The organism is Streptomyces chrestomyceticus JCM 4735 (assembly GCF_003865135.1).
In the GTDB taxonomy this organism is placed as follows: domain Bacteria; phylum Actinomycetota; class Actinomycetes; order Streptomycetales; family Streptomycetaceae; genus Streptomyces; species Streptomyces chrestomyceticus.
In genome coordinates this window covers 344,451-1,267,196 of record NZ_BHZC01000001.1, presented here as the reverse complement: position 1 = coordinate 1,267,196, position 922,746 = coordinate 344,451, and the positions used below count along the sequence as shown (strand labels likewise).

Annotated in this window: 712 protein-coding genes and 27 pseudogenes (1 of these 739 cut by a window edge); 371 read left to right on the top strand and 368 right to left on the bottom strand. The window is 72.2% G+C overall.

Annotated elements, in window-relative coordinates:
• The 7 genes from EJG53_RS05160 to EJG53_RS05130 all read left to right on the top strand — a co-directional run.
• Positions 1–260, top strand: the end of a protein-coding gene (locus EJG53_RS05160) for a TetR/AcrR family transcriptional regulator (RefSeq protein WP_174856529.1). The gene continues 367 nt to the left of window position 1, outside the view; only the last 260 of its 627 coding nucleotides appear in the window; the start codon falls outside the window, past its left edge; the stop codon is at positions 258–260.
• Between the two features lie 290 nt (positions 261–550).
• On the top strand, positions 551–1,786 hold the full coding sequence (locus tag EJG53_RS05155) for a cytochrome P450 (protein WP_125043839.1): 1,236 nt from the start codon (positions 551–553) through the stop codon (positions 1,784–1,786).
• A 43-nt stretch (positions 1,787–1,829) separates the two neighbouring features.
• The gene (locus EJG53_RS05150) at positions 1,830–2,024 is read left to right on the top strand and encodes a ferredoxin (protein ID WP_030022493.1); all 195 of its coding nucleotides are present in this window, start codon (positions 1,830–1,832) and stop codon (positions 2,022–2,024) included.
• Positions 2,021–3,304, top strand: a complete 1,284-nt coding sequence (locus EJG53_RS05145) for an NAD(P)/FAD-dependent oxidoreductase (protein WP_125043838.1) — start codon at positions 2,021–2,023, stop codon at positions 3,302–3,304. Before EJG53_RS05150 ends, EJG53_RS05145 begins: the two co-directional genes overlap by 4 nt.
• A gap of 82 nt (positions 3,305–3,386) precedes the next feature.
• Entirely contained in the window at positions 3,387–5,810 is a 2,424-nt protein-coding gene (uvrA, locus tag EJG53_RS05140) for an excinuclease ABC subunit UvrA (RefSeq protein ID WP_125043837.1), read from the top strand.
• A gap of 112 nt (positions 5,811–5,922) precedes the next feature.
• On the top strand, positions 5,923–6,135 hold the full coding sequence (locus EJG53_RS05135) for an EF-hand domain-containing protein (protein WP_125043836.1): 213 nt from the start codon (positions 5,923–5,925) through the stop codon (positions 6,133–6,135).
• Between the two features lie 932 nt (positions 6,136–7,067).
• Complete coding sequence (locus EJG53_RS05130) at positions 7,068–7,742, top strand: transglycosylase SLT domain-containing protein (RefSeq protein ID WP_125043835.1); 675 nt, start codon at positions 7,068–7,070, stop codon at positions 7,740–7,742.
• A 174-nt stretch (positions 7,743–7,916) separates the two neighbouring features.
• On the opposite strand, the gene EJG53_RS05125 is transcribed toward EJG53_RS05130, so the two are convergent.
• Positions 7,917–9,362, bottom strand: a complete 1,446-nt coding sequence (locus tag EJG53_RS05125; RefSeq protein WP_125043834.1) for an amino acid permease — start codon at positions 9,360–9,362, stop codon at positions 7,917–7,919.
• Between the two features lie 189 nt (positions 9,363–9,551).
• Here EJG53_RS05125 and EJG53_RS05120 point away from each other — a divergent pair, with 189 nt between their 5' ends.
• Positions 9,552–9,773, top strand: a complete 222-nt coding sequence (locus EJG53_RS05120) for a dodecin (protein ID WP_125043833.1) — start codon at positions 9,552–9,554, stop codon at positions 9,771–9,773.
• Positions 9,774–9,834: 61 nt separating this feature from the next.
• Here the strand turns inward: EJG53_RS05120 and EJG53_RS05115 are convergent, their stop codons facing one another.
• From EJG53_RS05115 to EJG53_RS05075, 9 genes are all read right to left on the bottom strand, one after another.
• Entirely contained in the window at positions 9,835–10,710 is an 876-nt protein-coding gene (locus EJG53_RS05115) for an ABC transporter permease (RefSeq protein WP_125043832.1), read from the bottom strand.
• On the bottom strand, positions 10,707–11,555 hold the full coding sequence (locus EJG53_RS05110; protein ID WP_125043831.1) for an ABC transporter ATP-binding protein: 849 nt from the start codon (positions 11,553–11,555) through the stop codon (positions 10,707–10,709). The genes EJG53_RS05115 and EJG53_RS05110 overlap by 4 nt, the downstream gene beginning before the upstream one ends.
• A complete protein-coding gene (locus tag EJG53_RS05105; RefSeq protein ID WP_125043830.1) occupies positions 11,552–12,310 on the bottom strand; it encodes a PIG-L deacetylase family protein in 759 nt (252 codons plus the stop codon). Before EJG53_RS05105 ends, EJG53_RS05110 begins: the two co-directional genes overlap by 4 nt.
• A gap of 8 nt (positions 12,311–12,318) precedes the next feature.
• Complete coding sequence (locus tag EJG53_RS05100; protein WP_244954986.1) at positions 12,319–13,092, bottom strand: DUF1796 family putative cysteine peptidase; 774 nt, start codon at positions 13,090–13,092, stop codon at positions 12,319–12,321.
• Complete coding sequence (locus tag EJG53_RS05095; RefSeq protein WP_125043829.1) at positions 13,089–14,606, bottom strand: glycoside hydrolase family 3 protein; 1,518 nt, start codon at positions 14,604–14,606, stop codon at positions 13,089–13,091. The genes EJG53_RS05100 and EJG53_RS05095 overlap by 4 nt, the downstream gene beginning before the upstream one ends.
• A 217-nt stretch (positions 14,607–14,823) precedes the next feature.
• Positions 14,824–16,020 carry a methyltransferase domain-containing protein gene (locus EJG53_RS05090; protein ID WP_125043828.1) on the bottom strand — a complete coding sequence of 399 codons (1,197 nt, stop codon included), beginning with the start codon at positions 16,018–16,020 and terminating at the stop codon, positions 14,824–14,826.
• Positions 16,021–16,359: 339 nt separating this feature from the next.
• Entirely contained in the window at positions 16,360–16,821 is a 462-nt protein-coding gene (locus EJG53_RS05085) for a universal stress protein (protein ID WP_125043827.1), read from the bottom strand.
• Positions 16,822–16,992: 171 nt separating this feature from the next.
• The gene (locus EJG53_RS05080; protein WP_125043826.1) at positions 16,993–19,851 is read right to left on the bottom strand and encodes a peroxidase family protein; all 2,859 of its coding nucleotides are present in this window, start codon (positions 19,849–19,851) and stop codon (positions 16,993–16,995) included.
• 117 nt (positions 19,852–19,968) lie between these two features.
• The gene (locus EJG53_RS05075) at positions 19,969–20,637 is read right to left on the bottom strand and encodes a PAS domain-containing protein (RefSeq protein WP_125043825.1); all 669 of its coding nucleotides are present in this window, start codon (positions 20,635–20,637) and stop codon (positions 19,969–19,971) included.
• Between the two features lie 105 nt (positions 20,638–20,742).
• Between EJG53_RS05075 and EJG53_RS05070 the strand changes: the two genes are divergently transcribed.
• The 3 genes from EJG53_RS05070 (at position 20,743) to EJG53_RS05060 (ending at position 25,831) form a co-directional block, all read left to right on the top strand.
• Complete coding sequence (locus EJG53_RS05070) at positions 20,743–23,955, top strand: bifunctional cytochrome P450/NADPH--P450 reductase (protein WP_125043824.1); 3,213 nt, start codon at positions 20,743–20,745, stop codon at positions 23,953–23,955.
• 132 nt (positions 23,956–24,087) lie between these two features.
• Positions 24,088–25,263 carry an FAD-dependent monooxygenase gene (locus tag EJG53_RS05065; protein ID WP_125043823.1) on the top strand — a complete coding sequence of 392 codons (1,176 nt, stop codon included), beginning with the start codon at positions 24,088–24,090 and terminating at the stop codon, positions 25,261–25,263.
• Between the two features lie 142 nt (positions 25,264–25,405).
• Positions 25,406–25,831: a hypothetical protein gene (locus EJG53_RS05060; RefSeq protein ID WP_125043822.1), complete on the top strand. Its 426-nt coding sequence runs from the start codon at positions 25,406–25,408 to the stop codon at positions 25,829–25,831.
• Positions 25,832–25,862: 31 nt separating this feature from the next.
• Here EJG53_RS05060 and EJG53_RS05055 read toward each other — a convergent pair whose 3' ends face one another.
• The 7 genes and pseudogenes from EJG53_RS05055 to EJG53_RS05030 form a co-directional block, all read right to left on the bottom strand.
• The gene (locus tag EJG53_RS05055; RefSeq protein ID WP_125043821.1) at positions 25,863–26,381 is read right to left on the bottom strand and encodes a DUF2165 domain-containing protein; all 519 of its coding nucleotides are present in this window, start codon (positions 26,379–26,381) and stop codon (positions 25,863–25,865) included.
• A 61-nt stretch (positions 26,382–26,442) separates the two neighbouring features.
• Positions 26,443–28,464 (bottom strand): glycogen debranching protein GlgX, encoded by a 2,022-nt coding sequence (gene glgX, locus EJG53_RS05050; RefSeq protein ID WP_125043820.1) that lies wholly within the window; start codon positions 28,462–28,464, stop codon positions 26,443–26,445.
• Positions 28,464–29,717 (bottom strand): cupin domain-containing protein, encoded by a 1,254-nt coding sequence (locus tag EJG53_RS05045; protein WP_125043819.1) that lies wholly within the window; start codon positions 29,715–29,717, stop codon positions 28,464–28,466. Before EJG53_RS05045 ends, glgX begins: the two co-directional genes overlap by 1 nt.
• 12 nt (positions 29,718–29,729) lie before the next feature.
• Positions 29,730–30,860, bottom strand: coding sequence for a cupin domain-containing protein (locus tag EJG53_RS05040; RefSeq protein ID WP_125043818.1), 1,131 nt, complete (start codon positions 30,858–30,860; stop codon positions 29,730–29,732).
• A gap of 1 nt (position 30,861) precedes the next feature.
• Positions 30,862–32,214, bottom strand: a complete 1,353-nt coding sequence (locus EJG53_RS42165; RefSeq protein WP_244954985.1) for a GMC oxidoreductase — start codon at positions 32,212–32,214, stop codon at positions 30,862–30,864.
• 368 nt (positions 32,215–32,582) lie between these two features.
• Positions 32,583–32,669 (bottom strand): annotated as a pseudogene (locus EJG53_RS42160) (hypothetical protein); the annotation flags it as partial.
• Positions 32,670–32,679: 10 nt separating this feature from the next.
• Positions 32,680–33,750, bottom strand: coding sequence for a gluconate 2-dehydrogenase subunit 3 family protein (locus EJG53_RS05030; protein ID WP_125043817.1), 1,071 nt, complete (start codon positions 33,748–33,750; stop codon positions 32,680–32,682).
• Positions 33,751–33,842: 92 nt separating this feature from the next.
• Here EJG53_RS05030 and EJG53_RS05025 point away from each other — a divergent pair, with 92 nt between their 5' ends.
• The 3 genes from EJG53_RS05025 to EJG53_RS05015 all read left to right on the top strand — a co-directional run bounded on the left by EJG53_RS05025 (position 33,843) and on the right by EJG53_RS05015 (position 38,321).
• Positions 33,843–34,829, top strand: a complete 987-nt coding sequence (locus EJG53_RS05025) for an NADPH:quinone reductase (RefSeq protein ID WP_125043816.1) — start codon at positions 33,843–33,845, stop codon at positions 34,827–34,829.
• Positions 34,830–34,983: 154 nt separating this feature from the next.
• Positions 34,984–36,453 (top strand): NAD(P)/FAD-dependent oxidoreductase, encoded by a 1,470-nt coding sequence (locus EJG53_RS05020; protein ID WP_244954984.1) that lies wholly within the window; start codon positions 34,984–34,986, stop codon positions 36,451–36,453.
• Entirely contained in the window at positions 36,453–38,321 is a 1,869-nt protein-coding gene (locus tag EJG53_RS05015; protein ID WP_125043815.1) for a transketolase, read from the top strand. The genes EJG53_RS05020 and EJG53_RS05015 overlap by 1 nt, the downstream gene beginning before the upstream one ends.
• Positions 38,322–38,372: 51 nt before the next feature.
• Here the strand turns inward: EJG53_RS05015 and EJG53_RS05010 are convergent, their stop codons facing one another.
• Positions 38,373–39,020 (bottom strand): HhH-GDP family DNA glycosylase, encoded by a 648-nt coding sequence (locus EJG53_RS05010; protein ID WP_125043814.1) that lies wholly within the window; start codon positions 39,018–39,020, stop codon positions 38,373–38,375.
• A 231-nt stretch (positions 39,021–39,251) separates the two neighbouring features.
• Between EJG53_RS05010 and EJG53_RS05005 the strand changes: the two genes are divergently transcribed.
• Positions 39,252–40,286: a phosphatidylinositol-specific phospholipase C domain-containing protein gene (locus EJG53_RS05005; RefSeq protein ID WP_125043813.1), complete on the top strand. Its 1,035-nt coding sequence runs from the start codon at positions 39,252–39,254 to the stop codon at positions 40,284–40,286.
• Between the two features lie 19 nt (positions 40,287–40,305).
• Here the strand turns inward: EJG53_RS05005 and EJG53_RS05000 are convergent, their stop codons facing one another.
• The 6 genes from EJG53_RS05000 to EJG53_RS40575 form a co-directional block, all read right to left on the bottom strand.
• Positions 40,306–41,346, bottom strand: coding sequence for a trypsin-like serine peptidase (locus EJG53_RS05000; protein ID WP_244954983.1), 1,041 nt, complete (start codon positions 41,344–41,346; stop codon positions 40,306–40,308).
• A 60-nt stretch (positions 41,347–41,406) separates the two neighbouring features.
• A complete protein-coding gene (locus tag EJG53_RS04995; RefSeq protein WP_125043811.1) occupies positions 41,407–42,552 on the bottom strand; it encodes an alpha/beta hydrolase in 1,146 nt (381 codons plus the stop codon).
• A 2-nt stretch (positions 42,553–42,554) separates the two neighbouring features.
• Entirely contained in the window at positions 42,555–43,466 is a 912-nt protein-coding gene (locus EJG53_RS04990; protein WP_125043810.1) for a phosphatidylinositol-specific phospholipase C, read from the bottom strand.
• Between the two features lie 142 nt (positions 43,467–43,608).
• A complete protein-coding gene (locus tag EJG53_RS04985; RefSeq protein ID WP_125043809.1) occupies positions 43,609–44,652 on the bottom strand; it encodes a phosphotransferase family protein in 1,044 nt (347 codons plus the stop codon).
• An 83-nt stretch (positions 44,653–44,735) separates the two neighbouring features.
• On the bottom strand, positions 44,736–45,494 hold the full coding sequence (locus EJG53_RS04980; protein ID WP_125043808.1) for a bestrophin-like domain: 759 nt from the start codon (positions 45,492–45,494) through the stop codon (positions 44,736–44,738).
• A 9-nt stretch (positions 45,495–45,503) separates the two neighbouring features.
• On the bottom strand, positions 45,504–45,668 hold the full coding sequence (locus EJG53_RS40575; protein WP_154806359.1) for a hypothetical protein: 165 nt from the start codon (positions 45,666–45,668) through the stop codon (positions 45,504–45,506).
• Positions 45,669–46,437: 769 nt separating this feature from the next.
• Here EJG53_RS40575 and EJG53_RS04970 point away from each other — a divergent pair.
• From EJG53_RS04970 to EJG53_RS40570, 4 genes are all read left to right on the top strand, one after another.
• Positions 46,438–47,817: a hypothetical protein gene (locus EJG53_RS04970; RefSeq protein ID WP_125043806.1), complete on the top strand. Its 1,380-nt coding sequence runs from the start codon at positions 46,438–46,440 to the stop codon at positions 47,815–47,817.
• Between the two features lie 102 nt (positions 47,818–47,919).
• Positions 47,920–48,744, top strand: coding sequence for a thioesterase family protein (locus EJG53_RS04965; RefSeq protein ID WP_125043805.1), 825 nt, complete (start codon positions 47,920–47,922; stop codon positions 48,742–48,744).
• Positions 48,745–48,790: 46 nt separating this feature from the next.
• Positions 48,791–49,582, top strand: coding sequence for an alpha/beta fold hydrolase (locus EJG53_RS04960; protein WP_125043804.1), 792 nt, complete (start codon positions 48,791–48,793; stop codon positions 49,580–49,582).
• Between the two features lie 85 nt (positions 49,583–49,667).
• Positions 49,668–49,811: a hypothetical protein gene (locus EJG53_RS40570; protein WP_154806358.1), complete on the top strand. Its 144-nt coding sequence runs from the start codon at positions 49,668–49,670 to the stop codon at positions 49,809–49,811.
• A 149-nt stretch (positions 49,812–49,960) separates the two neighbouring features.
• Here EJG53_RS40570 and egtD read toward each other — a convergent pair whose 3' ends face one another.
• The 6 genes from egtD to EJG53_RS04930 form a co-directional block, all read right to left on the bottom strand.
• Positions 49,961–50,923, bottom strand: coding sequence for an L-histidine N(alpha)-methyltransferase (gene egtD / locus EJG53_RS04955; protein WP_125043803.1), 963 nt, complete (start codon positions 50,921–50,923; stop codon positions 49,961–49,963).
• On the bottom strand, positions 50,920–51,675 hold the full coding sequence (gene egtC / locus EJG53_RS04950; protein ID WP_125043801.1) for an ergothioneine biosynthesis protein EgtC: 756 nt from the start codon (positions 51,673–51,675) through the stop codon (positions 50,920–50,922). Before egtC ends, egtD begins: the two co-directional genes overlap by 4 nt.
• Before the next feature lie 79 nt (positions 51,676–51,754).
• Entirely contained in the window at positions 51,755–53,071 is a 1,317-nt protein-coding gene (gene egtB / locus EJG53_RS04945; RefSeq protein WP_125049162.1) for an ergothioneine biosynthesis protein EgtB, read from the bottom strand.
• Positions 53,071–54,510: an ergothioneine biosynthesis glutamate--cysteine ligase EgtA gene (gene egtA / locus EJG53_RS04940; RefSeq protein WP_167515055.1), complete on the bottom strand. Its 1,440-nt coding sequence runs from the start codon at positions 54,508–54,510 to the stop codon at positions 53,071–53,073. Before egtA ends, egtB begins: the two co-directional genes overlap by 1 nt.
• 301 nt (positions 54,511–54,811) lie before the next feature.
• Entirely contained in the window at positions 54,812–56,320 is a 1,509-nt protein-coding gene (locus EJG53_RS04935) for a carboxylesterase/lipase family protein (RefSeq protein ID WP_125043799.1), read from the bottom strand.
• A 68-nt stretch (positions 56,321–56,388) separates the two neighbouring features.
• The gene (locus EJG53_RS04930; RefSeq protein WP_125043797.1) at positions 56,389–57,363 is read right to left on the bottom strand and encodes an MBL fold metallo-hydrolase; all 975 of its coding nucleotides are present in this window, start codon (positions 57,361–57,363) and stop codon (positions 56,389–56,391) included.
• Positions 57,364–57,551: 188 nt separating this feature from the next.
• Between EJG53_RS04930 and EJG53_RS04925 the strand changes: the two genes are divergently transcribed.
• From EJG53_RS04925 to EJG53_RS04910, 4 genes are all read left to right on the top strand, one after another.
• Positions 57,552–60,356 (top strand): helix-turn-helix transcriptional regulator, encoded by a 2,805-nt coding sequence (locus EJG53_RS04925; RefSeq protein WP_125043795.1) that lies wholly within the window; start codon positions 57,552–57,554, stop codon positions 60,354–60,356.
• 99 nt (positions 60,357–60,455) lie between these two features.
• Positions 60,456–60,968, top strand: coding sequence for a phosphatase domain-containing protein (locus tag EJG53_RS04920; RefSeq protein ID WP_125043793.1), 513 nt, complete (start codon positions 60,456–60,458; stop codon positions 60,966–60,968).
• Positions 60,969–61,194: 226 nt separating this feature from the next.
• Complete coding sequence (locus EJG53_RS04915) at positions 61,195–62,064, top strand: alpha/beta fold hydrolase (protein ID WP_125043792.1); 870 nt, start codon at positions 61,195–61,197, stop codon at positions 62,062–62,064.
• Positions 62,065–62,340: 276 nt separating this feature from the next.
• Positions 62,341–63,465, top strand: a complete 1,125-nt coding sequence (locus EJG53_RS04910) for a selina-4(15),7(11)-diene synthase (protein WP_244954982.1) — start codon at positions 62,341–62,343, stop codon at positions 63,463–63,465.
• A gap of 53 nt (positions 63,466–63,518) precedes the next feature.
• On the opposite strand, the gene EJG53_RS04905 is transcribed toward EJG53_RS04910, so the two are convergent.
• Positions 63,519–65,156 carry a phytoene desaturase family protein gene (locus EJG53_RS04905; RefSeq protein WP_125043790.1) on the bottom strand — a complete coding sequence of 546 codons (1,638 nt, stop codon included), beginning with the start codon at positions 65,154–65,156 and terminating at the stop codon, positions 63,519–63,521.
• A 34-nt stretch (positions 65,157–65,190) separates the two neighbouring features.
• Positions 65,191–65,646: an SRPBCC family protein gene (locus EJG53_RS04900; RefSeq protein WP_125043789.1), complete on the bottom strand. Its 456-nt coding sequence runs from the start codon at positions 65,644–65,646 to the stop codon at positions 65,191–65,193.
• Positions 65,647–65,919: 273 nt separating this feature from the next.
• Here EJG53_RS04900 and EJG53_RS04895 point away from each other — a divergent pair, with 273 nt between their 5' ends.
• Together EJG53_RS04895 and EJG53_RS04890 are read left to right on the top strand one after the other, a co-directional pair.
• Entirely contained in the window at positions 65,920–66,804 is an 885-nt protein-coding gene (locus tag EJG53_RS04895; protein ID WP_125043787.1) for an SDR family oxidoreductase, read from the top strand.
• 82 nt (positions 66,805–66,886) lie between these two features.
• Positions 66,887–67,978 carry a glycosyl hydrolase family 18 protein gene (locus EJG53_RS04890; RefSeq protein ID WP_125043786.1) on the top strand — a complete coding sequence of 364 codons (1,092 nt, stop codon included), beginning with the start codon at positions 66,887–66,889 and terminating at the stop codon, positions 67,976–67,978.
• On the opposite strand, the gene EJG53_RS04885 is transcribed toward EJG53_RS04890, so the two are convergent.
• Positions 67,922–68,803: a helix-turn-helix transcriptional regulator gene (locus tag EJG53_RS04885; protein ID WP_125043784.1), complete on the bottom strand. Its 882-nt coding sequence runs from the start codon at positions 68,801–68,803 to the stop codon at positions 67,922–67,924. The genes EJG53_RS04890 and EJG53_RS04885 overlap by 57 nt on opposite strands.
• Positions 68,804–69,044: 241 nt before the next feature.
• On the opposite strand from EJG53_RS04885, the gene EJG53_RS04880 reads away from it, so the two are divergent.
• Genes EJG53_RS04880 through EJG53_RS04870 form a run of 3 tightly spaced genes read left to right on the top strand, consistent with a single transcriptional unit; the run spans position 69,045 to position 72,417 of the window.
• Complete coding sequence (locus EJG53_RS04880) at positions 69,045–70,040, top strand: NADPH:quinone oxidoreductase family protein (protein WP_125043782.1); 996 nt, start codon at positions 69,045–69,047, stop codon at positions 70,038–70,040.
• Positions 70,040–71,251, top strand: coding sequence for an acyl-CoA dehydrogenase family protein (locus EJG53_RS04875; protein ID WP_125043780.1), 1,212 nt, complete (start codon positions 70,040–70,042; stop codon positions 71,249–71,251). The genes EJG53_RS04880 and EJG53_RS04875 overlap by 1 nt, the downstream gene beginning before the upstream one ends.
• Positions 71,248–72,417: an acyl-CoA dehydrogenase family protein gene (locus EJG53_RS04870; protein WP_125043778.1), complete on the top strand. Its 1,170-nt coding sequence runs from the start codon at positions 71,248–71,250 to the stop codon at positions 72,415–72,417. The genes EJG53_RS04875 and EJG53_RS04870 overlap by 4 nt, the downstream gene beginning before the upstream one ends.
• A gap of 127 nt (positions 72,418–72,544) precedes the next feature.
• On the opposite strand, the gene EJG53_RS04865 is transcribed toward EJG53_RS04870, so the two are convergent.
• The gene (locus EJG53_RS04865) at positions 72,545–72,943 is read right to left on the bottom strand and encodes a hypothetical protein (RefSeq protein ID WP_125043776.1); all 399 of its coding nucleotides are present in this window, start codon (positions 72,941–72,943) and stop codon (positions 72,545–72,547) included.
• A 224-nt stretch (positions 72,944–73,167) separates the two neighbouring features.
• Between EJG53_RS04865 and EJG53_RS04860 the strand changes: the two genes are divergently transcribed.
• Positions 73,168–74,565 carry a hypothetical protein gene (locus EJG53_RS04860; RefSeq protein WP_125043774.1) on the top strand — a complete coding sequence of 466 codons (1,398 nt, stop codon included), beginning with the start codon at positions 73,168–73,170 and terminating at the stop codon, positions 74,563–74,565.
• Positions 74,566–74,589: 24 nt separating this feature from the next.
• On the opposite strand, the gene EJG53_RS04855 is transcribed toward EJG53_RS04860, so the two are convergent.
• The gene (locus tag EJG53_RS04855) at positions 74,590–75,048 is read right to left on the bottom strand and encodes a cell wall hydrolase (RefSeq protein WP_125043773.1); all 459 of its coding nucleotides are present in this window, start codon (positions 75,046–75,048) and stop codon (positions 74,590–74,592) included.
• Positions 75,049–75,156: 108 nt separating this feature from the next.
• On the opposite strand from EJG53_RS04855, the gene EJG53_RS04850 reads away from it, so the two are divergent.
• From EJG53_RS04850 to EJG53_RS04830, 5 genes are all read left to right on the top strand, one after another.
• Positions 75,157–76,755, top strand: a complete 1,599-nt coding sequence (locus tag EJG53_RS04850; RefSeq protein ID WP_125043771.1) for an ABC transporter substrate-binding protein — start codon at positions 75,157–75,159, stop codon at positions 76,753–76,755.
• Positions 76,756–76,784: 29 nt separating this feature from the next.
• A complete protein-coding gene (locus EJG53_RS04845) occupies positions 76,785–77,750 on the top strand; it encodes an ABC transporter permease (RefSeq protein ID WP_125049161.1) in 966 nt (321 codons plus the stop codon).
• Complete coding sequence (locus EJG53_RS04840; RefSeq protein WP_125043769.1) at positions 77,743–78,669, top strand: ABC transporter permease; 927 nt, start codon at positions 77,743–77,745, stop codon at positions 78,667–78,669. Before EJG53_RS04845 ends, EJG53_RS04840 begins: the two co-directional genes overlap by 8 nt.
• A gap of 92 nt (positions 78,670–78,761) precedes the next feature.
• The gene (locus tag EJG53_RS04835) at positions 78,762–79,724 is read left to right on the top strand and encodes an ABC transporter ATP-binding protein (protein ID WP_125049160.1); all 963 of its coding nucleotides are present in this window, start codon (positions 78,762–78,764) and stop codon (positions 79,722–79,724) included.
• The gene (locus EJG53_RS04830) at positions 79,717–80,388 is read left to right on the top strand and encodes an ABC transporter ATP-binding protein (RefSeq protein WP_125043767.1); all 672 of its coding nucleotides are present in this window, start codon (positions 79,717–79,719) and stop codon (positions 80,386–80,388) included. The genes EJG53_RS04835 and EJG53_RS04830 overlap by 8 nt, the downstream gene beginning before the upstream one ends.
• Positions 80,389–80,422: 34 nt before the next feature.
• Here the strand turns inward: EJG53_RS04830 and EJG53_RS04825 are convergent, their stop codons facing one another.
• Positions 80,423–81,631: a cytochrome P450 gene (locus EJG53_RS04825; protein ID WP_125043765.1), complete on the bottom strand. Its 1,209-nt coding sequence runs from the start codon at positions 81,629–81,631 to the stop codon at positions 80,423–80,425.
• A 185-nt stretch (positions 81,632–81,816) separates the two neighbouring features.
• Here EJG53_RS04825 and EJG53_RS04820 point away from each other — a divergent pair, with 185 nt between their 5' ends.
• Positions 81,817–82,491 carry a GbsR/MarR family transcriptional regulator gene (locus EJG53_RS04820; RefSeq protein ID WP_167515054.1) on the top strand — a complete coding sequence of 225 codons (675 nt, stop codon included), beginning with the start codon at positions 81,817–81,819 and terminating at the stop codon, positions 82,489–82,491.
• Between the two features lie 12 nt (positions 82,492–82,503).
• Here EJG53_RS04820 and EJG53_RS04815 read toward each other — a convergent pair whose 3' ends face one another.
• Entirely contained in the window at positions 82,504–84,015 is a 1,512-nt protein-coding gene (locus tag EJG53_RS04815; protein ID WP_125043761.1) for an acyl-CoA synthetase, read from the bottom strand.
• Positions 84,016–84,147: 132 nt separating this feature from the next.
• On the opposite strand from EJG53_RS04815, the gene EJG53_RS04810 reads away from it, so the two are divergent.
• From EJG53_RS04810 to EJG53_RS04790, 5 genes are all read left to right on the top strand, one after another.
• Positions 84,148–84,741: a cytochrome P450 family protein gene (locus tag EJG53_RS04810; protein ID WP_125043759.1), complete on the top strand. Its 594-nt coding sequence runs from the start codon at positions 84,148–84,150 to the stop codon at positions 84,739–84,741.
• On the top strand, positions 84,738–85,406 hold the full coding sequence (locus EJG53_RS04805) for a cytochrome P450 (protein WP_125043757.1): 669 nt from the start codon (positions 84,738–84,740) through the stop codon (positions 85,404–85,406). The genes EJG53_RS04810 and EJG53_RS04805 overlap by 4 nt, the downstream gene beginning before the upstream one ends.
• On the top strand, positions 85,406–86,470 hold the full coding sequence (locus EJG53_RS04800) for a beta-ketoacyl-[acyl-carrier-protein] synthase family protein (RefSeq protein ID WP_125043756.1): 1,065 nt from the start codon (positions 85,406–85,408) through the stop codon (positions 86,468–86,470). Before EJG53_RS04805 ends, EJG53_RS04800 begins: the two co-directional genes overlap by 1 nt.
• 52 nt (positions 86,471–86,522) lie before the next feature.
• Positions 86,523–87,065: a hypothetical protein gene (locus tag EJG53_RS04795; protein WP_125043754.1), complete on the top strand. Its 543-nt coding sequence runs from the start codon at positions 86,523–86,525 to the stop codon at positions 87,063–87,065.
• A gap of 89 nt (positions 87,066–87,154) precedes the next feature.
• Complete coding sequence (locus EJG53_RS04790; RefSeq protein ID WP_125043752.1) at positions 87,155–88,642, top strand: aromatic amino acid ammonia-lyase; 1,488 nt, start codon at positions 87,155–87,157, stop codon at positions 88,640–88,642.
• Between the two features lie 45 nt (positions 88,643–88,687).
• On the opposite strand, the gene EJG53_RS04785 is transcribed toward EJG53_RS04790, so the two are convergent.
• Entirely contained in the window at positions 88,688–89,467 is a 780-nt protein-coding gene (locus EJG53_RS04785) for a DeoR/GlpR family DNA-binding transcription regulator (protein WP_125049159.1), read from the bottom strand.
• 316 nt (positions 89,468–89,783) lie between these two features.
• Here EJG53_RS04785 and EJG53_RS04780 point away from each other — a divergent pair, with 316 nt between their 5' ends.
• The 5 genes from EJG53_RS04780 to EJG53_RS04760 are packed head-to-tail and all read left to right on the top strand — an operon-like array spanning position 89,784 to position 95,952.
• Positions 89,784–91,118 carry an MFS transporter gene (locus tag EJG53_RS04780; RefSeq protein WP_125043750.1) on the top strand — a complete coding sequence of 445 codons (1,335 nt, stop codon included), beginning with the start codon at positions 89,784–89,786 and terminating at the stop codon, positions 91,116–91,118.
• A gap of 13 nt (positions 91,119–91,131) precedes the next feature.
• Entirely contained in the window at positions 91,132–92,727 is a 1,596-nt protein-coding gene (locus EJG53_RS04775) for an FGGY-family carbohydrate kinase (RefSeq protein ID WP_244954981.1), read from the top strand.
• Entirely contained in the window at positions 92,720–94,225 is a 1,506-nt protein-coding gene (locus EJG53_RS04770) for an FGGY-family carbohydrate kinase (protein ID WP_125043748.1), read from the top strand. Before EJG53_RS04775 ends, EJG53_RS04770 begins: the two co-directional genes overlap by 8 nt.
• A complete protein-coding gene (locus tag EJG53_RS04765) occupies positions 94,222–94,854 on the top strand; it encodes a histidine phosphatase family protein (protein WP_125043747.1) in 633 nt (210 codons plus the stop codon). Before EJG53_RS04770 ends, EJG53_RS04765 begins: the two co-directional genes overlap by 4 nt.
• A 48-nt stretch (positions 94,855–94,902) precedes the next feature.
• The gene (locus EJG53_RS04760) at positions 94,903–95,952 is read left to right on the top strand and encodes a 2-hydroxyacid dehydrogenase (RefSeq protein ID WP_125043745.1); all 1,050 of its coding nucleotides are present in this window, start codon (positions 94,903–94,905) and stop codon (positions 95,950–95,952) included.
• 58 nt (positions 95,953–96,010) lie between these two features.
• Here the strand turns inward: EJG53_RS04760 and lysX are convergent.
• Together lysX and EJG53_RS04750 are read right to left on the bottom strand one after the other, a co-directional pair.
• A pseudogene (lysX, locus tag EJG53_RS04755) lies at positions 96,011–99,327 on the bottom strand (bifunctional lysylphosphatidylglycerol synthetase/lysine--tRNA ligase LysX).
• 26 nt (positions 99,328–99,353) lie between these two features.
• Positions 99,354–100,565, bottom strand: a complete 1,212-nt coding sequence (locus EJG53_RS04750) for a L,D-transpeptidase (protein ID WP_125043744.1) — start codon at positions 100,563–100,565, stop codon at positions 99,354–99,356.
• Positions 100,566–100,801: 236 nt separating this feature from the next.
• Here EJG53_RS04750 and EJG53_RS04745 point away from each other — a divergent pair, with 236 nt between their 5' ends.
• From EJG53_RS04745 to EJG53_RS04730, 4 genes are read left to right on the top strand one after another with little or no spacing between them, the layout of a single operon-like run.
• Entirely contained in the window at positions 100,802–101,764 is a 963-nt protein-coding gene (locus EJG53_RS04745; protein WP_125043741.1) for an ABC transporter substrate-binding protein, read from the top strand.
• A 47-nt stretch (positions 101,765–101,811) separates the two neighbouring features.
• Positions 101,812–102,588, top strand: a complete 777-nt coding sequence (locus EJG53_RS04740) for an ABC transporter permease (RefSeq protein WP_125043739.1) — start codon at positions 101,812–101,814, stop codon at positions 102,586–102,588.
• Positions 102,585–103,421 carry an ABC transporter permease gene (locus EJG53_RS04735; protein ID WP_244954980.1) on the top strand — a complete coding sequence of 279 codons (837 nt, stop codon included), beginning with the start codon at positions 102,585–102,587 and terminating at the stop codon, positions 103,419–103,421. The genes EJG53_RS04740 and EJG53_RS04735 overlap by 4 nt, the downstream gene beginning before the upstream one ends.
• A complete protein-coding gene (locus tag EJG53_RS04730) occupies positions 103,414–104,205 on the top strand; it encodes an ABC transporter ATP-binding protein (RefSeq protein ID WP_125043737.1) in 792 nt (263 codons plus the stop codon). The genes EJG53_RS04735 and EJG53_RS04730 overlap by 8 nt, the downstream gene beginning before the upstream one ends.
• Positions 104,206–104,258: 53 nt before the next feature.
• Here the strand turns inward: EJG53_RS04730 and EJG53_RS04725 are convergent, their stop codons facing one another.
• Positions 104,259–105,029, bottom strand: a complete 771-nt coding sequence (locus EJG53_RS04725; protein ID WP_125043736.1) for a YwiC-like family protein — start codon at positions 105,027–105,029, stop codon at positions 104,259–104,261.
• A gap of 229 nt (positions 105,030–105,258) precedes the next feature.
• Here EJG53_RS04725 and EJG53_RS04720 point away from each other — a divergent pair, with 229 nt between their 5' ends.
• Positions 105,259–105,453, top strand: coding sequence for a hypothetical protein (locus EJG53_RS04720; RefSeq protein ID WP_030023303.1), 195 nt, complete (start codon positions 105,259–105,261; stop codon positions 105,451–105,453).
• A gap of 221 nt (positions 105,454–105,674) precedes the next feature.
• On the top strand, positions 105,675–106,667 hold the full coding sequence (locus tag EJG53_RS04715; RefSeq protein ID WP_125043734.1) for an aldo/keto reductase: 993 nt from the start codon (positions 105,675–105,677) through the stop codon (positions 106,665–106,667).
• Positions 106,668–106,802: 135 nt separating this feature from the next.
• On the opposite strand, the gene EJG53_RS04710 is transcribed toward EJG53_RS04715, so the two are convergent.
• The 6 genes from EJG53_RS04710 to xylB form a co-directional block, all read right to left on the bottom strand.
• Positions 106,803–108,038: a phosphodiester glycosidase family protein gene (locus EJG53_RS04710; protein WP_244954978.1), complete on the bottom strand. Its 1,236-nt coding sequence runs from the start codon at positions 108,036–108,038 to the stop codon at positions 106,803–106,805.
• Positions 108,039–108,399: 361 nt separating this feature from the next.
• Entirely contained in the window at positions 108,400–108,942 is a 543-nt protein-coding gene (locus tag EJG53_RS04705) for a COG1361 family protein (protein ID WP_030998636.1), read from the bottom strand.
• Positions 108,943–109,496: 554 nt separating this feature from the next.
• Positions 109,497–110,915: a family 2B encapsulin nanocompartment shell protein gene (locus tag EJG53_RS04700; protein ID WP_125043732.1), complete on the bottom strand. Its 1,419-nt coding sequence runs from the start codon at positions 110,913–110,915 to the stop codon at positions 109,497–109,499.
• A 96-nt stretch (positions 110,916–111,011) separates the two neighbouring features.
• Positions 111,012–112,421 carry a family 2B encapsulin nanocompartment shell protein gene (locus EJG53_RS04695; protein ID WP_125043730.1) on the bottom strand — a complete coding sequence of 470 codons (1,410 nt, stop codon included), beginning with the start codon at positions 112,419–112,421 and terminating at the stop codon, positions 111,012–111,014.
• 401 nt (positions 112,422–112,822) lie between these two features.
• Positions 112,823–113,125: a hypothetical protein gene (locus EJG53_RS04690; protein ID WP_125043729.1), complete on the bottom strand. Its 303-nt coding sequence runs from the start codon at positions 113,123–113,125 to the stop codon at positions 112,823–112,825.
• Between the two features lie 107 nt (positions 113,126–113,232).
• Complete coding sequence (gene xylB, locus EJG53_RS04685; protein ID WP_125043728.1) at positions 113,233–114,696, bottom strand: xylulokinase; 1,464 nt, start codon at positions 114,694–114,696, stop codon at positions 113,233–113,235.
• Between the two features lie 150 nt (positions 114,697–114,846).
• Between xylB and xylA the strand changes: the two genes are divergently transcribed.
• Positions 114,847–116,010 carry a xylose isomerase gene (gene xylA, locus EJG53_RS04680; RefSeq protein ID WP_125043727.1) on the top strand — a complete coding sequence of 388 codons (1,164 nt, stop codon included), beginning with the start codon at positions 114,847–114,849 and terminating at the stop codon, positions 116,008–116,010.
• 30 nt (positions 116,011–116,040) lie between these two features.
• On the opposite strand, the gene EJG53_RS04675 is transcribed toward xylA, so the two are convergent.
• From EJG53_RS04675 to EJG53_RS04645, 7 genes are all read right to left on the bottom strand, one after another.
• The gene (locus EJG53_RS04675; protein WP_125043726.1) at positions 116,041–117,006 is read right to left on the bottom strand and encodes an acetylxylan esterase; all 966 of its coding nucleotides are present in this window, start codon (positions 117,004–117,006) and stop codon (positions 116,041–116,043) included.
• Between the two features lie 109 nt (positions 117,007–117,115).
• Complete coding sequence (locus EJG53_RS04670; RefSeq protein ID WP_280526754.1) at positions 117,116–117,952, bottom strand: amino acid ABC transporter ATP-binding protein; 837 nt, start codon at positions 117,950–117,952, stop codon at positions 117,116–117,118.
• Positions 117,949–118,734 carry an amino acid ABC transporter permease gene (locus EJG53_RS04665; RefSeq protein WP_030998652.1) on the bottom strand — a complete coding sequence of 262 codons (786 nt, stop codon included), beginning with the start codon at positions 118,732–118,734 and terminating at the stop codon, positions 117,949–117,951. Before EJG53_RS04665 ends, EJG53_RS04670 begins: the two co-directional genes overlap by 4 nt.
• 30 nt (positions 118,735–118,764) lie before the next feature.
• Positions 118,765–119,562 carry an ABC transporter substrate-binding protein gene (locus EJG53_RS04660; RefSeq protein WP_125049156.1) on the bottom strand — a complete coding sequence of 266 codons (798 nt, stop codon included), beginning with the start codon at positions 119,560–119,562 and terminating at the stop codon, positions 118,765–118,767.
• 232 nt (positions 119,563–119,794) lie between these two features.
• Positions 119,795–120,718: a homocysteine S-methyltransferase gene (mmuM, locus tag EJG53_RS04655; protein ID WP_125043724.1), complete on the bottom strand. Its 924-nt coding sequence runs from the start codon at positions 120,716–120,718 to the stop codon at positions 119,795–119,797.
• 51 nt (positions 120,719–120,769) lie between these two features.
• Positions 120,770–121,648, bottom strand: a complete 879-nt coding sequence (locus EJG53_RS04650; protein WP_125043723.1) for a YceI family protein — start codon at positions 121,646–121,648, stop codon at positions 120,770–120,772.
• 109 nt (positions 121,649–121,757) lie between these two features.
• A complete protein-coding gene (locus tag EJG53_RS04645) occupies positions 121,758–124,709 on the bottom strand; it encodes a glycoside hydrolase family 2 TIM barrel-domain containing protein (protein WP_125043722.1) in 2,952 nt (983 codons plus the stop codon).
• 413 nt (positions 124,710–125,122) lie between these two features.
• Here EJG53_RS04645 and EJG53_RS04640 point away from each other — a divergent pair, with 413 nt between their 5' ends.
• Positions 125,123–125,356 carry a DUF6480 family protein gene (locus EJG53_RS04640; protein ID WP_125043721.1) on the top strand — a complete coding sequence of 78 codons (234 nt, stop codon included), beginning with the start codon at positions 125,123–125,125 and terminating at the stop codon, positions 125,354–125,356.
• A 26-nt stretch (positions 125,357–125,382) separates the two neighbouring features.
• Here the strand turns inward: EJG53_RS04640 and EJG53_RS04635 are convergent, their stop codons facing one another.
• The 3 genes from EJG53_RS04635 to EJG53_RS04625 all read right to left on the bottom strand — a co-directional run bounded on the left by EJG53_RS04635 (position 125,383) and on the right by EJG53_RS04625 (position 130,336).
• Positions 125,383–125,760: a nuclear transport factor 2 family protein gene (locus EJG53_RS04635; RefSeq protein WP_167515053.1), complete on the bottom strand. Its 378-nt coding sequence runs from the start codon at positions 125,758–125,760 to the stop codon at positions 125,383–125,385.
• A 140-nt stretch (positions 125,761–125,900) separates the two neighbouring features.
• Entirely contained in the window at positions 125,901–127,259 is a 1,359-nt protein-coding gene (locus EJG53_RS04630; RefSeq protein WP_244954977.1) for an SWF or SNF family helicase, read from the bottom strand.
• Positions 127,256–130,336, bottom strand: coding sequence for a DEAD/DEAH box helicase (locus tag EJG53_RS04625; RefSeq protein WP_125043719.1), 3,081 nt, complete (start codon positions 130,334–130,336; stop codon positions 127,256–127,258). Before EJG53_RS04625 ends, EJG53_RS04630 begins: the two co-directional genes overlap by 4 nt.
• 189 nt (positions 130,337–130,525) lie before the next feature.
• On the opposite strand from EJG53_RS04625, the gene EJG53_RS04620 reads away from it, so the two are divergent.
• On the top strand, positions 130,526–130,708 hold the full coding sequence (locus EJG53_RS04620; protein ID WP_030998668.1) for a hypothetical protein: 183 nt from the start codon (positions 130,526–130,528) through the stop codon (positions 130,706–130,708).
• 278 nt (positions 130,709–130,986) lie between these two features.
• Here the strand turns inward: EJG53_RS04620 and EJG53_RS04615 are convergent, their stop codons facing one another.
• Both EJG53_RS04615 and EJG53_RS04610 read right to left on the bottom strand, forming a co-directional pair.
• The gene (locus EJG53_RS04615) at positions 130,987–131,814 is read right to left on the bottom strand and encodes a hypothetical protein (RefSeq protein WP_125043718.1); all 828 of its coding nucleotides are present in this window, start codon (positions 131,812–131,814) and stop codon (positions 130,987–130,989) included.
• 259 nt (positions 131,815–132,073) lie between these two features.
• Positions 132,074–132,412 carry a hypothetical protein gene (locus tag EJG53_RS04610; RefSeq protein ID WP_125049154.1) on the bottom strand — a complete coding sequence of 113 codons (339 nt, stop codon included), beginning with the start codon at positions 132,410–132,412 and terminating at the stop codon, positions 132,074–132,076.
• 92 nt (positions 132,413–132,504) lie between these two features.
• Between EJG53_RS04610 and EJG53_RS04605 the strand changes: the two genes are divergently transcribed.
• Both EJG53_RS04605 and EJG53_RS04600 read left to right on the top strand, forming a co-directional pair.
• A complete protein-coding gene (locus EJG53_RS04605) occupies positions 132,505–133,380 on the top strand; it encodes an oxygenase MpaB family protein (protein ID WP_125043717.1) in 876 nt (291 codons plus the stop codon).
• Positions 133,381–133,447: 67 nt separating this feature from the next.
• Positions 133,448–134,212, top strand: a complete 765-nt coding sequence (locus EJG53_RS04600; protein ID WP_125043716.1) for a hypothetical protein — start codon at positions 133,448–133,450, stop codon at positions 134,210–134,212.
• Here the strand turns inward: EJG53_RS04600 and EJG53_RS04595 are convergent.
• Positions 134,200–134,832, bottom strand: a complete 633-nt coding sequence (locus EJG53_RS04595; RefSeq protein ID WP_125043715.1) for a class I SAM-dependent methyltransferase — start codon at positions 134,830–134,832, stop codon at positions 134,200–134,202. The two genes, EJG53_RS04600 and EJG53_RS04595, sit on opposite strands and share 13 nt — an antisense overlap.
• A 108-nt stretch (positions 134,833–134,940) precedes the next feature.
• On the opposite strand from EJG53_RS04595, the gene EJG53_RS04590 reads away from it, so the two are divergent.
• Positions 134,941–136,119, top strand: coding sequence for a NosD domain-containing protein (locus EJG53_RS04590; RefSeq protein WP_125043714.1), 1,179 nt, complete (start codon positions 134,941–134,943; stop codon positions 136,117–136,119).
• A gap of 83 nt (positions 136,120–136,202) precedes the next feature.
• Here EJG53_RS04590 and EJG53_RS04585 read toward each other — a convergent pair whose 3' ends face one another.
• The gene (locus tag EJG53_RS04585; RefSeq protein WP_125043713.1) at positions 136,203–136,871 is read right to left on the bottom strand and encodes an O-methyltransferase; all 669 of its coding nucleotides are present in this window, start codon (positions 136,869–136,871) and stop codon (positions 136,203–136,205) included.
• 124 nt (positions 136,872–136,995) lie between these two features.
• A complete protein-coding gene (locus EJG53_RS04580; RefSeq protein ID WP_125051909.1) occupies positions 136,996–137,241 on the bottom strand; it encodes a hypothetical protein in 246 nt (81 codons plus the stop codon).
• Between the two features lie 280 nt (positions 137,242–137,521).
• On the opposite strand from EJG53_RS04580, the gene EJG53_RS04575 reads away from it, so the two are divergent.
• Positions 137,522–138,082 (top strand): GTP-binding protein, encoded by a 561-nt coding sequence (locus EJG53_RS04575; RefSeq protein ID WP_125049153.1) that lies wholly within the window; start codon positions 137,522–137,524, stop codon positions 138,080–138,082.
• A 48-nt stretch (positions 138,083–138,130) separates the two neighbouring features.
• Here the strand turns inward: EJG53_RS04575 and EJG53_RS04570 are convergent, their stop codons facing one another.
• Positions 138,131–138,559, bottom strand: a complete 429-nt coding sequence (locus tag EJG53_RS04570) for a PPOX class F420-dependent oxidoreductase (RefSeq protein ID WP_125043711.1) — start codon at positions 138,557–138,559, stop codon at positions 138,131–138,133.
• A 141-nt stretch (positions 138,560–138,700) separates the two neighbouring features.
• Here EJG53_RS04570 and EJG53_RS04565 point away from each other — a divergent pair, with 141 nt between their 5' ends.
• Both EJG53_RS04565 and EJG53_RS04560 read left to right on the top strand, forming a co-directional pair.
• The gene (locus EJG53_RS04565) at positions 138,701–139,108 is read left to right on the top strand and encodes a roadblock/LC7 domain-containing protein (RefSeq protein ID WP_030998687.1); all 408 of its coding nucleotides are present in this window, start codon (positions 138,701–138,703) and stop codon (positions 139,106–139,108) included.
• Between the two features lie 75 nt (positions 139,109–139,183).
• The gene (locus EJG53_RS04560; protein WP_174856363.1) at positions 139,184–140,278 is read left to right on the top strand and encodes a DUF6397 family protein; all 1,095 of its coding nucleotides are present in this window, start codon (positions 139,184–139,186) and stop codon (positions 140,276–140,278) included.
• Between the two features lie 43 nt (positions 140,279–140,321).
• On the opposite strand, the gene EJG53_RS04555 is transcribed toward EJG53_RS04560, so the two are convergent.
• Together EJG53_RS04555 and EJG53_RS04550 are read right to left on the bottom strand one after the other, a co-directional pair.
• Positions 140,322–141,233 (bottom strand): acyl-CoA thioesterase, encoded by a 912-nt coding sequence (locus EJG53_RS04555; protein ID WP_125043710.1) that lies wholly within the window; start codon positions 141,231–141,233, stop codon positions 140,322–140,324.
• A gap of 73 nt (positions 141,234–141,306) precedes the next feature.
• Complete coding sequence (locus EJG53_RS04550; RefSeq protein WP_125043709.1) at positions 141,307–143,820, bottom strand: DEAD/DEAH box helicase; 2,514 nt, start codon at positions 143,818–143,820, stop codon at positions 141,307–141,309.
• Between the two features lie 146 nt (positions 143,821–143,966).
• Between EJG53_RS04550 and EJG53_RS04545 the strand changes: the two genes are divergently transcribed.
• On the top strand, positions 143,967–144,758 hold the full coding sequence (locus EJG53_RS04545) for a metal-dependent hydrolase (RefSeq protein WP_125043708.1): 792 nt from the start codon (positions 143,967–143,969) through the stop codon (positions 144,756–144,758).
• A gap of 896 nt (positions 144,759–145,654) precedes the next feature.
• On the opposite strand, the gene EJG53_RS04535 is transcribed toward EJG53_RS04545, so the two are convergent.
• On the bottom strand, positions 145,655–147,436 hold the full coding sequence (locus tag EJG53_RS04535; RefSeq protein ID WP_125043706.1) for an ABC transporter ATP-binding protein: 1,782 nt from the start codon (positions 147,434–147,436) through the stop codon (positions 145,655–145,657).
• A 212-nt stretch (positions 147,437–147,648) separates the two neighbouring features.
• Between EJG53_RS04535 and EJG53_RS04530 the strand changes: the two genes are divergently transcribed.
• The gene (locus tag EJG53_RS04530; RefSeq protein ID WP_033035375.1) at positions 147,649–148,851 is read left to right on the top strand and encodes an IS110 family RNA-guided transposase; all 1,203 of its coding nucleotides are present in this window, start codon (positions 147,649–147,651) and stop codon (positions 148,849–148,851) included.
• A 2-nt stretch (positions 148,852–148,853) separates the two neighbouring features.
• On the opposite strand, the gene EJG53_RS04525 is transcribed toward EJG53_RS04530, so the two are convergent.
• Positions 148,854–150,773 carry an ABC transporter transmembrane domain-containing protein gene (locus EJG53_RS04525; RefSeq protein ID WP_125043705.1) on the bottom strand — a complete coding sequence of 640 codons (1,920 nt, stop codon included), beginning with the start codon at positions 150,771–150,773 and terminating at the stop codon, positions 148,854–148,856.
• A gap of 260 nt (positions 150,774–151,033) precedes the next feature.
• Between EJG53_RS04525 and EJG53_RS04520 the strand changes: the two genes are divergently transcribed.
• Complete coding sequence (locus EJG53_RS04520) at positions 151,034–151,762, top strand: L,D-transpeptidase family protein (protein WP_371858657.1); 729 nt, start codon at positions 151,034–151,036, stop codon at positions 151,760–151,762.
• A gap of 72 nt (positions 151,763–151,834) precedes the next feature.
• Here the strand turns inward: EJG53_RS04520 and EJG53_RS04515 are convergent, their stop codons facing one another.
• Positions 151,835–153,310 carry a Gfo/Idh/MocA family protein gene (locus tag EJG53_RS04515; protein WP_125043703.1) on the bottom strand — a complete coding sequence of 492 codons (1,476 nt, stop codon included), beginning with the start codon at positions 153,308–153,310 and terminating at the stop codon, positions 151,835–151,837.
• Positions 153,311–154,121: 811 nt separating this feature from the next.
• Between EJG53_RS04515 and gyrB the strand changes: the two genes are divergently transcribed.
• Positions 154,122–156,152, top strand: a complete 2,031-nt coding sequence (gyrB, locus tag EJG53_RS04510; RefSeq protein ID WP_125049152.1) for a DNA topoisomerase (ATP-hydrolyzing) subunit B — start codon at positions 154,122–154,124, stop codon at positions 156,150–156,152.
• Between the two features lie 72 nt (positions 156,153–156,224).
• Here gyrB and EJG53_RS04505 read toward each other — a convergent pair whose 3' ends face one another.
• Positions 156,225–159,176 (bottom strand): FAD-binding and (Fe-S)-binding domain-containing protein, encoded by a 2,952-nt coding sequence (locus EJG53_RS04505; RefSeq protein ID WP_125043702.1) that lies wholly within the window; start codon positions 159,174–159,176, stop codon positions 156,225–156,227.
• A 67-nt stretch (positions 159,177–159,243) separates the two neighbouring features.
• The gene (locus EJG53_RS04500; protein WP_125043701.1) at positions 159,244–159,705 is read right to left on the bottom strand and encodes a MarR family winged helix-turn-helix transcriptional regulator; all 462 of its coding nucleotides are present in this window, start codon (positions 159,703–159,705) and stop codon (positions 159,244–159,246) included.
• A 94-nt stretch (positions 159,706–159,799) separates the two neighbouring features.
• Here EJG53_RS04500 and EJG53_RS04495 point away from each other — a divergent pair, with 94 nt between their 5' ends.
• Genes EJG53_RS04495 through EJG53_RS04485 form a run of 3 tightly spaced genes read left to right on the top strand, consistent with a single transcriptional unit; the run spans position 159,800 to position 162,589 of the window.
• Positions 159,800–161,656: an ABC transporter ATP-binding protein gene (locus EJG53_RS04495; RefSeq protein WP_125043700.1), complete on the top strand. Its 1,857-nt coding sequence runs from the start codon at positions 159,800–159,802 to the stop codon at positions 161,654–161,656.
• A 40-nt stretch (positions 161,657–161,696) separates the two neighbouring features.
• Positions 161,697–162,122, top strand: a complete 426-nt coding sequence (locus tag EJG53_RS04490; protein ID WP_244954976.1) for a DoxX family protein — start codon at positions 161,697–161,699, stop codon at positions 162,120–162,122.
• Positions 162,123–162,166: 44 nt separating this feature from the next.
• A complete protein-coding gene (locus tag EJG53_RS04485; RefSeq protein ID WP_125043699.1) occupies positions 162,167–162,589 on the top strand; it encodes an ASCH domain-containing protein in 423 nt (140 codons plus the stop codon).
• A 30-nt stretch (positions 162,590–162,619) separates the two neighbouring features.
• Here the strand turns inward: EJG53_RS04485 and EJG53_RS04480 are convergent, their stop codons facing one another.
• Complete coding sequence (locus EJG53_RS04480; RefSeq protein WP_125043698.1) at positions 162,620–163,813, bottom strand: SGNH/GDSL hydrolase family protein; 1,194 nt, start codon at positions 163,811–163,813, stop codon at positions 162,620–162,622.
• A gap of 293 nt (positions 163,814–164,106) precedes the next feature.
• Between EJG53_RS04480 and EJG53_RS04475 the strand changes: the two genes are divergently transcribed.
• Entirely contained in the window at positions 164,107–165,099 is a 993-nt protein-coding gene (locus EJG53_RS04475) for a hypothetical protein (protein ID WP_125043697.1), read from the top strand.
• Between the two features lie 51 nt (positions 165,100–165,150).
• Here EJG53_RS04475 and lacZ read toward each other — a convergent pair whose 3' ends face one another.
• The 4 genes from lacZ to EJG53_RS04455 all read right to left on the bottom strand — a co-directional run bounded on the left by lacZ (position 165,151) and on the right by EJG53_RS04455 (position 171,339).
• On the bottom strand, positions 165,151–168,327 hold the full coding sequence (lacZ, locus tag EJG53_RS04470; RefSeq protein ID WP_125043696.1) for a beta-galactosidase, LacZ type: 3,177 nt from the start codon (positions 168,325–168,327) through the stop codon (positions 165,151–165,153).
• A gap of 104 nt (positions 168,328–168,431) precedes the next feature.
• Positions 168,432–169,076 (bottom strand): LutC/YkgG family protein, encoded by a 645-nt coding sequence (locus EJG53_RS04465; RefSeq protein WP_125043695.1) that lies wholly within the window; start codon positions 169,074–169,076, stop codon positions 168,432–168,434.
• Positions 169,073–170,548: a lactate utilization protein B gene (locus EJG53_RS04460; protein ID WP_125043694.1), complete on the bottom strand. Its 1,476-nt coding sequence runs from the start codon at positions 170,546–170,548 to the stop codon at positions 169,073–169,075. Before EJG53_RS04460 ends, EJG53_RS04465 begins: the two co-directional genes overlap by 4 nt.
• Positions 170,545–171,339, bottom strand: coding sequence for a (Fe-S)-binding protein (locus tag EJG53_RS04455; protein WP_125043693.1), 795 nt, complete (start codon positions 171,337–171,339; stop codon positions 170,545–170,547). The genes EJG53_RS04460 and EJG53_RS04455 overlap by 4 nt, the downstream gene beginning before the upstream one ends.
• Positions 171,340–171,462: 123 nt before the next feature.
• On the opposite strand from EJG53_RS04455, the gene EJG53_RS04450 reads away from it, so the two are divergent.
• On the top strand, positions 171,463–172,779 hold the full coding sequence (locus EJG53_RS04450; protein WP_125043692.1) for an MFS transporter: 1,317 nt from the start codon (positions 171,463–171,465) through the stop codon (positions 172,777–172,779).
• Positions 172,780–172,869: 90 nt separating this feature from the next.
• Here EJG53_RS04450 and EJG53_RS04445 read toward each other — a convergent pair whose 3' ends face one another.
• From EJG53_RS04445 to EJG53_RS04430, 4 genes are all read right to left on the bottom strand, one after another.
• Entirely contained in the window at positions 172,870–173,913 is a 1,044-nt protein-coding gene (locus EJG53_RS04445) for a methyltransferase (RefSeq protein ID WP_125043691.1), read from the bottom strand.
• Between the two features lie 244 nt (positions 173,914–174,157).
• On the bottom strand, positions 174,158–174,622 hold the full coding sequence (locus EJG53_RS40565; RefSeq protein WP_154806357.1) for a hypothetical protein: 465 nt from the start codon (positions 174,620–174,622) through the stop codon (positions 174,158–174,160).
• A 28-nt stretch (positions 174,623–174,650) separates the two neighbouring features.
• On the bottom strand, positions 174,651–176,078 hold the full coding sequence (locus tag EJG53_RS04435; RefSeq protein ID WP_125043690.1) for a DUF1996 domain-containing protein: 1,428 nt from the start codon (positions 176,076–176,078) through the stop codon (positions 174,651–174,653).
• A gap of 34 nt (positions 176,079–176,112) precedes the next feature.
• The gene (locus EJG53_RS04430; protein WP_244954975.1) at positions 176,113–176,832 is read right to left on the bottom strand and encodes a DUF4142 domain-containing protein; all 720 of its coding nucleotides are present in this window, start codon (positions 176,830–176,832) and stop codon (positions 176,113–176,115) included.
• 333 nt (positions 176,833–177,165) lie between these two features.
• Here EJG53_RS04430 and EJG53_RS04425 point away from each other — a divergent pair, with 333 nt between their 5' ends.
• Together EJG53_RS04425 and EJG53_RS04420 are read left to right on the top strand one after the other, a co-directional pair.
• Positions 177,166–177,849, top strand: a complete 684-nt coding sequence (locus EJG53_RS04425) for a hypothetical protein (RefSeq protein ID WP_125043689.1) — start codon at positions 177,166–177,168, stop codon at positions 177,847–177,849.
• A gap of 189 nt (positions 177,850–178,038) precedes the next feature.
• Positions 178,039–179,076, top strand: coding sequence for a D-alanine--D-alanine ligase family protein (locus tag EJG53_RS04420; RefSeq protein ID WP_125043688.1), 1,038 nt, complete (start codon positions 178,039–178,041; stop codon positions 179,074–179,076).
• A gap of 50 nt (positions 179,077–179,126) precedes the next feature.
• Here the strand turns inward: EJG53_RS04420 and EJG53_RS04415 are convergent, their stop codons facing one another.
• A complete protein-coding gene (locus EJG53_RS04415) occupies positions 179,127–179,690 on the bottom strand; it encodes a GNAT family N-acetyltransferase (protein WP_125043687.1) in 564 nt (187 codons plus the stop codon).
• A gap of 307 nt (positions 179,691–179,997) precedes the next feature.
• A complete protein-coding gene (locus tag EJG53_RS04405; protein WP_244954974.1) occupies positions 179,998–180,225 on the bottom strand; it encodes a hypothetical protein in 228 nt (75 codons plus the stop codon).
• A gap of 122 nt (positions 180,226–180,347) precedes the next feature.
• Here EJG53_RS04405 and EJG53_RS04400 point away from each other — a divergent pair, with 122 nt between their 5' ends.
• Positions 180,348–180,974 (top strand): LysE family transporter, encoded by a 627-nt coding sequence (locus tag EJG53_RS04400; RefSeq protein ID WP_125043686.1) that lies wholly within the window; start codon positions 180,348–180,350, stop codon positions 180,972–180,974.
• 18 nt (positions 180,975–180,992) lie between these two features.
• On the opposite strand, the gene EJG53_RS04395 is transcribed toward EJG53_RS04400, so the two are convergent.
• Together EJG53_RS04395 and EJG53_RS04390 are read right to left on the bottom strand one after the other, a co-directional pair.
• Complete coding sequence (locus EJG53_RS04395; protein ID WP_125049149.1) at positions 180,993–182,576, bottom strand: alpha/beta fold hydrolase; 1,584 nt, start codon at positions 182,574–182,576, stop codon at positions 180,993–180,995.
• A 50-nt stretch (positions 182,577–182,626) separates the two neighbouring features.
• Entirely contained in the window at positions 182,627–183,889 is a 1,263-nt protein-coding gene (locus EJG53_RS04390) for a serine hydrolase domain-containing protein (RefSeq protein ID WP_125043685.1), read from the bottom strand.
• Positions 183,890–184,100: 211 nt separating this feature from the next.
• On the opposite strand from EJG53_RS04390, the gene EJG53_RS04385 reads away from it, so the two are divergent.
• The 4 genes from EJG53_RS04385 (at position 184,101) to EJG53_RS04370 (ending at position 189,047) form a co-directional block, all read left to right on the top strand.
• Positions 184,101–185,726 (top strand): amidase, encoded by a 1,626-nt coding sequence (locus EJG53_RS04385; protein ID WP_125043684.1) that lies wholly within the window; start codon positions 184,101–184,103, stop codon positions 185,724–185,726.
• Positions 185,727–186,068: 342 nt separating this feature from the next.
• A complete protein-coding gene (locus EJG53_RS04380) occupies positions 186,069–186,647 on the top strand; it encodes a GNAT family N-acetyltransferase (protein ID WP_244954973.1) in 579 nt (192 codons plus the stop codon).
• A gap of 109 nt (positions 186,648–186,756) precedes the next feature.
• Entirely contained in the window at positions 186,757–187,317 is a 561-nt protein-coding gene (locus EJG53_RS04375) for a DinB family protein (RefSeq protein WP_125043683.1), read from the top strand.
• A gap of 128 nt (positions 187,318–187,445) precedes the next feature.
• Positions 187,446–189,047 carry a PLL family lectin gene (locus EJG53_RS04370; RefSeq protein ID WP_125043682.1) on the top strand — a complete coding sequence of 534 codons (1,602 nt, stop codon included), beginning with the start codon at positions 187,446–187,448 and terminating at the stop codon, positions 189,045–189,047.
• Positions 189,048–189,114: 67 nt separating this feature from the next.
• Here the strand turns inward: EJG53_RS04370 and EJG53_RS04365 are convergent, their stop codons facing one another.
• The gene (locus tag EJG53_RS04365) at positions 189,115–192,294 is read right to left on the bottom strand and encodes an ATP-binding protein (protein ID WP_125043681.1); all 3,180 of its coding nucleotides are present in this window, start codon (positions 192,292–192,294) and stop codon (positions 189,115–189,117) included.
• A gap of 335 nt (positions 192,295–192,629) precedes the next feature.
• On the opposite strand from EJG53_RS04365, the gene EJG53_RS04360 reads away from it, so the two are divergent.
• Positions 192,630–193,793 carry an FAD-dependent oxidoreductase gene (locus EJG53_RS04360; RefSeq protein WP_125043680.1) on the top strand — a complete coding sequence of 388 codons (1,164 nt, stop codon included), beginning with the start codon at positions 192,630–192,632 and terminating at the stop codon, positions 193,791–193,793.
• On the opposite strand, the gene sigJ is transcribed toward EJG53_RS04360, so the two are convergent.
• Positions 193,788–194,753, bottom strand: a complete 966-nt coding sequence (gene sigJ / locus EJG53_RS04355) for an RNA polymerase sigma factor SigJ (RefSeq protein ID WP_125043679.1) — start codon at positions 194,751–194,753, stop codon at positions 193,788–193,790. The genes EJG53_RS04360 and sigJ overlap by 6 nt on opposite strands.
• A 107-nt stretch (positions 194,754–194,860) precedes the next feature.
• Here sigJ and EJG53_RS04350 point away from each other — a divergent pair, with 107 nt between their 5' ends.
• Both EJG53_RS04350 and EJG53_RS04345 read left to right on the top strand, forming a co-directional pair.
• A complete protein-coding gene (locus tag EJG53_RS04350; RefSeq protein ID WP_167515051.1) occupies positions 194,861–195,262 on the top strand; it encodes a hypothetical protein in 402 nt (133 codons plus the stop codon).
• Between the two features lie 304 nt (positions 195,263–195,566).
• Positions 195,567–196,082: an SMI1/KNR4 family protein gene (locus EJG53_RS04345; protein WP_244954972.1), complete on the top strand. Its 516-nt coding sequence runs from the start codon at positions 195,567–195,569 to the stop codon at positions 196,080–196,082.
• Positions 196,083–196,145: 63 nt separating this feature from the next.
• On the opposite strand, the pseudogene EJG53_RS04340 reads toward EJG53_RS04345, so the two are convergent.
• Positions 196,146–196,502, bottom strand: a pseudogene (locus EJG53_RS04340) (pyridine nucleotide-disulfide oxidoreductase); the annotation flags it as partial.
• Positions 196,503–196,750: 248 nt separating this feature from the next.
• Between EJG53_RS04340 and EJG53_RS04335 the strand changes: the two are divergent.
• The 6 genes and pseudogenes from EJG53_RS04335 to EJG53_RS43580 form a co-directional block, all read left to right on the top strand.
• Positions 196,751–197,565 (top strand): IS5 family transposase gene (locus EJG53_RS04335; RefSeq protein ID WP_125043678.1). Its coding sequence is split into 2 segments (ribosomal slippage): positions 196,751–197,093 and positions 197,093–197,565, totalling 816 coding nucleotides; the frame shifts between segments, so codons are not numbered across the junction.
• A 624-nt stretch (positions 197,566–198,189) separates the two neighbouring features.
• The gene (locus EJG53_RS04330) at positions 198,190–201,978 is read left to right on the top strand and encodes a LamG-like jellyroll fold domain-containing protein (protein ID WP_167515050.1); all 3,789 of its coding nucleotides are present in this window, start codon (positions 198,190–198,192) and stop codon (positions 201,976–201,978) included.
• A 137-nt stretch (positions 201,979–202,115) separates the two neighbouring features.
• A complete protein-coding gene (locus EJG53_RS04325; protein ID WP_125043676.1) occupies positions 202,116–205,958 on the top strand; it encodes a polymorphic toxin-type HINT domain-containing protein in 3,843 nt (1,280 codons plus the stop codon).
• A complete protein-coding gene (locus tag EJG53_RS04320) occupies positions 205,946–206,296 on the top strand; it encodes a hypothetical protein (protein WP_125043675.1) in 351 nt (116 codons plus the stop codon). Before EJG53_RS04325 ends, EJG53_RS04320 begins: the two co-directional genes overlap by 13 nt.
• Before the next feature lie 197 nt (positions 206,297–206,493).
• Positions 206,494–206,709 (top strand): annotated as a pseudogene (locus EJG53_RS40970) (MmyB family transcriptional regulator); the annotation flags it as partial.
• Between the two features lie 121 nt (positions 206,710–206,830).
• Positions 206,831–207,256 (top strand): annotated as a pseudogene (locus EJG53_RS43580) (AfsR/SARP family transcriptional regulator); the annotation flags it as partial.
• 423 nt (positions 207,257–207,679) lie between these two features.
• On the opposite strand, the pseudogene EJG53_RS42145 reads toward EJG53_RS43580, so the two are convergent.
• The 10 genes and pseudogenes from EJG53_RS42145 to EJG53_RS43815 form a co-directional block, all read right to left on the bottom strand.
• Positions 207,680–208,129 (bottom strand): annotated as a pseudogene (locus EJG53_RS42145) (transposase); the annotation flags it as partial.
• Between the two features lies 1 nt (position 208,130).
• The gene (locus tag EJG53_RS04300; RefSeq protein ID WP_125043674.1) at positions 208,131–208,811 is read right to left on the bottom strand and encodes a hypothetical protein; all 681 of its coding nucleotides are present in this window, start codon (positions 208,809–208,811) and stop codon (positions 208,131–208,133) included.
• Between the two features lie 918 nt (positions 208,812–209,729).
• Positions 209,730–210,950 (bottom strand): hypothetical protein, encoded by a 1,221-nt coding sequence (locus EJG53_RS04295; RefSeq protein WP_125043673.1) that lies wholly within the window; start codon positions 210,948–210,950, stop codon positions 209,730–209,732.
• Between the two features lie 97 nt (positions 210,951–211,047).
• Positions 211,048–211,431 carry a transposase gene (locus EJG53_RS43250; protein WP_280526753.1) on the bottom strand — a complete coding sequence of 128 codons (384 nt, stop codon included), beginning with the start codon at positions 211,429–211,431 and terminating at the stop codon, positions 211,048–211,050.
• A 249-nt stretch (positions 211,432–211,680) separates the two neighbouring features.
• Complete coding sequence (locus EJG53_RS04285) at positions 211,681–212,832, bottom strand: NAD(P)-binding domain-containing protein (RefSeq protein ID WP_125043672.1); 1,152 nt, start codon at positions 212,830–212,832, stop codon at positions 211,681–211,683.
• Between the two features lie 67 nt (positions 212,833–212,899).
• A complete protein-coding gene (locus EJG53_RS04280; RefSeq protein ID WP_125043671.1) occupies positions 212,900–214,120 on the bottom strand; it encodes an LLM class flavin-dependent oxidoreductase in 1,221 nt (406 codons plus the stop codon).
• 5 nt (positions 214,121–214,125) lie between these two features.
• The gene (locus tag EJG53_RS04275) at positions 214,126–215,238 is read right to left on the bottom strand and encodes an ABC transporter substrate-binding protein (protein WP_125043670.1); all 1,113 of its coding nucleotides are present in this window, start codon (positions 215,236–215,238) and stop codon (positions 214,126–214,128) included.
• 22 nt (positions 215,239–215,260) lie between these two features.
• Entirely contained in the window at positions 215,261–216,079 is an 819-nt protein-coding gene (locus EJG53_RS04270) for an ABC transporter ATP-binding protein (protein ID WP_125043669.1), read from the bottom strand.
• On the bottom strand, positions 216,052–216,951 hold the full coding sequence (locus EJG53_RS04265; RefSeq protein ID WP_244954970.1) for an ABC transporter permease: 900 nt from the start codon (positions 216,949–216,951) through the stop codon (positions 216,052–216,054). Before EJG53_RS04265 ends, EJG53_RS04270 begins: the two co-directional genes overlap by 28 nt.
• 262 nt (positions 216,952–217,213) lie before the next feature.
• Complete coding sequence (locus EJG53_RS43815; RefSeq protein ID WP_358970165.1) at positions 217,214–217,297, bottom strand: putative leader peptide; 84 nt, start codon at positions 217,295–217,297, stop codon at positions 217,214–217,216.
• A 142-nt stretch (positions 217,298–217,439) separates the two neighbouring features.
• Between EJG53_RS43815 and EJG53_RS04260 the strand changes: the two genes are divergently transcribed.
• Positions 217,440–217,862: a YjbQ family protein gene (locus EJG53_RS04260; protein ID WP_125043668.1), complete on the top strand. Its 423-nt coding sequence runs from the start codon at positions 217,440–217,442 to the stop codon at positions 217,860–217,862.
• 12 nt (positions 217,863–217,874) lie between these two features.
• Here the strand turns inward: EJG53_RS04260 and EJG53_RS04255 are convergent, their stop codons facing one another.
• Complete coding sequence (locus tag EJG53_RS04255; RefSeq protein ID WP_244954969.1) at positions 217,875–218,552, bottom strand: DUF1345 domain-containing protein; 678 nt, start codon at positions 218,550–218,552, stop codon at positions 217,875–217,877.
• A gap of 218 nt (positions 218,553–218,770) precedes the next feature.
• Complete coding sequence (locus EJG53_RS04250) at positions 218,771–220,093, bottom strand: flavin monoamine oxidase family protein (RefSeq protein WP_125043667.1); 1,323 nt, start codon at positions 220,091–220,093, stop codon at positions 218,771–218,773.
• Between the two features lie 205 nt (positions 220,094–220,298).
• On the opposite strand from EJG53_RS04250, the gene EJG53_RS04245 reads away from it, so the two are divergent.
• On the top strand, positions 220,299–220,868 hold the full coding sequence (locus EJG53_RS04245) for a TetR/AcrR family transcriptional regulator (protein WP_244954968.1): 570 nt from the start codon (positions 220,299–220,301) through the stop codon (positions 220,866–220,868).
• Positions 220,869–220,913: 45 nt separating this feature from the next.
• Here EJG53_RS04245 and EJG53_RS04240 read toward each other — a convergent pair whose 3' ends face one another.
• Positions 220,914–222,203, bottom strand: coding sequence for a saccharopine dehydrogenase family protein (locus EJG53_RS04240; RefSeq protein WP_125043665.1), 1,290 nt, complete (start codon positions 222,201–222,203; stop codon positions 220,914–220,916).
• A 299-nt stretch (positions 222,204–222,502) separates the two neighbouring features.
• Here EJG53_RS04240 and EJG53_RS04235 point away from each other — a divergent pair, with 299 nt between their 5' ends.
• The 3 genes from EJG53_RS04235 to EJG53_RS04225 are packed head-to-tail and all read left to right on the top strand — an operon-like array spanning position 222,503 to position 225,639.
• Positions 222,503–223,429 carry an NAD(P)-binding domain-containing protein gene (locus EJG53_RS04235; protein WP_125043664.1) on the top strand — a complete coding sequence of 309 codons (927 nt, stop codon included), beginning with the start codon at positions 222,503–222,505 and terminating at the stop codon, positions 223,427–223,429.
• Positions 223,430–224,737 (top strand): NAD(P)/FAD-dependent oxidoreductase, encoded by a 1,308-nt coding sequence (locus EJG53_RS04230; protein WP_125043663.1) that lies wholly within the window; start codon positions 223,430–223,432, stop codon positions 224,735–224,737.
• Between the two features lie 2 nt (positions 224,738–224,739).
• Positions 224,740–225,639, top strand: coding sequence for an MBL fold metallo-hydrolase (locus tag EJG53_RS04225; protein ID WP_125043662.1), 900 nt, complete (start codon positions 224,740–224,742; stop codon positions 225,637–225,639).
• Positions 225,640–225,685: 46 nt separating this feature from the next.
• On the opposite strand, the gene EJG53_RS04220 is transcribed toward EJG53_RS04225, so the two are convergent.
• The gene (locus tag EJG53_RS04220; RefSeq protein WP_125043661.1) at positions 225,686–228,034 is read right to left on the bottom strand and encodes an FUSC family protein; all 2,349 of its coding nucleotides are present in this window, start codon (positions 228,032–228,034) and stop codon (positions 225,686–225,688) included.
• Between the two features lie 453 nt (positions 228,035–228,487).
• Complete coding sequence (locus EJG53_RS04215; RefSeq protein WP_125043660.1) at positions 228,488–229,549, bottom strand: ATP-dependent DNA ligase; 1,062 nt, start codon at positions 229,547–229,549, stop codon at positions 228,488–228,490.
• Between the two features lie 149 nt (positions 229,550–229,698).
• On the opposite strand from EJG53_RS04215, the gene ligD (EJG53_RS04210) reads away from it, so the two are divergent.
• A complete protein-coding gene (gene ligD, locus EJG53_RS04210) occupies positions 229,699–230,703 on the top strand; it encodes a non-homologous end-joining DNA ligase (protein WP_125043659.1) in 1,005 nt (334 codons plus the stop codon).
• A 33-nt stretch (positions 230,704–230,736) separates the two neighbouring features.
• Here the strand turns inward: ligD (EJG53_RS04210) and EJG53_RS04205 are convergent, their stop codons facing one another.
• From EJG53_RS04205 to EJG53_RS04185, 5 genes are all read right to left on the bottom strand, one after another.
• Positions 230,737–231,456, bottom strand: coding sequence for a hypothetical protein (locus EJG53_RS04205; RefSeq protein ID WP_125043658.1), 720 nt, complete (start codon positions 231,454–231,456; stop codon positions 230,737–230,739).
• Positions 231,456–232,022 (bottom strand): SigE family RNA polymerase sigma factor, encoded by a 567-nt coding sequence (locus tag EJG53_RS04200; protein ID WP_125043657.1) that lies wholly within the window; start codon positions 232,020–232,022, stop codon positions 231,456–231,458. Before EJG53_RS04200 ends, EJG53_RS04205 begins: the two co-directional genes overlap by 1 nt.
• Before the next feature lie 308 nt (positions 232,023–232,330).
• On the bottom strand, positions 232,331–233,062 hold the full coding sequence (locus EJG53_RS04195; RefSeq protein ID WP_125043656.1) for an HAD family hydrolase: 732 nt from the start codon (positions 233,060–233,062) through the stop codon (positions 232,331–232,333).
• A gap of 24 nt (positions 233,063–233,086) precedes the next feature.
• On the bottom strand, positions 233,087–233,566 hold the full coding sequence (locus tag EJG53_RS04190; protein WP_125043655.1) for an Lrp/AsnC family transcriptional regulator: 480 nt from the start codon (positions 233,564–233,566) through the stop codon (positions 233,087–233,089).
• A gap of 183 nt (positions 233,567–233,749) precedes the next feature.
• Positions 233,750–235,042 carry a YeeE/YedE family protein gene (locus EJG53_RS04185; protein ID WP_125043654.1) on the bottom strand — a complete coding sequence of 431 codons (1,293 nt, stop codon included), beginning with the start codon at positions 235,040–235,042 and terminating at the stop codon, positions 233,750–233,752.
• Between the two features lie 839 nt (positions 235,043–235,881).
• Here EJG53_RS04185 and EJG53_RS04180 point away from each other — a divergent pair.
• The gene (locus EJG53_RS04180; protein WP_125043653.1) at positions 235,882–237,393 is read left to right on the top strand and encodes an FUSC family protein; all 1,512 of its coding nucleotides are present in this window, start codon (positions 235,882–235,884) and stop codon (positions 237,391–237,393) included.
• Between the two features lie 142 nt (positions 237,394–237,535).
• Positions 237,536–238,579 carry a lactonase family protein gene (locus EJG53_RS04175; RefSeq protein WP_125043652.1) on the top strand — a complete coding sequence of 348 codons (1,044 nt, stop codon included), beginning with the start codon at positions 237,536–237,538 and terminating at the stop codon, positions 238,577–238,579.
• Positions 238,580–238,652: 73 nt separating this feature from the next.
• On the opposite strand, the gene EJG53_RS04170 is transcribed toward EJG53_RS04175, so the two are convergent.
• The 7 genes from EJG53_RS04170 to EJG53_RS04140 all read right to left on the bottom strand — a co-directional run bounded on the left by EJG53_RS04170 (position 238,653) and on the right by EJG53_RS04140 (position 245,025).
• Positions 238,653–239,522: a sirohydrochlorin chelatase gene (locus EJG53_RS04170; protein ID WP_125043651.1), complete on the bottom strand. Its 870-nt coding sequence runs from the start codon at positions 239,520–239,522 to the stop codon at positions 238,653–238,655.
• Between the two features lie 446 nt (positions 239,523–239,968).
• Positions 239,969–240,994, bottom strand: a complete 1,026-nt coding sequence (locus EJG53_RS04165) for an N-acetylglucosamine kinase (protein ID WP_125043650.1) — start codon at positions 240,992–240,994, stop codon at positions 239,969–239,971.
• On the bottom strand, positions 240,975–241,985 hold the full coding sequence (locus EJG53_RS04160; protein WP_125043649.1) for a phospholipid scramblase-related protein: 1,011 nt from the start codon (positions 241,983–241,985) through the stop codon (positions 240,975–240,977). Before EJG53_RS04160 ends, EJG53_RS04165 begins: the two co-directional genes overlap by 20 nt.
• Before the next feature lie 22 nt (positions 241,986–242,007).
• Positions 242,008–242,685: a uracil-DNA glycosylase gene (locus EJG53_RS04155; RefSeq protein WP_030019129.1), complete on the bottom strand. Its 678-nt coding sequence runs from the start codon at positions 242,683–242,685 to the stop codon at positions 242,008–242,010.
• A gap of 63 nt (positions 242,686–242,748) precedes the next feature.
• Positions 242,749–243,867: a WD40/YVTN/BNR-like repeat-containing protein gene (locus EJG53_RS04150; RefSeq protein ID WP_125043648.1), complete on the bottom strand. Its 1,119-nt coding sequence runs from the start codon at positions 243,865–243,867 to the stop codon at positions 242,749–242,751.
• Positions 243,868–244,088: 221 nt separating this feature from the next.
• Positions 244,089–244,358 carry a GlsB/YeaQ/YmgE family stress response membrane protein gene (locus tag EJG53_RS04145; protein ID WP_125043647.1) on the bottom strand — a complete coding sequence of 90 codons (270 nt, stop codon included), beginning with the start codon at positions 244,356–244,358 and terminating at the stop codon, positions 244,089–244,091.
• A 154-nt stretch (positions 244,359–244,512) separates the two neighbouring features.
• Positions 244,513–245,025, bottom strand: a complete 513-nt coding sequence (locus tag EJG53_RS04140) for a VOC family protein (RefSeq protein ID WP_125043646.1) — start codon at positions 245,023–245,025, stop codon at positions 244,513–244,515.
• Between the two features lie 474 nt (positions 245,026–245,499).
• Here EJG53_RS04140 and EJG53_RS04135 point away from each other — a divergent pair, with 474 nt between their 5' ends.
• Together EJG53_RS04135 and EJG53_RS04130 are read left to right on the top strand one after the other, a co-directional pair.
• Positions 245,500–246,600, top strand: a complete 1,101-nt coding sequence (locus EJG53_RS04135) for an NADH:flavin oxidoreductase/NADH oxidase (RefSeq protein WP_125043645.1) — start codon at positions 245,500–245,502, stop codon at positions 246,598–246,600.
• A gap of 190 nt (positions 246,601–246,790) precedes the next feature.
• Positions 246,791–248,239 carry a glyceraldehyde-3-phosphate dehydrogenase gene (locus EJG53_RS04130; RefSeq protein WP_125043644.1) on the top strand — a complete coding sequence of 483 codons (1,449 nt, stop codon included), beginning with the start codon at positions 246,791–246,793 and terminating at the stop codon, positions 248,237–248,239.
• 126 nt (positions 248,240–248,365) lie between these two features.
• Here the strand turns inward: EJG53_RS04130 and EJG53_RS40560 are convergent, their stop codons facing one another.
• Both EJG53_RS40560 and EJG53_RS04125 read right to left on the bottom strand, forming a co-directional pair.
• Complete coding sequence (locus EJG53_RS40560; RefSeq protein ID WP_154806356.1) at positions 248,366–248,524, bottom strand: hypothetical protein; 159 nt, start codon at positions 248,522–248,524, stop codon at positions 248,366–248,368.
• Between the two features lie 553 nt (positions 248,525–249,077).
• Positions 249,078–251,843 carry an ATP-binding protein gene (locus EJG53_RS04125; protein WP_125043643.1) on the bottom strand — a complete coding sequence of 922 codons (2,766 nt, stop codon included), beginning with the start codon at positions 251,841–251,843 and terminating at the stop codon, positions 249,078–249,080.
• Positions 251,844–252,202: 359 nt separating this feature from the next.
• Here EJG53_RS04125 and EJG53_RS04120 point away from each other — a divergent pair, with 359 nt between their 5' ends.
• The 8 genes from EJG53_RS04120 (at position 252,203) to EJG53_RS04085 (ending at position 263,998) form a co-directional block, all read left to right on the top strand.
• Entirely contained in the window at positions 252,203–254,899 is a 2,697-nt protein-coding gene (locus EJG53_RS04120; protein ID WP_371858786.1) for a Pls/PosA family non-ribosomal peptide synthetase, read from the top strand.
• A 16-nt stretch (positions 254,900–254,915) separates the two neighbouring features.
• Entirely contained in the window at positions 254,916–258,026 is a 3,111-nt protein-coding gene (locus EJG53_RS04115) for a non-ribosomal peptide synthetase (protein ID WP_125043642.1), read from the top strand.
• A 51-nt stretch (positions 258,027–258,077) separates the two neighbouring features.
• Complete coding sequence (locus EJG53_RS04110) at positions 258,078–259,082, top strand: TauD/TfdA family dioxygenase (protein ID WP_125043641.1); 1,005 nt, start codon at positions 258,078–258,080, stop codon at positions 259,080–259,082.
• On the top strand, positions 259,079–260,161 hold the full coding sequence (gene sbnB, locus EJG53_RS04105) for a 2,3-diaminopropionate biosynthesis protein SbnB (protein WP_125043640.1): 1,083 nt from the start codon (positions 259,079–259,081) through the stop codon (positions 260,159–260,161). Before EJG53_RS04110 ends, sbnB begins: the two co-directional genes overlap by 4 nt.
• A 79-nt stretch (positions 260,162–260,240) precedes the next feature.
• Complete coding sequence (gene sbnA, locus EJG53_RS04100) at positions 260,241–261,224, top strand: 2,3-diaminopropionate biosynthesis protein SbnA (protein WP_125043639.1); 984 nt, start codon at positions 260,241–260,243, stop codon at positions 261,222–261,224.
• 121 nt (positions 261,225–261,345) lie between these two features.
• Positions 261,346–262,437 (top strand): glutamate--cysteine ligase 2, encoded by a 1,092-nt coding sequence (locus tag EJG53_RS04095; RefSeq protein WP_125043638.1) that lies wholly within the window; start codon positions 261,346–261,348, stop codon positions 262,435–262,437.
• 64 nt (positions 262,438–262,501) lie between these two features.
• Positions 262,502–263,251: an SDR family NAD(P)-dependent oxidoreductase gene (locus tag EJG53_RS04090; protein WP_125043637.1), complete on the top strand. Its 750-nt coding sequence runs from the start codon at positions 262,502–262,504 to the stop codon at positions 263,249–263,251.
• A gap of 144 nt (positions 263,252–263,395) precedes the next feature.
• The gene (locus EJG53_RS04085) at positions 263,396–263,998 is read left to right on the top strand and encodes a chemotaxis protein CheB (protein ID WP_167515045.1); all 603 of its coding nucleotides are present in this window, start codon (positions 263,396–263,398) and stop codon (positions 263,996–263,998) included.
• 43 nt (positions 263,999–264,041) lie between these two features.
• Here EJG53_RS04085 and EJG53_RS04080 read toward each other — a convergent pair whose 3' ends face one another.
• The gene (locus EJG53_RS04080; RefSeq protein ID WP_125043636.1) at positions 264,042–265,385 is read right to left on the bottom strand and encodes an alpha/beta hydrolase; all 1,344 of its coding nucleotides are present in this window, start codon (positions 265,383–265,385) and stop codon (positions 264,042–264,044) included.
• Between the two features lie 69 nt (positions 265,386–265,454).
• On the opposite strand from EJG53_RS04080, the gene EJG53_RS04075 reads away from it, so the two are divergent.
• Positions 265,455–266,072: a TetR/AcrR family transcriptional regulator gene (locus tag EJG53_RS04075; protein ID WP_125043635.1), complete on the top strand. Its 618-nt coding sequence runs from the start codon at positions 265,455–265,457 to the stop codon at positions 266,070–266,072.
• 103 nt (positions 266,073–266,175) lie between these two features.
• Complete coding sequence (locus tag EJG53_RS04070) at positions 266,176–266,862, top strand: ANTAR domain-containing protein (protein ID WP_125043634.1); 687 nt, start codon at positions 266,176–266,178, stop codon at positions 266,860–266,862.
• A 108-nt stretch (positions 266,863–266,970) separates the two neighbouring features.
• Here EJG53_RS04070 and EJG53_RS04065 read toward each other — a convergent pair whose 3' ends face one another.
• From EJG53_RS04065 to EJG53_RS04025, 10 genes and pseudogenes are all read right to left on the bottom strand, one after another.
• A complete protein-coding gene (locus EJG53_RS04065) occupies positions 266,971–267,210 on the bottom strand; it encodes a chaplin (RefSeq protein ID WP_031010307.1) in 240 nt (79 codons plus the stop codon).
• A 262-nt stretch (positions 267,211–267,472) separates the two neighbouring features.
• Entirely contained in the window at positions 267,473–270,244 is a 2,772-nt protein-coding gene (locus tag EJG53_RS04060) for a M4 family metallopeptidase (protein ID WP_244954965.1), read from the bottom strand.
• A gap of 292 nt (positions 270,245–270,536) precedes the next feature.
• Positions 270,537–272,201, bottom strand: a pseudogene (locus EJG53_RS04055) (glycosyl hydrolase); the annotation flags it as partial.
• A gap of 399 nt (positions 272,202–272,600) precedes the next feature.
• Positions 272,601–273,026 (bottom strand): annotated as a pseudogene (locus EJG53_RS43810) (discoidin domain-containing protein); the annotation flags it as partial.
• A gap of 42 nt (positions 273,027–273,068) precedes the next feature.
• The gene (locus EJG53_RS04050) at positions 273,069–274,634 is read right to left on the bottom strand and encodes a glycoside hydrolase family 13 protein (protein WP_125043632.1); all 1,566 of its coding nucleotides are present in this window, start codon (positions 274,632–274,634) and stop codon (positions 273,069–273,071) included.
• Positions 274,635–274,697: 63 nt separating this feature from the next.
• The gene (locus EJG53_RS04045) at positions 274,698–275,579 is read right to left on the bottom strand and encodes a carbohydrate ABC transporter permease (protein ID WP_125043631.1); all 882 of its coding nucleotides are present in this window, start codon (positions 275,577–275,579) and stop codon (positions 274,698–274,700) included.
• Positions 275,579–276,526 carry a carbohydrate ABC transporter permease gene (locus tag EJG53_RS04040; protein ID WP_125043630.1) on the bottom strand — a complete coding sequence of 316 codons (948 nt, stop codon included), beginning with the start codon at positions 276,524–276,526 and terminating at the stop codon, positions 275,579–275,581. The genes EJG53_RS04045 and EJG53_RS04040 overlap by 1 nt, the downstream gene beginning before the upstream one ends.
• Positions 276,523–277,896, bottom strand: a complete 1,374-nt coding sequence (locus EJG53_RS04035; RefSeq protein WP_125043629.1) for an ABC transporter substrate-binding protein — start codon at positions 277,894–277,896, stop codon at positions 276,523–276,525. Before EJG53_RS04035 ends, EJG53_RS04040 begins: the two co-directional genes overlap by 4 nt.
• 184 nt (positions 277,897–278,080) lie before the next feature.
• Complete coding sequence (locus EJG53_RS04030; protein ID WP_125043628.1) at positions 278,081–279,094, bottom strand: LacI family DNA-binding transcriptional regulator; 1,014 nt, start codon at positions 279,092–279,094, stop codon at positions 278,081–278,083.
• Positions 279,095–279,254: 160 nt separating this feature from the next.
• Entirely contained in the window at positions 279,255–279,671 is a 417-nt protein-coding gene (locus EJG53_RS04025; protein ID WP_125043627.1) for a cysteine/serine endopeptidase inhibitor, read from the bottom strand.
• A gap of 430 nt (positions 279,672–280,101) precedes the next feature.
• Here EJG53_RS04025 and EJG53_RS04020 point away from each other — a divergent pair, with 430 nt between their 5' ends.
• Complete coding sequence (locus tag EJG53_RS04020; RefSeq protein WP_244954964.1) at positions 280,102–280,854, top strand: class I SAM-dependent methyltransferase; 753 nt, start codon at positions 280,102–280,104, stop codon at positions 280,852–280,854.
• 55 nt (positions 280,855–280,909) lie between these two features.
• Here the strand turns inward: EJG53_RS04020 and EJG53_RS04015 are convergent, their stop codons facing one another.
• The gene (locus EJG53_RS04015; RefSeq protein WP_125049139.1) at positions 280,910–284,395 is read right to left on the bottom strand and encodes an ATP-binding protein; all 3,486 of its coding nucleotides are present in this window, start codon (positions 284,393–284,395) and stop codon (positions 280,910–280,912) included.
• 443 nt (positions 284,396–284,838) lie between these two features.
• Between EJG53_RS04015 and EJG53_RS04010 the strand changes: the two genes are divergently transcribed.
• From EJG53_RS04010 to EJG53_RS03985, 6 genes are all read left to right on the top strand, one after another.
• Entirely contained in the window at positions 284,839–285,714 is an 876-nt protein-coding gene (locus EJG53_RS04010; protein WP_244954963.1) for an ACP S-malonyltransferase, read from the top strand.
• 3 nt (positions 285,715–285,717) lie between these two features.
• Positions 285,718–286,008, top strand: coding sequence for an acyl carrier protein (locus tag EJG53_RS04005; RefSeq protein ID WP_125043625.1), 291 nt, complete (start codon positions 285,718–285,720; stop codon positions 286,006–286,008).
• Entirely contained in the window at positions 285,996–287,987 is a 1,992-nt protein-coding gene (gene asnB, locus EJG53_RS04000) for an asparagine synthase (glutamine-hydrolyzing) (protein WP_125043624.1), read from the top strand. The genes EJG53_RS04005 and asnB overlap by 13 nt, the downstream gene beginning before the upstream one ends.
• Positions 287,984–308,086 carry an SDR family NAD(P)-dependent oxidoreductase gene (locus tag EJG53_RS03995; RefSeq protein WP_125043623.1) on the top strand — a complete coding sequence of 6,701 codons (20,103 nt, stop codon included), beginning with the start codon at positions 287,984–287,986 and terminating at the stop codon, positions 308,084–308,086. The genes asnB and EJG53_RS03995 overlap by 4 nt, the downstream gene beginning before the upstream one ends.
• Positions 308,087–308,187: 101 nt before the next feature.
• Positions 308,188–308,874: a non-oxidative hydroxyarylic acid decarboxylases subunit B gene (locus tag EJG53_RS03990; protein ID WP_125043622.1), complete on the top strand. Its 687-nt coding sequence runs from the start codon at positions 308,188–308,190 to the stop codon at positions 308,872–308,874.
• A gap of 62 nt (positions 308,875–308,936) precedes the next feature.
• Complete coding sequence (locus EJG53_RS03985) at positions 308,937–310,406, top strand: UbiD family decarboxylase (RefSeq protein ID WP_125043621.1); 1,470 nt, start codon at positions 308,937–308,939, stop codon at positions 310,404–310,406.
• 187 nt (positions 310,407–310,593) lie between these two features.
• On the opposite strand, the gene EJG53_RS03980 is transcribed toward EJG53_RS03985, so the two are convergent.
• Positions 310,594–311,217, bottom strand: a complete 624-nt coding sequence (locus tag EJG53_RS03980) for an RraA family protein (protein ID WP_125043620.1) — start codon at positions 311,215–311,217, stop codon at positions 310,594–310,596.
• 234 nt (positions 311,218–311,451) lie between these two features.
• Between EJG53_RS03980 and EJG53_RS03975 the strand changes: the two genes are divergently transcribed.
• A complete protein-coding gene (locus EJG53_RS03975) occupies positions 311,452–312,411 on the top strand; it encodes a D-2-hydroxyacid dehydrogenase family protein (protein WP_125049138.1) in 960 nt (319 codons plus the stop codon).
• Positions 312,412–312,592: 181 nt separating this feature from the next.
• Here EJG53_RS03975 and EJG53_RS03970 read toward each other — a convergent pair whose 3' ends face one another.
• The 4 genes from EJG53_RS03970 to EJG53_RS03955 form a co-directional block, all read right to left on the bottom strand.
• Positions 312,593–313,045 (bottom strand): peptidoglycan-binding domain-containing protein, encoded by a 453-nt coding sequence (locus tag EJG53_RS03970; protein ID WP_125043619.1) that lies wholly within the window; start codon positions 313,043–313,045, stop codon positions 312,593–312,595.
• Positions 313,046–313,356: 311 nt separating this feature from the next.
• A complete protein-coding gene (locus EJG53_RS03965) occupies positions 313,357–314,559 on the bottom strand; it encodes a thiopeptide maturation pyridine synthase (protein ID WP_125043618.1) in 1,203 nt (400 codons plus the stop codon).
• Positions 314,556–315,596: a thiopeptide-type bacteriocin biosynthesis protein gene (locus EJG53_RS03960; protein WP_125043617.1), complete on the bottom strand. Its 1,041-nt coding sequence runs from the start codon at positions 315,594–315,596 to the stop codon at positions 314,556–314,558. The genes EJG53_RS03965 and EJG53_RS03960 overlap by 4 nt, the downstream gene beginning before the upstream one ends.
• Before the next feature lie 218 nt (positions 315,597–315,814).
• Positions 315,815–316,891, bottom strand: coding sequence for a glutamate--cysteine ligase 2 (locus EJG53_RS03955; protein WP_125043616.1), 1,077 nt, complete (start codon positions 316,889–316,891; stop codon positions 315,815–315,817).
• A 239-nt stretch (positions 316,892–317,130) separates the two neighbouring features.
• On the opposite strand from EJG53_RS03955, the gene EJG53_RS03950 reads away from it, so the two are divergent.
• Entirely contained in the window at positions 317,131–317,943 is an 813-nt protein-coding gene (locus EJG53_RS03950) for an alpha/beta fold hydrolase (RefSeq protein WP_125043615.1), read from the top strand.
• Positions 317,944–318,030: 87 nt separating this feature from the next.
• Here the strand turns inward: EJG53_RS03950 and EJG53_RS03945 are convergent, their stop codons facing one another.
• The 8 genes from EJG53_RS03945 to EJG53_RS03910 form a co-directional block, all read right to left on the bottom strand.
• Positions 318,031–319,605 (bottom strand): AMP-binding protein, encoded by a 1,575-nt coding sequence (locus EJG53_RS03945; RefSeq protein WP_125043614.1) that lies wholly within the window; start codon positions 319,603–319,605, stop codon positions 318,031–318,033.
• 244 nt (positions 319,606–319,849) lie between these two features.
• Positions 319,850–320,545, bottom strand: coding sequence for a DUF305 domain-containing protein (locus tag EJG53_RS03940; RefSeq protein WP_125043613.1), 696 nt, complete (start codon positions 320,543–320,545; stop codon positions 319,850–319,852).
• A gap of 211 nt (positions 320,546–320,756) precedes the next feature.
• On the bottom strand, positions 320,757–321,431 hold the full coding sequence (locus EJG53_RS03935) for a CBS domain-containing protein (RefSeq protein WP_125043612.1): 675 nt from the start codon (positions 321,429–321,431) through the stop codon (positions 320,757–320,759).
• A gap of 198 nt (positions 321,432–321,629) precedes the next feature.
• Positions 321,630–322,028 carry a cyclic nucleotide-binding domain-containing protein gene (locus EJG53_RS03930; RefSeq protein ID WP_241268094.1) on the bottom strand — a complete coding sequence of 133 codons (399 nt, stop codon included), beginning with the start codon at positions 322,026–322,028 and terminating at the stop codon, positions 321,630–321,632.
• Between the two features lie 219 nt (positions 322,029–322,247).
• Positions 322,248–323,744 (bottom strand): ABC transporter ATP-binding protein, encoded by a 1,497-nt coding sequence (locus EJG53_RS03925; RefSeq protein ID WP_125043611.1) that lies wholly within the window; start codon positions 323,742–323,744, stop codon positions 322,248–322,250.
• 45 nt (positions 323,745–323,789) lie between these two features.
• Positions 323,790–324,638: an ABC transporter permease gene (locus EJG53_RS03920; RefSeq protein ID WP_125043610.1), complete on the bottom strand. Its 849-nt coding sequence runs from the start codon at positions 324,636–324,638 to the stop codon at positions 323,790–323,792.
• Entirely contained in the window at positions 324,635–325,525 is an 891-nt protein-coding gene (locus tag EJG53_RS03915) for an ABC transporter permease (protein WP_125049136.1), read from the bottom strand. The genes EJG53_RS03920 and EJG53_RS03915 overlap by 4 nt, the downstream gene beginning before the upstream one ends.
• 116 nt (positions 325,526–325,641) lie before the next feature.
• Entirely contained in the window at positions 325,642–327,180 is a 1,539-nt protein-coding gene (locus EJG53_RS03910) for an ABC transporter substrate-binding protein (RefSeq protein ID WP_125049135.1), read from the bottom strand.
• 330 nt (positions 327,181–327,510) lie between these two features.
• Between EJG53_RS03910 and EJG53_RS03905 the strand changes: the two genes are divergently transcribed.
• The 5 genes from EJG53_RS03905 (at position 327,511) to EJG53_RS03885 (ending at position 333,456) form a co-directional block, all read left to right on the top strand.
• On the top strand, positions 327,511–328,506 hold the full coding sequence (locus EJG53_RS03905; protein ID WP_125043609.1) for a TauD/TfdA family dioxygenase: 996 nt from the start codon (positions 327,511–327,513) through the stop codon (positions 328,504–328,506).
• Between the two features lie 43 nt (positions 328,507–328,549).
• Positions 328,550–329,575 (top strand): ornithine cyclodeaminase family protein, encoded by a 1,026-nt coding sequence (locus EJG53_RS03900; protein ID WP_125043608.1) that lies wholly within the window; start codon positions 328,550–328,552, stop codon positions 329,573–329,575.
• Positions 329,566–330,948, top strand: a complete 1,383-nt coding sequence (locus tag EJG53_RS03895) for a Y4yA family PLP-dependent enzyme (protein ID WP_125043607.1) — start codon at positions 329,566–329,568, stop codon at positions 330,946–330,948. Before EJG53_RS03900 ends, EJG53_RS03895 begins: the two co-directional genes overlap by 10 nt.
• 64 nt (positions 330,949–331,012) lie before the next feature.
• On the top strand, positions 331,013–332,041 hold the full coding sequence (locus EJG53_RS03890) for a cysteine synthase family protein (RefSeq protein ID WP_125043606.1): 1,029 nt from the start codon (positions 331,013–331,015) through the stop codon (positions 332,039–332,041).
• Positions 332,038–333,456, top strand: a complete 1,419-nt coding sequence (locus tag EJG53_RS03885) for an MATE family efflux transporter (protein WP_125043605.1) — start codon at positions 332,038–332,040, stop codon at positions 333,454–333,456. The genes EJG53_RS03890 and EJG53_RS03885 overlap by 4 nt, the downstream gene beginning before the upstream one ends.
• An 8-nt stretch (positions 333,457–333,464) precedes the next feature.
• On the opposite strand, the gene EJG53_RS03880 is transcribed toward EJG53_RS03885, so the two are convergent.
• The 8 genes from EJG53_RS03880 to EJG53_RS03845 all read right to left on the bottom strand — a co-directional run bounded on the left by EJG53_RS03880 (position 333,465) and on the right by EJG53_RS03845 (position 347,683).
• Entirely contained in the window at positions 333,465–334,973 is a 1,509-nt protein-coding gene (locus EJG53_RS03880; RefSeq protein WP_125043604.1) for an ABC transporter substrate-binding protein, read from the bottom strand.
• Between the two features lie 7 nt (positions 334,974–334,980).
• On the bottom strand, positions 334,981–337,017 hold the full coding sequence (locus EJG53_RS03875) for a P-loop NTPase family protein (protein ID WP_125043603.1): 2,037 nt from the start codon (positions 337,015–337,017) through the stop codon (positions 334,981–334,983).
• 166 nt (positions 337,018–337,183) lie between these two features.
• The gene (locus tag EJG53_RS03870; protein ID WP_125043602.1) at positions 337,184–338,356 is read right to left on the bottom strand and encodes an FAD-dependent monooxygenase; all 1,173 of its coding nucleotides are present in this window, start codon (positions 338,354–338,356) and stop codon (positions 337,184–337,186) included.
• A 9-nt stretch (positions 338,357–338,365) separates the two neighbouring features.
• The gene (locus EJG53_RS03865) at positions 338,366–339,721 is read right to left on the bottom strand and encodes a class I adenylate-forming enzyme family protein (protein ID WP_125043601.1); all 1,356 of its coding nucleotides are present in this window, start codon (positions 339,719–339,721) and stop codon (positions 338,366–338,368) included.
• Between the two features lie 49 nt (positions 339,722–339,770).
• Positions 339,771–341,231, bottom strand: a complete 1,461-nt coding sequence (locus EJG53_RS03860; RefSeq protein WP_125043600.1) for a 3-deoxy-7-phosphoheptulonate synthase — start codon at positions 341,229–341,231, stop codon at positions 339,771–339,773.
• A gap of 2 nt (positions 341,232–341,233) precedes the next feature.
• Entirely contained in the window at positions 341,234–342,319 is a 1,086-nt protein-coding gene (locus tag EJG53_RS03855; RefSeq protein ID WP_218041904.1) for a 3-deoxy-7-phosphoheptulonate synthase, read from the bottom strand.
• A gap of 172 nt (positions 342,320–342,491) precedes the next feature.
• A complete protein-coding gene (locus EJG53_RS03850; protein ID WP_125043598.1) occupies positions 342,492–344,531 on the bottom strand; it encodes a multicopper oxidase family protein in 2,040 nt (679 codons plus the stop codon).
• A 203-nt stretch (positions 344,532–344,734) separates the two neighbouring features.
• Positions 344,735–347,683, bottom strand: a complete 2,949-nt coding sequence (locus EJG53_RS03845; protein WP_125043597.1) for an ATP-binding protein — start codon at positions 347,681–347,683, stop codon at positions 344,735–344,737.
• A 146-nt stretch (positions 347,684–347,829) separates the two neighbouring features.
• Here EJG53_RS03845 and EJG53_RS03840 point away from each other — a divergent pair, with 146 nt between their 5' ends.
• Positions 347,830–348,945 (top strand): alpha/beta hydrolase, encoded by a 1,116-nt coding sequence (locus EJG53_RS03840; protein ID WP_125043596.1) that lies wholly within the window; start codon positions 347,830–347,832, stop codon positions 348,943–348,945.
• An 18-nt stretch (positions 348,946–348,963) separates the two neighbouring features.
• Here the strand turns inward: EJG53_RS03840 and EJG53_RS03835 are convergent, their stop codons facing one another.
• The gene (locus EJG53_RS03835) at positions 348,964–351,246 is read right to left on the bottom strand and encodes a GMC oxidoreductase (protein ID WP_218041903.1); all 2,283 of its coding nucleotides are present in this window, start codon (positions 351,244–351,246) and stop codon (positions 348,964–348,966) included.
• Between the two features lie 336 nt (positions 351,247–351,582).
• Between EJG53_RS03835 and EJG53_RS03830 the strand changes: the two genes are divergently transcribed.
• From EJG53_RS03830 to qcrB, 4 genes are all read left to right on the top strand, one after another.
• Entirely contained in the window at positions 351,583–351,999 is a 417-nt protein-coding gene (locus EJG53_RS03830) for a CBS domain-containing protein (RefSeq protein ID WP_125043595.1), read from the top strand.
• Positions 352,000–352,178: 179 nt separating this feature from the next.
• Positions 352,179–352,661, top strand: a complete 483-nt coding sequence (locus tag EJG53_RS03825) for a VOC family protein (RefSeq protein WP_125043594.1) — start codon at positions 352,179–352,181, stop codon at positions 352,659–352,661.
• A 107-nt stretch (positions 352,662–352,768) separates the two neighbouring features.
• Entirely contained in the window at positions 352,769–353,152 is a 384-nt protein-coding gene (locus EJG53_RS03820) for a DUF6479 family protein (RefSeq protein ID WP_125043593.1), read from the top strand.
• Between the two features lie 11 nt (positions 353,153–353,163).
• Positions 353,164–354,810 carry a cytochrome bc1 complex cytochrome b subunit gene (gene qcrB / locus EJG53_RS03815; protein WP_125043592.1) on the top strand — a complete coding sequence of 549 codons (1,647 nt, stop codon included), beginning with the start codon at positions 353,164–353,166 and terminating at the stop codon, positions 354,808–354,810.
• A gap of 22 nt (positions 354,811–354,832) precedes the next feature.
• Here qcrB and ctaF read toward each other — a convergent pair whose 3' ends face one another.
• From ctaF to EJG53_RS03795, 4 genes are all read right to left on the bottom strand, one after another.
• Entirely contained in the window at positions 354,833–355,219 is a 387-nt protein-coding gene (gene ctaF / locus EJG53_RS03810) for an aa3-type cytochrome oxidase subunit IV (protein WP_125043591.1), read from the bottom strand.
• Complete coding sequence (gene ctaD / locus EJG53_RS03805; RefSeq protein WP_244954961.1) at positions 355,216–356,946, bottom strand: aa3-type cytochrome oxidase subunit I; 1,731 nt, start codon at positions 356,944–356,946, stop codon at positions 355,216–355,218. The genes ctaF and ctaD overlap by 4 nt, the downstream gene beginning before the upstream one ends.
• A gap of 237 nt (positions 356,947–357,183) precedes the next feature.
• The gene (locus EJG53_RS03800) at positions 357,184–357,522 is read right to left on the bottom strand and encodes a hypothetical protein (RefSeq protein ID WP_125043590.1); all 339 of its coding nucleotides are present in this window, start codon (positions 357,520–357,522) and stop codon (positions 357,184–357,186) included.
• Positions 357,523–357,601: 79 nt separating this feature from the next.
• Positions 357,602–357,964 (bottom strand): hypothetical protein, encoded by a 363-nt coding sequence (locus EJG53_RS03795; protein WP_125043589.1) that lies wholly within the window; start codon positions 357,962–357,964, stop codon positions 357,602–357,604.
• A 98-nt stretch (positions 357,965–358,062) separates the two neighbouring features.
• Between EJG53_RS03795 and EJG53_RS03790 the strand changes: the two genes are divergently transcribed.
• Positions 358,063–358,887, top strand: coding sequence for an SDR family oxidoreductase (locus tag EJG53_RS03790; protein ID WP_125043588.1), 825 nt, complete (start codon positions 358,063–358,065; stop codon positions 358,885–358,887).
• A 76-nt stretch (positions 358,888–358,963) separates the two neighbouring features.
• Positions 358,964–360,325 (top strand): cytochrome P450, encoded by a 1,362-nt coding sequence (locus EJG53_RS03785; protein ID WP_125043587.1) that lies wholly within the window; start codon positions 358,964–358,966, stop codon positions 360,323–360,325.
• Positions 360,326–360,371: 46 nt separating this feature from the next.
• Here the strand turns inward: EJG53_RS03785 and EJG53_RS03780 are convergent, their stop codons facing one another.
• Positions 360,372–360,701: a DUF6233 domain-containing protein gene (locus EJG53_RS03780; RefSeq protein WP_125043586.1), complete on the bottom strand. Its 330-nt coding sequence runs from the start codon at positions 360,699–360,701 to the stop codon at positions 360,372–360,374.
• A 48-nt stretch (positions 360,702–360,749) separates the two neighbouring features.
• On the opposite strand from EJG53_RS03780, the gene EJG53_RS03775 reads away from it, so the two are divergent.
• Complete coding sequence (locus EJG53_RS03775; RefSeq protein WP_125043585.1) at positions 360,750–361,301, top strand: SMI1/KNR4 family protein; 552 nt, start codon at positions 360,750–360,752, stop codon at positions 361,299–361,301.
• 49 nt (positions 361,302–361,350) lie between these two features.
• On the opposite strand, the gene EJG53_RS03770 is transcribed toward EJG53_RS03775, so the two are convergent.
• Positions 361,351–361,932 (bottom strand): hypothetical protein, encoded by a 582-nt coding sequence (locus EJG53_RS03770; protein WP_125043584.1) that lies wholly within the window; start codon positions 361,930–361,932, stop codon positions 361,351–361,353.
• A 792-nt stretch (positions 361,933–362,724) separates the two neighbouring features.
• On the opposite strand from EJG53_RS03770, the gene EJG53_RS03765 reads away from it, so the two are divergent.
• Positions 362,725–363,108 (top strand): ArsR/SmtB family transcription factor, encoded by a 384-nt coding sequence (locus tag EJG53_RS03765; protein ID WP_125043583.1) that lies wholly within the window; start codon positions 362,725–362,727, stop codon positions 363,106–363,108.
• A 71-nt stretch (positions 363,109–363,179) separates the two neighbouring features.
• Here EJG53_RS03765 and EJG53_RS03760 read toward each other — a convergent pair whose 3' ends face one another.
• Positions 363,180–364,577 (bottom strand): FAD-dependent oxidoreductase, encoded by a 1,398-nt coding sequence (locus EJG53_RS03760; protein ID WP_125043582.1) that lies wholly within the window; start codon positions 364,575–364,577, stop codon positions 363,180–363,182.
• A gap of 181 nt (positions 364,578–364,758) precedes the next feature.
• Positions 364,759–365,559 carry a TetR/AcrR family transcriptional regulator gene (locus EJG53_RS03755; protein ID WP_244954960.1) on the bottom strand — a complete coding sequence of 267 codons (801 nt, stop codon included), beginning with the start codon at positions 365,557–365,559 and terminating at the stop codon, positions 364,759–364,761.
• Positions 365,560–366,417: 858 nt separating this feature from the next.
• Between EJG53_RS03755 and EJG53_RS03750 the strand changes: the two genes are divergently transcribed.
• The 5 genes and pseudogenes from EJG53_RS03750 to EJG53_RS03725 all read left to right on the top strand — a co-directional run.
• On the top strand, positions 366,418–366,711 hold the full coding sequence (locus tag EJG53_RS03750; protein ID WP_125043581.1) for a hypothetical protein: 294 nt from the start codon (positions 366,418–366,420) through the stop codon (positions 366,709–366,711).
• Between the two features lie 799 nt (positions 366,712–367,510).
• A complete protein-coding gene (locus tag EJG53_RS03745; protein WP_125043580.1) occupies positions 367,511–369,274 on the top strand; it encodes a trypsin-like serine protease in 1,764 nt (587 codons plus the stop codon).
• A 479-nt stretch (positions 369,275–369,753) separates the two neighbouring features.
• The gene (locus EJG53_RS03735) at positions 369,754–370,077 is read left to right on the top strand and encodes a hypothetical protein (protein WP_125043578.1); all 324 of its coding nucleotides are present in this window, start codon (positions 369,754–369,756) and stop codon (positions 370,075–370,077) included.
• Positions 370,078–370,268: 191 nt separating this feature from the next.
• Entirely contained in the window at positions 370,269–370,802 is a 534-nt protein-coding gene (locus EJG53_RS03730) for a DUF5825 family protein (RefSeq protein ID WP_125043577.1), read from the top strand.
• Positions 370,795–371,605 (top strand): annotated as a pseudogene (locus EJG53_RS03725) (phytanoyl-CoA dioxygenase family protein); the annotation flags it as partial. The gene EJG53_RS03730 and the pseudogene EJG53_RS03725, both read left to right, overlap by 8 nt.
• A 20-nt stretch (positions 371,606–371,625) precedes the next feature.
• On the opposite strand, the gene EJG53_RS03720 reads toward EJG53_RS03725, so the two are convergent.
• Positions 371,626–372,195: a TetR/AcrR family transcriptional regulator gene (locus tag EJG53_RS03720; protein ID WP_125043576.1), complete on the bottom strand. Its 570-nt coding sequence runs from the start codon at positions 372,193–372,195 to the stop codon at positions 371,626–371,628.
• 83 nt (positions 372,196–372,278) lie between these two features.
• Here EJG53_RS03720 and EJG53_RS03715 point away from each other — a divergent pair, with 83 nt between their 5' ends.
• Positions 372,279–373,223 (top strand): NADP-dependent oxidoreductase, encoded by a 945-nt coding sequence (locus EJG53_RS03715; protein ID WP_125043575.1) that lies wholly within the window; start codon positions 372,279–372,281, stop codon positions 373,221–373,223.
• Between the two features lie 195 nt (positions 373,224–373,418).
• Positions 373,419–373,517: pseudogene (locus tag EJG53_RS44280) on the top strand (short-chain dehydrogenase); the annotation flags it as partial.
• A 111-nt stretch (positions 373,518–373,628) separates the two neighbouring features.
• On the opposite strand, the gene EJG53_RS03705 reads toward EJG53_RS44280, so the two are convergent.
• Positions 373,629–374,465, bottom strand: coding sequence for a helix-turn-helix transcriptional regulator (locus EJG53_RS03705; protein WP_125043574.1), 837 nt, complete (start codon positions 374,463–374,465; stop codon positions 373,629–373,631).
• A 183-nt stretch (positions 374,466–374,648) separates the two neighbouring features.
• Between EJG53_RS03705 and EJG53_RS03700 the strand changes: the two genes are divergently transcribed.
• Positions 374,649–376,088, top strand: a complete 1,440-nt coding sequence (locus tag EJG53_RS03700; protein ID WP_125043573.1) for an MFS transporter — start codon at positions 374,649–374,651, stop codon at positions 376,086–376,088.
• On the opposite strand, the gene EJG53_RS03695 is transcribed toward EJG53_RS03700, so the two are convergent.
• Positions 376,085–376,699, bottom strand: a complete 615-nt coding sequence (locus EJG53_RS03695) for a TetR/AcrR family transcriptional regulator (protein ID WP_125043572.1) — start codon at positions 376,697–376,699, stop codon at positions 376,085–376,087. The two genes, EJG53_RS03700 and EJG53_RS03695, sit on opposite strands and share 4 nt — an antisense overlap.
• Positions 376,700–376,843: 144 nt before the next feature.
• Between EJG53_RS03695 and EJG53_RS03690 the strand changes: the two genes are divergently transcribed.
• From EJG53_RS03690 to EJG53_RS03655, 8 genes and pseudogenes are all read left to right on the top strand, one after another.
• Positions 376,844–377,122, top strand: coding sequence for a hypothetical protein (locus EJG53_RS03690; protein WP_174856361.1), 279 nt, complete (start codon positions 376,844–376,846; stop codon positions 377,120–377,122).
• Between the two features lie 774 nt (positions 377,123–377,896).
• The gene (locus EJG53_RS03685; protein ID WP_125043571.1) at positions 377,897–384,076 is read left to right on the top strand and encodes a non-ribosomal peptide synthetase; all 6,180 of its coding nucleotides are present in this window, start codon (positions 377,897–377,899) and stop codon (positions 384,074–384,076) included.
• A gap of 14 nt (positions 384,077–384,090) precedes the next feature.
• A pseudogene (locus tag EJG53_RS42120) lies at positions 384,091–388,890 on the top strand (amino acid adenylation domain-containing protein); the annotation flags it as partial.
• 266 nt (positions 388,891–389,156) lie between these two features.
• Positions 389,157–401,009 carry a non-ribosomal peptide synthetase gene (locus EJG53_RS03675; RefSeq protein WP_167515042.1) on the top strand — a complete coding sequence of 3,951 codons (11,853 nt, stop codon included), beginning with the start codon at positions 389,157–389,159 and terminating at the stop codon, positions 401,007–401,009.
• Positions 401,006–408,127, top strand: a complete 7,122-nt coding sequence (locus tag EJG53_RS03670) for an amino acid adenylation domain-containing protein (RefSeq protein ID WP_167515041.1) — start codon at positions 401,006–401,008, stop codon at positions 408,125–408,127. The genes EJG53_RS03675 and EJG53_RS03670 overlap by 4 nt, the downstream gene beginning before the upstream one ends.
• Before the next feature lie 126 nt (positions 408,128–408,253).
• Positions 408,254–408,484 (top strand): MbtH family protein, encoded by a 231-nt coding sequence (locus tag EJG53_RS03665; protein ID WP_125043567.1) that lies wholly within the window; start codon positions 408,254–408,256, stop codon positions 408,482–408,484.
• Between the two features lie 32 nt (positions 408,485–408,516).
• Entirely contained in the window at positions 408,517–409,587 is a 1,071-nt protein-coding gene (locus EJG53_RS03660) for a TauD/TfdA family dioxygenase (RefSeq protein WP_125043566.1), read from the top strand.
• A 71-nt stretch (positions 409,588–409,658) separates the two neighbouring features.
• Positions 409,659–410,693 (top strand): class I SAM-dependent methyltransferase, encoded by a 1,035-nt coding sequence (locus tag EJG53_RS03655; protein WP_244954959.1) that lies wholly within the window; start codon positions 409,659–409,661, stop codon positions 410,691–410,693.
• 24 nt (positions 410,694–410,717) lie between these two features.
• On the opposite strand, the gene EJG53_RS03650 is transcribed toward EJG53_RS03655, so the two are convergent.
• From EJG53_RS03650 to EJG53_RS03640, 3 genes are all read right to left on the bottom strand, one after another.
• Positions 410,718–411,080, bottom strand: coding sequence for a hypothetical protein (locus EJG53_RS03650; RefSeq protein ID WP_244954958.1), 363 nt, complete (start codon positions 411,078–411,080; stop codon positions 410,718–410,720).
• A gap of 148 nt (positions 411,081–411,228) precedes the next feature.
• On the bottom strand, positions 411,229–411,618 hold the full coding sequence (locus EJG53_RS03645) for a VOC family protein (protein ID WP_125043565.1): 390 nt from the start codon (positions 411,616–411,618) through the stop codon (positions 411,229–411,231).
• Positions 411,615–411,908, bottom strand: coding sequence for an ArsR/SmtB family transcription factor (locus EJG53_RS03640; RefSeq protein WP_125043564.1), 294 nt, complete (start codon positions 411,906–411,908; stop codon positions 411,615–411,617). Before EJG53_RS03640 ends, EJG53_RS03645 begins: the two co-directional genes overlap by 4 nt.
• Before the next feature lie 194 nt (positions 411,909–412,102).
• On the opposite strand from EJG53_RS03640, the gene EJG53_RS03635 reads away from it, so the two are divergent.
• The 3 genes from EJG53_RS03635 to EJG53_RS03625 all read left to right on the top strand — a co-directional run bounded on the left by EJG53_RS03635 (position 412,103) and on the right by EJG53_RS03625 (position 415,312).
• Positions 412,103–412,765, top strand: a complete 663-nt coding sequence (locus tag EJG53_RS03635; protein WP_125043563.1) for a DUF4328 domain-containing protein — start codon at positions 412,103–412,105, stop codon at positions 412,763–412,765.
• Between the two features lie 64 nt (positions 412,766–412,829).
• Complete coding sequence (locus EJG53_RS03630) at positions 412,830–413,852, top strand: helix-turn-helix domain-containing protein (protein WP_125043562.1); 1,023 nt, start codon at positions 412,830–412,832, stop codon at positions 413,850–413,852.
• 203 nt (positions 413,853–414,055) lie between these two features.
• Positions 414,056–415,312: a multidrug effflux MFS transporter gene (locus tag EJG53_RS03625; RefSeq protein ID WP_125043561.1), complete on the top strand. Its 1,257-nt coding sequence runs from the start codon at positions 414,056–414,058 to the stop codon at positions 415,310–415,312.
• A gap of 36 nt (positions 415,313–415,348) precedes the next feature.
• On the opposite strand, the gene EJG53_RS03620 is transcribed toward EJG53_RS03625, so the two are convergent.
• Entirely contained in the window at positions 415,349–415,909 is a 561-nt protein-coding gene (locus EJG53_RS03620; RefSeq protein ID WP_125043560.1) for a DUF6221 family protein, read from the bottom strand.
• Between the two features lie 138 nt (positions 415,910–416,047).
• Between EJG53_RS03620 and EJG53_RS03615 the strand changes: the two genes are divergently transcribed.
• Entirely contained in the window at positions 416,048–416,806 is a 759-nt protein-coding gene (locus EJG53_RS03615; protein WP_125043559.1) for an aminoglycoside adenylyltransferase family protein, read from the top strand.
• A gap of 7 nt (positions 416,807–416,813) precedes the next feature.
• Here the strand turns inward: EJG53_RS03615 and EJG53_RS03610 are convergent.
• Both EJG53_RS03610 and EJG53_RS03605 read right to left on the bottom strand, forming a co-directional pair.
• A pseudogene (locus EJG53_RS03610) lies at positions 416,814–418,024 on the bottom strand (FxsB family cyclophane-forming radical SAM/SPASM peptide maturase).
• Positions 418,021–418,266, bottom strand: a complete 246-nt coding sequence (locus EJG53_RS03605; protein WP_125043558.1) for a YxD-tail cyclophane-containing RiPP peptide — start codon at positions 418,264–418,266, stop codon at positions 418,021–418,023. Before EJG53_RS03605 ends, EJG53_RS03610 begins: the two are co-directional and overlap by 4 nt.
• Positions 418,267–418,399: 133 nt before the next feature.
• Between EJG53_RS03605 and EJG53_RS03600 the strand changes: the two genes are divergently transcribed.
• Positions 418,400–419,032: a 2'-5' RNA ligase family protein gene (locus EJG53_RS03600; RefSeq protein ID WP_125043557.1), complete on the top strand. Its 633-nt coding sequence runs from the start codon at positions 418,400–418,402 to the stop codon at positions 419,030–419,032.
• Between the two features lie 33 nt (positions 419,033–419,065).
• Positions 419,066–419,863: a MerR family transcriptional regulator gene (locus EJG53_RS03595; RefSeq protein ID WP_125043556.1), complete on the top strand. Its 798-nt coding sequence runs from the start codon at positions 419,066–419,068 to the stop codon at positions 419,861–419,863.
• On the opposite strand, the gene EJG53_RS40555 is transcribed toward EJG53_RS03595, so the two are convergent.
• From EJG53_RS40555 to abc-f, 7 genes are all read right to left on the bottom strand, one after another.
• On the bottom strand, positions 419,844–420,035 hold the full coding sequence (locus tag EJG53_RS40555) for a hypothetical protein (protein ID WP_154806355.1): 192 nt from the start codon (positions 420,033–420,035) through the stop codon (positions 419,844–419,846). The genes EJG53_RS03595 and EJG53_RS40555 overlap by 20 nt on opposite strands.
• A gap of 309 nt (positions 420,036–420,344) precedes the next feature.
• Positions 420,345–421,361 carry an alpha/beta hydrolase family protein gene (locus tag EJG53_RS03585; protein ID WP_125043555.1) on the bottom strand — a complete coding sequence of 339 codons (1,017 nt, stop codon included), beginning with the start codon at positions 421,359–421,361 and terminating at the stop codon, positions 420,345–420,347.
• 158 nt (positions 421,362–421,519) lie between these two features.
• A complete protein-coding gene (locus tag EJG53_RS03580) occupies positions 421,520–421,711 on the bottom strand; it encodes a hypothetical protein (RefSeq protein ID WP_125043554.1) in 192 nt (63 codons plus the stop codon).
• Between the two features lie 232 nt (positions 421,712–421,943).
• On the bottom strand, positions 421,944–422,087 hold the full coding sequence (locus EJG53_RS40550; protein ID WP_154806354.1) for a hypothetical protein: 144 nt from the start codon (positions 422,085–422,087) through the stop codon (positions 421,944–421,946).
• 83 nt (positions 422,088–422,170) lie between these two features.
• Positions 422,171–422,734 (bottom strand): CGNR zinc finger domain-containing protein, encoded by a 564-nt coding sequence (locus EJG53_RS03575; RefSeq protein WP_125043553.1) that lies wholly within the window; start codon positions 422,732–422,734, stop codon positions 422,171–422,173.
• A gap of 48 nt (positions 422,735–422,782) precedes the next feature.
• Positions 422,783–424,537 (bottom strand): ABC-F family ATP-binding cassette domain-containing protein, encoded by a 1,755-nt coding sequence (locus tag EJG53_RS03570; protein ID WP_125043552.1) that lies wholly within the window; start codon positions 424,535–424,537, stop codon positions 422,783–422,785.
• A 77-nt stretch (positions 424,538–424,614) separates the two neighbouring features.
• On the bottom strand, positions 424,615–426,249 hold the full coding sequence (gene abc-f / locus EJG53_RS03565) for a ribosomal protection-like ABC-F family protein (RefSeq protein ID WP_125043551.1): 1,635 nt from the start codon (positions 426,247–426,249) through the stop codon (positions 424,615–424,617).
• A 331-nt stretch (positions 426,250–426,580) separates the two neighbouring features.
• Here abc-f and EJG53_RS03560 point away from each other — a divergent pair, with 331 nt between their 5' ends.
• Both EJG53_RS03560 and EJG53_RS03555 read left to right on the top strand, forming a co-directional pair.
• Entirely contained in the window at positions 426,581–427,543 is a 963-nt protein-coding gene (locus tag EJG53_RS03560; protein ID WP_125043550.1) for a quinone oxidoreductase family protein, read from the top strand.
• A gap of 58 nt (positions 427,544–427,601) precedes the next feature.
• Positions 427,602–428,201 (top strand): TetR/AcrR family transcriptional regulator, encoded by a 600-nt coding sequence (locus EJG53_RS03555; protein WP_125043549.1) that lies wholly within the window; start codon positions 427,602–427,604, stop codon positions 428,199–428,201.
• A 45-nt stretch (positions 428,202–428,246) separates the two neighbouring features.
• Here EJG53_RS03555 and EJG53_RS03550 read toward each other — a convergent pair whose 3' ends face one another.
• Positions 428,247–428,615 carry a helix-turn-helix transcriptional regulator gene (locus EJG53_RS03550; RefSeq protein ID WP_125043548.1) on the bottom strand — a complete coding sequence of 123 codons (369 nt, stop codon included), beginning with the start codon at positions 428,613–428,615 and terminating at the stop codon, positions 428,247–428,249.
• A 136-nt stretch (positions 428,616–428,751) separates the two neighbouring features.
• Here EJG53_RS03550 and EJG53_RS03545 point away from each other — a divergent pair, with 136 nt between their 5' ends.
• The 3 genes from EJG53_RS03545 (at position 428,752) to EJG53_RS03535 (ending at position 432,466) form a co-directional block, all read left to right on the top strand.
• Entirely contained in the window at positions 428,752–429,264 is a 513-nt protein-coding gene (locus EJG53_RS03545) for an STAS domain-containing protein (protein WP_125043547.1), read from the top strand.
• A gap of 38 nt (positions 429,265–429,302) precedes the next feature.
• Entirely contained in the window at positions 429,303–429,677 is a 375-nt protein-coding gene (locus EJG53_RS03540) for an ANTAR domain-containing protein (RefSeq protein ID WP_125043546.1), read from the top strand.
• A gap of 152 nt (positions 429,678–429,829) precedes the next feature.
• Positions 429,830–432,466 carry a SpoIIE family protein phosphatase gene (locus EJG53_RS03535; RefSeq protein ID WP_125043545.1) on the top strand — a complete coding sequence of 879 codons (2,637 nt, stop codon included), beginning with the start codon at positions 429,830–429,832 and terminating at the stop codon, positions 432,464–432,466.
• Between the two features lie 55 nt (positions 432,467–432,521).
• Here EJG53_RS03535 and EJG53_RS03530 read toward each other — a convergent pair whose 3' ends face one another.
• Positions 432,522–433,235: an AraC family transcriptional regulator gene (locus EJG53_RS03530; protein WP_125043544.1), complete on the bottom strand. Its 714-nt coding sequence runs from the start codon at positions 433,233–433,235 to the stop codon at positions 432,522–432,524.
• A 104-nt stretch (positions 433,236–433,339) separates the two neighbouring features.
• Between EJG53_RS03530 and EJG53_RS03525 the strand changes: the two genes are divergently transcribed.
• Positions 433,340–433,912 carry a class I SAM-dependent methyltransferase gene (locus EJG53_RS03525; protein ID WP_125043543.1) on the top strand — a complete coding sequence of 191 codons (573 nt, stop codon included), beginning with the start codon at positions 433,340–433,342 and terminating at the stop codon, positions 433,910–433,912.
• A gap of 122 nt (positions 433,913–434,034) precedes the next feature.
• Here the strand turns inward: EJG53_RS03525 and EJG53_RS03520 are convergent, their stop codons facing one another.
• The 6 genes from EJG53_RS03520 to EJG53_RS03495 form a co-directional block, all read right to left on the bottom strand.
• On the bottom strand, positions 434,035–434,658 hold the full coding sequence (locus EJG53_RS03520; RefSeq protein WP_125043542.1) for a cysteine hydrolase family protein: 624 nt from the start codon (positions 434,656–434,658) through the stop codon (positions 434,035–434,037).
• 113 nt (positions 434,659–434,771) lie between these two features.
• Positions 434,772–435,764: a GlxA family transcriptional regulator gene (locus EJG53_RS03515; protein ID WP_125043541.1), complete on the bottom strand. Its 993-nt coding sequence runs from the start codon at positions 435,762–435,764 to the stop codon at positions 434,772–434,774.
• A 48-nt stretch (positions 435,765–435,812) separates the two neighbouring features.
• Complete coding sequence (locus EJG53_RS03510; protein ID WP_125043540.1) at positions 435,813–436,508, bottom strand: class I SAM-dependent methyltransferase; 696 nt, start codon at positions 436,506–436,508, stop codon at positions 435,813–435,815.
• A gap of 77 nt (positions 436,509–436,585) precedes the next feature.
• A complete protein-coding gene (locus EJG53_RS03505) occupies positions 436,586–437,422 on the bottom strand; it encodes an AraC family transcriptional regulator (RefSeq protein WP_167515040.1) in 837 nt (278 codons plus the stop codon).
• A 51-nt stretch (positions 437,423–437,473) separates the two neighbouring features.
• Positions 437,474–438,073 (bottom strand): hypothetical protein, encoded by a 600-nt coding sequence (locus tag EJG53_RS03500; protein WP_125043539.1) that lies wholly within the window; start codon positions 438,071–438,073, stop codon positions 437,474–437,476.
• Positions 438,074–438,212: 139 nt separating this feature from the next.
• Positions 438,213–439,178: a GNAT family N-acetyltransferase gene (locus EJG53_RS03495; RefSeq protein WP_167515039.1), complete on the bottom strand. Its 966-nt coding sequence runs from the start codon at positions 439,176–439,178 to the stop codon at positions 438,213–438,215.
• 291 nt (positions 439,179–439,469) lie between these two features.
• On the opposite strand from EJG53_RS03495, the gene EJG53_RS03490 reads away from it, so the two are divergent.
• Together EJG53_RS03490 and EJG53_RS03485 are read left to right on the top strand one after the other, a co-directional pair.
• Complete coding sequence (locus tag EJG53_RS03490; protein WP_125043537.1) at positions 439,470–440,135, top strand: phosphoribosyltransferase; 666 nt, start codon at positions 439,470–439,472, stop codon at positions 440,133–440,135.
• Between the two features lie 134 nt (positions 440,136–440,269).
• On the top strand, positions 440,270–441,169 hold the full coding sequence (locus EJG53_RS03485; protein WP_125043536.1) for an aminoglycoside phosphotransferase family protein: 900 nt from the start codon (positions 440,270–440,272) through the stop codon (positions 441,167–441,169).
• 455 nt (positions 441,170–441,624) lie between these two features.
• On the opposite strand, the gene EJG53_RS03475 is transcribed toward EJG53_RS03485, so the two are convergent.
• Positions 441,625–442,092, bottom strand: coding sequence for a hypothetical protein (locus EJG53_RS03475; RefSeq protein ID WP_125043535.1), 468 nt, complete (start codon positions 442,090–442,092; stop codon positions 441,625–441,627).
• Positions 442,093–442,393: 301 nt separating this feature from the next.
• Here EJG53_RS03475 and EJG53_RS03470 point away from each other — a divergent pair, with 301 nt between their 5' ends.
• The 4 genes from EJG53_RS03470 to EJG53_RS03455 all read left to right on the top strand — a co-directional run bounded on the left by EJG53_RS03470 (position 442,394) and on the right by EJG53_RS03455 (position 447,252).
• Positions 442,394–443,344, top strand: coding sequence for a GlxA family transcriptional regulator (locus EJG53_RS03470; RefSeq protein ID WP_125043534.1), 951 nt, complete (start codon positions 442,394–442,396; stop codon positions 443,342–443,344).
• Between the two features lie 140 nt (positions 443,345–443,484).
• Positions 443,485–443,715, top strand: coding sequence for a hypothetical protein (locus tag EJG53_RS03465; RefSeq protein ID WP_125043533.1), 231 nt, complete (start codon positions 443,485–443,487; stop codon positions 443,713–443,715).
• Positions 443,716–443,769: 54 nt separating this feature from the next.
• Positions 443,770–445,455, top strand: coding sequence for a glycoside hydrolase family 13 protein (locus EJG53_RS03460; RefSeq protein ID WP_125043532.1), 1,686 nt, complete (start codon positions 443,770–443,772; stop codon positions 445,453–445,455).
• Between the two features lie 159 nt (positions 445,456–445,614).
• A complete protein-coding gene (locus EJG53_RS03455; protein ID WP_125043531.1) occupies positions 445,615–447,252 on the top strand; it encodes a carboxylesterase/lipase family protein in 1,638 nt (545 codons plus the stop codon).
• Between the two features lie 53 nt (positions 447,253–447,305).
• Here EJG53_RS03455 and EJG53_RS03450 read toward each other — a convergent pair whose 3' ends face one another.
• On the bottom strand, positions 447,306–449,696 hold the full coding sequence (locus EJG53_RS03450) for an ATP-binding cassette domain-containing protein (protein WP_125049129.1): 2,391 nt from the start codon (positions 449,694–449,696) through the stop codon (positions 447,306–447,308).
• A gap of 247 nt (positions 449,697–449,943) precedes the next feature.
• Here EJG53_RS03450 and EJG53_RS03445 point away from each other — a divergent pair, with 247 nt between their 5' ends.
• Both EJG53_RS03445 and EJG53_RS03440 read left to right on the top strand, forming a co-directional pair.
• On the top strand, positions 449,944–451,077 hold the full coding sequence (locus tag EJG53_RS03445; RefSeq protein WP_244954957.1) for an amidase domain-containing protein: 1,134 nt from the start codon (positions 449,944–449,946) through the stop codon (positions 451,075–451,077).
• Positions 451,078–451,216: 139 nt separating this feature from the next.
• Complete coding sequence (locus EJG53_RS03440) at positions 451,217–452,488, top strand: polysaccharide deacetylase family protein (protein ID WP_125043530.1); 1,272 nt, start codon at positions 451,217–451,219, stop codon at positions 452,486–452,488.
• A gap of 105 nt (positions 452,489–452,593) precedes the next feature.
• Here EJG53_RS03440 and EJG53_RS03435 read toward each other — a convergent pair whose 3' ends face one another.
• Complete coding sequence (locus EJG53_RS03435; RefSeq protein ID WP_125043529.1) at positions 452,594–454,639, bottom strand: transglycosylase domain-containing protein; 2,046 nt, start codon at positions 454,637–454,639, stop codon at positions 452,594–452,596.
• 451 nt (positions 454,640–455,090) lie between these two features.
• A complete protein-coding gene (locus tag EJG53_RS03430) occupies positions 455,091–455,618 on the bottom strand; it encodes a hypothetical protein (protein WP_125043528.1) in 528 nt (175 codons plus the stop codon).
• A 170-nt stretch (positions 455,619–455,788) separates the two neighbouring features.
• Between EJG53_RS03430 and EJG53_RS03425 the strand changes: the two genes are divergently transcribed.
• The 10 genes from EJG53_RS03425 (at position 455,789) to EJG53_RS03380 (ending at position 484,949) form a co-directional block, all read left to right on the top strand.
• The gene (locus EJG53_RS03425; protein ID WP_125043527.1) at positions 455,789–456,442 is read left to right on the top strand and encodes a response regulator transcription factor; all 654 of its coding nucleotides are present in this window, start codon (positions 455,789–455,791) and stop codon (positions 456,440–456,442) included.
• A gap of 13 nt (positions 456,443–456,455) precedes the next feature.
• Entirely contained in the window at positions 456,456–457,751 is a 1,296-nt protein-coding gene (locus tag EJG53_RS03420) for a sensor histidine kinase (RefSeq protein WP_244954956.1), read from the top strand.
• Between the two features lie 214 nt (positions 457,752–457,965).
• Positions 457,966–468,894, top strand: a complete 10,929-nt coding sequence (locus EJG53_RS03415; RefSeq protein WP_125043526.1) for a non-ribosomal peptide synthetase — start codon at positions 457,966–457,968, stop codon at positions 468,892–468,894.
• Positions 468,882–476,447, top strand: coding sequence for a non-ribosomal peptide synthetase (locus EJG53_RS03410; protein WP_125043525.1), 7,566 nt, complete (start codon positions 468,882–468,884; stop codon positions 476,445–476,447). Before EJG53_RS03415 ends, EJG53_RS03410 begins: the two co-directional genes overlap by 13 nt.
• Positions 476,432–480,883: a non-ribosomal peptide synthetase gene (locus EJG53_RS03405; protein WP_125043524.1), complete on the top strand. Its 4,452-nt coding sequence runs from the start codon at positions 476,432–476,434 to the stop codon at positions 480,881–480,883. The genes EJG53_RS03410 and EJG53_RS03405 overlap by 16 nt, the downstream gene beginning before the upstream one ends.
• A gap of 53 nt (positions 480,884–480,936) precedes the next feature.
• Positions 480,937–481,893, top strand: a complete 957-nt coding sequence (locus EJG53_RS03400) for an ABC transporter ATP-binding protein (RefSeq protein WP_125043523.1) — start codon at positions 480,937–480,939, stop codon at positions 481,891–481,893.
• On the top strand, positions 481,890–482,723 hold the full coding sequence (locus EJG53_RS03395) for an ABC transporter permease (RefSeq protein WP_125043522.1): 834 nt from the start codon (positions 481,890–481,892) through the stop codon (positions 482,721–482,723). The genes EJG53_RS03400 and EJG53_RS03395 overlap by 4 nt, the downstream gene beginning before the upstream one ends.
• 375 nt (positions 482,724–483,098) lie before the next feature.
• On the top strand, positions 483,099–483,512 hold the full coding sequence (locus tag EJG53_RS03390) for a DUF3662 domain-containing protein (protein ID WP_241269065.1): 414 nt from the start codon (positions 483,099–483,101) through the stop codon (positions 483,510–483,512).
• A 192-nt stretch (positions 483,513–483,704) separates the two neighbouring features.
• Positions 483,705–484,610, top strand: a complete 906-nt coding sequence (locus EJG53_RS03385) for an RNA polymerase sigma factor SigF (RefSeq protein ID WP_241269066.1) — start codon at positions 483,705–483,707, stop codon at positions 484,608–484,610.
• Between the two features lie 66 nt (positions 484,611–484,676).
• A complete protein-coding gene (locus EJG53_RS03380; RefSeq protein ID WP_125043520.1) occupies positions 484,677–484,949 on the top strand; it encodes a DUF5133 domain-containing protein in 273 nt (90 codons plus the stop codon).
• A 93-nt stretch (positions 484,950–485,042) separates the two neighbouring features.
• Here the strand turns inward: EJG53_RS03380 and EJG53_RS03375 are convergent, their stop codons facing one another.
• Positions 485,043–485,438 (bottom strand): RICIN domain-containing protein, encoded by a 396-nt coding sequence (locus tag EJG53_RS03375; RefSeq protein WP_125043519.1) that lies wholly within the window; start codon positions 485,436–485,438, stop codon positions 485,043–485,045.
• Between the two features lie 119 nt (positions 485,439–485,557).
• Entirely contained in the window at positions 485,558–485,839 is a 282-nt protein-coding gene (locus EJG53_RS03370; RefSeq protein ID WP_244954954.1) for an ArsR/SmtB family transcription factor, read from the bottom strand.
• A 210-nt stretch (positions 485,840–486,049) separates the two neighbouring features.
• On the opposite strand from EJG53_RS03370, the gene EJG53_RS03365 reads away from it, so the two are divergent.
• Positions 486,050–487,159: a Gfo/Idh/MocA family protein gene (locus EJG53_RS03365; RefSeq protein WP_125043518.1), complete on the top strand. Its 1,110-nt coding sequence runs from the start codon at positions 486,050–486,052 to the stop codon at positions 487,157–487,159.
• A gap of 34 nt (positions 487,160–487,193) precedes the next feature.
• On the opposite strand, the gene EJG53_RS03360 is transcribed toward EJG53_RS03365, so the two are convergent.
• Together EJG53_RS03360 and EJG53_RS03355 are read right to left on the bottom strand one after the other, a co-directional pair.
• Positions 487,194–487,661: an RICIN domain-containing protein gene (locus EJG53_RS03360; protein WP_125043517.1), complete on the bottom strand. Its 468-nt coding sequence runs from the start codon at positions 487,659–487,661 to the stop codon at positions 487,194–487,196.
• Positions 487,662–488,084: 423 nt separating this feature from the next.
• Entirely contained in the window at positions 488,085–488,615 is a 531-nt protein-coding gene (locus EJG53_RS03355; protein WP_125043516.1) for a methylated-DNA--[protein]-cysteine S-methyltransferase, read from the bottom strand.
• Between the two features lie 478 nt (positions 488,616–489,093).
• On the opposite strand from EJG53_RS03355, the gene EJG53_RS03350 reads away from it, so the two are divergent.
• Complete coding sequence (locus EJG53_RS03350) at positions 489,094–490,041, top strand: DUF1444 domain-containing protein (protein ID WP_125043515.1); 948 nt, start codon at positions 489,094–489,096, stop codon at positions 490,039–490,041.
• A gap of 162 nt (positions 490,042–490,203) precedes the next feature.
• Here EJG53_RS03350 and EJG53_RS03345 read toward each other — a convergent pair whose 3' ends face one another.
• Together EJG53_RS03345 and EJG53_RS03340 are read right to left on the bottom strand one after the other, a co-directional pair.
• Positions 490,204–490,635: a DUF779 domain-containing protein gene (locus EJG53_RS03345; RefSeq protein WP_125043514.1), complete on the bottom strand. Its 432-nt coding sequence runs from the start codon at positions 490,633–490,635 to the stop codon at positions 490,204–490,206.
• 235 nt (positions 490,636–490,870) lie between these two features.
• Positions 490,871–491,650 (bottom strand): SDR family NAD(P)-dependent oxidoreductase, encoded by a 780-nt coding sequence (locus tag EJG53_RS03340; protein ID WP_125043513.1) that lies wholly within the window; start codon positions 491,648–491,650, stop codon positions 490,871–490,873.
• Between the two features lie 301 nt (positions 491,651–491,951).
• On the opposite strand from EJG53_RS03340, the gene EJG53_RS03335 reads away from it, so the two are divergent.
• On the top strand, positions 491,952–494,861 hold the full coding sequence (locus EJG53_RS03335; protein ID WP_244954953.1) for a helix-turn-helix transcriptional regulator: 2,910 nt from the start codon (positions 491,952–491,954) through the stop codon (positions 494,859–494,861).
• A gap of 74 nt (positions 494,862–494,935) precedes the next feature.
• On the opposite strand, the gene EJG53_RS03330 is transcribed toward EJG53_RS03335, so the two are convergent.
• The 6 genes from EJG53_RS03330 to EJG53_RS03305 form a co-directional block, all read right to left on the bottom strand.
• A complete protein-coding gene (locus EJG53_RS03330; RefSeq protein WP_125043512.1) occupies positions 494,936–495,952 on the bottom strand; it encodes a lantibiotic dehydratase C-terminal domain-containing protein in 1,017 nt (338 codons plus the stop codon).
• A complete protein-coding gene (locus EJG53_RS03325) occupies positions 495,939–498,533 on the bottom strand; it encodes a lantibiotic dehydratase (protein ID WP_125043511.1) in 2,595 nt (864 codons plus the stop codon). Before EJG53_RS03325 ends, EJG53_RS03330 begins: the two co-directional genes overlap by 14 nt.
• Before the next feature lie 85 nt (positions 498,534–498,618).
• The gene (locus EJG53_RS03320) at positions 498,619–500,571 is read right to left on the bottom strand and encodes a TOMM precursor leader peptide-binding protein (RefSeq protein WP_125043510.1); all 1,953 of its coding nucleotides are present in this window, start codon (positions 500,569–500,571) and stop codon (positions 498,619–498,621) included.
• A gap of 93 nt (positions 500,572–500,664) precedes the next feature.
• Positions 500,665–500,847 carry a hypothetical protein gene (locus EJG53_RS03315; RefSeq protein ID WP_125043509.1) on the bottom strand — a complete coding sequence of 61 codons (183 nt, stop codon included), beginning with the start codon at positions 500,845–500,847 and terminating at the stop codon, positions 500,665–500,667.
• A 145-nt stretch (positions 500,848–500,992) separates the two neighbouring features.
• A complete protein-coding gene (locus tag EJG53_RS03310) occupies positions 500,993–502,576 on the bottom strand; it encodes a SagB family peptide dehydrogenase (RefSeq protein ID WP_125043508.1) in 1,584 nt (527 codons plus the stop codon).
• Positions 502,573–504,471, bottom strand: a complete 1,899-nt coding sequence (locus EJG53_RS03305) for a hypothetical protein (protein WP_174856360.1) — start codon at positions 504,469–504,471, stop codon at positions 502,573–502,575. Before EJG53_RS03305 ends, EJG53_RS03310 begins: the two co-directional genes overlap by 4 nt.
• A gap of 297 nt (positions 504,472–504,768) precedes the next feature.
• Between EJG53_RS03305 and EJG53_RS03300 the strand changes: the two genes are divergently transcribed.
• Positions 504,769–507,087: an ATP-binding cassette domain-containing protein gene (locus EJG53_RS03300; RefSeq protein WP_125043507.1), complete on the top strand. Its 2,319-nt coding sequence runs from the start codon at positions 504,769–504,771 to the stop codon at positions 507,085–507,087.
• 86 nt (positions 507,088–507,173) lie between these two features.
• Positions 507,174–508,091, top strand: coding sequence for an aminoglycoside phosphotransferase family protein (locus EJG53_RS03295; RefSeq protein ID WP_125043506.1), 918 nt, complete (start codon positions 507,174–507,176; stop codon positions 508,089–508,091).
• 79 nt (positions 508,092–508,170) lie between these two features.
• On the opposite strand, the gene EJG53_RS03290 is transcribed toward EJG53_RS03295, so the two are convergent.
• A complete protein-coding gene (locus EJG53_RS03290) occupies positions 508,171–509,355 on the bottom strand; it encodes a cytochrome P450 (protein WP_125043505.1) in 1,185 nt (394 codons plus the stop codon).
• A gap of 768 nt (positions 509,356–510,123) precedes the next feature.
• Here EJG53_RS03290 and EJG53_RS03285 point away from each other — a divergent pair.
• From EJG53_RS03285 to EJG53_RS03265, 5 genes are all read left to right on the top strand, one after another.
• Positions 510,124–511,212 carry a PP2C family protein-serine/threonine phosphatase gene (locus EJG53_RS03285; protein ID WP_125043504.1) on the top strand — a complete coding sequence of 363 codons (1,089 nt, stop codon included), beginning with the start codon at positions 510,124–510,126 and terminating at the stop codon, positions 511,210–511,212.
• Positions 511,213–511,274: 62 nt separating this feature from the next.
• Entirely contained in the window at positions 511,275–511,835 is a 561-nt protein-coding gene (locus EJG53_RS03280) for a PadR family transcriptional regulator (RefSeq protein ID WP_125043503.1), read from the top strand.
• A 122-nt stretch (positions 511,836–511,957) separates the two neighbouring features.
• Positions 511,958–513,679 carry an acyl-CoA dehydrogenase family protein gene (locus tag EJG53_RS03275; protein WP_125043502.1) on the top strand — a complete coding sequence of 574 codons (1,722 nt, stop codon included), beginning with the start codon at positions 511,958–511,960 and terminating at the stop codon, positions 513,677–513,679.
• A gap of 191 nt (positions 513,680–513,870) precedes the next feature.
• Entirely contained in the window at positions 513,871–514,257 is a 387-nt protein-coding gene (locus EJG53_RS03270) for an SH3 domain-containing protein (protein WP_244954952.1), read from the top strand.
• A gap of 350 nt (positions 514,258–514,607) precedes the next feature.
• Positions 514,608–514,964, top strand: coding sequence for an STAS domain-containing protein (locus EJG53_RS03265; RefSeq protein WP_125043501.1), 357 nt, complete (start codon positions 514,608–514,610; stop codon positions 514,962–514,964).
• A gap of 48 nt (positions 514,965–515,012) precedes the next feature.
• On the opposite strand, the gene EJG53_RS03260 is transcribed toward EJG53_RS03265, so the two are convergent.
• On the bottom strand, positions 515,013–515,426 hold the full coding sequence (locus EJG53_RS03260; protein ID WP_125043500.1) for an STAS domain-containing protein: 414 nt from the start codon (positions 515,424–515,426) through the stop codon (positions 515,013–515,015).
• Between the two features lie 181 nt (positions 515,427–515,607).
• A complete protein-coding gene (locus EJG53_RS03255) occupies positions 515,608–516,171 on the bottom strand; it encodes an STAS domain-containing protein (protein WP_167515038.1) in 564 nt (187 codons plus the stop codon).
• Between the two features lie 491 nt (positions 516,172–516,662).
• On the opposite strand from EJG53_RS03255, the gene EJG53_RS03250 reads away from it, so the two are divergent.
• Positions 516,663–517,079 carry an ATP-binding protein gene (locus EJG53_RS03250; protein ID WP_167515037.1) on the top strand — a complete coding sequence of 139 codons (417 nt, stop codon included), beginning with the start codon at positions 516,663–516,665 and terminating at the stop codon, positions 517,077–517,079.
• Between the two features lie 63 nt (positions 517,080–517,142).
• Entirely contained in the window at positions 517,143–517,760 is a 618-nt protein-coding gene (locus tag EJG53_RS03245) for a GNAT family N-acetyltransferase (RefSeq protein ID WP_125043497.1), read from the top strand.
• A gap of 51 nt (positions 517,761–517,811) precedes the next feature.
• On the opposite strand, the gene EJG53_RS03240 is transcribed toward EJG53_RS03245, so the two are convergent.
• The 3 genes from EJG53_RS03240 to EJG53_RS03230 form a co-directional block, all read right to left on the bottom strand.
• Positions 517,812–518,681, bottom strand: a complete 870-nt coding sequence (locus EJG53_RS03240; protein ID WP_125043496.1) for a geranyl diphosphate 2-C-methyltransferase — start codon at positions 518,679–518,681, stop codon at positions 517,812–517,814.
• Positions 518,682–518,695: 14 nt separating this feature from the next.
• On the bottom strand, positions 518,696–519,736 hold the full coding sequence (locus EJG53_RS03235) for a family 2 encapsulin nanocompartment cargo protein terpene cyclase (RefSeq protein ID WP_371858785.1): 1,041 nt from the start codon (positions 519,734–519,736) through the stop codon (positions 518,696–518,698).
• Between the two features lie 254 nt (positions 519,737–519,990).
• Positions 519,991–521,412 (bottom strand): family 2B encapsulin nanocompartment shell protein, encoded by a 1,422-nt coding sequence (locus tag EJG53_RS03230; RefSeq protein ID WP_125043495.1) that lies wholly within the window; start codon positions 521,410–521,412, stop codon positions 519,991–519,993.
• A gap of 486 nt (positions 521,413–521,898) precedes the next feature.
• Here EJG53_RS03230 and EJG53_RS03225 point away from each other — a divergent pair, with 486 nt between their 5' ends.
• Both EJG53_RS03225 and EJG53_RS03220 read left to right on the top strand, forming a co-directional pair.
• Complete coding sequence (locus EJG53_RS03225; protein ID WP_125043494.1) at positions 521,899–523,050, top strand: serine hydrolase domain-containing protein; 1,152 nt, start codon at positions 521,899–521,901, stop codon at positions 523,048–523,050.
• Positions 523,051–523,452: 402 nt separating this feature from the next.
• The gene (locus tag EJG53_RS03220; RefSeq protein ID WP_125043493.1) at positions 523,453–526,368 is read left to right on the top strand and encodes an AfsR/SARP family transcriptional regulator; all 2,916 of its coding nucleotides are present in this window, start codon (positions 523,453–523,455) and stop codon (positions 526,366–526,368) included.
• A gap of 241 nt (positions 526,369–526,609) precedes the next feature.
• On the opposite strand, the gene EJG53_RS03215 is transcribed toward EJG53_RS03220, so the two are convergent.
• The 6 genes from EJG53_RS03215 to EJG53_RS03185 all read right to left on the bottom strand — a co-directional run bounded on the left by EJG53_RS03215 (position 526,610) and on the right by EJG53_RS03185 (position 533,817).
• On the bottom strand, positions 526,610–528,943 hold the full coding sequence (locus EJG53_RS03215) for an NACHT domain-containing protein (RefSeq protein WP_125043492.1): 2,334 nt from the start codon (positions 528,941–528,943) through the stop codon (positions 526,610–526,612).
• Positions 528,944–528,953: 10 nt separating this feature from the next.
• Positions 528,954–529,379 carry a hypothetical protein gene (locus EJG53_RS03210; RefSeq protein ID WP_125043491.1) on the bottom strand — a complete coding sequence of 142 codons (426 nt, stop codon included), beginning with the start codon at positions 529,377–529,379 and terminating at the stop codon, positions 528,954–528,956.
• Between the two features lie 942 nt (positions 529,380–530,321).
• The gene (locus EJG53_RS03200; protein WP_125043489.1) at positions 530,322–530,936 is read right to left on the bottom strand and encodes a TetR/AcrR family transcriptional regulator; all 615 of its coding nucleotides are present in this window, start codon (positions 530,934–530,936) and stop codon (positions 530,322–530,324) included.
• The gene (locus EJG53_RS03195) at positions 530,936–531,784 is read right to left on the bottom strand and encodes an oxidoreductase (RefSeq protein WP_125043488.1); all 849 of its coding nucleotides are present in this window, start codon (positions 531,782–531,784) and stop codon (positions 530,936–530,938) included. The genes EJG53_RS03200 and EJG53_RS03195 overlap by 1 nt, the downstream gene beginning before the upstream one ends.
• Before the next feature lie 539 nt (positions 531,785–532,323).
• Positions 532,324–532,524, bottom strand: coding sequence for a hypothetical protein (locus EJG53_RS03190; RefSeq protein WP_125043487.1), 201 nt, complete (start codon positions 532,522–532,524; stop codon positions 532,324–532,326).
• A 648-nt stretch (positions 532,525–533,172) separates the two neighbouring features.
• Positions 533,173–533,817 carry a TetR/AcrR family transcriptional regulator C-terminal domain-containing protein gene (locus tag EJG53_RS03185; RefSeq protein ID WP_125043486.1) on the bottom strand — a complete coding sequence of 215 codons (645 nt, stop codon included), beginning with the start codon at positions 533,815–533,817 and terminating at the stop codon, positions 533,173–533,175.
• 57 nt (positions 533,818–533,874) lie between these two features.
• On the opposite strand from EJG53_RS03185, the gene EJG53_RS03180 reads away from it, so the two are divergent.
• Genes EJG53_RS03180 through EJG53_RS03170 form a run of 3 tightly spaced genes read left to right on the top strand, consistent with a single transcriptional unit; the run spans position 533,875 to position 537,376 of the window.
• Positions 533,875–535,392 (top strand): FAD-dependent monooxygenase, encoded by a 1,518-nt coding sequence (locus EJG53_RS03180; protein ID WP_125043485.1) that lies wholly within the window; start codon positions 533,875–533,877, stop codon positions 535,390–535,392.
• A complete protein-coding gene (locus EJG53_RS03175; RefSeq protein ID WP_125043484.1) occupies positions 535,389–535,811 on the top strand; it encodes a RidA family protein in 423 nt (140 codons plus the stop codon). The genes EJG53_RS03180 and EJG53_RS03175 overlap by 4 nt, the downstream gene beginning before the upstream one ends.
• Positions 535,808–537,376 carry an MFS transporter gene (locus EJG53_RS03170; RefSeq protein ID WP_167515036.1) on the top strand — a complete coding sequence of 523 codons (1,569 nt, stop codon included), beginning with the start codon at positions 535,808–535,810 and terminating at the stop codon, positions 537,374–537,376. The genes EJG53_RS03175 and EJG53_RS03170 overlap by 4 nt, the downstream gene beginning before the upstream one ends.
• Positions 537,377–537,712: 336 nt before the next feature.
• Here the strand turns inward: EJG53_RS03170 and EJG53_RS03160 are convergent, their stop codons facing one another.
• Both EJG53_RS03160 and EJG53_RS03150 read right to left on the bottom strand, forming a co-directional pair.
• The gene (locus EJG53_RS03160) at positions 537,713–538,129 is read right to left on the bottom strand and encodes a Dabb family protein (protein WP_125043481.1); all 417 of its coding nucleotides are present in this window, start codon (positions 538,127–538,129) and stop codon (positions 537,713–537,715) included.
• Positions 538,130–538,778: 649 nt separating this feature from the next.
• Complete coding sequence (locus tag EJG53_RS03150; protein ID WP_125043480.1) at positions 538,779–539,636, bottom strand: SDR family oxidoreductase; 858 nt, start codon at positions 539,634–539,636, stop codon at positions 538,779–538,781.
• A gap of 196 nt (positions 539,637–539,832) precedes the next feature.
• Here EJG53_RS03150 and EJG53_RS03145 point away from each other — a divergent pair, with 196 nt between their 5' ends.
• Positions 539,833–540,711 (top strand): helix-turn-helix transcriptional regulator, encoded by an 879-nt coding sequence (locus tag EJG53_RS03145; RefSeq protein WP_125043479.1) that lies wholly within the window; start codon positions 539,833–539,835, stop codon positions 540,709–540,711.
• A 513-nt stretch (positions 540,712–541,224) separates the two neighbouring features.
• Here EJG53_RS03145 and EJG53_RS03135 read toward each other — a convergent pair.
• Entirely contained in the window at positions 541,225–541,854 is a 630-nt protein-coding gene (locus EJG53_RS03135) for a TetR/AcrR family transcriptional regulator (RefSeq protein WP_125043477.1), read from the bottom strand.
• A gap of 113 nt (positions 541,855–541,967) precedes the next feature.
• On the opposite strand from EJG53_RS03135, the gene EJG53_RS03130 reads away from it, so the two are divergent.
• A complete protein-coding gene (locus EJG53_RS03130) occupies positions 541,968–542,822 on the top strand; it encodes an NAD(P)H-binding protein (protein ID WP_125043476.1) in 855 nt (284 codons plus the stop codon).
• Between the two features lie 412 nt (positions 542,823–543,234).
• Here EJG53_RS03130 and EJG53_RS03125 read toward each other — a convergent pair whose 3' ends face one another.
• The gene (locus EJG53_RS03125; RefSeq protein WP_125043475.1) at positions 543,235–543,744 is read right to left on the bottom strand and encodes a hypothetical protein; all 510 of its coding nucleotides are present in this window, start codon (positions 543,742–543,744) and stop codon (positions 543,235–543,237) included.
• A gap of 65 nt (positions 543,745–543,809) precedes the next feature.
• Positions 543,810–544,463 carry a hypothetical protein gene (locus tag EJG53_RS42100; RefSeq protein WP_244955738.1) on the bottom strand — a complete coding sequence of 218 codons (654 nt, stop codon included), beginning with the start codon at positions 544,461–544,463 and terminating at the stop codon, positions 543,810–543,812.
• 1,099 nt (positions 544,464–545,562) lie between these two features.
• On the opposite strand from EJG53_RS42100, the gene EJG53_RS03115 reads away from it, so the two are divergent.
• From EJG53_RS03115 to EJG53_RS41445, 3 genes are read left to right on the top strand one after another with little or no spacing between them, the layout of a single operon-like run.
• A complete protein-coding gene (locus tag EJG53_RS03115) occupies positions 545,563–545,853 on the top strand; it encodes a hypothetical protein (RefSeq protein ID WP_244954950.1) in 291 nt (96 codons plus the stop codon).
• Positions 545,822–546,226 carry a toxin Doc gene (locus EJG53_RS03110; RefSeq protein WP_125043474.1) on the top strand — a complete coding sequence of 135 codons (405 nt, stop codon included), beginning with the start codon at positions 545,822–545,824 and terminating at the stop codon, positions 546,224–546,226. The genes EJG53_RS03115 and EJG53_RS03110 overlap by 32 nt, the downstream gene beginning before the upstream one ends.
• 24 nt (positions 546,227–546,250) lie before the next feature.
• A complete protein-coding gene (locus tag EJG53_RS41445; RefSeq protein WP_174856345.1) occupies positions 546,251–546,658 on the top strand; it encodes a hypothetical protein in 408 nt (135 codons plus the stop codon).
• A gap of 74 nt (positions 546,659–546,732) precedes the next feature.
• On the opposite strand, the gene EJG53_RS03100 is transcribed toward EJG53_RS41445, so the two are convergent.
• From EJG53_RS03100 to EJG53_RS03070, 9 genes and pseudogenes are all read right to left on the bottom strand, one after another.
• Positions 546,733–546,954, bottom strand: coding sequence for a helix-turn-helix domain-containing protein (locus tag EJG53_RS03100; protein WP_176602268.1), 222 nt, complete (start codon positions 546,952–546,954; stop codon positions 546,733–546,735).
• 317 nt (positions 546,955–547,271) lie between these two features.
• Complete coding sequence (locus EJG53_RS03095; protein WP_125043472.1) at positions 547,272–547,445, bottom strand: CsbD family protein; 174 nt, start codon at positions 547,443–547,445, stop codon at positions 547,272–547,274.
• Between the two features lie 453 nt (positions 547,446–547,898).
• The gene (locus EJG53_RS03090; RefSeq protein ID WP_125043471.1) at positions 547,899–548,672 is read right to left on the bottom strand and encodes an ABC transporter ATP-binding protein; all 774 of its coding nucleotides are present in this window, start codon (positions 548,670–548,672) and stop codon (positions 547,899–547,901) included.
• A 16-nt stretch (positions 548,673–548,688) separates the two neighbouring features.
• Complete coding sequence (locus EJG53_RS03085; RefSeq protein WP_167515035.1) at positions 548,689–549,960, bottom strand: MFS transporter; 1,272 nt, start codon at positions 549,958–549,960, stop codon at positions 548,689–548,691.
• Complete coding sequence (locus tag EJG53_RS03080) at positions 549,957–551,900, bottom strand: FtsX-like permease family protein (RefSeq protein WP_125043469.1); 1,944 nt, start codon at positions 551,898–551,900, stop codon at positions 549,957–549,959. The genes EJG53_RS03085 and EJG53_RS03080 overlap by 4 nt, the downstream gene beginning before the upstream one ends.
• Before the next feature lie 243 nt (positions 551,901–552,143).
• The gene (locus EJG53_RS43805) at positions 552,144–552,233 is read right to left on the bottom strand and encodes a class III lanthipeptide (RefSeq protein ID WP_359131318.1); all 90 of its coding nucleotides are present in this window, start codon (positions 552,231–552,233) and stop codon (positions 552,144–552,146) included.
• 133 nt (positions 552,234–552,366) lie between these two features.
• Positions 552,367–554,808 (bottom strand): annotated as a pseudogene (gene lanKC, locus EJG53_RS03075) (class III lanthionine synthetase LanKC); the annotation flags it as partial.
• 271 nt (positions 554,809–555,079) lie between these two features.
• Positions 555,080–555,229, bottom strand: coding sequence for a hypothetical protein (locus tag EJG53_RS40545; protein ID WP_154806353.1), 150 nt, complete (start codon positions 555,227–555,229; stop codon positions 555,080–555,082).
• The gene (locus EJG53_RS03070; protein ID WP_125043467.1) at positions 555,226–556,035 is read right to left on the bottom strand and encodes a helix-turn-helix domain-containing protein; all 810 of its coding nucleotides are present in this window, start codon (positions 556,033–556,035) and stop codon (positions 555,226–555,228) included. Before EJG53_RS03070 ends, EJG53_RS40545 begins: the two co-directional genes overlap by 4 nt.
• 353 nt (positions 556,036–556,388) lie before the next feature.
• Between EJG53_RS03070 and EJG53_RS03065 the strand changes: the two genes are divergently transcribed.
• The 4 genes from EJG53_RS03065 (at position 556,389) to EJG53_RS03045 (ending at position 560,303) form a co-directional block, all read left to right on the top strand.
• A complete protein-coding gene (locus EJG53_RS03065; RefSeq protein ID WP_167515033.1) occupies positions 556,389–557,330 on the top strand; it encodes a LuxR C-terminal-related transcriptional regulator in 942 nt (313 codons plus the stop codon).
• Between the two features lie 967 nt (positions 557,331–558,297).
• The gene (locus EJG53_RS43245) at positions 558,298–558,429 is read left to right on the top strand and encodes a hypothetical protein (protein ID WP_280526751.1); all 132 of its coding nucleotides are present in this window, start codon (positions 558,298–558,300) and stop codon (positions 558,427–558,429) included.
• Between the two features lie 550 nt (positions 558,430–558,979).
• Complete coding sequence (locus EJG53_RS03050; RefSeq protein WP_167515032.1) at positions 558,980–559,468, top strand: RICIN domain-containing protein; 489 nt, start codon at positions 558,980–558,982, stop codon at positions 559,466–559,468.
• Between the two features lie 343 nt (positions 559,469–559,811).
• Positions 559,812–560,303: an RICIN domain-containing protein gene (locus tag EJG53_RS03045; protein WP_125043464.1), complete on the top strand. Its 492-nt coding sequence runs from the start codon at positions 559,812–559,814 to the stop codon at positions 560,301–560,303.
• Positions 560,304–560,578: 275 nt separating this feature from the next.
• Here EJG53_RS03045 and EJG53_RS03040 read toward each other — a convergent pair.
• Both EJG53_RS03040 and EJG53_RS03035 read right to left on the bottom strand, forming a co-directional pair.
• Positions 560,579–560,863, bottom strand: a pseudogene (locus tag EJG53_RS03040) (HNH endonuclease family protein); the annotation flags it as partial.
• Between the two features lie 97 nt (positions 560,864–560,960).
• On the bottom strand, positions 560,961–562,058 hold the full coding sequence (locus EJG53_RS03035; protein ID WP_307721667.1) for a hypothetical protein: 1,098 nt from the start codon (positions 562,056–562,058) through the stop codon (positions 560,961–560,963).
• Between the two features lie 77 nt (positions 562,059–562,135).
• On the opposite strand from EJG53_RS03035, the gene EJG53_RS03030 reads away from it, so the two are divergent.
• Positions 562,136–562,789, top strand: coding sequence for a hypothetical protein (locus EJG53_RS03030; RefSeq protein WP_125043463.1), 654 nt, complete (start codon positions 562,136–562,138; stop codon positions 562,787–562,789).
• A 111-nt stretch (positions 562,790–562,900) separates the two neighbouring features.
• Positions 562,901–563,191, top strand: a complete 291-nt coding sequence (locus tag EJG53_RS03025) for a hypothetical protein (protein ID WP_125043462.1) — start codon at positions 562,901–562,903, stop codon at positions 563,189–563,191.
• On the opposite strand, the gene EJG53_RS03020 is transcribed toward EJG53_RS03025, so the two are convergent.
• The 4 genes from EJG53_RS03020 to EJG53_RS03005 all read right to left on the bottom strand — a co-directional run bounded on the left by EJG53_RS03020 (position 563,167) and on the right by EJG53_RS03005 (position 565,299).
• Positions 563,167–564,009 carry a zeta toxin family protein gene (locus tag EJG53_RS03020; RefSeq protein ID WP_244955579.1) on the bottom strand — a complete coding sequence of 281 codons (843 nt, stop codon included), beginning with the start codon at positions 564,007–564,009 and terminating at the stop codon, positions 563,167–563,169. The genes EJG53_RS03025 and EJG53_RS03020 overlap by 25 nt on opposite strands.
• Complete coding sequence (locus tag EJG53_RS03015; protein ID WP_125043460.1) at positions 564,009–564,530, bottom strand: DEAD/DEAH box helicase family protein; 522 nt, start codon at positions 564,528–564,530, stop codon at positions 564,009–564,011. The genes EJG53_RS03020 and EJG53_RS03015 overlap by 1 nt, the downstream gene beginning before the upstream one ends.
• The gene (locus EJG53_RS43800) at positions 564,434–564,736 is read right to left on the bottom strand and encodes a zeta toxin family protein (protein ID WP_359131431.1); all 303 of its coding nucleotides are present in this window, start codon (positions 564,734–564,736) and stop codon (positions 564,434–564,436) included. Before EJG53_RS43800 ends, EJG53_RS03015 begins: the two co-directional genes overlap by 97 nt.
• A gap of 95 nt (positions 564,737–564,831) precedes the next feature.
• The gene (locus EJG53_RS03005) at positions 564,832–565,299 is read right to left on the bottom strand and encodes a DUF2867 domain-containing protein (protein ID WP_125043458.1); all 468 of its coding nucleotides are present in this window, start codon (positions 565,297–565,299) and stop codon (positions 564,832–564,834) included.
• Positions 565,300–565,427: 128 nt separating this feature from the next.
• On the opposite strand from EJG53_RS03005, the gene EJG53_RS43795 reads away from it, so the two are divergent.
• Positions 565,428–565,925 (top strand): STAS domain-containing protein, encoded by a 498-nt coding sequence (locus EJG53_RS43795; RefSeq protein WP_359131309.1) that lies wholly within the window; start codon positions 565,428–565,430, stop codon positions 565,923–565,925.
• Positions 565,926–566,307: 382 nt separating this feature from the next.
• A pseudogene (locus tag EJG53_RS42095) lies at positions 566,308–566,535 on the top strand (DUF5655 domain-containing protein); the annotation flags it as partial.
• Positions 566,536–567,040: 505 nt separating this feature from the next.
• Here EJG53_RS42095 and EJG53_RS02985 read toward each other — a convergent pair.
• From EJG53_RS02985 to EJG53_RS02970, 6 genes and pseudogenes are all read right to left on the bottom strand, one after another.
• Positions 567,041–569,050 carry a hypothetical protein gene (locus EJG53_RS02985; RefSeq protein ID WP_167515267.1) on the bottom strand — a complete coding sequence of 670 codons (2,010 nt, stop codon included), beginning with the start codon at positions 569,048–569,050 and terminating at the stop codon, positions 567,041–567,043.
• A 228-nt stretch (positions 569,051–569,278) separates the two neighbouring features.
• Positions 569,279–569,566: pseudogene (locus EJG53_RS43790) on the bottom strand (GMC oxidoreductase); the annotation flags it as partial.
• A 70-nt stretch (positions 569,567–569,636) separates the two neighbouring features.
• Complete coding sequence (locus EJG53_RS43240) at positions 569,637–569,759, bottom strand: hypothetical protein (RefSeq protein WP_280526750.1); 123 nt, start codon at positions 569,757–569,759, stop codon at positions 569,637–569,639.
• A 166-nt stretch (positions 569,760–569,925) separates the two neighbouring features.
• A complete protein-coding gene (locus EJG53_RS02980) occupies positions 569,926–570,264 on the bottom strand; it encodes an STAS domain-containing protein (RefSeq protein WP_125043455.1) in 339 nt (112 codons plus the stop codon).
• On the bottom strand, positions 570,261–571,589 hold the full coding sequence (locus tag EJG53_RS02975) for a PP2C family protein-serine/threonine phosphatase (RefSeq protein ID WP_125043454.1): 1,329 nt from the start codon (positions 571,587–571,589) through the stop codon (positions 570,261–570,263). The genes EJG53_RS02980 and EJG53_RS02975 overlap by 4 nt, the downstream gene beginning before the upstream one ends.
• Positions 571,586–572,392: an alpha/beta fold hydrolase gene (locus EJG53_RS02970; protein WP_125043453.1), complete on the bottom strand. Its 807-nt coding sequence runs from the start codon at positions 572,390–572,392 to the stop codon at positions 571,586–571,588. The genes EJG53_RS02975 and EJG53_RS02970 overlap by 4 nt, the downstream gene beginning before the upstream one ends.
• A 205-nt stretch (positions 572,393–572,597) precedes the next feature.
• Between EJG53_RS02970 and EJG53_RS02965 the strand changes: the two genes are divergently transcribed.
• Entirely contained in the window at positions 572,598–573,599 is a 1,002-nt protein-coding gene (locus tag EJG53_RS02965; protein ID WP_125043452.1) for an SDR family NAD(P)-dependent oxidoreductase, read from the top strand.
• Here the strand turns inward: EJG53_RS02965 and dctA are convergent.
• The 4 genes from dctA to EJG53_RS02945 all read right to left on the bottom strand — a co-directional run bounded on the left by dctA (position 573,553) and on the right by EJG53_RS02945 (position 577,559).
• Positions 573,553–574,905 carry a C4-dicarboxylate transporter DctA gene (gene dctA, locus EJG53_RS02960; protein WP_244954949.1) on the bottom strand — a complete coding sequence of 451 codons (1,353 nt, stop codon included), beginning with the start codon at positions 574,903–574,905 and terminating at the stop codon, positions 573,553–573,555. The two genes, EJG53_RS02965 and dctA, sit on opposite strands and share 47 nt — an antisense overlap.
• A 70-nt stretch (positions 574,906–574,975) precedes the next feature.
• Positions 574,976–576,034, bottom strand: coding sequence for a tartrate dehydrogenase (locus EJG53_RS02955; protein WP_125043451.1), 1,059 nt, complete (start codon positions 576,032–576,034; stop codon positions 574,976–574,978).
• Between the two features lie 165 nt (positions 576,035–576,199).
• Positions 576,200–577,084 (bottom strand): LysR family transcriptional regulator, encoded by an 885-nt coding sequence (locus EJG53_RS02950; RefSeq protein ID WP_125043450.1) that lies wholly within the window; start codon positions 577,082–577,084, stop codon positions 576,200–576,202.
• A 73-nt stretch (positions 577,085–577,157) separates the two neighbouring features.
• Complete coding sequence (locus EJG53_RS02945; protein ID WP_125043449.1) at positions 577,158–577,559, bottom strand: STAS domain-containing protein; 402 nt, start codon at positions 577,557–577,559, stop codon at positions 577,158–577,160.
• 391 nt (positions 577,560–577,950) lie between these two features.
• On the opposite strand from EJG53_RS02945, the gene EJG53_RS02940 reads away from it, so the two are divergent.
• Positions 577,951–578,889 carry an SCO4651 family lipoprotein gene (locus EJG53_RS02940; protein ID WP_125043448.1) on the top strand — a complete coding sequence of 313 codons (939 nt, stop codon included), beginning with the start codon at positions 577,951–577,953 and terminating at the stop codon, positions 578,887–578,889.
• Positions 578,890–579,104: 215 nt separating this feature from the next.
• Positions 579,105–579,620: a DUF1360 domain-containing protein gene (locus EJG53_RS02935; RefSeq protein WP_125043447.1), complete on the top strand. Its 516-nt coding sequence runs from the start codon at positions 579,105–579,107 to the stop codon at positions 579,618–579,620.
• A 15-nt stretch (positions 579,621–579,635) separates the two neighbouring features.
• Here EJG53_RS02935 and EJG53_RS40540 read toward each other — a convergent pair whose 3' ends face one another.
• Together EJG53_RS40540 and EJG53_RS02930 are read right to left on the bottom strand one after the other, a co-directional pair.
• Positions 579,636–579,776, bottom strand: coding sequence for a hypothetical protein (locus tag EJG53_RS40540; RefSeq protein WP_154806352.1), 141 nt, complete (start codon positions 579,774–579,776; stop codon positions 579,636–579,638).
• A 504-nt stretch (positions 579,777–580,280) separates the two neighbouring features.
• Positions 580,281–581,822: an MFS transporter gene (locus tag EJG53_RS02930; RefSeq protein ID WP_125043446.1), complete on the bottom strand. Its 1,542-nt coding sequence runs from the start codon at positions 581,820–581,822 to the stop codon at positions 580,281–580,283.
• 62 nt (positions 581,823–581,884) lie between these two features.
• On the opposite strand from EJG53_RS02930, the gene EJG53_RS02925 reads away from it, so the two are divergent.
• Positions 581,885–582,958, top strand: a complete 1,074-nt coding sequence (locus EJG53_RS02925; RefSeq protein WP_125043445.1) for a helix-turn-helix transcriptional regulator — start codon at positions 581,885–581,887, stop codon at positions 582,956–582,958.
• Here the strand turns inward: EJG53_RS02925 and EJG53_RS02920 are convergent.
• Entirely contained in the window at positions 582,939–583,310 is a 372-nt protein-coding gene (locus EJG53_RS02920) for a VOC family protein (protein ID WP_125043444.1), read from the bottom strand. The genes EJG53_RS02925 and EJG53_RS02920 overlap by 20 nt on opposite strands.
• 194 nt (positions 583,311–583,504) lie before the next feature.
• Between EJG53_RS02920 and EJG53_RS02915 the strand changes: the two genes are divergently transcribed.
• Entirely contained in the window at positions 583,505–583,948 is a 444-nt protein-coding gene (locus tag EJG53_RS02915; protein ID WP_244954948.1) for a MarR family winged helix-turn-helix transcriptional regulator, read from the top strand.
• Between the two features lie 86 nt (positions 583,949–584,034).
• Here EJG53_RS02915 and EJG53_RS02910 read toward each other — a convergent pair whose 3' ends face one another.
• Entirely contained in the window at positions 584,035–584,376 is a 342-nt protein-coding gene (locus tag EJG53_RS02910) for a hypothetical protein (RefSeq protein ID WP_050510956.1), read from the bottom strand.
• A 510-nt stretch (positions 584,377–584,886) separates the two neighbouring features.
• On the opposite strand from EJG53_RS02910, the gene EJG53_RS02905 reads away from it, so the two are divergent.
• Complete coding sequence (locus EJG53_RS02905) at positions 584,887–586,230, top strand: cytochrome P450 family protein (RefSeq protein ID WP_167515030.1); 1,344 nt, start codon at positions 584,887–584,889, stop codon at positions 586,228–586,230.
• A gap of 75 nt (positions 586,231–586,305) precedes the next feature.
• Here the strand turns inward: EJG53_RS02905 and EJG53_RS02900 are convergent, their stop codons facing one another.
• On the bottom strand, positions 586,306–587,700 hold the full coding sequence (locus EJG53_RS02900) for a cytochrome P450 (RefSeq protein WP_244954947.1): 1,395 nt from the start codon (positions 587,698–587,700) through the stop codon (positions 586,306–586,308).
• Positions 587,701–588,097: 397 nt separating this feature from the next.
• Here EJG53_RS02900 and EJG53_RS02895 point away from each other — a divergent pair, with 397 nt between their 5' ends.
• The 6 genes from EJG53_RS02895 (at position 588,098) to EJG53_RS02870 (ending at position 595,491) form a co-directional block, all read left to right on the top strand.
• A complete protein-coding gene (locus EJG53_RS02895; protein ID WP_125043441.1) occupies positions 588,098–589,447 on the top strand; it encodes a cytochrome P450 in 1,350 nt (449 codons plus the stop codon).
• A 145-nt stretch (positions 589,448–589,592) separates the two neighbouring features.
• Positions 589,593–590,510 (top strand): aminoglycoside phosphotransferase family protein, encoded by a 918-nt coding sequence (locus EJG53_RS02890; protein ID WP_125043440.1) that lies wholly within the window; start codon positions 589,593–589,595, stop codon positions 590,508–590,510.
• A 303-nt stretch (positions 590,511–590,813) separates the two neighbouring features.
• Positions 590,814–591,641, top strand: coding sequence for a SigB/SigF/SigG family RNA polymerase sigma factor (locus tag EJG53_RS02885; protein ID WP_125043439.1), 828 nt, complete (start codon positions 590,814–590,816; stop codon positions 591,639–591,641).
• A gap of 171 nt (positions 591,642–591,812) precedes the next feature.
• Positions 591,813–593,063 (top strand): FUSC family protein, encoded by a 1,251-nt coding sequence (locus tag EJG53_RS02880; RefSeq protein WP_125043438.1) that lies wholly within the window; start codon positions 591,813–591,815, stop codon positions 593,061–593,063.
• Positions 593,064–593,179: 116 nt separating this feature from the next.
• Complete coding sequence (locus EJG53_RS02875; RefSeq protein WP_125043437.1) at positions 593,180–594,013, top strand: DUF6042 family protein; 834 nt, start codon at positions 593,180–593,182, stop codon at positions 594,011–594,013.
• A gap of 230 nt (positions 594,014–594,243) precedes the next feature.
• Complete coding sequence (locus EJG53_RS02870) at positions 594,244–595,491, top strand: sensor histidine kinase (RefSeq protein WP_125043436.1); 1,248 nt, start codon at positions 594,244–594,246, stop codon at positions 595,489–595,491.
• Between the two features lie 66 nt (positions 595,492–595,557).
• Here the strand turns inward: EJG53_RS02870 and EJG53_RS02865 are convergent, their stop codons facing one another.
• From EJG53_RS02865 to EJG53_RS02850, 4 genes are all read right to left on the bottom strand, one after another.
• A complete protein-coding gene (locus tag EJG53_RS02865; RefSeq protein ID WP_125043435.1) occupies positions 595,558–596,148 on the bottom strand; it encodes a hypothetical protein in 591 nt (196 codons plus the stop codon).
• A 65-nt stretch (positions 596,149–596,213) separates the two neighbouring features.
• Positions 596,214–597,296, bottom strand: a complete 1,083-nt coding sequence (locus tag EJG53_RS02860; protein ID WP_125043434.1) for a hypothetical protein — start codon at positions 597,294–597,296, stop codon at positions 596,214–596,216.
• A 305-nt stretch (positions 597,297–597,601) separates the two neighbouring features.
• Positions 597,602–597,793: a ferredoxin gene (locus EJG53_RS02855; RefSeq protein ID WP_125043433.1), complete on the bottom strand. Its 192-nt coding sequence runs from the start codon at positions 597,791–597,793 to the stop codon at positions 597,602–597,604.
• Positions 597,794–597,827: 34 nt separating this feature from the next.
• Complete coding sequence (locus tag EJG53_RS02850) at positions 597,828–599,048, bottom strand: cytochrome P450 (protein ID WP_125043432.1); 1,221 nt, start codon at positions 599,046–599,048, stop codon at positions 597,828–597,830.
• A gap of 221 nt (positions 599,049–599,269) precedes the next feature.
• On the opposite strand from EJG53_RS02850, the gene EJG53_RS02845 reads away from it, so the two are divergent.
• Positions 599,270–599,806 carry a TetR/AcrR family transcriptional regulator gene (locus tag EJG53_RS02845; protein WP_125043431.1) on the top strand — a complete coding sequence of 179 codons (537 nt, stop codon included), beginning with the start codon at positions 599,270–599,272 and terminating at the stop codon, positions 599,804–599,806.
• Positions 599,807–599,898: 92 nt separating this feature from the next.
• Positions 599,899–600,516 (top strand): TOPRIM nucleotidyl transferase/hydrolase domain-containing protein, encoded by a 618-nt coding sequence (locus tag EJG53_RS02840; RefSeq protein WP_125043430.1) that lies wholly within the window; start codon positions 599,899–599,901, stop codon positions 600,514–600,516.
• A gap of 95 nt (positions 600,517–600,611) precedes the next feature.
• Here the strand turns inward: EJG53_RS02840 and EJG53_RS02835 are convergent, their stop codons facing one another.
• Positions 600,612–601,274, bottom strand: coding sequence for a TetR/AcrR family transcriptional regulator (locus EJG53_RS02835; RefSeq protein WP_125043429.1), 663 nt, complete (start codon positions 601,272–601,274; stop codon positions 600,612–600,614).
• Between the two features lie 70 nt (positions 601,275–601,344).
• On the opposite strand from EJG53_RS02835, the gene EJG53_RS02830 reads away from it, so the two are divergent.
• The 4 genes from EJG53_RS02830 (at position 601,345) to EJG53_RS02815 (ending at position 604,085) form a co-directional block, all read left to right on the top strand.
• Positions 601,345–601,581, top strand: coding sequence for a hypothetical protein (locus EJG53_RS02830; protein WP_125043428.1), 237 nt, complete (start codon positions 601,345–601,347; stop codon positions 601,579–601,581).
• Positions 601,582–601,837: 256 nt separating this feature from the next.
• A complete protein-coding gene (locus EJG53_RS02825) occupies positions 601,838–602,623 on the top strand; it encodes a GNAT family N-acetyltransferase (protein WP_244954946.1) in 786 nt (261 codons plus the stop codon).
• 180 nt (positions 602,624–602,803) lie between these two features.
• Entirely contained in the window at positions 602,804–603,070 is a 267-nt protein-coding gene (locus EJG53_RS02820; protein ID WP_125043426.1) for a hypothetical protein, read from the top strand.
• A gap of 289 nt (positions 603,071–603,359) precedes the next feature.
• Positions 603,360–604,085, top strand: a complete 726-nt coding sequence (locus EJG53_RS02815) for a GAF domain-containing protein (protein WP_125043425.1) — start codon at positions 603,360–603,362, stop codon at positions 604,083–604,085.
• Between the two features lie 112 nt (positions 604,086–604,197).
• Here the strand turns inward: EJG53_RS02815 and EJG53_RS02810 are convergent, their stop codons facing one another.
• The gene (locus EJG53_RS02810; RefSeq protein WP_125043424.1) at positions 604,198–604,659 is read right to left on the bottom strand and encodes a lamin tail domain-containing protein; all 462 of its coding nucleotides are present in this window, start codon (positions 604,657–604,659) and stop codon (positions 604,198–604,200) included.
• A 238-nt stretch (positions 604,660–604,897) separates the two neighbouring features.
• On the opposite strand from EJG53_RS02810, the pseudogene EJG53_RS43785 reads away from it, so the two are divergent.
• Positions 604,898–605,503, top strand: a pseudogene (locus EJG53_RS43785) (chaplin); the annotation flags it as partial.
• A 617-nt stretch (positions 605,504–606,120) separates the two neighbouring features.
• On the top strand, positions 606,121–606,330 hold the full coding sequence (locus EJG53_RS42090; RefSeq protein ID WP_167514990.1) for an LPXTG cell wall anchor domain-containing protein: 210 nt from the start codon (positions 606,121–606,123) through the stop codon (positions 606,328–606,330).
• Positions 606,331–606,605: 275 nt separating this feature from the next.
• Here EJG53_RS42090 and EJG53_RS02795 read toward each other — a convergent pair whose 3' ends face one another.
• Together EJG53_RS02795 and EJG53_RS02790 are read right to left on the bottom strand one after the other, a co-directional pair.
• The gene (locus EJG53_RS02795) at positions 606,606–607,001 is read right to left on the bottom strand and encodes an STAS domain-containing protein (protein WP_244954945.1); all 396 of its coding nucleotides are present in this window, start codon (positions 606,999–607,001) and stop codon (positions 606,606–606,608) included.
• Positions 607,002–607,193: 192 nt separating this feature from the next.
• Positions 607,194–607,823, bottom strand: a complete 630-nt coding sequence (locus EJG53_RS02790; RefSeq protein WP_125043422.1) for a hypothetical protein — start codon at positions 607,821–607,823, stop codon at positions 607,194–607,196.
• Positions 607,824–608,061: 238 nt separating this feature from the next.
• Here EJG53_RS02790 and EJG53_RS02785 point away from each other — a divergent pair, with 238 nt between their 5' ends.
• Positions 608,062–609,594 carry a class I adenylate-forming enzyme family protein gene (locus tag EJG53_RS02785; protein WP_125043421.1) on the top strand — a complete coding sequence of 511 codons (1,533 nt, stop codon included), beginning with the start codon at positions 608,062–608,064 and terminating at the stop codon, positions 609,592–609,594.
• 123 nt (positions 609,595–609,717) lie between these two features.
• On the opposite strand, the gene EJG53_RS02780 is transcribed toward EJG53_RS02785, so the two are convergent.
• Positions 609,718–611,328 carry a DUF885 family protein gene (locus EJG53_RS02780; protein WP_125043420.1) on the bottom strand — a complete coding sequence of 537 codons (1,611 nt, stop codon included), beginning with the start codon at positions 611,326–611,328 and terminating at the stop codon, positions 609,718–609,720.
• A gap of 90 nt (positions 611,329–611,418) precedes the next feature.
• Positions 611,419–612,348 carry a LysR family transcriptional regulator gene (locus EJG53_RS02775; protein WP_125043419.1) on the bottom strand — a complete coding sequence of 310 codons (930 nt, stop codon included), beginning with the start codon at positions 612,346–612,348 and terminating at the stop codon, positions 611,419–611,421.
• A 341-nt stretch (positions 612,349–612,689) separates the two neighbouring features.
• Here EJG53_RS02775 and EJG53_RS02770 point away from each other — a divergent pair, with 341 nt between their 5' ends.
• The 3 genes from EJG53_RS02770 to EJG53_RS02760 all read left to right on the top strand — a co-directional run bounded on the left by EJG53_RS02770 (position 612,690) and on the right by EJG53_RS02760 (position 615,005).
• A complete protein-coding gene (locus EJG53_RS02770; RefSeq protein WP_125043418.1) occupies positions 612,690–613,043 on the top strand; it encodes a hypothetical protein in 354 nt (117 codons plus the stop codon).
• 59 nt (positions 613,044–613,102) lie between these two features.
• Entirely contained in the window at positions 613,103–614,338 is a 1,236-nt protein-coding gene (locus EJG53_RS02765) for an MFS transporter (RefSeq protein ID WP_167515029.1), read from the top strand.
• A gap of 133 nt (positions 614,339–614,471) precedes the next feature.
• On the top strand, positions 614,472–615,005 hold the full coding sequence (locus EJG53_RS02760) for a GNAT family N-acetyltransferase (RefSeq protein WP_244955577.1): 534 nt from the start codon (positions 614,472–614,474) through the stop codon (positions 615,003–615,005).
• Positions 615,006–615,080: 75 nt separating this feature from the next.
• Here EJG53_RS02760 and EJG53_RS02755 read toward each other — a convergent pair whose 3' ends face one another.
• The 4 genes from EJG53_RS02755 to EJG53_RS02740 all read right to left on the bottom strand — a co-directional run bounded on the left by EJG53_RS02755 (position 615,081) and on the right by EJG53_RS02740 (position 620,608).
• The gene (locus tag EJG53_RS02755) at positions 615,081–615,911 is read right to left on the bottom strand and encodes a PfkB family carbohydrate kinase (RefSeq protein ID WP_125043415.1); all 831 of its coding nucleotides are present in this window, start codon (positions 615,909–615,911) and stop codon (positions 615,081–615,083) included.
• A gap of 184 nt (positions 615,912–616,095) precedes the next feature.
• Complete coding sequence (locus EJG53_RS02750) at positions 616,096–616,608, bottom strand: nucleoside 2-deoxyribosyltransferase (protein ID WP_125043414.1); 513 nt, start codon at positions 616,606–616,608, stop codon at positions 616,096–616,098.
• A gap of 119 nt (positions 616,609–616,727) precedes the next feature.
• Entirely contained in the window at positions 616,728–617,741 is a 1,014-nt protein-coding gene (locus EJG53_RS02745; protein WP_125043413.1) for a thymidylate synthase, read from the bottom strand.
• Entirely contained in the window at positions 617,738–620,608 is a 2,871-nt protein-coding gene (locus EJG53_RS02740; protein ID WP_167515028.1) for a molybdopterin-dependent oxidoreductase, read from the bottom strand. Before EJG53_RS02740 ends, EJG53_RS02745 begins: the two co-directional genes overlap by 4 nt.
• Before the next feature lie 548 nt (positions 620,609–621,156).
• On the opposite strand from EJG53_RS02740, the gene EJG53_RS02735 reads away from it, so the two are divergent.
• The 4 genes from EJG53_RS02735 (at position 621,157) to EJG53_RS02720 (ending at position 625,291) form a co-directional block, all read left to right on the top strand.
• On the top strand, positions 621,157–622,491 hold the full coding sequence (locus tag EJG53_RS02735) for an MFS transporter (protein WP_244954944.1): 1,335 nt from the start codon (positions 621,157–621,159) through the stop codon (positions 622,489–622,491).
• 118 nt (positions 622,492–622,609) lie between these two features.
• Positions 622,610–623,509, top strand: a complete 900-nt coding sequence (locus EJG53_RS02730; RefSeq protein WP_125043411.1) for an FAD binding domain-containing protein — start codon at positions 622,610–622,612, stop codon at positions 623,507–623,509.
• Positions 623,509–624,204, top strand: coding sequence for a TenA family protein (locus EJG53_RS02725; RefSeq protein WP_125043410.1), 696 nt, complete (start codon positions 623,509–623,511; stop codon positions 624,202–624,204). The genes EJG53_RS02730 and EJG53_RS02725 overlap by 1 nt, the downstream gene beginning before the upstream one ends.
• A complete protein-coding gene (locus EJG53_RS02720) occupies positions 624,188–625,291 on the top strand; it encodes an alcohol dehydrogenase catalytic domain-containing protein (protein WP_125043409.1) in 1,104 nt (367 codons plus the stop codon). The genes EJG53_RS02725 and EJG53_RS02720 overlap by 17 nt, the downstream gene beginning before the upstream one ends.
• Here the strand turns inward: EJG53_RS02720 and EJG53_RS02715 are convergent.
• Both EJG53_RS02715 and EJG53_RS02710 read right to left on the bottom strand, forming a co-directional pair.
• The gene (locus EJG53_RS02715; protein ID WP_125043408.1) at positions 625,263–625,955 is read right to left on the bottom strand and encodes an HAD family hydrolase; all 693 of its coding nucleotides are present in this window, start codon (positions 625,953–625,955) and stop codon (positions 625,263–625,265) included. The two genes, EJG53_RS02720 and EJG53_RS02715, sit on opposite strands and share 29 nt — an antisense overlap.
• Before the next feature lies 1 nt (position 625,956).
• Complete coding sequence (locus tag EJG53_RS02710) at positions 625,957–626,388, bottom strand: YciI family protein (RefSeq protein ID WP_167515027.1); 432 nt, start codon at positions 626,386–626,388, stop codon at positions 625,957–625,959.
• Between the two features lie 643 nt (positions 626,389–627,031).
• Here EJG53_RS02710 and EJG53_RS42085 point away from each other — a divergent pair.
• The gene (locus tag EJG53_RS42085) at positions 627,032–628,675 is read left to right on the top strand and encodes a tetratricopeptide repeat protein (protein WP_244954943.1); all 1,644 of its coding nucleotides are present in this window, start codon (positions 627,032–627,034) and stop codon (positions 628,673–628,675) included.
• Positions 628,676–628,751: 76 nt separating this feature from the next.
• Here EJG53_RS42085 and EJG53_RS02700 read toward each other — a convergent pair whose 3' ends face one another.
• Entirely contained in the window at positions 628,752–630,002 is a 1,251-nt protein-coding gene (locus EJG53_RS02700; protein ID WP_125043406.1) for an MFS transporter, read from the bottom strand.
• Positions 630,003–630,102: 100 nt separating this feature from the next.
• On the opposite strand from EJG53_RS02700, the gene EJG53_RS02695 reads away from it, so the two are divergent.
• Complete coding sequence (locus EJG53_RS02695) at positions 630,103–631,188, top strand: DUF5937 family protein (protein ID WP_125043405.1); 1,086 nt, start codon at positions 630,103–630,105, stop codon at positions 631,186–631,188.
• A 33-nt stretch (positions 631,189–631,221) separates the two neighbouring features.
• On the opposite strand, the gene EJG53_RS43235 is transcribed toward EJG53_RS02695, so the two are convergent.
• Positions 631,222–631,620 carry a helix-turn-helix domain-containing protein gene (locus tag EJG53_RS43235; protein WP_280526749.1) on the bottom strand — a complete coding sequence of 133 codons (399 nt, stop codon included), beginning with the start codon at positions 631,618–631,620 and terminating at the stop codon, positions 631,222–631,224.
• Between EJG53_RS43235 and EJG53_RS02685 the strand changes: the two genes are divergently transcribed.
• Both EJG53_RS02685 and EJG53_RS02680 read left to right on the top strand, forming a co-directional pair.
• Positions 631,583–633,133, top strand: a complete 1,551-nt coding sequence (locus tag EJG53_RS02685; protein WP_371858784.1) for an FMN-binding glutamate synthase family protein — start codon at positions 631,583–631,585, stop codon at positions 633,131–633,133. The two genes, EJG53_RS43235 and EJG53_RS02685, sit on opposite strands and share 38 nt — an antisense overlap.
• Before the next feature lie 155 nt (positions 633,134–633,288).
• Entirely contained in the window at positions 633,289–633,927 is a 639-nt protein-coding gene (locus EJG53_RS02680) for a nucleotidyltransferase domain-containing protein (protein WP_125043403.1), read from the top strand.
• Positions 633,928–634,034: 107 nt separating this feature from the next.
• Here EJG53_RS02680 and EJG53_RS02675 read toward each other — a convergent pair whose 3' ends face one another.
• The 3 genes from EJG53_RS02675 to EJG53_RS02665 are packed head-to-tail and all read right to left on the bottom strand — an operon-like array spanning position 634,035 to position 639,436.
• The gene (locus EJG53_RS02675) at positions 634,035–636,635 is read right to left on the bottom strand and encodes an AMP-binding protein (RefSeq protein ID WP_125043402.1); all 2,601 of its coding nucleotides are present in this window, start codon (positions 636,633–636,635) and stop codon (positions 634,035–634,037) included.
• Positions 636,635–638,131, bottom strand: coding sequence for an MFS transporter (locus tag EJG53_RS02670; protein ID WP_167515026.1), 1,497 nt, complete (start codon positions 638,129–638,131; stop codon positions 636,635–636,637). The genes EJG53_RS02675 and EJG53_RS02670 overlap by 1 nt, the downstream gene beginning before the upstream one ends.
• A 57-nt stretch (positions 638,132–638,188) precedes the next feature.
• Positions 638,189–639,436: a hypothetical protein gene (locus EJG53_RS02665; RefSeq protein WP_244954942.1), complete on the bottom strand. Its 1,248-nt coding sequence runs from the start codon at positions 639,434–639,436 to the stop codon at positions 638,189–638,191.
• Positions 639,437–640,056: 620 nt separating this feature from the next.
• Here EJG53_RS02665 and EJG53_RS02660 point away from each other — a divergent pair.
• Complete coding sequence (locus EJG53_RS02660) at positions 640,057–641,148, top strand: IS630 family transposase (RefSeq protein WP_125042755.1); 1,092 nt, start codon at positions 640,057–640,059, stop codon at positions 641,146–641,148.
• A 387-nt stretch (positions 641,149–641,535) separates the two neighbouring features.
• On the opposite strand, the gene EJG53_RS02655 is transcribed toward EJG53_RS02660, so the two are convergent.
• The 6 genes from EJG53_RS02655 to EJG53_RS02630 all read right to left on the bottom strand — a co-directional run bounded on the left by EJG53_RS02655 (position 641,536) and on the right by EJG53_RS02630 (position 647,382).
• On the bottom strand, positions 641,536–643,461 hold the full coding sequence (locus tag EJG53_RS02655) for an ABC transporter ATP-binding protein (RefSeq protein WP_174856359.1): 1,926 nt from the start codon (positions 643,459–643,461) through the stop codon (positions 641,536–641,538).
• A 4-nt stretch (positions 643,462–643,465) separates the two neighbouring features.
• Positions 643,466–643,882 (bottom strand): lasso peptide biosynthesis B2 protein, encoded by a 417-nt coding sequence (locus EJG53_RS02650; protein WP_125043400.1) that lies wholly within the window; start codon positions 643,880–643,882, stop codon positions 643,466–643,468.
• 41 nt (positions 643,883–643,923) lie between these two features.
• Positions 643,924–644,181 (bottom strand): lasso peptide biosynthesis PqqD family chaperone, encoded by a 258-nt coding sequence (locus EJG53_RS02645; RefSeq protein WP_125043399.1) that lies wholly within the window; start codon positions 644,179–644,181, stop codon positions 643,924–643,926.
• A 22-nt stretch (positions 644,182–644,203) separates the two neighbouring features.
• Complete coding sequence (locus EJG53_RS02640; protein WP_125043398.1) at positions 644,204–646,063, bottom strand: lasso peptide isopeptide bond-forming cyclase; 1,860 nt, start codon at positions 646,061–646,063, stop codon at positions 644,204–644,206.
• A 149-nt stretch (positions 646,064–646,212) separates the two neighbouring features.
• On the bottom strand, positions 646,213–646,320 hold the full coding sequence (locus tag EJG53_RS02635; protein ID WP_125043397.1) for a keywimysin-related RiPP: 108 nt from the start codon (positions 646,318–646,320) through the stop codon (positions 646,213–646,215).
• 624 nt (positions 646,321–646,944) lie between these two features.
• A complete protein-coding gene (locus tag EJG53_RS02630) occupies positions 646,945–647,382 on the bottom strand; it encodes a nuclear transport factor 2 family protein (protein WP_125043396.1) in 438 nt (145 codons plus the stop codon).
• Positions 647,383–647,456: 74 nt separating this feature from the next.
• Here EJG53_RS02630 and EJG53_RS02625 point away from each other — a divergent pair, with 74 nt between their 5' ends.
• The 3 genes from EJG53_RS02625 to EJG53_RS02615 all read left to right on the top strand — a co-directional run bounded on the left by EJG53_RS02625 (position 647,457) and on the right by EJG53_RS02615 (position 650,051).
• The gene (locus tag EJG53_RS02625; RefSeq protein ID WP_125043395.1) at positions 647,457–648,311 is read left to right on the top strand and encodes a helix-turn-helix domain-containing protein; all 855 of its coding nucleotides are present in this window, start codon (positions 647,457–647,459) and stop codon (positions 648,309–648,311) included.
• Between the two features lie 481 nt (positions 648,312–648,792).
• The gene (locus EJG53_RS43780; protein WP_167515025.1) at positions 648,793–649,053 is read left to right on the top strand and encodes a GMC oxidoreductase; all 261 of its coding nucleotides are present in this window, start codon (positions 648,793–648,795) and stop codon (positions 649,051–649,053) included.
• A 278-nt stretch (positions 649,054–649,331) separates the two neighbouring features.
• Complete coding sequence (locus EJG53_RS02615; protein ID WP_125043394.1) at positions 649,332–650,051, top strand: SDR family NAD(P)-dependent oxidoreductase; 720 nt, start codon at positions 649,332–649,334, stop codon at positions 650,049–650,051.
• A gap of 30 nt (positions 650,052–650,081) precedes the next feature.
• Here the strand turns inward: EJG53_RS02615 and EJG53_RS02610 are convergent, their stop codons facing one another.
• Complete coding sequence (locus EJG53_RS02610; protein WP_125043393.1) at positions 650,082–652,304, bottom strand: XRE family transcriptional regulator; 2,223 nt, start codon at positions 652,302–652,304, stop codon at positions 650,082–650,084.
• Between the two features lie 208 nt (positions 652,305–652,512).
• On the opposite strand from EJG53_RS02610, the gene EJG53_RS02605 reads away from it, so the two are divergent.
• Positions 652,513–652,953, top strand: coding sequence for an O-methyltransferase (locus EJG53_RS02605; protein ID WP_244954941.1), 441 nt, complete (start codon positions 652,513–652,515; stop codon positions 652,951–652,953).
• A gap of 60 nt (positions 652,954–653,013) precedes the next feature.
• Here the strand turns inward: EJG53_RS02605 and EJG53_RS02600 are convergent, their stop codons facing one another.
• Positions 653,014–654,051 carry a tetratricopeptide repeat protein gene (locus EJG53_RS02600; RefSeq protein ID WP_125043392.1) on the bottom strand — a complete coding sequence of 346 codons (1,038 nt, stop codon included), beginning with the start codon at positions 654,049–654,051 and terminating at the stop codon, positions 653,014–653,016.
• Positions 654,052–655,119: 1,068 nt separating this feature from the next.
• Here EJG53_RS02600 and EJG53_RS02595 point away from each other — a divergent pair.
• From EJG53_RS02595 to EJG53_RS02560, 8 genes are all read left to right on the top strand, one after another.
• Positions 655,120–657,759, top strand: a complete 2,640-nt coding sequence (locus EJG53_RS02595; protein ID WP_244954940.1) for an aldehyde dehydrogenase family protein — start codon at positions 655,120–655,122, stop codon at positions 657,757–657,759.
• Positions 657,756–659,456: a thiamine pyrophosphate-binding protein gene (locus EJG53_RS02590; protein ID WP_244954939.1), complete on the top strand. Its 1,701-nt coding sequence runs from the start codon at positions 657,756–657,758 to the stop codon at positions 659,454–659,456. The genes EJG53_RS02595 and EJG53_RS02590 overlap by 4 nt, the downstream gene beginning before the upstream one ends.
• A complete protein-coding gene (fabF, locus tag EJG53_RS02585) occupies positions 659,453–660,730 on the top strand; it encodes a beta-ketoacyl-ACP synthase II (RefSeq protein ID WP_218041898.1) in 1,278 nt (425 codons plus the stop codon). Before EJG53_RS02590 ends, fabF begins: the two co-directional genes overlap by 4 nt.
• Positions 660,731–660,741: 11 nt before the next feature.
• Entirely contained in the window at positions 660,742–662,733 is a 1,992-nt protein-coding gene (locus EJG53_RS02580) for a condensation domain-containing protein (protein WP_218041897.1), read from the top strand.
• Positions 662,730–663,980 (top strand): aminotransferase class I/II-fold pyridoxal phosphate-dependent enzyme, encoded by a 1,251-nt coding sequence (locus tag EJG53_RS02575; RefSeq protein ID WP_125043389.1) that lies wholly within the window; start codon positions 662,730–662,732, stop codon positions 663,978–663,980. The genes EJG53_RS02580 and EJG53_RS02575 overlap by 4 nt, the downstream gene beginning before the upstream one ends.
• A 49-nt stretch (positions 663,981–664,029) precedes the next feature.
• Positions 664,030–664,275, top strand: coding sequence for an acyl carrier protein (locus EJG53_RS02570; RefSeq protein ID WP_125043388.1), 246 nt, complete (start codon positions 664,030–664,032; stop codon positions 664,273–664,275).
• 49 nt (positions 664,276–664,324) lie between these two features.
• A complete protein-coding gene (locus EJG53_RS02565) occupies positions 664,325–665,170 on the top strand; it encodes an SDR family NAD(P)-dependent oxidoreductase (RefSeq protein ID WP_244954938.1) in 846 nt (281 codons plus the stop codon).
• A gap of 351 nt (positions 665,171–665,521) precedes the next feature.
• Positions 665,522–666,763, top strand: coding sequence for an MFS transporter (locus tag EJG53_RS02560; protein WP_125043387.1), 1,242 nt, complete (start codon positions 665,522–665,524; stop codon positions 666,761–666,763).
• Between the two features lie 27 nt (positions 666,764–666,790).
• Here the strand turns inward: EJG53_RS02560 and EJG53_RS40925 are convergent, their stop codons facing one another.
• A complete protein-coding gene (locus EJG53_RS40925; RefSeq protein WP_167514989.1) occupies positions 666,791–666,964 on the bottom strand; it encodes a hypothetical protein in 174 nt (57 codons plus the stop codon).
• Positions 666,965–667,130: 166 nt separating this feature from the next.
• Here EJG53_RS40925 and EJG53_RS02555 point away from each other — a divergent pair, with 166 nt between their 5' ends.
• From EJG53_RS02555 to EJG53_RS02545, 3 genes are read left to right on the top strand one after another with little or no spacing between them, the layout of a single operon-like run.
• Positions 667,131–668,915: a protein kinase domain-containing protein gene (locus tag EJG53_RS02555; protein WP_125043386.1), complete on the top strand. Its 1,785-nt coding sequence runs from the start codon at positions 667,131–667,133 to the stop codon at positions 668,913–668,915.
• Positions 668,916–668,938: 23 nt separating this feature from the next.
• Entirely contained in the window at positions 668,939–670,558 is a 1,620-nt protein-coding gene (locus EJG53_RS02550; RefSeq protein ID WP_125043385.1) for a hypothetical protein, read from the top strand.
• Positions 670,521–670,988 (top strand): hypothetical protein, encoded by a 468-nt coding sequence (locus EJG53_RS02545; RefSeq protein ID WP_125043384.1) that lies wholly within the window; start codon positions 670,521–670,523, stop codon positions 670,986–670,988. Before EJG53_RS02550 ends, EJG53_RS02545 begins: the two co-directional genes overlap by 38 nt.
• Before the next feature lie 126 nt (positions 670,989–671,114).
• Here EJG53_RS02545 and EJG53_RS02540 read toward each other — a convergent pair whose 3' ends face one another.
• Positions 671,115–671,843 (bottom strand): hypothetical protein, encoded by a 729-nt coding sequence (locus EJG53_RS02540; RefSeq protein WP_125043383.1) that lies wholly within the window; start codon positions 671,841–671,843, stop codon positions 671,115–671,117.
• A gap of 551 nt (positions 671,844–672,394) precedes the next feature.
• On the opposite strand from EJG53_RS02540, the gene EJG53_RS02535 reads away from it, so the two are divergent.
• Complete coding sequence (locus EJG53_RS02535; RefSeq protein ID WP_125043382.1) at positions 672,395–674,440, top strand: APC family permease; 2,046 nt, start codon at positions 672,395–672,397, stop codon at positions 674,438–674,440.
• A gap of 74 nt (positions 674,441–674,514) precedes the next feature.
• On the opposite strand, the gene EJG53_RS02530 is transcribed toward EJG53_RS02535, so the two are convergent.
• Positions 674,515–675,147 (bottom strand): lytic transglycosylase domain-containing protein, encoded by a 633-nt coding sequence (locus EJG53_RS02530; protein WP_244954937.1) that lies wholly within the window; start codon positions 675,145–675,147, stop codon positions 674,515–674,517.
• 137 nt (positions 675,148–675,284) lie between these two features.
• Positions 675,285–676,552, bottom strand: a pseudogene (locus EJG53_RS02525) (alkaline phosphatase family protein).
• 819 nt (positions 676,553–677,371) lie between these two features.
• On the opposite strand from EJG53_RS02525, the gene EJG53_RS02520 reads away from it, so the two are divergent.
• Entirely contained in the window at positions 677,372–677,830 is a 459-nt protein-coding gene (locus tag EJG53_RS02520) for a lamin tail domain-containing protein (RefSeq protein WP_125043381.1), read from the top strand.
• Positions 677,831–678,014: 184 nt separating this feature from the next.
• Entirely contained in the window at positions 678,015–679,049 is a 1,035-nt protein-coding gene (locus EJG53_RS02515) for a bile acid:sodium symporter family protein (protein ID WP_125043380.1), read from the top strand.
• Positions 679,050–679,305: 256 nt separating this feature from the next.
• Here the strand turns inward: EJG53_RS02515 and EJG53_RS02510 are convergent, their stop codons facing one another.
• Positions 679,306–680,286, bottom strand: a complete 981-nt coding sequence (locus EJG53_RS02510; protein ID WP_125043379.1) for a M48 family metalloprotease — start codon at positions 680,284–680,286, stop codon at positions 679,306–679,308.
• On the bottom strand, positions 680,286–680,654 hold the full coding sequence (locus EJG53_RS02505; protein WP_167515024.1) for a BlaI/MecI/CopY family transcriptional regulator: 369 nt from the start codon (positions 680,652–680,654) through the stop codon (positions 680,286–680,288). The genes EJG53_RS02510 and EJG53_RS02505 overlap by 1 nt, the downstream gene beginning before the upstream one ends.
• A 296-nt stretch (positions 680,655–680,950) precedes the next feature.
• Here EJG53_RS02505 and EJG53_RS02500 point away from each other — a divergent pair, with 296 nt between their 5' ends.
• A complete protein-coding gene (locus EJG53_RS02500; RefSeq protein WP_125043377.1) occupies positions 680,951–681,583 on the top strand; it encodes a phosphatase PAP2 family protein in 633 nt (210 codons plus the stop codon).
• An 89-nt stretch (positions 681,584–681,672) separates the two neighbouring features.
• Here EJG53_RS02500 and EJG53_RS02495 read toward each other — a convergent pair whose 3' ends face one another.
• From EJG53_RS02495 to EJG53_RS02485, 3 genes are all read right to left on the bottom strand, one after another.
• Positions 681,673–682,152, bottom strand: coding sequence for a hypothetical protein (locus tag EJG53_RS02495; RefSeq protein ID WP_125043376.1), 480 nt, complete (start codon positions 682,150–682,152; stop codon positions 681,673–681,675).
• A gap of 278 nt (positions 682,153–682,430) precedes the next feature.
• Complete coding sequence (locus EJG53_RS02490; protein ID WP_244954936.1) at positions 682,431–683,972, bottom strand: hypothetical protein; 1,542 nt, start codon at positions 683,970–683,972, stop codon at positions 682,431–682,433.
• A gap of 838 nt (positions 683,973–684,810) precedes the next feature.
• Entirely contained in the window at positions 684,811–685,185 is a 375-nt protein-coding gene (locus EJG53_RS02485; protein ID WP_125043375.1) for a winged helix-turn-helix transcriptional regulator, read from the bottom strand.
• An 80-nt stretch (positions 685,186–685,265) separates the two neighbouring features.
• Here EJG53_RS02485 and EJG53_RS02480 point away from each other — a divergent pair, with 80 nt between their 5' ends.
• Both EJG53_RS02480 and EJG53_RS02470 read left to right on the top strand, forming a co-directional pair.
• Complete coding sequence (locus tag EJG53_RS02480) at positions 685,266–686,174, top strand: NAD(P)-dependent oxidoreductase (protein WP_125049109.1); 909 nt, start codon at positions 685,266–685,268, stop codon at positions 686,172–686,174.
• 633 nt (positions 686,175–686,807) lie between these two features.
• Positions 686,808–687,275 (top strand): transposase, encoded by a 468-nt coding sequence (locus EJG53_RS02470; RefSeq protein WP_167515023.1) that lies wholly within the window; start codon positions 686,808–686,810, stop codon positions 687,273–687,275.
• A 402-nt stretch (positions 687,276–687,677) separates the two neighbouring features.
• Here EJG53_RS02470 and EJG53_RS02465 read toward each other — a convergent pair whose 3' ends face one another.
• Entirely contained in the window at positions 687,678–688,310 is a 633-nt protein-coding gene (locus tag EJG53_RS02465) for an aspartate/glutamate racemase family protein (RefSeq protein WP_125043373.1), read from the bottom strand.
• Positions 688,311–689,413: 1,103 nt separating this feature from the next.
• Here EJG53_RS02465 and EJG53_RS02460 point away from each other — a divergent pair.
• Positions 689,414–691,405 (top strand): endo-beta-N-acetylglucosaminidase, encoded by a 1,992-nt coding sequence (locus tag EJG53_RS02460; RefSeq protein ID WP_125043372.1) that lies wholly within the window; start codon positions 689,414–689,416, stop codon positions 691,403–691,405.
• 77 nt (positions 691,406–691,482) lie between these two features.
• The gene (locus EJG53_RS02455) at positions 691,483–692,817 is read left to right on the top strand and encodes an IS630 family transposase (protein ID WP_125043371.1); all 1,335 of its coding nucleotides are present in this window, start codon (positions 691,483–691,485) and stop codon (positions 692,815–692,817) included.
• 36 nt (positions 692,818–692,853) lie between these two features.
• On the opposite strand, the gene EJG53_RS02450 is transcribed toward EJG53_RS02455, so the two are convergent.
• Together EJG53_RS02450 and EJG53_RS02445 are read right to left on the bottom strand one after the other, a co-directional pair.
• The gene (locus EJG53_RS02450) at positions 692,854–693,945 is read right to left on the bottom strand and encodes an IS630 family transposase (RefSeq protein WP_125042755.1); all 1,092 of its coding nucleotides are present in this window, start codon (positions 693,943–693,945) and stop codon (positions 692,854–692,856) included.
• A 33-nt stretch (positions 693,946–693,978) separates the two neighbouring features.
• Positions 693,979–694,925 (bottom strand): annotated as a pseudogene (locus EJG53_RS02445) (IS5 family transposase).
• A 613-nt stretch (positions 694,926–695,538) separates the two neighbouring features.
• On the opposite strand from EJG53_RS02445, the gene EJG53_RS02440 reads away from it, so the two are divergent.
• Positions 695,539–696,561 (top strand): threonine aldolase family protein, encoded by a 1,023-nt coding sequence (locus EJG53_RS02440; RefSeq protein WP_125043370.1) that lies wholly within the window; start codon positions 695,539–695,541, stop codon positions 696,559–696,561.
• 138 nt (positions 696,562–696,699) lie between these two features.
• Here EJG53_RS02440 and EJG53_RS02435 read toward each other — a convergent pair whose 3' ends face one another.
• Complete coding sequence (locus tag EJG53_RS02435; RefSeq protein ID WP_167515022.1) at positions 696,700–697,413, bottom strand: TetR/AcrR family transcriptional regulator; 714 nt, start codon at positions 697,411–697,413, stop codon at positions 696,700–696,702.
• Positions 697,414–697,545: 132 nt separating this feature from the next.
• Here EJG53_RS02435 and EJG53_RS02430 point away from each other — a divergent pair, with 132 nt between their 5' ends.
• Positions 697,546–699,075 carry an MFS transporter gene (locus EJG53_RS02430; RefSeq protein ID WP_125043368.1) on the top strand — a complete coding sequence of 510 codons (1,530 nt, stop codon included), beginning with the start codon at positions 697,546–697,548 and terminating at the stop codon, positions 699,073–699,075.
• 231 nt (positions 699,076–699,306) lie between these two features.
• On the opposite strand, the gene EJG53_RS02425 is transcribed toward EJG53_RS02430, so the two are convergent.
• From EJG53_RS02425 to EJG53_RS02415, 3 genes are all read right to left on the bottom strand, one after another.
• Entirely contained in the window at positions 699,307–702,897 is a 3,591-nt protein-coding gene (locus EJG53_RS02425) for a non-ribosomal peptide synthetase (RefSeq protein WP_125043367.1), read from the bottom strand.
• A 222-nt stretch (positions 702,898–703,119) separates the two neighbouring features.
• On the bottom strand, positions 703,120–703,758 hold the full coding sequence (locus tag EJG53_RS02420) for a hypothetical protein (protein WP_125043366.1): 639 nt from the start codon (positions 703,756–703,758) through the stop codon (positions 703,120–703,122).
• Between the two features lie 517 nt (positions 703,759–704,275).
• On the bottom strand, positions 704,276–704,521 hold the full coding sequence (locus EJG53_RS02415) for a hypothetical protein (protein ID WP_125043365.1): 246 nt from the start codon (positions 704,519–704,521) through the stop codon (positions 704,276–704,278).
• A 59-nt stretch (positions 704,522–704,580) separates the two neighbouring features.
• Between EJG53_RS02415 and EJG53_RS43775 the strand changes: the two genes are divergently transcribed.
• The gene (locus tag EJG53_RS43775) at positions 704,581–704,964 is read left to right on the top strand and encodes an ATP-dependent DNA ligase (RefSeq protein WP_359131889.1); all 384 of its coding nucleotides are present in this window, start codon (positions 704,581–704,583) and stop codon (positions 704,962–704,964) included.
• Positions 704,965–705,080: 116 nt separating this feature from the next.
• On the opposite strand, the gene EJG53_RS02405 is transcribed toward EJG53_RS43775, so the two are convergent.
• Positions 705,081–705,356: a hypothetical protein gene (locus tag EJG53_RS02405; RefSeq protein ID WP_174856358.1), complete on the bottom strand. Its 276-nt coding sequence runs from the start codon at positions 705,354–705,356 to the stop codon at positions 705,081–705,083.
• A gap of 417 nt (positions 705,357–705,773) precedes the next feature.
• Positions 705,774–708,101 carry a glycosyl hydrolase family 18 protein gene (locus tag EJG53_RS02400; RefSeq protein ID WP_125043364.1) on the bottom strand — a complete coding sequence of 776 codons (2,328 nt, stop codon included), beginning with the start codon at positions 708,099–708,101 and terminating at the stop codon, positions 705,774–705,776.
• A gap of 1,997 nt (positions 708,102–710,098) precedes the next feature.
• Here EJG53_RS02400 and EJG53_RS02390 point away from each other — a divergent pair.
• The 3 genes from EJG53_RS02390 to EJG53_RS02380 all read left to right on the top strand — a co-directional run bounded on the left by EJG53_RS02390 (position 710,099) and on the right by EJG53_RS02380 (position 712,502).
• Positions 710,099–710,554 carry a hypothetical protein gene (locus tag EJG53_RS02390; protein WP_125043363.1) on the top strand — a complete coding sequence of 152 codons (456 nt, stop codon included), beginning with the start codon at positions 710,099–710,101 and terminating at the stop codon, positions 710,552–710,554.
• Positions 710,547–711,749 carry an MAB_1171c family putative transporter gene (locus EJG53_RS02385; protein ID WP_125043362.1) on the top strand — a complete coding sequence of 401 codons (1,203 nt, stop codon included), beginning with the start codon at positions 710,547–710,549 and terminating at the stop codon, positions 711,747–711,749. The genes EJG53_RS02390 and EJG53_RS02385 overlap by 8 nt, the downstream gene beginning before the upstream one ends.
• 210 nt (positions 711,750–711,959) lie before the next feature.
• Entirely contained in the window at positions 711,960–712,502 is a 543-nt protein-coding gene (locus EJG53_RS02380) for a cupin domain-containing protein (protein WP_244954934.1), read from the top strand.
• Between the two features lie 81 nt (positions 712,503–712,583).
• On the opposite strand, the gene EJG53_RS02375 is transcribed toward EJG53_RS02380, so the two are convergent.
• Positions 712,584–713,372: an APH(3') family aminoglycoside O-phosphotransferase gene (locus tag EJG53_RS02375; protein ID WP_125043361.1), complete on the bottom strand. Its 789-nt coding sequence runs from the start codon at positions 713,370–713,372 to the stop codon at positions 712,584–712,586.
• Positions 713,373–713,452: 80 nt separating this feature from the next.
• On the bottom strand, positions 713,453–713,662 hold the full coding sequence (locus tag EJG53_RS42070; protein WP_244954933.1) for a hypothetical protein: 210 nt from the start codon (positions 713,660–713,662) through the stop codon (positions 713,453–713,455).
• Positions 713,663–714,150: 488 nt separating this feature from the next.
• Between EJG53_RS42070 and EJG53_RS02365 the strand changes: the two genes are divergently transcribed.
• Positions 714,151–715,518, top strand: a complete 1,368-nt coding sequence (locus tag EJG53_RS02365; protein WP_125043360.1) for an alkaline phosphatase — start codon at positions 714,151–714,153, stop codon at positions 715,516–715,518.
• A 73-nt stretch (positions 715,519–715,591) separates the two neighbouring features.
• On the opposite strand, the gene EJG53_RS02360 is transcribed toward EJG53_RS02365, so the two are convergent.
• From EJG53_RS02360 to EJG53_RS02350, 3 genes are read right to left on the bottom strand one after another with little or no spacing between them, the layout of a single operon-like run.
• Positions 715,592–716,863 carry a hypothetical protein gene (locus EJG53_RS02360; protein ID WP_125043359.1) on the bottom strand — a complete coding sequence of 424 codons (1,272 nt, stop codon included), beginning with the start codon at positions 716,861–716,863 and terminating at the stop codon, positions 715,592–715,594.
• Positions 716,791–719,451: a hypothetical protein gene (locus EJG53_RS02355; protein WP_125043358.1), complete on the bottom strand. Its 2,661-nt coding sequence runs from the start codon at positions 719,449–719,451 to the stop codon at positions 716,791–716,793. The genes EJG53_RS02360 and EJG53_RS02355 overlap by 73 nt, the downstream gene beginning before the upstream one ends.
• 52 nt (positions 719,452–719,503) lie before the next feature.
• Positions 719,504–720,757, bottom strand: coding sequence for an aminotransferase class III-fold pyridoxal phosphate-dependent enzyme (locus tag EJG53_RS02350; RefSeq protein WP_125043357.1), 1,254 nt, complete (start codon positions 720,755–720,757; stop codon positions 719,504–719,506).
• Between the two features lie 242 nt (positions 720,758–720,999).
• On the opposite strand from EJG53_RS02350, the gene EJG53_RS02345 reads away from it, so the two are divergent.
• A complete protein-coding gene (locus EJG53_RS02345; protein WP_125043356.1) occupies positions 721,000–722,955 on the top strand; it encodes a hypothetical protein in 1,956 nt (651 codons plus the stop codon).
• A 32-nt stretch (positions 722,956–722,987) separates the two neighbouring features.
• Here EJG53_RS02345 and EJG53_RS02340 read toward each other — a convergent pair whose 3' ends face one another.
• From EJG53_RS02340 to EJG53_RS02285, 12 genes are all read right to left on the bottom strand, one after another.
• A complete protein-coding gene (locus tag EJG53_RS02340) occupies positions 722,988–723,749 on the bottom strand; it encodes a PIG-L deacetylase family protein (protein WP_125043355.1) in 762 nt (253 codons plus the stop codon).
• A gap of 4 nt (positions 723,750–723,753) precedes the next feature.
• Positions 723,754–724,866: a glycosyltransferase family protein gene (locus EJG53_RS02335; RefSeq protein WP_125043354.1), complete on the bottom strand. Its 1,113-nt coding sequence runs from the start codon at positions 724,864–724,866 to the stop codon at positions 723,754–723,756.
• Complete coding sequence (locus tag EJG53_RS02330; protein ID WP_125043353.1) at positions 724,859–725,131, bottom strand: DUF6137 domain-containing protein; 273 nt, start codon at positions 725,129–725,131, stop codon at positions 724,859–724,861. Before EJG53_RS02330 ends, EJG53_RS02335 begins: the two co-directional genes overlap by 8 nt.
• Positions 725,128–725,823, bottom strand: a complete 696-nt coding sequence (locus EJG53_RS02325) for a histidine phosphatase family protein (protein WP_125043352.1) — start codon at positions 725,821–725,823, stop codon at positions 725,128–725,130. Before EJG53_RS02325 ends, EJG53_RS02330 begins: the two co-directional genes overlap by 4 nt.
• The gene (locus EJG53_RS02320) at positions 725,820–726,716 is read right to left on the bottom strand and encodes a radical SAM protein (RefSeq protein WP_030999104.1); all 897 of its coding nucleotides are present in this window, start codon (positions 726,714–726,716) and stop codon (positions 725,820–725,822) included. Before EJG53_RS02320 ends, EJG53_RS02325 begins: the two co-directional genes overlap by 4 nt.
• A 24-nt stretch (positions 726,717–726,740) precedes the next feature.
• On the bottom strand, positions 726,741–728,381 hold the full coding sequence (locus EJG53_RS02315; RefSeq protein ID WP_125043351.1) for a GMC oxidoreductase: 1,641 nt from the start codon (positions 728,379–728,381) through the stop codon (positions 726,741–726,743).
• A gap of 18 nt (positions 728,382–728,399) precedes the next feature.
• The gene (locus EJG53_RS02310) at positions 728,400–730,292 is read right to left on the bottom strand and encodes an ABC transporter ATP-binding protein (protein WP_125043350.1); all 1,893 of its coding nucleotides are present in this window, start codon (positions 730,290–730,292) and stop codon (positions 728,400–728,402) included.
• Complete coding sequence (locus EJG53_RS02305; RefSeq protein ID WP_125043349.1) at positions 730,292–732,106, bottom strand: ABC transporter ATP-binding protein; 1,815 nt, start codon at positions 732,104–732,106, stop codon at positions 730,292–730,294. The genes EJG53_RS02310 and EJG53_RS02305 overlap by 1 nt, the downstream gene beginning before the upstream one ends.
• A complete protein-coding gene (locus EJG53_RS02300) occupies positions 732,103–733,350 on the bottom strand; it encodes a glycosyltransferase family 4 protein (protein WP_125043348.1) in 1,248 nt (415 codons plus the stop codon). The genes EJG53_RS02305 and EJG53_RS02300 overlap by 4 nt, the downstream gene beginning before the upstream one ends.
• 69 nt (positions 733,351–733,419) lie before the next feature.
• Complete coding sequence (locus EJG53_RS02295; protein WP_125043347.1) at positions 733,420–734,580, bottom strand: 2-deoxy-scyllo-inosose synthase; 1,161 nt, start codon at positions 734,578–734,580, stop codon at positions 733,420–733,422.
• Positions 734,581–734,648: 68 nt separating this feature from the next.
• On the bottom strand, positions 734,649–735,923 hold the full coding sequence (locus EJG53_RS02290) for a DegT/DnrJ/EryC1/StrS family aminotransferase (RefSeq protein WP_125043346.1): 1,275 nt from the start codon (positions 735,921–735,923) through the stop codon (positions 734,649–734,651).
• Positions 735,924–735,978: 55 nt separating this feature from the next.
• A complete protein-coding gene (locus EJG53_RS02285) occupies positions 735,979–736,983 on the bottom strand; it encodes a zinc-dependent alcohol dehydrogenase (protein ID WP_167515020.1) in 1,005 nt (334 codons plus the stop codon).
• Between the two features lie 610 nt (positions 736,984–737,593).
• Here EJG53_RS02285 and EJG53_RS02280 point away from each other — a divergent pair.
• Positions 737,594–738,409: an SAM-dependent methyltransferase gene (locus EJG53_RS02280; protein ID WP_125043344.1), complete on the top strand. Its 816-nt coding sequence runs from the start codon at positions 737,594–737,596 to the stop codon at positions 738,407–738,409.
• A 23-nt stretch (positions 738,410–738,432) separates the two neighbouring features.
• Here the strand turns inward: EJG53_RS02280 and EJG53_RS02275 are convergent, their stop codons facing one another.
• Positions 738,433–739,347, bottom strand: a complete 915-nt coding sequence (locus EJG53_RS02275) for a helix-turn-helix domain-containing protein (RefSeq protein ID WP_125043343.1) — start codon at positions 739,345–739,347, stop codon at positions 738,433–738,435.
• A 90-nt stretch (positions 739,348–739,437) separates the two neighbouring features.
• Positions 739,438–739,680: a DUF397 domain-containing protein gene (locus EJG53_RS02270; protein ID WP_125043342.1), complete on the bottom strand. Its 243-nt coding sequence runs from the start codon at positions 739,678–739,680 to the stop codon at positions 739,438–739,440.
• Positions 739,681–739,876: 196 nt separating this feature from the next.
• Between EJG53_RS02270 and EJG53_RS02265 the strand changes: the two genes are divergently transcribed.
• Together EJG53_RS02265 and EJG53_RS02260 are read left to right on the top strand one after the other, a co-directional pair.
• Positions 739,877–740,386, top strand: coding sequence for an ATP-binding protein (locus tag EJG53_RS02265; RefSeq protein ID WP_244954932.1), 510 nt, complete (start codon positions 739,877–739,879; stop codon positions 740,384–740,386).
• A gap of 169 nt (positions 740,387–740,555) precedes the next feature.
• Positions 740,556–741,674: an amidinotransferase gene (locus EJG53_RS02260; protein WP_125043340.1), complete on the top strand. Its 1,119-nt coding sequence runs from the start codon at positions 740,556–740,558 to the stop codon at positions 741,672–741,674.
• Between the two features lie 76 nt (positions 741,675–741,750).
• On the opposite strand, the gene EJG53_RS02255 is transcribed toward EJG53_RS02260, so the two are convergent.
• From EJG53_RS02255 to EJG53_RS02245, 3 genes are all read right to left on the bottom strand, one after another.
• Entirely contained in the window at positions 741,751–742,374 is a 624-nt protein-coding gene (locus EJG53_RS02255; RefSeq protein ID WP_125043339.1) for an SRPBCC family protein, read from the bottom strand.
• Between the two features lie 75 nt (positions 742,375–742,449).
• Positions 742,450–742,827, bottom strand: a complete 378-nt coding sequence (locus EJG53_RS02250; RefSeq protein ID WP_125043338.1) for a hypothetical protein — start codon at positions 742,825–742,827, stop codon at positions 742,450–742,452.
• A 181-nt stretch (positions 742,828–743,008) separates the two neighbouring features.
• Complete coding sequence (locus tag EJG53_RS02245; protein ID WP_125043337.1) at positions 743,009–743,653, bottom strand: hypothetical protein; 645 nt, start codon at positions 743,651–743,653, stop codon at positions 743,009–743,011.
• A 481-nt stretch (positions 743,654–744,134) separates the two neighbouring features.
• On the opposite strand from EJG53_RS02245, the gene EJG53_RS02240 reads away from it, so the two are divergent.
• From EJG53_RS02240 to EJG53_RS02215, 7 genes are all read left to right on the top strand, one after another.
• Positions 744,135–744,623, top strand: a complete 489-nt coding sequence (locus EJG53_RS02240; RefSeq protein WP_125043336.1) for a pyridoxamine 5'-phosphate oxidase family protein — start codon at positions 744,135–744,137, stop codon at positions 744,621–744,623.
• Between the two features lie 57 nt (positions 744,624–744,680).
• Positions 744,681–745,856, top strand: coding sequence for an AMP-binding protein (locus EJG53_RS42065; RefSeq protein ID WP_371858656.1), 1,176 nt, complete (start codon positions 744,681–744,683; stop codon positions 745,854–745,856).
• Positions 745,853–747,904 (top strand): thioester reductase domain-containing protein, encoded by a 2,052-nt coding sequence (locus tag EJG53_RS42060; RefSeq protein ID WP_371858655.1) that lies wholly within the window; start codon positions 745,853–745,855, stop codon positions 747,902–747,904. Before EJG53_RS42065 ends, EJG53_RS42060 begins: the two co-directional genes overlap by 4 nt.
• Positions 747,901–749,154 (top strand): cytochrome P450 family protein, encoded by a 1,254-nt coding sequence (locus tag EJG53_RS02230; protein WP_125043335.1) that lies wholly within the window; start codon positions 747,901–747,903, stop codon positions 749,152–749,154. Before EJG53_RS42060 ends, EJG53_RS02230 begins: the two co-directional genes overlap by 4 nt.
• Before the next feature lie 80 nt (positions 749,155–749,234).
• Positions 749,235–750,464, top strand: a complete 1,230-nt coding sequence (locus tag EJG53_RS02225; RefSeq protein WP_125043334.1) for a cytochrome P450 — start codon at positions 749,235–749,237, stop codon at positions 750,462–750,464.
• Between the two features lie 135 nt (positions 750,465–750,599).
• The gene (locus tag EJG53_RS02220; protein WP_125043333.1) at positions 750,600–751,349 is read left to right on the top strand and encodes a dienelactone hydrolase family protein; all 750 of its coding nucleotides are present in this window, start codon (positions 750,600–750,602) and stop codon (positions 751,347–751,349) included.
• A gap of 204 nt (positions 751,350–751,553) precedes the next feature.
• A complete protein-coding gene (locus EJG53_RS02215) occupies positions 751,554–752,027 on the top strand; it encodes an SRPBCC family protein (protein ID WP_125043332.1) in 474 nt (157 codons plus the stop codon).
• A gap of 15 nt (positions 752,028–752,042) precedes the next feature.
• Here the strand turns inward: EJG53_RS02215 and EJG53_RS02210 are convergent, their stop codons facing one another.
• Positions 752,043–752,423 carry a MerR family transcriptional regulator gene (locus tag EJG53_RS02210; RefSeq protein ID WP_125049106.1) on the bottom strand — a complete coding sequence of 127 codons (381 nt, stop codon included), beginning with the start codon at positions 752,421–752,423 and terminating at the stop codon, positions 752,043–752,045.
• 416 nt (positions 752,424–752,839) lie between these two features.
• Here EJG53_RS02210 and EJG53_RS02205 point away from each other — a divergent pair, with 416 nt between their 5' ends.
• On the top strand, positions 752,840–754,345 hold the full coding sequence (locus tag EJG53_RS02205) for a SulP family inorganic anion transporter (RefSeq protein ID WP_125043331.1): 1,506 nt from the start codon (positions 752,840–752,842) through the stop codon (positions 754,343–754,345).
• Positions 754,346–754,421: 76 nt separating this feature from the next.
• Here the strand turns inward: EJG53_RS02205 and EJG53_RS02200 are convergent, their stop codons facing one another.
• The 4 genes from EJG53_RS02200 to EJG53_RS02190 form a co-directional block, all read right to left on the bottom strand.
• Positions 754,422–755,648 (bottom strand): cytochrome P450, encoded by a 1,227-nt coding sequence (locus EJG53_RS02200; protein ID WP_125043330.1) that lies wholly within the window; start codon positions 755,646–755,648, stop codon positions 754,422–754,424.
• A 63-nt stretch (positions 755,649–755,711) separates the two neighbouring features.
• Positions 755,712–755,798 carry a hyalucidin A family RiPP precursor gene (locus EJG53_RS44275; protein ID WP_461791938.1) on the bottom strand — a complete coding sequence of 29 codons (87 nt, stop codon included), beginning with the start codon at positions 755,796–755,798 and terminating at the stop codon, positions 755,712–755,714.
• A gap of 6 nt (positions 755,799–755,804) precedes the next feature.
• Positions 755,805–756,920: a cytochrome P450 gene (locus tag EJG53_RS02195; protein WP_244954930.1), complete on the bottom strand. Its 1,116-nt coding sequence runs from the start codon at positions 756,918–756,920 to the stop codon at positions 755,805–755,807.
• A gap of 300 nt (positions 756,921–757,220) precedes the next feature.
• Complete coding sequence (locus EJG53_RS02190) at positions 757,221–757,979, bottom strand: IclR family transcriptional regulator (protein ID WP_125043328.1); 759 nt, start codon at positions 757,977–757,979, stop codon at positions 757,221–757,223.
• 200 nt (positions 757,980–758,179) lie between these two features.
• Here EJG53_RS02190 and EJG53_RS02185 point away from each other — a divergent pair, with 200 nt between their 5' ends.
• Positions 758,180–759,022: an AfsR/SARP family transcriptional regulator gene (locus EJG53_RS02185; protein WP_280526748.1), complete on the top strand. Its 843-nt coding sequence runs from the start codon at positions 758,180–758,182 to the stop codon at positions 759,020–759,022.
• Between the two features lie 6 nt (positions 759,023–759,028).
• On the opposite strand, the gene EJG53_RS02180 is transcribed toward EJG53_RS02185, so the two are convergent.
• Entirely contained in the window at positions 759,029–759,586 is a 558-nt protein-coding gene (locus EJG53_RS02180) for a heme-binding beta-barrel domain-containing protein (RefSeq protein WP_125043326.1), read from the bottom strand.
• Positions 759,587–759,868: 282 nt separating this feature from the next.
• Between EJG53_RS02180 and EJG53_RS02175 the strand changes: the two genes are divergently transcribed.
• From EJG53_RS02175 to EJG53_RS02155, 5 genes are all read left to right on the top strand, one after another.
• Complete coding sequence (locus EJG53_RS02175) at positions 759,869–760,930, top strand: class I SAM-dependent methyltransferase (RefSeq protein WP_125043325.1); 1,062 nt, start codon at positions 759,869–759,871, stop codon at positions 760,928–760,930.
• A gap of 108 nt (positions 760,931–761,038) precedes the next feature.
• On the top strand, positions 761,039–762,550 hold the full coding sequence (locus EJG53_RS02170) for an asparagine synthetase B family protein (RefSeq protein WP_167515019.1): 1,512 nt from the start codon (positions 761,039–761,041) through the stop codon (positions 762,548–762,550).
• Positions 762,551–762,581: 31 nt separating this feature from the next.
• Positions 762,582–763,961, top strand: a complete 1,380-nt coding sequence (locus EJG53_RS02165; RefSeq protein ID WP_125043323.1) for an ATP-grasp domain-containing protein — start codon at positions 762,582–762,584, stop codon at positions 763,959–763,961.
• 112 nt (positions 763,962–764,073) lie between these two features.
• Positions 764,074–765,225 (top strand): MFS transporter, encoded by a 1,152-nt coding sequence (locus EJG53_RS02160; protein ID WP_167515018.1) that lies wholly within the window; start codon positions 764,074–764,076, stop codon positions 765,223–765,225.
• 442 nt (positions 765,226–765,667) lie between these two features.
• Positions 765,668–766,528: an FHA domain-containing protein gene (locus tag EJG53_RS02155; RefSeq protein WP_244954929.1), complete on the top strand. Its 861-nt coding sequence runs from the start codon at positions 765,668–765,670 to the stop codon at positions 766,526–766,528.
• Positions 766,529–766,740: 212 nt separating this feature from the next.
• Here EJG53_RS02155 and EJG53_RS02150 read toward each other — a convergent pair whose 3' ends face one another.
• Positions 766,741–767,661, bottom strand: a complete 921-nt coding sequence (locus tag EJG53_RS02150) for an NADP-dependent oxidoreductase (RefSeq protein WP_125043320.1) — start codon at positions 767,659–767,661, stop codon at positions 766,741–766,743.
• 83 nt (positions 767,662–767,744) lie between these two features.
• Here EJG53_RS02150 and EJG53_RS02145 point away from each other — a divergent pair, with 83 nt between their 5' ends.
• The 4 genes from EJG53_RS02145 to EJG53_RS02130 all read left to right on the top strand — a co-directional run bounded on the left by EJG53_RS02145 (position 767,745) and on the right by EJG53_RS02130 (position 769,983).
• Positions 767,745–768,332, top strand: a complete 588-nt coding sequence (locus tag EJG53_RS02145; RefSeq protein ID WP_125043319.1) for a TetR/AcrR family transcriptional regulator — start codon at positions 767,745–767,747, stop codon at positions 768,330–768,332.
• Positions 768,329–768,643: a hypothetical protein gene (locus EJG53_RS02140; protein WP_125043318.1), complete on the top strand. Its 315-nt coding sequence runs from the start codon at positions 768,329–768,331 to the stop codon at positions 768,641–768,643. The genes EJG53_RS02145 and EJG53_RS02140 overlap by 4 nt, the downstream gene beginning before the upstream one ends.
• Positions 768,644–768,832: 189 nt before the next feature.
• Positions 768,833–769,216, top strand: a complete 384-nt coding sequence (locus tag EJG53_RS02135) for a hypothetical protein (protein ID WP_125043317.1) — start codon at positions 768,833–768,835, stop codon at positions 769,214–769,216.
• 347 nt (positions 769,217–769,563) lie between these two features.
• Positions 769,564–769,983, top strand: a complete 420-nt coding sequence (locus EJG53_RS02130) for a class I SAM-dependent methyltransferase (RefSeq protein ID WP_125043316.1) — start codon at positions 769,564–769,566, stop codon at positions 769,981–769,983.
• 85 nt (positions 769,984–770,068) lie between these two features.
• Here EJG53_RS02130 and EJG53_RS02125 read toward each other — a convergent pair whose 3' ends face one another.
• Together EJG53_RS02125 and EJG53_RS02120 are read right to left on the bottom strand one after the other, a co-directional pair.
• A complete protein-coding gene (locus EJG53_RS02125; RefSeq protein WP_125043315.1) occupies positions 770,069–770,491 on the bottom strand; it encodes a VOC family protein in 423 nt (140 codons plus the stop codon).
• 228 nt (positions 770,492–770,719) lie between these two features.
• A complete protein-coding gene (locus EJG53_RS02120) occupies positions 770,720–771,766 on the bottom strand; it encodes an Lrp/AsnC family transcriptional regulator (protein ID WP_125043314.1) in 1,047 nt (348 codons plus the stop codon).
• Positions 771,767–771,935: 169 nt separating this feature from the next.
• On the opposite strand from EJG53_RS02120, the gene EJG53_RS02115 reads away from it, so the two are divergent.
• The 6 genes and pseudogenes from EJG53_RS02115 (at position 771,936) to EJG53_RS02095 (ending at position 780,944) form a co-directional block, all read left to right on the top strand.
• Positions 771,936–772,652: an SDR family NAD(P)-dependent oxidoreductase gene (locus EJG53_RS02115; protein WP_125043313.1), complete on the top strand. Its 717-nt coding sequence runs from the start codon at positions 771,936–771,938 to the stop codon at positions 772,650–772,652.
• A gap of 156 nt (positions 772,653–772,808) precedes the next feature.
• A complete protein-coding gene (locus EJG53_RS42055; protein WP_244954928.1) occupies positions 772,809–773,000 on the top strand; it encodes a hypothetical protein in 192 nt (63 codons plus the stop codon).
• Positions 773,001–773,038: 38 nt separating this feature from the next.
• Positions 773,039–773,680, top strand: coding sequence for an amidohydrolase family protein (locus tag EJG53_RS02110; protein WP_244954927.1), 642 nt, complete (start codon positions 773,039–773,041; stop codon positions 773,678–773,680).
• Positions 773,681–774,854: 1,174 nt separating this feature from the next.
• Positions 774,855–776,977 (top strand): annotated as a pseudogene (locus tag EJG53_RS02105) (bifunctional polysaccharide deacetylase/glycosyltransferase family 2 protein).
• A 96-nt stretch (positions 776,978–777,073) separates the two neighbouring features.
• Entirely contained in the window at positions 777,074–778,498 is a 1,425-nt protein-coding gene (locus EJG53_RS02100) for an LCP family protein (RefSeq protein ID WP_244954926.1), read from the top strand.
• Between the two features lie 1,093 nt (positions 778,499–779,591).
• Positions 779,592–780,944, top strand: coding sequence for a hypothetical protein (locus EJG53_RS02095; RefSeq protein WP_125043312.1), 1,353 nt, complete (start codon positions 779,592–779,594; stop codon positions 780,942–780,944).
• 443 nt (positions 780,945–781,387) lie between these two features.
• Here EJG53_RS02095 and exaC read toward each other — a convergent pair whose 3' ends face one another.
• The 5 genes and pseudogenes from exaC to EJG53_RS02070 form a co-directional block, all read right to left on the bottom strand.
• On the bottom strand, positions 781,388–782,911 hold the full coding sequence (exaC, locus tag EJG53_RS02090; RefSeq protein WP_125043311.1) for an acetaldehyde dehydrogenase ExaC: 1,524 nt from the start codon (positions 782,909–782,911) through the stop codon (positions 781,388–781,390).
• Positions 782,872–784,276 (bottom strand): annotated as a pseudogene (locus tag EJG53_RS02085) (GAF domain-containing protein). Before EJG53_RS02085 ends, exaC begins: the two are co-directional and overlap by 40 nt.
• Positions 784,277–784,403: 127 nt before the next feature.
• The gene (locus EJG53_RS02080) at positions 784,404–785,321 is read right to left on the bottom strand and encodes a hypothetical protein (protein ID WP_125043310.1); all 918 of its coding nucleotides are present in this window, start codon (positions 785,319–785,321) and stop codon (positions 784,404–784,406) included.
• The gene (locus EJG53_RS02075) at positions 785,318–786,319 is read right to left on the bottom strand and encodes a DUF6114 domain-containing protein (protein WP_125043309.1); all 1,002 of its coding nucleotides are present in this window, start codon (positions 786,317–786,319) and stop codon (positions 785,318–785,320) included. Before EJG53_RS02075 ends, EJG53_RS02080 begins: the two co-directional genes overlap by 4 nt.
• The gene (locus EJG53_RS02070; RefSeq protein WP_241269154.1) at positions 786,310–786,831 is read right to left on the bottom strand and encodes a DUF6230 family protein; all 522 of its coding nucleotides are present in this window, start codon (positions 786,829–786,831) and stop codon (positions 786,310–786,312) included. Before EJG53_RS02070 ends, EJG53_RS02075 begins: the two co-directional genes overlap by 10 nt.
• A gap of 257 nt (positions 786,832–787,088) precedes the next feature.
• Between EJG53_RS02070 and EJG53_RS02065 the strand changes: the two genes are divergently transcribed.
• From EJG53_RS02065 to EJG53_RS02055, 3 genes and pseudogenes are all read left to right on the top strand, one after another.
• Positions 787,089–787,748 (top strand): TetR/AcrR family transcriptional regulator, encoded by a 660-nt coding sequence (locus EJG53_RS02065; RefSeq protein ID WP_125043307.1) that lies wholly within the window; start codon positions 787,089–787,091, stop codon positions 787,746–787,748.
• Between the two features lie 1,010 nt (positions 787,749–788,758).
• Positions 788,759–789,871, top strand: a complete 1,113-nt coding sequence (locus tag EJG53_RS02060; protein ID WP_244954925.1) for a hypothetical protein — start codon at positions 788,759–788,761, stop codon at positions 789,869–789,871.
• 255 nt (positions 789,872–790,126) lie between these two features.
• Positions 790,127–792,727, top strand: a pseudogene (locus EJG53_RS02055) (PA14 domain-containing protein); the annotation flags it as partial.
• 166 nt (positions 792,728–792,893) lie between these two features.
• Here the strand turns inward: EJG53_RS02055 and EJG53_RS02050 are convergent.
• Positions 792,894–794,108 carry a lactonase family protein gene (locus tag EJG53_RS02050; RefSeq protein ID WP_125043305.1) on the bottom strand — a complete coding sequence of 405 codons (1,215 nt, stop codon included), beginning with the start codon at positions 794,106–794,108 and terminating at the stop codon, positions 792,894–792,896.
• Between the two features lie 783 nt (positions 794,109–794,891).
• Positions 794,892–796,163 carry a glycoside hydrolase family 18 protein gene (locus EJG53_RS02045; protein ID WP_125043304.1) on the bottom strand — a complete coding sequence of 424 codons (1,272 nt, stop codon included), beginning with the start codon at positions 796,161–796,163 and terminating at the stop codon, positions 794,892–794,894.
• A 504-nt stretch (positions 796,164–796,667) separates the two neighbouring features.
• Here EJG53_RS02045 and EJG53_RS02040 point away from each other — a divergent pair.
• Positions 796,668–797,840 (top strand): acyl-CoA dehydrogenase family protein, encoded by a 1,173-nt coding sequence (locus EJG53_RS02040; RefSeq protein ID WP_125043303.1) that lies wholly within the window; start codon positions 796,668–796,670, stop codon positions 797,838–797,840.
• A 163-nt stretch (positions 797,841–798,003) separates the two neighbouring features.
• Here EJG53_RS02040 and EJG53_RS02035 read toward each other — a convergent pair whose 3' ends face one another.
• Positions 798,004–799,203, bottom strand: a complete 1,200-nt coding sequence (locus EJG53_RS02035; RefSeq protein ID WP_125043302.1) for a threonine synthase — start codon at positions 799,201–799,203, stop codon at positions 798,004–798,006.
• Between the two features lie 322 nt (positions 799,204–799,525).
• On the opposite strand from EJG53_RS02035, the gene EJG53_RS02030 reads away from it, so the two are divergent.
• On the top strand, positions 799,526–800,713 hold the full coding sequence (locus EJG53_RS02030; protein WP_244954924.1) for a hypothetical protein: 1,188 nt from the start codon (positions 799,526–799,528) through the stop codon (positions 800,711–800,713).
• A complete protein-coding gene (locus EJG53_RS02025) occupies positions 800,710–801,816 on the top strand; it encodes a phosphotransferase family protein (RefSeq protein WP_125043301.1) in 1,107 nt (368 codons plus the stop codon). Before EJG53_RS02030 ends, EJG53_RS02025 begins: the two co-directional genes overlap by 4 nt.
• A 184-nt stretch (positions 801,817–802,000) precedes the next feature.
• Here EJG53_RS02025 and EJG53_RS02020 read toward each other — a convergent pair whose 3' ends face one another.
• Positions 802,001–802,423, bottom strand: a complete 423-nt coding sequence (locus EJG53_RS02020; RefSeq protein WP_125043300.1) for a hypothetical protein — start codon at positions 802,421–802,423, stop codon at positions 802,001–802,003.
• Positions 802,424–802,631: 208 nt separating this feature from the next.
• Between EJG53_RS02020 and EJG53_RS02015 the strand changes: the two genes are divergently transcribed.
• The 5 genes from EJG53_RS02015 to EJG53_RS01995 all read left to right on the top strand — a co-directional run bounded on the left by EJG53_RS02015 (position 802,632) and on the right by EJG53_RS01995 (position 809,035).
• Positions 802,632–803,072: an Lrp/AsnC family transcriptional regulator gene (locus tag EJG53_RS02015; protein ID WP_026170119.1), complete on the top strand. Its 441-nt coding sequence runs from the start codon at positions 802,632–802,634 to the stop codon at positions 803,070–803,072.
• Positions 803,073–803,256: 184 nt separating this feature from the next.
• Positions 803,257–804,897, top strand: coding sequence for an amidohydrolase (locus EJG53_RS02010; RefSeq protein ID WP_125043299.1), 1,641 nt, complete (start codon positions 803,257–803,259; stop codon positions 804,895–804,897).
• 618 nt (positions 804,898–805,515) lie between these two features.
• The gene (gene lnt, locus EJG53_RS02005) at positions 805,516–807,129 is read left to right on the top strand and encodes an apolipoprotein N-acyltransferase (protein WP_125043298.1); all 1,614 of its coding nucleotides are present in this window, start codon (positions 805,516–805,518) and stop codon (positions 807,127–807,129) included.
• Positions 807,126–807,884 carry a polyprenol monophosphomannose synthase gene (locus EJG53_RS02000; RefSeq protein ID WP_125043297.1) on the top strand — a complete coding sequence of 253 codons (759 nt, stop codon included), beginning with the start codon at positions 807,126–807,128 and terminating at the stop codon, positions 807,882–807,884. The genes lnt and EJG53_RS02000 overlap by 4 nt, the downstream gene beginning before the upstream one ends.
• A gap of 185 nt (positions 807,885–808,069) precedes the next feature.
• Positions 808,070–809,035, top strand: a complete 966-nt coding sequence (locus EJG53_RS01995) for an LLM class F420-dependent oxidoreductase (protein WP_125043296.1) — start codon at positions 808,070–808,072, stop codon at positions 809,033–809,035.
• Between the two features lie 89 nt (positions 809,036–809,124).
• Here the strand turns inward: EJG53_RS01995 and EJG53_RS01990 are convergent, their stop codons facing one another.
• On the bottom strand, positions 809,125–809,370 hold the full coding sequence (locus tag EJG53_RS01990; RefSeq protein WP_125043295.1) for a hypothetical protein: 246 nt from the start codon (positions 809,368–809,370) through the stop codon (positions 809,125–809,127).
• Between the two features lie 144 nt (positions 809,371–809,514).
• On the opposite strand from EJG53_RS01990, the gene EJG53_RS01985 reads away from it, so the two are divergent.
• Positions 809,515–809,883 (top strand): VOC family protein, encoded by a 369-nt coding sequence (locus tag EJG53_RS01985; RefSeq protein WP_031000328.1) that lies wholly within the window; start codon positions 809,515–809,517, stop codon positions 809,881–809,883.
• 58 nt (positions 809,884–809,941) lie between these two features.
• Positions 809,942–810,535, top strand: a complete 594-nt coding sequence (gene fxsA, locus EJG53_RS01980) for an FxsA family membrane protein (protein ID WP_125043294.1) — start codon at positions 809,942–809,944, stop codon at positions 810,533–810,535.
• Positions 810,536–810,954: 419 nt separating this feature from the next.
• Here fxsA and EJG53_RS01975 read toward each other — a convergent pair whose 3' ends face one another.
• From EJG53_RS01975 to yczE (EJG53_RS01960), 4 genes and pseudogenes are all read right to left on the bottom strand, one after another.
• On the bottom strand, positions 810,955–811,338 hold the full coding sequence (locus EJG53_RS01975; RefSeq protein WP_031000331.1) for an RNA polymerase-binding protein RbpA: 384 nt from the start codon (positions 811,336–811,338) through the stop codon (positions 810,955–810,957).
• Between the two features lie 393 nt (positions 811,339–811,731).
• Positions 811,732–812,553, bottom strand: a complete 822-nt coding sequence (locus tag EJG53_RS01970; protein ID WP_125043293.1) for a glycerophosphodiester phosphodiesterase family protein — start codon at positions 812,551–812,553, stop codon at positions 811,732–811,734.
• A gap of 118 nt (positions 812,554–812,671) precedes the next feature.
• Positions 812,672–813,598 (bottom strand): LLM class F420-dependent oxidoreductase, encoded by a 927-nt coding sequence (locus EJG53_RS01965; protein WP_125043292.1) that lies wholly within the window; start codon positions 813,596–813,598, stop codon positions 812,672–812,674.
• A gap of 182 nt (positions 813,599–813,780) precedes the next feature.
• Positions 813,781–814,364, bottom strand: a pseudogene (gene yczE, locus EJG53_RS01960) (membrane protein YczE).
• A 253-nt stretch (positions 814,365–814,617) separates the two neighbouring features.
• On the opposite strand from yczE (EJG53_RS01960), the gene EJG53_RS01955 reads away from it, so the two are divergent.
• Positions 814,618–816,120, top strand: a complete 1,503-nt coding sequence (locus tag EJG53_RS01955; RefSeq protein ID WP_125043291.1) for an SCO1417 family PLP biosynthesis transcription factor — start codon at positions 814,618–814,620, stop codon at positions 816,118–816,120.
• Positions 816,121–816,200: 80 nt separating this feature from the next.
• Here the strand turns inward: EJG53_RS01955 and EJG53_RS42050 are convergent.
• The 3 genes and pseudogenes from EJG53_RS42050 to EJG53_RS01940 all read right to left on the bottom strand — a co-directional run.
• Positions 816,201–816,532 (bottom strand): annotated as a pseudogene (locus tag EJG53_RS42050) (hypothetical protein); the annotation flags it as partial.
• 219 nt (positions 816,533–816,751) lie between these two features.
• Positions 816,752–818,548 carry an ABC transporter ATP-binding protein gene (locus tag EJG53_RS01945; RefSeq protein WP_244954923.1) on the bottom strand — a complete coding sequence of 599 codons (1,797 nt, stop codon included), beginning with the start codon at positions 818,546–818,548 and terminating at the stop codon, positions 816,752–816,754.
• Positions 818,549–818,644: 96 nt separating this feature from the next.
• Positions 818,645–818,839: a hypothetical protein gene (locus tag EJG53_RS01940; protein WP_030019622.1), complete on the bottom strand. Its 195-nt coding sequence runs from the start codon at positions 818,837–818,839 to the stop codon at positions 818,645–818,647.
• Positions 818,840–819,173: 334 nt separating this feature from the next.
• Here EJG53_RS01940 and EJG53_RS01935 point away from each other — a divergent pair, with 334 nt between their 5' ends.
• The 3 genes from EJG53_RS01935 (at position 819,174) to EJG53_RS01925 (ending at position 821,583) form a co-directional block, all read left to right on the top strand.
• Positions 819,174–820,076: a DMT family transporter gene (locus tag EJG53_RS01935; RefSeq protein WP_125043290.1), complete on the top strand. Its 903-nt coding sequence runs from the start codon at positions 819,174–819,176 to the stop codon at positions 820,074–820,076.
• A 68-nt stretch (positions 820,077–820,144) separates the two neighbouring features.
• A complete protein-coding gene (aac(3), locus tag EJG53_RS01930) occupies positions 820,145–821,011 on the top strand; it encodes an aminoglycoside 3-N-acetyltransferase (protein WP_125043289.1) in 867 nt (288 codons plus the stop codon).
• Entirely contained in the window at positions 821,008–821,583 is a 576-nt protein-coding gene (locus tag EJG53_RS01925; protein ID WP_125043288.1) for a GNAT family N-acetyltransferase, read from the top strand. The genes aac(3) and EJG53_RS01925 overlap by 4 nt, the downstream gene beginning before the upstream one ends.
• 8 nt (positions 821,584–821,591) lie before the next feature.
• Here EJG53_RS01925 and EJG53_RS01920 read toward each other — a convergent pair whose 3' ends face one another.
• The gene (locus tag EJG53_RS01920; protein WP_244954922.1) at positions 821,592–822,593 is read right to left on the bottom strand and encodes an alpha/beta fold hydrolase; all 1,002 of its coding nucleotides are present in this window, start codon (positions 822,591–822,593) and stop codon (positions 821,592–821,594) included.
• 169 nt (positions 822,594–822,762) lie between these two features.
• Between EJG53_RS01920 and EJG53_RS01915 the strand changes: the two genes are divergently transcribed.
• From EJG53_RS01915 to EJG53_RS01875, 9 genes are all read left to right on the top strand, one after another.
• On the top strand, positions 822,763–823,332 hold the full coding sequence (locus tag EJG53_RS01915) for a TetR/AcrR family transcriptional regulator (protein WP_125043286.1): 570 nt from the start codon (positions 822,763–822,765) through the stop codon (positions 823,330–823,332).
• 216 nt (positions 823,333–823,548) lie between these two features.
• The gene (locus tag EJG53_RS01910; protein WP_125043285.1) at positions 823,549–823,779 is read left to right on the top strand and encodes a cold-shock protein; all 231 of its coding nucleotides are present in this window, start codon (positions 823,549–823,551) and stop codon (positions 823,777–823,779) included.
• A gap of 265 nt (positions 823,780–824,044) precedes the next feature.
• Positions 824,045–826,030, top strand: a complete 1,986-nt coding sequence (locus EJG53_RS01905; RefSeq protein WP_125043284.1) for a SpoIIE family protein phosphatase — start codon at positions 824,045–824,047, stop codon at positions 826,028–826,030.
• A 315-nt stretch (positions 826,031–826,345) separates the two neighbouring features.
• Positions 826,346–826,822 carry a DNA-binding protein gene (locus EJG53_RS01900; protein WP_125049105.1) on the top strand — a complete coding sequence of 159 codons (477 nt, stop codon included), beginning with the start codon at positions 826,346–826,348 and terminating at the stop codon, positions 826,820–826,822.
• Between the two features lie 118 nt (positions 826,823–826,940).
• On the top strand, positions 826,941–828,827 hold the full coding sequence (locus EJG53_RS01895) for a hypothetical protein (RefSeq protein WP_125043282.1): 1,887 nt from the start codon (positions 826,941–826,943) through the stop codon (positions 828,825–828,827).
• Positions 828,828–828,834: 7 nt separating this feature from the next.
• The gene (locus EJG53_RS42045; RefSeq protein WP_125043280.1) at positions 828,835–829,077 is read left to right on the top strand and encodes a hypothetical protein; all 243 of its coding nucleotides are present in this window, start codon (positions 828,835–828,837) and stop codon (positions 829,075–829,077) included.
• A 14-nt stretch (positions 829,078–829,091) separates the two neighbouring features.
• Entirely contained in the window at positions 829,092–830,711 is a 1,620-nt protein-coding gene (locus EJG53_RS01885) for a type 1 periplasmic-binding domain-containing protein (RefSeq protein ID WP_125043278.1), read from the top strand.
• 288 nt (positions 830,712–830,999) lie between these two features.
• Complete coding sequence (locus EJG53_RS41435) at positions 831,000–831,287, top strand: hypothetical protein (RefSeq protein WP_174856356.1); 288 nt, start codon at positions 831,000–831,002, stop codon at positions 831,285–831,287.
• Between the two features lie 188 nt (positions 831,288–831,475).
• Complete coding sequence (locus tag EJG53_RS01875; protein ID WP_125043276.1) at positions 831,476–831,697, top strand: MbtH family protein; 222 nt, start codon at positions 831,476–831,478, stop codon at positions 831,695–831,697.
• Between the two features lie 68 nt (positions 831,698–831,765).
• Here EJG53_RS01875 and EJG53_RS01870 read toward each other — a convergent pair whose 3' ends face one another.
• The gene (locus EJG53_RS01870; protein ID WP_125043274.1) at positions 831,766–832,032 is read right to left on the bottom strand and encodes a hypothetical protein; all 267 of its coding nucleotides are present in this window, start codon (positions 832,030–832,032) and stop codon (positions 831,766–831,768) included.
• A 115-nt stretch (positions 832,033–832,147) separates the two neighbouring features.
• Between EJG53_RS01870 and EJG53_RS01865 the strand changes: the two genes are divergently transcribed.
• Positions 832,148–832,498, top strand: a complete 351-nt coding sequence (locus EJG53_RS01865; RefSeq protein ID WP_125043273.1) for a hypothetical protein — start codon at positions 832,148–832,150, stop codon at positions 832,496–832,498.
• A gap of 25 nt (positions 832,499–832,523) precedes the next feature.
• Here the strand turns inward: EJG53_RS01865 and EJG53_RS01860 are convergent, their stop codons facing one another.
• A complete protein-coding gene (locus EJG53_RS01860; protein ID WP_125043271.1) occupies positions 832,524–832,721 on the bottom strand; it encodes a hypothetical protein in 198 nt (65 codons plus the stop codon).
• Between the two features lie 431 nt (positions 832,722–833,152).
• On the opposite strand from EJG53_RS01860, the gene EJG53_RS01855 reads away from it, so the two are divergent.
• The 3 genes from EJG53_RS01855 to EJG53_RS01845 all read left to right on the top strand — a co-directional run bounded on the left by EJG53_RS01855 (position 833,153) and on the right by EJG53_RS01845 (position 835,954).
• Positions 833,153–834,379 carry a serine hydrolase domain-containing protein gene (locus tag EJG53_RS01855; protein ID WP_125043269.1) on the top strand — a complete coding sequence of 409 codons (1,227 nt, stop codon included), beginning with the start codon at positions 833,153–833,155 and terminating at the stop codon, positions 834,377–834,379.
• A 105-nt stretch (positions 834,380–834,484) separates the two neighbouring features.
• A complete protein-coding gene (locus EJG53_RS01850; RefSeq protein WP_125043267.1) occupies positions 834,485–835,453 on the top strand; it encodes an SGNH/GDSL hydrolase family protein in 969 nt (322 codons plus the stop codon).
• Positions 835,454–835,540: 87 nt separating this feature from the next.
• A complete protein-coding gene (locus EJG53_RS01845; RefSeq protein WP_125043265.1) occupies positions 835,541–835,954 on the top strand; it encodes a YchJ family protein in 414 nt (137 codons plus the stop codon).
• Between the two features lie 77 nt (positions 835,955–836,031).
• Here EJG53_RS01845 and EJG53_RS01840 read toward each other — a convergent pair whose 3' ends face one another.
• Together EJG53_RS01840 and ku are read right to left on the bottom strand one after the other, a co-directional pair.
• Positions 836,032–836,409, bottom strand: a complete 378-nt coding sequence (locus tag EJG53_RS01840) for an RNA-binding S4 domain-containing protein (RefSeq protein ID WP_125043263.1) — start codon at positions 836,407–836,409, stop codon at positions 836,032–836,034.
• Between the two features lie 65 nt (positions 836,410–836,474).
• Positions 836,475–837,578 (bottom strand): non-homologous end joining protein Ku, encoded by a 1,104-nt coding sequence (ku, locus tag EJG53_RS01835; RefSeq protein WP_125043261.1) that lies wholly within the window; start codon positions 837,576–837,578, stop codon positions 836,475–836,477.
• A gap of 41 nt (positions 837,579–837,619) precedes the next feature.
• Here ku and ligD (EJG53_RS01830) point away from each other — a divergent pair, with 41 nt between their 5' ends.
• The 4 genes from ligD (EJG53_RS01830) (at position 837,620) to EJG53_RS01815 (ending at position 842,818) form a co-directional block, all read left to right on the top strand.
• Positions 837,620–838,507, top strand: coding sequence for a non-homologous end-joining DNA ligase (gene ligD, locus EJG53_RS01830; protein ID WP_125043259.1), 888 nt, complete (start codon positions 837,620–837,622; stop codon positions 838,505–838,507).
• 275 nt (positions 838,508–838,782) lie between these two features.
• Positions 838,783–839,448, top strand: a complete 666-nt coding sequence (snpA, locus tag EJG53_RS01825; RefSeq protein ID WP_125043257.1) for a snapalysin — start codon at positions 838,783–838,785, stop codon at positions 839,446–839,448.
• A 516-nt stretch (positions 839,449–839,964) separates the two neighbouring features.
• Complete coding sequence (locus EJG53_RS01820) at positions 839,965–841,248, top strand: lycopene cyclase family protein (protein WP_244954921.1); 1,284 nt, start codon at positions 839,965–839,967, stop codon at positions 841,246–841,248.
• A complete protein-coding gene (locus EJG53_RS01815) occupies positions 841,229–842,818 on the top strand; it encodes an FAD-dependent oxidoreductase (protein ID WP_125043255.1) in 1,590 nt (529 codons plus the stop codon). The genes EJG53_RS01820 and EJG53_RS01815 overlap by 20 nt, the downstream gene beginning before the upstream one ends.
• Positions 842,819–842,829: 11 nt before the next feature.
• Here the strand turns inward: EJG53_RS01815 and EJG53_RS01810 are convergent, their stop codons facing one another.
• On the bottom strand, positions 842,830–843,288 hold the full coding sequence (locus EJG53_RS01810) for an Lrp/AsnC family transcriptional regulator (protein ID WP_125043253.1): 459 nt from the start codon (positions 843,286–843,288) through the stop codon (positions 842,830–842,832).
• Positions 843,289–843,356: 68 nt separating this feature from the next.
• On the opposite strand from EJG53_RS01810, the gene EJG53_RS01805 reads away from it, so the two are divergent.
• Both EJG53_RS01805 and EJG53_RS01800 read left to right on the top strand, forming a co-directional pair.
• A complete protein-coding gene (locus EJG53_RS01805; RefSeq protein WP_125049104.1) occupies positions 843,357–844,100 on the top strand; it encodes an AzlC family ABC transporter permease in 744 nt (247 codons plus the stop codon).
• The gene (locus EJG53_RS01800) at positions 844,093–844,422 is read left to right on the top strand and encodes a branched-chain amino acid transporter permease (protein ID WP_125043251.1); all 330 of its coding nucleotides are present in this window, start codon (positions 844,093–844,095) and stop codon (positions 844,420–844,422) included. The genes EJG53_RS01805 and EJG53_RS01800 overlap by 8 nt, the downstream gene beginning before the upstream one ends.
• 32 nt (positions 844,423–844,454) lie before the next feature.
• Here EJG53_RS01800 and EJG53_RS01795 read toward each other — a convergent pair whose 3' ends face one another.
• From EJG53_RS01795 to EJG53_RS01770, 6 genes and pseudogenes are all read right to left on the bottom strand, one after another.
• Positions 844,455–845,015 carry a cysteine hydrolase family protein gene (locus tag EJG53_RS01795; protein ID WP_125043249.1) on the bottom strand — a complete coding sequence of 187 codons (561 nt, stop codon included), beginning with the start codon at positions 845,013–845,015 and terminating at the stop codon, positions 844,455–844,457.
• Between the two features lie 102 nt (positions 845,016–845,117).
• A complete protein-coding gene (locus EJG53_RS01790; RefSeq protein WP_125049103.1) occupies positions 845,118–846,125 on the bottom strand; it encodes a DUF5914 domain-containing protein in 1,008 nt (335 codons plus the stop codon).
• 6 nt (positions 846,126–846,131) lie between these two features.
• Positions 846,132–847,085: pseudogene (locus EJG53_RS01785) on the bottom strand (phytoene/squalene synthase family protein); the annotation flags it as partial.
• A complete protein-coding gene (gene crtI / locus EJG53_RS01780; RefSeq protein ID WP_125043248.1) occupies positions 847,082–848,653 on the bottom strand; it encodes a phytoene desaturase family protein in 1,572 nt (523 codons plus the stop codon). The pseudogene EJG53_RS01785 and the gene crtI, both read right to left, overlap by 4 nt.
• Positions 848,650–849,930: a polyprenyl synthetase family protein gene (locus EJG53_RS01775; RefSeq protein ID WP_174856355.1), complete on the bottom strand. Its 1,281-nt coding sequence runs from the start codon at positions 849,928–849,930 to the stop codon at positions 848,650–848,652. Before EJG53_RS01775 ends, crtI begins: the two co-directional genes overlap by 4 nt.
• 367 nt (positions 849,931–850,297) lie before the next feature.
• Entirely contained in the window at positions 850,298–850,519 is a 222-nt protein-coding gene (locus tag EJG53_RS01770) for a response regulator transcription factor (RefSeq protein ID WP_031000432.1), read from the bottom strand.
• Between the two features lie 465 nt (positions 850,520–850,984).
• Here EJG53_RS01770 and EJG53_RS01765 point away from each other — a divergent pair, with 465 nt between their 5' ends.
• From EJG53_RS01765 to EJG53_RS01745, 4 genes are all read left to right on the top strand, one after another.
• Positions 850,985–852,271, top strand: coding sequence for an MFS transporter (locus tag EJG53_RS01765; RefSeq protein ID WP_125043246.1), 1,287 nt, complete (start codon positions 850,985–850,987; stop codon positions 852,269–852,271).
• A gap of 85 nt (positions 852,272–852,356) precedes the next feature.
• Positions 852,357–855,683 (top strand): type I polyketide synthase, encoded by a 3,327-nt coding sequence (locus tag EJG53_RS01760; protein ID WP_307721718.1) that lies wholly within the window; start codon positions 852,357–852,359, stop codon positions 855,681–855,683.
• Positions 855,680–863,806 carry a MupA/Atu3671 family FMN-dependent luciferase-like monooxygenase gene (locus tag EJG53_RS01750; RefSeq protein WP_244954920.1) on the top strand — a complete coding sequence of 2,709 codons (8,127 nt, stop codon included), beginning with the start codon at positions 855,680–855,682 and terminating at the stop codon, positions 863,804–863,806. The genes EJG53_RS01760 and EJG53_RS01750 overlap by 4 nt, the downstream gene beginning before the upstream one ends.
• A 306-nt stretch (positions 863,807–864,112) precedes the next feature.
• Positions 864,113–864,538: a cold-shock protein gene (locus EJG53_RS01745; protein WP_030021573.1), complete on the top strand. Its 426-nt coding sequence runs from the start codon at positions 864,113–864,115 to the stop codon at positions 864,536–864,538.
• Between the two features lie 428 nt (positions 864,539–864,966).
• Here EJG53_RS01745 and EJG53_RS01740 read toward each other — a convergent pair whose 3' ends face one another.
• Both EJG53_RS01740 and yczE (EJG53_RS01735) read right to left on the bottom strand, forming a co-directional pair.
• Positions 864,967–865,938, bottom strand: coding sequence for an NADP-dependent oxidoreductase (locus EJG53_RS01740; RefSeq protein ID WP_125043242.1), 972 nt, complete (start codon positions 865,936–865,938; stop codon positions 864,967–864,969).
• Positions 865,939–866,050: 112 nt separating this feature from the next.
• Entirely contained in the window at positions 866,051–866,581 is a 531-nt protein-coding gene (yczE, locus tag EJG53_RS01735; protein ID WP_244954919.1) for a membrane protein YczE, read from the bottom strand.
• Positions 866,582–867,049: 468 nt separating this feature from the next.
• Between yczE (EJG53_RS01735) and yczR the strand changes: the two genes are divergently transcribed.
• The gene (gene yczR / locus EJG53_RS01730; RefSeq protein ID WP_307721666.1) at positions 867,050–868,492 is read left to right on the top strand and encodes a MocR-like transcription factor YczR; all 1,443 of its coding nucleotides are present in this window, start codon (positions 867,050–867,052) and stop codon (positions 868,490–868,492) included.
• A gap of 81 nt (positions 868,493–868,573) precedes the next feature.
• Here the strand turns inward: yczR and EJG53_RS01725 are convergent, their stop codons facing one another.
• Entirely contained in the window at positions 868,574–869,218 is a 645-nt protein-coding gene (locus EJG53_RS01725; protein ID WP_125043236.1) for a class I SAM-dependent methyltransferase, read from the bottom strand.
• 276 nt (positions 869,219–869,494) lie between these two features.
• On the opposite strand from EJG53_RS01725, the gene EJG53_RS01720 reads away from it, so the two are divergent.
• The 5 genes from EJG53_RS01720 (at position 869,495) to EJG53_RS01700 (ending at position 872,758) form a co-directional block, all read left to right on the top strand.
• Complete coding sequence (locus EJG53_RS01720) at positions 869,495–869,980, top strand: hypothetical protein (protein ID WP_125043234.1); 486 nt, start codon at positions 869,495–869,497, stop codon at positions 869,978–869,980.
• Positions 869,977–870,387, top strand: a complete 411-nt coding sequence (locus EJG53_RS01715; RefSeq protein ID WP_244954918.1) for a transcriptional regulator — start codon at positions 869,977–869,979, stop codon at positions 870,385–870,387. Before EJG53_RS01720 ends, EJG53_RS01715 begins: the two co-directional genes overlap by 4 nt.
• 38 nt (positions 870,388–870,425) lie before the next feature.
• A complete protein-coding gene (locus EJG53_RS01710; protein ID WP_174856521.1) occupies positions 870,426–871,283 on the top strand; it encodes an ABC transporter ATP-binding protein in 858 nt (285 codons plus the stop codon).
• On the top strand, positions 871,280–872,155 hold the full coding sequence (locus EJG53_RS01705; protein WP_125043230.1) for an ABC transporter permease: 876 nt from the start codon (positions 871,280–871,282) through the stop codon (positions 872,153–872,155). Before EJG53_RS01710 ends, EJG53_RS01705 begins: the two co-directional genes overlap by 4 nt.
• A gap of 153 nt (positions 872,156–872,308) precedes the next feature.
• A complete protein-coding gene (locus tag EJG53_RS01700; protein WP_125043228.1) occupies positions 872,309–872,758 on the top strand; it encodes a nitroreductase family deazaflavin-dependent oxidoreductase in 450 nt (149 codons plus the stop codon).
• A 314-nt stretch (positions 872,759–873,072) separates the two neighbouring features.
• Here EJG53_RS01700 and EJG53_RS01695 read toward each other — a convergent pair whose 3' ends face one another.
• Complete coding sequence (locus EJG53_RS01695) at positions 873,073–873,342, bottom strand: hypothetical protein (protein WP_125043226.1); 270 nt, start codon at positions 873,340–873,342, stop codon at positions 873,073–873,075.
• 175 nt (positions 873,343–873,517) lie between these two features.
• Positions 873,518–874,312 carry an aminotransferase class IV gene (locus EJG53_RS01690; protein ID WP_125043224.1) on the bottom strand — a complete coding sequence of 265 codons (795 nt, stop codon included), beginning with the start codon at positions 874,310–874,312 and terminating at the stop codon, positions 873,518–873,520.
• Between the two features lie 135 nt (positions 874,313–874,447).
• Here EJG53_RS01690 and hemC point away from each other — a divergent pair, with 135 nt between their 5' ends.
• Entirely contained in the window at positions 874,448–875,383 is a 936-nt protein-coding gene (hemC, locus tag EJG53_RS01685; protein ID WP_125043222.1) for a hydroxymethylbilane synthase, read from the top strand.
• A 129-nt stretch (positions 875,384–875,512) separates the two neighbouring features.
• The gene (locus EJG53_RS01680) at positions 875,513–876,067 is read left to right on the top strand and encodes a hypothetical protein (RefSeq protein ID WP_174856354.1); all 555 of its coding nucleotides are present in this window, start codon (positions 875,513–875,515) and stop codon (positions 876,065–876,067) included.
• A 115-nt stretch (positions 876,068–876,182) separates the two neighbouring features.
• Here EJG53_RS01680 and EJG53_RS01675 read toward each other — a convergent pair whose 3' ends face one another.
• Together EJG53_RS01675 and EJG53_RS01670 are read right to left on the bottom strand one after the other, a co-directional pair.
• Entirely contained in the window at positions 876,183–877,085 is a 903-nt protein-coding gene (locus EJG53_RS01675) for a CPBP family intramembrane glutamic endopeptidase (RefSeq protein WP_244954917.1), read from the bottom strand.
• Positions 877,086–877,355: 270 nt separating this feature from the next.
• Positions 877,356–878,291 (bottom strand): D-alanyl-D-alanine carboxypeptidase family protein, encoded by a 936-nt coding sequence (locus EJG53_RS01670; RefSeq protein WP_125043220.1) that lies wholly within the window; start codon positions 878,289–878,291, stop codon positions 877,356–877,358.
• A gap of 327 nt (positions 878,292–878,618) precedes the next feature.
• Between EJG53_RS01670 and EJG53_RS01665 the strand changes: the two genes are divergently transcribed.
• The 15 genes from EJG53_RS01665 to EJG53_RS01590 all read left to right on the top strand — a co-directional run bounded on the left by EJG53_RS01665 (position 878,619) and on the right by EJG53_RS01590 (position 894,794).
• Positions 878,619–880,280, top strand: coding sequence for a sigma-70 family RNA polymerase sigma factor (locus EJG53_RS01665; RefSeq protein WP_125043218.1), 1,662 nt, complete (start codon positions 878,619–878,621; stop codon positions 880,278–880,280).
• 730 nt (positions 880,281–881,010) lie between these two features.
• Positions 881,011–882,027 carry a ParB/RepB/Spo0J family partition protein gene (locus EJG53_RS01660; protein ID WP_125043216.1) on the top strand — a complete coding sequence of 339 codons (1,017 nt, stop codon included), beginning with the start codon at positions 881,011–881,013 and terminating at the stop codon, positions 882,025–882,027.
• A 41-nt stretch (positions 882,028–882,068) separates the two neighbouring features.
• On the top strand, positions 882,069–882,716 hold the full coding sequence (locus tag EJG53_RS01655; protein ID WP_125043214.1) for a nucleotidyltransferase family protein: 648 nt from the start codon (positions 882,069–882,071) through the stop codon (positions 882,714–882,716).
• Positions 882,709–883,446: a phosphotransferase gene (locus tag EJG53_RS01650; RefSeq protein ID WP_125043212.1), complete on the top strand. Its 738-nt coding sequence runs from the start codon at positions 882,709–882,711 to the stop codon at positions 883,444–883,446. The genes EJG53_RS01655 and EJG53_RS01650 overlap by 8 nt, the downstream gene beginning before the upstream one ends.
• 173 nt (positions 883,447–883,619) lie before the next feature.
• Positions 883,620–884,660 carry an ATP-binding cassette domain-containing protein gene (locus tag EJG53_RS01645; protein ID WP_125043210.1) on the top strand — a complete coding sequence of 347 codons (1,041 nt, stop codon included), beginning with the start codon at positions 883,620–883,622 and terminating at the stop codon, positions 884,658–884,660.
• On the top strand, positions 884,657–885,475 hold the full coding sequence (locus tag EJG53_RS01640) for an ABC transporter permease (protein WP_218041896.1): 819 nt from the start codon (positions 884,657–884,659) through the stop codon (positions 885,473–885,475). The genes EJG53_RS01645 and EJG53_RS01640 overlap by 4 nt, the downstream gene beginning before the upstream one ends.
• Before the next feature lie 227 nt (positions 885,476–885,702).
• The gene (locus EJG53_RS01635) at positions 885,703–886,608 is read left to right on the top strand and encodes an SGNH/GDSL hydrolase family protein (protein ID WP_125043208.1); all 906 of its coding nucleotides are present in this window, start codon (positions 885,703–885,705) and stop codon (positions 886,606–886,608) included.
• Positions 886,609–886,736: 128 nt separating this feature from the next.
• The gene (locus tag EJG53_RS01630) at positions 886,737–888,005 is read left to right on the top strand and encodes an acyltransferase family protein (RefSeq protein WP_125043206.1); all 1,269 of its coding nucleotides are present in this window, start codon (positions 886,737–886,739) and stop codon (positions 888,003–888,005) included.
• Positions 888,006–888,151: 146 nt separating this feature from the next.
• Positions 888,152–888,736: a TetR/AcrR family transcriptional regulator gene (locus EJG53_RS01625; RefSeq protein ID WP_125043204.1), complete on the top strand. Its 585-nt coding sequence runs from the start codon at positions 888,152–888,154 to the stop codon at positions 888,734–888,736.
• Between the two features lie 48 nt (positions 888,737–888,784).
• Positions 888,785–889,489: a nitroreductase family protein gene (locus EJG53_RS01620; protein WP_218041895.1), complete on the top strand. Its 705-nt coding sequence runs from the start codon at positions 888,785–888,787 to the stop codon at positions 889,487–889,489.
• A gap of 878 nt (positions 889,490–890,367) precedes the next feature.
• Positions 890,368–891,888 carry an ATP-binding protein gene (locus EJG53_RS01610; protein WP_125043202.1) on the top strand — a complete coding sequence of 507 codons (1,521 nt, stop codon included), beginning with the start codon at positions 890,368–890,370 and terminating at the stop codon, positions 891,886–891,888.
• Positions 891,889–891,954: 66 nt separating this feature from the next.
• Positions 891,955–892,341, top strand: coding sequence for a roadblock/LC7 domain-containing protein (locus EJG53_RS01605; RefSeq protein ID WP_032926094.1), 387 nt, complete (start codon positions 891,955–891,957; stop codon positions 892,339–892,341).
• A complete protein-coding gene (locus tag EJG53_RS01600; protein ID WP_125043200.1) occupies positions 892,338–892,709 on the top strand; it encodes a DUF742 domain-containing protein in 372 nt (123 codons plus the stop codon). The genes EJG53_RS01605 and EJG53_RS01600 overlap by 4 nt, the downstream gene beginning before the upstream one ends.
• Complete coding sequence (locus EJG53_RS01595) at positions 892,690–893,313, top strand: GTP-binding protein (protein ID WP_125043199.1); 624 nt, start codon at positions 892,690–892,692, stop codon at positions 893,311–893,313. The genes EJG53_RS01600 and EJG53_RS01595 overlap by 20 nt, the downstream gene beginning before the upstream one ends.
• Positions 893,310–894,794, top strand: coding sequence for a cytochrome P450 (locus tag EJG53_RS01590; protein WP_125043196.1), 1,485 nt, complete (start codon positions 893,310–893,312; stop codon positions 894,792–894,794). The genes EJG53_RS01595 and EJG53_RS01590 overlap by 4 nt, the downstream gene beginning before the upstream one ends.
• A gap of 107 nt (positions 894,795–894,901) precedes the next feature.
• On the opposite strand, the pseudogene EJG53_RS01585 reads toward EJG53_RS01590, so the two are convergent.
• The 3 genes and pseudogenes from EJG53_RS01585 to EJG53_RS01575 all read right to left on the bottom strand — a co-directional run.
• A pseudogene (locus EJG53_RS01585) lies at positions 894,902–896,059 on the bottom strand (pyridoxal phosphate-dependent aminotransferase); the annotation flags it as partial.
• A gap of 5 nt (positions 896,060–896,064) precedes the next feature.
• On the bottom strand, positions 896,065–897,075 hold the full coding sequence (locus EJG53_RS01580; RefSeq protein WP_244954916.1) for a tryptophan dimethylallyltransferase family protein: 1,011 nt from the start codon (positions 897,073–897,075) through the stop codon (positions 896,065–896,067).
• Positions 897,076–897,465: 390 nt separating this feature from the next.
• Positions 897,466–898,083 (bottom strand): hypothetical protein, encoded by a 618-nt coding sequence (locus EJG53_RS01575; protein WP_174856353.1) that lies wholly within the window; start codon positions 898,081–898,083, stop codon positions 897,466–897,468.
• A gap of 254 nt (positions 898,084–898,337) precedes the next feature.
• Between EJG53_RS01575 and EJG53_RS01570 the strand changes: the two genes are divergently transcribed.
• Together EJG53_RS01570 and EJG53_RS01565 are read left to right on the top strand one after the other, a co-directional pair.
• Positions 898,338–899,501, top strand: coding sequence for a sensor histidine kinase (locus EJG53_RS01570; RefSeq protein ID WP_125043192.1), 1,164 nt, complete (start codon positions 898,338–898,340; stop codon positions 899,499–899,501).
• On the top strand, positions 899,498–900,148 hold the full coding sequence (locus EJG53_RS01565; RefSeq protein ID WP_125043190.1) for a response regulator: 651 nt from the start codon (positions 899,498–899,500) through the stop codon (positions 900,146–900,148). The genes EJG53_RS01570 and EJG53_RS01565 overlap by 4 nt, the downstream gene beginning before the upstream one ends.
• 155 nt (positions 900,149–900,303) lie before the next feature.
• Here the strand turns inward: EJG53_RS01565 and EJG53_RS01560 are convergent, their stop codons facing one another.
• From EJG53_RS01560 to EJG53_RS40535, 6 genes are all read right to left on the bottom strand, one after another.
• On the bottom strand, positions 900,304–901,002 hold the full coding sequence (locus EJG53_RS01560; protein WP_125043187.1) for a DUF5825 family protein: 699 nt from the start codon (positions 901,000–901,002) through the stop codon (positions 900,304–900,306).
• Positions 900,999–902,912, bottom strand: coding sequence for a RiPP maturation radical SAM C-methyltransferase (locus tag EJG53_RS01555; protein WP_125043185.1), 1,914 nt, complete (start codon positions 902,910–902,912; stop codon positions 900,999–901,001). The genes EJG53_RS01560 and EJG53_RS01555 overlap by 4 nt, the downstream gene beginning before the upstream one ends.
• A 70-nt stretch (positions 902,913–902,982) precedes the next feature.
• Positions 902,983–903,780: a hypothetical protein gene (locus tag EJG53_RS01550; RefSeq protein WP_125043183.1), complete on the bottom strand. Its 798-nt coding sequence runs from the start codon at positions 903,778–903,780 to the stop codon at positions 902,983–902,985.
• Positions 903,777–904,784 (bottom strand): multinuclear nonheme iron-dependent oxidase, encoded by a 1,008-nt coding sequence (locus EJG53_RS01545; RefSeq protein ID WP_244954915.1) that lies wholly within the window; start codon positions 904,782–904,784, stop codon positions 903,777–903,779. The genes EJG53_RS01550 and EJG53_RS01545 overlap by 4 nt, the downstream gene beginning before the upstream one ends.
• Complete coding sequence (locus tag EJG53_RS01540) at positions 904,781–906,874, bottom strand: B12-binding domain-containing radical SAM protein (protein ID WP_125043181.1); 2,094 nt, start codon at positions 906,872–906,874, stop codon at positions 904,781–904,783. The genes EJG53_RS01545 and EJG53_RS01540 overlap by 4 nt, the downstream gene beginning before the upstream one ends.
• Before the next feature lie 13 nt (positions 906,875–906,887).
• Positions 906,888–907,040, bottom strand: coding sequence for a hypothetical protein (locus EJG53_RS40535; protein ID WP_154806351.1), 153 nt, complete (start codon positions 907,038–907,040; stop codon positions 906,888–906,890).
• A 342-nt stretch (positions 907,041–907,382) separates the two neighbouring features.
• Here EJG53_RS40535 and EJG53_RS01535 point away from each other — a divergent pair, with 342 nt between their 5' ends.
• Positions 907,383–908,042: a class I SAM-dependent methyltransferase gene (locus tag EJG53_RS01535; RefSeq protein WP_125043179.1), complete on the top strand. Its 660-nt coding sequence runs from the start codon at positions 907,383–907,385 to the stop codon at positions 908,040–908,042.
• A 39-nt stretch (positions 908,043–908,081) separates the two neighbouring features.
• On the opposite strand, the gene dnaE is transcribed toward EJG53_RS01535, so the two are convergent.
• Entirely contained in the window at positions 908,082–911,681 is a 3,600-nt protein-coding gene (gene dnaE / locus EJG53_RS01530) for a DNA polymerase III subunit alpha (RefSeq protein ID WP_167515016.1), read from the bottom strand.
• Between the two features lie 622 nt (positions 911,682–912,303).
• On the opposite strand from dnaE, the pseudogene EJG53_RS42035 reads away from it, so the two are divergent.
• The 10 genes and pseudogenes from EJG53_RS42035 to EJG53_RS01485 form a co-directional block, all read left to right on the top strand.
• Positions 912,304–912,591: pseudogene (locus EJG53_RS42035) on the top strand (ABC transporter ATP-binding protein); the annotation flags it as partial.
• Positions 912,592–912,894: 303 nt separating this feature from the next.
• Positions 912,895–914,052, top strand: coding sequence for an aromatic ring-hydroxylating oxygenase subunit alpha (locus tag EJG53_RS42030; RefSeq protein WP_244955572.1), 1,158 nt, complete (start codon positions 912,895–912,897; stop codon positions 914,050–914,052).
• Between the two features lie 16 nt (positions 914,053–914,068).
• Positions 914,069–915,046, top strand: a complete 978-nt coding sequence (locus EJG53_RS01520; RefSeq protein WP_125043176.1) for a DMT family transporter — start codon at positions 914,069–914,071, stop codon at positions 915,044–915,046.
• Positions 915,047–916,310: 1,264 nt separating this feature from the next.
• A complete protein-coding gene (locus EJG53_RS01515; RefSeq protein ID WP_125043174.1) occupies positions 916,311–917,120 on the top strand; it encodes a cupin domain-containing protein in 810 nt (269 codons plus the stop codon).
• A gap of 77 nt (positions 917,121–917,197) precedes the next feature.
• A complete protein-coding gene (locus EJG53_RS01510) occupies positions 917,198–917,749 on the top strand; it encodes a type 1 glutamine amidotransferase domain-containing protein (RefSeq protein ID WP_031000525.1) in 552 nt (183 codons plus the stop codon).
• Positions 917,749–918,540 (top strand): HAD family hydrolase, encoded by a 792-nt coding sequence (locus EJG53_RS01505; RefSeq protein WP_125043172.1) that lies wholly within the window; start codon positions 917,749–917,751, stop codon positions 918,538–918,540. Before EJG53_RS01510 ends, EJG53_RS01505 begins: the two co-directional genes overlap by 1 nt.
• A 144-nt stretch (positions 918,541–918,684) precedes the next feature.
• Positions 918,685–919,890: an MFS transporter gene (locus EJG53_RS01500; protein ID WP_125043170.1), complete on the top strand. Its 1,206-nt coding sequence runs from the start codon at positions 918,685–918,687 to the stop codon at positions 919,888–919,890.
• Positions 919,890–920,591, top strand: a complete 702-nt coding sequence (locus EJG53_RS01495; RefSeq protein ID WP_125043168.1) for a type 1 glutamine amidotransferase domain-containing protein — start codon at positions 919,890–919,892, stop codon at positions 920,589–920,591. The genes EJG53_RS01500 and EJG53_RS01495 overlap by 1 nt, the downstream gene beginning before the upstream one ends.
• Positions 920,592–920,815: 224 nt before the next feature.
• Positions 920,816–921,499, top strand: coding sequence for a type 1 glutamine amidotransferase domain-containing protein (locus EJG53_RS01490; RefSeq protein ID WP_125043166.1), 684 nt, complete (start codon positions 920,816–920,818; stop codon positions 921,497–921,499).
• 310 nt (positions 921,500–921,809) lie between these two features.
• A complete protein-coding gene (locus EJG53_RS01485) occupies positions 921,810–922,715 on the top strand; it encodes a LysR family transcriptional regulator (RefSeq protein WP_125043164.1) in 906 nt (301 codons plus the stop codon).
• Positions 922,716–922,746: the final 31 nt, after the last annotated feature.

The following is a 922,746-nucleotide window of genomic DNA, read 5'->3' as shown; positions in this document are numbered from 1 at the left end:
GCCAGACACCGGTCGAACCGGAGCGGCTGGCCGGGCACCCGGCGGGCCGCCTGGTGCGGGGCCTGCACGATTCCCTCACCGCGTGCGAGGCGGCCGGGTGGCGGGTGCGCGGGACGCGCGAAGAGGCGCCGTACGTGCTGTGGGCGGCGGTGCACGGCCGGGTCATGCTGTGGCAGGTCATGCCCAGCCGCAAGGACGCCGAACGGCTGTACCGCTATGTGGACGAGATCCTGCATCTGCTGATGGAGCGGGCGGGCTGAGCTCCGGGGTCTTGTGGGCCGGGTGTTCCGGGAGCGCTGGGCCCTCCTGAAGCGGGCGTTCGTTCCCGTTCCCGAACCAGGTGCTCCTGAACCGGTTTTTCCTTCTCGAACCGGGCGCTCCGGGAGCGCTCCGGCCATTTCCGGCACCCCGTCGACGCGGTGTGCCGCTCAGCGCTCACCACCCCACCCCCCATCGTCGTACCCCTGCGTTACGCGTGTAAGTTTACGGGCGTTAGGTGAACGTCCGACACAGGGCGCACGCCCCTGCCCGCGTGCTCCCAAGGAGCGACATGACCCCCTCTCCCGCTTCTCCCGCCCCCGCGCCGGCCGCCGCGCCCGCGCTGCCCGTGCAGCCGCCGCAGGGCTGCCCGTTCGACCCGCCCGCCGAGTTCGCCCGGCTGCGTACCGAAGCGCCGCTGTCGAAGATCTCGCTGCCGGACGGCACCGAAGCCTGGCTGGCCACCCGGTACGCCGACATCCGCGCCATCCTGGGCGACACCCGCTTCAGCTCCGACACCACCCGTCCCGGCTACCCGCTCAGCGGCATGACCGGCGGCGCCACCACCGAGCACCGCGGCTTCATCCGCATGGACCCGCCCGAGCACACCCGGCTGCGCCGCATGGTCACCCGGGAGTTCATGGTCAAGCGGGTCGAGGCGATGCGCCCCGAGATCCAGCGCCTGACCGACGAGCTGTGCGACGCCATGGAAGAGCGCGCGGGCCAGGACGTGGACCTCGTCGAGGCGCTGGCACTGCCGGTGCCCTCGCTCGTCATCAGCCTGCTGCTCGGCGTCCCGTACGACGACCACGAGGTGTTCCAGCGGCTCACCGGCACCCTGCTCTCCCGCACGGTCACCGACGAGGAGCGCGAGAGCGCGCGGGCCGAGCTGCGCGCCTACCTGCACCAGTTGGTGAGCGCCAAGGAGGCGGCGCCCGGCGACGACATCCTCGGCCGACTGATCACCGAGCAGCAGGTGCCCGGCGAGATCACCCACGACGACGTGGTCGCCTTCGCCGCGCTGCTGCTCATCGCGGGCCACGAGACCACCGCCAACATGATCGGCCTGAGCGCGCTCACCCTGATGCGCGACCGGGAGACCGCGGACCGGCTGCGCGCCGAGCCGAACCTGATCCGCGGCGCCGTCGAGGAGTTGCTGCGCTTCCACAGCATCATCCGTAACGGCCCGCGCCGCGCCGCCACCGAGGACATCGAGATCGGCGGGCAGCTCATCCGGGCCGGCGAGGGCGTCGTCGTGGCCGTACCGTCCGCCAACCGCGACCCGGAGGTCTTCGCGGACCCCGACGCGCTCGACGTGTGCCGCCCCAACGCCCAGCACCACGTCGCCTTCGGCTACGGCATCCACCAGTGCCTCGGCCAGGCACTGGCCCGCGTCGAGCTCCAGGTCGTCATCGGCACGCTGCTGCGCCGCTTCCCGGAGATGCGCCCCGCGGTCCCCGTGGACGAGATCCCGTACCGCAGCGACATGGCGATCTACGGCTGCCACACCCTGCCCGTCACCTGGTGACACCCCTCCTCCCCGTCCCGTCTGCCTCCAGGAGCCACCTGCCATGAACATCACCCTCGACGCCGACAAGTGCTGCGCCGCCGGCCAGTGCGTGCTGATCGCGCCCGACGTCTTCGACCAGCGTGACGAGGACGGCGTGGTCGTCCTCCTCGACGCCGCGCCGCCCGCCGACCAGCACGACATGGTCCGCGAGGCCGCCGCCATCTGCCCGGCCGCCGTGATCCAGGTGCACGAGTGACCCCCCGCCGCATCGCCGTCGTGGGCGCCTCGGCGGCGGGACTCGCCGCCGCCGAGGCCCTGCGCCGCTTCGGCTGGACCGGCACGCTGACCCTCGTCGGCGACGAGCCGCACCCGCCGTACGACCGGCCGCCGCTGTCCAAGCAGCTCCTCCAGGGCGCCTGGCAGCCCGACAAGCTGCACCTGCGCGCCGCCGACCAGCTCGACACCCTCGCCCTCGACCTGCGCCTCGGCACCCGGGCCACCGGCCTGGACACCGCGACCCGCACCCTCACCCTGGACAGCGGCGAACGGCTGGCCTGCGACGGCGTGATCGTCGCCACGGGCGTCGCGGCCCGCACCCTGCCGGACGCGGCCGGTCTGGACGGGGTGCTCACCCTGCGCACCCTTGAGGACGCGCTCGCCCTCAAGGAGCGGCTGTCCGGCACGGACCGGCGCCTCGTGGTCGTCGGCAACGGCGTCCTCGGTTGCGAGGCCGCGGCCGTGGCGCGCGAGCTGGGCCACCAGGTCACGCTCGTCGGCCGGGAAGCGCTGCCGATGGCCCGTACGGTCGGCCCGCAGATCGGCGAGCTGCTGGCGGCCGAGCACCAGGAGCACGGCGTACACCTGCGCACCGCGGCCGTCGACGGCTTCGAGGCGGACGGCGACGGGCCGGCGCGGCACGTGACCGCCGTACGGCTGGCCGACGGCACCCGGCTGCCCGCCGACACCGTCCTCGTCGCCATCGGCTCGGAGCCCGCCGTCGGCTGGCTGCGTGGCGACCCGGCCCTGGACACCGCCGACGGGCTGCGCTGCGACGCGTACTGCGCCGCCGCGCCCGGCATCTACGCCGCTGGTGACGTGGCCCGCTGGCAGCACCCCGTGCACGGGCGCCACCTGCGCGTCGAGCACCGGATGAACGCCACCGAGCAGGGCATGGCCGCTGCCCGCAACCTCCTCGCCGAACTGGAGGAGACCCTGCCGGAGGGCGGGGACGGGGCACTGGCCCCCGCCGCCGGACGGGAACGGCGCCCCTTCACGCCCGTCCCGTACTTCTGGTCCGACCAGTACGGCCTGAAGATCCAGGCGTACGGCGTGCTCAACGGCGCCGACCGGTCCGAGGCCACCGTCCTGGACCCGGACGCCCGGAAGGCCGTCGCTCTCTACGGGCGCGACGGGCAGGCCACCGGCATCCTGGCGATCGGCGTGCCGCCCCGCCAGACCCGGGGCCTGCGGGCGCTGATCGCCACGCCCGCTCCCTGGGAAGAGGCCCGCGAAGGCGTACGGAACGCCCTCGCGTGACGGCCGCCGCGGGCCCGCCCCCACCCCGACCACGGGGGCGGGCCCGCGCGCTGCCGCCAGGCGTTGACCGATCATGGAAGGTATGACCGACTCGTACGTACGGGTGCGCGGCGCCCGGGAACACAACCTCTGCAGTGTCGACGTGGACATCCCGAGGGACACCGTCACGGTGTTCACCGGCGTGTCCGGCAGCGGCAAGTCCTCGCTCGCCTTCGGCACCGTCTACGCCGAGGCGCAGCGCCGCTACTTCGAGTCGGTGGCCCCCTACGCACGCCGCCTGATCCACCAGGTCGGCGCGCCGAAGGTCGAGGACATCACCGGGCTGCCGCCCGCCGTCGCCCTGGAACAGCGGCGCTCGGCCCCCACCTCCCGCTCCTCCGTCGGCACCGTCACCACCCTCTCGAACTCGCTGCGGATGCTGTTTTCGCGCGCCGGTACGTACCCGGAGGACGCCCCGGAACGGCTCGACTCCGACGCCTTCTCCCCGAACACCGCGGCCGGCGCCTGCCCGGAGTGCCACGGCCTGGGCCGCGTCCACCGGGTCACGGAGGAATCACTCGTACCGGATCCGTCGCTGTCCATCCGGGACGGCGCGATCGCCGCCTGGCCCGGCGCCTGGCAGGGCAAGAACCTGCGGGACGTACTGGCAGCGCTCGGGTACGACATCGACAAGCCGTGGCGCGACCTCCCGGCCGCCGACCGGGACTGGATCCTGTTCACCGACGAGCAGCCCGTCGTCACCGTGCACCCCGTACGGGAAGCGGGCCGCATCCACCGGCCCTACCAAGGCCAGTACATGAGCGCCAAGCGCTACGTACTGCACACCTTCGCCGACTCCAAGAGCGAGACACTGCGCAAACGCGTCCAGCGCTACCTGGTCTCCGCGCCCTGCCCCGCATGCGGCGGGCGGCGGCTACGGCCGGAAGCGCTGGCCGTCACCTTCGCCGGCCGCGACATCGCGGAGCTTTCCGGCCTGCCGCTCAGCGGCCTCGCCGAGCTGCTGCGCCCGACGGCCGTGTCCGACGACGACGGGGTGGCGCCGACCCTGGCCCGCGACCTGGTCGCCCGTATCGACGTCCTCACCGAGCTGGGGCTGGGCTACCTCAGCATGGACCGGGCCGCCCCCACCCTGTCCTCCGGCGAACTCCAGCGGCTGCGGCTGGCCACCCAGCTCCGCTCCGGCCTCTTCGGCGTCGTCTACGTACTGGACGAGCCCTCGGCGGGCCTGCACCCGGCGGACACCGAGGCCCTGCTCACCGTGCTCGGCCGCCTGAAGGAAGCGGGCAACACCCTGTTCATCGTCGAGCACGACATGGACGTGGTGCGGCACGCGGACTGGATCGTGGACGTCGGGCCCGAGGCAGGCGTGCACGGCGGGCGGGTCCTGCACAGCGGGCCCGTCGCGGACCTCGCACAGGTCACCGAGTCCGCCACCCGCCGCTTCCTCTTCGACACTGCGCCGCCCGCCGCGCGCCCGCCCCGCGAGCCCACTGGGGAGCTGTCCCTGCACGGCGTCACCCTGCACAACCTGCGCGGGGTGGACGCCACCTTCCCGCTCGGCGTCTTCACGGCCGTCACCGGCGTCTCCGGGTCGGGCAAGTCCACGCTGGTCACCCGGGTCCTCGCGGACGCCGTGGCGGACCACCTCGGCGCCGGACCGGAGGAGGACGAGGAGAGCGCGGCCCGGGCACAGCTCGCCGAGGCCAAGGGCCTGGAGGCGGTAGACCGCCTCGTCCGCGTCGACCAGAAGCCCATCGGCCGTACCCCGCGCTCCAACCTCGCCACCTACACCGGCCTCTTCGACGCCGTACGCAAGGTCTTCGCCGCCACCGACGAAGCGCGCGCCCGCGGCTACACGGCGGGCCGCTTCTCCTTCAACGTCGCGAGTGGCCGCTGCGAGACCTGCCAGGGCGAGGGCTTCATCGCCGTCGAGCTGCTCTTCCTGCCCGGTACGTACGCGCCCTGCACCACCTGCCACGGCGCCCGCTACAACCCGGAGACCCTGCAGATCACCTACCGCGGCCGGAATGTCTCCGACGTGCTCGGCATGACGGTGGACACCGCGGCGGACTTCCTCGCCGACGTACCGGCCGCCGCCCGCAGCCTGCGCACCCTCCAGGACGTCGGCCTCGGCTACCTGCGCCTGGGGCAGCCCGCGACCGAGCTGTCCGGCGGCGAGGCCCAGCGCATCAAACTGGCCACGGAACTCCAGCGCGCCCACCGGGGCCACACCCTCTACCTCCTGGACGAACCCACCACCGGCCTGCACCCGGCCGACACCGAGGTGCTGCTGCGGCAGCTTCACGGGCTGGTGGACGCGGGCAACACCGTGGTGGTCGTCGAGCACGACATGGGGGTGGTCGCGGGCGCGGACCACGTCGTCGACCTGGGACCGGGCGGCGGCGCGGCCGGCGGCCGCATCGTGGCCACCGGGACACCGGCCGAGGTGGCGGCGTCGGCGGACAGCCGTACGGCGGTCTACCTGGCGCGCCGGATCGGCGGCTGAGCCGGGCGCGGGGGCCGGGAGGGCGGGCCGGGGCGGGGTCGGGGGTGGGGTGACAGTCGGTTAATGTACCCAGGTCAATTCAGTGGTACAGCGACTTCAAGGGGGCACTCCCGTGGCAGACATCGAGGCGGCCAAGGCGGCGTTCAACCGGTTCGACGCGGACGGCGACGGCCTGATCACCGCGGACGAGTACAAGCGGGCGATGGCGGAGATGGGGGACCCCTACGTCACCGGGCCGGTCGCCGAGGCCGTCATCGCCGCCAAGGACACGAACGCGGACGGCAAGCTCTCCTTCGAGGAGTTCTGGAAGTCGCTGCAGGGCTGAGGTGGGGGTGGGGGCGGTTCGGGGCCGGCTTGGGGCCGGGCCGGGGCCGGCCTGGAAGTGAGCCGGGCTGAACTGGGGCCGGGCCGGGCCGGGGCTGGTGCTGGGGTGGCCTCGGGGCGATTGGGGCTGGCTCCGGGTTGGCCCTGGGCCGATTCGGGCTGGTTCGGGACCGTGCCGGGGGCGTTCGTGACCCCGGCCCGGGGCCGAGCCGGGGCAGCCCTGGTCGGCCCTGCCGGGCGCCCGTCAGGGCGTGTTCCGGGGCGGCGGACTGTGGCTTCGTCCCGGCCCGCTCCGGGTAAGCCCCCAGTGGGGGAACGTGTGCGCTCGCCCCGTAGGCGCGACCCCGCGCCTGACCGCGCGCCCCGCCCCCACAGGCCGCCCCCGCGACCGGCCCACCAGCCGGCCGCTTTTTTGTTGCCAAAACGCCTATTGCGCTCATAGATTTCCCCGATCAATCCCTTTTCCAGGTGACCGGCACCACTTACCGATGCGGCGCCACGCCAAACGGTGACGCGGGCCACAAGGTTTTCCGCAGGTGGCCCGAAAACCGGGTTTCGAGGCCATTTCAAGCGGTTTCCGGTGGGCGCCACGCCCGGCCCCGAACGTGACGCGCAGCACGGGACTTCAGTCCCGTACGGCCTTTCTTAGTAATCCGCCGCAGAGATATTGCGGCCCGCGTCCATGGACTGAGTGGCGCCGGAAGGCCCTTTCTACGTAAAGGGGCCGTAGCCGGGGCCCGGTGAGCGGCTATTGCTTTCCAATTTGGCCGTCGCTAATCATTGCTGAGGCGCCGGGTTGATGCGTCGCGTAAATGCCTTCGGGGCGGACGCGGACAAGAACCCGGTTCTCGTGCCGCCAGTGGCTTCCTGCTCGTACCTCCCGCCAATGGCTGCCGCCCGCTCATTTCAGTGATTGGAAGAGGAATACCCCGCATGACCGCTCACACCCTGCTCCGCTCCGTCCGCGTGACCAAGACCCACAAGCTCTCCGTCGCCGTGCTGGCCGCCGCCGGTGCCACCGCGGCCCTGACGGTCCCCGCCGCGACCGGTGACGCGCACGCCGCCGCCTCCGCCGCGGTCAAGCCGGTCTCCGCGAACGGCCAGCCCACGGGTGCGAACACCAAGGCCGCCGACGCGCCCAAGGCCGGTGACGCGAAGGACGCGGCGGACACCAGGACCCTCGCCGAGTCGGTGAAGGTCACCGCCGTGGCCGGCCAGGGCCACACCGCCAAGGAGGCCGCCAGCCGGGCCGCCGACCGCAAGCCGGTCGAGTCCAAGCCGCGCTACGCGAACAACCTGGACGGCTGGATCAAGGAGTCGCTGGACATCATGAAGAAGAAGGGCATCCCCGGCAGCTACGAGGGCCTGCACCGCAACATCATGCGCGAGTCCAGCGGTAACCCGAACGTCGTCAACGACTGGGACATCAACGCCAAGAACGGCATCCCGTCCAAGGGCCTGCTCCAGGTCATCCAGCCCACGTTCGACCGCTACCACGTCGAGGGCACGGCCAACGACCTGACCGACCCGGTCGCCAACATCACGGCCGCCGCCAACTACGCCGCCCATCGCTACGGCTCCATGGACAACGTCAACTCGGCGTACTGAGCCCGGTGAGCAGGCAGCCGCGGTACACGGACCGCACCGCCCGGGACCACCCTCCCGGGCCGGGCGGACCACCGCCGCACGCTGAAACGTGAGCGCCCCAGGACCACGGGTCCAGGGGCGCTCCGTCGTGTTCCGGGATGTCGCGTTCCGGGCCCGGCGCGTCCGGACCGGCCGTCACAGCCGCCCGTCGCGGCCCTCCAGGCCGGTGCTCTCCCGTTCCGCCTTCCCCAGTTCGGAGTGCCGGCGGGAGTACGTGAAGTAGATGACCAGGCCGATCAGGAACCACACCGCGAAGCGCACCCAGGTCTGCCACTCCAGGAACGTGATCAGCCAGAGCGAGAAGACCACCCCGATCGCGGGCACCACCGGCATCCCGGGGGTACGGAACGTACGCGGCAGGTCGGGGCGCTTGTAGCGCAGCACGATCACCGCGACGCACACCACCACGAACGCCAGCAGAATGCCGATGTTCGTCAGCTCGGCGGCCTCCCCGATGGGCAGGAAACCCGCGATGGCTGCCGAGGCGATGCCCACGGTCCACGTCACCCGGGTCGGTACGTGCCGCCGAGGATGGGTCTTGGCGAACCATTTCGGCAGCAGCCCGTCCCGGCTCATGCTGAACCACACCCGGGTGACCCCCAGCATGAAGGTGAACATCACCGTGAGAATGCCGATGATCGCGCCCACCGCGATCACATCGGCCAGACTGCTCAGCCCCACCGACTTGAACGCCGAGGAGAAGCCGCTCTCCGGGTCGATGTCCGTGTAGTTCTGCATACCGGTGAGCACCAGGCAGGCCAGCACGTACAGCACCATCGAGATCATCAGCGAATACAGGATCGCCTTCGGCATGTGCCGCTGGGCGTCCTTGGACTCCTCCGCCGCGGTGCTCATGGCGTCGTAACCGAACACCGCGAAGAAAACCGTGGCCGCGCCCGTGAAGGCACCGCTGACGCCGAAGGGGAAGAACGGTGTGTAATTGCCGGTCCTGATGTGGAAGAAACCGACTCCGATGACCAGCAGTACGACCAGGACCTTCAGGCCCACGACGATGGTCTCGAAACGAGCCGCGTTCTTGATGCCGAGGTTCAGCAGATACGCGATGAACAGGCACAGCGCCGCAGCGAACAGGTCCACCCGGTGCCCCCCACCGGTCCCCGGCGCCCCCAGCATCCAGGCGGGCAGCTCCACCCCCATCTCGCCCAGCAGGAAGCTGAAGTAGCCGGAGATGCCGATCGCGACCACCGCCACGATCGCCGTGTACTCCAGCAGCAGGTCCCAGCCGATGAACCAGCCCGCCAGCTCGCCCAGCACCGCGTAGCCGTACGTGTACGCCGAGCCCGCCTTCGGGATGAGCCCCGCGAACTCGGCGTACGAGAACGCGGCCGCCGCGCTGGCCACGCCCGCGACGAGGAACGACACCAGCACCGCCGGACCGGCCTTGCCGTTCGCGACGGTCCCGGCGAGCGTGAAGATGCCCGCGCCGATGAGACCGCCGACCCCGATGGCGGTCAGTTGCCACAGGCCCAGCACCCGGTTGAGCTGTTCGCCCGAGCCGCCTTCCGTCTCCTGAACGACTTCGATCGGTTTACGCCGCCACACTCCCTGTCCCCCGCGCATCCCCGTGCCCCTCCCTCTCGATGACGGCCGATGGCCGGTCATCATGGCCCTTCGGGGGCGGCAGGGGAAGGCGACCGCCTGGCGGGGCTGAGTGGAACCGGTGAATCCGGGCACCCGGGGCGTGCGGCGGTCCGTACGAGGCCGCGTACGGACGGCCGGCACGGACACCGGCAGGACGAAGGAGCGGACATGTCGAATCACACGTACCGGGTGACGGAGATCGTGGGGACGTCCCCGGAGGGCGTGGACGCCGCGATCCGCAACGGCGTCAAGCGGGCGGCGCGGACGCTGCGGGGCCTCGACTGGTTCGAGGTGACCCAGGTGCGCGGGCACATCGTGGACGGGGACATCGAGCACTACCAGGTCGGGCTGAAGGTCGGGTTCCGGCTGGAGGACGCCGACGAGGGCTGACGGGGGCCAGGCACCAGGTGACGGCTGAGAGGCGCGCCGGGAGCCCGGCGCGCCCCTGCCCTCATGAGTACCGGGTCACCAGCCCGCGGCGCCGGAAGGACGCCACCATGCGGCCCAGGAAGAACAGGGCCAGAAGAAGCAGCGTGACGGTGCCCAGTGTGGCCACCGCCAGTTCGCGCCACGGTGTCGGCCCGCCGCCGGCCAGGGCCCGCCCGGCCGCGAAGACATGCGTCGTGGGCAGCGCCTGGGCGACCGGCTGGAGCGCCCCCGGCAGCGTCGAGACAGGGTAGAAGACACCCGACAGCGGCATCACCACCGACAGCCCGCCCCAGACGAGGGCCTCGGCGCCGCTGCCGTAGCGCAGCACCAGTCCCACCACCGCCAGGGCCACCGCCCAGCCGCACAGCAGGAGCAGCGCGGCGACCGGGATCAGCCCCAGGCCCAGGGACGTCACGTCGAAGGCGTACGCGCTGAAGGCCAGCGTGGCCACCGCGAGCGTGCTCAGCGCCGTCCGGACCAGGGCGAAGAGCCCCACCCCGGCCAGGTACTCCCAGCCGCGCAGCGGCGTGGTGAGCAGCCCGATCACATTGCGTGACCAGGTCTCCTCCAGGAAGCCGGTGGCCAGCGAGATCTGCGTCTGGTGGACCAGGTGCCACAGGACCGTGCCGCTGAGCAGGAAGACCGCGAACGCGGTCCCGGTGCCCAGCTCCGTGCCGGAGCCCGTCTGCGTCCCGCCGCCCGCCGCGCCCGTCGCCTTCGCGGCGAACAGCCCGATGGAGCCGTACAGCAGCGTGTCGACGACCGGCCACACGAGGACGTCGAAGATCCGGTGCGGGCTGCGGCGCAGCACCAGCCAGTGACGGCGGGCGACGGCGCGCACCCGGTGCGCGCTGGCCGCGGCGGACCCGCGCAGCTCAGGGGCCTCCACGGCGCTCATACGGCACCGGCCCCTTCCCGGTCGTCGGCCCCGGTACGGGCATCGGCCCCGGCCGAGGCATCGGCACCCGCCCCGCCGCCGCCCCGCGCCCGCTCGCGGTCCCGGGCCTCCGCGAGGTGCAGGAAGACCCCTTCCAGGTCACGCTGCTCGAACTGCCGCGCCACCTCCTGCGGCGTACCGTCCGCGGTCACCCGCCCGGCCGCCAGGAAGACCACCCGCTCGCACAGCCGCTCCACCTCGACCATGTCGTGGCTCGTCACCAGGAGCGCGGTGCCGTGCCGCGCGCACAGGTCCAGCAGCCCGGTGCGCACGCGCAGGGCGATGTCCGGGTCCAGCGCCGCGGTGGGTTCGTCCAGGACCAGCAGCCGGGGCGTGTGCAGGGACGCCTTGGCGATGCCGACCAGGGTCCGCTGGCCGCTGGACAGCTCGGTGCCGATCGCGTGGGCGAGGTGACCGATGCCGAAGTGGTCGAGGGCGCCCTCCACCGCCGCACGCGGGGCGCGCAGCCCGTACAGGTCCGCGTACAGCCGCAGGTACTCGCGCACCCGCAGCCGGTCGGGGAGCGGCAGGTAGCCGGCCGCGAAGCCGACGCCGCGCATGGCGGCCGGGCGGCCGGCGGGCAGCCGGTGGCCGAGGACGTGCACGCTTCCGGCGTCCGGCGCGACCGCGCCCAGGCACATCAGCAGGGTGGTGGTCTTGCCCGCGCCGTTGGGACCGAGCAGCCCGACCCGCTCGCCCTCGCGCACGGTCAGCCGTACGCCGTCCACGACGCGCCCGCGGCGGTATTCCTTCACCAGGTCGTGCGCTTCCAGGACGGGCGGCGGCGCGGCGCCGTGCGCGGTCATGCGTCCGCCCCGGCCGGCTGCGGGCGGCGTACCGGCGACCAGACGCGCTCGGCGCGCAGCGGGCCGCTCCGGGCCAGCAGTCTGCCGTGGTCGGCGGCGAGCGGGGCGAGCTGTGAGCTGTAGCAGTGCACCGCTTCCCGCTTGCGGGCCCACTCCTCGTCGGTCAGGACCAGGTCGTGCGCGAGGTCCATGCGGTAGCGGGCCGCCAGATCCTGGTAGGAGAGCCCGAAGGTCTGGTCGCGGCCGAGGGCGCGGTCGGTGTCCGGGGTGCCCCACTCGGGCAGGTGGCCGGTGTACGGGAGGTCGGCGTACAGGAGGGGCAGTGGTGCGCCCAGCTCGTCGAGGACGTGCAGGGCCCGGTCGCGCACCCGGCGGTGGTCGGCCTGGTTGGTGCCGATGGGCAGGAGGACGAGCGGGAGCGGCGTCGGCAAGGCGCGCAAGTAGGCGTCTATGTCCGTCAGTTCGTCCCCTTCGCCGTACGGGTCGTCGGGGTGGCTCAGTACGGTCCGGTCCACGCCGAGCAGGGCGGTGGCCCGCGCGTCCTCGGCGAGCCGGGCGCGGTGGGCCTCGGCGGCGGTGGAGAAGCCGCAGGTGCTGTCCCACCAGGAGACGGCGTGGTGTCCGGCGGGGGCGCCGCCGAACACGGTCACCACGGTCACCGGGGCCGGGAGCCGGGGGATCAGACCCGCCAGCGAGAGGACGGCGTCGTCGAAGTGCGGGGAGAGGATGACGGTGCGCGGCGGGGGAGGCGTCATGCGAATCCTTAGTGCTGGGAGTGCTGGGAGTGCCGGTGTGGTGATGGGGCGTGGGGGCGGGTGAGTACGGGGGTGAGGGCGGCGTCCCAGGCGGCGTCGTCGCCCTCCCAGCGGCCGGGGGCGGCGGCGACCGTTCCCCAGGTGATGCCGGGGCCCGTCGCGTCGGCGTCGGGCGGCGCGGTGCGGCGCAGCCAGAGCAGGTCGAAGCGGTGGCCCGGATGCTGGGCCGCGATCACCGCGCGCAGCCGGCGCAGGTCGGCGGCGGTCAGCTCGTCCCAGGCGTCGTGGTGGACGTAGAGCACCCGGGCGGCGGAGCCGGCGAGGGCCCGCCAGCGTCCGGCCAGGGCGGCGAACTTCGCTCGTACGCGGGGGAGTTGGGCGTCGATGTCCGCCTGGGTCAGGGGGGTACCGGCGCCGGCGGCGGGGTGGAACTCGTGGTAGAAGCGGATGTCCGAGCCGCGGTCCAGGGCACATCGACCATCGTCGAACGGCTCGACCAGGCCGGGGCGCAGCACATGACGGAAGTCCTCCGCCACGGCCTCGACGACCGACTCGAAGTCGAGGTCCAGCCAGTCGAAGAAGTGGGCGCGGGTGACCCCGGTGACGCGCCGGATCTGATACGTCGACTCGCAGTGGTAGCCCAGGCCGACGCAGTGGTCGTAGCCACCTCCTTGGGGGGACCCGGCGGTCACTCCCTGCCCGTACCCGGCCGCTGCCCCCGCTCCAGCGGGACGGGCCGGGGGCGGGTCCACCGCCCGTACGCGGGCCTGCCGGGCGCTCATGGCCGCAGCGGGCCGTGCCAGGCCCGGCCGGTCAGGTACTCCGCCGCCGCGATGGCGTTGACCAGTCCCGCGCCGCGGGTGAACAGGGTCGCGGGGGCGTCCGAGGGCAGCGGACGGGCCGGGGCCAGGCCCATCTCCACGGTGACCAGGTCCGGGCGCCGGGCCCGCAGCTCCTGGAGGACCGCGCGCTGCCAGGGGTCGCGCTCCGCGTCCCGTACGACGACCGCGAGCGGGTCACCGTCGTCCGGGGGCGGGACGACCGTGGCCGGGTCGATGCCCGGCTCGACCTCGGTGGCGGTGGCCAGTGCGCCGAGGCGCCGGAGCGGGGCCTCCAGACCCCACGGGGCGTCACCCACCGCCAGGTTGGCGGCGGTGGCCAGCCGTACGGTGTGCAGACGGCGGCCGTCGGCGGCCCTGGGCACGCCGTGCGCGAGCAGGGCCCGGCGGGCGGCGGTCAGGCCGACGGGCTCGCGGTGTCTGTCGGGCGCGGGCCCGCCGGGGTCCGGTGTGCCGTTGCGCCGGGCCGGGTCGGCCCAGGCGCGCAGCGACGCGACCCGGCAGGCCGCCTCCGCCACCCGCTCCAAGGTCAGCGTGCCCCGGTCCAGCGCCTCCTGCACGGCGTCGTGGACCTCGGGCAGCAGCTTCTCCCCGTCCGTCGCGCCGAGCACCACCAGGTCCGCTCCGGCGGCCAGCGCGGCGACCGCCGCGCCGCCGTACCCCCAGCGCCGTACGATCGGCGCCATCTCCAGCGCGTCCGTCATCACCACGCCCCGGTAACCGAGCTGTTCGCGCAGCAGACCGGTGACGATCCGCCGGCTCAGCGTCGCGGGCAGGCCGTCCAGCCGGGAGAGCCGGATGTGACCGGTCATCACGGCCCGGGCGCCGGCCGCGATCCCGGCGCGGAACGGCGGCAGGTCCACCGCGTCGAGGGACGCCGCGTCGCGGTCGATGTCCGGCAGTTCGGCGTGCGAGTCGGTCCGGGTGTCGCCGTGCCCGGGGAAGTGCTTGAGGGTGGCGGCGACCCCGGCGTCCTGGACGCCCCGGACGTACGCCGCGGTGTGCCGCGCCACCAGGTCCGGCCGGTCGCCGAAGGAGCGGACCCCGATGATGGGGTTGTCCGGGCGGGAGTTGACGTCCGCGCACGGGGCCAGGCACAGGTTGACGCCCTCGGCCCGCAGGTCGCGGGCGATCGCCGCGCCCACCTCCCGGGTGAGCCCGGTGTCGTCGACGGCGCCCAGGGCGTGGCTGCCCGGGTAGACACTGCCGCGCAGGTAGTCGAGCCGGGTCACGTCACCGCCCTCCTCGTCCAGCGCGATCAGCAGATCGGGGCGTACGGCGCGGAGCGGTGCGGTGACCTCCTCGCGCAGCGAGCCGGACCCGGCGGGGAAGTTCGTCCCGAACAGGCCGACGCCCGCCAGGCCCTGGTCCGCCGCGCGCAGGATCCAGTCGGCGGGCGAGCGGCCCGCGTAGGCGGGGAGCAGGCAGGCGTTGACCAGGGAGATGTCGGCGCGCATGGAAACCTTCCGGTACGGGGCGGCGGGGGCGGCGGCAGCCCGGCGGACGGCCGGGCCGCGGCCGGTGACGGCGCGGCGGAAAGGGGCGGTGGGCGGGGCGGCCCATCGGTGGCGGGGAGGCCCGCCGGTGCCGGTGGGGGAGCGGCGGGCGGAGTGCTCGCCGCTCACCGGTGACGGAACGGCAGGCCGGAGGCCCACCGGAAAGGGCGCGGCCGGATCAGCCGTCGGTCCGGCGCAGTACGAGCCCGACGCTGCCGCGCTTGCTCAAGTACGCGCGGCCGCCGCAGACCGGCTCCACCCGGGGCGCGACGAGCCGGGTCTCCTCCACCAGGTGCCACACCGCGGAGGCGGCGAGCCACGGCCGCAGCCGCGCCTCCAGCGCCTCGGGTTCCAGTGCGAGGAAGAGCAGACCGGTGGGCAGGTCGTCGAGGAGTGCGAGGTCCTGGCCGTAGTAGAGCATCTCGACCAGCAGATACGCGGCGCCTTCCGGCCCGTCCTTGGCCAGCTCGGCGAGGTCTTCGGTGCCGGTCCGCACGGCGTCGGTGTCCCGCACCGCGGCGTCGAGGCGGTCCCGGAAGCGCGGGTTGGGTTCGGTGGCGTACACCGAGAAGCCGTCCGCCGCGAGCCGGGCCGTCAACGCGCCCTCGCAGGCGCCGACTTCCACCAGCGGTTTCCCGCCAGGTGGGCAGTGCCGCCCTACCCAGGCGGCGGTCGCGTCCAGGCGCCGGGCCTCGTACGGGGAGGTGGCGAACTCCCAGGGATCGGTGACGGCGGCGGCCTCGTCGCCCAGGCTGGCGAGCAGGGCGAAGAGCCGTTCGCGTTCGACCGGATCGGATACGAAGAACCGCTCGGCGGCCGGGATACGGGGCGTCTGCACCATGAATTCGGGCGACGGGGTGTCGAGCAGTCCGGGCGCGGCGTCGTTGACGAAGTTCAGCTTGGCCGCGATCTGCGCGCGGTCGAGCGGGCGGTCGAGGTCGCTGACGAACTGCAGGAACGGGGAGTACCCGACGGCGTGCCGCACGGTCAGCACCCGCACGGCGGCGGCCCCGGCGGCGTCCGTCAGTCCGGCGCAGGCCAGGGCGGTGTCCCGGCCCACGCGGCCCCGGCTGCGCCGGTTGTCGGCGGGGGAGTGGGTCCACACGCGGGCGGAGTGGCCGTCGGCGGCCCGGCGTATCAGGCCGGCCAGGGCGTCGGGGCCGGGCGAGGCGGCGTCCTCCTCGGCGGACCGTACGTACGGGGCGAGCAGGGCGAGCCGTTCGGCCGGTGGTGTACCGGCGGGCAGGGGGAGGACGTCTCCCCGGTCGGCGAGGACCACGGCGGCCGGGCCGGCGCCGGGGTCGGGGTCGGTGAGGACGGAGAGGAAGTCGAGGACGGCGTCCTCGACCCGGAGTACGACCACGATTTCGATCATGGACCGGTCCCAGGTGCGGAGCTGGCGGGGGCGGCGGAGCGAGTGCCGGAGACGGCGCGGTCCACGCCAGGTTCTGTCGTCACCGTCGCGGCAGGCGGCAAGTGACGACAGGGTCCGGGCGCGCCGGACCGGACCGGCGGGGCGGTGCTGTGAGCAGGGCGGTGCGGGGTCGGTACGGCCGGTGCGCCGTACGTGGAAGGACCCTAACCGCCCCCACCTTCGTGGTCCAGACCAATCTGGTTGACGCCTGCATTCCGGCCATCGCGGTGGCCGGAAACCGCCGGTGGCCGGGCCTCGCGTCCGTACCCCCGCGCCGTACCCGTATCCCGCCCCGACCGGTTACGGCACGACCGTCACCGGCCACCGTCCCGCCTTGACCAGCCGGACCGCCACCGACCCCATGATCCGGTGCCCCGCGGACTCCGACGCCCCCACCACCACGGCGTCCGCCGTCAGCTCGTCGGCCATCTGCACCATGCCCGAGTACGGGTCGCCCCGCAGCGTGTGGAACTCCCAGCGCAGGTCGTAGGTCCCCCGCGCGCGCTCCGTCGCCGCCCGGATCTCCGCCATCAGCTCGTCGGCGACCTCGTTCGTCGCGTCCACGATCGGTGCCCCCATGGCCGCGCCGGCCGGCAGTACCGGCTGGACGTACACCAGGGCCAGCTTGGACCCCTGCCTACGGGCCAGCCCCGCCGCGTAGGCGGCGGCGCGCCATGACGAGTCCGACCCGTCGACGCCGACGACGATGACCTTCGGGCCGTCCGTACCGCGCTCGAAGGGCGCGGGCGTGTTCTCCTCCACACCAGGAGGTTATCGGGCGCCTTGTCCGCGTTTTACGCAGGGCTGCGCGCGACCCGTGAGCGACCCCGTACGCAGGGCTGCACGGAGCCTGTGAGCGACCCGTACGCAGGGCTGCGCGGGACCCGTGACAGGCCCCGCGCCCCACCGGAGACGCGGCGCGGCCGGCGTCCCTCACGAACCCGCGCCGCCGCGCCCCGGGAGCACCGGCCGCCACGGCGCGAAGGCGGTCGCGCCGCGCGGCAGCATCGCGGCCAGCTCCGGGCAGTGCCGCAGGATGACGGAGTTCATCCCGCCGCGGGCGATCCAGTCCATGCCGAGCGGCGTGTACAGCTCCGGCCGGAAATCGACGGTCAGGAACCGGTCCGACTGGATACGGCGGGTGGCCATCAGGATGAAGATCCGGAAGGCGGTGTCGCTGAAGCCGAAGCCCTCCGGCGGGTTCTCGGCGAACAGCCCCACCATGGTGTCGACCTCGTCGACGTTCCGGTAGACCTCCTTGAGCTGGGCGACCGTCTGCGGGTCGGAGCTGATGTCCTCGAAACCGCGGACCCGCGGCTTGTGCAGCCCGGCGCGGAAGTCGTTGTAGCGCGGCACGCCACGCCGCCGGGTCCGTACGAGGTCGACCACCGACAGGTCGATGATCTCCCCGTCCCGCTCGAAGCGGGTCAGCGCCTCCGGGTAGTTGTGCAGGGTGATCGCGCCCGGGTGGGCGATGCCGAGCGAGTACAGCGTGTCGGTCAGCCCGGTCTTGCGGGCCACCGCCTCGGCCGCGGTGCCCTGGATGTCGTCGAAGGTGACGGTCTCCACGCGCTGCCCGAAGCGGTGCTCGCGCAGCTCGTAGTCGTCCGGGATCAGCGGGTGCATCCGGTAGACCGTGACGAAGTCCTCGGTCAGGGAGTACGGCACCTTGTGGTGGTCCGGCAGCGTCTCCGGGATGCCGCGCAGCGCGTGCGACTCGACCAGCCACAGCCCCAGCTTGCTCAGCCACTTGTCCGGCGGGCCCTGCCAGTTCGTCTTCAGGCCGACGTCGATGGCCTCGGTGGCCAGGATCGCCGGCGTCCACTCCACGGTGTGGATCTTAGCGATCAGCGCGGAGACGATCAGCCGGGCCGTGTGGTAGATCCGGTCCTGGCCCATGGTGGGGTACTCGGCGTGCAGCGCGTCGCACAGCGCGTTGTGCTCCCGGGCGAAGAGCGTGTGCATCACACTCAGGCCCAGCCACCAGTTCTCGTTGAACCCGGTCAGCGGGATGCCGCCCGCGCCGACCGGCAGATGCCCGTCCTCCAGCCGCAGCTTCGCGCCGTCCGGCTCGCGCAGCGACCGCGCGGTGGCCTCGTCGCCGCCGTACACCTCCGAGCCGTCCCACCACGGCGACGTGGTGTTGGTGAACAGCAGCGGTGGCTCGCCGGGCCGCTCCACCCCGATGTTCTCGGCGAAGCGCATCACGTCCTCGGGCTGCCCGCCGGGCGTGTTCGTCCAGGCGCTGCCCGGCGGCATCGGGATCTCCACCGACCGCTCGCCCGGCTTGTACCGCCGGTGGTTGACCCAGTCGTGCACCTGGAACTGGATCCACGCCGCGGCCAGGATGTTCAGCGAGGGCGCCGGCCGGAACGCCGTACGGTGCAGCAACTGGCGCGCCGTCGTGACCGGGTTCGGGACGAGGTCCAGGTCCGGCCGGTACACCGGCTTGAGGTTGCGCCCGAAGGCCGAACCGATCGCGCCCATCCGGGGCTCCGACAGGTCGGTGGACGAACCGTCGTACGTACGGGCCATCCGCGCGCCCTCGTCCACCGTCTCCGGCACCGGCACGGCCTGCGGCGGCGCCTCCGGCACCTCGGTGTCGATGAGGTTGAAGCGGCGCAGCGCCTGCCGCAGCGCCACCAGGTTGAGCAGACTCAGGTTCAGCGGCAGCTTGTGCCACGGAACGTACCGGTTGACGGCCCGGAAGGCGGCCCGCACCGGCACCCCGAGGACGGTGTTGCGCAGCGGCTCCTCCGTACGGAACCGGGTGCCGAGCCGGTGCCCGGCGCTCGCCCGGTACGCGGCCTTGCGCGCCCGGTTCAGATTGCCCAGCGGACGGAACTCGTCCGTGGTGTGCCACGGGTTGAACGCCAGCGCCTCCACCCGGCGGGCCGCGGAGCGGGCCTCGGCGGTGGTCACGTCCTGCCGCGGGATGGTCAGCCGCCCGACCGGCACGACCGGCGCGTCCGTCTCCCGCCACTGCGCCGCCCCGTCCTCGATGGGCGTGCGCTCCTCGCTGACGTACCGCTGCACGCACAGCTCGAACTCGACGTCGCCCAGCGCCAGCCGCCCCGCCAGCTCGTGGCGCAGATGGTCGGGGTCGTGCCGGTCCGGCCGCGGCGCGGGGGCACCGCCCGGCGCGGGCCGCAACTGGTAGCGGACCGGCCCCGCGTCGCCCCACATGACCGCGCCCCGGCTCCAGTACGTCTCACGCGCCAGCGAACCGACCACGTGCCGGGTGGCGGCCTGCACATTGCGGCGCATCCGCGCCGCCGTACCCCAGCCCACCGCCAGCGGCAGCTTCACCAGCAGCCCGAACGCCTTCTGCAGGGTGCTCTCGGCGCCCGCCATCGCCCGGGCGAACGCCACGAACTCCCGCGCGTCACGCGCGTGCGACACCGGGAAGTTGGTCGCCAGCAGATCGTGGGTCTCCTCCGCCGACACCTCCACCCGTACGGCGATACCGCGCAGATCGGGCGAGATGTCCGCCTGCGCCGTACCGCTCGCGTTCGACAGCCGCACCACGGCCGGGTACTGCGCACCCGCCCGCACGAAACCGGACGCCAGCGCGGCGGGCAGCCCCTCGTCGAACCGCAGCCGGGCGTTCTCCACCCCCAGCACCCCTTTGGCGTGGAAGGCCCGCTCGACACCCTGCGCCCCACTGCTCTTCCGGTTCACGAGCTGCACCTGCATCAGTTGCCGCGCCAGCTCCTCGAAGACCACCCGCTCGGCCTCCGGGCTGCCGCCCTCGTACCTCTCGTACTGCGTGTGACTCACGGTGTCGGCCATGGCAGGACACCCTCCGTACGGAAGAAGGGAGCCCGACGCTACTCGCCTCCTCCGTGGCCCGACAGGGTTCGTTTCGGGCGGATTCGTGGATCTTTGCGGGGAGGGCGGCCGGGGGGCTCAGCCCTCCGGGAACTCCGCCGTCGGCGCCTCCGCGGCCGCCGGCGGCCACACCCCCGGCGCCAGTACGCCCAGCACGTACGCCTTGGCGACCAGGGCGGTACGGCCCTGTACGCGCCAGCGGCGGGAGAGGCGGGTGAGGTGGTAGTTGACGCCGTCGACGGTGAGGCCGAGGTGGCCGCCGATGCTGGCCGTGGTCGCGCCGGCGGCGGCCAGGGCGAGGATGCGGGTCTCGACGGGGCTGGCCGCCTCGCGCCCCGGAGCCGGGGCGGGCGGCGTGTCCTCGTGGACCCGGAGCAGGGCCAGCAGGACGGGCAGGTCCTCCGACGGGTCGCCGACCGGGTCCACCGTCAACTCGCCCTCCCGCTCAGTGCCGTTCGCGCCGGCCCGCCAGCTCACCCCGACCGGGTACCGGGACCTGCGGCCCAGGCGCAGCGCGTCGATCAGCCGGTCCACCTGCGCCTGGGAGCGGGGCCGGAAGAGGTCCAGCAGGTTGCGGCCGCGCAGTTGTCCGGGGGCCGCGCCCCACTCGGCGGCCATCGCGGGGTTGGCGATCAGCACTTCGCCGTGCGCGTCACACACGGCGGTCGGCACCGGGATGCGGTCCAGCAGGATCAGGAAGTAGTTGCGCCACGGGCTCGCCGCGCCCTCCGCCGTCGCCTCGTCCATTGCCCCTTCTCCGGTCCGGCCGCAAGAGCGGACAACGAAAAACCACTGCACAATCATGCAGTTACCCGGCGTCGCACGGTACACCGGGCAGGTCACGCTGGAGACATGACCGAGACGATCCCGTTCGAAGCAGCCGACGGCGCGGTGCGCCCGTACGAGGAGGTGCCGGTCGTCGACCTGTCGGCCACCGGCCTCAGCTCCACCCCGCTCCAGCAGGCCATGGCCCTGGCCCGTGAACACGGCCCGGTGTACCGGCGACGGCTGCACGGTCACGAGGTGACACTCGTCTCCTCGCTGGAACTGGTCACCGAGCTGTCCGATGAGGAGCGCTTCGCCAAGGGCATCGCGGTCGCCCTGGAGAACGTCCGCGAGTTCGCCGGGGACGGCCTGTTCACCGCGTACAACGACGAACCGAACTGGGCCAAGGCGCACGACATCCTGATGCCGGCCTTCGCGCTCGGCTCGATGCGCACCTACCACCCGGCGATGCTGAAGGTCGCCCGCCGGGTCCTCGGAAGCTGGGACCGGCGCGCCGCCGACGGGACGCCCGTGGACGTCGCCGACGACATGACCCGGATGACCCTGGACACCATCGGCCTGGCGGGCTTCGGCTTCGACTTCGAGTCGTTCGCCCGCGACACCCCGCACCCCTTCGTCGAGGCGATGGTCCGCTGCCTGGAATGGAGCATGACCCGCCTCGGCCGGGAGCCGGGCGGCGACTACACCGAGGAGGACGCCGCCTTCCGGGCCGACGCCGACTACCTCGCCTCGGTCGTGGACGAGGTCATCGCCACCCGTACGGGCGGGAGCGGCGACGCGGACGGAACCCCCGGCGCCCGCGACGCCTCCGACGACCTGCTCGGGCTGATGCTCGGCGCCACCCACCCCGCCGACGGCACCACGCTCGACCTGGCCAACATCCGCAACCAGGTCATCACCTTCCTCATCGCCGGCCACGAGACCACCTCCGGCGCCCTCTCCTTCGCCCTCCACCACCTGCTCAAGGACCCGTCCGCGCTGCGCCTGGCCCAGCGTGAGGCGGACGAACTGTGGGGCGACGCGACCGACCCCGACCCGTCCTTCGAGGACATCGGACGGCTGCCCTTCACCCGGCAGGTCCTCAACGAGGCACTGCGGCTGTGGCCCACCGCCGCCGCCTTCAGCCGGCAGGCCCGTGAGGACACCCTGCTCGGCGGCCGCTACCCGGTGAAGGCGGGCCAGTTGGTCACCGTCCTCACGCCGATGCTGCACCGCGACCCGGTGTGGGGCGACAACCCGGAGCTGTTCGACCCCACCCGGTTCGCGCCGGAGGCCGAGGCGGCCCGCTCCCCGCACGCGTACAAGCCCTTCGGCACGGGGGAACGCGCCTGCATCGGGCGGCAGTTCGCGCTGCACGAGGCGACGATGCTGCTCGCCATGCTGGTGCACCGCTACCGTCTCATCGACCACGCGGACTACCGGCTCCGCATCAAGGAAACCCTGACCCTCAAGCCGGACGGCTTCACGATGACCCTCGGCCGGCGTACGCCCGCCGACCGCGCGGCCCTGCGCGCCGCGCTGGCGGTCCTGCCCGGAGGGGCGGCGGAGCCGGACGACACGCAGCCCGGTACGGACGACGGGCTGCCCACCCGGGTCCGCCAGGACACCGGCCTGCTGCTGCTCCACGGCACCAACTACGGCACCTGCCGCGACTTCGCCGAACGCCTCGCCGACCAGGCCACCGGCCTCGGCTTCACCGCCGAGGTCGCCCCGCTGGACGCCGCGGCCGGCGCCCTCCCCACCGACCGGCCGGTCGTCATCGTCACCGCCTCCTACAACGGCCGGCCGACCGACGACGCGGCCCACTTCATGGAGTGGCTGGAGAGCGCGCAGGCGCAGGCCGAAGGCGTACCGTACGCCGTCCTCGGCGTCGGCGACCGCAACTGGGCCGCCACCTACCAGCGCGTACCGACCCTGCTCGACGAGCGGCTGGCCGCCCTGGGCGCCGAGCGGCTGCTGCCGCGCGGCGAGGCCGACGCGTCCGGCGACCTGAACGGCGCCGTCCAGGCGTTCACGGCCGCGCTCCGCACCGAACTGCTCGTACGCTACGGCGACCCGGCGACGATCGGCGCGAGCGCGACGGCCGACGCCACGGACCCGTCCTACACCGTCCGCGAGGTCACCGGCGGCCCCCTGGACGCCCTCGCCGGCCGCCACGGCCTCCAGCCGATGACCGTCACCGAGGCCCACGACCTCACCGCCCCCGGCCACCCCCGCGTCAAGCGCTTCCTGCGCCTCGCCCTCCCCGAAGGCGTCACCTACCGCACCGCCGACCACCTGGCCGTACTCCCCGCCAACGGAACGGCGGCCGTGGAGCGCGCGGCACGGGTACTGGGCGTGGACCTCGACACCGTCCTCGACATCCGCGCGGGTGCGGGCCGCCCGAGCCGGGACGCGCTGCCCGTCGACCGCCCGCTGACCGTACGGGCCCTCCTCACCCACCACGTGGAACTGGGCGCCCGCCCCACACCGGACCAGCGCGCCGCCCTCGCCGCCCACAACCCCTGCCCGCCCGAGCGCGCCGCCCTCGAAGCGCTCCCCGCCGACGACCCGCGCAGCGTCCTCGATCTGATCGAGTCCTACCCGGCCCTGCGCGGCGAGCTGACCTGGCCGGTCCTCCTCGACCTCCTGCCGGCGATGCGCATCCGCCACTACTCCCTCTCCTCCTCACCCGCCACCGACCCGCGCCACGCCGACCTGATGGTCTCGCTGCTCCCCGGCGGCACCGGCTCCGGACACCTGCACACGCTCCGGCCCGGCGACACCGTCCTGGCCCGGGTCCAGCCCTGCCGAGAGGCGTTCCGCCTCGACCCGGCCGACCCGACACCGGTCATCCTGGTCGCCGCCGGAACCGGCCTGGCCCCCTTCCGGGGCGCCATCGCGGACCGCGTGGCCACCGCCGGGCAACTCGCCCCCGCCCTCCTCTACTTCGGCTGCGACGCCCCCGAAGCCGACTACCTGCACGCCGACGAACTGCGGACCGCCGAGGCCGCCGGCGCGGTGTCCCTCCGCCCGGCCTTCAGCACCCGGCCCGTCGACGACTGCCGGTACGTCCAGCACCGCATCGCCGCCGAAGCCGACGAGGTCGGAGCACTGCTGGACGCCGGCGCCCGGGTCTACGTCTGCGGCGACGGCAGCCGGATGGCCCCGGGCGTACGCGCCGCCTTCCGCGAGCTGCATGCCGCTCGCACGGGCGCCACGGAGGAGCAGGCGGAGACCTGGCTGCGGGAACTGACGGACGCCGGGCGGTATGTGGAGGACGTGTACGCGGCGGGGTGACACCCGGCGCCACGGCCCCCCGGCGGGAGCCGGCCCCGCGCACGGGGTCTGGCTCCCGCCGCCCACCACCGGCAAGGTGGACGATGGCGGAGCGGACCTCCGCTCCGCGGCCGACTCACCTGGGGGCGCGGCATGACCAAGGCTCTGATCATCGGTGGGGGTATCGCGGGAGCGGTGACCGCGATGGCTCTGCAGAAGGCGGACATCGACGCGGAGGTCTTCGAGGCGTACCCGAGCGGCGCGGACGACGTCGGCGCGTTCCTCGTCGTCTTCGCCAACGGGCTGGAGGCGCTGCGCGTCATCGGCGCCCATGGTCCGGTCGTGGCGAACTCCTTTCCCGCCGAGCGGGTGGAGTTCCTCAGCGGTACGGGGAAGCGGCTCGGCGAGCGTGCCATCGCCGGCTCCTCCGACGAGACCGGCATGGGGCCCCGTACGCTCACCCGGGCCACCCTCTACCGCGTACTGCACGACGAGGCCCGCCGTCGCGGGATCGCCGTCCGGCACGGCAAGCGGCTGGTCGCCGCCGAGACGGTCAGCGACCGCCGGGTGGTGGCGTCCTTCGCCGACGGCAGCCGGGCCGAGGGGGACCTGCTGATCGGTGCGGACGGCATCCATTCGGTGGTCCGCAAGACGATCGACCCGGCGGCGCCCCGGCCGCGCTACACCGGTCAGCACACCGTCTGCGGCTACACCCGCGACGTCAAGCCGGCGTCCGCGCCCGACACGTACACCATGATCTACGGCAGGCGTGCCTTCTTCGGGTGTACGGCGGCGCCGGACGGGGAGGTGTGGTGGTTCTCCAACGTGCCGGGGCCGGAGCGGTCCCGGCAGGACCTGGCCGCGGTCACGGCCGACCAGTGGCGGCAGCGGGTCATGGCGCTGCTCGACGGTGACCGCACTCCGGCCGCGGCCGTCGTGCGGGCCACCGGGGACCACATCGTCGGCTCACACGCCTACGACCTCGCCACCACCCCGCGATGGTTCTCCGACACCATGGTGATCATCGGCGACGCGGCCCACGCCGCCGCGCCGAACGCCGCCCAGGGTGCCTCGATGGCGATCGAGGACAGCGTCGTACTCGCCAAGTGCCTGCGTGACCAGCACGAGCCCCGGCGGGCCTTCGCCGCGTACGAGGAACTGCGGCGCGCGCGAGTGGAGCGGGTGGTCGCGCACAGCGCGGCCATGGCCCGCCGCTCGGCGCCGGGACTGGTGCGGCGGCTGGTCCGCGACGTGATGCTGCCGCGCAGTGTCGGGCGCGGGGGCGACGGGGCCGACGCGTGGCTGACCGGATATCGCATCGAATGGTGAAAGACCGGGCGCTGAGGACGTCGGCGCCCTTTCGTATGATGCGACGCGTAAAAGACAGGCGGGGCGAAAGGCCCCTCACACCCGCGAGGAGCGGTTTTTCTTGACGTTGCTTTCGGAGCTTCTGCGTACGGGAGGGCTCGGTGTGGCCACACACGGAGTCCTGTACCGCGACGTGGTGGCCCGCTGGGGCGAACCCGAAGCCTTCGCGGCACAGGCGCCGGACCCGGTGTACTGCCTGTACGGGGACCTGGAGCTGGGATTCACGAGCAAGGGGCGGCTCTGGCACATGGAGATCGACCACGGTCGCCGGGTCCTCTCCCTGCCCAGTGCCCCGGGGAAGTACGTACGCGAACGCCTCCCCAGGATTCCCCGGCTGGTCCGCGATCTGGCCGCGGACGGCTATCAGGTCACCGAGTGCGTGCCTCGCGAAGTGGACCCGGACGAGGTCTGGCTCCGCGTCGAGCATTCCGGCGTGCTGTTCCGCAGGGATGCGGAGCTGCGGGTGCTGAGATTCCACAGCACGGCCATGCGCATCTGCCAGGAGGACGAGGGCTACGCCGCTCGCTGACCGGCGCCCGGCCGCCGCTGGATGCCGGGCGTCACCGCTCGTCGGCCGCCCGCAGATGCACGACCACCAACGCCACTCCCGCCACCACGAAGTTGCGCGTGGCCGCCTCCAGGCCGTTCCAGGTCTTGGACTGCCACATGGAGAACCACTCGCCGCCGATCGCGATGAAGCCCGCGCCGAACAGCAGCAGCACCATCAGCAGTCCGGCGGTGGCGACACGGCGCGCCCCGGCGTACCCCGAGCCCCGGCGCAGTTCGCGTGCCCACAGGACGGTCGCCGCGACGAGGACCAGTGCGGCGGCCGTCTCCCAGATGATGATCAGGACGTACGCGATGTTCTGGAGCGTGCGGGACTCGACGGCTCGCCACATCAGGTCCGGGTCCTTGAAGGTGGTGTCCATGGCCAGGACGTGCTGGACGAACGCCTGGTTGGTGCCGAAGTCGGTGATGTTGCCGAACGCGACCAGCGCCATGTAGAGCGCGACCGTGCCGGTGAGCACGGTCGCGGCGAGCGGTAGGGCCTGGAGCGGTCTGGTGGTGCGTATCGGCATTCCGGTTCTCCCTGACCTGGCGGTGCGCGTGGGTGCTGTCCCGGGCACTTTACGGGCGTCGTCAACTGCCCGGCAGCCCGGCCGTCGCCACCCACACCGTGCGGGCCGGGACGGTGCACACGTCGCCTGTCTTCAGGGTGGCCGAGGCCGCCGGAGCGCCGTCCGGTGCCGTGGTGTCCAGGACCACTTCGTACACCGCGCCGGGCCGCCCCGGGACCGGGAAGTCCACCGCGTCCGCACCGGAGTTGAGGAGGGCGAGGAGGTCGGTGTCGGGTGCTGCCGCGCGGTCTCCGGCGAGGAGGAAGGCCAGGAAGCGGGTGGCCGGGTCGTCCCAGCGGGCCGGGGTCATCGGGCGGCCCTCGCGGTCGTACCAGGCGATGTCCGGAGGGTTGCCGGAACCTGTGAGGAAGGCGGTGCGTCGGAGTACCGGGTGGTCGCGTTGCAGGGCGACGGCCCGCCGCACGAAGTCGGTGAGGGGGGTGGGTGCCGACCAGTCGTACCAGCTCGTGGGGTTGTCCTGGCAGTACGCGTTGTTGTTGCCGCCTTGCGTACGGCCGAGTTCGTCGCCGCCGTGGAGCATCGTGCAGCCCTGGGAGAGGAGCAGGGTGGCGAGCAGGTTGCGGCGCTGGCGTTCGCGGACGGAGACGATGGCGGGGTCGCGCGTCGGGCCCTCCACGCCGTAGTTGGCGGAGCGGTTGTCGTCCGTGCCGTCGCGGTTGTGCTCGCCGTTGGCCTCGTTGTGCTTCTGCGCATAGGTGACCAGGTCGGTCAGGGTCATGCCGTCGTGGCAGGTGAGGAAGTTGACGGAGGCGTCGGGGCCGCGCCGTTCGGGGGCGTACAGGTCGGCGGAGCCGGCGATCCGGCTCGCCAGGCCGCCGACGGCCGGGCGGCCCCGCCAGAAGTCGCGCACGGTGTCGCGGTAGCGGTCGTTCCACTCGTTCCAGCCGGGCGGGAAGCGGCCCACCTGGTAGCTGTCGGGCGCGCCGACGTCCCAGGGTTCGGCGACGAGTTTGGCGCGGCCGACGACCGGGTCCTGGTGGAGCAGGCCGAAGAAGGCGGCCAGCCGGTCGACGTAGCCGTACTGGCGGGCCAGGGTCGCGGCCAGGTCGAAGCGGAAGCCGTCCACGTGCATCTCGGTGATCCAGTACCGCAACGAGTCCATGATCAGGCGCAGTACTTCGGGGCGGCCCGCGTTCAGCGTGTTGCGGGTGCCGGTGGTGTCCACGTAGCGGGCCGGGTCGGCCGGGTCCAGGCGGTAGTAGATCTCGTTGGCCAGGCCGCGGAAGCTCAGGGTGGGGTCGTCGGGCGGGCCTTCGGCGGTGTGGTTGTAGACGACGTCGAGAATCACTTCGATCCCGGCCGCGTGCAGCGCTTTGACCATCGCCTTGAACTCGGTGATCTGGCCGCCCTCGTGGCCGGTCGAGCTGTAGGCGGCGTGCGGCGCGAAGAAGCCGATGGTGGAGTAGCCCCAGTAGTTGGTCAGGCCGCGGTCGAGGAGGAACGTCTCGGGGAGGAACTGGTGCACCGGCATCAGTTCGACGGCCGTCACGCCGAGGCGGTTCAGGTGCCCGATGACGGCGGGGTGCGCCAGCCCGGCGTACGTGCCGCGGAGGGGCGCGGGCACCTCGGGGTGCCGCGCGGTCAGGCCCTTGACGTGCGTCTCGTACAGGATCGTCCGGGACCACGGGTGGCGTGGCGCCCGGTCGTCGCCCCAGTCGAACGCCGGGTCGGCGAGCAGCGGGAGCAGCGTGCGCTCCCCGGTCGGCTTCAGGATGCGCGCGTACGGGTCGAGCAGCAGCCTCGACGGGTCGAAGCGCAGGCCGCGTGCGGGCGCGAACGGGCCGTGCGCGCGGTACCCGTAGCCCTGGCCGGGTCCCGCGCCCGGGACGTACGTGTGCCAGATGTCGCAGTCCACCGCCATCGGGAGCCGCCGCTCGCCGCCTTCGCCGAGCAGGCACAGTTCGACGGAGCCGCCGTACGCGCCGGCCGAGGAGTACACGGCGAAGGAGGTGCCGGAGCCGTCCCAGTGGGCGCCGAGCCGGTACGGGTCGCCGGGGGCGGGGGAGGCCGGGGGGACCGTCATCAGTCGTAACCGCCGAACATGAAGAGGGACGCCCGCTGGTCGGCGGGGTTCATCAGCCCGTGCAGGTTGCCGCCCTTGAGGAGGGCGAGGTGTCCGGCGGGCAGCCGGCGCACCTCGAAGGAGCGCACCCGGCTGCCGGAGTCGGCCCAGTCGCCGATCACCATCAGCCCGTCGCCCTCCAGCATCAGGAAGACCTCCTGGTTGTCGCGGTGCCGGTGCAGACCGATGCCGCAGGCCGGGTCGAGGACGTGCAGGTCCATGTAGGTGACGGCGAGGAAGGGTTCGACGTCGCCGCTCGCGTGCCCCTTGTTGCCGTACGCGTCGAGGTTGTACGGCTCCAGGGCGCGCCGCAGGTCGTCGGTGCCCGCCCAGCGGCCGTACTCGCTGAACAGCGTGCGGTATTCGAGGAAGCCGACGCCCCCGTGCGGGTTGGGGCTGGTGCCGACGCCGAGGTAGTTGTCCCAGCCGCGGACCTTCATCTCGAAGCCGAGGCGTACCGAGCCGGAGGGCGGGTCGGCCGGGCCCGCGCCGTCGGGGCTCGCGGTCCAGCGCACGTCGAGGTAGCAGGGGAGGACGGGGTGCATGGCGTGCCGCGGGGCGACCAGCCGCAGGTCCTGGTTGGTCATCTGGTCGCGGAGGAAGTCCTGGCCCAGGCCGGTGACGAGGTCGGGGCGGGGCTGGAGCAGGCCGGAGTCGAGTGCCGTCCGGCCGCGCGGGCCGAGGAGGTCGCGGAGGCCGTCGCCGACCCGGCCCCACAGCTCGACGGTGTAGAAGTCGGTCTCCTCGTCATACGGCACCCGCACCGGCAGCGGGCGGCTGCCCTGGACGGAGAGGACGCAGCCGATGGTGTCGCCGAGCTGGCCGGCCTCGCGCCACAGCGCGGAGTCCGGGCCGCCCCGGTAGGACAGTTGGAGGAACGGGCCGCGCCAGTCACCGATCTCGGCCCAGCCACGTACCGCCCGGGTGTCGGCGAGGGTGAAGTCGCGGACGTTCTGTTTCTGGAAGTCGGTCTTGTCGTCCTGCTGCGCCGGGTCGAGCTGGTCCTGGTCGGGGGAGGCGGGCCCGTAGAGCTGGAGCGTGCGCAGCGGGAACAGGTGCTGGAGCGAGTCCGGCTCGTACAGTTCGCGTTCGGCGGCGAACCGGGTGCGCTCGACCAGGCCCAGCAGTTTCAGCAGCGGGTTGGCCTCCGCGTAGTCCGGGGGCTTGACCGGGTCGACGCGGAAGACCGAGTCGGTGTGCACGATCTTGGGCATCGCGGGACCGCCTCAGGTGGTGTGGTAGAGGAACGCGACGAACTTCAGCGGCTCGGTGCCCGGGTTGCGGATGCCGTGCACGCCGCCGCTCTTGGTGTAGAGCACGCTGCCCGGTTTGACCGGCAGTTCACGGCACTTGACCGGTCCGACGCCGAAGACCGGCCGCTCGACCAGCGGGTAGGCGGCGGTCGTCGGGTCGTCGCCGTCGCTCATGTACGCGGTGCCGGTGCCGGAGACGACGTAGTACAGCTCCTCCGAGCCGATGTGCCGGTGGGTGCCCTCCACCGCGCCCGGCGGCACCGTCACCTCGTGGAAGAACACCAGGTCGCTGCCGAGTTCGCGCTGGAACAGCCAGCGCATCTGCACGATGTTGTCGTCCCGGCGCTCCGGATTGCCCTCGTCGGTCATGGCGTTGCGGTAGTTGACCGGCGTGATCTGGGAGGCGTCCGGGATGAAGAAGCCGCGCTGGAAGTCGAGGAGGTAGTTGCTGTCGGCGACGGTGTTGCGGGGGTCGCTGGGCTCCTGCGTACGCGGTTCCTGGTGGGAGCGGAGGTAGGCGTTGTCCCACTGCGGGTTGCCCAGCCGCTGGCCCGTCGGGTACAGCACGCCGTCCTCACGGAAGGCCATCGCCACCTCGGAGACCGAGCCGAGCAGCGGGGACAGTTGCGGTACGCGGGTGATGGGCGCGTTACGGCCCATCAGCGGCAGCACCCGGTGGTCGTGCGCGGTGCCGTCCGGCGGCTCCAGCGTCTCCCAGATCTCCGCCGCGTACGCGCCGATCACCGGGTCCCAGTGCAGCGTGACGATGGCTTCGGCGGAGTCCGCCGGGTCCTCGCCGGTGACCTTCAGCCACGCCTTCGTACGGGGTCCCAGGCGCCGGTTGAACTCCCTGGCCTGCTCCACGAGCCGGATGCCGGAGTACTCGATGCGCAGCATCGGGCACAGCTTGGTGCCGCCGAGGAAGACGTCGCCCTTGATGGCGGTGCCGTCCGCCGAGCCGCGCACCTCGGCGACGTAGTAGCGGTAGCGGGAGGAGCGGGTCGCGTTGAGGTAGCGGGCGTGGTAGATCCGGTCCGGGTAGAAGACGACGCGGAAGATCTCGTTCTCGGGGTGGGTGAAGACATCGTCGAAGCGGCTGTCCATGTCACGTCCTCCCGACCCTGTCGAGCAGCACGTCGCCGACGCGGAAGGAGTTCGCCTCGATGGTCAGCGTCGGGTTGGCGCTGCCCGAGGTCGGCATGAACGCCCCGTCGGTGACGTAGAGGTTGTCGAAGTTCCAGGCCCGGCAGTCGGGGTCGAGGACGGAGTCCGCGGCGTCCGCGCCGAACCGGGCGCCGCCCAGTACGTGGTTGGCGATCCGTACCACCGAACCGCCCACCGAACCCGAGCTGACGTCGCGCACGTCACCGCCGCGCACCAGGATCTGCCGGCACTGCTCGGCGAGCGCGTCCATCAGCGCCCGGTCGTGCGGGTGCCAGGTCTTGATGATGTACGCGACCGGGCGGCCCCACTTGTCCTTGACGCTCGGGTGCAGCTCGATGCGGTTCTCCCGCTGCGGCACCTGGTTGGCCATGAACGCCACCGACAGGCGCCGCCCGAAGCTCTCCTCCAGGTAGTCCTCGAAGCCGTCGCCGACGATGCCCGTGTCGTAGAGGTAGCCCTTCCACATGTTGTCCATGTCCATCGCGTGCCAGGTGCGGGCCAGGGAGATGGGCAGGGCGCCGTCGGAGGTGTTGTTGTAGATCACGCCGCCCGCCCACAGGCCCTGGGCGCGGAACCACTCGGGGCGCGCGCAGTGGTCGGTGGCCCAGTCCGAGTCCAGCGTCTTGGACTTGTCCGAGCGGTCCGGCACGACGCACTGCGCGCCGCCGAAGCAGTGCGTCAGGAAGTAGCGTCCCAGCAGGCCGTTGGCGTTGACGCGCTTGTCGAAGGCCGGGTCGAGCAGCCCGGAGAGCTGGAGCAGCCGTACGGACTCGATGGCCGAGCAGGCCACGACGACGGTGCCGGCGGTGAGCGTGCGCGGGCGGCCGCCGGGGTCGCGGTAGTGCACCTTCGTCACGCGCGGGCCGTCCGCCTCCAGATGGGTGACGGTGCAGTTGGCCCGCAGGTCCAGGGCGCCGCCGCCGTCCACCTCGCGCAGCGGCGCCAGCAGCGACACCCAGGCGTTGGACTTCAGGCCCAGCGGGTCGCCGTAGCGGTTGACGAACGCCGTCTTGACGGTGTCGGCGTCGGCGGGCGCGGTACGGCCGCTGGGCGCGTGGTCGCGGGTGATGACCGCGAGCGGGGTGCGGTAGCGGCGCATGCCGAGCGCGTCCATGCCGGCGGCCGCGTACGCGCTGATCGGGTTGGGCTCCAGAGGCGGCTGGTAGCGGTCCTGGGACGGGGCCTTGGCCTGGCCGTCCCAGGTCCCGTTGATGCCGACCAGCTCCTCGGCCTTGGTGTAGTACGGCTCCAGCGCGGCGTAGTCCAACGGCCAGTCACGGGCCTCCCGGCGCACGTCGCCGCCCGGGTCGTCGCGCAGGTCGCCGCGCGGCGCGTTGAGGGTGGCCAGCCGCAGGTCCTCGGGGGTGAAGCGGGGGAGACACCGCCGTACAACTGGGTCCCGCCGCCCACCACTTGGGCGGTGTATCCCTCGATGGTGACCCGGTCCCGGCCGTCGCTGTCGCGGTAGACGTGCGGCTCGTCGTTCAGGTCCGGTTCCACGTGGCTGGAGTAGAACGACTCGCCGGTGTTGGCCACGCCCGGCACGGTGATGCGCTTCTCCGACCCGGTGGCGAAGCACTCGTCGCGCTTGAAGTCCGACAGGCCGGTGGGGCTCTGCGCCTGGGTGCGCAGCAGCGGCCCCTTCTCCAGGACGACCACCCGGTGGCCGGCCCGTACGAGCGTATGGGTGAGCGGTGCGCCGCCCGCGCCGCTGCCGATGACGACGACTCCGGCGCTCTCCCCGTCCATGCCGTCCTCCTCAGCCGCGGTAGTCGGTGTTGTGGCCCAGCGGCGACTCCAGCGCCCGCCGCCAGTCGAAGAGCGTGCCGTCCCGCGCGTCCCGGAAGCGGCTCTCCAGATACATCCAGCCCGCCGCACCGGAATTCCCGCCGTGTTTCGGGTGCACGAAGGCACCGGTCATCGCATGCCGCCGCAGGAGCAGCAGGAAGAACCGCGGACTTCCGTAACGGGAGTAGTCCCAGCCGTCCACCTTTTCGGTTTCCATCTGCCGGTAGAGATCCGCGTACAGATCCGCGGGCGCGGCCGCCGGATCGAGTCCGCCGAAACGGGACCGGATGATTTCCCCGATGATTTTGAGGCAGATGTGGTAATCATCGGCATGGTGCTGTTCCTGGCGGGCGATCAATTTGTCGATGTAGTTGACCGTGCCCACCTCGTCGTCCAGGAGATAGGCCAGCGGGAATTCCTCGTCCCGGCGCGCGCGGTCCAGCGACTCGTACACCCCGCGGATCAGCCGCCGGTTCTCGTCGAGCCGGAAGGGCAGCAGGTGGCACACCAGCCGGCCCAGCAGGTCGCGCTCGGTGCGGCTGAGCGACAGCGGCACGGTGCAGGCGTCGGTGAAGAAGCGGGACCACGGCTCGCCGTTGTCCAGGACGGTGCGCTGCGGGTTGACCGGGTCGAGCGTGTACACCCCGTCCACCGCGAACTTGTACGTGTGGACCTGCCCCTTCGGGACGCGCACGGTGGTCGCGGAGAAGCCGGTCGGCTCGCCCGCGAACACCAGCGGACGCAGCGGCACCGGCGAGTGCAGCGGCCCGAAGGTGCCCAGTACGGCCACCGAGGCAGGGGCGGTGCGGCGGCCGTCGTAGACGAACGTCACGTCGTTGTACGGGTACGAACCGGCCGCCGACACCCCGTCCCAGTGCGCGTCGACCACCGGGAAACGCCATGCCTCACAGATCGCCGCACGCTCGTCGCCCGGCGCGTACTGGCCGAAATCATGGCGCGCGTCCCGGCTTTCCCTGGCGAGGTATTTGGTGCAGTGATTGAGAATGTACTGATCGTCCTTCTCGATGACCTCGATCTTCACCGCGCACCTCCGGGACGGCTTGAGGTGCCATTGAAAGTATTGCGCGCGGCGGGGGTTGTCCACGCCGTCGGCAGACGCCGTATCGTGCCGGTATGCGCGCCGCTTGGTACGAGAACAGGGGCCCGGCCCGAAAGGTGTTCCAGGTGGGAGAGCTGCCCACACCCGAGCCGGGACCCGGGGAACTGCGCATCCGGCTGGCGTTCTCCGGGATCAATCCCGGGGACGTGAAGAAACGGCAGGTGTGGCTGGGGTCCGCCGCGCCCGCCTTCCCGCGCACCGTGCCGCACAGCGACGGGGCGGGGGTGGTGGACGCGGTCGGCGACGGGGTGTCGGCCGCCTGGATCGGCCGCCGCGCCTGGTGCTCGTACGCCCAGAGCTACCGCCCGTACGGGACCGCCGCCCAGTACACGGTCGTCCCCGAGGGCTGCGTCGGCGCCCTGCCCGACACCGTCTCCGCCGAACAGGGCGCCTGCCTGGGCATTCCCGGCATCACCGCGCACCGAGCGGTGTTCGTGGACGGCCCGGTGGCCGGGCGGACAGTGGTGGTGGCGGGTGCCCTGGGCAGCGTCGGCCGCGCGGCGGCCGTCCTGGCGCGGCGGGCGGGCGCGCAGGTCATCGGCACGGTCGGCCGCCCCGGCCAGGTCGCCGCGCTACGGGAGCTGGGCGTGGACCGCGCCGTGTGCGCCGGGGACGACGTGGTGGACGCGGTGCTGGCGCTGACCGGGGGACGCGGCGCCGACCGGGTCGTCGAGGTCGCCTTCGACGCCAACGCCGCCCTCGACGCGCGCCTGCTCGCCCCGGGCGGCACCCTCGCCGCCTACGCCACCCACGAGCCCGCCCCCGCGCTGCCCTTCTGGCCGCTGGCCTTCAAGAACGCGACCGTCCGGCTGCTCGGGTACGACGACTTCCCCCGGGAAGCGGTACGGCTGGCCCTGCCCGACATCACCGCGGCGGCCGCCGCGTCCGCGCTGCGCTACCCGGTCGCGGCCGTGCACCCTCTCGACGAGATCGCCGCCGCGCACGAAGCCGTCGAACGCCCGGGGACGCCGGGGCGGGTGCTGCTCGCGCTGCCGGACTGAGCGGCCCCGGCAACCGCCGCGCGGTCCCCGCGCCGGCGCAGGTGGCCGAACGGCGTCCGGCACGGCCGGACTGGGCCGTACGGCGTACATACCCGCGCGGAATGCGGGCACCCGGGCCGATCAGGGCAGGACCCCGAGGTGAGAGGAGACGCAGATGGTGGCGGAGGCCCGTAACGGGAGGCGGCCGCGCGTGGTGATCGTGGGGGCGGGCTTCGCCGGGTACGAATGCGCCCGCACGCTCGCCAAGAAGGCCCGCGGTGCCGCGGAGATCGTGCTGATCAACCCCAACGACTACTTCCTCTATCTGCCGTTGCTGCCCGAGGTGTCCGCCGGAATCCTGGAGCCGCGCCGGGTCTCGGTGTCGCTGACCGGCACCCTCCCGGACGTCCGGCTGGTGCTCGGCCAGGTCGGCGGCGTCGACCTGGACCGCCGCCGGGTGGAGTACACCGACCCGGAGGGCCGCACCGGCTCGCTCGGCTACGACCGGCTCGTACTGACCGTCGGCAGCGTCAACAAGCTGCTGCCCGTCCCGGGCGTCGCCGAGCACGCGCACGGCTTCCGCGGCATGCCCGAGGCGCTGTACCTGCGGGACCACATGACCCGCCAGATCGAGCTGGCGGGCGCCGCCGAGGACCCGGCCGAGCGGGCTGCCCGGACGACCTTCGTGGTGGTCGGCGCGGGCTACACCGGGACCGAAGTCGCCGCGCACGGCGTGACGTTCACCCGGTCGCTGGCCCGCCGCAACGCCGGGCTGCGCGGCGAGCCGCAGCCCCGCTGGATCCTGCTGGACCTCGCCGACCGGGTGCTGCCCGAACTGGACCACCGACTGTCGCGCACCGCGCACCGGGTGCTCAGCAAACGCGGCGTCGAGATCCGTACCAAGACCTCCGTCAAGGAGGCCACCGCCGAGGGGGTCCTCCTGGACGACGGCACGTCCGTCGACACCCGCTCGCTGATCTGGTGCGTCGGCGTCCGGCCGGACCCGCTGGTCGAGTCGCTGGGGCTGCCCACCGAACGCGGCCGGCTGTGCGTGGACGAGTTCCTCGCCGTACCCGGCCACCCCGAGGTGCTCGCCTGCGGCGACGCCGCCGCCGTACCGGACCTGACCCGGCCGGGCGAGACGACGCCGATGACCGCCCAGCACGCGCAGCGCCAGGGCAAGGTCGCGGCCCACAACGTCGCCGCCTCCTACGGGCAGGGCGAGCCGCGCGCCTACAAACACCACGACCTGGGCTTCATGGTCGACCTCGGCGGGGTGCAGGCCGCCGCCAACCCGCTGCACGTCCCGCTGTCCGGCCCCGTCGCCAACGCCGTGACCCGCGGCTACCACCTGATGGCGATGCCCGGCAACCGGGTCCGGGTCGCCGCCGACTGGCTGCTGGACGCGGCCCTGCCGCGCCAGGGCGTCCAGCTCGGCCTGGTGCGCTCCTGGTCGGTGCCGCTGGACACGGCGGCGCCGGAGCTGGCCCGCATACCGGTGGACGAGCCGACAGCGCCGGGTGAATCCGGCAAAACGGGGAAACCGGGGGGATCGGGGGGACCGGGGGAGAACACCGGCCCGAAGGACCGGCCCGAGGCGGCCGGACAGCGGCCCGACGGGCCCCGAAAAGCGGAAGGAACCTGATGACCACGCAGAACACTCCGGACACCGACGCCCGGTACGACCGGCTGCGCGAGCTGGGACAGCAGCTCCGCGTCGACTCCGTACGCGCCGCCGACGCCGCCGGCTCCGGCCACCCGACCTCCTCGATGTCCGCGGCCGACCTGGCCGCCGTCCTGCTCGACGCCCATCTGCGCTACGACTTCGACGACCCCGAGAACCCCGGCAACGACCACCTGATCTTCTCCAAGGGACACGCCTCGCCCCTGGTGTACGCCATGGGCAAGGCGCCCGGGGCCCTCACCGACGAGCAACTGCTGACCTTCCGCAAGAACGGCAGCCTGCTGGAGGGGCACCCCACCCCGCGCATCCCGTGGGTGGACGTGGCCACCGGCTCGCTCGGCCAGGGCCTGCCCTTCGGTGTCGGTGTCGCGCTGGCGGGCCGCGACCTCGACCGCGTCCCGTACCGCGTATGGGTGGTGTGCGGCGACAGCGAGATGGCCGAGGGCTCGATGTGGGAGGCGTTCGAGCACGCCGGGTACGAGAAGCTGGCCAACCTCACCGCGATCATCGACGTGAACCGGCTCGGCCAGCGCGGCGCCACCCGGCACGGCTGGGACCTGGACGCCTACGCCCGCCGTATCCGGTCCTTCGACTGGCACACCATCGAGGTGGACGGCCACGACGTGGCCGCCGTGGACCGCGCGTACGCCGAGGCGGCCGCCACCACGGACCGGCCCACCGCGATCATCGCGAAGACCCGCAAGGGCCAGGGCGTACGCGAGGTGGCCGACCAGGAAGGCAAGCACGGCAAGCCGCTCAAGGACGCCGCGGAGGCGATCGAGGAGCTGGGCGGCGTCCGTGACCTGCACGTGAGGGTGCAGCCGCCGCGCGAGGCCGCGCCGCGCCCGCGGACCGGCGGCGGCACGCCCGAACTGCCGGACTACAAGGTCGGTGACTCCGTCGCCACCCGCAACGCCTTCGGCGAGGCGCTCGCCGCGCTCGGCGCGGCCCGCGAGGACGTGGTGGCGCTGGACGGCGAGGTCGGCGACTCCACCCGCGCCCAGATGTTCGGCGACGCCCACCCCGACCGGTACTTCCAGTGCTACATCGCCGAGCAGCAGATGGTGGCCGCCGCGGTCGGCATGCAGGTGCGCGGCTGGGTGCCGTACGCCACCACCTTCGCCGCGTTCCTCAGCCGCGCCTACGACTTCGTCCGGATGGCCGCGGTCAGCCGGGCCGACCTCAACCTCGTCGGATCGCACGCGGGCGTCGCCATCGGCGAGGACGGCCCCTCGCAGATGGGCCTGGAGGACCTGGCCGCGTTCCGTGCCGTGCACGGCAGCACCGTGCTGTACCCGTGCGACGCCAACCAGGCGGCCCGCCTGACCGCCGCCATGGCCGACGCGAGCGGCATCCGCTACCTGCGCACGTCCCGCGGCGAGAGCCCCGTCATCTACGGGCCGGGGGAGGAATTCCCGATCGGCGGCAGCAAGACGCTGCGGGCCACCCCTGAGGACCGGGTCACCCTGGTGGCCGCCGGGGTCACCGTCCACGAGGCGCTGGCCGCCGCCGACACGCTGGCCGAGGAGGGCGTGCCCGCCCGCGTCATCGACCTGTACTCCCTCAAGCCGGTGGACCTGCCGACGCTGCGGGAGGCCGCCGACGTCACCGGGCGGATCATCACGGTGGAGGACCACCACCCCGAGGGCGGCCTCGGCGACGCGGTGCTGGACGCCTTCACCGACGGCCGCCCCGTACCGCGCCTGGCCCGGCTCGCGGTCCGCACCATGCCCGGGTCGGCGTCCCCGGAGGAGCAGTTGCGCGCGGCGGGCATCGACGCCCAGGCGATCGCGGCGACGGCCAGGGGGCTGCTCACCTCGACACCGTGACCCTTGCGATCCGGCAGCCCCGCTCTGTGCGGGGCTGCCGGACGCGGTCCCTCACTTCGCCTTACGGATCTCCTCCGCACCCTTCTTGTCGAGCGCCGCACGCACCAGCGCCGCCGCCAGCACGGCGGGCTCCGTCTCCTTCCCGGCGGCCTTGAGCAGCGCGTCGGGTGCGGTCGGCAGTCCGACGCGCTCCGCGCCCTGCAGTGCCTTGGCGTCCAGGTGCGGCTTCAGCTCGGGCCACACGGCCTGGGCTTCCCGCAGGAAGATGTCGACGCCGGCCGGCCCGAGGCCGGGGACCTCGCGCAGCAGCTTGCGCAGCCGGTCCGTGTCGCCGTCCGCCGCGTCCCGTATCCGCCGCGGGTCGCCGCCGTACGAGTCGAGCAACAGCTCCGCGCCGTCGCCCAGTTGGGTCGCGGTGCGTTCGTCGTAGCGCCGGTATCCGCCCTCGCCGAGGGCGTCCACCCGCTGCTGCCAGGTCGCGTCCTTCATCCGCCGCGCGGTCCGAAGTCCCGCGTCGGACAGCGCGCGGCTCGCCGCCACCGCGATGTTCGCCTGGATGCGGGCGCTGAGCAGGCAGGAGAGCACCAATAGCTGGTACAGCGGCTGCGGTGTGTCCTTCAGGCGGATTCCGGCCTCGTCGGCATAGGTCCGGCCGTAGGTCTCCAGCAGGGCCCGGACGCGGGCGCGCTCGCCGCTCATGACCGCCTCCCGGACGTCGTGTCGTGCAGAGGTGTGTCCACGGTGTCCACGATGCCGTACATCTTCCTCCCGTCCTGGTTTGCTCGTCCGTAACGGCGTTTCCCGGCCCGCGTACCCACCCGGTGGCCGGACCACCCGTCAACTCCCGTACGCTGCTGCTTCGACCGGAGGGGCTGGTAATTCCGGAGCCACAGGGGGCTGCCGGGGCCAGTGGAGTGAAAGCGGGGGCCCATGAGCAGAACACGGTGCGCGGGAGCGGCGGCGGTCGCCGCGGCGGTGGTGCTGGCGGCCGGGAGCCCGGCCGGCGCGGCACAGCCCGCCGGATCGTACGGAGCCACCACGTCCGTCGGCGTCCACAACGCCTACGAGAAGAGCAAGTACCCTTACTTCGCCGACGCGTTGGACTCCGGCGCGGGCCTCGTCGAACTGGACGTCTGGACCAACGCGGTCGGCAAGTCATGGCGGGTCTCGCACAGCAACCCGTTCGGCAACAACAGCAACTGCGTCAACGCCGCCACAGCGGGCGAGCTGCGCACCAAGAAGCGCGACCAGGACCTCGGCGGCTGCCTCGCCGACATGAAGGCGTGGCACGACGCCAACCCCGGCCACCGGCCCGTCATGGTCAAGGTCGAGATGAAGGACGGCTTCAACGACAAGGGCGGCCGGGGCCCGGCCGCCTTCGACGCGCTGGTCCGCGCCAAGCTCGGCGACGCGGTGTACGGGCCCGGCGACCTGGCCGCCGGCCACCGCGACCTGGACGAGGCCGTACGCGCGGACGGCTGGCCCGCCCGCTCCGCGCTGAACGGCAAGTTCCTCTTCGAGCTCATACCGGGCACGGTCGAGGAGAAGAACCCCCTCGACAAGCTGTGGACCGACCGCGAGTACGCCATCCACCTGAAGAACCTCGCCGCCCAGGGCAAACTCGCGCAGTCCACCGCCTTCCCCGCGGTGCACGGCGCCGCCAAGGGCGACCCGCGCACCCGCTACGCCGACGCGGCGCTGCGCCCCTGGTTCGTGGTCTTCGACGGCGACGCCGCGACGTACCTGAAGGACGGCGTGGACACCGCCTGGTACGACAGTCGCCACTACCTCCTGATCATGACGGACGCGCACCAGGTGCCCCCGGTCATCGACGGCACCAGGCCGACCGAGGCCCAGGCCCTCGCCCGGCTGAACCAGCTCGCCGCCGCCCACGGCAGCATCGCGACCGCCGACTGGTACCCGCTGCCGAAGGTCCTCAAGACCGTGGTGCCGCGCGGCAAGTAGCGCGTACGGGCGCGCCGCCTCAGACCCGTTCCGCGGTGGCGCGCCGGTACAGTTCGGCGATGTCCGGGCCGAACCAACTGCTGTACGAGGTCGCGTCGTCGCCGCCCTCGTCCAGGCCGCCGATGACGCCGGTCACCGTGCCCAGACCGGTGTCCGGGTCGATGCCGGTGAGCAGCGGGCCGCCGCTGGTCCCGTTGGGGAATCCGGCGCAGTCGAAACGGAGCTGGCCGGGGAGCGCGGTGGTGGTGTTCTGGCAGCCGACGGGCGTCTCCCGGTCGTCGGGATAGCCGACGGTCCGGGTCGGCAGGCCGGCGGGCGGGGCGAAGCGGATCCGCTCGGCGCCGGTCAGCTCCTCGATCCGCTGCGCGCCGGGCCCGCTGCCGTGCGGGCGGCGCACCCGCACGAACGCCACGTCGTGCGCGTCGTCGTGGCCGTCCGCCCAGCGTGGATCGACGTCGATACGGGCCGGCACCCACACGCCGTACGGCAGGACGCCGTCGTGGTACCCGGGCGCGAAGACGAGGTTCGTACGGAAGCCCCGGTCGTAGACGCAGTGCGCCGCGGTGACGAGCAGGTCGCCTGCCGGGGAGTGCACCACGCTCGCGGTGCAGTGGTGGTCGGCGTCGCCGTCGCCGCCCGGCGAGAAGAGCGGGCCGACGGCGGGGGAGACGGCGGCCGGGGTGGCTTCGAGGGGGCGGGAGACCGGCAGGCCGGCCGCCTTCGCAGGCGGGGCGGCGGCAGCTCCGACGGACTGCGCTGCCCCTCCCGCCGCCGCGTGGGTGGCGACGCGAGGCGGAGCGGGGCGTTCCGTGTACGGGCCGGAGAGCAGCGCGCCGGCCGCCGCGTCCCCGTCGGCCGCTTCCTCGGTGTACGAGCCCGTGGCCGGGTCGCCGGAGGCGAGATGGCCGCCGTGGGTGAAGGAGCGTACGGCCAGCACCGTGCCCGCGCAGGTCAAGGTCAGCGCGGCGCACAGACCGAGGGCGGCGGCGGTCCGGCGGCGTCTGCGCGGCCCGCCAGGGGCCTGGGACCACGGGGCGCGGTCGCGCTCGGTCGTACTCACCAGCCGATCATACGGTTCCCGGGCGATGTTCCCGCCGCCCCGCCGCCACCGCTCCGCAGCTCAGGCGCCGAGCGCACGCATCAGCATCGGGAACGACGCCACCAGCTCACGCTCCCAGTACGGCCAGGTGTGCCCGCCCTTGGAAGCGCACACGGTCGCCGGGATACCCAGTTGGGCCAGCTTGCCGCGCAGCTCCTGGTTCATTCCGTACACCGTCCGCTCGACCGGGTCCTGGGTGCCGTGCACGGGCGGGTCGGTGCAGCGGGCGGGAGACGGCGTGGGCGGGCGGTCGCCGTCGCCCCACGACCAGCCCGGCCCGCCATCGGTCGTCCCGTCCCCGTACGACAGGTACAGCGGGGTGCCGCGCAGCGAGGCCGCCTGCTCCAGCGGGCTGTTGCGCTTCCACAGCCACTGCTGGCGCAGGTCGGCCGGGTCGTCCGTGTCGAACGGGTGACCCGGCTCGCCCCAGAGGCGCTTCCAGTCCACGAGGCAGGTCAGCGCGCCCAGCTTGACGGCGTCCGGCCCGGAGAAGCCGCCGTCGGGCGACCGGTACAGCGGATGGACGGCGCCGCTGTACGAGGCGGCGGCACGGAACATGCCGGGGCGCGCCGCGGTGAACTTCAGCGCGCCGAGCCCGCCCATCGACAGACCGGCGACGGCCCGCGCCGTGCCGGCCCGGTAGTCACGCTCCAGCAGCGGGCGCAGTTCGTCGAGGAGGTAGGTCTCCCAGGCCGGGGAGCCCCACGCCCCGCCGTTGTACCAGTTGCTGTAACTGCTGCAGCCGCTGGTCTCCGGCATGACGACCAGGACATCGCGGTCGGCGGCCAGTTGCTCGACATGGGTGTTGGCGGTCCAGTCCTTGTGGTTGCCGCCACCGCCGTGCAGCAGCCACAGCACCGGCCACGTACGGGAGGCGTTCTTCGACCAGCCCTTCGGCAGCAGCAGCCGTACCCACTTCACCGGTGCGTCGGTCGAGGGGGACGCGATACCGAGGTCGAGCATCCGGTCGCCGACCGGTACCTCGGCGACGACGCGGGCCGGGTTGCGGGTCTGGCTGCGCGCCGGGTCGCTCGCGGGGCCGTCCGTCGCGTACGCGGGCTGCCCTGTCGCCGGGACCGCGAGGAACGGCAGCAGCAGAGCCAGCGCCAGGCCCGCCCAGCCCGCGCGCCGCGGCCCGCGACCGCGGGGGAGTCGTCGCAGCCGCATGATCACACTCCCGTGTTGTGCCGGATCAGCGTCTCGGCCAGGCCCGCTTCGTTGGGGAAGTCCATCGGGATGATGCCCAGCCCCGTCCACCCGCGCGCCTCCGCGCCGTTCAGGAAGTTCTTCACCTGCGAGTTGAGCCGGTCCGCGTTGGAACGCGGGGGCAGCAGCGCGGCGGTGCTCACGTAGTTCATGAACAGCTTGCCGGGTTCCCTGACGGCCTTGCGGAACTGCCCCTCGATCAGCGGGTACTTGCGCAGCGGCTCGGCCATGTAGTCGTCCTGGATGTCGAAGACGCGCGGATCGGCGTACCGCACGCCCGGCAGCCCGTCGGAGTCGCCCAGCAGCACGACCTTGCCGCGGGCCTGCCCGAGGGAGGGCAGCGTGCCGTCCAGCCGGAACAGCGACCGCCAGCCCTTGCCGTCCAGGTAGATGTCGAAGATCCGCCGGAACTCCGCCGCGCTCTCCTCGGAGTACTCCTGCTTGACGCGCATCAGCACGGTCTCCGACGGATGCGCTTGGAGGAACGCCCGGCACGCCACCAGCACGTCGCCGAACATCAGGTTCTGGTAGAACGCGCCGTGATGGATCGCGAAGGCCGAGTCGATGGCCCGGCAGCGTATGTCCAGGAAGCGGATGCCGCTGTCCAACTGCTGGGCGATGGTGGTGTTCTGGCAGACGACCCAGGGGCCGCCGAACCGCGCTCCGGAGTCGTGCGTGCCCGGTATGGAGAGCCGCTGCATCGCCGTACGGTCCGGCAGGGCCGACATCCAGTCCTGTACGGACGCGGCGCGCCGGGACCGCCCGGTCGCCCGTCCGGCGGCCGGTGCCGCGACGGACTGCCCGCCCCCGGCTCCCGCCAGCACGCCCGCGGCCGACACCGCCGCCATCCCCTTCAGGATTCCCCGCCGGTCCATCCGTCCACCCCGGTCTCTCCGCCGCTCTGCCGCCCCTGCGCGAACAGATGATCGGCAGCATCGAAGCACAGGAACGCGACGCTGAACAGGCGGCAGTGCGAACGCACGGAGAAGGCCGCGACGCCCGCTCCCCGTACGGCCGTCAGTCGTCCTCGGGGCGCTCGCGGGGCGGTGTCGTGAGGGCGGGCCAGCGGCCGAGCATCCGCTCGCGCAGCGCACCGGCGAGACGGCCGAGGCCGTGCAGGTCGTCGCGGCCGGCGGTGAGCCGGGCGACGACACCGAGCCGGTACGCGAGCCGCTGCCGCGCGGTGACGGTGCCCCACTCCCAGTCTTCCTCCGGGAGCCGGGCGAGCTGGTCGGCGGTACCGCGGTGGGCGCGCTGGACCAGCGCGTCGCCCCGGATCAGCCAGCCCGCGCACGCGTCGACGAGATCACCGGGCGGCGCGCCGCCGGCCGCCGCCTCCCAGGCCGCCCCGTACGCGGCTTCCGCCTCGCGCAGCAGCGGCCCGGGCGTGTCCGTGACGCACCAGCAGGTCGGGAAACCCATGCGCAGATAGGCGAGTTCGGTGAGACCGTTGCCCAGGGAGGACTGCTCGAAGTCGATGAACCGGATGCCGTCCGGGGTGTGCAGGTCGTTGCCGGGGCACGGGTCGCCGTGCAGCAGCGCGCCGCCGGGCGCGGCGCCGAGCCGACGCAGCAGCGCCTTGAGTTCGGTGTCCGTCCCGTCCGGCACCGGTACCGCGAGCTGGTCGGCGAGAGCCAGGAAGGAGTCGATGTCCGCGGCGTCCGGGCCCCGCCAGGCGGGCAGGGGCAGGCCGTCCGCCGGTTCGGACACGGTGGCCGCGTGCAGGCGGGCCAGCGCCGCCGCGTAGCCGACCACCCAGTCGGGCGACGGCCGCCGGTGCTCGACGTGCTCCAGCACCAGGACCCGCTCGTCCGGGTCGGTGCCGAGCAGCCGCGGCACCACGGGCGGCGTCACCCGTGCGGCCAGCCGCAGCGCGGCCACCTCACGGGCGTACCGCTCCTCGGCGTCCGCGCTTTCCACGGCCTGTTTGACCACCGCGGGTACGCCGTTCAGCTCGACCCGCCACACCCTGGACCGCGGGCTGCTGCCCAGCCGCACCGGGTGACGGGCCGGGCCGAGTCGGTCCCGCAGAGCTGCTGTGAACGGCAGTTCCTTCGCCATGCGCGCATGGTCGCACGGGGTGATCGCGGCCGTCGCCGGAATTACCCGGGCCCCGGCGCCCGTACGGGTGCCTCGCGCATGCCTCACACATCCGGGAAGAGGTCCGTGAACGGATCGGCGGCGGTCGTGATGCCCCGGCTGAACGGCGCGTCGAAGTCCCAGACGAGGAAGAGCAGGAAGGCGATCAGCGCGCTGAAGAGAGCGGCCATCAGCAACTCGCGCGCCGACCGGCGGATCTGGAGGGTGAAGATCAGCCCGATGGTGATCACGGCTCCGGTGATCAGGCCGAACCAGACCACCGGCGGCAGGGTCGGATCGATGCTGTCCGCCCGCGCGTTGCGGGCGTCGTCCGCCGCCGCGATCTGGTCGAGCAGCGGCTGGTAGGACTGCGACTCGTAATCGTCGCGCGGCCGGTAGTCGGTCACATCGGCCCGTACCTTGTCCAGCAGTTCACCGCCCCGCTCGGTGACCTCCCCCCGCTCGGCCATGGCCGGCCACTCCTTGTGGACGACGTACGAGACATACGCGTCGACGTCCGCCCGGATGCGGTCCCGGGTGGCCTCCGGGTAGACCCGCACCCGTTCGCTGACCTCGTGCAGGGCCTGCGCCTCGGTCCGTACGGTGTCCCCGGCGGCGCCGCGGGCCTCCCAGACCCCGGCGATGGCGAGGCCGAGGACGATCGCGTAGACCACCCCCACCATCATCGTCATGTACTCGATGACGTCGGGCGTCTCGGATGGGTCGTCGTCCTCCCCGATACGGCGCTGCTTGAGGACCGTGATGGTCAGCACGACGGCGCAGACGGCGGCGATCGCGATGGCCAGGACCAGCCATTCCGACAAGGTGGCCTCCTACGAGGAACGGCGCCCGGACGCACCGGACGAGCGGGACGAACGGGGACGCAGCGCGGCGGCGGCCAGTACGGCCGGCGCGGTGAGCAGCAGCATGGTCGTGACGGTCGACCGGCTGTTGTGCTGCTTCCGGGCAGACGGGACGTACGTGCGGGGCAGTGCCACCGACGGCGTCGTGGTCGGTGTGGGGCTCGGTGGCGTGGGCTCGTCGGCCGGTGGTGCCGGGGGAGCGGCGGATTCGCCGGGCGCGGAACGGGACGGCGCGGGCGTCTGCCCGGGAACGGAGGGAGCGGGCGACCGGCGCTGCGGGCGCGAGGGGGTGGGGAGGGCGAGGGGCGGTCGGACGGCGGACGGGACTGTGGGGGCGTGGGGGAGGGCGATGAGGACTGTGTGGGCGTGGGGGACGGCGTAGGTGAGGAGGTGGGCGGCTTGGTCGGCGTCGGCGTCGGCGTAGGCGTCGGTGTCGGACAGGACCAGAACAGGTCCCAGCGCCAGCCCGGCGGCATCGGCCAGCCGGTCGGGAGCTCACAGACCCACTCCCAGCCCGGTGGCGCCGGCCGGCCGGGGTGCGCGCGCACCGACCCGTCCGTATCCGTACAGGCGTTCGCGCATGCGTCGATGGGCCGGACGGGCGCTGCGCGCGCCCCGGCCGGCGTCGACAGCACTGCGAGTGCGACCAACAGCGGTAAGAGAAGCACCGCAGGTTGGAGGCTGCGGAAACGTTGCGATCCCTTCACGCCGTGATGTTGCACAAGGCGAGCCGCCGTCAGCCGCTGGTCGGGGCCGATTCCCCCGAACGATGGAATACCGGCCGGTTGCTTGCGGGAGGGTGGCGGATGTGTGCACGTCGAGGACGTACGCTGCTCCGGCGCCGCCGTCCGACGTCTACAACCATCCGATATCCCAGTACGTCTGACCGCGTATGAAAAGATCTATGGCACGTACACGGGGGCAGCGCCTGGCCGGGGCAGGGGCGGCAGCCCTGCTGACGGCACTCGGCACGGTGGTGACGTTCGGCGGCGCGACGCCGGTGGCCGCAGCCGGTGGCGCGCAGGCCGCGGGGGCGCAGCTCAAGGCCGAGCACATCATGAACACGTACTACATACCGCAGTACCGGGAGTCGGCGCCCGACGCGAGACCGACCGAGTACGAGATCGGCCTGAAGGCGACCGGACGCGCCGCCAACGGGGAGCCGCTGACGGTCAAGAACGTCAAGGTGAACATCGACCTGGCCGTCCTCAAGGGCAAGGTACGCGTCGCCTGGGAGAACACGGGCTACCACTGCAAGCGCTCGGGCTCCGTCATGACCTGCGCGCTGGGCGACATCCAGCAGGGCGCGCTGTTCACCCCGTTCCGCCTGCTGCCGGAGCCGGGTGCGGCGCTCGGCCCTGTCGGTGCCATGAACATCACCGTGACCAGCACCAACGCCCCCACCGTCCGGCACACCACCCACGTCGTCATGGGGGCGCCGGTCCTGACCGCCCGGCAGAACAAGCCGCTCACCGAGGTGCAGCCCGGTTCCGAACTGCGGGTGACGCCCGCCTTCGGCAACAAGGGTGACACCGCGATCGACGACAGTTTCCTCGTGCTGCTGACGGCGCAGGAAGCGACGCTGCGCACGCAGTACAGCAACTGCCGCTACGACAAGGCCGTCGCCCCCACCAAGGCACTGTGCGAGCTGCCCGGCCCGCTGCCCGCCGGGGCAGCCGTCGAGACCGACGGCCCGCTGACGGCCGTGGTCGACAAGACCGCGATGTACGGCAAGGTCCACTACACCGTGCTCCGGGCGCACGACCCCCTCGACAACACCCTGCTGCCCGCCTCGTCACCGCGCGGAACCGGCGGACCGCTGGGCGTGCGCCCCGTCGACGGCAGCGGGGACGACTTCACCCCGTCCGCGTACTGGAAGGCCGAGATGGCCGGCAGCACCCTGGACTTCAGCACGAACCAGATCAACGACCTCCAGGCCGTCGGATTCACCATCAAGGGCAAGATCGGCCAGGTGGTCGACACGCAGGTGCCCTACCCGCGGAACTTCAAGGGCGGCATGATACGGGTGAAGCTGCCCGCAGGCGTCAGCGTGGTGCCGAACAAGGAGGGGGACCACCCGAGCGAAGACTTCTACTGCGGCGCCCCGCAGGGCAACGGCCTGGTGGGCTGCTACGGAATCCTCGACCGCAACACCTACCTGCGGGCCCGCATCGACAAGCGCGTCCCGGGCGCGCAGGGCAGCGTCTCCGCCGACTCGGACCCGGCGATCGACCCCAACCAGGAGAACAACACCGCGCCGGTGAAGGTCGAATACGTCGGCTGAGGGCGGGATCCGGTAGCCGGACGCCGGGCGCCACGGCCACGTACCCGCACAACTCCTGAACGGACATTGCCCGGACCGGCAGCCGTGCAGTAGGCAGTCCCCATGACTGATCTTTGGCCGAATGGGCCGGACGGGCCGGAAGCGGCGGACCAGGCGTTCTACCGGAGCCTCGGTGGCGGCCGCTACGAAAGCAGTCCCGCCACCGCGGGCCCGTGGAGCGTGAAGTCCCAGCACGCCGGCCCGCCCTCGGCCCTGCTGGGCCGGGCGATGGAGGAGCACGAGGCCCGTGCGGGATTCCGTGTAGCCCGCGTCACCGTCGACCTGCCGCGCCCCGTACCCGTCGCGGAACTGCGCGTCCAGGTGCGCACCGTCCGTTCCGGCGGACGTACGGAACTGGTCGAGGGCGAACTGACCGCGAACGGCGAGACGGTGATGCTGGCACGGGCCTGGCGCACGGCCGCCGGCCCGGCCGACACCCCACGCCTGCGCCCGGAGGCCGAACCACCGCCCCTGCCCGGCCCGCAGACACCGCACACCATGGCCGGAACACAGTCGTATGGCTACATCGCCGCCATGGAATGGCGCTTCGAGCCCGGAAAGGGCTTCGACACCCCCGGGCCGGGCACGGTCTGGGCGCGCCAGCGCATCCCCCTGGTGGCGGGGGAGCCGGACACACCGCTGACGCGCGCGCTCACCCTGGCGGACAGCAACTGGGCGGTCGCCTTCCAGCTCGACCACGTCCGCCAGTTCGTCATCAACACCGACGTCACCCTTGCGCTGCACCGGGAGCCGGTCGGTGAATGGCTCTGCCTCCGCTCGTCGACAGCCGCCAGCCCCGCCGGCTCCGGACTGGCGCTCGGCCAGCTCGCCGACACGGCGGGCGACTGCGGCCGCGTCCTGCAGACGCTGCTGGTGGCGGACCGCTGAGCCGCGTCTCTCCCCTGACCTGTCCCGACCTGTGCGGAGGCCCGCCGTGCCGCTCGTCACGACCCCCGACGGAACCCGTATCGCCTTCCAGCTCCGCGGCACGGGACCCGTACTCGTCCTGCTCGCCGGCCAGGCCAACAGCCACCACTGGTGGGACGGCGTACGGGAGGACTTCCACGCCGTCCGGAGCACCCTGACCCTCGACTACCGGGGCACCGGCGACAGCGACGCGCCCGATGCGCCGCACAGCACCGAGCTGTTCGCCCGGGACGTCGTCACGCTCCTCGACGCCCTGGACATCGACCGCGCCGATGTCTACGGCACCTCCATGGGCGGCCGGGTGGCCCAGAAACTGGCCGCCCACCACCCCGAACGGGTCCGCTCCCTGATCCTGGGCTGCACGTCCCCCGGCGGCCCGCACAGCATCGAACGGAGCAACGACGTACGCCGCTCCCTGGCCACCACGGACCCGGCCGCCGCCCAACACGCGCTGGCCGCCCTGATGTACACACCCACCTGGCTGGCCACCCACCCGGGCCCTCACCAGACGATGGGCGACCCCACCATGCCCGCCCACGCCCGCCGCCACCATCTGACCGCCAGCCGCACGCACAACGCGTGGGACGACCTGCCCGCCATCCGAGCCAGCACCCTGATCCTCCACGGCACCGACGACCTCCTCAACCCCACCCCCAACGCCCCCTTGCTCGCCGGCCGCATACCGGACGCGCGCATGACCCTGCTGCCTGGTGCGCGGCATGCCTACTTCGAAGAGTTCCGTGGGGTGGCTGGCCGACTGGTGGTCGGCTTTCTGGAGGGGGCGGAGTTGGGGGCGTGAGAAGATCTGAACCGGCCATCAAGCAGGCCAAGAAGTCATCCGGAGACGAGAATGCGCACCTCTTCACGCTGCCGAGCCACCGGCCATGGCTGAAGGATTCATCCGGTGGTACCGGGAGTCGGCGTCCGTACCGGTCTTCGCCGAACAGACGGAGCTCTTCGCGGCGCAGGCCGACACGGTCGAAGCGGCCGTCGTGGCGGCGGCGACGGGCCTTCCGACGCCGACCTGACCGTGGTATATCCCGCCCGTCCGCACTGACACTCGGGAGTGGCGCGGTGGACGCACCAGGGACGCCCCTGGCGCGTCCACCGCTCACAGGCCAGGGGCGGGTACGGGACATCTTCGAGCGCTCGGCCCCTGGCTCGATGCGTACGCCGATTACCTCCGCACAGCCAAGGAGAGGGCGAACCGCCCCGCCGCATCCGTCCACCACCGGCTCATCTCGAACCCGGCGGCCTTCAGTTCGTCCCGGACGCCTTCCTCCCGGAACTTCGCCGAGATTTCTGTCCTGATTTCCTCGCCCTCTGCGAAGGGAACGGCCAGGTCCAGTGCCGGGACCTTCACCGTCAGCTCCTTCTTCGCTCGCAGACGCATCTCGATCCACTCGCGCTCCGCGTTCCACAGCGCCACGTGCTGGAAGTCGGCCGGGTCGAAGTCGGCTTCCAGTTCTCGGTTGATGACGTGGAGGACGTTCTTGTTGAACTCTGCGGTGACGCCCCGGGAGTCGTCGTAGGCGGCGATGAGGGTGGGTTCGGGCTTTACCAGGTCGGTGCCCAGGAGGAGGGCGTCGCCGGGGGAGAGGAGGGTGTGGGTGGCGCGGAGGAAGGTGGTGCGTTCTTCGGGGAGGAGGTTGCCGATGGTGCCGCCCAGGAAGGCGAGGAGGCGGGGGCCGGGGGTGCCGGGGAGGGCGAAGCCCTGTTGGAAGTCGGCTACCAGGGCGTGGACGGTGAGGGAGGGGTGGAGGTCGAGGAGGGTTTCGGCGGCGGCGGTCAGGGCGGATTCGCTGACGTCGACCGGGACGTAGGTGTGCAGGCCGGTCAGGGCCGCGATGAGGTGGCGGGTCTTGTCGGAGGAGCCGGAGCCGAGTTCGACGAGGGTGCGGGCGCCGGTGGCGGCGGCGATCTCGGGGGATCGGGTGAGCAGGATTTCGCGTTCGGCGCGGGTGGGGTAGTAGTCCGGCAGGGTGGTGATCTCGTCGAAGAGTTCGCTGCCCCGGGCGTCGTAGAACCATTTGGGCGGGAGCTGTTTGGGGGTGCGGGTCAGGCCGTGGGCGACGTCGGCGCGGAGCGCGGCGGTGGTGGCGTCGGCGGGCAGGGTGCGGGTGACGGTGAGAGGACTCACGCGGCGGGCTCCTTGAGCGGGGTGAGGAGGACGTCGGTGGGCGTGGCCGCGAGCAGGGTGTACGCGGGGACCTCGGTCCAGTGGGGGGAGGCGTCGTACGGTTCGGAGGCGACGGTGGTGCTGCGTCCGGGCTCGGCGCGGTAGAAGAGGGAGTCGCCCCAGGTGGTCGCGGCGATGGTGGCGCCGTCGGTGAGGAGCAGGTTCAGCCGGGCGCCGGGCGCGGCGGCGGACACCGCCGTGACGGTGTCGGCCAGTGCCTCGGCGGGGTCCATGCCGGCGCTGAGGCGGTGGTGCACCAGTGCCCAGAGGAAGGCCGAGTCGCAGCGGGCCGGGAGGGAGAGGAGGCGGGTCGGGGGGAGTTCGGCGGCCAGGTCGGCCAGGGAGCCGGGCCAGCCCGGTACGGCTCCGTTGTGGCTGAAAAGCCACGGTCCGTCGGCGAACGGCGCGGTGGCCGCCTCGGCGTCCGCGCCGGCGAAGGTGGCGTCCCGGACGGCGGCGAGCAGTGCGGTGGTGCGCACCACCCGGAGCAGGTCGAGGACCCCGGTGTCGGCCCAGATGGGCCCGCCTTTGCGGTACCGGGCGGGCACCGGGTCGCCGGGCGCGTACCAGCCGACGCCGAAGCCGTCCGCGTTGACGGTGCCGTGGATCTGGTGGCGTGGCTGCCACGACTGGCGGTACAGGCCGTGGGAGGGCGCGGTGATCAGGGAGCCCAGGGGAACCTCCGGCCCCAGGTAGGCGATGTGGCGGCACATCAGGATCGACTCCTGGGGGTGGAGAAGGGGATGGGTACGGGGGCGAGGGCGGGGAGGTACCCCGGCGAAGCCGGGGCCCTCATGCCTCCTCCGGGTCGGCGTCGCGGGCGGTGCGGAAGCCGGCGAAGATCTGGCGCCGTACCGGGAGGTCCCAGTTGCGGAAGGTGCCCCGGCAGGCCACCGGGTCGACGGCGAAGGAGCCGCCGCGCAGCACCTTGTACGGGCCGCCGAAGAACACCTCCGAGTACTCGCGGTAGGGGAAGGCGGCGAAGCCGGGGTAGGGGAGGAAGTCGCTCGCGGTCCATTCCCAGACGTCGCCGATGAGCTGGCGTACGCCGAGGGGGGATGCGCCTTCCGGGTAGCTGCCGACGGGGGCGGGGCGCAGGTGCCGTTGGCCCAGGTTGGCGTGGGTGGGGCCGGGGTCCTCGTCGCCCCACGGGTAGCGGCGGGAGCGGCCACTGACCGGGTCGTGCCGGGCGGCCTTCTCCCACTCCTCCTCGGTGGGCAGCCGCCGGCCCGCCCACCGTGCGTACGCGTCGGCCTCGTACCAGCTCACGTGCAGAACCGGTTCGTCCGGCGGTACCGGCTCGGTGACGCCGAAGCGCCGCCGCAGCCACTGGCCGCCTTCCTGGCGCCAGAACAGCGGGGCGTGCAGGCGGTGTTCGCGCATGTGGTCCCAGCCCTCGGCGGTCCACCAGCGCGGTTCGCTGTAGCCGCCGTCCTCGATGAAGTCGAGGTAGGCGCCGTTGCTCACCGGTGTCGTGTCGATCAGGAAGGACGGCAGGAGACGGCGGTGGGCGGGGCGTTCGTTGTCCAGGGCCCACGGTTCTGTGGAGGTGCCCATAGTGAACGGCCCTGCGGGCACCAGCACTTCGGCGGGGAGCGGGCCGTCGGTGGTCCGCGGGGGCTCGGGGGCCGTCAGCGCGACGGGGCCGCGCCGCAGTTGGTGGGTGATGAGCATGGTCTCGTCGTGCTGCTGCTCGTGCTGCGCGATCATGCCGAAGGCGAAGCCGGAGTCGAGCAGCGGTGCGCCGCGCAGCGGGCTGCTCTCCAGCACGTCCAGGACCCGGCTGCGGACGTCCGCCACGTAGCCGTGTGCCTCGGCGGGCGGCAGCAGGGGCAGGGACGGGCGTTCGGCCCTCGGGTGCTCGAAGGCGTCGTACACGGAATCGATGTCCGGGCGCAGCGCGTCCCGCTTGCCGACCGCGCGCAGCAGCCACTGCTCCTCCTGGTTGCCGATGTGCGCCAGGTCCCAGACCAGGGGCGACATCAGCGGGGAGTGCTGGGCGGTGAGGTCGTGGTCGTCCACGCAGGTGGTCAGCGCGCGGGTGCGGTCACGCGCGGCGAGCAGGGCGCGCGCCGCGCGTTCCCGGAACGACTCGGGGTCGTCGTGGATCACAGACTGTCCTTCCCCAGGGTGAGCTCGTCCTCGTGCGGGGCGTCCGCCGTACCGACGGGTGGCGCGGCCGGCGGCCGGGGGACCGGTTCCGGCGGTGCCGGTGCGGTGCCCGCCGGTTCCGCCGCTTCCGCCGGTCCGGGCGGGGCCGCGGCCGGTACGGGCTCGCCCGCGCACGCCCCGTGCGCGTACACCTCGTCCCCGTACGCCCCGTCCAGCAGGTCGTCCGCCGGGCAGCGGCCCCGTGCCACGTAGCGTTCGGTGAAGCCGGCGACCGCTTCGCGCACCTCGGCCGGGGCGCCCAGCCGGGGCAGTGCCTCCTGCGCGATGGTGAAGCAGGCCAGCGCGGCGGCCCGCAGCTCGGGGTCGGTCAGTGCGCCCCGGGTGGCGTGCCGCCACAGCGGGTTGCGCGGTGCCGGACGGGAGCCGGCCGTCTCGGCGAGGGGTTTGACCACGCGGTACGCGCTCTCGGCGGCCTCCGGGTCGTCGAACAGCGCGGCCGTGACGGCCAGCGGCACGATCCAGCCGCCGTCCCCCGGCTGCGCGTCGATCATGCGCAGCTCCAGGTGCCCGCGCGGCCGTACGGGCGGGAAGAGCGTGGTGACGTGGTAGTCGAGGTCCTCCTGGGTCGGCGGGCGCGGCGCGCCCGTACGGACCCAGTCGCGGAACGTCAGCCCCTCGGGCGCGTCCCACGGGCCGTCGTCGCTGCGGACGCACATCACGGGCGCGTCCAGGACGTAACCGGCCCAGGCGGCACGCGGGTCGGGGCCGTCGGACGGGGCGAGGGTGCGGGCCGGGTCCATCTGGGACCACACCACCTGGCGGGTGGAGCGGTAGCCGGTCGGGCAGCCCTCGCTGACGGGCGAGTTGGCGAAGGCGGCGAGCAGGACCGCGCCCAGCAGGTGGGCCAGCCGCCAGCGGCGGCCGAGCCCGAGCGGGCCTGGCTCCTCGTGGCCGGCGTCCAGGCAGACCTGTACGGACGCGGTGCCGCACATCATGGATCTGCCCGCGTCGCCCCAGCGGTCGAAGTACGCCTCCATGGCGTTGTAGCGGGGTTCGGTGAGCACCCGCCGCGGGGGGTGCCAGGGATTGTGGCCGTGGCCCGCCATACCGAGGCCCAGCTCCCGCATCGCGGGGCGGACCAGGGCCAGGTCGGCCGAGACGGCTTCGATGCACGCGGTGAGGGACGTGGCGGGCAGCGAGCTGAGCTCAAGCTGTCCGCCGGGTTCGAAGGTGAGGGCCGACCGCAGGGGGAGGGCACGCAGTGCGGTGGCCGCTTCGCGGTGTCGTACGGGGTCGACGGGACATCGGGGGTTGTGGGCGTCGTGGACCAGCCACTCGATCTCGACACCCAGGCGGCGGGGTGGTCCGGTCTTGAAGCAGATGCCACGCAGGTGGGCCTCGAGCTCCGCCTCCGTGACCGCCGGCCGTGCGGGCATGGGCTCCAACTCCCTCGGATCGGGACGACGGCTGCCGTCCGACGGCGGAATTGCCGCCCTCCACCTAAGCGGGTGCGGGCGGTGCACTCAAGGGCACATTCTCGTCGCGGCGGTGCCGGTGCGCGAGGGCTCCGGCCCGGAACGGTGTGGTTCCGGGGCCGGTGCACCCGCGCCTGCCTGGGGTTTTCCGGCGGTGACGCCCGATGGGGAGGGTTCGTTTCTTTGTGCGAATTTGGGGAAGAGGAGAGGTGCGGGGCGCCGAGGTACGGACGGTGAGGTACGCCGGGTGCCGGGCGCTGCGTCAGGCCGCCCAGACCCGTCGCTCCGGGGCGCGCGGATCGTCGGTCAGGGTCCACTCGGCGTCGATGCGCATCGTGGTCCGGCGCCCGGTGTCGTACGGGTCCCAGCCGGGGCTGCCGGTCGCGGCGAACCGGACCCAGCTCCGGTGCATCCGGGCGGCGAGGTCCGCGGGCGGCGCGCCGGGGCCGAGCAGGCCACCGGGCCCGCGCAGTCCGGGCAGGTCCGTACGGTCGAAGACGAAGGGGAGCTCCACGGCGTGGGCGGCGCCCAGCGTTCCGTCCAGCGCCCGGGAGCGCCACGCGAACTCGTACCCGAAGGTGGCGGACTCCTGGTGGGCGGCGTGCGCGGAGGCCAGGGCCCAGGTGCCCGCGCCGAACAGCGCGTCGCCCATGACGGCGGACCGCAGCGCCCCGGCGGACGCCCCGGGACGCGTCGTCCGGTACGTCCGGACGAGCCGCGCCGGGTCCGGGTGCGCATCGGCTGCCACCGCGTCGACGTCTGTTCCGGTCGAGGTGGTGTACCGGCCGACCGGAGCCAGGTAGAGGTTCCCCTCCTCGGCGTTGGTTCCGATGAGCAGGTCCACGTCGGAAGCGGCCCCCGCGGCGACCGCCGCGGCCGGCTGGGTGTCCAGGACCAGGCTGAACGGGCTGAGGCCGAGCAGCGGGTCGCGGTGGGTGGCGGTCCGCAGGCGGATGTCCGCCAGCCGGGCCGCGGTCTCGACCAGCCGGGCGTCGTCGAGGTCCGCGAAGGCGTCGGCGTGCGGCTGGACGCCCAGGTCCGCGGCGGCCGCCCGGGTGACGCGGGCGGCCTGCTCGGTGCTGAAGGCCCCCAGCCCGCTGCCGCTCTGGACGATCGCCCGGCGGACGAGGCCCGCGGCCTCCGGGGCGGCGAGCACGCCCCCGACGATGGTGGCCCCGGCGGACTGGCCGAAGAGGGTGACCCGGTCGGGGTCGCCACCGAAGGCGGCGATGTTCTCGCGTACCCAGCGCAGCGCGGCGACGACGTCGAGGAGGCCGCGGTTGGCGGGGGCCCCGGGGAGGTCCAGGAAGCCCGCGATGCCGAGCCGGTAGTTCAGGGTGACGAGGACGACGCCGTCGCGGGCGAAGCCGGCGCCGTCGTACAAGGCGGACCGCGTCGATCCGGCGACGAACCCGCCGCCGTGGACGAACACCATGACGGGCAGGCCGCCGTCCGCGTCCTGCGGCGTCCGGACGGTGACGGTGAGGTAATCCTCCCCGCGGCTCCAGCCGGCGCCGAAGTAGGGCGTCATGTCCAGGTTGCCCAGGTCACGCGCGGACTGCGGCGCGTTGGGGCCCGGCATGGTGGCGTCCCGTACGCCGTCCCAGGGGGCGTGCGGGCGCGGCGGCGCGAACCGGCCGGGGCCCACCGGAGGGGCGGCGTAGGGAATGTTCATGAAGACGGCGCTGCCGTCCTGGCGCAGGCCGCGGACCGCTCCCTGGGCGGTGGTCACGACGGGGGCCGGGTGGTGGTGGGGGTGGTGCAGAGACATGTCTCTCAGGTGCCTTCGGTCGCTTCGGTGTATGTGGTCCGGGTGATTTCTCCGGTCCCTCCTGGCGCTCAGTCCTGCTCGGTGTACGGCGTGAACGGAGCCCATCCCTTGATGGCGAACGCGCTTCCGTCGCGCACCACCTCCGCGGCACCGTGTCCGCCCAGGTGCGCGGGGATGACGAGTGTGTTGGTGTCGGCCGCCTGTCCCAGCACCTTGCGCCGGGTGGCGCGGGCGCCCGCGGGGTCCTCGCAGAAGCAACTGTTGGCGTCCGGCGCGAGGATCTGCGCGGGACTGTGCAGCAGGTCGCCGACGAACACCGCGCGGTCCGTGCCGGACGCGAGGGTCAGTACGGAGGAGCCGGGGGTGTGCCCGGGAGCCGCGTCCAGACGCAGATTCGCGTCGATACGGTGGCTGTTCTCCCACAATCGGGTCAGTCCGGCCTCGTGCACCGGAGCCACACTGTCCTCGAAGACGTTCTGATTGCCGCGGCCGAGTACCGGCTGGTGGGCGTTGGCGGGATTCCAGAAGTCGAAGTCGTCCTTCGGCATCAGATACGTGGCGTTCGGGAAAGTGGGAATCCAGTTCCTGCCGTCCAGGTACGTGTTCCAGCCGACGTGGTCGACATGCAGATGCGTGTTGATGACGATGTCGACGTCCTCGGGCGCCGCACCTGCCTGCGCCAGAGCGGCCAGGAAGCCGGTGTCGAGGTGGCTCCAGACCGGGGAGTACGGGCGCTCCTTGTGATTGCCCACGCCGGTGTCGACCAGGATCGTCCTGCCTTCGCTGCGCAGCAGCCAGGTCTGGATCGCGGAATTGACGATGCGGGTGTCGGGGTCCAGGAAATCCGGGGACATCCAGGAGGAGTTCTCCTCCCACGTCTCTTCCGGGACGTCGGGGAAGAAGGTGTCCGGCGTCATGTGGACCGGGCCGAAGTATTCCCGGACGCGGGTGATGGTGACGTTTCCGAGTTCGATGGTTTCCGTGTGTGCGTCACCGCGAGTGTCGGTGCGTGTGTCGCTGCGGGTTTCCGTGCGGGTTTTCATGCGGTGCCTTCGCGAATGCGTGGGTTTTCCGGAACCGTACGAGCGGGCCGGGCGCGCGGGGTATCCGTCAGATGACTGCACCCGTGCCGGCACCCGCGCACGCCCACGGGTGCCGGTTCCGCCGCTTGTAGCCTGGGGCGACGAGGCACGACGGCTCCGGTCCGGGAGCCCGCATTCCTGGAGACGGCGTGGACGAGCACCGAGCGGCCCCCGGCACGGTCACGGGCCCGGCCCCGGAGGACCGTCTCGTCGGCCGGGACGCGGAACGCGCCCGCCTCTTCCGTACGGTGGACTCCCGTACGGCGGACCCGGCGGCCGACGCCGGCCCGGTACTGGTACTCACCGGCGACGCGGGCACGGGCAAGAGCGCGCTGCTGGACTCCGCGGCACACCGGGCGGCGGCCCGGGGCACCCGCGTCCTGCGCGCCTGCGGGAGCGAGTCGGAGGCGGACCTCGCCTTCTCGGCACTGCACCAGTTGCTGCGGCCGGTACGGGCCGAGGCGGACGCGCTGCCGCCGGGGCAGCGCGCGGCGCTCCACGACGCGCTCGGTACCGGGCAGGCCGGAGCGTCTCCCGACCCCCTGCTGACCGGCCTCGCCGTCCTGGGCCTGCTGTCGGCCCTGGGCGAGCGGGGCCCCGTACTCGCCGTACTGGACGACGCCCAGTGGTGCGACCGCGCTTCTCTAGACGCCCTGGCGTTCGCCGCCCGACGGCTGGCGGAGGAACCGGTCACGGTGCTGGTCGGCGCCCGTACCGACGACCGCCTGCCGGGCTTCGACCGCCAGGTGCCGGTGCTCACTCTCGGCCCGCTCGACGACGCGGCGGCACACCGCCTGCTGGATCTTCAGCCGCGGCGTCCCACCGGCCGGACCAGGGCCCGCATCCTCGACCAGGCCAGTGGCAACCCCTTGGCGCTGACCGAACTGACGAGGGCCGCCGCCGACTCGGAGAGCGGCCTCGCGGCCGGGGAGCCGCCGGCCGCCGGTCCGCTCCCGCTCACCGACCGCCTGGAACGGCTCTTCGCCGCCCGCCTGCCCGGCCTCCCGGCCCGTACGACGCGGGCGCTGCTGCTCCTGGCCGCCATGGACACCGCCGACCACGCCGCCGTACCGGCCGGCCTGCCGCACGTCGAGGACGACGCCTGGCTGCCCGCCGAGCAGGCCGGGCTCGTCCGCCGTACCGGCCGGGACACCCGCTTCCGCCATCCGCTGGTCCGGTCCGCCGTCTACCACGCCGCGCCTTTCGACGCGCGGCGCGACGCCCACCGCGTGCTCGCCGGGATGCTGCCGGACGCACCGGACCGCCGCGCCTGGCACCTCGCCGCCGCCTCCGTACGCCCGGACGCGGCCGTGTCGGCCGAGCTGGAGCGGACCGCCGACCGGGCCCGGCGCCGGGGCGGCCACGCGGCGGCGGCCAAAGCGCTGCAACGTGCCGCGGAGCTGGCCCCGCGGCGCGCGGACGCCGCCCGGCTGCTGGTCGAAGCGGCCGGCGCGGCCGTGTTCACCGGGGACCTCGCCTGGGTCGAGGAGCTGGCCGCAGCGGCTCGCGCCCGTACCGACGATCCGGCGCTGCTGGCCACGGCCGCGTCCCACGCCGGCCGGCTGGCGACGCTGACCGCACGCCACAGTGTGGTCTTCTCCCGCCTGGCCGGAGCTGCCGAGGAACTGGCGGTCGCGCAGCCCGCCGTCGCGTTGGACCTGCTGACGGGGGCCGCGGTGGTCCGCTTCTACTCGGGAGAGGAACACCAGCGCCGCCGCATCGAGGACATCCTGCGGCGTGTCCCCGAGCACGCGCCCGCGTCACACGACTGGCTGCGCGCCTGGGTACGGGCCGTGTCGGCCCCGGACGACGGGCGGCCGCAGCTCCTCCGTGCCCTCACCGCCTCGATGGCCGAGGCGGAACACCGGCCGGGCAGACTCACCGCCCTCGCGGTCATGGCATGGGTCCTGGACGAGACGCCGCAGGCCGCGCGCGCCTTCGACGCGGCCTTCGACCGCTGGGAGTCGCACGAGCCGCTGCCGGAGGGCCTGGGTGGCGCCGCCGCCTGGACGTACGTGGAACTGGGCAGGTGGGGGCAGGCCCGCGAAGTCTGCGCACGGATGGCGGCGGTCGGAGCCACGGCGGGCCTCGACCACGCCGTGGCGTGCGCGGCGACGGTGGACGCCGTCGTACTGGCCCACCAGGGCGACGCATCGGCGGCCCGCGCCCGCGCCGCCGACGCGCTCGCCCTGATCGACCCGCTGGAGAGCCGCTCCGTCACCGTCTACGCCCGTCGCGCGCTCGGCGCGGCGGCAGCCGCGGAAGGCGCGTACGACACCGCGTACGACCAACTCCGCGCGGCCTTCACGGCGGACGGCGCGCCGCTCCACTACCACGCGTCCTGCCCGGCCCTCCCGGACCTGGCCGCGGCTGCCATGCGCAGCGGACGGCGCGAGGAGGCCCATGCGGTCGTCGAGCGCTGTGCGCGCACACTGGGGGAGCACGCCTCACCCCGGCTGCGCGCGCTGCTCAGCCGCGCCCGTGCTCTGCTGGCGGCGCCCGAGGACGCCGAGCCGTACTTCCGGGCGGCCCTGGCGGAACCGGTGCTCGCCCACTGGCCCTTCGAACGCGCCCAGGCTCTGCTGGACCTTGCCGAATGGCTGCGGCGCCAACGCCGTATCGCCGAGGCGCGGCCACTGCTCGCCGAGGCACTGGAGACGTTCCGGCGCCTGGGAGCCCGCCCGTGGATCGACCGCGCCCGGACCGAATCGCGCGCCGCCGGTCTCGCCGTCACCGCACCGGCCCCTGACGCGCTCGCCGAACTGTCCCCCCAACAACAACAGATCGTCGGACTCGCGGCCCGCGGACTGACCAACCGCGAAATCGGCGAGAAGCTCTTCCTCTCCCCGCGCACCGTCGGCTCGCACCTCTACCGCAGCTTCCCCAAGCTGGGCATCACCGCCCGCTCCCAACTGCGCGACCTCGTCGAGGGGGCGCTGCACGGGGCCTGCTGAGGCCGGCCGGTGAGCGCGCCACGAGCTGGTGGTCCTCCGGCGCGTTGATCGCGGCTCACGTACGCTGCCTTCGACCGCCGTACGGGACGAGGGAACGCGATGACGGAAACGAAGAGCGGCGGCCGCGGCAAGGCCGCGCGGCCCCTGGCGGTCTTCGACCTGGACGGCACGCTCGCCGACACCGGACACCGCCAGCACTTCCTGGAGCGCCGGCCGCGCGACTGGAAGGGCTTCTTCGCCGCGGCCCCGGACGACCCGCCGCTCGCGAAGGGCGTGGAACTGGCCCGGCAGAGCGCCGAGGAGTGCGAGGTCGTCTACCTGACGGGCCGCCCCGAGCGCTGCCGCCGGGACACCCTGGCCTGGCTCGGACAGCACGGCCTGCCCGAAGGGCGGCTGTACATGCGCCCGGACCAGGACCGGCGCCCCGCCCGGTACACCAAGCTGGAACTCCTGAGCCGCCTGGCGGAAGGCCGCGACGTACGCCATGTCGTGGACGACGACGAGTTGGTCTGCGACGCCTGCGAGCAGGCCGGGTACCCGGTCGTACGGGCCCGCTGGGCCGTGCCCTCCGCCGACCTGAAGGACGCGCAGGAACGCGAGGGGCGTACGTGACCTCCGCGCCGCACCCTTCACTTCTTCGAAGCCTTCACTTCGCCCCCCTCGAACCGGAACCGCCGGGCCGCCCGCGCTCCGGTCCACGCCCCGCCCGACATGCTTGCGATGGCGGTAACCCCCTGAGAGGGTGAGCCGCGCCGGCTGGTGCTGGGGCATCCGCGCCTGGCCGATGTGCGGCGGCCGTGCCCGGCGACGGTTCGAACGGTCTGGAAGGGAACGGACGGTGGACGGTACGACCACAGGCGTGGCCCAGGTGGACGGTCTGCGGCTGCACTACACCCGGGCGGGCTCCGGCCCGCTGGTGGTGCTGCTGCACGGCTGGCCGCAGACCTCCCGGTGCTGGCAGCCGGTCCTCGGCGAACTGGCGCGGGACTACACCGTCGTGGCGCCCGACCTGCGCGGTTATGGTCGCAGCGACAAGCCCACGACCGGCTACGACAAGCGGCGGATGGCCGCCGACATGGCGGGTCTCGTCGAGTCGCTGGGGTATGAACGGGCCGCCGTCGTCGGGCACGACCGGGGCGCCCGGGTGGCCCACCGCTGGGCACTGGACCGGCCCGAACAGGTGGAACGGGTCGCGCTGCTGGACATCGTGCCGACGCGGGAGATGGCGCGCCGCACGGACGCCACGATCGCCGCCGGGTACTGGCACTGGTTCTTCCACCTCCAGCCCGACCTGCCCGAGCGGCTGGCCGGTGCGGACGTCCGGGGCTACCTGGAGTACTTCTTCGAGCGCTGGACCTACAACCGGCACGCGCTGACCGACGAGGCCGTGGACGCGTACGTGGCGGCGTTCTCCCGCCCCGGCGCGTTGCGCGCGGGCTTCGACGACTACCGGGCCATGGAGACGGACGTGGCCCTGGACGACGCGGACTTCGCCGAGGGGCGGCTGCTGACCGTCCCGGTCCTGGCCCTGTGGGGAGCGGCCGGCCTGCCCGCGCGGCTGCCGACGCTGGACATCTGGCGGGACCATACCGCGCAGCCGGAGCTGGTGACCGGCGCGGAGATCGCCGAGTGCGGGCACTTCATCGCGGAGGAGGCCCCGGAAGCGCTGCTCGCGCATCTGCGTGCTTTTCTGCCGAAGGCCGCCTGACAGCAGAAGCCCGCCCGACGGCCCGTCAGGGGGCGTAGGGGCAGGCCGTCATCGGTACGAGCACCGCGGCTGCCGCCGGCGGGCGGCGTCCGGGTGGCCGGACGTCGCCGAAGAAAACGGACGATCCCCCTCCGAAATTTGTCATAGACACGAAGACGCTATTGGATCAGGGGCACTGGATGCGTACTATGCGCCATAGTTGATCAATCAAAGACCGACATGTCTGTTTCCAAATCCGGCCGAATGTGCCATGACGCTGCTGAGAGGTGGTCAGGCGTGGGACCCGAGCTGACCGTTCCGCCGACCTACTCGCCCATCCCGCCCGCCGTCCACCCCCGGCACGTGGAGATCGAGGCCCGGACGACCGCCTGGGCGAATCGTTTCTCCATAGGCTCGGACGAACTGCGCGGACGGCTGGTCACCCATGGGATCGGCGGCTTCTCGGCCCGCATCCTGCCCGACGGCCGTGAGGAGGTCGTCTCCCTCCTCGCCGACTTCGTCCTGTGGCTCTTCGGCGTCGACGACGGGTACTGCGAGGAGAGCGATCTCGGCCACGATCCGGGCGCGCTCACCGGCGTACTGCACCGCCTGCTGCGCGTCGCGCAGAACCCCGAGGCCCCCGTCCTGCCGGGCGACAGCCTCGCCGAGGGCCTGCGCGACCTGCGGCACCGCATCGCCCGCCACGGCACGGACGGCCAGGCCGCGCGCTGGATCGACGCCCTGCGCGAATACTTCTTCTCCGTGGTGTGGGAGGCGTCCTACCGGCGCTCGGGCGCCGTGCCGAGCCTGCCCGACTACACCCTCATGCGCCTGTACGACGGGGCGACCTCGGTCGTCCTGCCCATGCTGGAGATGGGGCACGGCTACGAACTCCAGCCGCACGAGCGCGACCACAAGTCCGTGCGCGCCGCGGCCGAGATGGCCTCCTTCATCATCACCTGGGACAACGACATCTTCTCCCACCACAAGGAGAGCCGGGGGTCCGGCTACTACCTCAACGTGCTGCGCGTCCTCCAGAACGAGTACGGCATATCCCAGGAAGAGGCCCTGACCACGGCGATAGCCCAGCGGGACCGCGTGATGACGCTGTTCATGCGCCTGACCGCGCACCTGCGGCCGCAGGCCAGCCCGCAACTGCGCCAGTACCTGCACAACCTGGGTACGTTCATCCGCGGCTCCCAGGACTGGGGCATCACCTCCCTGCGCTACACCACCCCGGACGACCCGGCCCGGCTGCCTTCGACGCTGCGCTCCACGCCCACCGACGACAGCCGCGCGCCGCTGGACATCCCCGTCATCTCCTGGTGGTGGGGACTGGTTCCGGCCACTCACGCCCAGACGCGTGGCGCGGCGGACGACGCCGCACGCGCGCACGCGTGGGCGGCGCAGCCCGCCGGCTGACGGACCCGGCTGGGCGACCCGCCGTCCGGCCCCTGTCCGGCGGGCTTGGCGGGTCACTCCGCCGGGTCGTCCGGACGGTCACCGAGCCGGTTACGGCCGGTCAGCGACCGCTGGAGACGGGTGAGCGCGCTGCTCGGCGACCGCTTGCGCAGGGCAGCGCGCGCCGCGTTGGCGCCGGGCGCGCCGTGCACACCACCACCCGGATGCGCCCCGGCCGACGCCAGGAAGAGGCCCTTGACCGGGGTCTCCGGCCGCCCGGTACCCGGCACCGGGCGGAAGACGAGCTGCTGGTGCATGGCGGTCGTGCCCCCGTTGATGGCGCCTCCGTGCAGATTGGCGTCCAGAGCCTGCAAGGTGGGCGGCGCCAGGATGCGGCGGGCCCGGATACGGGCGCGGAAGCCCGGCGCGTACCGCTCCACCTGCTCCTCCACGCGGTCCGCCATGGCCTCCTGCTCGCCGCGGCTCCAGGAGCCGGTGATCCCGGCGTCCCCGGCGTCCCCACGGACGTCGTGCGGTACGTGGGTGTACGCCCACGCCGACTCGGTCCCGGCCGGCGACCGGGTGGCGTCGGCGGTGGTCATCTGCCCGAACAGGGCGAACGGCCGGTCGGGGACCCGGCCCGCCGCGAGCTGAGCGGCGAACCGCGTCAGCTCGTCCACGCCGTCCGCCAGGTGCACGGTGCCCGCGGTCGCCGCTTCCCGGCAGGTCCACGGCACCGCGCCGTCCAGCGCCCAGTCGACCTTGAACGTCGCGAAGTCCCACTGGAAGCGGCGCAGGTCCGCCGTCAGCCGCGTGGGCAGGTGCCGGCTGTCGATCAGCTCGCCGTAGAGGGACGGTACGGACACGTCGGCCAGTACGGCCCGGCGCGCGGGCACCGACTCGCCGCCCGCGGTGCGCACCGCCACGGCGCGGCCCGCCCGTACGACGACCTCGGTCACCCGCTCGCCGCAGCGCAGCACACCGCCGCGCGCCTCCAGCCGCCGTACCAGAGCCTCCGTCAGCGCGCCCGCGCCGCCGACCGGCACGGGAAAGCCGTACGACTGCCCGAGCATGGACATCAGCCACCCGAAGCCCCCGCTGCCCGCGGCCTCCGGCGCCAGGTCGGCGTGGAGCGCGTTGCCCGCGAGCAGCAGTCGGCCGCCCTCGCCGCCGAACTCCTCCTCGCCCAGCCGCCGTACGGGCAGCACCAGCGTGCGGGCCAGCCGCAGACCGCCCGCGCTGTGCAGGCGGGCGGCGAGCCGGGCCGTGGCCCGTACCGGTGGGAACGGCGTGAACAGCGCGCCCAGGATGTCCGGCCCCACCCGGTCCCAGATCTCGCACAGCCGCTGCCAGGCGGCGCCGTCGCCGGCGGCGAAGCGCTCCAGCCCGTCGGCGGTGGCCGGCCGCCGCCGCTCCAGCACCGCGCACCGGCCGTCGGCCAGCGGATGCGCGAGGACACTGGGCGCGTGGCTCCACCGCAGCCCGTGCTCGTCGAGGCGGAGCGCGTCGAGCACCGGGGAGGCGGCGGCCAGCGGATAGAAGGAGCTGCACAGGTCGTTGACGAAGTCGGGGTGGACGCCCCGATCGCTGCGGACCGCGCCGCCCGCTTCGGGCTGCGCCTCCAGGACCTCCACGCTCCAGCCCGCGTCGGCCAGCAGATTCGCGGCCACCAGCCCGTTCGGACCGGCGCCGATCACCACCGCGTCGGGCATCCCGGCCTCCTTCCCGCCGGACCCGCCGGGCGCGTCACACCGCCTCGCTCGGCTGTCGCGGGCAGCTCTCCACGACCTTGGCCAGCCGGCTCAGCATGCGGCGGTGCCGGAGCTGGAACAGTGCGTCCAGGACGGTGTTGTGCACCAGCCCGCCGGGCCCTTGCAGGGGATGTTCGTCCATGATGACCAGGCTGTGGTCGCCCCAGGGGCGGATCTCGATCGCGATCCGCGCGGTGCCCAGCGCGCCGCTCTCGACCTCCAGCTCCAGTTCCCGGGGAGCTTCGCAGCGCCGCACGATGGTCCGGCCGGAGAGCGACCACGGCCCCAGGTGCACGCTGTAGGAGAGCGTGGACCCCAGCTCCGGCCAGTCACCCTCGCACGGCCGCGACCGGTACGGCCCGACCACCCAGTCCTGGTACCGCCTGCCGTCGGCGAGCACCGCCCACACCGCGTCGGGGTGCCTCTTGATGAGCTGATGTCTTACCGCCATGCGGTCTCCAACGTCGGGGGAACCGGTCGCCCGCGTCGCTCGCCGGAACCTGTCTCGTGACCCCGGCTCCCAGACTAGGCGGGTCCCCTCGTTCCGGCCTGCGGGACCTCACCCGTGTGCCCGCGAGGCCCCGGGCCACACACGGGCCGCGGCGCCGCCACCGCGTTACGTTGCAGAAGCCCGCTCCCGGGTACCCGTCGCCGACCCACCGATCCGTCCCGTCCCGCACCGTCACCCCTGCCGGTACCGCCCGCAGCCCGTGGAGGCCCGACCATGAGCCACGACCTTCCCCTGCGCGGACGCACCGCCGTGGTCACCGGCGCCGCGCGCGGCCTGGGCGCGCACATGGCGCGTTCACTCGTACGGCGGGGAGCCGACGTGGCCCTGCTCGGGCTGGAGGAGGACGCGCTGGAGCGGGTCGCGGCCGGCTTGCCGGGGCACGCCGAGCACTGGCCGGTGGACGTCACCGACGAGGACGCCATGGACCGCGCCGCCGCCCTCGTGGAGCGCCGCTTCGGCCCGCCCTCCGTCGTCGTCGCCAACGCCGGGGTGGTGGCGGGCGGCCCCTTCCTCGACACCGACCCGGCCGTCTGGCGCCGCGTCGTCGAGGTCAACCTGATCGGCAGCGCGGTGACCGCACGGGCCTTCCTGCCCGCCCTCCTGCGCACCCGAGGCTACTTCCTCCAGGTCGCCTCCCTCGCGGCCATCGGCCCGGCGCCGATGCTGTCCGCGTACTGCGCCTCCAAGTCCGGGGCGGAGACGTTCGCGCAGGTCCTGCGCGCCGAGCTGGCCCACCGCGGGGTGGGGGTGGGCACCGCGTACCTCAGTTGGGCGGACACCGAGATGGTCCGCGCCTCCGACCGCCGTACGGTGATGCGGGAGCTGCGCGCCCACCTGCCGTGGCCCGCGTCGAAGACCTACGACGCCGGGCCGGTGGCCGACCGGATGGTCCGGGGCATCGAACGGCGCGCCGCCGCGGTCTACGCACAGCCGTGGCTGCGGGCGGGCCAGGCGGTGCGCGCCGTCCTGCCGGGGATCGTGGCCGAGGGCTCCCGCCGCGCCTTCCTGCGTCTGGCGGGCCGCACCGACCTCACGGCGACCGGTCTGCTCGGAGCGGGCGGCCGGGCGGCCGAGGCGTCCGGCGACACCCGCTGCTGACCGTGCGGAGTACGGGAGAGGGGCGCGGCCGTTCGGCGCAACCGGCGCGGCGGGCCCGCCGTACCCGGGACAAGCTCGGCGCATGGATCAAGCATCGGCTCCCCGGGCGCGGCCCGGGCTCGTCTTCCTGCTGACGGCGGCCGGGGTCGCTGCCGTCCTGACCCCCGGCGCCGCGGCCCAGGGCCGTACGGACGCCCCGGCGCCCGCCGCCGCGCAGCCCGCCCGTACGGCGTCCGCCTGGCTGCCCTACTGGGACGACACCAAAGCCGCCTACCGCGACGCCCTCCAGCACGCCGCGCAACTGCACACCGTCAGCCCCTTCTGGTACCGGGCCACCTCCACCACACACATCAAGAGCCAGCCCGGCGCGGGCGACAAGCAGGTCATCGCGGGCCTGCACCAGGCCGGGATCAAGGTCGTGCCGACCGTCAACGAGTCCATGGACGCCACCGCGATGGCCGCGCTGCTGCACGACCGGACCCGCCGCGGCGCGCACATCGCCGCGCTGCTGCGGTTGGTGGCCTCCCGCGCGTACGACGGCGTCGACCTCGACTACGAGACGATGGCGACCACCGGCAGCGCCCGGATGCGCGAGCGCGTACGCACCGGGTACGCGCTGTTCGCCGACGAGCTGTGCGCCCGGCTGCACGCCAAGGGCAAGAGCTGCGTCATCACCGTCATGGCCCGTACCGGCACCTCCGGCAAGGCGTACGACTACGCGCGCCTCGGCAAGGCCGCCGACCGCGTCCGGATCATGGGCTACGACCTGCACTGGGCCGAGGGCTCCCCGGGCCCGCTGTCCTCGCTCGCCTGGTACGAGGAATTCCTGCGGTACGCCACCCGCACCGTGCCGCGCGACAAGCTCGAAGTGGCCTTCCCCGGTTACGGCTGGGACTGGACGCAGGGCGTCAAGGCCCGCGCCAAGCACCTGACCTGGAAGGAGGCGGAGGCGCTGCGCCGTCGCAAGGGCGCCGCCTACCGGTTCGACGCGAAATCCGGCACGCCCCACTTCACGTACAGGGCGGGCCGGGCCGTGCACCACGTCTGGTACCAGGACGCCCGAGGGGTCGCCGCGCACCTGCCGGTGCTGAGGAAGTACGGCGTACGGAACACCGGGCTATGGGCGCTCGGGTTCGAGGACCCGCGGTTCTGGAAGGCGCTGGGCGGAGAGTAGCCGCAGCGCCGCCTCGGACGGCGAACCGGCCCGCGCGGTGAACATCAGCAGGCCCTGCCCGGAGGCGTCCGGCGTCTGCAGCATCTCGAAGTCCAGCTCCATGGCGCCCACCAGCGGGTGGTGGAAACTCTTCACGCCGAAGCTGCAGTTGCTGACCGCGTGCCGCGTCCAGAGCGCGCTGAACTCGGCGCTCTTCATGGACAGCTCGCCGATCAGCCCGGCCAACTGCTGGTCGTCCGGATGCTGCCCGGCCGCCATGCGCAGCGCGGCGACCGCCCGCCGGGTCTCCGCCTCGCGGTCCGGATACAGCTCGCGGGTGTGCGGGTCCAGGAACAGCAGCCGCTGGGTGTTGGGCCGGTCCAGCGGCCGCCCGGGACTGTCGAAGTCCAGGTGCCCGGCGATCAGCGCGTGCCCCGCGGGGTTCCACGCCAGCACCTCGAAGCGCCGGCCGAGCGCCACGGCCGGCACGTCGCCGAGCGCGGCGAGCAACTGGAGCGTGCCGGGGCGCGCCTTGTCGGGCCGTACGGCCGGGCGGCGGCGGGCCCGGGCAGGGCGGGCGAGGTCGCGCAGATGGGCGCGTTCGTCCGGGGACAGCCGCAGGGCGCGGGCGAGCGCGTCGAGGACGCCGTCCGAGGCGTGGTGGCTCTGGCCCTGTTCGAGCCGGGTGTAGTACGCCACGCTCACCCCGGCCAGTTGCGCCAGCTCCTCGCGGCGCAGGCCCGGTACGCGGCGCCGGGCGCCGTAGGAGACCAGGCCGACGTCCTCCGGCTGGAGGCGGGCGCGGCGGGTGCGGAGGAAGTTGCCCAACTCGGCGGTGGTGTCCATGACGGTCAGTGTCGTCCACCGGGCCGGTCGGTGCCTGACCCTGCCAGTACCAGGCTCCGGGCGCTGCCGGTCGCGGACTTCGGGGGCCGCCGGTACCGGGGCTCCGGGTGCTGCCGGTACGAGGCCGCCCGCGATCGCCTGTTCCCTCCGGGATACCGACCGCTTAGTATGCCGAGGGTCGCGGGGCCCGGCGGGTTCCGGCCCCGCGCTCCCCGCGTACCCGAGGTCTGTGGAGGCACCTGTGAAGGCATGGCGCGTACACGAGAACGGCGAGCCTCGCGAGGTGATGCGGCTGGAAGAAGTGCCGGACCCGCGGCCTGGGCCGGGGCAACTGCTGCTGCGGGTGCGGGCGGCCGACGTCAACTTCCCCGACGCGCTGCTGTGCCGCGGCCAGTACCAGGTCCGTCCGCCGCTGCCCTTCACGCCGGGCGTGGAGATCTGCGGCGAGGTGCTCGCCGCCGGCGAGGGCGCGTCCGCCGAAGTGGGCGCCCGGGTCCTGGCCCAGCCTCCGCTGCCGGACGGCGGCTTCGCCGAACTGGCCCTCGCGGACGCGGCGTCGGTGCGTCCCGCGCCGGACGCCCTGGACGACGCGGAGGCCGCCGCACTGCACATCGGCTACCAGACCGGCTGGTTCGGCCTGCACCGCCGGGCCCGCCTCCAGCCCGGCGAGACGCTGCTCGTGCACGCCGCGGCGGGCGGGGTCGGCAGCGCCGCCGTCCAGCTCGGCAAGGCCGCCGGGGCGCGGGTCATCGGGGTGGTGGGCGGCCCCGAGAAGGCGGCGGTCGCCCGTGAACTGGGCTGCGACGTAGTGCTGGACCGCCGCACCGACGACCTGGTGGCCGCCGTCAAGGAGGCGACCGGCGGCCGGGGCGCCGACGTGGTCTACGACCCGGTGGGCGGCGACGCGTACGCCAAGTCCGTCAAATGTGTCGCCTTCGAGGGGCGGATCGTGGTCGTCGGCTTCGCCAGCGGCTCCGTACCGTCCCCCGGCCTCAACCACGCCCTCGTGAAGAACTACACGATCCTCGGCCTGCACTGGGGCCTGTACAACACCAAGGACCCGGCCGCGGTCGACGCCTGCCACGAGGAACTGACCAAGCTGGCCGCCCAGGGCGTCATCAAGCCGCTGATCGGCGGCCGGGTGCCGCTGTCCGGCGCGGCCGAAGCCGTACAGCGGGTCGTCGACGGCACCACCACCGGCCGCCTCGTCGTCGTCCCCGGCCTGGAGGACGCGTGATGACGACCGAGGAGACCACCGAGGCCGGGCGCCTCGACGCCGAGGGACTGCGCCACCGCACCGCCGACCTGCTCGCAGCGCACCCGCCCGCCACCACCGCTCCCCTCGACTTCCTGCGCGCGCGCTTCGACGCCGGGCTGGCCTGGGTGCACTTCCCCCGGGGTCTCGGCGGACTCGACGCGCCGCGCGCGCTCCAGGCCGTAGTCGACGCCGAACTGGAGGCGGCGGGCGCACCGGACAACAATCCGCGCCGTATCGGCATCGGCCTGGGCATGGCCGCCCCCACCATCCTCCGCTTCGGCACGGACGAGCAGAAGAAGCGCTTCCTGCGGCCGCTGTGGACCGGCGAAGAGGTGTGGTGCCAGTTGTTCAGCGAGCCCGGCGCCGGCTCGGACCTGGCCGCGCTCGCCACCCGCGCCGTACGGGACGGCAACCACTGGACGGTGGACGGCCAGAAGGTCTGGACGTCCGGCGCCCACCAGGCCCGCTGGGCGATCCTCATCGCCCGTACGGACCCGGAACTGCCCAAGCACCGTGGCATCACCTACTTCGTGTGCGACATGACCGACCCCGGCGTCGAGGTGCGGCCGCTGCGGCAGATCACCGGCGAGGCCGAGTTCAACGAGGTCTTCCTGACGGGCGTACGGATTCCCGACGCGCACCGCCTCGGCGAGGTGGGGGAGGGCTGGAAGGTCGCGCAGACCACGCTGATGAACGAGCGGGTGGCGATCGGCGGCGCCCGGCTGCCGCGCGAGGGCGGCATGATCGGCGTCGCCGCCCAGGCGTGGCGCGAGCGCCCCGAGGCCCGCACCCACGACCTCCACCAGCGGCTGCTGCGCCACTGGGTGGACGCCGAGGTCGCCCGCCTCACGGGGGAGCGGCTGCGCCAGCAGCTCGCGAAGGGGCAGCCGGGGCCGGAAGGCAGCGGCATGAAGCTGGCGTTCGCCCGGCTGGCCCAGCAGATCAGCGGCTGGGAGGTGGAGTTCCTGGCCGACGAGGGGCTGCTGTACGACGACTGGACGCTGCGCCGCCCCGAGGGCGTGGACTTCACCGGACGCGAGGCCGGCTACCGCTACCTGCGCGCCAAGGGCAACTCCATCGAGGGCGGCACCTCCGAGGTGCTGCTGAACATCGTCGCCGAACGCGTCCTGGGGCTGCCGCCCGAGCCGCGCACCGACAAGGACGTCGCCTGGAAGGACCTCCCCCGATGACCGCTCCGAACGGGGCCCAGGCCGCCCCCGCACAGCCCGGCCCCGCCCCCGACCTCCTCTACTCGGAGGCCGAGGACGACCTGCGGGCCGCCGTCCGCTCGCTGCTCACCGACCGCGGCGGCCCGGCCGCCGTCCTCGCGGACCTGGAGAGCGGCCGCACGCACGACACCGGACTGTGGCGTTCGCTGGCCGTCGGCATGGGTACGGCCGGACTGCTGGTCCCGGAGAAGCTCGGTGGGCAGGGCGCGAGCGCCCGCGAGGCCGCCGTGGTCCTGGAGGAACTGGGCCGCGCGATGGCCCCCGTTCCGTACCTGACCAGCGCGGTGGTGGCCGTGACCGCGCTGCTCGGCTGCGAGACGGACCGCCCGGAAGTGGCCGGACCGCTCGCCGCACTCGCCGAAGGGCGCAGCGTCGGCGTGCTCGCCGTGCCCCTGCCGACGGCCCCGGGCACCCTGCCGGAACCGGCCGTACGGGCCGACGCGGACGGCACGCTGAGCGGCGAGGTGACCGGCGTCGCGGACGCCGCCGCCGCGGACGTGCTGCTCGTACCGGCCGATGGCCCGTACGGATACGCGCTGTACGCCGTGGACACGACGGCCGACGGCGTGCGCACCGAGCCCGCCACCGCGCTCGACCTGACCCGCGTCCCGGCACGCGTCACCCTCGACCGCGCCGCCGGACGGCTGCTGGCCGGGCAGGACACGGCCCGCGCGGCGGTGACCGGGGCCCTGCTCGCGGGCGCGGGACTGCTCGCCTCCGAACAGCTCGGCATCGCCGAATGGTGCCTGTCCGAGACCGTGCGGCACACCGCCCAGCGCACCCAGTTCGGGCGCCCCGTCGGCTCGTTCCAGGCGCTCAAGCACCGGATGGCCGCACTCTGGCTGGAGGTCGCCTCGGCCCGCGCGGCAGCCCGCAACGCCGCCGACGCACTGGCCACCGGCAGCCCGGACGCACGGGTGGCGGTGGCGGTCGCGCAGGCGTACTGCGCGCCCGTAGCCGTACGCGCGGCCGAGGAATGCATCCAGTTGCACGGCGGCATCGGCATGACCTGGGAGCACCCCGCCCACCTGTTCCTCAAGCGCGCCAAGGCCGACGAGATCGCGCTGGGGACGCCGGGGCGGCATCGCGAGGCGCTGGCGGAGCTGGTGGAACTTCCGGCTCCGTAAGCGCTTCCGGTGGGCTCGAACGCCCCGCACGGCCGGTTCCGCACCGGACCGAGCGGGGCGCCGGTCCTCGCCGAGGAGGCCGCGGTATGCGAACGGGGGAGTCCTGGACCGTCCGCCGACGAGTGTCCTACCCGATGAGGCTCAACGGCCCGCTGACGTCACTCTCCTTGCCGTCCTGGGTCGTCACCTCGATCGTGTAGGAGGTGCCCGGCGGCACGGCGGGCAGGGTGGCCAGTGCCTCGCCGGCCTTCCTGGTGCCCGCCTTGGGTGCGACCAGTGACAGCCGGTCGTGGGCGCCGGACGGCGTGCGGGCGCTCAGCCAGACGTCCACCTCCTTTCCGGTGGTGTTCGACCACTGGACGAGGAGGCTGCCCTCCACCTTCGCGCTGGAGCCGGCGGCCGGTGCGGTGACCTTCAGGGCCGGGCCGGCGACGGACGGGGCGGCGGCCGGGCCGACCGCGAGGGCGGCTGCCGCGGCGGTGGTGGCGGCTCCGACGGCTATGCCCTTGGCCTTCGCCGTACGCATGATGACCTCCGTTTCGTCGGGGGCGGTCGGGCGAAGCTTCCCCGCGCGGTGAGATCATCACCGGTGCCGGGGCGACGGCCACCGCACCGGGGGTCCCTGAGCGGCCGGGGCGCCGCGGCTGTACGACACTGTGTCCGCGTGCGGTGTCCGGGGGCGCGCAGCACGGCTCCGCCCGTTACGCAACCGTTATGTCTAAAAAGTGCAGTTCGGGTAGCGTCGTACTCATGAAGATCGCAACCCGTCGTCGCACGGCCTCCGGGGCGGCGCTCCGCCGGTACCCGCAGGCCGGCCCGGCGTCCCTGCTGGCCGCCGTCCTCCTGGCGGTGCTCACCGCCGTGGCACCCGGCGCACGGGCCGCCGGCGGGCTCGACGAGGCGGCGGACGCCCTGAAGAAGGGCCCGGTGTACGTGGACCCGCGGGCGTCCGGCGAGCTGTCGCCCGCCGACGCGGACGCCCTCGCCAAGAAGATCAAGGACTCCGGGAAGCCGGTCTTCGTCGCGGTGCTGCCCAAGGCCGCCGAGTACCGGCCCAAGACCCTGCTGCGGGACCTGCGTACCAAGACCGGCGTCAGCGGCGTCTACGCCGTCGAACTCGGCGACCGGTTCAACGCCGCCGCCGACCGTCGGGTGATGCCGGTCAACTCCGTACGCAACCTCGTCGGCGCGGTCCAGCGCTCCGGCTACGGCACCACCAAGGAGCGCCTGAACAGCTTCGTGGACACCGCCACCCAGCAGGCGTCCGGCCACGAGCCGGCCTCCTGGGGCGGCGACGGCGCCGGTGTCAGCACCGGCGCGCTCGTCGGCCTGGGCGCGCTGGTGGCCGTCGGCGGTGGCGGCGCCTACGCGCTGCACCGCCGCAGCAAGAAGCGGCGGGCCGAGGAGGAGCGGGCCGCGCTGGAACAGCTCCGTGTCGTGGTGGACGAGGACATCACCGCCTTCGGCGAGGAACTGGACCGGCTCGACTTCACCCCCGGCGAGCCCGGCGCCGACGACGCGATGCGTGCCGACTACAGCCACGCGCTGGACGCGTACGAGAACGCCAAGACGGCGATGGCCCGCGCCGAACGCCCCGGTGACGTCGAGCAGGTCACCAAGGCACTGGAGGACGGCCGGTTCGCGCTGGCCACCCTGGCCGCGCGGCGCGAGGGCAAGCCGCTGCCCGAACGCCGGGTGCCGTGCTTCTTCGACCCGCGGCACGGGCCGTCCGTCGCGGACGCGGAGTGGGCGCCGGCCGGCGCGGCGCCGCGTACGGTCCCGGTCTGCGCCGCCGACCAGGCGCGCCTGGCGGACGGGCAGGAGCCGATGGCCCGCACGGTGCAGACCGAGTACGGGCAGCGTCCTTACTGGGACGCGGGCCCGGCCTACGGCCCCTGGGCGGGCGGCTACTTCGGCGGCGGCATGCTGCCGGGCCTCCTCGTGGGCACCATGCTCGGCAGCGTCATGATGGGTCCGTCCGCCTACGCCTCCGACTTCGGCGGCGGTCAGCAGGGCGCGGAGGGCGGCGACGTCTCCGGGTCGGACTTCAATCCGGACGACTTCTCCGGCGGCTTCGGCGGCGGCGGTGACTTCGGCGGCTTCGGTGGTGGCGACAGCGGCGGCGGTTTCGGCGGCGGGGACTGGTGACGCGCGCCGTCCGGCCGGTGACGGCTACCGGCTGACCGGCGCCGCCAGGACCCGCTTCGCGCCCAGGAACCGCGCGTAGCGGGCCCGCCGGGCGAAGTCCGCGTACGTCCACACGGCGGGCCGTCCGGCTTCCTTGCAGAGGTGCAGCACCTGGTCGGGCCCCAGGTGCACGCCGACGTGCGCCCCGTACCCGGCGGGCCGTTCCGGCACCTCCCCGGCGTCGAAGAGGACGAGGTCCAGCGGGCCCGGCGGCTCGGCCCGTACGGTCGCCACGGTGTCCGCCCACAGTTCGGCGGACCGCAGCGGCGGCACCTCGCGTCCGAAGTGGCGCAGCACGGCGTAGGCGTAGAGCTGGCAGTTGGCGCCCGCCGTCACGTCGTACGGGTGGCGGCCGGGCGGCGGGGGAGCGCCGGGGTGCCGGGCGCCTTCGTAGGGGACGTCCCGCAGGGCGGCGGGCAGGCGGGGGAGCGGATCGGCGGGCATGTGCTCATGATGGCGGCCCCGCGAGGGGGTGGCGGAGCTTCCGTTTCTCACATGTTGTTTAATTGCCTGCACTTTGCAACAACACATGGTCTTCAGTAGGGAGTGGGCATGAGGTCCCGGTCGATACGCTCGGCAGCCGCCGCGGCACTGGCGGGAACGGTGGCGCTCACGGCGGCGGCCTGCTCGACGCCCTCCGGCGGCAAGGGCGGCGCGTCCGGCGCCCAGGACTCCGCCGTGGTCGGCATCGCCTACGAACCGGAGTCGCTGAGCCCGCTGCTGGGCTACGGCAAGGACGGCAACTCCAAGATCTTCGACGGGCTGCTCACCCACGACGCGGACATGAAGCTCAAGCCCGCGCTGGCCGCGAAGCTGCCCGAGGTCTCCGACGACGGCCGGACGTACACGTACACCCTGCGCGACGGCGTGACCTTCAGCGACGGCAAGCCCTTCACCGCCGACGACGTGGTCTTCACGTACGAGACCATCCTCGACGAGAAGACCAACAACGCCTCCAAGGCCGAACTGGACGCCCTGGAGAAGGTCGAGAAGAAGGACGCCCGCACCGTCGTCTTCCACCTCAAGTACCCCTACGCGCCGTTCGCCGAGCGCACCGTCCTGCCGATCGCCCCGCAGCACATCGCGGGCAAGCAGGACATCAACCACGGCTCCTTCACCACCGCGCCGATCGGCACCGGCCCCTACATCCTCACCAAGTGGTCCAAGGGCGAGAAGCTCACCTTCAAGGCCAACCCGCACTACTGGGGCGGCGCTCCCAAGGTGAAGAACTTCACCATGGCGATCATCAAGGACGACGACGTGCGCGCCACCCGGCTGCGCTCCGGCGACCTCGACGGCGCGATCCTGCCGCCCAACCTCGCCGCCACCTTCAAGTCCGACCAGGACAAGAAGTCCCTGGCCGCCAAGACCTTCGACTACCGCACCGTCACCCTGCCCACCGCCAACAAGGTCACCGGCGACAAGGCCGTCCGCCGGGCCCTGGACATCGCGGTGGACCGCAAGGCCATGGTCGACGGCATCCTCGACGGCGCCGGCAAGCCCGCCTACGGGCCCGTGCCGACCGACAGCCCCTGGTTCGCCAAGGGCACCGAGCGCGCCCACGACCTGAAGAAGGCCGAGCAGATCCTCGACGACGCCGGCTGGAAGAAGGGCGACAACGGCATCCGCGCCAAGGACGGACAGCCCGCCTCCTTCAAGCTCTGGTACCTGGCCGGCGACAAGCTCCGCCAGGAGCACGCGCTCGCCTTCGCCTCCGACGCCAAGAAGGCCGGCGTCGAGGTGAAGGTCGAGTCCGGCCCCTGGGAAGCGATCATGCCGAACATGAAGACCGACGCGGTCCTCGCGGGCGGCGGCAGCCCCGCCGACCCGGACTTCGACCAGTACCTGCTGCTGCACTCCTCGCTGGCGGGCGACGGCTTCAACAACATGTCGCGCTACGACAACCCCAAGGTCGACAAGGCGCTGGTGGACGCCCGCCGCACCGACGACAAGGCCGCGCGCAAGGCCGGCTACGACACCGTGCAGCGCGAACTCGTCGACGACCCCGCGTACGTCTTCCTCACCCACATCGACCACCTGTACGTGGTCAAGGACCGGTGGAAGGACCTCACCACCCAGGTCGAGCCGCACGACCACGGCCTGGCCTCCGGCCCGTGGTGGAACGTGGAGGACTGGCAGCCCGCCGCGTGAGCCGCCTCGCACAACTGCCCTGGGCCCCCATGGCGCGGATGACGGGACGGCGCGCCCTGTTCGCCGTACCCGTCCTCCTCGCCGTCACCCTCGGCGTGTTCGCCGTCGCGGCCGCTGCGCCCTTCGACCCGGTCAGGGCGTACGCGGGCACCGCCGGGCTCACCGCCTCCCAGGCGAACCTCGACCAGATCCGGCACAACCTCGGCGTCGACCAGCCGCTCCTGGGCCGCTGGTGGCACTGGCTGACCGGCGCGCTCACCGGCGACCTCGGCGACTCCGCGACACTGCGCGCACCCGTCTCGCAGGTCATCGGCGAGCGCATCGGCTGGTCGGTGCTGCTGTGCGCCCTGGCGTTCGTGATCGCCATCGTCGTGGGCACGCTGCTGGGTGTCCTGGCGGCCCGCCGGCCCGGCTCGATGCTCGACCGCGCCGTCACCTCCGCCGCGTACACCCTGGAGGCCGCCCCGCCGTTCTGGCTCGGACTGCTGGCCGTCTGGCTGTTCGCGCTCAAGCTCGGCGTCCTGCCGGCCGGCGGCCTGACCGACACCGGCAGCGGGATCGCCACAGCCGGGCAGGTCGCGCGGCACGTCGTGCTCCCGGCGCTGGTCCTCGCCGTCTCCCAGCTCCCGTGGTTCGTGCTGTACGTACGGCAGGGGGTCGGCGACGCGCTGGAGGAGGACCCGGTGCGCGGCGCGCGGGCCCGCGGCCTCAGCGAGCGCACCGTGCTCTTCCAGCACGCCCTGCGCTCCGGGCTGCTGCCGGTCCTCACCCTGGTCGGCTCGCGCGTACCGGAACTGATCACCGGGGCGCTGCTGGTGGAGTCCGTCTTCAGTTGGCCGGGCATCGCCGCCGCCACCGTGGACGCGGCGACGAGCGTGGACTTCCCGCTGCTGGCCGCGCTGACGGTGCTCGCCACGATCGCCGTGCTGATCGGCAACCTGCTCTCCGACCTGTTGTACGGACTCGCCGATCCGAGGGTGGGATTCGATGGCTGAGACGGTGAACGCACCCGGCGCAACGGCTGCCGCGTCCGCCGCCACCCACTGGCACCAGCGCTCCGCGCGGCCCGGCGGACACGGCGCCCGCACCCGTACCCGTACCCTGCGGGTCCGCACCTCCGCCGTCCTGGTGGCGGCCGTCCTCCTGGCCGTGATCGTCGTCCCCCTGCTGTTCCCCCTGGACCAGCAGGCCGTCGACCTCGCCGCCAAACTCCGGGCGCCCTCCCTCGCCCACCCCTTCGGCACCGACGAGGTGGGCCGCGACCTGCTGCTGCGCTGCGTCTACGGGCTGCGCGTCTCGCTGCTCGTCGGTGTGGTCGCGGCGTTCGTCGCCACCGTCATCGGCACCGCGGTCGGCGCGCTGGCCGGAGCGCTCGGCGGCTGGGCGGACCGCGGTGTGATGCGCGTCGTGGACCTGTTCTCCTCCGTGCCGCACCTGCTGCTCGGCATCTTCATCGTGGCGATGTTCCGGCCCGGCGTCTGGCCCGTGATCATCTCGGTGGCGCTGACCCACTGGCTGTCCACCGCCCGGATCGTCCGGGCCGAGGTGCTCTCGCTGCGCTCCCGCCCGTACATCGACGCGGCCGTCTCCGGCGGCGCCTCCCGGTGGCGGGTCGCCGTCCGCCACCTGCTGCCGGGCGTCCTGCCGCAGGCCGGGCTCGCCGCCGTCCTGATGGTCCCGCACGCCATCTGGCACGAGTCCGCGCTGTCCTTCCTGGGCCTCGGGCTGCCCGCGCACGAGGCGAGCCTCGGCAACATGGTCAACAGCGCGCGCAGCTCGCTGCTCGCGGGCGACTGGTGGCCGACGCTCTTCCCGGGCCTGTTCATCATCGTTCCCACGCTCGCCGTCGCGGGCCTGGCCGGTGTCTGGCGCGAACGCATCAACCCGCGCCGCCGATCGGAGCTGATGCTGTGACCGAGCCGTCCGCCCCCGCGGGCCGTCCCGAGCCGTCCGAATCCGCGGCCCGTCCCGTGCTGTCCGTACGCGACCTCTCCGTACGCTTCCGGATGCGCGGCGGGCGGCACGTCGCCGCCGTCACCGGCGCGTCCTTCGACCTCGCGCCCGGCCAGTGCCTCGCGCTCGTCGGCGAGAGCGGCTGCGGCAAGTCCGTGCTGGCCTCCGCGCTGCTCGGGCTCCTCCCGGGCAACGCGCAGACCGCGGGCACCGCGCACCTGGACGGCACGGAACTGCTCACCGCCTCCGAACGCGAGCTGTCCCGCTCCGTACGTGGCCGCCGCATCGGCCTGGTGCCCCAGAGCCCCGCTGCCCACCTCACCCCCGTACGCACCGTACGGGCGCAGCTCGAGGAGACCGTCCGGGAGCTGACCGGCACCCCCAAGCACGCGCTGCGGGCCGCCGCCGAGCAGGCCGCGGCACGGGCCGCCTTCCCCGCCGACCACCTCGACCGCCATCCGCACGAACTCTCCGGCGGCCTCGCGCAGCGCGCCGCCACCGCCCTCGCGCTGGTCGGCGACGCCCCGCTGCTGCTCGCCGACGAACCGACGACCGGCCTGGACCGCGACCTGGTGGACCGTACGGTCGACGAACTGCGCCGCCACATCGACGCACCCGGCGCCACCGAGGGGCCCGGGCGGGCACTCCTCATGATCACCCACGACCTGGCGGCGGCCGAGCGGATCGCCGACCGGGTGGCCGTCATGTACGCGGGCCGGATCGTCGAACTCGCGGAAGCGGCGGACTTCTTCGGCACCCCCGGCCCCCGCCACCCGTACGCGCGCGGCCTGCTCGACGCCCTCCCGGACCGTGCCTTCACCCCCATCCCCGGAATGCCGCCGGAACTCGGCGACCTCCCGCCGGGCTGCGCCTTCGCCGCCCGCTGCGACCGGGCCACGGACCGCTGCACGACTGCCGTGCCCGCGCTGACCGACGGCACCGCCTGCCACCATCCGCTGGAGCCGCCCGAGGCCCCCGCACACCAGGTCGCACCCGAGGGGGCAGCCCGTGCTTGAACTCCACTCGATCACCGCGGGCTACGACCGCAGCCGCCCGGTCGTCCGCGACGTGACCCTGCGCATCGCGAGCGCCGAGGCCGTCGGCCTGCTCGGGCCCAGCGGCTGCGGCAAGTCGACGCTGGCCCGGGTGGCCGCGCTGCTGCATCGCCCGGACGCCGGCACCGTCGTCCTCGACGGCGAACCCGTCAGCGGCTACCGCCACCGCGCCACCCCCGCCCAGCGCACCGCGTACGGCGTCGTCTTCCAGCAGCCCCGCCTGTCCGCCGACCCACGCCTCCGCCTCGCCGACCTGATCACCGAACCCCTGCGCGCCACCGGCCGCCGCCCCGAGATCCCCGCCCGCCTCGCCGAACTGGCCCCCACGGTGGGGCTCTCCGCCGACCTCCTGGCCCGCCGCCCCCACGAGGTGAGCGACGGCCAGCTCCAGCGCGCCTGCCTGGCCCGCGCCCTGGTCCTGCGCCCGCGCTGGCTGATCTGCGACGAGATGACCGCGATGCTCGACGCGTCGACGACGGCCGCGCTGGTGGCGGTCGTGGAGGAGTACCGGCGCGAGTCGGGGGCCGGGCTGCTGGCGGTCGGGCACGATCGCGTCCTGCTGGAGCGGTGGTGCGACCGGACGGTGGGGTGGGCGGAGCTGGGCTCCTCCGGGGCGGGCGGCTGAGCGGGCGCGAGCGGCAGCCCTCCGGGGTTCCCGGTCACACGTCCCAGGTGACCGGGAGGCGCTTCACCCCGTAGATGTCCGCGATCTCCGGGCGCAGCTCGACCTCCTCGGCCGGTACGGCCAGGCGCAGCGACGGGAAGCGGTTGACCAGCGCGGGGAACGCGACCCCCATCTCGACGCGGGCCAGTTGCTGACCCAGGCACTGGTGGATGCCGTGGCCGAAGGCCAGGTGTCCGCCGCCCTGCCGCCGGAGGTCGAGCGTGTGCGGATCGACGAAGCGCTCGGGGTCACGGTTGGCGGCGTTGATCGACAGGATCACCGGCGAGCCGGCCTCGATGGTGTGGCCGCCGAGTTCGACGTCCTCCAACGGCATCCGCAGGAACGTCTTGGCGACGCTCAGATACCGCAGCAGCTCCTCCACGGCCCGGTCGGCGAGCGCCGGTTCGGCGCGCAGCGCGGCCAACTGGGCAGGGTTCTGCAACAGCGCGAAGGTGCCCAGTGCCAGCATGTTCGCGGTGGTGTCGAGCCCGGCCGCCAGCAGGATCAGGCTGATCCCGCGCAGCTCCTCGTCGGTCAGGTCGCTGTCGGTGAGTTCGCTGAGCACGTCGTCGGTGGGGTTCGCGCGCTTCGCGGCCACCAGCTCCGCGAGGTAGTTCTGCACCGCCGTGTAGGCCGCTATCAGCTCCTCGTCGGTCGTCTCCCCGCTCATGAACGACTCGACCTGCGCCTGGAAGGAGCCCCGGTCCTCGTACGGCACCCCCAGCAGCTCGCAGATCAGGACGGCGGGGATGGGCTTGGCGAACGCGGACACCAGGTCCGCCGGCGGTCCGGTCTTCTCCATGGCGTCCAGGCAGTCGGCGGTGACCTGCTCGACGCGCTCGGTGAGTAGCCGCATCCGCCGGACGGTGAACTTGCCGGCCAGGGGCTTGCGGTAGCGCCGGTGCTCCGGGTCGTCCATGAGGAGGAACTCGCCGGGCGGCGCCGGGGGGACCTCGATGTCGCCGTAGTCGATGGTCGGGTGGTGCCGCATCAGCTCCTTGCGTGAGCTGAACCGCTGGTCGGCCAGGACCGCGCGGGCCAGGTCGTAGCCGGTGATCAGCCAGCCGGGTTTCCCGCCGGGGAAGGTGTAGCGGCTGATCGGGCCGTGCCGGCGGGCGTCGGTCAGCACGGTCGGCGGGGCGAACGGACAGCCGGACCTGCGGCCTGTCGGCAGTGTGGGGACGGTGTGGAGGGACTCGCTCATGACGCTCTCCTCATATCGCGATAGTACGCGTTTTGGCGCAGCCCGAAAGCTACGTTGCATTCACCATCACGTCAATCGCCCGAAATGCATCACCGCAGGTAAGAGGTGGAATATTGGTGCAATGACGCTGTCCTCGAATGCAACAGCGCGTTGCAATGAGGGGAGGTGAAGGCAATACTGCCGCCATGCCAGGAGGACGACTGACCCAGCAGGACCGCCAGCGCGTCGCGGCCGGACTCGCCGACGGGCTCACCTACGCCGAGATCGCCAGACGGCTCGGCCGACCAACTTCGACGGTCAGCCGGGAGGTCGCACGCAACGGCGGCCCCGGCGACTACCGGCCCCAGCAGGCGCACCGGGCGACGGCCCAGCGGGCGCGGCGTGGCACACCGGCGCCGCCCCGTACGCCGGGAGGGCCGGACGGCGCGGTGGAACAGGAGGTGATCGAGCTGGCGGTCAGGGCGGGACTGCCGAGGACCACGGCGCGCGTCCACGTCGACCTGCTGCTGTCCGAGGACGGCAGGCGCACCGCGGCCGAGCTGACCCGCAGGCTCGGCGTCAGCCCGGCCTCCGTGTCCGTGGCCGTGAACTACCTGGTCCAGCACGGCTACGTCCGGCGCGAGCGCGACGCGCACCGGCGCCGCGACGTCTACGTGGTCGACGACGACGCCTGGTACCACTCGGTCGTGCTCAGCGCGCGGCGGACGCTGGAGTCGGCGCGGGCCGCGCTGGCGGCGGCGGAGGCGTTCGGGCCCGACAGCCCGGTGGGGGAGCGGCTGGCCAGGTCGGGCACGTTCCTGGAGCGGGTCGTCCTGGACATGACGGAGTCGGCCGACCGCTGGCGCTCGCTCCTGTCGTGACAGGGGGCCGGTTCAGGGGGCGCCGTACCGGTCCTTGAGCTGTCGGCGTACGGCTTTGCCCGTGCCCGTGCGGGGCAGGTCCGGTGCGACGACGGCGGAGCGAGGGATCTTGTAGCCGGCCAGGCGGCCGGAAAGGGAGGCGAGGACCTCGTCCGGGTCGAGGACCACGCCCGGCGCCGCCACGAGGACCGCGCGGCCGACCTCGCCCCACTCCGTGTCGGGTACGGGGATCACGGCGCAGTCGGCGACGTCCGGGTGGGCCAGGAGCGCGTGCTCGACCTCGGCCGGGTAGATGTTCTCGCCGCCCGAAATGATCATTTCCTTGATGCGGTCCACGACGGTCACCCCGCCGTCGGCGTCCGCGCGGGCCGCGTCGCCGGTGTGCAGCCAGCCGTCCGTGAAGACGGCCGCGGTCTCCTGGGGGCGGTTCCAGTAACCGGCCATCACGTTGGGGCCGTGGACGAGCAGTTCACCCGTCTCGCCGACGGCGGCATCGGCGGTCTCTTCGTCGGCGGAGCCGGCCGGGCCGTTCGGGCCCGGGACCACGACGCGGACATCGGTGAACAGGTGCGGCACACCCGCGGGCCCCGGCGCGGCGCCGGCCGGCCCGGGGGGAGTCAGCAGGACACCGGGCGCCGCCTCGGTCATGCCGTACCCCTGGCGCAGTACGAGCCCACGCCGTGCGTAGGTGCCGACCAGCGCCTCGGGCACCTGGGCGCCGCCGCACACCAGGGTGCGCAGGGACGACAGGTCGGCGTCCGGCCAGCGCGGGTGGGCGGCGATCCGGCGGAACATCGTGGGGACGCCGAACAGGGACGTGACACGGTGCCGTTCGACGGCCCCGAGCGCCGCGCCCGCGTCGAAGGACTCCATCAGCACACAGGTGCCGCCCTTGAGCAGCACCGGCAGGGCCTGCATGCCCAGTGCGGCGGCGTGGTAGAGCGGTGCGGCGATCAGGGCCGTCTCGTCGGTCGTCAGGTCCATGTCGATCAGGACGTTGACGGCGTTCCAGGTGAGGTTGGCGTGGGTGAGGACGGCGCCTTTGGGGTGGCCGGTGGTGCCGGAGGTGTAGAGGATCACGCACGGGTCGTCCGGTGTCACGGTTTCCTCGACCGGGGGCGCGGGGGCGGCCTCTCCCGCCGCGTCCACCACGACCACCGGTACGCCGGTGCCCGCCGGAGCGCCGGGGGAGCGGCCGGTGCGCAGCAGTACCCGGGCGCCGCAGTCCGCCAGTTGACAGGCCAGTTCCGGCGGGCCGAGCCGTACGTTGAAGGGGACGAACACGGCGCCGAGCAGGCCGGTGGCGAAGAGGGACGCGAGGAACTCGGGCCGGTTGGGGCCGAGGAAGCCGACCCGGTCGCCCTTGCGTACGCCGTGGCGCCGCAGGGTGTGGGCGATGCGGGTGGCATGGGCGTACAGACCGGCGTAGCTGATGCGCAGCCCGTCGCCGTGGACCACCGCCGTGCGGTGCGGGGTGCGCCGTGCCCGCCGCGCGGCCCAGGCGCCGATGCCTTCCTCGTGCATGTGCCGGCCCTCTCCGGTCGCTCGGTACGCCCGCCTGTCGCGTCACCCGTTCGAGGGGTACGCGTAGTGACATGATCTTACGGATGGTAATTTACCAGTGACTCTGGGTGTTCGAAGTGTGGGGAGGCTGCGGTGATCGCTGGCCCAGGTACGGCGCTGCTGATGGACGCGCGGGTCCGCCACAGTCCCGAGGCCGAGCGCATCGACACCCGGGGCGAGCCCCCGGTGTGGCGCGCGAAGCTGCCCGACGGCTCCGCCGTCTGGGTCGCGAGCGGGTACGACGCGGCGCGCCGGGCGATGACGGACACCGGCTTCGCCAAACCGGCCGTGCGGGGCGGTGAGCGGTGGACGCGCTACCTGGGCTTCACCGCACCGCAGGTCACCGACAGCATCGTCCGCAGCATGGGCAACACCGACGGTGACCTGCACCGCAGCCTGCGGGACCTGGGCGCCTCGGCGCTCACGCCGGAGCGCGTACGGGCCGCCGTCGACCGGGCGGACGGGACGGCCGAGGAGCTGCTCGACACGATCGCCGAGCGCGGCCGCGCCGACCTCGTCGGCGAGTTCGCCCACCCCTTCGGCGTCCGGGCGATCACCGGACTCCTGGGATATCCCGACGACTTCGTCCGCCGCACCCTGGAGCTGCGGCGCTGGGGCCCGGCACCGCTGTTCGATCCCCCGGGTCCCCCGACCGCGAGCGGTACGCGGCCGAGCGGGAGGCCATGAGCGAGCTGCTGCACGACCTGGTGGCCTTCCGACGGCGCAGCCCCGGCTCCGACGCCGTCAGCGGAATGATCGCGCACGCCGACGCCGCCGGCCTCGACGAAGGGCACCTGACCTCCACCCTCTTCCTGCTGCTCGTCGCCACCTACGAGCCCGTCGCCGACTTCCTCACGTCGAGCCTGTACACGCTCTGGCACCACCCCGACCTCCTCGCCGACCCCGCCCGGGTCACCGAAGGGCTCGACGAACTGCTGCGCTACACCTCACCGCTGGCCGCCACCATGCCGCGCTTCGCCGTGCGGCCCACCGAGCTGTACGGCGCGCGACTGGAGCCGGGCGACGCGGTCGTCGTGCACCTCGCCCTCGCCAACCGCGACCCGCGGCGCTTCACCGCCCCCAACCGCCTCGACCTGACGCGAGAGCGGGGCCAGGACCTCGTCTTCTCCCACGGCCCGCACTTCTGCCTGGGCAGCGCCCTCGCCGTCGGGCTGTGCCGTACCGCGCTCGGCGCCGTGCTCCGCCGCCTGCCCGGCCTCGCCGCCGCCCGGCCGCTCGACACGCTGCCCTGGCAGCGCGGCTCGACCGGCGACATCACCCATCTGCACATCACCGCGGGGCTGACGGAACTGCCCGTGACCTGCCGCCCCCGGCACGCGGTGGCGTCCTGATGGCCCGCGTCACCGGCCTGTCGGTGCTGACCGCCTACGGCCACGGCCCGGACGCCCTCTGGAAGGGCCTGACCTCCGCGACACCCGCCACCTCCCGGGTCACCCGCTTCGACACCACCCGCCACCGCGCCCACCACGCCGCCGTCCTCCCCGGCACCCCCGACCTGTACGGCGAACTGGAACGCCTCGTCGGCGAAGCCTGCGACCAGGCCGGACTCTCTCCCGACGACCGCGCCGCCACGCCGCTCGTCCTCGCCCTGCACGCCGGCCCGGACACGGCCGCGCTGGCCGCCGAACTGGCGGGCGCCTGCGGCCTGCGCGAGGTCCTCACCGTCCACACCGCCGCCTGCGCCGCCTCCAACACCGCCGTCGCCGAGGCGGCCCACCTCATCGGCACCACCGCCGAACGGCGGGCCGTCGTCGCCGGGGCCAGCTTCGTCGACGCCAGCATGTTCGCCGCCTTCGACAGCGCCGGCATCCTCGCCCCCGACGGCGTCTGCCGCCCGTTCAGCGCCGGCCGCGAGGGCCCCGTGCTGGGCGACGGCGCCGCCGCCGTGGTCCTCGAACACACCGGCACCGCACCGCCGTGGGCCACCGTCCGCGGCTGGGGCAACGCCGCCGAGGCCCACCACGTCTGCCGCCCCCACCCCGACGGCCGGGGCCCCGCGGCGGCCGTCACCACCGCACTGCGCCGCGCCGGGGTCACCGGCGACCGGATCGGCTACCTCAACGCCCATGCGACCGCCACCGCCGCCTTCGACGCGGGCGAGGCCGCCGCCATCGTGAGCGCGCTCTCCCCGCACGGCGTACGGGTCCCCGTCAGCTCCACCAAGGCCCTGCACGGACACTGCCTGGAAGCCTCCGGCCTGGTCGAACTGGCCGTCTGCGCCCTCGCCTTCCGGCACGGGGAGCTGCCCGTCAACGCCAACCACCTGGCCCCGGACGAGGACTGCCCCCTCGACCTGGTGCTCGAACCGGGCCGCGCCCCGCAGTCCCGCTACGCGCTCAGCCTCAACAGCGGCTTCGGCGGCGTCTGCACGGCCCTCCTCTTGGCGATGCCGTAACGCGACCGGTGCTGCCATGCCCCCGACCACCCCGTGCCGTACGACGCCACCCGTGCGGGAAGAGCCCGATGAGGACGCCATGGAACTGATCGTCGAGACCCTCGCCCAGTGGCCGCCGCCGGACGACCCGACGGCACGCCTCCCGGAGGTCCCGCGCTTCGACACGTCCGCCTTCGCGCCCCTGCTGGTGGCCGTCGGCGAACGCTGCCTCGCCGACCGGTACGGCACGCCCCCGCTGCCCCCGGCGCTCGGCGCGCGCACCGCGCTCGTCCTCGCGGCCACCCGTGGCGACGTGGTCACCCAGACCGCCATCGACGACGCGGTGGCCGGACAGCGGCAGGTGCCCAAACCCCTGCTGTTCCAGAACGTGCCCTCCACGGCGCTCGGCCACCTGAGCACCGTATGGGGCCTGACCGGCCCGCTCGTCGCCACCCTCGCCATCGGCGACCCACTGGCCGCGGCCCGCACCACCGCCGCGCGCCTCATCGCCACGGGCGACACCGACCAGGCCCTGGCCATCGCCGCCGACCCCGGCGACAGCCCGCGGTCGCCCGGCACGGCCTGGGCCCACCTGTTCACCACCGGCCGGACCTGACCGCCCGTACCCGGCCGCCCCGCCCTCGTCCGTCACCGTGGCCGCGTCCCCCCACCGCGTCCACGCCGCCATCCCCCTCAAGGAAAGCGATGCCCACCACCATGCGGCCCCCCACGGCCGAGCTGCGGTTCCCCTCGGTCCTGACCCCCGAGACACTCGAATCCGCCGCCGGACCCGTCACCGTACGGCTCGATGACGCCTCCCGCGCGGCCGTCGCCCGCTGCCACGACTACCTCGGCACCTGCCTCGACAAGGGCCGCGAGATCTACGGCACCACCACCGGCTTCGGCCCCCTCGTGGTCTACGCGGGCCAGGACGAGGGCGCGGACCAGTGCGAGAACGTGCTCACCCACCTCGAAGTCGGCCAGGGCCCCGACCTGGAACCGCCGGTCGCCAGAGCCACCCTGCTCACCCGCCTGTGGAGCCTGGCCAGAGGCCACTCCGGCGTGGCGCCCCCCGCCGTGGACGCCCTCGTGGCGATGCTCGGCACGTCCTTCGCGCCGGTGATGCCCGAGTACGGATCGGTCGGCGCCAGCGGCGACCTCGCGCCCCTGGCGCACGCCATCCGGTCCCTCCAGGGACGCGGCGACGCCTACCTCGGCACCACCCGGATGCCCGCCGCCCGGGCCCTCGCCGAAGCCGGGCTGCGGCCCGTGGAACTGACCGGCCGGGACGCGCTCGGCCTGGTCAACGGCACCTCCGTGACCGCGGCCGGCGCCGGCCTGGCGCTCGCCCAACTGCACCGCTCGGTGGCCGCCGGCACCGCGCTGACCGCCCTGCTCGCCGGCGTCCTCGGCTGCCGCCCCGACTTCACGGCCCCCGAGATCTTCGAGGCACTGGGCCACGAGGACACCGCCGAACGCGCCGACGACCTGCGCAAACAACTCGTCGGCCACGAGCCGAGCGGCACCCGCGCCCTCCAGGAGCCCTACACGCTGCGCTGCGCGCCGCACATCCTCGGTGCCGCGGCGACCAGCCTGCGCCACGCCCGCCAGGTCGTCACCGACGACCTCAACGGCATCAGCGACAATCCGCTCTTCTTCCCCGAGCGCGACGTGGTCGCCCACGGCGGCAACTTCTTCGGCCAGCAGGTCGCCTTCGCCGCCGACCTGATGTCCATCACCGCCGCCCAGCTCGCCAACCTCGCCGAACGCCAGCTCGACCTGCTGATCGACCCGCGCCGCAACGGCGGCCTCAACCCGATGCTCGCCGAGGACCCCGGACGCGACCACGGCGTCCAGGGCATCCAGCTCGCCGCGACCTCCCTGGTCGTCGCGATGCGCCGGGCCGCCACCCCCGCCGCCATGCAGAGCGTCCCCACCAACTGGCACAACCAGGACATCGTCCCGTTCGGCACCCAGGCCGCGTTCACCGCGCTCCGGCAGGCCAGGACGCTGCGCCTGCTGCACGGTTCGCTCGCCGTCGCCCTGCGCCAGGCCGTCCACGTAGGCACCCGGCGCCCCGCCGCCGAGGCCGGTGTCCGCCTCCTGGACGCCCTGGAGCCGACCGTGGGGCCGGACCGGCCGTGGGCGGTGTCCGTACGCGAGGCCGCCGACGTGCTCGACCGCACGTGCTGACCCGGAGGCGGTACCCGCCGGTCCGGGCGCCGCTCACCCGTGCCCTCAGGGCCGCGGTACCACCATCACCTCGGTGCCCCCGGCCCGTACGGCCCGGATCTCGGCCGCGGGCAGCCCGTCGTCCACGATCAGCAGGTCGAAGTCGGTCAGCGGCGCCAGCGCGTACAGGCCGCCCTTGGTGAACTTGGTGTGGTCGGCGACCAGCACCCGCCGCGCCGCGCTCTCCATCATCGCCCGCTTGACCTGCACCGTCTCCGGCGAGGTGTGGTAGCAGCGGCCGTTGGTGACGGCGGTGGTCGACAGGAACAGCACATCGGCGCGGAAGGCCCGTACCGAGTCCGCCGTGTGCGGGCCCATGAACGCGTCGTACGCCGGGAAGTAGGCGCCGCCCAGCGTGATCAGCGAGATGCCGGGCTCCTTGGCGAGTGTGGTGACGGCCGGCAGCGAGTTGGTGACGACGGTCAGCGGCGTGTGCTCCGCGAACCGGTGCGCCAGCAGGAGGCAGGTGGTGCTGTCGTCGAGCATGACGGTCTGGCCGGGCACGAGCAGGGTCGCCGCGGCCCGCGCCAGGGCCTGCTTGGCCGGTGCCATCACCGCCATCCGGTCGGCCACGCTCCCGTGGAACTGCGCCGACGGCAGGCCGGTCGCCCCGCCGCGCACCTTGCGCAGCCAGCCCTGCGCCTGGAGGGCGTCCAGGTCGCGATGGGCGGTCATCAGGCTGATGCCGTACTCCTCGGCCAGGTCCGCGGTGCGGACGAAGCCGCGGGCGATGACGGTCTCCCGCAGGCGGCGGCGCCGCTCCTCCTGGGCTTCGAGCCGGTCCATGGTGCTCACTTCCTGGCCGTACGGGACGGCCGGACGGGACGGACGTACGGGTGCCGTGGCGCACGGGGCCGTGGCGCACGGCGCACACCGTACGCCGTGTGAATTCGCCGCGTTATGTTCGCACGGATTTAACGTGGCGCGCGCGGTGGGCACGGCCCGCACCGGCGGCTCCGGCAGGACACAACACGGCAGGCCACCGGCCCGGTGCGAAGATTTCCGGCCACCATTGACGCTGGTTTCGGCCGGACTGTTGCATCGGCTCGTCCGCTTCGCAGGCCCCCTGCCACCGCCTGCCGCCGTAGAAAGGGGAGATTCGATGAAGAACCCTCTCCCGAACCCTCTCCCGCGTCCGCCGATCACCCGGGCGGCCGTCCGCCTGGGCCTCCCGCCGACCCTGGCCTGGGGCTACCTGGGTCTGCTGCTGTTCATGATCGGCGACGGTGTCGAGTCCGGCTACCTCTCGCCGTACCTGATCGACCAGGGGATACCGGAGCCCCGGGTGGCGCTGCTGTTCACCGTCTACGGCATCGCGGCGGGCGTCGCCGCCTGGCTCTCCGGCGTGCTGTCCGAACTGTGGGGGCCGCGCCGCGTCATGTGGACGGGCCTGGCCGTCTGGGGCGCCTTCCAGGCCGTCTTCCTCGCCGTGGCCGTCCCGCTGGGCAGCTACCCCCTGATGATGCTGGGCTACGGCCTGCGCGGCCTGGGCTATCCGCTGTTCGCGTACGGGTTCCTCGTCTGGATCGCCGGGGTCGCGCCGCGGGCGCGGCTCAGCACCGCCATGGGCTGGTTCTGGTTCGCCTTCACCGGCGGCCTGCCCACCCTCGGTTCGCTGGTCGCCAGTGGTCTGATCCCGCACATCGGCGCGTACGCCACCCTGTGGGCCGCCCTCGTGCTGGTCGCCGCCGGCGGTCTGATCGCGCTGCTGCCGGTCCGCGACGACCGCGGCGGTCCCAGGCCGCGCTCCGAGGGCGACGGCCCGCTGGCCACCCTGATCGGCAGCGTCACGATCCTGTGGCGCAACCCCCGGGTCGGCACCGGCGCGCTCGTACGGACCGTCAACACGGCCTCGCAGTTCGGGTTCTTCGTCATCCTGCCGGTGCACTTCACCCGGACCGTCGGCTTCAGCCTCACCCAGTGGCTGCACCTGCTCAGCGCGATGTTCGCGACCAACATCGTCGCGAATCTGCTGTGCGGGATGATCGGCGACCGGTTCGGCTGGCGCCGGACCATCGCCTGGTGCGGCGGCGCGGGCTGCACCGTCAGCACCCTGCTGCTGTTCTACGTACCGCAGGCGGCGGGCGCCAACTTCGGCCTGGCCCTCGCGGTCGCCGCGTTCTACGGCGCTACGCTGGCGGGATACGTCCCGATTTCGGCACTGATGCCCTCGCTGGAGCCGCGCCACAAGGGCCAGGCACTGGCGGCGCTCAACCTGGGCGCGGGCGCCAGCACCTTCGTCGGACCGGCCGTCGTCGCGGTCTTCGCCGGACCGCTCGGCGTCGAAGGGGTGGTCTGGATCTTCGCGGGGATGTACGCGGTCAGTACCGTGCTCACCGTCTTCCTGAAGCTGCCGGACGAGCCGGGCACGGCGCCGGACCGGACGGCCGCCACCGCCACCGCGCCCGCCGCGCCGTCCGCCTCCGCACCGGCGTGAGAGGACGCATCTGATGTCCGTACTGACCGTCGACGTCGGCACCACGATGATCAAGTCCGTGGTCTTCGACGACCGGGGCCGCGAGATCGCGGTCTCCCGCCTCGCCACCGAAGTGCTCCGCCCCCACCCGGGCCGGGCCGAGCAGGACATGGACGCCGTCTGGAACGCCGTCGTCTTCACCGTCCGCAACGCCCTGTCCGAACTCGCCGGCCGCCCTGGCCCGGCCGACCCCGTATGGCTGGTCTCCTTCACCGCCCAGGGCGACGGCGCCTGGCTCGTCGACGAGCGCGGCCGTCCCACCGGTCCCGCGATCCTGTGGTCCGACGGCCGGGCCGGCGACCTCGTCGGCCAGTGGCAGCGGGACGGCGTCCTGGAGGCCGCCTTCCGCCGCAACGGCTCGCTGACCTGCGCCGGCATGCCCAACGCGATCTTCGCATGGCTGGCCGCGCACGACCCGGACCGGCTGGCCCGCTCGCACGCCTCGCTCACCGCCGCCGGCTGGCTCTTCCTGCGGCTGACCGGCGTCACCGCCGTCGACGAGTCGGACGCCTCGGCGCCCTTCCTCGACCACGCCACCGGCGCGTACGACCCGTACCTGATCGACCTCTTCGGCCTGGCGGCGTACGAGCGGCTGCTGCCCAGGGTGCTCGGCGAGCACGAGCGGATCGCCGAGATGACCTCCGAGGCGGCCGGCCAACTCGGGCTGCCGGCCGGCCTCCCGGTCGTCATGGCGCCGTACGACATCGCCGCCACCGCGCGCGGCGTCGGCGTGGTCAACCCCGGCCAGGCGTGCAGCATCCTCGGCACCACCCTGTGCACCGAGATCGTCCGTACGACCGTGGACACCACCGGCGAACCGTCCGGCATCACCATCGCCTACCGAGGCCGGGAACGCGTCCTGCGCGCCTTCCCGACCCTCAACGGCGCCGAGGTGCTCGGCTGGGCCGCCCGCACGCTGCACCTGTCCGGACCGCCGGAACTGTCCCGGCTGGCCTTCGAGTCCGAGCCGGTCGCGAACGGCCTGATGTTCCTGCCGTACCTCTCCCCGGCGGGCGAGCGGGCCCCGTTCCTCGACGGGCACGCCCGCGGCGGATTCTGGGGCCTGTCCCTGGAACACACCCGCGCCGACCTGGCCCGCGCGGTCTTCGACGGCCTCTCGCTCGTCCTCCGCGACTCGCTGACCGCCTCCCGCACCCACGTCACCGAACTGCGCCTGTGCGGCGGCGGCGCCAACAGCGACGCCTGGTGCGCGCTCATCGCGGACGCGACGGGCGTACCGACCGCCCGCTCCGGCGACACCGAACTCGGCGCCAAGGGCGCCTTCCTCACCGGCCTGGTGCTGTCCGGAGCCGAGTCCAGCATGCACAGCGCCGCCACCAAGTACGTACGGATGCGGTCGAGCTGGGAGCCCGACCCGGAGCGCACCGCCCGGTACGCCGAGCTGTACGAGGACTTCCTGCACTGGCGCGACCTCGCCCGCGAGGCGGGCTGGCGCCCCGGAGCCGGCCGGCAGTGCGTCCCCGAAGCCCCCGGCCGGCCACCGGCCCCGCCGCACCCGATACCCGCACCACCCGGACACCCCGACCGAGGAGCCCCCCACCGTGTCTGACGCCCTGACCGCCGACGCCGTCTGGCTCGGCCTCGACCTCGGTACGCAGAGCGCCCGCTGCGTCGCCGTCGACGGGACCGGACAACTGCTCGCCGCCGCCTCCCGGCCCCTGACGAGCCACCGGGACGGCAGACGCCACGAGCAGGACCCCGAGCAGTGGTGGAGCGCCCTGTCCGCCGCCTGCCGCGCGGCCCTCGCCGGGACCGACCCGGCCCGGGTGCGCGGCCTGGCGCTCGACGCCACCTCCGGTACGGTCCTCCTCGCCGACGCCGACGGCACCCCGCTCACCCCCGGCCTCATGTACGACGACGGACGCGCCGCCGACCAGGCGGAGGCCGTCAACGAGGCCGGGGGAGCGGTGTGGCAGGACCTCGGCTACCGCACCATGCAGCCCTCCTGGGCCCTGCCCAAACTGCTCTGGCTGCTGCGCCAGGACCCCGGCCTCGGCGAGCGGGCCCGGCTGCTGCACCAGCCCGACCTGATCACCTGGCGGCTCACCGGCCACCAGGTCCCCTCCGACGCCAGTCACGCCCTCAAGACCGGCTACCACCTCACGGAGGAGCGCTGGCCGTCCGCCGAACTCACCCGGCTCGGCGTGCCCGAGCGCGTCCTGCCGCAGGTCGTACGGCCCGGAACCGTCCTCGGCACGGTCTGCGCGGCGGCCGCCGCGGCCACCGGCATCCCCGAGGGCACCACCGTCGTCGCCGGGACGACCGACGGCTGCGCCGCCCAGATCGGCGCCGGCGCCCTCGCCCCCGGCGCCTGGAACTCCGTGCTCGGCACCACCCTCGTCCTCAAGGGCACCAGCCCGCACCTGATCCGCGACCCGCACGGCGTCGTCTACTGCCACCGCGGACCGGACGGGAACTGGCTGCCCGGCGGCGCCTCCAGCTCCGGCGCGGGCGTCCTCGCCCGGCACTTCACCCCCGAGAACGGCGACGACCTCGACGCGCTCACCGCACAGGCCGTACGCGACGGCCGGGACTGGGACGCGGTCACCTACCCCCTCGTGTCGGCGGGCGGCGAACGCTTCCCCTTCCGCGCGCCGGACGCCGAACCGTTCACCCTCGGCGACGTCCCCACCCGCGCCCAGGAGTTCCACGCCTGCCTGCTCGGCGTCGCCTGCGTCGAGCGCCTCTGCTTCGACTACCTCGACCACCTCGGCGCCCCCGTCGACGGGCCGCTCACCTTCACCGGCGGCGGCGCCCGCAACGCCTACTGGTCGCAGCTCCGCGCCGACCTGCTCGGCCGCCCCGTCCACCTGCCCGAACAGGCCGAAGGCGCCCTCGGCATGGCCGTGCTCGCCGCCACCTCCGGCGGCGTCACCCTCCAGGAGGCCGCCGCCGCCATGGTCCGCGCCGGCACGCCCGTCACCCCCGACCCGGCCCGCACCGCCCGCCTGCTCCCCGCCTACCTCCGCTTCCTCGACGAACTGACCCGCCGTGGCTGGCTCGACCAGACCGTGGCCGACCACGCCCGCAGGAGGGCCGCACCGTGACCGACTTCATCCTCGTACGCCACGGCGAGACCGAATGGCACGCCGAGAACCGCTACGCCGGACTCACCGACGTCGCCCTGACCGGACGCGGGGAGGAACAGGCGGCGGCCCTCGCCGACTGGGCCGCCACCGCCCGCCTGGACGCCGTCTGGTGCTCCCCGCTGTCCCGCGCCCGGCGCACCGCCGCGCCCGCCGCCGCGGCCTGCGGTCTCTCCCCGCACGTCGACGAACGCCTCTACGAGGTGGACTTCGGCCGCGGCGAGGGCCTGACCAAGGCAGAGATGCGCCGGCGCTTCCCGGACGAGCTGGCGGCGTTCCTCGCCGACCCGGTCGGCCACCACCTGCCCGGGGGCGAGGACCCCCGCGCCGCCGCCCTGCGCGCCGCCGACTGCCTCGCCGACATCGCCCGCGCCCACCCGGACGGCCGGGTCCTGATCGTCGCCCACTCCACCCTCGTCCGCGTCCTGCTGTGCCACCTGCTGGGCATCCCGCTCGCCGACTACCGGCGCGTCTTCCCGCAGCTCCTCAACGGCGCGCTGACCGAACTGCGCCTCCGGGACGGCCAGGCCGCGCTGCTGCGCCTCAACGCCCCCGCCACGCCCGCACCGCTCTCCACGCCCCTGCGCTGACCCGTGCACCGCCGCCGTACACCCCAGTCCACCCAGGAGAAAGACCCCATGAGCAGCCCCACCGTCCTCGCCGCCGGCAACCACTTCATCCTCCCGAGCCTGCTGACCGAGGCGGTCACCGAGGCCACCGGCGGCACGGTGACCGCCGGACAGATCCGGGAGCTGCGACTGCCCTGGCCGCACACCCCGCTCGGCAAGGTCGCCGAGGTCGACGAGGCGTCCGGTACGGAGGACCAGCTCATCGAGGCGCTCCAGGGCGTCCGGATCTGCGTCACCGAACACGCCGCCCTCACCGAGCGCATCCTCGCCCACTGCCCCGACCTGGAACTGTTCTGCGTCGGCCGCGGCGGGCCGGTCAACGCCAACCTGGACGCCGCCAGCCGGCACGGCGTCGCCGTCTGCTACGCCCCCGGACGCAACGCCACCGCCACCGCCGAGCACACCCTCACCCTGCTCCTCGCCGCCGCCCGCGGCGTCGGCGACACCCACACCGACCTGCGCCAAGGCGTGTGGCGCGGCGACTATTACGACTACGACAAGTGCGGCATCGAGATCGAGGGCACCACCGTCGGTCTGGTCGGGTACGGGGCGATCGGCAGCCGGGTCGCCAAGGTGCTGGCCGCCATGGGCGCGCACGTCCTCGTCCACGACCCGTACGCCGCCCCCGAGGCACTGGCCGGTATCGCCGAACAGGTCGGCCTGGACGACCTGCTGAACCGCTCGCGCATCGTCTCCCTGCACGCCCGCCTCACCGACGAGACCCGCGGCATGATCGGCCGCGCGCAGCTCGCCGCCATGCCGCACGGCTCCGTCCTGGTCAACTGCGCCCGCGGCGCCCTCGTGGACTACGACGCGGTCTGCGACGCGCTGGAGTCCGGGCAGCTCAGGGGCGCCGGCTTCGACGTCTTCCCCGAGGAGCCGGTCCCGGCGGGCTCCCGCCTGCTGGCCGCGCCCGGCGTCGTGCTGACCCCGCACATCGCGGGCGGCAGCCGCCAGGTCGCGCACAAGGCGGCCCGTATCGTCGCCGCCGAGGCCGCCCGCTTCCTGCGCGGCGAGCCGCTCGCGCACTGCGCCAACCCGGCGGTGCTGGGAGGCTGACCGGCCGTACGACGAAGGGCCGCCCCCAGGCTGGGGGCGGCCCTTCCGTGTCAGGTGCCTACCGGCGCCGTACCAGCGGGAACGGCAGCGTCTCGCGGATCGACAGGCCGGTGAGGAACATGACCAGCCGGTCCACGCCGATCCCCAGACCGCCGGTCGGCGGCATGGCGTATTCGAGGGCCTGGAGGAAGTCCTCGTCCAGCTCCATCGCCTCCGGGTCGCCGCCCGCCGCCAGCAGCGACTGGGCGGTCAGCCGGCGCCGCTGCTCGACCGGGTCGGTCAGCTCGGAGTAGGCGGTGCCCAGCTCCGTGCCGAAGGCGACCAGGTCCCAGCGCTCGGCGAGCCGCGGGTCCTTGCGGTGCTGGCGGGTCAGCGGCGAGACGTCGGTGGGGAAGTCCTTGTAGAAGGTGGGCAGCGTGGTCTTCTCCTCGACCAGCCGCTCGTACATCTCCAGGACGACGTCACCGCGGCCCATCTCCGGCTTCACCGGCACCCCGGACCGCTGGCACAGACGGCGCAGCACATCCGGGTTCGTGTCCGCGTCGACCTCTTCGCCGAGCGCCTCGGAGATCGCGCCGTACACCGTCTTGACCGGCCAGATGCCCGAGATGTCGTGCTCGACGAGCTTGCCGTTCGCGTCCGCCTTGCGGGCGGTGGCGCTGCCGAAGGCGGAGACCGCGGCGCCCTGGATCAGCTCGCGGGTCAGGTCGAGCATCACGTCGTAGTCGGCGAACGCCTGGTACGCCTCCAGCATCGTGAACTCGGGGTTGTGCTTGTACGAAATGCCCTCGTTACGGAACGTGCGTCCCATCTCGAAGACCTTCTCCATACCACCCACGCACAGCCGCTTCAGGTACAGCTCGGGCGCGATGCGCAGGTACAGGTCGAGGTCGTAGGCGTTGATGTGGGTCTGGAAGGGACGCGCGTTGGCGCCACCGTGGATCTGCTGGAGCATCGGCGTCTCGACTTCGAGGTAGCCGCGCTCGATCAGACCCTGGCGCAGCGCCTGCACCGCGGTGCTGCGGGCCCGCAGGTTGTCCCGCGAGTCCGGCGAGACGACCAGGTCCACGTAGCGCTGGCGGACCTTGGCCTCCGGGTCGGTCAGACCGCGCCGCTTGTCGGGCAGCGGACGCAGACACTTCGCCGTGAGCCGCCAGTGGGTGACGAAGACCGTCAGCTCACCGCGGTCGCTCGCGCCGACCTCGCCCTCGGCCTCGATGTGGTCGCCCAGGTCGATGTCGGCGGCGAACCGCGCCAGCTCCTCGGCGCCGGTGCCCTCGCGGGTCAGCGCGATCTGGAGGTCGCCCGACCAGTCGCGCAGCACGGCGAACAGCACACCGCCGTGGTCGCGGGTGAGCAGCACCCGGCCGGCGATCCGCACGACCTTGCCGGTGTGCGTACCGGCCTCCAGGTCCGGGTGCTCGTCGCGGACGTTGCCCAGGGTGTGGGTGCGCTGCACACCGACCGGGTACGGGTCGGTGCCCTCCGTACGCAGCCGCTCCAGCTTGCGGTGACGGATGCGGACCTGCTCCGGCAGCGCCGCCAGCTCCCGCTCGCGCAGCTCCTCCTCGGTCGCCGGCGGCTGCTCGACCAGGCCCAGCTCGTCCAGCGACGGCAGGTGGGCGGTGGTCGCCGGGGTCAGCACCCGCTTCTTGTGGCCCTTGCCCCACAGCTTGCCCAGGCTCGGTACGGCCACGAAGCCCTCGGCGATGCCGGACGCCATGCCGATACGGGCCAGGGCGCCGGTGTCCGCGTAGCACAGGAAACGCGGGTACCACTCGGGGGCGTACTTGGCGTTGGAGCGGTACAGCGCCTCAAGCTGCCACCACTTGGAGAAGAACAGCAGCAGCTTGCGCCACACCTTCAGCACCGGACCGGCGCCGATCCGGGCGCCCTCCTCGAAGGCGGACCGGAAGACCGCGAAGTTCAGCGAGATCCGGCGCACACCGATCTGCCCGGCGTGCGCGCACAACTGGGCGACCATGTACTCCATCACGCCGTTGGGCGCGCTGCGGTCGCGGCGCATCACGTCCAGCGAGATGCCGTCCTTGCCCCACGGCACGAACGACAGCAGGGCCATCATGTTGCCGTCGCCGTCGAACGCCTCGGCCAGCAGGCAGTCGCCGTCCTCGGGGTCGCCGAGCCGGTCCAGCGCCATCGAGAAGCCGCGCTCGGTCTCGGTGTCGCGCCAGGCGTCCGCCCGGTGGATGACCTCCTGCATCTCCGCGTCGGACAGCTCGGAGTGCCGGCGGACCCGGAAGGTGGCGCCGGTGCGCTCGACCCGGTTGACGGCCTGGCGGGTCACCCGCATCTCACGGCCGTCCAGGTCGAAGTCCTTGACGTGCAGGATCGCCTCGTCGCCGAGCTGCAGCGCGCTCAGACCGCTGCGCGCGAACGCCTTGGCGCCGTCCTCGCTGGCGCCCATGACGGCGGGCTGCCAGCCGTAGCGGCCGGCGACCTTGAGCCACTCCTCGATGGCCGGGCCCCACGCCTCGCGGTCACCGACCGGGTCACCACTGGCCAGGCAGACGCCGGCCTCCACCCGGTAGGTGACGGCGGCCTTGCCGCTGGGGGAGAAGACCACGGCCTTGTCCCGGCGGGTGGCGAAGTAGCCGAGCGAGTCCCGGCCCCGTAACGGGCCAGCAGCGCCCGGATACGGGTCTCCTCGTCACCGTGGAGCGCGGCCTCCATGCGCTGCGACCGGAAGAGCACCCGGGCCGCGTTCAGCAGCGCCAGCGCGCCGAACAGACCGAGCAGGAAGATGATCCAGTGCGGCGGGTGGCCGTGGAACTGGTGGTTGCTCAGCAGACCGCCGCAGACCCGGTCGGCCGCCCACAGCAGCCGGCTGTCGGCGCCGCGCTCCAGGCTGCCCGGGAACAGCGACACCAGGCCCCAGCCGACGAGGATCGAGACCACCAGGCCCGCGACCAGCACCCCGGCGGCGCGCCAGAACGCGCCGCGGCGGGTGATCGCGTAGAACTCGCGGTGCGCGACCAGCAGCAGGACCAGCGCGGCCGTGCACAGCACCAGGGAGAAGTAGTACTCCCGGTAGCCGTCGATCACGAGGGCCGCGTCGGTCAGGGTCACCAGCACCATGTAGACGACGGCGAACCACAGGGCGACGCGTTTGCGCGCGGTCAGCGCCGCGGCCAGCAAGGAGAGGAAGACCGCGTACGCGAGGTTCGGTTCGACCACGATGGTCAGGGTGTCCAGCCATTGGATGACCGGTTTCAGGGCGCGTCGCAGCGGCCCGATCAGCGCCGTGACGGCGCAGAACAGCCCCAGAAGGCTGAAGAAGATGGCGAAGCCGTTGGGCACGCGGCGGCGAAAACGCGCCCACGCCGTTATTTGGTCCTGGTCCTGCACGGTGCTCATTCCGTCACACTAGGCTCTGTAAGGGGTTAGCTGCTCGATGGAAGGGCGCTCTTCTTCTGCCACTGGGGCCAGTCGACCATCCAGTCCCCGAGTCCGTTGTTCTCGGCCGCCTTCCCCCGTTCGGAGGAACCGATGACCTCGAACGGGTCACCGACGCGGACCTTGGAGTAAAGCCAGTCGGCGTCGGCGTCGGTCAGGCCGATGCAGCCGGAACTGTCGTTCACCCGGCCCACCTTGCCGGCGTTCCACGGCGCCGCGTGCGCGTAGGTGCCGGAGCTGGTGAGCTTCATGGCGTCACGGACCGTCCTTCCGTCCGCGTCGCCCGGTCCCGCGGTCCCGGAGTCCATGATGATCGTGCCCTCCTTCGCCATCAGCGGGAAGATGCCTGTCCAGGTGGAGTGCCGCGGATCCGGCTTGCCGGCGGAGAAGGGGATGTCCTTCACCTCCTTTCCGTTCTCGGTGAACGTCAGTTGCTTGCTGTCCAGGTCGACCGTGATCACGTGGCGGTCGCCGATGGTGAAGTTCAGGTCGTAGTCCTTGGCGAAGTAGCGGCCGCCGCCGGAGTCCACGCCGTTCAGATCGGCGCGCAGCCCGACCTTGGTGCCCGGCCGCCAGTACTCCTTCGGCCGCCAGTCCACCCGGTCCTTGCCGGAGAAGTCCTTGACCCAGCCCCACGCGCCGGCCGTGCCGTTGTCGGTGGTGACCTTCAGGTGCTTCTCCACGGCGGCCTTGTCGGTCACCGGGAAGTCGAAGGTGACCGAGACGGGCTGCGCCACGCCGACGGTGGCGCCCTGCGAGCCGGGGTTCAGCACGAGCTTGTTCAGTTGGTCGGCCTGGGCGGTGGTCAGCGACTCCTTGACCGTGTTCGTGCCGCCCTGCGCGTTGCGGGCCTCGGCCGCGACCGAGTACCTGGTGTCCGGGACGGTCGGCTCGTGAGAGGTCCACACCCGGCCGCCGTCGCCCAGCCCGCCGGGCAGCCGGCGGCCCTTCGGGTCGGTCACGACGACCTTGACCAGACGGCCGCCCTCCGCGCTGACCTGCAGTTTGTCCCCGGCCTGCACCGTCTTCACGCCGTTCGCCGCGCTCAGCGACACCCGTACCGGAGCGCCTTTCGACGCGGACGCCGCGGGGCCTCCGCAGGCGGTCAGCGCACCGATGCCGAGCAGCGGCACCAGGGCCAGCACGGCCCGCGCACGGCGTGGCGTGCGACGGTGGTGCGGGACGGGGGCAGGGGGCATCTAAGGGCTTTCTGTGCAGCGGTCCGGCGGATGTCGGCCGCTAAGACGCGAACCACCTGTGTTCCGTTGCGGTGCGTGACGTGATACGTGACACATCGCACCACCGGCGGGCGTCGCGCCCGCGCGCCGGCGTGATCCGTATTCCGTGTCTCCGCTGTGCCGCCCCCGCCGGCTCCCTTCCGTCCCGTCGGCCCTGCACCGTTGACGACGGCACCGCCCGCCCCTACGGTTCCCGCGTGTATCGCTTACGGGCCGCCGCGGCGGCAGCAGCAGCACTTCTCCTCACCCTCACAGCGTGCGGGAACGACGGGTCCGGGCCGGGCGGCGACGGCCGGGACAGCATCGAGATCGGCGCGCTCTCCATCGTCGACACCGCACCGGTCCACCTCGCGCGGTCGCTCGGCTTCTTCGCCAAGCAGGGCATCGACGCGAAGATCACGACGGTCCAGGGCGGCGCGTACAGCTCCTCCGGCGTCGTCAGCGGCCAGTTCGACTTCGGCTTCAGCAACACCACCACCCTGCTCACCGCCCGTGAACAGGGACTGCCCCTGAAGGCCGTGGCCAACGGGGTGGCCTCCACCGGGCAGGCCGGGCCCGGCAAGGACTACAGCGCCGTCCTCGTGCCCAAGGGCAGCGCGATCAAGTCGGCCAAGGACCTGCCCGGTCACAAGATCGCCGTCAACCAGTTGAAGAACATCGGCGACACCACGATCCGCGCCGCCGTGCGCCGGGCCGGCGGCGACCCCGAGAAGCTGGAGTTCACCGAGATCCCGCTCCCCGACATGCCCGCCGCCCTCGCCGCCGGGCGGGTGGACGCCATCTGGACCGTGGAGCCCTTCCAGACGCAGGCCATCGACCAGGGTGCCCACGAGGTGTGCTGGCCCTTCGCCGAGGCCACCGACGACCTCACCGTCGCCATGTACTTCACCAGCGAGAAACTGCTCCGCGAGAAACCGGACCTGGTCAAGCGTTTCACCGCCGCCATCAATCAGGCGCTGGCGCACGCCCGTACCCACCCCGAGGCGGTACGCGAGGAACTCGGCAAGTACACCAAGATCCCGCCCGCGGTGATCCGCCGGATCGTGCTGCCGAAGTGGCCGACCGAGATCAACCGCCCGTCCGTGCAGGCCATCGCCGACTTCGCCCGCAAGGACGGGGTCCTCACACGGCCCGCCGACGTCGGCGCGCTGCTGCCGTGACCCGCCGAGGGGCGCGCGCCGGGGCGGGGGCGCGCGCCGGGGCGCCGATGAGCGCGCCGCGCGCCGCCGGCCTCGGCCTCCTGGGCCTGGCCTGCCTCTTCGCCGTCGCCGAGGCGGTGCCCCGGCTCGGCCTCGTCGACCCCCGCCACCTGCCGCCCGCCACCGCCATCCTGCGCCGCCTCGCCACCGAACTGGGCGACGCGACCCTGTGGACCGCTCTCGGCGAGACCCTGCGCTCCTGGGCGCTGGGCCTCGCCATCGCCTGCTGCCTGGCCGTCGCCCTCGGCGTCCTCATCGACGCCGTACCCGGGCTGCGCGCCGCCACCGCCTCGACCATCGAGTTCCTGCGGCCCATCCCGTCCGTGGCCCTGATCCCGCTGGCCACCCTCCTCTTCGGCGCCGAGACCGGCTCCACCCTCCTCCTCGTCGTCTACGCCGCCTTCTGGCAGGTGCTCATCCAGGTGCTGTACGGCGTCGCCGACGTGGACCCGGTCGCCCGCGAGACCGCCCGCAGCTACCGCTTCGGCCGCTGGGCCCACCTGCGCCACCTCGTATGGCCGACGGCCCTGCCGTACGTGCTGACCGGCGTGCGCCTGGCCGCCGCGGTGGCCTTCATCCTCGCGGTGACCGCCGAACTGGTCATCGGCAGCCCCGGGCTGGGGCTGCGCATCCAGCTCGCCCAGTCCGGCGGCGCGGTCACCGAGGTCTACGCGCTGATCGTGCTGACCGGGCTGGTCGGGATCACTGTCAACACGGCGGTACGGGCCGTCGAGCGCCGGGTGCTCGCCTGGCACCCGTCCGTACGGGGCGAGGCGGCGCGATGAGCACGGCACGTAAAGGGTGGGGCGGCACGGCACGCAAGCGTCCTGCCGGCCCGCTGCGGCGCGCGGGCCTGCGCCTGCTGCGCGTCCTGGGCCTGCCGGTCCTGCTGATCCTCGGCTGGTGGGCCTACAGCTCCGCCAACCCCACCTTCTACCTGCCGACACCCGGCCGGGTCGCCACCGCCTTCGCGGAGGTGTGGTTCTCGGCGCGGATCACCGAGGACGTCCTGCCCAGCGTGGGCCGGCTGCTCACCGGCTACGCCCTCGCGGGCCTGCTGGGCATCGGCCTCGGCGTCGCCATAGGCTCCTCGCGCACCCTGCGGGCCGCCGCCGAACCCGTACTGGAGTTCTTCCGCGCCGTACCGCCACCCGTCCTCGTCCCGCTCATCATGCTGCTCGCGGGACTGGACACCGCGATGAAGGTCCTGGTCATCGTCTCCGGCTGTGTGTGGCCCGTGCTGCTCAACACCGTCGAGGGCGTCCGCGCCGTGGACGAGGTGCTGGACGACACCGGCCGCTGCTTCGGGCTGCGCGGAGCCGCCCGGCTGCGCCATCTCGTACTGCCCGCCGCGAGCCCGCAGATCATGGCGGGCCTGCGGCAGGCCCTGTCGATCGGCATCATCCTCATGGTCATCGGGGAGATGTTCGCCAGCACCTCCGGCCTCGGCCACACCGTCGTCCTCTTCCAGCGCGGCTTCGCCATACCGGAGATGTGGAGCGGCATCGTCGTCCTCGGACTGCTGGGATTCGGCCTCTCGGTCGCCTTCCGGGCCGTCGAACGCCGCATACTGGCGTGGCACTTGGCACGCGGCGAGGAGCGGGGGCGGCATGCTTGAGATCACCGGGCTGGGCAAGGTCTACGAGGGGCGCGGCGGCGTCGAGGCGCTACGGAAGATCGACTTCCGGGTGGCCGACGGCGACCTGGTGTGTGTCGTGGGGCCGTCCGGCTGCGGCAAGACGACCCTGCTCAAATGCCTCGCCGGGCTGCTGACACCGACCACCGGCGAGGTGCGGGTCGCGGGCCGCCGCGTCACCGGCCCGCCGCCCGGCATGGCCGTCGTCTTCCAGGAGTACGGGCGCAGCCTCTTCCCCTGGATGACCGTACGCAAGAACGTCGAACTCCCGCTGCGCGAGAAGAAGGTGCCCGCGCCACGCCGCCGCGAACTGGTCGAGGAGGCGCTGTCCGCCGTCGGCCTCGCGGGCGCCGCGGCGGCCCACCCGTGGCAGCTCTCCGGCGGCATGCAGCAGCGCGTCGCCATCGCCCGCGCCATCGCGTACGAGCCGCAGGTCCTCCTGATGGACGAACCGTTCGCCGCCGTCGACGCGCAGACCCGGGCGGAGCTGGAGGATCTGCTGCTCACCCTGTGGCAGCGGCTGGGAGTGACGACGCTGCTGGTCACCCATGACATCGACGAGGCGGTGTACCTGGGACGGCGGGTGATCGTCCTGTCCTCGGCGCCCACCGTCGTCCAGGAGGACCTCCCGATCGACCTGCCGGCCGCCCGTGACCAGATCACCACCCGCTCCGCCCCGCGCTTCGCCGAGCTGCGCGCCCACGTCTACGCCCAGATCAAGCAGGCGAAGACCGGCGTGACGGGAGGGGAGGCGCCGGCCCGGTAGGACGGAGCAGCCCGGACCGTAGGGCCTCGGCGGGGAGCCCGGCCCGTACGCCCTCAGCCGGGAAGCAGTCCGCCGCACACGATGAAGGCCAGCAGCAGCACCGAGCACAGCACCTCCACGGCACCGACCACCGCGATCCGCACCCGGCGCGCGGGCAGCGCCATCGCCCGTACGAAGAACAGCACGAAGGGCACCGCCAGCCACTGGTCCAGCGAGACGGCGGCCAGGACCGCGAGTCCGTGATAGACGGCCGACGCCACCCGGAAGGTCTCGCTCCCGCGCTCACGGATCATCGTTTTCACGTAGAGCACGGTCCCGGTGAAATACAGCAGACAGGCCGCGGCGGCCTGCCAGGCGCCGGAATCGACGGTGCCGCTGCCCAGCCGGTACGAGACGAGCAGCATTCCGCAGGCGGGCACCACGGCCGCGATTCCGTTGACCGTGGCGCGTTCCCTGTTGCGGTACGCACAGCCGAGGTTCACCGCGAAGAACGGCGCCGCGCACAAGGCCGCGATCAGCAGCCAGGAATGCGCCACCGCGAGCGGTACGGCGCATACGGCGAATGCCGCGCCGAATCCGGTGAGCGGCGCGAGATGGCGGCGCGGCGCCCGCGGATTACGGGACAGACGGCGCAGCCGGACGAACTGCTGGGCGTGGAACGCCGCGCAATAGGCCAACAGCCACGCGGGCAGCAGAAGGGCGTGCCACCCGTCGAACCCGCCCAGAAACGCCCCCGCCAGAAAGGGCACGACGAGCATGGCCCAGGCGCCGTGCTGGTTCGGTATCCAGCGGCGAAGGGCGCGCCGCCCCGGCGATGTGCTCATCCCACGAATATAGGCGGTGCGCAAGCCGGTTCGGCCCGCCGAAGGTCCCGGACCAAGGTCCCGCACGGCTGTCCCGCCCGGCCCCGGACCGGGGATTCCGGCACGCCTTCCGGTGACCCGTAGTGATCACCTGTATGGCGCACCCGCGAAGACACGGGAAAAGGGGCGGAATGGGCCACACTGGCGGCCGTTGTCGTCCGTTCGGGCGGCGGGGTGAGGAGGTTATGTCGTGGCTGTCTCGATCTCGGTCGTCGTACTGCTCGTCGTACTGACCGTCGTCTTCCTGCGCAGCGGACGGCTGAAATTCACGCACGCCCTCGTCTGTATGCTGCTCGGCTTCTATCTGGCGGGCAGCAACCTGGCGCCCGACATCCAGAACGGGCTGTCCGGCGCGGCGGACGTGGTCAGCAGCGTCCGCCCCTGAGCACGTTCGCAGAAGCGTGACGCTCGGCCGCAGACGTCTCGCGTGGCCCTCTTGCCTGTTCCGCTTGCTTGGAGTGCGCTCCAAGGCCATAGCGTTGCGGGCATGCCTGCACCACCGGGGTCTCGCCGGCGTCCCGGAAGGCTGCCCAACTTCTCCGCCTGCTCCCGGCTGAACACTGGACAAGCGGGAGCCAGGCGATCGATATCCCAGGAGCATCTCTCTTGCGACACCGCAAACTAGGGCAAGGTCTCGAAGTCTCGGCTCTCGGGCTCGGCTGCATGGGCATGAGTTTCTTCTACGGTCAGCCACAGGACACAGCCGAGATGACGAAGCTGCTGCGGGCCGCCGTCGACCGCGGCGTGACGTTCTTCGACACCGCCGAGGTCTACGGCCCGTTCACCAATGAGGACTTGGTCGGCCGGGCGCTGGCACCGGTCCGCGACCAGGTGGTGATAGCCACCAAGTTCGGCATCAAGCACGGCGAGCACGGGCCGACCCCGATGTCCGGGGTGGACAGCAGGCCCGAGCAGATCCGCCGAGTGACCGAGGCATCGCTCAAGCGTCTTCGAACCGACAGCATCGACCTGCTCTACCAGCACCGCGTCGACCCCGACGTACCCATTGAAGACGTGGCCGGCACGGTCAAGGAGCTGATCGCCGAAGGCAAGGTGAAGCATTTCGGCCTGTCCGAGGCCGGTGCCGCGACAATTCGCCGCGCCCACGCCGTGCAGCCGGTGACGGCACTGCAAAGTGAGTACTCGCTCTGGATGCGCGAGCACGAAACCGACATCATTCCGACCCTGGAGGAACTGGGTATCGGTCTGGTGCCCTACAGTCCGCTCGGCAAAGGATTATTGACCGGCAAGATCGATTCCAGTACGTCACTGGCCGACAATGACCTCCGCCGCCTGCTTCCGCGCTTCAGCCCTGAAGCGCGGCAGGCCAATCAGGTTCTGGTCGACCTGCTGCGGCAGATTGCCGACGACAAAGCAGCCACGCCGGCGCAGATCGCTCTCGCCTGGGTGCTGGCGCAGAAGCCGTGGTTCGTGCCGATACCCGGCACCACCAAGCTGCACCGCCTGGAAGAGAACCTGGGCGCACTCGACGTCGAGCTGACAACCGGCGATCTCCACCGGATCGAAGAGGCCGCGGTCGGCATCCGGATCCAGGGCGAACGTCTCCCCGAGCAGTTGCAGTCACGGTTCGGCCGCTGAAAGCCCGTCCCGACTCCTGAAGCCGCAGGTCACCGCACCGATGGCGGGCAGGAGGGCGCAACGCTGCCGTTCCGCTGAATAGCCTGTGTCGCAGCCCCGGCCGGTCGCCGCCGTGCGACCCGGACCCACCGGCCCTCACCCTCGCGCGAACACGCCGATGCCGTTCGGGACCGGCCGTTCCGCGCCTGCTGACGGGTGGTTGCGCACGGTCGACCCGGGGCTGCCCGGCTCGCGCGTGACGAGCGTGGAGGACCCGCCGCCGTCCAGGTTGACCGCGTCCCGGGCGCCCAACTGGACCATCAGGTCGGCCAGTTCGCGTACGGTCATCCCGGCCCGTCCCGGCGCGCCGTCCAGGGCCAGCAGCAACAGTCGGCGCCCGTTCGCGCCGACGCCGGCGGCGGTCCGTACGGCGGGGGTGACGGTGTCCAGGCCGGCCAGCGGCTCGTCGCCACGGACGATCGGGAAGCCGCCGACGGCGAAGCGCAGCGGTGCGGGCCGCCTGCCGGTCAGGGCGTGGCCGACCCGGACCCGGTCGCCGACGTGCAGCTTGCGCAGTTGCCGGGCGCCCTCCTCCCGGCCGACCAGCGTCGTCGTCCCGCGGGGGATGCCGCCCCGGCCGGGCACCTGCGTCGCTTCCGTCACCCGGCCCTGCCGGACCGTGAGCTCGTACGTCTCCGTGCTGCACGGCGCGGCCCGGTCGGTGTCCGTGCCGCACGTCGCCCGGACCCGCGAGGTGGGGCCCCACCGGGACGTGAACGCGCCGATGCCGTTCACCGGCAGCGCGTACTGGTTCAGGCCCTTCAGGGGGAGCGCGCCCGCCGGGGTCAGGACGGCGCCGCGCAGGGACAGCCGGTCCAGCCGCGCGCGGCGGTCGAAGCCCACGCCGATGACGTCCTTGGTGTTCGTACCGGGCGGCAGGGCGGGGCCGAAGCGCTGGCCGTCGGGCACCGCCGCTTTCAGGTGCCGCCCCGAGGCGATGGCCGGGCCCACGGGGGCGCCGGTCGCCTCCACGCCGGGGTGCTGGGTCTCGGTGATGTTGAAGAAGTCCGCGTTGACGGCGGCCACCGCGGACCGCGCGTCGGCCAGCCGGGAGACCGGGGCCCGCGCGCCGACCACGCCGGGGTACAGCAGGTCCACCGCGACCCGCCGGTCGGTCAGATCCACCGTCAGAAGGTGGGCGTGCGCGGTGCCGCGCCCCACCGCGAGGTCGAAGGCGCGGTACGTCACGCCCGGCGCGACGCGGGCCGCGTGCCCCGGCTGCGGGGCGCCGTCCTGCGCGGTGGCCCCGGAGGCCACTCCGCTCCCGGCCAGTACGCCCCAGGCCGTGAGCGCCGTCAGCACCGCCCGTGCACGAACGAATCGATTCTTCACGATCCCCCCCAGACGTCGCGGTAACGGTCTCACGGGTACGAGGAGCCCACTATGGCCCGGAGGTGTCGGAAAACCGTACAACCGCCGTACGGCCGTCGTGTCGCCTCCGCCACCCGGGGCTATGGGGCCGCCTCCGCCACTCGGGGCCCGCATGTCGCCTCCGCCACCGGGACCCCGCGTGTCACCTCCGTCCCCCGGACGCCGGAACCGCTCCACCGCTCCAGGGGCGTGGCCACGGCCCTGGACCGGCGGAGCGGGAAGCTGACGGGGACGGATCACGCGTGCGGGGGGCCGCGCCGGTGCGGTGCCGGTGGGGGAAGGCGGTCCTGCCGTGCGGAACGCGCGGGTGGTGCGGCCCGGGTCAGGCCTGCGCGCCCGCCGGGGGAGTGGTCGGGCAGATCACGCGGGTGGCGGGGGTGAAGTAGGTGCCGTCCTTGGCGGGCTGGCCGCCGGCGAACTCGGTGTAGATGTACGAGTAGAAGGCGACGTCCGGGTAGCCGCAGGAGGAGTCGGCGCCGATGGTGTAGGTCATGGTGACCTTACGGGTGGCACCGGGGGCGATCGGCACGGCGTACGTGGCGCCCTGGCCGGCGGTGCAGGTCACGCCGGGGTCGGCAGTACAGGTCTTCCAGGTGTACTTCAGCCCGCTCGCGGAGGAGGTCTCCCACGTGGGCTGGAACGACTGCCACACGAACCGCACGTCGGCGGTGCCGGTGTTGGTGAACGTCATGGTCACGGTGACGTCCGAGCCGGGGGTGGCCTGCGTCTTGTCCACGGTGAAGGCGAGCGCGGGGGTGTCGGCGGCGGACGCCGGGGAGGCGCCGGCCAGGCCGAGGAGGGAGACGACGAGGGCGAGGAGGGCGGCGAAACCGGCCCTGCTGAAGCTGCTCATTGTTCTGCGCATGACCAGGGAGCGTAAGGCGTGATCCGCCCTTCGGGGCGGTTCCCGGAGAACCTGTTCTTTCGACCGAAAAGGTCGGGCCACCCCTCAAATGGCCCTCTCACGGCCGGAATTGCGCGAAGCGGCCGGATTCGGGTGCCGGGGCCAGCCCGGTTCCGTACGGTCGCCGCGAGGGTGGTGAGCGCCCCGACGGGGCCCGTCGGGCCGTGCGCGAGGGCGGCGTCGAACGGCTGCCGGATGCCGGTTCCGGCCAGGCCGTGTCCGCGTAGCGGTACGCACCCGGCGTCGCCCGGCCTGGCGTGAAGCAGCCGCCCCGGAACGGCGGAAGACGCGGCTCAGTGCCCCGCAGACCCCACAGCCACTGCCGGCACACGGTCAACGGCCCGCCGTACGGCATGGTTCCCGCCCCGGCACCCGCACTCCGCCCGCTGCCCCGGCGCCATGGACCACGGGCGCGGGAACAGCGGGCGGTGGCCGGCCGGAGCTGCGGTCCGGCCGGCCCGGGGCGGGGGCCGGTGCCGACGGGAGGCGTGGCTTCCGCCGGACCGAGGCGCTGCCTAGTGCCCGATCTCGACGTCCTCCAGGATGCCCAGCGCGTCCGGCACCAGGACGGCCGCCGAATAGTAGGCGCTGACCAGGTAGTTGATGACCGCCTGCTCGTTGATGCCCATGAAACGGACCGACAGGCCGGGCTGGTACTCGTCGGGAATGCCCGTCTGGTGCAGCCCCACCACGCCCTGGTTCTCCTCGCCCACCCGCATGGCGATGACCGAGCTGGTCTGGTCGGGGTTGATCGGGATCTTGTTGCACGGCAGCAGCGGGATGCCGCGCCAGGCCCGGACGGCCGTGCCGCCGATCTCCGCGCCGGTCGGGTAGATGCCGCGGGCGTTCCACTCCCGGCCGATCGCCGCGATGGTGCGCGGGTGCGCCAGCAGGTACTGGGTCTTGCGGCGCCGCGAGATCAGCTCGTCGAGGTCGTCGGGGGTGGGCGGGCCGCTGCGGGTGTGGATGCGCTGCTTGAGGTCGGCGTTGTGCAGCAGGCCGAACTCGCGGTTGTTGACCATCTCGTGCTCCTGGCGCTCGCGCAGCGCCTCGATGGTCAGCCGAAGCTGCTGGTCGAGCTGGTTCATCGGGTCGTTGTAGAGGTCGGCGACCCGGGTGTGGATCTTCAGTACGGTCTGCGCGACGCTCAGCTCGTACTCCCGGGGCGCCAGCTCGTAGTCGACGAAGGTGCCCGGCAGCGCGGGCTCGCCGACATGGCCCGAGATGACGTCGATGGCCGCCTCGCCGTGCTTGTTCTGCGGCGGGACCTGGGCCGTGCGGAAACGTTCCAGGTGTTCGCGCAGCGCGGGGGAGCGGTCCGCGAGCTGTTCGTACTCGGCGCGGGGCAGCGTCAGTACGGTCACCCGGGTCACGGCCCGTACGGAGTGCTCCCAGGTCGCGTCGGGCGACAGCAGCGCCGCCTCGCCCAGGTGGTCGCCGTCCGCGAGCACGCCGAGGACCGTTTCGTCACCGTACTTGCCGGCGCCGATCCGGTTCAGCTTGCCGTGCGCGATCAGCACGACCCGGTCGGCCGGCGCGCCCCGCTCGGCCAGTACGTCGCCGGGCGCGTGCTCCTCCTGGACGAACCGGCCGGCCAGCGCCTCCAGCACCGCCGGGTCGTCGAAGTCGCGCAGCGGCGGCAGCTCCCGCAGCTCCGCGGGGATGACCCGGACGTCCGAACCGGTGCTGGTGAACTCGACCCGGCCGTCCCCGAGGGTGTGGGTCAGCCGCCGGTTGACGCGGTACGTACCGCCGGAGACCTGGGTCCAGGGCAGCACGCGCAGCAGCCAGCGGGAGGAGATCCCCTGCATCTGCGGCACGGTCTTGGTCGTGGTGGCCAGATTGCGTGCCGCGGCTGTCGCCAGGCTGGTGCGCGCCTGCTCGGTGTCCGGGGTGGCGCCGGGTCCGGACGTCGGGTCCGCCGGTGTGGTCATGGGGGGTTTCACCTGTTCCTGTCGCTCGTTCGGCGTCGTGCGTCATTTCTCGGCAAACGGTTCTTCAATGGTCTGCCATGGCTGAAATGCGGTGGTTCATTGGCCGGTCTGTACGTCTTCCAGAATTCCCAGCGCGTCCGGCACGAGGATCGCGGCGGAGTAGTAGGTGCTCACCAGGTAGTTGGCGATCGCCTGGTCGCTGACGCCCATGAAGCGGACCGAGAGACCCGGTTCGTATTCGTCGGGAATTCCCGTCTGGTGCAGGCCGACGACACCCTGCTTCTCCTCGCCGGTACGCATCACCAGAAAGGAACTGGTGCCGTCGGCGGTGACCGGAATCTTGTTGCACGGGAAGATGGGCACGCCGCGCCAGGAGGGCAGTGAGTGCCCCATGAAGTCGACCGCCGTCGGGTACAGTCCGCGGGCGCTGCACTGCCGGCCGAAGGCGGAGATGGCCTTGGGGTGGGCGAGCAGGAAGGACGGGTCCTTCCAGACCGTCGCGAGCAGTTCGTCCAGGTCGTCGGGGGTGGGCGGACCGCTGCGGGTACGGACGCGCTGGGTGAGGTCGGCGTTGTGCAGCAGGCCGAACTCACGGTTGTTGACCATCTCGTGCTCCTGGCGCTCGCGCAGCGCCTGGATGGTCAGCCGCAACTGTTCCTCGACCTGGTTCATCGGGTCGCTGTACAGGTCGCCGACCCGGGTGTGGGCCCGCAGCACCGTCTGGGCGACGCTCAGCTCGTACTCGCGCGGCGTGAGTTCGTAGTCGGCGAAGGTGCCGGGCACCCGGGGTTCGCCGTGGTGGCCCGAGGCGACCTCGATGGCCGACTCGCCGCTGGCGTTGCGCGGCGGCGCGGTGTCCGTCCCGGCCGCCGCGAGGTGTTCGCGAAGCTGCGGGGAGCGGTCCGTGACCTCCTGCGCGGCCTCCCGGGGCAGCGCCATGACGGTCACCCGGGTCACCGCGCGATAGGTGTACGGCCAGGACGCGGCGGGGTCGGTGAGCAGGTCGTCGCCGAGGTGGTCGCCCCCGGCCAGGGCCCCCAGAACCGTTTCGTCGCCGTACTTTCCGGCGCCGATCCGGTCGACCCGGCCGTGTGCGACGAGCACCAGGCGGTCGGCCGGCGTGCCCGCCGCGGCGATCACGTCGCCGGGCGCGTACTCCTGCTGGACGAAGCGCTCGCCGAGCGCGCCGAGCACCTCGCTGTCGGTGAAGTCGCGCAGCGCGGGCAGTTCGCGCAGTTCGTCGGGGATGATCGATACTTCGGTGCCGGAGACGGCGAAGTCCACGCGTCCGTCGCCGACGGTGTAGGTCAGCCGCCGGTTGACGCGGTACGTGCCGCCCGAGACCTGCACCCAGGGCAGCAGCCGCAGCAGCCAGCGCGAGGTGATGCCCTGCATCTGCGGGACGGTCTTGGTGGTGGTGGCCAGGTTGCGTGCCGCGCCCGTCGTCAGGCTGGAATTCTGTGTCTCGCCCCCGGGGCCGGGAATTGTCTCGTCGGTAACCGTCACGGCTTCGCCACCAATCTTGGGAAGTTGACCATCGGACGGCGGCCGGAGCCACGGCCGTTCCGTGAGGCGAGGTCCGAGCCGCTCGCCGCACTGAACATAGACGTGTTGTTTTAATCCGGGCAATCACTCAAAAGAGTGGCATGAAAAATAATGGAGCTGGACAGGTTTAGTGGAATCCGTCGGTGGAAAGTGTGCCGGGGTGATTCCGTCGGACCGGCAAGCGGAAGGCGCGGTGCCGGCGGAAAGCCGACGAGGTGACGGAGCGGTTCATTCTCCGGCGGTAAACCGGTCCGTGGCGGCCGTGCGGGACCGGCAGGCGGGGCGTCGGGGACCGGCGCGTGGCGCGGCATGCGGGACCGGGACGGCCCCTCGGGCAGCCCGATCCGCGGACGGCCGGGACCTCAGCCGGCGACGTCCGTCCGGCCGCCCCCGAGCGGCCCGTACATCTCGGCGAACGCCATGTCGGCACACCGGCCCAGGCTCGTCAGCAGCCCGGCGGCGTGCTCCGGGGGTGCCGGGGGCACCGCCGGGTCGGCGTACTCCTCCAGCACCAGGTAGGCGCCGGGCTCCGGGAGGGTGAACCAGCGAGAGGTCGGGCCGCACGGCTCCGGACCGGCCGCCTCGTGGAGAGCGGTGGCACTCCGCTCGGTGCCGTCCTGCCGGCGGTCGCTGACGTCGAACCGGGCACGAACAAAGATGCTCATGCCCGGCACCCCATCACAAGATCCGGGCTCGCGGTACGGCGCCGTCCGAATCCGCTGACCGGATGCGGAGTTCCGGCCGCCGTTTGCCCCGGAGGAATATGCCCCGGTCAGGCCCCCAGCAGCGGCCCGCCCGCCGCCAGCGTCTCCGCCAGCCGCTCCCGCGCCGCCGTGTCGCACGGCACCGCCGGATACTCGGCGCCGCGCGCCGTCCCCCACCGCCGTGCCACCGCCGCCGGGTCCTCGCCCAGCAGCAGCCCCGCCGCCTGCGCCGCCGCACCCAGGGCGACCAGCTCGCGGGCCTCCGGCACCACCACCGGCCGCCCCGAGAGGCGGCGTACGGTGTCCCGCCACGCGTTCCCGCGCGCGCCGCCGCCGATCAGCAGCAGCGGCGCGTCGGCCGATACGTCCTCGTCCACGATCCGGTCCAGCGCCTGGAGCAGCGCGAACACCGCACCGTCGTACGCCGCCTGGAGCAGTTGACCGCGTGTCGTGTCGTGCCGCAGGCCGTGCAGCAGCCCGGACGCCTGCGGCAGGTCGGGCGTGCGCTCACCGTCGAGGAAGGGCAGCATCACCGCCGACCCGCCGGGCTCGACGTCCTCCCGGCCCAGGCCGAGCAGGGCCGCGACCCGGTCCACGGCCAGCGTGCAGTTCAGGGTGCAGGCCAGGGGAAGCCAGTCGCCGCGCGCGTCGGCGAACCCGGCCACCGTCCCCGTCGGATCGCCGGCCGGACGCCGGGTGGACACCGCGTAGACCGTGCCCGACGTCCCCAGGCTCAGTACGGGCTGCCCGGGGCGCAGCCCGAGCCCCAGCGCCGCCGCCATGTTGTCGCCGGTGCCCGCGGCGACCAGCGCGCCCTGCGGCAGCGGCAGTTCACCGGCCCGTACGGTGCCCGCCGCCTCGCCCGGCAGCGCGACCCTCGGCAGCGCCTTCGGGTCCAGGCCGATGTGTCCGAGGATCTCCTCGTCGTACGCCTCGTCGGCCGGCGACCACCAGCCGGTCCCGGAGGCGTCGCCGCGGTCGGTGACCGCCTCGCCGCTGAGGCGCTCGGTGAGATAGTCGTGCGGCAGCCGCACCGCGGCCGTCGCGTCGGCCGCCGCCGGCTCGTGCTCGCGCAGCCAGGCCCACTTCGTCACGGTGAACGCCGGCAGCGGCACGCTGCCCACCCGCCGCGCCCACGCCGCCGGCCCGCCGTGCTCCGCCAGCAGGCGCCGGTGCTGGGGCGCCGACCGTACGTCGTTCCAGAGCAGCGCCGGACGCACCGGCCGCCCCGCCGCGTCGAGGGTGACCAGGCCGTGCTGCTGGCCACCGACGGACACGGCCGCCGCCTCCCGAGCGGCGTCACCGCACTGGTCCAGCGCCTCGCCGAGCGCGCGCCACCACTGTTCGGGGTCGCTCTCCTTGCCCGTGCCGCCGAGGTCCGCTCCGTCGGCGGCCGTACCGCCGGTGACCACGTGCGGAGCCTGGCCGCGGGCCACGACCTCGCCGGTCGCGGCGTCCACCACGAGCGCCTTCGTGGACTGGGTGGAGCTGTCCACGCCGACGACGAGCGGTCCCGCTGCCTGTGTACCCATCGCGTTCTCCCTCTCCGCACCGCGGGGAACGCCCCGCCGGACGACACCGGGCGCCTCGCCCGCCCCGGGGCTTCCCCGGCGTGCTGCCGCATATTAGTTTGGCCCCGGCCTGATGTACGCAGTGGCATGACGAGGGGCCGAGGAGCCGCGATGAGCTGTCAGCCCGTGCCCGAGGACAAGTTCAGTTTCGGTCTGTGGACGGTCGGCTGGCAGGGCCGCGATCCCTTCGGGGACGCCACCCGCCGCCCCCTCGACCCGGTCGAGTCCGTCCACCGGCTGGCGGAACTGGGCGCGTACGGCATCACCTTCCACGACGACGACCTGATCCCCTTCGGCTCCGGCGACGTCGCGCGCGAGGCGGCGGTCAAGCGCTTCCGCCAGGCGCTGGACGCCACCGGCCTGACCGTGCCGATGGCCACGACCAATCTCTTCACCCACCCCGTGTTCAAGGACGGCGCGTTCACCGCCAACGACCGCGACGTCCGGCGCTACGCCCTGCGCAAGACCCTGCGGAACATCGACCTCGCGGCCGAGCTGGGCGCCCGTACGTATGTGGCGTGGGGCGGGCGCGAGGGCGCGGAGTCCGGCGCGGCCAAGGACGTGCGCGCGGCGCTGGACCGGATGCGGGAGGCGTTCGACCTGCTCGGCCAGTACGTCGTCGAGCAGGGCTACGACCTGCGGTTCGCCATCGAACCGAAGCCCAACGAGCCGCGGGGCGACATCCTGCTGCCCACCGTCGGCCACGCCCTCGCCTTCATCGAACGGCTGGAGCGGCCCGAGCTGTACGGCGTCAACCCGGAGGTCGGGCACGAGCAGATGGCCGGCCTCAACGTCCCGCACGGCATCGCCCAGGCCCTGTGGGCCGGCAAGCTCTTCCACATCGACCTGAACGGGCAGTCCGGCGTCAAGTACGACCAGGACCTGCGCTTCGGCGCCGGGGACCTGCGCGCCGCCTTCTGGCTGGTGGACCTGCTGGAGACGGCGGGCTACGACGGGCCCAGGCACTTCGACTTCAAGCCGCCGCGCACCGAAGACCTGGACGGGGTGTGGGCCTCGGCGGCCGGCTGCATGCGCACCTACCTGATCCTCAAGGAGCGCGCGGCGGCCTTCCGCGCCGACCCGGCCGTCCAGGAGGCACTGCGCGCCTCCCGACTGGACGAGCTGGCCCGGCCCACCGCCCAGGACGGACTCGCCGGCCTGCTCGCGGAGCGTACGGCCTACGAGTCCTTCGACGTGGAGGCGGCCGCCGCGCGCGGCATGGCGTTCGAACAACTCGACCAGCTCGCCATGGACCACCTGCTGCGGGCGCGCTGACCCGCCCTCAAGGGAACAGCGGGGGGGGGGTCAGCCGAACAGCTTGCGCAAGAAGCGGATCTCCTCCGTCCGCTGGTGCCCGCCGCCGCTCTCGTGCCCGTTGAACCGCCACAGCCGCAGCTCCTTGGCGCCCGCGTAGTGGTGGTACGCGGCGAAGCCGGTGGAGGCGGGCGTGATCGGGTCGCGCAGCGCGGTACCGAAGAGCGCGGGGGCGGTCGCGCGGGCCGCGAAGTTCAGGCCGTCGAAGTGGTCGAGGGTGTGCAGGGCGGCTTCCACCTCGGTCCGGGCGCCCGCGAGGTAGCGGGAGAGTTCGCCGTACGGGCCTTCGTCGGTGATCTCGACGGCGCGCCGGACGTGCGTCAGGAACGGTACGTCGATCAGCGCGCCCGCGAGCCCGGGCACCAGTCCGGCGACGGCCAGCGCGATGGCGCCGCCCTGGCTGCCGCCCGCCACCACCACCCGCCCGGCGTCCACCGCCGCGTGACCGCGCGCTGCCGCCACGGCCCGTACGCCGTCGGTGTAGACCCGGCGGTAGTAGTACTCGTCCGGGTCGAGCAGCCCCTGCGTCATCTTGCCGGGCACACCCGGATGGGGGGAGCCGACCGGGTCGGGGGTGTCGCCGGGCCGGTTGGGGCCGCTCTGCCCCCGGGTGTCCATGACCAGCGTGGCGTAGCCCGACACCGGCCACAGCAGCCAGTCCTGCGGATGCAGCCGGCCGCTGCCGTACCCGAGATACTGCACGACGCAGGGCAGCGGACCGCTCGCCTCCCGGGGCAGCAGGAACCAGCCCCGGATGCGGTGCCCGCCGAAGCCGGAGAACTCCATGTCGTACGTGTGCAGCAGCGACAGGCCCGCGTCGGTCTCCTCGAAGCGCGCGTCGAGGTCGTACGTACCGGCCTCGTCCAGCGTGCGCCGCCAGAACGCGTCGAAACCGTCGGGTTCGGGCAGCGGCGGACGGTAGCTGCGCAACTGGTCGAGGGGCAGGTCGACGAACAAGCGGTGCCTCCAGGTGGGGAGCGGGCGGCGGGCCCGCGACGATGCCCGCCGGGTACCGGGCGCGCAACGTACCAGGCGCCGCCTGCCGCCCGCTCGGTCATGACAGGATCTAAGCCCGCTCCTCCTCCGGCCCCTGCGCACCGGCCTCCGACACCTCGCTGAGCCCGGCGGCCGCCGGATCGAGCACCCGGGCCAGGAACGTCCGGGTCCGCTCGTGCTGCGGATCGGCCACCACCCGCTCCGGCGGCCCCTCCTCGACGATGACCCCGCCGTCCATGAACACCACCCGGTCGGCGACCTCCCGCGCGAAGCTCATCTCGTGGGTGACGACGAGCATCGTCATACCGTCCTGGGCGAGGGAGCGCATCACCGCCAGCACGTCGCCCACCAGCTCCGGGTCGAGCGCGGAGGTCGGCTCGTCGAAGAGCATCAGCTCCGGCTCCATGGACAGCGCGCGGGCGATGGCCACCCGCTGCTGCTGGCCGCCCGACAACTGCGCCGGATACGCGGTCTCCTTGTCGCTCAAACCGACCCGCGCGAGATTGGCGCGCGCGGTCCGTTCCGCCGCGGCCCGGTCGCGGCGCAGCACCCGCCGCTGGGCGATGGTCAGATTCTCCAGCACGGTCAGGTGCGGGAAGAGGTTGAAGGACTGGAAGACCATCCCGATCCGGCGCCGGACCCGGTCGATGTCCACGTCCGGGTCGGTGACCTCGGTGCCGGCCACGGTGACCCGGCCCGCGGTCGGCTCCTCCAGCAGGTTCACACAGCGCAGCAGCGTCGACTTGCCCGACCCCGAAGGGCCGATCACGCACACCACCTCGCCCCGCTCCACCGAGAAGTCGATGCCCTTGAGCACCTCCAGTGCGCCGAAGGACTTGTGCAGCCCCTCGACCTGGATCGCCCGTCCTGCCGTCGCCGGCCCGCCGTCGGTGCGCACCGCCGTCACCTCGCCTTCGCCGTACGGGCCTCCAGCCGCCGGACCAGTTGGCCCAGGGGGAGGGTGATGACGAGATAGAGCAGGCCGGCCACGAGGATCGGCGTCAGGCTCTTGTGCTCGTTGAGGGCGTCCCGCCCGAAGTTCGCCAGCTCGAACTGGCCGAGGGACAGGCCGAGCAGATAAACCAGCGAGGAGTCCTTGGTGAGCAGGATCAGCTCGTTGGTCAGCGGCGGCAGGACGATCCGGAACGCCTGCGGTATCACGATCGAGCGCATCGCGCGGCCCGACGACATCCCCAGCGAACGCGCCGCCTCGGTCTGCCCCTTCGGTACGGCCTGGATGCCGGCCCGGATGGTCTCCGCCATGTACGCGGCGCCGACCAGGCCCAGCGAGAGCATCACGGTGATGTTCATGTCCAGCGCGACCTCGAAGGCCAGCGGCACGCCGAAGCCGAGCGCGATGAAGACCAGCAGCGCGGGCACCCCGCGGAAGAACTCGATGTAGGTGACGGCGAGCCAGCGGTACGGCGGCACCTGCGACAGCCGCATCAGCGCCAGCACCAGCCCGAGCCCCAGCCCGAAACCGAAGCCGAGCAGGGTGTACAGGACGGTGTTGACCAGCGCGGTGGTGATGATGTCGGGGAACAGCGCCTTGGCGACCGCCACGTCGAAGAACGCGTGGCGCAGCGTCCCCCAGTCGGCGACCAGGGCGAGGACGAGCACGGCGGCGGCCAGGACGGCGTACTGGCCGCCGCGCAGGAGGCGGGCCCTCCGGCGTCGGGACAGGGGCATCGGTGTCGGCTCCTCACGCTGGCCGCGGTATCAGCCCTGCTTGGGCGCGGTGCCGAACCACTTCTTGTAGATCCGCTCGTAACTGCCGTCGGACCGGGCCTTCTTCAGCACCTCGTTGATCTTCTTGCGCAGCGCGTCGTTTCCGGTGCGCACACCGATCCCGTAGTGCTCGCCGGTGTCGAACTCCGCCGTCACCGCCGTGTCCGGGTTCTGCTTGACGTAGTCGAACAGCACCCCGTTGTCGTTGATCCCCGCGTCCACCTGCCCGGACTTCACGGCGGTGAGCAGCAGCCCCAGGTCCTCGAACTCGACCAGCTCGACGCCCGCGCCGTGCTTCTTGGCGTACTCGGCGCCGGTGGTGGCCTTCTGGTAGCCGAGCTTCTTCCCCTTGAGGTCCTCGATCTTCTTGTAGGTGCCGCCCTTCTTGGTGATGAGCGCCTGGGTGGCGTCGAAGTACGGGTCGGAGAAGTCCATGACCTTGTCGCGCTTGGCGGTGATGGTCATACCCGCCGCGGCCAGGTCGCACTTGCGGATAGTGAAGTCCTGGCCGGTTTCGATGCCTTCGAAGGGCGTGTTGACGATCTCCTGCGGCACGTTCAGCGCCTTGGCGACCAGATCGACCAGGTCCACGTCGAACCCGACGATCTTGCCCTCCTTCTTCACCTGGAAGGGCGCGTACGGCAGATGGGTGCAGGTCTTGAGCGTGCCGGGGGAGACGAGCTGGACGCCCGAGGCCGACTTCTCGCCGGCCGCCCCGCCCGACTTGGTGCTGGTGCAGCCCGTGGCGAGGAGGGCGGCGGCCGCGACGAGGGCGGCCGTGGCGGACATCGAGGAGCGAACGGACACTGGTCCTCCGGATCAGGATGCGGCCCCACACTCACCGGTCGGAGGTGAGTTGGCTGCATCCTGCCACCGGCCAGGGTCGATGTCGCCGTCGGCGGTGTTGCGACCGGGTAACGACCGGTCCCGTTCTGTACGGTTCCGGGCCGCCCGCGGCGCCGTGCACGGCGGGGAGTTCGAGCGTGTGTCCGCTTCCGGGGCCGGGCCCGGACACCTGCTTTCAGCCGGTGAGCTGCCGCGCCAGCGCCGCCACCCCCTCCGGTCCCACCCGGCAGCAGCCGCCGACGAGCCGGGCCCCCGCGGCGGTCCAGGCCGCGACCCGGTCCGCGCTGAAGGCGGGCGTACCGCACCAGGCACGGGCCCGGGCGTCCCAGCTCTCGCCGCTGTTCGGGTAGACGACCACCGGCTTGCCGGCCGCGCGGGCCGCCACCGCCACCGCCCGGTCGGCGTCCTCGGGGGTGCAGCAGTTCACGCCCACCGCCACCACCTCGGGGACGTCCGCCGCGAGCGCGAAGGCGTCCGCCAGCGGCTGCCCGGCCCGCGTGCGGTCCCCGGCCGCGCTGAACGACAGCCAGGCCGGCACGCCGAGGCCCCGTACCGCCCGCAGCAGGGCCCGCGCCTCGTCCGCGTCCGGCACGGTCTCCAGCGCCAGCACGTCGGGACCGGCCGCGGCCAGCACCTCCAGCCGCGGACGGTGGAACCGTTCGAGCTCGGCCACCGACAGCCCGTAGGCGCCCCGGTATTCGGAGCCGTCCGCCAGCATCGCGCCGTACGGACCGGCCGACGCGGCGACGTACAGCGGCCCCGCCACGCCGCCCGCCGTCGCCTGCCGCGCCGCCTCGCGCGCCAGCTCCACACTGCGCCGCAGCAGCCCGGCGGCCTCCGTCGCGCCGATGCCCCGCGCGGCGAACCCCTCGAAGGTCGCCTGATAGCTGGACGTGATCGCCACCTGGGCGCCCGCCTCGTAGTACGCGCGGTGCGCCGCGACCACGGCGTCCGGTTCCTCGGCGAGCAGCCGCGCCGACCACAGCGCGTCGCCGAGGTCGTGCCCGGCGGACTCCAGTTGGTTGGACAGTCCGCCGTCCAGGACGAGCGGGCCTGCGGCGAGGGCGGCGGCGAACGGGGGCGCGGCAGTGGTGCTCATGACGCCCAGCTTCTCACCCGGCACTGACAGGACGCCTGCCCAGCGCCCGGGTCACTCCGCCGGGACGGCCTGGATGTCCATCTCCACGCGGATCGTCGCGCCGATGGCCGCGATGCCCCGGGCGAGCATCTTGCGCCAGTCGAGCGTGAAGTCCTCCCGGTGCAGCTCGGTCACCGCGGTGCACGCCGTACGCGTCTCGCCGCCCATGCCGGTGCCGAGGCCCAGGTACCGGGTGTCCAACTGCACCGACCGGCTGACGCCGTGCAGGTGCAGCACCCCCTGCACGGCCCAGCGGGCCCCGCCCTTGTGCACGAACCGTTCCCCGGCGAACTGCAGGTACGGGTAGCGCGCCACGTCCAGGAACTCCGCCGAGCGCAGGTGGTCGTCGCGCATCTTCACCCCCGAGTCGATGCTCGCCGCGTCGATCGTCACCTCCACCCGCGAGTCCCGCATGTCCGGCGCGATCCACAGGCCGCCCTCGAAGTGGTTGAACCGGCCGTGGATCTCGGCCAGTCCGATGTGCCGGGCGGTGAAGCGGATGGACGAGTGGTCGGGGTCCAGCCGCCACTGCCCCGGCGTGGGCATCGGCGGCACCGGGGCCGGCTCCAGTTGCAGCGTCCGCGGCGCGGTCCGCGTCCCCTCGGTCACCAGACTGTCGAACCGCTCCGGGCGGAAGCCGTCGCAGGTGACCACCACGTGGTACGCGGCGGGGGCCAGCGTCGCGGTGAACATGCCGTTGGGGTCCGTCTGGCCGCGCGTGACCTCGGTGCCCTCGGTGTCGCGCACCGACACCCCGGCCCGCGCCATCGGCAGCCCCACGGGGTCGTGGACGCTGAGGTCCAGTGCACCGGCACCGCGCGGGATCGGGGCCGGTGCGGGGGCACTGCGGGCGGAGCGGTCACGAAGGCGGGTGAGGATGGCGAGCGCCATGGCAGGACGGGGCCTCTCGGTCAGTTGTGTCAAAAAGGTGCATCTCCATCCTGTCATTGGTTCAGACCGCTGCGGACGAGAGCTGTCAATACCCGATGAAACGTGAAATTCATCGCACCGGGGAGAAGGTGATGGCGAACCGGGCGGGAGCCACCGTCAGCTCGTACTCCGGCAGCACCCCGGGCCCGCAGGAGGCGCTGCCGATGCCGTGCAGGGCGTGGTCGAGGTGGATCCAGATCCAGTCGCCCGGCGTGAGGTCGGTGGTGTGCCGGGCGGCGTCCAGTTGCTCGCTCGTCCAGCGGCGCGCGCTGAACCAGAACGTCGGCTCGCCCTCGGCACGCAGCGCCGAGCCGTCGCTGCGGGACAGCTCCACCCAGCGCACGTCCGCCCGCGCCCCGTTCTCCTGCGGACGCACGTACGGCGTCTGCAACGCGTCCACCGGCATGTGCCACAGCCCGGTCCGCGACGCCTCCCGCGTGTCCGGATACGCCTCGCCCGGGCCGCCGCCGTACCACCGCGCCGTCGAGAGGTTGCCGCACACGCCCAGCCGTACGCCGAGCCTGGGCAGCGGGCAGGGCCAGTCGCCGTACGGCCGGACCGACACCTCCAGCCGCAGCCGCTCGCTGTCGGCGGTCCAGCGGTACTCCGTGTCGAGGGCGAGGTCCGTACCGGCCGGCGCGACCCGGGTGCGTACCACCACCGCGTGCCGCTCGCACTCCACCGACGCCACCCGGTGCCGCATACGGTGCAGCCCGATACGGCGCCACTGCGCGGCGCGGTGCGGGCCCGGCTGCCAGGGCGCGCCCTCGTCGTTGTCGGTCGGCGCCCGCCACACGTCCAGCAGGGGCCCCTTCAAGTGGCAGCCGTCGAGATACCGGAGCACACCGGTGGTGGCGTCGAAGGCGCCCGGGCCGAGGAGGATGAGGTTGCCCTCGCCGTGCCGGGGCGACGCGCCCGTGGCGGCCGGACGGGGCGTGGGGCGTGGCGGGGCGGCGGGCACCTGTCCCCAGGCGACCTCGTGACCGGCCGCGCCCCAGGCGGTGTCAGCGGCCAGGGTCGCCCGTACCGTCCACAGGGCCTCGCGGCCGCGCCGTCCGGCGGGCTCCGGGGGCAGTGCCACCTCGGCGTGGGCGCCGGGGGCGAGCGGCGGCACGGTCAGCGGTCCTTCGGCGAGCACCTCGCCCTCGGCCTCGTAGGACCAGCGGAACGCCAGGTGCGCCAGGTCGCTGAAGTCGTGCAGGTTGGTGATCCGGACGGTGGCGGGGGCGGTGCTTTCCGGGCCGCTGTCCCCGTCCGTACCGCCGTCCTCGCTTGTACCGCTGTTCTCGTCGGCACCGCCCCCCGAGCCCGTACCGCCGATCCGTACCGGTTCGACGACCTTCTTGAACTCCGCCAGCCCCGGCGACGGCGTCCGGTCGGGGAAGACCAGGCCGTCGCAGACGAAGTTGCCGTCGTGCAGTTCCTCGCCGAAGTCGCCCCCGTACGCGTGGAACACCTCGCCGTGCGGGGTGCGCTGCCGCAGTCCGTGGTCGATCCACTCCCAGACGAAGCCGCCCTGGCAGCGCTCGTACGTCTCGAAGAGCCGCTGGTACTCGCGCAGTCCGCCGGGCCCGTTGCCCATCGCGTGCGCGTACTCGCACAGGAGGAACGGCAGGGCGCGGCGCCGGGCGTCCGCGGCCGGGTCGGCGAGCGGCTCCTCCTCCCGCCGGCCGATCCGTTCGACCTCGGCGTGCGTCGCGTACATCCGGGAGTAGACGTCGGTGTCGGCGCACGACGGGTCGCCCTCGTAGTGCAGCGGCCGGGAGGGGTCGCGGTCACGCGCCCAGGCGGCCATGGCGGACAGGCCGCGGCCGGTGCCGCACTCGTTGCCCAGCGACCACATGATCACGCTGGGGTGGTTCTTGTCGCGCTCGACCGTCCGGCGCATGCGGTCCAGCAGGGCCGGGGTCCACGCGTCGTCGTCCACCGGGTTGTCCCGCCAGTCCTGCTGCGCGAAGCCGTGCGTCTCCAGGTCGCACTCCTCGACGACCCACAGGCCCAGCTCGTCGCAGAGGTCGAGGAAGGCGGGGTGCGGCGGATAGTGGCTGGTACGGACGGCGTTGACGTTGTGCTGCTTCATCAGCAGCAGGTCGCGGCGTATCGCGTCGGGGCCCAGCGCGCGGCCGTACCGAGGGTCGAACTCGTGCCGGTTGACGCCGCGGAACAGGACACGGCGCCCGTTGACCTTCAGCAGGCCGTCCTCGACGCACACGGTGCGGAAGCCGATGCGCAGCGGGACACACTCGCCGGGCGTGCGTAGTTCGGCGTCGTACAGCCGCGGGGTCTCGGCCGTCCACGGTACGACCGGCACCGTCGCGCTCTCGCCGGTCGCCAGGTCCAGGCCGAGCGCGGGAACGGTGACCCGGCCGGCCGGCGCGCAGTCCACCCGGAGGGTGCCGTGGCCGGTGCGGTGGTCGTAGGAGGCGTGCACGAAGTGGTCCAGGACGGCGCCGGCGGGCCGGTGGTGCAGCGTGACGTCCCGGAAGACGCCCGGCAGCCACCACTGGTCCTGGTCCTCCAGGTAACTGCCCGAGGACCACTGGTGGACGCGGACCGCGAGCACGTTACGGCGTGCCCGCAGCAGATGGCCCACCTCGAACTCGTGCGGCAGCCTGCTGCCCTTGAAGTGCCCCAGCTCCTTTCCGTTGAGCCACACCCGTGCACAGGACTCGACACCTTCGAAACGCAGCAGGGCGGGCCCGGGTTCCCACGTGTCCGGAAGGTCGAAGGTGTGCCGGTGGTCGCCCGTCGGGTTCTCGTCGGGCAGCAGCGGCGGATCGACGGGGAACGGGTAGCGGGTGTTGGTGTAGGCGGGTGCGCCGTGTCCGGCGAGCACCCAGTGGCCCGGCACCCGCAGCCCCGGCCAGTCCGTGTCGTCGAAGTCCGGCCGGGCGAAGGAGACGTCCGCGGAGCGGGCGGTCGGCAGGAGACGGAACCGCCACGTCCCGTGCAGCGACATCCGCCGCGCGTCCGAGCGGGCGAACCAGGCGCGCGGCGGGCGGCAGCCCCGGCCGGGGGACACGTCCTCGTAGTACGGGAGGTGCTGTGGGGGCGGGGGAGGGGCGGGACGGCGGCGGACCGTTCGGCGGGCGCGGACCGTCTTTCGGGGGCGGTGTGGGTTCCGGGGGTGCGTGGTGCGGGTGCGGTGGGTCCGTCGTCGGGTGCGGTGCGGGGGCCGACGTGTTCGGCGTCGGGCAGGGGCAAGGGTCCTCCTAGCTGCGGGGACACGGCAGGGCGTGGGGGATCACGTCAGCGAACCACGCGCGGCGGCGCGCCGCGACCACATACGAATGATTGACCGCTGAAGCATTCGCTCCGTTTCGTACTGGTCCCGAGCGCCTCTGTTCGTGCCGAGGGAGCCGGGTACTCCGGGCCGTACGCACCCCATTTTGGATCAGCGGGTGACAACCGGCCGTACCCGGGCACCCGGGCAGCATGAACGATGCACCGAAGAACCCGGACCCGGTACCGGAGCGCACCGCCGGACTGGAGCCGGGCGGCGGGGTCCCGCCGGGCGAGACACCGCCCGCCGAGGGCAGCACCCCGGACGCCGGGCCCCTGGAGACCCACAACCCGACCCGCGGCTGGTCCAAGGGACCGGTGCTGGCGCTCGCCGTCGTGGTCGTCCTTGTGGCTGCCTTCTTCATCGCCCGTATCTGGGGCGTGTAGGTACACGGGCCGGCCACGGGCGAGGGTCAGGAAGGCTTGCGCAACGGCCCGGTGTAGTCGCGGAACAGCAGGATTCTGCCGTCCCGGATGCGGAAGAGCTGCACCGAGCGGCCCTCGAACGCGTCGCCGCGCCCCACGCCCTTGGCGAGCGTCTCCGCGACGACGACCTCCGGGTCCTCGGTGCGGTGGACGGCCAGCGTCCGGAGCACGTCGACGCGCAGGGCGGACATCGCCGCCCGGGCGAACACACGGATCGCCTCCCGGCCCTCGATGCGGTCGGGGACGTCCGGGCCCGCGAACGGCAGCTCGATCACGCCGTCCGGCGCGAACAGGTCCGCGAAGGCGTCCGCGTCCTGCGCCGTGACCGCGGCGCACCGCTGTTCGAGAACGTCCAGGGGGCTCACCGCAGGCATGGTCCCTCCGATCCCGCACCGCCGGGCCGGCGGTCCGCGCACCGGCCTCTGACGCCGAGCAGGGTAGCGCCGTGCCGCACGGGCAGTCAGCCCGCACGGCACACGTGGCGGCTCATGCGCCGCCCCGTCGGCTACCCGGCCTCCTCCCCGCCACCGCGCACCGCGGCGAGAGCGGCCGCGGGATCCTCGGCCGCAGGGCCTGCGGGTGCCCACTGCCCGCGCTCCTTCACGTACGGCCACCACCGCCCGTCACGCCCAATTCGGAGCTGGGCGCCGCCGCCGGCCACGGTCCAGCGGTTGCGGTCCTGGCGGAGCTGTGGTGGCGGTTCGTCCGCCTCCCAGGCGTCGGCAAGCTGCGCCGTCGCGCGGGCCAGGGCCGCCGGTTCCGGTGTCCACTCCTCCTCCAGTACGGCGAGCGCCGGTACACCGCCGTACTCCCACGCCCGTACGGCCAGGGAGAGCGCTCTGGCCGTACGCCCGGAGCCGGACGCCAGTCGCGCGACGATCCGGGCGTCGGGTTCGCGCGCTGCCAGACGTACGGCGTCCTGCGCGAGGGTCAGCGCTGCGTGCGGTGGCGCATCGGCATGGCCGGGGGCCAGCGCGTCGGCCAGCAGCCGCTGGGCGCGCGCCGCCGTGTCACCCGCCAGGAACTCCAGCGCTGATACGTCCACTCCGGGCGCCGGGTCCGTCCCTCCTCCGAGGACCGGAGCGGCGCCCGGCTCGTCCACGGCGGGCGGGGGTGCGGGCAGCGGCGGCAGGATGTCGCGCGCGGCGTACGCCTCCGCCGCCGGTATGCCCTCCGCCGCCGGTTCCACCGCACCCGCACTGGACGCGAGTTGCTCAGTGACTTCCCGCGCGCGCATGGCGGTGCGGGCCTGAAGGTCCTCCAACAGTTCCTGCTCGCTCCGTCCGCGCATCAGCAGCAGCACGAAGGGGTCCTCGTCCAGCAGGCGGGCCGTCTGGTGGCAGAGCGCGGCAGTGTGGGAACAGTGGTCCCACGCCCCGCAGTCGCACTCCGCCTCCAGGTCACCGATGCCCGGGAGCAGTTCGATGCCGGCGGCGGCCGCGTCCTCCACCAGGTGCGGCGGCATGTCGTGGTCCAGCAGCGCCGCGATGTGCCCGGCACGGTCCGCGACCAGGTCCAGGAAGCGGTCCCAGTCCGCCTCGCTCAACTCCTGGAGCAGCACGTCGCAACGGCACGGCGTACCGGCACGGTCCTTGACGACCGCCGTGATCCGGCCCGGCCGCACGGAAACCGCACCCACCGCCCCCGCCCGCGCGTGCCGGCGCCCCTGCTTGACCTGCTGGCTGTCCAACGCGCTGTCCGCCAGTGCCTGCAACCAGGCCAGGCCCCACCAGGTCCGCGCGAAGCCACGGCCGTGCGCCGGGGGCAGGGCGGCGAAGGTACGCTCCCTGCCCGGCCCCGGCAGGCGCGTGTCCCCGGAAGGTTCCGGGCGAGCTTCCCCGGCGTCCTCGTACAGGTTCCTCATCGCTCGCTCCCTCGCAGCGCCACCAGGTCCGCCAGCTCGGCGTCGGTGAGTTCGGTCAGCGCGGCCTCGCCGGAACCGAGCACCGCGTCCGCCAGCCGCTGTTTGCGCGCGAGCAGACCGGCGATCCGGTCCTCGACCGTGCCCTCGGTGATCATCCGGTGGACCTGCACCGGCCGGGTCTGGCCGATGCGGTACGCGCGGTCGGTGGCCTGCGCCTCGACCGCCGGATTCCACCAGCGGTCGTAGTGCACGACATGCGCGGCCCTGGTCAGGTTCAGCCCCGTGCCCGCCGCCTTCAACGACAGCAGGAACACCGGCACGGCGCCGTCCTGGAAGCGGCGCACCATCTCCTCGCGCCGCGCGACCGGCGTGCCGCCGTGCAGCAGTTGCGTGGGCACGCCGCGCCCCGCCAAGTGCGTTTCGAGCAGCCGCGCCATCCGCACGTACTGCGTGAACACCAGCACCCCCGCGTCCTCGGCGAGAATCGTCTCCAGCAGCTCGTCCAGCAGCTCCAGCTTCCCGGAGCGGCCCGCGATCAGCGGCCGCTCCTCCTTGAGGAACTGCGCCGGGTGGTTGCAGACCTGCTTGAGCGAGGTCAGCAGCTTGACGACCAGGCCGCGCCGCGCGAGGCCGTCGGCCGCCGCGACCTCGGCGAGCCCTTCGCGCACCACCGCCTCGTACAGAGCGGCTTGTTCCCTGGTCAGCGCCACCGCCCGGTCGGTCTCCGTCTTCGGCGGCAACTCGGGCGCGATGCCCGGGTCGGACTTGCGGCGGCGCAGCATGAAGGGGCGCACGAGCCGGGCTAGCCGCTCGGCGGCAGCCGGGTCGGTGCCGCCCTCGACGGCCATGGCGTAACGCTCACGGAAGCGGCCCAGCGGGCCCAGCAGACCCGGCGTGGTCCAGTCCAGTACGGCCCACAGTTCGGACAGGTTGTTCTCGACCGGCGTGCCGGTGAGCGCCACCCGGGCGCCCGAGGGAAGGCGGCGCAGCGCCTTGGCCGTCGCCGAGAACGGATTCTTCACGTGCTGCGCCTCGTCGGCGACGACCAGCCCCCAGCGGGTCGTCGCGAGCTTCGCCGCGTCCAGCCGCATCGTGCCGTACGTGGTGAGCACGAACGCGCCGTCCTCCAGGCCGGCGAGACTGCGCCGGTCCGCGTGGAAGCGGCGCACCGGAGTGCCGGGCGCGAACTTCTCGATCTCGCGCTGCCAGTTGCCCATCAGGGACGCCGGGCAGACGACGAGCGTGGGCCCGGCGGAGGCGGGGTCGCTCTGCCGATGCAGATGCAGGGCGATGAGGGTGACGGTCTTGCCCAGGCCCATGTCGTCGGCGAGACAGCCGCCGAGACCGAGGGAGGTCATGCGGTGCAGCCAGTCGAGGCCGCGCAGTTGGTAGTCGCGGAGGGTGGCGGTCAGGGCGGGGGGCTGGGCTATGGGTGGGGCGAAGTCGGTGTCCGGGGTGGTGGGGGTGTCTGGAGCGGTGAGGTCTGGAGTTGCGGCTTCCGGTACGGACGTACCTGATACGGACGTACCCGGTACGGCGGTGTCCGGGGCGGTGAGCCGGTCGCGGAGGCGGGCCAGCCAGCCGGACGCCTGCACTTCCACCCGTTCGCCGTCCCCGGACTCCGCGGTGCCGGTGAGCGCCGCACCGAGCGCGTCGATGGGCGTCACCTTGCGGTCCTGGCGGTCGCGGGCCGCCCGCAGCGCCTCGGGGTCGACGAGCACCCACTGGTCACGCAGCCGTACGAGCGGTCGCCCCGCCTCGGCCAGCCGGTCCAGCTCCGCCCTGCTGATCTCCTGGTCCCCGACGGCGAAGCGCCAGCCGAACGAGAGCAGCGCGTCGGCCGAGAGGAAGGACGGCATGCCGGACGCGGCGCGGTCCTGACCGGGAGCGTCGTCGTCCCGGCCCGCTTGCGTGGGCTGCGGCGCACCGTCCTGGTCGGACGGCCCCACCACGGCCCGGGTGGTGAGCCCGCGTACCAGGTCCCGTGGCCAGTGCACCTGCACGCCGGCGGCGGCCAGCGCACGTGAGGCCGGGCCGAGCAGCTCGGCGATCTCCTCGTCCGCGAGGTCCACCGCGTCCGGCACAGCGGCGGACAGCAGGGGCGTGAGCGGCGCCCAGGCAGCGGCGGCGCGGCGCAGCGTGAGCAGGGTGTCCATCCGGGCCCGCGGGCCGAACGCTTGCCCGGTGGGGGAGTCGCCCGCCCACACTTCGGCGGCGTCGGCGACCAGCGCCGGGTCGGTGGGGTCGTGCAGTTGGAGAACGGCGGTGAAGCCGGCGCGGCCGGTGCCGGCGGCCCCTGCCCGGCCCGTGTCCGATCCAGGCAGCCCGGCGATCTCGACACGCAGAGAGAGCCGTACACCGGCGTCGTGCCCGGCCGCCACATCGGCGGCCCAGTCGCGCTGTTCGGGGATGTGCTGCGGTTCGGGTGCGGCGAACGCCGGACCGCCGGTGACCAGGGCGGCGGCGGGGGAACGGGGCAGGGTGTCCGCCACCGCGTCCAGGAAGTCGCGTACCAGGCGCTCCGGATCCGGCAGCAGTACGGGGCCGGAGCCGGGGCCGACGGTGCTGGAGAGCGGGACGGCGTGCGCCTGCGGCGGCAGGGCAGCCGCCAGTCCGCGCAGCCGCTCGACATCGGCGGGGTCGAGCGGGCCCACCCGCCACGCGTCGTGACCGGAACGGCTCACTCCGGGCAGCAGGCGGCCGCGGGCGACGAGTTGCAGCGCCAGTACGGCGGCGGTGCCCCAGAAGGCCGCGGCCGGGTCGGACGTACGGGACGTACGGGCGCGGGTCAGGACGGGGAGGGCGTCGGCGACGGGCAGCACGACGGCCGGGACGTCGATGAGCTGGATGCTGTCACCGTGCCCGTTCCCGCCCGTGTCCCAGGCGACGGTCAGTGACTGCGTCGGCCACCCGGCCCCTTCGTCGCCTGCCGTGCCGTCCGCACGCCAGAAAGCGACCCGCCCCGTACGGGCCGGGTCGGCGGGCAGGAAGACCGCCGCACAGCGCGCGAGGGCGGACGGTGGTGCGGAGGGTGCCGGAGGAAGAGCAGGGGGAGAGGCCGGGGGAAGAAGTGCCACGTGCAGCAAGCTCCTCAAGTTTGACTACTGGCGACCGGAGCGCCCGAGGGTACAGCACGACCGGGGGTGGTGCCGACCGCCTCCCGCGGTGGCCCGGCAGGCTGTCGGCGCGGAGGGAACCCGTGGGGCCGAAAAGGCGTTCAATGGGGTACAGCGAGCGCGGCAACCGCCGCGGAAGGGACGTGAAGGATGTCCACGAACGCAAAGGTCGCCATCGGCGGCGTGGCGGCGGGAGTGATCCTGCTGTGGCTGCTGCCGTTCTGGGCGGCGGTGCTGGTCATGGTCGGTGTGCCGGCCGTGGCGTATCTGACGCTGGATCCCTCGCAGCGGCGCAGGCTGCGCCGTGTGACCCGCAAGGAGATAGGGCGCTGACCGGGTGGCCGGTGCCCGGACGTCCGGCGGTGTGAGCCGGCCGGGCCGCGACGACGTCCCCGTCAGCGGACCCGTGGGCGGACGGCTCACGGGTGGGGCGCCGCCACGGATCAGAACGGACCGGTGGCCGGCCGGACCGACAAGCCGAACGGAGCCTCAAGCCGGCCGAATCCTCGAGCCGACCGGGGCTCTGAAGCCGGTCGGAGCGCCGAGCCGAGCGGACCCTCAAGGCGGGGTATATACAGCTAGCCGGTCGAACCCCCGCGCCGGCCGAACCGTCAAGCCGGCCGGACCGCCAGCGCTTCCAGCGCCTGCAGCAGTCCCGGCAGCTCGGGCCCACGTCCCACCGGCAGTATCTCGCCGGGCTGCTCGTCCAGGAGGACGAACGCGATGTCGTCGGTGCGGGCCACCATGCTCCAGCCCGGCCCGTCCACGCGGAGCGTACGGGCCTCGTCGGCGGCGAACGACGAGCGGACGCGCCCCGGCGGTGGCGGATCGGCCACATAACCCCGCGCCTCGGCCAGCGCCCGCTGCACCCCGGTGTGCGGCCGGGCCCCCGGATCGACGAACGTGACCTCGCCCTCGACCTGTTCCCGCCACGCCGCCCACTGGAGCGCGATCTCGTCCGCGCCCATCCGGCGTTGCGCGGGGCCCCACTGTGCGGCGTCCGGCGGCCTGAGTACGGCCGGACCGCCCTCCTCCGGTTCCGGGTCGTGCGGCGCGGGCACCCCCGGCGCCGCGACGGCGAGTGCGATCGGCCAGCCGGGCAGCGCTTCGACCATGCTGTCCTCGCCGGGGGAGAGGTCGTACTCCATCCCGCAGTCCCAGGCCGCGACGGCGCACGCGACGAGCGAGACGTCGTCCGTCACCACGGTCCAGCGGGCACCCGTCCCGTCCTGCCCGAGGACCAGGCCGTACCCCTGCTCGTACGGCGCGAGGCCGAGCCCGGCGCACACCTCCGGATAGTCGTCGCCGAGCACGCTCGGGAACTGCGCGGGCGTCAGCAACAGGGCCGTCAGGACGAGCAACTGGTCCTCGTCGGCGCTCTCGGGTGTGGCTCCGCCGGCGTTTCCGGCCGTGGACGTACCGGCGTTCTCGGTCGACACCCGGGCCTCCCCATCCGATGCGCTCCGACCCGCCCGGCCCGCCGCCTCCGGCCCGGTCCCCGGGCCCGCCCGCGCCGGACCGGAACCGGCCCGATCGTTCCGATCAGTCGTCGGCGCACCCTAGTTGGCCGGGCAGCGGATTGTCACCAGTCGTACACCACCGCCCCGGACGTTTCCGGCCCGTGTTCCGGGCCCCGGGTGTTCCGGTCCACGCCACCGGCGCCCGCAGAGCGGCCCTCCGCAGCTCGGCCCCGGCCCCTCAAGCCACCGGCAGATTGAGCAGATCACGGGCCACCGTCTGCGGTGACTCCCTGCGCTCCCGGGCGAGCGCGATCACCGCCCGGCAGGCCAGCTCGTTGATGCCGAAGGCGAGCGCCTCGGGGGAGACCCATTCCGCCGTCTCGGCGCTGCGCTCGTCGTCGTCCTCGGCGCACGCCGCCACATGGGCCGCCGCGGCCTCGAAGATGTTGTGCCGTCGCTTCGTCCCGGGGGCCCGGGGCTCCTCGCTGCCCCGCCGGTGCGGCGCAGTGCGGAGACGGGTGAAGAAGTCCCGTAGGTCGCGGAACAATTCGGAGATTTCACGCAAGAATCCGGTCATCGTGTCCCCCATTCCCGGTTCCCGTTCCGGTCGTTCCAGTGTGCCCGTCATGCTTACGATGGGAACTCCGACGACGAAAGGGCGGGTACTCGGTGCGGCGGTACGACTGGCTCAAGGAGATTCAGCGGCTGGACCCGGAACGGGACTTTCTGCGTATCCACCGCATCACCACGACGTACGAATTCCCGTGGGACGTCGCGCGCGCCCTGGAGCTTGCGCTCTACCGCACCTACGCCGTTCCCAGCATCGGCCGGCTGCTGGCCGAAACCGCCGAGCTGACGGACCGTACGCAGAAGCGCTACGACGACACCGCGCTCCTCCTGGACGCGGTGATGGAGCACGGCTTCGACAGCGAGGACGGCCGGACCGCGATCCGCCGCATCAACCAGATGCACCGCGGTTACGACATCAGCAACGACGACATGCGGTACGTGCTGTGCACCTTCGTGGTGGTTCCCAAGCGCTGGCTCGACCAGTTCGGCTGGCGGCGGATGAGCGAGCACGAAAAGCACGCCTCGGCCGTCTACTACCGCACCCTCGGGCGCCATATGGGCATCAACGGCATCCCGCGGGACTTCCAGGAGTTCGAACGCTGCCTGGACGATTACGAGCACGCGCATTTCGGCTGGGACGAAGGCGGGCGCCGGGTCTCGGACGCCACGCTCGGCCTGATGGCGGGCTGGTACGGCCCGCTGGCCCCGGTGGTGCGCGGCGCGAGCATGGCGCTGCTGGACGACGCCCTGCTGAACGCCTTCCGCTACGAGCGTCCCAGGCCGGCCGTCCGCGCCGCGGTGCGCGGCGCGCTGCGGCTGCGCGCCAAGTCCGTACGGCTGCTGCCGCCGCGCCGGCGCCCGCACTACGCCCGCCAGAACCCGGAGATCAAGGGGTATCCGAACGGCTTCACCATCGCCGACCTCGGCACCTTCCCCCAGGGCCGGCCCTCGGGAGGCTGCCCCGTACCGCACTGAGACGCCCGACGGCCGGAAAGGTCTTCACCGTGATCGTCTCTGTTCGTTCCGGCGTCATACTTGAGCGGTGACCGAGAAAGACCGCGAGTACGCCCGACAGTGGCTGGCCGAGCACGGTGTCACCCGGACGGCGGACGCGTGGCGCGACCGGCGGTCGCCGGGCGAGGTGCTGACACCGAAACAGGTGGCGCACGCGTGGGCGGACGAGGCGCTGTCCGACAGCCGCCTGGACGCGCCCGCCCGCCTGCGGCTCGGGTTCGGCCTCCTGGACCTGCTGGACGATTACTGGGTCACCTGCGAACTCCGCTTCGCCGTACGCGACGAGCGGCACCCGTTGCGGGCGGACCTGTTCTGGGACGCCTGCCGCCGGTGGCTGGAAGCGCCGGAAGAGCCCGAAGCCCTCGTCTATTCCCTCTGGGTGGACTGGTTCGAGGACCGGGCCACCGCGGAGGAGGCGTTCGCCGAGGTGCTGGGCGACGCCGTGGAGGGCGCGCCGGACCGTACGGCACGGGACGCCCTGCTCCGTCGCGCCACCCGGGTCCTCGGCGTCTCGGGCCCCGTGCCCTGGCCGGTGAAGCACACCGCGTACCGGGCCGCCGCGACGGTCCCGCAGCTCCACCCCGCGCTGTTCCGCGGCCTCCTCGGCAGCTACCACGACCTGTACGGTGATCTCGAACCCGGTGCCGCCCTCGCCCTCCTGGACCAGTTGGACCTGCCGGCCGCCACCGAGCACCTGGCCCCGCTGCGCGCCGTCCTCACGGCCGGCCACCAGAACCACTACCGCGCCCCGGACGCCTGGCCCAGGGCCCTGGCTGCGTCTCAGGCTCCCTGACGCACCGCCAGCGCCAGGTAGCGGGCGTCCTCGTCCACGTACCGCACCAGGTCCCAGCCGGCACGCGTCAGCAGCGGCCGCAGGTTGGGCTCGGCCCGTACGTCGCCGGGCGTGAGCGGACGGCCCTTCCGCGCGGCCAGCGCGGCCCGCCCGACCGGGTGGAACAGGGCGAGCCGGCCTCCGGGCCGTACGACCCTGGCGAGTTCCGCGAGCCCCGTCCCGGGGTCGGCCAGATGGGACAGCAGTCCGGCGGCGAAGACCGCGTCGAGCGCGGCATCCGGCAGCGGGAGCCGCTGCACGTCGGCGGGCAGCAGGGGCGCCAGGCGCGCGCGTCCGGCCCGTACGGCCGCCGCGAGCATCTCGGGAGTCAGGTCGGCGCCCAGCACCGTACCGTCCGCCCCCACGGCGGCCCGCAGGGCAGGCAGCGCCCGCCCCGTACCGCAGCCCGCGTCCAGCACGCGGTCTCCCGTGCGCAGCTCCAGCGCCGCGACACCGGCCTGGTAGGCGGGACCGTCGTCGGGGAACCGCGCGTCCCAGTCGTGCGCCCGGGAACCGAAGAACTCCCGTACGTCGTGCGCCTGAACGGTGTCCTCGGGAGCCTTGGTGGCGTCGTCGTCCATACGGCAACTCTAGGTGCCACTGATCGCCCGGTGGCCGCGGTGGCCGGTGCCGCAACTGTTGCCCTTCGATGTCTTACGTTCCCGGCCGCCCGGCGTAATCATGCAGGCATGACGGACACGGGGAAGTGGAATTTCGTCGACCATTTCGGCGCCGATCCGCACGGCCTCATCGACGCGGCGGCTCTCCTGCAGCACGCGGTGACCACCATCTGTGACGCCGGCGGCGGAACGCTGGTGATTCCCCCCGGGCGTTACCGGATGCACAGCACGGGAACGGTGGTGCCGGATTCGGGAAACCTGACCGTGATCGCCCACGGTGCCCACATTTTCCGCAGCGACACCTCCACCATCGACACGCTCTGGGGCGGTGGTTTCTCCCACGACGGTTACAACGGCGCGTCCAACATCAGTATCCACGGCGGTCTGTGGGACGGCGGCGCGGGCAATCCGCGGCCGCTGGACATGTTCGCCTTCTGCTCCGCGGAAAACATCCTGTACGCGGATCTGGTGGTCGAGAACATTCCGGACTGGCACGCGATCGAGTTCCACGGCATCCGCAACGGTACGGCGCGCAACTGCGTCTTCCGGCGCTTCAAGGCCACCACACCGACCCGGTTCTTCTCCGAGGCGATCGAGGTCCAGGAGGCGCCGGACGGTACGCACAGCAGCGGCATCGTCGTGGACGGCTGCACGGCCGACGGGTACGGAGCCTTGGTGGGCACGCACACGGCCACCTTCCCCGGCCGGTTCCACGACGGTCTGCGGGTGGTGAACAACAGGATCGTCAACGCCAAGAACTATGCCGTACGCGCGCACAACTGGCGCCATGCGGTCATCGCGAACAACATCATCGAGGACTGCAACAGCGGAATTCAAGTGCAGGTGGACCCCTCCGCGCAGTACCGGTCGTGGTACTGGTCGCAGACCGAGGACATCATCATCGCGCACAATGTCCTGACGCACACAGGGCTGGAGCAACAGCCGGGCCAGGGGCCGCGTTACGCCACCATCGGCGTGTACGGAATGGCGGACACGCCGATGGAGAACGTCGTCGTCACGGGGAACATCATCCGTGACTGGGCGAGTGCGAACGGTATAGCGCTGCAGTACGTCCACGAAGGTGTGGTCACCGGAAACGTCGTGAAATACAGCCAGGGCGGCGACGGCACCGCGATACTGTTCACCTCCTGTTCCGGCGGAACGGCCACGGGGAACAATGTCCGCTACGCCGGTTCGGGCGTGGTCGGCGCCGAAGTCTCCGCCGGGAACAGGATCAGCCTTCGGTGAGCGCGGTGTGCCGCGGTGTGCCGGGCGCGTCATGGCGCGCGGTACGTACGGTGGGCATCGTCAGGTGGTCGCAGCGGAGTTAATCAGCCGTTCACCCGGGCCAGGGAGAACCCGTCGTACCCCTTGCTGCCCACGGTCTGTACCGCGGTGGCGGTCAGCCTCGGGTTCTCCGCGATCAGTTCCAGGAACCGGCGGATGCCGCGGATCGAGGGGTCCGTACTGTCGGCATCGGCGACCTCTCCGCCCCGTACGACATTGTCACCGATGATCAGGCTGCCGGGGCGGGTGAGTTCGAGGGCCCGCTCCAGGTAGTGCGGGTTGTTCGGCTTGTCCGCGTCGATGAAGACCAGGTCGAACGGTTCGGCACGCTCGGCGACGAGCTGCGCGAGGCTGTCGAGCGCCGGGGCGACACGGATTTCGGTGCGCTCCGCGAGCCCGGCGCGCGCGAGGTTCGCGCGGGCGACCGCGGCGTGCGTGGGATTCGCCTCCAGGGATATCAGACGGCCGTCGGCGGGCAGCGCGCGGCCGAGCCAGATGGTGCTGTAGCCGCCGAGCGTCCCGATCTCCAGGATGCGCCGGGCGCCTTGCGTCCGGGCCAGGAGGTGGAGCAGTTTGCCCTGGGTGGCGGTGACGCTGATGTGGGGGAGGCCGGCGGCTTCGCTGTCGCGCAACGCGGCGTGCAGCGCTTCGTCGTCCGGGGCGAGCAAGGAGTCGAAGTAGTCGTCGACCGTGTTCCACTGCTGCTGAGACATGTGGTCCCTTCGCCTACCTAGTTAGGTTTGCTAACCAAACTAGCAGGCGCCGGTGCGCCTGTTCGCGTGATCGGCGGACCGGAACCGCTGCTGCTCCGGCCGTGCGGCTCCAGCCCCCTGCCCCTCAGGTCCGGTGGCCCCGCTCGTGCAGCGGCGTGAGGTAGTCGCACAGTTCGCACCGCGGCGCGTCGCGGGCGGCCCGGATGCCGAGCAGCGGCTCACCGCAGATGGCGACCAGCGGCCGTACGGGCGACTCCCGCGGATGGCAGATGCGGCAGACGTTGTGCCAGGGACCGGCCTCGTTGTCGCCCGCGGCGGGAACGGCCGCGATGTCCGTGCCGGTACCGGTGGCCTCATGGGTGGACATCATCAGCCTTCTTTCTCGCGTCCCGCCGGCGCGTCGGCCGGTCTGCGGCGCGGGCTCCCCGCTGGTGGCACCCGGCCGGACCGCGGCCGGGGCTTTCTTCCGAAGCGTACGAACTTGTCAACTCCGTGCCACGCTGTGTAGCGAAAGGAGTACGGTCCTCGCCATGGTTTTCGAGGCGCACGACGAACCCCAGGACGCACCCGTAGCGCCTGCCGCCGGGGCCGCGGACACCCCGGACGACAGCGTGGACGACATCCCGGACGACACTGCGGACGACAGTCCGATGGCTCTGAAGATCCTGGTGGCGGGCGGGTTCGGGGTCGGCAAGACGACACTGGTCGGCGCCGTGAGCGAGATCCGGCCGCTGCGTACGGAGGAACAGCTCAGCGAGGCGGGCGCGGCGCTGGACGACGCCCGGGACGTGGTGCGCAAGACCACGACCACCGTGGCGATGGACTTCGGCCGCATCACCATCCGGGCCGGACTGTCGCTGTACCTCTTCGGTACGCCGGGGCAGGACCGGTTCTGGTTCCTGTGGGACGACCTGGCGCGGGGCGCGCTGGGCGCTGTCGTGCTGGCCGACACCCGCAGACTGGAGGACTGCTTCCCCGCCGTGGACTACTTCGAGAATCGCGGGATTCCCTTCCTGGTGGCCGTCAACTGCTTCGCCGAAGCGCGCGCTTACGGGGCAGGCGAAGTGGCGCGGGCACTCGACCTGGACCGGGGCACCCCGGTGGTGCTGTGCGACGCGCGGGATCGCGACTCGGGAAAGGAAGTGCTGATACGGCTGGTCGAGCACGCCGGGCGGGTGTACACCGCCCGGCTGCTCGACTCGGTGGGATGAGCGCGCGCCCACGGAGGGGATGCCCTGGCGGAGCGCGGCCCGGTGTCATCAGTCGGCGAGGTCGGCGACCGCGACGACCTTGCTGATCCGGACCCGTACGAGCAGTTCCCCGGGCACGCCGTTGCGTGCCCCGTACTCCTCGGCCCGGTCCTCGCCCATGTAGCGGGCCGCGATACGGGTGGCCCAGGCGCGTACTTCGGGGAGTTCGTCGCTGGTCTCGGCCACTCCCTCCACGATCGCGAAGCTGAACGGCGGGCGGTCGTCGTCCACACAGAGCGCGATCCGGCCGTCCCGGGCGAGGTTGCGCCCCTTGACCGTGTCGGCGCCGGTGTTGAAGACGAGGTCGTCGCCGTCCAGCAGGAACCATACGGGCGCGATGTGCGGGCTGCCGTCGGCCCGTACGGTCGACAGCTTGCCGGTGCGGGTGCCCTCGGACAGGAAGCTCTGCCACTCGTCCTTGCTCATTTTGCGTGCCATACCGCCATCCTGCGCCATACGGCGCGAACGGGCCGCACGGCCGCACCGAGCGCGCCGGCCCGGCCCGGTCGCTTGCCCGGACGGCACGGGTGGTCCAGGCTTGCACGGCAGTTGCCCACGGGGACACGGGGAGGAAGCGGTATGGCACTGAGCAGCGGACTCGACTGGCTGCTGGACGACCTGACCGAACGGATCGACCAGGTGCGGCACGCCCTGGTCCTGTCCAACGACGGACTCGTCACGAGCGCGAGCGAGCGGCTGGCGCGGGAGGACGCCGAGCATCTGGCGGCGGTCGCGTCGGGGCTGCACAGCCTCGCCAAGGGCTCCGGGCGGCACTTCGAGGCCGGGCGGGTGCGGCAGACGATGGTCGAGTTCGACGACGGCGTGCTGTTCGTGACGGCGGCGGGGGACGGTAGCTGTCTGTGCGTGCTGGCGGGGTCCGAGGCCGACATGGGGCAAATCGCCTACGAAATGGCGCTGTTGGTCAACCGTGTGGGGGAACACCTGGGGGTTGCGGCCCGGCAGCCGGAAAGTTTTCCACAGCGCTGAAGCCGGGGGTTGACCGGCTGTCGTACCCCGCCGCTATCGTCGTCACTGTCGGTAACGAACCGGCGGGGATCCGCAGTGGATCCCGCGACGTGGACGATGACGGGGGAGTGCGACATGACGGTGATGTGCGACGGACGGCAAGCGTCGGCGACGCTCACGGCGGAGGAGCCGCCCATCGCGGGCGAGCTGCTCACGCCGGGGCGGGCGGCCCGCGAACTGGGTTTGCGGGGTGGCGAGTTCGATTTGGCGGCCCAGCTCGGAGAGATCCTGACCCTGCCACCGGATCCCGAGGCGCGGCCGGGCCCGGGCGGTCCGTGGAGGCGGCGCCGGGTGCCGGTGGAAGAGGTGCGGCGGCTGCGCGCCCAAGAGGGCTTCCCCGACACGCTGCGTGAGCGCCTTCGGACGGTCGGCGCGGCCGAGGCCGCCGAGCTCCTGGGCATCGGCGCGGGCCGCTTCCTCCGGCTGGCCCGCGCGGGCTGTTTCGCCCCGGTCCGCTTCTACGTGAACCGCTACGGCGCCGTGGTCTGGCTCTACCTCGCGACGGAGCTGACGGAATGCGCCGACCGCGAGCCGGAGCTGCTGCGGGGCGACCTCCCCGCGGTGCTCCGGGTCATGCTCGACGGCGGACAGGACTGGCGCGGCCGGAAGTGGCGCAGCCGCCGGGTCGCCCGGCTGATGGGCGAGGCGGCGGACGGCTGGGAGTCGGCGGCGGTGATCGCGGCGGTCCTGCCACCGGAGGAACTGGCCTCGGTCGTCGAGGATCCACTGGAACGTTCCGTGCTACGGCGCCTGCGCCCGACCTTGGCCCTGCCGGGGGCGAGTCCGGCGGCCAGGGAGGCGGTCGAGCGGGCGACGACGGCGGAAGAGTTCGACGAGGTGCTCTGGTACCGCGTCAACCTCTCCCGCTCCCTCGACCGTGCCCGTCACCAGCAGCCGGCGGCCGACCGCCTGCGCCACCCCACCCGACCGGGCGACACCTCACCGGCCGGACCGGGAGACGCCCCCTTCCGTATCCCTGCAAGCCCCACAGCTCCCACAAGCCCCACGGGTTCTGCGGCCCCTGCGACCGTCTCGGCCTCCGTTACTGCCACCGTTCCCGCCCCCGCGCTGCCACCGCCCCGCCCACCCGTCCTGGCGTACACCCCGAGGCCGACCCCTCGCGATTCCTGACCTGCGGGAGCCGGGACGACCCGCGAAAGACGACCGGAACCGTCTACGCTCCCGTCCCCTCCGCGTACGGCTGCTCCAGGCTGCGGTCCTTGCTGTGGGGGCGCAGGAGACCTTCTTGGACGACGGAGACGAGGAGGTTGCCCGCGCGGTCGTAGATGCGGCCGCGGGCCAGGCCGCGGCCGCCGGTGGCGATGGGGGACTCCTGGTCGTAGAGGAACCACTCGTCCGCGCGGAAGGGGCGGTGGAACCACATCGCGTGGTCGAGGGAGGCCATGTCGAAACCGCGCGGGCCCCAGAGCGGTTCGATCGGGATACGGACGGCGTCCAGCAGGGTCATGTCACTGGCGTAGGTCAGCGCGCAGGTGTGGATCAGCGGGTCCTCGCCCAGCGGTCCGACCGCGCGCATCCAGACCGCGCTGCGCGGCTCCGCGCCCTCGATCTCCTCCGGCTTCCAGCGGAGCCGGTCGACGTAGCGGATGTCGAAGGGCTGCCGCCGGGCCATCCGCTCCAGCGCCTCGGGCAGCCCGCCCAGGTGCTCGCGCACCTCGTCCGCGACGGTCGGCAGCTCCTCGGGGGCGGGCACCACACGGCGCATCGGCAGTTGATGTTCGAAGCCCGGTTCGGGCTGATGGAAGGAGGCGGTCAGGTTGAAGATCGTACGTCCCTGCTGGACGGCGACCACCCGGCGCGTGGTGAAGGAGCGGCCGTCCCGTACCCGCTCCACCTGGTACACGATCGGCACGCCCGGACGCCCCGGGCGCAGGAAGTACGCGTGCAGCGAGTGCACGGGCCGGTCGCCCTCGGTGGTCCGCCCGGCCGCGACCAGCGCCTGTCCGGCCACCTGCCCGCCGAAGACGCGCTGGAGGCTTTCCTGCGGGCTGCGGCCGCGGAAGATGTTCACCTCGATCTGCTCCAGATCCAGCAGATCCACCAGGCGCTCGGCGGGATTGGTCATGGCCGTACGTCCTCCGTCGGGTGTCTCGACGCCCTTGCTGAGCGGTGCGCCCCGTGCGGGGCGCACCGACCGGTCACAACTGGCCCACGGCGGTGACGCGCACGACCGCGCGCCCCTCCTCGTCGGAGGCCGTCAGGTCCACCTCGGCGGAGATGCCCCAGTCGTGATCGCCGTTGGGGTCGGCGAAAGTCTGCCGCACCTTCCACAGCCCGTGCTCGGGTTCCTCCTGAATCTGCAACAGCTTGGGCCCGCGCGCATCCGGACCGGTGCCCAGCTCGTAGTACTCGTCCCAGTACGCGTCCATCGCCTCGCCCCAGGCGTCCGCGTCCCAGCCGGACTCCGCGTCCATCTCGCCGAGCTCCTCGACCTTGTCCAGCGCCGCCAGCTCGACCCGCCGGAAGAGGGCGTTGCGCACCAGCACCCGGAACGCCCGCGCGTTCGCGGTGACCGGCTTGACCTGGTCCGCCCGCTCGGCGGCCTCCTCGGCCGTCTCCTCCTCCGGGTTGGCCAACTGCTCCCACTCGTCCAGCAGGCTGGAGTCCACCTGGCGGACCATCTCGCCCAGCCAGGCGATGATGTCCTCGAAGTCCTCGGACTTCAGGTCGTCCGGCACGGTGTGGTCGAGCGCCTTGTACGCGCTCGCCAGGTAACGCAGCACGATGCCCTCGGTGCGGGCGAGCTCGTAGAACGAGGTGAACTCGGTGAAGGTCATCGCCCGCTCGTACATGTCGCGGATGACCGACTTCGGCGACAGCGGGTGGTCGCCGACCCACGGGTGGCTCTTGCGGTAGAGGTTGTACGCGTGCGAGAGCAGCTCCTCCAGCGGCTTGGGGTACTCGACGTCCATGAGGCGCTCCATGCGGTCCTCGTACTCGACGCCGTCGGCCTTCATCTGGGCCACCGCCTCGCCCTTGGCCTTGTTCTGCTGGGCCGCGAGGATCTGCCGAGGATCGTCCAGGGTGGACTCCACGACCGAGACCATGTCCAGCGCGTAGGAGGGCGACTCCGGGTCCAGCAGGTCGAACGCCGCCAGCGCGAAGGTGGACAGCGGCTGGTTGAGCGCGAAGTCCTGCTGGAGGTCGACGGTCAGGCGGACGATCCGCCCCTCCGCGTCCGGCTCGGCGAGGCGCTCGACGATGCCGCCGTCCAGCAGCGAGCGGTAGATGGCGATGGCACGGCGGATGTGCCGAAGCTGGTTGCGGCGCGGCTCGTGGTTGTCCTCCAGCAGCTTGCGCATCGCCTCGAAGGCGTTGCCGGGCCGTGCGATCACGGACAGCAGCATCGCGTGGGTGACCCGGAAACGGGAGGTCAGCGGCTCCGGCTCGGAGGCGATCAGCTTCTCGAAGGTGTTCTGACCCCAGTTGACGAAGCCCTCCGGCGCCTTCTTGCGGACGACCTTGCGGCGCTTCTTGGGGTCGTCGCCGGCCTTGGCGAGCGCCTTCTCGTTCTCCACGACGTGCTCGGGCGCCTGGGCGACGACGAAACCGGCGGTGTCGAAACCGGCCCGTCCCGCGCGGCCCGCGATCTGGTGGAACTCCCGGGCCCGCAGGGTCCGCACGCGCGTGCCGTCGTACTTGGTCAGCGCGGTGAACAGCACGGTACGGATGGGGACGTTGACGCCGACGCCGAGGGTGTCCGTACCGCAGATGACCTTCAGCAGGCCCGCCTGGGCGAGCTTCTCGACCAGGCGGCGGTACTTGGGCAGCATGCCGGCATGGTGCACACCGATACCATGCCGGACATAACGGGACAGATTGCGTCCGAACTTGGTCGTGAAGCGGAAGTTGCCGATGAGCGCCGCGATCTCGTCCTTCTCGGCGCGGGTACACATGTTGATGCTCATCAGCGCCTGCGCCCGCTCCACGGCCGCCGCCTGCGTGAAGTGCACGATGTAGACGGGGGCCTGCCGGGTCTCCAGCAGCTCGGTCAGGGTCTCCGTCATCGGGGTCGTCCGGTATTCGTACGACAGCGGCACCGGCCGGGTCGCGGAGCGCACGACCGCCGTCGGCCTGCCGGTGCGCCGGGTCAGGTCCTCCTCGAACCGCGACATGTCACCGAGCGTCGCCGACATCAGCACGAACTGCGCCTGCGGCAGTTCCAGCAGCGGGATCTGCCAGGCCCAGCCGCGGTCCGGCTCGGCGTAGAAGTGGAACTCGTCCATGACGACCTGGCCGATGTCGGCGTCCTTGCCGTCCCGCAGCGCTATGGAGGCGAGCACCTCGGCGGTGCAGCAGATGACCGGCGCGTCCGCGTTGACGGAGGCGTCGCCGGTGAGCATCCCGACGTTCTCGGTGCCGAAGAGCTTGCACAGGTCGAAGAACTTCTCCGACACCAGTGCCTTGATCGGCGCGGTGTAGAAGGTCACCTCGTCCCGGGCCAGCGCGCTGAAGTGGGCGCCCGCCGCGACCAGGCTCTTCCCCGAGCCGGTGGGGGTGGACACCACGACGTTCGCCCCCGAGACCACTTCGATCAGCGCCTCCTCCTGGGCAGGGTAGAGCGCGATGCCCTGCTGTTCGGCCCAGCTCGAAAAGGCTTCGAAGAGGGCATCGGGGTCGGCGTCGTTCGGGAGATGATCGATGAGGGTCACGCCCCCATACTGCCTTCCCGTGGTCCGGATCGGACAACCGGCGGGTCAGACCTAGATCATCTGACGCTACGCTGTGTCGCCGACCCGGCGTCAGAGATCCGGGATCCGAGCAAGACGTCCAGATCGATCCGGGATGGGGAACGACCATGATGGGACCGGCGCACTCGCTGTCCGGCGCCGCGGCCTGGCTGGGGGTGGGTGCGGCGACGGCGGCCGCAGGATATCCGATGCCCTGGCCGGTGCTCGTCGTCGGCGCACTGATCAGCGCCGGCGCGGCACTCGCCCCCGACCTGGACCACAAGTCGGCCACGATATCCCGTGCCTTCGGACCGCTCTCCCGAACGGTGTGCGGCGTCGTCGACACCATCTCGCACGCGGTCTACAAGGCCACGAAGATGCGCGGCGACTCGAACCGCAACGGCGGCCACCGCACCCTCACCCATACGTGGGTGTGGGCGGTCCTGGTCGGCGCCGGGATGTCCCTCCTGGCGGTCCAGGGCGGCCGCTGGGCGGTGCTCGGCATCCTCTTCGTCCACATGGTGCTGGCCATCGAAGGGCTGCTGTGGCGGGCGGCCCGGGTCTCCAGCGACGTCCTGGTGTGGCTGCTGGGCGCCGCGTCGGCCTGGATCCTCGCCGGAGTTCTGGACCAGCCGGGCAACGGGGCGGGCTGGCTGTTCACCGAGCCCGGCCAGGAGTACCTGTGGCTGGGCCTGCCGATCGTGCTCGGCGCGCTGGTCCACGACATCGGCGACGCGCTGACCGTCTCCGGCTGCCCGATCCTGTGGCCCATACCGATCGGCCGCAAGCGCTGGTACCCGCTCGGCCCGCCGAAGGGCATGCGGTTCCGCGCCGGAAGCTGGGTGGAGCTGAAGGTGCTGATGCCCGCGTTCATGCTGCTGGGCGGCATCGGAGCGCTGGGGGCGCTGGGCTACATCTGACGGGCGGCGGGGCCGCGCGGACCGGACGGTGTCGAGGACAGACGGACGGGGTGGGCGGACGGCACGGCAGGTGGTGTCAGATCCTCCTGGCGGCCTGGCGGCCTGGCGGCCTGGCGGCCTGGCGGCCTGGCGGCCTGGCGGCCCGGCGCCCGGCGGGTCGGCAGCCGGAAAGCCCGACGGCCCGACGGCCCCGCCGGTGGCGCGTCCGGTTCTTGATCGTCGGCCCTTCCGCCAGGCCAGGCCCGTTGCGCCGCTTCGCTGTCGCTCCCGGGCGGGGTAGCACGGCGACGGCTCGGGCTGCGATGTCCCGGACGACCGCCATGACGAGGAACAGGGAGGAACGAGATGGCTCTGCCCGCCGCGGTGCTCACCGCGGTAGTGGCGGCCCCCGGCCTCCCGCTCCCGCCGAGGGCCGGACCGTGCCGGTGAAGGCGCCGGCCTCCCGCTCCCACCGATGGCCTGACCGTACCGGTGAAGGGAGACAGCCGTATGTGTCTGACGGCTCTTACCTCCCACCGGCTCACCGAAGCCGGGATCGCTCTGCGGGCCGGGGGCGGCCCCGCTCACCGGCCGGGACCGTACCCGCGCGGACCTGCTCGTCACCCGGGGAGCCGTTTCCCCGGGCCCGGCGGCGGGCGGGGCCGCCATGGGCCACTCGATCATCTTCGAAGGCCGGAGGCGGAGCCCGACGCTGTCCGGCCTCCACGGCATTTCCGGGTCGGTGTGACCACCGTCGACCCGACCCGCAGCGCCACCGGCGGCTCTCGGCCCCGACAGCCGCCGCCGGCCCCCGGGCCCCGACAGCCGCCACCGGACCCCGGGGCCTGCTCGCCTCGCGCCCCGCACCGAGCCGCTCCGCCTCACCCCTCTCCGCCTCACCCTCTCCCCACAGCCCCCTACCCGTGCCAGGACCGCCACAGCGCCGCATACGCACCGTCCGCCGCGACCAGGTCGTCGTGGCTGCCGAGTTCGCTGATCCGGCCCTCCTCGACCACCGCGATCACGTCCGCGTCGTGCGCGGTGTGCAGCCGGTGCGCGATGGCCACGACCGTACGGCCGTCCAGGACCCGGCCCAGCGAGCGCTCCAGGTGCCGGGCCGCGCGCGGGTCCAGCAGTGAGGTCGCCTCGTCGAGGACGAGGGTGTGCGGGTCGGCGAGCACCAGCCGGGCCAGGGCGATCTGCTGGGCCTGGGCCGGTGTCAGGGTGTGGCCGCCCGAGCCGACCTCGGTGTCCAGGCCCGCCTTCAGGGCCCGCGCCCAGTCGTCCGCGTCGACCGCGCCGAGCGCGGCCCACAGTTCCGTGTCCTCGGCGTTCGTACGGGCCAGCAGCAGGTTGTCGCGCAGCGAGCCCACGAAGACGTGGTGCTCCTGGTTGACCAGCGCGACGTGCGCACGCACCCGCTCCGCCGGCATCCGGGACAGCTCCGCGCCGCCGAGTGTGATCTCGCCGGTGCGCGGCGCGTAGATCCCGGCGAGCAGCCGCCCGAGGGTCGACTTGCCCGCGCCGGACGGTCCGACCAGTGCCATCCGCGTCCCGGGACGGACCCGCAGGGAGACCTCGTGCAGGACGTCGACACCGGTGCGGTAGCCGAACCGCACGTCCTCGGCCCGTACCTCCCGCCCCGACGGTTCCGTCCGCTCGTCGGCGGCGTCCGGTTCGATCTCCCGTACGCCCACCAGCCGCGCGATGGAGACCTGCGCGATCTGGAGCTCGTCGTACCAGCGCAGGATCATCGACACGGGCTCGCTCATCATCTGCGCGAGCAGCGCGCCCGTCGTCAGTTGGCCGGGCGTGATCCAGCCGCGCAGCACGAACACGCCGCCGAGCAGCAGCACCGCGGCCAGGATCAGTACGTGCGTGACGTTGACGACCGGGAAGAGCACCGAGCGGAGGTAGAGGGTGTAGCGCTCCCATTGGGTCCACTCGCGGATCCGGCGTTCGGACAGTTTGACGCGCCGTTCGCCGAGCCGGTGCGCCTCGATGGTGCGGCCCGCGTCCACCGACTCGGTCAGCGCCGCCGAGACCGCGGCGTACCCGGCCGCCTCGGAGCGGTAGGCGTGCGGGGCCCGCTTGAAGTACCAGCGGCAGCCGACGAGCAGGACCGGCAGGGCGACCAGGACGGACAGCGCCAGCGGGGGCGCGGTGACGGTCATGCCGCCGAGCAGCAGCACGATCCAGACCACGCCGATGGAAAGCTGCGGCACCGCCTCGCGCATCGCCTCGGACAGCCGGTCGATGTCCGTCGTGATGCGGGACAGCAGGTCGCCGGTCCCGGCCCGTTCCAGCACGCCCGGCGGCAGGGCCACGGACCGTACGAGGAAGTCCTCGCGCAGGTCGGCCAGCATCTCCTCGCCGAGCATCGCGCCGCGCAGCCGTACCAGGCGTACGAACACGGTCTGGACGGCCAGCGCGAGGACGAACAGGGCGACGACCACCGGCAGATGGAGGTCGCGGGCCCCGGCGCCCAGGTCCTCGACCAGCCCGCCGAGCAGGTACGGGCCGACCATGGAGGCGACCACGGCGACCGCGTTCACGGTCACCAGCAGGACGAAGGCGCGCCGGTGCCGACGGATCAGCCCGCCCACGTAGGCGCGTACGGTCGCGGGCGAGCCGACCGGCAGGGTCGTGGCCGTCCGCGGGGCGTCCGGGTCGTGCTCCGGTGGCGCCAGGCCGATCATGCGCTCTCCGTAAGTTGTTAGGCGGCCCGGGAGGGCCGGGTGTGGCTTATGCGTTCTTGCCATCAGTGGCTTCCGAGGAGTGGCCGCCCGGTCCTCCGGGGCGCCCCGGCTGCTGATTGAGATGTGCGCGCTTCGTGCGGTCGCTGATTACGGAGATGACAGCGGGGTGTTCCTCGGGCCGACGGCGTGCCGTGCGACGCGAGGAGGGGCGAGTGAGCGAGCGACGGGCCCGGGTCTGGGCCGGTATCGACGCAGGCAAGAGCCACCACTGGGCGGCGGTGGTCGACGAGACCGGCGCGACCCTGTGGTCGAAGAAGATCGACAACGACGAGTCGGCGATCCTGACCGCGCTCGGCGAGATCCTGGACCTGGCGGACAAGGTGTCCTGGGCGGTGGACATCTGCGGCACGTCCTCCGCCTTGCTGTTGGCCCTGCTCGCAGCGCACGGCCAACAGGCTGTCTACGTGCCCGGCCGCACGGTCAACCGCATGTCCGGCGCCTACCGGGGCGAGGCCAAGACCGACGCCCGTGACGCCTACGTGATCGCTGAGACCGCCCGCCACCGCAGGGACTTCGCCACCATCGACGTGCCCGCCCAGCTGGCTGCCGATCTGGCCCTGCTGACTGCCCACCGCACGGACCTCGTGGCCGATCGGGTGCGGATGATCAACCGTCTGCGCGATGTGCTGACTGGCGTCTTCCCCGCCCTGGAGCGTGCCTTCGACTACAGCTCGCACAAAGGCGCGTTGATCCTGCTGACGGGCTACCAGACCCCGGCTGCCATCCGCCGCCGCGGCCGGGCAAGACTGACTGCCTGGCTGGCCAACCGGAGCGTCCGCGGCGCCGACGCCGTCGCGGCAACCGCCCTGGAGGCTGCTCAAGCCCAGCAGACCGCCCTGCCCGGCGAGGACGTCGCCGCGCAGATCGTGGCCGAGCTGGCCACGCAGATCCTGGCCCTGGATGATCGTCTGAAGCGGATCGACAAGCAGATCCGAGAGGCGTTCCGTGATCACCCGCAGGCCGAGATCATCGAGTCGCTGCCCGGCATGGGACCGATACTCGGGGCGGAGTTCGCCGTCGCGGCCGGCGACCTGTCGGCCTACGCAGACGCAGGCCACCTGGCCTCGGCGGCCGGACTCGTACCGGTCCCGCGTGACTCGGGCCGGCGCACCGGCAACCTGCACCGGCCCAAGCGCTACAGTCGCCGCCTGCGCAGGGTGTTCTACATGTCCGCGCAGACCAGCATGATGCGCAAGGGACCGAACCGGGACTTCTACCTCAAGAAGCGCGGCGAGGGCTGCAAGCACGTTCAGGCCGTCATCGCCCTGGCCCGCCGACGAGCCGGGGTGCTGTGGGCGCTGCTGCGTGACGGACGGGTCTTCACCTCCGTTCCACCGGCCACGCAAGCGGCTTGACTTCAACATTGAGACTCCTCGATCTGGCCGGTCCGATGGGTCTTGTCGGGTCGGCCGGTCCGGTCCGGCCGGTCGATCTGGCCGGTGCCGTTACGGGCGAAACCCCCGCCGGACGCCGCCGGAGCGCCCACCGCCACGCCCGCAGCACCACCCACCGGCGCACCCACCGGCCCGGCGTCCTCCTCGGTCTCCCGGGTCACCACGGCCCGGTACGCCGGGACGGAGTGCAGGAGTTCGCGGTGCGTGCCGACGCCCGCGACCTGGTCGGCGTCGAGGAAGACCACCCGTTCGGCGCGGTCCAGCAGCAGCGGGCTGGAGGTCAGGACCACGGTCGTGCGGCCGGTGCGCAGCGCGCGCAGCCCGTCCCCGATCCGGGCCTCGGTGTGCGAGTCGACGGCGCTGGTGGGCTCGTCCAGTACCAGCACCTCCGGGTCGGTGACCAGCGACCTGGCCAGTGCCAGCCGCTGCCGCTGCCCGCCCGACAGGGACCGGCCGCGCTCGGTGATGTGGGTGCGCATCGGGTCGCCGGAATCGTCTGCCGAGCCCTGCGCCAGCGCGGCCAGCACGTCGCCGCACTGCGCCGCCGCCAGCGCGTCCTCGGCCCGTACGGATCCGGAGGACGGGATGTCCAGCAGCTCACCGAGCGTCCCGGAGAGCAGGACGGGGTCCTTGTCCTGGACGAGTACGGCGGTACGGGCGGCGTCGCGTGGCACATCGTCCAGGGCGGTGCCGCCCAGCAGGACCGACGGGGTGCCGTCCGGCGCGTCGGCGGGGTGGCCGCCGAGCCGGTCGGCGAGCCGTCCCGCCGCGTCCGGGTCGCCGCACACCACGGCGGTCAGCCGCCCGCTCGGCGCGCACAGTCCGGTGACCGGGTCGTACAGGTCGCCGCCGAGCGCTCCGGCCACGGCGTCGATGCGCCCTTCGGCGGGACGGCTCAACGCCAGGACGCGCGCGGCGCGTTTGGCGGACGGCTTGGAGAAGGAGTAGGCCATCGCGATCTCTTCGAAGTGCCGCAAGGGGTAGAGCAGGAACGTCACCGCGCTGTACACGGTGACCAGTTCGCCGACCCCGACCCGGCCGTCGAGCGCGAGCCCGGCCCCGTACCAGACCACCGCGATCAGCAGCAGCCCCGGCAGGACGACCTGGACGGCGGAGATCATGGACCACATGCGGGCACTGCGCACGGCGGCCCGGCGGACGTCCTGGGACGCGCTCCGGTAGCGGCCGAGGAAGAGTTCCTCGCCGCCGATGCCGCGCAGGACGCGCAGGCCCGCGACGGTGTCGGAGGCCAGTTCGGTGGCCCGGCCCGCCTTGTCGCGCTGTTCGTCGGCGCGGCGGGTCGCGGGCGGCAGCAGCGGCAGTACGGCGAGGGCCAGTACGGGTACGCCGACGGCCACCACCACGCCCAGCACGGGCTGGTAGACCACCAGGGCCACGCAGACGCCGACGGAGGTGAGCGCCGCGGCGCCGAACCGGGAGACGGCCTCGACGAACCAGCCGATCTTCTCCAGGTCTCCGGTGCTCACGGCGACGACCTCACCGGCGGCGACCCGCCGGGTCATGGTGGCCCCCAGTTCCGTCGTCTTACGGGCCAGCAACTGCTGGAGGCGGGCCACCGACGTGATCCAGTTGGTGATCGCGGCGCGGTGCAGCATCACGTCGCCGACCGCGACCAGGGCGCCGAGCAGCAGCAACAGTCCGCCCGCGAGCAGCAGCCGGGAACCGGAACGGTCCACGACGGCCTGCACCGCGATACCCACCGGGACGGGGAAGGAGGCCACACCGCCGGTGTGCACCAGCCCCCAGCACAGCGCCTTGGTCTGGCCGCCGAGCTGCTTCCGGTAGAGCCACCGGAGCAGGTGGCCCCCGGAGCGGACGTCCGGGACTCCTGGATCGGCATGAGGAAGATCGCGAATGTGCATGATGTCCAAAGTTCGGTTCGGATGGCGACGCATCGGGATCGAACGTGGCCGGGTGTCGAACGGAGGCCCGGTGATCGGCCCCGTGGCGTGGTGGGGAGTGCCGGGCGCCGTACGGGCGCGCGGGCAGGAGGAAGGACGCTGCTTCGGGGGAGCCATGGAAGACTGGCGTGCCACCGTGCTCCGGTTCAACCGGTTTTCCGCGCGGGGCGCACGCAACAGGCCGGCGTCGTACGGCCTGTACGCGCTGTCCGGGTGCGACCATGGGAGCCATGCGAACTGCGTGCTGCATGGTACGAAGGGCGACACTGGCCACGATGGGACTGGTCCTGCTGGCAGGTTGCGGCGGCGGACCGGCGAAGGACGACGGCAAGGACCGCGGCGGTCGCGCCGCGGAGGCCGCCGGATACACGAAGAACATCCCCGGCGTGGGCGCGAAGCTGCGCTCCCGTATCCCGGGGGACGCACGGCAGGTCGTGGCCGTGTACGGAAAGGGCGCCGATGCGCCCGACGCGACGCTGGCCCTGTACACCAAGGCCCCGAAGGGGTGGGAACGTACCGCGACCTGGCCCGCCCACAACGGCAGGAAGGGCTGGACCACCGATCACCACGAGGACGACCTGCGCAGCCCGGTCGGCGTCTTCGGCCTCTCCGACGCGGGCGGCGTGCTGCCCGACCCGGGCGCGAAGCTGCCGTACACCCACTCGTCGGCCTTCACCCCGCCCGCGTACTGGGAGAAGAAGACCCGGCACGACTTCGACCACGTCATCGCGATCGACTACAACCGCGTCAAGGGCACCACACCCCTGGACCCGACCCGGCCGCAGGGGAAGAAGAAGGGCGGCGGCATCTGGCTCCACCTGGACCACGGTGACGGCACGTCCGGCTGTGTGAGCATCTCGAAGGCGGGGATGGTCTCGCTGCTGCGCACGCTCGATCCGCGCCTGCATCCCGTCGTGGTCATGGGGGACACCGCGCACCTGGCGGCCTGACCGCGGCCATGCCGTACCGAGGCCATGCTGCGCCGAGGCCGGACGGGACGCCGGTCCCGCCCGGCCCGCCCCTCACTCCTGCGGCTTCGGCGAGTCCACGCCCTGCCGCGGCTTGCGCCACAGCCCCCGGGTGAAGTCCGGGATCTCCTGCGGCGCGCCGTTCGCCTTGACCGAGGCGTGGCTCAGCGGCACCGGCGCGCTCCAGGTCGCCGCGTCGTACACGTCGAAGTCCGGTACGAGCCCCAGGTGGAAGCACTGCATGAGCCGGTACAGCATGATGTAGTCCATGCCGCCGTGGCCGCCGGGCGGGTTGGCGTGCTCCTTCCACAGCCAGTGGTCCCACTCCGCGTACTTGCTGAAGTCGCCCCACTCGTCGTTGGTGTGGTCGGGCTCGATGTAGATCCGCTCCGGGTAGTCCTCGAAGACGCCCTTGGTGCCGCCGAGGCTGTTGATGCGGCTGTACGGGTGCGGGGTGGACACGTCGTGCTCCAGCCGCAGCACCCTGCCCTTGGCGGTCTGTATGAGGCTGAAGGTGCGGTCGCTCTCGATGTACGTCTCCCGCCAGCTCGGGTCGCCCGGCGGCATGTGCGCCTCGCGGTACTCGGCGAGGCCCAGCGTGGGCGTGCCGAAGCTGGATATCCGGACCACCCGGTCGCCGCGGTTGACGTCCATGTAGTTGGCGATCGGCCCGAAGCCGTGGGTGGGGTAGAGGTCGCCGCGCAGCCGGGTGTGCCACAGCCGCCGCCACGGGCCCTCGTAGTACGTCGGGTCGAACATCAACTGGCGCAGGTCGTGGTTGTACGCGCCCGCGGCGTGCAGCAGGCTGCCGAAGCGGCCCGCGTGCGCCATGCGCAGGACGCGCATCTCGTTGCGGCCGTAGCAGCAGTTCTCCACCTGCATACAGTGGCGGCGGGTACGTTCGGAGAGGTCGACGAGTTCCCACAGCTCGTCCAGGCGCATGGCCACCGGACACTCCACACCGGCGTGCTTGCCGTTCCGCAGTGCGGACTTGGCCATCGCGAAGTGCCAGTCCCACGGGGTGGCGATGTACACGAAGTCTAGGTCGCCGCGCTTGCACAGGTTCTCGAAGTCGTGGTCGCCCTTGGTGTAGGCGGTCGGTGCGGGCTGTCCGGCGGCGGTGACCAGTTGCACCGCCTTCGCCGCCTTGTCCTTGACCGGGTCGCAGACCGCCACCACCCGCACTCCCGGGATGGCGAGGTAGAGGGGCAGCATTCCCATGCCGCGGTTGCCCAGGCCGATCAGGCCGATCCGTACCGTGCTGCGTCTTTCGAACGGTACGCCGATCATGGTCTTGTGACGGCCCTTCGGAGCCGCTGCCGTTCCGGCGGCGGTCGCCGTCGCCGCTTGGTCCGCGCCGGCCGCGGCGGCGCTGCCCGTGCCCAGCCCGCCGATGCCGAGGCCGGCTCCCGCCGCTCCGGCGGTCCACAGAACGGAGCGTCTGGTGGGACCGGTGCCGTCGGGTCTGTCGCCCGTCTCGTGGCCGTCGTTCTCGTGGGGCTCGCGGTTCTGCGATGGTGCCTCGTTCATCGGTCCTCCATAGGAACGGATGGTGCGTGGCGGAAGCGTGAACCTCGCTGAGGACCTTGACGCTTGTGCGGCTCGCTGCACAAGAGGGCCGCCAGGACTGATCTTTTGTGCGGAGGTCCGGGGCCTGCCTGGTACGGACCGCGGCGAAGCGCGATCCGATTCTTGCGCAACTCCCTGGAATACCTTGCAGAAGCCCTTGTCGGGTCAACCGGCGGAACGGCAGGCTCCCTCGGGTATTCCCGCCGCGGCGCCCCGGTACGCGGCTGCCCGTGCGGAGAGGGTCCGCGGTGTCCCCGTCACCGCGTCCGGCCGGCGGTGCCCCGCCATCGCGACCGGCCGGCCCGTCAGCCACCGGATCGCCGGGCGCCTCGACGGTCTGCGGCCGCTGGGCGTGGACGGTTTCCGCGGGGGACCGTACGGGCTCGGGCGGTGCCGGAGCGCGGCGGGCTCTCGACCGCGGAGTGTCCCGCTCGAAAAAGCCTCTGTAGCTCGGCGCGCCAAAGACCCCGGAGAGCCGTCAGGTGCCACTCTCCAGGGCTTTCCGGCCGCGCAGGCAGGGGGGGGATTGGCTGACAGGTTCTTCGGTCGCGAGGCGGGCGCCTGGGCGTCTTCTCGCCCTAGGTTCGCATAGGACTTTCGCTATTCTGCGAAGCGTCTCGTCGCCTTCCGGTGCCGGGACCCGCGGGCCCCGAGGGGCTTCTTCGGCCTGCCCGCGACCCACTTTCCGTCCAGCGATCCGACCGCTCTCGTGCCGTGGCGCACGGGGGCGTGGTTTGCCGTGCCCAAAGGGAGCCCTGTGACTACTACCGGCATGCACGCCGCCTCCGACCTCTCCCGCGCCGAGCGGAACGGCCACGCCGGGTCCGCCGCGTACGACGCCCACGCGATCACCGTCCTGGACGGGCTGGACGCCGTCCGCAAGCGGCCCGGCATGTACATCGGCTCGACGGGCGAACGGGGCCTGCACCACCTGGTGCAGGAACTCGTGGACAACTCCGTCGACGAGGCGCTGGCCGGGGTGGCCGACCGGATCGATGTGACGATCCTGGCCGACGGCGGCATACGGGTCGCCGACAACGGGCGCGGCATCCCGGTGGGCCTGCACCCGGTGGAGAAGAAGCCGGCCGTGGAGGTCGTCCTGACGGTGCTGCACGCGGGCGGCAAGTTCGGGGGCGGCGGGTACGCGGTCTCCGGCGGTCTGCACGGGGTGGGCCTGTCGGTGGTCAACGCGCTCTCGACCAGGCTGTCGGCGGAGATCCGGACCGACGGCCACCGGTGGACCCAGGAGTACGAGGGCGGGGTGCCGACCGCGCCGCCGACCCGCCACGAGGCCACGTCGGAGACAGGCACGTCCCTGACGTTCTGGGCGGACGGCAGCATCTTCGAGACCACCGAGTACTCCTTCGAGACGCTGGCCAGGCGCTTCCAGGAGATGGCCTTCCTCAACCGGGGGCTGACCCTGACCCTCACCGACGAGCGCGCGTCGGCGCGCGCGACGGCCGCGGCGGACGAAGCGGGACTGGGCGCCGCCGGGGAGCAGGCCGCGAAGACGGTCTCCTACCGCTACGACGGCGGTATCACCGACTTCGTCGCCTACCTCAATGCCCGTAAGGGCGAGCCGTCCCACCCGTCCGTCATCTCCATCGCCGCCGAGGACACCGAGCGGCTGCTGTCGGTGGAGGTCGCGCTGCAGTGGAACAGCCAGTTCACCGACAGTGTCTACTCCTACGCCAACACCATCCACACCCACGAGGGCGGCACCCACGAGGAGGGTTTCCGTACGGCGTTGACCACGGTCGTCAACCGGTACGCGCGGGAGAGGAAGCTGCTGCGGGAGAAGGACGGCAACCTCACGGGTGAGGACATCCGTGAGGGGCTGACGGCGATCATCTCCGTCAAGCTGGGGGAGCCGCAGTTCGAGGGCCAGACCAAGACCAAACTCGGCAACAGCGAGGCCAGGACGTTCGTACAGAAGGTCGTGCACGAGCACCTGACGGACTGGTTCGACAGCAATCCCAACGAGGCGGCCGACATCGTCCGCAAGGCGACGCAGGCGGCCACCGCCCGGCTGGCGGCCCGCAAGGCGCGGGACCTGACCCGCCGCAAGGGCTTGCTGGAGTCAGCGGCCCTGCCGGGCAAGCTGTCGGACTGCCAGTCCAACGACCCGGCGGAGAGCGAGATCTTCATCGTCGAGGGTGACTCGGCCGGCGGCTCGGCCAAGTCCGGCCGCGATCCGCGGTACCAGGCCATCCTTCCGATCCGCGGCAAGATCCTCAACGTCGAGAAGGCCCGGATCGACAAGATCCTGCACAATCAGGAGGTCCAGTCGATGATCTCCGCGTTCGGCACGGGGGTGCACGAGGACTTCGCCATCGAGAAGCTCCGGTACCACAAGATCATTCTGATGGCGGACGCCGACGTCGACGGCCAGCACATCAACACCCTGCTGCTCACCTTCCTCTTCCGCTTCATGCGGCCGCTGATCGAGCACGGGCACGTCCACCTCTCCCGCCCACCGCTCTACAAGATCAAGTGGAGTCGGGACCACGTGGAGTACGCCTACTCCGACCGCGAACGCGACATCCTGCTGGCACGGGGCCGGCAGGACGGCCGCCGGGTCCGGGACGACTCCGTCCAGCGGTTCAAGGGCCTGGGCGAGATGAACGCCGAGGAGCTGCGCGTCACGACCATGGACCGGGCGCACCGTGTCCTGGGCCAGGTCACCCTCGACGACGCGGCCGTCGCCGACGCGCTCTTCTCCGTCCTGATGGGGGAGGACGTGGAGGCCCGGCGCTCCTTCATCCAGCGCAACGCCAAGGACGTGCGGTTCCTCGACATCTGACGGCACCGGTTCCCGGCCGGCCACGCCCCCGGACCACGCTCGCGGGCCGGGCGGACCGCGGCCACGAAACCCCTATCCCCGCGTAGCCCGCTCCAGCGCGAGCAGTGCCGAGTAGTACCCCCGGCCACCGGTCGCGTGGTCCATCCCCACCTCGCACATCCGGTTCGCCGACAGATGCGCGTCGAAGTGCCGGGACGTCACCTCCGCCGCCTCCTTGGCGGTCGCCGCCTCCGTCAGCTCCTTGTGCAGCATGCCGCGGTCGCCCGCGAAGGCGCAGCAGCCCGCGTCGTCCGGGACGACCACCTCCGTCGCGCACGCCTCGGCGACCGCGCGAAGCTGCGCCTCGTCGCCCAGGTGCCGCATGGAGCACGTCGGGTGGAGCACGGCGGAGCCGACCGTACGCCGGATCTCCAGGTGCGGGAGCAGTTCCTCGGCCGCCCACACCACCGAGTCCACGACGGTCAGTTCGGCGTGCAGTTCCCGGTTGTCCGGGGTGAGGTACGGCACGACCTCGTGGGCGATGCCCAGCGTGCACGAGGAGGCGTCCACGACCAGCGGCAGCCGCCCGCCCGCCGTCCAGCCCCACGCGGCCTCGACGATGCGGTTGGCCATCACCGCGTTGCCCTCGTCGTACCCCTTGGAGTGCCAGATGGTGGCGCAGCAGGTGCCGGTCACGTCGTCCGGGATCCACACCGGCTTGCCCGCCCGCGCGGACACCGCCACGACGGCCTCGGGCAGCGACGGGCCGTCGAAGCCGTCCGGTTCGCCGAAGATACGGTTCACGCAGGCCGGGTAGTAGACCGCGGCGGCGCCCACGCGCCGGGTCGCGGGGAGCTTGCGGGCCGCCGCGCCGGGGAGCTGCGGCAGCCACTCCGGTACGAGGTCGGGGCGTACGGCCTTGCGTGCCGCGCCGGTCAGGGACTGCAGCAGCCGGTCGGCGCGCCCGTCACCGATCCGGTCGCCGATCTTCGCGGCGGCGGCCACCGCGAGCCGCGCCGCACGCTCCACCGTCCTGAAGTGCCGGGCGGTCAGGGCCGCGGCGCGTTCCTCCTTGGGGGAGTGGCGCCGGTGCCGGAAGTCCTTCATCATCGCGCCGGTGTCGATGCCGACCGGGCAGGCCAGCTTGCAGGTGGAGTCGCCCGCGCAGGTGTCCACCGCGTCGTACCCGTAGGAGTCCAGCAACGCGCCGGTGACCGGCGAGACCGGGGCCTGGCGCATCATCTCGCGGCGCAGCACGATGCGCTGCCGGGGCGTCGTGGTGAGGTCCTGGCTGGGGCAGGTCGGTTCGCAGAAGCCGCATTCGATGCAGGGGTCGGCGACCGCCTCGACCTGCGGAATGGTCTTCAGGCCGCGCAGATGCGCCTTCGGGTCGCGGTCGAGCAGGACGCGCGGGGCCAGGATGCCGTGCGGGTCCACGGTCTGCTTGATGCGCCACATCAGCTCCGTCGCGCGCGGCCCCCATTCGAGTTCCAGGAACGGGGCGATGTTGCGGCCGGTGGCGTGCTCGGCCTTCAGGGAGCCGTCGAAGCGCTCGACGACCAGTGTGCAGAACTCGTCCATGAAGGCGGCGTAGCGCTCCACGTCCGCGGGCCGGGCGGCGTCGAAGGCGAGCAGGAAGTGCAGGTTGCCGTGGGCGGCGTGGCCCGCGACCGCCGCGTCGAAGCCGTGCCGGTCCTGGAGTTCGAGCAACGCCGTGCAGGCTTCGGCGAGCCGGGACGGCGGTACGGCGAAGTCCTCGGTGATCAGCGTCGTACCGGACGGACGGGAGCCGCCGACCGCGGTGACGAACGCCTTCCGGGCCTTCCAGTACCCGGCGATGACCCCGGCGTCACGGGTGAATTCATTGCTGACGGACGCGACCGGGGCGACCAGCTCCAGCCCCGCCAGCACCTCACGCGCGGCCTCCTCCTGGGCCTCCCGCGCCGCCTCGTCGGGCGCGCGGAACTCGACCAGCAGCGCGGTGGTCGTCTTCGGCAGCTCCGCCCAGTCGGCCGGCACGCCGGACACGCTCACCGAGGCGCGCAGCGTGTTGCCGTCCATCAGCTCGACGGCGATCGCGCCCGCCTCGTTGAACAGCGGCACGGCGGCGGCCGCGGCGCTCAGGGTCGGGAAGAACAGCAGGGCGGTGGACGTGTACCGGTTCAGGGGCAGCGTCTCGAAGACGGTCTCGGCGATGAAGCCGAGGGTGCCCTCGGAGCCGACCGTCAGTCCGCGCAGGATCTCGACGGGGGTGGCGCCGTCCAGGAAGGCGTCGAGCCGGTAGCCGTTGGTGTTCTTGATCTCGTACTTGGCGCGGATGCGGGCCACCAGCTCCGGGTCCGCCTCGATCTCCGCCTTCAGCGCCAGCAGTCCCCGGCACAGTTCCGGTTTGGCGTGCGCCAGTTCCTCGTCCGCCGCCGGGTGGCCGGTGTCCACGCTCGTCCCGGAGGGCAGGACGAGCGTGACCGAGGCCAGCGTCCGGTAGGAGTTGCGGGTGGTGCCCGCCGTCATCCCGGACGCGTTGTTGGCGACCACGCCGCCGAGCGTGCAGGCGATGGCGCTGGCCGGGTCCGGGCCGAGCAGCCTGCCGTACCGGGCGAGCGCGGCGTTGGCCCGTACGACCGTGGTGCCGGGCCGGATACGGGCCCGGGCGCCGTCGTCCAGCACCTCGACGCCCGCCCAGTGCCGGCGGACGTCGACGAGGATGTCCTCGCCCTGCGCCTGCCCGTTGAGCGAGGTGCCGGCGGCCCGGAACACGACGTCGCGGCCCTTGCCGTGCGCGTAGGAGAACACCGCGGAGATGTCGTCGACGTCCTCGGCCAGGACGACGACCTGCGGGACGAAGCGGTACGGACTCGCATCGGAGGCGTAGCGCACCAGGTCGGAGATCTTGTGCAGCACCTTGTCCGGGCCGAGCAGCGCCGTCAGCTCGTCGCGCAGCCGCTCCGGTGTGCCGGACGCCTGCCGGTCGCTCACCCGATCGGGGTACGGGCCTTCGGTGGCGGCCGGCCGCAGGGCCCCGGGCCTCGGTTCCAGCAAGGGCATGACGACTCTCCTCCGGTCCGGTTCCGGCGGCGCTCCGGCACCCGGCGCGGCCGCCCGGTCCAGTGTTTCAGCAGCGTGCGGCCGCTCCGTCCACCAGGGTGGACAGGAGGCCGCCGAGCACGTCCCGCTGTTCGGCGGTCAGTGGTGCCAGGATTTCGCGCGCGGCGTCCCGGCGCGCGCCGCGCAACGCGTGCAGCGTCGAACGGCCGGTGTCGGTCAGCTCGATCCGTATCACGCGGCGGTTGGCGGGGTCCGGCACCCGGCGCACCGCGTCCTTCGCCTCCAGGGCGTCGACCAGCGTCGTCACGGCCCGCGGTACGACCTCCAGGCGCGCGGCCAGGTCGGCCATCCGGGGCGGCGTCCCGTCGCGGTAGTGGTCCACGATGCGCAGCAGCCGGGTCTGCGCGGGGGTCAGCGCGATGTCGAGCGACTCCATGTGCCGCTTCTGCGCGCGGTGCATCCGGCGGGTGAGCCGCACGAGCTGCTCCGCGAGGTCGGGGTCGGTGGTGGCCGGGTCGGGGGAGGACATGGCCGGAGGATAGCAGGACCACGCTCATTGTGAGTATAGGTAACAACTGGTTATGCTCGGCGGGACCCGTATCCGTACCCCTGCGAAGGAGCCCATGCGCCCCGACGGACCCGAGTGGACCCCGCCGCCCAGAGACCCGGCCCAGCCGGCCCAGGTGCGGCGCATCCTCGCCCTCTTCCGCCCCTACCGCGGCCGGCTGGCCACGGTGGGCCTGCTGGTGGCCGCCTCCTCCCTGGTCTCGGTCGCCTCCCCCTTCCTGCTCCGCGCCGTGCTGGACGTGGCGATCCCCCAGGGCCGTACCGGCCTGCTCACCCTGCTCGCCGCCGGCATGATCGTCACCGCCGTGCTGACCAGCGTCTTCGGCGTCCTGCAGACCCTGATCTCGACCACCGTCGGCCAACGCGTCATGCACGACCTGCGCACCGCCGTCTACGCCAAGCTCCAGCGGATGCCGCTGGCGTTCTTCACCCGCACCCGCACCGGCGAGGTGCAGTCCCGCATCGCCAACGACATCGGCGGCATGCAGGCCACCGTCACCTCCACCGCGACCTCCCTGGTCTCCAACCTCACCTCCGTCGTCGCCACCGTCGTCGCCATGCTCGCCCTCGACTGGCGGCTGACCCTGGTCTCCCTGCTGCTGCTCCCGCTCTTCGTCTGGATCAGCCGCCGGGTCGGCAACGAACGCAAGAAGATCACCACCGCACGCCAGAAGCAGATGGCCTCGATGTCCGCGATGGTCACCGAGTCGCTGTCGGTCAGCGGCATCCTGCTCGGCCGCACCATGGGCCGCGCCGACTCCCTCACGGCGAACTTCGCCACCGAGTCCGAGAAGCTGGTCGGCCTGGAGGTCCGCGCCAACATGGCCGGCCGCTGGCGGATGGCCACCATCGGCATCGTCATGGCCGCCATGCCCGCCGTCATCTACTGGTCGGCCGGACTCGTCCTCCAGCTCGGCGGCCCCGCCTTCTCCATCGGCACCCTCGTCGCCTTCGTCACCCTCCAGCAGGGCCTGCTGCGCCCCACCGTCTCGCTGCTGTCCACCGGCGTGCAGATGCAGACCTCGGTCGCGCTCTTCCAGCGCGTCTTCGAATACCTCGACCTGCCGGTGGCCATCACCGAACCGGCGCACCCGGTACGCCTGGCCGAGCCGCGCGGCGAGATCCGCTTCGAGCACGTCACGTTCGCGTACGACAGCCCGGAGACCGACGCTGACGCCGCGCCCGCCCCGGCGACCCTGCGCGACATCGACCTGACCGTCCCGGCCGGCACCAGCCTCGCCGTCGTCGGCGCGACCGGCAGCGGCAAGAGCACCCTGAGCTACCTGGTGCCGCGCCTGTACGACGTGACGGCCGGCCGCGTCACCCTGGACGGCACCGACGTCCGCGACCTGGACTTCGACTCCCTCGCCCGCGCCGTCGGCGTGGTCTCCCAGGAGACCTACCTCTTCCACGCCTCCGTCGCCGACAACCTCCGCTTCGCCAAGCCGGACGCCACCGACGAGGAGATCGAACGCGCCGCCCGCGCGGCCCAGATACACGACCACATCGCGGGCCTCCCGGACGGCTACGACACCCTCGTGGGCGAACGCGGCCACCGCTTCTCCGGCGGCGAGAAGCAGCGCCTGGCCCTCGCCCGGACGATCCTGCGCGACCCGCCCGTCCTCGTCCTCGACGAGGCCACCAGCGCGCTGGACACCCGTACCGAACACGCGGTGCAGCAGGCCGTCGACGCGCTCTCCAAGGGCCGTACGACGATCACCATCGCGCACCGCCTGTCCACCGTCCGCGACGCCGACCAGATCGTCGTCCTCGACGCGGGCCGGATCGCCGAACGCGGCACCCACGCCGAACTCCTCGCCGCCGGCGGCCGCTACGCGGCCCTGGTCAAGCGTGACGCACACCTCGCCCCCAACGGTGATCACCCCCTGTCCGCCGGCCTGACTCACGGGTAAGGTCGGCCCCGACCGCACCGGACCGACCTCAGGAGCGCCCGTGGCAGCCACCGACCGCACCACCGACCGTTCCGCGGCACGATCCGCCGACCGTTCCGCCCGGACGATGGCCCGGATGCTCGGCGGCGTGGGAGCGCTCCACTTCCTCGCCCCCAAGCCGTTCGACGCGATCGTGCCCCGCGCCCTGCCGGGCTCCCCGCGCACCTGGACCTACGTCAGCGGCGCCGCGGAACTCGCCGTCGCCGCCGCGGTCGCCCTGCCGCGCACCCGCCGGGCCGGCGCACTGGCCGCCGCCGGCCTGTTCGCCGCCGTCTTCCCCGCCAACATCAAGATGGCCCGCGACTGGCGCCACCGCCCGGCGCCCCTCAAGGCCATCGCCTACGGCCGCCTGCCGCTACAACTGCCCATGGTGGCCTGGGCCCTGCACACGGCCCACGCCGCCGGCCGGCGGGACGCCCGCCCCTGAAATAGGCGGGCAAGCCGCACCACCACCCCTCTAAGGTGAGCCGCATGCCTGCCCACGAAGCCCTGCCACCCCTCGAACTCGCCTTCCCCGGCCCCCTGCGGGACCGCCTCGTCGCCGCCGTCCTCTCCGGCGCCAAGACCACCACCTCGGGCCTGCTGGCGGACTACGAGCGCGCCAACACCCCACTGCCACGGGCCGGCGCCCGCTTCCAGGTCCCCGACTCCGCCGGCCGCCCCGTAGCCGTCATCGAGGTGACGGAGGTACGGGTGCTGCGCCTGGCCGACGTGGACCTGCGACACGCCGTGGACGAGGGCGAGGGCAACGAAACGGTGGCCGACTGGCGGGCCGACCACGAGAGCTTCTGGCACAGCCCTGAGATGCGGGCGGCTCTCGGCGATCCGGAGTTCCGGGTGGACGACGACACGCAGGTGGTGGCCGAGCGGTTTCGGGTTGTCGAGAGGTTGTAGGGGGCGGCGGGGCGGGGCGCTAAGGCGCGTTCAGAGGGTCGCCGGATCGATCACCGACGCCATCACCCGATACCCGGCATCCCCAGGATGCTTCCGGTCGCCGCTGTCGTAAGCGGGCAGCAGGGCTTGTGGGTTCGACGGGTCGGACAGGGCCGTCGCGAAGTCGGCTACCGCGTCGAAGGCGCCGGAGGTGCGGATCCAGGTGTTGATCTCCTGGCGCTTGGTCTCGGCGTGTGGGGTGTGGTACTCGGAGCCCTGGAACGGGGTGATCGTGCCGCCGATGACACGTACCCCGGCTGGGTGGGCCGCCGCGATCAGGGCTCGGTAGCCCTCGATGAGCTGTGCGGCGGAGAGGTCCGGGTTCGGGCGGTACGTCGGGAACTCGGACTGGTCCGCCTCGCTGAATCCGATGTCGTTCAGGCCGACGAGCACGATCACCGTCCGTACCCCGGGCTTGTCCAGGACGTCCCGCCGGAAGCGGGCGGCGGCCCGTTCGCCGAACCAGGGGGCGTCGTTGAGCAGCAGGTTGCCGCCGATGCCGGCGTTGAGCACCGGGCGGGCCCGGCCCGCGGCGGCCAGTCGTTCGGCGAGGGCGTCCGGGTAGCGGTGGTCGGCGTCGGTGGTGGAGGCGAAGCCGTCGGTGAGCGAGTCGCCGAACGTCACCACGGTGTCCCGCCGGGCCGGGCCGCCGTCCGCCAGCTCGATGTCGGCGAGGACGTACCAGGACACGGAGGTTTCGGTGAAGACGGCCGGGTCCGCGGCGGTCAGTTGGTCGCCCTCGGCGCGGTAGGCGGTGGTGAACGCCTGGGCGTGGAAGGTGGTGGGGCCGGTCGGGCGGGGGAAGTACAGGCTCACCGTGAGCTGGTCGAAGAGGGTCACGGGGAGTTCGGCCGGGTCGCTCCAGACCTCGCCGCCCGCCGGGATACGGACGGATCCGGCGCCTGAGAACGTCAGCGGGCGGGTCGTGCCGTCCTGGACGGCCGCGCCCCGGTCCGTACGGGCGAGGGTGGCGCCGCCGACCTCCAGGGGAGTGCTGCCGAAACGGTTGGAGAGGCGGACGCGGGCCGCCGTGCCGGAGCCGGTGACCCGGACGAGCTGACGTACCGTCTGGTCCGCGAAGCCCTCCTCGGACCAGTTCTTGTCGAAACCGGTGCTGGGGCGCTGTACGGCGGTGCTCCAGCCGGCGTGCCACACGGGGCCGGGGTTGGCGGTGGTGCTGTTCATGGTGGTCACTCGCGCTTTCGTCGTCGTTGCGGTGAGCACGAGTCTGCTGAGCGGGCGGCGGGACACCCAGCCCTCCGGAATGCGTACGTATCCGGTGCCTATCCACGGGAGGGTCACCCTGCGGGACTGTCCGCTCCCGCCCGGACGGTCGAAGTTGGCGCAATCTTGATCGTTAGTGGTCAGGAAGCGTGGTGAGGGGTGTTTCGCGCGATCAGGTCCGGCAAGGCGAACGGCACACAGCCCACCTGAGATCACCCTGACTTCCCGAACCCCGATGGACACAAGGAGGCGACGTGCTCGACAGCACAGCCGAGCCGGGCCGCCGGAGCGCCCTGGCCGTCACCGCCGCGGCGGGCCTCAGCCTTCTCACCGCCTGCGCCGGTACGGCGGACAGCGACGCGTCACCGCGCGGCGCGCCGCCGCCCCGGGCGTCGGGCACTCCTGGCAGCCGGACGAGCAGCAGTCCCACGCCGAAGCCCACCAAGAAGCGGCCCGAGCTGCCGCGCGGCGGCCGCGAACTGTTCCCCCGCCACCGGCTCGTCGGCTACTGCGGCCTGCCCGGAGCCGCCGCACTCGGCCGCCTCGGCACCGGTGACCTGGACCAGCGCGCCCGCGAGATCGAAAAGCTCGCACACACCTACGCCGCCGACCGCGAGCCGCTGCCCGTCCTGGAACTCCTCGCCGTGGTCGCCAACTCCAGCGCGGGCCCCGACGGGACCTATCGCACCCGCACCTCAGCCGACACCGTCCGCCGCTTCCACAAGGCGGCGCAGAAGCACCGTGCGCTGCTGCTCCTGAACATCCAGCCGGGCCGCGCCTCGGCGCTCGCCGAGGTCAAGGCGCTGCGCGAATGGCTGGTGCACCCGGACGTGGGGGTCGCGCTGGATCCCGAGTGGGAGATGGGGCCGGGGGAGAAGCCGGGCGACTCCTACGGGAGCACCGACGGCGGCGAACTCACCGAGATCGCCCGCTACCTCTCCGGCCTGGTCCGCGAGCACGACCTGCCGGAGAAGGCGTTCGTCTTCCACCAGGTGGCGACTTCGGTGGTCGAGGACCAGCGCGCGTTCCGGCCGCAGCCGGGCGTCGCCGCGATCAAGTGCGCCGACGGCATCGGCTCGCCGGGGCTGAAGCGCGGCACCTGGAACGACCTGGTCAGGAACCTGCCCAGCGGGATGCACACCGGCTTCAAGCTCTTCTACGACGAGGACACCGAGGGCAGCCGCCTGATGACCCACAAGGAGGTCCTGGCACTGCGGCCGCAGCCCGAGTACGTCATGTACGAGTGACGGGCCGCCGGTCCGGGTGCCTGCGCTCCGTGGGGAGCGCAGGCACCGGTGTCACACCGGCCGCAGCCGGTACGCGTAGCTGTACGCCCGGTCGGCGTGCAGCAGGTACTTCTCCAGCGGCGGCGCGCCCCACGAATCGTTTCCGCCGACGCCCGTCTGCCGGTGGTTGACGCCGAGGACCGTCTCGGGGCGCCGCTTCAGCTCGTACGGATGCTCGTGCCGCTCGCTCTCCAGGTCGGACGGCGCGTGGTGCAGGGCGCTCAGCTCCAGCAGCGGCGCGCCGTCGCCGGGTTCCGCGCGTACGGTCAGCCCCGTGCCGTCGCGTCCGGTGAGCGAGGCGCTGCGTACGTCGGTCACGTTGCCGGTCTGCTGCGGCCGGACGTAGTTGCCGAGCTGGGCGTCGACGCTGCTGCGGTAGCGGCCGACGAAGGCCGCGGTGCGCCGGTCCCAGTAGTTCTCGTGCGGCCCGCGCCCGTACCAACTGAAGGTCTCCAGCCCGGCCGGTACGGTCAGCAGCGCGCCCACCAGGGGCAGGTCGGGCAGTCCGGCGCCCGGCGTCAGGGTGTGCCGGATGCGCACCTCGCCGTCGCCGCGCACCGTGAAGACGGTGTCCCACCGGGAGGCGGCGGGAGCGGTGGGCAGGGTGGCCCAGATCTCGATGGTCACTTCGGAGGCGGACGGCTGGGCGGCCCGCACCCGTGTCACCGTGCGCTTGGCGCCTGCCTCGCGCCAGGTGCGCAGCGTGTTCTGTGCGCCCCGGCCGATGTCGTTGTCCGTGGGGCCGCGCCAGAAGTTGGGCACCGGCCCGGCGGTCAGCAGGGCCCGCCCGCGGTGGCGGTAGGCCGACAGGGTGCCGCTCGCCTTGTCGAGGACGAGTTCTAGGTCGCGCCCGCTCACGGTGACGGCGCGCTCCGACTCGGTGAGGCGCAGGGGCGGCAGCCCGGTGGGGGAGGGATCGGCGGGCGCGGGGGTGTGCCAGGGCAGCGCGAGTTGTTCGGCGGCGACGCTGTGGCCCGCGTCCGCCCAGATGGTGGCGTGCCGCAGTACGAAGGAGAGGTTCAGCCAGTATTCGGCGCCGGGGGCGGGCCGTTCGGGACGGCTGAAGGGAATGCGTACGGTCGTGCCCTGGCCCGGTGCGGTTTTCGGCGCGGGGAGGGTGCCGTGCTGGATGCGTTCGCCGTCCTGGGTGACTTCCCAGCGCAGTTCGTAGGCGTCCAGATCGAGGAACAACTGCCGGTTGGTGATCCGTACGGTGCCCGTGGCGAGGTCGGCGGCGGCCGTCCGGACGGCCTGGTAGACCTTCTTGACCTCGTGGATGGCGGGGTGCGGCGCGCGGTCGGCGGCGACGATGCCGTTGCAACTGAAGTTCCAGTCGGTGGGGTAGCCGGGGTGCCAGTCGCCGCCGTAGGACAGGTAGGTGCGCTTCGGGTCGCCGGGGACGGGCAGGCGGATGGCCTGGTCGACGAAGTCCCAGATGAAGCCGCCGTGCAGATTGGGGTAGCGATCGAAGACGTCCCAGTACTCCTGGAAGTTGCCCGTGCTGTTGCCCATGGAGTGCGCGTACTCGCACAAAATGAACGGTTTCGGGTTGCCGGACTTCCCGTACCGCTCCACCTCGTCCGGCGTGCTGTACATGCGGCTCTCGATGTCGGCCACCGCGTTCATGCCCTCGTAGTGCACGGGCCGGGACGGGTCGCGGCGGCGCGTCCAGTCGGCCATCGCCGCGAAGTTGAGCCCCTGGCCCGCCTCGTTGCCCAGCGACCACACCACGACGGACGGGTGGTTCTTGTCCCGCTCGACCATCGACCGCATCCGGTCCAGGCACGCCCCGGTCCACGCCGGGAGACTGCCGGGGAGCCGGTCGCGGACGCCGTGCGACTCCAGGTCGGCCTCGCCGATCACGTACAGGCCGTACTCGTCGCACAGCTCCAGCCAGCGCGGATCGGCGGGGTAGTGGGAGGTGCGGACGGCGTTGATGTTGTGCTGCTTCATGATGCGGATGTCCTGGAGCATCCGCTCCTCGGGGACGGCCTGCCCGCGGTCGGGGTCGGTCTCGTGCCGGTTGACGCCGCGGAAGACGACGGGACGGCCGTTGACCGTGAGCTTGCCGGGTCCGTACGCGACGGAGCGGAAGCCGATCCGGGTGCTCTGCACGTCGACGGTGCGGCCCGCCGGGTCGGTGAGGGTCAGGACGAGCGTGTAGAGGTGCGGGGCCTCGGCGGACCACAGGTCGGGGGCGCGGACGGTGACCGTCGGGGCGACCGTGGCGTCCTGCCCGCCGGTGAAGCGGACCGTCGCGGTCAGCGGGGACGGTAGCGCCGGCCGCCCGCGCCCGTCGTACAGCTCCGCTCTTAGCCGGTGTTCGCCCGCCGCTGCCGCGCCCCGGGTGCGTACCGTCGCCGCGACGGTCAGTTCCGCGTCGCGGTGGGCGGCGTCCAGGGCGGTGCGGACGTGCAGGTCCCGGAGGTGCACGGGTGCGATGGAGTACAGGTACACGTCGCGGAAGATCCCGGACAGGTCGATCATGTCCTGATCCTCCAGCCAACTGCCGTCCGACCATCGGTAGACCTCCACGGCCAGCACGTTCGTGCCGGGCCGCAGCCGTTCGGTGATGTCGAACTCGGCCGGGGTGTAGCTGTCCTCGCTGTAGCCGACCCGCTCGCCGTTGACCCACACGAAGAACGCCGACTTCACACCCTGGAAGGAGAGCAGGGTGCGGCGGCCGTCCCAGGAACCGGGCACGGTGAAGGTGCGCCGGTAGGAGCCGACGGGGTTGAAGCCGTGCGGGACGTGCGGTGGCCGCGGGTCCTCGTAGCCGATCCACGGGTACTTGACGTTGAGGTAGATCGGCTCCGGGTAGCCCTCGATCTCCCAGTTGGAGGGCACGGTGATGTGATCCCAGGCGCTGTCGTCGTAGCGGGGCGCGAAGAAGTCGCGGGGCCGCTCGTCGGGGTTCTTCGACCAGTGGAAGCGCCAGTCGCCGTTGAGCGAGCGGTAGTACGGGGAGGAGCGGTACGTCCCGGTACGTGCCGCCCGGGGGTTCCCGTACGGGACGAGGCGGGCGCGGGCCGGTTCGCGGCCGACCTGGAAGATCCGCGGGGCGGCGTCCCACTCGGCGGTGGCGGCGGTAGCGGCGAAGGAGCGTTTCTGCGCGGCGAACGCGGCCCAGCCGGCCAGGGCGGCGCCGGTGGCGAGGAACGACCGGCGGCCGATGCGGCGTACGTTCATGAGAGGGCTCCGAACGTAAGGCAACAGGAAGCGTCAGGGTCGAACGTTGGCGCTGCGCATGACAAGCCCTCCGCGCGCCACTTCCCGCCGCCGGGCCCTGCCCCTCACTCCGACAGCAGCACGACCTCCAGCTTCCGCGGCCCGTGCACCCCTTCGACCCGGTCCAGCTCGATGTCGCTGGTCGCCGACGGTCCGGAGATCCACGTCAACGGACGTACCGGATCCAGGCGTTCGAGCGCCTCCGGCACCGAGTCGACGACCTGGTCCGGTACGCGCACCACACAGATGTGATGGTCCGGAACGAGCGAGATCCGGCGACGGCCCTGGTCGGGCGAGCCGTCCAGCACGATGGTGCCGGTCTCGGCGATCGCCACCGCGCAGCCGGTCACGACACTGCCCACCGCGTCGAGTTCACGCGCGGTGCTCGCCGCGCGGTCGTGGATGCGGACGGGATCGGCGGCGGCCATCCACGACGGGTCCAGCCCCGGCGGCACGAGGACGTGCTGCGTGCCGTGCTCGGCCAGCAGGCGCATGACCAGCATGTGCACCTCGTCCTCGGCACAGTGGTGCACCAGCGCCCGGTACTCCGCCAGGCGCTCGGCCAGCAGCGCCACCCGCTCCTCCGGCGTACGGGAACCATGGACGCGCAGATAGTCGCGGGGGACCGGCACGTCCTCGTACCCCTCACCGCGCGGTACGTCCGCCAGCGCCCGGCGCACCCGCGCCAGCACCACATCCCGGCTGCTCATTTCGCCCGCTCCTCTCCACGCGTACGCCGCCACCAGTCCCGGAAGGACTCGGCCGGCACCGGCGGCAGGTCCCGGGTGTCCGTCCAGGCGCGCCCCGGACCCGGCAGCCGGCGCGGATGCAGCCGCCGGGTACGGGCCGCCAGCCGCTGCCCCGCGCGCAGCGCCCCGGGGTGGTCGAACGCGAACCCGGCCGCGCGCATCGCCGCCCGCTCCGCGGCGTGCCCCTTGGCCGGTTTGAGGACGGTCTTCACACCCCGCCGCGTCACCCGGCCACCCTGCACCACCCGCTCCCGCAGATGCACCAGCACCTCCGGGATGTCGATGGCGACCGGGCACACCTCGTAACAGGCGCCGCACAGCGACGACGCGTACGGCAGCGAGGCGTCCAGCTCGCTCGCCGTACCGCGCAGTTGTGGAGTGAGGATCGCGCCGATCGGCCCCGGGTACGCCGAGCCGTACGCGTGCCCGCCGGCCCGCTCGTACACCGGGCACACGTTCAGACAGGCCGAGCAGCGGATGCAGCGCAGCGCCTGGCGGCCCACCGTGTCGGCGAGGGTGTCGGTGCGCCCGTTGTCGAGCAGCACGAGGTGGAAGGTGCGCGGCCCGTCGCCGTCCGTCGTGCCGGTCCACATCGAGGTGTACGGGTTCATCCGCTCGGCCGTCGAGGAGCGCGGCAGCAACTGGAGGAAGATCTCCAGATCCTGCCAGGTCGGCACCACCTTCTCGATGCCGACGACCGAGATCAGCGTCTCCGGCAGGGTCAGGCACATCCGGCCGTTGCCCTCGGACTCCACGACCACCAGCGTCCCGGTGTCGGCCACCATGAAGTTGGCCCCCGAGATGCCGACCTTCGCGGTCAGGAATTTCTCGCGCAGGTGCAGCCGCGCCGCCTCCGCCAGCGCGGCCGGCGCGTCCGACAGATCATCCGGCGCCGGACGGCCCCAACGGGCCATCTGCTCCCGGAAGATGTCCCGGATCTCGCCCCGGTTGCGGTGGATCGCGGGCACCAGGATGTGCGACGGCAGATCGTCGCCGAGCTGCACGATCAGCTCCGCCAAATCCGTCTCGTACGCGCTGATGCCCGCCTCGGCCAGCGCCCGGTTCAGTCCGGTCTCCTGCGTCGCCATCGACTTGACCTTGACGACCTCGCGCTCGCCGGTCTCCCGCACCAGCCGGGCGACGATGGCGTTGGCCTCCGCGGCGTCCGCCGCCCAGTGCACCTGCCCGCCGGCCGCCGTCACCGACTCCTCAAGCTGCTCCAGGTAGTGGTCGAGGTGGCGCAGCGTACGGTCCTTGACGGCGGCGCCCGCGGCCCGCAGACGCGCCCAGTCGTCCAGCTCCGCCACCGCCTTGGCGCGCTTGTCGCGGATGGTGTGGGTGGCGTGGCGCAGGTTGCCGCGCAGCCGGGCGTCCTGGGTGGAGGACGCGGCGGCCGCGGGGAACGCGGGCATGCCGAGATACGTACCGCTCACCGCGGGCTCCCTTCCGTGGCGCGGGCGCGGGACGGTTCCCGCGCGTCGGCCTCCGTGGCGGCCAGGATCTCCGCGATGTGCACGGGCCGGGCCGCCGCGCCCTGCCGCCGGAGCGTGCCGCCGATGTGCATCAGACAGGAGTTGTCGACCGTGCAGACCGCCTCCGCGCCCGTCTCCAGGACCGCCCGTGCCTTGTCGGCGCCCATCGCGGCCGACACCGCCGGATTCTTCACCGCGAAGGTGCCGCCGAAGCCGCAGCACTCCTCGGCGCCCGGCAGTTCGCGCAGCTCCAGCCCCCGTACCCGCTCCAGCAGCCGGCGCGGCCGGTCGCCCAGGCCCAGCATCCGCAGGCCGTGGCAGGTCGGGTGGTAGGTGACGGTGTGCGGGTAGTACGCGCCCACGTCGGTCACCTTCAGCACGTCGGTCAGGAACTCGGTCAGCTCGTACGTCTTGGGCACGGCGCTCGCCGCGGCCCGCGCCAGCTCCCGCCCGGCGCGCCCCTCGGCCTCGGCCTTCGCCGCGATCCTCGGGTAGTTGTCCCGCACCATCGCCGCGCACGACGCGGAGGGGGTGACCACGTAGTCGTAGTCGGCGAAGGCGCGGTCGAAGCGGTGCACCAGCGGCTCCGTCAGATGCCGGTAGCCGGTGTTGAACTGGGGCTGGCCGCAGCAACTCTGCTCCGCCGGGAATCCCACCTCGACCCCGAGGCGTTCCAGCAGCGTGATCACTGCCCGGCCGGTGTCCGGGTAGAGCGTGTCGTTGATGCAGGTGACGAACAGTGCTACGCGCACGTTGCCATCTCCTTTCGGCTGCCGTCGACCGCTGGCGGCGGGGCGTCTCACCGGTACATGATCACCTGTCGGCTCATCCTGCCCCAGCGGCGGGCGAAGGAGAAGGACCCGGAGCGGAGGACCATGACACGTGCGGAGCAGGCCGAGGCCGGAACGGCGGAAGGGGCGCCGGACGGCGCGCCGCGGCAGGTGTCGCAGTTGCGGCAGTTGGCCGCGGCGTCGGTCGGCAACGCCGTGGAATGGTACGACTGGTACGCGTACTCCTTCCTGGCCGTCTACATCGCCGACCGGGTCTTCCCCCAGGACACCGGCAACCCGCTGGTGCCGCTGCTGTCCACCTTCGCGGTGTTCGCGGTGGGCTTCTTCATGCGCCCGGTCGGCGGGCTGCTGATGGGCGCGGTCGCCGACCGCCGGGGCCGCCGGGCCGCGCTGACCCTGACGATCCTGCTGATGGGCGGCGGCAGCCTGCTCGTCGCCGTCACCCCCACCTACGCGGCCACCGGCGTGCTCGCGCCGGTCGTGCTGGTCGTCGCCCGGCTGGTGCAGGGGCTCTCCGTGGGCGGCGAGTTCGCCGCCTCCACGACCTTCCTCGTCGAGTCGGCCGGACCCGGCCGGCGCGGGCTGTTCTCCAGCTTCCAGTACGTCTCCACCACCGCGGGCCAACTGCTGGCGTCCGGCACGGCCGCCCTGCTGGCGGGCGTCCTGACCGACGGCCAGATGGGGCAGTGGGGCTGGCGCCTGGTGTTCCTGATCGGCGCGGTGTTCAGCCTCCTCGGCCTGTGGATCCGCAGCGGGGCCCGCGAGACGCGCAGCGAGGAGCAGCGGGCCGCCGCCCGCCCCGGCATCTTCGAGGCGCTGCGCCGCTACCCGCGCCAGTCCCTGCTGATCTGCGGCATCACCGCCGGCGGCACCCTCGCGTACTACACCTGGACCACCTACCTGCCCACGTACGCACAGGTCAACGCCGGTTTCGACAAGAGCGAGGCGCTCACCGTCGGCACCCTGTCGCTGCTGTTCTTCGCCCTGCTCCAGCCGCTCGGCGGCCTGCTCTCGGACCGCGTCGGCCGCAAGCCGCTGCTGCTCGGCTTCGCGCTGGGCTTCGCGGTGCTCGCCGTACCGCTGCTGCACCTGGTGACCGACGCGTTCTGGTCGCTGCTGCTCGTGCAGTGCGCGGGCATGGTGCTGCTGACCGGGTACACCGCGGTCGCCGCCGCCGTGAACGCCGAGGTCTTCCCGGCCCGGGTACGGGCCGCGGGCATCGGCTTCCCGTACTCGCTGACCGTGGCGCTCTTCGGCGGCACCGCGCCGTACGTGGGCACCTGGTTCAAACAGGCCGGGAACGCGGACCTGTTCCCCTGGTACGTGTCCGCCCTCTGCCTGCTCTCCTTCGTCGTGTACCTGACCCTGCCGGAGACCGCCAAGCAGAAGCTGGACACCTGAGACCGCCGTGCGTGCGGGCCGTCCGCGGTCCGTACGCACACCGCGGACGGCCCGCACCTCGCGTGTACCGGGCATGTCACATCGCGCGCGTCACTTGCGGGCGACGATCGCCGCGTTGGCGCCGGGCGCCTCGAACGGCACCTTGCGGACCTCCGAGAACCCGGCGTCGGCCAGCCAGGAACCGTACTCCGCCGCCGTGTAGTTACGCCCGCCCTCGGTCTCGACCAGCATGTTCAGGCTCATCAGGGCGGCCGGGGCGGGCCCGGTCAGATCGTCGTCCACCATCAGCTCGCTGATCACCAGCGTGCCGCCGGGCGGCAGCGCCGCACAGCACTTGTCCAGCAGCATGCGGTTGGTGGCCTCGTCCCAGTCGTGCAGGATCATCGACAGCACGATGATGTCGTGCCCGCCGGGCAGCTCCGGCTCGGCGAGGAAGTCGCCGGGATGGGTGCCGATCCGGTCGTCCAGCCCGGCCTCGGCGACGTTGCGTTCCGCCACCGGACACACCTTCGGCAAGTCGTAGACCGTGGCCTTCAGCCCCGGGTGCCGCCGGCACAGCTCGATGGCGTACGCGCCGGAGCCGCCGCCCACGTCCAGCAGCCGCGCCCCGGCGGTCAGGTCCACCACCTCGCCGAGCCGCTGCGCGGTCCACGACGACAGCGCGTGCATCGCCTCCCAGAAGACGGCCAGCAGGCCCGGGTCCTCGGTGTCGAACAGATGCGGCTGCTTGTCGGGGTCCCAGGTGGTGGGCCGGTTGGTGCGGACGGCCTCGCCGAGCCGGCCCCAGCCGGGATACAGCCGCTGGTCCAGCATCCGCAGCCAGCCGCTGAAGTGGTACGGGCGGCCCGGCACCAGATACGCGTCGGTCAGCGCGGAGTTGACGAAGCGGCCGTCCTTCCGGCGCTCCAGCAGGTCCAGCGCCGCGCAGCCGGTCAGCAGCATCCCCGCCGGCCGTACACCGATCTCCAGCTCCTCGGCGCACTCCTCGACCGTGCCGCCGCCCAGCCGGTCGAGCACCCCGAACAGGCCCAGCTCGTCGGCGGTGGCCAGCGTCTTGAACGCCCAGAACCCGGTGGCTAACTGCATCAGCGGGAGCGGGGACACAGTCGGCGCGACGGGGTGCGGGGATGCCATGGAATGCCTCCAGCAATCGATACGGGGGTGATACGGGGACGTACGGGGATCGCACGGAAGTTTACGGACGCGAACATACGTCCGTGTCCGTGATCACTACCACCGCCGGGAGGCTGTCACACACGGAAAAAGGGCACCGAAGGCGGTGCCCGGTAAGCGGAGCGAACGGCGCCGTTCCGCCCTGGCGCGGACGGGACGGCGCTGTTCCGGTACTGGACGGGCCGGACGGGGCGGGGTCGGCGCGTCAGGGGGAGTGGCCGTGTCCGGCGCCCGACTCGACGGTTCCGCCCAGGCTGTCCCGCAGCGGCAGCAGCGCGTTCCGGGAAGGTCCGGTGACCGACCAGCGGGTGCCGACGAGATAGCTGCCCCCGTACGCCTGGGCCTCGGTGAGCCAGGCGCGCTTCTTGGCGTCGCTGCTGAAGGTCAGGATACGGAAGACACCGGCGCGGGTGGTGCAGCCGCCTTCCCGCAGTTCCTGCGCGTCGAGGATGATCTCGGCGCGGCAGCCGAGGGCGGCGGCGATGCGGGCCATGGAGGCGGGCGGGCCGGCCGGGTCGGGGTCGGGGGCGGAGTGGCCCGTGTGTGTGGTGTGCCGGGTGGGCTGGGGAGCCGGGGTGGGGGCGCTGTTCGCGTAGCCCGCCACGACGATCGCGCCGGACAGGGCGCCCGCCGCCAGGAGAGGGAGCGCGGGGCCGGACGGGAACCTCATGGGAATCCGTTCCTTTCGGCGAGCCGCGTCAGCGGCAGTCGCGGCCGGAATTGACGCAGTCCACGGCCGTACGCATCAGCCGCTGCGGCATCAGGTTGATGAAGTCACCGTGGTCCGTCACCGGGTTGTGCAACTGGTCGGGGAAACTGTCCACCGCGTACAGCGTGTTCGGCGGAATGGCGTAGGTCAGCCGCTGCACCAGCCGGGGAATCGGGCGGAATCCGCTGCGGCACTGCCCGTTCCGGCCCGGAAAGACCACATGCGTACGGTGATTGGCGCTGTCGGTGTCGCGCCCGTCCCAGCAGTTGGGAAACGCCAGTGACCGTAGGACCTTGCTGCCCCGGGGGCAGATCGGGTACTTGTTCCTGAGCTGCCGGTCCTCGAAACCGGTGCAGCTCCACGAGGCATTGGCGTTGGCCGGGCCGTTCGTCAGCGCTTTCGCGTCACCGGTGAGAACGCGCAGGAAAGGCGGCATGGCGGTGACCTTTTCCGCTCCGCCTCCGTCGAAGGTGAGCGAGACTTCGGCGGGCCGTACGATCGTGCCCACATTCCCGTCCTGGCCGCCGCCGGGCGCATTGGCGTCTCTTTCCCGCCCGTTGTCCCGCAGCCGCAGCACCGGCCAGTAATAGGTGGACCTGTCCCCGTTGGCGCAGGTCGTACCGGCCCCGGCCAGTTCGTTGTCGGAGGAGAACGCGTCCGTCGCCAGGTTTCCGACGTAGTCGTGCAGGTGGTGGGCGCCGTTGCTGACGCCCGGCGCCACGATCAGGTTGTCCGGGTTGTTGTGACCGTTCTCGTTGCGCCCGCATTCCGAGCGGAAGGAACCGCCCCGCCCGCCTCTCCCGCCCCGGTCTCCGCCGCCTCCGGTGTTCGGACGTACGGTTCTGATGTCGACGAAGTCGTTGCGGAACGGGCCGTTGTCCGCGCTGTTCCCGTCCCGCGCGCCCCGGGGAGCGCTCTGTGCGGTGGCGGTCTCTCCGGTCGTACGGCACGCGCTCAGCCGGTCGAGGGCGCCGGGCTGTCCGCCGGCCCGGCGCAGCGCGTCCGAGATGCGCCCGATGGTGGCGCCGCGGTCCCGCTCCAACTCGTCCAGTACACGGTCCCGCGCGCCCGGGTCGGCTGCCCAGCGCTGGAACGCCCTGGCGACCTGGCCCTCCAACTGCCCGAGGTTCCGGTTCACCTCGGGCGCCGCCTGCGCCGGAAGGCTGCGCAGCCGCTGGCCCACGTCCGGACAGCCGATCGTCCGCCCGGCCACCGAAGCCCCGTCGCCGGCCGCTCCCGTCCCGCCCGCTCCTCCCGACCCGCCCGCTCCGGTGCCCGCCAGCGCCTGGGCGGCGATCACCGCCGTACCCCCGCAGGCGGCCAGCGCCGTGACGATCAGCGCCCCGCTCCGCTTCGACAGACGTGTCCTCTTGTGCGGACGAGCCGCCCGCGCCGATATCCGCTGCTGCCGTTTCATGTCATCACTTCCCTTCTTTTCGCGTCATGTGGCTTCACTTCGCGGGTGGCGGCGCCACCGTAGCCGTGCCGGACCCACCGGATACCGGTCCGCCGTCGAGTGCCCCGAAGTCGACCAGTCCGGTCTGTTCCAGGGCCGTGATGTGATCGAGGACGACGGAATTGGCCCGTGTGGCCAGGTCCCGGATCACCGCATTACGGGTGTTCGCCCGGACTTGGGCGACGAGGGAGAAGACCTTCCCGTGCGCGCGGCGCGCCAGGTTCACGAAGAGCCGCTCGTACGTATCACCTTCGGCCGCGTCGAGTTGCGCGAGCCAGCCCTGCTGCTCGGGAGTCGGCTGCCCGGGGAGCGTGACGGCCAGTGCCCGGGCCGCGTCGGCGGTCCGCCGGTTGAGATCGGTGTGCCCCTCCGTCAAATGCCGGCCGGCGTGCCGCACGGCCTGCCGCTTTCCGCGTTGCAGGGCCTGCCGGCCGGCGGGAAGCTCCCACAGCCCGGCCTGCCGTACCTTTCCGACGAATTCCCGGTCGAGCGGTGTCAGCGGGCCCGACGGTGTGTTCCACACTCCGAGCCCGTCGTCCTGCGCACCGGAAGCCGAACTGCCCGCGGCGCTGCCGCTGCTCGCGAACAACCGCACCGGCAGCAGAATGGCCACGGCCGTAAGGGAAAGACCCGCGATGACCAGTCCGGTGCCCACCGAGAACCGCGGCCGGACACCGCCGGTCACCGAACGCCACCGTCCGACGCTTCGCACCATGCCCTCCTTCTCCGGGTTACGGGAAAAGGACGCTAATGCGGGGTCGGCCCACCTCCGCCGTATTGGCGCCGAACCGACAAAGAACCGCCACGGCGCTCTCCGCTTGCTAGGGTGCCGGGCCGCGCCGAACGGCGCCGGGATGCCGACCCGTACCCCTTTACGCCCTCACGGCCGGTGAAGCCCAGGCCGACACGCCGGTCGATGTCGGGCAATCGGGTGATTTGATGCTCTGAGCGTCACCAACGGCTGCACAGCGTCAATACCTTCAGCAAACACAGCAACGCTGCCGGTCAGCCGCGGCCGACCGCAGCCGTACATGAAGGAGACGTCCCCATGTCCGCACCGCGCCGCCTGCTGACCACGGCCTGTGTGACCGCGCTCGCCCTCACCGTGCCACTCGGCGGCGGTCTCTCCGCGGCCGCCACCCCGGAGGGCCCGCGCCCGGTGCCCGCGCCCCAGGGGGACCTCACCCGGGTCGGCACGGGCAGCGGTGCGTTCTGCCTGGCACCGGAAGCCGGCCGCGCCCTCGCCACGGCACATGTCCGGCTGAACGCCGTCCGCCCGGCCCGGGTGACCGGCACCCGTGAGCAGCGGTGCGTCACCGCGCCGATCACCGGCGGCACGTTCGACCGCAGCCTGTCCAAGGGCGAACTGCGCTTCGACGGAGGCTTCGAGTTCACCCGCGGCGGTCGCTACCTGCGGGTCAACCACCTGAAGGCGGACTTCGCCACCGGCCGGATCTCCGGAGACGTCCGGGGCGCCCGGCCCGCCCGGGCGGCGTTCCTGGCGTTCACCCTGGACCGGAAGAACATCCGGGTCTCCTCCGGCAAGATCACGGCGCGTATCACCTTCACCCTGACCAGCCAGGGCGCCGCCTCCTTCAAGAGCGCCTTCGGCACCGCCCCGGTCAAGGCGGGCGACCGGCTCTTCGAGGGCACCGGCACCGCCGACGTCCAACTGCCCCACCCGCCCGACGCCCTCCGCCCGGCCCGCCCGACGCTCGACGTGCAGCAGTGACGGGAGGGGGTCGCTGACCACCGGGCGGGCCCCGCGAGCCGTGAGTGGCGCGCACGGCCCGCCTCGGGCGGCCCGGTGTCCGAGCCGGTTGTCCGCATCAGTGAACCCCCGGTCGTGACCCCGGACTCATCCGACGGCAGCACGGCGCAGCTACGGGCCCCGGCCACCCGGGTGCGGCAGAATCCCCGTATGCGTGTTGTGATCTTGAGCGGTGGAGAGAGTTCGGAACGAGACGTCTCCCTGGCCTCGGGCTGGTCGGTCGCCCGGGCCCTGCTGGAACGCGGACATGAGGTGACGCTGGTCGACCCGGCGGCCGCGGTGCCGGTCCTGGCCGGGCCGCTGCGCCCCGGGGACACGGTCGCGGGAGTCGCGGTCGGCAAGGAGCCGCCGTCGCGCGCGGAGCGTCACCGGCTGCGGTCGCGCCTGCACGCCGCCCTGACCGGCGGCCCGGTCCTGGAGCTGCTGCGCGGCGCCGATCTGGTGTTCCTGGCCCTGCACGGTGGCTGGGGCGAGGACGGGCACGTACAGGCCGTGCTGGAGATGGCGGGCGTACCGTTCACCGGCGCGGACAGCGCGACCTGCGCGGCGGCGTGGCACAAGGGGCGGACGCAGGCGGTGCTGGGCGCGGCGGGGCTGCGGGTGGCCGAGCGGGCGCTGTGGCGTCCCGCGGTGTCCGACGTGCCGCCGGACGTCGAGCGGCTGGCGACGGCCGGGCCGGTGGTGGCCAAGCCGGTCGCGGACGGTTCGAGTGTGTCGGTCCACCGCGTCGACTCGCTGTCGCAACTGGGACAGATCGCCGCCGAGCTGCGCTCCGAGGAGGTGGAGCTGATGGTCGAACCGTTCCTGCCCGGGCGGGAGTTCACCGTGGCCGTGGTCGGCGACCAGGTGCTCCCCGTGATCGAGATCGAGCTGACGACGCCGGTGTTCGACTACACGGCCAAGTACCAGCCCGGGGCGGCCGTCGAGGTCTGCCCGGCGCGCATTCCGGACGCCCTGGCGTCCCGGCTCCAGGAGTCGGCCCTGCGGGCGCACCGGGCCCTGGGATTCGGCAGCGGCACGTACTCGCGTACCGACTTCCGCTGCGACGCGGACGGCGAGCCGATGTGCCTCGAAGTGAACGCGCTCCCGGGCCTGACGGCGACGAGCCTGGTGCCGCTCGCGGCGACCGGGGCCGGCTGGACCTACTCCGACCTGATCCAGCGCATCGTGGACCTCGCGACGCGCTGAACGGGTGGCCCGCCGGGCACAGCGCCCACCGGGCCGATGCCCCGGCGAGGTCAGACGGCTGTGCGTCGAAGATGCAGATGGCCGTCGAGCGGGTAGAGCGGCGGCGACGCCGGCAGGATGCGGTCGAACCCGTAACCGCACTTCTCCGCGACCCGGCAGGACGCCACGTTGTCCGCCTGGTGCAGCAGTTCAAGGCACTCCAGGCCGTCGGCCCGGAACGTGTCGAAGGACCAGGCGGTGAGGGCCTCAAGGGCCCGGGGTGCCACACCGCGTCCCCGGGCCCATGCCGCGGTCCAGTAGCCGACCTCGGCGACGGGCTTGCCGGGCACGGCGTTCTTGAGCACCACGTTGCCCGCCAGCCGCGGTGGCGCATCGGAGGCCGCTTCCAGGACGGCGAAAGCGAGCCGGTCGCCCGCGGCCCAGCCCTGCTGCTCGGCCTCGATCCATCGCAGCCCGTCGGCCTCGCTGTCCATGGGAACGCTTGCCCAGCGGCGCAGTTGCGGATCCCGGTACGCCTCGATCAGCGCGGCGACGTTGTTCTCGGCCCAGGGGCGCAGGGTGAGAGCGGGGGCGGCAGGCGTCGCGGCGGCCCGGAGTAAGACGGTGGTGTGCACCGGCTGATCATAGGCGGCAGTACCGGCGTTCGGGACGGATGAGGACCGCACGAACGAGGACCGCTGACGCAACGGACGGCCCGGCCGGTCGCGACGATCGCGGTGACCAACACCGACGAATGGCTCATCGCCAACGCCGCGGGCCGCGCCGCGGGCATCTCCACGTCGGCCACCCTGAGCAACCACATGCACCCGTCGCTGATCTACCGCCCGCTCGCGGACGCGCCTGCCGTCCCCGTCGTCCTCGCCTGGCGCGACGGCCCGGTCCACCCGGCCGTCCCGGACCTGCTGGCACTCGCCCGACAAGTCATCGCCGCCGGAGGGCCAGCCATGCCACCACCTGGTCGGCTTGTTCGAGGTGGGAGAACTCCTCGTAGTCCATGACCGGACGCAGCGTGCCCCGCTCGCGGTCGACCACGAGCGCCGCTCCGGTGGCCGGCTCCCAGGCCTCCACCCGTACCGTGCGCCCGATGGTGGTGTCCGTGCCGTTGAAGATGGCGTTCCAGCCGGTCTGATGGAAGTGGCGAAGATTCACTTCCGCATGGTCACGTACCGCGACGGGCGTCCGTTCCACGGCGATAATGGCTCGTCCCTTGCGCCCGTTCCCGCGCCCTGCACCTGCGCTCTGTCCCCTCCCACTGCCGCCGAGGGCCCAAGATGACCGAAGCGCTTCTGACCGGACTGCTCGCCGGCTACGGCATCGCCATGCCCGTCGGCGCCATGGCGGTGCTCATCGTCACGCTGTCCGCGCAGGTCTCGTGGCGCCACGGTATGGCGGCCGCGCTCGGGGTGGCTACTGCGGACGGGCTGTACGCGCTCGTCGCCGTCGTCGGCGGGGCGGCGTTCGCGGAAGCGATCACCGCTGTCGCCCGGCCTCTGCGACTTGTCGGCGCTGCCGTACTCGTACTCATCGCCCTGCGCGGCCTGGTGACCGCTGTGCGCGTTCACCAGGCCCGGACGGAGCGGCCGCCGACCGTCGGCGCGTCGCTGTCACGCACGTACATCGGCATGGTCGGTCTGACGCTCCTCAACCCGGTCACCATCGTCTACTTCGGCGCCCTGGTCGTCGGCCGCCAGGCCGCTGCCTCCACGACCGCCGCCAGTGCGGTCTTCGTGGCCGCCGCCTTCGCCGCCTCGGCGAGCTGGCAGGTTCTGCTGGCCTCGGGCGGCGCCCTGCTCGGCCGCCTGCTCACCGGTGACCGGGGCCGCCTGGCCATGGCCGTCCTCGGTAACAGCGTGATCCTGCTGCTCGCTGTCCGTCTTGCCTGGACGGCCATGGCCTGAAGGGGTGGACGGGAGGGCCTACTTGACGCAGGTCTCGTCCGCCGCCGGCAGTTTGCCGGTGGCCAGGTACCGGTTGACCTTGGCGTCCACGCAGGCGTTGCCGTATTCACCGTAGAGGGCGTGGCGGTTGGCACCCTTGAGCGTGACGAGCCGGGAACTCGGCAGCAGGCCGTGCAGTGCCAGACTGCTCCGGTACGTGGTCCGAGGGTCGCCGGTGGCGGCGACGATCAGGGCCGGGGCGTCACGCCGTACCTGGGTGGGCTCTTCGCGTGGCCGGTCCCAGAAGGCGCACGGGCCGATGTTGTCGGCCATCGGACCGAGCAACGGGTGCTTGGCGCGGTCGCGCTGGATGTCCCGCCAGTAGACCTCGGGGTCGCGCGGTGCGGGCTTGTCCCCGCACATGATCGCGGCCTGCACGCCGCCGGGCTCGTCGTCGGTCTGGAGGAACCGCAGCAGTTGAACGAACTCCGGGGACAGCCGGGTCGGTTGCCCGGCCGCGGCCTTGACCAGTACGGAGAGCTGCTCGCCGAGTACGGCCCGCGTCCGGTCGGTGTCGTCGGATATCGCGGCGAAGAGCAGGAACGGAATCTGCGTGTCGTCGATACGGTAGCGTTCCGGCGCGGTGCCGATCGTCAGCGGGCGCTGCGCGGACGCTTCGAGGACCCGGCCGATGGTGGCGAGCACCTGGGAGCGCGTACGGCCGAGGTGGTACGTGGCGTCGCGGCGGGCCGCCCAGTCGGCCCAGGCGGCGAGGGCCCGGTCGTTCTCCTCGATGGCGTACCGAAGCTGCCGGGGTGTGTAGTCGTCGGGTGCGAGCGCTCCGTCGAGTACGACCCGGTCGTAGCGGCCGGGGAACATCTGGGTGTAGACGGTGCCCAGGTAGGTGCCGTACGAGTAGCCCAGGTAGGAGATCTTCCGTTCGCCGAGCGCGCCCCTGATGACGTCCATGTCGCGGGCCGTGTTGCGGGTGCTGATGTGCGGCAGGACCGTCGGCGCGGCGGCCCGGCACTTGTCGGCCAAGCTCTTCTGGAAGGCGACCTGGCGCTCGAAGCTCGCACGGCTCAGACCGGCCGAGACGAAGTGGGTACCCACGGGCCAGCCGCAGTTCAGCGGGGTGCTGCGGCCGACGAAGCGCGGGTCGAAGCCGATGATGTCGTAGCGCGGCCCGACCTTCTTCATCGCTTTGCGGATGTCCGGCGGAGACGACAGGGCGGGGCCGCCGGGTCCGCCGTTGTTGAGCAGGATCGCGCCGATGCGGTGGCGGGTGTCGGTCGCCTTGAGCCGGGAGACGGCGATGCTGATCGTACGGCCCTGGGGAGCGGCGTAGTCGAGCGGTACGGTCACGTCCGCGCACTGCACGCCGGCCCGGTCGAGGTCGCGGCCCGCCGCGTCGTCGGGGCCCGTGGCGCAACGGCCCCAGGTGAGGTGCTGGTGGTAGTAGCCGCTGAGGCCGGGAGCGGGGGCGGGCGCGGCGGCACGGGCCAGGCCGGGGGAGGTGGCGAGGCAGGCCGCCAGGGCCAAGGCGATTGTCGCGGAGCGGCGCACGGCTCGGCGGGAGATGGCCGCCGGGCTGGATGCGGTCGCCGGGCGGGTGGCGGTCATCGGGGCGGGTGCGGTCACCACTCCGGAAGCGGGCGCCGGACCGGGGCCGGTCATGAGGTCTCCTTGAGCTGGTGGTCGCCGGTGGGAGCGCAGAAGGCGGTCTCAGCGGTCGCCCGGTAATCGGCTTCGGCCTGTTCGGTGCTGGGCACCGCGGTCAGGGCGAGCGCGATGCTCCGGCCGCCGGGGCCGACAGCGCCCAGCGCGCGGTGTCCGCCGGGCACCGTCCCGCCGTGCCCCCACCACCAGCCGCCGCACTCCAGCGGCGAGGCGATCAGCCCGAGTCCGTACCGGGCGCCGGGCCACAGCCGGCCCGGGTCGGCGGGCACGGTGCGCTTCATCTCGGCGAGCTGGCGCGCGGGCAGCAGCTTCCCGCCGAACAGGGCGCGGAAGAACCGGTTCACGTCGGCGGGCGTGGAGACCAGGGCGCCGCCGGCGCCGCCGAAGGTCATGTTCCACTCGGTGCCGTCGGCCAGCGGTGCGTCCGGCTCGTCGGTGGCGGAGAAGTAACTGTGCGAGTGCGAACCGCGGATGCGCGTACTGTCGCCGGGCCAGTAGGTGTCGCCCAGGCCGAGCGGCCGGAGGATCCGGCGGGTCACTTCCGACTCGACCCCGTGCCCGGTGACCTTCTCGACGATGAGACCGGCGAGGAGGTAGTTGGTGGTCGAGTAGTGCCACTTCTTCTCGGGAGGCGGTATCTTCAGGGCGGTGGCGATCAGTTCGCGGGGTTCGGCGTGGCGGAACCGCCACTGCTCCACGGGAAGCTGGACGAGGGCCGCGGTGTAGTCGGGAAGGCCGCTGGTGTGCTGGAGCAACTGCCGTACGGTGATCGTGCGGCCGTCGTAGCCGTGGCCGTCGCCGCCGCGGATCAGTCCGGGCAGGTAGCGCTCGACCGGCGCGTCCAGTGCGATCCGGCCCTCCGCGACGAGCTGCAGGACGACCGTCGCGGTGAACGTCTTGGTCACGCTCCCGATCCTGAACCGGTCCTCGGCACGCATCGGGCGCCCGGTCTCCCGGTCGGCCACACCACGGGCGGTGTCCCACCGGCCGCAGCGCGGGTCGGTCAGTTCGGCGGCGACGCCCGGTATCCCGTGCCGGGTGACGAGCGTGTCCAGGGAGGCGGTGAGCGAACTGCGCGCTGCCGCGCAGGCGTCGGGGCTGGAGGGGCGTCCGGCGGTGTCCGCCGCGCCCGCGCCCGGCCCGCCCGTCCCGGCCGCCTCCGCGACCGGCGCGGCGAGGGCCAGGACGACCGACGCCGTCGCCAACAGCGCCGCACACCGCCCCGGCCGGCGCGTCCCGGCGGATGATCTCTTCATAAGGTTTTGTGGATGTCTCACACCGACAGACGCTAGAGGCACAGCCGTTCGTGCGCACTGCGGAAAACCCCCAAGTACCGGTGTACTCAACCCCCCTGTTCCGGCTGGATCGTGCCGCGTCGGCGCGCCACCTCAGGACCGGGACGGCCGGCGCGGGGAAGCGGAGCGAGGCCCTTGCGCCGCGAGCGCCCCGTGTAGTCGGCTGTCCCTCATGGTGAAGCGGAGAATTGCCACACTGATCGCCTTCCTGGTCACCGGCTCCCTGGCCACGGGCGTACCGGGCCCCCGCGCCGAAGCCGCCGGGCCCGGCACGGGCGGAGCGTCGCCGTCCGCAGGGGCGCCCGCCGGGTCGTCCGCGCTGCCGGGCATCGACCTCGACACCGTGACCATCCCGGAGTTGCAGACGCGGATGGCGGACGGCGCCCTGACCTCCTCGGCACTGACCCGGGCCTACCTGAACCGCATCAAGACCGTCGACCCCAAAATCAACGCGGTCCTGCGCACCGACCCCACCGCCCTGCGCCAGGCAGCCGCCAGCGACGCCAGACACCGGCGCGGCGACATCCTGGGGCCGCTGGACGGCATCCCCGTCCTCCTCAAGGACAACATCGACACCCGCGACATGCCCACCACGGCCGGATCGCTGGCCCTGGCCGGCAGTCCGCCGGACACCGACGCCGACCTGGTGACGCGGCTCCGGGAGGCGGGCGCGGTGATCCTCGGCAAGACCAACCTGTCGGAATGGGCGAACTTCCGCGCGACGAAGCCGACATCGGGCTGGTCGGCGGTCGGCGGGCAGGCCCACAACCCGTACGTACTGGACCGCAACCCGTGCGGCTCGTCCGCCGGATCGGCCGCCGCCCTCGCCGCGTCGCTGGCGCAGGTGGCGATCGGAACCGAGACGGACGGCTCCATCGTGTGCCCGGCGGGGATGACCGGTGTGGTCGGCCACAAACCCAGCCTCGGCCTGGTCAGCGGCTCCGGCGTCGTACCGATCTCCGCCGAGCAGGACACCGCGGGGCCCATGGCACGCAACGTCACCGACGCGGCGCTCACCCTCTCGGTGCTCAGCGGCGGGGCCACCGGGAGCCGGCCGGACGCCGCCCGCGCTCTCGCGGAGGCGGCGGAGCGGCACCCCGGTTCGCTGCGCGGCAAACGGATCGGACTGTGGCGGCTGCCGTCGCTCGGCGCCGAGGTGGACGCCGTGATGTCCCGTACGGCGGCACAGTTGCGCAAGGCCGGGGCGCAGGTGGTCGAGGTGACGCCGCCGTACCAGAAGCGGCTCGCCGAGCTGGAGTTCCCCGCCCTGCTGAGCGAGTTCCACCGGGACATCGACGCCTACCTCGCCACCCGCAAGGGCCCGCGCAACCTCGCCGAACTGATCGAGTTCAACCGCGCCCACCCGGCCGAACGCACCTGCTTCGCCGGGCAGGAACTGTTCGAACAGGCCCTCGTCGCACCGCCCACCACCGATCCGGGATACCGGGCGATGCGCGCCGAACTGAAGGACCTCTCCCAGCGGTCCATCGACGAGACCCTGGCCGCCCACCGCCTGGACGCCATCGCCGCGCCGACGAACCCGCCCGCGTGGACGACCGACTGCGCGCGGGGCGACAACGACGTGATCCCGTCGTCCACCCCCGCGGCCGTGGCCGGCTACCCCTCGCTGTCCGTCCCCGCCGGTTCTGTGGGCGAACTGCCCGTCGGCGTACTCCTGACGGCCGGAAACCACCAGGACGCCAAGCTGCTGGCCCTGGGAGCGGCGGTGGAACACCGTCTGAACGCCTGGCGGGCGCCGCGCTACCTGCCGACACTGGGCGACGGCGGCTCCCGGTGACATCGCGCTCCCACTGCCCGCGCTTCCCGGTCACGACCGCCGTGACCGTGGGGTACGGGTAGCCCCGCACCTCTCGTCGCCTCATGGGGGCGGCGACGGAAGCGAACCGCGAACCGGCGCTCAGACCTCCGGGAACGACGGCACCTCGTCCATCGCCCGCAGCAGTCTCCGCGCCGGTTCGGCCTCCTCCACGCACTGCCTCCTCCCTCCTCCCGCGCTCCCGCGTCCCGCCCCTGGCCTGATGCCGACCTAACGGACAGCTAACGCTCACCTGGCGGTAGCCGGAAGAGCGGGACAGGACACGCCGGGCGTCGAGTGGTGCCGGAACGGTACGGTAAGCACGTGGCGTCAACACACAGCAGGTCAGCGAGGGGTGAGGTGGCGGAGGCCATCACCTGTCGGGTGGCGGAGAGCGAGAGCGACCGGTCCGCCGTCATCAAGGGCGAGTTCACCTCCGACACCGCTTTCGAGGTCGTCCGCTCCGAAGACGGGTTCACTCTTCGGCCAGTGCCGCTGGACCCACCGGTGCACAAGGTGTTCCCCGACGACGAGCCGGAGAACGACGAGGTTTCGGACGGCGAGCGCCGGTTCGTCGCGCTGGACGGTGATCGCGTGTGCGGCTATGTGGACACCGCGTACGAGCCCTGGAACCGGCGGCTGACCATCGCCGACATCGAGGTGGCCGGGCCGTACCAGGGCCGGGGGATCGGCCGCAGGCTGATGGAGCTCGCCGTCGAACGGGCCCGGGAGTGCGGCGCCGGGCACGTATGGCTGGAAGTCACGAACATCAACGGCCCGGCCGTCCGCGCCTACCAGCGGATGGGATTCGGCTTCTGCGGCCTGGACACGACGCTGTACGACGGCACCGCGTCCGAGGGGGAGACGGCGCTGTTCATGAGTTTCCCTCTCGGTCAGTCCTAGCCCGAGCCACGCCAGGTTCCGGCCCGGCCCATCGCCGGTGCGTACCGCGGCGGAGTTCTGATCGACCGGACACTGGCGAGCCCGGCCCGCGCAGCCGACCATGGTACGCATGACTGACCAACCCGCACGATGGACCCGGGCAACCACCTACCCCGACATGTGGGTCGATCCGGACGACGACCCCCGCGACACCGAGGGCGCCGCCCCGGAGGGCGAGCTCGCGACGTTGCAGGATTTCCTGACGAACTACCGGACCACCCTCCGTATGAAGTGCGAGGGCCTGGACGCGGAGCAACTGGCCCGCCGGTCGGTACCACCGTCGACGATGTCCCTGCTCGGCCTGGTCCGGCACCTCGCCGAGGTGGAACGGGACTGGCGCAACTGGATCAGCGACGGCGACCCGCTGCCGAAGCTGTACGGCGCGCGCGACGCGGACTTCGACAAGGCCGCCGCCGAACAGGCCCAGGTCGACGCCGCCTACCGCGACCTGGAGCGCGAACAGGCCGCCACCGACGCCGCGCTGGCCGGCCACCCGGACCTGGGCGAGCGCCTGGGCAAGGACCGCATCTCGGTCCGGGAGCTGCTGGTGCACCGGATCGAGGAGTACGCCCGCCATTGCGGGCACGCCGACCTGTTGCGCGAGCGCATCGACGGACGAGTGGGCCAGTAGCCCCGCGTCGCGCCGGAGAACCGTTTTTCCCCGCGCCGCGTGATCGCTTCTGGCATCCGCCGGTTCCCGTCACGCGCCATAAGGGCAGAGCCGCCTCACCGGGAGGTGGCCGGACCCGGGGAGCCCTCATGGCACCGACCGCGCCCGACTTCGGTCCCCGCATCGACCCGTACGCACCGTACGACCCGCAGCGCGACTGCGACCCCACGGCCAAACCCGGCGTCACCGGCTTCCGCGATCTGGTCCTCGCCGCCTACGCGGGCACCCGGGACCTGGGCATCAGCCGGTCCTGCGGCACCGGCGGACAGAGCGAGCACAAGGAAGGCCGGGCCTGGGACTGGGGCGTCGAAGTCAACGGCCAGGCCCACTTGGCCGACGACTTGATCAACTGGCTGCACGCCACCGACCGGCACGGCAACCCCCACGCACTGGCCCGCCGCTTCGGCATCATGTACATGATCTGGAACCGCCGCATCTGGATGGCGAACCGCCCCGACGCCGGCTGGCAGCCGTACCGGGGCAGCAACCCCCACACCAACCACATCCACTTCAGCTTCTCCTGGCCCGGCGCCCGCAAGGAGACGACCTGGTGGACGGGCGCGGCTCCCCGGGCGACCGGCCGGGTGAGCGTGGGCATCCCGTCGGTGGTGGACACCGGTTCGGGGATGGTGATCTTCGGGATGGACGCGTCGGGCGGGATCACGCACCGGTGGCAGAGCGCCCCCGGGGGCGCGTGGTCGGGGTGGACGGGACTGGGGCGCCCGGGGAGCCGGGCGGTGGGGCGACCGTGGGCTCTGGTGGGGCGTTACGGCAAGCTGGTTGTCTTCGTGCGGGGGGACGACGGTGTGCTGTGGCACACGTGGCAGTCGGAGGCGGGGGAGTGGGCGCCTGATTGGGTGGCGCTGGGTGGACGGTTGGCGAGTGACCCGGCGGTGGTTCTGAGTCCGAACGGTGCGTTGTCGGTGTTCGCCCGGGACGCTGGTGGGCGTGTCACTCATACCTGGCAGCGGGGCCCGGAGCAGGGGTATGCGTGGCATGACCGGTGGGTGGACATGGAGGGTTCGGTCCGCGGGCGGCCTGTGGTTCTGGTGGGGCGGGACGGTGGGATGGTGCTGTTCGCGCGCGGCGCCGATGACGGGCTGCATCATCGTTGGCAGACGGGTGTCGGGGGACCGTGGTCGGCGTGGGGGCCGTTGCACGGTCGTCTGGCGGGGGACCCGGCGGTGGTTCTGAGTCCGAACGGTGCGTTGTCGGTGTTCGCCCGCGACGCTGGTGGGCGTGTCACTCATACCTGGCAACGGGGCCCGGAGCACGGGCACGCGTGGAACGACCGGTGGGTGGACATGGAAGGGTCCGTGCGCGGGCGTCCCACGGTTCTGGTCGGGCGGGACGGTGGAATGGTGCTGTTCGCACGCGGCACGGACGACGGTCTGCATCACCGCTGGCAGACGGGTACGGGCGGGCCATGGTCGGCGTGGACGCCGCTCCACGGCCGCCTGAGCAACGACCCCGCCGTCGTCCTCAATCCGCACGGTTCTCTCTCCGTCTTCGGACGGGGCCCAGACGGCCGTGTCACCCACACCTGGCAACGCGGACCCGAACAGGGACACGCCTGGAACGCCACCTGGGTCGACATGGAAGGCAACCTGTCCGACGATCCGCCGGAGGCCGACACCAAGACCGGCCCCGACTCCGGTACCGCACCCCTCCCCGCCTCGGCAACGGCCTAGGCATCCGCCAACTCCGCCGTACGGTCGTCCCGCGCACACGGGGGTGCGGGACGGCCGTACGGCGGCCTCACAGGCGCCAGCGGGTCTCGTCGGCCGGTGCGTAGCGGCACAGCGCGCCGGTCGAGACGGATGCCTGGAGGTGGGCGGCGAGTTCGGGGTGGTGTGGTGCCAGGCGGCGCAGACTGTCGCGGATGCGGGCGGTCACGTTCTTGCGGGCGCGGTCGGTCTCGTCGCCCAGGCGGCGGGGACGCCCGGCGAGCCCGGCGGCGTTGCGGAGTTCGGTGAGGAGGGCCTCCCGCTCGCGGTCGTAGGCCGCGGCCGTACGGTCGTCGCCGCCGGCGGCTGCCCTGTCGATCTCGTCGTCGAGCACTTCCAGGCGCCGCCGGTAACGGGACTTCGCCTCGTCGTCCAGGACCGCGTCACTTCCGAGGGCGGCCGCCGCCGCGGCCATGGGCGCGCTGTCCGGGTACAGCAGGCGCGTGGCCGGGACGTCCTGGCCGGGGCGGCCGAGCAGGGTGTGCAGGTCTGCCAGTCCCTTGGCATCGGGTACGTGGACGGTCCGGCCTGCGTAGCGGAGACGCCATACGGTGCCGTGGCGTACGAACTCCCGCTCCGCCGCGACGGGTTGAGCGGGCGAGGTGAGGGAGCGGAGGAGGTCGCGGGACTGGTCGGCGATGTGGGGCATGCCCAGTTCGCGGGCCTCGGTCTCGGTGTCGCGCAGCAGCGCGGTGGCTTGGGCCTCGTCGTCGGGGCCCGCGCGGGCGAGCAGGACGCGGGCCAGTTCCGTACGGGCGCGTACCGACCAGGGGCGGCCGTGGAGCCGGTCGGCGGACTGCCGGGCCGCGGTGAGGTCCCGTACCGCTGCTTCCCATCGCTCCTCGGCGGCATGCAGCAGGCCCGACCACAGCGCTGCCGGGCCGCTGATGTCCCAGCCGAACAGGGAGACCAGCCACTGCCCCCGGTACGGCTCCAACGCGGCGTGCGCCTGTCGGCAGCGCGCCGGGTCCCGGGACGCCGCCGCGCTCTGCGCCAGCAGCCGGACCCGCAGCGGGGCGATGCCGCGTTCCAGGACGCTGTCGCCGGGCGGGCCCTCCCCGGGCCACGGCACCGCTCCGGTCGAGGCGGCGCCCTGTTCCAGTGCGGTGATGCCCGCCAGTACGTGGGTGTACAGCGGGTCCTGCCCCGGTGTCGCGTGGTGGGCCCGTTCCGCTTCCGGGAAGCTGCCCTGGAGGAGGGACAGGGCCCAGCGGTGGTGGCCGATGAAGTACTGGTAATAGTTGGCGTGGGTGCCGCTGAGAGCCAGGGTCCGGGCGAGCAGGTCGTCGGCCTCGGGGAAGCGGCCCATGAACGCGTGCACGACGCTGCGGTCGATGACCGAGATCATGCTGGTCCGGGGCAGTCCGCAGGCGTCCGCGCCGGCCACCATGGCGTAGAACTGCCGGAGGAACGCCGGGTCGTCCAGTTCGAGCAGGGCGACCCAGCGCATGGAGGCCGCCAGGTACTCCATCCAGACATCGGCCCGGCGGCGGGACACCTCCATCAACTCCCCGGCGACGTCCACCCGCTGTGCCGCCGTGCGCGGCTCCCACACCGCGTGCAGGCGTGCCCACAGTCCCAGGTGCAGGGCATCGTCGTCCCCGGCGGCGCGGGCGGCCGCCACGACACGGCGGGCCACCTCCTCCACCGGCCCCGCGCCACCGGGAGCACCGAGAGGGCCGGGCCCGTCGTCCGCGGGGCGAGCGCCGGGAACCAGTACGCGGTGGGCCTCGCGCAGCGCCCGGGACTTCAGCCCGGTGCCGTCGCCCCGGCTGTCCGCGCTGTGCAGCGTGAGGGCCACGCGGCCCACGAGCCCGGCGTCGCCCGTGCCGGACGCCAGCGTGGCGGCGTCCTCGTACACCAGCCAGGAACGCTCGTGCTCGCCGAGGAGCTGGAGTTCGGCACCGAGGTCGAGGGCGAGCAGCACATGGCGGTGCGGATCGCCGGTCCCGAGCCGTTCCAGCGCGCGCCGGTAGTGCCCCACCGCCTCCTCGCTCGCCAGCCTGCTCACCGCGTGCCGGGCCGCGGCCGTCAGGATGTCCACCGCCTCGCCGGCGTCGAGGTCCGGGCCGGCGAAGTAGGCGTGCCGGGCGAGGTCGGTCGGCCGTGCCCGGTCCCCGGCGCCGGCCGTGTCCCGCAGCGTACGTACGGCGGCGGCGTGCAGGTGGCGGCGCCGCTCCTCCGCCAGCCCGTCGTACAGGGACTCCCGTACCAGGTCGTGGGTGAAGACGTACGCGTCGCCCGCCGACGGCTCCAGCAGCCCGGCCGCGACCGTCTCCCCGAGCAGTCCGGCGGCGACCGGTTCCGGCGTCCCGGCCGTACGGGCCAGGGTTCCCCGCTCGAAGCGGCGGCCCAGCACGGCGGCGGCACCCAGCAGCCGTACGGTGGGCGCGCCGAGCAGCGCCAGCCGCCGGCGCACCACGGCACGGACCCCGGGCGCCACGGCGGTCACGGACTGGCCGGCGGACCACAGGCGGGCCGTCTCCTCCACGAAGTACGGATTGCCGCCGGTGCGTGCGCACACCTCGGCAGCCGTGGCCGCGTCGGGCCGGCTGCCCGCCGTACGGGCCACCAGCTCCTCGACCTGCGGCGGGGCCAGTCCCGTCAACGCGACGGTGGTGGCTCTCGCCGCCAGCCGGGGCAGCAGCGGCCGCAGGGGGTGATCGGGCCGCTGCACCTCCACGTCGCGGTACGTGCCGATCACGAGCAGCCGCTCGAACCAGGCGTGCTGCGCGGTGAACTCCAGCAGGTTCAGCGACGCGGCGTCCGCCCAGTGCAGATCCTCCAGCACCACGGTCACCGGGCGGCTCCGCGACATGACGGTCAGCAGGGTGGTCACCGCGTCGAACAGCTCGAAGCGCAGCGCGTCCCCGGCGCCCGTGCCCTCACCCAGCAGGACGGAGAGCGCTCCTCCCGCGGCCGTCGCCGCCGCCCCCCACTCCCCGGCGGCCGAGCCGCGCCGCAAGCTCCGCACCGCCTGCGTCCACGGCCAGAAGCCGGGGGTGCCGTCCGAGTCCCAGCAGGCCCCGTGCACCACCAGCAGGTCGCCGTGCTCCCGCGCCTCGTCCACCGCGCCGCGCACCAAGGACGTCTTGCCGATGCCGGCCTCGCCCGTGACCAGCACCAGCCCACCGTGACTGGCCCGCGCCCGCTCCAGGCGGGCTCGCAGCATCCGTACGCTGTGTTCCCGCCCGATCAGCGCGGTCTCCATGGGGCCGTCCTTCCGGGCGCGGGCTCGTGGGTCACGGTCGGCGGCCCTGGCTCGGGGTACGTCCCTGTCCGGGCGGTTGGGCGCCGTGCCGTCCCTGCCTTGATAGCCGCAGGCCGGGAGGGCGCGCGGCGTTACGGAGCGAAGTCACCTTCCCGAGTGCACGGGTTCCCAGGTGTGCCTTCGGGCTGTGCGTTGTCGGTCACCTGTCAGGGAACTGTCGGGGCCTGACGAAGCCTGTCGGCCCGGTGCCCGCGCCTTGTCGGCGGAGCCCGGCACCCTTCCGGTGATCCTGCCGGATGCCCGTCCGGCAGGCACGCCACACGCAAGGAATCACCATGACCCCTCATGTCACGATCATCGGCGCCGGCCTCGGCGGCCTCACCCTCGCCCGCGTCCTGCACGTCCACGGCATCCCGGCCACGGTCTACGAGGCGGAATCCGCACCGACGGCCCGCGCCCAGGGCGGGATGCTCGACATCCACGACTACAACGGCCAGCCGGCCCTCCAGGCCGCGGGCCTGACCGACGCGTTCCGAGCTCTCGTCCTGGAAGGCCGCCAGGCGATACGGATTCTCGACCGGGACGGGAGCACCCTGTTCGACAAGGCCGACGACGGTGCGGGCGGGCGCCCCGAGGTGCAGCGCGGCGAGCTGCGGCAGATCCTGCTCGACTCGCTGCCGGCCGGCACCGTCCGGTGGGGCCACAAGGTCAGCAGCGCCCGTGCCCTCGGCGGGGGCCGCCACGAGGTGACCTTCGCCGACGGCTCCACCGTCGCCACGAGCCTGCTGGTCGGCGCGGACGGCGCCTGGTCGCGCGTACGGCCGCTGCTCTCCGACGCCACCCCCGAGTACACCGGCCGGTCCTTCGTCGAGACCTACCTGTACGACAGCGACAGCCGCCACCCGGCCACCGCGAAGGCGGTCGGCGGCGGCTCGCTGTTCGTCCTCGCGCCGGGCAAGGGCATCCAGGCGCACCGCGAGCGGGGCGGCACCCTGCACACCTATGTGGCGCTCACCGAGCCGCTGGACTGGTTCGCCGCCGTCGACTTCACCGACGCCGCCGCGGCCGCCGCGCGGATCGCGCGCGAATTCGACGGCTGGGCGCCCGAACTCACCGCGCTGATCACCGACGGCGACACCGCACCGGTCCTGCGCCCCCTTTACGCCCTGCCGATCGGCCACCGGTGGGACCGGGTGCCGGGCGTGACCCTGCTCGGCGACGCCGCCCACCTCTCGGCTCCGAACGGCGAGGGCGCCAACCTGGCCATGTACGACGGCGCCGAACTCGGCAAGGCGCTCGCCGCCCACCCCGACGACATCGAGACCGCTCTCACCACGTACGAACAGGCCATGTTCCCCCGCGCCACCGAAGCCGCCGTCGACGGCACCCGGCTCCACGCCTTCCTCTTCGGCGACGACGCGCCCCACAGCCTCGTCACCGCGTTCATCGAGGACGAGCGGGAAGAGCGGGAAAAGCAGGAGGAGCGGCAGAACTCATGAGCCGCCAGGCGCACGGGATCCGGCCGACCACAGCCGGCCCTCCCGCGCCCACGGCCGCAGTTTCTCCGGGTTGCGGACCGCCCAGATCCGGGTGACCCGCCCGCCGGACACGTCGAACGCGGCCACGGTCACGACCACACCGGCCCGCCGGGCGACCAGGCCCGGCACACCGTTGACCGACCGCTCCAGAAGTTCGAGCCCGGGAGCCTGGTCCGCGACGGCCACCATGTACCGGGCGATGCGCGCCCCGCCCTCGACCGGGCGCGGAACGGCGCCGGCCAGGCCGCCGCCGTCGGCGGTCAGCACGGCGGCCGGGTCGAGAAGACCGACGAGGGCCGCGATGTCCTTGGCCTCCCACGCCTCTCTGACCTGCCTCAGCACCTCCGCCCGCCCGGCCGCCGAGGACACCGGAGCGGGGGCCTCACCCACCCGCCGCCGGGCGGAGGCCGCCAACTGCTTGCAGGCCGCGGGGGTACGGCCGAGAACGCCGGCGATCTCGGCGAACGGATACCGGAAGACGTCGTGCAGGACGAACGCCACCCGCTCGGCGGGCGTCATCGCCTCCAGGACGACGAGGAAGGCCATGGCCACCGACTCGTCCAGCACGATCAGGTCGGCGGGATCCGCACCGTCGGCCGGACCACCGCCCGCCCGGCCCCACTCGGCACGGTCGGGCAGCGGCTCGGGCAGCCATGTACCGACATAGCGTTCACGACGGGCCCGCGCCGAGCCGAGCAGGTCCAGACAGATACGGCTGGTCACCGTCGTCAGCCAGGCACCGGGGACCCGGATCTCCGCCCGCCGGCTCCGCGGCAGCCCGTACCAGCGCCCGTAGGCATCCTGTACGGCGTCCTCGGCCTCGGTCACCGAACCCAGCAGCCGATAGGCGACATTGATCAACTGACGGCGCTCCTCGGCCGTCCCCTCCCCGCCGGTTCCGGCCGTACCGACACTCCCCATGCTCCCGGCCGCCCCCTCGCCTTACCTTTCGCAGGCCCACGTCGTCGGGCTGGTGAGACCTTATCGGCCCTGCCGCCCAGGGACGGACGGGAAAAGAGGACTGTGACATGACCACAAAGGCGACGACGACGGCGACAACGACAACGGATACGGCTACGGCGAACACACCGCGCCGCTCCTCGTTCCTCCAGATCGCGATGGCCCTCCAGACCCTGACCCTCTTCCTTCAGGCAGCCTCCGCCGGGCTGTTGCTGACCTCGCCCTTCGGAGCGACGCTGCACAGTGCCGGAGCCCGTGTGATGTACGGGGCGTCGATCTTCTGCGTCCTCGCGGCGGTGCTGGCCTGGAAGCCGGGCGGCGGACCGGCCCGGCCGATCTGGCACGCGTCAGGCTTCCTCGTACTCGCCTCGTCCCAGGTCGTACTCGGCATCGCGCACGTCCCGTCGGTCCATGTCCCGCTGGGGGTCCTGATGTTCGGCCTGAGTGTGCTGGCGTTGGCCCGGCGCTGAGACGCGCCGGCTGTGGTCCGGCTGCTGGAGCTGCCGGATCTCGCGTACGGCGGAACGTCCGGTGTGGTTGGCGCCGATGGTGCCGGCGGAGGGAAGTGGTTACGGGGCCCCGCGCCTTTTCAGCGCCGGGCCCGCCCACCGGCCGGAACTCCCTAATCCGGTGTTGCCGGGCATGCATCGGTTGCGATGTGGCTGGGCCATGGAAAGCCACCGACCTGGATCGACATGACGAAGCGGGTGAACAGTAGTCTTTCTGCCCAGGGGCAGTTCCGGGAGGATCGTGCTGTGGACAACAGGGGTGGCGGTGTCTGACTGGTCGGCGCTTTTTGCGGAGATGGAAACGGCCAAGCGTAGGGTGATGGCCAGTGACCGAGAGGGGCTGTGGCGTCATGAGTCACGTAAGCCTCCGGCCGCGCCGGAACGGATCGCGGAGATCACCGCGGAGACACGTTGCCCCGTGGACCCTGAGTATGCCGAGTTCCTGCTGCATGCGGACGGCTGGCCGGCCGTCCTGCAGGACATCGACCTGTTCGGGACGGCGGACTTCGGCAGTGCCGCCTATGCCCAGGCCCAGGAACTCGTGCGTGTGGCCGAGGAGGAAGGGATTGTCGAGCGAGAAAGTGGCTCAGCCCGTCTGATTCCCATGGGTGCGTCACGGACCGACATCGACATACTCGTCATGCCGTGGGCGACAGAACTCGTGCGGCCGGCCCCGGTCATCTGGCTCGCAGGTGGAGAAATCGAAAGGTACCGAACCTTCTCGGAATTCTTCCGAGGGATGATCGCCGAGAACCATGCCGAGGCGGACTCTTTGGCGTGAGCTCCCCGAGGTTCGCCTGCTGTCCTTGGCAATAGCAGCAGAAGGCCCCGCCAGGGGGCGCATTCATGCGGCGGTGCTGAGGTCCGTCCGGAGGAGCTGCCGGATGTCGCGTACGGCGGTGCGGCCGGCGCGGTTGGCGCCGATGGTGCTGGCGGAGGGGCCGTAGCCGACGAGGTGGACCCGGGGGTCCCGGACGGCGCGGGTTCCGTCCAGGCGGATGCCGCCGCCGGGCTCGCGCAGCCGGAGGGGCGCCAGGTGGTCGACGGCGGCGCGGAACCCGGTGGCGTACAGGACGGTGTCCGCCTCGACGGTGCGGCCGTCGGACCAGACCGCGCCGGTCTCGGTGAGGCGGTCGAACGGCGGCAGCCGTTCCAGTACGCCGCGTTCGCGCGCCTGCCGCATGGCCTCGGTCATCGGCAGGTCCCGGGCCACCCCGACAAGCGGCGGCACATCCTCACCCGCGCACGCCAGAACAATCCGAGCCCGCAGGGCCACCGCCTGGGCTGATGTCGCACGGCGCGTCCACCGCTCCAACACCGCCCGCTCCTCATCGCAGAGCAGCAACGGCTCCAGCTTCGGGCCCCGATGAGGAACTGACGCTCCAGCAGCGGAAGTCACACAACAACTAAGACGGTGTCCTACATGGCGAGTTGGGGTATTTCGCCTTTATGGGGAGTGGGCGTTGGGACTGGATTGTTCCGGACGGGTTGTGGGAGATCGCGGAGCCGTTGCTGCCTGCCGCGAGAGTGCGGCCGCAGGGTGGTGGAGTGGCGAACATCGATGATGAGGCGGTCTTCGCGGCGATCGTCTATGTGCTGGTCAGCGGGTGTGCCTGGCGGGCACTGCCACCGTGCTTCGGTGCATCGAAGTCGACCGTGCACCGCCGCTTCGTCATCTGGTCCCGGGCCGGTCTCTGGGGCCGGCTGCACCACAAGGTCCTCCAGCTCCTGGACGCGCGGGGCCTGGTGGACCTGTCCAGGGCGGTCCTCGACTCCGCCTGCGTCCGCGCCAAAAAGGGGGCGAACTTGCAGGTCCGTCACCCGTGGACCGGGGTAAGCCCGGTTCCAGGATGCACGTCCTGTCCGATGCGGCGGGACTGCCCCTACGGGTCGGAATCTCCGCGGCCGGCACCCTCGACAGCCTCGCGCTGAAGCCGATGCTGTCCCCTTTCCCCATGGGACACGAACCCCACGCAGACCAGTCCAAGCCCCGGCGTCTGCACGCGGACACGGCATACGACATCCCCCACCTGCGGCGATGGCTCCGGGGCCAGCGCATCGGTGTCCGCATCGCCCGCAAAGGCATCGACTCCAGCGAACGCCTGGGGCGTCGCAGGTGGGTGATCGAGAGGACGATGTCGTGGCTGACCGGCTACCGCCGGCTCAACCCACGCTATGAACGCCATGCACGCAACTACCTGGCCTTCCTCGGCCTCGCCGCCGCCCTCTGCTGCTACAAACGGCTCCTCAACCTCACCATGTAGGACACCGTCTTAGCTGACTGATAGTCCACTGCCTGTGCCAGGTACTGCTTTCACCCTCTTTGAGTGAGGGGGTGCTCGGTGGAGTGGCGCTCGTGCGGACTCCAGCCGCCCGAAAAACGCTCCGGGCCAGCCCAATTCTCCGCCTTCTTTGTGGAGTTGTCGACCTGCATGATGCCGTCGTTGTCGGCAGCGAGTTCACCTGAGCCGATGACGTATTTCCCTCCTCCATGAGCGAGTTGAGTGTCCCGGCAGTCGCGGCGTAGGTAAGGGGCCCTTCGTATGACCAAGTTGGACATGTTCCGCCGACGCTCATGACGACGACCACCGTGGGCGGACGTTGCTCATCGAGCGATGTCCCGCGGCGACCGCCCGCGCGAACCCCACCCCGCCGGACGGAGCACCTCGGTGGAAGGCCGAGCCCGCGCCGACCCGAAGATCGACTTGGGGTGGCCTTTAGGCAGACTTGACACTCCATTGCCAAATGGAATATATGTTCGGTGCGCGCCGATGGCATTGGGGGCCGTGGCAGGGGGGATCGGCACAAGTGCGCCGTGACGTGCGCCCAGCCTCAGCATGCTCGAAACCATTGTGGTGCGGGCATGTCTGACCGTTGGGAGTTCGTGTATGAAATGGCGTGACACCTTTGGCCGGCCGGTAACCGTGACGCTGGCAGCGTCGGTTGCGATGTCTGTCTGGATCGGCGGGCCGATGGCCGCAATGGCGCAGGCAGCGCCTGCGGATGGCTCGGCTTCGCTCGTGGAGGATTTCGCCTACCCTGACCGGGACAAGCTGCTGGCCGAGAAGGGCCTGAAGCTGGTATCGGGTGACGGCAATATCACGCTGGCCGACTGCAAAAGTGACGGCAGTCTGGTGCGTATCAACAGCCGCACCAGCGGGGACGTGTGCTTTGCCGTCTCCGGAGCCACGGGCTATCTGTCCATGGAGATCGAGCGGGCCTACCTCGCCAAGTCCGATGACGGCGATGTCGTGGCGACTGTCCGCACCGAAGACCCCCGAACCAATGCCTCGAAGGTCGAAAAAGTCGACCTGGAACCCGGCAAGTGGAAGTCCGTCGGTGAGGGACTCGATCCCAAACTTTCCGCCACTCTGCTGGAACTCAACGTCGGCCAGGGGAAGCCCGGACCGGCCCTGTCCGGTGATTCCACACGCCCGTGGCTGGCCCGCGTCACGGTGAACCAGCCGGGCCACAAGGACGGTCGGAGCTGCAGCGCGGCCCTGGTCGACAGCAGTTGGATACTCACAGCAGCCAGCTGTATCGGTGGACCCGCCGCGAAGTCGCCCCTCGGCGAAGGGGCGCCGATGGACAGCGTCACGGCGACCTTCGCCGGAAAGGCTCCGGTGAAGGTCAACTACCTGGTGCCGCGGAACGACCGCGATGTCGTGCTGGCCCGATTGGCCACCCCGGTCACCGGCATCACCCCCGCCACGCTCACCAGCAGTGCTCCCGCTGACGGGGCCGCACTGGAGGCCGCTGGGTACGGCCGCTCCGACACCACCTGGGTGCCCCGTAACCCCCACGCGAGCAAGACGACGCAGGCCAAGGCCACTGACACCGAGGTGGAGCTGACCGGCGGCCGCATGTGCAAGGGTGACGCCGGTGGGCCGGTCGTCGATGGCGGCGGTCGCATCACAGCAGTGCAGAGCCGTGCCGGCCAAGCAGGCTGCCTGGGGCAGCCCGGCGAGGGCAAGACCGCGACCGCGGCTCGGACCGACAACATCACCGAATGGCTCGACGCAGGTGTCTCCAGCCGCAAGGACCGGTTCAGCCTGGATGAGAGAGCTGGTTCGCGGCGTGTGTCGGGAGGCGCTTCCAGGGAGTTCGTCGCGGAGTTGGGCGGCGGTGCCGAGTTGGGTGCCGTGGGGAAGTCCGGTTCCGCGTTGCGTCTGAACGGGTCGTCGGGGTTTGCGGCGACGGCCGGTCCGGTGGTGGATACGACGAAGTCGTTTTCGGTGTCGGCGTGGGTCAAGCTGGACAACAAAGACAGAAACTACACGTTCTTGTCGCAGGCCGGTGACCGTGCCAGTGGTTTCCAGATCTACTACTCGCAGCACTACGACAAGTGGCTCTTCAACCGTCACGCCTCTGACGCGGACGACACGAAGATCGTCCGTGCGATGAGCAAGGACGTGGCGAAGGCGGGTGAGTGGACGCACCTGACGGGTTCGTACGATGTGGGCACCCAGACGCTGTCGTTGTTTGTGAACGGCAAGCTCCAAGAGTCGGTGAAGTTCACGACGCCGTGGCGGGCCAAGGGCGGGTTGCAGTTGGGTCGGCTCTTTTACAAGGGAGCCTGGCAGGAGAACGCGCACGGTCTGATCGATGAGGTGCGCGTGGTGCAGTCACCGGTGGCCGAGACCGAGGTGGCGGCCATGTCCCGCGGCGAAATGCCCACCTACCTCAAGGAGCTCGCTTCCTTTTCTTTGGATGAGGGTGTTGGTTCGGGGCGTGTGTCGGGGGGTGTTCCGGGGGAGTTCGTCGCGGAGTTGGGCGGCGGTGCCGAGTTGGGTGCCGTGGGGAAGTCCGGTTCCGCGTTGCGTCTGAACGGGTCGTCGGGGTTTGCGGCGACGGCCGGTCCGGTGGTGGATACGACGAAGTCGTTTTCGGTGTCGGCGTGGGTCAGGCTGGAGGACAAGGATAGGAATTATACGTTCTTGTCGCAGGCCGGTGACCGTGCCAGTGGTTTTCAGGTGTATTACTCGAAGGCTTATGACAAGTGGGTCTTCAACCGTCATGCTTCTGATGCGGATGACACGAAGATTGTCCGTGCGATGAGCAAGGATGTGGCGAAGGCGGGTGAGTGGACGCATCTGGCGGGTTCGTATGATGCGGCCGAGCAGACGTTGTCGTTGTTTGTGGACGGCACGTTGCAGGAGTCGGTGAAGTTCGCGTCGCCGTGGCGGGCCGCGGGTGGTCTGCAGTTGGGCCGGCTCTTTTACAAGGGGGCGTGGCAGGAGTATGCGCACGGTCTGATTGATGAGGTGCGCACGCTGCAGTCGCCGGTGGCCGAGGGTGATGTGGCGGCCATGGCGCGCGGTGAGGTGCCTGCGGGGGCGCAGGAGTTGGCGTCTTTTGGCCTGGATGAGGGTCGGGGGGCGGTGCGTGCCGGCGGCGGCAAGGGTGCGGGTGCGGTGGCCTCGGTGGTCGGGGCCGGTGCTGAGCTGGGGGTTGCGGGCAAGGCCGGTACGGCGCTGCATCTGGACGGGGCGTCGGGGTTTGCGGCGACGGCCGGTCCGGTGGTGGACACGGCGAAGTCGTTCTCGGTGTCGGCATGGGTCAAGCTGGACAACAAGGACAGCAATTACACGTTTTTGTCGCAGGCCGGTGACCACGCCAGCGGTTTCCAGATCTACTACTCCAAGACCTATGACAAGTGGGTCTTCAACCGTCACACCGCCGATACCGACGACACGAAAATCGTCCGCGCCATGAGCAAGAACACGGCCCGTGCGGGTGTGTGGACGAATGTGACCGGTGTGTACGACGCAACAGCCAAGAAGATCCAGCTATTCGTGAACGGTGAGCTGCAGGAATCGGTCGATTTCACGTCTCCGTGGCAGGCCAAGGGTGGCCTGCAGATCGGCCGGCTCTTCTACAAGAGCTCCTGGCAGGAGAACGCAGCCGGCACCGTCGACGACATCCGCATCTCGGGGGAAGGCCCCACTGCCCACTGCTCTCCGACACAAACGGTCGGGCACCGCGGCGCTCCCCAGCTCGCGCCGGAGAACACCGTCGCGTCCCTGGAGGCGGCGGTCGATCACGGCGCGGACTGGGTGGAAACGGATGTGCAGTTCACCAAGGACGGCCAGCCCGTCATCATGCACGACGACACCGTGGAGAGGACGACCGACGGCAAAGGACGCGTCGATCAGCTCACGGCTGAGGAAATCGCCAAGCTGACTGTGAAGGGCGGCGGACGCGTTCCCACGCTCGAACAGGTACTGGCCTCGCCCAAGGTCAGGTCCGCGCGGCTCCTCCTGGAATTCAAGGGGCCCCAGCCATCGGCCGACCTTGACCGGGCACTCGGGCTCGTCGTCGAAGCCGGCATGGCCGAGCGCACCATGGTGCAGTCGTTCGACGAGGGTATCGTGCGCCACACAGCCGCCTCTCCCCACACATTCAAGGTCGCGCTACTGCGCTCCAAGCTCGACGCGGACCCCGTGGCGACCGCCCGCGCATTCAATCTCAGCGCCTACGCAGTGAGCTTCAAGGGGCTCTCGGCCCGGCCGGGCGTAGTGAAGCAGCTCAGGGCGGCCGGTGTCGGGACGTTCGTCTGGACGGTCGACCGTGAAAGCGACTGGAAGTCGGCCACGTCGTGGGGGATCGACGGAATGATCACCAACCGTCCGGACGAGTTCCTCAAGTGGCGGCAGGGCTACTGCGCCGCCAAGTGATTCCTCGGCACATTCTCCGGCAGGCAGGAATTCTTGGCCGGCCTGTCGGGTCCTGAAGGCACCTCAGCCCTCTCAATGGGTTAAAGGAGAAGACATTGGCAAGCAGATACAGACGCGCGCCCAGATGGCGTGGTGTCGTGGCCGCGGTGATGGGCCTGACCCTGGCCGCCGGAGTGGACGCACCGTCGGCCGCAGCCGAGGACACACCGGTGTACAGTCGGTCGGACGTCCTGGAGGCATGGAGAGTCGGCGGCCCCGGCGTGCGCCAGGCCGCCGAAACGGCATTGCAGGGCTCGGACGAAGACATCCGTACCTTCATGACCAAGGATCTCCCGGCCCTAGAGGAACAGGACCTGCGCGTCCAGGTCGCACAGGTCATGGTCATCGGCGGCCCGGGAGTGAGCGAAGCCGCCAACACCGCACTGGACGGCGGGGTCAAGGAGCTCCAGGACTTCCTGGACGACGGACTCGTCAAGCCGTACGACGATGATCTGCGCGTCCGCGTCTCGCAGATCATGGCCGCCGGCGGCCCGGGCGTGCAGGAGGCGGCGGGCAAGTCGCTGGACGGCACCCCCGACGACTGGCGCAAGTTCATCAACCAGGGGCAGCTCAAGCCGGCCGAGGACGACAACCGTGTCCAGGTCTCCCAGCTGATGGTGGCGGGCGGCCCGAACGTGCAGAAGCTCGCTCAACAGGCCCTGGACGGCTCCGCCGAGGACGTCCAGGAGTTCCTGGACGACGGATGGCAGGTCGCTGCCGCACGGGACCAGGAGAAGCTGTCCGTAGCCCAGCTGGCACAGCTTGCCGACAAGGCCCAGAAGCGGGCCAAGCAGCTGACCGAGAAGGCCAAGGAGGAAGCGGCCAAGGCCGAGAAGGCCACGGCCCGGGCCAAGGCGGCAGCGGAAGAAGCAGCCCGTCAGGCCAAGGAGGCCAAGTCCTCGGCGCAGGAGGCCGCCGCTGCTGCCCGTAGAGCGGCCGCCGCGGCCGACCGGGCGGCGCAGTCGGCTCGTACGGCGGTGTCCGCGGCCGCGGGCGCCAACCGGGCAGCACGGGTGGCTTCCAGCGCTGCGGCCCAGGCGGCCTATGCCGCCAGCCGGGCCGGCAACGCAGCGGCTTCGGCCAGGTCGGCCGCTGCGGCGGCCGCCGGCGATGCCAACCGCGCGAAGGAGGCCCGTAAAGCCGCAGAGGTCTCCCGAGAAGCAGCGGCGGGAGCCAAGAAGGCAGCCGTTGCCGCAGATCATGCCGGCGAAGCGGCAGAGAACGCCGCGATTGCGGCGGGGGCCGCGGCCCGGTCGGGCGTCAATGCCGCTGCGGCCGCTGCGGCAGCGGCCGAGGCAGGCCAGTGGGCCGGCCAGGCCGGCGGCAAGGCCGAGGAGGCAAGGGCCGCGGCGGCCAGGGCCAAGCGGCTGGCCGACAAGGCCACGCGTGCGGCCAACGCCGCAGAGGCCAACGCTCGTGACGCCGCGAAGGCCGCACGGCAGTCACGGGACGCCGCCAACGACGCCGCGCAGCATGCCGAGGCCGCGGCCAAGGCAGCGGAGAAAGCCGCGGACGAGGCCGGCAAAGCGGCGAACGCGGCCAAGCAGTCCAAGGAAGCAGCCGACGCCGCGACGACGGCGGCCAACAACGCGCAGACTGCCGCCAAGCAGGCTAAAAGCGTGGCCGCGCTGGCGCGCAAGGCCGACGCCGAGCGGCTGGCCGAACAAGAGGATGAGAACATCCTCGCGGCCGAAGAGGCCAAGAAGGCCCATGACGCCCAGGTCGCCGCTGCCGAATGGGAGGCCGGGCGGATCCACCAGCTCAATGCCGAGACGCAAGAGCTGCGCAAGGAGGCCGAAGCCGCCACCGACCCGAAGGTGGCCGCGGCCAAGGGGCGGCACCTCGCGGTCAACCTCCTCAACTCCGGTGGGACCTGGGTCCGCAGCAATGCCGAGATGGCGCTGGAGGGCACCGACGCGGATGTGTCCGAGTTCGTACGCGCCGGGCTGACGGTCGCCCTGGAGCAGGACGACCGCGCCAGCGTGGCGCACATCGCGGCCACTGCCGAGAAGCCCGAGCAGCGGCAGGCTGCCGTGGCCGTGGTGGACAAGCCGATCGACCAGGTGCGGGAGTTCCTGCGTACCCGGGCCTACCCGGGCAAGGAACACGACGACCGGATCACGGTCTCGCAGATCATGACCACGGGCGGCCCCGGCGTGAAGGCCGCGGCCAACAAGGCCCTTGACGGTACTGCGGACGACCTGCACCAGTTCCTGGTGACCGGGCAGTACAAGGCCCGCGAAGCAGACGACCGCGTCGCTGCCGCGCAGGCCATGGCCAACGGCGGCCCCGAGGTCAAGTCGGCAGCCCAGGCGTCATTGTCGGGACCTGTCGCGGGACTGCGGTCCTTCCTGCAGGTCGGTCTGTACAAGGCGCAGCAGCGCGATGCCAACGCAGCCGCTCACATCGCCGAGATCGACACGCTGCTGGCGGCTGCCGACCGGTCGGCAGCCCTCGCGCACAAGGACGCGGCCGAGGCTCAGCGGGTGGCCGCGCATGCCCGCAATGAGGCCGACGAGGCCGTCAAGTGGAAAAACGCGGCGAAGAAGTCCTCCGACGACGCGGCCATGTACGCCCAGCAGGCCGACAAGTCTGCTGACCAAGCGGAGGAATCGTCCAAGCGAGCCGCCGCGTCCGCCAAGACGGCCCGCAACGCCGCCGCGGCCGCACAAAAGGACGCACGAGCCGCGGAGCAGTCCGCACAGCAGGCCCAGCATTCCGCGGTTCGCGCCTCGCACTACTCGTCGCAGGCGCACACCTCCGCCTATCAGGCGCGCAACTCCGCCGCGGCCGCCGACCAGGACGCTCTCGCGGCTGCCAAGGCGTCCACCGAGGCGTTGAAAATCGCGGCTGACAAGCTGGTTGAGGAGCTCAAGGCCCAGATACGGGAAGAGGCGCTCAAGCCCAGTAAGCCGATCTCGGACAAGGAGCTTCGCGCTTCCCTGGAAAAGCGGCTGTTCACATGGCGCCGCGAAGCCTTGGGGGACGGTGATCTGAAGCCGGGCGAGACGGTCCTGGTCTGCGGTGGTGACGGGGCCGGTGGCATGGGCTGCATCACGACCACCTATCTGGACCGTTTGATCGCCTGGTACATAGGTGCCGACGAAATCGAGCACTGCCTCCAGACGAAGTCCGCCAAGTGCCTTCCCGACCTCGCGATGAGCGCTCTCAAGGTGAAGGCGCTGAAGGGGCTCAAGAAGAGATGCCGGCCCAACAGCTTCGTCCCGGGCACCCGCGTCCTGATGGCCGGTCACCAAACCAAGCCGATTGAAGACGTCCGCATCGGCGACCGGGTGATCGCGACAGACCCGCAGACCGGCCGCACCGAGGCGAAGGCCGTCCAGGACACCATTACCGGCAGCGGTGAGAAGAACCTCGTCAGCATCACCGTCCCCCGTTCCGGCGCGCGGTCCGGCGGCACCGTCGTCGCCACCGACAAGCACCGCTTCTGGGAGACCGGCGGCAACGGCGCATGGCTCGACGCCGCAGAGCTGAAGCCCGGAATGAAGCTGCTCAGCAGCTCCAGGGCGCCGGTGCCGGTCAACGCCATCAAGACGTGGACTGTGCCCGGCCAGCGGGTCCACAACCTGACAGTCGCCGATCTGCACACCTACTACGTGGTCGCCGGCGGCCAGCCTGTCCTCGTCCACAACGACAACAACTGGTGCGACGATGACCTCAAGGCGATGGAGGAGTGGGACAAGGGGCGAAGCAGTAGCGTTGAAGAGAGCGCCAGGTACCACATCGGCAAGCACGGGAAGGGGCGAACCTTCGCCGAATACACGAAGGAGGCCAAGGCCCTCTGGGACAAGACACCGGCCAAGGATCGCATTCGCGTCGAGGTGGGGCACGGCAAGAAGGGCTGGAAGATCAAGGGTGACCTGTGGAGTGGTGAAGGCATTTACACCGACGACGGGAAGATCGTGACATGGTGGGACTGACGGGCAGCTCCGACTTCCGGCATGCCTACCGAACATTTCGCGCCATGCCCTACCCTGACCGCCCGAAACCCGGAAAGCTGCAGGATCTGGGTTCCGACCTGCTCGACATCGACTATCAGATCGCGGGCTATGCGGGCCAGGTCGACAGCGGCGACCTGAGCGCTTCGGACATCCCGGATCTGGACGAGCACGCCCGCGCGGTCAAGAACCTCCTGAGCGCATTCGCTTCGGTGAGCACCACAACGGACGAAGAACTGCAAGTCAAGCAGAAGTTCCATGCCTACGTCGCGACGCTGGACCGGATGATGGTCGAACTGCAACGGCTGGCCGCCGACTGACGGTGCAGGGCTTCGAGGGGAGCGTCGGCCGACGGGGGTACGCATCCCTGGGTCGGCACTCACCGGTGGTGTCCTCGTAAGGGCTGAGCGTTCTCGGCGGGTGGTCACAGGTAAGCCTGTGGCCACCCGCTGTCGTGTTGTCCAGCCCGGCTGGGGCCGGCCGCTGTCACCGTCACACGTACCGAGCCAGGCGTCGGCTGATCGCGCGGCGACGGACGGCGGGAGGGGAACAGGCTGCCGACACCGCTGTGGCCATCCTGCGTACGGAAACCGGACGCGCTCGCCACGACAAGGAGCTGCACGACCTCGTCGGTGAGCCGTCCACCCGCAGCGACGACTTCCGCACCCGCCGGAGGGCCCACCACGTCCGCCACCACGGCACCGGCACCAAACGCTTCGACCTCCCTGCCGTCGTGATCTCGCCCTCGCCGTGAACGGGCCCCCGCCGAGCGCTCTCGGTGACCGCGACACGTACGGGGAAGCCGGGCATGCGCGCGGGCGTTGTGCTGCGGTATGAGTTTGTGATTCTCACTGATGGGCCCGGTACGTGCCTGGCGCGACGAAGAGGAGATCGGGCTGGGGCCGCGCCAGCAGCGGGCGGTGCTGGCGGTGTTGTTGCTCAACAACGGCATCCGGCTGAACAACAACCAGTTGATCGGCATGGGCTGGGACGACCCGAACCCGAGCGCGGTGATGGCATTGCGGACGTATATGTACAAGATCCGTAAGGCGCTTCCCGAGCTGGATCTGAAGTCCAGGGACGGCGGGTACACGGTCCGCGCGGAGATCGTCGACGACGGCGAGCCCCTGGAGGGCCTCCGGAGCGCTTACTTCGACGCGCAGCGGGTGCGGCTCGGCGACCACCGGCTCAAGGTGCGGGAGGGCCGCCTCGCGCGCGAACTGGACGCGCTGGAGTTGCAGAAGCACATGGCCGCCTTCCCGCTCAGGGAGCGACCGCGGGCCCTCCTGATGCGCGCGCTCTATCTGGAGGGCCGGCAGGGCGAGGCACTGGAGCACTTCATCACGCCAGCCCACGGCCTGACCCGCACCACCCTGGGCCACCAGCGCCTGCACATCGCCGTCGCCTCCGACTGCCACCTCGCCGCTCGTACCACCGTGACCCTCCCCGAACTCGCCGACGAGCCCCTTATGGTCTGGGGGCCCCGGCCGCTCCGACTACACCGACCTCCTCATCGGCCACTGCCGCCAGGCCGGCTTCGAACCCCGTACCGAACGCACCGACCGGCAGGGCACACCCCCGGTCACCGCCGTCATCGGCACCCGCCACATCGCCTTCGTCACCACGGCACCGGGCCCCGCCGCGGGCGGCAAGACGCACATTCTCCGTCTCGAACCACCGGTGTACGCCCCTCTCCACGCGCTCTACCCGCCCCGGACCACCTGCCCCGGCCGCGACACCTTTCTCACCCACGTGCAGGTGTGAGCACGAATCGGCCCGCGAGCCGCGTGGCCCGCCGTCCGTTGCACCGGCGAGGCGGTTGGAAGGCGTACGAAGAAGGAATGGACGCCGTCGCCTTTGAGTCGGCAGACGCGGAGGGGCTGCCAGGTCTTCAGCCGTGCGAAAACATGCTCGACGCGGGCCCGGACCACGCGGTGGGAGGCGTTGTGTTCCTCTTTCCGAGCAGGGAGATTGATCTGGCCCGGATCACGGCGGTGCGGGGGCAAGGCCGGGTACCCGGTGACCGCCGTCCGCGATGACCGTAGCCTTGCCGACGGTGCCTTGGCGCCGGGCAGTTCCCCTGCCCTGCGGTCGTTGCGGTTGCCGGGCAGTGGCCGGCCGACGGCCACGACGAGCCGGGTGTCGACGCCGAGGTCATTCCTCAGCGCCACGCGTCCAAGGGTCGTCAGGAAGGTCCGGTCCCGCTGATCTCCGGGTGATTTCCTCTGCGAGGTCTTTCCGGGCCGATTCGAGGGTCCCCGTCATCCAGTAGTTGTCCGGCAGGTCCAGTCCCACGTACTTGCCTTCCCCGTCAAGATCGCCATCCGGTCGATAGAGGCGGACTATCGGCGTCGGGAGTTCGTCGGCGAACTTGGGAGGATCCCATCCCACGACCCGGCCGAGGTAGGTCTCCCCCTCGTCACCCAGGGCTGCGTAGTACAGCAGGTAGTGCGCCGGGTCGACGTAAAACGGAGCAGCGCTGTGCATCCATTGCCGGCCGTGCGGCTGCGGCCAAGATCCAGCGGACGAGGCTTCCCGCCATGCCTTTTCCACGTCCTGAACCGTCTGGCCCATCCAATATCTCTCAGTCCGGGTTCCCAGAGATACATACTCGGGCAGACCTTCTTCCCCCTCCTGATCGAAAAACCGTACGACCGGCTCGATAGCAGGGGTGATGACTCCACTGAACGCCCGGTAGAAGGCGACAACCCGTCCTATCTGCAGTCGCCCGCCCCTGTCCTCGCCGTAGAAGAACCGGCCGGACCTGTAGTACTCGTCGGTGATGTCTTCGTAGTGCGGCCAGTGCTCGTACTGCTCGTTCCGATAGTCGATCAAGAACCCTCCCCGGGGTCTCGACAAGTCACAGAGCCTACTACCTACCTTCCGGGTATGCCGAGCCGTCGCTGTTGTCGATCTTCGGTGGAGAGGGTCACAGGGCTCCGACGCCGTGATCGCACCAACACGGCAAGACCATCTCATTCGGGACCAGCGCTTACGGGGCAGTCTTTAGGCGGATGGATCGTGAAGGGGATCGGGAAGGGGAAGGGGAATCGGGGCGAGGGTGACTGAGCGGACGAGCCGACGAATTCATTGGAATTCGGGGGCGGCGAGGCGCCGGACCACGTCGTCCTCCGCAGACCGGCCGACGGTGGGACAGGAAAGGGCAGAACAGGAAAGTAAAGGACAGGAAAGGGCAGGTCCGGAAAGGAAAGGGCAGGAAAGGGTGGGGCAGGGGCGCCGCCGGATGCCGTCAGTGATCGTGGGTGACGAGCCTGTCCAGCGTCCGCCGCTGGAGGCGATGGCGGCGGCCGATCGTCTCGTAGCCGCGAGCCGGCACAGCGTGGTCGGGACGCCGGCCCAGGGCCCGGTACGGCCCGTCGGGGCGGAGCACGCCGACCGGCCTGACTGGTGAACTGAGGATCATGCACGCACAGCATCCGGGGCCTCGGGCAGGGGCCGGGGTGAGAGCTGGCCGCCATCAGCCGGGCGGGAGCAGGCCGACTGATGTACCGCTCGGGCGGTTGCGGGCCGACATCGCCAGTCATGAAGCGGTCCCACCGATCCATGCCCTCCGACCGCAACCGCGCCGGACCCGGACGAAGCAGGCGGCCCGGCCTTCGAGCGGACGGCGTGAAGGATGTCTGGGCAGCCCTGTTCCGGGCAGCCGCTTCCCGGCGCGGTGCGGCTCAAACATCATGGCCGCCTCCGTCGCGAAGGTGCGCCGAGGCGACTGTTCCGGCGGCCGGTGCTCGCTCAGTCCGCGTCGCCGCTCTCTTCGTCGGCAAGTGCAGCGCGGCTCGCCACGAGCGCCACCGCCCCCGCGACCAGCACACCCGCAGCAGCCTTGCGGCCTGCCTCCGCGGCTGCGTTCTTCAAAAGCTCCACGTCACGGGCCGCGTCCCACCACCGTGTCGCCTCCCATGAAGGCCGACCGGCTTCCACTCCGAGCAGCTTCTGGAACTCATCGCCTGCGATCGCGATGCGGTTGATCGAGCCCACCACAGCCCGGTGCGCGGACAAGTGCAGCAGCACATGCGACCGAGTCGTGCCCGCGGCCGCAGCCATGCAAGCCACCAGGTGCTCAATCTCCTCCGAGATGCGTTCCCGCCGCCTCCGCCGGTCGACAGCCAGTGCGTGCCGTCGCCCTTCCAACTCGTCCGGAGACGTGTCCAGCACCCGTGCCAGCCGCAGTTTGTCGAGCGCCGCCTGCAGTTCGGAGCAACGCGCCAGAACGATGAGTGCTTCCTGGAACTCGGACTCGACTTCCTTGGCCGTCCTGGCCAGATCACCGATCTTGGTGGTGTCCGCCATCTTCGCCGCGAGGGTGCCGAGACGACGCAGTGACCACCCCAGGGCATCGGTGATCGTGTGGGTCCTGCCCTGTACGGTCGACCACGTATCGTCGTCGACCCGGCCCTGCACTTCCAGAACGGTCAGGGCGGAATCGATGTCGAGGGCCGCTCCGTACACCCTCCCCCACTCGAAGTCCTTCTGGGCGCGAAGCACGTCGTCCACCTTCTTGCCGATCGCGGCGAGGTGGCGCTTGATCTGGCTCATCTCATGCTGCAGCGCGAGCTGCGCCATGATCCCCGCAGCGGAGGAAAGAAGGGCAGGGCCGCCCAGGAGCGGGCGGGGCTCCGTCGTGATCTGGAGCCATGACTGGATCGAGCCCCGCTTCCCCACCATCGCATGGCTGACGCCTGGGACCCTGCTCTCCATCAGCCCGTACTTCTTGCACAGTTGCGCGGACTCCTTGGTCAGTTTCACCCAGCGACCCGAGTGGTGCGCGGCACTCTCGGAGCCTGCCTGTGCGACTACCGCCCCGAGCCGGAGGAGGGGCCCGAGTCGTGGCCCCACGAGGTGTTCCGACAACGACAACAGCCCCTCCGAGGCGAGGAAGTGCTCGACGTCCTCCGGCTCCCCGATGACCGCGAGCCCGTCGTCGTCACTGATCAGTTGAATCTCGTTGTCCACCGCACGCTCCTGTAGCGACTCCAGTCAACTGAGGGTAGTTGGGGCGGGTGGTGCGGGAGCCCCCGTCCCCCCATCACCGGAAGGCGCCATCGCCCCGTCACCAGGCCCGTGCAGGTGTACGGAGATCGCATGGAATCGCCCGTGCCGGGTGCCAACAGCGGGCGAGGCTCGGCAAAATATGACCTTGTCCTATGTGGTGAGGCGGAGCAGTTGCTGGTAGCAGCACAGGGGGCTGCGAGGCCGAGGAAGGCCAGGTAGTTGGAGGGGTGGCGTTCGTAGGGGGCTGAGGAGGTGTCGAGCACGGCAACTGCCGCCAGGCGCATCCGCTGACCAGCACATAGATGATCGCGGCGAACAGCGTCTCATCAGGCGTGTCCGGCGTCCCGCCGCCCTGCGGCCGCACCCTCGACGGCGGGAGCAACGGCTTCGGGATCTCCCACAGCCCCTCCGGAACGATCCAATTCCACGTCTCCTGCCTCATGCTGACGTCCTACTCCGCCTCACCACATAGGACACCGTCTTATGCGTCCATTCTTTCTGTTGGCGATTCCCTGCATGGCGCGGAAAGTGGCCGATGTCTTGCGCTGAAAGATCGAGCTTGCGCGATGCGGAGGCAGGCGGGGTGGCGTGTCGATCCGCTGGGTGCCTTGTGAGGCTGCGGCTGTGTTGCGATGCCCTCGGCTGGTGCAACGGTTGCTGGTGTAGTTGCCGGGCGCGTGCATGCGAGCATTCATGCGACAGTGCGGAGGCTCGGTTGCAGGAGCTGTCGGATGTCGTGTACCGCTGCGCGCCCGGCGCGGTTGGCGCCGATGGTGCTGGCGGACGGGCCGTAGCCGACGAGGTGGACACGGGGGTCCCGGACGGCGCGGGTGCCGTCCAGGCGGATGCCGCCTCCTGACTCGCGCAGCTGGAGCGGGGCCAGGTGGCCCAGGGCGGGGCGGAAGCCGGTGGCGTAGAGGATGGCGTCGGCGTCGATTCTGGTCACGCCGTCGTCTCGTGCGCCGTCCAGCCAGCAGGCGCCGGTTTCGGTGATGCGGTTGAACATGGGATGGCGGACCAGGACGCCTTGTTGGCGGGCCAGTTCCAGGGCCTCGGGCGGTGTGAGGGGGCTGGTGCGGAAGGTATGGTGTGGTCGAATGGCAGTCATCGGCAGTCCCGTCACGGACACCACGCTCTGCGGCGGCAGGCCCGCCCGGACCCGTTCCTCGACCCGCGCGACGGCCGCCCGGCCCTGCTGTTCGTCGAACGGGCCCGTACGGAAGACGGGTGGGCGCCGGGTCACCCAGGCGGTCGCCTCGGCGACGTCGGCGATCTCCAGCAACTGCTGGACGGCGGAGGTGCCGCCGCCGACGACGATCACGCGCCGCCCCGCGAAGTCCTGCGGCCCGCGGTACGCGGAGCTGTGCAGTTGACGGCCGCGGAAGACGTCCTGGCCGGGGAAGCGTGGCCAGAAGGGCCGGTCCCAGGTGCCGGTCGCGTTGACCAGGGCCCGGGTGGCGTACGTCCCTTCCGAGGTGTTCACCAGGAGCCGGCCGTCCGCGCCGTCGCGTACCGAGCGGACGTCCACCGGACGGTGCACCCGCAGCCCGAAGGCCCGCTCGTACGTGTCGAAGTACGCGCCGATCACCTCCGAGGACGGCCGGTCCGGGTCGGCGCCGGCCAGCTCCATACCGGGCAGCGCGTGCATCCCGTGGACCTTCCCGTACGTCAGGGTCGGCCAGCGGAACTGCCACGCGCCGCCCGGTCGCGGCGCGTGGTCCAGTACGACGAAGTCCCGGTCCGGCTCGTACCCCACCCGCCGCAGGTGGAAGGCGGCGGCCAGGCCGGCCTGACCGGCGCCGACCACGACGACCTCGGTCTCCCGCACCCCGATGTTGTTCATGTTTCTACCAACCAGGGCGGGGGCGGAAATCTTCCGCCGGCCCGCAGGCACGCTGACCCGCGGCCGTTCAGCGGCCTCCCGCCACCAGCAGCGGCGCCGCGTCCGGGGCGGAGGCCGGTCGCTCGCCGGACGCCGGAGCACCGGACGCCGGAACACCGGACCGGGGAGGTACGCCGTCGGGCAGCAGCCCCCGGGCGGCCAGCTCGGGCCGTACCCCCTCGCCGAACCAGTACGCCTCCTCCAGGTGCGGATAGCCGGACAGTACGAAGTGCTCGATGCCGAGGGCGTGGTACTCCTCGATCCGGTCGGCCACGTCTGCATGGCTGCCGACCAGCGCCGTTCCCGCTCCGCCGCGCACCAGGCCCACGCCGGCCCAGAGGTTCGGGGAGATCTCCAGCTTGTCGCGGGAGCCGCCGTGCAGGGCCAGCATCCGCTGCTGGCCCACCGACTCGCTCTTGCCCAGCGCCTGCTGCGCGGCGGCCACGGTGTCCGGGTCCAGATCGCCCAGCAGCTTGTCCGCCGTGGCCCAGGCATCCTTCGCCGAGTCGCGCGAGATGGTGTGCAGCCGGATGCCGAAACGCACCGTACGGCCCTCCCGCGCGGCGAGGTCCGAGATCCAGTCGATCTTCTGCTTGACCTGCTCGGGCGGCTCGCCCCAGGTGAGGTACACATCGACGTTGCGGGCGGCGACCGGCCCGGCGGCCGCCGACGAACCGCCGAAGAAGATTTCCGGGAGCGGGTCCGGCGGCAGCGCGGTCAGGCCGCCCTCCACCTGGTAGTGCTCCCCGTGGAAGTCGAACGGGACGCCGCCCCACACACCCCGTACGACCTGCAGGAACTCGTCCGTACGGGCATAGCGCCGGTCGTGGTCCAGCGCGTCACCGAAGCGCCGCTGCTCGGTGGAGTCCCCGCCGGTCACCACGTTCAGCAGCAGCCGGCCGCCGGAGATCCGCTGGTACGTGGCGGCCATCTGCGCCGCCAGCACCGGCGAGATCACCCCGGGCCGGAACGCCACCAGGAACTTCAGCCGGTCGGTGACCTGGGTGAGCGCGGCGGTGGTCAGCCAGGCGTCCTCGCACCACGTGCCGGTCGGGGTGAGGACCGCCTCGAAGCCCAGTTGCTCGGCGGCCTTGGCGATCTGCGCCAGGTAGTCGATGTCGGGGGCCCGTACGCCGCTGACCGGGGTGATGCGGTCGCGCCGGACGCCGCCGTCGGTGTACGCGTGCCGGTCGACGAGGGTGCGCCCGTCGCCGCCGGTCGGCAGGAACCAATGAAGATGCACGGTCACGGAGTTCAGCCGGCCTTTCCTTGAGAGCTGTGAGAGGTGTGAGAGCCATGAGTGCCAGGAGCGCTGTCGGGGCCGTAGGTGCGCGGCGCCGTGCTCGAAGGCGGCAGGCTGCCGTTGAAACGGGTGTCGACGAAGGAGGAGAAGTCGACGCGGCCGGGGATCAGCTTGAGCGCGGCGAAGGTGTCGGCGATCTGCTGCTCGGACGCGACGGCCGGCCGGTCCAGGGCCACCGTCACCGCCGTACCCCGCGTCCGTTTGACCGCCGCCAGCGCCACGTCCCGGGGCAGGCCGGTCTCCGCGGCCCACGCCTCGGCCCAGGCGTCCGGGTGCCGGTGGACCCAGTCCTGCGCACGCCGCAGCCGTTCGACGTAGTCCTTGAGCACCGCCGACTTCTTCGGGTCGTCCAGGGCGGCGGGCGCGGCGACCTGGAAGCTGAGACCGTTGACGACGCCTTCGCCGGTGGTCAGGATCCGCGCGTCGGTCTGGTCGAGGGCCTGCGAGGTGTACGGGTCCCAGACCGCCCAGGCGTCCACCCGGCCGCGGCTGAACGCGGCCAGCGCGTCGGCCGGCTGGAGGTAGTTGAGCGTCACGTCCCGCGGTGCCAGACCGGCCTTCTTCAGGGAGGCCACGAGCTGGTAGTGCGCGGAGCTGCCCTGCGCCACCGCGATGGACTTCCCCTTCAACTGTTCGGGCCGGGTGAGCGGTGAGTCCTTCTTCACCAGCACCGTCTCGCCCGCGGACGAGCCGTGCGTCGCCGCGATCACCTTGAACTTCGAGTGCGCCGCCGCGGCGAAGACGGGCGGCGTGTTGCCGACCCCGCCGACGTCCACGGCACCGGCGTTGACCGCCTCCAGCAGGGGCGGCCCGGAGGTGAAGGTCGACCACTGGATGCGGTAGGGAAGGTCCTTGAGTTCCCCGGCCGCCCGCAGGACGGCCTCCGAACCGCCCTTCTGGTCACCGACGTTGAGGGTCACCGGCCCCTTGCCGTCCGTCCCGCCACGGGCCCCGCCGCTCCCCGAACCGTCAGCCCGGGACGCCCCGCCGCACGCGGTGAGTGTCAGGAGGAGGGGGAGCAGGAGGGCGGGCAGCAGCAGGGCGGCCCGGTTCCGTGGCTTCATGTCCTCCGTCACCTGCGCACTCTCACTGACCGACCGCACTGTGCACCCCCTCCACGCCCAGGCGGTCCAGCAACCGCGCGCGCAGGTCGGCGAACCGGGGGGCGGCGATGTCGCGCGGGCGGGGCAGGTCGATCTCGCTCTCGTACACGATCACACCGTTCTCCATCACCAGCGCGCGGTCGGCCAGTAGCAGCGCTTCGTCGACATCGTGCGTGACGAGCAGCACCGCGCAGCCGCGCTCCTGCCACAGTTCGGCCACCAACTGCTGTGCCTTGATGCGCGTCAGGGCGTCCAGTGCGCCGAACGGCTCGTCCAGCAGCAGCAGATCGGGTTCGCGTACCAGGGCGCGGGCCAGCGACGCCCGCTGAGCCTCACCGCCGGACAGTGTCTTGGGCCAGGCATCCGCCCGGTGCCCGAGCCCCACCTCGGCCAAAGCCCGTTCGGCCAGGCCACGTTCAGGGTTGCCCGGAAGCCCGAGCAACACATTGCGCCACACCCGTTTCCACGGCATCAGCCGCGGCGCCTGAAAAGCGACCGCCTTGCGCCGCGGTACCAGTACCTGGCCCTCGACCTCGCGGTCCAGCCCGGCCAGTACCCGCAGCAGCGTCGACTTGCCGCAACCACTGCGCCCGAGCAGCGCGACGAACTCGCCCGGCGCCACGTCCAGCCGCAGCCCGTCGATGACGGCCCGGCCACCGAACGCCCGGCCGAGCCCCCGCACCCGTACGGCAGCGCCTTCCGCCGCCTCACCCGGCACGGCGCCCCGGCCCTCCCCTTCCGGTTCTTCCGGCGGGGACCCCGTGACTGTCTCCCTCACTGGCCGGTGAACGTCGGTCGCCATTGCAGCAGCAGCCTTTCGAGAGTGCGGACGATGAAGTCGGCGAGCAGTCCGAGGACCGCGTACACCACCAGGCAGACCACGATCACGTCGGTACGGAAGAACTCCCTGGCCTGGTTCATCAGGAACCCGAGACCGTCATCGGCGTTGACCTGCTCGCCGAACACGAGCGCCAGCCAGGCGGTGGCGAGCGAATAGCGCAGCCCCGTCATGGCGCCCGGCAGCGCTCCCGGCAGTACGACGTGCCGGATCAGCCCCCAGCGCCCGAGCCCCAGCGAGGTTCCGGCCTCCACCAACTGCGCGTCCACGCCGCGGATTCCGGCGTACACGTTCAGATACAGATGGAACGCGACGCCGAGCGAGATCAGCGCGATCTTCGGTGCCTCGCCGATGCCCAGCCAGATGATGAACAGCGGGATCACTCCCACCCACGGCACGGACCGCAGCATCTGCACCACGGGATCCACCAGGTCCTCACCCAGCCGCGACAGCCCGGACGCCAGTGCCAGCAGCACCCCGGCGAGCACGCCGGCTGCGAGCCCGACGGCGACGCGTTGCAGCGACACGAACATCGCCGACGGCAGCGTCCCGTCGGACACCAGCGTCCAGGCCGTACGGGCGATGGTCCCCGGCGAGGCGAGGATGTCGCTCTCCAGCGCCCCGCTCGCACTCAGCACCTGCCACAGCGCGAGCAGGAACACCGGCACCGCGGCCCGGCGCAGCCAGCGCGGCGCGCTCCGGCGACCGGCCGACACCGGGACGACGGGGACGAGCTCCGGTCCGGTACGCGGCCCGGTCGTCGACGTCACCGGCGTCACCGGCGGCTCGTCGCGCGGCGGCGCGGCACCGGGTGGCGCGGCCTGATCGACAGTCATGAACACTCCAACTCGAAGAGCGGCAGCCCACCGGCGGCACGGCACGCGGAAACGCACGCGGCGCACGCCTGCGCGGCACCGGACCCGCAAGGGGAAAGGCAGGGAGAACAGGGGGAAGAGGAACGGAGGAACCCGCAGGAACCAGAGATCGCCGCCCGGACCGGCGGCCGACCGGCGCTCGGCGGCCCGAACGGAACCGGCGATGCGCCGCCGTCAGCGGACCCGCACGTCAGCGCGTCAGAACATCAGCGCCGCAGCGACATCAACAACCGCGGCGACACGCGGAGGACGCCACCCGCAGCAGGTCGATGTGACCGCGCGTGGTGAGCCGGGCTGACGTAGACATGTCGCCGAACGTAGCGGCGCGCCTGAAGAAGGGTCAAACACCGTCTCGCCTGCTGGACCATTGTTGCGCGGGCGTTGCGCGCGGCGCGGGAGCCGGGGCCTGGGTGCCGGGATACGGCTGTCCGATCTGAGAGGATCGGTGCATGGCTGCAAGTTTCACGACGCGCGAGATCGATGTCAGGACCGGTTCGCAAGAGGTGGTCCACGACCTGACCCGGGAGTGCGCGTCTTTCCTGCGAGAGGTCGCCGACGGCCGGGACGGTCTGCTCAATGTTTTTGTACCGCACGCGACCATGGGCGTGGCCCTGATCGAGACCGGCGCCGGCAGCGACGACGACCTGCTGGCCGCGCTGCAGGATCTGCTCCCGGCGGACGACCGCTGGCGCCACCAGCACGGAAGCCGTGGCCACGGCCGTGACCACGTGCTGCCAGCCCTGGTGCCGCCGCACGCCACGCTTCCCGTCGTCAGTGGCGAGCTGGCGCTGGGCACCTGGCAGTCCGTCTGTCTGGTGGACACGAATGTCGATAATCCGAACCGTATGGTCCGGCTGAGTTTCCTCGGATAGGCCGCGGTCCGCTCAGCCCTTGTCCAGGGCGGCGACCAGGCTGGCCACGATAACGGTGTTGAAGACGAAGGCGACGACGGCATTGGCCGCGACCGTCCGCCGCATTTCCCGTGAGGTGACGTTCACGTCGGTCGTGCCGAATGTCGTCATGACCGACAGGGCGAAATAGAGGTAGTCGGCCCAGACCACGGTTTCCGCGCCGGGGAATTCCAGTCCGCGCTGGTTCTCCAGCAGGTCGTCGGCGTGAAAGGCGACCGCGAAGGACGCCATCACACAGACCCAGGCGTCGGCGACGAGGACGAGCGCCACCGCGACACGGGGAGCCAGCGGGAGCGACGACGCGACGTATCCGGGGCGCCACACCACCGACACCACGAGGGCGGCGGCCGCGATGGAGATGGAGACCCCGGGCCCGGGCGCGGTCCCGAGCACGTACCGCTGGAAGACCGTGCCGCGGGCCGTGCGCCGCGCCCAGACGCGAATCCGCTCCGGCCCGGCCGTCGAAAAGGCGATCAACGTGACGACGAGATAACTGGAGAGATAGGCGAACAGCGCGAACACGCCGACGTCTGCCGCAGAGATCTGCGTGATGCGGTCGTCGACCGCGAAAATCAGAACGGCTGCCGCGCAGCCCGCAACGGCGAAACTCAACGTCGACCGACGGCGTTCGGAGAGCCAGGAATGCGCCAACAGGCTCCTCCATATGTGTGAGTGTCCGCCCTCCCGGAGCAGCAGAAGTGTAAATGCCGCGGTGCCGTTTGCCGGGCAGGCGCCCGGGAGTCGCGGAGGCTCTACGGCGAAGGTGGCTGCGCTGTACGGGCTGGGCCGTGGCAGGACGGTCGGCTCGCTATCACCCCGACAGCCCGCCACTCGTCCACCAGGGTCGGCGCCCCTCAGCACACGACCTTTCACGGGCGTTTCGCAGCCCCCGGGCCGCCGGCCAGCGTCGCCGTGACGTCCCGGGCGGCGGCCGCGCCGGTCTCCATGGCGCCCTCGATGCCCCCGACGCCCACCGACGCGATGTCACCTCCGGCGAAGTGCACGCGTCCGTGCGGCTCGCGCAGCAGCGGAACGGCGCCGCTCAGGTTTCCGGGCCGGTGATGTGCCCACGCTCCCTGCGAGAACGGGTCGCCGACCCAGTCGTGACCGGCCGTTTCGCGTACCTCTATGCCCGGGACGAAGGTCCGCAGCGCGGCCTGCACGCCCTCGCGGTCCTCGGCGTCGACGGCCGAGGGGCCGGAGGCGAAGCACACGACGAGTGTGTCGCCGTCGTGCCGGTATTCCACCTTCGCGGTGTTGACGGGGTTCTTGCCGACCGGCGCGAAGGCGCAGAACGGCTCGATCTCGCCCCGCACCCGCGCCCAGATCTTGGTGGAGCGCACCGGCTGCTTCTGCTCGATCATGGCGCGGGCAGGCCGGGGGACGTCGGGGGTGATGCGTACGTCGCCCAGGGTGTTGAGTGGCAGCGCGACGACGGCGGAGCGGGCCCGGATCTGCTCGCCGGCGTCCGTGGTCACGAGGACGCCGGTGCCGTCGTCCTCGATGGCGGTGACGGGGGTGGACAGTCGTAGCTCCGCCCGCGATTCGCCGAGGACGGCGTCGAGGAGCCGCCTGGTCCCGCCCTCGATCGGCCAGAAACCGGCCGTTTCCAGGAACGCGCCCCAGTCTCCGAAGGTCGTGGCCGCCCAGAGGAGCAGTTGCGCGACGCCCTGTTCGCCGGGGGAGTGGACCAGGGTGGCCAGCGCGCCCTCAAGTACGTCCCGGTCGTACACGGAGAGGTTCAGCGCGTCGAGCCTGGACGCGATGGTCTCCTTCTCGATCGCGCTGGTGTCGACCGCGGTGACGTCGTACGGCATGGGGAAGCAGGCCCGGGCGTCGGCGAAGAACCGGGCGGCGAGGGGGGCGACGGCGTTCTGGTAGTCGTGCTGACTGCCGGAGTGCACCGTGCCGTCGGCCAGCCAGTACACCGTGTCGATGCCGAGCGGCGGCGCCAGCGGGATGTTGTGGCGCCGGAGTTCGTGCCACACGTTCGGCTGGGTCCAGTGCACATAGGTGCCGCCGAACTCCACCCGGCGGCCGAAGGCTTCGGCCGTGTGGGTCCGGCCGCCGACCCTGTCACGCGCTTCGAGGAGGAGCACGGAATGTCCGCCGGCGCTGAGGTCCCGAGCCGCGGTGACTCCGGCGAAGCCCGCACCGATCACCACTACGTCGTAAGAGCTGCTGTTGGTCATGGCCTGCTCCGTTCAGTGTCCTCACCGTCCCCCTGTGGTGAGTATATCGAACTCGAATCGAGTTCGAGTTTCGAGAGGCGGGCTTCCGTTGTCAACTCGTCGGCGGGGCGCGCCGGAAGCGCGGCTGATACGATCTCGAATCGTGTTCGAGAAAAATCCGGCAAGTCAGACGCCGGCGGCACGCCCGGCGGTACAGCGCCGCGGGGTGGAGCGCAGGCGGGCCATCCTGGAGGCCGCCGAGGCCCTGCTCGGCGAGAAGGGGTACGAGGCCGCCACGCTCAAGGCGATCGGCGAGCGGGCGGGCATCCCGATCGCCTCCGTGTACCACTACTTCTCCGACCGGTACCAGGTCGAGGCCGAACTGATGCGGCGTCATGCCCAGGGCCTCGACGCCTGCATCGGCTACGCGCTGGGCGGCCCCGGCCCGCGTACGCTGCACGAGGCCGCCGATGCCGTCATCGACCCCCTGCTCGGTTACTTCCGTAGGCATCCCAGCAGCATCGAACTGTGGTTCTCGGGTCGCAGTGCGCCCGTTGTCGAACTCGTCCGCGCATTCGACGCGGCGCAGGCCGAGCGGCTCTGGCGCCTCCTCGTCGAGCGCGGGCTCCTGCGCCCCGACACACCCCGGCTCGCCCTCCAACTCGCCTTCGAGGTCGGCAACCGGCTCTTCGACATCGCGTTCCGGGACTCGGCCGCCGGTGACGACGCCACGATCGCCGAGGCGCGACGACTCATCACCGCCTACCTCACCACCTACGCCCCGGACGGTGCCTGACGCGCAGGCGTACACGGACCGTCGGCCGGTGCGGCGGGGCGCCCGTCAGCGCAGGGACTCGACGATTTCGGAACGCGGCGTGCCGACGCGCTCCAAGGCCGTGTAGAACGCCTCCGGAGCGGCCCAATCCTCGGGAGCGAACACCCCGGCGCGCGCGGCGCTCCCGTCGGGCGCACCGCTCCCGTCGGGCGCACCGCTCCCGTCGAGCGCCAGCAGGATGAAGGCGGCGCAGGCCGTTCCCGTCAGGCCGCCCATGCTGTTCATCGCGTATGTCGCCGGTCCGCTGCGCGGTGTGCGCCGGACGGCCGTCGCCGGCCTGCCGTCCCGTATGCCGGTGGCGCGGGCCAGTAGGCCGCCGCGCCAGGGGTACCGACGCCGGAAGACCGACGACACCAGGAACGCCACTGTCGTGCGCGCTTCCGACTCGCCGCGGTGGACCTGGCCGATCATGCCGCTCAGGGCGTGGCGCAGCCCGGTGGTGCTGCCGAGGCGGTGGTGCAGGACGTCCTGTATGAAGTCGACTGCTTCGGCGACGGTCATCCTGCCGTTCTGGACCGCCAGTCCGAGTCCGCGTGCGAGGCCGTTGAACGGCATCGGGGCGAGCCCGCCGAGACAGCGGATGCGTCGCGCCTGCGGGTAGCGCCGGGGCAGGGTGACGGGCTCCGGGTGCGCGGTCTCGTACAGGAGCACTTCGCCGAGGCCGCCGCCCATGGGCAGGACGCCGGTCTCGACGTACGAATCGTGCACGACCGGGCCGCCGTGCTCCCACGTCAGGCAGTCGCCGGCGGTGATGTGCAGCAGGTGTTCGAGCACCGCCCGGCCCACGTCGGGCCGTTCGTCGCCGACCACCCAGCCCAGATCGATGGTCTCGACGGTGTCGAGTTCGCTCGCGGCGTCGACCGCCAGGATGTTGCTCATGCCTGGCGAGGCGCCGCAGCCGACGTGGACGGGTACGCCCGCCTCCCGGGCCTTGGCGTCGAGGGTCAGCGCGTGCTGGGTGCTCTCCACGTCGTCGTCGAAGTCGAGGTACGGCACCCCGGCTTCGAGGCAGGCCGTGATCACCGGCTCGGAGGTGCGCAGGTAGGGCCCCGCGCCCAGGACGACGAGGGCGGCGCCGTCGATCGTCCCGCGTAAGGCCGAGCAGTCGTGCAGGTCCAGCTCGCGGGCCGTGGCCCGACCGGGAGGCAGCTTCCTGGCCAGTGGCTCGACCAGCTCCGGCCGGATGTCGCAGAGCATGAGATGCCGTTCGCCGTCCGTCCTGGCGAAGCGCTCGACGGCGATCCGGCACATCTCACCGGCGGCGCCGATGAAAACGACGCGCTGTGCTGCCGTCATGCGGCGCCGCCGGGGGTGGCGGTCCTGCTCTTGGATGCGAGTAACACGTCCTGATCGTGGGTCATGTCCCTCTCCGTTCTGCTGCCGTTGTTCGATTGTCGTCGCGAGCCCACGGTTCGATGTCGAATCGAGTTCGAATTTAAGTGTCGGCTCCGTCTCGTCGTCAAGAGTCCGCCCGGCAGCCGGTGTTGCGATCGCGGGTCACCGGACCGGAGATTGACGGCACCCCCCTCGCTGCCTAAAGTCGAATACGATTCGAGATCGAAATCTCGGTCAGAGCCCCGACGGAGGAGCCCGGCGTGACAAGACCCGGCAGCGCCGCAGGACACCACGACATCGCCGTCATCGGCTGCGGCCTGATGGGAGCCGCTCTGGCGCGGACGTTCGCGAAGAACGGTTACGCGGTGGCGGCCTGGAACCGCACGCCCGGCCGGGCGGAAGCCCTGGCAGGCGACCGCGTCACGCCCGTCCGGTCCGTCGGCGACGCGGTGCACTCGTCGCGTCTGGCCATCGCCTGCACCTCGACAACCGAGGCCCTGCTGACGGCACTCGCCCCCGTCGCCCCTTGGCACGGGACCGCGCTGGTCAATCTCGCGAGCACTTCTCCGGAGGAGGCCGAGGGGGCGGAGCGCTGGGCTGCGGCGCGTGGTGCCGGGTACCTCGACGGAGCTGTCGTCTGCCACCCCCAGGACATCGGCTCGTCCCGCGCGGCCATCCTCTACGCGGGTTCGCCCGCCGTCTGGGCGGAGCACGAGCGGACGCTCAAGTGCCTGCCCGGGGCCTCGGCGTACGTCTCCGAGCAGGTGACGGCTGCAAGCCTGCCGAACGTCGGGCTGGTCGGCGCTTTCTACGTCTCCGCGCTGAGTGCGTATGTCGAGGCGGCCACCTACGTGCTGAGCCAAGGGGTGTCCGTCGAGGCGCTGCACGCGCTGACCCCCGTGGCCTTCGCGGGCCTGGAGAAGGCCGCCGAGGAGGTCGCCGCGGCGATCGCGAGCGGCGAGCACGCGACGGACCACGCAACCATCGACACGTACGCCGAAGGGGCGGGCGCGGCCCTGGCCGTCATGCGGGGATCAGGGCAGCGGGCCCGTCTGCTGGCGGCCGCCGCCGAGAACCTGGACGGCGCCGCGGCAGCCGGTCTGGGCGCGCTCGGCTTCTCCGCCCAGGCCGAGGTCGTGAACGAGGCCGGCACCGTCACTGCCGCCACCGCCACCGAGAAGGAATAAATGATCACCACAGGCATCACCTACGCGTCGTTCACCGGCTGGATCGATCCCCCCACCGACGTCGTGCCGGCGCTCGAAGGCGAACTCACCTGCGACGTCACGGTCGTCGGCGGCGGACTCGGCGGCATGGCGGCCGCGCTGCGGCTGGCCGAACGCGGGGCGGACGTCGTCCTGCTCGAAGCCGGAGTCTGCGGCTGCGGGGCGGCATCGCGCAACGCCGGCCAACTGACCGGCGCCCCGGCGGGCGACCCCCAGATCCTGAGCGCGACGCAGCCGCGCCGCTTCCCCGGGATCGTCCGGTTCGCCGAGGAGGCCGTCCACTTCACCGAGAAGATGATGCGGGAGCTCGGCATCGACTGTGACTACGAGCCGACGGGCAATGTCGCGGCCGCCGTCACCCGGGGGCAGCTCCGCAAAGCGCGGCGCAACGCGCGGATCCTGCAGAAGGCGGGGGCGGACGCCGAGTTCGCCGACGGCCGCGCCCTCGGCCTGCCGGAAGGGTTCCTCGGCGGCATCAACGAGCGTGTCGGCGGCATGCTGAACCCCGGGAAGTTCGCGCTCGGTCTCCGCAGGGCACTGCTCGCATCCGGAGCGCGCGTGTTCGAGCACACTCCCGTACGGGCGGTGGAACCCGGCGACGCGGGGGTCGTCGTCGGTGTGCCGCGCGGCCGGGTCCGCGCCGAGCGGGTCCTCCTCGCCACCAACGCCCACTCCCGCGACCTCGCGATCGCACCGCGGCGGCTGGCCACACCGATCTGGGTCAGCATGGCCGAGACGGAACCGATCGACCCCGTACGGCTGGAGGCGACCGGCTGGACGAGCCGCGCCGGCATCGCCACCCAGCACAACCTCATGCAGAGCTACCGCCTCACGCCGCGCAACACGATCGCCTTCGCCGTCCGCCGGATCCAGACGTCGCGTGGGGCGTTGGGGGCCCGCGAGCCGGACGCGGGGGTCGTGGCGGACCTGGGCCGCGGCTTCCACGACCGGTTCCCGTCCCTGCGCGATGTGGCGATCCGCCGGGCCTGGGGCGGGTGGATCGCCATGACACCCTCGTGGCTGCCGGTCGCCGGGGAGGCCACGAAGAACGTCTTCTACGCCGTCGGCTGCAACGGCCACGGCCTCGCCCAGGCCCCCTACCTCGGCACCCTGCTCGCCGACCGGCTCGCCGGCGGCGGCCTCCACGGCGACCTCGGCGCCGTGTGGCGGGAGCGGCCCCGCTTCGCGCCCTCACCGGTCGCCAACGCCCCGGCACTGCGGGCCGCCTGGGCACTCGACCGGCTGTCGGACCGTATGGGGACGCGGTAGCCGTGGGGACGAGCACCACGGGATACACAGCGGCGGAATACGGCGGGGTCGGTGTGCTGGTGGGCCCCGGCCGCGGCGCCTACCCGTACGCCAACTCGCTGCTCGTACGGGGCAAGTCCGCGACCCTGGTCATCGACCCGTCGCTGTCCCTCGTCACGGACGCACCACCCGCCGACCTGGCCCTGGTCAGCCACGCGCACGAGGACCACATCGCCGGCCTCGGCAGCTACGGCGACGTGCCGGTCCATGTCCACGAAGACGACCTCGCCGCGCTGCGCTCCCGCGCGGCGCTGATCGCCGGCCTGGGCCTGCCGCCCGACGCGGCCGACGACGTCGACCAGCAGCTACGGGACCAGTTCCACGTGTACGGGCGCCCGGACGCCCAAGGCTTCGACGGCGGCACCGAGTTCGACCTCGGCGGACGCACGGTGACCGCCGTACACCTCCCCGGCCACACCGCAGGCCACTGCGGCTTCCTGATCGAGCCGGACGGCTTCCTGTTCGTGGCGGACATCGACCTGACGTCGTTCGGCCCGTACTACGGCGACCTCGGCAGCAGCCTCACGGCATTCGAAGCGTCGATACGCCGGTGCCGGGAGATCGACGCGCGCTGGTACGGCACGTCCCACCAGAAAGGCGTGATCGACGGCGCCACGGAATTCCACCGCCGACTGGACGCCTTCGCCACCGTGGCGAAGCAGCGGGAGGCGGCACTCCTCACGTACCTCCACGAGCCACGCACCGTCGAAGAGATCGCCGAACACCGGCTGGTCTACCGCCCGCACGTCACGGGACCGCATGTGGCGCCGGTGGAGCGGCGGACGGCGGTGCAGCATCTGGAGCGGTTGGTGGGGGAGGGGCTGGTGGTGGAGGTGGAGGCGGGGCGGTTTCGGGGGGTGTAGGGCGGCCGGCCGGGCACCACGTACCCGGCCAACCACCCTCAGACCTTCAGATCCGCGCGGCCTCGGCGCCCCGGCGCTCGCTGCTCTTGCCCTTCGGCTCCGGGCGTCCCGCCACCGGTACGCCCAGGGGGCGGGCGAGGCCGGAGACGCCCTCGTCGAGGCGTTGGAGGTGGCGCAGGACGCGGTAGGTCACGGTGCCGGGGTTCGGGGCGCCGGAGCCGTCGGATTCGAGGAGGGAGACGATGGTGGCGCCCGAGCTGACTTCGGCGTCGGTCTTGTCGCCGCGTACGTGGGCGGTGATGGTCTCGATGTTGTGGGCTATGCGCCGGCCGACGCGTTCCAGGCGGGGGTCGGCGGCGATGGTCTTGCTGTAGGGCAGGAGTTCGGCAGTGGCCGCCAGGGAACGGGCGTGGTACGCGCTGGTCTCCAGGAGGGCGACGAGGTAGCGGACGGTCTGGCGGCGTACGCGGAGCGGGCTGATCGGGTGGGTCAGCGGACGGGTGGAGGCGCGCAGTTCGTCCAGGGCGGTGTCCAGGTCGCGGGAGAGGCCCAGCAGGTCGGTGGCGGGGCCGCCGCTGAGCTGGTCGACGGAGGCGGAGACGACCTCGTCGAGCTTGGTCAGGACGGTGCCCAGGAGGTCGTCGGTGCGCCGGTCGGTGTGGACCGGGAGGACCACGGCGGCGGCGATGATGCCGCAGGCGGCACCGAGGGCGGTCTCCTCGATGCGCAGAATGAGGACGTCGAGGCTGTAGGTGTTCAGGAGGGTGTAGAGCAGGCCGAGCATCGCCGTGACGAAGAAGGACATCAGGGCGTACGAGAGGGGCGCCGTGAAGAACATGGCGAAGACGAAGAGGAGGATGAGCGCGAACGCCGTCCAGGTGTGGTTGCCGACCAGGCCCGCGAGCCCGACCCCGGCGACCACGCCGAGGACCGTACCGAGCAGCCGCCGGTAGCCCTTGATGATGATCTCGCCCGTCGAGGCGGTGTTGAGGAAGACGACCCAGCAGGTCAGCACGGCCCAGTACCAGCGCTGGGCGGACAGGAACTCGCCGCCGATGATGGCGAGCGTGGAGCCCACCGCGATCTGGAACGCGGCCCGGGTGGTGGGACGCTGGAGGCCCTTGCGATCGTCCTCCTCGGGCTCCTCCGTGCCGCCGGCCAGCGCGACGTCCTCGGCGTCGAACTCCTCACGGGAGCGGGTCGTGGCGGGGGTGTCGTCGGATTCGTCCTGGGGGCCGTCCAGTGCGAGCCGGAGGCCCAGGACGGAACGGGCGGCCTCACCGATGCCGCGGAAGACGTCCTGGACGGCGATCGAGGCGCGCGGCAGGTTGTCCTCGTCGCGGTAGCCGAGCAGCCGGTTGCGTACGTGGGCGACGGCCGTGCCCGGCTGGTCGGACGCGCCCCGGGACACCAGCATGTGCAGGGCGTTCAGGTCGCGGCGCAGTGTGACGGTCGCGGCGTCCTCGGCCGGCATCTCGTTCTTCGCCGCGGTGGGCAGCGGGGCCTGGGGCAAGTGCAGGGTGAGGGTGTCGGCGCGCTCGGCGGTGCGCGCGTTGAGCAGCAGGACGCCCAGCCGTTCGGTGGCGATCTCGGCGTCGGCGATGCGGCGCTGGAGCAGTGAGGCGGTGGCCTGGTCGCGGGTGCCGTCCTCCAGGCGGCCCTGGATCATCAGGGCCGACTCGTGCAGCCGGGCGGTGTGCCGCCGCAGGTCGTCGAGGACCTTGTCCAACTGGTCGGGGCGGGCGTCGAGGAGTTCGATGTGGGTGGCCACCAACTGGGCGACCCGGGCCCGGAAGGCGCCGCGCAGCCACCGCAGGATGCGCTGCGGCGTCTCCGGTACGACGGTGAAGCGGACGACGGCGCTGCACGCGAAGGCGATGACGAGGGTCAGGGCCAGGTGGGGCAGGGCGGACGCGGTGACGCCGACGAACAGGGAGACGAAGTAGGTCTGGAAGCCGATCAGGCCCAGGGCGGTGCCGCGGTCGCCGAAGCGGCGGCAGTAGACGGCGCCGAAGATGAGGGCGACGAAGAAGGCGTCGCCCGCGATCACCTGGCTGTGCAGCAGCGCGCCGAGGGAGACCGCGGCGAGCGCCGTCGGCAGGCCGAGCGCCAGGGTGACCGCCTGGCCGCGTACCTGCTTCTCCTTGATGGCGAAGGTGGCGACCATCGCCGTCATGGCGCCCGCGACCAGGTGGGTGACATCGGTGCCGAGGACGGCGAGGACGACCAGGGTGAGCGCGATGGCCGCCACCGTCCGCAGTCCCGCCATCAGCCGCAGCAGTCCCGGGTCGGACGCCGCGAATCGGTCCCACACGCCGGTCAGGCTCCGTCGTATCACTGCCCCCACGCTGCCGTACTCTCCCGTCTCTGCCGTGAACTGCCGACGCTTCAGCATCCCATGACCGGGAATTGTCCGGTGGCGGTTGCGGGTGGGGGACCGGTGTTTGTGGCGGGGTTGTGACGATCGCGATCCTGGAAATGGTACGGGCGCGCACAAATTCACGGCCGGGCCGGGTCGGTGGGGGCGGCGGGGCTGGGACCAGCGCGTATGGCCGTGGCGGCGAGGGAGAAGGTTTGCCGTGGCTCTTATAACTATGCCGTCAACTATGCGTCCTCCTTGTCGATCTGCAGGGCGTCGCCCATGGCGAATCCGCCGTAACGGGAGTGGGCAATGTCCGTGTTTATGCGGTGGACGGAGTCTGTGCCTATGTAGCGGCCAATGATTACGGAGAGGAGTAGTCGGCGGAGTTCGCGAGGTATTGCTCGAAGCTCAACACCGTTGCCGCTGCACGGTCGTTCGGCGACGCCCATGGTGGACGGGCGGACGGAACGGGCGTGGTGCCGGGTGTCATGCCCCGAGGACCTCGGAGAGGTTGTAGCGGACCGGCTCCTCCAGTTGTGCGTACGTGCACGACGCCGGTTCGCGGTCGGGGCGCCAGCGCCGGAACTGGGCGGTGTGCCGGAACCGGTCACCCTGCATGTGGTCGTAGGCGACCTCCAGTACGCGTTCGGGACGGAGCGGCACCCAGGACAGGTCCTTCTTGCCCGTCCACCGGCTGGGGCCGCCGGGCAGCCGGCCCGCCGCCTGCGCCTCCTCGCTGGTCCACTCCTCCCACGGATGGCCGGCGACGGTCTCCATGCGCAGCGGTGCCAGCTCCTCCATAAGCTCCTGGCGCCGGCGCATCGGGAAGGAGGCGCACACGCCGACGTGCTGGAGGCGGCCGGCCGCGTCGTACAGGCCCAGCAGCAGGGACCCCACGACCGGGCCGCTCTTGTGCGGTCGCAGGCCCGCCACGACACAGTCGGCGGTCCGCTCGTGCTTCGTCTTGACCATCACCCGTCGGCCCGGCCGGTACGGCATCTCGGGCGGCTTCGCGACGATCCCGTCCAGCCCGGCACCCTCGTACTGCTCGAACCAGGCGCGGGCCACGTCGAGGTCGTCGGTGACGGGCGCGGTGAACACCGGGTCGGCGGCCTCGCGCAGCGCCGTCTCCAGGGCGTCCCGCCGGTCCCGCTGCGGTACGGACATCAGCGACTCGTCGCCCAGCGCCAGCAGGTCGAACGCGACGAAGGACGCCGGAGTCACCTCGGCCAGGTGGCGTACCCGGGAGTCGGCGGGGTGGATGCGCTCCAGCAGGGCGTCGAAGTCCAGCCGCCCTTCCCGGGCGATGACGATCTCACCGTCCAGCACGCAGCGCGGCGGCAGCTCGGTGCGCAGGGCCTCCACCAGCTCGGGGAAGTAGCGGGTGAGGGGCTTGCCCGAACGGCTGCCCAGCTCGATCTCGGCACCGTCGCGGAAGACGATGGCCCGGAAGCCGTCCCACTTGGCCTCGTACTGTATGCCGGGCGGGATGTCCGGGGCGGCCTTGGCCAGCATCGGCTCCACCGGGGGCATCACGGGAAGATCCATGCGGCGATTGTGCGGCGGGGCGCGCGGCCGGACGGCGGTACGCGCCCGCCGACGGGCGGTGGGTGCCCGTACGGCCTAGGCTCTGTCGTCACATTCCTGCCGTTCCGCCCAGCAGGCGGGAATATGACGACAGGGCCTAGTTTGGGTGCATGGCAGAGTCGCTGGAGCTGGACGTGGGGGGACGGACGGTCCGGGTGTCGCACCCGGACAAGGTCTACTTTCCGCAGCGCGGCTTCACCAAGGCCGATGTCGTCCGCTACTACCGGAGCGTGGGTGAGGGCATCCTGCGCGCTCTCAAGGACCGGCCCACCACGTTGCAGCGCTACCCCGACGGGGTGGAAGGCGAATCGTTTTTTCAGAAGCGTGCGCCGAAGAACCTCCCCGACTGGATCCCCACCGGCCGGATCTCCTTCCCCAGCGGCCGGTACGCCGACGAGATCTGCCCCACCGAGCCCGCCGCCGTCCTGTGGGCGGCCAACCTGGGCTGTCTGACCTTTCACCCCTGGCCGGTCCGCCGGAGCGACACCGAGCACCCGGACGAGCTGCGCATCGACCTGGACCCGCAGCCGGGCACCGGGTACGCGGACGCGGTACGGGCCGCCCTCGCCCTGCGCGACGTCCTCGGCGGCCTCGGCCTCACCGGCTGGCCCAAGACCTCCGGCGGGCGCGGCCTGCACGTCTTCGTGCCCATCGCGCCCGACTGGACCTTCACCCAGGTCCGGCGCTCGGCGATCGCGGTGGCCCGGGAGCTGGAGCGGCGCGATCCCGGGCGGATCACCACTTCCTGGTGGAAGGAGGAGCGCGGCGCCAAGATCTTCGTGGACTACAACCAGACCGCACGGGACCGCACCATCGCCAGCGCCTACTCCGTACGGCCCTTCCCGCACGCGCCGGTCTCCGCGCCCTTGCGCTGGGAAGAGCTGGACGACGCCGTGCCGGAGGACTTCGACCTCGTCACCATGCCGGCCCGCTTCGCCGAACTGGGCGATCTGCACGCCGCCATGGACCGGCACCCCTGCCGTCTGGAGGCCGCGCTCGAACTCGCCGACCGCGATGAGCGCGAGCACGGGCTCGGGGACCTCCCGTACCCGCCGGAACACCCGAAGATGAAGGGCGAACCGAAGCGGGTGCAGCCGAGCCGTGCGAAGAAGTGACGCGCGGGCACGTCGCGGCTTCCGCACGTCCCCTCAGAAGGCCCCCTGTACGCGCAGTTCGCCGTCCGGCGCCCCGTCCGTGGTCTGGGCTGTTGCCGTGTACGCGTCGTCACTGGCGTCGCGGCCGCCTTCCGCGTGGTTGTACTGGCCCGCGAAGACGTGCCGTCCGGCGGGCACGGTCCGGCCCGGCTTCAGGGTCCAGCGGTAGACCAGCGCGCCGTCGTGCTCGTCCACGGACACCGTGAAGTCGGCCGGAGGCAGGGTGGCCCAGTGGCCGGTGTCCGACACGCCGCCGGTCTGCGCGATCCGCAGCTCCAGGGTCAGCGTGGTCAGCGGCCGCTTCGTGCGGAGGGTGACGTTGCTCTGCGCCCAGTAGGCGTTGCTGTGCGGGTCGACCGAGCCGTCCGACCACAGCGGGCCGTCCTCGGTACGGAGCGGAGGCGCGGGGGAGGCCGGCCGGTCCGTTCCCGGCCCGGCGGGACCGACCGGGCCCGTCGTCACCTTTCCCGGGCCGGAGGGCTGCACGACCGTCGCCACCGCGTACCCCCCGGCGACGAGTGCCCCCACCGTCGCGGCAGCCGCGAGGGCGACCCGCGGCCACGGCCGGGACGAGGCGGCCCGGCGGCGTGGCTCCGTACCGCTCCCGGTGGAGTCCGCCATGCCGCGTTCCACCCGCGCGAGCATCCGGGCGCGGTCGGGGCGGTGGGCCTGCGCCGCGCCACGCAACTGCGCGCGCACGTCGTCGTCCGCCATCACTTCCTCCTCCCCGCGAGGCCGTCCACGGCCCCGGCGCCCAGATGTCGCTGGAGTTCCGTCATGCCCCGGGAGGTCTGGCTCTTGACCGTACCGACCGATATGCCCAGGGCCAGAGCGGTGTCCCGTTCCGACAGGTCGAACGCGTGCCGCAGCACGACGCACGCGCGCTTGCGGAACGGCAGCCGCTCCAGCGCCTGTCGGACGTCCACCACGGCCGCCACGTCGGGGCCGTCCGACCCCTCGGAGCGCTGGGACCAGAACAGGGCGACCCGGCGCCGCTCGCGCACGGTGCTGCGGATACGGCCGCGGGCCATGTTGGCCACCACGCCCCGGGCGTAGGCCACCGGGTGGTCCGCGTCGCGCACACGGTCCCATCGGTGCCACAGCGCGAGCAGCGCGTCCGCCGCCAGGTCGTCGGCGGCGTCCGTCTCACCGGTGAGCAGATGGGCCAGGCGGGCCAGTTCGGCGTGATGCCGCTCGAAGAAGGCGTGGAACTCCGCCGACGCGTCATCGGTGCCGGGGGCGGCGCCCACGCTTCTCGGCGGGGCGGCGGACGAGGTCATGCCGGTCCTCCGGGCTGCGGCGGTTGCGGCCGGTGACCGATACGGGGGAAAGGGCTGACCACGGGCGGGCTCTCTCGGTCGGGGACACTCTGTCAGCCCCTCAGTTGCCGCCGGTGCGGGAAAGGTTGCCGTCGTCTGCCGGAGAGTTGTCGTCCACGGGAGCGGGATCGGTTCTCCCGCCCGCGAGAAGCGCGGCACTGCTGCATGTGGCGGAGCGCGCGAGCGTACGGGCGCACGCACGCTCCGTGTGGCTGGCGTCCCGCCGGCCCCGTGCCCGGTCTAGCGGTCCTGCCGGTCCCGTTCTCGGCCTAGCGGTCCCGCCGGTCCCTGTTCCCGTCCTTCGTGATCCACCGGTACGCGGCCTCCGCCGTGAATTCCTTCTGCCCGCCCGGCAGGAACAGCCCGGCACTGCCGAACGCCGGGTCCGTCGCGGTCTCCGGTACGTACGGGACCGCCACGCACCGCATCCCCGCCCGCCGTGCCGCCTCCGCGCCGGGCGGCGCGTCCTCCAGCACCACGCAGGTCTCCGGCGCTACGCCCAGCCGTCGCGCCGCCTCCAGGAACACGTCGGGCGCGGGCTTGCCCTGCGGGACCTCTTCGGCGGAGACGAGGACCGTCAGCCACGCGTCCAGGCCGGTGGCCGCGAGCACCGTCTCGATCGCGGACCGCGAGGAGCCGGAGGCCACCGCCAGCGGGTGCCCGGCCGTGTGCAGCCGCTCCACGAACGTCCGCATCTCGGGAAAGACCTCGGTGTGCGCCCGTGCCAGTTCGAGGTAGGCGCGGTTCTTGCCGGCCAGCAGCTCGTCGACGGGCGCGTCGATGCCGTACTCCCGCTTGAGCGCCTCCAGGGTTTCGCGGGTGCCGATGCCGATGAAGCGGGTGTGGTGTTCCCAGGTGAAGCCGTTGACGCCGTACTGGGCGAGGACCCTGCGTCCCGCCTCGTAGTAGTTCGGCTCGCTGTCCACGAGCGTGCCGTCCAGGTCGAAGATGACGGGCGCGGGGGAAGTGGCGGGCGGGGTGGCACCGGCGGAAAGGCTCATGGGGCCAGCATGCCAAGGCGGATGTCAGTGCGGCCCGGTGGCCCCGCCCACCGCTTCGACCAGCGGCAGCATCCGGTGCGCCACCCGTTCCCGCAGGGCCACCTCGGTCCGTGTACGGACCACGCCCGACATCTTGATCAGCCGCTGGATCACGTCTTCCAGGTGCGCCGCGTCCCGCGCCACGACCCGGGTGATCAGGTCCCCGCCGCCGGTCGTGGAGAACGCCTCGATGATCTCCGGCACCTCGGCCAGCTCTTCGGCGACGTCCTCCAGGTGCCCCTGGGTGACCTCGATGTGCACGAAGGCGAGTACGGGATGGCCGAGCGCGGCGGGCGAGAGGCGGGGCCCGTACGCGGTGATCACCCCGTCCCGCTCCAGCCGGTCCAGCCGCGCCTGGACGGTGCCCCGGGCGATGCCGAGGATACGGGCGTACTCCCGCACGCTGGTGCGCGGCTGCTCCAGCAGCAGCCGCAGGATCTTCGCGTCGAGCGTGTCCACGGCCATGGGCCAACGGCCTCCTCGGGGGGGCGGTGCGGGGTCCGATGACTGTACCAATGGTCCAGTCGGTGGTGGATACGGCGGCCAGTGGTCGGGGGGCGGGGATCAGCGGCTCTCGACCACCGGCTACCGGGCCGGTCGACGGTCGTCGGTTGCGCTGCGGCGACACCTGTCAGACGCCGTCATCTGTCAGCAGACACCGTCACCGGGCTTCGGGTTGGCCAGCCGGAACACAGGCCGCAGCTTCAGGCCCGCCCAAGTGCCGAGCAGTGCCGTCGCGCCCCAGATCCAGCCGTGCAGGCTGCCCGAGGCGATGCCGGCGAGGTAGGCGCCGATGTTGCAGCCGCCGGCCAGCCGGGCGCCGATGCCCATCAGGACGCCGCCCGCGACCGCCGCGACCGCCGTGCGCCACGGGGTGCCCCGGTGCAGGGCCCAGGTGCCGCCCAGCGCGGCCGCGACCGCCGCGCCGATCATGATGCCGATGTCGGTGAGGCTGGTCTTGTCGGCCAGTACGGGGCCGGACAGCGCGTGCGCGTTCGCGGGCTTCTGCCAGTACGACCAGGTCTCCGGATGCCCGCCGAACGCACTCACCAGCTTGGCGCCCCACAGGCTGAACGCGCTGGTCACACCCCACGCACCGCCGGACACCAGGAGCACGCCGGCGCCCAGCACCGCCAGCACCACCGCGCCTGCGGCCAGCGGCCACGAGCCGCGCAGCACACGGGCGGCCCGGGTCCTCGCCGACGGCACCGGGCCGGTCGGCGGCGGGTTGCGGCGCGCCTGGACCGCCCGGCTGACGGCCACTACGGCGGCCAGCGCCAGGATCGTGACGGCCCACGAGCCGAACCAGCCGATGTGGTCGGCGAACACGACGGGCTCGAACGCGGGCAGGTTCCGCCACAGGTCGAACTGCCAGGCGGCCAGGGTCGAGCCCGCGACGAAACCGCCCAGCGTCAGCACGATGGAGGTCTGTCCCGACCCCACCGCGAACAGCGTGCCGGAGGCGCAGGCACCGCCCAGTTGCATACCGACGGCGAACACGAACGAGCCGAGGAGCAGCCCGACGCCGAGCGGCCCTCCGGAAGGCTCGGGCGCCGACCCGAACAGTCCGGTGCTGGTGCCGATGACCAGGGCGAACAGGGTGGCTGTGGTCCCCAGCAGGAGCGCGTGGGCGCGCAGCCCGGCCCCGTTGCCCACGGCGACCAGTTGCCGCCACGCCGAGGTGAACCCGAACCGGGAGTGGAACAGGGCCACCCCCAGTCCGAGCCCGAGCAGCAGCAGGACGCCGGGCTTCGCGCCGTACGAGGCGAAGACGTAGCCCGACAGCGCCACGGCGATCAGCAGACCGACGGCGAGCGGCAGACGGCGGACGGGCGGGGCCGCAGGGGCGGCGGGGCGCGGATGAGAGGTGGGGGAGGGGGTGAGCAGAGCCGCGGCGGGGCGGGGGGTTCCGACGAGCGGATCAGGGGGAGCTGTGGTCACAGCGGGCTCCGTGAGGTGAGCGGCGAGCGGTGAGCTGCGGGGCTGAGCGGGAGAAGGGGGGCGGCGCGGCACGGGGCAGCGCACAGCGGTGCCCCGGGTGCCGGAGGCGCACGTCACCCCGGAAATGCCGGGGCGGGGAAGCGGTGATCACGGACGTCGGCGCCTGGAATGCGGCACCGGCGGCAGGCTTTAGCGGGGACAGAGCCCGTCGTCGACGCACCAGGCCGAGTTCGCGAAGAGCGCGAGACAGAGGAGGCGTGCGGGTGCGGACATGACGACGAGGGTAATGCGTGGACGATGCACGCGGTCGCGGCGTTCCGCTATCTGGACGGTGGGGTGAGACGGAGGGTGAGGCGGGGGCGAGGTGCGGAGGGGGCGGGGGAGGCGACAAGGAAGCGCGGACGTGACGCGGGTGGCGCGTGGACGCGGAAACGGGCGAATCGAGCCGTCGGGCGATCTTTCGCGCCATTGGCCACCTGCTGGCCCAGGGCTCGCCGCCGGAGCTGTACCAATGGCACAGTGTTTTCCGGCTCTGTTGAGCCAACAGTAGTGTTGATGTTGTCATAGGCGAGTCGATGGCGCTGCGGATCTCCGCGGCGCCTTTTTGATGCGAAGACGCGGAGCCGCGCCCGCGGAGCGGCGCGCCGGCGGCCGCGTCACCGGGCCGAGGCGGCGGAGCCTAAGCACCGGGCCGCACGACGACAGAGCTGTACGGCTCAGAGCTGTACGACAACAGAGCTGAACGGCACAGAGCTGAACGGCACAGAACTGACTGACGTGAAACCGAGCTGATCGGCCCAGGCCGAACAGCGCAGACCGATCGCCAAGGGGTGGAAACCGTGTTGAAGAGGGTGTTCGTGGCGCCGGACCCGGGGCGGCTGCGGCTGCGCAGCGCCGCGCGGGCCGTCGTGGGGGTCGGACTGGCGGTGGCCGTGTGCGCCGCCGCCGGCCACTCGCTGGTCGGTGCCGTGGTGGGCGGGGTCGCCGCGCTGCTCGCCCTCTTCACGGTCGCGGACACGACGGTGCGCGGGCAGATGGTCTCCACCGCCCTGCTGCCGGTGGTCGGCTTCCCGGTGCTCGCCGCCGCCGCGCTGCTGCACGATCACCCGCTGATCCGGGACGCCGCCCTCCTCGTCACGGTCGGTGTCGGCGTCTACGCCCGCCGGTGGGGCCCGCGCGGCAACGCCCTCGGCATCTTCGCGTTCATGTCCTTCTTCGAGGCACAGTTCCTGCGCACGGTGCCCGAGCAACTGCCGGAGCTGTACGCCGCCACCGCGCTCGCGCTGCTCGCCTGCTCGGTCGTCCGCTTCGGGCTGTGGTGCTACGAACGCCGTACGCCGCCGCCCGCCCTCCCCGTCCTCCCGGGCGGCAAGGGACTCGCCCGTGCGACGACCCGCCAGGCGCTCCAGGCGACCGTCGGCGGAGCCGTCGCCCTGGCCGCGGGCCAGTTGCTCTCCCACGAACGCTGGTACTGGGCGGTCGGCGCCCTGTGGTGGATCTTCGTCAACACCGCTTCGCGCGGTGAGACCGTGGTGCGCGGCTTCCGCCGGATGCTCGGCACCCTGCTCGGTGTCCCCGCCGGCCTGCTGATCGCCGTGCCCCTGCACGGGGCCCTGGCCCCCACGGCCGTCCTGCTCGCCGTCTGCGTCTTCTCGATCTTCTACGCGTCGCCGGTCTCCTACACCTGGAACATGCTCGCGGTGACCCTGATGGTCGGCCTGCTGTACGGGCTCCTGGGCGTCCTCGACCCGGGGCTGCTCGCGCTGCGCCTGGCGGAGACCGGCGTCGGCGCTCTCAGCGCGCTGCTGGCCGTCCTGGTCGTCCTGCCTGTCACCACGCACGCCACGACGGACGCCTGGGTCCAGCGCGCTCTGCGCTGCGTGCACCACTGCACCGCCGAGGCCGCGGCACGCATCGCGGGCACGGAGAGCGCGGACCCGGCCCCGCTCGTCGCGGAGCTGGAGGTGCTGCTCCGCAAGGTACGGATGTCCCTCGCCCCGCTGGTGCATCCGCTGGCCCCGATGCGCGCGCGCCGGGAACGGGCCCGGCAGATACTGGTGCTGCTGGACGACTGCGCCCGCGAGGTCCGCGGGCTGGCGTCCATCGCCGCCGACCCGGTGGCGTCGCACGACGCCCGGCTGACCGCCGCCTGCCAGCGCGTGGAGGCCGCCGTCGAGGCGCTCACCGCTCCCGGGCAGCCACGCGAGGCCACGGCCGCCACCGCGGCCGCCGCATCGCACGCGCCCGCCCTGGAACCGGCGCTCGCCCACCTGCACGGCCTGGAACGCGCCCTGGCCGAACTGGCCGCCCCGCTGCGCAGCTCCTCGCGTTCGCCGCTGGCCGACGCCTGAGGGGATGCCTGCCGGGGACGGCCGCCGGACCGGTCGGTGTCCGGCGGCACGCGTCCGTAAGCGGGCCCCCGTCGGCCTGTTAGCGTCAGCGCGTACAACTCCGTACGACACACAGGGCGGACGAAGGGCAGGCGTGACGCCGATGGGGACGACAGGCAGCGGACGGCGGGCGTACATCGGGTCGTTCACGTCGGCAGGCGGGCGCGGCATCAGCACCGCGGCGGTCGACCCGGAGACGGGCGCCCTGACTCCGCTGCACGCCACGGACGAGGTGCCCGACCCGAGCTACCTCGCTGTCACGCCCGACGGCCGCCGCCTCTACGCGGTGAGCGAGACGTCCGAGGGCGCTGCCGCCGCCTTCACCCTCACCGAGAACGGCCCGGTGCCGCTCGGCGCCCCCGTACCCGTGCGGGGCGCCGCCCCCACGCACCTCGCCCTCTGGCGCGGACACCTGCTGACCGCCAACTACACCTCCGGCAGCGTCAGCGCGCTGCGCGTCACGGCCGACGGCAGTCTCGCGGAGCCGGCCGCCGTGCTCCGGCACGAGGGCCGTGGCCCGAACCCCGACCGCCAGGAGGGCCCGCACGCGCACGCCGTCTCGCCCGACCCCTCCGGCCGCTGGCTGCTCAGCGTCGACCTGGGCACCGATTCCGTACGCATCTGCGAACTCGCCCCGGACGGTGGGGAGCCCGTGGTACGTCACGAGGTACGGCTGCGGGCGGGCAGCGGGCCCCGGCACCTCGCCTTCCACCCGGGCGGCGGCCATGCGTACGTCGTCAACGAGCTCTCCTCCACGGTCACACCGTGCCGCTGGGACGCCGCCACCGGCACCCTCACGCCGCTGACCGAGACGGCGATCCTCCCCCCGGGGGCGGGCGACAACTACCCCTCCGAACTGGTCGTCTCGCCCGACGGCCGGTTCATCTGGGCGGCGAACCGGGGCCACGACAGCATCGCGGTCCTGGCCGTCGACCCGTCGGGAGACGGCCTCACCCTGGTCACCACCGTGCCGTGCGGCGGGCACTGGCCGCGCGACCTGGCACTGCACCCGGGAGGGCGGCACCTCTACGCCGCCAACGAGCGCTCCGGTGACGTGACCTGGTTCGCCCTCGACCCCACGACCGGGGTACCGGAACCCGGCGGCTCGATCGCGGCTCCGGCCGCTTCCTGCGTGGTCTTCGCCTGAAACGCCGCACGGCCGGTCCGTACGGAAGTCGTACGGACCGGCCGCGCGGCCAGATGGCTACCGGAGCACGGAATCACCGCACCGGCGCGTGCTGCCCCGCCGCCTGCAGCGTGATGCCCAGCGCCGACGCGTAGTTCGACAGCACCAGGCGGCCGACCGTCCCGTACGCGCCCAGGGGCTCCGCCGCCGCGCAGCCCGCCTCCGCGGCCGCCGCCCCCACCAGGCCGTCGGCGATCTCGGGACCGATCAGGTACGGGGCCAGGGCGAGCTGCTGCGAGCCCGAGGAACGCAGCTCCTCCGCCGTACGGGAGATGGCGCCCTCCTCGTCCAGCGCGGCGGCCAGCACCGGCACGGCCAGACGGGCGGAGAGCAGCATGCCGGTGATACCGGCGGCCTGTACCGCCTCCTCGCCGCCGACGGTGGCGAGGACGATGCCGTCGGCAGCCGTCGCGACCGTGAACAGGCGCGCCCGGTCGGCGCGGGCCAGACCGGCTTCGGAGAGACGCACGTGCAGCGCCTCGGCGAGCAGCGGGTGCGGGCCGAGCACGTCGGTCAGTTCGGCGGCCGAGCCGCTGTTCATGACGGCCTGGCGTATCCGGCGGAGCAGCGCGCTGTCCGGTCCGGCCAGCAGCGGCACGACCACCGCGGGCGGGCCCTGCCGCTCGGGCTGCGAGCCGTCGCCGGTACGCGCCTTGTGCTCACCGGCGGCCTGCGCGAGCACGGCCTCCAGTGCCGGGTACTCCGCGTCGCCGCCGTCCACGAAGCCGATCCGGGCGTCGAGACCGGGCAGCTCGGAACGGGCGATGCTGGTCACCTCCGCCGCCAGGCCGCGCGCGGCGGGGGTGGGGGTGCCGGGAACGGCGAGGACCAGGGAGGGCGCGCCCTCGGGCGCGGCGACGGGTTCCGGTCGGCGGTGGCGACCGGACTGCCGGGGACGCGGCATTCGTACAGGCAGGCCAGGTGCGGCGCCCGAGCTCGGAGAAACTTCGTCAAAACGGGGCGAGCCGGGTGCGGGCCCAGTGGGGGAACTCATGGCGTCGCATGTTAACGCCTCGGGGGTCCCCCGCGCGGCGGGAGGGCTCGGTCGGGAGGTATCCGTCCCGAATTGTCCCGCGCGCCGTATGAGCAGGTCAGAGCCCGAATCGAGCGTTGGTGCGAGTCCGCCGGAGCCCCGGGGACGAGGGGCGGGCCGCCGTCCTGCGGGCACGGCCCCGCGCGTCGTTCGAGTCCTCCGTTGCCGGAACGATTCGCCGGACATCCGCGACAACTTCCGGAATTCGTCAACTTCCGGTAGTTATGGTCGCGGTGTCGTCCTGGTGCCCGCGCCACGACGCCGTTCCCGGCCGTGTCCCCTTACAGCTCCGCTCACCGCTCCGTTTGCCGTTCCGCTCACCGCGTGACCCGCAGCAGCTTCTCGTCCGTGGGCAGCAGCAGCCGGCCGGTGGCCAGCGCCGCGGCGACGCGCAGTGCACCGCCCAGCGGGTCGCCCTCCGCCTCGACCCGCCGGGCGTGCGGCAGCAGCTCGTCGAACGCCCGGCGCAGCGGCGCCAGCAGCGGCTCGCCCAGGTGCAGAAGGCCCCCGGTGAAGGCCACCACGCTGCCGTCCGCCGTGGGGCAGACGGCCGCTGCCGCCTCCGCCAGGTGCCGCGCGGCCCGGTTCAGGATGTCCGCCGCCACGGGGTCGTGCCCGGCGCAGGCGGCGACCTCGGGTGCGAACGACGCCAGGACGGCCGTCCGGTCGGCGCGCGGGTACAGCATGCCGGGCAGTTCGGCCGCAGGTCCCCACAGCGCCTCCATACGGGCCAGCAGCGCGGCCGATCCGCCCGTACGCCCGTCGTGCGCGCGCAGCGCCGTCTCCATCCCGGCCCGGCCGATCCAGGCGCCGCTGCCGCAGTCGCCGAGCAGGTGTCCCCAGCCGTCGGCGCGGCGCCAGCCGCCGGCCTCGGTGAGGTCCGTGCCCGTCGCGATGACGCCGGTGCCGACGGCGACGACGGCGCCCGGCGTCTGGCCGAGCGCCCCGGCGTACGCGGTCACGGCGTCGGCGGCCAGCGCGAGCCGCCGCACGCCGAACGCCTCCGCCAGCGCCCCGGGCAGCTCGGCGCGCAGCTCCGTGCCGAGCGACGCCATGCCCGCGGCGCCGACGCACACGGCGTCGAGCTGCCGGGCGCCGGTGTCCCGCATCAGATCCTGCGCGGCCGGCACCAGTTGCTTGAGCAAGTGGTGGGCGTCCATGCCGTTCGGGCCGGTGCCGATCGGCTCCTGGGAGGTGTACGAGGCGAGCGGCCGCGCGTCCTTCTCGTCCGCGCGGGCGACGGCGATCCGCAGCCCGGAGCCGCCCGAGTCCACGCCGAGGACGTGGCCGGGCGCCGGGCCGTCTGCCGCACCGCTCCCGGGCTCAGCCAAATCCGCGCGCATCCTGCTTGAGGGCGGTGTCCACGGTCAGCGCCGTGGCGACGACCAGGCTCCGCAGCGGTTCGGGAAGCTGGACGTGCACCTGCAGGACGTAGTTGTCCGCGGTGGTGAACATCGTCTTGGCCAGGCCCTCCCAGGTCTTGGTGATCCGGGCGACCTCGGTGTCGGTGTGGTCGACGATGGCGAAGTTCCAGGCGCGCCAGTTCTCCGCCTTGATGGCGCCGATCTGCTGCCCGCCCGCCATCATCGCGAAGTTGATCTTCCCGATGGCGTTCTGCTGCACGATCTCGCCGACCGGCTGCCCGTCGGGCCGCTCCACCAGCACCTTGGACTTGATGAACTTCGCGGGGCGGGTCAGCACGAGCTGCGGCTGTCCGTACGGGTCCCGGATCTCCAGCCGGTGGGTCATGTACTGGTCGAGGCTGGAGACGATCCGCAGCACCTTCTTCGCGGTGCTCTGGCCGACCTGGACGACCGTGCCGAGGGTGTTGCCGTGCTGGTCGAAGACGCTGTACTCGTTCGTCACCTCGATCAGCTTGGCCTTCTGGTTCACCACCAGGACCGGTTCGGTGAACAGCGTCCCGCCGCCCTGGGCGGTGGGGGCGACACCGGCCTGCTGCTGGACCTGGTACCGCACCTGCCCGTTGTGCACCGGCTGCCCGGCTCCGGCCTGCTGCCCGGCCGGTACCTGCTGCCCGGCCTGCGGCGCGTACTGCTGCGGCATCGGCTGCCCGGCGCTCTGCTGCTGGGGCGCGTACCCCTGCCCGGGGCCCTGCTGGCCGTACGGCTGCTGAGGGGCGCTCTGCTGCCCGGCCTTCACGTACGACGGCTGCTGCGCTTGCTGCTGGGCCTGCTGCGAGGCCGATGTCTGCGCCTGGGCCGGCCGGCCCTCGTGCGTGTGCTCGGTCCACCGGGACCCGTCCCACCAGCGCAGCCGGTCGGGCGTGCCCTGCGGGTCGGCGTACCAGCCCGCAGGGATGTTCGCGTTCGTCATGCGGGCACACTATCCCGCAGGGTCAGGGCAGTCTCCAGTCCACCGGCTGCGCGCCCTGCCGCACCAGCAGGTCGTTGGTCCGGCTGAACGGGCGCGAGCCGAAGAAGCCCCGGTCGGCCGACATGGGGGAGGGGTGCGCCGACTCCACCGAGGGCAGGTCGCCGAGGAGCGGCCGCAGATTGCGCGCGTCGCGGCCCCACAGCACCGACACCATTGGACGGCCCCGCGCGACCAGGGCCCGGATGGCCTGCTCGGTGACCTCCTCCCAGCCCTTGCCGCGGTGCGCCGCCGGTTTGCGCGGCGCCGTCGTCAGCGCCCTGTTGAGCAGCAGGACGCCCTGCCGCGTCCACGGCGTCAGATCGCCGTTGGACGGCCGCGGCAGCCCGAGGTCGGAGGCCATCTCACGGTAGATGTTCTCCAGACTCCCGGGCAGCGGGCGGACGTCCGGCGCGACGGAGAAGCTCAGGCCCACCGCGTGTCCGGGCGTCGGATACGGGTCCTGCCCGACGATGAGCACCCGGACGTCGTCGAAGGGCTGTTGAAAGGCGCGCAGCACATTGCTGCCCGCCGGGAGGTACGTACGTCCCGCGGCGATCTCCGCCCGCAGGAACTCGCCCATCCTGGCGATCTGCCCGGCGACCGGCTCAAGTGCCTTGGCCCAGCCGGGTTCGACGATTTCATGAAGAGGTCGTGCAGCCACGACCGTCACCCTACTGGCCGCAGGGGGATCCTCTTCAACCGACGGCCTGATCCGCCGCCCCGCTCAGCCGACGGCGGCCGCCCGTACGCACAGCACGTCCGGCAGGTGGGAGGCGAGCTGCTGCCAACTGTCGCCGTCGTCCGCGCTGGCGAAGACCTCCCCGTTGCGGTTGCCGAAATAGACCCCGGCGGGGTCGGCGTCGTCCACGCACAGCGCGTCCCTGAGCACCGTGCCGTAGTGGTCCTCCTGGGGCAGGCCGTCGCTGAGCGCCTGCCAGCTCGCGCCGGCGTCCTCGGTGCGGTACACCCGGCAGCGGTGTTCCGCCGGGACGCGGTCGATGTCCGCGGTGATGGGGAAGACGTACGCCACGTCGGCCCGGCGCGGGTGGGCGGCCGTCGCGAATCCGAAGTCGGAGGGCAGTCCGCCGCCGATGTCCGTCCACTTCGCGCCCGCGTCGTCGCTGCGGTAGACGCCCCAGTGGTTCTGCAGATAGAGCCGGTCCCGGTTCACCGGGTCCTGCGCGATCTTGTGTACGCACTGGCCGAACTCCGGGTCCGGGTCGGGCAGGAACACCGCCTTCACCCCGCTGTTCGACGGGGCCCAGCTCCGGCCGCCGTCCTTCGTGCGGAACACACCGGCGGCGGAGACCGCGACCGTCACCGCGTCCGCGTCCCGCGGGTCCGTGATCACCGTGTGCACCGCCAGCCCGCCTCCGCCGGGCACCCACCGCTCCCGGGACGGGTGGTCCCACAGGGGGCGTACCAGCTCGAAAGTCTCGCCCCCGTCCACCGACCGGAACAGCCCGCCGGGCTCCGTCCCGGCGTACACCACGTCGGGCGCGGCCGGGCCCGCCGGATGGAGCTGCCACACCCGTTCCAGCGAAGTCTCCGTGTCCGGTGGGTACTTGACGGGCGGGCGGAGTGGTTCCCGCCAGGTCTCGCCGAGGTCGTCGGAGTGGAAGACCGAGGGGCCCCAATGGGTGCTGTCCGCGCCGGCCAGCACCCGGGGTGTCGGACGGCGGGTGTCGATGCCGATCGAATACACCGCCTGTGCGGCGAAGTGCGGCCCGCTCAGCTCCCAGTCGCCGCGCCGCCGTCGCCCGATGAAGAGTCCTTTGCGCGTGCCCACCGCGAGGAGGACGTCTGCCTTGTGGGGTGTCTTGGATGTCTTGCCGGATGCCATGCCGAACACCTCCGAAACGCCGTTGTCCCAGGTATCGCTCAGTCTGCACCCGACCACTGACAACGGCCCTCCGGCACCTCGTCCGCGCAGGTCAGAACGTATGTGCATGCTCATAACGGCCGGCTCGGCGCGGCCGGGGAGGAGCCGGCCCGCACACGGAAAGAGCCGGTCCCCTGTCGTCAGGGAACCGGCTCTCCGTCGCCGTGCGGTCGTGCGCCGCGTCAGCGCCCTTGCTTACGGCCGATGGTCACGCGGTAGATCGCCAGGACGATCACCGAGCCGATGATGGCCGCGATCCACGTCGAGAGGTGGAAGAAGCCGTTGATCGACTCCACCCCGAAGATCACCTTGCCGAGCCAGCCGCCCAGCAGTCCGCCGACGATGCCGATCAGCATGGTGACGAGGCACCCACCCGGGTCCTTACCCGGCATCAGTGCCTTCGCGATCGCACCCGCCAGCAACCCGATCAGAATCCACGCGATGATTCCCATGGCAGCTCACCTCGTTCACAAATAAGATCAAAACGCTTCGACTCTGGTGTTTCCCACTTTTGCGGATCGAAACACTGCAAGTGCATCGGTTCTCTGTGCGACCCCTCCGATCTGCCCTCTCCGCCCCTCCGCCGCCGCTCTGCGGCCGCGGTGCTCAGGGGCGCCACCGGCGCCGGCGGGCCGTCCGCTCGTACGGCTGCGGGTCCGGGTAGGTCAGCAGCTCCAGCGTGCTGCCCCAGGGGGTGCGCAGATACGCGAACCGGTTGCGTGCCCCCTCCTCCGGCCCCGGCAGGGGCTGCGGCGGCCCGAGTGCCACGGCACCCGCCTCCTCGGCCCGCGCCACCGCGGTGTCCAGGTCGTCCACGTAGCAGGCCAGGTGCTGCCATCCCAGGTCGCACGGGACGGCGGGAGACCGCTGCCGCGGACCGGTGAACTCGAACAACTCGATGCCGGGCCCGTTCGGCAGGGCCAGCATCCGGATGGCCGTCTGCGCGGTGCCCCGCGGCACCCCGAGGCGCCGCTCGACGCCTTCGCCCCCGTTGGGGCCCTCCTCCCGGGGCAGCGTGTCGTACAGGACTTCCGCGTCCAGCGCGGCCGCGAAGAAGGCGGTCGCCGCGTCGATGTCGGGGACCGTGACGCCGATGTGGTCGATGCCGCGCGTGGCCATGGGCGCGTCCTCCTCGGGGTGCCGTGATACGGAGCGGCGGTACGGGACGGGGTGCACCCCTGCGGGTGTCCGGTGCGGCCGTGCCTGAACAGTCGCGCGGTCCGCGATGCGCGCGCCGCCCGGTTCCCGCGCTGCGGTATCCCGCGGCAGAGCTCGCCCGGAGGCGTCAAAAATCGCTCGAACGAGTCGTCCGGGGGCCCTTATCGTGAGCCGGTCGGCCCAGGGCGGTGCTCCGGGCCGGACGGCCGGTCGCGGCGGTACGGGGGTACGCCGCGAGCCGGACGGTGCAGCGGCGTGGAACGACGTGCGGGGCCGGACCCATCGAGGGCCGGCCCCGTTCGCGTGCGTCGACCCTCCGCGTCCCGCCGTGAGCCACCACAAGTACGAGACCCTTCGTAGTTTGACAGACCCCGTACTACGAGGGATATCGTATGAAGCGTCAAGCCGAAGCACCACCGAACGCGGGAGTCCGTCGTGAGCGCACTGTTCGAGCCCCTCACCCTCCGGTCGCTGACCATCCCCAACCGCATATGGATGGCTCCCATGTGCATGTACTCGGCGGCGCCGGACGGCCCGGAACAGGGTGTGCCCAACGACTGGCACTTCCAGCACCTGGCCTCGCGCGCCGTGGGCGGCACGGGGCTGATCCTGACCGAGGCGACGGCGGTGAGCCCCGAGGGGCGCATCAGCCCGTACGACCTGGGGCTCTGGAACGACCGGCAGACCGCCGCGTTCCGCCGCATCACCGACTTCCTGAAGGCGCACGGCTCCGTCCCCGGCATCCAGATCGCCCACGCGGGACGCAAGGCCTCCACCGAGCGTACGTGGGTGGACCGCGGCGCCGCGATCGCTCCCGGTGAGGGGCACGGATGGCAGCCGGTGGGCCCGAGCCCGCTGGCGTTCGACGAGGCGTCCACCGAGCCGGCGGAGCTGTCGACCGAGGAGATCCAGGAGATCGTCGGACAGTTCGCGGCGACCGCGCGGCGGGCCCTGGAGGCGGGCTTCGAGGTGGCGGAGATCCACGGCGCGCACGGCTACCTGATCAACGAGTTCCTCTCGCCGTACACCAACCGGCGTACCGACGAGTACGGCGGCTCGTACGAGAACCGCACCCGGTTCGCGCTGGAGGTCGTGGACGCGGTGCGGGCCGTGTGGCCTGAGGAGCTGCCGGTGTTCTTCCGGATCTCGGCGACGGACTGGCTGTCGGAGAACGCGGACGACGAGCGCGAGGGCTGGACCGCCGACGACACCGTGCGCTTCGCGGCCGACCTGAAGGCGCACGGCGTGGACCTGCTGGACACCTCCACCGGCGGCAACGCCCCCGGCGCGAAGATCGTGGCGGGCCCCGACTATCAGGTGCCGTTCGCCGAGCGGGTCAAGAAGGAGACCGGGCTGCCGGTCGGCGCGGTCGGTCTGATCACCGAGGCCCAGCAGGCCGAGAAGATCATCGTGGACGGCCGGGCGGACGCCGCCCTCATCGGCCGTGAGCTGCTGCGCGACCCGTACTTCGCCCGCAACGCGGCCCGCGAGCTGGGTGCCGACATCCACGTCCCGAACCCGTACCACCGCTCCTGAGGCGCGCGGCGCGCTCTGCGGGACCGGATGCCCATGCGAGGGTGTCCGGTCCGGCAGGGGGCGTGGCTTCGGTCGTTGTTGTCATGCGCACGCTAATAACCACCGTGTCGCCCGTCACTGCCGACCCCGTGCACAACGAAAGAGCGGTGGGGTTAGCATCTGAGCACCGCCTAGCTCGAAAGATGGACCTGTGACTGTCAACGAGGACTCGTTCACAAACTGGAAGAACCGCGAGGAGATCGCGGAGTCGATGATCCCGATCATCGGGAAGCTGCACCGGGAGCGGGACGTCACGGTCCTGCTCCACAGCCGCTCCCTGGTGAACAAGTCGGTGGTCAGCATCCTGAAGACGCACCGATTCGCGCGCCAGATAGCGGGCGAGGAGCTCTCGATCACCGAGACGTTCCCGTTCCTGCAGGCCCTCACCGCTCTCGACCTCGGTCCTTCCCAGATCGACATCGGCCGGCTCGCCGAGACCTACAAGGCCGACGACCGCGGCCTGTCGGTGGCGGAGTTCACCGCCGAGGCCGTCGCGGGCGCCCTGGGCGCCGACAAGATCGAGCGCCGGGAGGGGCGCGACGTCGTCCTCTACGGCTTCGGCCGCATCGGCCGGCTCGTCGCCCGGCTGCTCATCGAGAAGGCCGGCTCGGGCAACGGCCTGCGGCTGCGTGCCGTGGTCGTCCGCAGGGGCGGCGAGCAGGACATCGTCAAGCGCGCCTCGCTGCTGCGGCGTGACTCCATCCACGGTCAGTTCCAGGGCACCATCACCGTCGACGAGGCGAACAGCACCATCGTCGCCAACGGCAACGTGATCAAGGTGATCTACGCCGACGACCCGTCGGAGGTGGACTACACGGCGTACGGCATCAAGGACGCCATCCTCATCGACAACACGGGCAAGTGGCGCGACCGCGAGGGGCTGTCGAAGCACCTGCGCCCCGGTGTCGACAAGGTCGTCCTGACCGCGCCGGGCAAGGGCGACGTCCCCAACATCGTGCACGGCGTCAACCACGACACGATCAAGCCGGACGAGCAGATCCTGTCCTGCGCGTCCTGCACCACCAACGCCATCGTCCCGCCGTTGAAGGCGATGGACGACGAGTACGGTGTGCTGCGCGGCCACGTCGAGACCGTCCACTCGTTCACCAACGACCAGAACCTGCTGGACAATTTCCACAAGGCCGACCGCCGCGGCCGCTCGGCGCCGCTCAACATGGTCATCACCGAGACCGGTGCCGCCTCCGCCGTCGCCAAGGCGCTGCCCGATCTCCAGGCGAAGATCACCGGCAGCTCGATCCGGGTGCCGGTGCCGGACGTCTCGATCGCGATCCTCAACCTCCAACTGGCCCGCGAGACCACCCGCGACGAGGTCCTCGACCACCTCCGCGACGTGTCGCTGACCTCGCCGCTGCGGCGTCAGATCGACTTCACCAGCGCCCCCGACGCGGTCTCGAACGACTTCATCGGCTCGCGGCACGCCTCGATCGTCGACGCCGGCGCCACCAAGGTCGACGGCGACAACGCGATCCTCTACCTCTGGTACGACAACGAGTTCGGCTACTCCTGCCAGGTCATCCGCGTCGTCCAGTACGTCTCCGGGGTGGAGTACCCGACCTACCCGGCGCCGGTGACCAACTGACGCGGGCACCCGGCTGACCCGGACCGGGCCATCGGTCGGCCCGGCCACCCGGCCACAAGGCGGCAGCAGGAAGGCGAGCGGCCCTGATGGGCACTCAGGTCACCCTCCCGCTGCCGCCGACGGTGGCTACCACCGGCCGTCACCGTAGCGCCGGCGCAACTCGCTGATCTCCTGGTCGTCACGGGCGGCCATGGACCGCGTGCGCCGTACGCCGGCTTCTATGACGAAGAGCACGAGCCCGCCGACGAGCACCGAGCCGAGCAGCAGCACCACCACAAATTCCACATACCCCTCCTACCCGGCGCCCGCCGTGTTGCAACGGGAATTCCCGCCACGCACCGGAACCGGCCCGCCGGTCACGGCGCCACGCGGACGTCACGGCGCCACGTGGAAGGAGTACGCATGGCCGCAGGCATCGCAGGCGAAGCGGCCGTTCAGTCCGTCGTTGGCCGTCTGGCAGCGTGGACACGGTGCGGTGGTGAAGTACTCCGGCCACCGCCCGGTCGCCTCCCCGGGGCCCACGCCACCCGGCCTTGGTTCACCTTCTGTCATCCGGACGCTCCACAGTTGCACGACCACCCGCCATCCGGTCCCTGAATCACCTGAGCACCACACCGGCTGCAATACATGACTGCTCCTCGACCCGCACCACAGCACCCCGCGCTCAGACCGAGTACACCCATCTCAACATCGCCACGCCGTTATTCAGAGAATGTCCGGAAACAGCGTGGCGTTCCGGTTGCGGAACGCCGCAGGCTCCTCCGGAGCACATCGCGGCGCCGGCTGTCCCACCAGGAGGCCGGCAGGAGGAACCAGTTCCCTGACCGGGCCGCGTCTTTCAGCCAGGTGGGCCGCCGTTCCAGCCGATCCGGGTGGCGGGATCCGGCGCGTACGAGCAGTACGCCCCCGTCCGGACGCTGCGCTCCAGATGCTGTCCGAGGACGGGGTCGTGCACGGAGATGCGTTTCACCGCCGCCTTCAGGGCCTTGGTGACGCTCAGCCGGGCCCGTTCGCTGTCGGACGCGGCCCGGCGGTCGCGGCCGCCCAGGCCGACGGCGCCGGCCAGTTGCTCGGTCACGGCGTCGAGTTCGACCCGGGCCCGTTCGGCCCGCCCGGTGTCGTGGAAACGTTCCGCCTCGTCCAGTTCCTCGGCCAGTTCGCGCAGCCGCCGGCGATAGGCGTCCTTCGCCCGGGCGTCGAGGACCGGCCCGGCGTCGCCGGACGCCGGGGACACCGGACCGTCCGGCGTCGCCGGGCCGCCGCGTGCCGTACCGCGGTCGGCCGCGGCCAGTTCGCGGGCCGGGAACTCCCGGCCGGGCGCGGCGAGCAGCCGGGCCAGGTAGCCCAGGCCCACCGTGTGCTTGAGATGGACGGTGCGGCCGTCGTGGGCGAGCGCCCAGTAGTCCCCCCGCCTGTGCAGCGAAGCCTGGTGCGGTGGTGCCGCAGGCGCGTCGTCGGTGCCACGCGGTTCCGCCGGAGCGGGGGAGGGGGGCGGCGGGTCCGTGCCGAGTTCCGCCGCGGTGGCCAGTACGGCGGTCGCCGGCGGCCACTGCCGGCCGTGGTCGCGGGCCTCCTCGAAGCGCCGGTCGCCCAGCTCCCTGCGGGCCTTGGCGATACCGGCCGCCCGCCAGCCCTTGAGGAACGACAGCAGCGCGGCGCCGGACTTCTTCCGGGCCGTGTCCGACGCGCCGAACAGTGCGGCCGCCTGCTCGTAGTGGTGGTGGGAGACGGCCAGCATGGCGGTGACCTGGAAGACCTCGGCCAGGCCCCACGGAGCGTCGAGCCGGTGGAACAGACGCAGCGCCTCTCCCGTACGGGCACGGGCGTCCCGCACGTCACCCAGGCCCCACGAAGCGGTGGCGAGGGTGAGTTCGGCCCAGGCGATGCTCTTCGGTTCCCCGGACTCGCACAGCAGCCGGAACGCCGTCCGGCCGTGGTGTCCGGCCTGCGTGAAGTCGCTCCGGGTGACCTCCACCATGGCCAGGAACAGGTACGACCAGCCCACCAGCCACGGATCGTCGGTCTTCAGCGCGGCCGTCAGCGATTCGCCCAGCGTCTCCACCGCGGCGTCCGGGTTCCCGAGCAGCAGCGCGCCGAACCCGAGGTACTGCAGGGAGCACACCAGCCCCGGCAGGTCGCCGTCGCGCCGCGACAGGCGCTCGGCCTCGGAGCAGGAGAGCCAGGCGCGCTCCGGGTCCCCCTGGATCACCGCGAGCAGTCCCAGCCCGTTCAGGGCCCGTACGCGGCCTTTGGCGGCGGCGTTCCGGTCGGCTCCCAGTGCCCGTTCGAGCCAGACGCGTCCCTCGGCGTAGCGCCCCTGGAGGTCCCAGAAGGACGCGAGGGCGCCGGCCAGGCGGACCGCGCCGTCGACGTCGTGGGAGGCCAGCAGCCATTCGAGGGCGGCACGCAGATCGTCGTGCTCGGCCTTGAGCCGGTCCACCCACACCGCCTGGTGCGGGCTGCGGAACCGTTCCCACGCCTGCTCGGCGAGGTCGTGGAAGTACGCGGCGTGCTGCGCGGACAGCGGGCCCAGCTCGCCCCGCCGCCGCAGCCGGGCGAGCCCGTAGGCGCGCAGCGTCTTCAGCAGCCGGTAGCGGGCGGGGGAGTGCACGGGGACGACCGTCACCAGCGACTTGTCGACAAGTCGCAGGAGCAGGTCGCCCGGGCAGGCGGGGCCGGCCTCCTCCGTGGCGACGGCCTCCACGGCGTCCAGGGTGAAGGCACCGGCGAACACCGACAGCCGTTCGAACAGTTTCCGTTCGGGCTCGCTGAGCAGGTCGTAGCTCCACTCGACGACGCTGTCCAGCGTCCGGTGGCGGCGCAGCGGGGCCCGGGTCTCCCAGGCCAGGAGCCGGAACCGGTCGTCGAGCCACCTGCTGAGCTGCTCGGCGTCGAGCGCGTTCGTCCGGGCCGCGGCCAGTTCGATGGCCAGCGGCAGACCGTCCAGCTTCCGGCAGATCTCCGCCACCGCCGCCGCGTTCGCCTCGGTGACCGCGAAGCCCGGCTCGACCGCCGTGGCCCGGTCCACGAACAGCCGGACCGCGTCGTACTCCAGGACATCGGCCCCGGCGGCCTGGGCGGGCGGCGTGGCGAGCCCCGTGACCGGCCAGAGGGCCTCACCGGGGATACCGAGTCGTTCCCGGCTGGTCGCCATGACCCGTAAGTTCCGGCAGGCGGAGAGCAGCGGCAGAACGAGCTGCGCGACCGCTTCCACGAGGTGTTCGCAGCAGTCCAGCACCAGCAGCATGACCTTGTCGCGCAGCCGCTCCACCAGGACGTCCGGCAGCGTTCTCCCCGCCTGTTCCTGGACCTCCAGCCCCGCCGCGACGGCGTGGGCCACCAGCAACGGCTCGCTCAGTCCGGCCAGTTCCACGAAACGCGCCCCGTCCCGGTAGCGGGACGTGAGACTCGTGGCCACCTCGACGGCGAGCCGGCTCTTGCCCGCCCCGCCGGCCCCGGTCAGGGTGACCAGCCGGTTCCGTTCCAGGCGCGCGCAGACTCCGGCGGCTTCGTGGCGCCGGCCGACAAAGGTCGTCAGCGGCGCGGGCAGTTCCCTCGGTCCTCCGGCCGACACCATCTTCGACGCTCCAACCCAGCGGCGCATCGAAGCGCCACCCCCCGCTCGCGAGAATAGGTTCACGCCGGGCGGCGAAACAACCGAAACCGGTTTCGTCTTCTGCCGGTAACGGGTCTGACCTGCGGTGGGTGCAGGGCGCCGACGGGCCGGCGGGGGACCGGTGAGCTGTGCGGCGCCGGCGGTGAGCCAGGGGCGGGAGCGGCGGTACGGCGGCCGCGGGCGTACCGCCCCTACGGTGCACGGCCTCCGTCACACGGCCCGGACCGTGGGGTCATTTCCCGGGTGTTACGTGAATTTTCACGGTGTTCCCCGGCCGTTCACGCCTCCAACGGCGAGGGGTCCGATCCGCCGGGCCCGTGACTCCGCTCCTCCGAGGAGGTCACGTGGTGGGAAAATCCGTCGAGGCGCCACCAGCGGCACCGTCCGAACCATCGGCACCGTCCGGACCAGCCGCACCTTCCGAATTAGCCACAGCGTCCGAATCAGCCGGACCGTCCGGAGCGTCAGCACCTTCCGCATCGGCCGAACCGTGCGAAGCAGCAGCCGCCGTCCTCGCCGCGATACTGGCGGACGTCCTGCACGTCGGCCACGTCGCGCCCGACGCCCACTTCTTCACCGACCTGGGCGCCGACTCGCTGGTCATGGCCCACTTCTGTGCCCGGGTCAGGAAACGCGCCGCTCTCCCGTCGGTGTCGATGCGGGACGTCTACCGGTACCCGACGATCACCGCTCTGGCGGCGGCCCTCATCGACACCGCGGACACCGCAGACCCCGCGCCAGGACAGTCACCGGCCCCGGTCGCGGCCTCCGCCGCACCCCCGCCCCCTGACCCGGCCCCCTCCGGGCCGCCGCCTCCGCGCCCCGTCGGCACCCTCGCGTACATCCTCTGCGGCACCCTGCAACTCCTGACGTTCCTCGGCTACTCCTTCCTCGCCGCCGTCGTCACCGCCCGCGGCTGGGACTGGATGTCCGGCGCGTCCGGCGCGGGCGGTGTCTACGTGCGCGCGGTCCTCTTCGGAGCAGCGGTGTTCCTCGGGCTGTGCGCCTTCCCGGTCCTCGCCAAGTGGGTGCTCGTCGGGCGGTGGACGCAGCGGGAGCTCCGCGTCTGGAGCCTGGCGTACTTCCGGTTCTGGGCCGTCAGGACGCTCGCGCAGACGAGTCCGCTGGTCCTCTTCACCGGCTCGCCGCTCTACACCGGCTACCTCAGGGCACTGGGCGCCAAGATCGGACGGGACGTCACGATCCTGTCCAAGCACGTGCCCGTCTGCACCGATCTGCTGACCGTCGGCGCGGGCACGGTCGTCCGCAAGGACGTGTACTTCACCTGCTACCGGGCCGACGCGGGGGTGATCCGGACCGGCCCGGTCGTCCTCGGACGGGACGTGCTGGTCAGCGAGGCGACGGTGCTGGACATCGGTACGTCGCTGGGCGACGGGGCCCGGCTCGGCCATGCCTCCGCCCTCCACACGGGCCAGGCCGTGCCCGCCGGGGAACACTGGCACGGCTCGCCCGCGCAGCGTACGGAGGCCGGACACCGGACGCACGACGGGGCCTTCCGCAGCACTCCGCGGGTGGCCTACGGGACCCTGCAACTGCTGGGCGTCCTGCTCGTGTACCTGCCGCTGGCCATCGGCGGCGTGAGCATACTGCTGGCCGCGGTGCCGCGCCTCGCCTCGCTCCTGGACTCGGGACCGCTCGCCTTCAGGGACTGGTCGTTCTACGGCGAGGCCCTGGCCGCCTCGGCCGCCCTCTTCTTCGGCGCGCTGGCCGCCGGACTCCTCATGGTGGTCACGGTGCCCCGGCTGCTCCACCTCGCCATCGAGCCGGGCCGGGCGTACCGGATGTACGGCCTGCACTATTCGCTGCACCGCACGATCGCGCGGATGACCAACGTCAAGTTCTTCATGCGGTTCTTCGGCGACAGCTCCTACGTCGTCACCTACCTCGGCCGCCTCGGCTACGACCTGTCCCGCGTCGAGCAGACGGGGTCCAACTTCGGGACGGAGGTCAAGCACGAGTCCCCGTACCTCAGCTCGGTCGGCAGCGGCACGATGATCGCCGACGGCCTGTCCCTCATGAACGCGGAGTACTCCCGGACCTCCTTCCGCCTCTCCCGTGTCACGATCGGACCCCGCAACTTCCTCGGCAACCACGTCTGCTACCCGCCCGGGGGCCGGACCGGCGACAACTGCCTTCTCGCGACGAAGGTCGCGGTCCCCCTCGACGGGCCCGTACGGGAAGGCGTGGGCCTCCTCGGCTCGCCCTGCTTCGAGATCCCGCGCTCCGTCGAGCGCGACGCCGCCTTCGACCACCTGCGCGAAGGCGACGCGCTACGCCGCCACCTGGCCGCCAAGAATGCCTACAACCTCCGGTCGATGGGCCTGTTGCTGCTGGTCCGGTGGGCGCAGGTGTATGTCCTCACCCTGCTCGCCTGGGCCGCCGCCGACCTGTACCACGCGCTCGGTGCCGCGGCGGTCGCGGCGGCCTCCGTGCTGGGGCTGCTCTTCTCCGTCACGTCCTCGGTGTGCGCCGAGCGGGCCGCCACCGGGTTCCGGCGCATGACGCCGCGGTACTGCTCGATCTACGCGCCGTACTTCTGGCGGCACGAACGTTTCTGGAAGCTGCACGCCATGCCGTCGCGCTTCCTGAACGGCACCCCGTTCAAGAGCCTGGTCTGGCGGGCGCTCGGCGTACGGATCGGACGGCGGCTGTACGACGACGGCTGCGCCATGCCCGAACGTTCCCTCGTCACGATCGGGGACCACTGCACCCTCAACGCGGGCAGCGTCATCCAGTGCCACTCGCAGGAGGACGGCACCTTCAAGTCCGACCGCACCGTCCTCGGCGACGGCTGCACCCTCGGCACCGGCGCCCTCGTCCACTACGGGGTCACGGTGGGCGACGGCGCGGCGCTCGCGGCCGACTCCTTCCTGATGAAGGGCGAGGAGGTGCCCCGGGACGCGCGGTGGGGCGGAAACCCCGCACGGGAGATGCCCGCACGGGAGTTACCGGCCGGGGAGCTGCCCGTCCCCGCGCCGCGCAGTGGTTCACAGGCCCCGCACCACCCCGAGCGCACGGACTGAGAGCGGAGGAACACCGATGGCGAAGTCAGCGGAGGAAGCCGGCCGCGCGTTCTGGCGCGGCGTGTTCGACGGCGGCGGCTTCACCGCCGTTCCCCGGTGGGCCCACCGTCCCGTACCCGGACTGGCCGAGTACCGGGCGGCCGTCCCGGCCGGCCTCGTCACGGAGCTGGGGCGCGTCGCGGAGGAACTGGCGGTGCCGCTCCGGACCGTACTGCTGGCGGCACACGCCAAGGTGCTCGCCGCGCTGACCGGTGAACCGGAGGTCACGACCGGGTACGCCGCGACGGCGGGCGGGCGGGCGCTGCCCTGTCGGCTGACGGCCGCCCCCGGTTCGTGGCGGGCCCTGGTGCTGCACACCCGACGCGCCGAGTCCCGGCTCCTGGCGCACCAGGACGTCCGGCCCGAGCCGACGGGCCTGCCGGACCGGGAGCCGCTGCTGTCCGAGGTGGTCTTCGCTCCGCACGACACCGGTGACGGGCTCCCCGAGGACGTCGTCCTGTCGGTCGGCATCGTCCGGTGCCGAGGCCGCCTCATCGTGCGGCTGCGCCATCGCACCGACGCGCTCGACACGGAGTGCGCCGCCAGGATCGCCGGTTACCACCTCACCGCGCTCGCGCTGATCGCCGCCGATCCGCACGCCGACCACACCCGGCAGAGCCTGCTCTCCGCCGACGAGCTCCACCATCAGCTCGAAGGGCTCGCGGGGCCCCGCAGGGACCTGCCCGACCGCCGCGCCCACGAACTCTTCGAACAGCAGGCGGCCGCTCACCCCGACGCCGTCGCGGCCGTCCAGGGCGACCGTAGTTGGACGTACGCGCAGCTCAACGCCCACGCCAATCAGCTCGGCCGGGCGCTGCTGGCCCGCGGGCTGCGCCGCGAAGGAGTCGTCGCGGTGGTCACCGAGCGGAACCTCGACTGGACGGCCGCCGTCCTCGCCGTCCTCAAAGCCGGCGGCGTCTACCTGCCGATCGAGCCGCACTTCCCCGCCGACCGCATCGCCAAGATCCTCGCCCGGTCGGGCTGCGCCCTCGTGCTGACCGAGCACGGCAGCACCGCCACCCTCGACCAGGCTCTGAAGGACCTGCCCGAGGTGCGGTGCCTGACCGTCGGGACGGCGTACGCGGAAGAGCACGCCGACGGCGGCCTGGGTGTCACGGTGACCGCCGGACAGCTCGCCTACATCTACTTCACCTCCGGCTCCACCGGCGAGCCCAAGGGCGCGATGTGCGAGCACGCGGGCCTGCTCAACCACCTCTTCGCGAAGATCGACGACCTGGAGATCGGGCCGGGGCGGACGGTCGCCCAGACCGCGCCCCGGTGCTTCGACATCTCGCTGTGGCAACTGATCGCGGCGCTCCTCGTCGGCGGCCGGACGTTCCTGGTCGAACAGGACGCGATCCTCGACGTCCCCCGGTTCGTCGACCGGATCACCGAAGGCCGGGTGAACGTCCTCCAGGTCGTACCGTCGTACCTGGAAGCCGTCCTGTCCTACCTGGAGCAGCACCCCCGCGCCCTGCCCGACCTGCGGTACGTGTCCGCGACCGGTGAGGCGCTCAAGCCGGAGCTGGCCCAGCGCTGGTTCGCCGCCCGGCCCGGCACCGCCCTGGTCAACGCGTACGGGCTGACCGAGACCTCGGACGACACCAACCACGAGGTCATGCGCGGCGCACCGGACGGGGCACGCGTCCCGCTCGGCCCGCCCGTCGCCAACGTACGGGTGTACGTCGTAGACGAACACCTCGCACCCGTGCCGCTCGGCGCCCCCGGCGCGATCGTCTTCTCCGGCGTCTGCGTCGGCCGCGGCTACGTCAACGACCCCGAACGCACCCGCGTCTGCTTCGGCACCGACCCGCACCGGCCCGGTCAACGCCTCTACCAGGGCGGAGACTTCGGGCGCTGGCGGCCCGACGGAAAACTGGACTACCTCGGGCGCCGCGACGCCCAGGTCAAGGTCCGCGGCTTCCGTATCGAGACCGGCGAGGTGGAGAACGCCCTGCTGCGGGTGCCCGGTGTCCGCGACGGCGCCGTGATCGTCACCGAACGCGCAGGCCAGGGCGCACGCCTGGTGGCCTTCTACCGCGGCCCGCGCCCCCTCGCGACCGACCTGCTGCGCAGCCGGCTGGCACAGTCGCTGCCCGCGTACATGGTGCCGTCGGCCTTCCACCGGCACGACGGCCCGCTGCCGCTGACCGCCAACAGCAAGACCGACCGCAAGGCCCTCGCCGCCCTCGCCGCCGGACTCGACGACGCGGACGGCCGGCACCTCGCGCCCCGGACACCGGCCGAGCGGCGGCTCGCCACCGCGTGGGCCACGGTGCTCGGCGTCCCGCAGGACCGGGTCGGCCGCCGGGACCACTTCTTCGACCGGGGCGGCACCTCGCTGGCCGCGGTGAAGTTGGCGATCCTCCTGGACCGCGCGGTCTCCCTCAAGGACGTCACCCGGCACCCGGTCCTCGCCGACCTGGCGGACGTGCTCGACGGCAGGTCCCGGCAGCCGGGCGCGGCGCTGCTGCGGCCGCTGACGGCACCGGACGGCGCGCACGACGGCGCCCTGGTGTGCTTTCCCTGGGCGGGCGCCGACGCGGCGGCCTTCCAGCCGCTGGCCGACGCGCTGCGCGACAGCGGGCGGGCGGTCTACGCGGTCGAGCTGCCCGGACGGGACACGACCGCACGGCCCGTCGAGGTCGCCGAGGCCGCCGCGGAGATCGTCGCCGGCATCGTCCGCCTCGGCCTGACCGGACCGCTGCTGTGGGGGCATGCTTCGGGGGCCGCGTACGCCGTGGAGGCGGCCAGGCAACTGGAGGAGCGCGGTACGGCGGCCCGGCGGCTGTTCATCGGCGCGCGGTGGCCCGGAGACGGCCACGACGAGCACGCCGACGACGAACCGGCGCACCACCACCTCACCCACGCCCTGGCCGCCCCGCTGTCCACACCCGTCACCGCGGTCGTCGCCGCCGACGACCCGCGGACCGCGCGCTTCCGGCACCGCCACCAGGACTGGAGGCCGCTGGCCGAACACGTCGAGCTGTACGTCCTGACGGCCGGCGGCCACCACTTCCCGCGCACCCGGCCGGCCGACACAGCGCGTGCGGTACTGCACGCCGCCGAACTCCGCACGTCCCCCTGAAGGCCCCGGAACTCTCCTGCGGACCGCCACCCACGACCGAAAGGGCCTCCCATGCCCCACCCGCCCGCCACCCCGCCACTCGACCTGAACCTGCTCCCCGGCACACCCCCGGTCCTCCTCGCCGAACCCACCGGCGACGCGGCGAGCTGGGCCGCCGGATACCGGGACACCCTGCGCACCCTCGCCGTCGAGCACGGCGCGGTCCTGGTACGCGGCCTCGGGCTGCACGACGCCGACCAGGCCGGTGCCGTCTTCCGGCACCTGGCCACCGGCCTGCTCACGGAACGCGAGGCGTTCGCCCCGCGACGGGAGTACGCCGATGGCGTGTACTCCTCCGCGAAGTGGCCGCCGTACCAGCCGATGTGTATGCACCACGAACTCAGCTACACCCTCGACGCCCCCGGCCTGCTGCTCTTCGCCTGTCTGACCGCACCGGGCAGCGGCGGCGCCACCGCGGTCGCCGACGCGTCCGCCGTCCTCGACGCGCTGCCCGCCGAGCTGACCGGCCGCTTCGAACGGGAGGGCTGGCTGCTGACCAGGAGCTACAACGACGAGGTGGGCGCCTCCCTGACCGAGGCGTTCGGCACCGACGACCGCCGTGCCGTCGAACGCTACTGTCGCGGCCACGCCATCGACTTCGCCTGGCAGCCGGACGGCGGCCTGCGCACCCGGCAGCGGCGCGGTGCCGTACTGCGCCACCCCGTGACCGGCCACCGCTGCTGGTTCAACCAGATCGCCTTCCTCAACGCCTGGACGATGGACCCCGAGGTGCGCGAGTACCTGACCGACCTGTACGGCGCCGACGCGCTGCCGTTCGACACGCGTTACGGCGGCGGCGACCCGATCGGTGAGGACGTCGTACAACTGCTCAACACCGTCTACGAGGCCCACACCGCGCGCGAGCCGTGGCAGCCCGGCGACCTGATGGTCGTCGACAACGTCCGGACGGCCCACAGCAGGGAGCCCTACGAAGGGCCGCGCGAAGTGCTCGTGGCGATGACCGACGCGGTGCGCCCGACCGCCCGCGTGCCCGGAGCGGAGGCGATCGCGTCATGACGCTCACCCGCCCCGCCGGGACGGAGCCCGTACCGGGGGCGCCGCGCACCGCGCCGTCCTTCGCGGTGATCTCCGGCGCTCAGGTGCGGCACGCCCTGCGCGGCCGGGAACGGGAGATCGTCGAGCTGGTCGAAGCCACCTACCGGCTGCACGGCGCCGGTGACACGGTCGACCCGCCGTCGTACTTCCTGCGCTTGCCCGACCGCCCGGACTCCCGCATCATCGCGCTGCCCGCCTCGCTCGGCGGGCCCACGCCGGTGGACGGCCTCAAGTGGATCTCCAGCTTCCCGCAGAACGTGGCCGCCGGCCTGCCCAGGGCCTCGGCCGTACTGATCCTCAACGACCCTGCCACCGGATATCCGTACGCCTGCCTGGAAAGCTCGATCATCAGCGCCACCAGGACGGCGGCGTCCGCGGTGGCGGCGGCCGACCGGCTCAGCCGCGGCCGCCCGCGACCGCGCCGCGTCGGCTTCGTGGGCACCGGCCTGATCGCCCGCTACATCCACACCTTCCTGGCCGCCACCGGCTGGCGGTTCGACGCGATCGGCGTGTACGACGTGTCCGCCGACAGCGCGGCGGGCTTCCGTACGTACCTCGAATCGGCGGCCGAAGCGTCCCCGGCCGCCGCTCAGGTCACCCTGCACACCGACCCCGGGCAGCTTGTCCGCGCCAGCGATCTCGTCGTCTTCGCCACCGTCGCCGCCCGGCCGCACATCGGCGACCTCTCGTGGTTCGCGCACCACCCGCTGGTGCTGCACGTGTCGCTGCGCGACCTGGCTCCCGAGATCCTGCTCGCGGCGGCCAACATCGTCGACGACGCCGACCACTGCCTGCGCGCCGGTACCTCGCCCCACCTGGCCGAACAGCTCAGCGGCGGCCGTGACTTCGTCACCGGGACGCTGGCGGACGTGCTGGCCGGCCGGGTGCGGGTGCCCGCGGACCGGACGGTGGTCTTCTCGCCCTTCGGCCTGGGCGTGCTCGACCTGGCCGTCGGCGCCTTCGTCCACGGCGCGGTGGCCCGCACCGGGGACCTGCACCTGATCGACGACTTCTTCCACGAATTACGCCGGTACGGATGAACGCGGCGCCGGTGTCGAAGCACCGGCCGCGCCGGCCCGGACGAACGACTGTGTGCACTGCAGAACGAGGGGGGACAAAGTGCCAGTCATATCCTTGCCGCTGGACTTCAACGAGGAGGACCTCTACGTCGACCTGCGGGCGACGTTCGGGCACCCGCTCTACCTGAAGTGCGAGGGCTTCAACTTCGCTGGTTCGATCAAACTGAAGGCCGCCACGGAGATGGTGGCGGCCGCCGAACGCGACGGGGTGCTCACACCGGGGGCCACCCTGGTCGAGTCCTCGTCCGGAAACCTGGGCGTGGCGCTGAGCATCATCGCGGCGAGCAAGGGCTACGGGTTCCTGTGCGTGACGGACGCCCGCTGCAACCTGTCGGCCCTGCGGATGATGGAGGCGCTGGGCAGCCAGGTGCATGTCATCACCGAGCCGGACGCCGGCCAGGGCTTCCTCGGCGCGCGCATCGACTACGTACGCAACCTGACCGCCTCCGACGACCGCTACGTCTGGCTCAACCAGTTCACCAGCCCCGACAACTGGAAGGCGCACTACCGCAGCACGGCACCGGCCATCGCCCGCCAGTTCCCGCGGCTGGACGTCCTGTTCGTCGGCGCCGGCACCACCGGGACCCTCATGGGCTGCGCCCGCTACTTCCGTACGTGGCACCGCCCGGTGCGCGTCATCGCGGTGGACAGCGTCGGCTCGGTGTCCTTCGGGGGCGCCCCGGGCCGCCGGATGATCCCCGGCCTGGGCACCAGCGTCCCGCCGCACCTGCTCGACACCTCCTTCGTCGACGAGGTGGTCCGGGTGGAGGAGACGGACACCGTCCGCGCCTGTCACCGGCTGGCCGGCCGCGGCTTCCTCTTCGGCGGTTCCACCGGCACCGTCGTCAGCGGCGCCACCGCCTGGCTCAGCCGCCACCACCCGCACCGCTTCACCGCCGTCGCCATCGCCCCGGACCTCGGCGAGCGCTATCTCGACACCGTCTACCGGCCCACCTGGCTGCGGGACGCCTACGGCGAGGAACTGCTCGCCACCGACGGACTGGCGGCAGCCCGGTCCGCCTGACCCGCGTACACCGTGGCCGAAGGGCCCCGGCCGGTTCACCGTGGCCCGGGAAGTCACCGGGAGTGAGCGGCCGGGGCCGGGGTACGCGTGCGGTTCCGGAAGCGGAGAAAGGGTGGACGACGTGCGCAGTGTGGGTGTGGAGGAGGAACTGCTGCTGGTGGACGCGCGGACCGGTGAGCCGCGGGCGCTCTCGGCGGCGGTCCTCGCGGCGGCGTCGCGGGACCCGCTGGGCAACGAGGAGGTCTTCGAGAGCGAGCTGCACCGGCAGCAACTGGAGTTCGCCACCCGGCCGCAGACGGACATGGGCGACCTGGCCAAGGAGATCCGGCGCTGGCGGGCGGAGGCGGCCCGCCATGCCGAGGGCGTACGGGCGTCGGTGGCCGCCCTGGCCACCTCGCCGCTGGAGGTGAGCCCGTCCATCGGCAGCGGCGAACGCCACCAGTGGCTCGCGGAGAACTTCGGCCTCACCGCCCAGGAACAGTTGACGTGCGGCTGCCACATCCACGTCTCGGTGGACTCCGACGAGGAGGGCGTGGCCGTACTGGACCGGATACGGCCCTGGCTGTCCGTACTGCTGGCGATGAGCGCGAACTCGCCGTTCTGGCAGGGCGGGGACAGCGGGTACGGCAGCTACCGCAACCGGGTGTGGGGACGCTGGCCGTCGGCCGGCCCGGTCGAGGTGTTCGGCACCGCCGACCGCTACCACGAGCAGGTCGGCGACATGACCGCCAGCGGCGTGCTGAAGGACGCGGGCATGGTCTACTTCGACGCGCGCCTGTCCCAGGCGTACCCCACCGTGGAGACCCGGGTCGCCGACGTGTGCCTGGACCCGTCCACCACCGTGCTGCTGGCCACCTTGACCCGCGGCCTGGTGGAGACCGCGGTACGCCAGTGGCACGACGGCGTCCCGCCCGGCCGCCACACCGTCGCGCTGCTGCGCCTGGCTACGTGGCGGGCCGCCCGGTCGGGCCTGGAAGGCGAACTCATCCACCCCGTCACGATGCGCCCGGCCCCGGCCGAGGCCGTCGTACGGGCCCTGTTCGACCACGTACGCGACGCCCTGGAGGACAGCGGCGACATCGTGCCTGCCCAGGAGGCGCTGGCGAACCTGCTGAAGACGGGCAACGGCGCCCGCGTGCAACGGGAGTTGCTGCGCGGCACGGGCAGCCTGCGGGACGTGGTCACCGAATGCGTACGGCGCACGCTCGACTGAGACGGGCACGCCACCGGCACGGGCGGGGGAGCGGGCCGGGCAGCCTGCCGTGATCGGAGGGGACATGGACGACCTGAGGGGCAGGACCGCCGTGGTCACCGGTGCCGCGAGCGGCATCGGGCGGGGGATGGCCGAGGCGTTCGCCGACGCGGGCATGCGGGTGGTGCTCAGCGACGTGGAGGAGGCGGTGCTCCGGGTCACGGCGGCGGAACTGCGGGACGGCGGCGCCGACGTGCACGCCGTCGTCACCGACGTGGCCGAGGCGGACGACGTCACCGCGCTCGCCGCATCCGCCCTGCGCGCCTACGGCGCCGTACACGTCCTGTGCAACAACGCGGGCGTCTACACGGGCAGCAAGCCGAGCTGGGAGAGCACCCTCGACGACTGGGCGTGGATCCTCGGCGTGAACCTGATGGGCGTCGTGCACGGCATCCGGACGTTCCTGCCGGTCATGATCGAGCAGGACGAGGAGGCGCACATCGTCAACACCGCCTCGATGGCCGGACTGCTGCCGGGCGGTTCGCTGTACGGGGCGACGAAGACCGCCGTCGTCTCCCTCTCGGAGACACTGCACCTGGAACTCGTCGAGAGCGGCCACAAGCCACGCGTGTCCGTCCTGTGCCCCGGCCTGGTCGCCACGGACATCTACCACTCCCAGCGCAACCGGCCGGCCCGCTACTCCGACGCGGGCCGGGTCCCGGCCAACTGGTCGGTCGAAGCGGCCCGGAAAGCCTTCGAGAACTTCGGCGTCCCCCGCGCACCATCGGCGACGCGGTGGTACGGGCCATCCACGAGGAGCGCTTCTACGTCCTGACCCACCCGGAATACCGGGACCACATCAAGCACCGGCCCCAGCAGATACTCGACGGTGAGAACCCGACGCTGCTGCCTCCGCCGGGGAAGTGAACCGGGGGGCGCGGGGCGTGTCGCCGTGACCGTCCGCCGTTAGGGTCGCCGTATGGCGGCGACACGGTGCATCGACGAGAGCTGCGCCATGGTGGCCATCGCCGCCTCGGCCGGAGGGGTGTTCGCGCTGTTGGAGCTGTTCAGCTCTTTCACCGTGGGGCCGCCGGTGCCCATCCTGGTCGTACAGCACCTGAGCCCGCGGCACCGCACGCTGCTCGACACGGTCCTCCAGCGGCGTACGCGGGTACCGGTCGCCCTGGCCCGGGACGGTGAGCGGGCCGTGGCCGGGCGGGTCCACCTGGCGCCGCCCGACCGGCATCTGCTCGTCGGACCGGGCGGCGTCCTCGCCCTGTCCGGCACGGAACGGGTGAACCGGGTCAGGCCCGCCGCGGACCGGCTGTTCACCTCGGTCGCCGAGCACTACGGGGACCGGGCCTGGGCCTTCGTGCTCAGCGGGACCGGGCGCGACGGCGCGGCGGGTGCCCGGGCCGTCAAGGACCGCGGCGGCACCGTCGTGGTCCAGGACCCGGACACCGCCGACTACCCCGGCATGCCCCGGGCCACGCTGGAGGCCACTGCGGTGGACCACGTGCTGGCCCTGCACGAGATCGAGGAGATGATCCGCGCGTTCGCCGCTTCGGGGCAGAAGACCTGACGGCAGGGCTCCGGACGGCCGGTCGGGACGGGTGCCCGGCCGCTCACTTGTGGTCGCGGAGGAAGGCCGGGACGTCGGCGCGGGTCGGGTAGTCGGGCAGCGGGGCGGGCCTGTCCTGGAGGAATGCGGTGATGACGGCTGCCGCTCGGCGGTCGTTGTCGTCCAGGCCGTTCCACATGTGGTGGCCGACGCCGGGCATGTACTGGGTGCGCCGGACGGCGGGGTCGGCCGCGAGGACGGTGGTCTCCCACTGCCGGACCTGGGAGGAGCACTCGGCGATCATCAGCATCGCGGGTGTCCGCGAGCGCTTCAGCCGAGGGGCGAGGGAGGGGGAGTCCTCGACCGTCTCCTGGACGCGGAGGCTGGCGGCGGCGCTGAAGGAGAAGTTCCGCGCCGTGTCCTCGACCGGGATGCGGTGGGCGTCCCGCGCGCAGTAGGCGGACGCGGTGTCGCTGCCGAGGTCGGCGGCGGTGAAGGCGTTGTCGCCCTCCGCCTGGCCCACCAGCCCGTTGCCGGGGCTCAGCAGTCCGAGCCGCAGGAGGCCGAACGCGATCGCGTACCGAGGGACGCGGGTGGAGCGCGGTCCGGTCATGGCCGGTGCGATGTCGCGGGCCGACGGCCGGCCCCGCTGCCCCGCGATCCGGGCGGTGGGGCCGTCCATCGGGCCCGGCTCGGCGATGACCGCCCGGCGCAGGCGGGCGGCGACGGCCGGTTCGGCCAGCGCGCGGGTGAGCACGACCCCGCCCGAGGAGAAGCCCAGCACATCGGCGCGGCCCTTGCCGCGTGCGCCCAGCTCACCGACGAAGGCACCGAGGTCACGGACGGACCGGGTGATCGAGTACTGGTCCATGGGCAGCAGGTCGCTGCGCCCGCCGCCGGCCTGCTCATAGGCGTACACGTCGTGGCCCTGCCCCGCGAGCCGTTGCAGGAAGCGGTGGTCGAGCAGCGAAATGCCGCGTACCGGGCCGCCGTTGAGGTAGACGAGTGGCGCGCGGTGCCGGGGGCCGTCGCCGGTGGGCGGGTAGTGGTAGACCGCGACCCGGCTGCCGGTGGCCAGGCTCCAGTGTTCGGTGGTCACGAACGGCAGGGCGGGCGGGTGGCGGCGCGCCGTGGGGACGGTGGGGATGCACACCGACAGCGTCAGGGCTGCTGCGACGAGTACCGGCAGGAGAGGGACCAGCCGCTTCCGCCAGGGCCGCCGCCGGCCCCGCCACAGCGCGGCGAGGACCGCAACGGTGACGGTCACGGACCAGGCGAGGAACCCCGAGCCCGCGCCGTCGGTGGCGATGACGAGCGCGAGGAAGGCGGCGACCAGACCTGCCGCCGCGGCGATGAGCGCCAGGAGGAGGCCGGTAAAGCGTAAGACACGGTGGACGGACGGTGACACGGTCGATCTCCCCCTGCTTTTGAAACGCTGTTTTGAAACGATGTTAGCAGGGCGGGTAGGGTGTTCCCCATGGGAAGGCCGAGAACGAACGACGCCGCAGTCAGAGAGCGGCTGGTGGCATGCGCGACCGAGATGTTCGCCACCCGCCCCCAGGAGTCGGTCACGGTCCGCGCGCTGGCCGCCGCCGCCGGCACGTCGACGGCGGCGGTGTACACCCTGTTCCAGGGGAAGGACGGACTGATCCGCGAGGTGCGCGACCAGGCGGTCGCCGGCCTGTTCCAGGACCTGTCGGCGGTCCCCGGCTCGGAAGCCGCCCTGGACGATCTGTACGCGCTGGCCGTGGCCTATCGCCGCTGGGGGCGCGAACACCGCCATCTGTACTCGGTGTTGTTCGGTGGCGCGCAGTCCTTCGTCCCGTCGGACCGGGTCGGCGACCGCGACCCGGTGCGGCCGCTGGTCGCGGCGATCGACCGGGCCGTGGCGGACGGCGTCCTCGCGGGCGGCACCCCGCAGATCGCCGTGTCGCTGTGGGTCGCCCTGCACGGGCTCGTCACCCTCGAACTCGCCGGTGCCCTCGAAGGTGCCGCAGCCGAGACCGCTTTCCGGTCGACGATCGACGCCGTACTGCGCGGGTGGGCAACTCCCGCCGCGCACCCCGTCCTTCGGCGCGCGGACACGGCGAGCTGAGACCGCGTTCGGCGCACCCTCCGGTCCGTGGCTGTCATACATTGGCGTGACAGCGGCCCGCAGCGGGCCCCCGGGACGGTCCGTTGCGGTGGGTGGGGGAGCCATGTCGGGACAGACCGTCGCGAGCCTGATCGAGAAGCTGCAGCCCGGTGGACCGGGACCGTCCCGTGGGTGGTGCGCCCAGTGCGCCGTGCTGCTGGACGTGGACGGCACGGCCGTCTCGCTGCATTTCGACGGCTCGCAACTGCTGTGGCACAGCGACCCGGACGGGGCACGTCTGGACGATCTCCAGTTCACCCTGGGCGAGGGCCCCGGCCTGGACGCGGCCCGCGACGGCGCCCTGTGCCTGGTCGCCGACCTGTCCCGCACCCACGGCTCCCGATGGCCGATGTTCGCCGCGCAGGCACGGGAACTGGGCATCCGGGCGGTCTTCGCCTTCCCCCTGCGCCTCGGTGCGCTGCGCGTCGGCGCCCTGACCTGTCACTGCCGCACACCCCGCCGGCTCGCGCCGGAGAGCGCCGCCGACGCGCTGACGCTCGCGGACGCGCTGACCCTGTTCCTGCTCGGCGGTCGGCACACCCGTACGCGCGTCCTGCGCCCTTCGGACCTGCACCGTTCGGAAGTCCACCAGGCCACCGGGATGCTCAGCGTCCACCTCCGGGTGCCGCTGGCCAGTGCCCTGGCGCGGCTGCGCGCCCATGCCTTCGCCACCGACCGTCCCATCGCCGACGTGGCCCGCGACGTGGTGGCCGGGCGCCTGCGGCTGCCGCGCGATGCCACCAGCGCCTGACCGTACGGGCCGCACACACGACGAAGGTGCGGGACGGCTGTACAGCCGTCCCGCACCGGGAATCACACGCCGTCCCGCCCGGGGCGGTGGCGCGTCAGGTGGTCGACGTCAGTCGTTGACGCAGGTGTTGCCGAAGGTCGGGTTGAGCAGACCGACGACGTTGATGCTGTTGCCGCACACGTTGACCGGCACGTGGACCGGAACCTGAACGGTGTTGCCGGAGACCACGCCCGGCGAGTTCAGCGCCGCGCCCTGGGCCCCGGAGTCGGCAGTCGCGAGGCTCGCGCCGCCCAGGATGATGGCGCAGGTTCCCGCGGCGGCGACGGCAGTCTTGATGGCACGCGACATGGAATGTTGCTCCTCGTACATTGAGAAAAAGGACAGGCGGCCTGGCGGGGACACCCGGTGCCCGCCACCACGGCTGGTGGGCCGCCGACCACCAATCAACCCGATGCGGCGCCGTTTGTCGCGAGGAACGGAGGGTGTTCACTCTATTTAGGGTGGAGATCGAATCAGCGTATTATTTCTCCAGGTCAGGGCGGAATTGGCCGTCACCCTGCCGGGGGGACGGGCCGCCGGCGCCCGGCCGCCCGCCCCGCTCACCGGCGCGTCAGCCGCAGCGCCCGGCCGGACGGGTCCGGGTGACCAGGTCGGTGTAGCCGGCCGTACCGTCCACCCACACCACCTGCCGCCCGCCCGGCATGGCGGGCCACGCCTGTTCGCCGCGGTTGCAGGAGACCCGGTCCCGCCGGCTGCCGTCGGCCGGGAACTGCCACAGCTTGGGCAGCGTCTCGTTGCGGTACACCGTGTCGGGCGTCGACGCGGCGACGGTGACCGCCTCGTCGGTGGCGACGAGGCCGGAGGCGCGCAGGGCGCCCGGGCCCTCGCCGGGGCTGAGGTCCGTCACCCCCGTACCGTCCAGAGCGGCGCGGCGCAGTGCCGTCAGGCCCGATTCGTCGTCCGTGGGCACCAGCCAGAACACGTGCTTGCCGGTGATCGCGGTCGGGCCGACGCGGGCCGGGGTCCCCAACTGCCCCATCGTCGTGCGCTTGCCCGTCTTCAGGTCCAGCGTCTCCACGCCGTAGGTGCGGGTGAGGCCGTCGCGGCGGATGGTGCCGTACGCGATCCGGCCGCCGGCGATGGACGGGTACCCCGTCCGCAGGCCGGGCTCGTCGTTCACCTTCACCGCGGTCGGGTTGCTCAGCCGCACGTACCGTACGCTCTCCCCGGCCGGCCGGGGCCGGGTCTCGAACACCACCACGTCGCCCTCGACCCGCAGGAAGGAGGCGCCGCGCCGGCCCGACCACAGTTTCTTGACGGGCCCGCCCGCGAGTGGCCGCGCGAGGATGTCCATGGACCTGCGGTTGATCGCCAGCCATACCACCGTCCGGCCGTCGGTGGCCGGGTGCACGTGGTAGCGGCCGTCGTTGGGGCTCATCAGCTTCTGCGCGCCGGTGCCGTCGGCCCGCCCGGCCCAGACCGAGTACGGCTCGGTGCCGTCGTCGTTGGACTTGGCGGCGGCCCACCAGCCGCCGCCCGCGCCGGACGCGGAGCCGTCCGTGTTGACGCGTCCGAGGAGCTGGTCGGAGTCCACGCCCAGGGCCAGTTCCCAGCCGGGAACGATGCCGTGGGCGTTGAATGCCCGCTCAGCGATGCGCAGTTGGGAGTCGGTCGCGTTCAGGCTGCGTGCGGCGGCCAGTACGGCGGCGCGGCCCTCGGTGAAGCCGTCCAGCGGCGTCAGGTACTCGGTCAGCGCCTTGTAGACGATCCGGTCGGCGAGGGTCTTGCCGAGGTCCTCGCGCAGGTCCCACAGAGCACCCGAGAAGATCGTGGAGTTGAGGTGGACGCCGCCGTTGTCGACGGAGAAGGACACACCGAGGAAGGACTGCGAGGTGGTCCGCCCGTCGTTGAGGTCGCGGGTGGCGCACTCGCGCGCGGGCTTGTTCCGGCACAGCGTCTCGCCCAGCAGCCCGGAGTCGGGACTGTCCATGGGGATGTCGTAGGTGTCCGTCTCGACGGCGTTGCCGAAGTAGTCGGCGACGGCCTCGTTCAGGGCGCCCGACTGGCCCGCGTAGACCAGGTCGGCGGAGTTCTCCACGACGCCGTGGGTCATCTCGTGCCCGACGACGTCCAGACCGGCGGAGAGCGTGCGGTACTCCGCGTCGCCGCCGCCGTAGACCATCTTGGTGCCGTCCCAGAAGGCGTTGATGTACGGCTGTCCGAGCTGCGTCACGCCCACCAGCGAGTTGACGGCCATGCCCCGGCCGTCCAGGCTGTCGCGGCCGTGCCGCTCGCGGTAGTAGTCGTAGACCTTGCCGGCCGACCAGTGCGCGTCGACCGCGCCCGCCTCGGTGGCGTCCGGCCCGAAGGCCGGGGTCGGCGAGCCGAATTCGAGGATGTCGTACGGCCAGGTACCGGCGACGTCGCTGACGTCCTTGCCGCGCGCGTCCCAGGTGGACAGCGTGTTCTTGGTGCTGTCCGCCATGCGGGTGTGGTCCCGCATCACGTACGCCTTACGGGACTCCTCGTACGCCAGGGGCAGTTCGACGGTCTTCCCGTCGTACTTGACCCCGGACCCCTTCACGCCCGGCTCCTCGGCCGCCGCGCGGCCTGCGCCCGGCCGGGTACGTCCGCTCTCCGGCGCGCGGGCCGCCGTGCCGTCCCCCGGGATACGGAACGTCTTGATGCCGCTGTACTGGAGCACCGGGTACCCGGCGCGGGCGTCGACGTAGACCTCGTGCAGCACCGGCACGCCGGTGACCGGGTGGGTGCCCCGTACGGTCACGTGCCGGGTGAGCAGGCCCGCGCCCCTCGGGATGACGACCAGCCCGCGATCGGTGCCGGTCAGCGGCTGTGCGTCCTCCCGGGGCAGCCGGTCGGCCAGCAACTGGCCGGTGGCCGCGTCGACGGCCCGCTCGACTGCCAGCGCCGCGTCCACCTCGGGTTCGACGCCGGTCGTCAGCCCCGTGAAGTACTTGCCGGACGTGCCGGTGACGATCCGCTCGCCGCCCTTGCGTTCCATCCGCACCACGTACTGCCCGCCCAGGACGTCCACGCCCCGGTGCTTCTGCTGGAGCCGTACGGTCTCGTGGCCGCCCGCGGTCACGGTCCCCACGGGCCGCAGGTCACGCCCCGGATCGCCGATGTGGTACCGGCTCTCCTTCGCCGCGAGGTGCCCGCGCGCCGCGTCGGCCGCGCTGCCCGTGCCCTTGGCCGCTTCCCGGACGCCCTCCACCAGCGCGGGCGTGGCGGTGCGCGGACCCGGCACCACCTCACCGGGGCCGGTCGGCGACCCCGCGGGTGCCGCTCCGGCGGGCACCGCCGAAACCACCAGTGCGGCGGCGCCCAGCAGCGCCGCCGCACTGGCGAAACCTTTCCGCACACCGGCCGCTCCACGCGGCCCGCGTAACCCGGCCGGACCGCCCGAGCCGTCCGGTCTCTCCCGTCCCGCTCTCCCGTCGTACGCTCCACGCTCGCGCAAGGCGACTCCTTCCGTCCCGTGCCACACGCCCGGCACCGGTCACCGGGGTGAACGGGGACATGCAAGCGGCCGCCTGTTCACCCCGACAACGAACCCGGTAAATCGGTGGACGACTTCCGGACGCGGGGCGGGCGGAGCGGGACGGGGCGCGGCCGTGCGGGGAGGGGCCCGGTTTCCGGGAGGGAAGGACGCGTCAGTCGACGGTGATCTTGAAGGTGGAGGTGGTGTTGCGGATGTTCTGCGCGTTGTCGCGGAGCGTCAGACGGTGGAAGGCCGCCTGGCCCACGGCCGGTCCACCGGCCGCTTCGTTGGCCCAGATGCCGAAGCCGGACCGGTCGTTGTACTCGTCGCCGCTCTTCTTCGCCCCGGAGACGGTCACGTCGGACAGTTCGGTGTCCTGGACCGGGTTCTGCGGCTGCTGGCCCACGTAGTTCGTCTGGAACATGATGCCGTGGTACGTCGGGTCGGTGATCGTGGCGCCGTTCACCCGGATCGCCCGGAAGGGCTTCGACGCCGAGTAGAGCCAGATGCCGGGGAAGGTCTGGCCGTTCCAGAAGTGGCCGCCCGCGCGCTCGATGCCGAGGTTCTCGAACGTGGTCCGGCCGGGCCCGAAGCCGTTCATCGGAATGCCGAAGTCCAGCGAGGAGATGGTCACCCCGGAGTACACCAGGGTGTCCACGACGCGGATGTTGCGGAAGGTGTTGAGCTGCCCGCCGTACACGGCCAGGCCGGCGGCCCGCCAGGTGAGCTTGGAGGTGAGGTTCTCGTAGACGTTGTGCGTCTGTTCGCCGCCGCCCGAGTCGAGCGCGGAGAACAGCGCGAAGGAGTCGTCACCGGTGGCCCGTGCCTCATTGTTGGCCACCAGGTTGTCGCTGGAGCCGTTGGTCATGTTCAGACCGTCGGCGAAGGTGTTGCGGATGCGGTTGTTCCGGATCGTCATCCGGTCGGTGTCGGCGCCCCAGTAGAGGCAGACCATGTGCTCGGCCCAGATGTTCTCGATGGTGATGCCGGAGATGCGCTGGAAGTCGAAGACCTTGCCGGGGCCGTCGATGCGCGAGGTGTAGTTGCCGAAGTACGCGAACCCGGCGAACGTCGAGCCGTCGGCGCCGTCGGCGGCGCGGAAGCCCACATCGGTGTTCTGCTGGCCGGCCGGGGCGTGGAAGCGGGTGAACCACGGCCCGGCGCCGATCACCTTCACCGGCTTCAGATAGACCTGGAACTTGCTCGACGTCTGGTAGTCGCCCGGCGGCAGATAGACGCCCTTGATCGTGCCGGTGGTGTCCATCCGGGCCCGGTCCAGCGCGTTCTGCACGTCCTGGTGACCAAAACCGGCCGGTTCCACGAACGCCCGCCGGTCCGGGTTCGGCGCCGCGGCCGTCTTCTCGAAGTCGACGAAGTCGATCGCGTACGTGGAGGGGTTGTCGGCGTCCTTCTGGAGCCGGATCTTGCTGCCCGCCGGAACGGTGCGGCCGAGGTCGAGCTGCGCCTCGTCGTAGATGTGCCGGGCCGGGCCCGCGCCCGGGTCGTTCACCGGGGCCGCCTCCGGGCCGTACAGCCAGGCGTACTTCGACGTGAGGTCGAAGGGCTTGGCCTTCTGGCCGTCCACATAGACGTTGAGCTTGGCGTTCGTCCCACCGCCGCCCGGTGCGTCCGGGATGGAGAAGCGGGTGACCAGGGTGTTGGTCTCCACCGGGGTGGTGAACTCCACGTACTGCCCGGTCTGCTTCAGGGTCACGGCCTTGCGCCCGGACGCCTCGCCTGCCAGGTCACCGATCCTGCGGTTCGGGCCGACCACCTGCGCGCCGCCGCCGGTGGCCCCGGACTCCGCCTCGACGGTGGTGTACGGCATGGTCGCGCCCGTCGTGGCCCTGGCCCCGGCGCGCCGGGGCTGCGGCGCGGGCTTCGCGGACGACGGGGTGAAGGCCGCGCGGGACGAGCCCGTGCCCGCCGCGACCGTCCGGGTGGCCGTACGCCCGTCGGGGGACTGGTTGCCCGCCGCGTCACGGGCCCGCACGGTGTAGGTGGTCCGGTGCGCCGTGCCGCCGGGCGCGGTGGTGTCCTCCCAGTGCGTCGCCGTCGGGGGCAGTCCGGCGCGCAGCCGGCCGTCGGCGTAGACGTCGTACCCGGAGGCGCCCGGCACCTGCTCCCAGCGCAGCGTCGCGCCGTCCAGCCGGACGTTCTGTGGTGTCCCGGGAGGCGCCGTGTCGCCCGACGTCGCGGGGAACAAGGAGAGTTCGCCGACCCGCTGCGCTCCGGCCACCCGGACGTACCGTACCGGCGCGCCGTCCAGGCGCAGGGTGACGTGGCCCTGGCGGGCCCGGGAGTCGGACAGTTCGACGAAGTCGCGGCCGTTGACCGAGCCCTGGAGCTGGACCTGCTGGGCCTTGCCGGGCAGCGCGAGTTCGACCCGGCCCAGGCGTTGGGTCGCGCCGAGGTCGGCCTGTACCCAGTGGGCGGCGCTGCCCTTCGCGTAGGTGTCCGGGTCGCCGTCGTGGGCGCGGGCTGCCCCGTCGCCGCTGAGCCGCGCCGTCAGCGGGCCGGTGCCGGAACCGGCCGGTCCGGTGGCGGCTTCGGCGGAGAACGCCTGCCAACTGGTCGCCAGCAGGCCCGTGCTGAGCACGGCGGCCAGTACGGGCCGCCAGGCCCTTCTGCGTGATGGGGTGGTGGGTCGGGTGGAGCCCATGACGTTCCCTTCTGTGGGGAGAGGGCGGCGGCCGGGCCCGGGTCAGGCCCGCAGCCAGACCGCCGTGTCCTGCGGCAGCGTGCCCACTGACGACAGCGGGCCGGAAGCCAGCAGAAGTTCGGAGTGCGGGGGCAGCGCGATGTCGGCCGTACCGAGGTTGACCAGGCACAGCACGCTGCCGCCGCCTGGCACGTCGCGCGCGAAGGAGAGCACCTGCGGCGTGTCCGTGGGCAGCCAGCGCAGTGGGCCCGCGTCCCGGAAGGCGACGCGCAGCCGCAGCGCGGTGCGGTACAGCGAGAGCATCGAGTCCGGCTCGGCCGCCTGCCGTTCGGCGGCGTACCGCTCCCAGCCGTCGGGACGGGGCAGCCACGACGGGCCGTCGCCGTCCGCGTGCCACGGCAGCGGCACCCGGCAGCCGTCCCGGCCCGGGGCGGTCCCGCCGGACCGGGCGTACATCGGGTCCTGGACCATCTCAGGCGGGATCTCGGCCTCCGGCAGGCCCAGCTCCTCGCCCTGGTAGAGGTAGACGGACCCCGGCAGGGCCAGCGTGAGCAGCGCGGCGGCGCGGGCCCTGCGGGTGCCCAGGGCGAGGTCGGTGGGGACCCCGAAGCGTTTGCGCGCGAAGGCGAACCCGGTGTCCTCGGCCCGCCCGTAACGGGTGACCGTACGGGTCACGTCGTGGTTGGCCAGCACCCAGGTGGCGGGGGCGCCGACGGGGGCGTGCGCGGCCAGCGTGAGGTCGATGGACGTACGCAGCTCGGCCGCGTCCCAAGGCCGGGACAGGAAGTCGAAGTTGAAGGCGGTGTGCAGCTCGTCGGGGCGCAGGTAGCGGGCGAACCGCTCGGGGTCCGGCAGCCAGATCTCGCCGATCAGGACGGCTCCGTGCTCGTCGGCCAGCCGCCGCCAGGAGCGGTAGATCTCGTGCAGTTCCGGACGGTCGTGGAAGGGGTGCGGGCCGCCGTCGCGGGGCATGTCGGGCAGGCCGTCGGCCTTGGCGAGCAGCGCGGCGGAGTCGATGCGTACGCCGTCCGCGCCGCGCTCGAACCAGAACCGCAGCACGTCCTCGTGCTCGCGGCGTACCTCCGGGTGGCTCCAGTCGAGGTCCGGCTGCCCGGGGCTGAACAGGTGCAGATACCACTGACCGTGCTCCGTACGGGACCAGGGCACGCCGCCGAACTCGCTCACCCAGTCGTTCGGCGGCTCGGCGGAGGGCGGCCGGAAGTGGAACCGGTCCTGTTCCGGCGATCCTGGGCCGGCGGCGAGCGCCGCCCGGAACCACGGGTGCTGGTCCGAGACGTGGTTCGGCACGATGTCCACGATGGTGCGCAGCCCCAGTTCGTGCGCCTCGGCCAGCAGTTTCTCCGCCTCGGCGAGGGTGCCGAAGGCCGGGTCGACGGTGCGGTAGTCGGTGACGTCGTAGCCGCCGTCGGCGAGGGGCGAGAGGTACCAGGGGGTGAACCACAGGGCGTCGACGCCGAGTTCCGCCAGGTACGGCAGCCGGGCGCGGACCCCGGCCAGGTCGCCGGTGCCGTCGCCGTTCCCGTCGGCGAAGGAGCGGACGTACACCTGGTAGATGGCGGCGGTACGCCACCAGTCCGTGCGGGACAAAGGGGGAGTCCTTTCGTACGCGGTGTACGGGGAAGTGGGGGGCGGTGCGGTCCCCGGCGGCTCTCAGCCCTTGAGGCTGCCCGCGCCGAGACCGGCGACGATCTGCCGCTGGAAGACCAGGAACAGCGCGATCAGCGGCAGCGAGGCCAGGACCAGGCCAGCCACCAGGCTGTTGAGCGGAGTGTCCTGGGCGACGCGCTGGAGGAAGACGCTCAGCGGCTGCTTCGCCGGGTCCGGCAGCACCAGCAGGGGCCAGAGGAAGTCCTTCCACGCGGCGACGACCGACAGGATCGAGACGACGGCGAGGATCGGCCGGGACAGCGGCAGCACGATCCGCCACAGGGTGCCGAGCGGGCCGGCGCCGTCGATCCGGGCGGCGTCCAGCAGCTCGTCCGGCACGCGGTCGAAGAAGTTCTTGAGGATGTAGATGTTGAAGGCGTTGGCGGCGGCGGGCAGCCAGACCGCGCTCGGGCTGTCGATCAGGTTGCGGTGGAACAGCGGGACGTCGACGACCGTGAGGTAGACGGGCACCAGCAGCGCGGTGGCGGGCATCATCAACGTGACCAGCATCAGTCCCAGGACGACGTTCCCGAACCGGGGCCGCAGCTTGGAGAGCGCGTACGCGGCCGGTACCTGCACCGCGAGCTGGATCAGCCAAGCCCCGCCGGCCAGCAGCACGGTGTTGAGGAAGTAGCGGGTCAGGTCCATCTCCCGCCAGGCACGGGCGTAGTTCTCCGGGTGCCACTCGGCAGGCACGCAGGTGGGCGGGTTCTGCGCCAGCTCGGCCGGGGTCTTCATCGCGCCCGTCACGGCCCAGTACAGCGGCACCAGGAACGCGAGGGTGAACAGCGCCAGGGCCACGGTCAGCACCGACCAGTAGACGAGTTTTCCCTTACGGGTGCGCAGGACGGAGGGGCGGATGAGCGTACGGGTCGAGGCGGCCATCAGCCCTCCTTGGTCCGGGTCACACGCAGGTAGAGGGCGGAGAACGCGGCGAGGACGAGGAGCAGCAGCAGGCTGAGCGCGCTCGCGGTGCCGAAGTCGTTGTAGACGAAGGCATAGCGGTAGACGAGGAACATCACGGTGACCGTGGAGTCGTCGGGCCCGCCGCCGGTCATCACGTACGGCTCGGTGAACACCTGCATCGTCGCGACGATCTGGAGCAGCAGGAGGACCAGCAGGACGAAGCGGGTCTGCGGAACCGTGACGTGGCGCAGCCGCTGCCACAGGTTGGCGCCGTCCAGCTCCGCCGCCTCGTACAGCTCGCCGGGGATGGTCTGGAGTGCCGCGAGGTAGATCAGTGTGGCGGTGCCCATGTTGGCCCAGGTGGAGACGATCACCAGAGAGACCAGTGAGGTGGACGAGGAGTCGAGCCAGGCGGAGGTCGGCAGGTGGAGGGTGCGCAGGACTTCGTTGAGCAGCCCCGGGCCCGGGTCGTAGAACCACTTCCACATCAGCGCCACGACCACCGGCGGCAGCATCACCGGCAGATACACCAGGACGCGGAAGTACGCGCGGGCGTGCCGGAACTCGTTCAGCAGCACCGCGGTCAGGAACGGTACGAAGAAGCCCAGCACCAGCGCGTACGCGGTGAACACGGCGGTGTTGCGCCAGGCCGTGGCCAGCAGGGGGTCGGCGAAGAGCTTCTCGAAGTTGGTCAGGCCCGTCCAGGTGCTGCCGGTGGCGAAGTTGACGTCCTGGAAGGCGAGGAGCACGTTGCGGACGATCGGCCACCACGAGAACAGCGCGAAGATCACCACGGCGGCGCACAGGAAGCCGTATGCGGTGAGGTGCTCGCGCACCGAGCGGCGCAGTCGAGCGGCGCGCCGCCCCTGCGCCGCAGTAGCCGGTGACCGGGACGGCGGCTTCTTGAGCAGGGGAGCGGTGGTCATCGGAGCGCGCTGTAGATCTGGTCGGCCTTCTTCTGCGCGGTGGCGAGCAGCGCGTCGATGTCGGCGTCCTTGTCGGTGAGGACCGCCTGCATCGCGTTGTCGAGCACGGCGTAGACCCGCTGTGCCTCCGGGGGTTCGAGCACGCCGGTGATGCGGGGCGCCGCGTCCATGAAGGGCTGGTAGTTGCCGACGGGGATGTTGGCGTACTTGTGCTTGGCCGCCTCCACCCGGTCGCGGACGGCACCCTTCCAGATGTCGGGGGTGGGCGGCATGGGCAGCCCGACGGGCAGCTTCGCGGCGACGTTGTCCCGGATGTTCCGCTCGACGAGGTCCGGGTCGAGGTATTTCCACTGCAGCCACTTGATCCCGGCGGCGATCTTCTTCGGGGACGCCTTGGGGTTGATCATGTAACCCTCGCCGCCGATCAGGGTGGACCTGCCGTCGGGTACGGGTGCGAGGCCGTAGTCCTGGTACCGGCCGCCGAACTGCTTGGCGATGACGGTGATGTTGTCGGCCGCGGCGAGGTACATCCCGAGTTTGCCGCTGCCCATCATCCGCTGGGCGTCCTCGGCCTGGAGCAGTTGTCTGCTGCCCATCGAGTTGTCCTTCCAGCGCATGGCGTGCAGGTCCTGGAGGGTGGCCCGGCCGGCCGCCGTGTTGAACGCGGCCTTCCAGTGGCCGTCCTGCTCGGTGGCGATCCGGCCGCCGCGGGAGTACAGCTCCGCGGTGAAGTGCCAGCCGCCCTGGTTGTTCTTGGAGAAGTCGGCGTAACCGGCGGTGTTGTCGCCGAGCGCGGCGATGCGCTTCGCGGCGGCCCGGACGTCCGCCCAGGTCCGCGGCGGCTTGTCCGGGTCGAGCCCGGCCTTCTTGAACAGGGTGCGGTTGTAGAGCAGGCCCATCGAGTAGTTGGCGGTCGGCAGGCCGTACTGGCGGCCCTTCCCGTCCTGGAACACCTTCATCAGCTCGTCCTGGACGTCCGCGCGGTGCGGCATGTCCTTGAGGTGGTCCGTGAGGTCGGCCGCCTGGCGCTTGGCGATCAGGCCACGGGCATCGGTGAAGTAGACGTAGAAGACGTCTTCGAGCTTGCCGCCCGCCAGCTTGGCGTTGAAGGTCTTCGGGTCCATGAAGCCTTCGTGCGGCACGATGTCGATGCCGGGGTTGGCCTTCTCGAACTGCCGCACATGCTTGTCGAAGAGCGCACGCTCGAACGCCTGCGTCGTGGGCGGCTGCCCGTTGACGGTGAGCCGTACCGTGCCGCCCGGCGCGTCCTCGGCGCCGTCGCCGCTGCTGGTGCCGCAGGCGGTGAGCGCGGTCAGGGACGCGACGGTGAGGCAGGCGAGCGTGCGTCCGCGTTTTCCCGTGGATGACATCGGTGGACCCCTCTGAGCGTGAGCCGGGCGGCGAGTGAGGCGGCGAACGAGGCGACGGGTACTGGCGCTCACTCAAGCACCGGGGTCAGAAGAGCGCAATATCGCGCGCGTAATCTGCAAATTATTGACAGCGGTTTGGCCGACTCGAACCCCGCGCTGCCGAGGCTTCCGGCGGTCGTCCGGGTTACCGTGCGGCGCGCGGCCCCGTCGATCCCCGTACCACCAGCTCCGGTTCGAACAGGATCTCGTCGCGGACCACCTCCCGGCCGTCGATCTGCGCCGTCAGCAACTGGACCGCGGTACGGCCCAGCGCGTCGATCGGCTGCCGCACCGTCGACAGCGGCGGCTCCGTCACGGTCATCAGCGGCGAGTCGTCGTACCCCACCACCGACACGTCCTGCGGCACCCGCAGCCCGCGCCGGCGCGCGGCCCGCACCGCGCCCAGCGCGATGACGTCGCTGGCGCAGACGATGCCGGTCACCCCGGCGTCCAGCAGGCGGGAGGCCGCCGCGTGGCCGCCCTCCATCGTGTACATGCCCCGTACCACGTGCTCCGGCGGCAGCCCTGGACCGCCCGCGGCCCGTGCCACCGCCTGCCCGGCGGCGAGCTTGCGCCGCGAGGGCACATGGTCGGACGGGCCGAGCGCCAGGCCGATCCGTTCGTGCCCGAGCGAGGTGAGGTGACGCCACGCCTGCTCCACCCCGACCGCGTCGTCGGTGGAGACGCAGGGGAAGTCGAGGCCCGGGATCGGCGCGTTGACCAGCACCACGGGCAGGTTCCTGGCGTGCAGCAGCCGGTAGTGGTCGTGCGGCGCGTCCGCCTGCGCGTACAGCCCGCCCGCGAACACCACGCCGGACACCTGCTGCTGGAGCAGGAGGTCGACGTAGTCCGTCTCCTGGATGCCGCCCGGTGTCTGGGTGCAGAGGACGGGGGTCAGCCCGCGCTGGGCGAGCGCGCCACCGACGACCTCGGCGAAGGCGGGGAAGATCGGGTTCGACAGCTCCGGCAGTACCAGCCCGATGAGCTTGCCGCGCTCGCCGCGCAGTTGGGTCGGCCGCTCGTAGCCGAGCACGTCCAGCGCGGTGAGCACCGCCTGCCGGGTGGCCTCCGAGACACCGGGCTTGCCGTTCAGCACCCGGCTGACGGTCGCCTCGGAGACGCCCACCTTCTTCGCCACCTGCGCAAGTCGTCGCGTCATGCACGCAACGCTAGCGCAAACAGCGCAAGCGGTTTGCGTGGTCGTCGGAAGACGAGCGGGCCCGAGGGCAGGCGCGGCGGCGCGAGAGCGCACCGGTGCCCGTCGGACCCGCCCCGCCGCGGCCGTCGCCGTCACGTCAGGACGGCCGGCCGCGGCCGGTTCAGCGGACGAACTTCCAGGTGACGTTCGGGACCATGTCGGTGCCCGCGGGCACCAGCTTGCGGAAGGCGGCCTGGCTGAGGTCGATGTGGGTCGGGGCGCAGGACGGGCACTTGTCCTTGACCGGCACGGTGATGGTCCTGCCGTTGTACGACACCTGCACCTCGATGCCGGCACAGAGCGGGTCGTTGTTCGGGTTGGGCGAGGTCCAGTAGGAGGCCGAGACGGCGACCAGGTCCTGCGAGGTGGCGTCGATGGGCGTGCCGCAGGCGCCGTAGCCCCTGTCGTTGTAGTAGGTCATCTTGCCGTTCATGGTCTGGCCGATCGGCACGGCGTGGGCGGTGCCCGTGCCGAGAGCGATGCCGGTGACGGCTATCACACCGCAGACCGTGGTCTTCCAGCGTCTGGATGCGCGCATGATGTCTCCTCATCCGAGTGGGACCGGGTAGGTGCCGGGAGATGTCCCGGGCGGCTGCCGTTGCCGGGCGGCGGTGCGCCCGGTGATGCGCAACGGCAGGGAGGGGCCGACGCGTTGCCGTCGCCGGCGCGCTCGGTGCGCCGGCGCTCGGGCTTCAGGGGCGGCGGCTCACGGAGCACTCCCGAGCACATGAGTGTCATGGACCGCGGCCGCCTCACAACCCCCAATGGGCTCAGATGTCCTGAAGTCGCGCAAAATGTACGCCGTGTTGGCCCGGAACGGACGGTTGGCGTCCGCTGCCGGGGCCGGGTGCGCGGGCCTCGTCCCCGGGTGGAGAAGCGTGCGGGGGTAAGTGGCTCAGACCGGGTGCGCGGGTGACTCGTACGATGACGTCGTATCTGATCGTGATTTTTCGGGGAGGGGCTGCATCGTGCCGAGTGGGACCGGTGGAGGACGCGGGCGACGGCGGGGAGCGTACGGCGTCGACGCCCCGTACGCGCTGTTCGGCCTCGGCTGCGGAGCGGTGGGGTCGGTGCTGGCGGGGTTCGGCACGCTCTCGGGGCCCGGAATCGGGGTGGCCTGGCTGCCGTTCCTGTGTGCGCTCGTGATGGCGGTCGCCTTCGTGCTGTACGCGCACGCCACCCGGCGGGGCAAGTTCACCGTCTGGGAGGACCTGCTGGACGGGCTGGAGCTGCGCGGGAACGAGCGGCTCCTGGACCTCGGGTGCGGGCGCGGCGCCGTGCTGCTGGCGGGTGCCCGCCGGGTGCCGGAGGGCCGGGCGGTCGGGGTGGACCTGTGGCGTGGCGTCGACCAGACGGGCAACGCGGTGAGCGCCACCGAACGCAACGCGCGGGCCGAGCACGTCCAGGACCGGGTGGAGCTGCGCACCGGCGACCTGCGGGACCTGCCCTTCGGTGACGGCGAGTTCGACGTGGTGCTGTCCAGCCTGGCCATCCACAACATCAAGGACGCCGAGGGGCGGCGCCGGGCGGTGGCCGAGGCGGTCCGCGTCCTGCGGCCGGGCGGCCGGCTGGTGATCGCCGACATCGGCGGCTCCGTGCCCTTCTACCGCGACGTCCTGGACGGGCTGCCGGTCAGCGGGGTCGCTGTCCGCTCGGCGGGCTGGCGCATGTGGTGGGGCGGGCCGTGGATGCGCACGCGCGTGGTCACCGCGACCGGCTGACCGGCCGCGCGTCCCCAGGGGAGCGGGCCGGTCGGCCGGGCCGTGACGCCGGCTCTCAGCCCGAGAGGGCGACGTCGGTCACATGCCGGCCCAGGAGGTCGTGCAGCAGGGCGGTGGCGGGCAGGGCGTGGTGCAGGTAGACGTGCTCACGGCGGTGTTCGATGACGGCGAGCATCTTGCGGAGGGTGGCCGTGGCGTCGTCGCGGCGGCCGGCGTGGTGCTGGGCCTGGGCGAGCAGGCCGAGGTGCAGGGGGAGCCGCAAGTGGGAGCGGGAGGGGCGCAGTTCGGCGAGGCTGGTCTGCATCTGGGTGACGCCCTCGTCGCCGTGGCCCAGGTGGGTCAGGGACCAGCCCTCCGTCAGGCGGAGCATCGCCTTCCAGTACAGCAGCCCGTGTTCCCCGGCCAGCCGCGCCCCTTCGGCGGAGGAGGCCCGCGCGGTCTCGGCGTCGCCTTCCCAGGCGGCGAGGACCGCGTCCACGTACAGCGCGAAGGACCGGTCGGACGGCCTGCTCTCGTACGCCGTCAGGCCCATGAGCTGGCTCCGGCGGGCGCGGGCGGTGTCCCGGTCGCCCAGGATCCAGTGGGTGAAGGCGTCGTAGGACCGGCAGGAGACGCGCGGGTCGTGCTGGAACGTACGGGCCAGGGTGCGGCCCTCCCGGGCGAACCGGTCCGCCAGCCCGACGCTCCGCTCCAGTTCCGCGAGCGCCTCCGGCAGCCGGCCGCGTACGTGCAGCGCGACGCCCTTGCCGTACGCCGCGCCCAGCAGGGCCACCGGGTGGCGCGTACGGCTGCCGATGTCGCGCAGCAGCCGGGAGAACTGCCGTGACTCGTCGTACCGGCCGGTGACCAGGAACGCCGAGCACAGCGCCCACAGCACCGAGGGGTCCTCGGGCGCCCGGGTGACCGTCCCGAGGGCGCGGCCCCGGGTCAGTGCCGCTTCCGCCTCGGCGTCACCGTATCCGCGGACGATGGCGAGCAACTGCCCGAGCTGGATGTACAGCCGCTGCTCCAGCGCGCGGGCGGACGCGTCGTCACGGGGCAGCAGGCCCGCGAGGTGCACGGCCCGGCGCAGCCACGTCTCGACCTTCTCGTACGCCAGGTGCTGCTCGGCCTGCTCGGCGGCGCGTAACAGCCGGGGGAGGGCCTGCCGGGCGGGGAGCGCGTCCTGCGCGTGCCAGGTGTGGTGGGCCAGGCGCTCGAACTCCTCGTCGCCCACCTGGGTGCCGCCGCGCGTGCACAGCGATTCGGCCACCCGGGCGTGCAGCCGGTGGCGTTCGTCGCGCGCGAGCACGTCGAGCAGCGTCTCGCGGACCAGCGCGTGCATGAAGTGCAGCCGCCCGGGATGGTGCGGGTCCTCGCCGAGCAGTCCCGCCCGGATCGCCTCCGTCAGGGAGGACGCCACCGGCTCGTCCTCGGTGGCGGTGCAGTGCAGCAGGTCCGTGTCGATCTCGGTGCCGATGACGGCACACAGCCGCAGCACCCGCAGGGCGGGCTCCGGCAGGGCGGCGAACCGCTGGCGCAGCGCCTCCCGCACGCCGGTCGGCACCTGCGCCCGCAGGACGTCGGTGGCGTCCGCGTCGTGCAGACGCCGCGCGTCGCCGAGCAGCGACAGCAACTGCATGACGAAGTACGGATTGCCCTTGCTGCGCTCGTGCAGCGCGTCCACGACGTCAGCGCCGACCCCGCGCCCGGCCTGCGCCTCCACCAGGGACGCGACGGCACTGCGGGACAGCCCGCCGAGCCGCAGCGTCTCGGTCCTGGGGCCCCGCAGGACGTCGGCCAGCACCCGGCGGATCGTGGCGTCGGAGTCCGCCTCGAAGTCCCGGGCGGTGAGCACGATGCTGATCCGGTGCCCGTGGCGGCGGGTGCCGAGCAGCCGCAGCAGGTCGAGGGAGGCGGCGTCGGCCCAGTGCAGATCCTCCAGGAGCAGGACCAGCGGCCGTTCGGCGGCCAGCGCGAGCAGTACCTCGCACACCGCGTCGTGGGTCAGGAACCGGGCCTGGGCCCAGTCGTCCTCGTGCCCCTGCCCGCCGGGCCCGGCCGAGCGCTCGGGCATCACCGGGGCGAGCAGCGTGTCGAAGGGCGCGGTGGCGGTGCGGAAGGCGTCCGGACGGGTGGCCGACAGGTGGCGCAGCACCTGGGTCCACAGCCAGTACGGCGGTACGCCCTCGCCGGGGAAGCAGTGGCTCCACACCACGTCGAGGGCGTCCCCGGCGGTTTCCAGCGCCGGGGCCAGCTCCATCAGCAGCCGCGTCTTGCCGACCCCGGCGGCGCCGAGCACGCAGGCCAGGTACCCGTGGCCGGTGGCCGCGCCGGCCGATGACGTGGTCAGGCGGTGCAGCTCCTGGTCCCGGCCGGTGAACGGCCAGGGAGCCGCGGTCCCTTCGGGGCCGGAGCCGGTGCAGTCCTCCGGGACGGGGGCCGGGCGGGCGGGCAGCCGGCCGACGCCGTGCAGGCGCCGCGGCCCGGTCGCCCGTGCGCCTCTGGCCGGTCCCTGCACCGGCGTGCCCCGGTCCGCGTTCCGCGCGGACCGGCGGTTCCTCGCGGCACGGGACGGCGCGGCGGCTTCCTGCGGATGCGCGGTCGCTTCCGGCGCGGCGTGCTGCGCCGGGAAGTCCGCTCTGCGCGGCGGGCCGCCCTGCTGACCGGGGGAGGCGGCCGGGCTCTCGGGGGCCGGCGCGGCCACGAGACGGGCCGCCGGACCGCCGTCGTCCAGCTCCTGCCGGAGGATGGCGGTGTGCACCCGCTGGAGTTCGGCGGCGGTGTCCACGCCGAACTCCTCCACCAGGTGGCAGCGCGTCCGCTCGTACACCTCCAGCGCCTCGGCCTGCCGTCCCAGCCGGGACAGCGCCGTCATCAGATGCCCGACGAGGCGTTCCCGGGCCGGGTTGCGGCGTACCTCCAGGCCCAGTTCGGCCGCCACCTCCTCGGCGGCCCCGAGCGCGAGGCGGGCCTCCGCGCAGGACTCCAGCGCGGTGAGCCGGACCTGCTCCAGGCGGGCGGTCTCGTCGGAGAGCGGCGGCTGGGCGCCGAACTCCGTGTAGGGCGCGCCGCGCCACAGGTCCAGGGCCTCGATGAGCCGGTCGCGGGCGCCGCGCGGATCGCGCCGGTCCAGGAGCTGCCGCCCGTCGGCGACCATCTGCTCGAAGCGGAACGCGTCGACCTGCTCCGGGTCGAGCTGGAGCACGTATCCGGGCGCCTGGTAGCGCAGCACGGACGAGGTGCCCTGGCCGGCTGCCGGGGCGAGCACCCGGCGCAGGTGGGAGAGGTGGCTCTGGAGGGTGGCGACGGGGTGCCGCGGCGGCCCCTCGCACCAGAGCTCCTCGACGAGCAGTTCGGTGGGGACGACCCTGCCGAGGCGGACGAGGAGCAGGGCGAGCAGGGCCCGCCGCCGTGGTGGTCCGAGGGGGAGGTCGGCACCGCCGAGCCGGGCCGACATCGGTCCCAGGACGCGCAGTACGGGCTCGGGGGCGGGGTGGGGAGCGGCGGTGCCCGGGGGCTCCGGCAGGGGGGTGGGGGGCGGGGTGTGGGGTGTGCACATGTCGGTCCCAATCGTTCTCACGCCGGCGGCTGTGCAGGGGGACGTGCCGGACCGTAACCGGATCCATCCGGAAAGTGATCATGGCATATGTGGCGAGGCGTTCAAAGATCGGCAACCAGCCATAGGCAATCGTCCGGCAAGCGGAACGACAAGGAAGCGGAAAGCCGCGGCGGGGTGGCCGGCAGTCGTCCGCCAGCGGCCGGACCAGGGGGCCGCAAGGGGAGTGGCACACGATGGCGCCGGCCCGCCCGCCGGTCCGGCCGGCGACCGTCGCCGGAACCGGGAGGGCGCGTCGCACCGGACCGAAGCAACCACCTCGCGAACAGGGACGACATGCTCACAGAAGGCCACGACAGCAGCGCCGGGCGCCGTCCGGCGCACCGCGGCACGGACCGCACCGGCTCCCCGGCCGCCCGCCGGCCCGCGACCGCCTGAGGGGTGCCGTGCGCTCAGCGATCCTCTTCCCCGGCCAGGGGGCGCAGTTCCGCGGTATGGGCGCGGACGTCTTCGGACGGTATCCCGGTCTCACCCGGTTCGCCTGCGACCTCCTGGAATACGACCTCGTCGCGCTGTGCCTCGACGACCCGGACGGACTGCTTTCGCAGACGCGGTACACCCAGCCCGCCCTCTACACCGTCAACGCGCTGCACACCTTCGAACGCGTCCGGCGCGAGGACCGGCCGGCCGACTGCTATCTCGGGCACAGCCTCGGCGAATACAACGCCCTTCTGGCGGCGGGCGTATTCGATTTCGAGACGGGGCTCAAGCTCGTCAAGAAGCGTGGCGAACTCATGGCCGCGGCGAGCGGCGGCGGAATGACCGCCGTCCTGCACACGACCGCCTCCCGGCTGGACGAGATCCTCGCGCAGGACGGCATCGACGGCATCGACGTGGCGGGGTACAACACCGACGAGCAGATCGTCGTGGCCGGCCCCGCCGGACCGCTGAGCGCCCTGCACGCCGCACTGCAGCGCAGGAAGATCCGCTTCGCGCCGCTCCGGGTCAGCGCGCCCTTCCATTCCCGTTACATGGCGTCCGCCCGCGCCGAATTCGAGGAACACCTCCGGAAATTCACCTTCGCCGAACCGGACGTGGACGTCATCGCCAACGTCACCGGACGGCCGTACGAAAAGGGTTCCGTCGTCTCCACGCTCAGCGCGCAACTGGTCGAACCGGTGCGCTGGACGGACAGTGTCCGCCACCTCCTTTCCGCCGACCCCGCGACGGAATGCGAAGAGGTGGGCGGAAAGTCACTGCTGCGCATGGTGGAAAAGATCCGGGCCGCCACCCCGCCCTCACTCCCCGACCCCAGGACCTGAGTCATGAACAGAACGCAGAAGATCCAGCAATTCATCGAAGAGCGCTTCCTCGTCGAATTCGGTGATGAGGTGACGGCCGAGACGGACCTCTTCAAGGCGGGAGTCATCGACTCCTTCGGCTACATCCAGCTCATGTCCTTCATCGAGGACGAGTTCGCGCTGCGGATCTCCGACGACGATCTTCTCGCGAACGTCTTCGTCTCGCTCGCGGACCTCGACGCCTTCGTCGCGGGGGTGGCCGAAAAGAGTGCCCGGGCGGGTGCCGGACAAGGAGGCGTACCGTGTGCGGACTAGCCGGCTTCATCGCCCCTGCGCTCCCGGCCGACGACGCGCCCGGGGTCATCACCACGATGCTGGGACACATCCGGCACCGCGGCCCGGACGAGGCCGGGTACTACCTCGACGACGGTGTCACGATGGGCGCCGTACGCCTGTCGATCGTCGGCCTCGCCACCGGCGCGCAGCCCATGGCGGATCCCGGCGAGCGGTACTGGATCTGCTTCAACGGTGAACTGTACAACCACATCGAACTGCGCGAGGAACTGCGCCGGCTCGGCCGGCCGTTCCGCACCGACTCCGACACCGAAGTGGCGCTCCAGGCCTGGATCCAGTGGGGAGAGGCGTGCCTGCCGCGCTTCAACGGGGCCTTCGCCCTCGCGATCCGTGACGCGCACTCGGGCGACCTCGTCCTCGCGCGTGACCGGTACGGCAAGCGCCCGCTGTTCTACACCGACCACGGCGGCGCCTTCCTCTTCGCGTCGGAGATGAAGGCGTTCCGCGCGTTCCCGGGCTTCGGTTTCGCCCTCGACCCGCGCGAGCTGGCCTCCGTCTACGCCCTGTGGACCCCGCTGCCCGACCGCACCCCGTTCCAGGGCATCCGCCAGCTCCCGGTCGGCGGCGTGCTGACCGTCCGCGGGGACCGCCGCACCCTGCGCACGTACGAGGAATTGCGGGTCGACGCACCGGCGTTCACCGGTACGGAGGCCGAGGCGGCCGCCCACGTCCGGGAGGCGCTGCGCACCAGCGTCGGACTGCGCCTGCGCAGCGACGTCGAGGTCGGCGTCTACCTCAGCGGCGGCCTCGACTCGTCCATCGTCACCAAGCTGGCCACCGACCTCTCGCCGCACCAGGTGCGCACCTTCTCCGTCCAGTTCGAGGAGGCGTCGTTCGACGAGTCGGACAGCCAGCGGGTGGTGGCCGACCACCTCGGGACGCGGCACTCCGCCATCTCCGTCACCGGCGCGGACATCGCCGAGGGGTTCGAGTCGGCGGTGTACCACGCCGAGGTCCCTGCCTTCCGTACCGCCTTCGTGCCGATGTACCTGCTGTCGCGCCACGTACGGGACGCCGGGATCAAGACGGTCCTCAGCGGCGAGGGGGCGGACGAGGCGTTCCTCGGCTATTCGCTCTTCCGCGAGACGCTGCTGCGCGCCTCCTGGGACGAGCTGGACGAGGACGAGCGGCAGCGCAGGCTCGCGGGCCTCTACCCGGAGCTGGAGCATTTCGGCCCCGCGCACCGCAAACACCTCACCGGCCTGTTCCGCCAGTTCTCCACCGAAAGCCTCCCGGGCCTCTTCTCCCACGAACTCCGCTACCAGAACGGCCGTTTCGCCGTACGGCTCCTGAAGGAACGCGACGAACCGTTCGCGGACCTCCTCGCCATGGTGCGCTCGGACCCCCGGTACGCGGCCCTGTCGCCGGTGCAGAAGGCACAGTGGCTCGAATACAAGACGCTGCTGGCCGGCTACCTCCTGTCGACGCAGGGGGAGCGCATGAGCCTGGCCCACAGTGTCGAGAACCGCTGCCCGTTCCTCGATCCCGCCGTCGTCCGCGCGGCCGCCTCGGTGAATCTGCGCTTCGACGACGGATTCGAGGAGAAGGCGATTCTCAAGAAGGCGTTCCACGGCGAACTGCCGGAATCGAGTCTGACCCGGCCCAAACAGCCCTATCGCGCGCCGGGGGCCGCCGTCTTCAAGAAGCAGCGCCCCGACTATCTCGAACTGCTGCTCTCCGACGCGGAGCTGGACAGGCTCGACTGCGTCGACCCCGTCTTCGCGAGAAAACTCGTCAACAAGATCATGACCACCCCTGACGAGCAGATCAGCACCAAAGAGGACCAGGCGTTCGTCTACCTGCTCTCGACCGCCGTCCTCAACCAGCAGTTCGTCCTCGACCGGGAAAGGTATATGGGAACCCCATCCGCAGCCGGACTCAACCTGCGTACGACCGTGGACCACCGCCGGGCGCGGCTGAGCGCCGGAGGAACCCGATGAGCGATCCGCAGTCCCCGCACCCGGACGACGTGGCGGTCATCGGCCTCGCCCTCCGCTTTCCCGGTTCCGAGAGCCTTCCGGAGCTGTTCGGCCATCTCACCGCGGGCCGGTCACTGATATCCGAGGTACCGCCCGAACGCTGGTCCAAGGAGCGCTATTTCGGCGAGCCGAAGAGCGGCACCGACCGTACGAGCAGCGTCTGGGGCGGCTTCATCGAGCACGCCGACCGTTTCGACGCGGCGTTCTTCGGCATCTCGCCGCGGGAAGCCGAGAGCATGGACCCGCAGCAGCGGTTCGCGCTGGAACTCTCCTGGCAGGCGATCGAGGACGCCGGATACCGGGCGAGCGCCTTCGCGGGCACCCGGACCGGTGTCTTCATGGGCGTCTGCCACGCCGACTACGCGGAACTCATGGAGCGCGAGAAGGCGCCCACCGACGTGTACTTCCCCACCGGTACCGCGTATTCCGTCATTGCCAACCGCGTCTCGTACTTCTTCGACTTCCAGGGCCCGAGCATCACCAACGACACCGCGTGCTCCAGCTCGCTGGTCTCGGTCTACGAAGCGGTCACCGCGCTCCGCAACGGCGAGTGCGGCCTCGCCCTGGCCGGCGGCGTCAACCTGGTCTGGTCACCGAAGCACTTCGTAGCCTTCAGCCAGGCCGGCATGCTCTCGCGCACCGGCCGCTCGCGCGCCTTCGACCAGGACGCCGACGGGTACGTACGGGGCGAGGGCGGCGCGGTCCTCGTGCTGAAGCCGCTCGCCCGGGCGCTGGCGGACGGCGACCAGGTGCACGCCGTGATCAAGGGCATCGCCACCAACCACGGCGGGCGCACCAGCTCCCTGACCGTCACCAACCCGGCCGCGCAGGCGGACCTCGTCGAAGGGCTCTACACGAGCGCCGGCATCCGTCCCGACTCGGTGACGTACATCGAGGCGCACGGGCCGGGCACCCCGGTCGGCGACCCGATCGAAGTGATCGCGCTCAAGCGGGCGTTCCGTGCCCTGCACGCCGCGCACGGCACCGAGCCGCGGCCGGAGAGCTGCGGCATCGGATCGGTCAAGACCAACATCGGGCACCTCGAAGGCGCCGCGGGCGTCGCGGGAATGGTCAAGGTGATCGGCGCCCTCGCCTGCCGGACGCTGCCCGCGACGGTCAACTTCACCCGGCAGAACAAGCTGGTCAAGCTCGACGGCAGCCCGTTCCGCATCGTGCGCGACACCCAGCCCTGGGACGCGCCGCCGCCCGCGCCCGACGGCAGCGCGGCGCCGCGCCGCGCGGGCGTCAGCTCCTTCGGCTTCGGCGGCACCAACGCGCACGTGGTGCTGGAGGAACACCTGCCCGCGGCCGACGACGCGCCGGACACCGAACCCGGCGGCCCGCACCTCGTACCGCTCTCCGCGAAGACCCCCGATCGGCTGCGCGCCGTCGCCCGCGCCCTCCTCGGCCACCTGCGCGCGCAGGAGGCGGAAGACGGGGACGGCCCCACCGCCGGGCTGCGCCCCGCACAGCGGCTCGCCGACATCGCGTACACCCTGCAGACCGGCCGCGAACCGATGGCCGCACGCGTCGCGTTCCTGGTGAGCGACCGCGCCGAACTGGCCGCGTCCCTCGACGCCTTCCTGGACGGCACGCTCGCGGACTCCGCCGTGCACACCGGCGCCGGGACGGCGGCCGACGACGCGGCCGGACTCCTGGAGACCGCGACGCGCTGGGTCGAAGGCGGCCCGGACGAGGACTGGGCGGCGCGATACGCCACGCAGGACGAGAGCGCCCGTCCGCGACGCGTACGGCTGCCCGTCTACCCGTTCGCCCGCGAACGCCACTGGTTCCGGGCCCCCACGGAGGACGGCGCGCCGGACGCGGGCCCGGCGCTGCACCCGCTCCTCCACCGCAACACCTCCAGCCTCTTCGAGCAGCGCTACACCTCCGCTTTCACGGGCGACGAGCCCTTCCTCGCCTCCCACCAGGTACGCGGCGCCCGCGTGCTGCCCGCCGCCGCGTACGTGGAGATGCTCCGTGCCGCGGTGGTGGCGGCCGTGGGCCACGGCGACGGTACGGGCCCGGCGGTCCGCCTGCGCGACATCGCGTGGCTGCGCCCGCTGGTCGTGGCCGACGCCCCCGCCGAGGTGCAGGTGGGACTCTTCCCCGGGGAGAACGACGACGGCACCGTCTCGCTCACCGTGTACACGGGCCCGTCGGCGCTCGACCCGTCGGCCGTCGTCCACTGCTGGGGCACCGCCGAGACGGATGCCCCCGAGGAACCGCCGGCCCTCGACCTCGACGCGCTGCGCGCGGCCTGCCCCACCCCGCACGATCCCGCGGACGCGTACGCCGCACTGCGTGAGCAGGGCCTCCAGTACGGCCCCGGGATGCGCGGCATGGCCGAACTCCAACTGGGCGAGACGGAACTGCTCGTCCGGATCGAACAGCCGCGCTCCGACGACGAGGGCACCGGGCATGTCCTGCCGCCCAGCGTGCTGGACGCGGCCCTCCAGGCGACGCTGGTCCTGATGGCGCACACCGCGCCCGGCCCGGCCGCCGGACCGGCGCTGCCCTTCACGCTGGACCAGGTGGACATCCACCGGCCCTGCGCCTCCGGCACCTGGGCCTGGGTACGGCGCAGCGGCGACAGCGGCGGCGCCGACACCTTCGACATCGACCTGTGCGACGCCGAGGGCGTCGTCGGCGCCCGCCTGCGGGGACTGGTGCAGCGCACCGCGCCGGCCGACGACGTATCCGCCCAGCCCGGCACCCCGGCCGGCGGCGGCGCCGCGCCGCGCGTCGTCGCGGGCACCTGCCGCTGGGTGGACGCGCCGCCCGCCACGGACGGGTCCGGTACCACCACGGACGGGCCCGGCGCCACCACGGTGCACGGCTTCCTCGCGGGACGGGCCGCCGGTCATGCCGCCGTGGTCGCGACCGCCGCCGGAAGCCCCGTGACCGCACTGCCCGCCGTCACCGCCGACCGGGTGGCCGACGGCGTGGACGCCGTGCTCGAACTCCTCGTCGGACACCTGCGGGACGTGCTCGGCGCCAGACCGGACCGGCCCCACCGCTTCGTCGTCCTCGTGGACGACCGGGTGCCCCGGCACTTCCACGCGCCGCTCACCGGCCTCTTCCGGACCGCCGCCCTGGAGAACCCGCTCGTCGGCGGACGCCTGGTCCGCGTCGCCGGACTCGACACCGCCACACCCGAGCGGATCGCCCGCATCCTCGCCGAGGAAGGCGCCGACCCGTACGACGCCTGCGAACTCCGGCGCACCGAAGACGGCGCCGGGACGCGCCAGGAGTGGCGGCCCGTGGACGTCGCGCTCGGCGACGGGCCGCACGTGCCGCCGCTGAAGGAAGGCGGCGTCTACTGGGTGACCGGCGGCCTCGGCGGGCTCGGGCAGCACCTGGCGCGGTACTTCGCGCGCTGCCCCGGCGTCACCGTCGTACTGAGCGGCAGGACGGAACTCCCGGAGACGGGCGACACCACCCTCGCCGCACTCCGCGAATCCGGTGTCGACGCGCACTACGTGGCCGCCGACATCGCCCGCAAGGACGACGTGGAGCGCGCCGTCCGCACCATCACCGGCGAGCACGGCCGGCTCGACGGCGTCGTGCACGCGGCGGGCGTCCTGCGCGACGCGTACCTGCTGCACAAGGACGCCGCCGACATTCCCCTGGTGACGGCGCCCAAGGTACGCGGCGCGCTGCACCTCGACGCCACGACCCGCGACCTCGCGCTCGACTTCTTCGTCGTCTTCTCCTCCGTGGCGGGCGTGTACGGAAACTCCGGACAGGCCGACTACGCCGCGGCCAACGCCTTCCTGGACGCCTTCGCGCAGCACCGCCAGGCCCTCGTCGGCGTCGGGGAACGCTCCGGCCGCACCGCCGCCGTGAGCTGGCCCCTGTGGGCCGACGGCGGTATGACGGCCGACGCCGTGACGCGCGCGACGATGCGGGCGGAACGCGGCTGGGAACCCCTGCCGACCGAGGACGGCCTGCGCGTCCTGGGGCGCGTCCTGGACGACGACGCCCCGAGTCACGTCGTCGTCGCTTTCGGGGCGGACGCCACCGTCGGCCTTGAGCGCCGTCTGCCCGCCGCCGAGGCGGCACCGGTCGCGTCCGGCACGTCCGGTGAGCCCATGACCGGCCCGGAGCTGGACGACGGCGAACTTCTGGAGCGTACGGCCGACCTGCTCAAGCACCACCTGAGCGAGGTGCTCCACCACGACCCCGCCGCGATGGACCCGGCGGTCAACCTCGTCGAGTACGGGATCGATTCGCTCAGCATCCTGGAGATGACCGCGCGCCTCGAAGCGCTCTTCGGACAACTGCCGAAGACGATCTTCTTCGAGTACCTCACGATCGAAGGCGTCGCCGAGTACTTCGCCGGGACGCACCGGGACAAGCTCCTGGCCGTACTGGGAGCGGCGGACGAGCCGGAGACCGCAGGCGACACGCAGGCGACAGCGGTCGCCGCACCGCCCGCCCCGCGCGCCCGCTTCACGCGCCCCGCACCGGCCCGGCCCGCCGCACCCGCCCCCGGAGCGTCCGGCGCCCCCAGGGACCGCGACGACCGCCACGACATCGCCGTCATCGGCGTCTCGGGCACCTACCCGGGCGTGGACACGCTCGACGAGCTGTGGACGCTCCTCGAAGAAGGCCGCCACACCTTCGAAGAGGTCCCGCGCGACCGCTGGGACCACGACGCGATCTACAGCCCCGACCGGGAGGTCCCCGGCAAGAGCGCCATCCGCACCGGCACCTTCCTCCGTGACATCGACCGGTTCGACCCGCGTTACTTCCGCGTCTCCAAGCGCGACGCGGAACTGATGTCCCCGGAGGTGCGCCTCTTTCTCCAGACCGGTGTGGAAGCCCTGGAGGACGCGGGGTACTCCCGTGAGACCCTCCAGCGGCAGTACGACGGTGACGTGGGCGTGCTCGTCGGCGCCATGAGCAACCACTACGGGCTGCACGGCTTCCAGAACAGCCTGCTGCGGGGCTCGCCCGCCAGCGGCAGCTACACCGGGACGCTGCCCAACATGCTGTCGTACTTCTACGGGTTCACCGGACCGTCGATCTTCCTCGACACGATGTGCTCCGGCTCGTCCACCTGTGTGCACCAGGCCGTCCAGATGCTGCGCGCCGGCGAGTGCCGGATGGCCGTGGCGGGCGGCGTCAACCTGCTGCTGCACCCCTACAACCTCGTCACCTCCTCGCACGAGCACTTCACCACCGCCACCTCCGACGTGATCCGCAGCTTCGGGCTCGGCGCGGACGGCACGATCCTCGGCGAGGGCGTCGGCGCCGTCGTCCTCAAACCGCTCACCGAGGCCGAACGCGACGGCGACCACGTGTACGGGGTCATCAAGGGCACCGCCCTGTCCAACGCGGGCGCCCGCAACGGCTTCACCGTCCCCAGCCCGCACGCCCAGGCCCGCGCGATCGACAAGGCGGTCCAGGACGCGGGGATCGACGCCCGCACGGTCAGCTACGTCGAAGGGCACGGCTCGGGGACGTCGCTCGGCGACCCCATCGAGGTCAGGGCGCTGACCACCGCCTTCCGCAAGCACACGGAGGACTCCGGGTTCTGCGCCCTCGGCTCGGTGAAGTCCAACATGGGGCACCTGCTGCACGCGGCCGGCATGGTCGGCCTGGCGAAGGTCCTCCTCCAGTTGGACAAGCGCACCCTCGTCCCGTCGCTGCACAGCGCGGAACTCAACCCCGACATCGACTTCTCCGGCACGCCCTTCCGCGTGCAGCGCGAACTCGCTCCCTGGGAACCGGCGGTCACCGAGGACGGCGGACGCACCGTCGTGCACCCGCGGCGCGCCGGGCTCACCTCCATCGGCGCGGGCGGCATGAACTCGCACATCATCATCGAGGAGCACGTCCCGGACCCGGCCGCGCGCCCGTACGACACCACCGACGGCCGCGACGAACTCCTCGTGTTCTCCGCGATGACCGACAGCGCGCTGGAAACGTCCCTCGCCCGCTTCCGTACGTATCTGGAGCAGGCCGACCCGGCCGACCTGCCGTCGATCGCCCACACCCTGCGCGTCGGCAAGAACGAACTGCCGCGCCGGTGGGCCTTCTTCGCCAAGGACATCCCAGGGGCGCTGCGGGCCGTCGAGCGCCGGCTCGCGGGGGACAGCGACCTCGACGCGGCCCTGGGCAGCGACGACCCGCGCGCCGCGGAGGCCCGCGAACTGGCCGTGACCTGGACCGGCGGCAAGAGCGTCGACTGGACCCGGCTGACCGGGACGCGCAGGCTGCGGCGCGTCCCGCTGCCCGCCTACCCGTTCGAGCGGGTGCGGTGCTGGGTGCCGCAGGAGGACGGCGCGCCGTCCGTCCTCGCGCCGCTCGCCCTGCGCGACAAGCTCCACCCGTTCCTCGGCCGCAACGAGTCCGACCTCGACGGCCTGCGCTACGGCCTCGACGTCCACCTGGACGACCTCGGCGACTACGGCTACCAGCAGGACAAGAAGCCCCGCGTCGTCCCCACCTTCGCCGTCGACCTGGCGCTCGCCGCGGCGAAGGTCTCCGGCTTCGCGGCCGACCCCGTGGTCCGCGGCCTGCGGCTGCCCGCCCCGGTCGCCTGGGACACCACCGAGCGGCTGGTCACGACGGTGATCGAGCCCCCGGGCGAAGGCGCGGCGACCGGCGCGGTGTTCGCGCAGGACGCGTCCGGCGCCCGTACGCTCGTCGCCGCCTTCGAGGCGTACGACGCACAGGAGGCGGGCCCGCCCGCCCGGCACTCCGAGCGCGGCGCGTCCCCCGCCGGCCTGCGCGGCAGCGCGGTCCGTGCGCTCGGCGCGGACGAGGTCCGGACGGAGCTCGCCGAGGGCGGCCTCGTCCACCCGGCGCTGCTCTCCGGGGTCACGGGCGCGTACTGGCTGTCCGACGGGCGGCTCGTCCTCGACGTCACCGCGCCGGAACTGCGGCGCGACACCGTACGGCGCAACGTCACCATCGCCCCGCACGTCCTCGCGGCCGTCACCCAGGGCCTGCGGCTGGACGCGAAGCACCGCGGCCTGCCGCAGTGGCGGGAGACGCGGCCGCACCGGATCGCGGAAGTGCGCGTCCTCGGCGCGGCGGGTGACGGCGAGGTGGCGCACGTCGTCCTCGTGCCGGACCCTGCTCCGGCCGGCAACAGGCCGTTCGAGGGAACGATCCGGCTGCTGGACGGCAGCGGCGGGGTGCTCGCGGAGTGCGTGGGTGTGAGCTGCGAGGACGACGGCGGCGTACGTGACGACGTACCGCACGCACCGCGCGAGCGGCAGCGCGTTCCGCGCGCGGAACCCGAGGCTCCCGGCGACGGCCTCACCGCGTTCGTCGTCGCCGAGCTGCGGACCCTGGCGTCCGGCATCCTCAAGTACGAGCCCGCCGAACTCGACGCCCACACCGGCTTCGACGCCTTCGGCTTCGACTCGATCTCCTTCGTCACCTTCGCCCGGCTCATCGGCGAACGGTTCGGCGCCGAGGTGACGCCCGCCGCGTTCTTCGACGTGAACACCTTCGACGCGCTGGCCCGGCACCTCGTCGCGGAGTACGGGGAGCCCGTGCGGGCCGCGTACGAGCGGCCGGGGAGCGCCCCGGCGGCGGCCACCGTCACCTCCGAGCCGACGGCTTCCGTACGGACCGCACCGGCTCCCGCCCCCGCGTCGCCCCCGGACCCCTCGCAGCCCGTCGCCGTCATCGGCGCCGCGGGCCGCTTCCCCGGCGCGCCCGACCTCGACACCTACTGGGCCAACCTCGTCGCGGGCCGGGACTCGGTCACCGCCTTCCCGCTGGACCGCTACGACGCCACGTACCGCCGTATCGCCGAGGCCGCCGACTTCCCCCGGCACGCCGGAGTCCTGGACGACGTGGACGCCTTCGACGCGGATTTCTTCCGCGTCTACCCGCGCGAGGCGGAGCTGATGGACCCGCAGCACCGCCTCGCTCTCGAAACGGTCTGGAGCGCGCTGGAGGACAGCGCGTACACACCCTCCGACCTGCCACGGAACACCGGCCTGTTCCTCGGCGTCTCGGGCACCGACTACGCGACGCTGCTCACGACGTACGGGGTCGAGCCGGACGCGTTCACCTCGACGGGCAACGCGCACTCGATGCTCGCCAACCGCATCTCGTACGTGCTGGACCTGCGCGGGCCCAGTGAGCCGGTCGACACCGCCTGCTCCAGCTCGCTGGTCGCCGTCCACCGGGCCGTCGAGGCCATCCGGTCGGGCGCCTGCGACGCGGCCGTGGCCGGCGGGGTCAACCTGCTGCTCAGCGTGGACACCTTCGTCAGCGCGCACCGCGCCGGGATGCTGAGCCCGGACGGCCGGTGCAAGGCCTTCGCGAGCGACGCGGACGGGTACGTGCGCGGCGAAGGCGTCGGCGCCGTGGTGCTCAAGCCGCTGGCCGCGGCCGAACGGGACGGGGACGCGATCCTCGCGGTGCTGCGTGGCAGCGCGGAGAACCACGGCGGCCGGGCCAACTCCCTGACCGCACCCAACGCCGACGCCCAGGCCGAACTGGTCACCACGGCGCTGCGCGGCACCGACCCCGACACCGTCGGCTACATCGAGGCCCACGGGACGGGCACCGCCCTGGGCGACCCCGTCGAGGTACGGGCCCTGCAGACCGCGTTCCGCAGGCTCGGCGCCACCGGCCGGGCCGCCTGCGGACTCGGGTCGGTCAAGACGAACATCGGACACCTGGAGGCGGCCGCCGGCATCGCGGGGCTCCTGAAGGTCGTCCTCGCGATGCGGCACGGCGTCCTTCCGGCGACGCTGCACTGCCGCGAGATCAATCCGTACATCGAACTCGACGGCGGCCCGTTCCGGATCGTGCGCGAGAACGAGGAGTGGCCGCGCCCGCGCACGGCGGACGGCGGGTCCGCGCCCCGGCGCGCGGGCGTGAGCAGCTTCGGCTTCGGCGGCGCCAACTGCCATGTCGTGGTGGAGGAATACGTGCAGGACGATGCCGGTACCGAGGCCCTGGAGGCCAGCGAGACAGTGGACACCACCGACACCACCGACGTGATCGTGCCCTTGTCGGCACGGACGCCGCAGCAACTGACCGAGGCGGCGGGAAACCTCCTCGCGTACCTCGAAGGCCCCGACCCGGCGCCCCTCCGCTCGGTCGCCTGGACCCTCCAGGCGGGACGCCAGGCGATGGCCGAGCGGGTGGGCTGGGTGGTCCGCTCGCGCGGCGAACTCGTCGGCAAGCTGCGCGCGTTCGTCAGCGGCGGGGAGCGGCCGGAGGGCGAGGCGGCACGCAGTCAGGTGCTGGCGCGCTGGACCGAAGGCGCGGCCGTCGACTGGCGCGCGCTGTACGGGCCGCGCGTGCCGAAGCGGGCCCATCTGCCCACGTATCCGTTCGCCCGCGGGCGCTACTGGATTCCCGGAACGCGTTCCGAGGCAGCTCCTGAGGTGGCTGCCCCTGAGGTGGCGTCCGACGACAGCCCTGTGATCGGTACGACACTGCTGACGCCGCGGTGGACTCCCCGTCCGGCCCCGTCGAGCACCGACGCCGGCAGTACCGCCGACCACCGCGTCGTGCTCCTGTGCGGCGCACTCACCTCCGCGCGCGGTGCGGTCGAGCGGAGCGTGCCCGGTGTGCGCTGCATGACCGTCGAGTCGGCCAAGCAGCGCTTGGACAGCCGCTTCAGAGACGTGTCACAGCAGGTCTTCGCGATGGTCCGGGACGTCGCCGCCGACGCGACCGTCGGCCGCACCACCCTCGTCCAGGTCGTGACACCGGCGGACGGTGACGAGGCGGTCAACCTGGCGCTCGCCGGGCTGCTCCGTACCGTGTCCCTCGAAACGCCGGCTGTGAAAGGCCAGTTGATCGCGTTCCGTGGCGCCCGCACGGATGACGCGGTTGCCGCCGCCGTCGTGGCGGACGCCCGCGACACGGACGCCGACCTGGTCCGCCACGAGGGCGCTGAGCGCTCCGTACGGACCTGGCACCCGGCAGCGCCCCCGGCGGACACTGCGGACACTGCGGATCTGCCGTGGCGCGCGGGCGGCGGATACCTGATCACCGGCGGCGCGGGCGGTATCGGCGCGGCCGTGGCCCGCCGCATCGCGCGGGACGTCGAACACCCGGTGCTCGTCCTCGTCGGCAGGTCGCCGCAGGACGACCGGATCGAAGCGCTCCTGGGCGAACTGCGCGCCGCCGGTGCCGTCGCCCGTTACGAGAGCGCGGACGTCTCGCGCTGGGAGGAGGTACGCCACCTCCTCACCCGGGCCCGGGAGCACGCCGGAGAACTCTCCGGGGTCGTGCACGCCGCCGGCGTCCTGCGCGACGCCTCGCTCACCGGCAAGACGGCCGAGGACTGGGAGGAGGTGCTCGCACCCAAGACCGACGGGCTGGTCCACCTCGACCGGGCCACCCGGCACGACCCGCTCGACTTCTTCCTCACCTTCTCCTCGGGCGCCGCGGTCACCGGCAACCCGGGCCAGGCGGACTACGCCACGGCCAACGCCTTCCTCGACGCGTTCGCCGCGCTCCGCGACGCGCGGGTGGCGGTGGGGGAGCGGGCGGGCCGCACCCTGTCGGTCGCCTGGCCGCTGTGGAAGGACGGCGGGATGACCGTCGACGCGGGCACGCTCGCCCACCTGTGGCGCAGCCGTGGCCTGGCGCCCATGGAGACGGAAGACGGGCTCGCGGCGCTCACCGGCGCCTGGCGCCTGGGCGCGCAGCAGGTGTGGGTGTACCACGGTGACGCGGCACGGGTGCCGGGGACTTCGGGCCGTACCGCCGCCGCGCAGGCGCCGGTACGGGCCGGAGCAGCAGCGCAGGCCCCGGTGGACGGGCGCCTCGCGCGCGAAACCCTGCGCCTGCTGGTCGCGCTCTTCGCCCGGGTCACCAAACTGCCCGCGCGGGCCGTGGACGCCGACGGGGAACTGGGCGCGATGGGCCTCGACTCGATCCTGATCGTCCAGTTGAACAAGGAGCTGGCCGCCGTGTTCGCGGACGTACCGACGACGCTCTTCTACGAGTTCCCGACCCTGCGGGCGATCGCCGGGCACCTGGCGGCCGAGCACCCGGAGACGGCCCGCGCCTGGGCCGGTGCACCGGCGACGGCCGGCCCGGAGCCGTCCGGTGAGGCGGTGGCGGACCGTACTCCCGCGCCGTACACCGCCCCCGCGCCCCGCTCCGCCACCCCCGCGGACCGCGAACCCATCGCGATCATCGGTATGAGCGGCCGCTACCCGCAGGCCGCCGACCTCGCCGCCTTCTGGGAGAACCTGAAGGCCGGACGGGACTGCGTCGGGGAGATCCCCGCCGACCGCTGGGCGCTGGACGGCTTCTTCGAGCCGGACCGCGAGAAGGCGGTCGCCACCGGCCGCAGCTACAGCAAGTGGGGCGGCTTCCTGGACGACTTCGCCGCGTTCGACCCGCTGCACTTCCGGATCGCACCGCGGGACGCCTACGCCATGGACCCGCAGGAGCGGCTGTTCCTCCAGGCGGCGTGGCAGGTGTTCGAGGACGCCGGGTACTCCCGCGAGGAGATCGCGCGCCGGCACGGCAAGCGCGTCGGCGTGTTCGCCGGTGTCACCAAGACCGGCCACGGGCGGCACGGCGCGGGACGCCTCCCCTCGGGGGAGACCGTCGTCCCCGCGCTGTCCTTCGCCTCGCTCAGCGCCCGTACGTCCTACGTCCTGGACCTGTGCGGGCCGAGCCTGACCATCGACACCATGTGCTCGGCGTCGCTCACCGCGATCCACGAGGCGTGCGAACACCTCCACCAGGGCGCCTGCGAGATGGCCGTCGCCGGTGGCGTGAACCTGTACCTCCACCCGCTCGACTACGTCGAACTGTGCCGCTCCACGATGCTGTCCACCGACGCCCGCTGCCGCAGCTTCGGCAGCGGCGGCGACGGCTTCGTCCCCGGCGAAGGCGTCGGCTGCGTCCTGCTCAAGCCGCTCTCGCGCGCCCTCGCCGACGGCGACCACATCCGCGCGGTCGTCCGGGGCACCAGCATCAACCACGGCGGCCGGTCCAACGGCTACACGGTGCCCAGCCCCCGCGCCCAGGCGGAACTGCTGCGCGACGCCCTGGAGCGCGCCGGTGTCACGGCACGGGACGTGAGCTGCGTCGAGGCGCACGGCACCGGTACGGAACTGGGCGACCCGATCGAGATCAAGGGCCTGACCAGCGCCTTCGAACAGGACACGGCGGACCGGCAGTTCTGTGCGATCGGCTCGGTGAAGTCGGGGATCGGGCACCTGGAGGCCGCGGCGGGCATCGCCGGGCTCACCAAGGCCGTGCTCCAGCTCCAGCACCGGCAGCTCGTGCCGAGCCTGCACGCCGAGGAGCCCAACCCGAACATCGCCTTCGAGAAGACACCGTTCTTCGTACAGCGCGAGCTGACCCCGTGGGAGACGGCCGGCGGGCCGCGGATCGCGGCGGTCTCCTCGTTCGGCGCGGGCGGCTCGAACGCCCACGTCATCGTGGAGGAGTTCGGCGAGCGGTACGGCACCGGGCCCGTGCCGGCCGCCGGCCGCGACCAGCTCTTCGTGCTGTCGGCCCGTACCCCCGAGCACCTGCGCCGCTCCGCCGAACGCCTGGCGGCCCACCTCGGCGGCGACAGCGCTACGGACATCGACCCGGCCGCCCTCGCCTTCACCCTCCAGACGGGGCGCGAGGCCATGACCGAACGCCTCGCGGTGGTCGCGGCCTCGGCACGGGACCTGCGCAGTGCCCTGCTCGCCCATCTCGACGGGGCGGACACGGTGCCGGGCCTCCACCGGGGCACCGCCGGGAGCGCCGAAGGCGCCTTCGCGGAGCTGGCTGCCGACGACGACCTCCAGGAACTGCTGATCGAACGCTGGGTACGGGCCGGGAAGCTGGACCGGCTGGCCGCGCTCTGGGCCGGCGGGGTACCGCTCGACTGGCGCGTACTGCACGGGCCGGACACACCCCGGCGGGTCGCGCTGCCGACGTACCCCTTCGCCCAGGACCGCTACTGGATCGCGGATCTCGACCCGGTGCGCGAGGAGGCCGCACAGGGCGGCCTGCCCGCCGCGCCGCCGCCCGCCACCGATCCGGGGATCGCTGAGCCGTCGAGATCCTCGGAATCCCTGGAGCCCCTGAAGCTCTCCGAGCCCTTGGAAGAGCGGGTCGCCCGCGTGGTGCGGGACAAGCTGGCGCGGGCCCTCGCCATGGGCGAGGACGAGATCGACGGCGCGCTCGCCTTCGCCGACTACGGCGTCGACTCCATCCTCGGCGTCCGCCTCGTCCACGAGCTCAACGAAGCACTCGCCCTCGACCTGTCGACCAGCGTCATCTACGACCACAGCTCGGCCGACCGCCTCACCGCCCACCTGCTCACCGACCACCGGGACGCCATCACGTTCACCGACCCGCCGGTACCGGCCGCCGCCACCCCGGTACCCGCCACCACTCCCACATCCGTCCCCGCATCCACATCCGTCCCCGCACCCGTCACCGCGACCCGCCCCCGGCCCGGCCGCTCCGGACCCGCCGACCCGCGGCCCCCCATCGCCGTCGTCGGCATGAGCGGACGCTTCGCCGGCTCCGACACGCTGGACGAACTCTGGCAGCACCTGGTCGACGGCGACGAACTCGTCACCGAGGCCACCCGCTGGGACCTGGCCGGTCCCGACCCCGCCGACGCGGCGCGCCGCTGCACCCGGGGCGGCTTCCTCGACCGTATCGACGCGTTCGACCCGCTGTTCTTCAACATCTCGGGCGTCGAGGCCGCCACCATGGACCCGCAGCAGCGGCTCCTGCTAGAGGAGTCGTGGAAGGCCCTGGAAGACGCCGGTTACGCGGGACGGCAGCTCAGCGAGCGCCGCTGCGGTGTCTACGTCGGCTGCTGGAACGGCGATTACGCCGAACTGATCGGCGCGGACGCCCCTGCCCAGGCGTTCTGGGGCAACACCGCCTCCTTCATCCCGAGCCGGGTCTCGTACTTCCTCAACCTCAAGGGCCCGGCCGTCGCCGTCGACACGTCGTGCTCCAGCTCGCTCGTCGCCCTCGACCTCGCGTGCAAGGACCTCTGGTCGGGCGAGACGGAGATGGCCCTGGCGGGCGGCGTCTTCGTCCAGTCCACACCGCGGCTGTACGAGCTGGCCGGGCGCGCCAACATGCTCTCGCCGACCGGGCGCTGCCACACCTTCGACCATCGCGCCGACGGCTTCGTGCCGGGCGAGGGCGTCGGTGTGCTGGTCCTCAAGCGGCTGGACGACGCGCTCGCGGACGGTGACCACGTGCACGGGGTGATCCGCGGCTGCGGCACCAACCACGACGGCGCCACCAACGGCATCACCGCCCCGAGTTCCGTCTCGCAGGAGAGCCTGCTGCGCGAGGTGTACGACGGCTTCGGCGTCGACGCCGGGCACATCCAGCTCGTGGAGGCGCACGGCACCGGCACCAAGCTCGGCGACCCCATCGAGTTCGGCGCGCTGACCCGGGCGTTCCGGGCGAGCACCGACAAGACCGGCTACTGCGCGCTCGGTTCGCTCAAGACCAACCTCGGGCACACCCAGTTCGCGGCGGGCGTGGCCGGCGTACTGAAGATCCTGCTCGCGCTGCGGCACCGGCAGATCCCCGCCTCGCTGCACTTCGAGAAGGCGAACGAGGCCGTACCGCTGGACGGCAGTCCCTTCTACCTCAGCACCCGCACCCACGCGTGGCAGGCGCTGCCCGGCGTCCCGCGCCTCGGCGCCGTCAGCTCCTTCGGAGCCAGCGGTACCAACGCCCACGTCCTGGTCGAGGAGGCACCGCCGGTACCGCGCTCCCGGCCGCGTCCGCGGACCCCGGGCCACCTCGTCGTGCTGTCCGCGCACTCCCGTGACCAACTGGCCGAGCAACTGACGCGTCTGGCGGCGCACTGCCGCCGCGAGCCCTCCCCGGACCTCGGTGACCTCGCGCACACGCTCGTCGTCGGCCGGGAGCACTTCGCGCACCGCTTCGCCTGCGTCGTACGGGACCCTGCCGAACTGCTGCGGGTCCTGGACGAAGGGCTCGACGGGCCGCACGCGTTCACAGGAGGCCCCGGCGCTTCCGGCGGAGGCGCGGCGAGCCTCAACGGCAGCACCCAAGGTGCCTCGGGCGACCGTACGGACGCGGAGGTTCTGGCGGGTCTGAAGTCCCTCGCCGAGCGCTACGTACGGGGCCAGGACCTCGATCCCGGCGCGCTGTTCACACCCGGCGCCTACCTGCGCGTGCCCCTGCCGACGTACCCGTTCGCCAAGGAGAGCCACTGGGCGACGGACACCCCGCCCGCCCGGGCCGAAGCGTTCCGGCCCGCGTCGGCGCGGCCTGCCGGGCCCGCCCCGGGCTCCCTCACCGCCGGCGCGCCGTCGCCCGTGCCCGGCACGGCCGGCGCGGTGCGCACCGTCACCGTCCTGACCGGCGACGAACCGATCCTCCGCGACCACTCGGTGGGCGGCCGGCGGGTCCTGCCGGGCGTCGCCCACCTGGAGATGGCCCGCGAGACGGCCCGGCACGCACTCGGCGCCGACGCCACGACCCCGCTGCGCATCCGGGACATCACCTGGGTCCAGCCGCTCGTCGCCGACGGCACGCCCACCGAGGCCGAAGTCCTCGTCACCCCGGTGGACGAGCACACCGTCTCCTTCCGCGTCACCTCCGGGACCGCCGACCCTGCCGTCTGCTCCGAAGGACGCGTCAGCCGCTCCGACACACCGCGCCCGCCGCGTACCGACCTCACGGCGCTCCGCGCGCTCTGCCCGACCCCGGTGACCCCCGAGCGCATCAGCGCGGCGCTGGTGGCGATGGGCATCACCCACGGCCCGTCGCTGCGCGCGGTCCGCGCGGCGCACGTGGGCGACGGCGTGGTCCTCGCCGAACTGCGCATGCCCGACGCCGCCGACCGGCCCGCCACGCCGTACGTCCTGCACCCGGCGCTGATGGACTCGGCCGTACAGGCGTCGATCGCCCTGCAACTGGCCGGGGGAGAGGCGTCCCGCGAAACGGTGGTGCCGTTCGCCCTGGAGCGGCTGGAACTCTTCGCGCCCTGCGCGGACTCCATGTGGGCCGTCGTCCGCGTCGCCGACGACGGCGCGGCGAGCGCCCTCAGCAAACTCGACATCGACCTGCTCGACACCGACGGGGCGGTGTGCGTCCGGATGACCGGCTACACCTCGCGCCGGGTGAAGGAGCCGCTGCCGTCCCTGTTCGCACCCGTGTGGGAGCCGCTGCCGGGTACGGAGACGGACGGCGGCGAGGGGACGGCCGTCCCGTCCCGCACCGACCGGGTCCTGGTCGTCGGCGGTACGGCCGCCGAGCGCGCCGCGGTCGCCGTCCGGCACCCGCGCGCCACGGCCTGGCCGCTGGCCCCGTCCGCGCCGCTCGACGAGGTCACCGCGTTCCTCGCCGCCGCCGGGCCCGTCGACCACCTCCTGTGGCTCGCCCCCGGCACCGCGCCCGCACTCACCGACGCGGCCGCCGTGGTGGCCGCCCAGGAGGAGGGCGTCGTCGCGGCCTTCCGCATGATCAAGGCCCTGCTCCGTACGGACCACGACGCCCGCCCGCTCGGCATCACCCTCGTCACCCGGCGCGGCCTGGCCACCCACGCGGCCGAGGACATCCGCCCGGCCCACGCGGGCCTGCACGGCCTGTTCGGCTCGCTCGGCCGCGAGTACACCAACTGGACGGTCCGGCGCGTCGACCTCGACGAACCCGACGGCACCCCGGAGGAGCCGGACGCCTGGCTCGCAGCCGTCACGGCGCTCCCGGCCCACTCCGGGGGCGACACCTGGGCACGGCGCGCGGGCCAGTGGCTCGTCCGCCGCTGGGCCCCGTGCGACGCCGGTCCCGCGCCGGCCGCTCCGTACCGCGAAGGCGGCGTGTACGTCGTGATCGGCGGCGCCGGGGGCGTGGGCACCGCGTGGACCCAGCACCTGGTCGAACGGTACGGCGCCCACGTCATCTGGATCGGCCGCAGCCCGCACGACGCGTCGGTGGACGCCAAACTGCGCTCCGTCAGCGGCCGCGGCGACGTGCGCTACCTCTCCGCCGACGCCGCCGACCCCGTGGCACTGCGCCGCGCCCACGCCGAGATCAAGGCCCGCCACCCGCACATCCACGGCGTCGTGCAGGCGGCCCTCGTCCTGCGCGACCAGAGCTTCGCCAAGATGGACGAGGCCGCCCTGCGGACGAGCCTGGCCGCCAAGGTCGGCGTGAGCTCGGCCATGGCCGAGGTGTTCTACGGCGAGCCCCTGGACTTCGCGGTGTTCTTCTCCTCGGTCCAGTCCTTCACGACCGCGGCGGGACAGGGCAACTACGCGGCCGGCTGCACCTTCGCCGACGCGTACGCCCACCAGTTGTCCCGGCAGTGGACCTGCCCGGTCAAGGTGCTGAACTGGGGCTGGTGGGGCAGCCTGGGCAGCGCGTCCTCCGACTACCACCGGCGGCGCATGACCGGCTGGGGCTTCGCCTCGATCGAGCCGCCCGAGGCCATGGAAGCGCTCGGCACCCTCCTCGGCGGCCCGCAGCCGCAGCTCAGCTTCACCAAGCTGACCCGGACCGACGCCCTGGAGGCCGTCGACCCCGCCCTCCGCACCACGGTCTACGGACGGTCCCCGGCGCCCCGCGTGACCGTCGGCGCGGCGGACGACCTGGCGGGTGACGCCGCGAACCTGCGCGCGGTGGCCGACTGGCGGCGCACCGCCCGCGACCCGATGCTCGGCCGCATGCTCCGCGGCCACCTCGAAGCGCTCGGCGCCGTCGGCCCGGACACCCCGGCCCCCGGCGACATCACCCGCGACGACGCCCGCCGGATCGCCCGGCAGGCCGGCCTCCTCGACCGCTACACGACCTGGCTCGAACACGCCCTGCGCGTCCTGCCCGACACCGCCCCGCCGCTCGCCACGCTCTTCCGCGAGTGGGACGACCGCCGCGCCGCCTGGTCCGCCGACCCCGACAAGAAGGCCGAACTGGAACTGGTCGACGCCACCCTGCGGGCCCTGCCCGACATCCTGACCGGCCGCACCCGCCCCACCGACGTCCTCTTCCCGCGCGGCTCCGTCGAACTGGTCGAGGGCTGCTACCGCGACAACCGGGTCGCCGACACCTACAACCGCGCACTGGCCGGCGCCGCCGTGGACATCGTCGCCCAACGGCTGCGCCAGAACCCGGACGCGCGCCTGCGCATCCTGGAGATCGGCGCGGGCACCGGCGGCACGAGCGTCGGCCTGTTCGCCGCGCTGCGCCCGTACCGGGACCACATCGAGACGTACACCTACACCGACCTGTCCAAGGCGTTCCTCAACCACGCACGGACCGCCTACGGACCCGACGCCCCCTACCTCTCCTGCACCCGCTTCGACGCCGAACAGCCCCTGGCCGGCCAGGGCATCGAAGCCGGCAGCTACGACCTGGTCGTCGCCGCCAACGTGCTGCACGCCACCCGCGACACCCGCAACACCCTGCGCAACGCCAAGGCCGCCCTGCGCGACGGCGGCTGGCTCCTGCTGAACGAACTGGTGGCGTTCGACGTCTTCAGCCACCTCACCTTCGGCCTGCTGGAAGGCTGGTGGCTGTTCGAGGACGCTCCGCTGCGCATCCCCGGATCGCCCGCCCTGTCGCCCGAGAGCTGGCGCGACGTGCTGCACAGCGAGGGCTTCCCGGAGGTCGTCTTCGTCCTGCCGCAGGCCCGGGAGCTGGGGCAGCAGATCATCGCCGCGGAGAGCGACGGGGTCGCCCGGCAGCGGGTGGTGGGGGCAGAGCGCCGTCCGGTGGCGTCGGTGGCTCCCGTGACACCGGCGGCATCCGTGACGGGGGCGGTTCGTACGGTGGACCGGGCGGCGCCCGAGCCCGCGCCCGAGCTTGTCCGTACGGAACCCGTCCGTAGGGAGTCGGCCCGTACAGAACCCGTCCGTACGGAACCGCTCCTCCCCGTCACACCGGCACCCGCCCCTGCCGCCCCCACCGAGGCCGACCGCGCCGCGACTCTGGCCGCCTACCTCCGCGGCCAGGCCGCCGAGACGCTCGGCGTTCCCGCGGAGCGCATCGACGCCGCCCAGCCGCTCAGCACGTACGGCATGGACTCGATCCTCGTCCTGCAACTGACCAACGCGCTCCGCGAGGACCTCGGCGAGGTCTCCTCCACGCTGCTGTTCGACGCCGAGTCCGTGGACCAGTTGTGCGCCCACTTCCTCACCGCCTCGGCCGACCGCGTGGACGCGCTGGTCGCCCGGCTGCGGCCGGAACCGGCGCCGGAGGAAGCGGCCACCGAACCCGCGCCCTCCGTCGCCCCTCCCGCCCCCGCCGCCCGGGAAGCGGCCCCCGCCGCGGCTTCCGTCAGCGCCCTCTTCCAGGCGGCCTCGCGGAACGGCAGCCTCCAGCAGGGCAGTGAACTGCTGACCGCGGCGGCCCGGCTCCGGCCTCGGTTCACCTCCGCCGAGGCCGGCCACGAGCCGGAGATCCTGCGGCTGGCGGACGGCGTGGAGCGGCCCGCGCTGGTCTGCCTGCCGTCCCTCATCGCCCCCACGGGCCCGTACCAGTACGTGAAGTTCGCCGCCGCACTCCGCGGCCGACGTGAGGTGTGGACCGCCGGACAGCCCGGCTACGGGACCGGTGACGCGCTGCCGCAGACCCTGGCGGACGCGGCGGCGGTACAGGCCGACGCCCTGCTCCGGCGGTTCGCGGGACAGCCGTTCGCCCTCGCGGCGTACTCCTCCGGCGCCTGGCCGGCCCACGAGGTCGTACGGCGCCTGGAGGCGGCGGGAGCCGCGCCGGCCGCGCTGGTCCTGCTCGACTCGCCCGGCTCGACCGGCGGAGCGGACCTGACCGGCGAGTCCCTGTGCCACCGGATGGCCGGGATCTCACGCCTGCTGCTCGACCGGTTCCCCCAACTGCCGCTGGACGGCGACCAGCTCACCGCGATGGCCTGGTACGCGGAGCTGCTGGACGGCTGGCGGCCGGGCCCGGTGACGACACCGACCCTCTTCGTGGCCGCGCGGACCCCCGTGGACCAGTTGCTCGGAGACGGCCGCAGGCCCGCCTGGCAGTTGGAGCACGCCCGCGTGGAGGTGGCCGGCGACCACTTCTCGATGCTCGACGAGCACGCGGAGACGACCGCGCTCGCCGTCCACCAGTGGCTCACCGCGCACCTGTGAGGCCACCGCACGGCACGCCGGGACGGCCCTGCCCGCAGGGCCGTCCCCGGCACCCGCACGACGCACCACCCGTACCCGGACGTGAGGCACACATGGCACACATGGCAGACACCGCGCACAGCGCAGGCACGATCGGCGGCGGCAGCGCCGCCCCGGCACGGCTCGTGGTCGGCATCACGGGGGCGACCGGCGCCGTGCTCGGCGTACGGCTGCTGGAGCGGCTGCGCGCGCACGGCGGCGTGGAGACCCATCTGGTGATCAGCCGATGGGCGCGCAGCACCATCGAGTGGGAGACCTCGATGAGCGTGCGCGAGGTCGGCGCGCTCGCCGATGTCGTGCACAGCCCGGAGGACCAGGGCGCGTCGATCTCCTCCGGTTCGTTCCGGGTGGACGGCATGGTGATCGCCCCGTGCAGCATGAAGACGCTGGCCGCGATCCGCATGGGCTACGCCGACGGTCTGATCGCCCGCGCCGCCGACGTCACCCTCAAGGAGCGCCGCAAGCTGGTGCTGGTGCCTCGGGAAGCACCGCTGAGCGAGATCCATCTGGAGAACATGCTCACGCTGGCCCGGATGGGCGCGGTGATGCTGCCGCCGGTGCCCGCCTTCTACCAGCACCCGGCCACGGTCGACGACATCGTGGACCACACCGTGACCCGGGTGCTCGACCAGTTCGGCATCGACACGCCCAAGGCGTACCGCTGGAACGGGATGTACGCGGCCCGCCGGCAGGCCCGCGACGCGGAGGAGCACCGCGCGCCCGCGGTACCCGCCCCCGGCCTCACCTGACCGCACCCACCGCTTCTGTCACCCCCACCCCGCCCCCACCGGCAAAGGATGAGCAACCGCCCATGAAGCACCTCACCAGCCTCCGCGACTACCTGGAAGCCCTGGCCGAACTCGACGATCTGCGTGTGATCGACGACGAGGTGGACCCCGTACTGGAGATCGGCGCGATCGCCCGCTACGCCACCGAGCACCGGACCCCGGCCCAGTTGCTCTCCCGCATCCGCGGCTGCCGCCCCGGCTTCCGGGTCCTCACCGCGCCCGCCGCTCTGAGCAGCCGCCCGGGAGCGCCCTACGCGCGGCTCGCGCTGGCCCTGGGCCTGGACCCGGACACGCCGCCCCGGAAGCTGATGGACGGCCTGGTCGCCGCGCAGTCGGCACCTCCCGTACCGCCCGTCATTCTGGACTCCGGCCCCTGCCAGGAGAACGTCCTGCTCGGCTCCGACATCGACCTGACCCAACTGCCGTTCCCGCTGCTCCACCAGGGCGACGGCGGCCGGTACGTCAACACCGTCGGTACGTTCGTGCTGCGCAGCCCGGACCGCAAGTGGACCAACTGGGGCATCGCGCGCGCCATGCTGCACGACGCGCACCGTATCGTCGCCTTCACCGGCTCGCCGCAGCACATCGGCGTCATCGACGACATGTGGCGGGCGCGCGGCGAGCGGACGCCCTTCGCGCTGGTCCTGGGCGGCGAGCCGGCCGTGCCGCTGGTGTCGACCATGTCGCTGCCCGAGCACGTCGACGAAGTGGCCTACCTGGGCGCCTACTTCGGCGAGCCGATCGAGGTCGTACGGTGCAAGACCGTCGACCTCGAAGTGCCCGCCACCGCCGAGATCGTCATCGAGGGGTACATCGACCACGACGAACTGCTGCCGGAGGGCCCGATGGGGGAGTTCGCGGGCTACGTCCCCGAGGGGAGCTGGTCGCTGCCCGCCTACCACGTCACCGCGGTCACCCACCGCGACGACCCCGTGATGCCGGTGGTGTGCGCGGGCAAGCCGGTGGACGAGGACCACACCCTGATCGGCCTGACCCACTCGGCCCGCTGGACCCACTACCTGCGCGAGGCCGGCATCCCGGTGGCCGCCGCCTGGATGATCCCGGAGACCGCCGTGCACGTGCTGGCCGTCACCGTCGACCCGGACTGGCGCGAGCGGACGTCGTTCACGTCGTCGCAGGAGCTGTGCCGGGCGGTCGGCGAGGCCGTCGACGCCTTCCCGCACGGCGGCTGGTGGGTCACCCGGATCATGGTCCTGGACAGCGACATCGACCCGACGGACGTCCGGGACGTGCTGTGGGGCTTCGCGACCCGCTCGCACCCCACCGACGGCATCCACGTACTGCCGGACACCGCGATCATGCACCTGATGGTCTGCTACCACGAGAAGGAACGGGCCACCGGCACCGGCCCGACCGTGGTCTTCGACTGCGTCCGCGAGGACGAACTGAACAGCACGGCCTTCGCCGACAACTACCCGGCCGACGTGCAGCGCCGCACCTTCGAACTCCTGGCGGGCGCCCGGCCGCTGTGATCTCCGGGCGGCCACCGGCCGGCCGCCCGCGCCACCGCGCGCCCGGGGTGCCTACAGCTCCCCGGGCGCCGGGCCCGGCCGGACAAGTGCTCCAGCGACAGCCGTATCCGTGCCACCGGCAGCGCCCTCCGCCGCTCCGCGCGACGTCGCTCGGCCATCTCCCGCACTCCGGCGTCCCGCAGGCCGCTCAGCCCGTGAAGCCCTGCTCCCGCAGGATCTTGTCGATACGGTCCCGGTGGGCCGCTTCCCACTGGTCAAGGGTCTCGTCGGCCTCCTTGGCCAGCTTCTTCTCCGCGTCGCGGAGCACCTCGTCCCGGCGGCCCCCGGGGGTGACCACGACGCCCTCCTCGTCGGCCACCACGATGTCACCGGCCCGTACGGTCACCCCGCCGCAGCACACCGGGCCGTTGAGCGGCGCGACGGCCGCCTTGGTGCCCGGGACGGGGATGACGCCGCGCGCGAACACGGGGAAGCCCGCCTCCCGTACCTCGGTGAGGTCACGGATCACCCCGTCGGCCACGATCGCCGCGACACCACGGCGCTGCGCCACCGCACACACGTTTCCGCCCGCCAGCGCGTAGTCCATGTCGCCCGACTCGACCACGATGACCGAGCCCGGCTCCGCGCGGTGGACGGCCGCGTGCAGCATGAGATTGTCCCCCGGAGGGCACCGCACGGTGAACGCCGGCCCGGCGACGCGCGGGAGCGGGGACCACAGCGGGCGGATACCGGCGTCCATGACCTGCCCGCGCCCCAAGAGGTCGGCGAGGGTGGTCGAAGGGACGCCGCTGAAACCTGAGATGTCGTTCATGCACTCCTTCTCCCGGTCCCGGGGCCCGGTGCCGTCGGTTCCGGCCGGGCCCCGCCACACACGGAGGACGGGTCGCGCCGGGCCGTCGGGGCCGTACCGGCTCCCGTCGGCCGCCGGTGACCCCGTTCACCAGGACCCCCGTTCACCAGCGCTCGCGCCCACCGTAAGGTGATCACCATGCCGCGTGCTTCCCGGGGCGCGCCACCACGATTCGCGCCTACGGAGACGACCGCCATGCACCTGCGCTGTGCCGTGCTCGACGACTTCCAGGACATCGCCACGACGGCCGCCGACTGGGCCCCCGTCCAGGACCGTGTGGACGTCGTCCCCTTCACCCGGCACTTCGCCACCGAGGACGAACTGGCGGCGGCCCTGGCGGACTTCGACATCGTGGTCACGCTGCGCGAACGGGTTCCCTTCCCGGCCTCCCTGTTCGCCCGGCTGCCCCGGCTCCGGCTCCTGATCGCCTCCGGTATGCGCAACTCGGTGATCGACTTCGCCGCGGCGGCGGAGCACGGGGTGACCGTGTGCGGCACGCAGAGCGCCTCCACCCCGCCCGTCGAGCTGACCTGGGCTCTCATCCTGGGCCTCGCGCGCGGCGTGGTGACCGAGAGCAACGCGCTGCGCCAGGGCGGCCCGTGGCAGTCCACGGTCGGCGCCGACCTGCACGGCCGGCGTCTCGGACTGCTCGGACTGGGCAAGATCGGCAGCCGGGTGGCCCGGATCGGTACGGCCTTCGGCATGGACGTGGTGGCCTGGAGCCAGAACCTCACGGAGGAACGGGCCGCCGAAGCCGGCGCCACCCTCGTGGCGAGCAAGGAGGAACTCCTCGCCACCAGCGACTTCGTCTCGGTCCACCTGGCGCTGGGCGACCGCACCCGGGGCCTGCTGGGCGCGTCCGAACTGGCGCTGCTCAAGCCGACCGCGTACCTGGTGAACACGTCCCGGGCGGCCATCGTCGACCAGGACGCCCTGCTCGCCGCGCTGCACGAGGGCCGGTTCGCCGGCGCGGGCATCGACGTCTTCGACACCGAGCCGCTGCCCGCCGGCCACCCGATGCGCACCGCACCCCGGCTGCTGGCTACGCCCCACCTGGGCTACGTGTCCTGGGACAACTACCGCACGTACTACGGCCAGGCGGTCGAGGACATCCAGGCGTATCTGGCGGGCGATCCGGTCCGGGTGCTCGGCTGAGGCACCGGGCGCGGACCGGACCGGCACAGCCGATCGACAACCCGAGCGATCAGACGATCGAGCGGCGCGCCCGGCGGGCGCACCGCTCGACGGCTTCAGCCGCGACTCGTCCCGTAGCCCAACTCCTGGTCCGATCCGCGGCTCGGCTCAGATCCGTGGCCGGGCCCCAGGCCCTCAGCCCCTAGACCCCGTTGGCGAACCGCTTGAACGCGGCCCTGGTGTCCTTCCCGGGGTCCCCGTCGATGGCCCCGGTGTAACCCCAGTAGGCCTTGAGCAGGCGTTGCAGTGCCTTCACCGTGTTGACGCCGGGGTCTCCGTCGATCTGCCCGTTGTACCCCCAGTACGTCTTGAGGCAGCGCTGGAACGCCTTCCAGCTCTCGGTACCGAGTGCCCCGTCGATCGAACCGTGGTAGCTCCAGTACTGCTTCAGCCAACGCTGAACCTTCTTGGCCTCCGTGGTGGTCAGGCCGAAGTTCTGCACCGCGAGCGGTACGACGGCCTCGGTCGCCGCCGCGGGCTGCGCGGTCGGCGCGGCAGCGGCGAAGCTCGCGCCCGCCCCCGCCAGGCCGCCGGCGAAGATCCCCACGGCGGCGGTGACGCTGACGAGGGTCCTCGTCACAGTCTTGGGTCGCATGTCTTTCCCCCTTTGAGGTCCGGGGGAGCCGCCTGACACGTCCGGCGCGTACGTCGTCGGACGCCTCGGTGTTCCCCCTCATGGCCGTACGGCGCGGCGGCGGCCCTGGTGATGGTGCTCCCCCTCCGCCCCAACGCGGTACGGGAAGGAGCCAGCCGCCGAAGCGGTGCCCGGCGCCAGCCCACGAGTTGAGACCCGCTTGACCACAAGCTGACAACCACGCTCCACCGTTCGCCGTAACGGCGGTCAATGTACAACCCTCGCGGTACCGTCCAACTGGTTACGACCGGTACGTTCCACCCGGCCGCTGCTCACCGGCCCTCGGCCCACTCCTTGCTCAGCCGGGACCACTCGGGGGTGTCCTCGGTGGGGGAGGCGGAGACGACATGGCGGCGGAAGGCGTCCTCCGCGGTGACGCCGTGCACCGTTTCGACCGTGTTGGCCGCGAGGTGGCACAGCAGGCCGCGGTCCACGGGCTTCAGCCCGAGGCGGTTGAGGTGGACGTAGAGGTAGTTGACCACCAGCCGGAAGGAGGCGAACCAGTGGTCGTCGCGGAGGAAGCCGTCGTGGCCGTGGTCGGTCTGCAGGAGCCGGTGGAAGTCGCTGAGCTGCCGGGTCGGCAGCCGGGGGGCCAGGCCGGCGCCGCTGAGCGTCAGCTCGCCGGACTCCAGCAGCGGGTACGCGGCGCGCTGGCACCGGCGTACGGCCTCGGCCCATTCCCGGACGAACGGCACGGTGGCGTCCGCGTCCGTGGCCTCGGCCTCGGGGGAGCCGGGCGCCGTGGACAGGACGGACTCCACCGTACGCAGCCGGGTGGTCAGCGCGTCGGCCTGCCGCCGGTACCGCTCGTCGAAGGCGGCCCGGTAGGCGGCCGGGTCGTGGGTACGGGACAGGAACGCGTCGGCGTGCGACCGCAGGGACAGGAACCCGCGCGCGATCGGCGCGCTGCCTTCGTCAAACGGGACTGCGGCCACCGACGCGGTGGTCCACATCAGGTCCAGTGCCAGTACGGGCAGGGCGCCGCCGCCCTCCAGGTGCTCGTACATCGCGAACGCCAGGTCGTTCGTGTCGCTCAGGAAATCGGCCAGCACCTCGCTGCCCCGCATCGACCCCAGCACCGGCAGCCGGTGGTCATAGGGCTGTTCGAGCACGGTGTTGTCCGGTACCCAGGGGTGCCGGGGGCCGGTCTCCATCTCCAGTTCCGCCAGCCGCTCGTGCACCGGCGCGAGCGCGGCCTCGTCCAGTCGGACCGTGGAGGGGTGGTCGCGGACGTACGTCTCCAGCACGGCGACGACCTGCGGGCGTACCTTCGAGGCCCACTCCTCGGCCGTGGTGCGGAAGTTCAGGCGCAGGTGCGGGCCCCGGAGCCAGTGCCGGCCGAACCAGGCACCGTCGACCGATGCCCGGACGGCCTCGAACGCCGGGCGGACGGCGCGCAGCACGAGCGCGGGCTCGGTGCTCTCGTCGTGGTGGTGGACGTGGATGCTGTGCCACGTGGCGGCCGCCCCGCTCATGAGACGGTCAGCGCCTCGGGCAGTTCGGCGAGCACCCGGCCGACGAGGAAGCGCACCTGGCTCTCCTGCCACAGGGTCAGCCCGAGCCGGTTGTTGACCAGGTGACCGCTGCGCAGCAGCACCAGGCTCGTGGCGGGGTGCGCGGTCTCGGCCAGTTCGAGCGGCCCGACGAGCGGCGAGTCCGTCCACTCGTTGGTGAAGGTCCCCGCGTCCTCCAGTACATGGAGCGTGTCCCGCAGCCGGCGCAGGGACGCCATCCAGTAGGCGCGGGGGTCCGCGCCCGCCCCGGTGAGCGACTCCTCGGGCGCGGCCGCCAGCCGCCAGATGCGCCGGGCCCGCTCCTGGAGCTGCGCCTGCTGGGCGCGGTACCGCGGCTCGACGTCCTCGGCCTCGGGACCGCTGCCGAACGGCAGGGGCGGGCCGCCGTTGCGTGACCACCGGTCGCGGACCTCGTCGAGGAGCGCGAAGACCCCCACGACCAGGTCGAACGCCAACATCGCGCGCTGTTCGACGGTCGCGCCGGTGCCGACGACGGACAGCGCCAGCTCACTGGACTCGTGGAAGTGCCGCTCCACGGCGGTGATGGCGGCGCCGTACCCGAAGTCGGAGTTCTCCCGCTCGTACGGCCGGAACTCCAGGAAGTTGTTGGGCCGCACCTCCTCCTGCTGCTCCTGGTCGGACCGGCCCTCCAGACTGGCCAGCCCCTCCGAGACCTGGGCGAAGCGCGTACGGTCCACGACATCCGGGGACGGCTCGGCCTTCAGGTACGCGCGGAGGTGTTCGGCGGCCAGCCGCTCGATCCTGGCGCGGTCGGCGGTACGGGCCGGGAGGAAGCGCAGCCGGACGTGCGGGCCGCCCTCCCAGTACCGCAGGAAGAACCACCGCTGGACGAGACCGTCGGCCGTCAGCCGTGCGACCAGCGGGCGGACACCGTCGGTCAGCAGCGCGTCCTGCCCGGTGTCGTAGAAGATGTGCGCGCCCACCCAGTCCGCGCCCTCCGCGGTACCGGGGTCCAGCCGGTCGCTACCGGTCAGCATCTCGCCTCCGTCGATCGATGGTCGCCGGTCCCGGCGGGGCGGGAACCGGCCACCCCGATTCTCGGGCGGCGGCCGGGCGGCGGTCTTCACGGTGCGACCACGGGGTGACCGAAGAACGGACCGAAGGCCACCGCGGCGGCACCACAGACCACCGAAGAGGCACCACAGGGCAGCACGGAGACGCCGAGCTCGGTCCTCGATGCGCGGCCACACGGGCGTCACAGCGTCGTACGCCGCACACACTCCTCGACGACCGCCCGCAGGCTGCCGGTTCGGCGCAGTTGCTCCCGCTGGACGTGCGCCCCGTTGCCGCGGCCCATCAGGGTGTCCAGGCGCTCCTTGGCGAGCCCCAGGTCCCCGTAGTCCTCCAGCGCCTCGCCGACATGGTCGAGCAGGGCGCGCACCACGGCCTCGGCGGGGGCCGGGGTCCAGGTGAGCGGGTGGACGAGGCGGCCGGACAGCCCGGACCGGCCGGCCCGCCAGGCCGCCAGCCGCAACAGGCCGATCCCGGCCGGGTCCGGCGGCTCGCCCGCGCGCCACGCACGGGCGGCGGTCTCCACCAGCCCGCGGGCCAGGGCGGCGATCAGCACCGTGTCGTCGGACTGCAGACAGACGTCGGCCACCCGGATCTCGACGGTGGGGTAGTGCCGCGACAGCCGGGCATCGAAGTAGATCATGCCCTCGTCGAGCAGGGTCTCCGTCGCCAGCATCTCCCGCACCCGCCGGTGGTAGTTCTCCGCACAGCCGAACAGCTCCACCGGCCCGGACGACGGCCAGCGGCCCCACACCCGGCTCCGGTAGCTGCTGTACCGGGTGTCCCTGCCCTGCCAGAAGGGCGAGTTGGCGCTGAGCGCGAGCAGTGTCGGGAGCCACGGGCGGATACGGTCCAGCACGGCCACGCCCTCGTCGTCCGACTCGACGGACACATGGATGTGGCAGCCGCAGGCGAGCTGTTCCTGCGCGGTGCGGCCGAACTCCTCCGCCAGCCGCTGGTAGCGCTCGTCGACGTTGAGGGACGGCACGACCGGCAGCGGCGAGGTGGCCAGCGCCGCCAGCTCCGTACCGGCCCGGCGGGCCTGGCGCGCCGCCTCGCCGCGCCAGCGGGCGACCTCCGCGGCCAGGTCCTCCATCAGCAGCCGGGGCCGGGTCGCGATCTCCAGTTGCTCGCGGTGCAGTTCCTTGTCCAGGGGGGAATCGTCCGGGGTCGCGGCCAGTACGGTCCCGGAGGCAGCTCGTGGCTTTCCTGAGTGCGGGTCCACCAGGAGAAGCTCTTCTTCCACACCCACACTCCGCATACGACAGCCTCTCTCGACCGGCGACGGTCAGCAGGACGGCTTTTTCGTGTCTGCTGCCATGGGAAACGCTCGCGCGGCACGGCACAAGGGGTCGGGCGGCCACGGAGTGGCGCGATGCGGGCGGGCGCGGTCGGCCGCGGCCGTCGGCCGCTGCGCGGTCGGTCGGACACCCGTACAAGCCGGGCCGGACCTGCTCTGATGGAGGGGCACGTCATGCGGCGGACGAAGGGGGCGGGCTCATGCCGGTGGTGCGGACCAACGGGATCAGTCTCGGGTACGAGGAGTACGGCGCCGGGGAGCCGGTCGTGATGGTCACCGGGACCGGCGCGCCGGGACGGGTGTGGCGTGCGCACCAGGTGCCCGCCCTGACCGCGGCCGGGTACCGGGTGATCACGTTCGACCACCGGGGTTTCTCGCCGGAGGGCGCGTCCGGGCAGCCCTTCACCCTCGACGACATGGCGGCCGACCTCGCCGGTCTGCTCACCCACGTCAGCCCGGGGCCCTGCCGTGTGGTGGGCTTCTCGCTGGGCTCGGTGGTCGTGCAGGAACTGCTCGTGGCCCGGCCGGAGCTGGTCCGCAGGGCCGTGCTGATGGCGACCATCGGCCGGGCGGACCTGCTGGTCCGGGCCATGGCGGCGGCGGAGATCGACCTGTGCGACAGCGGGGTCGCGCTGCCGCCCCGGTACGCGGCGTACGTCCAGGCGTTGCAGTACCTGTCGGCGGAGACGCTCGGCGATCCGGACGGGCTGCGCGGCTGGCTGGACGTGTTCGAGATGACGGCGACGGGGAATGCCGCCGGAATGCGCGGGCAGCTCGGGCTTCAGGTGATCGAGGACCGGCGGGCCGCGTACCGGCACATCCGGTGTCCGTGTCTGGTCGTCGGATTCTCGGACGACCGGGTCGTCCGCCCGCGGCTGGCCGAGGAAGTGGCCGCGTGCATTCCCGGCTGCCGGTACACCGAGATATCCGGGTGCGGTCATTTCGGCTATCTGGAGAAGCCGGAGCCAGTGAATTCCGCGATCCTTGATTTCTTCGCGGAACCGGATCGCTGAGGGGGCGTCAGGCGACGCGTCGGAATTCCCGGCCCCGGCCTTCCGGTTGACGGCGGCCGGGACCGGTGCGGGCCCCGCGTGGCCCGTTCACGCGCCGAGTACGGCCCGGATGCGCTTCTTGTCGGGCTTGCCGACCGGCGTCAGCGGGATCTCGGTGACCAGGTGCAGCCCGGTGGGCGCGTACATCGCGCCCTTGTGGCGGGTGACGAAGTCGCGCAGCCGGTCCAGGTCCAGGTCCAGCGGGCGGTCCGGTGCGGGGACGACCGCGACGTGCACCTCCTCGCCGGCGTCCGCGCGGCGCACGCCGAACGCCGCGCAGTGGGCGACGGCCGGGTGGGTGAGCAGCAGGTCCTCCAGCTCACCGGTGTACACGTGACCGCCCACCACGATGATCATGTCCTTGAGCCGGTCGACGATGTACAGGTAGCCCTGGTCGTCGAGGTAGCCCAGGTCACCGGTGTGCACCCATCCGTCGCGCAGTACCTCGGCGGTGAGGCCGGGCTGCTTCCAGTAGCCGGTCATGGCCTGGCCGGACCGCACCCGGATCTCGCCCACCGCCCCGACGGGGACGGGCGCGCCCCGCTCGTCGTGCAGGGCGACCTCGACACCCGGGATCACCCGGCCCACCGTGGCCTGCCCTTCCGGGGGCAGGTCGCGGTGCTCGTCCGGTCCGATGACGGTGACATGGCCCGCCTCGGACTGGCCGTAGCCGCCGAACAGGACCGGGCCGAAGGTCTCGTGCGCCTGCCGCAGCCGCGTCGGCGAGGCGGCGCAGCCGCCGTAGGTGATCCGCTGGATGCTGGACAGGTCGGTGCCGGCCAGGCCGGGGTGGTCGAGCAGGCGGTAGATCAGCGGGGGCAGCAGCCACAGGTGGGTGATGCGCTCGCGCTCGACGGCGGCGAGCACCTCGCCGGGGTCGAAGGAGTGCTGGAGCACCACGGAGCCGCCGGCCAGGAGGGTGGCGTCGGCGATGTTGCCGGCCACGTGCGCGAGGGTGGTGCAGGCCAGGAAGCGCGGCGGCTCGCCAGCGCCGACGGAGCCGAAGGCGAGCATGTCCCGGTAGGGGCCGTGCGGCATGCGCACGCCCTTGGGGACGCCGGTGGTGCCGCCGGTGTGGCGTATGCACCAGTCGTCCTCGGGACGCGCCGCGCTCCGCACCGGGACGGGCTCGTGCCGTGCGGCGCGCGCCAGCAGGTCCTGGCCGTGCGGGCCGGGGCCGAAGGAGAGGACGTACGGGGGCCGGGCGCGGGCCGGCAGGCTCTCGGCGGCGTCCGGCAGGTCCGGGTCGATCAGCAGCAGCGCGGTGTCCACGCTCTCCGCGATGTGGGCGAGTGTCTCGGGGGCCATGCCCTGGTAGAGGAAGACGGCCCGGGCGCCGAGCAGGTTGGCGGCGTACCGCGCGGTGAGGGCCTCCGGCCGGTTCCCGGAGAGCAGCGACACGGTGCTGCCGCGCCCGACGCCCCAGCCGGCCAGTTCCCGGGCGATCCGGTACACGCTGTCGCGGAATTCCCCTGCGGTGACCTCCTGGCCGTCCGCCGTGGTGACCACCGGGCGGTCCGGAGTTTCCGCCAGGACGGCGAGGACGGATTCCACGTAGGAGCAGAAGTCGTTCGCCGGGGAATTCACCTCGGCGGCAAAGGATTCAATTGATTCGGTGGTCATGAAGTATGTCTCCCTACGGATGTAGGCGATTACTACTTCTCGGTAAGCTAACAACCGGTTGCCCTATGAAGGTGTCCTGTCGATGAACAGCGTGTGATGTCTGAAAAGTGGCTGGCGCGGCGCGCTTGCGTGTGCGTGGAGGGTCTGGTGGAGCGCGGTACGGAATGGCCGCGCGCCACACTGCCCGGGGCCTCCCCTCGGTGGGACGGCAGGGGAGGTCCGGGCCGGGCGCCGGTGGGGCGGGTCAGCGGGGCGAGAGCCGGTCGCGGAGCGCCTTGAGCTGGGCCACCTGCGCCGACTGGCTCCGTACGACGGAGTCGGCGAGCTGCTTCGCGCCCGTGTCCCGGCCCAGCTTGCGCTCGGTGCGTGCCATCTGGATCGCGCCCTCGTGGTGGCCGATCATCAGCTCGGTGAACTTCCGGTCGAAGGCGGCGCCCTCGGCGTCCTTCAGGGCGGCCATGTCCTGGTCGGACACCATCCCGTCCATGTCCGACTCGTCCCGTCCGACCTGCCCGTGGTCCATGCCGTGCGGGCTGTGCTCGGCGGAGGGCGAACCGGGGTCGCCGGAGCCGGTCGCGGCCGCCTCCGGCTCGCCCCAGGACCGCAGCCACCCGCGCATGGTGGCGATCTCGGCGGTCTGCTCCTTGGAGATCGCCGCGGCCAGGCTCTTGACCTCCTGGTCGGAGGCGCGGGAGCCCGCCGGTTCCGTCATCTCCACGGCCTGCCGGTGGTGCGGGATCATCCGCTGCATGAACCGTACGTCCGCGTCGTTGTGCGCGGCCTCCGACGCGGAGGCGGTCGGGGACGCCGCGGCGGAGCCGCTCGCCGTCCGCGGCCCGCCACCGTCGTCGCTCCCGCAGGCCGCAAGGGCCAGCGCCCCGGCGGCAAGGACACCGGCCAGTGCGGTACGGCGACAGGGAAGTCGCTCGCCTCGATGCATGATTCGCCCACCTCGATCTCTCTGCGCGCGGAGCGGAACCCCGCGTGCGCGTCGGCCTACGCCCGCATTACCGACACGCGGAGAGAAGCGAAGCGCACGGCGGCGCGGCACGCCGCGAAGTGATGAGGGGAGGGGGCGCGTGGTTGACCGGGACGGGGCCGGACGGACACCGCCGCCCGCCCCGCCCCGCCCCATACTTCCGCGTCGCGTCTCAGGCGCCGCTGTCGCCCCTGAGCTGCATGTCGACGTCGACCACCCCTTCGACGGCCCGGGCGAGGCGCGCCGCCACCGGTATGAGCGAGGTGTCGGTGATGGTCCCCGCGAGGGTGACGATCCCCTGGGACACCTCGACGCTCAACTGCTGCCGCCGGGACGCGAAGAGCTGCCCGACGACGGTCCGCCGCACCTCCTCGGCGATGTCCTCGTCCTCGCGGAGGAAGACCTTGAGGAGGTCGCTGCGGCTCACCACCCCTTCGAGCCGGCCGAGGGCGTCCACCACCGGCATCCGTTTGATCCGGTACCAGGCCATGGTGCGGGCCGCCTGCGCGAGGCTGGCGTCCGCGTGCACGGTGACCGCAGGCGCCGTCATCAGCTCGTCGGCCGTGACGCCGCCGGACTTGATCAGGGCGTCCAGGACGCGCATCTGCTCGATGCGCGAGGGGGTGTGGTCGCGGAACTCCTCCTTGGGCAGCAGATCGGCCTCGGACACCACACCGACCACCCGGCCCTCCCCTTCGACGACGGGCAGGGCGCTGACCTTCCACTGCTCCATCGTGCGGACGATCTCCTTGAAGGGGGCGGCACGGCCGATACTGATCACGGTGTGGGTCATCACGTCGCCGACGGTGCGGGGGCTGTTGTTCCCTGGCGTCACGGGCTCCTGCATCACGGACTCCTTCAGCGCGGGCTCCTCCCCCCAGGGTTGTGCATCACGGGCCCGTGCACCACACACCCGTCCACCGTGCCCGGAGCCGTGGAGGGAGACGGAGCCGGGGCCGGCGGCGTGAGGAGGATCCGCCGGCCCCGACGGCCGTAAACCTGTGCCCGGGCCCCGGGCGCCCGGCCAGGGCCCGGACACAGGTGGTCAGTGCACGCCGCTCCCGTACGGTCCGAAGAGGTCGAGCAGCCGGGTCCGCGCGCACCGCAGCCGGTCCCCGATCACCTGGGAGTACCGGAGCACCAGCGCGTGCCCGAGCGCGGGGTCCTCCGCGCACAGCGCCCGGATCTCCCGCGCGTCGAACTCCCAGGCCCGCACCGGGCTCAGCGTCTCCGCGCCCAGGTGCCAGGTGTACGGCGGGAACAGCCACGACCAGCCCAGCAGGTCGCCCGGGTGCAGGGTCTCGACGACGGCGGGCCGGCGGCCCGGCACCCGGAGGTCGAGCTGGACCGTGCCGGTGCGCAGGATCCAGAAGCGGTCGGCCTTCCGGTCCTCCTCGAAGATCCGTGTCCCGGCGGGGAAGGAGACTTCCCGCGCCCGCTCCATCAGCCGCTCACGGTGTTCCGCGGGCAGTGCACCGAGCCGTGCGTTCGTCGTCCTCACCGCGCCACCTCCCCTTCTTGCGCGGCACCGCAGCCCCCGGCCGTACCGGGCGGGCCTCCGGGACCGGCGTTCCCATGTCTTCATGGTCCGCCGTCGGCGGGCGCTGCGGGACGGGCCGAACAGTCCCTTCACCGGGCCGAACAGCCCTCCCAGGACGGCCACTCAGGCCGAGGCGGCACCTTCGCGGCGGGCCGCGGGCCGGACGACGCGCCCGGCCCGCAGGAGGTGGACGGTGTCGGTGCAGGCGGCCACGAGGTCCAGTTGATGGCTGACGAGGACGAGCGTCAGCCGGCGCTCGGCGCGCAGCCGGGTGAGCAGGTCAAGGACCGCGGTGGCGGTCGCCGGGTCGAGGGCGGAGGTGACCTCGTCGCACAGGAGGAGGTCGGGTTCGGTGGCGAGGGCGCGCGCTATGGAGGCGCGTTGGCGCTGTCCGCCGGAGAGTTCGTGGGGGTAGCGGCGGGCGACGTCGCGGGGGAGGCCGACGGCTTCGAGGAGGCTGCCGACCCGTTCGGGCCGGTCCGGGGCGGCGACGACACGGTGGAGCCGGAGCGGACGGGAGAGCGTGGCACCGATGGTGCGGGAGGGGTTGAGGGCACCCAGGGGGTTCTGCGGGACGAACTGGATGCGTCGTTGCTGGTCCCGGCTGCGCTTGCGGGCGTGCGCGGGCAGCGGGCGGCCGTTCCAGGTGAGGGTGCCGGTCTGCGGGACCTGGAGGCCGGCGAGCGTTCGCAGGAGGGTCGTCTTGCCGCACCCCGACGGGCCGGTGATGCCGATGGCGGAACCGGCCGGTATGTGGAGGCCGGCGCCCTCCAGGGCGTGGTGGGTGTGGCCGCGATGGGTGAAGGCGACGTGCAGGTTGTCGGCGCGCAGGCCCTCGGGGGTGGCCGCGGGGCCCTCGGCCGAAGTCGGCAGCGAAGTCGTGGCCGGAGCGGGCACCGATGCGGAAGTCGCCGTAACCCTCGGGGCGCTCGGTCCGTACGGAACGGCCCCGCCGCCCAAGGTGACGACCGAGTCGGCGCAGGCCGCGACGGCGTGCGGATCGTGGCTGGCCATGATGACGGCGAGGCCGTGTTCGGCGGCGAGCCGGCGCAGGAGCGCGGTGATGTCGTCGCGCAGGTCCGCGTCGAGTCCGGCGGTGGGCTCGTCCAGCAGCAGCACTTCGGGACGCCGGGCGAGCGCGCGGGCCAGCGCGAGCCGTCGTTGCTGCCCGCCCGACAGGGCACCGGGGCGGTGATGGGCGAGCGGGGCCGGCAGATGGCACTCGGCCATGACCCGTTCGACGGCCTCGGACGAGCGGTCGGCGGCCAGTTCGGTGATCAGACGGCGGGCCGTCATCCGGGGATCGAGGGCGGAGCCCGGGTCCTGGCCCACATAGGCGACGTGCCGGCGGCGCAGGGTGCGCAGCGCTCCGGGCGCGAGCGTCAGCACGTCCTGTCCCAGCACCTCGATGTTGCCGGAGGTGACGCGTGCGCCCTGCGGGAGCTCGCCGATCACGGCACGCAGCAGGGTCGTCTTGCCGGAGCCGGACGGCCCGGTGAGGGCGGTGATCCGGCCGCCGCGCAGGCGGAGGCTGGTGCGGCGCAGCAGCACGGGCCCGGCGACGAGGCCGATTTCGAGGCCGGTGACGGTGACGGTGACGGGCGGCGGGGATTCGGTCACGGCGGAGTCCTGGGGAACAGGCGCGCGAGCGCGGGCGGCCGGGGGTCAGCGCAGGGCGGCCCTGCGTGCGGTGGCGGGTGCCAGGGCGTTGGCGGCGAGGTTGACGCTGATGGCGAGCGCACCGATGGCGAGGCCGGGGGCGACCACCGCCCACGGGTTGAGGAGGATGCCGGGGCCGTTCTCCCGGATCATCAGGGCCCAGTCGGCCTCCGGCGGCCGGGGCCCGAGCTGGAGGAAGCCGGCCATGGAGATGACGTACACCGCGTCGACGAAGCGCAGGCCGAACAGGGCGAGCACGGTGGCGCGCAGGTTGGGCAGGATCTCCCGCAGCGCCAGGTACCCGGGGCGCTCGCCGCTCGCGACGGCGGCCTCGACGAACCCGGTGGCGGCGACCGGCGTCGCCGCGCCCGCGACGATCCGTACCGCGTACGGAACCCCCAGCAGGACGGCGGCCACGGTGATCGCCAGGCGTCCGCCGCCCGGCCAGGCGAGCGCGAGCAGCATGATGCCCAGCACCGGCGGGAGCAGGATGGCGGTGTCCGCCGCGCGTTCGACCAGCCGCCCCAGCCGCGGGCTGAGGACGGCGAAACAGCCGAGCAGGGTCGCCAGGAAGGTGACCACCACGGCCACCACGAGCGCGCTGCCGATCAGCGCGCTGCCGCCGTTCAGCAGGCGGCTGAGCACGTCCCGGCCGAGCTGGTCCCCGCCCAGCACCGCGCCGCCCGCGCCCGCCTCGCCGTACGGGGCGGTGACCGGCTTGTCGACCGGGTGCGCGGCGAGCAGTGGGCCCGTCAGAGCCACCAGGACGAGCAGCACGGCGGGGACGACAGGGGCCAGCACGCGGGCCTCCAGCCGGCTCGGCCGGGGCCGCGCGGGCGCTTCGGTGGAGGTCATGCGCGAGCTCCCAGGGTGCGGGCGCGTACCAGGTCGGCCAGCAGCAGGACGACGGTGATCAGCGCGGCCGAGCAGGCGACGACGGCCGCGATGACCGGGGTGTCGCGGTCGGCGACGGCCCCGGCCAGCACCGTGCCGATACCGGGGTAGTTGAAGAGCGTCTCGACGACGACCGTGCCGCCGAGCAGCATGCCGGTGGAGGTGGCGACGCCGGTGGCGATGGCGGGCCAGGCACCCGGCAGCGCGTGCCGGAGCAGCACCTGCCGGGTGGTCAGTCCGTCCAGGCGGGCCGCTTCGACGTGCGGGGTGGCGGCCTGGTCGGCGAGGGCGCCGCGGACGATACGGGTGTTCCAGCCGGTCTGCGGCACGGTCAGCGCCAGCACCGGCATCACCAGCATGGTCCAGGTGGCGGGAGAGCCGTCGGCGCCGGTGACGGTGGCGGCGGGCAGCCGGCCCGTCCACAGCGACAGCACCAGCAACAGGCCGATGGCGACCACGAATTCGGGCAGAGCGAAGGCGGCGGTGGAGGTGAGGTCCACGGCCCGGTCGACCAGACCCTTCGGGCGCGCGGCGGCCCAGATCCCCAGGGCCAGCGCGCCGAGGACGGTCAGGACGAAGGCGGTGCTGCCCAGCAGGACGGTGTTGGGCAGCGGCGCCGCGAGCAGGTCGCCGACGCGTTCGCCGCGGGCCGAGGTGCCCAGGTCGCCGGTGGGCAGTGCGGTGATCCAGTCCCAGAAGCGTTCCCACACGGGCCGGTCCAGGCCGAGCAGGTGGCGGCGCGCGGCGATGCCCGCCGCGCCCTCGCCGCGCTCCGACGTGGCCGTGGCCGCGTCGCCGGGCAGCAGCTCGATCGCGGCGAAGACGAGCGCGAGCAGCACCACCAGCATCAGGACGCGCTTGGCCAGGACGGCCGCCACCCGTGCGGCCAGGGCACCGGCGCGCCGCGCCGCGGGCTTCGGTACGGGCCGGACGGGGGCCTCGGCAGGCCGGGTGCCGGTCTCCGTCACGGGGCGAGCCAGACGTTTTCGAGCTGGACGCGCCCGTAGCCGGGCAGCTTCGGCAGGCCGTGCACCTTCGGCGCGGCCAGGTCGATGCCGTCCGCCATGCCCCACAGCAGATAGCCGGACCGTTCGTGCTCGATGCGCTGGAGGCCGCGCAGGGCGGCGGTGCGGGCCGTGCGGTCGGCGGTGGCCAGGACCTTGCGGTACGCGGCGTCGAACGCCGTGTCGGACCAGTCCGCCTCGTTCTGGCCGGCCCCGGTGGTCAGGGTCTTGGACGCGAAGAACACCACCGAGTCGTTGGTGCCCCAGTAGTTGGTGTAGAAGTCGCCCTTGAGCCAGGTCTTCTGGTAGAAGGCGCCGGACTCCTGCTTGACGACCTCGACCTTGACGCCGGCCTCGCGGGCCTGGGAGGCGAAGAGGGTGGCCGACTCGGCGAGCCCGGCGACGTCCTCGGTGGTGACGAGGCGGTACGTACGGGAGAGGTCGAAGCCCGCGTCGGTCAGCAGCTTCTTCGCCGCGCCCAGGTCCCGCCTGCGCTGCGGGATGTCCCTGGCGTACGCGGGGTCGCCGGTGCCGAGGATGTCGTTGGCGACCGTCCCGTACCCGGACAGCACCTGGGCGACCATCGCCTCGCGGTCCACCAGCAGCTTCATCGCCTCGCGTACCTTCGGGTCGGCGAACGGACCGCTGGAGGTACGCATCACGATGGGCATGGCCATGTCGTCGGGGCGCCGGACGATCCGGATGTCCTGGCGTGCCTTGGCCGTACGGGCGGCGACGGCACCGACGTTGGACGCTACGTCGATCTGCCCGGACAGCATGGCGTTGGCCATTGCCTGCGGGCTCTGGAACATGGTGACTTCGCCGGCGTCGAGGTGGACCGCGCCGCCGTGCCAGTGCGCGTTGCGCAGCAGCCGGGCGTTGCCGTCGCGGTACCAGTCCAGCTTGAAGGGACCGGTTCCCGGGGCCCCGGGTATGTCCTTGTCGGCGGTGCCCTTCTTGAGGACGAACGTCGTCAGCCGGGTGAGCAGGGGGAGTTCGGCGTTGGCGTAGTCGGAGACGAGGACGACGGTGCGCCTGCCGTCGGCGGTGATGCGGTCCGCCGTGACGCCGGGCAGCCGGGCCGCCCCGGACGGGGTGCCGCGCAGCCGGCGCAGCGACCAGACCACGTCGTCGGCGGTGACGGGGGTCCCGTCGTGGAAGGCGGCGCCCTCGGCGACGGTGAAGCGCCAGGTCTTCAGGTCCTTCGAGGGGGTGAAGGCGGAGGCGAGGCGGCCGACGGTGTTGTCCTTGTCGCCGGGCGCCGTCAGCGTGTCGTACACGAGGGCGATGACGAGGTAGTCGCTCTCGTTGCCCTGGGTGCCGTGCGGGTCGCGGGTGATCGCCGAGGGGCGGCCCAGGGCGCCGATGCGCAGGGTGCCGCCCTGCCGCGGGGAGCCGCCGGCGGCGGGTGCCGCGCCGTCGCCGCCGCACGCCGAGAGCAGCGCGGCCGCGCCCAAGCTCCCGCCGGCCGCGAGCAGTTGCCTTCTGGAGAAGTCCACGCCGCCTCGCTCTGTTCGTTCGGTCACTTAGGGTTGCCTACCCTAATGAGTTCCGGGTCCGCAAGGGCGCTCGCCGCCGAGTGCGCCTATTGGCCGTCGTCAACTGGGCGTTAACGGGCGGGAGTTGTCGTAAGGCGGGCAGGCGCGACAAATAAAGTGAGGTTTGCCTAACCTAAGTTGGATGAGTAGCGTCGTTACTGTCCGCTGGACCCGGACACGGAACGGCAGCCATGGCCGCCCCTGCCCGGCCCGTCGAGCGCGCCGCGCCCTGCCCGCGCGGCGCCGCACCGGACCCGATTCCCACCCTCAACGGAAACGGACTGCCTCGACATGACCACGGGAGCCGCACCCGTCCGCCAGCTCGACCCCGCCGACGCCACGGAACTGCGCCGCACCGCCGAGAAGATCCTCGCCGCGGCCGGTACCTCCGCCGCCTCCCCGCATCTCCTCGCCCGCGTCGCGGAGTCCGCCGCCGAACTGCCCGGCACGGTCCGTCATCAGCTACGGCCGGTCGACACCGACGACGGCCTGTTCGTCCTGCGCGGCCTGCACGTCGACGACTCCGCACTCGGCCCCACCCCCGCCGGCTGGGCCGCCGCCGGCGACAGCGGCGCCGTGCACGACGTCGTCCTGCTGCTGCTCGCCACCGTCATGGGCAACCCCCTCGCCTGGGAAGGCCAGCAGGACGGCCGCTTCGTGCACAACATCGTCCCCGCCCCCGGCCGCGAGACCGAGCAGACCGGCGCCGGCAGCAGCGTGCTGCTCAGCCCGCACACCGAGGACGCCTTCCACCCCGGCCGCGCCCACCTGCTCATGCTCAGTTGCCTGCGCAACCCCGACCGCGTCGCCACCACGGCGGCCGGCATCCGCCACGTAAGGCTGGACGAGGCCGACATCGAGCTGCTGAGCCGCCCGGTGCTGCCGATCCTGCCCGACGACGCGTACCCCGAGGCCCGGAACTTCGACGGCGGCCCGCCGCCCCCGGTCCCCACCCTCTTCCGGTCGGACGACGGCCTGACCCTGCGCTTCGACCCCGCCTACACCCCCCTCGACGACGCGAGCCCCGCCCACCGCGCCGCCTACGAACGCCTGGAGCACGAACTCGCCCGCGTCTCGGGCGCCGTGCGCCTCGCACCGGGCGAGGTGCTCGTCGTCGACAACGACCTGGTCGTACACGGCCGGGTGCCCTTCAGGGCCCGCTACGACGGCACCGACCGCTGGCTCAAGCGTGCCTCCGTCCGTGTCCCCGCGCGCCGTACACGCCCCCTGTCAGAGGCGTCGGAGCACGGTTACGGTCAGGCCGCCGTCGAAGCCCACACCGGATGACAGTCCCCACCGGACGACAGCCCGCAGCTCCCCGAGGACGGACATGACCGACAGCACCGTGGCCGCCGACCCCCGCTCCATATCCGCCGGCGACCGGACCCTGCGCATCCTGACCACCAGCGACCTGGCCGGCCTCGGCATCGCGCTCGCCGATGTCGTGGCCACCGTCGAAGGCGCCTACCGCACCCTCGCCGCGGGCGGCTCCGACAACCCGCGCAAACTCACCGTCAAACCCGCCGACGGGCACTCCGTCGCCTACGCGATGCTCGGCCGGGACGGTTCCCGCGACGTCGTCGCCGTCAAGACCTCGTACAAGCACGGCCTGGACAAGGACCGCGGCAGCCAGCACTACTACACGACGCTGACGCTCTACGACGACGTCACCGGCCTGCCCGTCGCCATGATGGACTGCGGCCGCATCGGCTCGCTGCGCACCCCGGCCGTCTCCGCCCTGCTGGCCCGCGAGTGCGCCCCGCCCGGCGCCCGCAGCGCCCTGGTCATCGGCACCGGCACGCAAGGGCGCCTGGCCCTGCCGTTCCTGCTGACGACGCTGCCGGACCTGGAGCGCCTGATGCTGTCCGGCACCCACCCCGAGGGCGTCGCGGCGGTACGCGAAGAGCTGCGCGCCCATTTCCCCGAACGGGACGTGGAACTGGTCACCGACCTGCGGGCCGCGGCGGGCGACGCCGATGTCCTCGTGGCGACCGCGGGCGGCCACACCACCGCGGCCGTCGAGGCCGACTGGCTCCGGCCCGGCGCGCTGTCCGTCCTCGTGGGGCACGGCCTGGCGCCGTCCGCCCTGCACCGCGCCGACCGGGTCGTGGCGACCAGTGAGGCGCAGATGAAGGTCACCGGCACCGACATGGCCGACGCGGCGGGCGGGTTCCCCACCGTGGACGCAGAGTTCCCGGCCGTGCTGGCCGGTACCGCCACCGGCCGCGGCACCGCGCGGGAACGTGTCTTCGCCTACAACAGCGGACTGGTCGTCACCGACATCGCCCTCGGCCACCGTTTCGCCCAACTCGCCCTCGACCAGGGGCTGGGAACGCAGGTGGCGCTGTGGCGGTGACCGGCCTGCGCTCCACCGACGTACCGACGCTGCCCGCCCACCCCGACCCCGGCACCGACCGGATCATGGACAGCGGCCTGCTGCACGAACTGTCCTACGCCTTCGACGGCCCCTTCCACTTCCTGCTCCCGCACCGCTTCGACGCCAACCTCACCGCCTTCCGCGCCGCCCTGGACGACGCCGGGGTGGCCGGGCGCGTGTACTACGCGAAGAAGGCCAACAAGGCCGCCGTCTGGGCGGAACGCTGCGCCGCCCACGGCGCGGGCATGGACGTGGCGAGCGTCCCGGAACTGCGCGAAGCCCTCGGCCACGGCGTACGCGGCGAGCACCTCGTCGTCACCGGACCAGCCAAGAGCGACGCCCTGCTGCGCCTGGCCGCGCTCCAGGGCTGCCTGGTCGCCGTCGACGCCCTGGACGAACTCGACCTGCTCATCACCCTCGCCCTGACCGGCACCGCGCGCCCGGCCCGCCTTCTGCTGCGCTGCCTGCCGTCCGCGCAGCAGCACAGCCGCTTCGGGATGACGGCCGCCGAGCTGGACACCGCGCTCGACCGGTGCGTACGCGCCGGGGACGCCGTACGGATGGAAGGTTTCAGCTTCCACCTCTCCGGCTACGCCGTCCGGCCGCGCGCCGACCTCGCCGGGGAACTCCTCGACCACTGCCTGCGCGCGCGGCGACTGGGCCTGCGGGCCGACCGGATCAGCATCGGCGGCGGCTTCGCCGTCGACTACAGCAGCGCCCGCCACTGGCAGACGTTCCTCGCCGCGCAGCGCCCCGCGCACTACCACGCGCACAAGACGTTCGAGGCCGACGGCTTCTATCCGTACCACTCGCCCGTCGCCGGGGCCGACGCCCTGCGCGCCGTCCTCGCCACCGTCCCCGCCGGCGGCCGTACGAGCCTGGCCGGCCGGCTCAAGGAGACCGGCACGCTGCTGATGGCGGAGCCCGGCCGGGCGCTGCTCGACGGCGCCGGCGCGTCCGTCTTCTGCGTCCAGGGCGTCAAGGAACGCGACGGCTACCGCATCCTCACGGTCGACGGCACCAGCCTCAGCCTCTCCGAGCAGTGGTTCAACAGCGAGTACCTGCCCGACCCGTACCTGGTCACCCCGGACGGACGGGCCCGCGGCGACGCGGTGCACCCCGCGTGCGTCGGCGGCGCGACCTGCCTGGAGTCGGACCTGCTCACCTGGCGCAAGGTCCCGTTCCCCGCCCGGCCCCGCGTCGGCGACCTGCTGGTCTACCCGAACACCGCCGGATACCAGATGGATTCGAACGAGTCCCCGTTCCACGGTCTGCCGCTGCCGCCCAAGGTCGTCGTGGACCGACCGGGCCCCCGGCCGCGCTGGCGTCTCGACCGGTGCCCCGCCCGCTGAGGAACGCCCGGCCCGTCGTCGCGCCAACCTCGTGACCAGCCCTTCCCTGCCCAGGAGCCGCCCAGTGAAAGAGGCCCTCGCACGTCCCGCCGTGGTCTCCCGGATCTCCGACCTCATCGGCCGCACCCCGCTGTACGAGCTGTGCCGCACCGAGACGGGCAGCCGTCTGCTGCTCAAACTGGAGATGTTCAACCCGACCGGCACCGCCAAGATCCGGATGGCCCGCCAGATGGTGCTCGACGCCGAGGCACGCGGCGCGCTGCGGCCCGGCGGCCGCATCATCGAGTCCACCTCCGGCAACACCGGCCTCGGCCTCGCGGTCATCGCCGCCGAGCGCGGCTACACCTTCACCGCCGTCGTGGACCACCACGCCTGCGCCGACAAACTGCGTGCCATGCGGGCGCTGGGCACCGAACTCGTCTACGCCGCCGACGACGGCACCGACGAGCTGGCCACCGCCGCCCGCGAGGAGCTGGCCGCGGAGATGGCCCGCGGACAGCACAACACCGTCTTCACCGAACAGCACAACAATCCCAGCAACGGCGTCGGTTACTTCCCCGTCGCCCACGAACTCCACCAGGCCCTCGACGGGCAGATCGACGTCCTGATCGGCGCGGTGGGCACCGGCGGCGCCCTCTGCGGCACCACCCGCGAACTGCGCACCCTCGTCCCCGACTGCCGGACCGTCGGCGTCGAACCCAAAGGCTCCATCGCCTTCGGCGGCCCGGCCCACGACTACTACCAGTCCGGCACCGGCACACCCGAAGGCGCCGAGATCGGCGCGCTCGTCGACTTCGGCCTGATCGACGACGGCGTGAAGGTCGGCGACATCGAGGCATTCGCCACCGCCCGCGCCGTCGCCCGCGCCACCGGCCTGCTCATCGGCGGCTCCGCGGGCGGCGTCGTCCACGAGGCCCTGTCCCGGCTCCCCGCCGCCCCGCCCGGCACCACTATGGTCGCTCTGGTCAACGACGGCGGCGAGAAGTACCTGGACACCGTCTTCGACGACGACTGGATGCACGCCCGCGCCCTCCTCGACCGCGACCTGGAGCGCGAGATCGAGGAGACGCTCACCAAACTCCGCCAGACATGAGCCCGTCCATGCAGGTGACCACGCTCCTCCGCGACAGCCGCGCCCTGGCCGTCCTCGCCGTCCCCCTCGTCCTGACCCAGCTCGCCCAAGTCGCCCTGACGACCACCGACACCGTGATGATGGGCATGCTCGGCACGGCCGACCTCGCGGCGGGCGGACTGGCCATCGTCGTCTTCAACCAACTGCGCACGATGGGCGTCGGCCTCGTCACCTCCGTCGGCAACGGCATCGCCGCGGCGTCGGCGCGCGCTGAAGCGGCCGGGGGCGCGGGCCCGAGCGCGGGGGACCAGGAGGTTCGTACGATCGTCCGCGCCGGACTGGCCGTGGCGACCCTCGCCGGACTGGCGGGCGCCGTCCTCATGCTGCTCATCGGCCAGGCACTGACCTGGCTCGGCCAGGACGCGGACGTCGTCGCCCGGGCACGGACGATGCTGCTCGCCCTCGCGCCGGGCCTGCTGCCGTGCCTGTGGTTCCAGGCCGTCCGCCAGTTCACCGTGGGAATGCGGCGGCCACAGGCGCTCCTGCGCATCACCGTCGTCTCCGTCGCCGTCAACGCCGCGCTCAACTGGGGGCTGATCCACGGCACCTGGGGGCTGCCCGAACTGGGCCTGCCCGGCGTGGGCGTGGCCACCACGCTCGTGTACTTCCTCTCCTTCCTGGCGCTGTACGCCGCCGCCCGGCGCGACCCGGTGCTCGGCCCTCACCTCAGCCTCAACATCGCCAGGGCCGACCGCGCCACGGCCGCCCGCATCGTCCGGCTCGGGGTGCCCATCGCCGCGACCTACGGCTCCGAGGCCGGGTTCTTCTCCGTCACGGCCCTGATGGCCGGCTCCTTCGGCAGCGCCGCACTGGCCGCGCACACCGCCGTCAACCAGCTCGTCTACATCGTCTTCCAGGTCGCCGTCGGCCTCTCCCACGCCGCGTCCGTCAACGTCAGCCGCGAACTCGCCCTCGGCCGCGCCGACATCGCGCTGCGCATCAAGAACACCGCACTGGCCTGCGCGGGCGCCGTCATGACCGGCGTCGCGGTCGTCTACGTCACGCTGCCCGGACTCGTCCTCGCCCCGTTCTTCGACACCGGAGGTACCCGGGACACCGAAGCCGTCTCCATCGCCACCCACCTGCTGCTGGTCGTCATGGTCCTGCAATTCTTCGACTGCGCCCAGAACATCGGCGTCGGGCTCCTGCGCGGACTGGACGACACCAGGAGCGGCTTCCGCATCACCCTCGTCGGCTACTGGGCCGTGGGCCTGCCCGCCGCCTGGCTCCTGGGCTTCGCCGCCGGGCTGCACACCCTCGGCATCTGGCTCGGCCTGCTCACCGGCCTCGCCACCACCGCCGTCCTGCTCCTGCGCCGCTACGGCACGAGCCTGCGCGCCAAGACGGGCGCACCGCAGGCCGCACGAGCAGCGTGAACGCCGCCCTACGGCCACACCACCTTCAGGAAGTCGTACGAGCCGTCCGGCTTCAGCTCCACCAGGGCCAGCGGCTTGCCCACCGGATCGCCGCGGTCGTCGAAGCGGATCGGCCCGCTCACGCCGTACACCGGCTTGCTGCCGCTGATCTGGAGCAGCATCTGGCGGGTGCTGCCGGTGGTGACCGGGCTGTTGCCTTGCCGCCCGGCGCCGTCGCGGATCGCCACCCCCAGGGTGAGCAGGGCGTCGTGGCCCATCATCGCCTGCCCGTCGGCCAGTTCGGTGGCCAGCCGGCGGATGTCCTGCCGGTAGGCGTCGCGGAACTGCGGCAGCGGGTTGACGGAGCCGGGGTACGTGTCGGTCCACTGGTCGGGGTGGGCCAGCACGGTGTGGCGCACGGTGACCCGGCTGCGCTCCCACACCTTCCGGAACGCCTGGCGCGACTCGTAGCTCTCCGGCATGTCGAAGACGCCCACCACGTCGTCCGCGGTGACCACCGTGGTCGGGCAGCGCCGCCCGGCGGCGGCCATCGCCTCGATGAAGACGCGCAGCGCCCGCCCCCGGCCCGCGAAGTACACGGCGTCCGGCCGGTCGGCGCACACCCGGTCGGCGAGCGAGGACAGGGCGTTGGCGGTGGCCGGGTCGGCCGAACTGTAGGCCAGGCCCAGGTCGGTGACCTTCAGGCCGTGGCGCGCGGAGGCCGCCGAGAAACTCCGGTACAGGGAGGTGCTGTAGGTGTCCTGCTCGTTGCGGTCCTTGATGGTCGTCACGCGGTACGGGCGCTGCCCGGGGCGGTTCTGCAGGGTCCGCAGATAGCGCACCGCGGCCGACGCCTGGTCGGAGTTGGTCGCCGCCACCCGCCAGAAGCCGGTCTGGCCCGGCCGGTTTATCGCGTCGGCGGTCGCGGTCGAGCCCATCATGGGAATCCTGGCCTCCCGCAGGGCGTCCACCGCCTCCTGGGTGGTCCGGCGGCTCTGCCCGAGGCCCGCCACGGCGACCAGGTGCTGGTCCCCGTCCTTCATCTCCTTGAGCTGGTCCACCAGCGGCTCCCACTGCGCCGACCCGGCGCCGCTGTTCGCCAGCAGCAGCTTGATCTGCGGCGAGTCGCCGCGTCCGCCGCGCTGCGGGTCGTTCAGCTCGCGCTGGGCCAGGTAGGCCCCCTCCAGCTCCCGGCGTATGCTGTCGCGCCCCCGGTCGCCGGCGCCCGTCGTCATCGGCTGGAGGTAGGCCACCGACACCCAGGGTTTGCCGGACGCCGCCACCCGCCGGTTCTCGGCGAGGATCTGGTGGGAGATGTCCCGCAGCGAGGCGTCGAACACGTACGAGCCGTCGGTGACGCCCACGCACTCGTCCTGCGGTCCCTGCTTCCGCACCCCGTCCGCACATTGCTCGAACACCCGATCGTAGACCCAGTACCCGCCCACGCCCAGGGCGCCCGCGATGACCACGGCGACGGCGGCCCGCAGCCATCTGCGGGGCTGCGGCCGCGGGGCCGGGAGCTCGTCCTCGCCACTCATCCGACGGTCACCAGGGCTTCCTCTCGTAGGCGGCCGCCCGCTGCCACAGCACGTCGTGGTCCGTCTCGTCGCCCAGCCGGCCGCTCAGGGTCTGCAGTGCATCGGCAATCTTCGGGTACAGCTCGGCCACCGGGTCGCCCAGCGGGTCGGACCACAGCGACGCGCAGGGGTCGGACGCCGGATGGGTGGTGATCCACCCGGCGACCAGCAGGCGGGTGACCATCAACTGGTCGGGCGGACTCTGCGCCCGCGCGAGCCGGTGCTGGAACTCCGCGCCAGGTGTGCGTTCCAGCGTGTCCGCCTCCCAGCGGCGCGGCGCGCGCTGGATGAAGGACAGCTCCGCGCACCACGCCTGCGCCGAACCCCCGCCCCCGCACACGTCGAGGAAGCGCTCGTACAGATAGGCCGCGGCGCCCTGGACGTCACCGGCCGCCAGCCGGTGGTAGGCCCCGGCACGCCCCGACTCGGCCGCGTCCCGCAGGATCTCGTGCGTACGGACCCACGGCACCCGGGCGCCGGCGGGCGCCGTGGCCAGCGACAGCCGGCCCAGCAGCAGGGTGCGGACCATGGCCGGGAGCGCGCTGTGCGGCTGCCCGTCGAAGATGATCCGTTCGGCGTGCTGGTCGTCGTGGGCCAGCCCGCGCAGGAGCCGCGGCGGGGCGTCGGCCTGCCGCCACAGCTCGGCGGCGCTCGCGGCCTGTCCGAGGGTGACGGCGGCGGCCGCACGGGGCAGCGCGCCGTCGGCCAGCTCCCGCGGCAGGTCCTGGAGGAGCAGTTCCAGCAGCTCGTCCGCGACGGAATGCGGTCCTTCGGGCGCCAGCACCCGGCGCAGCCGCTGCCCGCAGGGCACGTCCGGCGCGAAGTCCTCCAGCGCGGCCAGCACCGCACCGGTCGCGGCCGGGTGGCCGCGCGTCAGCTCGTGGACCGTACGGCCCAGCCAGGCCACCGGATGCGTGATGCCCGCCAGCGCCGCCTGCGGCATCCGCTTCACGTACGGACCGGCCTGCTCCTGCACCTCGGCCCGGTCGAGCGGACGCAACTGCGCCACCTCCAGCCGGGCGCCGCCGCCGGGCCGGGCGACGGTCCGCGGCACGAACGACTCCGGCCCGTCCTCCTGCTCCGGCGGCTGCCAGCACGACAGGTAGCTGCCGAGCGGCCGGGGCCCCCGCTCCAACTGCCGCAGCACCTCCGGCGCGCGGCGCGCGCTCGCCACGACCACCAGCGGGTCACAGTGCTCCGGCCCTGCGGCGGCCCGCGCCTCGACCAGGGCCTGGAGGAACGCGTCGCCCAGCTCGCTGTCGGCGTTGTCCAGCAGCACCAGGCAGCGCAGCGTGCGGGCGCGGTCGCCGCCGTGCCGGGTGTACGCGCCCTGGAGATCGGCGAGGAACGCCTGGAGCAGCACCGACTCGGCGCGTTCCCGCTGGGCCGCCGTGCCGTGCCGGAAGTGCTGGTTCAGCTCGACGAGGGCGTCCGCCGGGACCTGGGGCCGGGAGCCGCCGCGCGGTACCCGGCCGAACCGCCGGTGCACGCCCCACCACACCCGGGCCCGCTGCCACCCCTGTATCAGCGGCACGACCGCCGCCGACCAGCCGGGCAGCCCCATCGGCACACCGACCGACGTCACCAGGTCCCGTAACACCGCCAGCGAGTGGTCCTCCGCGCGGCCCGCCCGCAGCGCCTCGCGCATCTGGCCGAGCGCGGCGTCCCGGCTCTCCGGGTCGGCCTCGGCGGACAGCGCCATCAGCAGGACGGCGAAGGACGGCAGGGCCAGCGGCGGGAAGTCCGGCCGGCGGGCGTTGAGCTGGAAGGCGATACGGGCCAGCACGTCGACGGGGTGGTGCACCCCGTCGTCGAGCGCCGAGAGGTCCAGGGCGGCCATCGGCGCCCGGCGGCCCCAGTTCTCCAGCCGTCCCGCGAGCGTGGTCTTGCCGCTGCCGCGCGGCCCGAGCAGCAGCAGGGCCGGGTGCCGGGTGTGTTCGCCGTGCGCGCGGACGAGCCGCCGACCGACGAACTCCCGGATCATCAGATCACGTCGGGACTGCACCGCGCCCCCTCGTGGCCACCGTCGTGAGTGACCAGGATGCAGCAATCCGGGGCGTGCGCAAGGTGGTTCGGGAGCAGCGGTGACCGCTGAGCCGGATGAGGCCGGTGAGGCATGACGGAAGCAGCCGTCCCGCGCCGCACGGGAGAGGAACGCGCGACGCCGTCCCTCAGTAGCGGCTCCCGGGGATACCGGCGTCGCGCGGGCCGTACGGGGCGGAGTCCAGCCAGCGCCCGGCGCGGCGGGACCGGGGCGCCGCGGCGGCCGCCAGCCGCTGTGCGGCGCGCTGCCAGGAGGCGGGCGCGGTGAGGTGGCTCAGGGCGCGCCCGGACGCCCGGCGGTTGAGCAGGGCGGCCCGGTGGCGGACGGCCGCGAAGCCGGCCACGTCGCCGGCGGCGATCGCGTCGGCGGCCGTGGCCGCGTCGGCGATGCCCGAGTTCAGCCCCCGGGCCCCGAAGGGCGCGAAGAGGTGCCCCGCCTCCCCGGCGAGCAGCACCCGGCCGTACATGTCGGTGAGATCGTCGGCGACCGCCTGCTGGAAGCGGTAGTGCGAGGACCAGGTGACCGCGCAGGCGTGCCCGTCCGGCAGCAGACCGGGCAGCCAGTCCGCCGCGGCCCCGGACAGCGCCTCCGGATCGTCGTCCGGACGGCACTGGACGTCCACGCGCAGCCCGCCGCGGAACGGCACGGTCAGCACATGGCGCCCGGCCATCCGCGGATCGCGGTAGTGGAACGCCCGCTCGTGCGGCATCGGACGCGCGGGGTCGTCGGCCACGTCGACCACCAGGAACGCGTGCGGGGAGCGGGGACCGCGCAGCCGTACGCCGACGGCCCGGCGCACGGCCGACCTGGCCCCGTCGCAGCCGACCGCGTACGGGGCACGGTGCTCGCAGTCCGGCGTGCGCATCACCACGCCGTCGGGCGAGGAGGCGAGCTGGGTGACCGGGCTCTCCCAGCGGATCTCCGCACCGGCGCGGCGGCAGGCCGCGCGCAGCAGTTCCTCCATGACCGGCTGCGGAAGGCTGGAGAACGGCGCGCGCTCCGCCGGGGGCGGGGTGTACGTACGGCGATGGACCTCGCGGCCCTCGAACGTCGTACATCTCGCGCCCCACACCAGCCCGTTGCCGACCAGCGCGGCGCCGAGCGCCGGATCGGCGGCGGCGAGCGTGGCCAGCGACTGCCGGTGCAGGAAGATCGCCCGGCTGCCGGGCCGCGGCGCGTCCTCCGCCGCCGCCTCCAGGACGGTGACGGCCGAGCCGCGCGCCCGCAGCAGCAGGGCCGTGGCCAGCCCGACCGGGCCCGCCCCCACGACGAGGACGTGCGGTGTCGCAGTGGTGTCCATGACGGCCTCCTAACGGGGCAGCCGGCCGCGCGCGACCTTGCCGCCCGCGGTGGTGGGGAGTTCGGGCAGGAACGTCGTACGGCGGGGGATCTTGTACGGGGCCAGGTGGGCCCGGCAGTGGGCGAGGATCGCGGCCTCGTCGGCGGCCCCGCCCCCGGCGGTCGCGATCCAGGCCTGCGGGGCCTCGCCGCGTACCGCGTCCGGCAGGGCGGTGACGGCGACCGCGGCCACCGAGGGATGGCTGGAGATCACCCGTTCGACCTCGGCCGGGTAGACCGTGTAACCGCCGCACAGAATCACGTCCTTGAGGCGGTCCAGGACGGTCACGCCGCCGTCGTCCGTCACCCGTCCGACGTCCCCGGTGCGCAGTTCGCCGCCGGGCGTCAGGACCCGCGCCGTGGCCTCGGGGGAGCCGAGGTAGCCCGGGGTGACGAACGGCCCGCGTACCAGCAGCTCGCCGTCCTCGCCGGTACGGACCCCGGCGCCCGGCACGGGCGGGCCCGCGGTGCCCGGGTGGCCGGGGTCGTCGGCGGGGGTGAGCGAGGCCAGGCCGGCCAGTTCGGTCATGCCCCAGCCCTCGGCGAAGACGGCACCGGACCGTTCCTGCCAGGCGCGGGCGAGCGGTTCGCCGGCGGGCTGGCCCGCGGAGAGCGAACAGCGCAGCGACTCCAGCGGCAGCCCCGGACGGGCCAGCAGCCGCCGGTACATCGTCGGCACGCCGGCCAGCACGGTGGGGCGGTGGCGGCGCAGTGCCTCGGCCACCGCCTCCTCGGTGAAGCGGGTGAGGAGGACGAGGGCGGCCCCGGCGGACAGCGCGGCGTTCAGGACGTTGGTGCCGTACGTGTGGGCGAGCGGCAGCGGACTGAGCACCGTGTCGCCGGGGTCCAGCGCGAGCCGCCGGGTGATGTTCTCCCCGCCGAGCCGCACCGCGTGCCGGGTCTGGAGCGCTCCTTTGGGGCGTCCGGTGGTGCCGGAGGTGTAGGCGATGGTCGCGATGTCGGTGAGGTCGGTGAGGTCGGTGGTGTCGGTGGTGTCTTCGGAGTCGGGCGGCGGTGGTGGCGGTGGGCCGGGCCCTTCGGCGGTCAGGACGAGCGTGGCGCCGCTGTCGGTGGCCGCGTGGCGGAGCTCGTCCGGTGCCGAAGCGGCGTTCAGCGGTACGCCCACGGCGCCCAGTTCGGCCAGCGCGAGGTAGTCCGTGATCCACCGGCGGCCGTTGGGGCGACAGAGCACCGCCCGGTCGCCGGGGCGCAGCCCCAGCGCGGCCAGTTCGGCGGCCCGGTCGGTGACCGCGGCGCGCAGCGTGCGGCGGGGGAGGGGGCCCTGTTCGTCGATGAGGGCGATGTCGGTGTGGCGTCGGCTGGACATGAGAGGCTCGCTTTCCTTGCAGAGGGGGTGGGGGGACGGGCCGGTCCGGTCAGGGAACCGGCTGCCAGGCGGCAGCGGCGGCGTGCACCGTCCGCAGCACCTCGGCCGGCGTCCGGCCGTTCTCGTCGAGCAGCAGACCGCCGGGCCGGCTGCCCACCGAGTAGTGGGTGTCGAAGAACGTGTCGACCTCGGCCGCCGCCGTGTCTCCGCCGGGCCGGGGCGCGCAGACCCACGTCACCGGGGTGCCGGTGGAGGCCACGGCCTCGATCAGCGCGGGCAGTTCGGCCACGATCCGGTCCGGCGCGAGCCGGACCGCCAGCAGCAGCCGCCCGGGCACCCGGCCCGGATTGAGCGCCGCACACCGCGCGGCGACCGCACGGGGATGACAGCCCGGCCGGGGGCGCAGGCCGGCCACGGCGCCGGGCGGCGGCACCCGGTCGCCGTCGGCCGTCCACCGGACCTGCCCGGCGATGGCCGGCGGGCAGGCGTCCAGGAACGACATCAGTTGCGGGAAGTCGCTGAGCCAGGGATGGGAACGGGCAGCCGCGCGATACTCCTCGGCGACCCACCGCGCCTCGCGCGGCAGCACGCCCGGAGGCGGGTGCCCGCCGGTGACGACGGTGACGGGCACACCGGCCACGTAGTGGGCCAGCCCGGAGGCCGCCGTCGTCAGCGCTCCGGTCGCATGGCGCCCGAGGTGCAGCAGGAACGCCTCGCCGTCCGCCGTCGGGGCCAGCGCCGGATGCGGGTCCGGCACGGGGGCTCCGGCGCGCCCGATCTCCTCGGTGAGCGGCCGGGGGCGGCCCGCCAGCCGTTGGCGCGCGGGCGGTGACGGGACGACGACCGGGTGCGGCCGGACCGGCGCCGGACCGCTGCCCGGCGCCGGGACACCGGGCCCGGCATGCTCCGTCGCGGCGGGCACCAGCCGCGGGTTGAACAGTTCGCGGATGAACAGCCAGGGCCGGTCGCCGTCGAGGACCACGTACGCCTTGAACACGGCGGGCCGGACCCGGCCGTCCTGTTCCCACCCGGCCACGCCGACCTCCACCAGCCGCCGGGTGCGCATCGCGCCGGCGGCCCGCAGGCCGTAACCGATCGGCGTACGGCCGCTGGTCAGGCACGCGGCCAGGGCGGGGTCGTCGGGCACCAGCCCGACGACGGTGTTGAGCGAGACGGGCGTCAGCGCGGCGTCGGCCAGCGCGGAGCGGCGTACCAGGACCTGTTCGTCGCGGCCGAGGCTCAGGCAGCGGCGGGCCAGCGCGTCCTGCGCGGCGGCGGGCGCGGTGCCCTGGTGCAGGACGCGCAGCCGCAGGGGAGTGGCGAGCGCGGACTCCAGCAGGGTGGTGGTCAGCCCGTCGCTGGCGAGCAGCATCCGGGTCAGCGGGCTGCTGAAACGGGCGACGTCACCGAGGTCGAAGGGGCGCGGGGCCGGCCGGCCGGGGGACCGGCCGCCGGCGGCGCCGTCCGGCGGACGGCGGTCGGTACTGGGGTAGCGGAGCGGGGTGAACACGGTCAAGTCCTCTCCAGGAAGGGGGTGGTGCCGAGGACGGCGGAACCGGGGTCCGCCGCCCGGCGGGGGCGGGGGCAGGAGGCGCGGCGGGCGCGCGCCGCGCCGGCCAGTTCCCGCAGCAGTTGGGCGGTGCCGCTCCAGCCGAGGCACGCGTCGGTGACGCTCTGTCCGAAGACCAGCCGACGGCCGGCTCCGGCGTCCTGGCGGCCGGGTACGAGGAAGCTCTCCAGGAGCAGGCCGCGCACGGTGGTGTCACCGTCGGCGATCCGCATCGCGAGGTCGTCGGCGACCACCCGCTGCCGCTCGTGCTGCTTGCCGCTGTTGCCGTGGCTGGCGTCCACGACGACGCGGACCGGCAGCCCGGCACCGGCGAGCAGTTCCGCCGCCCGGCGGACGTGCGCCGCACCGTAGTTGGGACCGTCCGCGCCGCCGCGCAGGACGACGTGGCAGTCCGGGTTGCCGCTGGTGCGCAGCACCGCCACCGGCCCGGCGCCGGACGCGCCGAGGAAGGTGTGCGGTGCGGCCGCGGCCCGTACGGCGTCGACCGCGACCTGCACCGAGCCGTCCGTGCCGTTCTTGACGCCGACCGGCATCGGCAGGCCGCTGGCCAGGTCCCGGTGCACCTGGCTCGACGCCGTACGGGCCCCGACGGAGCCCCAGGCGACGACGTCGGACAGATACGCCGGGGTGGCCGGGTTGACCCATTCGCAGCCCACCGGCAGCCCGGTCTCGGCGATGTCGAGCATCAGGGACCGGGCCTCGGCCAGGCCGCGGCCGAGGTCGGCGCCGCCGTCCAGGCCGGGGTCGCCGACTAGGCCGGGCCAGCCGAGGCAGGTGCGCGGCTTCTCGACGTAGACCCGCATCACGACGAGCAGGTCGTCGGCCAGGGCGGCCGCCGCCTCCCGCAGCCGGGACGCGTAGTCGAGGGCGGCCGCCCGGTCGTGCACGGAGCACGGCCCGGCGATGACGAGCAGCCGGTCGTCCCGGCCGTCCAGGACCCGCACGGTGTCGTGCCGGGCCGTCATGACGGTGTGCGCCGCGTGGTAGGTGAGCGGCAGCCGTTCGCACAGTTGGGCGGGGCTCTCCACCGGCAGGACACGGGTCCGGCCGCCGGTGGGGCGGACCCGGCGTCCGTCGCGGTGCCGGATGGGCGCGGTGCCGGGGTGCCGGGGGTGCCTGGGGTGTCGGTCGAGGTGGTCATGGTGGTGCGCTCCTTCGGTGCGGCGCGGGCGGGGTCCTGTGGGATGGAAGGCGGGTACGTCATGACGCGTGACCTCCGTGGCCCCCTGAGCCCCCGTGCCCTCCTGAGCCTCCGTGGCCGCCTCCGTGCATGCCGGGGTGCATGTCCATCACCGGACCGGGCATCACCGTGAACGGCCGCATCATCGACTCGTCCTCGTGTTCGAGGATGTGGCAGTGGTACATGTAGCGCCCCGAGCCGCCGTCGAACTGCCCCAGTACGGACACCAGTTGACCGGACCCGGCGGGCGCCGGCCGGGTGTCGCCGACCCGTACGGTGTCCTTCCAGCCGAGGCCGGCGCCCGTGACGGGCAGGTCCCCGGTGAAGGTGACGGGGGTGACGGTGCCGTAGCCGCGTACCGTGCCGTCGCCGTTGACCAGCCGCTGGAAGCCGCGGCCGTCGTAGTTCTGCCGCCGGGTCTCCTGGAAGCGGATCAGGTGGATGTGGAAGGGGTGCACGGGACCGCCCAGGTTCAGCACGTTCCACTGCTCCCAGCCGCCTTCGCGCGCCATGATCGTGGTGGCGTCGTCGAACAGCTCGGCGACCCGGCGCAGCGTCAGCAGCGGCTGTCCCGGCCGCTGCACCTGCACGATGCCGTCATCGGGAATCTCCACCGACGAGGCGTCCTCGACGGTCTCCATCTCCCACATCATCGGCATCCCGGTCACGGCGGGCGGGGTCAGCACGATCCACCGGTGCCCGTGGTCGGGGGCCGTGGCGTGACTCAGCCGTACGTAGGACGGGCTGACGCGGCCCGGCAGGGTGAACGGGTCGTCCGCCGCCTCGTCCGCGACCCGGAACTGCAGCACCTCGGGCGAGGGCCCCGCGCCGGGCGGGTTGGTGGCGGTGTCGGTCCAGTGGACGCGCATCCCCCGCAGGACGGAGAAGTCGGCCAGGACGTCGGCGCGTTCGCCGGGTGCCAGGGTCAGGCCCTGTTCCGGCAGCGGCTCCGGCTCGGGCAGCAGCCCGCTGTCCGTACCGATCTGGTGGAAGGCGCGGGCGACCAGTTCCGGGTCGACCAGTGTGCCGTCCTCGTGGGACAGGCGCAGGGTGAAGAACCGCGCGTTGGAGCCGTTGACCATCCGGAAGCGGTACCAGCGCGCCTCCACGTCCAGGTGCGGCTGCACGACGCCGTTGACGACGTTGTACGGGCCGTAGAACGGCCGCGGCACGTCCTGGGCGTCCCGCAGGACCTTGTGCATCAGTACACCGGTCGGGCGGCCCTTCCAGTCGGTGTCCACGTTGCGGTCGCACAGGACGAGGGGGATCTCGCGGGCGCCGTCCGGCAGGCCGAGCGCCGTCTCCTCGTCGTCCCGTATCCAGTACATGCCGGCCAGGCCCGTCATCACGTTCAGCGCGGTGATGTTCATGGCGTGGTCGTGGTACCAGAGGGTGCAGGACGCCTGGTCGTTGACGTACTCGGAGAGCTGGGTCTCGCCCGGCGGCACCGCGTTGTCGGTCCAGCCGTCGTTGACGCCGCTGGTCCGCGCGCCGTGCAGATGCACCACGGTCCAGGGCGGCAGCGCGGCCACCTTGCGGTCGAAGGTGTCGGCCGCCGGGTCGTACCCGGGGCGCACGATGTTCGCCGGCACCCGCGTCTCCACCTTGATCAAGGGGTACGGGCCGCTCAGCCCGTTGGCCCAGGACACCCGCAGCCGGGTGCCGCGCCGCACCTCGACGGTCGGCCCGGGGACCTGCCCCTCGTAGGCCCACATCAGCGACGGGGGAAGTTGCGAGTGCAACGAAATACGGACGGGTCGGGTCGTGACGGTCAGCTCGGCGCGGCCGGTCTCCGGGTCCACCTCCGGCCGCAGGACCGGCGGAATCCGCAACGGGTCCAGGAACGGTTCCAGGGGCGGGACCTCGGGGACGGCCGGGGCCTGCGGGACCTCCGGGGTCTCCGGCACCGGAGCGGTCTCCGGGGCCACCGGGGCTTCCGGGACCGGCGGGGCCGTCAGGGCGGCGGCCGGGGGAGCCGGTTCGGTGAGGACGGCCGGCTCGGTGGCGGGGGCCGTCGGGGTGGGGGCCGCCGGGGCGGGGGTTTCGATCAGCTCGGGCATTTCCGGGCCTCGTTTCCGGACGGTGGGAAGGTTGACTCCCTCACCGTGCGCCCCGGGGCCCCCTCCCCACATCGGGGAAAACACGTGCCCGACTACTGAACCGGTACGGAGCCGGGAGGCCCACTACTGAGCCCCGGCAGTCCGCCCCTCGGGCCCGCCCCACCCCCGCCCCTCGGGCCCCCGCCCCTTCAGGCCCCGCCCCCTCAGCCCTCCGTCCCCCGCACCCCCGCCAGCTTCCCCGCCACCGCCGCCCGCGACGACACCCCGAGCTTCGCGAAGACGTGGGCCACGTGCGTCTCGACCGTCCGGGGACTCAGGAACAGCCGCTCCGCGATCCGCTGGTTGCTGAAGCCCTGCCGCACCAGCTCGGCCACCTCCGCCTCCCGCCGCGAGAGCCGCCCGTCGCTCTGCGCCGCCGCCCGGCCGGCCCGTACGCCCAGCCGCCGCTGCTCCCGTACGGTCCTGGCGTGCAGCCCGAGCGCTCCGCACGCGCCGAACACCTCCGCCGCCCGCGCCAGCTCCGTACGCGCGGCGGACTTCTCCCCGCAGCCCGCGTGCGCGGTACCGGCCCGCAGCCAGGCCCGCGCCGCGGACAGCCGCTCGCCCGTCCCCTCGAACAGCTCCGCCGCCCGCACCGCGCCACGGGCCGCCGCGGCCGGGTCGCCCTCCTGTTCCGCGTGGGCCCGCGCCAGCACCGCGTGCCCCGATCCCGCGCCGCCGCCCGGCACCGCCGCGGCCCGGTCCGCCCAGCCCGCCGCCGCGCCGGGCCGGCCGCGCTCGGCCTCCGCGTCGGCCATCGCCTCGCAGCACACCAGCAGACAGCTCCGCTCCAGCAGCGGCGTGACGAACTCGTCGCACGCGGCGAGCACCTGCGCCGCGCCCGCGTCCACCTCGCGCAGTCCCACCAGCGCCAGCCCGCGGCCGACGACGCCGAGCCGCGCCCACCACTCCCGGCGGCCGTCCGCGTGCCGGATCGCCTCGTCGGCGAGGGCCAGCGCGGCGGCGGCGTCGCCCGTCCAGCGGACCATCAGCGATTTGACGGCCAGCGCCAGGGCCACGCACTCGTCGGAACCGAGCAGCCGCGCGGCGTCCACCGCGTCCTCGGCCCGGTCGACGGCCTCCGCGAGGCGTCCGGTCCGGCCGTACGTGAACGCCTGCGCGGTCAGGATCCACGGCGAGAGGTAGCTCTGCCCGGTGGCGTTGGCGATGGCGAGACTCCGTTCGACCGTACGGGCGGCCTGCGGCAGCCGGCCCATCATCGCCTCGACCCAGCACAGGAAGGCCAGCGACTCCAGCCAGGGGGCCAGCTCGGCGTCGGTGGCGTCCTCGGTCAGCCGCTCGGCCTTGGCGGCGAGGGCGTGCGCGGCGTCCAGGTCGCCCGCGCCGTAGGCGCAGCCGAGCCGGAGCGTCACCAGCGGCATCCAGTCGTCGGGCGGGTCACCGGCCGTCCCGGCGCCGCCGCCGGGCCCGGACAGTACGGCGGTCAGCCGGTCCAGTTGCTCGGCGGCGCCGGTGAAGTCGGCGCGGATGAGACTGTCGCCGATCAACTGGAGGTGCAGGGGGACGGCGTCCACCGCGTGCTCCGGCGGCACCCGGCCCAGCTCGGCGCGGAGCAGGGCGCGGCCCTCCGCCTGCCGGTTGAGCAGCCGTTCCAGAATGGCGCAGAACCGGGCGGCGCGGGCCCGCTGCGCCCAGGCGTCCGGCGGCAGCAGCCGCAGGACCTCCAGCGCGGTGTCCCGGCCCTGCACGAGCCGCCCGCCGACGCCTTGGAGCCGGGCCAGTTCGACGAGCAGGGAGAGCCGGTCGGGCGCGGGTCCGGCCGCCGTGCTGCCGGGTTTCTCGGGGAGCAGGTCCAGGGCGGTCCGCAGCCACTGGGCGGCGGTCGCGGGGGACTGGTACGCGGTCGCGCGGGCCGCCTCGACGAGCACGCCGACGGACAGCAGGTCGCCGAAGCGCGCCGAGCGGGCGATGTGGCGGGCGCGGGTGACGGTGGGCGCGTCGCGCTCGTCCAGGGCGGCGGCGACGCGCGCGTGCGCGGCGACCCGCCAGCCCGCGCCGGAGGAGGCGTACGCGAGGTGCCGGACGACGGGGTGGCGGAAGCGGAACCGCCCGGGGGCGGGCGCGCAGCGGACCACGTCCCGTACGGCCAGCTCGTCGAGGGCCGCCAGGGCCTCCGCCTCGGTCGTCTGCGCGGCGACGGCCACCATGCCCGGTTCGAACTCGTCGCCGAGCGTGGCGGCGGCCTGGGCGGCCAGCCGCGCGTCGTCGGGGAGCGCGGCCAGTTCGGCGGCCAGCGCTTCGCGTACGGCGCTCGGCAGCAGGCCGTCGTCGTCCGGGGCGGCCCCGCCCGTAGGGGTGGCGGTGGCCGGCGCGGAGCGGGCCAGCGCTTCCAGGTACAGCGGATTGCCGCCGCTGGCCTCGTACAGCGCGCGGCGGCGCCGGGCCCCCACGGAAGGGCCGAGGAATTCACCGGCCTCCCGGAGGGTGAGCGGCGCGACCTCGATCCGGGTACGCAGGCCCGGCGCGGCGTCGGCGAGGGCGGCGGTGAGCCGGGGCCCCGCTTGGCGGGTGCGGTAGGTGACGGCGAGCAGGAGGGGGCCGCGCGGCGGGTGCCGGGCCAGGTGGGAGAGGAGTTCCACCGAGCCCTCGTCGGCCCAGTGCACGTCGTCCAGCAGCACCGCGAGGCCACCGGGCGCCGCGAGGGCCTCCAGCAGGAGGCGTACGGCGCGGTGCACGCGGTAGCGGTTGAGGCCGGTGCTCGGGGCCGCGGCGGGATCCGGGCCCGGCCGGTTCGCCGACAGGGCGGGGAAGACGTCGGCGAGCAGCCGCGCGCTCTCCGGGTCCAGGGCCGCGTGTACCTGTTCGGCCCTGGACTCCACCTCGTCGTCCAGGGCGTCCACGGCCAGCGAGAGGGGAACGTCGTTCTCGTACTCCGTGCCCCGGCCGCGCAGCACGGTCAGCCCTTGCCGGAGCGCGGCGCCGGCGGCCTCGCCGAGCAGCCTGGTCTTGCCCGCCCCCGGGTCACCGGTCAGCTCGACCAGCCGGAACTCGCCCGAGGCGGCCCGCTCCGCCTCCGTGCCGAGGAGCCGTACGACCTCAGTGCGGCCGACGAGCGCGCGGTTTCCGTGGAGCGGTACGGAACAGTCGGACATCGGGCGGGCCGGTTTCGTTCGGGTGGGTGGACGGGTGCACGGCAGAGGTCGCCCCAATGGAATATTTTGGTCTATAGGGACTGTCCCGGCAATTCGTCACAGGATGTCGGGGGCGAACCACGGGGGCCGAGGAGGGCCAGTGCCGTATGCAGCGCCGCCGTATCCCCCTGTTCACCGGTGAAGGCGTCCGGGACGCCGAGGTCACCGTCCACCCGTTCGCCGCGGGCGACGGGCTGGGTCTGACCCTGACCCGCTACCGCCGCCCGTCCGCCGCCGGTACCGCCCCGGCCGACGCGGTCCTGCTCGTGCACGGCCTGACCACGTCGAGCGACATGTTCGTCATGCCCGAGCACGAGGACCTCACCAGCTACCTGCTCGACCACGGCTACCCGGACGTCTGGGCCCTCGACCACCGGATGAGCAACCGCTTCCCGTACGACCTCGCCGCGCACCGCTTCACCCTCGACGACGTCGCCCTGCACGACTTCCCCACCGCCTTCGCCGAGATCCGGGCGCACATCGGCCCGGCGGCCCGGCTGCACGTGATCGCGCACTGCCTGGGCGGCGTCACCTTCGCCATGAGCCTGGCCGCCGGCCTCGTCACCGGCGTGACCAGCGCGGTCGTCAACAGCTCCGCCCTCGTCCTGCGGCCGCCCCGGTGGTCCCGCTGCAAGCTCCGTGTCGTCCCCGGCCTGACCGAGTACGTGCTCGGACTGCCCTACCTCAATCCCGCCTGGCCGCAGGACGCCCCGTTCACCCGGGGCCGGATGATCGCCCGCCTGGTGTCGCTCTTCCACCCCGAATGCCGGGAGCCCGCCTGCCACATGGTGAGCGCGATGTGGGGCTCCGGGCGGCCCGCGCTGTACGACCACGCCCTGATGTCACCGGTCACCCACGAGCGCGTCGCGGACCTGTTCGGCGCCACGGGGGTGCACTACTACCGGCACATCCGGGCGATCGTCCGGGCCGGCCGGGCCGTCAAGTACCGGCCCGGCGACCCGGCGTACCGCGACCTGCCCGACGACTACCTGGAGGCGGCGGCCGGCCTGACCACCCCGCTCCTGCTGACCACCGGCGAACACAACCACGTCATGGCCGACTCCAACCCCGCCTGCCAGCGCGAACTCGCCGCCCGCGCCCCCGGTCTGTCCCGGCTGCACGTCTTCCCGGGCTACGGACACCAGGACGTGTTCATGGGCAAGGACAGCGCACGCGACATCTTCCCCCACCTGACCGCCTTCCTGGACGCGCACGCGCGCTGAACGCCACCGGGGCGCACATCACCGCCCCGGCCCGTACACCCCCCACAGCTCCCCGGCGAAGAACTCCCCGAACCGGGCGAGCGCGGCGAGCGGAGCGGGGCCCGTCGCGCGCATGGAGGCCAACTGCCGGACGAAGTCCAGCCGGCCCACGCGCACCACGCCGGAACAGAGCGGCGCCGCACCGGGCTCCTCGCCCGGTGTGTGCCGGCCGGGGTGGACCTCGACGGCCAGGGTGGTCGTGTCCGCCCACAGGTCGGGCCCGGGGCCGTCGCCCATCTCCTTGCGGCCGGTGAGGGTCAGCGGGCGGCCCTGCGGCCCGTCCAGGCGGAGGTGGTAGAGCATCCGCCGGCGCCCCGGCAGCCCGCCCGGCACGAACAGGTTGAACCAGCCCTCCCGTACGGACAGCCGGCCGCCCAGCGGATCGCAGTCCACCGTCCCGCGCACGGCGGCCCGGTGGTCCGGCGAGTCGATGAAGGCGTCCACGTCGTCGACGGTGACGGTCAGGCGCAGCACCAGCCCCGGCCCGTCGGCCAGCGCCCCGCGCATCACCTCGGCGAACGTCAGGGCCGTGGCCGGTGCCGACACCGGGCGGCGCGCCCGCCGGGGCGTCCGGTCCTCTAGGAGCCGGGTGCTCATCCGGTCCGCCAGCGCCGCGATGGTCAGCGACGGGTTCACCCCGACCGGCCCCGGCAGCGCCGCGGCGTCCGCCACGTACAGGCGCGGATGCCCGAACACCTCGCCGTACGGATCGCAGACGGCCTCCTCCGGGCGGTCGCCGATGGGCGCGCCGCCCACCGGGTGGACGGTGACGACCCGCCGCCACCACCAGACGGGGTTGTCCAGGAACCCCGTCCCCATCGCGTCGGCGAGCCGCCGCATCGTGGTGCGGACGCCCTCGTAGTACGCCCGGCTCGTGGCGGTCGTCCACCGGACGTCCAGCCGGCCGTTCCGCAGCCCCATCACCCCGTCGGGCACGTCCCGGCCCACGCCCAGCAGCGGCAGCACCCCGGGGAAGCCGCCGCCGGGGCCGAGCAGGGCGGCGATCTCGCCGGAGAGGTTGCTGTCCGCCGTACCGAGGACGTGGTCCCGCGCCAGGCCGGCGGCGAACGCGGCCAGCCGCCCGGCGCCTCCGACCAGCCGCACGCCTTCCGCGAGCCAGTTCAGGAAGCCCGGGTAGCCGCCGTCCTGGACGATGTGCCCGCGCCCCGGAGCGCCGTCCGCCTCGCCCACCACGCCGGTGATCACCGGTCCCCGGTCCGGGGGCGGCACCGGCGTGCCCCGCCTGCCGTACAGGAAGGTCAGCAGGTCGCCGTTGCCGCAGAACCGGGTGCCCAGCGCCGGGCCCAGACCGGGCAGCCGCGCCCGGTTGGCCAGCAGGAGGTGGACCGTGCCGTACGTGCCCGCCGCCAGGACGAGGCGGTCGCAGTCGATGAGCCGCCGCGGCAGGTCGGCGGTGCGGACCGGCGGTCCGGTGCCGTCCGTGTCGTGCACGACGTATCCCACGCGGTAGCCGCCGTCCTCCAGCGGCTCCACCGTGACGGCCTGATGCCCGGTCCGCAGATCGGCGCCGTGGTGCCGCGCGGCGGACAGATACGTGTGGTCCAGGGTGTTCTTCGCGCCGTTGTTGCAGCCCAGGTCGCACTCGCCGGTGAGCCGGCAGGTGCCGCGCGGCACGCCGTGGAGGTTGCCGTACGGCTCGTCCGTGAGCGGCAGGCCGGGGCCGGGCGGCGCGCCGGGGTGCGGGGCGAAGCTGACCGCGAGCGGTGCCGGAGACCACGGCAGCCCCGCCCGTCCGGCCGCCTCCCGCAGGGCCCGGGTCTTCGGCGTACGGGCGTACGGCTCGGTGTCCACCGGGTACGGGACCGGGCGCAGCACCGACTCGACCGCGTCGTAGTGCGGGTCGAGGTCCGCGCGCGTCAGCGGCCAGCACTCGTGGCCGCCGCCGGGCAGTTCCTCCCGCCGCACGAACCAGTGCGGCTCCTTGCGGAGCAGCACATTGGCGTAGATCAGCGAACCGCCGCCCAGCCCGCTGGACACGAGGGAGTCGCAGCCCCCGAACCGCCAGACGTCGAACAGGCCGTACAGCCCCTCGCTCGGGTCCCACAGGGCCCGCCCCAGCTCCGCCGGGGTCCTGGGGAAACTCCCCGGCGGATACGCCCGGCCGCGCTCCAGGACGACGACCGACCGGCCCGCCTCCGCCAGCCGGTACGCCGCCACCGCACCGCCGAAGCCTGACCCGACGACGAGCGCGCCGACCCGCTCGGGACGCCCCGAACCGCTCCCCGGCGACGCCTCGGCCACGATCGGTCCCTCCGGTCCGGCGGCGGCCGCGCGGACCGCGGCGGCCTGACCTCCCAGTAGAGCAACGCTCCGCCGCCCGCACATCCGGAACCCGGCGCGGCCGGACGGTGCGCTCCGCGGAGCGACGGCCACCCCCTCAGGGACCGGGCAGCACCGAGCCCGGTCCAACCCCTGCATCGGAACCGCATCCGGCCCAATCCCGCGCCCGCGACGTTAGCGATCCGCTCAGCGGGGAACGCGTGTGCCGGCGGCCGGAACCGGGCGTTCACCCCGCCCTACGAGCGGCTTCCCGGCCGCCGGCACGCGTTGGCACATCTCACGAAGAAAGGCGGAACCATGCCTGCTGCACGCGACATCATGACTCCCGGAGCCGAGTGCGTCGGCGCCGAGGAAAGCGTCCTCGACGCGGCCCGCAAGCTCACCCGCCTCGGCGTCGGAGCGGTCCCGATCTGCGGTACGGACGACCGGCTCAAGGGCGTTCTGACGGACCGGGACATCGTGGTCAAGGTCCTGGGCCAGGGCAAGGACCCCGCGCAGACCAAGGCCGGCGAACTGGCCCAGGGCGAGGCCGTGACGATCGGCGCCGACGACGGCGCGGAGGAGATCCTCGCGACCATGTCCCGGCACCAGGTCCGGCGCCTGCCGGTGATCGACGGCCACCGCCTGGTCGGCATGGTCGCGCTGGCCGACGTCGCCCGCGCCCTGCCCGACTCCAAGGTGGGCGACCTCCTCGAAGTCCTCTCCACCGACTGAGCGCACCGCGCACGCACGCGGGGACGGGGTGCGGTCACGCCGGACCGTAGGCACGATGGTGTACGCGGCGTGGGCGCACTTCCGTCAATCACCGTGCACTCCGGTTCGAACACCGGTTTGGTTATGGCGTGGCTCCCGCCGTACGGGTATACACGAGCCCACACGACGGGAGGCACACCATGGCGATCGACGGTTTCACGACCTGTCTGTGGTTCGACGGCCAGGCCGAGGAAGCGGCCCACCACTACCTGTCCATCTTCAAGAACTCCCGGCTCGGCGGCGTCGTCCGCTACAACGAGGCGGGCCCCGGCACGCCCGGCGAGGTGATGGCGGTCGAGTTCGTCCTCAACGGCCAGAAGTTCATGGGCCTCAACGGCGGCCCGCAGTTCACGTTCAGCGAAGCCGTGTCGTTCCAGGTCCGCTGCGAGGACCAGGAGGAGGTGGACTACTACTGGGACCGGCTCACGGACGACGGTGAAGAAGGCCAGTGCGGCTGGCTGAAGGACAAGTACGGCGTCTCCTGGCAGGTCTTCCCCACGGAACTCCTCCGCCTGGTCACCGACTCCGACCCGCAGAAGGCGAAGCGGGCCACCGACGCGATGCTCGGCATGCACAAGATCGACCTCGCCGCGATCCGCGCGGCGCACGCCGGAGAGCGGTAGGGCGCGGACGGCGGGCAGGGGCAGCGCGCCCGTGCCCGCCGGCGCGCACCCACTCGTTTGGGGGCGCCTTTGATGGCAAACCGGGGCCGGCGGGGTAAGCAGCCCCCATGTCTCCCGATGCTCCCCTGACGGCCGCACCCCTGCCGGTCGAAGCGCCGACGGCCGCCTCCCACCTGGCCATCGGCATCGGCCCCCTCATCGCGGGCATCGTCGTCGTCCTCCTGCTCATCGGCGCCGTGGTGTACGGCTACCGGCGCCGCGCGCGCAACAAGGACCGCCCGCCGCGCGCCCACGCACGGCCCCGGCACGCGCGGACGGCGGCCCGGAACGGCACGTCGGCACGGGAGACCGACGGGGTGTCCCGGGAGAGCCACGACGCGGCACCGGCTGCCGGGGTCAAGGACATGGGCGAGTACGGGACGCGCCCCGGCGACTCCGACGAACCGCCGCCGTGGGACGAGGGGAAGAGCGGCTCGTTCGGCAACGGCTGAGGCCGCGCCCCATGGTCTTCCCCCGGCGGAAGCCACCCGCACCGCTCCGCAACCGCATCGCCGAACCGGCACGCACCGCCTTCGAGGCGCTCGACCGCCGCCTGCCGCTGGCCGAAGGCGCCAAGGCGCTGCTGCGCAAGGCGTTCCCCGACCACTGGTCCTTCCTGCTCGGCGAACTCGCGCTCTACGGCTTCCTCGTCCTCGTCCTCACCGGTACGTACCTGACCCTGTTCTTCGACCCGGTGACCGCGCAGACCGTCTACCACGGCCGGCACACCCCGCTGTCCGGCCTGCCCATGTCGCAGGCGTACTCCTCCACGCTGCGCATCAGCTTCGACGTACGGGGCGGACTGCTGATCCGGCAGATCCACCACTGGGCCGCGCTGGTCTTCGTCGCCGCCATCGGCGTCCACCTGCTCCGCGTCTTCTTCACCGGCGCCTTCCGCAGGCCCAGGGAAGTCAACTGGATCATCGGCGTGACGCTGTTCATGCTGGCGATGCTGGAGGGCTTCGCCGGCTACTCGCTGCCCGACGACTCGCTGTCCGGCACCGGCCTGCGCACCGCGCACACCATCGTGCTGTCGATCCCGCTCGTCGGCACGTATCTGAGCTTCTTCCTGTGGGGCGGCCCGTTCCCGGGCACGGACCTCGTCAACCGGCTGTACGGGCTGCACATCCTGCTCGTCCCGGGCATTCTGATCGCGCTGATCACGGCACACCTGATCCTGGTCGTCCACCTCAAGCACACCCAGTGGAGCGAGCGCGGCCGGACCAACCGCAACGTCGTCGGCCGCCCGATGTACCCGCACTTCACCGCGAAGTCCGCGGGCCTGTTCTTCATGACGGCGGGCGTGCTGACGCTCCTCGGGGCACTGGCCCAGATCAACCCCGTATGGGAGTACGGGCCGTACCGCGCGGACCAGGTCGCCACCGACGCGCAGCCCGACTGGTACGTCGGCTTCCTGGAGGGCGCGCTGCGGCTCATGCCGCCCTGGGAGAGCGACATCGGAGGCCACACGGTCCTGTGGAACGTCCTGGTCCCGGCAGTGATCCTGCCCGGCCTGCTCTTCCTCGTCCTGTACCTCTACCCGTTCTGCGAAGCCTGGCTCACCCGGGACGGCCGGGAACACCACCTGTGCGACCGGCCGCGGAATCGGCCCACCCGCACGGGCCTCGGCGTCGCCGGCCTCGCCTGCTACGCCGTGCTCCTCGCCGCCGGCGGCAACGACGTGACCGCCTTCGGCTTCCGCGTCTCGGTGAACGCCCTGACCTGGTTCTTCCGTATCGCCCTCGTGGTCGCCCCGGTCCTCGCCTTCTGGCTCACCCGGCGGATCTGCCTCGCCCTGCAGAGCGAGGACCGTGACGCGCTGACGGAAGGGGAGGAGACGGGCGAGGTGACGCAGGACGTGTGCGGCGGGCTCGGCGAGGGGCGCCGCCGCCTGTCCGCCGACCGCCGGTACCGGCTGCTCGTACGCGACCTCCCCGCACCGCTCCCGCCGCCCGAGGACACGGCCCGTCCCGCGCGCCGGGAACGGATTCGGCTGGCGCTGAGCAACTGGTACCACCGCGACCGGGTCGAACTGCCGGTCACCCCCGAACAGCGGGCCCGCATCGCCGAGCGGACGGCCCCGCCGGGGCGCAGCTCGGACGGTGACTGACAGGCTCCCGGTACGCGATGCCTCACGACCGCCCGGCGAACTCCATCACCATGCCGACCACCCCCGCCACCAGCAGACCCACCCCGATGACGAACAGCCACAGGCCGAAGACGACCCCCAGCGCGGTCAGCGCCACCGCCAGACCGGTCAGCGGCGGGTAGCCGCTGCGCGGCGGGAAGAACCCGAGCCCGCCGGTCCGCTCACGTACTTCCGCCTCCTTGCGGTCCTCCGGCCGCGGCCCGCGCTTGCGGTGGTTGAGCGTGCAGAACCCGCACACGACCAGCGCCATCAGACACGAGACGGCCAGCGCCGCCGTACCGGCGGGTTCCCGCGACCACAGCGCGTACCCGAGCCCAGCCACGAAGAAGAACCCCGCCACACCGGCGAACAGCGACGCCTCGGCCTTCACGGGTGCCGCTCCCGGTGCGGGTCGGGCGTCGGTTCGTCCTCGCCGCGCTGCGGGGCGGGCAGCCGCAGCACCTCGGGATGGTGCAGGTCGAAGGCGGGGGAGTCGGACCGCACCCGGGGCAGCGCGTGGAAGTTGTGCCGGGGCGGCGGGCAGGACGTCGCCCACTCCAGAGACCTGCCCCACCCCCACGGATCGTCCACCAGCACCTTCGGCGCGCACCGCGCCGTACGCCACACGTTGTACAGGAACGGCAGCGTGGAGATCCCCAGCAGGAACGCACCGGCCGAGGAGACCGAATTCAGTACGGTGAATCCGTCGGCGGCCAGATAGTCGGCGTAACGCCGGGGCATTCCGCTCGAACCCAGCCAGTGCTGCACCAGGAACGTCAGTTGGAAACCGGTGAACAGCGACCAGAAGTGAATCCTCCCCAGCCGCTCGTCGAGCATCCGGCCGGTCAGCTTCGGCCACCAGAAGTAGAAGCCGCCGAACATCGCGAAGACCACCGTCCCGAACAGTACGTAATGCAGGTGCGCCACGATGAAGTACGAGTCGGTGACGTGGAAGTCCAGCGGCGGTGACGCGATCAGCACACCGCTCAGCCCGCCGAGCAGAAAGGTGACCAGGAAACCGCCCGCCCACAGCATCGGCGTCTCGAACGAGACGCTGCCCCGCCACATGGTGCCGATCCAGTTGAAGAACTTCACCCCGGTCGGCGCCGCGATCAGAAAGGACAGCAGGGAGAAGAACGGCAGCAATACCGCACCGGTGGCGAACATGTGGTGCGCCCACACGGTCGCCGAGAGCATGGTGATGGCGATGGTCGCGCCCACCATGCCGATGTACCCGAACACCGGTTTACGGCTGAAGACCGGGACGATCTCCGTGATCACGCCGAAGAACGGCAGGGCGACGATGTAGACCTCCGGATGCCCGAAGAACCAGAACAGGTGCTGCCACAGGACCGCGCCGCCGAAGGCGGGGTCGTAGAGGTGCGCGCCGAACTTCCGGTCCGCCTCCAGGGCGAGCAGCGCGGCGGTCAGCACGGGGAAGGCCAGCAGCGCCAGGATCGAGGTGAACAGCACGTTCCAGGTGAAGATCGGCATCCGGAACATGGTCATTCCCGGAGCGCGCAGGCACATGATGGTGGCGATGAAGTTCACCGCGCCCAGCGTGGTGCTGAGCCCCGACACCACCAGGCCCATGGTCCACAGATCACCGCCCGCGCCCGGACTGCGGACGGCGCCGTTGAGCGGCGCGTAGGCGAACCACCCGAACGACGCGGCGCCCCCCGGCGTGAGGAATCCCGAGACCACCGTCAGGCCGCCGAAGAGGAACAGCCAGTACGTCAGGGCGTTCAGACGCGGGAAGGCCACGTCGGGGGCGCCGATCTGGAGCGGCATCACCGCGTTCGCGAACCCGGCGAACATGGGCGTCGCGAACAGCAGCATCATGATCGTGCCGTGGATGGTGAAGAGCTGGTTGTACTGCTCGTTGCTGACGATCTGCAGCCCGGGCCGGGCCAGTTCGGCGCGTATCACCATCGCCAGCGTGCCCGCCAGCAGAAAGAAGCCGAAGGCGGTCACGAGGTAGAGGTTTCCGATCACCTTGTGATCGGTGGTGGTCAGCCAGCGGCGCACCGCGTGGCCCACCGTGTTCCGGGGCGCCGCGTCGTCGCGGAACGCCGCGCCGCCCTCCGTACGCGCTTCCTGCCCGACCTCGATGACCATGAACCTCCGCCCGGCCCACGCCGGAGACCGACGCGGGCACGCCGACCCATACCGCGCGGCACGCGCACACCGGGCCGGCGCGCGGCCGCCGTCCGGTCACCCGACAGCCTGGCACCGGCGGCGGCCGGATCGCCGGTGCCCACGGTGCGGGAGCGGCCGCCGCCACCCGGAAGGGCGTACCGGCCGCCCCCTACGCCGGGAGAAGTCCGGCGGGAGGGGCGGCCGGTGGGCTGCGGCTCAGGCCCGGCGCGGCTTTTCGGCGGTCGCCGAGGCGCGGCGCAGGGACAGCAGCCGCCACAGAAGACCGGGCCCGGCCGCGGGCGCCGGCTCCGTCGCGGGAGCGGGGACGGGCGCCTTGCGCGGGGCGGACTCGGAGGTGGGCCGGGGCTCGGACGCGGAGGCGGGGGCCGGGTCGGTGGAGTGCCGGCTCGGCTCGGACTCCACCCCGGATGTCGGCTCGGCCTCCGCCCCGGACTTCGCTCCAGACTTCGGCGCGGACTTCGACTCGGCTTCGTGCGGGTCGTAGCTCAGGGCACGCAGATAGCCTTCCAGCGCGCGCTGGGGGTCGATGGGCATGATGGACGCACCTCTCCTGCTGATCGCTGCTGTGCTGGTGCGGGAGCGCTCCGTGCGCGCACGGGGAGCGCGGTCCCGGTCAGCAGCGCAGGACGGTGTGGTGCGCGCGGTCACCGGCGGCGTCGCGTACGTCCGACCGCAGATCGGTCCAGTGGGCGAGAAGCCGGGCGAGACGTCCGGTGTGACACGGCAGGGACGGTACTAGGGCGCGCGCCTCGGGGGAGCGGCCGGTCCGTCCGGCCCGGGGCACCCGGAACGCGGCAACCTGCGGGAAGCTGTCGTCGGCCGCCGGTTCGGCCGACATGGCGGCGGCCTCGGCAGGCCCGGCCCCCGGTTCGAGAGCCGCGGGCGCCGCGCCGCACAGGGCGATCAGTACGGCGATCAGCACCAGGGCGCCGGTCCGTCCCGCGGACCGGTGGTCCCGGCAGCCCCCTCGGTTCATATGCAAAGGGTAGTCATTCGGTTACTGTCTGCGCATGTCGTCGAACGGGTGAGATTACCGCCGCGAAAGCCGGTCGCCGCCCGCGGAAAGGAGCTGCCGTGACAGCCGGCAAACGCATTCTCGTCACCGGCGCGGGCTCCGGCTTCGGCCGGGCCGCCGCCCTGCGCCTCGCCGAACGCGGACATCACGTCATCGCGGCGGCCGAGAACCGCCCGCAGATGACGGAGCTGATCCGGGAAGCGGACCGGCGCGGCATCACCCTCCAGGTGGAGAACCTGGACGTCACCAGCGCACTCCATCGCCGCCAGGCGCACACCTGGGACGTGGACGTGCTGTTCAACAACGCCGCCGTCGGCGAAATGGGCCCGCTCTCCGAGATTCCGCTGGAACTGTTCCGGCGGGTCTTCGAGGTGAATGTGTTCGGCCACCTCGCGCTGGCCCAGGGATTCGCCCGGCAGATGGTGGCACGCGGCAGCGGCCGCATCGTCTGGCTGTCGTCCATCGCCGGTCTGACGACCAATCCGTATCTCGGTCCGTACTGTGCGTCCAAGTACGCCATCGAGTCGATCGCCCAGGCGATGCACGACGAACTCAAACCACTGGGTGTCCAGGTGTGCACCATCAACCCGGGCCCGTACCAGACCGGCTTCAACGACCGGATGGGTGACGCGCTGCGCGTCTGGTTCGACCGCGAGCGATCCTTCAGCGCCGAGCACTTCACCACGGATCTCGGCGTCGAGGTCCACCTCGCCGACGATTACGGCAGGATGACCGGGGAGAGCCAGAAGGACCCCGAGGAGATCGTCGAACTCTTCGTGCGGGTCGCCGAGGAGGACTCCGGACTCTTCCGCAATTTCCTCCCGGCGGACCGTATCGACGAGGTCAAGCGGCAGCAGGCCGCGATCTGGGACCTCCGGCAGTGAGACCGGACACCGGCGGCCCCGGCGGCGAGCAGCCGCCAGGGCCCACCACCGCACCCCGTCTGGAGGAGCCGTGCCCGTGCAGACCGTCCCGCTCCGCCCCGTCCCCGGCCCGCGCGGCCTGCCGTGGGCCGGGAACCTGCCCGCCTTCGGCAAGGACCCGCTCGCCTTCATGACCCGGCTGCGGGACGAGTACGGGGACGCCGTGACGTGGTCCCTGGGCCCGTGGCGCAGCCTGTTCCTCTCCCATCCGCAGCACATCGCCGAGTTCCTCGCCGCCCGGGAGCACGCCTACGGCCTCCTGGAGGTCGGCTGGTCGTTCCAGCGGATCACCGGCAAGAGCGTCATACGCAGTACGGGCACCGACTGGCGCCGCAAGCGCGGTCTGGTCCAGCCGGCCGTCCGCCCGCGGCAGGTGCGCCACCACGCCCGGACCATGGTCGACAGCGCTCTCGCGGCGGCCGACCGGTGGCAGGAAGGCGGACACGTCGACGTACAGCGGGAGATGGTGGTCCTCGGCCAGCGCGTCGTCATCCGTACGCTGTTCGGCAACGACCTCGGCGACCGTGCCCGGGCGCTCGGCGCGGCGATGGCGGTGGCCGAGCAGGAGATGGCCCGCGAACTGCGCGGTGTCGGACTCTTCCTGCCGAACCGGGTGCGTACGCCCTCCCGGAGGCGCCTGCTCCGCGCCCTCGCCGTCATCGACGGCGAGGTGCACCGGCTGATCAGCGCGCGGCAGAACGGACCGGCCGCCGACGGCGAGGGCGGCGGCGACCTGCTGGACCGGCTCCTCGAAGCCCGGGACGAGGAAGGCCGCCCGCTCACCGCCCAGGAGGTCCGCGACGAAGCGGTGACACTCTGGGCGGCCGGCCACGAGACCACCTCCACCGCGCTGACCTGGATCTGGTACCTGCTGTCGCGGTCTCCGGAAGCGCGGGCCCAACTGGACGACGAACTGGACCGGGTGCTCGACGGGCGCCCGCCCACCGTCGACGACTACGACCGGCTCACCTGGACCCGGCAGATCGTCAAGGAGGGCCTGCGGATCTATCCGCCGTCCTGGGTGATTCCCGCCGTGGCCCGGGAGGGCGCCGTGCTGGGCGGCACCGCCGTCCCGGCCGGTACGGCGGTGTGGTGCAGCCAGTGGACGGTCCACCGCGACCCGCGCTGGTTCCCCGCACCGACCGTCTTCCGCCCCGAACGCTGGGACGCCGACGCCCCCGACGTCGTCCCCGACCACGCCTGGTTCCCCTTCGGCGGCGGTCCGCGCGGCTGTATCGGCGCCCGGTTCGCGCTGGTGGAGGTGGCACTGCTGCTGGCCACGCTGGCGCAGCGCTTCCACCTGGACGTCACGCCGGAGGAAGTGCCTCACCGGGTCGGCATACTCATCCAGCCGGCCGTGCCCCTGATCGCCACCCTGCGGGCACGCCGCAGGCGGTGACGAGCGGACGGCGCCGCCCGCCGCCTCGGCCTCTTCTCGCTCCTCCTCAGCCGAGAATGCCCAGCTCGGTGTCCGGACGACAGCCGTAACACGCCTCGACGCCCTGCCCGAGAGCATCGACCGCCTGCTCGCGGCTGATGGCCCGGCCGCGAGCCTGGCCGCACCCGCCGGCATGGACGCGGACCGGCCGCCCGTCGCGGCCCCCGAGCCGCTCGGTCTCCAGCAGCCAGTCGGGCCGGGGCGGCCGGACCGGTACGGGGCGGTCGCGCTCCGCCTGTTCGAGGTGCTGGATACGGGCCCGTACGGCGGCGAGCTGCAGGCGCAGCCAGGTCTCCAGGGTGCGGAGGCGTGGCAGGTCAGGGGGCAATTCGCTCACGCGTTCGAGTCTAGCTCCCTTTTCGTCTCCCTTCGCTACGGTCGCCGGATGGGGAACCGGCACGAGGACGGCGTCCGCGCTCGGCTAGGGGAGATGGCCGCACGGGACCCGGACCGGAAGCGCTTCGGGGCGAGCACGCATCGTTACGCGCTGGCGCCACCGCTCCCGGAGGCGGAGATCCGGGTGTTCGAGAAAACCCACGGCATCGCGCTGCCGGGGGAGTACCGGTCCTTCGTCGCGGTGGTGGGCGACGGCCCGGCCGGGCCCGGCCACGGCCTGATGCCGTTGACCGTCCCCCGCCCGGAGGCCGTCGAGGAGTGGGCCGTCGACGACGCGTGGGCGGAAGACCGGCTGCCGGGCCGGCTCGCCGCACCGTTTCCGCTCACCGAACCCTTGCCCGGCCGGCTCGGGACACCGGTCGATGCGCTGACCCGGGGCACTCTCATGCTGGCCGAACAGGGCTGCGGCAGCTTCGACCGGCTGGTCCTGAATGGCCCCTATGCGGGTCAGGTCTGGCAGATCGACCCGGACTGGGGCGGCTTCGTACCGGTGAGCCCCGGGTTCCGCGCCTGGTACACCGACTGGCTGGCAGGCCCGTGAACGCGCGCCACGCCGATCCTCTGACCTCTGCCGCGTGTACGGGCCGGACTCACCCCAGCGCGTCCTGCCCGGCGGTGACGGGCGCGGGAGGCAGGGGAGCGGCGCGGGCCGGAGGCCGGCAGGCCACCGCGGCGCACAGCAGGGCGGCCGCGATGCCGCCCAGGTGGGCGCGGCTGGAGAGGGTGGTGGTCAGCACGCACTCCAGCGAGAAGGTCACCACCGTACCCATGCTCAGTACGGGAGCCCGGCAGGCCCATCCGGTGCAGATCAGCAGCCCGAGTACGGCCGCGGACGGGCCGGTGTCGGCCAGCATCGCCTCGGCCGGCGGGATCGCCAGGACATGGCCCGGGCCGAGGGTGAGCAGGAAGCGCGCGAAGAACGTCGCCGCGGCCGTGACGACCAGGGACACGGTCAGGGTGCGCACTGTCCCGAGGACGCACTCGGCCATCCCGAAGATCACGGCCACTTGCAGGAGCGCTCCCCACCAGGGGAGCCCCGGCGCGGGCGCGAACAGCGACAGCGGCAGTCGCAGCAGCACGAGCCCCACCGGGACGTCCGCCCGCACCCCGCCGACCGCCCAGACCAGCCGTTCTCCGGCGTCCGTCAGCGCGAGGGCGTGAAAGACGATCACGAGGACCACGGAGGCCGCCGTGAGCGGTACCGCGGCCAGCCGGCGACGGCACAGCGCCGACCAGGTCGGCCCGGCGACCCGGTGCCACTGCGCCAGGAGGGCCCGGCCGGTGCGCGCCGGCAGACCGGGCGCGCGCTCCGGCGCCCCGTCGGCCGTCCGCCCGGTGCCCGCCGGACGCCGCCCCGGTCCCGAGCGACCCCGCTCCGGCGAAGGCGGCCGCCGCCCGGCGCGGGGAAGACGCCGCTTCGTATCGGCAAGGTCCCGCCCGCGGCGCGGCAGCCCGTGCTCCCGGCGCGGCAGACCCACCCCCCGGGGCGGCAGCCCCCGCTCCCGGCGCGGCACGTCATCTCCCCGTCGCGGCAGTCCTCGCTCCCGGCGCGCCAGGGGCCGCCATGTACGGGTCACGAGCCGGTCCTGTTCGTCATCGCCCCTCCGGCGCGAACCGGCGACCGGGTCGCGGTCCGGCGATCGTGGTCAGCCGTCGTTCCACGCGTACGCCACTCGTGGCCCACGCGTACCTCACAGGTACCTCACTCGTCCCCGGCGGGACTCGCGCGGCCCGCCGGACTCCGGCGGTTCACTCTTTCGCCACGGGTGCCCCAACGGGCCGCATGCATGTCGGCCACCGGCGGCTGAGCCCACGTCAGCCCGCCCCGCACCGGCGGGACCGGCCGGTCACCTCCCGGCCGTCCACCCCACGCGTCCTGCGAGGATGTCAAAATACGACGTTCCTCGTATAATGGTGATCCCCGGCAGGAACCGACCGCCCGGAGCCGACTTCCAGGAGCCGCCATGACGACCACCACGACGACATCCGCCGACCGGACCGGTGCCCGCGTCCTGGACCACCCGGACCGTTCGGCGATCCGCCTCGAAGACGTACTGCACGCGCTCGCCGACCCGATGCGGCTGCGGATCGTACGCCGCCTGGCCGCCGCCGAGGGCGAACTGTCCTGCACGGTCATCGAGCTGCCCGTCAGCAAGTCCACCTGTACGCACCACTACCGCGTACTGCGCGAGCACGGCGTCATCAGCCAGATCTACCGAGGCACCGCCAAGATGAACGTGCTGCGCCGCGCCGACCTGGACGAACTCTTCCCCGGCCTGATCGAACGCGTCCTGAAGGCGGCGGAACTCCAGGACGAACGCCTCGACGCCGGGGCCGACAGGGCCTAGCGGCACCCCGGCGCGCGGGCCTCTCCCCACGCCCCGGCTCAGCGCCCCCACCAGGGCCCGCACCCGCACTTTCATCCCCCGTCCCCACCTCCACCCCCGTCCCCACCCCTGTCTCCCTCTCCCCGGCCGGCTGCCGCCAGCAGCCCGGGCCAGTCGGCGATCTTCACGGTGGTCCGTCCCAGCCCCCGGCCGAGCGCTGCTTCCGCCGCCTCGATGCCCAGCCAGCCCGGCCAGCGGACCGGCCGCTGCCCCCTACGCAGCAACGCGGTCACCGGATCGTCCGGCAGCGGCTCGCGCGCCAGCTCGTCCGCGTCCGCCAGCAGCGCCGCCGCCGTCTGCTTCGCACATGGCCGGTTCGTGCCGATCACCCCGGTCGGCCCCCGCTTGATCCACCCGGCCACGTACTCGCCGGGACACGGCACGCCCTCCCGCAGCACCCGGCCCTCCACGTGCGGCACGGTCCCGGTGGCCGCGTCGAACGGCAGCCCGGGCTGCGGCGTCCCCTTGTACCCGACCGAGCGCAGGACCAACTGCGCCGCGATCTCCTCGTACTGCCCGGTCCCCGTGACACCGCCCAGCCCGTCCGGAACCGTCCGCTCGAACCGCACCCCCCGTACCCCCGACTCCGCGTCACCGACCACCTCGACCGGCCGCAGAAAGAACCGCAACCGAACCCGCCGCCTTCCGACCGCTTTTTCTTTCTTCCCCTCGGCCCAGCCGCGCAGCACCTCCACATTGCGGCGGTTCACCGCGGGCAGCCCGGAAGGGTCGCCGTACGCCGGATCCAGCGCCAGTTCCCCAGGCTCCACGAGCACGTCGGCGTCCGGCAGCGCACCCAGTTCGCGTAGTTCCTTGGTGGTGAACTTGGCCTGCGACGGCCCCCGCCGCCCCACCATCCACACGTCCTCCACCCGGCTCTCCGCGAACGCGCCGAGCGCCGCCTGCGGCACGTCCGTACGCGCCAGCTCGTCGGCCCCGCGGGCGAGGATCCGTGCCACGTCCACCGCGACATTGCCGACGCCGATCACCACCGCCGACCGCGCGGTCAGCGGGAACCGGCCGTCCGCGGCGTCCGGGTGCGCGCTGTACCAGGAGACGAAGGCGGTGGCGGAGTGGCTGCCCGGCAGCTCCTCACCCGGGACACCCAGGCGGCGGTCGGTGGCGGCCCCCACGCAGTACACCACTGCGTGGAACATGCGCCGCAGCTCCTGCGGCTTGAGACCGTCGGCCCCCACGTCGACATTGCCGAGGAAGTGCACACGGGGGTGCTCCAGCACCGTACGGAGGTTGTGCTGCAGCGATTTGATCTTCTCGTGGTCGGGCGCGACCCCGTAGCGGACCAGCCCGTACGGGCACGGCAGCCGGTCGAGCACATACACCTCGACATCCGGTACGGCCTCCTGCCCGACCAGCGCCTGAGCGGTGTAGACGCCACTGGGTCCCGAACCGATCACTGCGACACGAAGCACGGAAGGCCCCTTCCCGCGGAGTACTTCCAGAGTCGCACCGGTGGGGGGCGCGCGGGAGGTGTGCCGCCGGGGTTGGCCGACGGTACGGCGACGGCAGCCCGTAACCCGCCGGAGTGAACCACGCGCCCAAATCGCCATTCACCCGATCGAGCGATTCTCGCAGCACCCTGGAGCCCCGCCCCTACCCCTCGGCAGCGGCACCTTCCCGCCCCAGCACCGGCGACGACTCCGGCACCGGCGCCTCGCGCACAGGCGACTCCTGCACCGGTGGCGGTCCCTGCACCGACGGCGGTCCCTGCGGATCCAGCGCCGGTGGCGGGTCCAGCGCCGGCGGCGGGTCCTGCAACGGAGGCGGCCCCTCCAGCGGCGGCTCCGGTCCCTCGCTGGGCGGAGTCCCCAGCTCCCAGTCCAAGCCGTACCGCTGGAACAGCTCCGCCCGAAGCCGCGCGGCAGGCATCGGGGCTCCTGGCAACAACACCGCCACCACCGACCCCATCAACAACGCCCGCAACAGCCGGTAGTCCGTGTCCGCGTCCTCGGTGCCGTACCGCTCCACCGTGTCACGCAGCAGAAACGCCAGCCGCTGCTGTTCGGGGCACTGGATGAAACCTTCCGCCGTCAGAATCCCGGCCATGTGTGTACGCATCAGCAGCGGCCGCTCCTGCGCCAGCCCCAGAATCGCGTCGATCGCCCGCGCCAGCCGCTCCCGGCCCGCGTCCTCACCCGTCGGCAACGGCTCACGGTCGAGCGCCGCCTGCAACGAGTGGTGCATCAGCCGGTGCACGGCCGACTGCAGCAACTGCCGTTTGCCCGGGAAGTAGTACGAGATCAGCCCACGCGCCGACCCGGCACGGCAGGCGATGTCCCCGAGCGTCGTCGCCTCGTACCCGCGCTCGTCCACCAGCTCGACGGTCGCCTGCAACAAACGCTCCCGGGAACGCCGCCGCAACTCTTCATTGACCGAGGGGCTGCGGGGGGACATTCTGTTAACTCCTGCGTTGACTGGCTGAGAGCCAATATACTCAGCAGACCTCCGGATGTCCGCCCCGACGCGGCCAGGACACCGGATCGGCCGCCCGGGTCGGGCGACGCGGGGGATCGTCCGACCCGGGCGGCGGGATAGCGGTCGCACCCTCTGTGACCTGCGTCTTTGCAGGCCACGGGGGGTGGGGTGAGTCGAGGCGGATGGGCGGGGTCGATCAGTTCTGGCCACTCTGGTCGTACTGATGCCGACTCGATGCCGACTTTCCTGACGGGGCTTCAGGGCGTTGCTCTACGCTCCGCGTCTGCAGGGGGCGGCTTCCACGAGAGGCCAGAGACCGGTGAGCGAACAAGGCGGACTCCTGTGCCCGGAGTGCCACCGATTCGGCCAAGGAGGCGAGAGAGCGCCACCGAACGGGACCAACGCCTCCCGGACTTCCGACAACGACAAGCCCTGGCCGGTACGTGGAACGCGGTCTCTGGACCGAGGACGGGAAGAGCGCCAAGGACTGGGCTCAGGGACACCGGGCACTGGTGCACGATCGCTGGCGGTGCCGCAACGGATGGGCCGGACAGTTCCGCATTCCGTCCGGCATTCGGGCTCGCGGTCGAACGGGTTGGCGAGAAGATGGCCAACGTCGCCCATGACGTCACGACCACGGTGGTCGGCCGGCTCACCTGGTAGCCGCCTGAGGTGGCACCACGCCAGTGAGGCGAGGCCCACTCGTCTCGCTCGCGGCCGCCTGTCATCTCGGTGAAGGAAAGAAAAAGTGCCATGCTGACATCCACGCCGTCAGAAACCCAATGGTGGGTGGCCGCCATCGTGTCCGGATTCGCCCTCGCGGTGGCGGCGTAGTTTATGGCCACCACCGCGAGAGACAAACTCATCGCGGCATCGCTCCCGCTGGCCGGAGCGATCGCGATCGGCGTGAATTCGGCGGCGCACGGTTACATGGACACACTGCCGCTGTTGCTCTACACCACTACCATGATCAGCTTGGTGATTCTCCGACTGCTCTTCGCCAAGTACATCAACCGTCAACTCGCCCTGAAGCGCTCGGGAAAGCCGATGGAGAACTTGTCGGGCAAGCAAACCGCCATCTTTCTCCTCGCCTTCGTGACCACGCTCGTTCTCATGTCCTCCGCCATCTGACATCCCGGCCCCCGACATCGACACGAGTCGGGCCCGCCCCCTCGCGTGCTGCCCCATCGGCGCACGTCCGCATGTACTCCGCAGCAGCACATCGCGCGGGCCGCCGAGATCCTTAGCCCGGCCCGCCGTCGAGAACTTCGATTACCCGAATGCCGACAAGACCAAGAAGGAACTCGGCATCGACCTCTAGCGCGGCGACGGACATGTCATGCTCGTCCACTGCAACAACGACGGCCGCTTGGCGATCATCTGATTACGCATCATCGGGCAGGCCCGCTGCTTCGGCGTCACCGGCGAAACTGGATACCTGAGCCTGTCGATCGATCCCCAAGGTGTATGGAGTGAAGGCAGGCGCCGATCACCAGGCCAATATGACGCTGACCACCGATGGCCGCAAACAGAACATCGCCTTGGGCAAGAATGAGGCGGGGGCGGCCGGAGAAACTTCCGACCCGGAGCGTCGTCCGCACGCCCTCATCGAGATATCCACCTCCAAGTGGACCGCTCCCCAGCGGACTACCGTCGCCCGCCGGTGTGAGGGTCCTCGGAATCGACGTGTGGTGCACTCATCGCCCGGCACCGGAGTGGGCCGGAACACTGCTGCTCCGGTGCCGACGGCGGCGCACCATCGGATAAGCTCATCAGTTCTGCCCGAGTTCCGCTCACCGGTGAGTTTCCTACGCTCGGGCACTTCTCTTTGCACCCTGCTGAACAGCAGAGAACGGATCGCATCGCCTTGTCTCGAATACGCCCACGCGCAGCGGCCGCGCTGCTCACCTCATGTGCCGCGCTGAGCGCGGTGAGTGCCGTACCCGCGCACGCCGTTGTCGGCGAAGTTGCCAAGGAGGGCACGTACTCCTACACCGCTCAGATCATGATTGGTGACCACGTGCGCGGCTGCACAGGGGTGCTGGTCGACCCGCAGTGGGTTCTCACCGCCGGCGCCTGCTTCGCCGAGAAGCCCGGCGAGGCACCCGCCGCGGGCAAGCCCCGGCTGAAGACCACGGTGACCGTCGGCCGTACCGACCTGAACAGTTCGCACGGCACGGTCAGCGAGGTCGGCGAACTGGTGCCGCACCCCAGCCGCGGTGTGGTCCTGGCCCGCCTGGATCGCCCCGCCGTAGGAGTCGATTCGATCGCCGTGGCCGACACTCCTGCCGCTGAGGGGAAGACACTGGCGGCGGCGGGCTTCGGCCGGACCAAGGACGAATGGGCCCCCGAGCGGCTGCACACGACCACCCTCACCGCTGACAAGGTCGGGGACGACCTCCTCACCCTGACGCCCGCGGGGACCGCCGGCGGCATCTGTCAGGGCGATGCCGGAGGCCCCGTGGTCCGCGAGGACGAGAACGGCTCCGAACTGGTGGCGCTCGCCGCCGGCTCGAACGGCGCGGGGTGCTTCGGGTCGGAGGCCACCGGACCGGGGCAGGCCACGGCCATCCGTGTCGACGGGCTGAACTCCTGGCTGCGCGACCACTTCAAGAGCTCCCTGCTCATGCCGGGCCAGCGGCTGAACCCCGGTGAGAAGCTGGAGGGCGCCCGCGTCGAACTGCGGATGCAGAAGGACGGCAACCTGGCCATGTACCACAAGGCGGGCGGCCAGGTCCTGTGGGCCACCCAGACCTTCGGCAATCCCGGCGCCTACCTGCAGATGCAGAGCGACGGCAACCTCGTCGTCTACAAGAAGACCGGTGGACAGGGCAAGGGCGGCAATCTCTGGGCCTCCGACACCTTCCGCTCCCCGGGCTCCTACCTTCAGCTCCAGGACGACGGCAACATGGTCGTCTACAAGAAGGACGGCGGACAGGGCAAGGGCGGTTCACTGTGGAGCAGTGACACCTTCGGCCGTCCCGTCACCTTCACCTCGGGGCTGGAGCTGCGTCCGGGCCAGTGGATCGAGAACAAGAACACCACGCTGCTGATGCAGCGGGACGGCAACCTGGTTCTCCAGCACCGTGAGAGCGGCGTCACCGTGTGGGCCAGTGGCACGTCCGGGGTGGGCAACTACGCCCGTATGCAGGATGACGGCAACCTCGTCGTCTACAAGGCCGGCGGCGGCCAGGGTAAGGGTGGTGACCTCTGGTCCACCAAGACCTCCAAGAACCCCGGAGCGTTCCTCCACCTCCAGGACGACGGCAATCTCGTCGTCTACAAGAAGGACGGCGGCCCGGGCAAGGGCGGGTCGCTGTGGAACTCGGCCACCTGGGGCCGTCCGACCACGCTCGCCGGTGGTCAGGAACTGCAGGCGGGACAGTGGACCTCGTCCAAGGCGGGGCTGCTGATCATGCGGTACGACGGCAACCTGGCCCTGTACCGACGTGGTGACGGCACCCTCCTGTGGGCCAGCGGCACGTCCGGGGTGGGCAACTACGCCCGTATGCAGGATGACGGCAACCTCGTCGTCTACAAGGCCGGCGGTGGGCAGGGCAAGGGCGGTGACCTCTGGTCCACCAAGACTTCAAAGAACCCCGAGGCGTTCCTGCGCCTGGAGGATGACGGAAAGCTGGTCATCTACAAGTCCGGCGGCGGACAGGGCGAAGGCGTCCTGTGGAAGGTCGGCTGATCACGCTTGATCAGCCGACCGTGGTGTGGGCCACCGGTAACTGGTGGCCCACACCATGATCTCGACGGCCGTCGCTGAAGTAGTTCCACGACGACGGTCGGCCGAACTCACCGTTGCGCACGCCTTCTCGGGAGGCGGCCCATTCCGCCGGGGGGAAACGCAGGTCGCCCTGGTCCGGGTTCCTGGAGCCCCGTAGCGCCACCCCCGCGCTCTTCGAGGTCCGCCATCTCCACGTAAGCGATGTGGCCACGAGCGGTGACCGGACGGCCGGTTGCCTGCCGGGCTGGGGAGATTCGTTGGGCAGCACACAACCGCACCTCAGTCCAACATGCGCCGCGAACAGCTCGCCTCCCTCGTCGCCGCCGGTATCCACTACGTGCAGCCCGGCACCGAAAGCCTCAGCGGGCGGGTGCTGAAGCTGATGGACAAAGGCGTGACCGGCTGCCAGAACGTCCGCATGCCGCGGGACAGCGGAGTCGGTGAGTCTCGGTGTCGTGTGGAACTACCTCTTCGGCTTCCCGGACGAGACCGAAGAGGACTACGACTCGGTCATCGACCAGCTTCCGGCGATCCACCATCTCGCTCCGCCCAACGGAGTCACCCGCGTAGCCATCGAACGCTTCAGCCCCTACTTCAACCGTCCGGAACTCGGATTCGGCGACCTGCGGCCCGCCGCTCACTACGCGGTGATCCATGACCTCTCGGAATCCGAACTCCGCGACATGGCGTATGTCTTCGACGCGGCGCACCAGGGCATCTCCAGCACGCGAGCAGAGCGCTTGGACAAAGCCATCGAGACCTGACGTCACGAGTTCCCTCAAGGGCGGCTGACCCAGTGCGACCTGACCGACTCCATCGTCCTCACCAACACCCGGCCCGGCTTCGCCTGGCGGACTCTGCGGATCGAGGAACCCTGGGAGATGGCCGCTTTCCGCCTACTGGAACAGCCGTGCGCGTCGTACCGTATGCCGCCAACCAGGCTCTCCTGCGCTGGGTGACCCACGACGACAGTCCGGCGCTGGTGCCCGCAATGCTCCACGGCGCAGCGGGCCGGAATTGCGCGGCGGATACGGCGACGGCGCTCCGGTGCTGGCGGGAACGTGACGAAGAGGCGCGTGAGTGGGACGGCATCTACATGGGGGAGGGGCAGTACGAGGACACCGCTGTGCGTACCGTGTCGGACCTGGGCCTCGGTACCGAGATCGGACAATGGCGGCTGTTCAGTCACCTGTATCCCCCGCGTTCGCTGGCGGGCCCCGACGGCGACGCCATCCTCGATCAGTGGCGCACCACGTTCCACATGAACAAGTGCGGCTACCGGCGCGGCACGGGCTTCGTCGAAGTCACCGACCTGCGCCAGGGAAAACAACGGCTGGAAGGTGCCCCTGTCTCTGATTTCCGGCGACAGGAAAGAGAAGCGTTTCCGCGGCCGGATGTCAGGGTCGACTTCGTGAACACCCGACAAAGACGGTGCGGAAAATGTCGGGCGGCCGGGGCCGGCGTCGCCGCACGATGGAGTCATGGATGACACGACCTTGATATCCCGATTCCTGCGCGACGGCTTCGTGAAGCTGGAGGGTGCCGTCGCGCCGCGCGTGGCCGCGGACTGCGCGCGGCTGCTGTGGCGGGAGACGGGCTGCGACCCGGACGACCCGACGACGTGGAAGCAGCCCGTGCACTGGGTGCCGGGCCTGGCACAAGGGCCGTTCGCCGCCGCGCCCAACTCCCGGACCTGCACCACGCGTACGACCTGCTCGTCGGCGCGGGGCGCTGGGAGCCGCGCTATTCGCTGGGGACCTTCCCGCTGCGCTTCCCGCACGAGGAGGAACCGGACGACGCGGGCTGGCACATCGAGGGGAGCTATCTGCCGGAGGGCGAGAGCTGGTACTTCACCAATCTGCGCTCCCGTGGCCGGGCGCTGCTGATGCTGTTCCTGTTCAGCGAGGTCGGTGACGAGGACGCCCCGACCCGCATCCGGGTCGGCTCACACCTCGACGTGCCGAAGGTACTGGAGGGGTACGGGGAGGAGGGGGCCAGCGGGCTGGCCCTGGCGCCCGATCTGGTGGCGGCGTCCGACCACCGGCCGCTCACCCTGGCCACCGGGTCCCCGGGCGATGTCTTCCTGTGCCACCCGTTCCTGGTGCACGCGGCGCAGCCGCACCACGGGAGGCGGCCGCGTTTCATGGCCCAGCCGCCGCTGATGCCGGCCGCGCCGTACGAACTGGAGCGGGCCGACGGCGCGTACTCGCCCGTGGAGATCGCGATCCGCCGGGGCTTGGGGCGGGACAGGTGAGGGGCAGGTACGGCCGAGGCCGGCAGCGCGGGAGCGGGGTTGGGCCGCGAGCCTGCCGTCAGCACAAGGCGCCGGCCGCCTGCACCTCGGTGAGTGTCTGCCGCGCGAGTACGGCGAAGTCGTCGCGGTTGGTGGCGTCCCGCCAGCGCTCGTAGGCGATCTTCCAGGCGAGCGCGCCCAGTTCGGCGGCTACGCGTGCGGTCAGGTCGGGGACGCCGCGGCGCTTGAGCGCGTCGGTCATCGAGGCGATGAGGCCGAGTTCCTTCAGTGCCTCGCGTTCGCGCAGTTCGGGGTTGGCGGCGATCACTGCCGACCGCCGGGCGCTGAATTCCCGGCGATCGGGGGTGAAGGCTTTCCGGCCGATCGCGTCCAGGGCATGGGCCACCGCTTCAAGGGGGCCGGCCTCGGCCGGTGCCGTGTCGAACGCTTCGACGAGCAGTTCGGACATCGTGCCCCCGCCGAAGAGCACCTCCCGCTTGTCCGGGAAGTGCCGGAAGAAGGTGCTCTTCGTCAGTCCCGCGCGCTCCGTGATCTCGATGACCGTGGTGTTGTCGTAGCCCCGCTCCTCGAACAGTTCAAGGGCGGCGACGAGGAGTCGCTCGGGTGCGTGAGGTTGCCAGCGGGCCATACGGACATCTTACGGGACCTGGTGCCGTCACTGGTGTACGGTGATGGGACTTAGTCCCGTCACTCTGTCTCTCAGGGGTACTCATGAGCCGTGCAGTGGTCTACGAGTCGTTCGGTGGTCCCGAGGTGCTGGAGGTGCGGGAGGTTCCGGAGCCCCATGCCGGGCCGGGCGAGGTCCGCGTCCGTGTCGCGGCCGCCGGGCTGAATCCCATGGACTGGGGCATCGCCTCGCAGCCCGAGGCCGCCGCCCGGTTCGGCATCGACGTGCCGGCGGGCTTCGGGTTCGACTTCGCCGGGGTCGTCGACGAGGTCGGCGCCGGTGCCGCGGGGTTCGCCGTGGGGGACCGTGTCCATGGTGGCGCGCTGGGCAGGGCCGTTGCCGATTTCGTGGTGGTCAAGACGCCCACCGGGGCGACCGAGCCGCTCTGGCACACGCCGGACGGCATCAGCGACGAGGTGGCGGCCACACTGCCGGTGGCCGGGATGACCGCCGCTGCCGCGTTGGCCGCGATCGACCTGCGTGCCGGCGACACCGTCCTGGTCGGCGGCGCCGCGGGCGGCGTGGGTGTCTTCGCCGTACAGCTCGCGAAGCTCGCCGGCGCCAAGGTGATCGGGACCGCAGGCCCGGGCACGTTCGCGTTCCTGCGCCAGTTCGGTGTCGAGCCGGTGACCTACGGCCCTGGACTGGCGGACCGGGTACGAACCCTGGCTCCGGAGGGCGTGACCGCGGCCACCGACCTGTTCGGCATCGAAACGGCCGAGACCGCGCTCGCGCTCGGCGTGCCGGCCGAGCGGATCTCCACGATCGCCGCGGGCCCCAACCCTCCCGGCGGCGTCCGCGCGACCGGCGGTTTCGACGCGAGCCCGGACGCCATGGAGCGGATCGGCGACGCGGTTCTCGCCGGGGCGATCACGGTACCGATCGCGGCCGCCTTCCCGGTCGAGCAGATCCGCGAAGCCGTGACGCTGCAGGCCGGACGGCACGTCCACGGCAAAGTCGTGATCACGCTGCGGCCGGGGCTGCACTGACCCCGCGCCACGCATTACGTGTAGGGAGGGAGCGCCCGCGGCGGCGGCATTCGAACTGCGCGGTGCGCTCGGTGGCGTCCAGCCCACGGGTGTCCGTAGTGGCGCGGCGTCGCTGTCGGACATCCACGCGCCGACGGGCCGGGTGAAGGCCGAGTTCGGCACGGTCGACGCCCTGTTGGCGGTGCTTACGGGGCCGTCAACGTACTGGGCCTGCCGGTGCTCAGCGCGTATGTGGCCAGCAAGGCGGCACTGCGCTCGATGGCCCGCAGTCCGGCCCGGGAACTTCTCCCGCGAAACCGTGGACGGCGGTGGCACTCAGCTCTGACACCCGTCTGGCACCCGACACCAACGAAGATCCTGGGGCCCGGTGCAGCACCACCGTACGGCTGGAACCCGCCCCGCCGTTCAGGCCGACAGGCGGAGCAGCGCCTCGTGGTCCGGTGTTCCCGGCGGCGCCTGGTAGACGATCAGCCGCTGGCCTTCGCTGCGGGCCACGTCGTACGCCTCGTACGTCAGCGTCAGCCGGCCCGCCTCCGGGTGGTGGTACACCTTGCGCCCGTTGGTGCGCGCCCGGACGTCGTAACGCTGCCAGAGGGAAGCGAAGGCGGTGCTGCGGGCGGAGAGTTCGTCCACGACGTCGCGGATGTCCGGCGCGTTCGAGTGCACCACCACGGCGGCGCGCAGATGGGCCACGACGCCGCGGGCCACGTCCTCCCAGTCGGCGTAGAGCTCCCGGGCACAGGGGTGGACGAAGGCGTAGCGCGCGGTGTTGCGCTCCGGCTCGGGCCAGTCCTCGATGCCGGGAAAGAGGCGCAGCGCACCCCGGTTGGCGGCCAGCAGGTCACTGGACCGGCTCAGCACACAGGCGGGGTACGGGTGCGCGATCTCCAGCATCCGGCGGACCTCCTCCCGTACCGTCCGCGAGGCCCTGCCCGTCCGCGCGCCGCTGACCGGTGTCGACGGCCGGCCGCGGCTCAGCTCTGCAAGGTGGCGGCGCTCGTCGTCGGTCAGCTTGAGCACTTGGCCGATCGCCTCCAGTACCGCGGGACTCGGCCGTCGCTGTTTGCCCTGCTCCAGGCGTCGGTAGTACTCGATGCTGACGCCGGCCAGGATCGCGACCTCCTCCCGCCGCAGCCCTGCCGTACGCCGGTGGCCCGCCGACGGCGGCAGACCGGCCTCCTGTGGTGCGACGCGGTCCCGTCGGCTGCGCAGGAAGTCGCCCAGCTCTGTTCTGTTCCTCACCGGCACGTTGCTCACCGCTGCAGTATGCATTCGCCGGGTGGGCTGAAGGGGGCCCTGGCAGGGCCTCCCCGCGGGCGGGCTCCCGGGGCACGCTGAGCCCACCGCAGCGATCTGCGCGCGGCGGGCAGGGAAGGTGACAGGGGCGACGCGGAGGCCCACGAAGAAAGGACGGTGGGCCGGGCTGTGTCCACTCAAGCCGAACCGACCCGCCGGGGACGCCAACTCGTCCTGGCGGTCTGCTGCACGAGCGTCTTCCTCAGCAGCCTCAACAACACGGTGCTCAACGTGGCACTGCCGGCGATGCAGCGCGATCTGCGCAGCCCACTCTCCGGACTCCAGTGGACCACCGACGCCTACCTGATCGTGCTGGCCGCGCTGCTGATGCTCGCCGGGTCCGCCGGGGACCGGCTCGGCCGCCGCCGCGTCTTCCGGGCCGGCCTTGCCCTGTTCACCCTCGGCTCGCTCCTCTGCGCATTCGCCCCCGGACTGGGCTGGCTCATCGCCTTCCGTACGGTCCAGGCGGTCGGGGCCTCGATGCTCAATCCGGTGGCCATGTCCATCATCACCAACACCTTCACCGCACCGCGCGAACGCGCCCGCGCGATCGGCGTCTGGGGCGCTGTGATGGGGATGGCGATGGCGGTGGGCCCGTTGGTGGGCGGGGTGCTCGTCCAGGGCCTGGGCTGGCGGTCGATCTTCTGGCTCAACCTGCCGGTCGGGGCGGCCGCGTTCGTCTGCGCCGCGCGCTTCGTACCGGAATCCCGCGCACCCCGGCCGCGCCGGGTGGACCCGGTCGGACAGGCCCTGGTCGTCGCGCTGCTGGGCTGCCTGACGTACGCGATCATCGAGGGCCCCGGCACCGGCTGGACCGCCCCGCGCACCCTCGCCTGCGCCCTGGCCGCACCGGCCGCACTCCTCGCACTCGTCCTCTATGAGCGGCGGCGCGCCGAACCACTGGTGGACCTGCGGGTATTCCGCAGCGCCGGGTTCAGCGGAGCCAGTGCCATGGCGGTCCTCTCGTTCTTCGTACTCGGCGGCTTCCTCTTCCTCAACACGCTGTACCTGCAGAACGTGCGCGGTCTGTCGGCCCTGGCCGCGGGCCTGTACCTGCTGCCCATGGCGATCACGAACATCGTCACCTCGCCGCTCTCCGGACGGCTGACCGCCACCCGTGGCCCCCGGCTGCCGCTGCTCCTGGCCGGTGCCGCCACCGCCGCGGGCGGCGTCCTGCTCGCCACCGGCGGCGCGCTCACGACGGACGCGCTGCTCTTCGCCGCGTACGTCCTGATCGGCGTCGGCGCCGGACTGGCCAACACGCCGGTCACCGACGCGGCCATGTCCGGCATGCCGCGGGAACAGGCGGGCGTGGCCGCAGCGGTCGTCGCCACCAGCCGTCAGTTCGGGCAGGCGCTGGGGGTCGCGGTGCTCGGCGCGGTACTCACCGCCGGTCTGCACCGTTCCGGTACGCCGTTCACCCGGGCGGTGCTCCCGGGGTACTGGATCGTCACCGCCTGCGGCCTGGCCATCGTCGTCCTCGCCCTGGCCACCACACGCCGTGTCGCGCCTGCCGCCTCACCTGCCGGGCGACGTCGTCGGCAGGCGGCTGGCGCGCGCCTGGGCTAGCGCGCGTCCGGCTCGCCGGGGGCCTGTGCCGGGACCAGTGCCTCCAGCCCGCGGTCCAGGGCGCGTACCAGGTCGTCGTGGGCCTGAGGTGTGTAGAGCAGGCGCAGCGCCAGTCCGTCGGAGAGTGCGATCACCGCGTCGGCGATCGCCAGGCAGTCCGTGGCCGGGTCGGGGCCGTGACCGTACCCGGCGGAGGTGAGCCAGTGCGAGAGTGCCTCCCGGATGTCCTGGTCGACCCGGCGGCGTACTTCGGCGAGGGGTTCGTGGTGTGCGGCGCGGACGGCGAAGGCCAGTTGGGCCGCTGCCTCGGCCCGGCGTTCGGCGTCCACGGGCAGGGTGGTCAGCACCAGGGCCCGCAGGGCCGCGCGCGGCGGCAGCCCGGGGTCGACGGCGGCCATCCGTGCCTCGATGCGCTCGCCCGCCATCTCGGCGGCGAAGGCGAGCATCTCGTCCTTGGAACGGAAGTACTTCTGCACCGCTCCGGGAGAGCGGCCGCAGTACGTGGCCACCGTACGGACGCTCACCTCGTCCAGGCCGCGTTCGGACGCCAGGGACAGCAGGGCGGCGCCGATCTGCCGGCGCTGTTCGTCCCGGTCCACCGTCTTGGGCATGAGGCTCCGCTCTCGCTTCTCGTTCCGGCTCCGCTTTCGCCGAGGCTTCCGCCGACCGCACCGACGTTTTTAGGATACGGTCGTATTCTGAAGTTGTCGCCCGGGGCGTCCCCGGCGCCGGGGCGACCGTACGAAGGGGGACACATGGACGACCGGCTCGATCCTGTCACGCGCGCCTCGGACCAGGACCGGGAGAAGGCGCTCGCCCGGGAACGCGACCGCAAGGACCTGCGGGAGTGGCTGGCCGAGTGGCGCTACTGGCTCGGCGGCGGGGTGATCTTGTCGGCGGTCTGGGGCGTGCAGTGCCTGCGGAAGGACGAACTGGGCTTCTACTGGCCCGTCACGCCGTTGGGGATCTGGGCCGCGGTGCTGGTCGCCATCGCGGTGTGGCCGCGGAGCGGGGGTGGGGACGGGGAGGGGTGAGTGTGGGGAGGGCGCGGAAGGCTGGGCGTCGCGGCCGAAAAGTTGTTTCTGCGGCATTAACTTTTGCGCTTTTGGGGGGCGTTGAGGTTTGAGCGGGGCGTTGGGGCTCTACGTGGGCTGACGTGCCAGGGGGTGATCCGTCGGTGCGGGCGGTGGGGCATCTCCGCGTGCACCGGGATTGCCTTTCTCGTGCGGCGGAATTGCCCTCCGAGTGCATCGGGGCTGCCCTCTCCGCACCCCGGAATTGCCCTCCTTGTCGCGGCCCGTCGGCGCCGCCGGGCGATTCTGTTTCCGTGCTGCTCCGCGGTGTTCCGTGGCGGCCGGAATTACGCATGCCGGCGCGTCGGCGCAATGACTTGAATTGCATGGGACGGACGGTCGGTTTTCGTCATGATCGTTCGATTCGTGCCGTGGGCAACCGTGTCACCGGTTTCATGTTCGTCCCCCTGACCAGCGAAGGCGCCGCACGGCGCGGTGTCGGGTGGTGTCAAACGTGACGTGCGGCACGTGGTGTTCGAATGTTGAACTTCTGTATCGTCCTTCGCGTCGGGCAGGTTATGCCCCTCCGACCCGAAATCCGCTCATTCGAACGTCACATAGCCGCTCTCCCGGGGCGGCCCGCAGGGCACACCGTTTCGCCGGTGGCCCGTACCGGCACCCCGAGCCCGCACGAGTCGCCACGGCACGCGGAATTCCGCGTGCTCACGGACCGGTCGTGCCAGGGCAGCGGCGCGGTTTCCACCTGCTCCGCCGCCCGGCGGGCACCGGAAGAAGATGGGAAGGGTAGTGCCCGGTACTCCGCACCCCAGCCGGCCCTTGTCGTCGGCGCAGCGTGGCATCTGGTTCGCGCAGCAGCTCGACCCGGACAGCCCCAGCTATCACACCGCCGAATACGTGGAGATCGAAGGTCCCCTCGATCTGCCGGCGTTCGAAACCGCGGTGCGGCAGGCGGTGACGGAGACCGACTCGCTCAACGTCCGCTTCACCGACGACGGCCAGGGACCCTGCCAGACGATCCAGCGCGGGGGCACCTGGTCGTACCGCGTGCTCGACGTCGGCGGGGAGCCGGACCCGGGTGCGGCGGCCGAAGCCTGGATGCGGGCGGAGACGGACCGGCCGGGAGGTCTGGAGGCGGGCCGGACGGTCACTCTGGCGCTGCTGCGGGCCGGGGCCGACCGTGCCTTCTTCTACCTGCGTGCCCATCACCTCGTCACCGACGGCTACATGTGCGCGCTGTTCACACACCGGGTGGCGGAGCTCTACACGGCCCTCGTCACCGGGGCGCCGCAGCGCGAGGACGGCAGCGGTTCGCTGGACCTGCTGCTGGCCGACGACGCCGCGTACCGGGAGTCGGAGCGCTTCGCGCAGGACCGGGCCCACTGGCTGGACCGGCTGGCGGGCCGCCCCGAGCCGGTGAACCTCGCGGGCCGGACGGCCCGGGTCTCGCGGAGCTTCCTGCGGTACGGCACCCGCGTACCGGACGCCACCGCCGACGGCCTGCGCGCGCTGGCGCGCCGGGCGGGCGTCGGCCTGCCGGTCCCCGTGATCGCCGCCACGGCGCTCTACCTCGGCCGGATGACCGGCGCCGAGGAGGTCTCCCTCGGTATTCCGGTGACCGCGCGCAGCGGCGGCGGACGGCACATCCGCGGGCCGATGTCCAACGAGCTGCCGCTGTGGGTGGAGGTCCGGCCCGGCATGAGCGGCCGGGAATTATTACGCCAAGTGTCCGCCGGGGCACGGCAGTTGCTCAGACATCAGCGGTACCGGTACGAGGACATCATCCGCGATGTGCGGACGGTCGGCGGCGAGCGCCGCCTCTTCGGCCCGACCGTCAACATCATGTCCTTCGCCACCGAACTGACCTTCGGCGAGGCCCGGGCGACCGCCCACAACCTGTCCGTCGGGCCCGTCACCGACCTCTCCTTCCGCCTCGACGACCGCCTGGGCGGCGGCGCGCTGCACCTCGACGTCGACGCCAACCCCGCCCTGTACGACGCGGCGGAGACCGCCGCGCATCAGCGGCGCTTCCTGCGCGTACTGGAGAGCTTCGCCACGGCCGACCCGGAACGTCCCGTCGGCCGTATCGACTTCCTGCTGCCCGGTGAGCGCGCCGAGGTGCTGCCCGTACGGCCGGCGGCGACGGATGCTCCGGAACGCGACGAGCCCGGACCGACGCTGCCGGCGCTGTTCGAAGCGCAGGCCACGCGCACCCCCGACGCCGTCGCCGTCGTCACCGAAGACGGCGAGCTGACCTACGCCGGACTCAACGACCGCGCCAACCGCCTGGCACGCCTGCTGCTGAAGCGGGGCGCGGGCCCGGAGCGGCTGGTGGCCGTGGCGCTGCCGCGCTCCGCCGACCTGGTGGTGGCGCTGCTCGCGGTGGTGAAGACGGGCGCCGCGTACCTGCCGGTCGACCCCGGCCACCCGGCGGAGCGGATCGCGCTCATGCTCCGTGACGCCGACCCGGTGTGCCTGGTCACCACGGGCGAGCCGGCCGACGGGGCCCCGTACGGAGCGGACGTCTTACGGCTGGACGACGACGCCACCGTACGCGCCCTCGCCGACGGGCCCGGAGACGGCCTGAACGAAGATGTCCTGGCCGACGCCGACCTCACCGATGCCGAGCGCGCCGGGCGGCTCCACCCCGCGCACCCGGCATACGTCATCTACACCTCCGGATCGACCGGCACCCCCAAGGGCGTCGCGGTCCCGCACCGCAACGTCGTGCGGCTGTTCCGGCAGACCGAGGCGTGGTTCGGCTTCGGCCCCGACGACGTATGGACGCTGTTCCACTCCTACGCCTTCGACTTCTCCGTGTGGGAACTGTGGGGGGCGCTCCTGCACGGCGGCCGGCTGGTCGTCGTCCCGCAGGACGTGAGCCGTTCCCCCGAGCGCTTCCTCGACCTGCTCGTACGCCACCGGGTGACGGTGCTCAACCAGACGCCGTCCGCCTTCTACCCGCTGATACGGGCCGACCACGACCACCCGGAGCTGTCGGCGCGGCTGGCGCTGCGTACCGTCGTCTTCGGCGGTGAGGCGCTGGACCCCGGCAGGCTGCGCGAGTGGTACGAGCGCCATCCGGCCGACGCGCCGCGCCTGGTGAACATGTACGGCATCACCGAGACCACCGTGCACGTCACCCACGCCCCGCTGGACGAGCGGGACGCCGCCGCCGAACCGCCCCGCAGCGTGATCGGCGAGCCGATACCCGACCTGCGGGCCTACGTGCTCGACAACGCCCTGCGGCCGGTGCCGCCGGGCGTCACCGGCGAGCTGTACGTGGCGGGCCCCGGCCTCGCCCGCGGCTACCTCGCGCGGCCGGGCCTGAGCGCGCAGCGTTTCGTGGCCGACCCGTTCGGCCGCGCCGGGGAGCGGATGTACCGCACCGGGGACCGGGCGCGCAGGCACGCGGACGGCAGGCTCGACCACGCCGGACGGGCGGACGACCAGGTCAAGCTGCGCGGGTTCCGTATCGAGCCGGGAGAGGTCGAGGCCGTACTGGCCCGGCACGAGGCGGTGGCGCAGGCCGTGGTGCTGCTGCGCGAGGACCGGCCCGGCGACCGGCGGCTGGTGGCCTACGCGGTTCCGGCCGACGGCCCCCGTCCGGAGTCCGCCGCACTGCGCGAGTTCGCCGGGCGGCACCTGCCGGGGCACATGGTCCCGGCGGCCGTCGTCGTCCTGGACCGGCTTCCCCTGACGGCCAACGGCAAGCTGGACCGGGCCGCCCTGCCGGCCCCGGAGTACACCCCGGGCGCGGCGCACCGCCCGGCGCGCGACGCGGCCGAGCGGGTGCTGTGCGACCTGTTCGCCGAAGTCCTCGGCGTGCGGCGGGTGGGCGTCGACGACGGGTTCTTCGACCTCGGTGGGGACTCCCTGCTGGCGACCCGGCTGCTCAGCCGGATACGGACCGCCCTCGGCGCCGAACTGCCGATCCGCGTCCTGTTCGACGCGCCGACCGTGGCGGGACTGGCCACGGCGGTACGGGAGTCGGGCGGGGAAGCCCGGCCGGTGGTGCGGCGCACGGAACGGCCCGAGGCGCTGCCGCTGTCGTTCGCCCAGCGGCGGCTGTGGTTCCTCAACCGGCTGGAGGGCCGTGAGGCCGGGGCCGACTACAACATGCCGTTCGTCCTGCGGCTGGAGGGCGCGCTCGACCGGGCGGCGCTGGAGGCGGCGCTCACCGATGTCGTCACGCGGCACGAGAGTCTGCGTACGGTCTTCCCCGAGGTCGACGGCGTGCCACGGCAGGTGGTGCGCGGCCCCGGAGCCGCCGCCGTCACCCTGCCGGTCCGCGACATCGACGCGGCCGAGCTGGCGGAGTTCCTGGCGCGGAGTGCCGCCACCGGCTTCGACCTGACCACCGAACTGCCGCTGCGCGTCGCGCTGTTCGCGCTCGCACCGGACCGGCACGTGCTGTCGCTGGTGGTGCACCACATCGCGGGCGACGCCTGGTCCATGGTGCCCCTGGGCCGCGACCTGTCCACCGCCTACGCGGCCCGCCTGCGCGGCGAGGAGCCGCCCTGGGCCCCGCTGCCGGTGGCCTACGCGGACTACACGCTGTGGCAGCGGGACCTGCTGGGAGAGGAGCGCGACGAGGACAGTCTCATTGCGCGGCAGGTGGCGTACTGGGCCCGTACGCTGGCCGGGCTCCCCGACGAACTCGCCCTCCCCGCCGACCGCCCCCGCCCCGGCGTGGCGAGCCACCGTGGCGGGACCGTGCCGCTGCGCCTGGACGCCGCCCTGCACGCACGGCTCGCGGCGCTGGCCGAGGCCCACGGGGTGACGCTGTTCATGGTCCTCCAGGCCGGGCTGGCCGCGCTGCTGACCCGGCACGGCGCGGGCACCGACATCCCGCTCGGCTCGCCCGTCGCGGGACGCACCGACGACGCCCTGGACGACCTGATCGGCTGCTTCGTCAACACCTTGGTCCTGCGCACCGACACCTCCGGCGACCCGGGCTTCGGCGAACTGCTGGCCCGCGTACGGGAGACGGACCTGGCGGCCTACGCCCACCAGGACGTGCCCTTCGAGCACCTCGTGGAGGTGCTCAACCCCGCCAGATCGCTGAGCCGGCACCCGCTGTTCCAGGTGCTGCTGACGCTCACCGGCCGTACGGCGGCGCCGGACGCGCTGCCCGGACTGCGGGCCGAGGCCGAGCGGGTGGAGTCGGGCACCGCCAAGTTCGACCTGACGTTCAACCTCGCCGAGGCCGTGGACGCGGGGAGCGGTCCCGGTGGTGTCGAGGGGTACGTCGGCTACAGCGCCGACCTGTTCGAGCGGGGCACCGCCGAGGCGCTGGCGGCCCGTTTCGTACGGCTGCTGGAGGCCGTGGCGGCCGACCCGGATCTGCCGCTGGGCGCCCTGGACATCCTCGGCGAGGGCGAGCGGCACCGACTGCTGACCGAGTGGAGCGGCACCGGCGGCCGTACCGGTACCGGAGCCGCTGCCGGGGACGCCCGGTCCAGCGCGTTGCTGCCGGAACTGTTCGAGCGGCAGGCCGCAGCCACTCCGGAGGCCCGTGCGATCGCCGCGCCCGACGCCGAGCTGTCCTACGCACAGGCCGACGCCCGGGCCAACCGCCTGGCCCGCCTGCTGATCTCCCGGGGCATCGGCCCGGAACGGGTGGTCGCCGTCGCGCTGCCAGGCTCCGCCGAACTGGTCGTCGCGCTGCTCGCGGTGCTCAAGACCGGCGCCGCCTACCTGCCGCTCGACCTGGCGCAGCCAGGGGCCCGGATCGCCGGGCTGCTCGACGACGCCGCCCCCGCTCTGCTGCTGACGACCAGTCACACCGCGACCGGGCTCCCCGATGACACCAACACCGCCCGCCTCCTGCTCGACGCCCCGGACACCGTACGGGCGCTGGAGCGGCAGTCCGCTGCCCGTCCCACCGACGCCGACCGGAGCGCCCCGACGCTGCCGGACCACCCCGCGTACGTGATCTACACCTCCGGTTCCACGGGCCGCCCCAAGGGCGTGGTGGCCACCCACCGCGGCCTCGCGCACTACGTGGCCCGCGCCCGGCGCGTGTACGCGGGCTTGGACGGGACGGTCCTCGTCCCGACCTCCCTGGCCTACGACCTGGCCGTCACCGGCCTGTACGGGGCGCTGACCTCCGGCGGCTGCGCGGTCGTGGCCGGGCTGGACGACGACCCGTGGCTGACGGCGCTGCTGGCCCGCACCCCGGCGACGTTCATGAAGGCGACCCCGAGCCACCTGGGCCTGCTGGCCGCGCTGCCCGCTGAATTCGCCCCGCTACGGCAGCTCATGCTCGGCGGCGAGGCGCTGCCCGCGGCCCAGCTTGAGGAGTGGCGCGCACGCTACCCCGAGATGGCCGTCGTCAACCACTACGGGCCGACGGAGGCGACCGTCGGGTGCCTGGACCTGCATCTGGCTCCCGGTGAGGCGCCGGGCGGCGCCACGGTTCCCGTCGGCCGGCCGATGACCGGTATGCGGGCGTACGTCCTCGACGCCGGGCTGCGCCCGGTGCCGCCGGGCGTGGCGGGGGAGCTGTATGTCGCCGGGCCGCAGCTCGCGCGCGGCTACCTCGGCCGTCCCGGCCTGACGGCGGAGCGCTTCGTGGCCTGCCCGTTCGCGCCGGGCATGGGGGTCCCCCGGCCGAAGGCTGGGGGAGGATGTACCGGACCGGGGACCTCGCCCGGTGGACCGCGGACGGTGTGCTGGTCTTCGCGGGCCGCGCCGACGAGCAGGTCAAGATCCGGGGCCACCGGGTCGAGCCCGGGGAGGTCGAGGCCGCGCTGGCCGGTCACCCCTCGGTGGCGCGGGCGGCGGTGGTGGTACGGGAGGACCGGCCCGGCGACCACCGGCTCGCGGCGTACGTCGTACCGGCTGACGACGCGGACGGCGTGGACCCGGCGGAGCTGCGCGCGTACCTGGCGCGGCGGCTGCCCGAGCCCATGGTCCCGGCGCTGTTCACCACTCTGGGCGCGCTGCCGCTGACCCGTAACGGCAAGGTGGACCGGCGGGCCCTGCCCGCCCCCGCACTGGCGCCGGCGAGCACCGGCCGCCCGCCGCGCGGCCCGGAGGAGGAGATCCTCTGCGGTCTGTTCGCCGAGGTGCTCGGCGTCCCCCGGGCCGGTGCCGACGACGGGTTCTTCGACCTCGGCGGCCACTCCCTGCTCGCCACCCGCCTCGTCAGCCGGGTGCGGACCGTGCTCGGCGCCGAACTGCCCGTACGAGCCGTGTTCGAGACGCCGACGGTGGCCGGGCTCGCGGCCCGGCTGAAGGACGGGTCCGGCCGCAGGCGCCCCCCGCTCCGTCCCTACCCCCGGCGCCCGGAGACGGTGCCGCTGTCCTTCGCGCAGCGCCGGCTGTGGTTCCTGCACCAGCTCGAAGGGGCGCCCAACTACAACCTGCCCTTCGTCGTACGGCTGGAGGGCCCGCTCGACCGTGCCGCGCTCACCGCCGCGCTCGGCGACGTGGTCGCCCGGCACGAGAGCCTGCGCACGGTCTTTCCGGACAGCGGCGGCACACCGCGGCAGGCCGTCCTGGACGCCGGCCCTGCCGCCGCCTCCGTCGAGCTGCCGGTACGGCACGTCGCGGACGAGGACGCACTCGCCGCGACCGTCGTCGCGGCGGCGGCCCACCGCTTCGAGCTGACCCGTGAGCTGCCGCTGCGCGCGGAGCTGTGCGCGCTGGGCGCTGACGTGCACGTGCTGATCGTGGTCGTCCACCACATCGCGGGCGACGGCTGGTCGAACGGCCCGCTGGCCCGGGACCTGTCCGAGGCGTACGCGGCCCGCCGGGCCGGGCAGGCGCCGCGCTGGGAGCCGCTGCCGGTCCAGTACGCGGACTACACCCTGTGGCAGCAGGAGTTGCTGGGCAGCGAGGACGACCCGGACAGCCTGGCCGCCCGGCAGATCGCCTACTGGTCCCGTACGCTCGACGGGCTGCCCGAGGAGCTGGACCTGCCCGCCGACCGGCTCCGCCCGGCGGTTCCCGGCTACACCGGCGGAGTGGTGACCGTCTCCGTCGACGCCGGGCTGCACGCCCGCCTGGAGGAGCTGGCCCGCACCTCGGGCGCGAGCCTGTTCATGGTGCTGCAGGCCGGCCTCGCCGCCCTGTTCACCCGCCTCGGCGCGGGCACGGACATTCCGCTGGGCAGCGCCATCGCCGGGCGCACCGACGACGCGCTGGACGACCTCGTCGGGTTCTTCCTCAACACCCTCGTGCTGCGCCTGGACACCTCCGGCGACCCGGCCTTCGAGGAGCTGCTGGGCCGGGTGCGGGAGACCGCGCTGGCCGCCTACGCCCACCAGGACGTGCCCTTCGAGCACCTGGTGGAGGTGCTGAACCCGGCCCGGTCGGCCGCCCGGCACCCGCTGTTCCAGACCATGCTGACCCTGCACAACAACGCCCGGCCCCGGCTCGACCTGCCCGGACTGCGGGTGAGCCCGGACATGGCCGAGGTCGGCACCGCCAAGTTCGACCTGTCCTTCGGGCTGGTCGAGGAGCGCGGCCCGGCCGGCGAGCCCGCGGGCCTCGGCGGCATCCTGGAGTACAGCACCGACCTCTTCGACCACGCCACCGCCGAGGAGCTGGTGGCCCGCTTCGTCCGGCTGCTCGACGCCGCGGCCGACGGGCCCGGACGGCGCATCGGGGAGCTGGACATCCTCTCCCCGTCGGAGCGGGCACAGATTCTGGGCGACTGGGCCGGTACCCCGCAGGACGCGCCCGCCCTGACCGTTCCCGAGCTGTTCGAACGGCAGGCGGCGCTGACCCCTGACGCGACCGCCGTCGTCGCGGCCGGTACGACGCTGACGTTCGCCCAACTGCGGGCGCGCGCCGATGGGTTGGCCCGTCGTCTGGCAGAGCGCGGCGTCGGTCCCGACACGCTGGTCGGGCTGTGCGTGTCCCGGTCGGCGTGGATGGTCCCGGCGATGCTGGGGATCTGGAAGGCCGGCGGCGCGTGCGTGCCCCTGGACCCGGACTACCCGGCCGAGCGCCTGGCGTTCATGGCCGCGGACTCCGGGGTGCGGGTGCTCGTCGCCGAGCCCGGCCTGGCCGGCGTGCTGGAGGGCCAGGCCGCGGAAACCGTCCTTCTGGGTTCGCCGGACGCGGACGGCGAGCCGTTCCCGATGCCCGCCGTGCGCGCCGACCACGCCGCCTTCATCGTCTACACCTCCGGCTCGACCGGCGTGCCCAAGGGCGTGGCCGTACGGCACGGCGGCATCGTGAACCTGTTCGCCAACCACCGGGAGCGCGTCTTCGCGCCGGCGGCGCGGGCGGCGGGCGGCCGGCTGCGGGCGGCGCACACCGCGTCGCTGTCGTTCGACCTGTGCGTCGGGCAGCTCCTCGCCCTCCTCGCGGGCCACGAACTGCACGTCGTCGACGAGGACACCCGCCGCGACGCCGTCGCGCTGGGTGCGTACGTCCGCGACCACGGCATCGGCTACCTGTCCATCACCCCGACCCTCACCCAGGAACTGCTCGGCCTCGGCCTGCTCGGCGCGGAGGGGCACCAGCCCGCCGCGATCCTGCACGGCGCGGAGGCCACCGGCCCGGGGCTGTGGCAGCGGCTGCGGGGCCTGTCCGCCACCGAGGTGCACAACTACTACGCGCCCAGCGAGTGCACGGTCGACGCGATCGGCGCCACCGTCTCCGGCAGCGAACGGCCCCGCATCGGGCGGCCGGTCGCGGGCATGGCGGCGTACGTGCTCGACGCCGGGCTGAGTCCAGTGCCGCCGGGGGTACGGGGCGAGCTGTACCTGGCGGGCGCGCAGCTCGCCCGGGGCTACCTCAACCGGCCGGTCCTCACCGCCGAACGGTTCGTGGCCAACCCCTTCAGCAGCGTGCCGGGCGCCCGGATGTACCGGACCGGGGACCTCGCGCGGTGGACCGCCGACGGCGCCCTGGAGTACGCCGGACGGGCCGACGACCAGGTCAAGCTGCGCGGATTCCGGATCGAACTCGGCGAGGTCGAAGCGGTGCTGGCGCGGCACCCGGACGTGGCCCACGCCGTGGCCGTCGTCCGCGAGGACCGGCCCGGCGACCGCAGGCTGGTCGCCTACACGGTCGCGGCCCGCGGCGCCGTGCCGGACCCGGCCGGGCTGCGCGCCCACGCCGCCCGGACCCTGCCGGAGTTCATGGTCCCCTCCGCCGTGGTGCCGCTGGACGCGCTGCCGCTCACCCCGAGCGGCAAGGTGGCCCGCCGTGCCCTGCCCGCCCCCGGCTCCGCCGTACCCCAGGGCGGCCGGGCGCCGCGCACGGCCCGCGAAGAGATCCTGTGCGGACTGTTCGCCGAGGTGCTGGGCTGCGCACGGCCCGGCGTCGACGAGGGGTTCTTCGACCTCGGCGGGCACTCCCTGCTGGCGACCCGGCTGCTGTCCCGCGTCCGCGCCGTACTGGACGTGGAGCTGACGGTACGTGACGTGTTCGAGGCGCCCACGGTGGCCGCCCTCGCCGCGCGGCTCGACGCCGGAGGCACGGCGCGGCCCGCCCTGCGTCCCGTCGAACGGCCCGGTACGCTCCCGCTGTCGTTCGCGCAACGACGCCTGTGGTTCCTCAACCGGCTGGACGGCGCCGGCGCCGCGTACACCATGCCGCTCGCCCTGCGCCTGCGGGGCGACCTCGACCGGGACGCGCTCGCCGCCGCCCTCGCCGACGTCGTCACCCGGCACGAAATCCTGCGCACGGTCTACCCCGAGACCGCCGGTACTCCCGAGCAGGTCGTGCTCGCCCCGGAGCGGGCCGCGCCCGGACTGCCGTGCCGCACGGTGGCCGAGAGCGGCCTCGCGGCGGCGGTGGCCGCCGCGGCAGCGCACCCGTTCGACCTGGCCGCCGAGCCCCCGCTGCACGCGGAACTGCTGGCCCTCGGCCCCGACGACCACGTCCTGGTGCTCGTGCTGCACCACATCGCGGGCGACGGCTGGTCCAACCTGCCGCTCACCCGGGACGTCACCGCCGCCTACGCCGCCCGCCACGCGGGGGAGGCCCCGTCCTGGACGCCGCTGCCCGTCCAGTACGCCGACTACACCCTCTGGCAGCACCGGCTCTTCGGCGACCCCGCCGACCCGGACAGTTTGATCGCCCGGCAGACCGCGTACTGGACCGAGACGCTGGCGGGTCTCCCGGAGGAACTGCCGCTTCCCACCGACCGGCCGCGCCCTGCCGTGGCCCGTCACCGGGGCGGCCGGGTGCCGTTCACTCTCGACGCCGCCGCGCACGCCGGGCTGGCCGACCTCGCCCGCGCCTGCGACGCGAGCCTGTTCATGGTCGTCCAGACCGCACTCGCCGCCCTGCTCAGCAGGCTCGGGGCGGGCGACGACATCCCCATCGGCACGCCGGTGGCGGGACGCACCGACGACGCGCTGGACGACGCGGTCGGCTGCTTCGTCAACACCCTCGTGCTGCGCACCGCGACCGGCGGCGACCCCGCCTTCACCGACCTGGTGGCACGGGCCCGCGAAACCGCGCTGGCCGCCTACGACCACCAGGACGTGCCCTTCGAGCACCTGGTGGAGCACCTGGAACCGGTCAGGTCACTGGCCCGGCACCCGCTCTTCCAGGTGATGCTGGCGCTGCGGAACACCGGTGAGGTGCCGCTGGGCCTGCCGGGGCTGGCGGTGAGCACGGTGCCGGTGGAGACCACGGCGGTCAAGTTCGACCTGGCGTTCACGGTGAGCGAGCGGACCGGCCCGCAGGGCGAGGCCGCCGGGCTCACCGGCGAACTCGACTACGCGAGCGACCTGTTCGACGCGGAGACGGCGCACCGGATCGCCGCCCGCTTCGTGCGGGTGCTGGAAGCGGTGGCGGCCGACCCGGTACGGAGGCTCGAAGACCTGCCGGTCCTGGACGAGACCGAGCGGGAGCGGGTGCTGACGGGGTGGAACGCCACCGAGCGGCCGTTGCCTCCGGTCACGCTGCCGGAGCTGTTCGCGGCGCAGGTGGCCCGTACGCCGGACGCGGTGGCCGTGGCCGGCGAGGGCGGCACCCTGTCGTATGCGGAGCTGGACGCGTGGACGGACCGGCTGGCCCGGGCCCTCGTCCAGCGGGGCGCGGGCCGGAGCGGGTGGTGGCCGTGGCCCTGCCGCGTTCCGTGGAGCTGGTGGTGGCGCTGCTCGCGGTGCTCAAGAGCGGCGCGGCCTACCTGCCCGTCGATCCCGGTCACCCTGCCGAGCGCACCCGGGCGATGCTGGACGAGGCGCGCCCGGTGTGTGTCCTGGACGATCTGGACGGCGTACGGAACCCCCAGCCGGATACGGCGATCATTGCGCCTCCCGTACCGCTCTCCCCGTCGCACCCGGCCTACGTGCTCTACACCTCGGGCTCCACCGGCACGCCCAAGGGTGTCGTCGTCCCGCACGCGGGCGTCGTCAACCGGCTGCTGTGGGCGCAGGCCGAGTATGGGCTGGACGCCTCCGACGCCGTGCTGCAGAAGACCCCGTACGGATTCGACGTGTCCGTCTGGGAGTTCTTCTGGCCGCTGATCACCGGTGCCCGGCTGGTCGTCGCCCGGCCGGACGGGCACCGGGACCCGGCGTACCTGGCCGCGCTGATCCGCGAACACGCCGTGACGACCGTGCACTTCGTGCCGTCGATGCTGCGGGCCTTCCTGGACGAGCCCGCCGCCGCGCGGTGCACGAGCCTGCGGCGGGTGCTGTGCAGCGGCGAGGCGCTGCCCGCACAACTGGCCGCACACGGCCGGGACATCTTGGGCGGCTCGAAGCTGCACAACCTCTACGGGCCGACCGAGGCGTCCGTCGACGTCACCTCCTGGGCCTGCGCGGACCGGCCGGGCCCGGTGCCGATCGGCCGCCCGGTCCACAACACCCGGGCGTACGTGCTGGACGCCGCCCTGCGGCCCGTCCCGCCGGGCGTGACCGGGGAGCTGTACCTGGCCGGTGTGCAGCTTGCCCGTGGTTATCTGGCGCGGCCGGGGCTGACGGCGGAACGGTTCATCGCCTGCCCGTTCGCGCCGGGCATGGGGGTCCCCCCGGCCGAGGGCTGGGGGAGGATGTACCGCACCGGTGACCTCGCTCGGTGGACCACGGACGGAGTGCTGGAGTACGCCGGGCGCGCCGACGACCAGGTCAAGCTGCGCGGCTTCCGGATCGAACTCGGCGAGATCGAGATCGCCCTGTCCCGGCACGGTGACGTCGCTCAGGCCGTCGTCGTCCTCCACGAGGACCGGCCCGGTGACCAGCGGCTGGTGGCGTACGTGACCTCCGCGCCGGGAGCCGTACCGGAACCGAGGGAGCTGCGCGAGTCCGTCGCCCGCACGCTGCCCGCCTCCATGGTGCCGGCCGAGATCGTCGTCCTCGACGTACTGCCGCTGACGCCGAACGGAAAGCTGGACCGCCGCGCCCTGCCCGCCCCGGACACCACCGCCCAGGCCCCCGGACGTGCTCCGCGCACCCTCCACGAAGAGATCCTGTGCGGCATCTTCGCCGACGTGCTCGGCCGTCCCCTGCCCGGCATCGACGACGGCTTCTTCGACCTGGGCGGACACTCGCTGCTCGCCACCCGGCTCGTCTCCCGGGTCCGGGCCGCCCTCGGCGCGGAACTGTCCGTACGGGACGTGTTCGAGGCGCCCACGGTGGCCGGCCTGGCCGCCCGCATCGGCACCGGAGGCAGCCGACGGCCCGCCCTCCGGCCCGCCGCGCACCGCCCGGACGCCGTACCGCTGTCCTTCGCCCAGCGCCGGCTGTGGTTCCTGCACCGGCTGGAGGGCCCCAGCCCGACGTACAACATGCCGTTCGCGCTGCGGCTGTCCGGCCCGCTGGACACCGCCGCCCTGCGCGCCGCCCTGGACGACGTGGTCGCCCGGCACGAGACCCTGCGCACCGTCTTCCCCGAGGTCAAGGGCGCTCCCGGCCAGGTCGTACTCGGCCCGGACGAGGCCGCCGTGGAGCTGCGCACCCACCGCACCGACGAGGCCGGGCTCACCGGGGCGCTGGCCGAGGCGGCCGGGTACCGCTTCGAGCTGACCGCAGAACCGCCCCTGCGGGCCGACCTGTTCGCCGTCGGCACCGACGATCACGTCCTGCTCCTGGTCCTCCACCACATCGCGGGGGACGGCTGGTCGAACGTCCCGTTCGCCCGGGACCTGTCGACCGCCTACACGGCCCGGTGCGCGGGCCACGCCCCGGCGTGGGCGCCGCTGCCGGTCCAGTACGCCGACTACGCGCTGTGGCAGCACGACCTGCTCGGCAGTGAGCACGACCCCGACAGCCTGATCTCCGCCCAGGTCGCCCACTGGACCGAGGCGCTGGCGGGCCTGCCCGAGGAGCTGACGCTCCCCGCCGACCGCCCCCGCCCGGCGGTCTCCGCCCACCGGGGCGGACGGGTGGTCTTCGCGCTGGACGCGGAGCTGCACACCCGGCTCGCCGGGCTGGCCCGCGAGCACGGCGCGACCCTGTTCATGGTCGTACAGGCCGGTCTCGCCGCCCTGCTGACCCGGCTCGGCGCGGGCACCGACATCCCCCTCGGCTCCGCCGTCGCCGGCCGTACGGACGCGGCCCTGGACGACCTCGTCGGCTTCTTCGTCAACACCCTCGTGCTGCGCCTGGACACCTCCGGCGACCCGGCCTTCAGCACCCTGCTGGACCGGGCCCGCGAGACCGACCTGGCCGCCTATGCCCACCAGGACGTGCCCTTCGACCACCTCGTGGAACTGCTCAACCCGGCCCGCTCGGCGGCCCGGCACCCGCTCTTCCAGGTGATGCTGACGCTCCAGAACAACGCCACGCCCGAGTTCGCCATGTCCGGCCTGCGGGTGACGCCCGACGTCGCCGAGCTGGCCGCGGCCAAGTTCGACCTGCTGTTCAGCCTCACCGACCACTACACCGAGGACGGCGCTCCCGACCGGGTCGACGGAGTGCTGGAGTACAGCGCGGACCTCTTCGACCACGGCACCGCCGAAGCCCTCACGGCACGCTTCGTCCGGCTGCTGCGCGCCGTGGCGGAGGCTCCGGACCGGCCGATCGGCACCGTCGACCTCACCGACGCCGCCGAGCGCGAGCGGCTGCTGGAGACATGGAACGGCGCCGCCCTCAGCACGCCGCCGGTGACGCTGCCCGACGCGTTCGAGGAGCAGACGCGGCGCACGCCGGACGCGGTGGCCGTCACCGACGGCGCCACGGACCTCACCTACGCCGCACTGAACGCGCGGGCCAACCAACTGGCGCGGCTGCTCATCGGGCGCGGCATCGGCCCGGAGCAGCTTGTCGCGGTCGCCCTGCCGCGCTCGGCCGAGCTGGTGGTGGCGCTGCTGGCCGTCCTCAAGACCGGGGCCGCCTACCTGCCCCTCGACCCGGCGCACCCGGCCGAACGGCTGCGCTTCCTGCTCGGCGACGCCCGTGCCGCGTACGGGATCACCGGCTCGGCCCTGGTCGGGGACCTGCCGGAGACGGACACCCGCTGGCTCACGCCCGACAGCGACGAGGACCGGCGGGAAGCCGGGGACCAGCCGGAACACGACGTGACGGACACCGAGCGCACCGCGCCGCTGCGCCCGGAGCACGCCGCGTACGTCATCCACACCTCCGGCTCCACCGGCACCCCCAAGGGCGTGCTCGTCGAACACCGCGCGCTCGCCGCCTACCTGGCGTTCGCCCGCGAGGCGTACCCCGGCACCGCGGGCACCACCCTGCTGCACTCGCCCGTCTCCTTCGACCTCACCGTCACCGCGCTGTACGCGCCGCTCACTGCGGGCGGCCGGGTACGGATCGCGGAACTCTCCGCCGACGCGCCGGCCCCGGGCCCGTACACCTTCCTCAAGGTGACGCCCAGCCACCTCGCGCTGCTCGGCGCCACCCCGCCCGGCCCTGAGACGGCGGTCGCGGACCTCGTCGCGGGCGGCGAACAGCTCACCGGCGAACAGCTCGCGCCCTGGCGGCGGGCGCAGCCGCAGGCCGCCGTGGTCAACGAGTACGGGCCGACCGAGGCCACCGTGGGCTGCATCGTCCTGCGGATGCCGCCGGGCGCCACGGCCGGGGACGGCCCGCTGCCGATCGGTCGGCCGGTGCCCGGCACCCGGGCGTACGTGCTGGACGAGCGGCTGCGGCCGGTACCGCCCGGCGTGACGGGCGAGCTGTACCTGGCGGGCGCGCAGCTCGCACGCGGCTACCTGAACCGGCCCGGACTGACCGCCGAGCGGTTCACGGCCGACCCGTTCGGCGCGCCGGGCATGGGGGTCCCCCCGGCCGAAGGCTGGGGGAGGATGTACCGCACCGGCGACCTGGCCCGGTGGTCCGCCGAGGGCGAACTGCACTTCGCCGGCCGCGCCGACGAGCAGGTCAAGGTGCGGGGCCACCGCATCGAGCCGGGCGAGATCGAGACCGTGCTGCTGCGCCACCCGGCCGTCGCCCGGGCCGCCGTCGTCGCACGGGAGGACCGGACGTCCGGCACACAGTTGGTGGCCTACGTCGTCCCGTCGGACGGCGAACGGAGCGGCGACGCGGCCGCGCGGGCCCAGCTCGACGAGTGGCAGGAGGTCTACGACTCCCTGTACGGGGGCGCCGGCCACCAGGACGCGCAGCCCGCGCCGTTCGGCGCCGACTTCAGGGGCTGGACCAGCAGTTACGACGGGCGCCTCCTGCCGGTCGAGCAGATGCGCCGGTGGCGGGAGGCCACCGTCGACCGCATCCGCGAACTGCGCCCGCGCCGGGTGCTGGAGATCGGCGTGGGCAGCGGTCTGCTGCTCTCCCGGCTCGCCCCGGACTGCGAGACCTACTGGGGCACCGACATCGCCGCCGACGCCGTCGACCGGCTGCGGACCCAGGTGGCCGGACGGCCGGACCTGGCCGGGCGGGTGGAACTGCGCGTACAGGCCGCCGCCGACGCGCACGGCCTGCCGGCCGGCTCCTTCGACACCGTCGTGATCAACTCGGTCGCCCAGTACTTCCCGGACGCCGGCTACCTCACCGACGTGCTCGGTACGGCGCTGGGCCTGCTCGCACCCGGAGGTGCTGTCTTCCTCGGTGACGTGCGCGACCTGCGGCTGCTGCGCTGCCTGCACACGGCGGTGCAACTGCGCCGCGCCACGCCGTCCGCCGACCCCGCCGCCGTACGCCGCGCCGTGGAACAGGCCGTCCTGCTGGAGAAGGAACTCCTGCTCGACCCCGCGTTCTTCACCGCGCTGGCGGCGCGGAACCCGGCCATCGCGGGCGTCGACCTGCGGGTCAAGCGCGGCGCGTACGTCAACGAGCTGAACCGCTACCGGTACGACGTCGTCCTGCACAAGCGGTCCGCCACCGATCCGACGGATCTGACGGCCGCACCGGAACTGCGCTGGGGCCACGACGTGACCGGTCCTGACAACCTCGCCCGGTACCTCACCACGGAGCGCGTGCCCGCGCTGCGGGTGACCGGGGTGCCCGACGAACGGCTGGCGAGTGAGGCCGGTGCCGCGCGCGGGCTGGACGAGGGGCGGCCGCCGGCCGACGTCCTCGCCCTCCTCGGCCCCGCCGAGCAGCCGACCGCGCCGGACCTCGGCCCGGACGCCTTCCACGAGCTGGGCGAACGCGCCGGGTACCAGGTCGCCGTCACCCGCTCCGGCGATGACGCCGAACTCCTCGACGTGCTCTTCACCGACCCGGCGCTGACTGCCCTCAGTGGCGTCCACCGCCCGGCGGCCGAGCCGTCGCACCCGCTCGCCAACGACCCGGCGGCCTCCCGGCAGCGCGGCGAACTGGTCGCCTCGCTCACCGCGTCGCTGCGCGCGGAACTGCCCGCGTACATGGTCCCCGCCGCCGTCCTGGTCCTCACCGACCTCCCGCTGACCGGCAACGGAAAGCTCGACCGGGCGGCGCTGCCCGCCCCCTACCTCGGGTCCGTCGAGGGTTCGCGCGGGCCCTCGACCCCGCGCGAGCGGGTGCTGTGCGACCTGTTCGCGCAGGTACTGGGCCTGGCGGCGGCCGGTGTCGACGACAACTTCTTCCACCTCGGCGGACACTCGCTGCTGGCGACCCGGCTCATCAGCCGTATCCGTACCGCCCTCGGCGTCGAACTGCCCGTCCGCGCCCTGTTCGAGACCCCCACGGTCGCCGGACTGGCCGCGCGGCTGGACGACGAGGAGAGCCGGGACGCGACACGGCCCGCACTGCGGCCGATGCCCCGGCCCGAGACCCTGCCACTGTCGTACGCCCAGCAGCGGCTGTGGTTCCTGCACCGGCTGGAAGGCCCGAACGCCACCTACAACATGCCGATCGCCCTGCGCATGCGCGGCGCCGTGGACCGTACAGCACTGCGCGCAGCGCTGGCCGACGTGGCGGCCCGGCACGAAAGCCTGCGCACCGTCTTCCCGGTGACGGACGGAGTGCCCCGCCAGCTCGTCCTCGACGCGGACGGCGCGCGCCCCGAACTGCTCGTACGGCACACCGACGAGACCGGGCTGCGCGAGGCCGTCCAGGCGGCGGCGCGCTACCCCTTCGACCTCGCGGCCGACCTGCCGCTACGGGCCGAACTGTTCGACCTGGGCGAGCGGGAGCACCTGCTGGTGCTGGTGGTGCACCACATCGCAGGCGACGGCTGGTCGATGGCCCCCCTGGCGAGGGACCTGGCCACCGCCTACGCCGCGCGGACCCGGGGACGGGCGCCGTCGTGGACGCCACTGCCCGTCCAGTACGCCGACTACACGCTGTGGCAGCGCGCGCTGCTCGGCGACGAGTCCGACCCGGACAGCCCGTTCGCCCGGCAGATCGCCTACTGGAGCGAGACCCTGGCGGACCTGCCCCAGGAACTCGCGCTCCCGACGGACCGTCCCCGGCCCGCCGTGTCCACCTACCGCGGCGAGATGCTCGGCTTCGACCTGAGTCCCGAGCTGCACCGCCGCCTGACGGACCTCGCCCGGGACACCGGGACCAGCCTGCACATGGTGCTGCACGCCGGCCTCGCCGCCCTGCTGACCCGGCTCGGCGCGGGCACCGACCTGCCGATCGGCAGCGGTGTCGCCGGGCGCCACGACGAGGCGCTCGACGACGCGGTCGGACTCTTCGTCAACACGCTCGTGATGCGCACCGACACCTCCGGCGACCCGTCGTTCGGCGAACTGCTGCGGCGCGTACGGGAGACGGCCCTGAACGCCTACTCCCACCAGGACGTGCCCTTCGAGCACCTGGTGGAGGCGCTCAACCCGGTCCGCTCCCCGAACCGGCACCCGCTGTTCCAGGTGGCGATGGTGCTCCAGAACACCCCGGAGGCCGGACTGGCGCTGCCCGGCGTCGAGGTGACGCCCGAACCGGCCGCCTCCGGGACCTCCCGGTTCGACCTGTTCTTCAGCGTCACCGAACGCGGCTCTTCAGGGGGCGTGCGCGGGACGCTGGAGTACAGCACCGACCTGTTCGACCGGCGGACGGTCGAGACGTTGGTGGAGCGGTGGGCGCGGCTGCTGGAGGCGGTCACCGCCGACCCGGCGCGGCCCATCGGCGAGGCCGACGTCCTCACCCCCGCCGAGCACGCCCGTACAGCCCGTACGGCGGGCGCCGATGGTCCGCAGGTACCGCCCGCCACCGTGCCCGAGCTGTTCGCACGCCAGGTGGCCCGGCACCCCGGAGCCCCGGCGGTGCTGTCCGCGTCCGGCACGCTGACCTACCAGGAGCTGAACGTCCGGGCCAACCGCCTGGCGCACCTGCTGCTGTCGCGCGGCATCGGCCCGGGGCACGTCGTCGCCCTGGCATTCCCGCGCGGCGCCGGCCTGATCGTGGCGCTCCTCGCGACGCTCAAGGCGGGCGCGGCCTACCTCCCCCTCGACACCGGCTACCCGGCCGAACGCCTGGCCTTCATGCTCGACGACGCCCGTCCGTCGCTGCTGCTGACGGGCGTCGCGGGCCAGGAGATACCCGGCTCCGGCCGCCTGCCCCGGCTCGACCTGGACGAGGACGACGGACTCCTGGCCGGGCAGCCGGACACCGACCCCGGCGCCGAGCAGACCGGACGGCCCGACCCCGCACACCCGGCCTACGTGATCTACACCTCCGGCTCGACCGGCGTGCCCAAGGGCGTGGCCGTCACCCACGCGGGCGCGGCCGCCCTGGCGGCGACGCAGACGGACGCCTTCGGCGCCGGGCCGGGCAGCCGGGTCCTCCAGTTCGCCTCGCCGAGCTTCGACGCGGCGTTCTGGGAGCTGTGCATGGCACTGCTGACCGGCGCGGCCCTGGTGGTGGCCCGGGCCGCACGGCTCTTGCCTGGCCCCGACCTCGCCGCCGTACTGGCCGAGCACGAGGTGACCCACCTGACCGTCCCGCCCGTGGCGCTGGGCGTCATGACGCCCGACCAGCTCGCACCGGTGACCTGCCTGGTGGTCGCGGGAGAGAGCTGCCCGCCGCAGACAGCGGCGGTCTTCGCCCCCGGCCGCCGGATGGTCAACGCCTACGGGCCGACCGAGTCCACGGTCTGCGGCACGATGAGCCGTCCGCTGACCGGCGACGGCACCGTCGCGCCCATCGGCACGCCCGTCACCGACACCCGCGCGTACGTGCTGGACGCGGCGCTGCGCCCGGTGCCCACCGGCGTGGCGGGCGAGCTGTACCTGGCGGGCGCGGGCCTGGCCCAGGGTTACCTGGGACGGCCGGGCGTGACCGCCGAGCGGTTCACCGCCGACCCGTTCGGCGCGCCGGGCGCCCGGATGTACCGCACCGGGGACCTCGCGCGGTGGAACGCCGAAGGCGAGCTGGAGTTCGCCGGGCGGACCGACGACCAGGTCAAGGTCCGCGGCCACCGGGTCGAACTCGGCGAGGTGGAGGCCGCGATGGCCGCCCATCCCGAGGTGGCGCAGGCCGTCGCGACGGTCCGCGAGGACGGCCGGGGCGGGACCCGCCTGCTCGGGTACGTGGTCCCGGCGGCGGACGGACCGCAGTCCACGGAGGCCACCGGCGCCGCCGAGGCCGCGCAGGCCGCCGACGGCGCGCCGGAGCGGATCCTCGGCGAGTGGCGGCAGCTCTACGACACCCTGTACGGCACGACGCAGACCGCCCCGTTCGGCGAGGACTTCACCGGATGGAACAGCACCTACGACGGGGAACCCCTGCCCGCCGACGAGATGCGGCAGTGGCGGGACGCCACCGTCGCGCGCATCCGGGAGCTGCGGCCCCGGCGGGTGCTGGAGATCGGCGTCGGCCGCGGCCTGCTCCTGTCGCGGCTCGCCGGGGAGTGCGCGGCGTACTGGGGTACGGACCTGTCGGCGGCCGTGATCGAGTCGCTGACGGCACAGGTCGCCGAACGGCCCGCGCTCGCCGGCCGGGTGGAGCTCCGCGCCCAGCCCGCGGACGACCTCACCGGCCTGCCGGAAGGTTTCTTCGACACCGTCGTCCTCAACTCGGTCGCCCAGTACTTCCCGGACGCCGCCTACCTGACCGACGTGATCGGCGCCGCGCTGCGGCTGCTGACACCGGGCGGCGCCCTGTTCCTCGGCGACCTCCGCAACCTGCGGCTGCTGCCGAGCCTGCGGGCGGCCACCGGTGCCACCGCACCCGAGCGGGAACTGCTGGTCGACCCGGACTTCTTCCCGGCCCTGCCCGCCACCGTCCCCGAGATCGGCGCCGTCGACCTCCGCCTCAAGCGCGGGACGTACCACAACGAACTGTCCCGGTACCGCTACGACGTCGTCCTGCACCGCGCCCCGCTGACCGCACCGGCCCGGCCGTTCGCCGACGCGCCCACCCTGCCCTGGCACCCGGGCCTGCGCGGGACGGCGGAGATCGCCGCGCTGCTGACGGAACGGCGGCCGGACCGGCTGCGCCTCACCGGCATCCCCAACGCGCGGCTGGCGGGCGAGGCAGCCGCCGGGCACCCCGTGACCGTGGACCCCGAGACGCTGTGCGCGACGGGGGAGCGGCTGGGGTTCTGGACGGCCGTCACCTGGTCGGGCACGGCCGGTGACGACTGCTTCGACGCCTTGTTCGCCGCTCAGGACGCCGCAGCACCGGACGACACCGCCCCGTACGGCAGCGCCCCGGTCACCGGGGTGTACGTGCCGGCGGACGGCCGCCCCGCACCGCCCTCCTTCACCAACGACCCGGCGGCGGCCGTCGCGCCGTCGGCGGCCCTGGGCTCCTCGGTACGCGCCTGGCTGCGCCGGCGGCTGCCGGAGTACCTGGTGCCCTCGGTGGTCGTTCCGCTCGACGTCCTGCCGCTGACCCCGAGCGGCAAGGCCGACCGCACGGCGCTGCCCGCGCCGGAGACGACGGCCGGGACCACGGCAGGCCGCCCTCCGGCGACCGCCCGGGAACGGCTGCTGTGCGACATCTTCGCGGACGTGCTCGGCCTTCCGTCCGTCGGCGCCGACGACGACTTCTTCGACCTCGGCGGCGACAGCATCGTCTCCATCCAGGTGGTCAGCCGGGCCCGGGCCGCCGGTATGGCGATCGGCCCGCAGGACGTGTTCCGGCACAAGACCGTGGCGGCCCTGGCCGTCGCCGCCGGAACCTCGGACGCGGCGCCCGCCGCCACGGAGGCACCGCAGGCGGGTATCGGCGTGGTGCCGCTGACACCGGACCTGCACGCCCTGCGGGAGCGCGACGCCGACCCCGGCACCGGGTACGAGGCGATGACCGTACCCGTCCCGGCCGGGCTCGGCGCCGAAGCGCTGGAGGCCGCCCTACAAGCGGTCCTGGATCACCACGACATGCTGCGGGCACGCCTGACCTCCGGCGGGTCCGAGGAGGCGGACGGGCCGGGGTGGCTGCTCGAAGTCCTGCCGCCCGGCACCGTCCGGGCTGCGGACCATGTACGCCGCACCGGCACCGCACCGCACGACGTTGCCGTGGCCGAGGAAGAGCGGGGCGCCGCGGACCGTTTGGCGCCGGAGTCCGGAGTGCTGCTCCAAGCCGTCCATTTCGAGGCCCCACCCGGGAGCCCCGGCCTGCTGCTGCTCGTCCTGCACCGTCTCGTCACCGACCCGCAGACCTGGCGCATCCTGCTGCGGGACGTCACGGACGCCTGCGAGGCAGCCGCTGACGGACGGCAGCCGCAACTCGCCCCGGTCGGTACGTCCTTCCGGCGCTGGGCCCAGCACCTGCGCACCCAGGCACGGGACCCCCGGCGAACCGGAGAACTGTCCCGGTGGACCGGCATGCTCGCCGGGCCCGGCAGCCCGGACGATGCCCCGGACACGCGGGCGACCGGGAACCGGGACGGCATCCCGGCGCACGAAGCCGGGGACGCCATGCTGACGACCCTCCTGTCCGCCGAACGCACCGGGCAGGTGCTCACCGACGTACCGGCGGCGTTCCACGCCGACGCCGAGGACGTCCTGCTCACCGCGTTCGCGCTGGCGGTCGCCGACTGGCAGCGCCGCAGCGGCGCCGCCGACGGCACCGTGCTCGCCGACGTACGGCGCCCGGGCCGCGTACCGCTCGACGAGGGCATCGACCTGAGCCGTACCGTGGGCCGCTGCACGACCACCCACCCCGTCCGCCTGGACCTGGGCGACCCGGGCGGGGAAGCGCTGCGGGAGGACGGCGGGCACGCCGCCGCGACGGCTCTCAAACGCGTCAAGGAGGAGCTGCGGTCGCTGCCGGACGGCGGCCTGGGCCACGGCCTGCTGCGCCACCTCAACCCCGGCACCGCCCCCGGACTGGCGGCCCTGCCCGCACCCCGGTTCGCCTTCCACTACCTCGGAGAGCTGCCGCAGGCCCCGTCCGGCCCGGACCCGGCCGGCGAACCGGCGCGCTACTGGGCCGAGGCGGACATCACCGCCGTGGACGGCCCCGGCGGGCCACGGCTGGCCGCGACCTGGCGCCGGGCCCACGCGCCCCTGACCGGCCGCGACCTGAACGACCTGGCCACCGCCTGGACCCGCGCGCTCGAAACGCTGGCCGCCCAGGCCGCCCGCCCCGACGCCGGTGGCCGCACCCCGTCCGACGTACCGCTGGTCCGGCTCAGCCAGGACAAGCTCGAACAGCTCGAAGCCGCATGGAGGCGATCACAATGACGCAGCCGGAACTGGAGGACATCCTCCCCCTGGCACCACTCCAGGAGGGGCTGCTGTTCCACGCGCTGTACGACACGGCAGCGCTCGACCTCTACACCTTGCAGAGCGCCTACGACCTGGACGGGGACCTCGACGCGACGGCACTGCGCGAGGCCGCGCGCACGCTGCTGCGGCGCCACGCCGCCCTGCGCGCCGGCTTCTGGCACGAGGGCCTGGACGAACCGGTGCAGATCGTCCCGCACGAGGTCGCCCTGGCGTGGCAGCAGGCCGACCTCACCGGGACCGCCCCCGAGGAGCGGGAGGCGGAGGCGGAGCGCATCGCGGCCGAGGACCGGCTCCGCCGCTTCGACCCGGCCCGCCCGCCCCTGCTGCGCTTCACGCTGCTGCGGCTCGGGACGGAACGGCACCGTTTCGTCGTCACCGCGCACCACTTGGTGCTCGACGGCTGGTCCGTACAACTGCTGCTGGAGGAGCTGTTCGAGCTGTACGTCCGGGGCGGCCGGGAGGACGGGATGCCGCCGGTGGCCCGCTACCGCGACTACCTCGCCTGGCTGGCCGGACAGGACCGGGCCGCCGCCGAGGACGTGTGGCGCCGGGTCCTCAAGGGCATCGAGGAGCCCACCCGTGTAGCGCCCGCCGACCCGTCCCGGGAACCGGCCCTGCCAGGCCAGGTCCTGCGCGACCTGCCGGACGGCCTCGCCCACGCGCTGGACGCCCTCGCCCGCCGCGAACGGCTGACCCTGAGCACGGTCTTCCTGGGCGCCTGGGCCGTCGTCCTCGGCCGGCTGACCGGCAAGGACGACGTGGTCTTCGGCACCACCGTCTCCGGCCGCCCGCCCCAGGTGCCCGGCGTCGAGCGGATGATCGGCCTGTTCGCCAACACCCTGCCGGTACGGGTCCGCCTCGACCCGGAGCAGCCGCTGAACGGGATGCTGGCCAGGCTCCAGGAGGAACAGACACACCTGCTGGCCTGCCAGCACGTGGGGCTCTCCGGCATCCAGCGCACGCTCGGCTCGGGCGAACTGTTCGACACGGTGACCGTGTTCGAGAACCTGCCCGCCGGGGAGAGCGGACTCGCCGACACCGCGCGCGGCAAGGGGCCACGGGTGACGGCGAGCCGGAGCCAGGGCGTGACCCACTACCCGCTCAACTTCATGGTGATGCCCGGCCGGCCGCTGCGGCTGCGGCTGGACCACCAGACCGGCCTGTTCGACCGGGACGCCGCCGAGGCGATCATGGCGCGGGTGGTCCGGGTCCTGGAGAACCTGATCGCGGAGCCCGGCCGGCGCCTCGGCGAGCTGGAGATCCTGGCCCCGGCCGAACGGGCCCGGGTGCTGGGGGAGTGGAGCGGTACGGCCGGCGAGCCGCCGGCCGAGCTGATGCCGCAGGCGTTCGCGGCCCGGGTGGCGACGGCCCCGGACGCGGTGGCCCTGGTCTGTGGCGAGGTGTCCTGGACCTTTGCCGAACTGGACGCCCGCGCGGACCGCCTCGCGCGGCGCCTGGCCGCCCGGGGCGCCGGGCCCGACGTCCTGGTGGGGCTGTGCGTGCGCCGGTCGGCGGACATGATCGCCGCCGTGCTGGCCATCTGGAAGGCCGGCGGGGTGTGCGTACCGCTGGACCCCGGCTACCCGGCGGAGCGGCTGGCGTTCATGCTGGCCGACGCGGCCGTACCCCTGGTGCTGACCGAACGGGAGCTGGCCGGGCGCCTCGGGGAGGATCGGGCGGCGTCCCTGGTGCTGCTGGACGACGACGCCCCGTCCGAAACCGGTGCTGCCCTCCGTACCCCGCCCCTGCACGGCGACCACGCCGCGTACATCGTCTACACCTCCGGCTCCACGGGCGTGCCCAAGGGCGTCGTCGTCTCCCACCTGGGCCTGGCGAACCTGTACGCCGACCATCGCGACCGGGTGTTCGCCCCGGCGGCCGACGCCGTGGCCGCGTCGGCCGGACGGCGGCTGCGCGTGGCCCACACGGCGTCGGTGTCGTTCGACGCCTCCATGGGGCAACTGGCGGGCCTCGTCGCCGGCCACGAACTGCACGTCGTGGACGAGGACACCCGCCGCGACGCCACCGCGCTGCTGGCCTACGTACGCGAGCGGAGCGTCGACTACCTCGGCATCACCCCCTCACTGATGCGGGAACTGACCGCGCTCGGGCTGCTGGACGGCCCCGGACACCGCCCGGCGGTGATCCTCCTCGGCGCGGAGGCCGTCGACGCGGCGCTCTGGGAGGCGCTGCGGGCCCACCCGGAGACCGAGGTGCACAACTACTACGGGCCGAGCGAGTGCACGGTGGACGTCGTCGGCGCCCTCGTACGCGACAGCGCCCGGCCCGTGATCGGCCGACCGGTCGCCAACACCCGGGCCTATGTGCTGGACGCACGGCTGCGCCCCGTACCGCCCGGCGTGGTGGGCGAGGTCTACCTGGCCGGCATCCAGCTCGCCCGCGGCTACCTGGCCCGGCCCGGCCTGACCGCCGCACGCTTCGTCGCCGACCCGTTCGGCACGCCGGGGACGCGGATGTACCGCACCGGAGACCTCGCCCGCTGGACGGCCGACGGCCGGCTGGACTTCGCCGGGCGGACCGACGACCAGGTCAAGCTGCGCGGCTACCGGGTCGAACCCGGCGAGATCGAGACGGTGCTGGCCCGCCACGCCACCGTCGCGCAGGCGGCCGCCGCCGTACGCGAGGACCGGCCCGGCGACCAGCGCCTGACCGCCTACGTGGTGCCCGCGCCCGGCGCCCGGGCGCACACGGAGGAACTGCGCGAGTTCTGCGCCGGGACGCTGCCCGAGTTCATGGTGCCCGCGCAGATCGTCGTGCTCGACGCCCTGCCGATGACCCCCAGCGGCAAACTGGACCGCCGCGCCCTGCCCGCCCCCGGCGCGCGCACCACCGGCGGCCGGGAGCCGCGCGATCCGGTCGAGGACATCCTGTGCGGGCTGTTCGCCGAGGTCCTCGGCGTGGACCGGATCGGCGTCGACGACGGCTTCTTCACCCTCGGCGGCCACTCCCTGCTCGCGACCCGGCTGGTCTCGCGCGTCCGTGCGGCCCTCGGCGCGGAACTCGCCGTACGGGACGTCTTCGAGGCACCGACCGTCGCCGGGCTCGCGGCCCGGCTCGGCACCCCGCGCGAGGACGCCCGGCGACGGCCGCCGCTGCGGCCCGCCGAACGCCCGGCCGCACTGCCGCTGTCCTTCGCCCAGCGGCGCCTGTGGTTCCTGCACCAGATGGAAGGCCCCGCGCCGACCTACCACATGCCGTTCGCGCTGCGCCTGACCGGCGGGCTCGACGTCGCGGCCCTGCGCGCCGCCCTGAACGACGTGGTGGCCCGGCACGAGGTACTGCGCACCGTGTACCCGGACACCGGGGGCACCCCGCGCCAGCACGTACTGGAGCCCGCCGGAGCCCCCGCGCCGCTGCCCGTGCGGACGGTCGCCGAGGACGCCCTCGCGGCAGCCCTGGCGGACGCGTACGCGCGCCCCTTCGACCTCACCCGCGAACCGCCCCTGCACGCCGCACTGTTCGCGCTCGGCCCCGACGACCACGTCCTGCTGCTCGTACTGCACCACATCGCGGGCGACGCCTGGTCCAACCTCCCGCTCGCCCGCGACCTGTCCGCCGCCTACGCGGCCCGCCGTACGGGCGAGGCCCCGGCCTGGGCACCGCTGCCGGTCCAGTACGCCGACTACACCCTGTGGCAGCGCGGCTTCCTCGGCGAGGAGAGCGACCCGGACAGCGCGCTCTCCCGCCAGGTGGCGTACTGGCGGACGGCGCTCGACGGACTGCCCGCCGAACTGGAACTGCGGCACGACCGGCCCCGGCCGGAGGTGTCCGACCACCGTGGCGGGACGGTGCCGCTGCACGTCGGCCCCGCCACCCACGCCCGGCTCGCCGGGCTGGCGCGGGCGCACGGCGCGAGCCTGTTCATGGTCGTCCAGGCGGCCCTCGCGGCACTCCTGACGCGCGAGGGCGCGGGCACCGACATCCCGATCGGCACGCCGGTCGCGGGGCGTACCGACGAGGGCCTGGACGATCTCGTCGGGTGCTTCGTCAACACCCTGGTGCTGCGCACCGACACCGGGGGCGACCCGGCCTTCACGGACCTCCTCGACCGGGTCCGCCGGACCGGCCTGGCCGCGTACAGCCATCAGGACGTGCCCTTCGAGCACCTGGTGGAGGTCCTCAACCCGCCCCGCTCGGCGGCCCGGCACCCGCTGTTCCAGGTGCTGCTCTCCCTCCACCACGCCGCGGACCTGCCGGTGGAGCTGCCCGGACTGCGCGTCCGGGCCGAGGAGACCCGGTCCCGCTCGGCCAAGTTCGACCTGACGTTCCGGCTGGCCGAGCGGAAGGGGCCGGACGGCGGGCCCGGCGGCCTCGAAGGCGGTGTCGAGTACAGCACCGACCTGTTCGACCGGAGCACGGTGGAGGGCCTGGCCGCCCGCTTCGGGCGGCTGCTCGACGCTGTCGCCGTCGACCCCGGCCGGCGGATCTGGCGGCTCGACGTCCTGTCCCCGGCCGAGCGGGAGCGGGTGCTGACGGGGTGGAACGCCACCGAGCGGCCGCTGCCTCCGGTCACGCTGCCGGAGCTGTTCGCGGCGCAGGTGGCCCGTACGCCGGACGCGGTGGCCGTGGTCGGTGAGGGGGACACTCTGTCGTACGCGGAACTCGACGCGTGGGCGGAGCGGTTGGCGCGGGCTCTGAGCGGTCGGGGGGCGGGGCCGGAGCGGGTGGTGGCCGTGGTGCTGCCGCGTTCGGTGGAGCTGGTGGTGGCGCTGCTGGCGGTGCTCAAGAGCGGCGCGGCCTACCTGCCCGTCGACCCCGCCCTTCCGGCCGAACGCGTCCGCCTCCTGCTCGACGAGGCGCGTCCCGTGTACGTCCTGGACGCTGCGGACGGCGTGCGGAACCCCCGGCCGGAGACGGCGGGTACCGCGCGTCCCGTACCGCTCTCCCCGTCGCACCCGGCCTACGTGCTCTACACCTCGGGCTCCACCGGCGCCCCCAAGGGCGTCGTCGTCCCGCACGCGGCAGTCGTCAACCGACTCCTCGGCATCCAGGCGGAGTTCGTCCTCGAACCCTCCGACATCTGCCTGTGCAAGGCGCCGGCCGCCTTCGACGCGTCCGTGTGGGAGCTGTTCTGGCCGCTGTCCACCGGCGCACGCATCGTGGTGGCCGCCCCGGACGGACACCGGGACCCGGCGTACCTGGCCGCCCTGATCCGCGAACACGCCGTGACCACGGTGCACTTCGTACCGTCGATGCTGCGCGCCTTCCTGGACGAACCCGGCACCGCCCGCTGCACGAGCCTGCGGCGCGTCCAGACAGGCGGCGAACCGCTGACCGCCGAGCTGCGGGACCGTGCCACCCACCTTCTCGGCGCGACCGTGAACCATCTGTACGGGCCGACGGAAACCACCATCCACGCCACGACCTGGTCCTGCGGTCAGTCCTCGGCCGCCGCACCGGACACCACTGCGGCCCGTCCGGTGCCCATCGGCCGGCCCGTCCGCAACACCCGGGCGTACGTGCTGGATGCGACGCTGGGGCCGGTGCCGCCGGGTGCGACGGGGGAGTTGTACCTGGCAGGTGCGCAGCTTGCCCGTGGTTACCTGGCGCGGCCGGGGCTGACGGCGGAACGGTTCATCGCGTGCCCGTTCGGCGCGCCGGGGGAGCGGATGTACCGCACCGGTGACCTCGCGCGGTGGACCGCGGACGGGGTACTGGAGTTCGCCGGACGGGCCGACGACCAGGTCAAACTGCGCGGCTTCCGGATCGAACTCGGCGAGGTCGAGGCCGTCCTGGCCCGGCACGAGGACGTCGCCGCGGCGGCCGTCGTCGTCCGCGAGGACCGTCCCGGTGAGCAGCGGCTGGTGGCGTACGTGGTCCCCGCGCCGGAAACCGGACCGCACCCCGCCGACCTGCGGCGCCACGCCGCGCGGCACCTGCCGGAGTTCATGGTGCCGGCCGCCGTGGTGATCCTGGCGGCCCTGCCCCTGACCTCCAGCGGCAAGCTCGACCGGCGCGCCCTCCCGGAGCCGGGCGGCCCGCTCTCCGTCACCGCCAAGCGGCCCGCCCGCACCCCGGAGGAGGAGGTGCTCTGCGGCCTGTTCGCCGAAGTCCTCGGCCTGACCGGAACCGGGATCGACGACGACTTCTTCGACCTCGGCGGGGACTCGCTGGCGGCCATCCGGCTGGTCCGCCGCATCCGGGAGGCGGCGGGCGTGGAGCTGTCGGTCAGCGACCTGTTCGCGGCGCCCACGGTCAGCCGTCTGATGGACCGGCTGCGCCTCGGCGTCCGGGGCGACGCCTTCGACGTACTGCTCCCGCTGCGCGGCTCCGGCGGGCTGCCGCCACTGTTCTGCGTCCACCCCGCGGGCGGCCTGAGCTGGGCCTACACCGGACTGCTGCGGCACCTGGGCCCCGACCGGCCCGTGTACGGACTGCAGGCCCGCGGCCTGGCCCGCCCCGAGACGTACCCGACCTCGATGGACGAGCTGGTCACCGACTACGTACGGCAGCTCCGCTCGGTCCGGCCCACCGGCCCCTACCACCTGCTGGGCTGGTCCTTCGGCGGCCTCGCCGCCCACGCGATCGCCGTCCGCCTCCAGGCCGAGGGCGAGGAGGTCGCCTTCCTCGCCCTGCTCGACTCCTACCCCCGCGACCCCGAGGCCGCGGTCCCGCCCGTGGAGGAGCGGGGCGTCCTGGCGACGCTGCTCGACTTCGCGGGCGAGGACGTCCCCGACGCCGAACAACTGCGTATCGAGGACGTCATGGAGATCCTGCGCCGCGGCGGCGGGCCTCTGGCGGACATCGAGGAACGCCGCGTGGGGGCCCTGGCGGACGTCTTCGTCAACAGCGCGGAACTCGCGTCGGCGCACGCGCCCGGCCGGTTCGACGGCGACCTCCTGCACTTCACCGCGACCGCCGGCCGCCCGGACGGAGCGCCCACTGCGGCCGTCTGGGAGCCCTTCGTCACCGGACGCGTACGCCGGTACACCGTGGACTGCACCCACCACGCCATGTGCCGCCCCGAGCCGCTGGCCGAGATCGGCCGGGTGGTCACCGAGTGCCTGGACGGCACGGACCGGCCGGGGTGGCACGACGGCCCCGACCGGTAGGCCGCCGGAGACACCCCGCCTTCCCGACAACCTCACGACCCCGAACTCCCGCTTCCCTCCCGAAGCCCGAAGCCCGAACTCCCGAAGCCCGAAGAACCCGAAGCCCCGAAGGAAAAGGACCGCGCCATGACCAATCCTTTCGAGAACCCCGACAGCACCTACCTGGTGCTGGTCAACGACGAGGGCCAGCACTCGCTGTGGCCGTCGTTCGCCGACGTCCCGGCCGGCTGGACGGTCGCGCACGGCGAGGACACGCGGGACGCCTGCCTCGCCTACGTCGAGGAGCACTGGACCGACATGCGCCCGAAGAGCCTCGTCCGCGTCATGGACGAAGCCGGGGCGCCGTCCGCCCGTTGACCGCCGCGGATCGCGAGGAGAGAGACACCGCTGTGCTGACGTACCAGGAACCCCCCGCCGGCGGCGTCGGGGCCGAGACGGTGGAGCTGACGCCGCAGGAAGCCGAGCAGTTCCGCAAGGTCGCCGACGAGATCACCGGCATGCTGCCGCACGGGAAGCCGGCCGGGCCCGAGCAGCTCGACGACCCCGGGCTGCTCGCGGAGATCGAGGTGGCGGCGCGCTGGCTCCCGCCGCGCCTGGCCCGCGCGCTCAGCCGCTTCCGCAGGCAGGGCAACCCGCACGGCGTCCTGCTCGTACGCAACGTACCGCTCGACGCCGACCTGCCCCCGACCCCCGCCGACGGCGCCGCACCCGTCTGGTCGCGGCTCGGCACCGCGACCGTCGGCCAGCTCGCCGTGGTCTCCTGGCTCGGCGACGTCATCGCCTACGCCGACGAGAAGGCCGGCCGGCTGGTCCAGGACATCGTCCCGGTCAGCGGCGCCGAGGAGTGCCAGGAGAACAGCGGCAGCGTGCTGCTCGAACTGCACACCGAGGACGGCTTCCACCCGTACAAACCGGACTTCGTGACGCTGCTGTGCCTGCGCGCCGACCACGAGCGCCGGGCCCGCACCACCTACGGTGCGGTCACCCGGGCGCTGCCCCGCCTGTCCGCCGAGTGCGTCCGCGTCCTGCGCCGCCCGCTGTTCCGTATCCACTTCAGCAGTTCCTTCGGCGGGCCCGGCGCCGGGGCGAAGGGGAGCGGTACCGGTACCGGCGTGGTCTCGCCGCCGCTGCCCGTGCTGTCCGGGCCGGACGGCGACCCGGAGATCGTCGCCGACTTCCACGCCATGGAACCTCTGGACGAGGCCGCGGCGCGCGCGTTCGGCGAACTGCGCGAAGCCATGCTCGCCGTCCTCGACGGCGCGGTCCTCGAAGCCGGCGACCTGATCGTCGTGGACAACCGCACCGCCGTGCATGGCCGCACCGCCTTCCGGCCCCGCTACGACGGGCAGGACCGGTGGCTGCGGCGCTGCTTCGCGGTCGCCGACCTGCGCCCGTCCCGCGCCGTCCGGCCCCCGGGCTCCCAGGTGTGCGCGCCGCTGAAGCCGGAGGGCGGGCCGTGACGGCGGACCGCCGCGCCGTCGCCCCGGCAGCCGCGGCCCCGATGCCCGGCAGACAGGCGTCCGGCAGTCCGATGCCCGGCAGACCGACCAGCACTCCGGAGGCAGCAGTGATCGGCACGGACATGAGCGCGCAGGTCCGGGCGCTGGCCGCGGAGTATCCCGAGATCGCCGCCTGCCTCGATCCGGCACGCGTCGCGGCCCAGCGCCACCGGGACACCGAACTCCCGGCTGAGCAGGACGACTTCGGCGCCGCCGGCAGCGGCGGCCGGGGCGAGAGCTACGTCGTCGCGCAGCGCTCGGTCCTGACCCGGGCCCGGGGCATCGGCCGGCTCCTCGACCTCGTCGCCGCCGACCGCCGCGCCCCGTCCCGGCTCGTCCTCGACCTGCTGGGCGGGGACGGGCTGGTCAGCCGGGTCGCGGTGCTGACCGGCCGGACGGACACCGTGGTGGCCACCTGCGACGCCTCGCCCTTCATGGTGGACCAGGCGTGGGCCCGCGGCATTCCGGCGGTGCGGCAGCGCGCCGAGTCGCTGCTGTTCCGCGACGCGTCGGTCGGGGGCGTGCTGCTCGCCTACGGCAGCCACCACGTACCGGTGGCTCAGCGGGGCACGGTGGCCCAGGAGGCGTTCCGGGTCCTGCAACCGGGCGGGGTGTTCGTGCTCCACGACTTCCTCACCGATTCCCCGGTGGACGTGTGGTTCAGGAAGGTCGTCGACGTGTACGCGGCCACCGGCCACGACCACCCGCACTTCACGCGCGACGAGGCCGCCGGCTACCTGCGGTCGGCCGGCTTCGAGGAGGTCGGTACCCGGCTCATGGACGACTCCTTCACCGTCACCGGCGCCACGAAGGAGGCGGCGCAGGAGGAACTGGGCCGGTACATGGCCGACATGTACGGCCTGACGAAGCTCTACGCCGAACTCGGCCCCGGGGACACCCATCGCCGTACTTTCGAGCTGGTCTGCGACATCTTCCGCTACGAGGACGCCGACGGCGGGCACCGTGAGGTCGAGACGTCCCTGGCCGCGGACGGAGGCGGGTGGGCGGTGACGATGCCGAGGGAGGCACTCGTGGCCTGCGGACGCAAGCCGGGGGCGCCGGCCTGACCCGCGGCCCTCGACTGCCGACGCTCAGCTCTCGTTGTCGGAGAACCGCCGCGCGAGGTCGCGGTGCCGGTCGGCGGCCAGCTTCCCCTGGGCGGGGGTGATGACCGATCCCAGCATGCGGCTCAAGCGTTCCGCCTCCACCGCGAAGCGCAGGTGCGCCTGCCGTGCGTGCTCACGGCAGGCGAGGCAGGTGACACGGTCCGGACGCGACGAGGTCATCGCGTACGGCACCCGCAGTCCGCATCCCGTGGCGACGACGCTCGGCAGGTCGCCGACCAGGCCGAACGTGGCTGCTATCAGGTTGCGGGCAGCGGCGTCGTCGCGGCCCGCCTGCGCCTGGACGTGGATGTGCGGATCGTTCCCGGCCGTGGGTTCCATGGGCTCCATGGGTCCTCCCCCTGCCCCGGTGACCGGACGGACCCGGTCCCGCCCGGGCGCCTCCTGGGACGAGTCTGCCAGGCGCCCCGGGAGCCGCCACCCTGCCGGGAGGGCGAGCAGGGGGCGTAAGCCCGTCCCGGCGACGGCCGGGCGCGTTCTACGCGGTGTGCACGATCTGGATCAAGTTGCCGCAGGTGTCGTCCAGGACCGCGGTGGTGACCGTGCCCATCTCCAGGGGCTCCTGGGTGAAGGTCACGCCGAGCCCGCGCAGCCGCTCGAACTCCGCCCGCACGTCGTCCACGGCGAAGGAGGTGGCCGGGATGCCGTCCTGGACCAGCGCCGTCTTGTACGGCTGCACCGCCGGGTGACCGGAGGGCTCCAGCAGCAGTTCGGTGCCGTCCGGGTCCTCGGGGGAGACCACGGTCAGCCACCGGGCCTCCCCGCCCAGCGGGACGTCGTGCTTCTTCACGAAGCCCAGCTTGTCGGTGTAGAAGCTCAGCGCCTTGGCCTGGTCGTCGACAAAGACGCTGGTCACGTAGATCCTCATGGGGTGCTCTCCGGCGTGTCGGTGCTGAGCCATCGGGTCATGACGTGCTCAAGGGGTGCGGTGTCCAGGTCGTGGAACTTGTAGCGGCCCTGGCGCCGGGTGCGGACCAGGCCGGCGGATTCGAGGACGGCCAGGTGCTGGCTGATCGCCTGCCGGGACAGCCCCAGGCCGTGCTTGGTCACCAGCCGGGCGCATATCTCGAACAGCGTCTGGCCGTTCCGCTCCGCCAGCTCGTCGAGGATGCGCCGACGGGTGGGGTCGGCCAGCGCCTTGAAAACATCCTCTGCCATGACGCCACCATAGGCAAGTGGAGACTTGCCTGACAATGCGGGGGCTCCTGTGGTGCGGGGGTGCTGTCGGATGTGTGCCGGGCGGCCGGTGGTCTCCGATTGTCGTTCCGGTGCGTTGGATCTCAACTGGCCTCGCAGGCAAGCGGGTTGGCGGCGTTTGGTGTGTACACCCTTCCGTGCGGAACAATGCCCGGATGGAAGATCGAATAGCCCCGGCCCCCTTGCGGCCCGTCCGCGGAGCGGCCCGCTGCGCCGTGGCCGCCCTCGTCCTCGCCGGCGCCGCCTGGGCGGCCCGCTCCGTGTGGCAGATCCGGCTTGCCACCGCCGGGATGCCGGCTTCCGGACCGCCGGAGCAAGGCGAAGGGAAGCACCGCCCGCTGACCGCGCTGGAGGACGGCTACCACATCGTCACCACTGTGGGCAGCGCGGCCACGGTGCTCTGCGCGATCACCTTCCTGATCTGGCTCTCGCGCGTCCAGGACAACGCCCGCGCCCTCTCCGGACAGTCGCCCCGCTACGCCAGGCCGTGGCTCTACGCGGGCTGGATCGTGCCCGTCGCGAACCTGTGGGTGCCCCGCGGCGTCGTGGCCGACATCCACCGCACGAGCGCTCCGGGAGAACGGCTGCCGCACGCCGTGAACTGGTGGTGGGGGCTGTGGCTCGCCGGAATGCTGAGCGGGACGGGCCTGATGTACACCGTCCCCACGGACGACGTCATCGAGCGTGCCTACCAGAAGGTCTACCCGCTCCTGGCCGCCGACGCGGCCGTCGTCGCGGCGGCGGTGGCCGGTGTCTTCGTCGTCCGCGCCCTCACCGCGGCACAGCGGCGGCGCGGCGTCGATTCCGTACGGGCCTGACACACCGCCGCGGCCGTCGGGCGCGGGTGACCGGGCAGCCGGACGGGAGTTAACCTGCGGAGTTGTGACCAGGGTGCATCAGCTCACCGGCGCGGCCGGTTCGGCTGTGTCGGAGGCGACGTCCGCGGCGTACTACGCGTCGATCGCGCAGGCCGAGGAGAGCGGTGACGGCACGGTGCGGCACCGGCTGCGTCCGGAGGTCGGCGACGGCACCATCGAGGTGACGTCGCTGCGCAGCGGGTTCGACATGGTCCGCTACGACGTCGCGTTCGCCGGCGGACACCAGGTGAGGTTCCGGTTCCCGGGCGACCACTTCGAGCTGGAGCACTGTGTCGACGGGCGCATGCACATCAGCGAGGCCGGGGCCGGCGCCGGTGACCTGCGCGCCCGCTCGGTGGCGCTCAGCCCCCGCGGCGCCATCGACGGCGTCGTGGCGCACGGCGACGGCGAGCGGTACCGCGCGGTGTCGGTCACCGGTACCTGGTCCGGCCTGGAGTCCTACCTCGGCGGCCTCGGCGCGGGCGCCCTGCCGCCCACCGGACCGGAGAGCGTCGCCCGCGAGCGGTATCTGGGCCGGTCCGCCGCGCTGCGCCCGGCCGCGGGGCCGCTGGAGGAGATCTTCCTGCACCGGCGCTCCTCACCGGGGCGCCTGCTGTTCATGGAGTCGCGGCTGGTGGCGGCGCTCGCGGCGCTGATCGACGGGCTCTCGTCCGACGCGTCGCCCGCCGACGCCCGGGACCGCGCCGCGCCGGCCCTGGCCGAGCACGAGACGGCCGCGCTGCGCCGGGTGCCCGAACTGCTGTGGCGGGAGCGCCACGCACCACCGGCACTCGCCGAGCTGGCCCGGATGTCGTCGATGTCGGTACGGCGCCTCACCACCGGATTCCGCGCGCTGTACGGGACGTCGGTGATGGAGTACCACCGGCGGCACTGCCTGGACCGGGCCGCTGCGCTGCTGGTCGAGACGGACTGGCCGGTCTCCCGGATCGCGCACGAGGTCGGTTATGCCTCGGCCGGCAACTTCGGCTACGCCTTCCGGCGCGACCGGGGCACGTCGCCCGCCCGGTTCAGGCGGGCGCACGCCTGAGGCTGTCTGCACGGGCCGGGCGGGGCGCTCGCTCTCCCGACGACGCCCGCCGAGGTGGCCGCGCTGCCAGGCGTACGCATGTACCTCCGACGCCGCCCGCCCAGGCAGCCCCGCGCTCCACATTCCCGGGTCCGGCGCTCCACACCGCGGCGCGTCCGCGGTGCCGACGATGGTCGCACCGCAGACACCTCGGAAGGAGACCGATGACCGTCCGTACCGATTCCGTACCCCCACGGAATGCCGCAACCCCACGGTCCGGAACAGGGCTACTGATCATGGTCCTCGGCGGGCTGTCGGCGGTCTCACCGTTCGCCATCGACATGTACGCGCCCGGCTTCCCGGAGATCGTCACGTCCTTCGGGACCTCGAAGACGGCCGTCCAGCTCTCCCTGACGGCGTGCCTCGTCGGGCTCGCCGTCGGACAGATCGTCCTCGGCCCGGTCAGCGACGCGACGGGGCGGCGGCGCCTGCTCCTGGCCGGTTCCGGCCTGTTCAGCGTGTTCTCCCTGGTGTGCGCGGCGGCCCCGTCCATCGCCGTGTTCGACGCGGCCCGGCTGTTGCAGGGGGTCGCGGGCGGCGCGGGCATCGTCATCGGACGGGCGGTGGTCAGCGACCTGTTCACCGGCGCGTCCGCGGCCCGCCGGCTCACCACGCTGAGCGTCATCGGGTCCACCGCGCCGGTGCTGGCCCCGGTGGCCGGCGGCCTCGTCCTCGGTGTCGGCCCGTGGCGGCTGGTGTTCGTGGCGCTGGCCGTGACCGGGCTGCTGTTGCTGACCGCGATCTGGGCGTGGGTGCCCGAATCGCTGCCCGCCGAACGGCGCCGGACCGGCGGCCTGCCGGCCGTACTCCGCGCGATGGGCGGACTGCTCCGGCGCCGGGAGATGGCCGGCCACCTCCTGGTCATGGGGTGCGGGCTGGCCGCCCTGTTCGCCTACATCACCGGCTCGCCCTTCGTCTTCGAGAACGGCTACGGCCTGTCGCCCACCCAGTACAGCCTCGTCTTCGCCACCAACGCCGTCGGCACGGTGCTGGCCGGGACGGTCTTCGGACGGCTGGCCGGACGGGTACGTCTCAACCTCCTGCTCACCGTCGGCGTGGCCGTCACCGTGGTCGCCCTGGTCACGCTGGTGACCCTGCTCGCCGTCGGCATCAGCACGTTCCTCACCACGTGGGCCTGCCTGTTCGGCCTGACGTCCGGGTTCGGGCTGCTGCTGCCCGCCTCGACCACCATCGTCCTCGCGGTCGGCAGCGACGCGCCCGGAGCCGCTTCCGGGATGCTCGGCGGCGCCCAGTTCGTCCTCGGAGCCGCGGCCGCGCCCCTGCCCGGCGTGCTGGGGGACACCACCGCCATGTCGACGGCGGTCGTCGTCCTGGGCTGCGTACTGCTGTCCGCGGCAGCCCTGCTCACGCTCGCCCGGCCGTGGGAGGGCCATGGCGAGCCGGCCGGTTCACCCGAGTGAGCCGCGTACGGCACCTGGGACGCGCCCGCGCTGTCATCACGGTCTCCACTCCTCCCGCCACTGCCGGTGCAGTTCGTAAGGCAGCGCGAGCACCTTCAACCGCAGCAGGGCGGCCAGTTCGCTGTGCGGCCAGTCGTACGCGTCGTGATCGGGGTCGTGGAGCGCCTCCTCGCAGTCCCGGGCGAGGCCCTGCCGGACGGTGACGTCGTGGCGTACCCGCTCCGGGACGGGACAGCGGCACCCCGACGCCCCGGTGTCCGGGCAGTCGGTTTCGTGGAACAGGTCCGCGGTGCTGCCCTCCTCGTCCAGGCGGGCGTGCACGAAAGCGGTCAGCAGCGCGAGCTGCGCCGCTCGGGAGGTGGTGTCGCGGCGGGTTTCCGTGGCCGGAAACCGCCGGCATCCGGGGTCATCGTCGGAACGGCGCCCGGCCTTCATCCGTTCCACGGTCCGGCGCATCCGTACGGCCCGGAGCCTGGCTTCCGCCGCCTCGGCCCGCATGCGCAGGGCCCGGTCGGCCGCCTCCCGGGCCGAGCGGCACAACTGCGCACATCTATCGAAGGTGTTGGCGGTGTGGTGAAGGTCGGTGGACTGGTGCATGAAGCCTCCGAGGCGACCTACGGACAGCAGCCTTGGTGATGATGAATGTGCCCGAGGAAGGGGGAATTGGGCAGGCGGCTTTCAGCCACTCGACGTCGGCGTGCCACCGTGGCGGCCCCCGGCGTCAACACTGGGCCCATGAACCAGAAACGGGAGATCGCGGCACTGATCGGCGACGTCCTCGGCCCCGCGGCCGTCGGCAGCTACCTGCACGGCTCCGCCGTGCTCGGCGGCCTCCGCCCGGCCAGCGACCTGGACATCCTCGTCGTCTCCCGGCAGCGCGCGACCGCAGCGCAACGGCGTGCCCTCCTCGACGGACTGCTCGGCATCTCCGGCTTCACGGGCGGGGCCCGCCCGGTCGAACTCACCGTCGTCGTCCAGGACCAGGTACACCCGTGGCGGTACCCGCCGATCTGCGACTTCCTCTACGGCGAGTGGCTGCGCGACGCATACGCCGCCGGCCTGGTCCCCGAGCCGGAACCGATGCCGGACCTGGCGCTGCTCGTCACCATGGCGCTGGCCGGTGACCATTCCCTCACGGGCCCGCCCCCGGCGCAGGTTCTCGACCCCGTCCCGTGGGCGGACGTGGCACGGGCGAGCGTGCACGGCATCCCCGGCCTGCTGGACGAGGTGGACAGCGACACCCGCAACGTCGTCCTCACCCTCGCGCGCATCTGGACCACCCTCGCCACCGGCGAGATCAGGGCGAAGGACGCCGCCGCCGACTGGGCCCTCGACCACCTCCCGCCCCGGCACCGCCCGGTCCTGCGCCACGTCAGGGAGCTGTACCTCACCCGCCGGTACTCCGAGGAGAGCTGGAGCGACGACCTCAGATCGCGGGTACGCCCCCACGTGGACCACGTGCTCGCCCAGATCGGCAAACTGCCGTACGCATGACGGTGGTTCACGGACGCGCCGGCTCGCCCGGCACCCCTCGTACCTCCTCCTGAAGCCGCTCGCCGATATGGCGGATCAGATGTTCCAGATCCGCGCAGTACACCGAAGGGTGACCGAAACCCGAGCCGTGCAGGTAACGGTCGGTGTACCGGCCGCCCCCGCAGACGCCGACGACCGGACAGCGGCGGCAACTTCCGCAGAGCGAGTCCAGCCCCCGGGACTGCGCGGCCACGGTGTGCGGGTGGTCCAGGGCGTCCTCGAAGTCGTGCCGGAAGACGTCCATCCCCAGGTCGGGCGCGCCCGCGTAGGCGGTCTTGAGGGAGTCGAGCCGCTGGAGGGAGCCGTCGGTGTCGATCACCACCACGGCCAGCGGGGACAGCCCCACCGCCTCGGACCGGCTCGCCGCCCCGAGCAGCAGCGCCACGATCTCACCGAACAGGCGGACCGGTACGGCCCGTCGGCCCGGCGGCGTGTCCCACCACAGGTCGAAGACCCGGGCGAGCCACGCGCCGTACGGGACGGGACGCGCTGCCCGGCCGACGGGCCCGGCGAACGGGCCGATGCCGGGTGGCGGCGCGCTCCAGTTCCCGTACGGGAGCAGGAAGTCGAGGGCGGTGGGCTCCAGCGCGATCAGCGACCGGTAGACCTCGGCGGGGCCGGTCTCCACGTCGACGGTGCACAGGATGCCCCGTACGCGGCAGGCACACCGGCCAGCAGACCGGCCGCGCGCCGTACCGCGGGCCAGGAGGAGCGGCCCGCATGGTCGACACGCCGGTGGTTGAGCCGGGCGCTGCCGCCGTCGAGGCTCAGACCGACGCTGATGCCGGCCGCGCTGAACCGCCGCACGGCGTCCTCGGTGAGCAGCGTGCCGTTGGTCTGCACCGAGACGGCGACGGCGCAGTCTCCGGGCACGGCGTCCCGGACGGTCCGCGCGTGGTCGATCAGAGCGGTGGGGCCGAGGAGAAGGGGCTCCCCGCCGTGCAGATCGACCCGTATCGAACGCAGCCTGTGCGTGGTGACGTGCTGGGCGATCCGTTCCGCGGTGCGGCGCACGGTCTCCTCGGCCACCCGGGCAGGGCGCTCGCGCCAGCTCTGGTCGGGCCCCTCGTACACGTAGCAGTAGGTACAGGCGAGATTGCACCTGCTGTGCACCTTGAGCACGAACTGCCGGAACGGTATGCGCCGCCGGAATGGAACGCTCCGGTCCGCCTCCCTCATTCAGGGGGCGCGTCGTCGTAGAACGCGACGACGTCCGAGCTGTCCATGCGTGCGCGCACGCCGGGCAGCAGCGTGCTCAGCACCGGGTGCCCGGTACGGGCGGACAGCTCGCCGAGCGGCAGGCCGGTGAGATCGGGAAGCCGCGCGTCACTCGGCTTCGCGGGCAGCGGCTCCACGGGCAGCGGCTTCACGGGCGACGGTTCGACGGACAGCGGCTCTACGGGCAGGCGGGTCTTGGTCATGCCAGGGCCTCTCTCGCTCGTCGGTCTCCCAAGGCTTCCACGGCACGGTGCTGAATTCGGCGCACCATTCCGGCCATCGCCCGTAGCCGCCCGGGGGAGGGGAGCCGTCGCGCTGATGGGATCATGACGCGTGATGAACGCAGAGGCGGAAGCACGGGCGCAGGCAGCGGCAGAGGCGCGGGCTGAGTCACCGGTACAGGCGCAGGCAGCGGCAGACCTGACGGGGAGCGAGCCCGCCGCGACCGGCTGGCCGGACGTGCCGGGCGACACCGCCTTCACGATCAAGGTCCCGGAAGCCGACCCGCTGGTCCGCGCGGGCTTCCCCGCCCACGTGACCGTGCTGTACCCGTTCCTGCACGAGAGCCGCATCGACGCCGCGGCGCAGCACGACCTCACCCGCCTCTTCGCCGGGCACGACGCCTTCACCCTGACCCTCGAATCGTTCGGCCGCTACCCCGGCGTGCTCTACCTCGACCCGTGGCCCCACGCCCCCGTGACCGCGCTGACCAAGGACCTCACCCGGCGCTGGCCGGAAGCCGTGCCCTACCGCGGGATATTCGGCGCCGGACTCGCCCCGCACCTGACGGTCGCGAACCACGAGGGCCCCGCGACCCAGGAGGCCGCGTACGACGCGTTGCAGGCCGAGCTGGCCCCTTCGCTGCCGCTGACCTGTTCCGTACGGGAGGTCCACCTCATCGTCTGGGACGGGCGGCGCTGGCGGGACCGGGCGGCATACCGTCTGGGCGCCCCGTACCGTGTCGCTTGACCTTGTCGCAGCGACAACGTTTCTACTGAAGCCATGCGCATCGGAGAGCTCGCCGGCATCGTCGGCGTCACCACTCGTGCCGTACGGCACTACCACCGCACCGGCCTGCTGCCCGAGCCGCCGCGGCAGCCCAACGGCTACCGTGAGTACGCGCTGCGGGACGCCATCGAGCTTGCCCGGATCCGGCGGCTGGTCGAGCTCGGCCTGAGCCTGGACGAAGTCAAGGACGTGCTGGCGGACGACGCGGGCAAGGACCTCGTCGAGATCCTCACCGAGCTGGACGCCGACCTGGCACGCCAGGAGGAGGCCATCCGGCAGCGCCGCGCCCGCCTGGCCCGGCTCTTCGAACAGGCCGAGCGGACCGGCCGGCTGCCGGAGGAGGCCCCCGTCTCGCCCGAACTCGCGGCCGTCTTCGACGACATGGCCCGCGCCTCCGCGCAGGTACCCGGACCGGAGCCGGCCATGGCGGCCAAGGAACGGCAGCTCCTGGCCCTGCTGGAGACCGGTTCGCCGGGCGGCGACCGCGGCTGGTTCGACGGTCTGGTGCACGCCTTCCGGGCCGACCCGGCGGCGATGCGGCGGGCGTACGACGTCTATGCCCGGATGGACGAGCTGGCCGAGGCCACCGAGGACGACCCCCGGGTGGAGCTGACCGCCCGCGCCATCGTCGACAGCATCCCGGACGAGGCGCTGCGCGCGATGCGTCTGCCGGCCGACGGCGCCGAGGAGGCGGGCGACGGGTTCTCCGACGCCTTCTTCTCCGACTTCACCCCCGCCCAGGCCGCCGCCGTCCACCGCGCCATCGAACTGCTCACGGAGCGTGCCGGGTGAAGACGCTGAGGAAGGCCGTGCGCTGGTCCTGCGCCGCACTCGTGCCGGCGAGCTGATACTCGTCCTGTGCGTGGCCGGCGGAGTGCGCATCGCCCCGGCCGTCCGGCCGGCCACGGTGCCGGCCATGCTCACGCTCGCGGTTGCGGCGGCGGTTCTGATCGTCCTCGATCACCGCCGCAGCCGCCGCGCCGGGCGGGCATCGCCCTGCACGCCTCGTGCTTGGTGTGCCCGCACGTGGTCGGCGCTGACAGCTCGCCGCGCCTGCGCTACGGCGCCCTGCTGGACATCCGTGTACCCGCCGACCGGGTGGCCTCCGTCCGCCGGGAACAGAAGTTCCCGGACGGCAAACTGGCCGTCGTGGACAAGAACGGTGTTGCCGACAGGCCGTGGCCGGCCGGACGACGGTCCTCGCGGAACTCACCGAACCGGTGCGCTTCGTACGCCCCTTGGGCAAGACCGCCGAGGCCCGCGCCTTCCGCTTCTACGCCGAGGACCCCGCGGCCGTCGTCACCGCGCTGAAAGCCGGTGCCGCGTCCCCCTGCTTGGCCTCGACCCGTCCGAGCGCGCCCGGGCCGGACGCCAGCGCCTCGCACGCCGCCTCCCAGGCCGGGTCCCCGGGGTAGAGACGCGACCGGAGATAGGCCCAGGTGAGCCGCTGCACCGCGGCCACCCGCTCGGGGCTCTCGTCGGTGGTCTCGGCGACGTCGTACCCGGAGATCCCGCCGAGCCCGTGCTCCGCGCCGAACAGGGTGAGCAGGGACTTGGGGCCGGGGGAGAGGACGTACGGATCGGCGTGCCAGGAGGGGCCCTGGACGGTCAGGTGGGCGGAGTCGTCCTGGTCCCCGGCGACCACGAGCGTGGGCGTCGCCATCCGGGAGAAGTCCGTGGTCGCGAAGAACGGGAACGCCTCGGCCACGGACGCGGTGAGGGCGTCACCGCCCCTGCCGGGCGCGGCGAGCAGGACACCCGCCTTGATCCGGGGCTCGGCCAGGTCCACCACCGTTCCGTCGTCAGGATCGGTGAGCCGGGCACCGAGCAGCAGGCTCGCGGTGTGCCCGCCCATCGAGTGCCCGGCCACGGCGATCCGCTCACGGTCCAGGCGCCCCGGAAGCTGCGGGACCGCGGCTTCGATCACGTCGAGCCGGTCGAGGATGTGCCGCATGTCCTCGGCCCGTGAGCGCCAGTGCAGGGGCGCGCCGGGGGTGGCGGGGTCCAGGTCGAGGGCCCGGGAACTGAGGTGGGTGGGCTGGATCACGGCGAAGCCGTGCGCCGCCCAGTAGTTGGCGAGGGGCGCGTAGCCGTTCAGCGAGGAGAGGTGGTGGGAGTAACCCTGGCCGTGGGAGAGGAGGACGACCGGCAGGTCGCTCCCGGTGACCGGCGCGGAGATCCGTAGCTGGAGGTCCACGGCCCGGCCGGGCACGGGCAGCACCACCGGACCGACCGAGAGGACGGGGGAGGGCGAGCCGAGGGGGCCGGCCGGGGAAGTCGATGCATGCATGAGACGCACATCCCTTCAAAGGCCGCTGCCGGTGGCCGCGTTGGGCGGGCACGGGAAACGGCGGTCAAGGGCGTCCGGCTACGGCACAAGCCGAAGCGGAACGCCGTTCCGGTTACGATATGGAACAGCGTTCCGCTTTGTCAACGGAGGCTGGGTGCCTACAGGCCGAGATCCAGGGCCAGGCACGAGAAGTGATTCCACGAGCCTTCGGGGGTGTACGCGTTCGGCGTGCGGCCCTCCGGCGAGGGCTGCTCCGTGACCATGTCCTCGAACGGGATGCGCTCGGGCAGCTTGCCGAACTTGGCCTGCCGGGCGGCTGTCTGGGTGTCCGTCGTGTTGCCGGTGCTCATCGTGGGCCTCCGTGCGGGGCGAGTGTGGAACGACTCTGACAGGCGTCGCGTCACCGGTCAAGGGGGTGACGCTGGAGGGGGGTGACGGATAGGGCGGTGTCGGGTGGGGTGGGGCGACGCCGGGGTGTGCACCCAACAACTCGACTGCCTGGAAAGGCCGATGCGCCGTGCGGCGAAGGCGGTGCTCAGCTCCACCGGACGGGGAACTCGGCGGGCAGCGAACGCGGCGCGTTCAGCGCGTCCGCCGGCCCGGAGCGGCCCGCAGCAACTCCAAGCCGATGGCGTGATGGTCGAGCCCGGCCACGCCTTCGAAGGTGTGGCTCAACGGCAGACGGCCGATGTCGTACAGGCCGGACGGCGGTGTTCCCGTGACCATGCGGCGAGCTGTGCGTGCTGTGATCTGCTGGGCTGCCCGTCGGGGCACGGCAGGACCCGTAGGACAGCGGGCGTTAAGTGCGGTCAGCCTGCGGCCGTGGCGGGCGTGCCCCTCTTGCGCGCGCGATAAGCGGCGGCCTTGATCTTGTTGCCGCAGGATTCCATGCCGCACCACTGCCGCCGCGCGCCCCGCGAACGGTCGATGTAGACCCGTGTGCACTCGGGATTCCCGCACTCCTTGAGCAGCGGCACGTCCGGCCCGCTCAGCAACTCCACCGCTTGGCGGGCCACGGCGGACAGCGCCTCCTCCGGGGTCGCGTCGGTGCGGCGGCCGGCGCTCGTAAGCTGCGGCGCCGCCGAGGGCTTCCTTGCGGCCTTGTTGAGTACGTCCAAGGCCCGGGCGCCGAACGGCTCCCCGAGGCGACGCCCGGTGATCAGCTCGTAGACCGCCTCCCGTACGGACTTCGCGCGCTCCACGTCGGACGGCCGGGCGGGCGTCACGAAATCCACCAGCCCGGACTCCACGTACCACGCCTCCAGCCGCTCCGGCGTCGCGAACACCTCGAAGCGGACGGTGCGCCGGGCGCGGAGCGTCGCGGCGAAGTCGAGGGCGGGGTGCCCGCAGACGAAGACATGGTCGGTGTTCACGATCACCATCCTGACGGGTGACGAGCGGGCGCGGCAAGGCGCGTCGCGTCACCGGTCGGAGGTGCCGGGCCGGGGCCTGCCTCCCGTACCGCGCATGTCGTACGTGTCGTCCGAGGGCACCAAGCGGCCCGCGCGCAGCCGCAGCCGGCGGCCGGTCCAGCGCCTGCGCAGCCACCGGTCATGGCTGGCCACGACGATCGCGCCCGGCCCGGCGCCGAGGGCGTCCTCCAGTTCGTCGCACAGGCGCGGGGACAGGTGGTTCGTCGGCTCGTCGAGCAGCAGCAGGTGCGGCGGGTGCGCCACCAGGAGGGCCAGCGCGAGCCTGCGGCGCTGGCCGACCGACAACTGTCCCACCGGCTTGTCGAGATCCGTGACGCCGAGCAGTCCCAACGAGCCGAGCGGGACCGCCTCCGCCCGCTCGGCACCCAGGACATGGGTGTACGTGTCGCGTGCCGTGCGGTCCGGGCGCTCGAACACGGTGTCCTGCGCCAGCAGGCCCACGGTCAGGCCGGGCCGTCTGCGCACCGCGCCCTCGCGCTCGGCGTCGAGCCGCCCGGCCAGCAAGGACAGCAGGGTCGACTTCCCGGCCCCGTTGTCTCCCGTGACCAGGAGCCGGTCCCCGGCGGGGATGTCCAGGCGCGCGACGTCCAGCCGACCGGGCACCCGCGCGTCACACAGCGAGACGAGCGGGCTGTCCGTAGCGCCCTGCACCGGGCCGCTGTCCACCGCAGTACCGTCCGCCGGAGCACCGTCCACCGGCGCGCCCGTCAGCGCCCCGGCGTGCAGGCGCAGCGGCTCCGGCGGTCTGCCGACCTGGGTCCGTTCCAGTTCGTCCAGCCGGCGGGCGGCGTTGCGTACCCGCCGGGAGACCTGTTGCTGCACCCGGCCGGCCCGGTGGCCGTACCCCATCTTCTCGTTGTCCCGGGGCCCGCGGTCCGGGGCGACGCGGCGCGCGGTCACCCCGGCCGAGCGGCGCAGCGCCTCCAACTCCTCCTGCTCCGCCGCGTACCGCTGTTCCCAGCGCTCGCGTTCCGCCTGTTTCTCGGCACGGTAGGCGCTGTAGTTGCCGCCGAAGCGAACCGGACCGTGCACCGCCGGGTCGAGATCGATCAGGTCGGTGCAGACCGCGTCGAGGAACGCCCGGTCGTGGCTGGCCGCCACGACGACGCCGGGCTGTGCGCGGAGCTGCTCCTCCACGAAAGCGGCCGCTTCGTCGTCGAGGTGGTTGGTCGGCTCGTCCAGCAGGAGGGCGGCGGGCCGGCGTACGAGGAGCGCGGCCAGCGCCAGCCGGCCGCGCTGCCCGCCGGACAGCGAACCGAGCGTCCGGTCGTGTCCGAACCCGCCGAGGCCGAGCCCGTCCAGGACGATCGCAGCCCGCCGGTCGGCATCCCACGCTTCGCTCTCCTGGGCGTGTTCGAGCTGCTTCCCGTACGCGTCCAGCAGTTCCGCGTGGCCGGGGTGGTCGTCCGGGGTGCCGGCGAGCAGCCGGGTCAGCCGGTCGAGTTCGGCCAGGGCGGCGCGGGCCTCCCGCAGGGCGTCGGCCAGCACCCGCGCGATCGTCGTGGCACCGTCGAACGGCATCTCCTGGTGCAGGAAGCCCAGGTCGTCCGGGCGGGTGACCTGGCCGGCGTCGGGTTCGTCCACGCCCGCGAGCAGGCGCAGCAGGGTCGATTTGCCGACCCCGTTCTCGCCGACGATGCCGACGCGCCGGCCGGGGGAGACGGTGAGCGAGACGCCGTCCAGGACCCGGCGGGTGCCCAGCGTACGGACGAGATCATGGGCGAGCAGGGCGGGTCGGGGCATGGTGATCCTCCTGGAGTGAGCGGTGGGCGGCCCGCCGGGTGGACCCTCGGACGCGGGCCGGGCCGTGTTCCGCTCCCTCACACCTCGGGGGCCGCCGTCTCCCGCAGTTCGCCGTCGGCCAGCCGCAGCCACCGGTCGATCCCGACCCGGGCGAGGAACCGTTCGTCATGGCTGACCACGACGAACGCGCCCTGGTAGGAGGCCAGCGCGCTCTCCAACTGCCCGGCGCTGACCAGGTCGAGGTTGTTCGTCGGCTCGTCCAGGAGCAGCAGTTGCGGCGCCGGTTCGGCGCACAGCACACAGGCCAGGGTGGCGCGCAGCCGCTCGCCGCCGGACAGCACCTGGACCGGGAGATGCGCCCGGGAGCCCCGGAAGAGGAAGCGCGCGAGCAGGTTCATCCGTTCCGCCGCCGTACGCTGCGGTGCGAACGTGGCGAAGTTCTCGGCCACGGTCCGGGACAGATCGAGCACGTCGAGGCGCTGCGAGAGGTACGCGATCCGGCTGTCGGCCCGCTTGATCTGCCCCGCGTCGGGTTCGAGACCGCCCTGCAACAGGCGCAGCAGCGTGGTCTTGCCGGCGCCGTTGGGGCCGGTCAGCGCGATGCGCTCGGGCCCCCGGATCGTCAGGTCGACCCCGCCGCCGGCGAACAGCGGCCGCTCGCCGTGGCTGACGCGCAGGCCCTCGCCGAGGAACAGGTTGCGCCCGGCGGGCACGTTGGTGTCGGGCAGGTCCAGCGTGATGCGCTGCTCGTCGCGCACCGCGCGGCCCGCCTCGTCCAGCCGCGCCTTGGCCTCGCTGACCCGGGAGGCGTGCATCTGGCCCGCCCGGCCCGCCGACTCCTGGGCCCCGCGCTTCATGTTCCCGGCGAAGATGCGGGGCAGCCCCGCGTTCTTGAGGTTGCGCGAGGCGTTGCTCGCCCGGCGGTCGGCGCGCTCGCGGGCCTGCTGCAACTCCCGCTTCTCCCGCTTGAGTTCCTGCTCGGCGTTGCGGACGTTCTTCTCGGCGACCTCCTGTTCGGCCTGTACGGCTTCCTCGTACGCGGTGAAGTTGCCGCCGTACAGCCGCAGGGCGCCCGGCTCCACCTCGGCGATGCGGTCCATGCGGTCGAGCAGGGCCCGGTCGTGGCTCACCAGGAGCAGGCAGCCGTTCCAGTCCTCCAGTACGTCGTAGAGCTTGTGCCGCGCGTCGAGGTCCAGGTTGTTCGTCGGCTCGTCGAGCAGCAGCACGTCGGGCCGCTTGAGCAACTGCGCGGCCAGGCCGAGCGAGACGATCTGACCGCCGCTGAGGGTGCTCAGACCGCGGTCCAGGGTCAGTTCGGTGAGGCCGAGCCGGTCGAGCTGGGCGCGGGTGCGCTCCTCGATGTCCCAGTCGTCGCCGATGGTCGCGAAGTGTTTCTCGTCCACGTCGCCGGACTCCACGGCGTCCAGGGCGCGGATCACCTCGGCGACGCCCAGCACCTCGGCCACGGTGAGGCCGGCGGCGAACGGGAGGCTCTGCGGGAGGTGGCCGAGGGTGCCGGAGACGGTGACGGTCCCGGCGGCGGGGCGCAGATCACCGGCGATCAGCTTGAGCAGGGTGCTCTTGCCGGAGCCGTTGGGCGCCACCAGACCCGTACGGCCGGTGCCCACGGTGAAGGACAGGTCCTCGAAGACGGGGGTGTCGTCGGGCCAGGAAAAGGACAGGCTGGAGCAGACGACGAAAGCGTCGGACATGGGGATACCTCGGAAAACACGACGGGCCCGGCAGACACCGGTGCCCGGAGAGCGGGCAGGAGGGTACGACAAGGCAGCCACCACGGCGGTGCTCCGCGCACCGGCCGGCGGCCGTCAGGTCCGGGTATCACCCGGAGATGTCGTCGTCACCCGCCACAGTTGCGTCTCCTCGATCCGAGATCAGTTCCTCGCCAGGCTAACACCCGGGCATGTCTGCCGTGTACTGCCGATGCCGTGAAAACTGGACTTGTGGGTCCATTTTTGCCGTCCTACGCTGCGCCGCAACTGACGGTAGGCGGTGCTGCGAGCCCGCCCGGGAAAGGACCTGCGCATGCACGCGATCCGTATGGACCGGCACGGTGGCCCCGAGGTCATGAACTGGACCGCCTTACCGGACCCGGCCCCCGGGAAGGGCGAGGTGCTCGTGCGGCTCGCCGTCGCGGGAGTGAACTTCATGGACGTCGGGGCCCGGACGTCCGGCGGCCCCGGCTGGGCCGCTCCGGCGGTTCTCGGGGCCGAGGGCGCGGGCCGGGTGACCGCCCTCGGGGAGGGTGTCGAGGGCTTCGCGCCGGGTGACCGCGTCGCCTGGTTCTACCACCCCGGCAGCTATGCCGAACTGCTCGCCATCCCCCAGGAATCGCTGGTCAAGCTGCCCGACGACGTGGCCGACGAGACCGCGGCCGCGGTCATGTTGCAGGGCCTGACGGCCCATCACCTCACCACCGCCACCTACCGCGTAGGGCCGGGGGACACCGCCGTCGTGCACGCCGCGGCGGGCGGCGTCGGACTGCTGCTGACCCAGATGATCAAAGCGCGCGGCGGCCGGGTGATCGGGCTGGTGTCCCGGGAGGAGAAGGTGGCGGCGGCGCGGGAAGCCGGCGCCGACCATGTCCTGGTCTCCCGCGGAGGGGGCTTCGAAGACCGGGTCGGAGAGTTGACGGACGGCAGGGGTGCGGATGTGGTGTACGACGGAGGTGGCAGCGCGACGTTCCGATCCTCGCAACAGGCGCTGCGCCCGCACGGAGTTCATGCCTACTACGGGCCGTTCATGGGCGTCCCGTCCATCGCTCCGACCGACCTCCCCCACAGCATTTTTCTGACGTACCCCGTGGTGCATCACCACGTGCCCACACGTGCGGCCCTGGTCCAGCGCACGGGAGAGGTCTTCGACCTGATCCGGGACGGACGGCTGACCCCGCGCATCGGAGGGCGTTACGCCCTGTCGGACGCCGCGCGGGCACACGCCGACCTGGAATCCCGCCGGACCACGGGCAAGCTCCTGCTCGTACCCTGACTGCCGCGTCCCCAGCCGGCCCCGGCCCCCCGGGCCTCCGACCACAGGGAGAACCGTCATGCCGCTGACCCGCAAGGGCGCCGCCACCCGGCAGCGCATCGTCGAGGGCGCGGCCTCCGAGATGCGCCGGCTGGGCATCTTCTCCCTGACGCTGGACGACGTCATGCGGCGCACCGCGACCAGCAAGAGCCAGTTGTTCCACTACTTCCCCGGCGGGAAGGACGAGCTGTTGCTGGCCGTGGCCCGCCACGAGGCGTCCGGCGTGATCAGCGACCAGCAGCCGGAACTGGCCTCGCTGAACTCCTGGAGCGCCTGGCGGAGTTGGCGCGACAAGGTGGTCGAGCGCTACCGCGAGCAGGGCCCCAACTGTCCGCTCAACGTGGTGATGGGGCAGCTCGGCCCGACGACGGAGGGGGCCCGTGCCGTGGTGCGGGAACTGTACGCCCGGTGGGAGGGCGAACTGGCCGCCGGTATCCGCGCTATGCAGAACCAGGGCGAGATCGACGCCGCCCTGGACGCCGGCCGCAGCGCACGGGCCCTCCTGGCCGGCATCCAGGGGGGCGTGCTGATCCACCTCGCGACCGGGAGCCTGGAGCACCTGGAAGCGGCCCTGGACCAGGGGATCGAGTTCCTCCGCCGGTCGGCGGCGGGGGCCTAGCGCTCTGCGCGGGCCTCGCCGCGACCGCTTCGGAGCTGCTGCCCCTCAGGCCGTACTGGGGTGCCGGCGGCCCTCCGGAAGTGTGCTGCGGTCCTGCTCGTCCTGGACGAGCAGGGACAGCAGGGACGCCACGGTCAGGCCCGCTTCGGCCGGGTGGCGCAGCACCTTGCTGGGGTCGATCCGATAGGTGTTGCTGCGGCCCTCGCGGGTGTGCGAGAGGTAACCGTCGCGCTCCAGATCCGAGATGATCTTCTGAACGGCGCGCTCGGTCAACCGGCAGTGCGCCGCGATGTCACGGATACGGGCGTGGTGATTGTCGGCGATGGCGGCCAGCACCCGGGCGTGATTGGTCACAAATGTCCAGCCGCTGTGCGGTTCGGGCACCCCGTTGTTCGACTCGGTCAGTCCATCCATGCTGCAACTCTACCGACCGAACATTCACGCGTCTCGATACACGCAACGATTTTCGTGTATTAGTTGACGTGTGTCTGTCGATGGGCGAGCCTGAGATGGACGGCGGACGAGCCGATGACGACGGGAGAGGAAGGCCATGCCGGAAGCTGCGCACAGGGCGCGCCTCCCCGACGGACCCGCTGCGGGCAACGGGAACGGCGGCCCGCCGGCCGCGTACACACCGAGCCTGTCGCGGGCCGGGATCTCGCGGGGTGGCGACCGTACGGCGGTGTCGGTGCACGGAGAGCTGGACCTGGGCACCTGCGGGAAGATCGAGAGTGGTCTGCGTGATGCCGTGGACCGTTCGGCGCGGGGCATCGACCTCCACCTCGGCTCGGTGACGTTCTGCGACTGCTCCGCCCTCAACATGCTGCTGCGACTGCGGCAGCGGGCTGTCGTGCAGGGCAAGTCCGTCGTCATCGCCTCCGGCAGCCGTGCGGTCGAGCGGCTGCTGGAGCTGACGGAGTCGCGCGAACTGTTCGTCCCGCCGGAGCCGCAACCCGACCCGGCCACCGAGCCGCACCTCGGCCCGGCCCCGGAGTCGCACCTCGGCCCGGCCCCGGAGTCGCACCTCGGCCCGGCCCCGGGCCGCACCCCGACCCGGCCCTGAACCCCAGCAGGAACGGCGGACGTCCGTCGTTCTCCGCGATGGACGATCCGGCCCGGTGCGAGGACGCTTCCCGGGACCTGCCCACGGAGATCGCACAGCTACGCCGTGCCATGCGGACCCGCCCGGCCATCGACCTGGCCCGCGGCATCCTGATGGCCACCTTCACCCTGAGCCCGGAGGCCGCCTGGTCCGTTCTGGTCAGCGCTTCCCAGCACACCAACATCAAACTGCATGTCCTCGCTCAAGAACTGGTCAACAGCGTTCAGGGGGCGGCGCTGCCCGAAGCGGTGCAGGGACACCTGGGAGCCGCGGTCGCCAGGGTGCGAGCGGCTCCGGCGGTCCCGGCGCAGTCCGGCACGGCCGCCGTACGGAACACCGTGCCCGAGCCGTGGCACGCGGCGCCCCGCGAGTGACCACGGAGTCCCGGAGCTACGGGACCCGGCCCGGCCGAACCGGCGGGCGGCCCGGCGCTCCCTCACCCAGTCGACGGATTCCGGCGCGCACGTTGACGAGATAGCTTCGCAGCACGGCGCCGCGGGGAGTCGCGTACCGCACACTGACAAGCATGGACCACATCAGTCAGCCGAAGGCGGTGTCCTCGCAGCGGTTCCCGCCGCGGCCGGAGAGTGTGGGGCAGGCCCGGCGCTTTGTGCGGACCGCTCTGGCCGACCGCGCACCGGACGCGGTGGAGACCGCCGAACTGCTGGTCAGCGAGCTGATGACCAACGTGGTGCTGCACGCGCGCACGGAGGCCGAGGTGTCGGCCCGGGTGCTCGGCCACATGGTCCGGATCGGCGTCGGCGACAGCCGGCCGTGCCGTAGGCCGGTGCCGGGGGAGTCCGACCCGTACGCCGGTCCGGGACAGGGACTGGCGGTCGTCGCGCACCTGGCCTCCCGGTACGGCGTCGACACCGGGGGCGGGCGCAAGACGGTGTGGTTCGAGCTGTGGCTCGACGGGCGGCCACCACCGCCCTCCACCTGGGCGACCGCCGCGCCGCCCTGCGGCCCGACCCGTACGGTGACGCTCGTCGACCTGCCCGGCACGCTGTACCTGGCGTCCCAGCGCCACCGGCACGCCCTGCTGCGGGAGCTGACACTGGCCGCGTCCGCCGGCACGGACACCGGCGTGGACCCGCAAGACCTGGCCGCCGCGTACGACGCGTACCACGCGATCAACGCGGGCGTGGCGGCGGCGCTGGACGGGCAACCGTCGGCGAGCCACGTCCACTCCCTGAGCGTCTCCCTCCCGGCGGGCGTCGCACGGGCGGTGCGCATCCTGGGCCGGGTGCTCGACGCGGCCGAGGAGGCGGCCCGGGACGAACGCCTGCTCACCTGGCCGTCCCTGCCCCAGAACCGCCTCTTCCGCCGCTGGCTGCTCGACCAGATCACCGGCCAGCTCACCGGCGGGCCGCCCACCGCGTGGACCATGGTGCCCCGCGAGCCGAGCGCCAGCCCCTCGGAGCTGGTGGCCTGGGACGCCAGCCAGGTGTGGGCGAGCAGGGTGCCCACCATCGCGGCCGACGACGACAACCGGATCATCGTGGCGAACGGGCCGGCCGCCGACATGCTCGGCTGGCAGGAGGACGAGCTGGCCGGCCAACGGCTCACCGTACTGATCCCGGAACACCTCAGGGACCGTCACGTCGCGGCCTTCACCCGCCTGCTGCTCACCGGTCAGCCGCACATCCTGGGCCGCTCGGTGCCGCTTCCGGCGCTCCACCGGGACGGCCGGCAGGTCCCTGTCCGGCTGTTCATCCAGACCCAGGTGACGGCTGACGGCCGTACCGTCTACGTCGCCCAGCTCGCCCCCAGGACCGCCCCGCCCGTCCCCGCGCCCCTCGCCTCCGGGGAGAGCCAGGCCATCTCCGCGCAGCCGCCCGGCGGACCGGAACTGCCGGACGATCCGGAGCGCATCACGGACGCGGACAGCGACGAGCCCGACGGGCCGGCCCGGGAGCGCCGGCTGCTGGCCGACATCGGGGAATCGCTGAGCAGCACCCCCAACCTGGACGAGGGCCTGCAGCGGGTCTGCAAGATCCTCACGCAGCGGCTGGCCGACTGGTGCGTGGTGGACCTGCTCGACGACGGCGAACTGCTGGAGCGGTTCTGCGTGGCGCACCACAGCTCCACGGAGCTGCCCGCCGAAGCGTACGCGGGCAGACTCCCCCCGGTGACCGGCGCGGCACGGGGGCCGCTGGCCCGGGTGCTCCGCGGCGCCGGACCGCTGCTGCTCACCGAGGGCCCGGAGCCGAGCCAGGTCAAGAGCCCGCTCGACGTCCACGACCGCGAACTGTTCGAACGGGTGGGGGCCAACAGCGCGGTCATCGCCCCGCTGCGGACCCGCGGGGCCGTCTTCGGCGCCCTCACGCTGATCCGCACCGACGGGGAACGGCCGTTCACCGAGGAGTCGCTGCCCCTCATCGGCGACCTGGTCCGCAGCCTCGCCCTGGGCGTCGAACACGCCCGCCTCTACCAGGAGACCCGGCACATCGCCGAACGCCTCCAGCGCTCCCTGCTGCCCGAACTGCCCGAGATCCCCCATCTGCGGATGGCCGCCCGCTACGCGCCCTCCTCCACGACCGCGCAGATCGGCGGCGACTGGTACGACAGCTTCGTCGTCCCCGGCGGCCGGACCGCCGTGGTCATCGGCGACGTCACCGGCCACGACCTGGAGGCCGCCGTCGCCATGAGCCAACTGCGCAGCATGCTGCGCGGTATCGCCATCGACCGCCAGGAACCGCCCGACGAGGTGCTGCGCCGCCTGGACGTCGCCAACCACAGCCTGTCCGAGGAGGCCACCGCCACCTGCATCTACGGCCTGGTCACCGGTACCCCCGACGGGCCCTGGCAGCTCAACCACTCCTCCGCCGGGCACCTGCCGCCGCTGCTGACGACCCGGGAGGGCGACACCCGGTACCTCGACGCGGGCTCCGGACTGCTGCTGGGCATGGAACCGGACATGCCCCGCCCGGGCGCCACCGACCCGATCCCGGCGCATGCGACCGTCCTGCTCTATACGGACGGTCTCATCGAACGCCGCGACGAGTCCCTCGACCACGCCATGGACCGGCTCCGCCGGCACGCCACCGCCCTGGCGGCCGAACCGCTCGACGTCTTCTGCGACGAACTCCTCATCGCGCTGAGCGCCGACAGCGCGGACGACATCGCCCTGCTCGCCTTCCGTCCGGTACCGCGCGACTGAGGTCCACCGTCCGTCTGCGGGAAGCCGCCGGTCCCACGGCGAGGAACCGTGCGCCTCACGGCGAGAAGTACGTCCCGGGCGGCACCCCGACCACGCGCCGGAACGCCGCCACGAACGCGCTCGGCGACGCGTACCCGACCCGGCACGCCACCGCCGCCACCGTCGCACCGCCCGCCAGCAACGGCATCGCGCTCTGCAGACGGGCCCGGGTACGCCACTGGCCGAACGGCATCCCCGTCTCCGCGGCGAACGCGCGGGCCAGCGTCCGCGCGCTGGCCCCGACCTCCGCGCCCCACTCGGCCAGGGTCCGGTCGTCCGCCGGACACGTGCGCAGGGCGTGTGCGACGCGGCGCGCCCGGTCGTCGCGGGGCAGCGGTGCCAGCACCGTCGCCACCGACACTGGCCGCAACTGATCGAGAACGACCGCTTCCGCGCGCTCCCTGGCACACGCCGACAAGCTGTCGTCCGCCAGATACCCGATCAGCTCGCGCAGCAGGGGCGAGACGCCGACGACGGTCGGCTCCGTCCAGCGCACCGGGCAGCGGTCCGGCACGTAGTACAGGCTGTGGCCCTCGACCGGGCCGGTCGCCCCCGTCGCGTGCTCGATGCCGGCCGGGATCCACAGCGCCATGGTCGGCGGCAGGACCCAGGTGCTGCCCCGGGCGCGTACGGCGATGACTCCCTTCTCCGCCCAGGCCAGTTGGTGCGTCGTGTGCCAGTGCCGCCCGTACCACTGGCCGTCGGCGACCACGAAGGTGCCGACCACCACCGCCGCTTCCGGCGTCCCGCCCCCGGGACGAGGTGTCCGTATCGCGACAGGACGTGTCCCCCTACCTCGTGGTGGACGTCCTCCGCGCTTCTTAGCATCGCCACATGGCCTCCATGAATCGCTTGCACCAGTGGATCTGCAGTTCCGACAGGTGGGCCCGGGGGGTGGAGCGGAAACTGCTGCCCTGGGCCCTCGACGGAGTCGAACTCGGCGCCGGGACCCTGGAGATCGGTCCCGGTTACGGTGCCACCACGCGCGTCCTCGCGCGCCGCGCACCGGGTCAGCTCAGTGTCCTCGAAGTCGACGCGGAGTTCGCCAAGAAACTTCAGGACATCTATGCGGGAAGGGTCGAGGTCGTGCACGGCGACGGGGCGTCGATGCCGTTCCCCGACGGCGGTTTCGACACCGTCGTGTGCTTCACCATGCTGCACCACGTGCCGTCCCCGGAACAGCAGGACCGGCTCTTCGCCGAGGCCCGGCGGGTGCTGCGCCCCGGTGGCGTCTTCGCCGGCTGTGACGGCTGCGCGAGTACGGCGTTCCGTCTGCTGCATCTGGGCGACACCTATGTGCCCGTCCCGCCGGAGACCCTGCCGCGGCGGTTGCGTGCCGCCGGGTTCGGCCGGGCCGAAGTGACCCTGGGGAAGGGGAGGTTCCGTTTCCGCGCCGTACGGGAGTGAGCCGCGACGGGCACGCGTACGGCGGTCCGGGGGAAGGAGGCCCGGGGGACGGGGAGCAGGGTCGTACGGTCCCCGATCGGTTGAACGGGGGTGGGGACCGTACGGCCGTGCGGTACCGAAGGTCAGGCCGGCAGGCCGTCCGCGGTGGGAACGACGAGCCCGAACAGGTCGGTGACCGTGGTCAGGGCCGCGGTCCGGAGGGCGGCGGCGGACAGTACGGAGCCGTCCGGCGCGGCGAGGGCGCGGGTGGTGGTGGTGTCGGCGACGACGGTGGGCCGGTACCCCAGGTTGAAGGCGCCCTGTGCGGTGAAGGCGACGCACATGTGCGTCATGAAGCCGGCCAGCACCAGATCCTTGCCGCTGCCCGGCCCGAAGCCCAGGCCGGACAGGGTCTTCTCCAGCTCGGTGGCGTGGAAGGCGTTCGGGAACTGTTTGACGACGACCGGTTCTCCCGCGGCGGGGGCGACCTGGTCGCTGATGGCGCCGATGTGGGCGCGGATGTCGTACGGGGTGCCCTCGCCGCCGTCGTTGACGATGTGGACGACCGGGGTGCCCGTGGCGCGGGCCCGCTCCAGCAGGCGGGCGGCCGCCCCGAGGGCCTCGTCGGCGCCCTCCAGGGCCATGACGCCGGTGCGGTAGGTGTTCTGGAAGTCGATCATGAGCAGGGCGGACTCGCCCAGCCGCGGCGGCCGGCCGTCCAGGCCGATCACATCGCGCAGGGGCGTGGCGGGGGAGGTGGCGTTCATCGGGAACCTTTCATGGCGAATCAGCAGAAAAGGGAAGAAGACGGCAAGGCAGGGGCTGCCGCCTCGCTGTCCCAGGGGAGAAAGACGGATCGGTGTGCCGGTGGTGCGGCGGGTCAGCCGGCCCGGGTACGGAAGCGACGGCGGTAGGCCGCCGGGGTGGTGGCGAGCTGCCGTCTGAACGCCCGGTGCAGGGTCTCCGCCGAGCCGAGCCCGGCCGCGGCGGCCACCTGGTCGAGCGGGCAGTCGGTGGTCTCCAGCAGGCGCCGGGCCAGCTCGACACGGGCCGCCTCGACATAGGCGGCGGGGCTGCTGCCGGTCTCCTGTTTGAAGACGCGGGCGAAGTGCCGTTCGCTGAGGCACATCCGGGCGGCCAGGGCCGGTGCGGACAGATCCTCGTCGAGGTGGTCGGAGATCCACAGCCGTAGCTCGTCGATGTCCCGGCGCTCGGCGGCGGGGCGGCTGAGCGGTACGGAGAACTGGCTCTGGCCGCCCTGCCGTTTGAGGTACATCACGAGCTGCCGGGCGACCGCCAGGGCCGTCTGCTCGCCCTGGTCCTCGGCCACCAGCGCCAGCGCGAGGTCCAGGCAGGCGCTGATCCCGGCCCCGGTCCACAGCCGGCCGCAGTCGGAGCGGACGAAGATCGGGTCCGGGTCGACCGTGACGTCCGGGTGGTCGGCGGCGAGCTGGGCGGAGGTCGACCAGTGGGTGGTCGCCGTCTTCCCGCCCAGCAGCCCGGCCGCGGCCAGCAGATGCGCGCCCACACACACCGACGCGACCCGCCGCGCGTACGGGGCCGTCTCCCGCACCCACGCCACGACAGCGGGATCGGTACGGGCCACCGGGCCGTCGTCGGTCATGTCGACCGCGCCCGGTACGAGCAGCGTGTCCACCTGTTCGCCCACCTCCGCGAAGGCCACGTCGGCGAACAGCCGCACACCCGCCGACGTACGGACCGCGCCCGCGGCCGGCCCGGCGAGGCGCACCCGGTAGCCGGCGCGGCCTCCGGTCTCCCGGTTGGCCAGCGCGAAGACCTCGGCCGGGCCGGTGACGTCGAGGAGGTCGACATCGGGGAAGACCGCGATGACGACATGGTGTGCGGTGGGCATGAAGTGATCCTCACCGCTGCCGTCGGTGACCGCAATGACGATTACCTGTCACATCCGGACATCGCCGTGGCCGTGCGGGCGGTGCCGCCAGACGAGCGTGTACCGCCAGAACAGCCGACGGCGGAGGCGGGCGCCGGGCAGGATGCGGCGGGCCTCGCGGGCGATGGCGGGGAAGCTGGTGTCCGCAGGGCGGGTCACGGCGGTCATCGCGACCGGCCGGGGTGCGGGCGACGTGCGGCCGCGGTTCCTGCGCCAACCGATGGCGGCGTTGAGCGGGGCGGACACGGCGGCGAGCAGGTGGTCCACGGGCGTCTGCTGACGGGCCAGCCCGACGACGACCAGGGTGCCGCCGGGAGCCAGGTGGTCGCGGAAGGCGGCGAGCGCGTCGGCGAGCGGCAGGTGGTGGAGGACGGCGACGCAGGTGATGACGTCGTAGGAGCCGCCCGGGATTCCGGTGGGCGCGTCGGCGACCGTGAAGGTCACGCCGGCCGCGTTCGCGGGCGGAGTCAGCTCCCGCGCCCGGGCGACGATCGCCGGGTCGGAGTCGATGCCGTGCACCGTGGTGGCACGGGCGGCCAGCAGCCTGACCAGGACACCGCTGCCGGATCCGACGTCCAGGGCACTGTCGAAGCGCCGGGGGAGCTGCCGCAGGATCCACGGGTGGAAGTGGGCGTTGTGGTCCCAGGGATGCGCGGCGTTGAACAGGTCGAGTGCTTGGAGGAGGCGGGGCAGCAGCGACGTCATGCGGTCAGTTCATCAGAACGGGCCCGTTGGGCACGCCGATTGCCGCCGGCCGTCACCGGTCGCCGTCGGACGGCCCGTCACGCGCGGCGAAAGGTGCCGGGTGTGACGCCGTACACGCGCTGGAACCAGCGGCTGAAGTGCGCCTGGTCGGCGAAGCCGGTGGCCGCGGCCGCGTCGGCCGGCGCGGCACCGGATCTGAGCAGCGTACGCGCGTGCCGCAGGCGCAACTGCCGCTGGTAGTCGCTCGGCGCGAGACCGAACTCGGCGCGGAAGGCACGGTAGAGCGCGAACCGGCTGCATCCGGCGGCCGCCGCAAGCTGCTCCGCGGTCATCGGCTCCAGGAGCGCCTCGTCCAGCAGGTCCCTGGCCCGGTGGGCCGCCTGGCGGCGGGCGCGGTCGGTCGGTGTCCGGGCCCGTACGGGGGACGCCGTCCTGGACGCGCCGCGGCGGGCCATGGCGGTGACGGCGGCGGTCAGGCGCTCGTCGCGGACCAGTGGATTCGCCGCGCCGACGAGCGCGGCGTGCAGCCGGGCGAGGGCGTCGGTGAGCGCCCGGTCGGTCAGTACGGGGTCGGGGAAGAGGGGCAGCGCGTCGGTGCGGCCCTCGGTGGCGTCGCTGATCATGTCGCTGACCACGGACGGGCCGATGTGCATGATCCGGTACCGGTACCCGAGGTCGGCCGCCGCCCAGCCGTCGTGCACCTCGTCCGGGTTGAAGGCCATCACCATGCCGGCGCCGCTGGTGTGGGTGCCGCCCCGGCAGTGGAAGCTCTGGGCGCCGGCGTCGGTGATGCCGAAGGAGTAACTGTGGTGGCTGTGCGGTGGGTAGACGTGGTCGAAGAAGTGCGCGTGCATGGCCTCCACGGGGCGGTCGCCGTCGCGCCAGTACCGCACCCAGCCGTCGGCGGTGGTCATGCCGACATTATGAAAGGCGCACCGGCGCTCCGGACCGGTGGGGCCGCCGCCTCAGGTTCGTGCGCGCAAGGAGGGCACGGCCGAGGCCCGGGAGACGCCGGTCCGCCACAGCGGGGCGTAGGAGAGCAGCAGCAGTACGGCGCCGAGCGGGATCAGGTCCTTGAAGGCGGAGGTGAGCAGGGAGGTGGCGAGGACGAGGACCGGCGCCCACGGGGCGAGGGCACGCAAGGCGGCCAGCCGGCCGGTGAGCAGCAACTGGCCCACGAAGAAGAGCAGCGGGCCGACGAGGTAGAAGGCGAACTCGACGCCCGGTACGGACTGGAAGTCGCCCGTCAGCTCGGCCATCTCCGTATGACTGCCCGCCATCAGGCCCGTCGTGATGTCGACGCTGAACTGGACCGCGAGCGCGACGACACCAGCGCCGCCGGTCCAGAACCCCGCCGAGGACCACAGGTCACTTCCCGCCGCCTTCCGCATGGCGGCAAACCCCTGGGCGAAGAAGACGAGACCGGCAAGAAAGCACAGATGCCCGGTCGTCCAGGCGAGTCCCGGCCCCTTGACGCCGTCGAGCCCGTCGAGGAGACGGATCACTCCGTAGGCGCCGAACAGGAGGGGACCCCAGAGAAGCGAGCGCTGTGCTGTTGTCGTCATGCTCCAAGGGTGGTGACGCCGGACCGCGCCTTCATCCGGGACCTCCCTGGTTGTACCCCGTCCTACCCCAAGGGTGGACTGGGGGTCGGTCGGGGAGAGGGACGACATGTCGCGTGGTCCCGCCCGGTACCGGACCGGCTCAGCTCCACGTCATCTTGATCTCACGCTGGAAGTTGCGGTAACCGGCCCGCCGGAAGGCGTTCGCCATCGGGACGTTGCCGAGGTCGGTGGCGGCCCGGATACGGGGGACGTGCTGCTCGGCGAGGACGCGGGTGCCCTCGGCGAGGATGTCGTCGATGTAGCCGTTGCCGCGGTGCGCGGGCAGGACCGCGATATAGGCGATGATCGGGTTGTAGGCATTGCGGGCCGGGATGACGAAGCCCACCGGCTCGCCCCCGGGCAGGGTCGCGACGCGCCACCAGTCCCGGGGACTCGGGTAGCGCGCCAGCTCGTCCTCGTAGTGCTCGACGGCCGCTTCGTGCACGGACATCCGGGCCAGGTCGGCGCGGCTGTGGGCATCCAGCGTCCCCTCCAGGGCCGACGCCATCAGGGCCACGAGTTCCTCGCCGTCGTGGACCGGCCGGAAAGCGAGGCGCTTTCCGGGGTCGGGGAGCGCCTCGCTTTCCGGGCGCCACTCCAGGCGCAGCCTTTCGACGAAGAGCCGGGCACCGGTCCGTTCCAGTACGGCCATGCGGTCCTCGACGGCCTGCCTGGTCGCCGGGTCCTCACGCCAGTGCGGCGGGACGAAGCGGCTGTACTCAACAGGGCCGCCGTCAGCGGGACGTGGCCCGTCCGGGAGCGTGGCGGCCATCGCGGTACGCAGCAGCCGCACTCCGATGTCCACGGCGTCGTCGCGTTCCGTGGCACCGTCTTCGACGTCGACGATGTCCAGGAGCTGCGGTGTGGCGTCGGCCGGCCGGCCCCACCAGGCCACTCTGGCCAGCAGGCGCTCACCGCGCAGGGCGACCCACATCCATTCCGGGCGTCGGCGGCCGGCGGCGAGGTCGTCCGCCAATTCGTCGTCGAGGACGTACGGCAGACGGCAGAAGAGGTCGAGTTCGTCGCGCCCGGTGATCGGGCGCACGGTCAGGTCGTTCGTAGGCACGGTCGGGGCACACTCCGGTGAAGGCTGAAGGCGTTCGTCCGCTCCGGTGCCGGACGCGGTCCGTACCCCCGGGAGGACGCAATCGCGACGATCATGGGGATCACGGGCTTGTCCCTCCTTCCGGTGTCGTGTCCCCGCACCCTTCATGGCGAGGACCAGCGGTACTGTCTAACCGGCCGAAGCCCTGCTCGCAAACGCTTTTGATCACCCTGCCGGCAGGCAGAGGCGGCTTGTCCCGGTCGCCGCGGTACGCACCGGAGCACCCTCGACGCCCGAGGACGAGGAGCACGTATGCGCTTCACCGACCGCCGGCACGCAGGCCGGGCTCTCGCCCGGTGGCTGCGCGCGCCGACCGACACCGCGCCATGGCCGTACGGCGCCGCCGACCCGCTCGTCCTGGCCCTGCCGCGCGGTGGTGTGCCGGTGGCCGCCGGGGTCGCCCAGGAGTTCCGGGCGCCGCTCGACGTACTGGTGGCCCGCAAGATCGGCGCACCCGGTTCGCCCGAGACCGGCATCGGCGCCCTCGTCGGCGAGGAACGGCCCGTCTTCGACCAGCGGGCCCTGCGGTTCCTGGGCCTGGCCGAGGACGGGCTCGCGTCCTCCGTCGCGCGCGAACGCGCCGAGCTGCGCCGGCGGGAGGACCTCTACCGCGAGGGCCGCCCCGAGCCCCGCATCACCGGGCGGGCCGTACTCCTCGTCGACGACGGCCTGGCGACCGGCCTGACCGCCCTCGCGGCCCTGCGGCACCTGCGCCGTCGGCGGCCCGCGCATCTGGCGCTCGCCGCGCCGGTCGGTTCCCGCGACGCCGTCAGGGAACTGTCGGGGGAGGCCGACCGCGTGCTCGTCCTGCACCAGCCGGACCACTTCCGTGCGGTGGGTGAGTGGTACGACGACTTCGACCAGGTCGGTGACGACGAGGTGATCGCTGTGCTGCGCGCCGCGTCCTCCGCGCCCTGAGAGGAGCGCGTACGCGGTACGTATCCGGGCAATACGTACGCGGCGCCCGGAAAACCGGTCGCCGCGGTGGCCGCGGTGGAGTGAGATGGCCCGGACCGCCCGCCGGCCGAGCGGGCCGACAGCAGGAGCCGCATGTGGCGACCGGGCCGTCCGACGACTTCCGCCCCGCCATCACCACCCCCTTGGTCGCCCGCCTGATCGCGGCGCAGTTCCCGCAGTGGGCGGGGCTGCCGCTGACCCGGGTCGACCCGGCGGGTTCGGACCACGTGATCCACCGGCTGGGTACGGAGCTGTCCGTACGACTGCCCCGTCACGCCGACGCCGTCGGGCAGGCCCGGAAGGAAGCCGCCTGGCTGCCCCGGCTCGCCCCGCACCTGTCGCTGGCCGTCCCGGTCCCGGTGGCGGTGGGGGAGCCGGGCCCCGGTTTCCCGTGGCCCTGGGCGGTGACCCGCTGGCTGGACGGTGAGGTGGCGACCGTCGGCGCGCTGGCCGGCTCGCACCGGGCCGCCGTCGAACTGGCGGAATTCCTGGCCGCTTTGCAGCGCTTCGCGCCACCGGACGGCCCGGCCGACGAGGCCCGCGCGTACCTCACCGCCGGATCGCTGGCCGATCGGGACCACGCCACGCGCGCCGCCATCGCACGGACGGGCGCCGCGTTCGACGCCGCGGCCATGACGGACCTGTGGGACGCGGCGCTCGCGGCCCCCGCCTGGGGCCGGCCTCCCGTCTGGTTCCACGGCGACTTCCACACCGGCAATCTGCTGACCGTCGACGGCCGCCTCGGCGCGGTCCTCGACTTCGGCGAACTGGGCGTCGGCGACCCGGCCCGCGACCTGGTCATCGCCTTCACCCTGCTGTCCGCCGACACCCGGGCCGTCTTCCGTTCGGCCCTCGGCGCCGACGACGCCACCTGGCTCCGGGGCCGCGGCTGGGCTCTGGCCACCGGCCTGAACGCCTACGTCGCGTACGCCGCCACCGAGCCCCGGGTCGCCGCGCAGACAACGCGTCAGATCACCGCGGCTCTGGTCGGCTAGGGCGTGTCTTTTGGTTCAGCCTGGAGCAGCCCGCGGCGCCTGGTGCGGTGCATCGCAAGGCGGAGCATTGCCCTCGGACTGGGTGTCCGTGGGTGATGCGACAACGCCGCGAGGTGCCGTGCCAGGCGTCGCGGGCCCAGGATGATCCGAAAGACGCGCCCTAGCCGCGTTGGCGCCGGGAGGCTGCCCCGGCGCTCCCGTAGCGCGTGTCAGGAGTCGTACGGCCAGCAGCCCGCCGACGCCCGGAAGCAGGGACAGGCCCACGGCCGGGGCGGAGCGTCGCGGATCGCGCGCGGTGGCGACGACGGTGAAGAGGTAGGCGCAGCCGTGGACGGGGCCGGTCAGGGAGGAGACGGCAGGCAGGTGTACGGTCGCGAGATTGGCCAACAGGGCGACGAGTGAGACGAGTTCGACGGCGGCGGCGATACGGAGAAGCTGTCTGTCACGGCGCACGGTCACGCTCCCGTGGTGGAGCCGGGGCGAATGATCATGAGGACGGTCACCGCGGCCCAGAGCAGGTTGAAGACGCCGGTCAGCATCGCGAGCCGTGCGGTGGCGGCACGCTCCACCGGGCCCCCGGCACCGTGGAGCCGGTCGAGCAGCCCCTCCTGTCCGGGGAGGATCAGCAGTGCGAGCAGACCGGCCGCGGCGGCGGTGAGCACGATCGAGACGATCAGCCAGGCGTCACCGAGGACACCCAGGCTGCTCGCGGTCGCGAAGCCGAAGACCGGTACGGCCAGGCCGAGGCCCGCGTAGACGCGGCAGACGCGGTGCAGCAGCCGGGCCCCGGAGAGCCCGGCGGCGTCCGGACCGGAGCCCTGGGCGCGGCGTACCGCCGCGGGGAACATGCTGGCCGCCACGGTCACCGGGCCGATGGCGACGATCGCGGCCAGGACGTGCACGGCGAGGAGGAACTTCGTCACCGGCGCGCTCCGCACCGGACGGGCGGCGCTGCCGGGGGAGCGACGGCGGGGTGGGACGGGACGACAGGCATGGAACGGGTGCTTCTTTCTTCCGGTGGGTGGGAGGGAGGGCGGCGGGCGGCTCCTGCGCCGCCCCGGGATCTTGCAGCGTCAGGCTAGGCCGGGCCCGCGGAGTCCCCCATGGGCTGGAATGACAATTTCCAACGGGTTCCCGCCACCCGTGCCTGGCTGCGCTCAAGCCCCTCGTACCCGTGTGAACTGGCCGTTCGTGGACGGCGGGTTCTCGTTTACCGTGTCCTCCATGCATACGGTGGCGGTACTGGCGCTGGACCATGTGGTGGCGGGCGATCTGGCAACCCCGATCGAGGTGTTCGGGCGCGCCCGGCTGGCGGACGGGCGCCGCCCGTACCGGGTCCAGGTCTGCGCCCCCCGGCCCCAGGTCGCCACCGAGACCTTCACGCTCGTCGCCCCGCACGGCCTGGAGGTGCTCCGGGAGGCGGACACGGTCGTCGTGCCGGGCTGCTCCGAGGACGCCGCGCCCCCGGGCACGGAGGTGCTCGACGCCCTTCGCGCGGCAGCGGCCGCCGGCACCCGCCTCGTCTCCATCTGCACGGGCGCGTTCATCCTCGCCGCGGCCGGTCTGCTGGACGGGCTGCGCGCGACCACGCACTGGGTGGCGGCGGACCGGCTGGCCGAGCGGTTCCCGCGCGTGGACGTGCGGCCGGACGTGCTGTACGTGGACAACGGCCAGATCCTGACCTCGGCCGGGGCCGCCGCCGGAATGGACCTGTGCCTGCACATCATCCGGCGGGACCTCGGCTCGGCGGTCGCGGCCGACTCGGCCCGGCTGTCGGTCATGCCGCTGGAACGGGAGGGCGGGCAGGCGCAGTTCATCGTGCAGGCCACGCCGCCCGTACCGCAGGGCTCGCTGCTGGAGCCGGTGCTGGCGTGGATCGAGGACCATCTCGCCCAGGACCTGACGCTCGCGGAGATGGCCGCCCGCAGCAGGCTGAGCGAGCGGACGTTCAGCCGCCGTTTCCGGGAGCAGACCGGCACCACTCCGCTGCAATGGCTGCTACGGGCCCGGGTGCGGCGCGCGCAGTTCCTGCTGGAGACCACCGACCACGGCGTCGAACGCATCGCATCCCAGGCCGGTTTCGGCTCGCCCACCGCGTTCCGCGAACGGTTCAAGCGCGTCGTCGGCGTCACACCGCAGTCCTACCGTTCCGCGTTCCGCTCCCGCGCGTCCTGAGGAGCCGCCCGTTCGAGGTGGCCCGCGCCACCCCGTCGGACCGGACCGCGCCGGCCGCGCTCGATTCCGTCGCCTGCGCCGGTGAGCAAGCCGGTGAGCAACTGGTCCGTCACCGACATCGAGTCATGCACGGACGCGGCGTGGGAACATGTCTCCTCACGGCCGTCGAGACCGTATGCACCACCACCGAGCTGTTCACCTCGACCAACGTCTCCCACCACCCCGTACAGCACCTGCCGCGACGCGCCGGCCGGTGCCCGGTGGGCCTGCTCCACGGGCTCCGCGAGGAAGATCCCGAACTCTTCCACCTCTACCCGAGTACGCGACTTTCCGCAGTCGCCGGCACCGGGGGCCGCCGTACCACCAGGTGAGTACGTGTCTCCGGGGGCTCCTTCCTTCCGTACCACGAACCGAAAGGCAGCCACGTGACCGCACAGCACTCCGCCGCAGGCACCGGAAACGCCGGCCGCGACAGCCGTGACTGGTGGCGGCAGGCCGTCGTCTACCAGGTCTACCCGCGCAGCTTCGCCGACTCCGACGGCGACGGCGTCGGCGACCTGCCCGGCGTGACCTCCCGGCTCGGCCACCTCGCCGGACTGGGGGTGGACGCCGTCTGGCTCAGCCCCTTCTACCCCTCCCCGCTCGCCGACGGCGGCTACGACGTCGCCGACTACCGCGACGTCGACCCGCGCCTGGGCACCCTCGCCGACTTCGACACGCTGGCCGGCGAGGCACACCGGCTGGGCCTGAAGGTCATGGTCGACATCGTGCCCAACCACTCCTCGGACCAGCACGCCTGGTTCCAGGAGGCACTCCGCTCCGCCCCTGGATCGGCCGCACGGGACCGGTACGTCTTCCGCCAGGGCAAGGGCGAGCACGGCGAACTGCCGCCCACCGACTGGATCTCCTGCTTCGGCGGGCCCGCCTGGACCCGGCTGCCCGACGGCTGGTGGTACCTCCACCTCTTCGCCCCGCAGCAGCCCGACTTCAACTGGGACCACCCCGAGGTGCGCGCCGAGTTCCGTACGACGCTGCGCTTCTGGGCCGACCGAGGGGTGGACGGCTTCCGCGTCGACGTGGCCCACGGCCTGGCCAAGGACCTGGCCGCGCCACTCCGCGACATCGGCAGCGTCGAGGCGTACGAACCGGACGACCTGCCCGAGGACGGCAGCCACCCCTTCTGGGACCGGGACGAGGTGCACGAGATCTTCCGCGACTGGCGCACCGTCTTCGACGAGTACGACCCGCCGCGCATCGCGGTCGCCGAGGCATGGGTACGCAACTCCCGCCGCTCCGCCTACGCCACTCCGCAAGAACTCGGCCAAGCCTTCAACTTCGACTTCCTGACGGCGTCCCTGCACGCCGGCGAGGTACGCGCGTCCATCGACACCGCGCTCACCGACGCCCGCGCGGCAGGAGCCACCGCGACCTGGGTGCTCTCCAACCACGACGTGATCCGGCACGCCTCCCGGCACGGCCTGCCGGACGGCTGCGACGAGGAGGCGTGGCTGCTGTCCGACGGCCGGGCGCCCGCCCTCGACCGCGCGTACGGGCTGCGCCGGGCGCTCGCCGCGACCCTGCTGATGCTGGCGCTGCCCGGCGCGGCCTACCTCTACCAGGGCGAAGAACTCGGCCTGCCCGAGGTCGCCGACCTCGACCGCGCCGACCTCCAGGACCCGGTGTGGACCCGCAGCCAGGGCCGGTCGAAGGGCCGGGACGGCTGCCGGGTGCCGCTGCCCTGGCGGCGCGACGGCAACTCGTACGGCTTCGGCAGCGGCGGGTCCTGGCTGCCGCAGCCGCCGTACTGGGGCGAACTCTCCGTCGAGGCGCAGGAAGGCGACCCGGCCACGCCCCTGGAGCTGTACCGCGCCGCCCTGCGCCTGCGCCGCGAACTGCTCGCCGACGAGACCCTGGAATGGGTCGGCGGCCCGGCCGTGGTCGCCGAAGGGCTGCTGCACTTCCGCCGCTCGGGCGGCTGGCACTGCCTGACGAACCTGTCCGGCACCCCACAGCCGCTGCCTGACGGCACCTTGCTCCTGTCCTCCGCGCCCGTCACGGGCGACCGGCTGCCGCCGTGGACGACGGCCTGGGTACGGGGAGCGACGGACTGAACCCAGCGGATGGCGGGCACACCGGGGCTCCGCCGGGCGGGACGTGGGCGTCCGGCCGAGCCCGGCCGTGTCCGTCGGAGCACCGCCGCCGTTTCCTCCACGACCGGTGCGCGCCGCGCGGCCGCGCGGCCCGGCGCCGCTTCTGGGAGGAGACCGCTGATGAGGAGTCGCGGAGGGCCGAAGAGGAGGGCCGGGGCCACGGTGCTCGTGGCGTTCCTGTGCGCGGGGAGCGCGGCTCCGGCCGCACCCGCCGGCGCGCGGCCGGAGCCGGGCGCCGGGCAGGACCGCGTCACCGTACGGACCGACACCGGCCTGGTGCGGGGCTTCCGGACCGCCCGGCACCGGACCTTCCAGGGCATCCCGTACGCCGGACCGCCCGAAGGCGCCTACCGCTGGGCGGCTCCGCGCCCGGTGGCACCGTGGCGCGGGGTCCGGGACGCCACCCGGCCCGGGCCGCTGTGTCCGCAGGTCCCGTCCCCGTACGCGCAGGTTTCCAGCGAGGAGGAGGACTGCCTGGTCCTCAACGTCACCGCGCCCGCCCGCGTACGGGAGCGCGCACCCGTACTGGTGTGGATCCACGGGGACGGCTCGGTCGGCGGCGGCAGCTTCTTCGACGCGCGCCGGCTCGCGGACCGCGGCCTGGTGGTCGTCACGGTCAACTACCGGCTGGGGGTCTTCGGCGGCTTCGCCCACCCGGGCCTCAAGGGCTCGGGGACCTTCGCCCTCCAGGACCAGCAGGCCGCGCTGCGCTGGGTACGGCGCAACGCGGGCGTCTTCGGCGGTGACGCGGGGAACGTGACGGTGGCGGGTTCCTCGTACGGTGCCTCGGCCATCACCGGGCACCTCACCTCGCCGGGCGCCCGGGGGCTGTTCCACCGGGCCGCGCTGTCCAGCGGCGAGGGCATGATGGACATGCCCGCCGGGACCATGGGGCCCGGCGTCCCCGGTTATCCGTGGTTCGTCTGGCGCCCGGCCCGGGAGATGGAGGCGATCAGCGCGGAGATGACCGCCCCGCTCGGCTGCGCGGCACCCGATCCCGCACGGACCCTGCGGTGTCTGCGGGCCCTGCCGGTCAAGAAAATCCTCAAGGTGCCGTACATCATGAACGCCTTCCAAGCGTTCGGATACGGCAACGCGACACTGCCGGAACTCCCGCCGAACGCCCTGCGCGCGGGTCGTTTCCACCGGGTACCGGTGCTTTCCGGGGCGACCCGCGACGAACACCGGACGTTCGTGGGCATGCAGTACGACGCCGTCAACAAGCCCTTTACGCAAGAGAATTACCGGCAGGCTCTCGCGACCGCGTTCGGCGAGCGGGCGGGCCGGGTGCGTGCGCGGTACCCGCTGACGGAATTCCCTTCACCGGCCATCGCGTGGTCCGCGGTCGTCACCGACCGGATGTGGGCCAGGGGGACGTACGCGCAGCACACGGCCCTGGCCCGGCGCGTACCGACCTACGCCTACGAGTTCGCCGACCGGAACGCCCCCATGTACCTCCCCCTGCCGGGCCGTTTCGACTTCGGCGCCTATCACGCGGGCGATACGCCTTATCTGTTCGAGGAGGAGGCCGCGCAGCGGCGTTTCACCGCTGCGCAGCGATGGCTTTCGGACGTCATGACGGACCACTGGGCGGCTTTCGCGCGCACCGGGACGCCCAATGGGCCCCGGCTGCCGATGTGGCGCCCGTACCGGAACGCCGACGCGCGTCCGTACACCCATTCCCTGGCGACCGACCGGATCGCACCGGTCGATTACGCGGGGGAGCACACCCTGGAATTCTGGCGCCGGTTTCCGTGAAGTGACGCGCTTCGGGCCCGGTCCTCGGTCTTCGGCCCCGGCCGGCCGCCCGGTCAGGCGCCGACGTACGCCGCCAGGTGCTCGCCCGTGAGGGTGGAGCGGGCCGCCACGAGATCGGCGGGCGTCCCCTCGAAGACGACCCGGCCGCCGTCGTGGCCGGCGCCCGGGCCCAGGTCGACGATCCAGTCGGCGTGCGCCATGACCGCCTGGTGATGCTCGACGACGATCACCGACTTGCCGGAGTCCACGAGCCGGTCGAGCAGCCCGAGCAACTGCTCGACATCGGCGAGGTGCAGCCCGGCGGTCGGCTCGTCGAGGACGTACACGCCGCCCTTCTCGGCCATGTGCGTGGCGAGCTTGAGCCGCTGCCGCTCGCCGCCGGACAGCGTGGTCAGCGGCTGGCCGAGGCTGAGGTAACCGAGCCCGACGTCCGCGAGCCGGCCGAGGATGCGGTGGGCCGCCGGGGTCCGGGCCTCGCCGTCACCGAAGAACTCCGCGGCCTCGGTCACCGGCATCGCGAGCACCTCGCTGATGTCGCGGCCGCCGAGGCGGTACTCCAGCACCGACGGCTGGTAGCGCTTGCCCTCGCACTCCTCGCAGGTGGAGGCGGTGCCGGCCATCATCGCCAGGTCGGTGTAGACGACCCCGGCACCGTTGCAGTGCGGGCAGGCGCCCTCGGAGTTGGCGCTGAACAGCGCCGGCTTCACCCCGTTGGCCTTCGCGAACGCCTTGCGGACCGGGTCGAGCAGCCCGGTGTACGTCGCCGGGTTGCTCCGCCGCGAACCGCGGATCGGCGCCTGGTCGACCGACACCACCCCCGCGCCGGGCGGCAGCGAGCCGTGCACGAGCGAACTCTTGCCGGAGCCCGCCACGCCGGTCACCACGCACAGCACCCCGAGCGGCAGGTCCACGTCGACGTTCCGCAGGTTGTGCTTGGTGGCGCCGCGGATCTCCAGGACGCCGGTGGGCTTGCGCACCGTCTCCTTGAGGACGGCCCGGTCGTCGAAGTGGCGGCCGGTGACGGTGCCACTGGCCCGCAGTCCCTCGACGGTGCCCTCGAAACAGACCGTGCCGCCCGCCGTACCCGCGCCGGGGCCCAGGTCGACGACGTGGTCGGCGATGGCGATGGTCTCCGGCTTGTGCTCCACGACGAGCACCGTGTTGCCCTTGTTCCGCAGCCGCAGCAGCAGGTTGTTCATCCGCTGGATGTCGTGCGGGTGCAGCCCGGTGGTGGGTTCGTCGAAGACGTACGTGGTGTCGGTGAGCGACGAGCCGAGGTGGCGGATCATCTTGACGCGCTGGGCCTCACCGCCCGACAGGGTGCCCGACGGCCGGTCGAGCGAGAGGTAGCCGAGGCCGATCTCCACGAACGAGTCGAGGGTGTGCCCGAGGGTGGTGAGCAGCGGGGCCACCGAGGGTTCGGTGACGCCGCGTACCCAGGCGGCCAGGTCGCTGATCTGCATCGCGCAGGCGTCGGCGATGCTGGTCCCGTCGATCAGCGACGACCGGGCCGCCTCGCTGAGCCGGGTGCCGTCGCACTCGGGACACGTCTGGAAGGTGACCGCCCGGTCCACGAACTCCCGGATGTGCGGCTGCATCGCCTCCCGGTCCTTGGCCAGGAACGACTTCTGGATCTTGGGGATCAGCCCCTCGTAGGTGAGGTTCACCCCCTCGACCTTGACCTTCGTCGGCTCCCGGTGGAGGAAGTCCCGCATCTCCTTCTCCGTGAAGTCGCGGATCGGCTTGTGCGGGTCCAGCAGGCCCGACTCGGCGTAGACCCGTACCGTCCAGAAGCTGTCCGACTTCCAGCCGGGGATGGTGAACGCGCCCTCGGCGAGCGACTTCGTGTCGTCGTAGAGCTGGGTGAGGTCGATGTCGGAGACCGTGCCCCGGCCCTCGCAGCGCGGGCACATGCCGCCGGTCCGGCTGAAGGTGGCCTTCACCGCCTTCTTGCTGCCCCGTTCGACGGTGATCGCGCCGCTGGCCCGGACCGAGGGGACGTTGAAGGCGAACGCGCCGGGCGAGCCGATGTGCGGCTGCCCGAGCCGGCTGAAGAGGATGCGCAGCATCGCGTTGGCGTCGGTGACGGTGCCGACGGTGGAGCGCGGGTCGGCGCCCAGCCGCTGCTGGTCGACGACGATCGCGGTGGTCAGCCCGTCCAGCACGTCCACCTCGGGCCGGGACAGCGTCGGCATGAAGCCCTGCACGAAGGCGCTGTACGTCTCGTTGATCATCCGCTGCGACTCGGCGGCGATGGTGTGGAACACCAGCGAACTCTTGCCCGAACCGGAGACCCCGGTGAACACCGTCAGCCGGCGCTTCGGGAGCTCGATGCTGACGTCCTTGAGGTTGTTCTCCCGCGCGCCGTGCACGCGGATCAGGTCGTGGCTGTCGGCGACGTGCGGCGCAGGGGACTGCGGGTCCGGTCGTACGGCCTTGCTCATCGGGTCTCCCTCGTTCACGAAGTCCGCCTGCGCGGTCTCTCCGGTGCGGACGGTGCCGTCCACGGCCATGACGCTAGCCGGGGACGGGGGCCGGCGCTTCTCGATTCGTGATCGATCCGGCGGGCCGCGCGGGGCCCCGGCGGGCGGTGGGCGCGGCCTTCTTCGGACCAGTGATCCACTGTTGGGCTTTTTGTGCAAAGATTCGCTGCCCGGCCCGGGGTGGGCCGGGGTGACAAGGGGAAAATTCGTGACATCAACGATCCTCAGATCCGCCGTCGGCACGGTGCTCACCGTGGCCGCGGTGGCCGTGTGCCTGCCTGCTTCGTCCGCCGCCGCGGCGCCGCGGACCGCCACCGCGGACCAGGCGACGACGCAGACCTTCAGCCGCACCGCCGACGCCGTACTGACCCGGCGGACGGCGGCGCTGCTCGACAACCGCTCGGGCCGAATAGCCGAGCTGCCCCGCAAGCAGGTGCGCCTGTCGGCGCGCCTGGCGCGGGCCGAGGACGCCGGGGCGTCCTCGCTGCGGGCCCGCAAGAAGCGGCTCGCCGACCTGGGCGAGGCGTACACCGGCGCCGACACCCGCGTCACCGTGGACAGCACCCGGCTCACCGGCCGGCACGCCACGGTGGAGGTCACCGAGAGCACCACGCTCACCTACAAGAAGATCCGCGGTGACGAGCCGGCCACCACCGGCTTCAAGGCCCGTCACGAGATGGACTTCACCGCGGTCCCGGGCGGCACCTGGGAGCTGACCGGGATCAGGTCCCGCGACGAGGGCCCCGGCGCCATCAACGCCCCCACCCTGCGGGCGGCGACGGTCGCGGACGACGGCAACCCCATGCCCAGCGCGCCCCGCGCCGACATCTCGCGGCCCTTGCGCCCGTCGCCCCGCAAGGAGCTGACCGGCGGTCTCGACTACGCCGCGATGGCCGCGTACTCGGAGAAGTACTGGCGGAACTACAACCCCGAGTACCGCAAGTTCAACGCGGCCGGCGGCGACTGCACGAACTTCCTCAGCCAGGCCCTGAAGGCGGGCGGCTGGAAGACGGAGGGCGGCTCGGCCTCGGACTACCGCAAGTGGTGGTACGACGCGAACCACCAGTCCGACAGTTGGGTGGGGGCCAACGAGTGGTCCTGGTACGCGCTGAACTCCAAGCGCGTGACGAGCCTGTCGAACGTCTACCAGATGGACGTCGGCGATGTCATGCAGATGGACTTCGACGGGGACGGGTCCAAGGACCACTCCATGATGACCACGTACCGCAGCAGTTACGGCGTGCCGTACCTGACGTACCACTCGACCAACACCTACCGGAAGTCGGTGGCGAGCATCATCGCGTCCTACCCGGACTCGGTGTACTACGCCTACCGCACCTGACGGCAGGCCGCGGGCCCGGCGGACCGGCCGGGCCCGCGGTGTGCGGTGTGACGCAATTGGGCGCCGGGGCTGATGAGCGGCATGACTCCTCTGTGATACTTGGGCCAGAACACGTGTTTTGGTGCCAGGGGGTAGGGAAATGTCGAAGAAGAGCGTGCTCGGCGCGCCGGCTCTGGTCACCGTGGCGGCTCTCGCCCTCGGCCTGACGGCCTGCGGCCCCGACGACCAGGGCGGGGACACCAAGGCGGCGCCGACGCAGGACGCCGCCCAGCCGCGGCCGGCCCCGCCGGAGGGTGGCGCGGGCAAGGAGACACCGAAGCCGAAGCCCGAGGAGAAGTGGGACGGCAAGGTCAAGGTGCTCGGGGACGGCTCGACGTCGTACACCGGGCCCCAGCCGAACCAGCCCAAGCCCACGAAGCTCAAGCCCGGCGAGAAGCCGCCGCAGTTCGTGGTGTTCTCCTGGGACGGCGCGCTGGAGGGCGACGACCATCTCTTCTCGCATTTCCGGGAGGTGGCCAAGGAGAACAACGCCAAGATGACGTTCTTCCTCACCGGCACCTATCTCCTGCCGAAATCGAAGGCGACGATGTACAAGCCGCCGCAGCACAAACCGGGCGCCTCGGCGATTTCGTACGCCACCGACGAACACATCAAGGACACCCTGCGCCAGCTCCGGGGCGCGTGGCTGGACGGCAACGAGATCGGCACCCACTTCAACGGCCATTTCTGCGGGGCCAAGGGCGGCGGCGACTGGAGCGTCGCGGAGTGGAAGAGCGAGATCGACCAGGCGTATTCCTTCGTCCAGAACTGGAAGACGAACACCGGCTACACGAACCTGCCGCCGCTGCCCTTCGACTACAAGAAGGAGCTGGTGGGCGGGCGTGCGCCGTGCCTGGAGGGCCAGGAGAACCTGCTCGCCGCGGCCAAGGACTACAAATGGCGCTACGACGCCAGTTCGCCCGGCGACTTCCAGATATGGCCGTCGAAGAAGAACGGCATATGGAACTTCCCGCTGCAACTGCTGCCGTATCCGCAGAGCGAGAAGCAGGTCCTGTCCATGGACTTCAACTTCCTGTACAACCAGTCCGGTGACAACACCAAGGGCGACCCGGCGAAGTACGCGCAGTGGCGGAAGCTGACCCGGGACGGTTACCTCAACGGATTCAACCGCGTCTACCACGGGAGCCGGGCGCCGCTGTTCATCGGCAACCACTTCGAGGACTGGAACGGCGGCATCTACATGAAAGCCATCGAAGACCTCGTGAAGGCGGTCTGCAAACGGGACGGGGTGCGCTGCGTCACCTTCAAGCAGGTCGCCGACTGGCTGGACGCCCAGGACCCCGCGGTCCTGGAGCGGATGCGCGGGCTCGACCCGGCGCAGATCACGGACTGGTCGTCGGTGGTGAAGTAGCCCGGCGACGGCGACGGCCGACGGTACACCGGGAGCACGCGAAAGCCCCCGGCCCGCGGTCCCGGGAACAGGGACGCGGGCCGGGGGCTTTCCCGGTCTGCGCCCCTACCGGGTGGCGGTCATGTAGCGCGTCCAGATGTCGGTCGGGTACGAACTGCCGACCGCGCCCTTCGCCCGGCCGCCGATGCCGTCCAGCGGCAGCAGCTCCTGGCTCTTGGGGTCGATGCGGGCGAGCGAGACGGCGGTCGACACGGTGCCCCGGTAGCCGACGAACCAGGCCGACTTGTTGTCCTGCTCGGTGCCCGTCTTGCCGGCCGCTCCCGGGCCCGCCGCCTTCGCCGCGGTGGCCGAGCCCCGGCTGACGGCCTCGCGCAGCGCGTCGTCCACGGCGCCCGCCACGTCCTGCGGCAGCACCTGCGCGGCGGCCGGCTTCTCGACCGGCACGTCGCTGCCGTTGCGCATGAGCTTGCCGACCGAGTACGGCTCGCTGTGCTTGCCCCGGCCCGCGAACGTCGCGTACGCGTCGGCCATACGGATCGCGCTGGGCGTGGCGGTGCCCAGGGCGAAGGACGGCAGCTTCTCGCCGAGGCTGCTCTCCAGCAGCCCGGTCTGCACCCCCACCTTGCCGACCCGCTCCAGGCCCACGTCCATGCCCAACTGCATGATGCTGCTGTTGACGGACTGCGCGACCGCGCTCTTCAGGGGAATCCTGCCCCAGGACTTCCCGCCGTCGTTCTCCGCCTTGGCGATCCTTCCGGCACGGTCCCAGTACGGGCCCTCCGGCGTCCGCAGCGTGATCTTGTTGTTGCCGTCGTAGACCGTGGCCGGCGTGACCGGGGTACGGGGCTTGCCGCGCTCGCGCTCGACGCCGTCGCGCAGCGCCGCCGCGTAGACGAACGGCGTGAAGGCGCTGCCCGCCGGCACCACCGAGGAGTTGGCGTCGTTGAAGCCCTGCTTGAGGTAGTCGGGACCGCCGTACAGGGCCACGATCCGCCCGTCCGTGGTCACCGAGGCCGCGCCGATCCGCGCGTGGCGGTCGGCGGCGCGGCGGCCCGGGTCGAGCTTGGCCCGTACGGACTCGACGGCCCGGGTCAGCGCGGCCATCCGGGGGGCTTCGAAGGTGGTGTGGATCTGGTAGCCGCCGAGGGCGAACTCCTTCTCGGAGATGTCGGTGTGCGCGCCGACGTAGGCCCGGGCGGTCTCCACGAGGTAGCCGTTCTGGCCGGTCAGCCCGGCGGGCTTGGGCGGGGCCTGCGGCTCGGGGAAGCGGGTGTAGCGGGCCCGCTCCTCGGGCGAGAGCTTGCCGATGGCCACCATCCGGTCGAGCACCCAGTTCCAGCGCTCCACCGCGCGCTTGCGGGGCTCGGCGCCGAGCGCCGGGTCGTACAGCGCGGCGCCTTTGAGGAGCGAGGCGAGGAACGCGCCCTCGCTGGCGTTGAGCTGGGCGGCGTCCTTGCCGTAGTAGGCGTGCGCGGCACGCTGGATGCCGTAGGTGCCGCGCCCGAACCAGCTCGTGTTCAGATAGCGTTCGAGGATCTCGTCCTTGGTCATCTTGTTGTCGAGCTTGATCGCGATGAACATCTCGCTGAGCTTGCGGGTGAAGGTCTGGTCCTGGTTGAGGTACGCGTTCTTCACGTACTGCTGGGTGATGGTGGAGCCGCCCTGGGTGTCGCCCCCGGTGACCATCCGGGTCACGGCCCGCACCATGCCGCTGGGCGAGATGCCGCTGTCGGAGTAGAACGTCTCGTTCTCGGCGGCGAGCGCGGCCCAGCGGACGTGTTCGGGGACGGCGTCGAGCGGTGTGTCCTGCCGGTTGATGTCGCCGGTACGGGCCATCTCGGTGCCGTCGGCCCAGTAGTAGACGTTGTCCTGCTGGGTGGCGAACGCGTTGAGGTCGGCGGGTATCTCGGTGCGTGCGTACATGATCGCCAGAAGGATGGCCAGGGCGCCGAAGCAGGATCCGCCCAGTCCCAGCGTCTGGCGCCAGGACGGCACCCAGCGCCGGAAGCCGGTGCGCCCCGGGCGCGGGTAGGCCGGGCGGCGGAGCCGGAGTCTGCGGCGGTTCGCGGCCCACCACCGGTTGAGGACGGACCAGCGGCCGCCCGCGGCGGCGGTGGTCCGGGCGTGTGCCCCTTTTCGACGTTCGATCACCGCTCGACCCTATGGGATTACTCCCCGTACGAATGTTCTGCTCTGCCACGAAAACGTTACGTTTCCCTGGCGCGGGGGCGACGCGGCGACGGTTTCGATGGTGGAGCCGCCGGCCGGCCGCGGTGCGGTACGGCTGGCCGGCGGCGGGGCGGACCGCCGGAGACCGGGGTGCGGCGCCCCGGCCGGTCGTCGTGCGCACGGGGGACGGCCGGGGCGGCCGCGTGGTCTCCGGCGGCCCTGGGGGAGGCCATGGAATTCGGCGGCCGCCGGGCCCGGTGGACCGAATGGAGCGGTTATTCGAACAACGGCCGGAATTCCTGGGCGTGGTGCGAATCTTCCATGATGCCGGGTGTGCGGTTACGCCGCGGTTACAGGCCGGATTCCATGGAATAGGGGCATACCGAGAATGTCCAACCGCCCAATGGAGGCGGTTGGACGTACTGCCGGAAGGTCAGAACTCGGAAGGCAGACTCGGTGCCTTGGGCGCTGCCGGGCAGTCCTCGGTGCAGGTGAAACCGAGCTGCGGAGTCTCGGGCGTCACCGCCGTGGGCTCCTTCGGCAGGCTGCTGTTCTCGGGCAGTTTCGACGCGCAGGCCTTGGCCGCGGCCCGGTACGCCTTGGAGACCGGGTTGATGTTGCCGCCGGCCTTGAGCTGGAGCTGCCCGTTCTCCTTGATGGTGATCCCCGGGAAGTCCTTGATCCCGTTGTCCTTCATGCACTGCGTGAACGCCTCGGCCTGCCGCTCCCGCGTCGCCGAGTCCCCGGTGGCCGCCTTGCCCGTACCGGCCGAAGCGGACGTCGAGGACGCTGCCTGCGCCGCACCGGCGACGGACTGCGACGAGGCGGCCGGGGCCGCGGACGACGAGGTCTGGAGCACCAGGGCGGTCCCGCCGGCCGCCAGTGCCGCGACGAGCAGCGGTACGGCGAACAGCCTGCGCTTCCTGCGGGGTGGTGTTTCTTCTTCGGACGGTGCCGACATGTCAACTCCTCTGGGACGCTGGATGTCTGGAAGCCAGTTCAGCAACCGGGCGGTTACCGCGGCGGAACATCGGGTGTTAGGCGTCTGTAACCCCCGATCAGCCCTTACACCGCGGTAACCGCCCACCGTGCAAGATCACAGACAACGGTGCCGAAGCGACGGTGGGGGCCATGCGGATTCTGGTGGTGGAGGATCATCGCGATCTCGCGGAGACGCTGGCCGCGGGCCTGCGCCGGGAAGGCATGGCGGTCGACGTCGTCCTGGACGGGACGGCCGCGCTGGAGCGCACCGCCGTCAACCGGTACGAGGTCGTCGTCCTCGACCGCGACCTGCCCGGTCTGCACGGCGACGAGGTGTGCCAGACGCTGATCACCGAGGGCTACCCGGCGCGGGTGCTGATGCTGACCGCCGCCGCCACGATCGAGGACCGGGTCGAGGGCCTGACCAGCGGCGCCGACGACTACCTGCCCAAGCCGTTCGCCTTCGCCGAACTGGTCGCCCGGATCCGGGCCCTGAGCCGCCGCAGCCAGCCCGCGCTGCCGCCGGTGCTGTGCCACGCCGACCTCAAGCTGGACCCGGGCAAGCGCACCGCGCAGCGCGCGGGCACCCGGCTCGACCTCAGCCCCAAGGAGTTCGCGGTGCTCGAACTGCTGCTGGCGGCCGGCGGGCGGGTGGTCTCCGCCGAGGAGTTGCTGGAGCGGGCCTGGGACGAGGCCGCCGACCCGTTCACCAACACGGTCAAGGTGACCGTGAGCCGGCTGCGGCGCAAGCTGGGCGACCCGCCGCTCATCGAGACCGTCGCCCAGGCCGGTTATCGGATCTGAGGGGAGGCCGGGGATGCGCCGCACACTCCGCCCGGTCCGCCGTACGTCCGGCGGACGCCCGTCCGGCGACCCGAAGCGGGGCCGGTCGGCGCCCGGCCGGTCCGCCGACGGCCGCCCCCCTTCCGGCCGTCCCGCCTCCGGCCCCTTCGCCAAGGTCCGCTGGACCATCCGGCTCCGCCTGACCCTCCTGTACGGGGCGCTCTTCCTGGTCACCGGGGTGCTGCTGCTCACCGTGGTCTACCTGCTGGTGGCCGGCCGCCCGCCGTGGGCCGGTGTCGAGCCGCCCGCCCCGCCGGCCGCGTCCGTGACCCCCAGCGGCCTCGGCCTCGGCGCCGACGTACCGGCGCCGACCGTGGACCTGGAGCAGCAGCTCCAACAGCAGCGCAGCGACTACCTGGAGAAGCTGCTCACCTCCTCCGGGATCGCGCTGGTCCTGCTGACCTTCCTGTCGGTGTGGCTGGGCTGGCTGATGGCCGGCCGGGCGCTGCGGCCGCTGCGCACCATGGCGGACACCGCGAAGGAGATCTCGGCCAACGACCTGCACCGGCGGCTGGGCGCCCCCGGACCGTCCGACGAGATCAAGGACCTGGCCGACACGTTCGACGCGCTGCTCGACCACCTGGAGGGCGCCTTCGAGGCGCAGCGCAGGTTCGTCGCCAACGCCTCCCACGAGCTGCGCACCCCGCTCACCTTCGAACGCAGCCTGCTGGAGATCACCCTCGCCGACCCGGACGCGAGCGCCGCCGAACTGCGGGAGACGTGCGTCCGCGTGCTGGGCAGCAACGCCCGGCAGGAGAAGCTGATCGAGGCGCTGCTGACGCTGGCGCGCAGCCAGCGCGGGCTGGACCGGCGGGTGCCGGTGGAGCTGGCGGCGCTGGCCGCCGACCACCTGGACCGGCCGCGGGACACCGACGGCCCGGCCGGGGTGCGGATCGGCGGCGAGCTGGCGCCGGCCGCCGTGCTGGGCGACCCGCCGCTGGTCGAGCGCCTGATCATCAACCTGGTCGACAACGCGGTCCGGCACAACGTGCCCGGCGGACAGGTACGGGTGCGGACGGGCCTGTGCGCGGGCCGACCGGCGCTGAGCGTCCGCAACACCGGGCCCGAAGTCCTCCCGTCCCAGCTCGAACTGATCTTCCAGCCGTTCCAGCGGCTGCGCGCGACCCGGCTCGGCGGCCACGACGGCCAGGGCATCGGCCTGTCCATCGTCGCCGCCATCGCGGCCGCCCACGACGCGGATCTGCACGCCGAGGCGCTGCCGGAAGGCGGTCTCGAAATCCGGGTCGAATTCCCGCCCGTAGTCCACTGAGGCCGCAGGGAATTCCCCTTCTTCTGGACGTCAATATTCCGCTGCCTGGACAGTGCGCGGGCCCGACGCGTTACGGGTATGTTCGCCGCAAGAGCTGCCGCCGCGCGCCCCGGATAACGGTGTGGCGCGCGGCGTTGTAATTCTTCGGGGGGAGCTCGGCGTGCGCGGAAACCGGAATAACCGCGGTGACCTGACGGAACCGACGGGATTTCCGTTGTCGTTCGGTCAGCAGCGGATGTGGTTCGTCAACAGGCTGGAGAACGCGGGCACCGCGTACACGATGGCCATGGCCGTCCGGCTCGTCGGCAGGCTGCACACGGCGGCGCTGGAAGCGGCGTGGGCCGATGTCGTCGGGCGCCACGAGGCACTGCGTACGGTCTTCGCCGAGGCGGACGGGGAGACCTGGCAGCGGGTACGGGACGAACCGCCGGCCGGGCTCGGGAACCGAGGCGTCACCGAGGAGGAACTGGCGCCGGTCCTCGCCGCCGAAGCGGGCCGGCAGTTCGACCTGCGGGCCGAGCCGCCGTGCCGGGCGACGCTGTACGCCCTCTCCCCGCGCGAGCACGTCCTGCTGCTGGTGGTGCACCACATCGCCGTCGACGGCCGGTCCCTGGAGGTGCTGGCCCGCGACCTGTCACATGCCTACGCCGCCCGGTCGCGGGGCCGGACGCCGGAGTGGCCGCCGCCGCCCGTCGCGTACACCGACTTCGCCCGGCGGCAGCAGGAACTGCTCGGCGCCGAGCAGGACCCGCAGAGCGTGTACGGGCGGCAGCTCGCCTACTGGCGCCAGGCCCTGGCGGGCCTGCCCGCCCAACTGGACCTGCCCTGTGACCGGCCGCGTCCCGCCGAGCCCCGGCACGAGGGGAGTTCGGTGCCGGTCCGCATCCCGCCGGACACCCACCGGGCCCTGCTGAAGATCGCGGACGACTGCGACGCCACCCCGCTCACGGTCGTGCGGGCCGCGCTCGCCGTCCTGCTCTCGCGCCTGGGCGCGGGGGACGACATCCCCATCGGCTCCCCGGTCGACGGACGGACCGACCCGACGCTCCGGGACCTGGTCGGGTTCGTGGCCAACACCCTGGTCCTGCGCACGGACCTCTCCGGAGATCCCGCCTTCACCGACCTGGTACGGCGGGTCCGCGCCACCGGCCGCGCCGCCGAGGCCCACCAGGACCTGCCCTTCGAACACCTCGTCGGCGTGCTCAACCCGGACCGCTCGCTGGCCCGCCACCCGCTGTTCCAGGTGCTGCTGGTGATGGAGGACTCGCCCGGCTCCGCCTGGGACCTGCCCGGCCTGACCGCCGTACCCGAGCGGGTCGGCATCGAGGCGGCGCGCGACGACCTGACGTTCGGCCTCTTCGACCTCTACCTCAACCTCACCGAACGCCACGACGCGGACGGCCGGCCCGGCGGCATCGACGGCGGGCTCTGGCACAACGCGGAACTCTTCGACCGGGAGACGGCCGCCCTGCTGGCCGCCCGGCTCACCGCGGTCCTCGCCCGGCTCACCGCGGACCCGGCGCTGCGGGTGAGCGAGACCGGCGTCCTGCTGGACGGCGAGGAGACCCGGCTGCTCACCGAGGTGAACACCGGCCGGGAGGCCGCGCCGGGCACGACCGTCCCCGCACGGTTCGCGGAGATCGCCGCCCGCTTCCCGGACGCGGCCGCGGTCGTCTCGGGCGCGGACACCCTCACGTACGCGGAGCTCGACGCACGGGCGAACCGGTTCGCCCGGTACCTGCACGCCGGGGGAGTGGCGCCGGGCCACCGCGTCGGTGTCGTGCTGCCCCGCTCCGCCGGACTGGTCGTCGCCCTGCTGGGCATCGCCAAGGCCGGAGCGCTGGCCGTACCGGTGGACCCGTCCTACCCGGCCGAGCGAGTGCGGTACCTGCTGGAGGACTCCGCCCCCACGCTGGTCGTGAGCGGCGAGGAGGCGCTGCGGGAAGCCTTCCTGCGGGACTTCTCGGCCGCGCCGCTCCCGGTTCGGGTGCCGCCGGAGTCGGGCCTGTACGTGATGTACACCTCCGGATCGACGGGCACGCCCAAGGGCGTCACGGCCACCCACGACAATGTCGCGGCGCTCGCCCTGGACACGTGCTGGGACGGCATCGGCACCGGGCGCGTCCTCTTCCACGCCCCGCACGCCTTCGACGCCGCCACGTTCGAACTGTGGGTGCCGCTGCTCAACGGCGGGTGTGTCGTGGTGGCACCGGAGGCGGAGCTGACCGGGAGCGCCGTGGCCCGGCTGACCGCCGCCCATGCGCTGACGGCCGTCCACGTCACCGCCGGGCTGTTCCGGGTGCTGGCCCAGGAGACCCCCGACTGCTTCAAGGGCCTCCGGCACGTCCTGACCGGCGGCGACGTGGTCCCCGCCGAAGCCGTCGCCCGCGTCACCGAAGCCTGCCCGGACGCCACGCTGCACCACCTCTACGGGCCGACGGAGATCACCCTGTGCGCCACCACGTACACCGTCCCCCCGGGCGCGGAGGCACCGGCGGTGCTCCCGATCGGCGGACCGCGCGACGGCGTACGGGTCTTCGTCCTGGACCGGGCCCTGCGCCCGGTGCCGCCCGGCGTCGCCGGTGAGCTGTACGTCGCGGGGCGGGGCGTGGCCCCCGGGTACCTGAACCGCCCCGCGCGCACCGCGGAACGTTTCGTCGCCTGCCCGTACGGCGGCGGGCGGATGTACCGTACCGGCGACCTCGTCCGCTGGGACCGCCACGGCCGTCTGGTCTTCCTGCGCCGCGCCGACGACCAGGTGAAGGTCCGGGGCTTCCGGATCGAGCCGGCGGAGGTCGAGGCCGTCCTCGGCCGGGCACCGGGCGTGGACCAGGCCGCGGTCGTCGTCCGCGAGGACCGGCCCGGCGACAAACGCCTGGTCGCGTACGTCGTCGGAACAGCGGACGGCCTACGGGACTTCGCCGCCGAGCACCTGCCCGACCACATGCTCCCCGGCACCGTCGTCCCCCTCGACGCCTTGCCGCTGACGCCCAACGGCAAGGTCGACCGGGCCGCGCTGCCCGCCCCCGGCCACACGGCCGCCCCCTCGGGCCGCCCGCCCCGCACCCCGCAGGAACAGACCCTGTGCCGGCTCTTCGCCGAAGTCCTGGGCCTGGACCGGGCCGGCATCGACGACCGGTTCTTCGACCTGGGCGGCGACTCCCTGCTGGCCATGCGGCTGATCAGCAGGGTCCGTACCGCCCTGGGCGTCGAGATCCCCCTCACCGTGCTGTTCGAGACGCCCACGGTCGCGGGACTGGCCGGGCTGCTGAACGACCTGGGCACCGGCCGCCCGCGCGTGGTCGCGGCGCGGCGGCCGGAGATCCTGCCGCTGTCGTTCGGGCAGCAGCGCATGTGGTTCGCGAACCGGCTGGAGGACACCGGCGCCTACAACATGGCCATGGCCGTGCGGCTGACCGGCAGCCTGGACCTGCCCGCGCTGCGCGCCGCCTGGGCGGACGTGATCGCGCGCCACGAGCCGCTGCGCACGGTCTTCCCCGAGCGGGACGGCGTACCGCACCAACTGGTGCTGGACGGTGACCGGCCGGCGCCGGGCGGCACCCCCGGCACCCCGGACCTGCCGGTCGTCCCCGCCGACGAGGCATCACTCGACGCCGTACTGGCCGAGCACATCGGCCGCCGGTTCGCCCTCGACACGGCACCGCCCCGGCGGGCGACCCTGTTCAACCTGGCCGACGACGCCGCCCACGTGCTCCTGGTGGTCGTGCACCACATCGCCGCCGACGGCTGGTCGATGGGCGTCCTGGCCCGCGACCTGTCGACGGCGTACACGGCGCGGAGCACGGGGCGCGCGCCCGACTGGGCGCCCCTGCCCGTCCAGTACGCCGACTTCACCCTCTGGCAGCACGCGCTCCTCGACAGCGGCAACGGCCTGCTCGACACCCAGCTCGCCCACTGGACCGAAGCCCTGGCCGGCCTGCCGGACCAGCTCGAACTGCCCACCGACCGGCCGCGCCCGGCCACGGCGAGCCACCGCGGCGCCACGCTGCCGTTCACCGTCGGCGCCCGGACGCACCAGCGGCTCGGCGCCATCGCCCGCGCGTGCGACACCACCCTGTTCACCGTCGCGCAGGCCGCGGTCGTCCTGCTGCTGTCCCGGCTCGGCGCGGGCGAGGACATCCCGCTCGGCACCCCCGTCACGGACCGCACCGACGAGTCCCTGGACGGCGTCGTCGGGTTCTTCCTCAACACCCTGGTGCTGCGGACCGATGCCGGGGGCGACCCGTCCTTCACCGAACTGGTGACGCGCGCCCGGGACGCCGACCTCGCCGCGTACGCCCACCAGGACCTCCCGTTCGAGCATGTCGTGGAGGCGCTGAAGCCCGCCCGTTCGACCGCCCGGCACCCGCTGTTCCAGGTGCTGCTGGTGCTGGAGGACGAGCTGCACCCCGCGTGGGACCTGCCCGGCCTCGCCGCGGCACCGGTCCCGGTCGCCCCGGCCACGGTCGAGTTCGACCTGGTCTTCGGCCTGGGGGAGCGCCCCGGCGGCACCGGCATCGACGGCTACCTGGAGTTCGCCACCGACCTCTTCGACCCGGACGGCGCGCAGAGCCTGGTCACCCGGCTGCTCGCGGTGCTCGACCAGGTCGCCGCCGACCCCGGGCTGCGGGTCGGCGAGGTCGAACTGCTGGCTCCCGAGGAGCGGCGGCGGCTCGTCACCGGCGTCAACGTCGGAGCGGCGGGCCCCGGCGGCCGTACGGTCCTCGGCCAGTTCGACGCCACCGTACTGCGGTCGCGCGCCGACACCGCCGTGACGGCGGGCGCCACCTCGCTGACGTACGGCCAACTGGACGCGCGGGCCAACCGGTTCGCCTGGTACCTGCGCTCCAAGGGCGTGGGCCCCGGCGACCGGGTGGCCGTCACGCTGCCCCGGTCGGCGGAACTCGTCGTCGCCTTCCTGGGCATCGCGAAGGCGGGGGCCGTCTTCGTACCCGTGGACACGTCCTATCCGGCGGAGCGGGTGCGGTTCCTGCTGGCGGACTCCGCTCCGGTGCTGGTGGTGGGCGAGGAGGAGCTGCGCGAAGCCGCCGCCGGGGGATTCCCGGCTGCTTCGTTGCCGGTGGAGGTGACGCCGGAGTCGGCGCTGTACGTGATGTACACGTCCGGTTCCACGGGTGAGCCGAAGGGCGTCGTGGCTACGCACGGGGGCGTCGCGGGGCTGGCCCTGGACTCCTGCTGGGGCGACATCGGCTCGGGCCGGGTCCTGTTCCACGCGCCGCACGCCTTCGACGCCTCGACTCTTGAGGTGTGGGTGCCGTTGCTGAACGGCGGGTGTGTGGTGGTGGCACCGGAGGTGGATCTGGACGGCGTCACCCTGGCCCGTCTGGTCGGTGAGTACGAGCTGACGGCCGTCCACGTGACGGCTGGGCTGTTCCGGGTGCTGGCGCAGGAGACGCCCGAGTGCTTCTCCGGTCTCCGGCACGTGCTGACCGGCGGCGATGTGGTGCCCGCCGAAGCCCTCGCCCGGGTCGCCGAGGCGTGCCCCGACGCCACGCTGCACCACCTGTACGGGCCGACCGAGACCACCCTGTGCGCCACCGCGTACGTCATCGACCCGGGAGCGGAGGTGCCGTCGGTACTGCCGATCGGCGCGCCCCGGGACGGCCAGCGGGTGTTCGTTCTGGACGGCTTCCTGCGGCCTGTTCCGGTAGGGGTCGCGGGAGAGCTGTATGTGGCCGGTGGCGGGGTCGCCCGGGGGTACCTCGGACGCGCGGCGCTGACTGCCGAACGGTTTGTGGCGTGTCCGTACGGGGGCGGACGGATGTACCGGACGGGCGACCTGGTGCGCTGGGACCGGGACGGCAACCTCGTCTTCCTCGGGCGGGCCGACGACCAGGTGAAGATCCGCGGCTTCCGTGTCGAACCGGCCGAGGTGGAAGCCGTTCTCGGGCAGTGCCCGGGGGTGGGCCAGGCCGCCGTCGTCGTCCGTGAGGACCGGCCCGGTGACAAGCGCCTGGTCGCGTACGTCGTCGGAGAAGCCGGCCGCGTACGGGAGTTCGCGGCCGAGCGGCTGCCGGACTACATGGTGCCGTCGGCGACGGTCGTCCTGGACGCGCTGCCGCTCACCGTCAACGGCAAGGTCGACCGGGCGCTGCTGCCCGCCCCCGACTACGCAGCGCCCGAGTCGTCCGCCCGCGCGCCCCGCACGCCGCAGGAGCAGATCCTGTGCCGGCTGTTCGCGGAGGTGCTGGGGCTGGACGTGGCCCGGGTCGGTATCGATGACGGCTTCTTCGATCTTGGCGGGGACTCGCTGCTGGCGACGCGGCTGGCGAGCCGGGTCAAGGGCGCGCTGGGTGCGGAAATTCCGGTGCGGGCATTGTTCGAGGTGCCCACCGTCGCAGGGCTGGCCGGGCGGCTGGACGAGTTCGAGGCCGTACGGCCCGTGCTCGTACCGGTGGACCGGCCCGATCCGCTGCCGCTGTCGTTCGGTCAGCAGCGGATGTGGTTCCTGCACAGCCTCGAAGGGCCGAGCGCCACCAACAACATTCCGCTCGCCGTCCGGCTGACGGGAGAGCTGGACGTCACGGCGCTGGAAGCCGCCTGGGCCGATGTCGTGGCCCGGCACGAGACGCTGCGTACCCGCTACCCCGAGCACGGTGACAGCGCCCGCCAGGACATCGTGGACGCCGCCGAGGCGCCCGTACATCTGGCCGTCGTCCGGATCGGTGCGGACGACGTGGAACAGGCGCTGGCCGACGGTGTCGCGCAGGGCTTCCGGATCGAGCGGGAACTGCCGTGGCGGGTCACGCTGTTCGAGGTGACGCCCGCCGAGCACGTCCTGCTGATCGTGGTGCACCACATCGCCGCCGACGGCTGGTCCATGGGCGTCCTGGCCGACGACCTGGCGACCGCCTACGCCGCACGGTCCGAGGACCGCGCGCCCGGCTGGACGCCACTGCCCGTCCAGTACGCCGACTTCACCGTCTGGCAGCGCGACCTGCTCACCCAGGACACCCCGGACGGCCTGTTCGGCAGGCAGGCCGCCTTCTGGTCCGAGACCCTGGCGGACCTGCCGGAGCACCTGAAGCTGCCGTTCGACCGGCCCCGCCCGCCGGTGGCGACCCACCGGGGAGCGTTCCTGCCCTTCACGGTGGACGCCACGGCGCACCGGCGCCTGGCGGAGATCGCGCGCGAGTGCGACGCGACGCTGTTCATGGTCGCGCAGGCCGCCGTCGCCGTGCTGCTGTCCCGGCTCGGCGCCGGGGAGGACATTCCGCTCGGCACGCCCGTCGCGGGCCGTACCGACGAGGCCGTGGACCACCTGGTCGGCAACTTCCTGAACACGCTGGTGCTGCGGACGGACGTCAGCGGCGACCCCTCCTTCACCGAACTGGTCGGCCGCGTACGGGAGACCGACCTCGCCGCGTACGCCCACCAGGATCTGCCGTTCGAGCACCTGGTGGAAGTGCTGAACCCGGTCCGCTCGCTGGCCAGGCACCCGCTCTTCCAGGTCGCCTTCGCCCTCCAGAACGCACCCGAGACGCACTTCGACGCCCCGGGGCTGGAGTCCCGTCCGGTGCCGGTGGAAATGTCCACCTCGAAGTTCGACCTGTCGGTCCTGATGTGGGAACGCCGGGACCCTGACGGTGCCGCCGCCGGCCTGGACTGCTACCTGGAGTTCGCCACCGACCTCTTCGACCCCGCCACGGCGGAGCGGCTGGTCGCCCGGCTGCTGCGGGTGCTCGACCAGGTCACCGCGGACCCCGCCGTACGGGCCGGGGCGGTGGACGTGCTCGGTGCGGACGAACGGACCCGCGTCACGGAGGCGGTGGCACCGCGCCGGGCGGACACCCGGGACACGACCGTGCCGCAGCGCTTCGCCCAGGTCGTCGCCCGGCACGGCGACGCGGTGGCGGTGGAGACCGCGGACGGCACCCTGACCTACCGCGAACTGGACGCGCGGGCCGACCGCTGCGCCCAGTACCTGCACGCGAAGGGCGTCACCGCCGGCGACCGGGTCGCGGTGCTGTTCGACCGCTCGGCGGAGCTGGTCGCCGTACTGCTCGGCATCGCCAAGGCAGGCGCGGCGGCCGTGCCCATCGACACGGCGTACCCGGTCGAACGGGTGCGGTTCCTGCTGGAGGACGCCGAGCCCGTACTGGTCATGACGCGCTCCGAGGTGGCCGAGGCGCTGCGGTACTTCCCGGCCGTCCCGCCGCCCGCGCGGGTCGCGCCGGACTCCGGGCTCTACGTGATGTACACCTCCGGCTCGACCGGGACGCCCAAAGGCGTCCTCGCGACGCACGCGAACGTCACGGCGCTCGCCCTCGACCCCTGCTGGCAGGGCGTCAGCACCGGCCGGACGCTCTTCCACGCCCCGCACACCTTCGACGCGTCCACCCTGGAGTTGTGGGTGCCGCTGCTCAACGGCGGGTGCGTGGTCGTCGCGCCGCCGCTGGACCTGGACGGGGAGACGGTGGCCCGGCTGGCCGACGCGCACGCGCTGACGGCCGTCCATGTCACCGCCGGGTTGTTCCGGGTGCTGGCCCAGGAGACTCCCGATTGCTTCAAGGGCCTTCAGCACGTCCTGACCGGCGGCGACGTGGTCCCCGCCGAAGCCGTCGCCCGGGTCACCGAAGCCTGCCCCGGCGTCGCCGTCCACCACCTGTACGGCCCGACCGAGACCACCCTGTGCGCCACCACCCACACCCTCGCACCCGGCACGGAAGCACCGTCCGTCCTGCCGATCGGCCGCCCGCGCGACGGCGTACGCGTCTTCGTCCTGGACCCGCTGCTGCGCCCGGTGCCCACGGACGTGGCAGGCGAGCTGTACGTCGCCGGGGAGGGCGTCGCCCGGGGGTACCTCGGCCGTGCGGCGCTGACCGCCGGACGGTTCGTGGCGTGCCCGTACGGCGGGGGACGGATGTACCGGACGGGCGACCTGGTGCGCTGGGACCGGGACGGCAACCTCGTCTTCCTGGGCCGGGCCGACGACCAGGTGAAGATCCGCGGCTTCCGGATCGAACCGGCCGAGATCGAAGCGGTCCTCGGGCAGTGCCCCGGCGTGGACCAGGCCGCCGTCGTCGTACGGGAGGACCGGCCCGGCGACAAGCGTCTGGTCGCCTACGTCGTCGGGGAGGCGGACGGCGTACGGGACTTCGCGGCCGAGCGGCTGCCGGACTACATGCTCCCCGGCGCCGTCGTCACCCTCGACGCGCTGCCCGTCACGGACAACGGCAAGGTCGACCGGGCCGCGCTGCCCGCACCCGACTACGCGGCGGCGTCCGGGGGACGCGCGCCGCGCACCCCGCTCGAAACGCTCTTCTGCGGTCTGTTCGCGGAGGTTCTCGGGCTGGTGGTGCCGGATGTCCGGCCCCCGGACGTGCCGCGTCCGGACGTGCCGCGTCCGGACGTGCCGCGTCCGGACGTCCCGGAACCGCTCGTACCGCGCCCGGACCTCCCGGACCGTCCGAACGGCCCGAACTCCGATGCCCCGAGGCCCCCGGCGGCCCCCACACCCCCGGCCGTCCCCCAGGCCCCGGCACCGGCCTCCGTCATCGGCGCGGACGCCAACTTCTTCGAACTCGGCGGCGACAGCATCATCTCCTTGCAACTCGTCGCCCGCGCCGCGCGGGCCGGCTACCGGATCAGCGCGACGGACGTCTTCCAGCACAAGACCCCGGAGGCCCTGGCCCTCGCCGCCCGGCCCGTCACGGAGGAGGAGACCCGGCACGACGACAGCGACGGCCCCGTACCCCTCACCCCGGTCATGCGGCAGCTCGCCGACCGGCAGGCCCTGGCCGGACCGCTGCACCAGAGCGTCATGGTCTGGACCCCCACCGGCCTGACCGCCGCCGACCTCACCACCGCCCTGCAAGCCGTCCTGGACCACCACGGCGCCCTGCGCCTCCGCCTCGGTCCCGACGACACCGGCACCCTGCACATCCGGCCGCCGGGCTCCGTACAGGCGGCGGACCTGCTGCGTACCGTACGGGTGCCCGGACCGGCCGAGCAGATCACGGCGGCGATCGTCCGTGAGCAGTGCGCCGCCGCGTCCGGCCGCCTCGACCCGCGCTCCGGCGCCGTCCTGCAAGCCGTCCGGTTCGACGCGGGCGCGCACCGGCCGGGCCGGCTCTTCCTCGCCGCCCACCACCTGTGCGTGGACAGCGCGTCCTGGCGCATCCTCCTCGACGACCTGGCGCTCGCCTGCGAGGCGGTCCAGGCGGGCACCACCCCGGCCCTGCCACCGGTCCGTACGTCCTTCCGCCGCTGGGCCGAACTGCTGCGGCAGGCCGCCCACGACCCGGCCCGTACCGCCGAACTCCCGCTCTGGCAGCGGGTCGGCGCGCCCATCGCCCCGCTGCTGCCGGCCGCGCCCACCGGGCCGGGCGGGCCCGGGACGCTGCGCATGACCCTGGCCCCCGACACGTCGGCGGCCCTGCTCACCACCGTCCCGGCGGCCTTCCACGCCGAGGTCACCGAAGTGCTCCTCGCCGCCCTCGTGCTCGCGGTCGCCGACTGGCACGGCCGCCCCGGCGCCGTCCTGGTGGACCTCGAACGGCATGGCCGAGAGAGCGGCCTCGCGCCCGGCACCGACCTGTCCCGTACGGTCGGCTGGTTCACCAGCGTCCACCCGGTCCGGCTCGACCCGGGCGGCGCGGAACCCGGCGCCCGCACCGGCGCCCCCGACCCGGGGACCGTACTCAAACGCGCCAAGGAGCAGCTCAGGGAACTGCCCGCGCACGGCATCGGCCACGGACTGCTGCGCCACCTGAACGCGCGGACGGCCCCGGCCCTGGCCGGACTCGCCACCCCGCCCCTCCTGTTCAACTACCTCGGCCGCGTCCCCGCCGCGGACGAGCGCCGGACGGCCGCCACCGCGTGGACCGCCACCGGCGACGCCCACCCGCCCGAAGGCGTACGCACCCACCCGGTCGACCTCGACGCCCGCACCGTGGACACCGACGACGGACCCCGGCTGACCGCGCACTGGGCCTGGGACCCCGCGCAGGTCTCCGAGGCCGCCGTGCGGCGCCTCGCCCACGCGTGGTTCCGGGCCGCCGAGGACCTGGTGGCGTGCGCCGCGCAGACGGACGCGGGCGGGCGTACCCCGTCGGACCTCGACCTCGTCGCCCTGACGCAGGACGACATCGACCAGCTCGAAACGGAATGGGGAAAGTAGCCGTGAGCAAGCCCGGACTGGCCGACATATGGCCGCTCGCGCCGATGCAGAAGGGCATGTTGTTCCACGCCCTGTACGACGCCGAGGCCACGGACATCTACCGGGGCCAGGTGGTCCTGGACCTGGACGGCCCTCTCGACACGGACGCCCTCAGGTCGGCGGGACACGCGCTGTTACGCCGGCACCCGACCCTCAGGGCCGGGTTCCGCACCCTGAAGTCCGGTGACACGGTGCAGATCGTCCCGCAGCGCGCGGACCTCCCGTGGCAGGAACTGGACCTGCGCCCCGTCCCGGCCGACCGGCGCGAGGACGCCCTGGACGAGGCGGTACGCGCCGAGTGGACCCGACGCTTCGACCTCGCGGCACCGCCCCTGCTGCGCCTGACCGCCATCCGCGTCGGCGACACCCGTACCCGCGTCGTGCTGACCGTCCACCACATCCTCTGCGACGGCTGGTCGACCTCGATCATCGCCGACGAACTGGTCGAGCTGTACCGCAACGGCGGCGACGAACACGCCCTCCCGCCGGTCACCCCGTACCGCAGCTACCTCGCCTGGCTGGCCCGCCGCGACGGCGCGGCCGCCGCCGAGGCGTGGCGGCAGGCGCTGCGCGGGGCGCGGCCCACCCTCGTCGCGCCGGAGACGGGCCACCGCGCGCCGGTCGACCCCGACGAGGTACGGATCGAACTGCCCGGCCCGCTGGTGACGGACCTCGCGGCGCTGGCCCGCCGCACCGGGGTGACCATGAGCACCGTGATGCGCGGCGCGTGGGCCGTGCTGCTCGGCACGCTGACCGGGCGCGACGACGTGGTCTTCGGCGGGACCACGGCCGGGCGCCCGCCGGAGATCCCGGGCATCGACACCACCGTCGGCCTGTTCATCAACACCCTGCCGGTCCGGGCCCGCTGGTCGGCCACCGACACCGTCGCCCAGTTGCTCACCTGCCTCCAGGAGGCGCAGGCGGAACTGCTGCCGCACGAACACCTGAGCCTGGCCGAGGTCCAGGGCGTCGCCGGGACCCGCACCCTGTTCGACACCCTGACCGTCTTCCAGAACTACCCCGTCGACCTCCTCGACCTGACCGGGACCACCGCACGGGCGGTGTCCGGGGACCTCGACCTGGCGAGCGTCGGCGGCCGGGACGCCGCGCACTACCCGCTGACGTTCACCGCGATGTCCGAACGCTTCCGGCTGACCTACCGCCCCGACCTGTTCACCCGGGCCGACGCCCAGCTCCTCGCAAGCCGCCTGGTGCGCGTCCTCGGCCAACTGGCCGCCGGCCCGGCCACCCGGATCGCCGACCTCGATGTCCTTGTCGACGGCGAACGGGACCGGCTGCTGCACGGCGTGAACACCGGCGCCCCGGGGCCCGCGCCGACGACCGTCCCCGCCCTCTTCGAGCGGACCGCCCGGCGGTACGCGCGGGAAACGGCGGTGGTGTCCGCGGCGGAGACCCTGACCTACGAGGAGCTGGACACCCGGGCGAATCGATTCGCCCGGTACCTGCTCGCCAGGGGGGTGGCCCCTGGTGACCGGGTGGGTGTGGCGCTTTCCCGGTCGGCGGAGCTGATCGTGGTCCTGCTGGGTGTAGCGAAGGCGGGGGCCGTGTTCGTGCCGGTGGATCTCTCGTATCCGGCGGAGCGGGTGCGGTGGCTGCTGGCGGATGCGGCTCCGGTGCTGGTGGTGGGCGACGCGGAGGTGCGTGAGGCCGCTCGCGGGGCCTTCGCGGCCGCTCCGCCGCCGGTGGAGGTGGCGCCGGAGCCGGAGTCGGCGCTGTACGTGATGTACACGTCCGGATCGACAGGGACGCCCAAGGGCGTGGTCGCGACGCACGGGAGTGTGGCGGGGCTGGCGCTGGACTCCTGCTGGGGCGACATCGGCACGACCGGCCGTGTCCTCTTCCACGCTCCGTACGCCTTCGACGCTTCGACGTTCGAGCTGTGGGTGCCGTTGCTGAACGGCGGGTGTGTGGTGGTGGCACCGGAGGTCGACCTGGACGGCGGCACGCTGGCCCGTCTGGTCGGTGAGTACGAGCTGACGGCCGTTCACATGACGGCTGGGCTGTTCCGGGTGCTGGCCCAGGAGACGCCCGAGTGCTTCGCCGGTCTCCGGCACGTCCTGACCGGCGGTGACGTGGTACCCGCCGAAGCCGTGGCGAGCGTCCTGGACGCCTGCCCCGAAGTGACGTTACGGCACCTCTACGGCCCCACGGAGACCACCCTGTGCGCGACCGCCCTCACCGTCGGCCCCGGCGCGAAGGTGCCCTCCGCCCTTCCCGTCGGCAGACCTCGGGACGGCGTACAGGTGTTCGTTCTGGACAGTTTCCTGCGGCCTGTTCCGGTGGGTGTCGCCGGGGAGCTGTATGTGGCCGGTGGCGGGGTTGCGCGGGGGTATCTCGGCCGTGCGGCGCTGACGGCGGAGCGATTCGTGGCGTGCCCGTACGGCGGGGGACGGATGTACCGGACCGGTGACCTGGTGCGCTGGGACCGGGACGGCCATCTCCTCTTCCTGGGCCGGGCCGACGACCAGGTGAAGATCCGTGGCTTCCGGGTCGAACCGGCCGAGATCGAGACCGTCCTCGGGCAGTGCCCGGGTGTGGCGCAGGTCGCGGTGCTGGCGCGGGAGGACCAGCCGGGCGACAAGCGCCTGGTCGCGTACGTCGTCGGAGAAGCCGGCCGCGTACGGGAGTTCGCGGCCGAGCGGCTGCCGGACTACATGGTGCCGTCGGCGACGGTCGTCCTGGACGCGCTGCCGCTCACCGTCAACGGCAAGGTCGACCGGGCCGCGCTCCCGGCCCCCGACTACGCGGCAGCGGCAGCCGCCTCGGACCGCGCGCCCCGCACGCCGCAGGAGCAGATCCTGTGCCGGCTGTTCGCCGAGATTTTGGGACTGGACGTGGCCCGGGTCGGCATCGACGACGGGTTCTTCGATCTCGGCGGGGACTCGCTGCTGGCGACGCGGCTGGCGAGCCGGGTCAAGGGCGCGCTCGGTGCGGAGATTTCCGTACGGGCGCTGTTCGAGGCGCCCACCGTCGCGGGGCTCGCCGCGCGGCTGGACGAGTTCGAGGCCGTACGCCCGGCGCTGGTCCCGGCCGAACGCCCCGACCCGCTGCCGCTGTCGTTCGGTCAGCAGCGGATGTGGTTCCTGCACAGCCTCGAAGGACCGAGCGCCACCAACAACATTCCGCTCGCCGTCCGGCTGACGGGAGAGCTGGACGTCGCGGCGCTGGAAGCGGCCTGGGCCGATGTCGTGGCCCGGCACGAGACGCTGCGCACCCGCTACCCCGAGGACGGCGGCAGCGCCCGCCAGGAAGTCCTGGCGGCCGTACCGGCACACATACCCGTGACCGCCGTCACCGAGGAGACGGTGGACACGGCGCTGGCCGCGGAGGCCGCCCGCGGGTTCCGGCTGGACACGGGCCTGCCGTGGCGGGTCACGCTGTTCGAGGTGGCGCCCGCCGAGCACGTCCTGCTGGTCGTGGTGCACCACATCGCCGCCGACGGCTGGTCCATGGGCGTCCTGATGCGGGACCTGTCGACGGCGTACGCGGCACGGTCCGAGGGCCGCGCGCCCGGCTGGTCGCCGCTGCCCGTCCAGTACGCCGACTTCACCCTCTGGCAACGCGAACTGCTCGACCGGGACACCGAGGACGGCCTCTTCGGCAAGCAACTCGACTTCTGGACCCGCGCCCTCGCCGACCTCCCCGAACAACTGGAGCTGCCCTTCGACCGGCCCCGCCCGGCCACGGCCAGTCACCGGGGCGCGATGCTCCCGTTCACCGTGGACGCCGCCGTGCACCGGCGGTTCCTGGAGATCGCCAAGCAGTGCGACGCGACGCTGTTCATGGTCGCGCAGGCCGCCGTCGCCGTCCTGCTGTCCCGGCTCGGCGGCGCCGAGGACGTACCGCTCGGCACACCCGTCGCCGGACGTACCGACGAGTCCCTCGACGGTCTCGTGGGCAACTTCCTGAACACGCTGGTGCTGCGGACGGACCTCAGCGGCAACCCCTCCTTCACCGAACTGATCGGCCGCGTACGGGAGACCGACCTCGCGGCCTACGCCCACCAGGACCTGCCCTTCGAGCACCTGGTAGACGTCCTGAACCCGGTCCGCTCGCTGGCCAGGCACCCGCTCTTCCAGGTCGCCTTCGCCCTCCAGAACGCCCCGGACACGGCGTTCGCGGCTCCCGGGCTCGGCGCGGAGGCCGTCCCGGTGGGGCTGGCCTCCTCGAAGTTCGACCTGTCGGTGGTGCTGCGGGAGCGTCCCGACGGCGGCGGTCTCGACGGCCTGCTGGAGTTCGCCACCGATCTGTTCGACCCGGCCACCGCTCAGGCCCTGGCCACCCGGCTGGTGGAGGTGTTCGGCCGGCTCGCGGCCGATGCCCGGGCCCGGGTGGGGGACCTGGACATCCTGCTGGCCGGGGAGCGGGAGCGGCTCGTCGCGGGGGTGAACATCGGGCAGCCGGGCACCGGCGCAGCGGACCGCACGGTGCCCGCCGTGTTCGCGGAGGTCGCGGCCCGCCGCCCGGACGCACCGGCCGTCGTGTCCGGCGCGCTGACCCTGACCTACCGGGAACTGGACGCGCGCGCCAACCAGTACGCGCACCACCTGCACGCGCAGGGCGTCGGCCCGGGGGACCGGGTGGCGGTGCTGCTGCCGCGCACCGCCGAGCTGGTGACCGTCCTCCTCGGCATCGCGAAGGCGGGAGCCGTGGCCGTCCCCGTCGACACCGGCTACCCGGCCGAGCGGGTACGGCACCTGCTGGAGGACTCCGCCCCCGCGCTCGTGGTGACCGAGACCGCGACGCGGGAAGCGCTCGACGGCTTCCCCGCGTCCCCGGCTCCCGCGTCGGTGGCACCGGGGTCCGGCCTGTATGTGATGTACACCTCCGGCTCGACCGGGACACCCAAGGGCGTGCTGGTGACCCACGGGGGCGCGGCGGCCCTCGCGCGGGACACGTGCTGGGGCGGCATCGGCACGGGCCGGGTGCTGTTCCACGCGCCGCACGCCTTCGACGCGTCCGTCTTCGAGCTGTGGGTGCCGCTGCTGAACGGCGGCTGTGTCGTGGTCGCGCCCGCCGTGGACATGGACGGCGGGACGCTCGCCGGGCTCGTCGCGGAGCACGCGGTGACGGCGGTGCACGTGACGGCCGGGCTGTTCCGGGCGCTGGCGCAGGAGACCCCCGAGTGCTTCGCGGGGCTGCGGCACGTGCTCACCGGCGGCGACGTGGTGCCCGCCGAAGCGGTCGCCCGGGTGGCCGACGCCTGCCCGCACGCCGAGGTGCACCACCTGTACGGGCCGACGGAGACCACCCTGTGCGCCACCACCCACACCGTCGCACCCGGCGCCCAGGTTCCGTCCGTCCTGCCGATCGGCCGCCCGCGCGACGGCTTCGCGGTCTTCGCCCTGGACCGGTTCCTGCGGCCGGTTCCGGTGGGGGTATCGGGTGAGCTGTACATCGCCGGGGAGGGCGTCGCGCGGGGCTACCTCGGCCGGGCGGCGCTGACGGCGGAGCGGTTCGTGGCGTGCCCGTACGGGGGCGGGCGGATGTACCGGACCGGTGACCTGGTGCGCTGGGACCGGGACGGGAATCTCGTCTTCCTGGGCCGGGCCGACGACCAGGTGAAGGTGCGGGGTTTCCGTATCGAGTTGGCGGAGGTCGAGGCCGTGCTCGGGCAGTGCCCGGGGGTGGAGCAGGCCGCCGTCGTCGTACGGGAGGACCGGCCCGGGGACAAGCGGCTGGTCGCGTACGTCGTCGGAGAAGCCGGCCGCGTACGGGAGTTCGTGGCCGAGCGGCTGCCGGACTACATGGTGCCGTCGGCGACGGTCGTCCTGGACGCGCTGCCGCTGACCGTCAACGGAAAGGTGGACCGGGCCGAACTCCCCGCACCCGACTACACGGCGGCGTCCGCCGGGCGCGCGCCCCGCACCCCGCTCGAAACGCTCTTCTGCCGGCTGTTCGCGGAACTCCTGGGCCTCGGGACACCGGACGCGGAACCCGAGGGGCACGCCCTCCCGGTCGCCGCGGACGCGAGCTTCTTCGCCCTCGGCGGGGACAGCATCGTCTCCCTGCTGCTCGTCGCCCGCGCCGCCAAGGCCGGCTACCGCATCAGCGCCTCGGACGTCTTCCAGCAGAAGACCCCCGAGGCCCTGGCCCGCGTCGCCGAACCCGTCACGGAGGACGACGGCCGGCACGACGACGGCCACGGAACCGTCCCCCTCACCCCGGTCATGCGCGAACTGACCGCACGCGGCGGCCCGGCCACACTGGCCGCCAGGTTCGCGCAGTGGACCGTCGTACGCGTTCCCGCCGACGCCGGACCGGACCGGCTGACGCGGGCTGTCGAGAAGGTGGTGGACCACCACGCGATGCTGCGGGCCCGCCTGGTCGTTCCGGACGACGCCGAGCCGTACCTGGAAGTCGGTGACGCGGCACCCGTACCGGACCGGGTCCGGCGCGTGGACGCCGAGGGGCTGACGGAACAGGCGCTGGAGGAGCTGATCGACACCGAGGCGCGGGCGGCGTCCGGCCGCCTCGACCCGCGGACCGGCACCACCCTGCGGGCCGTCTGGTTCGACCGGGGGAGCGGCCGGCCGGGCCGGCTCGCGGTCGTCGTCCACCACCTGGTCTTCGACGCGGTGTCCTGGCGCATCCTGCTGCCCGATCTCGCCGCGGCCTGGACGGACCCCGACGGGAACCTGGCCCCGGTCGCCGCCTCGTTCCGCACCTACGCCCGGCAGGCGGCGGCCGGCCCGCCGCGGGCCGCCGGCCGGGTGCGGGGCACCGAGGGGCAGATGCGGCAGCGGACGTTCACCGTGCCCGCGCGCACGGCGTCCGCGGTGCTGACCACCGTCCCCGCGGCCTTCCACGCCACGACCGGCGACGTCCTCCTCGCCGCGCTCACCGCGGCCCTCACCGAGGACCGGCCGGGCCCGGTCCACCTGGACATCGAGGGGCACGGCCGCGACGGCGACCTGGACCTGTCCCGCACGGTGGGCTGGTTCACCACCCTGCGGCCGGTGCGGCTGGACGCGGGCGCCGCCGACTTCGACGAGGTCTGCGCGGGCGGCCCGGCCGCCGGCCGGCTGCTCAAACGGATCAAGGAACAGGCCGCCCAGCCCTACGGGGACGGGCTGCCGGCGCCGGTGGCCGGGTTCAACTACCTCGGCCGGTTCTCCGTCGCGGGCCCGGAGGCGGACGACTGGCAGCCGGCCGGTCCCCGCTCCATGGGCGCCGACGCGGACCCGGAGCTGCCCGCCCTGCACGCGCTGGAGTTCGGCGGCCTGGTCCGCGACGGCGACACCGGCCCCGAACTGGTGCTGCTGGTGTCGTGGCTGGAGGGGGCCCACACCGAGGACGGCGCCGTCCGGCTGGCCGACCGCTGGACCGCTCTGCTGGCCGGTCTGGCCGCGCTCTCCGAGGCCCCGGACGCGGGCGGCCTGACCCCCTCCGACCTGCCGCTGGTCGACCTGACGCTGGGCCAGCTCGAGGCACTGGAGGACGACTTCAACGACCTACCCGGTGAGGGAGGAATGCCGTGGACCGCCGCATAGAAGACGTGTGGCCGCTGACACCGCTGCAGGAGGGGCTGCTGTTCCACTCCCTGTACGACGGGCAGGCCGAGGACACCTACGTCGTCCAGGACGTCCTGGACATCGAAGGCGACCTCGACACGGCCGCGTTGCGGGCGTCCTGGCAGGCCCTGGTCGCCCGGCACGCCACCCTGCGCGCCTGTTTCCGCCAGCCGCCGGGCCTCGAACACCCCGTCCAGGTCATCCCGGCCCGCGTGCAGGTGCCCTGGCGGAACGTCGACCTGACCGGCAGGCCGCCCGAGGACGCCCGCGCCGAGGCGGAACGCATCGCGGACGAGGAACGCGCCCGGCGCTTCGACCTGGCCGTACCGCCGCTGCTCCGGCTCGTCCTGCTCCGGCTCGGCCCGGCCGCACACCGCCTCGTCCTCACCAATCACCACATCCTGATGGACGGCTGGTCGCTGCCGACCCTCCAGCACGAACTGTGGACCCTCTACGAGGCGGGCGGCGACCCCTCCGGCCTGCGGCCCGTGACGCCCTACCGCGACTACCTCGGCTGGCTGAACGCCCAGGACAAGGACTCGGCCCGCGCTGCCTGGCGGGCCGACCTCGCCGGGCTCCGCGAGCCGACGCTGCTGGCGCCGGCGACCGGCCGCCAGCCGTCCACCGCCGGGCACGGCCAGGTCCACACGAAGCTGGACCGGCCAACCACCGCGGCGCTCACCGAACTCGCCCGCCGCCACGGCCTGACCCCCAACACCTTCGTCCAGGGAGCCTGGGCGCTGCTCCTCGGCCGCCTGCTGGGCCGGGACGACGTGGTGTTCGGCGCGACCGTGGCCGCCCGGCCCGCCGAGCTGCGCGGCGTCGAGTCCATGCTCGGGCTCTTCATCAACACCGTTCCGGTACGCGTCCCGCTGACGGCCTCCCGGCCGGTGTCCGACCTGCTCACCGAGGTGCAGACCCGGCAGGGCGCGCTGATGTCCCACCAGTACCTGGGGCTCAGCGAGATCCAGAAGGCCGGCGGCCCCGGCGCCGAGTTCGACAGCCTGCTGGTCTACGAGAGTTACCCGCGCGGCGCACCGGAGGAGGAGAAGAACGGGCCTCCGCTGAAGCTCACCCCCGTACGCGGGCACAACGTCAGCCACTACCCGGTCAGCCTGGCCGCCTTCCCGGGGCCCGAGCTGCTGTTCCTCCTGACCCACCGCCCGGAGCTGATCAGCGCCCGGAACGCACGGCTCCTCGCCGCCCGGTGCCTCCGCATCCTGCACCAGTTGGTCGCCGACCCGGACATCCGCGCCGGTGACCTCGACATCCTCGTCGACGGCGAACGGGACCGGCTGCTGCACGGCGTGAACACCGGTCTGCCGGGGCCCGCGCCGACGACCGTCACCGGCCTCTTCGAACGGACCGTAGGGCAGCACCGGGACGACATCGCGGTGGTGTCCGGGGAGACGGCCCTGACGTACGGGCGTCTGGACGCCCGGGCCAACCAGGTCGCCCGGCACCTGCACGCGTCGGGCGCCCGGCCGGGGGACCGGGTGGTCGTCACGCTCGCCCGCTCGCCCGAGCTGGTCGTGGCCCTGCTGGGCGTCGCCAAGGCGGGGGCGGTGGCCGTGCCGGTGGACACCGCACAGCCGGCCCGGCGGGTACGCACACTGTTCGACGACGCCGCGTCCGCCGTCGTCCTGACGGAGTCCGACGTCGAGGAAGCGCTGCGCCACCACTCCGACGCTCCGCTCGCGGCCCGGGTGACACCGGACTCCGGCCTGTACGTGATGTACACCTCCGGATCCACCGGGACGCCCAAGGGCGTCGTCACCACCCACGGCAACGTCGCCGCCCTCGCCCAGGACACCTGCTGGGACGGCATCGCCGCGGGCCGCGTCCTCTTCCACGCCCCGCACACCTTCGACGCCGCCACCCTCGAACTGTGGGTGCCGCTCCTCAACGGCGGCCGGGTGGTGATCGCGCCCCGGGCCGACCTCACCGCGAAGACCCTGGCCCGACTGGTCGCCGACCACGGGCTGACGGCCGTGCACCTCACGGCCGGGCTGTTCCGCGTCCTCGCGCAGGAGACCCCCGAGTGCTTCACCGGTCTCCGGCACGTCCTGACGGGCGGCGACGCGGTACCGGCCGAAGCCGTCGCCGGTGTCCGGGACGCCTGCCCCGACGTCACCGTCAGCCATCTGTACGGGCCGACCGAGACCACCCTGTGCGCCACGGCCTTCGCCGTCGGGCCCGGCGCGCCCGCCCCGGCCGTCCTGCCGATCGGCGGGCCGCGCGCCGCGGTACGGGTGTACGTGCTGGACGCGGCGCTGCGGCCGGTGCCGCCCGAGGTCACCGGGGAGCTGTACATCGCCGGGGAGGGCGTCGCGCGGGGATACCTCGGCCGGGCGGTGCCGACCGCCGAGCGGTTCGTGGCCTGCCCGTACGGCGGCGGGCGGATGTACCGGACCGGTGACCTGGTGCGCTGGGACCACGACGGGAACCTGATCTTCCTCGGCCGGGCCGACGACCAGGTGAAGGTGCGGGGCTTCCGGATCGAGCCGGCCGAGGTCGAAGCGGCCCTCGGGCAGTGCCCGGGGGTGCGGCAGGCGGCGGTGATCGTGCGCGAGGACCGGCCCGGGGACAAGCGGCTGATCGCGTACGTCGTCGGGGACGCCTCCGGGACGCGGGACTTCGTGGCCGAGCGGCTGCCGGACTACATGGTGCCGTCGGCGACGGTCGTCCTGGACGCGCTGCCGCTGACCGTCAACGGCAAGGTCGACCGGGCCGCCCTGCCCGCCCCCGACCACCCGTCCGGCTACAGCGGACGCGGTCCCGGCTCGCCCGTCGAAGAAATCCTGTGCGCCCTGTTCGCCGAAGTCCTGGGCGTGCCACGGGCCGGCGCCGAAGACGGGTTCTTCGACCTCGGCGGCGACTCGCTGCTGGCGACCCGCCTGGCCGGCCGCGTCCAGGCCGTCCTCGGCAAGGACCTCGAAGTGCGGATGCTCTTCGAGGCACCGTCCCCGGCCGCCCTGGCCGCCCGGCTGGCGGACACCGGCGACCGGCACGGACTCGCCGCCGGGCCGCGCCCCGACGTCATACCGCTGACCCCCGGCCAGCGGTCCATGCTCTCCGCCGAGAGCCGGTACAACATCCCGCTGACGGTCCGCCTCGGCGGTCCGCTGCGCACCGACGCGCTAGAAGCGGCCTGGCACGACGTGACGGCCCGGCACGAAGCCCTGCGCACCCGCTACCCGGAGACCGGCGGGCAGCAGGTCACCGCACCCGGCCGGACACCGCTGACCGCCGTCCCCGTTACCGAGGACGACCTGCCCGGGGCGCTGGACGCGGCCCGCGCCCGGCCCTTCGACCTGGCCGCCGGACCACCGGGCAGGGCGGACCTCTTCGCCCTCGCGCCCGACGACCACGTGCTCCAGATCGTGGTGCACCACATCGCCGCGGACGGCTGGTCGACCGGGCTGATCGCCCGCGACCTGTCCACCGCGTACACCGCGCGGGCGGCCGGCGGCGCGCCCCGGTGGGCGCCGCTGCCCGTCCAGCACGCCGACTTCGCCGTACACCTGAACGAGCAGGCGGCACGGCTGGACGAGCCGGACAGCCCGTTCGGACAGCGCCTCGCGTACTGGACCGGCGTACTCGCCGACCTGCCGGAAGCGCCCCTGCTCCGCCCGGACCGGACACCGCCGGCCGAACCCACCGGCCTGGGCGGCAGCGTCCCCTTCGCGATCGACGAGGCCGCGCACCGGGCCCTGCTGGAGACCGCCCGGCGCGAACGGGCGACCCTGTTCATGGTGCTGCGGGCGGCCATCGCCGCCCTGTGGGCGCGGCGGGGCGCGGTGAACGTACCGATGGGCACCGTCTCCGCGGGCCGGGCCGACCACGCGACGAGCGACGTCGTGGGCCTGTTCGCCGACCACCTGGTGCTCCGCGCGGACGCGGGCGGCGACCCGACGTTCGCCGAACTCGTGCGCCGGGTCCGCGCGGCCGACCTCGCCGCCTACGCCCACCAGGACCTGCCGTCCCAGCTCGTCGAGGAACGCCTGGGGCGGCGCCCGTTCCAGATGATCACCGGCATGGAGAACCTGCCCGACCCGCCCTGGGACCTGCCGGGACTGACGGCTCGGCCGTTGCACCCCGCCCACCGCAACCGGGGTGCGGCCCGCAGCGAACTGGCCGTCACCCTGCGGGAGGTGCGGACTCCCGGGAGCGGCCCGGCCGGCGTGGAAGGCGTCGTCTGGTACAGCGCCGACCTGTACGAGCGCCGGACCGCCGAGGCGTTCGCGGCCCAGTTGACCGCCGTACTGCGGCAGGTCGCGGCGGAACCCGCGGCCAGGATCGGCCGGCTCCGGACGGAGCTGCCGGAGCTGTCGGACGCTCCGGCACTGACGGACTTCCCTGACGCCGCACCGGCGGACGGCGCCCGCCGTCGGAAGGCGGGCGACCGCACATGACCCTCGCGACAACGGCCTCGGCGACGGGGCGGCGACAACAGGAAGGTGCCCCGATGACCGGCAATCTGGCGATCCACGCCGACGGTCTGCGCAAGAGCTACCCAGGGCCGGGCGGCGGTGCGACGGAGGCCGTCCGCGGTCTCGGGCTGAGCGTGGCGAAGGGCGAGTTCTTCGGACTGCTCGGACCCAACGGCGCCGGCAAGTCCACCACCATCGGCATGCTGACCACGATGGTCCGGCCCACGGCGGGCCGCGCGGCGGTCTGCGGCCTGGACGTGGCCGCCGACGCGGTGGCGGTCAAGCGGTGCATCGGCGTGGTGGCGCAGGACAACACGCTCGACATCGAACTGACCGTGGCCGAGAACCTGGAGTTCCGCGGCCGGTACTTCGGCCTCGGCCGCCGGGACGCCCGGGCCAGGGCGCGGGCCCTGCTCGCCCTCTTCGGACTGACCGACCGCGCCCGGGCCCGGGTCTTCGAACTCTCCGGCGGCCAGCTCAAGCGCGTCATGATCGCGCGGGCCCTCGTCCACCGCCCGGACGTGCTCTTCCTCGACGAGCCGACGGCCGGCCTCGACCCGCAGTCCCGCCTCCACCTCTGGGACGTCCTGCGCGGACTGCAGGCCGAAGGCCAGACGATCCTGCTCACCACGCACCACATGGAGGAGGCCGAGACGCTCTGCGACCGGCTCGCCGTGATCGACCACGGCCGGGTGCTGGCCTGCGACAGCGTCCCGGCCCTGCGCGAGTCCGTCGGTGCGGAGACCGTGGTCACCGTCGTCTACGAGGGCGGCGACTTCGACCTCGCCGCGGTCCACGCGATGGCGCGGGCCGACCGGGTGGAGGCCACGGACGGCCAGGTACGGGTCTTCGCCGGAGACCCCGACGGGGTGCTCAGCGACCTGGTGGCGTTGGCCGCCAAGGCGGGACTCACCGTCGTCGACGCGTCCCAGATCGCCCCCAGCCTGGAAACCGTGTTCTTGACCCTCACCGGACGGGAGTTCCGCGAATGACCACCACCGTGCCCACCCGGGCACCGGCCGCCGGAAGCCGCGCGCTGCACACCTTCGCGGCCATGATGGCGCGCGACGCCAGAGTGCTGCGGCGCAACTTCGTGATGAGCGCCGTCCGTATCGTCGTCCAGCCGCTGCTGTTCGTCTTCGTCTTCGCGTACGTGCTGCCGAAGGTCGGGGCCGGCGGCGCCGGGCCCGGGGGAGCGGCGTTCTCGACGGTCATGGTGCCGGGGCTGGTGGGCTCCTCCATGGTCCTGCAGGCGATGGCGGCCGTGACGTTCCCCCTGGTCATGGAGTTGTCCGGGCCCGGCGCCATCGAGGACCGGGCGCTCGCCCCGGTGTCCGTCCGGGTGCTCGGCCTGCAGAAGATCCTCTCCGCCGTGGTCGAGGGCCTGGTCGCCGGCCTGCTGGTCTTCCCCGTCGTCCTGCTGGTGCACGCCCAGGGCCACGCGCCCGCCGTGGAGGTCGCCGACTGGCCGCTGCTGGTCCTCGTCCTGCTGGCCGGCGCGGTACTGGCCGCGTCGATCGGCATGTATCTGGCCACCCGCATCGACCCGCGCCAGATCCAGGTCCTGTTCACCCTGGTGATGTTCCCCGCGATGATGCTCGGCTGCGTGTACTTCCCCTGGACGGCGCTGGAGAGCACACCCTGGCTCCAGTACGCCGTACTCCTCAACCCGATGGTCTACATGAACGAGGGCCTGCGCGCCGTCCTCACGCCGCAGATCGACTCCATGCCCGCCTGGGCCTTCCTGACGGCCCTCCTGGTGGGCGCGGTGGGATTCGGCCGGCTCGCCATGCGCTCGTTCGCCCGCCGCGTCCTGCGGTGACCTCCCGTCACCTGCCGTCCGTTCCAGTCGCACTCTCCGAAGGGAAACACCATGTCCACAACGCCCGAGAACGCGGAATCCGGCCTCCGGATCCCGGCTCCGCCCCGCCCGCCCGCACCCGAGCCCGTCGCCCCCGCCCCGCCTTCGGCCCCGGCCGTACCGCGGCCGGCCCGCCCGAAGTCGGCGGCGGAGGAACCGCCGCCGTTCGAGGCCCCGGCGGCTCCCACGGCTCCCGAGCCGCCGGTTCCGCCGGAGATCCGGCACCCGTAACCGGTCAGGGGAACGCGCGTCCACCGTCGCGGCCGCCGATGTCCGGCGCGCCGAATGGGATATCCCGAACCGGGCACCCGGCGGGGCATGGGATTGCTCACGCGCATGGAAAAGACGGTGGAGCACTGGGAGAGCGCGCTGGTCGACAAGGTGCTCGGCAACGATCCGGTCGAGCTCTGCGACGACCTGCGACGCGAATGCGACCGCCACGCCGTGGTGTGCGGAAGGCGCCGCGTCCTCGTCCCCAACGCCTACAAGGTGGAACTGACCCCCGACGTCCACGAGCAGCTCGGCGAGCGTGACGGGCAGATCGGCCAGGAACTGACCGACGTCCTGGCCCGGCACGCCGCCGAGCACGACTACGAGTGGGCCGGCCCGCTCACCGTCCACGTGACCGGCGCCGAGGAACCCCTCGACGGGCGCTACCGCATCACCAGCCAGGCCATGCCCAACATACCGGCGGACGCGTTCAGCGAAACGCCCCCGGAAGCGCCCCGCACGACAGCGTCCTCCCCGTGAGACGTACCCCACACCACCCCGGGTCGAGGCGCACCTTTTGTCGCCAATTTCCCCATTTACCCCCCTCTGTTGGTCTGTATTGCGCCATTGATGGCCCGACCTGCGCCGACTGTTTTTGATCTGTGAGGAATGAGTGGTGTGGATCTGGGAACCCGCTCCCTCACATCGTCGTCGACGCAGGAAGGGCGAGTCATGACAACGGCAGCAGTGCGGACTGTGGAACTCGGGAAGACGGCCGGTACGGACCGGCCGGCGAGCGAGTCGCGGGGCGTTGCCGAGGGACTGCCGTGGGTCGAGGACGCGGGGAAGGTCGCTCCCAAGGACGCGCGCGAGCTGTCCAAGCTGTTCTTCGAGCAGCTCTGCCGCCTTGAAGAAGGCACGCACGAGTACCAGTACGCCCGCAACACGCTCATCGAGATGAACCTGTCCCTGGTGCGGTTCGCCGCCAGCAGGTTCCGCAACCGCGGCAGCGGCGAGATGGAAGACATCATCCAGGTCGGCACGATCGGCCTGATCAAGGCGATCGACCGGTTCGACCTGTCCCGCGAGGTGGAGTTCACCTCCTTCGCGGTGCCGTACATCGTCGGCGAGATCAAGCGCTTCTTCCGCGACACGAGCTGGGCGGTGCACGTCCCGCGCCGGCTCCAGGAGCTGCGGGTGGAGATAGCCAAGGCCAAGGAGCAACTGGCCGGCGCCCTCGACCGCGACCCCACGGTCAAGGACCTGGCCACCCATCTGAAGATCACCGAGGAAGAGGTCCTGGACGGCCTGATCGCCGCCAACGGTTACGCCGCCGGCTCCCTGGACTCGCCCAACGAGCAGTCCGAGGACGGCCCGGCGAGCGGCAAGGCCCGTACGGTGGCCGACACCATGGGCGATACCGATCCCGCCATCGAGACCGTCGAGAACCTGCACGCCCTCGCCCCGCTGATCCAGGAGCTGGACGACCGGGAACGCCAGATCATCGAGATGCGGTTCGGCCAGGAGATGACGCAGTCCAAGATAGGCGAGGCGCTCGGCATCTCCCAGATGCATGTGTCCCGGCTCCTGGCCCGCACCCTCGGCAAGCTCCGCACGGGCTTGTGCGCCGAAGCCTGACGCGACCGCTCCGCGGATTGTGTGACACCCCGTGAAAAACCCTACGGCCATGGAGGGAAAGAGACCGTGTTGACGGCCCACCCCGCGATTCTGCGGGATCTTGTCGAGCAGTACGAGACGCTGCGGATTCTCCATGCGGAGGAGGGCACGCCCGCGTCCCGGCAGCGGCTGGAGGACGTCTCGTACACCTTGTGCGTCTCGACAGGGACCCGGAGGGTCGAGGAAGCCCTCGCCGTCGCCCGTCGGCAGCTCGCCGCCGCACCCCGCGTGACGGACGCCTCGCACCGGATCGAGGACGCGGCTCCGGCTGCCGGTACGGACGTGCGGCTGACCGCTTGAGCGCGGTGGCGTGAGCGCGCCAGAGCCCCCTTTCCGCTGTGGGCGGGGAGGGGGCTCTGGCTGTCGGCCGCAGGCGTCACGGGCATCGGGCTCCTACTGAAGCACCTTCCACTCCTGGTAAGTGTTCCCCGCCCCGGGGGATTTCAGATAGGCGTTGCCCCTGGCGTCCGAGTCCAGCGCCATCCGGTTCCTCTGGTTGATCAGCATGACTACGCCGCCGCTGACATATTCCTCGGTCCACCACTGAGCGCTGTCGCCGTTGTCGCAGTTTTTTGCGTAGACCGTTTCGGTGCTGGTGGCGGCGAGGCACTTACCGGACACCCTGTTCTGAAGCTGGATGGCGCCGTACCGAAGAGGCCCGCGCCACCTTGAGCCGCCCACGAGGGCCTCGTCCGGCTGAACCGCCCCCGCCAGCTCGAAGCGGCCACCCAACTGCGTCTGCTCGATGAATTCGATGAAGCCGGCGGGGTCGGCGGCGCCGTCGTCCAAGGCCCTGCCGCCGAGCACACGCCGAGCCAGTAGACGGCTCCACCGCCCGGCCGGCCCCCTCCTCGACCGTCTCCCGGAAAGTGAGCTGCGGTGGGCCGTGCGCGCGGCGTGTGTCCGTCTCAGCCGGCCGCCGGCTGCGGCGCGCCCCGCTCCGCGCCTTCCTTGAGTACGAGGGTGAGCAGGCCGGGGAAGCGGCGGTCCAGTTCCCGCGCGCGCAGCGAGTTGATCCGGCGGGTGCCTTCGTCCCGCTGGCTGATGACGCCCGCCTCGCGCAGCACCCGCAGATGCCGGCTGAGCGCGGACTTGGCGATGGGCAGGTCGAAGGTGCCGCAGGGCACCGCCGGCTCGGTGGCGAGCCGCAGGACGATGCTCAGCCGGACCGGGTCGGTCAGCGCGCTCATGACGGCGAACAGGTCGAAGTCCCGTTCGTCGGGGTGGAGCAGGGGGAGGACGTACGGCTGGCCATGGCTTCAGTATCCCTCACCGGTCCCTTGCGTGACCCCCGTGACCGCTCCCGGATTCATGTTCGCTTTAACGCGAACATGGGTTACGGTCATGATCCCCGCTCGACACCGAGCGCCCCACCGCGTGACCGGTGAAAGGAATCCGCCATGCCCGCGCACTCTCCCTCCGCCGCCCCGACCGGCGTCGGCATCATCGGCCTCAGTGCCTCCGGCGGCTGGGCCGCCCGCGCCCACCTGCCCGCACTCGCCGCCGTACCGGGGTTCGAGCTGCGCGCCCTCTCCGCCACCACCCCGGAATCCGCGCGCGCGGCGGGGGAGAAGTATGGCGTTCCGCTGGCCTTCGGCAGTGCCCGGGAGCTCGTGCGGCGCGAGGAGGTCGACCTCGTGGTCGTCGCCGTGAAGGTCCCGCACCACCGCGAACTGGTGCTGGCCGCCCTCGAAGCCGGCAAGGCGGTGCTCAGCGAATGGCCGCTGGGCAACGGCCTCGCCGAGACCGAGGAACTGGCGGCCGTCGCCGAGGCCAGGGGCGTCCGCACCTTCGTCGGACTCCAGGCCCGCTCCGCGCCGCCCGTCCGGTACGTACGGGAGCTGGTCGCCGACGGGTATGTGGGAGAAGTGCTGTCCACCAGCGTCATCGCCTCGGGCCGCCGCTGGGGGCCGCGGTTCGAGCCGGACGGCGCCTATCTCCTCGACCGTGCCAACGGCGGCTCCCTGCTCACCATCCCCTTCGGGCACACCGTCGACGCCGTGACCATGGCCCTCGGCGAGTTCACCGGCCTCGGCGCCGCCATGGCGACCCGCCGCCCGAAGGTGCACAACGACGTGACCGGTGAACCGGCGCGGATGGACGTGCCGGACCAGATCGCCGTCAGCGGCGTCCTCGAAGGCGGCGCGGTGGCCTCGCTCCACTTCCGCGGCGGCCTGTCCCGCGCCACCAACTTCCACTGGGAGATCAACGGGACCGCCGGCGACCTGCTGGTCACCGGGGACTCGGGGCATCTGCAGTTCGGCCAGGTCACCGTGTACGGCGCGCGGGGAGAGGACACGGAACTGGCGGAACTGCCGGTTCCCGGTTCGTACGACGCGGCGCTTCCCGCGCTCGCCGGGCGCACCACGGAAGTCGCGTACACCGTCGCCCATGCCTACGCGCAGATCCGCCGCGACCTCACGGACGGCACCCACCACGCCCCGGACTTCGCCCACGCCGTACGCCGCCACCGCCTGCTCGACCGCATCGAGCGCACCGCCGGGTTCTGAAGGGGGCGGTGCCCGGGCCGGAGGCCGCCGCGCGTCAGCGGCTCTCCAGCTTCCACCACTGGCCCGGGCGGTCCCGGTCCTCCCACTGCTGGACGTTGGCCCCCGGCTCCGTGCTGTCGTCGGCGACCTCCAGCAGCAGCCCGCTGGCGTAGTTGGTCAGCGTGAACGTGCCGGGCTCGGCCACGTCCTGCTCCAGCAGCCACTCCTGCGCACCGTAGTTGTTGGCCTTCCACTGCTGGACGTTGGCGCCGTTCTCGGTGGAGGCGCCGGTGACGTCCAGGCGTTTGCCGCTGCCCACGTTGGTCAGATGGCGCAGTCCGCTGCCGGGGTGGACCTCGGTGACCCGCCACAACTGGGCCGGTGAACCGTCCTCCGTGCCCTGCCGCACGTTCGCCCCGCTGCCCTTGCGGCCGTCCTCGACCTCCAGCAGCAGGCCGCTGCCCACATTGCGCAGCGCATACGCCCCCTCGCCGACCGCCGCAAGACCCTCGGCACCACTCACGTCCGCCCCTTTTCCCGTTGTCGCGGCCCGTCGCCGCCATATCGCTCAAGTGTACGAATACGGGTGGGGCCAGGCGTGGTTCCCGCGCCGGGAGGGCGTACCGGAGACGGTCGAATCATGATCGTCGGGGCCGCCGAGGGGGCCGCTCGAAAATGGTCATGGTGCAGCCGCTGCGTTGACTGGCTCCGAGCCAATATACTCGGCATGGCTTCGGAGGCCCGGTCCCGTCGTGGGCGGGCTCCGGCCGAGGCTGCCTGGGTTGGGTGGTGCGGGGGATCGCCCGACTCGGGTCCAGCCACTGCCCGGCCGCTCCTCCCGGCCCGCGTCAGCGGGTGGTGGGGGGAAGGGAGGAGCGGCGGGCGGAACGGCGCCGGGACAGGGGACTTGGCGCCGTTCCCCATGCCCGTACGGGGGCGGGGCCGGTCAGGCCGGAAGAGTTCCCGCCATGCATGCCGCGCCTTCGAGGCGGAGCAGTTGCTCCTTGCGGCCCAGGCCGCCCGCGTAACCGGTGAGCGTGCCGTTGGCGCCGATGACCCGGTGGCAGGGGCGGACGATCAGCAGCGGGTTCCGGCCGATGGCCGTACCGACCGCGCGTACCGCGGCGCGCGGGGCGCCGATGCGGGCGGCGATGTCGCCGTAGGTGCACGTCTCGCCGTACGGAATGTCTTCCAGGGCCTGCCAGACGCGCTGCTGGAAGGGGGTGCCGCCGGGCACGTACGCGATGCCGAAACGGGTGCGGGCGCCCTCGAAGTACGCGGTGAGCTGTGCGGCGATCTCCGTGAACGCCTCCGGTGCGTGGGTCCAGGTCCCGTCGACCACGGCGCCGCCCTTCTGGTCCGGTACGGACAGCGAGGCCAGCGCGGTGCCGCCCGGCGCGGTGGCGGACGGCTCACCCACCAGCAGCAGGTCGCCCAGCGGGCTGCCGAGTGTCGTGTGGACCGTCGTGGCCGTCATCGTCCGGCCCCTTTCTCTGTTCTCCGTGCACGTGAGCCGTTCACCGGCTCGTCCGTCACACCCCACTGTGCCGCCGCGGGCAGGTGACGGCTGGCGGTATCCGGACGTCGCATTCCCGCCGGTGGGGCGGGGCGGGGATGGCGGAAGCCGGCTGCGGACGGCGCGTCCGGAACGCGGCGGAAGCACGAGTGCTGCCGGGGACCGGTCGGCCGCCGGGCGGCACCGCAGCGTATCGCGGCCCGGGCGGTGGCTGCCCGGACCCGTGGCCCGGACAGCACCTGCCCGGGTCCGCGCCCGGCCCTCCGTTTCCGCTGCTCGCGGGCGCCATGACCGGACCGCTCCGTGGGCAGGATGACCATGGGGGACCCCGGCGGGCCGTGCGGCGGTGAGGTGGGGGGAGCCGGGGCGGGGACCGGTCGAGGGGCTCCGGCGCACCCGTTACGATCGGCGGCATCGAGGCCGTCGCCGGGAGGAAGAGATGGGCTTGTTCCGCCGTGGACCGAAGCGGGACCCGCGCGAAGCCCCGCGTGACGGGGAGTTCTCGTTCTTCTCGGAGCGGGAGGGCGGCGTCTTCCGCTCCCAGGTCCGGCAGGCGTTCGCCGAGCGCGGCCTGGAGGTCACGGTGTACGCGGGGGTGGTCGCCGACTCCGGCGGGCGGCGGTTCGGCCTGGGCAACCTCGCCGCGGTGTGCCACCGCGACCGGCGCGGCGAACGGGTGTGGCCCGCGATGATCCGCGACCACGTGGGCAAGGTGCTGCGCACCATGGACGGCCCGCAGCCGATGGAGACCCTGACGGAGGACGAGATCCGGGCCCGGCTGTTCCCCCGGGTCGTCGCCGAGGAGACGCTGCCGCCCGCGGAGTCCTTCCGGTACGGGCGGGCGCCGGCCCCCGGGCTGCGCGAGGTGCTCGCCCTGGACCTGCCCGAGGCCGTGCAGATGCTCAGCGAGGACTCGCTGGCCGACCTCGGCGAGGTGGCCGAGCTGCGCATCAGGGCGCTGAACAATCTGCGGGCGCTGCCGGTGGAGGGGCACGAGACGGTACGGCGCGGGGACGGCTCGTCCTTCGAAGTGGTGCTGGGCGACTCGTTCTTCACCGCCAGCCGGGTGCTGGTCCTGGACGACCTGGTCGAGCGGATCATGGGGACACCGCTGACCGGGGACGGCGCGCTGGTCGCGATGCCCTTCCGCCACCAACTGGCTTTCCACCCCATCCACGACGCGCAGGTCGTCCCGGCGCTCCAGGCCATGGCGCAGTTCGCCGCGGCGGGCCACGAGGACGCGGCGGGGGCGATCAGCCCCAATGTGTTCTGGTGGCGGCGCGGTGCGATGACACGGCTGAGCGAGCCGGACGGGGACGGGCTGCGGGTGGTCGTGGACCTCGAATTCCAAGACATGCTGGAGCGGCTGGTGCAGGACGAGGCGTGAGCGCGGCGGGCGGCCGGTGCGCGGGGTGACGAAAACTTTTCGTAAAGTCCGCTTCGGCGGGGGAACCCCCTCCCCGGTCCGGTCGTTCAACTGGATGAGGCCCCGCGTCATCCCCCGTGCGCGGGGCCTCACCAGCTCCGTGGCCGGCGGCCCGGCCGGTGCTCAGCCGTCGAGCCGCGCCCGCTCCTCCTCGCTGAACAGCCGCGAGCGGATCAGGAAGCGCACCCCTTCGGGAGCTTCGAGCGAGAAGCCGCCGCCGCGTCCCGGTACGACGTCCACCGTCAGATGGGTGTGCTGCCAGCGGGCGAACTGGTCCGCCGCCATCCAGAAGTCCACGCTCTCGGCGATCCCGGGCACGGTCAGCCGCCCCAGCAGCACGTCCGCCGCGCCCGTACGGAATTCGCCCGCCGGGTAGCACATCGGGGAGCTGCCGTCGCAGCACCCGCCGGACTGGTGGAACATCAGCGGCCCGTGCGCCTCCCGGAGCCGCCGGAGCAGGTCGCCGGCCGCCGGGGTCAGGGCGATGCGCTCGGTGCCGTGTCCGGCGCGGCGCTCGGTGAGGTCCTGGGTGCCGTGTTCGGCCCCGGTGCTCATGGCGTCCTCCGGGGCGGTCCCGGCCTCTCGGGCCTGCAGCGGTTCATGTGCCCCTCCTTCGCCGTTCGTTCCGTCCGGACCAGGTGCGGTGCGACTCCGGGTGTGTGCCGCGGAGACGGCCGGCCGGTGTTGCCGTGCCGACGCTGCGAGCAGTGTAGTCAGGGGGCATCCGGCCGACCGGTACGGTCGGCCCGGCGACGGGTCGCCGCTGCCGGGCCGCCCGTACGGCGCCCGTTCAGTGCACCGACATGCCGCCGTCCACGAAGAGCGACTGCCCGGTGACGTACGCCGAGGCGCGGCTCGCCAGGAAGACCGCGGCGCCCGCGAAGTCCTCGGCGAGGCCGTTGCGCCCGGTCATGGTGCGGGCGGCCAGCGCCGCCACCTTCTCCGGGTCGGACGACAGCCGGGCGTTGAGCGGCGTCATCACGAAGCCCGGCACGAGCGTGTTGCACGTGACGCCGTACGGTGACCACGCCTCGGCCTGGGAGCGGGCCAGCGACTCCAGCGCCCCCTTGGACACGCCGTACGCGCCGCTCTGGACGAACGCCCGGTGCGCCTGCTGGGACGTGATGTGGATGATCCTGCCGAAGCCACGCTCGGCCATGCCGGGGCCGAAGCGCTGCCCCAGGAGGTAGGGCGCCTCCAAGTTCACCGCCATCGTGGTGTCCCACACCTCGTCGTCCAGCTCGCCCATCGGCGGCCGCAGGTTGACCCCGGCGCAGTTGACGAGGATGTCGGGCTCGCCGAACACGCCGGCCGCCCGGTCGGCGGCCTCGCGCACGGCCGGCCGCGTACCGAGGTCGGCGCTCACCCACGCCGCCCGGCAGCCGTCGGCCGTCAGCTCGTCGACCGTGGCCCGGAGTTCCGCCTCCTTGCGCGCCACGACCACGACGCTCGCGCCGGCGCGGGCGAGCGCCCCGGTGACGGCACGTCCGATCCCGGAACTGCCGCCGGTCACCACGGCGACCGTTCCGTCCAGCGAGAACAGTTCGGTGAGATAGGTGTGCGAAGTCATTGCCGCACCTTAGACGGGGGCGGGCGCCGGCGATCTCCGGGGCGGCGGTACGGGCGCGGTGCGGCGGCGACGGTCCGGACGCCTCCGGGGCCGGGGCCGGACCGGTGGCCGGGGCTCACCCGGTCAGCCAGGAACCGCACCCCCGGCCGAGCGGAATCGGCCGCCGGTGGTAGCGAACCAGCCGTTCTTGGCCCGGTCCGCGATCGCAGTCCGGGCAAGGCACGTATCAGGATGAAAGATGGACGAACCTGTCGGGTGTAAGGACGTCCCGACATATTCATGTCTATGGGGAGGGCTGTCGATGCCGTTAACCGGTCGTGAAGCGGAGCTGGCCCGGCTGGACGGGCTGATCGGGCGGGCCGGCGGCGGCGTACCGGTGATCGTCGCGGTGCGGGGGGAGCGGGGCGTCGGCAAGAGCGCCCTGCTGGAAGCGGTGGCGGACCGCGCGGCGGACGCGGGCTTCCGGGTGGGGACCGCCGCCGGGGGACCGGCCGTAAGGGACTCCCTGTTCGCCGCGGCCCGTCAGGCCCTCGGCCGCCCGGACGACGGGACGGACACCCTGGACGGTTACGTCGCCCGCGGCCGGGACGTCATGGCACGCACGCCCCTCGCGCTGTGCGTGGACGACCTCATGGACGTGGACGCGTCGTCCGCGACCTGGCTGGTGGCCCTGGCCTCGCTCGACCGGCCCGTACCGCTGCTGATCGTCGCGGCGGCCGGCGAGGACCCCGGCAGCGGCCGGACGGCCGGTGCGGCCGAACTCCTCGCCCGCGCCGAGCACCTGGAGCTGACCGGCCTGCCCGAGGCCGGGATCGCCGAGTTCGCCGCGCGGCACTGCGGCCTCACCCTCGACGCCGCGGCGGCCGCCGTGTGCCACGAACTGACCGGCGGCAACCCCGGCCTGCTGCTCGCCCACCTCGCGGGCCGCCCCGGCCCGGCCGTCACCGCGCGGGAACTGCGCGGCGCGGCCGGCCCCGAAGCGCTGCGATGTACCCGGCGGTGGCTCGACGACCTGCCCCGACCAGCCCTGGCCATGGCCAGGGCTGTCGCGGTTCTGGGCGACAGCGCGGAGGTCGCCCACGCCGCCGCGCTGGCCGAGCTGCCGGTCCCCGACGCCCTGCACGCGATCGACACCCTCGTGGCACGGCAGGTGCTCGCCAACCGGGTGCCGCCGGCGTTCCGGCACCCGCTGCTGGGCACCGCGGTGCTCGCCGGGATGCCCGTCGGCTCCCGGATCGCCGCGCACCTGAAGGTGGCCCGGTTCCTGCGGGACGAGCAGTGGGGCGCGGAACGGATCGCCCAGCAGCTCGCCGCGGCGGGCCCGACCGGGCTGGACTGGGCGGTCGAGCCGCTGCGTGCCGCGGCACGCAAACTCCTGCACGAGGGACGGGCCGAGGAGGCGAGTCGCTATCTGCGGTGCGTGCTGCGGGACCGGCTGCCCGCGGACGTCCGCTCGGCCGTCCGGCGCGAACTGGCCGAGGCCGAGACCTTCGTCGACCCGGACCTCGCGCTGAGCGAACTGGACACCCTGCTGCGCGAGTCCGAGGACCCCGAGGTCTGTGCCGAACTGGCCCTGGACGTGGCCGGCATGCTCATCGACCGGGCCAGACCGGCGGACGCCGCCTCCGTACTGGACGAGACGGCCGAACGGATCGGCGCCGGCCACCCGGCGGCGGTGCGCAGGCTCACTCTCCGGAAGGCGAGCGTCTCCCTGCTCGACGCGGCCGGCCCGTCGGCCGAGGCCCGCCGCCTGGCGGACGCGGGCCCGGACGGGGACGCGGACGCACCGGAGCGGGCCGGCGGCGGACGGAGCCGGGAACTGGCCAACCTGCGCGCCGCGATCGCCGCCGACCGGGGAACGGACCGGGAAGCGGCCCTCGCCCCGGCGCGCGAGGCGCTGTCCGGCGCGGAAGGCGGCGACCTCGGACGCCTCTGGCAGAGCTGCGCGACCCTGATCCGCGCCGACGAACTCGTCGAGGCGCGGGCCCACTGCTGGCGCACCGGCAGGCTCAGCCGCGCCATGTCGGGCCGGCGGGCCGGGCTGGCGGCGGACATCTTCCGGGCCCGGATCTGCCGCGTCGCCGGGGACCTGCCCGGCGCGGTGGCGATCCTGCGGCCGGTGGTCGAGGAGATCGGGCCCGGCAGCGCCGCGCTCCCGATCGTGGCCGGCTTCGCGGTGGCCGGTCTGGTGGAGGCGCTGGCGCAGCTCGGCGACCAGGACGAGGCCGCCGCACTGCTGGCCGCGCACGGCGTCGCCGGCCACGGCCCGGACGACGACCTGCACGGACGCTACGAGGGCCCGTACCTGCTCGCCGCCCGGGCGGCCCTGTGGCGGCTGCGCGGCGAGCCGGGCCGCGCGGCCGGGGATCTCCTGGCCGCCGGGCGGCAGTTGGTGCGCCGGGGCGCCGTCAGCCCGGCGGTGCTGCCGTGGCGCTCCCGCGCGGCGCTCGCCCTGGCCGCCGACGGCGCCACCGACCGGGCCGAGACCCTGGCGCGCGAGGAACTGGAGGCCGCCCGCCGCTGGGGGACACCCCGCACGATCGGCGTCGCCCGGCACGCCCTGGCGATGACCCGGTCGGGGGAGCGCAGGCTGATGCTGCTGACCGAGGCGGTGCGCCACCTCGAAGCGTCACCCGCCCGCCTGGAACTCGCCGTGGCCAGGGCCGACCTGGGCGCCGCGCTGCGCGCCGCCGGGCGGACGGCCGAGGCCGACCGCGAGTGCGCGGCGGCGTTGGCCCTGGCCGGTGAGTGCGGTGCCACGCCACTGGCCCGGCGGCTGCGTGCCGCGCCGGAGCCCGTACCGGCCCACGACAAGCCGGTCCGTACCCATCCGCTGCTGACCCCGCAGGAGTTGAAGATCGCCGGGCTGGCCCGGAGCGGGCACACCAACCGGCAGATCTCCCAGATGCTGTTCCTGACCATGCGTACGGTGGAGTTCCACCTGTCCGGTGTGTACCGCAAGCTGGGCATAACGGGGCGGCAGGGACTGGCCGCGGCGATCCCGGCGGAGCCGTCCGCCGAGCCGCCGGAGGACCAGGCACGCCCGGCGGCCCAGCCGGCCGACGGCCGCACCCGCCCCACCGGGCCCGCACCGTGCTCCTGCTCCCGGACGCTGCCGCCCGGGCAGCCGTGCGCCGACACCCTGGTCCGGTCGTCCCGGTGGCACGACGGTCCCCGGTCCGCGGAGCTGCGGCCCAGTCCGTCGAGGTGACGGAGCCCCGTCGACGTGACGGGCGGGCCCGCCGTACGGGGGCGGCGGGCCGGGAGGGACTGCGGGACGGTGCGTCAGCGCACCGGAAGCGACGGCAGGTCGGTGACGATCCGGCCGGCCAGGAAGCGCAGGTGGTTCTCCTCGCTCAGGGTCAGCCCGAGCCGGTTGTTCACCAGGTGCGCGCAGCGCAGCAGGATCAGCGTGGTGGCCGGGTGCGGCAACGCGGCCAGGTCCGGGCCGCCCTGGTTCAGCGGCGAGCGGGCCCAGTCGGAGGTGAATGCGCCGGCGTCCTCCCAGTCGCTGAGCCGGTCCCGCAGCGTGCGCAGCGACCGCAGCCAGTGCGCCTGCGGGGTCGCCCCGGTGGGGTCCGGGGCGAGCTGCCACACCCGTAGCGCGCGTTCCCGCAGGTGTTCCCGCCGGGCCAGGTAGTGCTCCTCGGTGGCGGCGGGTTCGGTGCCCTCGGCGAAGGGGATCAGCGGCTGCCCGCTGTCCACCCACTGCGCGCGCAGCTTGTCGCAGAGGGCCAGTACGGCCAGCATCAGGTCGAGGGCGATCGCCGCCCGCTGCTGGCCGGTCGTACCGGCTGCGATCAGCGCCAGGGCCAGTTCGCTGGACTCGTGGAAGTGCTGCTCGGTCGCGGCCATGGCCGGGCCGTGTCCGTACACCGCGTGCTCGCGCAGGTACGGCAGGAACTCGACCGTGTTGTTGGGCCGCACTTCCCGGTCGTGCTCGGAAAGGTCCTCCAGGGCGGCCAGTTCGCCGGCCAGCCCGGCGTACCGCGTGCGGTCCACCGTGTCGGGGGCCGGGTGGTCCCGCAGGAACGCGCCGACCGCCGTGGCCACCCGCTGCCGTACCTCGCGGGAGGCCGCCGTACCGGTGGGCAGGAAGCGCATCCGTACGTGCGGACCGCCTTCCCAGTAGCGCAGGAAGAAGTACCGGTGCAGCAGCCCGTCGGCGGACAGCTCCTTGACCAGCGGCCGCAGACAGCCGGTGAGCAGGGCGTCGTGGCAGGTGTCCTGGAAGACGTGGGCGCACACCCAGTCGGACGCGTCGGCGGTGGCGGGGTCCAGGGGGCGGTCAGCTACGGCCATGGTGACCGACCTCCACGAGGTGTTCGGTGACGCGGGCTCCGGCGTCGCCGTAGCGCGGCGCGGCGGACGGGTCGGGCAGGGCTTCCTGGAGGAACAGCAGGTTCCCCCGCTCGGCGAGCATCCGCTCGAACAGTCCCGTCAGGAGCAGGTTCGCGAAGTCGATGTACAGCGGTTTGCGGGACTTGAGCTGCCAGACGTTGCCGTCGGTCAGCATGGACGGGTCCAGCGCGCGCACGAAGCAGCGCTCGGGGATGCCGTGTTCGCGCAGCCAGGCGGCCAGCCGCAGCAGGTACGGGCGGTCCGCCTCGCCCTTGGCGCGCACCGGCGCCTCGTCGGTGCGGAACACCCACTGGCGGCGGCTGACGGTGACCGTGCCGATCGTGATCCTGGGCTCGTGCAGCAGGCCCTGTGCCGTGGCGGGGGAGATGTCGCCGAACATCCGCCGTCCGGGGATCAGCAGCGTCGGCGTGTCGCCGAACGCCTGGATCAGCAGCCGCATCGCCGGCGGCAGCCAGAACTCCGCGATCAGGCTGGGGTGCACCGGCCGCACCTCGCGGTCGCGGGTGCGCGACCACAGCACGAGGAGGTCCAGCGCCGGGTCGTGGCGCACCTCCAGGTCGCGCAGCGGGATGCGCCGCTCCGCCGGGCGCGGGCTCGCCGAACCGGGGTAGTCGATCTCGTCGGTCATGGTCAGGTCGCGCAGGCCCACGTTGCTGCCGTAGTGGCGGCAGGTGTCCGCCAGGATGACGTCGCCGGGCGGGCCGGACGGTTCGCCCGCCACCGTGACACCGGCCTGGCCGAGCAGCCGGCGGATACGGTCGCGGCCCCGCCCGTGGCCCGCGTTGACGGCGTTCACCACGAACCCGGCCGGGTCCTCGGGCCCGCCGGTCAACTGGCCGTAGAACGCGACCGAGCCGGGCGGCCGCATCCACGCGGGCCAGGTGTCGGCCAGCGCGGCGAGCCGCGCGGGGTCGACGTGCACCACTCCGTCGGCGTCCGGCCGCGCGTTCAGGGCCGCGCCGGTGAGCCCGGCCCGTACCCGCAGCAGCTCCTTGATCCGGGGCAGCGGGCTGTCGGCGAGCGGCGCGTAGCCGTGCTGCGAGACGGACAGCAGGCCGGGCAACTGCGGGTCCGTACGCATCTCTTCCTGCACGGCACGGTGGAACGCGAGGAACGGCACGCTCCCGCCGATCCCGAAGCGCGTGGTGAACAGCCGGGCCAGCGCCACCCGTCCGGGCAGCGCCGGGTCGAGCGCCGCGTAGCAGCGGCGAACGATGTCCAGGTCGCGCAGCACCGGTTCCCACGCCGCCCGGTTCTGGGCCGGCGGCGGCCCGACGAGCAGGGCGTTCTCGATGATGTAGTTCTTGGGCGGCACGACGACCTGCTCGGGGCCGACGCGTTCGGCGACCCGGCCCAGCGCCTGGTGGATCTCCTCTGCGCGCCGTTGGCGGGCGTCCGGGTCGGTCAGCTCCGGATACCCGTCCAGCAGCGCGGCCACCTCCTTGAGCTGCGCCGACACCTCGGCCAGCTCCGGGCCGCCGGTGTCCACCCACGCCCGCAGTTCGGCGAGCGGGTCCATCGCCTGCTCGGAGAAGGGGGGCACGGTCTCCAGCACACCGAGTTCGGTGAGCCGCGCGACATAACGCTCGGCCTGCTCCGGGGCGGCACCGCTCCGCTCGGTCAGGTGGGCGGCCACCTCGTGGCGCGGACGGGCACCGTCGGCGAGGAAGTCCAGGCAAGCCTGGACCGGCGGGGACACCGGCAGGGTGCGCAGCGGCTCCTCCTCGCCGGGGCCCAGGAACTCCCAGTGCCCGTCGGTCTGATGGGCGCTCGGGTTGACCCGCAGCCGGACGGCGGGCGCCAGGGCCGGGTGCTCGCGCAGCCGCCGGACAAGTTGCTGGACCAGCCACAGGTTGATCTCGACGGTGTCGCGCACCGCCGGTCCGGCCGCCTCCGGGCGCGGACCGTCCCACCGGCCGAGGCCGCTGACGGTGAAGGTGCTGAACGGGCTGGTCTTGGCCGTCACCCGGGCGAGGTACTTGGCCAGCCGGAGCGCCAGCTTGCGGTCCGGCACGGCGCCTTCGGGACGCGCCAGCCACTTGCGCAACTGTTCGTGGAGGACCGGGCTGCCCTGGATCAGGCCGTGCCGGAACACCGGCTGGGCGGCCGCCTCGCGCAGGACGGCGCGGCGGTCGGCCGCGTCCTGCGGGAGCAGGCCGTCCAGGGCGGCGGTGTCGGCCCGGTGGGCCGCCAGCAGCTCCGCCCACCGTTCGACGTCCGCCACCACTTCGGCGGGCAGGGCGGCGCGCACCTCGTCGTTCCAGCAGCGCTCGCCCGGCGTCCGCTGGTTGTGCACCGCCCGGCGCAGCGCGACCAGGGCCGCCTTGGCGCCGGTCTCCTGCCCGATCAACGCGTAGAGCGCGTCGGAGAGTTCCGCGCCCCGGTCGGCCAGTTCCCGGGCGCCGTCGAGCAGCGCGCCGGTCCGCCGCCACACCTCGTCCGACCGCAAACCGTCCAGCACCGACACCGGCAGACCACCGATGCGTACGCCGAATGTGTCCGCGACGTGGAAGCCACTCATCGTTGTCCCTGCCTTCGCGTGCGGGTCGGTTCTGGTCGTGCGGCGGAGCGGCCCCGGCCGTACGGGGAAGAGGACGGCCGGGGCGTCACGGGAACGGGTGCGGATGCGGGTTGACGTCGGCCGGCTCCAGCGGCCCGTCCCGGTACCCGAGCCGGGCCGGCAGGTCGTACAGCCGGGGCAGGCCGTGGGTACGGCTCATCCGGTGCCCGAAGGTCATCGGCAGCAGTCCGGGGATGATCACCTTCGCGCAGGCGAAGCCGGCGGCGCGGTGCTCGTCGGTGGTCTGGTCGACCACGATCACGTCCAGGCCGCGGGCGGTGAAGCGCTCGACCACCTCGGCGAGGTCGTCGCGCAGGTCCGCGTGGCGCGGCCGGCAGGTGGCGCGGGCGAACGCCTCGGCCACCGGCCGCGCCGTCTCCTCACCGGGCAGGAAGGCGAACCGGTCGTAGGCGTCCGGATGGCAGTACAGCAGCGCGTGGTCGCGCATCTCCCGCACCTGGTGCGGGTCGGCGACCATGCCTTCGATCCGGCGCAGTTCCTCGCGGTAGGCGGCGCGGTTCCAGCCCAGGTTCGCGGTCAGCTCCAGCAGGCCGTTGAGCAGCGCCTTCTCGGGATCGAAATGGGCGCCGGCGGCACAGATCGCGGCGGGCTCCACCGCGTCCCCGGGGTGTACGGCCATCACCCAGGACGTGGCGATGCCGTGCTCGGGCGTGGTGGCGAACGCGGCGACCCGGTGCCCGGTGTCCTGCCGGATGCGCTCCACCAGCAGCCGGACCGCCGGGTCGGCCACGGTGTCCAGGTCCACGCGCGGCACCGGCAGCCGGGCGTACCAGGTGAGCAGGAAGGCGTCCCGCTCGGCCAGCTCCAGGATGCCGTGCAGCGCGGCCTCCTCCAGGCAGCCGCCGAGGGCGCAGCCGTTGGAGACCTCGTACGCCAGCGGGCGGGCCGAGTCGTTCCCGTGCCGGGTGCGGTAGTAGGCGTAGTCCTCGGGCACCAGCACGGGGCCGCCGCGGCCGAAGGAGTGCCCCCACACCCAGTTGATCTCCAGGTCGGGGGTGAACGCCGGATAGGGGAATTCCGGGTCGGCGTACCGGTCCGGCGGGTACAGGCCCAGGTCGGTGGGGCGGACCGCACGGTCGGCGACCTGCTCGTAGCCGGCGCGGACGGCCGTGCGCCGGCCGCCGGGCCGGGCGCCGCCCAGCCGCTCCAACGCCTCGGCCAGCGCGGTGCGTTCGCAGCCGGTGTAGTCCAGGCCGCGGCCGAAGCCCGCCTCCTGGATGCCGTCGGGCAGCCGCAGCGGCGCGGAGACCATGGGGTAGGCGTAGTCGGTCCGTACGTCGAGCTGCTGGACGATGCCGGTGTGCCCGTCCACGTACGTCCGCAGCAGACCGTCCCAGCCGGTGTCGAGGCTGCGGACGCGGTAGGTGTCCCGGTCGAGCTTGGGCCGCGGGGTGTCCATCAGGACCGGCGGCCCGTCGTCGGGGAGGCTGCCGCAGCGGGGGCAGCAGGGGTCGGGCAGGAACGGGTGGGAGTCGGCGGTGAGACCGGCCAGGCCGATGATGGTGATCGCGTTGCGGGTGCCGGCGCGCTCCGGGTCGTCGAGCACGGCGGCGGCTTCCGCCTCCACGAAGGCCGCTACGGTGTCGCGCGCCCAGGCGGACAGCAGCGGGGACGGCCGTTCGGCGAGCCGGTCGCCGTGCCGGCGCAGCAGTTCGGCGCGGGGGCTGTCCTGTCCCAGGGCCCGCTGCCTGCGGGTACGGGCGCACTGCGCGCATCCCGGCCGGCCCGGCAGTTCGAGCGGCCCGATGACGACATTGCCCAGCTCCACCCGGACGGGCAGCCACGGCAGGTCCGGCCGGCTCGTCCGGTCGGCGTCCCGCCAGCCGTCGTCCACGGTGAGCAGTGCGGCGCACCGGTCGCTGTCCTCGGCGGCCGACGGGTGTCGGCGGGAGACCGCCGCGCGGACCGCCTGGGCGAGCAGCCCGTCGCCCCGTACCGCGAGTCCGGCCGGCCGGTCCGCCACGTTCCCCTGCTGCATCCTTCGCACGTCCCGTCTTTCCGTCCCGTCAGTGGCACCGGGCCGTGCCCGACGCGCGGAACGCGCCGGACACGGCCCTGTTGTGCAGCGTGATCAGCAGCAGCAACAAGAGCAGCAGCTCGCGGGCGAGCCCTTCGAGGTGCAGTTCGAAGCGCCGATCTCGACCATGGCGTGGCCGACGTTGATCGACTCCAGGGTGGAGCCGGGGGCGGTCGGGAGAATGTCGAGCTGGTCCACGCTCAGGTCGTCGAGGTCCAGCACCAGGTTCGCGTCCATGTCGTGTCCCTCCTTCCTCTGTGGGTGACGACTGCGGGCGGCGGTCGCCCGCTGTCCGAGCTGATTCTGTGATCCTCGGGGGCCCCGGGTCTCTACGGAGCACCCGTAGGGTCTGCCGTGGGTCCGTGGCCTACGGTGCCTGTGGTCACCAGTCCAGCGGGGGTTCGTACTGGGAGGTGGCCTGCCGCCGGCCCAGCACGATCGCGAAGATCGGTACGTGTGCGTCCCCGCCGCCCAGCAGCTCCCGTACGACCCGGTCGTCGTACCCGTTGGTGATCCGGGCCGCGAGGCCCTCGGCGGCGGCCAGCACGCTCAGCCGCTGGGCCACGATGCCGCCCTCGTGGTGCAGGACGCGGTAGCCGCGGTCCCCGAACCGGCGGGCGCCCTCGTAGCGGTCCACGGTGAGGAAGACGACCGCGTTGGCGCGCGCGGTGTTCACCGAGGGCGTGCGGTCGCACAGCATGGCCACCGCAGGCCGCCCGTCGCGTCCGGGTACCGGGACGAGTGCGGGGGACGGTTCCAGCCGGTACAGACCTGCGGTCCGGCCTGTGGTGTTGAGGGCCAGTACGTGGCAGTCCAGCAGCGGCCGCAGCGGTGTGCCGCCGTGGTCGGAGGGCACCGGGTCCAGCGCGTACCGCAGGAGGTCCGCGAGCTGCTGCTGCGGCAGCGCGGCACGGTCCGGCTGGAACATCCGCCCGCCCGAGTCCCGGCGCCGCAGCGCGTCGCCCAACTCGACGCTCCCCGGCGGCCGCTCGTCGTCGGCGAAGGGCTCCGCGGGGCCGTCAGCGGGCTGGTGGAACGGGTCCGGGGCGACCGGTGGGAAGTGTGCCTCACCGGTCAGCCGGCTGCCGGCGTCCAGGGTGGTCAGCCGGGACCAGCGCGCCGCGTCCTCCTGGTTGGTACGGACGTGCTCCGTCACGAGGGGCGTCAGGTCCCGCGCCGGAGCCGCGGCCACGCCGTCCCGCGCCCCGATCTCCAGCACGGCGAACGTGGTCTCCTCCGTGCCGTCCAGGCCCAGCGCCCGGTTCACCGGCTCGTCCAGGAACCGGTGGTGGACCCGGGCGTCCAGACCGAGCGCACCGGCCGCCAGCAGGGCGTTGCCGGCGACCATGCCGGACTCCTGCGCGCACAGCCGGTAGGCGTAGTCGCGGTACCGGAAGGCGGTCTTGCGGAAGTACGCGGAGAGCAGCACCAGCGCGGCCGTGTCCCGGCCCTTGCAGGCCACCGCCGTCCGCAGTTCCTCCGGGATGCCGCCGGGCCGCAGCGCGGTCAGCGCGTGGTGGAGCGGGTCGTAGTGGTAGCACCCCGCCGGTACGTCCCCGGTGTCGCCGTCCAGCCACACGTACAGTTCCACCGGGTAGAAGCAGCGCGCCGAGGCCACCAGCCGGTGGTACGGCCACGCGGCCTGCGGGCCCAGCTCCATCCGGCCGAGACCGTAGGTGTGGTGCAGCAGCGCGGACAGTGTGCTCCCGTCCCAGGGCCTGCGCGGCGGGCCTTCGGGGTGCCGGTCCCGGAAGCCGGGGAAGGACCAGCGCGCGTCGCCGATGCGCCGGGGCGGGGCGGCCAGTACGTGGCGGGGCAGCCCCCGGTAGGTCTTGCTCGGCAGCGGATCGTCCGGCCCGCCCTCGGAACCGTGCCCCTCGGCGAACAGCTCCCGTACGCCCTCGAAGGTGTCGTACCAGAACCGCAGCCCCAGCGCTCCGGCCTCGTCGGTGGCGGCCCCGGTCATCCGGCGAGCACCACCCGTACGACGTTCGGCAGCACCTCGTGCACGGCCGGGTCGTGGTCGAGCGGCACCACGACGGGGGACCGGTCCCGCGAGGCCAGTGCCTCCACCAGCGCGGGCAGGTCCGCGTCCGCCGGTACGGCAGCGCCGTCCGTTCCGCGCGGCGGCGCGCCGAGTCCGGGGACCGGCGGCGGAGCGTACGCGGACTCGCCGGTCAGCTCGGACTGCCGGTCCAGCAGGACCAGTTCGAGACCGTCGGTGACCGCGCCGGGGCCGCAGGTCACCCCGACCGGCCGGGCGCCCTGCCACCAGGCCAGCACCGGCACGCCGAGCGCCGTACCGATGTCGGCGGCCGTGACCTCGCCGCCCGCCGGACGCAGCATGTCCAGGTGGCGGCGGCCCGCCTCGTCCACCGAGGCGCCCGCCACGTCCAGCAGGACCGGCTCGGCCGTGCCCGCCCGTACGTCCTCCACCGCCAGCCGCGCACACTGCTGCGCGACCGCCTCGGTGACCGCACCGGTCCAGTCGAGTGCGGCGGCCACGCCCGGGCCCGACGTGAACACGTCCCCGGCCGGTACCGTCGTGACCTCCTTGCCGACGAGGTCCCAGCCCCGTACCGACCCGTCGTCGGCGAAGCGCCGCGGATCGGGCGCCGTCACCGCGTACCGGGCCAGCCCGCGCAGCGCCGCCCGCTGCCGGGCCTCGGCGAAGCCGGTGCCCCAGCCGAAGACCCGCTCGGCGGGCCCCTCGGGCCGTACCGCCTCGGTCACGTTCAGCGGCAACTGCGTGAAGTCGCCCTCCTCCAGCGCCCGCAGCACTCCCGTGTACCGGTCGAAGCAGGCCGCGGCGCGCGCGGAGAAGTCCGCCGGGAGCAGCGGCTCGGCCGAGCGGAGGCGTTCGACGCGCTCCCCGAACTCCTCGGCGCTCTCCTGCGGCGCGTCCATCGCCGACGGGTGGGGGAGGAAGGGGTGGGTCGAAGTGCGCAGGGTCTCCAGGTCGATCCGGGTCACCGTCGGCGGGCCGTCGTCCCGGGCGCCCGTCAGCGCGGTGAAGCAGGCCAGGCCCAGATGACCGGCGACCACCGCCGCGGTCGGCCCGGTGAGGAAGGTGCTGGGCCGCGACGGCTCCGGCGCCGCGAGGCGCTGCCAGGCCGACGCCCAGGCCGCGCCGGACGGCCCCAGCCACGCCACGTCGTCCAGCACGACGCCCTGGACCAGCAACTGACCGGCCCGCTCGCACAGCCGGTGCAGCCGTACGGCCCGGTCCGTCACCGGCGCCGAGGACACGTGCAGGACGGCGTCGGCGCCCTCCAGCGCCGCCGCGAGTTCCGCGTCGGAGTCGCCGGACAGCACCGTCCGGATCAGCTCCTGGTCCGGGTCGCGCCGCTCGGACCCGCCGGTCAGTTCGGTCAGCCGGTCCTCGTCGGTGGGGAACTCCGGGGTGCACACGGCGCGCAGGCGCCGGACGCCCGAGTGCAGCGCCGAAGCGATCAGCGCGGTGAACGCGGGCCCGGCGCCCAGCACCACCACCGAACTGTTGCGGTACGTCTCGAAGCGCCGGGCCGCCGAACCGCGGTAGTACTCCACGAAGGCGATCTCCGGCGCGTACGTCGCCAGCTCGCGGTCCGTCAGGCCGTGCGGCTCGTCCGCTTCCGCGTCGGTCAGGCAGCCGCCGTCCTCCAGGCGCTTCAGCAGGGCCGCGACCACGGCCCGCTTGTCGTCGGGGAGGCCGCGCAGCAGGTTGTCCAGGGTGACGGTGCCGTTCAGGTGCGGCGCCAGCCGGTCCACCCACTGGTAGATGGCGCCGCCCCGCAGTTCCAGGTTGGCGCCCGCGCCGAACAGGTGGACCCCGTCCGCGGTGGGCACGTACAGCACGTCGGGCTTGAGTTTCGGTCGCATCGTCTGTCCTCGGGGTCGGCGGATCGCCCCCGAGTGTCACCACCGCCCGCGCGAGACGTCTCTACGGCCGGACCGTAGACCGACCACAGTGATCGGCCGGGGGCCGGGCGGTGTCCGGTGGCGGTCTGCCCGGAAAAACTCCGTACGCCGTACGCGGAAAGTGTGGGAGAGTACCCCGGCACGACGGGGGTCCGGGTCCGCTGCCCGCCTCCGCCGCGCCCGGCCGCGCGCCAACCGCCGCCCGGCCGACGTACCGACGTACCGCCGTACCACCGTCCCGGAGGAGAAGAGAGCGACATGCCCGCCGACCCCACCAGCCCCCAGCCGGCCGCCGCCGACCTGCACCACGTCATCGAGGTACGCGGCGCGCGGGAGAACAACCTCGCCGACGTCTCCCTGGACCTGCCCAAGCGGCGGCTCACCGTCTTCACCGGCGTCTCCGGGTCGGGCAAGTCCTCGCTGGTCTTCGGGACCATCGCCGCCGAGGCACAGCGGCTGATCAACGAGACGTACACCGCGTTCGTCCAGTCCTTCATGCCGAGCCTGGGTCGCCCGGACGTGGACGCGCTGCGCAACCTGAGCGCCGCGATCATCGTCGACCAGGAGCGGATGGGCGCCAACTCCCGCTCCACGGTGGGCACCGCCACCGACGCGTACACCATGCTGCGGATCGTCTACAGCCGCCTCGGCACCCCGCACATCGGCACCTCCAGCGCCTTCAGCTTCAACAGCGCCGAAGGCATGTGCCCGGAGTGCGAGGGCCTCGGGCAGGTGTCGACGATCGACGTCGACCAGCTCGTGGACCGCGAACTCTCCCTCGACGAGGGCGCCGTCACCGTGCCCAACTTCGCCGTGGGCTCCTGGTACTGGCAGGTCATGGCGGGCTCCGGCTTCTTCCCGCCGGACAAGAAGCTCAAGGACTACACCGAGCGGGAGTGGGAGGACTTCCTCCACAAACCCGCGACCAAGGTGAAGGCGGCCACCCTCAACACGACGTACGAAGGGCTGGTCACCAAGGTCCAGCGGCTGTTCCTGTCCAAGGACCGCGACGCGCTGCAGCCCCACATCCGGGCCTTCGTGGACCGGGCCGTCGCCTTCGCCGACTGCCCCGTCTGCGAAGGCACCCGGCTGAGCGCCGCCGCGCTCTCCTCCACCATCGACGGCGTCACCATCGCCCAGTGCTCGGCCATGCAGATCAGCGACCTCGCCGCCTTCCTGCGCACGGTCGAGGACCCCTCCGTGGCGCCGCTCCTGGCCAATCTGCGGCACCTGCTCGACTCCCTGGTGGAGATCGGCCTCGGCTACCTGAGCCTGGACCGGCCCGCCGGCACCCTCTCCGGCGGCGAGGCGCAGCGCGTGAAGATGGTGCGGCACCTCGGATCGAGCCTCAGCGACGTCACGTACGTCTTCGACGAACCCACCGTCGGGCTCCACCCGCACGACATCCGGCGGATGAACGACCTGCTGCTGCGCCTGCGCGACAAGGGCAACACCGTCCTCGTCGTCGAGCACAAGCCGGAGGTCATCACGATCGCCGACCACGTCGTGGACCTCGGCCCCGGCGCCGGTACGGACGGCGGGCGGATCTGCTACGCCGGGGACGTGCCGGGGCTGCGCGCCTCCGGGACGCTGACCGGGCGGTACCTGGAGCACCGGGCCCGGCTGCGCGAGACGGTGCGCACGCCGCGCGGCACCCTGGCGATCCAGGGCGCGGACCGGCACAACCTGCGGGACGTCAGCGTGGAGATACCCCTGGGGGTGCTGACCGTCGTCACCGGCGTCGCGGGCTCCGGGAAGAGTTCGCTGATCCACGGGTACGTCGCCGGGCGGGAGGGCGTCGCCGTCGCCGACCAGTCGCCGATCCGCGGCTCACGCCGCTCCAACCCGGCCACCTACACCGGGCTGCTCGGCCCGATCCGCACCGCCTTCGCCAAGGCCAACGGCGTCAAGGCGGCGCTGTTCAGCGCCAACTCGGAGGGCGCCTGCCCGCACTGCAACGGCATCGGGCTGGTCTACACCGACCTCGCGATGATGGCGGGGGTGGCGTCGGTGTGCGAGGAGTGCGAGGGCAAACGCTTCACGCCGAAGGTGCTCACGTACAAGCTGCGCGGCAAGGACATCAGCGAGGTGCTGGCCATGTCCGTCGCCCAGGCACAGGACTTCTTCCCCGCCGGGCAGGCACAGGCCCTCCTCGGACGGCTCGCCGGTGTCGGGCTGGGCTACCTGCGCCTGGGACAGCCGCTCAACACCCTCTCCGGCGGCGAACGGCAACGCCTCAAGCTGGCCATCCACATGAACGAGAAGGCGACCACGTACGTCCTGGACGAGCCCACCACCGGTCTGCACATGGCCGATGTCGACCAGTTGCTCGCCCTGCTCGACCGGCTGGTGGACGAGGGCAATTCGGTGATCGTCATCGAGCACCACCAGGCGGTGATGGCCCACGCGGACTGGATCGTGGACCTCGGCCCGGGCGCCGGACACGACGGCGGGCAGGTCGTCTTCACCGGCACGCCCGCCGAACTGGTCGCCGACGGCCGCACGCTGACGGCCCGCCACCTGCGGGAGTACGTCGGTCAGGCCGGGCCCGAGGAGCGTGGGCGCGCCGGGGGCTGAGCGCCGGTGACGGGGCCGGGGTCCGGTGCGGCTGCCCGGCCCCTGTACGGTCCGGGCCCGGCCGCCCCCGGTTATCGTTGCTGCCCATGACAGTCACCGAAACAGACATCACGGCGGAACTGATCCGGGACCTGCTGCGCGAACAGCACCCGGACCTGGCGGACCGCCCGGTGACACTCGGAGCCCTCGGCTGGGACAACCAGGTGTGGCGGCTCGGTGACGACCTCGCGGTCCGGATGCCCTGGGCGACGGAGACCGCGGACGCGCTGCTGCGCAAGGAACACGCCTGGCTCCCCGCCCTCGCCCCGCACCTGCCGCTCCAAGTGCCCGTACCGCAGCGCCTCGGCGAGCCCTCGGAACGGTTCCCGCGGCCCTGGCTCGTCACCACCTGGGTACCGGGCGAGCCCGCCGACCGCGCCCCCGCGACGCGAGGTGCGGAGGCCGCCGAGGCCCTGGCCGCCTTTCTGACGGCCCTGCACCGCCCCGCCCCCGACGAGGCACCCGACGGCCGGGACCGCGGCGGCCCGCTGGCCGACACCGCCCAGTACTTCGCCGACGGGCTCGCCTCGGTCGTCGAACTGGGCCTGGTCCACGACCCGGACGCGGTCCGCGCGGTCTGGGAGGACGCCGCCGCCGCGCCCGAATGGGCGGGCCCGCGCCTCTGGCTCCACGGCGACCTGCATCCGGCCAACATCCTCACCATGGACGGTACTTTCTCCGGCGTCATCGACTTCGGCGACCTGTTCGCCGGCGACCCCGCCTTCGACCTCGCCGCCGCGTGGCTCCTGCTGCCGGACGGCTTCGCCGATCGCTTCCACGCCGCCTACCGGCCGCACCCGGACGCCGCGACCCTGCGCCGCGCCCGTGGCTGGGCGGTGCTGCGCGCCTTCGGCGGCCTGCTCGTCGGAGACGCCGGTCTCCACGGCCGTCCCGGCGGCAAGGCCACTTGGGGCCCGCCCGCGCAGGCCGCGATGCGCCGTCTCACCGCGTCCGTCCAGCGCTGATCACCCACCGCTCCAGGACCGCCGGAGCGCCGCGTACGGGCCGTCCGTGGCGGGCGCGTAAAAGGTGACGGGCATCGCCTCACCAGGCGACGGGCAGGGCCTCCAGGCTGAACTGCCGTGTCTGCGAGCCCCGGAAGCGGACCTCTTCCGGCGGCACGGCGAGCCGCAGGCCGGGGAACTTCCGCAGCAGCGCCGGATACACCGCGGCCATCTCCCTCTTGACCAGCGGCGCGGCGACGCAGTGGTGGATGCCGTACCCGAAGGCCATGTGCGGCGCGGCCTCCCGGGTGATGTCGAAGCGGTCGGTCTCCGCCTCGTCCTGTGCGCGGTTGACGGCGAACAGGGAACAGGCCACCCGCTCACCGGCCTTGATCACCTGGTCCCCGACCGGCACGTCCTCCCGGGCGGTCCGGGGCGCCACGGTGTGGATGACGGTGACGTACCGCAGCAGCTCCTCCACGGCCCGGTCGATCAGCTCCGGCCGCTCCCGGAGCAGCGCGAGCTGGTCGGGGTGGTCGAGCAGCGCCAGCGTGCCCAGTCCCAGCATGCTGGAGACCTGCAGGAATCCGTCGGACACGAAGGTCGCGCCCAGGCCCGCCAGCTCCTCGTCGCTGATGTCCGCGCCGTGCGCGCGCACCACCGAGCCGAACAGGCCGTCGCCGGGGTTACGGCGCTGCCGGCCGGCGAGGGTGACCATGTACGCCCAGTACGCCTTCCCGGTGGCCGTCTGTTGCTCCGGCGACCCGGCGTCGTTCTGCGAGACGTCCAGGTAGCGGGCCAGTTCCGCCCGGTCGTCCCGGGGAATGCCCAGCAGCTCGCAGGTGATCAGGCCCGCCATGGGCCAGGCGAAGTGCCGCATGAAGTCGGCCGGTGGCCCGACCCGTTCCATGGTGTTCAGGCATTCCGCCACGATCTCGTGGAGACGCGGTTCCAGCCTGCGGGTCCGCCGGGCGGTGAATTCCGGCGCCACCATCTTCCGCAGCCGGGTGTGGTCGGGCGGGTCGCACGTCAGCAGATTCCCCGGCAGGGCCCGGGTGCCCGTCCCGTCCTCGCCGTCGGGCAGCGCGGAGCTGAACCGGGTCGGATCGCCCAGCACCTCCCGTATCTCGGCGTCTCCGGTGGCGAGCCATTTCACCTGGCCGAGGGGCCCGAAGTCGATGTCGGCCGCCGTCAGCGGCGCCTCCCGGGTCTGCTGCCGGAGTTCGGGGACCGGGTCGAACCGGTCCCGGCGCAGATGTACGGGTATTTCCTGGGGCTGGGTCATCGTGACATCCCTTCTCCGTCGTCGGCCGCGGTGGCGGGAGGTGTCCCTACGGGCGCAGTGGCCGGGCAGGGGCGTACCCCGGAATGCGCCGGGCGGGAGCCGGAACGCGGTGCGGACCGCCGCCGCGGCGAAACACCTGCGGCAGCGCGGCGAAAGCGGCCGCTCACCGCGGAAACGGCGCCGGCCCCCGAAGAGGGGTGGCCGGTGGCCGGCGCCGGGTCCCTTCCTCATCTCCACGAAATTCCACGGGCGGCCGGGCGCGACGCGTTCCGCACGAAGTGCGAATTTCCTGCATTCCGTGCGCTGGGCATGCTCGGTGAATCCCCGTGAATTCCCGTGCATTCCGCGTCGACGGCCGGCCGGTGATGGATTCCCGACATTGATGAATCGATTTCCCTCACTCTGCTGGCCGGCGGAGTACCGGGTCAACCGCGATCAGTTGGACGACCGGTCGGACAAGAGGCGTGTCCAACCGGTGGGTTGCCCGTGTTGGACAACGCCGGCCGGAGCTCGCGCCCGCGTCGCCCGCGTCGGCCGCGCCACCGTGTCGACCCGTGGACGTACCTCCGTACGGCATGTGCAAGCGGACTGGCCAGCGGGCATATCTCCTGCGCAAGGTGCAGGAGAGGTCGAGGCCGGTCGGCAACGCCCCCTACGTGATCTGCGCCCGTCGATTCCGCTCGGTCGCCGGCATCCGGCCCGGGTGAACCGGACGGTGACGCCGCTGCTCACGGTGACCTTCCGCGCCGCGAGGCAGGAGGAGGGCCCATGCGCCTGGACCGCGACCGCAGATGGCTGCTGTTCGCGCTGCTGCCGGGCATTCCCATAGCCGTGGGAGACCTCGTGCTGGGCCCGGCGCAGAGTCTGGCCGGGCTGCTGATGATCTGTACGCTGCTGGCCGCCACCCGGCTCGACGGCCCCTGTACCGGCTCCGTCGCCCTGTACGTGGTGCTGCTGGCCGCCGGTGTCGCGGTGTGGGAGGGCAACCTCGGCGAACAGGGCATGCTGGTGCGCCTGGCCGTGCTCGCGCTGGGCGGCGCGTACGCCACCTGGAGCGCCGCCCGACGGGTGGCGCACGAAGGCGAGCTGACCGAGACCTCGTCCGTCGCCCAGCGCGCCATCCTCCAGCCCACCACCTTCCGGCTCGGTGGAGTGGCCGTGTGCGCCCGCTACCACTCCGCCTCGCCCCAGGCCCTGCTCGGCGGGGACCTGTACGCCTTCGCGCACACCACCGCCGGCCTGCGCCTGCTGATCGGCGACGTGCGCGGCAACGGCCTGCCGGCCGTACGCCTGTCGGCCGCTGTGATCAGCTTCTTCCGCGACAGTGCCTACACCCGCCCCGACCTGCCCGCCGTGCTGGACGCCACCGACCGGCGCCTGGCCACCCTGCTCGGCGCGGAGGACTTCGTCACCGCCCTGGCTGCCGAGTTCCGCACCACCCGCCGGTCCGCCGGCACCCGGGTGCGCCTGGCCAACTGCGGCCACCACCCGCCGCTGCTCCTGCCCGCCGGCGCCCCGCCCCGCCTGCTCGCCCCGGCCGAACCGACCACCCCGCTGGGACTGCACCCCGCGCCGGTCGTCCAGGACGTGACCCTCGGCCCCGGCGACCGCCTGCTGTTCTACACCGACGGCCTGGCCGAGGCCCGCAGCCCCGAGGGCGACATGGTCGATCTCGCCGGTCTGCGGTCCGCCTGCTCACGGGCGGTGCTCGACGACGCGGCCGACGCGCTCCAGGAGGCCCTGCTCCGCCACACGGACGGCGTCCTCGCCGACGACGTGGCGTTCATCCTGGTCGAGTCCTGCCCGCCGGTGTCCGCACCGGACCTCCGGGGCGCGTGCGGTACGCGCGCCGGGTGACCCGCGTCTCACCTGCGCGGTGCCGCTTGTCTATGCAACTCGTTGCATAGCAGGATCGGGGCATGGCGCTCGACCACGCGATCCTCGTCTCCCTGCTGGAGAAACCGGGCTCCGGCTATGAGCTGGCCCGCCGGTTCGAGCGGTCCATCGGCTACTTCTGGACCGCCACCCACCAGCAGATCTACCGCGTCCTCAAGCGCATGGAGGCCGACGGCTGGGTCGAGGTCCGCGAGGTGCCGCAGCAGGGGCGGCCGGACAAGAAGGAGTACTCCGTCGCCGCCCTCGGGCGGACCGCCCTCTCCTCCTGGCTGCACGAGCCGATCGAGCCCGAGAGCGTACGGCACGACCTCGCCGTCAAGATCCGCGGCGCGGCGTTCGACGACCCGGCCGCACTGATCCACGAGGTCGAGCGGCACCACCAGGTGCACACCGACCGGCTCGCGCACTACCTGGCGGGGGAGCGGCGCGACTTCACCGGCCCCGAGGCGCCCGCCGTCCTCGACGCCGGGCAGCAGCTCCAGCACGCGGTGCTGCGCGGCGGCATCGCGTACGAGCGCATGACGATCACCTGGCTGGAGGACGTGCTCGGCACGCTCCGCGCCCTGAAGCCCGAGCGGCCCTGAACCGGAGCACCGCACCACAGCGCCCCACCACAGCACCGCGCCCGCCGCCTGCCCGTTGCCGACGGTCCGGGCCCGTGCCCCCCCACTCTTCCCACCCACCCTCGACCCGAAAGGCGGACCCCATGGCCGACCCGCTGCTCTTCAACCCGCGCACCTACGACCCGGCGCACTTCGACCCCGAGACCCGCAGGCTGCTGCGCGCCACCGTCGACTGGTTCGAGGACCGCGGCAAGCGCCGGCTGATCGAGGACTACCGCTCCCGCGCCTGGCTGGCCGACTTCCTCGCCTTCTCGGCGAAGGAAGGGCTGTTCGCCACCTTCCTCACCCCGTCCGCCGCCGCCGGCGGGCAGCCGGACAAGCGCTGGGACACCGCCCGCATCGCCGCCCTCAACGAGATCTTCGGCTTCTACGGCCTCGACTACTGGTACGCCTGGCAGGTCACCATCCTCGGCCTCGGCCCGGTCTGGCAGAGCGACAACGCCGCCGCCCGCGCCCGCGCGGCCGAACTCCTCGCGCAGGGTGAGGTGTTCGCCTTCGGCCTGTCCGAGAAGACGCACGGCGCCGACATTTACAACACCGACATGCTGCTGGAGCCCGATGGCGACGGCGGCTTCCTCGCCAGCGGCGCCAAGTACTACATCGGCAACGGCAACGCCGCCGGACTCGTCTCCGTCTTCGGCCGCCGCACCGACATCGAGGGCCCCGACGGCTACGTCTTCTTCGCCGCCGACAGCCGCCACCCGGCGTACCACCTGGTGAAGAACGTCGTCGACTCCTCGAAGTACGTCAGCGAGTTCCGCCTGGAGAACTACCCGGTCGGGCCGGACGACGTCCTGCACACCGGCCGCGCCGCCTTCGACGCCGCGCTCAACACCGTCAACGTCGGCAAGTTCAACCTCTGCACCGCTTCGATCGGCATCTGCGAGCACGCGATGTACGAGGCCGTCACCCACGCCAGCAACCGCATCCTGTACGGCCGCCCGGTCACCGCCTTCCCGCACGTGCGCCGCGAGCTGACCGACGCCTACGTACGCCTCGTCGGGATGAAGCTGTTCAGCGACCGCGCCGTCGACTACTTCCGCTCCGCCGGCCCCGACGACCGCCGCTACCTGCTCTTCAACCCGATGACGAAGATGAAGGTGACCACCGAGGGCGAGAAGGTCATCGACCTGATGTGGGACGTCATCGCGGCCAAGGGCTTCGAGAAGGACACCTACTTCGCGCAGGCCGCCACCGAGATCCGCGGCCTGCCGAAGCTGGAGGGCACCGTCCACGTCAACCTCGCGCTGATCCTCAAGTTCATGGGCAACCACCTGCTGAACCCGGCCGAGTACGCGCCCGTACCCACCCGCCTCGACGCGGCCGACGACACCTTCCTCTTCCGCCAGGGCCCGGCCCGCGGCCTGGGCGCCGTACGGTTCCACGACTGGCGCGCCGCCTACGACGCGTACGCCGAGGTGCCCAACGTCGCCCGCTTCCGGGAGCAGGCGGACGCGCTGTGCGAGTTCGTCACCACCGCCGCCCCCGACGAGGAGCAGAGCCGCGACCTCGATCTGCTGCTCGCCGTCGGCCAGTTGTTCGCGCTGGTCGTGCACGGCCAGCTCATCCTCGAACAGGCCCGCCTGACGGACCTCGACGCGGACGTCCTGGACGAGCTGTTCGGCGTCCTCGTCCGCGACTTCTCCGCGCACGCCGTCGAACTGCACGGCAAGGACTCGGCGACCGACGCCCAGCAGTCCTGGGCCCTGTCCGCGGTCCGCCGCCCCGTCGTCGACGAGGCCCGCTCCGCGCGGGTCTGGGAGCGCGTCGAGGCGCTGTCGGGGGCCTACGAGATGGCGCCGTAACGGGACGTCCGTGCGGACGCGAGGTGATCGACGGGCACCAGAAGAAGGACAAGGGGAGCATTCAGGAACTAGCCCCTCCAGTGCGACTTCTGGCCAGATGTCTCTCGCGTCCCGCGCAACTCCTCCCGGCACGCCATGCTCAGGGCAACCGGGCCGGCCGTAAGGGCGCCCGCCGAGCAAGGGGGAAAACCGTGACACTGAAGAAGCGCGCGAGACTCGCCGCGGCCATCGCCGTACCGCTCCTCCTGTCAGGTGCCACGCTCACCGTCACGGCGCCGTCCGCCAGTGCCGCGCCCACCGGTGCGGACGCGTGTACCCACCCCGGCTGGTCGAACAAGTCCTCCGGCAAGGGCACCGCGAAGGGCGACAGCGTCAAGGTCCGCACCGGCCCCAACAAGGAGTGCGGTGTGGTCGCGACGGTCGGCACCGCGCGTGTGCTGTTCTACCACTGCTGGGTGAAGAACTCCGCGGGCAACAGGTGGACGCACGTACGGATCGACGGCCTCAACGTCGACGGCTGGGTCTACAACAAGAACCTCGACGACGGCGGCTCCGACCACCCGGACAACAAGTGCTGACCTGAGGCCTTACCCGTACCACCCGCACCACCTCAGGAGCGGGCCCACTGCCACCACGGGCCCGCTCCTGAGGGCTGTCTGGGCCTTCCGTGCCGCAATTGCCCCTCCCGTACCGCCTCTCGAACCGGTGCGCGGATTATTGGATGATCGGGCCGCGTGAACTGATCGGACTACGACTACGAGCGGACGAAAATGATCGCTGGACGATCGGTAGAAGTCTTTCGTGAAGGTTTCATTGATGAGTGAACCTTCGGCTTCGTCTGCGCCTGTGGTGTCCGTAAGCTGCCAGCAGTCCGCCGCAGACCCGGTCGTGCGGAACGCGCCACGCAGTCCCCGAGGAGTTGGCCGCCATGAACACCCGGTGTCCCGAGCTGAGGGAGGGCTGCCGGGTGGTCTGCCCGGTGGGCGAGATCGACCTGGCCACGGCGCCGGCGTTCCGGGAGCAGCTCAGAGGGAACGATGCTGCACTCCCGGCCTTCGTCATCGCCGACCTGCGGCAGGTCAACTTCATCGACAGCAGCGGACTGCAGGAACTGATGAAGGCCCAGACGCGCTGCGAGGCGGTCGGCGGCTGGGTGCGGGTCGTCTACGAGCACGAGGCCGTCGACCTGCTGTTCCGGCTCACCGGCTACGCCGAACAGTTCCCCCGCTACGCCAGTGTCGAGGACGCCAGGGGCGACCGGGCGCCGGAGGCCGCCGACGGGTGAGCAGGTGGGACGGGTGCGTCGGTGACGGATCTGCGACCCCGCCCGGATTCACGCCCCGGGGCCCGTGCTCACCGGGTGCGGGGGCGGCCAGGTGGGACGGTGGTGCACGGGGAGGCTGGCCAGCGCCCGGGTCACGGTGGGGAAGACGGCCAGCACCTCCTTGCTGCCGGTCTGCTCCAGCATCCACAGCACCCGGCGCCCCACCCCCGCGAGCAGAAGGCGGCCGCGGCGCCGGCTGAGCAGCCAGTGCAGCCCGAGCAGGCAGTTCAGGCCGCGGGAGTTGCAGTAGACCAGCGCCGCGCAGTCCAGGACCACATAGCGGTAACCGGCGTCGACGTGGCCGCCCATCGTCGTACGGAAGTACTGTTCCCCGGTGTGGTCGAGAGCTCCGCTGACGCGTATCACCGCACATGCGGAACAGTCGGCGACCATGTTGACCAGCAACCCGTCAGCGTGCGGCATGTCGCACCTCCGAGCGCGTTCGCACCAACACCCATGGGGCCGGGCCGACCACGCTATCCGTACGCAGGCACCGGTACCAGGCGGGCCGGGCCCGGTAGCGGCGAGTTGCGCCACCTCCGGGCGGACGGCCCGCGGCCCCGATACCGGACGCCGCCCGGCGGACGGACCCGCGGCACGTCCTTTAGCTGCCGGGCGGCCGGGCGGACCCGTACGCGGACCGCCGGCGGCGCACGGCGAGGCGGCCGGAAGCGCCGCCCGCCGAACGGCTGCTTCCCGTCGTCCCCGCCGGGCGGGCGGCGGTGCCAGTGGCGGACAGCAAGGCGAACGGCCGGGGCAGCGGCACGAGTTGCAGCACGCGGTAGACACAGCGCGGCGGCTGGCGCAGGTATGTCTCCCCGCCGTTCGCGGCCACCCGGGACCGCACCTCGCACAGCCACTGCAGCCCGCTGCAGTCGAAGAAGGTGACCTGGCTCAGGTCCAGGACCACCGTGCGGACGGACCGCGAGGACACCTGGGACAGGGCCGGGCCCAGGCGCCGGGCGAGCTCCAGATCCAGGTCGCCGCAGACCGACAGCAGCAGCGTCTCCCCGTCCCGCCGCGCGCGCCAGCAGGGTCCGTCGCTCTTCCCGTACGAACCTGCGGGCCGCCGGCGCGGCCGGCCCTCGTACCGCCACCAGCGGGCGCCGGTACGGCCGGGGCGGCGGGGAGCGACGCGGCCACGGAAGCAGCGTGCGAGACCAGACACAGGCGTCTCCTCCGTCGGTGGACGAGTCCCGGCCCGCAGGGAGGCGGCCGGGCAGTCGTGGCCGAGCGCGTGGGCGGTCCGGTGCGGTGCGGGGCGTGCGCCGACCCGCCCGTCGGCCTCAACCGGTCTGATGCCCCCGATTCCGCACGGACAAGCACGCGCCGGGGGAGCGTCCCACCGGAGGCACCCGGCACCCGGACACCTGAACGGCCGCCCCGTCACTGTGCGAGCCGGTGCCGGGCGGTGCCGCGGCGCCCGTGGCGCGGGCGGACGGCCGGTGCGCACGGCCGGGACGGCCGGCGTCCGCGGACCGGGCCGGGCGGTGCCGTCCGCAGACGGTGGTCACGCCACCGTATGACGCGTACTACGGCGGAACCGTGCGTGGCTGTCACCCGAACGGGGCATGGGTGGTACAGACCAGCCGCCGCGATCCGGCCACCGAGGCGTAACTCAAGGGGGCCGACTGGCCTTTGGGGGGAGTGAGCCGAACGTTGCGTACCCGTCGTCGTGCCCGCGTCCGGACGACGCGGGTCGAATACCTCTTACCCCACGCCCACGAAACCGTCTTCTGGGCCCGTTGGCTGACCGCCGCCTTCCTGGCCCGGGACGGAACCGCCGCGCCCTGCCCCGCCGACCCGGCGGACGCCTTCCTGGTCGTCACCGAGCTGGTCGCCAACGTCACCCGCCACACCCGCAGCAACTGCCGGCTGCGCCTGTGCTTCCAGGACGGCGCCCTGACCGTCGAGGTGAGCGACGACTGCCCGGAACGGCCCCGGTTCCGCCCGGCCGGTGACGGGGAGGAGAGCGGCCGCGGGCTGCTGATCGTGTACGCCCTCGCGCACACCCTCGACGTCTTGGACGGCCCGGCGGGCGGCAAGACGATCCGGGCCACCCTGAGCGCCGGGTGAGGGCCGGCCGGGCGTCGGCGAGCGGGCCACCCACCGGTCGACGAAGATCACCATAGGTGCAGAATGACCGGTGTGCCGATAACGAACACCCCGCAGAGGGCGACGGTCGACGACGCCCGACTGGTCAGCAGTACCCTGGCCCGCGCCTTCGGCGACGACCCGATGATGCGCTGGTTCTTCCCCGACGGCCCGTCCCGCGAGGCCGGGCTGAAGCGTTACTTCACCACGCTGTTCACCCGGCAGTACGCCCACCACGGCGTGTGCGAGCGCACCGGCGCGGCGGCCGCCTTCTGGGTACCGCCGGAGGGGCAGGCGAAGGCCGTGCCCGACGCGGAGACCGTCCAGGAGCTCCAGGACATCCTCGGCGACCGGGCCCCGCTGTTCCGCGACACCGTCATGGCGGCGGCCGAGCACGCGCCCCAGGAGCCGCACTGGTACCTCGGGGTGATCGGCGCCGACCCCGCCGCCCAGGGACAGGGACACGGCGCCGCGCTGCTGCGCTCGGGCCTGGCCCAGGCCGACGCGGCGGGCCTGCCCGTCTACCTGGAGTCCTCCAAGCCGTCCAACGTCCCCGTCTACGAGCACTTCGGTTTCGTCGTACGCGGAGAGATGGAACTCCCGGGCGGCGGACCGGTGCTGTGGGCCATGCGGCGCGAACCCCGCACTCCTGACAGCGCCTGAGCACCGGAGAGCCGGCTGCCGCCGGCCCGGTCCCGCGCGGGAACGCCGGGTTCAGACCCGGTCGGCGGCAATCAGCAGGTACTGGAAACTGCCGTTCTTGTAGGCGGTCAGAAACGTCTCCTCGATACCCGTGGCCAACGAGGACGCGGCGCGCAGCTCCCAGTACGGCACGGTCGCCGCGGTCAGGTCCACCACGCTGCTCGGCACGAGCCGGTGGTTCGCCATCTCCCTGAAGTAGGCGGAGCGGGGGTGGATGTCGCAGATGTAGTGGGCGTTGATCGTGGAGACCTCGCGGGAGGGCAGCCCGTAGGTGTCGTTGTAGCAGCCGGTGATGGTGACGTACCGGCCGCCGCGTACGAGGAGGCGCGCGTACTCGGCGAACAGGGCCGACAGGTCGACGTACATCGTGGACTCGTTGTTCCAGACGGCGCGGAACGAGCCCCGCTCGAAGCCGGTGTCGAGCATGTTCTTGACGTGGAAGCGCACCTTGTCGCCCACACCGTGCTTCTCGGCCTGCGCGGTGGCGAAGGCCACCTGGGTCTCGGAGATGGAGATCCCGTCGACGTGACAGTCGAACCGCTGGTGGGCGACCAGGCTGCCGCCGCCCCGGCCGCAGCCGGAGTCCAGCAGCCGGTCGTCGGGGGTGACGGGGCCGAGGTGGTCGGCGAGGAAGTCGGCCTGGGCGCACTCCAGACGGTGCAGTTCGGCGATGGTGCGCTCGTCGCGGGTGTCCTCCGGGCCCGCCAGGACGGACCGGTCGACGTTCCCGATGCCGTAGTGGTGGTGGTAGAAGCCGTCGACCTCGCCCAGGCGGAGGTTGACGGCGTTCCGCTCGTGGTTCCAGTAGTCGGCCACCGACTGCTGGTAGGGGCTGACGGCCGGGGCTGCTGCCGCGCCGCCGCGCTGCGCTGTGGTGGTCATGCGGTTGTCTTCTCTCACCAGTAGTTCGGCAGGGAGTAGCGGTAGGTGTTGGTGTGGTGCCATTCGTGATTGCCGGCGACCCAGGCGGCGAGACCGGTGGTGTAGCGGGCCAGGACCGGGTTCCGGGCGGCCAGGACCGCGGACTCGTCCTCGAAGGCGTGCATGATCTCGTTGTGGATGCCGACGGCCTTCAGGTACGCCTCCTTGAGGCCGCCGCGGTCCTCGGCGGCGATCACCACCGGGAGGTTCAGGTGGTGCTCGTCGACGGCCATCTCCTTGGTGAAGGAGTACAGGTCGTTGACGAGTGTGGTGGCATTGCAGGCCAGCGCGGTGACGCGTTGGACCTCGGGGCGGGAGTAGAACGGCTCGGACAGTTCGTAGCCGTCCACCGCGTCCACGAGGGACAGGCAGGGGCGGAAGTTGTTGAACTGCCGCATCACCAGGTACTTCCACACCGGCGGGGTGGTGCGGGTCTGCGCCCAGGCGCCCTCGGCGAGATAGCCCAGGTGCAGGCGCGCCATGTCGTGGACGAACCGGGTGACCTGACTGGGACTGGCGATCTCCCGGAAGGCCCGCATCGCGTCGGCGTAGGAGCGCAGCGGAGCGTCCGCGCCCAGGCCCTCGTGCCACTGCTGTTGGTAGCCGTCCGCGGTGTGCAGAGGGTCCAGGGCGCTCTGCGCGATGATGAGCCGGCCGCCCAGGCCGATGGGCGACCCGCCGTAGTCCTCGCAGTAGCAGTCGTCGACGACGTTCTCCGCCACCAGCAGCTTGCCCGCGACGACGAGGCGCTCCAGGCTCGCCGCTGCCGGGTGTTGCAGGACGACGGCGCGGCCCACCTGGAAGCCGGCGAAGTCTCCCGCCCATTCAGGGGGAAACAGGTCGAGGTCATGGGCCCAGGCTTCGAGGCGCCGGTCCACCTCGGCGACCTTGGCCGGGTCGGCGGGCACGGCGGGCGGACAGTACAGGCCCGGAATCGGGTCACCGGGGCGGGGCCCGCCCTCGGGAGCGGGGCCGGCCTCCGGGCCGGGCGCGGGCGGGGCGGGTTCCTCGGGCAGGGGGAGGAGGGCCCTGGCCGCCGAAGTGCCCAAGCCGGTGGGGCCGTCGGGCAGCCACGGCCCCGTCCGCTCCGCCGGGGGCGCGGACCACGAGGCCGTCGACTCGGGAGGCGGGGCGACCGGTACCCGTTCTCCGGGGCACGCCGGTTGGGGCAGCGGGACGCTCGGGGCGCTCACCTGGACGGTGGGCGCGGCGAACACCCGGGACAGCGACGACACCGTCTCAGCCCTCCTCCACTCGCCGGGCCAGGTGCTCAGTCACGCGGTCGCACCTCGACGTTTTCGAGGATGCCGATCGCGTCCGGCACCAGAACGGCGGCGGAGTAGTAGGTGCTGACGAGGTAGGAGATGATCGCCTTCTCGTCGATGCCCATGAACCGGACGTTGAGGCCGGGCTCGATCTCGTCGGGCAGGCCGGTCTGGTAGAGGCCGACGACGCCCTGGTCGTTCTCACCGGTCCGCATGGCGATGATCGACGACGTCTGGTGCTCCGAGATCGGGATCTTGCCGCACGGCAGGATCGGCACACCGCGCCACGCGGGAATGGGGTGGCCGTCGACATCGGCGCTGCCGAGGGTGAGGCCGCGCCGGTTGCACTCCTTGCCGAAGGCGGCGATGGCGCGCGGGTGGGCGAAGAAGTACCTGGTCCCGCGGCGCATGCTCAGCAGGTCGTCGAGGTCGTCCGGGGTCGGCGGGCCGACGGGGGCCGGGATGCGCTGGTCGAAGTCGGTGTTGTTGAGCAGCCCGAACTCGCGGTTGTTGACCAGCTCCTTCTCCTGGCGCTCGCGCAGCGCCTCGACGGTGAGCCGCAACTGCTGCTGCGTCTGGTTCATCGGCTGGTTGTAGAGGTCGGCGATCCGGCTGTGCACCTTGAGCACCGTCTGCGCGACGCTCAACTCGTACTCACGCGGCGAGAGTTCGTAGTCCACGAACGTGGTCGGCAGCGTCGGCTCACCCTCGTGGCTGGACAGGAACTCGATCGCGGCCTCACCGGACTTGTTCGACGGCTTCTGCGCGTCGGTGCTGCGCTTGTCGACGTGCGACCGCAGCGCCTCGTGCTGGCCGGCGATCGTCTTGTACGCACTGTGCGGCAGCGTCAGGACCGTCACCGCGGTCGCCGCGCGGACCGTGAAATCCCACTCGCCGTCGGCCGTCGCCAGCGCGTTGCCGCCGAAGCTGTCGCCGTCCGACAGCCGGCCCACGACGGCCTCGCCCTCGTACTTCGCCGGCCTGAGCTTGTCCACCCTGCCGTGCACGATCAGGAAGACATGATCGGCCTTCCGGCCCTGCTGCACGATGATCTGACCGGGTTCGAACTCCTTCTGGACGAACTTGTCGGCCAGCGCGCCCAACGCCGTCGGGTCGTCGAACCCCCGCAGCAGCGGCAGCTCGGCCAGCTCCTCCGGGATGACACGCACCGTGGACCCGCTCTTCTCGAACGTCACCTTCCCGTCCCCGACGGTGAACGACAGCCGCCGGTTCACCCGGTAGGCACCGCCGGGAACATTGACCCACGGCAGCTTCCGCAGCAGCCACCGCGAACTGATCCCCTGCATCTGGGGTTCGGTCTTGGTGGTGGTCGCGAGATTCCGCGCCGCCGCTGTACTGAGGCTGAGCTGCTCCTGCTCCGGGTCCTGCGCCCCGGCGCCTGCTGATGGGCTCGTCTCGACCGTCATCGACTACCTCTCCCGATCCATGGGAAACCCGCCTGACGCCGACAGGGCAGACTTCACCGCCGGGCAGGCGTGATCACTTTGCGTACGCATTCGTAACGCATACGCATGTGCGGACGCGGCAGGCGCGCCCGCACATGGGCGCGGACTGCACACCTGCGTCGGCGTCTCGGAGTAATCCTTTACGGGCCGCACCCGGACCCGGATCGGGCCCCGCGCACCCGTGGGGGCCCGTACCGCACCCGCCACTCCACGAGCGCGGTGTGCCTGGCCGTCAAAGGTCGGCCAGGCGGATGCCGAGCGGATCTTACGCAGACCGTACGTCTCGCCGGGCCGCATGTCATGCGAGGGCGCGCGACGCGGCTCGTGAGCCGATTTCCCTCTGGCCAGCCCCAGTTGAACTCCTGTGGCTGCCTGGATGGTGCCCCGACTCGCGCGTCAGCAGGCTGGACCCCGCTGTCCCAGCCGTGTACACGAGGAAGGCTCATCATGCCGAAGCGTTCTCACCGTCGTCGGATCATCGTGGCGGCCGTATTGGCCGCCACCGCCGTACCCCTGGCAGGCCCCCTGCCCGCCTCCGCCGCGCAGCCCCGGGCCGCCGGCCCCGTGCAGCGCGGGCTGGACCGGCTGGTGCACGAGGACGGCTACCCGGCAGCGCTGGCCGCCGCCACCGGCCGTGACGGGCGTACCCGCGATGCCGCCGCAGGCGTCGCGGACCTGCATACGGGGGCGAAGGCGCCGGTCGACGGGCAGGTCCGGGCCGGGAGCGTCGCCAAATCCTTCACCGCCACCGTCGTCCTGCAACTCGTCGGCGAGGGCAAGGTCGCGCTGGACGCGCCGGTCGAGACCTACCTGCCGGGGCTGCTGCGCGGCGACGGCATCGACGGCCGTCGGATCACGGTGCGCCAGTTGCTGCAGCACACCAGCGGGCTGCCCGACTACACCCAGTACCTGGGCGACCTGCTCGCCAACCGTCATCGCTACTACGCGCCCCGCACGCTGCTCGACCTCGCACTGCGGCACAAGGCGGCGTTCCCGCCCGGCACGGGCTGGCGGTACTGCAACACCGACTACGTGGTGGCCGGACTGCTCATCGAGCAGGTCACCGGCCGCCCGCTGGGCGAGGAGATCACTCGCCGGGTGATCGACCGCGTCGGGCTGCGGCACACGTACGTCCCGGCCGTGGGCGAGCAGGGCATCCGGGGCGCCCACCCGCACGGCTACGTCTCGCCGAAGCCCGGCGTGGCGCTGCTGGACGTCACCGAACTGGACCCGTCGGCTGCCTGGGCCGGCGGCGCTCTGATCAGCACCCCGAGCGACCTGAACCGTTTCTTCCGGGCCCTGCTCGGCGGCAGGCTGCTCAAGCCCGCGCAGCTCGCCCAGATGCGTACGACCGTGGCGATCCCGGCCGACGCCGGATACCCCGAAGGCACGCGGTTCGGGCTGGGCCTGTCCAGCCAGCCGCTGAGCTGCGGCGGCCTGATGTGGGGCCACGAAGGCGACTACCTCGGCTACGCGACCGACTCGGCCACCACCGACGACGGCCGCGCCGCAACCATCGCCGTCACCGCCCAGCCGGGCCCCGCCGAGCAGGGGCGCCGCCACGCCGCGCAGTTGCTGCACACTGCCCTCTGCGAGTGACCGATGGTTCAGGCGCTGGGGCGGCTGAAGGGTGCAGGGTCAGCACGTCCGCTGTCATACCTTGTCGATGCGGAGGGGCATTAAGGTAATGCAGGGATAGGGAAGGGCACTTCAATGTTCCCAACAGCCGCAGTGGGCACCCCCATCGGGAGGCCGGTTGCCCCATGAGCAGGGCGACTTGCGGTGTTTCGCGGTGATGACTCGTCTGAAACAATTCTTCTCCTGCTCCTCCCCGCATTCGGCGTCCGACCGCAGTGCAGTGGCATTCCTTGTGGCATTCCTTCCCGAAAGCTTCGGCACGTTCCGCACGCTCCGGATGCATCAACTGTCCTGCCGTGGATTTCCGGTCGTATACGTGGAAGACTGCAAAGTCAGGCACCGAATGCGGGATGTGAGACGTCCATGGCCGGCGCTGCGGGGGACGGGCGGCACGTGTGGTTCACGGTGCTGGGACCGGTGGGAATCCGGCGCGGGGAACAGCGGCTCGATGCCGGTTCGCCGCCGCAGCGGGCGTTGCTCGCCGCTCTGCTGATACGGGACGGGCGTGGCACTTCGGTGGCGGAGCTGATCCATGCCCTGTGGGGGAAGAACCCGCCACCGGACGCGGCGGGCGCCCTGCGAGCATATGTCCGCCGGCTGGGCGAGGCCCTGGGCCCGGACGCCGGCATGCTGGTGAGCGAGCCGGACGGCTATGCGTTGCGCGTCGGTGAGGGCGGGCTGGACCTGGCACGTGCCGAACAGCTCGCGGCCGAGGCCGGGCAGGCACGCCACTCCGGTGACCCGAACCGCGCCCACGAACTGCTGGCTCAGGCCCTGGAGTTGTGGACCGGTGAGCCGCTGGCCGGTGTGCCGGGCCCGTACGCCGCGACCTGGCGCGCCCGTCTGGAAGAGCGCCACCTCGGACTGGTGGAGGACCGCCTCGCCCTCGATTTGGAGGCCGGACGGCACGCGGAGGTGGTGGCCGAACTGACGACGCTGGCAGCCGGGCATCCGTTGCGCGAGCGCGTGCAGGAACTCCTGAGGCTCGCGCTCCACAGCGGAAACCGGCAGGCCGAGGCTCTGGCCGCCTACGCCGACACCCGGCGTCTGCTCGCCCTGGAACGGGGCGTCGCCCCCTCCCTCGAACTGAGCGAACTGCGCCGACGCATCACGCGGGCCGGCCCCCGCCCGCCCGCTCCCGAAGGGGGGCGCCGAGACCAGGCCGGTGGTGGCGCGGCTCGGGGCCGTCCGGCTCAGCTTCCCCGCGACACCCGGGACTTCACCGGGCGGTCCGCGCTGGTCGAAGAGCTGATCGCACACCTCGGCGCGGGCGAGGGCGGCGGCCCGGCCGTGTGCGCGGTCGGGGGGATCGGCGGCGTCGGAAAGTCCGCCTTGGCGGTGCATGTCGCGCACGCGGTCCGGCCGTTGTTCCCGGACGGGCAGCTCTACGTCGACCTTCGAGGCTGCGGGCCGTGCCCGGTCGAGCCGGAGACCGTACTGGGGGCTTTCCTGCGGGCGCTGGGGGTACCGGACTGCGCCGTTCCCGAGGGGGCGGGCGCGCGCTCCGCGCTCTACCGGTCCGTACTCGACGGCCGCCGCGTCCTGGTCCTGCTGGACAACGCCCGTGACGCCGCCCAGGTCCGTCCCCTGCTGCCGGGCACGGACGGCTGTGCTGTGCTGGTCACCAGCCGCCACCGGCTGACCCACCTGACGGGCGCCCATGTGGTGGCCCTGGACGTCATGCGGCCCCCGGAGGCCCTTGCCCTGTTCACCCGCATCACCGGCGAAGCAGGCGCGGACGCCCGGCAGGTGGTGGCGGTGTGCGACTGTCTGCCGCTGGCCGTCCGGATCGCCGCCGCCCGCCTGGTGGCACGCCGCGCCTGGACCACCGCCGACCTGATGCGCAAACTGGCCGACGAACACCGCCGCCTGGACGAACTCCGGGCCGGGGATCTCGGCATCACGGCCACCTTCGAGCTGGGCTACGGCCAGCTCTCCGCCCGGCAGGCCCGTGCTTTCCGGCTGGTGGCGCTGCCGTGCGGGCCGGACATCTGCCTGGGCGCCGCCGCGGCCGTACTCGGCCTGGGCACCGAAGAGGCCAGGCAGACGCTGGAATCCCTGGTGGACACCTCGCTGCTGGAATCCCCCGCGCCGGACCGCTACCGCTACCACGACCTCCTGCGCCTCTACGCCCGCGCCCGCGCCGACCGTGACGAACCCCCGCAGCAGCACGCAGCGGCGCGCTCACGGCTGCTGGACCACTACCTGGCCGCGGCCGCCCGCGTGTACACGATGAACCGGCCCGGAGACCCCCTTCTGGACCACCTTGAGCCCACCCGGTACCCCGGCACGGTCTTCGACGACCGCAAAGGCGCCCTGGAGTGGCTGTACACGGAGGCCGGGAACCTGCTGGCGTGCGCCCGCGGCTCGACCGGCACACCTCTGCTGCGTCGCGCGGCGGATCTCTTGCTGGTGACCCGGGACCTGGCCGATTCGGGTACGGGCGCCCGCCAGTACGAGCAGACGATCGTCTGCCTGCTGACGGCCGCACTGGAAGCGCAGGACGCCCACGCCGAGGGGCGGCTGCGCCTGCTCATGATCCACATGGACGTCATGGCCGGCCGGCTCGCGGAGGCGGACTCGCAGGCGCAGGCCGCGATGGCACTCAGGCACCGGTGCGCAGATCCCGTCCTGTCCTCCAACGCGCTCAACGAAAGCGGCATCATCGCGAGCCTGCAGGGCCGTCACGAAGACGCGGAGTCACTCCTGAAGCAGGCACTCGCCGCCTATCGCAGCTACGGGAACCACAACAGTGCGGCCAGTGCGCTGGGCAACCTCGCCCGTACCTACCAGGACACCGGCCGCATCGCCGAGGGAGTGGAACTGGCCGAGCAGTGCCTGGCCCTCTACCGGCAGATCGGCGCGACGATGAAGCTGGCCGGCGGCCACTACGAACTCGGTGTGGCCCTGATGCAGGCCGGGCGCCCGGAGGACGCCCTGCGGCAACTCGAACATGCCGCGGTCATCTACCAGGACAGCAGGCAGTGCCTGTGGGAGGCGATGACGTACTGGCGGATGGCAGAGGCCCATCTCGCCGCGGACCGGCCGGCGCAGGCCGCGGGGCGGGCCGAGGAGGCCCTCGCCATCCTGCACGGCCCCAACGGCCGCTGGGCCCGCGCCAACACCCTCACCGTCCTCGGCCACGCCCTCCGGCAGACCGGGCACGCCGACCGGGCCCAGGCCTGCTGGCAGGAAGCCCTGGAGACGTACGAGACGCTGGGCTCCCCGGAGGCACCCGCCGTACGGAGACTGCTCAGCGCGGCCGGCCCGCACCGATGAACGGTGCCGGTGCTCAGCAGGACTCAGCGCTCCGCGTGACCGCGCCCGTATCGGCGCGTACAACTGCTGCCTTCCCGGCAACGCCCCGCAGACGCCCACCCGGCCCGTACGACCTTGGTCTGTCGAAGTCTTCTTCGACCTCGCCGACCCCCTCGTCACCGTGCGCAGCCTGACCGAGACGGACATGGACGACCGGCCGCCGCTGCGACGAAAACCCGAGTAGTCCATCACCACCGCGCCCTTACCCGCCGCGCGATCTCTTGTGCCCCTCCGAGCAGTCCGCAGGGTGCCGGGCCAGCCTCTCCTGCACGTCCTGGTGGGCGAACTCGTAGTGCGCACCGTTCTGCCGCAGCACCCCGCGATGGTGCGCCTCGTCGAGGAAGCTCATCAGCCGCCTCGGCAGACGGTCGCCCCGCAGCGCCAGCCAAGTACGTGCGACGGTGTACCGCCCGTACGCGGCCCGCAGGAAGCCGAAGGCCAGGCCCACCGCCACCGCGTTCGCGATCCCGACCCGGAGCCCGAAGGAGAAGTCGCTGCCGGGCCCCGGTGGGAACCGGGGCCCGAGACCGGTACTCACCCCTACCGCGAGGCCGCCCGCCAGACCGGTGGCCCAGAAGGTCCGTCGGTCTCCAGCCAGCGAGAGCGCCGGGCCGGTGAGCGCCGCGGTGTCGGCCGGGGCCGCCTCCAGGCCCCCCGCGACACTGCCCAGAACGGCAGTGACGACGGCCAGGAGCAGCCCCCGGCCCGGCCCTGCCTGCAGTCCGGCCGCCAGGCCCATGGTGAGCCCCGCGGCCAGACCGGTGAGGAGGCCCGTCAGCGACCAGTGGTAGCCGCGGGCGGGCTCGGCGCGCCGGGCGAGCACCGCGGCGCATCCGGCGCCGAGGCCGAGACCGAGGCCGTTGACGAAGGGAGCAAAGGCGGTGACCTCCGGCCGGCCGGTGAGGACCGCGGCGAAGCCGCCCGCGAACGCTCCGAGCAGTCCGGCCCGGAATCCGCCCATCGACCCGACCGTGATGCAGGCCGCCAGCGCCCCCGTGAGCGAAGGCCCCGTACCCTGGACCGCGCCGAACGTCAGCATCGCCACCACGGTGCCGGCCACACCGCCGATCAAGCCACCGCCGAGCGCCCGTGCCATGCTCGATCCGGCACCGAACAGCCGCCGCCCCAGGAGTCCGCCGCCGACGGCGGCCATCAGCCCGATGCCGGCCGAGGCGGGAATCCGCAGGCCGTAGACCCCCAGGACGGCCGCCAGGCCACCGACGAGCAGCCCGGGAAGCAACGCCGGCCCGGCGTCGCCCAGGCGCCACCAGTCGAGTTCGGTGACGTTGCGGCGAACCTGCAGGTCCCGGGCGAGGAAGCGGAGCCAGCGCAGTCTCCGCCGCAGGTCCTCGGGGGCCAGGTAGCGGTAAGCGGCCGGCACGAAGGCGTCGAGCAGGTGGTTCCGTACGTGGTCGGCTGTAGCGAACCTACGGTCGAGAAGCTCGGCCGGGGAGCGGCGGACGCTGGAGAGAAGTTCTCCGTGCCGTGGGTTGTAGATGACGTCGGCCATCCGGGCCATGAGCGGGGTGGTCAGGGTGACGGCCGCCGGGACGGCCGGGCCGGCCCTGATCCGTGCCGACACCTCCTCCCAGCGGGCCCGAGCGGCCGGCCCCATGGCTCCATTCCGCAGATGCTCGACCACCTCCTCGGCGGGTACGGGCAGCAGCTCCACGCCGGCCGCACCCGCCACCTCGGCCTCGATGCCGTCGGGCGGACGCAGCGCCGCGCGCAGCTCGGCACTGCGCGAGGCCAGGACGAGGCCCCGTCCACCCGCCCCGAGGGCCTCGTTGATGCGGTTGACCGCCATGCCGCGCAAGTGCTCCGGCAGTTCGTCGAGGCCGTCCAGCACGGGCAGCACCAAGTGCTCTTGCAGCAGGGCACGGGCGAGAGTGCACCGGCGGCGGCGCCCGTGGACGCCCCCGGCCACCCGGCGGTGCAGCCCCTTGAAATCGACGATGAGCCGCTGCTCCAGCAAGTCGTCCAGCTCCTGCTGGACCGGGTCCCACGAGGAAAGGGAGGTGAGAAAGGGGACGGGTGCGCCGACGGTGCGCTCGGCGTCCGACAGCAGGTCGAGGACGAGGCGGACCAGCAGGATCGTCTTTCCCGTACCGGGTTCGCCGAGGACGATCAGACGACGGGTCGGAATGCGCCGGAGAACGTCGACCAGCCGTTTCTCGCCCGCGAGTTCCCCGGGACCGGCGGCCCACCTTCCCTCGAGGTCGTCCGGCCTGCCAGGCCACGTCCCGACCAGCGCGGCGAGCGAGTCCCATGGCTGTACCAGCTCCGGGTCAGCGGGTCTCCAGCGCACGGACAGCGGGTGGCCGAGGAGGCGCAGCCGGTACTCCCGCTGCCAGTGCTTCGCGATCTCGGCGGCAAGAGCGTCGGCCCAGGCCGCCGGAGTCCGCCGGTCCCATCCGAAGACGTTGACCCAGATGTCCCCGCCGGCCTGCAGTATCCCGCTGAACCACCGGGCCCTGGCACGCTGGTCGACATGGCGGGAGGCGGCTCCGCTGTCGTCCCGCCTCCCCGGTGCCACCACCGCCTGCCTAGAGGTCTCCGTGGATGATGACGTTGTCCCCGGCCTGTACGACCTTGCTGCGCCGGTCCGCCTGTGCGATCTGCCGGATGCTCGTCACGTGTTCCTGCTCCGCCCGGGGGAGCAGCGGGGTCAGGTCCTCGGCCAGCAGCCGCTGGAGCTCCGCCCGCAACTCCGCGTTCCCGTCGACCAGGCGGGCCAGGCGCCCCTGCCAGACGGTGATCAGCGCCTGCTCCGCTTCCGGGTCGGGCGTCGGCTGTGCGCGGACGGCGAGCACATCATCGCGGAGCCCGGCGAGCTCGGCCCCGACCCCGTCCGCCCGTTCCGGATGCGCCCGCCGCCACAGCGCGACCACGGCATCCGTGACCCGCCGCCAGGCATCGGTGGCCATCGCCCCCACCAGCGCAGTGGCCACCGCCGTAGTGATGGGATCCATCCGTCCCCCCTCTCCGCATCACCGGCCGGTGGATCACAGCCACCTCCCGGAGCTCCCGGAGGAACAGAGTCGCGGACCCCAGAGCTCCGGGCAATACCTCGAATTACATCGAACGGCGCCCGAACGGGCCTCGCTGTCAGGGGTGTTGAGTCATCGTTGGCTGCCGCGCAGGGCCCTGGATGCCGGCTGGTGTCGGCGGTTCCGTCGGGGACGTGACCCGCTTGTGCAGGGCGGTCGCGCGGCAGGGGCGCTGGGCCGAGTTCGGCGGCGAGGGCGGCGGCTTCGGCGGTCAAGCCGCGCATGCCGGCGCGGTCGCCGCTGCGGGCCCGACGCACGGCAGGCCGGCTCGGTCTTCCTCAACCCGCCCCTCACCCGCGTCCAGGCCCCTCGTCCGGACGGCGGGTGGACCGGCCTGCCGCGATGACTTCGGCACTGTGCGTACCAGCGCCGGATGGCTGCTCCAACTGACCGGTCCCCATTTCGGCAGCCGGATTGCCCCCGTGTGCAGTGTTCCACCGGGCGAGCGCTGACTCTGACTGCCCGCTCCGGTGCGACATCGGACGCGTGCGTCTCGGCGCTGCATAGCCTGGCGTGCCGGGTGCGGGAGGTCACCACGATCCACCTGCGTCCGGAACCCGTTCGGATCTCTGAGGACACAAGTGGCGTCCCCCTTCTCGCCCGCTGCGAGCCCGCGCACTCGGCCGGGCCGGAGGGAAGGCGCGCGCCGGGCCCGGAGGGAGGACCGTGACCGAATCACCCCGCACGCGCGGAGAGCACCCCCGGACCCGATCCGATACCTGATCACTGAGGGCTGTCCCGTACGTGCCCTTCCAGGTCTCGCAACCTGATCTGGAAGGTCACTTACAGGGGAGGGGACGCCAGCTCCCGTGTACCGGGCGGGGTCCGGTCCCGTACCTCATCGTCCGCACCGGACCAGATGCGTCAGGTGATCAGGCCGGCGCTGGTCAGCCAGATGTGTTCGCAGGTCGAGGATGCCTTTTGCAGCTCGTCGCGGGATTGCTGTGAGGCGTGGTAGAAGGTCCGCTCGATCATCCAGCACAGGGCGCGTGCCATTGCCGGGGCCTGGTCCGGGGCGGTGCCGGGCTGGATGCCGGCGCGTTCCAGGACGGCGGTGATGGCCGTGATGAACAGGTCGGCCGTGTGGTTCCACAGCTTGCCGATCTCCGGCACGGTCAGGGAGAGGTCGATCGCGGTGCGCATGACCAGGCCGTGCTCGTTCCACAGTTCGACCGTGCGCTGCATGGCCGCTGCGATGGCCTGGCGCGGTTCGTCGGTCTGCGCGGTGGCCCGGGAGCGTTCCCACAGGTGCTCGACGGTGCGGGCCACCAGGGCCGTGACCGCTTCCTGCTTGGAGCCGAAGTAGAAGTACAGGGCGCCGCGGGTGATGCCGGCGCCCTGGGCGAGGTCGCCGACGGTCATGGCGTCGTAACCCTTGTTGGCCAGCAGGGTCTCGCAGGTGTCCAGGATGGCCCGCTCCCGGACATCGCCCTTGCGTTCGGTGGCGCGCCGGCTGCGCGCGGGGTGGTGGCCGGGCATCAGAGCTGGGCGCCGTCGGCGAAGTCGGTCGTACGGGAGAGGGGCTCCCATGCGCGGATGTCCTCGTCCACGGCCGTGCGCGCGGCGGTGACCAGCCGCAGTGCGTCCGAGCCCAGGAGAAGGTGGGCCGGCGGCTGCTCGACCGAGGTGATGTGCACGACCGCCTCGCCGGCCTTGGCCGGGTTGCCCAGTTGGTTCCCGCTGGCCTTCTGCCGCGCCTCGCGGATGGGGGTGAACAGTTCGTCGTAGTCGTCGAGGGACTGTGCGGCGCGGGTCATGGACCGTCCGGCCCAGTCGGTGCGGAAGGAGCCGGGCTCGATCGCCGTCACGTGGATCCCGAACTGCGCGACCTCCTTGCCCAGCGCCTCCAGGATGCCCTCCAGGGCGAACTTGCTGCCGCAGTAGGCGGACATGCCGGGCACCGCCATCAGCCCACCCATGGAGGTGACGGCCATCAGGTGCCCGCGGCGGCGCCGGCGCATGTGGGGCAGCGCCGCCTGCAGGGTGGCCACCGCCCCGAACACGTTGACCTCGAACTGCCGCCGCACCTCGGCCAGCGGGGTTTCCTCGAAGGTGCCCTCCAGGCCGTAACCGGCGTTGGCGATGACCACGTCCAGCGCACCGACGCTGCTCTCGACCTCCGCGACCACCCCGGATACGGCGTCATCGTCGGTCACGTCCAGGATCCGGCCGTGAGCGTGCCCGGGCCTGAGCTCTTCGAAGGCCCGCAGGTCCGCCTCGGAGCGGACGGTGCCGATGACGGTGTGCCCGGCGGCCAGGGCGGCCTGGGCGAAGGCGCGCCCCAGGCCCGTGCTGACGCCGGTGATGAGCCACTTCTGCTGCTGCACTGTTCCTCCGGGAAGGCTGCACGGGGAGCTGGGCTGCCCCCTCACCCGGAAAGTCTACACAGTGTCGAGTTTAGTCAGCGTGGTGTTGATTCTGTCGTCGCGGCAGCCGTCGTCGGGAACACGGTGACGATTGCCGACGCCGGCTATCAGGCACCGGGACTACATCGGCGTCGCCCTCGCCTATCAGCACGCCCTGCACCCCGGCACCCGCCTGCATCTGCACGGGGCTGGCGTCGGCGCGACGACGGCGCCAGCGGCCCCACGACGGACGAGTTCGTGGTGCGCCGCCGGTACACCGAACTCGCCGTGCCGCCCGGGGCCTGGCCGGATCGGTCGGCCGCGTGGCACGGGAGACGTGGTGATCACCATGACGGTGATGTATGCGCGGATCGTTGTCCCACGTGGTGTTCGCCGCTTCGTTGCCGCAGTGGCTGAGATGTTGGGGGAGGGGGCAGGCACGCTGCTGGATTCACCGGTCCCGGCCGAACCTCCGTGCGCGCGTGAGTGATGTCGCCAGGCAGGGGCCAGGGGCGACCCCATCAGACTCGTCGCGAGTCCTCCTGACGCGGCTGCTCACTGATGGGGCGCACCATGCGCGCTGCGCCGAGCGCGGTCGCGGACGGCGACAACCCGCTGAATGCGTCGCCGTGCAGCAGCAATTCGCCGCAGGTTGCTGTCTGGCCGCCGACTATGGCGCGGACCTGATCGTCAATGGAGAGCTGCAGTCTCGCGGCGATCACCGGGTGCCGGGTGCCGACGAAGATGCTGCCGTGCGGGTGGCTGACGTGCTCGCTGATACGCCACAGGGGCGGGCGCGCTGCCGATGACCGGCAGCAGAACCTGGGGCGGCGTCGGCGTGGGGCCACGACGAGTCGGTTCCCCCCGCCACCTGCCCTGTCCGGTCGCTCGACCGCTGTCACGGTGGCCTCCCGTGGTGAATGCCAAGGCATCAGTGGCAGCCAAGGCCGCGGCCATCCAGGCGACCAGGCGCGGCCAGCGGTGGCAGCGAGCCCTCCACGCCCTCGGCTTCCGGGCCCCGGCCGCCGCCTGGACGGCCGCCGCGGCCGCCCGCTGGGAAGCCGGTGCCGATGGAGAGAGGCGCACCGCGGACGGGCGAACACCGACCACGTCCTGGTCGCCCCCCCTGAACACCTGGTCGAGGCGCTGCGCCGCACCCGCGGTCAGCCGGATCCGGCGCGGGCACAGCGGGCCGCCGCCGCCCTCGACACGTTGCTGCCTCCGTACGTGCCGGCCGGCCGCCACAAGGCCTGGCGTCGCCGACGCGGACACCGTTCCGGACGGGTGAGCCGACGCGCCCGCCGACGGGCCCCAGGCACTGCCACTCCGTCGACGCAAATGTCTCGTGCCAGTGCCTGCCCGGTCCCTTTTCAGTGCTCAGGTGCCGCTTCGGTCGAGGCGGAGTGGAGGATCTGCCCGATGCCGAACCGGAAGCGGGCCTCGAAGTCGACGGACATGAAGTCGTCCAGTGCCGAGTTGAGTCCGGGAAAGTGGTGTTCGGCCACGTGGGCACGGAGCCGGTCGCGGTCGTCGGCGGGTGCCGCCTGTTCCTCCTGGACGAGACCCAGGGTGAAGTAGAAGAGGTTCCAGGCCGTCCATGCGGCCGTTCTGCGGGTGGGGCAGCCGCGTAGCAGGGCGGTCAGCAGGCGGTCGGTGAAGGCGAGGGTCTGCGGTTCGGCGGGGAAGGTGCCTGCGACGAGCAGGGCGCCGTCCCGGTGCCGGAGCATCGCCCGGCGCAGCCGCCCCAGCAGTTCGGCCGCCTGATCGTGCCAGTTCTCGGGCAGGTCTGTCAGGTCGATCTCCCCGAAGAGGGCATCGGCCATGGTGTCCAGGAGCCGGTCCTTGGTGCGGATGTGCCACATGACGGTGTTCATGCTGACGCCGAGTTCGGCCGCGATGGCCCGGGTGGAGAGCTTGGCGACACCGCCCCGGTCGAGTACGTCGAACGCCGCGCCGACCACCTGGTCGAGGGTGATCCCGACCTTGGTGCGGGCGGCAGGTTGTTTCTTGGTCACTGATCGAGTATACCTGGTACCGGCATTTCACTTGGTCAGTGATAGAGAGGTGTGGCAATGAGCGAGAGTGTCGTCATCGTCGGCGGCGGACCGACGGGCATGTGGCTGGCCTGCGAGCTGCGGCTGGCCGGGGTCAGCACGGTGGTCCTGGAGCGGGACCCGGAGATCGACCCGCATTCCCGGGCGCTGACGGTGCACGCCCGTACGATCGAGACCTTCGCGCTCCGTAACGCGCATCAGGACCTGTTGGCGGAAGGCGGCCGGATACCCAGCGGGCACTTCGCGGTCCTCGACGACCGCCTGGACTTCGCGGAGCTGGACACCGACTTCCCGTACACGCTCACGATCCCGCAGGCGCGGACGACGGAACTGCTCCAGCAGCGCGCCGTGGCCATGGGCGCGGATGTCCGTCGCGGACACAAGGTGACCGGCTGTGCGGACACCGGCGACACGGTGACCGTGTCGGTCGACGGCCCGGAGGGCGCCTATGTGCTCGACGCCGCGTACGTCGTCGGATGCGACGGCACACGCAGCGAGGTGCGCCGGTGCGCGGGCATCGAGTTCGAGGGGACCCCGTCCACCGCGCTGGGGGTGCTCGGCGATGTGGTGCTCAGCGACCCGCCGCCCGGCCCGGTCACGAGCAGGTGGACGACGCGGGGCACATTCATGCTCGTCCCGCTGTCCGGGGGGAGGCACCGGATCGTGGCGCACTCGCCCGAGGACCTCCGTGACGACTGGCCGGGCGAACTGACCCTGGAGGAACTGCGGGAGCGGGTCCAGCGCATCGCCGGCACGGACTACGGGATGCACAGCCCCTCCTGGCTGTCCCGCTACAGCAACACCAGCCGCGTGGCCCGGCACTACCGCAAGGGCCGCATCCTGCTGGCGGGTGACGCCGCCCATCAGCACATGCCGATGGGCGGCGTGGGGCTGAACGTCGGCGTGCAGGACGCGATGAACCTCGGCTGGAAGCTGGCGGCGACCGTGCGCGGGCAGGCGACGGACGTGCTGTTGGACACCTACCACCACGAGCGGCACCCGGTGGGGCAGGACACGATCGAGCACACCCAGGCGCAGACCGCGATCATGTCGGTCTTCTCGCCGCAGGGAGCCGCGCTGCGGTCGCTCCTGGGGAAGCTGATCGTGGAGCGGCCGCAGTTCAACGACGCCCTGGCGCAGCGTCTGTCCGGGTTGTCGGTGGCGTACGCGCTGCCCGGTCAGCGTCATCCGCTCGCGGGCTGCCGGGCGCCGAACCTGAGGCTTTCGGACTCGGTGGAGCTGTTCAATCTCTTGCGGGACGGGCGCCCCCTGCTCATCGATTTCGGGCGTGTCGACGGCTTCGCTTCCGACCGCGCCGCTGCCCCTTACGACCGGTACCGCTGTCCGCAGCCGGTCGAACAGTCCCGTGCGGCATGGGCCGACGTCAGCTCCGCCCTGATCAGGCCGGACGGCTATGTGGCGTGGGCCTCGGACGACACCGACCCGGCCGCTCTGACAGCCGGGGCCGCGAACGCCGTCGCCGCCCTCCACGATCCGCGGCTCGCACACGTACAGCTCGAAGGGAACCCCGCATGATCCATCGCATCGAACCGGACGGTGTCTACGGCCTTCCGGACCTGGTCAGCCAGATATCCGTCCCTGACGGCCGCCGACTGGCGTTCCTCAGCGGCCAGGTGGCCTGGGGCGAGGAGGGCCGCGTCGTCGGGGAAGGCGATCACGCGGCGCAGGCCGCGCAGGTGGCCCTCCGTATCGACCGCCTTCTTGACGTCCTCGGCGCGCAGCGGCAGGACATCGTCAAGGAGACGATCTACGTCGTGGACCACGAGCCGCATCTGACCCCGAGCATCCTGGCGGCCCTGCACGGTGCGCCACCGCCCTCGTCGACTCTGGTGGGGGTGACGAAGTTGTTCGCCCCGGAGTTCTTGATCGAGGTCGAGTGCGTGGTCGCCCTGCCGGACGGAAAGCCCGACGAAATGCGGGCATGCGCGCAATGAGCAACACCGAAGAGACCACCGAAGAGACCGCTGAGGAGACCACCTTCCGGCCCTTCCGCGCACTGCTCGCGCTCACGCTCACGGTCTCGGCGGTACTCCTGGGCAGCACCATCCTCAACGTGGCGCTGCCCACGATGCAGAGCGAACTCGGCGCGAGCAACACCGAACAGCAATGGTTCCTGAACGCCTACACCCTGACCTTCGCCGGTTTCCTGCCGGTGGCGGGAAGCGTGGGCGACAGGTTCGGCCTGAAGCGCCTCCTGGCCTGGGGGACGGCCGCCTTCGCCCTGACGACAGCAGTGGCCGGGTTCCTCGATTCGGCCCTGGGCATCATCGTCCTCCGCGCGCTCATGGGCGTGGCCGCGGCCACCATCATGCCTGCCACCCTCGCGGTGATCCTGCGGATCTTCCCGCCCGAGCGCCGGGCTCGGGCCATCGCCTCGTGGGCGGCGGCGTCAGGTCTGTCCATCTCGCTCGGCCCGCTGCTCGGGGGCGCGCTGCTGAGTGCGGGCATGTGGTGGGGTTCCGTCCTCGAACTCGTCGCACTGTTCGCCCTCCTTGGGCTCGCCGCGACCCGGGCCTGGATTCCGAAGACGCCGGCGAGCGGCGGCGGACGGCTGCGCATGCTGCCCGTCGCCGCGTCCTTGGCGGGTATCGGCCTGCTCGTGTTCGGAGTGGTGCACGCCACCGACGACGGCTGGGCCTACGTGGGGACCTGGCTGCCCGCGGCTGTCGGCACGGCTGTACTGGCCGGACTCGTCCTGGCCGAGGTGCGGCACCGTGAGCCGCTCCTGGATGTCCGCCTCTTCCAGCATGCCTCGTTCACCACCGCCGCGGTGGCCCTGACACTCGGCTCCTTCGTCGTCTTCGGCTACCTGTACTTCACGACCTTTTATCTCCAACTGGCGCGCGGCAACTCGCCGTTGCAGACAGGTCTGCTGTTCATTCCGCTGTCGGCGGGCCTGGTGGTCGGAGCCCCGCTCTCACAGCGGGCAACACAACGGTTCGGTGCCCGGACGGCGATCGCTGCCGGTATCGCGCTCATGGGTGTGGCGTTCGCCGGCGTGACCGGGCTGGGTGCTCACACCAGCCCCGCGTGGTTCGTCGTGGACGCGTTCGCCCTGCAGCTCGGCTTCGCACTCGTGCTGGCGCCCGGCACGACCTTGGCTTCGTCCTCCGTGCCCGTTGAACGGGCGGGGGCGGGATCGGCACTGCTGAACACGCTTCGCCAGTTGGGCAGCGCGCTCGGGGTGGCGGTTCTCGGGTCGGTCCTGTGGTCCCGGTACTCGGGCACGATGACCGAGCGGCTCGCAGACAGCCCGGCGGGCGTCCGCCGGACCGCGGTGGAGTCGCTCGCCTCGGCCCTGGGCACAGGCGATGCCGCGGCGACGAAGGCCGCCGTACCGACGTTCCTCGGCGCCATGCACACGACGACGCTCATCGCCGCCGGAGTGTGTGGGATCGCCCTGCTCGCCACGCTGCTCATCCGCCCGTCCCGCCGGAACGGAACCATCCTCCCGCCGGCCTCCGTACGAGAACGGGTACGCGTCGGGCACGGTGCGTGACGCCCCTCGGCCACGAGTGCCTCGCTGTCGAACCCGGCGTGTGCGTCGAACGGCGTGTGCGTCAGCGCCGCGCCGGCGCGGCCGTCGTGCAGCATCTCGCCCTGTTCGCAGTGCCGCTCGGCATCATCCAGATCTCGGCGGCGTCGCGGGGCGACCGTGTCGGTGTTCTACCTGCTCGCCTATGGCGCGCTCAGCACACCCACCCTCCTGGTCGGCGACAGCGCTCCGAGGCCGTGCGAACGCCGGAAGCGGCGGCAGGGGAGTCGGACCGGGTCGACAGACGCCGAGCGGAGGGGCGGCGGCGCTGCTTCGCCGGCCCCGCCACTCGGCTGAGTGTCAGGCCGCGTGGGGGCCGGGGGCGGCGCTGCCTTCGTACTGGCTGATGTTGGAGACGAGAGCGGTGAGCTCGGGGTCGGTGTCGAAGCGGCGCTGGTGGAGGGCGGCGATCCGCTTGCCCGTCTCGGGGTCGGGGTCGTCAGTGATGTCGAACGAGGCGAACTGGTCGACCAGAGGCAGCCCGATCTCGTCGGTGCGACGGTGGGCGGGGTGGATGAGGTATTCCCAGTACCCCTCCAGGTCCGCTATTTGAAAGGTGGCACCCCACTCGTACGCGCCGCCGTGGTCGCGGCCGACGAGGAAGGACTGCACGGCGGGGATGACCTCGCCCTGGTGGCGCAGGCCGGCAAGGGCGTCTTCGAGCTGTTCCGGTGTCGTGCCGGGCTTGATTGTGAAGCGGACGCAGTGGTGAATCATGGGAATGTTCCTTCCGCAGTTTCTTTCGGGTGGTGCAGGTCGAGTTGTGTAGGCCGAGTTGTGCAGGCGAGGCCGGGCCGGAAGGGATTTCAGTCCTTCGCTCGGGCGGCGAGGAAGCCCCGGCACCACTCCAGGGCCTGGCTCAGGGTGGTCTCGATCGGGGTGGGTGCGACGCCGAACTTCCGCTGAAAGCAGTGGAGTTCATGAACGTCTCGTCGAACGGTTCGAAGGGGTGCGGCTCGTCCGTCGTGACGGTCCGGAGCGGATGGCCGACCAGGTCACCCAGCGCGGCACGCATCTTGCCCGTGGCCTTGGCCGCCCGCCACGGAGTGTCCTCCGCACGACCTCCCCGCGCGTCTCCCCGTACGGGCACAGCGTCCCCGGTGAGCCGCTGACGCCGTCCAGCGGCTCACCGGAACCGGAACGGTCGACCAGCCGGACCGCATCCCCGCGGCGCGTCGGTTCCAAGGTGACGGAGGTGTCCGCGGGGCCGGCTCGCAGTGCGGTGTGGAGTGCGCGCAGTGTTGCGGTCATGTCGAAATCCCTTCAGGTGAGGTGACGAGGACCTCCGGCGTTATCGCCACACGCGTTAGTTATAGCTTATAACTAACGCGTGTAGCTATAGCGATCGACTGGTCGCGGCGCGTGCTCAGGCGTCGGGGAAATCGGTGGTCGCGGCGGAGGCCGCAGTGGCGTCGAGGTTGGCGCGCAGGGCGTCGACCTTCGCGGTGGCGTAGGCGTGGGCGTCGGAGCCCAGCAACTGGCGCAGGGGGCTGTCGTCGAGACCGGCGCGCTCGATGATGGCGGCGGCTCCCTTGACCGGGTCGCCGAGCTGACGTCCCTGGAGCTTGAGGTGGTCGTCGACCATGGCCCGTACGGCCGGGTAGTGCTCCGAGACCTCGGCGGGCAGGGCCAGCGAGTCCGGGGTGAGGAAGGAGGTACGGAAGTAGCCGGGCTCCACGACGGTGACCTTGATGCCGAAGTCCGCGACCTCGGCGGCGAGCGCCTCGCTCAGTCCTTCGAGTGCGAACTTGCCCGCACAGTACAGGGCCCAGCCGGGCATCGTGGTCAACCCCAGGATCGAGGAGATGTTGATGACGCGGCCCGCGCGCTGCTCACGCAGGACCGGCAGCGCCGCGCGCAGCACGTTCCACACCCCCACGACCTGGACGTCGAGCATGTCCCGCACGTCCTTGGCGCTGGTCTCCTCGACGGCCGCGAGGTAGCCGTAACCCGCGTTGTTCACGACGACATCCAGGCGGCCGAACCGCTCGGTGGCCTCGCCTACGGCGTCCTTGACCTGCGCCTCGTCTGTCAGGTCCACGGTCAGCGCGAGGAGCCGGCTGGTGTCGGCCGCGCTGCCCAGCGCGGCCGACAGGCGCTCGGTGGAGCGGGTGGTGGCCGCCACGTTGTCGCCCTGGGCGAGCAACTGCCGGACCAGCTCAAGGCCGATCCCGCGGGAGGCGCCGGTGATGAACCAGGTGGCGGGGGTGGTGGTGGCAGGCATGAGTGTTCCTCTTTCGTACGTGCTGGATGGGAAGCCGGACCAGGGCTGCTGTTCCGGCGCTGACTCAAGCCTGAGCCGCGGGGGAGCGGCTTTCGGGGCCATGCCATGCCCTGCGCGCCCTAGGACGCGGCTGACTAGGACTGAGAGACCCACCTTGGGCGGCCGCCGGCGCTTTTCGTGCCACAGACTTGTTCTTATGGCTTCCGTCAACCGTGAAATCGCCGATTTCCTCAAGCGCTCCCGTGCCCAGTGCGACCCCGAACAGGCGGGGCTGCCGCCGGACGGACGGGTCCGGCGCGTACCGGGACTGCGGCGCGAGGAGGTCGCCCTCCTCGCCGGGGTCTCCGCCGACTACTACGCCCGTCTTGAGCAGGGTCGTCCCATCAACCCGTCCCCTGCCGTCGTCGAAGCCATCGGTCACGCCCTGAGACTGGACGAGGCGGGCCTTGCCCACCTCAAGAACCTCGTCGGCATCACCGCCACCCGCCCTCCGGCGCGTACGCCCGGCGTCCAGCGCCTGCGCCCCGGGCTCCACCGGCTCCTCGACTCCCTGGACAGCGCCGTTCCCGCCCTCATCCTGGGACGTCGATCCGCCGTCCTGGGGGCGAACCGGATGGCCAGAGCCCTGTTCGCCGACTTCGACGCCATGCCGGCCGCCGAACGCAACTACACCCGCTGGCTCTTCCTCGACCACGACGCGCGCGACCTGTTCGTCGACTGGGAAGTGCAGGCCCGCGCCGCTGTGGAGAATCTGCGCCTGGACGCGGTCCGCGCATCGGAGCGGCAGCCCACGGAGGCGCTCGTCGCCGAACTGCGGGAGCTGAGCGGCGAATTCGACCGCTGGTGGCAGCAGCACCGCGTGCACCAGCGCACCCACGGCTCCAAGCGGCTGCGGCACCCCCTGGTCGGCGAACTCACCGTGGAGTACGAGACTCTCGCACTGCCCGGGGACAGTGAGACCACCCTGTTCCTCTACACCACCGAACCCGAATCGGCATCCGCCCAGGCGCTGAGCCTGCTGGCGTCATGGACCCTGGCGGCGCCGCCGGCCTCCCCGGACCGGTCGCGCGACTGATCCGGGGAAGCGCCAGCATGGGCTGCCCGGCGTGGACGCTGCCTCGGCGATGACGCCCCGCCCGAGCCGTGCCGGCGAGCAACCGGTCGCTTGACTGGCCCGTAGGCACACACTGCCGGTCAGGGCAGGCGCGCGCGACACACGGGCATCGCTATGGGCTTGATTGGAGACCAAGCGCACGGCCCCGGATGCTCCCCGGCTGGAGACCGGTCGCACCTATGCCCTCGCCCTGCGCCGGGATGCCGGCCAGTGGATCGTCCTCGGTGAGGGCGCGGCCGTGCCGTTCGACGAGAGACGGTGCGGGCACAGGACGAGCGCGCCATCTCCCGTGAACTCGCGAAGGCAAGGGGCGGGAGGAGGCCGTAGCCCAACTCGGCCGTGTTCACGGTAGTTCGGCGACCACCAGAGGATCGCGCACGCAGAACCTCGGTGTCAGGCGCGGGCCGGGCGCCCGGTGGGGACGAAGGGCGCGGCGCGGGAGGAACGGTGGGCGCGGACCAGCCAGTCCATCGGTCAGCCAGGCGTGGGCCGGGGCCCGCGAATCCCATCCAAGAGGTACGTGGTGCGGCGGTCGTACTCATCCCGGGGAGGCCGTGGTCCGTGCTTGAGGGCGAGGGCGGTGTCGACGACGAGCGCGTGGAGGTCGCCCGCCGTGAACTCCGGCCGCAGCGCACCGTTGGCCCGCGCGGCCGCGACGATTTCGGTGTTGGCCTCGCTTCCCGCTCGGCAGATCTCCATGAGTTGCTGTGAGTGCGGATAGGTCTGCAGCAGGACGTCGTTGACGGCGGGCTGGCGGTACTGCAGGTCGCGGAGCGCGGTGAGGTAGTACGCGGTTCGCTCGCCGGCGTCGGCGATGGTCCGGGCGTGGTCGATGACGGCGAACAGTTCCGTGGCGACGACTTCTTCGATGACGGCCTCGATAAGGCCGATCCGCCCGCCGAACCGGTTGAAGATCGTGGCCTTGCTGACGCCTGCGGCTTTGGCGACATCCTCCAGCGGCACGGTCAGGCCCCGCCCCTGGAAGGCGCCGATCGCGGCGGCGCGGATCTGCTCGGAGTTGCGCCTGGCATCGGCGCGTAGCCGGGATGCAGAAGGTACGGCACCGCCGGAGGCACCGGCTTCCGCCGACTTAATTTGACCCATGGGGTCAGTTTACCTACAGTGCAATCGTAACGAAAACTGACCACTATGGTCAACTTAAGGCTCTCCGGTCCTCCGGGCCGGACCCCGCGGGTAATCAGGAAGAGGCCAGGAACGTGATCGTTGTCACCGGCGCTACCGGCGGGCTGGGCGGCGCCACCGTCGAGCACCTCCTCAAGCGCATGCCCACCGACGAGATCGGCGTCAGCGTCCGCGAGGTGGCCAAGGCGCAGCACCTCGCCGACCGGGGGGTGCGCGTACGGCAGGGCTCGTACGAGGAACCGGCCGCGCTGCGCGACTCCTTCGCCGGCGCCGATCAGGTGCTTCTGGTGTCCGGCAACGATCCGACCGCCGACATGGTCCACCTGCACCGCAACGCCATCGACGCCGCCGTCGCGGCCGGTGCCCGGCGAATCCTCTACACGAGCCAGCACGGCGCCGTCCCTGGCAACCCGTACCCGGCCTCAGACATCCACCGCGCCACCGAGACCCTCCTCGCTGACCGCGGCGTTGCCTGGACCGCACTGCGCAACGGCGCCTACGGCCCGCTCGACCAGGTGCTTGGCCCGTGGCAACGCACCGGCGAGATCGCCCAGCCGGCGGACGGCCCGGTCCCGTACACCGACCGCGGTGACGTGGCCGAGGCCGTCGCGGTCATCCTCGCCGATGACAGCTCCTTCGACGGCCCCGTCAACCTCACCGCGCCCACCGCCGTCACCTTCGACGATCTCGCCACGATCGCCTCTGATCTCACCGGCCGCACCGTCAAGCGCACCGTCCTGGACGACGAACAGTGGGTCGCCGAGCAGCTCATGTCCGGTGTCCCAGAGCAAGCGGCCCGGTTCATGCTCACCTGGTACCAGGCCGGCCGCGCCGGCTACTTCGCGGAAGCCGACCCCTTGCTGGGCCAACTCCTCGGCCGGGAGCCCCGCAGCGCTGCTGACCGACTCGCAGCCGACATCGCTACGTGAGAAACCACGTCGCCTCTTCGCTGTGAGCAATCCGTGCCTGTCGGTCGCTGGCCGTAGGGTGCGGGCTTAAGGGCACGCTGGCGTGCTTGGAGGTAGGCGGTCCAGTCGGTGGCGGCGCGGCGGCGCCACTGGGCTGCGGTGACGGGATGGAGTCCGGGCATCGGGCCCAGAACGGCGGGAGGCAGATCTTGGGCGAGAGCAATGAGAGAAGTGGCGCGTGCTGGGCGGGTGGAGATGTGGTGAGCGATGAGGCCGTCAGGTGTGAGACCGACCCGCCGCCCGCCACGGTGCCCGCCGCTCCAGCACGGACCCCGGAGAACACCTCAGCCGGTTACCGCCGTGCGCTCACTGCGCACCAGGGGGTTCTGGCTCATTTTCCGTGAACTGGTCACGGTGGGTCACGCGACGCCGGTCAAACGCCCGTGTTTAGGGGTGCGTCTGTGGCGAGAAAGACTTGCGCTGCGGAGGTGACCTCGTCGATGTGCTGCTGTCGCCGAGGCTGGTCGTTCAGCAGGTCGATTCTTCTCGCCAGGTCAACGATGGGTTGCAGCGTGTCGGGGTAGTCGAGTTCGGCTGCAGCTTCCTCATAGATCAGCTTGGCTCCGCGTAGGGGGTCGAGCTGGCACGCCACGATCTGGGCCGCCCACCAACGGGCCGCGGTCCATCGCGCCGTGGCCAGATCTTCCGAGGTCAGCGGCAGTAGACCCAAGTCATCCAGCACAAGGCCGAACAGCTCGCGGGCCTGGGAGTACTCACCGCGGGCGAGCCCAGCGAGCAGCGGAAGCGAGGGAGCCTCAACGCCGGCCATCAGGGCGTCCAGGCCCAGCTGGACCAGACAGGCGTCCGAGGGACGCTGCCAGGGCGCCATCGACAGGTCTGCACCGGCCATGCGAATGAGGCTGATCGCTACTGCTGCGTCCATGCTGTGCCTCGCCCCTCGTCATCGGTCCGTGAAGGAATTCCCATCATCGAGAGCCAGGCAGTTGATCAGGTGGCCAGCAATACGCGCTTGCGTAGCAGGCTGAATCCGGCTCGGCCGAACATCTGGCGCGTGAGCACCTTGATGCGGTTGACGTGCCCTTCGACGACACCGGCCTCGCTGAGCCAGTCGGCGGTGATCAGCAGTTCGGCGTGTTCGGCGACCTGGCCAGGGGACAGGGAGCAGAAGGCGGTGGTCCGGGCCAGGTCCAGGCCGTCGTCCTTGGCGGGTCCGAGGTGGCCGTCGGGGCGGGTGTGGGCGGCGGTGTACAGGGCCAGGAGCCGGGTGGTGGCGCCCAGTTTCTTCTTGCGGAGCTTGCGGTCGCCCAGCGCCTTCTGGGCCCAGCCGGAGATCCGGGAGCAGGTGGTCTTGCGGAAGGGGAACGGGCGGGGCTGTTCGGGCAGCAGCGTGGGAATGGTGAAGGCGGTGGGGGTCTCGGGCCGGGAGGCCAGGGCCTCGGCGATGGTGCCCGGCAGGCGCAGCCAGCCGGCGTCGACCAACTGCTCAAGCACCGGCTCGGCCTCGCCCTGAAGCCAGCCGGTCAGATCCTGGCCGGTGACGTTGCCGGCGCCGTCCCGCGCGGCTTGCAGGGCGAGCATGAGCACCGCCAGGCGCACCTCGGCCTGCGGGAACGGGGCATGGGCGGCGGTGTAGTCCAGCACGGTGCGGGCGTGCGCGGCCTGTGCGGGTCAGCAGCCGCTCCACCACCGGCCTGCCGTCTGCCGGGCTGCCGCCGCGGTTCTGGTGCATCTCGCGGGTGGTCTGCGCGGCCTGCTCGGCGCGCTGGGCCTCGCGGCGCAGACCCCGGTCGCCGTTGACGTCGGCCCACAGCGCGAAGGCGCGGGCCTTCCGTTCGTGGAGCTCGGGGAGTACGAGGTCGGGTTGGGCGCGCTGCTGGTAGGCGCGGAAGGCGTCTCCGAGCTCGATGAGCTCGGTGCGCAGGACCTTGAGTTCCAGGTCGTGCGGCACGGTCCGCTGCGCGATCTTCCCCCACCGCTTGGTCCGCGGTGCGGCGGCGCGTGCCCGGGGGGCCGACGCCGACGTGGTGGCGGCCGGGGAAGACGGAGCCTCGGCCACGGGGGAGGGGCTGCGGTCGGAGAACACCGCGCTCGCCCCTCGCCTGCCGTTTGGCCAGCAAGTTCCTGATGTGCGGCTGTCTCAGCCGCCGCCTGGCCCGTTCCGGCCGGGGCGGTGCGGGCGGGGGGTGAGGCGGTATCCAGGACGCGACAGCCGGACGTGGCGGCCGCGCAGCGCGCGCACATCTCGGCGATCCGCCACAGCCGCTCGGCCCGGTCGGCATACACCGCCAGGACCACCGGGCCGCCGCACCGCGCCGGCTGCGCCGGCGGCCGCGGCCCGCCGCGGCGCCCGGCATCGGGATCGGAGGTGTGCCAGGCGCAGTCGGCGGCGCGGCAGGCACACCACGCCTCACTGCGGGGCCCGCCGGTCGTCCGGATGTGGGCCAGGTGTGCGTTGACGTGTGCGACCGCGGCCTTGCGCCCGGCCGCCGCGCCGTCGGGATAGCGCTGGTCGGGGCAGGCCGGGCGGGAGCAGGAGAGCCGCGCCGCACCGGCCGAGGGGCGGCCGTAGGGGGCCAGGCGCACCGTCCACACCCGCCCTGCCACACGCTCCTCCTGCCGCGTGCCGGTCTCCACCGCCATCTGCGTACCCCCAGCGTTGCTTGCGTCGTGCCTCCGGGCGGGCCCCATCTTCGGGGACAACGGCCGCCCGTCGGCGGAAGAACGAGCGTTCCTGGCTTTCGTGTTGTTCGCACGCGCAAGCCAGGCGCCGGGGCGTGGCGAAACCAGCATCTGTCAGTGGCCCGAGAGGCTTCAGGTCCAGTCGTGGGAGCGGGCCGACGCCTCGGGCATCACGGTGACCGCGCCGACTGCCGAAGCTGTGCGCGACGTGGTCCGTGACCCTCGCCTGGGTGACGCCGCGCAGGTCTTCCGGCAGTTCGTCGCCCGGGCCGCCGGCGCGTTCGATGCCGCGTTTCCCAGCGAGGCTCCCGCCTGCCTGGATGCCACCAGTGTTCCGGGGCGGGCGCGCTGAGGTGGAACTGCACATCGACATCCGCTGGCTGCTGGAGCGGCAGGCGGAGGTGCTGCCCAAGCACCCCGCGGTCCACGACTTCTCCGCCTTGGTGGCCGCGGTCGCCCGCCACCGCGTCAACACCCCGCGGATCGGTGCCGTCGCCGACAACGCCTGGCGCGCGGCCACCCTCATGCACGCCATCATCCGGCTGCGCCCCCTGCCGGCCCGCAACGCGCTGTACGGGGCCGCGGTCGCCATGGCGTACATGGACGCCGCGGGCGAAGGCATTGATGCGCCGTACGGCGCGCTGATCGACCTCGCCCGGGACATCGAGGCCGGCCGTGCCGACGGCTACGACGCGGCCGCTCGCATCCGCACCTGGCGCCTCTGACCACCGGCCCGGCGACTGGTCGCCGTGACCTGGGCGGCCGACCCGGACGACGCGGTCGGCGCCGCCGCCGTCACCGACCACGTCCGGGTGCCGCAGGCGGCCGGCATCGCGAAGGCTCGGGGCGAGTTCATGGCGATGGTGGAGCCGGGCGGGCTGGACGCGGACCCGGCCGGTGCGACATCCGTGCTCGCCTTCGCAGCGCTCCAGGCGGTGGAGGCGGCGCTGCCGGAGTACCGCAGCAGCGTGCTGGGGCGGCCGGGGCGGGCCGAGGAAGCTGAAGCGGAGGCCCGCCGGGCGTACCAGACCGAGCGGGGACGGCGCTGGTTGATCACGAACACCGGCTCCGAGGACTACTGGGTCTTCCACGCGGCCCGCGAACACCAACGCCTGTGCACCAGCCCTGACCAGCAGGACTACAGCCTCACCGCTTGATGCCGACCGTCCTTCAAAGATCCACACCCCACTGCTTTGGCGGGCCCCAGGGTCAAGGCGAGTGGCACCGTCGCTCAGGCTGAGGTGACCTTCTTGCTTCTGGTGTCTCCGCCACGACCACGCAGGGCCACTCCGGATTCGCTGAGCACCCGGTGCACGAACCCGTAGGAGCGCCCGGTTTCTTCGGCCAGTGCCCGGATACTTGCTCCGGAGTCGTACTTCTTCTTCAGGACTGCCGCGAGCTTCTCACGCGCGGCGCCGGTCACCCAGCTCCTCTTCTTCAGAGTATTGGTCACCCGTGTCTCCTCGTGAAAATTGCGCTCTGGACGGCCAAGATCTCCCTTTGCGGTATTCCTGGCCATCCATTCAGCAGGGTTTGTTGCACATTGCCCGCCGTCACGGCGCGCAATGACCTTTGGAACTGGGATTCTGCTCGGACTTCCTGCGCTCCGATCCGTGTATTCCGAACAAGCAAGCAGATCGCAGGGGCTGGCAAGGTGGGCCGCTTGTCCGGGCGTATGCAGCGAAGCTCTGAAGAATGCAGGATCACATGAGGCCGGGGCAGCAGCCTCGGCAGGGCTGTTGCCCCGGCGGTGTCATGCCGTCCGGAAACTCAGTCCCGGAAGGCGCCCCTGACCTTTTCCTTGGCCTCCCGGAGATTTCCCTTTACCTTGTCGGCCGTACCCTCGGCTGCCGTCTGATCGTTTCCCACTGCGCGGCCGGTCTCCTTCTTGACGGTGCCTGCGAGCTGCTCGACTTTGGCCTTGACCTTCTCGGTTGCGCTCATGACGCCCTCCTTGAGCAGGTTGTCGGGTATATGCGCATCTGCCCCCGTAGCGGGCAGGGAATCAGGTGCGGCAACAACTTCCGCAAAACTGAGTGAGAATGAGAACACAGAGCGAAGGATATTCCGGAGGGTGACAGCACTACTTCCTGGGTGCGCAATGCTTTCACACAGTTTCTTTCCGGGTCAGGATTCGCCGCCAAAGGCGTAGGGCCATAAAGCGGATTGGCCAAAGCCTCGCCTGCACATGGCCGCCGCAGACCCGACCCGCCTGAGTTCCATTGGATCTCCTTTCGGGAACGAGATCGGCCGATTCTTGTCTCGCGATGCGAGACGTCCCGTGTTATAGGTGATCCGGGCTGGGGCCCCGCGGGACCAGCCAGCCGCGATGCATCGAGATGAGTTCGCGGCCGGGCGGCGGCCGAGACGTCACGCTGCACCGTGCTCGTGCCCACTTCAGTCGCTGTCCGTGGCGTCGAACAGCCGCATACGGTCGAGCACCTGGTCTCTTGTCGGCTGCTGCAGCTCGTCGACAACCGTGCCGTCGGCGAGAAATACCGCGTGGTCGGTGCACGAGGCGGCCACCGGGTCATGTGTGACCATGACGATGGTCTGGTCGAGCTGGTGGACCGCATGCTGAAGCAGCCGCAGTACCTCTGCCGCCGCCCGGGAATCGAGATTTCCGGTGGGTTCGTCCGCGAAAATGATTTCCGGCTGGTTCAGCAGCGCGCGGGCACAGGCCACTCGTTGCTGCTGGCCGCCGGACAGTTGCGGCGGCCGGTGGGTCAGCCGGTCGCGCAAGCCCAACGCGGTGATCACTTCGGTGAGCCATTGCGGGTCCGGGCGCTTACCGGCGAGAGCCATCGGCAGGGTGATGTTCTCCATGACGGTCAGGGCCGGCAGCAGGTGGAACGCCTGGAAGATGAAACCGATCCGGTCCCGGCGCATCAGGGGCAGCTTCCGGTCGGACAGTTCGGTGAGATTCACTGTGCCGATCCAGGCCGCGCCGGAGGACGGGGAATCGAGTCCGGCCAGGCAGTGCATCAGGGTGGATTTGCCGGAGCCGGAGGGGCCCATGATGGCGGTGAAGTGTCCTCGGCGGATGTCCAGGGACACCCGGTCCAGTGCTGTGACCCGACGGCCCTCGATGTCGTAAACCTTGGTCAGGTCACGGGCAACGGCTGCCGGGTGGGGGCCCGGGCGGCTCAGCGGGGGGTGTGCCGATCGCATGTGCTGATCCTCATTCCTAGGTTCCGGCTTCTGGCCGTCGGTTTGTGATCGCCGCCTCCGGCGGGCATCCGGTCGTGGCCGTGGCCGGGGGTGTGGCGCGGAGGTGGCGGGCAGTGACGACGTTGCCGACGAGGGCGAGGAGGACCACCAGCAGTGCTGCCCCCAGTACGGTAGGAAAGAGGCCGAAGGCGTGGGTGGACACGGCAACGAGCGTGGGAGCCAGCGGCGAGGCGGCCTGGGCAAGGAAGCCGATCCCGCTGTGCACTCGGCCCTGAAGCCCGGATGGGGTCACCCGCATCTGCGCGGTGGTCAGCAAGACGGTGACCATTGGTCCGAACACGGAGGCGACAGCGAGCAGGAACGCCGCAGCCCCACTGCCGTGGACGAGCGCGAAGCCCGTCAGTGCCACGGCGATCGCGCCGGTGGACAGCGCGATCCCTCGCGCCGCCGGCCAACGACGCGCTACCGCCGGGGCGATCAGGGAGCCCACCAGAACCCCGGCCCCGATCGCCGCGGTCTGCACACCGATGCTCAGGCCGGCCCTCTCCCCGTCGGCCGAGGTGACGATGACGATCAGAAGGCCGTTGAAGATCAGGTTGAGAACGGCGGCATTGATCGCCGCATAGCGCAGAAACGGCGAGCGCCACAGGAAACGGACGCCTTCACAGGCGGCTTTCAGCGTGGGTTGCCCAGGGCCGACAGGCCCCGCCCCCGACGGCAGGGCCGCCATACAGGCTGTCGCGAGGAGATAGGTGACGGCATCGAAGGTGAAGACCCACGCCGGTTCCGCTGTGAGCAGCGCGCCGCCGGCCACTGGCCCGGCGATCAGGGACACCGCCGTGCGTGCCTGCATCAACGACAACGCCCTCGGAAGAAGGTCGGGGTGCACGAGATTGCGGACGGCGACATTCTCGGCCGGCGTCAAGGTACTGCCCGCCATGCCCAAAAGGAGCGCGGCAGACGTCAGCACAGGCAGGTCAAGGGCGCTGCTCGACTGAAGTAGCGCCAGAATCCCCAGGATCGCTGCGCCGAGCAGGTTGCCGCAGAGCAGCAGCGTCCGGCGGTCGAAACGATCCGCGAACACTCCGGCAGGCAGGCGGGCCAGGAGAATACCTGCGGACAACGCTGTGCTTGCCAGCCCGGCTTGCCGGACATCCCCGGAGGCCTGCATCGCGACCACCGGCAGCGCGATGACCGAGGCGCTTGTTCCGAACGCTGACGCGGCCTCCCCGCCGAACAACAGCCAGAACGGTCTGCCCAGTGCCGGTATCGACAGCACTGCGGTCACTGCCCTCTCCGGGCGAACTGTCGCTGGACGGCCAGCAGAGGATGGGCCGTCATGAGGGCGGGGACACCGAGCGCCACAGCGGCCAGCGCCAGCACACCCGCGGTCCACGGCACGTCGACCGCCGGCAGCGGACCGAGGCCGAGGGCCACCGACAGCGGCACCAGGCACACCACGGCTACCAGGCCGGAGAGCACCGCCCCGACCGCCCCTCCGCCCAGGGCCTCATACAGCACACAGCGCACCATCTGGAGCCGGCTGAGGCCCAGGGCCCGCAGGTGGGCGCGCTGCGCCACCCGGTCACGCTGCGCCAGCGAACTGGTGTTGGCCGCCGCCAGCAGTGCGTACGCCGCGACCACCGCCACGATCAGGCGGGTGGCCAGGTCGTCGCCGGGGTTGCGGGTGAAGGTCCGCGCATAGTCCTCGCGTGAGGCGACGGTCTGGCCCTTCGCCGCGGGCCAGGCGCTGCTCGGCCCCGTCAAAAAGATACGGTCGGCGGCGGGGGAGGCGGTGTGGGCGAGGGCGGTGGCGCGCGGGAGAATCATGCGGGGAAACGCCAGGTCGCGCGTGTAGGTCGCGACGAGGGTGGATCGCTGTGTCGTCCCGTCCGCCAGCGTCAGGTCGACAGACTGGCCGATCTTCCACTTCGCCTCGTCGGCGAAGGTGGCGCCTGCGGCGAAGGTGCCCTCGGCGACCTTCGTGAGGTCCCCCTCGCGCGCGGAAAGGTCCAGCACGCGTGTCAGCACGCGTCCGTCCACGCCCCAGGCACGGATGGGCTTGGGCGCTGAGCGGCGTTTGCGGCCGGGCACGGTGACCTGGGTGGCCACCACGGGGGTGGCGGTGGCTCCGGGGAGCGGGCCGGGACTGGCCGGGAGCCGGACTCCCGGTTCCGCGCTGATCACCGCGTCGGCCCGGAGCGCCGATGTGACCTCCTGCTGGGTCGCGCGACCCATGGTGGCGCCGGCGCCGAGCAGGCAGGCGGTGATCCCCACGGCCAGCAGGACGGGAACGGCCAGGGCCGCGGTGCGGGCGGGCGTGGCCCGCAGCCCGGCGGCAGCGAGGGCGCCCACGCGCCGGTCCAGCACGCGCAGGACCGCGCACAGCGGTCGGGTCAGCGGCGGGATGATCCACGGGGCCAGCACGGCCAGAGTGGGGATGACGAGCACGGCCAGCACTGTGGGGGCAGCGGCGCGTTCCCTTGTCGAAAGCGGGGCGAGGGCCATGTAGGGCAGCAAGGGCGCACAGAACAGCAACGCTACGGACAGACCGGTGATCAGCCGGGCGCGGCTGCGCTGGAGTCCGGGCGCGCTCTCGTGGTCCTTCAGGAGGTCGATTGCGTTGACCCGTCCGGCGGCCCGCACGCTCAGCAGCGCGGCGAGTACGCCGATGGCGCCGGTTCCCAGGCACACGGCGGCGCAGGCGCCCCATGTCTGGGCGGGCGGCGGCAGCGAGGTGCCGGCGGGCCACAGTTGCTGCTCGATGAGCAGGCGACGGCCGAGCGCTGCCAGCGGCAGGGCTCCGGTCGCGGCACCGGCGGCCGCCGAGACCAGGGCCAGGCGTGCCACGTCCGCGGCCACCATCAGCCGCAGCCGGGCGGCGGTGGTCCCCAGGGCCCGGAGGACGGCGAACTGCCGTAGCCGCTGTCCCGTCCACAGTGAGAGGGTGGAGCCGGTGACCAGGACTGCACACAGCAGCAGCATGGACATCAGCAGTCCCATGATCTGCTGAGCGCCTTGGGCGGCAGCCGCTTCGGGCGAGTCCGCCGGGTGATTGTCAAGGCCCGCGCCCAGCAGCAGCAACAGGCATGCCCCGACACCCGCCGCCGTGGCGCAGCACGCTGCCGCAGCACCGATCACCCGCCCGGGATACGCGCGTACTTCCGACCAGAGGAGACGGGTGGGGGAGATGCGCGGGGCGGCCAGAGGGGGCGAGGTGGGGGACATGGCAGACACGGTTGCTGTCCTTCATAGAGCGGTCCGCTGGAGATGGTGCGGGGAGGCAGCACTCGACATGGCCTCCCCGCACCCTTCTCTCACATGACTGAGAGCTATCAGGTGTCACAGTTGACGGCGCTGAGGGTGCTCCATCCCTCGAGGCGGATCTCCTCGGCGAGTTCCTGCAGTGCGAGAACGTTCATCATGATCAGTCACCTCCTGTCAGGCATAGGCGTATCCTTCGGCAGACGATCAGGTGTCACAGCCCCAGACGCTGAGGGTGCTCATCCCCTCCAGGCGGGTCTCCTCGGCGAGTTCCTGCAGTGCGAGAACGTTCGTCATGATCAGTCACCTCCTCTCCGCGTGCGGACGCACAGGATCCGGCGGTCCGCTGCGGCCGGTGATCAACCCTGGTCGGGTGAGCACCAGGAAGCAGGGGCGCGCCGGAAGTCTTGGCTGCTTGCATCGCCAGCAGGGCGCCGGCGGCGCCGGTGGCCAGGTCGGTGGACAGGCGCAGCAGCTGGTCACCGTAGAGGACCTGGCCGCCGTCGTGGTCAGCCACATGCAGGGACAGCAGGCATAGCTGGCGCTCGGCCCACCTGCGCGCTTGCGGTACATGAGCAGCGGCGTGGGACAGGAAGTAGGCAAGACCGGCCCGGCCGTTGAACAGGCCGCCCTGGACCACGGTGTGGACCGCTGCGGCGCGTGCTGCTCCCGTAACAATGGCGTCGACGGCCACCTCGGCGGCTTGCGTGCCGGGCAGTGCGATGGCTGCCAGGGCGACTCCGGCCGAGCCCTCGGCGAGGTAGGGCAGCAGTCGCCGGGAACTGCTCATCTGGAGGGTTCCGTCCAGCTCCCGCGCATGCTTGAGGTCGGCGCGGACAGCAGCCGCGGCGGCCTCGGCCCACTCTTCGTCGCCGGTCAGCCGGGCGCAGCGGGCGAGCAGTACGGCTGGTCCCGACCAGCCGTACATCAGGCCGGGGCGGTCCAGCAGGCCGTCCTCGCCGATGCGGTCCCGAACGGCCGCTGCCAGTTTGAGTGCTTCGCCGCGCACGCCGGCGTCCGACAAGCCGACGTCCAACAGAAGGTGGGCGATGCCGGTCAGTCCGCTGAACAGTCCCGGCGAGGTGGGTAGCTGGCTGGAGAGGATGCGGTCGATCAGCTTTTCGCCCAGTGGGCTGCCGAGCAGGTGCAGCAGCCATGCCGTGCCGGCCAGACCGTCGTACAGGCCGAGCGGGGTGCCGGCCGGGGCCCGCCGGGCCGCGCGTTCCAGACACGCGAGGTGCTCGGGGTCTACGCAGGAGCCGGTGCTCAGCTGGGCGAGGAGGACACCGGGGGTGCCGTGGGCGAGGCCGAGCTGTGCGCCGTCCCGGTGCCCGGCGATATCGCCGGGGAAGAGACGATCGGTGCGGGTGGTGTCAGCGGCTCGGTCGATGCCGCGCAGCAGAGAGGGGGCGCGCGGTGGGGCGAGCGCGGGCACCGCGCCGATCCGGTGGCTGGGAAGGTGGGGGCGCACGGTTGGGGACAGGGCCAGGCGTTCCGCCGTCCGCTCGACGTATGTGGCCGGCAGTGTCGGGAAGGCGGTGGTGGCCATCTCGATCAGGTGGCCGACGACCGCTGGAGTGCGCTGTACCAGGCCGGTGAGCGGCATGACTGCGGAAAGCTGGCAGCAGCCCAGGGCGTAGAGGTCACAGTCGCGGGCGCTGGTGAGTGACAGATCCATGAAGCCGGGGGCGCCGAGCACGGCGGTGCGTTCGGTGTCGACAGCCGTGGCGATCTCGAAGTCCACCAGGGCGATGGTGCCGTTGTCACGGATGAGGATGTTGTGCGGATGGAGGTCGCCGAAGGCCAGCCCCGCCTTGTGCAGGGACTCGACGGCGGCCTCCACCTGGCCCAAGTAGTCGAGGACCAGCGTGGTGTAGGCGGCGCGTATCCCCTCATCGGGGTCGTGCCGGGTGAGTGGGTAGTCGCGGCCCATCCACGTGCTGAGCGATTCTCCCCGGATACGCTCCATGGCCAGGTAGTGGTGCTCCCACACGGTGAAGTACTCGATGGGACGCGGGACGAACGGCAGGTGGCCGACGGCTTCCAGGGCCGACCATTCGTTGCTCAGCCGTTCCACCGCGTCGGCGCCGGAGGCGTCCAGGCCCGCATGCGGCCGCGCCTCCTTCAAGACGACCTGGGTGCCGTCGGGGGCCTCGGCCAGGTACACGCCACCGCCGTTGGAGAAGTGCAGGGCCTTGAGCACCTTGTACCCGTTGAGCGTGTCGTCAGCGCCCCCGGGCGCCGCAGCAAGGCTGGCGGCGAGGAAATCCGGGATGTCGATCCACTCGGGAACGGTGAAGACCGGCCGACGCCGGTCGGGGACGGCGTTGCCCTGCGGATCGCGCAGTGCCGGCACCCGGGCGCCGTCGGGCAGTTCACACCACATGAGCGTGAACGCCCCGTACCGGACCGACACCGGCCCCGTGTTCCACCGGTGGTCGGAGAGGATGTACGGACCTGGGCGGCCGCCAAGTACCGTATCAAGTTCAGTAAGGGCTATGCGCAATTCTTCCGAGTTACGCGGATAGACGGTGACGACCTTGCCGCTGGCGGCGCGGCTGGCGTACTTGCTGTTGAGCACGTGAGTGACGCGGCGGCTTCGCAGGAACTTCCAGGAAAGGTTCAGCCGCCGGCACACCGCCCAGGTCCGCTCGACGGTTTCCTCGGCAGTATCGGGCGTCGCAGTGACGTGAATCTTCCAGCCTTGACCTGGCATCTGCGGCCCCCCGGTGGGGGTGAGAACTTCCCAGACGCCATGCTGGCTCCGTTTCCACCCGTCAGGCAATTCGCGCCCGGCCAAAGAGAACCGCGAGGCGACATCGTCACAGCGTTCCAGCGGCTCATACCAAGGGGAATCTGCGACGGTATACACCCCATAATTTGGGTCCACTTCGTTCCTCCATCGCCCCTATGCGCAGGGAAACCGCCAAGCGGCGTGCCGGACATCAAGGAAAGGCCAGCTTTTCCGCCTCGTGTTGATGAAGATCACGATCCGAGAAAATCGTACAACGTGCAACCTTTTTAGTGTCAGCTAAATAGGAGGCGCACAGCGGCTGACGGCGCAGGCAGGCGCAAGGAAAGTGCAGGAATCCGTTGGCGGAACCAGACGGGTGTCATGGGAGAATCGGTCGACGAGCCGTCTGTCACGTGACATCACACAGTTCGGCAGGCTCCGGACCGGCGTGCAGAAGGTGGCGACCGAGCGTGGTGACGGTGTGCACGACACGACCGCCGCCGCTGCGGCGGGTCGAGATCAGTCCGGCAGCTCGCAGCGTGCCGGTGTGCTGGCTCACCGCACCCGGGGTGACCCCAGTTTCTCGGCGAGTTCACTGTTGGTGCAGCCGTCACGCAATGCATGAAGAATGGCGGCCCGAGTCCTGCCCAGCAGGGCCGCCAGGCTCTCTTGCGGCAGGCGGCTTGTGGCGGCCAAGGATGAGCGCCCTTCGTCCAGAAGTGAGCAGTGATGGCCACTTGGGCGGTCAGGGAAGATCAAGACCGGGCTGCTCCCCGCCCGGCCCGGGAGCGACGGAAGCACCGCGGCGCCCCCCTGAAGGAAGAGCGAGGGGGACAGCAGCAGTCCACGCCCGTTCGGCTTCACATGTTTCATGCCCGCGGAGTGGATTTCCAGCACGGGCGCGTTCCAACGTATGTCCGGGCCCAGGCCGTTCAGCAGGGCCTCGATTCCGTCACGGCACATGGCGTCCCGGCGGAAGTCCTGGGCCGAGGCGAGGTGGGCATGAACGCGCCTCCAGTGGGGCCGCACGGCCACCTGGCACATCTCTTCAATGGCTGCTGTTAAATGTGCTCTCTGCAGACCCGGGGTGCCGGAGTGGGCCGTACCCGGCGCCGTTGCGACGCTCGACCAGGCGGACAGGACCTCCCGGGAGCCGCCACTCACTCGTGCCAGCCGCCGGGCCTGTGCAATCTCCTTTCCTGGTTGCGCTAGTTTCACGAGCACTTCGCGGCGCCAAGCCCGCAGGAAGTCGCTCTTCGTGTTACGCAGGGCATCCACTGCGAATATCGCCTCGACGTGTCGGCCAAGTGTGCCGATGATTCTGGTGCGCGCCAAGTCGTCGACACAAAGAGTTACGCGTTGCACGAGTGTGACAGTTCCATTTCTTGGTGCGAAGGTTTTGCACGTCCGCCGGAGGTGAGCGAGCCACGCGCCGCGGCATCGAAGGTAAGGGCGGCTACCGGGCACGCTGCGGTCATGAGGAGGCATAGGTGCCGGGGCGAGGCGTATCCCGGTTCCGGTGACACGGATAGGTTAAGCTTCCGGCCCGTCAAGAGAACGCCAGCCAGGTGGTCGTATTTCCGCCCGGCGGTAGAATGAGGGATTCCACCGTGCCTACTGCGTCGCGCGTCATACATGACGAGGGTTCACTCAGATCGCGGTCCACGGAGCCCGAGACGGCTCTTCTCCGCAGTGAGGACCGCGAGATCTATAGCTGGATGGCCGGGGTCGCTCAATGCTCCATCAGGGAAATCGCATCAGGGACCGGACGGCAGCAGCAGGAGATTGAGACGTCGATTGTCAGGTTGCTTCGGCTGCATCTGGTTCGTGCCGACTCCACGTCGCCCGCGCACTACTGCGCAGTGTCACCTGAGACGGCGCGAGTCGAACTCGTCGGACCGCTGCGGCGCGATATCGAGCGCCGGCACCACGAGGTCGACCGCATCAGTGCGGTGCTCCACGAGCTCACGAGCGTCTACCGGGAAAGAACCGCGTGCTGCGCGGGACCCGCAACCGTGGAGGTCATCACCTCGCCGTCCCAAGCAGCCGAGCTGACCTTGCAGTTGGCCGCATCTTGCCGCTCGGAGATCCTGCTCTCCGAGCCGGACGTGTCCGCCGCTGTCGCGGCCATGCCATATTTCCATTCAGGCGGCAAGTCCGTGCTCAGTGCGGATGTCGTGGTCCGCACCCTGTTCCCGCACACGGCGCGCTTCCGGCGGGACCTCACCGAGCGCATGCAGGACCAGGCGCAGCGCAACACGTCGTACCGCACCCGGAGTGACAGCTTCATGCCACTGATCGTTTTCGACGGGCAAGTGGCGGTGTTTCCCGATCACACGCGTTCAGACGGGATCGTGCTGGTGAGGGACTCCGCCGTGGTTTCTTTCGCGGTCGCCGCCTTCGAGCGGGCGTGGACCCGGGGCATCACCTTCAGCACCTCCTGCGAGCGCCAGGTGGTGGACGAGATTTCCGAAAGCACCAAGCGCACCATCTTGCGTCTCATGGTGCAAGGTGTCGAGGACCGGGTGATCGCGCGACGACTGAACATGTCCCTGCGGTCCTGCCAGCGCCACATAGAAGTCATCATGCGGCGGCTGGGCGCGAAGACCCGCATGCACGCGGGTTACCTCGTCAGTGAGCGTGGCCTCCTGAAGGACTGAAAGAGCAGGCAAGAGCACACGAGAGCGAGCCGCCTTGAGTACGCCGCGGGCGGCTCGGAAACCTGCATGGCAGCGCTGAGGCGGCGGGCCCGCCGCGCCCGGATCGGCGCGGACATCGACCGGGAGCTGCCCGGCCTGACTGACGGCGAGCGCCGCCGCGTCCTCGCAGCAGCGGCTGCGCGAGCACGCGGCCATCTAGGCGGAGGGCCTCGCGTGGCGTCAGGAGCAGGCCCGCGCGGAGCAGGCCCGCGCGGAGCGGGCCCGGTGCGATGCGGTCCGTGTGGCAGCAGCCGAGCAGGCGGACCGCGAGTGTCAGGCCGCGGCCGCCGACGTGGTCCGCCAGGCGCTGGCGTGCGAGGACTGCGGGCGCGGTCGGGCGGCCGGGCTGTGCGAGGCGTGCGACCACCGCCGTCAGACTGAGGCATTGATCGGTGAGGCCGGTCTTCTGGCGGCGTCCGGGTCCGCCGATCTGAGCGATGCGGGCAGCATCGCGGCCTGCGTCGCCGGGGCCCGCACGGCTATCGGTGACAGCGTCACCGCGTGGCAGGAGTTGCTGGCGATCACCGGGGTAGCCGCCCTGGAGGCCGATTCCGCAGGCTGCTGCGGACGCGTCCGCGTTCACCGCGTTGCAGGCCGCGCAGCAGGCCGTCGGCGAGTACCAGGCCGACGCCCTGGCGGTGCTGGGCCGTACGCAGGAGGCCGAAGCCGAGGCCCGGCGAGCGTTCCGGTCCGAGCAGGGGCGCCCCTGGTTCCGGCACAACCCGACCGCGCGGACGCCGTCGCCGCCGCGACGACGGCCGCCGGCACGGCGAGGGAGTGCGTAGCCGAGTACCTGCTGGCGACGCGGCTGGAGCAGCTGCACGAGCGGTCCGCCGGCCCGGCCCGGGGGGGCCGCGTCGGGGACGGAGCGGCCGCCCGGCCTCGCCGCGCGCCCGCTGGACGGCGCCCCCGGCGGGGCGGTGAGCGAATGACCGGCGAGCTGAGCGGCGTCGGCCTCGCCCGCCAGGCCCTGGTCGCGGCCCGGGAAACAGCGAAGAAGAACAGCGTCGCCCAGACGAAGAAGCCGAAGCGGCGCACCGGCACCGCCGTACGCCGATGACGGCCGCGAGCCGCTCGGGCTCGGTGCGGCGATCGGCATGATGATGACCGAACACGGCATGGAACTCGAAGTCGGTCGGCTGTGGACCTGGCGGCTTGCCGTCATCGCCATGACGGGCAGGTGCCAGCGAAGCCGGGACTACGTCCGTGGTTCCACTCCGCTGATGGCTATCCGCAGGAGGCGGGAGGCCAGCTCCGGGGAGGGTCCGCGCGAACATCGCGTGCCTTTCGGTCCGGGTCTGCGGCGGTTGTTCTCCGCCGAGGGGGTGGGCCCGGGGCCCGTCTTCGGTTTTAGCGCGCGGGAAACTCACCTGCCGGTGGGCCGTGCAGCCGGGCGGAGCGAGAGGGGCGCCTGGGTGCCGACGTTGGATCGACGTTAGATAACCGTTAGGTCCGCACAACAGGGTGAGGGGCGCCCGCTGTGGCAGTGGCGTGATGTGCCACACGCTTAGGCGGCTGGTGCCGGCTGCCCGATGCACTCACACGGTCGGCACCGACGGGAAAAACCGGCACGGAAAAAATTCTTCAGTGAATTTACGAAAGGTTTCCTCATGAACAAGCGAACCGTTCTTTCAGGGCTGGTAGCAGCCCTGGGAGCGAGCGCCATTTTGCTGGCCGGCATGCCCAGCAGCGCGAGCGCCGCCGAAGCCGGAACCCAGGCGGCGGGACGCCAGTTCAAGAACGTGCAGACGGGGCTTTGCCTGGATTCCGACGCCAAGGGCAACGCCTACACGAAATCCTGTGGAAACGACAACCCGTACCAGAGGTGGAGCCTGGTCTGGAAGTCTGACGGCTACGTGCTGAGGAACGAGAAAACTCTCAGGTGCCTGGGAGTCGGCGGCGGCGACGCTGTCAGTACCGAGCAGTGCTCGAATTATCCGCCGTCGTCCCATCAGTGGACCTGGGAGCACCTCGACGGCGAGAGGCTGATTCTCAAGAGCGCCGCCAACGGCAGGGCGCTGGATTCAAATCACGAGGGCCAGCTCTACACGAGTCCCTATGGCACGGGCAACCTGTACATGCAGTGGTGGCAGTGGTAGGCAGGCCCATGCACCTGCCAGGCACGTCTCCGCAGTCTGAGCCCGGTTCGTGAGCTCCCCCCCGGAACTTCGGTCCGCCTCTCACCATTCTCACGGTCGGCGTCAGGGGTGAGTTCCGACCAAGGGGTGGCGTGTGACCGGTCCGGGTCTCGGCCGGACCGGACTGCCGGAAATCAGCCGCGCCGATTCCGAATGTGGTCCGCAGCGGCTCGGACGGACCCACCTCGGTACCGGAGACAGCTCACCCGTATTTCAGCTCGCCCACCTAGATCGCCCGGCCGGGTGACCGGCGAAAAAATCGATACGGAAACAGTTCTTCAGTGAATTCACGAAAGGTTACGTCATGAACAAGCGAACCGTTCTTTCAGGACTGGCAGCAGCCCTGGGAGCGAGCGCCATGCTGCTGGCCGGCATGCCCAGCAGCGCGAGCGCCGCCGAAGCCGGAATCCAGGCGGTGGGAAACCAGCTCAGGAACGAGCAGACGGGGCTTTGCCTGGACTCCGACGCCAAGGGCAACGTCTACACGAAAGACTGCGCCTGGGACAAGCACAACGCCTACCAGCAGTGGAGCTACCTCTACGACGCTTCGAGAGATGAGTTCCGGCTGAGGAACGTACAGACCAACAGGTGCCTCGAAGCCAACAGCGGTGATGGCGTTATAACTGCTCCATGCTCGGACCATAATATCCAAAAGTGGACCGAAAGTGCTTACAACGGGGCGTGGATCATTAAAAGCGTCTACAATGGCAGGGCGCTGGATTCAAATGCCAAGGGCCAGGCCTACACGAGCCCCTGGGGCACGGGCAACCCGTACATGCGGTGGTGGATCCAGTAGACAGACCGAAGAGGTCATCTCATTCGGTAGCGTCCTGAAGCCCACGCACCCGTGGCGACAGGGCCGGCCAGCGTAGAGGTCCCGCAGTAACGCAGAGCTTGTCACCGGGCATCGCGCCGCGCAGGCGATACGAAAGTCCCGCGACGAGGACAGATGCAAAAGCCCCACCAACCCGCCAAGTTGGTGGGGCTTCGCCATGCCGTAGTCCCACACTGCCGGCGTACGGACAGACGCTGGCCGCGCCCCGCCGCTGCCGTAGCGGCGGGGCGCGGGGCCTAGATGGGCTGGTCTTCGACGGGGGTGTGGCCGCAGCCCGCGGCCAGGCGGCGCAGGGCGTCCCGCTCGGCGCGGTCGACGGTCAGCGACCAGCGGAGTTTGGTGCTGACCCAGTCGGCGGCGTACGTACAGTGCGCATCGGCCAGCGGCGGCAGCCAGCTCGCCGGACCCTGGCCGGCCTTGGACCGGTTGGTCTTCGCAGTGACCGCCACCAGCGACCGGTCGGTGCCCAGGTCGTTGGCGTATGCCTCGCGGCGTGCCGCAGTCCACTGCGAGGCTCCAGCCGGCGGGGAGCGTCATTCGAACTGTGCGGTATTCCCGGCTCCGGAGCAGCTGACAGGCACAGGCGGGGACGTCCAGCGGCCGTCGCGGCGCCATTCGTCACGCCACACCGCGTCGAGGTAGCCCTCCTCTTCCAGGGAACCGCGCTGCGGCGGGCCGAGAAAGCGTGCTGCTTCCACGCACCGTTCGTTGTTGTGGAGGGCAAGTCCGTAGACGGCAGTCAGCCGGACCAGACGATCCGTGTCGTCCAGCACAGCTGCCATGGCGCCCGCGAACACGGGATCGCGGTCCCTGCCCTCGGCAACCACGCGGCAGACGGTCTTCCGTACCACCGCGTCCGGACCGGCCATCAGCCCCAGCAACGCCGTGCGAGCATCGCCGGAAAGGCCGGCGGCGAGGACAAGGCACTACCGAGCGCAGGACGTGGCGCTCGTCGGGGAGTAGGTCGCGGATGGTGCGGGCGATCAGGGCGGGGAAGTCGTACTCGAAGTCGGCCGGCTCAGGGGTGCGGCCGCCGCGGCGGAACTCCAGGAACCGCAGCCCCGCGAGGTCCAGGTACAGGGGCAGGCCGTGGGAGCGGCGGGTGCTGACCTGCCGCAGTCCGGCGCCGATCAGCGGCTCGTTGTCGCGGGTGAGGCGGCGGGCGAGGTAGTCGTCGCAGTCCTCGGGCGAGAAGTCGCCGATCAGCAACTGCCGCGCAGTACGGCCGACGCCACCGGGAGCGGTGCGGGCATGCGGGACGGCCGGGGCGTCCAGGCCGGGCCACGCCTGCGGGCCGGTCCAGTCGAGCTGGCCCTCCAGGGCCGCATCGGCCCACTGCAGCCGGCTGAGCCCGGCGATCACGAAGAAGGCGTTGGGCATCAGCCACACCACCCGTTGGATCAGCCGCTCCAGGTCCCGGTGCGTACGGTCCCCGGTGTCCTCGAAGGTGTCCAGCAGCACGACCGGGACCACGGCCTTGTCCACGGGCAGCCGGGCGAACTCGTAGGTCAGCAAGTGCGGGTAGTGCGACAGCGCCTCCAGGTCCGGCTCCGTCTCCAGCAGGTCGGCCAGGCGCGCGCAGCCGGCCAGCGCCCGTACGGTCTGGCGGCGCTCGCGCAAGGCCCGCACCAGCGCACCGGTCACCTGCCCGATCGCGGTGGCCACGGAGCCCGGCAGCGCCAGGGCGGCCGCCGCGTCGCCGAGCGCGGACTGCATCTGCTGCGGCAGCGCCTTGCCGAACCGGCCGGCCAGGCCGCCGGGCTCTGGCGATAGGGAATGGCCCTCTCGACAGCATGGTGACACTGAAGCTGGGCTTTCTCGGCATGGGCAAAGTCCCGGGCCCGCTGGTCATGCCGCTGGTCGGACTCGTGCTCGGCTGCATGGGCGGGATAGTGGGCGGCGTCCTCGGCGGACTCGTGGACGGGGCGTCCGGTGAACCCGCCGCGACGGCCACACCGCGCAGCGTCATGCGAAAGGTCCTGCCGCACGCCGCCATGGCCGGGATCGCGAGCGGTTTCTCGGGCGCTCTGGTCGGGACTCTCTTACTGTTCATCCCTGGTGTAGGGCACAAGGGCACCGCGACGCCCGGTCGGTACGCGAGCCGGATTCTCCCCCGTTGGTGGCCCGAAGACACCGCCCTTTTCGGAGGGCTCAAGGAAGCTGCATTCGACCTGGTCCCCGTCAGCCTGGCCCCCTTCAGCGGGGTGGCCGTCGGACTGGCCATCGGGCTGGCTTTCACACTGGTCAGGGCTGCCCCCCTCCGCCGCTATGCGGTCTTCCTGATCTGCGCCCGGGGGAAACTGCCGTGGCGCCTGGGTGCTTTCCTCGACTGGTGCTGTGCCGCCGGGCTGATGCGCCTGTCAGGCACCGCTTACCAGTTCCGCCATCGCGAACTCCAGCAGTGGCTCAGCGCTCATCCGGACCAGCCTGCTCCTGAGGGGAGCTGACGGGGCTGCCGCCACCGGCAAACAGGATCTCGTGGACCACTCCCGAGCTGACTCAAGAACAGTCTCTCCTTGGGCAATGGCGGAGTCATTCCCGCATGTGAAGGTGGTCCTGTGCCCGACGAACCCGCCAGCCCCTCCCCGGCCGGGGGCGGGCGCCAGCCAGCCGATGCCGGTGCGGTGCACGCTCTCGTGCGCCAGGTGATCGCCCTGTACACCGAACGGATCCTGGCCGGGCGCCGGGCCACGGCCCCGGACGAAGCACGGCTTGCGCAACTGATGGAAGGCCAGCGGGCCTGCATCGCCGACCAGCAGCGGCTGCGGTCAGCAGAGCTCGGCCCGGCCGAGGTGGAGCAGAGCGCGGCGCGCTGTGCGGCACTTCACGCCCGGCTGACCACCGAGTAATCCGCAGCCCGCTCGGCGCGCGGTGCGGGCAGGGTCAGCCCTACGAGCCCGGCCGGGGACGGCAGCCGGGGCGGCTGCAGGTGCGTGGGCATCAGCGGCCAGGCCAGGGCCAGGATGTCGGCCAGTTCGTCCCGGTACTGCGGCAAGTACTGCGGCAAGGCGGCCCGCAGCACGCGGTGGGCGGACAGCAAGCCGGCGGTTTCCCGCACGGTGTAGGGCCGCTGCCATTCCGCCGCCAGGGCCGCGGCCGCGCGCCCCGGGCCCGCCGAGGCCCCTCTCGGGGCGTGATCGCTGCGGTGGATCGCGGTGTGGTCGCGCCGCAGGACCAGGACCGAGTCCACCGCCGGGTGAGTCTCGGCGGTCCGGGCGACGTCGGCCAGGGCCGTGAAGCAGCGGTCGTGTCCGTGCCGGGAGATGAAGCGGCCCGGCAGGCCGTGCCGGAGCGTCTGGGGGTAGCGGTGGGCGGTGCCCTGGCGGCTGTCGGCCGCGCGTACCCCCAGCAGCACGACCTCGACGCGGTAGCCGGTCTGCGCGGCCGGGATCGCGCTGCGCAGGAAATCCTCCGGACTGCCCGGTGCCATCTCGATGACCAGGTCACCGCGGCGCCGGCGTACGTACGCCTCGGCCTCGGCCATCCAGGCCCGGTAGTCCGCGCGGCTCGCCGCGCCCGCGCCGCGCGGGCTGTCCTTCAGCAGCTGGTGGTAGTCCGGGTGCATCGCCACGAAGTCGTCGCCGGAGAGCCGCACCGGATGCCGACCCCGCAGAGCGTGCCGGACGAGGGTGGCCGCTCCGGTCTTGCCCGCGCCCGGCCGGCCCATCACGTACACGGCGACGGGCTGCTCCTGGGGGACGATGTCGCGAGATAGCCCGGGGTGATCAGCTCGTTGAAGATCCAGTGGTGTTCGTCGTGGGACAGGCGGTGGTAGTCGACGCCCGGCGGCTCCTCGCAGACCTGGGCGATCCGGCGCACCGGCTCGGACAGGGCGAAGGCCCGCTCGACGCCCTGCGCCACCGCCAGGTGCCGCTCACGGGAGATCCGCTCGGGGTGCACCCGCTGCTGGGCCCTGGACATCGCCTGACGGAACGTCTGGGTCTCGCGCGCGGTCCAGGGCCGTAACCGCTCCGCGGCCACCACCGCCGTGGCCCCTTCACCGCCGCGGGCCACGCCGTTCGGCTCGGTGCTGGCCAGTACTTCACGGTCGCGGCGAAAGACGGTGATGCGGTCCGCCAGGCCCTCGGCCTCTATGACGCGAAGGGTGCCCAGCAGGGCGCGGCTGCACAGGTCGTGGGAGGCGACGGATACGTAACGTCCCGCGCCGGCGGCTTCGGCCTGGCCCACGTACCCTCCAGCACGCTGAGCTGACTGACCGCCTCCGGCACGGCCAGCACGGCGACCTCGATGCGGTGGCCGGCCGCCCGGTAGGCCGCGGCCGCGGTGCGGAACGCGTCCGGATCGGCCAGCGCGGTTTCCACCACGGCGTCCAGCCGGTGGCGCCGAACGTACGCCTCCACCTCTTCCTGGCGGCGGCGGGTGTCCGTACGCACCGCAACCCCGGCCCGCCGGTCGTCGGCGGACAAGGGGGTCTGGAGCCAGCTCCGGCGACCAGGAGTGCCAGGAACGACCCCGCACGGTGAACGTGTCAAGCCCGCGCGGCTGCCTTGCGGGTCGCACGCTTCAGGAGAAGCGGAACAGCCTGGTGGTGCAGAGGAGCGGCCACGGCCCACACGCCTCGGCCGGTGCGGCCGGTGGCGTGCACGAAGGTCGACCAGGTCACGAACGAGCCGCCGACGCAGAGGACGTTGCGGGCGGTCAGCAGCGGCGAACGCGCCTCCAACGTGATCGAGTCGGGGCCGGTGGCCGTGATGGGCCAGCCCAGCACGTGCCGGCGTGCGCTGCGGGGGCCCAATCGCAGGCCGAGCCCGCCCCGCCACGCGGCATACAGGCATCGCTGCAGGGCGACGGGGGCCTCTTCGAAGACGATCCGGGCCCATGCGTCGGGCGACAGCGGCGGCAGGCCCGCAACGGGTGCCGTGAACGCCGACGCATAGTGGGCACCGGCAGGGTCAACTGCGGTGCGGTGAACGGGCAACGGGCGCGAAAGGGACATGGGCGGATTGTAGGCAAGCGTGGGGCCGCCTGGGCCTGCTTGATCCCGTCCGGCGGCAGGGGCGTATGCGCTGGCCGACAGTGACGGCCTCCGGTGCCGCGGCCATTTGGAACGCGTCTTGAGCGACGATGCGGCGGGCCTGCTCGGGCCGCCGCTGGATGACCTGCAGTACGCCTCGGCGAGGGCCCCGCCCGGGATGCGGCCCGTACCGGACGCACCATTGCCGAAGCCGACCTGACCCGGACTCCAGCCGACCGCTCGCCGCGGTCTCACACCCGCCAGGCCGCCTTGAGGACTGCCCGTCGGTCCGCACCTACCGGCTGCAGCAGGCCAGCGTGATCGAACTCCACGGGGAGATCGTCATGTGGGCCGCTCCCGCCGTCCGCGCCCACCTGCAGCACCTCGCCGAGCCCGGCGCCGTCCTGCTCGTCGACTTGTGCCCGGTGCCCTTCTGCGACTGCTCGGGGCCGGAAGTCCTGCTGGATGCCCGCCACCGGTCGGTACCGGGCCGGGGCCGGATGGAGGTGGGGTGCGGCGACGGGCGCATCGCTAGCCTCATGAGGGCCACCCGCACCCGTGGTCTGTCCCACCCTGTCGCCACGCCGGCCGAAGCCCTAGCCGGGTAACCCTCCGATGCCGGCCGCCGGGGCGTTCCGCGTACGAACGCCCTTGCTGTGCGCCGTCGCGCCGGTGAACGACGGACGTGAGGCCGGGCGGTGGGCAGCATTCCGCGCTGGACCGGCTCCGGCCTCCCACCGCTGCCCCGCGGTGCGACGTAGGCACCGCCTGAGCTGCGGGCTCCCCGCGGGCGCGTGCACCCCTCGAAACGGGGTCTGAACCAGGCCGTGTGCGACCACGCCCTCAGCCGCTCCGACTGGGTCGGTTCCCCAGGAGTCGGGTGGCCCGACATCCTCCCCAGGTCCGGCGGCGCCGCGGACCGCGTCCATCGAGTCCGCCCTCGCTTCACCTCCGTCGCCGGGCGCCGCGGGGGCGTGGCACCTCCGTGCGGTGTCAGCGCGGGAACTCGACGTGGTGCAGGCGCACATGGGGACGATGCTGGGCGTTTGGTTCCTTGCGAGCGAGTACAGCACCGGGCCGGTGCACGGTGGGCGGATCGACTCGCTGGGCCTGGATGAGAACGATGCTCCGGTGGTCGTGGAGCACGGGCGCGGCACGGATGCGGGCGTGATCAACCAGGGCCTGTTCTACTCGGCGCGGCTGGCGGCAGGTCGGGCCGCCGCTCTCTCGGTACACCCCTGCGTCGGGAGTGAAGGCGGTCCGGTTCTGCTGCGGTCCGGTCGGTGCAGGGGGTGCGGGCCCTGTCGTGGCGGGTTCCTTCCCTGAGCCGGCGGGCGGCCGGGACGCGGCAGGTGGGTTTCCCGGCGCCTCTGCGACGGGGAAGGGGCGGTTCCGTCGGGGACGTGGCGCGCTGTGTGGGGCGGTGCGGGGGGCCTGGTGCGCCTCGGTGGTGGGCGGTCTCGTGTCGGTGCGGCGTGATCGTCTGGGAGACGGATGGGAAATCGGCGCGGCGGTTGCCTGCGGGCAACTGCCGCGAGGTGCCGGAAACTGCGGGAAACGGACAGGCGTGGGCGGCGGTGTGGCCGGTGCGGGTCTCGGCGGGGTGGCGCACGCATCGGAGCCGCCGCACCGCGTCCCGGAGGCCGCCACCCGGGCGGAGCGGGGCCGGGAGCGGGGCACCGGCGGCTCCAGCAGCAGCGCCGCCCCGCCCCGCAACGCCCCGTCAGTCCTCCGCGTAACGTCCGACCTCGGCCAGTGTCCCGCCCCCGGCCAGGCGCGCGCTGGCCTGCGCCCGTACACCCGCCGGGGCCCGCACTGCGAGAACCCGCCCCTTCTGCGAAGCCCGCACCGCGCCCGCCACCTCGATGCCCGTGACCGCCCGGCTGCCCGCGGCCAGCAGGTACGTATGGCCGGACCGCGCCCGCCAGTCCGCGCTCGCGAGCACCTGCGGTCCGAAGCGGCTGCACGCCGCGGTCGCGCGTTCCCGGGCCACCACCCGTGGTGCCGCGCCGGGGGCCGTGAACCGTACGGTCACCTCGCCCGGGCCGTGCCAGGTGTCGGCCCGGACGCAGGACCACACGGCCCGGCCGGCTCGCTCGGGAAGGGGGTGCCCGGCGAAGTCCCATACGTCGATGGCGCGTACGCCCTCGGGCAGGCCGGCCAGGTGGCAGGCCGTGCGTGCCCAGCTCGCCAGTGCGGCCGTGCCGGTGGCCTCGTGGGGCTGCCGGGACGGGCCGGCGCCGCCAGGCAGGGGAGTGTGGGTCAGGTGGGCGGGCACGAGGCCGCCCAGGTCGGTGACGAGGAAGGTGTCCTGCTCGTCGATGCGGGCCGAGGAGCGCAGTTGGAGCGCGGGCCAGGAAGCGCACGGGCCGGATGGGGCGGGGCCGGTCGCGGAGGGGCTGGACGCGGAGGGGCCGGATGTGTCGGGGCTGGGCAGCGGTTCGGTGATGCCTTCGGCCGAGACTCGTACCGGTCGTGCGGGCGCCTCGGGCCGCAGCAGATCGCGTGTTGCTGAAGCGGCGATCCACGGGGCGGTCAGGTAGCGGGCGGCCCCGTGCGTCCGGCTGACGACGAGTGCGGCGGCCGTTGTCACGTCGCTGCTGTCCGTACGGGCGAAGTCGAGGGTGGCGTGGCCGCCGGGGGAGAGGGGCTGGCTGTAGCGGACGGTACGGAGGCCGTCGTGGAGCAGTACCACGGCGGCGCCGTCCACCTCTCCCGCGTACAACAGTTGCGTACCGTACGGGGGCGGGCCCGTGAAGGTGCCGGGCGTACGGCTGATGCGGGTGCCGCGCGGTGGCCGTGACCAGGTCGCGAGGGCACGGTCGAGAAGGCCCCGGTCCCCGGCCCGTCCTCCGCGGGGCGGCCAGGTGGTGAAGTCGACCCGGGAGGTGTCGGCCCATTCTGTGCGGGGAGTCCGTACCAGACCCTTGGCGGTGACCTGGCCGACGGCCGGGCGTACGAGCCGCTGGTCCGGTGCCGAGCCGGTGGCGGTCAGGACCAGGGCGCCGACCGCCACCACCGCGGCCACGGCCCCGGCGAGACGGTACCGCTGCCTGCGGCGCAGCAGGTCGGTGGGCCGGGTCTGCACCGAGCACGCGTTGAACTCCGCCGACCGCAGCAGCGTCTGGGCGGCGGCCACGGCCGGGGCGTCGAGCTGTCGCGCGACCCGCAGGGACCGGTCCGGATGGCCGGCGCCGGCGGCTTCGAGCAGCGCCCGGACCTGGGCGTCGGGCAGCTCGTCCGCCCGGGAGAGCACGAAGGCCGCGCGGACGTCGGCGGACAGTCCGGACAGCGCCTGCCCCAGGGCGATCTCCTCTCGCCCGCCCGCGCGTGGGAACAGCCGCAGACCCCACACCACCGGCAGCATGGGCCGCAACGCGCGCGGCGGCGGCAGGCTCTTCGGCCACCTGCGCGGCCGGCGCTCGTACGCCAGCGCCGCGCGCAGCACCCGCTCCCGTACCCACGCCGGCCCGAGCCGTTCGGGTCCTGGCCGCGCCGGCCCCGGGCGCTGGGCCGGGACCCGCGGGGCGCTCTTGCGGAGCTCGAAGCCGGGCAGCGCGCGCTGCACCAGGCCGTGGGCCGTCAGCACTCTGCGATGCCTGCTGAGCGACGGCGGCAGCGTGAGGTAGGCGAGACGGACCAGAGCGGTGTAGTGCTCGACGAGGCCGGCCTCGGCTTCGTGGAGCGTCATCCGTTCACAGCCGTCCGGAGAGCGGCGCTGCGACGTGACCATGGGGCGGAGCGCCTCCCGAAGGCTGAGGGCAGCAGGGCACCTACCTCCTTCAAACGAGTGAACGCCGATGGGGTCACCGCGCAGGTCGGGCGGTTGCAGGCCCAGTTCGGGGAGACGGTGGCTGACGCGTACGTCGGTCGATTCCACGCGGGAGCCGGTACGGACCCAGGGGTCCCCGCCGGAGAGCTGCCTGAAGACGCGGTTGGCGGTGCGGGGCGCGAGGGCCTGTGTGGTCGGGGTCGGGTTGGGGCTGCCAAGGGAGTTGGCGAGGGCGGAGTTGTCGGCGACGTACAGCCGGTCGACGGCCTGGCTGCGGCAGTCGGCGTCCGGCACGGAGTCGCGGGGGCCCAGTCCCGTACGCATGGAGCAGTGCACGCACGAATGCGTCCATTCCTCGCGCGGGTGGGCGTGCCGGGGGCCGGCCTCCAACAGCAGGATTTCCAGTTCGCGTTCGGCGAGTTCCTTGGCGACCCCCGGACCGCCGCCGTCCGCACCGACGACGATGACATCGCGCATGTCCGGCGGCCTCCTTGCGTCCCTGGTAGTAGCCCTTGAAGTCGGCGCGCCCGTCGTAGCCGGTCAGTGCCTAGCCGACGGGCAACGCCGTGATGTCGCGTCGGCCGACGTCCCACACGGTCTGCTCCGTGAAGCAGCCGAACGCCGCCACCGGATCGACCCGCGTGGAGAGGAGGCCGAGGAGTACGGCCACGGCGAGCGACAGCGGGAGCTCTGCGGGAACGGTACGAACCGTCGAGCGTGTCCGCGGCCAGCTCGCCGGCCTCGGCGGCGACCCCGCCCGGCCCAGCGGCCCGCACCCGGCCCACCAGCCCTCCACAACGAGGCGAACGCCCGTCACACACCGGAAAAGCCCCCCATCAAGGCGCGGTTGCCGCCTCGCTGTCGGGGTGGCAGGTGAAGACCTGGTCGAGGCCGACGTAGCGCAGGATCCGCAGCGTGTTGGCGGGTACGGCGGCCAGCGCGACGTCCGCCTCGGCGGCGATCGCGTGGTGCCGGGCCGCCAGGAGGGCGGTGATGCCGCTGGAGTCGCAGAACTCCATCGCCCGCAGGTCGAGCACCAAGCGCTGGCCGGGCTCCAGCGTGAGGCCGGAGACGACGGAGCGCAGCTCGTCGGCGTGGTCGTAGTCGAGGTCCCCGGCGATCTCCAGTACAGGACCGGTCGCGGCGTCTCGGGGGGTTATCTTCAGTGGGCTCATCTCTGGAATGGGGTCGAAGGGGCAGGGGCGGGTGCAGGCGCAGCGGCGGAGGCGTCAGGGCTGGCGCCGGCCGGAACGCCGAGGGCGAGCAGGGCGGTGTCGTCGTCCAAGCCGTCACCGAAGCTGTCCAGCAGTCCGGTCAGCGCCTGGATCACGGTGTGCGGTGACGACCCGCTGTGCCCGGCGGCGAACGCGCGCAGGGCGTCGTCCCCGTACAGAGCGCGGTCAGGGCCCGTACGGGCTTCGGTGATGCCGTCGGTGTAGAGCAGCAGGCTGTCGCCCGGCGCGAGGGTGGTGGTGGCGGTGGCGAACCGGGGGTCGGGCAGGATGCCGACGAGCAGCCCGCCCGGGGTGGGCAGGAAGTCGCATGTACCGTCCGCGCGCAGGACCAGCGCCGGAGGGTGGCCGCCCGAGGCGATCCGTACGGCCACCTCTCCGGTGTCCGAGTCGGGCTCCAGCACGCCGAATATGGCGGTGCAGTAGCGCGGGTCGCCGCCGCTGTACCGCTCGTGCAGGACCGTGTTCAAGGTGGCCAGGGTCGCCACCGGATCCGGATCGTGCAGGGCGGCGGCACGCAGGGTGTAGCGGGTCAGCGACGTCAGGGCGGCGGCCCTGGGCCCCTTGCCGCTGACGTCCCCGAGGAAGAACGCCCAGCGCTTGCCGTCCAGGGCGAACAGGTCGTAGAAGTCGCCGCCGAGCCGGTCGGGGGAGGCGGTGTGGTAGTACGTGGCCACTTCCAGGCCGGGTATGTCGGGCAGCACCGTGGGCAGCAGGCTCTGCTGGAGGACGGCCAGCGCTTCCTGCAGCCGCGCGCGGTCCGCCTCCGCCCGCTTGCGGGCCTCCTCCGCCTCCTGCTGCCGCCGCAGCAGCTCCTCCTCGTACGCACGGCGGTCCCGCGCGTCGAAGAGGGTGGTACGGATCAGCAGCGGCTCGCCCTCGCTGCCGTACTTGACGGTCGAGGAGACCAGGACCGGTATCCGAGGGCCGTCGGCGCGCCGGAGCTCCAGCGCGATGCCGTTGATCTCGCCCTGCATCCGCAGCAGCGGGGCGAAGTGCGTCTCGTGGTAGAGCTTGCCGCCCACGGTGAGCAGGTCGGTGAACCGCATCCGCCCGACCACCGCCTCGCGGGCCAGGCCGAGCCAGTCCAGGAGCGTCGCGTTGATCTTCGCGACGGTGCCGTCCATCAGCGTCGAGACGTAGCCGCACGGGGCGGAGTCGTAGAGCTCCTCGGCGCTGTCCTCCAGCAGTGCCGCGAACGCGGCGTCCGTGGTGCTGTCGCCGCCCGTCCCGTACGGGTCGGGCCCGTCCTGTCCGGCGTGGCTCATGACCGCAGCCCCGCCAGGAAGCCGGTGATCGCCTCGGTGGTGGCCTGGGGCGCGGACAGGTGCGGGCAGTGGCCGGTGGCGTCGAGGGTGACCAGCGTCGAGCCGGGGACCTGGGCGTGCACGTACGCGCCGACCTCGCGCGGGGCGATCACGTCCTGGGCGCACTCCAGCACCAGGGTGGGCACCTCGACCGTCTTCAGGTCGTCGCGGGAGTCGGACAGGAAGGTGGTACGGGCGAAGACCCGGGCCATGTCGGGGTCGGTCGCGCAGAAGCTGTTGGTCAGCTCGTCGCCCAGCTCGGGGCGGTCCGCGTTGCCCATGATCATCGGGGCCATGGCGGCCGACCAGCCCAGATAGTTGGCGTCCAGCGAGGCCAGCAGCTCGTCGACGTCCTCGGCGGTGAAGCCGCCCCGGTAGCCCTCGTCGTCGATGTAGCGCGGGGACGGCGCGATCATCACCAGGGAGCCGATGCGCTCCGGGGCCCGCCGGGCGGCGAGCACACCGGTCATGGCGCTGACCGAGTGCCCGACGAAGGCGGCGTCGCGCAGGTCGAGGGCCTCGGCCACCTCCAGCACGTCCCGGGCGTAGCCGTCGAGGGAGGCGTAACGGTTCTCCTGGAACGCCGACAGGTCGGAGCGGCCGCAGCCGACGTAGTCGAACAGCACCACCCGGTAGGCATCGGTCAGGGCAGGCACGGTCAGACGCCACATGTTCTGGTCACAGCCGAAGCCGTGCGCCAGCATCACCACCGGCCCGTCCGGGTTACCGGTGACGGTGACGTTGTTCCTGCGCAGGATGTCCATACGGCCCATCCTCGCATTCCCCACGACCGGCCCGGAGCGCCCCCGGCGGCGGGGCGCCGGAGCCGTACGGGAGCCGTGTCGGCGGGGTGTCGGTGACCTGTCGGAGGCCGCCGCGATCTTGGCGTACGGGATGGCCCGGCGCCGCAGCGGACGGCCGGGGCACCCGCCGCCACGGCGGCCCGCCACACGCGATCGAGGAGTCACGATGTCTGACCGCGACCAGCCTTCTGCCCGTTCCACCGCCGAGCCCCGGCCCCCGCGCCGGTCCCCGTCCCCGCCGTGGGACGTGCACCGGCTGCCGTCCGCCGAGGGCAAGACCTTCCTGATCACCGGCGGCAACGCGGGCATCGGCTACTTCGTGGCGGAACAGCTCGCCGGAACCGGGGCCACCGTCGTCCTCGGCAGCCGGAACCGTACGAAGGCGGCGGCCGCCGCGGACTGCGTCCGCGCCCGCGTCCCCGGCGCCCGCGTCCGCCACGTCCCGATGGACCTGGCCGACCTGCCGTCCCTCGAAGCCGTGCCCGGCACGCTCGCCCTCGACCACCTCGACGCGGTGGTCCACAACGCCGGGGTGGCCCTCGACGACCCGCCCCGGCGGGTGACCGAGGACGGCCATGAGCTGATGTTCGGGACCAACCACCTCGGCCATGTCGCCCTGACCCGGTGGCTCGCCCCGCTGCTCGCGGCCGCGCCGGCCGCCCGCGTCGTGACCGTCGGCAGCTTCGCGGCGAAGACCGAGCGGCTCGACCTGGCCGACCTGCAGTCCGCCGGGGACGACTACCGCCCGAAGCGGACCTACGGCCGGTCGAAGCTGGCGCAGATGTACTTCGGTCTCACCCTCGACCGGCGCCTGCGCGTGGCCGGCAGCCCCGTACGCAGCCTGGTGGCCCACCCCGGCGGCGCGCTGGACTCCCTGACGCCGTCACGTCCGCCGGTGCACGTACGGACCTCCGGTGAGCGGCTGCGCGGGCTGCCCGCCGGTCTCCTCGTCCAGGGCAAGGACGCCGGTGCCTGGCCGGTCGTACGGGCCGTGCTCGACCCGTCGGCGACCGGCGGCCAACTGTGGGGCCCGCGGGTTTTCGGACTGCGCGGGGAGCCCCGTAGGGAGCCGGTGTGGGACCACCTGAAGGACACCGCCGTCGCGGAGCGGTTGTGGGACGTCAGTTGTGCGCTGATCGGCTCGGAGCCGGGTCTGGGCTTCGGGTGAGCGGCCGGGCGGTCCTCTCGGCGCGCAGGATTTCGTTGACCCGCGCGCTGTCGAGGACGCGCTCCCAGCGGGCGACGACGAGGGTGGCGACGCTGTTGCCGGCGAGGTTCGTCAGGGCGCGGCACTCGGACATGAACTTGTCGACACCGAAGATCAGCATGATGCCGGCGGCGGGCACGGTCCCCACGGTCGAGAGGGTGGCGGCCAGGGCGATGAAGCCCGCGCCCGTCACGCCGCCGGAGCCTTTCGAGGTCAGCAGCATGACGGCGAGCAGCCCGAGTTGCTGGCCCAGGCCGAGCGGCGTGTCGGTGGCCTGGGCGATGTAGACGGCGGCCAGCGAGAGATAGATCGAACTGCCGTCGAGGTTGAAGGAGTAGCCGGTGGGCACGGTCAGGCCGACGATGTCGCGGCGGATGCCGAGCCCTTCCAGTTTGATCATGAGCCGGGGGAGGGCGCTCTCGGACGACGAGGTGCCCAGGACCAGCAGGAACTCCTCGCGCAGGTAGTGCAGCAGCCGGAAGAAGCTGATCCGCAGCAGCGCGGTGACACCGCCCAGGACCACGACGACGAAGACCAGCGACGTGCCGTAGAAGAGGGCGATGAGCCGGCCGAGGCTGGTGAGGGTGGAGATGCCGTACGTGCCGATGGTGTACGCCATCGCGCCGAACGCGCCGACGGGGGCGGCCAGCATCACGTAGCGCAGGATCTTGAACACCACGGTGCCGAGCCGCGCCACCCCGTCCACGATCGGCTGCCCGGCCGGGCCCACGGTCTTCAGGGCGACCCCGAAGAGCACCGAGAAGAAGATGACCTGGAGGACATTGCCCTCGGCGAAGGCACCGACCGCGCTGCTGGGCACCAGGTCGGTGAGGAAGTGCCACCAGCTCTGGCCCGACCCGCGGTCCGCGTACCGGGCGGCGTCGCCCTCCAGCCGCAGGCCGCCGGGGTCGGCGTGCACACCGACCCCGGGCTGGAAGACGTTGACGGCGAGCAGCCCCAGGAGGAGGGCGAGCAGGGTGCCCGCCTGGAAGTAGGCGAGCGACTTCAGGCCGACGCGGCCCACCCGGCCGAGGCTGTCGACGCTGCCGATCCCGGTCACGACCGTCAGAAAGACGATCGGCGCGATCAGCATCTTGATCGCGGCCACGAACGTGGTGCCGACCGGCCCCAGCGCCGCCCCGGCCGCCGGCCACAGCCAGCCGGTCGCGATGCCGGTGACGATGGCGGTCAGCACCCAGAAGTAGAGCTGCCGGTACCAGGGTTTGGCCGGTGGCCCGGCCGGCACGGCGGACTCGGGTGGTGCCATGGCGTATCACCTCGTCGGGGGACGGACACAGCCGGGCGCGGGGTGGGGGGACGGGGGAGGGGCGGCCGGTTCAGAGGAGTTCGAGGAGGGCCTCGGTGAACTCCGCTGTCGTGGCGGTGCCGCCCAGGTCGGGCGTGCGGATGTCCGTCTTGGCCAGGACCGCCGCGATGGCGTCGGTGACGTCCTTGGCCGCCCCGGGGTGTCCGAGGTGGTCGAGCATCAGGGCGGCGGACCAGATCGCCCCCAGGGGGTTGGCGACACCGCGCCCCGCGATGTCGGGCGCCGAACCGTGCACCGGCTCGAACATCGAGGGGAACTCGCGTTCCGGGTTGAGGTTGGCGGCCGGTGCGATGCCGATGGAGCCGGCCACGGCGGCCGCCAGGTCGCTGAGGATGTCGCCGAAGAGGTTGGAGCCCACCACCACGTCGAACCGGGCCGGTTCCAGCACGAACTTGGCGGCCAGCGCGTCGATGTGCTCCTGGTCCCAGGCCACTCCGGGGTGCGCGGCGCCGCGCTCGGCCACCAGTTCGTCCCAGAAGGGCAGGGTGTGCACGATGCCGTTCGACTTGGTGGCCGAGGTCAGTCTGCCCCCGCGGCTCGCCGCCAGCTCAAAGGCGTAGTCCAGCACTCGGGTCACCCCGGCCCGGGTGAACACCGACTCCTGCACGGCCGCCTCCTCGGGGAACCCTCGGTGCAGCCGTCCGCCGATCTCGCTGTACTCGCCTTCGACGTTCTCCCGTACGACGACGAAGTCCACCTCTCCGGCCGTCGCGCCCCGGACCGGGCTGTCGATGCCCTCGAAGACGCGCACCGGCCGCAGGTTGACGTACTGGCGGAAGCCGCGGCGGATGGGGATCAGCAGCCCCCACAGCGAGACATGGTCCGGTACGTCCGGGCGGCCGACCGCGCCGAGCAGGACGGCGTCCTTGTCGCGCAACCGGTCCAGGCCGTCCGGGGGCATCATCGCGCCCTCCCGCAGATAGCGTTCGCAGGACCAGTCGTCGTACGAGGTGCAGGAGAACGTGAAGCCGTGGCGGCGGCCGACGGCGTCGAGCACCTGCTGCGCCGGGGGCAGGACCTCGGTGCCGATGCCGTCGCCGGGGATCAGGGCGATGCGGTGGTTCGTCATGGCTCCGATTGCAGCAACGGGGCCTGTCGGCGGTCCAAGACGCAGTTCCGATCTGGCTGATCAGCGGGGGTTATCAGCGGGGGGTGGGGGCCCGTGAACGCCCGGCCGTCAGTGCCCGTGCGGCCCGGCTGCGCCTTGCCGTCAGTGTCCGCGCGCGCCCGGCCGTCAGTGCCCGGCCCGGGGCAGCGCTGCCGTCACGAAGGCCCTTGCGGCGGGCGACAGCCCCGTACGGCGGCTGACCAGCCCGATGTTCAGCGTGCTCCGCGGTGCGATGTCCAGCACCCGGGCGCCGGCCTGTTCGGCCACGGCCCGCCATGCCTCCGTCACCACCGCCGAGCCCACCCCCGCCAGGACCAGGGGGAGCAGGGCGACCCGGTGCTCGGTCTCGGCGGCGACGGTGTACGTGACACCGCGTTCGCGCAGGCCGTCCACGTAGGCGCGCATCCCGGTGCCCCGCTGGCCGACGATCAGCCGCTGTCCCGCCAGTTCCTCGCAGGCCACCTCGTGCCGCCCGGCGAACGGCCCGTCAGGGGCCACCACGAGCACGAAGCGCTGTTCCCCGGCGGGCAGCGACGCCACTTCCTTGTCCGGCAACGGGCCCGTGGTGGCCAGCAGTCCGAGCTCGACCGTGCCGGTGCGGACCATCTCGACCACGTCCCGCGAGGTGAAGGCGGCCTTGATGACCACGGACACCCCAGGGTGGCGGCCGCTGAAGGCGCGGATCATCGTGGTCAGCGGCTCCACGGCCTGGGACGGCATGGCGGCCACGTCCACCCGGCCGGTACGCAGTTCGTGCACCGCCGCGACACTGGCCCGCGCGGTGGCCAGGCTGCGTACCGCCGCCCGGGCCGGTTCGATCAGGGCCTGCCCCGCCTCCGTGAGCACCGCCCGCCGGCCGACGCGGTGGAAGAGGTCGGTGCCCAGGTCGCGTTCGAGCGCCCGGACCGACTGCGACAGCGACGGCTGGGAGACGTACAGGGCCGTGGCGGCGCGGTGGAAGCCGCCCTGGTCGACGATGGCGAGAAAGTACTCCAACTGCCGGATGTCCATCCGCCGATTCTCACCCGTACGGCCACCGGGCCCGGGCGGCCCCTGTCCCTCGTTGTCCCTCGTTCCGCGCCGCTCAGTTGCCCTCCGCGGGCCGGGGTAAGGCGCTGCTGCGGCCCGGCGCCAGCTCGGTGGCCGTCCACGGCCGCCCGGAGGCGGGCAGGGCGGCCACTGCGGCCTCTACGTCGCGGTGGGCGGGCAGCAGCCAGGCGGTGCCGGTACGGGCGGTCAACTGGCGTGCCACGGGACCGGCGCCGACCAGCACCACTCCGCCCCCGGTCGAACGCAGCAGCATCGACAGGCGGGCCAGCGCCCCCAGCGCCTCCACGTCCAGGTCACCGGCCGCGGTCACGTCCACCAGGACCGTCGGGGTCGTCGCCCCGGACCGGACAGCCCTGACCAGGCGTCCCGCGGCCGTCGGGGGATGGCCGGTGAGGGTGAGCAAGTGGTAGCGGGAACCCGCGGCAGGCGAGGTCATGGCCGGCCACCTTTCGTCGGAGCGGTTCGGGAAGCGCGCTGCGCGAAGGTCCGGGTTCTCCGGCGACGTGTGGGTTACGCCTCCGCCGACGTACGCGAAAATCAGTTCCCATGGCGCGGTCGCACATGTGTACGTGCCTCCGGCGGACGGAGATGGCGAAGATGAAACGTCTTCACCCTCCCCTCGGCCAGGTGGGAGCCCGCCCAACCGGCCGAAGTCGCACGCGACCAGCTCGTGGTCCAGGAGGTGCCGGCCGGCCGGAGTGGCGGGGGTCTGCCCTGGTCGGACCGGAATGTCAGACCTATGCATTACTGTGCGTCGCGTAGGTAACAGGACTGACCCAGGTGGCGCCTACGCGGTACCGCCACGGGTGGAGCAACAGGGGTGGGACGTGCACCAGCACATCGCGCGGCGCGTGGGAGTGACGCTGGCGGCCGTGGCCGTGGCGGCGAGCCTGACGAGCTGCCAGGACGGCGGGGACAAGACCAAGGCGGCCGAGGGCGCCGAGCAGGGCGCGGGGCAGAGCGCGTCGGTGCAGGCGCTCACGGCGGCGTACAAGAAGACGGCGGCGGCGAAGTCCGCGAAGGTCTCGATGACCATGACGCTGCCCGCGTCGCTGAAGGGCGGCGGCGAGACGCGGGTGGCCGGCGTCATGGGCTGGCACCCGCTGGCCATGGACGTGACGGTGACCGAGAGCAAGCCCGGCGCGGCGGCCGGCGGCGCCGAGAAGAACCACGTGATCTGGGCCGACGACGCCATCTACACCGACCTGCGCACCGGCATGGGCGCGCAGATCGACGGTTACGGTGACAAGAAGTGGGCCAAGATCGACCTGAAGGCGGCCGCGGCGGAGGCCGGCGGCAAGGCCGCCCAGCAGATGGCCGCCGGTCTGCAGGACATGCAGCAGGACCCGTCCCAGCAGCTCGCCATGCTGCTCAACTCCCGGGACATCAAGGACCTCGGGCCCGCCGAGGTGGACGGCCGGAAGGTGCGGCACTACCGGGGCTCGCTGACGGTCCAGGAGGCCATCAAGGGCCGCAAGACCGTGGAGCTGCTCACGCCCGCCGAGCGCGAGAAGCTGGTCGCGAACATGGGGAAGACCGGCATCAAGGGGTACGACTACGACGTCTGGGTCGACGGTGACCAGTACCCGGTGAAGATGGACTCGCAGATCAAGACGCCGCAGGGCACGATGCGCGTCACCTCGACCTACTCCGACTACGGCACCACGGCGTCGGTGAAGGCGCCGCCCGCCGGTGAGACGGCCGACCTGATACAGATGCTCAAGGACCTCGCGGCCCGGGCGAAGGGCGGTGCCGGCGCCGCCTGACAGGTGGCTGCGCCGGGCCGGGAGGCGGGCCGCTTCCCGGGGGGCACGTCCCGGCCTGCGTGGGCCCGGTGGGCCGATGCACGGCCGGGCGGATGTGCCGATTCGGTCCAGCCGAAGAAATCGGTGACGCATTCGGTCGCATCTCGGTCTCGTCGGCGTGCACCGGGCGGTTCCGGGGGTACCGGTCCAGCCTCGGCGTCGTCGTAGGAGGCAGCATGGCAGTCAACCGGTTCCCGGAAGAAGGCGGGCCCGGCGGCCCGGAGGCGGAAGCGGAGGAGGTGCCCCTGCGGGGCTACGCCGTGCTGGCCGGGACCTATCTGACGGCCACGGCCCTGTTCGCGCTGGGCTTCCGGAGGTCCGGACGTACCCTGCCCGCCCGGGTGCCTCCGTGGGACGTGCTGCTCCTGGGGACGGCGACGTACAAGGTGTCGCGGCTGCTGGCCAGGGACAAGATCACCGGTCTGGTGCGGGCGCCGTTCACCCGGCGTACGGGGACCGCCGGCGCCAATGAAGTGATGGACGAGCCCCGGGGCCACGGGCTCCGCCTGGCCACCGGCGAACTGCTCGCCTGCCCCTTCTGCCTGGCCGCCTGGGTCGGCACCTCGCTGGTCTGCGGTTATGCCGTCGCCCCGCGGGCCACCCGGCTGGCCGCCTGCGGACTGAGTGCCGTCACGGTCTCGGACTGGCTGCAGTACGCCTGGAGCGCCACGCAGCAGCGGGCCGAGGGGTGAGGCGCTGCCCGGGAGTCAGAGTGTGGGCGGCTCCAATGCGTACGTGGTGCCGCAAGCGCCGCACGCGAAACGGCCGTTGAGGCCGTCGTTCGCGCTCTGGCACTCCGGGCAGGTGGCGGAGGTGAAGTACACCGGCAGTGGTTCGCCGGCGCTCACACTTTCCTCCGTCGGGACACCATGGTTCTCTGTCATCCGGCTGCTCCGCAGTTGCATGACGATCTGCCGTCGGGCCCGTGGATGACCTGGGCGCCGTACTGGCTGTCACACATGATGCCCTCCCCCCGGCCCCCGAAGTCCATGACTCCCCCAAGCACAGAGTGCGCCTACAAAAACATCACAAAACCCCCTAGGAACGGTTACGTCGAGGCCACGGACGCGCGGCACCGGCGCACGAAGCGCATACCGGAGCACGGGTCGTCATCAGGGGGCGCAGAAATCATCCACGGCGCACCCCGCCACTGATCAGCCGCCCCAGAGGCCGCCGCACGGCCGGGTTCCGGACGGCTCGCCCGCCCGGAACCCGGCCCACCACTCCGCCGCGCAGCAGCACTCCCTCAGGGAGCGCTGCTCCACCGACGGAGCACTGCTCCATCCGCGGCACGCCGCTCCGCTCCCAGCGCGTCACTGCCCCGGCGAAGCCGCACGCCACCCGCGGCCCTCTCACCTCTCCGCATCACTCGCCGTCACCGGACCGCCTCCTGGAGCGTCCGGGTGCTTGGGGAGCAGCAGCATCAGTGCCGCCGCCACGACGTAGCACGCGATCTGCCACGGCAGGACGGAGGAGAACGCGTCTCCATAGGCCGTGAGCGGGGGAGACCCCGCCGCGGAGGCCGTGTCCAGTGCGGTGAAGAACCCCACGCCCAAGGCGGCCACGCCGATCGCGTTCCCGATCTGGCCGACGGTGGTGAGCACGCCGCCGGCGGCGCCGGCGTCCCGCGCGGGCACCCCGGTGAGGACGACGTCGACCAGCGAGGGCGAGGTGAGCCCCAGCCCGAGCCCGCCGATGAACAGCGGCAGCGCCAGCTCCCAGTACGAAGGGGCGTCCCCGCCGTGTACGACGAGCAGCAGGAGGAGCTGCGAGACGGCGAGGACGAGCGAACCGGTGACGAGCAGCAGACGCCCCGCGCGGGCGGCCAGTTGCACACCGGCTCCCGACGTGAGGATCGAGCCGACCGCGTACGGGAGGATCACCAGCCCGGCTTCCAGGGCCGAGCGGCCGGTGCCGTACTGGAGGTACAGCGACAGCAGCAGGAAGAACGATCCGATGGCGCCGAAGAACAGCGCGGAGGCGGCCAGCCCGCTGCTGAAGGCCCGTACCCGCAACAGCCCCGGATCGAGGACCGGCTGACCGCCGCACGCGACCAGGCGGCGTTCCCTCCTGAGGAACAGGGCCGTGACCGGTACCGACAGGGCCAGGAGGACGAAGCCCCACCAGGGCCAGCCTTGGGCGTGCCCCTGGACCAGAGGCAGGAGGACGCACACCGCGGCCGCCGCCGCGAGCGCCGCGCCGGGCAGGTCCAGCGGGGCCCGCCCGGCCCCGTTCGACTCGGGCAGGAACCGCACGCCGAGTACGAGTCCGACGGCCGCGACCGGAACGTTCACCCAGAAGATCGTCCGCCAGCCCAGACCGAACACGTCCGCGTCGACGAGCAGACCGCCGAGCAGCGGACCCGCCACCGAGGCGAGCCCGAGCACCGCCCCGTACGCGCCGAACGCCTTCGCCCGGGCGGCCGGCGCGAAGGACGACCGGATGATGCCGAACACCTGGGGCACCATCAGCCCGCCCGCCAGCCCCTGGCCGACACGGGTGGCGACGAGGACCGCCGGGTCCGGCGCGAGCGCGCAGGCCGCCGAGGCCACCGCGAACGCCGCCAGCCCGGTCAGGAAGACGCGCCGCCGTCCGAACTGGTCGCCGACGCGCCCACCGGTGATCAGCCCGGCGCCGAGCGCGAGGGTGTACCCGGCGACCGTCCATTGGAGGGCGGCCTCACCGGCCCCCAGTCCGTCGGCGATCGCCGGGGCGGCGACCGTGACGATCGTCGCGTCCAGCAGTTCCATGAACGAGGCGACGAGCACCACGACGAGGGCGATCACCGAGGAAGGGCCGGAAGCGGCAGCGAGCTGCGCTCCCGGCTCCGGTGCCGTCTGATCTGCGGGGACGGCGGCCGCCGCGCCGCCGCCCAGGTGGGAAGAAGTGGTCATGCGGGCCAGCGTCACAGGAGTACCGGCCACCTGACGGCCGCTATTCCTGGCACGTTGGGGCCATGGCAGAAACATCGGCGCGCCTTCTCCTCCTGCTCTCCCTCTTCCAGTCCCGGCGCGACTGGCCGGCTTCGGTACTGGCGGAACGCCTGGAGGTGAGTCCGCGCACGGTGCGCCGGGACATCGGCAGGCTTCGGGAACTGGGCTATCCCGTACGTGTCAGCAAAGGGCCGGGAGGCGCGTACAGGCTGGACGCGGGCGCGAAGATCCCGCCCCTGCTGTTCGACGACGAGCAGGCCATCGCGGTCGCCGTCGCACTGCAGACCGCTCCCTCCACGGTGGCCGGCCTCGGAGAAGCGGCCGCCCGCGCACTCGCCACCGTCCGCCAGGTCATGCCGAAGCGGCTGCGGCAACGGGTCGACGCGGTGCGGGTGACGTCGATCGACAACGCCTGGGACCTCGCGGCGCCCCCGGTCGACTCCCGGGTGCTGCTCGCCGTGGGCACCGCCGTCCGCCACCGCGAGGTGCTGACCTTCGACCACGCGAGCAGCGGCGGGCCCGCCCGTACGGCGGGGGCTGCTGACGAGGAACCGGAGCGGCCGTTCCGGGTGGAGCCGCATCACCTCGTGATGTGGTCGGGCCGCTGGTACCTCGTCGCATGGGACGTGGAGCGGTCCCACTGGCGTACCTTCCGGGTCGACCGGATCGCCCCGCACGCGCCCACCGGGCTCCGCTTCGCGCCGCGGGACCTGCCCGGCGCCGATGTGACGGCGTTCGTCGTCGGGCAGCTCGACCGCGGCGACGCTCCGGACCAGTGGGCCTGCCACGGCGAGGTGATCCTCGACGCCCCCGCCGCGGTCGTCGCCCGCTGGGCGCCCGGCGGTGCCGTGGTCGAGGAAGCCGGCCCGGGCCGCTGCCGGCTCGGCCTCGGCGCCTGGTCGTGGCCGGGGCTGGCGGCCCTGATCGGAACCTTCGCCTGCGACATCGAAGTGATCGGCCCGCTGGAACTGGCCGCGGCGTGCGAGGAACTGGCCCACCGTTACGCGAAGGCGGCGGCGGGCCACCAGGCCGGGCGGCCCGCCGGCGGGGAGGCTCCGGGGAGCCCGGCGCCGTCGGTCAGTTTCCGTGCGCCGTGATGGCGTACCCCTCGGGACCGGCGAAGGTGAAGGCCAGGCCGAACGGAGTGGTCCGCGGCGGGCTGAGGACGGTCACCCCGGCGGCGACGAGCTGGTCGTGGAGTTCCTGGGCGTCCGTGGTGCGGAACCACAGGGCCACCCCGAGGCCGGGCCGGTCGGCCCCGTCGAGGTCCACGCCCGGCAGCGGCTCGCGGACGGCGAACGCGACGGGCTCGGTGGCGAACACCACCGCGCCGGGGGGTGACGCGGGGGCCCGGCGCAGACCGAGGTGCTGCTCGCAGAAGGCGGCCGCCGCTTCGACGTCGCGTACCTGCAGAGCGACGAAGTCGGGGCCGAGGAGGGTGGCGGTCATAGGGCTTCCCCATTCCGTGGTGTCCGGCGTGCCGGGACCGGTGAAGTCAGGACTTTGACATCGAGGAATGTACGGACGGCGGGAAGCTGTGTCAAACTCCTGACATGGAAGACCGGAAGCCCGCAGAACACCGGAAGCCCACGGAGCGTCGGAAGCCCGCGGAGGAGCGGAGAGCCGCGGAGGACCGTGCGCCCGTGCAGCCGCCGCACCCCGTCCAGGACATCACCGAGCACGTGGGGTACCGCCTCAAACGCTCCGCCGCCGCCCTGCGCGGCGCCATGGACAAGGCCCTGCGCGAGTACGGCCTGACGGTGCCGCAGTACTCCTGCCTCGAACTGCTCGACCACCAGCCCGGTCTGTCCAACGCCGAACTCGCCCGCGGCACGTTCGTCACGCGGCAGTCCATGAACGTCGTACTGCGCGGCCTGCAGGACGCGGAGCTGGTCTCCCGGCCGCGCACCACGGACCACGGCCGCGCCCTGCCCGCCCATCTCACCGACGCGGGCCGCGGCCGCCTCGAACTGGCCCGTGGCGCCGTCTACGCCATCGAGCGGCGGATGGTCGCCGCCATCCCGCAGCAGCGCCTGACCGCCCTCCTCGCCGACCTCGACCGCATGACGGAGGCCCTCGGCGACTGACCGCGGCGCCACACGGCGCAAGCCCCTGCCGCCGCGGTGTCGCGGAACGTCGGCAGGGGCTCGGCTCGCCGTGTCGGTACGCGGTGTCAGCCCGCGGTGTCGGTCTGCCAGATCGGGCGGCCGTCGGCGTTGTAGATGACGATGTTGCCGTCGTCCTGCACGGAGAACAGGGCTCCGTGGTTGCCGCCGGTGTCGGAGTGCCAGATCTGCCGGCCGTTGGAGTCGTAAACGACGAGGTCGCCGTTCAATTCGAAGGCCGCCGTGTCACCGTTCGGGTACACGTTGTCCGCCTGCCAGGCCGCCTTGCCCTGGCGGTAGACGACGAAGTTGCCGTCTTCCTGCAGGCGCAGAAGGGTGTTGCCGTCACCGGATGTCCAGGCCTGGTTCCGGCGGATCGACGTCCTGGCCCGGAAGTCCGCGTTGGCCATGTCTTCCCCCTCGCTCCGGCTCGGGGCCGCTCCCCGGGCCGCCAGCCAAGATAGCCCCGCGGAGGCCGGAATCCGCAGGGTGAATGACGCCGACCGGTTCGCTCGGCGCACAGGCCAAGAATGCGGCCATCCGCCGGTGTACGGCACATCCCGGCGCCGCCTTGTGCGGGAGGTGCGCCGGTGAGGGGCGGGGGCCGCTGGGTCGGCAGCGTCGCCGGAGGGGCGGGTTTTCTGGCGCGATACCGCCCATGCCGGAGCCTCGGCATGCCCGTGGACCGCACAGGACGGCCGTACTCAAGCCAGTCGACTCCCGTCTTCGGACGCCCGGCCTGGCGCACCTGCCACCTTGCGGGCGGGGCCGGCGGTCCGGGCGTGCGCGGAGAGGTGTGGGCGACAGCACCTGGCGCGGTGGATTCATCCAGGTGAAGGTCGGGGCAGATTGTGGGGCGGGGCTCGTGATGTGGGCTCTCGTCGTATGTGTCCGTAATGATGGTTGTTCCTGGAGTTGTCGTGTCGCTGACGCACCGTCCGCTGTTCCCGTTGGTCCCGCAGGCCGATCCGGCGGAGGAGGCGAGACAGCTCCATACGGAAGGGGGCCTGGTGCCGGTGAGACTTCCGGGTGACGTGGCGGCCTGGGCGGCGGTGGACCACACCACCGCCCAGTTGGTCCTCGGTCACCCGGAGCTGACCAAGGACGCCGCGTACTGGCCGGACCTGGCCTCCGGCCGCGTCCCCGACCACTGGGAACTGATCGCCGTCATCCGCGGCGCCGGCATGCTGCACGCCGGCGGCGACGATCACCGGCGGCTGCGGAAACTGGCGAGCAGCGCGTTCACCCGGGCGCCCATCGCGGCGCTCGAAGGCCGGATCACGGAGATCGCCGGGCAACTGCTCGACGACCTCGCGGCGGCGGACCCGCGCGAGCCGGTCGATCTGCGCGACCGCTACGCCTACCGGCTCCCGGTACGGGTCATCTGCGAGGTGCTGGGCGTGCCGGACACCGCGGTGTCCGGGCTGCGCGGCGCCTTCGAGCGCCTGGTCACCCCGCAGGAGGACGGCGCGGAGGACATCCGCGTCGCCCAGGCGGAGATCCACCGGTCGCTGACCGCGCTGATCGCCGCCAAGCGGGCGGCGCCGGGCGACGACCTGACCAGCGCCCTGATCCAGGCACGCGACGACGGCGACCGGCTCAGCGAGGAGGAACTGGTCGAGACGCTCTTCCTGATCCTCATCGCCGGGCACGAGACCACGCTCAACCTCATCAGCAGCGCGGTGCACGCGCTCCTGGAGCACCCGGACAAGCTGGCGTACGTCCGCGAAGCGGCCCGTAACGGGGACGGAGGGGGCGCCTGCCCCTTTGCCCACGGCGGCCGTGGCGCCCGTACTGAAGCGGGCGCCGGCGACGGAAGCGCGGTCACCGAGGCCGACGACGCGGACGACGACATCTGGACCGCGCTGGTCGACGAGACGCTCCGGTACTCCTCGCCGGTACGGCACGCCCTGATGCGCTACGCCGTCGAAGACGTCGACATAGCCGGGGTCCGGGTGTCCCGGGGCGAACCCGTCCTCGCCGGCCTGTTCGCCGCGGGCCGGGACCCGGGCCGCCACACGGACCCCGACGTCTTCGACCCGGCCCGCCCCACGCGCCGTGACCACCTCGCGTTCGGTCACGGCGCGCACTACTGCCTGGGGGCGCGACTGGCGCGCCTGGAGGCCAGGATCGCGCTGAAGGCGCTCTTCACCCGCTATCCGGACCTGGAGGCCGCCGCCGCCCCGGAGCGGCTGGCATCCATCTCCGTCCAGGGCGTCCGCACCCTGCCGGTCCGGCTGAACGCCGGGCGCCCGCGCGGCTGACGGTACGCCCAGGGGCTGTGACCCCGCCCGTATGCGGTCACAGCCCCCGGCCCCTGCCCCGTCGTCGCCGCCCGCCTACCGCGGAAGAATCCGCTTCCGCCACGACCCGCGGTCCGGCGCCGCGGCAGGCGTCGCGGCCATGGCGGCCGTGCCCCTGGGCTCCACGCGGGGCTGCGGCTGCGCGCCCGCGGACGCGCCCTGCCTGGGCCGCTGCGGGGTGAAGTGCACGGGCAGGGTGTTCAGACGGCTGGATACCATCGAGGTGGTGACCGACAACTCGGTCTCCGGTACGGCGAGTTGGATGTCGGGAAGCCGCGCGAGCAGCGTGTCGATGGCGGTGTCGGCGATGGCCCGTCCGATGTCCATGCCGGGGCACTCGTGCGGGCCCTTGCCGAAGGCCAGGTGCGAACGGTTGCCGTGCACGGGCGTGGACAGGTCCGGGCGCACGGCGGGGTCGCGGTTGCCGGCGGACAGACCGAGCAGCACCATGTCGCCGCCGTTGATCCGCTGCCCGCCGAGCACCGTGTCGCCGGTGGCCCAGCGGTTCGGGATCAGCGAGAGCGGCGGCTGGTCCCACATCACCTGGTCCAGCGCGTCCGGCAGCGTCATCTGACCGCCCGCCAGGTTGCCGCGGAAGCGGCGGTCGGTGAGCACCATCCGCAGCGTGTTCGCCACCAGGTTGGCGGTGTTCTCGTTCGCGGCGACCAGGGCGTGCCGCAGGTGCTGGAGCACCTCGTCGTCGGACAGGCCCGCCTCGTGGCGCAGCAGCCAACTGGTGAGGTCGTCGCCGGGCACGGCCTTCTTGCGCCGGATCAGCTCTTCCATCGTCTCGACGACGATCTGGTTGCTCTTCACGGCGGTCTCGGTGGGCCGCACCAGGTCGCGTACGGCCTCGCCCAGCGGCAGCGCGTCCTGCTCGGGTATGCCGAACTGCCGGCTCAGCACCAGGATCGGCAGCTTCTCCGCGAAGTCGGTCACCAGGTCGGCCTGGCCGGCCGCGGCGAACGCGTGGAGCAGACGGTCGGTGTAGCGCACCACGTAGCGGCGGTTCCCGTGCCGGTTGATGCGCGCCAGGCTGTCGGTGACCGCGCTGCGCAGCCGGGCGTGCTCGTCGCCGTCGGCGAAGGCGATGACCGGCTGGTACGCGGTGATGGGCAGCAGCGGCGAGTCGGGCGCCAGGCGGACGTTCCAGCGGCGGGAGTCGGCGGAGAACAGCAGCGGGTTGCGCAGGACGTCCAGGTTCTCCTGGTGTCCCAGGACGAGCCAGGCCCTGATCTCGCCGGGCAGCAGGACGGGCGCCACCGGCCCGTGCTCCTGGCGGAGCCGCTCGTACAGTTCGTGCGGTGCGCGTTCCGCCTCGGGCCCGTACAGCCGCCGCAGTCCGCCGGCTCCCTGTGCGTGAGCGGGGCACTGCGCGGGCGGGGACGGCAGGGACGGGGTGCTGGGGGAGCCGGGAAAGGGGCTGGTCACAGGTCCTCCGAGAAGCAGCGGCGGGGCAACGCGCAGCATATCTCCGGGGCATGGCGCTCCCGTACCCAGCCCGTACACGGTCCGCGTGCCCTGCGGCCGGGCGGCACGGGGCCGAACGGAACGGGCCGGAAAGGGCACGCGAGGAGGAGGTGAACGGTCCCTCCGGGGCGGAAACCGGCCCGGGACGCCCCCTTTACGGCACCTGCCGGACAATTGATCATGATGGATGGCCGGTAACCGGAACGGAGGGGCCAGCGATGTCGGTGCGGCACCACGGAAGCGCGGCGGGCACAACGCCGCCACTCCGCACCGCCTCTGACGGTGCCTCGCCCGCTCCGGCCCGCCGGCGTGCGCCGTACCTCCCGGTGCGGCGCTCCGCCCGAGCAAAGGACGAGTCGTGGCAGTAGCGGAGCAGTCGGTCGGTACGGAGTCGGTCCCGCGCGCGCCCGGAGCGGTGCCGCTGCTCGGGCACGCGGTGAGCTTGTGGCGCGATCCGTTCGGGTTCATGACGTCCCTGCGGGCGCACGGCGAGCTCGTACGCCTGAACCTCGGCACGATGCCCATCTACGTCGCGACATCCGCCGAGGTCGTCCACGAGGTGACGGTGCGCCAGGCCCGCTCCTTCGAGAAGGGACGTTTCTTCGACCGGCTGCGGCCCCTCGCGGGCAACGGCCTGGCCAACGCCAACGGCGAACTGCACCGCGCGCACCGGCGGCTCATCCAGCCGATGTTCGCCAAGGAGCGCATCGCGGCCTACTCCGACACGATGCGGCGCAACGCCCTCGCCGTCTCCGACCGGTGGACGGCCGGTCAGGAGCTCGACGTGGCCCACGAGATGGCCGCCTTCAGCATCGAGACGCTGGCCTCCACCATGTTCTCCTCCGACATCGGCCGGCCCGCGGTGGAGGCCATCCGCAGAAACCTGCCGATCGCCCTGAAGAACCTGCTGCTCCGCGCGGCCTCCCCGAAGATCCTCGACCGGCTGCCGATCCGCCCCAACCGCGAGTTCGACGCCGCGGTCGCCGAGCTGCGCCAGGTCATCGACGAGGTGATCAGGACCGCGCGCACCGAACAGCACACCGGCCACGACGACCTGCTGTCGCTGCTGCTCGCGGAGGGCGACCGGCTGTCCGACACCGAGGTACGGGACGAGCTGAGCACCATCCTCTTCGCCGGCGCCGAGACCACGGCGGGCACCCTCGCCTGGGCCTTCCACGAACTGGCCGGGCACCCCGAGGTGGAACGGCAGGTGGTGGCGGAGATCGCGGAGACCGTCGGCGACCGCCCGGTGACCGTCGAGGACGTGCCCCGCCTGCCGACCGTCCGCCGGGTCCTGGACGAGGTGATCCGCCTGCACGGGGTCACCCTCCTCATGCGCCGGGCCACCGAACCGGTGGTCCTGAACGGCGTGCGGCTGCCGGCCGGCACCGAGGTCGCCTTCAGCCTCTACGCCCTGCACCGCGACCCGAACGTCTACGCCCACGCCGACCGCTTCGACCCCGACCGGTGGCTGCCCGAGCGGCAGCGGGAAGCCGGCCTCGGCCGCGAGACGTTCATCCCCTTCGGGGCCGGCAACCGCAAGTGCCTCGGCGACCAGTTCATCTACACCGAGGCGACCATCGCCCTGGCCACCTGGCTCCCGAAGTGGAAGCTCGTCCCCGTACCCGGCCACACCCCGAAGGAGATCGCCTCGGCGGTGGCGGCGGCCGACCGCATCCCCATGACCGTCACCGAGCGCCGCCCCTGACGTGGCCGGAAAGCCACCACCCATGATCGCGCCGCGCGGAAGTCCGGTAGGTTCGCGGCGCGGTCCCCGGGCCCGGCCCCGGCAGTCACGGCCCGGCGGCCCCGGCCCGGCCCCGGCCCAGACCCCGGCATAAGGAACCTCCCCGATGAGCACCTCGGAAAGCGTCGACGTCCCGGACGCGCTGACCGCGTCGTACGGCAAGAGCGACGCCGGACGGGCCTGGCTCGCCGCCCTGCCCGCCCAGGTCGCGGAGTTCCTGGAGCGCTGGGAACTGAGGCGGGACGGCGGGGCCCGGTCCGGGATGGCCTCGCTCGTCCTGCCGGTCGTGCGTACGGACGGGACGCGCGCCGTCCTGCGGTGCCAGCTCCCCACGGAGGAGACCGACGCCGCACTGGTCGGACTGCGCACCTGGAACGGTGACGGCGCCGTACGGCTGATCGCGCACGACCGGACGGGCGGCGTCATGCTGCTGGAACGGCTGGACGGAGCCCGTACGCTCGCCTCCGTCGCGGACGACGACACCGCGACGGCCATCCTGGCCGGACTGCTGCGGCGCCTCGTCGCCGTCCCCGCCCCGGCGGGCCTGCGCGGACTCGGCGACATCGCCGCCGGCATGCTGGAGCGGACGCCCGGGGCGGTGACGGCGCTGTCCGACCCCGCCGACCGCCGGCACCTGCGGCGCTGGGCCTCGGTGGTGGCCGACCTGGCCGGCGAGCCGGGGGACCGGTTGCTGCACTGGGACCTGCACCACGACAACGTGCTGGCCGGGGAGCGCGAACCGTGGCTCGCCATCGACCCGGAACCGCTGGCCGGCGACCCCGGCTTCGACCTGTGGCCCGCCCTGGACAGCCGGTGGGAGGAGATCGCCGCGACGGGCCGGGCGCACCGCGTGGTGCGCCGCCGGTTCGACCTGCTCACCGAGGCGCTCGGGCTGGACCGTGAGCGGGCGGCCGGTTGGACGCTGGGCCGGCTGCTGCAGAACTCCCTGTGGGACATCGAGGACGGGGCGACGGCACTCGCCCCGTCGCAGGTCACCGTCGCGGAGGCGTTGCTGCGCCGGTAGCCGGTAGCGGGGCGCCGGTGCGGCGCGCGTGCGGCGGGGTGGCCGCGAAACGCGCCGGCCGTCCGACGAGGCGGCCGTACCGCGGGGCCGTCCGGCAGGGGGCGCCAGCTCCGTGACTCACACCACAGCGATACCGCACGCATACCGGGTGTAAGGCCAGCCGGCCGGGACACACGAGCGGCAGTGCTTCGGAACCGTAGGCACCCTTCCCTTTTCCAGGCCGAGGGGCCCGTCTGCCGTTTTCCGGACCGGCCTCCCGCCTGCCTGTGACCACCCGAGTGAAGCGGTAAAGGAGAGCCGGCGATGGCCACCCCCGCGACCGCGCGCCCCCATGAGCGCGGTGCCAAGGATGTCGACACCAGCGACGAGTTCCGGCTGCTGGCAACGCTGGAGGACGGGCCGGTCAAGGAGCAGATACGCCGGCGCGTCATCACCGCCTGGCTGCCGATGGCCCACCGTCTCGCGTACCGGCTGCGGGAACGCGGCGAACACCTCGACGACCTGAAGCAGGTCGCCGCCCTCGGCCTGGTCAAGGCCGTCGACCGCTTCGACCCGGACCGCGCGGACGCGTTCGAGCAGTTCGCCGTGCCCACCATCACGGGCGAGCTCAAGCGGCACTTCCGCGACCACACCTGGCACGTGCACGTGCCGCGCCGCATCCAGGAACTGCGCAACAAGGTCCGTCTCGCGGTCAAGGAACTCAGCACCACCCTGGACGGGCGCACGCCCGGCGCCGAACAGATCGCCGCGCACACCGGCCTGTCCGAGCAGGACGTCACGCTCGGGCTGCGGGCGCTGGAGAGCTACCGGTCGCTGTCCCTGGACGCCGCCCTCGACCACGGCGGCGAAGGCGGTGACGAGCACACCCTGCTGCACGTCCTCGGCGCGCTCGAAGACGCCTTCGCGCTCGTCGAGGACCGCGAGACGGTCAAACCGGTGCTGGCCCGGCTGCCCGAACGGGACCGCCGCATCCTGTACCTGCGGTTCTTCGAGGACATGACGCAGAGCGCCATCGCCGCCGAACTGGGCGTGTCGCAGATGCATGTCTCCCGCCTGCTCAACCGGGCGCTGGCCCGGATCCGTACGGAGGCGACCCGGACCCCGGCGGGGCAGTACCGCAAGGCCGCCTGAGCAACCGTACGGCGCCGTACGCGGCCACACCTCCCGTCCCGTCCCCTGATTCCGCCCTGCTCCCGAGCTGCCGGGACGGACGAGGCAGGAGGTGTGGCCGCGCCGACGGGGTACCGAGTGAAAACGTACGGTCCACCGACAGAAGCGGACCGGAAGAGGAACGGAGCATGCATGGCCGGTCAGTCGCGGAAGCAAGAGCCCGTACAGCGCGGGCCCGCACGGCAAGGCACTTCGCAAGGCCACCGCGAGCAGCCCGCCGAGCAGGGGCGCTTCGCCCGGGTGCGGCAGTGGTGGACCCGGGCCTGGGGCTCGGCGGGACACGAGCGTCACACGCTGCTGCTCATCGGCAAGAGCACGCTGGCGGCGACCGTCGCCTGGGTGTTCTCCTACAACGTGCTCGACGCGGAGTCGCCGGCGTTCGCGCCGTTCTCCGCCGTCCTGATCATGCAGGTGACGGTGTACCAGTCCCTGCTGCAGTTGCTGCGGTACGTGGGGGCGGTGGCGACCGGCGTCGCCGTGCAGGCCGTCCTCGGGTACCTGGCCGGCCCGGACCTGCTCACCTTCGCCCTCGTGGCGGTGGTGGCGCTCACCATCGGCCGGTGGCCGGCCCTCGGGTCGCAGGGCTCCCAGGTGGCGACGGCGGCCTTCTTCGCCTTCTCCACCTATGTCTCGGCACCGGCCGGGATCGATAAGATCACTCACCTGGGACAGATCATCCTGCTGGTCCTCATCGGGTGCGGCGTCGGCGTGATCGTCAACGTCGCCCTGGTCCCGCCCCTGCGCTACCGCAGCGCCGAACACGGCATCCACACCCTCGCCCGCGCCCTGTGCGACCTGGTCAGTGACATGTACCCGGCGATGCGGGAGGGCGAGATGGAGGAGGAGCGCATCAGCCACTGGCGCAGCCGCGCCGAACAGACCGGCGGGCTGATCAACCAGGCCGAGAACGGGCTGCGGACGGCGCGCGAGAGCCTCTACTACAACCCGCGCAACCGCCTGGGCCGCCACCGGGGCCGTAAGGGCTTCGAGGGGTACGGCACGGTGCTCAAGGCACTGGAGCGGACCATGTACCAGATGGCCTCGCTCACCCGCAGCCTCGATCAATGGCGCCAGGACGGCGCCGAACGGGACCGGCGCTTCCTGCGCGGCTACGCCGACTTCCTGGAGTCCATCTCCCGGATCACCCAGGTCCTGGGGGAGCTGACCGAGGAATCGCTGTCCGACCAGGCCGGCGAACTGTGCGGTCTGGCGGACCGGGCCCAGGAGTGCTGCCGCAAGGTGACCGAACAGGCCGAGGAGGACGGGCTGCCGCTGACCGACCCCGCCTACCCCTACGGAGTGCTCGTGGTGGAGGCCACCCGGCTGATGGACGAGTTCCAGTACACCTGTGACGTACTCCAGCAGCAGGTCGACGAGGCGTGACCACCGTGCCGGATTCCCCCAGGTGCGGACCTGTCCGGGTGATGTTTGCAGCCGTCCGGCACCAGCACCGTGCGCCGCCGCCGTCGTTAGTCCTTTCAACCGACAAGGAGAACGACATGTCTGCTGAGACCACCGACGCTCCCACCCTGCCGGGTGACGGCTCCCTGTGCATCCACAACGACTGGTTCGAGAGCGGCTGGCCCGTCGTCATGCCGCTCCACCAGGCCATGTGGGCGGTCATGCTGTTGAGCACCGCGACCGCCCGGCAATTGAGGGGTGACCTCGACGCCGTCGCCGTACTGGTCTTCGGCGACGACCCGCGGCGTGCCCCGCGCGGTATCGGCGGCCAGGGACTGGAATCGCCGCTGGTATGGCCGGACGCGGAGGCCGTGGAGGCAGCGGACAGCCCCGAGGAGGCCGCGCGGATCACGGCGGACGCGCAGACGCACCGCGCGTGGTGCGAAGAGGCGCTGCGCGCGGCGGGTCTCCCGGCACCGTCCACCGTGCGGGACCTGGCGACGGTCATGGAGCGCCTGGGGATCGCCCGGTGCGAGGACGGGCGGTGGACGATGCCCGACTGCTTCCCCCGGCCGGAGGACGTGCTGCGACTGCCGGAAGAGCTCCTCGGACGCCTCCGGAGCCTCCGGCGGGTGCAGGACTCCGGACCGGCCGAACGCGCCCTGCTGCACCACATCACCCACACGCTCGGCCGCCCCGCGCAGTTCATCACGACACTGCAACGGCTGAAGCAGGCCACCGGCTTCGGGGCCGGCAGGCTGCGGGACATCCTCGACCACCTCGCCACCGGCACGGGCGAGATCAAGTTGTACCGCGGCCGACCGCCCGTCACCGTCGCGGCGAAGGACCTGACCGGGCAGAGCCGCTTCCTGATCTCCTTGGACTGGGCCCGTATCGACGAAGGCCGCAACCAGACGGTACGCATCGTCTGACGTGCCCGCGTCCTCCTCGTCCGCGCGAGCGGCGCCGGGCCATGCTTACAGCCGATTTACCGCACTTCCGTGCAGGATGGGCAGGCTTTGCACCGCCGCGTACTGCCGTACTGCCGTTTACTGCCGTACTGCGCAACACCTGAGGAAGGATCAGCAGTGGGCTCGTTTCCCGTCCCTGTCCCCATATCGGTTGCCTTGTCCGTTCTGCGGGACTGCCGGGGCTGACCGCCGTGCCTGTCCCCGCCGAGCCGCACCCGCCGGTGGCCCTGCCTCCGAAGCCTCCCGCCGGCCCGGAGCCCGCGCTCCGGCCGGTGCGGTGGTTCCGGCCGACCATCCGGATACGGCTCACGCTGCTGTACGGCGGCATGTTCCTGATGGCCGGCGTCGTGCTGCTCGCCATCATCTACATGTTCGCGGCGAACACCCTCAAGGAAGGCACCCCGGAGTTCCAGGTCTTCGGTTCGGACATCAGCCTGGGCAACGTGAACTGCCGGGACCTTCCTGCGGTCGCCACGGTCGACGACATCAACGCGGCCATCAGCAACTGCCTCCGCGAGCAGCGCGCCTCGGTGCTCCAGACCTTCCTCAACCGTTCCCTGCTGGCGTTGCTGGGGCTGACGGTCGTCGCGTTCGCCTTCGGGTACGCGATGGCGGGGCGGGTGCTGTCGCCGTTGGGGCGGATCACCCGTACCGCGCAGCGGGTGGCAGGTTCGGACCTGCACCGCCGGATCGAGCTGGGCGGTCCGGACGACGAGCTCAAGGAGCTGGCCGACACCTTCGACGAGATGCTGGACCGGCTGGACCGGGCCTTCGAGTCGCAGCGCCGCTTCGTCGCCAACGCCTCGCACGAGCTGCGCACGCCGCTGGCGATCAACCGGACGCTGCTGGAGGTGCAGCTCGCCGATCCGGGGGCCTCGCCGGAGCTGGCGCAGCTCGGCAAGACGCTGCTGGCCACCAATGAGCGCAGTGAGCAGTTGGTGGAGGGATTGCTGCTGCTGGCGCGCAGCGAGAACAAGATCGTGGACAAGAAGCCGGTGGATCTGGCCGAGGTGGCCTCGCAGGCCGTCGACCAGGCCCGTACCGAGGCGCAGGCCAAGGGCGTGGAGATGCGCGGCGTGCGCCGGCAGGCGTTCGTCCAGGGCAACGGCGTCCTGCTGGAGCGCATCGCGCTCAACCTCGTACAGAACGCGGTGCGCTACAACGTGCCCCAGGACGGGTGGGTGGAGGTGACGACCGAGCCGCAGCAGGGCTGTGCGGTGCTGGTGGTCTCCAACACCGGCCCGGCCGTCCCGGCCTACGAGGTGGAGAACCTCTTCGAGCCGTTCCGGCGCCTGCGCACGGAACGCACCGGCAGCGACAAGGGCGCCGGCCTCGGCCTCACCATCGTGCGCTCGGCGGTACGCGCCCACGACGGCACCACCACGGCGACACCCCGCGAGGGCGGCGGACTGACCGTCCGCGTCGTGCTGCCGCTGTGAGACGGCCCGTACCCGGCCGGAAGACCGGTCGGGTACGGGCCGTCGGGCCGTGCACGGGCCGGTGACCTACTTCTGCCGGATGAAGAAGGTGTCCCCGGCGACATCGCTCACCGTGCAGTCCATGCCGTTGTAGCGGTCGACGAAGGTGCCGGTCAGGTAGGCGTACGCGTCGTACGCCTGATCGCCCAGGGGCAGCCCCTCCCGGACCCGGAACCGCAGTTGCACGTGGACGGATTCACGCGGCTTGAGCGTCTTGGGTCCCGGGACGGCGCCCGAGGCGACCTCGCCCTCCCGCAGCGTCTTCCACGCCTTCTGCGCCGGGTCCCAGTACTGCAGGTCGGCGTAGGGGCTCAGGTAGCGCTCGCCCGGGTTGTAGACGTGATTGCTCACCTTGGCGCTGAGGCTGAAGGACTTCATCTCCTTCTTCGAGGTGTTGGTGAGGGTGGCGTTGAAGGTGTTCCACTTGGTGCCGAGAGTGATCGACTGGGGTACGCCGAAGGACCGGCCCACGAACGCCTGGTTGTGGTGCCCGCCGATCTCGTGGCAGGGCGGCATCTCCTCGGCGGGAGCCGCCTGCGCGACGGGCGCCGCGGCCAGCGCCACCGGGAGCAGGACGGCCGTCGCCGCCGAGGCCGAAAGGGCACGGCGTATCTTCATGGGAACCTCTTTCTCGTACTTCTTCTTCGTGCGTTCGCGGATCGTGAGGGGCGCGGTCCCGCCGCTCACGCGGAGGCGTCCGTGCCGCCCTGGGCGGCCGCGCCCCGGCGCCGCCGCGAGCCGAACACGGCTCCCGCGCCGACGGCCATCGCGGCACCGCCGGCGAGCGCGACGGTCGGCAGTGCGGTGGCGGAGCCGGTCTCGGCGAGCCGACCGCCCTGCGGCCCGGCGCCGCCGTCGGAACCGGCACCGCCGTGCGTGCCGCTCTGTCCGGTCCGGGCCGCGTCGCCGCCCGGCTTGCCGGACTGGCCCGGCTTCGTGGCCGGGGGCTGCGTGGGCTTGCTGCCGGCGGGCAGGATTTTGAAGTCGGTGAAGGATTCCTTGGCCGAGCCGCAGGAACCGTCGCGGTTGCGGTAGTCGCCCGAGGCGAGCATGAACCCGGAGCCGGGCTTGGCGTTCTTCACCACACGGGTACGCAGCTCCAGCGTGACGCTCTTGTGCGCGCCGATCGCGAAGGAGCCGAACAGCTCCCGCGTGTCCGCTTCCTGGAAGGTCTTCCAGGTACCCGTCTTGCTGTCGCGGTACTCGGTCTCCAGCTCCAGCCACGGCCGGTCGACGTCCTCCGAGGAGGACACGTGCAGGAACGGCTGCACCTGCTCCATGGCCTTGCCGGTGGTGTTGTCGAGCGTCATGGTGAACCGCGTCCAGGCGCCGCCCGCGACCAACTGGGCGGGAACCTTGTCGACCGCCACCCGGAGCTGGTCGGACGCGAACGCGCAGGTCTGGTCCTGGTCCTCGGTGTTCTCGCTGCCCTTGGCGCCTTCGGAGCCCTTTGTGCCTTCACTGCCCTTGGGGGCCTTGCCCGCACCGGCGGCAGGGCCGGTACCGGGGACCTTGCCGTCCTTGCCGGCTTCGGTGCCCTTGCCGGTCTTGTCGGCGGGCTTGGTGTCCTTGTCCTTGTGCTCGCCCTCGTCGGCCGGGCCGGCCTTGTCCGGGTTCTCGGCTTCCGTGGAGCCGGCGGAGGCGGGGGTACGGACACCGGCCCCCGGCGCCGGCTCCGCCGCGAACGCGGCGGGCGCGGCCATGACGGCGACGGGTGCTAGTACGGCGGCCGCCGCAGCGGCCGTCAGGGCACGGCGTATCTTCATCCAGCACACCTCTCGAATCCCCATTGCCACTCAGGTGGCACGAGCATCTGTACACCTAGCCTGACGGCCGGTGCGGAGGAACGGTTGTGTACTCGACGCGCGGAAGTGAAGAGGTAGGCGAATGTTGCGTAGGCGAAGCCCGGGGGTTCGACGGTTACGTACGTAATCGCGGCCGGCACACCGTCACACGCGGAAACGCCGACCACTTCCCGGGCCCCCTACCGGCGGCCGTGGCAAGTGATCGGCGAACTCGACCGAAGCCGGACGGACTCCGGCTTCGCTGCTGTCCCGCTGCTATTCCTCCGTCATTCCTCCACCCGCAGGGCACCGGACGGACACAGCATCCCGGCTTCGAGGGCGGCGTCCCGGCTGTCGTCGCCGGGCTCCGGGGTGAGTACGGTGACGATGCCGTCCTCGTCCTGGTCGAACACGCCGGGCGCGGTCAGTGCGCACATTCCGGCGCCGACGCAGACCGCTCGGTCGGCGGTCACCTTCATCGGTTCCACCTCTTCTCCATCTCCTCTGTACGGGTCACCAGGTGACGGGAAGTTCGTTGACGCCCTGGATGGTGGTGCCGGGGCGCAGTTCCAGGCGCTCGACCGGGGTGGCCAGCCGCAGGGTGGGGATGCGCTCGAACAGCGCGGTCAGGATGATCTCCAGTTCGAGCCGGGCCAGGTTCTGGCCGAGGCACTGGTGGACGCCGTAGCCGAAGGCGAGGTGGTGCCGGGCCGAGCGGTGGATGTCGAAGGTGTCGGGATCGCGGAAGACGTCCGCGTCGCGGTTGGCGATGGAGTTGGTGACGATCACGCCCTCACCGGCCCGGATAAGCTGCCCGTCGATCTCGATGTCGGCGGTGGCGACCCGGCCGCCCGCGATGTCGGCGATGGCGAGATAGCGCAGCAGCTCTTCGACGGCGCCGGGGACGAGCGCCGGATCGGCACGCAGAGCGGCCAACTGGTCGGGGTGGTCGAGCAGGGTGATGACGCTGAGGGAGGTCATCGACGCGGTGGTCTCGTGCCCGGCGATGAGCAGGAGCATGGCGTTGGAGATCAGCTCTTCGCGGTCGGTCGTACCCTCCGCGAGCTGCCGGTGGACCAGCGCGCTGAGCAGGCCGGGTCCGGGCTCCGCCGCCAGGCCGGTGATCAGTTCGTCCAGGTACCGCTCCAGGTCGTCGCGCGCACCGGCCGCGTCCGCCGCGTCCGTGGACTGCACCAGGCGCCTGCTGGCGTCCTGGAAGAAGTCGTGATCGGCGTAGGGGACACCCAGCAGCCGGCAGATCACCATCGACGGCACCGGCAGCGCGAACTGGCTGACCAGGTCGGCGGGCGGCCCCGCCGCGAGCATCTCGTCGAGGAACCCGTGCACGATGCGTTCGACGTCCGGGCGCATCCCCTTGATGCGCTTGACGGTGAACTCGCTGATCGTCATCCGGCGCCGCTTGCCGTGCTCGGGCGGGTCCATGCCGATGAAGGCGGGCCGGCGGTCGCGCAGCGCCTCAAGACGCGGGGAGGTGAGCGGGAAGGTCGGGTGGGTACGGTCGGAGGACAGCCGGGGGTCGGCGAGCAGCTTGCGGGCGGTCTCGTGCTTGGTCACCACCCAGGCTTGCCGGCCGTCGTAGAGGGTCACCGCCCGCAGCGCGTCCGGCTCGTCGCGCAGCCGGGCGTAGGAGGCGGGTAATTGGTACGGGCAGGTGCGGTTGCTGGGGAAGGCGGGGGCGTCGGTCGTACGGAGAGGTGCTGAGGTCTCGGTCATCGGTCCCCTTGAAGGTGCTGACAGCCTCTTTAAAGAACGGTCAGTTCTCTAACTCGGAGGCTAGAGTGCTCCCTTAGAGAACGCAACGTCCTCTCGGCATCCTTTGCCCACTCCAAGGAGTCACGCTGTCTTCGAACGCCGACGACCGGCCCGCCCCGCCGGCCGCCGACCACCGCAAAGGGCCGCGGCGCCGCGGCGAGGAACTGGAACACGCCATCCTGATGGCGGCGTTCGACGAACTGGCCGAGGTGGGCTACGCCGCGCTGACCATGGAACGGGTCGCCGCCCGCGCCCGTACGAGCAAGGCCGCCCTCTACCGCCGGTGGACCGGACGCGCCGAACTGGCCCTGGACGCCTGGCAGGCACGCGGCCTGTCCGACGTCGAACTGCCCGACACCGGCACACTACGCAGCGACCTGCTCGCCCTGCTGCGGCAGGTGTCCGCCAAGATGGACAGCCCGATCGGCGGCATCATGCGCGGTCTGCTGGTGGACCTGACGCGTGACCCCGAGTTCGCCCGGCTGATCCGTGAACGCATCCACACCACCGGCCCGGTGGCGGTCCGGACCATCCTGCAGCGGGCCGTCGAGCGCGGCGAGGTCGAGGAGTGGGTGCCGGCCTCACGGCGGGCCACTGTCGCCACCGACCTGCTCCGCAACGAGTTCCTGCTCTTCGGGGCCCCCGTGGAGGACGAGACCATCATCGAGATCGTCGACGATGTCTACCTGCCGCTGGTCCTGGCCCCGGCCCGAGGCTGACGCCGCGCTCCGGCCGTCCTCGCGAGGAGCGGTGACCGCAGGCCCGTAGAAAATGTCGTGCCGCGCCATCGGCGGAGGCGGAGACTCGCTCCATGGCGGACATGTGCGCGTTCCGGGACGCGGTCAGCGGTTGGGCCGGCGGCGGCCCGGGCGGGCCCGCGAGCGATCTGGCCGTGCACCTGGGGGTGCGGACTGTGGTGCTGCTGGAAGGGCCGAGCGACCACGCGGCCGTTGAGGCGCTGGCCGCACGGCGCGGCCGGGACCTCGCCGCCGAAGGGGTGTGCGTCCTGCCGATGGGCGGGGCGATGTGCGTCGGCCGCTACGCCGGACTCCTCGGTCCGCCCGGCCTCGGCCTGCGCCTGGCCGGCCTGTGCGACGAGGGCGAACAGCGGTTCTACGAGCGCGGTCTGGCGGGGGCAGGGGTTCCGTACGCGGGCTTCTTCGTGTGCGTGACGGACCTGGAGGACGAGCTGATCCGGACGCTGGGCACGGCGAGGACCGAGGAGATCGTACGGGCCGAGGGCGACCTGCGGGCCTGGCAGACCTTCCTGCGTCAGCCCGCACAGCACGGCCGGCCCCGGCACCAGCAGTTGCGGCGCTTCCTCGGCACGAAGAAGGGCCGCAAGATCCGCTACGGCCGCCTCCTCGTAGAGGCCCTCGGCCCCGAACAGGTACCGGCCCCGCTGGACGGCCTTCTCCTGAGCCTGTGAACAGCGGGGCGGAGCCACGGCCGAGGCCCGAGCGCCACCGCGCATGACAGTGCGCTCAGGCGCCCCGCACCGCGTACCTGGCCTGGCGTACGTCGCTACGCGGTCCGAGCCGAGTCCGAGTCCGGGGCCGCCTCCGTAACCGGCAGCGACAGGTCGCGGAGATGCGCGTCCAGCACATCGACGCAGGTCCGCGGGGACAGACTCGCGGGGTGCAGCACCGCTCTGAGGCCGAGGCCGTCCAGGAGCGCCGTCAGCCGCTCGGTCTCGATGCCGATGTCGAGACCGGGCCGCAGCGTGCCTGCCGCGGCGAGCCGCGTGAGCACCCGGCGCACCAGGCTGTTCGTGCCTTCGGCGGTCCGGCGCGACAGGTCCTCGAAGGCCGGGTCGGTACGGGCCGCGGTGTTGAAGTCCAGGAAGACGGTGACCTCGGCGCGGCGGCGCTCGTCGAGCGGCAGGAGCTCGGCCAGGAACCCGGCGGCGAGCCGGAGCTGTTCGGGGCGGGGGTGCCGCTCCAGGTCTCCGATCTGCTCGACGTGTTCGAGCAGGCGTCGTTCCACCCGGTCGAGCATCGACTGCATGGCGAAGCGCATCAGATCCTGCTGGCTGTCGAAGTAGTGCCGCAGCGAACCGATGTTGAGCCGCGCCTCGTCGGCGACGGCACGCAGCGAGGTGCGCTGCAGACCTTCGCGGACGACGACACGGAACAACGCGTCGACGACGAGGCGACGACGCGCCTCCGGATCTACGTGTCGGGGCATACGGCCTTTCTATCACGCCTGTGATACAACGGATTTATCACAGGCGTGACACAACGAGGGAGAATGCTCAGTGGAGACGTACCTCAATCTCGTGCTCATCAGGTTCGGCCTGATCATCGGCGGCCTCCTGGTGCTGGCGGCACTGGTCTTCGCCATCGCCCTGGCCCTCCGGCGCAGGGGGCGGCTCGACGCGGTACGCCGCTGTGCGGACCCCGCGGTGAAGGCCGGACTGCGCGCCGCTGCCCGGCGGTTCGAGGGCGGTAAGGGTGGGGAGCCGGGATCGCGAGGGCGGGACGGCCGGCCATGACCGGCCCACGCCCGCGTCATGCCCCCGGTGGTTGTGCCGCACCGCGTGCCGGCCCGCCGATCGTCGTGCCCCAACCTCTCGTGGCCCCGTATTGATACGCAGGCCCCTCACCTGCGCTGAATCAAAACCCGCAACACCCCCCACGCACCGCAGTTGGCTGACAGGCGTCTTCTGTGGGTGAACGGGCGGGGCTGGGGTGGGCGGGACGTGATCGCGAGGAAAGGGGCAGGTACGGATGGGACGCCGGGAGCTTCCCTTGGACCCGACCGCCGGCCCCGTGCAGCACTTCGCCCACGAGCTGCGCACACTGCGCAGGGCGGTCGGCGGGATCACGTACCGGGTGATGGCGCAGCGGGTCGAGTGCTCAGCTCCGACGCTGTCGCGGGCCGCTTCCGGCGAGCAGCTCGCCTCGTTGTCCACGGTGCTGGCGTACGTACGGGCCTGTGGCGGGGAAAGGGTGGAGTGGGTGGAGCGCCGGCGCCGGGCCGCGCGCGAGGTGGCGGCCGTGCCCGTACCACCGGAGCAGGAGGAGGGGGCCGAGCCGCCGTACCGGGGGCCGGCCCGCTTCGAGGTGGCGGACGAGGAACGGTTCTTCGGCCGGGAAGCCCTGGTGGCCACCGTGGTGGACTGTGCGCTCGCGCACCGGCTGACGGTGGTGGTGGGTCCGTCCGGCAGCGGCAGGTCCTCGCTGTGGGACCCGCCGGCCGCCACCGTCCGGCAGTTCTACGCCGAAACCGCGCGGTGGGCGCTCGCCGCCGACAGTCCGGCCCGGTACCTGGTCGGCTACCTGGAGGGCCGGCCGGTCTGCTCGGCGGAGGTCTTCCTGCACGCCGGCGTGGCAGGGATCTACAACATCGCGACCCTCGCCACGCACCGCCGACGCGGCTACGGAGGCGCCGTCACGTGCGCAACGCTCCACGCCGCCCGCGACGAGGGGTACCGGACCGCCGTCCTGCAAGCGTCGGCGGACGGCGAGCCCGTCTATCGGGGGTTGGGATTCGGCACCTGCGGTTCATTCACCGAATACGCGATCGCTCCCTGAGCGGAATGTCGGGTCCACCGGCGTGTACGCGGGGCGCGAGGAGCGGTGGTGCGCCGGGCTGCATTCATGCGCTCCGTAAAACCGCCCGCCCGGAGGAGGTTACCCGTGTGGGTGATCGTGCGGCTGTCCGCGACGGGCCTAGGGTCGCCCCTGTCACGGATGACGATGAGGGGGAAGCTCATGTTCAGGAAAATGCTGCGCGGTGTATCCGTGGTCGTACTGACCTCCGCGGCTTTCGCGCTGCCGTCGGCCGCGACGGCGGCTCCGCAGGTCTCCGATGCCGCCGCCCGGGCCGTGTCCGCAGCTCCGGCGGCGGTCTACGGTCCGTACGCGAGCTACGAAGTCTGCTGGGTCGCCGGAAACCAGGGCCAGCAGGCCGGTCAGTGGCAGTCGTTCTTCTGCGCGCAGAACGGTACGACCTCGTGGTGGCTTTTCACCACTCCGTAGCCCGTTCTTTCCGGGCCTTTCGCCGGGCGGCCTCGTGCCGCCCGGCTTTCCTTTGCCCTTTCGGCCGTCAGTAGTGGTGTCCGCCTGGGAAATTTCTGGTCGCCCACAAATCCTGGGTGGGTTATCGACGTTTCCCCTGCCGGTGATGCCGCTTTCACCGGTCGCTGTGCGGCACGTGACCACGCTGTCGAGTCTCGTGCCGCCCTGAATTCCGGGCGACGTGACCGGTTCGCCTCCAGGAGAGACGGGCACCCGGGGAACAGGAACCGACGCTTCCCGGAGGGAGACCGTGACACCGTTCGGCAGCAGGGCGGCGCGCCTGGTGCGCGCGGCGGCCCGTGAACGCGATGACGCCCGCCTCCCGCAACGGCTGTGCGCGGCGATCCGCCACGGCCTGCCGGTGGACGATGTGTCCTTGTGTCTGGCCACCACCCCGGCCGATCGCCAACTGCTCGCGGCAACCGGGCCGGCCGCGCTGCGCCTGGAGGAAGTGCAGTACGAGACGGGAGAAGGCCCTGGCCCGGAGGCGGCGGCCACTGGCCGCCCGGTGCTCTATCCGGACGTCCGGGCACACCCCATGCCGTATCCGTTCTTCGCTCCCCGACTGCACGAGGAACTCGAACACGCCGCTGCCGTATTCGCTTTCCCCCTCAACCTCGGACCGCGCACCCTCGCCACGGCCGACTGCCTGCGGTACCAGCCCCTGCGCCTGGACGACCCCACGCTCGACGACACCATGCAGGTGCTGGAGGAGACGGCCGCCGTCCTGGCCGACCGGTGCCTGCCCTATTTCGCCAGGGACGCCCCCTTGCCCTGGCGCCCGGCCCGGCTCATCGACGATCACTGGGGTACTACGTACCGCGCTGCCGGCGCACTGGCCGGCCTCCTGAGCATCTCGGTCAGCGAAGCCCTGGCACGCCTGCGCGCGAGCGCCTTCACCACCGGCCGCCCCCTTCCGGCCCTCGCGCGCGAAGTGTTGAGGCGCTACCGCGAGGGACCACACGAAGAGGCGTAGCGTCGGGCGTTCTGAGACACGGCCGTAGACAGGGTGGTGCGCCGCGGCCCTCCCCATGGCCGCGGCGCACCTGGGCGTCCGGGGCCGCCGGCCGGCGGCCCCGGGGTGGTGGTCAGCGGCGGCCCCAGCGTTTGATGTCGATCAGGTGGCGGTGGCCGTCGTACAGGGTGGCGGTGTCGCGGTGGTTGTGCCAGACGTAGTCGCGGCGGCCCTGGTGGACGTCGCGCCAGGTGTCGTGGCCCTTGCCGGTGTGGACCCGTACCTCTTGGTGGCCGCCGAGGCGCAGGTGGCGGAAGTGGTAGGTCTGGTGGGTGCGCTCGCTGGTCAGGGTCCAGCCGTCGAGGTCGACCGCGCGGCGCCCGGTGTTCTTGACGGTGACCCACTCGGCGTTCAGGGACCGGTTGGAGCCGTCGTCGCGGCCGGGGCTGTCGGCCTGCACGGCGCCGATCACGACGGGGGAACGGTGCTTGGCCGGCAGTGTGCGCGCGTCGGTGGCGGCGGCGGGCAGCGCTGCGGTGGCGACCAGGGCGGCCGAGCCGAGAGCGACGGCGGCCGTACGGGCGGAACGGAACATGACGAACCTCCTGCGGGCGGCCCCGCACCCAGCGGGACCGGTGTGACTCGATGCCCGGACTGCTGCCGGGCGGACATCACTGTGCGCCCGCTCGGCGGCCCGTGGCCGAAGAGGCGACCGTCCTTTACACAACACGGACATTCGCACACCCGCGCCGTACCCGTGGTGTACGCCTCGGCGCGTGACCGGCCCTCGCGCGCCCCCGGCGCACTGCCGCGCATACGCCGCTGACCTGCGGATGTGGTGCTCCAGGTGCCGATGGGGGTGGTGTTCCGTACGGGCGTGCAGGGGCGTCGCGAGCCGAGACGAACGCATGTCCACGCGGAGGAGGGTTCGTACGGGAGCCGCGGCAGGCCGGAGAACCGTTTCGGTGAACGGGTGCGGGAAAAGTCGTGCGTTTCCTTCGGGCGGATCACTCGTTTGGTCGGATACGACGCGCTCAGCACCGCTGCCCGTCTCCGTCGCGGTTGACCAACGGAGCGGGAGTGACCGGGTGTTCGCCCTCCGGGCGGCGCTGCCCGGTCCCGGGTGCTGGGCGGTATCCCTTTCGGGATGCGGGTGTCCGGTCAACGGCGGGCGCCCGGTTCGTCACCTTCGGAAAGATGAAGGGCCACACGTGCAACACATCCTGAAACGAAGCGTGCTGGTCGCCGCGACGGCGACCGGGATGCTCACCGGCGTGGGGGCGAGTGCCGCCCACGCCGACGCCGGTGCGCAAGGGGCCTCCGCCGGGTCTCCGGGCGTGATCGCGGGCGGCGTGCTCCAAGCGCCCGTGCACGTGCCGGTGAACCTCTGCGGCAACACCGTCGACGTCATCGGCCTGCTCAACCCCGCGTTCGGCAACACCTGCGCCAACCCCGGCGGACACCACCCGTCATCCGGCCACAAGCCGCCGGGGCACCAGCCTCCCGGTCACAAGCCCCCCGGTCACAAGCCTCCGGGGCACAAGCCGCCTGGACACAAGCCTCCGGGGCACCATCCGCCCGGCAGCCACAAGCCTCCGGGGCACCATCCGCCCGGCAGCCACAAGCCTCCGGGCCATCAGCCTCCCGGGCACAAGCCCCCAGGTCACCAGCCTCCCGGTCACAAGCCTCCGGGTCACCAGCCGCCCGGCAGCCACCAGCCTCCCGGGCACAAGCCTCCGGGTCACCAGCCGCCCGGCAGCCACCAGCCTCCCGGGCACAAGCCTCCGGGTCACCAGCCGCCCGGCAGCCACCAGCCTCCCGGGCACAAGCCTCCGGGCCACAAGCCTCCGGGCCACAAGCCCCCGGTCACCAGCCGCCCGGCAGCCACCAGCCGCCCGGACACCAGCCCCCTGGCCACCAGCCCCCGGGCCACCGGCCTCCCGCGCACGAGACTCCCGGCACCCCGGGGCCGGGCGGTCACCGGCCGCCCTCCGACCCCCGACTGCCCGGTCAGCGGCCTCCGGCCGAGGTCGCCGGCGCGGTGGACTCCCGGCCCGTGCCCGTGGCACACCACCACCAGCCGTCGTCCGCGGCCGCACCCGCCGGAGGCAAGGGGTGGCAGGTCGACCACAGCGTGCAGGACGCCCAGCGGCCGGCACTCGCGCACACGGGAAGCAGTCAAGCCGGTGCCACGGCCGCCACGGGCGCGGCGCTCCTGCTCGGCGGTGTGGTGCTCTTCCGCCGCGGCCGTGCCTCGCGCGCGTGACGTCCCGGCGCGTCTGACGTCCTGACGCGCCTCCTCCACCAGCCGCTACGGCGGTTCCCGGCCCCGTCCGGGAACCGCCAGGGCGAGGACGCCGACAGCCCGCCCGCGCCTTTCCCAGCGGCTGCCTCCCCACCCGTAACCCCCGTAGCGTCCGCCGTACCCGTAGCGTCCGCAACGCCCGCCCCAACGATGACCTCCACACCGGGGCAACGACCGTGCGGCGCGGCGGGCAACGCGCCCCGTCGCACCCTTCACACGACCGGCACCGGGTCTTCTCAGGTGTGCCCCACCGACGGGTCGGGGAAGAGCGTGCCCCGTCCGGATGCCAGCTCGGTCCGGTGCCAGGTACGGCCGTCCTGGGCCAGCGCCCGGACGGCGGCGGCCGTGCCCGCGAAGACGGGCAGCAGCGAGCCGGTCGCGGTGCGCTGGATGAGCTTGCGTACGGCGGGAGGCGGGCCGGCCAGCAGCAGCGCACCGCCGACCGTGTGCAGCCGCATGGCCTTGCGGACCAGGATGGCCAGCGCATCGATGGTCAGCCGCTGGACCGCCGACACATCGACGATCACGGTGGGCACCGTGGCCCGGCGGCGGATCATGGCGGCCAGGCACTCCACCGTGTCCCAGGAGCCGTCGGGCAGGAGGAGCAGGTGGTAAAGAGCGGGTCGGGTCAACAGGGCGGCGGCCTTCCGTACACAGAGTTGGACGCCTCGAACCCCAGGAGCGCGCGGCCCCTGACGGCCCAACGCGCTTACCGTGCCTTTGGCATACCCGCACCCGCCGACACCACTCCGACCCACCGGCACGACTTTTCCTACGCCCACCAGGCGAACCGGCACCGGCCCGCCCCGTCCCCTACGGGAAACTTAGCTGAGCGGCCGGATGTCGACACCTATCCAGTCGTCCTGGCTGTAGTTGTACACGTTGTCGACGAGGAACAGGCTGACCAGTCTCTTCCCGCGGGCCCAGGAAATCTGCCGCTCCGGAGGGTCCGACTGCACGGCCGGCGGCGTGGCAAGCGGTGTGCCCAGCCGGGCCTGGAGCAGGTGCGCGGCACGGTCGTAGCAGGCGAGGAATTCCTCCCGCGTGGCATGCGCCTTGTACACGCCGTCGGAGGGCAGCGGGTCGCCCCACAATTCCCGCGGGTCGACCGGCTCCTCGGTCATGGAATCGGTGAGCCCGATCGCCGCGTAGGCCAGCGGAAAAGCGAGGAAGGAGTCCTCGTGGCATTCCGGTTCGTCGCACGCGACGCTCCGGTCGTCGGTTTTCGAGCAGCCCGGGTATTCGCCCAGCAGTATGTGCCAGGACAGCGGGTCCGGGTCTCCGAGCGGCCAGTGGTCCAGCCATCCGACGGCGGGTTCACCGCCGGTGGCCGGGCGGGCCCAGCCGCGGCGCTGGAAGGCCGCGTCGAAGGCATCGCAGCACCACGGGACGTCAGCGAGTTCCAGCAGGTGGTCGAGGTAGGCGGGAGTGAGCGGGAAGGACAGCATCGACATGAGGTCGAACCTACTGGAGGGCAGGTAGGCCATTGACGCCACGGACGTACGGGAGCCGTACCGGGCGCCGCGCCGAAGCGCCCTCCCGCGCTCTGCTGCCGTTCGCTGTCGCGGCCGTCCCCCGTACACGCCGTTCTTCCAGAGGCCGGACTCCGGCGTGATGCGGGACAGTAAATCCCGGGCAGACACCGACACCAATATCACTCCAACACCAACAGCGACGTTGACGGAGGACGCTATGGACGCGCACTACGCCGCGGGATTGATGCGAGCCGCTGACGGCCCGTGGGTGCGCCGTGAGGCGCTGGTCCACGGTGACCGGCGGTGGACGTACGGACAACTGGCGCGGACCGTCCGTGGCATCGCGGCCGTCCTGCGTTCCTCGCCCGGCGCGCAAAGCGGCGTCGCCGTCCTCGCGGACAACCGCCCGGAGGTAGTCGCCGTCCAACTCGCCACCCATCTCCTCGGACACCAACTGGCCCTGCTGGCACCCGGCGCGACCAACGCCGAACGGGAGGAACTGCTGCGGCACGGCCGCCCGGGAACACTGGTCTTCGCCCCCGGTCATGCCGAGTCCGCCAGGGCCTTGGCCGCGGCGGCAGGCATCGGGGAACTGCTGTCCCTGGGCCCGGCACCGTCCTGCCGAGACCTGGCGGCGGAGGCCGCCGCGCGACCGGCCGAACCAGGCCCGCCCGCGGTGCCCGCCGACCGCGTACGGACCTTGCTCTGCACGGGCGGCACGACGGGCCTGCCCAAAGCGGTCGTGCACACGCACGGCCTGTACGACGCCCTGGCCGGGCTCGTGGGCAACCACGGGCTGGCCGTGCCCGGTGAACGGCGGCTGGTGTGCACGCCCATGAGCCACATCAGCGGGCACTTCGCGCTGCCCACCCTCCTGTCGGGAGGCACCTTGGTGCTCCACGACGGATTCGACGCCGGCGCGGTGCTGGAGACGGTCGCCGCGGAGCGCATCAACGCGCTGGTGCTGACCTCGCCCCTGATGTACCAGCTCCTGGACCACCCGGCGCTCACCGTCACCGATCATTCCTCCTTGCGCTGCCTCGGCTACGGCGCCGCGCCCACCCCGCTGCGCCGTCAACAACAGGCCCTCGACTGTCTCGGTCCGGTGCTGCAGCACATCTACGGTCTGACCGAAGCGGGCGTGGTGACCTTGCTCCAGCCCGGCGAACACCACGCCGACCGCCCGCAGAGCCTGGCCGGGGCCGGCCGCCCGGTCCCCGGTATGAGCGTCGAGGTACGCGACGAGGACGGACGGCGGCTGCCGGCGGGCCGGGCGGGGGAGGTGTGGGTCCGTGGCCCGAGTGTGATGGCGGGCTACCTCGGCCACCCCGAGACCACGTCGGAGGTGATCCGGGACGGCTGGCTGCGTACCGGGGACATCGGCAGTCTGGACGCGTCCGGCACCCTTTTCCTGAAGGCCAGGAAGAGCGAAGTGATCATGCGCGCTTCGGGGCTGCGCATCTATCCACGGGTCGTGGAGGAGGCGTTGCTGAGCCACCCGGCCGTCCGCGCGGCGGCGGTCTTCGGCGTCCCGGACGGCGGCGACGGCGAGCGGGTGCACGCGACCGTCGCCCCGCATCAGGGCGCCGCCGTCGACCCCGCCGCCCTGGGCGCCCACGTACTGGCCGCGCTGGGCCAGGACGGCATGGTTCCGGAGTCCGTCGACATCGTCCCGCGCCTTCCCGTGACCCGTAACGGCAAGATCGACAGGCAGGCGCTCAAGAACAGGGCGGCTCCGGACGGCTGCTGACGTTGCGTCAGGTGCTTCGCGGACTCCGAGGCGGACAGGCAGGGCCATCGGTGGCCCCGTGGGCCCGCCGAATGACGTGGACCAGCAGATCGTGAGGGGGACGGCTGCAACGGAACGGCTGGTTCACCCAAGCAGACGGCTGGAGCGTTCCGGCAGCCCCTGGGCGAGGGCGTTCGGCAGCAGGCCCAGTGGTGGGGAGCCCAGGGCGAGGACAGCGCTGTGGAAGCGCAGGGGGGAGTAGGCGTCGCCCCAGCGTCGCCGGGCTTCGTCCCGTAGGTCGCGCAGGGCCAGCTTGCCCCAGGTGTAGCGACCGTAGGTGGGATCGAAGGTGGCCCGCTCGGCCTCCGCGCGGGCGGCCCGGCCCGACAGATAGGTGTCCGCCTCGAAGCGCCGGGCGGCTTCCGGTACGTCCATGGCTCCGGTGTGTACACCGATCGCGCAGGCGAGCCGGGTCACCCTGATCAGTGCTTCCATGCAGACGCCGATGGTGAAGCGGGGGTCGGCCGCCCGGAAGCCCTCCTCCACCATCAGCTCTTCTCCGTAATGGGCCCAGCCCTCCATGAAGGTGAGGGACTGCAGGATCCGCCGGACAGGACTGCCGGCCCTGCGCAGGCTGCGGGCGTGCGTGAAGTGCCCGGGGACCACCTCGTGTGCCGTGACGGCGGGAAGCATGGCCGGGCTGAAGACGGCCAGCCACTCGGCGGCGTCCTCGTCCTTCCACTCGGGTCCCGGCAAGGTGATGTGGTACCAGGAGGCAGCGTCGGGCTCCTCGGGGGCGGCGAAGCTCATCATGGCCCAGGTGTCCTGGCGTGACGGTGGTGTGGGGCCGACGAGCACCTCGCCGTCGAGGTGCGGGAGGAGCGACCGGCCGCGGGTGAAGGCCATCAGTTCGTCGGTGACGGCCCGCGCCCGGTCCAGTACGGCGTCGGCCGGCGGGTGTTCCCGTACGAGATCGCGTACGAGGTCGTGCGGGCGGCGGCCGGGAGCCAGCCGGTGGCATGCCTCGCGCAGCAGTGCGCGCAGCCGTTCCGCCTCCTGGTCGGCACGGTCGGCCAGCCGGGGCAGGCTGACCTCGATCCCTTCGGGGGCGCCCATGAGCAGGGCGAGGTCCCGCTCGCCGAGGGCGGAGCGCGGGTCGCCGTGGTCGGCCGCGTGTTTCAGGCAGGCCATCAGCCGCCCGTGTGCGCTGCGGGCGCGTACGGCGATGTCGGTGCCGGCCAGTTCGGGCGGGATGACGGCGGTGAGGCTGTCGGCCGTGTCGAGCACGGCGCGGGCCGTGGGGGCGTCGACCTGGTCGAGTGCGCGGACGGACGCGTCGATCGCGTCGGGCCAGTTGGCGAGGTGGGCACGCTTGGCGCGGTCCCGGTCGGCGGCCGGTGCGTACTCCCGGTCGTAACAGCAGACGTCGAGGTTGAGCAGGTGCGGGAGCGGGTTGCGGCGGTGCATCTCCAGGTCGCCGTAGACCGTGCGCAGGCCCGCCTCGAAGATGTGGAGGTGTGCGGCGTCATGAGCGTCGGGCGATCCGGGATGGTCAAGTGGTTCGGGAGAGTCGGGCGGGGCGAGGGAGGAGGGCGGTTCGCGGGGGCCGGGGGCGGGGCCGCCGAGCGCGGCGAGGCCGGAGCGGATGCCGTCCGGGGAGAGGTCCTGTACGTGGCCGTCGTATTCGTGCAGGCCGGCTTGTTCACGTACCAGCTCGACCATCAGATCACACACCGCGCGCAACCGAGCGTCCATGGCCGCATATTCCTTTCGGATATCCCTCTCAGATGTCTCGTGACCGACGCCCGTCGACGATCGCGGACGTTCACGGGCGATCACGGACGTTCAATGAATGGCCGTACCGGCGAGCAGTGCACCCTCCCTGCGGGCCACTTCCAGCAGAATTTCGATCATGGGTTCCGCCGCGGGCGCGTGCCGTCCCTCCGGAAGTGCAATGTACACACGCCGTGGCGGAAATCTTCCCGCCAGGGAATGCAGGGCGATTTTTCCACTGCTGCGGACCGCGAGCAACCCCGGCACAAGTGTGACACCGGCCGACATTTCCACCAGCCGGCTGACGGTGCTCCAGTCCCCGACCTGGAAATGGATATGCGGAGCGAACCCCAGCGCCCTCTCGAATTCCGGCTGCGGGCCGAGGCAGTCCGGATGGGCGCCCTCGATCCACGATTCCTCGGCCAGGTCGTGCAGTTCACCCCGGGAGAACCCGCCACGGCCGGCCCGGCGGTCACGGGCGACGGCGATGTACAACTCGTCCTCCAGCAGTGGCAGGACGTCCAGTCCGCAGGCCTGTTCACCGGTGAGGTCCCAGTCGGTGACCAGCGCGATGTCGATCAGCCCGGCCCGCAGGTCCGCGGCGTGGTGGCGGGTGGTCCAGCCGGACAGCGAGAGCCGCACCTGCGGATACCGTTCGGCGAAGCGGGCCAGCGACTGCGGCAGCAGATACGCGTTGACGCCGGCGAAGCCGCCCACCCGCAGCCGCCCGCCACGCAGCCCGCTCATCGCCCGCAGATCCTGCTGGACGGCGACGACCTGGGACAGGATGTCGCGGGCCCGGTCGGCCAGCAGCGCGCCCGCGTCGGTCAGCCGCACGCCACGGCCCAGCCGCTGTACGAGCTGCGCGCCCACCTCGTGCTCCAGCGCCTCGATCTGCCGCGAGACGGCCGGCTGGCTGAAGGACAGCGCCCTGGCCGCGGCCGACATCGACCCCCGGTCGGCTATCTCGACGAGCACCCGCAGACGATGAAGGTCGCGCATGCCCGGAAGGTATAGCAGCCATCCGGAACCCGCAATTATGCTCTTGCGCCGGATTCCGCGATCTCGGCGAGTGCGCGTAAACGATGAAGGTCACGCATGCCGGGAGGGTATAGCAGCCATGCGAAACCTGCAATTGTGCTTTTTCGCCGGATCCGGAAATCTGAAGACGGCTGTCCTGCTGGGCAGTCAACGGAAGCAGCGGAAGGGGATGTTCCATGAGTGTCACACCCCGAAAATCATCCGAGCGGGGTGCCGCAGATATGGCGGTGCCCTGTAGGCAGTACTCCTGGACTCCGGAAGTCCACGACTTGTACGGTGACCCGGAATCCATCCTGCGCAAGGTGGACGCGCTCAACATGGAGCTCGCCGAGCGTCGCATCTTCGTCCTCCTCACCGAAAGCGAAGGCCGCGCCCAGCTCCGATTCTTCGAGCAGGTGGAAGGCAAGAAGTACGCGATTTCCGCCTGGAGCGGCGGGTCTCTCGACGGCGCCGGCGGAGCGATCGGCGACACCATCCTGAAGAACAAGGGAATCAACTGCGTCGGCGAGCAGGTACGCGGCCTGCTGGCCAGGTTCCCCATGGTCTCGCCCACCACGGTGCCGGCGCCGGCCAACGCCCGGGCGGCGTTCGCCCACACCATCCGCGCCCACGGTGAAGACACCTTCATGCGTGCCACGTTCGCCCTTCTGTGCTGACATCAGCGGAACAGCGCCGATCCGGCCGTCCCGGCCATCGCGGGGGCGGTCGGGTCTTCGTGCGCCTGTGGGCCGCGACGGCGGCGGCGAACCTCGGCGACGGTCTGGTGCTGGCCCTGATCCCGTTGCTCGCCGTACAACTGACGGCGTCCTCGGGCCTGGTCGCGGGGGCGAAGCTGGCGCACACGCTGCCCTGGGCGGTGGCGCCGCTGGCGGTCGGTCTGCTCGTCGACAGCATGGACCGGCGCCAACTGATCATCTTCTTCGACCTGTTCCGCGCGGCGGCGCTGGCCGTCCTTCTGGCCGCCCTCCTGCTCCACGCCACCGCCCTGTTCGTTCTCTACGCCCTCTACCTGGTCGCATGCTGTCTGGCGGTCGGCGAGGCCGTCGCCGACATCGCCACGACCGCACTCGTCCCCTCGGTGGTGCCACGCCACCGGCTGGAGTGGGCCAACTCCTGGATCCGGGGTACGGAGTCGGTACTGAACGAGTTCGTGGGGCTGCCGCTGGGCGGGCTGCTGGTCGCCGTCGGCCCGGCGTGGGCGGTCGGCGGCGCCGGCGGACTCTATGCCGCCGCGGCCTGCGCCATGCTGATGCTGCACGGGAAGTACCGGCCGGTGGTCCAGGACGCGTCACCTGACGGGCTCGACGGGCGCAGGCGGCACCTGCTCACCGCGGGCTTGAGAATCCTCTGGCGCAACCGGCCGTTGCGCACGCTGACACTCATGAGCACGGTCATGGCGGGCTGCTGGAGCGCCTGGCTCGCCGTACTGGTCGTGTACACCGTCCAGGGTCCGGTCGGCCTGTCCCCGTTCGGCTACGGACTGCTGCTGACGACTCTCGGCGCCGGCGCCGTGCTCGGCGCCGCGTTGGCCCCGCGCCTGGCCCGCACGCTGGGTGTCCGCTGGATCCTGGTCACGGACGTGGTGGCCGGCGTCGTCATGCTGGGCGCCCCTGCCGTCAGCGCCGACGTCGTGGTGATCGCCTTCGCCACGTTCCTCGGAGGGGTGGGCAGCGGACTGTGGAACGTGGAGGTCATCTCACTGCGCCAACGCCTCACCCCGCAGGGCCAGTTGGGCCGGATCAGCGGCGCCATCCGGTGCCTCGGCTGGGGCGGTATGCCGCTGGGCGCCGCGCTGGCCGCCGGGCTCGCCGAACTGACCGGCCCACGCCCGGTGTTCGCCCTGGCTGCCGTGCTCACCGCACTCACCCTGATCCCCCTGCTCCGCATCCTGAACACGCCGGCCCTGGACGCTCCGGCACAGGAGCCGTCCCCGGCCGCCGGGAAGTGCTGAGCCGTCCCGGCCGGTGCCGTCGGGGACCGCCGGGGTTCTGGCACAGCCGGGCGTACTTGGGCTGCCTGGCGCGTCAGTATCGGTGGATCGACGCGAACGCGTCTGGCAAGATCAGCTTGTGGTTCGCTCTCTGGTGACCTTGAGCAGGATCGAACTCGCAGACTGGCGAGCCGTCCACTCCTGGGCTTCCCTCGCCCAGGTCTGCCGCTTCCAGGCTTGGGGGCCGAACACGGAGGAGCAAACGCGCACGTTCGTGGCGACTGCGGTCGATGCCTGGGCACGCTCACCTCAGCAGCGGTTCGTGTATGCGGCGCGTGTCGAGGGCGACGTACTCGGCGTAGGTGAGCTCCACGTCCGGAGCCGGGGGCAACGTCAGGGCGAGATCACGTATGCCGTGCATCCTCGGGTCTGGGGACGAGGCGTCGGAACGGCGATCGGGCGGCAACTGCTTGAGCGAGGGTTCACGAATCTTGGGCTCCACCGCGTCTATGCCACTTGTGACCCGCGCAACCTCGGATCGGCACAGGTGCTCCGCAAGCTCGGCATGACGTGGGAGGGACGTCATCGTCACACCGCGCTGATCCGGGACGGCTGGCGAGACTCTGACATGTTCAGCATCCTCGAAGATGAGTGGCGCGAGAAGGATGGACTGGTTTCTTACGAGTAGCTGACGCGCCCTCAGAAGTGTTCGTGCAGAGGCGAGCTTGTGTTGCTCCGCGCCGGCCCACCAGCATGCGCGTGCTCACGTCCACCGCCCGTCGGCCTCCCCCTCCACCGGCGGTACGCGGTGCACGAGACCGAGGACATCGACCGGATGTACCCGCGTGCCGAGGTGACCGAGCCCGGCGCGGACGCCCGCGGCGGCCCGTGCGCCGGCCTCCCGTACGGCCTGGTCCAGCGGCCGGCCGTGGGCGAGCAGGCCGGCGGTCAGGGCGGAGTGCGCGCATCCCACGCCGTGTTCGGCCGCGTTGTCGTGCCGTTCGCTGGGCAGGTGCGCGTGCCGTTCGCCGTCGAAGAACCAGTCCCCGCTCTCGCCCGGCCCCGGTGTGATGACCACCGTCGGCGCCCCCAGCCCCGCGATCGTCTCGGCGAGCTCCCGGCGGGAACCGTCCCCGCCCGCCAGCAGACCGGCCTCCCTGCGGTTGGGTGTGATCACCACCGAGGACGGGAACAGGTCGCGGATCACGGCCTTGGTGACGTCCGTGTCCGCCGAGAGCCAGGAACCGGCGGCCGTCACCATGACCGGGTCCACGACCACGGGCACCCCATGGGCCGCGAACCCGGCCAGTTCGGGGGCGAGGGCCGCGAGGAGTTCGGGGCTCCAGGTCGTCCCCACCTTGACCGCGGCGATCGGCAGGTCGTCACGTACGGTGCGCAACTGAGCCGTCACCGCCTCCACGGGCACGGGCCAGCGGCCGGTCACCCCGCTGGTGTTCTGCGCCGTGATCCCGACGAGGACGGTGGCCGCGTAACAGCCCACCGAGGCAAATGCCTTGATGTCTCCCTGGATTCCCGCGCCTCCGCTGGAGTCGCTGGAACCGATGGTCAGACAGACCGGAACGCCGGCTGTCATCGGTGCCCCCTTCCGGAGCGATCGGTGCGGTGGTCCGAGGTGGCCTGAGGTGGTTCGCGGTGGTCTCTGTGCCAGTGCGTCGAGGGCAGTGGTGCCACCGGTGCGTGACCGAGCCGGGGACCGGACGCGGTGTTCCGTCCGGCTTGCCTTCCGTCTCGGCCCGTACGCCGGACCGGCCGGCAGGTCAGCCGATGGTGGTCCGTTCGCCGCTGCGCGCGAGAACGCGGTCGACCGCCGTGTCCAGATGCGCGTAGATCTCCGTCGGGTCGGCGAACCAGATGAATTCCACGTTCGCCTGATTCTCCAGACCGGTGACGAGGAAGGTGTGCTTCTGTTCCTTCTCCAGCATCAGGACCATCGGTTTCCGCAGCGCGCTAGCCCAGCCGATCTCCACGTGGGTACCGGCCGACGCCGGAACTCCGGGGAAGGCGATGAACAGGTCGGAGCGGCTGATCTCCAGGTAGTCCCGTTTGGTGGCCTCGGCCGCCGTGAGGAATTCCGCGCCCCACGCCTCGCGTCGGTGCGCGTTGTACACCGTGGCACCGCGCTGTTCGAAGTGCTCGATGAGCCGGTGGAACTTCAGCCGGTCGGATTCGGACATCAATCCGGTCTTGGGGTCGACGAGCTGAAGGAAGGGGCCGCCCACGAATACCTCGCGCAGGGCGGTGGGGCGCGTAGCGGTGCTGTCGGATGTCATGCCGTCCTCCATCGGGAGTTCAACTCACCGGGCCGAATCCTCCGGCGCGGTGTTGCGGGGTACGTCTTTCAGGGAAGGGACGAGGTGGCCGCGCGGGCCGCCGTTGGACGGACGACGCGTCAGGTGCGGCTCTGCGCGAGCGCTCCGGCGAAGTGCCGGGGCCAGCGGGTGGCCAGCGCCCGGCGGTGGAGGCCGGGCAGGACGGCCGCCACCTGCGGTGCCAGGCCGGTGCCGTGCCGCACCTGTCGGTAGCACTCGAAGAGCCCGATGACGTTGCGCCAGTACGGCGGCAGGTCGATCCGTTCCAGCGCGGAGGGGGACAGCCGTACGGAGTCGGTGCGCAGCCGGGCCTCCCAGTTCAGGACCTCTTGGATGAAGGGCCAGTTGTCCTGTGGCGGCATGGCGGGGAACGCGGTGGTCGGGGCGGGGCTGCGCGCCGCCTCGGCCAGCACCTGGTCCGCCCATGGTGCGTCCGAGTCGTAGACGTGGACGGAGCCGACGTGGTGGCTGTACGAGCCGACGCCGAGGCCGAGTTCGCGGGCCATCACCTCCTGGAGCACGGTGAACGAGAAGACGTCGCTCACCATGCCGCGGAAGGCGTCGTTGGCCCGCATGAATCCGACCGTGCACAGCTTTCCTTCGCGGATCATGAATTGCAGGGCCAGGGTGCAGGCGACGTCGATGTTTCCGGGAACCGTCAGTTCCCGTGGTGTGAAGATCTGCATCACCGCGCGTTTGCTGTCCGGGTCCTCGCGCAGGGTGTTCAGCACGTTCTGCCACTGGTCCAGGCCGTCTGGCGGGTGCCGGAAGATGCGCGGGCCGTACGCGGTGCCTTGCAGGGTCCGGCCGTCCTGCGAGTAATGGGCGATGCTCGACGCGTAGTGGCCGATGAAATCCAGCCCGTTCGTCCCGGACAAATACCAGAGCGCCTCGGCATAATTGAAGACGAGATTGGCCCGCCGGGCGGGCAGGGTGACATGCCGCTGGACGGGATCGAGAAGGCCGAAACCGACGCCGATGCGCTCGCGGCTCCGGAATCCCCGCGGCGCGTTGCGGTAGGCGGAGTTCTCGAACGTCTCCCGCAACTGGGCGAGATAGGCGTCCTGAAAACTGGGGTACAGGGGCATGTTCATGTGTCACTCCTCGGTGCGGGAATGCCGCGGCCCGTCAGGTGCCGGGCGCCGGTCCGCCGGGTGAGCGCGTCCACGGAGGCGTGCAGATGCTCCGGGGACAGGGGCAGCCGGTCGATGGCGGGCGCCCACTCCGGGACGGCCGCGCATATCGCGGCAGCCACCGCCGCGGCGGCGGCCGAGGTCCCCGCTTCCCCGATGCCTTTGACGCCGAGCGGGTTGTACGGGGTCCCGGCCGTCGGAGCGGCGGGCGGCAGCAGGTCGACGTCGACGTCGGGCACGTCCGCCGCCAGCAGGAGCGGGTACTCCCCGAACCCGGTGACCAGCGGCTGCTCCTGCTCGTCGTAACGGATCTCCTCCAGCAGCGCGGCGCCGACCCCCTGGACCAGACCGCCCGCGAGCTGGCCGCGGACCACCCGCTCGTCGATCACCCGCCCCGCGTCGCAGGAGATCGCGAGCCGCTCGGCCCGGACCAGGCAGAGCTCCGGGTCCACCGCCACGGCGCAGGTCACCGCCCCGTGGGGGTAGGTGTGCGCGTCGATCGCGTACCGGCCGACCGCCCGGAGCCCGGCACCGCCCCGGCGCGCGATGCGGTCGAGCGGGACGGCGGCCCGGCCGGCGCCCGGGGGCCGGGCGGCGGCCTGCTCCCCGAAGGCTGTTTTCTCGGCGTCACCCGGTTGCTCCCCCTCCGCCCGCGCCCACTCGGCCGCGCGACGCCGCAGGGCGACACAGGCCGCGTGGACGGCGTTGCCCGTGTGCGTCACGGTGCGGCTGGCGAAGGTGCCCGGTCCCACGGCGCCCGACGTGTGGTCGTCGAGCACGATCTCGACGCGGTCGCAGGGGATGCCCAGCGCGGTGGCCGCCACTCGGGCGAGCGTCGTGCGGTGGCTCTGCCCGGAGGGCGCGGCGGCCGCGTCGATCCGTACGGTGCCGTCCGGCCGCAGAGTGGCGACCGCCCGCTCGTCCCCGCCCAGACCGGCCTTGTCGACGAAGGGCACGACCGCGGTCCCGCGTCGCCACCCGCCCTCCGGAGCGTCACCGGGGACCACGGGGTCGCTGGCACCGTGCGCCATGCCGCCTGGAAAGCCGCTCGGCCCCGGTCGTTCCGTGCCGGCCCGGCGGAGCGCCCGCTCGTACGCGCCGAGGAAGTCACCGCTGTCGTAGCGCACCGGCCCCTCGCCCACCGTGCCGACGTCGTACGGCATGTCGGCGGCGGTCAGCAGGTTGCGACGACGTACCTCGACCGGATCGAGGCCCAGTTCGTGGGCGAGCAGGTCCAGCATGCGTTCGCGCACGAAAGCGGCCTCCAGCCGGCCGGGCGCCCGCAGCGGCCCGACGGGGGTCCGGCTGGTCAGCAGGTAGCGGGCCCGCGCGCGGTAGCGGGGGAGCCGGTACGGGCCGGGGAACAGGGCCGTGGCCAGCAGGGCCTGGAGGGTGGTGAGCGGGCGGACGTACGCACCGGCGTCGGCGACGATCTCGGCACGGGCGCCCAGCAGGCGCCCGTCCGGGCCGGCCCGCAGCTCGGCCCGCCACACCATGCCGCGAGAGTGGTGGGCCGCGACGACGTGTTCGGCCCGGTCCTCCAGCCACTTCACCGGCCGCCCGGCGCGCATCGCGAGCCAGGGGACGAGCAGATCCTCGGGGTGGGTCTCGCCCTTGACGCCGAACGCCCCGCCCACGTCCCCCGCGGGCAGACTGATGTGCCGGGGGTCCAGACCCAGAGCCCGGGCGAGCCGTTCCCTGGTGAGCTGCGGGTGTTTGGTGACGCCGTGCACGGTGAGGCGGGGAGCGCGGGCGTCCCACTCGGCGAGCAGGCCGCGGGTCTCCAGCGGCATGGCGGTCTGCCGGGGGAGACGGAAGGTACGGGCGAGGACGACGGCGGCTTCTACGTCCGCCGGTTCCGGGCCCACCTGCTGGCGGACGGTGGCGATCCAGCGCGGGTCGTCGTCGGCGAGGTGGGCGGTGCCGTGCTCGGGGCCGGACAGCGGGGTGCGCGGGGCGCACACGACATCGACCAGTTCCGCACCGTCCTCCGCGGCGGCGGCGCTCTTGGCCAGGACCACTGCCACCGGCTGGCCCGCGTAGCGGAGTTCAGTGGTGGCGAGGACCGGTTCTGCAGGGGCGGGAAGCTCCCGGTGGAGCAGGCGCATGGCCTCGGGCAGGTCGTCGGCGGTGTACGCGGCGAACACACCGGGGTGGTGCAGTGCGCGCCGTACGTCGACGCGCAGGAGAGCCGCGTGGGCGACATGACTGCGGACCACCCGCGCCCACAACTGGCCGGGCAGGTCGCGGGCGCCGACGAAGTCGCCGCGGCCGGTGAGCAGCCGCTCGTCCTCGACGCGCGGGGGGTGACCGGGAGGGGATGTGTCCGCCGCCAGGCCGGCCGCCGCGTGGGCCAGGCCGGGGTAGCCGGTGCAGCGGCAGGTCGCCTCGCTGATGCGGTGGCGTGCCGGTGTGCCGACCACGGTTGCCGGGCCCGTTTCCTCGGTCCGGTGCGCGGCGTCGGCGGTGTCGGTCAGCAGCGTCACGAACGCAGGTGTGCAGTACCCGCACTGGAGCGCCGAGGCGGCGCTCAGCCACGCGCGCACCCCGGTCAGGGCCGGAGCGCCGGAGCGTGCGGTGTGGATGCTCGCACCCTGGCACTGCGCGGCCAGGACGAGGCAGGACCGTACCGGCCGTCCGTCGAGGCGCACCGTGCAGACCCCGCACTCTCCCTGGTCACAGCCGGTGCTGACCGGGGAGCCGAGGGCGGCGAGCAGCCCCGCGAGCGTCTCGCGCGGCTCGGTGCGCAGACAGTGGCTCGCCCCGTCGACCTGGCAGGTGACCTCCACGCGGGTGTCGGTGCGAGCGCCGGAGCCGGTTCGAGACATGATTTTCCCCCCAGGAGAACCGCACCGTGGCCTTGCCCCGCGGCGCATTCCGTCCTTGCGGAGGCGGTGCTCACCCGCGGCTTCGGACGGACGGCGGCTTCGGGCCGGACGGCTGTTCCGTACCGGACGGCTGTTCCGGACCGGACGAATGAGCAGAGGTTCGTCGGCCTGTTCCGGCACGAGTGCTCAATACCCGCGGTCCTTATCGGTCAACCAGTATTTACGCGCTTGCCGGAAAATGATGCGTCCCGTCCGTATGGGCGAGATTGTCGGTCGCGTCGAAATGCAGGAATGAGCGAGGTGTTGAACTTCTGATCGTTTTCTGGACGGTGCGCGCGGACCGGGTTACCGTTTGGCTGAACAAGTAGCCCCTGGCCCGGTGTTACCCGGCCGGGCGCGTCAAAAGGGTACGGTTCTCCCGCTCTTCTCACCTGTTCCGATCTACGAACCGGCGGGGCGCGGTGATTTCATATTCTTATTTGTCCTTGCTGGTGTGCGCCGGAACAATGTACGGCACCCGCACCCGACAAGAAGAGAGGTCGCCCACGGTGCCTCGTAGAAAATCCCGGGAACATTCCCCCGCCGCCTGGCCCCTGTTCGCGGCGATGTCGGTGGACGCGTTGGGCACCGGCCTGTACGTGCCGCTGTCCCTGCTGTATTTCCTGCACGCCACGGACATCGGACTGCCCCTCATCGGCACACTCGTCAGCGTGGCGACCGCGCTCACCCTGCCCGTGCCGCTGCTCGCGGGCCGGGCGGCCGACCGCTTCGGCGCCCGTCCCGTCGTCATCACCGGGCAACTCGTCCAGGCCGTCGGATTCTTCCTGTACCTCCAGGTCTCCGGACCGGTCTCCCTGATGATCGCCGTTCTCGTGGAGGGCGTCGGCGCTCGCGTCTACTGGTCCTCCGTCTTCACCCTCATCGCCGAGCTGGCGGACGCCGACACCACCGGCCGGGCCAAGGAGTGGTGGTTCGCCAGGGCGAGCATGATCCGGGCCGCGGGGATGGGCGCGGGCGGCATGACGGCCGGGGCGGCCCTCGCCTGGGAGTCCACCCGCGCCTACCACCTCCTGATTCTGGTCAACGGCGTCTCCTTCACGGTGGCCGCGCTCCTGGTGCGGTCCCTCGTCCGGGTGGGCCCCGTCATCCGTACGCACCCTCCGCACACCGCCACGGAGACGGAGGCCGCCGCAGAAACCGGGGCCCGTACGGAGCCGCTCGGCGCCGGCCACCGCGCCCTGCTGCGCGACCGGCCCTACCTCCAACTGATCCTCGCCAACACCGCGTTCGCCGTGTGCAGCACCTTTCTGACCATCGCGCTGCCCGTGTACGTGACCAAGGGCCTGGGGGTGGACGACTGGGTGGTCGGGCCCCTGCTGGCCGTCAACACCGTGCTGCTCGCCACCACCCCGGCCCTCGTCAGCCGGTTCGTCCGGCGCCATATGACGCGTGTGCGGACGATGGCACTGTCCGGCCTGTGCTGGACGTTGTGGTGCGCCGGGTCGGCCGTGGCCCTCCTGCTGCCGCACGCGGCGCTGCCCGCGTTCCTGCTGCTCGTGCTGCTCTGCTACACCGCGGGCGAGCTGATTCACGAACCGGCGTCCAACTCCCTGGCCGCGAGCGCCGCGCCGCCTTCCGCACGCGGCTTCTACCTCGCGGCGTTCCAGTACTCCTTCACCGTGGGCACCATCGTCTCCCCGGTCCTGTTCACCGTGCTGTTCAGCCGGCGCGCGGAGCTGCCCTGGATCGTCGTCGGCGGGATCGCGCTGCTCGGCACCGCCCTGATGCTGCCGCTGGAACGGCGGCTGCCGTACGCGGCGGTGACCGGTGAGGAGTACGTACCGGCCGGTGAGGTGAAGGTGACCGCCCAAGAGGCCGACTGACCGCCTGAGAGGCCGACTGACCGCCTGAGAGGCCGACTGACCGCCTGAGAGGCCGACTGGCCGCCGCAATTCCCGTACGGCCCGACAAGGGCAACCTGTCCGACCGCCGGAGGCGCCCATGCACGCAGCACCCTTCGCATTTCATGCGGCCCGGGACCTGAAGGACGCACTCGAAGTGCTCGCCATGTCACCGGGCGCCGCCGTACTGGCCGGCGGGCTGAGTCTGATCCCGGAACTGCGTTCCCGCCGCCGCCGGGCCGCCCTGCTCGTGGACATCAACAACGTCCCCGGACTCGACGGCGTCACTGCCCTGGCGGGCCGGCCGGGCGGTCCGCGCCCGGTGCTGCGGATCGGCTGCACCGCCCGCCAGGCCGATGTCCTCGCCGTCGCGGCCCGGCATCCCGGACACGCCCTGCTGGCCGCCGCCCTGCGCACCATGGGCACCGCCCTCGTACGGCAGCGAGGCACGCTGGCCGGCGCCGTCGCGCAGGCCGCCCCCGAACTCCAGATGTCCGCGCTCTGCTCGGTGCTGGACATCCGCGTCACGGTGCGCAGAGCCGCGGACACGCACGACCGTGCCGCCCGCGAGCTGTACGCCGAGGCCGGCCCCGGTCCCGGCGAACTGGTCGCCGCCGTCGAGGTACCCGGCTGCCGCTCCGGAGAGGGGTGGGCCTTCCTGCGGGCCGGCCGCCGGACCTTCGGCGCCCACCTCGGCGGCGTGGCCGTACGGCTGGACCTGCACCCGGACGGCCGGTGCCGCGGCGCCCGCATCGCGCCGTTCGTCGCCGGACACGACGGCACGGCACTCGCCGAGGCCGGTGCCTCGCTGTGCTCCGGCCCGGTGGACACACAGGCGGTGCGCCGGGCGGCCGACCTGGCCGCGCGGACCGTCCGCACCCGGTCCGACGCGCTGGCCTCCGCCGACTACCGGCGCCACCTGGTCCGTGTCCTCGTCCGCCGGGCTCTCGTACAGGCAGTTGACCGCACGCGCGGTCCCTTCGGAGAGGTGGTCTCTTGATGGTCGACTCATTCGTGGAACGGTGCCGCCGGCACGCCTCCGGGGCCTGGCGCGCCTACCGGCACCACCCGTGGATCGAGGCGATGGCCGCCGGCACCCTCCCGGTCGAGAAATTCGTCTCCTTCCAGGTCAACGACGCCCCCTACATCTCCGACCTGCACCGTGCGCTCGCCCTGGGACTGGCCAAGGCCCCCACCGGCTCCGCGTGGTCCAAGGCCGCCGCCACCGTCCTGGACGACGTGTGGGTGCTCGGGGAGATCCGGGCGAAGGAGGAAATCCTCGCCGAGCTGGGAGTCACCGGGAAGCTGAGCATCGGCCCCGCCGCCTACATCCCCGCCCGCGAGGCGTACGCCAACCACCTCGTCCGCACCTCCCTGGAAGGGGGCATCGGCGACATCGCCGCGGCGCTGCTGCCGTGCGCGATGTTCACCGAGGTCATCGGTCGGCGGTTCGCGGACGTCCGCGTCGCCGGGCCGCCCGCGTACCAGAGATGGGCCGACATCTACGTCCAGCGGGCCGTTCACCGGATGGCCCAGGTGCACGCCGAGATGATGGAGACGGAGGCGGCCCGGACCGACGAGGCGGGCCGGGACCGGATGCAGCTCCTGTACCTGCGCAGCGTGCAGCACCAGGTCGACGTGTTCGACGCCGCCTGGAACCTCGACGTGCGCTGGCCCGGTGAGCAGGGTGACTGACCTCGGTGCCACGGCCGGTGCCCACGCTGTCGACAGCGACCCGGACCACACGATGCTCGCCGCCGTCCTGAGCGAGGCCGGCCGGCCGCTGACCCTGGAGCGGCGTGCCCGCCCGCTGCCCGGCGCGGGCGAGGCGGTCATCCGGGTCCGGGCCGCGGGCGTGTGTCACACCGACCTGCACCTCGCCGCGGGGGTGCCGGCCACGCCCCGGCTGCCCCTGATCCTGGGGCACGAGATCGCGGGCGAGGTCGCGGAGCTGGGGGAGGGCGCGGCCCGGAGCACGGGGCTCGCTGTCGGGGACCGTGTGCTGGCGTACTACTACCACGGCTGCGGAGTGTGCCGCCGCTGCGCACTGGGCCTGGAGAACCTTTGCCCCACCCCGCTCGCCAAGTGGGGCTTCGACACCGACGGAGGATTCGCCGAGTACTTCCTGACCGCCGCGCGCTGCCTGGTGCCCGTCCCGGCGGAGGTCCCGCTCGCCGAGGCGGCGGTCCTCGGGTGCTCGGGCACCACCGCGCTGCACGTCCTCCGGTCGGTGGCGAAGCTGCTGGCGGGGGAGGCGGTGGCGGTCGTCGGTGCGGGAGGAGTGGGACTGGCCTGTGTCCAGGCGGCCGTCGCGCGCGGGGCCCGCGTCGTCGCCTTCGACCCGCGCCCCTGCGGCCGGGAGGCGGCACTGCGGTACGGGGCGCTCGCGGCCGTCGATCCGGCGGACCCGCACCCGGTCGGCGCCATGCAGCGTTCCTCCCGTATGGAGATCCTCCGTTGCGACGTCGTGGTGGACACCGTCGGCAGCACCGACACCCTCAACCTCGATGTGCTGCTGGCCGACCTCCAGGGGCGGGTGGCCGTCGTCGGCTATACCGGCCGACCCGTGGCCCTGGACGTGTTCCCGTTGGTCTCCCGTGAGACGGCGGTGCTCGGCTCCGTAGGGGCCACGCTCGACGACGCACGGGACGTGGTGCGGATGGCCGCTGCCAAGAGCCTCCGCGGCCTGATCGCCGCGGAGTACCCGCTCGCCGGGATCAACGAGGCGCTGGACCGCCTGGCGCGCGGCGGGGTCACCGGCCGTCTGGTGATCGTCCCCTGACCGGGAGGCAGCCGGCGGTGAGCAGCGCGCCGGCCACCTCCGCCAGCGGCCGGGCAGCCAAGGACGGCAGCGTCACATCAGCGGCGGACAGGTCGAAATGCGCGGTGACCATGTTGGGCACCGCCACACACCGGATCCGGGCAGCCCGCGCGGCCCGGATCCCCACCGGACTGTCCTCGAACGCGAGGGCGTCACCGGCCGCGCACCCCAGTTCTCGCAGCGCCGCCAGGTAAGCGTCCGGGGCCGGCTTCCGTGCGATTCCCTCGGCTTTGCAGATGATGACCCCGAAGAACTCCGGAGCGATTCCGGCGCTTTCCATCCGCTGCCGGATCCACCAGTCCGGCGCGTTCGACACGATGGCCAGGTCGAAACCGAGCCGCCGGGCTTCGGCGAGATGTTCCTCGACGCCCGGTCGGGTGACGAGGAGTTCGTCCCGCCACACGATCCGCCGGCGTTCCACCGCCTCCCAGTCGACGGGCTTTCCGACGAGTTCCGCAAGCCGCTCCGTCGGCATGCAAGGGCCCCGCCCCGCTTCGGTCTCGGAAAGCCAGTGGGCCAGGTCGAGTTCGTGTCCGAACTCGGCGTACACCCGTTTCCACGAGAGCAGTCCCGCCGTCTCACTGTCGATGAGCAGGCCGTCGAAGTCGTAGAGCACGGCAGGCATTTCAAGCCCCTTTCCCCGACTCGTCGGTGCGTTCCCAAGAGGCCGTACCCAGCTCCGGCTTGGGCCCGCCGAAGATCTCCTCGACCCGACGCCCCACGGAAATCGTGACCCCTTCGTTGAGCAGCCACGTGTGCACCACGCAGGTACGCCAGCCCGCGCACGCGAAGGGCTCTCCGGCGACGAGCTCCTGGGCCTCTTCGAGGGACGCGGCGCCGATGACGAAGAAGCCGGTGGGGTCGACGCCCGACTCCCTAGGCGGCGCACCCACCGGCCCGCCGGCACGGAGCGGCCCGCCGGCGAAGAGACGCCCCTCGTCCTCCAGGTCCAGCAGCCAGTCCAAATGGTCGAGCATCAGGTCACGTCCGCGTGGGCTTTCGACGTCGTACACCGCTGTCGGCCGCATGAAGACGGCGAACAGCCGTACTCTTCCCATGCGTTCCACAATGGCAGCGGTGTCCCTGCGGCGGGAGAACCGATCGGGCATGCACACTCCTTGGACATACGTCGGTCCGGCCCGCAACAGCCGAATGCCGGAAACGACAGGGGAGCTCCCCTCTCGCGATCCACGAACGGGATCAGTCGCTGAAGGGTGGCCGATACCGGGAAAGCCGCCCGCGACGGGCCGCATCATCGGTCGGAACGAGGTACGGAATGATCGGGCGGCTGAACGGCTGGATGGTCGCCAACGAAGATTCCCTGAGGAGGCACCGGGAAACCGTATCGCCGTCCGTCAACCGGAAAGGCGTCAATGGCGAGCGGATACTCCGGACAGCTTTCCGTGAACACACGCGACGGTCGATGCCACACTCGACCGGATGACGCTGCGGTGGTCGGTTTTGCCGTACTCCGGTGGTCGGGCGCACGGGTACCGGCGGGGGTGTGGACACGTTCATACGGCAGCCCGGAGGTCCGGTTGCGCCGGTCGGTGCGGGCTCGTCGGCGAGCATCCCCCACGTCGTAAGCGAGCGGTCACTGATGAACCACAACCGCCGCGACAGGGCGGTCTGCACGATTCCCCCCTGGGACCGAACAACTCCGCCGTAGGCTGGCGGCCTCGCGACGAGGGGAGCGAAGCGGTGAGTGAGTACGACCGGCCGACGGCCAAGGGCGGCATCGACGGGGGCGACGAGGCCGGCCGGGGGACGCCCGACGACGGCGCCCCCGCCGCGCGCAAGGGCAGCAACTCCATCTCAGGCGGCCAATTCGGCAACGTCGTCATGGCGGACACCGTGCATGGCGGTGTGACCGTCAACCACGGTGGCGGCGACACTCCGAGTGACTTGGCGGACCCCGTCATCGCCTCCGTGCAGTTGAGGCCGGGCGGGACCCTCGCTGATCTGGTCGTGGACGCGGATCCGCCACGCGTGATGGTGCCCAGCGGCACGGTTCACGTCATCACCCTGGAGGCCAGGACGAACCGGGCCGTGGTCCTCGACGCCGCGCGCCCCGTCGTTCTGGCTCGCAGGCCACCGCGCCCCGCCTGCCTGGTGACCCGTATCGGGGCGAAGATCGAACCCCGTCGCTTCATCACCGACTTCGACGTACGGGTGCCACAACTGCAGGCCCAGGGAGCCGACTTCCCGTTCTCCATCAGCGCCGCCGACGTGGAACAGTTCTGGTTCGAGCCCATCGCCCGCACACACGAGATCTCGTGGCAACTGGAGCTCGACTGGACCTGCGCGGGTCGTCGCGGCACCACCGTCATCAACAACAACGGGGAACCGTTCGAGGTGTACCCCGTGGCCGCGTTGTACGACGGCCGTGAGCCCTCCATTCTGCATTCCGGCTGCGACCTCTATCACGCGCGGGGGTGCCCGTCCCTTCTTCTCAAAGAATCAGGGGCTCCCACATCTTTGTGGACATCGGCTACGTCGTCCTCGCTCCCGTCCTACCCTGCGGTGGGCGGACCGCGAGCCGCCGACGCCGCAACCGTGCCGCCGAACCGCTCCGAGGACGACGATCCGGAGGATCTGCGACGTCACATCCTGGCTCTGCACGCCGATTTCGCCGTCAGTGACCCGGAGCTTCCGGCCTCCTGGCCCGACTACCGCAAGCTCGCCTCACTCGTACGGATCCTGTTCAACCGCCCGGATCACCGCAGCCACGCATCACAGGAATTCCGGGCCCTGCTCGTACAGGTGCTGCGCTATCTGTACGTGTCCGGCCAGCACGAACCCGGCGTGGCCCTCGCCCGCACAGCCGGCGCAGCCTGGAGCGAAACGCTCGGGGAGGACCATCCGGACACACTGGCGGTGGCCAACAGGCTCGCCGGGTGCCTGGTCGGCCTCAGGAAATATGCTGAGGCAAGGGCTTCGTTCGCCGACCTTCTCCCACGCTGTGAGCGGACGCTGGGCTGGGAGGATCCCCTGACCCTGACCGTCGCCGGCAACCTTTGCGGGTGCCTCTCCGCACTCGGTGCCCACGAAGAGGCCCGGCAACGGTGCGAGGACGTGCTGCGTCGGAGCCGCCTCGCGCTCGGACCCGACGACCCCCGCACACTGCGCGCGGCAGCCAGTCTCGCGAGCTTCCTGCGGCGCCTCGGCGATCACGAGGCTGCCCTTGTCGTCCTGGAGGACACCCTTCTGCGGTACCGGCGGGTGCTGGGTGAGGACCATCCCGACACCCTGCACGCCAAGCGCGATCTCGTCGCTCTACTCCGCGAGCTGGGGGAGGACGGCTGCGCCCAGGCCGTGGTGGGGGATCTGCCGGCCGGCCCCTGAGCGGATGTCGAGCACGGGCAGCCGGGCAACGCCCCGCTGCCCGCTCGGCTCCCGTATGCCGTCCCAATCGCTCACCTCACAAGCCTGCTCGCCCCCGGGGCCGGCAACCACCGAGCCGTGCTCCTCCGACCTCCTTGGTGGCTACGGCGGAGGCGGACAGGAGCGTGGCGGCCGTGAGGCTGCCCCAGAGGGCAGCCGGGCCGAGTGGTGCGAGCGTGGTGATGACGACCGGGGAGACGGCGAGGCCGAGGCCGGTGGAGAGCTGGAAGCGGGCGAGGGCGCGTCCCAGGGCGCGGGCCGGGGCGAGGGCGGTGACCAGTGCGGTGGCGCTGCCGGCGTAGATGATCTCGCCGATCGTGCAGACCACGGACACCGCGGCGACGGCCGGGGCCGCCCAGCCGGGTTCCAGTGAGGCGGCTGCGAGGAAGCCGAGGTAGGACGCGGCCAGCACCACGCCGGCGAGCGCCAGCACGGTCCGTCTGGTGAAGCGGGACATCAGGACGGTGACCGGCACCTGCAGGGTGACGACCAGCACCGTGTTGGCCACGAAGACGGCCGCCGGCCACACCGGGGACGCGTGCAACTGGGTCACCAGGACCAGCGGGAGCGCGATCTCGGGGACGTTGAGGCAGAAGACGTAGACCACGTTGGCGGCCAGCAGCTTGAGCATCCGGGGCGCGTTTTCTCCGTCCCCGTCGCCGTCCTCGGCCGGGGTGGCTCCCGCCGGATGTGCGTGGACGTGGACCGACCATGCCAGGGCGGCCGCGGCAAGGTAGGCGAGCGCGGTGACCGCTGCCAGCGCCCGCAGCGCGGTGGTGCCGCCTGCCAGACATACGGTGGCCAGGAGGGCACCAACACCCAGGGCGGCGTTGCGCAGGGCGTGGGCCGCTGCCAGGGCGGTATCGCGTTCCCGGCCGTGGGCGACCGTGGCCACGAGCGCGGCGTGGGCCGCGGGCCATGCCTGGTTGCCCACGCCGAGCAGGAGTGCCGCCGTCGCGAAAAGCCCGATGTGCCCAACCGGAGCGGCCAGTAGCAGCACCGCGCCCAGCACCCGCACCAGCATCGACGCCGCCACGACCGTGCTGCGCGCGCCGCGGTCGAGCCATCGGCCCACCGCGGGCATGCAGACCAGGCCGGCAGCCAGGCCGGCGGCCATGGCCGTGCCGGTGACCGGCGCGGACAGATTCAATACCGTCACGCCGTAGAGCAGCAGAAAGGGCCGCAACAGGCCGGTGCCCAGTGCGTCCACGGCCAGGGCGACGGCGTAGCGGGGGCCTCCTGAGGCGCGGACGAGGGCGCGGGGCCGGATTCGGGTAAGGGGTGCCATGGCGCAGACGCTGCGGCCGGCAGCCGGGGCAAGCACGCCGGTTGACGCACATCGTCAATCGACGCCGCCACCAGGTGGTCCGGGCCGTGATGATGGGGGGATGACGTTGAGGATCGACATCAGCGGTCTGCCGTCCGAGCGAGTGCGGTTCGCCGCCTCCCCGCTGGCCGAGCTGACCGCGATGCTGCACGTGCTGGCCGAACCCGGGCACCATCCGCAGTTCGCCGGCTGGGCCGCGGACGTCCGGGCCGGGCTACGGCCAGGGCTGACCGAGCGGCTCGCGCAGGCGGAGTTCCTCTGGCGTGCCTCGCAGGCCGACTTCCTGATCCCCGCGCGGCCCCGGCCGACCCTCGCCGAGGAACTGGACGACGTGGACCGGATCGACGACGAGAGGTATGTGACCGCCGCGCTCGTCACCACCTGCGGCAGCAACCGGACCCAGGCTCCCGGAGCGTCGCCACTCACCGACACGGCCGCGCGCGAGCGGGCCCTGGTGGTGGCCCAGGCCCGCGGCGTACGGCAGGAAGCCTTTGCCCAACGGCTGCTCGCGGACCCGGCCGCGGTGCGGGCGCAGGTGCGCCGCACCCTCGAAGAATGCGCGGAGACCTTCTTCGACGATGCCTGGACGGGCATCGCGGCGCAGCTCGCCACCGACCTGCGCCTGAAGAACGAACTGCTCAGGCGCCAAGGCATCAGGGCAGCACTCGCCTCGGTCTCCGGCGCCGTCACCCTGGCTCCGGACAGCGACTGCATCATCGTGGACAAGATGCAGGACAAGGCGACCGCCGCCCGAGGCGCTGGTGTCACCTTCATCCCCAGCGTCTTCGGCCGCCCCCACCTGGTGGCGGTCCACGCTCCCGGATGGCATCCGGTACTGCAGTACCCGGTCGCCGAGCCCAGCCCGGCAGAGCCGGTCTCCTTGGAAACAGTCACCCTCCGGCTGGAGGCGCTCGCGCATCCGGTACGGCTGCGGCTGCTGCGCACCCTGGCCCGCGGCCCGCACACCACCGGCGAGCTGGCCCACGTCTGGGACCTGTCAACCCCCGAGGTCTCCCGCCACCTCGCCGTCCTGCGCCGCGCGGGCCTGCTCACGGCCCGACGGCAAGGACGCTACATCCGCTACACCCTCAACCTGCCCGACCTGGCAGAGCTGGGCACGGATCTGCTGGCAGCCGTGCTGCGCTGAGCAGCTTCCGGGCGCGCTGGAGTAGCGAACCAGTCACCGACGGCCGGTGTGCCTGCTGGCGCCAGGCGGCTGGCCGGTGACGCGTTTGAAGGCGCGGCTGAAGGCGGCCTGGGATGTGTGGCCGAGACGTTGCGCGACGGACTGGATCGACAATGTGTCCTGTGCCAGCCACTGGCCGGCGTGAAGCATCCGTAGCTCCGTGGCGGCGTACCGGAGAGGCGGCATGCCGATCGTGCTCTGGAACCGGTCGGCGAAGACGGACCGGAAGACGACGTTGCATTGGGCTGCCACCGTAGGTGCGGACCACGGGCAGGCATGTCGCCCTTCGCTTTCGGCTGCGGTATCCGGTTGACTTCTGGGGGTGCTGCGACTATCGGTTGTATTCGTCCTTGTCCTGGCGGGCGCCGTCCTGACGGTGCCCGCCCTGCTCATCTCGCCTTGGTGGTGGGCGGCCGCCGTTCCCGTACTGGCCCTCGCGGCTCTGGGCGTGCATGACGCGTTCCAGCGTCGCCATTCGGTATTGCGCAATTACCCGCTGATCGGGCGGCTGCGTTATCTGCTGGAGAGCGTGCGTCCCGAGATGCAGCAGTACTTCGTCGAGCGTAACTATGACGGCCGCCCGTACGACCGCGACGTTCGCAATATCGTCTACGAGCGCGCGAAGGGCACCGAGGACGAGGCGCCGTTCGGCAGCGAGCGGGACATGTACGGCGGCGGATACGAATTCCTGGTCCCGTCCATGGCGCCGAAGCCGGTGCCGGACGAGCCGCCGACCGTGCGCATCGGCGGCCCCGACTGCACCCGGCCGTACGACATGGCACTGCTGAACGTCTCGGCGATGAGCTTCGGTTCGCTGTCCGCCAACGCGATCCTGGCCCTCAACCGGGGCGCCGCACTGGGCGGCTTCGCACAGGACACCGGCGAGGACGGGCTGTCGGAGTACCACCTGCGGCACGGCGGCGACCTCGTATGGGAGATCGGCACCGGCTACTTCGGCTGCCGGACCCCGGACGGCGACTTCGACGCGCACGAGTTCGCCGACAAGGCCGCGCACGACCAGGTCAAGTGCCTGTCCCTGAAGCTGTCGCAGGGCGCCAAGCCGGGCCTGGGCGGCGTGCTGCCCGGCGGCAAGGTCAACGCCGAGATCGCCCGGGTCCGTGAGGTGCCGCAGGGTGAGACGGTCGTCTCTCCGCCCTACCACCGGACGTTCGGCACGCCCCGGGAACTGGTCGGCTTCCTGGCCCGGATGCGCGAGCTGGCGGACGGCAAACCCGTGGGCTTCAAGCTGTGCGTCGGTTCCCGGCAGCAGTTCCTGGCCGTGTGCAAGGCGATGCGGGCCGAGAGCGTCACCCCGGACTTCATCATCGTCGACGGCGCGGAGGGCGGCACCGGAGCGGCACCGCTGGAATTCGCCGATCACCTGGGCAGCCCACTGACCGAGGGCCTGATCACGGTGCACAACGCGCTGGTGGGCACCGGCCTGCGGGACCGCGTCAAGATCGGAGCGAGCGGAAAGGTCGCCACCGGCAGCGACATCGTCAAACGCATCGCGCAGGGCGCGGACTACACCAACGCGGCCCGCACGATGATGTTCGCGGTCGGCTGTATCCAGGCACAGCGCTGCCACACCAACCGCTGCCCGGTCGGTGTCACGACGCAGGACCCGCGGCGCACCCGCGCGCTGGTCGTCACCGACAAGTCCGAGCGAGTGCACCGCTACCAGCGCGCGACGGTCCGCAGCGCCCTGCAGATCATGGCGGCAATGGGCGTACGGGAACCGGGCGAGCTGCGCCCGCACATGCTGCGCAGCCGCGTCGGCCCCGACACGGTCAGGTCGTACGCCGAGCTGTACACCTGGCTCGCTCCGGGGCAGTTGCTCGACGAGCCGCCCCGGGACTGGGCGGCGGACTGGGCGGCGGCGGACCCCGACCAGTTCACGGTGTGACTCCAGCAGCCCCGGTACGAACAGAACATCGCGACTGCCTGCGGAATGACCGGGCGCTCAGGCAGTGGGGTCGTAACCGTCCCGGTAGGTCCAGGCGTCGGCCGCTGCAAGAAAGCGGCATGGAGGCCGGGGCGTGGCAGTAGTAGGTTGTGCCGGTGACTGATGTCCTGCCGCCCGGCGGCGCTGTGCTCGACGCGGATGAACTGGATGCCCGGTGGGCGGACGCCTGGCGGCCGGAACAGGTCGCGGAGCGGCTGGACGGGGTCGACACACCCTGGTGCGTCGCGGCGGGGTGGGCGCTGGATCTGTTCCGTGGGGGGCGGCCGCGGCCGCACGGTGATCTGGAGATCGCGGTGCCCGCGGCGGGATTCCCGGAGATTCGGGACCGCTTCGCCGAGTACGTGTGGGACGCGGTGGGCTCGGGACGGGTCTGGGCGGGAGCGGGACCTGAGCCTTTGGCGGCCACGTACCAGACCTGGCTCCGGGACCCGGCAAGCGGCCAGTTCCTGTTCGACGTCTTCCGCGAGCCGCACGAAGACGGAACGTGGATCTGCCGTCGGGACGAGCGTCTGCGACTGCCCTACGACACGATCGTCGAACGGACGGCAGACGGGATCCCCTACCTGGTCCCGGAGCTGGTGCTGCTGTTCAAAGCGAAAGCGTCGCGCCCCAAGGACCAGGCGGACTTCGACGGGGTGCTGCCGCTGCTGAGCCGGGCGCGGCGGGTCCTCCTCGGCGAGTGGCTGGAACGCGTACACCCCGGCCATCCGTGGTCGGCAGAGCTGGCGAGGTAGCCGGCGCAGGACCGGTACCGAGCGGAGAAGACACCGAAGGGGCAGACAGACGCCGACTGTCTCCTGGCGAAGGCCCCGCCGATGCTTCTCCGCTGCGGTCGATCCGATCAGCCTGGCACGTGCAGTGCGGGCCCGTGCTGGGCCTGGGCTGCGAGCCAGTCACGGACCAGTTCGTCGTTGGGTGATTCGAGCAGGGCGAAGTGATCGACCGGCAACCGGTCCACGGCGTCGTCGGGCAGGATGTCGCGCCACTGGCCGATGGCCTTTCCGCCCGTCCACGGTGTGCCGCCGTCGGCCGCGACGGCGGTCGGTCCGCGGCGGGCGTAGTCGATCTCGCCGCCGGTGTCGCCCTGCAGAATGTGCACCTGCAGTCCGTCGGGCGGGGTCAGCACCAGGCCGTTGAGGATGCGCGCGTTCGATTCGTACACCGTCCAGGCGTCCTCGATCTCCCGCTGGTCGGCGTCCCGCGCCAGGGTCCCCGCGTCCTTGGCCGCCGCGGTGACCGCCGCCAGGTCGAACCCGCCGGCCTCGGTGACGAACCGCTGCGCGGGGACGGGGATCGACCAGCCGACGCGGACGAAGATGTCAAAGGCGTCGTCCACGCTCACGCGGTGTGCGCCGGGGTCCGGCGGGTCGATGAGCAGGGCACGGACCCGCTCGCCACAGGTGTCGCGCAGCCGGCGGGCGACCTCGTAGCCGAACACGCCGCCCAGCGAGAAGCCGGACACACAGATGGTGCCGAACCGGTCGACGCCGCCTTCCAGCAGCACCTCGGCGAGCCCGTCGGCGAGCGCCGCCATGCCCTTGCCGGACAGTTCGGGTGGGGTTTCCATCGCCCACACGGTGTCGTCGGCGGGCAGCAGGCGGGACAGCGACGCGTAGCGGGTGACCGCGCCGGACAGCGGCGGCAGGAAGACCCAGAGTCTGTCGTGTCCCGCCGGGCGCATCCGCACTAGGGTGGTTCCGGTGGTGTGGTGCGCGGTCGGGATGCCGTCGCGGCGGTCGGTCAGGAGCCGTGCCAGGGCGTCGAAAGCGGGGGTACGGTACAGCTCGGCGGCGCGCAGGTGTACACCGAGCCTGCTCTGCACCTGGGTGATCAGCTCGATCGCTCTGATCGAGTCGCCGCCGGCCGCGAAGAAACTCGTCGACGCGTCCTGGGGCGGGCTGCCCAGCACGTGCCGCCAGGCCAGCCGCAGTTGTGCGGCCGTGTCCGTGGGATCGGCGCTCTCCTCGGCATCCGTGCCCGGCCGGGTCTGTGCCCGCTGGAGCAGCGCCGCCTGATCGACCTTGCCGCGTGAGGTCAGCGGGAACGCGTCCACCACCGTGACCTGCGAGGGCACCATGTAGTCGGGCAGGGCGGCGGCGAGCAGCCGCACGATCGCCGCTGCTGGGTCCGGCTGTGGCGCGCGGCTTTCGTCGAGCCGGACGAACACGGCCAGAAGCCGGCTGCCGGCACCGTCGAACGGCACGATCACCGCGTCGAGGACGAAGTCGAGGGACAGCAGCCGGGAGACGATCTCACCGGGCTCCACGCGGAAGCCGCCGTGCACCTTGACCTGCGCGTCGAAGCGGCCGTGCAGGTGGTAGCCGCCGTCGGGCCGCGCGGTGGCCACGTCGCCGGTGCGGTACGACCACTGACCGTCGAGCACGCAGAAGGCCGAGGACGACGCCGCCTGCCCCAGGTAGCCGCGGCCGACCGCGACGCCTTGGACGACCAGTTCGGTCGCCTTCCCGTCATCGCCGAGCGGTTCCAGTCGGAACCGGACGTCGTCGATCGGAGCGCCGATCGCGATGGCATCGCCGGGCAGCAGGTCCCGGTAACAGACGACGACGGCCGTCTCGGTGGGCCCGTACCCGTTGACCACGCGAGTGCCTTGCGGCGCGGCGTCCGACCAGGCGGCCACCGCGCCCTGGGTCGGTGCCTCGCCGCCGGCCATCACCAACCGCAGGTCCGGCGCGGTGCGACCGGTGGAGGTGGCCAGTTCGGCGCCGAACCGGTTGAAGACGCCAGTCGGCAGGCTCAGTACGGTGATGCCGAGCCGGCGGCAGTGGTACAGGAAGTCCTCGGCACCGCCGTACACGAACGTCTCGTCACGGAAGGCGAGTTCACAGCCGGCTGTCATCGCCGTGCAGATCTGTTCGAGCGCAAGGTCGAATGCGATCGAGGAGAAGAGGAGCCGGGTGTCGGCCGAGGTGAGGCCGTACCAGTCGATGGTGCGCCGTACGTGATTCTCCAGTGCGGCCTGCTCGATGACGACGCCCTTGGGGACCCCGGTCGACCCGGAGGTGTAGGCGACGTACGCGGCGGGCGAGGTGCGCCGGACGAGTCGTTCGTCCAGCGGCGGTCCTGGTTGCGGGCCACGCTCCGGTCCCGACTCCGTGATCAGCGCGACCGGGCGGCAGTCGTCGATGATGAGCTGCTTGCGGGGGGCAGGTAGGTCCGGTTCCAGCAGGGTGAAGGCCGCGCCGACCTGGCTGACCGCAGCCATCGCGACGACGGTCTCGAAGCCGACCGGCAGGTCGATGACCACCACGGTTTCGGGCACGACGCCGAGCGCGCGCAGTTGCGTGGCCAACGTGTCTGCGGCTGCGGCGAGTTCACGGTAGCTCAGCGTGGTCTCTCCGCGGGACAGGGCGGTTTCGTGGGGCCGGTCGGTCGCATGGGCGGCGATCGCGGCGTACAGCGTGGCGCCGGTGCGCGGGGTCATCAGGCGTTCACCTTTCGCGGGCGGGGAGTGACGCGGGTACTGGGGGCGGTGGGCAGGATCGCGAGGGCGGCGAGGGCGGCGACCGCCGCCACCACCGCGCCGGTGATCCAGGCGGCGAGCAGGCCGGAGCTCACCGCGTCGGCGAACCACGCGGTGGCCTGGCCGGAACCATGGGCGAGCAGCTCGTGATCGTCACCGATCGATCCGGCCGTCGTCGGAAGGCCGGGGGCCGAGGCGATCCGCGACCCGTAGCCCGCCGAGAACACCAGGCCCATCACCGCGACGCCTCCGGCTCCGCAGATCTGCTGGAACATGGCGTTCACGGAGGACCCGACGCCCGAGTCGGCCGGCCGCAGACTGGTGACGATCAGCGTCAGCGCGGGGCCGACGGACAGCCCCATGCCGAGCCCGCAGCACAGCAGTCCGGTGGCGAGCAGCGGATATCGCAGATCCGCGGCGGCCAGTGCGCACAGGGCGCAGCCGGCCGCGCCCAGGCCGAGCCCGGTCACCACGGTGGCCCTGGCTCCGGCCCGGGCGGTGACCGCGGCGCAGGACAGCGAGGCGGCGGTCAGCCCCACCGCGAGGGGAAGCAGACCGGCACCGGCAGCCAAGGGGCTCCAGCCCAAGCCGTACTGGGTGAACTGACCGGCCAGGAATACCGTGCCGAACAGGGCGAAGAACAGACCGGACATGGCCACGACGGCCCCTGTGAAGGTGCGCACCCGGAAGTAACCGAGGTCGAACAGCGGCCGGTCGGTGCGCCGTTCGTGAGCCGTGTAGCCGATCAGCGCGAGCAGACCGGCGGCGCCGAAGGCGCACCTCAGCCAACCGGGGAGCCCGCCGTCGGCAGCGAAGATGATCGCCGAGGCGAGCGCCGCGACACCGGTCAGCAGCAGCACCGCTCCGACGAGGTCCGGGCGCGCCGGGGTGGACACCGGCTCCCTGCGCCGGATGAGGGTGGCGGTGCCGATCAGGGCGACCACCCCGACCGGCACGTTGATCAGGAAAATCGATCCGTACCAGAACCGGGTCAGGAGCAGGCCCCCCAGCACCGGGCCGATGGCCACGCCGAGTCCGACGACAGCGGGCCACAGCGCCAGCACGCGCCGCCTGCCGTCGTCGGTCAGCTCCGTGGCGAACAGCCCGAAGATGCTCGGCACGATGAATGCCGCGCCGACACCCATGCCCGCGCGGGACAGCACCAGCGCAGGCACCGAGGGCGCGAACGCGCCCAGCAGCGAGGCGGCCGTGAACACTCCGACGCCCACGGCGTAGGAACGGCGCACGCCCATGCGGTCGACGGCACCGCCGGCGATGATCAACGACGAGGCGAAGACCAACATGTACGCGTCGATCGCGAGTTGTACCGCCGGTGTGCTCGCGTCCAGTGCCGCCGAAATGCTCGGTACCGCGGTGTTGATGATGGAGTTGTCCGCGGACACCATGAACAGGCTCAGGTACGCGGTGGCCACGACGCCGCCGCTGCGCGAGATCACTCTCGGCCGCCTTGCTGCCAGCGACATTCAGTCCTCGATCTTCCTTTGAGTCGGTTGCTAGCCGTTGACCAGGTATTCAGTGCCGTCCACGAAATGGTGGAGATGCCGGGCCACCGAATCGACGTTGACGGTCTTGATGATCCACCGCTGCTTGAGCGTCTCCTCGTTCTCTACCTTCACCACCTCTTTGGCGTGGATGGTGTGGTTGTTGTAGGTCACGACGAAGTCGCCGGGCTCGATGAACAGGCGGCACTTCTGGCTGTGCAGTACGGCATTCAGCTTTTCGAGCAGAGCGCTTGCCTGATCGGTCAGCCCGCGGGTGCGGTTCTCGAAGTACCGGAGATCTCCGAGTTCACCGAGCACAGGGTGCCGGTCGGCCTCCCCGAGTTTTTTGTCGCCCACTACCGTCAGGTCGTCGAACGGGGTATGGAACTCGGGCTTGCGCAGCAGGTCGAGTTCGTCCTCGTCGAACTGCTCCCATACGTCGATGTTTCTGACGAAGCTGGTGTACACCTCGTTCACGGGGTCGCTGCGCATGCCGACCATGTACACCTGGTCCGGGCGTACGAAGTGATTCGCCAGATCCTTGTGGAAATGGATTGCCCGCAGTGCCTTCTGCGACTGGGTTTCGGCCATCGCCTTTTTGGGGTAGATGTCCTGGAATACGTCACCGTCGTTGACGTTCACGTAGCCGATGGCCGGGGTTCCGCACAACTGGGCGAACAGTGACAGCATCGCCTCGGCGATGAACGTCTTCTTGAGTTCGTACTTCGACTCCACCGGATTCTCGAAGTCGAAGGGCGGAACGTCCCGGTCGTACGGGCCGTTCTTGATGCATACCACCGGCTCCAGATCTCGATCCCTGGAGGCGAGCGTGGCGACGAAGTCGACGAAACGCTGTGGAATCCGCCGCTGCCGGATGATCTCCTTCACCTGGCTGGCAAAGGCGTTGTACTCCCGGTACGGCGATATCGTGGTCCGCGACAACGCCTCCTGCAGGTTGTCCCGTTCGTCATCCGTAAAGATGAACTCGGGCTCTATCTTCCAATTCGCGCACTGCTGGTCAGGGGAAATGACGCGCTTCGACAAGGTGTTCCCTTCCCTTGGAGCCGACATCAAGGAAGCGCCCGGCGAGGGGCGCTCAAGTGCATGAAAACGCGACAGGCAAGAATTTCCGTTGCTCTGTGCCGCAACAAAAGAGATGAGCGCGGGGGTGCTTCCGGATGACGGTGCATCGCCGACGCGCGAGCCCTTTTTGCGATCGCGGGTTTCCGGGCGGCAATGGCCGGGTGCGCGGAAAATCAATAGCGGGCCATTCGGATCCCGGGCCCACTCGACAGGTAAAGCTTTGCGGGCGTCCGGTTGATGGCCGTGCTCCCCCTTGCGGTCGAGCTATTGTGGGCTCGCCGGTTTTCCAGACGCTAACAGCCTGGTCAGCCGCGCGGAAGAACATTCCCGAGTGGCTCAGATCACAACCCGCATCGGCAGGGTCCACCATTCGGCCGGGCAGAGGCGGGTGGGCAGGGGAAAGGTGCTGGGTACCCGAGGGGGCCGGGCGTTCCTTGATCCGCAACGACTATGGGAAGTTTCCTCGCTGGTAACAAGATGTGCCGGGGGAGAGCAGAGGTGTTGCGGGCCGGGATGACGAAGCCGAAGTCGGGGTCGCTACCGTTTCTTCGGTAATGCTCACTCCGAACCGGGAATGTCCCTCCGGGTTCACCATCGTCCGGCGATCGGCCCACTGCCCACCGGGCTGGCCGTTGGCCGGCAGTAACGGCTCAATCTTCCGCCGCTGCGCGTCGGTCAGCTCATGTCGTCGCTCCATGCTCGACGCCTGCCCGGCTCCAAACCTTGTCCACCCCGCCCGACAAGAGACATCAGAAACGACCTAGTGACCTGAGTCGGAGATTCGTCGTTGGTTGGGTATGAGTCGTCCGGGTCCGAAGATTGCGCCGTTGTCGGTCACTGATGCCCAGCGGGCTGTGCTGGAAGGCTGGGTGCGTCGGCGTACGACGGCTCAGGCGCTGGCTCAGCGGTCGCGGATCGTGCTGGAGTGTGCCGAGGGGCGCTCGATCCTGGAAGTGTCGCGCCGGCTGCGGATCGCCCCGGACACGGTCCGCACCTGGCGGCGCCGTTTTCTGGAGCGCGGGCTGGACGGCTTGTGCGACGAGCCGCGGCCGGGTGTCCCGCGCAAAATCACCGACGCGGATGTCGAGCGGGTGATCGTCAAGACGCTGGAGGAGAGGCCGAAGAACGCCACCCACTGGTCGACGAGGTCGATGGCGGCGGCCACGGGCATGTCGCAGTCGGCCGTTTCGCGGATCTGGCGGGCGTTCGCCCTGGCCCCGCACCGCACGCAGACGTTCAAGCTGTCCACCGATCCGTTGTTCATCGACAAGGTCCGCGATGTAGTGGGGCTCTACCTCGATCCGCCGGAGAAGGCCCTGGTGCTGTGTGTGGACGAGAAGTCGCAGATCCAGGCGCTGGACCGGTCCCAGCCGGTCCTGCCGATGATGCCCGGGGTGCCCGAGCGGCGCAGTCACGACTATGTCCGGGCCGGCACCACGACGTTGTTCGCCGCCCTGGAGGTGGCGAGCGGGAAGGTCTTCGGCTCGCTGCACCGCCGGCACCGGGCCGTGGAGTTCAAGAAGTTCCTGGCCAGGCTGGACAAGGAGGTCCCGGCCGGCCTCGGCGTGCATCTGATCCTCGACAACTACGCGACGCACAAGACGCCCGCGGTCAAGACGTGGCTGCTGGCGCACCCGCGCTTCCACCTGCACTTCACCCCCACCAGCGCGTCCTGGCTCAACCTGGTCGAGCGCTGGTTCGCCGAACTGACACAGAAGAAGCTCAAGCGCGGCGTCCACCGCTCCGTCCAGGCCCTCGAACGCGACATCCGGGCCTGGCTGGCCGACTGGAACGAGCACCCACGCCCCTTCCTCTGGACCAAATCCGCCGACGAGATCCTCGACAAAGTCGCCGCCTACTGCCACCGGATCTCTGACTCAGGTCACTAGCCGCGAGTCAGGACGACCGCGAACCCGCCCGAATGTGCATACGAACAGTTGGAAAGCGTGTTGGCGTCAAAGCTCGGCGTCATCTGGCGATTGTGTGGCGATGCCGCAGCAGCGCCACCGCCTTCTGTGGTGCGGGATGATGAGCCGTATGGCAGTGGCAGATGAAGGCATTCAGTGAGGAAAGCGCTCAAAGCAGCCGATATGGGTTTTGTTGATGACGCTGACGTTGCACGAAGGCTGCTGTGCCTACTGCGCCGTCAGCCCATCGACAACGCTCGGCCACGAAGACCCCATCGCCGAGACGCCGCGCGGACATGCCGAAGGCCCCCAGGGGCGTCCGCCCGCCGCAGCCTGTGCGACCGGCGGAGCGCTGTCTGCGGGAAGAGTTCAGCACTCCGGCCCCGGGGCCGAGGGGGCGTGTCCTCGCCCGGGGCCGATCAGTTGGGTGCTGGCCAATTCGGCGTACAGGGAGTCACGTGCCAGTAGTTCGGAGTGGGTTCCCAGCGCCCGTACCCGACCGGCTTCCATGACCAGGATGCGGTCGGCGGTGGTCACGGTGGACAGGCGGTGCGCTACGACCAGGACGGTGGTGCGGTGCGCGATGTCTGTGACGGTGTCGCGCAGGGCTGCCTCGTTGGACGCGTCGAGTTGGGAGGTGGCCTCGTCCAGCAGGAGCAGCCGGGGCCGGCGGAGCAGGGCCCGGGCGATCGCCACCCGTTGCCGTTCACCGCCGGAGAGCCGGCTGCCGCGGTGGCCGACTTGGGTGTCCAGACCGTGCGGCAGGCGGTCCGTGACGGTGTCGAGCCGGGCCAGGCGCAGCACCCGGGCGACCTGGTCGTCGGTGACGTCGGCTGCGCCCAGCGTCAGGTTGTCGCGCAGGGTTCCGGCGAGTACGGGTGTGTCCTGTTCGACGTAGCCGATGGCGGCGCGGAGTTCACCGAGGGGCCACTGGCGCACGTCCCTGCCGTCCAGCAGTACGCGGCCGGTGTCCGGCTCGTAGAAACGCTCGATGAGGGCGAGAACGGTGGTCTTGCCTGCGCCGGACGGCCCGACGAGCGCAGTCATGCCTCCGGCGGGAAGGGCGAAGGAGACGTGCTGGTGGGCCGGCGGGAGACCCGGCCGGTACGTGAAGCGTACGTGCTCGAAGGCCACGGTGGCGGGGCATGCGCGCTGTCCATGCGGGGCCGGGGGCCGCCGCGGAGCCGCGGCCGCCTCGTCGCCGCGTCGTTCCGTACCCTCCGGTTGCGCGGACCCTGCTTCCGCAGCCCCCGCTTCCTCGGCCTCCAGCGTCTCGGCTTCGCGAATGCGTACCGCGGCGGCCGCCCCGATCTGCAACTGGCTTACCCCTTCGACCAGTTGGCCGATCCGGGGCGTGAGGGCGAAGAGGTAGAGAAGGAAGGCGACAAGCGTGGAGACGCCGATGGCGCCGGAGGCGACGCGTGCGCCGCCCACTCCGAGGACGACCAGGAAACAGACCTGGAGGACGATGGCCGACAGGGTGGCGGAGACCGCCTCCCACGCGGCGGCGCGCACGCCCGTGCGGCGGGCGTACTCGGCCGCATGGTGCAGTGCGGCGGTCTCCCGATGCTCGGCGCCCGCCGCCTTTACGGTGCGCAGGGCACCCAGGGTCCGTTCGAGCCCGGCACCCAGGCGGCCGACGGCTTCCTGGGTGTGCCGGGTGGCCCGGCCGATGTGCGGGGACACCACCAGGACGACGAGGCCGACGAACGCGATCACGATGAGGGTGACGGCGAGCAGGACGGCGTCCAGCACCCCCATCATCACCACGGTCGCCGCGGTGATCAGAGTGCCGGTGACCGCGGCCGACACGGCCTGGGGGGCGGCGCGCCGCAGCAACGCGGTGTCCGAGGTGACACGGGCGATCAGGTCTCCCGGCTCGGTGTTTTCGAGTACCGGCACGCGCAGGCGCGGAAGAAGGTGGGTCAGTCGGCGGCGGGCGGTGCAGACGATGGACTCGGCGGAGCAGTCGAGCACGTAGTGGCCGAGGCCCGCGAGAAGTCCGCCGACCGTCACCAGCGTGCTGAGGAGCACCACGGGGCCGGCTGCCGGCCGCCCTTGGCCGATGGTGTCCATCACCTGTTTGGCCACCATCGGCTGGGCCAGACCCAGGAGGCTGCCGAGCAGGCCGAGCCCGACACCGGCGAGCATGCGGCCGCGTTGCGGTCGGAGGTGGCCGACGAGAGCCCGGAGGCCGGACCACGCGGGGCCGGGGCCGGAGAGGCCGTCCGGTCGTTCCGGTGGGTGCGCCGGTCCGGCGGTGCGGTGCGTCTCGACGGGGGGTGCTGAGGTCACGGCCTCACTCCACGGCGAAGAAGCGCTGGAAGTAGGAAGCCGGTACGTTCTCACCGACGAGTTCGCCCTCGGCCTCCACCCAGGCGTGCGCGGCGAACGGAGGGCGCGCGCGGACTCCCACGCACCAGACGGGCCACTGCCCGTGCACACGGCACAGCAGCACCGTGGCCAGGGATCGGGGCAGACATCCTTTGCCGCCTCCCGCGGCCAGGCTCACGGCGAGCACCGTCTGCCGGGCATGTGCCGCCTCGGCGAGCGTGGCGGGCCGCGCCCCGCGCCGCAGCAGGCCCAGGACGGCGCGGATGCGGCCGGGTGGCAGGGTGGCCAGTACGTGGGCGCAGCCCACCGCCACTCGGGCCGTGAAGCGGCGGGGCAAGGGGATGGAGCGAGGGCGGTAGGGGACCGCTTCCGGTGCCGACATTGCGTACCTCTTCCCTGGGCCGGGCGCGCCCGGTGCGGCGCTTACGGTGCGATGAGGCCCGCGGAGCGCAGGTCGTCGATGATGCGGGTGACGTCCTGGGTGGCCAGATCGGTGTCGACGTCCTCGTAACGCCCGGTCAGCGTCTGCACCGCCCGGTCGACGCTGTGGCCGTCCAGCAGCGTCTGGAGGACGACGGCCGCTGTGGGGTTGAGGGTCCAGTACTCGGCGCTCTTCTGGTCGAGCAGCGCCAAACCGTATTCGGTTTCGGTCAGCAGAACGCCGGGCTTCAGCGCGTACATCGCCTTCACCTTTCCTGTTCGGTCAGCGGCCGGGAGGTGCCGGTGCCATCTCGCGGGAGCGCAGCCACACTTCGCAGGCCACGGTCGGGTGCAGCAGGTAGCTCTCCGTCTCCGCGGACAGCGAGCGGCGGCACCATTCCCGCAGGACATCCACGTCGACCAGGCCGAGCCGCCCCAGCCGGGATGCCTCGCAGAGCGCCAGCAGCCGGGCGCGGTGGCGCCGCAGCCCGGTCTCTTCCTCGAACGTGGCGTTGGCCTTGGTGTCGCGGGTGCGGACGGAGTCGGGCACGATGCCGCGCGTGGCCTCGACGATCAGCGGTTTGTAGCGCCACGGGGTGATCCGGTCCGGTGTACGGACCGCGAGGCACGCTTCGATGACGCGGTCGTCGTAGTACGGGGCGGCCACGGTGATTCCGAGGGGCGCGGCCATCTGCCCGATGTGCCGGGTCCACTGGGAAATCCCGTCCATGGCGGCCAGTTCCCGGTGTTCGCCATGTCCGCTGCCCCGTGGCTCGGCGTCCGGCAGGCAGTCAGTCAGCAGCTCGCGCGCCGCCGCGACGGCCTCGGGCGTGGCCCAGGGCGGCATACGGGGAGGTACGGACCAGTCGAGCAGCGGCTCGTCCGAAGCGGCCGCAGGCTCGGTCAGGTCCCGGGCGACCCGGGCGAGCCAGAACCGGTAGGAGCGGCGGTCCGCGAGTTGGCGCAGCACCTTGCGCCGGGGCCACTGGTACTTGGCGGCGTACCCGCGCACGTCCCGCAGGGCGACGAGGGGGTGGGCGGTCATCAGGTCGTGCAGCCGGGCGGGAGTACCGGCCAGGAGTTCGTCGCCTCCCAGCCCGGTCAGGTGCAGGCCGGAGCCCCGGGCGGCGGCCAGGGCCACGAGGTGCATACGGCGGTTACGGTCGACCGTGAGCATGCTGGGCGTATCTAGGATGTCCCGGAGCGTGTCGATACCGTCGAAGGTCAGGGCCGTGTCCTGGGCGGGTACGACGTGATGCTCGACGGACCCCAGGGCCTGGACGGTCCGCCGCGCCCAGTGCACGTCGTCACCGAGTTCGTCGTGGAGGGCCGCGGTGTACGCGACGACCTGCGCGTCCCCGCGTGCCGCGGCGCAGCACACGGCGGTCGAATCCAACCCGCCCAGGTCCGCCGTCACCAGGTCGCGTCCCCGCACGCGCACCTCGACGGCGGCGGTCAGCACCTCGCGCAGGCGTGTGGCGCCCTCCGCCAGGGAGACTTCGGGGGCGGGCGGTGTCCACCACCGGGCCGACCGGGCCCGTCCGTCGATGCCGAGAGTCAGGTGGTGACCACCGGGCTGGACGTGGACTCCCCGCCACTGCGGTGATCCGGACAAGGGGTGGGGCACGCCCAGGGTGAGCAGCTCCAGGGCGAGCCGTCGTTCGTCCAGCGCCGCACCGACCAACTCGGCCAGCACGTCGGCCCGGTCGGAGGCGATGCTCACCCGGCCGGACGCGGGGGAGGGGGCCGCGGCGTGGAACACCCGCCGCAGGTCGACGACGCCGCCCTGCACCCGGACCCGGCCGCCCGAGCTGGCCATGAGATGGAAGCTGCCGGCCCATGTGGTGCTGTGCCGGTCCAGCGCCGTCAACGAGGCCGCGGTGGCCACCGCGGCGGCGGCGCGCCGGGCTTCCCGGAGGGTGACGGAATGTTCCCCGATCACGGCGACGCGGGTCTCGCCGTGCCCCCCGACGACGGCCGCCTCCGCCGCCCACCGGCCCACCAGCCAGGGTCTGCCGGACGCATGACGCAGGCTGTGCGACGCGTAGGCAAGTGCCTTCGCGGCGACCGCCGTGGCCGCGTCGGTGTCGGGCAGGACGACGAACCAGTTGGGCAGGGCCGACAGGGACAGGGTCTCTTCCACGGCTACGGCCTTCGGTCGGTGGGGCTCCGGACGTAGGAAGGGGCGGGGCGCGCCGGCGGACGGGCTCGGCCGACCGCAGACCGGGCCGGCACGGGGCCGGCCCGGACCGGGCAGGGTGCGGGCGCGCTCAGCGGCCCGCACCGGTCGCGTCAGAGGAGCTGCTTGCCGCCGAGAACATCCTTGGGACCGGTGTTCTTGACGCCCGTCACCTTCCGGAAGCTGCCGGCCTTGGTCAGTGTGGGACGCTCGTACGTCATGGTCGCACTCCTTTTCCCTTGGGGAATGACGGGAATCACGGGGGCCTGGCCGACGAAAATGCGGAAACATTTGCGCCTTCGCTCCCGCGAGCGGTTGTGGCCGCGACGCAACCGTAGGAGCGACTAGAGCATCATCACAATGATTCGCCCACGGCGGTGTGTAGTGCGCTGGGGGCGGGTGTTCCGGTTGTCATGTCGCGATGTGATCCCATGCGCTCCCCGAGGGGGGCGCGGAACGGTTTGAAGGCGCGAATTCCTGGTACCACGTTGCTCAGAATTTCTGCGGAGAGTCAGGATTCGACTTTTGCGGGTTTGTAGGTCATCCGATGGCATCGGTGCCGGTTGTGGCGGAAGTGTGCTGGACGGCGCGGATTTCCTGGTCGGTGGGCCGGGCCGGTCTGGGTGTTAGGGGAGACCTGGCCGCGGTTGTGACGCGGCGGAGGCGGTCGGTGACGTGGCCGGGGTGGTGGGCGTGAAGGGTGTACCGGACGCCGGTGCGACCTCGGTCTTACGACGAAGCGCGTCCCGCGGCCCACCGGGCGCGAGGTCTTCGCAGGGGCGGTTCGCCGCCTCAGCCGGCCTGTTCGTCGAAGGCCGGGCAGGCCGCTGCCGGGGCGGGCATCGCTACGGTGGAACGCTGGCGAAGGTCATGCGGTGCCCGCGGGCGGTGTCCGTGTATTCGCGGACGCGGTGGATCAGCCCGTTGCGGAACGCGAAGACGAAACAGTAGTCGTTGACGTAATGGTTGCCGTTGGCGAGCGTCGCCGTCACGGTCGCCTCCGCGATCCCTCGCTGACCGTCGGCGTGGGAGGTGTGGAAGGTGACGTCGAGGTCACCGACGAACAGGCGGGGGAAGTCCTCGGCCCAGAAGCGCACGATCGCCTTCCTGCCCACCATGTGGTGGGTCACGTCGAGCGTGTGGTCGATCAACTTGAGCGCGACGACCGTGGCGTTGCCCGGGGGCGACAGCCACTGGGCGTCCTCGGTGAAGACCGCGGAGATCCGGCCGGGGTCGCTGCTGGCGAGCGCCTGGAAAGCGTCTTCGATCAGGCTGCGGTTCATCAACCCACGGTCGCCGCTACCGGGTACCGAAGTCTTGGACGAATGTTCCGGTCGCTTCCCCCTAGCATGGGCTCATGCGATCCACCGCACACCAGCCTGCGGCCGCGGCCGGGTGGGACGTCGCGCGGCCGCCGGGGCCCGGCCGGACAGCCGGTGTCCGCATCGCCGGGTTCCGCGATCGCAGCGCGGGCCCGGTCGAGGGGCCGTTGTTCCCGCACCCCGCCGTCACGCTGGTGGTCGCGTTCGGCGAGGGCTCGCTCGTCGTGGCCGATGCCGGTGGCCGGCACCAGGGGGGAAGTTTCGTTGCCGGGCTGGTGACCGGCGCAGCGGGGATGCGGGGCGAGAAGGTCATGTGCTTGGAGGTGCGCCTGTCCCCGGTGGTCGCACGCGCCGTCCTGGGCGTCTGCCCAGCGGAGCTGGAGGGTGCCGTGGTCGCCCTCGATGACGTGTGGGGGCGGGACGCGGCACGGCTCCGGGAGCAGCTCGGCGGTGCCACGTCGTGGCAGGAACGTTTCGCGCTGGCGGAGGCGTCGCTCGCCCGCCGGAGCAAGACGGGACCGTCGGTGGACCCGGAGGTGGCCCGGGCCTGGGACCGGATCGCCGTCAGCCACGGCCGGATCCGGGTCGAGGAGTTGGCGGCCGAGGTCGGGTGGAGCCGCAAGCGCCTGTGGTCCCGGTTCGGGTCGCAGATCGGCCTTCCTCCCAAGCGCGCCGCGCGGCTGGTCCGCTTCGACCATGCCGTCCATCGCCTGGCCGTGGGGGAGAGCCCGGCCCGGGTCGCGGCGGAGGGAGGTTACGTCGACCAGTCCCATCTGCACCGGGACGTCATGGCGTTCACCGGGGTGACGCCGTCAACCGTGGCCGGGAAGCCGTGGCTGGCTGCGGACGACCTCGCGTGGGCACAGCACGGCGTCAGCGACGTGGACTGATACCTCGCCCCGTGGAGGGATTCGAAGGCCGCTGCCATCGAGCCTGCCCCGTCACGCCCTCGCCCGAGTACGCGAAATCCGCGAAAGTCGAGTGACCCCGCGGCCCCGTGGCGGGCGATGTCCTGGTCCCGGGCGGCTGCGGGGCCGTCCTCCACCAGCAGCGCTCCGGCGTCCGCGAGGGCGGATACGGCCTCTGCGATGGTCTCGGGCGCGAGGTGGGCGAGTGGCTTGGCCGCTTCGTCGCGGCTTCGTCCGGTGTGGTCCAGCCCTTGAAAACCGACAGAATCTCGGCAGCCACCGGGTGCAGCGAGGTGGGCGTGCCATGAGGGTATCGCCGACGGACGCTGCCGCGGCGTGGAGTACCGCGTCGGCGCCGAGACGGTGACCGCGGGCTGCTCGGGCGAGGTCGTGCTGACCGCCGCTGCCATCGGTTCCGCGCAGCTTCTGCGCCTGTGCGGAGCCGGCCGGGGCCCGACCTGGTGTGCGGCTCCTCCGGGAGATCGGTACGGCCCCGGCCCTCGCCCCCTGGCGCGGCTTTGAGGCGTTCCCCGGGCCGGGCAAGGCGAACGACGAGGCGGTACGCGCGTATCTGTGCCGGACACTGGCCTCCTACTGCCACCCGGTGGGAACCTGCCGGACGGGCGAGGCCCCGCTCCCGGTCGTCGGTCCCGGCCTTCGCGTCCACGGGATCCTGCTGCGCACTCACCGCCAGCGGCAGAGTTCAGGGAGGAAGCCGACATGAGGGTGCTCTCCACCGGTCTCACCGAGAGGTCCGCCGTCCCGTACCGTTCATCTGCGCCGGGATGGCTTTCGCGGGCGGTACGTTCACCTACGGGCGTCAGGTCGCCGCGGCCCTGTGTCTGGGGGGCCGTCCACGGCATCGAGCCCGTGACCGCGACCGTCCGGGAGACGATGGAGCAGGCGGAACGCGCACCGCCCCGGTACGAGGACGTGGGCAGGGCATGAGCTGACCGTCAGGCTGGTTCCAGCGAAATCCGCCTCATTTCCGAGGAGGCCGTCATGAACTCTCAGCGCCCGAAAGTCGCTGTCATCACCGGTGCCTCTCAGGGCATCGGCGCCCGTCTGGTGAACGCCTACCGCAGGCTCGGTTACGCCGTCGTGGCTACGTCACGCACGATCCCGGCGGCGGAAGAGCCGGATGTCCACACCGTTCGAGGTGACATCGCGGACCCCGCTACCGCCGAACGCGTCCTCGACGCGGGAGTGCGGCGGTTCGGCCGTATCGACACTCTGGTCAACAACGCGGGGCTCTTCCTCGCCAAGCCCTTCACCGACTACACCCGGGCGGAGTTCGACTCGGTGGTCGGTGTGAACGTGGCCGGTTTCTTCCACGTCACCCGACTGGCTGTCCCGCACATGCTTGCGGTGGGCGGCGGCCACATCGTCACCATCACCTCCAGTCTGGTCGACAACGCCGACGCGCGTGTGCCATCGGTACTGACCTCGCTGACCAAAGGCGGCCTGCAATCCGCCACCAAGTCCCTGGCCATCGAGTACGCCACGCGGGGCATCCGCGTCAACGCCGTCTCGCCGGGCGTCGTCAGGACGCCCATGCACTCCGAGGAGGATCATGCGGCCCTCGGCGGTCTGCTCCCGGTCGGCCGGATGGGCGAGCCGGCCGACATCGTCGACGCGGTGATCTACCTGGAGAACGCGCCGTTCGTCACGGGCGAGATTCTCCATGTCGATGGCGGCCAGAGCGCCGGTCATCGTGCTTGATGCGAGGGCCGGCAGCGGCGAGTCGACGGTTCACGTCCGGGTGGACAGCCGCGCGAGGGCCGCGTCGTAGCGTGCTTGGTGTCCGGCGTCGGCCGATACGCGCAGCAGTGCGCCGAGCGCCCGTACCGCGCCGTCGTCGTAGCCGGAGGACTCCGCTTCCCGGGCCGCCAGGTCGAGTTGCCTGATGCCCTCGGTTTCGTCCCCGAGCCCCAGCAGCGCCTCTCCTTTGACCATGAGCAGCAGGGTCCGGGGGATGTCGGTCGTGCCCGGCCGGTCGTGGAGGGCCAGGGCCTGGGTCGCGGTGTCGAGGGCCTGGCGCCAGTTGCCGGCGTCGGCCTGATGGCGGGCGAGGTGCTGCAGGGCCAGTTTCTCGATCGTGCGGTCGCCGGCCTGGCGCGCCAGCTCCACCGCCCGCTCACAGCCTTGCGCGGCATCGTCCAGGCTGCCGAGCGCCGCTTGGGCCATGCCCACAACCACCAGGGCGTTCGCCTCGGCCACCGCGTCACCGGCCCGGGACGCGAGTGCGCGGGCGGCCTCCAGGTGGGTGAGCGCCTCCGGGACGCGCCCTTCCTCGATCAGGATCCAGCCGAGCACGTTGAGCACCCGTGACTGGCCGTGCTGGTCGGCGTCGGCGCGGGCCGCTGCGAGTGCGGTCTCCAGGAGCGGGGCCCAGCCGTCGCGCACGCGCCACACGATCAGCGGCCAGAGCGTCAGGACGATCCGCCAGGTCCTGCCGTGCAGTGCGGCGGCGTGCGACGCGGCCACCGCCAGGGTGAGGTCGTCCCGCTCGGCCGCGTACCAGGCCACGGCGGCGGACCGGTCGCTGAACTCCCGCACCGAGGCGGGCGGCAGGAAGTCCTTGGGCAGCGGGAAGCACTCCTCGTTGCCGGGCTCGGCCGCGGCCACCGCCGCCAGGCCCGTGGCAATGTAGTGGTCGAGCACGCGCTTGAGCGCATCGGGTCCGGCGTCCAGGCTGCGTGCGTAGAGCCGTACGAGATCGTGCATCGTCCAGCGGCCGGGCGCCGTCTCCGTGACCAGGTGCGCGACGGCCAGCCGCTCCAGACAGGTCTCGGCGGCTGCCAGGCCCGTGTCGGCCAGGGCCGCCGCGGCGTACCGGTCGACGTGTGTGCCGGGGTGGCAGCCCAGGTGGGCGAAGAAGCGGGTGACGTCTTCGGGGAGCTGTTGCAGCGTCAGGCGCAGCGCCGCTCGCACGCCGGTGTCCTCCACGTCCAGCAGGCTCAGCCGGCGTGTCTCGTCGGACAGCTCGGCGGCCATCGCGCCCAGCGGCCAGGCGGGCCGTTGCGCCAGCCGGGCGGCCGCCACCCGCAGTGCCAGGGGCAGCCCACCGCACAGCTCGGCCAGCCGTCGTGCGGCCGCCGGTTCCGCGCCGACCCGTTCGGCGCCCAGGACCCCGGCCAGGAGCATCGTGGCGTCCTCTGGTCCGAGCACGTCCACGGCGACGGGCCGGGCGGTGTCGGTGACGATCAGTCCCGGCAGCCGGTGTCTGCTGGTGACGACGGTGACGCAGCGGCGCCCGCCGGGCAGCAGCGGCCTGACCTGCTCGGAGTCGCGCGCGTTGTCGAGCATCACGAGGAGTTGGCGGTCGGCGGCCAGCGACCGGAACAGTGCGGCCGCGCCGTTCACCGACTCCGGTATCCGGTCGTGCGACACACCGAGCGCCGGCAGGAACTCGCGCAGCACCTCCATGGCGGAGGGCTCGCCGGTGTCGCCGAAGCCGCGCAGGTCCGCGTGGAGCCGCCCGTCGGGGAATGCGGCACGGTTCTGGTGGGCCCAGTGGAGCACGAGCGCCGTCTTGCCCACCCCAGCGGGCCCGATGACCAGACAGACGGGCGCCTCACCCGCGGCGGCCCGGGACACAGCGGCCAGCTCCGCCGCCCGCCCGTGAAAGCCGCGCGGCGCCCGCGGCAGCAGATCGGGAGCGCCCGCAGGCGCAACGGCCTCGGATACAGCGGCAGGCGGCAGTACCTGCGCCGCACCGGGCCGGCGGGGCCGTCCCAGGCTCGCCAGACGCTCCAGTTCCCTCGCGTCCTGCGGGCTCAGGCGCAGGGCTGTGGCCAGGGCCTGCACGGTCCGGCGCTGCGGCCCGCGCGAGCGGCCGCGCTCCATGTAGGACAGAGCCCGCACACTGATCCCCGCTGCCTGCGCCAGCTCCTCCTGCGTGAGCCCGGCGCCCCTGCGCAGGCCGTGCAGGAGCGCGCCGAAGTCGCCGTCAGCCGGTGTTCCCGTACCCATCCTCAAAGCCCCCACGACGCCAGGGCCCACCGGATGCGCAACCCCACCCGCAAAAGTATGCCGCAACCTACTTTTGCGGGTGGAATTTCCTGTTGCGTCTGGTGAGCGTCGGGTTGGCTTGCGGCCGTACGAACGCGGGGCCCGCCCCACCCGGCCGCCTGGCTCCGCTTCGCCTTCTCCACAGCCCGAACAGTGACGTCTGCTCCAGGTGCTGGCCGCAGGGGCGCTCCACAGCATCGCCGAGACCGGAACAGTCTGCGGTGTCGGGCTGGCCTGGCTGGCCTCCGGCGCGGACTCAGGAACCCGACTGACCAGTGTCGAACGGAACCCGGACCGAGCCCGCATCGCCGCGGAGGTCTTCCGGGGCTGCCCCGACGTGGCGATCTTCCACGGCGACTGGCAGCGCGTCGAAGAGCACGGCCCCCATGACGTACTCGTGCTCGACGGCGGAGGCCAGGCCAAAGGTGATGGCGCCGCGGATCCCGCTCGCCTGCTCGCCGCCGGTGGCACAGTAGTGATCGACGGCTTCACCCCGGCCACCACGTGGCCCCCTCGCTTGAACGGCCCCCCGACCAGGCTCGACCGCACTGGCCCGAAGACCCCGAACTTCGAGACACAGAGCCACGCCTCGCAGCAGACCTCAGCGTGATTGTCGGCACCCGGCTACCCGCCGGCTGAGAGCAGCCGCGTCGCCAAATGTAACGACGTCTTACGTCCGTCCCAGGTAGTCTCTCCACCGTTTTCCCGCGAAGACCGCGCAGGTGAAGTACAAGTGTATGTACCTTTCGGGGCCGGTGCCCAGCAGGGCGTCCTCATAGGCGCGGTAGAACTGTTTGCTTGCGCTGGGTGCGTCTCCTCGCTGACACAGCGCGACTCCCAGTCCGTACTCCAACTGGGGCCGCAGGCCGGCTTTGGCCCTTTCGGCCGTCCGGGTGCCGATGCCGTCGCTGTCCAGGATGTGCAGGCCCTCCCGTAGAACTGGTTCGGCCTCGTACGGATCGAAGGCCGCCAGATGGAAAGCTCCCATGCCGTGGCGTAGCGAGGCCGCGCCATAGGCGCCCAGCAGCGCGCCCTCGCTGTCGGCATGGGATTTCGCGGCGGCGTAGTACACCGTGTGGAAACGGGCCGCTGGTTGAACGTAGCCCAGATCCCACGCGTCCTCGGCAGCGGTGCCGGGTAGGAGGGCGACCTCCGGGTGATCGGCTCCCAGCATGCGGCGGGCCACCTCGATCTTCTCTTCGTAGAGCCGCAGCATCTCGTCATAGCGATCGGCCTTGCGATACGCGGCGGCGACCTTCACCCAGGCGTTGATGGTGGCCTTGTCATGGATGCCTCTGTGCCGCTCGATGTCCTCGGCGCGCCGGCAGGCAGTCACCAGCGACCGCTCTGCGCGTGGTGTGACCACTTGCGACAACTGGCGCTGCCGGGCGCGGAGCCGCCACACTTCGGGACCATCGGGTCCATGGGTGCGGCTGGTGGCACGGATGGCGGATCCGGCCAGGTGCCGGAACTGTCGGAACTTCTTGAGCTTGAACAGCGCTAGTACGTAGGCACCCCGTACATCGTTGAACAAGTGGTCAACGGGCGCCAGATCGCGCTCGGCCAGGTTGACGGCGGTGTTCAACAGCGACAGCGCACCACGGAATTTGTGATCCAGTAGTCCCTGCGCCCGATCCAGTGCCCGACTGACCGTCACCCAGGCTGAGGCGTATTGCTCGTACTCCGCAGGCGTGATGAGGTCCGACATCGAGTTTCGCTCCGTCCGCGTGGAGAACCTCACAGTCACGAATTGTCCACTGTCGCCATCTCTCTGCGCCAGGTGCTGGCTGTCGTGGGTGTTTGCGGCCGAGATGCCGATGGAGAGGGGGAGCACAGCGGCGAGAGGTACGGGGCTGACGCAGAGCACGACCGTTCCACCGGCCAGTGCGGGGCCGCTCCAGCCGGGCAGCAGGTGAACAGGCCGACGCAGAGAACTTCGCTGCGGCCGCCGGCCATGGACAGCAGGCCGGTGTGCGACTGTTCATGGCGGTCACAGCATTCCAGCCACCACTGACAACGGTCACGAAGCGAGGAGTACTCGCTTGCGCAGGAGCACGAAGCCGGCTCGGCCGAACATCTGCCGCCTCAGTACGGCTTGAAGGGGTCGAGCTTGCTCGTGCGGCTCTGGCCTGCCACTGGCCGCGAAAGAGATCCTCGGGCCGGGCGGCCTTCTGGGAGCGAGCCACCGTCGACGGAGGTGACCACCGTGGTCCGCACGCCCGGCAGGTCCAACAGCAGTGTCCCGTCCGGGGAACCCCTTACCTCGTTCATGGCGCCCGACAGCGCGGGGCCGACCGGCAACTCCGGATCGCGTACACAGGTGCATCGATTGCACTCACACATTCAGGCCGCGCTCGCGTGCGCTACCGCCGCCGTCCACCGGCTTACCATTCCGGCCGGATCAGGCCAGGTCCCACACGCAGCGTTACGTTCCACAGGAACGAGCGTCAGAGCCTATCCCTGGAACGGGGATGCCGATATGTTCCGTCGTCGCAGCATGGACGCCGTCACGCACCGCGTTCGCGTCGCGCATCAGCCGACCATAATCGGCCACTTTTCGCTTTTCCCTTCCGTCACTGCGTATTCAGCGACACCGCACGTTTCATGGCGTGTTCTTGCCGTACTCGACACCGGTCTGCGGGTATGGGATAGTCGCTCGTTGAACAGAAGCAGACGTTATTGCGTGATTGCGTGCTCGTGGGTTCACAAACGTGTACGTCCAGGAACTTGAACACGCCCTGGCGTTGAGGAGCGAGAGTTGCCCATATTCAGGCGCTTGGTCTCGCCCGAGGGGCGTATCTGGGAGACGGATGACATCGCGGCCCGATTATCCGGTGCCGTTGAACTTCTCGCACGACGCGGCATCGAGCCCGGTTCACGGGTGATGCTGAGCCGGGCCAATTCCCCGGAATGGGTCGTCGATCTGCTCGCGCTCATTCACCTCGACGCTTCGGTGGTTCTGGTTGATCATCGAGCCGTCCCGTCACAGCGGGCGCGGATTCGCGTTCACGCGCGCGTCGTGCAGGAAATCAGCGACAGTACGGGCGGCGTCGCGGCGGCAGGGCCCGTTTCGCACACGGTAGCCGTGCCTGATGTCGCAGCCTGGTCGCGGCGCCAGGACGCCGCCATCTCGTGGTCGTCGGGCACGACTGGCAGTCCCAAAGGGATTGTCCGCTCCGGCCGCTCGATTCTGGACAACCTCGCACTCAGCGCGGAACGCATGGGGTACCGGCCCGACGACGTCTTCCTGCCCGTGCTGCCGTACTCCCACCAATATGGTCTGTCGCTGGTCCTCTGCTGGTGGCTGGGCGGAGGCACGCTGGTCGTCTACGGGCCCACCACGCGCCTGGACCGCGCCCTTGCGGCCGGCGTGGACCACGGTCTCTCCATAGTGGACGCGGCCCCGTCGACCTATCACAGCCTGCTCAACCTGTTCGACCGCCGTCCCGCTCTCGCCGACGCGCTGAAGACGGTACGAGCCTGGTGCGTGGGCGGCGCGCCGCTGGGCCGCAGCCTGGCGGCCCGGTTCCACGCCCGCACCGGCCGGCGCCTGCTCGACGGCTACGGAGCGACCGAGGTGGGCAACATCGCGCTGGCTCCTCCGGCCGATCCGGTCGGGTGCGGCACACCGCTGCCGGGCGTGGTCGTCGAGGTCCACGACGATCAGGGCAGGCCGCTTCCCCACGGCCGGCTCGGTGAGCTCGTCGTACGCAGCAGCGGCCTGATGACCGGTCACCTGGGCGACGACGGGGAGGTGGTGCCGGTTTCCGGTCCTGTGCACCGCACCGGGGACATCGGTCGGCTCGACGACGCCGGCCGCGTCTTCCCCGTCGGGCGCAAGCACGCCGTGCACCGTGACGGCCACACTCTCTACCCCGACCATCTCGCCGAGCGGGCCGAGTCGGCCGGCGCGCAGACGGAGGTCGTCGCCGTCCCCGACGAGCGCCTGGGCTGCCGGCTGGTGTTCGTGATCACGGACCCGGACGGTCACGAGCCCGCGCACTGGCGACGGGCGCTGCGCCCGGTGCTCGCCCGTTACGAGCAGCCCGACCACATCGTCGTGCTTCCCGCGTTGCCTCTCACCAGTACGGGAAAGCCCGACCTGGCCGTTCTGGAGAAGATAGCCATGACCGCATTACCCGCGTCGCACACCACGGCCACCGACGTCTTCGCGTCCGGCTCGGCCGTCGGCGCGACCGATTACCGCATCCCCTTCGGCGACCGGGTGGACGCGCTGCGCGCAGTGCGCCGGTACGTGGCCGCCAACGAAGACGTGGTGCTGGGCATTCTCACCGAGATATCGCCCCACCACACGGCCGACGCGGAGATCCGTTCGTTCCTCGCCACCCTCGACGGGGCGGAGGAGGAGATCCGCCGGGCCCGTCCTGGCTGCGTGCCCCGGGCCGCGGTCTTCACACCCTCCAACATCCCGCTCTATTCCTACGCGCTGTACATGCTCGTGGCGTCTCTTTACACCGACCGGATCACCTTTCGACCGTCCTCCGAGATCAAGAGCCAGATGCGACGCCTGCACGAGCTGCTGGCGCCGGTTCATGGACTGCCCGTCGAGCTTTTCGACCTCAGTCAACGCAAGTTCGTGACGGGGCCGGTGCGCGAGGCGGATCTCATCGCCTTCACCGGAAACTACTCCCACGCCGAGACCGTCCGTGAAGGGCTGGCGGAAGACCAGCTCTTCCTCTTCTTCGGCCGCGGCATCAATCCCTTCGTGATCGCACCCGACGCCGATCTCACCCGCGCCGTACACGACGTGACGAAAATCCGGCTCTACAATTCCGGTCAGGACTGCTTCGGCCCCGACGTCGTCTTCGCGCCGCAGGGCCGCACCGAGGAATTCGTCGACCTCTTGTCCACGCATCTGACGTCGTTGCGTTTTGGGCACAACAACGACCCTGCCGCCGACTACGGACCCATCCACTACGACTCGGCGCTGGTGAACTGCTCGGACTACCTGGTACGTCAGGTGAGCCGCATCCGGCACGGCGGACGCATCGATCTGCTGTCCCGCAGGGTCGAACCGACAGTGCTGCTGTGGGACTTCGACGACAAGATTCCCCTTGACGAGATGTTCGCCCCGGTCTTCAACGTCGTTGCTTATCACAGTGCGCGGCGATTGCGCGAACGGTTGGCAAGCCCCTATTTCGGCGAACGCGCACTGGGAGCGATGGTCTACGGAAACGATCCGGATACGGTGGCGGTACTGTCCAAGCGTCACCACACCTGTGTCAACCACACGCTGCTCGAAGCCGAGGACGGCAATCGTCCGTTCGGCGGATTCGGGATGCGGGCGAACTACCTCTCCTACGGCGGCGAGCGGCACGCCGAACCCCTGCTCATGTCGCAGGCCGTGGCGCAGCATCTGCCGACTGCCGCCCCTGTCGCGGTGCGTGGGAAGTGACCGGGGTGGGGAAGCGGTACGCCGACGCGTGGTCGGCGATCGTCGGCCTGCTGGTGGCGAACGGGGTGGAAAGCTGCTTCGGGCTGCCCGGTGACGATCTGGAGTTGCTGCGCGCCCTCGACACGGCCGGCGTGGACCTGGTGCCGTGCCGTGACCAGCGCAACGCGGTGTACATGGCGACCGGCTACGCGCTCCAGTCAGGCCGGCTCGCCGTCTGCGCACTGGGCAAAGGGCCGGCTGTCACGCACGCGGCCACGGGACTGCTGGAGGCGCGGGAGTCCGGTGCGCCGGTCCTGGTGCTCGCCGCCGGCGCGCCCGAACGGCGCCGGGGCAGCGGCGGATTCCAGGAATGCGACCAGGTCGCGGTGACAGCGCCCCTCGTGCGGTGGGCGCACCGGGTGGGGCATCCGGGCCGGGTCGTCCCCGCGACGGTGACGGCGCTGACCCGAGCTGCGGGGCCGCCGCCCGGACCCGTGTACCTGGAGATACCCGATGACGTCCGCACGGCGGAGATCCTCGTCACCGGTCCGCCGCCGACCCTGCCCGAAACGCTGCCCGTCGACCCCGTCCCCCCGACACCCGGCCCGGCATGGACAGCCATCCGCGCGAGCCGGCGTCCGGTGGTGCTGGTGGGCGGCGGAATGCGGCACCGTAACGACGGTGGCGTGGTCGAGCGCTTCGCCGAACGCCTCGGCGCTGCGCTGTTCACCACCGCGTCCGGCCGCGGTGCCGTCGACGAGCGTCACCCGCTGTTCTGTGGCGTCGCGGGTCTCTACACCGCGGCCCCCGCCCGTGAGTTGTGGTCGTCCTGCGACCTGGTGGTGTCGCTCGCCGGGCGACTTGAGGAGACCGTAGTCGAAGGCGGAACGCCGTGGCCCCCGGTCGCGGTCGTGCAGGTCAACATTGATCCGGGCGGGCTGTCGGCCGAGTTCCCGGGCCCGCGCGTGCTCGGTGACGCCCGGCACGCGGTGCTCGGCTGGTCACGGGCGCTGGACGAGGACCGCAAAGCCGGGCCCGCGGACGGGACCGCGGCATGGGTGAACGAGATCGCCGTCGTCCGTAAGGCCATGTCGTCCGAGGCGGAAGCGGAACTGGCCCGCGCGGCGACGCTGTCGGAGATCCGCATCGCCGAGCTGCTCGCCGCACTCGATGCCACCTCGGGCGAGCCCCGTGTGCTGGTCCAGGAGAACGGGCTGCAGGACATGTGGTCCTATTGCTTCCCCTTCCACCTCGGTGGCGGCTCCATCGTGCCGTCCGAGCAGACCCCCCTGGGGTTCGGAGCGGCCGCGGCCATCGGGGTCAAGCGAGCCGCCCCGGATCACGAGGTCACCGCGTTCATCGGGGACGGAGCGTTCCTCGCGGCCCGCGCGGACATCGCCGTCACCGCTCCGGCCCACGGCGGCGTCCTGTACGTGGTGCTGTGCAACGGCGGCTACGGCTGGCTGGACGCCCAACGCGCCCGCCTCGGCCTCGACGCCGAACGCTACCCCTTCACCCGCCCCGGCGCCCCGCCGCCCGTGGTGGACGGAGCGGACATCCACTACCGGGTGCTGCGCGACAAGGCCACGCTGACCAGGGAGATTCTTGCCGGGCGGCAGTTCTGCGCACAGGGAGGCACAGCCGTGCTCATGGTGCCGGTCGCCCCCGACGACATACCCCCGCCCCTCCGCGACGGCGCCGGGGTGATTCCCCAGTGACCGACGCAGGAGAGCGCGGTGACGCAAGGCGCGGCCGGGACGGGCGCCAGGTGGTGGTCACCGGGTACGGGGCGGTGACGCCGCTGGGCCACAGCGTCGACGAGACATGGACGGCGATGCTGGCCGGGCGCAGCGGCATCGACACCGTGGACGCGTTCGACCTGACCGATCTCGCAGTCCGGATCGGTGGCCAGGTCCGCGGCTTCGCCCCCGACCGCTACATGCCCCCGATGGTCAGCCGTCGCGCCGACCCGTACGCGCAGTTCGCCCTCGCCGCGGCGCTGGAGGCTTGTGAGCACGCCGGACTCGTCGTCGACGACCGTCTGGCGCCGCGGGTCGCCGTGATCATCGGCAGTGGGTACGGCCCGGTCGGGTCGATCTACCGCGCGGCGAACATCCTGCGCGACAAAGGGCCACGGGCCATCGTCCCCTTCACCCAGGTCACGACCGCCATGGACAGCGCTGCCGGAGAGATCAGCCTGCGCATCGGCACCCAGGGGCCCAGCCGTGCCCAGAGCACGGCGTGTGCCAGCGGCGCGGACGCGGTGGGCGCGGGGATGCGCATGATCAGCCATGGGGAGGCCGACATCGTCCTCGCCGGCGGCGCCGACGCCTGCGTCACCGCCGTCGACCTCGCGGGCAGCGGCAACGCCCGCGCGCTGTCGAGGCGTAACGACGATCCGGCTGCGGCATGCCGTCCGTTCGATGCGCGGCGCGACGGGTTCGTGATGAGTGAGGGAGCCGCCGTGGTGGTGCTGGAGGCCGCCGAGGTGGCCGACAGACGAGGGGCGGCGGCCTTGGCCGAACTCATCGGCTACGGAGCGACGTCCGACGCGCATCACTGGACCGCCCCGCATCCGGAGGGACGGGGCGCGTGCCGTGCCGTCGAGGCGGCGCTGCGCGACGCGGGGATCACGGGGGCGGACGTGGACTACGTCAACGCGCACGGCACCGGAACGCTGCTGAACGACGCCATCGAGGCGACCGTCCTGCGCAAGGTACTGGGAGACCGGGTCACCCGTATCCCGGTCAGCTCCACCAAGTCGATGACCGGGCACATGATCGGCGCCGCCGGGGCGGTCGAGCTCGTGGCGTCGATCCAGGCCCTCCGGACGGGGGACGTCCCGCCGACCATCAACTGCGACGAACCGATCGACCCGGACATCAACTTCGTGCCGCACCGGACGCAGCGCCACGAACATATCCGGATCGCGTTGAGCAACTCGTTCGGCTTCGGCGGCCACAACGCCGCTCTCGTGGTCCGGGCAGTATGAGGTCTCGGGCCGTGCAGCACCTTCCGGAACCGCCGACGAGCCCCGCCACCGTCATCCGCAGCGGGCCGCTGAACTGGGTCCAGCAGTGGCACTGGTTCGAACGCACCATTCCCTCATCGCGGCGGGTGAACCCGACACCGCTCGCCGACCACTGCCACGTCCCGCCCCCGGCAACCGTCGCCGACGTGCACGCGGCGCTCGCGTCCCTCACCGCCCGCCACGAGGCGCTGCGGAGCACTGTCGACCCGCTCCGTCCCGTACAGCACGTCCACCGCGCGGATTGGGCCCCGCTGCCGGTCGATCACGTCGATGTCCCCGCCGCCGATGCCGCCACCTTGGAGGCCGCCACAGCGGCGCTGGCCGCCCGCCCGATCGATCCCGAGCGCAATCCGCCCTGGCTCGCCAGGGTGCTGCTGGAGGCAGGGGAGCCGCGTGCGGTCCTGATGGCCGCCCACCACGTACTCATCGACGGGTGGGGGCTGGCGGTCCTGATCAGCCAATTGCACGACCACCTGCGCGGCCACGACGTACCGGCGGGGGCGCCCCTGCACCCGCTCGACACGGTCGCCGCCCAGCTTCCGGAACGCGCCCGCGCAGCAGAGCATGAGTGGCTGACGCGTCTCGCCGGCAATCCGACGGGCGTACTGGCCCCGTTCGGCGGGAGCGAGAACGGGGAGGGCCGCCACCGCCTCCAGCACCGCTCGGCGGCCGCGTACGATGACCTCGAACGCGTCGCCCGGCGGTATCGGGCCAGTCCGGAGGTCGTGGTGCTCGCGGCGCTCGCCCACGACGTCGCCACCCGCACCGGCGAACACCGGTTCCTCGCGTCGGTCGTGGTGTCCAACCGGGCCCGGGCCGCCCTGCGCAACAGCGTCGGCGTCCAGGCCCTGACGGTTCCGGTACAGATCGACCTCCGGCCCGGTGCGGCGTTCGGCGAGGTGGTCGCCTCGGTGACGGCCGCCTCCGCCACGGCCTACCGGCACGGTCAGTGGCGCCCCGCGGAACTGGTCGCCGCCCAGGCCCGGATGGACCGCCGCCGCGGTGTCGTGACCGTACCCACCATCGAGTACAACTGCTACTCGTGGCCGCGCGACTACCTGGTCCCCACGCAGAACACTCCGCCGGAGGGGCCCAGCACCTGGATCAGCAGCGCGCCCGACGAGCCCTGCGAAACGCTCTATGTCGACCTCGGCCGCGACGGGGGGCTCGTCACCCTCGATGTCACCGTCGGGGACCACCTGCTCGATGCCGGGCAGGCCCTGGCGTTACCCGTCCGGCTGTGCGGTTTCCTGCGAGCGCTCGCCGACGGTGCCGAGTGCCCGGTCCCGGCCCGCCCGCTCACCCCGGCCGCCGCCGGTTGGTGGCGCGCCCCGCAGGGATGGGTGCGCCTGACCACGGTCGAAGAGGTGCTGCGCCGCCACCCCGGAGTGCTCGATGTGACGGTGGCGCCCAGCGGGGACGCCGTGGTGGAGAACGAGGAGGTCGCGGAGGCAGGTGACGGACCGTACCTCGTCGCACACGTCCGCACCGCCCCCGGCGTCACCCCCGACGACTTGCACCGCCACGTCCTGGACCACCTCGGTGAAGTGCCCGGCGTCGTGGCCCCGGGCCGCTACGTCCTGTCGCCGGCCGGCCCCGCACCCGGTCGGCCGTCCGTCCAGTCCAGCACCGCCACCGACAGCACAGGGCCTCGGCAACTCCCGTCGCGCCCGCCTGCGTCGGGCGCCGAACGGGCGCTGGCCGCCGCCGTGGCCGCTGTCGCACCGGGCGGCCCGCCGGCCGGCTCCTCGGCCGGCCCTGACGCCGTGGACATGAACCGTTGCCTCGCCGACCACGGAGTCACCCTGGTCGCCGTCCCGCGCCTCCTGGCGCTGCTCGACCAGTCCGGCTTCACCGGCATCGCGCCGGACGAGCTGGCCGGAACGGCTTCGCTCGGTCACCTCGCCGCAGCCCTGGAGCCCTCGCCGCCCCGCGCCCACCGTGGAGGGGAAACCTCGCCATGACCGCGTCCCGCACCACCTCCGCACCGTCCGTGGACCGCCTTGCCCCATGGGGTTTCGCCGCTTTCGTCGAGGCCAACACGCACGACACCGCATACCGCCCGCCGGTGGTGGACGGTCCCGTCGGGCCGACCATCGTCCGTGGCGGCCGCGAGCTGGTGAACTTCGCGAGCATCAGCTTCCTCGACCTGGAGCGCCACCTCCCGGTCCGGCGCTATTTCGCCGAGGGGGCGCTCGCCCACGGCCTGAGCACCAGCGGATCCAGGATGACCCAGGGGATTTGCCGTCCCCACCACGTGCTGGAGCAGACGATCGCCCGCCACACCGGCAAGGAACGGGCCATCAGCTTCGCCACGGGCCTCCTGGCCAACATCGGTTTCGTCCACGCCATGAGCAGCGCCGCACACTTCGACGCCGGGATCGAGGTGCGCAACCGCGACACCGTCTTCGTCGTCGACCGGGACGTCCACTGGAGCATCTGGAAGGGCCTCGAAGGGCTCGGCTACGGCCGCAACGTCCACGCGTTCCGGCATAACGACGTCACCGACCTGGCGCGCATCCTGGGCCGGGACCGGTCCCGCAAGACCGTGGTGATCGCCGAGAGTCTCTACTCGGCGGACGGCACCATGGGGCCGATCGTGGAGATCCTCGACGCGTGCGACCGGCACGGCGCCATCAGCATGATCGACGATGCGAACGGCTTCATGGTGTACGGGCCCGAGAACCGTCCGTACGCACGGGAGGCGGCCGCCATCCGGGAGCGGGCCGACTTCGTCATGGTGTCCCTGTCGAAAGCCGTCGGCCTGGAAGGCGGCGCGATCGCCGGACCGGCGGCGGCCGTCGACGCCTTCGAACTGCTCTCCGGCACCTCCATGTTCACGGCCGCCATCCAGCCGCCCACCGCGTACGCCGCCGAGCGCACGATCGATGTCCTGGCCGGCACACCGGAGATCGTCGACGACTACCTGGCGCACGCCGCACGCCTGCGCCGGCAGATGCACGAGGCCGGTACGCCGACGCTGCCCACCGAGTCGTACATGCTCTCGGTGCCCATCGGGAACGACGCCGTCGCCCTGCAGATGCGGGAGTGGTTCGTCGAGGACGGCTACCTCGTGCCCGTCTTCTCCTACCCGGCCGTCGCACGCAACCAGGCGCTTCTGCGCCTGTTCCCGCACGCGGGTCACACCGAGGAGCAACTGGACGGCTTCCTGCGCACCCTCGCCACCTACCGACAGCGCCTCGGGCTCTGACATCCCACCGAGGTCCGCCCCACCGACCCCAGACAAGACGGAGGAACCCGTGGCGAACGACAGCACCGACATTCTGCACACCATCGCCAAGATCGTCGAAGAGGTCGTCGGCGTCGACTCCGCCGAGGTGACCACCGAGAAGTCCTTCACCGACGATCTCGACATCGACTCCCTGTCGATGGTGGAGATCACCGTGGTGGCCGAGGACCGGTTCGCGGTGAAGATCCCCGACGACCTGGTCACGGAGTTGCGAACGGTCGGCGACGTGGTGAGCTACATCGCCGACCACCGGTGACCGGGAGACCTGCCGTGCACCGGACGATTCGCCCCAGGGCCAGGCGGCCATGAGCGTCCTCGACCGCTTCCGGCTCGACGGCCGCGTCGCCGTGATAACCGGCGCCTCCTCCGGGCTGGGCGTCGCCTTCGCCACCGCGCTGGCGGAGGCCGGCGCCGATGTCGCGCTCGGGGCGCGCCGCGCCGAGAGGCTGGCGGCGGTGCGCACGGCCGTCGAGAAGCTCGGCCGCCGGGCCGTCACCGTACGTACCGATGTCGCCGAGCCGGCGGACTGCCGCGCGCTGGTCGACGCGGCCGTGCACGCATTCGGGCGGGTGGACATCCTCGTCAACAACGCCGGGATCAGCAGTGAACACGCTGCGACGGAAGAGACGCCGGAGCAGTTCCGCGAGGTCGTCGACATCAACCTCAACGGTTCCTACTGGATGGCTCAGGCCGCGGGTGCGGTGATGCTCCCCGGCAGCGCCATCGTCAACGTGTCGAGCATTCTCGCGCTGGTCACCGGCGGTCTGCCGCAGGCCGCCTACTCGGCGTCCAAGGCCGGCCTCCTCGGACTCACCCGCGACCTCGCCCAGCAGTGGACCCCCGGCAAGGGCATCCGCGTGAACGCCCTCGCGCCGGGCCTCTTCACCTCCGAGATGACCGACGGTTACGCCGAGGGCTACGTCGAGGCGATGATGCCGCGGGTGCTTTCGGGCCGCATCGGGCAGCCCGAGGAGCTCGCTGCGGCCCTGGTCTTCCTCGTCTCCGACGCCGCGTCCTACATCACCGGCACCACCCTGACGGTCGACGGGGGACGCACATCGCCTAGTGCCATGTGGCGTGGGCGCCATCGGGCGTGCCGGTGGGCCGGGCAACGGCCGTGCCGGCGGGCCGACGCCAGGCAACGGCCATGACATGCCCGCGCCCCCGTCGAGCGGCACCACAGTCCCTGTGAGGTACGCAGCGCTCTCTGACGAGGAAGGTCCTCGCGGCTGGGACCTCATCTCCTCCGTCCCAGCAGCGCGTCCCCCCTCCCCGAATTTGCGAGCGGGTGTGTTGATGTTGTCGATCAGTGAGCGATGCGGTCATGTCCGTCCCGGTGTCACCGGGCACACCCAGCGCTGCTTCCGGGGGGACGAGGACCGGGCGACGACCCCACCGGACGCGCGACGCCGACGTGGACGCGTGCCTCGCCGCGCAGTGGATCCACGTCCGCCAACGGGTCAGGCCGGAAGGTCAGGCCCGTCACACCCGGGGAGCCGGCCATGACGACGGAGCCGAGCGCCCCCTCCCTGCCGCGCGAGCCGCTCGGCGATCCGCACCTGCGCCGCCTGATCGTGGGCCAAGGGCTGGCCGCCGTGGTCGATGCGCTGTTCCTCATCTGGCTCACGCTCTTCGTACTGGAACTGTCGGAACCGGGGATCGCCACCGGGCTGGTCCTCGTGGCCGTGGCGCTGCCGCGAGCGGCACTCCTGCTTCCGGCCGGCGTACTGGTCGACCGCATCGGTCCCGCCCGTGTCGCGGCCGGCGCCTCCTGGCTCCGGGTCGCCGTCCTGCTGGCCCTCGGCGCGCTGGTCACCTTCACCTCGCCCTCGGTGACGACGGTCGCCCTGCTCGCCGGGACGCTCGGCGCCGCCGACGCCGCGTACTTCCCGGCGGCCCTGGCGATGCTGCCCGCCGTCGTGCCGACCGAGAAGCTCTCCCGGGCCAACGCGCTGGTGCAGGGCGCGGAGTCGGGGGGCGACCTGGTCGGCCCGGCGGTGGCCGCCGGAGCCGTCGCCGCAGTCGGCTTCGAAGCGACTCTGGGTGGGATCACGGCGATGGCCGCGGTGGCCGCCGTCGCCCTCAGCACGCTCGTCCGCGTGGTCCGGCGTGGCGAAGGTGCCGGGGACGCCGTCGACGGTGAGCGGCTCAGCAGCGCACGTGCCCTCGGCGCGGGCTTGAGGTACGCCTGGCACGAACCGGTGGTGCGCGGGATGCTGGCAGCCGTCGCCCTGATCAACATCGCGGTCGTGGGCCCCGTGCTCGTGGGCGGCGCGGTACTCGCCGATCAGCACCTCGGCGGCGCGGGATCCCTGGGCGTCGTGCTCTCCGGTTTCGGTGTCGGCTCACTGGCCGGCTCACTGATGGCAGGGTGGCGGCCGCCCACCCGGCGCGGCTGGACCGTGGTCGGCGGGGTCGCGGCGATCGGCGCCGGCACGGCCGGTCTCGCCGCCGTCACCCATGTCGTCGCCGCGACGGCGGTGGCCTCACTCGTCGGCCTCGGGTCGGCGTTCCTCGGGGTGGTCATCGTGGCCACTTTGCAGGAGCGGGTGCCCGGGCACCTGCTGGGGCGAGTGCTCAGCCTCGTCGTGCTGGCCACGGTGGCGTTCGACCCGTTCTCCTACGTGATCGCCGGCCTCCTGCTCCCGTACGGCACGACGACGCTGTTCCTGGTCTGCGGCAGCGCCGTCCTGGCGTGCGCCGGCCTGGTCGCCGCGAGCCCGGCGATCCGCTCCCTGCGCTGACCGTGCCGGTCGTCGGTCATCTGCCGGTCAGCGGGTCGGCGAAGGGAACTTCGAACCGGAGGCGGGGCTCGCGGCCGCGAGGACATCGTGCGGGAGCGGCCCGGTGAAGCAGTGGTGCTGGATGCCGCTGGTGGCACAAGCGAAGGCGACCTGCGCCTCGCGCGGAGGCGAGGCATCGAGCTGCTGTCCGCCCGCCTCCACCTCGTCGGACGGGAAGCGCTTCTGGCCGACCGTCCTCCCCCCTGTGCCTCCTCGGCCTGTCGACGCGGGAGGCGTGGGTATACCGTCGATGATGAGCACAACTCGTCGCCATGAAGGGGGAGTTGATCTCACGTCGACGGGTGGCTCCCAGGGGGAAGGGGCCGGGATGAGCGAACGGGCGCTGATCGGCGGACGGTACCGGCTGGTGCGGCGCACAGGGCACGGGCCTGCGGGCGGGGAGCAGTGGCTCGCGCAGGACGAGGATCTGGGGGCCGAGGTTCTGCTCACGGAGGTGGTGCCGGCGCCCGGGGCGGTCGCAGGTGAAGCGGCCCGACTGCGCCGGGCGCGGGAACGAGCCGACCAGGTCGGTCAGTTGCGCTGGCACACGCATGTGGTCGCCCTGTACGACGTCGTGGAACATGAGGGCAGCCCTTGGGTGGTGTCCGCGTACCACCCGGGCGCGGTCGACCTGGAGACCCGCCTGCGGCAGGAGGGGCCGGTGCCGGCCGGTGAACTGGCCGGGATCGCGCTGGCGCTCGCCGCCGCCCTCGGCGCGGGGCACTCCCTGGGGGTGCTGCACGGGCAGATTTCGCCGTCCGCCGTCCTGCTCGTACCGGAGGAGGCGGACGGGCGGACGCCCGGGCGCGTGATGCTGACGGGTTATCTGTTCGGGGACGCGGCGCCCGTGGGAGCGGCGGCCGGGTTCCTCGCCCCCGAACAGACGCAGGAATCCGGCCTGGCCGCGACTCCGGCCGCGGACGTCTACTCGCTGGGCGCGACGCTTTATGCGGCTGCCGAAGGCCACCCGCCGCCCGCCCGCCCCGGTACGCCCGCCCAAGCGGCGGAGTTGGCGGGGCTCGTGCGCGAGATGCTGGCCGAGGAGCCGGCGCAGCGGCCGTCAGCCGACACCGTACGGGCGGCGGTGGAGCGGTTGACCGGCGCGCGCGGAGACGGCTCCGGAGCCCCGGAGCGCGAGGAGCGAACCGACGGGCGGGAAGAGGCCGACGGCGACGGGCCCGGTACCGGATCCGCCGGAGAGAAGAGCCGGAGGCCCGCACCGCGAGCCGGATTCTGGCGGCTCGCGGCCGTTACGGCGGTGGTGGTGCTGATAGCGGCCACCGGGACCCTGCTGGCGCTGAACGCGGTCAACCACGGCCATGGGGAAGGCAAGGGCAAGGCACCGCCGTCCGCGGCAAGGAGTACGACGCCGTCCGCGGCATGGAGCGTGACGCCGTTCCCGTACGGACAACTGGTCGGTCTCACCGCGCCGCTCACCACCGGCGACTGCGTCCGGGCCGTGTGGGCGGACCGTCCGCTGCATTCCGTACCCAACCTCGGAGTCGTCGGCTGCGGCAAGGGGAACAACGCCCAGGTCGTCGCCACGATGGAGTTCCCCGATGTCGAAGCGGCGCGGGCCGGGGCCGCCCGGCAGTGCGCGCGGCAGGCCGACGAGGTGGCCGGGCGGCTGCCCGATGCCGGGTCCTACGCCGTGGTGCCGACGGCGCAGGGCTTCGAGGCCGCGGGCCGGCGGGCGGCCTGCCTGGTCGTCTCCCGCCACACCCCGTTGAACGGGGAGGTCGGCCGCTTCCGCGATCAGGGCACCGACCTGTACCTGCAGCAGATGTCGGTCGGTGACTGCTGGACCTACAAGGCCGAGAAGGACACCTTCCAGTCGCGGCTGGCGTCCTCGTGCGACGCGTCGCACACCGACCAAGTGGTGGGATTCGTCGAGGCGCCGCAAGGCATGAGCGCCACCCAGGCCCTCAAGAGCGCGGACGACCTGTGCGCCAACCGCTTCGGAGCGGCCTGGGCGCCCGACGACAGCGTCGCCGTGCTCGGTTACGCCCCCGCCGAAACCGACTGGGACGACGGTTTCCGGCAGGTGGTCTGCACCGTGGGCCGGGCCGACAGGAAGGCCGTGACCAAGGCGTACGAGCCGACGGGATCATGAGGGACGGGCGGAAGGGGGACCACATGAGCGGCCTTTCGACGGCCCCCTCGGCGCAGGAGGCCACCCGGCTGCTCTGTGTCGGTGCCCATGTGGACCGGCGGTACCGGCAGCAGATCATCGAGGAGCTGGTCGAACACGAGGAGCGGCCGGTCGCCGCTTCCCTCGGCTGTGACGTGCTGCCCGTCCTCGCGCACGCCCTGCGTGCCCGGCGCTGGGAAGCGGCCACCGGGCTGGCGGTGCTCCTGGTGTGGGCGGCCTTCGCGGTGGTGGACGGCCGGGCGGCGGCGCTCTTCGCGGTGGCCTGGTGCCTGCTGTGGCTGGCCGCTCTGGCGTGGCGCCTGGTGGCCCCGGCGCTCGTTCCGGGCCGGGCGGGGGTGGCCACGAGAGCGTCGCTGGTGGCCGTCGCACCGTACGCCTTGGTCTTCCTGGGCGTGCTCATCAGCCAGTTCCCTCTTTCGGTGCGCTGGGTCACGGCCGGCGGCGTACCGCTCAGCCATGCCGTGGCCTTCCCCCTGCTGCTGGCGGTGCCGGTGTGGGCACACCGCGTACGGAGGGCGCTGCTGATGCGGCGGGAGCTGGGCCGGGAGTCGTTCGACGCCCGCACCGCGCTCCGGCTCCCGGACACCCGGCGCTGCCGGCGTATCGGCGCGGCCATCGGCCGCGAACAGTTCTCCCCGCTGTGCGCCTACCGGCCGGACCATCCGCTGATCGGCTTCGGGACCACCTACGACGCATGGTCCTTCATTCTGGAGCTCCGGCCGAAGGACCCGGAGGCGGAGGACGGTGCCGACCGGCCGCCACCGCCCGGCGAACTGAGCAACCGCGACATCCTCGACCTCATCCGGCCGCAAATCGCCTCGCTGCGGCTGGCCGTCCCGGCCGCCACCGCCCGCGACCGGCTCCGGCAACTGAAGGTCGACGAGTGCGTCTGTCTGCCCGTGTACGGCCCGCGTCAGGACATGCCCTACGAGACCGAACGGCTGCGCGAGTGCCTGCGGGAGGCGGTCGACGACCACGGCGAGGGGCGCCGGCACTTCCTGCGGGTGCGGATCACGGCCTGGGGCGGACAACTGGTGGTGAGCGTGCTGGTCCGGGTGCACACCCAGGGCGCCATGCTGGTGCTCGAAGTGGCGCCGCACGTACTGGCCCCGGTCCGGGCCGACTACGCGTCGGCCGCCGACTCGGCCTCCGACCACGACCTGCTGCTGCTGCGCAACACGGCGCTGGCGCTGTTCTCCAGCCCGGCGGCCTCCACCACCGCCGTCTTCGGGCTGCTGCGTACGGCCGTCACCGTGTCCCGTACGTGGCTGCGCCGGCCGACCCGGTCGAGACCGGACGGCCCCCGGGTGTCGGTACGGGAACTGGGCAGTGCGCAGCAGGTGACCCTCTTCCAGGAGATGGACGCCAGCCGGTACGTGAAGACCGTGCAGGACCGCATCACGAACGGCGTGCTCCAGGCGCTGCGGTCGAAGGGCTACGACACCCGCGAGTTCGAGCGGCAGTCCGTCACCATCGGCCAGGGAGCGATCTACATCGGCACGATGAGCGGTGGTGTCGCCTCCACCGGAGCACGTACGGACATCCACTACACCCCGGGAGACCGCCATGGCTCCACCCGCAGCGGACGGACCGCGCCACCCTGACGTCACCGGTGACCCTTCGGACCGCGGCCGGGCCCCCACGGCCCCGCCGGGCTCGATCAGCGTGGGCGGTTCCGTCTCGGGCGGGGTGCTCAGTACCGGTCCGGAGGCCCGCATCACGTACGGCGCGGCGGAACCGGACGATCCGGCCCGGCTCCTGGCCGCGCTGGGCGCGCTGCGTACGGCGCTTCTCGCCGCGCCGGATCCGGACCCCGGCGTCGGCACCGGTCCCGGCTCCGCGGAACGAGAAGCGGACGCCACCGGCCTCGACGCCGAACTCGCCGCCGCTCAAGAAGAGATCGAACGCCACGGGACTCTCACGCCCCCGCGCCGGCGAGCACTGCGGGAACGGCTGGACATCATCGCCGCCGCGGCTGCCGGTGGCGCGTCACTGGCCGCCCTGGCCCAGTCGGTCGCCAGCCTCCTGACCTGACCATTGGAGGAGCAGGGCGGCTCCATCGACGGTCGGCAGCGGGAACACCGGGTCGGCACCGGCACAGGCCAACACTGCCACGACACGTCAGAGCTGATCCGGCCTGCGGTGTTCCGGCGGGCCCGTTCACCTCTCCGGATCGCCGGGCCCGCGCCCCTCACGACCGAAGCACCGCCTGCTGTTGGACCTGCGATCGCCGGTACGTCGTGCGCCGGACGGCGTGGGCCGGCCGTGGGTGCCCGTACGCGGCAGTGGCTCAGGGAACTGAATCCGGCCGAGTACGTACGGAAGGATCCCGCGTTCCAGCAGAGCCTGCTGCCAGTTCTCCCGGGCCTGCGCCACACTGAGATGGCCGGGGCCCGGTGTGCTCCTGCCAGGGGCGGAACAGTCGTCTTCTGCCGCTCGCAGTCCGACCACGACGAGACCCACCGTCACGGCGGTGGCCAGTAGGCCCATGGACAGGAACTCGTCGGTGAGGTTCGGCCGGGTGCGCAAATCGTAGAGGTAGTAGCCGAGGAGAAAGAAGACGGTGGTGGCCACGACCGTCAGGCACGGCACCATACCGGTTGAGGCGCGCCGGACCCCGGCACCGATGCGCCGGGGCGAATGCCGCCGGCGTTGTAGCCCGTTTTCGGTGGCCCAGGCGCGCGCTCGAAGGTAGTCGCGATACTCGGTCGCCGCCGTGGAGGTGATGGCGGTGCGGGATCGCAATACCTCGGTACGCATCTGCTCGACAGGAAAGACACCACCGGCGTCGTCTGCTGCTTCCCTGACTTCCTCAGAATTCAGAGCTTGGTCCAGGACTTGTTCGAAAGCTGGCCAGTCGGCTGCCTTGATGCGTTGGGAGACGTGCACAGGTGCTCCTCGGCGAGGGGAGTGCAAGGACTGGCCACCTGCGCCCACGGCGCGGACGGCCATGGCGCCAGCTCTTCCGGGCAAGTGGACGAAGAAGAGCGGGAACGCGGCACACCGTCAAGTACCGGCTGCACGGGGCAGCAGGCCGTACGTAGGAGTGATGCCCCGATGGCACAGTTCCCAAAGGGCTGCTCACGATGAACGGAGGAGGAACATCCCCCTCAACTCCGTCCCGTGACGGACCTGAGGCTCCGTCAGGGTGCGGATGCGACGGCGCGGGGGCGAACCGGAAGAGGGCGGGCTGCACAGCGTAGTCGAGCGGGGACACGGTGCCTGGTCCTGGAGAAGCCACCTTGGAGGTCTTTCGTGCACATGGGGACTCGGGCGGTGGGACAGGAAGGCCAGCCGTTTCTTGAGAGGTCGGGTCGCGGTTGACGGTGTGGCAGGTGGCGGGACGAGTGACACCGTACGCCGGACGCGGCGTCCGACACGCGGACCGGGCGCCGGAAAGCGTCGCCTCCGGAGCCGCAGCCGCGGCCTAGGATCGCCGCATGCCGAAGCCGCTGGACGTGATCAAGCGCATCGTGATCGGCCGGGCACTGCCCACGGAAGACATGCGGGAGACGCTGTTGCCCAAGCGGCTGGCGCTGCCCGTCTTCGCCTCCGACCCCTTGTCGTCGGTCGCCTACGCCACCCAGGAAATCCTGCTGGTGCTCGCCCTGGGCGGATTGGCCTACCTGTACCTGGCCCCGTGGGTGGCGGTCGCGGTGGTCGTCCTGATGGCGGTGGTGGTGCTGTCGTACCGGCAGGTGGTGCGCGCCTACCCGTCCGGTGGCGGCTCGTACACCGTGGTGTCCACGAACCTCGGCCCGTCCGCGGGCCTGGTGGTCGCGGCCGCGCTGCTGGTGGACTACGTCATGACGGTGGCGGTCTCCGTCGCTTCGGGCGTGGACAACATCATCTCGGCGCTTCCGGTACTGCACGAGTACCGGACGCCGATGGCGGTGCTGTTCGTGGCCCTGCTGGCCACGCTCAATCTGCGCGGGGTGCGCGAGTCGGGGCGGGTGTTCGCCGCTCCGACGTACCTCTTCGTCGCCGGGATCCTCCTGATGTGTGCCACCGGACTGTTGCGCTGGCTGCTGGGTGACGCGCCGGTGGCGGAGTCGGCCCGCTACGGCATCCACACCGCACCCGGCCAGGACGCTCTGGCCCCGCTCGCCCTGCTGCTCCTGGGGCTACGTGCCTTCTCCAGCGGCTGCACCGCGCTGACCGGCGTCGAGGCCATCGCCAACGGCGTCCCGGCCTTCCGCCGGCCGAAGTCCCGCAACGCCGCCACCACGCTGGCCGTGATGGGCGGCGTCGCGGTGGCGATGTTCTCCGGCATCACCGCCCTGGCTCTGATCGCCAAGGTCCATATCACCGCGAACGCCTGCGACTTGACCCCCGCCGCGCACGACTGCGCCCACACCCCCCAGCGCACCGTCATCGCCCAGCTCGCGGCGGCGGTCTTCGGCGGCCACGGCTTCGGGTTCTTCTTCATCCAGGCCGTCACCGCCCTGGTCCTGGTGCTCGCCGCCAACACCGCGTTCAACGGTTTCCCGCTGCTCTCGTCGGTCCTGGCACAACACCGTTACCTGCCACGTCAGTTGCACACCCGCGGCGACCGTCTCGCCTTCTCCAACGGCATCATCTTCCTGGCCCTGATCGCCGGTGGTCTGCTGTGGGCCTACCACGCCTCGGTGACGAGCCTCATCCACCTGTACATCCTCGGCGTCTTCACGTCCTTCACCCTTTCCCAGGCGGGCATGGTGCGGCACTGGAAACACGCCCTGGCCGCCGAGCAGGATCAGGCCGTGCGCAGGCGTCACCACCGGGCGCGGGCGATCAACGCCCTGGGGGCCGTGGTGACGGCATCGGTCCTGGTGATCGTGCTGGCCACCAAGTTCACCGAGGGCGCGTATCTGGCGGTGATCGCGGCGGCGGTGCTGTGGCTGACGATGCGGGCGATCCACTGGCACTACACCAACGTCGCCGACGAGCTGAAGGTCACCGACCCCGCCGCCGACCTGCGCTCACCCACCCGCGTACACGCGGTGGTCCTCGTCTCCCGCCTGCAACGCCCGACCCTGCGCGCTCTCTCCTACGCGCGCGCCACCCGCCCCGACGTCCTGGAAGCCCTCACCGTCGAGGTGGAACGCGAAGAAGCCGACACGCTGCGGTCGCAGTGGGACCGTCTGGGCGTCGGCATTCCCTTGAAGATGCTGCGATCGCCCTACCGGGAGATCACCCGGCCGGCCGTCGCGTACGTACGTTCCCTCGGCCGAGACAACCCTCGTACGGTGGTCAGCGTGTTCATCCCTGAATACGTCGTCGGCCACTGGTGGGAGAACCTGCTGCACAACCAGTCCGCGCTCTGGCTGAAGAGCCGGCTGCTGTTCGTCCCCGGCGTCATGGTCACCAGCGTGCCCTGGCACTTGACCTCAGCGCACCGCAGGCGGCACCGGCCCCCGGGCCAGGCCGCCGGCTCGGTCCGCCGGGGCGAGCCTCCGTGGCCGAGTGCCGCCGTCGGCCCGGGGAGGCGTGGCCGCGGCGAGTGAACGGCCGCGGTCCGGCCGACCCATGGTGAGGGGTGGCGGACAACGCTCTGAGTTGCAGGTGTGCGGCCGGTGCGTCAGGTGTGTTGGAGGGCTTGCTGGGCTCTGGTCCAGTTGTTGTGCAGGCGGTCCAGGTAGATCTGGGCCTGGGGGCCGGGTGCCGTACCCCTGGCGAAGGCCCGCATGTTGCCCGCCCCGGTGTTGTAGCCCAGGGCCAGCAGTTCGTCCCGGGACAGCGATCCGCTGCGCTGGGTGGGCAGTTGCCTGCCCAGGTCGTGCAGGTACCAGGCTGCTGCCTTGATGGCGAGGTCACGGTCGTCGGGAAGCTCGTGCCAGTCGCGGTCGGCGAAGTCGCGCCCGCGCTTGGTCTGGTCGAAGGCGGCCTTGTGCATGTTGGCGATGCCGAAGGCAGCGTCCGGTTTGGTGCGCTGCCAGGCCCGTTCCCACTCCGGGTCGTGCGGCTTGTACGCCTCGTTGTACAAGATCGCCATCAGCAGGCGGGCACTCACGCCGGCCTGGCGGGCGTGTGCGACCACCTGCGGTGCGAAGTGGGAAGGGTCGTACGCCTGGGCCTGCGGCGAGGCGGTGGTGGCAGTCTTCGGCGTACCCGGTGCACGGCCGGAACCGACCGGAGTACAGGCCGTGCCTGCTGCGGCAAGAGCGAGGGTAGCGATCGCCAGCCGTACCGGAGAGCAGCGTCGCGTGGTCACCGTGCACCGGCCTCCCTCACCAAGCGCGTACGCTCGTCGTCGCTTCCTCTGTGTCCGGGCGGGTCCATTATCAATGACAGCGGCCGCCCGCCGCCCGCCGCCCGGCTGCCGGGGCTCCCCGCGCCCCCGCCGGTCGCTCAGCGCCGTCTGCGCCCTCCGGGCTCCTGGCCCGGCGGCTTCTGGCCGGTGCCCGGGAAAGTCGGCTTCGGGAGGTGTTCGACCTCCCATTCGGCCTCCTCCAGTTGCTCCTCGGTGTCGTCGGGCAGCCACGGCGGGCGGTGCGCGGGGCTGCCGAAGCCGAAGGCGGAGGTCAGGTCGCCGAAGGTGCCCCGGCGCCAGTCGCTGATGTTGGGCTCGCGGACCCCCGTCCAGCGTTCCAGGAAGCGCAGGACGGAGGTGTGGTCGAAGGCTTCACCGGCTGCCCAGCCGCCCACCGTCCACGGCGAGACGATCAGGCACGGGACACGGAAGCCGCCCCGATGGGCAGGCCGCCCACGAACTCGTCCGGCGTTCCGGCGGGCGGGGACGGCGGGATCACATGGTCGAACAGGCCGTCGTTCTCGTCGTAGTCGAGGATGAAGGCGGTCTTGCGCCACACCTCGCGGTTGTCGGCGATGGCCTCGATCTTCTTCGCGACGTAGTCGGCGCCCGCGGCCGGGAGGTAGGCGGGGTGCTCGGACTGGTAGCTGGTGGGGATGATCCACGACACCGCGGGCAGCCGGTCGTTGCGTGCGTCGTCCTCGAAGGTGCCCGCGGGCAGCCGGCGCATCCCCCGCTCGTACAGCGGATCGCCCGGCTTCGCGTCACGGAACCGCTGGAATTCCTCCAGCATGTTGCAGCCGTAGTTGTCCTGTTCCTGGTAGACCCGCCAACTGATGCCGGCCTTCTGGAGCCGCTCGGCGTAGGTGGTCCAGCGGTAGGGGCGGGGCGCGGTGTTGCTGATGACCGGGCCGCCGCGGGTGCCGCCGGGGTCGATGGTGCCGGTCATCCAGTACAGGCGGTTGGGCCAGGTGGGGCCGAGGACCGAGCAGAAGTAGTTGTCGCAGACGGTGAAGGCGTCGGCGAGGGCGTACTGGAACGGGATGTCCTCCCGGGTGTGGTAGCCCATCACATAAGGGCCGTTGACGCCGTCGGCCTTGCGGTGCGCGGGCAGCCAGCGGTCCATCTTCCCGCCGTTGAGCGCCTCGTGCTGGACGGCCCAGGCGTGACTGGTGGAGGGGATGGCCTGGGCGCTGCTCTCGTGGGTGTTCAGGCGGAAGGGCAGCAGGTAGCCGTCGGGATGTTGGGCATCCGGCTGGTAGAAGACCGGGCGGCCGCCGGGGAGCTGCGGCGCGTGCGGGTCGGCGAAGCCGCGTACGCCGCGCAGGGTGCCGAAGTAGTGGTCGAACGAGCGGTTCTCCTGCATCAGCAGGACGACGTGCTCGATGTCGCGCAGCGAGCCGCCGCGCACCGGGCCGGCCGCCACGGCCGCCTGGACGCTGGGGGGCAGTAACGACAGCGTGGCGGCGCCGCCGACCGCACCGGCGGCGCTGAGGAGTCTGCGACGGGTCATCTCAGGCATGGAAGCGCTCCCTCCTGGGGCACACGGGCCCAACGCGGGCCGCACCGACTGTCGTGGCGACAGCGCGTCCTGGGCAGGAGGGGACACATGAAAGAAGCGGCAATTGGCCGTGAACAGGAGAGGGCTGTCCGTAACCGCCGTCTTGACGTCCGCATCCTGTGGGCCGACTGCACGACATCGCCGTACCGCACGGGACGCGTCCACTCCGAGCAGACGCGGCCGCCGTCCCGGCCTGTCCGAACGGCAGCGGGGTCGTCCGGGCGATCGCCTCGCCCCGGCGTCCCGTCTCGGCAGACAGCAGACAGCAGACAGCAGACAGCAGACAGCAGACAGCAGACAGCAGGCCGCAGACAGCAGGCCGCAACCGTCGCCGGGATGCATGAGGCGCTCGCCAGGAGAACGGAGGTGCAGTTGCCGTACGCGTCGGGAGGGAAGGGGCGCGGGACGTGATCGGGGTGGTGCGAGGCTACCTGCGTGCGCCAGGGCGTGTGCGCCTGGGAGTGGCGGAGTGTGGTGGGCATGGGGAGGCCCGCGTTGCGTAATGGGCCGTCAAACCGTCAACCACACAAGGACGGGTGGTTCCACAGTGGTCCCCGTCCGGCGATCGACCGGCACTTGGGCTCTACCCGCCCCGTGCGTCGGGGCGTCCTCCAGGAGGATCACGTGATTCGTTTTGCACCGCGTCTGGCCGCTGCCGCGGCGGTATCGGCCGCCCTGGCCGCCGCCCTGGCGGGGCCGGCCTCGGCCACCGGCCATCAACTGCCGGTTCCGCACCGTTCTCCGGTCGTGCTGGGCGCGGTCCAGGCCGACAGCCCCGGACGCGACGACGGCTCCAACCGGAGCCTGAACGCCGAGTGGGTCACGGTGAAGAACACCGGCCGGCACGCGGTCAACCTCACCGGCTGGACGCTGACCAGCCGGCACACCCACACCACCTACCGCTTCCACCTGCGCCTGGGCGGCCACCAGCAGGTCCGCGTCCACACCGGCCGCGGCCACGACACGATGCACGACGTCTACCAGAACCGCCGCACCTACGCCTGGGACAACCACCGCGACACCGCCACCCTGCGCAACGACCACCGCGTGATCGTCGACACCGAGCACTGGAACCACCGCTGACAGGTCCCATCGCCCGCGCCGGTGTGCCGCAGCCGAGGGGGCTGCGGCACGTCCGGTGGGCGCATGAGAGCCCACCGCCGCAAGCCCCGGCCTGGCGAGCGCGCCCCCTTGCCGATCGCCGTCACGCGCTGGAGTAGTTGCGGCGTGTGATCCCTAACTCTGGTGTGTGACGACAGTGGTGGCAGTGACGGCAGCCGTGCAGCGGTGGTTGCTGGGGCTGATGCTGGCCTGCTATGTGCTGGCCGGTGTACTGCCGGGGCCTGGCGAGACGCTGCGCGGCCTGGCGCTGCGGATGCCGGTGGGCGCGTCCGCGCTGTCCCTGCCGATGCTGTTACTGGCGATGATGCTGTTCAACGCCGGGCTGGGGGTGCGCATCACCGATCTGCGCGGTGTGGTGTGCCGGCCGGCGCGGCTGGTGCTCGGCATCGCCGCCAACGCCCTGCTCCCCTTGCTCGTGCTCCCGGCCGTTGCCCTGGGCCTGCGAACCTGGCCCGATCCGGGAGAGGCGGAGGGGCTGGTGGTCGGGCTCATGCTGGTGCTGGCGATGCCGATCGCGGGCGGCGCCGCCTCGTGGGGACAGACCGCGGGGGGCAATGTCCCGCTGGTCGTCGCGATGGTGATCGGCTCCACGGTACTCAGCCCGCTCACCGTCCCGCTCGGCATTCATCTGGCCGCTCACCTGGTCGGCCCCCACGGCGCCGGAACCCTGGACGACACCACCACGGTCGACGGCATCGCCCGGACCGGGGCCGGGGTGTTCGCGCTGGTGTCGGTGGTGCTGCCGTGCCTCGCCGGGATCGCCGTACGCAGCGCGCTCGGCGAGGAGCGGGTCCACCGGGCCCTGCCCGCGGCCAAGGCCGTGAACCTGATGAACATCCTGCTGCTGTGTTACGTCAACGCCGCGGGCGCACTGGGGCAGGCGCTCGCCCGTCCGGACCCCGACCTGCTGATGCTGGCGCTCGGCCTGTCCGGCGCGGCGTGCTGCCTGACCTTCTGCTGCGGGCGGTGGATGTCTTCCTGGGCGCGGTGCGACCGGCCGGACAAAATCTCCCTGACCTTCGCCACGGGGATGAACAACAGCAGTGCGGCTGCCGTGTTGGCCGCCGGCTGGTTCTCCCACCGCCCCGGGGTGCTGCTGCCGATCCTCTCGTACAGCCTGCTGCAGAAGATCGTGGCAGGAGCGACGGGACGACCGTCCCGACCCCGACGGCAGTCGTGACAGCCGGGCCCACGGCGCCGACGGTGCGGCGGTGCGCCACACGCCCGGAACCGCAAGAGGAACAGTAGGTTCGCCAGGCTGTTGGGGCGCAGCGGCCCGATGGAGGATGGCGGAGACCCGACTGAAGCATCTGGCCGAGCAGGGGAGGCAGTCATGGCGGCGTAGTGGCGTCCGCGCCGTCCGACGGGGGCGGCTTGCGCTGCGGGCCGGGAGGCCCTGGCTGCGGCCGTCTTCCTCGCCACGTGCCGACCGGCGATCAGAGAGGAGCCGGCCACAGGAGCCGGGCGACGCCGCGCACGCGGGCGGCTGAGGGACCGGTCTCGCCCTGGGCGACTTCGATGTCCTGGTGGACGTGGAGCGCGCCGGTTCCTGCGGCCCCGCAGGACAGCAGAGCGCAGACGGCCAGCGAGGCGGCGATCCAGGAGGCGGCGCGCGGGGCGCGTACGGCGGGGCGCAGCAGGGCGGTCACGCGCCGGGGCACGGGGCCGGTGGTGGCCGCCGGTGTGACCGTGGACCGGGAGGCGTGTGCCGTGTGCGCGACCAGCGCGGCGCGGGCGATGGCGCGCGCGGTCAGATCACGGTCGCCGACGCTGATGGCGGCGGCTTCGTCGGCGGCCCGTTCGGCGGCCAGCCGGATGTCCTCGCGCACCGGGCGCAGGGCGGGGTGGCAGTGTGCGGCGAGTTCGGCCGCGGCCAGGAAGTAGTGGTGGCCGCCGGCGTTGTGGGCACGCTCGTGCGCGAAGAGGGCCTCGCGCTCGCGTGCGTCGAGGCTGCGCAGCATGGCAGTGGTGACGACGATGCGGTGCGGGCGGCCGGGCAGGGCGTAGGCGTCGGGGTGCGGCGATTCGACGACGCACAGGTCGCCCGCGGCGGGCTTGCGGCCGGCCTGTGAGCGGGCGGTCCGCAGGCGGGCGGCCTGCCGTACGACCGAGCGGCCGAGGGTGAGGGTCGCGAGGGTGAGCAGGGCGGCGGCCAGGGCGGCCAGGGGCAGGAGCAGCCGTTCGGGGGCGGTGCGCAGCGGGTGCACCAGTTCACCGAGGGCGGCGAAGGCCGGGATGTCGAGCAGGCCGGTCAGCGCGAGGGTGCCGAGCGTCGCCACCGTACCGGCCGCGAGGAGCAGCGCCGAGACGGTCAGGTTCCACAGGGCAGCCACCGGAGGGCAGCGGTCGAGGATCCGGTGGGCCAGCAGGGGTGCCGCACAGGGCAGAAGGAGTGGGACCAGCAGCAGTGCGATCATCACGGGCCCTCCTCCAGCAGCCGGCGCAGCACCTGCTCGTCGTCCGGGCTCAGTTGGGCGACGAAGCGGGCCAGGACCGTCTGGCGGTCGCTGTCGCGATCGAGTTCGCCGTGCATGCGCAGGGCGGTCAGGCCGTGCGGGTCGTGGACGGGGCGGTAGGCGTAGCCGCGCCCCTGCCGCTCCCGGTGGAGGGTGCCCTTCTCGTGCAGGCGCGACAGGATCGTGGTCACGGTCGTACGGGCCAGGCCGGAGTCGAGAGCGGCCTGTACCTGGGCCGGGGTGAGCGGTGTGTCCGCCGCCCACAGCGCGGCCAGCACCGCGGCCTCCAGCTCGCCCCCCGGCCGGCGCTCGTCCTTTTCGGCGTTCACGGGAACGCTCCTCACCTCACCATCGTCTACAGTGCTGTAGACCGTCTACAGGATTGTAGTCGGTCGGGTGTGCGGCCGGGTGCCGTGCGTCCGGCCGTCGCCGGAAGGACTCGTGCCGATGCCCGTACCCGTTCCATCGTCGCAGCTCGCGCCGGACCAGCGCGGCGTGCAGTCGCCGCCGACCGCCTGCGTTCCGCCGACCGCCTGCGTTCCGCCGGCCCGGTGGGTTCGCTGATGCCGTACGCCTCCGCTCCGCACCGAAGCCGCGGGCCCGCCCTGGCGAGGGGAGCCCGAAGGTGATCTTGGCGTTCGACGGGGCGCCGGTCGACGGCTCCGCCTACGAAGCCGTGACGCGCCTGGCACAGCACTCGCCCTGCTGGCTGGACACCGCTGTCACGGTGTGGTCCACGTACGGACTGGTGCTCTTCGCCCTGGCCGCGGTCCTGGGCTGGTGGCGGGCCCGCCGCACGGGAGCCGCGGCTGCGGTGACGGCGCTGGCCGTACCGCTGGCCGTAGTCCTGGCGTACGGCCTGGATGTCGTCCTGAAGCTGGCGGTCCGCGAGGACCGGCCGTGCCAGAGCCTGCGGGTCAGCACCCTGGAGGCGTGCCCGGGGCCCGGCGACTGGTCGTTCCCCAGCAACCACGCGGCGATCGCGGCGGCAGCGGCCGTGGCGCTGCTGTTCGTCTCACGGTGGCTGGGGGCCCTTGCCTGCGGAGCGGCTGTTGCCATGGCGGCCTCCCGCGTCTGGGTGGGTGTGCACTATCCGCACGACGTCCTGACCGGGCTGGTTGTGGGCGGGCTCACCGCACTCGCGCTCATGCTTGCGGTGGGACGTCTTTCCCCGGCGCTCGCCCGGCGGATGACGGCGGCCGGACCGCTGCGCCTGCTGCTTTTGGGTTCGCCGTACAGGCCGGGTTCAGTGCCCTGACCAAGGAGCGGGGTGTTCGTCACTGCTGTCGGGAGCGTGGTCCGGCCCCGAGGCGGCGAGGGCAGCGCCGAGCTCCGACGCGTAGCGGTTCAGCAGTGCGCCATGCCTGTGAACGACACCGTGATCGACGGTGAGTTGGTGCTGGTGTCGTTGATTTGCCCACTGCCGCTGTACAGCCGGAAGTAGGCGTGCACGGTGACGTGACTGCCGTAGTCGGCTGGATCCCAATTCGACACGCACCATGTGCCGTTGGCTGGGTGGTGGCCCCGTGTGCAGGGGGAGCCGTCTTTGAAGACCGGGCCGTACCGGTGGTTCGCGTTGTCCCAGACCTCGACCTTGATCCGGCAGTTGGCAGGGACTGCACCGTTGACGTAGTAGTCCGGGTAGGCGTTGGTGCCGGTGTTGCGGTCGTTGACGCAGATGCCGATGGGGTAGCCGCCGGCGGAGTAGTTCGTGCAGCCGCCCTGGCTCGCGTGTGCTTCGGGAGCGGCTGTCAGCAGAGCGGCGGTGGCCAGCAGCGCCGACGCGCCGAAAAGGGAAGCTGCCCTGCCCCGGTACATCGCGGTCATGTGTACTCATCCCCTCGGGACGGAGACGTGCGACGGGAAGAAAGGCGGAAGACGGCGCGCGGCACTGCTCACCGCGCGGCGTGTCACCACACTCGACATTTGCGCCGTAAAAGCGGCTATGTCAACGGAGCAGAGTCGCCATCGACTGTGACGCGACCACCGCGCACTCACACGAGGCGGCGGTGCGGCGGTACGGCGGTTGGCCGGGCACAGGGCGGGTGGCAGCGCCACAGGGCTGGAGGCCGCGCCGGGTCGTTGTCAGCGTGCAGAAAGCGAGCTCAGGGCTGTGTTGCGCGGACCGCCCACGGGGGCGGCACCCAGATGTACGCGACCCAGTGCCCATGGCCTGGAAGTAGATGCTTGGGCCAGCTCCGGGCGAGTGCCGGGGGAGGGGAGTGGCCATCGGTGAGGACAGCGGTTGGTTGGCGAGATGCCTGTCGGCGCAACTGCAGTGGGGTGAGGGAGCGGTTGTTGCCTTGGATGTCGCCGGAGGCGCAGCCCGCGTCGTAGCCGACGGGTTGCGCATGCGGACCGGAAACCAGACAAGGCGGATGGATGCCGAGCTGCCGGAGCCTGTCAGCGGCCTGTCGGTAGGTGCGCGAGAGAGCGGAGCTCTGTGCGGTGGTCTGGGTGAGGACGCCGGCCTGGCATCCCAGATGGGCCAGGAGCAGCACACCGACGGCGGTGGCTGTGGCGAAACGGCGCCGACGGGAGCAGGTGGGGCGGTCGGGGCCTGGGCGGGCGTTGCGCAACGCACTCGTGGCCAGGGCTGCGAGAGGCGGGGCCAGAAGTGCGTAGGTGGGAAGAAAGAAGCGCGGCGCGGAGTAGTTGAGGAGGAAGAGGTAGGGAACGGCGACGGACGCGGCGCATCCCAACGGCAGGGCGGTGACCGCGAACGGGCGGCGCCGGCGCACGGTGAACACCAGTGCCGTCACCGCGAGGAGTGGCAGAGCCAGCCACCACAAGGTGAGCGTGGGGGCATGCAGTGGGACATGGCAGGGACGGCAGAGCAACGGTCCGTTGAGGCTGTGCAGCGCGGCTGCGGCACCGGCCCCGAATCCGTGGCCGGCAGCCATCCCGCCCTCGGTGGCGTCAGCGATGTGCAGGCGTTCACCGATTCCGCCGAAGCGGACGTACGCCTCCGCGACCCACTGCGCGCTGCCGAGGGCGAGCCCGCCGAGGAGGGCGGGGACGGCAGGGCGGTACGCCTGTACGCACACGGCGGTCAGCAGCAGTGGCAGGCTGAGCCAACCGCTGTCGGGAAGTCGCAGGAGCGTGGCGAGGCAAAGAGCACCGGCGAGCCACCAGCGGGCACGTGGGTCCGTGGGAATCCGCAGGAACCAGCCGACTGCCGCAGCGGCACACAGGGCCACCCACAAGTTGGGCATCACCTGGGAACCGTTGAGCATACTGGCCCACAGCCCGGCGAACAGCAGCGCGGCGAGCGCAGCCGTACGGTGCCCGAGCAGCGATTCCCATACACGGAACGCTCCGTACAGGGCGACGGCTGACGCGAGCGCCAAAACCGTGCGCAGCAGAGGCACTGACGAGGAGACGGCAAGAACGGGGGCGACCAGGAAGCTGATGCCGCGTGATCGGGGGGCACTGAAGTAGGCGGCCGGGGTGCGCGGGTCGCTCTGGGAGACGTACACCGTCTCGTCCCAGCCGAGACCGGTGTGGGTGTGCGGAACGACGAAGGCGAGCTGGACCAGGGCGTAGGCGACAGCCACCAGGGCCAGCCAGGGGACGGGGCGGGGCCGGCCCGAGCGGGGCAGCGGCTCCCGGAACGGACTCGGTGGTCGGGAGAGCGGTGTGGCCATACGATTCCTTCCGATTCGTATGGATTCTCGCCTTCATCATGAGGCATGGCGGGTGGCAGGCAGGGCGAAGGGCCGACACCGCCGTTGAAGCAAGCATGGTGCAGATACGTACGTAAAGCTGCCGCAACGGCAGCTCCTGCCGTACTGGCCAGGGCCGGAAGGACAGGCTCCGGGTGAAGCCGTCGTGAGGAGGCAGCAACGAGCTGGCCGATCGCGCAGGCGGCCCGGGTGCCGGGCGTGACGGCCTTCATGGGCATCCGCCCTGCCCAGTACGTGGGGGCTGCGCAACTTCGCGGAGCTCGCCGAGGCCATCGAACGGCACACAGGGCTTGAATCGCTGCCAGTTCCGGCTCCAGTCGCCCAGAAGTCGTACGACCGCCGCGCCCGCTGCTCCGAGGCCGCACGAAGGACACTCGGAGGTGCGAGATGTCGCACGCCGGTTTGCCGGCATCAATCTGCTCGCGTCCAGCAGCACCACCGCTGTGATACGCATCAGCGGTGAGCTCGATCACGAGAGTGAACGACGGTGGTTCCGAGCTGCGTTCGGGGTCTGCATTCAGACTGACCACCGGTACGCGGCTCTGGACTGCGCCGCTCTGTCCTTCTGCGACTCCCACCGCCTGAACTGCCTCCTGGGCCTGCAGTGGCTGCCAGCCCGACTCGACGGCGCCCCCACTGGCCGGACCAGGTTTACGCCTTATCCGCGTCCTGGATCAGACCGGCAGTAGAAACGTCCTGGCGGACTTCCCCACCGTAAACGCAGCCCTGGCGTACGCCGGGTACCGAACCGAGTGATCAAGTTCGAGGCGCCACGCGACCCCGGTCATTGAAGACCAACCTAGTCATGTGAGGGCTCGACCACATCGACCACACCGAAGCCTTCGCGACGCATCCGTTCCCCTCCCCAGGCGCCGAGCGGCCCGAGTGCTTGATTGAGCGTGCGTCCGTGCTCGGTCAGGGAGTACTCGACCCGTGGCGGCACTTCGGCGTAGACCTCCCGATGCACGAGTCCGTCTTCTTCCATCTCACGCAGGTGCTGGGTCAGCATCTTCTCGCTCACACCCGGCAGGCCACGGCGGAGCTCCGCGAAGCGGCGTACGCGATGGGCATCGAGCTCCCAGAGAATCAGCCCCTTCCACTTACCGCTCACCACGTCGAGCGCAGCGTCGATGCCGCAGATGTACGGCCCGCGTCTTGGTGCTTTGGCCCTCACTGATCCCCTTACGAAAAGGTAAGTACCGCAGTAAATAGTGGGTACTTCCGAGTCTAGTGGTGATCTTCGAGCATGGAGGGGTGAAGGAACAACAGAACCACACCACCAGGCAAGGCAGCGCTGTCACCGTGATCGGGCTCGGCCCGATGGGCCAGGCGATGACCCGCACCCTCCTCACCGCCGGCCACCCGGTCACCGTCTGGAACCGTACAGCCGGCCGTGCCGACAGCGTCGTCGCCGAGGGAGCGACACTCGCGGCCACACCGGGCGAGGCGGTCGAAGCGAGTGGCCTCGTGATCCTCAGCCTCACCGACTACGAGGCGATGTACGACATCCTCGACAGCGTCACCGCATCACTGGCCGGCCGGACGCTGGTCAATCTGAGCTCGGACACGCCCGACCGCACACGCAAGGCAGCGACCTGGGCGGCGGGCCACGACGCCGCCTTCCTCGCCGGAGGTGTCATGGTTCCGGCGCCGATGGTCGGCACGGAGGCGGCCTATATCTACTACAGCGGCCCTGATGAGGTGATGGGGAGTCACCGGGCTGCACTGGCACCGCTTGGCACGCCGAAGTATCTGGGGGAGGACCCGGGCCTCGCCCAGATGATGTACCAAGCTCAGCTCACCGTGTTCCTGACCACCCTGTCCGCACTGATGCACGCCACCGCGATGTTGGGCACCGCGGGAATGAAGGCCAGGGAAGCACTGCCCGAGTTGCTCTCCTCCGCCGACTCGATCGGCGCCATCCTGAGGGCCGGCGAAGAGACACCCGGTGCCGCACTCGACGCCGGAGAGCACCCCGGCGACCTCAGCACGGTCACCATGATGGGCGCGACGTCCGACCACATCGTCGAGACCAGCAGGTCACTCGGCCTCGACCTTGCGCTCCCCCTGGCTGTGCAGGCCCATTACCGGCGCGCGATCGGGAACGGACACGGCAGCGACAACTGGACCCGCATCATCGACAGCATCCGAGAGCCGCGCTGACCGAAAGCAAGACCAACGAACACACGGCCGCCGCGGCATCGGTTCCGGCTGCGGCGGGCCGGGCGTCCTCGTCGCCTGTTTGGCGCAGGTCGGCGTCGGCGGGCGGAACGTGGCCACCGGCGTCCCGTGCGAGAAACGGACTGATGGAGCACGGGTGGTCCTGCCTTTCTGGAGGGGGTGCCCTGTGGCTGGTGGCGGGCTGGGGGAGCGCCCGGAGGTGGGGGACAGCGCTGCTCCGGGGTGACCGCGCGGAGCTCACGCGACGCCGCGCGGCCGGCGGCGAGCAGGAAGGCCCGCTCGCCCTCGGACAGGTCGAAGACGGTAGTGATGTCGTCGATGGCCTGGGGGGCCTGGCGCAGCAGGATCTGGGTGGCGGCGTTGGTGACCACAGCCCGGCCCGGGTCGGTGGCCAGGAGGTCGGCGGTGTCCTGGATGGCCACGGTCGGGCCGGCCCAGTGTTTGCGGGCGGCTTTGGTCATGCGGAAGAGGAAGTGCGGCAGCCGAGGAGGACGCGCGGCGCGAGCGGGAATGGGCGGTGAACGTCGACTCCACCTCCTGCCGGGCGCATCAGCACGCTGCCGGGGCCCGCCACCGGCCACCACGCGACTTCCCGCAAAACAAGGCGGTGCACGTGTGGAAGCGGATGGACGGGAGGCGTTGGGGCGCTCACGGGGCGGGCTGACCACCAAGGTCCACCTGCTGTCCGACGACCGCTCCCGCCCGCTGGTCTGGCAGACCTTACCGAGCCAGCGGGGCGACAGCCCGATGCTCACCTCCGTGCCGGAGGACCTGCGGATCCGGTGGCTCGGACCGGGCCGGTCGCGTCGCCGGCCGGACCGCGTGCGCGGTGACAAGGCGTACTCCAGCCGCGACAACCGCGCTCAACTGCGAAGGCAGGGCATCAAGGCGACCATCGCCCAGCCCGATGACCAGCGGGCCAACCGCAAACGCCGGGGCCGGGCAGGAGGCCGTCTCCCTGCCTTCGACAAGGACCAGTACCACCGCCGCGGCGCGGTCGAGCGGTGCGTCAGCAAATGGAAGCAGTTCCGTGCGGTGGCCGGCCGCTACGACAAGCGGGACTACATCTTCACCGGACCCTGACTTCGGAACCAAGACTCAGTGTCCGGCCGCCTGCCCACGTAACCTGGGCGGTGGCCCTGCCCGGCAGAAGGGGGCTTCGTCGAGGTGCGGGCGGATGGCTTTGTATCTCAGTGCGGGGGTCCTTCCGAGGCGGCTGCGCGAGTCACCTCCTGACTGGCTTTGCGATGTCAGTCTGTTGTGACCACACGCCAGTGGCGTGCGGCGGAACGGTGGGTGTGCTCCTGGCCGTCGGGGCCCGACGGGGGAGCACTCGAAGGCCGATCGATACGCCCCGCTCCGCTGCGGCCACCGCTGCGGGCCTTGCCGGGCAGGTGCAGTGTCACCTGGTGCACGGTACGGCGGGTCCTGGACGGGCAGCGGCCGCAGCCTGGCAGGCAGCGGCGGCGGGGATCCCGACTGCCCCTACAAACCGCCAGGTGCGGCGACGGCAGGTGAGTAGGCGGTCCGGCTGGGGCGCACGCCGAGGCGCACCATGCTCTCCAGGAGCATCAGCGCGGCTCCGGTGAGATCCACTACCGGGACGAACGGACCACGCCCGGCCAGGTAGTCCTGCACGGCGCGCGCCGCCCCCGAGATGCCGGTGCAGCTCAGCACCAGTACGTCAGCCTCGCCGGACGCGACCGCCTGTTCCGCTCCGGCACACAGCGCACGTACCAACGCTCCTCCCTCGAACCCCGATTCCCCGCCCGGACTGGGCACCATGACGACACGACAGCGCCCGGACACCCCTTCCTGGGCCGGCAACTGGCGGAAGACGGACGCGGCACTCGGCAGCGTGGTCAGCAAGCCCACCCGTGGCCCCAGGCTCATCGCCACGTGCAGCGCCGGCACAAGCCCGCCCACCACGGGCACATCAACCACTTCACGGGCGGCGTGGACCACCGGCTCAGCCGCACAGTCGATCAACACGCCGTCGCTGCCGCTCCGGGCGGCGCGCACCACCTCGGCGAGCAGGGCGAGCCCGGCGACAGCCAGACCGTAGCGCGAGGCAGACATCTCACCCGGCGCGGCGGCCGCCACCACGTCGACTCCCACACCGTCTCACCCGGCCCAGGCTTCGCCCTCTTCCCGTACCGCCGCGACATGCTCCGCGAAGCCCGGCAACACCACTGTTAACCGCATGCACTCCTACTTCGCCAAAAGCGGCATACCCGACGAAAACCCTTCTGACGCTTCTGCTGTCGAGCCGAGGCCCCTGCGCGTTACCGCCGTGCACCGCCAGTTCCCACCCGCTGCCAGCCCCTCGACGGCTCCCGGAGCGCTCCGTCGTTCCGACCCAGCTCAAGGACCACCGCCGCGCCACACCGCTGCGACAGCGGCTCCGGCCCTTCCGCTGCTGCTGTTCGACCTTCCGCGCGACCTCGCCGCCGGCGCCCGCCACGGCTTCCCCGAGCCACCGGACGCCGCTTCGCGGTCGCCGTCGACGCCTTCGCCCTCGACTGTACGGCCCCACCGAGGGGAATTCGGACGCGCAGCCGGCCTCCGCGATCCTGGCAGGTCACCGCCCGGCCCAGCGAACTGTCCACCGAACAGTCCGTGCACCGCCTGGCCCGCACGATGGACGCCGTCTATCCGGACGCGGAGACCGGCGGCGTGCACCTGGAGACGGGCCCGGCCGGCCCGGCCGTGGTGCTGACGGAGGAATATAGAGCCGAGATGGCACCGGTCGGCTGCAGCAAGATGTTCGCTCCCGGGTGTCGTGGAGCCTGGCCCGACGGCCCTGAGGGCGCACGGGACCAGGGGCAACGCCATGATCGCCGCCGGGCTCAGCAAGCCGGGACCGCGGTTCTGCCGACCGGTACGCCCTGACGCACCAGCGGGCGCTTGGGCGGCTGCGGAGATGCCGGGTCCGTACCGGTGCCCGACGATGAGAAGGAGCAGCGGTGGCCAGGACGCACCGACAGCCCGGACGGCGAGCGGCGCTCAGTGCTCCGGGTGCCCGTCCGCCGGGCGCGGCGCGGGACTGAGCCCCTGACGTGGCGGCGCACGAATGCGCTGGATGGTCCGTCGTCGCAGACCACCGGCTCGGGGCGAAACGTGCCGATGCGCGTCGCTCGTTCCTGCGGCCGCGACGGGCGCCGCAGCCGACCGGTGCGGAGCTGACCCAGCTCAGCACTTGCTCGTGAAGGGAACAGACAATGGCTACGGACCGCACACAACCGACGGGGGCGGCCAAAGAGGTACTGCAACTGTACGGGGCACCGTATGTGCCGTACTGGCATCCCGGCCGCAGTGAGCTGCCCTCCGGAGCCCATTCCCTGCTGGACTGGGACCCGGCCCAGGGGCAGGACCGGGACGGCGTCTTCCACCGCTCGCGGATTCCGCTGCGCCGGCGGCAGCAGAACGATCGCCTGAAGTCCCGTCCGCAGGCGCGGGCCGGGCAGGGCCAGGTGATGTCGTGTGCCGAGTTCTGGGGCACCGGGGACAATCCGCCTCAGGGCCTGGCCTCCTCGCGCTACTACGCCTTCGGGTACTGGCAGTACGTGCAGATCCTCGTCTTCTGGGCCGGGGTGGCCGGCACCGGCTTGATCTGCCCGCCCAACGGACACGTGACCGACGCCGCGCACCGCAACGGCGTCAAGGTCTACGGCAGCGTCTTCTTTCCCCCCACCGGCCACGGCGGCCGTCAGGCGTGGGTGCGCGACTTCACCACCAAGAAGGACGACGGCACCTACCCGGTCGTGGACAAGCTGGTCAAGGTCGCCCAGCACTTCGGCTTCGACGGCTGGTTCATCAACTACGAGACAATCACCCAGGGGGACGCGGCCATCCGTGACGCTCTGGCCTACGGGCGCTCGCTCACCGAACCCGGCAAGCCGGGCGCTGTCGACTTCACCTGGTACGAGATGCGGCAGCAGAGCCTGAACGACCACAACGCACAGTTCCTCCAGCACGACAAACGGCGCGTGTGCGACTCCGTCTTCGTGGACTGCTACTGGGACGACTCCGACCTGACCAGCTCCAAGGCCAAAGCCGACCAGATCCAACGCCCGGTCCACGACCTGTACTTCGGGCTGGAACTGGTATTGGAGAAGAACTGGAAAGAGCGCCTGGACCTGCTGTTCCTCAAACAGGACGCCCACCGCGGCTCCCTGGCCCTGTACAAGGCCCACACCGTCTCCACCCCGCCCAAGGGCGTCGACGACCCCACCTGGACCAATCACCTGTATGCCGCAGAAGCCGCCTTCTGGACCGGCCCCGATCCCGAACACACCTCCACCGGCCCAGTCGATGAATTTCCCGGCATCGCCCACTACGTCGCCGAAGCCTGCCCGCAGAGCCCCCTGCCGTTCGTCACCCACTTCAACACCGGCCATGGGCACGCCTACCACCATGCCGGCACCGTGGTGCGCCGCGGCGGATGGGCCAACCTTTCCCTGCAGGACGTCCTGCCGACCTACCGGTGGCTCACCGGCGCCGACCCGGGCTGCGCCCTAAAGGCCGGCCTGTCCTTCGACGACGCCTGGGAAGGCGGCTCCTGCCTGCTGCTGGAGCCCCGCCTGGAGCCGGGCGGCTCGGCGTGGGTACGGCTGTACCAGCTCGACCTGCCGGCCACACCCGGCGCCCAGGTCACCGTGCGCGCCAAGACGCACCACCCGCACGGGGACTGCACCGTGCAGGCACTGATCGCCGACGACCACGACCCCGAAACCCTCGCTGCCGTTGCCCTGACCCGCAACGGCGAATCCCCGACCGGCTGGGCCACCTACACCGCCTACCTGCCCCACCACATCCGCACGCTGGCCCAGCTCGGGCTGCGCCTGACCGCCGGCAACCTGCCGGTGCACGGCCCGCTGGCCGTCGGCCAGATCATCGTCCACGACGCAGCCTTCGCCACACCGCCGGCCCCCACCGCTCTGGAATTCCAGGCACCCGAACGCACCATCACCGGCGGGTTCTCCGTACGTCTGGCCTGGCAGCCCCCAGGTGACGCATCCGCCGTACACCACTACGAGGTCTACGAAACCACCCCCGGCACCGACGAGACGTTCCTGGGGGCCAGCCTCAACCCCGTCTTCTACCTCCCGCAGTTGGCCCCGCGCGAGCGGGCCGCCGCCCGCATCGCTGTCACCGCCGTCGGCCACGATGGCGCCCATTCCCCCATGACCACCGCCGACATCACCTGGTGACCCCACCGGACGCAGAGGCCACGAAGCCCTAGTGTGGTGCGCCGGAAATCGCGGGCTGAAGTCCGTAGTGTGTTCCCATGCCTCGGGGTCCTCGTGCTGTTGAAGTCAGGCTGTCCGGTGTCGAGTTCGCTGAGTTGTCGCGCTGGGCGGATGGGGTGGTAGAGCCCCGTCTTGTCGAGCGGGCCCGCATCATTCTGGCGTGCGCGGACGGGGTGCCGAATACGCATGTGGCGGCGGACCTGAAGGTGTGCACGGACACGGTGAGGAAGTGGCGTGCGCGCTTCGCTGCCCATCGGCTCGAAGGGCTCAGGGACATGCCGCGGCCGGGCCGGCGCAAGGCGGAGCTGGTGCTCAGCGAGTCTGAGCGGGCCCAGCTGCTGCGCTGGGCCCGGCGGGCGAAGACCGCGCAGTTCCTGGCCCTGCGCGCGAGGATCGTACTGCGGTGCGCGGAGGGTGGGACGAACAAGCAGGTGGCAGCCGAGCTGGGCGTGCACGAGCAGTCGGTGAACCGCTGGCGGGCCCGGTTCGTCAAACGGCGGCTGGACGGACTGACCGACGAGCCGCGGCCGGGGCGGCCGCCGTCCATCCTGCTCGACCAGGTCGAAGATGTCGTCATCGCGACGCTGGAATCCACTCCGGGCCGGGACACGCACTGGTCGCGGGCCTCCATGGCAGCCCGCACCGGGCTGTCGAAGTCCACCATCGGCCGGATCTGGAAGCGGTTCGACCTCAAACCGCACCTGCAGGACGCCTTCAAGCTCTCCACCGACCCGCAGTTCGTCGCGAAGGCCGTCGATGTCGTCGGCCTGTACCACCACCCACCGGAGAAGGCGGTGGTGCTGTGTGTCGATGAGAAAGCCCAGATTAAGGCGCTGGACCGGTCCCAGCCGGTGCTGCCGATGATGCCGGGCATGCCCGAACGCCGCACCCACGACTACCTGCGGCACGGCATCACCAGCCTGTTCGCCGCCTTCAACATCGCCGACGGGACGGTGATCGGTGAACTGCACCGCCGCCACCGGGCCATCGAGTTCAAGAAGTTCCTGGTCACGATAGACAAGGCGGTCCCCGCCGGCCTCGACGTGCACCTGGTGTGTGACAACTACGCCACCCACAACACACCCGAGATCAAGGCATGGCTGGGCAGGCACCCCCGCTTCCACGTGCACTTCACGCCTACTGGCTCGTCCTGGATCAACCAGGTCGAGCGGTGGTTCGGCCTGCTGACCGACAAACTCATCCGCCGCGGCGTCCACACCTCCGTGAAGGCGCTGGAGAACGACATCAAGACCTGGATCGACACGTGGAACGCGAACCCGCGGCCCTTCACCTGGATCAAGACCGCCGGCGAGATCCTTCATTCTCTCGCCGACTACCTCACCAAGATCACCCCACCCACTACCGGAAACTAGAGAAGGACTTCAGCCCGCGATTTCCGGCGCATCGCACTAGTGACCTGAGTCAGAGATCCGGTGGCAGTAGGCGGCGACTTTGTCGAGGATCTCGTCGGCGGATTTGGTCCAGAGGAAGGGGCGTGGGTGCTCGTTCCAGTCGGCCAGCCAGGCCCGGATGTCGCGTTCGAGGGCCTGGACGGAGCGGTGGACGCCGCGCTTGAGCTTCTTCTGTGTCAGTTCGGCGAACCAGCGCTCGACCAGGTTGAGCCAGGACGCGCTGGTGGGGGTGAAGTGCAGGTGGAAGCGCGGGTGCGCCAGCAGCCACGTCTTGACCGCGGGCGTCTTGTGCGTCGCGTAGTTGTCGAGGATCAGATGCACGCCGAGGCCGGCCGGGACCTCCTTGTCCAGCCTGGCCAGGAACTTCTTGAACTCCACGGCCCGGTGCCGGCGGTGCAGCGAGCCGAAGACCTTCCCGCTCGCCACCTCCAGGGCGGCGAACAACGTCGTGGTGCCGGCCCGGACATAGTCGTGACTGCGCCGCTCGGGCACCCCGGGCATCATCGGCAGGACCGGCTGGGACCGGTCCAGCGCCTGGATCTGCGACTTCTCGTCCACACACAGCACCAGGGCCTTCTCCGGCGGATCGAGGTAGAGCCCCACTACATCGCGGACCTTGTCGATGAACAACGGATCGGTGGACAGCTTGAACGTCTGCGTGCGGTGCGGGGCCAGGGCGAACGCCCGCCAGATCCGCGAAACGGCCGACTGCGACATGCCCGTGGCCGCCGCCATCGACCTCGTCGACCAGTGGGTGGCGTTCTTCGGCCTCTCCTCCAGCGTCTTGACGATCACCCGCTCGACATCCGCGTCGGTGATTTTGCGCGGGACACCCGGCCGCGGCTCGTCGCACAAGCCGTCCAGCCCGCGCTCCAGAAAACGGCGCCGCCAGGTGCGGACCGTGTCCGGGGCGATCCGCAGCCGGCGCGACACTTCCAGGATCGAGCGCCCCTCGGCACACTCCAGCACGATCCGCGACCGCTGAGCCAGCGCCTGAGCCGTCGTACGCCGACGCACCCAGCCTTCCAGCACAGCCCGCTGGGCATCAGTGACCGACAACGGCGCAATCTTCGGACCCGGACGACTCATACCCAACCAACGACGAATCTCCGACTCAGGTCACTAGGCCGTTTCTGATGGCTCTTGGACGGTGTCGCGGAGCCAGATGACGATCGCGGTGACGGTGAGGGTGCCGTTGAAGATGTAGTCGCGCTTGTCGTAGCGGCTGGCCACCGCCCGGAACTGCTTCCACTTGCTGACGCAGCGCTCGACCGCGCTGCGCCGCCGGTACTGGACCTTGTTGAAAGCGGGTGGACGGCCGCCGGCCCGGCCACGGTTGCGGCGGTGGGCCCGCTGGTCGTCCGGCTCTGCGATGGTCGCCTTGATGCCCCGGCGGCGCAGGTAGGCGCGGTTGTCGCGGCTGGAATACGCCTTGTCGCCGCGCACCCGGTCCGGGCGACGGCGTGGCCGGCCGGGCCCGCGACGGCGAATGCGCAGCGACTCCAGCACCGGCCGGAGCATGGGACTGTCGCCCCGCCGGCCCGGCGAAGTGAGCCAGGTCAGCGGGCGGGCCCGGTCATCGGCCGGCAGGTGGACCGACCTTGGTGGTCGGCCCGCCCCGTGAGCGTCCCAGCGCCTCCCGTCCATCGGCCTCCACACGCGTCCCGCCCCCCTTTTCGGGAAAGTCCCGCGGCGGCCGGTGCCGGGCCCCGGCCGCGTGCGGGTGGGCCCGGCAGGAAGTGGAGTCGATGTTCACCGCCCACTCCCGCGCCAGTTCGCGGGCCAGGGCGCCGTCGGGATCGCCGGCATCGGCCCCGATCTGCAGCCCGGCCAGGATCCGCTGCCAGGTGCCGTCCGCCGACCAGCGGCGATGCCGTTCGTAAACGGTCTGCCAGGGCCCGTACCGCTCCGGCAGGTCCGGCCAGGGCACCCCGGTACGCGCCCGGAAACAGCACCCCGTTCACCACCATGCGGTGATCGGCCCACTGCCCACCAGGCCGGCCGTTGGCCGGCAGCAACGGCTCAATCACCCGCCACTGCGCGTCGGTCAGTTCATGTCGCCGCACCATGTCCGACGCCTGCCCGGCCCACAACCTGATCCACCCCACCCGACAAGAGCCATCAGAAACGGCCTAACCGGCAGCCCTTCTACCACCGCAACGGCACGACATCACCGTCGCTCCCGTGGACGAACTGCGCCTGTTCCGACAGGTCCACGCGGAGGAAGAACGTCTCCAGGTCCTCACCGCTGCGCAGGAGCCCGGCCTGACCTGGCTGTACAGCGGCGCCGGCTTCCGCCTGGGAACCGTGCGACTGCAGCCGGGGGGCGGCGGACGTACCGTCGCACGCTGGACGCCGACGAGATCCAGTACCAGATCAGCGGCCGCCGAACCCTGGACGGCCAGACGACCCGGACGTTCGAGCCGTACACCCCGGAGCGCTTGGGGAGGACGTACAAGCGCGCACGCACCGCTGCCGTCGGCGCGAGGGCGAAGGGATGGTCGAGTGCTCGGTGCGGCTCCGGAATGCGGTGGGAGTCACGGAATGCCGAGTCGTCCGTTCCGGATAGGGGGGCGGGTCCGGGGCCTTCCCGGTGGTGTGCGCGGAGATGTCGGTCACAATGTTTCGAAGAATTGGTCAAAAGTCTCCGCGGGCTTGGCGGATGTGTGTTTGGTTGCTGCCATGAATGCTACTCAGGCCATCGATCTGCGATCTGACACGGTCACCAAGCCCGACGCCGAAATGCGGGCCGCAATGGCCTCCGCGGAAGTGGGTGACGATGTTCTCGACGGTGATCCCACGATGCGGGAACTGGAGGAACGGGCGGCTCAGCTTCTCGGTACGGAGGCGGCTCTGTGGGTGCCTACCGGGTGTATGGGCAACACCATTGCGCTGATGCTGCACCTGCAGCGGGGGGACCGATTTCTGGTGCCCCGCGCGGCGCATGTGCTGGACAATGAACTGGGCACCGCGGCGTGGCTCGCCGGGGGGATGCCGGAGCCGTTGGCGTGGGACGCGGGGCCGGGGCAGCCGTCGCCGGAGGCCGTGACGGCGGCGGGTGCCCAGGGGCCGTACTACCGGCTGCGTACGCCGTTGCTGTGCCTGGAGAACACTCACAACGCGGCGGGGGGTGCCGTCACGGCACCGGCCGAGCATGCGCGGCTCGTCGAGGCGGCCAACGCCGCCGGGCTGAAGGTGCACTTGGACGGTGCGCGCATCTGGAACGCCGCCGCGGCCCTCGGTGTGAAGCCGGCGGAGCTGACGGCCGGCGTGGACAGTGTGCAGGCGTGTCTGAGCAAGGGGCTCGGTGCGCCGGTCGGTTCGGTGGTCGCGGGCCCGCAGGGCTTCGTCGACGAGGCGCGGCGGGTGCGCAAGATGCTCGGCGGGGGTGTACGTCAGGGGGGTGTCCTGGCGGCGGCGGGGCTGGTGGCGCTGGGTCGGCTGGACCGGCTGAACGAGGATCACGAGGCGGCCCGTGAACTGGCCGACGGCCTGGCGGAACTCGGTCTGCGGGTGCGGGGGCCGCAGACCAACATCGTGCTGGCAGAGGTGGACGATCTCCAGTCGTGGCTGACGCGGCTGCGGGCGGCGGGGGTGCTGGCGTCGTCGATGGACGGCTGCGTACGGTTCGTCACCCACCGGGACGTGTCCCGTGCAGACATCGGTGCGGCGCTGCGGCGGACGGCTGGGGTCGCCCAGGGGTGATCGGGGCGACCGGCGTCGCCCTGAGGTGATCACCGCACCGGTCACGCCCGCCGGAATTCTCCGGCGGGGCCGGTGTGCCGGTCGCGGTGTGCCGGGTGTATTGGCCTTTCCCGGTGAAAGGCCAATATGCCGCGGTGGTCACTTCTCCAGATCGTTGCTGATTCCCGCCAGCAGCCGGTCCAGTCCGAATGCGAAGCTCTCCTCGTCGTTGGCCGTGACGAGCAGACCGCTGAGCCGGACGAAGTTCGGGAATTTCTCGCCCGGCAGCGATTCCACGAACGAACGCATGGTGTCGGCGTCCTCGGAGGATTCCCCGGGAGGGGCTCCGGGTCCGGTGAGCCGCTTGCGGGAGAGTTCGACCAGTACGCCGCCGATGGTGTAGTCGGCGATCAGGTTGTAGGCGTGCGCGATGGATTCTTCGGGGTATCCCGATCGCAGCAGCGCGCCGAGGGTGTACTCGACCACGCGGAGCGCGCGGGGACCCAGCGTCGGGCGGCTCGCGGCCAGGCGCGCGGCCTCCGGGTAGCGGCTCAGTACCCGCCGCACCTGGTGCATGACCCGGCGGAGGTCCTCCAGCGGCTCGCCGTCCTCCTCGGGGAGGCACACCTCGCCGAAGATCTCGTCGAGTACGAGGTCGAACAGCTGGTCCTTGGTGACCACGTGCCAGTACAGCGACGTCGCCGCGGTGCCGAGGTGGGCGGCGAGCTTGCGCATGCTCAGCTCTTCCAGCCCGTGCTGCTCCAGGTACTCCACCGCGCCGCGGACGATCTGCTCCCGGGAGAGCGGCTGCTGTCTGCGGGGCGGCTTGTCCTCCAGCCAGGCCGCGCTCACCTTGTGCTTGCCGTCCGTCACTGCGCCTCCATCGGGGCCGGGTTGTGCGTTGCGTGTGCTGGTGGTGCCGGCGTGCGATCTAGAGTACAGTGCCCGAGAGTCGTACGCTGTACTAGCGCTCGAACGGCGTACCGGAGGGGAACCGGAGGGGAAATGGAACAGGGACATCCACGCCGCTGGGCGATTCTGGCGGTGCTGTGCCTGGCCGTGTTCGTGGTGTCGATCGACACCACGGTGCTCAACGTCGCGCTGCCGACGATGAGCCGTGAACTGGGGGCCGGGACCGAGGAACTCCAGTGGTTCGTGGACGCGTACACCCTGGTGCTGGCCGGTGTCCTGCTCACCGCCGGCAGCTTCTCGGACCGCTTCGGGCGCAAGAAGATGCTGCTGGTGGGCCTGGCCGTCTTCGGCATAGCCTCCGCGCTCGGCGCCTTCGCGCAGGAGCCGTGGCAGGTCGTCGCCGCCCGCGGACTGATGGGCGTCGGCGGCTCGTTCTTCATGCCGGGCACCCTGTCGATCCTGGTCCACGTCTTCTCCGCCGAGGAGCGCGGCTCCGCCATCGGACGCTGGGGCGCGGTCACCGCACTGGGCATGGTGCTCGGCCCGCTGCTCGGCGGCGTGCTGCTGGAACACTTCTGGTGGGGCGCCGTCTTCGTCCTCAACGTCCCCGTCGTGGTGCTGGCGCTCATCGGCGTCGCCTGGATCGTGCCGGAGTCCAAGGATCCCGTGGCGCGCCGGGCCGACCTGCCAGGCACCGTGCTCTCCACGGTCGGCATGGGCGGCGTCCTCTTCGGGGTGATCTCCGCGCCGACGCGCGGCTGGGGTTCGGGCGCCGTGCTCATCCCGCTCCTCGGCGGACTGGTGGTGCTGGCGCTCTTCTTCCTGCGCCAGGCGACCGCCAAGGAGCCCATGCTCGACCTGCGGCTGATGTTCTCCCGGCAGTTCCTCGGGGCCGGCGGCACCATGGCCTTCCTGATGTTCTCCCTGCTCGGCGGGGCCTTCGTGGTCACCCAGCAGCTCCAGCTGGTGCTGGACTTCTCGCCGATGTCGGCGGGGCTGGCCACCGTGCCGCTCGCCGCCGCCATCGTCGTCTCCTCGCCGCTGTCCCCGGTTGTCGCCAAGGCGATCGGCGCCCGGATCACCATCGCGCTCGGCCTGGCCACCATGGCCGCGGGCCTGGCCGTACTGGCCTTCTTCGCCCCCGGCGCCGGGTACCCGCCCACCGCCGTGGGGCTGGTGCTGCTCGGCGCCGGCATGGGCCTGGCCGTGGCCCCGGTCAACGACGTCCTCATGAGCGCCGGGCCCCCGGAGAGTTCGGGACGGCTGTCCGCCATGAACGACACGGTGCAGGAACTCGGTTCGGCGTTCGGTGTCGCCGTCATCGGCAGCGTGCTGGCCCTCGCGTACGGGAACGCGCTGCCGGGTACGGTCCCGGCCGGGATGCGCCACTCCCTGGGGGAGGCGGCCGACGCGGTGCAGGGCATGCCCGCCGGGCAGGGCGGCTCGCTCCTCGACGCCGCCCACCGCGCCTTCGCCCACGGCATGACCCTGTCCATGGCCGTGTGCGCGGCGACCGCCCTGCTGGGTGCCGTCATAGCCTTCCTCCTCATTCCCGGTGCCAAGAAGGCGCAGCCCGACCACCGGGCCGCTGCGGAGCCGCAGGGGGAGAGCGTGCCCGCGTGACCCGCCGCCCGCCGTACGGCGGGCCCGGACACCGGCCGGTGTGCAACCCCCGTGACACCGCACACCGGGCCGGTACAGCCGGGTGGTGACGTCGCAGCCCGCGCGACGACCGTGGAGGCCGCCACGATGTCGTGCCGCTCCGTCACCGCCCGGCGCTCTGCGTCCGCAGGACGGGAGCACGGCGAACGGCCGGTGGGGACGCGTCCCCACCGGCCGCACCGCGCCGCCCGGCTACCGCGCCGGCGCGTTCTCCGTGAGGACCGTGCCCTCGGCTTCGGCCAGTTCCCGGATCGTGGCGCAGCTGAAGATGTCCCGCAGCTGGATCTCCAGCCCCCGGCTGCCGGCCGCCACCTGCACCTGGATCGCCCGGATCGAGTCCCCGCCGAGGCGGAAGAAGTCGTCCTCCACGCTCACCCGGTCCAGCCGTAGCGCCTCCTGCCACACCTCGGCCAGCACCTCCTCCGTACGGTTGCGGGGCGCCACCAGCTCCGCGGACGCCCGGTCCCGCTCGGCGGGCTCCGGCAGCGCCGCACGGTCGATCTTCCCGTTGCGGGTCAGCGGGAAGGCGTCGAGCGTGACCACCGCACCCGGTACGAGGTGCGCGGGCAGCCGCTCGGCCAGCCAGTCCCGCAGCACCACGCCGTCCACGGGCGCCTGGGTGCGGGCGTCGGCGACGACGGGGCGCGGGTCGTCGGCGTACCCGGCGCGGACCGCGTACAGGGAGTGCCGGTCGGTGCCTTCGAGGAGGCTGTCCTGCTCCGCCGTGACCGTGAAGCCCCGCTCCTCCAGGAGGGCGACGATCTCGCCGAGGCGCCCCTCGGTGGCGCTGCCGGTGCCGTCGTGCACCTCCATCACGACCTGCTGCACCAGGCCCCAGTGGCGGGCGTCGATGCCCCGCAGCACGTCCAGTTCGGCCCGCTGGACATCGATCTTGAGGAGGTCGACACGGGTGAGGTGTTCCTCGTCGGCGAGATCGGAGAACCGCCGTACCCGCGCGCGCAGTTCCTCGCCGCGGAACCGGTCCGCCAGCAGCTCGTCGGCCCGATCGAGGAGCCGGCCGCTGTCCTCCAGGCCCTGCCCCCGCTCGTTGGCCAGGTAGCGCTTGATGACCTCGACCTCGGAGTCCGCGTCGGAGTACGCGCTGACGCCGGACATCATCGAGTAGCCGGGGTAGTAGGTGAACGACAGCTCGCCGTCCGCGGCCCCCAGGCCGTACGGGAAGGTCTTCGCCCGCACCCCGAACCGGCCGGTGTTGGTCCGCAGGTGCTCGTAGACCGGAGCCAGCGGCTCGAAGGCGTACAGCGAGGCGCTCGGACACAGCTGGTGGACGAAGAGCGAGAACATCCCGATGTTGGCGCCGACGTCGACGACGACGGCGTTCTCACGCAGGGTCACGCCCCCGCGCAGGTAGGTGCGCTGGAGGAAGATCTCGTCGTACAGGTAGCGGGTCTCGTGCGGGTTGACGCCCGCGACGCGGTCCGGGTCGAGGCCGGGCACGGCGTCGGCGACGGGCCGGGCGTAGCCGGTCAGCGAGGTGCCGTCCGCGTTCTCCCGGGCCACGACCACCGCCTGCGCGACGCCCGGGTGGGTGCCGAGGACGGCCTGGATCTCGCCGGGCTCGACCCGGAAACCGCGGACCTTCACCTGGTCGTCGGTACGGCCGAGGTAGGCGAGGGTGCCGTCGGCCAGGTACCGCACCCGGTCGCCGGTGCGGTAGACCCGCCGGGCGCCGTCCGGCAGCGCCTCGGCGGTCACGAAGCGGCGTCCGGTGGTCTCCGGGTCGCCGAGGTAGCCGCGGGCGAGCTGGGGGCCCGCGACGCACAACTCGCCCGCCACGCCCGGCGGTACGGGCCGCAGGTCCGCGTCGAGGACCAGGACGTCGTTGCCGGGCAGCGGCCGGCCGATGGTGGGCCGGGTGCCTTCGGTGATCTCGGCGGCGGTGGCGTCGACGGTGCACTCGGTCGGGCCGTAGACGTTGACGGCACGCACCCCGTCGAGGGCGGCGAGGGTGTCCCACAAGGACGGGTCGACCGCCTCGCCGCCGATCAGGACGGTGGCGGGCAGGGCTGCCCCGGTGCCCGCCGTCGCCGCCAGCACCGCGCGCAGGTGGGAGGGCGTGCAGTCGAACACGTCGACCCGCTGCTCGGCGAGGTGGGCCAGCAGCTCACCGCCGTGGTGGCGGATCTCGTCCGGTACCAGGCACAGCGTGTGCCCGGCGGCGAGCTGGATCAGCTGCTTGACGGAGGCGTCGAAGGTCAGCGGGGCGTTCACCGCGATCCGCAGCCCCGGCCCGGCGTCGGCGTGGACCGTCTCCTTCAGCGCCCGCAACAGGTGCGCCACCGCACGGTGTTCGACGACCACGGGGCGCGGCGCGCCGGTGGAGCCGGAGGTGAAGACGATGTACGCGGCATCGTCCGGCCGGACCTTCGGCAGCGCGGCGGGCGCCGGGGCCTCGGCCGAGGGCGGGGTGAGGATGTCGAACTCCCCGGCCAGCCCGTCCGGCACGCCGTGCCCGTCCGGGGCCACCAGGCGCCGCGCCGCGACCGCCCGCAGCAGCGACACCTGCCGCGCCGTGGGCGCCGCGGTGTCCAGCGGTACGTAGACGGCCCCGGCCCGCAGCACACCGATCAGCGCGGCGACGGTGCGCCAGGAACGCCCGGCGGGCACGGCCACCGGCTCCTCGGCGGCGACGCCCGCCCCGACGAGGGCGGCGGCCACGGCGGACGCGGCGCGGTCCAGCTCGGCGAAGGAGACCGTGCCGTCGGCGGACACCACCGCGGGTGCCGTGGCGTCGGCCGCCGCGAAGGCCGCGTCGAACGCCTCGACGAGGGTGCCGGGCGCATCCTCCGTGAGCGTGCCGCCCCGGCTCCACCGCGCCAGGAGAGCGGCCTCCTGCTCGCCGCAGATGTGCAGCGCGCGATCGTCCTCGAACGCCGCGGGAAGGGTGTGCAGGATCGCGACGGTGCCGTCCAGGAGCCGTCGCACGGCCTCGCCGCCGTAATGGCCCGGATCGTGGTGCAGCGCGAGCCGGATGGCCTCCGGCCCGATCTCGGCACTCAGGTGGAGCGGGGACACCGGCGCCGGGCCGTCCACCGTCAGACTCGCGACGGGCAGACCCGCCCACTCCCGTACGGTGTCCGGCTCGGACGCGGCGAACCCGGCGGCGAACTCCTCGTCTCCGGCGGGACCGGCGTACGCGGCCGCCTCGACGGCCTGGGAGACCTGCCGCTGGAGGACGTCGAGCAGTTCCTTGGGTGCCGCCGGAAGCGGCAGCGGGATGCTGACGGCGAGCCGACTGTCCAGGGCCCCCGCCACGGTTCCGGTTCCGGGTGCCGAGCGGCCGTCGACGTGCAGGCCGAGCGGGAAGGCGGCGTCGTCGGCCCCGGCCCCGTTCTCGTTACGGCTTGCCAGGGCCAGCGCCCAGGCGGCCAGGGCCAGTGACCGTACCGGTACGCCCTGGATGGCGGCCCGGCGGTGGAGCGCTTCGGTGGCGGCACGGCCCAGCTCGGCACGGAACACGTGCGGTGCCTGCGCCGGTCCGCCGTCGGAGAACGGCAGGGACAGTCGCTCGACCACCGTGCCCGGCGCGGCCGGCGCGGGCCGTGCGGCGGCCTCGTCGGCCTGTTCCAGCAGCCACTCCGAGACATCGAGGAACTGGAGCCGGTCGGGGTCGTCGTCAAGGGTGCCGCCCTGGTAGGCGGTGGCCAGTTCGCCGAGCAGGAGGCGCAGCCCGGCGGAGTCGCTGAGCAGGGCGGACGCCCGCAGGACGAGTTCCTGTCCGACCCTTGCATGGCCCAGTCCGGGTCCAGCTCGTACATGCACATTTCCGCCCGGACGGCGCGGACGAGGACGTCCGTTTCGGGCTCGAACCCCAGGGTCTTCAGCTCCGGCGCCTTCGGTTTGAAGTCGGCCGGGCCGGTCACCCGCCTCACCGTGAAGTGGCCGGCGCGGACTTCCACCGCCCGGATGGCCTTGTCTCCCTCGAAATCGGAGTCGGGCTGGGAGTCGGGCAGGAAGGGTCGCTGGTGCATGGGGTGCCCCTTGTCAGGTCGTGGCTGCACTGTCGGTCTCCGGGAAGGTGATGGTGCGGCAGACCCCGGCGAGGACCTCCACACAGGAGTCCCAGTCGGCGAGGTTTTCGGTGGCGATGGCGAAGTCGGCCATCGCCAGGCGTCCCGGGATGGGCACGAAGGCATGCAACTGCCGCACGACGGTCGGGCCGCCACCGTCGCCGAGCAGATTGACGGGCTTTTCGACCTTGCGCTCCTCGGTCATCAGCACCACAGGCCCCACCGCCAGCACCACCACGCCCACCTCGGCGTCGGGGTAGATCGCCCCCAGGGCGCGGGACAGGCGGTGCACAGTCTGGTCGTTGGACAGTTCGCTGGGGCGTGCGGTGACCGTCAGGATCACCGAGGACAGCTTTTCCTCGGGGTTGTCCTTCGTCGGCCCGTACAGCAGGGTGCCGGCGTAGACGGCGCCAGCCGCCGACAATAGCTCGTACATCGACTGCTGGGCGAGGACCGCGTGCGCGATCTCCTCCTGGGAGGGCTTGGGGTCGACCATGTTCAGGCGCTCGATGAGCCGGTTGGTGTTGGTCTCGGCGGACACCTGGAAGTCGATGTCGGTGAACTCTTCGGGCACCTGGAAACTCAACGGCAATTCGATTGTGGCATCGGCCATGACGCGCATCTCCTCGACGTCGCGACGGAGCATGGCCCGACGACACCCCAGACCACGCGCTCCCTGCCGCCGATAGCTACCCCTCGCGGTCCGAGCGAGACCCCAGCCCAGTCACCGCTCCACAGCCCCTGGCGGAAACCGTGCACCTGTAATACCCCGGTTCCCTCCGGTATCACCGCATTCGCATACCAGGCATACGCCGTAAGTTGGCCCAATGACACGTCACACGAACGGGTAGTCCGCCTCCAGAACAAGACAACTCGCGTACCACCCCCCCCACCCCCAAGGGGCCGACCAGGTGACACCCCGAGCCCCGAGGAGAACCAGCAGACGGCAGAGCCCGACCTGCCACCCCGGATCACGCCACCGTGTAGCCGTAACCGCTCGCACATCCGGCCGCCGGACCTTTGCCTGTCACACAGAGTGGCTGGCACGCGAAGGCTGGCTCTGCTGCAGCGCTCTGAAGGCCGCGATCAGACCGGAGGCTCACCGCCCAATGACCGCACACAAAGTGAACTCACGTCCGCCAGCATTGTGTTCCTCGTCTCCTCTCAACCGCCTCCCGGAACCCGTAACAAATGCTCCCCGCATAGCCGGCCGTATCTGGGTCATGCCCCAGGTCGGCGTGCTTGAGCGGGGAGGGACGGGCGATGTCCTCGTCCCGCACCTCGTGCTCGGGCGCTTCGGCGGCCATCGCCCGCAGGGTGGCGACGGCGGCGTCGAGATAGCGGCGCGTCCACGGTGCGACGGTTTCATGGGACATAGCGAAGTCTGGAGAAGGACGGATTTCGCTGCATTCTGGAGCGCGCGGCTGACGGAACGGTGCGCCAGCAGTCGCACCAGGGCACTGCGCTGACCACGGCGTTCAGCGAGATCCTAGAGGATGCGCAACGCGATTTTCCCGAGGAGGTGCTCCTCGATGGCGAAGTCGTCATCTGGCATGGAGGTCGACTGGGCTTCGGCCGACTGCAACGACGGCTGAACAGGAGGCCGGCAACGGTGCGCCGCGAAATCGCGCAGAGCCCGGCTCATCTTGTGGCCTTCGATCTTCTGCGTCATGCCGGTGAAGACCTGACCGAACGCGCCTACAGGCAGCGTCGAGACGGGCTTGCGGCTCTCTTCGAGGAATGGCACCTAACGCCACCATGGACCCTGTGCCCTGTGACCTACGACCGGCAAGAGGCCAGGCGGTGGGGGAGGAGGTGACGGCGGAGGTGCGGTGGGGGTGGCGGTCGAGGCGGACGTGGGCGGCGGTGTCGGGCTGGGGCATGGTGCTCGCTTCCGGGCCCGGCCGGGCGCGGCGGTCCGGTCGGGCAGGTGGGTTATCGGGAGACTCGGGTGGCCGGTGAGGCAGCGGTGGCCCGCAGGCGCGGCCCGGCGCGGGGCACGGCCGGGGAGCGGGGCGTGGCGGGAGCGTGGGTGGCGCGCTGCCAGCGGGTGCGCAGGGCGGTCAGGTCGGCGAGGGCGCGGCGGCTGCCGGTGGTGAGCTGGTGAGGGGTGTTGGCCGCATCGTCGGTGAACGCCCGGATGCGCAGGGCGGTGGTGTGGGCCTGAGCGAGCAGGGCGCGGCGCAGGAGCTTGTCGCCTGCGCGCCTCACCGCCCGCACGGACCGGTACCCCCGCACCGCCACCGTCACGCAGGTCGAGCTGCCCCTCCGGCGACGGCAAGGGCTCCGTTGCGGCGGCACCGCACCGCGGGTCCGGGCGGCGGTTCCGGTGCGTCGGGGCCGCCGCTCCCCGGGGCGGCCCGGTGTCGGCCGGGCATGGTCGACTGGGAGACGGATGGGAAATTCGGACACCCCGTCGCTGCGTGCTTCTGCCCAAAGGTGGCTGTTTCTGCGAGAAGCTGCCGATTGGGTGCGTGGGCCGGTGACGGAGCCCGGCCCGCGGAGTACGGGCCGGGCTGCGGCGGGGCGCGCGGGGCTGCTGCTGTCGCGCCGCGGTGACCTGGGGGTTTCCGCGGCGGTGCCCGCCGGTGGGCAGCGGCCCCCGGGGGCGGGGCCGGCCGCGCGCCGCTACCCGGCCGGCGCCGCGCCGGGCCGCCCCGCGAGGCCGGTCTTGATGGCCTTCATCAACGTGCCTGTCGGGGTGTCACCGGACATCTCCCAGACCATGGCGCCCAGAAGCCCTTTGGACTTGACCCAGTCTGTTTTCTTTCCGATCGACCAGGGGTCGTCGAAGGACCACCACTGACCGTTCGCGCCGGTGTACCCGTACGTCGAGATGGACTGTTCGTCGTGGTGGACGGTCATGTTGGGGACGTTGGCCAGCATGTTCTGGTAGCCGCGGATGCCTGCTTCCTCGGGGAACTGGCCGGGGGCCGCGCCGTCCGCCGACTGCCATTCGCCGTGTGCCCCGCCGTCCGCGACGGTCTTCCAGCCACGGCCGTAGAACGGGAAGCCGATGGTCAGTTTGCGTGGGCTGACTCCCGCGTCCGTGTACGCCTTGACGGCGTTCTCGACGCTGAAGTGGAAGTCGTACGGGTCCTGGGTGTCGCGGTAGAGGTTGGCCTGGTGGCCGGTGCGTTTGGGTTCCCAGGAGTTGTCGCTGCCGGAGCCGTGGAAGTCGTAGCCCTGGACGTTGGCGTAGTCCAGTGATGTGAAGATCGAGGACAGGTCCCAGCCCTGCTGGATCTTGACGGGGTCGGCCGGGGTGAAGGCGGTCAGCAGCTTGTGCGGGCCGCCCAGCGCGTCGAGCTGCCGGCGGAACTCCTTGATCAGCAGCGCGAGGTTGGCCTTGTCGTCCGGGCTGTAGTGGTTGCCGGGGTGGCCTTCGGCTCCCGGCCACTCCCAGTCCAGGTCGATCCCGTCGAAGATGCCCGCTCCGGTCCCGGGGCCGCCCGCGCCGTTGTAGACGGGCAGGTTGCCCTTGATCCAGATGTCGATGCAGGAGGCGGCGAACTTCTTGCGGGAGGCGTCGGTGGCCGCCGCGTCGGAGAAGAACTTCGAGTACGTCCAGCCGCCGAGGGACATCACCACCTTCAGATGCGGATGCTTGGCCTTCAGCTTCTTGAGCTGGTTGAGGTTGCCGCGCAGCTTGCCCCAGCCGTCGTCGGCCACCCCGTCGACCGACTGCGCGGCGGGGAAGGCGCGCCCGTAGTCGGCGTCCGCGTCGCCCGCGCCGGTGCCCTCGTCCGGGTCCTGCGGATTGCCGGAGACGCCCTTGGTCACACCGGCCAGACAGGTGAGGTTCTTGGGATCGATGTTGGCGAAGGCGTAGTTGACGACGTCCAGATCGGCGGCGGCGCCCGAGGTGTCCAGGTTCTTGACGAAGTACTGGCGGCCGTAGATGCCCCACTGAGCGAAGTAGCCGACCTTCAGGTACTTGCCGGGCCCGGCCACGTCGTCAGTGGTGACGGTCAGGGGGTCGGAGGGAGGGGAGGCGTTCTCGGCGGCGTCGCGTGCCGTGACGGAGAAGCGGTACGTGGTGGCGGGCGTCAGGCCGTCGACCGTGGCGGCGGTGATGCTGCCAGGCACCGTGGTGACCAGGTCGGCGCCCCGGTACACGTCGTACGCGACCACGCCGACGTTGTCGGTGGCCCGGTCCCAGGCAAGGGAGACGCTGGAGGCGGTGACCGCGGTGCTGCGCAGGGCGCGGGGCGCGGTCGGCGGCACGGGGTCGCTCGCCGGGTCCACGGTCTCCGCGGTCACCGGCGGGCTCGGCGGCCCGGTGTTGCCGCGCTTGTCCTTCGCCCGGACGGTGAAGGTGTACCGGGTGGCCGGCGTCAGGCCGGTGACGGTCGCAGTGGTGCCGGTGACGGTGGCGACCGGGCGGCCCTCGCTGAGCACCTCGTAGGAGGTGACCGGGTGGTCGCCCGGTGAGGCGGCCGGCCAGCTCAGCGTGACGCTGCGCGCGGTGGTGCCGGTGACCTGGGGCGTGCCGGGCGCGGACGGTGGCACGTCCGGGCTGCCGTCGCACTTGTCCCCGTTGACGGTGCAGGCTGTTGGGGTGCCTATGGGACCGTTGGCGACGAACCAGTAGCTGAACGGTTCGGTGCTGCCGCCGGCCGGTACGGTCGCGTTGTAGTGGGCGTTCTTGACCGTCACATGGCGACCGTTCACGGTGGCGTCGCCATAGTAGTGCCCGCTGACGGTGACACCGGCCGGCAGGTCGAACTCCAGGGTCCAGCCGGTGACGGCGGCGGACCCGCTGTTGCGGACGACGTAGGTGCCCTTCCACCAGGGGCCGTTGTCCTGGGCGGTGAAGGCCGCGGTGAGGGTTCCCGCGGCGTGGGCGGGGGCCGCCGGGCCGGTCAGCACGGCGGCCGCGGACAGGATGAGCGTGGTGAGCAGGGCCGCGGCGCCGCCACGGAATCTGCTGCGGAATCTGCGCCGGTCTTTCATGGGGCACCCCTGTGAGTGTGGGTGGTACAGGGTGTGAGAACCGAAAGTGCGCATACCCGGCCGCGCGCCAGGCTGCGGAACCGGTGCCGCTGGGTGCCGTATGGCAGTCGCACCATAAAAGGTCTGGACCAACCCGTCAACGGATGGGGCGGAGGCGGCCGTTGGGGGAGCGGGAGGGCTGGGGGAGCGGGAGAGGGGGAGGTGTGCGGGGGGGGGGCTCGGGGAGTCGACTGCCGGGGTGTTGGGGAGGTGCAGTCGATCCGCGTCGTGTGGCCGCTCCCAGCCGCATCGCGTGACCGGTTCCGGCCGTAGCGTGTGACCGGTTTCGGGCGGTCGGCTCTCGGTCGCGCCGGTCGTGCGCCGGTGGCCGGTTTTCACTGCCCCTGTGGTCAGAGCGGTGGCCTCGTACGGTCGGTTCCTCCCCTTTACCACGAATGGCGGTTCGGGGCTGCGGACTTCGGAGTTGGTGGCTTGAAGTGCTGTGGGTCCGTTCTTTGTCGGTGAGGAGCGGTGGTTCGTGCGGAGGTGACAGTTCGTCGGGGTGGGGGGCGGTCGGTGCGTCGATGTGGTGGGGAGGGGTGAGATGGCGTGGTGTGCGTCCGGTGGGAGGGGGTCGGGTGCCTGGGGGGGCGGCCGCGCTGGCGGGGGTGTCTGGTCGTGTGGTGGTAGGCAAGTTGATGACACGTCAGGTGGTGGGTGGCTGGGCCCGGGGTCGTTGGGCCCGCGTCGAGTTGGCGGCTGCGTACCGCGTCCATGAGGTGGGGTGCGCCGTGCGGGAGTCGGGCAGTCGCCGGGGTCCGTCTTGGTGGTGGCCGGCGCTGTGAGCAGGGGGTTCAGCTTGTTGAAGGCTCGACAGGTCCTGGGGCGCCGGGTGTGGCCGGCGGGTGGAGGGGTGTGCGGCCCGCTGGGAACCGTACGGGTGTCCCGGTCTCCGGTCAGGGTGTGGAGCGTGTCGGCGGGCGTCCGTGAACACCCGTCGCGCAGCCGGTCGCGGGCCGTTTTGGTGGGGTGCGTCTCGGTGGCGGTCTCGTCGAGGCCGGCGGGGGCGGGGGCGCGGACGGGGTGGTCGTACGTCGCCGGGGTGCCGGAGTGTTCGGGTGGTGTGCGTTCCTCGGCGGGGGCGGATCTGGCTGGAGCGGGTATGTCGGCGGGATGCGGGTGCGGCCCGCCGGGGGTCGTCCGGGACGTGACGGCGCGCCTCGGGTATGCCCTCGCCGAGGGCAGGTGGTAGAGGCATATTCGGCCAGCGGGTTGGCTCGAAATGCGCCAAACTGTGGCGTCCGGTTCAGCGACGCCGTACCGTGACAGTCGTCCGCTCCAGCGGAGGGAGCAATTCCCTGGCGGAGATCGAGAAGGGCGACGCATGAGCGACAGCGAGGTGGCGCGTTCCGGGGGCCGCCACCGGTTATCGCGGGAGCCCGCCTGGGTGGTCACTCCGTTTCCGGACGGGGCGCCGATGAGCGTCCCGCCGACGAATGGCCCTTCGTTCGCGGACACTTCCGGCGCACCGTTCCGCTTCGCCGCGTGCCGGGTCGCCTGTTGTCCGCGCGGTTCCCGGATGTTCCGGATTCCCGACAGGCGCCGCACCGCTCGCTGTCCGCACGTCCCCAGGGCGTTCGGCCTGCCGTACGGGCCACGCCGTGAAAAAACGTTTACCCGCTCCCTGCTCCTCCCGCGCCGTGGGCTGTCCGGCGACGTCGCCCCCGCGACCGGCGCGCAAGCACCGGCGGCGGAACTGCGGCGCACGGTCTACTGGGGCGGCTCTCCGGACGCGCTGCGGGGACCTCCGCGCTGACGCCTCCCGGCCTCTCGCCGCACACCCCCGCCGGACCGCGCCCGGGCCGGGCGGGTCCGCATCGTGCTACCAGCCGTCGGAGCACGGGGCAGCGCGCGCAAGAATGCGCTGTCCCTCACAGAAGAGGTGGCAGTTCTCCCCCATGCTGTACGGGTATTCCACATTGCGCCGGCGGTGCCGGTCGAAACTGACCGACATCACCTTGCCGACCCCCTTTTCCGTCGAGGAATTCTGCCGGAACATTTCCGAGCAGCGACAGCGTCCGCTGCATCTGCACGCCCTGCCCACGCATGTCGCGAAAATGGCGGCGTGCGGGTTGTGGCTGGCCACCGACACGGACGACCACATCTTCTTCGAGGCCCGTACCGCGCCGCTGCACCAGGAACACATCGTGCTGCACGAGATCGGGCATTTGCTCTTCGACCACCAGATGCTGGCGGACGGGAATTCCGGCGGTATCAGTACGGTGCTGGCCGACCTCAGTCCCCGTCTCATCCAGCGGATGCTCGCCCGCACCAATTACTCGACGCGGCAGGAGCAGGAGGCGGAAATGCTGGCGAGCCTGATCAGGACGCATGCCACGGGTCCGGGCCGGGGGCCGCAGCGGTGCGCCACCACGGACCGGGCCGACCGGGCCCTGGGCATCACCCATGACTGACCGGGGGCCGCACGGTCTGTTCGTCCAACTGGAGTGGCTGGGCCTCGCGCTGATGTGGGTCGTCACGCTGCTGCGGGCACCCGTCGCGATCCGGACGCCGCAGCAGCGGCCCCTGTGGCTGGCGGTGGGACTGGCCTCGGTGGCGATGACCCTCCAACTGCCGCAGGTCTCGTGCGTCGCGATGGCGGTGCTGGACCCGCACACCGTGTTCCTGGCCAAGGAGATCATCGGACTCCTGGCCGCCACCGCCGTGTTCGAGTTCATCTCGGCGATCGTCGGCCTGCGGCGGACCCGGCTGGCCATCCTGGCCGCCGCGGTCCTGACGCTGGCCGCGCTCGTCACGCTGTGCGTCCTCTCGCCGCCGCACACCCGGCACGTGGTCCCCAGCGGGCCCGGCCAGGAGGAGAGCCCGGACACGTACTACTGGGTCGTCCTGCTCGGCTACCACCTGGTGGCGAACACGGCCTGTGTCGCCGCTTGCTGGGTGTGCGGGCGGCAGGTGAAGAACGCGTCCACCCGGGCCGGACTGCTGCTGTTCGGAACCGGAATCGCCCTGTCCGCGGTGCTCATGGCGCTGTCGCTGGTCCATGTGCTCAGCCGCGATGCCACGATTCCGCACTTCTTCCCCGCCATCTCCGGGGCGGAGGCGGCGTTCATGGGGGCGGGCGCCGCCCTGCCGCTGCTGCGCGGGCCGTGGCGCACCGCGCGGAACATGACGGTCCTGTACCGGCTCCATCCGCTGTGGCGGACGCTCGTACGCGTCACCCCGGACGTCACGCTCACCGAACCGCGTTCGCGCGCCGTGGACCTGCTGAGCGCGGTCCGCCACTCGGACCTGCGGCTGTACCGGCGCGCCATCGAGATACGGGACGGCCTGCTCGCGCTGGAGGACTACTCCCCGGAGGGCACCCTCGCCCGGGCCCGCGAGCACGTACGCGCCGCCCGGGTCGCGGACGCCTCGGTGGAGGCGGCGGTGACGGCGTGCTGGGCCGGCGCGGCAGTGGCGAACAAGCGCTCGGGGGCCGCCGCGTCGGGGCGGCCTTCCGGGCTTCCGCAGAGCGGCGGCGGCGACATGGCCGAGGAACTGGACTTTCTCCTGCAACTGGCGCGCTTCTTCCGTTCCCCCCTGGCCGCCTCGTTCCTGAGCGCCGAGGAGCAGCGGCCCCGGGCGGCCCCTACCGGTCAGGCGTCATGACGGCGCCCTGTACAGACGGACGGTGACATGGAAACCGATGAGTGCGGCAGATCGTGCCCTTTCCATCAGGGTGGGGAGGGATCTGCGGACCCGCGCCGTCGCGAAGGCTCGGCGTACCACGAAAGCCCGGCACCCCGCGAAAGCCCGGCGTCCCGCGGAAATCTCTCGCGCCGCGCCGCCCTCGGCCTGACGGCGGCCGGTGTCCTCGGCGTGACGGCCACGGCGTGCGGCGGGAGCGGCGCGGCGAAGGCCCCGGAACGGGCGGCGGCCACGGGCGGGCCGCCGGCCACGGCGGGTGCCCGCGGCAAGCAGCCCGAGACGGCACGGCTGCTGGGCATGCGGGCGCATCCCGAGGGCGGCTGGTACAAGGAGACCTGGCGCAGTGGGAAGTCCTTGCGGGTCGAGGAGTACGGCGGGAGCCGGCCCACCGCCTCCGCGATCTACTTCCTGCTGTCGGCGGGGGAGGAGTCGCGCTGGCACACCGTGCGCTCGTCGGAGCTGTGGTTCTGGCACCGGGGCGGCCCGTTGCGCCTCCAGTTGGGCGGTACGGGCGAGCGGCCGGCCGCCCGCCCCACGGACGTACTCATGGGCCCCGACCTGGCGGGCGGGCAGCGGCCCCAGGTGCTGATACCGGCGGGCACCTGGCAGCGCGCCCGCCCGGTCGACGACGAGGAGGCGCTGGTGAGCTGCGTGGTCTCGCCGGGCTTCCAGTTCGAGGACTTCCACCTGCTCCCGGAGGCGGCGGCCCGCTGACGGGGCAATCGCGCTGCGGTACAGGGCTCTTGACACCGGGCCGTGGCCCGCGTCCCGGACGAGGGGCGCGGGCCGGCGGCTTTAGAAGAACTCGTCCAGCAACTGGTAGTAGGCCGTCTTCCCGGCGTCGACGCGCTCGGCGCCGTACCGCTCGACGAACCGCTCCACGCAGTGCGGCCCGAACCACGGGTCCTCCTCGCGGGACAGCTCGCGCATCGCGAGGGCCAGGTCGGCGTGCCGGTCGGCGCGGCCGAGGCGGCCCACGTCGATCACTCCGGTCAGCCGGCGGGTCTCCGGGTCGAGCAGGACGTTGTTGGGGCACAGGTCGCCGTGGCAGACGACCAGGTCCTCCTGCGGCGGGCGGGCGCCTTCGAGTTCGGCGCGAAGTCGACCTTCCGACCAGCCCGCCCGCTCCTCCTCCAGGTCGTCCATGTCGACCAGGCCCGCTTCGAGGTTGCGCAGGGCCTGCGGGATCATCACGTCCAGGCTGGCGTCGAACGGGCAGTCGGCGACGGGCAGTCCGTGCAACTGCCGGGCGACGTCGGCCATCACCTCCGCCACCTCGGCGCGCTGCTCCGACGGCCACTCCTCGGCGGCGGAGACGCCCGGTACGGCCTCGGTGATCAGCCAGGACACGGCGTCCCCGGAGCCGAGGTCGACCACGCGGGACACCGGGACGCCCTGTCCGGCGAGCCATTCCAGGCGGTCGGCCTCGGCCTTGAGGTCGAGACCGGTGTCCGGCTGGGCGGGGACGAGTTTGGCGTACAGCTCGCTGGGGCCGGTGAGGTGGTGGACGAAGGCGCCCGAGTCGCCGTCGGTGACCGGCGTCCAGGTGTGGTGGGGGTAAAGCTTTAGTACTTCTTCGTTCATGGGCGACATCTTTGCCGACAACCGGCCCCGGTCGTACGGGTCATGCGGGCCGGGGGCGGGAATGAGCCGTTCCCGGGCCGTCATGTCGAGGCGGCGGGCGGTTCTTCCGTGCCGTCGGCGCCGGCTTCCGGGGGCGCCAGGTTCTGCACCTTGCGGGCCTCGTCGACGATGGTCAGCAGGGCGTCCAGCGCGGCCGGTGACAGCCCCTCGGCGCGCAGCGCCAGGTTGCGCACCCGGGTGTCGCGCAGGGCCACGGCCAGCCGGAGCTGGGAGTTGACCCGTTCGGCCACGTCCTCGCTGAGAAAGTATTCGGGGGCACGCCGAAGTACTCGGCGAGTACGTCGAGTTGTTCCAGGGTCACGTTGCGCTTCTTGCCGGTGGCCAGCTCCCAGAGGTACGTACCGGAGATGGCGCCGCCCGTGGTCTCGCGGATCTCCTTGGCGAGCCGGGCGTATCCGGGGCGTTTGCGTTCGTCGGGGTGCAGAGCGGCGATCAGCTCGTTGAGGCGCTGCCCGAACGCGCGCAGCAGCGGGCGGCCCTCCTGGTCGGTTGCCGATGTGCGGTCACTCATGCGCCTTTTCCTGCCTGCGGTGATTCGGCCGGACGGGCGTCGTTGCCCGCCAGGGCGGACGACTCTATCGCGTTCGCGTGCGTACCTGTTCGCTCTTGTTGGCGCCTGGCCGATTAGTTGGCGTACGCTCACTGCCTATTCTATCCGCTAGAGCTGATGACGCTGGTGGGGCCGCGCGCGGTTCCGCCGGTTCGGAGGTCCAGCACGATGAGATCGACGTCATTGACCCCGCAGGTCTTCCGCCGCCGGCCGGCCTGGTCGGCCGGTGTCCTGGCCGTCGCCGTGACGGCCACCGCCGTCGTCTCCGCCACGGCCGACGCCGGTACGGGCCACCGCCCCCGGACGGCGAAGAACGTCATCCTGCTGATCGGCGACGGCATGGGGGATTCGGAGATCACCCTGGCCCGCGACTACACGGTCGGCGCGGGCGGCCGGCTGCACATGGACGGCTTCCCGCAGACCGGTACGTACACCACCTACTCGGTCGACAGTCACGGACGGCCGGACTACGTCACCGACTCCGCCGCGAGCGCCACCGCCTGGTCCACCGGCCGCAAGACCGTCAACTACCGCATATCCAAGACGCCCGGCACCGACCGTCCGATGCCCACCATCCTCGAACTGGCCCGTCGCCAGGGCCTGGCCACCGGGTCGGTCACCACCGCGGAACTCACCGACGCCACCCCCGCCGCGATGGCCGCGCACGTCGGCGACCGCGACTGCCAGGGCCCGGCCGACATGGAGGGGTGTCCCCGCGACACGATCGGCCGGGGCGGCCTCGGCTCGATCGCCGAACAGTCCGTACGGCTGCGGCCCGACGTCCTGCTCGGCGGTGGCCGGCAGCGCTTCGACCAGAAGATCACCGAGGGGCCGTACAAGGGCCTCACGGTGGCCCAGCAGGCCGAGAAGCTGGGCTACCGCATCGTCAGCGACGCGCGCGGCCTGCGCGCGGCCGGCCCGGAGCGCCCGGTGCTCGGCCTGTTCGCGCCCGGGGCCGTGCCGGTGGAGTGGACGGGCCGGCCCGCGGCCCGCGGCGGCACCGAGGCGCAGCGCTGCGTCACCGTCAACCCCCGCCGTCCGGCCGGGACTCCCACGCTGGAGGCGCAGACCCGCAAGGCCGTCGAGCTGCTGGAGGCCAAGGCGCGGGCCGGCCGGGCCGGCAAGGGTTTCTTCCTCCAGGTGGAGGGCGCCTCGATCGACAAGCAGAACCACGAGGCGGACCCCTGCGGCCAGATCGGTGAGACCGCCGCGTTCGACCGGGCCGTCAAGGTGGCCCGCGACTACGCCGAGCGCCACCCCGACACCCTCGTGATCACCACCGCCGACCACGGGCACAGCAGCCAGATCGTGCCGGTCGACGCGGAGCCGATGGGCCTGTCGGCCACGCTCGTCACCGACGAGGGCGGCCGGATCAAGGTCAGTTACGCCACGACCACCACGCCCGAGGACGGGCAGGAGCACACCGGCACCCAGGTCCGTATCGCGGCCCAGGGACCGTTCGCCGAGCGGGTCAGGGGCGTCACCGACCAGACCGAGCTGTTCACGACGATCACCAGCGCGCTCGGGCTGCGCTGACCGCCGCACGACGGCAGCACGGCGCGGGCCGCCGCCCCGGCATTCCGGGACAGCGGCCCGCGCCGCGCTGACGCTACCGGGCCGCTCCGGAAAAGACGGCTGTCGACGGACCGCCGAGGAACACCGGATGCGTCTCGTCGATCTTCGACCGGATGTCGGAGCGCAACCGTCCGCCGGCCGCCGCCACGGCCCGCTCCAGTGCCGCCTCCGCGTCGGCGTCGTACCCGTACGGCACCACTTCCAGATCCTCCACCAGCGGCCCGAGGAGATCCGCCGCCTCCAGCGCGACGGCGTGGCGGTGCGCCAGGTACTGCTTGCGGCGGCGGTGGGCCTTGGGTGCGCGCAGCGCCGCCCGGGCGAGGTCCGCCGCGTTGGCCTCGGTGGCCACCAGGTGCGGTGCGTGCCGCAGTACCAGCGCGGTGAGCGCGCCGTCCGGCTCGTCCTGGCGCAGTGTGGCCCGCAGGGCTTCGCGCAGGTCGGCGCGGGGCAGTACGGCCGTGGCCAGGACGTTCGCCCACTTCGCCGTGGGGCGGGCGGCGAGGGCGACGAGGGCCTCCCGGGGGTGGTGTGCGGCCAGGAACAAGGCCGTCTGCTGCATCCGGTGGAACAGCAGCGTCCAGGCGGCCGGGTCGGTCTCCTCCTGCAACTCCTCCACCAAGGCGTCGAGTTGCAAGACCGCCGCGCCGGGGCTCTCGTCGGCCAGGCGCAGCACCGTCTCCCGGGTCCAGGTGTCGGTGCACAGCATGCCCATCGAGAGCGCCAGGGGCAGCGTCTCCAGGGTTTCGTACTGCGCCGAGTCGTCGTAGTGCGTGCGGTACTCCACCAGGGACGCGAAGACGGCTGCCCAGCGTGGGGAGGCGAAGGCGTCCGACAGGTGGGCGACTTCCTTGACGGGCACGTACGAGAAGTCGTACGAGCCGTCGAACAGCGTCCGCAACAGCCCCAGAACGAGCCGCATCCTTGGCAGGTCGAAGTGCTCCTGGCCCGTCGGGCGGGCCTCGATGCGCAGTGTCCACGTCCCTGCGGCCAGCAGGCGTTCGGAGCGCAGTTCCACGCCGGGGAACCAGTCGCCGAACCGGGCGAGCAGCACCTCGAAGGCGGCGAGCCGGCCGGTCTCCTCCTCGGTGACGTCCGGCTGCTCGCTCCACTCGGCCTCGATCCTGCCGGGCGTGAACAGCAGGCTCGCCTTGTGCAGCGACAGGGGGACGTCCAGTTCGAAGGAGTCCCGGGTCAGCCGCAGCAGCTTGTTGCCGCCCCGGCAGAAACGGTCCGCTATCGCGTGGAGCCCGGCGACGCCGCTGGGGCCCGCTCGGCCGGATAGCGGTCCGTCGTCGCCAGCAGCCACTGGTGGAGGGCGTTGTGCAGCCGGTGCGCGTTGGCCGGGGCAGGGGGCGGTGTGGCGGCGTCGGCGGCGCCTTCCAGCAGCCGCCGCCACGAGGCGCCCTCCTCGATGGTGTGGTCCTCGGCAGGCGGCCCGGCCTGCCACTGCTCGATCCATGCCCGGAACACCTCGACGGCCCGTGCCTCTCGCGCCGTCGGGCCGAATGCCTCGGCCAGCTCCAGCCAGGCCAGCATGACGCCCAGGTACCCCTGGTGGAGCACCGGGCCGGGGCGGTCCACCAGCTTCAGGAGCAGATCCTTGAGCGCCGCGTCGTAGGTCTCGATCAGATCGCAGCGGACCAGGTTCAGCAGGACCCGGCCGTCCCCCTCCAGCAGCGGGCCGCGGGCGAACGCGCGGTAGGCGTCCGCCAGTTCACGGGCGCGGCGGGGCGCGGCGGCGGGGTCGGCGGCGGACAGGGCCACCCGGCAGCGCTCCAGCGCCAGATGGCGCGCGGCGAAGTCCGGGTCGGCCGCGGCGGTGGCCACCAGGCGGGAGGTCTCGCCGGGCGGCAGGGACGACCGCCGGGCCAGCCGGCACAGTTCCCCGGCCGCCGCCGGGTCCTCCAGCGGCAGGGCGTCCAGCAGGCGGACGAGGATGTCGTCGCGCTCGTCAGCCGCGTGGATGTCCAGCGCGTCCATGGCGTCGGCCAGGGACTCGACCGCCAGCAGCGGGTCCAGGGCCGCGTCCGCCCCGCCGTCGGCGTCCACGAGGGCGAGGACCGGCGGCAGGAGGCGCCGCAGAACCGTGTCGGACAGGGCGTCGCGGCCGTCGAGCCGGGCCAGGGCGGCCGCCGGCCGTACGTCCGGCCTGCCGGTGGCGGCCGCCAGGCGCTGTGGGCCCATCAGCCGGGCGCAGCGCGGCAGTACGGCCGCGACGCGATCGGAGGCGCGGGCGGCCACGAGGCCGCGTACGTATCCGGCGGCCTCGGGCGGCACGGCGTCCGGCAGGCGCGCCGGATCGGCGCCCAGGGAGAGCGCGGCCGCGGCCGCCTGGGCCACGAAGGCGGGGGAGGTCACCGCCGTGCCGTCCCGGTGGTGGCATTCGGGGTCGGGCAGGAAGCTGCGCGCGACCAGGCGTTCGCGCGCCGCGGGGGAGAGGTGGGCCGCGCTCCGCAGTTCCTCGTACCCCGGCATCGCCTCGGGGCCGGGCTGCCGCCCGTCCGCCAGCGCCTCGGCCGCCCGCCCGCAGGACCGCTCGTCGAACAGCAGCCGGCAGCCGGACGGGACGGCGGCGACCCGGCGCGGCACGGTACGGGCCCGCGGCGGGTGGCCGGTGCCGAAGTAGCAGCGTTCCGCCCACGGGTCGGCCAGGACGTAGGACGCCGACTCCGGCACGTCCTCCGCCCGGCACCGCAGCACGGCCACTCCGTACTGGCGGAACATCACGGCGGCGTGCTCGGCCGGGCTGCCGCGCTCGACCAGGACGTGCCCGGTGGCGGCCCGCTGCCGCGCGTCCAGCCGCAGGTACTGCGTCCAGGCGTCGTCCAGCCGGGCGGCGGCCAGGAACGCGGTGGCGGCCACCTGCCGCGGGGGCACCAGCAGGTCCACCGGGCGCCCGGTGTGGGTGTCCTCCCACACCTCCCGGTCCTCGTCGGTCAGCACCTGCACCGTCGGCGCCGGGTCGAACGCGACGGCGGGCCGGACCTGGACCAGGTGCGCGGCCTTCACCTGCACGGACCGCAGCACCTCACCGCGCCACAGCGGCGTCCGGCCGTCGCCGGGCAGCCACACGACGCTGTTGTCGGTGCCGTCCAGCCGCTGCGCGGAGGCGAAGCCGAAGCCGAGGGAGAGCTGCCCGACGACACCGCTGCCCTCCTCGTACTCGGTGAGGCTGGTGACGGACACGGTGCCCGCGTCGGTCTCCAGGACCCACTCGCAGTCCAGGCGCGCCATGCCGAAGTGGTCGTGCAGGGCGGCCAGCAGGCGGGCGGTCCGGTCCGTCTCCGGGCGGCCGAGCCGCGGGGTCTCCTGCGGGGCGGGCGGCGGCCCGGAGACGGCGGAGGTGTCGATCAGCGGCTGGACGAACGCCGCGATCGGCGCGGGGCGGAAGTCCGGGTCGGCCAGGCGCTGCTGGGCCACGGCGTGCTCGCCGTACCCGCTGAAGACCACGGCCGCGACGACGGCGGGCAGCTCCTCGGGCCCGGCGCAGACCAGGCTGTCGTAGCCGCCCGCGTTGATGTTGTCCTCCTGGTCCTCGGCGCCCGAACTGCGCACGATCCAGGGGGCGGGGCCGCAGGTGCGGGCGATCTCGTCGGCCAGGCCGGGCCACTGCCGGCGCAGGAATCGCGCGTATCCGGTGACGAGTTCCCCGGCTTCCTGCGGAGGTGTTTCTCCGGTTTCCCCGGCGGCGCCCTGCGGGGCCGCTCCGCCGGTTTCCCCGCCCGCTTCCCGGACGCTGTTCAGGAATTCCCGGGCCGTCCCGTCCGCCAGCGGGAATACGGGCAGGGCGACGGAGGTGAGCCGGGGATGGGTGGAAAGCTCCAGGAGGCGGGCACATTTGGCGCCGTACGCGCTTTCCGGGTCGGCCGGCCTGGGGTTCGACGGTCTGTCCATGGGAATGGTGCTTGCCCTTTCGTGTCCGGGGGAGTGCGAGCGGCGCGTACGGTCAGTCGTCCAGGAACCGGTCGACCCACTCCCGGGTCTCCCGCGCGTCGCGTTCGGCCTCGCGCAGCCCGTCCATGACGCTCCAGGCGGCCTGGTACCAAGCCTCTTCGCCGACCGGTCCGGCCGCGGTGAACGGGGCGAGCCGGTCGCAGACACGGCTGAATCGCGCCCGCGCGTCGTCCAGGACGTCCGGGCCGAAGGCCGCGGAGACGGCCTGGTTGTCGTTCCGGTAGAAGAGCAGCCCCTCCTCCTCCGTCGCCTTGTAGAAAGCCTTCTTGACCTCGCGGGTGGCCGGCACGAACTGGAAGAAGGTGCCGTTGCCCACCACTTCCAGGGGCAGCGAGGCCGCGGCGAGTGCGGAGCGCGCGTGCTCCACGAAGAGGTCGCCGGTCTCCCGTACGGTGCGCTGCGGCTCGCCGGTGGCCACCCGGGCCAGGGTCCGCTCGGCCGCGGCCAGCACGGTCGGCTCGAAGAAGGAGGTGTACGACACCTCGCGCAGCGGCTTGAGCAGGGTCCGCGACCCGCCGACCGCGGCCGTCGGGAAGCCGTTGGCCACGCCCTTGGCCGTCACCCACACGTCCGCGTCCAGCAGCCCGGCGGTGGACAGGCCGGGACCGTAGCGCAGCCCGACCTTCACCTCGTCGACGATCAGCGGGACCGCCGCCTCGGCGAGCAGCGCGCGGGCCCGCTCGTACCAGCGCGGCGACAGGTGCATGTGGTCGGGGGAGACGACCACGGCGGCCACCCGCTCGCGGTGGTCGCGCAGCAGCCCGGCCAGGACGTCGAGGTCGAAGAAGAAGTCGACGATGCCGTCCGCGTTGGGCTCGAACGGCGCCTTCGCCGGGTACCACATCGGGTCGTAGCCGTGGTAGCCAGAGCTGAGGACGAGGGGGGCGCCAACGGCCTCGCGCACCGCGAGCACCGCCGCGCGCACGGCCGAGGTGCCGGTACGGAAGAGGCCGACGACCTCGCCGCCGCACAGCTCCAGCAGCCGGGAGGTGACCGTGTCCAGCAGCGGGCTCCAGCCGGTGGCGGTGCCCAGCGCCCCGGTGGCCGCGCGGCCGACGGCCTCGGCCACCTCCGGGTCACCGTGGCCCAGCAGGACCGAACCCCGGGTGTTGTCGAAGTCGATCCAGCGTTTTCCCGCGTCGTCGGTCACATAGGCGCCCGAAGCCGAGATGAATACGCGGGGATTCCCCTCCGCATTCCGCGGACAGGTGGGGATTTCGGCCAGGGTCGCAAAATTTTGAGTCATCGTCAGCCTTTTTCTCGATGAACTGTTGAACGTGGATCGAGGACGCGTCCACAGTCATTTCCTGTCGGTCGTGCAAAAAGATCGGACCAGGGTCGGACAGGAAACCGTACGGCAGGAGGAAAAACGTGGAAACGGCGAATGCGCGGGCGGCAGAGGTGATTTCCGGGGAAACTCCGGGGACGCACACGGGACGGCCGGGCGTACGAACTGGCGGTGTCGCGGCCCCGGCCGCAGCAGCACCGGTGGGCCCGCCCCCGCTGCGCCGCGCCGCCGTGGCCTCCGCGGTCCGGCTCGGCAGCGCCGAGGCCCGCTACGCGTGCGCCTGCTCCATCGAGCAGCTCCTTGCCGACACCGCCGCGTGCCCCACCGCGCCCACGTCCGCCCGTGCCCTGCTGGACGAGGTCCGACAGGCGTGCCAGGACCTCGCGCGGGCCGTCGCCGCCGGTCCCGGGGGCCGGTTCGCGCCACCGGCGCCCGGGCCGGGCTTCCTGGAACGCGCCATGGCACGGACCGCCGCGTACACCGCCGGCCTGTGGCAGAGCGGCGCGGCACGCGGCGACGCGGCGGCCGAGGCGCTGCTGCGGCACGCCACCGACTGGAAGACGCCGGAGTGCTACGCCTACGACCTCGCCGACGTGGCGCTGGTCCACGGCCAGGCCGCCGCGTGGCTGGCGGCCACCGAGGAGCCGGCCCCGGTGTTCGTGGTGGGCATCCGCACCGGCGGCTCCTACCTCGCGCCCCTGTGGGCGGCGGCTGTAGCGGCCGCTGGGCGCACGGCCGCCCCCTGGACTTCGCTGCGCCCGCTGCGCACGGCGGGACAGATCTCGCTCGTACCGGCCGAGACCGGCCGCTTGCCCGCCGCCCTGCCCCCGGGCACGGTCGTCGTCGCCGTCGACGACCAGCCGGACACCGGCGGCACCGCGCGGGCGGTCCGTGACGCGCTGGCCCGGCGCTACCCCGAGGCGCGCGACATCGTGTGCGCCTCGCCGGGCCGGACGTACGCCGTGGACGGAGCCGGAATACGGCCGCTGACCCGGACCTCCGCCGTACGCGAGGACGCCGGGCGGCTGTGGCAACTGCTCGCCCCCGCCGACGCGGACCGCCTGACGGACCGTGCCAGGGCCGGGGGCGCGGTGCCCGCCGACGCCACCGCGTACCGGGTGACGCCGTTCCGCGGCCCGTTCCTCACGGCGTACGGACCGCGCGCCACGGACCCCGACGCGGCCGGGGCCGGTACGAGGCCGACCGGCCAGGCCGACGGCACGGGTACGAGGCCGACCGGCCAGGCCGACGCCACAGGCACCGCCGCGAGCACACCCCCGCCGACCGGAGTGCTCCGCATCAGCCCCCGCAACACCCCCTTCTCGCTCGTCGCCGACGAGCCCGCCACCGGAACCCCCGGCACGCCGGCCGCCCGCCCCCGCGCCTATCACTTCCGCTTCATCGGCACCGGCCCGCACGGCGCGCAGGGCGCCGAAGCCGTCGAGGCGCTGGGCGAGTTCCTGCCGCCCGTCCGCCATCACCTCGACGGCTACCTGGTGACCGGGCACGAGGACGGCCTGCGCCCGCTGGCCACCGAACTGCCCCGGATGACCGAGCGGCACCGTCGCCAGGCCCTCGAAGCCGTGGCCCGCTACTGGCACGCGCTCGACCGCCTCGGCGGCCTGGGACCGGTGGACCCCACCGTCACCTACGCGCCGCGCGAACGGCTCGCCACGGCCCTGGAGCGGCTGCGCGACCGGCTGGCCCGCCCGCTCCCCGTGGACGGTGCCTGGCTCGACCGCCACCTGCCGCGCCGCGCCGCCTTCGGCGGCACCCGCGCCCGCGTCTTCCGCACCTCGCTGCCGTACTCGCACCAGAGCTGGCACTGGCAGGTCGGCGCACCCCCGGCCCCGGATGTGCCGCCCGTGGTCCGCCGGTTCGGACTCGACTGGATCTGGGGCGGGACCGGCCCCCTGGAGGCGGAGATCTCCTCCTTCGTCGTCGAGAACCGCCTGGACCCGGCGGACCTGGCCGCGCTGCGGACGGCCGTCGGCGACGACCGCGCCTTCGACGCCGCCCTGGAACTGGCGGGCGACGCCCTGTGGTGGAACGTCAAGAGCTGGCTGCGCCGCTGCCTCGCGCCCAGCTCGGGCACCGCCCGCAGGATCGCGGACGATCTCGGCGAACTGGCCCGGTACGTGACCGGGCTGCGCTGACCGGGCCGCCGCGCGGGACGGCCGGCCGCGGCTCATCCGGCCCGGCCGGCCGCGGCCGGCGACGGCGCCCATACCCGCTCCACGTGGGTGCCGTCCCCGGGCCCGGCCACCTCGCGGGCGTACCCGGTCACCTCCTGGACGCACTCGTCGTCGGTCTGGCAGCCGTAGATGTACATGCCGCGCACCTTGTCCTGGAGGACGGACCCGATGCCGGTGACGGCGTACAGGGACAGCCCCTCCTCGCCCAGCGCCTTCTCCGTGGCGGCGCGCGGGTGGTGCGCGGCGTAGGGCAGGTCCTCGTAGTACAGCCGCCGCACGCCGTCACCGGCCGACCGCCGTACGGCCTCGTGCACCAGCCGGTGGTCCACGTGCCCGCCCACGGCCGCCGGAGCGAGCACCAGGGTGGGGCGCAGCTCGGCCACCGCCTCCGCCACGGCCTCGGCGATCCGGTCGCGCAGCGGGTCGGCGGCCGGGTCCGCCGTCAGCTCCGTGTCGTCGTCGTAGCCGCGCAGGCTCGCGTCGTCGAAGCCCAGCGGTACGTACCGCGCCAGGCCGCGCGCCCGGCAGTACCGCCGCTCCTCCTGCGCACGGCGGGCACTGATCACCTTGGGGCCGGCGGCCCGCAGCCGCTTGGGCAGCGCCCACGCGGAACGGGTGAAGACGGTCAGCAGCAGCCCCGGCGCGGAGCCCGCGCACGCGGCCAGCACACCGCCGCAGGAGTAGGCCACGTCGTCGGGGTGGGGCGAGATCCACAGCGTGGTGTGGTCCCGCAGTTCCTCGATCAGACCGGTCATGTCGTCACACCCCCAGCGCCGGTGCGCGGCGCGGTGCGGCGATGAGCGTCGCGTACCGGTGGGCGACCTCGCGCCAGCCGGTCCACGGACGCCGCGCCGGACGGACCGACCCGCCGCGGGCGACGACCGCGTCCATCAGCTCCGCCACCGTCTCCGCCCGCAGCGACGCGAAGTCGGCCAGGGCCCCGCAGTCGCCGAGCGTGGCGACCGGCAGGCCGAGCTGGAGCGCCTCCGCCGCCGCGAAGTTGAACGTCTCGTGGAAGACGGAGGGCAGCACGAACAGCCGCGCCCCCGCGTACACCCGCTTCCACTCGGTGCGGATGTCGTAGGAGTCCAGCACCTCGACCGCGCCGGACGCGGCGTACGGCGCGACCAGTTCGCGTGCCGCCCGCCCCTCCTTCGACCAGGTCGCGAACACCACGCGGACCGGCAGCCCGGCACCGGTGAGCCGTTCCAGACACACCCGGGCCTGGCCCACGGAGGTCTTGCCGAGCTGGAGCAGCACCGGGCCGAACGGGTCGCGCAGATCCGCCGGCGGCAGGTGGTCGACGGCCCACGGGATGTACGTACGGGAGCCGAAGCAGCGGGTCCACGGCAGGTCGCGCAGGAACACCTCGCGCGCCGGGCCGTCGGGGAACACTCCCGCCGCCGTGCAGACCCCGCCGGACGGGCCGGCCGCGCCGGGCGTGTGCACCGGGCAGGGCGGCGGGGTGGCCAGACCGGGCGACAGGCGGCTCACGTCGTGCCAGATCCGCACCACGCGCCGCCGCAGCTCGCGCACTTCGGGCCGGTCCTCGCCCGTGGCCGCGCCGTCCGCGCGGGACGTTCCAGCCGCTCCCCCTGCGAACAACGGGCTCTCCACCAGCGGAAACACCGCGTCCACGCGCTCCCGCACCACCCGCTCGGCCAGCGCGCCGAGGTCGGCGCCCTCCGTGGAACGGTAGAACTCCGCCTCCACGCCGTGCTCCCGCAGCCCCTCGGCCAGGTGCCACAGGGCGGTCTCCACCCCGCCCCAGGTGTCGCAGGTGAAACCCTCGTCGTAGATCTCCAGCAGCGCCCGGAGCGGACCCGGCGGGTCCAGCGGCGCGTCCAGGGAGGCGGCCGGCGGCTCAGACATGGACCGCCTCCAGGGGCAGCAGGCCGAGCCGGTCGCACAGGTCGTCCACGACGAGCCGCCGGTTGCCGTCGGCCAGCAGGTCCAGCGAGCAGTCGAAGTACGACTCCAGCCGGTTGACGATGTTGGCGTAGTCGCGGTCGCCCACGTCGAGGTGGCCGCGGGCGACGATCGCGTCGGGGTCCTCACCGGTCTCGTCGCTGAGGCACTTGACCACCAGCAACCGGACGCGGTCCCCGGCCGCGCCGGCGAGCGGGGCGTCCGTCACGCCGTCCGGGCCAGGTGGCTCTTCGAGTTGGCCACCACCAGGGAACTGCATGGCTCCTCCGTTCCGTCCAGGGTTCGGTCCACGATGAAGACGCCGGTGTTGCTGACCTTGAAGCGGGCCGAGCGCAGCATCCCGTCGCCGAGGTCCAGCAGTTCCATCAGCAGCGCCTGGATCGTCTCGGCGTGCGAGACGAGCACGAAGCCCGCCGCCGGCGGGCCGGCCAGGCACTCGCGCAGGAACTCCCGGGCGCGGGCGCGCTGCGCCGCCCAGCTCTCCACCCCGGCGAACTCGCGCTCCGGGTGCCGCAGCCGCTCCTCCAGCAGGGCGTCCCACTCCCGTACCGCCAGCGGGCGCGGGAACCTGCGCGGCGCCCGCACCTCGGCCAGCCGGGCGTCGCAGACGGCCGTCAGCCCCAGCGCCCCGGCCAGCGCCTCGGCGGTGCGCACGGCCCGCCGCAGCGGGCTGGTGCAGAGCCGGTAGCCGCCCGGCCCGGCCGGGCCCGGCCAGGACGCGCGGTCCCCGGCCAGGTGCCCGGCCAGCGCCCGTGCCTGTTCCCGCCCGAGCGGCGTGAGGTCCGCGTCGGTGTCGTACCCCTCCATCAGGTCGTCGTCCGCCAGGACGTTGACCTCGGCCTGGGCGTGCCGTACGAGCAGGAACCGCCGGGTGACGGGCGTGGCGGTGCCGCCCGTCATACGAGGGGCAGCGGGATGCGGCCCTCGGGCGCCAGCATGCGCGGCCGGGAGTTGTTGAACTCCTGGTTGGCGATGCAGGTGCCGCACGGCCAGTTGTCGAACTCCCGGATGGGGCCGAAGTCGTGGTACAGGTGCTTCGGCACCGAGTAGCAGTCGCACTTGACCATCTGGATCTTGTCGTCGGCCACCGAGTAGTTGTAGCCGTTGGTGATCTGGTCGCAGACCGCGTCGCGCTTGCCCGTCTCGAAGATGTGGTTCCAGCGCCGGAAGTACTCCGGCGGGGCGAGGAACTCCGCCGGGTGCAGGTCCTCGTAGCGCAGGTTGACCTCCAGCGGCTGCCCCTTGAAGGCGAGCAGCGGCATGAAGTGCAGCAGGCCCTTGTAGCCGCGGGCGGACAGCGTGTCGATGAAGGCGTTCACCTCGTCGATGGTCTGGTCGTGGTAGACCGCCTGGAGTTCGGCGTCCAGCTCCACCGCCGTGTCGATGATGCGGTCGACCTGCGCCTGGCTCAGGCCGCGCTTCTCGTTCATCCGGGCGGTGTGGCCGTCGACGGAGAAGACCCACATCAGGTTCTCCCGGCCCTCCAGGCACCGCGGCAGGCGGGTGCCGTTGCTCAGCACCTCGATCTGCCAGCCCTCGGCGGCGCGCCGCTGGAGGTGGTCCAGGATCTTCGGGTAGAGGCAGATCTCACCGTTGGACTCCACCCGGAACAGCACGTTGTCCTGCTCGTACTTGGCGAAGATCCGGTCCAGCGAGTCGTTGGTGGCCGGCTGGTCGACCTTGATCGCCTTGACTTCGCAGTAGGTGCAGCGCAGGTTGCAGGCGCCGTCGATGACGATGTTGCGGTAGGCGCGGACGCGCCGGGTACGCGGCGGCCATTGCACGGTGGTCATGGTCAGGGTGTCCTCTCGTACGGTTCACACATGGGCGGCGTGCGGGGCCGCCAGATGGGACGCGACGGCCTTGCTGGTGCGCAGGGCGTGGGCCTGGATGGTCAGGGTGGGGTTGAGGCCGCCGGGGTACGGCATGAAGCTGCCGTCGACGACGTAGACGTTGTCCGCCGAGTGCACCCGGCCCCAGCCGTCCACCACCGAACGAGCCGGGTCGTCACCGGCCCGGCAGGTGCCGTGCAGATGGGAGCTGCCCTGCGCGAAACCGGTGGCCTTGTGGCGGATGCCGTTCGCCCCGGCGGCGCGCAGCAGCCGCTCGCAGCGTCCGGTCATGTAGCGCAGCCGGGCCTGGTCGCGCGGGTCGGTGCGGTAGTCGAGGACGATGGCGGGCAGGCCGTCCTCGTCGACGTAACGGGACAGCCCGACGCGGTTGTCCAGGTTGGGGTGGTCGGACAGGATCGTCTCGATCCGCAGTTCCAGTGCGTCCCGGACGAGCTTGGGCGCCCGGTCCCGCTTGGACTCGTAGATCAGACCGCCCACGCCCGTGGGGCAGTCCTCGTCCAGGTAGTGGTCCAGGAACGCCACGGTGGAGAACGGGCCCTTGTGGACGTCCGGGTCCGCCAGGACCTCCGGCGCGGCCTGCACGACACCGCTGACGTACTCGCTCAGCTTGACGCACAGGCCCCGCCCCACCAGTCCGGAGTGGTTGCCGACACCGGAGGGGGAGTACGTCGTGCGGGACCGCAGCAGCAGGGCCGCCGTCTGGATCGCGTTGCACGCCAGGACGAACGCGCGGGCGCGCACCTCCCTGGTCTGTCCGCTCACCCGGTCCAGGCAGCGCAGCGCGGAGACCTCCCCGGCGCGGTCCTGTTCCAGGCGTACGGCGCGGACGCCGGTGCGCAGCATGAAGTTGGGGTGGGCGGCCAGCGGCGCCAGGAAGACCGCGACGACATCGCCCTTGGCACCGGTGGGGCAGGCGTGGCTGACGCACAGCGACACCCGGTCGCACCCGGCGCGCCCCTCGTACGGGTCACGGTTGATGGCCAGCGGCGTGGGGAACGGCCGGTAGCCCAGCGACTCGCCGGCCGCGTACAGCACCCGGGCGGCGGCGGACGGCTCGTGGGCGGGGCCGCGGCTGTGCCGCGCGCCGTTCGAGCCCTCGGCCGGCGGGCCGCCGCACACCCCCAGACGCCGCTCCAGCACCTCGTAATAGGGCGCCAGATCCGCGAGGGTGTACGGCCAGCGCACCTCGGTGCCGCCGGTGTCGATGAGGCTGCCCGGGTCGAAGTCGAAGGGCTGGTAGCGGAACGAGGCACCGCCGTAGAAGACCGTGCCGCCACCGAGGTTGGAGGTGGTCCACGGCCAGCCCTCGTCGGTCCAGTTGCCCTCGTCGTCGCGGGCGACGGCCTGCCGGCACAGGGTCTCGGCCTCGTCGAGGTCCACGTGCCCGGCGAGCCGGAAGCCCTCCTCGACCATCAGGACGTCGAGCCCCTGGCGGACCAGCCGGTCCGCGGCGACGGCCCCGCTCGCCCCGCTGCCGATGACACAGACGTCCCACACGCGGTCAGCGGCCTCGTCGCCGAAACCGTCGCGGTGCGCGGGCCCCAGGAGTTCCGGGTGCCGGGCGCCGGGATTCGCCAGCGGCGAGGGTCCCCGTAGGTGCTCCATGGCGTGCTTGCCTTTCGGTCAGTGGTGCGCGGGGTGGTGGGTGCGCCCGTCGGTCGCGGACAGCCAGCCGCGGTACAGGCCGGCGAAGGGCCCGTCGCCCGCCGCCAGTACGGCGGGCGGCCCGTCCTCCACGACCACGCCGTTCTCCAGGACCAGCACCCGGTCGGCGATGGCGGCCGTGGTCAGGCTGTGCGCGATGATCAGGGCGGTACGGCCGGCCAGCACCCGGTGCAGGGCCGTGTGCACGGCCCGCTCGGTGGGGGCGTCCATGCTGGAGGTGGCCTCGTCGAGGATCAGGACGCGGGGCGCGCTCAGCATCACCCGGGCCAGCGCGACGAGCTGGCGCTGGCCGGCCGACAGACCGGCGCCGCGCTTGTGGACGTCGCTGTCGTACCCCTCGGGCAGCGCGCTGATGAAACCGTGCGCGCCGACGGCCTCGGCCGCCGCGACGATGTCCGCGCGGGTGGCGTCCGGCCGGCCCAGGGCGATGTTGTCCGCCACCGAGCCGGAGAAGAGGAACGGTTCCTGGGTGACCATGCAGACGCCGGAGCGCAGTTCGGCGTCGGCCACCTCGCGCAGGTCGGCCCCGTCCAGGGTGATCCGGCCGCCCGTCGGGTCGTACAGCCGCGCCAGCAGCTTGGCCAGCGTCGACTTGCCCGCCCCGGTCGTACCGACCAGCGCCACGGTCTCCGCGGGCGCCAGGTCCAGGTCCAGTCCGGCCAGTACGTGCGGGGAGGAGGCGGTGTAGCGGAAGCGCACGTCCTCGAAGCGGACGCGGCCGGGGGCGGACACCGCGGGCAGCGGCTTGGGGTCGGCGGGCTCGGGCAGTGTGTCGGGCGCGTGGAAGAGGACGCCGATCCGCTCCAGTCCGGCCGACGCGGCGGAGAACGCGTTGGCGAACGAGGCGAGTTCGTCGATCGGGTCGTACAGCCGGTGCACGTACAGCAGGAACGCGGTCAGCGCGCCCGCTTCGAGGTGGCCGCTCGCGATACGGAACGCGCCGAGGGCCAGCAGCAGGGCCAGCGAGAGGTTGCCGATCAGCTTGACGCCGCCGCTGAAGCAGGCACTGACCCGCCCGGAGGCGGCCCGCGCCGTGGCGTACGTGGCGTCCATCTCCCGCAGCCGCGCGGTGTTCTCGCCCTCCTTGCGGAACGCCTGCACGGCGCGGATGCCGTTGTACGTCTCGCCGGTGTGCTGCACGATCCGCTCGGTGGCGCCCCGGGTACGCCGGTAGGCGCGCCGCGAACGGTCCCGGAACCAGCGGGTGAGCAGGTACAGCGGGATGAACAGGGCGAGCACGACGGCGGCCATCGGCAGGTCGAGCCAGAGCATCACGGCGACCGTCCCCACCATCGAGAACAGGGCGGAGAACAGGCCGTCCAGGCCCATCTCCAACACCTCCTCGACCGACTCCACGTCGCTGGAGAGCCGGGCGACGACGCTGCCCGAGGGCGCGGCCTCGTGATAGGAGAGCGGCAGGCGCACGGCGTGCGCGAAGGTGCGGCAGCGCAGCCGGAACAGCAGGGTCTGCGCGATGTTCCCGGAGTAGCGCAGGAAGCCGTACCGCAGGGTGGCGGTGGCCGTCCCGGCCGTCAGCGCGAGGGCCGCGTAGGCGGTCAGCGGACCCCAGCGGCCGTCCGCCGCCGCGGGCACACCCCGGTCGATGGCGGCGGCGATCAGCAGCGGGGTGACGAGCGCGCAGACGTTCTCCAGCAGCGCCAGGCCGACGGCGCGGGTCAGCCGGCGCCGCTCGGGCGCGAGCAGGGTGCGCAGCAACTGGTTGCGGCGCTCCCGCAGCCGCCGGTCGTCCGGCCGGCCGTCGGCCTCGTCCGCCGCCCGGTCCACGTCCGGTCCGGGGGCGCCCGAGGGCCCGGGGGCGACCGTATCGTTCTCCTGCCGGTCCTCGGGCATCAGGCGCGTACCTTCCGTGCGGGGTCCTGGGACGGCGGGCCCTGCGGCCCGTCCGGCACCAGGTCGTTGACCGGGGAACGCAGCAGGTGGCGGTAGCGCCGGTCGGTGGCCATGAGTTCGTCGTGGGTGCCGGTGGCGGCCACCCGCCCGTCGGCGATCAGCGCGACCCGGTCCGCCGCGCGCAGGGTGGCCGGGCGGTGGGCGACGAGGACGGTGGTGACGTTCGCCATCACGGTGCGCAGCGCCGCCTCCACCTCCCGCTCGGTGTGCACGTCCAGCGCGGACAGCGCGTTGTCCAGGACCAGGACGGCGGGGCGGGGCAGTACGGCGCGGGCGAGCGCCAGCCGCTGCCGCTGCCCGCCGGACAGGCCCACGCCCTCCTCGCCGACCCGGGTGTCGAGCTGCTCGGGCAGGGCCGCGACGAAGTCGGCGGCGTGCGCCAGCCGCAGCGCCTCCCAGATCCGGGCGTCGTCGCGCTCCTCCGGGGGCAGGCCGAGGGCGACGTTGTCCCGTACGGTGCCCGAGAACAGCACGGGATCGTCGAACGCGCAGGTCACCACCGACCGCAGCGCGTCCAGCGAGAGGTCGCGCAGATCGGTGCCGTCCAGCGTGATCCGGCCGTGGGTGGGGTCGTCCAGCCGGGACAGCAGCGAGACGAGGGTGGACTTGCCCGAGCCGGTGGCGCCGACGAGGGCGAGGGTGCTGCCGGGGCGCACCGTCAGGTCGATGCCGCGCAGTACGGCCTCGCCGGCGCCCGGCAGCCGGTAGTGCACGTCCTCGACCCGCAGCTCGCCGCGTACCGGACGCGCCAGCGGGCGGGGGGCCGCCGGTTCGCGCACGGCGAGCGGGGCGTCCCGCAGTTGCCAGTACCGGTCGGCGGCGGACGCCGCGGTACTGGCGTCGGCGATCAGCCAGCCCAGGGTGTCGGCGGGCCAGCGCATGTAGGTGGCGACGGTGATCGCCGCCATCAGGGTGCCCAGGGTCAGCGTGCCGGTGGCGGTGCCGTAGCCGCCGAATCCCATCAGGGCGACGATGCCCACCTCGGGCAGGGCGGTGATCAGCCACCACAGGGCGGCGGTCAGGGAGATCTTGCGCAGTTCGGTACGGCGCAGCGCGCGGGCCTGCGCGGTGAAGCGGCGTACGGTCTCCGGGCCGCGGCCGAACGCCTTCAGCACGCGGATGCCCAGCACCGATTCCTCCACGGTGGTGGTGAGATCACCGCTCTGGTCCTGCGCGGAGCGGGCCGCCACGTGGAAGCGCTTCTCGAAGAGGATGGTGGCGAGCACCATCGGCAGGTACGTCACCAGCACGATCAGCGCGAGGAACGGCGACAGGTACGCCAGCACGGCCAGCCCCGCCAGCAGCGCCGCCGTGTTGACCAGCAGGTACACCGCGGAGAACGCGAAGAACCGGCCCAGCTCGGCGATGTCGGAGACCGTCCGGGACAGCAACTGCCCCGAACTCCAGCGGGTGTGGAACGAGGAGGGCAGCCGCTGCACATGGCGGAACAGGTCCGCGCGCAGCGTCGTCTCCAGCCGTGTCGACGGCCGGACGACCAGCAGCCGGCGGGCTCCCAGCAGTACGGCCTCCAGGCACCCCAGCACCGTGAAGCCGATGAGGGTCCACGGCAGCGCCGCCATGTCCTTGTGGGCGACAGGACCGTCCACCAGCCGCTGGAGGACCAGCGGCATGGACAGCCCGGCGAGCATCGAGCCGAGGGCGGCGGCGCAGGCCCCGATCATCAGCCAGCGGTGCGGCCGGAGATAGCGGGCGCAGCGCCACAGCGATCCGGTGCGGACGGGCGGGGCGCTCATCGCGCGCTTCCCGCGGCACGCAGCGCATGGGCGTAGTGCTCCAGGGCCCGGTCGGTGGCCGACCCGCTGCCGTACGCCGTGCCCAGCCGCTCCCGGGCGCCGGCCACCCGTCCCCGGGGGCCTTCGGGCTCCTCCACGACGCCGCGTACGGCGTCGGTGAGGGCGGCCACGTCCCCGCGCGGCACCAGCAGCCCCGGCGTGACGGTGCCCACGGTCTCCCGCAGCCCGCCCACCGAGTATCCGGCGACCGGCGTGCCGCACATCATCGCCTCGATGGCGCTGCCGCCCAGTTCCTCGTGGGCCGAGGGCATGACCAGCACGTCCAGGGCGGTCATCACCGCCGGGATGTCGGCGTGCGGCAGGAAGCCGGTGAAACGGAACCGGTCCGTCAGCCCCGCGTCGGCCACCGCCTTGCCCATCCGCTCACGCTGCGGCCCGTCGCCGACCACCAGGAACACCGCGGGCGGCGTTCCCGGCAGCGACTGCCAGCGGCGAGCCAGGGCGACAAAGTCCCGCCACCCCTTCTCGTGCGCCACCCGCCCCACGTAACCGACCAGGGCGGTCCCGTCCGCGACCTCCAGCGAACGCCGCAGCTCGGCCACCTCCCCGGCGGGCCGGGGCGACAGGTCGCCGACCGAGTCGGGCACGATGTCGATGGACGCGGGGTCCATCGACAGGGCCCGCGCGACGACACCCGCCGTACGGGAGGTCAGGGCGGACACCCGGGCCGCGCGCCGCACCGCATGGCTCTCGACGGCGCGCACCAGCCGGTGCTGGAACTGGTCGACCCGGGACATCGGCTCGTAGACCGACAGCCGTGAACAGTGCAGCGTCAGGCAGTACGGCACGCCCATGACGCGAGCCGCCAGCGGCCCGGCCAGCAGCGCCCACAACTGCCCGTCGGCATGCACATGGATCAGGTCGGGACGCCACCGCCGGCGCAGCCGCACACAGGCGGCCAACGCCCCGGCCAGCCATGCCTGGTTGAGGCCGACGAGCCCGGTGAGCTGCGACCGGATCGGGGGCAGCGGCGCGCGGGTCACGCGCACCACCAGCCCCGGCCGGTCCAGGCGCCGCTTCGGCAGGCCGGGGAAGCCGACGGTCAGCACCTGCTGTTCGACGCCGCGCGCCGCCAGCTCACGCGACAGCCGCAGGATCTGCACCTGCATCCCGCCGACGGCGTCGTACTCGGCGGGCCAGCTCTCGACCTGGTCGTGGTGGAAGAACGGGGTCAGCCGCAGCACACGCACTAGAACTCCACACGGGACGGAACGGACGGCGGGAACAGGGACGGGGGCGGGGCCCGCCGCGGGTCAAGCCGGGGCGGGCGACAGGCGCTCGGCACCGGCCGACTGCCCGGCGGGCGCCGCCAGCGCGTCGACGGCGCGGCCCAGCAGCTCCAGCGGCACGGGCACCAGCGGCAGCGGACCGCTGCGCAGCACCTCGCCGGGAGCGGACAGCAGCACCATCGGGGTGGCGGCGGGCGGGCACGGCAGATAGCCGCGCTTGTTGTCGTAGGTCAGCCAGTGCTTGACGTCCGCCGGGTCCACCAGTGCCGGGACGGACCCCTCCAGACCTGCCTTGGCGACCAGTTCGCGGTGCAGACCGACCAGGTCGCCGGAGGCGTGCCCGAGCAGCCGGGACACCTCGGCGGCCACGATCATGCCGACGGCCACTCCCGCGCCGTGCGCGACCTCGCCCCGCGCGGCGTGCTCGATGGCGTGCCCGGTGGTGTGCCCGTACTCCAGCACCAGACCGTCCCGCCGCTCGTGCTTGTCCGCACCGGTGACCTGCGCCTTGGCCGCCACGCTCTCCTCGATGATCCACCGCATCGCGGCGTCCTCGTAGCGCGCGTCCGGCCGCAGCTCGGCGGAGAGCCGCTCGATCATCGACGGGCGGATGGCCAGCGCGTTCTTGACCACCTCGCCCATGCCCGAGCGCAGCTCCCGCGCCGGGAGCGTACGCAGCATCGCCGTGTCGGCGAGCACCTCGGCCGGCTGGTAGAAGGTGCCGACCAGGTTCTTGCCGAAACTCGCGTTGACCGCCTGCTTCAGCGACAGCACCGAGTCCAGCATCGCCACCACGGTGGTGGGCACGTGCACCAGGGTGATGCCGCGGAACAGCAGGGAGGCCAGCAGCCCGGCGATGTTGCCGGTGATGCCGCCGCCCAGCGCCACCACGACGCTGCGCCGGTCGGCACCCTGGGCCAGGGCCTGCTCGGCGAGGTCGCCGACGGTGCCGATGCGCTTGTGCACCTCGCCCGCCGGGTGGGTCAGGAGGACGGCGGGACCGGCGTCCTTCTCCAGCCGGGCGACCAGGTCGCGTCCGTAGAGCGCGGCCACCGTGGTGTCGCACACCACGAGGTAGCGGCTGGCCGCGCGCTCGCCGAGGCGCGCGACGATCTCCTCGGCGCACTCGGTCCCGAGCCGGTAGGGAAAGCTGGTGTCTTCCATGGTGATGGCGGTGACGTGCATGGTCTCCCCGATTTCGTGGGCGGGTCGCGGGACGGTTGCTCCGGCGGGCCGGCTGCGGCCCGCCGCCTTCAGCCGGTCAGCAGGGCGCCGTGCCGCACGACCTTGCCGAAGGCCGTCGCGATGTCATGCATGTCGCTCTCGTCCCCGAGCAGGGCGGCGTGGTGCACGGTGACGGTGCGCCGGGCCGCCTCCTCGCACACCGGCAGCTCGAAGCGCTTGGGATCGATGCGGCTCTCGTGCTGGACACCCAGCGCGAAGCGGCCACGGCTCCTGGGGTCGTACAGGCGGTTGCGGGTGATCGGCGCGTAGCACGGGGCGACGGGGAAGCCGAGTTCGGCGGTGAGCGCCTCGCCGACGGCCGTCGCGTCCACGTGGGTCAGTTCGCCCTCGGGCAGCCGGGCGGCATAGGTGTAGTACGTACGGGTACTGGTGCCCTCGGACGTCGTCTGCGGCTGGTAGCCCTCGTCGGCCAGCAGCTTGTCCAGGAGCGCGGCGTTGCGCCGCCGCCGCTCGTTCTGCTCGTCCAGCACACCGAGCTGCTCGACGAGCAGCGCGGCCTGGAACTCCGACACGCACCGGTTCGAACCCATCAGTTCGCCGGTCTCCACCAGCTCCATCCGCCCGTCGCCGACCGGCTGCCCGGCCAGGCAGCGCCCGTCGGCGCGCAGGTGCTCCACACGGCGCGCGAACTCCGCGTCCCGGGTGATGACGGCGCCGCCCTCACCGCTGGTGAGCACCTTGCTGTGCTGCATGCTGAAGGTCCCGGCGGTGGCCAGCGCGCCGACCTTGACGCCGCGGTACTCCGCGCCGTGCGCCTGCGCGCAGTCCTCCAGCAGTGGCAGTCCGTGCCGGTCGGCCAGGGCGCGCAGCGCGTCCATGGCGGCGACCGCCGAGTACAGGTGGACGACGACGATCGCCTTGGTGCGCTCGGTCAGCGCGCTCTCCACGGCGGCGGGGTCCAGGCACAGCGTGTCGGGGTCCACGTCGCAGAAGACCGGGACCGCGTTGATGCCGAGGACGGTCGAACCGGACGCCACCCAGGACAGCCCGGGGACGATCACCTCGTCGCCGGCGCCGATGCCGCACGCCTCCATGGCGAGCATCAGGCTGGCGGTGCCGCTGGCCGCGGGTACGCAGTGCTCGACCCCGTTGTACGCGGCGAACGCCTGCGCGAAGCGCCGCTCCTGGGACGGGGCACCCCGGTAGGGGCCGCTGATCGACCAGCGGCCGGAGGTGAGCACCCCCTCCAGCGCCCGGACCGCGCCGGGGGCCGGCTGCGGCCACAGGGGCCAGGGGCGGGTACGTACCGGGCTGCCGCCTTGCACGGCCAGGGACCGGGTCATCTGATCGTCCTTCCTGAGCACGGGGCTGGGGGAGTGGGGGAGAACGGCCGGGCGGTCAGGCGCGGAGGTTGAAGTACGAGCGGGTGTTGCCGTCGGCGCGGCGCAGCGCCACGTCCAGCGCCCGGTCGTGGTCGGCCAGGCCGAACTCGTGGCTCAGCAGCGCGTCCACGTCGACCGCCCCGGCGGCCAGCAGCTCGATGGCCTCGCCGAACCGGTCCCCGGGCCCCATCGACGCCTGGAGGGAGAGGACCTTCACCACGATGTGGTGGGGCGCCATCGTGGCGGCTTCCTCGATGCGGTAGCCGATCAGACCGATGCGTCCGCCAGAGCGGACAGCCTCCACCGCTTCCTGTACCGCCAGCGGGTAGCCGGACGCCTCCAGCACCACGTCCGGCGTCAGCTCGGGGTGCTTCTCGACGAACCCGACCAGCTCGCCGGGGTCGCCGCCGACGGTGTGCGGCACGCCCAGCGCGTGGGCCGCCTGGCGGCGTTCGGTCACCGGCTCGGCGAGGACGGTGACTTCGGCGCCGCGCAGCCGTACGGCCTGGGCGAGCAGCAGGCCGATGCCGCCGGCACCGGTGATCGCCACCTTCTCGCCGGCCGTGACCGCGAGCCGGTCGACCGCGTTCAGCGCCACCGCCAGGGGTTCCACCTGGGTGGCCTCGCGCAGCGAGAGGCCCTCGGGCAGCCGGTGCAGGTTGCCGGTCGGCACGGTCATGTACTCGGCGCACGCGCCGTCCCGGGTGAACCCGAGTTCCTGCAGGTCGGCGCAGAGGGTGGGCTTGCCGACGGTGCAGTGCCGGCAGCTTCCGCAGGCCACGGTGAGGTCGCCGACCACGTTCTGGCCGACCAGGTCGGCGGCACCGCCGGCCTCGACCACGGTTCCGCTCCACTCGTGCCCCGGCACCACGGGGTAGGTGAAGCCGTGCCAGACCCCCTTGTAGAAGGAGAGGTCGCTGCCGCAGATCGAGTTGTAGGCGAGCTTCACGAGCGCCTCGCCGGGCGCGGGCTCCGGCACGTCGCGCTCGGTGAGCACGGCCTGCAGGGGAGCTTTGAACATCAAGGCTTTCATCGTGCAGACCTCCGTGTCACGGGACCGGGCGGATGCCGGGCGTCACGAGTAGCGTCCGCTCCAGCGAATGAAGCGCCCGGGGAGCGTACGCCAAGTTGTGGGGCGCTTGTCAACTAAAGCGGGCGATGGGGTGGGTGACGCATGGTTCGGGCGGGTGCGGGGCCGCCCGGACGCGCCCGGCGCCGGCGTGTGGCCGCCGGCCGGGCCCCGGCCAGTGCCGCCCGGAGAGTCGCGACGCCCGCCACCGCGAAGATGAAGTCGCTTGCGGGCGGGCCGAGTTCGAGCCGCATTCCTTGACCGCCTCGCGCACCCCGCCTCCGCCCCGGAACCGGGAGGCCGGATCAGGGCTGGCCGAATTCGTACGGCCCGAAGACGGCCCGCGGACGGCCCGGAAGGAAAAGTAGGGACCGTTCGGCCCTAGTCACCGGCCCGGCCGTCACTCCGTCCCGTCGGCCCGGTTCGGGCCGGAGTCCGACCGTGCACCTGCAACAGCCGCCCCGAGCTGGGTATGTTGGACGCCGTACCGGCGCGGTCACATCCCGTGGAGCGGCCGGTCGTGGTGCCTCGGCGAGGTGCCCGAGCGACGGGAGAGCAGCGAATGAGCCAGGAAGCGCGACCACAGTCCGGCACCGTCGACGTCAGCATTCCGAGCGTGGCGCGGATGTACGACTACTACCTCGGCGGCAAGGACAACTACGCCGTGGACCGCGAGGCGTGCGAGGAACTGAACAAGGTCGTGCCGAGCACACAGGTCCTGGCGGTGAACAACCGCCGTTTCCTGCGACGGGTGGTCCGCTGGCTGGCACAGGAGCAGGGCGTACGGCAGTTCATCGACCACGGGTCCGGCCTGCCGACCCAGGACAACGTCCACCAGGTCGCCCAGCGGGTCGCCCCGGAGTCACGGGTGGTCTACGTCGACAACGACCCCATCGTGCTGGCCCACGGCCGCGCGCTGCTGGAGGAGAACCGCAACACCGCGGTCATCCAGGCCGACATGCGCGACACCGACGGCATCCTGAGCCACCCGGAGGTGGTACGGCTGATCGACTTCGACCGGCCGGTGGCCGCGCTGTTCGTGTCCGTGCTGCACTGCATCCCGGACGAGGACGACCCGGCCGGCCTGATCAGGCGGGTCGCGGAACGCCTGGCCCCGGGCAGCTTCCTGGTCGTCTGCCAGTTGGTCAGCGAGGACGCGGCCACCCGTGACTTCGTCACCGAGTTCATGCGGGTCAGCACCCAGGGCCAGTGGGGCCGGGTGCGCACGGCAGCCGAACTGGGCTCGTTCCTGGAGGGGCTGGAGATCCTCGAACCGGGCCTGGTGGAGGTGTCGACATGGAAGCCGGACGCGGACATCGGACCCAAGCAGCTCACCATGGAGTGGATCGAGTACGGCGGGGTCGCCCGCAAGCGGTAGGGGAGACGGCTGCTCCGTCCGGGTCAGTCCTCCCGCGTGCCCCCGATCAGCTCCTCCAGGATGGCCTGGGTGCCGCGCGGGGACTCGGCCTGGGCGCTCAGCCGGTCCATCACGGCGAGGTAGTGGTCGACGTCGTCGCGCTTGTCCAGATAGAGCGCACTGGTCAGTTGCTCCAGATAGACGATGTCGGGCAGGTCCGGTTCCAGGAAGCGCATGATCGTGATCGGCCCGCCCGCCGCCGCGTGCCCGCCGAGGTGGAACGGGGCGACCTGCACGGTGACGTTGGGCAGTTGCGACATGGCCAGCAGATGCCGCAACTGGCCCGACATGACGTCGGGGCCGCCGAGCGGGCGCCGCAGGGCCGCCTCGTCCAGCACCGCCCACAGCCGGGGCGCGCCGGGCGCGGTGAGCAGCGCCTGCCGTTGCAGGCGCAGTTCCACCCGGCGGTCGACCTCCTTCCTGGAGGCCTGCGGGTTGCCGAGCCGGCAGACCGCGAAGGCGTACTCCGGCGTCTGCAACAGGCCGGGCACGAACTGCACTTCGTAGGTGCGGATGACGGAGGCGGCCTCCTCCAGGCCGATGAGTGTCTCGAACCAGGTGGGCAGTACGTCGTTGTAGCGGTGCCACCACCCGGGTGTGCTGGTCCCGCGGGCCAGCGCCAGGAACTCGGCGCGCTCCTGCTCGTCCGTGACCCGGTAGAGCGTCAGCAGGTCGGCCACGTCGCGTTCCTTGCAGCCGACGCGGCCCAGCTCCAGCCGGCTGATCTTGGCATGCGACCCGCGGATGGCGTCGCCGGCCGCCTCACGGGTGACGCCCGCCGCCTCACGCAGCCGGCGCAAGTGGGTGCCCAGAATGATCCGCAGGACCGTCGGGCCGCCCCGGGGATGTTCGATGTGACGGCGCAGGGGCGGAACGCGCCCCGGCTGCGCGGCGACCATGATGACTCCCCTGTTGGTCGGATGAACGCTCAGTGTCCCATCGCCTCAACTGTTCGTACAGCGGAGGTGACTATCCGGCCGACATATGCGTCAGCCGGTCCCGGTCAGGTCGTCGAAATCCCCGTCCTTGGCTCCCTGGACGAAGGCCGCGATCTCGTCGCGGGTGTAGACCAGTGCGGGCCCTCCCGTGTGCCGGGAGTTGCGTACCGCCACCCCGCCGTCGGCGAGAACGGCCAGCTCGACGCAGTTCCCGTTGGGGTTGCTGCGGGAGCTCTTGCGCCACACCGCACCCTCGATGGCGCTGGCGCATATGCCGTTGGGCAATGACTCCATACCGCTGTCTCCTTACTGGAGGATCTGGCTCCGCCCGGTACGGCCCCGTACGTACGGTGGCGTGAAACGGGCCCCACACGGCCGTACTTACCGATGCAATTGCAGATGTACTTGCAGCGGATGGCGGCCGACGAGGATATTAGCCCTCCTGAACTGCGCGGCCCAGCCCCCGAAATGCCCCATGGCGGAGATCGTGATGACTACACATCCGGCACCGACCGTGCGCGACGCGCGCCACGCGGAAACGGGTACGGAACAGCCGGCGACCAACCTGGACGCCTTCGCCGTGTGCGCGCTCAGCGGCGCCTACAGCGCCGTCGCGGAGGCCCGCCGCTTCACCGCCGCCACCCTCGAAGGGTGGGGCGTCTCCGCGCCGGTCGTCTCGGACGCGGTCCTGGTGGTCTCGGAACTCACCGGCAACGCCCTGCGCCACGCCGTCCCCAGGCGCCCGGGCGCCGAAGAGCCCCGGCCCGACCTGATGTGCGCGGCCTGGCTGGCGCTGGCACACCAGGACGCCGGCGTCCTGTGCGCCGTCTCCGACTCCAGCCGTGCCGTCCCGGTCCTCGCGGCTCCGGACCTCCTCGCGGAGGAGGGGCGGGGCCTGTGGATCGTCGACCGGCTCAGCGAGTCCTGGGGCTGGACCCGTCCGGACGACGCCGGCAAGACAGTCTGGGCCCAGCTCCCGGTCCCACGGCCCACCCGGTGAGCGGTGGCCACGGCCCTGTTCGTTGACGCGCACCTGTCTCCCACGTTCACTTGAGGAGAACTGGCGTCGACGAGCGAAGGCGGTCGAGCATGGCGGTGGCAGTGCGAAGGCCCGGCGTCCCGGAGGGGGCGGACGACGACGCCCGCGCACGGGCCGTGGGTTACGAGGGATGACGGCCCCCTCGGCCACGGCGGCCGGCACCGAGGAGAGCCCGGCTCCGCCGGTCAATTCGCACACCGAGTGGGACCCGCTGGAGGAGATCATCGTAGGCCGCCTCGACGGCGCGACGATCCCGTCCAGCCACCCGGTCGTGACCTGCAACATCCCGCCGTGGGCGGCGCGGCTGCAAGGGCTCGCCGCCGGTTACAAGTACCCCAGGGTGCTGATCGAACGGGCCCGGCAGGAGCTCGACGCGTTCATCGCGCTCCTGGAGTCCCTCGACGTCACCGTCCGGCGTCCGGACGCGGTCGACCACCGGCGGCGCTTCGGCACCCCCGACTGGTCGTCCCGAGGCTTCTGCAACACCTGCCCCCGCGACAGCCTGCTGGTGATCGGCGACGAGATCATCGAAACGCCGATGGCCTGGCCGTGCCGGTACTTCGAGGCGCACTCCTACCGCACGGTCGTCAAGGACTACTTCCGGCGGGGCGCGCGCTGGACGGCGGCACCGCGACCACAGCTCACGGACGAACTGTTCGACGCGGACTTCCGCGTCCCGGGGGCCGGCGAGCCCATGCGCTACATCCTCACCGAGTTCGAGCCGGTGTTCGACGCGGCGGACTTCGTCCGTGCGGGACGCGACCTGTTCGTCACCCGCAGCAATGTCACCAACCGGATGGGCATCGACTGGCTGCGCCGCCACCTCGGCCCCGGCTACCGCATCCACGAGATCGAGAGCCGCTGCCGCACCCCGATGCACATCGACACCACCTTCGTCCTGCTCGCACCCGGAAAGGTGCTGGTCAACCCCGAGTACATCGACATCGGCCGGCTGCCCGACGTGCTGTCCTCGTGGGACGTCCTGGTCGCCCCGGAACCCACCCCGGTCGACGGCCGGCTGCTCAAGCTCACCTCGCTGTGCGGCAAGTGGCTGAGCATGAACGTGCTCATGGTCGACGAGAAGCGGGTGATCGCGGAACGGCACCACACCGGGATGCTGCGCGCGCTGGAGAAGTGGGGGTTCGAGCCCATCCCGTGCGACCTGCTGCACTACGCGCCGTTCGGCGGCTCGTTCCACTGCGCGACCCTCGACGTCCGGCGGCGCGGCACGCTCCAGACGTACTTCTGACCGCAGCCGCACGGTGTGCAGGAGGCAGCCCCGGCGGCACGGCCTGGGCTGTCTCCTGCACATGCCGGGTCCGGCCCTACCTCGCCTGGTGGTGGGCGCAGGTTTCAGCGGCGGCCTTCAGTTCGCGCAGCCACTTCTCAAGGCCCTCGCGCAGAATCCGCGTCGCGGCGGGGACGTTCGCCTCGACCTGTTCGCCGGTGTGCGTCTCTTCGGTGCTCACCCGGACGCCGCCGGGGACCTTGGCGAAGTTCCATACGTGGACGCCGTCGATGCGCAGCCCTTCGGCGGACGCCGGGCCGGTCCAGCGCAGGCAGGAGCCGGGCCGGAGCTGCTCGACGGTGGAGGTGATCTCCAGGCTGGTGGCGGGGGTCGCGGGGTTGGGGGGAATCGGGGTCGTCCACCGGAACGCCGAGCCCCTGCGGAGCGGGCCGCGATCCAGGCGTTCCGCGGTGTCGACGGAGGACTGCCAGGCGGGCCAGCGCGCCACGTCGGTCTGCAGCTTCCAGATGGTGTGCAGCGGCGCGTGGATCACGGTCTCGGTGCGGTGGCGGACGGCCGCGTCGGGATCGACGCCCTTCCCGCGGCAGGCGAGGGACTTGGCGGGGTGCGAGGGGGTGGCCCCGGCGGGGGCGGCGGTTCCGAGGAGGCCGAGGGCGAGCGGGACGGTGAGCAGGGCGGCTCGGAGGCTGGTGCTGGGCATGGTGTTCCCCTTGTGGGTGGTGGGGTTGTCGGGTGACGGGCGGGAGGGTGTGCGGCCGGGTCCGGGTGGCGCGGGTCAGCGTGCGGTCGGGCGCCGGGTGCGGGCCCGGTGGAGCGTGACGATGAGCGCGGCGGACGCGACGACCATCAGCACGGCGAACGCGGGGTGCATGTCCTTGGACAGGCTCCGCGCGGGGTCGGAACGCGTCAGCCATACGGTGAGCGGGGCGGCGTACGTGACGGCGAGCAGGGCCGCTGCCCAGCGGACCGCCCGGTCCCGCACCTGCCGGAGAGCGCCGGCCAGTGCGATCGCGACCGGGATGCCCGACAGCAGGGCGAACTGGCCGACGACCATCGCGGGGACCGCCCAGGAGGAGACGGTCAGCGACAGCGGCACGCGGCGGGCTGCGCGGGTACGGGTGCGGGCGCCGGGTGGCTCAAGTGTGGTGGTCATGTGGGTCCCTCGGTCCGGTGGAGCGCGGCGCGAGGGCGCGCGGTCGCACCGCACGTTTCGCGCTGGCTAGAAGCTCATTCTGTAGTTATAAGTTATAACCGCAAGGGAGTGAGGGGTCAACGGTTTGGTGAGAGCTTCTAACTGGGGGTGAGGTGCGAGGGTTGAGGTGCCGGCTCTTCCCTTACGTGCCCTCGTCCGGCGCGGGTGCTGGCTGTTCGGCCGACCGGTCGCCCTTCGGCTGTGCGGCCTCGCGGACCTGTCGGGCGGCCCGGCGCGCCCGTTCGGCGCGGCCGCGGTGGTCGTCCGCGTCCGGGTGGCCGTCGGTGGCCAGGCGTTCGTGATGGAGCGCCAACTGGTCCTGGACCTCGGCCAGTGCGGCCGCCGCGGCGCGGAACCGTGCCTGCAGCCGCTCCACCAGGCTCTCCAGGGCGGCCTGCTGCGACCTTTCGTCGCCGAAGGCCCGCCGGATGGAGGCGGCGATCTCCTCCTCGATGCTGCGCCGCTCGCGCGCGTCACCGGATTTCGTGTGGCTCAGGGTCGCTTCGGTACGGTCCAGCCGGGCCTGGCTGGACGCGAGCAGGGCCCGCGCGCGGCTGATCGCCTCGTAGGACCGCTTCTGGCGGACGGGCACGGTGATCCCGGTGAGGCGGCTGATCCGGTCCGCGTGGTTCTCCCGCGCGTCGAGGAAACGCTGACGGGTCCCGGCGGCGGACTCCCGTGCGTCGGCGGTGGCCTCCCGTTCGCCGATGAGCTGTTCCTGGCCTGCGGGGCGGCTCGCAGTGGTGGGGGCCGGTGGGGTGGCCGGCGACTCGATATCCGTATCCACGGAGGCAGTATGCGATGCCCTGGGGGCCGCCGCGCAACTTGTCGCCGCGGGCCCTGAGGCGTGCCATCGTGCCTGGTCGGCCTCGCTGTTCACCCGTACCTCATGCGTACCGGGAAGATCCGTCGCCTGCCCGCGACGGCAGGCTGCCGCGCGTGCGTCTCTTTCAGGTCGGCCTGCCGGGGCGGCGCGGGCGTAGGGTCGTGCCGGGTCGGCTCCGTACGGTGTCCGCCGGTTACGGCCGGTAAGCCCAGATGCCACGCGGGGTGGAGCGTCAAGCGGGCGCGGACGCAGCGGTTTTCGGCGGGAGAGGCTCCCCGGGGCGCTCGCGCTGCGCCCCGCTACAAGCGGCTCAAAACCGCCTAAAGGGTATGTTTGCCGGTCATTCGGCAGGGAGTGATCTCCTCGTTCCCAAGATTGTTATCGCGGCGAGCTTGCCGCACCACCACCTCTTCAGCCGCAGTGCCGAGACAGGAGTCCGCCCATGCTGCCCGCCATGTCGCGCCCCGACCGTGAACGTTTCCTCGCCGAACCGCGCGTGGGGGTCCTGGGTGTGACGGACACCAGAGGCGGTGACCGGGGGCCCCTGATCGTGCCGGTCTGGTACAGCTACGAGCCCGGTGGCGAGGTCGTCATAGAGACCGGCCGCCAGACCGTCAAGGCCCAGCTCCTGCGCGCCGCCGGACGGTTCAGCCTCTGCGCGCAGGACGAGGGACGGCCGTACCGCTACGTCAGCGTCGAGGGACCCGTCACCGCGATCGACGACCCGCTGGACCCGGCCCTGCGCGAGGCCCTGGCCCACCGCTACCTGGACGCCGAGGAGGCCCGCGGTTACCTGGCAGCGACCTCCGGCCAGCTCACGGAGGACATCGCCTTCCGGATGCGCCCGCAGCACTGGCGCAGCGCCGACTTCGCGGCCTTCGCGGCCGACTTCTCCGAAGGGGGAGCCGGGGAGGAAGCCGCCCAGCGCTGAGCGGACCCGCCCGCGCACCGCCGTACCGCACGCAAGCTGTTGGAGCGAGAGAGACCCATGACCGACACGTACGTTTCTTCACGCCCGTTAGCCGGGCGGCCCCAGGCCCCGGGCGCCCGCACGCCGGCGCCCGGCTACCCACGGGACAGCCGCATCCCGGAGCTGTTCGAGGCACAGGCCGCGGCGCTGCCGCAGGCCCCGGCGGCCCGGCACGGGGACCGCACCCTGACCTATGGCCAACTCGACGCCCACGCCGACGCGTTGGCGGACCGTCTGGTCGCCGGAGGGGTCCGGCCAGGTGATCTGATAGGCGTGTGCGGCAGCCGCTCCCTGGAAGCGCTGGTGGCGCTGCTGGGCATCCTCAAGGCCGGCTGCGCGTACGTACCGCTCGACGAGGAACTGCCGCCGGCCCGGCTGCGGGCCATGGCCGAGGACGCGGGCATCAGCGCCGCGGTCACCCTGCCGGGCAGCACGCGCCGGGTGCGCGGTCTACGCGTGTCAGTCGAGGTCGGCTCCCTCGACCGGCCCGTCCCCGAGCGCGCGGCCGGCCCCGTCCCCGGCCGGGCCACCGGCTCCGCCGCCGACTGCGCCTACGTCGCCTTCACTTCCGGCACGACCGGCCGGCCCAAGCCCGTGGCGCTGTCCCACCGCGGCGTGGTCCGCCTCGTGCTGTCCGACCCCGGCCTCACGCCGCCCGCCCCGGGCGACGGAGTGCTGCACGCCTACAGCCTGTCCTCCGACGCCTCGACCATCGAGATCTGGAGCGCGCTGCTGACCGGCGCCTGCCTGGTCGTCGCCGACCGCGAGGAACTGCTCTCGCCCACCGCCCTGGAGCGGCTGTTCCACGCGGGCGGCGTCACCGTGGCGTACCTGACGACGAGCGTCTTCCACCTCGTCGCCCGGACCCGCCCCGAGGCGCTGGCCGGCCTGCGGTTCGTCTCCGCGGGCGGCGAGGCGATGGACCCGCGCCTGGCCAACGCCGTCCTCGCGGCCTGCCCCCGCACCACGGTGGTCAACTTCTACGGCCCGACCGAAAACGCGGTGGTCTCCACCGCCCATGTGCTCACCCCCCTCCCGAGGACGCCGCGCACGTCCCCCTGGGACGCCCCTTCGGCGCTTCCACCTGCCACGTCCTGCGGGCCGACGGCTCGCCCGCGCGGCCGGGCGAGGAAGGGGAGCTGTACGTCGGCGGCGACGGGCTGGCGCTGGGCTACCTCGGCGACCCGCAGTTGACCGCCGAGCGGTTCGTGACGCTGCCCGAGGTCGAGCCGGGCGGGCCGCTGTACCGCACCGGCGACCGGGCCGTACGGCACGCCGACGGGCTGCTGGAGTACCGCGGACGGCTCGACCGCCAGGTCAAGCTGCGCGGCGCCCGCATCGAGCTGGACGAGGTGGAGACGCGCCTACGGGCCCACCCCGAGGTCGGCGAAGCGGCCGTCGAGGTCGACGGGCACTCCCTGACCGCCTACGTCACGGCCACCGTCCCCGGCCGCCCGCTGCCGCTGGCCGACCTGCGCGCGTACTGCGCCAAGTGGCTGCCCCCGCAGGCCGTCCCGGCCCTGATACCCCTGGACCGCTTCCCGGTCACCAGCGGCGGCAAGATCGACCGCAGCCGTCTGAAGCCGACCGCGCCACCGCCCGGCCCCAGCGACGCCGCGGAGGCCGCGCGGCGCCCGGACGAGCCGGAGGCCACCGACGGCCTGTCCGGCCTCCTCACGGAGGTGTGGCACCAGGTGCTGCGCGTCCGGCCCACGCCCCAGGACGACTTCTTCCTCCTCGGCGGCGACTCCCTGCTCGCCTCGGAGGCCGTCACCCGCACCCTCGCCGTACTCGGCCTCGACGCGGCCCTGGGCTCCACCCTCATCAGGGCGCTGCTGGCCGCGCCCACCCTCGAAAGCTTCACCGCCGCCGTACGCGGAGTCCGCGGCGGCACCGGCGGACCGGCCGGCGGCCAGGAACCGGCCGTCGACTTCGCGGCGGAGACCGGACTCGGCTTCGCCCTCCCGCCTGCCGAAGGCCCGGCACCGAACCCGCACGACCCGAAGGACGTCCTGCTCACGGGCGCTTCCGGCTTCGTCGGCGGCTTCCTGCTGCACCGTCTGCTGCACGCGACGGCCGCCCGCGTCCACTGCCCCGTACGGGCGACGAGCCCCGCCCACGCCCGGCAGCGGGTCCGCACCGCCCTCACCCGCTACGGTCTGCACCTCGATGAGGCCGACTGGCAGCGCGTGGAGTGCTTCCCCGGGGACCTGACCCAGCCACGGCTGGGGCTCGACCACGAGCGCGCCGACGCGCTGGCCCAGCGTCTGGACCTGATCGTGCACAACGGTGCCCGGGTCAACTTCCTCTACCCCTACCAGCAGTTGCGCCCGGCGAACGTCGACGGAACCCGCGAGGTCGTCCGGATCGCCGCGCGCCGCCGGGTACCGGTGCACTTCGTGTCCACCGTCGCGGTCGTCGCGGGCTTCGGCACCGCCGGGGTGCGCGAGGTGGACGAGGACCTGCCGCCGGCCCACGCCGACGGGCTGACCATGGGGTACGCGGAGAGCAAGTGGGTCGCCGAAGGGGTGCTGCGGCGGGCGGCCGAGCAGGGCCTGCCGGTGGCCGTCTACCGGCCGTACGAGGTCACGGGCGACCGGACGCACGGCGCGTGCAATACCGAGACGGCCATCTGCTCGCTGTTCAAGATGATCGCCGACACGGGGCTGGCCCCCGACATCGAGCTGCCGATGGACTTCGTGCCCGTCGACCACCTCGCCGAGTCCCTGGTGCACATCGCCACGCACCGGCCGGCCGACGGCCGGGTCTACCACCTGACCAACCCGCGACCGGCGATGCTGTCGGACGTCCTCGACCGGATGCGCGCGGCGGGCTTCACCCTGCGCACCCTGCCGTACGACGCCTGGGTCGCCGAGCTCGTCCGGCACGTCGCCGAGAACCCGACGAGCGCCACGGCGCCGTTCGTGTCCCTGTGCGTGGACCGCAGCCGCACCGCCGACATGTCCGTCAAGGAGATGTACCTCAAGGGCACCTTCCCGGTCCTGGGGCGGCGCAACGCCGAGGAGGCGCTGGCCGACAGCGGGCTGCACTGCCCGCCGGTCGACGCCGCCCTGCTGGACCGCTACCTGGAGTACTTCTTCACCTCCGGCTACCTCACGCGCCCGGCGGCCGGCCGCGGGCCCGCATCCGGGACCGAGCGAATACCGGGGAGTGAGCCGGTCTCCGGGGCCGAGCCGGTATCCGGGACCGCCGCCGCACCACGCACGGAGCACAGCCGATGAGCCGAACCGAAGCCGCCGCCCCGGACGCCCCCGTCCCGGACGCCGCCCCCGAAACCCTCATCCCCGTCCCGGAGACCGCCCCCGGCACCGCCGGACCGCCGTGCGCCTACGCCCGCCTGCGGACCGAAGCCCCCGTCGTCAAGGCCCAGCTCCCGAACGGCGAGACGGGCTGGCTCATCAGCCGCTACGAGGACGCGCGCGCCGCGTTCGCCGACCCGCGGCTCGTCCGGCCCCTGCTGTCGGCCTGGCCGCCCCGCGAAGGGGCCGACGCCCCGCCGCCGTGCCTGCCGACCTTCCTGGAGATGACGGGCGCGCACCACGAGCGCGTACGGCGCACCGTCCTGCCGATGTTCGGCCGGCGGCAGTTGTCCTTCATGGAGTCCCGCATCCGCGCGATGGCCGGGGAACTCGTCGACACGATGGTGGCCGGGGCGGCCGGCGGCACCGCCGACCTCGTCGCCTCCTACGCCGAGCCGCTGCCCCTGCGGGTGCTGTGCGAGACCGTCGGCCTGCCGTACGAGGACCGGGAGATCTACCTGCCGCACACCCTCGCACTCCTGGGCGCCGCCGGGCTGACGATGGAGGAGGTGCTCGCCGCCCTGTACGCCCTGCAGGACTACGCCGCCGACCTCATCGCCCGCAAGGAACGCGACGGCGACGGCGAGGACTACATCCGGCTCCTGCTGGCCCTGGCCCGCCGGCCGGACAGCGAGATCACCCGCGACGACGTGGTGAGCTTTGTCGTCACCATGCTCATGGCCGGCTACAAGACCAACATCCAGCACACGGGCAACGCCCTGCTCGCGCTGCTCACCCACCCCGAGCAGTTGCGCACCCTGCGTGCGGCGCCCGAGCGGATCCCCACCGCGGTGGAGGAACTGCTGCGCTACGTCCCGTTGATGAACGCCATCAACATCCTCGTGGCGACCGAGGACTTCACCCTGCACGGGCAGCACATCCGGGCCGGTGACGCGGTCGTGCCCGTACCGGCGTCCGCCAACCGCGACCCGGCGGCGTTCGCCGAGCCCGACCGCCTCGACCTGGCCCGGACCCCCAACCCGCACATCGCCTTCGGGCACGGCCCGCACGCGTGCACCGGCGGGAACCTGACCCGTATGCAGTTGACCATCGCGATCCAGGTGCTGCTGGAACGGCTCCCGGACCTCGAACTCGCCGTCCCGGCCGAGAGCATCGACTGGGACGAGTCCACGCCGCTGCGCGCACCGGCCCGGCTCCCCGTGCGCTGGTGAGACCGGCCCGCCCGGGCCCCGTGCCCGGGCGGGCCCTGTCCGCGACATCCCCACAGCAACGAGAAAGAGGCTCATCCTCCGTGTCCACACCACCGCAAGCGCCCGCGTCCGGCCAGGCAGCCCACGAGGAGCCCCTCCCGCGCTACCCGTTCAGCACCCGGGGCGACCGGCTCGCCCCCGAACTCGACGAGCTGCGCGGCCGCTGCCCCGTGGCCCGGGTGAACACCAACTCCGGTGAACAGGCGTGGCTGGTGACCGGGTACGAACTGGCCCGGCAGGTACTGCGGGACCGTTCCTTCGCCCGCTCCGTGCTGGGCGAGGCGGACCGTCCCACCCAGGACGCCCCGATCCTGGCGCCCGAGCTGCTCGACGCCATGAACCACCTCCAGCAGGCCGGGCTGCGCGACGAAGTGCTCAAGGCGCTCGGCCGCGACCAGCCCGACCTGCCCGCCGACTGGGTCGCGGAGGTCACCGCCGAGGGCCTGGACACCATGGTCCGGGACGGCAGCCCCGGCGACCTCCAGCGCCACTTCGCGGACTGGGTCGCCGCCCAGTGCATGTGCCGGCTGCTCGGCCTGCCGTTCGCGGACCGCGACTGGCTCGCCGTACGGGCCGACCTGGACCTGACCATGGTCACCCCGACCCCCGAGGAACTCGCCCGCAACTGGGAGGAGATCCGCGCGTACATGGACGCGCACATGTCCGACCGGCGCCCCGGCGAGCCGCGCGGCCTCATCGACCGCCTCGCCGACCTCAACGCCACCCACGAAGGGCTGACGCGGCACCAGCTCTCCAACATCGTGGCCGTCCTGTTCGTCAGCGGTTACGAGGACTTCGCGAGCTTCCTCGGGGTCGCGGCGTACAACCTGCTCCAGCGGCCCGAGGTCATGAGCGCGGTGCGGGCCGAGCCGGAGACGATGCCGCAGTGCGTGGAAGAGCTGCTGCGGTGCAGCGTCGTCCTGGGCAACGCGATTCCCCGCTTCGTCACCAAGGACGCGGAGATCGGGCCGGCCCAGGTGAAGGAGGGCGAGATGATCCTGCTCTCCCTGGACGCGGTCAACTACGACTCCGCCGCCTTCCCGGACCCCAAGTCCTTCACCCCCGCCCGCACCCCCAACCCGCATCTGCGCTTCGGCTACGGCCGCCACCACTGCCCCGGGGCCCACTTGGTCCGCCGCCAGTCCGAAGTCGCCTTCCGCGTCCTGCTCGACCGGCTGCCCGGCATCCGCCTGGCCGTACCGCCGGCCGAGGTCCCCTGGCACCCGAACCGCATGGCCATCATGCCGGCCGAGGTCCCGGTCACCTGGTGACCAGGGCGTGCCCGACGAGGCCGCGCTCGGCCGACTCGTCGGGCACGCCGGCCACGACCGACGAGGTACATTCGCTCGGGCCGGGAACGTCAGTGCAGCGAACGTTGCCCGAGTGAACCCAGCGGAAGGACGACTGTGCCCACCAAGACCCTGCAGATCCCCACCCCGGACGGCCAGGCCGACGCGTTCGCCGCCTTCCCCGACGACGGCGAGCGGCACCCGGGAGTGCTGCTGTACCCGGACGCCTTCGGCGTACGGCCCGAGTTGGAGCGGAAGGCCCGCGAACTGGCCGGGCACGGGTACTACGTACTCGTGCCCAACCTCTACTACCGGCGCGGCCCGTCCCCGGTGATCGACCTCCCCGAGCACATTGGGGAAGAGGCTCGCCCCGCGGTCTTCGCCCAGGTGATGCCGCTGATCGAGGAACACACCACCGAGCGGGTCCTGCGCGACGCCGAGGCATACCTCACGTTCCTCACCGCCCAGCCCGAGGTCGGACCCGGGCCGGTCGCCGTGCTGGGCTACTGCCTGGGCGCCGTCCTGGCGATGCGTACCGCGACCGCCCACCCCGGCCAGGTGGCCGCCGTCGCCGGATTCCACCCCGCCCCCCTGGTCACCGACGCGCCCGACAGCCCGCACCGCCTGGTGTCCGAACTCACCGCCGAGGTCCACATCGGTCTCGCCGAGGGCGACATGACGCCCGAGGCGCTCAGCGAGTTCACCCGGGCACTGGACGCCGCCGGAGTCGCCCACACCACGGAGACCTACCCCGACACCGTCCACGGCTTCACCATGTCCGACACCGCGGCCTACAGCCCCGCCGGACTCCAGCGCCACTGGGACCGCCTGCTTCCGCTGCTGGAGCGCACCCTGACCAAGGGCTGAGACTCCCGCACCGGGCAGGTGGTGCGGTGCGGGGTGGAGGACGGGGGGCACCGTGGACCCGGCGGTAGTAGACGGTGACGGTGGCCTCCCGTCCGGGGCCGGCGGCGCGTAGCTGGAGACTGCTGACCGGCCCCACCCACCCCTACTTGTGGTCCACGGACCGCCGTACGAAGCTGCCGTACGCATCCGGCGCGGGGAGGCGTGATGACCAGGGTCGAGGAGCGACTGACCATCGGCTGCACGGCGGAAGCCTTTCTCGGCTTCGTCATGGACGTCGAACGGTACGCCGAGGTCGACGACAAGCTCCGTACGGTCTACTGGGTGCGCAGGAACGGAGATCTGACCGAGTTCGCGTTCCGGCCCGCGCTGCCCGGGGTGCCCTTCCCGCAGCCGAAGGCGGTGGCCCAGATGCGGCTGACCCCGGGGGAGCGGATCGACATCCGGCTGGCCCCCTTGCCCCTGAACAAGGTCAACCACCGCATGGCCCGCTTCGCCGCGCGCTTCACCTGCGATCCGGTGGCCGGGGGAGTCCGCGTTACCCGCATGATCGAACTCCGGTTCCGCCCCGGCCCGGGCCGGCTGCTCGCCCCGCTTCTCCGGCGCGCGCTGCCCGGTTCGGTCGCACGCGAACTGCGGCTGGCCAAGAAGATCCTCGAACGCGGCGACAACTCCACCTGATCGGTGCGCTCCCGGCTACGAAGCGGGGGAGAGGCGTGCGCGCAGGGTGGCGGCGAACTCCTCGGCGCGCGCGAGCTGGGTGCGGAGCTTTTCCACCTGCTCGGTCGCGTCCCGCTCGTAACCGCGGATCCGCTCCAGCAGGGCGGCCCGCTCGGAGGCCGGGAGTTCGCCGGCGTCGAGCCGGTCGGTGGCGTCCAGCAGGTCGCGCATCTGGTCGAGCGTGAAGCCGAGCGGTTTCATCCGGCGGACGACCATCAGGCGGGCGACGTCGGCCTCGGTGTACAGGCGGAAGCCGCCCTGGGAGCGGGCCGAAGGGGTGACCAGGCCGGTCTCCTCGTAGTGCCGGATGGTGCGCAGGGACAGTCCGGTCCGTGCGGCGACCTCGCCGATCTGCATGTGCTCGCTGCTCACGCGGGCGCCCGTCCTCTCTGTACGGCCGAGGCCAGGTCGCCGGGACCACGGACGGCCCACCCCGATCTCTACCCTCACGTCAGGGTAGAGTAGGGGGCCGTCGGCGCCGACGACGCCCCGGCGAAGACCGTAACCCGCAGGAAAGAGCGTGCGCATGCCCACCCCGCCCAGCGCCGCCGCCTGTCCGCCGTGACTCCTCGCCGTACGCCTTCGCTCCGCGACATGAGCCGGAGCCGCTGAGGCGGACCCGGCTTCGCTGCCGTCAGCTTCCGGCCGTTGGCCGTCAGACTTCCGGCCCTGTGTCCGCAGGGCTGCCCGCGGGGCGCCGGCCGGCCTCCGCACCCCTCCGCACACCCGGCCTGCCCCGCGGGGCGTGCCCGAGTACGACAGGTTCCTCCCCCTTGTCATCTGCTGCCTCCCCACCCTCCACGGCCACGCGCCTGCGCAATCTGAAGCCCGACTGGCTGTCCGACCCGAAGGTCTGGCGCACCGAGATCCTGGGCGGCCTCGTCGTGGCGCTGGCCCTGATCCCCGAGGCGATCTCCTTCTCGGTCATCGCGGGGGTCGACCCGGCGATCGGCCTGTTCGCCTCCTTCACGATGGCCGTGACCCTCTCGGTCGTCGGCGGGCGCCGGGCGATGATCTCGGCGGCGACCGGCGCCGTCGCCCTCGTGATCGCCCCCATGAACCGCGAACACGGCCTGGGCCATCTGATCGCCACCGTCATCCTGGCCGGTGTCTTCCAGATCGTCCTCGGCGCTCTCGGCGTGGCCAGGCTCATGCGGTTCGTGCCCCGCTCGGTGATGACCGGCTTCGTGAACGCTCTCGCCATCCTGGTCTTCATGGCCCAGGTGCCCGAGATGCACGACGTGCCCTGGGCCGTCTACCCGCTGCTCCTCGGCGGGCTCGCGCTCATGGTGCTCTTCCCCAAGGTCACCAAGGTGATCCCGGCCCCGCTGGTGTCCATCGCCGTCCTCACCGCCGTCACCGTGGCCGCCGGGATCGCGGTGCCGACCGTCGGCGGCAAGGGCGAACTGCCGTCCTCGCTGCCGGTGCCGGGCCTGCCGGACGTGCCGTTCACCCTGGACACCCTGACCACCGTCGCCCCCTACGCGCTCGCCATGGCGCTGGTCGGCCTGATGGAGTCGCTGATGACCGCGAAACTCGTCGACGACATCACCGGCACCCACTCTTCGAAGACCCGCGAGTCGATCGGCCAGGGCATCGCCAACATCGTCACCGGCTTCCTCGGCGGCATGGGCGGCTGCGCCATGATCGGCCAGACGATGATCAACGTGAAGGTCTCCGGCGCCCGCACCCGGCTGTCCACGTTCCTGGCCGGATCGTTCCTGAAGGTGCTGTGCATCGCCTTCGGCCCGGTCGTCTCCGAGATCCCCATGGCCGCCCTCGTCGCCGTCATGGTGATGGTGTCGTTCGCGACGTTCGACTGGCACTCGGTGGCGCCCAAGACCCTCCGGCGGATGCCGGCCGGCGAGACCGCCGTCATGGTGATCACCGTCGTGGTCGTGGTCGCCAGTCACAACCTCGCCGTCGGCGTGGTCGTCGGTTCCGTCACCGCGATGGTCGTCTTCGCGCGGCGCGTCGCCCACCTCGCCGAGGTCACCCCGGTGACCGGACCTGACGACGGCACCGTCGTCTACCGCGTCACCGGCGAGCTGTTCTTCGCCTCTTCCAACGATCTCGTCGGCCAGTTCCGCTACGCCACCGACCCCGACCGCGTCGTCATCGACCTGTCCGCCGCCCACATCTGGGACGCTTCCTCGGTCGCCGCCCTCGACGCCGTCGAGACCAAGTACCGGCAGCGCGGCAAGGCGGTCGAGATCACCGGCCTGAACGACCCGAGCGCGCACCTCCACGGCAGACTCTCGGGCGAACTCACCGGCTGAACGGCCCCCGGCCCCGGCCTCCTGCGGCCCCTCCGGGTAGAGGGGTGCCGACCCTTACGGCACCATGCGGACCAGGTCACTGCCGAAGGCTCAGCCGCCCGCGGAAATTCTCCGGTACGGGGGCGAAGCGCAAGGCCATCGTGACCTCGTCCGGTCGGTGCACGGCCAGGCGGTACCTGGTGCACAGCAGATGGCACAGGGCCATGAGCTGAACGATGGCGACGTTCGCGCCGACGCACTTCTTGGGCGCCCATCCGAACGGCACATAGCACGTACGGTCCGCCGGGCCGTGTGACGCGCCGGGCAGAAAACGGTCCGGGTCGAAGAGATCGGGCCGGTTCCAGACGCGGCCGTCGCGATGGATCATGTGCGGGCTCAGCAAGTACCAGTCGCCCGGTGCCAGACGCGTCTTCCCGAGATCGAACGGGACCGTGGAGCGCCGTACCAGGAGCAGCGGCGGACTCCACAGGCGCAGCACTTCCTTGACGAAGCGGTGGGTCACCGGGGCCGCGCTCGGCGGGGCCGTGCGAAACGCCGCGGGGTCCACGGCACCCAGCTCATCGGCGAGCCGCCGCTGCCACTCGGGGCGGCGGGCGAACTCGTACAGCACGCTCGCGGCGGCCGTGCCCGGAGGGCCGCCGATGGCGGTGAGGACGGCCGTCACCACGTCCAGGGCGCGGTCCATGCCGAGTTCGGGCAGCAGGTCGACGATCGGGTCGGCGAGGTCCGGCTCGCGGATCCGCCGCCCGCGGGCGCGTTGGCGCAGGACCCGGCGTACGACCAGTCCCGACCGTACCTGGACCACGACGAACCGCAGATGGTGCCAGGCGCTGCCCGGGTCGGGGGAGACCAGCCGCAGCAGCTTCATCTCCAGGTCCCGGCGGACGAGATCCGCCTCGCCGGGGGTGAGGCCCGACAGCGCGAGCGGCAGCAGCGACCGCACGGCGACGTCCTGGCTGAGCATGGTGAGGTCCACGTCCCGGCCGAGCCGCGCGTCCATGATCTGGGTCATGCGCTCGATCAGCCGGCCGTGGTGTTCCGGTGTGGCCATGGTGTGCAGTTGGGTCAGCCAGGCGGACCGTACCTGGCTCCACCGCACCTCGGGACTCCGGCGCCGCCGCACCATGTCGACCAGACGGTCGTGCATGACGAACCGGTGCCAGTTCGCGGCGCTGACCCGGCGGGCGGCTTCCGGATCGAACACGGCGAGCCGTTCCTCGTCGACCCGGAAGATCCCGTCCTCGGCCGCGCTGCGCATCCGCAGGAGACGCAGGAAGTCGTCGGGGTGCTGGGGCGTGGTCATCGCGAGCCTTCCCCTCACGCGGCGCGGGGAGCCGGTCGGGCGTGGGTCCCCGCGCCGAACCGGTCAGATGTGGTGGTAGAGGTACCAGAAGTATTCGTACTGGCGTCGGATGTTGAGAGCCGATTTCACTTGGCGGTACAACGCACGCATGGGGATTCACCTCCTTCCGGTGCTGTCGGCACGTGGGCTCAGCACCGCGGTGAAGCGCGGTGGAGCCAGCGCCGGGCCCGTCTGAGGACTGCCGTCATCGTGAATGACCGACAGTCGCCAGTCATGGAGGAGGAGGCCGACGATGTCCTCAAGGAGCCGCAGGGTGACGGTCGCTCCGGCGCAGGTGTGCGGCCCGTGCCCGAAGGGGAGGTAGGCGGCTCGGGAGACGGGTGCCGCCCAGCGCTGCGGGACGAACTCGTCGGGCCGCTCCCAGTAGGCGGGATGCCGGTGCACCAGGTAGGTGCACACGGCGAGCTGGTCCTCGGGTGTCACCGTCGTCCCGCCGAGCTCCAGGACCCTCAGCGGCGTACGGGCGAACAGCCAGGCCACCGGCCACAGGCGCAGGGCCTCGCGCACGATCCGGTCCGGTGTCGCCGCGGGGCAGCCGGGTTGGGTGCCGAGAAGGTGGACCGACCATCCGAGGGCGAAGCCGATGGAGCCCACCGCGGCGAACAGGAAGGACAGGTAGACCTCGGCGAGATCGTCGGAGGCCGTCGCGGGGCCGCAGCCGTCCACCACGACATCGAGCAGGTCGCGGGGGCCGGCGGGGCCACCGTAACGCTGTCGCAGGTGCTGCCGGGCGCGTATCTCGGCCCGCAGCGCGGCGTACACGCGGTGGCGGAAGAGGAGCCTGGACGGCGGCGCGTGGCGCCTGCGAGCACCCGCCAGCACAGCGCGGGTGACGATCTTGCCGACCGTCGTACGCAGGGAAACCGGCGCGTCCGGGTGCAGCAGGACGTCCGCCAGGTGCTCGTGGACGAGCAGGTTCCCCGCGTCCGGCCAGGAACTGCTGGGCGCGAGGCGCTCATGGATCAGCCGGGGCAACTGTGACCGCCGGGCGTCGAGGTGGTGGAGCAGCAGGGCGCGGGCCGCACGGCCGATCTCCGTCTGTGCGGCCCGTGGCCCGAAGACGCCGTGCCGGGTCCGGTAGAAGTCGGATGTCTCGGCCACGATGGCCGGCCGGTTGCCCAGCACCGCCCGGGCCGCCTCCGGGTTGGCCACGTACACCCTCCCCGAGGCCGAGCGCCACACGTCGTGAACGCCGTCGAACTCAGCGGTCAAGAGGTCCAGGGGTCCGCTGGAGCAGGTCCGGCCCACGGCATCGCGGGGAGGGCGGGCGAGCCCGTCGGTCCCGGGGCGCGTCGCGGACGACTTCATGAGGCTCTCCCAGCAGACCGTCGGAGCGCGGTGCGCCTGCGCGGTACGAGGACGCCCCGGGCCGGCACGGACAGTCTGCCGACCGGGTGGCGCCCTGTCGCCCGCTGTGCCGCTGAGCGGAACCGGGGGGGGCGGGGCAGCGGGCCGGGACGCCTGCCGGGAACCGGGGACGCGATACGGCACCCCGGGAGTGCGGGGCGGGGCCTACCTCCGGTGGCCGAGCGCCGCGCCGATGGCGGCCGCGGTCCGCCGGGCGGCTTCGGCGAGGCGGTCCAGACGGTGTTCCGGATCGGTCAGCACGCACAGCGCCGCCACCGGGGGACCGCTGCGGGCCGGCACCGGTACGGCGGTGCAGCACACGCCTTCCAGCACCTCTTCCCGGTCGAAGGCGGTACCGCGCTCCCGGATGGCGGCGGCCTCGCCCGGCCAGGTGCCCGGCAACGGACCGAGGGGCAGTTCGGGACCGGACAGGGCGACCAGGACCTTCCCGGCCGCCGTGTACCACGGCCAGACCGACCGGTCGTTCACCGGCGGGGGCGTCACGTCCAGCGCTGTCGTCCAGTCCAGGGTCATCGTCTGCCCCTGGTACAGGACGGCGAGTCCCACCGTCGTCCCGGTGACGGACGCCAGCCGTCGCGACGGCCGCCGTGCGGCGGGCCGCAGCTCGGGGCACGGCTGCCAGCCGTGGCCGAGACGGAACAGATGCGGACCGATGCGGTACCGGCCCTGCCGGTTCTCGACGGCGCCGAGGTCGCTCAACTGCTCCAGGAGCCGGTACGCAGTCGTCTTGGGCAGGCCGCAGGCGGACGCCAGGGCGGTGAGACCCGCGTCCTCGGCCCGCTGCAGGGCGGACAGCAGTGCGAAGGCGCCCGTCAGTACGCCACGCCGCGGCGCTCCGGCTGTCGAGGGCGCCGGCAGTGAGCCGTCCCATCGGGCCGTCGTCGCCGTGTTGGATCCGTACACGTGTCAACCTCCATCTGCCGGTGGAGTTCCCGGGCGCACCGAACCCCGCATCGGTTGCCGGCCGGTGCCCGCCGCCTCCGGGGGCCCGGCATGTCCGGATTCAGACTGACGGCCGGTTATTGGTTGAGAGTTTGCCGAAAACTTGTCGCCCTGAGGCGACGGTGCGAGGACCGTGGAGGCGAGGTGAACGGGGGCTGGACATGGTGGTGCGGCTGTGTCTGTCGGGGCCGGTGGAAGTCGTGCTGCGGGGGCGTCCGGTGGATGCGGGGCCGCCTCAACGTCGGGCCGTGCTGGCCGCACTGGCTGTCGATGCCGGCCGGCCGGTGCCCGTCGAGGTGCTGATCGAGCGGGTATGGGGCGCGGATCCCCCGGAAGGGGCGCGCCGCGCGCTGTACGCCCACATATGCCGCATCCGGCGCCTGGGCGATGAGCCCGGCACCGGCGGCCGGGGACGGCTGCCGGTACTGCGCCGGTGCGGCGGCTACCAGTTGGACCTCGACCCTGATGCGGTCGACCTGCGAAAGTTCCTCCGGCTGGTGGCGCTGGCCCGCGTGAGCGGACAGCCTCAGGACCGGCGGGCCGCGCTGCTCCGAGAATCCCTCGCCCTGTGGCGCGGCGAGCCCCTCGCCGGTCTGCGCGGAGGGTGGTCGTCCCGGGTGCGCGAGGCATGGCGGCGTCGGCGGGTGGATGCCGCTGTGCGCCTGGCGGACATCGAGGTGCACGGCGGCGACCCGGCCGCCGTGGCACACCAACTGAGGGATCTGCTGGACGAGCACCCCACGACGGAACCGGTCGCCGAGGCCCTCATGTACGCCCTGTACGTGGCGGGAGACGGCGCGGAGGCGCTGCGCTGTTACGCGCAACTCAGGCACCGCCTCGTGGAGGAGCTCGGCGCCGAACCCGGTCACGGTCTGCGGGAACTGCATCGGCGGATCCTGCTGGGCCGGCCCCCGGGAGGCGCGGCGGACCTGTCGCCCGCGCCTGCCGCCCCGGACACGGACGCCCGAACCGGCCCTGCCGGTCAGTTCCTCCTGGCGGACTGACGCCCGCTACGCACTGCCCGGGTGCCGCAACAGCCGTGCCGAGAGGTGGTGTTGCAGCGGCTGGCCGACCGCCGCCAGGTCATGCACGAAGTCGAGCGTGTGCCCGGCAGTCAGGGTGTAACGGCGGCCGGTCGCGGTGACCTCCTTGGCCGTGGGGGAGAGGGCCACCTCCTGGGTGGTGAGGTCGACGCTGCCGTCGACGGCGCAGCCGACCGAGATCTCCACGATGCCGGTGGGCTGTGTGATCACAGCTTCCACCCGCCCCTCGGGCTGCAGCCGCCACCAGCCGCTCTCCCGGGCCGCGGGCCGCAGCGGGGCACCCTGCTCATCCAGCAGCCAGGCGCACGCCTCGTACCGGAGGAAGGGACGCCCGTCGTGGCTGAAGGTCACCTCCTGCGCGTACGTGAACTCCTCGGCCAGCGTCGGGTATCCACCGCGCCCCCGGCCGCTCCAGGTGCCCAGCAGTCCGGTCACGGGCGCGAGCAGAGCGTGCGGTGCGGGCGCTTCGTCCGGCCGTAGAGCATCGGGGTACGGGCGCTTCTCGGCGGTGCCGAAGTCGGTCATGGTGCGCGCTCCTGGGACGGGGCTGATGGCGGGTGCAGCTTAGCCCGCTGTGCGGCCGGATCGCTGGAGCAGGTGCGGTTCGGCGACCGGCGGACCGGTCCGCGTCGGCTGGCGTCGTGCGGCGGTGCCGCTGCACGGCCGCGACCGGGTTCCGGTGAGCGGAACAGAAGGTGACCGGGGAGCGCCAGGCTTATCAGACTTCCGACTGCGTCCTCTGAGCCGCAGCCGTCGGAGGGCGTCGGATCATTCCGCTCTGTGCGCCTCAAGGTAGGGGGGACCGGCATGAAAGTGCGACCTCTGTTGCGTGCATTACGTGACTCCGCATACCTGGACGGAATCGACGTGGGCGTCTATCTCGACGTGGTCCGCGAGCAGTACCCACAGCTTTACGCGGAACTCGACTTCGGCCGGGACGGCGCCCAGCAGGCCCTGAAGGCACTCGCCCAGGTTTTCAACGAGTTCGAGACCGACGACCGGCGGAACGGCCGTGGAGATTCCTATCGCCGGGCTCAGCAGCACATCGCCGTACGGATGACGGGAATCCGTAAGCTTTTCGAACTGGCCGGTGGGGTGCAGGACCTGAGGGACCTGTCTCCCACCTGGCGCGCGCTGGACCTGCTCGCGGGCGACGGGCTGCTCACCCGTGCCCTGCGGGTGCTGGCACCGCAGGTGCGCGACGGCGTGATCAGCAGCGACATCGCGCGCACGATGGTGACCGCGGCGCTGACCGCGGGCCTGCCCGCGATCCGGCAGGACGCCCGGTTCCTGTTCATGCGGGCCGCCACCATGGACGCCGTCATCCTGGCCTACGGAAGCCACCACGTGCCGCCGGACGACCGCACCACGGTGTTCCTGGAGGCCGCGCGGGTGCTACGGCCGGGCGGGCGGTTCGTCGTCCACGACTTCGAAGAGGGCTCGCCGTCGGCGCGCTGGTTCTCCGAAGCCGTCCACCGGCACTCCGTGGCCGGCCACCCGTACCGGCACTTCACGGCCGGGGAACTGCGACGGGGCCTCGGCGCGGCCGGACTCCGCGGCATTCGCGTCCACCGCGTCTACGACCCCTTCGTCATGCGGGCGGCCACCCGCGAGGACGCCGTCGGGCAGCTCGCCGACTACCTGCGCGACATGTACGGCCTGCGCGGCCTCGACCGGTGCGATGAGACACGGGAATCGGTACGCGCGCGGGTCTGGCAATTGTGCGAGGAGTGTTTCCGCTTCGGTCCCGAGGACGGTGGCGCCGACCACGGCGACGCGTGGCTGCGAAGCCCCGCCGTGCAACGCGTGGGCGGGCAGTGGATCGCGGAGATTCCTCGCGTCGCGCTCGTCGGAGTGGGCGAGAAGTAACCCGTCGGTCGCACGCGGGAAACACGGGAAGAGTGAAGGCAGCGAACAAGGGGGGCTGGGGAGATGTGTGGAATTGCCGCGGAATTACGGTCACGTGCGCCGGGTGACGTGCCCGTCGCACGTATCGAGAAAATGCTTGCGGAGATCGCGCACCGCGGCGACCCGGAGAACTCGGGCGGGGTCCGCGGGCTGCCGGGAGCGGCCCTGGGCTGCAACCGGCTGGCCATCGTGGACCGGGAGTCGGCGGTCCAGCCGATGTCCGACAGCACCGGCAGCCTGTGGGTCACGTTCAACGGGGAGATCTACAACCACGCCGCCCTGCGACGCGAACTGCGCCGCCTCGGTCACACCGTCCGCACCGGCTCGGACACCGAGATCCTGCTGCACGGATACCGGGAGTGGGGCCGCGATCTGCCCGCACGTCTGGACGGCATGTTCGCCTTCGTGGTGTACGACGTCGCCCGGCGGACCTTCCTCGCGGCCCGTGACCGGTTCGGGGTCAAGCCGCTCTACCGGGCCACGGACGGTGACGCGGAGTACTTCGCGTCGGAGATGAAGTGCTTTCTCCCCTTCGGGCTGACACCCGAGGTCTTCCCGGCCGGCCACTGGACGGACGGCAGCACCACGGTCCGCTACCACGAGGAGCCCGAACAGCCACCGACCGGATCGGACAGCACGCTGGTCGCGGACTTCGGGCACCTGCTGGACGAGGCCGTCCGTAAACGGGTGAACACGGATCTGCCGATCGGCGTCATCTACAGCGGCGGTCTGGACAGCGCCTCCGTGCTGGCGCTGGCGGCACGCCACCACCCCGACGTCACCGCCATCTCGGTCGGCTTCCCCGGCTCCTCCGATCTCGCGTTCGCCATCAGGTCCTGCGCGGACCTCGGAGTCCGCCACGTGGTACGGCACCTGACCCTCGACGGCCTGGTGCGCGATCTGTCCGAGCGGGTCCGGGAGACCGAGACGTTCGAAACGGTCGACATCATGGACGCCTCCGTCATGGCCCCCGCCTTCGAGGCCGCCGCCGAACTCGGCCTCAAGGTCGCCCTGGTGGGCGACGGCAGCGACGAACTGCTGGCCGGTTACGACCTCTTCCGGGAGCACCCCGACCCGGTGGAGCTCATGCGGTACCGGGTCGGGAACCTGCACCGTACCGATCTGCAGCGGGTCGACCGGGTGTCCATGCGCCGCACCGTCGAGGCCCGGGTGCCCTTCCTCGACCGCGACCTCGCCGATTTCGCCTGGCGGCTGCCGATGGACGTCAAGTACCGCGACGGCACCGAGAAATGGATCCTGCGGGAAGCCATGGCCGGCCTTCTCCCGCCGTACCTGGCCCGGCGCCCCAAGATCCGCATGCCCGAAGGCACCGGCCTGCTCTGTCAGTTGCTGGAACACGTCAAGGAGCAGTGGCCCGGCCGGGCGCCCGGCCGGTACCCGGAGCTGCGGCGCCGGATCGGGCTGGACCAGCCGGACGCCGCGTACCTCCTGGAGCTGTACCTGGAACAGGGCTATCCGCTGCCCCGAAGCCGTCACAAGCGGCCCGGCTGGGACTTCGCCCCCCACGGCTACTTCGCCTTCTCGGGCGCCCCGGGCCCACTGACCGGTCCCGGCACCTGACGAGTAAGCCCGACGAGAAAGGGACGACCCCATGGGGGACTCAACGGTGCTGCTGGTGTACGCCCGGGGCGGGCCGCCACCGAGCGACGCCATACCGAAGGTCGCGGCCACCGCGGACCGCCTCCACCTGCTGCTCCTCGACCCGCTGCCGCTCCCGGCGGTCGCCCTGGCGACCCGGTGCTGCACCTCGGTCACCGACCTCACCGCCGCCCGCCCGGAACCGGGTGGCCTGAGCGACACGATCGTCGCTCTGGCCCGCCGTACCGCGGCCGACGCGGTGCTGACCTTCTCCGAGTTCGCGCTGCTCGCCGTCGCCGAGGCCGCCGAGCGGCTCGGCCTGCGCGGCCCCGGCCCGGGTGCGGCCAAGGCACGCAGCAAGCGCCTCATGCGGCGCGCCTGGGCGGACGCGGGCCTGCCCGTACCCCGCTTCCGCCCCGTCGACTCGCTCACCGACCTGGAACGGGCCTGGGCCGAACTGCACCCGCCCGTCCTGCTCAAGTCGGCGTGGGGCGCCGGGTCGATCGGCCAGGTCGTACTGGAACGGAGGGCTCAACTGGCCGACGCCTGGAGCCACACGACCGGGGCGCTGACGGCGGCGACGGCCCGCGGCATGAGCGAGCTCAAGGCCGGTGAGGCCCACCACGAACTCATCGTGGAAGAACTCATCCCGGCCACCACCGAGTCCTGGTACGACGGCTCCGGCTACGGCGACTACCTGAGCGTCGAGGGAATGGTCGTCGACGGCGTCTACCACCCCGTGTGCGTCACCGGGAGGCTGCCCACCGTGCCGGACTTCACCGAACTGGGGAACATGGCCCCCTGCGTGCTGCCCGAGGCGCTGCAGCACACGGTGTCCGACCTGTCGCGGCGGGCGGTCGACGCCCTCGGCCTGGGGACCTGCGGCACCCACACCGAGATCAAGCTGATGGCGGACCGCCGCCTGTGCCTGCTGGAGACCGCGGCCCGGTTCGGCGGTCTGCTGCTCACCCAGCAGATCGAGGCCATTCACGGGGTGGACCTGGTCGGTGCGCTCACCCGGGCGCACCTCGGGCAGGACCCGGGACTGCCGGACGGCCTGCTGACCGGCCCCGGACGCTGCGCGGCGGGCTCGGTCAACGTCCTCGCGACCGACTCCCGGGGCCGGCCGTGGACGACCCGGCCGGTCTTCGTTCCCGAGGCGGTGGACTGGGACCGTCTGCTGTCCCCGGGCAGCGGGATCCGGGTGGCACCCGATTTCACCGTCCCGTCCGGGACCCTCATGCACCACTACCGAACCGGCCACGGTTCCCTGAACCTGGCAGGTGTCCTCCTGCTCACGGCGCCAACCCCCCAGGTACTGCTGCGCGATTCCTACGCGGTCCTCAACGGCCTCGAACAAGCCTTGGCGGGCGCGGCCCCCGCCCATGACTGACCGGCCCCGGCCGCACCCCGGGCCGGGCCGCCGTGACCCCGGTCCTTCGCGCGCCGGGATCACGAGGACCTGGCGCGAGGCTCCGCCCGCGGCGCGCGCCCTGATCGGCGGCATGTTCGTCAACCGGCTCGGCGGGTTCGTCCAGGTGTTCATCGTCCTCTACCTGACCGGCCTGGGGTTCTCCGCGGCGCAGGCGAGTCTGACGCTCGCCGCGTACGGCACGGGCTCGGTGGTCGGAGTCCTCGCGGGCGGCCGGCTGTGCGACCACGTCGGCGGGCACGCCACCATCGTCGGGTCCATGGTGGTGTCGTCGGTGCTGCTGCCCGCTGTCCCGTACACCAGGAACTTCACTGTGCTGCTGCTCGTCCTCGCCCTTCAGGCAGCCGCCGGGCAGGCTTACCGTCCGGCCGCGGCCGACCTGCTGAGCCGGATGGTGCCGGCCGACCGGCACGTCATGATCTTCGCGATGTACCGCTTGGCGATCAACCTCGGCGCCGCGGCGGCCCCGCTGCTGGGCGCGGCACTCATCGCCGTGTCGTACGACCTCCTGTTCTTCACGGAGGCGACCGTCGGCCTGGTCTACGCGACCGTCGTCGCACGGTGCGTGCCCAGGCGAAGACACCAGGCACCAGTGGCCCGCGCCCGCCCGGGCCCGCGCGGACGCGGCTACCGCCCGCTCCTCGCCGACCGCCGCTACCTGCTCCTGCTCCTCGCCATGCTGATCAGCACCCTGGTCTACGTCCAGTACCTGTCCGCCCTGCCGCTCGCCGTACGCGACCAGGACCTGTCCACCACGGTCTACGCGGCGCTCATCACGGTCAACGGGCTCACCGTCGTCGCCTTCGAACTCCCCGTCACACGCTTCACCCAGCGGTGCCGCGTACGTCCGGTGACCGCCGCGGGAACGGCACTGACCTGCCTCGGGATGACGCTGTACGGACCGGCCTGGGGCATCGCCGGACTGGTGGCCGCGACCCTGACATGGTCCTTCGGCGAAGCCGTGTCGGCTCCCACCCTGTTCCTGGCCTACCCGGCCAGGGCGGGCCCACCGGACCTGCGGGGCCGCTACCTGGGCGCGGCGAGTGCGGTGTACGGTCTCGGATCCACCGTGGGCCCGGTTCTCGCGGTCGCCGGCTGGGATCTGCTCGGCCGCTCCCTGTGGTGGTGGTCGGCCGTCGCCGGGCTGATGGCCGTACCCGCCGCGTGGGCAGGAGTACGGCCGGACGCACACGGCGACGGCTCACGTCGGGCCGACGGCCCCTGAACGCCGATTGGGCCTCCGTGAAGGACACCAGCCGCCGCGCGGCCGACCCCTCGACGGCTGGGCCCTGACCAGCGAGCGCACCCCCCCCCAGACCTATCGCTCCCACCCCCTGCGACTGGGCAGCCACCAGACGGTGCGCCTGCCCGGGACGCCTCGGTAGTGCCGGACGAACCGCCGCAGCCATCCATGGCGTACTCGCAACACGCCAACTACCGTGTGGCACACGGGCACAGCCAGGAGCCCTTGAACCAGGGCGGCCATGAACCTGGTCCCGCCCACCACCGGCTCAGACACACAGCAAGCGGGGGTACCGATGCCGACCTGCCCAATGGGGCATGACTCGCGGGCGGACGACTGGTGCGACGTCTGTGGATCACCCATGGCGCGGCCCGAGGCGGCCGGGAGCAGCCGCCCCGGGCCCGGAGACCGGCCCAAGCCGGAGGTGACTGAGCGCTTGTGGACCTGCCCGGAGTGCCGCACCCCGGTGACCGGCCGATTCTGCGAGGAGTGCGGCTGTGCCGACGGCGCTCAAGGCGCGGCCGGGGGCCACCCGTTGCCCTCCCCCTCCGCCGTCTTCCGGCTGGCCGAGACGGCCGCCACGGTCGCGGTGACCATGGCGGTCGTCCCGTTCGTCCAAGCCCTCGCATCGCGGGCGGCCCAGGACGCGTACGAAGGAGCCCGTGAGCTGCTGCGCAAGATCGCCCGCAGGCACCGTGCGGACGACGAGGTCGTCATCAGCGATCCGCAGGCAGACCTCACCTTGCGCATCCACATCGAGGCCACGGACGAAGCCCTGCGCGCCTTGGCCGGTTTGGACCTGCGGGCCCGGCAGACCGGGGAAAGCCCCGCTGAGGTGATCTGGAACCGTGAGCGGCGGAGTTGGGAGATCCTCGCAGCCACCCGCTGGGTGGCGCTGGTCAACGCCGACCGTGAGTACTTCGCACAGATGACGGCCGACAGCACCGACGGTGCCCAGGGCTCCTTGAGCTTCCCGCCGTACTGTCCCGAGCGCCGTATCCCGATCACGGGTCGGGGACTGCTGCAGATCGGCCGCGGTGTGCACCGGGGTGCCCGCCCAGAGATCGACCTCGCGGTGCCTCAAGACCCTGGCGTCTCCCTCCGGCACGCCGTGCTGGAGGAGCAGCCAGACGGTAGCTGGACGGTCGTTGACTTGGGTTCTCTCAACGGCACCACCGTGAACATGGCACCTGATCCCATCGCCCCCCACACGCCCCTTCCCCTCGTGGACGGCGACCGCGTCCACCTCGGTGCCTGGACCACCATCACCCTTCACCGCATCTGACCCTGTCGCTGGAGACCGCCTGGCACGACGTCACCCGGCTGTACGGCACCATGCCCTCCCTCGTGTTGGTGCATGCGCTGGACTGTGTCCTCGACCCAGACGACGGTCTGGGCACGTTCGCCGATCACAGCGCCGAGGGACACGCTTTCGACTGGGACACCCGCGCGCCCGGCCATCACGCCGTGTGGCCCGCTGCCCGTACCGGTGCCGGTCTACAGTGTGATCACGATCTTGCCGTGCACATGCCTCTGGGCCTGTGTCGTCACGGCTTCGCGGATCCGCTCGACCGGGTAGGCCGCCGCGATCGGCACCGTGATCTCCCCGCGATGGACCGCTTCGGCGATCCGTTCCAGGGCGCCTCGCTCCGCGTCGAGGGCACCCGTCTTGCGCACCCCGGGCGGCGGGGCGGGGCCGTCGGCCACGACGGAGATCCGCTCGGGTGCCACGCCGAGCTTGAGCGCGGTCTCGGCCGCCTCCCTTGCGAACAGGTCGGTCGCGGCGGTGATCCCCTCGGGCGCCAGGGCCCGCACCCGGTCCGCCAGGCCGGGGCCGTACGTCACGGGTTCGGCGCCGAGCCCGCGCAGGAAGTCGAACGTGCCCTCGGAGGCGGTGCCGAGCACCCGGGCGCCCGCCAGCTTCGCCAACTGCACGGCGAAGATGCCCACGCCACCCGCCGCCCCGCCGATCAGGACGGTGTCCCCGGCGCGGAGCCCGATCGCGGCGAGCGCGGCGCAGGCCGTCAGGCCGGACACCGGAAGCGTGCCCGCCACCTGGTCGCCGATGCCCTCCGGGGTGCGCCACAGTGTGGCAGTAGACGTCTTGACCAGCACGAAATCGGCGACGGACCGGCCGATCGCGCCCCCGAACACCCGGTCGCCGATCACGAAACCCGTGGCTTCGGCGCCCACCTCGTCCACCACTCCGGCGAAGTCGCTGCCGAACCCGGCCGGCAAGGTGATGCCGAACTGCGCCGCCATGTCGGGCTGTGGGGCGATCTGCCAGTCCATCGGATTCAGCCCGGCGGCCGTGACCCGGACGCGCACCTCGTCCGGCGCGGCGTGCGGCTCGGGTATCTCCTGCAGTTCGAGTACTTCGGGACCGCCGAAGCGCCGGTAACGGACAGCTCTGCTCATCGGTGACCTCTCCTGGCCAGTGATGGGACTTGGTCTCATCGACCATACACCAGTGATGGGACCAAGTCCCGTACACTGCTCCCATGACTCGCTGGCAACCCGACGCACCAGGCCGACTCGCCGCCGCCGCCCTCGACCTCTTCGAGGAGAACGGCTACGAGAACACCACCGTGATCGAGATCGCGGAGCGCGCGGGGCTCACCAAGAGCACGTTCTTCCGGCACTTCCCGGACAAGCGCGAGGTGCTCTTCGGCCGAGGCACGGTGGCCGCCCTGCTCGTAGAGGGGATCGACTCGGCGCCGCCGGCGGCCGGACCGCTCGACACGGTGGCGGACGCCCTCGACGCACTCGGCCGGACGTTCTTCACCGCCGACCGCCGCGAGTTCAGCCGCCGGCGCCAGGCCGTGCTGAACGCCCATACGGAACTGCGGGAACGTGAAGCCCTGAAGAGGATCGACCTCACCGCCGCGATGATCGAGGCTCTCAACCGCCGCGGAGTCCCGATCCTGACCGCGCGCGTCGCCGCGAAACTGGGCGCGCTGGCCTGGGAGATCGCCTTCGATCAGTGGATCGGCACCGGCAACAAAGAGGACTTCGGCCCACTGGCACGGCAAGCGCTCGCCGAAGTACGCGCGGCCGGACCCGTGTCTGAAACGCGGATCGTGTCGTGATCGTCGTGCTGCCCGCCTGCAATGCGAAGGCCGGCCAGGACGGCACCGACCTCGGGCGAGCCAGACGGCAAGGCGGTCCGACCGACGCTCGCGTCCCGCTCGCCCACGTCGCCGACATGCTCGGCACACAGTTTCCCAAGGCCAAAGAGGTGCTGCTGCAAGCGAAGGACGGCCTGTCCGCCTTCGCCGCCTTCACGAAGGATGCCGACGCTTGCTACCGAGCTGCCGCCCTTGAACTCTTCCCACTGGCCGTGAGGCAGTCAGATGGAGGACGAGTCGGCGCTGGTGGTGTCGACCTGTTGGGGGAGTGAGGCGAGGGGGCCGAGCGGTGATCGCCTGCTCGACCACAGGATTGAGCACTTGTGCTGGCTCTTCAGCGGCTGTGCGGCTCGTTAGGGCGTGCGTTGGCACGCTGAATCCCTGCCGCTGTGGACTTACGCGTCGCAGATAGCCCCTCAACTGCTTTGGCCAGTTGCTACTCCGGTGGGCAGACTGCGCACATGCAGCTCCCCGCCGAAGCCGTTGCCGCCACCGTACTGATCGAGGTCGTAAGGATTTCCGCCGTCCCGGCCGAGCGGGGCGTCCCGTACCCGGGAAGGACGGTTGCCCACTGGGCCGGGAGCGAGGCCATCGAAGCCCTGGCTTTGATCGAGGGCCTGCCCGGCAGCGAACAGCACCGCTGTGGCTTCTGGCCAGGCTGGAGTATTCGGGCGTACGAGGAATCTCTCGACCTGGCGCTGTTCGAGGCAACGTTCTGCTTCAGGTGCCATCAGGTTCGCATGCACGGTAAGACCGTGCCGCCCGCGCTGGCCACGCAGTTCTTCGACGCGGATACTCCGCCGGCCCAGGCCCTTCTGGCCCTCTTCCGCACGGTGGCCCCATAGCGGGCCGATCAGCCGAGTGCGTCCACGCAGATTCTCGGACGTCAGCCCCTCAGGCGTCACTGCAGGACGGAGGCGCTTGAGTGGAGCGCCCCAGGCGGCCGGACGAGTCAGATGCCCCGCACCGCCCGGGGCGCCGCAATGACCTGAGACCGAGCGGCTCCGGTGGCCCTCATAGGTATGTGGGGCCGATTTTCGGCGGCTGAAGTCTGATGTAGTCGTCGCCCATCGGCCCTTGGCGACGTGCACCGTCCGGCCGCCAGCCGTGCTGAGCATGGTTGCCGCGGATGGCTGACGCTCTCGAAGTCGTCGTACATGCCGCGCGTACTGCTGACCGCTGTCGTCACTGGATGTGTGAGTCTGCGGAGAAGTTCAACACGGCGATGTCTGCCTGGCGGGAGTGGCAGGAGGCACCCGGGGGTCGTCTGCGCTACGCGCTGGCTGAAGCGAACCTGGGCCGCCACCTTGAGGGCCTGCCGGGCGGGGACGGCGGCGATGCCGTACGCCTGGCCGCTCGCGGGCACCGCGTCACGACCGTCGACTACGCGCCCGCGATGCTCGCCGCGGCGGTTGAGCGGGCCGAGGCGAGCGGCCTGACGGAGCTGATCACCTGCGTCCGGGCCGATGTGCATGCGCTGCCCGTCGGCCTTGCCACCGGGGAATTCAACGTGGTGCTGTGCCACAGCCTCCTCCAGTACGTGGACGATGCCCGCCCCACGCTCTCCGCGGCCCTCGCCCGGGGCGTCTCGCCGAGCAGGCAATCGCCATGAGGATGCGGCGAAGTCAGGCAGCCTGAATGCATGCTCGCAGAGTTTCAGTGGGCGTGAGTTCACGTCAGGGGCTGGCGGCGGGCGATCAGGTCTGGCCGGAGATGACCACGCAGGCGTCGTTGTCCTGAGGCTGGAGCAGGTCCCAGCGATTCCCGTACAGATCTTGGAAGACGGCCACGGTGCCGTAGGGCTCGCGGCGAGGGGGTTCTTCGAACCAGGCCCCGGCCACACGCAGACGTTCGTAGTCACCATCGAAGTCATCGGTGTACAGGAACATGCCGACCCGGCCACCGGTCTGGTCCCCGACCCGGCCTTCCTGCTCCGGGGTGACGGCACGCGCGAGCAGCACCGCCGTCTCCGCTCCGGGCGGGGCGACCACCACCCAGCGCTTCCCCTCGCCGAGCCAGGTGTCCTCGCGCAGCTCAAAGCCGAGCACCTCCACGTAGAACGCGATGGCCGCGTCGTAGTCGCGCACCACCACGGTCACCAGTCCCAGATGCCGTCTCATCCATCGATCATGCCTCACCTGACCGGCCCATCACCGCAGCGACGAATGCCGCTGGTCTGTCTGCCGGACGGGGCGTTCGTCGGCCCAGCGAGGAGGTGAGCGCACACCGGCTCCTTGGCATCAGGCGGCGCGGAACGGTACGAACGGAGCCTGTGCCTGGCTCCGGGTCTCCGGGGTGCGGCCAGCCCCTGCGTCGAGTCGGAGGCGCGCCGGAACAGGGACGACGCATCACGCCCTCCTGCGCGACGGATCGATGAGGCGATCGCCGGACAGCAGCGTGCCGGCCTGCTTGATGTGCTGGAGTACAGGCGAGACCTCCATGCTCTGCAGGCCTGCCATGGAGCCGATGCGATCGGACGTGAACTCGAACAGCTCGTCGAGATCCCGGCAGTGCGCGACGGCGTGCACGTTGTAGGGCCCGGAGACGGCCGCGGCGAAGGCGATCTCGGGTTCCTCCGCGAGCATGCGTCCGACCGTCTTCACCGCCGACGGATGCACGCGCAGCCACAGGTTCGCTCTGGCGTGATATCCCAGAGCGGCCGCGGCGATCTCGACGTCGATGTGGACGACGCGGCGCCGGAGCAAGGCGTCGAGACGGCGTGACACTCGTCCCGGGGTGGAGTCCGCCGCTGCGGCGAGGTCGACGAAGCTGGCGCGGCCGTCTGCGGCAAGGGCGTCGAGAATCCGCTCGTCCTCATCGGTGAGGTGCGCGGGATCGCGAGTGACCACGGGGACTTCGGCGAAAGGGGAGCCGTCGCTCCCGAGCATGGCTTCCTGCTCCGGGGTCAACACGCCGTGCAGGGCGGTCCAGTAGTGGCCGCGGCCCCCTACGAACTGACGCAACATCGCGAAGGCGTTGATGTCGAGCACCGCCGCAGTGCGCGGAAGCCGTTGGCCGAGCAGATTCTCGCGCTGTTCGCGCGTCCGTGACTGGGTCGCGCAGGTGATTTCGCAACCTGCCGCACTCAGGGCGACCCAATTGACATCGTCGCGCTTGGCGAGCGCGTCGGCGATCGCTGCGGCGCTGCCGGGACGGCAGCGGAGCCGCACCAGCCACCGGCTCTGTCCCAGCGCCCCCGGATTGAGCATGCCGGCGACGCGAATGACGCCGTCGGCGCGCAGGCGGCGGTACCGGCGGTTGACGGCGCTTTCGGTGAGACCGAGCGCGACCGCCATCGAGGAGAAGGAAGCCCGCGGAGCGATCTGCAGCGCACGAATGATTCGCACATCGTCTGGCTGAAGGGCGTGGGATTCCGACGTAGCTACGCCTGTCATACGAGGAACCCTACAAACCCGCCCCTTCGGCTCGCTCCACCGACAGCCCGGTGGACACACTGATCACGCACGGCGCGGACCGGCCACAGCAGTGCCACCCGCCGATGCCACCTTCAGGTCTCGGTGACACACCAAGAGCCCACCACGTAAGGAACGGAGATGACGCCGGATGTCATCGACTGATAACGGTCAGAGCACGCCGACCGCTCTCATCATCGGGGCTTCACGCGGACTCGGTAGTGCGATGGCAGCCGAATTCCTGGACAGGGGCTGGAACGTCCTCGGCACGGTCCGCGACACCACCGCCCACACACCTCTGCACGATCTCGCGGGCCGGGCCGACGGACGCCTCACCATCGAGCACCTCGACATCAACGAGCCCGGACAACTGGCACCCCTGCGAGAACGCCTCGCGCAACGTCGGCTCGACCTGCTCTTCGTCAACGCAGGCACCACGAACAACGAACCGACCCCGATCGGCGCGGTTCCGACAGCCGATTTCATCGAGGTGATGGTCACCAATGCCCTGAGCCCCATGCGCGCCATCGAAGCGCTCGAAGACCTCGTCTCTCCCACCGGGCTCATCGGAGTGATGTCGTCCGGTCAAGGCAGCATGACGAACAACACGACCGCAGGCCGCGAGGTCTATCGCGGAAGCAAAGCGGCGCTGAACATGTTCATGCGCAGCTTCGCGGTCCGGCAGTCCGAGACGCAGCGCGGCTTCGTCCTCCTCGCCCCAGGCTGGATTCGCACCGCGCTCGGAGGGCCGGACGCACCGTACACCGTTGAAGAGAGCGTCCCGCTGTTGGTGGATGTCCTGCTGTCCAAGCTGGGAACGCCCGGTTTGGAGTATCTGGACCGTTGGGGCCGGACCGTGCCCTGGTAAACCCCGTCAATCGGCCCGCGGGAACTTACCGGTGGGCCACCACTCGTATCTCTCCGGCCTCCTCGTAACCCCTGGCTACCGCTCGCCCGCCCACCTCACGCGAAACGGTCGCCCTCGCCCGAAAGACCGCACAGATGAGGACCATATCCCCCTCTCATGCCTCTCTTCGATATCGAAACACACTGGGTCATGCCGGACTTGACGCCCGCTCTTCGCGCCGTCCGGCATCCCGACGAAAGCCTGATCTTCAATGAGACGGGCGACAATCAGCACCGTCTGGAGGATCTGGGGGACGGCCGTACGGCAGCCATGGATGCCCAGGGCATTGATGTGTCGATACTCGCCTGACCCCGCCGGGAACCCAGCCGCTACCGCCCAAGGAGGCTTTGCCGCTGAGCCGGGCTGCGAACGACACGGCCGCAGCAGCCGTCGCCCGGCATCCGGACCGCTTTCGCTCGCTGGCCACGCTGCCCATGGCGTCACCGAGGGACACTGCGGGCGAACTCGAAAGAGCTGCGGGGACAGGGCACGTAGGCGTTATGGTGTTCTGCCGGTCAGGAGACCTGTTCCTCGACGACCTCGCCTACGACGACTTCTTCTCCGTCGCGTCGCAACTCGGTCAGCCGGTCTTCCTCCACCCCCAACTGCCCTCTGCGGCCATCCGTGACGCCTCCTATCGCGGGTTCGACCCCATGACCGATCTCGCCCTCGCCACCTACGGGTGGGGATGGCACATGGACGCCGCGACAGTGGCACTGCGGCTGATCCTGCGGGGAACGTTCGACCGTCACCCCGAGCTCCAGATCGTGCTCGGTCACTGGGGAGAGATGCTGCTGTTCTGGCTGGACCGAGCCGACAGTCATTCCCGCACCGCCGGTTTGCAGCGCTCGGTAACGGACCGTATTCGATCGAACTTCCATTGTTGGTGGTACGGCACTCAGGGGGCGCTGACCTGCTGCGTTGGCGCTTGTCTCGGACGCTGGGGGAGCGGCGGTCCGCGTATGGTCCGGATGTGCGTCGGCTTGTAGCTGTCAACGGCGGAGGCGGGCCCGGTGACGATGGACAGGACCGCACAGCGAGAGTTCACCCAGCCTGAGGCCGATCATGCGTCGACAGATGATGCGCCGGCCGGGCCGGCCCTTCTCTGAGCAGTTGCCCGTACTCGCCGTCACCGAGTTGACCGATCGCGGTATCTCCGCGGGCGAGACGATCGTGGGCACGGTCGAGGTCGCTGAGCCTCGCCTTGGGCATCGGTCATCGAGTGGGCGAGCGCCTGGCGGTAAATCGGGCCGGGCTCGCCCATACGCGTTCTCGATCAGGAGATCAGGCAAGGACGGAGCGCGTCGCGACGTCGAGTGTGCTCGGGATTTCAACGAGGTAGATGTCGTTTATCGCGAGGTGAAGGCCGGAATGATCTGTTGCCGTGCCACCCAGGTGCGCGAGTAGGGTCGGGGGGCTGCGTGATCACTGAGGGCTGCACCCTGTCCTCCTGGCCCTGTGAGGGCACATGTGTACGCGCGCCCTTCCCGGCCCCACCCGGGAAGGGCGCACAGCATGCGCACGTACGGGAAACGTCCGTACGCGCCGGGCACCGGGATGCGGCTCCCACGTCTCACGGGCAGTACAGCGGACCCCCGGGTCCGTATCCCCCACACATAAAGAGTCGCGCGTGCGCGGCCGCAGATCAGGAGCACCAGTGCAGGGCATCCCCCACATAGCCAGCACACCGCACGACGGGCGATTGTCGTCCGTACCCCCTGCGCGCGGGGAGCAGTACCCGGCGCGGCAAACAGGGTGGGACATGACGCAGCGCTTGCCGCATCAGGGCGCGGCGCCTCGCGTGGCCCCGGCGGCGCGGCGTCCCGAAGCCGTCCTTCCCCGGCATCCCGTCTTCATCGCCCGGTCGAGCTGGCGCACGCGGACGCTGCAATGCGTGGCGCTGGCCGTGGGCTGCGCCTGCCTCGGGTATCTGCTGTTCGTCGGTATGGTGATCAGCGGGCTCCGGCAGCCCGTCGGCGCGCACCCGCCGAGCGTGAACGGACCGGTGCCTTCCGGCCCGGACACCGGTAAGTCGCAGTACGGTCGCGGCGCACATGCCCGAGCCGAGGCGTACCGGCTGCCGGCCAGGGCCCAAGCGGACCGCGACGACCGCCGCCAACCTCCGGCTGGCAGATCCGCCCCGCCGGCCGGAGGCCCGAAGCAGTGAGCCGGCACGCCGCCGCTGTCCGGCGGCCGCCGCGCGGACACTGGCTCGTGCTCCTGCTGGTCCTCCTGGTGGTCGCCGTCGCCCTGGTCTTCGAGGGCTGGACGACCCACCAGGTCGACGCCGCGCGCACCAAGCCGCCGTGCACCCGGCCGATCCCGCGGGAGGCGGACGACGGAAAGCCGCTGCTGCGGTTCGGCCCGACGGGAGTCGCCACCGCGGCCATGCCCCCCGGGACCGTCGCGCTCACCTTCGACGGCGAGCCCGACCCGGTGTGGACGCCGCGTCTGCTCGACCTGCTGCGCAGGCACCACGCGCGGGCGACCTTCTTCGTCCACGGGAAGGACGCGGCCCGGAGCCCGGAGCTGGTGCGGCAGATCCTGCGCGAGGGGCACGAGATCGGCTCGTACACCTACAGCGGCGGCGACCTCGGTGTCGCCTCACCGCTGCGCGCGCGGCTTGAACTGCCGCTCACCCAGACCGCTTTCGCGGGTGCGGCCGGGGTCCACACCACCCTGCTGAGGCTGCCGCACACCACGGCCGCGGACACGCTCTGCGGCCCGGAGTGGCCGGCCGCCAAGCGCGCGGCGGCGCAGGGGTACCTGGTGGTCGCCTCGGATCACAAGGACCGCAAGCCGTGGCGGGGGTGGTGACGCAGCACAGCCACACCGACCTCGGCTATCACGAGGCCAAGGATCTGCTGGAGGACCGCGGCGCGAAACGGTTCACCACCATCAGCGGCGGACTCGGCCGTTCCTCCTTCCTCGAAAAGGTCCCGGTCACCGAGGAGATCAAGGGGGAGGGCCTGATCTGGTCGCAGCGGCTCGGGCACGCCTTCCTCACCGTGATGGTGTGGACGCTGACCCTCACGGGTGTGCTCGGCGTCCTGCGGATGCTCCTGTTCGCGGTGTTCGCCCGGCTCCACGTACGCAGGCTGCACCGGTACCGGCCCGGCGCACCACGGCTGCGCGCGGTGGAGGACCCGGTGACGGTCCTGGTGCCGGCGTACAACGAGGAGGCCGGCATCGCCTCCACCGTGTACTCGCTGCTCGCCTCCACCCACCCGCACCTGCAGATCATCGTGATCGACGACGGCTCGACCGACTCCACCGCCGACATCGCCGAGAACATCGACGATCCGCGGGTGACGGTGATCCGGCAGCCCAACGGCGGCAAGCCCAGCGCCCTCAACACCGGCCTGGCGTACGCCCGGCACGACATCGTCGTCATGGTCGACGCGGACACCATCTTCGAACCCGCGGCGCTGGCCCGGCTGATCCAGCCGCTCGCCCACCCGGCGGTCGGCGCGGTCAGCGGCAACACCAAGGTCGGCAACCGGCGCCGTCTGCTGGGCAAATGGCAGCACCTGGAGTACGTCCTCGGCTTCAACCTCGACCGGCGGATGTTCGAGGTACTGGAGTGCATGCCGACGGTTCCGGGGGCGATCGGCGCCTTCCGCAGGGACGCGCTGATCGGCATCGGCGGTGTCAGCGACGAGACCCTGGCCGAGGACACCGACCTCACGATGGCCCTCTGGCGGGCCGGCTGGCGCGTTGTCTACGAGGAATCGGCGGTCGCCTGGACCGAGGTGCCCAGCACCGTACGACAGCTCTGGCGCCAGCGCTACCGCTGGTGCTACGGCACCCTCCAGTCGATGTGGAAGCACCGTCGCTCGGCGAAGGAGATCGGCCCCGCCGGACGCTTCGGCCGTCGCGTGATGCTCTACGTCACGCTGTTCCAGATCGTGCTGCCGCTGTGCGCGCCGGTCGTGGACCTGTTTGCCCTCTTCGGGGCGCTGTTCCGCGACCCCGTGGAGGCCGCCCTTGTCTGGTCCGGGTTCCTCGCCGTCCAGTTGATCACCGCCGCGTACGCGCTGCGGCTCGACCGGGAACGGCTGCGCGTGCTGTGGGTGCTGCCGCTCCAGCAGTTCGTCTACCGGCAGTTGATGTACCTGGTGGTCATCCACTCCGTGATCACGGCGTTGCTCGGCACCCGCCTGAAGTGGCACAGCGTGAAGCGCACCGGAACCGCCGACCCGTATCTGCACGAAGCGCCGTCCGCGGAGACGTCCCTCGATCCGCTGGAGGAGCTGCCCCCGCGGCCGAGCCTGTCACCGCAGTGAGGGGACGGAGCAGATGGGAGAGGACAAAGGGGGCAGGAGGGGAACCGGTGAGCGGCGGCGCGAGTCCGACCGGGGACATGACCGAGGGAGCCGACCATGACAGACCCGCTTGACCAGCGGGCCGGACGTACCGCACCCACAGGGGAGCAGGGCCGGCACGGCGACGCCGGGAGTCGTCCCGTGCACCCGGGGCCGGTGCGGGTGACGGGCGAGCTGTGGCGCCCGGAGCCTACGGGGGGCCGGGGCCCGTACGCCGAGTCGGAGCTGCATGCCGATCCAGACCTGTACGCTGATTCAGACCCTTACGCTCACCCAGACCCTTACGCTGATCCAGGTCCGCCCGCCAGCCAGGGGCCGTACGCGGCCCCCGAAGGCGCTGCCGCGCGTGAGCGGTTCGCCGAGCGCCCCAGCTCGCGCTACGGGCCCCGGCGCGCGCACGCCCGGCAGCCGAAGAAGCGCAGGCGGCTGCGGCGGGCGGTGCTCGTCCTGCTGGCCGCTGTGGTCGTCGCGGCGGGCGGCACGTACGGCTGGGCCGAGACCCGGCTCCAGCGTGACGTCGACCTCGGCGCGTACGGGGATCGGCCACCGCCCGGGGAGGGGACCAACTACCTCATCGTGGGCTCGGACAGCCGCGACGGGCTCTCGGACGACGACGTGAAAGACCTGCACGCCGGCGGGGGCGGCGGCCGGCGCACCGACTCCATGATGCTGCTGCACTCCGGGTCCCGGGGAACCAGCATGGTCAGCCTGCCCCGCGACTCCTGGATCACCCTGCCCGGCCGCCTCGACACCTCGACAGGCAAGACCAAGCGGCCCGAGAGGGACAAGCTGAACGCCGCCTTCTCTTACGGCGGCCCCGAACTGCTCGTACACACCGTCGAGAAGAACACCGGCCTGCGCATCGATCACTATGCGGAGATCGGCTTCGCCGGATTCGTGAACATCGTCGACGCCATCGGCGGCGTCCGGATGTGCCTGGACCGGGACATCAAGGACGAGAAGTCGGGCGCCGACCTGCGCAAGGGCTGTCATACCCTGAACGGCAGGCAGGCGCTCGCCTTTGTCCGCCAGCGGCACCAGGAGAGGCAGGGCGACCTGGGCCGGTCGAAAAACCAGCAGAAGTTCCTCTCAACCCTCGCCCACCAGGCCGCCCAGCCCGACACCCTCTTCGACCCGACGCAGATCGGCCCAGCCGTGCAGGCCGGGCTCGACACGCTCATCGTCGACAAGGACATGAGCCTGCGCGATCTCAGCAGGATCTTCCTCGCCGTACAGAGCGTCGCGGGCGGACAAGGCAAACAGATCAACGTGCCCCTGTCCGGCATCGGCGTCCCCACGCCGAAGGGCAACGTACTGAAGTGGGACGGCAGGGGGTCGGCCCGGCTCTTCGACGACCTGCGTCACGACCGGCCGGTCACGGAGACGGGGAAGACGCCCCGGCACCGGGGCGGCGCCGTCAGCCACACGCCGTCACGTGACGATCGCCCACAGCGGCAGGGAGAGCAGCGGGCCGGACGGTGACGGCAGGTGAAGGGGAGAAACCCCCGTCGGCTGGTTGCGGCGGGGGTTCCTGCATTCGGGGGCTGGTGCGTGCTGTTCGATGCTATGCGGCAGGTGAGGGGCCGTGGCTTCAGGGGTACGAATGCACCCGCGGCTGGGTGGAGGTTCTCCGTTGCTTCGTTCTCGTGCTGTGTGCTTACCGGCGGCGCGTCTCCCCAATTCATCCGGATGACTGTGCGTGTCTCGCCGCCCCTCGGCGGACGTGTCCTGGAGTGGACAGTGAACGGGTACAGCCGCCCGTTATCGGCGGCGTGACGTGGCAGCGACGCACTGAACTTCTCGGCACCACCGCTTCCGGCCGCGACCGTTCCGCCTCGGCTCCGTCCACCTGGTCACCGAAGAACCGGCTCGGGACCAGCGCCCGCGGTACCTCCCCGCTCATCCCCTCCACCCGAACGAACCGGTAGGAGCGGCGGCTGTTGCCCGGGTCCTGCTCCGCGAGGCGATCGGGCGCATTCCGCCGTGGGGCACCGATGAGGGCCCGCCGCCGTATGCCGTCGATCAGATGTCGCCGCGTGCACCTTGGTGGACGGCCCGGCTCGATGCCCTGCGGCAGTAACGGCTCCAGCCGGACCCGCTGGGGGTTCGACGGGTCTCCACGTCCCACAGCACATGATCACCCACGACCGAGATCCACTTCGCAACGGACTCTGGCGCTCATTGTCAGTCCCCCCTGCCATGATGACCTGACTGCTCGGGAACTACCGCGTACGTAAGGATGTAGACAATGAGTTGGCTGTCCACAGCGTTATTTGGCCCCAGAGCCGATACCTCCCGCTCGGACAGCGGGCAACGCTCGTCGGAAATGGGGGCGTCAGTCGAGTGCGCGGACGAGCCGGTGACCGAGGGGTCATTCAATCGACGAGTCGAGGTAAACGTACAGATCTCTGATCGCCGCGGCGAAGTTGCCCTCGCCAAACGGCTGTTCACCGACCGGGGATGGAAGTTCAGGTCTTGCGAAGAAGACGACGGAGTTGAGCGAGAACAGGGGCTTGTGCCCTGTCTTGTCGAAGTTCGTCTAGACGGAGCGCGATCAGGGTCTCGGGCGGGCGCAGTGGAACAGTTGCGCTCCGTTGCCGCCCACCGTCTGACGCTGGAGGTCCGGGATACCCGAGTCATCAACGCCCCAGGCCGGCAACGCACTCCGACGACGACTTGGCACGTTTACCGCAAGCCGAAGTGGGCTGATGGCGAGCGAGCCCTGAAGAAGAAGCTGGCGTCACTGTGGGTGCACTTCGGGTGCGCCGATATTCAGCAGACGATTGTCCTTCCTGGCTCTTCAACCGACAAAGCTGCCGCACGCGATGTTCTTGCCCGCCGAACCTCGGAACTGCCAGATTTCGACCTACAAGCACACGACGTGCGTTTGCCCATCGGCCCGAAGGTGAGCGACAGCAGTAGTACCCAGACCTGGTGGCAGAAGTGGGGCGGTGCAGCCGTCCGGGTTTTCCTCATGCTGGGGCTCATGATCTATGGCGGGCTCCTCCAGCACTCGTCCGGCCGGTGGACCGTACTCGGAGCCTTGCCGCTCCTCGTCGCCATGTGGTGTGCCGGAGAGTGGATCACCAGCAACGCACATCGCCCCCGCATCGTTCGATTGGCTGCCGGAGCAGTCATGGTCGGTGCTCCTGTCCTCCTGGGATGCATGTGGGAAGCTCAGGAATCGGCCGGGGCGCATACCCTCGTCTCGTCCATTGCCCTAGGCGGAGGGGGGTGGTTCATCGTCCGGGGCTGCTGGTTCGCCCTCCGGAACTCATGGGTGAGCCGCCATCTCCTGGGCGTGTTGTCGTCCATAGTCCTCCCTCTCGCGGTAGCCGTTCCAGCCTTCGGGTATTTTCTCCAATTGGGCTACCTGAACAGTGGGTTCGGCATTCCGGCGAGCGCAGGCACTACGGAGGTCTTCTGGCAGTACGCGATCGCCTTGAAGCCGACGGGTATCTGCCTGTTTTTCATAGCCACTTTCGTTGCTATCGCAGGGTGGCTACGCCACTACCACTGGATAGCTTTCTCCCGGAACTGGGCCATGGTGATGGTCCCGCTGGTCGCGCTCCTGTACGTGCTCACGATATTGACCACGGGAATGTCCGGGGTGTCCGTCGCAGCAAAGGCCGCCGCCCGGGACGCCATGAACGGGAAGCAGCCGAAACCCTACTTCGGAATCAAAGGCACGCTGATGTGTGTAACTCCCGTATCCGGCGACGCATCCGTGTACAACGGTCCATTGCCGAAGGGGCGCCCCGTGCTTACTTTCGGGGTGTCCAACGGGCGATTGTGGCTCTGGGACCCGGAACGGGCCAAGCATCCCGGCGGGCCCAAGCCGACCATGCACGTACAGCTCTTCAAGGTCTCCACATCGGTTCCCAGTGGAAACGGACGAACCTGCACTGCACTTGAAAGGTCGTCCTGACTGGATGTTCCGCCCCGTTTTGGGTGAAGTGGGATGCCATTTTGGTCTCAGTGTTACGTGGCTGGAGCGGCTGATGATCCGTTTTAGCTGTCCTGCGGAGTGGACTCTGCAACTCATGGAATGACGAGCGTGTGCACCCGATTTGACCTCTGCCCCGAGCGGAACGTACCTCCGGCCTGGCCCGGCGGCCGTACGACCTGCGGCACGCCGGTATTTCGTTCTGGCCGCACTCCATGCAGGAGTGGGACCGCGTCAGCGGAGGAGGTGCTCCTGCGTGGTGAACCAAGGTGCCCGTCTGTGACTGGTCCGGAAGAGCTGGTCAGTAGGGGTGTAGCGGTAGGAGAAAGTGGGGTGGATCACATAAAACGGGCCATGTTCGAAGCGAGATGAGATGAAGGCGCCTGACGGACAAAAGCCCAGTTCAGACGCCTTCTTCTGGGCGCTCAGAAGAGCCCGAGCTTCTTCGGTGAGTACGAAACGAGCAAGTTCTTCGTCTGCTGATAATGATCCAACATCATCCTGTGCGTCTCCCGCCCGATGCCCGACTGCTTGTACCCGCCGAAGGCGGCGTGCGCCGGGTACGCGTGATAGCAGTTGGTCCAGACGCGGCCCGCCTGGATGGTGCGGCCGGCGCGGTAGGCGGTGTTGGTGTCGCGGGTCCAGACGCCGGCGCCGAGGCCGTAGAGGGTGTCGTTGGCGAGGGTCATGGCGTGGTCGAAGTCGGTGAAGGGGGTGACGGCGACGACCGGGCCGAAGATTTCTTCCTGGAAGACGCGCATGTCGTTGGTGCCTTCGAGGATGGTGGGGCGGACGTAGTAGCCGCCTTCCAGTTCGCCGCCGAGTTCGGCGCGGGTGCCGCCGGTGAGGACGCGGGCGCCTTCCTTCTGGCCGATGTCGAGGTAGGAGAGGATCTTCTCGAGCTGGTCGTTGGATGCCTGGGCGCCGATCATCGTGTCGGTGTCCAGGGGGTGGCCCTGCACGATCTGCTCGGTGCGGGTGACGCCGGCGGCCAGGAAGTCCTGGTAGTGGCTCTGCTGGATGAGGGCCCGGGAGGGGCAGGTGCAGACTTCGCCCTGGTTGAGGGCGAACATGGTGAAGCCTTCGAGGGCCTTGTCGTAGAAGTCGTCGTCGGCGGCGGAGACGTCGGCGAAGAAGAGGTTGGGGCTCTTGCCGCCCAGTTCGAGGGTGACCGGCTTCAGGTTCTCCGAGGCGTACTGCATGATCAGGCGGCCGGTCGTGGTCTCGCCGGTGAAGGAGATCTTCGCGACGCGCGGGCTGGCGGCGAGGGGCTTGCCGGCCTCCACGCCGAAGCCGTTGACGATGTTGACGACGCCGGGCGGCAGCAGGTCGGCGACCAGGCTCATCCAGTAGTGGACGGAGGCGGGGGTCTGCTCGGCGGGCTTGAGGACGGCGGCGTTGCCCGCGGCGAGGGCGGGGGCCAGCTTCCAGGCGGCCATGAGGATCGGGAAGTTCCAGGGGATGATCTGGGCGACGACGCCGAGCGGCTCGTGGAAGTGGTACGCGACGGTGTCGTCGTCCAGTTGGGAGAGGGTGCCCTCCTGGGCGCGGATCGCGCCGGCGAAGTAGCGGAAGTGGTCGATGGCGAGGGGGAGGTCGGCGGCCAGCGCCTCACGGACGGGCTTGCCGTTCTCCCAGGTTTCGGCGACCGCGAGGGACTGGAGGTTGTCCTCCATACGGTCGGCGATCTTGTTGAGGATGCGGGCGCGTTCGGCCGGCGCGGTGCGGCCCCAGGCGGGCGCGGCGGCGTGGGCGGCGTCGAGGGCGCGTTCCACGTCCTCGGCCGTACCGCGGGCGATCTCGGTGAACGGCTGCCCGGTGACCGGGGTCGGGTTCTCGAAGTACTGGCCCTTCGCGGGCGGCACGTACGCGCCGCCGATCCAGTGGTCGTACCGGCTCCGGTAGGACATCACGGCGTCGGCGGCGCCGGGGTTCGCGTAACGGGCCATAAGAGTTCCCTATCGCTGTCGGTTCGGTCGCGGCCCCGCTCCCGCGGCGGGGCGCCGGTGCGCAGGCTAGGGGCGGGGGTGTTGCGGGGACGTTGCGAGGGCGGGGGAAGTGCGTACGCCGCGCGGAGCCGGAACGCGGTGGAGGCCGGTGTGGTGTCTCCGGGCCGGGCGGCGGCCTCCAGGGCTTCCCAGACCTCCAGGTCGTGTTCGCCCCAGGGGGTGTCCGCCCACAGACGTAACGTTTCCGGAGTGCGGTGGGTGAGGACGGAGCGCCGTAGCCGGTCTTCGAGGAGGGAACGGAGGCGGCGCACGCCCGGTGCTTCGGAGTGGGGGAGGAGGGGGCCGCGGTAGCCGCGGAGCGCGGCGGGCAGGTCGCCGGCGGTCAGATCCGTCTCCACGGCGTCCGCGTCCGTCTCGACGGTCCTGGTCAGGCGGTACGGGCGCGAGTCGAGCAGCGGCCCCACGATGTGGCGCAGCCGGGACAGTTCCGCGCGCAGGGTCACCGGGCGGACGTCGCGTTCGCCGTAGAGCAGTGTGGCCAGTCGGTCGCCTGTCAGTCCTTCCGGATGTCGGGCCAGCAGCAGGACGATTTCGCTGTGGCGGCGGCCGAGCCGCAGCGTCCGGCCGTCGGTGGTGAGGAGGGCCTCGTCCCGGGCGAGCACGGTCAGATGTGCCGTGGGTGTTGGATGTCCCGCGTACTCCGCGTGCTTTGCGTGCGAGGCCAGGTGGGCTTCGGCGGCACGGGCGGTGGCCTGGACGAGGGCCAGGCTGTGCGGGCTGGCGAGGTGGTCGCCACCGGTGATGTCCACGGCGCCCAGCAGCCGGCCCGTCCGCAGGTCGTGCAGGGGCGCCGCCGCGCAGGTCCACTGCTGTACGCGCTTGTTGTAGTGCTCGGTCGCGAAGATTTGTACGGCGTGGTCGGCGGCCAGCGCGGTGCCGGGCGCGTTCGTACCGGCGTGCCGTTCGTCCCAGCGCGCGGGGCACGAAGTTCATGCGCTCCGCATGACGGCGGACGCCCGGGTGCCCTTCGACCCAGAGCATCCGCCCCTGCGGGTCGCAGACGGCGAGGACGTGGGCGCCGTCGTGAGCGATGCTGCCGAGGAGGTCGCGGAAGACGGGCATGGCGCGGGCCAGCGGGTGTCCGTCGCGGTAGGCGCGCAGTTCCGGCTCGTCCAGGTCGATCGGTGCGGGCCCGTCGAGTGTCGCGCGCGCGGACGCCGACCGGCGCCAGGAGTCGGCCACCACCTGGCGTACGGGGTGCGCCACCGGCCCACCCGCCAGGAACGCCTCGTGGGCGTGCCGCAGGGTGCGGGTGCGCTCCGCGGGGTCGGTACCCGTCTCCATCGCCAGCCAAGGGTTGACCACGCGTCACCTCTCCGTTGCGGTTCCTGCCCCCGTCGTCCCGTACGCCGATGGTGCTCGTACGGGGCGGGGCAGTAAAGCCCGGGGGGCCAGGGCGATGCCGTGGGCGCGGGCCGGGGTGCGCGTACGGTCAGGCGGGGACCGACCGCGTCTCGGGGACGAGGTCCGAGGTGGCCCGCCAATGCGCTTTCGGGAGACCCACCAGTCCGTACAGCCAGCGAACAGGGGAGCGGCGCGGCAGGAGGAGCACCCCCGCTACGGCGGCGAAGATTGTCAGGCCGACGGGGTAGCCGAGGAAGCGGACCAGCGTGCTCGTCAGGACGGCGCCGACCAGCGGCAGCCCGTAGAGACCGGCTCCCGCGATGGACACGGCGAGGAAGCGCGGGACCTTCCGGTCCTGGGCACCGCCCGGCAGCAGCCACCCTTCGGCCAGCCAGCCGATCTCCACCAGCAGCATCGTGCCGATGACGGCGGCGCCGAGGAACAGGAGGGAGAGGCAGGTGCCGGAGGTGAGGAAGCGCAGGACGTTGTTGACGACGCTGTCCTCCGGCCAGGCGCGCAGCGCGGCGCCGTCCGTGGTCAGGAAGCGGCGGTAGCCCTGGCCGTCCCAGCCGTGTACGAGGGTGCCGAAGAGCAGGAAGGAGCCGCCGACGCAGTTCAGGTACGCCCAGTAGCCCGCGCCGACCAGGCACAGCGCCTGCGCGAGCAGGAAGCCGAGGAGGGTGGCGAGCACGACGCCGCCTGCGTAGAGGAGCGGGAAGCCCGCCCAGACACCGCGGTGCCCGTCGGCGATGTGCATCGTCGACCAGGACGGGTTCTGCCATATCAGGAACAGACCGGTCGGCACCAGCAGCACCGCCGCGTACAGCAGCGTCAGACACAGGTACGGGTTCGCGGCGCGGCTGACGAGACGCGGGGCGAGCAGCGCGGGCAGCCCGGTGCGGTCGGCGGCGCGGCGTTCGAGGAACTGCAGTTGCCGGGCGGCGGAGAGCGCGAACGCCGAGCCGATGGCGTATGCCCAGAACAGCGCGGCCGGCAGCCCGATCATGCCGTCCCCGCTCCCGGCCCGGCGTCGAGGGCCAGGCCGTCCGCGACGATCAGGTCGGAGGTGACCAGGGCCTGCTCGGCGTCCACGTCGGTCATGAAGACGAAGGGCGGTACGACGGGCGGCACCGGGAGGGTGTCCGGGGTGAAGGTCAGACAGATCAGCCCTTCCAGACAGCCGCTGAACTTGGTGAGGTAGAGCGTCACATTGCCGCTGAGGTCCAGGCTGCGGGCGCCCAGCCTGAGTTGGGGGCCGCCGGCGTCGCGGGTGGTGAGCCGGTAGTCCGTGAGCGAGGCGGCCTTCATCCGGAGGACCATCGCCTTGACCGGCCCGTCGGCCGTCTGCACCTCGGTGACACCGGCCAGCAGGAAGCCCTTCGGCGCGAACATGGTGGTGGTCACCGTCGGCGGGACGGGTGGGGCGGGGATGCCGGGGGCCGCGTGCGCGGGTTCGGTGGGGGTGCCGATGACGGCGATCAGGACGATCGGCAGGGTTACGGCGAGTGTCTTGCTCCTGCCCTTGTCGTCTTTGCCGGACGTGTCCTCGTCCTTCTGTGAGAGGGGTGGGGTGGTCCTCTCGTCTCCGTCACCTTCCTCGTCCCCCTCCGCCTCCTCCCGCAGCGGCGTCCACCCGAATCCCATCGCGCTGCCCGCGATGCCCAGTCCCATCCCCAACAGGAACCCGCCCAGGTTGGTCGCAGCGAACGACAGGACGGACAGGATCAGCGCGTGCAGACTCACGTAATGGTGCGCGGCCGGGCGCAGCCACAGGAACAGCCCGGCCACGATCAGCGCCAGCCCGATGCCGATCGCGGCCAGTCCGCCCAGACCGAGGCTGATCAGTACGGTCAGCGGCGACAGCGGTACGAGCAGCAGTTCCGCGCCGCCCAGGATCAGCAGCAGCCCGGCCCAGAACGGCCGGGTCCGCCGCCAGCCGCGGAACGCCGCCCGCCGCTCGGGCCAGGGGAGCCTGGCGGCCGGGCGCCGGGTGGTCAGAAGCACTTCTTGCCGTCCAGGCTCACGTCCAGCCGCAGACCCTTGAGACGGAAGTTGCCGCCGGTGGCGGACCACGCGTGGGACCTGACCCCGGCCACCTCGATGTCCCCGGCCTGGAGACCGAACTTGCCCTTCTCGCCCTGGACACCGGGCACCTGGTCGAGGGTGGAGGCGTCCCGACCGATCTGCGCCGTACCGAAGCGCGCGTCGCCCACCAGGTCCTCGGCGTCGATGACGAGGCTGTCGGCGGTGACCTGCCCGGCGTCGCCGCCGGCGGTCAGCTTGAACACGACGGTACCCAGCGGCGTCTTGACCTCGGCCGCCTGGCAGATGTCGCTCAGTGTGGCCTTGCCCAGGCCGAGCAGTGCGACGGGGTGCCCCTTGCCGCCCACGTCGCGGTCGGTGTGGACGTACGAGGCGAGCCCCTGGCTGGTCAGCTTGCCCGAGGTGACCTGGAAGTTGGTGCCCGAGACGGCGAACGACGCGGCGAGCGCGCCCTCGGCCATCACCGAGGCCATCGCGCCGACCGCGAGCACCGCGGGGACCGCCGTGACCGCGGCCTTCTTCCAGGAGGTGCGTCCCTGCGGCAACGGCCGCCTTTTCTTGCTCACTGCTTCCTCCCCGGGGCAGCGATGGGACGGCTGCCGGCGCAGCCGTGGACACGTGCGAGCGCGCGAGGGAAGTGCCTGGTGGAGCTGTCGCGGGACGAAGCCGCAGGTGGCGTACTTCTGCCATACTGCGGAAAATCCGCGGCAGTTGGAGACTAGGGCTCGAATTGAATAATAGTCAACAGCGCGGACCCGGTGTCCCACGGGTCGCCCGCGTCACCGAGCGTTCGCAGGCACGCCGTGCCGAACTGATCGCCACCGGAAGGAGACTGTTCGCCGACACCTCCTACGACGCCCTGTCCATGGACGACATCGCCCGCCAGGCCGGTGTCGCGAAGGGCCTGATCTACTACTACTTCAAGAACAAGCGCGGCTACTACCTCGCGATCATCGAGGACGCCGTCGCGGAACTGGTCCGGCGCGCCGCGAGCACCCACGACCTGCCGCCCGTGGAGCGGGTCCAGCACACGATCGACGGCTATCTGCGCTACGCCCAGCACCACCAGGCGGCCTATCGCGCCATCGTCACGGGCGGCGTCGGCTTCGACGCCCAGGTGCTCGCGATCCGGGCGGAGGTGCGCGAGCGACTGCTCGGCACCATCGCGCACGCCGCCTGGGGCCGCGAGGACATCCCCGCACTGGCCCGTACGGCGCTGGTCGGCTGGCTCTCCAGCGTCGAGGGCGTCACCCTCGAATGGATCGCGCGCCAGGAACTGGACCGGGAGACGGTCGGCTCGCTGCTGGTCCGGGGGCTCGGGGACACCCTGCGGCTGATCGAGGAGTACGAGCCCACCTGCCCGGCGCCCACTCGGCCGTCCGTCCCCTGACGTGCGGCGGGGCCCGGGCTCGTCCCGGCGGGGAATCCGTCGGCGAGTCCTTCGGTAAAAGGCGGTGCCTGCTGTCGATGAATAGCTGACTCGATTCACCAGGGCAACCGCCGTATCCCTGTGGGTAATTCCTCCGGGGGTACGGTCCGGCCTTTCTTGCCTTGTCGCGGTGCGGTCGTCATGGTCGGGTCTGCTGGTTGAGCCGTCAACTGGATGGTGGCGGGCTCCGGTTCGGGAGGGCGGTGAGGTGGCGCCGGGCCGGATAAAGGCGCGGTATTGGTTTATCGCGAAACATATCTGTGGTGTGGGGCAATCGTTCGGCACGGGCGCGATTCCCGCGCACGGGAAAGTCATGGCATGATCACGCAGATCCGTTCCGCGAGTCGTCGCGAACGTCCCGTCGTCGTGAGGCGCTGCCTGCGGAGCCGACTCCGTCGTGGCGCACCCCACCCCACGTCCCAAGGGCCCACTGTGCACAAGATCACCAAGCAGGCGCTCATACCTGCCTTGACCACCATCTCCCTGCTGGCCGCAGGGTGTTCGTCGGCCGGCGCCGGGAAGGCCGGTGGTTCCGGCGACGCCGCCGAGACCGCCGGTACCGGAGGCGGAGGCGGGGAGGCCGTCGCTCCGGCCGCCGAACTGGACGCCGCGGCCGACACCGGCAAGAGCGGCGGTGCCACCGGCGACGGGCGGCGACTGCCGGTCACCGCGGCTCCGGGGCCGTCCGCTCCGGCCGGTGCCACGGCCGTGGCGCGTCCGTCCCGCGACGGGCACGTGACGCACAAGTCCTCGTTGCGGATCGCTTCGTACGACCGGCGCAGTGGGCGCGCGGTCATCGTGGGGGCGGCGGTTGCTCCGAAGGGGCCCTCGGGGCCCCTGAGCCCTCCTCGCCTGCCGCCCCCTCCTCCCCGGCGCCCTCGACCCCCACCCCGTCCGCCCCCACTCCCACCGCCGGTCCTGACGGGACCGCCACGCCCGCCAAGCCCGCCGCTCCCAGGAAGAATTCGGCGGTGGCTGTCGGCGACGTCATCGCGAGCGCGCCCGCCCCCGGCGCCCCCAGCGGCGTACTGGCCAAGGTCACCAAGGTGCTGGGCACGACGTGCCAGGGTACGGAGGTCAACACCGCCCCAGCCACGCTCGACGCGCTGCTGGGCAAGGACGAGGCGGACGGGAAGGTGCCCGTCGACCCGGCGGGCATCTCGGTCGAGCCGCTGGTCAAGGGCGTGAAGGTGTCCTGGGCGAAGAACGGCGGGCGGCGGTTCGGCCCGCAGGGCGCCACGTTGCCCCTGGGTAGTCTGCGCCTCGACGTCGGCGCGTCGGTCGCCACCGCCGAGGGTGCTCCGGCCGACGCCGCAGCCTCGGTCTCCGGCTTCGTCCAGCTTTCCCCGAAGGTGGAGTTCGGCTACAACGGCAACCGTACGCACACCGATTCCGCCGCTCCCGGCGCCGGAACCGGCACGGCTCCCCGCGGTGCCTACATCGGGCTGGCGGGCGACTGGTCCTCCCAGTGGCAGTTCAAGGGCCGGGCTGCCGCGTCGACCGGCAAGGACAAGCCGCTGCGGGTGCCGTTCGCCAAGCTGCACGCGGACCCGGTCATCCAGGTCGGCCCGGTGCCCGTCGTCGTCAACCTCGACCTCACGTGCTACCTCGCGGTGGAGGCCGACGGCAGGATCACTGTCGATGTCAAGCAGGACCTCAAGGGCGGCTTCCGGGTCGGTGGCAGCTACAGTTGGGCCAAGGGCTGGAAGCCGGTCAGCGAGTCCGGCCTGACCGCCACCCCCGTACAGGCCGCCGTGACGGCGGCGGGCCGGGCCAAGGCCGTATTCGGCGCCGAGGCGGGCGTCGGCCTGTACGGCATGGCCGGGGTGAGCGCCGACATCGCCCCGTACCTGCGCGGCGAAGGCAGTGCCGCGGTTACCGGCTCCTCCGACGGCAAGGGCTCCGCCACGGCCGACTGGAAGGCTTTTGGAGGGCTGGACCTTTCGGGCTCGCTCCAGGCTCAGCTTACGGTCTTCGGCACCCCGCTCTTCCAGAAGCGCATTCCCCTGGGCGCCCTGCACCGGGAGTGGCAGCTCGCGGCCGGCCGTCTGTCGTCCAGCGCCCGGCAGCCGCACGCCGACTGACCTGTAGGCCGGCCCACTGCCGTCGTGCCGTCTTGCCGTACCGACCTGGTGGTACGGCAGGACGGCACTTTCGGTTCCGGCGATCGGTGAGTGCCGACCGGGTCCGGTGACCGCGATCGAACGGTGCCTGCCACACCAATTGCCGTGCAGAACTGTTGTTTTGCGGTGCGGACTGTGTCTAACTGTTTGACTATGTTTCCTTCTCTGCGTGGCCTGAGCCCGCGTGCCAGAGGCGTCCCGCACCGAAGACACCGCATGAGACGCCCCCGACGCCTCTCCCCCCACCTGCTGTTCTGCGCCTTACTGTGCGCCCTCGCCGGCTCGTTGGCGGTCAGCGGACTCGTGCCGCCGGCACGGGCGGCGGAAGCCCCGTACGAGACGGGGCACGGCCTCAAGGGTGAGTACTTCCGGATGTCCCAGCCCGGCGCCCGCGACTTCGCCGAACTGGGCGGGACGACCCTGGAGCCGGCCGTCGACTTCCCCGACCTGAGCTCCGTCTTCCGGTTCACCACGGGGCGCACCGAGCACACCACGGCCCGGTGGAGCGGCAAGATCGAGGTGCCCAAGAGCGGCACGTTCACCTTCTTCGCCAAGGGGGACAACGGCTTCCGGTTCTTCGTCGACGGCAAGCCGGTCATCGACCACTGGGTGCCCGACTGGGACGTCGAGATCAAGAGCCGACCCGTCGAACTCACCGCCGGCCGGCAGTACGACTTCCGGTTCGAGATGTTCCAGGACACCGGCGGTTCCAACATGGTGCTGAGCTGGCAGAGTCCGGACGTCAAGCGGCAGCCGGTCCCGGAGTCGGCCTTCAGCCTGCCGGACGGTTACGAGCCGTACCCGGTGGATCTGGTCGTCGGGGCCGACGGACGGCGACTGCGGGCGACGTTCGAGGGCGAGGTCCGTGAGGCCGAGACACTCAAGGACCACCTGATGCTGGAGGTCGACTCCACGCAGATGCCTGTGGAGGCGGCCGTCAGGGACGGGAACGACCCACGCTCCGTGGTCCTCACGCTGGCCGGGCCCGTCCAGAAGGGGCAGCGGGTGCGCTTCGGATACGACGGCAAGGGCGGGCTGACCAGCGGCGGGAAGCCCGTGCCCGTGGTGATCCGCGCGGCCGGGAACCTCTCCGCCCACCGGCTGACCACCGAGTGGGGTGACAAGGTGGACCCGGACCACCCGCTGCCCGAGTACCCCCGTCCGCAGGAGAAGCGGGCGCAGTGGAAGAACCTCAACGGCCGGTGGGAGTTCGCCGGCGCCCGTAAGGACGAGCAGCCCCCGTTCGGCAGGCGGCTGGCCGAAAAGATCACGGTGCCGTTCCCTGTCGAGTCGCAGCTCTCCGGGATCGAGCGGCACGAGGACCACATGTTCTACCGCAGGCTCATTACCGTCCCCAAGAGCTGGCACGTCGGCACCGCGCGGCGCCTCAAGCTCAACTTCGGCGCCGTCGACTACGAAGCGCGGGTCTGGGTCAACGGCAAGCAGGTGGCCCGGCACACCGGCGGCTACACCGGGTTCAGCGCCGACATCACCGACGCGCTGAAGAAGAGCGGCCAACAGGAGATCATCGTCGGCGTCACCGACACCGGCGGCGCCAACCAGCCGAAGGGTAAGCAGACGCCGCGCCCGGGAGGCATCTTCTACACCCAGTCCTCCGGCATCTGGCAGACCGTCTGGATGGAACCCGTCGCCAGGACGGCCGTCGACAGGATCGTCAGCACCCCCGACATCGGCAGCAGCACCCTCAAGGTGACGGCCGAGTCCCGTAACGCCTCCCCGAGGGCGCAGGTCACGGCCGTGGCGCGGGACAAGAGCGGCCGGGTGGTCGGCAGGGCCACCGGACCGGCCAACGCCAACCTCGACCTGAAGGTACGGAACCAGCACCTGTGGTCGCCCGACGACCCCTACCTCTACGACCTCGAAGTCACCCTCCGCGACGGCGGGCCGAAGGACTCCGTCAAGAGCTACTTCGGGATGCGCTCGATCGGCGTGCAGAAGGTCGGCGGCCACCCCAAGCTCGTACTGAACGGCAAGCCCTTCTTCTCCCTCGCCATGCTGGACCAGGGCTTCTGGCCGGACGGCCTCCACACCCAGCCCAGTGACGACGCGCTCCGCTTCGACCTGGAGGGGCAGAAGCAGCTCGGCTTCAACGCGGTACGCAAGCACATCAAGGTCGAGTCGCCCCGCTGGTACTACCACGCGGACCGGATCGGACTGCTGGTGTGGCAGGACTTCGTCTCCGGCACCATCACCGACGAGCGAGGGCAGCAGGCCTTCACCGAGCAGGGCAAGGAGATGATGCGGCAGACGCACAACTCACCGGCTGTCGGCGGCTACGTCGTCTTCAACGAGGGCTGGGGCGAGTGGGACCGCGCCGCCACCGGCCGGCTCGCCGAGGCCGTCAAGGCCGCCGACCCCTCGCGCGTCGTCAACGCGCACAGTGGCGTCAACTGCTGTGACTCCAAGGGTGATTCGGGCAAGGGTGACATCATCGATCACCACGACTACAACAACGTCGACCCGCCCGCACCCGACGACCGCCGGGCCGCCATGGACGGCGAACACGGCGGCTTCACCCTGCGCACTCCCGGTCACATGTGGCCCGGCGCTCCCACCGTGATCTACAGCGGGGTGGCCGACCAGGAGGCGCTGACCAGGAAGTACGTGGACAACACCCGCACGTTCTATCTGCGCCAGGCGCGTGAGCAACTGTCCGGCTCGGTCTACACGCAGGTCTCCGACCTGGAGAACGAACTCAACGGATTCTGGACGTACGACCGGCGCAAGCTCAAGGTCGATCCCGTCCGTATCCGCGCTGTCAACCGGGAGGTCATCGCGGCTGGGGCGGCGGCAGGAGGCTGACCGTCCCGCGCGTGTATGGCCGTGTGTGTGACCGTGTATAGCTGTGCGCGGCCGTGTGTATGGCAACGAAGCCAGGCCCGTGGAGAACGGGCCTGGCTTCTCCGGTGATGGCGGCAAGCCGGAGGGGGAGGCGTGGGCAGGCGTGCGGGGGCGGGCGGTGTCAGACAGGCAGGGCGCAGCCGAGCGAAGACGTGGTGAAGGGCGGCCCGGAGGCGGTGAGGGTGCCGGTTTCCCGGTTCACGGTGAAGACGCCGACCGTCTTGCCGTACTGGTTGGCCGCGAACAGCAGGGTGCCTGACGGCGCCAGGCTGATGTGCCGGGGCCAGGAGCCGCCACTGGGCACCGTGTCCACCAGGCGCAGGCTGGAACCGTCCTCGGCGACGGCGAACCGGGCGATGCTTTCATGCCCCCGGTTGGAGAGGTAGAGGAACCGGCCGTCCGCCGAAATCGCCACCTCTGCGGGGTAGTTGCGGACGGCTGCCGCAGAGCCACCGGGGACGGTGGGTCGGCTCTCGCCACGGGTGAGCACGCCAGTCGTCGGTTGGTGGCCGTAGACGGTGATGGTGCTGTTCAGTTCGTTGGCGACGTACGCGTAGGGGGCCGTGGGGTGGAAGACCATGTGACGGGGGCCGGCGCCCGGCACCGAGCGGGCCTCGGACACCGGCCGCAGCGTGCCGCTCGCGGTGTCGAGCCGGTACGTGTATACCTTGTCCGTGCCCAGGTCGACGGCGAAGACGTAGCGGCCCAGGGGATCGGTGATGATCTGGTGCGCGTGCGGGCCCTCCTGGCGCCCGGGGTCGGGCCCGGAGCCGGTGTGCTGGACGAGCGCGGTACGAGGGCCCACGCTGCCGTCGCCGTTGATCCGGTGCGCCGCGACGCTGCCCGCGCCGTAGTTGGCGCTGAGCAGATAGCGGCCGATGGGGTGCACCGACAGGTGGGTGACGTTGGCGCCGCCCGTGGACTGTGCCTGGCCCAAGGGTGCGAGCGCGCCGCCGGTGCCGATGGCGAAGGCCCGTACCGCGCCTTGCCGTCCGCTGTTGTCGAGGGAGTAGAGCACCTTGCCGTCGGGGGAGACCGCGAGGAAGGACGGGTCGGTCACCGCCGGGAAACCGCCCCGCCGGGTCAGGGCGCCGGTCGTGGTGTCGTACGTGCAGGAGATGATGCCGTTGCCGTACGTACCCAGGAACGCCGGTCGCAGGCCGGCGGCCTCCGGCCGGGAGGGTGACGGCAGGGCCCGCGCGGCGGGAGCGTGGAGCCCGGACGCGGCGCCGAGCACGCCGGCGCCCAGCGCCCCGAGGAGTGAGCGGCGGGCGAGGCCGGAGGTCGTGGTGGCTCGGCCGGTGTGCTCCACGGGCTGTGGCGACTGTGGGGGCATGACGGGACCTTTCCACACCGAGGGGTGGGCGAATTGGCGTGTGCTCGTCAACAGCATGGCGACCTGGCGGCCTCCAGGTCCAGACCAATGCCGTTACCGGGAGTGCCTTGGCCTTCGTGAGACTTCCGGTGTTGAGTGCGGGGTGCAGGGTGAGAACGACCCCGCACGCGCGGGGACCACGCGCCGTTGTACGAGCCGTTCCCCGGTGCCGCGGGAACAGCCCCGCACGCGCGGGGACCACGCCTTGGCCGAGAGCGTCGAGCGACGCTTTTCGGGAACAGCCCCGCACGCGCGGGGACCACAGGCCGTGACCAGCGGCTTCGTCAGGCAAGGAAGCGGTTTTTACTTACTTTCGCGGCTTCCGGCATAACTGGCATATGTTCAGGCATCGACGGGCTGCTCCCTCGTGCGGGGTGCGACCGGGACGGTTCAGCCGCGTCGGTATTCTCGCGTGCTTTCGGGGCGCCGGGCCCCTTATTGGTGTGGGTGGTTCGGGACCCGCTCGTTGTGATCGACGGGAGGCGGCGCGGCGAGCCTCTGCAGGGGGTTCTCCCGGGAGTTGGTGGAAACTGCGGGAAACAGCCATGCGCGGTGCGTGCACGTCGATGAAGCCGACCTTGAGAAGAACGAGCCCGGCCCCATCATCACCGCCCTTCCGCCGCCGCGGCATCGTTGTGGCCCGGCGCCTCCCGCAGCGACGCGCCCTGTCCACCCCGAACACGGAGACAGACAGGGCGCGCAGGCCGCACCGGTCAGGGCGATGCCGTAACGGCCGGACCGCCCTTACTTGATGGCCTTGATCAGTTCACCGTTCGCCGTGTCGCCGCTCAGTTCCCAGAAGAACGTGCCGCCCAGCCCCTGCTGGTTCTTGTACGCCATCTTGGTGCCGATGGTCTCCGGGGTGTCGTAGCTCCACCACTGGGTCCCGCACTTGGCGTATGCCGTGCCGCCGACCTTGCCGGTTGCGGGGCAGCGGGTCTTGAGGAGTTTGTAGTCCTCGATGCCGGCCTCGTACTTGCCCGGTGCCGCGCCGGTCGCCGTGCCGCCCGGGGCGTCCTGCGTCACGCCCTGCCAGCCGCGTCCGTAGAAGCCGAGGCCGAGCAGGAGCTTGTTGGCGGGGACGCCCATGTCCTTGAGCTTCTTGATGGTGTCGGTGGTGTTGTAGCCGGCCTTCGGGATGCCGTTGTACGAGGTCAGCGGCGAGTGCGGGGCCGTCGGGCCCTTGGCGTCCCAGGCGCCGAAGTAGTCGTACGTCATCGGGTTGTACCAGTCGAGGTACTGCGCGGCGCCCTTGTAGTCGGCGGCGTCCAGCTTGCCGCCGGCCGAGGCGTCGGCCGCGATCGCCGCGGTCACCAGCTTGCTGCCGAACTTCGAGCGCAGCGCCCTGGTGAGGTTGGTGAGTGCTTCGCGGCCGCTGGTGTCGCAGGTCAGGCCGCAGGCGTTCGGGTACTCCCAGTCGATGTCGATGCCGTCGAAGACATCGGCCCAGCGCTTGTCCTGGACGAGGTCCAGGCAGGACTGGGCGAAGCCGTTCGGGTTCTTGGCGGCCTCGGCGAAGCCGCCGGACCAGGTCCAGCCGCCGAAGGACCAGATGACCTTGAGGTTCGGGTGCAGCTTCTTGAGCTTGCGCAGTTGGTTGAAGTTGCCGCGCAGCGCGCCCGCGTCCCACGTGTCGGCCTTGCCGTCGACGCTCTGGTCCGCGGTGTACGCCTTGTCGTAGTCGGCGTACGCGTCGCCGATGGTGCACTTGCCGCCCTGGACGTTGCCGAAGGCGTAGTTGATGTGGGTCAGCTTGTCGGCGGACCCGGACGTCTGGATGTTCTTGACGTGGTAATTCCGGTCGTAGACGCCCCAGTTGGTGAAGTAGCCGACCACCTTGTTGCCGGCGGCCTGGGTCCCGGCCGGGGCGGCCGCAGGGGTGGCGGAGGGGGCGCTGCCGGTGGGGTCGGCGGCGGCCGTGCCCGCGAACAGAGTGCCGGCCAGGGCGGCCGTACAGAGTGCGGTGGTGGCGGCGATGAGCCGGCGCGGCGATCGCGTACGGATGGATCCGGGCATGTCGTCTCCTCGGAGGGGGGTCGAGGGTGGTGCGGGACGGACACGCGTTGCGAATTGGCATGAACGCGTTGAGTGTTGCGGGGGAGAACGTAGAAGGACTAGACCAGTGCGGTCAATGGTTTGGACCAATTTCATGGTGCGTACAGCTCCAGGCGGCCGGGAGGTGGGGGAGGGAGGTAAGGGGCGTACAGGGATGTTCGGGAGGGGGTGGGAGAGGAGGTCAGGGGGATGGGAGAGGGAACCAGGCGGAGCTTCGGGGTGGCCTGATGGTGGTGCCGGCTCGCCGGTTCCGGTGCTGACGAAGTTCCGTGCGGCCGGAACAAGATCTCGGTCAACCAGTGACGTGAAGCTGCCGATCGGGCATACTCACAGCGCCACAGCTGCAGGTCACCGCCCTCCGCGACCCGGTGGGGATCATCTGCTGAGCACTGTGCGAACGACCGGCGGCGCCGCCTCACCCTCGCGGGCGCCGTCGCAGCGCCCGACAGGGAGGAGAGCGCCGCCATGACTGATTACGGCCCCCGGCCGGTGGACCGCAGGCTGCCCACGGAGGAGGCCCGCGATCTGCTGGCACTGGTGCGGGATCTCCTCGACCGTGAGATCAAGCCGGTCGCCGCCGAGCAGGAGGAAGCGGGACGGTTCCCCCGGGAGACCTTCGCCCTGCTCTCCGAGTCAGGTCTGCTCTCCCTCCCGTACGCGGAGGAGTTCGGCGGCGGGGGCCAGCCCTACGAGGTGTACCTCCAGATCCTGGAAGAGCTGGCGGCCGCGCGGCTGACCGTGGGTCTCGGCGTCAGCGTGCACACCCTCGCCTGCCATGCGCTCGCCGAGTTCGGCACGAAGGAGCAGCGCGCCGCCCACCTGCCCGCCATGCTCGGCGGCGGCCTGCTCGGCGCCTACTGCCTCTCCGAGCCCGCGTCCGGCTCCGACGCCGCCTCCCTGACCACCAAGGCGGTACGCGACGGGGACACCTGGACCCTGGAAGGCACCAAGGCGTGGATCACCCACGGTGGTGTCGCCGACTTCTACACCGTGCTGGCGCGCACCGGCGACAAGGGCGCCCGCGGCATCACGGCTTTCCTGGTGCCCGGTGACGCGGAAGGGCTGACCGCCGCCGCGCCCGAGCGCAAGATGGGCATGAAGGGCTCGCCCACGGCCCAGCTCCACTTCGACGGCGTACGGGTTCCCGACGCCCGCCGTATCGGGGACGAGGGGCAGGGCTTCGCCATCGCCCTGTCCGCCCTGGACTCCGGCCGGCTCGGCATCGCCGCCTGCGCGATCGGCATCGCCCAGGCCGCGCTGGACGAGGCGCTGGAGTACACCGCCTCCCGGCAGCAGTTCGGCCGTCCGATCGCCGACTTCCAGGGCCTGCGCTTCATGATCGCCGACATGGCCACCCAGATCGAGGCCGGCCGTTCGCTCTACCTGGCCGCCGCCGCCCGTAAGGACGCCGGTCTGCCGTTCTCGAAGGAGGCGGCGATGGCCAAGCTGTTCTGCACGGATGCCGCGATGCGCGTCACGACGGACGCCGTCCAGTTGCTCGGCGGGTACGGCTACACGGTCGACTTCCCGGCCGAGCGCTACATGCGCGAGGCCAAGGTGCTCCAGATCGTCGAGGGCACCAATCAGATCCAGCGCATGGTTGTCGCGCGGCATCTGGCGGGGCCCGAGACCCGCTGAGGCCGGGTGGAGGGGCGGGGAGTGCGTACGGCGGTTTCGTAGGAAACGGCGGGTTCGTGTGCAGGCGGTGGGCGGTCGGAGAGCTGTCCGCCGCCTGGGGTGGCGAGTCCGGTCGCCGTCCGTGTTCGTCACCAACCACGACACCGAACGCAACGTGGTGCCGTCACCCGCCTGCCGGGCCCGACGCCAGTTCCTTCATGCCCGTCGCCGTGCCGATCGCCACCACCAGTTCCGGCAGTTCGCGCAGCATCCGGCGGGCGACGGAGACCGCTACGGCGGAGGACGCCTCCAGCAGCAAGCCCTGCTCGGCGAGGCGGCGCTGTTCGGCCACGAACTCCTTCTCGGCCACCGCGACGGCCGTGCCGCCGGACCGCCACAGCGCGTCCAGCCCCTGCCAGCACGGGCGTTCCTCGCCGAGTGAGAAGGCGGCGGTGGGGTGGCTCTCCACGCGCGTACGCTCCTGGGCCGCGCGGTCGGCGTGGCGCAGGGCGGCGGTGAAGGGGGCCGCCCCGGCGGGCTCGGCGGCCACCATCCGCGGCGCCGCGGACACCAGGCCGGCCGCGGACAGCTCCCGGAAGCCACGCTCGATCCCGGACAGCAGGTCGGCCCGGCAGGTCGGTACGACCACGGCGCCGATCCGCCGGCCGGCGAAGTCGCGTGCCAGCTCGTACGCCACCGACTTGTAGCCCTCGTCGGCGTACGGATTGCCGCCGGGGGAGGGTGCGGAGAAGCTGGTGAGCGGATACCAGCCGTGCTCCTCGACGGCCCGCGCCATCGCGGCGTTGCGGGCCAGGAAGCCGCCCTCGACCTGCACCTGCTCGGCGCCCAGCAGGTCCATCTGCGCGGCCAGCGCGGGCGGCACGCCCTCGTCGGTGAAGACCACGCACCGCAGCCCGGCCCGGCCCGCGTAGGCGGCCGCCGCCGCGCCCGCGTTGCCGGACGACGCGGCGACGACCGTGTCGGCGCCGGTCTCCAGCGCGGCGGCCACGCCCACCGCCATCGCCCGGTCCTTGTGCGAGCCGGTCGGGTTGCCGCCCTCGTACTTGACCCACAACTCGCTGCCGCACTCCGGCGCGAGCCCGTCGCCGAGCGCGGCCGGGTCGGTGCGCAGCCGTACCGTGGGGGTGTCGCCCTCGCCGAGCGTCACCGGAGGGCCGCTGACCGGCAGGGTTTCCGGCCAGCCCCACGGGCCGCCCGGGTACGAGGACAGCTCCAGGCCCTCCAGATCGGCCAGCGGCGGCATCGCGTTGGCCCCGATGCCCTCCGCCGCGCACCGGGGGCAGCCGGTGAAACCCCTCACCTCCTGGCCGCAGCGCAGGCAGTGCAGGCTGCTCGGGCCCTGGGCGGAGCCGGCCGTCGTCATGGTGCCCCCTCGTTCCGTCGCCGTTCGTCGCCGGTGTCCGCGATGGCTTACGTCCCCACTGTACGGCGGTGTGACCGTCGTACAGGGAAGCGGGCGGTCCCGTGTCCGTGTCCGTCGGCGGATGGGGCAGCCGGGGCGGGGGAGACATGGTGTGGTGGCACGTCGGCCCGGGGTTCCCTGTCCCGGCGCGGGTACGGCTATGGTCCCGCGCGTACTCCTGACGTACCGTCAATTCCTTCCGCGGAAACGGTCGCCGCCGAGGCGGAACCGCGCGCCCCGTGGCCACCGGACCGCGCCCGCCCGCGCGTCCAGGAGGTGTCCCGTGACCGACCGGCCGATCGCGCTCGACGAATACCCGGTCCACCAAGTGCCGCTGTCCATGCGGTACGTCGCCACCGGCGACCGCAACGCCTACGACCGCTGCATCTTCCACGTCATGGACCACTCCGGTCGCGCGCTGCTCGTCGCCGGTCTCGGGGTCTACCCCAACACCGGTGTCATCGACGCCTACGCCACCTTGCGGCTCGGCGACCGCCTGCACGCCGTACGGGCCTCCGACGCGCTCACCGACGACCGCCTGGCCCTCACGGTCGGGCCGCTGACGATCACCGTCGACCGGCCACTCGAACGGCTGCGGCTGCACTGCGCCGCCGACCCGGCCGACCCCGACGGCCTCTCCTGCGACCTCGTGTGGCACGCCGCCTTCCCCGCCGTCTGGGAACCGCACCACACCCAGTACCGCGGCGGACGGCTCGTCCTCGAAGGCCGCCGGTTCGTCCAGGCGGGCACCTGCACCGGCATCATCCACGCCGGCGGCGAGCGGCTGACCGTGACGGCGGGGGAGTGGACCGGCACCCGGGACCGCAGTTGGGGCGTGCGGCCGATCCCCGGCGAGGACGGTGGGCGAGCTGCCGAGGAAGCGCGGCCGGAGGGCTTCCACTGGATCTGGTGCCCGGTCCGCTTCGACGACCGGTTCGTGATGGTCGTCGTCCAGGAGGACGCCGACGGGCACCGTACGCTCAACGAGGCCCTGCTCGTCCGCAACAGCACCCACGACGTCCAACTCGGCTGGCCGCACGCCGACATCACCTACCGGCCGGGCACCCGTCACCCCGAGCGCGCCGTGCTGCACCTCACCGACCCGTCCCGCAAGCCGCTCGAACTCGCCGCCGAGATCCTCACCTCCTCGCCCCTGGCCGTCGGCGCGGGCTATCCGCCCGCCGGCGACTGGCAGCACGGCACCTGGCGCGGGCGCGGCTGGACCGACCGCCGCACCTACGACCTCGCCGACCCCGCCGCCCATCCGCGGGCGGCCTACGGGGTCACCGACCACGCGGCCCGCTTCACCCTCGACGGCCGTACCGGCTACGGGATCTTCGAGCACGGCAGCTTCGGCCGCCATGATCCCAGCGGGTTCACGGGGTATGCGGATGTGGCGGCGGGCGTCGCCACGTCGCATGACGAGGGTGTGGCACCGGTCCGCCCGGAGACCCCGGAAGGCCGGTCGTGAGCGGCGCGCCCCGGCCCCGCACCTCCACCCGCGACCCGGGCGAGCTGACCCGGCGGCTGTCGGCGTGGCTGGCCACCCGCCTGCCCGGTGCCCGCGCGGTCTCCGCGACCGTGCCCGCCTCCAACGGCATGTCCAGCGAGACCCTGCTCTTCGACATCGACCACCCCCGTCCGCCCGTCCGTTCCTGCGCCCTGCGCCTGGCTGCCGACCCCGCCGCTTACACGGTATTCCCCACCTATGACATGGCCCGCCAGTACCGCACGCTGCGCCTGGTGGCCGAGCACACCGACGTGCCCGTGCCGCGCACACTGTGGCTGGAGGAGGATCCGGAGCCGCTCGGCGCGCCGTTCTTCGTGATGGAGCGCGCCGAGGGCCGTGTGCCGCCGGACGTCATGCCGTATACGTACGAAGGGAGTTGGCTGCACGCCGCCACCGAAGCGGAACACGCCGAGCTGGAGGCGGGTACGGTCTCCGTCCTTGCCCGGATCCATGATCAGGTGCCCGTCGGGGAAGCTGAGTTCCTCGCTCTGCCGGGCCGTGGGAGCGCACTGCGGCGGCATGTGGCGGCCCAACGGGCGTACTACGCCTGGGTCGTCGCCGGGCGGGAGCCGTCCCCGCTGATCGAGCGCGGCTTCGCCTGGCTCGCCGACCACTGGCCGGCGGAGACCGGGGAGGCCGACGAGACCGTACTGACCTGGGGCGACGCGCGGATCGGCAACATCGTCTACGACGGTTTCAGGCCAGCGGCCGTGCTGGACTGGGAGATGGCCGTGCCCGGCCCGCGCGAACTGGACCTCGGCTGGCTGATCTATCTGCACCGGTTCTTCCAGGATCTGGCGGAGAGCGGCGGTCAGCGGGGGCTGCCCGGTCTGCTGCGCCGCGACCGTATGGAGGAACGGTACGCCCGGCTCACCGGTCACACACCGCGCGCCATGGACTTCCACACCCTCTACGCGGCCCTGCGGCACGCCGTCGTCATGCTGCGCGTGGCGTACCGCCAGGTCCATTTCGGGGAGATGCCCGTACCCGCCGACCCGGACGCGCTGATCCTGCACCGGGCCGCGCTGGAGGCGATGATCGAGGGCCGTTATCGGCGCTGGTGAGGGCCGTTACGGGGGGAGCGGTCCGGCGGCGCTCCGGGAGCAGGAGGTGCCGGGGCGCCGCGGGAGGTGCAGGGGCGGCGTGAGCGGCCCCGTCGGCCACCCGCTCGTGCCGGCCGGACGCGGGCCTTCCGTACGGACGCGGGTCTTCCGTAACGGACGCAGGGCTCCTGTACGGACGCGGCCCTCAGGCCCGGCGTATCCGCGGCACGCGCGTCGGCCGCGTACCCGGGCCGCCCACGTGCGAGAACGGCTGCCGGCGCCAGTCCAGCCCCTCCGGCAGGGTCAGCAGCACGCCGGCGTCCTGCTCCTGGGCCTCCAGCGAGTCGTCCGCCGAGGGGGCGTCGGCCACCGGCCGCCCCGAGCCCTCGCACACCGACAGGCAGAAGGGGTTCCAGGGCGTCGGGCACAGCGCGTGCTCGGGCAGGGTGTCCTCGTCGGCCAGCATCGCGATCGGCTGGGCGCAGTCCGGGCAGGTCACCCGGAAGATCTCCATGGTCTCGAAGGAGTCGTACGGATCGCCCTCGTCGACGAAGCCGGGACCGTCGCCCTCCTCGGCGTCGAGGCCGAGCGGCACGGTCGTGGTCTTCAGACGTCGCATGATGGTCATCCCCCTCGGGTGGGCCGTACGGGCCGCCGGCTTCCTGTGACGGGCGGCTCCGGCCAACAGCAGCAATTCCCCTCATGCCCCGCGCATAATCGCCGAGCCCCGCGGGATACGGGGGCACGCCTGTGGCGTTGGTCACACGGGCGGCGCGGGCGCGGCCGTGATCCGGCGTACGGTGCGCACACGCGCCCGAGCACAGTAGGTTGATCGGGTGGAGGAGTTGGACCGACAAATCGTGGATCTGCTCGTCAAGGACGGGCGGATGAGCTACACCGACCTGGGCAAGGCCACCGGCCTGTCCACTTCGGCGGTGCACCAGCGGGTGCGCCGTCTGGAGCAGCGCGGTGTCATTCGCGGCTATGCCGCCATCGTGGACCCGGAGGCGGTGGGGCTGCCGTTGACCGCGTTCATCTCGGTCAAACCCTTCGACCCCAGTGCCCCGGACGACATCGCCGACCGGCTGGCCGAGGTGCCCGAGCTGGAGGCGTGTCACAGCGTCGCGGGTGACGAGAACTACATCCTGAAGGTGCGGGTGGCCACGCCCCTGGAGCTGGAACACCTGCTGACCCGTATCCGCACGCTGGCCGGGGTCTCGACCAGGACCACGGTCGTGCTCTCCACGCCGTACGAGGCCCGGCCGCCGCGCATCTGACGCCCGCCCGGCGCGCGGGCAGCCGTCCGGCGCGTACGGGCGCCCGTCCGGCGTATGCCCGGGGCGCTCGGAGCGTGTGCCCCGGGCGTGCGCCGGAGCCGGGCGCTCCGGCGCGCGGGCGCCGCGCGGCAAGATCCCGACCCCGCGCGCGGGCCCGCCGCCCGCAGGGGCCAAACTGTCCGCTATGAGTGAGCGCACCCCCGACCCGGCCCGGCCCCGTACCGTCCTGCTGCGCGGCGGAGAGGTCCACAGTCCCGCCGACCCCTTCGCCACCGCCATGGTGGTCGAGGGCGACAGCGTCGCCTGGGTCGGCGAGGAAGGCGCCGCCGACTCCTTCGCCGACGGCGTGGACGAGGTCGTCCACCTCGACGGCGCGCTCGTCACCCCGGCGTTCACGGACGCACACGTGCACACGACGGCCACCGGCCTCGCGCTCACCGGCCTGGACCTGTCCGGAGCCCGCACGCTCCCGGACGCGCTGGCCCGGGTACGGGACCACGTGGCGGCCCGCCCGGCCGACCGGATCCTTCTGGGGCACGGCTGGGACGCCACCGCCTGGCCCGAGGGCCGGCCGCCGTCCCGCGCCGAACTCGACGCGGCCGCCGGCGGCCGCCCGCTCTACCTGACCCGCGTCGACGTGCACTCCGCGGTCGTCACCACGGCCCTCCTCGACCTCGTCCCCGGCATCCGTGACCGGTCCGGATTCCACGCCGAGCAGCCGCTGACCGGCGACGCGCACCACGCCGTGCGGGCCGCCGCGTACGCCACCGTCACCCCCGCCCAGCGCGACGCCGCCCAGGCCGCGGCCCTCGCGCACGCGGCCTCCCAGGGCATCGGCACGCTCCACGAGTGCGCCGGACCGGAGATCTCCAGCGAGGACGACCTCACCGCCCTGCTGGCCCGCGCCGCCCGCGAGGCAGGCCCGCGCGTCGTCGGCTACTGGGCCGAGACCGTAACGAGCGCAAAGGACGCCGACCGCGTCCGCGCCCTCGGCGCGATCGGCGCCGCCGGTGACCTCTTCGCCGACGGCTCCCTCGGCTCGCACACCGCCCACCTGCACGCCCCGTACGCCGACGCCGGCCACACCGGCACCGCCCACCTGGACGCCGACGCCGTGGCCGCCCACGTCGCGGCCTGCACCGAGGCCGGTCTCCAGGCCGGGTTCCACGCCATCGGCGACGCCGCGCTGAGCGCCGTCACCGAGGGCGTGCGGGCCGCCGCCGACCGCGTCGGCCTGGGCCGGATCCGCGCCGCCCGGCACCGCGTCGAGCACGCCGAGATGCTCACCGAGGCCACCGTCGCGGCCTTCGCCGAGTTCGCCCTCACCGCTTCCGTACAGCCCGCCTTCGACGCGGCCTGGGGCGGCGAGGACGGCATGTACGCCACCCGGCTCGGCGCCGAACGCGCCCGCACCCTCAACCCGTACGCCGCGCTGCTGCGGGCCGGCGTCCCGCTCGCCCTCGGCTCCGACAGCCCCGTCACCCCGCTGGACCCGTGGGGCACGGTGCGGGCCGCCGTCTTCCACCGCACCCGCGAGCACGGCATCTCCGCCCGCGCCGCCTTCACCGCGCACACCCGCGGCGGCTGGCGTGCGATCGGCCGCGACGACGCGGGCGTCCTGGTGCCCGGCGCGCCCGCCGACTACGCGGTCTGGCGCACCGGCGACCTCGTCGTCCAGGCTCCCGACGAGCGGGTCGAGCGCTGGTCCACCGACCCCCGCTCCGGCACCCCGGGCCTGCCCGACCTGACCCCCGGCCGGGACCTGCCCGGCTGCCTGTGGACGGTGGTCGGCGGTCGCACGGTGTACGGACGGCCGAACGAGTGACTTCAGGCGGGCGCGTGCCGCCTCGGGACGCGCCCGGGGGCGCCTGCCCCACCTGGGAGAGCGGGCGCCGGCCTGGGGCGACGCGAAAACCACGCGGTCCGGGCAACTGTTGACAGCAGACGGTCGGCGGCCGGTAGGTTCGGCCGAGTCCACCACAGGACGTCAGACCGGAAGACCTCCGCGCAGTCGTCGAACGCAGCTGGGCCATGGGACGGGGTGCCGCACCGGCACTCCGTCACTGGGAGCCAGGTCCAGCACCCGCGGAACGGGGACGACGGAAAGGTTTCGTCCGGATGGGGGTCCCTCCCTGCTCGTCAAGGGCCAGGGGGAAGGTGCGACCCGGGTGGGGCCCGGTTGCTCAGTAGACAACGGCTCTCGGTCGACCCGCAGCCAGCGGGTCCCAGGTCGGCCCGAAGGGCGCCGGGCCCCGATCCGCACCGCAGGTCGGTGCCCGCTCTCTTCCCCGCCGCACGCGGGCGGCGCAGCTTATACCCGTCGGCACCCCCGGTCCGCAATCGCACAACCCCGTTGTACGGTCTGCACACCACTGCATGACCTGCAAGGAAGGCCGCGACCGTGCCCGACACCACCGCACGACCCGCAAGGGAGGCCGGGACCGTGCCATCGGGCTCCGACACCCCCGCACCAGCCGTGCCAGGGCGCGGCCGCCGGCTCGCGGCGCTGGTCCGCCGCGAGGCACCGCGTACGGTGCTCGCCGTGCTGAGCGGCCTCGCGCTGGCGCTGGCCTTCCCGCCGTACGACCTGTGGCCGCTGTCCCTCGTCGGCGTCGCGGCCCTCGGCCTGCTGACCCGTGGCAGGACGGCCCGTCAGGGCGCCTGGACCGGCCTCGCGTTCGGCCTGCCGTTCTTCTTCATGCTGCTGAAGTGGCTGCACGTCGTCGGCTGGGACGCGGTGTTCGGACTGGCCCTCGTACAGGCGCTGTACACGGTCCTGCTCGGTGCGGGCCTCGCCGTGACCTCCCGCCTGAAGTACGCGCCCGTGTGGGCCGCCTGTCTGTGGGTCACCGAGGAGTGGGTACGCGACCGGGTGCCCTTCGGCGGCTTCCCGTGGGGACGGCTCGCCTTCGCCAACACCGGTTCGCCCTTCACCCCGCTCGCGGCCCTGGGCGGCGCCCCGCTGGTGACCTTCGCCGTCGCCCTGAGCGGCGCTCTGCTGGCCGCGGCGGCCGCCGTCCTGTGGCGGCTGCGCCGCGGGCCCGGCAGGTCCGTACGGGCGGCGCTGCCCGCCGTGGAGGCGGTCGGCCTGGCCGCCGCGGTCACCGTGTCGGGACTCCTGGTCCCGGTGCACACCGACGCGGACGACCACGTGGACATCGCCGTCGTCCAGGGCAACGTGCAGCGGCCCGGCATGGACTTCCTCGGCCGCCCGATGCAGATCCTCGACAACCACGCCACCGCCACGGAGCAACTGGCCGCCGACGTGAAGGCGGGCAAGGCCAAGAAGCCGGACCTGGTGATCTGGCCCGAGAACGCCTCGGACCTGGACCCGTTCCGCTATCCGCAGGCGTACGACCGGATCGACGAGGCGGTCAAGGCGATCGGTGTGCCCGTCCTCGTAGGGGCTCTGGTCGACCACCCGGACAAGCGGGGCTACGTCTTCAACCAGGGCATCGTCTGGGACCCGAAGAAGGGCCCCGGCGCCTCGTACACCAAGCAGCACCCGGTGCCGTTCGGCGAGTACGTGCCGTTCCGGGAGCAGCTCAGCAAGATCATCACACGGTTCCAGCGGGTGCCGCGCGACTTCTACCCCGGCGACCGCACCGGCGTCCTCGACGTCGGGTCCGCCCGGCTCGGCGACGTCATCTGCTTCGAGGTCGCCTACGACGAGATCGTCCACGACACGGTGGACGCGGGCGCCCGCGCCCTCGTCGTCCAGACCAACAACGCCACCTACGGACGCACCGGACAGCCCGAGCAGCAGCTCGCCATGTCCAAGCTGCGCGCCGTGGAGCACGGCCGTGCCGTCGTCACGGCGGCCACCAGCGGGATCAGCGCGGTGGTGGCCCCGGACGGTACGGTCACCCACAAGATCCCGGAGTTCACCCGAGGGGTGCTGCGGGCGAGCCTGCCGCTGCGTGACGAAAAGACCGTGGCCGACCGCGTCGGTGCCCTTCCCGAGTGGGCGCTCGCTATCGTGGGGCTTCTGTCCTGCGTCGCCGCGACAGTCATCGGCCGGCGCGGGCGTACGAAGGACGAGAAGGGGCAGCAGTGACAGACGGCGGTCAGCGGAAGTACGGTCCGCTCGGGACCACCTTGGTGATCATTCCGACCTACAACGAGGCGGAGAACATCAAACCGATCGTCTCGCGGGTACGGACCTCCGTGCCCGAGGCGCACATCCTCGTCGCGGACGACAACAGCCCGGACGGTACGGGCAAGGTCGCCGACGAGCTGGCGGCGGCGGACGATCACGTCCAGGTGCTGCACCGCAAGGGCAAGGAAGGGCTCGGCGCCGCCTATCTGGCGGGCTTCCGCTGGGGCATCGAGCACGGCTTCGGCGTCCTGGTGGAGATGGACGCGGACGGCTCCCACCGCCCCGAGGAGCTGCCGCGGCTGCTCACCGCCCTCAAGGGCGCCGACCTCGTGCTCGGCTCCCGCTGGGTGCCCGGCGGCCGGGTGGTCAACTGGCCCAAGCACCGCGAGTACCTCTCCCGGGGCGGCAGCACGTACTGCCGGGCCATGCTGGACGTACCGCTGCGCGACGTCACCGGCGGCTACCGGGCCTTCCGCAAGGAGACCCTGGAAGGGCTCGGTCTGGACGAGGTGTCCTCGCAGGGCTACTGCTTCCAGGTCGACCTGGCGCGCCGCGCCGTCGAGAGCGGCTTCCACGTCGTCGAGGTCCCCATCACCTTCGTCGAACGCGAGCGCGGCGACAGCAAGATGAGCAAGGACATCGTCGTGGAGGCCCTGTGGCGGGTCACCGGCTGGGGTGTCGGCTCCCGGGTCAACAAGCTCCGCGGGCGCTGAGGGCGGGCGCCGGGCTCCCGGGAGGGGGTCCGGCCCGTGTCTGCGCCTCCCGTGGCCAGGGCGCGGGTGTGCCGGGCGTTCGCGGGCGCACACGCTAGGCCGGTCGGGCGGAGTGTTCCGGGCCCGGCCGGGCCTCCTTGCCGGGACCGAGTTTTGCGGTCGCATGATCGGGAAACTCGCGCCATATGGTGCAAATCGGCTACACGATGATGACTGAGCAAGCAGGCCCGCGTGATCTCGTCGACCACGTCGTCCGGGCCGAGGAGACCGGGTTCGACTTCTCGGTGACCTCCGACCACTACGCCCCCTGGCTGGAGTCCCAGGGCCACGCCCCGTACGCCTGGAGCGTGCTGGGCGCCGCGGCGCAGGCCACCTCCCGCATCCCGCTGATGACGTACGTGACCTGCCCGACGGTGCGCTACCACCCGGCGGTCGTCGCGCAGAAGGCCGCGACCATGCAACTGCTCTCCGGCGGCCGCTTCCGCCTGGGCCTGGGCGCGGGCGAGAACCTCAACGAGCACGTCGTCGGACGCGGCTGGCCGGGCAAGACCACCCGGCACGAGATGTTCACCGAGGCCCTGGAGATCATCCGGGCGCTCTTCGAGGGCGGCACCGTCAGCTACCACGGCAACCACTTCGACGTGGACTCCGCCAGGCTCTGGGACCTGCCCGACCAGGCCCCGCCGATCGGTGTGGCCGTGTCGGGGGAGCGGTCCTGCGAGATCGCCGGCCGCCTCGGCGACCTGGTCATCGCGACCGAGCCGAAGGGCGAGCTGATCAGCTCCTTCGAGAAGCACGGTGGCAAGGGCAAGCCCCGGGTGGGTCAGCTTCCCATCTGCTACGACCCCGACCGGGACGCCGCCGTGAAGCGCGCCCACGACCAGTTCCGCTGGTTCGCAGGCGGCTGGAAGGTCAACTCCGAGCTGCCGGACCCGGCCGGGTTCGCCGGGGCCACCCAGTTCGTCCGGCCGGAGGACGTCGCCGAGACGATCCCGTGCGGCGACAACGTGGACGACTTCGTCGAGGCGGTGCGCCCGTACGCGGAGGCCGGATTCACGGAGATCGCCGTGGTCCAGGTCGGCGGCGACCACCAGCGTGAGTTCTTCGACTGGGCGGAGAAGAAGCTGCTGCCCGCGCTGCGGGAGCTGTGAGCGCGCCGGGAGCCCCGCGGAACGGTTGACCGCGGGGCTCCCGGGCCGCTCGGCAGGGAGCGCGCCGTGCGGCGCGCGGACCCGCCGCATCAGTCGGCGGGCTCGTCCGGGGTCGGCTTGTCGGTCTGTGTGTCATGGTCGTGCGCCGCGCCCCGGCGGCCCGTACCGGAGACGTCGGTGTCGGGCACGTCGGTGTGCTCCGAACGGTCGTCCCCGTCGTCCGGGCTCCGGCCCTCCCACGGGTCCGGCGCGCCCTGCGGGTCCGCCTGCTGGTCCGGCAGGTCCCGGGGAATGGCGCTGCCGCCCTGCTCCGGTGTCTCGCTGCGCTTGTCCATCGTGTTCGGCCTCCTTGTGAGAGGGGCGGGTAGAGGTGTGATGTCCGGTACGGGTGCCCGACAGGCGCGGCCACATGCGTTCCGGAGCGATCAGGACCGTACGGAAACGGCCGTACGGAGAAGTACGGGCGAAAGGAGACGGCGATGGCAGCGGTGACGTCGAAGGAGCTGGTCATGGTGCTGGACTGTGCCGACCGGGAGGCACTGGCGGACTTCTGGAGCCAGGCCCTCGGCTACCGGATCACGCGCACCACACCGCCGTACACCGCCCTGACGGACCCGGAGGGCCGCGGCCCCGAACTGCTCCTCCAGCAGGTGCCCGAGCCCAAGCAGGGCAAGAACCGGATGCACCTCGACCTGCGGGTGCCCGCCATGGAACCCGCGCTGAGCAGGGTGGTGGCCCTGGGCGCGCGGGTCCTGCGCGGCCCGTTCGACGACGCCGGCTGCCCGACCACGGTCCTCGCCGACCCGGAGGGCAACGAGTTCTGCCTGATCGTCTTCGAGAGCGCGTGAGGTGCCCGGAAGCCACCCGCGGGCGGGCCCGGCGGCCGGAGCCAGGCACACTTGGACCATGACGTTCGCAGCCACGCCGCCGCCCAGCTCCCGTCCGCCCCAGCGCTCGCGCGCCCGCCGGTTCGTCCCGTTGGGCATCGCCGCCTGGCTGGTGCTGGAGATCTGGCTGCTGACGCTGGTCGCCGACGCGGCGGGCGGTCTGACGGTGCTTCTTCTGCTGCTGGCCGGGGTGGTCGCCGGCGGGTACGTGATCAAGCGGGCGGGCCGGCGGGCCTGGAAGAACCTCACGGAGACCATGCAGGCGGGCGGCGACCCCGCGGCCTCGTCGGGCGCGTCCGCGAAGCCGGGGGAGCGGGCCTCCTCGGGCAGCGGGAACACGCTGCCCATGCTCGGCGGGCTGCTGCTGATGTTCCCCGGCCTGGCCACCGACGTCGCCGGGCTGCTCTGCCTCTTCCCGCCCACCCGCAAACTGCTCCACCGCCGCGCTGAGCGCTTCCTGACCCGCCAGGCACGCCGTACGCCCGGCTCCCTCGGCGACGCCTTCCAGCAGGCCCGTATGCACCAGCCGGACGGCAAGGTCGTCCAGGGCGAGGTCGTACGCGAGGACGAAGGGCCCGCCCCGCGGCGTGAGGACCCGCCGCTGACGCGCTGAGCGCGGTAACTGGGAGCGGGACAGGGCGGATTGACCGCTCGGGCGTACGGCGTGTGTGCGAGGAGTCACGCCGTGTGGTGGTGAGGTGGAATCCGCGGCAGGCAAGAGGCAGGGCGCGGGCACGAGAGAAGCCCCGGCCAGTCGGGGGGAACTGGCCGGGCGGACTGAGGGTGCGGATACCGATGGCGGTCGCCTCTCGGCGAAAGGCTCCGTGGGGCTTCAGCCGAACGATCTTCCCCACGGGCGAATGGTGAGGCCCGGGGACACTGTCCCACCGGCACCCGCACCCGTTACAGCGCTCCGGCTCCGCGGATGATTCCGCAGGTGGGGGTGACCTGACGCACATCGGGGGCGGGCATGGAAACGGGCCGGGGCCACTGCGTGGTGCAGTGGCCCCGGCCCGTTCGCGCGTCCGTTCGTCAGGCGGACTTGCGATTGTTGTTGTTGTCGCGCGGATGCACGGCAATGTTCATGGTGCCGGAGCGCAGGACGGCCAGCCGTTCGGCCAGCACTTCCTCCAGCTCCTCGCGGGTGCGCCGCTCCATGAGCATGTCCCAGTGCGTACGTGCGGGCTTGCCCTTCTTTTCCTCAGGCCCATCGCCATCCACCAGGAGGGCTTGTGCACCACAAACCTTGCACTCCCACTCGGATGGAATCTCGGCCTCTACCGAGAACGGCATCTCAAAGCGATGTCCGTTCTGGCATGCGTACTCCACCGCCTGGCGCGGGGCCAGGTCGATGCCGCGGTCGGTCTCGTAGCTGGTCACCACAAGTCGCGTGCCGCGAAGAGCTCGCTCACTCATGAATCGTGCCTCCCGGGCTTGTCGCCCACAGGACAGGTGTCGCTGTCGTCGTCATCCGGTCAACGTCCGGTCGGCGGTGAAGATTCCCGTCACCGGGAGATGTGCCCACTCGTCGCCCACCACCGCCTGATGGAGGCGCTGCGCGCCGCTGCCTTCCTTCGTGCCGCCCCTTGTTGTACCCACCAATGCCCGGTTTGTCACATCTGGCAGCAGATGTCACCCAGCGCTTTCCACAGTTCAGCGCGCAGTAACGGTCCGCCTGGTGAGCCAAAGGCGTACACTACCGGCCCGCAGCCCCCACGCCTAAATCCGGGTCCCCCTCGGCGCGACCGTCCCACTCCGGTAACGGCTCGTCAGGGCGGTGCGGACGCCGCTTCCGAGAGGACGCGGGCCTCACTCCGAGTGCCAGCACCCCCGGGCGGTGAGCACCTCCCGCAGGGCGCCGATGTCGTCGGTCATGATCCCGTCGACGCCGAGGTCCAGCAGGGCCGCCATCTGCCGTGGATCATTCACCGTCCACACGTGCACCTGCAAACGCCACGCGTGCGCGGCCCGGATCAGCAGCGGATCGACCACGCGGATGCCGGACTGCCGCTCCGGCACCTGCACACACACCGCGTTGCGCCGGACCGCCGCCCCCAGCAGCCGGTCCAGGGGTACGCCCCGTCCGTACGAGCGCACCCGCAGTCCCAGCACGCCGCGCGTCCCGAGCGACGTCGCCAGCCGCGGGCCGGCCAGCCGCTGGGCCCGCGCGACGCGGGCCTCCGAGAACGAGCCGACGCACACCCGGTCCCAGGCGTCCGTACGCCGCAGCAGGTCCAGCAGCGGCCGGAGCGCCGCCTCCGCCTTGATGTCGACGTTCCAGCGGGCCTGCGGGAACTCCTCCAGCAGCTCCTCGAAGAGCGGCAGCGGCTCCCGGCCCGCCACCCGGGCCCGGCGGACGGCCTGCCAGGGGAGCCGGCCGATCGCCCCGCCCCGGTCGGTGACCCGGTCCAGCGTGGCGTCGTGGAAGGCCACGAGCCGGCCGTCCGACGTCGCGTGCACGTCGGTCTCCAGATAGCGGTAGCCGAGCGCCACCGCGCGCCGGAAGGCCGCGGCGGTGTTCTCCAGCCCGTCCGCGGCGCCGCCCCGGTGGGCGAAGGCGAGCGGGGCCGGGTGGTCGAGGAAGGGGTGCCGTACGGGGAACCCGCGGGTGGTCAACTGCTGGGAGCGCATTGGCCAGAGGATATACAGGACGGGCGGGACGGCCGTCGGCAACCGGCCACGGAGCGGGGCGGCCTGCGGAGCCGCGCCCGGGAGGACGCGCGGTACGGCGCCTCCCGGCCCGTCGCCCTCAGCGCAGCGTCTCGCCCGGAAGATCGAGGATCCGCTCCGCCACGGTCTCCAACTGGGCGAGGTCGTGCCGCGGACTCTCTTCGGGCGGAACCGGCCCGGCGTAGCTGGACAGGAACGTGTCCAGGACGACGTACGGGACGCCCAGCTCCGCCAGCGCCTCCAGGTCGGCACGGACCTGGTCGACCGTGCCGTGGCCCGGCAGCCGGGACTCCGGCTCCACCGGCCGCTCCGTGAGGTGCAGCGCGATCCGGGGCGTCACCGCGGGCGTCGGCCGGCCGGCCGCTTCCGCCGCGGCCTCCAGGACCGGCAGCCGCTCGCGGATCGCGTCCGCGCCCAGCGTGTACGGATGCCAGGCGTCCCCGAACCGCCCGGCCCGGCGCAGCGCGGCGTCGCTGAGGCCGCCGACCCAGACCGGCGGATGCGGGGCGCGGACCGGGCCGGGACCGGTGGTGATATCCGTATAGGCGACGTGCTCGCCCTGGAAGGAGACCACCGGCTGCGTCCAGTGCTCCTTGATACAGGCGAGGTACTCGTCGGTGATCCGGCCGCGGGACGCGTAGTCGATGCCGAGCGCCGCGTACTCCTGCCGTGACCAGCCGAGGCCCACGCCGAACACCAGCCGCCCGCCGCTGAACCGGTCCAGGTTCGCGGTCACGCGGGCGGTCTGCAGGGGGTGGCGGTACGGGAGGACCACGACCGTCGTGCCCAGCTCGATGGTGCTGGTCCGGCCCGCGAGCCAGGCCAGCGTGGTGAACGGATCGTAGAACGGCGGCGGGAAGGCGCCCGCGACCTCCGGGGGCAGCGTCACATGGTCGGAGATCATCGCCAGGTGGTAGCCCAGCTCCTCGGCGCCGCGCACCCACGTCTCGATGCTTTCGGGGGTGGTGCCCTCCCCGTAGTTGAGGACGTTGATGCCGATCTTCACAGTCGCTCCCCTCGGTTGCTGCACCCCTCGTCGCCGGGCAGCAAAAGGCCAGGTCAAAGGGGTGGTTGATAGGGGGAGCGTAACAGTCGGCGCCGGTGGGGCCGGGGACGTGAGGCGATAAATCGGTACAAGGGTAAGGGAGTTGTTCCCGAGGGGCCGCGAGGGCGGTGGAGGCTGGGGCCTCAGGAGAGCGGCGCGGGCGCGGCGGCCGGAGCGGGCTCGGACGACGCCACCACGCGGCCGCTCTGCCCGCCGATCGTGAAGAAGCGCAGCGAGAACTGCGCCAGCGGCCCGATGGCCAGTGCGTACAGCACGGTGCCCACGCCCACCGAGCCCCGAGGACGAAGCCGACGGCGAGCACCGAGACCTCGATGCACGTCCGTACGAGCCGCAGCGGCCGGCCCGTACGGCGGTGCAGGCCGGTCATCAGTCCGTCCCGCGGGCCGGGCCCGAAACGGGCGGAGATGTAGAGCCCCGTCGCCATGCCGTTCAGCAGGATCGCGAAGGCGAGCAGCGGGATGCGGACGGCGAGCGTGGTGATCTCCGGTACGAGCGTGAGCGTCGCGTCCATCACCAGCCCGAGGATCACGACGTTGGAGACCGTCCCGAGCCCGGGACGCTGCCGCAGTGGAATCCACAGCAGCAGGATCAGCACGCCGGAGACGATCGTGACGGTGCCGATCGACAGGCCGGTGTGGCGGGAAATGCCCTGGTTGAGGACGCTCCACGGCTCCAGGCCGAGCCCCGCGCGCAACTGCAGGCCCATGCTCAGGCCGTACAGGACCAGCCCGGTGTAGAGGTGGACGAGGCGGCGCGGCAGCCGCCGGCCGGGCGTGGGGTCCGCGCGGTGGCCGGACGTCGCGTCCACCTCGCTGTCGCTCGCGCCCTCCACGGCGCCGGACCTCCGGGTGCTGAACAAAATCTTCCCCCTCCTGGCATGATTGGACTGGCGCATGACACTCTGTGGCTCGGAGATGATCAGTTTCCAGGGCCAATCCGGGAAAGGTGGACTGCTCACGATGGCGCAGTGGACTTCAGCGGTGGGGGCGTCGCAACTCGCCCGGCTGCTCCGGTCGCAGGACACCCGCGACGCCGTGGCACCGGCCGGCCGCCGGATCCCCGCCTACCGCGGCCTCGCGGACGGCGTCCGCCTCCTCGTCCTGGAGGGCCGGGTGCCGGTCGCCGCCCGCCTCCCCGCGGAACGCGAACTGGCCGCCGCGCTCTCCGTGAGCCGCACCACCGTCGCCGCCGCCTACGAAGCGCTGCGCGCCGAAGGGTTCCTGGAGTCCCGCCGCGGCTCCGGTAGCTGGACCGCCGTCCCCGCGGGCAACCCGCTGCCCACCCGCGGCCTGGAGCCGCTGCCCCCGGAGGCGGCCAGCTCCATGATCGACCTCGGCTGCGCGGCCCTCCCGGCCCCCGAGCCCTGGCTGACGCGCGGAGTCCAGGGCGCCATGGAACACCTCCCGCTGTACGCGCACACCCACGGCGACTACCCGGCCGGCCTGCCGGCCCTGCGCCAGGCGCTCGCCGACCGCTACACCGCCCGCGGCATCCCCACGATGCCCGAGCAGATCATGGTCACCACCGGCGCGATGGGCGCGGTGGCCGCCATCTGCCGCCAGATCACCCGCCCCGGCGAACGGGTCGCGGTCGACTCCCCGTCGTACGCCAACATCCTCCAGTTGATGCGCGACGCCGGCGCCCGGCTCGTCCCCGTCGCCCTCGCCGACCGCCTCGCCGGCTGGGACATCCCGGCCTGGCGCCAGGTCATGCGGGACGCCGCGCCCCGGATGGCGTACGTCGTCGCCGACTTCCACAACCCGACCGGCACCCTCGCCACCGAGGACCAGCGCCGCCGCCTGGTGGACGCCGCCCGCGCGGCCGGCACGGTCCTGGTCGTCGACGAGACCATGGCCGAACTCCGTCTGGACGACATCGAGATGCCGCGCTCCGTCTGCGCCTTCGACCCGGCGGGCAGCAACGTCATCACGGTCGGCTCCGTCAGCAAGGCGTTCTGGGCGGGGATGCGCATCGGCTGGGTACGGGCCGCCCCCGACCTCATCCGCAGCCTGGTCGCCGCCCGCGCCTTCGCCGACCTCGGCTCGCCGGTCCTCGAACAGCTCGCCATCATCTCGCTCCTGGAGGGTGACGGCTGGGAACAGGCCGTGGAGATCCGCCGCGCCCAGGCCCGCGAGAACCGCGACGCGATCGTCGCCGCGCTCCGACGCCACCTGCCCGACTGGGAGTTCAGCGTGCCGGACGGCGGCCTCACCCTGTGGGCACGGACCGGCGGCCTCTCCGGCTCGCGGATCGCGGAGGCGGGGGAGCGGCTCGGCGTACGGGTCCCGTCGGGGCCGCGGTTCGGCGTGGACGGCGCGTTCGAAGGCTTCGTCCGGCTGCCCTTCACCGTCAGCGGAGCCGTGGCCGACGAGGCCGCGTCCCGGCTGGCCGCCGCCGCCCGGCATGTGGCGACCGGGACGGCCGCCGGGGAGGTGGAGGGGCCGCACAGCTTTGTGGCGTGAGGGGGCGCGGTCGCGACTCCAGGGCGTGGCCCCCGGTGTGGTCAGTGGTCACCTTGTGCCGGTACGCAGGTCCGTGAGCCCCGGGTCTTCCAGTGCACCCGCCCCGTCTCGTCCTCGTAGGACGGCTCCGGCCAGTTCACCACCGGAAGCTCCGGCAGGCCGAGCCACGGTGCGACGCAGGCGTTCGCGTCGTACACGTCGTGGCCCACACCAACGTGCAAGGCAGGGCCGTCAGCCGGGGCCCGTGGGCCGGATCGATCCTGCTGATCAGCGGGATGGTGCCGGCTTCTCGGGGCTGCCGCCGCCCTGAGTCGTACGTCGGGTACCCGCCGGGAAGCTCTTGCCGGGACGCGCCGAAGGGGATGAGAGGGCCGTCTACGTCGAGGAAGAGGGGCGGAAGCCGGGTGTCGATCACAGGGGAACGGTAACGGGACCGCTGCGGCTTCCGGCGGGGTGCGGCGGGGCCATGAGTGCGGCTCTGGCCTCGTACGAGGAGGCGTTCCGTGTCACGGCGCACGAATCGCACGTGGAGATCCGGGCACAGGCGGAACGTACGGCTCCGGCCCTGGCGCCCGACGGTCACTGGGGACGGAGTCCCGGCGGGAGCGGGACGGCGGGGCGCCGGTCGAGCTCAGCCCTCCGCGCGCCCCGCGTCGACCGTGCGGTGCGCCGGTGCCGGCCCGGAGGGGTCGGTGATCTTCTCGGGGGTGGGCGGCGCGGCCGGGCCGACGCCGAACAGGACGTCCACCCCGACGGCACCGCCTGCGACGGTTCCGCCCTCCGCGCCCGGGACGGCACCACCCGCGACGGCCCCATCCGTACCGCTCGCGACGGCATCATCCGTCCCGCTCGTGCCGTCCGACCGAGCCAGGCCGACCGCCGCGCTCAAGTCTTCGGTCGCGTCCTCCCCCATCGCGGCCGCGGGCTCCGGAAGCAGGTCCAGTACGGCCTGCCGGTGCGCCTCGCTCGTGGCGTCGTCGTACGGGTCCGGGGTGGCCGGGACCTGGAGGCGCAGCACCGGTCCGCTGCCCAGCCGCGCGTAGCCGCGCCCCGGCGGTACGTCGGCGGCCGGTGTGGTGTGCGGCGGCGCGCCGAGCACCGCCTGCACGTCCTCCGGCGTGGCCGGTCCCAGGACGACCCTGGCCCGGGTGTGCGTCAGCACCGGCTCGCTCAGCAGTCCGGCACAGTCGAGCTGGTCGCCCACCACCACCGTGACGTAGGCCGCCCGGCCGTGCCGCAACGGCACGTGCAGCAGTTGCTGCGGGTCGTCCCGCCCCTCGGCCGCCGAGAGATGGGCCAGCGCGGAGGGCCGGTCCAGAATGATCCACAACGGCCAGCGGATGTCGTCCGGAGCCTGCCGCCCGGCCTGCCGCGCGCGGTTCGCGGTGATCAGCCGCCGCTCGGTCTCGTGCGCCGCCCACTCCAGCGTCGCCATCGCCCCCGACAGCCCGGACTCGACGCCCATCACACCGGTCCGCCCCGCCAGACACGCGTACTCGCCGGTCCCGCTACCGTCGATCACCAGGACGTCGCCGTACGGCAGGGCCTGCAGCGCGATGGACCGCAGCAGCGTCGTGGTACCGGCGCCCGGCTGCCCCAGCACGAGCAGGTGCGGCTCGGTCGACCGCAGACCGGTCCGCCACACGACGGGCGGCACGTCACGCGTCTCCTCCCCGGCCTCCACCGGCAGCGTCCGCTGGACGGCGCCGGCGTCGGTGAAACCGAGGACCGTCTCGCCGTGCGTCGTCACGAACCGCTGCGCCACGATGTCGGTCGGCAGCGGCGGCAGCACCGTCAGCGTGAGCTGGTTCGACTCCTCGTCCCACGCGAAGTGGTACTCCCTGCCGCGCCCCGACTTGGCGTACAGCACCTGCTCGATACGGGCCCGGGACGCCGCGTCGCCGTCGGTGAAGTACGCCGGGTACCGCAGCGTCAGCGAGGCCGGACGCCCGGCCTCGTCGAACGCGTACTCGGTGAAGGCGCTCTCCCAGTCCCCGTCGTGGGCGTACAGGGGGCTGGGATCGCCCTCGATCGCGAAGTACGGCACCAGTGCCTCGTACAGCGCCTGCAGGCGGCCGGTCTCCGCTTCCCCCGGACCGGCGGCGGGCTCCTCGGCCGGCTGCTGCTCCCGGCCCGCCCAGGCTGCCGCCGCCATCACCGTGACCAGCGCGAGCACGGGCCCGTACGGGACGAGCGCCACCGCCACGACGCTGCCGGCCGCGAGGAACAGCAGCGAGCCGCGCCGCTCCTTGGGTGTGTCGGACCAGCGCCGGCGGCCGGCGGCGATCAGCCGGCGCAGCCCCCGGGTGATGGTGATCAGCGGGTGGAACACGTCGGCCGCACCGTCCGCCGCGGTACGCGCGAACTCGCGCCCGCGCGCGATCGGCGCGCTGTCGGTCAGGATGCGGGGCAGTGGACGCCGGGCCACATCATCTCCTGGGGGATCGTGCGGAGGCCGCTCCGCCCGCCGGGGACCGCGGGCGGCCGGATGCCGCCGGGCAAGCGCGCGGCAGAGGACCGGAGGTCAGAGCTTGATGCCGCCCAGGAGGTTGGCCAGGCTCGCCCCGCCCGCCTTGATGCTCGGGGCGATCGCGGAACCCGCGAGGTAGAAGCCGAACAGGGCACAGACCAGGGCGTGGGACACCTTGAGCCCGTCCTTGCGGAAGAACAGGAAGACGATGATGCCGAGCAGAACGACGCCGGAGATGGACAGAATCATGGAGTTCTCTCCTCGGTGGTGGGGACGGTCACCATGAGTCCTTCCAGCCTCACAGCAAGTATCAAGCCGCAAAAAGCTGCGAACGGGTGATTCACCGGCGAAACCCCCCGGCCGGCGCAACCCAACTGCTCGGATGGCCCTCCGGGGCCGCATAATTGCAGGTCAGGTCGCTAGTGGCGGGAGTCGTGGCGAGCGTGGCGGGTGGGGCCGTCCGGGGGGCGTGAGGGCGCGGGCCCGGGGCGCGCGGTGGTGCGGTACCGGGCCGGGCGCCGGGTCTGGCACCGTGGGGGCAGCGGCGGCCGGTGACCGCCGCGCCGGACCGCAGGAGCCCTCCGTGACAGCCTTGCTCTCCGCGCTGTTCGCCCTGCTGACGGCCGTGGCCAACGCCACGGGCACCGTGCTCCAGCGGATCGCGGCACGCAAGGTGCCGCCCGGCGACGCCTTCAGCGTCCGGCTGTTCCGGCACCTGCTGCGCAGCCCGGCGTGGCTGGGCGGGATCGCCGTCATCGTCGGCGCCGCGGCGTGCCAGGCCCTGGCGCTGACGCTGGGTTCGCTGTCGCTGGTGCAGCCCATCCTCGTCACCGAGCTGCCGTTCACGCTGCTGGTCGCCAGTGCGGTGGCGCGGCGGCGGTTGCCCGCGATCGGCTGGGCGGCCTCGGTCATGGTGGCCGCCGGACTCGGCCTGGGGCTGGCCGCGGCCGCCCCGCACGGTGGCAGCACCGAGGACGTGTCCGCCGGGAAGTGGGTGCTGACGCTGCTCGTCTCCGGGGGCGTCATGGTCGCCTGCGTACTGGCCGCCCTGCCCAGGCCCCGCGGCAAGGCCCGTGCGGCCCTGTTCAGCTCCGCCTCCGCGATCGGTTACGCCCTGACCGCGACGCTGATGAAGGCGGCGACCGACTCCTTCGACCGGCACGGGCCCGGCGCGTTCTTCGCCGCCTGGCAGACGTACGCCTTCGTGGCGGCGGGCGCGTGCGCACTGTTCCTGCTGGCCAACGCCATGGAATCCGGGCCCCTGGTGGCGTCGCAGCCCGCCCTCACCCTGGGCGAGGCGCTGGTCAGCCTGGCCCTCGGGACCGTGGTGTACGGGGAGCGGGTCCGCACCGGCTGGTGGCTGGTCCTCGAAGGGCTCGGGGCCGTCATGGTCACGTGGGGTGTCGTGGTGCTGCCCCGGGCCGACACGGAGGGAGCGGAGGGGGAAGGGGACGGGGCTTCCGGGGGCGGGCGGTCCGGTAGCTGATCGGCGGCCGGGGGGCTCGCGGAGAAATACGGTGCCGGCGGCCATGAGCGACGGCTACCTTCCCGTCCATGGACGAACTCGCCTTGCTCAAGCGCTCCGACGGCCCGGTCACCCGGAGCCGCCTCGCCCGGGACCTGGCCGCGCTCGGCCTCGGCGACGGGGACACCGTGATGTTCCATACGCAGATGTCCGCCGTCGGCTATGTGGCAGGCGGCCCGGAGACGGTCATCGGAGCCCTCCGCGACGTCGTGGGCGAGCGGGGAACCCTGATGGTGACCTGCGGCTGGAACGACGCCCCGCCGTACGACTTCACCGACTGGCCGCAGACCTGGCAGGACGCGCTGCGGGCGGAGCACCCGGCGTACGACCCCGTGCTGAGCGAGGCGGACCACAACAACGGACGCCTCCCGGAAGCGCTGCGCCGCTGGCCCGGTGCCGTCCGCAGCCGTCACCCCGACGCGAGTTTCGCGGCGCTCGGCGCGGCGGCCACCGCGCTGATGGCCGACCATCCGTGGGACGACCCGCACGGCCCTGACAGCCCGCTGGCGCGGCTGGTCGCGATGGGCGGCCGGGTGCTTCTGCTGGGCGCCCCGCTGGACGCCCTCACGCTCCTGCACCACGCCGAGGCGCTGGCCGACGCGCCCGGTAAGCGGTTCGTGGACTACGAGCAGCCGATCCTCGTCGACGGGGAGCGGGTCTGGCGGCGGTTCCACGACATCGACTCGGAGGACGGGGCGTTCGACTACTCCGCCGTCGTACCCGAGGGAACGGAAGCGTTCGAGATCATCGGGCGGGACATGTGTGCCGCGGGCATCGGCCGCAGGGGGACGGTCGGTGCGGCCGACAGTCACCTTTTCGAAGCCCGTGACGTGGTCGACTTCGGCGTGGCCTGGATGGAGGAGAAGCTGGGCCGGGGGAGGGGACCCGGCGGATGATCACCTGGCGCCGGGTCACCGAAGGAGACTTTCCGCTCTTACGGCACTGGCTGGCACAGCCGCACGTGGCCCGGTGGTGGAACCACGACACGTCGGTGGCGGGGGTGGCGCGGGACTTCGGCCCGGTGGCCAGGGGCGAGGAACCCGCCGAGGACCTGCTCGTCCTCCTCGACGGCCGCCCCCTGGGCCTGGTCCAGCGGTCCCGGTTCGCCGACTACCCCGCGTACCGGGACGAGTTGGCCGCCGTCACCGAGGTGACCGGCGGGACGATGACCCTCGACTACCTCATCGGCGACCCGGAACAGGTGGGGCGGGGACACGGCCCGCGCATGATCAGGGCCCTCGTCCGGGCGACATGGCGCGACCATCCGTACGCCCCGGCCGTCCTGATCCCCGTACCGGTCGCCAACCGGGCCTCCTGGCGGACCCTGGAGAAGGCCGGACTGCGCCGCGTCGCGGAGGGCGAACTCGAACCGGACAGCCCCGCCGCCGGCCGCGCGCACTACGTCTACCGTGCGACGCGGCCGGCACGGCCGGGGGCAGCGGGTGCCGCGCGGCCGGGCAACGCGTGACGCGGAGGTCAGCCCTGGACCGGTGACGGGGCGGGCAACTGACCGAGGAAGTCGAGCAGCGCGGCGTTGACTTCGGCGGGCCGTTCCTGCTGGGTCCAGTGTCCGCAGCCCGGGAGGGTGATGCTGCGGTGCAGCTTCGGCGCGACCGTCTTGAGCGAGGCGAGGAGTTCGTCGATGCCGTGCAGCGACCTCACCATGTCGCGGTCCCCGCCGACGTACAGCGCGGGCTGGTCGATGCCGCGGCCGCGGAAGGCGGCCAGCAGCTCGTTGTTCCGCCCGATGTTCCGGTACCAGTTGAGGGGGCCGGTGAACGCCCGCTCCCCGTGGCCCGCGTAGTCGTGGACGAACGCGTCGATGTCGTCCGGGGTGAGCCAGGCGGGCAGGCGCTCCGGTTCGGGGACGGAGTCGATGAGGGTCACGCCGTCGGGAACGATCCAGGGGCGCGGGGCGGTGGTGGCGGGGTTGTCGCCCGAGCCGCTGGACAGGATGCGGCGGAACGTCGACGCCGGGTCCCGGGCCAGCTCCGCGTCGGCGACGCCCGGCTCCTGGAAGTAGCACTGGTAGAAGCCGTCTCCGTAGAGCCGCCGCGTGACCTCCGGCGGCGCCATGCCCGCGGGCAGGACGGGCGGCACACTGAGCCCGGCCACGGCCCGTACGACATCCGGACGGAGCATGGCCGTGACCCAGGCGACGGGCGCGCCCCAGTCGTGGCCGACGACGACGGCCTGTTCCTCGCCGAGGGCGTGGATCAGGGCGATCACGTCGCCGGCCAGGTGCAGCATGCTGTACGCGTCGGTGTCCGCGGGCTGCTCGCTGCGGGCGTAGCCGCGCTGGTCCGGCGCCACCACCCGGTATCCGGCCGCGGCGAGCGGGCCGAACTGGTGGCGCCAGGAGTACCAGCTCTCCGGGAATCCGTGCAGCAGCAGGACCAGCGGCCCCTCGCCCTGCTCGGCGATGTGCAGCGTGACTCCGTTGACTTCCACGGAGCGGTGCTTGACGGTGACGGTCACGTGTCCTCCGGCATCTCGGGGCGGCGGCCTGCGCCGTTGCCTGTCGTCCAGCGGGGAAAACCGATCGGTTTCCTCCGAGGGAACCGTAGACCGTGAAGCACTCTGGAACAGCACTCGGGGTACACCGACCGGTTTCGAGCAGGCGTGGGCAGCGCGGTACGCTCCCCGCATGTCCAGTACCGGCACGGCCTCCACCCGGGACCGGCTGCTCGACGCGGCGGCCGAACTCTTCTACCGCGAGGGCGCCTCCATCGGGGTCGAGACCCTGTGCCGGACGGCCGGGGTCTCCAAGCGCTCGATGTACCAGCTCTTCGACAGCAAGGACGAGGTCTTCGCGGCCAGCCTGCGGCGGCGCGCTCCCGCCTACGAGGAGCAACTCGCCCTGCGTAGCGTCGAAGCGGGCCCGCCGCGTACGCGCATCCTGTACGTCTTCGAACGGCTCGAAAAGCTGGCGGAGACGGCCGACTACCGGGGCTGCCCCTTCTTGGCCGCACAGGTCGAGCTCAAGGACCCCGCACACCCGGCGAGCATCGTCGCCGAGGAAGTGAAACGGCACCTGACCGACGCCTTCCGCGCCGAGGCGGAGCGGGGCGGGGCAGCCGACCCCGAGCTGCTGGCACGTCAACTGAGCCTGGTCTTCGACGGCGCGAGCGCGCGCGCCGGAGCGCGGGTGGAGAGCCTGGCCGGGCTGGCCGTGACCACAGCGGCGGCACTGCTCGACGCGGCGGGCGTGGTCTGACCGGCCCACAGGGAGCGCCCGCGTCGGTGGGATGTCACCGGCCGGGCGGCAGGGTGAGCGGCGCAGGCTCCGGCGCCAGGACGGCGTGTGCCCGGGTGAGGGCGGTGCCGGGCGCCGGGGCCGAGCTACGTGCGCCCGCGAATGCGCCCCCTTAACCACCGGTGAGGGGGCACCCGTGGGATGTCCCGCCCGCTCCACCCGACAGAGGTGATTGCTGTGCCCCATGGCGTCGTCAAGTGGTTCGACCACGAACGAGGTGCCGGCCTGGTCGCCCAGACCGGCGGCGGACCGGACGTCCTCGCCTACCGTTCGGCGATCCAGGGGGACGAACCGGCCCGCACGCTGACGACGGGGGAGCGCGTCTCCTTCAACCTCGTCGAGGACTTCGAGGGCATCCGGGCGGAGAACATCTACCGGCTCCCGGGCCGGTACGGTTTCCCCGCCTGACGGTGACCGCCCGGCTGCGCTGTGCGGCTGCCTCACGAATGCAAGCGCAACCGGGCGGGAAAGCAGAAAGGTTCAGTCCAGTGTTGTCCAAAAGCGGACAAGGCTGATGACGCTGCACGGCGCATGCTGCAATGTCCGCACCCTCGCAGGCAAGGGTCTGCGGGGCACGGCGGGCGGGGCGTACTCGGACCGGCCGCGGGTGCCGTGACGGGAGCTCGTCACTCTCGTTGCCCGGGGCGTCGATGCGTCATGAAGTGAGGCACGGATGACGGCAGTGGAGGCTCCGCGGAACGGCGCGGGCGAGCAGGAACTGTTCCGGGGGCTGGTGGAGTGTTCGCAGGACGCGATTCTGACCAAGACGCTGGACGGGCGGGTCACGTTCTGGAACGCGGCGGCGCAGCGGTTGTACGGGTACCGGGCCGAGGAGGTGGTGGGCCGGCACATCGGGCTGCTGATCCCGCCGGATCTCAAGGACGAGGAGGCCGGTCTGCTGGAGCGGATCGGCCGGGGTGAGCGGATCGAGCACTACGAGACGCGGCGGGTCGCGAGCGGCGGGCGGGTGCTGGACGTGGACGTGTCCCTGTGGCCGGTCCGTTCGCGGCGCGGCGTCGTCCACGCCGCCTGTTCCATCACCAGGGACATCACCGACCGCAAGAAGGCGGAAGCGCGGATCGACGAGCTGGCGGTGGTGGTGGAATCGTCGCAGGACGCGATCCTCATCAAGAGGCTCGACGGCCGGATCACGTTCTGGAACGCGGCGGCGCAGCGGTTGTACGGGTACCGGGCCGAGGAGGTGGTGGGCCGGCACATCGGGCTGCTGATCCCGCCGGATCTCAAGGACGAGGAGGCCGGTCTGCTGGAGCGGATCGGCCGGGGTGAGCGGATCGAGCACTACGAGACGCGGCGGGTCACCAGCGACGGCCGGGTGCTGGACGTCGACGTGACCCTCTGGCCTATCCGCGACCGGAACGGCGTCATCACCGGCGCCTGCTCCACCATGCGGAACATCACCGGCCGCAAGAAGGCCGAGCGGGAACTCGCCGAACTGTACGCGCAGCAGCGGCACATCGCCCTGGCCCTGCGCCTGATGGGCGCCTCCGAGCAGATCCCCGGAGCCCGCGCGGCCACCCGCTACCTCCCCTCCACCCAGGGACAGGGCGTGGGCGGCGACTGGCTCGACCTGATCGACCTGGGCGCCGGGCGGGTCGGCGTGATCATCGGGGACGTCATGGGGCGCGGTCTGGACGCGGCCGTGGTCATGGGCCAGCTCCGCTCCGCCGCCCGGGCGCTGGCGCTCGCCGGAACGCCGCCGTGCGAACTGATCCAGACGCTCGACACGTTCACCCGCGGACTGCCGGAACAATTCGTCACCTGCACCTACCTGGAGGCCGACCCGGCGCTCGGCGAGGTGACCGCCTGCTCGGCCGGGCACCTGCCGGTCTGGCTCGTCGCCCCGGACGCGACGGTCGGCGCGCTGCCGGTGCCGACCGGCATCCCCCTGGGCGTGGGCGGCGTACCGCACCAGGAGGTCCGCCTGCCCCTGCGGGCCGGTACGACGCTGGCCCTCTACACCGACGGCCTGGTGGAGACCCCGCACAGCGACATCGAAACCCAACTGGGCCTGCTGACCGCCACCCTGAGCGAGGTCTTCACCACCACGACGGACCTGGAGGAGGCCGCCGACCGCGTCCTGCACACCCTGCTCCCGAACACCGCCACGTACGCCGACGACGTCACCCTCCTGCTGGTCGGCTTCCCCGCCGCCCCGCTGGACACCGTCGCGGCCGACCTGCCCGGCACGCCGTCCTCGGTCCCGGAAGGGCGCCGCTTCCTGTTCCGCACCCTGCGGGCGTGGGGCCTGACCGCGCTCGCCGACACGGCGCTGCTGCTGTCGTCGGAGTTGCTGACCAATGCCGTCCGCCATGCGCGGGGGCCGCTGACGCTGCGCGTCTGGTACAGCGCCCGGGAGTTGGGCGTGGAGGTCGTGGACGGCAGTACGCCCCGGCCCCGGGCCCGGCTCGCGGACACCGCCGAGGAGAACGGCCGCGGCCTGATGCTCGTCGAAGCCCTCGCCGACGCCTGGGGCACGCGCCCCGGCGCCGTCGGCAAGACCGTCTGGTTCACGCTCCTGACGGCTCCGGCTCCGGCTCCGGCTCCGGCTCCGGCTCCGGCCCTGGCCGACGACGCCCCGCAAGGCGTGCTGGGGACGGAAGGCGGGCAGGCGGCGGGCGTGGCCGAATCCGTCTCCTGAGGACGGGAATCGGGGTGTCCCGCGGGCTGCGCCGACCGGGTGATCATCGCGGTGGTGCGCATGGGGGCCGGGGCGGTGGGCAGTATCGAGTCGCTTCGTTCCTCGGGGAAGATGAACGAAGCCCAGGCGGGCCGGGGTCGTTCGGCGGCAGAAGCCGGTGACGACGGCGCCCCGGCCCGCCCCTTCCCTGACAGCGCCGGCCGGAAGTGCCGGTCGCCAGCACCGCGTTGGCAAACAAGATGTTCACAATAAAGCGTTGACACGCTTTTGTGCCGGTCGCATGCTGACCTCATGACGGACCCCACGACAGCCCCCATGGCATCGGCCTCCGAGCAGCACGATCAGCACGGCCGGCACCCCGACCAGGACCCCTTCCCGCTGCCGGACGCGCAGCAGGCGCGTGCGCAGCGGGTGCACACGGCGCTGTTCCGGGTCGCGGAGCGGCACGCGGCCACCGAGAAGCAGCGGGCACGGCAGACGCATCCGTCCGTCCTCGGCCCGCACGAGGCCGTCCGGCTGGTGGCGTTCCTGATGAGCGGCGCGGCGCGGCTCGACGAGGGCGAGCCGGAGGTGGACCGGGCGGACATCACCGCGGCGTTGACCCTGCTGCCGCTGGTGCGCGGCGAGCTGGACGAGCTGGAGGCCGGCCTGCTGCGGATGGCCCGCGGACGCGGCATGACCTGGCCCGAGGTGGCCTTCGGGTTGGGGCTGGGCACGCCGCAGGCGGCCCGGCAGCGGTACGAGCGGCTGGCCGGCCGGGTCCGCGCCGCCGACGAGAGCGACGAGGAGTGACGGACGGCGGTGCTGTGACGGAAGGTTCGGCCGGGAGGAACCCTCCCTAGAGGCCGGGCGCTGCACTAACCTGACGTGTCATCACCAGCGGTACGGTCGGTGACACATCGGGGGACCCGTGCCTGACGATCTCGGATTCGACAAGCTGCTCGACGACGAGGGCTTGGTGGCCAGACTGCTCGGCAAGACCCGCGCGGGCCGCAACCGCAAGCCGCTGTACGGCCCCGACCTGCCCGTGGTCCTGCTCGTCGGCGGCCCCGGCACCGGCAAGGGCCGGTTCCTGCGGTGCGTACGGGGCGAGTTCGGCCGCCACGTACCGACGGCGCACATCGACTGCGGGCTCCCGGTGTACCGGGAGCAGGCGGAGCAGCACCCGCAGACGCGCTCGGTGCCGACGGAGGTGCTGCGGGAGGTGGCCCGGCAGTTCGGCGCCTGGCAGGGCGACGGCGGAGCGGTCGCCACCCCGCGCCTGTACGCGGGCCTCGCGGCGGTCGCGGCCGGCGATCCGCTCGCCGACACCGCCACCCTGGTCAGCGAGGTGCAACGACACGACGAGCTGCTGCCGCGCGGCTCCTTCTGGCGGGGTGTGCTGAACCGGGCGGGCAGGGCCTACGTCGGCGTCGTCGCGGGGCTGGTGGCCCACCCGGGGGCCGTACCGTTCATCAACGCCGTGCTCGACGAACTGCTCGCCCGCACCTCCCAGGAGGGCAAAGCCGCGCTGGCGGCGTGCTACGGCGAGTACACGGGCGCGGGCGGCCACCCGAAGCTGGGACTGCACTCGCTGGCCTCGCACTTCCAGCAGGGCGGCGAAGCACGCGAGGTCGCCGAGGGCTTCCTCTTCCGCGCGCTGCGGCAGGACATCGAGGCCGCGTACGTGTCGCTGCTGGGCCGGCTGTCCCGGGCCGGGCGGCCCGCCCTGCTGCTCGACCACGCGGACAACGCCCTCGGCAGACGGCTGTTGCGACCGGTGCTGGAGGACCGCGAGCGGGGGCATCACGACCGGCTGGTGGTCATGGCGACCGCCAGGCGGGAGGACGGCGGACGCTTCCTGTACCACGTCGGCGGCACCGCCGGTACGGACGACGACGCGCCCGTCAACTGGCGGCCCTCCGACGGTGGCCTGCCGCAGTGGAGTCGTCCCTCCGGCGGCATACCCGGCCTGACGCCCCTGTCGCGTGGCGTCCTCCTCGTCCGTATGCCGATGCTCACGCGCGACCAGCAGTCCAGGGAGACGGCCCGCCTCCAGGCCCGGCGGGCGCTGGGCGACAACGCCGCCCAGCTCCGCATCGACAGCGGCATCCACCGGCTGAGCGGTGGGCGCCCGCTGTTCGTGACCCGGCTGGGAGAGGCGACCGCGGCGCTGACGTTCCGGGAGTCCGGCGCGGGCACCGACTGGGACCTGCTGGGCGCGCGGGTGCGCTCCGGGGAGGACGCGGAGGGCCGCCCGGTCGCGGAACTCCTGCTGGACGACCTCGTCGTACGGCAGCCTCCGGAGGAACTTCCGCCGGAGCAGCGCGGGCACTGGCTCGACCTGCTCAGCCACCTCTCGGTGGCCCACGACGCGGAGTGCGCCCAGGTCCTGATGCGCGAGGTGCAGGCGGGCCGGGACGAGCGCCTGTCCGCCTACCGCATCGCCGAGCTGCTGCGGGACAGCGGCTGGCCGCACTGTCCCCGGCACTTCATCGGCGATCTCGGCCTGCGCCGCCTGCTCATGCGGCGCCTGTACCGGCTGCGCGCGCACGGCGCGGCCTGGCACGGCGACCACACCCTGCTGCGGGACCACTACCGCGCCCTGGAGGACGACGCGGCCGACGAACTCTTCGGCTCTGCCGCCGCGCACGGTATGCACCACCACCTGGCGGTCGGCGACGCCGAGACGGTCACGGACTACCTCGACCGCACCTTCCTCACCCGCAGCGCGCGCGTCTGGTGCGACGAACTCCTGGCCATCGCGGAGGCGCCGCTGCTCGGCCGTACCGACGACCGGCGCGCGGGCACTGGGTGAGGCAGAGGTGACCGGTGACGTGCGGCGCAAGCGCATCGACCGGCTGCTGCACGCCGTACGGCTCTGCGAGGACCGTACGGAGCCGCTCGACGAGGCCGTGACCGACGCCCTGCCCAAGCTGCTGGAACGGCTGGGGGAGGAGCCCGCCGCGGGGGCCGGGACCCTGACGCAGACGGCCCGCGACTGGAGCGACCGGCTCGCCGGCAAGCAGCCGCTCAGACCGTGCACCTGCACGAGACACATCGGCTGAGGGAGGACGCGGCGTTGCTGAACTGGCTGTACAACACGTTCTGGGCCACCTGGATCCGCAAGGCGGGCACGGTGCTCGTCGTACTGGCCGTGGCCGTGCCCGCCACGCTCCTCCTCCCCGCGAAGTTCGGGGCACCCGAGCACTGCGCCGAGGGGGTCGAGAAGAGTGCCGGTGAATGCATCGGCGTCAACGGCTCCGGTTACGACTTCGGGGTTCCGGAGATACGGAAGGTCACCGAGGCGATACGTAAGGAGAACGCACGGGTCACCGGCCAGAAGGCCAGCGTCACCGTGGCGATGATGCTGCCGTTGCAGCCGAAACTGCCCGCCGAACGCAAGCAGCTCCGCAGCGAATTGCAGGGTGCGTACCTGGCGCAGTACCGCGCCAACCGCACGGAGAAGACCCCGCTGCTGCGTCTCGTCCTGGCCAACCCCGGTGCCGATTACGCCCAGCAGGAAAAAGTGGTGGACCAGCTCGCGGCGATGGCGGATTCCGAGCGGGACAATCTGCGGGCCGTCACCGGTTTCAACCTGAGTCTCGGCGCCACCAAGCAGGCCGTCGCACGGCTGACCGACGAGCTGAAGATCCCGGTTCTCGCCAGCCGGGTCAGCGCCGACGAGATCGCCAATCCCGACAATCCCGCTGGACGGCTCCCGTTCCCCGGCCTGGCCCGCATCATTCCCACCAACCGGCAGCAGGCGGACGCCCTCGCCCATTTCCACGGCGGGCTCAGGGACGCGGAGACCGTCCTGGTCAGGGACGTCCGGCCGCACGACATCTACGACGAGTCGCTCGCCAAGGCGTTCAGCCGCCCGGAGCCGGGCCCGCCCGGACCGAAGGACCAGGTCTTCGAATCACCCGGCATCAACGACCCGGGCCAGACCGGGAACCACTTCTCGCTGATCGGCCACAACATCTGCGAATCCGACGCGCACGTGGTCTATTTCGCGGGCCGCCCGGTCCATCTGCGGCTCTTCGCCCTGAAATTGGCCGAGGTGCCGTGCCACGGGAAAAAATACACCATCGTCAGCGGATCGGGAGCGGCGACGCTGGACCGGTATCTGACCGACGACGACTGGAAGAAACTCCGGGGCGACGGGGGAAATCCCACGATTACCGTGCAGTACGCGGCGCCCGGACATCCCGACGCGTGGGACGTGGCACTGCGCACCTGGGAGAAGCAGCAGGCGGACGCGGGCAGGAAGCCGGCGGCCGCGGACCGGTCGGCCTATCTGACCGATCCGCGCAGGGAACTCCAGGAACTCCGCGCCCTGATCGACCAGCAGACCGCGGGGGACATCGGCCCGGTGCAACTGGAGGACTCCCGCACGATGCTGGTCCACGACGGCGTACGCACCGTCGCCGAGGCCGTGTTCCTGGCGAACGCCCAGGTCGTCGGATCGATACCGTCCCGGGAACGCGTCGCCGCCGAATGGCCGCGCCTGGAAGCCGCGCACCGGGTACGGGGTACGAGCGGCTGGATCTGCCTCACCAACGGAGGAAACGCCTACGACAAGCCGGTGGCCGTCGTCCAGTTGGACCCGCGCACCCGGAAAGTGGCGTTCGTGGGCCTGGGGTGGCCGGAGAAGAAGCCGCAGCCGGCCGAGTGCGTGGTGCCCAGCGGAACCCGTTGAGCCGGGCAACGGTGCCGGGCCGGGCGGCACCGGGATGTTCATCCTTCTCCACAGTTTGTCGGAACGTCGTTATACCGGCACCCGTCCAGGGGAAGCCTCCGTATTCCCCCGATGGGGCGGGCCGCCGGTAAGAGCGGTGTAGCGGCAGACGCGCCGGGAGAAGCTGTGCGGGGCGCGCCCGGGCTTTCCCGGCTTTTCCGCCGCGGAGGCCGGGGTGGCCGTGCGGCGACCTGCCGGCGGCCGTCCGGTGCTTTCCCTGCCGCGCACCGTCGAGTGGAGAGTGACGACGTGACCCCGACTGTTTCCGATATCGGCACCGGCGCCGGTGCGGCGCCCGAGTTGACTGGGGTGCGGCACAAGGCGCTGGGGAATTATCACAAGAAATATACGAGTACGGTGGGACGAGTGCGCCTGGCGCACATCGACACGGCGTGGAACCCCGAACTGAGCGCTCGTTATCGCGACGCCACACTGCCCTCGATCCACGAGAGGCGCGCCTTGTTCGCGTCGTGCATAGGCGTGGTGACGTTCATCGCCCGCAAGGGCCCCGACGAGCCCCTGCGGTACTGGAGCTGACCGCGTCCCTGCGCGCATCCTGCGCGACGAGGGCAGCGCACTGGCCGCCCTGCTGGCGGAATCCCTGTGACGGCCTTGGCGGAGACCCTGACCGACAACACCCGGGCTGGTAAACCATCCGGCCCTCGCCGCGCAGAACGACCAGCCCGTAACCGCCCCCCGACCCGCCCGCCAAGGAGCCGCACGTCATGACCAACCCGTTCGAGAACCCGGACGCCGCCTACCTCGTCCTCGTCAACGACGAGAACCAGTTCTCCCTGTGGCCCGCCGCCGCCGGGCTGCCCGGCGGCTGGACCGTCGTGCACGGCGAGGACACGCGGCAGGGCTGCCTGGACCACGTGACGGAACACTGGACGGACATGCGCCCGAAATCCCTCGTCGACTCGATGGACGCGTCCACGCCGGACTGACCGACACGGGTTCACGTCGGACCGGCCGCTCACCGGTGCAGGGGCTCAGCCGCCCGCCGGGCCCCGCCTCACTCCTGCCGCCCCGACGGCTCGTGGTCCTCCTGGGGATCGAGCCCCAAGGCGTCGATCAGCATCGCCAGATCCGCCGCGCTCTCGGCGCGCCCCGCGAGCACCAGGCGGGCCTGTCGGCGCTCCCGGTCGTGCGTGCGCCGGGCCGCGTCCGGCGCCGGACCGGTGGTGTGGGTGTCCTCGTCCATGCGGGCCATGATCGGGGACCGGGCTCCTCCGGCGCGTGTCGGACGGGTCACCCCGGCCAGGTCTCTTCTGCGGCTCATCTCCGTCGGTCACCTTTCCTTCCGCGGTCCCCGTCCCGCATTCCCCCGGCCACTGTGAGACACGACTCGGCGCGACCGCTGGCCCCGACCCGTACCCGGTTGTTAGGGAGGGAACATGAGTACGGAGAACGAGAACACGACGGGAACCGACATACCGACGACGACCGACGTAACGACGACGGGCGGCACCCCGACGACCGCCGACGTGCCGCCCACCCTGACCGTGACGGCCGTCAGCACCATCGAGCCGACCGCCCCCGACGACCGCGGCTCCGACGCGTGGATGGTCATCGAGACCGCCGAACAGGGGCAGTTCCTGCTCAACCTGCCGGGACCGCTGTCCCAGGCCGTCAAGCAGGCCACCTACCTCCCGTCGCACCTCGCGGGCGACGGACGGCTGCCGCTGAGCCGGGAGGACAGCGCCGCCTACCGCGCGCGGGTCGCCGCCCTGGTGTCACCGAACTGAGCCGTACGCCCGGTGCGCGGCACCGTCACGGCAGGTAGCGTTCGATCGCCGCGGCCCCCTCTTCCTCGATGAGCCTGCGGGCCTCCTCGACCCGCTCCGGCGTCGGTTCCAGGCCCCTGGCCATGACCAGGTCCTCCGGATCGAACGGGCGCTCGCCGCCCGTGTACAGCTCCCGCAGCCTCGCGCGGGCCTCGTCGGAACCCGGAGTCTTGTCCTTGCCCATGGCGCCTCCCGAAGAATCGCTCGGGTCCGGAGAGTCCCGCCGGGCCGGCAGTGCCTCCGCTGCTTCCATCATGGGGCCGGTCCGGCAGCGCCGCACGGCGTGCGGATCAGGACCGGCCCGGGACCGCGCAGGGGGAGACGCCCGGCGGGCAGCACCCGCCGCCGCACCCGCCCGTTCGCCGGCCCGCGCTGTCCGCACCCCCGTAGCAGGGCGCCCCGCTCCGCTCCGCGTTCCCGGGCTCCCCGCCGACCCTGCCGACTCCGCACCCGCGCCGTCCACCGGCGAGCTGTCCGGGCTTGTCCGGGACAGGTTCCGCACACTTCCGGACACGGCTCCGGAAGCCGCTTCGTACGGTCAACCTCCGCTTCGTCCCCGGCGTCACTGACGCCACAGGGGGCGGGTGGCCCCCTTCGGCTCCCGGAGGCTGACCGATGACACAGCGGACCGTACGCACCGTTCTGACCGCCCTGGCCACCACTGTGGCGGTGGGCGTCACGGCCCTGGCACCCGCGCACGCGGCGGAGCCCGCCGCGCCGGGGCACGGGCACGCGGCGACCCAGGAGGCGCTGCGCCGGCTGGTGGACGAGGCCGGGCTGCCCGGCGTGGCGGCCGAGGTCCGGGACGGCGGGCAGCGGTGGTTCGGCTCGGCGGGCGTCGCGGACACCGGTACGGGGCGCGCCCGCTCGGCCGACGACCGTTTCCGGGCGGCGAGCATCACCAAACCGTTCATCGCCACCGTCCTCCTCCAACTGGAGGCGGAGCGGAGACTGCGCCTGGACGACACCGTGGAGACGTGGCTGCCGGGGCTGGTACGGGGCCACGGGAACGACGGCCGCGCGATCACCCTGCGCCAACTGCTCCACCACACCAGCGGCCTGCCCAACTTCACCGAGGACCCGGACTTCCAGGCCAACTCCTCCGGCAGCCGTTTCCCCGGGCACCGCTACGACAACCACACGCCTCAGGAGCTGGTGGCGATAGCGATGCGGTACCCGCCGACGTCCGCGCCGGGGACGCGGGCCCGGTACTCGAACACCAACTACGTCCTCGCCGGCCTGGTCATCGAGAAGGTGACGGGCCGTTCGTACGCCCGTGAGGTGACGCGCCGCGTCATCGAGCCGCTGAAGCTGCGCGGTACGTCGTTCCCGGGGAGCCGGGCCACCATGCCGGACCCGCACCCCGTCGCGTACTCCCGGCTGCACGACCCGGCCCCCGACGCGCCGGTCCACGACGCCACCGAGCAGAACATGACCTGGCTGGGCGCGGCGGGCGACATGATCTCCACCCTCGGCGACCTCAACCGCTTCCACCGAGCCCTGCTGAGCGGCGCGCTGCTGCCCCGCGCGCAGATGGCGGAACTGCTCACCGAGGTGCCGGCGGGGGAGGGGATCGGCTTCGGGCTCGGTGTGGAGACCGCCGTCCTGTCCTGCGGCGTACAGGTGGTCGGCAAGACCGGCAGGACCAACGGCTCGATGTCCGCCTCGTTCGGTACGCGGGACGGCGGCCACCGGCTGACGTTCAACATCAACGGTGACTGGCTGACGGACGAGATGCTCTACGTGAACGTGATCGAGGCGGAATTCTGCGGCAAGGCACCGGCCCGGACAGCGAGCGGGCAGCGGCCGGGCCTCCGGCTGCCGGCCGCCCTCGTCGGGTAGCGGTCTTTTCCCGTGGGGCGCGGTGTGCTTGTCTGGTCTGCCCGTGCCGGTGTGAAGTGCACCTGACATGAGCCACCGGCCGTACGCGCGACCAGGGGCGGCCCGATGACCCAGCGCTGGGTGGTACCGCTGCTCGGCGTGCTGGCCCTGGCCCTGGTCGGCGCCCTCGGCTGGAGCGTCGTCTTCGCCTCCGACCCCACGGACGCCCCTTCCGGTCCGCGTCCGGCCGCGACCGCCCCGGTGCCCGGCGGCAGCGCCTCGACGCTGCCGCCGGACGGGGCGGCGGAGAGCGCGACGCCCGGACCGCCTGCCCGTGCCGTCCCCGCGCTCTACCTCGGTGATTCCCTGGCCATGGAGAGCCAGAAGGCACTCGCGGAACGCCTCCGCGCAACCGGCCGGGTGACGCTGCACAGCGCGCCGCACTCCGGCACGACACTGTGCGACTACCTGACGGCCTGGCGGGGAAAGTCGCTGGTCCCCGCCGGGGACAAGGCGGCCGCGCTGGTACGGACGGTGCGCCCGCGCGTCGTGATCCTCCAGTTCTGGGGGAACGCCTGGGGCTACACGCCCTGCATGGCGGGCGCCACGTACGGGACGGCGGGCTACTACGACCGGTACGCCGCGGACGCGCGGGCACTGACCGAGGAGATCGCCGCGGCCGCCCGGGCCGCCGGCATCGCCCGCCCGAAGATCGTCTGGGCCTCCCAGGCCCCCGACGCCTTCCACCCGGACCGCGTCCGCAGGGTGAACGCCGTCTACGCCGACCGCGCCGCCGCGTCCGGCGACCTGTACGCGGACGCGGGCCGCACGCTGGGCCCCACCGACGACCGTTTCCGCTGGGTCCGCCGACTGCCCTGCGACGCCTACGAGCGCGCGCACCCCGCGTACTGCACCCACCCGGCCCCCGGCGGCGGCCTCACCGACCTGCACCGCACCGACGACGCCCTGCACTTCTGCCTGGCCCCGACGACCACCACACCCCGCCCGTGCCCCGTACGGTCGCCGGGCATCGACCGCTTCGCCCGTGCCGTGACGGCCACGGTCGCCGACTGGCTGCGGAGTACGGCCGGCTGACGGGGGAGATGCGCAGGGAGCGCCGGTGCGGGGCAGCTCAAGGGGGGCACCGGCCGTCCGGCCTCCCGTAACGGTCACAATCTAGGGGTGTCCAAGAACCACGCGCGCCGACGAACGGCGATCGACCCCTCCGCCCCCTGCCCCTGCGGACTCCAGGCGTCCTACGGAGAGTGCTGCGCCCGCTTCCACCAGGGCCAGGCGGCCGCACCCACCGCCGAGCGGCTGATGCGCTCGCGCTACAGCGCCTTCGCGGCCGGCGACGCACCGTACCTGCTGCGCACCTGGCACCCCGCGACCCGCCCGGCGGACCTGGACTTCGAGCCGAAGCAGCGGTGGACGCGCCTGGAGATCGTCGCCACGACGGGCGGCAGCGCCTTCCACAGCGAAGGCACCGTCCAGTTCCGGGCGCACTACACGCTGCACGGTGAGCCCGGGGTGCAGGAGGAGAACAGCCGCTTCGTGCGGGACGAGGGCGCCTGGGTGTACCTGGGCGAGATGTGAGCACGCCGGGCGGCCATGCGGGGAGCCACCGGGCCCTCCCGTACCGCCGCCCGGCGGCACACCCGCCTCTCCCGCGCTCAGCGGCCGCCGCGCAACTGCTCCAGCTCGCGCCGGTCGCGCTTGGTGGGCCGTCCGGCGCCGCGGTCGCGGTGGCCGACCGCGGCGATCTCCTCGCGGGGCGGCGGCGGGGGACTGTTGTCGACGAAGCACTCCGCGGCGATCGCGGCGCCGACCCGCTTGCGCACCAGGCGCGAGACCACCACGACCCGCTCGCGCCCGGCGTGCCGCAGCCGGACCTCGTCGCCCGGCCGCACCGGCTGGGCGGCCTTCGCCCGCTCCCCGTTGACCCGTACATGTCCGCCGCGGCAGGCCGTCGCGGCCGCCGAACGCGTCTTGGTCAGCCGGACGGACCAGATCCAACTGTCGACGCGCACCGTTCCCTCGTCTGAAGCCATGCACCGACCTTAAGGCCACCGGGGCCGCCCGAGGATTCCTTTCGGGACCGCCCGCACGGGGTCTCTCAGGCCGACGCCTTCTTCCCGCTCCGCTTGGCGGTGCTCTTCTTCGCGGTGGACTTGGCCGCTGACGTCTTCGCCGCGGCCTTCTTGCCGCCCGAGCCCCCGCTCCCGGCCGTCTTCTTCGTGCCGGAACCGCCCGAGCCCGACGCCTTTTTGGAAGCGGTCTTCTTGGCGGCCGATCCGGAGGTCTTACGGGCCGCCGCCGTCTTCTTGGCGCCGCTGCCGGACGCGGTCTTCGCCGCCGTCTTCTTCGCCGACTTGCGGCTCCCGATCGGCGTGACCGACGCCGACTCCTCGTCCTGCTCCGCCCCGTCCCCGCCCTCGCCGCGCGACTCGCGGGCCGCGCGGACACTGTTCTCCAGCGCGGCCATGAGGTCGATGACCTTGCCGCCGGTACCGGGCGCGGCCCGGGGCGCGGCCGGCTCGCCGCCCTCCAGCTTCGCGGAGACCAGCTCCTCGACGGCCTCCCGGTAGTCGTCGTGCAGCTCGGACTCGTCCAGCTCGCCGAGCGAGTCCATCAGCGTCTCGGCGAGGGTCAGCTCGTTCTCCCGGATCTCGACCTTGTCGCTCGGGGCGACGGTACGCGCCGAGCGGACCTGGTCCGGCCAGAGCAGGGTGTGCATGGCGATCGCCCCGTCGTGCGACCGGAGCATGGCCAGCGTCTCCCGCCCGTGCATGGCGACCTTGCCGATCGCGACCTTCTCCTGGTGCTCCAGCGCGTCCCGCAGCAGGGCGTACGGCTTGGCGGCGGCGGCGCCGTTGGGCCCCAGGAAGTAGGACTTGTCCAACTGGAGCGGGTCGATCTCGTCCGCGCCGACGAAGGCCAGGATGGTCAGGGTCTTGGTCGTCGGCAGCGGCAGCTTCGCCAGGTCCTCGTCGGTGATCGGCACGATCGTGTCGTCCGCGGCCTGGTAGCCCTTGCCGACCTCCTCGTTGGGGACCTCCTCGCCGTCCAGTTCGCACACCTTGCGGTAGTGGATCCGGCCGCCGTCCTTCTCGTGGATGCGGACGAACGAGACGGAGGCGGTGCGCTCGGTCGCGCTGTAGGTCTTCACGGGAATGCTGACCAGCCCGAAGGAGATAGACCCGTTCCAAACAGATCGCATGTCTCACCCTTGCCACGGCATTTTTATGGGATTGTCATGGTATGTCGCCAATCACCGTCGTGGAGGGGCGGCGGCTGTCGCTCACCAACCTGGACAAGGTCCTGTATCCGCGGACCGGCACCACCAAGGGCGAGCTGCTGCACTACTACGCCACCACCGCGGGCGCCCTCCTCGCCCATGTCCACGACCGGCCCGTCTCCTTCCTGCGGTATCCCGACGGGCCCGGCGGCCAGCAGTTCTTCACCAAGAACGTGCCGCCCGGGACGCCCGCATGGGTGAAGACCACCGAGGTGCCCGGCAGCACGGCGAAGTCCCGGCAGCAGGTGCTGGTCCGCGACGTACCGACCCTGATGTGGGCCGCCAACCTCGTCGTCGAGCTGCACACCCCGCAGTGGACCGCCGCCGCGCCCCGTATCGCCGACCGCCTGGTGTTCGACCTCGACCCGGGGGCGCCGGCCACGATCGTGGAGTGCTGCGGGGTGGCCCGGTGGCTGCGCGAGCGCCTCGGGGCCGACGGCCTCAACGTCTACGCGAAGACCAGCGGCTCGAAGGGCCTGCACATCCTCGTGCCGATCGAGCCGACGCCCTCGGGCGACGTCACGGCGTACGCCAAGGCGATCGCCGTCGAGGCGGAGCGGACGCTGCCGGGCCATGTCGTGCACCGGATGACCAAGGCCCTGCGGCCGGGGAAGGTCTTCATCGACTTCTCGCAGAACTCGGCCTCCAAGACCACCGCCGCTCCCTACACGGTGCGCGCCCGCGAGCTGCCGACCGTCTCCGCCCCCGTGACCTGGGACGAGATCGAGACCTGTACGGACCCGGAGCAGCTCACGTTCCTCTTCGACGCCGTCGCCGAGCGCCGGGAGCGCCACGGCGACCTGCTCGCGCCTCTGCTCAACCTCAATCGGGCGCGCCCGCTGCCCGGCTGACGTCCGGGCCCGCACCCGCGCCGGACGCGTACGGAATACGTCATTCGACGTAGTCGGTGATGACGCGGGCACGTGCCACGTTCCCGTGCCGACGGTGTGAACGGCACTTTCGCCGCGTCATGAATCTTTGGTTACAAGGGAGTTGCGGCCACCCGCGTCCCGGGGTGGCCGGGGCGATGTCATGGCCCTATCACCAAAAGCTGTCATCCGCTGGAGGTCTTGATTCCTCCACAATCCCGGTACCAAATCCCTCCCACGGATGACGAGGTTCCCCCATGAGACCCACCCGTACGGTCCTCACCGCCGTGCTCGGCCTCGGTCTGGCCGCCTCCCTCGGTACCGTCCCCGCCACCGCGGCGTCCGCGCCGGCCGCCCCCGCCGCCGCGAACGTCTCCACCCCCACCTCCATAGCCAAGTACGCCGGCTCGGCCGAGGAGGCCGTGAACAACAAGGCGTTCTTCCAGGCCGTCATGAAGGCCGCCGCCGCCAAGCGCGCGGCGACGCCCGGCCTCAAGGCGGTCACCGTCACGTACACCGCGAGCAGCGCCCCCACCTTCCGCAGCCAGATAGCGCGCAGCACGCAGATCTGGAACAGCTCGGTGAACAACGTGAAGCTCCAGGAAGGCTCCCGGGGCGACTTCTCGTACCGCGAGGGCAACGACGCCCGCGGCTCCTACGCGAGCACCGACGGTCACGGCCGGGGCTACATCTTCCTCGACTACCGGCAGAACCAGCAGTACAACTCCACCCGTGTGGTGGCCCACGAGACGGGCCACGTCCTCGGCCTGCCCGACCACTACTCGGGCCCCTGCAGCGAGCTGATGTCGGGTGGCGGCCCCGGCCCCTCCTGCCAGAACACCAACCCGAACGCGCAGGAGCGCGCCCGGGTGGACGCCCTGTGGCGCAACGGTCTGGTGGCGCAGCTCGCCCCGGTCTCCTGACCGTCTGATCACCTGAACGCCTGACGACTGCCGCGTGGTGGGGACCGGCCCCTGCCGCGCGGCAGTCGCATGGGTACGGGCGGAAGGGGTACGCGTGGCCGTGCGTACCGGGTGTGACGGCCGGGGAGCGATATGCGTCACATCGATCTGGTTTGGTGTAGAGGCCATCAATGGTTTATCGTTCAATTGATCACGGGTCGTGCGGACCCCTCGTCGCACCACCGACGAGGCGGTGTCCCCGCCCGTTCCGGACCGCCCCGGCCAGCTCCCCCCGTCTGGCCGGGGCTTTCTCCGTTTCCGTACCGATGTTCCGGACCCTGCTGCCGCGCGTGTCACGGGCCGGCCGCCGCCCGGCCGGCATGGTAAGGATCATGGCGGCGGCCCCCGGTCCGGAACCGTCGGCCCGGAAGGCGGTCCGGCGGGCGGCCCCGGGACCGGTGGAACCCTGCCGGGCGGGCACACGGAGACGTGGCGGACCCGTCGGCGCGGTGCCGGGTGGTACGGGAGGGAGTCGGCGTGTACGACACGGAAGTGGCCGTCGTGGGCGGCGGCGCCGCGGGGCTCTCCCTCGCCCACCGGCTCTGCGCCCCGCCGCCCGGTGTCCGCTGCCCCCAGGTGACCGTCGTGGACGCGCCGCCCGGACCGCTCAGGCCCCCCGAACGCACCTGGTGCTACTGGGAAGGGCCGGACGGCGAGTACGACGGCGTCCTGGCGGCCTCCTGGGACCGGCTCCGCGTCCACGGGGCCGACGGAGCGCCGCTGACCGGACGCCCGGCACCGCTGCGGTACAAGATGATGCGCTCCGGCGCGTTCGAGAAACTGGTCGGTGACCGGCTCGCGGCCACCCCCTCCGCACGCCGGGTGACGGCCGTCGTGGACGAGGTGCGCACGCTGCCCGGCGGCGCCGAGGTCCGCGGGACGACGGCGGAGGGCGAACCCGTACGGCTGCGGGCCCGCTGGGTCTTCGACTCCCGGCCGCTGCCTGCCCTGCCGCCCGCCCGCACCACCCTGCTCCAGCACTTCCACGGCTGGTTCGTCCGTACCGAACGGCCCGAGTTCGACCCCGCGACCGCCGACCTGATGGACTTCCGTACCCCGCAGCCGGACCACGGGCTCTCCTTCGGCTACGTCCTCCCGCTCGGCCCGCACGAGGCGCTGGTCGAGTACACCGAGTTCTCCGCCGCCCCGCTCGACGAGGCCGCCTACCACCGTGCGCTGCGCCACTACCTCACGGCGGTCCGCCCGCTCGGCCCGTACCGGATCACCGCCTCCGAACAGGGCGTCATCCCGATGACCGATGCGCGCTTCCCCCGCGCCGCCGGGCCCGGCGTCTTCCGGATCGGCGCCGCGGGCGGCGCCACCCGGCCGTCGACCGGCTACACCTTCGCCGCCGTCCAGCGCCAGACCCGGGCCGTCGCCGCCGCCTTCCACCAGGGCCGCGCCCCGGCCCCGCCGCCCCCGCACTCCGCGCGCTCCCGGCTGATGGACGCCGTCCTGCTGCGCGCCCTCGACCGCGGACGCATCGACGGCGCCGACTTCTTCACCGGGCTGTTCCGCGGCGTACCGATGGAACGGCTGCTGCGGTTCCTGGACGGCGGCACCCGGCTGCGCGAGGACCTGTCGATCGGCCTGCACACCCCCGTCCTGCCCATGCTGCGCACCGTCGCCGAGCTGCCGGGGCTGCGCCGCCGTCCGTACGTACGCCCGGCCCGTACGGAGAGCGGTGCGCCGAAAACCGCGCCGACCCCCGCCCCGGCCCCGAACAGGAACGGACCGTCCGATGACGCCCCTCCCGAGTGAAGCCGTCCCGGCCGCCGCCCGGCGCGCCCCCACCGCGCCACGCCGGGGCCGGGACCGGCGCGCCCGGGTCGTGCCGCCCCCGCCGGGCCGGGCGAGGATCACCGGCGAGGCACCGCACGCTGCCGTGATCGGCGGCGGCATCGCCGGACTGGCCGCGGCCACCGGACTCGCCGAACGGGGCGTCCGGGTCACGCTGTACGAGCGGGAACTGGGGCTCGGCGGCCGGCTCGCCGGATGGACGGTCCGGCTCGCCGACGGCTCCGCGGCGACCATGACCCGCGGCTTCCACGCCTTCTTCCGCCAGTACTACAACCTGCGCGGACTGCTGCGGCGGGCCGATCCGGCGCTGGCCGCGCTCACCGGGCTGCCCGACTACCCGCTGCGCCACAGCAGCGGCCTCCAGGACAGCTTCGCCCACGTCCCGCGCACGCCCCCGTGGAGCGCCCTCGGCTTCGCCGCGCTCAGCCCGACGTTCACCCTGCGCGAGATGGCCCGGATGAACCCGCGCGCCGCCCTGCCGCTGCTCGACGTACGGACCCCCGACGTGTACGAGCGCCTGGACGGCGTCAGCGCGCGCCACCTGCTGGACCGCATCCGCTTTCCCGAAGCCGCGCATCACCTGGCGTTCGAAGTGTTCTCCCGCAGCTTCTTCGCCGACCCCGGGGAACTGTCGGCCGCCGAGATGGCCCTGATGTTCCACATCTACTTCCTCGGCTCCAGCGAAGGGCTGTTGTTCGACGTCCCCGGCGAGCCGTTCCCGCAGGCACTCTGGGAGCCGCTGGGACGTTATCTGACCGGGCACGGTGTCACCCTCCGGACCGGCTGTGCGGTGGAGTCCGTGGAGCCCGGCCCGGGTGGCGCGGGGGTGACGGTACGAGGCGGCCACGGCACGGCGCGCCATGACGCGGCCGTGCTCGCCCTCGACGTGACCGGGTTGCGCCGGGTGGTCGCCGCCTCACCGGGGCTGGGCGACCCGGAGTGGCGGGAGCGGGTGCTGCGGTTGCGTACCGCGCCGCCGTTCCTCGTCTCCCGGCTCTGGCTCGACCGGCCGGTGGCCCCGGACCGGCCCGGTTTCCTCGGCACCAGCGGCTTCGGCCCGCTCGACAACGTCAGCGTGCTGGAGCGCTGGGAAGGGGAGGCGGCCCGGTGGGCCTCCCGCAACGGCGGCTCGGTGGTGGAACTGCATGCGTACGCGCTCGGCACGGACACCGCCCGTCAGGTGCAGCAGGACCGGCTGATCGGCCAACTGCAGCGCGTCTACCCGGAGACGGGCGAGGCAAAGGCCGTCGACGCCCAGCACGAGTGGCGCGCCGACTGCCCTCTGTTCCCGGTGGGTGGCTACCACGACCGCCCCACCGTACGTACCCCCGACCCGGCCGTGACGGTCGCCGGCGACCTCGTACGCACCGACCTGCCGGTGGCCCTGATGGAACGCGCGGCCACCACGGGCTTCCTCGCCGCCAACACCCTCCTGGAGCGGTGGGGCGTGCGCGGCCAGACCCTGTGGACGGTCCCGGACCGCGGCCGGTCGGCGGTGCTGCGCGGACTGGCGCGACTGCTGGGCACCTGAGGCGCGCGCGGTCAGGAGTCGGTCTTGATCTTCTGCATCGTCAGGTGGGACTCCACGCGCAGAATGCCGGGCAGGCCGGTGAGCTTGGAGGTGAGGAAGGCGCTGTAGGCGTCGTGGTCGGCGACGGCGACGCGCAGGAAGTAGTCGGGGCGGCCGAACATCCGGCGGAGCTCGACGACTTCCTCGTACGAGGAGAGCGTCTCCTCCAGTATGCCGATGGTCTTCAGGTCGTTGGCGGAGACCTCGACGTCGACCATGACCTCCAGGCCGCGGCCGACGGCTTCGGGGTCGACCACGGCGCGGTAGCCGGTGATCACGCCGGTCTCCTCCAGCCGTTTGAGGCGGCGCAGGCACGGTGGCGGGGTCAGTCCGACCCGCTTGGCCAGTTCCACGTTCGTCAGTCGGCCGTCCTGGCGCAGGTGAAACAAAATGTCGCGGTCCACGGCATCGAGGGAGATTTCCTTGCTCATACCGCCACCATAAGCGAACTATCTGCAACCAAATAAGGCGGAAATCTTTCTACGATTTCCCTGTGCCCATGCTTCCGGTCGCGGTGAGCGACCCCCCTCGCCCTGCCCCCACGCCCCCGGTCCGGCGGCGGACCGAAGCCCTCGCGGCCCTGAAGGACTCCGCCTCCGTCGGGCTCGGCCTGCTGCCGCTCGGCCTGGCCCTCGGGGTCGTCATCACCCACGCCGGTCTGCCCCGGTGGTGCGCCCCGCTGTTCGCCGCCGTCGTCTACGCCGGATCGTTCGAGTTCCTGCTGGTGGGCCTGACCGTCGCGGCGGCACCACTGGCCACGGTCGCCCTGACCGGCTTCATGGTCAACGCCCGGCACGTCTTCTACGCGCTGTCCTTCCCCCTGCACCGAGTACAGGGGCGCTTGGGCAAGGCGTACAGCACCTTCGCCCTGACCGACGAGGCGTACGCCATGACCACCGGCGGACAGGCCCGGTCGTGGTCCGGCGCGCGCATCCTGTCGCTCCAGGCGATCCTCCAGGTCTACTGGGTCGGCGGTGCCACCGTCGGCGCCCTGCTCGGCTCGCTGATACCCGACCGCGTCACCGGCCTGGACTTCGCCATGACCGCCCTGTTCGCCGTCCTGGCCCTGGACGCCGTCGCCGAACGCCGTGGCGACCTGCCCACCCCTGTCCTCGCGCTGCTCAGCGCGCTGGCCGCCCGCGCCGTCCTCCCCGGGCAGATGCTGCCCGTGGCGTTCGCCTTGTTCACGGTTGCACTTCTGGTCCGTCACCTCGCCACCCGCAAGAGGCCGTCACATGCCTGACACCCGCTACCTTCTGCTGGCCGCTGCGGTCTCGGCCGCCGTCAACTGGACCTTGCGCGCCGTGCCCTTTACGGTCCTGGCCTCTCTGCGCGCCAGCAAGACACTCCAGTACCTCAGCGCCACCATGCCGTCCGGCATCATGGTGATCCTGCTCGTCTACTGCCTGCGCGACCTGCCGCTGCCCCAGGCACACGCCATCGCGCCCCTCGCGGCACTGGTCGCTACCGTCGGACTGCATCTCTGGCGCCGCAACGCGCTGCTGAGCATCATCGGCGGCACCACCGTCCATGTCGCCCTGGCCAGCACGGTCTTCGCGAGCTGAAGGCCGGCCTGCGGCCCCGGGCCGGTCTCCCGCTACCGAGGAGCGATCCCCTTGACCCAGTCGTCCACGGTGACGACGTCCGCCCACTGCGGGAACAGCCGCTCGACGAGGACCTGGTGCAGCTCCGGGTCGGTGTCCAGGCAGGCGTCGGGCAGGACGGTGAGGCCGAAGTCCAGGTCGTTCGCCTGGCACAGGGTGGACAGCACCACGGCGCTGGTGGCGATGCCGGTCAGGACGAGGCTGTCGATGCCGCGCGCCCGCAGCACCACGTCGAGATCGCTGCCCGAGAACGCGCTCGCCCGCCTCTTGGTGACCACCACATCGCCCGGCCGGGGCGCCACCTCGGGGTGGATCTCGGTGCCCGGCGCGCCCTCCACGAACAGCCCGGCCTGCGCGATGGCCGCCAGCGGCCGGTTCCGCGTGCCGACTTCGGGGAAGCCGGGGCGCAGCGCGATGACCACGTAGATCACGGGGATGTCCGCCGCCCGGGCCCCGTCGATCGCCCGGCGCAGGCGCGGCAGGTAACCGGAGCCGTCGTCGGCGAGGTCCACGATGGCCCGCTGGACGTCCATCACTAGAAGAGCGCTGCTCATGTCGTCTCCGGGAACGAAGTGGGTCCGGGGCCGGCCCGGCGTCGGAACGGGCCGTCAGGGTACGGCCGTTCGCATCCTACGCGGCCTCCTCGTCCGGTCTCCTCACCCGGGAAAGCGCCCCGAACTGCGCAGTTCCCACCGCCGCTCCGCGTACGCCATGTCGTCGCGCCACAGACGCCCCGCCGTCGCCCGCATCAGCGGCCGCAGCAGGGGAGCGGCGGCGCGGGCCACCGCGAACCCCGGGCGCGCGGAGGCGGCGACGACCGCTTCCACGACGGCGGTGCGCGGGCGGCCGGAGGCGTCCGCGCCGAGCGGCGTGGCGTGGGTCTCCACCACGGAGCCCGCCCCCTCGCCCTCGGTGATGCGCATGACCACGGTGCGCGGCCCGGGCGCGGTGAACTCCGCCCGGACCGGGACGACCAGACGCCCGGCCACCTTGAAGGAGACATCCACCGTCAACGCGTCCTCCGGGCCCGCCGGGCCGTCCGTCACGGTCAGGTCGACGAAGGAGTACGGGTGGAACCAGGCGCCGTGCCACGGGTCGAGCCGGTTGGCGACCACGTCCTCCGGCTCGCAGCGGCCGACGCCGGTGTACACGGACGCCACGGCCCCGGCGGTGTCCGGGCGCCGGGGGACACGGGGCCTGGCCAGCGGCTCCTCACCGCCCGCCCGGTCCAGCCGTACCCAGACCAGCACCCCGTCGTCGTACACCGGATACGGCTCCCACCCGGCGAACGGGCCGCCGTCCAGGGCGAGTCCGTGCCAGTGGCAGACGAGGGTGCCGCACCGCACCGGACTGTCCTTCAGGGGCGCGCCCAGATGCGGGCAGGCGCCGGGGCCGCCGCGCAGCCGCCCGTCGGCGGCGCGCCACAGCACCACCTCCGCCCCGGCGACGGTCCGGCCCAGCGGCCGGTCCCGGCCGACGTCCCGCGCGGCGCCCACCGCGTACCAGTTGCCGGACGGCCGGGACCTGGCACGTTCCAGCGCGCCCGCGATCACTCCGGGCGCGGCGTCCCGCCAGGTGGGCCGCTGGCGCTCCCACGCGACGGGCCGCCGGCGCAGGCTCAGCGGGTACCGGCCGCGTCCGGCGGGGCGGCGGGGAGCGTCCACGGTGCTTCCTCCCGGGCGTGTCGCGGTGCGTTCTGCCGTGCGGGCCGCCGTGACCCGTACCAGGCCGTCCAGGGCCACGGTCGCCCGGACCGGGCGCGAGACGACGGCGCGGCGGTGCAGGACCGCGAAGCCGTCGGCCTCCACGGCGTCCAGGATGCCGCGGTAGAGGATGAAGGCGGTACGGATGCACGGCCGGGAGACCGGATCGAGCATGGCGACGCCGGGCGCGGCCCGGCGGTAGACGCCCCGGGTGAGGTCGGCGGCGGCCCGCAGCGCCTCGGTGATCCGGGCGTCCGCGCCGCCGGTCAGCCGGCTCCACCGGAGCAGTTCCCGGTCCACGTCGTGCGCGGCCAGCAGGTCGGCGGGCAGGTAGACGCGGCCCCGGTCCAGGTCCTCGCCCACGTCCCGCAGGAAGTTGGTGAGCTGGAAGGCCGCTCCGAGCGCGGCGGCGTGCGGCGCGGCCTCCGCGCGCGGCGTGACCGTGCCGAGGACCGGCAGCATCTGGAGACCGATGACCTCGGCCGAGCCGTACATGTAGCGGCGCAGGTCGTCGTAGGTCGGGTAGTCGGTCACTTCCAGGTCGGCGCGCATGGAGGCCATGAAGGCGGTGAAGTACGCCGGGTCGATGCCGTAGACGGCGCTGGTGTGCGCCAGCGCCCGTACGACCGGCTCGTCGCCGCCGCCCCGGGCGAGGCCCGCGTCGAGCTGCGTCTCCAGGGCGTGCAGGGCCGAGGCGCGTTCCTGCGGGGTGGCGTCGGCGTCCAGGCTGTCGACGATGTCGTCCGCCCAGCGGGCGAACCCGTAGAGGGCGTGCACGGCGGGCCGGCGGGCGACCGGCAGCAGCCTGGTGGCCAGGAAGTACGTCTTGCCGTGCCGGGCGTTGAGGCGGCGGCAGTGGGCGTAGGCGGCGCGCAGCGCGGGCTCGGTGATGCCCGCGGCGTCGAGTTCCCGGGCGGTCATGGGGTCTCCTCCGGTGTGCGGGGGCCCTCCGCCCTACGGGCGGGGCGGCGGCGCGCGCCGAGGTCGGTCACCCTGGCGGGCCTCGCGGAAGCCCCTCCGGTCACCCGCGCGGCGGCCAGCTTTCCCGAGACCAGCACGGTGGGCACTCCGACGCCCGGGGTGGTTCCGCACCCGGCGAGTACGGCGTTCTCGGTGCCGCGCACCAGGTTGCGGGGGCGGAACGGTCCGGTCTGCGCGAAGGTGTGGGCGGCGGAGAACGGGGTGCCCGCGCCGTGCCCCTGACGGCTCCAGTCCGCCGGGGTGACCAGGCACTCCTCCTCGGCCGCCGCGTCCAGACCGGTGAAGCCGCGCCGGTCCAGTTCGGCGAGGAGCGCGGTGCGGTAGCGGGGGCCGAGGCCGCGCCAGGCGTGCACGCCGGGCCCGATGTCGGTGTTGGGGCAGGGTGCGAGGACGTAGTGCAGGTGGCGGCCGGGCGGGGCGAGCGACGGGTCGGTGGCGGTCGGCCGGGTCAGCAGCAGTGAGGGGTCGCTCATCAGCGTGCCGGTGCGGGTCAGTTCGTGGAACGTACGGTGCCAGGCGGCGCCGAACGAGATGGTGTGGTGGCCCGGTTCCGGCCAGGTCGCGGAGGTGCCCGCGTGCAGGACGACGGCCGAGGGGGAGCGGCGCAGCGGCAGCGGGCGGCGCGGGGTGCGGCCGAGCAGACGGTACGCCTCGGGCAGGTCGGCGGTGAGCACCACGGCGTCGCACGGGACGCGTCCGGCGTCGGTGACGACGGCGGTGACCCGGCCGCCGGAACGTTCCAGCGCGCGCACCTCGTGCCCGTACCGGAACTCCCCGCCCGCCTCGGCCGCGGCGTCCGCCATGGCGCGGGGCAGCGCGTGCATCCCGCCGCGCGGGAAGTACACGCCGGCCACCGTGTCCATGTAGGCGATGACGGCGTACGCGGCGAGCGCACGGGCCGGCGGCACGCCCGCGTACAGGGACTGGAAGGAGAAGACGCGGCGCACCCGCTCGTCGGTCAGGAACCGGCCGATCCGGGCGTCGAGCCGGCCGAAGCCGCCGAGCGCCGCGAGGCGGGCCAGGTCGGGGTGGAGCAGTTGCAGCGGCGAGTCGAAGTTGGCGTCGATGAAGCGCCGCATCTGGACCGTGTACAGGCGGCTCAGCCAGGAGCGCAGCCGCCGGTAGCCCGCGGCCTCCCGGGCCCCGGCGAACCGTTCGATCTCCGTCTCCATGGCCTCCGCGCCGGTGTGCACGTCGAGCGTGCTGCCGTCGGCGAACCGGGCGCGGTAGGCGGGGTGCAGGGGCACCAGGTCCAGCCGCCCGGCCATCGAGGCGCCGACCGCGGCGAACGCCTCCTCGGCCAGGTCCGGCATGGTCAGCACGGTCGGCCCGGTGTCGATCAGGTAGCCGCCGCGTTCGAGGCGGCCGCACCGGCCGCCGGGCCGGAGCCCGCGCTCGACCACGGTCACCCGCCGCCCGGCGCCGAGCAGATGCAGCGCGGCGGACAGCCCGGACAGCCCGGCGCCGATCACGACGACGTGGTCGGTGCGGCCGGGTACGGACTTCACCGTTCACCTGCGCGGGCCGCCACGACGGGCACCGTCACGGGAGAGCCGCCCGGCGGGGCGTGCGGGCGGGCGCCGGCCGTCGCCCGGAGCAGCGCGTGCAGGTGGCGGAGGGCGGCCGGGTCGGCGGTACGCAGGCCGGCCAGGTACGCCGTACTCCGGTCGGCGAGGGTCTCGATCTTGTCCTCCAGGGCGGCGCGGGCCCCGGTCGAGACGAACACGTCCCGTACGCGGTCCACGGCGGCGGCGGAGAGGTCCGGGTCGCCCAGTGCCGCGTCGAGGACGCCGAGGGCCCCGTCGTCACCGGCGGCTTCCGCCCGGGCGCGGGCGACCGTGGTGAGGTAGGTCGGCTTGCCTTCGCGAATGTCGTCACCGGACGGTTTCCCGGTCTTCTCCGGGTCACCGAACACCCCCAGCAGGTCGTCGTGGAGTTGGAAGGCGAGCCCGGCGCAGCGGCCCGCCGAGCGCAGCGCGCCGGCGGTCCGGTCGTCGGCGCCGGCCAGGGCCATCAGGAGCGGCCGTTCGACCGAGTAGCGGGCACTTTTGAGACGGGCGGTGCGGACCGCGCGGGCGGGGGAGCGGCACGCGGTGACCTGGCCGTGCAGGTCGAGGTACTGGCCGGCGACCATCTCGGTCCGCATGGTCCGCCACAGGGCGTGTACCGCGGACCGCGCGGAGGCGGGGAAGGAGGTGTCCATAACGGTGTCGTCGGCCCAGGCCAGCGCGAGGTCACCGGCCAGGATCGCCGCGGACCGGCCGAACGATTCCGCGGACCGGCCGGACGTCTCCGCGGAGCGGCCCGATGTCTCCGTGAACCGGCCCGCTGTCTCCACCGACCGGCCGAACGTTTCCGCCGACCGAACGGGCCGCTCCTGGCCGGACTGTTGGGCGTACTGCCCCCGCACCTCCGCGTGCAGAGCGGGCCTGCCCCTGCGCAGCTCGGCGCCGTCCATCACGTCGTCGTGCACCAGCGCGCAGGTCTGGACGAGTTCGAGCGCGGCGGCCAGCCGCAGCGCGGCGCCCGCCGTCTCACCGCCGCCCCCGCAGACCCGCAGGCCCCACCACACGAACCGGCCGCGCAGCCGCTTGCCGCCGCCCAGCGTGAAGCGCGCGACGCGTTCGGCGATGTCCCGGCCGAACAGGGCGTCGGCCGCCGCGGCTTCGGCGAGCCGGGCGCCGAGCACCTCGTCCAGCACCCGTTCGACGGCGCCCGCGACATCCGCGTCCACCGCCCGGGCCTGATCCGTTCCCTGGTCGTCCGCTGTCCGGATACGGCGCATCACCCGTCCTTCCGTCGAACCGGCCGGTGGACGCTGCCCCACGTGGACCGCGGCCACCCCTCGGACGCGTCGCCGGACGGGCCGGGCGCGTGTCCGGTGCCGCCGGCGCCCGTGCCCGCAGTTCACCACGGGACCCGCGCGCCGTCGGGACGCCACGTCCGGGCCTGCTCCCTTCGGAGGACGCGGGTACCCGGTGCCGCCCGGTGAAACCCGGTGGCGTCCCTCGTCCGTACACCGGCCCGCACCTCCGGCGGACAGCGAGGCAGGGGACATGGTCCCGTGAGGTTGTCCGGATACCGGCCATTGAACGGGCGAAATTCAGCCATCGCAGGCGCGCCGCAACGGACGCGCCGTGGCCCGCGGACCGTCAGCCGCTGTTCTGCGCCAACTGGAGACGTACGAGATGAGCGAGGGTCGGAGCCGGGTGCTTGGCCCGTATACGGCGCAAGTAGGTGCTGACCGTATGGACACTGATGCCCAGTCGCCTGGCCGTCTGGTCGTATGTCAGGCCCTCGGCGATGTGCGACAGTACCTCTCGCTCCCGGGGGGACAGCAGCGGCGGCATGGTGGGCGCGCTGTGGTCCGACATCTCTTCCTCCAAGGGGGGTGATGGTGGAGCAGGGAAGATCCGGCGGCCCGCGGCGTCAGGTCGATCGGTCCGGCGGCGCGGGCGGAGCGGATGGAGCGCGGCAAGGCCGTGGTACGGCCGCCGCGCTGCGCGGTGCTCGTCGGCTCAACGCCGGAAAGACGGCCCGAGCGGGACCGGACATGGTGCGCCCTCCCGCGGGTACGGAGCGGAACTGCCGACGGTGCCGCGGGGGCAGCACATCCCCCGTGACATGCGGCTTGATCTAACCACGGACGCGGCAAAACGCAAGAAGGCCGCGACCGTCCCCGCCATGCCCCTACACGCGCGGTCGAGCGCGGGTCAAGTCACCGGATGATGCGTCTCCAGGCGTTTCGCGAACCGGGTGACCGTAAGTGCGTACTTACGTCCTCCGCCGTCCGTGTGGTGGACCAGGCCGGCACGGGGCGTTTGAGGGGGAACAAGAGAGTGGGGCACTTCCGGCTGCTCGTCGTCGGCAATGCCGTCTCGGCGTACGGCAGTTACCTGAACATGGTGGCGCTGAACGTCTTCGTCTACCAGGTCACGGGCAGCGCGCTGACCGCCGGCCTGTTCATGGCGGTACGGCTGATCACCAGCGTACTGTCGGGTTTCGTCAGCGGCCGGCTGGTCTCGCGTTACGACCGCAAACGGCTGATGGTGTGCGCGGACCTCACCCAGGCGGTGGCCCTGGCGCTGCTGCTCCTGGCACCCGACGGAGCGCGCGTGGCCCTGCTGTTCGCGCTCGCCGTGGTGACCGGCGCCTGCTCGACCCTCTCCCAGGTGGCGCTGCGCAGCAGCGTCCCGGAGATCGTCGGCGCCGATCTGCGGACCAGGGCCAACGGCCTGCTGGTCACCGGCCGTTCACTGGCCATGATCGCCGGTTTCGCCTCGGCGGGCGTGGTCGTCGCGGAGTTCGGCTACACCACCGCCTTCGTGCTGGACGCCATCACCTTCACGGTCTCCGCGACGGTCCTCTTCCTGCTGCCCATCCGTACCCGGGCCGTGGCCGAGGAGAGCACGGCCGACGGCGCCGCGGCGGACGACGCGGGCACCGGCCGCTGGGCCTCCTTCGCGCTGCTGAAGGCGGCGCCGCTGCTGGCGGTCATGGTCGCGGTCCGCGCGGCCGACGGCCTCGGCTCGTCGTCGCACAACGTGGCCCTGCCCATCTACTCCAGCGCCCTGGACCCTTCGCATCCGGCAACGTTCATCAGCCAGTTCTGGGCGACCTGGGCGATCGGCAACATCGTGGCGCAGCAGGTGTGCTCCCGGCGTACCGGCAAGACCGGCTGGTCGCCGGGGGAGCGCGCCTTCGCACTCGGCTCCATCGTGATGTCGGCGGCGTTCATCGTGGTCTTCAGCGGACTGCCGGCCGTTCCGGCCGCGGCCGCCGCGCTCGTCGCCGGCATGGCCGACGGGTTCACGGAGATCGCGTACGTCTCCCGGCTGCAGGCCGCCCCCGACGAGCAGCGCGGACGCCTCTTCGGCCTCTCCGCGTCGGCCGAGAACAGCGGTTTCGGCCTCGGCATGATCGTCAGCGCGGCGTTGCTGGAGCGCTTCTCGCCCCTTCAAGTGGTCAGCGCGTTCCAGGGCCTGGCCATCGTCCTGTGCGTCGCCCTGCTCGTCGTGCTGGCCAGGGGACGCTCCCTGTTCCCTGACCAACCACCGGCCCGGGAGAGCGGCGGCCCGGCGTCCGGCCGCGAGGTCTCCTCCGCCGCGGAGGGCGGCACCTCATGAACGTACCGGCCGACTCGCGCGTCGCGGTCATCGGCATGGCCTTCCGCTTCCCCGGAGCGGACACCCCGAGGAGTTCTGGCACGTCATCCGCGACGGCCTGGACTGCGTACGGCGCTTCACCGACGAGGAACTGGCCGCGGCCGGCGTCCCCGCCGAGAAGTACCGGGCGGACGACTTCGTCGGCGCCAGCGGCATCCTGTCCGGCATCGACCGGTTCGACGCCGGGTTCTTCGGGATGAGCGTCCGGGAGGCGCAGCTCACCGACCCGCAGCACCGGATGTTCCTGGAATGCGCCTACCACGCCCTGGAGGACTCGGGATACCCGCGCGAACGGGGCGGCCTGCGCACCGGCGTCTTCGCCAGCACCGGCTACCACCTCTACACCCTGGAGAACTACCTGCTGAACAACGTCCTGAAGGGGCCGGTCGGCGACGACTGGCTCTCCAGGATGCAGGTCCTGGTCGGCAACTACGCCGACTTCACCGCCACCCGCGCCTCCTTCCGCCTCAACCTGACCGGCCCGGCCATCAGCGTCCAGACCGCCTGCTCCAGCTCCCTGGTCGCCGTGCAGCTCGCCGCCCAGTCGGTGCTGATCGGCGACAGCGACATCGCGCTGGCCGGCGCCACGGCCGTCCATGTGCCGCAGGTGCTGGGCTACCAGTACGTCAAGGGCTCCATCCTCTCCAAGAGCGGCTACCTGCGCGCCTTCGACGGCCGGGCGGACGGCACGGTGGGCGGCACCGGCGTCGCCGCCGTCGTCCTCAAGCGCCTGGACCGGGCCCTCGCCGACGGCGACACCATCCATGGCGTCATACGCGGCTGGGGCGTCAACAACGACGGCGCGGACAAGCAGACGTTCACCGCCCCGAGCGCGGCCGGCCAGCGCGGCGCCATCCGCCGCGCGCTGGACCACGCCGGCATCGGCGCGGACACCGTCGGCTACCTGGAGACGCACGGTACGGGCACGCTGAAGGGCGACCCGATCGAATTCGACGGCGCCGTCTCCGCGTACCGCACCGACACCGACCGGACCGGGTACTGCGCCCTCGGCTCGACCAAGGCCAACATCGGCCACCTCGACGTGTGCTCGGGCATCGCCAGCTTCATCAAGGCCCTGCTCGTCCTCAAGCACGGCGTCATCCCGCCGATGGCCAACTTCCGCGAGCCGAACCCCGCCCTCGACCTCGACCACAGCCCCTTCTACATCCCCGAAGAGGCGCGCCCGTGGCCCCAGGGGGACACACCGCGCCGCGCGGGCGTCTCGTCCCTGGGTGTCGGCGGCACCAACGCCCACATCATCGTGGAGCAGGCCCCCGAACCCGCGCCCCGGGCCGCCACTGTGACCGCACCGGACGTCCTGGTCCTGTCCGGCCAGTCCGCCGAGGCCCTCACCGCCAACGCCCACGCCGTACGCGACCACCTGACCCGGCACCCGGAGACGGACCTCGCCGACCTGGTGACCACCGCGGCGGGCCGGGCCCACCACCGGCACCGCCTGGCGGCCCGCGGCACGAACCCGGCGGACCTCGTCGCGGCCCTGGACGGCTGGCTCGCGGGCACCGGCGGCCCCGCCGCGGCCGCCGCCGTGACGACCGGCGAGGCACCCCGGGAAGGACGGCCGGGCGTCGCCTTCCAGTTCACGGGACAGGGCAGCCCGTACCCCGGCATGGCACAGCCCCTGTACGAGCGCTTCGCGGTCGTCCGCGACCTGCTCCACACCTGCGACCGCCACCACCAGAAGCTGTACGGCAGCTCCCTGCTCGACACCCTGCTCGACCCCGGCGCGGACCGTGCCGTCACGGAGAACACCCGGACCGCCCAGCCGGCGCTCTTCGCCCTGCAGTACGCCCTCACCGGGCTGTGGCGTCACGCCGGCATCACGCCGGACATCGTTGCCGGGCACAGCGTCGGCGAGTACGCCGCCCTCTGCGCGGCGGGCGCGCTGTCCGTCGAAGACGGCCTGCGCATCACCGCGGAGCGCGGGCGCCTGATGCAGGAGCACTGCGCCCGCGGTGCCATGGCCGCCGTCTCGGCGGACCTGGAGACCGTCCGGAGCCTGGCCGACGAGATCACCGGCGTCGAACTGGCCGTCGTCAACGGGGCGCAGCGGCACGTGCTCGCCGGCCCCGTCACCGCCGTCGACCGGCTGCTGACCCGGCTGGAGGAGCGCGGCATCCCCGCGGAACGGCTGCCGGTGACACGCGCCTTCCACACCGCGCTCACCGACCCGATCCTGGACAAGTTCCGGGACCTGCTCGACGGCGTCACCTTCCGCCCGGTCACGACCGGCTTCGTCAGTTGCCTCGACGGGCGCCTGCACGAGCCGGGCTGGGTGCCGGACGCCGACTACTTCGTACGGCAGACCCGCCGGCCGGTCCGCTACGACGCCGTCCTGCGCACACTCGGCGAAACCGACGCCGCCGCGCTGGTCGAGATCGGCCCGCACACCACACTCAGCGGACTGGCCCGCGCCGCGCTCCCCGGCGTGCGGGCGGTGCCGACGCTGCGCCGCGGCACCGGACCGGGCGCCTTCTGGGGCGCGGTGGCCCAGCTCCACTGCGCGGGCGCGGACCTCGACTGGCCGGCGCTCACCGCCGGCAGCGGAGGCCGCAGGATCTGGCTGCCCGGCTACCGCTTCCAGCACAAGACGTTCTGGACGGGGCCGGCGCCGACAGCCGTCCGGGCCGTCCGGACCGGCGAACCAGCGAGAGAACCAGCGAGAGAAGAGGAAGACGTGGCACAGGACGAGGCAGTGTTCGCGAGGGTGCTCGGGCACGTCATCGAGTTGGTCGCCAAGCACCTCGGGCACGACGCCGACGCGATCACCGGCGACACATCCTTCTTCGACCTCGGCGCGGACTCGCTGCAGATGATCAGCGTGCTGCGCGAGCTGGAGCAGGACCACCAGGTCAAGGTCGCGATGCGGGAACTGTTCGAGGAGGCGAGCACCCCGGGGCAGCTCGCCGAGCTGATCGTGGGGCGGATGGCGGGCGGTACGGCGGAGCCCGTACGGTCCGAGCCGGTGGCCGCCGAGCCCGTACGGTCCGAGGCGGCTGCCGCGGCGTCCGCCGAGCCGGTGCGCGCGGCGGAGCCGATCGGCCTGCCCGAGCCCATCGGCGCGCCGGAGCCCATCGCCATGCCTGAGCCGGTCCGCGCGCCCGCGCCCGAGCCGATTCGTGCGCCGGAGCCCACGCCCGCGCCCGTCCCCGCGCCCACCGGGCCGTCCGGCTCCGCGCAGCCCGTGACGCGCGAGGAACTGACCGACCTCGTCCGCCAGGTGCAGCAGCTCTCTCAGATCCAGCTACAGATGATGTCCCAGATAAGCCAGCTCTCCCAGTTGCTGACCGCGCAGGCGACGAGCGCCCTGACCGGCGGCGGCGTGGTGGCCAACGGGAAGGCGGGCGGCAAATGACCGGGCTGAGCGCCGCCGCCGCTGCGGTGGACCAGAACCTGGCCGCGATGTCCGACCTCTCCCGCAGCATCGCGGAGCGGATCGAGGCCGCGGGCGGGAGCGGGAGCACGGCCGGGGCCGGGAGTACGGCCGGGGCCGAGACCGGGGCCGGGGATCGGGCTCCGGCTGAGGCCGCGGCTCAGCCGGCGAACGGCACCGCGCAGGAGCCCTCCGCCGAGCGCCGGCAACGCGTGCACGGCCCCCGGGTGACCGTCTCCCGCGCCTCCGGCATGGTCGGCGGCTTCGCCTCCGCGGCCCAGCAGGCCCACCTCGACGACCTGGTACGCCGTTACACGGCCAAGACCGCCACGTCCAAGGAGATCGCCCAGCGCTACCGCCGGGTGCTGGCCGACAGCCGGGCCGTCGTCGGGTTCCGCAGCAAGACGAAGGAGATGCTGTACCCGATCGCCGGACGCCGGGCCCACGGCTCCCGGCTGGAAGACATCGACGGCAATCGCTATGTCGACATCACCATGGGCTTCGGCGTGCTCCTCTTCGGCCACGAGCCGGACTTCGTGCGCGAGGCCGTCCGCGAACACCTCTCCCGGGGCATCCAGCTCGGCCCGCGCAACGTCGAGACCGGCGAGGCCGCCGAGCTGCTGGCGGAACTGACCGGCATGGAACGCGTGGCGTTCGCCAACTCCGGTACCGAGGCGAACTCCGCCGCGATCCGGCTCGCCCGTGCCGCCACCGGCCGCCGCCGCATCGTCACCTTCCACGGCGCCTACCACGGCCACGCCGACAACGTCCTGGGCCGCTCCGCCGGCACCGGCGCCGACCGGATCACCGTCCCGGTCTCCACCGGCATCCCGTCCGCCAGCGTCGCCGACCTGCTGGTCCTCGACTACGGCAGTGACGCGAGCCTGGAGGTCATCGCCGAGCACGCGGACGACATCGCCGCCGTCATCATCGAACCCGTACAGAGCCGCCACCCGTCGCTGCGGCCCGTCGAGTTCGTACGGAAGCTGCGCGAGCTGACCCGCCGCCACGGCATCGTGCTGATGTTCGACGAGATGCTGACGGGCTTCCGCCCGGCGCCGCGCGGCGCCCAGGAGCTCTACGGCGTCACCCCCGACCTCGCGACGTACGGCAAGCTGCTCGGCGGCGGCTTCCCGATCGGCGCCATCGCGGGCCGCACGGACATCATGGACGGGGTGGACGGCGGCTTCTGGCAGTACGGGGACGCCAGCTACCCGCCCGCCGACACCACCTTCTTCGGCGGTACGTACATCCAGCACCCGGTCTCGATGGTCGCCGCGCGGGCCGTGCTGACGCACCTGAAGGAGCACAGCCCACGGCTCCAGGAGCGGCTGAACGCCCGCACCGCCGGGCTCGCGGACTCGCTGAATCGTTTCTTCGAGGGCGAGGAATTCCCGCTGAGCGTGAGCCACTTCGGCTCCCAGTTCCGCTTCGAGCACCGCGCCGACATGGAGCTGCTGTACCACCACCTCATGCTGCGCGGGGTGCACGTGTGGGAATGGCGCAACTTCTTCCTGTCGACCGCCCACTCGGACGGCGACATCGAGTTCATCACCGACGCGGTCCGCGGGTCGATGCGGGAACTGCGTGCGGCGGGCTTCTTCCCCGGCGGGCCGAAGACGCTGCCGACGGGGGGTGCGCAGGCTCCGGCGACCGCGCAGGCTCCGGCAGCGTCGCGGACACCGGCGGCGAAGGCGCAGGCACAGGTTCCGGGTCCGGCTCCGACGGGGGCGCGGATCTCCGTAGCGGCGCAGGGGTCGGCAGCCACGCAGGGGCCGGGGATCGTACGGCTTCCCGAGGTGGCACAGCCTCCGGCAGGCGGGCAGGCACCGGCAGGCGGGCAGGCACCGGCAGGCGGGCAGGCACCGGCAGGCGGGCAGGCACCGGCAGGTGCGCAGGCTCCGGCAGGTGCCCAGGCTTCGGCGGTCGCGCAGGCCGCGGAGCCGAGGACCGAGCCCGGCAGCCGCACGGCCGTGGCCGCACGCCGCGCCCCCGACTTCAGCATCTACTTCTTCGGCGACTACCCCCAGGAGGAAGCCGAGGCCGGAGCCGAAGACGGTGCCGCAGCCGGTACCGGTGCAGGTACCGCGGCGGCCGCTCCGGGCAAGTACGACCACATCCTGGAGACCGCCCGCTTCGCCGACCAGCACGGATTCCACGCGCTCTGGATGCCCGAACGGCACTTCCACTCCTTCGGCGGCCTGTTCCCCAACCCCGTCGTGCTCGCCGCCGCCCTCGCCCGCGAGACCCGGCACGTCCGCCTCAACGCGGGCTCGGTCGTGCTGCCCCTGCACGACCCGGTCCGGGTCGCGGAGGAGTGGTCGATGGCCGACAACCTCTCCGGCGGCCGGGTCGGCATCGGCTGCGCCAGCGGCTGGCACGCCAACGACTTCGTCTTCTTCCCCGAGCACTTCGGCCGCCACAAGGAGATGATGTACGAGCAGGTGGAGCAGGTCCGCCGGCTCTGGCGCGGCGAAGCCGTGCGGCGCGCCGGCGGTGACGGCGAGACCGAGGTACGCCTGTTCCCGCGCCCCGTCCAGGACGCGCCCCCCATGTACACGGCGGTGGTCGGCAACCCCGCCTCGTACGTGGCCGCCGCCCGGAACGACGTGGGTGTGGTCACCAACCTGATGACCCAGAGCGTCGAACAGCTCGCCGAGAACATCGCGCTGTACCGCCGCACCCGTGCCGAGCACGGCCTGGACCCGGACGCCGGGCGGGTGGCCGTCCTGCTGCACACCTACCTCGCGGCCGACCACCGGACCGCGCGCACCGAGGCGTACGAGCCCCTGGCGCGCTACATGCGCGCCTCGCTCTCCCTGTTCGGCAACGTCGCCAACAGCCTCGGCCACAACGTCGACCTGTCCGCGCTCACCGAGGACGACCTCGACGTTCTCTTCCGCCGCGCCTACGACCGCTACTGCGACCAGCGGGCGCTCATCGGCACCCCCGAAACCGTCGCGTCCGTGGTCGACGCGGTGAGCGCGGCGGGCGCCGACGAGATCGTCTCGCTCGTCGACTTCGGCGTCCAGCCGTCCGCGCTGCGCAACGGCCTCACCCACATCGACGCGCTGCGCCGCCGCTACCACGCGCCGGGCGCGGAGGCGGGTGCGGGCACGGACGAGGGCGCGGGCAAGGCTGTGCAAGCGGGCTCGGACGCGGGCGTGAATACGGATGCGAGCGCGGGAGCGAGCGCGGGCGCACGCACGTCCACGTCGTACGAGAGCGCCGCCCCGCTGTCGCCCGGACAGCAGCGCATCTGGTTCCTCGAACGGATGCTGCCGGGCCGTACCGCCTACAACGAGACCAAGGCCATCCGCCTCGACGGCCCGCTCGACGTCCCGGCGCTGCGGACGGCGTTGCGTGAGCTGGTGGCGCGGCACGAGGGCCTGCGGACCGTCTTCCGGGAGATCGACGACGAGCCCCGCCAGCTCGTCCTGCCGCCCTCCGCACCGGACTTCGCGGTGCTCGACCGTACGGGCGCGGGCGCCGACGGCGAGGAGGCGGCGGACGCCGCGCTCCGTACCGTCCTGGCGGACGAGAGCGCGCGGCGCTTCGACCTCGTCGACGGGCCGCTGTTCGTCACCCGGCTGGTCAAGCTGGGGGAGGAGCGCCACGTCCTGGTCTTCTCCCTGCACCACATCGTCGTGGACGCCGCCTCCGCCACCGTCCTGGCCCGCGACCTGTCCGCCCTCTACCGGGCCGCGCACCACGGCACGGACGCGGGGCTCCCGGCGCTGACCGGCACCTACGCCGATCACGCCCGCGCCCAGCTCCGTACGCTGGACGACCCGGCGAGCGCCGCGGACCTGACGTACTGGCTCGACACGCTCGGCGGCGAACTCCCCGTACTGGAACTGCCCTGCGACCGCCCCCGCCCCGCGGCCATGACCTCCAACGGACGGGCCGTCTTCCACCGGCTCGCCCCGGAACTGTCCGACCGGCTGCGCGACCTGAGCAGGCAGCGCCGCGGCACCCTCTTCATGACGCTGCTCGCCGGCTTCACCGCGATGCTCCACCGGGTCACGGGCCAGCGGGACATCGTCGTCGGCACCCCGATCTCGGACCGCCCCCAGGGCACCGAGGACCTGCTCGGCTTCTTCGTCAACACCCTCGCGCTCCGCTTCGACCTGTCCGGCGACCCGGAGTTCGGCACGTTCCTCGACCGTGTACGGGGTGTCGCCCTGGACGCGTACGACCACGCGAACGTGCCCTTCGAGGCGGTGGTGCGGGAGCTGGCTCCGGCGCGCACCACGGACCGTACGCCGGTCTTCCAGGTGCTCGCGGAGTTCGAGAGCAGTGACCCGTTCCGCTTCGATCTGCCCGGCGTCCGGGCCACCGTGATCGACGCGGGGCCCGACAAGGCCCTCACGGACCTCGCCGTGTACTTCACCGACCAGCCCGAAGGCATCCGCTGCCACCTGGAGTACAACACCGACCTGTTCGACGCGGGCACCGTGGACGGCTTCTTCCGTACCTTCCGTGACCTGCTCGAAGCGGCCGTACGGGAGCCGGCGACACCGCTGTCCCGCCTCGGCGTCACGCCGGCGCGCAAGGAGACCGCGCAGGCCGTGACGTCCGCGCCCGAGCGGCCGGCGACGGCAACCGCGGCACGGCAGCGGGGCATGGTCACCGTCCCGCCGGTCGAACCGGCGGCCCAGCCGGTGCCCGCCGCGTGGCAGCAGGGTCCATCCCGTCCGGTGGCGCGCGCCACCGTCCACGAGCTCGTCGCCCGGCGCGCGGCGGACGCCCCGTACCGGACCGCCGCCCACCACGGTGACGACCGCCTCAGCTACCGCGAACTGGACGCCCGGGCCGAACGGCTGGCCGCCGTCGTCCGCGAGCGCTCCGGCCTCGCGGCGGCAGCGACCGCGGACGGTACGGACGCCGTGGTGGCCCTGTGGCTGCCCCGCTCCGCCGACCTCGTCGTCGCCATGCTCGCGGTCCTCAAGTCCGGCCTGGCGTACGTCCCCCTGGACCCGTCGCTGGGACGGGCCCGGGCCGCCGCGGTGATCGCGGAAAGCGGCGCCCGGCTCCTGCTGAGCACCGGCTCCCGGGCCGACGAACTCGACCTGCCCGACGGCCTGGTCGTCATCGACGTCGCCGCCGCCGAGAACCGCGCCACCGACCGTACGAAGAAGGTGCCGTCGGACGCCGCCGGACCCGAGTCCCTGTGCTACGTCATCTACACCTCCGGCAGCACGGGCAAGCCCAAGGGCGTCGCGGTGCCCCACAGTGCGGTTGTCGACCTCTGCCAGTGGCACCACAAGCGCTTCGCCTTCACCTCGGCCGACCGCAGCGCGCTGGTGTGCAGCCAGAGCTTCGACGCGTCCGTCCTGGAAATCTGGCCCGCGCTGACCGCCGGAGCCTCACTCGTCATCGCCGACGACACGGTCCGTGCGGACACTGCCGAGCTGGCCCGCTGGTACGCGCAGCAGCACGTGACCTTCTCGATCCTGCCCACCGCTCTGGGCGAGGCACTGCTCACCCTGCCACCTGCCGAACAGCCGCCGCTGCGTCACCTGCTGCTGGGCGGTGACGTGATGCGCACCCGGCCGCACGCGGACGTGCCGTACGAGACGGTCAACGTCTACGGGCCGACCGAGACGACCGTGCTGTGCACCACCCAGACCGTCGGCCCGCGCACACCCGACACCGGCTCGGGGCCGATCCCCATCGGCCGCCCCGCCGACAACGTCATCGTTCGGGTCCTCGACGCCTCCGGCGCGCCGGTGCCGGTCGGCACGGTGGGCGAGCTGTACGTCGGAGGGCCTGGCATCGCCCGAGGCTACCTGGGCGTACCCGTGTCGGCCGACGACCGCTTTGGTCCGGATCCGGTCGCCGCGGCGTCCGGTGAGGGCGTGCGGTCGGCCGGGACCCGCTTCTACCGCACCGGTGACCTGGTGCGCTGGACCGCGGACGGGGCGCTGGAGTTCCGCGGCCGTGCCGACGACCAGGTGAAGATCCGCGGCTACCGCGTCGAACCCGAGGAGGCGGCCCGCGCGCTCAACGGTCTGGACGGCGTGCGCGAGGGCACCGTGGTGGCCCGCCGCGACAGCCGGGGCGAGGCCTACCTCGCCGCCTACGCCGTACCGGCGGACCAGGACGCGGACGGCACCGCCACCGCGGCCGGCCGCCGGACGTACGCCGACCGGCTGGCCCGTGAACTCGCGGACCGGCTGCCGGAGTACCTCGTACCGCGGTCGTGGGCGGTCCTCACCGCCCTGCCGCTCGGGGGCAACGGAAAGCTGGACCGCGCCGCGCTGCCGGACCCGGAGATCGTCACGGCCACGCGGCCCGCGCCCGCGCTCACGCCCGCTTCCGAGGCCGCTCCCGCGCCCGCTTCCGGGAAGCCGGGGCAGGAAGCCCGGCAGACGGCGCCCGCCCCCGCCTCGTTCGCCGACGGCCTCGAACCCGGTCTGCGGGACCGCATCGAGCACCGTCTCCGGGCCCTCTGGGCCGACGCCTTCGACCTCACGGTCGACGCCATCGGACCCGACGCCTCCTTCTTCGACCTCGGCGGTCACTCGATCGCCGCGATCCGGCTGGTGAACCGGGCCCGGGAGGTCTTCGGCCAGGAGTACCCGATGGTGCGCTTCTACCAGGAGCCGACGGTACGGGCCATGGCGGCATACCTGGCCGGCGACACCGGAACGGACGCGCCCTCCGGGGGCGCCGACGCCGGGCGTTCCGAGGGCAGCCGGGCGGGCACTGAGTCCCGTGCTGATGCTGGTGTCCGTGCCGACGCCGATACGGGTGCCGGTGCGGACGCGGGGCCGGACGGCGCCACGGACGTGGTGGACCGGGCGCCCGCCACCTTTCAGCAGCAGGGATTCATCGCCCAGGACGATCACCCCACGCCGCACGTCTTCAACGTCGCCCTGCGCATCACGCTCACCGGCGGCCTGGACCTTCCGGCGCTGCGTACCGCGCTCAGCCAGCTCATCGCCCGCCACGAGTCGCTGCGTACCCGGTTCGTGCAGGAGGACGGGCAGTGGTGGCAGGAGATCCTGCGGCCGCGGCCGGTCGACCTCCGGGTCGAGGACCTGACCACCGGTACCGGAACGGCCGGTGCCGCCGGGACCATGGACGCCGAGATCGAGCAGATCAGCGCACAGGTCGCCGCCACCCGGTTCGACCTCGGCGAGGGAGTGGCGCCCAAGCTCCGGCTGGTGCGCAGCGGCCCGTCGACCTGGGTGCTCTTCTTCGTGCTGCACCACTCCACCTGCGACGGCTGGGCGGTCAGCGTCCTGCTGAGCGACTTCGCCGCCCTCTACGGCGCCGCGGCGAGCGGGACGCCGCACACGCTGGCCAGTACGGTGCCGCAGCCGACCGAGTACGCCCGTTGGCAGCGGGAGACCGCACCGGACGGGCCCGACCAGCGCATCCTGAAGTACTGGGCCAGGGAACTGGACGGGGCGCCCTTCGAGCTGGGGCTGCCGCTGGACCGGCCGCGCCCGGAAACCCTGAGCGGACAGGGCCGTGTCGTGCTCTTCTCCGTGGACGCCGGCCTGCTGACCGACGTGGAACGGCTGGCCAGGAAGTGCGGCACGACACCGTACGCGGTCACGACCGCCGCCCTGGGCCGGCTGATCGGCAAGCTCTCCGGGCGGACGGACGTCGTCGCGAACGTCGCCTACGCCAACCGTGAGCGCCGTGCCTTCGAGTCGCTGATGGCCTGCACGGCCGTGGGGCTCCCGCTGCGTATCCGGCTCGACGGGGACGGGACCTTCACCGACCTCGTCCGGCAGGTCGCGCACACCTCGATCGAGGGCATCGACCACATCATGTCGCTGCGCCGGCTCGTCGAGCCGCTGCGCGAGGAGATGGGGGTCGAGGTGCCGGACCACGTGCCGTTCGGGTTCGCGTACCAGAGCTCGCTGCAGACGGACATCGAGCTGCCCGGCGTGACCGCCCTGGTCGAGGACCTGGCCGTCCCGGCCGCCCGTACGGACCTCAGTGTCGGGCTGATCCCGGCGGGCGACACGCTGACCGGGTACATGGAGTACTCGACCGACCTGTGGGAGCACAGCACGGTCGAGGGCTGGGCCGACGCCTACGTGGACCTGCTCGCCGAGGAGGTGCGGGCCGCGCTGGCGGACTGACGCGTTGCGTCGGTACGGCACCGTTCCGTCGGGGCGGTGCCGTACCGACGGGCCGGTACCGTACCGGCCCGTCCGGTGCCGCCCCCGGTGGCCGCCCGCGTACGCCGGGGCCGCGCGGGGGCGGGCACCGGGCTGGACGTTCCGCCGTCGCTCGGCAATAGTATGGGCGGGACATCCACCGAATCGTCTCCGCCTTCGGCGATAACCTCTGCCGGCCCAGTCGGCGGGAACGGGGCGCCGCCGGGCCGACGGCGACGGGGTGCTGAATTTGCGGGCAGTTGTGGAATTGGGGTCTGGGGCACAGTGATGGTTTCGGGCAAGGTCATTCGTTTCGACGAGGTACGCGGCTACGGATTCGTGGTGCCGGACGACGGCGGAGAAGACGTCTTCGTCCATGTGAACGACCTGGAATTCGACAAGGGGCTGATGGCCCCCGGCGTCAAGGTCGAATTCCTGGTGGACGAGGGTGACCGGGGCCCCAAGGCGTCAGAGGTGCGTTTCCTGGAAGGCGCCCCCGGCCGCTCCGGCGGCGCGCACCGCGCGCAGAGCGCCGCGCACGACGGGAATTTCGAGGACGGTGTCCTGTGCGACACCCTCTCCGCCCAGGAGTTCCTCGACGAGGTGACCGAACTGCTGGTGACCGGCGTGCCGAGCATGACCGGCGAGCAGATCCTCCAGGCCCGCCAGCGTCTTCTGAAGCAGGCACAGTCCCACGAATGGGTCGACGCGTAGGACGCTCCCGGCGTAGCGCTGGGCTGTCGGACCGCCGGACCACCGGACCGCCGGACTGACGACCCACGTCCGCCGCGAGCCGTCGGTTTCGTTCCGTCCGTACGGCAGACACCGGACCGCAGACAACGGACGGCGGAGAGCCGGTGAGGTGAACGTCGCCGGTATATGCGCACCGTTATGCCGTGTCGCCGGCGGTCCGGTGATCAGCATCACGGACGGCCGATGAGACATCGTGTCCTACGTCCTGCCGCTTCCGCCGCCGCGAAAAATCGTCGGCACCTCGTTGCAGGTCCACTCGCCCTAACCCCTGGCCACCGCCGCTTTTCCCCATTGCGGCAGCCGGGGAGTTCTCCCGGAACGCGGCTCCGGAATGCCGGTCGGCCTTTCGGCAGTGACCGTAGGACCGTGAATCCGCGGCGCCGCGGGCATCACGACGCCACGCGCAACACCAGCTTCCCGCGCGTGCGGCCCTCCTCACCCCGGCGGTGCGCCTCCGCGGCCTCGGCCAGCGGCAGGACGTCCTCGACCTCCACCGACACCGCCCCCTCGTCGACGAGGCCACCGATACGGGCGAGCGCCGCCCCGTCCGGCTCCACCAGGAAGCCGCTCGCTTGCACCCCCTGGGCACGGGCGGCCTCCATCAGCTCGGGCGAGGCCCCGGAGGGAACGGCGATCAGCGTGCCGCCGGACCGCAGCGTACGCAGTGAACGGGTGCTGGTCGCGTCGTGCTCGTCCCCCACGAGGTCGATGACGACGTCCACGTCACGCACCTCCTCCTCGAAACGCTCCCGGGTGTAATCGACCAGTTCGTCCGCCCCGAGCGAGCGCAACCAGTTGTGCTTGGCCGCCCTGGCCGTACCGATGACCTGCGCGCCCAGGTGCTTGGCGAACTGCACCGCGAAGTGCCCGACGCCACCTGCCGCCGCGTGGATCAGCACCCGCTGGCCCGCCTCGACGTGCGCCGCGTCCACCAGGCACTGCCAGGCGGTCAGCGCGGCCAGCGGCACGGCGGCCGCGTGGTCGTGGTCGAGCGCGGCCGGCTTGCGCGCGAAGTGCCGCGAGGGCGCGGTCACGTACTCGCCGTAGGCCCCGGCCTGCCGCGGGAACCACGGCATCCCGTACACCTCGTCGCCCGCCTTGAGCGTGTGCACGCCGAAGCCGACCTCCTCCACGACCCCGCTGACGTCCCAGCCCACCGAGAACGGCGGATCGCCGAGGACCGAGGCCATCCCGCCGCCCTGGCGGGTCTTCCAGTCGACCGGGTTCACTCCGGCGGAGCGCACCCGGACGAGTACCTCGGTGGGCAGTGGCGCCGGCCGGGGCGCCTGGGTCAGGTACAGCACCTCGGGGCCGCCGACGGTGTCCTGGGTGATGATGCGCATGGTCGGTTCGCTGCTCATGGCGTGTCTCCTGGAGGCGGGGCGGAACGTACCGCACGGCCGGACCGGTTGATCATCGCGTACGGAAATACCGGAGTAGCCGCGAACGGGCGCTCGCACACCTCTGTGATCCTCATGCCCGGTCCTCGCCCGCGCTCCGATAGGCGAACCGGGGGACGAAGAACTGCGTGACCGGGCCGACCGCGAGGGCGTACAGCACGGTGCCGGCCCCCACGCCGCCGCCCAGCAGCCAGCCCACCGCCAGTACGGCGACCTCGATCAGCGTACGGACGGAGCGGAGGGAGCGCCCGCTCACGGCCGACATACCGGTCATCAGGCCGTCCCGGGGGCCGGGGCCGTACCGCGCGCCCACATAGAGGGCGACGGACAGACCGTTCAGGAGGATGCCGCTCGCGAGCAGTCCGATCCGTGCGGGAAGCCCCAGGTGCTGGGGGAGGACGTGCAGTCCGAGGTCGGACGCGCAGGCCAGGACGACGATGTTGGCCCCGGTGCCGAATGTCGGCCGCTGCCTCAACGGGATCCACAGCAGCAGTACGAGCACGCCCACGACGGCGCTGATCGTGCCGAAGCTCAGCGAGGTGTGGCGCGCCAGCCCCTCGTACAGGACGCTCCACGGGTTGACGCCCAGCTCAGCCCTGATCAAGACCGAGAGGCTGAACCCGTACAGGGCCAGGCCGGTGAACAACTGAGGCAGGCGCCTGAGGGGACGTTCGCCGAACGGCACGTACGTGAGGGGGCGCGGGGGACTGCCCGCCCTCGCCCGGGGTCCGGTGGGGGAGCGCTTCGGCCGCCCCTTCCCAGGCAGGCGACGCTCAGCCCGTCCGTCGTCCGCCGAGCTTGCTGGCTCCACTGACTCCGCCGAGCCCACCGATTCCGTCCGTTCGAGCCGCATGCCCGGCTGCCTCCACCTTCTCGTCGTGTGCTGGCCCGAGTGCTTTCCGGGCCACCGAGGCGACTCTGTACAGTGATCGGCTGGCAGAACATGGCCATTGCCGGGGAAGTGGTCTGGCTGGGCGGAGCGGTCGGATGGTGCCGCAACGTGCCGGGGGAGGCGAGGGGGAGGGACATGGCGGGTACCGGGCCGCCCCAGCCCCTGAACGGGGCAGGGCACGTGGGCCGCACTCTGGGCAGCGGGCAGTTGGCCGCGCTGCTGCCCGTCCCCACGCGAGCCCGGCCCGTCTACCGCCACCTGGCGCAGGCGATCAGCGAACTGATCCTGGACGGGCGCATCGCGCTGCGCGTCAGGCTCCCCGCCGAACGCGAACTCGCCCCGGCCCTCGGCGTCAGCAGGGCCACTGTCACGGCCGTCTACGACCTGTTGCGCGAAAGCGGATTCGCGCACAGCCGCCAAGGCTCCGGCACCTGGACGGCCCTGCCCGCAGGCCGCACGCCGCGCGGCGTGACACGGCTCCTCGGCTCCCGGGACACCGCGATCGACCTGGCCAGGGCCGCGCCCGCCCTGCCGCACCAGACCCTTGCCGACGCCTTCGCCAGGGTGTCACCGCAACTGGCCGAGCACGTCGGCACTCCTGGCTACCACCCGTACGGCCTGCCGGAACTGCGCGCCGCCATCGCCGAACGCTTCACCCGACGGGGCCTGGCCACCGTGCCCGACCAGATCCTGGTCACCTCCGGCGCGCAGCACGCGCTCACGCTCGTCCTCGGCCTGCTGTGCCGCCCCGGCGACCGGGTCCTGGTCGAGAACCCGTCCTACCCGAACGCCCTGGAGGCCCTGCGGCGGGCCCGGCTGCGTACCGTGCCGCTCCCCGTGACCGACGCCGGCTGGGACACCGGGACCGTCACCTCGTCCCTCCGCCGCTCCGTGCACCGGCTGGCCTATCTGATCCCCGACTTCCACAACCCGACCGGCTGCCTCATGCCCGCGGAACAGCGCGCCCGCATCCTGCACGCCGCGCGGCACTCCGCGACATGGCTGGTCGTCGACGAGACCCTGACCGATCTCGCCCTCGACGTCCCCGCCCCGCAGCCCTTCGCCTCCTTCGCCGCCCCGGGAGGGAGCGGCCAGGTCATCACCACCGGCTCGATGAGCAAGACCTACTGGGCGGGCCTGCGCATCGGCTGGCTGCGCGCCCCCGCCCAGCTCGTCACCGAATTCGCCGGCCAGCGGATCGCCACCGACATGGGCGGCTCGGTCCTGGACCAACTCGTGGCCCTGGACCTGCTGGAACAGTCCGCCGAGCTGCTGCCGACGCGTTTGGACCAGCTACGCACCCAGCGCGCCGCCCTCACCGCCGCCCTGGCCGAGCACCTTCCGCACTGGACCTGGCAACAGCCGCCCGGTGGCCTGTCCCTGTGGGCCGACCTGGGAGAGCCCATAGCCGCTGAGCTGGCCGAACGAGCACTGGACTACGGCGTACGGATCGAGGGCGGCGCCTACTTCGCCACCGACCCGGGCCTCTTCGCGCAGCGCCTCCGCATCCCTTACACCGCGCCGCCCGACACCCTTCGTGAGGCCGTGCACCGCATGGCCGCGACGCTCGCGGACGGCCTCCCGCCCTCGGGGGCCACCCGTCGGCCGCACTGGATCGCCTGAGCCGCATCGCCGGTAGGTGGGGGTCGGGAAGTGGTGGTCGGGAAGTGGTGGTCGGGGGCGACAGGTAACCGGGATACCCGGTCAGGAGGCCCGGCGGGCCAGAAGGTACGCCCGGCGCGTCGCTGCTTCGTGGGCGTGGTGCGCCCGTTCCATCTGCATCTCCACGACGAATCCCGCCGCTTCGAGAAGCGCCGTCACCTGCGCCGGATCGAGAAACCGGAAGTCGATGTCCACGGTGTGCCCCCACCATTCGTCCAGGTGCCGGACCTCCTCGCCGACGTGGAAGGAGAGAAGGAGCAGGCCGGAAGGGCCCAGGACCCGCCGTGCCTCGTCGAAAGCGCGGCGCAGGTCGTCAGGGGCGAGGTGGATCACCGAGTAGAAGGCGACGGCAGAGCTGAACTCGCCGTCCCGTGCGGGGAGATCCAGCAGGTCGCCCTCCCGGAACTCCACCTGCGCGAACCGTCGGCGGCCCACTGCGACCATGCCCGCGGACAGGTCGATACCGACCGTGCGCGCACCGTGCCCGGCGAGCCAGGCCGCCACGTGCCCGGGGCCGCAGCCCAGGTCGGCAACCGTTCCGCCGGGTTCCGTCCGCTCCAGGAGAGCGGCGAGAAGCGCGCGGTCGAGGGGCTTTCCGGCGAGTTCGTCGTGCAGCCGGGCCGCGTACTCCTCGGCCACGGTGTCGTAGCTGCGGCGCACGGATGCGTGATGGATGTGATCCCCCATACGCGCCAGTCTGGCACGGGCGGCCGTTCGGCCAGGTTCTTGCGCGGACGGCGAGTGACGAGTGGCGGGCGCATGCTCGAAGAGCAGCCTGCGTGAACTCCTTCGCCACCGGCGGACCTTGCCGCGACAGCCCTCGCCGCACAGCTCATCCGCAGACATCGCCGTTTTGACTTGCCTGCTGGGAAAGTCTGCACTAACTTTCCTAGTGGGAAAGTCGGCGGCCGGGGATCGGTCGCCGGAGATTCGGCACGTCAAGGTTTCAGGGGGGCGATGTGCATGGGCGCACCGGTGGACGCCGAGCAGGCATGGGCGGACCTGCAGAGAATCCGTGTCCCGCAGGAGCGGGTCTACGACGAATTGGAACGCTGCACCGTGACGGGGCGTCGTGGATACCTGCCGATCGCGGCGGTGATGTGGGTCTACCTGGCCGTCAGCGGGCTCGACCTGCCCCCATGGTCGCTCTGGGTGGCCCTGGCGGCGTACGTGGGCGTCCTGGCCGCCATGGGGGTGCGGTCGAGCCGCAAGTCGCGGGTGCGGCTGCACCGTTCGCGCTACACCTGGCGCGTGTACGCCGTGTTCGGCGTGGCCGGCGGCCTGGGCGGGGCGAGCATAGTGCTCACCTCCTGGCTGGTCGAGTGGGCGGAGGTGCCGTACGGCAGCCTGGTGCAGGCCACGATATGCGCCGGCCTCTTCCTGCTCTTCACCGCGCCCGCCAACCGGTGGGCCTTCGCGCCGATGCGCCACTACGGGAGCCGTCCATGAGCACCCCCACCGGATTCGACGAACTGATCCACCCGTCCACCCGGCTGTCGGTGGTCGCGCTGCTCGCCGCCACCGAATGGGCGGACTTCCCCTTCATCCGGGACAGCCTCTCGCTCAGCGACTCGGCGCTCTCCAAACAGCTCCACACGCTGGAGGAGGCCCAGTACCTGGAGATCCAGAAGGAGGGCGGCGGGCGCAAGCGCCGGACGAAGGTCCGGCTCACCGACCGGGGCCGGACCGCTTTCGAAGGGCACGTGGCAGCGCTGCGGGCCATCGTCGACGGGGCCGCCAAGGGCCCGCCTCCCGGGGGTGCGACACCCTCGCCCGAAGACGCCACGTCGCGTACCCGCTCGTCCGGTACGGGACCGGAGAGCAACCAGCCGATGCGAACGGAGGTCCACCGGTGACCACGCCCGAGCCCGTGGTGCAGGCCCGCGACCTGCGCATGACCTACGGCTCCAGGGAAGTGCTGCAAGGCGTCGACCTGGACATCCACCGCGGCGAGATCTTCGCCCTGCTCGGGCCGAACGGCGCCGGGAAGACCACCACCGTCGAGATACTCGAAGGCTTCCGCCGGCGCTCGTCGGGTGACGTACGCGTACTCGGTACGGACCCGGTGCGCGGCGACGACGCCTGGCGCGGACGGCTCGGCCTCGTCCTGCAGTCCTGGCGCGACCACGGCCGATGGCGGGTGGGCGAGCTGGTCGGCCACTTCGCCGAGTACTACCCCGACCCGCGCGACCCGAAGGAACTGCTCGACGTCGTCGGCCTGACCGCGCAGACGGACCAACTGGTGAGCAGACTCTCCGGCGGCCAGCGCCGCCGCCTCGACGTCGCCCTCGGCATCGTCGGCCGCCCCGAGCTTCTCTTCCTCGACGAGCCCACCACCGGCTTCGACCCGGAGGCGCGCTACGACTTCCACGTCCTGGTCGAGAAGCTCTCCGCCGACGAAGGCGTCACGGTCCTGCTCACCACCCACGACCTCATCGAGGCCGAACGCCTTGCCGACCGTATCGCCGTGCTGGTCGACGGACGGATCCGCGTCTGCGGCACCCCGGCCGAACTGGCCCGGCAGGCCGCAGCACGTGCCGAGGTCCGCTGGACGGCCCAGGACGGCACGCCGCGCAGGGAACGTACCGAAGACCCCTCCCAGCTCGTGTGGGAACTGCACCGCGACACCGGCGGACCGATAGCAGACCTGGAGGTGCGCCGCCCGACGCTGGAGGACACCTACCTGCACATGGTGAACACCGAGAACCGACACCCGGGGGACCCCGGGGACCGAGAGGACAGTGCCGCATGAGGGGGACAGGACCGCAGCGCATCCTGCGGGCGGGGGTCCGGCGCGGAGGCATCGAGCTGCGCCAGCTCCTGCGCAGCAAGAAGGAGCTGAGCGGCCATCTGGCGAACGTCGTGGTGGCGCTCGTGCTCGCCACGACCATCAGCGGCACCGTACCCGGCACGGACCTGTCGATGGGCCATCTGATGCTGGTCGGGTTCTGCGCCTATCTGCTCTTCCAGCTCGGCACGCTGACCGTCCCGCAGATGCTCGTCACGGAACGCGAAGAAGGCGCGCTGCTGCGGCTGCGGGCCACACCGGGCGGCATACCGGCCTACCTGGTGGCCAAGGCGCTGCTGATCCTGGGCACGGCCGTCGGCAGTCTCGTCGTGCTGCTCGGGGCCGGCGCGGTGCTGGCCGACGGCCCGCTGCCGGCCAGTCCCGCGCAGTGGATCACTCTGCTCTGGGTCACCGGCCTCGGGCTGCTCGCGGTCGTGCCGCTCGGCGCCGCCATCGGTGCCGTCCTGCCCAACCCGCGTGAGGCGCTGGCCCTGATCGTGCTGCCCTCCATGGCGCTGCTCATGATCTCCGGGACGATGTTCCCGTTGTTCCGGATGCCGCAGATCGTGCAGCAGATAGCCTCGGTGTTCCCGCTCAAGTGGTTGGCTCAGGGGCTACGGTCGGCATTGCTGCCGGACAGCGCCGTCGCCGCCGAGGTGTCGGGCTCCTGGCAACTGCCCACGGTCGCCCTGGTCCTCACCGCCTGGGCCGTCCTCGGCTTCCTCCTCGCCGTACCGCTGCTGCGCAGGACCACCCGACGCGAATCCGGTTCCCGTCTGGCGGGACGCCAGCACAAGGCCGCCATGAACGGCGCGGGCGCACCGGCGGCGCGGTAGCTCCGGGCCCGCCACCGGCCACGACACCACCCCGCGGGAAGATTGCGTACGCCCCCTGTGTTGAGGAAGGGTCAGGTCGGTTCCGCCGTGGGCGGGACCGTAGGACACCACGCCCGCTCGGGCGGACGACGATGCGACGATGGGACGGATGCCATGCCACTTGAGGGCGAGTACGAGCCGAGCCCGGAGAAGTGGGTACGGGACCAGGTCGAGCTCTACGAGAGCAGCGGCGGCACCCAGGGAACGACGATGCGGGGCCGGCCGGTCATCATCCTGACGACCCGGGGCGCCAAGTCGGGCAAGATCCGCAAGTCCCCGCTGATGCGGGTGGAGCACGAGGGCCGCTACGCCGTCGTCGCCTCGCTGGGCGGTGCTCCCAAGCATCCGGTCTGGTACCACAACATCGTGGCGGACCCCCGGGTGGAGTTGCAGGACGGCCCCGTCCGTATGGACCTGGTGGCCCGTGAGGTGACGGGCGAGGAGAAGGCGTTGTGGTGGGGGCGTGCGGTCGAGGCGTTCCCCGACTACGCCGACTACCAGCAGAAGACCGACCGTGACATCCCCGTCCTGGTCCTGGAGCCCCCGGAGCAGCCCCACAGCTAACGGCGCCGGAACGGCTGACCGGCGCCGGCGTCGGTGCCCGGTCAGCGGAGCGGCCCCCGCCGAAAGCTTCCGGCAGGGGCCGCTCTGTCTGCGTTCCGTCATCCGCCACGGAGTGCTGGAACCGTGCGGCAGGCTTGGTGCGTGGCAGCGGCCGCCGTCGGGATGCCCGGTGAAGGGCGTCCGGACACGTGCGTGAAGGGGAGGTGACAGCCGGTGCCACGGCGCCGTCGGCGTGCGACCGGACGGTGCCTGCCCGCCCCCGCGCCGTGGAAGGACGCGGGGCACGGCCGTCGGCGTGCCGACGCGTATCCGGGTCAGTGCCAGACGGCCTTGAAGTAGCGGCCGTAGTCGAACTCGCCGCTCGCCTTGCTGTGGGCGTAGGCGGCGCCGGTGGCGGTGACACCCGAGGGGCCGCCGACGTTGTAGTGGCGGTACCCGCCGAGCGTGTTCTCCGACGAGTAGCCGCCGGAGCCGTACGCGCCTGCCGCGGCGGCGCCACCGCCCGAGTCGGCGGCGGCGGGCCCGGCGGCCAGGAAACCGGCCGCCGTGACACCGGCGAGGGTGATCGCGACGTTACGAAGCATGTGACTCTCCTGAGACTGAGGTGGGTGGACCTGACGAGATGACCTTGTCCCAGCCTCCGCCGGTCCGCACGCCGGGACGGGCGAACGGGGTGACGGCGCCCCCGCGACCCCTCTCCACGTCCCCTTCTTCTCGGCCCTGCCTCACCACCCGTCAGCGCCTCACCACCCGTCAGTTTCAGATGTCGTCCCAGGGCGCGGTCGCGTACAGGCCCCTGACCGTACGGACCAGCTCGGCGTCCGCGGGAAAGGCGACATCGTCGACCAGCGCGACAGCGGCGACACCACGCGAGTTGCTGACGAAGGCGCCGCCGAAGGACGCCAGGTCGTCGAGGTGTACGGCCTGCTCGCGCCAGGGCACGCCGGCGCGTTCCAGCTCCTGACGGAGCACCAGCATCGTGATGCCTTCCAGGGCGGGCGCGTCCGGCCAGACGACCGTGCCGCCCGCGACGAAACCGACGTTGGTGATGGTGCCCTCGGCGACCGTGCCGTCCGGCGCCACCAGCAGGCCCTCGTCGAACCCGGCCGCCGTGACCTGCCGCAGGTGGAGGCCCTGCCCGAACTCGCCCAGGTGCTTGATGTGGGCCGCGGGCCGCTGGTAAGGGATGCTGCGGAGCCGTTGCGCGGCCGCGGGCTCCGGCGCGGGCGGCTTTACGGTCACCAGCGTGGCCGGGCCGTCGCCTGGCTGCGGGCGGTATGCGTACACCCGTACGGAAGCGTCGCGCAAGGCTTTCCGGCCCAGCGCGTGCCGGATCCGCTCGCGCACCAGGTCACCGTCCAGCCGCTCACCGAAGAGTTCACGGGTGGCCGCGTCCAACCGGGCGAGGTGGAACCCCAGCCCGCGCACCCGGCCGTCCCTGACCTGCATGGCGGTGAAATGCCCGTACCCGCTAATCAGCGCGAACAGCAGCGGTGTCCCGGCCTCGGCCCCTTGGCCGTCGATGTCTATGTAGGGGTCGGGAAAGGCGTTCATGGTCGTCACCCTAGGCGCCGTCGCCGTGGCCTGAACAGCGAAGGGCGGCGCCGGACGAGGACGGGTTGCCCCTCCGCCCCGTGTCCAAGTGTTCGCCGAGCCGGAGCCGGGCCCCGACGCCCTAGGGTGTACGCCATGTCCGCCCCTGAACTGATCCGCATCGTCTCGCGTTCCTCTCCCATGGCACTCGCCCAAGTGGAGCGCGTCCGCGGCGAGCTGGCCGCCCGGCACCCCGGAATCCGTACGGAGGTCGTGCCCGTCACGACGTCCGGTGACCGCTGGATGGGTGACCTGTCCGCACTCGGGGGCAAGGGCGCCTTCACCAAGGAGGTGGACGCCGCCCTGCTGGCCGGGGAGGCGGACCTCGCCGTGCACTGCGTCAAGGACATCCCGGCCGACCGCCCCCTGCCCGCCGGGACCACCTTCGCGGCCTTCCTCCAACGGGACGACATCCGCGACGCCCTCATCCACCCCGGCGGACTCACCCTCGACCAGTTGCCCGACGGCACGCGCGTCGGCACCTCCTCCGTACGCCGTGTCGCGCAGCTCGCCGCCTCGTACCCGCACCTCCAGTGCGTGCCGATGCGCGGCAACGCCAACCGCCGCCTGGAGAAGCTGCACGCGGGGGACGCCGACGCCCTCCTGCTGGCCGTCTCCGGTCTGGAGCGCATCGGCCGCCGCGACGTCGTCACCGAGATCCTGTCGGCCGAGACGATGTGCCCGCCCATCGGCGCCGGCATCCTGGCCCTCCAGTGCCGCGAGGACGACACCGGCACCATTGACGCGGTCAGCGCGCTCGGCGACCGCGACGCCTTCCGGGAAGCCACCGCCGAACGGATGTTTCTGCACGTGCTGCAGGGCCACTGCAACTCGCCGATCGCCGGGTACGCGAAGACCGAGCGCAGCGGCGAACTGTCCCTGCGGGCCTGCGTGTTCACCCCCGACGGCAAGACCGTACTCAACGCGCACGAGTGGGCCGGACCGCTCGACCCGGCCACTCTGGGCACGTCCGTCGCCGTCGCGCTGCTGCGCCAGGGAGCGCGCGACCTCATCGACTCCATCGCGCACTGACGGGCCGCCGGCGTACCGGCGGCAGGTCCGTCCGTAACTCCAATGGGTCTGCTTTTGGCGGATCGGGTCATGTATGGGACCAGCCGTCCCTACGGTGCCGTTGTACGCACACGGCACGGGAGGACCGCCATGACCCACTCCATCGACCTGGAAGAGCTGGCCTTCGTCGCGACCGTCATGGAACGGGCGCACCGGCTGCTCGACGCCGAGGAGAAAAAGCTGCCGCCCCGCACGGCGGACGGACTCGAAGGGCCGGGCAGCCCGCACCAGACGCTGCTGGGCGCCGGCGAGCTGGCCCGAGGGGTGGACGACGCGGTGCGGCGGATCGCCCTGGCGGTCGGTTACGCGTGCGCCGGCCTGCACAGCCACGCGCTGCGGGCGGCGCACCACGCGCACGTCGCCCCGCGCAGTGTGCCGGGCGGCACCGACCGGATGGCCAGGCCGCTCAGCTCGGGCACCATCGAGGCGCTGAAGCTGGTACGGCAGGTGTCCGACTTCTTCGGCGAGGGGCTGCGGGAGCACATCGACCGGTCGCTCGCGGCCCCCGAGGCGACCTGGCCGCCCGCCGACTGGAAGCAGTACGACGAGGAACGCATGAAATCCGCGGCCTCCGTCGCCTCCGGCCGGTCCGTCTCCTCCCACCTCGGCCGGCACGAATCCGTGACAGCGGCCCCCGACCAGTGACAGCAGCTCCCGCCCGGTTGTAGTTGCCCCGACCGATGGCGGCCGCCGCGACTCGTGATTGCTGGCCTCGCCCCGGTCCGGGGCGAGTGGCAGGTCTTCCACGCACGGAGCTCGCTCACCGGGCCACGGCGGCCCCGGCACCCGGGTACGGGCGGGACGCTGACGGGTGCCGACGGTCGCCCGGGGCGTACGTGGACGGCCGGAGCCGCCCGGTCAGCGCGAGGAAGACGACGAACGCGGCCGTGACGATCCAGCCGGGCCAGCCGGTCAGCCCCATGTGCAGGGGGTCCAGGGGAGCGTCCGGCGTGGCGCACACCTTGACCATGCCCACGCCCGCCGTGCTCACGAAGGTGTGGCCGAGTACCGCGGGCACCACCGAACCGGAACGCAGCCGCAGCCAGGTGAAGACCGGCAGGATGAGTACGCAGCTCATCACCATGGCGGGTACGGACACGTACCAGGGCCGGCCGGGGTACTGCCCGCCCATCAGCAGGGTGGGCAGGTGCCACAGCGCGAAGGCGGCGCCGGTGCCCACGTACGCCCACACCAGGCGCGCGCCCCCGCCGTCCCGTGCCAGACGGGGGAAGAGATAGCCCTGCCAGCCCAGTTCCTCGCCGAAGAACAGCGGCAGGGAGACCAGCATCTGAAGGAGCATGGCGGCGGCCCAGGGAGCGACGGCCTCCCACCGCACACCGAAGGGATAGTGCCCGGCCGCGGCTCCGACACCGAGCGCGAGGGTGGTCAGCGCCGCCGGGACCGCGAGGGCCAGCAGGCAGGAGCGTACGGTGCGGCCGTGGGGCCGGGGCCACCGCAGGGCGAGGACGTCCCGTATCCGGCCGGCGCGGTCCACGTACCGGACGACGAGGAGCGCGGCGAGCGCCGGGGCGAACATCGCGGCCGAGATGCACACCTCCTCCAGTGCGCCGGTCACCGACCGGGCGCTCTCCCGCCGGAAATCCGTGAGCAGGAGGGGTGCCATGGCTGCCCACATGCCCAGGTTGGCCACGACAAGAAACACCAGGAGTCCACGGCGGCGCGGAGCCGGGGGAGAGGGCCGGGCCTGGGACGCATGTGGGTCCGGCGGCGAGGGAGGAGGCATCCGTACGGAGTTGGTCATGAGCAAGGACGCTAGAAGCGCGCCCCGGCGCGGAGAATACGGCCGGCCCCCGTCCCCGGCCTGGGGCCACCCCCACCACCGGAGGGCACCCACCGGTCCTGCCGTCCCGGAAGGCGGCAAGGGAAAGGGCCTGCCCGCGGCCGGATGCCGCGGGCAGGCCCTTTCCGTGGCTCACACCTTGAAGCCGTAGTCCAGCAGCTTCTTGGCGTCGGCGGTGCGGTTGGCCACCGAGGAGGAGGCGAGGACCGTACCGATGACCGTCTTGCCGTTCCGGGTGGCGGCGAAGACCAGGCAGTACTTGGCCTCCGGACCCGAACCCGTCTTGACGCCGATGGTGCCGGCGTAGCTGCCGAGCAGGTCGTTGGTGTTGGTCCACGACATGTAGCGGTAGCCGCCGCTCTTCGTCGTGACCTTCTGCTTGGTGGACTTGGTGCCCACGACACTGCGGAACGTGGCGTTCTTCATCGCGGCGGAGGCCAGCTTCGTCAGATCACGCGGCGTCGAGTAGTTCGCACCGTTGCCGATGCCGTCGAACGAGTCGAAGTGCGTGTTCTTCAGACCGAGGTTCTTCGCCGCGGTGTTCATCTGGCCGATGAACGACTTCACCCGCGCCGCCCGGGTGGACCCGGTGCCGAACTTGTCGGCCAGCGCGTACGCCGCGTCGCACCCGGACGGGAGCATCAGCCCGTACAGGAGCTGGCGGACGGTGACCTTGTCACCGACGATGAGCCGGGCCGACGAGGCGGTCTTGGCGACGATGTAGTCGCTGTACGCCTTGTCGACCGTGACCTTGGTGTCCAGGTTGAGCTTCTTCTGGGACAGCACCACCTGAGCCGTCATGATCTTGGTGGTGGAACCCATGGAACGGCGGCTGTCCGCCGCCTTGGCGAAGGCCGCTTTGCCGTTGCCGTTGTTCATCACGAAACCGCCCGCCGCGGTGATCGCGGGGGCCTTGGGTGCCGCGGCCTTGACCGCGGCCTTCGCCGGGGCGGTCTTGGGCGCCGCGGCCTGGGCCGGGGCGGCGAACGTCCCGGTCAGCAGAACGGCTCCCGCGGCGGTGACGGCCGTCGCGGACAGGCGACGTACGCCCTTGATGCCAGTTTTCAACGTGTTTTCTCCAAATGCCGCTTCAGTACGGCCACATGAGAGGGTGGCTTCCTCGTGAGACGCACGAGTCACGCCGAAGGATGCACCCGGCGGCCCGTTTCCCCCAACCTTTGCCCTGACATTTCGGGATCAGATGGGGCAAGTCCGCCCCGGAGGCCGTTTTCCCAGCGCATCCCGTCGCCCCTCCCGGTGGGCATCGCGCCCGCCCTCCGCCAGCCCGTACGAATCTGACGGACGATTGCTCGATTTCTGTTATCGGCGCCGCCCCCGCAGCATCTCCTGTGTGTGGGACGGAACAAGCCCGAGCCGAAAGAGAGTGGACAGAGCGTGAGCAGCGAACTCGATCCTGCGGTGATTGCGGCCGCGCAGGCGGGGGACGGGCAGGCCAGGGACCAGCTCGTCACCGCGTCCATGCCCCTGGTGTACAACATCGTGGGACGCGCGTTGCACGGCCACGCGGACGTGGACGACGTGGCGCAGGAGACGATGCTCCGGGCCCTCGGCAGCCTCGGCGACCTCCGTGACCCGGGCAGCTTCCGGTCCTGGCTGGTGGCCATCACGATGAACCAGATACGGGCGCACTGGCGGCAGGACCAGGCAGCCCCCGTCGCCGGCGGTCTGGACGACGCCTACGACGTCCCCGACCCTCGCGCCGACTTCGTCGGACTGACCATCGTCCGCCTCGGCCTGTCCGGACAGCGTCGGGAGGTCGCCGAAGCCACCCGCTGGCTCGACGAAGGCGACCGCGCGCTGCTGTCCCTGTGGTGGCTGGAGGCGGCCGGCGAACTGACCCGCGCGGAGGTCGCCGCCGCGATGGAGCTGACGCCCCAGCATACGGCCGTACGGGTCCAGCGGATGAAGTCCCAGCTCGAAGCGTCCCGCGTGGTCGTCCGCGCGCTGTCCTCGACGCCGCGGTGCGTGCTGCTGGACACGGTGACCGAACAGTGGGACGGAGTGCCCTCCGCACTGTGGCGCAAGCGCATCGCGCGGCACGCCCGCGAATGCACCGTCTGCTCCTCCCTCTCGTCCGGGCTGGTACCCGCCGACCGGCTGCTGGTCGGCCTCGCCCTGGTGCCCCTGGCCGCCACCCTCGCGCCGGACACCATGGACACCCCGGTCCTCGCGGCCGCCGCTTCCCAGCAGTCCGCCTCCGCCGTGTCCGCGGCCGCGGGCGGCGCGGTGCCGGTCACCGGCCCGGCCACGGGAGGTGGCCGCGCCCAGCTCCGTGACGCACTGCGGGAGAGCCGCCGGGTCCGCCGCCGTCGCGCCGTCACCGCGGCCGCCGTGGCGGCGGCCGCCCTCGCCACGGTGGGCGGCGCGCTGCCGCTGTTCATCGGCGGCCCGGACGACGAGCCCGGTACCTCACGGGCCGCGACGGAACCCGAATCGGCCCCCCTGGCCACGCCCTCGGCGGCGACCCCCACCCCGTCCCCCTCCAAGGCGAGCCACAGCCCGAGCCCCACCCCGTCGCCGTCCGTGTCGTCCTCCAAGGAGCCGCACACCCCGAGGAAGAAGCGGGCTCCCTCCGAACCGGCCGCCCCGGCACCGCGCCCGTCCTCCGCCGCCCCCGCCCCCGTCCCGGCCGCCGGTTCCGGAAGCGGCGGGTCGGCCTTCGCCCAGCAGGTCACCGCTCTGGTCAATTCCGAGCGAGCGAAACAGGGCTGCTCACCCGTCCGCGCCAATGACCAGCTCGTCACCGCGGCCCGGCGTCATTCCCAGGACATGGACGCCAGGAATTATTTCGACCACACCAGCCCGGACGGTACGGACCCGGGTGACCGCATCACGGCCGCCGGATACCGGTGGAGCACTTACGGCGAGAACATCGCCAGGGGACAGCGTTCGGCCGACGAGGTGATGAAGAGCTGGATGAACAGCCCCGGCCACCGGGCGAACATCCTCAACTGCGACTTCAAGGAAATCGGCATAGGCACCCACGACACGTCCGGCGGGCTGACGTGGACGCAGGTGTTCGGCGCGCGGAGCTAGCCACGGACCGAGACGAAGACGTGTCCGTATCCGTACGGGCGCGGGGTCGGCCGACGCCCCTCCCCGAGCCCGTACGGACCCGGACGCATCTGTGCTGCCCCGAAAGAATTCAAGGCAATTCTCATCGGACAAGTCTCCCCGGAATTGTCCGGATACAGGGCCGGCCACCGCCCTGAGCAGGCCGGACAAGTGCTGGACAAGTCCTGGACAAGAGCCCCCTTCCCTGCCCCGGCGCGCCAGCTCAGCATCAGCAGCACAACGGCATCTTCGAGCCACGAACGCCCGGTACGGAAAGCCCGGCGGTTCCGGCCGAAGATGCCGTGAGACCACGGCCGCCTGGAACACCCCGGTCGTGGCGGCGCGGCGGCGGGCCGTGGGTTTGGGGACGGGCCACCGGTTTCCGGCCCGCCGCGCCGAGCGGGGCCGGAGCGGGGGAGCGCATACGAGCGGATGCGCTCCGCCGCTCCGGAACCGTTCCCGCTCTCCGCCTTCTCGCAGCTCCTGTCCGAAGGCCGAAAGCCAAGGCCGAAAAGCCGAAAAGCGCAGCGACGAAAAGCCGCAAGGGCCGAGAGCGTAAAGGCCCGAAAGGCGCGGGAGCCCGAAAGGCAGAAACGGTACGGCACCCACCGGTCGCACTCCCGGCAGCACGGGGCGGGACCGGCCCACCCGTAAACCGTCCGCCGCTCCGCAACCGGAGAGCGAACGGGACCTACGGACCGAGGAGGGGCAAGTGGAACCTGGGCAGTCGCAGGTCGACCTGCACACGGTCGTCGATGTCGAGATCAGTGCCTTGTCGGTGAGCGATTCGCCGAGGATCTCGGGGGAGAACCAGGAGCACATCGAACTGCTGGCGGTCGCCGACGCACCGCTGCCACCCATCATCGTCCACCGCGGCACGCTGCGCGTCATCGACGGCGCACACCGGCTGCGGGCGGCCCAGCGACGCGGCTGGTCCACCATCCCCGTACGGTTCTTCGACGGCGGCGACGCGGACGCCTTCGTCCTCGCCGTCGAGTCCAACACCGGCCACGGCCTGCCGCTGACCAAGGCCGACCGCAAGCGCGCGGCCGAGCGCATCATCGCCTCGCACCCGATCTGGTCGAACCGGATGATCGCCTCGATCACGGGAGTGGCACCGGCGACGGTGGCCAAGGTCCGCCGCCGGATGCCGGGCGGCGCGGCCGAACGCGGCCGCGTCGGCCAGGACGGCCGCTTCCGTCCGCTCGACGGTGCGGAGGGCCGCAGGCAGGCCGCCGAACTCATCGCCGCCGACCCGGACCTGTCACTCCGGCAGATCGCGCAGCGGACCGGCATCTCCCCGGAGACGGCGCGCGACGTACGCAACCGGATCCGCCGCGGGGAAGAGCCCCTGCTCGCCGCGCGCGGCAAGCGCGCCGCGCAACAGGGACGCGGCCCCGGCAGGCCCCCGGGGCAAAGGCCCCGCCCGGCATCCGGCGGACCGGTGGCTCACATCAGGATGCCCTTGGCGGACCGGCGCCGCGTCGTGAACCGGCTCAAGGGCGACCCCGCCCTGCGCTACAGCGACACCGGCCGCACCCTGCTGCGGCTGCTCGGCATCCACACCGTCAGCCCGGAGGAGTGGGAGAAGATCACGGAGGGCCTTCCGCAGGGCCACCGCCGGACCGTCGCCCAACTGGCCCGCGCGTACGCCGACAACTGGTCGGAACTGGCCCACCGCGCCGCCGAACGCGATGCCGCCGAGCCGGCCGGAGTGCGCGGGACATAAGGCCGGCCGGCGGCCGGGCGGGATGTGATAGGCAAGGTCCGGTGATCAGCAGACTCCCTCTCGACCGGCAACTCGACTCCCTGCGTGCGACGCTCTCCCGCAACGAGGTGTTGACGGAAGTGCTGTCGCGCACCGCGACGCTGGACCTGCCCGGGTGGTACGTGACGGCGGGATGCCTCTTCCAGACCGTGTGGAACGTGGCCACGGGCAGGCCGCCGACCGCCGGCATCAAGGACTACGACGTCTTCTACTTCGACGGCACGGACCTCTCCTGGGAGGCGGAGGACGCCGCCATCGAGGCCGGACGGAAGGTCTTCACCGGACTGCCCGCCGAGGTCGAGATCCGCAACGAGGCGCGCGTCCACCTCTGGTACACAGAGAAGTTCGGCGTGGCCTGCCCGCCGTACGACTCCACCGAGGCCGCCATCGACCGCTTCGCCGCGACGACCTGCTGTCTGGGCGTGCGCACGGAGCGGGACGGCCGATGGCGGGTGTACGCGCCGCACGGGCTGTCGGACGTCTTCAACCTCGTCGTCCGCCCCAACCCCGTCCTCGCGCCACGGTCGGTCTACGAGGCGAAGGCCGCCCGGTGGCAGCAGCAGTGGCCCGAGCTGACCATTCTCGAATGGCCCGCGCCGAGCGGCACGGACGGTACGACCGGCAGCCCTCCGCAGCGGCAGAATGCCTGAAACACCACTGCCGGGCGGCTTCGTCCAGCACGTCGTACGGGTCGGCGCCACGGTGCGCCGTCCTGCCTCGGCCGCCACCGCTTTCGTCGGTGAGCTGTTGAAACTCTTCGAGGCCCGCGGCTGGCCCGGCGCACCGCGGTACCTGGGCATCGACGAGGACGGGCGCGAGACGCTCACCTACCTGGACGGGCATGTGGCCTGGGAACGCGAACAGCCGCCTGCTGTGCACGCGGCGGAAACCCTGGAGCGGGTCGCCCGGCTCGTACGCGAATTCCACGACCTGACGGCCGGCACCGACCTGGCCGGAGCGCACGAGGTCGTCTGCCACAACGACCTCGCGCCCAGGAACACGGTCTACCGGCCGGTCGGCGGCACCCTGCGCCCGGTGGCCTTCATCGACTGGGACCTGGCGGCGCCGGGCGAACGTGTCCACGACATCGCCCACGTGTGCTGGCAGTACATCGGCCTCGGGCCGCGCGTCGAGGATGTCGCCGACAGCGCGCGGCGACTGCGGCTGGTCGCCGACGCATACGGCCTGACCGACCGGGACTGGCTGATCCCCACGATCCTGTGGTGGCAGGACCGGTGTTGGCGGGGCATCGAGGCTGGCGCCCGGGCGGGCGACCCGGCGATGGTCCGCCTCCGCGACGCCGGAGCGGTCACCGAGGTGCGGGACGCCTTCGCGTGGGTCGGTGCTCACCGCGACGTACTGGCCCGCGCGCTCCGCTGACGGAGCCGCGGCGCGACGGAGGCGCGCTTGCCACCCACGCGCCCTCTTGTTAGCGTCGCCGCGACATCTCACCGTAGGGTTCAGCCTTCGCCGTCCCTCGCCGTTCAGCCTCCTCGTGTCCAGTGACACCAGGAAGGTGGGAGTCGCACCGAATCTGACAAAGGTGTGCGGCGATGGCTGCGGTACAGCAGGCTGCAACGGCACTGGAAGCCGTTGAACTCGTGAAGACCTACCGGACAGGCAGGAACAAACCCCCCGTCTCCGCTGTGCGCGGACTGAGCTTCGCCGTGGCGCGGGGGACCGTCTTCGGGCTGCTCGGTCCGAACGGGGCGGGCAAGTCCACCACGGTGAAGATCCTCTCCACATTGGCGGCCGCCGACTCGGGAGCGGCCCGCGTCGCCGGCATCGACGTGGCGGCCCACCCGGAGCGGGTACGCCGGGCGATCGGGCTCGTGGCCCAGAAACCCGGCACCGACCCGATGGCCACCGCGACCGAGAACCTGCTGCTCGCGGGCCGCCTCCACGGGATGCCCCGCCGGGACGCCAGGGCACGGGCCCGTGAACTCGTACGGCGCTTCGGCCTGGCCGACGCCGCGGACCGGCTGGTGCGCACGTACTCCGGCGGCATGGCGCGCAAACTGGACATCGCGCTCGGGCTGATGCACCGTCCGCAGGTGCTGTTCCTCGACGAGCCGACGACGGGTCTCGACCCCCAGTCCCGTACGGAGCTGTGGCACGAGATCACCAGGCTGGCCGCCGAGGAGCGGATGACGGTGCTGCTCACCACGCACTATCTGGACGAGGCCGATCACCTGGCCGACCGGCTCGCGATCGTCGACCACGGTACGGTCGTTGCCACCGGCACTTCGGAGGAGCTGAAGAGCGAACTGCGCGGCGACGCGGTGCAGATCGAGCTCGCCGAAGCCGACAACAGGGCACGGACAGTGCTGCAACGGGTGCCGGAACTGCGGGAGATCACCGTGGACGGTCGCACGGTCCGTGGCCGTACCGACGACGGAGCCCGTGCGCTGCCGCCCGCGTTGGCCGCACTGGAGGAAGCGGGCGTCGCCGTGACCTCCGCGACGCTCGCCCGCCCTTCCCTCGACGACGTCTACCTCCGGCACACCGGCCACAGCATCGGAGCCACCGGCAGCGCGGGAGCCGATGTCTCGAAGGGGCTCGACGCCTCGCAGGGGCTGGAGGCGGCGAAGTGACGAGCACACACATGAGCCCCGCCGGCCCGCGCGCGCTGACCGCAATGGCCCACTGCGCGTACCTCACCGGCCGTCTGCTGCGTACCCTGCGGCGGTCGCCCGCCTTTCTCGTCATCGGACTCGTGCAGCCGGTCATCTGGCTGCTGCTGTTCGGACAGCTCTTCCGTTCCGTAGTGAACCTGCCCGGCTTCACGACCGGCAGCGGCGGCTTCCTGCAATTCCTCACGCCGGGGGTGGTCATGATGACCGCGCTGTTCGCGAGCGCGTGGGCGGGGACAACCTACCTCCAGGACATCGACCGCGGCGTGATGGACCGGCTGCTCACCTCACCGGCCGGGAGGGGCGCCATGATGGGCGCGGGCCTGGCCTACCAGGCAGTCCAGACCGTCGTGCAGAGCTTGGCCGTCGTGGCCGTCGCCCTGGCCGCCGGGGCTCGTTTTCCCGGAGGCGTGACCGGCGTAGGCGTCACCGTTCTCGCCGCGGTGCTGCTGGCGCTGATCTTCTCGGCGCTGTCCAGCGCCGTCGCTCTGCTGACCCGCCAGCAAGCCACGCTGATTGCCATCTCCCAGTTCACCACCCTGCCGCTGATGTTCCTGAGCTCCGCCGTGATGGACCTCCGCCTCGCCCCGGGCTGGGTCGGGAACATCGCCGCCTGCAACCCCGTGGAATGGGCGGTCGCCGCCGCCCGGCAGGCGCTGCTGGCGCGTGCCGACCGGGAAGCGGTCTGGGCGCACCTGGCTCTGCTCGCCGCTGTGGCTCTCGCGATGAGCTTCCTGGCCACGCGGGCGTTCCGGGTCTACCGCAGGTCGGCGTAAGGAGGAGGGGCACCGGCCGACGCTCTGCGCCGGCCCGCCGCCTGGCCACGCCGTCGCGGTACGGGAGCGACGCCGCCGACGCGATCCGCGGCTCACCGGTGATCAAGGGGACGGCCGGGCCCGGATCGCGGCCACCGTGTGAGCACCGTATGACGGGCATTCCCGCGGTATGTGAGCGGCAGATGACGAGCGCCGGTATCGCCTGTGCACCGTGATTGCCTCGAAGCATGCACAGCAAGCACATGGACCAGACCCCGTCCCCCTCGCAGCAGCCCGCCACCTCCGACCCGTCCGCCACGCCCGTCGCTCCGGCGCGGCGCTCCGGAGGACTGAAGACCCCGGGCATGGCCGCCGGGGCCCTGCTCGTGGGCGCCTCCCTTCTCGCCCTCACCGGCTGCGGAAACTCGGAGCCCGGCAAGAACGACGGGGCCTCGGCGTCCGCCGCCGCGTCGCCCGCGGAGAACAAGGGCGGTAAGCACCTCTCCAAGCTGCTCTGGATGGGCGACTCGATAGCCGAGGCGGAGGCCCCCGCCCTGGGGGCCGCCATGAAGGCCGGCGGCGTGGAGTTCAAGTCCATCGCCTCCGCGGGCGGCGGCACGGTCGTCAAGGGTGAGGGGCCCACCGCCGAATTCGCCGACGGCACCTTCAAGGACCTGTCCAAGGCGGTCGGCTCCTTCCACCCGGACGTCATCGCCTACCAGGTCACCACCTATGACTGGGGCACTCCCGCTCAGCAGAGCAGCTCGTACGAGCGCCTCGCGAAGGTCGCGAAGGACGCGGGCGCCGAACTCGTCCTCGTCTCCGCCCCACCGTTCAAGATCGACGAGTTCTACAAGGGGCACGAGGCCGCCATCGCGTCGGCGCCCAAGGCGGCCAAGGAGGCGGCCGAGAAGAATCCGGACCAGATCCGCTTCCTCGACGCCTCCGCGCTGTGGGGCACCGACAGCGCCGCGGGCAAGGCCCAGCGCAGCAAGGACGGTATCCACTCCTGCCAGCAGGGCTCCGCGGCGTTCGCCAACTGGTTCGGGCAGGAGCTGAGCAAGCAGTACTCCTTCACGCCCGCCGCCGTGGACCGGTGGGCGAAGGGCTCGTGGACCGGCGACAAGGTCTACGGCCAGCTCAAGTGCGGCTGAGCCCGTAGGGCTTCCTGCATGCGGCGGCCACCGTGTCGCCGCGGCTGCCGCTGCAGTCCCCGACGTCGTTGCTGCCGCCTGCCCCCAGCGGCAGCAACCCCCTCCCGCCTCCCCCGAAGGACCCGTTCATGCCGACATCCGTGGCCGCGCCGCCCTCCCCGCCGTCCTCCCCCCTGCCCTCCCGCCGCCACGGCCGCCCCGGACCGCGCGCGACCGGACGGCACATCGCACCCCTGGGCGGTCTGCGCGGCCTCGCCGTCCTGGGGGTGCTGTTCTTCCACGCCGGGCACTTCGGCGGCGGCTTCCTCGGCGTGGACCTCTTCTTCGTCCTGTCCGGTTTCCTCATCACCGGCCTGCTGCTCAAGGAGGCCGCGGACCGGAACGGTACGGTCGGCCTCGCGGCCTTCTGGGAACGCCGGGTACGCCGTCTGCTGCCCGCGCTGACCGTGATGATCGTCGCGGTACTGCTTCTCGTCGGGGCGGCCGGGCCGTCCTACCTGCTGGGCTTCGCCCTCGAGGACGGCCCGTGGGCCGCGCTCCAAGCGACGAACTGGCACTTCATCAGCGACCAGGTCGGCTACTGGAACGACGGCGACACCCGCGTCTTCAGCCACCTGTGGAGCATCGGGGTCGAGTGGCAGTTCTACGTCGTCTGGCCGGTGGTGGTCGCGGTCCTCGCCCGGAGGCGCGCCACACGCCGTCTCGTGCCCGTGGTCGCCGCCGCCGGTGCCGTCGTCTCCCTGGTGGTCATGATCGTCCTCGCGCACGGCCCGGACACCACGCGCGTGTACGAGGGCACCGACACCCGCGCCTTCTCGCTGCTGCTGGGCGCCCTGATGGCGACCGATCCGGTACGCGGTCTGTTGTCGAGGACGCCCGGTCGCCTGGCCAACTGCCTCTGTGCTGCTCTGGTGTGCGGTCTCGGCGTCTACTGGTGTCTGACCGGCGGCCCGAGCGACCCCTTCCTCTTCCGCGGCGGCCTCTTCCTCCACGCCCTGGCCGCAGCGCTGCTGATCGCCCTGCTGGCGCACACCCCGGCCGGTCCGGTCGGCCGTCTCCTGGGGAGCAGGCCCTTGCGCGAACTGGGCGCCGTCTCCTACAGCCTCTACCTCTGGCACTGGCCGATCTATCTGCTCCTCTCAAAGGACGTCCTCGGTTTCGGCGGCTGGGCCCGGACGGCGGTCCTCCTCGCGGTGTCCCTCGCCGCCGGGTGGCTGTCCAAGGTGTTGGTGGAGGACCCCGTACGGTTCAAGGCCCGCTGGGCCAGGGGGCGTACGGGCGCGGCCTGCCTGGCCGCGGCACTCGCAGCCGTAGCCGGTGTCTGCCTCCTCGTCCCGGCCCCGGCCCCGGGTGCCGACACGGTGGACCTCACGCAACTCACCGCCGCTTCCGGCTGACCCCCACACCCGCGCCTCCCCGGAAAGCGGCTCAAGTCAGCCCTTTCACCTCCCCGGGCACTGTTTGACGCCCCGCGTACCGATCGGTACTGTCGTCCGCGTGCCGATCGGTACGCCTGCGTTGTCAACCGTGAACCGGAGTTCCGATGGCAGACGAACAGCAGTGGCGCTCGCCGGCGGGCCGGCGCGTGTGGGAGACCGCGTGCGAGCTCTTCTACCGGGAAGGCATCCGTTCCGCGGGGGTGGCCGAGATCGCGGAGCGGTCCGGGGTCGGAAAGCCGAGCATCTACCGTAACTTCGAGTCCAAGGACGGCCTCGCGCTGGCTTATGTGAAATCGAAGGCGGTGCCCTCCCGCGTGTGGCTGGAGGCGGCACGCGCCGCCTGTCCGGACGACCCCGCGGCGCAGCTCCGGCACGTCATCGCCACCATCGCCGACCAGATCAGTGAGCCCGGATACCGGGGCTGTCCGCTGGTGAACGCCTCCGTCGAATTCCCCGACCGCACCCACCCGGTACGCGTCGCCGTCGACGAGCTGAAGGCCGATTACCTGGAACTGATGACGGAACTCGTCGCGCAGTTGCCGGTACGCGATCACCGCACTCTGGGCTACATGCTCCAGATGCTGGTGGAAGGCGCCAGCGTCACCACCCAGGTCTACGCGGCCGAGAAGTCCGCCACCGCGCTGAAGGAAGCGGCCGACCGCCTCATCGACTCTTTCCTGGAGCAGTGACCACCGCATCGGTCCCGAGTATCCGCACTTCTGCGAAACGAGAAGCCCATGAGTATGTCCACCTTTGCGCCCGCCTACGCCGAACACCTGATACGCGCCCGGCGCGCGACCCGTGCCTTCACTCCGGAAGCGGTGCCCGAAGACACCGTGCGCGCTGTCTTCTCCCTGGCCGGCGCGGCTCCTTCCAATTCCAACACACAGCCCTGGCACGTCGAAGTGGTCAGTGGCGCGGCTAGAGACCGGCTGAGCGCGGACCTGACCGCCGCATACGCCGACCAGCGCATGTCACTGGACTTCCCTTACCGGGACGACCTGTACACCGGCGCGTACGCGCAGCGTCGCCACGAGGCGGGCGCGACGATGTACGGCGCACTGGGCATCGGCCGCGACGACCATGAAGAGCGCGCGGCATTCAACGTCGAGAGCCTGAATTTCTACGGGGCTCCGCATGTCGCGCTGCTGTTCCTGCCTCCCAATGCCGAAGAACGCATGGCCGCCGATCTCGGCATGTACGGACAGACGCTCCTGCTGGCCATGACGGCGTACGGCATCGCCAGTTGCCCGCAAGGTCTCCTGAGCTTTTACGCCGACACCGTCCGCGAGTCATTGGGCCTCAACGGCGACAACAACGGCACGGGCCACAACAAGCTGCTGTTCGGCATCTCCTTCGGCTACGCGGACACCTCTGCCCCCATCAACAACATCTCCGTCCCCCGCGCCGAACTGCACGAGACCACCCGCTTCCACGTCTGATCACGCGAGAGTGGCCACCACGTATGCCGTGGCCACCACGCATTCCGCAGCCCGAACAAGGAGCCGCTCCTCGTACGCGGCGTCCTTGGCGGGCTTGCTCGACATGGGCGAGACGACGAGCGGCGGTACGGATCCGGGCGAACGCCGTCAACCTCCCCGGCCCGCCGACATCCCGTAGCAGCAGGTTCCCGGCCATTCCTTCGCTGTAGCGAACCGCCGCATTGCACAGGTCGACAAATCGACGCGTGCCCTACTCCCCTTCCAACTCGCGCAGGTACCGCCGTTGTTGAATTCGGCAGGCACGGAAGGAGACGTGGGGCCGACCCCGCCGCTCGTGCATCCGGCCAGCGGCGGGGCCGCCGCCGCTTCCAGAAGAGCACAGCGCGAGAGGGATGATCGCGATGACAGTGACGGATCAGTTGCTGACGGCCCTCCCCGTGCGACGCTGCCGTTGATCCAAATTTCGGCCCGCGCCAGTGAATTCGGGCATTCGCTTCGCAATCGCCACGCCTCCCCGCGATTCCGCTGAACGGCTAGCGCCAAACGATTCTTCTGATGTTCGTACATGAGTGCATTCATGTGTTGTGTGCACTTGCCCCTCGGAGTCAATCGGGCCCCGCTATGCTCACTGCCGCGCAGCGAGTTGTGACAGTTGCGGCATGGCGCCGGTGACTGTCGTGAGGTCGCCGCCGCGTGTGGCGTCCGGGGTTTTGGACCCCTGGAAACCGCGCGCGGCAGGTCGGCTCGGCGTGCACTGCGGTGCTGGTTCGGTGGGTGCGGACCAACGGTCGCCCGTCGCATTTTTCGCCGCCTTTCCTGCGTACGTGCATTTCCGTGCACGACGTCCTGTCCCTTCCCTTAGTGCTCTGAGGCTGCCGATGGTTCGTGCTGATGCGTCACCCGGAAGGCCGGGGCCGGCCTCCACCGCAAGGTGGCCGCTGCCACCCGTGCTCCTGGCCATATGTGTGGCCGTGGCTGTTCCGTTGCTGCCTTCGGAGGTCCGTGCCCACGCCGTCTGGATCGGTGTCCTCGCGACCGCGGCCGTGGCCGCCGCGGACTTCAAGGCCGCGCGCCGGGGCCGCGCGATCGACGCGCTGCGCAGGCAGTACGCCGAGAGAGAGGCCGCCCTGCAACGGCAGTTGGCCGAGCAGGAGGTCGAGACGGTACGAATGGCCAAGGAGACCCTGCCGGCGGCCATGGCGCGGCTCCAGCAGGGCAACTCGGTCGAGGACGTCCTGCGCAGCACCGGTCAGGCGTCCCGGGTGAGCCCCCGGTTCGAAGCCGCGCACCACGGGGTGCTGCGCTACGTCCTCCAGGCCGTGGAGGCCGAGGAGGACCTGCGTGACGCCGCCCAGCGGGCCTTCGTCAACATCGCCCGGCGCGTCCAGGCCATCGTGCACCAACAGGCGCTGGAACTGCGCGAGATGGAGGACCGGCACGGCCAGGACCCGCACGTCTTCAGTGACCTGCTGCACCTCGACCACCGGACCGCGCTGATCGGCCGGCTGGCGGACAGCATCGCCGTCCTCGGCGGTGCCCGGCCGGGGCGGCAGTGGCAGAAGGACATCCCGCTGTTCAACGTGTTGCGCGGCGCCATGTCCCGGATCACCGACTACCAGCGCGTCGACCTGCACTCGGTGGCCGACGTCGGAGTTCTCGGCCGCGCCGCCGAGCCGCTGATCCACGCCGTGGCCGAGCTGCTGGACAACGCCACCCGCTATTCACCGCCGCAGACCCGTGTCCACCTGACCGCGACCGAGGTCCAGTCCGGTGTGGCCGTCGAGATCGAGGACGCCGGACTCGGTCTGACCGACGAGGCCCGCATCCGCGCCGAGCGGGCCCTGGCGCAGCACCCCGGTGGCGGACTGGACCTGGACGACCTGGGGGAGTCCCCGCGACTCGGCCTGGCCGTGGTCGGCCGGCTGTCCCACGCGAATCACTTCAAGGTCTCGCTGCGCGTCTCCGCGTACGGCGGCGTACGGGTGGTCCTGGTCGTACCGCCGGAACTGATCACCGTGACCCCGGTGCCCGGCGGCGCCTTGGCCAAGGCGCCCAGCCTCCCGCCGCCCCGCCACCCCAGCGGCCCCAAGCACCGGGCCGAAGCGGCCGCCGAGGAACCGGTGTCCGCCGACGGCCCCCGCACCACCAACGGGCTTCCGCAGCGCAGGCGGCGTACCCGGTCCGTCATCCCGTCCGTACGGCCGCAGCAGGCGACGCCCTCGGGCGCTGCCCCCCGCCCTCCGTCGGACGGCAACTCCGCACCGGCCGGGCTGTGGATGTCCGCATTCCTCGGCGGTGCGTCGGACGGCGAATCCGGTGGCGGCAACACCGGCGCGTCTCCGGCGGAGGCCCCGGCGCGGCGCCCCCGAAGTCCGGGCGACGACGAGCCCGAGCAGTGACCGAGCCGGCCGATGAGCCAGCAGACAAGGATGAGTGAGCAAGTGGCGACAAAGCAGCGGCTCAACATGGACTGGATGCTGGAGGAGTTGGCGTCCAGCGTCCCGCAGACCCGGAATGTCGTGGTGCTGTCCTCGGACGGCTTGTGCATGGCGCAGTTCGGTACGGAGAACGACACCGCCGACCGCCTCGCCGCCGCCTGTGCCGGACTGCAGAGCCTGTCGGCGGCGATCGCCTCGGAATTCCCCCGGGGCGACGGCCGGATGAAACTCGTCGTCGTCGAGGTCGACGGCGGGTTCTTCTACCTGATGGCGGCCGGCGCGGGAGCCTATCTGGCGGTGCTCGCCGACGACGACGTGGACGCCGGCTTCATAGGGCAGCGGATGCGTGATCTGGTCGCCCGGATCGGGCAGCATCTCAGCAGCCCGCCGCGGGCGGACCGGCAGGTCCCATGAGCGATCCGGAGCAGGAACAGCACCGGGCCTGGGAAGAGGGCGGCCCCGAGCGGCTCTACGTCATCACGTCCGGCCGGCAGGCGCCCGAGCGGAACTCCTCCCTCGACATGGTCACGCTGATCGTGAGCCGCAACGAACCCGGCCCGGGGACGCAGCCCGAACTCGCCGCCATCGTCCGCATATGCGACTACCCGCTGTCCGTCGCCGAACTCTCCGCGTACCTCCGGCTGCCGGTCTCCGTGATCACCGTACTGCTCACGGACCTCCTGGCGAGCGGTCACGTCGAGGCCCGGGCGTCGGCGCTGACCCAGTCGCTGCCCGACGTCGAACTCTTGGAGGCGGTGATGCATGGACTACAGAATCTCTGAACCCGTCGTCGGCCCCCGGCACGAGGACACCCTGCCGGCCTCGGTCACCACCGCGGTGAAAGTGGTGATCGTCGGCGGCTTCGGGGTCGGCAAGACCACCCTGGTCGGATCGGTCAGTGAGATCAGGCCGCTCACCACCGAGGAGATCATGACGCAGGCCGGCGCCGGGGTGGACGACCTCGCCGGTGTCGAGCGCAAGAACGAGACGACCGTGGCGATGGACTTCGGCCGGATCACCCTCAGCGACGAGCTGGTGCTCTACGTCTTCGGCACCCCGGGCCAGCAGCGGTTCTGGTTCCTGTGGAACGGGCTCTTCGAAGGGGCGCTGGGCGCCGTGGTCCTCATCGACACCCGGCGGCTGGAGGACAGCTTCGACGTGATGGGCCGCCTGGAGGAACGCGGGGTGCCGTTCATCGTCGCCATCAACGCCTTCCCGGACGCCCCCTCGTACCCGGCGTCCGAACTCCGGGAGGCCCTGGACATCCCCGACGGGGTGCCGGTGATCGATTGCGACGCCCGCGAACGCCTCTCCAGCCGCGACGGCCTGCTGACCCTCATGCGCTATCTGCACGCCCTCACCACGACGAACCCGGAGCGACGGTGACTTCCTCCTTCCCCGAACAGTCCCGCACCGCGTGGGCCCCCGCCCCGCCGCCGCAGTGCCCGGCCCACGCCCGGCCCGGCGCCACGGACGGGCTGGCGCGGCTCTTCGGCCCCGAGGCGGCCGAGGACCCCATGGGCCTGTACGAGCGGCTGCGCGCCCGGCACGGATCCGTCGCGCCCGTCCTGCTCGACGGCGACCTCCCGGCCTGGCTCGTCCTCGGGTACCGCGAGATCCTGGAGGTCGCCGGTACCCCCGCCCGGTTCAGCCGGGACTCCCGCAACTGGCGCTGGTTCAGGGAAGGGCGGGTCCCGCCGGACTCCCCGCTGCTCCCGATGATCGCCTGGCAGCCGGTCTGCCTGTTCCTGGACGGCGAGGAGCGCAACCGGCTGCGCCTGGCGGTCACCGACAGCCTGGAGCGCTTCAACCGCCGCGGCATCCGGCGGCACATCACCCGCTTCACGCACCAGTTGATCGACGGCTTCGCCGAGCGGGGCGAGGCGGACCTGGCCGAGGAGTTCTGCGAACACCTGCCGATGCTCGTCCTGACGCAGTTGCTGGGCATGCCCGACGAGTACGGGCCGCGGCTGGTCGCGGCCAGCAGGGACATGGTGGCGGGCACCGAGACCTCGGTGGCCAGCAACGCGTTCATCGTGGAGACCCTCACCGAACTCGTGCGGCGCAAGCGCGGCAGCCATGGCCACGACGTCACGTCCTGGCTGATCGAGCACTCCTCGGGGCTGACCGACGAGGAGGTGTGGAACCACCTGCGGGTCATCCTCATCGCCGCCAACGAGACCACGGTCAACCTCCTCAAGAGCACCCTGCGGATGGTGCTGACCGACCCCCGGTGCCACGCGTCGCTGGCCGGCGGGCAGATGACCTTGCCCGACGTGGTGGAGCAGGTGCTGTGGAGCGAACCGCCGCTGATGACCATCCCCGGCCGCTGGGCCGCCGTGGCCACGGAGGTCGGCGGTCAGAAGATCGAGGCGGGGGACATGCTGCTGCTCGCGCTGGCCGCCGGGAACCACGACCCGGCCGTCCGGCCGGACCCCTCGGTCCCGCTGCTCGGGAACCGCTCGCACCTCGCCTTCAGCAGCGGCCCTCAGGAGTGCCCCGGCCAGAACATCGGCCGCGCCATCGCCGACACCGGCATCGACACGCTGCTGGCGAGGCTCCCCGACGTACGGCTGAGCATCCCCGAGGAGCAACTGCGCTGGAAGTCGGGCTGGATGACACGGCACCTGACCAGCCTTCCGGTGGCGTTCACCGCGCCCCGGTCGGCGGGGTCCGCCGCGCCCGCCGGTCCGGCCCCTGCCCTCGCGGAGACCGAGGAGCGGCATCAGGGGAGCCGGCCGGACGGTGGCGCAGCGCCCGCGGCCGAGCCCGCTGTGCCGCTGTCGTCGGTGGTGCCCTTGCCGGTTCCCGCCCGAAGGAGGCGTACGGGGTGGTGGAACTCCTTGAAGGCATGGCTGCGGGGCTGACTTCCCCGGGGTAGGGGAGGGGCGCTCTTCCGCTGCGTTCCGGTGGCCTGGAGCGGGACCGGGCCACCGGTGACGTGTTCTTCGACGGCTCTCGCGATGCGCTGCAACGCCTCTTCCATGACCGCCCGGGACGTGGCGTAGCTGATACGGACATTGCCTTCGGCGGCCGGGCCGAACCACTCCGGTGTGCCGGGCACCACCGCCACCCGGGCTCGGGCCAGGAGGAATTCGCCCATCGCCCGGCTGGTCATTCCGGTGGCGGACACGTCGGGGAACAGGACGTACGTGCCCTCCGGGCGGCCGCACGAAATTCCCGGGACGGCGTTCAACCGGTCCACGCTGTAGTCCCGTATCTGGTGCAGGTGTTCCAGGAAGGCGTCTCTCCAGGGCCAGCCGTGACGCAGGGCGGCCAGGGCGCCGGCCTGGGCGAGCGGGGTCATGCTGTACGTGGCGCCGAGACGCTGGAACGTGCGCCGCAGCGCGTCCGCCGCCCGCCGGGTCGGGGCGATCACGAATCCCGCCCGGAGCCCCGGTAACGCGAAGGTCTTGGACAGGCCGGTCACCGTGTAGACGCGTCGGCTGTTCGCCGTGTCCAGGCTCGCCAGGCTGATGTGCTTTCCGGGCGGATACACGATCTCGCTCCACACCTCGTCGCAGAGGATCGGAATGCGATGCGCACCCGCCGTCTCCGCCACCGCCCGGAGGGTCGATTCGGTGAAAACGGTGCCCAGCGGGTTGTGCGGATTGCACAGGCAGATCAATGCGGTGCGCGGAGTGATGAGAGAGGCGAGCCGGTCGGGGTCCAGGGAGCCCGTGATCTTGTCCATCGGGCAGTAGACCCGCCGGGCCCCCGCGGCATCGACCGCTTGTCCGAACAACAGGTCTACCGGGTCCAGCACAATGCACTCGTCGCCCTTTCCGCACAAGAGGTGCACCACGCCCCAGAGCGCGGCCGCGGTGCCCGGGGCCGGCACCACACGGTCGGGATGGCTGCCAATTCCATAACGGGTCTCGGCCACGTCGGAGAAGGCTTCTTGCAACTCCCCGCATTCCGTGGCCGACGCGTAAGGGAAGTAACCGTCGGCGACCGCCGCAATGATGGCGTCCGTGACCACCGGGGGGCCGGGAAAGTCCGGCTCGGCCGCCGTCAGCGGGATGACTCCGGGCGGATGAGCGCCCCAGCGCAACGGTGACCGCCGGCGCAGCAGACCGGGCCGGACCTGCGCGTCGTCGAACGTCGGCCGGGGCGCGTCGGGCAGCGCCATGGTCTTCACCCCCGCTGGTATCGGGCAGGCGGATACCGGTCGTAGAGTTCCGGCGACCAGTACGTGGTCAGTCGGGACCGGCCGCGCTGCACACGCGCTGACGCGTACGTGTGAATGCCACGGCCGGACGAGAGCGGGCGCCGGGCCATCTGGTTCAGCAGCGTCCGATAGCCGCCGACGGGAAGACCCATTTCCCTCATGACCGCGCTGACGCGGTCGCGAACGGTCCGGTCGCTCGCCGAATGCAGCCACAACGGTACGTACAGCGTCGCGGACACCGGCTGGTCTCCGCCGGCAGCCGTGAACGTCAGATTGCTGACCAGCGGCTGCGCACGTACCTCACTGTCGCTGCCGGTCAGTTGACGGCAGAAGGCCCCCAGGAATCCGGCCTCGTGCTGCAGCGAGATCTCCATACGGGCGTCGAGTTCCGCCGGAGAGGCGTCGTAGTGACGGAAGTACACCTTGACGCGGGATTCGGGGCCGTCGGTCAGGTCGAGACCGAAGTAGACGATTCTGTCGAGGTCGAACCCCCGGCCCGCGTATTCCCTGACCGCCGCCCATGCCTTGGTGAAACCCAGCCGGTCCAGTGCCGCGCGCGTCCGCTCGATGCCGGTCAGGCCGGCATTGGCATGCGGATTGAGGTAGACCTTGAACTCGGGGTCGCCGGTCGGCGCGAGGGCGGCGGCGTGCATCATGGCGAAGCCGGTGGGGTCCTCGTCCGGCAGGAACAGGTCCGACACCTCCGCCAGCCGGTCACCGGCGGCCCCGAAATCCCGGGTCAGCCCTTGGGTGAGAGCAAGCGCCGCTTTCTGTGCGGACGACGGGTCCGACCGTTCGGGCAAGGCCTCCACGAGCGCCCGGATCTGCAGGCCCTCCCGCGAGAAGGCCGCGGAGAATTCGATCGGCGAACCGTCGGCGCAGACGTCCGAGTGCCAGCCGGGACGCGTCCCTATCCGCCGCGCGCCCCACGGTGACAGCATCCTCCGTAGTGCCCTGGTGCCCTGTTCGGCCTCCATGCCCGCGCTGCCGAGAAGACGTGTGGCGGTGGTGACCGCATAGTCCGCGAACGTCGTGCTCGCAGAGATTCGTGGCGCCGACCGCAGAGACGACATGGAATTCCTTCCCTAGCACTCGCCGGATCCCGCCGTACCGCACGCTTGCTCCACCGGCCGATAGGCCAGTACCAATAGGGAAGGAAGCTCCTGACTTCCGATGCCTTATGCCTGGGGTACTTTCACCATTGACCAACTTTCCGTCGGCCGCCACCGGCGCACAAGGGGCGTGCGCGGCGTCCGTCCTGCGATGGCGCACGCCTCCGATGGACGGATGCGCACGCCGGCGCTCGGCAGGCCGGGTGGCCGGGTGCGGGGCGGCAGTCCCGGCCACCGGGGCTGCCGCCGCCGGGTTCAGCCGGGACCGGGGAGCGAAGAGCGCGCAGCCGCCCGCGGTGTCGTTTTCCCGGCGGGCTGCCACAGGGCGGAGGCGAGCCAGATCAAGGTGGTGCCGACCGCCAAGTGCAGGGCACTGGTGAGTGCGGAGTCGGGCAGGCCGGTCAGGAATGCGAAGAGGGGCAACAGGGTCGCGTACGCCCAGGACGGCACCCGCGGAAACACCCGGGCCCGGATCAGGGCCGCTCCGAACAGCGCGCAGCTCACGGCGAAGACGGCCGCGGAGCCGAGGAACGCGGGGACCGTCGGGCCCGTCAGGGCCTTCTCGACGACCGCATCGTCGAAGTAGAACAGCACGAGGTTCGAGGCGAACGCGGCGCCGCCGAACAGGCCGAGCCCGATGAGGCTGATGACGTAGGCCGTCTCCCCGAAGCGACCGCCGGCCGCGCTCTGGCGCTGGTGCAGCGCGGCCAGCAACGGCAGCGAGAGCGCGGGGGCCAGGGCGAGGAAGAAGCTGGTCGTCGCGGTCTCCCCGGTGAAGACCTCGACGAGCGCGGGCAGGGCGACAAAGAGCCCGGACAGGGTGCCGGACAGCACACCGACGCAGGTGAGCCGGTCGGACAAGGGTGTGGGCACGGTGCACTCCAAGGTGTCGAAGGGCCGCCCCGGCCCAGCACTCCGCGGGCCGGGACCGAGAACGGTAAAGAGCCGCCGCCCGTTCTCGGCAGGTGAAGAACGGCGAGAACCACCGCTGGAAGTCACTGACGCACCGCCGCCGTACAACTGGCCGGCACGTGCCGCTCGGCCACGTCCGCCGGCGGCCGCTCCGCGCCCTCGCCCCCCGGCCGCCGCCCGCTTAGCCTGGGCAGCAGGCAGGAAGGGGTGGGCGCATGGCAGCGTACGTACCGGTGCCGTGGGTGTCGCCCCTGCTGTACGCCGCGGTGCTGGTCGGCGGTCTCTACTACACGCTGGCCGGTCTCGCCCCCGGCACCGCCCCGCCGCTCTGGCGCACGGCAGGTTTCGCCGCGGGGCTCGCGGTGCTGGTCGCCCTGGAGACCGTGGAGCGGCGCGGAATCAGGCGCGGAATTCCCGTCCGGGCGTACCTGCCGATGGCCGCGCGGACCGGACTGATCACGGGAGTGGTCGCCCTCGACACGTCAGGGCTGGCCCAGGCCCTCTTCGTACTCCTGCCGTTCACCGCCTACTTCGTCTACGGACGCGGCGTCGCACTCGCGCTGGCGGCGCTGTGCGTGGCCGGGCTCCTCACCGGCTACGCGCTGACCGAGCCCGGCTGGCACCGCGAGGTGGAGCGCGTGTCCGACCTGCTGATGCTCTGTGTCGGCCTCATCCTCGCGCTTTCCATGGCGGCCGTCGCCATCGGTGAACAGCGCGGACGGCGCGCCTTGGAGCGGTACGCCGCGCAAGTCGCCGAACTGTCCGCCGCGGCCGAGCGCAACCGCCTCGCGCGGGACATCCACGACAGCCTCGCGCACCACCTCACCGCCGTCTCCGTACAGTTGCAGATCGCCTCCGAGTTCCGGGTCCTGCAGCCCGACTCGGCCCAGCGCGCGGTCGACGAGGCCCGACTGTCGGTGAAGCGCGCGCTGGGCGACGTACGGCAGTCCGTACGGGCCCTGCGGGACGAGGAGTCGCACAGGTCGCTGACGGCGATGCTCGCGGGCCTGGCGCGCGACGGCGAGGAGCGGCCCCGCGTCACGGTGCAGGTGGACGGCACCGAGGACGGCTACGGTCCGGCGGAGCTGACCGCGCTCTACCGGGCCGCACAGGAGGGCCTGACCAACGCGCGCCGCCACGCGCAGGCGTCGCGGGTCACGGTGGCGGTGGTCCTGGCTGCGGACGCGGCACGCCTTGTGGTGACCGACGACGGCCGCGGCTTCACCCCGAACGGGGCCGCCACCGGGTTCGGGCTGGTCGGGATGCGCGAACGGGTGCACCTGGTGGGCGGAAGCGTGCACATCGACAGCGGCCCCGGCAGGGGAACCCGGCTGACGGTGACGGTGCCGCGCGGCCACCGCGAGGAAGGCGTGACATGAACGAGGTGGCGGCGTCGGTACGCGTACTGGTCGTGGACGACCAGCGGCTCATCCGGGACGGCATCGCCTCACTGCTCTCCATCCGGCCGGGCATCACGGTCGTCGGCACGGCGGTGGACGGCCGCGAAGCCGTCGCCAAGGCGCTCGAACTGTGCCCGGACGTCGTGCTGATGGACGTCCGGATGCCGGGGATGGACGGTGTCGAGGCGGTCGCCGTCCTGCGTGGCACGGTGCCGGAGTGCCGGGTGGTGATGCTGACGACGTTCGACGACAAGGAGTACGTCGTCCAGGCGCTCCGCGCGGGCGCCTGTGGCTATCTGCTCAAGGACCTGCCGGCCGGCGAACTGGCCCACGCGGTCCGGCTCGCGCACGCGGGCGTCACCCAGCTCGACGCCTCCGTGACCCACCACCTCGCCGCCTGCCTGCCCTGCCCGGGCCCCGGAGCGGAGCCGGGCGCCGTCCTCAGCCCCCGCGAGATCGACATCCTGCGCCTGGTGGCGCAAGGACGGACCAACCGGGAGATCGCCGCGCAGTTGTACCTCAGCGAGGGCACCGTGAAGAACCACATCTCCCGCATCCTCGGCCGCCTCGCCCTGCGGGACCGCACCCAGGCCGCACTGCGCGCCCGGGACCTGGGTCTGCTGTGACCGTATGTCCGAGGAGGCCCGGTCGGGGGGCAGCCAGCCACCTGGCGGCCAGCCCGGAGCGCAGCAGCAGGGACGCGTGCTGCTGCGAACAGGTGACGCGATGTCTCCCGAGGGCGGTGCGCCGGACACCCGGCTGCCTACGGAATGGCCGCTGCCTACGGAATGGTCGTGCTGAGCGGCCAGCGGCGGATCCGGTACGGCGTCCACCACAGGAAGCGTCCCACCCGGTGGATCAGACCGGATGGCAGATACCTCGCGACCACCGAAGAGGGCACGTCGGTCCCTGGCACGCCGCGCAGCAGGGCCTGGATGAGCTGGTCGTGCTGGTGTGTGCGGATGACGAGGCGCTTGAACGAGCCGCTGCGGCGGTCGCGGATTTCGATGAAGCCGGGGCCGCGGCGGAAGCCGCACTTGGCGGCGTGGAAGGAGTCGCGCCACTGGACGGCGATGTCGCGGCCGGAGCCGAAGGAGCCGCTGGAGTCGCCACGGAACACGGTGGTGGGCGGGTGGAGATGACTGAGTGGCTGCCAGTCGGCCGGTGCGCCGGTGCTGATGCCGGCGACGACACCGGCCCCGGGCAGGCGTAACGTCCACTCGACGGCGATGCCGAAGGCGGTGAGTTCGCGTACGGCGACGAGGGCCGTCACCGCGGCGGCGCCGTCCCGGTCCGTCAGATCGACGGTCCGGGGCAGCCGGGCGCACTGGACGTGGTGGGCGGCGAAGTCCGCCACGGCGCCCTCGACCTGATCGCCGAGCAGGTCGAGCGTGCCGGCGTACACCCCCGGGATGTCCCTGGCCGCAGGGTCGCGTTCCCTCCAGAGGGCCAGGGCCACCGGCGCGGCGAGCGGGCTCATCGGACACCTCCGGCGGCGGCGGCGAGGGCCGGGGCCAGGGGCTCGGCGCTGTGCAGACGGCTGCCGTCCAGGCGCATCAGGTCCTGGTTGGCGACCGCCGGTACGACATGGATGTACTGGCCCCCGTCGGTGAAGACCAGGCCGAGGCGGCGCCAGCGGGTGAGGAGCGCACCGATCCGGTCCCCGGTCGCGTCCTCGTGGCGGGCCGCGGCCTTGTGCAGCAGGGATGCGGGGGAGTGTGGCATGTCGAGGAGGCGGAAGACGGTCAGCTCCAGCGGGTCCGTCAGGTCGAGCAGGTGCCAGTCGAATCCGGGACGGGTGTCGACGAGGACGATGTGGTCGCCGAGGTCGCAGTGGGTGAGACGGCACTCCACGTAAGCGCCCTTCCAGCCGCTCACGGCCTGCTGCAGACGGACCAGGCAGGCCGGGGAGATGCCGCGTTTGGGGGAGTCGAAGAGGTAGACCAGGTCGGCGAGTTCGGAGTCGGGCAGGTCGTAGATGTGGTGGTAGTGGGCGGCGGGGCGCAGGTCGTCGAAGCCGAGTTCGGGCCGGTCGAAGTAGGGGCTGAAACGTTCGACCTTGATGCGGGTGGCGTTGAAGGGCGGGGTGAGGTGGTGCAGGGCGGGCACCTGGTCGCAGATCGCGTCGTAGTCCTCCTCCGCCTCGCCGGGGAAGCCGTAGAGGTAGTTCCAGTTCAGGTTCATGCCGACGGTTTCCGCGTCGCGCAGCAGCCGGACGTTCTGGCAGCCGGTCACGCCCTTGTCCATGAGTTTCAGCACCCGGCTGCTGAGGTTTTCCACACCGGCCTGGACGTAACCGATGCCCGCCGCGCTGAGGACGCGGAGCTGTTCGCGCCGCAGGTTCGACTTGATCTCGTAGCACAGCCGCAGGTCGTAACCGGACTCCTGGAGCCGGGGCGCCATCGAGCCGAGATAGGCCATGTCGAGGATGTTGTCGGTGACCCACACGTCGAGGATGCGGTACCGCTCGACCAGACCGAGGATCTCCTCGACGAACCGCTGCGGGTTCTTGCTGCGGAACTCCATGAACGATCCGTTGAGCCCGCAGAACGTGCAGTGGTGCTTTGCTCCCCACCAGCACCCGCGCGAGCCCTCCACGACGATACGGGGCTCCACCCAGCCGCCCGCGGTGGAGCGTGCGTGCCGGTCGAAGTAGTCACCGTACTCGGGAGTGACCAGCGCCGCCGGAGGCAGGGCCTTGGCCTCCATCGGGTTGGCGACGGGGCGGCCCTCCGTGTCCCGCCAGCACAGGCCGGAGATCCCCGAGAGGTCGCCGCCGTCCCCGAGCGCGGCCAGCAGTTGGGGGAACGCCGCCTCGCCCTCACCCCGTACGACGAAGTCGACGAACGGAAAGTTCCGGTGCAGCGCCGCGCCCTGCGGCCCGTCGCAGTTCGCGCCGCCGAAGACGGTCACCGCGTGCGGAGCGCCGGCCTTGACCGCGCGGGCGGTGGCGAGGGCGGCGGCGTTCTGCGCGAACGTCGTGGTGAAGCCGACGACGTCGGGCGCTTCGGCGGCGATCCTGGCGGCGGTCTCCCGCACGAACAGCGGTGCGAGTTCGTGCAGTTCCCTCGCCTTGGCGAGCAGCGGCTCGGGAGCCCGTTCGCCCAGGGACTCGCTGAACGCCGCGACGTGCCGGCGGGGCAGCTCGTTGAGGGCGGCCGCGAAGATCCACTCGCTGTGTCCGGAGAAGTACGAGCCGGCACAGAAGTCGTACTCCTCGAACGTGAAGTCGGTACGCGCCGTCAGCCAGTCCACGTAGTCGAGATTGGCGTGCACGACGTCGACCCGGACGTCCGGGAAGACGTCGTGGACCCGGCGCTTGAGGATGCCCAGGGCCAGCGACGGAGCGTCGATCGCCGACCACGGCATGTCCACCAACACGATGTGCATGTCAGCCCGTTCCCTTCCTGGCCTAGCCGGGCCGAGCCGTCCGGCGGGCCCGTCGGCGTGGGCGGCGGCCTCACCACAGCCCGCGCCGGGACAGCGCGCGGCGGGCGGCGTCGCCCTCGGCCGACGGGGTGGTCTCGAACGCCGCGGCGACCTGCGCGGAGACGGCTCCGCGCCGGACCCCGGCGGGTGTGGCGAAGTACGCGTAGGCCACCGGCTCCCCGCTGTCCTGCCGGGCGGCGGCCGGGCGGTCCGCCCAGGAGGCGACGGACCGGGGCGTGTACCGGCGCAGGGCCGCATGGCCCCGCCCGGTCCGTACGATCCCCTCGACGGCGATGTCGAACGACAGCGGCTGCTCGCAGACCAGCGCCGTGAACAGGGCCGTCATCAATTCGTGCGTCACGGTTTCGCGCAGTACGACGGGCGCGTCCACGCCTGCGCCCGTGAGCCGGTCCGGGTGCGCGGCGACGAAGCCGATCAGGTACGCGGCGAACGCCTCCTCCTCGGACAGGCCGCGCCCGGCGTAGGGAAGGAACCGGAACCTGCCGAACTCTTCGGAGCGGAGGAACCCGGTGAGGAGTTCCGCGTCCCGGACGCCCGCCGACGCGAGGAGGCGCAGGCTGCGTGGAAACGCGGAGGCGAGGCCGCCGTTCCTGCCTTGCTTCCAGACGGTGGTGCGGAACTGGCGCGCCGCACTGTCGAGTTCGCAGAGATCGACCGTTGCCAGACACTCCAGCTCACCAGTCCCCGAGGCGACTGCTGCGGCTCCCTCGTCGGCCAGGCGCTGTCTGGGGCGTTCGTCCAGCAGCAGCCGCATCAGCAGGTCAGCGAGCTGCTGACCGTCCAGCGGCCGGCCGGGAGGCGCTTTCACAACGGCCCCCGGTCCTGGCCCTGCCACTCGGCGACCAGCGCCCTGAGCCGTTCGTAGTTGCGCCGCGACTTCTCCACCAGCCGTCCGTCCTCACGGAACACCGGGTCTTCGTACGTGACGCCGAGGAGCTGCGGGCAGCGGGGCAGCAGATGGGCGGTGAGGTCGAGCTGCTCGTCCAGGAGCACACCGTGGTGCAGGTCGCGGAACTTTCCGCTGACGATCTGGCAGCCCGACAGGTGCAGTTCGCGGCAGCGGAGCAGCGGCAGTGCCTCCAGCCCGTCGAGCATGTGCGGGCCGGTGCGGCCGCGCAGCCACTGGTAGCTGAGCAGATGGCCGACGTCGAGCGTCACCCACACATCGGCGTCGTCGGCCAGCCGGGCGAAGTACTCGAACGCGTCGAGGCCGCCCAGCGCGAACGAGCCGCCCTCGGTGAAACCGGGGAACTCGACATGCAACGGCGGCACCAGGAGCCGCGCCGCCTGCGCCGCGTTGCGGGTGGCGATCTCCAGGCCGGGGCCGGTCAGCGGCGGCGGCAGCGGATACGGCAGCGGACAGCCGCGCAGGCTCCAGATCCCCAGGTCCTCCACGACCCAGGCGAAGCCGTACCGGGCGTGGAGCTGGTTGGCGAACTCGGCGGCCGGCCCGCGGTCGTAGCGTTCGGGCGTGCCCATGTTGAGTTCGGTGTGGTGGAAGGCCCGGGGAAGGCCGGCCGGCAGTGCCTGGCCGAAGCGGTCGTAGGCGCGTACGTAGTCGGCCGGCCGGGGGAGGGCGCGCGAGCGGGGCTGGAACGAGTGGGCCGCGTAGGCGAAGTCACCGCCGTGGCGCCGGAAGAAGGCCCTCAGCCGGGGGTGGATGTCGCCGCCGTCGTCCGTGTCCACGAACCCGGCGCCCCGCCCGCCGATGCCTTTTCCGTACCAGGGCATGTCCACGAGGACGCCGAGACCCAGCCGGTGCGTCGCTCCGCTGTCGGTGGGGTGTGCGGTGGTGGGGGAGGTGGCGGTCACGTCGGCCTCCTGGTGCGCCGGGCGGCTGCGAGCTCTGCCGCGTACGGAGGCGATGCCGGGGCTGAGGGCGCTGCCGGGTGCGGGGGCACGGCTGGGCCTGAGGGCGCTGCCGTGCTCGGTGGCGCTGCCGGACACGGCTCGGCGGCCGATACGTCGACCAGCCGCGCCAGCAGCCGCTGCCCCCGGGCGGTGCGGGCCGTGAGCAGGCCGTCGGGGTGCTGTTCGACGTCACGGTGCGGCAGCGCGTAGAACTGCTCCCACACCAGGTCGGCGACGACGGTCCGGCCGGGCACGGTGTCGAGTCGGGCGGGCATGGTACGTACCCACGGATACGGCCGCGCGGCGTCGGACGGGCCGGTCGGACGGGAGTCGCCCCGGGCCGCCGCGCGGTGCGACGGCGGGTGGACGGCGCTGGCCCGGCCGGGCCGCACCACCTGGAAGATCCGCTCCAGCCGGGAGAGGGCTTCGGTGCGCGTCGGACCGCCGTGGACCGTCAGCGGGTAGCCGACCCGGCCGGCGAGGTAGCTCAGTTCGGGGTTCCCGGCCAGCGGGCCCGAGGTGTCCAGTGAGACCCCGAAACGCTCCGGGGCCTGTGCGAGCCTGCTGCCCGGTTCGGGCACCATGAGTTCGAGCGCGTCGATGCCGATGCGCCGCTCGTTGACGGCCAGGAACCGCAGGGACTCCTCGAATTCCTCCGGCCGCTCGTCCAGGACGTGGCCCATCACCGAGAGCCGCAGGGTGATGCCCGCCCCGGTGACGGTGTCCACGATCCGCTGGTAGTCGGCCGCGCGCACGCCCCGGTCCATCAGGTCGAGCAGGCGTTGCGAGGTCCCCTCGTACCCGACGGCGATCATCGCGCAGCCCACTTCGGCCAGCGCCCGGCAGAACGCCGGGTCGGCCAGACCCGGCTCCAGCCGACTGCGGACCCCGAACCGCACCCGCACCCCGCGCTCCCGTACGGCGCGCATCGCCTTGGAGATCAGGCGCAGGTTGGTGTTCTCGTCCGCGATCGCCACGAACCGAGTCCCGGTGTCCCGGACCACCGTCTCGACCGCGTCGGCGACCTGCCGCACGGTGGCCTGCTGGTACCGGCCGGGCGGCAGCGACCGGTTGCCGTACGCGCAGAAGGCGCACCGTCCCCAGTAGCAGCCGACGCAGGAGACGATCGCCACCTCCAAGCCCTCGTTGAGGTACGAGCGGACCGGCAGGCCGGTGTGGTCGGGCGGCCCGAGGTCGTGGAAGCGCAGGCTCGGTGGCTGACGGGAGCGGCTGACGGCCCCCGAGCGTGGCAACCAGGTCATGCCGGGCACCGCGGCCGGGGGAATCGTTCCGTCGAGGGCGTCCAGCCAGCGTTCCAGTGGTTCCTCCCCGGCGGTCCAGCACAGAGCGTCGAGGGTACGGCGGAGGCCGGGCAGGACCGCGAGGTCCGCGTCACGGAGCATGATCTGCTGACCGCCCAGGCAGATCTTGACGCGTGGGGCGAGCTCCCTGATCCAGGCGGCGATCAGGAGGGCGGGGCCGAGCTGGCTGAAGAACGCCACCGACAGCCCGGCCACCCGCGGCGGATGCCGGGCCAGCAGGTCCGTCACCAGCCGGTGGAGCACCTCCACCGCGGCTCCGGAGGCGGCGGGAGGCCGGTCCGCCGCCCGCCGTGCCGCGCGGTCGAGTGCGTCGAGGTCACGCCAGACCGATGTCAGGAAGGTGTCCCGCACGAACAGTTCGAGTGCCTGCCGGGCGAGCCGTACCGAGCGGGCGGCACCGAGATCACCCGGTGACGCTTTCCGCATGACATGCGCGCGGATTTCGGTGAGATAGCTGTCGACGACCTTGGCCATTTCCCTGCGGTACCAGTCGCGCATACCGTCGCCGCCCTGGGCACGCGCCGCGGCGTCCAACAGGTGCGGCCTGCGCAGCAGTTCGTGGAGCAGGGCGATGTTGAGGTCGGCCTGGTGGACGCGCCGGCCCCGGCGCCGCAGATGACCGGTGAGACAGGGCAGGCTCAGATACGGAAAGAACCTGGCCTCGGTCTGCGGCGGAAAGAGGAGGAGTACGTCGACGGGCTCGGCGTCCACCGCCGGTACGCGCGGCACGGCTCACCGGACCTCAGTCAGCGGTCCCGTAAATGTCCTCCGCGGCGATATAGACATAAGCGTGGTAGGAGCCGCCGAGCTTCAGCTCCTTGGCGTCAATCACTTCCAGTTCGTCGAGTTCCGAGAATTCGTCCTCGACGGTCACTTCGGGCTGCAGAGCGGTCATGGTCCCTCCTTGCGGGAACATGGTGAGGTGCCGAATGGAAGATCGGTTCCGTGCTGAATTCGCGCCGCACCGCGTGCGCGTCGACCAGGGCGGTTCCCGTCCACGGTAGTTCCGGGCCACCGGAGTCCACAACTCCGAAGGAGTCGCGTAATTTCGCCACGTCCTTATATGGTCTTCGGCGTACGGCGCCCGGAGTTCGTCGTGTCACTTCCATGAACAGTCATGGCGCGGTGCCGGTGGCCGACCCGTTACACATTCCCGTAGCAAGCATTCCGTTTCCGCGCGGAGCAGTGCCGCCCCGCCGGTCTTGACCGTCAGGAAGAACAAGAAGAACATCCCGCAATGGAAAAGTCACGGGACCCGAAGCCCATGACGGCACAGGAATGGGACCTGACCTATCGATGCGGCGACCCGGTCTGGGACGAGCCGCCCACCGCGCCCCTGGCCCGCCTGCTCACCCGGCACGCGCCGCCACCCGAGGACGTGATCGATGTCGGCTGCGGGCTGGGCTCCACCGCACGCTGGCTCGCCGAGCACGGCTACCGGGTCACCGGCTGCGATTTCTCGCCACGGGCGATCGCCCTGGCACGCGCCCGTACGCCCGCGGCGCTGACCGTCCGGTTCACGACGGCCGACGTCACGCACCTACCACCGCGGCTCGGCCCGTTTCCGGTGGCACTGGAACGGGGCGTGCTGCACGCCCTACCGCAGATGACGGACCGACGGCACTTCGTCGCGGCGATGGCGCGGGTCTGCCTGCCGGGTGGCCTCTGGATCCACGTAGGCGCGAGCGCCCCCACCGTGAAGACGGAACTCTCTCAGGTGCGAGGCCCCTCCCGGATGGCCGAGCCGACGTTTCTCGCCCTGGTCGCACCCCATTTCACCGTCCTGGAGATCGACTACGCCCCGTTCGGCAGCCGCTCGGCCACCTGGCAGGCGCGGCACGCCGTACTCCGCCGCCACGCGTCTCCGGGGCCGCCCTCGCGCGCACGGAGGGGGTGAACCGCAGATGGGTCTCTTCGTCCGGGCGGTCCGGGCCGCTCACACCACGCCTTGCCACGCGTCCGGCCCGAAGGAGCCCTTGATCTCGGAGGCGAGCGTGGCCGGATTCACCATGGTGTGGAGCTGGTACACGATCGTCTTCTGCACTCCGCGTACCGCGAGGTGGACGGGGTTGTCCCCGGGGTGCGCACCCATGATGCGCTTCAGTTCCTTGAGGGTGGGCTCGTTGATGCGGTGGTAGGGGAGGCTGAGCTGCACGGGGGCCGCACCGGTGCGCTCCGCCGAGGTGATGTCGAGTACGTTCAGCTCCTGCCCGAAGATGCTGACCGTGCCGTCCCGGTCGTTGATGCGGCCCTGGACCGACACCACGCTGTCCTCGACCAGGGCGCCCACGACGAGCTGGTAGGTGGCGGGGAAGAACAGCACCTCGATGGTGCCGTCCCGGTCGGCCAGGTTGACGATCGCCCAGGCGTTGCCCTGCTTGGTCATCTTCGGCTGGATGCTGGTGATCAGCCCGGACAGGCGCACCACGCCTTCGGTGCGGCCGGAGGCCACCAGCTCGGGGATGGTGGTGTCCCGGTTGGCGGAGAGGATGTGCTCGGTGCCGTCCAGCGGGTGCGCCGAGACGTACATGCCGAGCATCTCCCGCTCGGTGGAGAGCAGTTGCTTACGCGGCCATTCACTCTCGTCGATCTTCACATCGAGGCCGAATCCCGATTCCGCGCCGCCTTCGTCGCCCCCGAGCCCGGCGAACAGGTCGTCCTGTCCGTACGCGGCGGCCTTCTTCAGCGGCACGACCGCGTCGATGGCCGGTTCGTGTGCGGCGGTCAACCCTTTACGGGTGTGGCCGAGGGAGTCGAACGCGCCGGCCTTGATGAGGGATTCGACCGCCCGCTTGTTGAGCGCGGGCAGCTCGGCCTTGTCGAGGAAGTCGGCGAAGGAGGCGAACTTCCCCTTGGTCTTACGGGCCGCGATGATGGTCTCGATGACGTTGTCGCCGACATTGCGTACCGAACGGAGGCCGAAGCGTACGTCGTCGCCGATGGCCGCGAACTCCGCGACGGACTCGTTGACGTCCGGCGGCATGACGGTGACGCCCAGCTTGCGCGCGTCGGCCAGGTAGATGCCCGCCTTGTCCTTGTCATCTCCGACGGATGTCAGCAGCGCGGCCATGTATTCGGCCGGATAGTTCGCCTTCAGATAGGCGGTCCAGTAGGAGACCAGGCCGTATCCGGCGGTGTGGGACTTGTTGAACGCGTATCCGGAGAACGGGAGCATGACGTCCCAGATGGCCTTCACGGCCTCCTCGGAGTAGCCGTTCGTCCGCATGCCGGCGTGGAACTTCTCCCATTCGGCGGCCAGCACTTCGGGCTTCTTCTTGCCCATCGCGCGGCGCAGCATGTCGGCGCCGCCGAGGGTGTAGCCGGCGAGGGTCCGGGCGATGGCCATGATCTGCTCCTGGAAGATGAGCAGATGGTGGGTGGAGCCCAGGATCGGGTCGAGGACTTCCTTCAGCTCGGGGTGGATCGGGTCCGGCTCCTGCTTGCCGTTCTGCCGCAGCGCGTAGTTGGTGTGCGCGTTGGCGGCCATCGGGCCGGGCCGGTACAGGGCGAGGGCCGCCGCGATGTCCTCGAATCGTGACGGTTCCATCAGTTTCAGCAGGGCGCGCATGCCGCCGCCGTCGAGCTGGAAGACGCCGAAGGTGTCGCCGCGGCCGAGGAGTTCGAAGGTCTTCTCGTCGTCGAGGGGGATGACGACTTTCCCGGGGTCGCCGTCCATCGGGTCGACGGTGGCCAGCTTGATGCCGCGGTTCTCGCGGATGTTCTGCAGCGCGTGGTCGATGACGCCCAGGTTGCGCAGCCCCAGGAAGTCCATCTTGACCAGGCCCATGGCCTCGCAGGACGGATAGTCGAAACCGGTGATCTTCACGCCGTCGGCGGCCCGCATGTGCAGCGGGATACGGTCCGTCAGCTTGGTCTTGGAAAGAATCACCGCGGCCGCGTGCACACCGGTGCCGCGGGTCAGCCCCTCGACGCCCTTGGCCGTGTCGATGACCTTCTTGACGTCCGGCTCGTTCTCGTACATCTGCCGGATCTCGCCGGCCTCGCCGTACCGCGGGTGCTCGGGGTCGAAGATGCCGTCCAGGGGGATGGACTTGCCCATGATGTCCGGCGGCAGCGCTTTGGTGATCCGCTCGCCGTGGCTGAACGGATAGCCGAGGATGCGCGAGGAGTCCTTGATCGCGTTCTTGGCCTTGATCTTGCCGAACGTGTTCACCATGGCGGTGTACGCGTCGCCGTACTTCTCGGTGACGTAGCGCACCATCTTGTCGCGCTGGCGGTCGTCGAAGTCGAGGTCGACATCCGGCGGGTTGATGCGCTCGGGATTCAGAAAGCGTTCGAACAGCAGGCCGTGCTCCAGGGGGCACAGCTCGGTGATACGGGTGGCGTAGGCGACGATGGAGCCGGTGGCCGAACCGCGGCCCGGACCGACCGGCACGCCGTTGTCGCGCGCGTATTTGCAGATGTCCGCGACCACGAGGAAGTAGCTGGAGAATCCCATGGGCCCGATGACCGTCATCTCGGTCTCGAAGCGTTCCATGACCTCGGCGGGGACAGGATCGCCGTAGCGCGTGGCGAGGCCCTTCAGGACCTCCTTGCGCAGCCACGACTCCTGGGTTTCCCCCTCGGGCACGTCCGGGTACTGCGGCATCTCGTCGACGTAGTCGAACACTTCGTTGTACGACTCGATGCGTTCCGCGATGAGCAGGGTGTTGTCGCACGCTCCGGGGAGTTCGGAGAACAGGGCGCGCATCTCCTGCGCGGTCTTCAGGTAATAGCCGCCGCCCTGGAACCGGAAGCGCTTCTCGTCGGCCTTGTTCTTTCCGACGCCGATGCACAGCAGGTTGTCGTGCGCGTCCGCCTGGTCCTCGTGGATGTAGTGCGCGTCGTTGGTGGCCAGCAGGGGAATGTCCAGGTCCTTGGCCAGGCGCAGCAGCCCGTCCCGGACGTCCCGTTCGATGGACAGGCCGTGGTCCATCAGCTCCAGGAAGTAGTTCTCACGGCCGAAGATGTCCTGGTAGGCAGCGGCGACCTCGCGGGCCTCGGCGTATTGGTTCAGCCGCAGCCGCGTCTGGATGGCGCCGGAGGGGCAGCCGGTCGTCGCGATGATGCCCTCGGCGTGCTCGCCGATCAGCTCCATGTCCATGCGGGGCTTGCCGGCCGGGAATTGTCCGCTGTAACTGGCTTCGGTGGACAGGTAGAAAAGATTGCGCAGCCCCTGGACGTTCCGGGCCCACATCGTCATGTGGGTGAACCGGCCGCCGCCGGACACGTCTTTCGACCCCTCGCCGTCGTCCGACATGGCGCGCTGCCCGCCCGGCCCCCAGAATTCCTGCTTACGGTGGCGGCGCGAGGACGGGGCGACGTAGGCCTCGATGCCGATGATCGGTTTGACGTCGTCGAAGCCTTTGGACACCTGGTGGAACTCATAGGCACCGAACATGTTGCCGTGATCGCTCATCGCGACGGCGGGCATCGACTGGCGTGCGACTTCGGCGAACATCGGTTTAAGCTTCTGCGCGCCGTCGAGCATGGAATATTCGGTGTGATTGTGCAGGTGAACAAAGCTGTCGGCCACCGTCCGGGCACCTCCACGAGACGAAGAGAGCCCCAACCCTAGCCGCGCCCACCGTTCGACAAATCGTTCCTGCGCGCCGTGGTGGAGATCCTTTACCGCGGTGAATTGGTGACCTGCGAGATCGCCGGACAAAGATCTTCAAGGACGGCGTGGCGCCGTGCCGTCCGTACCGTACGCATCGGAACGTCACCCGATACACCGCCATGGCACGCACCTTTCCGGCCCCGTGACACGGCCGTGGACACACCGGTTTCGGTCATCGTTCCCGCCGGTCCCGGTGCGGATCGACGCTGTCACCCGGCCCGATGGGCAGCGCGTCGTACTGTCATGCGTACGGAAGATGGCTGGGCCCGCGTGTCGCTGTAGTGGCCATGGGCAGCCTGCCCCTCATGCCCCAGTCGCCTCCCTAAGCCGCTCCCGGCACCCCTGATGTCCGCAGCCCGCTCCGTTACCTGGGATGGCTGCTGCGTCAGCAGCCCCGCCGCGCGCTGTACACCGTGGTGCTGGGCGTGGTGTGGATGGTCGGCCTGGCGGTGCCCCCTATCTGATCTCCTGCGCCGTCGACCAGGGCCTGTAACAACACGACCTGGTGGCCTTGGCCGCCGGGGCTGGCGCGGTGACAGCGGTGAGCCAGCAACCGTCGCTGGCACGCATCCTGTTGGCCGCGCCGCACACGGTCATCCTGGACGAGGCGACCTCGCTGCTCGACCCGGCCGCCGCGCGCCACGCCGAGCAGGCCTTGGCGGCCGTCTTCGAAGGCCGCACCGTCATCTCCATCGCCCACCGGCTGCACACCGCCCAGGACGCCGACCGGATCGCCCCCGTCGAGCACGGACAGGTCGTCGAACTGGGAGCGCACGGCGAACTGTTGGCCCAGGACGGAATCTACGCCGCGCTGTGGCGTTCCTGGCAGCGCGCCGAAGCCGTCCCGGCGCAAAACGTCGATCCCCCGCGAGGGCGACCACCAGGCCGGACTTGGGCCGCGGCCCTGTGCGCGCCGTACCGACAAAACGTTCTTCCGGAGGCAGCTGTCTCGATTCTTGCTGTCCCTCGCCGTCCGAACCCGTTGACAATTGCAGCACAGCCCTCAAAGGCTCATCGGCTCATCACGGCCGACAGCCGGTCACGGCACCGTTCGGCCGGCGCAATTACCCCGGTGCACAGGTGCTGTGACGGATCGGACACTTCAGCAAAAACCGAGGAGGACACCGGCATGGCCGCACCACCGGACCTGTTCTCTCCCGCTCGCTACGATGCGGTCAGGCGCAACAGGGAAAAGGCCGAGACGCTTCCCGCATGGTGTTACACGGATGACGAGTGGTTCCAGCGGGAGACGGCCAAGATCTTCCGCCCGGCCTGGCATTTCGTGGACCTGGACACCTCGCTCCCCGAGCCCGGCACCTTCCTCACGACCACACTGCTCGGTGAGTCCGTCATCGTCATCCGGGACCGCGAGGGCGGGGTGCGGGGATTCCGCAACTCGTGCCGCCACCGAGGGGCCGAACTGCTCGGAGAAAGCCAGGGATCGTGCCGGGCGATCCGCTGCCCGTACCACAGCTGGACCTACGATCTGGACGGGACGCTGCTCATGGCGCCCGGCACCGAAACGGAGTACGCCCGCTCCGCGCTGGGAAATCTGGGGCTTAATCTGACCCCCGTGCCGTGCGCGTCACGGCACGGGATGATTTACGTGAACGTCTCCCCAAAACCGCCCGTCCCACTGGATGTCTACCTCGGGGACTATCCCGAGCGGGTCGCGGCGCCCTACCAGGTGTCACGCATGGTGTGCGTCCGCCGGCTGAGCTACGACCTCGCAACGAACTGGAAACTGTACTGCGAGGTCGAGATGGAGACCCTGCACACCAAGCACATCCATCGCCGGTCCATCGGAGAGCAGCCGGTGACGGCCGCGACGACACAGGGGGAGTGGATCGCGGTCGTCAACACCGACCAGCCCACCCCCGCGCTCTATCCCGGCTCCCGCAGCAAGGGATTTCCCCGGACCCCCGGCATTTACGGGCCGGCCGAAGAGGGCACCTATTTCTCCACCGTCCTCCCGGGCTCGTTCATCGTCACAGCTCCCGACTGCATGTGGTGGATCCGCAAAATCCCGACCGCACCCGGCCGGCTCCACACCGAAGTCGGTTACTGCTTCCCCCGCGAGACCGTCGCCCGCCCCGACTTCGCCGAGCTGGCCGAGGCGTACAACGCCCGCTGGGACCAGGTCATGGACGAGGACAACCAGATCGTCGAGGTGCAGTACCGCGGGCTGCGCAGCAGCGTTCCGGGCTGTTACACGGCCGAGGAACCGGTCGTGCACCGCTTCGACAACTGGGTGCTGGACCGGGTCCTCGACGAGGAGAGCCCGTGACCCCGCCCGGCCACCCGTGAGCCTGCGCCCCCGCCTCTCCGGCCCGCCGCGGACGGAGCGGCACGCGAGGGGGCACGGCGGCATACCGCTCGCCGTCGCCGCGAACCTCTCCTGGGGCCTGGCGGACGTGGCGCCGGTGGTCCTGCACGCCTTCCACCCCGCCGTCATCACGCTGGGACGGTACCTGTGGTACGGCGTCCTGTCGCTTGTCCTCGTACTGCTCGCACGCGACCGGAACACCGGGCACGGCATGCGGGTATGGACGTATGCGGGCCTTTTCGCGGTCACCGGCAACGTCGGGTACTACTTCTTCATGGCGCAGGGCATAGCGCTGGCCGGCGGACCGGTCGTCACCACGGTCATCGGCACCCTTCCGGTGACGGTGTCCCTCTACGGAAACCGGCTGCGGCGTGAATACCCTTTCCGGCAGATCGCCCTGCCGCTGGGCGTCATTCTGACCGGTCTCCTCATCGTCAACGCCACCGAGTGGGACTGGTCGCAGACAAAGGGCCGTTCCCTGGCCGATCAGCTTCTCGGAGCCGGCTGCGCGGTCGCCGCCGTGGCCCTGTGGACGTGGTACAGCGTGGCCAACGCCCGGTTCATGAAAGACCACCCGGACGTCTCGCCGGTGCAGTGGTCGAACATGATCGGAGTGGCCACGCTCGCGCTGTGCCTTCTCGTGCTTCCCGTCTGGTGGGCGACAGGTCAGCCGACAGTGCCGCCCCAGGCGCCCTGGCCGATGCTGCTCGGCGGCACCCTGATCCTGGGAATCCTCGTCACCTGGTTCGGAACGGCGCTGTGGAACCGGGCATCGGCCCTCCTGCCGGTGTCGCTCGCGGGACAGCTCATCGTGGTCCAGACCGTATCCGGCCTCACCTATGTCTTCCTCGTCACGGAGCGCGTTCCGTCCGCGCTGGAAATCGCGGGAATATTCCTGGTGATCGCTGGTGTGCTCGTCGGTATTCGGCGCGCACACCACGCCGACCGGAAATGAGAAGGGGGGCGGGAGCTCGGGATCGCGGATGGTCAATCTTCCCGTGCGTGGGCGAAGGAGATCCATGTCGCCGGTGGCGATGCCGCGAACACGCGCCGGCCTCCAGCAGTTGCCGAACGGTTCTTGCTCCTTCGGGACGCCTCGTCATGCGCAACACCGATGTGAATTCAGCCGCGATCACGCTGCGGGCGCATCGGGGCGAGGGGCGGGTGCTTCGGCTTCTGTCTGTCTGCGTCGCCGAGATGTTCCATGACGGCCTTTTGGGGCTCAGGCGAGAGGCCATGGGACAGCGCCTCGCGCGCGGCAGTACCGGGCGAAGGCGCTGAGAGAGGGTGAGGCTCGGGATCAACCCCGCTTGTACGGGGACGACTGCTGCTCGACGGTCGAGTGATCGCTGCTGCCAGGACCACCCCCGCTCGCGCGGGAACCACTCGATGTTCTTCAGCGCGGCCAAGTACGCCTTGGGACCACCCCCGCTCGCGCGGGAACCACAGGCCATGGCCAGCGGTGTTGTCAGGCGGCGTGGCGGATTCTCCTGAATTTCGCTGATTCCGGCTGACCTCGCAAATGGGTGCATATCGACTAGCTGTTCCGCCCCGCAAAGAACCATGCTGGTGTGGTGATCGGCGGCCGAAGTCGCGTTGTTGTGGACCTTGGTTGACCTTGGTTGGTCCGAAATGAACGTAGCAGAGCTGGCGGCAGAGGCAGGAACCTGCTGGGGGCTGATTGGCCCCGCACTCGCGGCCTGGCGGGGTGTGCGCCGCGGCCACGCCTGCGTGATGAGTGTCAGCGGGACCTGCGTGACGTCTGACCTCCAGTGTGACGGTAGATGCGGCCGGTGCCGGCGGGCCTCGGCCCGTGTTGTCGCGTGGTCGGCGACCGCCGCCGGGACTTCGGTGCCGGTCGGTGGGAGGTTCTGTGCGGTCTTGTCGGGTCGGTCGGGTCGCGAGATGGATTGTTGTCCGGTGGTTGTCGCTTTCCGGGGCCTGGATGCATGGTAAGTAGTCGTTGATGGTGCAATATTTTCTGGTCACTTGGCCGTTTGGTGGCCGGCGTGGCTCGAACTATTCGGTTATGGGTTCCTGGTGGCGGCGGATGCCGGAACATCAGATTCCCGTCAACAAGGAAACTTCATGGCCCCCGCCAGAAGTTCCTATTTGCCCTTCGTTGCGGTCGCTGCTTCAGTTGAGGCGCTGAGATTGCCGTGCTGCCCGCAAGTGGGGCTTTCGGTAATTGGCGACAGGTAAACGGGGGAAAGACAGCTATGGCGATCACGCCTGCTACAACTATCGTTCAGAACACGTCCGGCGACGGTCAGGACCGGATCGTCCGCCTGGACGCGGGGCCCGCGGACATCGCCGAACTCAAGCGGCTGCTGCGGAGCGGAGCCCGCTTCGGGAACGAGCAGTTCGACGAGGATTCGCACCTGGACGAGGTGATTCCGAAGCCCTGGGGCTACGAGTACCGGGCCTACGTGGACGAGCTCTTCGACTGCTGGGCGCTGCACATCGACGCCCCGCACGGTACGTCCGTCCATCTGCACCCGCGCAAGCTCACGTACCTGCTCTGCCTGGGCGGCCAGGGTGTGACCACGGGCCTGGACGGCACGTCCATTCCGCTCCGGCAGGGCAGCATCGTGCGGATCGCGCCCGGGGCGTTCCACGGAACGCGGAACGCGGGGGACGAACCGCTGGAACTGATCGAGGTCGAGTCGCCGCGGAACAAGTTCGACCTGATGCGGCTGAAGGACGACTACAACCGGGCCGGGACGGCGTACGAGTCGAACTCTCTCGACGCGTCGAAGCACCCGATGCGCAAGGTGCTGTCCTTTCCGCACACGCGGATGCGGGCGCGCACCCCGGACGGGCGGTTCCGGTTCGAACTGCGTACCGGGATGGACGTGTTCTACCGGCGGCGGGCGGAGGACCTGTTCCACATTCCGCTCTGCGTGTCCGGTGCCGTCTATGCGGACCTGGAAATCCTGACCGGCCGTCCGGAGGATGCCCGGCGGGTGCACACCGACATGCAGTATCTGTGCGTCAGCGTCGCAACCACACGGGCCAAGACCGCCTGACGGAAGCGAGCGGCGAAGTAGTCGAGTAAGCGGAAAGCGGTAAGCAGAAAGACAAGCAGAGTCACGGGGGAGTAGTAATGTCGCAGAGTGCTGTCATCGTCACCGGTCAGGGTTTCCAGGACCATGATGTCGTCTTCACCTATTACCGCCTTCTAGAAGAGGGCTGGCACGTCGACATCGCCACCAAGAACGGCGACGCGACCACCGGCAAGTACGGTGTCCCGCTGCCGATGGACAAGACGGCGCGGCCGCTCATCGCCTACGAGGACCTGTCGGTGGACCTGTACGACGCCGTGATCCTCACCGGCGGTCACGAGGCGCCGGACCGGGTGCGTCAGGTCCGCGGCGTGCTGGACTTCGTGGCGGGCATGGCCGAGGCGGGCAAGGTGGTCGCGGGGCTCTGTCACGGGCCCTGGATCATGGTGAGCGCCGGCGTGCTGCGGAACCGGAAGGCCTGCGCGTACATCGGGCTGCGCGACGACGTGGTCAACGCGGGCGCCGAGGTGGTCGAGAGCGACGTCATCGTGGACGGCAACATCATCACGTGCTCGTACTACGGGTACATGGGGGCGTTCATGCGTGCCGTGTTCGAGACCGCGCAGAAGATCGCGGAGAAGGATAGCGCCTGATGGACCGCCACGCCGTCGTCGGGACGGACCCGTACCGTCCCGGCCGGCCCGGCACCCGCACGGGCCTGCTCGCGCTCGACTTCGACGGGGTCATCTGTGACGCCCTCGACGAATGCGCCCTGGTCACCTGGCTCGGAGAACGTCCGCACGACCGGAGCGTGGCCGGCCCCGGGCAACTGGAGCGGCTGCCCGGGGCGTTCACCGAGCGGTTCCGCGCGGTGCGGGACTACTCGCGGCTGCTGGACCACTTCCTGGTGGCGCATCTGCCCGAGGCGGACGGCATCACCTCACAGGCGGACTTCGACCAGCTCTTCGGCTCGCTTCCGAGGGAGCGCGTCGAGCGGTTCACGACGGTGGCGTCGGAGGCGCGGGAGTGGTTCCGGGCGGCGGAGCCGGACTTCTGGCTCGGGCTGCACACGCTGTATCCCGGCGTGCCGGAGCTGCTGCGGCACGCCGGGGCGGTGGTCATCGTGACGGCGAAGGACGAGCCCTCGGTCCGTTCCATCCTCAGGCGGCACGGACTGGAACAGACCGTGGCCGAGGTCTTCGGAGAGTGTCGCCACAAGGCAGCAGCCATTCAGGAGGCGTGCGCGCGGCGGGGCGTTCCGCTGGACGCCGTGACGTTCGTGGACGACAACTTGTCCAACGTACGGAAGGTGGCGGCGGTGGGCGTCCGGGCCCGATGGGCGCAGTGGGGGTACCAGACGCCCGAGCATCGGGCGGAAGCGGCCCGGCACGGGATCGAAGGGCTGGAACTGGGCGAGCTGAGCGCCCTGGTGGCCGACTTGTGAGGAGGACTGCGCCGACGGGGCGCTGGTGCTGGCCCCAGGGGCGCCTCCGGCCCGGTACGGGGCCGGCCAACATTCGCACGCCCGAGCACCCGAACGCCCGAGCCCCGTCTCACCCAACCGCTCGGCTCTTTCCAGAGGACCCGCATGCTCACCGCCACTCGCCCCACCCGTCCCACTCCCCGGCACCGCCGACGGCCCGCCTTCTCCGTTCAGCTCGCGTTGCTGGTGGCGATGGCCTTCGCCATCCCCGCGCAGCTCTACCTCGCGATCCCGATCGCCGGCCGTATCCAGACCGCCTACGGGGTCGACGCCGCGTCCGCCGCCTGGACCGGCGCCGCGTTCTCCTTCGCCTACGCCCTCGGCTTCCTGGTCTTCGGTCCCTTGTCCGACCGGGTCGGACGGCGGCCCGTCCTCGCGATCGGTGCCCTGGCCACGGCAGTGATCACCGCGCTGACCGCCGCCGCGCCGGACTACGGCTGGTTCCTGACCGGCCGCGTCCTGCAGGGTTTCACGGCCGCGACCTTCGCTCCCGCCGCGCTCGCCCACGTGACCGAGCGGTCGCCCGCCGCCCGGCGCCCGCTCGCGCTCTCCCTGCTCACGACCGGCTTACTGGGGGCAGGCATCGTCGGGCAGGTGTTCGGCCAGGTGATGGCGGAGCACGCTGACTGGCGGGCGGCGTTCTGGCCCGCGGCGATCGGGTACGCGATGGCTGCCGCGCTCTTGTGGCGGCTGCTGCCGCCGGGCTCAGTCGGCTCGGCGGCTTCGGTCCGCGAGGTCGCCAAGGCGGCGTCGGGCCTCATACGCACCAAGGGGCCGGCGGCGGTATTCGGATCCGCCCTGACCGTGTTCGGGAGCTTCGTCGCCTTCTGCGCGGTACTGGAGCGGGAGCTGCGGGAGACGTCCGGGTACGACGCGGACCAGATGCTGCTGGTGCAGGCGGTCGGCGCGGTTGGGCTGCTGGCGGGGCCGCTGGTGAACCGGCGGTTCGGTGCCAAGGGGCCGCGTACACTCGCCGTCGCCGGATACCTGACCGCGGCGGCCGGACTGCTGCTGGCCTTGCTGGCGCAGGCCGCCGCCATGACCGGGGTACTGATCGGCGTCAGCGTGCTCTTCGTGGCCGGCACGAGTCTGATCGCGCCGGGGCTCGTCGGGCTGCTGCACGAGCTCGCGCCGCACGCGCGCGGGACGGCGGGCGCGGTCAACACCTTCGTCCTGTTCGTCGGCGCGTCGGCCGGGCAGCTCGCCGCCGCGCAACTCGGCTACCGGCCCATGCTGACGGTACTCGTCCTCGCCACACTCGCCGCCGGCCTCACCGTGGCCGTCTTCACCCGGAGTGCGCCATGCCCGTAATGCCGACCATTAACGCCGCGAAGAAAGTGCTGTTCGTCCTGACCAGCCACGATGTCCTCGGCCGTACCGGCACTCCCACCGGCTTCCATCTGGGAGAGACCGCCGTGCCCTGGCACCGGCTGCGTGCCGACGGCCACACCGTGGACTTCGTCTCCGTACGGGGCGGTCGGCCGCCGGTCGTCGGCCACGATCCCGCCGACCCCGCGCAGCGGGCCTTCATGGCGGACCCGGACGGCGGCGGCCGGCTCTCCCGGACGCTGCGCCCGGAGGAGGCGGAACCGGGCGATTACGCGGGTGTCCTCTACGTCGGCGGGCACGGCACGATGTGGGACTTCCGGGGGCACCCGGCACTGCACGCCATCGGCCGGCAGGTGTACGAGTCCGGCGGGGTCCTCGCGGCGATCTGTCACGGTCCCGCGGTGCTCGTCGACCTGACGCTCTCGGACGGCGGTCACCTGGTGGACGGCCGCGAACTGACCGCGTTCTCGAACGCGTCGGAGAGCATGCGCGGACTGGCCGACGTCGTACCGTTCCCGCTGCAGACCGCGCTGGAGGAGGCCGGCGCGAGCTTCTCCGCCGCTCCCGACCGGTCGCCGCACGTGGTGGTCGACGGGCGACTGGTCACCGGTCAGAATCCGCAGTCGTCCGCCGGGCTCGGGGACCGCCTGGCCGAATTGCTCCTGAAACACCCTGAGCGATGACCTTAATCAGCCACCTGTATCCGCCGGTGTTCTCGCCGACACCCGAAGTCCAAAGCCCCAAGGGCTGGACATCCCGGAGAATTCCCACCTCATTCACATCTCTATGGGGGGCATGAGTCGCGCTATTGGCGACCAGCTCACCCCGATGCCTACATTCGAACGGTTGGGGGCCGGACGCGTCCGACGGCTCATCCTTAACCTCTCGATCAACCGGAGAAAATGTCATGACCAAGAAGGTCCTGTTCGCACTCACCAGCCATGGCGTCCTCGGCGACACCGGCCGGAAGACCGGTTTCTACCTCCCCGAAGTGGCCCACCCCGCCGCCGTTTTCCGCAAGGCGGGGTACGACCTCGACTTCGTGTCCGTACAGGGCGGTGCGCCGCCGCAGGACGGTTTCGACCCCGGGGACCAGGTGCAGGCCGACTTCCTCGCCGACCCGCACATCGAGACCGCCCTGTCCACCACCGCCGCTCCCGGTGACCTGACGGCCGCCGATTACGACGTCATCTTCTACGCGGGCGGGCACGGCGCCATGTGGGACCTGGCCGAGTCGGAGGCGCTGGCCGAGCTGGCCGCGGGGATCTACGAGCAGGGCGGTGTCGTCGCCGCGGTCTGCCACGGCCCGGCCGGGCTGGTCAATGTCCGGCTCGGTGACGGTGCGTACCTGGTGGACGGCAAGCAGGTCTCGGCCTTCACCAACGAGGAGGAGGCCGCCGCCGGGCTGACCGAAGTGGTGCCCTACCTGCTGGAGAGCAAGCTCGCCGAACGCGGCGCGAAGATCACCAAAGCCGCGAACTTCGCCGCACACGCCGTCGCCGACCAGCGGCTCGTCACCGGCCAGAACCCGGCCTCGGCCGTACGGGTCGCCGAGCTGGTACTGGAGCAGTTGGCGGCCGGCTCCGCCTGACCTCGGTGTCCGCCCGCACCGTCGTCACAGGGGCCCGTACGGGGATGACCGCTTCTCGTGCTTCCGGGCACGCGGAGGTAGTCCCGTAGGCGTATATTCGTCGCCCGGTGCACCGACTTCCCGTCCGCCGCCGACGCGGCCGCCCCTGTGTGCCGCACCATAGCTGCGAGGCTCCCGGCCAGCCCCCCAACGCCCAGCCCGGCGTCCTCGCGCACCATGTATCACCACGCAGCAAGGCCGTACCAGTCATCCGCCGAGTCCGCTCCGGGGGACGAAGGCATCAGCAGGGCAAGCGCGGGGGGCGCCGAGCATGGTCGTGCAACTGAGCTGGCTCAGGACGTTCGTGACCGTCTACCGTCTGGGTTCCTTCACCAAGGCGGCACAGAGCCTGGAGCTTTCGCAGCCGACCGTCACGCACCAGGTCCGCAATCTTGAGCGTACGTTCGGCAAGGTGCTCTTCGAACGCGTTCCCCAGGGTGTCGTCCCGACCTGCGCCGCCGATCTGCTCATCCGCGACGTGCAGGGTCCGGTCGACGCCCTCGGGGGCGTGGTCGAGCGGCACTTCGGCGGCAGCTCCGACAGCCGTCCGCTGTGCGTCGGCGGGCCGGCGGAGCTGATCACCTCCCGGGTCGTGGCGGCGGTCAGCGATCTCATCGCCGACGGCCTGCGGATCAACTTCCGCTTCGGTCTCGCCGACGACCTCCTGGACCGTCTGACGAGCGGTGACTACGACCTCGTCCTGTCGACCGTGCGGCCCCGGCTGCGCGGGATCAGCGCCGTGACGCTGGTCGACGAGGAGTTCGCGATGCTCGCCTCACCCGAACTGGCCGACGGTGTCCCGGCCGGGCAGATCATGAAGGAAGGGCCGGCAGCCGTCCTCGACAAGTATCCGCTGATCGCTTACGCCGAGTCGCTCCCGATCATCCGCCGTTACTGGCTCACCGTCTTCGGGATACGCCCCACCTCGGCCCCCTCCGTCGTCATCCCGGACCTGCGAGGCGTGCTGGCCGCCGTCAAGTCCTCCGCCGGGATCTCCGTGCTGCCCACCTACCTGGCGGCCGACGCCCTCCGGCAGGGCGAGGTCGTCAAACTGCTGGAGCCCGAGATCCCGCCCATCAACACCTTCTACCTCGCCACCCGGGACGGCAGCCTGTGCCACCCCGACCTGTCCCTGCTCCACGGCCATCTTCTGATGAAGGCCCGGACGTGGGGGTAGCCGCCGTCGGCCCGACGCAGCTCTTGTGAGG

Excerpts from the sequence above, each read along its gene's own strand:
- EJG53_RS02375 (WP_125043361.1), bottom strand. The coding sequence starts at position 713,372 with ATGAACGAAGAAGTACTAAAGCTTTACCCCCACCACACCTGGACGCCG.
- EJG53_RS04650 (WP_125043723.1), bottom strand. The coding sequence starts at position 121,648 with ATGGCGCTCGCCATCCTCACCCGCCTTCGTGACCGCTCCGCCCGCAGT.
- EJG53_RS01700 (WP_125043228.1), top strand. The coding sequence starts at position 872,309 with ATGCCACTTGAGGGCGAGTACGAGCCGAGCCCGGAGAAGTGGGTACGG.
- EJG53_RS03240 (WP_125043496.1), bottom strand. The coding sequence starts at position 518,681 with ATGACCACCACAGCGCAGCGCGGCGGCGCGGCAGCAGCCCCGGCCGTC.
- EJG53_RS04045 (WP_125043631.1), bottom strand. The coding sequence starts at position 275,579 with ATGGCCGCCTCGACCCGTACGCTCATCCGCCCCTCCGTCCTGCGCACC.
- EJG53_RS01610 (WP_125043202.1), top strand. The coding sequence starts at position 890,368 with ATGGTTCGTGCTGATGCGTCACCCGGAAGGCCGGGGCCGGCCTCCACC.
- EJG53_RS02875 (WP_125043437.1), top strand. The coding sequence starts at position 593,180 with ATGTCTGCTGAGACCACCGACGCTCCCACCCTGCCGGGTGACGGCTCC.
- EJG53_RS01815 (WP_125043255.1), top strand. The coding sequence starts at position 841,229 with ATGACGCCCCTCCCGAGTGAAGCCGTCCCGGCCGCCGCCCGGCGCGCC.
- EJG53_RS04430 (WP_244954975.1), bottom strand. The coding sequence starts at position 176,832 with ATGGTGCGAAGCGTCGGACGGTGGCGTTCGGTGACCGGCGGTGTCCGG.
- EJG53_RS02115 (WP_125043313.1), top strand. The coding sequence starts at position 771,936 with ATGTCATCGACTGATAACGGTCAGAGCACGCCGACCGCTCTCATCATC.
- EJG53_RS05120 (WP_125043833.1), top strand. The coding sequence starts at position 9,552 with ATGTCGAATCACACGTACCGGGTGACGGAGATCGTGGGGACGTCCCCG.
- EJG53_RS02635 (WP_125043397.1), bottom strand. The coding sequence starts at position 646,320 with ATGACGTACGAGCGTCCCACACTGACCAAGGCCGGCAGCTTCCGGAAG.
- EJG53_RS02385 (WP_125043362.1), top strand. The coding sequence starts at position 710,547 with ATGACTGACCGGGGGCCGCACGGTCTGTTCGTCCAACTGGAGTGGCTG.
- EJG53_RS03635 (WP_125043563.1), top strand. The coding sequence starts at position 412,103 with ATGGAAGATCGAATAGCCCCGGCCCCCTTGCGGCCCGTCCGCGGAGCG.
- EJG53_RS05040 (WP_125043818.1), bottom strand. The coding sequence starts at position 30,860 with ATGGACAGCCGCTTCGACGATGTCTTCACCCACCCCGAGAACGAGATC.
- EJG53_RS02715 (WP_125043408.1), bottom strand. The coding sequence starts at position 625,955 with ATGCCTGCCGTGCTCTACGACTTCGACGGCCTGCTCATCGACAGTGAG.
- EJG53_RS02305 (WP_125043349.1), bottom strand. The coding sequence starts at position 732,106 with ATGAGCGCCCCGCCCGTCCGCACCGGATCGCTGTGGCGCTGCGCCCGC.
- EJG53_RS03090 (WP_125043471.1), bottom strand. The coding sequence starts at position 548,672 with ATGCGATCGGCACACCCCCCGCTGAGCCGCCCGGGCCCCCACCCGGCA.
- EJG53_RS03580 (WP_125043554.1), bottom strand. The coding sequence starts at position 421,711 with ATGAGCACCGGCAACACGACGGACACCCAGACAGCCGCCCGGCAGGCC.
- EJG53_RS03880 (WP_125043604.1), bottom strand. The coding sequence starts at position 334,973 with ATGAGTGGCGAGGACGAGCTCCCGGCCCCGCGGCCGCAGCCCCGCAGA.
- EJG53_RS04465 (WP_125043695.1), bottom strand. The coding sequence starts at position 169,076 with ATGAGCAGCCGGGATGTGGTGCTGGCGCGGGTGCGCCGGGCGCTGGCG.
- EJG53_RS04900 (WP_125043789.1), bottom strand. The coding sequence starts at position 65,646 with ATGGCGGTAAGACATCAGCTCATCAAGAGGCACCCCGACGCGGTGTGG.
- EJG53_RS01745 (WP_030021573.1), top strand. The coding sequence starts at position 864,113 with ATGGTTTCGGGCAAGGTCATTCGTTTCGACGAGGTACGCGGCTACGGA.
- EJG53_RS01860 (WP_125043271.1), bottom strand. The coding sequence starts at position 832,721 with ATGGGCAAGGACAAGACTCCGGGTTCCGACGAGGCCCGCGCGAGGCTG.
- EJG53_RS04985 (WP_125043809.1), bottom strand. The coding sequence starts at position 44,652 with ATGGCGAAGGAACTGCCGTTCACAGCAGCTCTGCGGGACCGACTCGGC.
- EJG53_RS02565 (WP_244954938.1), top strand. The coding sequence starts at position 664,325 with ATGAGCGTCCTCGACCGCTTCCGGCTCGACGGCCGCGTCGCCGTGATA.
- EJG53_RS04115 (WP_125043642.1), top strand. The coding sequence starts at position 254,916 with ATGGCGAAGTCAGCGGAGGAAGCCGGCCGCGCGTTCTGGCGCGGCGTG.
- EJG53_RS01915 (WP_125043286.1), top strand. The coding sequence starts at position 822,763 with ATGTCCAGTACCGGCACGGCCTCCACCCGGGACCGGCTGCTCGACGCG.
- EJG53_RS04705 (WP_030998636.1), bottom strand. The coding sequence starts at position 108,942 with ATGCGCAGAACAATGAGCAGCTTCAGCAGGGCCGGTTTCGCCGCCCTC.
- EJG53_RS01620 (WP_218041895.1), top strand. The coding sequence starts at position 888,785 with ATGAGTATGTCCACCTTTGCGCCCGCCTACGCCGAACACCTGATACGC.
- EJG53_RS04285 (WP_125043672.1), bottom strand. The coding sequence starts at position 212,832 with ATGAACAACATCGGGGTGCGGGAGACCGAGGTCGTCGTGGTCGGCGCC.
- EJG53_RS03020 (WP_244955579.1), bottom strand. The coding sequence starts at position 564,009 with ATGGGCCGGCCGGGCGCGGGCAAGACCGGAGCGGCCACCCTCGTCCGG.
- sbnB (WP_125043640.1), top strand. The coding sequence starts at position 259,079 with ATGACGCTCACCCGCCCCGCCGGGACGGAGCCCGTACCGGGGGCGCCG.
- EJG53_RS04780 (WP_125043750.1), top strand. The coding sequence starts at position 89,784 with ATGAAGAACCCTCTCCCGAACCCTCTCCCGCGTCCGCCGATCACCCGG.
- EJG53_RS04485 (WP_125043699.1), top strand. The coding sequence starts at position 162,167 with ATGCCTGCCCACGAAGCCCTGCCACCCCTCGAACTCGCCTTCCCCGGC.
- EJG53_RS01505 (WP_125043172.1), top strand. The coding sequence starts at position 917,749 with ATGGACCGCCACGCCGTCGTCGGGACGGACCCGTACCGTCCCGGCCGG.
- EJG53_RS02560 (WP_125043387.1), top strand. The coding sequence starts at position 665,522 with ATGACGACGGAGCCGAGCGCCCCCTCCCTGCCGCGCGAGCCGCTCGGC.
- EJG53_RS02215 (WP_125043332.1), top strand. The coding sequence starts at position 751,554 with ATGACCAGGGTCGAGGAGCGACTGACCATCGGCTGCACGGCGGAAGCC.
- EJG53_RS03915 (WP_125049136.1), bottom strand. The coding sequence starts at position 325,525 with ATGCTGGTGGTGCTGCTCGCGCTCGTCTTCGCCGCGATCGAGCTGCTG.
- EJG53_RS03670 (WP_167515041.1), top strand. The coding sequence starts at position 401,006 with ATGACGCAGCCGGAACTGGAGGACATCCTCCCCCTGGCACCACTCCAG.
- EJG53_RS01870 (WP_125043274.1), bottom strand. The coding sequence starts at position 832,032 with ATGAGCCGCAGAAGAGACCTGGCCGGGGTGACCCGTCCGACACGCGCC.
- EJG53_RS42065 (WP_371858656.1), top strand. The coding sequence starts at position 744,681 with ATGACCGACACGTACGTTTCTTCACGCCCGTTAGCCGGGCGGCCCCAG.
- EJG53_RS01800 (WP_125043251.1), top strand. The coding sequence starts at position 844,093 with ATGCCTGACACCCGCTACCTTCTGCTGGCCGCTGCGGTCTCGGCCGCC.
- ctaD (WP_244954961.1), bottom strand. The coding sequence starts at position 356,946 with ATGGTCATCGAGGTCGGGCAGGAAGCGCGTACGGAGGGCGGCGCGGCG.
- EJG53_RS04265 (WP_244954970.1), bottom strand. The coding sequence starts at position 216,951 with ATGACTGTCGATCAGGCCGCGCCACCCGGTGCCGCGCCGCCGCGCGAC.
- EJG53_RS02920 (WP_125043444.1), bottom strand. The coding sequence starts at position 583,310 with ATGACCGCCACCCTCCTCGGCCCCGACTTCGTCGCTCTGCAGGTACGC.
- EJG53_RS03665 (WP_125043567.1), top strand. The coding sequence starts at position 408,254 with ATGACCAATCCTTTCGAGAACCCCGACAGCACCTACCTGGTGCTGGTC.
- EJG53_RS02240 (WP_125043336.1), top strand. The coding sequence starts at position 744,135 with ATGCTGCCCGCCATGTCGCGCCCCGACCGTGAACGTTTCCTCGCCGAA.
- EJG53_RS02880 (WP_125043438.1), top strand. The coding sequence starts at position 591,813 with ATGGCCGGTCAGTCGCGGAAGCAAGAGCCCGTACAGCGCGGGCCCGCA.
- EJG53_RS02610 (WP_125043393.1), bottom strand. The coding sequence starts at position 652,304 with ATGGGTACGGGAACACCGGCTGACGGCGACTTCGGCGCGCTCCTGCAC.
- EJG53_RS03570 (WP_125043552.1), bottom strand. The coding sequence starts at position 424,537 with ATGCCCCGACCCGCCCTGCTCGCCCATGATCTCGTCCGTACGCTGGGC.
- EJG53_RS01625 (WP_125043204.1), top strand. The coding sequence starts at position 888,152 with ATGGCAGACGAACAGCAGTGGCGCTCGCCGGCGGGCCGGCGCGTGTGG.
- EJG53_RS01975 (WP_031000331.1), bottom strand. The coding sequence starts at position 811,338 with ATGAGTGAGCGAGCTCTTCGCGGCACGCGACTTGTGGTGACCAGCTAC.
- EJG53_RS01795 (WP_125043249.1), bottom strand. The coding sequence starts at position 845,015 with ATGAGCAGCGCTCTTCTAGTGATGGACGTCCAGCGGGCCATCGTGGAC.
- abc-f (WP_125043551.1), bottom strand. The coding sequence starts at position 426,249 with ATGTCCGACGCTTTCGTCGTCTGCTCCAGCCTGTCCTTTTCCTGGCCC.
- EJG53_RS03990 (WP_125043622.1), top strand. The coding sequence starts at position 308,188 with ATGGCAGACACCGCGCACAGCGCAGGCACGATCGGCGGCGGCAGCGCC.
- EJG53_RS02855 (WP_125043433.1), bottom strand. The coding sequence starts at position 597,793 with ATGAAGGTGACCGCCGACCGAGCGGTCTGCGTCGGCGCCGGAATGTGC.
- EJG53_RS01900 (WP_125049105.1), top strand. The coding sequence starts at position 826,346 with ATGGCATCGGCCTCCGAGCAGCACGATCAGCACGGCCGGCACCCCGAC.
- EJG53_RS04395 (WP_125049149.1), bottom strand. The coding sequence starts at position 182,576 with ATGACCGCCACCCGCCCGGCGACCGCATCCAGCCCGGCGGCCATCTCC.
- EJG53_RS03750 (WP_125043581.1), top strand. The coding sequence starts at position 366,418 with ATGGCCACCACCGCGAGAGACAAACTCATCGCGGCATCGCTCCCGCTG.
- EJG53_RS02810 (WP_125043424.1), bottom strand. The coding sequence starts at position 604,659 with ATGTTCCGTTCCGCCCGTACGGCCGCCGTCGCTCTCGGCTCGGCCGCC.
- EJG53_RS03650 (WP_244954958.1), bottom strand. The coding sequence starts at position 411,080 with ATGGAGCCCATGGAACCCACGGCCGGGAACGATCCGCACATCCACGTC.
- EJG53_RS03820 (WP_125043593.1), top strand. The coding sequence starts at position 352,769 with ATGTCTCCCGATGCTCCCCTGACGGCCGCACCCCTGCCGGTCGAAGCG.
- EJG53_RS02120 (WP_125043314.1), bottom strand. The coding sequence starts at position 771,766 with ATGACAGGCGTAGCTACGTCGGAATCCCACGCCCTTCAGCCAGACGAT.
- EJG53_RS03620 (WP_125043560.1), bottom strand. The coding sequence starts at position 415,909 with ATGCACCAGTCCACCGACCTTCACCACACCGCCAACACCTTCGATAGA.
- EJG53_RS44275 (WP_461791938.1), bottom strand. The coding sequence starts at position 755,798 with ATGCGTGCGTTGTACCGCCAAGTGAAATCGGCTCTCAACATCCGACGC.
- EJG53_RS01725 (WP_125043236.1), bottom strand. The coding sequence starts at position 869,218 with ATGGGGGATCACATCCATCACGCATCCGTGCGCCGCAGCTACGACACC.
- EJG53_RS02210 (WP_125049106.1), bottom strand. The coding sequence starts at position 752,423 with ATGCAGATCGGCGAGGTCGCCGCACGGACCGGACTGTCCCTGCGCACC.
- EJG53_RS05115 (WP_125043832.1), bottom strand. The coding sequence starts at position 10,710 with ATGAGCGCCGTGGAGGCCCCTGAGCTGCGCGGGTCCGCCGCGGCCAGC.
- EJG53_RS02850 (WP_125043432.1), bottom strand. The coding sequence starts at position 599,048 with ATGACCGAGACCTCAGCACCTCTCCGTACGACCGACGCCCCCGCCTTC.
- EJG53_RS04660 (WP_125049156.1), bottom strand. The coding sequence starts at position 119,562 with ATGTCCGCCACGGCCGCCCTCGTCGCGGCCGCCGCCCTCCTCGCCACG.
- EJG53_RS04630 (WP_244954977.1), bottom strand. The coding sequence starts at position 127,259 with ATGAGGAACCTGTACGAGGACGCCGGGGAAGCTCGCCCGGAACCTTCC.
- EJG53_RS03845 (WP_125043597.1), bottom strand. The coding sequence starts at position 347,683 with ATGTCCGACTGTTCCGTACCGCTCCACGGAAACCGCGCGCTCGTCGGC.
- EJG53_RS03325 (WP_125043511.1), bottom strand. The coding sequence starts at position 498,533 with ATGAGTGGCTTCCACGTCGCGGACACATTCGGCGTACGCATCGGTGGT.
- sigJ (WP_125043679.1), bottom strand. The coding sequence starts at position 194,753 with ATGGGGAGTGTCGGTACGGCCGGAACCGGCGGGGAGGGGACGGCCGAG.
- dctA (WP_244954949.1), bottom strand. The coding sequence starts at position 574,905 with ATGGCACCACCCGAGTCCGCCGTGCCGGCCGGGCCACCGGCCAAACCC.
- EJG53_RS04690 (WP_125043729.1), bottom strand. The coding sequence starts at position 113,125 with ATGAGCATCTTTGTTCGTGCCCGGTTCGACGTCAGCGACCGCCGGCAG.
- mmuM (WP_125043724.1), bottom strand. The coding sequence starts at position 120,718 with ATGAGCACCACTGCCGCGCCCCCGTTCGCCGCCGCCCTCGCCGCAGGC.
- EJG53_RS03290 (WP_125043505.1), bottom strand. The coding sequence starts at position 509,355 with ATGACCCAGCCCCAGGAAATACCCGTACATCTGCGCCGGGACCGGTTC.
- EJG53_RS03220 (WP_125043493.1), top strand. The coding sequence starts at position 523,453 with ATGGCCGGCGCTGCGGGGGACGGGCGGCACGTGTGGTTCACGGTGCTG.
- EJG53_RS01580 (WP_244954916.1), bottom strand. The coding sequence starts at position 897,075 with ATGGAGGCCGAACAGGGCACCAGGGCACTACGGAGGATGCTGTCACCG.
- EJG53_RS03245 (WP_125043497.1), top strand. The coding sequence starts at position 517,143 with ATGACCGGTGTGCCGATAACGAACACCCCGCAGAGGGCGACGGTCGAC.
- EJG53_RS04935 (WP_125043799.1), bottom strand. The coding sequence starts at position 56,320 with ATGTCTCTGCACCACCCCCACCACCACCCGGCCCCCGTCGTGACCACC.
- EJG53_RS05075 (WP_125043825.1), bottom strand. The coding sequence starts at position 20,637 with ATGGACGAGGCGACGGCGGAGGGCGCGGCGAGCCCGTGGCGCAACTAC.
- EJG53_RS02510 (WP_125043379.1), bottom strand. The coding sequence starts at position 680,286 with ATGATCGCACTGCTGCTGGTCCCACTCCTTCTGCCCTGTGCGGCACCC.
- EJG53_RS02365 (WP_125043360.1), top strand. The coding sequence starts at position 714,151 with ATGAGATCGACGTCATTGACCCCGCAGGTCTTCCGCCGCCGGCCGGCC.
- EJG53_RS01570 (WP_125043192.1), top strand. The coding sequence starts at position 898,338 with ATGGCAGCGTACGTACCGGTGCCGTGGGTGTCGCCCCTGCTGTACGCC.
- EJG53_RS02490 (WP_244954936.1), bottom strand. The coding sequence starts at position 683,972 with ATGGCCACACCGCTCTCCCGACCACCGAGTCCGTTCCGGGAGCCGCTG.
- EJG53_RS40565 (WP_154806357.1), bottom strand. The coding sequence starts at position 174,622 with ATGAGGTTCCCGTCCGGCCCCGCGCTCCCTCTCCTGGCGGCGGGCGCC.
- EJG53_RS02630 (WP_125043396.1), bottom strand. The coding sequence starts at position 647,382 with ATGAACCGCAGCCTGATCGAAGACGCTTTCCAGGCGCTCGCCAGCAGC.
- EJG53_RS03655 (WP_244954959.1), top strand. The coding sequence starts at position 409,659 with ATGCCCGGCAGACCGACCAGCACTCCGGAGGCAGCAGTGATCGGCACG.
- EJG53_RS04700 (WP_125043732.1), bottom strand. The coding sequence starts at position 110,915 with ATGACCACACCGGCGGACCCGACGTCCGGACCCGGCGCCACCCCGGAC.
- EJG53_RS40570 (WP_154806358.1), top strand. The coding sequence starts at position 49,668 with ATGGCTGAAGGATTCATCCGGTGGTACCGGGAGTCGGCGTCCGTACCG.
- EJG53_RS04565 (WP_030998687.1), top strand. The coding sequence starts at position 138,701 with ATGGCACTGAGCAGCGGACTCGACTGGCTGCTGGACGACCTGACCGAA.
- EJG53_RS01600 (WP_125043200.1), top strand. The coding sequence starts at position 892,338 with ATGAGCGATCCGGAGCAGGAACAGCACCGGGCCTGGGAAGAGGGCGGC.
- EJG53_RS03690 (WP_174856361.1), top strand. The coding sequence starts at position 376,844 with ATGGACGACCGGCTCGATCCTGTCACGCGCGCCTCGGACCAGGACCGG.
- EJG53_RS04450 (WP_125043692.1), top strand. The coding sequence starts at position 171,463 with ATGACACGTGCGGAGCAGGCCGAGGCCGGAACGGCGGAAGGGGCGCCG.
- EJG53_RS03720 (WP_125043576.1), bottom strand. The coding sequence starts at position 372,195 with ATGGCCCGCTGGCAACCTCACGCACCCGAGCGACTCCTCGTCGCCGCC.
- EJG53_RS04640 (WP_125043721.1), top strand. The coding sequence starts at position 125,123 with ATGAACGATGCACCGAAGAACCCGGACCCGGTACCGGAGCGCACCGCC.
- EJG53_RS03035 (WP_307721667.1), bottom strand. The coding sequence starts at position 562,058 with ATGCAGTCCGCGCTCGGCGACGCGGCGGCCGCCCTGGCGCTGCCGGGC.
- EJG53_RS04580 (WP_125051909.1), bottom strand. The coding sequence starts at position 137,241 with ATGATGTCCACCCATGAGGCCACCGGTACCGGCACGGACATCGCGGCC.
- EJG53_RS03850 (WP_125043598.1), bottom strand. The coding sequence starts at position 344,531 with ATGCCCGAGCTGATCGAAACCCCCGCCCCGGCGGCCCCCACCCCGACG.
- EJG53_RS04070 (WP_125043634.1), top strand. The coding sequence starts at position 266,176 with ATGTCGGGACAGACCGTCGCGAGCCTGATCGAGAAGCTGCAGCCCGGT.
- EJG53_RS03385 (WP_241269066.1), top strand. The coding sequence starts at position 483,705 with ATGACAACGGCAGCAGTGCGGACTGTGGAACTCGGGAAGACGGCCGGT.
- EJG53_RS01970 (WP_125043293.1), bottom strand. The coding sequence starts at position 812,553 with ATGCGCTCCCAGCAGTTGACCACCCGCGGGTTCCCCGTACGGCACCCC.
- EJG53_RS02975 (WP_125043454.1), bottom strand. The coding sequence starts at position 571,589 with ATGAGCCACGCCGGACAGGACGGGCCCGACCCGTACGGGACGGGCGGC.
- EJG53_RS02070 (WP_241269154.1), bottom strand. The coding sequence starts at position 786,831 with ATGGCCTCGGTGATGGCCGAGGGCGCGCTCGCCGCGTCGTTCGCCGTC.
- EJG53_RS02755 (WP_125043415.1), bottom strand. The coding sequence starts at position 615,911 with ATGACAGCCGGCGTTCCGGTCTGTCTGACCATCGGTTCCAGCGACTCC.
- EJG53_RS04970 (WP_125043806.1), top strand. The coding sequence starts at position 46,438 with ATGGCACGTACACGGGGGCAGCGCCTGGCCGGGGCAGGGGCGGCAGCC.
- EJG53_RS01705 (WP_125043230.1), top strand. The coding sequence starts at position 871,280 with ATGAGGGGGACAGGACCGCAGCGCATCCTGCGGGCGGGGGTCCGGCGC.
- EJG53_RS05105 (WP_125043830.1), bottom strand. The coding sequence starts at position 12,310 with ATGACGCCTCCCCCGCCGCGCACCGTCATCCTCTCCCCGCACTTCGAC.
- EJG53_RS03930 (WP_241268094.1), bottom strand. The coding sequence starts at position 322,028 with ATGGAGCGGGCGCGGGAAGTCTCCTTCCCCGCCGGGACACGGATCTTC.
- EJG53_RS03345 (WP_125043514.1), bottom strand. The coding sequence starts at position 490,635 with ATGAGCACCGGGGCCGAACACGGCACCCAGGACCTCACCGAGCGCCGC.
- EJG53_RS02865 (WP_125043435.1), bottom strand. The coding sequence starts at position 596,148 with ATGAAGATACGCCGTGCCCTTTCGGCCTCGGCGGCGACGGCCGTCCTG.
- EJG53_RS03995 (WP_125043623.1), top strand. The coding sequence starts at position 287,984 with ATGAGCGATCCGCAGTCCCCGCACCCGGACGACGTGGCGGTCATCGGC.
- EJG53_RS01875 (WP_125043276.1), top strand. The coding sequence starts at position 831,476 with ATGACCAACCCGTTCGAGAACCCGGACGCCGCCTACCTCGTCCTCGTC.
- EJG53_RS01840 (WP_125043263.1), bottom strand. The coding sequence starts at position 836,409 with ATGGCTTCAGACGAGGGAACGGTGCGCGTCGACAGTTGGATCTGGTCC.
- EJG53_RS03555 (WP_125043549.1), top strand. The coding sequence starts at position 427,602 with ATGCCGCTGACCCGCAAGGGCGCCGCCACCCGGCAGCGCATCGTCGAG.
- EJG53_RS03545 (WP_125043547.1), top strand. The coding sequence starts at position 428,752 with ATGCCGGAAGCTGCGCACAGGGCGCGCCTCCCCGACGGACCCGCTGCG.
- EJG53_RS02885 (WP_125043439.1), top strand. The coding sequence starts at position 590,814 with ATGGCCACCCCCGCGACCGCGCGCCCCCATGAGCGCGGTGCCAAGGAT.
- EJG53_RS05090 (WP_125043828.1), bottom strand. The coding sequence starts at position 16,020 with ATGATCGAAATCGTGGTCGTACTCCGGGTCGAGGACGCCGTCCTCGAC.
- EJG53_RS02965 (WP_125043452.1), top strand. The coding sequence starts at position 572,598 with ATGTCTGACCGCGACCAGCCTTCTGCCCGTTCCACCGCCGAGCCCCGG.
- EJG53_RS03865 (WP_125043601.1), bottom strand. The coding sequence starts at position 339,721 with ATGTCCAGCCGACGCCACACCGACATCGCCCTCATCGACGAACAGGGC.
- EJG53_RS04275 (WP_125043670.1), bottom strand. The coding sequence starts at position 215,238 with ATGAAGCCACGGAACCGGGCCGCCCTGCTGCTGCCCGCCCTCCTGCTC.
- EJG53_RS02835 (WP_125043429.1), bottom strand. The coding sequence starts at position 601,274 with ATGCCCCGACACGTAGATCCGGAGGCGCGTCGTCGCCTCGTCGTCGAC.
- EJG53_RS03975 (WP_125049138.1), top strand. The coding sequence starts at position 311,452 with ATGCACCTGCGCTGTGCCGTGCTCGACGACTTCCAGGACATCGCCACG.
- EJG53_RS01510 (WP_031000525.1), top strand. The coding sequence starts at position 917,198 with ATGTCGCAGAGTGCTGTCATCGTCACCGGTCAGGGTTTCCAGGACCAT.
- EJG53_RS04420 (WP_125043688.1), top strand. The coding sequence starts at position 178,039 with ATGCGTGTTGTGATCTTGAGCGGTGGAGAGAGTTCGGAACGAGACGTC.
- EJG53_RS02175 (WP_125043325.1), top strand. The coding sequence starts at position 759,869 with ATGAAAGTGCGACCTCTGTTGCGTGCATTACGTGACTCCGCATACCTG.
- EJG53_RS05125 (WP_125043834.1), bottom strand. The coding sequence starts at position 9,362 with ATGCGCGGGGGACAGGGAGTGTGGCGGCGTAAACCGATCGAAGTCGTT.
- EJG53_RS03110 (WP_125043474.1), top strand. The coding sequence starts at position 545,822 with ATGCCACCAGTGTTCCGGGGCGGGCGCGCTGAGGTGGAACTGCACATC.
- EJG53_RS02045 (WP_125043304.1), bottom strand. The coding sequence starts at position 796,163 with ATGCCCGGATCCATCCGTACGCGATCGCCGCGCCGGCTCATCGCCGCC.
- EJG53_RS40550 (WP_154806354.1), bottom strand. The coding sequence starts at position 422,087 with ATGGTCACGGGAACACCGCCGTCCGGCCTGTACGACATCGGCCGTCTG.
- EJG53_RS02555 (WP_125043386.1), top strand. The coding sequence starts at position 667,131 with ATGAGCGAACGGGCGCTGATCGGCGGACGGTACCGGCTGGTGCGGCGC.
- EJG53_RS03410 (WP_125043525.1), top strand. The coding sequence starts at position 468,882 with ATGGGGAAAGTAGCCGTGAGCAAGCCCGGACTGGCCGACATATGGCCG.
- EJG53_RS05005 (WP_125043813.1), top strand. The coding sequence starts at position 39,252 with ATGAGCAGAACACGGTGCGCGGGAGCGGCGGCGGTCGCCGCGGCGGTG.
- EJG53_RS04230 (WP_125043663.1), top strand. The coding sequence starts at position 223,430 with ATGATCACCACAGGCATCACCTACGCGTCGTTCACCGGCTGGATCGAT.
- EJG53_RS02400 (WP_125043364.1), bottom strand. The coding sequence starts at position 708,101 with ATGAAAGACCGGCGCAGATTCCGCAGCAGATTCCGTGGCGGCGCCGCG.
- EJG53_RS04015 (WP_125049139.1), bottom strand. The coding sequence starts at position 284,395 with ATGTGCACACCCCACACCCCGCCCCCCACCCCCCTGCCGGAGCCCCCG.
- EJG53_RS02415 (WP_125043365.1), bottom strand. The coding sequence starts at position 704,521 with ATGTCCCATGAAACCGTCGCACCGTGGACGCGCCGCTATCTCGACGCC.
- EJG53_RS04575 (WP_125049153.1), top strand. The coding sequence starts at position 137,522 with ATGGCTCTGAAGATCCTGGTGGCGGGCGGGTTCGGGGTCGGCAAGACG.
- EJG53_RS05095 (WP_125043829.1), bottom strand. The coding sequence starts at position 14,606 with ATGCGCGCCGACATCTCCCTGGTCAACGCCTGCCTGCTCCCCGCCTAC.
- EJG53_RS04930 (WP_125043797.1), bottom strand. The coding sequence starts at position 57,363 with ATGAAAACCCGCACGGAAACCCGCAGCGACACACGCACCGACACTCGC.
- EJG53_RS03505 (WP_167515040.1), bottom strand. The coding sequence starts at position 437,422 with ATGACCACCGCCGACGGCTGGGTGCGGTACTGGCGCGACGGCGACCGC.
- EJG53_RS04200 (WP_125043657.1), bottom strand. The coding sequence starts at position 232,022 with ATGACCTCGTCCGCCGCCCCGCCGAGAAGCGTGGGCGCCGCCCCCGGC.
- EJG53_RS05100 (WP_244954986.1), bottom strand. The coding sequence starts at position 13,092 with ATGAGCGCCCGGCAGGCCCGCGTACGGGCGGTGGACCCGCCCCCGGCC.
- EJG53_RS04215 (WP_125043660.1), bottom strand. The coding sequence starts at position 229,549 with ATGGATCTTCCCGTGATGCCCCCGGTGGAGCCGATGCTGGCCAAGGCC.
- EJG53_RS03440 (WP_125043530.1), top strand. The coding sequence starts at position 451,217 with ATGTCGAAGAAGAGCGTGCTCGGCGCGCCGGCTCTGGTCACCGTGGCG.
- EJG53_RS03695 (WP_125043572.1), bottom strand. The coding sequence starts at position 376,699 with ATGCCCAAGACGGTGGACCGGGACGAACAGCGCCGGCAGATCGGCGCC.
- EJG53_RS03765 (WP_125043583.1), top strand. The coding sequence starts at position 362,725 with ATGACGACCACCACGACGACATCCGCCGACCGGACCGGTGCCCGCGTC.
- EJG53_RS03065 (WP_167515033.1), top strand. The coding sequence starts at position 556,389 with ATGGCCGGGGTCGCTCAATGCTCCATCAGGGAAATCGCATCAGGGACC.
- EJG53_RS04360 (WP_125043680.1), top strand. The coding sequence starts at position 192,630 with ATGACCCCTCATGTCACGATCATCGGCGCCGGCCTCGGCGGCCTCACC.
- EJG53_RS04090 (WP_125043637.1), top strand. The coding sequence starts at position 262,502 with ATGGACGACCTGAGGGGCAGGACCGCCGTGGTCACCGGTGCCGCGAGC.
- EJG53_RS04850 (WP_125043771.1), top strand. The coding sequence starts at position 75,157 with ATGAGGTCCCGGTCGATACGCTCGGCAGCCGCCGCGGCACTGGCGGGA.
- EJG53_RS04370 (WP_125043682.1), top strand. The coding sequence starts at position 187,446 with ATGGCACCGACCGCGCCCGACTTCGGTCCCCGCATCGACCCGTACGCA.
- EJG53_RS01775 (WP_174856355.1), bottom strand. The coding sequence starts at position 849,930 with ATGCGCCGTATCCGGACAGCGGACGACCAGGGAACGGATCAGGCCCGG.
- EJG53_RS04435 (WP_125043690.1), bottom strand. The coding sequence starts at position 176,078 with ATGAAACGGCAGCAGCGGATATCGGCGCGGGCGGCTCGTCCGCACAAG.
- EJG53_RS02130 (WP_125043316.1), top strand. The coding sequence starts at position 769,564 with ATGTGTGAGTCTGCGGAGAAGTTCAACACGGCGATGTCTGCCTGGCGG.
- EJG53_RS03595 (WP_125043556.1), top strand. The coding sequence starts at position 419,066 with ATGCGCATCGGAGAGCTCGCCGGCATCGTCGGCGTCACCACTCGTGCC.
- EJG53_RS03585 (WP_125043555.1), bottom strand. The coding sequence starts at position 421,361 with ATGCATGCATCGACTTCCCCGGCCGGCCCCCTCGGCTCGCCCTCCCCC.
- EJG53_RS03625 (WP_125043561.1), top strand. The coding sequence starts at position 414,056 with ATGACCGTCCGTACCGATTCCGTACCCCCACGGAATGCCGCAACCCCA.
- EJG53_RS02745 (WP_125043413.1), bottom strand. The coding sequence starts at position 617,741 with ATGAACATGCCCCTGTACCCCAGTTTTCAGGACGCCTATCTCGCCCAG.
- EJG53_RS02970 (WP_125043453.1), bottom strand. The coding sequence starts at position 572,392 with ATGGACATCCTGCGCAGGAACAACGTCACCGTCACCGGTAACCCGGAC.
- hemC (WP_125043222.1), top strand. The coding sequence starts at position 874,448 with ATGTCCGCCCCTGAACTGATCCGCATCGTCTCGCGTTCCTCTCCCATG.
- EJG53_RS02035 (WP_125043302.1), bottom strand. The coding sequence starts at position 799,203 with ATGACGACGGCCGGCTCCGCCCAGGGCCCGAGCAGCCTGCACTGCCTG.
- EJG53_RS01695 (WP_125043226.1), bottom strand. The coding sequence starts at position 873,342 with ATGCTTCGTAACGTCGCGATCACCCTCGCCGGTGTCACGGCGGCCGGT.
- EJG53_RS43805 (WP_359131318.1), bottom strand. The coding sequence starts at position 552,233 with ATGACGAACGTTCTCGCACTGCAGGAACTCGCCGAGGAGACCCGCCTG.
- EJG53_RS03795 (WP_125043589.1), bottom strand. The coding sequence starts at position 357,964 with ATGAACCGAGGGGGCTGCCGGGACCACCGGTCCGCGGGACGGACCGGC.
- EJG53_RS03945 (WP_125043614.1), bottom strand. The coding sequence starts at position 319,605 with ATGACCACCGAATCAATTGAATCCTTTGCCGCCGAGGTGAATTCCCCG.
- EJG53_RS03370 (WP_244954954.1), bottom strand. The coding sequence starts at position 485,839 with ATGAGCGCGCTGACCGACCCGGTCCGGCTGAGCATCGTCCTGCGGCTC.
- EJG53_RS04740 (WP_125043739.1), top strand. The coding sequence starts at position 101,812 with ATGAGCGCGCCGCGCGCCGCCGGCCTCGGCCTCCTGGGCCTGGCCTGC.
- EJG53_RS03275 (WP_125043502.1), top strand. The coding sequence starts at position 511,958 with ATGGCCGACCCGCTGCTCTTCAACCCGCGCACCTACGACCCGGCGCAC.
- EJG53_RS02710 (WP_167515027.1), bottom strand. The coding sequence starts at position 626,388 with ATGGGAAGAGTACGGCTGTTCGCCGTCTTCATGCGGCCGACAGCGGTG.
- EJG53_RS01500 (WP_125043170.1), top strand. The coding sequence starts at position 918,685 with ATGCTCACCGCCACTCGCCCCACCCGTCCCACTCCCCGGCACCGCCGA.
- EJG53_RS02350 (WP_125043357.1), bottom strand. The coding sequence starts at position 720,757 with ATGACTCAAAATTTTGCGACCCTGGCCGAAATCCCCACCTGTCCGCGG.
- EJG53_RS02440 (WP_125043370.1), top strand. The coding sequence starts at position 695,539 with ATGAATGCTACTCAGGCCATCGATCTGCGATCTGACACGGTCACCAAG.
- EJG53_RS04730 (WP_125043737.1), top strand. The coding sequence starts at position 103,414 with ATGCTTGAGATCACCGGGCTGGGCAAGGTCTACGAGGGGCGCGGCGGC.
- EJG53_RS02890 (WP_125043440.1), top strand. The coding sequence starts at position 589,593 with ATGAGCACCTCGGAAAGCGTCGACGTCCCGGACGCGCTGACCGCGTCG.
- EJG53_RS02645 (WP_125043399.1), bottom strand. The coding sequence starts at position 644,181 with ATGTACGCGCTGAAGCCCGGCGTTCTGCTGACCGAAACCGAATACGGT.
- EJG53_RS04040 (WP_125043630.1), bottom strand. The coding sequence starts at position 276,526 with ATGACCACCGCTCCCCTGCTCAAGAAGCCGCCGTCCCGGTCACCGGCT.
- EJG53_RS02265 (WP_244954932.1), top strand. The coding sequence starts at position 739,877 with ATGACTACACATCCGGCACCGACCGTGCGCGACGCGCGCCACGCGGAA.
- EJG53_RS02910 (WP_050510956.1), bottom strand. The coding sequence starts at position 584,376 with ATGGCCAACGCGGACTTCCGGGCCAGGACGTCGATCCGCCGGAACCAG.
- lacZ (WP_125043696.1), bottom strand. The coding sequence starts at position 168,327 with ATGAACGTACGCCGCATCGGCCGCCGGTCGTTCCTCGCCACCGGCGCC.
- EJG53_RS03970 (WP_125043619.1), bottom strand. The coding sequence starts at position 313,045 with ATGCGACCCAAGACTGTGACGAGGACCCTCGTCAGCGTCACCGCCGCC.
- EJG53_RS05155 (WP_125043839.1), top strand. The coding sequence starts at position 551 with ATGACCCCCTCTCCCGCTTCTCCCGCCCCCGCGCCGGCCGCCGCGCCC.
- EJG53_RS03315 (WP_125043509.1), bottom strand. The coding sequence starts at position 500,847 with ATGGACGCGAACCTGGTGCTGGACCTCGACGACCTGAGCGTGGACCAG.
- EJG53_RS01635 (WP_125043208.1), top strand. The coding sequence starts at position 885,703 with ATGCACAGCAAGCACATGGACCAGACCCCGTCCCCCTCGCAGCAGCCC.
- EJG53_RS04385 (WP_125043684.1), top strand. The coding sequence starts at position 184,101 with ATGGTGAAGCGGAGAATTGCCACACTGATCGCCTTCCTGGTCACCGGC.
- EJG53_RS01715 (WP_244954918.1), top strand. The coding sequence starts at position 869,977 with ATGAGCACCCCCACCGGATTCGACGAACTGATCCACCCGTCCACCCGG.
- EJG53_RS02285 (WP_167515020.1), bottom strand. The coding sequence starts at position 736,983 with ATGTTCAAAGCTCCCCTGCAGGCCGTGCTCACCGAGCGCGACGTGCCG.
- EJG53_RS04750 (WP_125043744.1), bottom strand. The coding sequence starts at position 100,565 with ATGCCCCCTGCCCCCGTCCCGCACCACCGTCGCACGCCACGCCGTGCG.
- EJG53_RS05010 (WP_125043814.1), bottom strand. The coding sequence starts at position 39,020 with ATGAGCGGCGAGCGCGCCCGCGTCCGGGCCCTGCTGGAGACCTACGGC.
- EJG53_RS01990 (WP_125043295.1), bottom strand. The coding sequence starts at position 809,370 with ATGGACAAGCGCAGCGAGACACCGGAGCAGGGCGGCAGCGCCATTCCC.
- EJG53_RS03520 (WP_125043542.1), bottom strand. The coding sequence starts at position 434,658 with ATGAACGCCACCTCCCCCGCCACGCCCCTGCGCGATGTGATCGGCCTG.
- EJG53_RS04425 (WP_125043689.1), top strand. The coding sequence starts at position 177,166 with ATGTCCGCACCGCGCCGCCTGCTGACCACGGCCTGTGTGACCGCGCTC.
- EJG53_RS02495 (WP_125043376.1), bottom strand. The coding sequence starts at position 682,152 with ATGACCGCGATGTACCGGGGCAGGGCAGCTTCCCTTTTCGGCGCGTCG.
- EJG53_RS02125 (WP_125043315.1), bottom strand. The coding sequence starts at position 770,491 with ATGAGACGGCATCTGGGACTGGTGACCGTGGTGGTGCGCGACTACGAC.
- EJG53_RS43250 (WP_280526753.1), bottom strand. The coding sequence starts at position 211,431 with ATGAGGCAGGAGACGTGGAATTGGATCGTTCCGGAGGGGCTGTGGGAG.
- EJG53_RS04365 (WP_125043681.1), bottom strand. The coding sequence starts at position 192,294 with ATGGAGACCGCGCTGATCGGGCGGGAACACAGCGTACGGATGCTGCGA.
- EJG53_RS03885 (WP_125043605.1), top strand. The coding sequence starts at position 332,038 with ATGAGCCCGTCCATGCAGGTGACCACGCTCCTCCGCGACAGCCGCGCC.
- EJG53_RS02275 (WP_125043343.1), bottom strand. The coding sequence starts at position 739,347 with ATGGTCGCCGCGCAGCCGGGGCGCGTTCCGCCCCTGCGCCGTCACATC.
- EJG53_RS04005 (WP_125043625.1), top strand. The coding sequence starts at position 285,718 with ATGAACAGAACGCAGAAGATCCAGCAATTCATCGAAGAGCGCTTCCTC.
- EJG53_RS04270 (WP_125043669.1), bottom strand. The coding sequence starts at position 216,079 with ATGGCGACCGACGTTCACCGGCCAGTGAGGGAGACAGTCACGGGGTCC.
- EJG53_RS03210 (WP_125043491.1), bottom strand. The coding sequence starts at position 529,379 with ATGGATCCCATCACTACGGCGGTGGCCACTGCGCTGGTGGGGGCGATG.
- EJG53_RS02955 (WP_125043451.1), bottom strand. The coding sequence starts at position 576,034 with ATGACGAACCACCGCATCGCCCTGATCCCCGGCGACGGCATCGGCACC.
- EJG53_RS04250 (WP_125043667.1), bottom strand. The coding sequence starts at position 220,093 with ATGACCAACAGCAGCTCTTACGACGTAGTGGTGATCGGTGCGGGCTTC.
- EJG53_RS03900 (WP_125043608.1), top strand. The coding sequence starts at position 328,550 with ATGACCGACAGCACCGTGGCCGCCGACCCCCGCTCCATATCCGCCGGC.
- EJG53_RS04445 (WP_125043691.1), bottom strand. The coding sequence starts at position 173,913 with ATGGCATCCCCGCACCCCGTCGCGCCGACTGTGTCCCCGCTCCCGCTG.
- EJG53_RS03605 (WP_125043558.1), bottom strand. The coding sequence starts at position 418,266 with ATGACCAAGACCCGCCTGCCCGTAGAGCCGCTGTCCGTCGAACCGTCG.
- EJG53_RS04065 (WP_031010307.1), bottom strand. The coding sequence starts at position 267,210 with ATGTCGCGTGCCATCAAGACTGCCGTCGCCGCCGCGGGAACCTGCGCC.
- EJG53_RS01485 (WP_125043164.1), top strand. The coding sequence starts at position 921,810 with ATGGTCGTGCAACTGAGCTGGCTCAGGACGTTCGTGACCGTCTACCGT.
- fxsA (WP_125043294.1), top strand. The coding sequence starts at position 809,942 with ATGACGTTCGCAGCCACGCCGCCGCCCAGCTCCCGTCCGCCCCAGCGC.
- EJG53_RS04735 (WP_244954980.1), top strand. The coding sequence starts at position 102,585 with ATGAGCACGGCACGTAAAGGGTGGGGCGGCACGGCACGCAAGCGTCCT.
- EJG53_RS04555 (WP_125043710.1), bottom strand. The coding sequence starts at position 141,233 with ATGACCAATCCCGCCGAGCGCCTGGTGGATCTGCTGGATCTGGAGCAG.
- EJG53_RS04375 (WP_125043683.1), top strand. The coding sequence starts at position 186,757 with ATGACTGACCAACCCGCACGATGGACCCGGGCAACCACCTACCCCGAC.
- EJG53_RS01595 (WP_125043199.1), top strand. The coding sequence starts at position 892,690 with ATGGACTACAGAATCTCTGAACCCGTCGTCGGCCCCCGGCACGAGGAC.
- EJG53_RS03170 (WP_167515036.1), top strand. The coding sequence starts at position 535,808 with ATGAGCAACACCGAAGAGACCACCGAAGAGACCGCTGAGGAGACCACC.
- EJG53_RS02675 (WP_125043402.1), bottom strand. The coding sequence starts at position 636,635 with ATGACCCCGCGCACCGGCGCCACGCTGTACGCCGCGATCGCCGCCCAT.
- qcrB (WP_125043592.1), top strand. The coding sequence starts at position 353,164 with ATGGTCTTCCCCCGGCGGAAGCCACCCGCACCGCTCCGCAACCGCATC.
- EJG53_RS04330 (WP_167515050.1), top strand. The coding sequence starts at position 198,190 with ATGAAATGGCGTGACACCTTTGGCCGGCCGGTAACCGTGACGCTGGCA.
- EJG53_RS03960 (WP_125043617.1), bottom strand. The coding sequence starts at position 315,596 with ATGCTGACCGGTAGCGACCGGCTGGACCCCGGTACCGCGGAGGGCGCG.
- EJG53_RS04085 (WP_167515045.1), top strand. The coding sequence starts at position 263,396 with ATGGCGGCGACACGGTGCATCGACGAGAGCTGCGCCATGGTGGCCATC.
- EJG53_RS02145 (WP_125043319.1), top strand. The coding sequence starts at position 767,745 with ATGACTCGCTGGCAACCCGACGCACCAGGCCGACTCGCCGCCGCCGCC.
- EJG53_RS02775 (WP_125043419.1), bottom strand. The coding sequence starts at position 612,348 with ATGCGCGACCTTCATCGTCTGCGGGTGCTCGTCGAGATAGCCGACCGG.
- EJG53_RS04035 (WP_125043629.1), bottom strand. The coding sequence starts at position 277,896 with ATGTCATCCACGGGAAAACGCGGACGCACGCTCGCCTGCCTCACCGTC.
- EJG53_RS02750 (WP_125043414.1), bottom strand. The coding sequence starts at position 616,608 with ATGACATCCGACAGCACCGCTACGCGCCCCACCGCCCTGCGCGAGGTA.
- EJG53_RS01555 (WP_125043185.1), bottom strand. The coding sequence starts at position 902,912 with ATGCACATCGTGTTGGTGGACATGCCGTGGTCGGCGATCGACGCTCCG.
- EJG53_RS03200 (WP_125043489.1), bottom strand. The coding sequence starts at position 530,936 with ATGCCCGGCCACCACCCCGCGCGCAGCCGGCGCGCCACCGAACGCAAG.
- EJG53_RS04150 (WP_125043648.1), bottom strand. The coding sequence starts at position 243,867 with ATGGCATCCGGCAAGACATCCAAGACACCCCACAAGGCAGACGTCCTC.
- EJG53_RS03390 (WP_241269065.1), top strand. The coding sequence starts at position 483,099 with ATGGAAAAGACGGTGGAGCACTGGGAGAGCGCGCTGGTCGACAAGGTG.
- EJG53_RS02945 (WP_125043449.1), bottom strand. The coding sequence starts at position 577,559 with ATGACCTCGCCTGCCGCGGGTTCCCGCTACCACTTGCTCACCCTCACC.
- EJG53_RS02250 (WP_125043338.1), bottom strand. The coding sequence starts at position 742,827 with ATGACCACCACACTTGAGCCACCCGGCGCCCGCACCCGTACCCGCGCA.
- EJG53_RS02165 (WP_125043323.1), top strand. The coding sequence starts at position 762,582 with ATGGGGGACTCAACGGTGCTGCTGGTGTACGCCCGGGGCGGGCCGCCA.
- EJG53_RS02325 (WP_125043352.1), bottom strand. The coding sequence starts at position 725,823 with ATGACGGGCGGCACCGCCACGCCCGTCACCCGGCGGTTCCTGCTCGTA.
- EJG53_RS03525 (WP_125043543.1), top strand. The coding sequence starts at position 433,340 with ATGGCCTCCATGAATCGCTTGCACCAGTGGATCTGCAGTTCCGACAGG.
- EJG53_RS02845 (WP_125043431.1), top strand. The coding sequence starts at position 599,270 with ATGGCGGCGTTCGACGAACTGGCCGAGGTGGGCTACGCCGCGCTGACC.
- EJG53_RS02080 (WP_125043310.1), bottom strand. The coding sequence starts at position 785,321 with ATGATCGGGCTGCCGGCCGCGCTGTTCTGGGCATACGCCATCGGCTCG.
- EJG53_RS03535 (WP_125043545.1), top strand. The coding sequence starts at position 429,830 with ATGGACCACATCAGTCAGCCGAAGGCGGTGTCCTCGCAGCGGTTCCCG.
- EJG53_RS02450 (WP_125042755.1), bottom strand. The coding sequence starts at position 693,945 with ATGAGTCGTCCGGGTCCGAAGATTGCGCCGTTGTCGGTCACTGATGCC.
- EJG53_RS04845 (WP_125049161.1), top strand. The coding sequence starts at position 76,785 with ATGGCGCGGATGACGGGACGGCGCGCCCTGTTCGCCGTACCCGTCCTC.
- EJG53_RS04160 (WP_125043649.1), bottom strand. The coding sequence starts at position 241,985 with ATGACGAACGCGAACATCCCTGCGGGCTGGTACGCCGACCCGCAGGGC.
- EJG53_RS03840 (WP_125043596.1), top strand. The coding sequence starts at position 347,830 with ATGCAGCGCCGCCGTATCCCCCTGTTCACCGGTGAAGGCGTCCGGGAC.
- EJG53_RS01560 (WP_125043187.1), bottom strand. The coding sequence starts at position 901,002 with ATGAGCCCGCTCGCCGCGCCGGTGGCCCTGGCCCTCTGGAGGGAACGC.
- EJG53_RS04965 (WP_125043805.1), top strand. The coding sequence starts at position 47,920 with ATGACTGATCTTTGGCCGAATGGGCCGGACGGGCCGGAAGCGGCGGAC.
- EJG53_RS04145 (WP_125043647.1), bottom strand. The coding sequence starts at position 244,358 with ATGGGAATCATCGCGTGGATTCTGATCGGGTTGCTGGCGGGTGCGATC.
- EJG53_RS03045 (WP_125043464.1), top strand. The coding sequence starts at position 559,812 with ATGAACAAGCGAACCGTTCTTTCAGGACTGGCAGCAGCCCTGGGAGCG.
- EJG53_RS04590 (WP_125043714.1), top strand. The coding sequence starts at position 134,941 with ATGACGGACACGGGGAAGTGGAATTTCGTCGACCATTTCGGCGCCGAT.
- EJG53_RS03955 (WP_125043616.1), bottom strand. The coding sequence starts at position 316,891 with ATGCGGAGTGTGGGTGTGGAAGAAGAGCTTCTCCTGGTGGACCCGCAC.
- EJG53_RS04220 (WP_125043661.1), bottom strand. The coding sequence starts at position 228,034 with ATGCTGAAGCGTCGGCAGTTCACGGCAGAGACGGGAGAGTACGGCAGC.
- EJG53_RS02160 (WP_167515018.1), top strand. The coding sequence starts at position 764,074 with ATGTTCGTCAACCGGCTCGGCGGGTTCGTCCAGGTGTTCATCGTCCTC.
- EJG53_RS03335 (WP_244954953.1), top strand. The coding sequence starts at position 491,952 with ATGCCGTTAACCGGTCGTGAAGCGGAGCTGGCCCGGCTGGACGGGCTG.
- EJG53_RS04025 (WP_125043627.1), bottom strand. The coding sequence starts at position 279,671 with ATGCGCGCATCCAGACGCTGGAAGACCACGGTCTGCGGTGTGATAGCC.
- EJG53_RS02455 (WP_125043371.1), top strand. The coding sequence starts at position 691,483 with ATGCCTCGGGGTCCTCGTGCTGTTGAAGTCAGGCTGTCCGGTGTCGAG.
- EJG53_RS42030 (WP_244955572.1), top strand. The coding sequence starts at position 912,895 with ATGGCCGCACCACCGGACCTGTTCTCTCCCGCTCGCTACGATGCGGTC.
- EJG53_RS03180 (WP_125043485.1), top strand. The coding sequence starts at position 533,875 with ATGAGCGAGAGTGTCGTCATCGTCGGCGGCGGACCGACGGGCATGTGG.
- EJG53_RS03320 (WP_125043510.1), bottom strand. The coding sequence starts at position 500,571 with ATGCAGCAGGGGAACGTGGCGGACCGGCCGGCCGGACTCGCGGTACGG.
- EJG53_RS04390 (WP_125043685.1), bottom strand. The coding sequence starts at position 183,889 with ATGAAGAGATCATCCGCCGGGACGCGCCGGCCGGGGCGGTGTGCGGCG.
- EJG53_RS03515 (WP_125043541.1), bottom strand. The coding sequence starts at position 435,764 with ATGCCCACCGCACACCATGTCGTCATCGCGGTCTTCCCCGATGTCGAC.
- EJG53_RS05080 (WP_125043826.1), bottom strand. The coding sequence starts at position 19,851 with ATGGCCGACACCGTGAGTCACACGCAGTACGAGAGGTACGAGGGCGGC.
- EJG53_RS01645 (WP_125043210.1), top strand. The coding sequence starts at position 883,620 with ATGGCTGCGGTACAGCAGGCTGCAACGGCACTGGAAGCCGTTGAACTC.
- EJG53_RS02780 (WP_125043420.1), bottom strand. The coding sequence starts at position 611,328 with ATGGACGCTCGGTTGCGCGCGGTGTGTGATCTGATGGTCGAGCTGGTA.
- EJG53_RS02700 (WP_125043406.1), bottom strand. The coding sequence starts at position 630,002 with ATGGCACCCCTTACCCGAATCCGGCCCCGCGCCCTCGTCCGCGCCTCA.
- EJG53_RS04525 (WP_125043705.1), bottom strand. The coding sequence starts at position 150,773 with ATGCACATTCGCGATCTTCCTCATGCCGATCCAGGAGTCCCGGACGTC.
- EJG53_RS04570 (WP_125043711.1), bottom strand. The coding sequence starts at position 138,559 with ATGGCACGCAAAATGAGCAAGGACGAGTGGCAGAGCTTCCTGTCCGAG.
- EJG53_RS01680 (WP_174856354.1), top strand. The coding sequence starts at position 875,513 with ATGACCCACTCCATCGACCTGGAAGAGCTGGCCTTCGTCGCGACCGTC.
- EJG53_RS02935 (WP_125043447.1), top strand. The coding sequence starts at position 579,105 with ATGGCAGTCAACCGGTTCCCGGAAGAAGGCGGGCCCGGCGGCCCGGAG.
- EJG53_RS04535 (WP_125043706.1), bottom strand. The coding sequence starts at position 147,436 with ATGATCGGCCTGGCGCCACCGGAGCACGACCCGGACGCCCCGCGGACG.
- EJG53_RS04110 (WP_125043641.1), top strand. The coding sequence starts at position 258,078 with ATGCCCCACCCGCCCGCCACCCCGCCACTCGACCTGAACCTGCTCCCC.
- EJG53_RS04885 (WP_125043784.1), bottom strand. The coding sequence starts at position 68,803 with ATGGACACCACCGCCGAGTTGGGCAACTTCCTCCGCACCCGCCGCGCC.
- EJG53_RS03830 (WP_125043595.1), top strand. The coding sequence starts at position 351,583 with ATGCCTGCTGCACGCGACATCATGACTCCCGGAGCCGAGTGCGTCGGC.
- EJG53_RS01720 (WP_125043234.1), top strand. The coding sequence starts at position 869,495 with ATGGGCGCACCGGTGGACGCCGAGCAGGCATGGGCGGACCTGCAGAGA.
- EJG53_RS04545 (WP_125043708.1), top strand. The coding sequence starts at position 143,967 with ATGATGGGACCGGCGCACTCGCTGTCCGGCGCCGCGGCCTGGCTGGGG.
- EJG53_RS02150 (WP_125043320.1), bottom strand. The coding sequence starts at position 767,661 with ATGAGCAGAGCTGTCCGTTACCGGCGCTTCGGCGGTCCCGAAGTACTC.
- EJG53_RS04920 (WP_125043793.1), top strand. The coding sequence starts at position 60,456 with ATGACGGAAACGAAGAGCGGCGGCCGCGGCAAGGCCGCGCGGCCCCTG.
- EJG53_RS03455 (WP_125043531.1), top strand. The coding sequence starts at position 445,615 with ATGAGGAGTCGCGGAGGGCCGAAGAGGAGGGCCGGGGCCACGGTGCTC.
- EJG53_RS04620 (WP_030998668.1), top strand. The coding sequence starts at position 130,526 with ATGTCCACGAACGCAAAGGTCGCCATCGGCGGCGTGGCGGCGGGAGTG.
- EJG53_RS02185 (WP_280526748.1), top strand. The coding sequence starts at position 758,180 with ATGGTGGTGCGGCTGTGTCTGTCGGGGCCGGTGGAAGTCGTGCTGCGG.
- EJG53_RS02535 (WP_125043382.1), top strand. The coding sequence starts at position 672,395 with ATGCCGAAGCCGCTGGACGTGATCAAGCGCATCGTGATCGGCCGGGCA.
- EJG53_RS04760 (WP_125043745.1), top strand. The coding sequence starts at position 94,903 with ATGAGCAGCCCCACCGTCCTCGCCGCCGGCAACCACTTCATCCTCCCG.
- EJG53_RS05045 (WP_125043819.1), bottom strand. The coding sequence starts at position 29,717 with ATGCCCAAGATCGTGCACACCGACTCGGTCTTCCGCGTCGACCCGGTC.
- EJG53_RS03030 (WP_125043463.1), top strand. The coding sequence starts at position 562,136 with ATGGTGACACTGAAGCTGGGCTTTCTCGGCATGGGCAAAGTCCCGGGC.
- EJG53_RS04175 (WP_125043652.1), top strand. The coding sequence starts at position 237,536 with ATGGGGACGACAGGCAGCGGACGGCGGGCGTACATCGGGTCGTTCACG.
- EJG53_RS03365 (WP_125043518.1), top strand. The coding sequence starts at position 486,050 with ATGCCCGCGCACTCTCCCTCCGCCGCCCCGACCGGCGTCGGCATCATC.
- EJG53_RS03965 (WP_125043618.1), bottom strand. The coding sequence starts at position 314,559 with ATGAGCGGGGCGGCCGCCACGTGGCACAGCATCCACGTCCACCACCAC.
- EJG53_RS04140 (WP_125043646.1), bottom strand. The coding sequence starts at position 245,025 with ATGGCCACGCGCGGCATCGACCACATCGGCGTCACGGTCCCCGACATC.
- EJG53_RS03330 (WP_125043512.1), bottom strand. The coding sequence starts at position 495,952 with ATGGCCGTAGCTGACCGCCCCCTGGACCCCGCCACCGCCGACGCGTCC.
- EJG53_RS02615 (WP_125043394.1), top strand. The coding sequence starts at position 649,332 with ATGAACTCTCAGCGCCCGAAAGTCGCTGTCATCACCGGTGCCTCTCAG.
- EJG53_RS03285 (WP_125043504.1), top strand. The coding sequence starts at position 510,124 with ATGCGCCTGGACCGCGACCGCAGATGGCTGCTGTTCGCGCTGCTGCCG.
- EJG53_RS03425 (WP_125043527.1), top strand. The coding sequence starts at position 455,789 with ATGCGGATTCTGGTGGTGGAGGATCATCGCGATCTCGCGGAGACGCTG.
- EJG53_RS02260 (WP_125043340.1), top strand. The coding sequence starts at position 740,556 with ATGACGGCCCCCTCGGCCACGGCGGCCGGCACCGAGGAGAGCCCGGCT.
- EJG53_RS04125 (WP_125043643.1), bottom strand. The coding sequence starts at position 251,843 with ATGCGCCGCTGGGTTGGAGCGTCGAAGATGGTGTCGGCCGGAGGACCG.
- EJG53_RS01905 (WP_125043284.1), top strand. The coding sequence starts at position 824,045 with ATGACGGCAGTGGAGGCTCCGCGGAACGGCGCGGGCGAGCAGGAACTG.
- EJG53_RS02310 (WP_125043350.1), bottom strand. The coding sequence starts at position 730,292 with ATGCCCGAGGACCGGCAGGAGAACGATACGGTCGCCCCCGGGCCCTCG.
- EJG53_RS01495 (WP_125043168.1), top strand. The coding sequence starts at position 919,890 with ATGCCGACCATTAACGCCGCGAAGAAAGTGCTGTTCGTCCTGACCAGC.
- uvrA (WP_125043837.1), top strand. The coding sequence starts at position 3,387 with ATGACCGACTCGTACGTACGGGTGCGCGGCGCCCGGGAACACAACCTC.
- EJG53_RS03310 (WP_125043508.1), bottom strand. The coding sequence starts at position 502,576 with ATGACCGGGGCCGCCACCGACGAGGCCGGAGCGCTGGGGCTGCGGTTC.
- EJG53_RS03225 (WP_125043494.1), top strand. The coding sequence starts at position 521,899 with ATGCCGAAGCGTTCTCACCGTCGTCGGATCATCGTGGCGGCCGTATTG.
- EJG53_RS01535 (WP_125043179.1), top strand. The coding sequence starts at position 907,383 with ATGGAAAAGTCACGGGACCCGAAGCCCATGACGGCACAGGAATGGGAC.
- EJG53_RS03005 (WP_125043458.1), bottom strand. The coding sequence starts at position 565,299 with ATGTCCCTTTCGCGCCCGTTGCCCGTTCACCGCACCGCAGTTGACCCT.
- EJG53_RS03150 (WP_125043480.1), bottom strand. The coding sequence starts at position 539,636 with ATGCCTGCCACCACCACCCCCGCCACCTGGTTCATCACCGGCGCCTCC.
- EJG53_RS02730 (WP_125043411.1), top strand. The coding sequence starts at position 622,610 with ATGCACGCAGCACCCTTCGCATTTCATGCGGCCCGGGACCTGAAGGAC.
- EJG53_RS01985 (WP_031000328.1), top strand. The coding sequence starts at position 809,515 with ATGGCAGCGGTGACGTCGAAGGAGCTGGTCATGGTGCTGGACTGTGCC.
- EJG53_RS03950 (WP_125043615.1), top strand. The coding sequence starts at position 317,131 with ATGCCGGTGGTGCGGACCAACGGGATCAGTCTCGGGTACGAGGAGTAC.
- EJG53_RS01770 (WP_031000432.1), bottom strand. The coding sequence starts at position 850,519 with ATGTCGGACCACAGCGCGCCCACCATGCCGCCGCTGCTGTCCCCCCGG.
- EJG53_RS01710 (WP_174856521.1), top strand. The coding sequence starts at position 870,426 with ATGACCTACGGCTCCAGGGAAGTGCTGCAAGGCGTCGACCTGGACATC.
- EJG53_RS43795 (WP_359131309.1), top strand. The coding sequence starts at position 565,428 with ATGCGGCGGGCCTGCTCGGGCCGCCGCTGGATGACCTGCAGTACGCCT.
- EJG53_RS03280 (WP_125043503.1), top strand. The coding sequence starts at position 511,275 with ATGGCGCTCGACCACGCGATCCTCGTCTCCCTGCTGGAGAAACCGGGC.
- EJG53_RS02180 (WP_125043326.1), bottom strand. The coding sequence starts at position 759,586 with ATGACCGACTTCGGCACCGCCGAGAAGCGCCCGTACCCCGATGCTCTA.
- EJG53_RS02270 (WP_125043342.1), bottom strand. The coding sequence starts at position 739,680 with ATGGAGTCATTGCCCAACGGCATATGCGCCAGCGCCATCGAGGGTGCG.
- EJG53_RS04785 (WP_125049159.1), bottom strand. The coding sequence starts at position 89,467 with ATGGACCGGCTCGAAGCCCAGGAGGAGCGGCGCCGCCGCCTGCGGGAG.
- ligD (WP_125043259.1), top strand. The coding sequence starts at position 837,620 with ATGTCGCCAATCACCGTCGTGGAGGGGCGGCGGCTGTCGCTCACCAAC.
- EJG53_RS03050 (WP_167515032.1), top strand. The coding sequence starts at position 558,980 with ATGAACAAGCGAACCGTTCTTTCAGGGCTGGTAGCAGCCCTGGGAGCG.
- EJG53_RS04165 (WP_125043650.1), bottom strand. The coding sequence starts at position 240,994 with ATGCGCGCGGATTTGGCTGAGCCCGGGAGCGGTGCGGCAGACGGCCCG.
- EJG53_RS05020 (WP_244954984.1), top strand. The coding sequence starts at position 34,984 with ATGGTGGCGGAGGCCCGTAACGGGAGGCGGCCGCGCGTGGTGATCGTG.
- EJG53_RS04995 (WP_125043811.1), bottom strand. The coding sequence starts at position 42,552 with ATGCGGCTGCGACGACTCCCCCGCGGTCGCGGGCCGCGGCGCGCGGGC.
- EJG53_RS01855 (WP_125043269.1), top strand. The coding sequence starts at position 833,153 with ATGACACAGCGGACCGTACGCACCGTTCTGACCGCCCTGGCCACCACT.
- EJG53_RS03340 (WP_125043513.1), bottom strand. The coding sequence starts at position 491,650 with ATGACTTCGCACACCTATCTCACCGAACTGTTCTCGCTGGACGGAACG.
- EJG53_RS04855 (WP_125043773.1), bottom strand. The coding sequence starts at position 75,048 with ATGCCCGCCGATCCGCTCCCCCGCCTGCCCGCCGCCCTGCGGGACGTC.
- EJG53_RS03355 (WP_125043516.1), bottom strand. The coding sequence starts at position 488,615 with ATGACGGCCACGACGGTCCACACGACACTCGGCAGCCCGCTGGGCGAC.
- EJG53_RS04610 (WP_125049154.1), bottom strand. The coding sequence starts at position 132,412 with ATGACCGGATTCTTGCGTGAAATCTCCGAATTGTTCCGCGACCTACGG.
- EJG53_RS03470 (WP_125043534.1), top strand. The coding sequence starts at position 442,394 with ATGCATACGGTGGCGGTACTGGCGCTGGACCATGTGGTGGCGGGCGAT.
- EJG53_RS03800 (WP_125043590.1), bottom strand. The coding sequence starts at position 357,522 with ATGCCCATCGACCCCCAGCGCGCGCTGGAAGGCTATCTGCGTGCCCTG.
- EJG53_RS03350 (WP_125043515.1), top strand. The coding sequence starts at position 489,094 with ATGGGCTTGTTCCGCCGTGGACCGAAGCGGGACCCGCGCGAAGCCCCG.
- EJG53_RS02925 (WP_125043445.1), top strand. The coding sequence starts at position 581,885 with ATGGCAGAAACATCGGCGCGCCTTCTCCTCCTGCTCTCCCTCTTCCAG.
- EJG53_RS04500 (WP_125043701.1), bottom strand. The coding sequence starts at position 159,705 with ATGTCCTCCCCCGACCCGGCCACCACCGACCCCGACCTCGCGGAGCAG.
- EJG53_RS04195 (WP_125043656.1), bottom strand. The coding sequence starts at position 233,062 with ATGAGCCTTTCCGCCGGTGCCACCCCGCCCGCCACTTCCCCCGCGCCC.
- EJG53_RS03400 (WP_125043523.1), top strand. The coding sequence starts at position 480,937 with ATGACCGGCAATCTGGCGATCCACGCCGACGGTCTGCGCAAGAGCTAC.
- EJG53_RS01865 (WP_125043273.1), top strand. The coding sequence starts at position 832,148 with ATGAGTACGGAGAACGAGAACACGACGGGAACCGACATACCGACGACG.
- EJG53_RS03600 (WP_125043557.1), top strand. The coding sequence starts at position 418,400 with ATGAACGCAGAGGCGGAAGCACGGGCGCAGGCAGCGGCAGAGGCGCGG.
- EJG53_RS43815 (WP_358970165.1), bottom strand. The coding sequence starts at position 217,297 with ATGTCTACGTCAGCCCGGCTCACCACGCGCGGTCACATCGACCTGCTG.
- EJG53_RS01925 (WP_125043288.1), top strand. The coding sequence starts at position 821,008 with ATGATCACCTGGCGCCGGGTCACCGAAGGAGACTTTCCGCTCTTACGG.
- egtA (WP_167515055.1), bottom strand. The coding sequence starts at position 54,510 with ATGCCCGCACGGCCGGCGGTCACGGAGGCGGAGCTCGAGGCCCACCTG.
- EJG53_RS02050 (WP_125043305.1), bottom strand. The coding sequence starts at position 794,108 with ATGCCCCCACAGTCGCCACAGCCCGTGGAGCACACCGGCCGAGCCACC.
- EJG53_RS02790 (WP_125043422.1), bottom strand. The coding sequence starts at position 607,823 with ATGTCGATGCTGTCCTTCCCGCTCACTCCCGCCTACCTCGACCACCTG.
- EJG53_RS02740 (WP_167515028.1), bottom strand. The coding sequence starts at position 620,608 with ATGTCTCGAACCGGCTCCGGCGCTCGCACCGACACCCGCGTGGAGGTC.
- EJG53_RS03825 (WP_125043594.1), top strand. The coding sequence starts at position 352,179 with ATGGCGATCGACGGTTTCACGACCTGTCTGTGGTTCGACGGCCAGGCC.
- EJG53_RS02840 (WP_125043430.1), top strand. The coding sequence starts at position 599,899 with ATGGCGGACATGTGCGCGTTCCGGGACGCGGTCAGCGGTTGGGCCGGC.
- gyrB (WP_125049152.1), top strand. The coding sequence starts at position 154,122 with ATGCACGCCGCCTCCGACCTCTCCCGCGCCGAGCGGAACGGCCACGCC.
- EJG53_RS05015 (WP_125043815.1), top strand. The coding sequence starts at position 36,453 with ATGACCACGCAGAACACTCCGGACACCGACGCCCGGTACGACCGGCTG.
- EJG53_RS04835 (WP_125049160.1), top strand. The coding sequence starts at position 78,762 with ATGCGCGGCGGGCGGCACGTCGCCGCCGTCACCGGCGCGTCCTTCGAC.
- EJG53_RS02600 (WP_125043392.1), bottom strand. The coding sequence starts at position 654,051 with ATGTCGGACCTCATCACGCCTGCGGAGTACGAGCAATACGCCTCAGCC.
- EJG53_RS04820 (WP_167515054.1), top strand. The coding sequence starts at position 81,817 with ATGCCAGGAGGACGACTGACCCAGCAGGACCGCCAGCGCGTCGCGGCC.
- EJG53_RS04865 (WP_125043776.1), bottom strand. The coding sequence starts at position 72,943 with ATGCGTACGGCGAAGGCCAAGGGCATAGCCGTCGGAGCCGCCACCACC.
- EJG53_RS03985 (WP_125043621.1), top strand. The coding sequence starts at position 308,937 with ATGAAGCACCTCACCAGCCTCCGCGACTACCTGGAAGCCCTGGCCGAA.
- EJG53_RS03905 (WP_125043609.1), top strand. The coding sequence starts at position 327,511 with ATGACCACGGGAGCCGCACCCGTCCGCCAGCTCGACCCCGCCGACGCC.
- EJG53_RS03230 (WP_125043495.1), bottom strand. The coding sequence starts at position 521,412 with ATGACGGTCGAGACGAGCCCATCAGCAGGCGCCGGGGCGCAGGACCCG.
- EJG53_RS03125 (WP_125043475.1), bottom strand. The coding sequence starts at position 543,744 with ATGGACGCAGCAGTAGCGATCAGCCTCATTCGCATGGCCGGTGCAGAC.
- egtC (WP_125043801.1), bottom strand. The coding sequence starts at position 51,675 with ATGTGCCGCCACATCGCCTACCTGGGGCCGGAGGTTCCCCTGGGCTCC.
- EJG53_RS03395 (WP_125043522.1), top strand. The coding sequence starts at position 481,890 with ATGACCACCACCGTGCCCACCCGGGCACCGGCCGCCGGAAGCCGCGCG.
- EJG53_RS03135 (WP_125043477.1), bottom strand. The coding sequence starts at position 541,854 with ATGGGTCAAATTAAGTCGGCGGAAGCCGGTGCCTCCGGCGGTGCCGTA.
- EJG53_RS03500 (WP_125043539.1), bottom strand. The coding sequence starts at position 438,073 with ATGACGACAACAGCACAGCGCTCGCTTCTCTGGGGTCCCCTCCTGTTC.
- EJG53_RS03755 (WP_244954960.1), bottom strand. The coding sequence starts at position 365,559 with ATGTCCCCCCGCAGCCCCTCGGTCAATGAAGAGTTGCGGCGGCGTTCC.
- EJG53_RS02200 (WP_125043330.1), bottom strand. The coding sequence starts at position 755,648 with ATGACCACGCCCCAGCACCCCGACGACTTCCTGCGTCTCCTGCGGATG.
- EJG53_RS02040 (WP_125043303.1), top strand. The coding sequence starts at position 796,668 with ATGACTGATTACGGCCCCCGGCCGGTGGACCGCAGGCTGCCCACGGAG.
- EJG53_RS03870 (WP_125043602.1), bottom strand. The coding sequence starts at position 338,356 with ATGGACACCACTGCGACACCGCACGTCCTCGTCGTGGGGGCGGGCCCG.
- EJG53_RS03305 (WP_174856360.1), bottom strand. The coding sequence starts at position 504,471 with ATGCGACCGAAACTCAAGCCCGACGTGCTGTACGTGCCCACCGCGGAC.
- EJG53_RS04665 (WP_030998652.1), bottom strand. The coding sequence starts at position 118,734 with ATGCCCCTGTCCCGACGCCGGAGGGCCCGCCTCCTGCGCGGCGGCCAG.
- EJG53_RS04895 (WP_125043787.1), top strand. The coding sequence starts at position 65,920 with ATGAGCCACGACCTTCCCCTGCGCGGACGCACCGCCGTGGTCACCGGC.
- EJG53_RS40535 (WP_154806351.1), bottom strand. The coding sequence starts at position 907,040 with ATGACCGCTCTGCAGCCCGAAGTGACCGTCGAGGACGAATTCTCGGAA.
- EJG53_RS02725 (WP_125043410.1), top strand. The coding sequence starts at position 623,509 with ATGGTCGACTCATTCGTGGAACGGTGCCGCCGGCACGCCTCCGGGGCC.
- EJG53_RS03640 (WP_125043564.1), bottom strand. The coding sequence starts at position 411,908 with ATGGCAGAGGATGTTTTCAAGGCGCTGGCCGACCCCACCCGTCGGCGC.
- EJG53_RS03095 (WP_125043472.1), bottom strand. The coding sequence starts at position 547,445 with ATGAGCGCAACCGAGAAGGTCAAGGCCAAAGTCGAGCAGCTCGCAGGC.
- EJG53_RS01810 (WP_125043253.1), bottom strand. The coding sequence starts at position 843,288 with ATGAGCAAGGAAATCTCCCTCGATGCCGTGGACCGCGACATTTTGTTT.
- EJG53_RS04400 (WP_125043686.1), top strand. The coding sequence starts at position 180,348 with ATGACCGAAGCGCTTCTGACCGGACTGCTCGCCGGCTACGGCATCGCC.
- EJG53_RS02430 (WP_125043368.1), top strand. The coding sequence starts at position 697,546 with ATGGAACAGGGACATCCACGCCGCTGGGCGATTCTGGCGGTGCTGTGC.
- EJG53_RS05070 (WP_125043824.1), top strand. The coding sequence starts at position 20,743 with ATGACCGAGACGATCCCGTTCGAAGCAGCCGACGGCGCGGTGCGCCCG.
- EJG53_RS04805 (WP_125043757.1), top strand. The coding sequence starts at position 84,738 with ATGAGCGAGCTGCTGCACGACCTGGTGGCCTTCCGACGGCGCAGCCCC.
- EJG53_RS03685 (WP_125043571.1), top strand. The coding sequence starts at position 377,897 with ATGGGAAGGGTAGTGCCCGGTACTCCGCACCCCAGCCGGCCCTTGTCG.
- EJG53_RS02010 (WP_125043299.1), top strand. The coding sequence starts at position 803,257 with ATGAGTGAGCGCACCCCCGACCCGGCCCGGCCCCGTACCGTCCTGCTG.
- EJG53_RS02820 (WP_125043426.1), top strand. The coding sequence starts at position 602,804 with ATGTTCAGGAAAATGCTGCGCGGTGTATCCGTGGTCGTACTGACCTCC.
- EJG53_RS02980 (WP_125043455.1), bottom strand. The coding sequence starts at position 570,264 with ATGAGCCCACTGAAGATAACCCCCCGAGACGCCGCGACCGGTCCTGTA.
- EJG53_RS04030 (WP_125043628.1), bottom strand. The coding sequence starts at position 279,094 with ATGACGCGACGACTTGCGCAGGTGGCGAAGAAGGTGGGCGTCTCCGAG.
- EJG53_RS43245 (WP_280526751.1), top strand. The coding sequence starts at position 558,298 with ATGACCGGCGAGCTGAGCGGCGTCGGCCTCGCCCGCCAGGCCCTGGTC.
- EJG53_RS05150 (WP_030022493.1), top strand. The coding sequence starts at position 1,830 with ATGAACATCACCCTCGACGCCGACAAGTGCTGCGCCGCCGGCCAGTGC.
- EJG53_RS03980 (WP_125043620.1), bottom strand. The coding sequence starts at position 311,217 with ATGAACGACATCTCAGGTTTCAGCGGCGTCCCTTCGACCACCCTCGCC.
- EJG53_RS04480 (WP_125043698.1), bottom strand. The coding sequence starts at position 163,813 with ATGAACAGCACCACCGCCAACCCCGGCCCCGTGTGGCACGCCGGCTGG.
- EJG53_RS43235 (WP_280526749.1), bottom strand. The coding sequence starts at position 631,620 with ATGAGCAGGGCGGGCACCGTCAGGACGGCGCCCGCCAGGACAAGGACG.
- EJG53_RS03175 (WP_125043484.1), top strand. The coding sequence starts at position 535,389 with ATGATCCATCGCATCGAACCGGACGGTGTCTACGGCCTTCCGGACCTG.
- EJG53_RS03145 (WP_125043479.1), top strand. The coding sequence starts at position 539,833 with ATGGCTTCCGTCAACCGTGAAATCGCCGATTTCCTCAAGCGCTCCCGT.
- EJG53_RS02460 (WP_125043372.1), top strand. The coding sequence starts at position 689,414 with ATGGCTACGGACCGCACACAACCGACGGGGGCGGCCAAAGAGGTACTG.
- EJG53_RS04890 (WP_125043786.1), top strand. The coding sequence starts at position 66,887 with ATGGATCAAGCATCGGCTCCCCGGGCGCGGCCCGGGCTCGTCTTCCTG.
- EJG53_RS05130 (WP_125043835.1), top strand. The coding sequence starts at position 7,068 with ATGACCGCTCACACCCTGCTCCGCTCCGTCCGCGTGACCAAGACCCAC.
- EJG53_RS02320 (WP_030999104.1), bottom strand. The coding sequence starts at position 726,716 with ATGACCACCGTGCAATGGCCGCCGCGTACCCGGCGCGTCCGCGCCTAC.
- EJG53_RS03615 (WP_125043559.1), top strand. The coding sequence starts at position 416,048 with ATGAACCAGAAACGGGAGATCGCGGCACTGATCGGCGACGTCCTCGGC.
- EJG53_RS04495 (WP_125043700.1), top strand. The coding sequence starts at position 159,800 with ATGCGCCCCGACGGACCCGAGTGGACCCCGCCGCCCAGAGACCCGGCC.
- EJG53_RS04725 (WP_125043736.1), bottom strand. The coding sequence starts at position 105,029 with ATGAGCACATCGCCGGGGCGGCGCGCCCTTCGCCGCTGGATACCGAAC.
- EJG53_RS04515 (WP_125043703.1), bottom strand. The coding sequence starts at position 153,310 with ATGAACGAGGCACCATCGCAGAACCGCGAGCCCCACGAGAACGACGGC.
- EJG53_RS01805 (WP_125049104.1), top strand. The coding sequence starts at position 843,357 with ATGCTTCCGGTCGCGGTGAGCGACCCCCCTCGCCCTGCCCCCACGCCC.
- EJG53_RS02280 (WP_125043344.1), top strand. The coding sequence starts at position 737,594 with ATGAGCCAGGAAGCGCGACCACAGTCCGGCACCGTCGACGTCAGCATT.
- EJG53_RS04505 (WP_125043702.1), bottom strand. The coding sequence starts at position 159,176 with ATGCCCTTGCTGGAACCGAGGCCCGGGGCCCTGCGGCCGGCCGCCACC.
- EJG53_RS04520 (WP_371858657.1), top strand. The coding sequence starts at position 151,034 with ATGGGAGCCATGCGAACTGCGTGCTGCATGGTACGAAGGGCGACACTG.
- EJG53_RS03160 (WP_125043481.1), bottom strand. The coding sequence starts at position 538,129 with ATGATTCACCACTGCGTCCGCTTCACAATCAAGCCCGGCACGACACCG.
- EJG53_RS04825 (WP_125043765.1), bottom strand. The coding sequence starts at position 81,631 with ATGAGCGAGTCCCTCCACACCGTCCCCACACTGCCGACAGGCCGCAGG.
- EJG53_RS01650 (WP_125043212.1), top strand. The coding sequence starts at position 882,709 with ATGCCTGAAACACCACTGCCGGGCGGCTTCGTCCAGCACGTCGTACGG.
- EJG53_RS42055 (WP_244954928.1), top strand. The coding sequence starts at position 772,809 with ATGCCTCTCTTCGATATCGAAACACACTGGGTCATGCCGGACTTGACG.
- EJG53_RS05025 (WP_125043816.1), top strand. The coding sequence starts at position 33,843 with ATGCGCGCCGCTTGGTACGAGAACAGGGGCCCGGCCCGAAAGGTGTTC.
- EJG53_RS04905 (WP_125043790.1), bottom strand. The coding sequence starts at position 65,156 with ATGCCCGACGCGGTGGTGATCGGCGCCGGTCCGAACGGGCTGGTGGCC.
- EJG53_RS03420 (WP_244954956.1), top strand. The coding sequence starts at position 456,456 with ATGCGCCGCACACTCCGCCCGGTCCGCCGTACGTCCGGCGGACGCCCG.
- EJG53_RS03550 (WP_125043548.1), bottom strand. The coding sequence starts at position 428,615 with ATGGATGGACTGACCGAGTCGAACAACGGGGTGCCCGAACCGCACAGC.
- EJG53_RS01940 (WP_030019622.1), bottom strand. The coding sequence starts at position 818,839 with ATGATTCTGTCCATCTCCGGCGTCGTTCTGCTCGGCATCATCGTCTTC.
- EJG53_RS01690 (WP_125043224.1), bottom strand. The coding sequence starts at position 874,312 with ATGAACGCCTTTCCCGACCCCTACATAGACATCGACGGCCAAGGGGCC.
- EJG53_RS01515 (WP_125043174.1), top strand. The coding sequence starts at position 916,311 with ATGGCGATCACGCCTGCTACAACTATCGTTCAGAACACGTCCGGCGAC.
- EJG53_RS01605 (WP_032926094.1), top strand. The coding sequence starts at position 891,955 with ATGGACTGGATGCTGGAGGAGTTGGCGTCCAGCGTCCCGCAGACCCGG.
- EJG53_RS01850 (WP_125043267.1), top strand. The coding sequence starts at position 834,485 with ATGACCCAGCGCTGGGTGGTACCGCTGCTCGGCGTGCTGGCCCTGGCC.
- EJG53_RS01750 (WP_244954920.1), top strand. The coding sequence starts at position 855,680 with ATGACCGGGCTGAGCGCCGCCGCCGCTGCGGTGGACCAGAACCTGGCC.
- EJG53_RS04595 (WP_125043715.1), bottom strand. The coding sequence starts at position 134,832 with ATGGACGACGACGCCACCAAGGCTCCCGAGGACACCGTTCAGGCGCAC.
- EJG53_RS02255 (WP_125043339.1), bottom strand. The coding sequence starts at position 742,374 with ATGCCCAGCACCAGCCTCCGAGCCGCCCTGCTCACCGTCCCGCTCGCC.
- EJG53_RS03490 (WP_125043537.1), top strand. The coding sequence starts at position 439,470 with ATGCGCTTCACCGACCGCCGGCACGCAGGCCGGGCTCTCGCCCGGTGG.
- EJG53_RS04840 (WP_125043769.1), top strand. The coding sequence starts at position 77,743 with ATGGCTGAGACGGTGAACGCACCCGGCGCAACGGCTGCCGCGTCCGCC.
- EJG53_RS04775 (WP_244954981.1), top strand. The coding sequence starts at position 91,132 with ATGTCCGTACTGACCGTCGACGTCGGCACCACGATGATCAAGTCCGTG.
- EJG53_RS04585 (WP_125043713.1), bottom strand. The coding sequence starts at position 136,871 with ATGTCTCAGCAGCAGTGGAACACGGTCGACGACTACTTCGACTCCTTG.
- EJG53_RS03510 (WP_125043540.1), bottom strand. The coding sequence starts at position 436,508 with ATGACGTCGCTGCTGCCCCGCCTCCTCCAAGCACTCGACCTGTTCAAC.
- EJG53_RS04815 (WP_125043761.1), bottom strand. The coding sequence starts at position 84,015 with ATGCACGAGGAAGGCATCGGCGCCTGGGCCGCGCGGCGGGCACGGCGC.
- EJG53_RS03560 (WP_125043550.1), top strand. The coding sequence starts at position 426,581 with ATGCACGCGATCCGTATGGACCGGCACGGTGGCCCCGAGGTCATGAAC.
- EJG53_RS04860 (WP_125043774.1), top strand. The coding sequence starts at position 73,168 with ATGAAGATCGCAACCCGTCGTCGCACGGCCTCCGGGGCGGCGCTCCGC.
- snpA (WP_125043257.1), top strand. The coding sequence starts at position 838,783 with ATGAGACCCACCCGTACGGTCCTCACCGCCGTGCTCGGCCTCGGTCTG.
- EJG53_RS02100 (WP_244954926.1), top strand. The coding sequence starts at position 777,074 with ATGACAGACCCGCTTGACCAGCGGGCCGGACGTACCGCACCCACAGGG.
- EJG53_RS02860 (WP_125043434.1), bottom strand. The coding sequence starts at position 597,296 with ATGAAGATACGCCGTGCCCTGACGGCCGCTGCGGCGGCCGCCGTACTA.
- EJG53_RS02950 (WP_125043450.1), bottom strand. The coding sequence starts at position 577,084 with ATGGACATCCGGCAGTTGGAGTACTTTCTCGCCATCGTCGACCAGGGC.
- EJG53_RS02695 (WP_125043405.1), top strand. The coding sequence starts at position 630,103 with ATGACGTTGAGGATCGACATCAGCGGTCTGCCGTCCGAGCGAGTGCGG.
- EJG53_RS03940 (WP_125043613.1), bottom strand. The coding sequence starts at position 320,545 with ATGCATCGAGGCGAGCGACTTCCCTGTCGCCGTACCGCACTGGCCGGT.
- EJG53_RS02625 (WP_125043395.1), top strand. The coding sequence starts at position 647,457 with ATGCGATCCACCGCACACCAGCCTGCGGCCGCGGCCGGGTGGGACGTC.
- EJG53_RS03540 (WP_125043546.1), top strand. The coding sequence starts at position 429,303 with ATGGACGATCCGGCCCGGTGCGAGGACGCTTCCCGGGACCTGCCCACG.
- EJG53_RS04350 (WP_167515051.1), top strand. The coding sequence starts at position 194,861 with ATGACCACAAAGGCGACGACGACGGCGACAACGACAACGGATACGGCT.
- EJG53_RS03295 (WP_125043506.1), top strand. The coding sequence starts at position 507,174 with ATGACAGTCACCGAAACAGACATCACGGCGGAACTGATCCGGGACCTG.
- EJG53_RS02985 (WP_167515267.1), bottom strand. The coding sequence starts at position 569,050 with ATGGTCACGTCGCAGCGCCGCTCTCCGGACGGCTGTGAACGGATGACG.
- EJG53_RS02290 (WP_125043346.1), bottom strand. The coding sequence starts at position 735,923 with ATGACCCGGTCCCTGGCCGTGCAAGGCGGCAGCCCGGTACGTACCCGC.
- EJG53_RS03450 (WP_125049129.1), bottom strand. The coding sequence starts at position 449,696 with ATGAGCAAGGCCGTACGACCGGACCCGCAGTCCCCTGCGCCGCACGTC.
- EJG53_RS03935 (WP_125043612.1), bottom strand. The coding sequence starts at position 321,431 with ATGCAGGAGCCCGTGACGCCAGGGAACAACAGCCCCCGCACCGTCGGC.
- EJG53_RS02575 (WP_125043389.1), top strand. The coding sequence starts at position 662,730 with ATGACCGCGTCCCGCACCACCTCCGCACCGTCCGTGGACCGCCTTGCC.
- EJG53_RS04990 (WP_125043810.1), bottom strand. The coding sequence starts at position 43,466 with ATGGACCGGCGGGGAATCCTGAAGGGGATGGCGGCGGTGTCGGCCGCG.
- EJG53_RS02660 (WP_125042755.1), top strand. The coding sequence starts at position 640,057 with ATGAGTCGTCCGGGTCCGAAGATTGCGCCGTTGTCGGTCACTGATGCC.
- xylB (WP_125043728.1), bottom strand. The coding sequence starts at position 114,696 with ATGGGTACACAGGCAGCGGGACCGCTCGTCGTCGGCGTGGACAGCTCC.
- EJG53_RS04190 (WP_125043655.1), bottom strand. The coding sequence starts at position 233,566 with ATGGCCGTGGACACGCTCGACGCGAAGATCCTGCGGCTGCTGCTGGAG.
- EJG53_RS02230 (WP_125043335.1), top strand. The coding sequence starts at position 747,901 with ATGAGCCGAACCGAAGCCGCCGCCCCGGACGCCCCCGTCCCGGACGCC.
- EJG53_RS04875 (WP_125043780.1), top strand. The coding sequence starts at position 70,040 with ATGACGACCGAGGAGACCACCGAGGCCGGGCGCCTCGACGCCGAGGGA.
- EJG53_RS01490 (WP_125043166.1), top strand. The coding sequence starts at position 920,816 with ATGACCAAGAAGGTCCTGTTCGCACTCACCAGCCATGGCGTCCTCGGC.
- ligD (WP_125043659.1), top strand. The coding sequence starts at position 229,699 with ATGGCAGAGTCGCTGGAGCTGGACGTGGGGGGACGGACGGTCCGGGTG.
- ku (WP_125043261.1), bottom strand. The coding sequence starts at position 837,578 with ATGCGATCTGTTTGGAACGGGTCTATCTCCTTCGGGCTGGTCAGCATT.
- EJG53_RS03080 (WP_125043469.1), bottom strand. The coding sequence starts at position 551,900 with ATGTCCCCCACCTCGCCCCCTCTGGCCGCCCCGCGCATCTCCCCCACC.
- EJG53_RS02020 (WP_125043300.1), bottom strand. The coding sequence starts at position 802,423 with ATGACCATCATGCGACGTCTGAAGACCACGACCGTGCCGCTCGGCCTC.
- EJG53_RS02785 (WP_125043421.1), top strand. The coding sequence starts at position 608,062 with ATGGACGCGCACTACGCCGCGGGATTGATGCGAGCCGCTGACGGCCCG.
- EJG53_RS05055 (WP_125043821.1), bottom strand. The coding sequence starts at position 26,381 with ATGCCGATACGCACCACCAGACCGCTCCAGGCCCTACCGCTCGCCGCG.
- EJG53_RS04240 (WP_125043665.1), bottom strand. The coding sequence starts at position 222,203 with ATGACGGCAGCACAGCGCGTCGTTTTCATCGGCGCCGCCGGTGAGATG.
- EJG53_RS04260 (WP_125043668.1), top strand. The coding sequence starts at position 217,440 with ATGGCTGCAAGTTTCACGACGCGCGAGATCGATGTCAGGACCGGTTCG.
- EJG53_RS02355 (WP_125043358.1), bottom strand. The coding sequence starts at position 719,451 with ATGGACAGACCGTCGAACCCCAGGCCGGCCGACCCGGAAAGCGCGTAC.
- EJG53_RS03775 (WP_125043585.1), top strand. The coding sequence starts at position 360,750 with ATGGGGAACCGGCACGAGGACGGCGTCCGCGCTCGGCTAGGGGAGATG.
- EJG53_RS02545 (WP_125043384.1), top strand. The coding sequence starts at position 670,521 with ATGGCTCCACCCGCAGCGGACGGACCGCGCCACCCTGACGTCACCGGT.
- EJG53_RS02135 (WP_125043317.1), top strand. The coding sequence starts at position 768,833 with ATGCAGCTCCCCGCCGAAGCCGTTGCCGCCACCGTACTGATCGAGGTC.
- EJG53_RS03715 (WP_125043575.1), top strand. The coding sequence starts at position 372,279 with ATGAGCCGTGCAGTGGTCTACGAGTCGTTCGGTGGTCCCGAGGTGCTG.
- EJG53_RS04320 (WP_125043675.1), top strand. The coding sequence starts at position 205,946 with ATGGTGGGACTGACGGGCAGCTCCGACTTCCGGCATGCCTACCGAACA.
- EJG53_RS01955 (WP_125043291.1), top strand. The coding sequence starts at position 814,618 with ATGGCGCAGTGGACTTCAGCGGTGGGGGCGTCGCAACTCGCCCGGCTG.
- EJG53_RS02295 (WP_125043347.1), bottom strand. The coding sequence starts at position 734,580 with ATGCACGTCACCGCCATCACCATGGAAGACACCAGCTTTCCCTACCGG.
- EJG53_RS04205 (WP_125043658.1), bottom strand. The coding sequence starts at position 231,456 with ATGGCGGACGACGACGTGCGCGCGCAGTTGCGTGGCGCGGCGCAGGCC.
- EJG53_RS02340 (WP_125043355.1), bottom strand. The coding sequence starts at position 723,749 with ATGACCGGTCTGATCGAGGAACTGCGGGACCACACCACGCTGTGGATC.
- EJG53_RS02650 (WP_125043400.1), bottom strand. The coding sequence starts at position 643,882 with ATGTCGGCACCGGAAGCGGTCCCCTACCGCCCTCGCTCCATCCCCTTG.
- EJG53_RS03920 (WP_125043610.1), bottom strand. The coding sequence starts at position 324,638 with ATGACCTCCACCGAAGCGCCCGCGCGGCCCCGGCCGAGCCGGCTGGAG.
- EJG53_RS01995 (WP_125043296.1), top strand. The coding sequence starts at position 808,070 with ATGGTGCAAATCGGCTACACGATGATGACTGAGCAAGCAGGCCCGCGT.
- EJG53_RS05110 (WP_125043831.1), bottom strand. The coding sequence starts at position 11,555 with ATGACCGCGCACGGCGCCGCGCCGCCGCCCGTCCTGGAAGCGCACGAC.
- exaC (WP_125043311.1), bottom strand. The coding sequence starts at position 782,911 with ATGGCCCGTTACGCGAACCCCGGCGCCGCCGACGCCGTGATGTCCTAC.
- EJG53_RS01565 (WP_125043190.1), top strand. The coding sequence starts at position 899,498 with ATGAACGAGGTGGCGGCGTCGGTACGCGTACTGGTCGTGGACGACCAG.
- EJG53_RS02420 (WP_125043366.1), bottom strand. The coding sequence starts at position 703,758 with ATGGCCGATGCCACAATCGAATTGCCGTTGAGTTTCCAGGTGCCCGAA.
- EJG53_RS02315 (WP_125043351.1), bottom strand. The coding sequence starts at position 728,381 with ATGGAGCACCTACGGGGACCCTCGCCGCTGGCGAATCCCGGCGCCCGG.
- EJG53_RS01740 (WP_125043242.1), bottom strand. The coding sequence starts at position 865,938 with ATGAGCAGCGAACCGACCATGCGCATCATCACCCAGGACACCGTCGGC.
- EJG53_RS03430 (WP_125043528.1), bottom strand. The coding sequence starts at position 455,618 with ATGTCGGCACCGTCCGAAGAAGAAACACCACCCCGCAGGAAGCGCAGG.
- EJG53_RS03300 (WP_125043507.1), top strand. The coding sequence starts at position 504,769 with ATGCCCGCCGACCCCACCAGCCCCCAGCCGGCCGCCGCCGACCTGCAC.
- EJG53_RS02335 (WP_125043354.1), bottom strand. The coding sequence starts at position 724,866 with ATGTCTGAGCCGCCGGCCGCCTCCCTGGACGCGCCGCTGGACCCGCCG.
- EJG53_RS04800 (WP_125043756.1), top strand. The coding sequence starts at position 85,406 with ATGGCCCGCGTCACCGGCCTGTCGGTGCTGACCGCCTACGGCCACGGC.
- EJG53_RS04075 (WP_125043635.1), top strand. The coding sequence starts at position 265,455 with ATGGGAAGGCCGAGAACGAACGACGCCGCAGTCAGAGAGCGGCTGGTG.
- EJG53_RS04870 (WP_125043778.1), top strand. The coding sequence starts at position 71,248 with ATGACCGCTCCGAACGGGGCCCAGGCCGCCCCCGCACAGCCCGGCCCC.
- EJG53_RS05065 (WP_125043823.1), top strand. The coding sequence starts at position 24,088 with ATGACCAAGGCTCTGATCATCGGTGGGGGTATCGCGGGAGCGGTGACC.
- EJG53_RS03260 (WP_125043500.1), bottom strand. The coding sequence starts at position 515,426 with ATGCCGCACGCTGACGGGTTGCTGGTCAACATGGTCGCCGACTGTTCC.
- EJG53_RS03645 (WP_125043565.1), bottom strand. The coding sequence starts at position 411,618 with ATGAGGATCTACGTGACCAGCGTCTTTGTCGACGACCAGGCCAAGGCG.
- EJG53_RS02930 (WP_125043446.1), bottom strand. The coding sequence starts at position 581,822 with ATGACCACTTCTTCCCACCTGGGCGGCGGCGCGGCGGCCGCCGTCCCC.
- EJG53_RS03265 (WP_125043501.1), top strand. The coding sequence starts at position 514,608 with ATGAACACCCGGTGTCCCGAGCTGAGGGAGGGCTGCCGGGTGGTCTGC.
- EJG53_RS04790 (WP_125043752.1), top strand. The coding sequence starts at position 87,155 with ATGCCCACCACCATGCGGCCCCCCACGGCCGAGCTGCGGTTCCCCTCG.
- glgX (WP_125043820.1), bottom strand. The coding sequence starts at position 28,464 with ATGACGGTCCCCCCGGCCTCCCCCGCCCCCGGCGACCCGTACCGGCTC.
- EJG53_RS04170 (WP_125043651.1), bottom strand. The coding sequence starts at position 239,522 with ATGCCGCGTCCCCGGCAGTCCGGTCGCCACCGCCGACCGGAACCCGTC.
- EJG53_RS01630 (WP_125043206.1), top strand. The coding sequence starts at position 886,737 with ATGCCGACATCCGTGGCCGCGCCGCCCTCCCCGCCGTCCTCCCCCCTG.
- EJG53_RS02550 (WP_125043385.1), top strand. The coding sequence starts at position 668,939 with ATGAGCGGCCTTTCGACGGCCCCCTCGGCGCAGGAGGCCACCCGGCTG.
- xylA (WP_125043727.1), top strand. The coding sequence starts at position 114,847 with ATGAGCTGTCAGCCCGTGCCCGAGGACAAGTTCAGTTTCGGTCTGTGG.